A 922,746-nucleotide genomic window follows, 5' to 3' on the forward strand; every position below is an offset into this window, starting at 1 on the left:
TCGGAGAAGTAAACCAGGCCCTGGCGGGGGCTCTCTGTGGCTTCGCCGGTGAGGTACGGCAGGAGGTCGTAGCCATCAATGTGCACCTTGTAGGTGCGGCCGCCGATTTCCTTACCCCGCTTGAGGTCTTCGACCGTGGTCGTGTCGCCGGCGGCCGCAAGAAACGTCGGGAGCCAATCATGGTGCTGGATGATCTCATTCGACACCACGCCCGCCGGGATGTGCTCTGGCCAGCGGATCAGCTCAGGAACCCGGAAGGCGCCCTCCCAGTTTGTGTTCTTCTCGCTTCGGAACGAAGTCATAGCGCCGTCGGGCCAGCTGTTCATGTGCGGCCCGTTATCAGTCGAGTAAATTACGATCGTGTCGTCGGCTATGTCCAGTTCGTCCAGGTGATCGAGGGGCACTGAATTCATCGTCGACGGTTTCCATGCGCTTCTTGGTCAGTGGGCCGGTGTCCTCAATGCGCTGACGGCCCCGCCGTCCGAACCTCCCGTCCACGGTGTCGTCGTCGTTCTCCGTTGCCCAGGAACGGACTACACCGCGGGGACGGGCCCGCTCATTAAACCCGGGGAAGTCCTCGACGCTGGGCCAATTTGGCGATTCCGGTTCCTCCTCGGCGTTGAGATGGTAGAGATTGCCGTAGAACTCGTCGAAGCCGTGCACGGTGGGCAGGAATTCGTTCATGTCACCCAGGTGGTTCTTGCCAAACTGCCCGGTCACGTAGCCGTGGGGCTTAAGCAACTCCGCGATGGTCGGGTCCTCGGCGCGCAACCCAATGTCAGCCCCTGGCATGCCAACCTTGCTCAGCCCGGTGCGGAACACACTCTGCCCGGTGATAAAGGACGCCCGCCCCGCGGTGCAACTTTGCTGGCCATAGGAGTCAGTGAACCGCATCCCTTCCTCGGCGAGGCGGTCGATATTCGGCGTCCGGTATGGGGCTTGAGGACCAATGCTCGGGAAAGTCACGCTAAGCCGGTGGGGCCAAGTGTTAGAGGGTCTGCTCGGCACCGCTGTTACGCCGGGTCACGGCGCTGGGGTGGGTCGCCGCCGGATGCATGTTTCGTTGAGGTGGCCGTAGATCGTGGAGTGCGGGACCTGAAGCGGATCGGCGATGCGCTGAACGGTGTGGGCGCCGGCGTCGTAGAGCTGTTGGGCTTGGTGGGCCTGGTCCGCCTGCCGTTGGCTGTGGGTCGCTTCTTAGGACGAATGCGCTCCGGGATGAATCCGGCCAAGAGGAGGGGGTGCGCTTTGTCGCACCTTGGTATGTTCAGAGCGGGGTCTTGGGTTGAGGACTCCGTGTGACAGGACAGCTGACTTTTTGTCATGAAAATGACAAGCCTGCTTCTCTGGTCAACTTGTGAGACTCAAACGTAAAGTGAGCGGCATCACTCACTTCCAGGTCTGGGGCTAGGATGTTTATTGGGGGAAAGCGGCGTACGCCGCCATGTTCGAATCGATCTGCCGGTGGCCATAGGCCGCCGGCTTTGTTGTTCCGCGGCGCCATCGCCTCGTGCTCGGGCATCGGGCTGCTGGCCGGGACGGCAGGGCCCGGCTTGGCCATCGTGCCGGTACCCATGGTCATACCGGGGGCCTCCTCCGGAGCGCAGACCACCATCGGCGAACTCGGCGCCCGGCCGGCTGCCACGCGGCTGCCGTTACAGATCTCGGACCAGGTCTCCGGTTCGGTCGACGTCGGCACCGGCAACCTGATGCTCTCTGTTTCCGGGCTAACCCTGCCGGGGGTCAACGCTGACGTTCCGCTGGGCGCCGTGTTCAATTCCCAGTCCACCGACACAACGCAAGGGGATGCCGCAGCCCGCTGGATCCTGAACTTCGGCGGCGCCGGCTCACTTTCCTTGACCCCGTCCGGTGTCCTCCACACCGGCGGGGACGGGTACTCGTCCTTGTTCACGCCGGTGTCCGGATCCACGTCTGCGTTCACGGCGCCGGCAGGCACGAAAGCTGATCTGGTGAAGAACGCCGACGGCACCTACACACTGACCTCCCGGACCAGCGCCTCGGTGGTGATTTTCAACTCCGATGGCCGGGTGAAGTCCCTCGCTGACCGCAACGGCAACACGACGGCGTTCACCCCGGCCGCGGGAAAGATCACCGGAATCACGGCCACCAGGGGTGTGGCAGGTGCCCACACTGCCCTTCTCTCCTACGACTCGTACACGGGCACCCTCGCGTCCATCTCACAGACCAGCGGTACCGCAACCCGGTCGGCGTCCTTCTTCAATGACGGCTACGGGGCATGGAGCAGGGTCACGGATCCGGCCGGGAAGGTCACGACCTTCGGCTACAGCGGCGGGCGGATCTCGGCCATCACCCCACCCACCGGAGGCAAAACGAACCTAAGCTACGACGCCACGGGCCGGGTCACGCAGATCGAACGCGTCAACACCTCGGCCGGCTCCCCGGGGAACTCGATCACCCGGATCACCTACCCGTCATCCGCCCAGACCCTGGTCGCGGGCCCGAACACCGACCCGGCCGTTGCGGTCGCGTCCGGACCCCGCACCACCTACACGCTAAACACCGGCGGACGCGTCACCGCGGCGACGGACCCGATGGGACGGGCCCAGGCGGCAACCTACACCGGGGACTTCGACACCCTCACCGCCACCCAGGGCACCGGAACGACATCCGGGACCACGACGAACACCTACGGGGCCAACACCGGGCAGTCCATCACCGCATCCACCTCCCAGGGCGGCGCATCCGGGCAAGCCGCTTACGCCAACACCGCGGCGAACACGAAGTACCTGGCCTCCTCGAGCACGGACGACGCCGGGAACCAGTCCCTCTATACCTACAACGGGGCCGGGAATGCGCTGACCGCCTCGGACGCCCTGGCCGCGAAGGCTGCCCTGGAAGTAAACCCCGACGGCACGGTCAAGACCGCCCTCGCGCCCGGAAACGGTACGAACAAGACCCAATACGGCTACGACACCGACCACCAACTCACGGCACTGACCCCGGTCGCCGGCTCCTCCCTCGGGGCCAGAGCGTTCACCTACGACGCCTGGGCCCGGCCGGCGACCGCCACGGACGGGCGCGGCAACACCGTCACCTACTCTTACGACGCCGTTGGACGGCTCGCCGGAACCAGCTTCTCTGACGGCACTCCGGCGGTGGCCTACACCTACAACGCCATCGGCCAGGTCCTTACCCGGGTCGACGGCTCCGGAACCACGACCTACGGCTACGACCAGATGGGACGCCTCACCTCCCGGGTCAATACCGCCGGCGGCGGGACCATCGCCTACGCCTATGACAAGGCCTCCAACCTGGTCTCCACCACGGACAGCCGCGGCACCACCTCCTACGCCTTCGATGCCTCCGGTGTCATGACCACGATGACGTACCTCCACAACGGCGCACCCCAGACCCTGGCCGTCGCGACCGATGACCGGGGACGACGGACCGACACCTGGCTGCAGGCCAACGATGACCGCACGACCTGGGCCGCGCACACCCACACCGACTACGACCGCACCGGCCGGATTACCCGCGTCCTCGCCGAACAGGGGTCAGGAACCGCCAGCAACTCCAACGTCGTGGACCTGACCTACTGCTACTCCGCCGGCTCCACCGCACCGACCTGCCCGAGCAGCACGACAACGGACCGGTCCAAGATCCAGTGGGTCAAGAACAACCTCACCGGCGCCGTCACCGCTTACACCTACGACAAGGCCGGACGCCTCACCAAAGCAGCGATCACCGGCGGCCCGTCGCCGGCGACCTACCTCTACACCTACGACGCCCGCGGCAACCGGCTCACCGCCAGCGGCGGCACCATGCCCAGCCAGAACCTCACCGTGAACGCCGCCAACCAGATCACCAGCCCCAACTACAACTACGACGGGACCGGGAACCTCACTGCCGACCCGAACGGCAGCTACGGCTACAACGCGGCCCAGCAGATGACCTCGGTCACCAAGGCCGGCACCACCTACAACTACACCTACGCTGGAACTTCACAGAACGAAGTGCTGTCCCAGACCACCCCGAACGGGACCTACCGGATCACGTACGGGCGCACCGACGCCCAGGGCCAACCCGTCATCGAGCAATACAAGAAGGACAACGCCACGGCCTACGTCGAACACGACCCCGCCACCGGAGAGGCCCTGATGCTGCGCACCAGCTCCGGGATGCAATCCCTCTACGTTTACGACGGCACCGGCAACCCCGCGGCACTCATCACCAGCGGAGCCTACCGGGCATTCGCCTACGACTACGACCCCTACGGCGTCCCGGCCATCACCGCGGACTCAGGCGGCCTCGGCACCACCCAAAACCCCTACATGTTCAAAGCCGGAATCCAGGACCGCGTCACCGGCTGGGTCAAATACGGCCAACGCTGGTACAACCCCACCCTCGGCCGCTGGACCCAACAAGACACCCTCGACGCGCCCCTCAACCCGGCCAACGCCAACCGCTACGCCTTCGCAGCCAACGACCCCATCAATAATGGAGATCCATTAGGACTACTGACGTTGGGTTCGGCGGTAGGGTTCGGCATAGGGCTAGCGTTCTCCGCAGCCGTAACTGGGGTCTTCTGTGCAGCTACATTGGGCGGATGTGGGTTCGTTGCAGTTGCGGTGGTCGGAGCTGCCAGCGGTGGTGTCGGCGGCCTGACAGGTGGCGCAGTTGGTGCTGCCATTGATGGACAAGACGTAAATACCGGTGCTTTGGCCGGAGGAGCACTAGGGACATTCACGGGGGGCCTCGGTTCGCCCGGCATATTCCTGGACGCGATTCACGCTGCCTTCAGCTTTTAGCCAAGAAAAAGTCATGACGAGAACGAGGGCAACATGAGCGGCAAGAATGCAATTACGGGAAAGACGATCCTCGTCTTCATTGCCATCGGGATAGGAGTCGGCATCCTTGTCGGTGCCCTCTTCGGATGGCAATACTCGATTCTTGGTCTGGGAGCTGCGTTAGGACCATGGGTCGGAGCGTATTTCGGCAACAAAAAGGCCCATGAAGTTGATAATTACCGAGATGAACTCATCAGAGGCCGAAAGCGCCTCCCGAAGGCAGATGACCCTTCCGGCTAGGCCTCTTATTGCATGCCATTCTAGGTGAAGGCTCGGACTGGCCACCGCTGTCGCACCTCGGGCACCAGGAGATCAATGTGCTTATGGGACCATCACCTACGGCTACGACCAGATGGGACGGCTGACGGCCCGGGTCAACACCGCCGGGGGCGGGACCAGGGGCTTGAGGACCAATGCTCGGGAATGTCACGCTAAGCCGGTGGGGCCAGGTCGCTGTTGGTGACCGGCCATCGCCATCGCCTCCAACGAATCCTTCTCCGGATGGACCAAAACCTTCACCGACCCACGCTTGTGCGCCGCGATCGTTGACCGTCTGACCTTCAATGGCACGATCATCGAAACCGGCACCGATTCATACCGGCTCGCTGCCACACTGGCCCGACAGACAGTCCGATAGGAGGTTGCCTAGAAGCCCTGCAAGTCTCCGGATTCACACCCGGGCAGCCATGGGTTCAGGCGGAGCAGGTCAGATTCGTCCGTGGCCAAACGCATGCCTTTAACGGCAGACCGGGGGCCTGACAAATGTCAGGCCCCCGGTCTGATCTGACCGCTCACGATGGAGTTGGCTTGTGGGCCAACGTTGGATTAGCCCACGGCCAGGCTGCCGCTACGCGATTTGGACGATGTAAACGCTGACCAGAACCGAGAATCGGTAGCACGTAGTGAGCGGGTTAACTGGACCTCGCCATGGGCTCCAGTAGTAGGCATTGCTCACCGTGGCGTAGTAAATGCGGCCCATGTTGTTGCCGGGGCAAAGCTGCGACACTGCGTTGATGTAAGTGTTGGTGGACCCCGCATATGCGTAGCAGTACTGAGAGCCATCCGAACGGAGCACGCCGTAGAACTCTGTGCTGAGCGAGCAGTTGGCCTCAACAATCATGGGCTTTGGTGCAAGCTCGGCTTCGCGCTGGAGCTTCTTAATTTCCGCCGGATGATTATGGCAGTTTGAATGGAGACCACTTCTGCAGTTTGAATCGAGCCCACTTGGCGGCTCGCCGGTCGAGAAAACGCAGTTTGAACTGAGCCCACCCCACCGTTGATTTCATCAGGGTTGTTTTTCCAACGTTGGAAGGCAGTGATGGGGTTGAGGGTGGAGCTTTTTGCAAGGATCCGGCGGGACGCACGCGTCAAGGGATGGTCGATCCGCATGCTTGCCAGGGAGCATCATGTTTCCCGAAGGACTGTCCGGCAAGCCCTCGCAGCTGCTGAGCCGCCGACCCGCAGGATTCCCGCCCGCACGGCGCCGAAACTGGACAGGATCAGGGACGTGATCGATCAGATGCTTACGGCTGATCTTGATGCTCCGAGGAAGCAGCGCCATACCGCCCAAAGGATCTTTGACCGTCTGGTTGATGAGCATCAGGCGGTGATTTCGTATTCGACGGTGCGCCAGTATGTGAAGGCCCGCAGGGCCGAGATTGCCATCAAGGTCGGGCGGGCCCCGGTGGAAGTCTTCGTACCTCAGGAACATGCCCCGGGCGCGGAGGCCGAGGTCGATTTCGGTGATGTGTGGGTGGACGTGGCCGGCGTCCGCACCCGTTGTTACATGTTCGCTTACCGGCTCTCTCACTCGGGCAAGGCTGTACACCGCGTGTACCTTACATGCGCGCAGGAGGCATTCCTGGAAGGCCATATCGAAGCGTTCAATGCTTTGGGCGGGGTCCCAACGAAGCACATCCGGTACGACAACCTCACGTCCGCGGTCACGAAGGTCGTCTACGGTGCCGGCCGGCAGCGCGTGGAGAATGAACGGTGGGTGTTGTTCAAATCCCACTATGGGCTGGATGCCTTCTATTGCGAGCCAGGACTCAAAGGCGCCCACGAAAAGGGCGGGGTCGAAGGAGAAGTCGGACGGTTTCGCCGGAACTTCCTGACCCCCGTCCCGGCCGTGGATAGCTTAGTGGAGCTCAATGACCAGATCCGGGTCTGGGACGAGGCCGAGGACCGCCGCCGGATTTCCCAGCGGCTCCGCACGGTCGGGCAGGACTTCGCCGTTGAGCAGCCCTTGCTGGCACCGTTGCCGGTCGAGGACTTCGACCCGGGCCTGGTCCTGACACCAAGGGTGGATCGGTCATCCCTGGTGACGGTCCGCTCGGCGAAGTATTCCGTTCCGGTGCGGTTCATCAACCGTAAAGTCAGGGTGTCCCTGCGCGCTACCGAGGTGAGGATCTTCGATGGTAGAACCCGATCGCCAAACATCCCAGGACCGTGGCCCGCGGCGGGCAATGCGTGCAGCTGGATCACTATCTTGAAGTACTCAGGATAAAGCCAGGCGCCTTGCCCGGGTCCACAGCCCTGGCACAGGCCCGCGAATCAGGTGAGTTCACCCCCGCCCATGACGCTTTCTGGGCTGCGGCCAGGAGGACTGACGGTGATGCTGAGGCCACCCGTGAACTTATCGATGTTCTACTGCTCCACCGGAGCATGGACGCGCGTGACGTCATCGACGGGATCACCGCGGCGCTTCGTGTCGGTGCCGTGAGCGCAGACGTCGTCGCGGTGGAAGCCAGGCGTGTGGCATCCGAAAGCAACAAAGGGTGGGTCCGGCCCGATTGCCATCCCGGCGCAAAAGACGATGTTCTCGAGCACCGCATTGTCAGTCTCACCCAACGTCGCCTGGCGGACCCCGCGGCAGTGATCGCAGGTCTCCCTCCGGACAATCGCCCGCTTCCCTCGGTGGCCAGTTATGACGACTTACTCAAATTCCGTGCCCAACAATCATCCACCTCTCCGTCCAAGGAGCAGATTTCATGAGTCCCACCGCACCCGTTGTTGTTTCCCAGACCCTCCGGCGCCGTCGTGGTTTGACCGAGCAGGCCGCGGTCGCGGCCGTGGACCAGGCCTGCCGCCGGCTGCGCCTGCCCACCATCCGCGCAGTCCTGGATGAGGCCCTGGCAGTGGCAGGGAAGGAACAGCTCTCCTACCAGGGATTCCTGGCCGAGATCCTGCTGGCAGAGTGTGATGACCGGGACCGCCGCTCCTCCATCCGGAGGGTGAAATCAGCGAACTTCCCCCGGGATAAATGGCTTGGGGACTTCGACTACGACGCGAACCCGAACATCAACCAGGCAACGATCAATACCCTGGCCACCGGGGACTGGATCCGCAAAGGCCAGCCCCTGTGTCTGATCGGGGATTCCGGGACCGGGAAATCACATCTGCTCATCGGACTCGGCACGGCGGCCGCGGAGAATGGCTTCCGGGTCAGATACATCCTCGCCACCCGGCTCGTGAACGAACTCGTCGAAGCAGAAGACGAGAAGATGCTCGCCAAAACCATCGCCCGCTACGGGCGCGTGGATTTACTTTGCATCGACGAACTCGGCTACATGGAACTGGACAAACGCGGCGCCGAGCTCCTCTTTCAAGTCCTCACCGAAAGGGAAGAAAAAGCATCCGTGGCGATCGCAACCAACGAATCCTTCTCCGGGTGGACGAAGACCTTCACAGACCCACGCCTCTGCGCAGCCATCGTGGACCGGCTCACCTTCAAAGGCACCATCATCGAAACCGGCACGGACTCCTACCGCCTCGCCCACACAAGAAACCACCAATCCAGGTCTTGAGTAGGATCCGTCAGCCGATAACGCTAGCAAGATTTCCATTTCGGGGGTAGCAGTTACGTTCAGTGCAAATATCTGCAGATTTTCTGACTGACGCGCAGTCCGCCGGGTACGAGCGGTTCAGTGGTGTGAGATCAGGGAGGCCTACGGTTTCAGGGTTTTCGAGGACGCCTCTGCCACGGAGGACTTCCGCAGGTTCCAGGAGGGCCGGACCTGGACGCATGCGGAAGGGTCCCGGAGCCATGGTTGATCAGGTGGCGGGATGGTTGCGCCGCAACCGTGTGTTGTTACCGGGATCACCGTGCTCACACGCGTGATCGGCAGTATCCGCGACCGGCCGCTGACCGGACGCATGGGTTGCTCGCCGCAGCCGCTGAGGCGGTGGATCCGATGCTGCCCGCGCCATGGGTTGGAGCGCATACTACGTCAACAAATGGCCCCACGGCATCGATAAGTACCGGGATGAGCTCATCAGGGGCCGACAACTTCTCCGAAGTCAGATGAGCGATCCGGTGAGTCTCAACGGTGTTGGCTATTTGCATGACGTTACGAAAGGCTCAAAATTCAGTTGCACCAGGCTCTGCCCCCGATTGCGATGCACAATCGGGGGCAGGATGCGGCGGCTACTTCTTTGACGCTTTTCGTCGGAGCACGATGAACCAAATGACAGCACCGGCGAATACCAGAAAGCTCAAAGCCCATAGAGTTGCCTGTAGTGGCGGTGTGGCTTCGGTTAGATTACCGGCATCTATTTCGTAAGTCCGTATCGTCCAACTCACGGATACGACGACAAAAATCAGGAGACTAATTACTCCCAGAATAATAGGGGCGGCCTGTCTTTTCATTGAGCCCTGACTTTCAGTGAGCTACCAGTTGCACCGATAGGTGATGAAGTCTACCGGGTTGGATACGACTCTGCGCCATCCTTCCAGATCCCATGTGTTGTTGGGCGGCGGCTCGAAGAAGATCAGGAATTTTCCATACGAGTGGCAGACCCATTGCTGCCAGTGCGTCTGCTGGTTGACCCGGCCCCCGGTCTTGGTCTTAAGTTCATCCCAGCCTGGACCTGCCGCGATTGACTCATTCACAGCGCCCATCATCGGGGTGACATGAACCTTGATGTCGTTTCCGTACCAGTAGAACCTGTCGATCAGGTCGACTCCCAGCCATGGATCGGCAACAACGGGGTATGCATAGGGTTGGGACCGGTGGTCGACAACCTGCGTTAGAGAGAGGCCCTTGAGTTCGTAGTGGGTGGGCACGGCTTTCCCTGTGGCGTCCTTCGCCCAAGCGGGGGCAATTACCCCGGCGAAGGTTCCGCTGGCATCAAACATTTCGACAGCTCCCCGATCGTTCAGAGTGGCTGTTCCGCCTTTCGGCACTGAGAGATCGTAGTCGAAGCGGGAGGGTGAGGACGGGTCAGCAAGAACAGTCACGGCCGCTACGCTGTTGCCCTCCTCGGAATTTGTCAAGGTGAATGAGGCCAGTGGGAGTTAGGCTGCGGCTTTGGTGTCGGTTTTCTCGGCTGGTTTGTTGATCCAGGCGCTGTCGGGGATGGTGATGATCTTGGGGTCGTTGTTGGTGGTGAATCGTTCGGGTGTTTTTGCCCGTGCGGCGGCAAGGGTTCTGGCGCGTTCAAGGGCTTTGCCGGCGGCCAGTCCGTAGTGCACGTCTGCCGGTGTGTTGAGGCCGATTCCGGTGTGGCAATGGGTGTGGTTATACCCGTCGACGAAGGAGCCCATGAAGGCCCTCGCGTCAGGCAGGGACCCGAAGCGTTCGGGGAATATGGGGGCGAACTTCAGCGATTTGAACCAAGCCTCACTGTACGGATTATCATTGCTGACGCGCGGACGGGAATGGGACCGGGTGACCTCCAGGTCCGAGAGCAGCGCGGCGACTGTTTTGGACGTCATGGAGGTGCCACGGTCGGCGTGGACGATCTGCGGGATGCCGTGGATACCGAAGATCTCCTTCATCATTTCCACGGCCAGTTCCCCGGACTCGTGGGCATGGACGTAGGCGCCGACAATGTAGCGGGAATAGATGTCGATCATGACGTAGCAATCGTAGTATTTGCCCTTGATCGGGCCGGCGAGCTTGGTGATGTCCCATGAAAAAACTTGCCCAGGGCCGGTCGCGACCAGCTCCGGGACGGCCCGGGCCGGGTGGCGTGCCTGTCGGCGGCGTTCCTTGACCTGCCGGTTCTCCTCCAGGACGCGGTAGAACGTGGAGATTGAGCACAAATAGATGCCTTCATCCAGGAGCCGGGCATAAATCTGCACCGGCGGCAGATCGATGAAATCCTTCGAGTTCACGGTCGCCAGGATGTGAGCGCGCTCTGCCGCTGAGAGCTTATTTGCCGGTGCCGGGGCGGGCCGCGGGTCTTCCGCCGGGGTTCGGACTTTGCGGGTCGCTGTGGCCCTGGGGACCCCGGCAATCACGGCTGCTTCCCTGGTTGGGATGTCCGCGCCGGTGAGGGCGGTGTAGGCAGACATCAGGGTTTCTTGTACCAGGGCTGCTGCTCCGCGCTTTCGGAGATATCCTCCAAAAGCAGTCGTGCTTTTTCCATAATCGACAACGCAGCTTCAGTCCGTGCCAGCTTGCGTTCACTCACCTCCAGCTGCCGGCGTAGACGACCGATTTCTGCCTGTTCAGCAGTGGGCTTGCCTATCTTTTCCCCAGGCTTCTTGCCCTCCAGGATGCCGGCGTCGCGGAGCTTGCGCCACTCGGTGATTTGGGATGAATACAGGCCCTCGCGGCGCAGGTATGCCCCGCCTCCGGTGCCGTCGTCGCAGGCCCGTTGATACGCATCCAAGTGCGCCAATTTTTGTGCCGGAGTGAACGACCTTCGAGGGGACGGCCCACCGGCGCGGGGGCCAGAATTACTCATGGATCCATCTTCCCGCACCGGGGAAATCGTGGAGATAGACATTGGTGATGTTCCTGATTCTCGCCCTACAGATTAAGCGAAGTTGCTATGAGCCGCTGGCCTCATCCAACCCTGACGCGTAGGGCCTTGGGCACCAGGACCGAACTCGTGCCGTTCTGATTGTCGAAAACGACAGTTCCGTCGGATTGCTGCTCTCCGTCAACTGCCTTTTCGTTGAACGGGAGACCCAGCTTGATCATTACCCCGTTTGAACCCCTGACAGCGACTGGGTCCCCGGAATTCGTTGGCAGTTCTCTTGAAGCGGCAGTGGTTCTGGCCTGCAAAGCGCTGAGACCGGCGCCTGAACGCGCGCCCAGCGCCGGGATGAATCCCGGCGCTGCCCTTTCAATGGCTCGGACTGCAGGATTGCCGGAATACTCGTTTTCAGCGGCAACGCCCGGAGACATTGTTGATACTAAAAGTAATGCAATCAAAGAGACCGAAATTGTTATCGAAGTTGGCTTGGACTTCAAAGTTCCCCCTGGTTAGTGGTGCAGCAGGGGAATGTCGAGCCCCCACTTGACAAGCTGACTGTAGCTCGTCGAATAGGAATTGACTATGGACTTTACTAAATAATTCTTCGTGGGTTGGTCGTGACGGCAACGTCCGGCACGGCACCGGCACCGACACATTTTCGTACTTTTGTGTTTAGGCAGACCCACCGATCATCCACACGGACTACAGGTCCGCAGGAAATTGCTTCCGCCGTGCAGTCCCGGACCAACGGAATCGTGGACACCACCACCGCGCACGGCAAGCTCGCCTTTGGTATGTTCGCGCTGATGGCCGAATACGAAGCCGGGTTGATCCGTGAACGCACCCAGGCCGGACTGGCCGCCGCACGGTCCGGTGGCGGCAAGCGTGGACGCAAGCGGAAGATGACCCCAGAGCTCATCGGCAATGCCCATGTACGACGCGCAGCAATTCACCATGGCCGAGATCGCCGAGTCCTGCGGTGTCACCCCATGACCATCTACCGCAACATCCGGACCACCAAACCGACCCCGAACACCCTTAGCACTAACGGCAGCACGGATCATACTCAACCCCCAATCCACCAGCGCGACTGCCTGAGTGGACTCAAACCAGACTGCCATCGTCTCCGCAGCCTGGTTAGAGGTGGGTCCCGACCAAGCTGCGATTTCCCACGAAAGTGGGCTCAAGTCAGATTGACAAAATCAGTCGGAGTTTTTTCGGGAAAGTACTGCCGTATTTCCTATACGGTTTTGCCGGCAGCGATCATGCGGTCGATAGGCATGAGCTCACGGACTTCGGCATCAGTGAGCTTGATGCTGTTCGACGGGTCAATAATTTCTTCGGCAATGACCTGTGTGGTTTCGCTAACGACGCGTCCTGGACTTGCAACAGCCCCTGTGGACCCAGCCCCCAGAGCCAGAGCCAGCAAAGCGACAACGGTTCCGGTCCGCAATCCCCATTTTTTCATTTCTATTCCCCCAATATTTTTTTGATGTCAAAACTTTGCCGCATACGGCAGTCAGATTAATTACACAGAGCAAAGTATCAGCCCGCCGATGGGGCGAGCTGATGTCTAAAATGGATTCTTCTCTAGGAAGATGAAACGCTCTTCTACTTACCCTGGGGCGAGTACTCCGGATAGTAGCGTCGGATCTCCTCGACGGTCTTGCCAGCTTTGACCATTCGCTCTACCGGCATCAGTGCCCGCACTTCATCGTCGCTTGAGCGGACGCTGTTCCATGGGCCTATCGTCTTGAAGCAGAAGTCATTCGGATCGTTTAACTTGGCCGGGTCGTAGCATTCAGGGTGATCTGAGCCCACTTCGGACGTCACCGCCGGCGAATTATCCTTCGAAGGGTGCTCCGCGGAAGCGTAAGCCGCGGCTGCGCCGAGGCTCAGCGTCGCCGCGAGCCCAATACTCAGACCGACGAGCTTGGTGTTCTTAGTCATCATTCCCCCAATACATCGATAACCTACCTCGAAAAAGCGAACCTACCATCCCGGAGCAAGGGCGTCCATTGCCGTAATTCACTCGTGATGTTTCGCCGAGGTGAATGGCGCGTGCCTAATGCATCGATTCACCGGGCCGAGTAGGACGATCATGGCCACGACATATCACCCACAGTCGTACGTGACCTCGCGAACAACTCCACTCTTGACCCCATCCCGGCTCTCCTGCACTTGACCCCGACATTGATGGGATCAACGCTCACAGGTGGGTGCCATTCAAGCCGTCATTAGGTCCGGTACGTCGCTCAGGTGGGTACCGTTCGGGCCGTCCTAGTGGGCGCCGATCAAAGTTGACACATTCAACCGGTGCACAATCGGCAAGAGCAAGTAGTGCGGAAATCGAAGCGCCACACGGACCGGTTTCCGGTACGCTCGGCGGCACATGGCAGTGATGGAACCAATCCGGGGGAACGGACACTATCAGGTATGAGCACCGACGAAGAGCTGTGGCGAAGGGCAATTGAGGGGGATTCCCTGGCGTTCGGGGAGATCTTCGACCGGCACCACCTGCGCGTCCTCAGACACAGCTTCCGTGTCCTGGGCGTCAAGGAAGACGCTGAAGACGTCACCGCGATAGTTTTCCTGGAGGCATGGAGGCATGGAGGCGACGGCGTCACGTCCGTATCGTCAACGGCTCACTGATCGCCTGGCTACTCGTGGTCGCCCACAACACCATCAGCAATTCGATGCGCTCCCGGCGCCGCTACCAGCAGATGTTGGCGCGGCTGCCCGAGGGAACACATGAAACGGACCCGGCCGACGACATCACGGACGGGCTTGCGAGGGCCCAGTCGGCCGCCGCCGTACGTTCCGCCTTTCATGGTCTTCGACGTCAGGAACAGGAGATTCTGACCCTGTGCGTGCTCGAGGGGTTCTCAATGGCTGACGCCGGTCAAGCGCTGGACATCCCCGCCGGCACCGTGAAGTCCCGCCTCAGCCGGGCAAAAGCAAAGCTCGCGGAGAAGATGACCTCCCTCCCCCACAATGCAGACCTTGCAAGGAGCACACCATGAGCTCAGAAGTTCAGTTTGATGAAAAGCGCAGGCGCGTCGTCAGGGGCCTCCTGGTGGCAACCGTCAGGAAAGACACGGCCCAGCCAAGGAAGCGTCGCATGTTCGCGATCGGTCTGATCACAGCAGGGTCCTTGGCGTTGGGGACCGGAGCTTTCGCAACTGCCGGCCAACTCGGCTGGATTGCACTGCCGTGCACCAGCCAGGAAGCATGCTCACCCTCCTACGCGCCCGTCCCGTCATGGCCGGTCAATGACAGCGGGCAGACCTACGGCGTGCAGGGTGACAGCCCGGTGGCTCCGGTCCTCGTGCGCGTCATGGCGACGAACGGCAAGGAAGGCTATGCGTTCTCTATGGAGTTGCAGGGCCCCCAGCCAACCAGCCCGGAGGACGCAGCAAAGAATTTCTCCACCCCGAGACCAAACCGCCAGGTTCCGGTTTACCTCAGCGACGGGAGAACGCAAATCGGAGTTTTTCAAGCCGGATAAAATAAACTCGATGTAGGTATTGTCAGAACATCTCCTGTTTCGATACATTCTCCACACCACACTGGTGGTCATATCGAAACATGGGGGGAAATTGAAAATATCCATCAAATTCGTGCTGCCGCTTTTATCTGCATTCATTGTCGGATTCCTCGGCCTGCTCGGCGTCGGCGCCGCGCAGGCTACTACGGTCCCATCAGCGGCTACAGCTACAACAACTGGTCAGAGGTCTACGCCAGCAGCCGCACCTATGCGGTCGCAAGGGTCCGGACCACCGCTTCATCCGTTCCGGCGGGGTACATGTCGGCCAATGCGCGGCTGTTCCTCTCCAATGGGACTCTGTGCAGGGAAACAGGTCATGTCTACACAGGAGGAGCTGCTAAAGAGTTCTCCCTAGGTACGAACTATTCCGGTTGCGCTCTTCCCTCCGCCTATTACGGATGGTCCGTGACCGGTGCGTGGAATGGCGGCGGATATAACTACTACTACGCACCCCAGAGCCCCTGGGTAAACGGCGTTTAGGGGGAAATGTCATGATAAAGAATGTGAAGAATCTTTCACTTGGCGCCGCGCTCGTCGCCTCACTGGCATTGGGAGGCACCGCAGCTTTTGCAGCCCAAGACGCCCTTCTGGTTCAGGTTCCTGGCACCGGATCACCGGCCGCACCGGAGTTCGCCCGCAATGCAGCTGGCCTTACCTACGGGTCGGCAGCCAAGGCTGTTTCTCCAGAGACGGAACCTGACCTCATCCAGGCACAGGGAGAGGGCGGGGTTGAGGGCTACGTTTTCAAGCGTGACCTCGACTACCAGCCGACGTTCAAGAGCCCTGCAGAGGCAGCTGAGTGGCAGAACGCGAACGCCGGCAAGCATGTTGCCATCGGGCTCTACGATTCCTCGGGGACAAAGCGCGTGGGCACCTTTGTGATTACACCTCCCACACAGGAGGAGATCGACAAGGCCCGGCGCTAGCCGGTGCCGACGGCCGCCCGGACAAAGGAGCCGTCCCGACGGCATTGATTTATGGATCGAGATAGCGCCCACTGACGAGTGGGCGCTATCTTCCCGTCAGACGCCAAGGGGCGACGTGACCTGGGAATCGGCAGCGACAGCCTTCATCACGGCGCCGATGGCGCATGGAAGGGCATCCTTGGAACTGACACGGCTCACCGGCCGCCCACGCCGGTGCATATGCAGCCCAGCTGCCCATCCGCAATCGTGACCCCCGCAGATCTATCCAGGGAACCACACATGGACCAGAGGACCATTCGGGCATACTTGCGCCGAACGTACGACACCTCAATGCCTTCCGGGCTGGACGACAGCCAGTCCATCTCCTGGCCGCTGGTGCCTGTGAAGGCGGCTAAGCCGATCCCTAGTGGTAACGATGGTTGCCTCGGTTCGTTGAGCCTGTATGGCTAAACATAAATATTTGACTGCGGCCGAGGAGGCCTCGTACGGGAGATTCGAGGCGCAGGCCCCGGAACAGGCGGTGTTGGAGCGGTTTTTCTTCCTGGACGACGCCGATCTGGACCTCGTCGCGAAACGGCGCGGTGATCGCAACCGGCTCGGGTTCAGTCTCCAGCTGGTAACCGTCCGACACCTGGGCACGTTTCTGGAGGACCCCCTCGACGTACCGACCACCGTGGTGGATTATGTGGCCGGACAAGTCGGGGTGGCGGATCCGTCGTGCGTGAAGGGGTACTTGGAGCGGCGGCCGACGCGGTTTGAGCATCAGGCGGAGATCGCCGAGGTATACGGTTATGTCTCCTACGCCTCGGCGGAGGCGGAGTTTATCGGCTGGTTGGACGGACAGGCGTGGACGACCGGTGATCAGCCGAAGCCGCTGTTCTACGCGGCGGTGGGATGGTTACGGGCGCGGAGAGCGCTGCTGCCGGGGGTCACGACGTTACGGGACGAAGTGGCCAGCGTCCGTAAGAAGGCGGAGACCAGGCTATACGCCGCCCTGGCGCGGGCGGTGACCGGCGAACAGGCCCTTGAGCTGGAGAAACTGCTGCAGGTGCCCGAGCGTAGCCGTTGGTCGCAGTTGGAGATGTGGCGCAAGGCGGGAAAGAACACAACCGGGCGCGGCATGGTCATGGCGCTGAACCGGGTATCGGAGATCGCCGGGCTGCACCTGGGCGAGGTGGATGTGGCCGGGGTGCCCAAACGGCGGTTGATTGCCCTGGCGAAGGAGGGCAAAAACGAGACGGCGACCAAGCTTGACCGGTTGCCGTACGAGAAGAAGATCGCCACGCTGCTGGCCACGGTGCGGTGGCTGGAAGTTAGCGCCACCGACGACGCCCTGGAACTGTTCGACGTATTCATGTCCAACGAGCTGATCGGGCGAGCAAACAAGGCCGCGGAGAAGGCCACGCTAAAGCGGGCGCCGGTGGTCGCCCGGCACGCCCGGGTACTCAAGGCGGTGGTGGAACTTCTGCTCGAGGCCGAGGGGGCGAGTGAGGAGATTCCGTTGGGCCTGATGTGGGCGATGATCGAGCACCAGGTGGGCTCCCGGGCGCAGATCGCCGCGGCGGTGGAGGGAATCCAAGAGATCATCCCGCCGCCGCAGGCCGAACCGGAGGGGCAATGGCGGGAGGCGGTCGTGGAGCGGTACGCCACCGTACGCGGCTTCGCCAAGGTGCTATGCGAGGTAGTCGGGTTCGCGGCGACCGCCGACGCACACAAGATCCTTGCGGCGATGCAGGAGCTGGCGCATCTGCTGGACCTGCGGGAGACGGTGAAGGTGCCCAAAGGGTACCTCGATGCCCGCAAGGTCGACCTGTCGGTGGTGCCGAAGGGCTGGTGGCAGAAGCTGGTGTTCCCCGCCGGCAGACCCGAGGAAACGGTGGACCGCAACGCCTACGTGTTCTGCGTTCTGGAGCAGTTCCACACCGCGCTCAAGCACCGCGACATCTTCGCGGCCACCTCAGACCGCTGGTCAGATCCCCGGGCCCGGCTACTGTCGGGCCCGGCGTGGGAGAACGCGAAGGGCCCGGCGCTGGGCGCGTTGCTGCTGCCGGAGCAGCCCGACTCACTGCTCGCCGAGCATGCCGGGACCTTGGATGCAGCATGGCGAACGGTGTCCGGCGGGATGACCGCCGGCGGGGACATCACCGTGGACACCGACGGCCGGATGCACCTCGGCAAGGACGACGCCCTGGAGGAGCCGCCCAGCCTGAAAGACCTGCGTCCCCGTGTAGCGGGCATGATCCCGCGCGTGGATCTGTCCGAACTGGTGCTCGAGGTGATGGGCTGGCACCCGGACTTCACCGCCTCCTTCACCTCCGCAGCCGGCCGGTCCTCCCGGCTGACCGACCTGCACGTCTCGGTCGCCGCGCTGCTGACCGCGCACGCGCTCAACATCGGGTTCGGACCGGTGATCGCCGACGCTCCGGCGCTGACCCGGGACCGGCTCTCCCACGTCGACCAGCACTACCTCGGCTCGGACTCCTACGCCGCAGCCAACGCGGTGCTCATCGATGCCCAGGGCGCCAGCGACCTGGCGCAGGCGTGGGGCGGCGGGTTGGTCGCCGCCGTCGACGGGATGCGGTTCATCGTGCCGGTCCGCTCCGTCGACGCCCGCCCAAACCCGAAGTACTTCCACCGAAAGAAGGGTGTGACCTGGCTGAACATGATCTCCGATCAGTCCGTCGGGCTGGCGGCCAAGGTGGTGTCGGGCACGCCGAAGGACACCCTTCACTTCGTGGACCTGCTCTACAACCCAGACGGCAGCCAGCGGCCCGAGGTGCTGATCACCGACCAGGGTTCCTACTCCGACATCGTGTTCGGACTGGTCACCTTGCTGGGGTTCGACTACCGGCCGGTCCTCGCGGACCTGCCCGACGCCAAGCTGTGGCGGATCAACCGGTCAGCCGACTACGGCCGGCTCGACAGGACCGCCCGGGGAAAGATCGACCTTGAGAAGGTCCGCCGGCACTGGCCGGACATCTGCCGGATCGCCGCTTCGATCCACACCCGCGAGGTCTCCGCCCACGATGTGATCCGCATCCTCCAACGCGACGGACGTCCGACCGATCTGGGCGAGGCGGTGGCTAACTACGGCCGGATCTTCAAAACCCTGCACGTCCTCACCTTCGTCGATGACCCGGCCTACCGCCGGGAGATGAAAGCGATGCGCAACCTCCAGGAGGGCCGCCACGCCCTAGCCAGGCACATCTTCCACGGCCGCGAGGGCAAGCTCCACCAGGCGTACCGTGACGGGCAGGAAGACCAACTCGGCGCCCTGGGCCTTGTCATAAATTGTGTGACGTTGTGGAACACGGTCTACCTCGACCACGCCCTGACCGCGCTGCGGGAACAGGGCCACCCGGTGCTTGATGCCGATGTCGTCCGTCTGTCGGCGTACGTGCGCCGGCACATCAACGTCCACGGTCACTACTCCTTCCAACTTCCGGACCTCGCCGGCGGCCGGCGCACGCTGCGCGATCCAGACCACCGCGACAGCAACGAGGAGTAAGAAGAGCCTGAGAGGCAACGGAACACAACCGGCATTAAGGGGTGTCGAAAAACGACCATCTACCGACACCCCGACACTGCCGGCGACACGCCGCGAAATCCATGTCGAAAACCCGCGCCGGAAATCAACGTCGGAAACCCTGTTGTACAGGTATTCTCGACACATGTTGATCGGATATGCGCGCGTCTCCACCGCAGACCAAAACCCTGACCACCAAACGGACGCCCTCGCCCGCGCCGGCGTCGACCCGGCCAACATTTACCTCGACCACGCCAGCGGCGCCAAAGCCAGCAGGCCCGAGCTCGACAAAGCCCTCGCCTCGGCCAACCGGGCCGGCGACCAGCTCGTCATCACCCGCCTCGACAGACTCGGACGCTCAGTACTCCACCTCGTCACCCTCGGCGCAGCTCTCCGGGACCGTGGCGTGGGATTGCGTGTCCTCGAGCAAGGCATCGACACCACGACCGCGGAAGGGCGGGCGATGTTCGGGATGCTCTCGGTCCTCGCCGAACTCCAACGAGAACTCATCATCGCCAACACCCGCGACGGCCTCGCGGCCGCCCGCGCCCGCGGACGAACCGGAGGAAGACGCCCCAAACTCACCCCCGACCAGGCCCACCACGCCCAACAGCTCTACGACGCAGGGGACCACACCGTCCAGCGCATCGCCGACCTGCTTCAGGTCCCGCGCTCCACGATCTACGGCCACCTCAACAAAACAAGCATCGGGCGACGCCCCACCCCAACGCCGTGACCCGGCGTAACAGCGGTGCCGACCAGAACCTCTACTACCTGGCCCCACCGGCTTAGCGTGACTTTCCCGAGCATTGGTCCTCAAGCCCCGGTATCCCATTAATCCGTCGCTGTAGCAGCTTAGATTGGTGATACCAATGTCATCTCCCCAAATGACCAGAATGTTCGGCTTACCGTTTGGCATGACATTCTTTCCTGGGCCGGCTTCATTGCCCGGATGGCGCCATCTCAAGGCCACACCCCTTGTGCCCGTCATGCTGGCGGGGCCGCCGGCGGGTGGGAAGACCCCGAGTTAACTCCTCACAGGATCTCCCCGGGCCCCGGCGGGATGGCGTTCGGCGAAACGTTCGAGACAGGATTTGCAGGCCTACGGTTGCTAACCTTGGCGACTTCCTCGGGGATCGCGATACGAACGAGGACGAGACCAGCCGCGAAGAGGCCCGTGAAGAGGACGCCCGCGATGGCTGCCGATCGGGGGTGGTCAGGCGGCGGAACTGCGTCAGGGCCCGGGGTGGCCCGGCCACGCTTTGCCCACCCAGGGGTCATAGTCAGCAATGAGCTCATCCTGAGCCGGACGATCTTTTTCGGGAACATGCTGCAGGTTCACCCGCACCCGGTACCAGAGCGAACTCGATCCGCGCATTCCGTCAACGAGAATGTCTGCAGGGTGCAGGGCCGCGGTGACGTCCTTATGCCGGCTCTTCCATTCCTCGAGCGCCGCCAAGGCTTCGGGCTTGGTCTTCGTGCGTGCCAGCTCAATCAGGGGCATCACCGACTGCCGCCGGCCCGAGCCGTCCCCGCCGCGCGGCGGTTTCTCGGCGGGGCCCAACTCAGCGGCCAAGGTGAGGAGTCCTTCCAAGGAACCGACGGCGTCGTCGATCCCGGCGTGCGGGTCCCCGAGCGCGGCGAAGCGCTTGGGCACGGTGAGGACCGTGAACTCTTCCGGCCGGGCGGAGCGGACTTCGCCCCAGGTGAGCGGCGTCGAGACCCGGGCGTCGGGCAGGGGCCGAATGGAATACGCCGACGCCACGGTGCGGTCCTTGGCGTTTTGGTTGAAGTCGACAAACACACTCTCGCCGCGCTCTTCCTTCCACCACCGTGCGGTGGCGAGGCCCGGCGCGCGTTTTTCGACCTCGCGGGCGAGCGCCTCGGCGGCGAGCCGCACGTCGCGGTACGACCACCGGGGTGCGATGCGCACCAGGATTTGGAGTCCCCGCGAACCGCTCGTCTTCGGCCAGCCCACCAGCCCGGCGTCGTCGAGCACCTCCCTCACGACGTAGGCGACGTCAACGATCTGCGACCAGTCAACCCCCGGCATCGGATCGAGGTCCACCCGGAGTTCGTCGGGGTGCTCAAGGTCTCCGGCACGCACGGGGTGAGGGTTGAGGTCCAGGCACCCGAGATTCACCACCCAGGCCAGGCCTGCAGCATTCCGGATGACAGCCTCTTCGGCGGATGTCCCGGACGCGTAATGCAGCGTCGTAGTGTCGATGAAGTCGGGGTGGTTTTCCGGCACCCGCTTCTGAAAAAACGGCTCGGCGCCGATTCCTTTGGGGAAGCGCTTGAGCACCATGGGCCGTCCACCGGCGCCCCGCAGTGCACCATCAGCCACCGCGAGGTAGTAACGCACCACGTCGATCTTGGTCAGCCCCGGCCCGGGGAAAACCACCTTGTCCGGGCTCGAGATGCGAACCTCGGCGCCGTCGATGTCAAGGATCTCGGCGGGCGTCTTCGACGGATTCATGCCGATACGCTAGCAACGATTGGATGCTCCAGCTAGGGCTGTGCTGCTGATATGTTGGGCTGTTGCCCGGCGTGGCGGTGTGGGCGAGTCAGGAAATGCGCGTAGCTTAGCGTGCCAGGGGGGTAACGTGGAAAATTTTATGATTGCAGGCGGTAAGGGGAGGCTCCGCGTCGCCGGACCCGGGTTTTACCATGTGGTCTGGGCGCCCGGGTCGCACGTCGACGCCGATGACGCCGCCGAGTGCATCGAGTTATTGCATGACCTGAGCGATGGCCGGGCGCTGCCCCTGCTGGTGGAAATCTCTGACGTGACCATGAGCGCCGGCGCAAGAAACGCCCTCGAACGCGCCCGGGCCGTCTCCGCTGTCGCCTTGCTGGGATCGACGGTGGTCGACAACGTCGCCGGGGCCGCCCTGGCGCGCCACGACTTTTGCCCGCACGCCTACTTCACCTCGCGGGCAGAGGCGTTGGAGTGGTTGGGCGGTTTTGTCGGCGCGGGCGAACACCATGTGCGCGGAGGAACGGGGACCCACTCCGCCGCCCGTTCGGTTCAGTCCTAGGATCAGGCCACCTGCCAACCGACCGGCAGCGCCGTCAACCCGTAGACAATGGTGCTATCCATGCGTTCCAGATCTTCTCCCGGGGAGAGTGCCAGGCCGGGCAGCCGTTGTAGGGTTTCTTCCAGCGCGGTCCGCGCTTCCAGCCGTGCCAGCGGAGCGCCGAGGCAGAAGTGAATGCCGTGGCCGAACGCCAGATGCCGGTTCGGGTTCCGGCCGACGTCGAACGCGGCAGGTCTCGGAAATTGCCTCTCGTCGCGGTTCGCAGAGCCGATCCATGCCACGAGCGGGGCGCCGGCCGGTATCGGAACGTCACCCAGCACGGTGTCAGCGACGGCCACCCGGTACATGGATTGGACGGGGGACCGGAAGCGGAGCACTTCTTCGATGGCCTGGGGAAGAAGAGACGGCTCCTTCACTAACCGTTCGATGGTGCCGGGCACTTCCAAGAAGCAGAGAACGGCGTTGCCGATCAGATTGGTGGTTGTCTCGTTTCCCGCGACGAGCAGCAGGCTGCAGAATCCCAGCAGTTCTTCAACGCTGAGTTTTTGCCCGTCGATCTCGGCGGAAAGCAGGTTGCTGATCAAATCATTGCCCGGGCGGCGTCGACGCTGGGTGATCAGGTCCAGGAAGTACTCCGTCATCTCACGGTTAGTCGCCTGGTGGTCCTCGTCAACCGCGCCCGTCCGGGTTTGGCTGACAATTACGTCGGACCACAGCTTGAAGCGGTCGCGGTCCTCGGCAGGAACGCCCATCAGTTCAGAGATCACGATCACCGGCAACGGATATGCCAGTGCGTGGATCAGGTCGGCCGTTCCGAGTCCGGCGATGCCCGTCAGAAGCCCCTCCGTCAGGTGAGCAATGCGGGGCGCAAGCGCGTCCACGGCTTTGGGTGTGAATGCCTGCGTTACCAGGGAGCGCAGCTGCCGGTGGCGCGGCGGGTCGGTGGTGATGAGACTCGCTGAGAACAAGTGTCCCGACTCGGACGGATCGTCGCCGCCCATCCGCGAGGAAAACCGGGCGTGTTCGGACAAAACCCGCTGCACGTCGTCATATCCGAAGACATGCCACGTCCCGGACTGCTCGTCATAATATACGGGTGCGGACTCCCGCATTTTCTTGTAATAGGGAAACGGGTCCAGCGGGTTCTCGGTGGCAAAGTCCATGGCTGGCCTCTCTCTGCTCAGCCCGGCGATCTATCTGTCCTGGAGACCGTCGGGGCGTCGACTTCGTGGACCCGGAGGACCTTGATATTAGCGGACGCCGGCGCCGCAGGACAGTGGTTCACAGCGATCCGGCCCGTGACACGCCAACTCCTATCCGTCGTGATGCCGACGCACCATCTCGGTGATCCAGACGGGAGCGAACGGGGATGTGCAGCCCCGGGGAGTCGGGTAGTCCTTCAAAACACCCAGGCGCTCACCGATGTCCAGTGCCCGTGCGCGGTATTCTTCGTGCTCTACCCCAATCTGGGCCAGGCAGTGGTTCATTGCCCACGGCAGGGGATCCGGGGCGTTTTTCATGTCCGCTTCGACCGTATCGAGCAGACCTGCGAGATCAAGGCCCTTGGGGGTTCTCCGCCACGCGTTCGGTGGTCAGGGCCCAGCCGGCACTGCTCGTTAATCGCGCGTGCTTTCGGGTCCTCCAATGCGGCGAGCTCGGCTTGCGCCTGGGCAAGCGTCGTCGCGGCCCCTCTTGTTTCGGCCACCCCGGCCTCCTGTCCAACAGGCGTAAGTCACAGCCTAGTAGCCCGGGGACCCGGACGGTTCAGCCTGGTGATGAACAGCCGTGTCAGAATCAGGTATGTCCCACCGACTGATGCTGCTCGACACCGCGTCGCTGTACTTCCGTGCCTTCTACGGCGTTCCCGATACCATTCGCCGCGCCGACGGTACACCGGTGAACGCCGTCCGCGGTCTGCTCGACATGATTGCCCGCCTGACGACCGAGTACGACGCGACGCATCTGGTGGCGTGCTGGGATGATGACTGGCGTCCGCAGTGGCGGGTGGATCTCATTCCCGGCTACAAGGCGCACCGGGTAGCAGAGGCAGTTGCGGGAGCGCCCGACCTGGAGGTGGTACCGGACGCGCTCGAGGCGCAGCTTCCACTGATTCGCCGGGTGCTGGACCTGGCGGGCATCGCCGTCGTGGGGGCCACCGGGCACGAAGCGGATGACGTCATAGGCACCTACGCCAGCCACGCCGACCTACCCGTGGACGTCGTAACGGGGGACCGCGACCTCTTCCAAGTGGTCGACGACGCGCGCGAGGTGCGGGTCATCTACACGGCGCGCGGCATGAAGAACCTTCAGATCCTCACGGAGGTGACCGTCGTCGGCAAGTACAGCGTATTGCCGCAGCAATACGCCGACTATGCCACCCTCCGCGGTGACGCCTCCGATGGGCTGCCCGGGGTGGCCGGCATCGGTGAGAAAACCGCGGCGTACCTGCTCGGAGAGTTCGGCACGCTCGACGGACTGCTCGCAGCCGCGGCGGAGGCGGACAGCGGCGTATCCCGGTCGGTGCGGTCCAGACTGGCGGCGGCTACGGATTACCTCGCGGCCGCGCCCGCCGTCGTCAAAGTGGTGCGCGATCTCGAACTGCCGACACTCGAGGAGGCGGGCGCGCAGTTGCGCCCCGTCGCGGGTGACCCGCGGGCAGAACTCGAGCGTCTCGCCACCGACTGGAACCTGGGCGCCTCGGTTACGCGTCTTCTCGGAGCGCTCGACGGGCGGCGTTGAGGCGGGATCGATCGGACGGACGGCTCGTGTGCCGGTGTGGGCCAGGGCGCGATCGTGGCCCTTGTCGTCAATACACTGCTCAGCGCGGTCCCCAGGCAGTTGGCCGGCGGCGTCGGTGCCTGGCGTGGATTAGTGCACAACTTTTTTGGCGTCGGTGCCGCTGTGGCCAGCGCATTCGCCGTCGGCATGCTGATCGCCAGCAGCGCGGCCGCGCACCCGGAGTTTTCCGACCAGGTGCTTTCCCGAGTGAACATCAACGACGCCAACATCATGACCAGCGAACCGGACGACCCCGACGCTCTGGAACCGGAATGGTGGGCAAAAACATCATCTACGACTCCGGCGGCGTGAGCCTGAAGGCCCGGGACCCGATGCACCTGCTCCTGAACATGGATAGGGGCGGTGCAGCCTCCGTGCCGTCGGCCTTCACTGCACTGCCGGGCTGCACACCACCGCGAACGTTACGGGCTTCCTGATGTGCACGGACAACATGCCCTCAGGTTCCGCGAACATACTCGGGGACGTCCTCACGGCCCGCAATGGAAGCACCATCGAGATCAGAAATACCGACGCCGAGGGCAGGCTGCCCGTCCAGCCCAGCTGCGAACCCTCGGAAGCCGTGTCAAGACACTGGGCAGGTGGACCTCTCCGGGCCGCTGGCGCTCAACCGTCTCTGGCGCGCGCTGCCTGAGAAGACGAGAATGGGCTGGTGCGAGACCTTCGCCGGAACACCCCGACGGACCCCATGAACGCCGGCGCCCGGACCATTCAACGCATCTATCTCACGTTGACGCTGGGCAATACCCTTGCGGCGTCCTTCATTTGGGGGATCAACACCCTCTTTCTGCTCGACGCCGGTCTCAGCAACCTTGAGGCTTTTGCCGCGAACGCCTTTTTCACCGCCGGGATGGTGCTGTTTGAGGTCCCCACGGGAGTTGTCGCTGACAGTTGGGGGCGCCGCACATCGTTCCTGCTGGGCACCGCGACGCTCGCTCTCTCTACGTACCTTTACTACCTGCTCTGGCAGCTTTCGGCCGCGTTTTGGTGGTGGGCGCTCGTGTCGGTCCTGCTGGGTCTGGGCTTCACTTTCTTTTCCGGAGCTGTTGAGGCATGGCTCGTTGACGCGCTGCGTTTCTCGGGATACGAGGGCGACCTCGAAACCGTGCTCGGCCGCGGACTGATGGTGTCGGGCGTAGCCATGCTCACCGGCTCGGTGGCCGGAGGCGTCGTCGCGCAGGCCACCAACCTCGGCGTGCCGTTCCTCTTGCGTGTGGGGGTACTGGTGGTCATGTTCATCGTGGCGTTCAGGCTCATGCGTGACGTCGGTTTCACGCCGGAACGCTCGGCCCGTGCGCTGGAAGCGGTCCGCGCCGTGCTGTCGGCCTCCATCGAGAACGGCTTGAAAAATCCGCCGGTACGGTATGTGATGCTGGCCGCGCCGTTCACCGCCGGCGTCGGGATCTACGTATTTTACGCCCTCCAGCCCTACCTGCTGGAGCTCTTCGGTGATCCGCACGCCTACTCCGTTGCCGGGCTGACGGCAGCCATCGTGGCCGGCGCGCAGGTGCTGGGCGGATGGCTGGCGCCGCGTGTCCGGCGTCTGGTCCGCCGACGCACGACGGTGATGCTCATGAGCAGCGTTGCCGGTTCCCTGATTCTGGTGGCCCTGGGGTCGAGCCGCGTGTTCTGGGTGGCGCTGGTTCTGTTGACGGTCTGGGCGCTGGTCTCGTCGGCAGGCACTCCCGTGCGCCAGGCCTACTTGAATGACATGATTGCCTCCAAACAACGGGCAACAGTCCTCAGCTTCGACTCGCTCATGGGATCAAGCGGTGGAGTGGCCGTGCAACCGTTGCTCGGCCGGGCGGCAGACGTCTACGGCTACGCAGCCTCACTGGCGATTGGCGGCATCATTGAATTGATTGCGGTGCCTTTCCTGCTGGCCAGCCGCCGGCAGCGCAACCCCGCCGATCAGGCCACTGTCCCCGCCAGCAGAACGAATCCGGATACACAGCCGTCGTAGCCGGCTCCACACGCTGCGACGCCGACGGCCGGTTCATCGACGTATTGACTCTCCAGCCCCTGAGCCTACGATGGTGCGCATCAGCACCTGCGCCGGGTGGGCGCCGGACGGCCATATAGATGGCGGGTAGCGGCTGGGGTGGCTGCCGGAAACCCGATCAAGGCTGACCAAAAAGGGAGAAACCATCATGTTGAAGGATCTTGATGTCATAGCAGTCCTTCCTGCGAAGGACATCGTCCGGGCGAGTAACTTCTACCGCGACGTGCTCGGTTTGGAGCCGGCGGAGTCCATGGACGAGGAAAACCTGATATACCGCTGCGGCACAGGCACGGCGTTCCTTCTCTATCAAACGGGCAATGCCGGGAGTGCCAAGAACACCCAGATGGGGTGGGAAACAAACGACATCGAGGCCGAGGTCGAAGACCTGCGCGCCCGCGGTGTTGTCTTCGAGGAGTACGATTTTCCCGGTCTGAAAACAGAGAACGGCATAGCTTCGACGCCGGTTGGCAAGGCCGCGTGGTTCCTCGACAGTGAGGGCAACATTCTCAATCTGTCTCAGGGCCAATAGTTCCGGCCTCGGCGGTGAGCGCAGCGGGCGGGCGCTCCTGAGCGCTGACGGCCTCGCCAGGGAGCCGGCCGGTCATAAACAATCCCGCGATCGCCAGCAACGCGCTCAGGGCAAGAGCCGTCCGCAGGGCGTCCAGCCGGGAGACGGAGTTGACGGACATGACGGCATCAGCCGTCGTCTGGTCTACGCCGGCGCGATCAAGCGCGCCCCGCAGCTGGGTGTCGGACAGGAAGGGGACGCCGCTGGCCAACTGGACCTTAGCCTGGTCCTGCACCTGGCTGGGAACGGCGGGATTGTCCTGGATACCTGCCATCAGTGAGGTGCCGAGGGTGGCGATGAGCACCGACCCGATCAGCGCGGTGCCCAGGGAAGCCCCGAGGTTGGTGGCAGTGTTCTGCAACCCGCCGACCTCTGCCGATTGGGAGTCCGGTACGGCGGAGACCGTGACAGCACCCAATTGGGACGACAAAGCCCCCAGCCCGAAACCCATGAGCAGCATGGGCACGGCGACAATGCGGGCATCCGCGCCGGGGTCCATCCCGGCCACGAGGACCAGGATGCCGGCGATCATCAGGAAGAACCCCAGCCGCACCACGCGGCGGGGGCTGGCTTGCGGTCTGACCTTGGGGATGCCGACGGCGGCCAGTATCAGGGCAACTGACAGTGGAAAGATCCGAATTCCGGTCTCCAGCGCGCTCAGTTCCAACACGACGGACAAGAAGAGCGGGATGGTGAAAAACACCCCGGCCTGCACCAGGAACTGAGCGAAAAAGACGCTGAGGCCGCCGGTGAGACGCGCGTTTCGAAACAGCCCGGGGTCGATCAACGGGTCGCCACCTCCAGACGCCAGGTGCGTGGTCCGCCGCAGGAACAGATACAGGACGAGCATCCCGCCGATCAGCAGCCACACAACGGGGGAGAGGCCAAGCAGAGTCGGTGCTCCCGGCTTGGCCTGTACCCAGCCCCACTCGCCGGAGCGCAGCACGCCGTAAACGACCGTTCCGAGTCCGAGGATGGACAATCCGGAACCCGCCAGATCCAGCCGGACCTTGGCCGGAGCAATGTCCTCGACCCGGCGCAGGACCAGCAGGATCAGCAGGACCATGACGACTTCGCCGACGAAGACATACCGCCAGGAAGCAAAAGTCGTCACGGCGCCGCCGATCAGCGGGCCGGCGGCGACCGCCATGGCGCCTGCCGCAGCCACAAGTCCGTAGGCGGCGGCGCGGCGCTCCGGCGGAAAATTGGCCGCGACCAGCGAGACGATGGCGGGCATGATCAGGGCAGCGCCGATCCCCTCAAAGAGGGACCAACCGATGAGAAGAACGGCGAGGTTGGGGGCCAGCGCCGTGGTCGACGAGCCGACCGCGTAAATGACCAAACCCAGCGCGAACGCCCGGCGGCGCCCGAGGATGGTCCCCACCTTGCCGCCGGTGATCATCAGTGATGCCATGACCAGCGTGTAGAGGGTGATCGCCGTCTGGATGCCGGTGATCGTCGTTCCGAGGTCGGCGGCCACCGTGGCCATCGAAACGTTCATCACCGAACTGTCCAGCGTCATCAGGAACTGGCCGCTACCCAGCACCCCCAGCACTAGCCCGGAGCCTCTCCGGGCCGTGGTTGACACCCCGGAACTCACGGTTCCAGCCAGTCGCGTGTGCCCGACGTCCTCGCGCGCATGAACGCCATGCTCCGCGCACCCGGGCGCACTGTCAAGAACCCGCGGTGACTCACCTATAGTGCTCGCGAAACCGGGTGCATGCCTCCTTTGAGAAACGCTCGCTAAATCGCGGGCCGCTTCGGGCACGGCGGTGACGATGAGGGATGGACCTGTCGAATGGCAACGCGTAGGGAAATCACGCAGAAGGACGCCACAGATTATGCGAAGTCGTCGAAGACTGCGAAGAGGTTGATTCTGGACGAGCTGGTGGCTTTGACCGGCCGGCACACCCTTGATGTGACCCTTCTCGTTGGTACTGACATAAGGCAACAGGGAACCGCACCTTACTTCGGGTGGCCTTCGTGACCTAGAGTGGGGCCTCAAGAACCGTCGTCAGGAGTGGTCCATGATTACGCTGCAGATTGAACACCGGGTCCGGGACTTCGGCATGTGGAGGAGCGCATTCGACAGTGATCCGCTAAACCGTCAGGCCTCCGGGGTGCGGTCATACCGGATCTCCCGCCCGCTTGACCAGCAGGACTACGTGATGCTGGAGATGGACTTTGATACGCAGGAAGCCGCGGTGGACTTCCTGGGGCGGCTGCAGAACGACACGTGGAAGACCGGAGTGACGGCGCCGTCACTGGTGGGTGAGCCGTCCACCAGAATCGTAGAGACGGTGGCCATCGAGGAAGTGGTTGCCGGCGGTTCCCCGGGATAATCTTGGGGTATGACTGCCGCAGCCGAATCCACCATCAGTTTTGACGGCCTCTTTGCCACCGAGCTGGGAGAGATGTCCATCCCCTGGCAGGCGGAGGTGGCACCGGACCCGCGGCTTCTGGTTCTCAATGAGCCGTTGGCCAGGGAGCTCGGCTTCGACCCTTCGTATCTTACGGGGCCGGACGGGGTGCGGTTCCTGATCGGCAATTTGGTCCCCTCCGGCGCCACTCCGGTGGCACAGGCCTATGCTGGCCACCAGTTCGGTGGATTCGCCCCCCGGCTCGGCGACGGGCGTGCTCTCCTGCTGGGTGAAATCACGGACGCCGGCGGACGCCTCCGCGACATCCATCTCAAAGGCTCCGGACGCACCCCCTTCTCCCGCGGCGGAGACGGCCAGGCCGCTGTCGGTCCGATGCTTCGGGAATACATCATCAGTGAGTCCATGCACGCGCTGGGGATCCCCACTACGCGGTCGCTCGCTGTGGTGGCCACGGGACGCCCCGTTGCCCGCGAAACCATGCTGCCAGGAGCAGTGCTCACCCGGGTCGCCAGCAGCCACCTGCGCGTCGGCAGCTTCCAGTACGCCCGCGCCACGGGTGACCTACAGCTGTTGCGCCGCCTTGCGGACCACGCAATAATGCGCCATCACCCCGGCGCTGCCGGGGCCCGGAACCCCTACCTCGCCCTGTTCGAAGCGGTGATGGCCGCGCAGGCGTCCCTGGTGGCTCAGTGGATGCTGGTCGGGTTCGTTCACGGCGTCATGAACACTGACAACATGACGATCTCCGGTGAGACCATCGACTACGGTCCCTGCGCCTTCCTTGACGCCTTCGACCCCGCCGCGGTCTACAGCTCCATCGACGAGACCGGACGTTACGCCTACCGCAATCAGCCCGTTATCGCAGAATGGAATCTCACACGGCTTGCGGAGGCCCTTCTGCCCCTGCTGCACGACGATCAGGAGCAGGCGGTGGTCCTCGCGCAGGAGTCTCTTCCCAGGTTCCGCCAGCAGTACAGCGCCGCCTGGACGACGGGCATGAAGGCTAAAATCGGCCTTGCCGACGACCTGGACGACGACGTGGCAGCGTCAGTCATTGACGGGCTGCTTGGACTCCTCCAGGAGGGCCAGCCCGACCACACCTCCTTCTTCCGGAACCTCGGCGCAGCCGCGCGCGGCAACTCTGATCCCGCGCGGAACATGTTTTCGGATCCGGCGGCGTTCACCGCGTGGGCGGAGCAATGGGCCGCCGTGAGCCCCGATGCCGACGCAATGGACCGGGTCAACCCCGTCTACATCCCCCGGAACCACCTGGTCGAGGAGGCGCTTGATGCCGCTACGGAGGAAGACCTGGTTCCGTTCCAACGACTCCTTGATGCCGTGACCAGCCCCTATGCCGCGCGTCCGGGCCAGGAGAGGTACGCGGCAGCGGCACCTCCGGAATTCGGCGCGTACCGGACATTCTGCGGAACCTGAACCGGGCCTGCTCCTGCCCCTCGGCGGCCAGCTGCCGTCGGCCCCGGAGCGCGCAGCTTGGTTTGCCGGCGGAGACCGAGGTGGTCGCGGTCGGCTCGCACGACACAGCTACCTGCGCATCGTCGGCGAATTCTGGCTGCTTAGCAAATGCCAGCGGGCCTGGTCGGCCCAGGGCCGCACGGAGTGACTGGGTGCCCTTGCTGGACGGCGCAGCAGCGTTGCCGGCCGGCAGACCGCAGGTCAACGCCGACGACCCGGCATTCTCGGTCCCCGGCAACATGCCCGAGCGGATCCGCGCCGCAGCCCGCGAAACCGGTGCCGTCGTTCCGGACGAGCCCGAGGCGGTCGTTTGCTGCATCCTGGACAGCCTCGCGGCCGGTTATGCCAGGACCATCAGCGAGGCCGAACGGCTCACCGGCCGTCGCCGTCGTCGCCGGGCCGGTCGAAGCCACTGCCCTTGGGAACGTGCTGGTTCGGGCCCGTGCCGCTGGTGCTGTCCAGGGCGGACTGGCTGAGCTGAGGAAGCTGGTTGCCGGCGGCGCACTTCTGTGCTGCCGCCCGTCACGCCCGGTCCGGGGTAGGTGACCCCGGACCGGTACTCCGGGCATAGGTGCGGGACCGCTGGCTGGAAAGGGCGATGATCAGGAGGATGTCCAGGGAGAGTCCGACAAGGTTCGTCTCGAAGGTGACACGGGGGCCGCCGTTCAGCACGGCTGCGGCCTGTGCGGTAATAGCGACAACGCTCAGCAGCATGGCAGTGTCCCTGGCACGGTTTCCGCCCCTGAGGATGAACCATGCCAGCAGCATCTCACCGAAGCCAAAGACCGCGATGACGGTGGCGGTGACCGGCAGCGGCTCGTCGGCTGTCGTCGCCGTAGCGGCGGAGGCGTCGCCCAGCAGCATTGACGCGGCGAGGACGACGGCTGCGATGCCACGGAGGAAGACGAGGCAACCGCCGAAGAGCGTGGGAGCCGGGCGCGTGCTTCGACTGCCGGTCCGTGGGCGTTGGCCGTCCGCGCTGGCCCCTTTGACCCGCGTCAAGTCGACCACCGGCAGGTGCCCGTCCGTCGAGATGGTGTCACCACCACCGTTACGTGCGTGGTAGCCGGTGGAAAAATCGCGGAGCACCACGACGCCGGCTTCGGGGACAGCCCGCCGCAGGGAGGCCAGCACGTAATCTCTTTCGTCGTCGGTGTTCTCCTCGATTTTGTGGGTGATCTGGAGTGTGAACAAGGACAACCCCACCGCGCGGTCATACGTTCCGGCCGCCAGCCAATCAACCCGGACTCCGCCCGGGAGCACCCATCCTGGCGGGCAGCGCCAGAAGCGGATGTGGTGCCGTTTGCCGGGATTGCCGTCGACCTCCTGCTGGTAGGCGAAGTCCTGTTGCCGGCCGAAGAGGAAGAGCGGACTGACGGGTGCTTCGTCGTAGCTTCGGCGCGTGAGGGTTGCGGTGATGATCCGCCGGCTGCTGGCCAGGTCGACGTCGTCGGCGAGCGTCCAGCCTGATCGTCGCATGGCGGCATGGACGTGGTTGTCGGTCCCAAGCAGCGCAAGGTTGACCGGGTCCCCCAACAGTCCGTCGCTGGTCCGGGCCCGGCCAATGAAGTAGTCGGGGAGGTAGATGCGTGTCAGGATCCGGTGCAGCCGGGGCAGCACCAGATAGGCGAGGACGGCCCAGAAAACGATCGCGAACCACAACCTGCCCCGTTGCAGGCTCTCCTCAAGCAGGATGGTCGCCAGCCAGACGGCGGCCACGCCGCTGAAAACGAACAATCCGGTGTCCAGCACGGTGTCCGTGTCCGGGTTGGGGTGTTGGCCCCGCCCGGACGTGCGCTCCGCTGTGGTCACGGCGTCGGCCCCTCGCCGGGGCGCCTGGCTGCCCGCGGAGACACCGTGATGGAGGCCACGCGTTCCAGGTGCGGGTGCAGGTGGTCTCCGTCATGAACCACCCCCGTCTGCCACCACAGTTTCAGCCCCTCCGACGACACTTCCAGGTTGGCAAGGTTGTTATCGAACCAGGGGCCCTTGATCCCGGACCAACGAAATGGCGGGTCCGGGACTTTGGCGGAGCGCGCCACCAAGGCCCCCACCGGCGTTGCCAGGCCGTAGGACATGACGGCCGCGAAGGACCTCATCAGCCGGGGAAGCGGGTTGCGGATGGGGGAGCAGACGGCCTGCACAATCCGGCTGCCCGAGGAGCGCTCCACCTCGGATACATACGAGTAGTGCACGTCCCCGGAGAGGAAAGCGATGGTTTCCGGTGCAGGCCCGCGCTTGCCGTCCGCAACATCGGCCACCATGGCCGCGACCTCCCGGAAGCTGTTCTGGAAGGCGCCCCAGTGTTCCAGGTCCAGCGCCTGGCGCAGTTTCTCGCCCACCCGGGCTGCGCCTTTCCCCCAGGCGCCCTGGGATAACGATTCATTCCAGGATTCGACGTAGTGCAGACCCATCGGCAGCAGAAACGGCAGAGATGTTGCCACGAGTAGGTGGCGGAAACCACCCCGCAACCGGCCGTCGAGCCAGGCCATTTCGGCCTGATCGACAAGGGCGCGGCGGGTTGGCGCCAGGTCCCGGGCGGCGCGCGAGTCCACCACGATCAGCCGGGTGTCCCCGAAGTCCCGGCTGTAGCTCCATCGGTAGGACTGCGGGTCCTGGTCGGCCCGGTCCGCGAACCTGTCAAGTTCCGCGCTTATGTCAATCTCGTCGTCGCCAGTGTGCGCCTTGATCTGCTGCCAGACGGCATCCGACGCCCGTTCCTCCGGCGACAGGTTCCCCAGATGCTGGTAGACCCAGTACGAGGCAAGCCCCGCGACGATCCGCTCATGCCACCAGGACGTGGCCTCCATCTTCTTCTTCCAGCTGTGCGAGGTGTTCCAGTCATCGCGGATGTCGTGGTCGTCGAAGATCATGGCGCTGGGCAGGGTGGAGAGCAACCACCTGTTGGTCGGGTCTGACCACGCCAGATAGTAGAGGTGGGCATATTCGTCGTAGTCCTTCAGTTCCTCCCCGGGAGGTTCGGTGATATCGCGTCGGGTGCGGATGAACTCCTGCATCTGCCCGCTCGTCAGGTCCGCGTAGACCTGGTCCCCCAGGAAAGCGATCAGGTCCGGCCATGGCAAGTCACCGCCGGAGGCCATCCGCAGGGCGTACGCGCGCAACGAGTCCACACCGTGGGTGCGGTTACCGGCCGCATCATGCGGGACACTTGTCCGGCAGGAGCCGAAGGCCATCCGCAGCGGTTTGCCCGTCTGCAGCGTCGCAACGGCCGGCGGCGGGAAGTCCGACGCGGGATCGGGCCAAGACTCGGTTCCGTCGACCTCGACGACGTACGGCGTGACGGTCCCGGGCTCAAGTCCTTCCAGCTCCACTAACGCGTAGTGGTGTCCGTGGACCGAAAAAGTTGCGGCCTCCCAGGACGTGTCTCCGCCGCGTACAGAAACCCTGCCAGCGGCACGGGTCTCGACCCAGACGCTGGCCGAAGTCTCATCCACGTAGCGCATCATCGGGCCGAGCACCAAGGGTGAGGTCGTCATGTCTCATTTGTACCTGCTCGGCCCGGACGCTGCCATGGTCAGCCGGAAATGGTGCCCGGGCCCGCCGGCGCGGCGCCGGGGTGGGGGCCGGGTTAGCGGGGGTGTCAGCGCCGGGATGCCAGGGCGTAGGTTGCGGTGGCGTAGGCCAGGGCGGCGGCCATGTCCTTGAGCAGGACCGCGTCGATATTGCCGGTCGTGTCGCAGGCCTGGTGGTAGCAGGAATCCAGGACCTTGCCCGCAACCCCGCCAAAAGACTGCACCTGGGCGCGGGTCTTCTCCTCCACATCGCCGCTGAACAACCCGCCGGCGGGAATACCGGCCTGCAGGAACGGATCGTAATCGGACCCGCCATCAAAGACCGTGCTCTCCGCCGGCAGCGAATTCGCCTGGAAGAACCCGAGGAACACCTCCTCGATCTGCTTCGACCCGGCCGGGCCCGCGTCGCCAAACTCCGACCCGTCACCATCATGCACCGACCGCACCCCGTTCGGGGACGCCATCATGTCCACGTTCAGGTTCGCCATGGTCTGGCCCTTTTCCGCTGTACTCAACTCATCAACGTAGTGCTCGGACCCGTACAGGCCATCCTCCTCACCGCCCCAGAACGCGAACCGGATCCGGTTCGCCGGGGTAAACCCGGTCTCCTTCATCCACCGGGCAATCTCCAGGATCGCCGCGACCCCGGAGCCGTTATCGTTAATGCCCGGCCCCTCCCGCACCGAATCCAGGTGACCGCCCACCACCACCGTGTGCTCCGCGCTCCCGCCGGTATCGGCAATAATGTTGAAACTCTCCACCTGCTTCCGGTTCCTCCCCTCACCCCGGAACGAGAACGTCTGCCGAACCGGGGTGAACCCGGCAGCACGCAACTGCTCCTCCACATACCGGCCCGACGCCTCATACCCCGACGTCCCCGACGCCCGGTTCCCGCCATTATCATCGGCAATGCGCTGCAACGCCTCCAGATGCACCCCCATATCCCGGCCCCGAAACGCCGCCAACACCGCCCCCGCATCCACCCCACCCGCAGGCTCCAACCGCGAAGCCGTCTCTTTGGACGCTTCGGCTTTACTGGTCGGCCCGCTGGATCGTTTGCTGGTCTCACGATCTGACGGGGAACTTGGCGGTGCACCCGCCGCGGATTCGGAGGTACAGGCGGTCGCTGACAACAGCAGGACGGCCAGGACCGACGGAAGTAGGTGCTTGCGCAGAGTCAACATGCTGGGAAACCCGTCATTAGTCCGTTTTAAATCGAAGAGTTGGACGCTACCCACTGAGCCCCGGTCCGCCGCGGTCATTGTTGGATCCGTGGGAGACCCTCTCAGCTGCCATCATTCTTGTTGGTATGGCTGTATGTTCAATATTCCTTCGCTGTGAAACTGCTGTGCGAGTTGGCTTCCGCATGAACTCCTGCGGCGGATCCTCCTCCCGCGTTGACGCGGACAATTCCGATGGCGGCCTGCAGTCGGCAGAGTACCTCGGCGGGCGTGCCGGTCGCCGGAACGCTGATGATGCGGGCGAACTCGGGAAGTGATTGATACGCGCGGTGCAGGGACTCGAGGTCTTCCAGGCGTTCGGTGTCCGTGCCCCGCGCGATGACCCGGCCATGTGCCTCGCGGGGGTCAATCTCCAGATAAATCACCACGTCTGGCGGTGGGAGGGCTTTGATAAGAAACGGCAGGAAACGCCCGCGGGGAAGCCCGTGCATGCTGCGCAGCGCGAGCTGGCAATGAAAGTGCCGGTCCATGACCACCAAGCCCCGGAACTTCCTGGCGCGGCAGTGCGACAAAAGGACATTGCAGGTACGGACCACGGTTTCGACGAAATCTGCCAGCCGGAGCGGAAGCCGGACCCCCAGTGAGGCGCTGACCAGCGCCATCGTACGGCGGCCTGCATAATTTCCCAGAAAAAGGGCGCCCTCCCCGGTCTGACGCGAAGCGAGGACCAAGTCCCGGGCGGCCGTCGTCTTTCCCGAGCCGTCAATGCCGGTGAGCACGATCAGCAAGAAGCCTCCTTCGTCAGGACCGGATGTCAGTGCACTACCTGTCCCAACGATTGAGGGTGCTGCTTGATCCCCTGCTGGCCACGACCGCCTCAAGTGGATTCGCATTGAAGGCCTCCGTGCGGCCGTGCTCAGAGGTTGTGGGCCAGCAACTCGAGCCCGATGACCAGCAAGCTCAACAGCACTTCAGCAAACACAATGACGGCCTTGTGGTGGGCCGGCAGCTTGAGTCTGCGGATGGCCAGGTAGCCGATAACGAACAGCGTGATAACGAGGATGGCCACGGACCATTGAAGAGCCACAAGTGTCGACCAGAGCCCAAGGCCGGCCGCGGCAAGGAGCAGGAGCGGAGTCACCAGGACGCTGAGGGCTTCGGTGCTGACGGCGATCATATGATGCAGTTCGGGACCGCTGGGAAGCTTCGCGTGAACCGTGAGGTGGCTCAACAGGTCGGCGACGAAGATCCCCAACAAGGAACCGACGACCACGATGCTGAGGGTGGCCGCCGCGGCGCCGGGCGTCGTCTCGTCCGCGTGGCTGCGAAGAGCCAACACCACGGCCAGGCTGGTGAAGCTGATATAGACGCGCTCTTTAAGGCTCTCCGCGCGTTGGCGGGCCGAGGGTTCGCGCTGGCCGGACAGTTCAGTGGCGTTCATCGAAGCCCTCTCTCTGGTTGGTAGTGCCGCCGACTGGCGCCTGGCCGGCACTGGCCTGCGACAGCGAAGGAGGCGCCCGGGGCCAGCCGTCAGGTGGAAAGGCTTTCCAGGTGCCGGACAAGCGCGTCGAGGATCGGCAACTGCCCGCGGACCAGCTTGATTCGGGCCTCGGTCTCCGGCATCCAATCGGCGGCGTCGATTTCCGGGTAGTCCCGTACTGTGCCGGATCCCTTTGGCCATTCGAGCGGAAACGTATTGCTCACGATACTCGCGGGTGCGACGTCTGATTCGGCCGCGAAGACCGTGATCACCTTGCCTGAAGGCTGCCGGAAAGCCCCCAGCGAGAAGTATGCGGCGGAGGGTGCAGGGTGACCCGTTTCCTCGGCGAACTCGCGCCGGGCGGCGGCCAGGGGGTCCTCCTCAGGGAGGTATTCGCCCTTCGGAATCGACCAGCCACGGGCATCCTTGCGCGCCCAGAACGGTCCTCCCATATGGGCTATCCACACGTCCAGCTCCACGCCGGTTCCGCGGCGGTACAGCAGAATGCCTGCGCTCTTGACGGTCATGGGCGTTGGCTTGGACCGGAAGAGCCGGATCCGGGGTTGAGTTCCGGAGCGTACACCCGCTTGAAGACCCGGTTCAGGTGGAGCCGGAGAGACTGCGCCACGGACTCGCGCCGGCACGGCCCGTTCCAGATGATGAAGTTGGCGAACCGGTGTGCTCCGGGGTGGCCGGCAACCCGGGCAGCAGCGTCCCGTATTGCCTGCAGATCCCCGGCAGTCATGGGAAGAGGCGACTCGTCAGGGTGAAAGGTTGAGCCGAGCGGGAAGTCCCGGAATGGCCGGGACGGCATTTCGATGTGGGCGCCGAGAACAGCCGTGACCGGACGGGCTGCAGCAAAGTCGCTGAGAACCCGCAGCGACCGTTCGAACACCGGAAAGTCCTGCACATACAGCCGGCCGGGATAGACAGTGTCCCCGGTCAGCAGGATGCCGGTGTCCCGGTCGTAGAAGGCGACGGCGGAAGGATGGTGGCCCGGCGTCGGAATCACTTCCAGCACCCGTCCGCCCAGGTCAAAGCTGGCTGTGCCCTGCGGCCAGTCGAGACGGAAGAACGCGGCGACCTCTTCCGTTGAGTGTCCGACGACCAAGGTGTTGGGGCGGTCGCTGAATTGTCCGTCGGCAGCGACATGGTCCCCGTGGGCGTGCGAGTGGGCTACGACGAGCCCGTACCCCTCCCGTGGATGCCCGCGCAGCCACCCCGCCATGAGCATGTCGACGGTTTCCCGCAGGGGGAATCTGGTGGGATCCCCAGTAGCGCCCGTATCGAGGAGCAGTGCGCGTTCATCACCGAAGAGCAGGTAAAGAAAGGGCGCCTCGAAGTTGTCGGTAATGTTCTGCCGGAGCAAGACGGTGTTCGTCGCGGCGTGGTGGACTTGGATGGGCGGCGCTTCATTGCGCCGGCCGGGCCGTACCCCCGCGTACCAGCGGACGTTCAGGTCCAGAGCCGTCACCGCGCAGGCCATCGACCGTGGACAGTAAAGAAATCATGGCCGGGTGCCGGGTCCGGGACAACGGTATATACCTTCATACAAGTACCCTACTTTGGGCTCAGGCCCGAAGGGCCGACGGCGGCTGGGGGAGAGAACCCCGGTCTCAGAGGGCTCTCAAGCACCGCCGACCCCGTCCCGCGCCGGAAACGCCCAGTTCCGGCAACCTTGGTGAGGCTGACCCTCGCCATACGCGTACGCGGACTCACTACTATTCAACACCCTGCGGGCCAAATCGGGGAGGGTGAATCTGATGTCCATGGCACCGGGCGGATCACACAGTGGGACCGGCGGGAGCATGCGGGCCACCCGGCCGGCAATTCACTCCGCGCGGATGAGGAACCACCTATGGCTCAGCGCCGAGACTGGTTGTACCGGCGAGTGGTCAGGCTGACCGTGATGACCCGGCCGTTCCTTGGTTCCCTCGCGCGGGTTGCGCGCAGGTTCACGAGCCGCATCACTGGGAGGTAGGGAAGCCACATGAGTTACTGGGCGAACTTCTGGGACATCTTCTGGTGGTTCCTTAGCGTCTACGCCTTCCTCGCCTTCCTTTATGCGCTGTTCGCCGTCGTAGGCGACATTTTCCGCGACCAGCGGTTGAGCGGCTGGGTGAAAGCCGTGTGGATCGTATTGCTGGCCGTCTTTCCTTTCGTGAGCGTGCTGGTGTACCTGATTGCGCGCGGGAGGGGCATGACCATGAGGTCCCTGACGAGGGCACGGCAGGAGCCGGAGGCTGCCGATAACCACATTCGGAAACTGGCCTCGGCGAGCCCCAGCGAGGAGATCTCCAAAGCCAAGGCGCTGCTGGACGCGGGAACCATCACTCCGGCCGAGTTCGACAAGATTAAGAGCAGCGTGCTCGCCTGAGCGTGCTCCCGTGCTCCCGTGCTCCCGTGCTCCCGTGCTCCCGTGCTCCCGTGGTCCAGCCGGATGCCGCGGCAGGCGTTGGCTCAGAGACCGGCGATCGTGGAACCAAGGATGAAGAGCCCGATTATCAGTGTCGCGGCAGCCGTAATCGTCCGACCGTGGCGCTCGAGCAACGTGTAGATGGCGGTCAACGGCGCCTCAGCCCGGCCCGGCGAGTGCAACCATACGGCGATTGGCACGACGACGGCGGACTGGGTGACGGCTGCGAAGGCCAATACAAACAGGGTTCCCTCGAGTAACGGCAGGTCCCTGACACTGATCAGGGCCCCGGCCGTCACTGCCAGCACGATTGCCTTAGGTCGCAGGTTGAGCCCCACGCCCAGGACGACGAATTCCCACGGACGGGCGGTCCTGAACTTGGACTTCATTTTGCCCAGCAAGGCGTTGTCGGTCTGGCTTCGGTGCCAAAAGAGGAACCCGGCATAGCCGACCAGGAAAGCGCCGACTATCAACCCCAGCCACGTCAGGAACGCATCCTGATCCAGTTCCGGCCGGCCCGGCAGATAGTGCATGCCGACGGCGGAAAGGCCGACAATCACAATGGAACCGGCCATGCTGCCCGTCAGGAAGGGCACTGCTCCGCGCCGCGGATCGGGCGAGAGCAGGATCATCATGGTGATGCTCACCGGGACAGTGCTGATCGCCCCGGCGATGGAGAACAACACCAGATTAACGATGAGGCTCAGCATGTCCCGGTGACCTGCCCTGGGCGGAACCCCGGCAGCATCTCACGCCTTCGGGGTGCTGCCGGGATCCGGCAGTCCCGGTCCCCGCCGGGCTCGGCGGGCGCGGATCGCGTCATCTTCGTGCTTAAGGATTGCTTCCAAGTCCTTTTTGTCTCCGGTCATAGGCCGCCACCAGGAGACGGATGGGTCTGAGTCGAGGAGGATCGTCCGGACAAGGAGAGTCAGCGGCACGGCGAGGATGGCGCCGGCAGGGCCCAGGATCACGGCCCAGAACAACACGGAAAGGAAGGTTATCGTCTCGCTGAGCGCTACGGCATTGCCCACGTATTTGGGCTGGATGATGGACTGAATGATGGTGTTGATCCCGCCGTAGATGACGATGATGGCAAGGACTGTCGGCCATCCGCCGGTGAGGAAACCGAAAAACAGCGGAGGAACGATCGCGATGAAGTAGCCGATGTTGGGGATGAAGCTGCAGATAAAGGACAGTAGTCCCCACAGCAAGGCGCCTGGAACCTGCAAGGCAACCAGGACTAGCCAGTTGAAGAGGCCCTGGGCCACGCCGAGAACGGTCGTGGCGATCATGTACCGGCGGACGCCCCCGGCGAAATCGTTAAATGCGGCCACCAGGACGGGCCGGTGGAACTGCAGGTGGGTCAGGAGGGCAGGGATGCGGGACCCGTCCACGGCCATGAGGATGAGCATTGTCAGGATGATGACGAGGCTCCCCACCAGGCTGACGACGTTCCCCAGGAGGCCTCCGAGGAACCCGACAATGCGGACCGGCGTCAGCCCGTCCACGACCGCTTGCGTCTGATCGCGGCCGAAGCCCGCGGTCTCCAGCAGCCCGGAGATGGAGGCGCCCAGCTGCGCCATCTGAGGGGCGAACTGCGGCAACAGCGCGGAGAACTGCGCGAGCGAGGCGACCAGGATTGCGGCGAATCCCGTGAGCAACGCGAAGACCGCCGCGACGGTGGTTCCGGTGGCGATTCCCCGGGGCACGCCGCGGCCCTGCATCCACCGTCGCAGCGGATGAACGCAGAGCGTGAGCACAAAGGCGAAGAACACGGGAGTGAAAATTCCGCGCATCGCCGCGATGCCAAAGGCCACAATGCTCGCGCCGGCCAGGGCAACGAGGATGATGGCGGAGCGGGGAAAGACAGGCTCCGGACCAGGTCCCGCTGGTTCCTGCCCCATTGAGCCCTCCTTCATTGACCGTGGGAATAGCCTGGAGCCCTGAAAACCAGATTAATAGCGCCGGATCGCCGGGAAGGCTTGGGGAAGGCGACCCCTCCGGACAAGTTCGGATCTAACACTTAATCTCCGTAGCGAGATCGCTCAGGGCGCCCTGAACGATCGCGGTTTCGTCCCGCAGAGAGTCGATCGCTTCGGTGAGGGTGGCGTCGCTCGGTACGTCGTTGACTGCGGTGGCAAACGCGTCTTCGGCCGCAGTGACGGCGGCCACTCGCTCTTTTGCCAGGCTCCCGACCTCCTTGATCAGCGCGTCATAGGACGTGGCGACCTGATCACGTGCGGCACGGACCTGATCCAGGGTGGGGCCGGCCCTCAGGGTGTCCTTGAACCCCGTCAGGGCGGCGGCAAAAGCATCGGCTGCGGGGCAGACCGGTGACCCGGTAGGCTGCGGACTGGCGGTACCGGCAGATGAGCTGGACATGCCCGATGGGGCGCTGGAACTTGCGGTGCCCGCCGGGGGACTGGCGGTGCTGCAGCCGGTGAGCAACGCGACGGCGACACAAAGCGTGAGCCATGGGACGGCTACTGGTTGCTTTCTTGACACGGAGGCCTCTTTCGGACGTGCATTCGCCTGGTGGGCCAATCATTGGCAGGTAGACCCATCGTTAGCCTCCGCCGGGGGCGATGTATCACCCGCGGGGGGTGATATCAGGCACCCCCCGCTACGTCGGGGCCCGGGAAACGCCCCTCGCTTCCGCGATGTTCCCGATAAGAGGTGTGCGCACGATTCGGGGCGGAAGCCTGTTCCGGAGCGGAACGGATTATGGGACGATGCGGGCATGCGGGCCGAAATGCTGTCGAAATCGCGAACATTCTGTCAACCCCGGGCGAGTTCTCCGCCGCCCTTCCACGATGGCGGCCGGCCGTGAAAACCCTGCCGGGCGCGGCCCACAAGGACTCGATCGCCCGGGCTCAAGCCGCTGGGCGTGCGGCCCGCGATTCGCTGCCTCGCCGCAGGTCCGCAGCCTTGAATTTACCGGAGCGGGACCCCGTCGGAATCCTCGAAGGACAGCACGCCGACCGCGTCCCGGATCTCATCCCTGTGCGCGTGGGGCGGATGCTGGAATCCCCGTTTTCCTTCTACCGCGGAGCCGCAGCTGTCATGGCGCACGACCTGGCTGATGCCGCGGTCAGCGGCCATATGCTGATCGCGAGCGGGGACGCGCACCTCGCAAATTTCGGACTTTTCGCCAGCCCCGAGCGGCGACTGATCTTCGACCTGAATGACTTTGATGAGGCCTACCCGGCGCCCTGGGAGTGGGACGTCAAGCGTCTCGCGGCGAGCATTTGGCTGAACGGGCGCAACGGTTCCCATACGGAGGAGCAATGCCGGACGGCCGTAAAGTCCTGCGTCCGCAGCTATCGCCAAGCGCTCAAGACCCTGTACAGCCAAACCGCAACTGAACGTTACTACTTCCAAGTGGATGCGGAATATTTGGCGGCGCGACGGACAGGGGCACGCAAACGAATCCGGACCGAGGAGAAAAAGGCCCGCCAGCGAACATCCGAACAGGTTCTCGCCAAACTGACGTCGAGCACGGAGTCGGGTGAGCCGCGGATTGTGGACCAGCCCCCGTTAGTCCGTCATCCTCAGGTCGTAAACTTTGCGGCTATGCAGAACCTCGTGGAGCTGTACCGGAACACGCTCCGGCCGGATACGTCCTTGTTGCTCAGTCAATACCGCCTGGTGGACTTCGCGCGGCGGATCGTGGGGGTTGGCAGCGTGGGGACCCGGAGCTGGGTGCTCCTATTCGAAGGTCCCGCAGGAGAGCCTTTGTTTCTGCAGGCCAAGGAAGCCGGGAAGTCCGTTTTGGAGACCCACGGCCGCGCACCCCAACCACCGGAGCTGATAGCGCAGAACTTGATCACTCGCGGGCAAGGATTCCGCGTGGTGGGGGCGCAGCGGATCCTGCAAGCGCAGTCCGACCCGTTTTTAGGCTGGATCAAGGACGTGAGGGGGGAGGACGGCCTGCAGCGCGACTTTTACATTCGACAGTTCCGGGATATGAAGGGGTCTTTTGCGCTGGCGGAAATGAATGTCCAGGAGACCGCGGACTACGGAGTGTTGTGTGGCTTCATGCTGGCACGGGCCCATTCCCAAAGCGCTAACAGCGCCTTCATTTCGGGGTACTTGGGCGGCAGCGAGGTCTTTGATGAAGCGCTGGCGGAATGGGCCAGGGGCTACGCGGACCAAACAGAAGCTGATCACGCGTCCTTGGCTCAAGCGGTCAAATTAGGGCGCCTGCCCGCGGAGCGGGGCGTGTGACTCCGGTTCATGCCACCACTCCGGCACCGTGGTTGAAAGGAAATTACGTGAATTTCTGGGACTTCTTTTGGCTGATGATTTCGTTTGTTCTTTATGTTTCGTATCTGGTGGTACTTTTTCTGATCGTGAAAGACATCTTTGCTGATTCGACCAGACCAGGCTGGAGCAAGGCTGTCTGGGTGGTTGCTCTGCTCTTTCTTCCCGTTATCGGCGGTCTGGCGTATCTGATTGCCCACGGACAGTCCATGGCCCTGCGGCAGGAAGCCCGGGGCGATGTGGCCCGGGAGGATTTCGAAGACTACGTCCGCCGTGCGGCCGGAACAAACCAAGCTGAACAGATCGCCCAAGCCAAGACATTGATGGATGACGGGGCATTGTCGGCCGAAGAATTCGCCGCACTGAAAAAGCGCGTGCTTAGCCAGTAATTCGCGTCCTTCACCAAAGGACGGTGACCCCGGCCCAACCGGGCGCACAGGCAACTGCGAGCGCCGTGGTTGATCGCCGCGGCCTTCTTGCCCGGGGTTCCTATGGGAGCGTCTGCGGTGGGGCCGGACCGTCCGCACCGTCACCGGTCCGAGAGTCCTTGGCCCGCTCAACGACGGCCGGCCTGCACAGAAGTTCGATGAGCAGAGTCCCGAGCCCGGCAAGGACCGCCGTCCAAATCGCAACGGCCGCCGTCGGGAAAGGCCAGAGAACAAGTACCAAGACAGCAGCGCCGATGACGCCGCCCTCAAGGATCCGCCGGACGCGGGCCAGCGCGTGTTGCCAGGGTTTGGCTTTGGTTGTTCCGGTCTTTCCGGACAGGTAGTCTCCGGTTCGCGCGACCCCCAGCCTGACCACCTGGGCGGCGCGGGAGTGGCCGCTCAGCAGCGCAGCCGCCGCAATCAGCACCGCCACCACAAAAACAAACCGCACGCCGGTCCGGAGTGGCGCTACGAGGGCCTCCACGAGTGTTCCGGCCGCCGCGGAGGAGACTGCCGTTGCCGGAATCGTGCCGAGGAAATAATTGGCCCCAACCGCAATCCCCAGGGCAAGCGCAGCCATGGCCGCGGCGATGCCTAACCCGACGTCGGAAGTAGCGCGCCGTTTGCGACCTCGTGGCGCCACTGCAATGGCGCCCAGGCCGCTGAACACCGTCAACCAGGCCAGTACCGGTGCCGTCCGGTCCAGCGTTCTGATGGCCCCGGCCGCCTGACCCAGTTCGGGGGACTGCAGGAGAATGATCTGCGCCTCGACTTCAGGGATCCTGGCAGCGATCTCCACTCCTTGTTCAACGAGGAGAGCTTTGACGCCGGCAATGATTTCTTGAGTGGAGACTGTTACGGTGCCGCTCTGGTCAATGCTGACGGTGCCCTCCGAGCCGCCCGATACGAGGTTGACTAGCCCCTGGTGCCCCACCCGGTTGACCTGGATCCAGAGATTCTCAAACCCTGGGCCAGCAACGAACTTGGAGACGGCGGAATGGATGAGGGCTTTAGTCTGCGACGCAATAGCCGGCGCCAGTCCGGTGAGTGCGGCGGCGGCACGGGGAACGGCAGTGCCCAGCTCCGCCACTGCATCCCGGGTGATGCCGTCGATGTCTGCTGCGTCGGCGATCTGGGTGGTGACTCTGTTGGCAATCTCTGCTTGGATCGCTGGATCCGAAGCCAACGGTGCGATAGTGGCGACGTAGCGGTCAGTATCAAGCACCTGGCTGCGGAGGTATAGGGCCGGCACCGCGGCAAAAACCAGGATGGCGGTCAGCCCCACGAGGAAAAGAGCGATAACCCGGCCAACGACGCCCGGCCCCTTTTTCTCTTCCGCGCCGGTGGGATAGCGGCCGGTCCTTGCGGCAGCATCCCGTTCGAGCTGCAGGCGGGCAACTTCGGCGCGGAGCCGAAGTACTTCCTCGTTCTCGGCCCTGCCCGGGCTCCCGGCGTCATCGGTGAGCGACATCTGAGCCCTCCGCACGCGCGGCGCACGAATCCGGCCGCGCGGCGCACGAAGCAGCCGCCGATTGATTGGCCGGTTCATGCAGCCCGGTCCGGCCACCTCTGGTACATGGCATCGGAGGATCCCCTGTCTGAGTGTTCAGAGCGTTTCGTGGCGACGCCGACTACTGGGACAGCGAGGGCGGCGGTGTTGTGTTATTGTCCCGACGGAGCATCATCCCCGCCCCATCCGTCCGAGGTGATCTGCGGTTGCGGCACCGGATGTTCGGAGAAGCGACAGTCATTTGCGCAAACTCCGCCGCGCTGTGAAGAAGGCGGCCTTCGCAACCAGGACCAGGGCGCCCAGCCCGGCGATCATCTGGATCGTAACGACTGCCCGCGCGAGCTGGCTGACGGGAGTGATGTCCCCGTACCCTACGGTGGCGAACGTGACAGTCGTGAAATACAGTGCGTCCAACCGGTTCAGAGGCTCGGTGAACGCGGATGGGTCTGTTGCGGACATCGACGTGTAGAGCAAAGCGAAGAGACAAAGAAACATCAGGATGGTCTCCACGACGGCTTCGGCCGCGCGGACCTGGGGTACTTCTGCGCTGCTGATCATGCGCAGTTGAAGAGCCAAGGCGCTGAGAAACACGAGCAGGACACCCATCAGGCGGATCCATGCCGCAGCGGGGTTGTCGTCGTTGAAACCGTTCACCGGCAGGGTGCTGTAAAACCAAAGGATCAATGCCAGAAAGGCGACGAGCCGCAGGATTGTAACTATGACGACGTGGCGCCGGGTGGTCCTATCGAGCTGACGGACAAACACCGGACCTTTCCGGCTCTCCTGCATAGCGGCCATGCCTGATGTTACCGCCGTTCCCAGGCTCCGCGCCCTTCACGGCGGCGGTAGCCGAAAGCGTTTTCCCGCCGTCATGTGACGCTGCCACAAGGACCAAATGGCACTGTCCGGCCGACGTGCACATCCCTACGATGAATGCCGTGGTACAGCCGAAGATCTCCGCAGGGGTCCATGGTCCGCGGTCTAGAATCCGGCCGCCCCTGCGCGCCCAGGGGGCCTTGGAACGTCCGCGCCTCGAAGATGCTGTGACCGCTGCCACGGATTCCCACAGGGTCACCGTCGTTGCGGCGCCAGCCGGCTACGGCAAGTCCACGCTCCTGGGTGATTGGGTGCGCAATAGCGATCTGCCGTGCGGGTGGTTGGCGCTGGACCGGTTCGACACCCAACCAGCCCGGCTCTTTCATGGAGTTGTTGGGGCGATCCAGGCCGCAGCAAGCCCGCAGCCGTTGCCGGGCAACGATGCCCTGCTGGCGCTGAGCCAAAATCTCGCCCTCGACCGGGCGGCGTCCTATGACCTCTTGCTCGGCGCACTTGAGCAACTCACCGAGCCGGTGGTGCTGGTCATCGATGATGTCCACCTTGCCGGCCCCGGACTTTCCAGCGGAATCGTCGGCGTGCTCGCAGCCTCCGCGCCGCCGGCGTTGCGTCTGGTTCTCTCCGGGCGCGGCCACCCCGCTATCCAGTTGGAGAAGCTCCGGTATGGGGAAGGCCTCGGCGAGGTGGGCGGCGCCGAGCTCGCATTCACACGCGCGGAGGTCGCCATGTTGGCTCACGCCCTGGGACACGATGACAACGTCGAGGCCGGATCCCTCTGGGGGATGACTGCCGGTTGGCCGGTCGCGGTCCACGCAGGTCTGAGCTCCTTATCGCCGGTAAGCAACCTGCCCGGTCGGATCCCCGGCTTCACGACAGACCACCTGCGTCTTGCCGATTACATCGCTGAGGAGGTCCTTGACCAATTGGACCCGTCCCTGGCGGACTTCATCCTTCGAGCCACCACGTGCAATCGGCTGGGCCGGGGGCTCGCCGTCGAACTGCAGGACGGGCCCGACGGAGGCAGGCGGCTGGAAGCTTGCCTTCGCGACGGTCTGTTCATCGAGGAGCACGAGCGCCAGGACGGTGAATCCCTCTACCGCTGGCACGGCCTATTTGCGGCGCAGTGCAGGCGGATACTGGAGCGGAGGGACCCGGTTCTCGCCGAAACCCTGCACAGTGTGGCCGCACGCCACTTCGAGGACGCCGACGTGACGGAATGCCTGATGCAGGCGCGGCAGGGGCATGCTCCGGCGGTAGCTGTCGAGTCGCTGGGACGGCACTGGCTTGCATTTTTGCTGCAGAATGGCGCGGAGGCCCTCGAGAAAACGTGCCGGGACCTGCCAGCCCCGTGGTGCGAAGACCCTGAAGTGTTGATGATCAGGTCGGTCTGCCGCACCCTGGACGGCGACCAGCCTGCCGCCTCGGAACTCACCCGCTTTGCCCTGACACGCACCTCCACGCTGGATTCGGTTCGCCGCCGGATATTTGATCAGTGCCGGGCGCTTTTTGAGCCCGTCACAGCGGATGGAAATAGCCATCTGCGCGTCCCGGCTGCCGACGTCGGTTCATATGCCGAGGTCACATCGGATGGCCGTACCACCGGTTCCACCGGACTATTCCTCGCAGCCCAGGCCGAATTCCGGTTGCACCGGGTGGCGGACCAGGCCACCGTCCTGTTGCAGTCCGGTGCGGAGGCAGGCGCCGAAAGACGCCTGGAGGCTCTGGAAGCCGGCTCCAAGGGAGAACTTGCCCTGGCTTGGGTGGCGGCCGGTGATGTGACCGTCGCCGACGACGAAGCGACGCAGGCGCTCGAGATCGCGGACGGGCTGGGCTCACAGGAGCACATGGCGGCGGCCTGGCTGGCCCGCGGAATCGTGTTTTATTGGCGGGACGAGTTAAAGGGCGCGCGGGCTCACCTTGCCAAGGCCCGGCGGCTGGGAGGCGCAGACTTCCCGATAGCGCCGTTGGGCGTCGTCTACAGGGTCCTGGTTGACTGCGCCCTTGGGGACCGAACCCATCTTGCGGAGTCAACCGCGGCGTTGGAAGCCCACCACGATCGGGGGCTCTTCGGTGGGTCCTGGCACGCCTTCCACACCGTCGCGAAGGCGAAGATCGCCGAAGCCGGGGGTGACCTGGCGGGCGCTTTGGTGATTATCCAGCCTCTGGGCGCCGGCGGACATGCGCCTCTGGTGGACGCACTTCTGGCTGAACTCCTGCGTCGAGCAGGCGACGCAGAGGCCGCCCAACGCTGCACCCAAGCTGTGACAGACCGGTCTCGCAATCGGTATATCGATGCGAGCTTGAGCTTGACGGAGGCGCTCCTTGCCCACGGGAACGGGGACCAGGCGCTGGTTCACGAGCGGATTGAACATGCCGCCCATCGGGCCGAACCCCAGGCAATCCTCCTGCCATTCGCCGAGCGGAGCGACGAGCTGGCGGAGCTGCTGATCCGGCACGCTGTTTGGGGCACCGCCCACGAAGCGTTCATTGCAGCGCGGGTGGCACGCCACGCACAAGCCCACCAACACCTCCGGAACCGTTCCTATTGGACGCTCACGGACCGTGAACGGGAAGTGCTGGCATACATGCGGTCTGTCATGACGGCGGCCGAAATTGCCGAAGCGCTGTACATTTCCGTGAACACGGTCAAAACGCATGAGCGGTCTATTTACCGCAAACTCGGCGCAGCGGGGCGTCGCGATGCCCTGAAAACGGCGGCGGAGCGGGGGATCGTCTAAAGCCGGTTGGGGCAGTTGTCCTTGCTGTACCGGTGTCATCGAATTCATCCGCTGGGGGTGAGGTGGACGGCGGACGTTGGCCGAACACTGAATACGCCACACCATTGGAAGGCGGGACAACCACATGAGCTACTGGGCGAATGGGTGGGATATCTTCTGGTGGTTCCTGACGGCGTCTATCCTCTTTGTTTTCCTTTTCGGCCTGTTTGCCGTTGCCGGCGACCTCATCCGGGACCAGGGTATGAACGGGTGGTGGAAGGCGGTGTGGATCTTTTTCCTGGCATTCCTGCCCCTTCTCACCCTGCTGGTCTACGTGATTACGCGCGGTGACGGCATGGCGGAGCGCTCCATGGAACGGGCCCGGCGGGACCAGGAGGCCGCCACTGCGGATATCCGCAGGGCCACGGCACCGAGCCCAACCGAGGAGATCTCCAAGGCGAAGGCACTTCTGGACGCGGGAACCATTAGCACGGAAGAATTCGGAAAAATCAAGAGCCGGGTGCTCGTCTGAACGCGCCGGCGGTCCAGCCAAGCCAGAGCGCCTGCGTCGTTCCCGGCGGAGAGGGCCGGGCGTAGCGGTGGGAGAGTTTCTTCGGCACCCGGAAACGATCGCTGCCCTGCTGCTGGCGGCCCATGTCTTCCTCGTGGCGGCGGCAGCCGTCCTCGTCTCGGTAAACCGCCGTCCTGCTTCCGCCATCGCTTGGATTCTCGCCATTATTTTCATCCCGCTACTCGGCGCCATCACATTCTTTTTCGTCGGGTACGCCAAACTGCCCAAGAGCCGCCGGGACAAACAACGCGAGGTCAATGCTCTGGTCCTTTCCCGGACGGCGGGAAGCCCGGTAGTCAGCAGCGGCCACGACTGGCCGGAGTGGCTGCATTCGGCGGTCGCGTTGAACAACAACCTGGGGGCGCTGCCCATGGTCCGGGGCAACAGCGCTGAACTGTTACCTGACTACAACGGGGCCTTCGACGCCATGATCGCGGACATCGATATGGCCAGGGAGTACGTGCACGTGGAGTTCTACATTCTGGTGCTTGATCCAACCACGCTCCCGTTTTTCCAAGCTCTGGCGCGCGCCGCCGCACGCGGCGTGGCCGTTCGGGTGCTGTCCGATGATCTCGCCGGGCTAATGTTTCCGGGCCGGAAGGAAACCGTAAACTATCTCCAGGAGATCGGAGCCGAATACCACCCGATGCTGCCCCTGCGGCCGTTCCGGGGGCAGTGGCAGCGGCCGGACCTGCGCAATCACCGGAAAATTGTGGTGATCGACGGCCGCGTCGGGTTCACCGGGTCCCAGAACCTCATCGACGCCAGCTACAACAAGAAAAGCAACCTAAAGCGCGGCCTCCAGTGGCACGAGCTGATGATGCGCGCCGAGGGCCCCATGGTCCGCGAGCTCGACGCGGTGTTCGCAACGGACTGGTACAGCGAGACGGACGTACTGCTGTCGCTGGATTCAAGCTCCGCAGCCGCCGGCCAGGGTCCGGCGGTCATTGATGCCCAGGTGCTCCCCAGCGGTCCCAGCTTCGATAATGACAATAATCTCAAGCTGTACGCCACCCTCATCCACAAGGCTGAACGACGGATTAGTATCACCAGTCCCTACTTCGTTCCGGAGGAATCCATCCTGATGGCCATTGTCACAGCCGCCGCGCGGGGGCTGAGCGTAGAGCTCTTCGTCTCCGAAGTGGGGGACCAGAGCATGGTCTACCACGCGCAGCGTTCCTACTACGAGGCGCTGCTCCGGGCCGGCGTCAGGATCTACCTCTACCGTGCCCCGAAGGTGCTGCATTCCAAGCACTTCACTATCGATGAGGAGGTAGCCGTCATTGGGTCCAGCAACATGGACATCCGCTCCTTCACCCTGAACATGGAGGTATCGGTACTCGTCCACGGCAGGACGTTCGTGGACGCCGTCCGCGAAATAGAAGACGGCTACCGGGCCAACAGCCGTGAACTGGAACTCACAGACTGGACCCGGAGGCCCGTCTCGCAAAAGGCGTTCGATAACTTGGCGCGCCTCACGGCGTCCCTCCAGTGACGTCCTGCCGGCGGACGACCACTTCGCACCCCTTTTCTGCGCTGCCCGCCGGGCCGGCCGCAGCATCGGCTGCGAGGAGTACAATCAATTCTGCAATTGCTCCGACATACCAAGGCCGGGCGGTTTGACGACCAAGGATTATTCCGGCTTGTACCAGTTCCGGGAGTCGCTGAGGCCGCAGGCCTGACGGCTGCATTGCCGGGCGCTTACCCTCCAGTCCGGTTGGCTGGAGGTTGCTGCGCGTACGTCTTTCCAGATCGGAATCACCCTCGAGCCGCATTCACCGCAAAGCGGCTCCACGTGAGCGCGTCTCTGCGCTTTGTTCATCATGTCCCCCCAAAGAAACTCCCAGAAATATAGCCCTAATCCAACGACTGTACAAATTGAATCCGGCTAAGGCTGCCCGTTTTACGGCCAGTCGGGATCCTCCCCCGGGGTGCGGCCCCCATGGGTCCCGCGGCGCAGGGAATACCGGAGCAGTCCCGTCTGTTGATGTCTATCCCAGTAGCAAATCGAAGAAGAGAGATACACCCCAGTGGCAACCGATTACGATGAAGTACGCTCCGACGTCAAGGAATCGCAGGACAGGTCCTTGGAGGCGCTGCAATCCGAGAACGCACCAGACGCCCGCAGTGTTGTGCGTGACCTGGACGAGGCCGATTCGCTGGACGGTTCTATCGCCCCGGGCGGAGAATTCGTTGCCGAGGAACTGATCGTTCAGGTCATCCCGCAGGCAGAGGACGAGTTCACCTGCTACTCCTGTTTCCTGGTCCGGCACCGCTCACAGATCGCGCGCGAAAAAGACGGCCACGCTTATTGCATCGATTGTGAAGGCTGACCGGAGGCAACCGTCGGGGACGGCGTCTGAGGCCCCTGAAGCCCTGTGACGAAATCGCCCCGGATTCTACAATCGGTGCATGACCGTTGTGGACTGGCTGCTCGATTCTGATCCCGCGCTTCGCTGGCAGGTGCTACGTGACCTGGCCGGCGCATCAGGCGACGTGGTCGCGGCGGAGCGCGCACGCGTGGTCACAGCGGGCTGGGGGGCCCGGATGCTGGCGTTGCGCGGGGACGATGGCCAGTGGGCCGGGGGTGCCTACTTTCCTTCGCTCCGGGAAGGCCCCGACGTCGGAACCCCCAACGACGGCAGCCAGCCCTGGACAGCCACCACCTATTGCCTCCTGCAGTTGCGCGACTTCGGGGCCGACCCCGGGAGTCCGCAGCTGCGCAACACCGCTGCGCTCGTGCGGGACAACTGCCGTTGGGAGGAAGGCGGACAACCTTATTTCAGCGGCGAGGTTGAGCCCTGCATCAACGGCATGGTGGTGGCGCTCGGCGCCTACTTCGGTCAGGACGTGGAGGGCGTGGTCGCGCGGCTGCTCGGAGACCAGCTTGACGACGGCGGGTGGAACTGCTGGGCGGAGTACGGCGCGGTGGTCTCTTCGGTAGCGACCACGCTGAACGTGCTTGAGGGGTTGCTTGCGCAGGAACAGGCAACAGGCGGTTCCGCCGAATCCGCGGCGGCCCGCCGGCGCGCTGAGGAGTATCTGCTCGAACGGCGGCTCTTTCGGCGCCAGAGCACGGCGGAGATTATTGACCCCCGCTGGCTGGAGTTCAGCTACCCGAACCGATGGCACTACGACGTCCTGCGGGCCCTCGATTACTTCCGGTCCGCGGGGGACCCGCCCGATCCGCGGCTGGCCGAGGCAATCGGGCTGCTTCGCTCCAAACGGCGGCCGGACGGCACCTGGCTGTTGGAGAATACCCATCCAGGGCAGATCCATTTCGAGCTGGAGGATGGCGACGGCCACCCCAGCCGGTGGAACACCTTCCGGGCGCTTCGGGTCCTCAAGTGGTCCGAGAACGGCGCGGTCCCGTAGACCTGCCGGCGCGCCGGCAGGTCCTAGGCGGCCCCGGACCACCTCGCTGCTGATGCCGCCCGCCGGATTGTCGCGGCGCGGGTGTGAAAAGTATCCGCCCGCCGGTGCCAGGTCTGACGGACCGGCAGGGGACCGGCGGAGCGGGCCGATTCAGAAGGCCCGCTTTGCGCACGTCCTTCCCCGCAAAGATCGGTGATAAGCCCCATGCCGGCGCACTCGCGCACGGCGGCGATGCCCGTGACAGCGGCGGCCTTGTCGCTGAACGCCGCCGACACGGCCAGCACCATCCCGTCCGGCGCCCTGAGCCGGAACCGAAAATGGGACTTCTCATCGAGAAACACTTCAAACATGCCTGCCATGACAACCCTTTCGGTTTCCGGGTCCGACCCGGCATCGAGCCGCGGACCAGACAGGAACGCATCGCTGCGCCCCATCGCACTTCCTCGTCCAAACCCCCGCCGCAATCGGTTCGCTATATAACGAGTCTGGTGAAGCGGCCGTGCCGCAGCAAGGTGCGGGACGTAAACGTTGGGTAAAACCTGTGCAACACCGCCACCGGGTGAACACCGCCACTGGGTGGACCCGCACCCCGGGCGGAGCCGCCGGTGCCTTTACCGGATGACATATTTCGACATGGAAATGCCGCCGGGTGATGACCGGTCCGTAACATTGGAGAATATTCGGTCCAAAGCTTGCCAGGTTAATTGAAAAGGACTATGAAGTGCCACTCGAATCATTGCCCGTACTGGACTTCTCCCGTTTGACCGCAGGCCCGGAGGAGGCCTCCCAGTTCCGGGACGAACTCCGCAACGCCATGCACGAGGTTGGGTTCCTGTACCTGTCCGGTCACGGTATTCCCCAGGAGCTGACGGATGCCATGCTCGACGTGTCGCGGCGTTTCTTCGAACTTCCCGACGAGCAGAAGCTCGCTGTCGAAAACGTTCACAGTCCGCAATTCCGCGGCTACACCAGGGTGGGCGGCGAGCTGACCGACGGCGCTGTTGACTGGCGCGAACAGATCGATATCGGGGTCGAGCGTGCGGCACTCAAGCCGGGACCCGGCGTCGCCGACTACTGGCGACTCGAGGGGCCCAACCTCTGGCCGGACGCGCTCCCCGAAATGCGCGACATCGTCTCGGAATGGACCGAGAGGCTCAGCGCCATCTCGCTGGCCCTCCTGCGTGCCCTGGCAGTTTCCCTGGGTGCCCCCGAAGATACCTTCGACGCCGCTTTTGCCGCCCGGGCCTTCCCCCTGCTCAAGATCGTGCGGTATCCGGGGGAGTCCGATCCGGAACCCAAGCAGGGGGTGGGCGCCCACCGCGACGGCGGAGTCCTGACGCTGCTGCTCGTGGAGCCCGGCAAGGGAGGACTGCAGGTGGAATACCGGGGGCAATGGATCGACGCCCCGCAGGTCCCGGGGACATTCGTCGTAAATATTGGCGAGATGCTCGAACTGGCAACCAACGGATACCTTAAAGCGACGCTGCACCGCGTGATCTCACCCCTGCGCGGCACCGACCGCGTGTCCCTGCCTTTCTTTTTCAATCCGGCGTTGGACGCCACAATGCCTCAGCTCGCGGTGAATCCTGACTTCCAGGCCAGAGCCCGCGGCCTCTCGGTTGATCCTACGAACAGCCCTATCCTGGAAACGTACGGAGATAACGCCTTGCGCTACCGGTTGCGCGCCCACCCCAACGTCGCTGCAGTACACCACGCCGACCTCATGCAGGGCTGACCAGTGCGGGTTGCACTCAGCGTCGGGTGCCCGGGTGTCATTTCCAGCGAAGGGGCCGGGGTGCCGAGGTACGCCAGGTCCGGAAGAACCGTTCGCGAGATTCATCGCCGGTCCGTTGTTCCAGGGCGTGCAGCCGCCCGTAGGTGAAGGCGCTGGCGCCAGGGTTGTCGGTGGCCAGCCGGCGCAGAAGGTCCCGGGTGACGACGCTGTCATGGTGCTCACCCAAAATCTCTTGAATCTCCTCAGCGGCCCGGGCCTGGGCTGTTGCCCGCTTGCCGAATACAGGTGCCGACGCTTCCGCGGCGTAGCGCAGGCGCTTGGCCCGCTTACGGACTTCGTGCAGTTCGAGATCCAGGGCCGGATCCACGGTATCGAGGTCGAGGGCAGCCACCTGCTTCTTGAGCCTTTTACGTTCCTTCGAGAGCAGAGGGCCTACCGTCGGCAGGGCGTCCCCGCCGGCGGTCTCCGTCAGTGGCGGGTTGGCAAGGAAGTCATCCAGCGCATCGAGCAAGCGGAAGTAGCGTGCACTGTTCAACGCTGTGCTGCCCTTGGCCCGCGCACTCTTCGCCACCACCCTGAGGTGATCTTCGATCTGCTGCATCACCTGCCCCGTCACCAGCTCCGCCGGTTCGGCGCCGACCAGTTCCCTTAGCCGCGAGGAGATCACCTCATTGTCCCGGGCCTCACCCACGGTGCTGGCGAGCCACTGGAGATCCGAACGCAGTGAACGGGCAGCGGATCCGTCGGCAAGCTTCTGGAAAGTAGCCAGTGCGGACCGGATCCGCCGTGCTGCCACCCGCAGCTGATGAACGGCGTCCACCGCGCCCGTCCGGACTCCCGGGTCATGTTTCTTCAGTGCTTCGACCTGCTGATTCAGGTAGGACAAGAGGACTGCCGAGGCGGGCCCCCGGGGATCCGGATCAGGGGCCGCCGTCCGGTCGGGGGGATACATCCCGCCCAGGCTACGGGCGAGTTTTGACGGAAAGGCGGAGGGTTCGTGCCGGCCCGTTGCGACCACCAGCGCGTCGGCGGACTTGAGCAGCCCCTTGGGACCGTCATTAAGTTCTAGTTCCCATTCCCGCCACGTGGCGCGGGCCGGGGGCTCCAGCAGGTTCAGGGAGTCCACGCGATCATCGCTGAATTCGGCCAATGTTGTGCCATCGGCCGCAAAGAGGCGCTGGACAGTTCGCCGGGTTTTTAGCCGGGCCACGGGAATCAGGTCCTGGTCCCTCGTGTGGACCCGCACAAGCTGCCGTAGACGCCGGGGCACTGACTCCGGCTTCTTGCCGAGGGGCGCCGAGATCTCCCGCCGCTCACCTGCCGCCACAGGGAGCTTTAAGTGCCATCCGGCATCGTGGCCCCCGGTCCGCCGGCGCAGGGTGATCCGGCGGGAAGCAAGCGCCAGCCCTGCGGTATCAAAGTAGACGGCCTCAAGGGACTCCTCCTCCGGCGGACCAACGCGGTCCACTCCCGCCAGCGAGTCCAGGGCCGGCAGTTCGTCGCCTTCTGCAGCCTCGTATTTTCGTTCCACCTCGAGTGTCTCGGAGCTTGCCATGTCTTAGCATAGGCCCGTCAGATACGGTTTGGCGGGAGTCGAAGGACCCGCGCGCGCATCCCGACGGACGGGACGCGCGCGGTTTTTTGTAGGCACAATGGAGGCGTGACTTCTCCGGCCGTGCCACCGACCTCTACTTTCGTGCCCTTCGACCTCTCGGTCATTGGGTCCGGCCTCGTATTCGCGCAGTCGCTCGGCGAGCTGGCTGACGTGCTGCGTGCCGGAGGTTCCGGTGCCACCGCCGTGGTGCAAGCGCCCCCGGGTACGGGTAAGACAACGCTTGTCCCGCCGTTGCTTGCCAACCTCCGGCTAGCCGGGGAGCGGCAGGACGGACCCGGCACCGTGTCGCGCATCATTGTCACCCAGCCCCGCCGGGTGGCCGCACGTTCGGCTGCGCGGCGCCTTGCCACGCTTGACCGTTCCCGGGTGGGGGACCGGGTGGGGTATACGGTCCGCGGCGAACGGCAGACCAGTCCGGGCACCCTGATCGAATTTGTCACCCCCGGCGTCCTGCTCAACCGCTTGCTCGCGGACCCGGGACTGGAAAACGCCAGCGCCGTCGTCCTGGACGAGGTGCACGAACGCGGTCTCGAAACCGATCTGCTCCTCGGCATGCTCACCGAGGTGCGTCAGCTTCGCGGTGACCTTGTCCTAGTCGCGATGTCGGCCACCCTGGACGCGCCACGCTTCGCTGCCCTCATCGGAACAAGTGACAGCACCGGAGACGAGGGCGGCTCGGCGCCCGTCGTCGATTGCCCGTCCGCGCTCTATCCGCTGGAGGTGGACTGGGTGCCCGCCGCTGTGCCCCGGCTGGATGAACGGGGGGTAACGCGCGCCTTCCTGGACCACGTGGCGGACACCGCGGTGGCGTGGCATGCCCAGGCACTCGCGGCAAGCCGCGATATTGATGCCCTGGTTTTCGTCCCGGGGGCACGGGAAGTGTCCTATGTGGCCGGCCGGCTCCGCGTCCGGACCCGCGCGGACGTCCTGGAGCTGCACGGGCAGGTCGGCCCTGCCGAGCAGGACCGCGCAGTCTCCGGTCGGAAATCCGGCGGCGGCCCGCGGATCATCGTATCGACGTCGCTCGCCGAATCCTCCCTGACCGTACCGGGGGTCCGGCTGGTCATCGACTCCGGGCTTTCCCGGGAGCCCCGGCGGGACGCGGGCCGGGGAATGACAGGACTGGTCAACGTCTCCTGCTCCCGGGCATCCGCCGACCAACGTGCCGGACGCGCGGCCCGGCAGGGACCCGGGCGGGTGGTGCGCTGCTACGACCAGAAGACCTTCGGCGCGGCCCCGGCCCATCAGACACCGGAGATCGCCGTCGCCGATCTCACCGGGGCGGCCCTGGTTCTCGCCTGCTGGGGATCGCCCGCCGGGCGGGGCCTGGCGCTGCCCGACGCGCCGCCACAGGCCGCCCTGGACGACGCTGTTGAAGTGCTGCGCGACCTCGGCGCGGTGGACCGGGACGGTCACGCGACCGATCTTGGCAAGGCGCTGGCGAGGGTTCCGGCCGATCCACGGCTGGCCAGGGCCCTTTTGGACGGGGCTGCCGCCGTTGGCCACCGGACTGCTGCGGAAGCTGTGGCCGTGGTCGCCGGGGACCAGCGGGCTCCCGGCGCGGACCTCCCGCGTCTTCTTGCCACGCTCCGTTCGGGAGTCGATCCAGCATCCCGGCGCTGGGCGGAGGACGTCCGGCGGATGGAGGCGATCGCCCGCAGGGAGGGGACCGGGGTGACCTCACCGTCCATGCCGCGGGTGGACAACGCGGCGGAGTCCGTCGGCGTCGTCGTGGCCCTCGCCTTCCCCGACCGCGTCTCGCGCCGGGTTGCCGGCGAAGGCCCGGAGCGGTACCTGCTCTCCTCCGGAACGCGCGCCGGCCTGCCGGCGGGAAGCTCGCTGTCCGGCCACGAATGGCTCGCTGTGGCCGAGGTCTCCCGGGCACAGGGGCGCGACGCGGCCGGCACGGGCGCCGTCATCCGGTCCGCAGCACCGCTGAGTGCAGACACCGCGGAAGCTGCCGCCCGGCACCTGCTCACCGACACCGTGGCGGCGCGGTTCAGCCAGGGCCGGGTCACCGCCCGGAAGGAACGCAGACTGGGTGCGATCGTCTTATCTTCAACTCCGGTGCGTCCCTCGGCCGCGGAGGGGCGCAGGGCGGTGGCCCAGGCGCTGGAAACGGACGGGCTGGGAACCCTCGCATGGTCCACGGCGGCGGATGCGTTGCGCCGGCGTCTTGCCCTCCTGTACCGGGAGCTCGGGGACCCCTGGCCCGACGTGTCCGAGCCGGCGTTGCTGGCCCGGCTTGACGAGTGGCTGACGCCGGAGCTTGAGGCGCTCGCCGGGGGCGCTGCCGTGAGCGGGATCGACCTGGCAGATCCGCTCCGTCGTCTGCTGCCCTGGCCCGACGCCGCCCGGCTGGCGGAGCTGGTTCCGGAACGGCTGGAGGTGCCGAGCGGTTCCCGGGTCAGAATTGACTACCCCGGGGTGGGCGACGACGGTGGCCGCCCGGTGGTGGCAGTGAAACTGCAGGAGTGTTTCGGCTGGGACCGGACTCCGCGTGTTGTGGCGGGCAGGGTTCCTGTGCTCTTTCACTTGCTCTCACCCGCCCGACGGCCTTTGGCCGTGACAGATGACCTCGCCTCGTTCTGGTCCGGCCCCTACGCGCAGGTCCGTGCCGAGATGCGGGGGCGGTATCCGCGGCACCCCTGGCCGGAGGATCCCTGGACTGCGCCGGCGACCGCGCGTACCAAGAAAAGGAGCTGACGCGGGCCTGCTGTTACGTGATTGTGACGCCGTTCACGTCGGTTCGTTATTCTGGAAGCGGTCAAGCAAGCGGCCAAACATGCTTCAAAGGGATTTTTTCACTATGACCAGCAAGCTCGGCATTACCGTCGCGTTAGATCTCAGTTCGGAAACTGCACGCATAGCACCGGAGGGCCGGCTCACTGTCGGCAACGCCCCAAGCCTCATCGCCGTTGGCCGCCGGGCCAGCTCATTCGGGCACGGACTTGAAACGATCATGGACCTGCGGAAGCTGTCCGCCGCCGACCCGGAAGCAGTGGCCATGATCCGCGACTCTGGATGGCAGGGAAGCCACCTTCTGTGCGGCCGCACCGGCGGCTGGGACCGCGCAGCATGAGGCCCGAACCGGCCGCCGGCTGCGGTTCGCACACCCGGACAGCAGGCGCAGAGGCGATGTTCGATTCCTTCCGGCGCTGGCCCCTGGTTCCCTCCGCGCAATTGGTGCGGCTCCGCTTGGCACTGCTGCAGTGCGTCGAGTTGGCCTCCCCGGACAACGGCAGGGACCTCTCGGAGTCAGCCGGAAAGCTGCTGCAGCTCATCAGCGACGAGCTGGACCGGCGGTCCGGCCCGTCCTTCCCGCCGGCAGCGGCGCCGCTGGGATCCCGGCACGCAGGGCGGCCGGTCGGGCGGGCAGCCGTCGGGCGCGCCCACGCAGGTGGAATGCCCGCCGTTTCGCCATCATCTGCCCGGTAACGGTCCCGGGCCGCCTCCGCCGCCGGCACGGTCCGGCGTCAATGGCGGCGGATGCGCCCACGCTCTTCAGTTCCGCGCCGGTTGGGGGGTAGGTTGTCACCATGCCCAAGGAAGTAGCCTCCATCACTGTCAACAGCGCCGGCGGCGACCGTGAACTGCGGATCTCGAGTCCCGGCAGGGTTCTGTGGCCAAAGCTCGGTCTCACCAAGCTGGACCTCGCCCGGTACATCGTCGACGTCGGGGACGCCTTCCTGGCAGCGAACGGCGGCCGTCCCGTGACGCTTCAGCGGTTCGGGGACACCGTGGACGGCGATCAGTTCTTCTCCAAGAACCCGCCACGGGGTGCGCCGGACTTTGTGCGCTCGGTGATCGTGGTCTACCCCAGCGCGCGCTCGCACCCCCAGCTGGTGATTGATGAGGTGGCCGCCGCCGTGTGGGCCGTGCAGATGAACACGGTGGTCTTCCATCCCTGGGCGTCCAGGGCCGGCAACCCGGACAACCCTGACCAGCTCCGGATCGACCTTGATCCGCAGCCGGGCACCGGGTTCGAGGACGCAATTCCGGCTGCGCAGGAACTGCGTTCCGTGCTGTCCGAGGCCGGATTGGACTCATTCATTAAGACTTCCGGCAACCGGGGACTCCACGTGTTCGCACCCGTCGAGCCCAGCCATGAGTTTCTCGATGTGCGGCACGCCGTGATCGCCGCCGCCCGCGAACTGGAACGGCGGATGCCCGAAAAAGTCACCACTGCGTGGTGGAAAGAGGAGCGCGGCACCCGTATTTTCGTCGACTTCAATCAGGCGAACCGTGACCGCACCATGGCTGGGGCGTACAGCCCGCGCGCCCTGCCCGGGGCCACCGTGTCCTGTCCTATCGGCTGGGACGAACTGGAGCACATCAGCGCCCAGGATTTCACTATCACCACGGTGCCGGAGCGGCTCAAGAAGACCGGAGACCCCTGGGCGGACATGCACGCGACGCCGGGCACCATCGATGGTCTCCTGAAGTGGTGGGAGCGTGACCTCGCCGCCGGGCTGGGGGAACTGCCCTTCCCGCCGGACTTTCCGAAGATGCCGGGCGAACCGATGCGGGTGCAGCCCAGCAGGGCCAAGAGCAAGGATTAGCCGGGCCCGGGGCCCGGCCGCATCCGGTACCGCCGCACTCCCCGACAGGTGCCGCAGCGTGCGGAGCATCCCACCCAAGCACCTGGCCCGCCGAACCATCAGGGCCATCCGACACCTGTCCACCCGCGGAGTGCCGAAATAGATTGGAATTTCGGAGGAAGCGCATGACGCCGCAGCAGAGAAGAGGCCAGAATCATGACGAAACGGACCGGGGTGGCGCCGCGGCTTGCTGAGGTACTGGCTGTTGTCCTGGGCACGGAAGACATCCCGCTGCGGCTGAGGGCCTGGGACGGCTCGGAAGCGGGTCCGGCCGGCGCGCCGGTCATCGAGTTCCGGTCCCGGCGGGCGCTGCGCCGGATGCTGTTCTCGCCCGGGCAGCTTGGCCTCAGCCGCGCCTACGTCGCCGGGGACGTCGATGCGCCCGGCGACATCTTCGCCAGTTTCTCTGCCCTGAGCGCCACCGGAAAATTCGCCGAACCGGGACCATTCCGCCGCCCCACGGTGCGCGACATCGGGATAATACTCAAGAACGCCGCCCTGACCGGCGCCCTGGGCCCGAACCCTGCTCCGCCGCCGGAGGAAGCCCGGACTGTCCGAGCTGGCCGGCGGCACACCCGCACGCGCGATGCTGCCGCCATCTCCCATCACTACGACGTCGGCAATGACTTTTATGCACTGGTCCTTGGTCCGTCCCTGGTCTACTCCTGCGCAGTGTGGGAGGCGGAAGGCACCGGATTGGAGGTGGCCCAGGACGCCAAGCTCAGCCTGGTCTGCCGCAAACTGGGACTACAGCCTGGCATGCGGGTACTGGACGTCGGCTGCGGCTGGGGGAGTCTGGCGCTGCACGCGGCCCAAAACTACGGAGCCGACGTCGTGGGGGTGACCCTTTCGGCCGAACAGGCCGCCATGGCGGGAAAACGGGTTGCGGAGGCCGGCTTGACCGACCGGGTAACCATCCGGGTCCAGGACTACCGCGACATCGAGGACGGGCCCTTTGACGCAATCAGCTCGATCGGCATGTCGGAGCATGTGGGCAAGGAGCAAACGCCCGCCTACGTCGCCAAGCTGCACGGCCTGCTCCGGCCGGGCGGCCGGCTGCTGAACCACGCCATCTCCTGGAACGCGGGACCCACTGCCCCTGATCCGGACTCATTCATCCCGCGTTACGTCTTTCCCGACGGTGAGATGCTCCCCCTGGCGGACATGATAGATGCCCTCGAATCCGGCGGGCTGGAGGTCCTCGACGTTGAAGCCCTGCGGCGGCACTACGCATTGACCCTCCGGGCCTGGGTGCACAACCTCGAGGACCACTGGAGTGACGCAGTGCTGCTGGCAGGTGAAGGCCGTGCCCGGGTGTGGCGGCTGTACATGGCCGCCAGTGCTCTGGGTTTCGAAGCCGGCATCACCGGCGTCAACCAGATTCTGGTGCAGCGCCCCGGTGGCGCGGAGCCACCCCTGCGTCGGACAGCCTGGCTCTGAAATCCGGGCGGCGGCCCGGTGACGCCTCAACGGGGACCGCGGGCTGAGATGAAGGCTGCCGCGGCCCCAGCCAACGACGCGCCGACGTCGTCCGCGTTGCGCTTGGCCCCCGCGACATCGAAAGTGTGGTTGCCGCCCGCGAGCCACTCCAGCGTCGCTGTCGGACCGATCCGGGCCACCACGGCCTCCAGCAGTTCGGGTGTGGCAAACGGATCGCGGGTGCCCTGCAGGAAGATCATCGGCAGGGTCAGACCGTACAGGTGTTCGTCCCGCAGCTTCTCCGGCCTGCCCGGAGGGTGGAGTGGGTAACCAAGGTAGATGAGTCCGGCCGCAGGCATCCCTTCAGCAACCGCCATAGAGGCCATCCGGCCGCCGAAGGATTTCCCGGCCGCCCAGAGCGGCTCGCCCCCGGACCGGGCCGCAGCCTCGGCCATGGCCGCGCGCCAGGCAGCGATGGCTGCGGGAGGCCGGTCCGGAAACTTCCGGCCCGCCTCCCGGTAGGGGAAGTTAAAGCGCAGCGTGGCGATGGCCAGGCGGTTCATGGCGCGCGTGAATCCGGCGAGGAACAGGTGCTCCATGCCTGCCCCGGCGCCGTGGGCGACCACCACGGTGGCAGAGGGCTGGGCAGGGCGGGCGTAGATGCCCGAAACGCAGGTGTCTCCCACAGCGAAAGTGACCGGCAACTCGTTGAGTGTCATACCTCCATCATGAGGCGCGCTGGCACGCTGGTGCGGCGAGCGTGCGTTGATCGCTAGGCTGTCCTCATGAGTAATACCGAGGTGGCTCCGCAGGAGATACTTTGCGCATCTCACGGCAGCCGTGCCGGGGTCGAAGTCCTGGTTCCCCGCCAGGTTCCGCTCGGCGGCCCGCGTGCCATGGACGTCCGGCGAACGTTGCCCCAGCGCCAACGCAGCCTCATCGGGGCCTGGTGCTTCCTGGACCACTACGGCCCGGACCGGGTCGGCGAGTCGGGGGGCATGCGCGTTCCGCGCCACCCACACACGGGGCTGCAAACGGTGAGCTGGCTGTTTACCGGCGGGATCGAGCACCGGGACTCGGCCGGTTTCCACGCTGAGGTGCGGCCCGGCGAGGTCAACCTGATGACGGCCGGCCGCGGAATCAGTCACTCGGAGTTTTCCACGCCCGCCACCGATGTCCTGCATGGTGCGCAATTGTGGGTGGCGCTGCCGGACGGGGCACGCCGGATGGCACCAACGTTTGAGCATTACCAGCCCGAGCCGCTGGCGGGACCCGGTTGGAGCATGCGGGTCTTTCTGGGGTCCCTCGCCGGTGCCGTGTCTCCCGTCACGACCCACACGCCTCTGCTTGGCGCGGAAATCATCGTGACAGCAGGGTCCTCGCTGAGCGTGGACACGGACCCGTCCTTTGAGCATGGTGTACTTGTGGACACCGGGACCCTCACCGTGGAGGGCCACCCGGTCGCCCGGGACCACCTTGCCTACCTGCCCGTCGGGCGCACCACCTTGACCCTGGCGGCCGGTGACGAAGCCCTGCGCGTGTTGCTGATCGGCGGCGCACCTTTGGGCGAACCGATCGTAATGTGGTGGAACTTCGTAGGGCGCAGCCACGAAGAAATCGTGGAGTTCCGGTCCATATGGCAGGCGGAAATTGGCGCTGAGGTAGCGCCCGCCGGCGCCGGAACGGAAACCACGTCCCGGTTCGGCCCGTTTCCCGCAGGAGAACCCGCACCGCTTCCTGCCCCGGCGCTCCCCAACGCCAGGCTCCGGCCCCGGGCCTGACCCCTTTCGCCGATCCGGTCGCTGCCGCCCCTGAGGAGACGAACAGATGCCCAGCTCACCTACGATCCGCCACAACCCCGCCCGGCTGCGATATGAGCTGCTGGACGGAGAAACGGTTACCGGCCAGGCGGCCTATATCGACGACGGCGGCGGGCACCGGATTTTTTACCACACAGTCGTTGACGAGGAATTCGGGGGCCGGGGGCTCGCCGGCCGGCTCGCTGAACGGGCGCTTCAGGACACCGTCGCCGCCGGCTTAAAGGTCGTCCCGGTTTGTCCGTACATCAAAAAGTATCTCCAAAGCCACCCCCAGTACGCGGCGAGCGTTCAGGTCCCCACCCCGGCACTGCTCCGAGTTCTCGACGGCGCGTTGCCGCAGCGCGGCCGGCGCTGAAGCAGGGCACGGGTTCCTATCCCGGGACTGGCCGAAGGGCGACTCTTAGCTCATGCAGTCAGCGCAATACGAGTGGCCGGCCTTCTCGCGGGCGAGCTGCGAGCGGTGTCGGACGAGAAAACATGAGTAGCACATAAACTCGTCGTCCTTCTGCGGGATGACGGTTACCGTTAATTCCTCGCCGGAGAGGTCGGCTCCGGGCAGTTCCACACCCTCGGAAGTGTCGGCTTCGTCGAGCTCACGGGTGACGCTGCGGGCGTCCGGCGCGTTCGCGGACCGCAGGGCTTCCAGTGAGGCGTTGCGTGATTCCGCAACGTCGGATCGGACTTCGTCATAATCGGTTGCCACCTGGTTGATTCTCGATTCCGTTTGTTATGGGTTTACCGGACTTGAACCGTACAGTACGTACCCGTTAATTCGCTGGGTGTAGGGGGACTGCGGACAGTGACTCTGCTAACACCGTCAGACGGTGGCAGCCGGGCGGGATCTGTTGGCTGATTGTCGCGCCGAATTCATGTGCCGTTCACAGCCCGGTCCTAGGCTGGTGCTTCACAGACCATCCGCCAGAAGGGATCCGTGATGGCAGATATAGCAGCAGTGCTCGGAAGGCTCACGCCGGAGGAAGTTGACCACATCCGTTCTCTCGGGCCCGCGGGGCACCTGCCGCGGCAGCTCACGGATGCCTTTGACCGCGCAGCTGGCGGTCCGGGCGCGGGTCGCGGATACTACGTGGCCAGCGGCAGCGTCAGCGCCACGGGTGGGCCCCATTTTGTGTTGCGCAGCGACGTCTCTGGCTGGTTTTTTGGGCCCGCAGCCCATGGGTCACCGCCCCTCCGGGACGGTGAGGCAAGCCCGCGGTCACCGCGCCGTTCCCTGCCGGGTTCTTAGCCCGGGACCCGGATAGAGAGCGGGTCCATCGGCTGCCCGGCAGCATATTGGCCGTCGAAAAGCTCGGATCCTTCCGGGGAGACGACGACGTCGACGTTTTTCCACACCAAGGACCCGGCGTCGACTCGCGGAACGGACGGGGCGAGAAACCCCACGGTAGCCCGGTCGTGGCGGCCGCCGCCGGTGCTGATCGAGAGCACTCCGTTGCCGCCGGTGAAGGTGATCCAGGGGTCCAGGAGACGCACCAGCAACATGCCGTGGTGGCCGGCGAGCCGAACGTCGCCACGGAAGCGGAGTACGCCGGCGCCCCGAGCAACATCGTAGTCTGAAGCTCCGTGACTGAAGGAGAACAAGGAACAGTCCGAGACGGTGGCCCCGTCGGTCGCGGAAACTGCACCGTCCGGCAAGCTGGTGATGTAGTCGATGAAGCTGCGCTTGATGCCCCAGCTCAGGCCCATCGCGGGCTGCGGATCGGGTGAGGCGGACGCTGGGTTCACGTAGGTTCTCCTGAGGGTGAAAAGTTGGTCTCCTCCGAGCCTAGCGGCGCATGTCTTCCAGGATGAACTGCAGTCTGGCCGCCGTGACATCCGGCGTAGTCCGCCGGGGCGGCAGGGGCGCCCGGCCCTGGCGGGCGATGCCTGGCCGCTGGCGGTGAAGAGACCGCCAGCCGCGCCGGGCCGCGACAGAGGCAAAGTGTCGAAGCAAGGGGAATGGATACTTGCCCCGCTGTCCGGCTACGCAGAATGGTGCCCTCAGATACTTGGCGCCATGACGAGGTGTACCTGAGTTTCGGTACGGCAAAGGATCGGGTAGTTACATTCCTTGTTGTGCATTGTCCTGCATGCAACCGTTTGTCTAAAGGGCGGATGGAAATGCGTCGGGATATATCCCGCAATTCTTTTTCGGCTCATCGACAATCGATTATGAGGTACCGGAAGGAGGTAAAGGTGAAGACTCCGGGCATTTCCAAACCGGCAATCTCCGTTCAACTTTTTGGAACATTCGAAATCCGGCGCGATGGCGCGGTGCTCCGGGCCGCCGACCTCGGTGGCTGCAAGCCCCGGCACATTCTGGAAATCCTGCTCCTGAACCTCGGTACGCCTGTTTCCAAGACGCGCCTGGTGGAGATCCTGTGGGGGTCCCGGGCCAGTGCGGGGGCGGTGGCCACTCTTGAGAGCTACGTCAGCGGCCTGCGCCGCGTGATCCAGCCCGGCAACACGAAGTGCGGCCCCCTCCGCACCGCCAACGCCGGCTACGTCCTCGATCCCCAGTTGGTGGAGCTGGACCTGTCTGAGTTCCAGGACCTGGTCCTCGTGGCCCGGCGCTCCCCGCCGGCTGAGGCCCACGGACTCTCGATGCGGGCGCTGGAACTGGCGGCAGAGCCGTTGCTGGGCTTTGAACTCGTGGCTGACTGGGCGGAGGAAGCCCGGACCCGGCACGCTGCAGAGAAGGTCGCCACACAAATTCTGGCCGCTGAGACGGCGGCGTTCCTGGACAAATCCGAGCTCGCCATTTCGTTGGCTCAATCGGCGGTCCGGTCCGAGCCACTCAACGAACGGGCGTGGACGGTTCTCGTTGCGGGTTACGAGCAGGCGGGGCTGCCGGTCGAGGGACTGTCCGCATATGAACGCTGCCGCCGGTTGTTTGACCGGGACATGGGGTGCGCTCCGGGGCCCGCGCTGCAGGCGGCGTACTTGCGGCTTTTGCGGCAGCGCGCCGAGGGAAACACGGATCTCTCGGAAGCCCTGGCAGCTCTGCTATATCTCGCCGAGCGGCGGCACGGACCCAAGCGTGGCCCGCTCGCCGCGGAGGAGTCCCGGCGCAGGCAGGAGAACGCCGGCCGGGTTCTGGACTCGTTCCTGCGCCAGGCGCTGTCCGTTGCCATCTGAAGTCCGGCGGTGCCACCCCGGCCCGCGTCCTGGATCATCCAGCGGCCGGAGGCGAATGCGGTGCCGGTTGTGCCTGCGCCCCCGTGGTGCACCACGGCAGCCATACGCGGGAACAACCGCAGGTAGTCCACATCCTCCGCAGCAAGAACGTCATCACCTTGTACGCGGTTGTCCAGGCCTCCCCATCCCGCGCCGATCACCAAGCGTTTCCCTGCGCGGCGTGCGGCTTCCAGGACCAGAGCGGTGCTGCGCGCGAGGTCTCTGCCGGACATTGAGCCGAATCCGACAAACACCGGCGGGTCGCCGGCTCGAAGGAAGTCCTCGACCTGGGGTGGCAGCGCCTCGTCCGAGGGCGGGAGGAACCAGTAGCCGGTGGTGTGCACCGAGTCCGGCCAGTCGCGCGGCGGCGACAACACCGAGGGACTGAAAGCGTGCAGCACCGTAGCCTGCCCGTTGTCCGGTCGGCGCAACGGGTCGTGCCGTCCGCGGCGGCGAGGGAGACCGAGGGTGTCCTCGCGCCACCGGTCGACGACCCGGCCGAATATCGCCGCCGGCGCCTTCATGCCCAGGAACGTGGCCCGATTAGCCAGAGCAGGCAGCCTGGCCGGCATGCCCACGCCCGGCCAGGGAAACTCCCTGGCCGGCATGTACATCGGTATCGGCAAAGCCAGCACCGCCGGGATACCCAGCTTCTCGGCCACGTGCTGCCCGGCGATGATCTGGCCGTTGTGAACCACGACATCAGCGCCGGCGCCCGCGCCGTGTGAAGCGACGGCCCAGCAGTCCACCAGCGTTTGGGTGAACACCGCCGGCATGGTCCGTGCCTGCCTCAGCCGGGCGCGCAGTCCGCCCTCGAGCACCGCGTCCGCAGCCGCCGGGTCGTCCATCAACCGCATCGGGCCGTCGTCCACGCCCGCGAACGGCACCCCATGACCGGCGGCGAACCCGGCGAACCGCTGCGGCGCGGCGAGCACCACCTCGTGCCCTCCAGCGAGCAATCCGCGTGCCAGCGCCACGAACGGCTGGACATCACCGCGCGTCCCCAGCGTCATGATCAATACCTTCAACGGTGACTCTCCTCTCAGATGAGGCCGCGTGGCCTGGTGGCGTTGCTGAGGTTGTCGCACCAACATACGATCTCGAACACGCATGGGATTACGGGGATGGGCACCGCTGGAAACCTGCAGCCGTAGGCGGTGGCCGCGGCGGAAGCGTTGTGCTGCCGGCCAGAGCTGGATGTGGACGATTCGGACTCCGGCAGGGCCCGGTCGTGCGTTGGCGGGTTGCAAGCGGATGATCCCGTCGCAGCCGTTGAGTGACCGGCCGTGGGGCCGCACGTCGCAAAGTGTGGCATGGAAGTCTGTGTTTTCGAGGCTGGAGCGTATGTAAAGCGTCGCTCTCGCGGGTCCGATGGTCTCGAGATCGGTTTCCAGCCGGTCGTTGGTGAAGGTCAACACGTCCGGACGGGCTTCGAGTTTCCTGTTGTCTTTGATGCCGGCTCCAAAACCGACGATCGCGCCGCCAACCGCGGGGGTGGGGTTGGCCGGGTCGTAAACGTTACGGGAGGGCGGCCGCCGGGGGCCAGCCGGGCAGGTCGGTCCAGATGCGGGTCCCGGTGACCCTGACCGGCAGGTCAGTTCCGGGCAGGTTCCGGTTCATCAGGGCGTGGTCCGGGGTGGCGAACGCATCGCGCTGGTAGGCCCGGAGTGCCATGTTCCGGCCGTGTGCAGCCGAGCTGATGAACAGGCGCACGCATCGGCCTGTATCTCTCAGCGCCACGTAGTCGGAAAGGACGTTGGACAGGAAGAAGTCCCACCACCCTCGGGCCAGATGCACCACAGGAGGCAAGTTCGATGCGTTGGCGCGGTAGTCCATTGCTGCCCAGTACCCGTCATAGCGCTTATGCCGGATCCATTCCTGGAAGTAGCCGATCTTCTGACCGGTGGCGATCCTGTCCGCTTCGTTGACCGGCAACTGGTTCACGGCGCGCGCGAGACGGGCCTTGGCGGTGAGGGCGGAAATGGCTTGGGTCCTCAGGGACTGGTCCGGGTCAAGCATGCTGTTGGCCAGTCCTGGCCCCGCATCCAGTCGATAGCCGCCGGCCCGTCATCGCGGGTGATCGTGAATCCGTTGCAGGTCCCGCCGGAGCCGTCGGTGCCGCGCAGACTCTGGATAAGGACTTGGTAGCCGCGCTCTGCGGTCCGCCGCGACGGGATGACGTTGGCTAAGCCCCTCCCGTAGGGTGTGCGGATCAACACCACCGGCGCCCGTACGTCCCTCGCCGGAAAATATCGGTCCGCCAACAGCACCACCCCGTCCCGGGCGGGATCGCCAGATCACGCTGAACCTGCACTGACGGCGACCGCACCGGCGGAAGACCAAGCAGCCAACCCAGAAGCCGGCCTGACGCGCTCATCGCCTCACCACACACACGGTTCCACGAAAGGACCTCCTTAGTCTTCGCCAGGGTTTTGGTCGAACACGGACGGTCAGAGCCTCTACGGCTGGAACCTGTACCCGATGCCCGTTTCGGTCATAAAGTGGCGGGGGTTACCGGGTTCTTGTTCGAGCTTGCGGCGGAGCTGAGCCATGTAGACGCGCAGGTAGTTGGATTCCTTGATGTAGGCGGCCCCCCAGATCTCGGTGAGGAGCTGCTGCTGGGTGATGAGTTTTTCGGGGTTCCGGACCAGTATTTCCAGGATGCCCCATTCCGTGGGGGTCAGGCGTACGTCCTGTCCGTCGCGGGTTACGCGTCTCATGGCCAGATCGACGGTAAAGGAGGCTGTGGTGATCACGGGCGTTTCGTCGGTTTGGATGGTCCGGCGTTGGACGGCCCGCAGTCTGGCTAGAAGCTCGTCCAGTTCGAAGGGTTTGGTGACGTAGTCGTCGGCTCCGGCGTCCAGTGCCCTGACCTTGTCGTCGGAGCCGTGCCGGGCGGAGAGGACCAGAATAGGGACGTGGCTCCATTGCCGGAGCCGGGTGATGACCGTGGTGCCGTCAAGGTCGGGCAGGCCAAGGTCCAGGACTATAACGCCGAAGGGGTGCTCGGCTGCTGACCGGAGGGGGGATTCGCCGTCGGGGGCTGTCGCGACGATGTATCCGTGGGCTTTCAGGGTGATTTTGAGGGCTCTGAGGATATGGGGGTCATCGTCGACCACAAGGATGTCGTTCATGGCGTGCCCTCCGTGGTGGACGCGGGCTGGGTGTGGTGTCGCCGCAGGAGGGCTGACTGCGGCTGAAGCGGGGCCTGGGCGGCATCTTGGTCGAAGGCGGCGCCAGCGGAGAGTGGCAATCGGACCACCATGGTTAGTCCGCCCGCTGGTGTCTCTTCCGCGGTGAGGGATCCTCCCATCGCCTCGGTGAATCCTTTTGCCACGGCCAGGCCGAGTCCGACGCCGGTGGCCTGAGGGACGTCATCGAGGCGCTGGAATGGTTGGAACATGCGCACGACGCTTTCAGCCGGGACGCCCTGGCCGTGGTCGATGACGCGTAGTTCTCCCGCGGGACGGCCGCCCAGGGTAGCGTGGCTGAGCCCGCCTGCTGATCCGACGAGAACGACCTCGGAGTCCGGGGCGTACTTGACGGCGTTCTCCACGATGTTCGCGATGACTCGTTCAAGCATTCCGGCGTCGGCATCGATTTCGGGCATATTTCCGGGCAGCTCGACCCGTACCCTGCCGGGGGGAATTCCGTGCAGGGCGGCCGGGATGACTTCGTACCAGCGAACGGGTCCGATGAGCGGGTTGACGGAATCGGAGGTGATCCGGGACATGTCCAGAAGGTTGCCGACCAGAGCGTCCAGCCGGTCGGAGCATTCGTCGATCGTGGCGAGCAATTCTTGGTCCTCCTCGGCGGTGTAATGGATGCCGGGCTGTCTGAGGGCTCCGACGGCGAGTTTGATGCCGGCCAGCGGCGTGCGCAGGTCGTGGGAGACCGCGCGCAGGATGGAGGTGCGCATGGTGTTGCTTTCGGCCAGCCGCAGGACTTCGCGGCGGCTGGCTGCCAGTTGCTGGCGTTCCAGCTGGGCGGCCAGGTGCACGCCGAACGCTCCGAGCAGCCGTCGGTCGCTGGCCGGAAGGGTCCGGCCAGTGAGGATGAGCCAGGTGGTGGGGGTGACCTGTTCGATGTTTTCTGCAGCCTCCGGTGCGGCGGGAGGGGCTATGCCGACATTTGCGACGAGTTGCCAGCCGCGACCCCCTGCTGTTCCTGTTCCGGTGTCCCCGGCGGACGTGTAGAGGGCAGCACCGCTGATTTGGAACACGTCCAGGGATTGTTCCAGGAGTCCTTTTAGGGTGTCCTCGGCACGGGCTGCGCCGCGGGTGAGGTCCCCCAGCGTGGCGGCTTCGGATCGGGCGCGGGCGGCTTCTTTTGACCGTCGTGCGGAGAGGTCAACGACGACGGCGACGGCGGAGGAGACGCCGACGAAGACTAGCAGGGCGAGCAGGTTCTGGGGGTCGCTGATGGTCAGGGTACCGACCGGAGGGGTGGAGAAGTAGTTGACCAGCAGACTGCTCCAAAGGGCGGCAAGGAGGGCTGGCCAGAGTCCGCCGACGAGGGCGACGGCGACGGATCCGGCCAGCTGGACCAGTGCTGCGGTGGCGACGTTCCGGTCCGGGTTCAGGGAGAGCAGCATCTGCAGCAGCACCGGGAGTGCGACGGCCAGGACGAAACCGGCGGCGACCCGGATGCGGCCCAGGTCCCTTTGCCGGCGCGGGCCGGGACCTCGGCCGCCGAGCGGGTGGGAGACCATGTGGACGTCGATGTCGCCGGAATCGCGGACCACCCTGGTGCCGACGCCTCCGCCAAGCAGGTCGTTCAGTAGGCCGTGCAGTTTCGTCCGGCGCGAAATGCCGACGACGATCTGGGTGGCGTTGACGCTTCGGGCGAAGTCCAGCAGCGCTGCGGCCGGGTCCTCGCCGGTGACGATGTGGTAGCTGCCGCCAAGGTCCAGGATCAGGCGGCGCTGCGCTTCCAGCGCCTGTGGTGACTCCTCCGCGATGCCGTCCGCGGCGCGGACGTGCACCGCCAGGAGGTCTCCGCCGTTGACGCGGTTGAGGATCCTGGCGCCGCGGCGGATGAGCACCTCCCCTTCCGGACCGCCGGTCAGCCCCACCACGATCCGCTCGCGGGCGGGCCAGCTGGTTTCGATGCCCTGCTCGGCCCGGTATCTGGCCAGGCCTTCATCCACACGATCGGCCAGCCACAGCAGCGCCAGCTCCCGCAGGGCGGCGAGATTCCCGAGGCGGAAGTAGTTCGCGAGGGCGGCGTCGATTTTCTCCGCGGCGTAGATCTTTCCGTCGCCCAGACGTTGGCGGAGCAGTTCGGGGGAAATGTCGACCAGATCGATCTGGTCGGCGCGGCGGACGACCTCATCCGGGACCGTCTCTGCCTGGCGGACGTCGGTGATGGCGCTGACGACGTCCCCGAGGGACGCCAAGTGCTGGATGTTGACGGTCGAGAGGACGTTGATGCCGGCATTGAGCAATTCGTCCACGTCTTCCCAGCGTTTGGCGTGGCGGCTGCCGGGGATGTTGGAGTGGGCGTATTCGTCCACGACTGCCGTACCGGGTGCACGGGCGAGGACGGCGTCGAGGTCCAATTCCTCGAACTCAGTGCCACGGTAGGGGAGGCGTCGGGGCGGGATGACTTCGAGACCTTCAAGCACCGCCCGCGTTTCGCTGCGCCCGTGGTCCAGGGCGAACGCAACGACTACGTCCTCGCCGCGCTTGCCCAGCCGGTGCGCCTCTTCGAGCATCTCGTAGGTCTTGCCGACCCCGGGGGCGGCCCCCAGGAAAATACGCAGCGTTCCATGTGCCATGCCGTCAGTCTCTCACTTGGATTGTGCCTGCGGCGTCGCTGGTGAGTCGGTGGCTAAAGCCAGGTTCAGGGCTGTCACGTTGACGGACGGCCGGCCCAGAAACGCCGGCAATCCGGTGCTGGTGTGCCGTTCCACGAGCGATGACACCGCTTCGGCGCCCAGGCCATGCGCTGCTGCCACCCTGTCTACCTGCAGTTTGGCGTACTCCGGCGAGATGTGCGGGTCCAGCCCGGAGCCGCTGGCCGTGACGGCGTCGGCCGGGACCTCGGACTCGCTGACGCCTTCCGCGGCAGCGATGGCGGCCCGGTAGGCCTCAACTGCCGCCAGGAGCTTGGGATCATTGGGTCCGAGGTTGCTAGGCCCTGACGCCGCCGTGTCCCAGCGCACTGCCGACGGCCGGGCATGGAACCAGCGCGGATCCTGGGCGCCGCCGTCATCGGCGCTGGCCTGGGCGATCAAGGCGGACGCCGCCGGGGCGCCGGTGGAGTCCTTGATGATCGAGCCGTTGGCCTGGTAGGGGGCGATGAGCTGCCCGACGCCGAAGACGGCCAGGGGGTAGGCCACGCCCAGGACGAGGGTGGCAAGGACGAGGAAGCGCAGGGCGGTGCCTGCCTGCCGGAGATAGCCGGTAACTGTGTTCATGGGGGCGTGCTCCTAGCCGATTCCGGGAATGAGGGAGATGATCAGGTCGATGATCTTGATGCCGATGAAGGGCGCGATCAGCCCGCCGAGCCCAAAGATCAGGAGGTTCCGGCTCAGGGCCTGGTTGGCGGACACAGCACGGTACTTCACTCCGCGCAGGGCCAGCGGGACCAAGGCGATGATGATCAGGGCGTTGAAGATCACCGCGGACAGGATGGCCGAGGACGGGGTGGCGAGTCCCATGATGTTCAGCAGCCCGAGCCCCGGGAAGGCGGCGGTGAACAGGGCCGGGACGATCGCGAAGTACTTGGCGACGTCGTTGGCGACGGAGAAGGTGGTGAGGGCCCCCCGGGTGATCAGCAGCTGCTTGCCGATACCCACGATGTTGATGAGCTTCGTCGGGTCCGAGTCGAGGTCCACCATGTTGGCGGCGTCCTTCGCGGCCGGGGTGCCGGAGTTCATCGCCACCCCGACGTCCGCCGCTGCCAGGGCGGGGGCGTCGTTGGTACCGTCGCCGGTCATGGCCACGAGCCGGCCGGCGGCCTGCTCCTTCTTGATGACCGCGAGTTTGTCCTCCGGGGTCGCTTCGGCCAGGAAATCATCGACGCCTGCCTCGGCGGCGATCGCCTTGGCGGTGATGGGGTTGTCGCCGGTAATCATCACGGTCCGGATGCCCATCTTCCGCAGTTCGGCGAAGCGGGCGTGCATGCCGGGTTTGACGACGTCGGCCAGATGGATGGTCCCCATGACGTCGGCCTTGCCGTTCCTGTCAATCTGCGCCACGAGCAGGGGTGTGCCGCCCTGGGCCGAGATTTCCTTGACCCGGTGGTCGACCTCCGCCGGGGTGTGGCCGCCGAATTCGGCGACAAAGGCCGCCACGGTGGAGGCGGCGCCTTTACGGATCTGCAGCCCGTCAAGGTCCAGGCCGCTCATGCGGGTGCTGGCGCTGAAGGGGACCACGGCAAAGTCACCGGAGCTGCGTTCGAGCGTGGCCAGATCAGCCCCGGTCACGCCTTTCTCCGCGGCGAGGTCCACGATGGAGCGCCCCTCGGGGGTTTCGTCGGCGAGGCTGCAGATCCTGGCGGCCTCGATCAGGTCGGTGCGCTCCACGTGGTTTGCGGGGTAGAAGTTGACGGCGCGGCGGTTTCCATAGGTGATGGTTCCGGTCTTGTCCAGCAGGAGGGTGGTGATGTCCCCGGCGGTTTCCACTGCGCGGCCGGAGGTGGCCAGCACGTTGTGTTGGACCAGGCGGTCCATGCCGGCGATGCCGATGGCAGGGACCAGGGCACCGATGGTGGTGGGGATCAGACAGACCAGCAGGGCCACCAGCACGATCGGTGACGGTGTGGCCCCTGCGAGGGATGCGAACGGGGCCAGGGACATGGTCACGGCGAGGAACACGATGGTCAGGGACACCAGCAGCACGTGCAGGGCGATCTCGTTGGGGGTCTTCTGCCGCACGGCGCCCTCGACGAGCTTGATCATCCTGTCGATGAACGTCTGCCCCGGCTCGGCGGTGATGCGGACCACGATCCGGTCCGAAAGGACCTTCGTTCCGCCGGTGACGGAGGAACGGTCACCGCCGGATTCGCGGATGACAGGGGCCGATTCGCCGGTAATCGTCGATTCGTCGACACTGGCCAGTCCTTCGATGATTTCGCCGTCGGAGGGGATCACGTCCCCGGCTTCGCAGATGACGACGTCGTTGAGCCGCAGCTCGGTTCCGGGGACGTCCTTGGTGGTGCCGTCGGGCTGGCGGAGCCGGGCCTGGACGCCTTGGCGGCTGGCGCGGAGGCTGTCGGCCTGGGCTTTGCCGCGGCCTTCGGCGATGGATTCGGACAGGGTCCCGAAGAGGACGGTGAGCCAGAGCCAGGCCGTGACCGCGATGCCGAACACCGAGGGCCGGTACAGGGAGATGGCCGTACACAGGGCGGCCCCCACCAGCACGGTGAACATGACCGGGGAATGGATCATCTGCCGCGGGGAGAGTTTCCGGACGGCGAGTGGCAATGCGGCGGCGACGGACGTGAGCGTCAGTTTGGCCGGTGCCTTGGTGTGGTGCTTGTGCTCGCCGGGGGTACCGAGGGGGTTGCCGTCGGCGTAAGTTTGGGCGGCGGTATCCGATGCTGATGCCGCGCTGGACCGGGTCATGTGAGGAGTCCTTCTGCGAGGGGGCCCAGGGCAAGGGCCGGAAAGTAGCTCAGTGCGGTCAGGACCACCGTCACGCCGAGGAGCAGGCCGCCGAAGAGGGGGCCGTGGGTGGGGACGGTGCCGGCGGAGGCGGGAATCTTGCCCTGCCGGGCGAGGGAGCCGGCGAGGGCGAGGACCAGGGCAATCGGGAGGAAGCGGCCCAGCAGCATCGCCAGGCCCATCATGACCGAGAGGTAGGGGCCCGAGGTGGTGATGCCGCCGAACGCGGAGCCGTTGTTGTTGGCCCCGGAGGTGAAGGCATAGAGCACTTCGCTGAACTGGTGGGGGCCGGTTGCCGGGGCGTTGGTCATGATGTCCGGCAGCAGGACGGTGATCCCGGACAGGGCCAGCACCAGGACTGGGGTGACGAGGATGTACAGGGCGGCCAGTTTCATTTCCGTGGGACCGATTTTCTTGCCCAGATACTCCGGTGTCCGGCCGACCATGAGCCCGGCGATGAAGACGGAGATGATGGACAGGATCAGCATGCCGTAGAGCCCGGAGCCGGTTCCGCCGGGGGCGACTTCGCCGAGCATCATGTTCACCATGGCCACCCCGCCGGCGAGTGGTGGGAGGGAATCGTGGGCGACGTTGACGGCGCCGGTTGAGGTCAGCGTGGTGGACGCGGCGAAGATCGCGCTGGGCACTGGGCCGAAGCGCTGTTCGAAGCCTTCGCCAAGTCCGCCGGCCGCCGCCGTCGCGGTTCCCTGGCCGGAAGCCACGGCCCAGCCCATCAGCGAAACCGATGCCAGCCACAGGGTGCCCATCACCGCGGCCACTGTGTAGCCCTGCTTCTGGTCGCCGACCATCCTGCCGAAGACGTAGGGCAGTGCCGAGGGAATGAGCAGGAGCAGGAACACCTCAAAGAGGCTGATGAAAACATTCGGGTTCTCGAACGGGTGGGCCGAGTTTGCATTGAAGTAACCGCCGCCATTGGTTCCGAGCTCCTTAATGGCCTCCTGGGACGCGACCGGCCCGCCGGGAATGGTCTGGCTGATCCCGGCCGCCTGGTTGGTGACGTCGGTGGGCCAGAAGTTCTGCACCACCCCGCCGAGGACCATCACCACTGCTGCGACAAACGCGATCGGAAGCAGGATCCGGAACGACGTCCGGGCCAGGTCCACCCAGAAGTTGCCCAGCCGCTGCGTCTTGGTCCGGGCGATGCCGCGGATGAGGGCGACGACGACAACGATCCCGACGGCGGCGGAGAGGAAGTTCTGCACCGCCAGCAGGGTCATCTGCGCGAAAATGCCGATCGTTGTCTCCGGTGCGTAGGTCTGCCAGTTCGTGTTGGTCACAAAGGAAATCGCGGTGTTCATCGCAATCCACGGATCCACCGCCGGCAGGGAACCGCTACCCGGCAGGATGCCCTGCAGCCGCTGGAGGCCGAACACGGCCAGGATGGAGACGGCCGAGAACGCCAGAACGCTGCGCAGGTACACCGACCAGGTCTGCTCGGTGCGGGCGTCGATCCCGGCGAGCCGGTAGAACAGCCGCTCGGGCCGGCTGGGCGTGGTTCCCTCGAAAACCAGGGCGAGGTAGATGCCCAGGGGTCTGTGCAGGGCGGCCAGAACCACCACCAGCGCAGCGACCTGGACAACAAAGGATGCAGTATTAAAGGTCACGTCCTGCTCACCACTTTTCCGGGCGGATCAGGACGGCCAGCAGGTAGCCGAAGAGGGACAGCCCGGCAATCAGCAGGACGAGCCACATGATCGCGTCGGCGTTCATTGTCCGGCCTCTGTCCGGTCACCGGCAGAGCCGACCATTCCGGCCAGGACGTGGCCGATCCACATGACGAACCCCATGGACACCATGAAGATTCCGATAACAGCCAGGTCGGCCATTGCAGGTTCCTTTCATCCGCGCCCCGTTTGCGGGGCTACTGACAGTCAACTCCTCCCAGCGGGCATTGACCCGGTTCCTGATGGTTTCTTAACGCCCGGAGGGCGGATCCTGACGCCGTCTTAACGTGCGAGGCAGTTCCCGCACCGACCCCGCATTCATGCTCCGTGTATTCGGCAGCGGCCGACACGGGCCTGCCGAAAGTTCGCAGTCCAACACTCGGTCGCCGGCCCGGCTGCCCTCACCGGTTCAGCCCACGGGTCCAGGCCGAAAACCCGGGCGGTGCTCGAAGTGGAGCGGATGAGTCCGAGCCGTATCCCGACGTCGTTGACCTGCCGGCGTCGTCAAGTCCCCGGAAGCCGTGTACCTCGCCCCGGGCAACGGTCCGACCAAATGTCGTCGTCCTCCGGGTGGTATCGACAGCCGGAGATTCCGCGGGCCCGGCCGGTAGGTTCCTCGGTCGCAGTGCCCGGAGCGGTCGCCAGAGCATTCTTCCGGACGTTCTCCGCGTGCGGCCGGCGAGACTTCCCGGAGCTCCAACGGAGGGCATATACAAGCAGCGCTCAGGCGGGGAGGATCGCCAAACGGTGGGCTCGGATCCGGACGCTAAGAACCCGTTAAGACCGCCGGAATTCGTATTCTCCGGTGTTAGCGTCGTGTTCATGGAGCCGGTTCAGCAACCGGCCGGAACATTGGTGACTGCCAGGAGAGGGACCAAATGATGCCCGCGATCGGCAGCGTCGCCCCGTGTATGGCCCTCACCGACGCGTAGTCCTCCCCTCAAGCCATGCCGCCTCGATGTCGGCAGACACGGTCCGGGCCGATCGTCAGGCCAGGGTCATGTCTCCCGGCGGGTCGTCCGAGGGAACGGGTCGTCACCGCGGCATCGCTTCCTCGTAAGGCTGTGGCCAGGGCTGAGGCGAGACCCTCTTGAATACCGGATCCGGCAATAGGAGGCTGACCGGGGCAGTCCCCTTCGCACTGGGCACTTCCGGACAGCCGCAGCAGTGATCCTGAACAATCCCGTCAGGGATGCCCGGCTGCACCCGGTCCGCTCGGTGCCGCTGGCATTCCTGGCCGTGATCCTTTTGGGTGCAGGGCTGCTGGTCCTTCCCCTGTCGCGGACCGCGCCGGAACAGGAAGCGTTACTGCCCGCCCTGTTCACATCCGTCTCGGCTGTCTGCGTTACCGGACTCATCACCGTCGACACGGCAACGTACTGGACGCCCTTCGGTCAGGGTGTGATCCTCGGACTCATCCAGGTCGGAGGATTCGGGATCATGACCCTGGCCACGCTGCTGGCGTTGATGGTCCGAAAGACCATCGGGCTCCGCGGCCAATTGGTGGCGCAGTCGGAAACCAGCACCTTGAATTTCGGTGACGTCCGCGTTGTCGTGTTCCGGGTGGCCCGGATCATGGTCGTGTTCGAAGCCGTCACCGCCGCGATCCTCACGGCCCACTTCTGGTTGGCCTACGACGACAACCCTGCGACAGCCTTGTGGCACGGGATCTTCCACGCGATCTCCGCGTTCAACAACGCCGGGTTTGCGCTCTACAGCGATAGCCTGATCAGTTACGCCGGGGACCCCTGGATCATCATCCCGCTCTGCGCGGCAGTCGTCGCCGGAGGTCTCGGCTTTCCCGTGCTTATCGCCCTCCTCAAGGGTGGAGTGCGACTCAAGGACTGGGCAGTGCACCTGCGCCTGACCGTCTACGGCACCGTGCTGCTCCTGGTTGCCGGCTTCGCGCTGTTTGCAGCCTTTGAAGGGAACAGGGAGCAGACTCTGGGCCCCATGCCTGTAGGCGGGAAGCTCCTGGCGACACTGGCCGGGGCGGTGTTCCCTCGCACGGCAGGATTCAACAGCATCGATTACGCCGCCGCGTCGCCCGAGACCCTCATGACCACCGACATACTCATGTTCATCGGCGGCGGTAGCGCCGGAACGGCCGGCGGCATCAAAATCACGACCTTCCTTGTTTTGGGCTTCGCGATCTGGAACGAAATTCGGGGCCGGGATCAGGTCACGATCGCCCACCGGTCGATTAGTTCCTCAGTGCAGCGCCAGGCCCTTTCTGTCGCGCTGCTGGGCGTGGCCTCGGTGATCATCGGCACCCTGTTGCTCCTGATGTTCACAGACCACAGCCTCGACAAAGTCCTCTTCGAATTAATCTCCGCGTTCGCGACCGTGGGAGTTAGTACAGGAATCACCTACGATCTGGCGCCGAACGCCCAATGGGTGCTCATGGTCCTCATGTTCACCGGACGCCTCGGAACTATCACCGTAGCCTCCGCGCTCGCGCTGTCCACCCGCCCTCGCCTCTACCGGCTGCCGGAAGAACGACCCATCATCGGTTAGCGATCGGGCGAAGGCACCTTCCGCCGCATTGGGGGAGCATAAGCCGTCGACCGACTTGGAGGAGCCGTTCAACCCGGGCGGCGGCGCAATTTGCGTTCGGGACGCCAGTCAAAGACACCTGTCCGCACGGCAAATGCCCAGGTCAAACCCCTAAAGCTGCCCAAGTACTAATGGGAATATATGTTCGATGCCTCCACTGTAGCGTCCCGCTCATCGGAAGGGGGCCTGCCAACGTTCTTTACCGGCCCTGGGGCTCCTGCCAGGGATCCCGAACCGGGCGGCGTCGACTGGCCGCCTTAGACGGGCAGGCTGACGAAATATTCCTGTTGGACGGGCCGGCGGCCCAGCTTCTGCGCCGTGCGCAGCGACGGCAGGTTTCCGGCATGGATGTGGCCCCAGACGGTGTCCGCCCCCGAGCGCTGGCCGGCCAGGAACCAAGAGTGCATAACCGGTGCCAGGCCGGTGCCGCGCAGCCGGTCCGCCAGGAATACATCCAGCATGCAGACCGCGCGCCGGCCAAACAGCGGGGCGATCGTGGCGGCCGCCAATCCGGCAAAGCCGTGACGGTCCCGCAGCGTCATCAGCAGGCCGAGGTCCGCCGCGGCCTGGAGCGCCTCCTGGCTGGATTCGGAGACGAACGGGGCGAGCCCGGGGGCATCGGCCCGCCAGGCCCGCTGTTCACGGTGGTAGCCGGGGATCAAGTCTGTCGCGTCGTCCGGCCAGAAAGCGGTCAGCGGATGTCCCGGATCCTGCTCGGCGCCGGCGCGTGTTGCCGTCTTCACGGATCCGGCCATGACTGTCGCCCAGTTTTCCGTGCCGGCGAAATCCAGGCCTGGTTGCTCCCAGAACGTGAAGCCCCGCACTCCGGCGCCGCGGTAGGACTGGGAAACCCGGGCGGCCAGGACATCCACAGCTTCAGCGTTGTTCACTCTGGCCGTCGTCTTCACCGCCACGAACGGAAAAGCAGGATCGAGGTTGCGGTGCCTCAGCCCGGCGATGACATCCGGGGCGCCGGTGTTTTCCAGAAGTCGCTCGGTCAGGTCCCGCCTGCTGACGTCGGCTCCCAGCCGATCGATCCTGGCAGCCACGACGTCCGGTGACGCCAGTTCGGCGAGGGAGCCGACGTCGTCGATCTCGGCTCGCATGGCTGCCTCCACGTCGTAACCGGCGGGAAGGTATCCAAGCACCGGGCGGCCGAAAGCGGTGACCTGTTGCTCTGATAATTCGAAGGGGTTCATTAGGCCTTAGGCTACCCGCCAGCGCCGCCACATCCGGGCAGGGTTTCGGTGAAAGCGGCCTTGCCGGTTTAAGGTGGTGACGCAGCGGCAAAGTTAGCTTCATCACGTACCGGGCCGTCGACGAAATTCCGGGCGCGGCGGGCCCCATACTTGGATTGACCCCGGCGGCCAACTTCCCTCCGCCAGGCATGAGGAGGGTCCGTGAAAACTCTAAGTATTGTCAAAAGCGCCGTCAGCAACGAGTACTTCCCCGCGGGTGCGGTCCTGGCCGGAGTAACCCTGTTTTGGGTCCTCGGGCTCTTCGGAGGGCTGTCCCTGCTGAGCGACCACCAGACGCTGCTGACCACTCTGGCGTGGCTGCTGTTCGTCTACGTGGCGGCGGTGCTGACGCCGCTCGCCGGACTGATCGCGGCGATGGACCTCTCCCGGCGCTGGCTGCGGAACCGGGCGTCAACCGCCGCTGGTGCGCCCGATACCGCGTCCAAGTAACGGCGCGGGCCCGCTATTCGAAGCGGGACGGGTCGCCCATGCCGCGCCGGACGATTTCAGCTGTGCCGCTGGAGTAATCGATCACCGTCGTCGGCTCGGCACCGCAGTCTCCGGAGTCAATGACGGCGTCCACCACGTGCTCGAGCCGTTCCTTGATTTCCCATCCCTGCGTCAGGGGCTCGTCCTCGTCCGGCAGCAGGAGTGTGCTCGAAAGCAGCGGCTCGCCTAATTCTGCCAGCAGTGCCTGGACCACCCGGTTGTCCGGGATACGTACGCCGACGGTCTTCTTCTTCGGGTGCAGGAGACGCCGGGGGACTTCCTTGGTGGCAGGCAGGATGAACGTGTAGCTGCCGGGAGTGACAGCCTTGAGGGTGCGGAACACGTCGTTGTCGATTTGCACGAACTGTCCCAGCTGGGCGAAGTCCTTGCACACCAGCGTGAAGTGGTGTTTATCGTTGAGATGGCGGATGGTTCGGATGCGGTCCAAGGCCTCCCGGTTGCCGATTTGGGCGCCGAGTGCATAGCAGGAGTCGGTGGGATAGGCGATTAGACCTCCGGACCGGACAATCTCCACGGCCTGGCTGATGGAACGCGCCTGCGGGTTTTCGGGGTGGACATCGAAGTATCTCGCCATGGGACGAGCTTACGCGCCCGACGCCGGCCCGGGCACGCCGGCGTGCGGACCCGCCATGAGCGTCACTGTTGCGGCCGTGGTCAGGGAAGTTCCGGCAGCCCCAGTCCTGCCAAGCCTCGCGGGTCGCGTTGCGTTACGCCGGTGTCGGTGCTAACCCTTGTGGGGGAAGACGATCAACGCACGCACCGCCATCAAGAGGAGTACCACATGACTTTGCCCCGGGACGAAGACAGCACACTGCGACACTGGAGTACCCGTCTCATCCAGGCGCTGCAGATTCTTGATCTGGAAATGGACCACGAGAAAATCGTCCAGGTCGCGGACGAGTCGCTCAAGGCCGTCGGGCCCCACGCGGATGCCATCAGCGCGTTCATCGTTGGCTTCGCTGCGGGAACAGCCTCGACCAACGGCAGGAAGAGCGTTGACGAGGCAGTCCACGCAGCATCAAACAAGGTCCTGGAGCTGTGTGAGAACGGCGAGGCTGGCGGCCCGGACGAAGAGGGCTGGAGCAAGCGCGCCCAGTAAACCGGCGTAGAAAAAAGGGCATGTCCCGCGGGTGGTGAACCCCCCGCGGGACATGCCCATTCGTTGTCCCCGGGGGGACGTCCCGGGGTTGGAGCCACCGGCTGTTGCCGGTACAGGGCAAGTCCTGCTGGGGGGAAACCCCGCAGGACCCGCCCTGCGCCGGCGGGACTGCTACTGCGTCTGGGCCGCAACAGAGACCGCGGCAACCGTGCCGGCCGGCGCCTGGTCCTCGCTGGGCTCAAGCCGCACGATGACGGCCTTGGAAACCGGAGTGTTGCTGCCGTCGGCCGTGTGGTTCAGAGGCACCAGCACGTTTGCTTCCGGGTAGTAGGCGGCCGCACAGCCACGGGAGGTCGGGTAGGAGACCACCCGGAAATTGCGAAGCACGCGCTCCGCGCCGTCCTGGTACTCGCCCCGGATATCGACGAACATTCCGTCGGCCAGGGCCAGCTCCGTAATATCCTCCGGATTCACAAAGACCACATGCCGGCCCTTCTTAATGCCCCGGTAGCGGTCGTTGTGCCCGTAGATGGTGGTGTTGAACTGGTCGTGGGAGCGCATGGTCTGCAGAATCAGCGTGCCTGCGGGCCTCTCCACGTGTTCCAACTCGTTGACGGTCAGCACGGCCTTGCCGGTCGGGGTGGGGAAGGTGCGCGAATCCCGCGGCCCGTTCTCCAGGACGAAGCCGCCTTCATGCCGGATCCGTTCGTTGTAGTCCTCGCAACCACCGACGACCCGCGAAATGTGGTCCCGGATGGCGTCGTAGTTCTTCTCGAAGCCGTCCCAGTCCGCGTTGATCTTGTTCCCCACCAGCGCCTTGCCGAGCCTGCTGACAATCACCGGCTCGGACAGCAGGTTGTGCGAAACCGGTTCCACACGGCCCCATGAGGGGTGCACGGCGCACACGGTGTCCTCCACCGAAACGAACTGCGGTCCTGATTCCTGGATGTCGATTTCCGTGCGGCCCATGGTGGGCAAAATCAGCGCTTCGGCGCCCGTGACCGTGTGGGAGCGGTTGAGTTTCGTGGAAATCTGCACCGAGAGTTCCGTGCTCTCCATGGCGGCCTCGGTGGCATTGGTGTCCGACATGGCGCCCACGAAGTTGCCGCCGAGCGCGACGAAAGCCTTGATCCCGCCGTCGCGCATCCGGTTGATCGTTTCGACGGCGTCTACGCCGTGTTCGCGGGGCGGCTCAAAGCCGAACTCCTCCCCAAGGGCCTCCATGAAGGACTGCGGCATCTGCTCCCAGATGCCCATGGTGCGGTCACCTTGGACGTTGCTGTGGCCGCGGATGGGGGAGGCGCCGGCTCCGGGCTTGCCGATGTTGCCGCGCAACAGGAGCAGGTTAATGATCTCCTTGATGGTCGCCACGCCCTTTTTCTGCTGCGTGATGCCCATGGCCCAGGTAATGATGACCTTTTCGGCCTTCAGGTAGCGCGCGGCAAGTTCATCGATGTCCTCGGTGCGCAGCCCCGTGGCCGTCAGGACCTCGGCGTCGTCTACGCGGCTGAGGTGCTCCCGGAGTTCCTCCAGCCCCTCACAGTGCTCGTCAAGGAACGCCTGGTCCAGGACCGTGCCCGGGTTGCGCGCCTCGGCCTCAAGCACCCGCTTCGAGACTGCCTGCAGCAGCGCCATGTCCCCGCCAATGCGGATGTGCAGGAACTGGTCTGCAATCTCCGTGCCGCGGCCCACAATACCCTTGACCTTTTGCGGGTTTTTGTACCGGCGCAGTCCGGCCTCCGGCAACGGATTGACGGCCACGATTTCGCCGCCGTTCTCCTTGCACGCCTCCAGTTCGGTCAGCATGCGCGGGTGGTTCGTGCCCGGGTTTTGCCCCATGATGATGATCAGGTCCGCGTTGGCGTAGTCGTCGAAACTGACGGTGGCCTTGCCGATGCCAATGGTCTGGCCCATTCCCCAGCCGGAGGATTCGTGGCACATGTTGGAACAGTCGGGCAGGTTGTTGGTGCCATAGCCGCGCACCATGAGCTGGTAAAGGAAAGCTGCCTCGTTGGAGGTGCGCCCACTCGTGTAAAAGGCGGCCTCGTCCGGCGAGTCCAGGCTGTTGAGCTTGTCCGCGATGATCCTGATCGCCTCCGCCCAGGACACCGGCTTGTAGTGGTCCTCGCCGGCCGGCTTGTACACCGGCTCAGTGAGCCGGCCTTGCATTCCCAGCCAGTATTCACTTTTGGTCCGCAGTTCGCTGACCGAATGCTCGGCCCAGAACCCGGTGCCGATCACCACCGGGGTGGCCTCCCAGGTGACGGCCTTGGCGCCGTTCTCACAGAACTCGAACGCCTTGCGATGATGCGGGTCCGGCCACGCGCAGCTGGGGCAGTCGAAGCCGTCCTTCTGGTTCATCGCCAGCACGGTCTTGCGCGTTCGATTCACGCCCATGTGCTCGATGGCGGGCTTCATGGAGTGCAACACTCCGGGAATGCCAGCTGCCCAGTTCTTGGGACCATCTCCGACAACGATGTCCTTTTCGTCGTTTTCCTCGACGTGGGGATTCTTGCGGGTCATGTGAACTTCCCTTCTACAACCGCCGCCTGCTCAGGCCGGCGCTTCTCTTCTACTAAGCACACTACCTTTCGGCCAGCGCCACGCCTATCAGTGGGGCCGGAGCGCCGCGAGGGATCCGGCGTCGACGGCGGCGCCGCAGTTCCGTAGCATGTGCGGTACCGGGACGGCTGCAGTGTAGGGACGGTGACCGCCCGGAACCGAGAGGGCCCTGCATGGCGAAGCAACAGGAATCATTGGCCGGTTTCACCGAGTCGACCTTCCGTCACGGGAACATCCGCCACCAGGTCTTCCGGGCAGGTGCGGGCCCGGCGGTGATCCTGATCCACGAGGTCCCGGGTATCCACCCGGGGGTGCTGGACCTCGCCCGCAGGCTGATCGGCCGGGGCTACACCGTGTACCTCCCCTCCATGTTCGGACGTCCCGGCGGACCAGCCGGGAAGGGCATCGTTCAGTCCATTGCGAAGGTCTGCATTTCGCGGGAATTCGCGGTCCTGGCGAACCGGAGCAGCCCCGCGGCGGGCTGGCTGCGGGCCCTCGCCGGCCGGGCCCACCAGGAGTGCGGCGGCCCAGGCGTCGGAGCGATCGGAATGTGCATGACGGGCAGTTTCGCCCTCGCCATGGCGCTGGAGCCGGCCGTGCTCGCGCCGGTCATGAGCCAGCCCGTGCTGCCGGCGGGCTTGACCGCCCGGAGACGGGCCGCCGTCGGCCTGGACGAGACCGAACTGGCGCGCGTCAAGGACCGGACCGCCCAGGGGCTGCGGCTCCTCGGCTTGCGCTTCAGCAATGACCGGGCGTGCCCGGCGGAGCGTTTCGCCACGATGCGGCGCGAATTCGGTGCGGGTTTTGAAGGCATCGACATCGATTCCTCACCCGGGAACCCGTTCGGGATCCCGCAGTCCGCGCACTGCGTTCTGACAGTTGACCTCGTGGATACACCGGGCCACCCGACGCAGGCTGCCCTTGATCGGACCATCGAATTCATCGGCGAGCGCCTGCGCCCCAAGGCGCCAACCCCGGAAACAGAGGAGAAGTAGAAGTCATGAAATTGAAGACACTGGTGTGGACTTCCGCCGCGACTGCGGCGACGGCCGCGGCCGGCGGAGTGGCGACGGACCCGGAAAGCAGCTGGTACCGGGCGCTGCGTAAACCGGACTGGCAGCCGCCCGCCATCGCGTTTCCGGTGGTCTGGACGGCGCTCTACGCGGATCTCGCCGTGAGTTCCGCCGTCGCGCTGGACAGCGACGAGGGCTCCGACACCCCCGGACACACAACGGCGGCGCAGGAACTGCGCGCCTACCGGGGCGCGTTGGCCGTGAACTTCGCCCTCAATGCCGCGTGGAGCTGGCTCTTCTGGCGCTCCCGCCGGCCGTGGCTGGCTGCGGCTGAGTGCGCTGTTTTGACGGCAAGCAGCGCAGACCTGGTCCGCCGAACCTACCGGCTCAGCCCGGGAGCCGGCGTATCCCTGGCTCCCTACGCGCTGTGGTGCGGCTTCGCGACGGCTCTGTCCACGGCGATCGCGCGGCTGAATCCGCAGGCCGCTGACCGGCGGTAACCCGGATCAGCGCCCGGCCACGAGGGTGTCCCGGATCTCGCGGCGAAGGACCTTGCCGATCAAGGAACGCGGAAGCGAATCGAGCACCACCACTTTGCGCGGCACCTTGTAGGCGGTCAGGTGTTTGCGGGCGAAGGCCAAGAGCGCGTCGGGCTCGATGGCGGCGCCCGGGACAGGAACGACGGCGGCGACGACGTCCTCGCCGCCCCCGGGCCGGGGGAGACCTACGACCGAGACTTCCGAAACGGCCGGATACGTGGCGAGCACATCCTCCACCTCACTGGGTGAGACATTGAAGCCTCCGGTGATGATCAGTTCCTTGATCCGGTCGCGGATTGTCACGAAGTACTCGTCGTCCACCGAGACGATGTCGCCCGTGCGGAACCAGCCGCCGTCGAGCAGGGCTTCCTCGGTCTCCTCCGGACGGTTCCAGTATCCAGTGAACACCTGCGGCCCGCGGATGAGGAGCTCGCCCTCCTCGCCCGGGGCGCGATCCACGGCGGCGTTCCGGGGATCGACGACCCGGATGTCGGTCAGCGGGAAGGGCACGCCCACGGTCCCGGGTTTGCGGCTGGGACCGAAAGGGTTGCCGATTGCGATCGGCGAGGTTTCAGTCAGTCCGTAGCCCTCGATCAGATAGCCGCCGGTCGCTTTCTCCCAGGTCTCCACCGTTGCCGTCGGCAAATTCATGGCGCCCGAGATCGAGAAGCGGATGCTGTCCAGCCCGATGCCGCGTTCAGCGGCGGCGGCGGCGATCCGGTCATAGATCGGCGGCACGGCCGGCAGGAACGTCGCCGGGGACTTCTTGAGCGCCTTCAACACGAGGTCGACGTCGAACTTCGGAAAGAGGACCAGCTTCGCACCGATACTCAGGGCGAACGTCATGCAGAGGGTCAGGCCGTACGCGTGGAACATCGGCAGTACGGCGTATACGGTTTCCCGGCCGTTCTTGAGCCCCGGCACCCAGGCCCGGCCCTGCGCGGCGTTGGCCTGCAGATTGGCGTGGCTGAGCATGGCTCCTTTGGGGAGCCCGGTGGTGCCGGAGGTGTATTGGAGGACGGCGAGGTCCTGGGCCGCGGGGCGCGGGTGCTTCTTCCTTAGCTCGCCGGCGTCGAGGAGACCCGGCCAGGGCAGCACGGGCCGCACAGCCGGGGTGGGCCGGCCCTTCGGCTCGTGCCGGCCCACCGTCAGGGCGGCGCGGGCTTTGCGGGCCGCGCCCACCGGAAGCCGGAGTGCCAGCCGCTGCAGCAGGGGCATGGCCGGAATGAGTTCCACGGAGACGATGCTCCGGAGCCCGACGTCGGCCGGCAGTTGGCGGACCTTTTCCACAGCCTTGTCCCAGACGATCGCGACGACGGCGCCGTGGTCCTCGAACTGGTGGCGCAGTTCCCGGTCCGTGTACAGCGGGTTGTGTTCGACCACCACGGCGCCGAGGCGCAGGACGGCATGGAAAGCAACGATGTGCTGCGGACAGTTCGGCAGCACCAGTGCGACCCTGTCACCGGCCTTGACACCCAATTTCTCCAGTCCCGCAGCCGCGCGGCTGATCAGCGCGCCCAACTCGCGGTAGCTCGTGCGGGCGCCGAAGAACTCCAGCGCCGTCTTGGACCCGTACCGCCGCACCGAGTCGTCCACGAGGTCCACGAGCGTCCCCGTTGGAAGCGCCAGGTCAGCCGGCACCCCCGGACTGTAGGAACCAGTCCACGGACGGTCGCCGGTGGACTGACCGGCCCGCTGCGCCGGTCTGCTGCGCGCCGCACGTGAGGGTTTGTGCTTCATGATCCATCCTTGCCACTGGTATCCGCCGGGTGCGCCCGGGAGGGTGTCGCCGGGCCAAGGAGCCCGCCGGGAAAAGCCTACCGGTGCCCGGGCCAGCCGGCGTGCGGACAGGCACCCGCCAGCCCGCGGGACCCGGCTGGACCGGCTGGACAATTGCGGCGGGCAACGATTTGACTTTTATGAGAGTTTGACAGCCCGGGGAAGACGTTCTCTGATAGCGTGCCCGATATCTCGGCAGGCTCATCCGGACAAATACTCTCTCCGGCCCGCAGCCTGCCATCACTATGGAGGAAAAATGCACAAATGGACACCGCTCTTTGGGGGGTGCGCGGTGGGCATCATAGCCTTGGCCGCTTGTAGTCCGCCGGCGCCCAGTCTGCCGACTTCGTCGGGATCCTCGCAGTCGCCGCAGCCGTCGGCCTCGACGGCAGCCTCGAGTGCAGCGGCTGTTTCCAGTACAGCACCGCAACCGACGACCCCTGCGCCGGCAACCGGGGTGCCTGCGCCTTCGGCGCTCGCCTCCGACGCTCTCAGCGACGTCACATGCAGTCCGGACGCTGCAGGCTCGTGGTCCTTCTCGGGCACGCTGAGCAATCAGGGTTCCACCGACGTCACCTACACGGTGGCGGTGGCCGTGGGCGCGACCAGCAGCCCTGCCGGCCACGCGTTGATAGAACAACGAGTAACGGCCGGCGCGTCGGTGACGGTCCGGGCCGATAACTTCGCGTCCGGCGCACCGGCCGGAGCTGCCTGCGAGGCGGTGGTCTCCAAATGAAGCCGCTGTTCAAAACCTCCCGGAAATCCGCGGCCGCTGGCGTCACCCTGTCGGCGCTGCTGATGGCCGGCCTGGCGGTTCCCGCCCAAGCGACGACAGCCACGCCGACGCCCGTCCCGTCCGCACCGCCAAGCCGGATGGTCGCGCCATCACCCTCGGCCACGCCCTCGGCCAGCGCGAATCCCACCGCTCCGGTGCCGGCTGCCCCGGCCACGGCAACCCCGGCTGATTCCGCACCGACGACGCCGGACGCTACCCCGGCGCCAACGCAAAGCGGGACCGCGCCCGCGCCGGTGAGCTCCGCGCCCGCCGCCAGAGGCAGCAGCGAAGATGCTGCCCCTGTTCCTTTCGGTGCCATCGGCGCTAAATGGCGGGAACTCGGCGGCGCCGCAGGTCCGCTGGGCGAACCCACCGCCAACGAAAAGTGCGACCCCGCCGGACTCTGCGTCGAGCCTTTCACCTCGGGCGAGATTTACTACACCCTGGCAACGGGCGCCAAAGCCGTCCTGTTTGCCGCCGGAAAGACCGGACCCCAATGGAAGTCCCAGGGCGGGATTGCCGCTTTCGGGTATCCCATCGCCGACGAGAAATGCGTCGCGGACGGCTGCGTTCAACGGTTTTCCCGGGGTACTGACCTCACCTGGTCAGCAGCCGGCGGCCACCATCAGGTGTGGACCCGGGGTGCCATTGGCGCCGCGGTCTACAAGGTGTACGGCGGATACGCGGGCACGGGGTATCCCACCTCGGCGGAAACTTGCACGCTCAAGGACCAAGGCTGCGCCCAGGATTTTGGGCAGTTCAAGATCATGTGGTCGGCGAAAACCGGTGCGTTCGGGGTCTGGGCCCCCGGAGCGGTCGGCGGGCTGTACAAAGACGCAGATGCCGAGCGTGGAAAGCTGGGTTTCCCCACGTCCAAGGAAACCTGCGGCCTCAAAGCCAAGGGCTGCTACCAGAATTACCAGGGCGGTGCGATCGTATGGTCGCCCGCAAGCGGAGCCCACATCAGCCAGGGCGCCATGCGCCGTGACTGGGCAAGCCGCGGCTACGAGAACGGCGGCCTTGGCTATCCCACAACCGAGGAAGTCTGCGGCCTTCCCGGGTCCGGTTGCCGCCAGGAGTATCAGGGCGGAACCATCTTCTGGTCCCAGGCCACCGGGGCCCGGTCGGTCAACGGTGCCATCAAGGGACGCTACCAGGATCAAGGTGGCGTCACCGGCTATCTCGGGTACCCGATCGAAAACGAGATTTGCAACCAACCCAGGGGCGGCTGCTACCAGTGGTTCCAGGGCGGAGTGATCTTCTGGTCCCCGGCGACAGGCGCCCAGCCTGTCCGTGGCGGAATGAAGACCAAGTACGAGTCCATGGGCTGGCACCTGAGCTATCTCGGCTATCCGGCAGCACCCGAAGTGTGCACCGGCGGCGAGTGCGCGCAGGCGTTCCAGGGCGGTTACATCACCTGGACGCCGACGACGTCCAGGGACTACGGCCGTTCGGAGTGCTCGAACCTCAACGAGGGGGGCGTCAAATACACTGCCGGCGGCGCCAAGCATGTGCTGCTGACCTACGCCGCGGACTACGGGCAGTCGTATGCCGCCGTCGTTTACTGCAAGCGGGTTGCCGGAACCTACGTGATCGACTGGAGGACCGACGGACGGGTTGGCGCCAGTGGCTTTAAGCCGCCGGGAGTACCTTCCGGACCGACACGCTACAACTTCTCGCCCACTGGCTCCTACTCGGTGACTGAAGCGTTCGGACTCGGCAATCCCGGGACGGCACTTCCCTACAAGCTGCTGAATCCCAACTCGCGCTGGGGCGGCAACCCGTGGACGGCCACCTACAACAAGTACCATGAATCCACGTCCTGGGTGGGTTGGGATGAGAACATGTGGTACTTCGCCACAGGCCGGTCCCACGACTACCGCCAAGGGGCTGTGCTCAACTACAACCGGCCGCCGGATTCGGAAATTGTGCAGGACGCCGGTTTCGCCATCTTCCTTCACGAGCACAAAGTTCCCACCGCCGGCTGCATTGCGCTGGATGACTGGGCGGTAGAGGATTACCTCCGGAAATCTGTTCCGGGAGACAGGATCATCATGGGGGTGGCCCGGGATATCTTCCGGTAACCAGCACCTGGCGGCCCTGCCTGCCAAGCAACGAACCGCCGGTGGTTTCGGAGTCCTTCCGAAGCCGCCGGCGGTTCTGCGTGGGCGGACCGGTCAGGACCTCGGCCCTTTCCGGCGACGGCCGGTGGTGACCTTTGGCCCTAGGTCCCGCGGTGGTACGGATGGAAGCTGGGTGCATCGCCAGTACCGGCCAACGGCGCCGTTTCGCCTCGCTGCATGCCATTTCAAGTGCGTCATGCGGGATCGGAAGCACCATGACAGACCATCAGCCCACCCTCCGTTTCCTCGGCGCTACGGATACCGTCACCGGCTCGAGGTATCTGATCGAGGCGGGCGGCAAACGCATACTCGTGGACTGCGGGTTGTTCCAGGGCTACAAACGCAGCCGGGAACGCAACCGGCTGCCCTTCCCGGTCCGGCCGGCCTCCATTGACGCCGTGGTCCTGACCCACGCGCACCTGGACCACACCGGCTACATCCCGGCCCTCGTGCGGGACGGATTTACGGGGCCGGTGATTGCCACTGACGGCACCACGGACCTCTGCAAGCTGCTCCTGCCCGATAGCGGCTACCTGCAGGAGGAGGAGGCCCGCTACGCCACCCACACGGGGTCAAGCAGCCATCACCCGGCGCTTCCGCTGTACACGGCTGCCGACGCCGTGACCTCGCTCAACAGCTTTCAGGCGCTCGGCTTCGACGTTCCCCGCGACCTGGGCGGAGGAATGGAATTGACGTTTGTTCCCGCCGGCCACATCCTGGGCGCTGCCCAGGTCCACGTCCGGATCGGGGCGCTCGCGGTGCACTTCACTGGCGACCTGGGCCGGGTGGATGACCCGCTGATGAACCCGCCCCGGCCCCTGGGCGGCACCGATGTCCTGGTGACGGAGTCGACGTACGGGAACCGGAAACACTCCGCGGCGGATCCTGAAGGGCAACTGCGGGACATTATCAACCGGGTCGCGAAGCGCAACGGTGTGGTCTTGTTCGCGGCGTTCGCCGTCGGCCGCGCCGAGACCTTGATGCTGCACCTTTCCCGTCTCCGCAGCAAGAACCTGATTCCCGATATCCCGGTCTACCTCAACAGCCCGATGGCCATCGACGCCTCCGGAATGTACCAACGGCACCCCGAGGAGCACCGCCTCAACGCGCAGGAATACCTGAACATGTACAAGGTGGCGAAGCTGACCCGTTCCGTCGACGAATCCAAACTGCTGAACCTCCGCGGGGGGCCGATGATCATCATCTCAGCCAGTGGCATGCTGACCGGAGGAAGGATCCTCCACCACCTCGCCGCCTATGGCCCCGATCCGAAAAACGCCGTGATCCTCAGCGGTTACCAGGCCGGCGGCACCCGCGGTGCGATGCTGGCGGCCGGCGAACGCGCACTGCGTATCTACGGCGAGGACATCAAGATCCGGGCCGAGGTGGTCCAGATGGAAAACTTGTCGGCGCACGCAGACGGCGACGGGCTGATGGCGTGGATGAAAGCCGCGGAGAGAGCACCCAGGATGACGTACATCACCCACGGCGAACCGGACGCCTCGGACGCCCTCCGTCTGCGGATCAAGCGCGAGCTGGGCTGGCGCACCCGCGTCCCCGAACACCTCGAAACGGTCTCCATCGCGGAGCCCCGGTGACCTCCGGCGTCGGGAAAGCCCCGGTACTGGCGGAAATCCACTCGCTGGCACGTCCGCTGAAGACCGACCGGGACCTTGACGGGCTGGTCCGGCGCGCCCGGGACTGCCGGTTTGTTGCCGTCGGTGAGGCGTCCCACGGCACCCACGAGTTCTACACGTGGCGGGACACCGTCAGCAAGCGCCTCATCGAAGAGGACGGGTACAACTGGATCGGTGTCGAGGGGGACTGGCCCGACTGCTGGCGGATCAACCGCTGGGTGCGGGGCGAGACCGGGCAGGACCAGGGTGTCCACGCCCTGCTCGCCGGCTTTGAACGCTGGCCTACCTGGATGTGGGCAAATGAGGAAGTGGCGGCGTTCCTGGACTGGCTCCGCACGTGGAACCTCCGCCGTCCAGCCAGCAGACGGGTCGGTTTTTACGGCCTCGACGTGTACTCGCTGTGGGATTCGCTGCGCGCGATCATCGGCTGGCTCCAAGAGAATGCTCCCGACGCCGTTGCCGATGCCATGCGTGCCTGGCAGTGCTTCCTGCCCCACCAGGAGGACCCGCACAAGTACGCCTGGAACACCCGGCTGGTCCCAGCGTCCTGCGAAGCCGATGTGATCGCGCTCCTCACCGAGATCCGCCGCCGCGCGTCCAGTCCGGACCGTCAGGACGAGGCAGCGTTCGACGCCGTGCAGAACGCCGAGGTGGCAGCCAACGCCGAACACTATTACCGGATCATGGTCCGCGGAGACCGCCAGTCCTGGAACGTCCGCGACCACCACATGGCCGACACCATCGACCGGCTCAGCCGGCACCTGGGTCCCGGTTCAAAGGGCATCGTCTGGGAGCACAACACCCATGTGGGCGATGCCCGCGGCACGGACATGGCCCAGGACGGACTCATCAACGTGGGGCAGCTGCTGCGCGAACGGCACGCCGCGGAAGGCGTGATGTTGGTGGGCCTGGCCGGCCACCGGGGCCACGTCATGGCGGCGGATGCCTGGGGCAGCGCGGAGCGGATCATGCCGGTTCCGCCGGCGCGGCCGGGCAGCCACGAGGATCTTCTGCACCAGGCGCTGGGGGTGCCGTCAGTACTGGAATTCGGGGAGGACAGATCGGGCCCGTGGCTTTCCAGCTGGTTTGGCCACCGTGCGATCGGCGTTGTCTACCATCCGGAGCGGGAGTCCGGGAACTACGTTCCAACCCGGATCGGCGAGCGCTACGACGCGCTGATCTGGCTGGAGAGCACCCATGCCCTGCGGCCGGTGCACCATGAAGGACCTCCGCGGGACCCGGAATTCGAGACGGAACCGACCGGCTACTGAGCCGCCGGCATAGTCCGGCCGGCCGGTGGCATCTTGATCCGCAGTAGGTCCGACGGAGTCCAGGGCCCGGGGATTTTCGGACAGTTTCCACCTCCGGGAAAATGAGAGCAGGGCCGGGTACGGGTGGACCCCGAAACCGCCGTCGGGTTGCCGGCCGGACAGCGGCGAGGAAACGCTCCTGCCGCTGTTCACAGGGCCACCCGGCCACCCGGCCACGGGGCGGCAGGGAATTCCAGATGCGCCGCCCGGCGGACGGCCCGTTCCCCGGAGGCCGCCTACCACGCGCTGGCGGCCGGCAAAGCACCCGCTGCATGGGTTGACGCTGCGCAGGGGACCCCTGGGGAGTGGAGGGCTTAAGCCCCTAACCGGTGGGGCTGGGCCCGGTGCACACTGAAGTGCCGGCGGATGCCTGGGCTGCCCCCGGAGAGTGCCGGGCACAACAGACCGCGCCATGGAAAGAGCAGGGTTCAGAATGAGTAAACCAATCGTCGTCGGTATCAACGAGTCCCCCGGAAGTGAGGCCGCACTCGCGTGGGCCCTGGAGCGGGCGGCCCGGCAGAAGCTCCCGGTCACGGTCATTCACGCCGTGGATGACCGCTGGATGTCCCCGGACTTTCAATACCACGAACTCATCAGGCAATCCGGCATGGAGCTTCTCCAAAAGGCGCAAGCCAGTGCCAGCGAGCAGACGCCCGGCGTGAAGGTGGACATTCAACTCCGTCACGGCAGCGGCGGCTCGGTCCTTCGGGAAGTCTCCAAGGAGGCTTCCATGGTGGTTGTGGGTGAGCACGACAAGCACTGGATGGACGGCGGGCCCATGACCGACCGTGCGCTGCAGATCGTATCGGCTTCGGAAATCCCTGCAGCGGTGATCCCGCTGAACCGCGGCGCCGGCGGCCACGGCGTCGTGGTGGGTGTGGACGGTTCCGAAGAGTCCCTGCAGGCTGTGGAGCTCGCCGCGGCCGAAGCGGACCGGGGAGGGGATGAGTTGACGGTCATCCTTGCGTTCCGCAGGCCGGCCCGTTGGCTCGAAAACCAGCTGCCCGACAGCAGCCTCGCCGGGACCATCCTCGAAGAAGACCGGGTGGTCCTCGCCGAATCCGTTGCCGGGCTGGGCGATAAGTACCCGGACCTGGTGGTCCACCAGCGCCTGGAGTCCGACGCCGACCCCGCCAAGGCACTGGTCGAGGCTGCCCGGACTGCCCGGCTCCTGGTGATCGGCAGCCGCGGGCGCGGTGGCTTCTCCAGGATGCTGCTGGGCTCCACAGCCCACGCCGTCCTGCTCAGCTTGCCATGCCCCACCATCGTCACCCGGGTGCACAAGGTCAAGCACGGGGACTGACCGGAGCAGTAACACTCCCCGCTGACGGGCCCCTCCAGGGAGGGGCTTTTCAGCGGGTAACCCTTGAGCCCGCCCGGGCCGGATGGGAGGATGATCCAGTGGAGCACCTCTTCGAATTTGCCGGCCACTTCTGGTGGCTCATCTTTCCGCTGAGCGGTCTGTTCGGCGGCTGGGCGCGCTCCTGGTCCAAAGCCAGCGAACGCCGGCACCGGCGAAAAGTGGAGCTTTACACCCTCCGAAACCAGGCAGCGGCAGTGGATCGGGTGACCCGGTCCGAGGTCGTGCAGCTCATGGCGGCCCACGACGACGTGAACCGGCGGTGGCTCGACTACGAACTGGACGCGGGAAAGCTCATCGACTTTCCGGTTATGACCGACGTCCGAGAACCTTTGACCGTGGCCTTCCTGCGGTCAAAGCGCACCGCTGACGCGATGCGGCCCGGTGCCCCGGAGGACATCACAACGACGGCTCGGCTGTCGGAATACCGCGGGGCCGTGAACGCTTTCGAACTCGCCTTTGACGTTGCTGAGCGGGAAGCCAGACGAATCAAGGACGGAAATTTCAGCGCCCCGGAGCGGGTGCGCCTGGCGACCGCCAGGAAGCTGCTGAGGATAGCCGCCGATGCCGCCGCCACACCGGCGGAGCGGCAAACCGCCTATAAACGGGCGCGCCGCGAACTGGACGGGCTGATCGTGCTGCCCGACGCCACCCTCGCCGCCTTGGAGGGAAAAATCGCCGGAATGATCGACGCCGGACGGGCACCGGAGCTCCATCAGGGCTGACGGGAGCCGGCGCCCGGCCCCGCGGCACGGCGGGTTGACCGGTCGTTTTGCCCTGCCCCCTTTCCACCGTACGATTTAAGCCGTCAAGCTACTTTGCTGAACGCTGCGCGTCCTCCCGGTAACTCTGGATGAATATTGCGGCAACGGGGAATGAAACTGCTGACCGTCGACTCTGCAGATTGGGCAACAGGTGGAAATCACCATCATGGTGGCGCTGGTAATTGTGCTGGCGCTTTTTTTTGACTTCACCAACGGATTTCATGACACGGCCAATGCGATGGCCACGCCCATCGCCACCGGCGCCATCAAACCCAAAACGGCAGTAGCCCTCGCGGCGGTGCTGAATCTGGTGGGGGCCTTCCTGTCCACGGAAGTGGCGAGGACCGTATCCGGTGGAATCATCAAGGAAGGCTCCGACGGGATCCAGATCACTCCGGACATCATCTTCGCCGGGCTGATGGGCGCCATCCTGTGGAACATGATCACATGGCTGAAGGGCCTCCCGTCGAGTTCCTCGCATGCGCTCTTCGGCGGCCTGATTGGTGCGGCCATCGCCGGCATCGGGATCCATTCGATCAACTTTGAAAGCCTGATGCAGAAGGTGATCCTCCCTGCCGTCTTCGCGCCCATCATCGCAGGCGGAGTCGCGTACCTGTGCACCAAACTCGCTTACGGGCTCACGGCCCGGCACGATCCGGAGACCGGCAGCAAGCTCACGCAAAAGCGCGGCGGCTTCCGGAATGGCCAGATTTTTACCTCCAGCCTCGTTGCCCTGGCGCACGGCACCAACGACGCCCAGAAGACCATGGGCATCATCACCCTGGTACTGATCGCCGCCGGTACCCAACAGCCTGGTTCCGGTCCGCAGCTTTGGGTTATCGCCTCCTGCGCCCTCGCCATTGCGATCGGCACGTATTCCGGCGGCTGGCGGATCATCCGCACCATGGGATCCGGGCTCACCGACGTCAAGCCTGCCCAGGGCTTTGCCGCTGAAAGCAGCACGGCGTCCGCCATTCTGGCGTCTTCGCACTTAGGTTTTGCGCTGTCCACCACCCAGGTGGCCTCCGGGTCCGTCATCGGTTCGGGGCTGGGCCGCCGCGGTACCACCGTCCGCTGGGGCACAGCCGGAAAGATTGCCCTGGGCTGGCTGTTCACCCTGCCCGCTGCCGGAATGGTGGGCGCCCTGACCGCCATCCTGGTGAAGACCGGCGTCGTGGGCATTGTGATTGCCGCCGTGGCGGGCACCGGTGCGGTGCTGTACATGTTCCTGCACTCGAAGAAGTCGCATATCGGCCACCACAACGCTGTTGAGGTCGAGGAAGCCGGCGCGGCCGTGAGGTTCCGCAAAAAGAAGGCGCTGGCCGTCAGCCGCGCCAACAACAAGCCGGAGGGCGAACTGTAATGAAGTGGCTGGAACTGGTCCAAGTGGCAGGCGCCACCCTCATCTCGGCGGTGACCGTGGTGGTGCTGTACTCCCTCGGGGTGCGCCTCACCGCCATCGCCGGTGACGTTAGTGAGAGGAAGCCGGCCTGGGTCCGGCCGCTCGCCGTCGTGTGTTTCGGCTTGTGCGGGCTGGCCGTGCTGTTCGGGCTCTACTTGATCATTCCCTACTTCAGCAAGTAGTGCGGGGGATGGGAACCCAGGCCGGAATTAGCTAGGCTGTGCCCATGGCCGGCTTCCAGTATTTCGTCGCGTCCTCGCTGGACGGGTTTCTCGCCACCGCCGATGACGGACTTGAGTGGCTGCTGCAGTTCGACGGGTTTGCCGGCGGCAAGGAAAGCTATGACGCTTTTCTGGCAGATGTCGGATGCATCGTGATGGGCGGCGACACGTACGCCTGGCTCCAGAAGCATGAACCGGACTCCTGGCCGTATCCCGCGACGCCCTGCTGGGTGTTCACCCACCACGAACTCTCGGCCCCCCGGGGCGCCAACGTGACCTTCGTCCGCGGTCCTGTCGCCGAATTCGTCGAGGACCTTCGAACCGACGCGCGGGGCCGGAACGTATGGATCGTCGGCGGCGGAATCCTGGCGGCCCAGTTCGCCGATGCCGGTGCGCTCGACGAGATCATCATCTCAATCATTCCCGTGGTTCTCGGCCACGGCAAAGCGGTGCTGCCCCTGTCGAGCCCCACGCCGCCCTTGGAACTGTTGTCCTCGCACACGATGGGGCGGGGCATCGTTGAGCTGCGCTACCGGTTGGTCAGGGGCCCGGCGTAGGCCCGCCCTCGGCGGCTACTGTCCCGTGTCCCGGATCAGGTTGGTGATGCGCGCCGTGGACAGCCGCCGCCCTTGCTCGTCCGTCATAACGATCTCGTGCGTGGTGAGGGTGCGGCCAAGGTGGATGGCGGTGCATGTACCGGTCACGGTGCCCGAGGTGACGGCCCGGTGATGGGTCGCACTGACGTCGATACCCAGCGCCTGGCGCGTGGGACCGGCGTGCATGCCGGCGGCAAACGACCCGAGCGTCTCGGCGAGCACTACGTGGGCTCCGCCGTGGAGGATTCCCGCCACCTGCGTGTTGCCTTCCACGGGCATGGTCGCCACGGTGCGCTGGGGGCTCATCTCCAGGAAATGGATTCCCATCTTCACCACCAGCGCTCCCACACCGAACTGGCCAAGCCAGTCGTGCATGTCCTCGGGAATCCCGGCAGCTGCGAGTTCGGCCGCGTAAGGGCCCGGCGTGAAATTGTCCGTCATGGGAACTAGGCTGGCACCTGTGAGCGAAACTACCAAACCGGCCCCTTCCCTTCTTTCAACGGACACCGCGGACGGCTTTCTTCCGGTTCCCGGGACCGGGGCAGCGGGTTCCTCTGCTCCCGCCCGGACATCCCGTACGGCGCCAGCGCCGGTTTCCGCCACCGAAGCACCGGTTGTTCCGCTGACTGACCAGCCCCGCCTGCTGGTCCTGGACGGTCACTCGATGGCGTTCCGGGCGTTCTTCGCCCTCCCTGCGGACAAGTTCTCCACCGCCTCAGGACAACACACCAACGCGATCCACGGGTTTACCTCCATGCTCATCAATCTGATCAAGGAGCAGAAACCCACCCACGTCGCCGTCGCTTTTGACGTCTCCGACGACACTACGCACCGCAAGGCCGAATACAGCGAGTACAAGGGCGGACGCAACGAGACTCCCCGGGAAATGAGCGGCCAGATAGACCTGATCGACAAGGTCATGGGCGCGTGGGGCATCAAAACCATCAAAATGCCCGGCTACGAAGCTGATGACATCCTCGCGACCCTCGCCGCCATGGGCGAAAAGGCCGGCTTCGAGGTGCTCCTGGTCTCAGGCGACCGGGACGCTTTCCAGCTAATTACAGACAACGTTTTTGTGCTGTATCCCCGTAAGGGGGTCAGTGACATTCCCAGGATGGACGCTACGGCCATCCAGGATAAGTACTTTGTCAGCCCCGCCCAGTACTCGGATCTCGCAGCCTTGGTCGGAGAGACCGCGGACAATCTTCCCGGCGTTCCCGGTGTCGGACCCAAGACGGCGGCCAAATGGATCAACCTTTATGGCGGTCTGGAGGGGGTCCTGGAGAACCTCGACGCCATCGGAGGCAAGGTGGGGGACTCGCTGCGGGACAACGTGGACGAGGTCAAGCGCAACCGCCGCCTCAACCGGCTGCACACCGACCTCAACCTTCCGGTGACCCTGGCCGAACTCGCGGAACCGCGGCCGGACCAGGCCGCGCTCGAGGAACTGTTCGACGAGCTCGAGTTCAAGACCATCCGCACCCGGCTGTTTGCCCTCTACGGCAGTGAGGTGGCCGAAGCGGAGCGGGAAAGCCTTGAGACCCCTAATTTCGTGACCCCCCGGGACGCTGCCGAACTGACCGCGTTCCTTGCATCCGGAACGGGCCAGCGCGCAGCCCTCGCCGTTGACCTGGTCCCTGGCCGGATCGTTGAGGACGCCGCCGCCATCGCCATCGTTCACGACCACGGGGCGGCATACATCGACCTCGCGAGCCAGGACGCCGCCGCCGAAAACGTTTTGGCCGGCTGGCTCCGGGATGCCGGTGCGGCCAAGGTGCTGCACGGTTACAAGGCGGCCCTTAAAGCCCTATCCAGCCGCGGCCTGGGCCTGCAAGGCGTGGTGGACGACACCTCGATCTCCGGTTACCTCATCCAGCCCGACCGCCGCAGCTATGAACTCGCCGAACTGGCCCAGCACCACCTCAACATCAGCATTTCAACCGACGTCGCCAAGGCCGGACAGCTGGAGCTAACGTTCGACGGCGATGATGCCGCCGCGGCCGGCGAACTGGTCCAGGTGGCTGCCGTCGTCCAGGCGCTGAGCCGGTTCTTCGAGACAGAACTGGCCGAACGCAAGGCCCAGGAGCTGTTGACCACCCTTGAGTTGCCCGTCAGCCGCGTTCTTGCTGACATGGAACTCACGGGCATCGCCATCGACATGCCGCGGATGGACGAACAACTGGCGGATCTCGCCAAGGTGATCGACAACGCCCAGGAGCTTGCCTTCGCCGCGATCGGCCATGAGGTCAATCTTGGCTCACCCAAGCAGCTGCAGACGGTGCTCTTCGAAGAGTTGGGGCTGCCGAAGACCAAGAAAATCAAGTCCGGCTACACCACCGACGCGGCGTCCCTCAAGAATCTGCTGGAAAAAACCGGGCATGAATTCCTGGTGCAGCTGATGGCGCACCGTGAATCCGCGAAATTGCGGCAGATGCTGGAGTCGCTGAAGAAGTCCGTGACGGACGACGGCCGGATCCACACCACGTACGCACAAAACGTGGCAGCCACCGGCCGGATCTCCTCGAATAACCCCAATCTCCAGAACATTCCCATCCGCAGCGAGGAAGGCCGGCGCGTCCGGGGCATCTTTGTGGTCAGCGACGGTTATGAGTGCCTGCTGTCCGCAGACTACTCGCAGATCGAGATGCGCATCATGGCCCACCTCTCCGGAGACGCAGGCCTGATCCAGGCCTACCAGGACGGTGAGGACCTGCACCGCTTTGTGGGCTCGAACATCTTCCACGTCCCCACGGACCAGGTGACCAGTGCGATGCGCTCGAAGGTCAAGGCCATGTCCTACGGCCTTGCCTACGGCTTGACGTCGTTCGGGCTGTCCAAGCAGCTGGAGATCTCCGTCGATGAGGCGCGGACGCTGATGAAGGACTACTTCGACCGGTTCGGTGCTGTGCGCGACTACCTCCGCGGCGTTGTGGACCAGGCCAGGATCGACGGCTATACCGCCACCATCGAAGGCCGCCGCCGCTACCTCCCGGACCTCACCAGCACTGACCGCCAGCTGCGCGAGAATGCGGAACGCATTGCCCTGAACTCGCCCATCCAGGGCTCGGCCGCTGACATCATTAAGCGGGCCATGCTTGGTGTCTCCGGGGCCTTGGCTGACCAGGGCCTGAAATCCCGGATGCTGCTGCAGGTCCATGACGAACTCGTCCTCGAGGTGGCGCAGGGCGAGCGCGAGGCAGTTGAGAAGCTGGTGACCGAGCAGATGGGCTCGGCCGCCAGCCTGACCGTTCCGCTGGACGTGCAGATCGGCATCGGCACCAGCTGGTACGAGGCGGGGCACTAACGCCCGAGGGCCGGCACGGCAAGGCCTTTTCAGTTCTTTCAAAGTCGCAGGAATTTTCAGGGGGAAGCACGTGGCAGAGCAGTACGAGATCAGGCGGTTCAAACCTGCGGCCAAGGACGACCCGGCGTACCCGGACTGCGTCGCCTGGATGCGCGCCGTGGCCTTCGGCTTCCATGACGCCCGCCGCAGCGACGAGCGGGTGGACAAGGGCATCGAGATGCAGCGCACGGACGGGCGGGTGATGACCGGCGCCTACCAGGCCGGGCCCGTCGCCGGCCATTCCCTCGACGCCGATGTTCCCGTGGCGACCTTCGGCACGCTGGACAAGACGCTGAACATCGGCTTCGGGCGGCTCCTCGACACCCGGCTCGTGACGGCCGTGACCGTGCGGACCTCGCACCGCCGCCGCGGGCTGCTCCGCCGCATGATGGCCGAGGAACTGGGGCTGGCACGGGGGGAAGGTCTGGCGATGGCGGCCCTGACCGCCTCGGAAGCGTCCATTTACGGCCGCTTCGGGTTCGGCGTCGCGACCCGGGAGCAGTCGATCAAGGTCGACACCAGCGCCCGCTTCGTCGTAAACCACACCCCGGTCGGCAGTGTCGAGGTGGCCGATCCCAAAGTCCTCCTCGAACTGGCTTCGGCGGTCTTCGACCGCCTGCACCGCCTCACGCCGGGCTCCATCGGCCGGCACGAGTACTACCGTCAGTTCGCGTCCGGTGCTGTGAGCCGCGAAGACGGGGAGGACGCAAAAGTCAAGGTCGCGCTGCACTACGGCCCCGACGGCGGCGTGGACGGCTACGTGTCCTATAAGTTCGGCGGCTGGTCCAGCACCCCTTACACGATGGAGGTCCTCGACCTGGTGGCGGCCACCCGGGCCGGCTACCTTGAACTCTGGCAATACCTCGGCGCCATCGACCTCGTCGAACGCGTCACCTGGGACGAGGCGCCGGTGGACGATCCGCTGCCCTGGGCCCTCGAGGACCCGCGCTGCGTTGACGCCTCAGGGGCCCGGGACATGCTCTGGCTGCGGATCCTGGACGTGCAGAAGGCCCTGGCCGCCCGCCATTACCCGGCCGACGGCCGGCTAGTGCTCAAAGTGGCGGATCCGCTCGGTTTGACCGGCGGCACGTTCGCCCTGGACGTGAACGGGGGTGCCGCCGTCGTCACGGAAGCGGGCGACGCGGTCGTCGACCTTGAACTGGACGTAGCGGCGCTGTCCTCGGTCTACCTCGGCGGTGTGCACCCGGTCACGCTGGCCGCGTCCGGGCGGATGCAGGAGAAGACAACCGGCGCGGCGTTCCGCGCAGCCGGGATGTTCGCGGTTGAACGCCCGGCGCACTGCCTCACGCACTTCTAGCAGCCGCGGCGGAAGCGTCCGGCGCGGCCGCGGCGCGCTTTGACCGGCGTTCGCGTGTACGACTAGACTGAGCGGGCGTGTACTACGTGCGCGCATCTTCAATCCACAAATCAGGATGACCCGGCACTACGCCGTGTTCTGTGCCCGTGTCGCCGACGCGGGCGCAGCGGTTTGCCTGACCGACTCACTATCCACAACGGAGCCCCTACTACATGACCATCACCTCCACCGAGAAGCCCGGTACACCCGTAGTCGCCATTAACGACATCGGTACCGCTGAGGACTTCCTCGCAGCAGTCGACGCCACCATCAAGTACTTCAACGACGGAGACCTCGTCGAAGGTACCGTCGTCAAGGTCGACCGCGACGAAGTTCTGCTCGACATCGGTTACAAGACCGAAGGTGTCATTCCCTCCCGCGAGCTGTCCATCAAGCACGATGTTGATCCCGGAGACGTCGTCTCCGTTGGCGATCTCGTCGAAGCCCTGGTGCTCACCAAGGAAGACAAAGAAGGCCGCCTGATCCTCTCCAAGAAGCGCGCTCAGTACGAGCGTGCCTGGGGCGACATCGAGAAGGTCAAGGAAGAAGACGGTGTTGTCACCGGTACCGTCATCGAGGTTGTCAAGGGTGGTCTTATCCTCGACATCGGCCTGCGCGGCTTCCTGCCCGCATCCCTCGTCGAGATGCGCCGTGTGCGCGACCTTGCTCCGTACATCGGTCAGAAGATCGAAGCCAAAATCATCGAACTGGACAAGAACCGCAACAACGTTGTGCTGTCCCGCCGTGCATGGCTCGAGCAGACCCAGTCCGAGGTCCGCTCCACGTTCCTCAACAAGCTGGAAAAGGGCCAGGTCCGTCCCGGCGTCGTGTCCTCCATCGTCAACTTCGGTGCCTTCGTGGACCTGGGCGGCGTAGACGGCCTCGTCCACGTTTCCGAGCTGTCCTGGAAGCACATCGACCACCCGTCCGAGGTTGTCGAAGTTGGCCAGGAAGTCACTGTCGAGGTCCTCGAGGTCGATCTGGACCGCGAGCGCGTGTCCCTGTCGCTCAAGGCCACGCAGGAAGATCCGTGGCAGACCTTCGCCCGCACCCACGCCCTCGGGCAGGTTGTGCCGGGTAAGGTCACCAAGCTCGTTCCGTTCGGCGCGTTCGTTCGCGTTGAAGACGGCATCGAAGGCCTGGTCCACATCTCCGAACTCGCCGTGCGCCACGTTGAACTGGCAGAGCAGGTTGTCTCGGTAGGAGACGAGCTGTTCGTCAAGGTCATCGACATCGACCTCGAACGCCGCCGCATCTCGCTGTCCCTCAAGCAGGCCAACGAGGGCGTCGACGCCGAGTCCACCGAATTCGATCCGGCTCTCTACGGCATGGCCGCAGAGTACGACGAAGAGGGCAACTACAAGTACCCGGAGGGCTTCGACCCGGAGTCCAACGAGTGGCTCGAAGGCTACGAGACGCAGCGCGCCGCCTGGGAGCAGCAGTATGCTGACGCCCAGACCCGCTGGGAAGCCCACAAGAAGCAGGTTGCTCAGCACGCTGCCGATGACGCTGCAGCTGCAACGTCCGGTGAGAGCGATTCCGGCACCACCAGCTACTCCTCCGAGCCGGCTGTGGCCGAGTCCAACACCGGTGGCGGCACGCTCGCTTCCGACGAGGCTCTTGCTGCTCTGCGCGAGAAGCTGACCGGCAACTAATTGCCCTCCGGTCCGGCGGAGTCCGCTCCCCGGGCCAGGCAGTTCGTAGCTTGATCCAGCACCACGAAGGTGGCCGTCCCCAGGGGCGGCCACCTTTTCGTTGTGGGACCGTTCCTGCCCCAACGTCCAGCGCGGGGCCCGCGCTCCTGCGCCTGCTTCCGTACCCGGGGAATCCTTGACGGCAAGGCATCGTCCGCCCAGACTGGGCAGACTGAGTACACGGCACGGTGGGGAGAAGTCATGGCGGGGAATTCGAACGGTCCGGAGACGGCCGGGGCAGTGTTTGCCAGACCCTGGCCGGGCGGCATCGGTGCCATCACATTGTTCGTGGAGGACCTGCCAGGGACCAAACGCTTTTACGGTGAGGTCTTCGGGCTGCCCGTGGCGTTCGAGGATGAGGCGTCCGTGGTCTTCAGATTCGGGAACACCCTGGTTAACCTGTTGGCATCGGCGGAGGCCCCCGAACTCATCGGACCGGCCCTGGTGGCATCCCCGGAGTCAGGTGCCCGCACGCAGTTCACCCTGGAAGTGGACGACGTCGACGCGACGTGCGCCGCCTTGGCCGGCCGCGGCGTCGGGCTCCTCAACGGCCCAATGGACCGCCCCTGGGGCATCCGGACGGCCACCTTCCGTGATCCGGGCGGCCACATTTGGGAAATTGCGGCTCCAACTACCTAACCGCCGGTGGGCATGTCCCGTGGCGGGAGGCGGGAATGGGCATGACAGGATTATGTCCAGCGGCCCAGGTCAGGGGAGGGCATGTCCCGTGGCGCAGGTCAGGGGAGGGCATGTCCCCTGTGCAGCGCAATCCGGGCCCTGACGGGGACGGCGGCGGCTTCGGAAGCATCGCCCTCCTCCAGCTCCGCCCCGGCTGAGCGCAGCAGGACCAGGGCTGCAGCATTCCCGGCGGTGGTGTAGGCCTCCAGCACGGCAGCTCCGGACGCCGTGGCCCGGCCGATCACGAGGCGAAGCGCTTCGCGTGCCACTCCCTGGCCCCGAAAGCCGCGGCCCAGCCAAATTCCGGTCTCCAGCGAGTCCGCTCCGGTCCGCTTGAGCCGGATCGAGCCCGCCAGTTCCCCGCCGGCGTTGATGGCCCATGTTTTCTCCTGGGCGGGCCCGTCCAGCGCTGCCGCCGCGAGGTGGTATTCCCGGAACCAGCTGATCCGTTCTGAATTCCAGCCCGTGGCGCTGCCCGGGGGAGGCGTCACCTCGTCCGCGTCGGCATCCTGGATCGCCACTGTCAGGAGTTGCTCCAGAACCCGGCCGGAGACGTCAATCAGCAGGACAGCGGGAGGATAATGCTCAGCTGTGGGGGACATCGATCCACTCCGTTCCGCCAGGCACCAACGTGGCAGTTCCGGCAGAGAGGGCAGCGAGCCGTTCGCCGGCCCGGGCCAAAACCACCGGGTCATCCGAAAGGGACAGCCGCAGGACTGTCGTGGCCGCCGAGTATCCGGTCGCGGCCATCACGTATCCGGCGGCACGCAAATCGTTCTCCAGCCGCCCGGCGGCCGTGTGGGCAACGGGTACCGTGCAGATCCGCAGCCGGCGGCGCTGCACCAGGGGCGCCTGCGCCAACGCGGCGGCCACGGACTCCGAATAGGCCCGGACAAGCCCGCCCGCGCCCAGCAGTATCCCGCCGAAGTAACGGACCACCACCGCGGTGATATCGCTAAGGTCGGTGATGCCGGGCCCGGTTTCGCGTTTCAGCAGCGCATCAAGCATCGGGGCGCCGGCCGTGCCGGAGGGCTCACCGTCGTCATGGGACCGCTGCACATCGCGGTCCGGGCCGAGCACGAAGGCGGAGCAGTGATGCCGTGCGTCATGGAATTCCCGGCGCAGCCCGGCGAGGAACGTACGGGCGCTCTCCTCATCCGGGGTGCGGTACAGCACGGTGATGAAGCGGGAGCGCTTCACCTCAAGTTCCCGCCGGAACGCCGGCCCGGCTGCCAGGGTGGTGTACACGGCGGCCCTGCTCTCCGGGAAAACCGCATCTTCAGCCACCGGATCAGTTTAGTCTGGTGGAGTGCTGAAAATAGGGTTGACGGGCGGCATCGCCGCAGGCAAGTCAGTGGCCGCCTCGCGCCTGCGCGAACTCGGGGCGGTGGTGATCGACGCCGACGCCCTGGCCCGCGAAGTCGTCCACCCCGGAACGCCGGGACTCGAGCAGGTCGTGGCGGCCTTCAGCAAGGCCGTCCTGGCGCCCGACGGCGGCTTGGACCGCCCGAAGCTCGGCGCCCTGGTCTTCGGCGACCCGGAACGCCTGGCCGTGCTGAACGGCATCATTCATCCCCTGGTCCGGGAACGGGCCGCCGCGCTGGCCGACGCCGCACCGAAAGGCGGCATCGTGGTCCAGGATATTCCGCTCCTGGTGGAGACCGGCCAGGGACCCAACTTCCACCTGGTGGTGGTGGTGGACGCCCCGGATGAACTCCGGGTCCAACGAATGATGCAGCACCGGCACATGTCCGCCGCGGACGCCCGGGCCCGGATGGCCGCGCAGGCCAGCCGGGAGGGCCGGCTCGCCGCGGCCGACGTCGTTCTCGAGAACTCCGGCTTCAAGGAAGAACTCCGGGACGCCGTGGACCGGCTTTGGAAGTTTCGGCTGGCGCCGTTCGCGGACAACCTGGCCAGGCACCGCATGGCACCCCGGACCGACGGGCCGGTGCTGGTGCCGTCCAACCCGGACTGGCCCCGGCAGGCACACCGGCTCATGGCGCGCCTCCAGGCGGCCGCCGGGAAGGAAGTCCTCGCACTCGATCACGTCGGTTCCACTGCCGTTCCCGGACTCGCCGCCCCAGACGCCCTGGACCTCCAACTCGGCGTCGCGGACATGGCCGCTGCGGACCGGATTGCCCCGCTGCTGGCCGACGCCGGGTTCCCCGCGCGGCCCGGCGTCGTTGCTGACACGTCCAGTCCGACGGACCCCGACCCTGCGGGCTGGCAGCAGCGGCTGCACGCCAACGCGGACCCCGGCCGCACCGTTAACCTCCACGTCCTGGCCGTGGGATCTCCGGGCTGGGGGTCCGCGCTCTGCTTCCGGGACTGGCTGCGGAATGACGCGGCCGCCCGGGCGGACTACCTCACCGAGCAGCGCCGGCTTGCGAGGATACACGCCGCGGGAAAGTCCACGGCAGGGACCGCCGCGGACAAGGACGCCTGGTCCACCGGGCAGGCAGCGGAACGGATGGCGGCGTGGGCGCAGCGCACCAGCTGGCAGCCACCGCCGTCCACGGGCACAGGACCTGAGCCTGCCCCGGACGGAACGGCCCCAGGTACCGCCCAAAGCTGAATCACAGTGAACCGTCGGACCCCGGCGGTAGATTAGAACCATGAGTCTTGCCCAGCAAATCAACCGTGTCGTGGCACCCTTTGAGGTCATCAGCGAATTCCAGCCGGCAGGCGACCAGCCGGCCGCCATCGGGGAACTGACCGAGCGCATCAAGAACGGCGAGAAGGATGTCGTGCTGCTCGGCGCCACGGGCACGGGCAAGAGCGCCACGACGGCGTGGCTGATCGAACAGGTGCAGCGGCCCACCCTGGTGATGGTGCAAAACAAGACCCTCGCCGCGCAGCTCGTCAACGAATTCCGCGAACTGCTGCCGAACAACGCCGTCGAGTATTTCGTCTCCTACTACGACTACTACCAGCCGGAAGCTTACGTCGCGCAGACGGACACCTTCATTGAAAAGGACTCCTCCGTCAATGAGGAAGTCGAACGGCTCCGGCACTCCGCCACCAACGCGCTCCTGACCCGCAGGGACGTGATCGTCGTGGCCACCGTGTCCTGCATTTATGGCCTCGGCACGCCGGAAGAGTACATCGCCGGGATGGTGACGCTGCGCAAGGGCGCCCAGATGAACCGCGATGACCTGCTCCGGAAGTTCGTTTCCATGCAGTACGCCCGCAACGACATGGACTTCCACCGCGGTACGTTCCGGGTCCGCGGCGACACCGTGGAAATTATTCCGATGTACGAGGAACTCGCGATCCGGATCGAGTTCTTCGGCGACGAAATCGAGAACATCTACACCCTGCACCCGCTTACCGGGGAAATCATCCGGGACGAGACCGAGATGTACGTCTTCCCGGCGTCCCACTACGTGGCTGGTCCCGAACGTATGGGCCGGGCGATCAAGCGGATCGAAGACGAGCTTGCCGAGCGGCTCCAGGTCCTGGAAAGCCAGAACAAGCTGGTGGAGGCGCAGCGCCTCAGGATGCGCACCACCTACGACCTGGAAATGATGCAGCAGATGGGCTTCTGCAACGGCATCGAGAACTACTCCAGCCACATCGACGGCCGGGCCCGGGGCACCGCGCCGCACTGCCTCATCGACTATTTCCCGGACGACTTCCTCCTGGTGATTGACGAATCGCACGTCACGGTTCCGCAGATCGGCGCGATGTACGAAGGGGACATGTCCCGGAAACGGAACCTCGTGGACCACGGCTTCCGCCTGCCCTCCGCGATGGACAACCGCCCGTTGAAATGGGACGAATTCCAGGACCGCGTAGGCCAAACGGTCTACCTCTCCGCGACGCCGGGCAAGTACGAGCTCGGCAAGGCCGACGGCTTCGTCCAGCAGATCATCCGGCCCACGGGCCTGATCGACCCCGAAGTGATCGTTAAACCCACCAAGGGCCAGATTGATGACCTCCTCGGTGAAATCAAAACCCGCACCGCGAAGGATGAGCGCATCCTGGTCACCACGCTGACCAAGCGGATGGCGGAGGACCTCACCGACTATCTGCTGGGGCACGGCGTCAAGGTCGAATACCTGCACTCGGACGTGGACACCCTGCGCCGTGTGGAGCTGCTCCGGGAGCTCCGGATGGGCGTCTTCGACGTCCTGGTCGGCATCAACCTGCTCCGGGAAGGCCTGGACCTGCCCGAGGTCTCCCTGGTGAGCATTCTGGATGCTGACAAGGAAGGCTTCCTGCGCTCGGCGACGTCGCTGATTCAGACCATCGGCCGTGCCGCCCGCAACGTCTCCGGCGAGGTCCACATGTACGCGGACCGGATCACCGACTCCATGGCGAAGGCCATTGACGAGACCAACCGCCGTCGTGAGATCCAGGTGGCGTACAACACCGCAAACGGAGTCGATCCGCAGCCGCTGCGCAAGAAGATCGCCGACATCACGGACCAAATCGCCAAGGAAGACGCCGATACCCGTGAGCTCCTCGCCGCAGCCGGCAAGGCACGCGGCAAGGGGAAGGGCTCGGCGAAGGTCCGGGCGGACGGCCTGGCTGCGGCGCCGGCCGAGGACCTGGTGGGCCTGATCGAACAGCTCACCGAGCAGATGCACGCCGCCGCCGGTGAACTGCAGTTCGAGCTCGCCGCCCGGCTCCGGGACGAGGTGGGCGAACTCAAGAAGGAGCTCCGCCAGATGCAGTCCGCCGGGCACGCCTAGGCCAAGGTGGGGCGGACGTAGGGGAGTATCCCAAGCGCTACGATCCGCACCAGGCACGGCATCCATGCCCTGCCGGGCGCAGCGGGCGCAGCGGGCAGCCACGCTGTACCTGGCAGGCACTACCGGACATGCGGCCAGTCGGAGAGACTTATATCGCACCGTCTCATCCTGCGAGAGGTATTTCCGTGCCCGAACTTCCCATCTGGTTTGAGATCGGCTCCTTTGCCGTCCTCGGCATCATTCTGGCCATTGACCTGCTTTTGGTCCTCAAACGTCCACACGAGCCTGCCATGAGGGAAGCCGGTCTGTGGGTGTCGTTTTACATCGGGCTTGCGCTGGTTTTTGCCGGCGCCATGTTCGTCTTCACGGGCCCCGAGTACGGCGGCCAGTTCATCGCGGGCTGGGTGACGGAATACAGCCTCAGCATGGACAACCTGTTCGTCTTCATTATCATCATGGCCCGCTTCTCTGTACCCCGGAAGTACCAGCAGGAAGTGCTCATGGTGGGTATCATCATCGCCCTGGTCCTGCGCGGGATCTTCATCCTGCTGGGCGCAATTGTGATCGAACAGTTCAGCTGGGTGTTCTACATCTTCGGCGCCTTCCTGCTGTGGACCGCCTGGAAGCAGGTCCGGGACGACGGTGAGGACGAGGAGGACAAGGAAAATCCGTTCATCGCCCGGGTCCGCACGGTCCTGCCAATCTCGGCGAAGTTCGACGGCGGCAAGCTCCGCACCGTGCTGGACGGCAAGAAGGTCTTCACCCCGATGCTGATCGTGTTCGTCACCATCGGCCTCACGGACCTGCTCTTCGCGATGGACTCCCTTCCGGCCATCTTCGGCCTGACCCAGAGCGCGTTCATCGTGTTCACCGCCAACATCTTCGCCCTGATGGGCCTGCGCCAGCTGTACTTCCTGCTCGGCGGCCTGATGACCCGACTGATCTACCTCAAGCATGCACTCTCCGTGATCCTCGCCTTCATCGGCGTGAAACTGGTCCTGCACGCCATGCACGTCAACGAACTGCCCTTCATCAACGGCGGCCGGCCCATCGAATGGGCACCCGAGATCCCGACGTATGTCTCGCTCGGAGTGATCGTCGGCACGATTATCATTGCCGTCATCGCCAGCCTGGTCAGGTCCGGTTCGTCGAAATCCAAGCTCGATGCCCGGCTGGAGGAGGACTCCCGCAAGAGCCTCAGCGACGCAGAATAGCCTTATCGGTTCGGCTAAGCTCGGACCGTGAAAGTCTTTGACGCCAGACCACCGACCGGTACGGCGCTGGACCCGCAAGGGGTCCAGCGCCGTACCGTTCGGATCTTAAGCGCAGCCCAGCTCCTCAGCGGGGTGGGCAACGGTGCCAGCCTCTCCGTTGGGTCGCTTCTGGCCGTGCAGCTGTCCGGCTCGAATGCGTGGGCCGGTGCTGTCACCACCACCATGACACTCGGGGCTGCTGCAGCCGCCCTGCCCCTGGCCGGCCTGGCTGGGCGGCGGGGCAGGCGGGCTTCCCTCGTCACCGGCCTGCTCGCGGCCATGGCCGGAGCGCTGTTGGTGATCGTGTCCACAGCGACGGGCAGCTTCCCGGTGCTGCTGCTCGCTGCCGCGTTGCTGGGGCTCGGCACAGCCGCCAACCTGCAGGCCCGGTTCGCCGCGGTCGACCTCGCCGAGCCCGAACGGCGGGGCCGGTCCCTGGCGATCGTGGTGTGGTCCGTGACCATCGGCGCCGTCGCCGGTCCCAATTTGATCCGCCCGGGGGCGCTGGTGGGGGAGGCCCTGGGCCTGCCGGCGCTGGCCGGACCCTTCGTGTTCTCGACGGCGGGGCTGGCGGCGGCCGCCCTGCTCCTCCTCCTTGGCCTGCGGCCGGACCCGCTGCTGCTCGCCGCCCGGCTCCGGTCCGGCGGGGACCCGCCAGCGGCCGGCGCCGCGGCCGTCCGGCGGCCGGGCGGCCTGCGCCACGGTCTGGCCGCTGTCCGGGCCTCGCCCCGGGCCCGGCTGGCCCTTCTCGCCGTCATCACCGCGCACGGCTGCATGGCCGCCGTCATGTCGATGACGCCCCTGCACCTGCAGTTGCTGACCGAGGGGCCCCTCGCGGACATGCCAGCCAGCCACACCCACGCCGCCAGTACTGATGTCCTGGTCCTGATCGGCTTCACCATTTCGCTGCATATCGCCGGGATGTACGCGCTCTCACCGGTCATGGGCTGGCTAACGGACAAGGCGGGCCGGCTGCCCGTCATACTGCTTGGCCACGGCCTGATCCTGCTCTCGGCCCTCGTTGCCGGGTTCGGCCAGGCCCAACCCGTCCTCGTGACCGTGGGCCTGGTGCTGCTCGGGCTGGGCTGGTCCGCAGCGACAATCGCCGGGTCCACGATGCTGGCCGAAAGCGTCCGCGCGGACGACCGCGTCCTCGTCCAGGGCGTCTCGGACACTCTGATGGGCGTCGCCGGCGCGGTCGGCGCAGGATTCTCCGGACTGGTGATGAGCGGCGTCGGCTATCAGGGCCTGAACCTGGCCGCGGCCGTCATCGCGGTGTCCGTTCTCGCTGTCGTCGTCTCCGCCGCGGCCCGCGGCCGCGCCCAGCCCGCACCCGCCTGAGCGGGGCGGCGCGCCGGGTCACCGCAGCCGCACAGTTCCCCGGGCGCCCGATCTCCGCAGCTGCCCAGTGCCGCAGCCGTCCAGTGCCGCAGCCGTCCAGTCCTGCAGTCCCTTGCCCGCCTATGTCCGCGCGGAGCGGGTCATGCCCAGGAGCCGGGCGAAGATGCCCTCGCCGTCGTCAGCGATGCCGTCATGGTGGAAGTCCGCGGACTCCCACACCTGCAGGCCGCGGACAGCCGAGGCCGTCTCCAGCGAGAACGCGCGCTCAACGTAAATATCCGCGGAGTACACGGCGGCGGCTACCGGCACGGTATTAAGGGCCAGACGTTCGGCATCGTAGAGCGGCGGCCAGTCATCCTTTTCGGCGAGGAGCTGGGCAACGTTCCGCAACGGCCTGAGGGCGGGATCCTGGTCGAAGTACCACGGGTAGACCATCTCGCCCGTGAGCAGGGGCTCAGGAGCGTCGGGGGAGAACTCCGGAAAGTCCTGCAGCACCCGCCACGCGGCCCAATCCGTGGACTCGCCCTGGCCATAAATGGATTCGTGCATGAGGGCGTACAACGGGTTGGTGGACCGTGAGGCGAGGGCGCGGACCTGCTCCAGGAAGGTGTCGGAGAGCCGGTCCCCGGCGGCGGTGCCTGCGAAGGCGTCCTCCAGCAGGTGGTGCAGCGAGTCCATCCGGGTGTTTCCGCCGAGGAAGGACCCCGCCATCTGGAAGCGTTCCACGGTGAGCCGTTCGCCGTCGGGCAGGAATTCTTCGGTGTCGCGCAGGTGCCGGGCGATCCGGGTAACCGCCGCGCGATCCTCGGGGTACCGGCCAAAATACTCGGCGTTGCGGGCCTCGACCCGCAAGAAGGTGGCCTGATAGACCCGGTCCGCGGGTCCCATCAGCGGTGCCAGCCCGCCCGTCACCAGGGCTTCCCGGAGACCGTCCGGGGCGAAGGAAAGGTAACTGAGTGCACAGAAGCCGCCATAGCTCTGGCCGTAGATCGTCCACGGACCGGAGCCGAGCGCCCGCCGGATGGCCTCCGCGTCCGCGACGATGGAGTCGGCCCGGAAGTGCGCGAGGTAGGCGGCCTGGTCGGCGTCGTTCCCGCGCAACGGCAGGGTGTTGCGGTCGACGGCGGATGACAGGCCGGTGCCGCGCTGATCCAGCATGAGGATGCGGAAGTCCTTGGCGGCGGCTTTGCTCCAGCCGCCGAGAGCGGGAAAGCGGTTGCCGCGCCCGCCGGGGCCGCCCTGCAGGTAGAGCAGCCACGGGAGCTGGGCGGATTCCTCCCCGGTGTAGTCAGCGGAGACGTATTCGCGGGCAAAGACGGTGATGGTCTCGGCCGGGGGGCCGGCGCTGAAATGATCCAGCGGAACTTCGAAGTAATGCTCAACGGTGCGCATTCCGCGGTAGGCGTGCCGGGCCTTGACCGTGTGGGGGACAGGGGGCAGGTCAGCCACGGGCCGGCACCCCGCGGGTGCCGAAGGCTTCCAGCGCCTCGCCGGTGAGCCGGAACGTGGACCATTCCTGCATCGGCTGGGCATCGAGATTCTTGTAAAAGTTGATGGCAGGCTCGTTCCAGTCCAGGACGCTCCATTCCACGCGCGCGTACCCGCGGTCCACGGCGGTTTGCGCCAGATGCTGCAGCAGCGCCTTGCCGTGCCCTTCACCGCGGGCCTCGGGGCGCACGTAAAGGTCCTCGAGGTAAATGCCGTGGACACCTTCCCAGGTGGAGTAGTTCAGGAACCAGAGCGCGAATCCTCGGACCTCGCCGGCCTCGTTCTCAGCCATGGCGGCAAACACCCGCGGGTTCCCGCCGAAGAGAGCCTCGCCCAGCATCTCCGGGGTGTTCCGGACGGCGTCGGGTTCCTTCTCGTAGAGGGCCAAGTCATGGATCATTTGCAGGATTGCGGGGACATCGTTCGCCGTAGCGGGCCGGATTACACTCATTGTTCGAGTTTACTGGTGCCGGGCCTAGAGTCGGTTGACGTCCGTGACACGGACGACGGCGGTGCCGGATTCATCCGATGCCGCGAGGTCCACCTCTGCGGAGATGCCCCAGTCGTGGTTGCCTGCCGGGTCCTCGAAGATCTGCCGGACCTTCCATGTGCCGGTCTCCTCCGTGATGATCAGCAGACCCGGTCCGCGGGCGTCCGGGCCGGTGCCGATGTCGTCGTGTTCGTCGAAGTAGTCATCGAGGGTGTCCTCCCAGCGTTCGGCATCCCAGCCGGAGCCGGCGTCGAGCTCGCCCAGGGCGGTGGCGTTCTCGTCCGCGAACAGTTCCACCCGGCGGAACAACTCGTTGCGGACCATCACGCGGAAGGCGCGGACGTTGGAGGTGAGCGACGGCGGCGGGGGCGGCGGGGCGTCGTGCGGGGTCGGGACCTTGCCGGAGGTAAGTTCCTCCCACTCGTCCAAGAGGCTGGAGTCAACCTGCCGGACCAGCTCACCGAGCCAGGCGATGAGGTCTTCGAGGTCCTCGCGGAGGGCGTCCTGGGGGACGGTCTGCCGCAGGGCCTTGAAACCATCGGCAAGGTATCGCAGCACGATCCCCTCGGAACGGGCCAAACCGTAGAACTGGACGAACTCGCCGAAGTTCATGGCCCGCTCGTACATGTCCCGAACAATGGATTTCGGTGCGAGTTCGAAGTCGCCGATCCACGGCGCGGCCCTGCGGTAGACGTCGAAGGCCTCGCCGAGAAGTTCCGCCAGCGGCTGCGGGTAAGTGACGTCGTCGAGCATGGCCATGCGCTGGTCATAGTCGATCCCGTCGGCCTTCATCGCGGCGACTGCCTCACCGCGTGCCTTCTTCAGCTGGGCGGACAGTATCTGCCGTGGTTTCTCCAGCGTCGACTCAATGACGGAGACGACGTCGAGGGCGTAGGACGGCGAATCCGGATCCAGCAACTCCAGGGCCGCGAGTGCGAACGGTGACAGCGGCTGGTTCAACGCGAAGTTGGCCTGCAGGTGCACGGTCAACCGGACGGTGCGCCCGTCGGTACCCTGTTCCGCCGCCGGAATCCGTTCGACGACGCCGGCCGCCAGGAGCTCACGATAGATACCGAGGGCCTTTTTCATCAGCTGCAGCTGGGAGGACCGGGTCTCGTGGTTCTCGGTGAGCAGCCGGCGGGCCGCCTGGAACGGATCCCCCGGGCGTTCCATCAGGTTCATCAACATCGCATGGGTCACGGTGAAACTGGACGTCAGTGGATCGGGCACCGAGTCGACCAGACGCTTGTAGGTCGGTTCCCCCCAGGACACGAAGCCCTCCGGCGGCTTCTTCTTCACCACCTGGCGCAGCTTCTTCTGATCATCACCGAATTTGGCCGTGGCCTTGGCCATCGCCTTGACGTTCTCGGTGACGTGCTCCGGGGCCTGCACTACGACGGTGCCGGCGGTGTCGTAGCCGGCACGCCCGGCGCGGCCGGCGATCTGGTGGAACTCACGCGAATTCAGCACCCGGGTGCGGACGCCGTCGTACTTGCTCAAGGCGGTGAGCAGCACGGTGCGGATAGGCACGTTGATGCCCACGCCAAGGGTGTCCGTACCGCAGATGACTTTGAGCAGCCCGGCCTGGGCAAGCTGTTCCACCAGCCTCCGGTATTTCGGCAGCATGCCCGCGTGGTGGACCCCGATGCCGTGCCGGACCAGCCGGTTGAGGGTCTTGCCGAACCCTGCGGCGAAGCGGAAACCGGCGATGAGCTCCGCGATTTTGTCTTTCTCCTCGCGGGTGCAGACGTTGACGCTCATGAGGTTCTGGGCCCGGTCGATCGCCTCGACCTGGCTGAAGTGCACCACGTACACCGGCACCTGCTTCGTGGCGAGAAGCTCCTCGAGCGTCTCGTGCACGGGGGTCTGCTCGTAGTAGTAGTGCAGGGGAATGGGGCGTTCCACCGAACTCACCGTCGTGGTTGGGCGGCCCGTCAACTCGGTCATACCGGCTTCGAAGCGGCTGACGTCGCCCAGCGTGGCGGACATCAGCAGGTACTGCGCCTGGGGGAGTTCCAGCAACGGAACCTGCCAGGCCCAGCCGCGCTGCGGGTCGGAGTAGAAATGGAATTCGTCCATGATGACGGCGCCGAGCTCGGCGGCAGCACCTTCGCGGAGGGCGATGTTGGCCAGGATTTCGGCTGTGCAGCAGATGATCGGGGCGTCCTGGTTGACGCCGGAGTCTCCGGTGATCATGCCGACGTTTTCGGCGCCGAAGATCTCACAGAGAGCAAAGAACTTCTCCGAGACGAGGGCCTTGATCGGTGCCGTGTAGTAGCTGCGCTGGCCGCGGGCCAGAGCCTGGAAATGAACGGCGATCGCGACGAGGGATTTTCCCGACCCGGTGGGGGTGGCCAGGATGACGTTCGCACCGGAGGCAAGCTCCATGATGGCTTCGTCCTGGGCGGTGTAGAGGGCCAGCCCGCGGGTCTCCGTCCACTCGACAAAGCGGGTGTAGAGCTCGTCCGGGTCAAGACCGGTCCGGCCTGGGACCCGGGCGGACGGGGCGGGGAGCTGATCAACTAGTTTCATTGCCCACCAGCTTAGTAGCCGGATCCGCCGCGGCCCGCCGAAGGCCGCCGCCTGCCGCGCGCCTCCCCGGCTGCTGCACCCGGCCGGGGTTAGGCTTCCGACGGCGTACAGTCGCCGGCGACTGGAGGACAACAATGATGTGGGACCCCGGCAAGTACATGCAGTTCGGGGATTACCGTGACAGGCCCTACTTCGACCTGACCGCCCGCATCCGCGCCGGCACTCCGCGGCACGTCGTGGACCTCGGCTGCGGTCCGGGGAACCTGACGGCCACCCTCGCCGCACGCTGGCCCGCAGCACAGGTCGTGGGCCTTGACTCTTCCGGTCAAATGCTGGCCCGTGCCGCCCGCTATGCGGACCGCCTGCCCAATCTCTCTTTCAGCCAGGCAGACATCGCCGGGTGGATGCCCACCGCGGAGACCGACGTGGTGGTGACCAATGCCGCACTGCAGTGGGTCCCCGGGCACCGGGACATGCTGCGGCGTTGGCTCGCCGCGCTCAGGCCCGGGGCGTGGTTCGCGCTGCAGGTGCCCGGGAACTTCGACGCGCCCTCGCACGCGCTGATGCGCGGGCTGGCCGAGTCAACGGCGTGGGCGGGCCGGCTGTCCGGTGTCCTGAGGCACGCAGACGCAGTGGGCCGGCCGGAGGAGTACCTGGAGATCATGCTCGACGCCGGGTGTGAGGCGGACGCCTGGGAGAGCACCTGCCTCCAGGTCCTGCCGGGTCCGGACCCCGTGCTGGAGTGGGTCAGGGGCACCGGTCTCCGGCCCGTGCTCGCCGACCTGTCCGCCCGTGACGCGGCGGAGTTCGAAGCCGACTACGCTGCCCTGCTGGCGGACGCGTACCCGGCTGGCCCCCACGGCACGGTGTTCCCGTTCCGCCGGGTCTTCGCCGTTGCCCGCAAGCTCGAACATGGGGGGACGGGTGTCAACGCCGGGGAACCGGCGGGGAACGAGGGCCGCGGAGAGGGCCGCAGGAAAAGGAACGCCACATGAGAACCCGGCACGGTGTGAGCGTGCTTACAATGTCGAGGCGGCGCGGGGGGCGGCCGCCTCGATCTCCTGCGATCCATGCCCCTCACCTAGCGATGGAGGTTCGGTGCTCATTGGCCTGACGGGCCGGCTTCTGGCCGCCCACAAAGGTGCCGTGCTGGCTATCGTGGCGCTCCAGCTCATCCAGACGATGGCCACCCTCCTCCTTCCCACGCTGAACGCGGCCATCATCGACAACGGAATCGTCGGCAGGGATGTATCGCAGATCGTGGACCTGGGCTCCTGGATGGCGGTGACCGCCGGCGTGCAGGTGGTGGCGGCCGTTGCGGCCGGCTATCTCGGCGCCGTCGTGGCGATGGAGCTTGGCCGGACGCTGCGCGAGGAATTGTTCGCGAAAGTCCAGTCGATGTCCTCCCAGGAGGTCACTGCGTTCGGTGCCGCCAGTCTGGTGACCAGGACCACCAACGACGTCACGCAGGTGCAGAACCTGGTGGTCCTCGTCTTCACGATGCTGATCGCAGCGCCCGCCATTTTCGTTGGCGGGATCGCGCTCGCCGTGCACCAGGACGTCGTCTTGTCCGGCATCGTCATCGCGGTGGTTCCGGTGCTCGCCGTGATCATGGTGCTGATTGTCCGCCGTCTCATCCCGCTGTACCGGCAGGGCCAGGAGCTGATCGACGGGATCAGCCGGGTGCTGCGGGAGCAAATTATCGGAGCCTCCGTCATCCGCGGCTTCGGGCGGCAGGGGCACGAGGAACGGCGCTTCGACGGGGCCAACAAGGAGTTGACCCACAACAACCTGCGCTCGGCACTGCTGGTCGCCTCAATGATGCCCATGATCATGCTGGTGGTGAATCTCTCCTCCGTCGGCGTCGTCTGGTTCGGCGGTCACCGGATCCAGTCCGGCGACATGCGGCTGGGCGCCTTGACGGCGTTCATCGCGTACATTTTGCAGATTCTGATCGCGATCATGATGGCCATGTACGTCTTCATGACGGCTCCCCGCGCTGCCGCGTGCGCTGAACGCATCCAGGCGGTCCTCGACACAACACCGGCGGTCACCGACGGCCCGGGTGTCGGTGACCCTGGCGGAAATGCTGTGGAATACCGGAACGTCTCCTTTGCGTACCCCGGCGCTGAGCAACCCGTCCTCGACGGCGTCACGTTCACGGCCGCGCCCGGAACCGTGACAGCCATCATCGGTGCCACAGGCACCGGCAAAAGCACTCTGCTGAATCTTCTGCCCAGGTTCCTGGATGCCAGTGGCGGCGCCATCAGCATCGGCGGAAGCGATGTGCGCAGCCTTAGCCTTCGGACGTTGCGGAGCCTGGTCGCCGTCGTTCCCCAGCACTCCTACCTGTTCTCCGGAACCATCGCCGGAAATCTGCGGATGGCTGCTCCTGCGGCGACGGACGCAGACCTGTGGCGGGTGCTGGGAAGCGCGCAGGCCGAGGAGTTTGTGCGGAAATCCCCGCAGGGTCTGCACTCGCCGGTGAGCCAGGGCGGCACGAACTTCTCCGGAGGCCAGCGCCAGCGGTTGTGCATCGCCCGGGCCCTGCTCCGGGAGGCGGCCGTGTACCTGTTCGACGACAGCTTTTCGGCGCTGGACTATGGCACCGACGATCGTCTCCGTGGAGCGCTGCGGCCGCTGCTGCGCGCAGCCACCGTGCTGGTCGTCGCGGAGCGGGTCGCGCCGATTATGGACGCGGACCTGATCCTGGTCCTCGAAGACGGCCGGGTCGTAGCGCAGGGCACACACCGGCACCTGATGGCGTCCTCGCCGAGCTACCAGGAGATCGCCGCCTCCCAGCTCGTGCCCGAGGAGACCCCGTGACGCCGCAACCGGACCCCGGCGCCGGAACCGGCACGCCCACCGGCGTCCGGGACCAGGCACCGGAGGACCGGCCGTCGGCAGGCCGCATCAAAACCCTGCCGGCCGCAGCCGTCACGGACCGCAAGGCGCCCGGCCGGTTCCGCTGGCGCACGGCCGGGCGGCTGCTCGGTCTGCTCCGCCCTTCCAGGTGGCTGATGGCCGGTGCGGTCGCCGCAACGTGCGCCTTTGTGGCCCTGAACGTCGCGGCACCGAAACTCCTGGGGGACGCCACCGACGTCATCGTCCGGGGGGTGGCCGGCGGAACTTTCGACCAGGGAAAGCTGGCCGTCCTGTTGGCGGTTGTGTCTGTTTTGTATCTGGGGGCCTCTGTCTTCAGCTGGGTACAGGGCAGCCTGACCGCCGTGGCGGTGCAGCGCCTGGGCTACGGGCTGCGCACCTCGGTGGAAGTCAAACTCCAGGTCCTGCCGTCCAGTCACTTTGATGAGCAGCACCGCGGCGACGTGTTGAGCCGCGCCACCAACGACGTCGACAACATCGTCCAGGCCCTGAACCAGTTGCTGAACCAGCTGATCCTCTCGCTGCTGATGCTCTCCGGAGCCCTGGCCATGATGCTGTGGCTCTCCCCGGTCCTGGCCGGAATCGCCCTGGTGTCCGTTCCGTTGTCCGCCCTCATCACCATCGTGGTGGCCCGGAAGTCCCAGGCCCATTTCGCGGAGCAGTGGGACAGCACGGGCGGCCTTAACGCGCAGCTGGAGGAGTTCTTCACCGGCCACGAGGTGGTCAAGGCCTTCGGCTGGCAGGACGCGGCCGCGGCCAGCTTCAGGGAAGGCAACGACAAATTATGCCGCGCCAGCACCTCCGCCCAGTACATATCCGGGATCGTCCAGCCCCTGATGGTGTTCGTCGCCAACCTCAACTACATTGCCGTTGCCGTTGTCGGGGCCTTACAGGTCCTGTCCGGCGCCGTGACCCTCGGCGGGCTGCAGGCCTTCATCCAGTTCAGCAGGCTCTTCAGCCAGCCGATGGGGCAGATCGGCGGCATGTTGACCCTCATGCAGTCCTGCCTGGTCTCGGCAGGGCGGGTCTTCGACCTCCTGGACGCGCCGGAGATCCCGCCGGAAACCCGGTCGCGTGGTGCCCGCGGCTCTGAGCCGGCAGCGGCCACGGCGGCGGACCGGGCCTGCGGTCCTGGGACCGGTGCCGCCGGCCCTGTGGTGTTCGAGCGTGTCACCTTCGGCTACGCCGCCGGATCACCGGTTATCCAAAACCTGAGTTTCGCGGTCGAACCCGGGCAGACCGTGGCGATTGTGGGACAGACCGGCGCCGGCAAGACCACCGTGGTGAACCTGCTGCTGCGCTTTTACGAACCTGATACCGGGCGGATCACCATCGGCGGCAGGGACATCGCGGAGTTGACCCGGGACGAAGTACGGGCCAACTTCGGCACGGTGCTGCAGGAAGCCTGGCTGTTCACCGGCAGCATTCGCGACAACATTGAATACGGCCGCCCCGGAGCCACCGACGCCGAGATTGTCGCCGCCGCAAAGGCCAGCCATGTGGACCAGTTTGTCCGCGCCCTGCCGGGCGGCTACGCCACCATCCTCGCCAACGACGGCGGTTCGCTCAGCCGCGGACAGCGCCAGCTCATTTCGATCGCCAGGGCCCACCTGGCCGGACGGGACATCCTGATCCTGGACGAGGCCACGAGCTCGGTGGACAGCCGCACCGAGGTGCAAATCCGGCAGGCCCTGGAGCGGTTGCGGCAGGGACGCACCAGCTTCATCATTGCCCACCGCTTGTCCACCGTCCGGGACGCTGATCTAATTCTGGTCATGGATCAAGGACGGATCGTTGAACAGGGAACCCACGAACGACTCATGGCTGGAGGCGGCCGGTACCTGGAACTTTACGAAGCACAGTTCGCCCGCCGCGAACACAGCAAGCCCGCCCGGGAGCCCGGACTGTGACCCCTCCGGCAGCATCAACCGCAGTGTTCCCCGGTGTCTGGCGGCCCAACCCGGGGAGCTCCGTCGCCTTGTTTGACCAGCTCCGGCTCAGCATCATCGAACGCGCCGACGACGGCACCCTGGCGCCCGGGACCAAGCTCCCCGCCGTCCGTACCCTCGCCGGCGAGCTGGGCGTCGCGCCCCACACCGTGGCCCGCGCCTACAAGGAATTGGAGGCAGCCGGCGTCGTGGTGACCCGGGGCCGGAACGGGACGGTGGTCTGTGCCCGCGACGAGGCCTGGAGCTCGCTGTCCGCTGCCGCCGCCGACTTCGCGGAAGCCGCCAAAGCGCAGGGTGCCAGCTTCGCGGAGGCGGTGCAATTGTTCGCCGCCGCCTACGACCGTCACTGACTCCCCGATAGCACAGAGTCGGGGATTTCGGGGCCCGGGACACTGCCCGGAATGGATATTCGAAGAAGTTTTCGATTAGCATTGGAAGCGTGCCTAAAGCCGTAGCTGAAGATCCAGCAGTTGATTCCCCGTCCGCCGTCGTTCCGCTGAGCTCCGCCAGGCCGGGCCGTGCAGACGACGCCCGCCCCGCTGTCACACGACCGGACATGTCCCGGCTGGTGGTCAAGGGCGCGCGCGAGCACAACCTGCGCAACGTCGACCTGGACCTGCCCCGGGACTCCATGATTGTCTTCACCGGACTCTCCGGTTCCGGCAAATCCTCCCTTGCGTTCGACACCATCTTCGCCGAGGGCCAGCGGCGCTACGTTGAGTCGCTCTCCGCCTACGCCCGGCAGTTTCTGGGCCAGGTGGACAAGCCCGACGTCGACTTCATCGAGGGGCTGTCTCCCGCGGTGTCCATCGACCAGAAGTCCACCAGCAAGAACCCCCGCTCCACGGTCGGCACCATCACCGAAATCTATGACTACATGCGGCTCCTGTGGGCCCGGGTGGGCCGTCCGCACTGCCCCATTTGCGGGGAGCCGGTCGCGAAGCAGACCCCGCAGCAGATTGTCGACCAGCTGCTGGAACTGCCGGAGGGTACCCGTTTCCAGGTCCTGGCCCCCGTGGTCCGTGGCCGCAAGGGCGAGTTTGTCGAACTGTTCAAGGAACTCACAGCCAAGGGCTACTCGAGGGCCCGGGTGGATGACAAACTGATCCAGCTCAGCGATCCGCCCAAGCTGGGCAAGCAGTTCAAACACACCATTGAGGTGGTGGTGGACCGCCTGGTGGTCAAAGACGGCATCAGCCAGCGCCTCACCGACTCCGTTGAGACTGCCCTCGGCCTGGCCGAGGGCCGGATCCTCGCCGAGTTCGTCGACCTCGACGCCGACGATCCGGAACGGATCAGGGCCTTCTCGGAGCACCTCGCCTGCCCCAACGAGCATCCGCTCGCCATCGATGAGATCGAACCCCGCTCCTTTTCCTTCAACAATCCCTTCGGTGCCTGCGCCGCCTGCAGCGGTATCGGCACCAAACTGGAAGTTGATGAGGAACTCATCATTCCCAACGGTGAACTCTCCCTCGCTGAGGGCGCCATCGCCCCGTGGTCCCTGGGTACAGCCACCACCGAGTACTGGAACCGTCTGCTCGGGGGACTCGCGAAGGAACTCGGTTTCTCGATGAAGACCCCGTGGGACGAGCTCTCCCGGGACGTACGCCAGACCGTCCTGCACGGCAAGGACCACAAGGTGGTGGTCCAGTACCGCAACCGGTTCGGCCGGGAACGCAAGTACAGCACCGGCTTTGAGGGCGTGATTCAATACGTTCACCGCAAGCACGTCGAGACGGACTCGGACAAGGCCCGGGACCGCTACGAGGAATATATGCGGCAGATCCCGTGCCCTGCCTGCAACGGCGCCCGCCTGAACCCGGCGTCGCTGTCCGTGCTGATCAACGGCAAGTCCATCGCCGAGGTCGCGGCGCTGCCGATGCGCGAATGCGCCCACTTCCTGGACAACCTGGTGCTCACCGGCAGGGAAGCCCAGATCGCCAACCAGGTCCTGAAGGAGATCCAGGCCCGGCTGACCTTCCTGCTGGACGTCGGCCTGGAGTACCTGAACCTGGAACGGCCCTCCGGAACGCTCTCCGGCGGCGAAGCCCAGCGCATCCGGCTGGCCACGCAGATCGGATCCGGACTCGTGGGGGTGCTCTACGTCCTGGACGAGCCCTCGATTGGCCTGCACCAGCGGGACAACCGGCGCCTGATCGAAACCCTCACCCGGCTGCGCGACCTCGGCAATACCCTGATCGTCGTCGAGCACGACGAAGACACCATCCAGGAAGCCGACTGGGTCGTGGACATCGGACCGGGCGCCGGCGAACACGGCGGCATGGTGGTGCACTCCGGTTCCTACAAAGACCTGCTGGAAAACACGGAATCGCTCACCGGTGACTACCTGTCCGGCCGGAAGCGGATCGAAGTACCGAAGAAGCGGCGGAAGTACGACAAGAAGCGTGAAATCAAGGTGGTCGGCGCGAAGGAACACAACCTCCTGAATGTGGATGCCGCTTTCCCGCTCGGCCTGTTCACCGCGGTCACGGGCGTCTCCGGCTCCGGTAAGTCCACGCTGGTCAACGAAATCCTCTACAAGGTGCTGGCCAACAAGCTCAACGGCGCCAAGCAGGTGGCAGGCCGGCACAAGTCCATTCAGGGTTTGGAACACCTCGACAAGGTGGTCCACGTCGACCAGAGCCCCATCGGCCGGACCCCGCGGTCCAACCCGGCCACGTACACGGGTGTATTCGACAACATCCGCAAGCTCTTCGCCGACACCACCGAAGCCAAGGTCCGTGGTTACCTGCCGGGCCGATTCTCTTTCAACGTCAAGGGCGGCCGCTGCGAGGCCTGCTCGGGCGACGGCACGCTGAAGATCGAAATGAACTTCCTTCCGGATGTCTATGTGCCCTGCGAGGTGTGCCACGGCGCCCGGTACAACCGCGAAACCCTGGAAGTGCATTACAAGGGCAAGACGATCGCCGACGTGCTGAACATGCCCATCGAGGAAGGTGCCGAATTCTTCGCGGCGTTCTCGCCCATTGCCCGGCACTTGCGCACCCTCGTCGACGTCGGACTCGGCTATGTACGCCTGGGCCAGCCGGCGACGACGCTCTCCGGCGGCGAGGCCCAGCGCGTCAAGCTCGCGGCCGAACTCCAGAAGCGCTCCAACGGCCGCAGTATTTACGTGCTGGACGAACCCACCACCGGACTCCACTTCGAAGACATCCGGAAACTGCTCCTGGTCCTTCAAGGCCTTGTGGACAAGGGCAACACCGTCATCACGATCGAGCACAACCTGGACGTCATCAAAAGTGCCGACTGGATTGTGGATCTCGGCCCGGACGGCGGATCGGGTGGCGGTCGCATCATCGCCTCGGGAACGCCGGAGCAGGTGGCTAAGTCCACCGAAAGCTACACGGCAGCGTTCCTGGCGGACATCCTCGCCTGAAACCGGACCGGACCGCGGCTGCCGCCCACGCGGCGGCCGCGGTGCCGCCGCCGATACATTCCTCTCCGGGCATGGGAGTTTCTGGCATCCGGAGACTCATGAGAAACTAAGCCGGTGACGCAAATAACAGTGCCCGTGCCCGCCGACCAAACCCTGAACGAGGTGCGCAGCGATGGCAATGTTTGATGCGATCCGCTGGACCACCCGGGGCCTGGTCAGCTCAACCTGCCGGCCGACGGTCATCGGACTGGACAACGTGCCCAAAGAAGGTCCGTTTATTGTGGCCCCCAACCACCTGTCCTTCCTGGACAGCGTGATCGTCCAGGCGCTGATGCCCCGGCCCGTGGCGTTCTTCGCGAAAGCGGAGTACTTCACCACGGGCGGGGTCAAAGGGAAGGTGATGAAATCCTTTTTCGAAGCCGTGGGATCCATTCCGGTGGAACGCGGTGAGCAGGCCGCCAGCGTGCAGGCGCTTAAGACGCTCTTGGACATTCTGAACTCCGGCAAGGGCGTCGGCATCTATCCGGAGGGCACCCGGTCCCGCGACGGCATCCTCTACCGCGGCCGGACCGGAGTGGGCTGGCTTGCTCTGACCACCGGCGCCCCCGTGATCCCGGTCGGGTTGATCGGCACCGAGCACCTGCAACCTGCGGACAGCAAATCCGTCAAGCCCCAGCACTTCACCATGAAGGTCGGGGAACCCTTGTACTTCGACAAAACGGGGCCGGACCACTCCCTGCCCGCGCGCCGTCAGGCGACCGACCGGATCATGGACGCGATCGCCGAACTCAGCGGCCAGGAACGCTCCACCAGCTACAACCAGAGCAAATCCGTCGACTAGTGCAACCCCTGCCCGCGGCGGAACCGTCAAGGGCACGGGCGCAGGCTCAGTAGACTTGAACCGTGGCAGATCCAGCAAGTTACCGACCCCAGACGGGTGAAATACCAACCAATCCGGGTGTCTATCGCTTCCGCGACCCGCACGGCAGGGTCATCTACGTCGGCAAAGCCAAAAACCTCAGGTCCCGGCTGAACTCCTACTTCGCGAATCCAGCCGGGCTGCTCGCCAAAACCTACGCCATGGTCCACACCGCCAGCAGCGTCGAGTGGACCGTCGTCGGCAGCGAACTGGAATCGCTGCAACTGGAATACACGTGGATCAAGGAATTCAAACCCCGGTTCAACGTGATGTTCCGGGACGACAAGAGTTACCCCTACCTCGCCGTCACGATGGGGGAAAAGTACCCCCGCGTCCAGGTCCTCCGCGGTGACCGGCGCAAAGGCACCCGCTACTTCGGCCCCTACACCGCCGGGGCTATCCGGGACACCATGGACACCCTCCTGCGCGTTTTCCCGGTCCGCAGCTGCAGCGCCGGGGTCCTGAAACGCGCTGAGGCCAGCGGCCGTCCCTGCCTGCTTGGCTACATCGACAAGTGCGCCGCGCCGTGCGTCGGCCGTATTTCCGCTGCGGACCACCGCGCCCTCGCCGAGGACTTCTGCACCTTCATGGGCGGCGAAGCAAAGCCCTTCGTCACCCGGCTGGAGAAAGACATGGCCGCCGCCGTCGCCGAATTGGACTACGAGCGGGCGGCACGCATCCGCGATGACATCGTGGCGCTTAAAAAGGTGTTCGAACGCAACGCCGTCGTCCTGGCGGAGGGCACCGACGCCGACGTCTTCGCCTTGCACGAGGATGAACTCGAAGCCGCCGTGCAGGTCTTCCACGTCCGCGGCGGCCGCATCCGCGGGCAGCGCGGCTGGGTGGTCGAAAAAGTGGAGGACTCCACCACGCCCGAGCTCGTGGAACACCTGCTGCAGCAGGTCTACGGCGAAGAAGCCGGCCTACAGGGCAGGCTGCCCCGCGAAGTCCTCGTCCCGGAGGAGCCCAGCAACGCCGGCGAACTCGCGCAATGGCTCAGCGGCCTGCGCGGGGCCAGGGTGGAGGTCCGTGTACCCCAGCGCGGCGACAAGGCCGCGTTGCTGTCCACCGTCCGGGACAACGCCGAGCACGCCCTGCGGCTCCACAAGTCCCGGCGGGCAGGGGACCTGACCATGCGGTCCCAGGCCTTGCAGGAACTGCAGGAAGCCCTCGAGATTCCGGTCGCGCTGATGCGGATCGAATGCTTCGACATCTCCCACGTCCAGGGCACCAACGTGGTCGGTTCCATGGTGGTCGTTGAGGACGGGCTGCCACGGAAGTCCGACTACCGGAAGTTCTCCGTCACCGGCGCCGCCGCAACGGACGACACCGCAGCCATGCACGACGTGCTGACCCGGCGTTTCCGGAACTACCTTCAGGAGAAGGAGGTCCAGGCCGACGCCGCCGGGCAGCCGGGCCATCGGGCCATGCTCAACGCCGTGGCCGACGCTGCCGTCGCCGGACCGTCCGCCACGGTGGCGGACACCACCACCCCGGCGCCGCGGACCAAGTTCGCCTACCCGCCCAACCTCGTCGTGGTCGATGGCGGCAAGCCGCAGGTCAACGCGGCAGCGCGGGCCCTGGCGGAACTGGGCATCGCCGACGTCTACGTCGTCGGCCTCGCCAAACGGCTCGAGGAGGTCTGGCTGCCGGACAGTGACTTCCCGGTGATCCTGCCCCGGGCCTCCGCCGGGCTGTACCTGCTGCAGCGTATCCGCGACGAGGCCCACCGCTTCGCCATCTCCTTCCACCGGCAAAAGCGCGGCAAGGCGATGACAGTCTCCGCGCTCGACGGCGTGCCCGGCCTCGGCGATTCCAAGCGCCAGGCGCTGCTCGCCCAGTTCGGTTCGGTCAAAAGCATTAAGGCGGCCACGGCCGAGGAACTGACCGGTGCCAAGGGGATTGGCCCGTCCCTGGCCGACGCCATCGTCCGGCACTTCGCCGACGGCGGCGACGCTTCCACGGTGCCTGCCATCAACATGACCACCGGCGAAATCCTGGAGACTTAGCTAGCACCAGCAAACTTAGCTAGGGTTAGGACTTGGGAAATGGCCCGCGCAACACTTCGGTGCGGCCCCTCCCTGTCCGCGATAGAGCACAACAGCACAGCAGAACGGGGCTTCACTGATGGCAGAGTCGACGGCAGGATCCGGTACGGAGTCGGACGGCATGACGCCGGTCAAACCCGTTGAGGCCGAACTGCTCGTAGTGACGGGCATGTCGGGAGCCGGCCGGAGCACAGCTGCGGACGCCCTCGAGGACCACGGCTGGTACGTCGTGGAGAACCTTCCCCCGCAGATGCTCGGCACGCTGGCGGAAATCGTGTCCCACGCACCGGGGTCCATCTCGAAGCTCGCCGTCGTGATGGATGTCCGCAGCAAGGAACTGTTCGTGGACATCCGCACCGCGCTGCGCAACCTGGAAGCCAGCGGCGTCGCATTCCGGGTGCTGTTCCTGGATGCCAACGACGACGTCCTGGTGCGCCGCTTCGAACAGGGCAGGCGCCCCCACCCCCTGCAGGGCGGCGGCAGGATCCTGGACGGCATCGCCGCCGAACGCGAGCTGCTCCACGAACTGCGCACCTCCGCCGACATCGTTCTGGATACCTCCACACTGAACGTCCACGGCCTCGCCACGGCGATTACCGAACTTTTCAGCGAAACGGGTCCCGTGGCCCTCCGCCTGAACGTCATGAGTTTCGGCTTCAAGTACGGGCTGCCGGTGGACGCCAACTTCGTTGCCGACGCCCGCTTCATCCCCAACCCGCACTGGGTGCCGGCGCTCCGCCCGCACACCGGGCTCGACGACGACGTCAGTAGCTACGTGCTCCAGGCGCAGGGCGTCAGTGACTTCGTGGAACGCTACGTGCTGGCACTCGAGCCCGTCCTGGACGGCTACCGGCGGGAGAATAAGCACTACGCGACCATCGCCGTCGGGTGCACCGGCGGCAAGCACCGCTCCGTGGCTGTTGCGGTGGAACTCTCGCGGCGGCTCGCGCAGTACCCGCGTGTCACGGTGACCACCACCCACCGGGATCTGGGCCGCGAATAATGGCGCTCCTCACCGGTCCGCTTCCTCTCGTCCCACCCGCCAGTGCTGCCTTGTCCAGCCAGCAGGACAAGGGACCCTCCGTCGTCGCGCTCGGCGGCGGCCACGGCCTTTCGGCCTCCCTGTCAGCGCTGCGCCTGCTCACATCGGAGCTGACTGCCGTCGTCACGGTCGCGGACGACGGCGGCTCCTCGGGACGGCTGCGCGAAGAGTACGGGGTGCTGCCCCCCGGTGACCTTCGGATGGCTCTTTCCGCGCTCTGCGACGACACCGACTGGGGCCGCACCTGGCGGGACGTGATGCAGCACCGGTTCGCGCCCGGCAAAGGCCGCGGCGGTTCCCTCGACGAGCACGCCATGGGCAACCTGCTGATCGTGACACTCTGGGAGCTTCTGGGCGACACCGTGGCGGGCCTCAAATGGGCCGGTGCGCTGCTCGGTGCCCGCGGCGACGTCCTGCCGATGTCCAGCATCCCGCTGACCATCGAAGGCCAGGTCCGGGTCCCCGCTCCGGACGGCACCGCGGTGCTGCAGACCCTGACCGGCCAGGCAAAGTGCGCCGTCGCCGGAACCCTCGAACGCGTCCGGCTGCTGCCGGAGAACGCTCCGGCCTGCATTGAGGCGCTCACCGCCATCGAGCTCGCGGACTGGGTGATCCTCGGCCCGGGCTCCTTGTACACCTCCGTCCTGCCGCACCTGCTGCTCCCGGAAATGCGTGAGGCGCTCTGCAGCACGGCCGCCCGCCGGTGCCTCACGATGAACCTGGCCATGGACACGAAGGAGACATCCGGCATGTCCGCGGGGGACCATTTGCGGGTCCTCCGGGAGTACGCGCCGGACTTTACGGTCGACGTTGTGCTGGCCGACCCGGCGTCCGTCGCCGACGTCGCAGACTTCGAACAGGCGGCCGGGATGCTCGGCGCCGAGGTGGTGTTGGGTAAAGTGGGGGCGTCGAGCCGCCGGCCGGTCCACGACCCACTGCGTCTGGCAACGGCGTACCACGACATTTTCGGGAACAGGTAGGAAGGTGCCATGGCACTGACAGCATCAGTCAAGGAAGAACTTTCCCGGCTGGATATTAAGAAATCTTCGGTCCGCAAGGCTGAAGTGTCCGCCATGCTCCGTTTCGCCGGTGGCCTGCACATCATTTCGGGCCGGATCGTGATCGAGGCCGAAGTTGACCTCGCCTCCACCGCGCGGCGGCTGCGCGCCGCCATCGCAGAGGTCTACGGGCACCAGAGCGAAATTATCGTTGTATCCGGCGGCGGACTGCGCCGCGGCAGCCGCTACGTGGTCCGGGTGGTGCGCGACGGCGAAGCCCTCGCCCGCCAGACCGGCCTGCTGGACGCCCGGGGCCGCCCGGTGCGCGGGCTGCCCTCCGTAGTGGTGAACGGTTCCGCCGCCGACGCCGAGGCCGTCTGGCGCGGCGCCTTCCTGGCTCACGGATCCCTCACGGAACCCGGCCGGTCCTCGGCCATGGAGGTCACCTGCCCGGGCCCGGAGTCCGCCCTGGCGCTTGTCGGCGCGGCCCGCCGGCTCGGCATCCAGGCCAAGGCCCGCGAGGTCAGGGGAGTGGACCGTGTGGTCATCCGCGACGGCGACACGATCGCGGCGCTCCTGACCCGGATGGGCGCCCATGACGCGCTCATGGTCTGGGAGGAACGGCGGATGCGCAAAGAGGTCCGTGCCACCGCCAACCGGCTGGCCAACTTCGACGACGCCAACCTCCGCCGATCGGCGCAGGCAGCGGTAGCCGCCGGCGCCCGGGTGGACCGCGCCCTGGAAATTCTCGGTGATGACGTGCCGGACCATCTGAAGTACGCCGGCGAATTGCGGGTGGCCCACAAGCAGGCCAGCCTGGACGAGCTCGGCCGCCTTGCGGACCCGGTCATGACCAAGGACGCCATTGCGGGCCGGATCCGCCGGTTGCTGGCCATGGCGGACAAACGCGCCCAGGACCTCGGCATTCCCGGCACGGAAGCCAACGTGACGCCGGAAATGTTGGACGAGTAGACCCGCCGGCTCAGCCCCTGCAGAATCGGATCGGGCCGGTGGGAATACCTCGGGGGGACCGGAGGCTATGCCCAGTGGATGCCAATCCAGGAATTTCCGGGTGCCAAACCATCCGGATGCACAATCCGAGAGTTACCAAACGGACAACCAGTCCACGACATTGGAGGATTTTGTGACCGAGTACGTACTGCCCGAACTGGACTACGACTACGCCGCGCTGGAGCCCCACATCTCCGCGAGAATCATGGAACTGCACCACAGCAAGCACCATGCCGCTTACGTGGCCGGGGCCAACAACGCTCTCAGCCAGCTGGCCGAGGCCCGCGACAAGGGTGACTTCGCCAACATTAACCGCCTTTCCAAGGACCTCGCGTTCCACACCGGCGGCCACGTGAACCACTACGTGTTCTGGAAGAACCTTTCCCCGGACGGCGGCGACAAGCCTGAGGGTGAGCTTGCGGCTGCGATCGACGACGCGTTTGGTTCCTTCGATGCTTTCCGGGCCCAGTTCACGGCCGCGGCCATGGGCCTGCAGGGCTCCGGCTGGGGCTTCCTCGCCTACGAGCCGATCGGCGGCAACCTGGTGATCGAGCAGCTGTATGACCAGCAGGGCAACGTCGCACTGGGCACCACCCCGCTGCTGATGCTGGACATGTGGGAGCACGCTTTCTACCTGGATTACGTGAACGTCAAGGCGGATTACGTGAAAGCGTTCTGGAACATCGTGAACTGGGCCGACGTCGCCAAGCGCTTCAACGCCGCGCGCACCAGCGCCACAGGGCTGATCACCCTCTAGCAGAGCCGGGGCACTTCTGCGTGGCGAAGTCCACGCACCCGTAGCAAAGTTCACCGTACGGGCCGTTCAGCCCGAATCGTGGACGGTCCGCCCCCGCACTTGCGGGGGCGGACCAAGTTAAACGTAAGATGGATCACGGAAGGCGGCTAGCCTTCAGCAATGTGGCTGGTCGCCCTCCGATCTGTAATCATCTCTGCCCAATGGCGTGCGGGATCTGTTAGTTGGCTTGAGCGCCTTCTCAACTAGTCGTGCTTGCAAGAGCACCAAGGAGACTGAAAACGTGACCACCCGTATTGGTATTAACGGCTTCGGCCGTATTGGCCGCAACTACTTCCGCGCCGCACTCGCCCAGGGGGCGGATCTCGAGATCGTTGCAGTCAACGATCTCACCAGCCCGGAAGCACTCGCCCACCTCTTCAAGTACGACTCCGTCGGCGGGCGCCTGGCCGAATCCATCGAGGTCAAGGACGGCAACATCGTCGTCGACGGCAAGACCGTAAAGGTCCTGGCCGAACGGGACCCCGCCAACCTTCCCTGGGGTGAGCTCGGCGTCGACGTCGTAATCGAATCCACCGGCTTCTTCACCAAGGCCGCCGATGCGCAGAAGCACATCGACGCCGGTGCCAAGAAGGTCCTGATCTCCGCCCCCGCGTCGGACGAGGACATCACCATCGTGATGGGCGTCAACGAGGGTCTCTACGATCCGGCGGCGCACCACATCATCTCCAACGCCTCATGCACCACCAACTGCCTCGGCCCGCTGGCCAAGGTCATCAACGACTCCTTCGGCATCGAGCGCGGCCTGATGACGACGATCCACGCCTACACCGCGGACCAGAACCTGCAGGACGGTCCGCACAAGGACCTCCGGCGCGCCCGGGCCGCTGCCATCAACATGGTCCCCACCTCCACGGGTGCAGCCAAGGCGATTGGCCTGGTCCTGCCGGCGCTCAAGGGCAAGCTCGATGGCTACGCCATCCGCGTACCCGTGCCCACCGGCTCCGCCACGGACCTGACGGTCGTCGTCTCCCGCGAAACCACCGTCGAGGAAGTCAACGCCGCCCTCAAGGCCGCGTCCGAAACCCCTGAACTCAAGGGCCTGCTGACCTACACGGACGAGCCGATTGTCTCCTCGGACATCGTCGGGGACCCGGCATCCTCCATCTTCGACTCCGGCCTGACCAAGGTGATCGGCAACCAGGTCAAGGTCGTTTCCTGGTACGACAACGAGTGGGGCTACTCCAACCGCCTGGTGGATCTCACGGAGCTCGTCGCAGCCAAGCTGGGCTAGGGTAAGACTCATGACATTCCACACCCTCGACGAATTAATCGCTGATGGTGTCCGCGGGCGGTACGTTCTGGTGCGAAGTGACCTGAACGTGCCGCTCGACGGCTCTACAGTGACTGATGACGGCCGGATCAAGGCCTCCCTCCCAGTGCTGGCGAAGCTCACGGACGCCGGCGCCCGCGTGCTGGTCACAGCCCACCTCGGCCGCCCCAAGGGTGCGCCCGAGGACAAATACTCGCTCAAGCCCGCCGTCGCCCGGCTGGCCGGGCTGGCCCCGTTCAAGGTGTCCCTTGCGGGGGACACCGTCGGAGACGCCGCGAAGGCTGCAGCTGAGGCGTTGCAGGACGGCGAGGCCCTTGTCCTGGAGAACGTGCGCTTCGACGCGCGGGAAACGTCCAAAGACGACGCCGAACGGGGTGCCTTCGCGGACGAGCTCGTGGCCCTCACCGGTTCCGGCGGAGCTTTCGTGGACGACGCCTTCGGCGCGGTGCACCGCAAGCATGCGTCCGTCTACGACGTCGCGACCCGGCTGCCGTCCTACCAGGGCGATCTGGTCCGCACCGAAGTTGAGGTGCTGCGCAAGCTCACCACCGACACCCAGCGGCCCTACGTCGTTGTGCTGGGCGGTTCCAAGGTCTCGGACAAGCTCGCTGTGATCAGCAACCTCATCGGCAAGGCAGACACCATCCTGGTCGGCGGCGGCATGCTGTTCACCTTCCTTGCCGCTGCAGGCCACAAAGTCGGTGGAAGCCTGCTCGAAGAGGACCAGGTCCCGGTGGTCCAGGACTACCTCAAACGCGCGGCGGACGCCGGCACCGAATTCGTGGTTCCCACCGACGTCGTGGTCGCCGGCAAGTTCGCTGCCGACGCCGACCACGAAACGGTGCGCGCCGACGCGATTGAAGAGTCCGGCTTCGGTGCCTCCGGTATCGGTCTGGACATCGGACCGGAATCGGCGGCCGCGTTTGCGGAGCGGATCAAGGACGCGAAGACGGTGTTCTGGAACGGTCCCATGGGCGTGTTTGAGTTCCCGGCGTTCGCTGCCGGCACCCGCGCCGTCGCTGAGGCCTTGACCGGAACGGACGCCTTCACCGTCGTCGGCGGCGGCGACTCCGCCGCTGCGGTCCGGACCCTCGGCTTCGCCGATGACCAGTTCGGGCACATTTCCACCGGCGGCGGCGCCAGCCTGGAGTACCTCGAAGGCAAGGAACTCCCGGGCCTCAGCGTCCTGGACCGCTAACCCGTCCAGCCGGCAGGGCACCCTGTCCCCGGACGGGGCGCCCTGCCGGCTTTTTTCACTGCTACCAACTTTTTGGAGACCACGTGACTACGTCAACCAACGGCACCTTCGACCGCAGGCCCTTCATTGCCGGCAACTGGAAGATGAACATGGACCATGTCCAGGGCATCACTCTCCTGCAGAAACTGGCCTGGACTCTGTCCGATGCCAAGCACGATTACACCCGGGTGGAGGTGGCCGTTTTCCCGCCGTTCACCGATCTCCGCGGCGTCCAGACCCTGGTTCAGGGCGATGAGCTCAACGTTGTCTACGGCGGACAGGATCTCTCCCCGGCGGACTCCGGCGCTTACACCGGTGACATCTCCGGCCAGTTCCTCGCCAAGCTGGGCTGCAGCTACGTCCTGGTCGGCCACAGCGAACGCCGCACCATCCACCACGAGGCGGATGACGTCCTCAACGCCAAAACCAAGGCGGCGTTCAAGCACGGCGTCACCCCGGTACTGTGCGTCGGCGAGGGCCTGGAAATCCGGCAGGCCGGAACCCATGTTGATCACACGCTGGCGCAGCTCCGCGCCGGCGTCGAAGGCCTCACCGCGGAGCAGGCAGCGGAGCTCGTCGTCGCCTACGAGCCGGTCTGGGCGATCGGAACGGGTGAAGTCGCCGGTCCCGGGGACGCTCAGGAAATGTGCGCTGCCATCCGTGCCGAGCTCGCCACGCTGTTCGGAGGGGACGTCGCCAACAAGACCCGGCTCCTCTATGGCGGTTCTGTGAAGGCGAACAACGCCGCGTCGATTCTCAAGGAACGCGACGTGGACGGATTGCTCGTGGGTGGCGCCAGCCTTGATGCCGCCGAGTTTGCTAACATTGTCAGGTTCGAGAGTCACCTGTTGACCGATTAGTTCGGACACCGTCGTGGCCCCCGCAATTTACCTCTTCTGAAAGGCCGTCGTGGACGTTCTTCATGTCATCCTGCAGGTCCTCCTGGGCATCACCAGTCTTTTGCTGACCCTGCTCATCCTGCTCCACAAAGGCCGCGGCGGAGGCCTCTCGGATATGTTCGGTGGCGGTATGACATCGGGCCTCAGCTCCTCCGGCGTGGCCGAAAGGAACCTGAACCGCTTCACGGTTATCCTCGGCGTCACCTGGGGTGTCGTGATTATCGGGCTGGGCCTGCTCATGCGATTCACCGGAGGCGGCGACTCCTAGCACCGGGACTGTAGACCCTGGAAGACTGCCTGCGAAGGCACAGGGTTAAAAACTTCATCTAGGGTCCTGTGGCCCTCCCCGCATCGGGAACTCCAGATTTACACTGTGGCATTGCCCGCGTGGCTGATTGCACGCGTAACATGTCCGCCGAGTAGCCAGGAGTTCCCGATGCTGCATTCTGCCCCCGGTTTTCGGGGTATCCGTGTAGGAGCCACCGAGGGGGCTTCCCCGCGGCACGAGCCGCCCGACGGCATCCGCACCCCCCGCATCCAGGTGATCTACCGCTGCGCCAAAAGCCACGAGACTCCGCTGATCTTCGCTCAATTGCCGGACGAACTGATCCCCGGGGTCTGGGACTGCCGCCGTTGCGGTGGAACGGCCACCCGCGACGAAGCCCAGTTCGCGTTAGAGGACTTTCCGGCAGACGGCTTCAAGAGCCACCTGGAATACGTTAAAGAGCGGCGCTCCAGCCAGGACGCCGACGACGTCCTGGCCGGAGCGCTTGAGCGACTTCGCGCCCGCCGCGGCCTCCCGGGGGGATAGCAGCGCGGACCACCCGGCAGGCGCTAGCTCTTCCGGACCAGCTGGGCCGGAACCCGTGCGGCCGCGTTCTCGTCGATCAGCCACAGCGTTTCGTTGCGGCCGCGCGGGCCCGCAGCCGGGACCTGCACCGGGTTGGCGCCGGCCAGGGCCAGGCCGACGGCCCCGGCCTTGTCCTCGCCCGCCACCACCATCCAGACTTCGGACGCGGTGTTGATCGCAGGCAGGGTCAGGGACACCCGCAGCGGCGGCGGCTTGGGGGAGTTGCGGACCCCGACCACGGTGAGTTCCTTCTCCCGGATGCCGGCCTGTTCCGGAAACAGCGACGCGATGTGCGCATCCGGCCCCACGCCGAGGAGGACGATGTCGAAGCGGGGGAGTGCAGCCGGCTGTTCCGGCCGGTCATCGGACATGTCCGCAGCGTGTTCGGCGGCTGCGGCCCCGGCCAGCCGCCGGGCGTAGTCCGCGGCAGCCTGCTCCGCAGAGTCGAAGTCCGCAGTGGATCCGGGCACGTGGATCCGGGCAGGGTCCGCGTTGATGTGCGCCAGGAGTGCCTCGTGGGCCTGGCCTGCGTTGCGTTCGCCGTCATCAGGCGCGACGAAGCGTTCGTCACCCCACCAGAAGTTGACCTTGGACCAGTCGACGGCGGGGGCCGCCGGGGATTCGGCCACGGCCTTCAACGAACCGATGCCCATCGACCCGCCGGTAAGAACCACAGTCGCCTCGCCGTGTTTGTCCTGGATGTCCACCAGCTTGGTGATCAGGCGGGCTGCGATGGCGGCCATAAGGACTGTCGAGTCGGGATGGATGCTTACTCTGGGCTCAGCGCTCACTGGGACGGACACTCCTTAGATTGGTACGTGGCAGTCCAATAGTAATCACTTCACCGAACACTTCGTCCGGGTCCAGGCGCCGCAACTCCTCCGCGAGGCAGTCCTTGAGGCTGCGGCGCGGCAGCGAGATGCGCTGCACCGGCTGGCCCGGCTGGCTCAGCTCTGCCACCGTCAGGCCCGGCCGGAACAGCTGCACGTCGCCGCCGGTCCGGGTGAGCCGCACCCGGCGAATGCCGGTGCCGGCCGGATCCGCGACGATTGTCACCGGCGCGTCCAGCGCCAGCGTAAGCCACGCCGCGAGCAGGATGGTGCTCGGCGAATCGGAGGCACCCTCGACGGCGACGGCCGTCACCGGGGAGCTGTCCACCTGGTCCAGGACCGCGGCCAGCTGGATCCGCCAGTTGGTCAAGCGGGTCCAGGCAAGGTCTGTGTCGCCGGCCTTGTAGGTGCGGCGGATGTTCTCCAGCGCGCGCTGCGGATCCGCCTCGTTGCCCGAGTCCGTGATCCGGCGGTGCGCGATCCCGCCGATGGAGGTCTGGCAGGCGTTCCTCGGAGCCCCGTGCGGCCACCAGGCCACGATCGGCGCATCAGGCAGCAGCAGGGCGGCGACCAGTGATTCGCTTTCCTCTGCGAGTTCCCCGTAACCGCGCAGCACGATGACCTCGGAGGCACCGGCGTCGCCACCCACCCGGATCTGTGCGTCGAGGCGGGTCGGCGCCTCGGCTCCGGCGTCGGCGAGGACGATAATCCGGCAGGGATGCTCCCGGCTGGCCTCGTTGGCGGCTTCGATGGCTTCCTCTTCCAACCCGGACTTGGTCACGACCACGAGGGTGAGCACCCTGCCGAGCGCGATCACACCGCCCTGCTCGCGCAGGGCCATGATCTTCTTGGAGACCTTGGAGGTGGTGGTGTCGGGAAGATCTACAATCATGGCCTTCTCCAGGTTCGTCCGTCGCGGGCAAGAAGTTCGTGGGCGGAGGCAGGTCCCCAGCTGCCGGGTGCATAGGGTTCGGGCTGTTGCGCCAGGGACGCCCAGTATTCCTCGAAAGGATCCAGAATCTTCCAGGACAGCTCAACTTCAGCGTGTCGGGGGAAGAGCGGGGGCTCGCCAAGAAGCACGTCGAGAATGAGCCGTTCGTACGCCTCCGGGCTGGACTCCGTGAACGAGTGGCCGTACCCGAAGTCCATGGTGACGTCGCGGACTTCCATCTGCGTGCCCGGAACCTTGGATCCGAAGCGGATGGTAGCACCTTCGTCCGGCTGGACCCGGATGACGACGGCGTTCTGGCCGAAATCGTCCTCGCCGTGGTCGGTGAAGAGCAGGTTCGGCGCGCGCTTGAGCACGACGGCGATCTCGGTCACCCGGCGGCCCAGGCGCTTGCCGGCGCGCAGGTAGAACGGCACGCCGGCCCAGCGCCGGGTGTTGATGTCGACCCGGATGGCGGCAAACGTTTCCGTTTTGGAGTCGGCTGGAATGCCGTCCTCCTCCAGGTACCCTGCCACCTGCTCGCCACCCTGCCAGCCGCCGGTGAACTGCCCGCGGGCCGAATGCGTGGAGAGGTCCTCGGGGAGCCGGACGGCCGCGAGGACCTTTTCCTTCTCGGCGCGGAGGTCGTCGGCGTTGAAAGAAATCGGCTCTTCCATGGCGGTCAGTGCCAGAAGCTGCAGCAGGTGGTTCTGGATGACGTCGCGGGCTGCACCCACGCCGTCGTAGTAACCTGCCCGGCCGCCGGTTCCGATGTCCTCGGCCATGGTGATCTGGACGTGGTCCACGTAGTTGGCGTTCCAGAGCGGCTCGAAGAGCTGGTTCGCGAAGCGCAGCGCCAGAATGTTCTGCACTGTCTCTTTCCCCAGGTAGTGGTCGATCCGGAAGACCGCGTCCGGTGGAAAGACCGACTCCACGATGTCGTTGAGCTGGCGTGCCGATTCAAGGTTGTGGCCAAAAGGCTTCTCGATGACCACGCGCCGCCACTTGTTACCCTCGGCCTGGGCCAGTCCGTGCTTGGACAGCTGCCGGCAGACGATTTCGAAAGCGTTCGGAGGGATGGACAGGTAAAACGCGTGGTTGCCGCGAGTGCCGCGCTGTTCGTCCAGTTCGTCGATGGTTTCGCTCAACCGCTTGAAGGCGTCGTCGTCGTCAAACTCGCCCTGCACGAACCGGATGCCTTTGGAGAGCTGCGTCCAGACCGTCTCGTCGAACGGGGTGCGGGCGTAGGCTTTGACCGCCGCCTTCACCTCCGCGGCGAAGTCCTCGTTTTCCCAGTTCCGCCTGGCGAAGCCAACGAGGGCGAAGCTCGGTGGAAGCAGCCCCCGGTTGGCGAGGTCGTACACGGCCGGCATGAGTTTCTTCCGGGCCAGGTCCCCTGTGACCCCAAACAGGACCAGCGACGACGGTCCTGCAATACGGTTCAGGCGCCTGTCGCGCGGATCGCGGAGCGGATTGCGCCCCGGCCCCGAGGAAGGACGGCTGCCGTTGTATTTTTCTGGCATGGTGACGTGGGTGCCTTAGCTTTCGGTGGAAGGTGCGGCGTGGCCGGCCAGCGTGGAGACGAGTTCCTGGAACTGGCGGACACCAGCCCCGCGGTCCGTGAGGTGCAGCCGGAGAACCGGCCGGCCGTGGTCGGAAAGCACCTGGGCGTCTCCGGCGGCCTGGGCTGAGATCAGCTCCCCGAAGGTGAAGGGGCGGTCAGGGATCGCCAGGTCGGTGGCGGCAGCGGCAGTGACCTGCAGAAAAACGCCAATCGCCGGGCCGCCTTTATGGAACTGGCCGGTGGAGTGCAGGAACCGCGGGCCCCAGCCGAACGTCACCGGACGGCCGCTGAGGGCTGCCAGTTCGTCACGGACGCCCTCCAGCGGCGCGTAGGCCAGACGGTCGAAGTAGGCCTGCACGCTGAGGTAGTCTTCCGGGCCCAGCTCGCCGAGGAGCGCGCTGACGGCATCAGCCGCGGTGCTTGCTCCGCCGAGCCAGTCTCCACCGCGGACTTCGATGGCACCGTCGGTGAAGGCCGCCGGCGTCGGTTCGGGCTGCGCATCCAGCAGACCGCGCGCCGCCACCTTGGCGGCCTCGACATCCGGCTGGTCATAGGGATTGATCCCGAGGAGGCGCCCGGCCACCGCCGTGGCGAACTCCCACGTCATCATCTGGGTGGGCAGGCCCCCGGCGATGGCGACCTCATTCTCACCGAGTTCGACGTCGGCGTCCGCCGCGACGAGACGGACCACAAGGACGTCCGGTGCGCCGAGGGTGGCTTCGGGGGAGCGCGGGCCGGCGACCACCGGCAGCACCCCGGTGCCGAGCTTGCCGGTGGATTCGGCGATGAGCTGTTCGGCCCAGTCCGCAAAGCCTTTGATACCGGAGCCGTCCTCGGCGATGACCACCTTGTTGCGCAGCGGGCTGGTGCCGCCCAGCGCGGCGCCGAGGGCGAGGCCGATGTTTTCCGCGCCGTCCTCGTTGAGAACCTCGGCGGCCTCCTCCGCTTCGTCAAGAAACGCCTGGATGTCCACACCGGCGAGGCCGCAGGGAACCATTCCGAACGCGGTGAGCGCCGAGTACCGGCCGCCGACGTTGGGGTCCGCGTTGAAAACAGCCCGGTAACCCGCCTCACGGGAGGCTTTGTCCAAGGGCGAACCCGGATCGGTGACGATCACGATGCGGCTCTTCGCGTCCAGTCCCGCCTCGGTAAACGCGTGCTCAAAGATGCGGCGCTGGGAATCCGTTTCCAGCGTGGAACCGGACTTGGAGGACACGACGATCGCGGTTTCGGCCAACCGGTCTGCGAGGGCAGCGGCAACCTGTTCCGGGTCGGTGCTGTCCAGCACTGCCAGCTCGACGCCCGCGGTTCCGGCGATGACTTCGGGGGCCAGCGAGGAACCGCCCATGCCGCACAGCACGATCCGGCTGACGCCCTCGGCGCGCAAGGCGTCCCGCAGGGCCAGGATGTCCGCGACCAGCGCCTGGGAGACGGTGGCTGCCTCAACCCAGCCGAGCCGGACGGACGCCTCGGCCTCGGCGTCGGGGCCCCACAGGGTGGCGTCCTTCGCGAAGATCCGCGTGGCGACCTTTTCTTCGAGCAGGGCGGGCAAGTGCTGGTCGTGGGCCAGGCGGGCGGCGCCCGTGGCGTCGTAGCTGAGAGTGGTCATGGGACTATGCGTCCTTCCGTGCAGCGGCGAGGGCAATCTCGACGTCGGCGAGCAGTTCCTTCCAGCTTGCCACGAACTTGTCGAGTCCTTCGGTCTCAAGCAACGCGACAACTTCGTTGTAGGAGATTCCGAGGCCGTCCAGCGCGTTCAGCGTGGCGTTGGCGTCGTTGTAGCCGCGGCTGATCGTGTTGCCCGTAACGGTACCGTGGTCGAAGGTCGCGTCGAGTGTCTTTTCCGGCATGGTGTTCACGACGCCGGGGGCGACGAGTTCCGTGACGTACAGGGTGTCCGGGTAGGCCGGATCCTTGACGCCGGTGGAGGCCCACAGTGGACGCTGCGGGAGGGCTCCCGCGTCCGCCAGGAGGGCCCAGCGTTCGGTGGCGAACAGCTCTTCGTAGACCTGGTAGGCCAGCCGGGCATTTGCCAGGCCCGCTTTGCCCTTGAGGGCGCGGGCTTCGTCGGTGCCGATTGCGTCGAGCCGCTTATCCACTTCGGAGTCAACGCGGGAGACGAAGAACGACGCCACCGAGTGGATCGTAGCGAGGTCGTGGCCGTTGTCCTTGGCCTGCTCCAGACCGGACTGGAAGGCGTTGACGACGGCCCGGTAGCGCTCCAGCGAGAAGATCAGGGTGACGTTGACGCTGATGCCGGCGGCCAGGGTGGCCGTGATCGCCTCCAGGCCCTCCAGGGTGGCCGGGATTTTGATCAGGACGTTGTCCTTATTCACGCGTTCGTAGAGTGCCTTGGCCTCGGCAATGGTGCCGGCCGCGTCCCAGGCCAGGCGGGGGTCCACCTCGATCGACACCCGGCCGTCCACGCCCTTGGTCGCGGCGGCCACCGGGGCGAAGAGGTCGCAGGCGTCGGCGACGTCGGTGGTGGTGATGGAGAAGACAGTCTCTTCGACGCTGTTGCCGGCGGCCGCCTGCGCGGCGATCACGGTGTCGTAGTCGTGGGCGACCGCGAGGGCTGACTGGAAGATGCTCGGGTTGGTGGTGACCCCGACGACGTTCTTCTCTTCGATCAGTTTGCGCAGGGTGCCGGTATCCAGGCGTCCGCGGGAGAGGTCATCGAGCCAGATGGAGACGCCGGCATCGGAGAGCTGCTGCGTGGGGGTAGAGCTGGGGGTGGTGGTCATAGGTCACTCCTGGAGTCTGGGGCCGCCGCCACGGAATGGGACGGCGGCCCAAAGAACGAAAAAGGTGCTGGTTAGGCCTTAAGGCCGGCGAGGGAGTCCCTGGCGGCGGCCGCTACGGCCTCCGCGGTGATGCCGAACTCCTGGAAGAGGCGCTTGTAGTCCGCCGAGGCGCCGAAGTGCTCGAGGGAGATGGATCGGCCGGCGTCGCCGACAAATTCCTTCCAGCCCAGGGCAAGTCCGGCCTCCACGGATACCCGGGCCTTGACGGCGGCAGGGAGCACCGCTTCGCGGTAGGCGGCGTCCTGGGCGTTGAACCACTCCACGCACGGCATGGAAACGACGCGGGTGGGAATGCCCTGGGCCTGCAGGGCTTCACGGGCCTCCACCGCGAGCTGGACCTCCGATCCGGTGCCGATCAGGATGACCTGCGCCTTGGCGGTGCGGCCGTCGGCTGAGGCCTCGGCCAGGACGTAGCCGCCGCGTGCCACGCCGGCGGCAGAACCGAAGGTGTCACCCTCGGCCTCTGACGTTCCGCGGGCGTAGGTGGGGATGTTCTGGCGGGTCAGCACGATCCCGGCAGGGTTTGCGTGGTTCTCGAGCATGACCTTCCAGGCTGCCGCGACCTCATTGGCGTCGCCGGGCCGGACAACATCCAGCCCCGGGATGGCGCGGAGAGCGGCCAGCTGCTCCACCGGCTGGTGCGTTGGTCCGTCTTCGCCGAGCCCGATTGAGTCGTGGGTCCAGACGTAGAGGGACGGGGCACCCATGAGGGCGCCGAGCCGGATGGCCGGGCGCTGGTAGTCGCTGAAAATCAGGAAAGTGCCGGAGAACGCGCGGGTGCGCCCGTGCAGGCTGATGCCGTTGACGATCGAGGCAGCGGCGTGTTCGCGGATGCCGAAGTGCAGCACGCGGCCGTAGGGGTTTCCCTTCCACGCCGCCGTGGACCGGGAGACCGGAATGAAGGAGGGCGAACCCTCGATCGTGGTGTTGTTGGACTCGGCGAGGTCGGCCGAACCGCCCCACAACTCCGGCATGACCGGGGCGATTGCGTTCAAGACCTTGCCGGACGCTGCGCGGGTCGAGACGTCCTTGCCGGCTTCGAACACCGGCAGTGCGGAATCGAGTCCGGCCGGGAGCTTGCGCGCTTCAACGCGCTCAAGCAGCGCGGCGGCCTCGGGGTTCCCGGACTGCCACGCCTCAAAGGCCTGCTGCCATTCGCTGCGCGCAGCCGCGCCGCGGTCCGCAGCTTCGCGGGCGTGGGCCAGAACCTCGTCGTCGACCTGGAAGGTGCGCTCCGGGTCGAAACCGAGGATGTTCTTCAGTGCGGCGACTTCCTCGGCGCCGAGGGCGGAGCCGTGGATCTTGCCGGTGTTCTGCTTCTTCGGGGCCGGGTAGCCGATGATGGTGCGCAGCGAAATGATGGACGGCTTGCCCGTCTCAGCCTTGGCCGCGACAAGTGCGGCGTGGAGCTCCTGCACGTCTTCCTTGTATTCACCGGTGCGGGTCCAGTCCACACGCTGGGTGTGCCAGCCGTAGGCCTCGTAGCGCTTCAGGACATCCTCGGTGAAAGCGATGTCGGTGTCGTCCTCAATGGAGATGTGGTTCTCGTCGTAGATAACCACGAGGTTGCCGAGCTCCTGGTGCCCGGCGAGAGAGGAAGCCTCAGCCGTGACGCCTTCCTGCAGGTCGCCGTCGGAGGCGATAACCCAGACGGTGTGGTCGAACGGGCTGGTGCCGGGGGCGGCATCAGCGTCGAACAGGCCGCGTTGGCGGCGCTGGGAAAATGCGAAGCCAACGGCCATGGCCAGGCCCTGGCCGAGCGGGCCCGTGGTCACTTCCACGCCCGCGGTGTGCTTGTACTCCGGGTGCCCCGGAGTCAATGAACCCCACGTGCGCAGCGCCTCAAGGTCGGACAGTTCCAGACCGTAGCCGGAGAGGAAAAGCTGGATGTAGAGCGTAAGGGAGGTGTGGCCGGGGGAGAGGACAAACCGGTCGCGTCCCAGCCAGTCAGGGTTCTTCGGGTCGTGCCGCATCAGCTTGTGGAAGAGAAGGTACGCGGCCGGAGCCAGGCTCATGGCGGTCCCGGGGTGCCCGTTGCCGACCTTCTCCACGGCGTCCGCGGCGAGGACGCGGATGGTGTCCACGGCGCGGTCGTCCAAGCTGGTCCATGACAGTTCTTGCTCTTCCAAATGTGGCACGAAAACCGGGCCCCTCTCTGTGCTGACGGCGGGCGGTAAGGGCAGTCCCGTCCGGGGCACAGTGTGGTGCCCGCTGCGGTACGTCCCAGCCGTTCACCATCGAAACGTTGATCTATCCTTCAGCCGCGAATGGGCATCTGCGGTAATAGCGGATGGACACCTCAGACAGTGGGACCGCCGCTGTGGCCGTCCCGTGCGCGCTGATCTGCAGACAGCTTAGCCCCATTCGCCCGGGCAGGCGCGGTATATCTCACCAAATGGACCGGATTTCGCCCTCGAGTGAACCGCCGGCCGCCGGGTCGGCTGTGAGCACTCGTTAATCTGAGTGACCTCCGGGAGCGGTATGATGGGTCGTGGCTACCAACGGGGGCGGGAACACGGCTGTGCGCTGCTCGTGGACCTTTGCGAAAAGCAACCCGTGTTGCGAAAACAAGCCGGACTGAACAGCCAGACAGAACAGAGTGACTGCCACCGTGAGCACAACACATACGCCGCTGACCGCTTCTCTTCCGCGCGGACGGGCCGGCTTCGCCCGCAAAGCCAAGGCCTACCTGGCGCTCACTAAACCCCGCGTCATCGAGCTGCTGCTCGTCAGCACCCTGCCTACCATGATCTACGCCGAGCGTGGCTTCCCATCCATCGGCCTGATCCTGGCGACCCTCGTCGGCGGCGCCTTCGCCGCCGGCAGCGCAGGAGCGTTCAACTGTTACATCGACCGGGACATCGATAAACTCATGCACCGCACCGAGAACCGGCCGCTGGTCACCGGTGAGGTCACGCCCCGGGAAGCGCTGGTGTTTTCCTGGCTGCTGGGCGCGGCGGCAATTGCCATTCTCTGGTTCGGGGCCAACCCGCTCGCAGCGTGGCTGGGGCTCGGGGCGATCGTCTTCTACGTGGTCATCTACACCATGATCCTCAAACGACGCACCGCACAGAACATCGTCTGGGGCGGCGCCGCCGGGTGCTTCCCCGTGCTGATCGCATGGGCCGCGGTGACCAACACCGTCGAGTGGCCCGCCGTCGTGCTTTTCATGGTCATTTTCCTCTGGACACCGCCGCACTACTGGCCGTTGTCCATGCGCTACGGCGAGGATTACCGCAACGCCAAGGTCCCGATGCTCGGTGCGATCGCCGGCGCCAAAGTCGTATCCGTTCAGGTGGTCCTGTACGCATGGGCCATGGTGGTGTGCTCGCTGCTGCTGATTCCGGCGGGCGGCGCCGGGTGGGTCTACACCGCCACCGCCGTACTCGCCGGAGCCTGGTTCCTCTACGAATCGCACGCCCTCTACAACCGGGCGCAGGCCGGGGACGTGTCCAATAAGGGAGCCATGAAAGTCTTCCATGGCTCGATCAGCTACCTGACCCTGCTCTTCCTCGCCCTCGCGGTTGATCCGTTCGTCGGTTCCGCCATCATGGGAAGCTGACCGGCTTCCAGCAAACAACAACGCTTTGTGTGATCCCTACTTCACCGGGCTGCTGCGGGCGAGGTCGGCTGCGTTGACAGCCGCGCTCATGAGAAGTGCCGAGCCGAGCATGTGGGCGGCGACCAGAAGCGCCGGGATGCCGTTGTAGTACTGCGTGAAACCGATGACGGCCTGCAGCACAGTGACGCCCAGCAGCAGAGCGACGGCGGTGCGGAACGCACCCGAAATCCTGCCCCGCACTACGAGGAACACCGCGAACAGCGCCCCGGCTGTCACCAGGTAAGCCGGAACCGCGTGGATGTGCGAGAACAGGTCCCAGTCCAGGTCGTTGCGGGGGGCGTCGGCGTCGCCAGCGTGCGGACCTGCGCCGGTGACCACCACACCCAGGCAGACCGCCACGGCGGAGAACAAGGCAACGGCAGTCGTCAGCGGACGCGCCACACCCGGCAGGGCCGCGAGTTCGGCGGTGCGGAACTTCCCGGTCCGGCCGAATGCGCGGTTGACCAGCAGCGTGGCCACCACCACGAGGGCCATGGAGACCAGGAAATGCAGGCCCACCACCCACGGGTTGAGCTGGGTCAGCACGGTGATGCCGCCGATCACGGCCTGCGCCGGGATGCTGGCGAGCAGGGCCAGGGCCAGCAGGAAAAGGTCGCGGCGTTCCCGGCGCAGATTCCACAAGTACACCAGCATGGCAACGGCGACGGCGGCCAGCGCGAACGTCAGCAGCCGGTTGCCGAATTCGATGATCCCGTGGATCCCCATTTCCGGGGTATTCACCAGCGAGGAGTCCGTGCACCGCGGCCACGTGGGGCAGCCCAGGCCCGAGGCGGTGAGACGGACGGCGCCGCCGGTGACGATCAGGAGGGTCTGGCCGATCAGGGACAGCACCGCCAGCCGCTTGACCGCCGTATTAACGGTGTCAGGCAGCCACGGGATGGTGCGGGAAGTGGTCCGGGGTGTGCGGGAGGCCGTACTCACAGTTTTCTCAATTCCATTTGAACCAGCGGGTTGCTGCGGTGCCGGCGACTGCCGTCCAGAGCAGCAGGACAAGGACCGGGGCGGGGTGGACGCTGCCGGAAAGAAACGCGTCCCGCAGGGCCTGCCCCAGGGCCCCGGACGGGAGGAAGTGCACGACGTCCTGCAGGAGGGCAGGGAGCCGCTCGGCCGGAATCACGATGCCGCCGAGGGCGCCGAGCAGGATCCAGAGCAGGTTGGTGATGGCAAGGGTGGCCTCCGGGCGGACGGTTCCGGCGACGAGCAGGCCCAGCGCGGTGAACGCCGCGGCGCCCAGCACCAGCACGGCTAGCCCGGGAACCCAGCCCGCCGGCTCGGGCTGCCAGCCCAGCAGGAGGGCTGCCGCCGTGACGACCAGTACCTGCAGTGCCAGGACGGCGAGGACCGCGAGAATCTTCCCCGCCATCAGGCCCGTCCGGCCCAGCGGGGTCGTCGACAGGAAGCGCAGGACCCCGTACCGGCGGTCAAACCCGGTGGAGATGCCTTGGCCGGTGAAGGCGGTGGACATGGCACACAGCGCGAGGATGCCCGGCACCGCAACGTTGATCCGGCTCGACCCGAAACTGTCCAGCAGGGGGGTCACGGTCAGGCCCACCATGGCCAGGAGCGGCAGGACGATCGCCAGGATCAACTGCTCGCCGTTCCGGAGCATGGTGGCCGTCTCGTATTTGCCCTGCTGGAGGATGCGGCGCAGCAACGGCGCGGGGGCGCTGCCAAGGGGGCGGACCGGCGGCGCGCTGCCGGCCGGTACGTTCCCTACTGCGGCACTGTCGCGGGTCATCGAATTTCCCTTCCGGAGATGTCGAGGAACACGTCTTCCAGGCTGCGGGCCTCCAGGCTCAGTGAGCGCGGCATGATGCCCCGGGATGCCCACTCCGCAGTGATCGCGGCAAGGTCTGCCGCGGTCATGGCGCCGGTGGCGGCGTAGCTGCCCGCCCGCGCCTCGGTGACGGTGACGCCGTCGGCCAGCACCCCGGTGAAATCGAGGCCGGGCTCGGTCTCGAACAGCAGCGTGCGGACGTGCTGCTCGCCGGCGCCGGGCGGCAGGGGGTGCTGCAGGAGCTGGGCCACCGTTCCTTCGGCAACGTTGCGGCCGGCGTCGATGATGTAGACGTAGTCCGCCAGCCGCTGGGCGTCGTCCATGAGGTGGGTGGTCAGGATGATCCCCATCCCGCGGTTCCGGAGCTCGGAGATGAGCTCAAACACCAGTTGGCGTGACTGCGGATCCAAGCCGGCGCTGGGCTCATCCAGGAACAGCACTTCGGGATTGCCCACCAGGGCGGCGGCAAGGGCAAGCCGCTGTTTTTGGCCGCCCGAGAGCCGCCGCACCGAGGTCCGGCTGAAAGCGTCGATGCCGAGCCGTTCGATCAGTTCCTCGACCGGCCACGGGTCCTGGTACATGCCGGCCACATGCCTGAGCAGGGGGACGGGACGCGCCGACGGCGGGAGCCCGCCGTCCTGGAGCATCACCCCGACGCGGGCCCGCAGCCCCGCCCCGGCCGTGTCCGGGTCCTCACCCAGAAGGCTGATGCTGCCGGAAGTGCGCTTCTGCAGCCCCTGGGCGCATTCGATGGTGGTGGTTTTGCCTGCGCCGTTGGCCCCCAGCAGGGCCGTGACCTGTCCGCGTTCGGCTACGAGGGAAAGCCCGCTGACCACCCGCAGCATTTTGCCGTCGAGAGTGGGCAGTGGACCAACATCCTTGACTAGCCCGCTGATGGTCAGGACGGGGGATTCGGGGGATCGCACCACAGCATTCTACGTGATGTAGTACGTCCTGTTCGGGCCGGAGGATAGTCATGCCTTACTGGATGCGGGGACTAAATTAGGACATGATTGTGTTGTGTATTCCATGAGCTCTCCTTCTGTTGCCCTCGCCGGGCCCGGCCGTCCGCGCAACGCGCCGGCCGCCCCGGCCGTGGCGGCCGCGTTCCCGGCGGGCGACGCCGAGGAACGGACCCGGGACCGCGTGCTGAATGCGGTGCTCGAACACGGGCCCATCAGTGCCGCCGAACTCGGTGAGCTGCTGGGTTTCACGCCGGCCGCGGTCCGCCGGCACCTGGACCACCTTTCCCGCGACGGGGTGATCGAGGTCAAACGCGCAGCCCGGGCAGGCGCAGGTGCCGGGCGTCCGGCCCGGCGTTACGTCCTCAGTTCCCAGGGCCAATCCACGCTCGGGAACGATTACCTGGACATTGCAACGCTGGCGCTGCAGCGCCTCAGTGAAATGGCCGGTCCCGAGGCGGTCCGCCAGTTCGCCGTCGAACGCTTCGGTGACATGGAACGCCGTTACGCGCCGGAAATCGACGCCGCCGGTCCGGACATCACTGCCCGGGCGCAGGCGCTTTCCGAGGCGTTGAGCCGCGACGGGTTTGTGGCGTCCACCACGTCCATCGAGGCCAGGGCGCCGTTACCGGCGGCACTCTCGAGTGTGCAGCTCTGCCAAGGGCATTGCCCCATCCAGCAGCTCGCCGCGCACTTTCCGGTGTTTTGCGACGTCGAGACGGATGTCTTTTCCCGGCTGGTGGGCGTCGACGTCCGCCGGCTGTCCACGCTGGCCCGGGGCGGCCACGTCTGCACCACCCACATCCCTACAGGCCGTCCGGCGGCCGCGGTGCCAACCGGTCCCGCCCTTCCGGGCAGCCTGGACGAAATATCCAACCATCTGCAAGAAAGGCCGTGATGACGGACCAACTATCAGAGAAGAAGGTTGCTGAATCCACTGTGATTTCGGAGATTCTGGAAAAGAATCCCGAGCTCCACGGAATCGGAACCTATGAGTACGGCTGGTCCGACAAGAACGACGTCGGCGCCAACGCCCGCCGCGGCATCAACGAGGACGTCGTCCGCGACATTTCGGCGAAGAAGAACGAGCCGGAGTGGATGCTGGACCTGCGCCTGAAGGGTCTGAAGTACTTCGACCGCAAGCCGATGCCGACCTGGGGTGCTGATCTTTCCGGCATCGACTTCGACAACATCAAGTACTTCGTCCGGTCCACGGAAAAGCAGGCCAACACCTGGGAGGACCTGCCCGAGGACATCCGGAACACGTACGAGAAGCTGGGCATCCCGGAAGCCGAGCGCAGCCGCCTCGTCTCCGGTGTGGCCGCACAGTACGAGTCCGAGGTGGTCTACCACCAGATCCGCGAGGACCTGGAACAGCAGGGCGTCATCTTCCTGGACACGGACACCGCGCTGCGCGAGCACCCGGAGATCTTCCAGGAGTACTTCGGCACCATTATTCCGGTGGGTGATAACAAGTTCGCGTCCCTGAATACGTCCGTCTGGTCCGGCGGTTCGTTCGTGTACGTGCCCAAGGGCGTCCACGTGGACATTCCGCTGCAGGCCTACTTCCGCATCAACACGGAAAACATGGGCCAGTTCGAGCGCACCCTGATCATCGCCGACGAGGATTCCTACGTCCACTACATCGAAGGCTGCACGGCGCCGATCTACACCTCGGACTCGCTGCACTCCGCCGTCGTGGAAATCGTCGTGAAGAAGGGCGCCCGGGTCCGCTACACGACCATCCAGAACTGGTCCACCAACGTGTACAACCTGGTCACCAAGCGCGCCATCTGCGAAGAGGGCGCCACGATGGAGTGGATTGATGGCAACATCGGCTCCAAGGTCACCATGAAGTACCCGGCCGTCTACCTTGTGGGCGAGGGCGCCAAGGGCGAGACCTTGTCCATTGCGTTCGCCGGCGAGGGCCAGCACCAGGACACGGGCTCCAAAATGGTCCACATCGCACCGAACACCAAGAGCTCGATTGTGTCCAAGTCGGTGGCCCGCGGCGGCGGCCGCGCCGCATACCGCGGCCTGGTCCAGGTCCGTGAAGGCGCCAAGCACTCGGCCAACACTGTCCGGTGCGACGCGCTGCTGGTGGACACCATCAGCCGGTCGGACACCTACCCGTACATCGACATCCGCGAGGACGATGTGACCATGGGGCACGAAGCCACGGTCTCGCGGGTCAGCGAAGAGCAGCTGTTTTACCTGATGTCCCGCGGCATGCGCGAAGACGAGGCCATGGCGATGATCGTCCGCGGCTTCATCGAGCCGATCGCCCGTGAGCTGCCGATGGAATACGCCCTTGAGCTGAACCGCCTGATTGAACTGCAGATGGAAGGATCGGTCGGTTAATGACTGACATCACTACTGAAAAGGCCCGCATCGGCGCGCCTTCAGCCCAACCGTTCATCAACGGTTTCACCGAAGAGGGCGAAAGCCTGTCGCCGTTGAACACCGCGGAGTCCAAGTCACCGCTCGCCGGGGAAGCCGTCAAGGCCCACTCGCATGGCGGCGGCGTCGGCGTGCCCGACAGCTCCCGCGCCGGGCGCCTGGCGTCCTACCAGCTGGCGGACTTCAAACCGCTGACCGGTATGGAGGAAGACTGGCGGTTCACTCCGCTTAAGCGTCTCCGCGGCCTGCATACCGCAGTCCTCAATGGACCCGCGCCGGCCGTGGCCGTCACCGCCCCGGACAATGTCACCGTTGAGACGGTTGGCCGGGACGACCGTCGGATTGGTTCCGCTGCGATTCCGGAAGACCGCGTCTCTGCGAACGGCTGGGAAAACTTCACCGAAGCCACCGTCATCACTGTTCCGGCAGAGGTCCAGGCCGACGGCGAGATCAGCGTCGTGCTCACCGGTCAGGGTACGGAGGCGTCCGCGCAGCACGTGGTGATTGTCGCCGAAAAGTTCTCCAAGTCAGTCGTCGTCCTGGACCACCAGGGCACCGCCGTCGTCTCGGAAAACATCGAAATGCTGGTAGAGGACGGCGCGCAGCTCACCGTCATCTCGCTTCAGGAATGGAACGACGACGCCGTTCACGCGTCCTCCCAGCAGGCGAAGCTGGGCCGCGACGCCAAGTTCAAGCACATCGTCGTCAGCCTCGGCGGGGACTTGGTGCGGGTCACGCCGTCGGCACGCTTTACGGCCCCCGGCGCTGAAGTGGAACTCTTCGGCCTGTACTTCGCCGACGCCGGCCAGCACCTGGAGCAGCGGCTCTTCGTGGACCATGCCGTCCCCAACTGCAAGTCCAACGTCCTGTACAAGGGCGCCCTGCAGGGCCGCAATGCGCACACCGTCTGGGTGGGAGACGTCCTGATCCGTAAGGAAGCAGAAGGCACCGACACCTACGAGGCGAACCGCAACCTGGTCCTCACCGACGGTGCCCGCGCCGACTCTGTGCCGAACCTGGAAATCGAGACCGGCCTGATCGCCGGCGCCGGCCACGCCAGCGCCACCGGACGGTTCGATGACCAGCACCTGTTCTACCTGATGGCCCGCGGCATTCCTGAAGAGGTGGCCCGCCGGCTCGTGGTCCGCGGATTCCTGAACGAGATCATCCAGCAGATCCGGGTGCCCGCGATCGAGGAGCGCCTCACGGCCGCCGTCGAACGCGAACTCGCGGCCACGGACAACTAGTGCGCAGCACCGGAAAACACAGCACCAGAGAACACGGAAACCTTCCATGACTGAACAGCCAAAGGGCGAACTGGTCTGCAACGCCAGCGAGATCCAAGTTAAGCAGGCGCTCCGGATCCTGATCGACGACTATCCGGTCGCGATCGTGAAGGACTCGATGGGCGAGATCCACGCCATCGGTGACACCTGCTCGCATGCGGACATCTCCCTCTCCGAAGGCGAGGTGGAAGGCTGCAAGATCGAGTGCTGGGGCCACGGCTCCCAGTTCGACCTGCGCAGCGGCGAGCCGCTCCAGCTGCCGGCCTACGATCCGGTCCCTGTCTTTGCCGTCACCGTCCTGGATGACGAGGTCTATGTGGACTTCACCAACGTCCTGAACGGCGCCGAGGCTCCGACCTTCAGCTAGCTGCCCGCAGCCGGCACCCGCACAACTGAACTTATCGACAAGAAACCGCACAGTGCCGGAAGGCACCGTGCAGAGGAGAACAAGGCACATGTCTACTCTTGAGATCAAGGACCTGCACGTCAGCATTGACACCGAGCAGGGCACGAAGGAAATCCTGAAGGGCGTCAGCCTGACAATCCGCACCGGCGAGACCCACGCGATCATGGGCCCCAACGGTTCCGGCAAGTCCACCCTGGCGTCCACCATCGCCGGGCACCCCCGCTACAACGTCACCTCAGGCACCATCACGCTGGACGGCGAAGATGTCCTCGCCATGAGCGTCGACGAACGGGCCCGCGCGGGCCTGTTCCTGGCCATGCAGTACCCGGTGGAGGTCCCCGGCGTCAGCATGACGAACTTCCTGCGGACCGCCAAGACCGCCATCGACGGCGAGGCTCCCAAACTGCGCACCTGGACCAAGGACGTCAAGGCCGCCATGGCCCAGCTGCGCATCGACGCTGACTTCACCCAGCGCAACGTCAACGAGGGCTTCTCCGGCGGCGAAAAGAAGCGCGTGGAGATCCTCCAACTCGAACTCTTCAAGCCGAAGTTCGCCATCCTCGACGAGACCGACTCAGGACTCGACGTCGACGCGCTGAAGGTCGTCTCCGAGGGCGTCAACCGCGCGCACGCGGAAGGCAACATGGGCACCCTGCTCATCACGCACTACACCCGGATCCTGCGATACATCAAGCCGGAATTCGTGCACGTGTTCGTTGACGGACAGGTTGTTGAAGAAGGCGGCCCGGAGCTCGCCGACCGCCTGGAGGAAGAAGGCTACGACCGCTACGCCACCGGCGCAGGGGCAGCCACCATCGCTGCTGCTTCCGCTGCAGCACAGGCCTAGATAGGACAACGCCATGACCGAACTCAATGTGGCCCGCACGGGCCTCGAGGACGTCGAAGAGGCCCTCAAGGATGTCATCGACCCGGAACTGGGCGTAAACATCGTTGACCTGGGTCTGCTCTACGGCCTGAAGTACTCGGACGACGACGGCGCGTTGCTGATCGACATGACGCTTACCACCGCTGCCTGCCCGCTCACCGATGTGATCGAGGAGCAGGTTGGCCAGGCCCTGGAAAGCGTCGTCGACGAATGGCGCCTCAACTGGGTGTGGATGCCGCCGTGGGGTCCGGAACGGATCACCGAGGACGGCCGCGACCAGATGCGTGCCCTCGGCTTCAACATCTGAGCCGCACCGCACCCGGCGCATTCCACAGGGTGCACCGTAGACGGCGCACTTACGACGGCGGCCGGTCTCCTTCCACTGAGAAGGGGACCGGCCGCCGTCGTACCCTCACCGGGTTCTTGGGGTCAGGGGGTGGCAGCGCCGAACGTGTCGCACTGGTTGATATCGCCGCTCTTGTAGCCCTGGTAGAACCATTTCTGGCGCTGCGCGCTGGAGCCGTGGGTCCAGGCCTCCGGGGACACCCGGCCGGTGGCGGCCTTCTGGATCCGGTCGTCGCCGACGGCCGAGGCTGCGGAGAGGGCGTCCTGCAGGTCCTGCTCCTTCAAAGGCTCCAGGTACGGGACCCCGGTGTTGGGATCCTGCTGGGTCGTGGCGTACCGGACCCACAGGCCCGCGTAGCAGTCGGCCTGCAGCTCCACCCGGACGCCCCCGGATTCCGGACCCTGGGGATCCTGCTGGGCGCGGTCCAGGTTCCCCAGGACGTTCTGGATGTGGTGGCCGAACTCGTGGGCCACCACGTACTCCTGCGCCAGCGGACCGCCCGAGGAACCGAACCGGTCCACGAGCTCCTGGAAGAAGCCTGGGTCAAAGTACGCGGTCGTGTCTGCGGGGCAGTAGAACGGACCCACGTCCGACGTCGCCGCGCCGCAACCGGTGTTGGTTGCCGCATCGAAGATCACGGTTTTGGGCTGCGGATACTTGGTGTCGTACTGGGCCAGGTACGCCGGCCAGAACGCGTTCAGGCTGTTGACGGTGCCGGTGATGCGGCAGTCGAGCCTGGCGTCTGCGTCGGCTCCGGTCTTGCAGGCCGGCGCCGTGCTCTGGCTTTGCGAACCGGATTCCTGCGTACTGGACCCCAGACCCTCCAGGAGGGCGGGGTTAATGCCGAGGAGGGCGGCGATCAGCAGGACAATCCCGCCGCCGATCCCGCCGCCCACTTTGACGCCGCGGCCCATGCCGCGGCGGTCCTGGACCTGGGACGGATCCAGCTGGACGTTGTCGTTAAAACTCATGGAGTCACAATATCGCGGACCGGCCGCGGGAGCGGTTCCGCCCGGTAAAGTTGGGCTGATGCCTTTCCTGAACAGAGTCCAGCGCTGGGCCCGCGACCGCCCCGACGGGACCGCCGTCGTGGTGGCCGGGCAACGCCTGAGCTGGGAAGCGCTGCGCGATGCTGCCGCCGGGCTGGTGCCCGGCTCACCCGCCGTGACCGTGCTGTCCGAGGGAAACTCCCCGCACTTTGCCGCCGCGTTCGCCGCGGCCGTCGCGGGGGAGCGGCAGTGCGCCGTTTTGGACCCGACGTGGCCGCAGGGTCTGCAGGACGGGATCAGGGCGCGGATCCGGGACACCGTCCGGGCCGCGGTTTCCACCGCTGCCTCCCCGGACCTGGCGGACGGGCCGCCGGACACGCCCTTTCTGATCGGACTGACCTCCGGCACCACGTCCGTGCCCAAGGCCTTCAGCCGCTCGCGCCGGTCCTGGCAGCAATCCTTCGAGGCCTCGGTCGCCTTCTTTGGCCTGACCGCGGAGGACAGGACGCTGGCACCGGGCCCGCTTGCGGCCAGCCTGAACCTCTATGCCTTGGCCGAATGCCTGTACGCCGGGTCCGAGTTCCACACCCTGGCCCGGTTCGACGTCGGCGACGCCCACACCGCCGTCGGCCACGACGGCATCACCCGGCTGGTCCTTGTCCCCACGATGCTGCGGATCCTCAGCGAACGCGGGTTAAGCGGCGGTGTCGACGCCTCCGGGATCCGGAGCATCATCTGCGCCGGCTCAAAGCTGGACGCGCGGACGTTGGAGGCGGCCCGCCGCTGGGCGCCCAACGCAACCATCTTCGAGTACTACGGCGCTTCGGAGCTCAGCTTTGTCGCCGGCGCGGGGGTGCTCCCCGGGCAGCAGCCGGATGCTCGCGGAACCAGGATCGGCAAACCGTTTCCCGGCGTTGAGATCCGCATCGTCGACGCGGACGCCGGCGGGGTTCCGCTGCCCGACGGCAGCGACGGGACCATCTGCATCCGCAGCGTGATGGTCAGCGACGGGTACCTCTGGGGCGACGACGGCCGGGCCCTGCAGAGCTTCAACGGCTGGCACACCGTGGGGGACCAGGGCTACCTCGACGGCGGGGCGCTGCACCTGCTGGGACGCCGCTCGGACCTGATTATCACCGCCGGCACCAACGTCTACCCGCATGAGGTGGAGCTGGCCCTGGCTTCCGTCCCCGGTGTCGCCGCTGCCGTGGCCGCCGGTACCGCCGACGAGCTCCGCGGCCAGCGGGTGGTGGCCGGGGTTGTGCCGTCCCATGGCGGGCTGAGCTCCACCCAGCTGAAGGCGGGCATCGAAGACGTGCTGCCCCGCAACAAGCGCCCGCTGGAGTACTTCGTGCTGGCCGAACTTCCCCTGACCGACCGCGGCAAGCTCAGCCGGGAGCTCATGCTGAACTGGATCGACCGCGGCGATCCCCGGATCCGACGCCTTGCCTGAACGTTCCCTCCCGGTGCTTCCCGACGACCGGCAGCCCGTCATCATCGCAGCGCTGCGCACCCCGATCCGCCGGGCCAACGGGGCCCTGAGAACCGTCCGGGCCCACGACCTGCTGGCTCCCCTGCTCGGCCGCCTGCTCCGTGACACCGGCGTGGAGCCCGGCCGGGTGGCGGATGTGGTGATCGGCAACGCCGTGGGCGGCGGAGGGAATGTAGCCAGGCTGGCGGCGCTCGAGGCCGGGTTGCCGGTCGGCGTTCCCGGCCTCACGGTGGACCGGCAGTGCGGGTCCGGGCTCGACGCGATCGCCCTCGCGTCCCGGTTCGTGGCCGCCGGTGGTGGTGGTCTGTACTTGGCCGGTGGAACGGAAAGTATCAGTACCGCACCGCTGCGCGGCCACCTGAACAGCGCCGGCTCTCCGGAGTTCTTTGCCCGGGCTCAGTTCGCACCCGCCGGCTACGGCGACCCGGACATGGGTGTGGCGGCGGAAAACGTCGCCGCCGAGTTCCGGATCAGCCGGGAACGGCAGGACGCCACGGCGCTGCGCAGCCACCAGCGTGCGCTGGCTGCGGCCGCAGCCGGCTTCTTCGACGCCGAGATTGTGCCCCTCGCCGCGGAGTCCGGTCCGGACGGGGCGGGCGTGGTGCGTTCCGACGACGGACCGCGCCGGGGGCTGACCCCGGCCGTGCTGGCCCGCTTCCCGCCGGCCTTTGCTGCCGAAGGCACCGTCACCGCAGGAAATTCCTGTTTCGACGCGGACGGGGCGGCCGCCGTCGTGGTCACCTCCCTGGCGCACGCCCGCGAGCTTCGCGCGCATGACGGATTGCTCGTGCTGGGCACCGATACGGCCGGCGTGCACCCGCAGCTGCTGGGTCTCGGGGCGGCGGCCGCTGCCCGGCGGCTGCTCGAACGCAGTGGTGTTTCTGCCGCGGAGCTGGGTCTGGTCGAGTTCAACGAGGCCTTTGCGTCCCAGACGCTTGCCTGCCTGGACCAGCTCGGCATCAGCCCGGAGCGGGCAAACCTCGACGGCGGTGCCCTTGCCCTGGGTCATGCCTATGGCGCGTCCGGTGCCGTTTTGGTGACGCGGCTGCTGGCCCAGGCGCGGCGCACCCCGGTTGAGGGCCAACTGGCACTGGCGCTGATCAGCATCGCCGGCGGCATGGGTACGGCAGCGCTGCTGGAGTACCGGAACTTGTCCTAGCGGCCTCCGGGGCACCCTGCCCAGTGGACATGTCCATCCCTGGGCCCGGCCAATGGACATGTCCGGTCCCAGGATCAGCCAATGGGCATGTCCGGATCTGGCGGGGACATGCCCAATTTAGGATCCAGCCAATGGACATAGTGGGTTTATGTCCATTGGCCCGGGCGAAGGGTGGGCATGTCCGGTCTTAGGATCCAGCCAATGGGCATGTCCGGTCCTGGCGGGGGCATGCCCAGTTTAGGATCCAGCCAATGGGCATGTCCGGTCCTGGCGGGGGCATGCCCAATTTAGGATCCAGCCAATGGGCATGTCCGGTCCTGGCGGGGGCATGCCCAATTTAGGATCCAGCCAATGGACATAGTGGGTTTATGTCCCCTGTCCCGGGCGAGGAAAGAACATGTCCGGTCTTAGGATCCAGCCAATGGGCATGTCCGGTCCTGGCGGGGACATGCCCAATTTAGGATCCAGCCAACGGACATAGTGGGTTTATGTCCCCTGGCCCGGGCGAGGAAAGAACATGTCCGGTCCCAGGATCAGCCAATGGGCATGTCCGGATCTGGCGGGGACATGCCCAATTTAGGATCCAGCCAACGGACATAGTGGGTTTATGTCCACTGGCCCGGGCGAAGGGTGGGCATGTCCGCTGGCGGACGGGCCGCCGGACAGGGATCTAGTCGTCAGGGTCAGCCTCGCCCAGGCCGCGTGCCGCGAGGGCGTCTCCGGTCTGCCGGGCGAAGGCGACTGTGGTGATGAAGACCGGGAGGATGAGGGCCCGGGGGTTGCGCTCAAGCCCGCGCGCCCTTGCGGCGTCGCGGACATCGCTGTAGGCGCCGGCGATGAACGGGAGGCTGCGCAGCATGATGGCGATGGTCAGCGCGAAGCGTTCGGGATCCGCGCCGAAGCGCTCGAAGGGCCGGGCCAGGGATGCCACCCCGTCCAGTAACCGTTGCACCGGCGTAGTGGCGGTGAGGATGGACGCCGCCACGATGCAAACCAGCACGTTGAGCACAATCCGGGCCGCGGTGGGTCCGCCGAGCTGCCACCACTGGAACACGCCGATCGCCGCCAGAACCGGAAGCACCGGCCGGACCGCCCGCCACAACCGAACCGGACCCGCCCCGCTGAGCAGGAAAACCCCGCACAACGAGGCCAAAGCGGCGGCTGCGGCGGCCCAGTCCACCACCAGGAACGACGCCATGCCGCAACCGACCACCAGGAGGAACTTCAGCCACAGCGGCGCCCGGTGCACCACGGAACCCCCGGGCGCATAGTTGGCGAGCAGGAAGCCGTGGCCGCTCACCGCCGCCCCAAACGCGAATCCGTGGACGCGGGGTCCGCGGGATAAGAATCCTTGGCAACGGGACCTGTCGAACCGGAATCTGTCGGACCGGAATCTGTCGCACCGGGATCCGTGAGTCTCGGATTGTCCGGCTTCGTCCCGTCCCGGGGCGGCCGGCCCGAACCCGGGTTGGAGCCCGGGCCCAAGCCCGGGCCCGAATCCGGGCGAGGATCGGAACCCGGCAGTCCGGCCGCGCACAGCTCCCGGTAATAATGGACGGCGGCGGCCGGCAACCCATCGAACACCACCGCGCCCGCGTCAACCACGAGGACCCGGTCCAGGTCCAGAACGAGTTCAAGATCATGGGTGGACAGGATGACTTGCTGGCTGAGTCCGGCCAGGGTCCGCCGCAGCAGCTCACGGTTGCGCAGGTCAAGCAGGGTGGACGGTTCGTCCAGCACCAGCACGGCCGGGTCCACAGCGAGGACCGCCGTGAGGGCAAGGAGCTGGCGTTCCCCGCCGGACAGTTCATAAATACTCTGGTCAGCCAGCGCCAGCAGTCCGAAACGGGCCAGCGCCCTTTCCGCCGTCGCCCGGCGTTCCCGGGCGTTCCGAACAGAGCGCCGGAGGGACAGTTCCACGTCCTCGCGGCCGGTCGGCATCACGAGCTGGGACAGCGGGTCCGTGAAGACGAAGCCCACGCGCCGGCGGACATCACGCACGGACCGTACGGTGTCCCAGCCATCCACCGTGACGGTGCCACTGCTCGGCGCCACCAGGCCATTCAGCAGCCGGAGCAAAGTGGATTTGCCGGAGCCATTGGCACCTATCACGCCGATTCGCGGTTCGGTCAGCTCCAGGGACAGCTCCTCGAGGAGGGTTTTCGGGCCGGCGCGGCCGTCGACCGCCACCCGCACCGCAGCCCGGTCCAGCACGATACTGCTCACGGCCGGTGATTTGGCGTGGCGTTGGGGCGCCCGACGGGTGCCGCAGTGCCGACCGCTCCGAAGGTTCGGACCCGGCGGACCAGCAGATCCGGAAACGCCTTGTGCAGGGCCAGGGCAATCATTACTGCCAGTATGTTTTTGATCACGTCACCGGGATAGAACACAAGGTCCGCCAGGAACGCCTGCGAGAAGGCCAGCTTGGCGTTGACCATCATGCCGAGGATGCCGAGACCGTGGACAAAGATGACACTGCTCACCATCGCGGCCGCGAAGAGAAGCACCGCACGGAGCTTGCCCGGTCGGCCCGCCGTCCGGCGCAGCACCACGGTGGCCAGCCAGCCCGCCGTCGTGGCCGCCAGCACGAATCCAACGATGTAACCCGCAGAAGGGCCCGCCAGGACCGCCAGCCCGCTGCGCCCGCCGCTGAAGATGGGCAGTCCGGCCAGTCCAAGGAGAACGTACAGCCCGACGGCGGCAAACGCCCTGCCGGGGCCCAGCGCAAGGCCGGCGAGCATGACGGCGAGGGTCTGCACCGTAATGGGGACACCCAATCCCGCCACCGGAATGGCCGCGACCAGCGCGGAGGCACCTACCAGGGCGGCAAAGACGGCAATCAGTCCCAGGTCGGTGGCGTTCCAGCGGTGCCGCTGCCGGGCGGCGGTGGCGGCAGTGCCGCCGTCAGTCTTCGTCATGGGAGTTCCTGTCACGGGTAAAGGGCTGGCATCTGATTCCGACTCTACGAGCATGCCGGGATCGGATTTTTGTAGGAGCCCTACCAACCCGCCGCGCCGGAACTGGAGGGCAGGCCCAACGGCCACCGGCGATAACGGCTATGCCGGGCGCCACCGCCGCCGGCCGTTCACCGCGGGCGCCTGCCGGCCGTTCACCGCGGGCGCCTGCCGGCCCTTGTCAGCAAGGCGAGGCTGGGCCGGTAGACTGGGGAAGGCCGAACTCTCGGCCGTACTGCCCCGGCACCCCCCAAGCTTCCATCCGTTGTGCCGCGGCGTTCCCCGTTGTGAAAGGCCTTAGCTGCATTGATTACCGTCCAGGATCTCGAACTGCGCGCCGGCGCCCGCCTCCTTATGGACCAGGTGAGCTTCCGGATCGACAAGGGAGACAAGATCGGCCTGGTAGGCCGTAACGGTGCAGGCAAGACCACGCTCACCCGGGTGCTCGCCGGCGAGGGCCTGCCCGCCGGAGGGAAAGTCACCCGCAGCGGTGAGATCGGCTACCTTCCCCAGGACCCCCGGACCCCCGACATGGAGCAGCTGGCCCGCGACCGGATCCTGGCCGCCCGCGGCCTGGACATCGCCGTCAACAAGCTCAAGCAGACCCACGAGGACATGGCCAGCGACGACGCCGAGGTCCAGCGCAAGGCCATGAACCGGTACGACCGGCTCGAGTCCGAGTTTCTGGCTGCCGGCGGCTACTCCGCGGAAGCCGAAGCCGCCGCGATTTGCTCCAACCTGGCCCTCCCGGACCGGCTGCTGAACCAGCCGCTCAAAACGCTCTCCGGCGGCCAGCGCCGCCGCGTCGAACTCGCCCGCATCCTGTACTCGGACGCCGAGACGATGCTCCTCGATGAGCCCACCAACCACCTCGATGCGGACTCCATCGCCTGGCTCCGCGAGTTCCTGAAGAACCACCAGGGCGGCTTGATTGTGATCAGCCACGACACCGAGCTGCTGGAGGCCACGGTCAACAAGGTCTTCCTGCTGGACCCCAACCGCGCCCAGATCGACTTCTACAACATGGACTGGAAGCGTTACCTCCAGCAGCGTGAAACGGACGAGCGCGCCCGCAAGCGGGAGCGCGCCAACGCGGAAAAGAAGGCCCAGGTCCTCTTCGACCAGGCCAACAAGATGCGCGCCAAGGCCACCAAGGCCGTCGCCGCGCAGAACATGGCCAAGCGTGCCGAGCGTCTGCTCGGTGGCCTCGAGGCCGTTCGTGCCACCGACCGTGTAGCAGCGCTGCGTTTCCCGGATCCGTCGCCCTGCGGCAAGACCCCGCTCACCGCCGACGGGCTCAGCAAATCCTTCGGATCGCTGGAAATTTTCACCGACGTGGACCTTGCCATCGACCGCGGCTCCAAGGTGGTCATCCTGGGCCTGAACGGCGCCGGCAAGACCACCCTCCTGCGCATGCTGGCCGGCGTCGACAAGCCGGACACCGGCGAGGTGGTGGCCGGCCACGGCCTGAAGGTGGGCTACTACGCCCAGGAACACGAGACGCTCGACGTCGACCGCACTGTTCTGCAGAACATGCGCTCCTCCGCTCCGGACATGAACGACGCGGAGGTCCGCAACATCCTGGGTTCGTTCCTGTTCTCCGGTGACGACGTCGATAAGCCCGCCGGGGTCTTGTCCGGCGGCGAGAAGACCAGGCTGGCCCTGGCCACCATTGTGGCTTCCAGCGCTAACGTGCTGCTCCTCGATGAGCCCACGAACAACCTGGACCCGGCCAGCCGCGCGGAAATTCTAGGCGCGCTGAGCAACTACACGGGCGCCGTGGTGTTGGTCAGCCACGACGAAGGCGCCGTTGCGGCCCTGAATCCCGAGCGCGTCGTGCTGCTGCCCGACGGCATTGAGGACCACTGGAACGAAGACTACCTTGACCTGATTACGCTGGCGTAGGCGTCGTCGCGCCTCGGCGCATGCGGGCAGATTACCGGTATCAGCGCACCGGCATGACCTCGGCCCCGGTGATCCTGCGCAACTCCCCGTAGCTGATCGAGAACATCGAGTGGTTCTCTCCCGCGCCTGCCCAGAGGACGGGGTGGGCCGCGAGGGACTCGTCCAGCAGGGTTCTGATCTTTGCCGGATGCCCGACCGGGGCCACGCCGCCTACCTCCTGGCCGGTGTGTTCCAGCACGAACGCATGGGCGGCCCGGCGGATCGTGCCAGTACCCAGTTGGCCGGCGACCTTGCCGACATCCACCCTGGCTGAGCCGCTGGCCAGGATCAGCAGCGGAACGCCGTCATGGTTGAACACGAGACTGTTGGTGATGGCTGCGACATCGCAGCCCAGCGCGGCGGCCGCCGCTGCCGCCGTCGGGACCGCCGACGCGAAGCTCATGACGGTGTCCTGAGCACCGAGGGCGCCCAAGGCACGCTTCACCCGGGCCACTGGCTCTGGAACGATGCCGGCCACCTCAGAACCCCTGGGCATCGAGGATGGCATCTTCTTCTTCCTCCGCGGTCGCGTTCCTCCGTCTCCGCGGCGCAGGACGGCGGCGCGCGGCCGGGCCGCTGGAGTGCATGAAGGCGCCATCCCCATCAACGGCCTGGGTTTCGGCGTCCTCGGCGTCAATGGCCGCGTTGCGCGCCTGCTGCCGGGCCGCGTATCCGAAACCGATGAACATCAGCACGCCGAACGCGAACCACTGCAGCGAGTACGACAGGTGGGTGCCCTCGTCAGTCGACGGCTTCGGAAACGGAAACGGCATGTCCGCGGCTGCCGGATTTTCTGACGCCAACTGGCCGTACGCACCCGTGAGCAGAGGATATCCAAGCTGGGCGGAGTATGTTTTGAGGTCGATCGAGGCCAGCTGGCCGTCGGGGGCACCCCGCTGGAGCTCCGGCTCAGCCGGCTTCAAGCGTGCGACGACGGTCACGGGGCCTTGCGGGGGCGCCGGGACCGAGTCGGGGCGGCCCGGGTTGTTGTTGCCGATCGGGAGCCAGCCGCGGTCGATCACGACGGTTTCCCCGGTGTTGACCTTGAAGGGCACTACGACTTCGTACCCGGGCTGGCCGTTGAGGGGACGATTGCGGACGATCCTCTGCCCGGCGACGTCATAACTTCCCTTCAGCTCCACCTGGGTCCATTCGCGTTCGGCCGCGAGGGTGGTGAACTGGTCTTTCACCTGGGCGAACGGGACCGGGGTGGCGGAGTAGTTGGACACGACGCGGTTGATGCCGGCGAGGGTCTCAGCGCGGCGGTCCATCTGCCAGCGGCCCAGGCCAACGCAAGCCGCAGCAAAAATCGCAGCCAGCAACAAATACCCCAGCCACTTACTGGAGAACAGAAAACGGTACATTCAGCGTGCCTTGCCTGCCGGGTCCAATGCCACAGTGTCCTTCCAGAGTCCACGGGTCTGCAGATAGTCCTCGAGCCAGGCCCGATGCTCTCCGCAGGCCAGCCAGATCTTGCGCCGGTCCGGGGTATGGATCTTGGGGTTGTTCCAGAGCAGCTGCCAGTCGGCGCCGTTCCGGCATGCCTTGCGGGAACAGCGGGCGTCGGCCGGTCCGGCTGCGCTCCCATTCCCGGTGAGGTCAAAAAGGTTCATGACGCAGCCCGCCCCGAATCGTCGCCGCGGCGCCCGGGGACGTCCTGCGGGGACTCCTCATCCTCAACGACTTCGCCCTGGAGCAGCGTCACGGACGGATCCTCCGGCGCCGGTACACCAGTTTCGGGGGGAACGACGGGTGCGGCCGGTGCATCGAGCTGAGCCAGCGGAGCGTAGTCCAACAGCGAATCGGAGTGAACCTCCGCGGCGTCGCCGCCGTTGGCGATGATCACCGCAAACCAGGGCAGGAACACGGCCCCGATGACCGGGAGGATCTTCAGCCAGCCATCCACCACAAAAATTAGAACAAGGCACACCATGCGGATGCCCATCGCAATGGCGTACTTGATCATCCGCTGGCGCATCTCTTCCGAGTGCGCTGTGGCGGCGTCCGTAATGCTGTGAACCTCAATGTCACCGGAGGGAAGCTCCGGATTCCCGGGCACAGGTACACCGGGTCGGTTTTTGAGTGTCAAGGCTGTTCGATCACGCTCCCAAGGCTTAGAACAATTCTCTCACCAACGGCAGGGCCACCCAAACGCGGACCAACCGGGCGCTAAGATCGGAGGCAGCAAAAATTCCGCCCCCAGCGCGGCGCCGTCCCGCCGCAGAATTCCGGAGCCCCACCATGCCTGAAGCAGCAACCACCGGCCGCAGCGTCCTGATCACCGGCGGCAACCGCGGAATCGGCCTTGCCATCGCCGAGGCCTTCCTCGCCAACGGCGACAAGGTGGCCGTGACCTACCGCAGCGAATCGGCCCTCCCCGCCGGCATTCTCGGCGTAAAGGCCGACGTCACCGATGAGGGGTCTGTGGACGCCGCGTTCGCCGACGTCGAAGCGGCGCATGGTCCCGTGGAGGTGCTGGTGGCGAATGCCGGCATCACCAAGGACACGCTCCTGATGCGGATGAGCGAGGATGATTTCACCTCGGTCATCGACACCAACCTCACCGGCGCCTTCCGGGTGATCAAGCGCGCCTCCAAGGGAATGATCCGGGCACGCAAAGGCCGGGTGGTCCTGATCTCGTCCGTATCGGGCCTTTACGGCGCGCCCGGCCAGATCAATTACTCGGCCTCGAAAGCGGGCCTGGTGGGCATCGCCCGCTCGCTGACCCGCGAATTGGGTGCCCGCGGGATCACCGCCAATGTGGTGGCGCCGGGGTTCATCAACACCGACATGACGGCGGAACTGCCGGAGGCCACGCAGAAAGACTATTTGTCCAAGGTGCCGGCCGCGCGCTTCGCCGAGGCCTCCGAGGTCGCCAATGTGGTCCGCTGGATCGCCAGTGACGAGGCCGCGTACATTTCCGGGGCCGTGATCCCGGTGGACGGCGGCCTCGGCATGGGCCACTAGCCGGCCACCACGGGACCTTATGCCCTAAGCGCCGATCCAAGCCGGGTGTGTACTGGGGCTAGAGTCCCTGACCACACCATGGCAGGGGCATGGCATCAGGAGGACTATCGTGGCAGAGCTAAACAAGTGGGTGCCGTCGGACGTGCTGGAACCCTTCAAGCGTTTCATGGACGGCGACCTTACGATGACCCCATCCATCAAGGTCGAGCAGTTCGTGGACGGCAGCACCCTGGTGGTGCGTGCCGAGGTGCCGGGGATAGACCCGGACAAGGACGTGGACGTCTCCGTCAGTGACGGCAGGCTGCACATCAAAGCCGAACGCGAGGAAAAGTCCGAGCAGAAAAGCAAGGACGGTTACCACTCCGAGTTCCGCTACGGCTCGTTCACACGCAGTGTCGCTCTGCCGCCGGGAGCCAGGGAAGAGGACATCACCGCCACCTACAAAGACGGCGTGCTGGAGGTACGCGCCCCCGCCGCCCCCGCCGCCCCGCCGGAGGCAACCAGCCGGAAAATCCGGATCGACCACGCGTAGCCTGCGCCGGGGCACTAACCGGCCGCGGCGAGCGCTTCGCGGCGCCGGCGTCGAATCCTCCGTCACGCCCCGCGGCGTCGGGCCCTGACGCCGCTCGACTGCCCTTGCCGTCCTCGGGTCGCATGCTCCAAAACGCTGCTCCGGGGCACGGGGCCGGCACTAGTCTCGTGCGGCTTCTTTGTGGAACCCGGACAACCGAAAAGACCCGTGGCGCTGGCATGATGGACAGCAGACCCACCGTTTTTTGGACGTTTGGAACAAAGGAGCTCATATGGGACTGCTGGATAACAAGACCGCAATCGTGACCGGTTCGTCACGGGGCATCGGCGCGGAGGTGGCCAAGTTCCTCGCCGCCGAGGGCGCCGCCGTCGTAGTGAACTACCGTCAGAAGGCGCCCCGCGCCAACAAAGTGGTCGCGGAAATCGAAGCCGGCGGCGGACGTGCCGTGGCCGTCGGAGCCGACCTCACCACCCAGGAAGGTGTCCAGGCCCTTGCCAGCGCCGCGATGGAGAACTTCGGCTCGCTCGACCTCCTGGTGCTTAACGCCTCCGGCGGGATGGAATCCGGTGTCGAACCGGACTACGCCCTCAAGCTCAACCGCGACGCCCAGGTGAACATGCTCAACGCAGCCGTACCGCTGATGCCGGAGGGTTCCCGGGTGGTGTTCGTGACCAGCCACCAGGCCCACTTCATCAACACCGTCCCCACCATGGAGAACTACGAGCCGGTGGCACGCAGCAAGCGCGCCGGGGAGGACGCCCTCCGCGAACTCATTCCGAACCTTGCCGAAAAGAGCATCTCCCTCGTCGTCGTCTCCGGGGACATGATTGAGGGCACCGTCACCGCCACCCTGCTGGACCGCTCCAACCCGGGCGCCATCGAGGCCCGGCGGGCAGAGGCGGGAAGGCTGTATTCCGTCAAGGAGTTCGGGGCAGAGGTCGCTAAAATGGTGGCCGCCGACGTCGAAAGCGGCCACACCGAGTACGTCGGCGGAGCCGATTACTTCGACAAGAGCAGCAGCTAAACAACAGCCGCTTCGAGCGGACCAGGGAGATGGCCGGGGCAGGTGCCCCGGCCATTTCTGCTGGGCCAGTCTGATCCTCCGCCTACGGTGAGCTTCAGACGCCGGCGATGTACCGCACGGCGTCGAGATAGGGCATGTTCACCGCAGCGTCCGCCGCGGCCCGGACAGCCGGTTTGGCGTTGAACGCCACGCCCATCCCGGCAGCTGAGAGCATGTCGAGGTCGTTCGCGCCGTCGCCGACTGCAATCGTGTGCTCCAGCGGGATGCCTTCCTCGGCAGCCCATTCGCGCAGGTACCTCTCCTTGGCCGCCCGGTCAATCACCTCACCGACCACCTTGCCGGTCAGCGCGCCGTCGACGATCTCCAGCTCATTGGCAATCCAGTGGTCCAGCCCCAGCCCGGCCGCAATTGGCCCCAGGATCTGGTTGAAACCGCCCGAGACCACGGCCACCACATGTCCGGCGGCCCGGAAAGCGGCCACGAGCTCCGCCGCACCCAGGCTGAGTGTCACTTCGGCCCGGACGGAATCCACGACGTCGGCCGGCAGTCCGGCGAGCACCGCCACCCGGGCGTGCAGACTTTGGGCAAAGTCCAGTTCGCCGCGCATGGCGGCCTCGGTCACGGCTGTGACCTCGGCGCGTTTGCCGGCGTAGGCCGCCAGGAGTTCGATCACTTCCTGCTGGATCAGGGTGGAATCCACATCCATCAGGAGCATCTTCCGGGCCGCACCGCGAAGGGCCGCGGGGACGATGGCCGTGTCGACGCCGTCGGAGCCGATCCCGGCCACCGCCCGGCGGAGGTCCGCCAGCGTTCCGTCTGCGACCGGGGTGCCCGCCGCGCCGAAACCAACGTCCGCCGTGTAGACCTCGAAGCGGGAGTCCCCGGTCCGGGTTTCGGCGCCCAGCGCCAGTCCTGCCCCAGCGAGCAGCGAACGGAGCCGCTGCACCTGGGGATCGGTCAGTTTCGGGGCATAGCTCACGGCGGTTCCGAACAGGTTCATGGCTGCAATCCTAACGAGGATGCGGATAGCCGCCGGAATTCGTTGCGCTCCAGTGACCGCGCGGAACCCCGGCGGTGCACGCGCGGTGCTCCCCGCCGGTTATCAGTCGTCCGCTTTTTTGTCCTAGTGTCTACTCCTATGAGTGATGTTCTTGAAATGGCCGCCGTCAGCGTTGTACGCGGGGCAAAAACCCTCCTGGACAAGGTTGACTGGCAGGTCAAGGAAGGCGAGCGTTGGGTGATTCTGGGCCCCAACGGCGCCGGTAAGACCACTCTGCTCCAGCTTGCTGCGGCGCGGATCCATCCCACGAGTGGCATGGCCGGCATCCTGGAGGAAGTCCTCGGCGCCGTCGACGTCTTTGAACTACGGCCCCGGATCGGCCTGTCCTCGGCCGCGCTGGCCAACCAGATCCCGGAGCACGAGAAAGTCCTGAACGTTGTGGTGACGGCCGCTTACGGCGTGACCGGACGGTGGCGGGAGGGATACGAGAAAGACGACGAACGCCGCGCCTTCGCGCTGCTGAACGAGTGGGGCATGGGACCGCTGCTCAACAGGCCCTTCGCCTCGCTGTCCGAGGGGGAGCGCAAGCGCGTTCAGATCGCCCGCGCCCTGATGACGGACCCGGAATTGCTCCTGCTTGATGAACCGGCCGCCGGACTTGACCTCGCCGGCCGCGAGGATTTGGTGTACCGGCTCAGTGAACTCGCCCGCGACGAGGCAGCCCCGGCCATTGTTCTGGTCACGCACCACCTTGAAGAAGTCCCGCCCGGCTTCACCCACGCCCTGCTCCTGCGCGATGGCGCCGTGGTGGCCCAGGGTCCGATCGGCAGCGTCCTCACGGCCGCACACCTGAGTGAGACGTTCGGGCTGCCGCTGGATATCAGCGTCAACGCCGGCCGGTACGCCGCCACCGCACGGCGCTGATTGGGTCGTTGACCGAGCGTGGAATTCTTCAATAGCGTCCTCATTTTCTTCGCAGGCCTGTGGGCCGGCACCATCAACAGTGTTGTCGGTTCCGGTACCCTGGTGACGTTCCCTGTCCTGATTGCCCTGGGCTATGCGCCCGTCACCGCCTCCATCAGCAACGCGATGGGTCTGGTGGCCGGGAACGCAGCCGGAGCATGGGGCTACCGCAAGGAACTGACGGGCCGCGGCAGGCAGCTCCTCAAACTCCTGCCGGCTTCGCTGCTGGGCGGCATTACCGGGGCCTATCTGCTGCTGCACCTGCCCGAGAAGGTCTTCCACTACGCCGCGCCCGCCCTGATTGTGCTGGCACTGCTGATGGTGCTGTTCCAGCCCAAGCTGCAGCAGTGGGTCCGGAACCGGGAACAAAACCCCGAACACGCCATCCGGGACCGACGCCACGGCGTCGTTCTCGTGGTCCTCGTCTACCTGGCCGGCGTCTACGGCGGATACTTCGTGGCCGCCCAGGGCATCCTGCTGGTCGGCATCCTGGGAATCTTTATGACCGGGACCATCCAGAACGCCAACGCCATGAAGAACATCCTGGTCCTGGGCGTGAACGTTGTGGCGGCAGCCTCGTACCTGCTGTTCGCCTTCGGCCGGATCGACTGGCCGGTCGTGGGGCTGATCGCTGTCAGCTCACTGATCGGCGGAGTGGTCGGCTCCAAAGTAGGCCGCCGGCTGTCCCCGGTGGTCCTGCGCGGGGTGATTTTTGTCCTGGGCCTCGTCGCCCTGGGTTTCATGATCGCCAACCTCTTCAAATAATCCGCTCCGTCGCCATCGAAATGACACACCCGTGACCTTCCACCGCCTCAACGCCGCCGATGACCCCAGGGTTTCGGACTACACCCAGCTGACGGACGTGCACTTGCGCAAGCTCCGGGAACCGGCCGAGGGCATGTACATCGCCGAGTCCTCCCGGGTGCTCCGCCGGGCATTGGCGGCGGGACACCGACCGCGGTCGTTCTTCCTCGCCGAGAAATGGCTCGAGGACCTCGCCGATGTCTTTGCGCAGTATCCGGACGTTCCGGCGTACATCGGCACCGCCGGACTCCTGGAGGACATCACCGGCTTTCATCTGCACCGGGGTGCGATGGCTGCCATGCAACGGCCGGCCCCCGTGCCGCTCGCCGAACTCCTCGCCGGCGCCCGGAGGGTGGCTGTGCTCGAGGACATCGTGGACCACACCAACGTCGGGGCGATCTTCCGCTCCGCCGCGGCGCTGGGCGTCGATGCCGTCCTCGTCTCACCGCGCTGCGGGGATCCGCTGTACCGGCGCAGCGTCCGGGTCAGCATGGGAACGGTGTTCCAGGTGCCCTGGGCCCGGCTGGAGGACTGGCCCGGGGACCTGGAAGTGCTGCGCAGGCACGGGTTCACTGTTGCCGCCATGGAACTTACCGACGACGCCGTGAACCTCGATGAGCTGGCCGCACGCCGGCTGGATAAGCTCGCGCTCGTACTGGGCACCGAAGGCGCGGGCCTGGGCGCCGGTACCCTCGCCGCCGTCGACCTCGCGGTGAAGATTCCCATGCGGGCCGGCGTGGACTCGCTCAACGTGGCGGCGGCCTCCGCCGTCGGCTTTTGGGAATTGCGCCCGCCAGCCTCCAGCGCCGGCCCGCATCCCTGACCCGCATCCCCGGCCGCGCCGTCGGCCCACAACGCCGGCCCACTGGACCCGGCAGTCCGCAACGGCCCGGAGTTTCGGCTATGATAGGTAGTTGGCCGTCCGGTGCATTCCGCCGGCCATCCCATTCATACCTGGCAGCTGGCAAAATCCAGCTGTGCGAACAAAGGCCCAATTATGAAGTCTGATACTCACCCGAAGTACGAAGCTGTTGTTTTCAACGACCTGGCTTCCGGCGTCAAATTCCTGACCAAGTCCACCGTGTCTTCCAAGAAGACCATCGAGTGGGAAGACGGAAACACCTACCCGGTTATCGACGTCGAAATCTCCTCCGAGTCCCACCCGTTCTACACGGGCAAACAGCGCATCATGGACTCCGCAGGCCGCGTCGAGCGCTTCAATGCTCGCTTCAAGGGCTTCGGCGGCAAGAAGTAACCTCTTCTCCCCAAGGTCTGTCGAAAAAACCCGCACCGTTACCGGTGCGGGTTTTTTCGTCCTGCGCGGAACCGCACCGGTATCCGCAGCCGGGGCCCTCACTGCGTGGCAGGATTAATGCCATGACAACCCCCACCCCGGCCACTGACCCCCGCAGCTCTGACGCCGGCGGCACCCGCCACCACGGGGAGTACAAGGTTCCCGGCGGTAAGCTCGTCGTCGCCGATTTCTTCGTCGCCGACGGTGTACTCGCTCAGGTCTCCCTCAGCGGTGACTTCTTTCTGGAGCCGGACGAGGCGCTGTCCGGGATCAATGCGGCGCTTACCGGCCAGCCCGCGAATGCCAGCGCGGCGGAGATCTCCGCCGCGGTGTCCGCGGCCCTCCCTGCGGACGCTGTCCTGTTCGGGTTTTCGGCCGACGCCGTGGCCGTCACCATCAGGCGCGCCCTGGCGAAGGCCACCGGCTGGGCGGACCACGAGTGGGACATCATCGCTCCGACCGTGCTGCCCACCCACGTCAACGTGGCGCTCGATGAGGTCCTGGCCGAAGAGGTCGGGGCGGGGCGCCGCAATCCCACCTTGCGTTTTTGGGACTGGAAGGAGCCGTCTGTGGTGATCGGCAGTTTCCAGTCCGTGCGCAACGAGCTGCACCCGGACGGCGTGGAACGGCACGGAATCAGCGTGGTCCGCCGGGTCAGCGGCGGGGGAGCGATGTTCATGGAGGCCGGTAACTGCATCACTTACTCGCTGTACCTGCCCCAGAGCCTGGTGGACGGCATCAGCTTCGCGGATTCTTACGGCTTCCTGGATTCCTGGGTGATGGCAGCCCTGGCGAAGATGGGGATCAGCGCGTTCTACGTGCCGCTCAATGACATCGCCACCGACCAGGGCAAGATTGGCGGCGCCGCGCAGAAACGGCTTGCCAACGGCGGGATGCTGCACCACGTGACCATGAGCTACGACATCGACGCGGACAAGATGGTCGAGGTCTTGCGGATCGGCAAGGAGAAGCTTTCGGACAAGGGAACCCGGAGCGCCAAGAAGCGCGTAGATCCGCTCCGCCGGCAAACGGGCCTGTCCCGCGCCGACATCGTTGCCACGATGATGGAGGTCTTCACCGAACGGTATTCCGCAACCCTCTCGGAACTTACCGCGGCGGAGCTCGCCGCCGCGCGCCACCGGGTCGATGCCAAGTTCGGCACCCCGGAATGGCTGCACCGGGTGCCCTAGCGGCCAGGGCCGCTGCGGAGCAGTCGACGGCGGTTCGTGCGGGTTATGCCGGGGAGGCGGTCCGGGCCTGCGCCGTGAGGGCCCGGTGCAGATGGCTGCGCTGTTCGATGATGATGCGGCGCAGCGCCCGCGGGGCCGCCGGATGCCCGGCCAGCCAGCGGTCTGTCCGGACGATGACTGGGTGCGTATCTGCAGTGCCGTCGGCCAGGTCCTGGCCCGACGGGTAGAGACCGCGGACTATCCGGCTGGCGATTTCGATGCTGCGCCCCGCCCAGACCTCTTCGAGGCAGTCGAAATAACGGTCGATGAAGCCGCGCAGCAGCGCTGCCGGGGCCGTGGTGAAACCGGCGATGGTGGCGCTCAGCAGCTGGTTGGACAGCGCGGTGCCGTGCACCGCGTCCTGCCAGGCTGCCTCCTTGACGGCCTCGTCGGGGCGGGCCGCGAGAGCGGTGGCATGACCGGACTTGCCGGCTGCCGTGTTGTCCAGGGCGAGCTCCGCGTCGAGCTGGGCCGCGGTGGCTTGCCCGTTCGCGGCCAGGGCATGCCACAGAGTCCAGCGGAGCTCAGCATCAACGGACAGGCCGGCAATGACCGTGCTGCCGTCCAGGATGCCGCGGAGCAGGTCAAGGCGGCTGTGGTCGTAGCGGCTGGTCGCGGCGACCGTGCGGGCCCACGCCAGCTGCTGGTCCGAGCCGGGTGCGGCGCTCTGCAGCTGATCCGCCGCGAGGTTAAGGAAGCCGGAGCGCAGCCCGGCCCGGGCGGCGGCGGGAACGTAGCGTTCAATCGCGGTGGAGGCGTTGCCCAGGACGTTCAACAGCACGCCAATGCCGGACTCGGAGGGTCCGAACCGCGTGACGGCGTCGACGTAGAGCGACGCCGGGGTGACGGCGTCGCGGGCCGAGTTCCAGAGCGCGGTCCAGCACAGGGCGCGGGCCATCGGGTCGCTGAGCGCGCTGAGGGAACTGCGGACAGCAGCTTCAGAGCGCGGGTCCAACCGGACCTTGGCGTAGCTAAGGTCCTCGTCATTGACCAGCAGCAGCGCGGGACGGGCCTTGCCCGACAGCGCGGCCACCGCTGTCCAAGTGCCGTCGAGGTCCGTCTCAACGCTGTCCGTGCGGACCAGGGCACCGGCGTCGTCGAAGTTGTACAGTCCAATCCGGAGCCGGTGCGGCCGGGGTTCCTGCCGGCCCGTCGTCGGGTCCTCGGCGTCCTGGCGGACCCGGACGGTGCCCAGGACGCCGTCGTGCTCCTCGATTTCGGTGGTGAGGGTGGAAATGCCGGACGTCTGCAGCCATTGCCGGGCCCAGTCCGTGAGGTTCCGTCCGGAGGCGGTGCTGAGGGCGGCCAGCAGCTCGGCCAGGGTGGTGTTGCTGTAGGCGTGGTCCTTAAAGTACTGGCGGGAGCCGGCCACGAAGGCCTCGAATCCAACGTAGGCGACGAGCTGTTTGAGCACCGAGGCACCCTTGGCGTAGGTGATGCCGTCAAAGTTCTGCTTGGCGGCCTCAAGGTCGGGGATATCCGCGACGATCGGGTGCGTGGTGGGCAGCTGGTCCTGCGTATAGGCCCAGGCCTTGCGGTTGTTGGCGAAGTTCACCCACGCGGTGGCCCAGTTCGTGGTGCGGTCCACACCCAGGGTCCCCATGTAGTCGGCAAAGGACTCCTTGAGCCACAGATCATCCCACCACTGCATCGTGACGAGGTCCCCGAACCACATGTGGGCCATCTCGTGCAGCAGGGTGTTCGCCCGGCCCTGGTACTGGGAGTCAGCGGCGCGGGAGGTAAAGACGTAGCTTTCGGTGAAAGTCACGAGCCCGGGGTTCTCCATGGCGCCGAGGTTGTACTCGGGCACAAACGCCTGGTCGTACTTTCCCCACGGGTACGGGAAATCGAAGAGCTCATTGAAGAAGTCCAGGCCGTTTTTGGTCAGCGTGAACAGGGCCTCCGGGTCGAAGGAGGGCGCCAGTGAGCTGCGGCAGTAAAGGGCGAGCGGGACGTCCAGGGTGGTTCCGTCCTGGAGCGTCCGGCTCCAGGAGTCCTCGGCTTTGAAGTAAGGGCCGGCCAGGACCGTCGTGATGTAGGTGGACATCGCCTTGGTGGGAGCGAAATCCCAGCGGCTGGTGTCCGGGTCGCTCGTCAGGAGCGTGCGCTGGGTTTCGATCCCGTTGGAGGACACCTGCCAGGCCGACGGTGCCAGCACGTGGAAGGTAAATTCCGCCTTCAGGTCGGGCTGTTCAAAGTTGGCGAACACCCGGCGGGCGTCAGCGGGCTCGTACTGGGTATAGAGGTAGCACTGGCCGTCGGCCGGGTCGACGAAGCGGTGCATGCCTTCCCCGGACGTGCTGTAAAGCGCGGTGCCCGTGACGGTGACCTGGTTCTCCGCCTGGAGGTTGTCGAGCCGGATCCGGGAACCGTCCACGACGTCGGCAACGGGGAGCCCTTTGCCGTTGAGGAAGACGCTGTGGACATCGCTGCTGATGAAATCCAGGAACGTCGAGCCGCCGGGCTCACTGGCCGAGAAGGTGATGACGCTGCGGCTCGGGTAGCCCGGAATGTTTGGATCCTCAGCCCGCCGGACGTCCAGGGAGACGTCGTAGCTGTGCGTGGTGATCAGGGTGGAGCGGGTGGCGGCCTCATCGCGGCGCAGGTTCTGGTTCGACACTCCGCTATCTAATCATGAGGAACGCGGCGCCCAGGCCCAGCGCCGCAATCAGCACCCAGGATGCCAGCGCCGCCAGCAAAGCCCGCAGCCCGGTGTGCAGCAGGTGGCGCACCCGCACAGCCGAGCCAAGGCCAAACAGCGCCATGCCCAGGACCAGGTCCTGTAGCACCGCGGCGGCGTCGAGGATGTCGGGGGAGAGCCAGCCCGTGGTGCGCAGGGCTGCCAGGGCGATGAATCCCAGCACAAACAGGGGAACGATGGGCGGCCGCTTCAGCCCGTCGCCGGCCCCGGCACGGCGGCGGTGATGCAGCCCTGCGGCGGCGACCATGGGCGCCAGCAGGATTACGCGGGTGAGTTTGACGACGACGGCGACGGCGAGCGCCGAGGCCCCCGCTGTCTGCGCCGTGGCGACCACCTGCCCCACATCATGGACCGATGCCCCGGTCCAGGCACCGAAAACTTCCGGGCTGAGTGCCAGCGGCTGGATGAGCAGCGGCAGCACTCCGATGGCGAGGGTGCCGCAGAGTGTTACGAGGGCCACCGGAAGGACTGTGTCGTGCTGACGGATCCGGCGCACGGCGGCCATCGCCCCGATGGCCGAGGCCCCGCAGATCGCAAACCCGGTGGCAATCAGCAGCGATACCTGCGGCGGCAGCCGGAAAAGCCGGCTGATGCCATACGTTCCGGCGAAAGCGGCGAGGACGACGCCCGTGATCAGCAGCAGCGCGCCCCAACCGAGGCCCAGCACGTCCACCAGGCTGATCTTCAGCCCCAGGACGACAATCCCGGCACGCATCAGGCGCTTACCGGCAAAATCGAGCCCCGGGCGGCCTGGCCCCGCGGCCCAGCCGGCCGGGCCGGGGACGTTCGCGGCGAGGAGTCCGAAGGCCACGGCCAGCGTCATGGCCGGCAGCGCCGGCACCAGGGCGTGGCCGGCGAGGGCCAGAACAACCGCGGCCGCGGCGGCCAGCAGCCCCGGCAAGAGGCCGGACTGCCCGCCCGGGGGCAGGCCCGGGGCGGGGGTCGGCACTGGCGGCGGTGGGGGAGTGGACGGTGGCACGTCTCCACCTTGCCGCAACCATCCGCGAAAGCCGTCACCGCCACGGTGGCCTCCGCGCGGGCGGCCGCCGCTGCCGGGCCGCTGGACTGTCCGTTTCCGTCCGGCGCGCCTGCGGGGCTGGAAATGATTTCGCAACAAAAAAGTGGTTGTCTTGGAACCATGTCAGACCTATTCCAGGATTACTCCGTAGCCGCCGAACGCTCCGGCGCCTACGACGAGATGTTCACCCCCGGGCAGCTGGTCCGGGAGTCCTACGGGCAGATTGCCGGGGCCCTGCGTGAACTGTCGCTTGCTGATGTCACCGCCCGCGCCGATTCCATGGCCCGGACATTCCTGGACCGCGGCGTGACCTTCGACTTCGCGGGGGAGGAGCGGCCCTTTCCGCTTGACATCGTGCCCCGGGTCATTCCCGCCGATGAATGGTCCGTCCTGGAGAAGGGCGTGGCGCAACGGGTCCGGGCACTGGAGGCCTTCCTCAATGACGTCTACGACAAGATGACGGTGGTGGCCGACGGCGTCATTCCGCGCCAGCTCGTCACCACCAGCGCCCACTTCCACCGGCAGGTGCACGGCTTTGAACCGGCCGGCGGTGTGCGCGTCCATATCTCCGGCATCGATGTGGTCCGTGACGCCGCCGGAACCTTCCGGGTCCTTGAAGACAACGTCCGCGTCCCTTCCGGCGTCAGCTACGTCCTGGAGAACCGCCGTGCCATGGCCAAAGGGCTGCCGGAGGCCTTTGGCCAGCAGCTGATCCGGCCGGTCGAGGAGTATCCGCGCCGGTTGCTGTCGGCGCTGCGCAAGACAGCACCGACCGGCGTCGACGACCCCACCGTGGTGGTCCTCACTCCGGGTGTTTTCAACAGCGCCTACTTCGAGCACACCCTGCTCGCCGGCCTCATGGGGGTGGAGCTCGTTGAAGGCCGCGACCTGATCTGCCGCGGCAACCGCGTTTACATGCGTACCACCGCAGGAGAACAGCGCGTCGACGTCATCTACAAGCGGATCGACGACGAGTTCCTCGATCCGCTGCAGTTCCGGGCCGACTCCATGCTGGGCTGCCCGGGACTGGTCAACGCGGCCCGCGCCGGCGGCGTCACGATCGCGAATGCCGTGGGCAACGGCGTCGCCGATGACAAGCTGGTCTACAGCTACGTTCCGGACCTGATCCGCTATTACCTCAATGAAGAACCCGTGATCGCCAACGTGGACACCTTCCGGCTGGAGGAAAAAGAGTCCCGGGAGGAGGTCCTGGACCGCCTGGCCGAACTCGTCGTCAAGCCGGTGGACGGTTCCGGCGGCAAGGGCCTGGTGATCGGACCGGATGCTTCCAAGGACGAACTTGAGGCTTTGCGGAAGCGTGTCGTCGCGGACCCGCGCGGGTGGATCGCGCAGCCGGTTCTGCAGCTGTCCACCGTTCCCACGCTCAGCGGCGACAGGTTCGGTCCCCGGCACGTGGATCTGCGGCCTTTCGCTGTCAATGACGGCGACGACGTCTGGGTGCTGCCGGGTGGCCTGACCCGCGTGGCGTTGAAGGAGGGCTCACTGATCGTGAACTCCAGCCAGGGCGGCGGGTCCAAAGACACCTGGGTTCTGGCGGATTCCCCCGAAGTGCCGGTGGAGACCCTGCCGCGCCCGGCCATCACGGTCCGGGACCGCGTCTCCGTCTGGCCCGTGGAGAGCAACTGGCGAGACAGCCAGAAGGAGCAGCAGCAATGACCCCGGCCACGGTGCCACCGGATTTTCCGCCGGTCTGCTCTTTTTCGAATTTCGATGCGCTGGAGGTAACTGCGAATGCTTAGCCGAATCGCCGAGTCATTGTTCTGGATCGGCCGTTACGTGGAACGGGCTGACGGTACCGCCCGGATCCTTGACGTCCACCTGGAACGGCTGAACCACCTGCCCATGGAAGAACAGCGCAGCGTAGCGCAGGAACTTCTGGCCGTCATGGGAGCCCGGGCGCAAAGCGAGGACTTCGGCCTGCCCGAACTGCTCAACGCCCTGGCGTACGACAAGCAAAGTGCCACCTCCATTGCCGGTTCCCTCGGTGCTGCCCGGGAAAACGCCCGCAGGGCCCGCGAAACCGTGTCCTCCGGCCTGTGGGAGAGCCTCAACACCACGTACTACGGCCTCAACCAGCACCGCAAGGACGTGGTCGGCACGTACCGGTTCTGCAACTGGGTACTGGAACGCACCGCCATGGTCAGCGGCCTGGCCGACACTACGGTAAGCCACGACGAAAGCTGGCAGTTCCTGGTCCTGGGACGCTCGCTGGAACGCGCGGACATGACTGCGCGGATGCTCTCGACCCGGGACGTTCTTTCCGCCGGCATGTCCTGGGTGAACATGCTCCGGTGCGCCGGGGCGTACGAATCGTTTCTGCGGACCCGCCGGGCGGCCTTCGGCGACCAGCACGCCGCGGAGTTCCTGCTCCTGGACCGGCTGTTCCCGCGGTCCATCGTGTATGCGCTGCGGGACGCCGACGAGTGCCTTGCCAAGCTGGACCCGTCGGCCCAGCGCGTCGGTTTCATCAACGACGCCCGCCGGATCGTGGGCCAGGCCCGCACCTTCCTGGAGTTTCACCGCACCGAGGACCTCATGTCTGAACTTCCGGAGCACATGGAGCGCGTGCAGAAGGCTGTCTCACAGGCGTCGGATGCCATTTCCCGTAAGTACTTCAATCAGGCAGACGAACTGGCCTGGGTGGGAGAAGTTTCATGACCCGGCTCAGCATCATCCACAAGACCGCGTACAAGTACAACAAACGCGTCACGCTGTCCTACAACGAGGCCCGCATGACCCCCCTGACCGATCCCCAGCAGGTGGTCCTGGAGTCCTCGCTGAAGGTCTCCCCGTCCCAGGCTGCCCTCAGCAGCTACCGGGACTATTGGGGAACCCGGGTCACGGCGTTCGACATGCAGATGCCGCACGAGCACCTGGAGGTCCTCTCCACCACCACCGTTGAGGTGCACCGGGTGGAGCGCATCCCGGCGGAGCCGAACATCGTCACCTGGGACGCTCTGGGGGCCGCGGAGACCGTCAACACGTTCAGCGACTGGATTCCGCAGTCGCAACTCACCGGGCCCGGCACCGAGGTGCTCGACATCATCCCCGGCGTCGTCAACGGCCGCAATCCGCATGAGGCGGCGCTGGCGGTCTTTGACTGGATGCGCGGTGAAATGTCCTACATGTCGGGCTCCACCGGAGTCACCACCAACGCAGAGGAAGCGTGGAACCAGCGTCAGGGTGTCTGCCAGGACTTGGCACACCTCGCCATCGGTGCGCTGCGCAGCCGCGGCATCCCCGCACGGTACGTCTCCGGATACCTGCACCCCCGGTCTTCTGCGGAACTCGGCGAGACAGTCGCAGGGCAGTCCCACGCCTGGCTGGAGTGGTGGGACGGCGAATGGCGCAGCTGGGACCCTACCAACCACAAACCGGCCGGTGACTTCCACGTGACCGTGGCGAGGGGCCGCGACTACCGTGACGTACCGCCGCTGAAGGGGATCCTGTCCGGCGGCGGCGGCTCAGCGCTCAGCGTGACCGTGGAGATCACCCGCCTCGCCTGACCCTGATGTGCAGGCACCGGCACTGGCAGGCGTTATTCGAACCCGGAACGGGTAGCGTCATCCAGGGGTGTCCACCAGGTCAGGGGCGGCACCACCTTGAAGCGGCGGCCGGTCACGGTGTCCGGCGTGATCCGGACAAAGTGCTCTTTCTTGCCGGCCTGCCACGGGAACAACAACAGGCCTACTGTATCCAGGATTTCCTGCTGGTTCTGCACCGGCGCTGCCTGCCCTTTGATCACCACACTCCACGCAATGCCGGTGTCGGCGTCCACGCCGTCGGCCTCCACCGCCACAGGGGTGTCACTGGTGGCCGCCTGCAGTTTGGTGCCTTCCGCCGTGCGGAACACCAGGGTGCCATGGTCCACCTTGTAATTGATCGGAAAAATGTCGGGGTGGTCATCCACCCACACGGCCAGTCTGCCGACGGTGACGCCGCGTAACAACCGCCAGCATTCGTGGTGGTCCAGGTTCTCAACTTCATGTGCCGGCTGGTGCTTCCCCGGAGTCGAATCAGTGCTCATGTTCGGGAGCCTACGCCGTCCCGGCGGCCGCAAGTAGGGCAAAAGGTCACAATCAGGCGCAATATCATCGGGCCCACCGGGTCTTTGTCCCCACATCGGGGGTAGTCTGGCATCAATCGTCAGCGCGGATGATCGCTGTCTTCGATGGATCGAATTGGGGCCATGAGCATGCATTCAATGGGGGAACGCCCGGACTACACCGCCATTGAGCAACAGCCAATGATCGACGGTGTGATCAAGGGATTCGTTTCCCGGGCCGAGGAACTGCTCCAGTCGCAGGAACGCATGGCCGGGCTGCTGGAGGCCGTGGTCGCCGTCGCCGAGGACCTCAGCCTGGACGCCGTGCTGGAACGCGTAGTGCAGTCCGGCTGCCGTCTGCTGCGGGCCCGGTACGGCGCTTTGGGCGTCATCGGCGATGACAAGGCACTCAGCCACTTCATCAGCGTCGGCATCGACGAACAACTGGCGCACCGGATCGGGCCGCTGCCCACCGGCCACGGCGTCCTGGGACTGCTGATTTCCGATCCCCGCCCCCTCCGCCTCCACGACCTGCGCAACCATCCCGAAGCCTACGGCTTCCCCGGGAAGCACCCGCCCATGAAGTCCTTCCTCGGCGTCCCCGTGCGCGTCCGGGATGTGGTCTTCGGCAACCTTTACCTGACGGAGAAAGAAGACGGCAGCGACTTCACTGACGAAGACGAAGGGCTGGCCGTGGCGCTGGCTGCCGCCGCGGGGGTGGCCATTGAGAACGCGCGGCTCTACGACGACGCCCGCCGCCGGGCCCGATGGCTGGAAGCGTGCATGGACGTCTCCGGGCTGATGCTCGGCACCGACCGGGACTACACCGCCGGCGGGCTGGATCCCATCGCGAACCGGGCACTTCAGGAGTCGGGCTCCCAGCTCGCACTGATTGTGGCGCCCGGCACCGATGGCCACGGCCACGTGGTTGCCGGAGCGGCCGGTCAGAACGGCTCGCTGTTTTCCGGCCGTCCGCTGGCGCTGGCTTCGCCGCTGCTGGAAAGTGTCCTCGACGGCGGTGAGCCCGTCGTGCTCGATGACGCCTCCGAACTGTTTGGGACGATCGACGGCGCGATCACCGGACCGCTGCTGGCGGTGGCGCTCAGCACCCAGGGAGCACACCACGGTCTCCTGCTGCTGGCCCGGGATGCAGACGCGCTCCACTACTCACGGACGGACATTGAAATGGGGGCTGTTTTTGGTTCCCATGTGGCCCTGGCCCTTGAGCTTGCCCGCGTCCACCGCCTCCGCGAGGAACTGCTGGTGTTCACCGACCGGGACCGGATTGCCCGTGACCTGCACGACCTCGTCATCCAGCGGTTGTTCGCGGCCGGGCTGAGTGTCCAAAGCCTCACCCGCTTCACGAAGGACGAGCTCGCCACCGAACGGATCCGCAACATCACCGGGGAGCTGGACGAAGCAATTCGCAGCCTGCGGGACACCATCTACTCGCTCAAGACGGGCAGCGGCGACACGGAACTGCTCAGCGGACGGATCCGGCGGGTGACCCGCAGCTCGGCGAAATCCATGCCGTTCACGCCCCGCCTCACCCTCTCCGGACCCGTGGACGCCGTCAATCCGAACAAAGCCGACAACGTGGTGGCGGTGGTTTCCGAGGGTCTGAGCAACGCCATCAGGCATTCGGGGGCGGACAGCATCTCCGTCTCCGTCGGCGTGGTCAAAGGCCGGGTAACGGTGGTGATCACGGACAACGGAGCCGGCTTCGCGGACCCCGGAACTCGCCGGGGCCTGGCCAACCTGGAAGACCGGGCGCGCATGTTGGATGGGGATTGCCTTGTCACCAGCGCTCCGGACGCCGGCACCAGCCTGGAATGGTCGGTGCCGCTTTAGCGGACAGTGCGGGGGTGGAGGGCGTCGGAGTGGCTGCCATGCGGCGCCTGCGTGGCGGGTCCGGCGATGAAGACGGCAGCCTGGGTCCGCCGTTCAAAGCCCAGCTTGGCCAGCAGGGAGGAGACGTAGTTCTTGACAGTCTTTTCCGCGAGGAACATCTCTGCGGCAATCTGGCGGTTGGTGAGCCCCACGCCCACCAACTCCAGCACCCGGCGCTCCTGGGGTGTGAGGGAGGACGTCCGTGGGTCGACGTCGTCGGCCTGGACCAAACTGTCGACAATGCCGGCGGCGACGCCCTCTGCGAAGAGTGACTCGCCGGTGGCGGCCCGGCGCAGGGCTCCGATGAGGTCGGTCCCACCAATCTCCTTGAGGACGTAGCCGCTCGCGCCAGCCAGCACAGCTCCCCGCAGGGCCTGTTCGTCGTCGAAACTTGTCAGGATGATGCAATTCAAGGAAGGGTCCACCGAGCGGACATCGCGGCAGACTTCAATTCCCGTTCCGTCCGGGAGGCGGGCATCGAGAACGCAGACATCCGGATGCAGCGCGGGAATCCGACGAGTGGCCTCAACAGCGGAACCCGAACTTCCCACCACCAGGAACCCCTCACCCTCGAGGAGTTCCTGCAACCCGCGCCGGACGAGTTCGTGGTCGTCCAGGATGAAGACCCGGATAACCGCTGGTGTCTTGTCGGCTGCAGTGAGACCTGCGTCTGCCCAGGCAATCATGATTCTCCAGTCCGGCGGCCTGCGCTGCCCTATGCGGTGCGGTGCCCCCCACCGGGCTCCGCAGTGTCCTTGGTTGGCTCCCTGACGAAAGCTGTCCCCACAGTCTGCGCCAGACACCGGTTCTTTCCCAACCAGGACCATTCTTCTCCTCATCCGGGAGCCCGGCTAGGGACCTAGGTCCTGACAGGACCGGCGGAGTGCGGCCCCGTGACTTTTGGCCCTTGCCGATTTCCCCGCGGGTGCGGCATTCTGGGCCGGACACACGAGCCGTGCGCCGACACGTAGCGAGAGACGCACTCTACGAGACGCGCTGAATGAGACGCGCTGTATGAAGGGACCTGTTATGACCGAAGCCAAAGACATCCGGAAGATTGTGGTGGGGGTGGACGGCTCCGACGCCTCCGTGGAGGCCTTGCGGCAGGCCCAGCATCTCGCGGTACAGCTGTCCGCGAAACTCGTGGCCCTGGCCAGCTGGGATGTCCCTCCGGTCTATGACGGCTACGTCGCAATGGGCATTGACGATTTCGACGTCCGCGCCGGCGAGATCCTGCAGGAAACCGTCCAGAAGGCGCTGGGGGAGCCGACCCCGGGGAACGTCGAAACCCGCCTCGTCCAGGGGCACCCGAGGCACACCCTGATGGAGGCCAGCCGGGACGCCGACATGGTGGTGGTGGGACGCCGCGGCCACGGCGGCTTCGGCGGAATGCTGATCGGTTCCGTCAGCTCAGCTCTGGTGGCCCATGCCCATTGCCCTGTGCTGGTGGTTCATTCGCCGGAAACCAAGGCGGGCAGGTAGCTTCGCCAATATCGCACGGGATCCCGGGCCGCGGGTATTCCCCGTACAGGCGAGCCCCTATTCGAATGACTTCCGGCGGGGATCGGAGAGCCGGGTGTTCCAGAGGTCGGGGTTATTGACTTTGAACCGGCGTCCGGTCAGGGCGAGGGGGGACAGCCGCACGTAGTAGTCCTTGTTTCCGGGCTGCCAGGGTTCAAGAAGGCGTGCGTCGACGGCGTCCTTCTGCTCCTTGTCCTCGATCAGCTGGGCCTCACCGCGGGCCACGACGCTCCAGGCCTGCTGTTCATGGGAGTCGTAGCCGTCAATCTCAAAGGCAACGGGTTTCGCCGTCATGGCGGCCCACAGTTTGGTACCTCCGGCGGTACGGAAAACGATCGAGCGGCGTTCCAGGGCAAAGTTCACCGGAAAGATCTCCGGGTGCCCGTCCACTATCAGGGCGATCCGGCCAACAACCTCCGTGTCCAGGAGCACCCAGCACTGGTCAAGGGATATTCCGAAGTCGGGGCCAGGCGTCGTCTCAGTATTCATGTGGACCCACGTTACGCCCTGCGCCGGCCATCCATTAGGGCCATAGGGCCCCAGGCCGCTGCCGGCAGTGTTGTGGCGACGCGCCCAAGGGTCGGGGTACCCGCCCTACCAGGGGCTCGGCTTGTAATCCTTCAGGAAAACGCCAAACTGGTCCTCACCGGCTTCGCCGAGCACGATCGGATCGTAGACCCGTGCGGCGCCGTCGACCAGGTCCAGGGGGGCGTGGAAGCCCTCCTCCATTAACCGGACCTTGGTGTAGTGCGGGCGCTCATCCGTGATCCAGCCGGTGTCGACGGCCGTCATCAGGATGCCGTCCGCGTCGAGCATCTCCTGGGCGCTGGTGCGGGTCATCATGTTCAGCGCTGCCTTGGCCATGTTGGTGTGCGGGTGGCCGGGGCCCTTGTAGGCGCGGGAGAACTGGCCCTCCATGGCGCTGACATTCACGATGTATTTCCGCCGCGCACTGGAACGCTTCATCGCCCCGCGCAGCCTGCTGACCAGCAGGAAGGGCGCGGTAACGTTGCACAGCTGGACCTCGAGCATTTCCAGGGGATCCACCTCATCCACCACCTGCGTCCAACTGTTGATGCTGGCCAGGTCCGGGACCAGGCCGCCGGCGTCGATGGCGGTGCCTGCCGCGATGCGCTCCAGTGACGCGGAGCCTGTGGACAACGCCAACGAGGTGACCGCGTCACCGGCCAGCACGGGGTGTTCCAGGACGGTGCTTGCCAGGGCCAGCGGGTGTTTGTCGTGGGCGTGGCCGAACGTGACCAGTTCCGGACCGCCGTTGGCCGGCTCCAGCGCAGCGGGGAGAGGCTCGTCTTCGGCGTCGACCAGTGGCTTGTACGCGTTCCCCGAGCGGCGCACCGTTTGCGCGGCATTGTTGATGATGATGTCCAGCGGCCCCGCTGCGTCCAGGGAGTCCGTCAGTGCCATGACCTGCGACGGGTCCCGCAGGTCAATCCCGACGATGCGCAGCCGGTGCAACCACTCGCCGCTGTCTTCCATGGCGGCGAACCGGCGGGCGGCATCCCTGGGGAACCGCGTGGTGATGGTGGTGTGGGCTCCGTCGCGGAGCAGCCGCAACGCAATGTACATACCGATCTTCGCCCTGCCACCGGTCAGGAGGGCACGGCGGCCGGTCAGGTCTGTCCGGGCGTCGCGCTTGGTGTGGCTGAAGGCGGCGCACTCCGGGCATAGCTGGTGATAAAACGCATCGACCTGGGTGTAATGCTGCTTGCAGACGTAGCAGGGCCTGGACTTGATCAAGTGCCCGGCGATCTCGCCGGTGGCGGACGGCGCCAGTTTGTTGCCCCGGGTCTCGTCGTCGATCCGGTCCGGGGCCGCCGTCGCCGTCTGGGCGATCACGGCGCGGTCGGCGTCGGCGATCAAATCCCGCTTGCTGACCCTGCGGTGGCGTTTCACGGCCTTGAACATCTTCCCGGTGGCGCGGCGCACCGACACGTAGTCCGGGTGCTCCTCGTCATAGACGTGGATGCTGTTCAGGACCTTCAGGCAGGACCGGATTTCTTCGGGGGTCAGATCAAACGGCACATCGGAGGAGCTCATTGCCCCAATTTTACAGCCTGCGGGGAGCCCGGCCCGACGCCGGCACCGGACTCCCCGCCGCGGCTCCCGCTTAGTGGGCGCCGGCTGTCCTCGGGGCAGGAGCGCCGACGGCGGCGGCCTGCACTTCCGCGGCCCGGTCCACGGATTCCCGCAGGGCCGGCCAGTTCTCCGTGGCTGCCCTGACCGCGTGGGGGACCAGAATCAGGTTGGCGGCGGACAAGGCACGCTCCGCGTCCCCGGGTTCGGGGACGTGCTGGCCCTTGGACAGAACGGTGATGCCGGATTCGGTGACCTTGAATCCGCGGGCCCGGTCCAGCTCGTGATCGAGCCCGATCGCCGCTCCCGCCGGGACCTGGACGTTCTTGTCGATGATGGCTCGTTTGACGACGGCGCCCGCACCGATGTTGACCTTGTCCATCAACACGGAGTCGAGCACCCTGCTGGACGTTCCGACATAGACGTCATTGGAGAGCACGGAACCTTCCACGATGCCGCCGGAGATCACGGTTCCACTGGAAACAATGGAATCCAGCGCCGTGCCGACGGTGTTCTTCTCGCCCCGGACGAACTTGGCCGGCGGCGAAACGGTCTGGCGCGTGTAGATCGGCCATTCCGAGTTGTAGAGGTTGAATACCGGCACGGGTGAGATGAGGTCCATGTGGGCGTCATAAAAGGAGTCAATCGTGCCGACGTCGCGCCAGTAGGTGCGGTCCCGTTCCGTGGAGCCGGGGATCTCGTTCAAGGTGAAGTCGTAGACACCGGCCTCACCCTGGTCGACGAAGTAGGGAATGATGTCCCCGCCCATGTCGTGCTTGGTGTCGAGTCGTTCGGCATCGACGTGCAGGGCCTCGACCAGCGCGTCCGCGTTGAAGACGTAGTTGCCCATGGACGCGAGGAATTGGGTGGGATCGGCGGCCAGTCCTGGCGTGGAGGATGGCTTCTCGACGAAGGCGGCGATCTTTTCGGGGTTGTCCGGGTCCACTTCGATCACGCCGAACTGATCGGCCATGTGCAGCGGCTGGCGGACGGCGGCCACGGTTGCCTTGGCACCGCTGGCGACATGCTGGTCCACCATCTGGCCAAAGTCCATCCGGTAGACGTGGTCCGCACCGACAACAACGACGATGTCCGGGTTCGCGTCGTGGATCAGGTTCAGGGACTGGTAGATGGCGTTGGCGCTGCCGAGGAACCAGCTCTTGCCCACGCGCTGCTGCGCGGGGACGGAGGCGATGTAGTTGCCCAACTGGGTGGACATCCGCCAGGTCTCGGAAATATGGCGGTCCAGGCTGTGGGACTTGTATTGCGTCAGAACAACGATCTGCAGGTAGCGGGAATTGACCAGGTTCGATAACGCGAAGTCAATCAACCGGTAATTGCCTGCGAAGGGCACGCCGGGTTTAGCCCGGTCCGCCGTCAGCGGCATGAGCCGGTTTCCCTCGCCACCGGCAAGGACTATGGCCAGAACTTTCTTATTCGGCATGGTGATCGCTCCTGAACGCCTTTGTACTACCCCAAACAGTCCGGCACGCCCGAACGTCTTCACACTAGATCAGTTCCACCGTAACGACTACCTTGGGGTTTGTGCGTATAGACATTGTGACTAAAGAATTCCCGCCCGAGATTTATGGCGGCGCCGGGGTCCACGTGGCCGAACTCAGCCGGGTGCTCGCCCAGCACGTGGATTTGCAGGTCCGCGCTTTCGGCGCGCCCCGCGAGCCCGGGTACCACGGTGCGACGGTGACGTCCTATGCCGTACCGGAGGACCTCGGCGGGGCGAACGCCGCGCTGCAGACCCTGGGGGTGGACCTGCGGATCGTTCCGGACATCGCCGGCGCGGACGTGGTCCATTCACACACCTGGTACGCCAATATGGCCGGCCACATCGCCTCCCTGCTCCACGGGATTCCGCATGTGCTCAGCGCCCACAGCCTGGAACCGTTGCGCCCGTGGAAGGCCGAGCAGCTCGGCGGCGGCTACGCCTTGTCGTCCTGGGTGGAGAAAACCGCCTACGAGGCGGCTGCGGCCATCATCGCCGTGTCCGAGGGCATGCGCCAGGACATCCTGCGCAGCTACCCCGACGTGGACCCCGCCAAGGTCAAGGTGGTGCACAACGGCATTGACGTGAGCCTGTGGAACCGCGATGAGAACGACGACGTGGTCCGTGCGCTGGGCATCGACCCGGAACGGCCCAGCGTGGTGTTCGTGGGCCGCAACACGCGGCAGAAGGGCGTGCCTTACCTGCTGCGCGCAGCAGCTAAGTTGCCGGCGGACGTTCAGCTGGTCCTGTGCCTCGGGGCCGCCGACACCCCGGAGCTCGCGGCCGAAACGGCGCGCCTCATCGGGGAATTGCAGACCCAGCGCAGCGGTGTGATTGTGGTGGAACGGATGCTGCCGCGCCATGAGCTCATCCAGGTCCTCAGCCACGCCACTGCCTTCGCCTGCCCGTCCATCTACGAACCCCTCGGCATCGTCAATCTTGAGGCGATGGCGTGCGGTGCGGCCGTCGTGGCCAGTGCCACCGGCGGCATCCCCGAGGTGGTCCAGCACGGTGCGACCGGATTGCTCGTTGATATTGAGCAGGTCACGGACGGCACCGGCACCCCGCTGGACCCGGAGAAGTTCGTCACGGAATTCGCCGCCGCACTGACCGAGGTGGTGTCCGATCCCGCCCGGGCCCGTGCCATGGGCCAGGCCGGCCGCCGCCGTGCTGAGGAACACTTCTCCTGGGAATCCATCACCGAAACCACTCTTGAGGTCTACCGCTCGGTGCTTCCGGCGGGCTCCTGATCCCGGTTTGTAGCCCGGTACCCCGGAACTGACGACGACGGCGCCGCCCCGTAAAGGGGCGGCGCCGTCGTCGTTTCTGCTTATCCGGGGTCAGGCCCTGGCCGTCTTCGTTCCGTGGCCCTTGCGGGCCAGCAGGGTTTTTTCGTCCACCGGGGCATCACCGCTGGCGCGCTGGCTGCGGAAGTAATCCCGCGCCTCGTCCTGGCGTCCCCTCTCAGCGCCTGAGGCGATTTCGGCACGGAGGTGCTCGGGGCCGAACCCGAAGGCGCCCACCAGGTCCAGGGCGTGCGGGCGGATCTTGGTGAGCAGACGGTTGATGTAGCCGCCCACGGTCCGGGCACGCTGCATGGAGATCCTGCCGTTCATCAGGTACCAGGAGAGGTTCTCCTCGATCAGGGAAAGGCCGAAGAGGTCGCGCAGCCAGGTGAGCACTTTCCTGGTGCCCGGGTCCGTGACCTTGCCCAACGCCTCGGTGAAGGCTTCCCACTGCAGCAGCTCGGCGTGGGCCTGGGCGGCCTCGATAAGTTCGTTCTGGTGGGTGTTGAACAGGGCCGCGCCCTGCTGCTGCGGCAGCTTACTGGCGCCCTTGAGTGCCGAGCCGACGTCGGCGACCATGGTCTGCACCCGGTCGGTCAACAGCGCGCGCTGGCTTGCTTCGTCCTTAATGGCGATGGCTGCCTTCTGCACCGAACCGGTGTCCGCCATGAACTGGGCGACGCCGCGCAATCCGGTCCGGTGGATCGCGGCACCGGTCGCCTGTCCCACGACGTAGCGCGCCAGCACGCCGAAGTTCACGGTCCGGAATTCCTTGGCGTAATCGGCCAGCAGCCGCTTGGCGACCAGCTGCAGCAATACGGTGTTGTCGCCTTCGAAGGTGGCGTAGACGTCGAGGTCGGCGCGCAGCGACGCAAAGCGGTTTTCGATCAGGAATCCGGCGCCGCCACACGCCTCACGGCACTCCTGCAAGGTGTCGAGTGCGTGCCACGTACTGAGTGGCTTGAGGGCGGCGGCAAGGGTTTCCAGGTCCTGCCGGTCCTCGTCCGTGTCGGCCCGGCCGGAGAAGACGTCGTCGAACTTCTGCAGCAGCTGCTCACTGGCAAAACCCGCGGCGTAGGTGGTGGCGAGCCTGGTCAGCAGCCGGCGTTGGTGGCGCTGGTAGTCCATCAGCACTTCCTCCTCAGTGGGCGAGGAGGCATTGAACTGCCGGCGTTCCGTGGCGTACTGGATCGCCGTCTTCAGTGCCAGTTTCGAGGCGGTGACGGCTGCGCCGTCAAGCGAAACGCGGCCCTGGACGAGGGTGCCGAGCATGGTGAAGAACCGCCGGCCAGGGCTGGCGATGGGGGAACTGTAGCTGCCGTCGGCGTTGACGTTGCCGTAGCGGTTCAGCAGGTGGGTGCGGGGGATCCGGACCTGGGTGAAGTGCAGCCGGCCGTTGTCGATGCCGTTCAGTCCGCCCTTGACTCCGTCGTCCTCGCCTCCGATGCCGGGCAGGAATTCCTTGGTGTCCGGGTCGCGGAGGTCCATGTAGAAGGCATGAACGCCGTGGTTCACGCCTTGCGTCACCAGCTGGGCGAACACGACGGCGGCGAGGCCGTCCACGGCGGCGTTCCCGATGTAGTCCTTCCACGCCGCGCGGAAGGGAGTGTGCACCACGAATTCCTCGGTGGCGGGGTCGTACGTGGCGGTGGTGGCGATGCTGGCGACGTCGGAGCCGTGTCCCGTCTCCGTCATGGCGAAGCAGCCCGGTATGTCCAGGTTCATGATGCCCGGCAGCCACTTCCGGTGGTGTTCGGCGGTACCCAGGTGGTTCACGGCGGAGCCAAACAGGCCCCACTGCACACCGGCCTTGATCTGCAGCGAGGGGTCGGCGATGACGAGTTCCTGGAACCCTGCCACGTTGCCGCCGTGCTCGTCGGCGCCGCCGACCTCCGCCGGGAAGGCGCGGTGCACGGCGCCGTTTTCGACGAGGATTTTCAGCTGGCCGAAGACGCGCCGGCGGTGCTCCGTGTGGGTCAGGCCCTCCGTCTTATGCAGTTCCGGACGGCCCGCGAGTTTGCGTGCTTCACGGCGGGTGTCGGCCCACTTGCCCAGGAGCAGCTCGCCCAGCGCGGCCACGTCGACGGCGGGAGCCGTTGCGCCGGTTGGGGCCCCCGGGCGGAGAGCGGCCGGGGCGGGGGTGGTCCGCGCGGAGCCTGCGGTGCGGTGGGCTAGTTCGGTCATGTCGATTCCTTCGTTGGTTCTGACAAGGTCGGGGCTGTGGGGATCGTTCCAGCGGGGTCCGTTCCAGCGGGGTCCGGGGCTGCCGGGTCCGGGGTTGCCGCGCGGAGTTCGGGGGCGATGCCCACGCAGAGCCAGTCGGTGATCTGGCGTGCCATGGCCTCCTGGTCGGGCTTGGCAGGCGAGGCAGGACTGGCGAGCCATTGCTCGCCGGCGTTCCTGACCAGGCCGATGGCCGCGTTGGGCCAGTATCCGATCACCGACTCCCGCCCGGCGGAATCACCAAGATGGCTGCGCATGGGCCGGGCGATCATGTCGCTGATCGCGGCAAAAAAATGGCCCAGAGCGCCGGCCGTGGCGATGCTGCCGCCGGCGGCAGCTGCCTCGCCGGGGGTGTAACGCGTGACGAAGGTGTAAACGCTGGGGCTGGTTTCGGCCATCTGCAGGTAGGCCGAAACCATGGCGAACAGTCCCTCGCGGGGTGTCTGCGCGCTTTGGGCGGCTTCCAGGATGCGGCGCTGCATTTGGCTCAGCACAACTTCGCCAACAGCCTGCTGCAGCCCGGCCTTGTCCCCAAAGTAACGGTAGAACACAGACTTGGAAGTGCCTGCCGCGGCGGCAATCTCCTCCATGGACGCATCACTGCCCAGCCTGTGCACGGCTTTCCGGGCTGATTTGATCAGCTCCCTGCGCCGCTCTTCGCGGTGCGACTGCCAGCGCGAGTCGCGGCCGTCAACACCGCTGCCGCTGGCCGCGTCGGAGCTGGCCGCGTCGGAGCCGGCCGCGCCGCCGGGAAGGCTTGTCTGGAGGAGGTTCACGATACCCAGCGTATCAGGTACGCTGGGTATCGGTAACCGCTTTGATCAAAGGAGACAGCCCATGTCCGTCAACGGACAGTCCGCACCCGGACCCAAGGAATCGACCCCCGTGGCCAAGGTCCCTGCAGGAGACACGGCAGGGGCCTCCTTCGGGAACGCACCGGAAACCGCTGCAGGAATCCGCCCGGCCGGATCAGCAGGACCGCGGCTGCGCAAAGCTGTCATCGTCGGCGGCAACCGTATTCCGTTTGCCCGGTCCGGCGGTGCCTACACGAAGTCCTCCAACCAGGACATGCTGACCGCAGCCCTCGATGGTCTCATCGCCCGGTTCGGTTTGCAGGACGAGCGCATCGGCGAAGTAGCCGCCGGTGCCGTGCTCAAGCACTCCCGTGACTTCAACCTGACGCGCGAGGCCGTGCTCGGCTCCGCGCTGTCCGCCGAAACCCCGGCTTATGACCTGCAACAGGCGTGCGCGACCGGGTTGGAAACGGTCCTTGGCCTGGCCAACAAGATCAAGCTCGGCCAGATCGACTCCGCCATCGCCGGCGGCGTCGACTCCGCCTCTGATGCCCCCATCGCCGTCAGTGAGGGCCTGCGCGAAGTTCTCCTGGACCTTAACCGGGCCAAAACGTTGCCGCAGCGGCTCCAGGTTCTGGCCCGCCTCCGGCCCAAAGACCTCACCCCCGACGCTCCCGGCACGGGAGAGCCGCGCACCGGACTGTCCATGGGGGAGCACCAGGCCCTGACCACCGCGCAGTGGAAGATCACCCGTGAGGCGCAGGACGAACTCGCCTTCGGCAGCCACCGCAACCTCGCGGCAGCATACGATGCCGGCTTCTTCGATGACCTGCTGACCCCGTACCGCGGACTCACCCGTGACTCCAACCTACGCGCTGACACGAGCCTGGAAAAGCTGGCCACGCTCAAGCCGGTGTTCGGCAAGAACCTGGGTTCCGAGGCGACCATGACGGCTGGAAACTCCACTCCGCTCACGGACGGCGCGTCCACCGTCCTGCTCGCCTCGGAGGAGTGGGCCGACGCCCATGACCTGCCCAAGCTGGCCACCGTGGTCGACGGTGAGGCGGCGGCGGTCGATTTCGTGCACGGCAAGGACGGGCTGCTGATGGCGCCGGCGTTCGCTGTGCCGCGCCTGCTGGCCCGCAATGGTCTCAGCCTTGAGGACATTGACTTCTTCGAAATCCACGAGGCCTTTGCCGGGACCGTACTCAGCACCCTCGCCGCCTGGGAGGACGAGGAATTCGGCCGCACCCGGCTGGGCCTCGATGGAGCCTTCGGCAGCATCGACCGCACCAAGCTCAACGTCAACGGGTCCTCCCTTGCCGCCGGCCACCCTTTCGCGGCGACCGGCGGACGCATCACCGCCTCGCTCGCGAAGATGCTGCACGCCAAAGGCAGCATCAACGGCCGTCCGGCCCGCGGGCTCATTTCCATCTGCGCCGCCGGCGGCCAGGGCGTCGTCGCCATTCTCGAAGCCAGCTAGGAGCGTTCCATGACTGACAAATACACCGCACTGGTGAGCCGGGGACTCGGCCGCGATCTCGCCAGGAAGCTCGGGCTGCCCCAGCCGGTGGTGCTGCGCCGCCACCACCTGGGCCAGCCGCTGATCAGTGGACCCGTCCTGGTTCAGGGAGCCGGCAGCGGCGCCGATCAGCTCGCCGCGACCCTGCTGTCCTGGAACCTCGATGTGCGCCGCCACGCCGTGCCTAAGGAGAAGCTCGGCGCCATCATTCTTGTGCTGGACGAGCTGACCCGGCCCGAAGACCTGGAGAAGCCCGTCCTCACCGCCGCCACATCGCTGCGGGACCTCGCTCCGAACTCCCGGGTGATAACGGTCTCGCGCAGCGCTGCGGACACCGCGGACCCCGCTGCCGCGGCAGCCCGACAGGGCGTGGACGGGCTCCTGCGCTCACTCGCGAAAGAGCTCCGTGCCGGTGCCACCGCCAACGGCATCCTGCTCGCCGACTGCGCCACCGCCACGAGCCCCAGCACTCTTGGCGCGCTCCGGTTCTTCCTCTCCGGCCGGTCCGCGTATATCGACGGGCAGTTCCTGACGGTGTCCTCGGACGCCGGGCAGCTGCCGGCCGATGCCGATCAGCCCCTGGCTGGAAAGGTTGCCGTGGTCACCGGAGCCGCCCGCGGAATCGGTGCTGCCATCGCCCGCGCGCTCCGCCGCGACGGAGCGAGGGTCGTCGTGGTCGATATCCCGGCCGCCGGAGACCACCTCGCAGCGGTGGCCAACGAGGTGCACGGCACCGCCCTGCAACTGGACATCAGCCGGGACGACGCCGGGCAACGGATCATCGATCACGCCGTGGAACGCCACGGCCGGCTGGACATCGTCATTCACAATGCCGGCATTACCCGGGACAAGCTGCTCGCCAACATGGACCAGGGCCGCTGGAACTCCGTCATCGCCGTCAACATTGCCGCCCAGCTGCGGATTAACGCGGCCCTGCTGGCCTCGGAGCATTTCCGGAGTTCACCGCGGATCGTCTCAGTCGCTTCCACCAGCGGGATCGCCGGGAACCGGGGCCAAACCAACTATGCCGCTTCCAAGGGCGGTGTCATGGGCATGGTCCGGGCCACAGCACCACTGCTCGGCGAGCACGGCGGCTCCATCAACGCGGTGGCTCCGGGCTTTATCGAAACGGAGATGACCGCGAAGATTCCTTTCGCTACCCGTGAGGTGGCCCGCCGGCTGAACTCGCTCCAGCAGGGTGGCCGGCCAGACGACGTCGCCGAGGCCATCGCATTCCTGGCCAGCGACGCGGCCGGGGGCATATCCGGCGAGGTGCTGCGGGTGTGCGGGCAGAACCTGGTGGGAGCATGACGCCCTCGCCCGCGGTCATCCTCGGCGAGATGCCGTCCTTGTCGAAACTGTATGTCAACGCGGCGGCCACCGCTGCCCGCCGGAGGGTACTGGGCGCGCACGCAGCCGCCGGGCTCCCGGAGACGCCGCACGAGGTACGCGGCGTCCTGGCATCGGTGGAAAACCTCACGGCGTTCCAGCACCTGATCGGCGACACCGCAAGCGATGTCCTGCCGGCGGGGTTCGTCCATGCATTGGCCTTTCCGCTGGCCATGAGCGTGATGAACCGGGATGACTTTCCGCTGCCGCTGCTGGGGATGATCCACCTGGACAACCACGTGGTGCAGTCTGCGCCGCTGTATTTCACGGACCCGCTGGACATCCGGGCCTGGGCGGAGAATCTGCGGGGCCACCGCTCCGGCACCCGGCTGGATCTCGTCACCGAGGTCCGACGTTCGGGGGAGGACGCTGTCAGCTGGCGCGGCGTTTCCAGCTATCTTGCCAAGGGCGTGTTCCTGCCCGGAACCGACAAACCCTCGGGCGTGCCGGCTCCGGCGGGTTTTACGCCGCCCAATCCGACGGCGGTCTGGCAGCTTGGCGTGGACACCGGGCGGGCTTATGCGTCTGTGTCCGGTGACTTCAACCCGATCCACCTCAGCGTCCTCAGTGCCAAAGCCCTCGGCCTGCGGCGTTCCATCGCCCATGGCATGTATCTGGCCTCCCGCGCCCTGGCCGACGTCGGCGCCGCGAAGGGCGACGCGTTCAGCTGGGATGTGGCCTTCGAGGCCCCGGTCTTCCTTCCGGCCCGGGTAGCGCTGGATATCAGCACGGTCCAGGGCGAAGACGGTGCCTGGAGCCGTTCAGAGTTCGTGGCCTGGAGTCCGCATTCGGGCCGCAGACATTTCAGCGGATCGGTGTCCTCGCTGGCGTAGAGCCACCACCACCTGCCGCGGCGGCCGTCCCCGCGTTTTCCGGGGGCGGCCGCTGCTGTGCCAGGCGGGCTGCCGCGGCGCCGGCCCCGCGCGGTCCTGAGCCTAGGTGGTGCCGGCGGACGAGGCGTCCGGTGGGTGGCCTGCCGACTTCGCGGCGCGCAGCATCCGGTGCAGCGTCAGCAAAACCGATTCGACGGCGCTCGGGGCACCCTCGGACAGGTCCTCGGCCGCGACCCGGGCGATGAAATCCTTCACCGCGGCGTCGGCAACTTCGACAAGTTCGGCCTGCCGTTGCGGTTCTTCCTCCTCGGCGGCACGCAGCACGTCACCCACCATCGTCATGGCGTTCGCGAGCGGCTCCGCATAGTCCTCCGGGATCACAAACGGCGTGTCTTTGGCCCAAATGACGTCAGAGAGCACCTGGGTCACATCCTGAACGTGAAAGGTGATCTGCTCCAGATCCCGCAGGTTGCGGTAGTCCTGCTCAATGTCGCGCGGATGGAGCCGGCGGCGCGGATTGGCCCGCCGGCTGGCGTCGGCCTTTTCCACCGCCAGGCGCACAGTGCGGGCGGACGCCGCGAGCCCGTCAGACCGGCTGGACCAGTTCTCGTGTTCCGGCGGCCAGGATTCCTTGAGCGCCTTGGCCATGTCCCGGAGCTGCTGGGCGAGCGCCAGTCGCAACTCAGCGATGCTCAGCTCGGCGGCGCGGAAGTGCAGCGGCGGGAACACCACAAGGTTCACCGCAATACCCACCGTGACGCCGGCGCCCATTTGAAGGAGATAGCCGAAGGAGAACTGGTCCGGGTTGTGGCCGCCCACCAGCAGAACCAGGAGCGCCGCCGTCGGAATCCAGTCCCGGCCTGCGCCAATTTTTGGGAGGCCGGCAAGGACAACGCCGAAGGCCATGACGATCCCGACGGTCAGTGGTGAGGGACTGCCCAGGACGAACAGGACGAAGGCCAGCCCGATCCCGATTGCCAGCCCGCCGAGGGCCTGCACGCCCTGGCGCATGGAACCGGCGACGTTCTCGTACATGGCCACCAGTGCGCCCAGCGGTGCGTAGTAGGGGTAGGCAGCCGCGGAGCCCGGCATCAACGGTGCAATCGCGAACGCAATGCCCGCGGCCAAGCCCGCCTTGATGGCCAGCTGCAGCCGGGGCCAGAGCAGCACTGCGGAGACGTTGCCCGCCACGATCCGCCAGAGCCGCCGAAGCAGTGCGGGGCGGGTCGTCTGCGGTGCCTCGTCTGTAGTAGCCATTCGGTTCACCCTAGGGCCGCGGTGTTGCTGCTACAAGTGGACGAATCGCCGGGGACGGCAGAGGTGCACTCAGCCGGAGGCTGCGCAGGCCTTACGTACCGCCGCGGATAGCCGTTGGGCTCTCCCCTCGGTGCGTCCTTCCTCGCTTCGCCGGGGCACGTAGCCGAAGCCGATCCCATAGCCGGGGTCGGCGTAGCCCAGGGCAGCGTTGGCGCCTTCATGGCCGAACGCAAGGTAGCTGCCGAAGTCCCGGCCCGGCTGCGGCTTCATGAAGACCACGGCGAAAGCGTCGTCCTTTCCGGAGCAGCGGTCCAGGCCCCACACCTGCTCCTCCGCCATCATTGCGATGGTGGCGGGAACCCGAACAGCCGGCAGACCGTCGACCCCGGTAGTGGCGGCGGCGTAGGCCCGTGCAAGTCCGTCCGCGGAGCCGATCCCGCCGGCGCTGGGCCGGCGGAGTCGCGCGTCGTAGAGTTCCTGCAGGCTGCGCCCGGCGACCCGGCGGCAGAGCTCCTCCATCAGGATTCCCATCGTCAACGCATGGTAGCCGAAGGCGCTTCCCGGCCGCCACAGCGGGGCGGCGGCGGCCAGGCGGCGGGCTGCTTCCGGCGTCGGGAACTCCTCCAGCGCAAGCCCGCCTGCGAGGCCGGGCACCCCGGCCTGGTGGGAGAGGGCTTGCCGGACGGTGAGCCGTTCCTTGCCGTGAACCCCGAACTCGGGCCAATACGATGCCACGGTGGCGTCCAGGTCCGGCAAACTCCGGGGCGGCCGTTCCGACGGACAGCCCCGGGGCCGCCGCCGCGGCGTGTGGCGCGGGAGGAAGCTCCATTGCCCCACCCTGGCGCCAGCTTTCCTCGGGCCGGGCAGACCGGCCTGCGCATCCTGACCTCAGCTGGCGCCGTGTCCGGCGGCGATTTCCTCCCCGGGCCGCACGGGCCCGGGGGCTGTGCCGTTACCGAAGGGCCGCCCGCCGAGCGCTTCGCGACCGTGGGCTGAGAGCCAGCCGCCCAGCTCCGGCCCCTTCGGCACGATGCCGGTGGGGTTGATGTCCTCGTGGACGATGTAATAGTGCTGCTTGATCTGCACGAAATCCGTCGTATCCCCGAACCCGGGGGTTTGAAACAGGTCCCGGGCGTATGCCCACAGCGCGGGCATCTCGCTAAGTTTTTGCCGGTTGCACTTGAAATGGCCGTGATAGACGGCGTCGAACCGGGCAAGCGTGGTGAACAGCCGCACGTCTGCCTCGGTGATGGTCTCGCCCACCAGATAGCGCTGCCCGGTGAGCAGCTCCTCAAGCCAGTCCAGGGCGGTCCAGAGCCGGTCATAGGCGGCGTCGTAGGCTTTTTGCGAGCCGGCGAAGCCGCAGCGGTAGACACCGTTGTTGACCTCGGTGAACACGCGCTTGTTGACGGCGTCGATTTCCTCGCGCAGGGCTGCCGGGTACAGGTCCGGGGCGCCGCTCCGGTGGAACTCCGTCCACTCGGTGGAGAAGTCCAGCGTAATTTGGGGGAAGTCGTTGGTCACCACCTTGCCGGTGGAGACCTCCACCATGGCTGGGACCGTGATACCGCGGGGGTAGTCCGGAAAGCGGCGGAAGTACGCTTCCTGGATCCGTTCCATGCCCAGCACCGGGTCCTTGCCCCCCGGGTCCAGGTCAAACGTCCAGGAGCGGGCATCGTGGGTGGGGCCGGGCTGGCCGAGGGAAATGGCATCCTCCAGTCCCAGGAGCCGCCGCACGATGACGGTCCGGTTGGCCCACGGGCAGGCGCGTGCGGCAATCAGCCGATAACGGCCCGGTTCCACCGGCCAGCCCGGCTCGCCATTGGCTCCGGCTGCGCCGTCGCGGGTGATCCGGTCTTCGATGTAGTTGGTGTCGCGGCTGAACTCCTCGCCGCCGGTGACATAGGCACCCTTTGTGCTGAATCCCGGGTTCCGGGTCTGTTCTGCGCTCATGAGCCCACCCTATGCCGGGGAGCCGCCGGCTCCGCGCAACGATGCCCCCGGCAGGGACGCGAACGCCTGCCCCATCGGCTGCCAGGCAAACCAGCAGGCAGCGCCGACGACGGCGGCGAACAGCATGATCCACACCATAGCGGGGATGCCGCTGGCCCGGGAAAGCAGGTGCGCATCCGAGGTGGCCAGCCGGTCCCGGTGCCGCAGGTGCACCTTGATCAGCTTGCCGAGGTCGCGGACAGCGGCGACCAGCAGCGCCAGGCCAAGCACGATCGTGACGTGGCCGTTGAACTCCGGCGGGACGAAGAGCACGAGCATCGCGGCGGCCAGTACCGCGGCGGCGGTAATGAGCAAACCCACGGCGTTACGGATGAACAGCAACGAGGCCAGCAGGATGAGTGTTCCCAGGGACATCGCCGCCGGACCCCAGCCGTTGAAGCCGCTCCACACCATGGCCGCGCCCACGACGGCCGGCACCGGGTAGCCCCAGAACGTGGACCAGATGGCTGCGAGGGGGCGCCGGCTGTACGTGGTGGTGGTGCCGGAATGATCCAGGCTCAACCGGATGCCGCCGAGGCGCTGTCCTGTCATCAGGGCCGCGAAGGCGTGGCCGAGTTCATGGGTCACGGTTGCCAGGAGCCCGAAGTACCGCCAGGTGGCGCGCGGCAGCGAGAGGACGACGGCGAGCAGGACCACCAGCGCAAGTTCGGTGCCGGTGACGTGCGGGACGGGGGAGTGGGTGAACCCGGCGACAATGCGGCTCCACCAGGTTCCGACGGCGTCGGTCATGAGGTGGTCCCCGGTTTCGTTCCGCTGGGGCCGGCAGGACCGGAACTGTGCCGGATGCAGAAGGGCGTCCACGGCCTGGCTTCAAGCCGGCCGTGTGCAATCTGCTCACCGCACACGGCACAGATGCCATACGTGCCGGCGTCGATCCGTTCCAAAGCTGCCTCGATCTGGATGAGGCCCTGCCGGCTTTGCTCCAGCAGGGCCGAGGCCTGGGACAACTCAAACGCGATGGTCGTGCCCTCGGGATCGTGTTCGTCATCGACGTTAGAGTCCTGCCGGGCGGCATTCACCGCGGTGATGTCCCGGCTGAGGGCGGGCAGGAGGGTCAGTTTCCGGCGGCGCTCCTCCTGGAGGAGAACCCGGAACCGTTCGACGTCGATCATAGGCTGCAAGGCTAGCGTGGACGGGGGAGCCGCTCCTAAAACTGCCGGGAGCCGGCAGCAGCGTCTAGAGTGGCCCCATGGTTGAGGGTATGCACGACAGCAATGGTCCTGATGCAACGGCACTGCTGAGGAAACTCGCGCAGGCCCACGGGGTGGGAATTTCCTATTGGGGCTGGGACGGCGTCGAACGTTCAGTCGCAGATCATACGCTCCGCAGCGTTCTCGCCGCGCTGGGCATCCCCGCGGGTGACGCGGATGAGATGGAGCGCTCGCTGGCTGAGGCCAGGCTGGCGCCGTGGCGGCGGCTGCTGCCGCCGGTCGCTGTCGCCCGCGAAGGGCAGGAGCTGTTAGTCAACGTCCATGTACCGCACGGCAGCGCCGTGCGGGTCTGGATCACTGCAGAGGACGGCGGCAGCTACGAACTCAGCCAGCGGGAGAATTGGGAGGCTCCGGTGGACCTGGACGGCGTCCTCACCGGCCGGGCCACCTTCGCGGTCCCTGACGTGGTTCCGCTCGGCTGGCACACGCTGCTGGCGGATAACGAGGGAACGGTGGCGCAGTGCCCGCTCATTGTCACCCCGCAAAGCCTCGGTACCACCCGGGCGCTCGCCGGCCGGCGGAACTGGGGGCTGACCGCGCAGCTTTATTCCGTGCGGTCCTCCCGTTCGTGGGGCATTGGCGACTTCACGGATCTTGCGGACCTCGCCGCCTTGACGGGGCAGGAGGGCGCAGGGTTCCTGCTGGTCAACCCCCTGCACGCCGCCGAACCCCGGCCACCGGTCGAGGATTCGCCGTACCTGCCGACCACCCGGCGGTTCGTTAACCCCCTCTACCTCCGGGTCGAGGAAATCCCTGAGTACGGTTATCTCGACTCGAGGGGCCGGGCTGAGGTGGCACGGCTGGCCCACGTCCAGCACGCAGCGAACCACAGCACCGGCCTGTTGGACCGGAACGGAAGTTTCGGCGCGAAACTGGCAGCGCTCGAGCTGGTGTTCGCTGTGCCGCGGGGCCCGGCCCGTGACCTCCAGTTTGCGGACTTCTGCACCGGCCAGGGCCAGGGACTCGACGACTACGCGCTCTGGTGCGCACTCGCCGAGAAGCTGCCCCCGGGCGCCCGGCAATGGGCTGCGGAAGCCTCCGGCCCCGACACCCCCTACTGCAAGGAGCAACGGACGCTGCTGGCCGGCCGGATTGAGTTCCACCGCTGGCTGCAGTGGCTCTGCGACGCCCAGCTGGAGGACGCCCAGCGTACGGCCCGCCAGGCGGGCATGGAGATCGGCGTCATCCACGATCTGGCGGTGGGGGTAAAGCGGGGCGGCTCGGACGACTGGTCGCTGGCAGGAGTGCTCGCCAGGGACGTCACCGTCGGGGCGCCGCCGGACATGTTCAACCAGCAGGGACAGGACTGGACCCAGCCGCCCTGGCATCCGGGGCGGCTCGCGGAATCGGGGTACGCCGCCTACCGGGACATGCTCAGGACCGTACTGCGCCACGCGGGCGGCATCCGGGTGGACCACATCCTGGGGTTGTTCCGGCTGTGGTGGATTCCGGCCGGCGCCGGGCCGCAGCACGGCACGTACGTCTATTACGACCACGAGGCACTGATCGGCATCCTGGCTCTGGAAGCACAGCGGGCCGGCGCGATCGTCATTGGCGAGGACCTGGGCGTATTCGAGCCGTGGGTCAGGGACTACCTGGCCGAACGCGGGATTTTCGGCACCTCGATCCTGTGGTTCGAGCACGACGCCGACGGCCCGATTCCGCCGGAACAGTACCGGCAGCAGTGCCTGACGAGCGTCAATACCCATGACCTGCCCCCGACTGCCGGGTACCTGGCCGGCGAGCACGTCACCCTCCGCGAATCGTTGGGCCTGCTGCAGCGGCCCGTGGCGGAAGAACGGGCCGAAGCCGCCGCCGAGCAGGAGGCAGTGCTGCGCCTGGTGCGCGACCGTGGGCTGCTGCCTGAGCCGGGCCACGTGGATGTGCAGGGCACGGTCGAGGCCTTGTATGCATTCACTGCGCTGGCGCCCTCGTCCCTGCTCGGCGTCGCCCTCGTCGACGCGGTGGGCGAAACCCGCACGCAGAACCAGCCCGGAACCAGCACACAATATCCCAACTGGCGGGTACCGCTGGCCGGACCCCGGGGGCCGGTCCTGTTGGACGCCCTGCCGACCGATAGCAGTTTCCGTTCCCTGGTGGGCACCATCCGGTCCGCGCTGCGTCCGGGCAGCGAGGGCAGCGGTGCCGGCCGGCCCTAACCGGCACCCCCGCACGCAGCTGACCTTGCAGGCCCGACCTTGCTGACCTGACTTTGCTGACCTGACTTAGCTGACCTGACTTGGGTTGGCTGGGCGCACTGGCGCCCACCTGACGGGAAGAGTGTTGGGAATCCCCTCGATGAACTGAACCGGCACCCCGCCGCGGAACTCTGGCCGGAGCCGGGCACGGGCGGCGGCTGACCTGCAGCCCGCCGGCCGGACCCGGGTTTCCGGCGGGCGTTCCGGCTGAGAGTACGAATTGTGGTGAAGGACAGCCTGAGCCTGCCGACGAAGATCATCGGCAGGCTCAGCCTGTTGGGCGGTTCTGATGAAAACTACGGCTCCAGCACGCTCTTGGGCAGGTGGTGGACCGTGACTGCCCCGATGGGTGTGAACGGATGGAGCGGGTCCGGGACCGCCGAGCCGGTGGGACCGCCGAGCCGTGAGTGCCCGACTGCACTGAGCACGGCGTACGCGTCGCCGCGTTGCCAGCCGTGGTCCGTGACGAGGAAATCAAACATGTCCTCGTAACCGCGGGTGATGCTTTCCTGGACGGGGTCGCCCAGGCCGACGAATATCCATTCCTCTTCAGTCTCGATTCGCGGGGCGCGCAGAGTCATCGCTTTTGCCAGTTCGACGCTGATGATGGCGGTTCCCTCGGCTTCGATGGCCACAAAAGAAGACTCCCCTTCCGCCATCAGGGCGTGGATGTCGCCGATGGAGAGATAGGCGCCGTTCACCATGACGGGAAGGTAAACCTTTGAGCCCGGCCGGCACCCGGTGAGGTCCATGTTGCCGCCGCCGGCGAAACTTGGCATGACCGTGGAGTTTCCGCCCCCGGCCGGGGCCGTGCCAATGCAGCCGATCATGGGCTTGGCGTCGAAGGTGTGCCTGTCGGTGACGTGCACGCCGGCTGCGTCGATGGGGATCCGACGGGTGAACATCTCCGTGCCCATCACATGGCTCAGGGCTCCGGTCCCCGGCAGGCTGACCGACCAGCCAACATCTTTCAGGAGGATCTCGTGAATGGTGACGATCAAAGCGTCGCCTGGCTCCGCTCCTTCCACGAAGACCGGCCCGGTAACCGGGTTGATACCAACGCTGAGCTGGTCAAGGTCGTGGTGTTCGTGGAGTTCCGAGTAAACAGCGTCGCTTGTTTCGAAGGCGATTCGCTCCCCGGTTCCGGGAGTGATTTTCAGCGCAGGTTCCTCGCCCGAGGAGAAGGAGAATTTCCCGTGCGATTTGTTGAGGAAGTAGTCGGCGGTAGTCACAGCTGGGACTCCGTTCCGCTGAGTGCCGGCTCCGGGTTGCTGCTGCCGTCATCCGTCAGGTTCGTCGTCCGGCCGGTGAACTTGTAGTAGGCGAAGACCGCGGCGCCGACGACAAGCCAGATTGCGCCTCCGATTTTCGCCTCCGGCGCTGCATTGAGCAGGACATAGCCAATGATCAGGAAGCCGAGGATGGGCACCACAAGATGCAACAGGTAGTTTGTCGATTTTTTCCGCACCACATAGTGAACGATTACCGAGAGGTGCAGGAGCATGAACCCGAAGAGTGCCCCGAAGTTCACGAGAGCGGAAATGACGTCGATTTGTCCCACAAAGAACAGGACGAGCACCGCGGAAACGGCCGAGACCAGGATGATGGCATTCCGGGGCACCTGGCGGGTGTCGATCCGGGACAGGAACTTCGGCAACTGGCGGTCCCGGCTCATTGAGTACAGGAGCCGGGAGGTGGCGGCCTGCGCGGCCATGGCGTTTGCAACACCGATCGCAAGCACATTCACGACGAAAAAGGCTGTCATCCAGCCCGTGCTTGAGGCGGCCTCAACGATGGTGAAGAACGCATTGCCTACCTCATCGTCATTGAACGAGGCCCGTCCTGCTGCCAGTGCACTCGCGAGCCAGGTCTGCACGATGAACAGGAAAGCAACGAGGAAGAGGGCCAGGATCATGGCCCGGCCAGCGGCATTACGGCCGCCGGTCGCTTCCTCTGACATGGTGGAAATGCCGTCAAATCCGAGGAAGCTCAACACTGCGATCGAGAGCGCCGAGGCGATCAGGGGTCCTGTTACTTTGCTTGCGTCCCAGATCGGGTTCATCGTCAGTTCAGCGCCCGGCACGGTGTGCGTTGTCAGGGCGTTGATGGCGATGATGACGAAGATCACCACAAAGATCAGTTCAATCGCGAGGAAGATCCGGTTCATTCGCTTGATCGAGCTGATTCCGAGCAGATTGATGGCGGTGTTGACCGCCACGAAAATCAGCGCCCACAACCAGCGCGGCGACTCGGGGAAGATCCCCACCATCGATTCAGCCGCGAACACATACAGCAAAGTCGGGACGAGGAGGTAGTCCAGCAGGATTGCCCAGCCGGCGAAGAACCCGGCCGTGGGATGGATCCCCCGGCCTACGTAGGAGAACACCGAGCCTGCGAGCGGAATGGACCTTGCCATCTGCTGGTATGCCAAGGCAGTGAAGATCATGGCCACAAGGCCGATGAGGTAAACGAGCGGGACCATGCCTCCCGCCGCGTTGTACACGACGCCGAAGATCGCCCAGGGCGCGATAGGCACCATGAAAACGAGCCCGTAGACGAGCAGATCCGTGGTGGAAACAGAACGTTTCAGCTCCTGTTTGTAGCCGAAGGCCTCGAGTTGCTGTTGGGGGCTGAGCTCGGGGGAGCTGGTGGAATTTGCCATCGGGATCTTTCTGCGAGGGGTTGGTTGTTGTGGTGCTAGGGGTGGTCGTGGCGGGCCAGATGGTTGGCGATGACGGCCCGGAACGCCTCGGGCTGTTCCAGGTGTGAGCAGTGGCTGGCCCCGGGAAAGACATGACTGGCGGCACCGGGAATATTGGCGGCGAAGGGTGCCCAGGTCGCGGGGGTCGCCTCGTCGTATTCGCCGGCGACTACCAGGGTCGGGGCCGTGACCCGGTGCAGTTGGTCGATGATGGTCCAGTTGCGCAGCGTCCCGATTACATGGAACTCGTTAGGGCCGTTCATCGTGTGGTACACCGTGGGTTCGGCCTCCATCTGGGCTTCGCTCTCATCCAGGTCACGGGGAAAAGGCGTGAGACGGCAGACGTGGCGCTCGTAGAAGGCCAGGGTCGCGGCAACATACTCCGGGTCCGTTACCGTGCCGGCGTGCTCATGGCGCACCAGCGCATCCTGGGTCTCCCGGGGCAATTGGCCCCGGAGTTCAGTTGCGGCCTCTGCCCACAGCTCCATTGAGGCAGGTGAGTTGCAGATGGAAAGACTCGCCAGCCCGGGTGGCCGGCGCACCGCAATTTCCGCGCCCAGCATCCCGCCCCAGGACTGTCCCAGGATGTGGAAGTCACCGATCCGGAAGTGGGCGAGAAGATTATGGAACTCTTCAACAAACAACCGGGGAACCCAAAAGTCGGCGGGAGCCTCCGGCAGATGTGTACTGTTTCCGCAACCCAGCTGGTCATAGAGGATGACCGTGCGGCCGGTATCCGTCAGCTCCGCCAGGTTCTTCAAATAGTTGTGGGCCATGCCCGGGCCCCCGTGAAGCACGATGAGGGGGAGCGCGCCGGGCACGGGGACGTCCGGGTCAAACAGCGCGGCCCACGTCTCCCAATCGCGGAATGGAATTCTGTGGGTAGTGAGTGTGGTCACACGGGATCCTTCAGTCGGCGGTGAGGATCATCTTCGCCCATAAATGGTCTGATTCCAAGACCTTTAATAAATTTCGATAGGTTGGTTCCATGGGCAAGAGCAAAGACGACGGTCCGGAAGGGGCGCTGGGCGTGCCGTTGGCCGCCATGTCCCGGGCGGATGAAATCACCGACCGGCTAATCACGGCAATCGCCGTGGGGGAGTATCTGCCGGGTGCGCGCCTGCCCTCGGAACGGGACCTGGCGAAGTCCCTGCAGGTGGGCCGGATGACGGTGCGGGCGGCCCTCGGCCGGCTGGTTGACCAGGGCCTGCTTTCCACCCAGCGCGGCCGCGCGGGCGGCTCGTTCGTCCGGGAACAGTGGACGACGGCGTCCAGCGCATCGGTGCACAGGACGCTTTCGACGCGCTGGGAATCCTTGCGCGACACCTGTGAGGCCATGGTCCATTTACACGGGACGATCGCCCGGGCAGCGGCAGAGAACCGGACGGATGCTGATGCTGCTGTCCTCCGGGAGCGGCTGGAAGCCTACCGGGCGGCAGACTCGGGCAGCGCCTCGCAGAAGGCCGATGAGCGGCTGCATATGGCGATTGCCGAAGCGGCCCACAATGTGACCTTGCCACGGATCCTTCTGGAGCTCGAGGCCCAGATCGGGCTTGCCGCCCCCGCCCATCTCTGGGGCTTTCCCGAGGGGATGCGCGAGATGGAGCTGCGCGCCCTGGCTGATCATGAACGGCTCGTCGACGCCATCTGCCTGCAGCGCGCGGCCGAAGCCGGATCGATCGGCCTGACGCATGCACGGATCGATATCGAGCTCCTGGAGGCGGCGCTGAACAGAGCCCGCGCAGGCGGAGTCTCCTGATTCAGGCGGACAGGCCACGGACTGAATTTGACGCGTTCGAAGGCGTCCAGGACAAGATGGTCGAAAGAACAAGACCAGGCAGTTGCTATTGCCTCACGGCCACCCATCGGCCGGCATGCAGGCCGGGTTCGATCGCCCGTTGTTATCAAAATGAGAATAACCCTGCTACCTTGTTATTATCAGATTGATAATAATGAAGGGAAGATCATGAATGCCCTGTTGAACTGGATGAACTCCGCAGCGATTCCCAACCTCCTCGGCAACCCCGTGAGCTGGATCGAACTCATCGGCTTTCTCACCGGCGCCGCATGCGTCTTCGGGGTGGCACGGCAGAAAGTGTGGAACTGGCCCGTCGGTATTCTGAACAACCTGGCATTCCTCATCCTGTTCCTGGGCGCCGGTCTGTACGGTGACACGGCGCTGCAGGTGGTTTTCGGCGTCGTCGGCGCGTATGGCTGGTTCAACTGGGCCCGCGGCAACAAGGACACTGCGGGCAGAGACGACCTGCGGATCCGGGGCGCCAGCCGCGCGGAAGCCAGCTGGGGGGTCATAGCCGCCCTGGCCGCCACCGGCGTCGTAGGCGCCGTCCTGGCCGCTGAAACCAACTCCACCGTCCCCTGGCCAGACGCCTTTGTCCTGGCCGCATCCCTTGTCGCCACTTACGGGCAGGCCAAGAAGATCCTCCAGCACTGGTACGTCTGGATCGTCGTCGACCTCGTCTCCATTCCGCTGTACCTCACCAAGGACCTGACGTTGACCGCAATCCTGTACGCCGGCTTTCTTGCTCTTTGCGTCTACGGGCTCTTCGACTGGAAGCGCACCCGCCGGACGGTAGCGACGGCAAGCGTCACGCCCGGGAACTCCTCCAACGCAGCCGTTACGGCAGGTGCCTGAGATGTTCAAGAACGCCATGGTCATCGGAAAGTTTTACCCGCCCCACGCCGGTCATACCCATTTGATCCGAACCGCAGCCGGACAGTCCGAACACCTCTCCGTCCTGGTCCTGGGTAACCGCTTTGAATCCGTCACGGTCGCTGACCGCACCATGTGGCTCCAGGAGGAGTTCGCCGGCGCCAAGGGGGTGCAGATCGTGGGAATGCGCAACGACTGCCCGGAGGACTACTCCTCTGCCGAGATCTGGAAGGCCCAGACCGAAGTGATGCGTCTGGCCCTCAAGAGCCGCGGGGTCACCGGTATCGATGCTGTCTTCACCTCCGAGGACTATGGTGGCCAGCTGGCCAAGGCCTTCGACGCCGAGCACGTCCTGGTTGACCTGTCCCGGGCCACGTACCCGATCAGCGGAACCTTGTGCCGCGAAGACCCCGGATCCGCGTGGCCCTGCATCATCGCCCCCGCCCGCCAGAAACTGGCGACCCGCATCATCGTCGTCGGCGCGGAATCAACCGGCACCACCACCCTCACCGGCCAGCTCATGGAGCACTACCGGCAACAATTCCCGCGGCTTGCCGGCGTCCCTGAATACGGCCGGCAGTACACTTACGACAAATTTAAGGCCCTCCGCGAAGGGAAGCCCGGGGCCGTGCTGGCTGACATGGTCTGGACGTCCGAGGACTTCGCCCGCATCGGAGCCCGGCAAAACGAACTTGAGAACAACGCCGCGGACGCCAGCCCCCTGGTCATCGCCGATACCGATGCCCTGGCCACCACGCTGTGGGAGCGGTATTACCTCGGGGAAGGCAGCTTTGGCTCCTACAACGCTGCAGACCACCTCCCTCCCCGGGATCTCTACCTGATCACCGACCACGTCGGGGTGCCCTTCGAAGACGACGGCTGGAGGGAAGGCGAGCACCGTCGTGCCGACATGACAGAGTGGTTCAAAGAGACGCTCACCGAAGAAGGCCATTCCTGGATCCTGCTGACCGGAGACAAAAGCACCCGCGCCAGGACGGCCATCCAGATAACTGACCTTGTGCTGGCCCAGCGCAGCAGCTTCACCTCCCCGCCCTGGTCCCGCCGTACCCTCGTTGAAGGAGCAAGCGCATGAGCCGCGATGCGAGCAGCGAGAAGCAATTCCTCAGCACCTACCAGCCCGGCGACTACCCCGCGATCGCCCTGACAGCGGACCTGGTGGTGCTAGCCGTCGCTGGCGGGAAACTGCACACGGCGCTGGTACACCGCGGAGGGCACCCGTTCAAGGGCACCCTGGCGCTGCCCGGAGGGTTCGTCGGTCCGCACGAATCCGCGGAACAGGCGGCCCACCGGGAGCTGGCCGAAGAAACGGGTCTCGAACTCCGGCGACTGCCGGTGCACCTGGAGCAGCTGGCCACCTACAGCGCCCCGGACCGGGATCCGCGCATGCGGGTCGTTTCCGTCGCACACTTGGCCCTGCTGGCAACCGACGGCCAACAATTGCCGGCGATGATGGCCGGTACCGATGCCGTGGCCGCCGAATGGCACCCCGTGCATGAAGTCCTCAAGCAACCGCTGGCGTTCGATCACGCGATCATCCTCCGCGACGGGCTGGACCGACTGGCGGGAAAAATGGAATACACCACCATCGCTGCCCGGCTGGTGCCGCAGGAGTTCACCATGACCGCACTGCGCGCCGTCTACGACGCGGTCTGGAACACCACCATGTCCGCCGGCAATTTCACCCGCAAGATGCTCCCTCAACTCGAAGACTCCGGCCGGAAGTCCAGATCCGCTCCAGGGGCGCCGGCTGCCTTGTTCACCGCCAGTGCCAGGCACATCCATCCTCCGCTGACCAGGCCGAGGCAGGGCTAACCCGGACGCAGGGCGCCTGCATCTTCCTGTTTCCCGGACGGCGCCGGCTCCCGTGCATCCCGGCATCGTGCCGGGCCCGCCCGGCCCTACCGGGACGGTGAGTGATGGCCCTATCGTGGTCCTGACACAGGCCGAAGGAGAGGGGCGACGATGTTCACCCTGCAGATCAGCTATCCGGTCCGGGACTACGAGAAGTTTAGGAAAGTATTCGACGTTGATCCCGCTGGCCGTGCCGCCTCCGGGGCCCGGTCTGTCCGCCTGCTCCGGGATGTAGACGATCACAACAGTGTGGTCGTGCACCTTGACTATGATTCCAAAGACGCTGCGAGCGCCTTCCTGGCACGCCTCCGCAGTCAGGTGTGGGAAAAGCCCGAGGTAATGGGGGATCTGATGACAGCGTCGCCAACAGCGATAATTTTTGAGGGGATGGCCCGCGAGGGTCAGGGTTCGCTGAGCGGCTAAGTCCATTAAGTGCGGAGGACGGGCCGGGGTCTTCCAAGGGCGGTGAACACGCTGCCCGCGCCGCCGGCTGCTGTCTCCGGGCGGGCGCGAGTCTGGGGCCGCAGGCCACCCCTTAACCCTCAACCGGGACCTGGCCGCAGGCCCGGGAATCAGAAGGAAGAAGCACTCATCGGCGTATAAAGCGGTGCCGGCCGGACCGTGCAGTTCGGGTCAGGTGACTCTGACGGGGAGGAGGTCGTAGGTGTTGTCGCAGCCATCGCGCGGCGGCGTGCGTCCGATCGCATACAGCCGGTCGCTGATGGACTGGTCCGGTTTGGCGGCGACGACGCGGATCCGGGGGAGTGGGGTTGGTGCGTTGTCGGGTTGGGCGTACGGCCGGGCTTGCGGAACAAACCACCGGCCGGAACCGTCGTGGGTCACCGGTACCGGGTCACAGCGGTCGTTGACGCCGAAGCAGGCGGAGACGGACGTGCCGGCGGGCAGGGCTGAGAGGTCGAGCTCGACCGGGCCAAGGTTGACGAAGCCCACGGCGGGGCAGACGATTGGGTCCGGAGTGCAACCGGACGCAGTGAGCACCAACGTCGGGAGCACCAACAGCAATGCCGAAGACTTGGCCTTCATGGCATCAGCGTAACGCCGCCCTGCACGAATGACGAAGGCTTCCGGCAGCCGGTCAGCCGTCCCATGTCATGCGTGCGGACCCGGGACCGGCCCCTCAGCGCGCCGCGAGAGCCCGGAATTCCTCGACGAGCTCCGGGTCCCGCACAAACGGGTGAACGCCTCGATGCGCATCTCGATCTCCTTGCCCAACAGCCAAGCGCCGACCGGCTCTGCGATAGGCCGCAACCAGGCCGGGCGGCGAGTGCATGTATATTTCCGGAGAGCGCCGTCGAGCCAGCCCTGCGCACCGTCCGGGCCGACCAGCTGGCCATCAATAGAGTCCTGGAAGCCGTCGACGTCCGCTGGTGGTCCCACAGCCCGGTCCGCGCGGTCTTCGTCGTCACCGAGATCAGCCCGCCGGGAACGGCATGCTGGCCGTGACGTTCTCCACTAAATTCGGCATGGAGCGCACCCGTCTGGTCCGCCCGGACCGCCGCTTCCCGGTGGCCCAGCAGTAACGCCCGCAGCACCGGAGCCGGCCGATGCTGCCTTCGACACCGACTGCCGCAATTGCCTTCAATCCCACAAAAATGACTGACTGGATGGTGGGCCAGATGAGCGCGCAGGTGTCGTGGACCCCGGACAAGGACATGACGCGGTTTACCACGTGCGGACGTCATCGAGGCGAAAGGGTCGGAGCGTCACTCCGAGCACACCAGATGTCCACACCACTTCAGCCGGGCAGCCTGCGCCGTCGGGCGGTTCAGCACCTGTAATCTGACACCGAAACCACTACCTATGGGGGACCATTGACCGAGAACATTCCGCCGATCCCGTCTGCGCCGCAACCCGAGGGCTACGCGTCGCCTGCACCCTTCGGCCCCACCGCCGGCAATGCGCCTCCCTACGGGCCGCCTCAGCCTGGCGTCCAGGCGCCGCCGGCACCCTACGGCCAACAGCAGTACGCGCAGCCCCAGTACGTGCCGTACCCGCCGCAGCAGTACGCGCCCCCGGCGCCGTGGAAGATGGGTCCACCGAAGCCCAAGTCCTCCGGCCACCGGGTAGCTTCCGGCATCGTCGGGATCGTGCTCGGTGTCTGGCTGTTGATGCCGTCCATCGCAGGATTCAGCAACGGCAGCAGCACGGCGTTCATGGCGTTCCTCGTCCTGGTCGCAGCTCTGGGCAACCTCACGGCCGGCATCATCCTGCTGGCCAACCAGAGAGGCCGAGGCCCGGGCGCGCCGATAACTTCCCTGAGCTTCGCAGGGTTCGCCCTCCTGCTGGGCCTCATCGGACTCGCCGTGTCCTATTTTGGTGCCGCCCTGTTCCTGTCCTCACTGATCCTGGCCGCCCCGGTTCTCATCGTCATGGGTATCGGTCTTTCACGGGAGAAGCGCAGCGCCTGAGCCTGCAGCCGGCACCTGGCACCGGTCGACGACGAGGGCTGCTTAACTTCCCACCATGGACCCATGTGCTGACACAACATCAATCCACGAATTGATGAAGGACGAGACCCGGCGCGGGACGTTATCGTTTATCCACGGTGAAGGCTCGCTGCCGTATTACGAGGCACTCCGCAAAGAGGGGCCCATGAAAGAAGCTGACACGGCGGCCTATGCCTCGCTGACAGCAAACCGTATGCCGGACGCTGTCCCCGTTCTCTCATCAGGCGTTCAACCTAACGGGCAGGGGGCCCGTGGCGTCCGTCTCCTTGGACAGCCGGGCCGACAAGGAGCAGATGATCAACGAGGCCATCGTACGGACGCTGAAGGGCAACGGGCTGGTCGCGTGACCATTGCGTCAGCAATGGGGCAGCCCGGCATCCCTCGGTAGCGTCGGATCGTATATCCTCCGACCGTAAGCAGCGAGATGTGGTTCTTGATCATGCGGGACACTGTGTAGACGCCCCGGTAGTGAGCCTTGACGCTCTCCAGTGCTGAGTCGATGTCGTTGCCGTGCGCCTTGAGGACAGTGCGAAGCAACGTGGCGCTCTCTTCGGAGTCCAGCGTCCGCGTGGGTGATACGGGAGCTCGCGTGGGCGGGGACAGGAAAAAACCCCCGGAATCCTTGGATTCCAGGGGTTTTTTCTTTGTGCGCGGAGGGGGACTTGAACCCCCACCCCCTTTCGAGGACTAGCACCTCAAGCTAGCGCGTCTGCCATTCCGCCACCCGCGCAGGTGGTATTCGGTGAACCTTTTCGCCTTTCAGCGTTTCGGTTTTCTCCGAAGCAGCGAGAAAGACTCTAGCATGAAGTTTCCGGAAACAAATAATCGGGGCCCGGCGGGACATGTGGGTAGGCTGAAGCGAGCAACCGACCCGATGCCACGAGGAGCGAGACATGACTGAAATCAGGCCCGAGGACGAGGTCGTCAGGATCTGCCAGGAACTCATCCGGATCGACACCTCCAACTATGGGGACGGCTCCGGCCCGGGGGAGCGGGCAGCCGCCGAGTACACCGCGGGACTGATGACGGAAGTCGGACTGGACGCAGAAATCTTCGAGTCCGCCCCGGGCCGCGCCAGTGTGGTGACCAGGCTTGCCGGCGAGGACCCATCCGCCAGCGCCCTGGTGGTCCACGGGCATCTGGATGTGGTTCCGGCGCTGCGCGATCAGTGGTCGGTGGATCCCTTCGGCGCGGAACTCAAGGACGGCATGATCTGGGGCCGCGGCGCCGTGGACATGAAGGACATGGACGCCATGATCCTCGCCGTTCTGCGGAACTTCGCCCGCACCGGGCGCAAGCCCAAGCGGGACCTGATTTTCGCCTTCTTCGCCGACGAGGAAGCCGGCGGCACCTACGGGGCCCGGTATGCCATCGAAAAGCGGCCCGAACTGTTCGACGGTGCCACCGAGGCTATCTCCGAAGTGGGCGGCTTCTCCGCCACCATCGGCGGCCAGCGCACCTATCTGCTCCAGACCGCCGAGAAAGGCCTCTCCTGGCTCCGGCTCGTCGCCCACGGCCGGGCAGGGCACGGCTCACAGATCAACACAGACAATGCCGTCACCAGGCTCGCCAGTGCCGTCTCACGGATCGGCGAATACCGCTGGCCGGTGGAGTTGACGCCCACCACCCGGCAGTTCCTTGACGGCGTGACGGAACTCACCGGCGTGGAATTTGATCCCGATGATCCGGACAAGATCCTGAAAGAGCTGGGGACCGTGGCTCGCTTCGTCGGGGCTACGCTGCAGAACACCACCAATCCCACCCTGCTCAAGGGCGGCTACAAGCACAACGTCATCCCCGAATCGGCCGAGGCCCTGATCGACTGCCGCACCCTTCCCGGCCAGGAACAGCAGGTCCTGGAAACCGTCCGCGAACTCGCCGGCAAGGGCGTGGATGTGAGCTACGTTCACAACGACGTGTCCTTGGAGGTTCCCTTCGCCGGCAACCTCGTGGACTCCATGATCGACGCGCTGCATTCCCAGGACCCGGGCGCCAAGGTACTGCCCTACACCCTCTCCGGCGGCACGGACAACAAGTCCTTGAGCCGGCTCGGCATCACCGGTTACGGCTTCGCGCCGCTGCAATTGCCCGATGAACTGGACTTCACCGGGATGTTCCACGGTGTGGACGAGCGGGTTCCCACCGAGTCGCTGAAATTCGGCGCACGGGTGCTCGATACCCTGCTCACCAACTACTGAGTCCGGAGACACGGCATCCATGCGCCCTGAGGACATCCTGCCCGACGCCCTGCTGGAACGGATCCGCGGCCGCGCGGCCGGCTACGACCGGGACAACACCTTCTTCCATGAGGATCTGGCGGAGCTGTCCGCAGCCGGCTACCTGAAGATCTTCGTTCCGGAGTCCGACGGCGGCCTGGGGCTCGGGCTCGCGGCCGCGGCGCAGCTTCAGCGCCGCCTCGCGACGGCCGCTCCCGCGACCGCCCTGGCCATCAACATGCATCTGGTCTGGACCGGCGTCGCCCATGTCCTGGCGGCACGGGGCGACGCGTCGCTCGGCTTTGTCCTCCGCGAGGCTGGGCAGGGGGAAATTTTCGCGTTCGGGAACTCTGAGGCGGGGAACGACTCCGTCTTGTTCGATTCCCGCACAGCGGCCGTACCGCAGCCTGACGGCGGCTACGCCTTCTCCGGCCGCAAAATCTTCACCAGCCTCTCGCCGGCCTGGACCCGGCTGGGGATCTTCGGCAAGGACACCTCAGCCGGAAACGGGGGCGGGCAACTGGTCCATGGTTTTATCACCAGAGACACCCCCGGCTACGAAATCCTCGCCGACTGGGACACCCTCGGCATGCGGGCAAGCCAGTCCCACACCACCGTCCTGAACGGTGCCGTGGTGCCGGCCGCGCGCATCTTCCGGAAACTGCCTGTGGGCCCGAACGCGGATCCACTGATTTTCGCCATCTTCGCGTGCTTCGAGACACTTCTTGCGGCTGTCTACACCGGCATCGGAGAACGGGCCCTCACCCTGGGGGTGGAGGCGGTCAAGCGGCGGACCTCTTTCAAGAACGGCGGGAAGAGCTACGCCCAGGACCCGGACACCCGGTGGAAGGTCGCCGATGCGGCCATGGCAATGGACGCGCTGTACCCGCACCTTTCCAGTGTGGCTGCGGACGTCGATGCTCTGGCCACCCATGGCGGACAGTGGTTCCCGAAGCTGGTGGGACTCAAGGTCAGTGCGACTGAGACGGCGCGCACGGTGGTGGACCTTGCTATCCGGGTGTCCGGGGGATCGAGCTACTTCCGCGGTTCAGAACTTGAACGGCTGTACCGCGATGTGCTGGCAGGGATGTTCCATCCCTCGGACGACGAATCGGCGCACAACACCGTGGCGAACGCGTGGCTGGGGTCGCTGGAAACGTCCTAAACAGTCCGCTGGACCTGTGTCACCCGGCGGCGGAGCCAGAAGCGGCGGCCGCCGCCCAGGTACAGCACACTGCGCTGCAGTTCCCACTTGCCATACTCGGAGTGTTCAACCAGACGGCGGCGCGCTTCAGGGAGGGAGTCGTCAGGGCTTACGGTCAGTACGAGGTACTCGTACTGCTGCGCGTAGTCCCGCTCCCGACGGACTGAACTGCTGGGAAAATGTTCTTTCATTGCTCTCCATTTTCTCCTTTTTGCGGCTAACGTGAAGTCATGAGCATCGATCCGCGTGTCGCGCTTGAAACGCTGACGGCGGCCCTGGAAGAACACCTGGCGGCTGTGTCGTCCCGCCGGGGAGAAGAAGACCCGGCAGTCGAGGCCGCGTTTTTCACGGTGGCTGAGGCCTTCGAAGTTTATGAGGACGCACTCTATGAGGCGTACGGCGAGGTGACCGGGCTGGGGATCATCGAAGACGAGGACGACGACGAGGACGTCGACGACGAGGAAGACCTCGAAATCCTCCGGGACTAGTCCCAGCAGGCATGCCGGGCCGGAGCGCCGCTAGTCGGGGTCGGAAACATCCTCAAGGGCTTGGGCAATTTGCGCCGGAAGCGGCGCCAGGGTGGCAGCCAGAATTTCCTTGAGTTGCACGGGCGTGCGGGGGCCAACCACCGCAGTCGCCACCCCCGGCTGGGCCAGCAGCCAACTCAGGGCAACGTCCACCGGGGTTCGGCCCAGTCCCTTCGCGGCCATCGCAACGGCCTCCACGACGCTGGACGCGGAACCAGACAAGTACCGCTCCACGTACCCGGCCAACCCTGCCTGGGCTGCGCGGGAATCCGCGGGGATGTGCCCGCGGTACTTACCGCTTAACACCCCGCGCCCCAGCGGGCCCCACGCCATCAGGCCCAGTCCGGCGTCCTCGATGGCGGGAACGAGTTCGATCTCGGGGAAACGGCGCAGCAGGGAATATTCCGACTGGTTGGCGACCAGCGGAAAACCAGCCAACGCGGCGGCCTTAGCCGTCTGCCAGCCGTTGAAATTGGAGACACCCGCGTAACGTGCGCGACCCGTGCGGACGGCGAATTCCAGCGCGGACAGAGTCTCCTCCAGCGGCACGTTGGGGTCCCAGGCCTGGGCGAACCACACATCGACATAGTCGGTGCCCAGCCGGGCAAGGCTCGCGTCCAAACCGGAGAGCATCCCGTTGCGGGAGGTATCGACGTTGCGCCGGCCATCCGAGGCCGTCAGCCCGGCCTTCGTGGAGATGACCACTTCCGAGCGGGCCACCACGTCACCGAGCATTCCGCCCAGCATCGCCTCGGCCTGGCCATCCGCGTAGGACGCTGCTGTGTCGACGAGGCTCCCGCCGCCGTCAAGGAAGGTGCGGAGCAGTGTGGAGGCGTCCTGCTCGTCTGTTTCCCGCGCCCAGGACATGGTGCCGAGAGACAAAGAGGACACGCGCAAACCGCTGTTGCCGACATATCGCTGCTGCATGTCAGTTAGCTTACGGGGATTGCAGAAACCTTCATGACGTAGGGTCTATAACCGTGAACTGGTTTGAAGCGGCCTTTCTGGGCCTTGTGCAGGGACTGACAGAATTCCTCCCCATCTCCTCGAGCGCCCATCTGCGGATCGTCGGCTCGTTCCTGCCCACCGCAGCGGACCCCGGCGCCGCGTTCACGGCCATCACCCAACTCGGTACCGAGACCGCCGTCATCGTGTACTTCTGGCGTGACATCGTGCGGATTGTCAGGGCATGGGCCCGCTCCCTGGCCGGAAAAGTCCCCCGGAACGACCCGGACGCCCGCATGGGCTGGCTGGTCATCCTGGGCAGCCTGCCCATCATCGTGCTGGGTCTGCTGTTCCAGGACCAGATCGAGTCCGTCCTCCGCAGCCTCTGGATCGTCGCCACCATGCTGATTGTCTTTGGCATGATCCTCGCCGTCGCCGACGCCGTGGGACGCCAGGAACGCGACCTGACGCAGCTGACCTACAAGCACGGCATCCTGTACGGCCTGGCCCAGGCCATGTCCCTGATCCCTGGCGTCTCCCGGTCCGGCGGCACCATCACCGCAGGACTGCTGATGGGCTACACCCGCGAAGCCGCGGCCCGGTACTCCTTCCTGCTGGCCATCCCCGCGGTCTTCGGCAGCGGTCTTTACCAGCTCTATAAGGTGGTCTCCAAGGACGGCATCACCGGTCCTTACAGCCTCCCGGAGACGGCCCTCGCCACCGCCATCGCCTTTGTGGTGGGGTACATCATCATCGGCTGGTTCCTGAAGTATGTCTCCACCCACAGCTACCGGCTGTTCGTCTGGTACCGGATTCTCTTGGGGATGGCCCTGTACCTGCTGCTCGGTTTCAACGTCATCAGCGCCTAGCACTAGGCTTGGGCTGTGAAGTCTTGGATCTCCCGCCCCGTACCCCAGCTCCCGGGCAGCATGGCTGCCCTCCGCCTCTTCGACACCGCCGCCGGCAGCGTCGTCACCCTCGGGGCAGCGGGCGAACAATCAATGTACGTCTGCGGCATCACCCCGTACGACGCCACCCACATGGGCCACGCGGCCAGTTACGTCGCGTTTGACCTGCTCAACCGTGCCTGGCGGGACGGCCGCCAGCAGGTGTCCTACGTCCAGAACGTCACCGACGTCGACGACCCCCTGCTGGAGCGGGCCACGGCCACCGGCGTGGACTGGCGCGACCTCGCCGCCGGCCAGATCGAACTCTTCCACACCGACATGGAAGCGCTCAACGTGCTGGCCCCGGACCACTATGTGGGCGCCGTCGAAGCAATCCCGCTGATCGTCCCCGCCATTGAATCGCTCGTCCGCCGCGGCCTGGCGTACCGCGTCGCCGGAACCACCGCGGGCGAACCCGACGGGGACGTCTACTACGACGTCGAGGCCGCCGGCAAGCACACCACCGAAGCCGCGGACGCCTGGAGTCTGGGGTCCATCTCCGGGCTTTCCCATGCCGAAATGCTGGAACTGTTCGCGGAACGTGGCGGCGACCCCGGCCGGTCCGGCAAACGGCAGGCCCTGGACCCGCTGCTCTGGCGGGTCGCCCGGGAGGGCGAACCGAGCTGGCCCGGCGGCGAACTGGGCGAGGGACGGCCCGGCTGGCACATCGAATGCACGGTCATCGCCCAGAAGTATCTCCCGGCCCCGTTCACCGTCCAGGGCGGCGGCTCGGACCTGATTTTCCCGCACCACGAGATGGGCGCCGGGCACGCCTACTCCCTGACCGGGGTACCGCTGGCCCAGCACTACGCACACGCCGGAATGGTAGGCCTCGACGGCGAGAAGATGAGCAAGTCCAAGGGAAACCTGGTCCTGGTCTCAAAGCTCCGCGCAGCCGGCGAGGAGCCGGCCGCGATCCGGCTCGCCATCCTCGCCCACCACTACCGCAGCGACTGGTCCTGGACGGGCGCCGGATTCGCCGAAGCCAAGGAACGGCTCCGTACCTGGCGGGCCGCCGTCGCGGTGGCACCGGAAGGGTCAGCCGCAGGACTGATCCCGCGCCTGCGGGCCGAATTGTCGAATGACCTTAACGCGCCCGGCGCTGTCGCCGCCATGGACGGCTGGGCCAGGTCGGCGCTCGACGCCGGACACGCCCCGTCTGCGGCGGACGCCGCCCTGGCCGGGGATGCAGTCAACGCCCTCCTCGGCGTCGAGCTCTAGCGCAGGAGGGCAGCTGCCCTGGGCGCTGCCGACTAGGGTTTGTCTTTCCCGCGGCGCTTGAGATAACGCTCAAACTCCCGGGCGATGGACTCGCCGCTGGCCTCCGGGAGGTCGGCAGTATCCTTCGCCTCCTCGAGCTGGCGCACATACGCCGCGATCTCGGGGTCCTCGGTGGCAAGTTCGTCAACTCCGCGTTCCCAGGCGTCCGACTCCTCCACGAGGTCCTGGGTGTCGAAGGGAACCTGCAGCAGTTCCTCGATCCGGTGCAGCAGCGCCAGCTGCGCCTTGGGAGAGGGCGCCTGCGCCACATAGTGCGGCACGGCAGCCCAGAGGGAGACCGTCGGCAGCCCGGCAAGCAGCGCCACCTCGGCAAGGACCCCGACGATCCCGACGGGACCCTCGTACTGTGAGGCCTCCAGGTCCATCCGCTCCCGCAGGGCAGCATCGTCCGTGGACGTACTCACCGGAATAGGCCGGCTGTGCGGCACGTCGGCCAGGAGCGCCCCCACCAGGATCACGTAGTCAACGTTGAGCGCCTCGGCATGAACCAGCAGCTCCGCGGTGTAGGCCCGCCACTTATAGGACGGCTCCGTGCCTTGGACAAAGATGACATCGACATTGGAGCCAGGAGCACTGGCCTGGTAGATGCGGGTTGACGGCCACTTGATTTTCCGTTCTCCGGAGGCGGTGCGGCGGATCGTGGGCCGGGTGAACTGGAAGTCATAGTACTCATCGGCGTCAACCGAACCGACCTTTTTGCCGCCCCAAAGCTTGTTCAGGTAGCGCAGGGCATCGCTCGCAGCCTCGCCGGCGTCATTCCAGCCCTCGAAGGCCGCGAGCATCACCGTGATGCGCCGGCCCTCGGGTACGGGCTGCAGCAGCCGTTCCGGCTCGGGCACGTCGCCCGTTTCCACGGGGTCTCCCTCGAAGCTATTCATCTCCTCACCCTACGTCCAAGCACCCGGCCCCCGCAGGCAATGAAGCGCCGGGAATCGCCGGTCCGGCGGCCATATTCGCCCAAGGCGTACTCCCCGGGGACGTACAGGACCGCACCGTAGACTGGCAAGCATGCGATCCTCAGTTCCCCAGCCCCTTCTCAAAGCCGCGCTCTGGGACATGGACGGCACCATTGTTGACACCGAGCCGTACTGGATCGAGGCCGAACATGCCCTGGTTGCCGCACACGGCGGGCAATGGTCCCACGAAAAGGCCATGCAGCTGGTGGGCCAGTCCCTGGTGTTCTCCGCGGGCATCCTTCAGGACGCCGGCGTGACATTGGAACGCCGGGAAATCATCGACATCCTCACAGCCCATGTCATCAGCCAGGTCCGCACCGCCGTGCCTTGGCGCCCGGGGGCGCGCGAACTGCTGGAGGAACTCCACACCGCGGGCATCCGTTGTGCCCTCGTGACCATGTCCGAGGCTCCGCTGGCCCGCGAAATCGTGGCAAGCCTGCCCAGGCCCTACTTCGAATTCCTGATCACGGGCGACACCGTCGCGCAGGGCAAACCGCATCCCGAGGCCTACCTCAAGGCGGTTGAACTTCTCCAGGAGCAGGACCCCGGACTGGGCCTTCAGCACTGCATCGCCTTGGAGGATTCCGGGCCCGGAGTGGCCGCCGCCGTCGCCTCCGGCGTCCTGACCGTCGCCATTCCGCACATCATGGCTTTACCGCATAATCCCCGCCACGCCGTGTGGGAGACCTTGGCCGGGCGGACCGTGTCCGACCTCGAAGAACTCGTCGCCTTGCGCCACGAATTCCCGGACGCCACCTTCGGGACGGACCGCAGCGCGGCGTTGGAACCGGCCCATGACTGACACCGACACCCGCGGCCGCCGGGATCCGCAGAAACAGGGCCGCAAGGAGGGAATCGCGCTGGGACGCATCGGCGGTGTCCCGGTGATCCTCGCCTACTCCTGGTTCATCATTGCCGCGTTCACGGTGATCGTCTACGGCCCGGTATTGCAGGGGGACTACCCCCGGCTCGGCGCCGCCGCGTACCTGGTGGCGTTTGCGTACGCGGTTTTACTGTTGATTTCGGTCCTGGTTCATGAGCTCGCCCATGCGCTGACCGCCAAAATGTTCGGCTGGCCCAGCGAGAAGATTGTCCTGAACCTGTGGGGCGGCCACACCCAGTTCGAAAGTTTCACCGCCTCTCCCGGCCGGTCCGTCCTCGTCGCAATGGCGGGGCCGGCCGCCAACTTCGTCCTCGCCGCCGCCGGCTGGCTTCTGCTGACCGGAGCCGACCTGACCGGGGTGGCGGGCATCCTGGCCAACATCTTCGTCTGGGCCAATCTCCTGATCGGCGTCTTCAACGTTTTGCCCGGACTGCCGCTGGACGGTGGCCGGCTGGTCGAATCGGCCGTCTGGAAGTTGACCGGCAGCCAGGAAAAGGGCACTGTGGCGGCCGGCTGGGGCGGCCGGATCATTGTGATCGCCCTAGTGGCCTGGTTTGTGGCGCTGCCATTGCTCAGGGGCACCCGGCCCGACATTTCGCTGATGCTTATCACGGCACTTGTTGGCAGCTTCCTCTGGATGGGCGCCTCCGCGTCCATCCAGCAGGCGCGGCTCCGGGGACGTCTTCCGCTCGTGGAAGCCGGGGCACTCGCCGAACCGGCCGTGGGCCTCCCGGAGTGGGGCACCGTCGCCGACCTGCTGGCGCTGGCCCCGGACCCCGGCACGGGGGCTCCTCCCGCCGTCGTGCTCTACCGTCCGGACGGGCACCCGGTTGCCGTGGTCGACGGCGGTGCGGTCGCCACGGTGCCCGCGGACGCCGCCGCTTCCACGCCTCTCACGGCCGTGTCCTACGCGCTGGGCGCGGGGGCCTATGTTCCCTCGTGGTCCAAGGGGGAGGAACTCATCCAGTACCTGGCCAAGCTCGAAGGCGCCGAATACGCCGTTGTGGACCGGGCCGGAACCATTACCGGGCTGCTCCGGCAATCCGCTGTCCTGGGTGCTCTCACCGGCAAGGTTCCGGGGACCGGCAAGCGGATGTTGGGCCAAAGCCGGTAGAGTTACCTGCCGGTCGTGTATTGCCCGCCAGCACTTCCAGCACGGGGTTCACCGCCCGTGGCACCAGCAGCCGGAGCGCCGGCGACATCCGCGGCCACACAGCTTTCCACGAGCGAGGACTATTTCATGAGCAGCGACACCGCCGCGAGCACCAGCCCGGACGACGCCGTAACAACCGACGCCGCAGCCACCCCAGCCGTCGGCACCACGCCCGTCGACACCACAGCCGGCACCACTCCGGCTCCCGCTGCGGGCGTGGCCCGTACCGCCGCCCCCGTCGGGGCAGCCCGCCGCCGCGGACCTTTCCGGGAAGGCGAACGCGTGCAGCTCACCGACGAACGCGGCCGGATGAACACCATCAGCCTGGAAGTGGGAGGCGCGTTCCACACCCACCGCGGCTTCCTGAACCACGACGAGATCATCGGCAGGCCGGACGGCTCCGTGGTGGTCAACAACGTCGGACAGCAGTACCAGACCCTGCGGCCCCTGCTGTCGGACTTCGTTCTCTCCATGCCCCGCGGCGCGGCGGTGGTCTACCCCAAGGACGCGGGCCAGATCGTCACCATGGCTGACATCTTCCCGGGCGCCCGCGTCGTCGAGGCCGGAGTCGGCTCCGGCGCCCTCTCCATCTCGCTGCTCCGCGCGGTGGGTGACAACGGCTACCTGCACTCCTTCGAGCGCCGGGAAGAATTCGCCGACATCGCCCGCGGCAACGTCGAAACGATCTTTGGCGGTCCGCACCCGGCCTGGCAGATCACCCTTGGCGATTTCCAGGAGCAGGTGCTCCGCACCGAAGAGCCCGGCTCCGTGGACCGCGTGGTCCTGGACATGCTCGCCCCGTGGGAGTGCCTGGACGCCGTGGCCACCGTCCTGGCGCCAGGCGGGGTGTGGATCAACTACGTCGCCACGGTGACGCAGCTGTCCCGGACCGCGGAGGCCATCCGCGCCGACGGCCGCTTCACCGAGCCCGACGCCTGGGAGTCCATGGTCCGTGGCTGGCACCTTGAGGGCCTGGCAGTGCGCCCGGACCACAGGATGGTCGCGCACACCGGCTTCCTGCTGGTCACCCGGCGGCTGGCCGACGGTGTCACGGGCATCTCCGTGAAGCGCCGCCCGTCCAAGACCGACTTCAACGAAGAGGACGTCAACGCCTGGACACCCGGGGCTGTGGGGGAGCGGGCCGTCTCGGACAAGAAGCTTCGCCGGGCAGCCCGGGACGCCATCGCGGGGACCCACGTCAAGGACGATCCGGACATTACGAAGTAGTCCGTATTTCGGAAGTCTTCCCCGTCACCTTGCTTCGTGGGGCTAATGTCTTAATAGACGCGTAGGAAGGGGCTGATGCACGATGGAGACTCCGAACACTGATCCGGGCCTGACTCCGGCAGAGGATGCAGGGCAGGGGCACGCTACCGGCGGGGACCCCTATCCGGCCACCGAACTGTCCGTGGCCGAGCGGCAGGTCAATATCCTCCGGGACAAGCTCCGGCATATTGACCGTCAGCTCGCCGCCGCCACGCAGAACAACTCCAAACTGGTGTCGATGCTGGAGACCGCTAAAGCGGAAATCCTGCGGCTCAAGAGCGCACTCGACCAGGAGGGCCAGCCGCCGTACAGCTTCGGAACGGTGCTGCAGCTGAACCCGAAACGCCATTCCTCCGCCGGCAACGGCGGGCAGGCCGCCACCGAGGAATCGGTGGACATCTTCAACGCCGGCCGGAAAATGCGCGTAGGGATCAGCCCGCTGGTGAACATGAGCCAGCTGGCCGCCGGCCAGGAAGTTCTCCTCAACGAGGCACTCATGGTGGTCGCCGGGCTGGGATACGAACGGGCCGGGGACCTCGTCACGCTGAAGGAATTGCTGGGCGCGGACCGCGCTCTGGTGGTGGGGCGGGCGGACGAGGAGCGCGTCATCCGGCTCTCCGGGGCTCTGCTCGCACAAAAACTCCGGGTGGGCGATGCCCTCTCCATCGATTCACGCACGGGGTACGCGCTTGAGAAGATCCCGCGCTCGGAGGTGGAAAACCTTGTCCTCGAGGAAGTTCCAGACATCACCTACCAGGACATCGGCGGCCTGGGCCCGCAGATCGAACAGATCCGCGACGCCGTGGAACTGCCCTTCCTGCACCCGGACCTGTACCGCGAACACGGCCTCAAGGCACCCAAAGGCATCCTGCTCTACGGGCCGCCCGGCTGCGGCAAAACGCTCATCGCCAAGGCAGTGGCGAATTCCCTCGCAGCCCGCGCCGCCGAGCGCACCGGCAAAACGGACATGAAGAGCTACTTCCTGAACATCAAAGGACCGGAACTGCTGGACAAGTACGTCGGTGAGACGGAACGCCACATCCGGTTGATTTTCGCCCGTGCCCGCGAAAAGGCCTCCGAGGGCAGCCCGGTGGTGGTCTTCTTTGACGAAATGGATTCCCTGTTCCGCACCCGGGGCACCGGCATTTCCTCCGACGTCGAAACGACCATTGTGCCGCAGCTGCTCAGCGAGATCGACGGCGTCGAGCGGCTCGACAACGTGATCGTGATCGGCGCCTCCAACCGTGAGGACATGATCGACCCGGCAATCCTGCGGCCGGGCCGCCTGGACGTGAAGGTCAAGATCCACCGCCCCGATGCCGAAGCCGCGGCGGACATCTTCAACAAGTACATCACCGCCGACCTTCCCTTCCACGAAACGGATCTCGCCGAGCACCAGGGCGACGTCCAGGCCACTGTGGATGCGATGGTCCAGCGCACGGTCGAGGCCATGTACTCCACCGACAAGTCCAACGAATACCTCGAGGTCACCTACGCCAACGGCGACACCGAAATGCTCTACTTCAAGGACTTCAATTCCGGCGCCGTGGTGCAGAACGTGGTGGACCGGGCTAAGAAGTACGCCATCAAGGACCTGCTCACCGTGGGCCAGCGGGGCATCCGGATCGACCACCTGCTCCGCGCCGTCGTCGACGAGTTCCGCGAACACGAGGACATGCCCAACACCACCAACCCGGACGACTGGGCACGGATCTCCGGCAAGAAGGGCGAGCGCATCACGTACATCCGCACCATCGTCCAGGGCAAGGCGGGGCAGGAGCCCGGCAAATCCATCGAGACGATGCCGAGCACGGGCCAGTACCTGTGACGCCGGCTGTACCCGGGAAGCCCGCCGGCGTTTCCGGCGGGCTTCCCGTCGGCGGAGCCATGCGGGTGATGGGCTCCGAGACCGAGTACGGCATCCACGCGCCCTCCGCCCCTGGGGCGAACGCCACCATGATGTCCGCCCGGGTGATTCAGGCCTACGCCCAGGTGACGCGCCAGCGCGCCGCCGGCGGAGCCGAAACCCGCTGGGATTACACCGATGAGGAACCGCTGCATGACGCGCGTGGCTGGACCCTGGAGCGCAGCCACGCGGACCCGGACCAACTGACGGACCAGCCGCCCGTCCTCGATGCCGAAGCCATTGCTCTGGCTTACGGGCGGCAGGAACTTGAGGCCGACGGCGAGGACGAATCCGGCAGTCTGCTGATGAACATGGTGCTTGGCAACGGAGCCCGTCTCTACGTGGACCACGCCCACCCCGAGTACTCCAGCCCGGAAGTGACCAACCCGCGCGACGCCGTCGCCTGGGACGCCGCCGGAGACCTCGTGGCCCTGGCCGCGGTGCGACGGCTGGCCGCCGACCCGGACCTGCCCCCGATCAACCTGTACAAGAACAACACCGACAACAAGTCCGTCTCCTACGGGTCGCACGAGAACTACCTGATGCCCCGCACCGTCCCGTTCGGCGAGATCGTCCGGGGTCTGACCCCGTTCTTCATCACCCGGCAAATTATCTGCGGTGCCGGGCGGGTCGGCATGAAGCAGGACGGTTCCCGCCCCGGCTACCAGATCAGCCAGCGGGCGGACTTCTTCGAAACCGAGGTGGGCCTGGAAACCACGATCCGGCGGCCCATCATCAACACCCGCGATGAACCCCATGCGACTGCGGACAAGTACCGCCGGCTGCACGTCATCATCGGCGACGCCAACCTTAGCCAGGCCTCAAACTACCTCAAGTTCGGTGCCACCGCGCTGGTGCTGAGCCTGATTGAGGCCGGCCTGGCCCCCAGACTCGAAGTCCATGAGCCGGTCGCGGCGCTGCAGGCCGTCAGCCACGACACCGACCTCGCAGCCACCCTGCGGCTGCACGACGGACGGCGGATCACCGCCCTTGACCTGCAGTGGATCTACTTCGAAGCGGCCGCGAAGCACGCCCAGGACACCGGCGTCGCCGACGCCGTGGACGGTGACGGCCACACCCACGATGTGCTCGAACGCTGGTCCTCGACGCTGACGTCCCTGGGCAGCGACCGGGCAGCCGCCGCGTCCTCGGTGGAGTGGCTGGCCAAACTCGCGCTGCTGGAAGGTTACCGGGACCGCGACGGGCTGGACTGGGACCACGCGCGGCTGGGCCTCGTGGACCTGCAGTGGGCGGACATCCGGCCTGAAAAAGGGCTCTACCACCGCCTGCTGGCCCGGGACCGGATGCAGCGGATCGTCGACGACGGCGCTGTCCAGCGCGCGGTGACGGAACCGCCGTCGGACACACGGGCCTATTTCCGGGGCCGCTGCGTCAGCCGCTTCGGAGCGGACGTGGTGGGAGCCAGCTGGGACTCCGTGATCTTCGATGTGCCCGGCCGCGGCAGGTTGCAGCGGGTCCCCACCCGCGAACCCCTGCGCGGAACAGAGGCCCTCACCGGCGCACTTTTCGCCCGGCACCGCGACGCCGGGGGGTTCCTTTCGGAACTGCTCGGACTCCCACCCGGGTCCTAGGACCAAAGAGCCCCCGCAGGGGCTCCGGGCGTGGCAATATGGCTTACAGGAAGTCCCTCGCGAAGGAGGGGCGGACAGAAGGAGAAAGCAATGGCAGGCCAGGAGCAGCAGCAGCCGCAGTCGCGCGACACCGAAGTTGACGAGGACGTTCCCGCCGCGCCGCCGGCACCCGCGGAGGCACAGGCGTCGGCCGCCACCCAGGGCGTCGATGACCTGCTGGATGAAATCGACGGCGTTCTGGAGTCCAACGCCGAAGAGTTTGTCCGTGCCTTCGTCCAAAAGGGCGGCCAGTAGCGGGCCGGACACCACCGCCCAGGGTTGCGCCGGGACGGGGCTGAGGGCCGGAAGTCGTTGATTCACTACGTTGAGGGAGTGCACCAGTGCAGGAAACCACCGCCAACCAGGTAGCAGCCAACGCCACGTCCTCCTTCACTGAACATCTTCAGCGCCAGCGCCCCGATTTATTGCCGTTCGGACAACATGCGGCCGGCCAGCACGTCCAGACGGGCGGTCCCGGGGTGCCTCTGCAGGCGCCCCACGGAACCACCATCGTCGCCCTGACCTACGCGGGCGGGGTGCTGATGGCCGGGGACCGGCGCGCCACCATGGGCAACGTCATCGCCAGCCGGCACATCGAGAAAGTCTTCCCCGCGGACCAATACTCCGTGCTTGGCATCGCCGGGACCGCCGGAATCGCCCTGGACATCACCAGGCTCTTCCAGGTCGAACTGGAACACTACGAGAAAATCGAAGGCACCCTGCTCAGCCTCGACGGCAAAGCCAACCGGCTCGGCGCCATGATCCGCAGCAATCTTCCGATGGCCATGCAGGGCCTCGCCGTCGTGCCGCTCTTCGCGGGCTTCGACCGTCCGGCGGGAAAGGGCCGGCTCTTTTCCTACGACGTCACGGGCGGACGGTATGAGGAACAGGAGCACCACACCGTGGGGTCCGGCTCGATGTTCGCGCGCGGCGCGCTGAAGAAGCTGTGGCGGCCGAACCTGCCGGAATCCGACGCCGTCGCCGTCGCCGTCGAGGCGCTCTACGACGCCGCCGACGACGACTCCGCGACCGGCGGCCCCGACCCCGTGCGGCAGCTCTGGCCGGTGGTCTACATCGTTAACAGGACGGGTGCTTACCGCGTCCCGGAGCGTGAGCTTGCGGCAGTCGCCGGCACCATCATTGAATCCAGGGCCGTGGCCCAGCGGGAGGCCTGAGATGACCCAGCAGTTTTACGTGTCGCCGGAACAACTCATGAAGGACCGCGCGGATTTCGCGCGGAAAGGCATCGCGCGCGGCCGGTCCGTGGTGGTCATCAGCTGCCGTGAAGGGATTGCCCTCGTGGCCGAAAACCCGTCGCCCTCGCTGCATAAGATCGGTGAGATCTACGACAAGATCGCGTTTGCCGCCGTGGGCAAGTACAACGAATTTGAAAGCCTCCGCCAGGCCGGGGTGCGCTACGCGGACGTTCGCGGCTACTCCTACGACCGGGAGGACGTCACCGCCCGGGGCCTCGCGAGCGTCTACGCCCAAAGCCTCGGGGCGGTGTTCACGGCGGAGCAGAAGCCCTTCGAAGTCGAACTCGCCGTGGCCGAAGTCGGTATCTCCCCGGACGAGGACCACCTCTACCGCCTGACCTTCGACGGGTCGATCGCGGATGAGAAAGGCTTCATTGTGATGGGAGGCCAGGCGGACAAGGTGTCCGAGGCTGTGGCCGCGGGCTGGCAGGGCGAACTCGACTTCGCCGGCGCCATCAGGCTGGCCCTGGCCGGGCTCGTCGCGGACAAGGAAGCCGACACCCTGCCGGCGTCTGCGGTGGAAGTGGCGGTGCTGGACCGCGGCTCCGAAAGCAACAGAGGTACGCGCCGCGCTTTCCGCCGGCTCGACGACGCCGACATCACCGCTTCGCTGGGAAGGGAGAACTGAAATGGACAAGCGCATTTTCGGCATCGAAACGGAGTTCGGAATTTCCTATTCGAGCCCTGAGTCCCGCCCGCTCGCCCCGGAGGAGGTAGCCCGCTACCTGTTCCGTAAAGTGGTCAGCTGGGGGAGGTCCTCCAACGTTTTCCTGACCAACGGCTCCAGACTGTACCTCGACGTCGGATCCCACCCGGAGTACGCCACCGCGGAATGCGACGACCTCGCCCAGTTGATCGCGCACGACCGGGCCGGGGAACTCATCCTGGACGACCTCGTCGACGAGGCCCAGGAACGGCTCGCGGCCGAGGGCTTCAACGGCACCGTCTACCTGTTCAAGAACAACACCGACTCCGCCGGGAACTCCTACGGCAGCCATGAAAACTACCTGATCCCCCGGCGCGGCGAGTTCTCCCGGCTTGCTGAGATTCTCATACCGTTCCTCGTGACCCGGCAGCTGATCGCCGGAGCCGGCAAAATCCTCAAGACCCCGCACGGGGCCACGTTTGCGTTTTCCCAGCGCGCCGACCACATCTGGGAGGGCGTCTCCTCCGCCACCACCCGGTCCCGTCCCATCATCAACACCCGCGACGAGCCGCACGCGGACGCAGAGTTCTACCGCCGGCTCCACGTGATCGTTGGCGACTCCAACATGTCCGAGACGACGGCCCTGCTCAAGGTCGGAACCGTGGATCTGATCCTGCGGATGATCGAGGCGGGGGTGATCATGCGCGACATGCGGATGGAGAACCCGATCCGCAGCATCCGCGAAATCTCCCATGACCTCAGCGGCCGGGCACTGGTCCGTCTTGCCAACGGCCGGCAGCTCACCGCCCTGGAAATCCAACGCGAATACCTGGCCAAAGTCACAGCGTTCGTCGCGGAGCAGGGGGCCCATAACGCCCATGTCCTCTTGATCCTGGACCTTTGGGAGCGCACCCTTGACGCGATCGAGAGCGGGGACACCAGCAGGATCGACACGGAAGTGGACTGGGCGATCAAGAAGAAACTCATGGACAACTACCGCGAGCGGCACAACCTGGGGCTGGACGCGCCGCGGATCGCCCAGCTTGACCTGACCTACCATGATATTTCCCGGACCCGCGGGCTGTACTACCTGTTGCAGTCCCGCGGGGCGGTCCGCCGGGTGGTCGATGACACCGCCGTCAAGGACGCGGTGGATGCGCCGCCGCAGACCACCCGCGCCAAACTCCGCGGCGACTTCGTCCGGCGCGCGCAGGAACTGGGCCGGGACTACACCGTGGACTGGGTGCATTTGAAGCTCAACGACCGCGCCCACCAGACCCTGTTGTGCAAGGACCCGTTCCGCAGCGTGGACGAGCGGGTGGACGCCTTGCTGAACTCTATGGGCTGACACCCAGCTTTCCGCGTTATTCTGGAGGGGTGCCGTTCTGCGGCCAACGCTTGCTTTGCTGCTGGCCTGTGCCCGGCAAAGCGTCCACCCTGCCCCGACGAAAGTTTCTACGTGCGCCGACTATTAGCAATTCTTCTTCCCGGGCTGCTGCTCCTGACCGCCTGCGGCGGCGGGGAGCCAGCGGCTCCAGAGCCCACCAGCCAGTCCGCCGGCGATACCGCCAAGCTGGACTCCCTCAAGCTGACGGAGAACGGCGACAAGAAGGCGCCGGGTGTTGATTTCACCAAGCCGCTCGAGGTTACTGAACCTACTGTCAAGGTGGTTACGGAGGGCGACGGCGACCGGGTCAAGGCAAACCAGGTCGCCTCGATCTCCATCATTGCCCTCAGCGGCAAGGACGGTTCCACCCTGGAAGACACGTTCCCGAAGGATCCCGAAGAGCTCGAACTGAACGACGAGCTCAAGACCAGCAGCGGCGTCATTTACAACGCCTTCGTCGGCGCGAAGACCGGCTCGGTCCTGGCCCTTGCCGTTCCCGGCAAAGCGGCCGCGGAAGGCGCAGAGGCACAGCCGACCCAGCTGCTCGTCGTCAAAGTGGTCTCAGCCAAGGATGCGGCCCCGGTCCTGGACAAGCCCGAAGGTGAGTCCGTCACCCCGCCGGCGGGCCTGCCCACCGTCAAGGACAATGACAAGGGCGTTCCGGAAATCTCCGTCGACGGCGTCGCCGCCCCGACCGCCCTCGTCTCCCAGGACCTCATCAAGGGCAACGGCCAGGTGGTCAAGGAATCCGATACCATCACCGTCAACTACGTAGGCGTCGCCCTCGCCGGCGGCAAGGTCTTCGATTCCAGCTTCGACAGCGGCAAGAAGGCCACCTTCCCGCTCAGCGGCGTCATCAAGGGCTGGACCCAGGGCCTGGCCGGCAAAACGGTCGGCTCCCGCGTCCTCCTGGTGGTCCCGAAGGACCTCGCCTACGGCGAAGAAGGCAAGGGCGACGCGAAGGGCGACCTCGTCTTCGTCGTCGACATCCTCGGCGTCAAGTAACCTCCGCTAAAAAAACCACAGCCACGCAAGAAGGAGCAACCATGTCATTTGGACAGCGAAACATTGACCGCCAGAAGCCGGAAATTGATTTCCCCGACGGCGCCGTGCCCACCGGGCTGGTCATCACCGACCTGATTGAGGGCGACGGCGCTGAAGCCAAGGCCGGCGACACCGTCTCCACCCACTACGTTGGCGTGGCCTGGTCCACCGGCGAAGAGTTCGACGCCTCCTGGGGCCGCGGCGCACCGCTCGACTTCCGCGTCGGCGTCGGCCAGGTCATCCAGGGCTGGGACCAGGGCCTGCTGGGCATGAAGGTAGGCGGCCGCCGCCGCCTGGAAATCCCCTCCGAGCTGGCCTACGGCCCGCGCGGCGCCGGCGGGGCGATCGGCCCGAACGAGGCCCTCATCTTCGTCGTCGACCTCGTCGCTGTCCGCTAAGGCGGACAGCGAACCCGGCGGGCGCGGGCCCACCACCAGTGCGTCCCCCGACACTGAGCGCGGTAACAATCGGACAAGTTCTTCCGGCTGTTACCGCGCTTTTGTCCGTTTCAGGCAGGGACTTTAGTACCCTTGCGGGGTGTCAGCCTCACGTACCGAACGCCTCCTGAACCTGCTCATTGCCCTGCTCAACACCACCTACGGCCTGCGCCGCGGCGAGCTGCGCGAGAAGGTCTACCACGACACCACCAGCACGGACACCGCCTTCGGCCGGATGTTCGAACGTGACAAATCCGAGCTGCGGCGGTTCGGATTCGAGGTGGAGACCGTGACGGACACCGGCTGGGGATCGGATGACCCGGCCACCACCCGCTACCGGATCGGCAAGGACTCCAACCGCCTTCCCGACGTCAGCCTCAGCCCGGCAGAGTGCACAGTGCTCATGCTCGCCGCCCAACTCTGGGAACATGCTGCCCTGGGCTCCGCAGCCCAGAACGCGGTGCGCAAGCTCCAGGCGTCCGGTGGACTGGCTGACACTGAACTCCCGGGCGGCCTCCAGCCGCGGATCCGGCCCGCGGGCCAGGCCTTCGAGGACCTTGTTGCCGCCATGCACGCCCAGCACCCCGTCAGCTTCCGCTACCTCGCCGGCAGCACGGGCAAGGAGGAGACCCGGCACGTGGAGCCCTGGGGGCTGGGGAGCCGCTTTGGCCAGTGGTACCTCGTCGCCCACGACAGGGACCGCGGCCACAAGCGGTTCTTCCGGCTCTCCCGCCTCACTTCCGCCGTGACCGTCCTGGCGAAGGAGAGCTTCGTCCCTCCCGCCGACTTCAACGTACGGGCGGAACTTGCCGGTCTCGCCGAACTGCCGGTCCTGGCCGCCGTCGTTGACGTACAGGCCGGCAGCCTGCGCGGGCTCCGAAAACGTGCTCTCCCGGACCCGGTCCCCGGCCCTGGCGCCGGACAGCCCGCACCGGGCCGGGACCGGCTGAGCGTGCCGTACCGGGACGCCGAGACTCTCGCGGAGGAATTCGCCTCCTACGGGCCCCGGATCCGGGTGGTGTCCCCGCCCGAACTCGTCACCTCAGTGCGCCGGCGGCTGTCCGCTGCCGCTGACTTCGCCGCCGCGCCCGTCCCGCCGATTAGCTTCCCGGCGGTCTCCTCCCCGGCAGCCGCTGTCCCTCCGGGGACCCCGCCCCACGGCCGCAAGCGGACGTCCGAGGACCAGCTGAGCCGCATGCTGCAGCTGGTACCGTTCCTGGTGCACAACCAGGGCCTGCACATCAGCGAAGTTGCGGCTAAGTTCGGCATTACCCGCAGTGAGCTCGAAGCGGACCTGCGGATCCTGATCTGCTCAGGCCTGCCGGAAGGGTACCCGGATGACCTGCTGGACATCCAGTGGGACGACGACCACGTCACCATCAGCCAGGACCTCGACCTGACCCGTCCCGTGCGTTTCACCGTCGAGGAGGCTTGCGCCCTCCTGACCGGGCTGGAAACGCTCAATGGACTCCCCGAACTGGCCGAGGGCAGCGCGCTGGACTCCGTCACCCTCAAGCTCATGGCGGCGGCGGGGGAGGAGGGCCTTAAAGCTGCCGCCCTGTCCGGGCCCGAAGTGGGACCCAGCAATTCCGCGGTGCTGGCAACGGCCCGCGAAGCCATCGGGACCGGGGTGCAGTTGCGGTTGCGTTACTTCTCGCCGCTCCGGGACACGGTCTCGGACCGTGACATTGATCCGCAGCGGCTCTACTCCCTGGACAACACCTGGTACCTCGAGGCTTACTGCCATTCCGCCCGGGCCCTGCGGAACTTCCGGCTGGACCGGATCGAAACCCTGGAACCCAACGGCCTGCCCGTCTCGGCGCCGGCGGCGGCGGACGGCAGCGTCCCGGTCAAGCTGTTCACCCCCAACGACGACGACACCGTCGTGATAGTGGAACTCACGCGCCGGGGCGCCGGCCTGGCCGATGAATACTATGCGGAGCGGACGGCCACCTTGCCCGGGGGCGGGCTGCTGGCAGAGATCCGCTTCGGCAGCACCGGCTGGCTGCCGATGTTCGTGGCCCAGCACGGCGGGACGGCACGCATCCTGGCGCCGGATGCGCCCGCTGCCGCTTCCCGCGACTGGCTCGCCGCTGCGCTGGCCCAATACGATGCGTAGCCGGTGCGGCGGATAGACTACTCAGCATGCCTTGGTGGTCCTGGATCGTAATCTGGATAGCGCTCGTTGCGCTGTCCCTGCTGTTCTTCCTCGTGCTCGGGGTCCGGTTGTTCCGGAACTTCATGGGTACGGTCAAAGAACTCGGCGCGGCGGAGGAGCGGTTCTCCACCCTGCCGTCGCCCGGCGCGGAGCTGGCGAGCCACGCCGGCCGGGTCACAGAGCAGGAACCCGGATCCGCGGTTTTCGCCTCACCCGTGCGGATGGGGCATGATTACCGCGCAGGCAAATCCGCCCGCCAGGAGAACCGCCGTCAGCGCCGCGTCCAGCGCAAAATGGGCCGCGGCCAGCCCCAGCGGCTGAACGACATTGAAATCAGTTAGACGTAGGATTGAACTCAAACGAAAGGACCTCCTGTCATGAGGCTTGAAGGCTGGCATCTCATCATCATCATCGTTCTGGCATTGGTGCTTTTCGCTGCACCGAAGCTGCCCGGCATGGCCCGCAGCCTGGGCCAGTCCATGCGAATCTTTAAGTCCGAAGTCAGGGAAATGAAAAAGGACGGCGCCACGGACACCGCCGACGGCGCCGAGCCCGTCGTGGGCCGGGTTGTGAACCACCCGAAGTCCGCCGGGGCGGAAACCCGCACCGCTGACGGAACCGACGTTCCGCCGCCGAACCGCGCCTAACACCGCATGGCAGTAAACATGGGCCGCCGGTCGAACCCCGAGGGGAGGATGGCGCTCCTCGATCACCTCAAGGAATTGCGGAACCGCCTCTTCAAGTCCGCGATAGCCGTCGTGCTGGGAACCGTCGTCGGGTTCCTCGTCTACCAGCCGATGCTCGCTGCGCTGATCAAACCGATCACGGACCTTAATGCCCACGAAGGCCGTCAGGCAACACTCAACTTCGACGGCGTCGCGAGTTCGTTTGATTTGATGATCCAGGTGTCGGTGTTCCTGGGCCTGATCCTTGCCAGCCCGGTGTGGCTGTACCAGCTGTGGGCGTTCATCGTGCCCGGCCTGCACAAAAAGGAACGCCGGATCGCCCTGTCGTTCGTGGCTGCCGCCGTCCCGCTCTTTGTGGGCGGTGTCCTGCTGGCCTGGCTGGTGCTTCCCAACGCCGTGCGGGTGCTCACTGATTTCACTCCCTCCGGCGGCTCCAACTTCATCAGCGCCCAGGTGTACCTGTCCTTCGTACTGCGGCTCCTGCTGGCCTTCGGCATCGCTTTTCTGCTGCCCGTGGTCCTCGTCGGGCTGAACCTGGTGGGAATCGTCAAGGGCAAGCAGCTCGTCAAAAGCTGGCGCATCACCGTCTTCCTGGTCTGCCTGTTCGCCGCCATGGCCGCGCCCGGAGCCGACGCCATGAGCATGTTCTACCTTGCCGGGCCCATGCTCCTGCTCTTCTTCGCCGCCATCGGCCTCTGCCTGCTTAACGACCGCCGGCGGGACCGCCGCGCCATCAAACGCGCTGCCGAGACGGAGGCCACCGCGGACCAGGCGACTCCCGGCGCAGAGCTGGAGAATCTCTAGCTCCCGGCGCATTAGGCTGGAAGCATGTCCTCACTACCCGGGCCGGAATCTCCGTCTGAACGCTACCGAGCCAGCGCCGAACGGGCCGCAGAAGCCAAAACGCACCTAGGCGGTTTCATCCGTACCCTGGCGTTCGAACTCGATGACTTCCAGCGCGAGGCCTGTCTGTCCCTGCAGGCCGGGCGCGGTGTCCTGGTGGCTGCCCCCACAGGCGCCGGCAAGACCATCGTGGGGGAATTCGCCGTCTACCTGGCGCTGCAGCGCGGACTCAAGGCCTTCTACACCACCCCGATCAAGGCACTGTCCAACCAGAAGTATTCGGAGCTGGCTGATAAGTACGGTGCCGACCGGGTGGGGCTGCTGACCGGCGACACCAGCATCAACGGCGATGCTCCGGTGGTGGTGATGACCACCGAGGTGCTCCGGAACATGCTCTACGCCGACTCCAGCACCCTGGGCGATCTCGGCTACGTCGTCATGGATGAAGTCCACTACCTGGCCGACCGCTTCCGCGGCGCCGTCTGGGAGGAAGTCATCATCCATTTACCCACCGAGGTCCAGGTCGCCTCGCTGAGCGCCACCGTTTCCAACGCCGAGGAATTCGGCGCCTGGCTGGACACCGTCCGTGGCCAGACCGACGTCATCGTCTCCGAGCACCGCCCCGTGCCGCTGTGGCAGCACGTCATGGTGGGCCGGAAGATCGTGGATCTCTTCGCCGGCGACACCAGCTTCGATGAGATCGCCCCGGCAGGTGAGGCAGCGGCGGCAGCCGCCAGCACAGCATCCGCTGCCGTGGATACCCGGCCGGACTTCGAGGTGAACCCCGAGCTGCTCTCGATGGCCCGCGCCGAAAGCCAAATGAACTTCCGGGGCCGGTTCGGGCACGGTGGCCGGAACCAGCGGCGCCACAGCGGCCGGCGCGACGAGGTCCCCCAAGGCGGCCCGCGCAGCCCCGTCCGGAAGGCCAGCCGTCCCCAGGTCATCGCCAGCCTGGACCGGCAGGACTTCCTGCCGGCCATCACCTTCATCTTTTCCCGCGCCGGCTGTGACGCCGCCGTCGCCCAGTGCGTTGCTGCGGGTCTGTGGCTGACCACCGAGCAGGAACAGCTCATCATCGCCCGTCGGGTTGATGAGGCGGCCCAGGACATCCCCCCTGACGACCTGGACGTCCTGGGCTTCTGGAGCTGGCGCGACGGGCTGCTCCGCGGGCTCGCAGCACACCATGCCGGGATGCTGCCCACCTTCAAGGAAGTGGTGGAGAAGCTCTTCGTTGACGGGCTCGTCAAGGCCGTTTTTGCGACGGAAACCCTGGCGCTCGGCGTGAATATGCCGGCACGGTCCGTCGTGCTGGAAAAACTGGACAAGTTCAACGGTGAAGCGCATGTGAACATCACTGCGGGGGAGTACACGCAGCTGACCGGACGAGCGGGCAGGCGCGGGATCGACGTCGAGGGCCACGCCGTGGTCCTGTGGCAGCCCGGCACCGACCCCGCGGCCGTGGCCGGCCTCGCTTCGCGGCGGACGTATCCGCTGAATTCCAGCTTCAGGCCCACCTACAACATGTCCATCAACCTGCTGGCGCAGTTCGGCCGGCCCAGGGCCCGGGAGATCCTCGAATCCTCCTTCGCCCAGTTCCAGGCGGACCGCTCAGTGGTGGGGCTGGCAAAGCAGGTGCGCGGCCGCGAGGAGTCCCTGGCCGGCTTCAGCAAGGCGATGCACTGCCACCTCGGCGATTTCACCGACTATTCCCGGATCCGGCGGGCACTGTCCGACGCCGAGAAGAACGCCTCCCAAACCAGTTCCCGGGCCAGGAAATCGGTCACCGAGGATTCCCTGAGCCGTTTGCTGCCCGGCGATGTGGTGGATGTTCCCACCGGCCGGGCGCCCGGACTCGCCGTCGTCCTGAGCTCCGACCACCACTCCCGCGAGCCCCGGCCCGCGGTCATGACGCTGGACAATCAGCTGCGGCGGATCGGAACCCAGGACGTGGAGGGGCCGCTGAGCCCCATCACTCGGGTCAGGATCCCCAAATCCTTTAACGCCAAGGTGCCCAAGTCGCGACGTGACCTGGCGTCATCGGTCCGAAACGCACTCCGGGAGAACCGGCCCCCCGCCCCGCCGAGCCGGAACGACGACTTCGGCCGCGCCGCTGCCCAACCTGATCAGGAAAAACGGATCGCCGAGCTGCGCCGCCAACTCCGCGCCCACCCGTGCCACGGCTGCAGCGAACGGGAGGACCACGCGCGCTGGTCCGAACGCTACTGGAAACTCCGCCAGGAAACCGACGGTCTGGTGCGCAACATCCAGGGACGCACCAACACCATCGCCAAGACCTTCGACCGGGTGTGCGGTGTGCTCTCCAGCTACGGCTACCTGGAAACGTCCGACACCGGAGCGCTCACCATCAGCCCCGACGGTCAACGGCTGCGCCGGATCTACGGCGAAAAGGACCTGCTGATCTCGCAGTCCCTGCGGCTGGGCGCGTTCAACGACCTCGACGCCGCCGAGGTCGCTGCCCTCGCCAGTGTCCTGGTTTACCAGGCCAAACGCGAGGAACGCGGACTCCGGCCCAAGATGCCAAGCGTCTCGCTGGAATCGGCTGTCGACATCGTGGTCTCTGAGTGGTCCGCGCTGGAAGATGTTGAGGAAGCCAACAAGCTGCCGCTGACCGGAGAACCCGAGCTCGGCCTGGTCTGGCCGATCTTCAAGTGGGCCAGGGGCCGGCACCTGCAGGACGTCCTCAGCGGCACAGACCTGGCGGCCGGCGATTTCGTCCGGTGGGTGAAGCAGGTCATTGACCTGCTGGACCAGCTCGCGAAAATCCCGACGCTGGACCCGCGGGTCTCGCGGCTCTGCGGGGAGGCGATCAAACTGATTAAGCGCGGCGTCGTCGCCTACTCCTCCGTGGCGTGACCGCCCCGGCCACCCGGCCCGTCCCCACCGTCGTCTCATCCGTCCGGCCTGTGCCGGGCACCAGTTGCAAGGAGTCCCAGAGTCATGACCGATTTCCCGGCCACCCCCGCGCCGCACAAGGTAACGCTGTACCGGAACGGTTCGGTCTACACCGCCGCGGACCCCTTCGCCACGGCCATGCTGGTCGACGGCGACACCGTTGCCTGGGTTGGTTCCGAGCAGGCTGCCACCTCGATCGCCGACGCCTCCATGGACGTCATTGACCTTCACGGTGCGCTGCTCGCCCCCGGCTTCGTGGATTCCCATATCCACCTCACCGAGACGGGCATTGCGCTGGACTCGCTGCAGCTCGCCGGTGTGCGTTCTGCCGGGGAACTGCTCGACGCCGTCGCCAGCGCCGCCGGCTCCAGCGCAGGCGGCACCGTCCTGGGCCACGGCTGGGACGAGACCCGGTGGCCGGACCCGGCGCTGCCCTCCCGCGGGGAACTCGAACGCGCGGCCGGCGGACGGAACGTCTACCTCTCCCGGGTTGACGTGCACTCGGCCCTGGTGTCCTCCTCACTGGCGGCGGCAGCAGACCTGGACGGCGCCGACGGCTCCGGTGCCGGCAGCCAGGTCAAACGTGCCGCGCACACCGCTGCCCGGCTCGCGGCCCGCCGGCTGCCCGCCGCGGCGTTGCGCGGATACCAGCAGCGGGCCCTCGCCGAAGCGGCAGCCAACGGCTATGTGGCCCTTGCCGAAATGGCGGCACCGCATATCGGCAGCGTCCAGGACCTTCAGCTGGCCTCCGCCTGGAACACGGGACCGGACGCGGTCCCGGAGATTTTGCCGTACTGGGGCGAGCTGGCCACGTCGGCAGATCATGCCCGGTCCATTCTCGACGGCCTGGGTGTTCCAGTGCTCGGCCTTGCCGGTGACCTCAACATGGACGGCTCGATCGGTTCGCGGACCGCGGCGCTGCGCGCCGACTACACCGACGCCCCAGGGGAGCGCGGCAGCCTGTACCTGTCCGTGGCGGAGGCCGCGGCCCACCTGGCCGCGTGCTCGCTGCTGGGCGTCCAGGCCGGATTCCATGTGATTGGCGACGCCGGACTGGATGCCGCGCTCGACGCCCTCGACCTGGCAGCGGCAGAAGTCGGAGAACAGAAAGTCAGATCCGCCGGCCACCGCCTCGAACACGTTGAACTCGCCGACGCCGAATCCATCCGCAGGCTCGCCAGCTACTCCGTGACGGTCAGCGCCCAGCCCGGCTTTGATGCGGCCTGGGGGAGGGCAGACGGTCTCTACGCCCGGCGCCTTGGGTCCCGGCGCGGTGGCATGAACCCCTTCGCCTCCATTTACGCCGCCGGAGTCCCGATCTGCTTTGGCAGCGACAGCCCGGTCACGCCCTTGCGGCCCTGGGACAGCGTCCGGGCCTGCCTGCAGCACAACAACCCCGCGGAACAGATCTCGGCCCGTGCGGCCTTCCTCGGCCACACCCGGGCCGGCTGGCGGGCTGCCCGGTACCGGAACCCGATGGCCGGCCAGCTGGTGCCCGGCGCTCCCGCAAGTTTCGCCGTATGGGAAGTGGAGGAGCTCATGGTCCAGGTAGCCGACGGCCGGGTCCAGTCCTGGAGCACCGATCCCCGCGCCCGCACGCCGCTGCTGCCTGCCCTGGATACCGGCACCGAGCCGGCCTGCCTGCAGACCGTCCGGGACGGCCGGGAACTGTTCGCCAGCGGCTCGCTCCGGGCCTGACCAAGGTCCGGGCCGGCGAGGTCCGCCCCGAAACTTCAACCGCGCGGATGCCGCCCTGACCTGCGGCAATAGAAGAATCGGCAGGTCACGGAGCGGTTGACAGATCACGGCCTCCCCGTAGCATTGAGGGTCAACGGAGGGTTTGCGGACGACGCATCCTCCGGACGTCCCCCGGTCATTTGGATTTGCCACCATCGCGGTAACTCGTCTTGGTCGTGGGTACCCCCAGGGGGCGGGTCCACTTCGCAGCAGAAAACGGTTCCGGCGGCGCCTTCGGCTGGCTGCCGGAACTGGCCCGAAGCGGGTGGACCTGCCCGGAAACCATGTGGGCTCAACAGGTCCGGCGATTGCCTATAATGGAGAGTTGCGCCCGGCGTCGGTTCACTGACGCCCGGCGTTCGACCGCTCCCTTCAAGGAAAGGCCCCGCTGTGCGTGTCCTCACGATTATCCCGACCTACAACGAGCTGGAATCGTTGCCCAAGACCCTCGGGCGCCTGCGCACTGCCGTGCCGCACTCCGACGTTCTGGTGGTAGATGACAACAGCCCCGACGGCACCGGGCAGCTGGCGGACCGCTTCGCCGCTGAGGACAGCCAGGTCCACGTCCTGCACCGCGCAGGCAAGGCCGGGCTCGGCGCCGCCTACATCGCCGGATTCAGGTGGGGCCTCGACGCCGGTTACGACGTCCTTGTCGAGATGGACGCCGACGGTTCGCACCAGCCGGAACAGCTTCCCCAGTTGCTGGAGGCTGTCGAGCAGGGCGCCGACCTTGCCATGGGCTCCCGCTGGGTGCCCGGCGGCAGCGTCGTGAACTGGCCGCTGTACCGGCAGGCCATCTCCCGGGTCGGCAGCACCTACGCCCGGCTTCTTCTGGGCCTGCAGATCAAGGACGTCACCGGGGGCTTCCGGGCGTTCCGCCGGAGCACTCTGGAGAAACTGAACCTCGACGCCGTCGACTCGGTCGGCTACGGTTTCCAGGTGGATCTGGCGTGGCGTGTAGCGAAGCTGGGGCTGACAATCGTCGAACGCCCCATTACCTTCGTTGAGCGCGAGCTCGGCGCTTCAAAGATGAGCGGCAACATCGTGGTCGAGGCCATGGTCAACGTGACGAAGTGGGGACTGGCTGCCCGCTGGAACACCCTCGCCGGGAAACTCAGCCGCAGCAAATCCTGAACCGGACGGCGCACGCAAAGGGCCGGATCCGTATCCCGACGCGGGAATGCGGATCCGGCCCTTTTGTGCTGTGACGGCGGCTGTGGCCCTAGGCCGAACGGCGTTCGCCGCGGCGTTCACGCAGGATGGTCAGGCGGTCCTCGAGAATCTGCTCCAGCTCGGGCAGCGAACGACGCTCAAGAAGCATGTCCCAATGGGTGCGGACTGCCTTTTCATTGAGGTTCACCGGGCGTTCGCCGTCGACGAGCAAGGCTTCCTTGCCGGTTTTGGATACCCATACCGGAGGGATTTCGGCTTCCGAAGAGAAGGTCACGAACACCTGCTCGCCGTCCGCGCAACGGTACTCGACGCGCTGGCGCGGGGCCGGCTCAACGCCGGATTCGGTTTCCATGCTCTGTGCGCCCAAGCGCATACCCCGCAGGCTGCGATCGCTCATCTTTTCTCCCTCTATTCGGTTCGCAGGGTCACGCCCTGCGTTCGCCGGGGGCCGTAAGGCCGCGCCGGACAACTGTCTGCATCGCGCCGTCTCACGGAACCCACACCGGATGTATCGTTACTGGATAAAACGCTTTGCGAAGCTTAAATGTTCCGCCGGACTGAACCAGCCGGACAAATACTCAACTATACGGGAACGAACCTCCGCGGGTAAAGCCCGCCCGGCCGCGGACAGCGCAAAGGGAGGCGTCCGCCGGGCGTACGCCTCCCTCAGAAGGCCCAGCGGCTAGGCCTGCGGCTGAACGCCGATGCCCGCCACGGGGTTGGTGCTGACCGGCTTGGTGCTGACCGGGGTGGCGGCAGGAGCCGCCGAATGGGTGGCCGCGGGGTCCGCCGCTGCGTCGGAGCCGGGCCCAAAGAGCCCGTCGTTGAGCTGGCCGTCCTTGCTGCCGCCCAGTGCATTGCCGATTCCTTTGAGCGCCTCGCCGACTTCACTCGGGATGATCCACAACTTGTTCGCGGAGCCTTCCGCGATCTTGGGGAGGGTCTGCAGGTACTGGTAGGCGAGGAGTTTCTGGTCGGGGTTGCCCTTGTGGATCGCGTCGAAGACCTTCTGGATGGCCTGGGCCTCGCCGTCGGCCCGCAGAATCGCGGCTTTGGCGTCACCTTCCGCCTTGAGGATCGAGGACTGCCGCTGGCCTTCGGCGGTGAGGATGGCGGACTGCTTGGTGCCTTCCGCGGTCAGGATGGCGGCGCGGCGGTCACGCTCAGCGCGCATCTGCTTTTCCATCGAGTCCTGAATGGAGTGGGGCGGATCAATGGCTTTGAGCTCCACCCGGGAAACGCGGATGCCCCAGCGGCCGGTCGCCTCATCCAGCACGCCGCGGAGCTGGCCATTGATCTGGTCGCGTGAGGTCAGAGCCTCTTCGAGGTTCAGGCCACCGACGACGTTTCGGAGCGTCGTCGTGGTGAGCTGCTCGACCGCCTGGATGTAGTTGGCGATCTCGTACGTGGCCGCACGCGCGTCCGTTACCTGGAAGTACACCACCGTGTCGATCGAGACCACGAGGTTGTCCTCCGTGATGACCGGCTGAGGCGGAAAGGACACCACCTGTTCGCGGAGGTCCAGCAGCGGCAGCAGCCGGTCCACGAACGGAATCAGAATCGTCAGGCCGGGGTTCAGCGTCCGCTGGTACTTGCCGAGCCGTTCGACGACGCCGGCGCGGGCCTGCGGGACAATCCGCACGGACCGGACCAACACGATTATTACGAACGCAACGAGCACCAGCAGCACGATGGCGACTGCGATATCCATACATCACCTATTCCCCAGATTGGTCTTGCTATGGTGTGCGGCGGTGTCCCGCCGCGTCCCCGGCGCCGGTACCGGCGGCCGGAATTCCTGTGCGGGCTACTGGATGGCGGTTTCCGGCTGCTGGGCAACGACGGCGGTGGCGCCGTCGATGGCACTGACGATCGCATGCTGGCCAGGTGCCAGGACGCCGTTCTCTGACCGTGCGCTCCAGACGTCCCCGCCGATCTTGACGAGGCCGCCGTTGGCGCTGACCGATTCCATGACGAGGGCGGATTCACCGATCAGCCGCTCGATGTTGCTGCGGCTGTCGGCGGGGCCCTTGTGGAGGTGCTTGAGGGCCACGGGCCGGATGAAACCGATCATCAGCAAGGACACGACGCAGAAAGCTACGATTTGCAGGCCGAGGTCGGCGCCGGCGAAGGACGCCACCAGCCCGGCGAGGGCTCCGCCGCCAAGCATGATGAAGAACAGGTCGAGGGTGAGCATTTCCACCACGGCGAACACCAGGAACGCCGTGAGCCACAACGCCCACCAGTTTTCAGGCAGCCATTCCAACATCTTTTCCCCTTCGCCCCCGGGGCCTGCGTGCGCAGGCCCTCAGTAACTGTGCTTCCATCCTAAACCGAACGGCACCCGGCGCCGAGGGAAGCGGACAGCCGTTGTTGAATGTACCCAAGTCGTTACCACCGGAACAGCCGGCGGTCAGCCCAACGGCCGGAAAACGCCGATCCGGAACCGGGCCGTCACGGCTGTCAGCGGGCGAAATCCGGCGGCGAGCGTCGCCAGCGCGGTCCGGTCCAGATGGTGACCGGCCGGGCCCATAAGAGCCAGCCGGGTGACATCCTCCGGGGCGAGCCGGAGCGGGACATCAAGGTCCTCGGTGGAAACCGGAGAAAAAGAACCGCCCAGCGACGCCGCGAGCCGTTCCTCCTTGGCCGGATCGATCCCCAGCATGCCGGCCCGGCCAGCAACCTCCTGAAGGTGGCCCGGTCGCGGTGTGACGACTATCAACCGGCCGCCGGGTCGCAGCACCCTGGCAAACTCACCGGCGTTGCGCGGGGCAAAGACGACGGTGACGACGTCGACGGCGCTGTCGGCCAACGGCAGCGGCTGCCAGACGTCACTGACGAGGTTCACGGCTTCGGGGTTCAGTTTCGCGGCCCGGCGAAGAGCGAATTTCGAGATATCCAGGCCGACCGCCTGTACGGGGGCCGCCTCCCGCGCCGCCTGGTCCAGGACCGCGCGGAGGTAGTGTCCCGTCCCGGTGCCCGCGTCCAGCACTGTCTGCGGCGTGTCCGGAGTGCCACCGCCGAGGGCCCGGACTGCGCAGTCCGCCACCGCGTCCGCGAGCGGGCGGTAATGGCCGGCGGAGAGGAAGTCGAAGCGTGCCGCGACCATGTCGGCCGTGTCCGCTTCAAAGACAGTGCCTTTTCCCACCAGCAAGTTGTAATACCCCTGCTTGGCGGCATCAAAACTGTGACCGGCAGGGCACCCCAGCGTCCGAGTCCCGCCCGGGGTGAGCCGGTCCCGGCAGACCGGGCACAGCAGCGAAGAAGCGCGGGCGGGTGGCATAGTGTCCATCCTAGGCTCGGCGTGATGTCTGCGGCCCGGTCGGCGCCGCAAACCCGCCGACGTGAGCTATTTCACTGCCGCAGGAACTGGGGTTAGGCTCGCACACGTGAAATCCGATCATTTGCCCCTGCTGAATTCCGTGTCCACCCCTGCCGTGCATCCGGACGGCCGGCGCGCCGTGGTCTCCGTGACCAGGCCTGACTTCGACGCGGATGCGTACGTAGGCCAGTTATGGACCGTGCCGTTGGACCCGGGGCGTGCGCCACGCCGGCTGACCCGCGGTTTCCGCGACACGGCCCCCTACTTCTCGCCGGACGGGCTCGTGCTCGCATTCCTGCGTGCCGCCGCCGGCGGCCAGCCGCAGCTGCACATTGTGGAGTCCGGCGGCGGGGAGCCGCAGCCGGTCACCGACGCGCCGCTGGGCGTGCTCGAGTTTGCGTGGTCCCCCGACTCCCGGCGCATCGTTTATGCCGCCCGGATCCCGGCGGCCGGCCGCTACGGCAGCATCGACGGGGTCGGCGCCGGCAGCGAGGACGCCCGGCTGATCACCGACTACAAGTACCGGATGAACGGTGTCGGGTACACAGCCGACAAACCGGCCCAGCTCTTCGTCGTCGACGTACCGGAACTCGGCGCCGAACCCGGGGTCGTCCCGCGGGGACGCGCTGCGAAGAACGGCCCCGCCGCAGCTGCCTCCGACGGGCGCACCGACGGGGCAGCCGCGTCCCTCCTGCCGGCCGCAGAGCAGCTGACCACCGCAGGCACCGACCATACCGGCGCAAGCTTCGGGACCGACGGGCGGTCCGTCTACTTCACCGCCGCCCTGCACGAGGGCAGCGACGCCGATCTGGCAAGCGGCATCTACCGTCTTCCGGTCGGCGGAGCGGCGGGGGACAGCACCGGGGGCGGGGATCCGGTGCTTCTCGCGCCGGCGAACACCGGCAGGCAGACAGTCCACGCTGCGCGCCAGTCACACGACGGGAAGTGGCTGTTCTTCCTCGCCCAGGACCTCGGACACTCGGGGCAGGACTTCGTGGCACGCAACACCGCCCTGTACAAGATGCCTGCCGGCGGTGGCGACGCTACGCTGCTCAGTGACGTTCAGACCATGGACCTGAGCTGCGACGGCAGGCTTGAACTGGCGGGCCCGGACTCGGCCCTGCTGCTGAACAACGCCCGGGGAACGGTCGAGCTGATCGAGTTCAGCGCCCTGGGGGACCACCGGGTACTGGTCCATGGCAGCCGCGTAGTCACCGGCGCCGCCGCGCACGGGGATTCGCTGGCGGTCAGTTTCGCAGACGCGTCCACAGCCGGCGATGTGGCAATGCTGGAGAACGGGCAGCTCCGGCTCCTGACGGACTTCTCGGCACCGCTGCGGTCCGGCGCCGGCATCCTGGAACCGCTTGAGCTCACCATCCCGTCCACCGACGGCTATATTGTCCACGGCTGGCTGGTGAAGCCACCGGGCGAGGGCCCGCACCCGGTCCTGCTGAACATCCACGGCGGTCCGTTCGCCCAGTTCACCGGGGCCCTTTTCGATGAAGCCCAGGTCTATGCCGACGCCGGCTATGCGGTCCTGATGTGCAACCCCCGTGGTTCTGCAGGTTACGGACAGGACCACGGACGGGCCATCAAGGAGAAGATGGGAACCCTGGACATGCAGGACGTCCTGGCGTTCCTCGACGGCGCGCTGACCTCCGACGAGGGGCTCGACGCCGGCGCGCTCGGCATCATGGGGGGCTCCTACGGCGGCTACCTCACCGCCTGGACCATCAGCCACGACCACCGCTTTCGGGCCGCAATCGTGGAACGCGGTTTTCTCGATCCCGTGAGCTTTACCGGGTCCTCAGACATCGGCTGGTTCTTCGGCGGGGAATATACCGGCGGGACGGCCGAACTCATGGCAGCCCAAAGCCCGATGGCCTGCGTGGACCGGGTGCGCACCCCCTCCCTCATCATTCACAGCGAGGAGGATCTCCGGTGCCCGGTGGAGCAGGGCCAGCGCTATTTCACTGCGCTCAAACAGCGGGGGGTGGAGGCTGCATTCCTGGTCTTTCCGGGGGAGAACCATGAACTCTCGCGCAGCGGGACACCGCACCACCGCAAGCAGCGCTTCGACCGGATCCTGCAGTGGTGGGCCCGGTACCTTCCGACGGCCGCCAACCCGGCACCCGCGGCCCGGGGCTAAGGGCCGCCGCTGACACCGCCGGTCCGGCGTGATCAGCGGCCCTACCCGCCCGGCAGGAACCCGAGTTCCTGCCGGGCGAGGCTGATGTCGGGGTGCGCCCAGCGGGCCGAATACTCTGCATTGGTGGTGAGGGAGCGCAGTTCGGAGCGGTCCAGGTAAAGAATGCCGTGCAGGTGGTCGGTTTCGTGCTGGACGATCCGCGCTTGCCAGCCGAGGAATTCCCGCTGCTGCGGGCTCCCGTCGGGAGCGGTGAAATCCAGCAGCACCCGGGCGGGCCGGGCGACGGCGGCCTGGAGCCCGGCCAGGGACAGGCACCCTTCGTAGAACGCCGCAGTGGAATCGCCCTGGGGCTGGTAGCCCGGGTTGAGCATGGCGAAGAATGGCAGCGGATCCCGCCCGCGCACCGACGCGACGGCAGCATCGACGTCGTACTGGTCTTCCAGCACTGCCAGCTGCAGCGGTACGCCCAGCTGGGGCGCCGCCAGGCCCACGCCGGGCGCTTTGTGCATCACCCGGCGCAACAGGTCAATGAACTGGGAGAGTTCGGCGTCGCTGAGTTGCCCGTCGTAGGGAGCGGCGATCTGCCGGAGCACGGGATGCCCCGCCTGGACAATGGCGGGGAGTTCCCCGCCCGCCAGGAGCTGCTGAACGGCTTCCTGGATGCGGGCGGCACTGAAGTCCGTCGGCTTGGCGTGGGAGGGCGTGGCAATCGAAGGCATGGAAACAGACTACTGGCGTCCGCAGGCCGTTGTGAGGAAATCGTAAAGGCGACCGCGCAGGAGTGCGCCGGCGTCGATTTTCAGGATCCCGTCCCGGCCGCCCGCGGAGACCCTGAGGGGCAACAACGTGCCCACTTTGTCGTCCGCTATGGCGTGGGGATCGCAGCGTGCGGGCCTGATCCCCAGACGGACCCGCAGGGCGGAATCCCCGGCACGGACCGAAACGGACCGCGGCCAGGGCACCTCCGGGTCCTCGTCGAGGAGGGTGGTCCCGTCGATCCGGGCAAGTGTCAGGCTTTGCGTTGCCGCGGGGGAACCGGCGCCGGGCCGCGGCGTGATGGACAGTGTGAGGACGGCGCTGTGTGCACCGGCAGCAGCCTCCAGCTCGGGCAACAGCCGGATGTCCGCGACCTCGGCCACCGCCTGTGCGAGGCACATTTCCGTGTTGTTCCGGCTCATCACGCCATAAGGATCGGTGGCCCGCACCGTCCCCCCGGGTCCGGCACCGCTGCCGTCGGCCAGGCGGAATGCCACCGTTGCCCCCGGGTCCGTCGGTGTTGCCCGCGGGCTGCACACGGGTGTCCGCAGCTGGGCCGGCAGAATCTTGGTCTGGCCCGGCGGAAGCTCAGTCCCGCCCGGTGCCGCCTGCCATTCGATGGTCCCGGCGAAGAGCGGGCTGGCCACGGCTGCGCTGAGGACCGTCACCGGGCCGGCGGTGTTGTTCGTCAGCTGGACGGCAATGATTTGGCGGCTGTAGTTGTCGCGGAGCTGATTGATCCCGGCGGTGACCGGGGCCACCGGCGCCGCTGCTGCCGGCGGCGGCCCCGCTGCTGGAGCGGGCGGGGCGACGGCACCGGAGGGGCCGGCGCCGCAGGAGACGGTCAGGGCCAGGGCTGCCGCGGCCGCGGCAAGTCTGCCCGGCCGGACGGATCGGGGTCCGCCGGCCAGGGGGCGCAGCGGGGCGGAACGGTAGCCCATGAGCCCAGTGTATTCCCGGCCGGAATCGCCTCGGCCGGCCGCGTCAGTGCATGGTGAACCGGCGGGCCACGAAGCCGTTGACAGCGGGGACCGAAGCGGCCGCAGCGAGCGCACGGTTGCGCAGCGACCAGGGTGCTGCCGGCAGCGGCCGCCCCAGCGCCATGTTGATTTCGGCCTGGCGGGCTGCCCGGTCCGCCGCTCGCGTGCGGGCCAACTCGAACGCCCGCAGATCCGCCGCCACGTTTGCTCCACCGAGCGCCGAGAGAACCAGCGGCGCCAGGGCAACGGCGTCGAGCCAACCCAGGTTCATGCCCTGGCCACCGATCGGGCTGATTTCGTGGGCCGCATCGCCGATCAGCACGATCCGGCCGGCCACCATCCTGTCAACCAACCGGGAGCGCGCGCCGAAACGGCTCAGCATGGTGTTCCCCGAGGCATCAACGTCGATTCCTGTCCGTCGCCGAATCAGGTCTGCCAGCCCGATGGCGTCATCCGTCGCTTCGGTGTCCGCCACGTTTCCGGCGTCCAGCGGGTTCCCGGCGTCTGCAAGGCGTACCACCCAGCGCCGGCGCGCCCCCGGCAGCGGGAAGGACTCCACGATGCCCCCGCTTTCCAGGAACAGCGCCGCGTCCGGACCAAATCCGGTGGTGTCGGCAAAATCGCCCATCAGGTAGGTTTCCGGATAATCCTTCGCCCGTACTGCTGGTCCAAGCTGGCCGCGGACGGTGGACCTGACACCGTCGGCGGCGATGACGATGGACGCCGTATACCGGACTGTCTCTGCGGCTTTCGTCGCTTCCGCGGTGACCTCGCCGGCACCGGCGTGCAGGCCGGTGACCTGGACACCGCGGTGAAGGGCCTCAGGGTCCAGCCGGCGGACGCGGTCTTCGAGGTGGGCTGCGGTCCTGGACTGCGGCAGGGCGAGGACGAACGGGTAGCTGTCCGAAACGCCGGCGAAGGACATGCGTGCCAGGGTCCTGCCGCCGGCGACGGCGACGCCACACCGGATGGGTACTCCTTCATCCACCAGGGCCTGCGCCACGCCGGTTCCCTCAAGCGCTTCAAGCGCCGGGGGGTGAATGCCGATGGCCCGGGAATGCAGTTCGGGTGCAGTCCGTCGTTCCAGGATGCGGACGCTGGCACCCCCCTGGAGCAGCAAGGCCGCCATGAACAGTCCTACCGGGCCGCCGCCGATCACCAGGACGTCAACCACCTTGGGCTGCCTGGGCCCCGGTGCCGTTGGTGAACACCAGCAGGTTGCGGAAGGGAGCCCGGGGTTCGACCCGCCAGCCAGGCGGAGCAACGGTCCGGAGTTCCGCGGCGGTGTAGCTGCGGCGGATGGAGGTCAGCCCGTCCTGCCTGATGTAGGAGCCGGTGAAGGGCCAGGAGCCGGCGAAGAACAGGGCGTACGCGGCCGGGCTGCGGCGCAGGTCGCTGTGAATGACTGTCCCGCGGCACAGCGCCGCGGACTCGGACAGGAACCCGGGAAGCTCAGCCTGGCCCAGATGGTGCAGCACATGGTTGGACACCACCAGGTCGAAGCTGAGGCCCTCGCCGGCCAGCTCAGCCGCCGTGGACCGGCGGAACGTTACGCCGGTTCCGGCATGCCGCTCCGCAGCGAAGCGGCTGGCCCGGGGATCAGGATCAATGGCTGTGATGTACAGGCGGAGCCCGTCCGTGGCCGCCCAGCGGGAGAGCATGACCGGCACGTCGCCGCCGCCGCAGCCGATGTCCAGCAGGGTAGCGGGGCCCCGGCGCAGGCGTGGCCGGATTTGGCGGCGGTAGATGCCGCGCCAACCCGAGACTGCGCGGTTAACCAGGGCAAACTGGGCGTAGGTGCGGTCCAGCCGGTCCGGGTCGCAGCCGGGCAGGTCCATTTCCTCGACGGCGTGCGCCGCACGTTTGCGCAGTAGGAGCACCGGGGCTCACGCCAGCGCTGACGCAGGCTGCGCGGACGAGAAGTCAGCGGCCGCGTTCCCGGCCAACACCGGCCGCCCCTCGCCGAGCGGGCTGCCGAGCTTGGTGAACAACGCGGATTCCACCGTCAGCCCCGGCCCGAACGCCATCGAACAGATCCGTTCGCCGCCGTCGCTGTCCGCTGCCGGCGGCAGATCCAGGATGTGCTTGAGTACGAACAGCACGGTGGCGCTGCTCATATTGCCGAAGTTCCGCAGGGTCTCCCGGGCGGGGATCAGCTGCTCATCGCTCAACTCGAGCCGGGACTGGACCTTGTCCAGGATGCTCCGGCCACCCGGGTGGATGGCCCAGTGCCGGATGTCGCTGTACGGCAGTCCCCGGAGAGCATCGTCGCGGGAGAGCAGCGGTTCCAGGGCGCCGATGATGTGGTCATCGATGATGTGCGGGACGTAGTTGCCGAGGACCATTTCAAAACCCTCGTCACCGATATTCCAGGCCATGGATTCCTCGCCGACCGGAGTCAACACGGTCTCGAAGTGGTCCAGCTGCAACAGCGCCGGTTCTCCGGCGTCCTCGCGGGCAGTGATGACGGCGGCAGCGGCGCCGTCGGCAAACAACGCGGATCCCATGATCGTGTCGGGGTCGTTGGAGGTCCGCACGTGCAGTGAGCAAAGCTCGGCGCTGACCACCAGGACCACCGCGTCCGGGTCGGCTTCGCAGAAGGATTTGGCTGCCCGCAGTGCCGGGAACGCGGCGTAGCAGCCCATGAATCCCAGGTGGTACCGCTGCACGGACGGATTCAGGCCAAGTGCACGGACGATCTTGTAATCCGGACCGGGGTTGAAAAACCCGGTGCAGGAGACTGTGATGAGGTGCGTGATGCTGGTTGGAGGGAGCCCCGGGCAGGCCTCAAGGGCCTTCCGGGCCGCTTCGACGAAGAGTTTCGTGGCCTCCACCGCGAAGATTTCGTTGCGGACCTTGGTACTCGGGCTGAGCAGGAGCCCCGTTCCGGCGTCGAAGAATTTCGGATTGTCCGTGGTTTGATCCTTGGTCAGTTCCTCCACGGCGGTGTGGCGGGTGTCGATTGCGGCGGAATCGAAACATGTGCTGATCAGCCGGGTTCCGAGCCTGGTGAGCCCCGGCTGGGCCGCGAACACATCCCGGGCCTCCGATTGAATCAGCACCGTAGCGGGGACAGCAGTTTCCAGGGACCTCACGTAGACCGTCATGGTTCATTCTTATTGAGGCCGGCACAGAAGACAAATGTTTGCGGCCGCAAATCCGGGTCCTAAGCTGGTTGAATTTAGGCACCACGAGCCGCCGGTGCAGATGGAGAGACGATGAGTATGGCCACGACGCCGCAGACGCAGTCACCTTCGCGGCATGTTGCCGACACCCACGATTTCCTTCGGGTGGTCGGTGCGCGGGAGAACAATCTCAAAGATGTCACTGTGGACATCCCGAAGCGCCGGCTGACGGTGTTCACCGGCGTTTCCGGCTCAGGCAAGAGCTCGCTGGTGTTCGCGACGATCGCCGCGGAGTCGCAGCGGATGATCAACGAAACCTACAGCGCGTTTGTGCAGGGCTTCATGCCCAACCTGGCACGGCCCGACGTCGACTTCCTGGAGGGGCTGACGACCGCGATCATCGTTGACCAGGAGCGGATGGGCGCGAATCCCCGCTCGACGGTTGGCACGGCCACGGACGCCAACGCGATGCTCCGGATCCTCTTCAGCCGGCTGGGTTCGCCGCGGGTGGGTCCGCCCACGGCGTTCTCCTTTAACGTGCCCACCCGGAAGGCGAGCGGGGTCATGAGCACGGAAAAGAGCGGCCGGGTGGAGAAAAGCGTCGTGCAGAACGCCGTCTACCTGGGCGGCATGTGTCCACGGTGCGAGGGCATGGGCGCGGTCTCCGACTTCGACCTCACGGCGCTCTACGATGCCACCAAGTCGCTCGCCGGGGGTGCCCTGACGGTTCCCGGCTACAGCATGGACGGGTGGTACGGCCGGATCTTCAGCGGTGCGGGATTCGACATGGACAAGCCGATTGCCAAGTACAGCAAAAAGGAATTGGATGACCTGCTCTACAAGGAGCCGACCAAGATCAAGGTCGAGGGCATCAACCTGACGTATGAGGGCGTGATTCCGAAGATCCAGAAATCGATGCTGTCCAAGGATGTCGACGCGATGCAGCCGCATATCCGCGCGTTCGTCGACCGCGCCATCACGTTCCAGGCCTGCCCCGAATGCAACGGGACGCGGCTCAGCCCGGAAGCCAGGTCCTCGAAAATCCAGGGCAGGAATATTGCTGAACTGTGCGAGATGCAGATCAGCGATCTGGCCCTCTGGGTCCGTGCACTCAACGAGCCGTCAGTCGCCCCGCTGCTCAAGGGCCTGCGGCACCTGCTCGAGTCGTTCACCGAAATCGGGCTGGGCTACCTTTCGCTGGACCGGCCGGCGGGCACGCTGTCCGGGGGAGAGGCCCAGCGGACCAAAATGATCCGGCATCTGGGTTCGTCCCTCACCGACATTACTTACGTCTTCGACGAACCAACGATCGGCCTGCACCCGCACGACATCGAGCGGATGAACCAGCTGCTGCTGCAATTGCGGGACAAGGGAAACACCGTGCTCGTCGTCGAGCACAAACCGGAGACCATCGCCATCGCTGACCACGTCGTTGACCTTGGCCCCGGCGCCGGCACCGAAGGCGGCCGCGTCTGTTTCGAAGGAAGCGTGGTGGGTCTGCGGGGCAGTGACACCATTACCGGCCGCCACCTCGATGACCGGGCCGCGGTCAAGGACGCCGTGCGCACGCCCACCGGGATGCTTCAGGTGCGCGGCGCCTCAGCGCACAACCTGAAGGACGTCGACGTCGACATCCCCCTCGGCGTGCTGTGCGTGGTCACCGGTGTCGCCGGCTCGGGCAAGAGCTCACTGATCCACGGTTCCGTTGCGGGCCGGAACGGCGTAGTGGTGATCGACCAGGGCGCCATCAAGGGGTCCCGGCGCAGCAATCCGGCGACCTACACGGGCCTTCTGGAGCCGATCCGCAAGGCGTTCGGCAAGGCCAACGGCGTGAAGCCGGCGCTGTTCAGCTCAAATTCCGAAGGCGCCTGTCCCACCTGCAACGGCGCGGGTGTCATCTTCACCGAGCTGGGCGTTATGGCCACCGTGGAGTCCACCTGCGAGGACTGCGAGGGCCGGAGGTTTATGGCGTCGGTCCTGGAGTACAAGCTGGCCGGCCGCGACATCGCCGACGTGCTGGCCATGTCGATGACCGGGGCCGAGGCGTTTTTTGGCACCGGCGAGGCGAAGACGCCGGCGGCGCACAAGATCCTCGGCCGGCTTGTGGACGTGGGGCTGGGCTACCTCACGCTCGGTCAGCCGCTCACCACCCTTTCCGGCGGCGAGCGGCAGCGCGTGAAGCTCGCCACCCAGATGGCGGAGAAGGGTGAGGTGTATGTCCTCGACGAGCCCACCACCGGCCTGCACCTGGCGGATGTCCGGAATCTGCTGGGCCTTCTCGACCGTCTGGTGGAGTCGGGCAAGTCGGTCATCGTCATCGAACACCACCAGGCCGTCATGGCGCACGCGGACTGGATCATCGACCTCGGCCCGGGCGCCGGGCACGACGGCGGCCGGATCGTTTACGAGGGTACCCCGGCCAGCCTCGTCGCCGCGCAATCAACGCTCACCGGCCAGCACCTCGCGGCGTATGTCCACCGGTGACCGGCCACCGGTGACCGGCCACCGGTGACCGGCCAGCGGTGCACTGGAGGGCCCGCGGGAGTTAGGCCTCCGCCCCCGCGGGTGCGGCGGCCAGGTTCCGTTTGAGGATTTTTCCGCTGGGCCCGAGGGGGAGCTCGGTGAGCAGCCGGATGATCCGCGGGTACTTGTAGGCCGCCAGTTGCGCGCTGGCGAAGGCGATCAGCTCGGCATCGGTGGCGGTGGCTCCCGCGTCCAGCACGATCGCTGCGGCGACTTCCTGGCCATGGACCTCGTGCGGAACCCCGTAGACGGCGGCGCTGACCACCTGCGGGTGGGTCAGGAGGATTTCCTCCACTTCCCGGGGGTAAACGTTGTAACCGTTGCGGATGATCATGTCCTTCTTGCGGTCCACGATCCGCAGGTAGCCGTCCCCGTCCTTGGTGCCAAGGTCTCCGGTGCGGAACCAGCCGTCGACGATCGCCTCGGCGGTGGCCTCCGGCCGGTTGAGGTAGCCCTTCATGAGCAGGTGTCCGCGGATGACCAGCTCGCCGAGTTCGCCGCGGGGCAGCAGGTCGATGCTTTCCACGGTTTCGGCCCGGGCGATTTCAATGTCGACACCCCAGATGGCGGTTCCTATCGTTCCGGGGCGCGGCGGTGTGCCCACGTGGTTGAACGCGGCGACGGGGGACGTTTCGGTCAGGCCGTATCCTTCGTGGATATCGATGCCGAAGACGTCGAGGAATTTTTCCATGACGGCCAGGGGGAGTGACGCTCCGCCGGAGATGCCGTAGCGCAGGGCGGACGGACGGACCTGCGACGTCTTGGCTGCTTCCAGAAGCGCCACGTACATGGTCGGCACCCCCAGGAAGATGTTCACGTTGTGCCGATCCATCAGCTCCAGGGCGCCCTCACCGCTGAAGCGGGGCATCAGGACGACGGTGGCACCTGCCCGCAGTCCCGTGTTGAGGACCACTGTCTGGCCGAAGGTGTGGAAGAGCGGCAGACCGCCGAAGAGCACGTCGCCGGGTTTGAAATCCATGACGCTCGTCAGCAGGACGGACGTCTGTTCCACCAGGGCGAAGTGCGTGCCGAGGGCGCCCTTGGGTTTGCCGGTGGTGCCGGAGGTGTACAGGATGGTGGCCGTGTCGGAGGGACGGCAGGGAATGTAGGTGTCGATGGGTGCGGACGCGGCGGCTTCGGCTTCGAGCCGCCGCAGGCCGCCGTCGTCGGGCGCCATCACGGTCAGGACGTCGATCCCCGTCCCGTGGGCACCTGCTGCGCCCTCTGTCAACAGGGGGGCGGCGCAGATCAGCAGCCGCGCGCCGCTGTCCTGGAGCACGTAGTCGATCTCGCGGGCCTTCAGCAGGGCGTGGACCGGAACCACGACGGCGCCCAGCGCCAGGATGGCGTAGTACACCCGGGCGAAGTCCGGAACGTTGGGGATCAGGACGGCGACGGCGTCGCCGGGGCCGATGCCACGCGCCCGCAAAGCCCCGGCGTAGGCGCGGGTTTCATCCCAGAGGCTCGCATAGGTGATCTCATCGCCGCCGACGATCAGTGCCGTGCTGTCCGGCGTCCGTCGAGCGGATTCGGCCAGGATGGCTGCTACGGAGATGGTTCCGAAGTCTGTGGTGCTGGTGGTGGTCATGTCCTGCTTCTTCGTTGGGAGGGTCATGCTTTGAGGATCAGGGCGTCGCCCTGGCCGCCTCCGCCGCAGAGAGCGACGACGCCGGTGCCGCCGCCGCGGCGTTTGAGCGCCAGCGCCTGGTGCAGGACGAGTCGGGCGCCCGAGGCTCCGACCGGGTGTCCGAGGGCGATGGCGCCGCCTTCGGCGTTGACGTCGTCGACGGCGATTCCGAGGTCGTTGGCGGACTGGATGAGGACCGACGCGAAGGCTTCGTTGATCTCGATGAGATCGAGTTCCTGGGCGGTGAGTCCTTCCAGTTTCAGGGCGCGTTCGATCGCGCGGGCGGGCTGGGAATGCAGGGAACCATCGGGCCCCGCTGTCTGGCCGTGCGCGCCGATTTCGGCGATCCACTCGAGCCCTGCCGCCTCGGCCGCCGCTTTGCTGGCGATCACCAGCGCTGCGGCGCCGTCGGAGAGCGGGGAGGATGAGCCGGCGGTAATGGTTGCCGTCTCCTCTTTCGAGAACGCCGGGCGGAGTTGCGCCAGGGACTCTTCAGTGGTGTCGGGGCGGATACCCTCATCGTGTTCGAGGGTTACGGCCGGACCCTTGCGCTGGGGCACCTGGATTGGCGCGATCTCTTCTGCGAGCACCCCGGCTGCGCGGGCCGCTGCGGAGCGCTGGTGGGAGCGGGCGGCGACCGCGTCCTGTTCGGCGCGGGCAATGCCGCGCTCGGCGTTGCCGGCGTCGGTGGCCGCGCCCATGAGCGCACCGCTCACCGGATCCTGCAAGCCGTCGTGGTTCAAGGAGTCCAGCATCGGAGCGTCGCCGATGACGACGCCGGCGCGGAGCCCGGGGACGAGGTGGGGAGCGTTGGTCATCGATTCCTGGCCGGCCGCGACGATGAAGTCCGCTTCCCCGGCCCGGATCATCCGGGCGGCGTCGATGACGGCCGTGAGGCCGGACAGGCAGAGCTTGTTGATGGTCACGGTCGGCACATCCCAGCCGATGCCCGCGGCCAGACTGGCCTGGCGGGCGGGCCCTTGGCCGGCGCCGGCCTGGATGACCTGGCCCACGATGACGGCGCCGATTTGTTCCGGGGCCACTCCGGTCCGTTCCAGCGCGGCCCGGATGGCGTGGGCACCCAGTTCGCTGGAGGAGAGGGGCGTGAGGCCGCCGCGGAAGCGTCCGAACGGCGTGCGGGCGCCGCCAAGGATGACGGGGATGTTGGCGTCTTGGTTCACAATAAGTCCTGTCTGGTTGTGGCGCACGGCGGAACTCACGCGAACGCGGAGATTCCGGTGATGCCGCGGCCGATGATGAGGGCCTGCATCGTTTCGGTGCCTTCGTAGGTGTGGATCGCCTCGATATCGGCGAGGTGCCGGGCGACGCGGTTCGCCAGCAGGATGCCGTTGCCGCCGAGCAGGTCCCGGGCGTTGGAGGCGATGGTCCGGGCGATGCGGGTGCAGGTGTACTTGGCCAGCGAGGCTTGTTCGGGTGTGAGGTTGCCTCCTTCGTCAAGGCGGGTCATCTGGACCACCATCAGCTGCATGGTTCCCAGTTCGCTGAGCATCCGGGCAAGCCGTTCCTGGACGATCTGGGAGGCGGCCAGCGGCCGGCCGAACTGCTGACGCTGCAGGGCGTATTGCACCGCTGTTTCGTAGCATGCGGTGGCGTGTCCGACGGCGGACCAGGCCACCCCCAGCCGGGTGGCCAGCAGAACGCGCGCGGTGTCCTTGAACGACTGCGCCCCGGGAAGGACGTTCTCTTCCGGAACAAAGACGTTCTCCAGCCGGATGTGCGCCTGCCAGATGGCGCGCAGGGCCAGCTTGCCCTCGATTTTGGTGGCGGTGTAGCCGGGGGAGTCCTGCGGGACCAGGTATCCGTGGACCTGACCGTCCGCGCCGCGGGCCCACACCACGCTGACGCCGCCTACGGAGCCGTTGCCGATCCATTTCTTCTCGCCGTTGAGCAGGAAGCCGCCGGCCGTGCCGGTGGCCGTGGACTCCAGGGCCACGGCGTCCGAACCATGGGTGGGCTCGGTCAAGGCAAACGCAGCGAACTCCCGGCCCGCAGCGATGGCCGGGAGCCAGCGGTCCTTCTGCGCGGCGGACCCGCACTCCGCGATGGACCGCAAGGCCAAGCCGCCCTGAACAGCGATCATGGTCGCAACCGAGCCGTCACCGCGGCTGATTTCCATGGTCACCAGCCCGGCGGCCATCCTGCTCATCCCGGCGCACCCGTCCACGGGGACACCGTCCCGCAGCAGATCCAGCTCGCCCAGGCGCCGGAGCAGGTGCACCGGATACTCCGCGCGTTCCCAGTAGCCGTCGATCACGGGGAGAACCTCGTCCTGGACGAAGTTCCGGGCCCGGTTCCAGTACTGCCGGTCCTCCTCGCCGATGGCGGCAAAAACGGCGGCAGGATCGGTGCCCAGGGCCTCGGTGAGGATGTACCCGGGCTCCACCGTCCCGGCGGGGAACGGGGCCGGTGTCTCGGCGGTGAACCCGGTATCGGGCGACGTCGTCGTCATGTCAGTGTCCTTGATCTCGGGGGCGGGCGGCGCACCACGCGTGGCGTGGCTCACAGCACACCCCCTAAGAATGCACTGAAACGCAGTTCCACGTCAAGAAACTAAGTGTCAGCAGTTGTGCGGGAGATCAGGGGAGTGCGTCACGGACCGCCTGGACGATCGCTTCCCGGTCGGCGCCGGCTGCCAGTACTGTCACGACGACGGACGGCGCAGCCCGGGCGGGGGGTGCGGTGCCGAGCAGTGCGGGCCGGAACAGATCGGAGATGGCGCGTAGTTCGACCGCCAGGGCCGCGGATCTGGTCCGGTCTGCGGTGGCATCTTCTGTGCTGTCCGGCGGTGTGCGGAGCCACTGGCGGAGGAAGGCGTTGTGGACGGCAACCGTAGCTGCCGCGAACGCCACCGCCGTATGTTCACGGTGCGCGCCGTCGGGCAGCCTGTCCATTAAATGGAGCAGGAAGGCGCGCTCATAGCGGTGCGAGGTGACCAACTCACGGTCCCGGAGCGCCGGAACGGACAGCATGAGTCCATGCCGGGCGCGGGAGGTTTCGCGGTTCCGCAGGTGGTGGTTGAAGACCAGCAGGGCCGCGCCCTCGATGGCCGCGAGCGGTTCCTGCGTCGACTCCGCAAGGCGCTCGGTGACCAGTCCGAGAATGCGCTCGTGGTCGGCAAAGACGACATCTTCCTTCGAACCGAATTTTCTGAAGAAGGTACTGCGGCTCATGCCGGCCGCGTCCGCGAGTTCCTCCACGGATGTGCCGTCATAGCCCCGTTCGGCCAGCAACCCGATGGCCGCGGCAGTCGGCCTGTCGGCGTCGTGGTTAGCGGGGCGCGGGATCATGGGCCGAAATCTAACACAACCGACGGTGCGGGACCGTAATTGCGGTGCGCACGCCAGCCCCGACCAGCCCCGCTGTAAAACGCCGATAATCAACATTATGTTAAGTAAAGGTTATTTGGGCGCACGATTGACGGTCAGGATCCGCTGACACGTACTCCGCATCCTCTTCGACGGAGTGGGCAACGCTGTACCCAAAAGCCGGAGGGGCTGCAGTCTTCGCTGAGCGGGCGTTCAAACCTCCGGTTTCTTTCCTCGTCGGTTCTGCATGCCCGCCGCCGGCGCAACGAGCGCCGCAGGGTTGAGTCTGGCATTTGCCGGGGATTGTCTGCAGCCTTTCCCGGATGTTTCCGCGACGCCGGCAGCAGCGGCATTTTCTGTTGCTGATGGCCGCACTCAACCCGCGGGGTGAAGGAATCCGTCCGGACCAATGGCGTCATGACGGTCATCGAGGTATCTGACCTGGTACTGGTCGTCGTTCCCGTCGGCCTGATGTTCGGCCGCGGTGACGGGGATGCTTCCCGCGTCCTGGATTTTAATCCCGGGGTCTCCCCCGGCGCAGGCAATCTGGCCGCTTCCCCGCAGGGGTATTGCTGACAGCCCGCGGCATCTACATCCTGATTGGTCCGGCATCCTTGGCAGCCCGCCTCCGGACGAGATCAATAGTTCCTCCGGACCTTTGCTGCAGGTGACGGGTTTCGGAGTGCCTGACTGGCTCTTTGGACCTGTCGCATTGATGGCTGCAACCAACGGTGGGCTGTTGACGATGATCATGGCGAGTCGATTGGCCTATGGAATGGCTGAACAATCGCTGCTGCCGCCCGTGCTGGGCGGTCTGCTCCCCCAAGGTGTACGCCTTGGTCGCGATTCCCGCCACCACACTGGCTGCTGTACCGCGCACGGCGACCGGAGACCTTGGCTCACCCGCTGAAAAGGTGGTGCTCTTTCTGCTCTTCGTCTTCATCAGCACAAACACGGCCGTTGTGGTGCTGCGCAGGGACAAAGTTGAGCACCAGCACTTCCCTGTGCCGATCATCGTCCCAATTCTTCGCCAGAAAAGGCTGGTCCTCACTGCGTCCGCTCCCCCGGGCGCAGCTGCATGAACCGGAGGCAGCAACGGGCGGTTATTTCGGGACAGCTGTGGGCGCATTGGCCGCCCAGGAGGCCGGCAATGTGAGCCGCTCGGCAGACCGGGACCCGGGTTCGGCCGTGTAAATCATCAGGACCATGCCGGGATCTGCGGTCAGGAGAAGTTCTTCGGAGGCGTGAACCAGTTCTCCTGCAATGGGGTGGCGGAAGCGTTCAATGCCCGTGCCGTGGATCCTGACATCATGCCCGCCCCAAAGTCTCCGGAACGTCTCACTGCGGGTGGAGGGTTCCCCTACGAGATCCTGCATAACCTGCTCGTGCGGATTTCTGCCGGCCTCGGCCCGCATGTTGGCCACGCACACTCCAGCGAACATCTCCCAGTCAGCGTAGAACTCCTTGGAAGCCGGGAAGTCCTTACCCAGTGAATACGTGAATTGCCCGGGTTAAGAGGCTTTGTCGAGGGGTGTACCGGCAGCGGACCCCAACGCCGGCTGCTTCGAACCAGCCGGTGCGAGCGGAATTCCGGTAAGCCACCTGTGGGCGCCGCCCGCAAAAAACTTAGGAACTCCATGGCCGATGCCCTCGAAGCAGATCCCCGCCGAACCCACACTCTTTGCAGCGCTCCCGCTGCCCGGGGCCGCAGCAAGTGCCGCCCCGCAGAAGCCCGCCGCCTCTTTGCTTTCCACTGGGGCCACCGCCGCCTCCGCCGCCCCCACAGGTTCAGCATCGACGCCCGGTCCCGTGGATCCGGGGACCGGTGGAACGCCGGCCGCACAGGAGACCCGCGTGGACTGCGCGCCGTATGTGATCATCGCGGCGGTCATCCTGGCAGCGGCCGCCGCTGCGGCTGCGGCCATCCCCTGGCGGCGCAGCCAGGCGTCCACAGCAAAGCCCGCGGCCGGGTCCGACCTGTCCAGGTGACGGCGGGACCGGCGGGCTGGTCCTCACATCCGGGACGTGGGGGTAGTTAACCCGATCCGGCGGGCTGTCTCCGCCGGGCGCTCTCCGATGCTTGACAGAGGCGTACCACGGCCCGCATACTCCCAGGACGCCAGCCTCAGGCAGGTACCGTCCCGAACTTAGCCGGAGCGAGCCATGAACCACCATCGCCGACCCGCAGCCGCCCTGCTTGCCCTTGCCGCTTTGACCGGGCCGGCCCTGCTCGGGTGCGGGCCAGGTCCGGCCCCCTCCCGGTCGGAGCCTCCAGTCCCGGGAATGGACTCCTCGCTCTCCCGGCCGGATCTGCCACCCGGCGCCGCTCCCGCCGGTCCCATTGCAGCGGCGGTCCGTGAAACCGATGACTTTGCGGGATCCGGCGACATCGCCGACGACTCCGCTGTCTGGGTCGATCCAGCGGCGCCGGCGAACAGTGTGGTCATTGCCGATAACAAAGCAAAGTCGGGCGGCGGCATCGCTGTCTTCGATATGGGCGGAAAGCTCCTCCAGTTCAGGCCGGACGGCATGATCGGCAACGTGGACCTGCGAGGCGGGTTCCCGTCGTCGGGGTCCACGATTGTTCTGGTCGGCGGGAACAACCGCTCCGACAACACGGTGGCGCTCTGGTCCCTGGACACCGCAACGAGGACCCTGTCGCCGGTCGCTGCCCGCAGCATCGGGACCGTGGCGCCCAACTATGGGTTCTGCATGTACCACAGCAAGGCCAGCGGCAAGTTCTTCGCTTTCGTGACGCCCAATGGTCCAGGCTCGATCCAGCAATTTGAGTTGGCGGACGACGGCGCCGGCAAGGTTGATGCCACCCTCGTTCGGACACTGCCGATCAGCAGCATCACCGAAAGCTGCGTCGCCGACGATGACCTTGGGTACCTCTACGTCGGCCAGGAGGACGTCGGGATCTGGAAGTACGGAGCGGAACCGGACGCGGGGGCGGCCCGTACGTCGGTCGACACTGTGGGGGCAGGCAGGTTGGAAGCGGACATTGAGGGCATGGGTCTTACTTACGGTCCGGACGGAGCCGGTTACCTCTTCGTGTCCAGCCAGGCAAACTCCACCATCGCCATCTATAACCGCTCCGGAAACAACGCGTTCCTCAAGACCTTCGAGGTGTCCGGTACCGGATCAGTCGACGCCGTGACTGGAACGGACGGGTTGGACGTCACCGCCCAGAACGCCGGACCGCAGTTCGAGCAGGGTCTGCTGGTAGTGCATGACGAATCGAACTCCGGCGGCGCGACGTCCAATCTCAAGTACGTTCCCCTCAGCGCGGTTCTCCGCTGAGCCGGCCCCGCCGAACCGGCGCGTCCGACAGCCCGATCCGTTTCGACCGGCAGCCCGGCTAGGCTTGAGATATGCATCCCGCCACTCCCCCGCACCCACCCGCCACCGGCAATGGATCAGGAGCCTCGGCCCGCCGGTCCGCGGTGCTGGCTGCGTGTGCCGACGCCGCGCTGATCGTCCTGTTCGCGGCGATCGGCCGGGACGCCCATCAGCGCGGAGAGATCATCACCGGTGTGCTGTCCACGGCCTGGCCGTTCCTGGCAGGAGCGGCGCTGTCCTGGCTGACATTGCGGCTATGGCGGTCGCCGCTGGCGCTCTGGCCGGCCGGTGTCGCCGTCTGGCTGGGCACGGTAACTCTCGGGATGCTCCTGCGGGCCCTTACCGGGCAGACGGTAGTGCTGCCGTTCGTCATTGTGGCGCTCCTCAGCCTCGGACTCCTGCTGCTCGGATATCGCCTTGTAGCCGCAGGGGTACGGCGGGTGCAGGCACGCCGCAGCAGGGCGTGATGGACTAGGCTTACTGGGACAAGGCCAGGGGTCCGGACAAGCCCATCCGGGCCGCCACCTGGCCGGCAACGGCGCAACAGATCCGGAAAGGCTCACACGTGGTCACCGCTTTCGTCCTGATTAAGACAGACGCTTCCCGCATACCGGAGACGGCAGAAGAAATCTCCGCTCTTACGGGCATCAGCGAGGTGTACTCCGTGACCGGCGAATGGGATCTGATTGCGATTGCCCGTGTTCCACAACACGAAGACCTTGCAGAGACCATCGCCGACAAGCTCTCCAAGGTGCCCGGCGTCATGCACACCACCACCCAGATAGCCTTCCGCGCCTATTCCCAGCACGACCTGGACGCTGCCTTCGCTTTAGGCTTCGAAGAGTAGGGTCCGCCGCCCGCGTCCACCACCGGAGCATGGACGGATTGCCTGCTGACCTCCAGCGCCTCAGCTGCGGGAGAGCGCGACCCAGCGGTCCAGGACGGCCGAGGCGGCGCCCGACTCGATGGAGTGTTCCGCGCGCTTGAATGCCGCTGCCATCCGCCCGCTGAACGGGCCGACGGCGTCAAGATCGAAAGCCACGAGCCCTGCTGCGGCATTGAGCAGCGCCGCATCGCGCGCGGGGCCGTGGGCACCGGAGAGCACCGATCGCACGACGGCTGCATTGGCTGCGGCGTCCCCGCCGCGCAACTCCGCCAGGGTTGCCTGGCGGATGCCGAGTTCGCGCGGGTTGAACATCTGCTCCGTGACCGAGCCCTGCCTGATCTCCCACACCCGGGACGGGCCGGTGGTGGTGAGCTCGTCCAGTCCGTCGTTCCCGCGGAAGACGAGCCCCCTGCTGCCGCGCTTGGCCAGCACACCGGCCACGAGCGGAGCCATCCGCTCATTGGCCACGCCCACCGCTGAGGCCTGCACATGGGCCGGGTTGATCATTGGTCCCAGAAAGTTAAAGGCCGTGGGCACGCCGAGTTCACGGCGCGCGACGGCGGCATGCCGCATTGAGGGGTGGAAGACCTGGGCGAAGCAGAAAGTAATGCCCGCTTCTTCGGCATTAAGGGCCACCCGTGGGATGGGCAGGTCAAGCCGGACTCCGAGGGCCTCCAGCACGTCCGCGGAACCTGAGGTCGAGGACGCCGCACGGTTCCCGTGCTTGACCACCTTGGCCCCGGCGCCGGCTGCTATCAGCGCGGCCATGGTGGAAATGTTCACAGTGTTCTGCTGGTCTCCGCCGGTTCCGACGATGTCCAGCTTCTCCCCGACAATGTCAATGCGGCTCGCGTGCGCGATCATCGCTTCGACCAGTCCGACAAGTTCATCGACGGTCTCACCCTTGGACCGCAGGGCGACCAGGAAGCCGGCGACCTGCACGGGGGTAGCATCCCCGCTCATGATCGAGTTCATCGCCCACTCCGTGTTTCCGGCCGTGAGGTTGGTCCCGTCCATGAGTGCCTTGATGAGCCGCGGCCATGTATTGCCTGCCGCCTGTACAGATGCCTGAGAAGTCACGTCCTGATGCTATCGAGGTGCGCACCGCAAAGACCAATGTGAACCGGCCAGGGAACTTTTCCGCGCGAATTCGCGTCTTTGTAGAAAAAGTCCTGCCAAAACGCGGTTTGCGTTGGGCAGCAGGGAGTTTTATAGACATAATGTCTATGTGACATCTGCGACCCAAGCCCCCAGTACCCCGGCGCACCCGACGCTGAATCGCCCGAACATGGTTTCTGTTGGAACCGTGGTCTGGCTCTCCAGTGAGTTGATGTTCTTCGCCGGTCTCTTCGCCATGTACTTCACACTCCGTTCGACTTCCGGACAGATGTGGGCCGAAGAGACAGCCAAGCTCAACTTCCCCTTTGCGCTCGTCAACACGATCGTCCTCGTGGCCAGTTCCTTTACGTGCCAGATGGGCGTTTTCGCCGCTGAGCGGCTTCAGCCGCGTCGAAGCGGCGGCCTCCTCAGCTTCACCCGCTGGGGAATGAACGAGTGGTTCACCCTCACGTTCATCATGGGCTCGTTCTTCGTTGCCGGCCAGGCAACTGAATACGCCATGCTGGTCTCCGAGCACGTTTCACTCTCCTCCAACGCCTATGGTTCGGCGTTTTACATGACCACGGGCTTCCACGGCCTGCACGTCATCGGCGGTCTGATTGCCTTCCTTCTGATCATGGGCCGCTCCTTCGCAGCGAAGAAGTTCGGCCACTTCGAAGCAACCTCAGCGATCGTCACCTCGTACTACTGGCACTTCGTCGACGTCGTCTGGATTGGCCTCTTCCTGGTCATCTACGTCCTCAAGTAGCTACACTTGCCTCATTTTCTACAAGAGGTAGAATCTCAAGAAGTGGCTCCCGGAGCCAACGCAGGATCGAATAAAGGAACCACCACGTGAAGGCACTCTCGCAGAAGCGACGTCACCCACTGGCAGCGATTGCACTGCTGCTGATGGGACTCTTGGTCACTGGTGGGCTTTACGCCGTTGCCACCACAGTCAACCAGGCCAAAGCCACCACCAGCTTCAGCGCCAATGACGCAGAGGAAGGCGGAAAGCTTTTCGCCGCCAACTGCGCCACGTGCCACGGCATGGGTGCCAGCGGGTCCCAGGCAGGGCCGTCCCTGGTAGGCGTCGGCGCTGCCGCCGTCGACTTCCAGGTCGGTACGGGCCGCATGCCCATGCAGATGAACGGTCCGCAGGCTTATAAGAAGCCGGCCCAGTTCAACGAAGAGCAGACCCGCCAGCTCGCCGCTTACGTGGCTTCGCTCGGCGCAGGCCCCTCCATTCCCGAGGCCGGCGTGCTCGACGGACAGGGCGACGCCGCCAAGGGCGGTGAGCTGTTCCGTACCAACTGCGCCATGTGCCACAACGCCGCAGCAGCCGGCGGCGCGCTGACCCGCGGCAAATTCGCCCCGGCTCTCGCCGATGTCTCCAGCAAGCACATCTACGAAGCCATGGTCACCGGTCCGCAGAACATGCCCGTTTTCAGTGACGCCAACATCGGTCCCGACGGCAAGCGCGACATCATCACCTTCCTGAAGCAGATCGAATCCAACGGCTCTCCCGGCGGCGCTGACCTTGGCGCCCTGGGTCCCGTATCGGAAGGCCTCTTCGTCTGGATCGCCGGTTTGGGTGTCATCATCGCGTTCACCATCTGGCTTACGTCCCGGACGTCCTAGCCCACCATTTTCACCTGTAAAGAATTTTCTGCTGACGCGTCAGCAGTTTGAATTGAAAGCTAACCCGGCATTAGCCGGGACGAGAGAGGGATGAGGCGAATTATGGGCAACCATAGTGACGGCAGTCCGGACCACTCGGGCACCGTAGCTACGGCTGGTCAGAATGAGGTGGAGAAGTTCCAGGATCCTGGAATTCCCCCGCACCGTTTGCGCCTGGCCGACACGGACCCGAAGGCAGCAAAACGAGCAGAACGGCAGGTAGCCCTTCTCTTCGGAATTTCAGTCGTCGGCACCCTGATTTTTCTGGTTGCCTACTTTGCGATCGACCTGGGCGGCGACACTGCAATCGCAACCGTCCGCCTGCAGAACGCACTGCTCGGCATCGGTACCGCTTTTGCGATGCTCGGCATCGGCACTGGCATTGTGCACTGGGCCAAGGCGCTCATGCCGGACCACGAAGTCTCGGAAGAGCGCCATGCGATCCGCACCGAAGAAGACCGGTTGGCTGCCGTACGTATCGTCGACGACATCGTCGAGGAAACTGGCATCAAGCGCAGGCCGCTGATCCGCAACACCCTTCTGGGCGCCGTGGCACTCGCACCCCTGCCGGCCCTCGCCGTCTTCGGTGACCTGGGACCGCGTCCTGACAACGCTCTGGCCCACACCATGTGGGCACCCCAGGAAGGCAAGCTCAAGCGCCTCACCCGCGACCCCGATGGAACCCCCATCAAGGCCTCGGACGTCACTATCGGCTCGGCTTTCCACGTCATCCCGGAAGGGCTGAACGAACTCACCGAAGGCAAGCTCAATGAGAAGGCCAAGGCCGTCGTCTTGCTCATGCGGCTGAACCCGGAGTCCCTCAATCCCTCCGCAGGCCGTGAGGACTGGGGCTATAACGGAATCGTTGCGTACTCAAAGATCTGCACCCACGTCGGTTGCCCTGTTGCCCTGTACGAGCAGCAGACCCACCACCTGCTGTGCCCGTGCCACCAGTCGACCTTCGATCTGACCCAGGAATGCAAGGTCATCTTCGGCCCCGCCAGCCGTCCTCTCCCGCAGCTGCCAATCGCAGTAGATGCCGAGGGCTACCTCGTCGCCACCAGCGACTTCCATGAACCTGTTGGACCTAGCTATTGGGAGCGTGATGAGCATGAGCGCAACAACAACGCCTGATGCCCCCGTCTTCGTCGCTAAAACTAAAGGCGGCCGCATCACCGACTTCGTCGACCAGCGCGTCGGCGGCTCCGGGATCCTCCGGGAATTTGGCCGCAAGGTCTTTCCGGACCACTGGTCCTTCATGTTCGGCGAAGTGGCGCTCTACTCGTTCGTCATCCTCCTCCTCTCGGGTACGTTCCTGACCTTCTTCTTCGATCCGTCCATGGCGGAGACGCACTATGCGGGTTCCTACACACCGCTGAAAAACGTCGAAATGTCGGTAGCCTACAGCTCCTCGCTCAACATTTCGTTCGATGTCCGTGGCGGCCTGTTCATGCGCCAGGTCCATCACTGGTCCGCTCTGTTGTTCGTAGCCTCGGTCTCAGTGCACATGCTCCGCGTGTTCTTCACCGGCGCTTTCCGCAAGCCCCGTGAAATGAACTGGGTGGTGGGCGGCGTGCTGCTCATCCTCTCGATGGCTGCCGGCTTCACCGGCTACTCGCTCCCCGATGACCTGCTCTCCGGCAACGGCCTGCGCATCATCGACGGCGTCATCAAGTCCATCCCGGTCATCGGCACCTACATCTCCTTCTTCCTCTTCGGCGGAGAGTTCCCCGGAACGGCCATCATCGGTCGTCTGTACATGCTCCACATCCTGCTGGTGCCGGCCCTCATTCTCCTGATGATCGTGATGCACCTGTTCATGGTGGTCGTTCACAAGCACACCCAGTACCCGGGTCCGGGACGCAACGACGGCAACGTCGTCGGCTACCCCCTCGGCCCCGTCTACGCGGCTAAGGCTGGCGGGTTCTTCTTCATCGTGTTCGGTGTTGTTGCCCTCATGGCCGGCTTCTTCACCATCAACCCGATCTGGAACTACGGGCCGTACGACCCCTCCCCCGTTTCGGCTGGCACCCAGCCTGACTGGTACATCGGATTCGTCGATGGAGCCCTGCGCTTGATGCCGGGCACCATCGGTAACTGGTCGGTCGAGCAGGTGTGGTTTGGCCACGTCTTCACGTTCAACGTTCTGCTCCCGGCCCTGGTACCTGCCGGCATCCTCTTCACGGTGCTGTTCACCTACCCGTGGATTGAACGTTGGATCACCAAGGACAACCGCGAGCACCACGTCCTGGACCGTCCGCGGAACGCTCCCACGCGGACCGCAATCGGCATGGCCGGTTTCGTCTGGTACAGCGTCATGTGGGCTGCTGCCGGCTCGGACCTCATCGCCACGCACTTCCATGTGTCCCTGAACGACGTGACTTACTGGTTGCGTGCGCTGTTCTTCGTTGGCCCGGTCATAGCTTTCATCGTCACCAAACGGGTGGCCCTGGCGCTGCAGCGCAAAGACCGCGAGATCGCCTTGCACGGACGTGAAACCGGCCGCATCGTGCGCCTGCCGCACGGTGAGTTCATCGAGGTCCACGCCCCGTTGGATGAGTACAAGCGCTACAAGCTCGTCGGCTTCGAGTCGCCGTCGCCGCTTCCCGCGGTGCCGAACGCCAACGGCGTGGTCGACAAGACTGAAAAGCGACGTGCGAAGCTGTCCCAGTGGTTCTTCGAGGACCGGGTTGCCCCGGCAACGCCGGCGGAGCTTGCGGCGGCCCATGGCCACCACGGCGCCCATGAGGTTGTCGAAGCTGGAGAATCCCAGAAGACACTCAGCCGCTAACTTGCTGCGATGAACACCAGAAAGGCCCGGTCCCCCAGGACCGGGCCTTTCTGCATGTACCGTCAAGATCCACCGTGGACGCGCTGGCGTCCCCGCCGTCATCACACCACAGAATGCTGCGGTGTCATCAGGGTCTGTAGCCCGAAGAATAGTTTCGGGTCGGACGGACCCCGGGGCGCTGCAGCGGGACCCAGAGTTTATAGCGGTCGGCTCGATAGTAGGAAACCGAGTAGTCAACCATGGCCCGAGCCACGAAGGCGTGGCGCTGGATCTTCAACAGCGGCGAGCCCACTTCGACGTTGAGTAGACGGGCTGTCGACGGCGACGCAGCGGTCGCCTCGATCATGTCCTCGCCCCATTCCATCACCAGGCCGAAGCGTTCGCTGAGGACGTTGTACAGCGACGTGGGCGGTTCGCCGTCGAGCAGGCCGGGAACGCGGTGGGCGGGAATGAAGTTCTCGTCCACGCTCATGGGTTCGTTGTCCGCCAGCAGCAGCCGCCGGAAGCGCACCAACGCAGTCCCCTCCTCCAACTGCAATTCCCGGGCCAGGAACGCGCTGGCCGCGATCTGTTCAAAACTCAACACCCGCGCTGCAGGGACCATGCCGCGGCGCTGCATTTCCTCACTGTACGAGGTCAGCTTCACCTGCAGGTCCAGTTTAGGTTTCCGGACGAAGGTGCCCAGACCCACGACGCGCTCGATGACTTCCTCCCCCACCAGGGCGTCGATCGCCTGCCGGACGGTCATGCGGGCCAGGCCGAACCGTTCGGCGAGGTCCCGCTCCGAGGGCAGCGCCGAACCAGGCGGGCAGGCAGTTCCAATATGGGCGCGAAGGATTTCCCGTAGTTGGACATAGATGGGCGTGCCGCTGCGCCGGTCAATCTCGCCGGCCATCCGCGCCGCGTCAGAGGGCGCCACTGTACTGCCGTCCGGGAAGATTCATATCTTCAGGTTAATCCATGAGGAACCCTGGTCTAGACCACGGCGCATTGCTTGTTCGCCCGGGACGCCGGCCGCGGTTAGGCTTAAATCACCGGTCCTCGCCGGTGGATACGCCCCTGAGAGATAAAGGAACAACAGTTGCGAGTTCGGACCGCGATCGTCCAAGCCCCGGTGGGGCTGCACGCCAGGCCGGCGGCCCTCTTTGTCCGCGCCGTCCAGGCAACAGGGCTCCCCGTCATCATCAGCAAGGCGGGCCGGCCGGGAGTTGATGCCCGGTCACTGCTGGAAGTCATGACGGAAGACTTCTCCTGCGGCTGCGAAGTCGAACTCGCTGTCCCCCCGGGGGCCGAATCGGACCGTGTCGGCCCTGCCGGCGTCGACGACGCCCTGGAGACCCTCATAACGCTCCTGGAGTCCTCCGGGTCAGCTGGGACGCTCAGAGGCCCGCGCAGGTAGCTGTACCGGTCCGAACGGGAACCACCGGAACGGGGTCGGTGACAGCACGGGCCGGTCCGGAATCATCTGCGGCGACGGCTCTACGGCCCATTCAACGGTGGACGCGGCACAAACCATACCGGTGCCGTCCCGGCGGGCGTTGGGCTTCGCGGCGAGAGCGTGCATCCGATGCGTCGTGAAACCGGTGCGCAGGCCGGCCTGCGGGGAATCACCTCGGCAGTGGGTGTGCACGCACTCACAAGCCTGCCTAGCACCGCCGCGACGTCCGGCCGCACCGGTAGTGCGCTCAGCCGGTCCGACGCTCATATGCCCAACCGCCCTGCACCCGTCCTCCCGGTTCCTGCCGGCGGATCTCCGCCGCTGAAACCGTGCCCCTGCTCTACCAACGACGGCGGGCCCCACCGAAGGTGGGGCCCGCCGTCGTTATGGACTGTTTCGTCCGGTGGGACGTTAGTGCGCGTGGTCTCCGCGGCTGTATTCGTAAACCCAGCCAACCAAGGCGACGACCGCGAGCCCGCCGGCGATGAACACAATCCAGAAACCCACAGCCAGGCCGAGGAAGCCGCCTGCGCAGGCCAGGCCAAGAACCAGCGGCCACCAGCTCCAGGGGCTGAAGTGGCCCTGTTCGCCGGCGCCTTCGTGGATCTCAGCGTCGCTGCGGTCCTCCGGGCGCATCCCGACGCGCTTGCCGGTGAAACCGAGGTAGGCACCGATCATGCCCGCGAGGCCGGCTACCAGCAGGAGGGCCAGGTAGCCCACCGGCTCAGTCCAACCGGTCACAAAACCGTAGACGATGGCGACCGGTACGAAGAAGAAGACTCCAAATCCAAAAATCCGTGATTCGATTTTCACTGGGCTTGATCCTTCTGGTCGGCGTTACCGAGGGTTGCTGCTGCCGGGCCGGGGGACTCGGCGGTGTAGGTCTGGGCGAGCTCCGGGTGGTGCAGGTCCAGCGCCGGACGCTCTGACCGGATCCGCGGCAGCGACGTGAAGTTGTGGCGCGGCGGCGGGCACGAGGTCGCCCACTCGAGGGAAGCACCGAAGCCCCACGGGTCATCGACTTCGACCCGGTCGTTGCTGCGCCAGGTGATGTAGACGTTCCAGAAGAACGGGATCAGCGAGGCGCCCAGCAGGAACGAGGCGTAGGTGGAGAACTGGTTCATCCACGTGAAGTTGTCCTGCGGCATGTAATCCGCGTAGCGGCGGGGCATGCCCTCAACGCCGAGCCAGTGCTGGATGAGGAAGGTGCCGTGGAAGCCCAGGAACAGCATCCAGAAGTGGATCTTGCCCAGGCGTTCGTTCAGCATCTTGCCGGTGAATTTTGGCCACCAGAAGTAGAAACCGGCGAACATTGCGAACACCACGGTGCCAAAGACCACGTAGTGGAAGTGCGCGACCACAAAGTAGGAGTCGGACACGTGGAAGTCCAGGGGCGGTGAGGCCAGGATGATGCCGGTCAAGCCGCCGAAGAGGAACGTTGCCAGGAAGCCGATGCTCCAGAGCATGGGGGTTTCAAAGGTAATGGAACCCCGCCACATGGTGCCGATCCAGTTGAAGAACTTCACACCCGTGGGGACGGCGATCAGCATCGTCATGAAGGAGAAGAACGGCAGCAGAACTGAACCGGTGACGTACATGTGGTGGGCCCACACGGTCACGGACAGCGCGGCGATGGAAATCGTCGCGTAGACCAGGCCCTTGTAACCAAAGATTGGCTTGCGGCTGAAGACCGGGAAGATTTCGGAGACAATGCCGAAGAACGGCAAGGCGATGATGTAGACCTCCGGGTGCCCGAAGAACCAGAACAGGTGCTGCCAGAGGACGGCGCCGCCGTTTTCGGGATCGAAGATGTGGGCACCGAAGCGGCGGTCCGCGCCGAGGGCGAACAGTGCGGCGGCCAGGGGCGGGAACGCCATCAGCACCAGGATGGCCGTGACCAGGATGTTCCAGGTGAAAATCGGCATGCGCCACATGGTCATGCCCGGGGCGCGCATGCAGATGACCGTGGTGATGAAGTTGACAGCACCGAGGATGGTACCGAAGCCGGAGAGCGCCAGGCCGAAGACCCAGAGGTCACCGCCCACGCCCGGGCTGAAGGTCGTGTTGGACAGCGGCGCGTACGCGAACCAGCCAAACGATGCTGCACCTTGCGGGGTGATGAAACCGGACACGGCGATCGTGGAGCCGAAAAGGAAGAACCAGAAAGCCAGTGCATTCAGTCGCGGGAAGGCGACGTCGGGGGCACCGATCTGCAGCGGCATGATGACGTTGGCGAACCCGGCAAACAGCGGGGTGGCGAACATCAGCAGCATGACGGTGCCGTGCATGGTGAAGAGCTGGTTGTACTGCTCTTTAGTCTGCAGGATCTGCATGCCCGGTTCGAAGAGCTCGGCGCGGATCAGCAGCGCCATAACGCCGCCGAAGCAGAAGAACACGAACGACGAGATCAGGTACATGTACCCGATGGTCTTGTGGTCAGTGGACGTGATCCAGTTGACGACAATGCGTCCCTTGGATTTCGGTACTACGGGAGCCTCTAGGATCCCGGTGGGCTGGGAATAGGTCGTTGCCACTTCGCGCTCCCCTTACTTGGTTTCTGCCGGGGCCGGGTTGCGGTCGTACTCTTCGCCGAGGAGCCCGGTGTTGCCGTCCTGGCGGAGTTGGTCCAGGTGGGTCTGGAACTCGGCGTCGGAAACGACTTTCACGCGGAACAGCATTTCGGAGTGGTACTCGCCGCAGAGTTCGGCACATTTGCCGTCGTAGGTGCCCTCTTTGGTGGGGGTGAACCTGATGTAGTTGGTCTTGCCGGGGATCATGTCGCGCTTCTGCAGGAAGGCGGGAACCCAAAAGGAGTGGATGACGTCGCGGGCGTTCAGTTCCAGGTCAACGGACTTGTTCACCGGCAGGTAGAGCGTGGGCAGCTTTTCCTTGTCCACGTCATTGCCGGTGAGGTGGGCCTGGACGCCGGCTTCGTGGACATCCTCGCGGATGACGTCGCCCTTTTTGTAGTTGAAGTCCCAGGCCCACTGCTTGCCGCGGACATCGACGACGACGTCGGCGGGCTGGGCCCGGTTGTCGATCGCCTGCTGGTCGCGGTCGGTGAAGTAGAAAAACACCAGAACCATGAACAGCGGGATCGTCAGGTAGAAAACCTCAAGCGGAAGGTTGAAGCTGTTCTGCCGCGGGAACCCGACGGTGCCTTTGCGGCGCCGGTAGGCGACTATGCACCAGATCATCAGGCCCCAGGTAATGACGCCCACAACCAGGGCGGCAATCCATGAGTTGACCCAGAGGTCCATGATGCGGTCAGTGTGGTTGGTGGTGCCACGCTCGGTGGGCAGCCACCCTTTCTGTACCTCTGGTGAACATCCAGTCAAAGCCAACGCGCCGGCGAGTGCCAAGCCAGTGATCGTAGTGATCTGTTTGCGTCGGCTGCCGGTTCGGTTCTGCGAACTCACAGACGGCCCTTCCTACTTGTTGCTGTTGCCCGGGCCGCCAAATGAGGGCCTGGGCACACGAAAAGTTTTACTACTTGATGTAGAGCTTACCGCTCCCCGCGAGGTTTCGCCCACATGTCCGCGCCGTGCGTCGGGACCTATTTACCGGCCCCGGTCGTTGTGGATTTTCCGGCACTAAGGCCGGGCAAACAGCCCGGCCTTAGTGGAAGGAATCACCGCAGGCGCAGGAGCCGCCGGCGTTGGGGTTATCGATGGTGAAGCCCTGCTTCGAGATGGTGTCTTCGAAGTCAATGCTGGCGCCGCTGAGATAGGGAACGCTCATCTTGTCCACCACAACTTCGACGCCGTCGTAGTCGCGCACGGCGTCGCCGTCGAGGAGCCGCTCATCGAAGTAGAGCTGGTAGATGAGGCCAGAGCAACCGCCGGGCTGTACCGCCACCCGGAGGCGCAGATCGGTGCGGCCTTCCTGCTCCAGCAGGCTGCGGACCTTGCCGGCGGCGACGTCGGTCAGCTTGACCTCGTGCGCTGCCGGATCCCCGCTCGCAGCGGCGGTGGTGTCGATGCTGTTTTCATTGGTTGTAGTGCTCATGGCCTACCTTCTAACGACGGTGGTGGCGGTGCCGCTTGCACGGCACCCGCCCCTACTTTGACGGTACGGGCTATAGCTACATGCTACGTCGATCAGCCGTGTAGCTCTAACTCCTGGCGTAACCGTCCCACCAGGCTGGATGTTCCCCCGGGACTTCCGCAGGCCGAGAGGATCAGGCCAGTCCTTCCTCGTTCAGCCGGGCCAGCATCAGGGCCTCGGCCACGATCGCATTTCGGAAGTCCGCCAGGTGCAGGGATTCGTTTGCGCTGTGGGCACGGGAGTCGGGATCCTCGACGCCGGTGACCAGGATCTGCACATCCGGGTACAACTCGGTCAGATCGGCGATGAAAGGGATCGAGCCGCCGATGCCGGTCTCGACGGCCGGGACGCCCCAGGCCTCGCCGAGGGCCCACATGGCGACGCTGGCCGCCTTGGAAGAGGTGTCCGTGCGGAAAGCGTTGCCGCTCTCCCCCGGCGTGAAAACCACGTGGGCGCCAAAGGGCGCGTTGGCTTCCACATGCCGGCGCACGGCATCCATCGCCTCGGCCGGTTCCTGCCCGGGCGCGAGCCGCAGGCTGAACTTTGCCCGCGCGCGGGGCAGCAGGGTGTTGGAGGCGACGTCCACTGCGGGGGCATCGATGCCGATGATGGAGAGCGCCGGTTTGGTCCACATCCGCGATGCGATCGATCCGGTGCCGGCGAGCCGGACGCCGTCGAGCACAGACGCGTCAGCGCGGTATTCCGCTTCGGAGAGATCCACCGAGACGTCGTCGCTGCTGGCGAGGCCGGCGATGGCAACGCTGCCGTCGTCCTCGTGCAGGGTGGCGATGAGCCGGGACAGCAGAGTCGGCGCATCCAGGACCGGGCCGCCGAACATGCCGGAGTGGACAGCGTGGTCCAGGACCCGGACTTCGATGGTGCCATCCACGAGGCCGCGGAGGCTGGTGGTGAGCGCAGGAACGCCGACCTTCCAGTTACTGGAGTCCGCCACGACAATCACGTCAGCGCGCAGCAGCTCCTGGTGCGTTTCCAGGAAGGTCCGGAACGTCGGGGACCCGGCTTCCTCTTCCCCTTCGAAGAAAAACGTCACGCCGAGGCCGAGATCGTCGCCCAAAACGCGGGTGACGGCCGAGTAGGCGGCGATGTGCGCCAGGATGCCGGCTTTGTCATCGGCCGCGCCGCGTCCGTAGAGCCGGCCGTCCCGTTCGATGGCGGTAAAGGGGTCTGTCTCCCAGAGCGCCAGGTCTCCGGTGGGCTGCACGTCATGGTGGGCGTACAGCAAGATCGTCGGCTTGCCCGCGGCGGCCGCCCGGCGGGCGACGACGGCGGGGCCGCCCGGCGTCCCGTCCGCCTTGTCGCAGCGCAGGACCTGGACCTCGTCAAAGCCGCTGGCGCGCACCAGTTCAGCCACGGCGTCGGCGCTGGCGTTCAGCGGGGCGGGGTCGAAGCTGGGCCAGGCGATCCCCGGGATGGCGACGAGTTCGGTCAGCTGGGCGACGGTGGAGTCGAAAGAGTCAGCGACGGCCTGGCGGAGCGCCTCGGTGTCGACGTTTCCGGCATGGCGGTAGGCGGTGTGCGGGTTTCCCGCGGGTGATGAAGTCATGGCCAGAACACTACCCGTGCCGCGAATCACAGCAAACAGGGCGGCGGCCGGTCACGCCCCCGGGTCCACGGGCCGGGCTCCAGTTGCCCCGGGGTATTCTGTAGGGGTGTTTGGACGTAAAAAAGAAGCGCCAGCGGCGCAGGACATAGTTGACCAGCAGGCGGCCGGGGCAGCCGCCCGGGGTACCGCCCTCGGCAAGGGCGCGCCCACGCCCAAGCGCAGCGCGCAGGTGGCGGCCCGTAAGCGGCCGCTGGTGCCGGAGGACCGCAAGGCCTCCAAGGCCGCCGAGCGGGCTGCGGTCCAGGAGCAGCGACTGAAGATGCGCGAGGCCATGCAAACCGGCGATGAGAGGTTCCTGCCGGTCCGGGACCGGGGCCCGCAGAAGCGGTTCGCCCGGGATTATGTCGACGCCCGTTTCAGCCTCGGGGAGTACCTGATGTTCGGCGCACTCATCTTCGTGGTGGTCTCCCTGCTGATCCCGGCCTCCAGCTCACAGATGATTTACGTCCTGGGCGCGTTCTGGGTCATGTTCCTGGCGGTCTTCGTGGACGTCTTCATTCTGTCCCGGAAACTCAAGAAACGACTGACGGACAAGTTCGGCGATCCGGAGCGCGGCACCGTCTGGTACGGCTCGATGCGCTCGCTGCAGTTCCGCCGGCTGCGCCTTCCCAAACCCCTTGTCAAGCGGGGCGAATACCCCGCCTGATGCCCAGGCCAAGGAGCCCCCGGCAGCGGACAGACCAGTCCAGTGCCGGGGGCCTCGTTGTCCCCCGGCGGACGCCGCTCAGCGTCGGGACGGGTGCCTGGCGAGCTGGCGGTTAATGCGCGCCGCCCAGAACGGACCCTCGTAGAGGAACGCCGTGTAGCCCTGCACAAGGGTGGCGCCGGCCTCGAGCCGCTGCTGCACATCCTGTGCGGTTTCCACGCCGCCCACCGAGATGAGAGTCAACGTGTCGCCGGTTGCGGCCTTCAACCGGGCCAGCACCTCCAACGACCGCTGCTTTAACGGCGCCCCGGACAGCCCGCCCGCCCCGCAGGTCGCCACCTTGTCGGGGCCCGCGGTAAGCCCGGTTCGGGCGATGGTGGTATTGGTGGCAATAATCCCGTCCAGGTTCAAGTCCAGGGCCAGCCGGGCGACGTCGTCGATGTCATCATCGCTCAGGTCCGGTGCGATCTTGACCAGCAACGGCACGTGGCGTCCGGCGGCCTGGTCCGCGGCCTCCCCCACTGCCGCCAGGAGCGGTCGAAGCGCCTGCACATCCTGCAGGAGCCGCAGGCCCGGTGTGTTCGGCGAACTGACATTTACCACAAGATAGTCCGCGGCCGGGGCCAGGCTGCGGGCGCTGATCAGGTAATCGGCCACGGCGTCCTGAAGTTCCACCACCTTGGATTTGCCGATATTGACCCCGATCACCGGCCGGGATTCCCGATGGCGGCGCTGCAGGGCTGCCCGGGCGGATTTCAGGCGGGGTGCCACGGCAGCGGCCCCGTCATTGTTAAAGCCCATCCTGTTGATCACGGCACCGTCCTCGACCAAGCGAAACAGCCTCGGGGCGGGGTTGCCGGGCTGGGATTGCCCGGTGATGGTCCCAACCTCAATGTGGCCAAAACCAAGCTCGGTGAGGGCCTGGATGCCGTGGCCCTCTTTGTCGAAGCCGGCCGCCAGGCCGAACGGCGAGGGGAACGTCAGGCCCAGCGCCTGCGTCCGGAGCGATGCCGCGGGAGCGGTAAACCGCTGCAGCACCCGCCCGGCACCGCAGGAGTGGACGAGCCGGATGGCCCGGAAACCGATCTTGTGGGCGCGTTCGGCGTCCATCCATGAAAAGGCCAGCCGGAAGAAGGTCGGATATACGCGCATGGCTCTAGTTTTCCGGTTCCGGCGGTCCAGACCAAACCCGCGCACTCCCCGGCGCTAGCATGAAGCCATGAGCAGCGACTATGAAGCCCCGCGTACCGCGCCTGCCCCGGCGGCCGGATCCCGAATCGAGGCTGACGTGCTCGTTGTTGGGGCTGGCCTGGCCGGCTTGGTCGCCGCGGCACAGGCTTACGCGGCAGGGCGCCGGGTTGCTGTGCTGGACCAGGAGCCCGAGGCGTCCGCCGGCGGGCAGGCGCATTGGTCTTTCGGCGGGCTGTTCCTCGTCAACTCCCCCGAGCAACGCCGGCTGGGTGTCAAAGACAGTGCGGAGCTTGCCCTCGCCGACTGGATGTCCTCCGCCGCGTTCGACCGCCCCGAGGACGCGCTTGCCCGGGACTGGGCGGCCGCCTACGTGGACTTCGCAGCGGGGGAAAACCGCGCCTGGCTGGCCGCCCTGGGCGTAGGGTTCTTTCCTCTGGTGCAGTGGGCCGAACGCGGCGGCTGCGCCCCTGACGGCCACGGCAACACGGTGCCGCGGTTCCACGTGGCGTGGGGCACCGGCCCTGCGCTGGTGGCGCCTTTCCTGGCAAAGCTGCGTGCAGGTGAGGCCACGGGCAGGGTCACGTTCCACTTCCGCCACCGGGCGGCCGGCCTTGTGACCACGGCGGGACGCATCACAGGGGTGCAGGGGGAAATCCTGAAGCCCAGCGGCGCCCTCCGTGGCGAAGCCTCCCCGCGTACCGCCGTCGGCCGCTTTGAAGCCTCAGCCGCGGCCGTTGTGGTGACCACCGGCGGGATCGGCGGCAACCATGACGCCGTCCGGCGGCAGTGGCCCGGCGGCCCGGCGCCCCGGACAATGCTCACCGGAGTGCCGGCATCGGTCGACGGCGAATTCCTCGCCGCCGCAGCCCGCTCCGGCGGGAACCTCATCAATGGGGACCGGATGTGGCATTACCCGGAAGGCATCCACAACCATTCCCCCGTGTGGCCAAGGCACGGCATCAGGATCCTGCCCGGCCCCTCCGCCCTGTGGCTGGACGCCACCGGAACCCCGCTTCCCGCTCCCCTGTTCCCGGGCTTCGACTCGCTGGGGTCGCTGCGCCACATCCTCGGCACCGGGCACGACCACTCCTGGTTCGTGCTGAACAGGACCATCGCCTTAAAGGAGTTTGCCCTGTCCGGCTCGGAACAGAATCCCGATCTCACCGGCAAGGACCTCCGCCTCCTGGCATCGCGGCTGAAACCGGGCAACGACAGTCCCCTGCAGCGCTTCCTTGATCGCGGAATCGATTTCCTGCAGGCCGGCACGCCCGCAGGGCTCGCGGCCGCCATGAACTCCCTCACCGGCCGGCCGCTCATCGACGCCGCCGCGTTGGACCGGCTGATGCGGTCCCGGGACCGGCAGGTGGACAGCGGCCTGGGCAAGGACCCGCAACTCGCCGCCATCCGCGCGGCCCGCCGCTTCACCACCGATAAGATCATGCGCGTGGCCCGGCCGCACCGGATGCTGGACCCCCGGCACGGACCGCTCCTGGCCGTGCGCCTCTCGGTGCTCACCCGCAAAAGCCTGGGCGGACTCCAGACCGACCTCCAGTCCCGGGTCCTGGACGGTTCAGGGCAGCCAGTGCCCGGCCTTTTCGCCGCCGGCGAAGCTGCCGGTTTCGGCGGCGGCGGCATCCACGGATACCGTGCCCTCGAAGGAACCTTCCTCGGCGGCTGCCTGTTCTCGGGCCGTTCAGCCGGCCGCGCAGCGGCGTCGGCAATCTAGGTGCCTGCCATGGAATGGCTGCCCGATATCCTCGGCGACAACTTCGAAGCCTGCGCCTTCCCGGCGGCCGGTCCGGACGGCGTCGAGCGCACCGCAACGCTGGTGCGGCATGTTCCCGGCGCCGGGACGGACGCCGGCGCACCGGGCAGAACCGGTGGGAACCCGCCCCGGGCGGTGCTTTTCCTGCACGGTTGGAGTGATTACTTCTTCAACGAGGAACTTGCCACGTTCTGGGCCGGCCAGGGTTTCGCGTTCTTTGCCTTGGACATGCACAACCACGGCCGGAGCCTGCAGGCCGGAAAGTACGGCGGCTACGTCGCAGACCTGGACGACTACGACGCCGAGATCACTGCGGCGATTGGCATCATCAAGTCCCTGCAGCCGGAAGGACAACCCGCGCCGTCGGTGGCGCTAATGGGGCATTCCACCGGCGGACTAATTGCGGCGCTGTGGGCGAGCCGGCACCCGGGGGTGGTTGCGCAGCTAATCCTGGACAGCCCCTGGCTGGAGATGCATGGCAGCCCCGCCCTCCGCCGGGCCGCCCGCACCATGGTGGAGCCGCTCGCGCGGTTCCGGCCCGAAGCCGTCATCCGCCTTCCGGAGCGCTCCTTCTACTGGCGCAGCGTCAGCAGCGCGGCCGAAGGGGAATGGACGCTGGATGAGAACTACCGTCCACCCCGGGCGTTTCCGGTCCGCGCCGGCTGGCTGAGCGCCGTCCTGGCCGGACAGTCGCGGGTGGCCCGGGGGCTGCACATCGATGTCCCCATCCTCGTGCTGATCTCCGGGGCCAGTGCCAACGGAATGTTCTGGAAGGAATCCATGCGGCGCACCGATGCTGTCCTTGACGTCAATACCATAGCCCTGCGGGCCCTCAGCCTGGGCCGTACCGTGACGCTGGAACGGATCGACGGCGCCCTGCACGATGTCTTCCTCTCCGCCCCGCGCGTCCGCGCGGACGCATACAACCGGCTGGCCCGCTGGCTTCGCGCCTACGTACTGGCCGACGGAAACTCCGCGTGATGGTGCCCGCAGTGCTGCCCCGGTGGCGGGAGGACGTGCTGGGAGGCGGCTTCGAGGCCCTGGAGCTGCCTCTGGTTCGGGACGATGAGGGCCCGGTCGTCGCCACCCTGGTCCGACACCGCGCCCCGGCCGGCAGCGCAACCCAAGCACCGGCGAAGGTGGTCCTCTACCTGCACGGCTGGGCGGACTACTTCCTGCAGGCCGAACTCGCTGATCACCTGGTTGCCAGCGGATTCCACTTCTACGCTTTGGACCTGCGGAAGTTCGGCCGCAGCCTGCGGGACTGGCAGACCCCCGGGTACGCCACCGACCTGGCCGTCTATGACGAGGACATCGCGGCGGCGCTGGCAGCGATCGGCTCCGACGTCGCCCGCCGCACCGGCCACTGTGTGGCACCGACGGTGCACATGCTCGCGCATTCCCTCGGCGGCCTTGTCGCAGCACTGTGGGCGGACCGGAACCCGGGGAAGCTGGGCACGCTGGTCCTCAACGCGCCCTGGCTGGAACTGCAGGGCAGCAGCCTCATCCGTACCATCGCCGTGCACTTGGTGGAGCCTTTGGCGCGGGCAGACCCGCGCCGGGCGCTCCTGCTGCCCAGCATGGCCGGCTACTGGGACAGCGTGAGCAGTACCGCCCACGGTGAATGGTGCCTGGATCCCGCGTGGCGTCCGAAGGAATCGTTTCCCGTCCGCCCCGGGTGGATGAAGGCAGTCCTGGCCGGCCACGCGGCGGTGGCGCAGCGGCTGGGCATCAGCTCGCCGGTGCTGGTGATGCTGTCCGGTGGCACCCGGATCCAGGCGGAGTGGTCAGCGGAGCTTATGGACCTCGACGCCGTGATCGATGTCGAGGAAACGGCGCGCAGTGCGCTCAAGCTGGGCCGCCGGGCGGCGGTCTTCCGGTACCCGGGGGCAATGCACGACCTCTTCCTGTCCCGCCGCACGGTGCGGCAGGAAGCCTACGACGACCTCGTCCTCTGGCTCAGCCTGTACCCCGGCTGAACCGCCGGGGTCAGGCCGGGGCGGCGGGCGCAGCGTCGACGGCGCCGCCATAGCGGCGGTCCCGCTCGGCATAAATCCCGACGGCGTCCCACAGCGTCCGCCGGTCCACGTCGGGCCACAGCGTGTCCATGAAGACAAACTCCGCATACGCCGACTGCCAAAGCATGAAGTTGGAGAGCCGCTGCTCGCCGGAGCTGCGCAGGAACAGGTCAACGTCCGGCAGGTCCGGCTCGTCGAGGTACTTCTGAATCGTCTTCTCGGTGATGGCGCCCGGCCTTAGCCGTCCGGCCGCCACCTCCTCCGCTATGGCAGACACCGCATCGGCGATCTCTGCCCGCCCCCCGTAATTAACACACATGTTCAAAGTGCAGGTGCTGTTGCCGCGGGTGAAGTCCTCGGCCTCCTCCAGCTCGCGGATCACCGACCCCCAGAGCCGGGGGCGCCGCCCCGACCAGCGGATCCGGACACCCCACTCATCGAGCTGGTTGCGCTGGCGACGTAGCACGTCCTTGTTAAAACCCATCAGGAAGCGCACTTCCTCGGGCGAGCGGCGCCAGTTCTCGGTGGAGAAGGCGTAGACGCTCACGTACTCGATGCCGAGCTCGATCGCTCCGGCCACCACGTCCAGCAGGGCCGGCTCCCCCGCCTTGTGGCCCTCGATCCGGGGCAGGCCGCGCTGGTTCGCCCACCGGCCGTTGCCGTCCATCACAATGGCGACGTGCCGTGGAATGAACTCCGCAGGGATGGCCGGGGCCATGGCACCGGACGGGTGCGGGTACGGACTCACCACGGGGGCGCTGCGCTGCCGGACCGGATTGTTCTTTTTACCCAACGCCACAGTTATGTTCGCTCCACATGCTTGAGGGATTTCAGGACCCGTTCCAGATGCCACTGCAGGTAGCTGGCCACCAGGCCGGCAGCTTCGCGGCGGTGCACGGGGACGGACGCGTCCGCGGTGACCCAGTCCCCGGTCAGCAACGCGCCGAGCAGCAGGACCGTCTCGGCAGCGGGTGCCGGCGATCCCGGCGGGCGGCAGTCGGCACAGACCATGCCGCCGAGCGGGGCGGAGAACGCATTGTGCGGCCCGCGGGCACCGCAGCGGGCACAGTCGGTAAAACTCGGCGCCCAGCCGCCGGTCGAAAGGGCGCGCAGCAGGTAGGAATCGAGGATCAGTTCGGGAGTGTGGTCGCCGCGGCTTAGCGACGCCAGGGCACCGACGAGGAGGGTGTACTGGGCGGTGCCCGATTCGCCGTCGACGTCGGTGAGCTTCTCCGCCGTCTCGGTCATCGCGGCAGCGACGGTGTAGCGGCCGTAGTCGGCGGCAATGTTGCCGCCATAGGCGCCTTTGGCAACCGCCTGGGTGACGATGTCCAGGGACCGGCCGGAGATGAGCTGCAGGTCCGCGACCATAAAGGGCTCCAGCCGCGCGCCGAAGCGGCTGCTCGTTCGGCGGACACCCTTGGCCACCGCGCGGACCTGGCCATGATGCTTGGTCAGGATGGTGATGATGCGGTCCGCCTCGCCCAGCTTGTGGGTACGCAACACGACGCCGTCATCACGGTAGGCGCGGGAGGCAAAAGAGGAAGGTTGGGCCACGGTTAATCTTCGCATTATCTGGGCGGGAAACACTGCCATTGGGGTGAAAGCCAGCACGGCGCCGCCGGAGAACCCGGCGGCGCCGTGCCGGTTTACCGGCTAGGCGCGGGCGTCCCTGATGGCCCGGTTCACGGCCGAGATGACAGCCTTGAGCGAGGACGTGGACGTGTTGGCGTCGATCCCGACGCCCCACAGGACACGCTCTCCGACGGCGCATTCGACGTAGGCCGCGGCGAGGGCGCTGCCGCCTTCGGACAGGGCATGTTCGCTGTAATCCAGGACCCGGACGTCCACTCCATCCTCACGCAGGATGCTCAGCAGGGCAGCGATCGGACCGTTGCCGGTGCCGGTCCGCTGGACCTGGACGCCGTCGACCTTGACCGACGCGTGCAGGGTCATAAAACCGTCTTCGTCCGTCTCGGTGCTGAACGAGCCGAGGGCGTAGCGCCCCCACTGCGCGTCGGCAGCGCCGGAAGGCAGGTATTCGTCCTGGAAGACCTGCCAGAGCCGGGCGCCGCTGACTTCGCCGCCCATGGTGTCCGTCTGCTTCTGGATGACACCGGAGAACTCGATCTGGGCGCGCCGGGGCAGGTCCAGGTTGTGCTCGTTCTTGAGCAGGTAGGCGACGCCGCCCTTGCCCGACTGGGAGTTGACCCGGATGACGGCCTCGTAGCTGCGGCCCAGGTCCTTCGGGTCGACCGGCAGGTACGGGACCTGCCAGGGGTAGTCGGCGACGTCTTGGCCGGCGGCGGCGGCGTCCTTCTCCAGCGCCTCCAGGCCCTTTTTGATCGCGTCCTGGTGCGAACCGGAGAATGCGGTGAAGACGAGGTCCCCGCCGTAGGGTGCGCGCTCGGCCACGGGCAGCTGGTTGCAGTACTCCACGGTGCGCCGGACCTCGTCGATGTCGGAGAAATCGATCATCGGGTCGACGCCCTGGACGAACATGTTCAGGCCCAGTGTCACCAGGTCCACGTTCCCGGTCCGCTCACCGTTGCCAAACAGGCAGCCTTCGATCCGGTCGGCACCGGCCAGGTAGCCCAGTTCCGCGGCCGCGACGCCCGTTCCGCGGTCATTGTGCGGGTGCAGCGAAAGAATGATGCCCTCGCGCGGGTGCAGGTTCCGGCTCATCCACTCGATGGAGTCGGCGTAGACATTCGGAGTAGCCATCTCCACGGTGGCGGGCAAGTTGATAATGACCTTGCTGTCGGCCGAGGCCTCGAAGACGTCCGCGATCGCGTTGCAGACCCGGACGGCATACTCCAGTTCCGTTCCGGTAAAGGATTCCGGCGAGTACTCGTACGTGATGTGGGTGTCCTGCAGCGTTTCCTCGTACTTCTTGCACAGCCGCGCGCCCTGCAGAGCGATGTCCAGAATGCCGTCTTCGTCCTGGTTGAAGACCACACGGCGCTGCAGAACCGACGTCGAGTTGTACAGGTGCACGATCGCTTGCTTGGCGCCAACGAGGGACTCATACGTCCGCTCAATCAGGTGCTCGCGGGCCTGGGTCAGGACCTGGATGGTGACATCGTCCGGAATGTGGCTGCCCTCGATGAGCTGCCGGACGAAGTCGAAGTCCGTCTGTGAGGCGGACGGAAAACCAACTTCGATCTCCTTGTAGCCCATCCGTACCAGCAGCTGGAACATCTTCAGCTTGCGGGCGGGACTCATCGGGTCGATCAGCGCCTGGTTGCCGTCACGCAGGTCCACCGCGCACCAGCGCGGGGCCTTGGTGATGACCTTGTCCGGCCAGGTGCGGTCCGGCAATTCAACCGTGATGATGTCCTGAAAAGGGACGTAGCGGTGGATGGGCATTCCGGAGGGCTTTTGTGCGTTTCGCATTACAATCGGGGCCTTTTCTGTGATTCCTGGTGAAAGGGTGGCCGGGCAACACAAACTCCGCAGCGAGGGTGGGCCTTGCGCTAGATCGCGTCTGAGGCCTCGCCGCGGCAGCTAAGAAGAAGCAGTTCTGCGCGCACCTTTTCACAGTAACACGGGTGCGTAAGATGAAGGGGCGTTACCTCTGCAACGTCCACCATGCAGACTCGGAACCCCCACAGGGCGGTGCCGGACTGCCTCTCAAAGGAGCATTCGTGCCGCTTTCGGGGATTGACCTGTCCAACATCGACGCCGGCGTCCGGCCGCAGGATGACCTGTACCAGCACGTGAACGGCACCTGGCTCAAGAGCACCGAGATTCCGGATGATCGGGCCCTGGAGGGAACGTTCACCGCGCTGCGTGACGGCTCGGAGCTCGCGGTCAAGGAAATCATCACAGACGCGGCCGCCCGCGGGGCGGAGTCCACCGGAATCGAGCAGAAGATCGGCGAGCTTTACAACAGCTTCATGGACGAGGCTGCGGCGGAGGCGAAAGGCCTGGACCCGATCCGGCAACGGCTCGCCGAGGTCTCCGCCACGACGTCGGTCGCGGAACTCGTGGCGCTGGCCGGCCGCCTGTTCCGCGCCGATGTGGGCGGGCTTTTTTACATCTACCCGGCACCCGACGCCGGAAACCCGGACCGGATCCTGCTCTACACCGGCCAGGGCGGGCTGGGACTGCCCGATGAGTCGTACTACCGCGAGGAGAAATTCGCGCCGGTGGTGCAGGCCTACACGGACCATGTGTCGACCGTTTTCACCCTGGCCGGCGTTGCTGACGCGCACGGCGCGGCGCACCGGGTGGTGGAGCTTGAGAAGGCTCTGGCCTCGCACCACTGGGACAAGGTCACCCTGCGGAATCCGCAGAAGACCTATAACCTCCGGTCAGCCGACGAGGCCGCTGCGCTCTTCCCGCTTCTTCCGGCCTGGTTCGACGCCGCCGCCATCGCACCGGAAAAGCGCGCTGAACTCGTGGTGAGCACCCCCGACTTTTTTGCCGGGGCAGCGTCGCTGCTGGACTCGGAGCCGCTCCCGGTCTGGCAGGAGTGGCTGGCGTTGCGGGTCATCAGCGCGGCAGCCCCCTACCTTTCCCCCGCGCTGGTGGAGGCGGACTTTGCCTTCTACGGCACCACGCTCAGCGGAACGCCGCGCAACAAGGACCGGTGGAAGCGCGGCGTCGCCGTCGTCGAGGCCGCCCTCGGTGAGGCGGTAGGCGAGATCTACGTCAGCCGGCACTTCCCCGAGTCGCACAAGGCCCGGATGGAGTTACTCGTGGCGAACCTGATCGAGGCATACCGCGAATCCATCACCGGACTCGCGTGGATGGGAGAGGAAACCAAACGTGAGGCGTTGAAAAAGCTCGACTCCTTCCGCGCCAAGATCGGCTACCCCGACACGTGGATCGACTACTCCGCGGTCGACATCGACCCGGCGGACCTGCTGGGCAATGTGGAGCGCGCGCACAGCGCCGACGTCGACCGGCATCTTGATGAGGTGGGCAAGCCCGTGGACCGGCAGAAGTGGCTCATGACGCCGCAGACGGTCAACGCGTATTACCACCCGCTGCTCAACGAGATTGTTTTTCCGGCTGCCATCCTGCAGCCGCCCTTCTTCACCGCCGACGCCGACGACGCCGTCAACTACGGGGGCATCGGCGCTGTTATCGGCCACGAGATAGGCCATGGCTTCGACGACCAGGGCTCGCAGTATGACGGCAGCGGGCTGCTGCGGAACTGGTGGTCCCACCAGGACCGGACCGCCTTCGAGGCGATGACCTCCAAGCTGGTGGCCCAGTTCAATGCCCTCTCCCCGTCGGCGGCGCCCGGGCATACCGTCAACGGCAACCTGACCCTGGGCGAGAACATCGGCGACCTCGGCGGGCTGACGATCGCGTACAAGGCTTATCTGATCAGCCTGGACGGCCAGGAACCTCCGGTGCTGGATGGCCTGACCGGCGTGCAGCGCTTCTTTGCCTCATGGGCGGCCGGCTGGCGGCAGGTCATGCGGAACGAGGAAGCCATCCGCAGGCTCGCCACCGATCCGCACTCGCCGAACGAGTTCCGCACCAACCAGATCGCCAAGAATCTCGATGCCTTCCACGAGGCGTTCGATACCTCGGAGCAGGATGGCATGTGGATGCCCATGGCGGGGCGCGTCAGCATCTGGTAGGTGACGGTCCCGGCAGTGCCCGTTCACAGTCCAGGGCCGGCCGCAGGATGATTCCGGCAGCCGGCCCCGGCCGTATGTCCCGGGCGGGCCCTGCTAGCGGGTAATCAGGGCGGGGTTGGCTTGCTGGCAGACGACGTCGCCGGCGGTCTGGTTGACGATGTCAGAGGGCAGGTCCACCGCCGCGTCTTTACTTGCCGTGCCGCCCACTGGGTCGCTGCCGAGGTAGACCTGGACGCCGTTGACCCCGGCGGCAGGCAGCACCCGGGCCGCCGGTATCCCCAGCAGGGCGGCCACATCCGTTGCCACGGCGTCGTAGCCCGCGCCGAAATACACGGCCGTGGCCGCCACGGGCGGGGCGGCGAGCTGGGCAAGCTTGGTGAAGCCGCCGGCTGTCAAGGTCTGGATAATTTCCTGGGGGCGCGCCGGAACTCCTGAACCATTGGCCACTGTGACGGGTTGTACTGCTTTGTCATAAGTGGTCGCCACTTCGCTGGGTGTCGGCTCAGCGCCGGGTGTCGGCTCCGCGCTGGGGGCGGCACTCCCGTCCGGGCTGACGGACGGGCTCGGGGTCGCCGTCGGGTCCGTCAAGTCAATGTCCTTGCGCATCGCGGCGAACAGCTGCGAGGCAGCGGGTTCGGCGAGCTCCAGGCGGTTGACGTCGCTGACCGCCGGCACGGTAGGCACGGCAACAAAAGCCACCTTGCTGACGTCGATGTTCTTTAACCGGTTCGCGACCGTCAGCAGTGTCGGCACCGAGGCAAGGCCCTCATCGATGGTGAGGTTGCGGGTCACGACATCCGCGATCTGCAGCGTCTTGGCGGGGTTGCCGAGGGTTCCGTCGTCCCTGATCTTACGGACCAGGGACGACAGGAACGCCTGCTGCCCCCTGATCCGGCCGAGGTCGCCGCCGTCGGCGAAGGCATGGCGGGCACGCAGGAACGCGAGGGCCTGCTCCCCCTGAACTTTGGAGGTACCCTTCGGGAGCCGCAGTCCGGAGTCGGGGTCGTAGACGGCGTCGCTGATGCAGACATCCACCCCGCCGACAGTGTTGGAGAGTTCCTTGACCGAATTGAAGTCCGCCATCATGAAATGGTCGATTTCCAGGCCCGTGAGCTTGTTCACGGTGTCCACAGCACAGCCGATGCCGGCCTCTGACATGGCCGCGTTGATCATGACGTCTTTCTGGGCCGGATATCCCTGTTTGGTTTTCTGATCGATGCACTTGGGAATATCGACGAGCAGGTCCCGGGGAAAGCTGACGACGTTGACGCGCTTGTTGTCCGCCGAGATGTCCATCAGCATCATGACATCGGAATGCCCGTAGCCGGTGGAGTCATCGGCCCCGCCGTATTGGGAATTCTTGCCATCACGGGTGTCCGAGCCAAGGATGAGGATCTGCATCCGGTCCCGTGAGTTGTCCAGTGCGGACTCGGTTTTACCGCTTCCGGCCCCCAAGGATGCCTTGGTGATGTTGCTTTGCAGGCGAATGGCCCAGTACGCGCCGAAGGCGATGACGCCGATGAGGAGGATGGAGACGACGGCGGTGCCGATCTTCAGCCATCGCGGCATCCGCCCGATGGGCCCCAGGTGCCGGGCCGGTCCGACGGCGGAATCGTCCGTGTGCCGGGCAGCGGGGCCGGACCCTGCCGGGGAACCGGCTCCGCCTGCGCGGTCTTCACGGGGTCGGGACACGGTTCAGCCTTCTTTCACGGACAGGGTCTGACCATTTTAGGGTCCGAATCTGGGAATTCCCCGGTGGCGGGTTTGATGGGTGCGGCGCGGGCCCGGGCCGGAGTGGGACCCGCGGGCTAAAAACCGAGCTTTACGAGCTGTTTCGGGTCACGCTGCCAGTCCTTGGCGACTTTCACGTGCAGGTCCAAGTAGATGCGGGCACCCAGCAGCGCTTCGATTGCTTTCCGGGCGTTGGTGCCGACTTCGCGCAATCGTGCCCCGCCCTTGCCGATGATGATGGCCTTCTGCGAGGGCCGCTCCACGTAAAGATTGACCCGCACATCCAGAAATGGCTTGTCCTCGGGCCGGCCTTCGCGCGGAACAATCTCATCGACCACGACAGCGAGGGAGTGCGGAAGCTCATCACGGACACCTTCGAGGGCTGCCTCACGGATGAGCTCGGCAATCATCACCGCTTCCGGTTCGTCCGTGAGATGTCCGTCCGGATACAGCGGCGGGGACGCCGGCATCTGGCCGATCAGGACGTCGGCCAGGGTCTCGACCTGGAAGCCGTCGGTGGCGGACACGGGCACGATATCCTTCCAGCTCTCCTCACCGAGGACGTCGCGGCCCAAGGCGGCGACGGCCAGCAGCTGTTCAGTGAGCGCCTGGCGGTCCACCGTGTCGGCTTTGGTGACGATAGCGATCACCGGTTTGTTTCCAATGGCGGCAAGCTGGGCGGCGATGAACTTGTCACCCGGACCGATCTTTTCGTTGGCGGGCAGGCAGAACCCGATTGCGTCAACCTCGGCGAGGGTGTCGGCGACGAGTTCGTTGAGCCGTTTTCCCAGCAGGGTCCGCGGGCGGTGCAGGCCCGGGGTATCCACCAGAATCAACTGGGCGTCCTCCCGGTGCACGATGCCGCGGATGGTGTGGCGCGTCGTCTGCGGCTTGGCCGAGGTGATCGCGACTTTCTGGCCGACCAGGGCATTCGTGAGGGTCGACTTGCCCGCATTGGGCCGGCCGACCAGCACCGCAAAGCCGGCGCGGTAGCCACCGTGGGCTGCGCCGCCGTCGTCGGACTTATTCTGCTTGCTCACGTGAGACTCCCTGTTGGATTGGTGCGGCCTCGTCGAGAAGGTCTTCAAGGTCAGTTTCTTCTTTCGGCACTGCCGACGCAATGATGTGGCTGACGCGGTTGCGCCGGCCTTCGAGCCGGTCGGCGCGGAGGGACAACCCGTGGACCTCTACGGTGCTGCCGACGATCGGGACCCGCCCAAGGGCCTTGGCGAGCAGGCCGCCCACAGTGTCCACTTCGTCGTCGTCAAGTTCAAGGTCGAACAGTTCGCCGAGATCCTCAACGCTCATCCGGGCACTGACCCGGTAACTGCCGTCGCCGAGTTCCACCGCCTCCGCGCTCTCGGTGTCGTATTCATCTACGATCTCACCCACGATTTCTTCGATGAGGTCCTCCAGTGTGACGAGGCCGGCGGTGCCGCCGTACTCGTCGATCACGATTGCCACGTGCGTCGATTCCTTCTGCAGTTCGCGCAACAGCTCACTGACGGCCTTGGAGTCGGGCACGTAGCGCACCTCGCGGGCGAGCTCGTCAACGACCGGGGGCGCCTGCCCGGGACGGAGGTTGTGGAGGACCGCGGCGACGTCCTTGAGGTATACGATGCCCAGCACCTGGTCGGTGTTCTCGCCGATCACGGGGACCCTCGAATACCCCGAGCGCAGGAACAGCGACATGGCCCGGTGCAGGCTTGAACCGGAGTCGATGCTGAGGATGTCGGTGCGCGGCACCATGACGGAGCGGACCAGCGTATCGCCAAAATCAAACACCGACTGGATAAGCTCTGCCTCGTTGTCCTCGATCACGTCGGACTCCGTGGCACGGTCCACCAGTTCACGGAATTCCTCTTCGCTGAAGAACGCCTCATTGTCTGCCGGGGCGCCGGGGGCCACGGCACTGCCAACGGTGACGAGCCAGCCGGGAATCGGGCCCAGCACCCAGCACAGCCAGCGGATCAGCGGGGCGCTGAACCGGACCAGGCCGGCCGAATGCACCCGGCCCAGCTGCCGCGGGGACACGCCCACAATGACGAATCCCAGCAGTGCCATGACGCCGGTGGCAATCAGCCCGGAAAGCCAGACATTATCGAGCAGGCTGTTCAAGAGCACGGTGACGGCAACCGCGGAGGCCATGTCGAACCAGATGCGCCAGAAGCGCAGGGCGCGCATGTGCGCCACGGGCTGGGCCATAATCCGTTTAAGGGCGTTGCCGCGGCTGTGCAGAATCGCCGCCTCGGCGTCGTGCCGGGAAAGGTAATTGAAGGCGGATTCGGCTGCGGTCAGGAACGCCGCAAAACTCAGGAACACCAGCGCCATGCCGGCGACGATCAGTGGCGTCACTGAATCGTCTCTGACGGGGCGTCTTTGCCGGTGAAGGCGGAGAGAAGTTCGCGCTGCAGCCCGAACATCTCTTCCTTCTCCTCCAGCTCTGCGTGGTCGAAACCGAGCAGGTGCAGGATGCCGTGCGTGGTGAGCAGCAGCATTTCATCCTGGGTCGAGTGGCCGGCGTTCATCGCCTGGACCTGCGCAACCTGGGGGCAGATGGCGATGTCGCCGAGCATGCCCTGCGGGGTCGGCTTGCCGGGGGTGCCGGGCGTCAGCTCGTCCATGGGCACCGAGAGCACGTCCGTGGAACCTGGCTCGTCCATCAGTTCGATGTGCAGCTTCTCCATGGCCGGCTCATCCACGAGCAGGATCGACAGCTCCGCCTGCGGGTGGATGAAGAGCCGTTCGAAAATGAACCGGGACAGCTGCACCAACTCCGCCTCGTCGAGGGCAATGCCTGATTCGTTGTTGACCTCAATGCTCACGGGCGCTCACCCCGCTTGTCGCGGGCCACGGAATGCTTGACCCGGTTCCGCTGGATCTCATCCCACACGCTGTATGCGTTGACGATGTCTCCCACCAGTCGGTGCCGGACGACGTCGGAGGCGTCCAGCACGGTGAAGTTGACGTCGTCGATGCCTGTCAGGATGTCCTCCACGATCCGAAGACCGGAGCGTGTCCCGAAGGGCAGGTCCACCTGCGTGACGTCACCGGTGACCACCATCTTGGAGCCGAAGCCGAGCCGGGTGAGGAACATCTTCATCTGCTCCGGCGTGGTGTTTTGCGCCTCATCCAGGATGATGAAGGCGTCGTTGAGCGTGCGGCCGCGCATGTAGGCCAGCGGGGCGACTTCAATGGTGCCGGCAGCGATGAGCCGCGGGATGGATTCTGGGTCCATCATTTCGTGCAGGGCGTCATAGAGCGGGCGCAGGTAGGGGTCGATCTTGTCGCTGAGCGTGCCGGGCAGGAATCCCAGCCGCTCCCCCGCTTCGACGGCGGGACGGGTCAGGATGATCCGGGAGACTTCCTTTTGCTGCAGCGCCTGGACCGCCTTGGCCATCGCCAGGTAGGTCTTGCCGGTGCCGGCCGGGCCGATGCCGAAGATTACGGTGTTGTCATCGATCGCGTCCACGTAGTTCTTCTGGTTCAGCGTCTTGGGCCGGATGGTTTTGCCGCGGCTGGAAAGAATGTTGTGGGTCAGGACCTCGACCGGGTTCTGCAGTGATTGGCTGCGCAGCATCGACACGAGCTGCTGCAAAACCGCCGGGGTGATGACGGTCCCCCGGGCAACGAGGCCGCGGACTTCGTTGAGCAGGCGCATGATGCGCGGCACGTCCGCCGCGGGCCCGCTGATGGCAAGTTCGTTGCCGCGGACATGGAAGTCCACAGCCGGGTACTGGGTTTCGATGAAGCGAAGGGCCTCGTCATGGCTGCCGAGCGACTGGACCATCTGATCGGAACTGTCGAACAGGACTACCTCCGTACGCAGCCCTGGAAGGGTGTGGGGAAATTCACCTGCGGTGCGCGCTCCCGCGCTGATCCGGGCCTTGCCGTTCGCTGCTTCAGTCATGGTGTTGGCCCGCGGGCCTCCGGTCCCCTCCAGTTCGGAAATGGTGTGTTCCGTCATCCGGTCCGACGGCGGGACTCGCCGTCCGCGGCCGGGGCAACGGGTACTCCCATCTTACGCCAGCGGGCCGGACCCGGCGCCCGCCAGGGTACGGCCCGGTGCACGCCTTCACAGCGGTACCGCAACATCCGCCCCGCCTTCATGCGTGAGACGGGAGCCCACGAGCACCACTGAGGGCGTGGCGATGAAGCCGCCGGCAACCAGGGCCTGACCTTTCCTGAAATGGAGGGCCTGGTCCAGTAACCCGGGCGGGACGAAACCGAAGACAGAGGCCAGTTCGCTGAGATCGCGGGGCGACGCCATTTTCAGGAGAACCAGGTTGTCGCACTGGCTCAGGACGTTCACGGGCAGTTTGGACGGCCGCTGCGTCGAGATAAGAAGCCACAGTCCGAATTTGCGTCCCTCCGCCGCGATTTGGGTGACCCGTTCGGTGAGCGCCCGTTGAACCGGTGTGACAGGGGCCGAGGCGCAGACGTTGTGGGCTTCGTTGATCACCACAAGAAGCGGGCGGCGCTCCTCGCGCTTTTCCCACAGGTGATCGAGCACGCTGAGGGCCGCAACCTGCGGTTCCGCCGGAAAGCGGAACCCGCCGAGGTCAAGGACGGTAGCCCGTGGCCGTTCATCAATCACATCCTCGGCAGAACGGCCGCCCCAGGCCCAGAGGTCCCACTCCAGCACGCCGAGATTCTCGATCCGCGTGGCCAGATCCCTGCTGGCTGTGGAGTCCTTCGCCCGCAGCGCGCCGACAAGGTCGCTTCGGGCCGTCACGCTCAGTTCGTTCTCGAGATGGACAAGGACGTTGTACTCATCCCGGTCCAAGACCGGGTCGAGACCGAGGACAGCAGCCCGCGACGCCAGCGTCTGGTCCAGGAACCGGACGCGGACGTGATCCGCTCCGGTGGCGGTGGCGCGCAGTACGCGCACGTCACCAAATGCGCCCGGACCCTCGGGCAGTGGCTCTTTGAGTTCTCCCAACCGGACGAAATCCGCGTTCGGGTCCAGGATGAGGAGCGGCAAACGGGTCTGGAGGAGCAACTGTTCGAGGAGGACCCCCAGCGCATAGGTCTTGCCCGAACCGCTTTGCCCGCACCAGAACGTGTGGCGGTTAAACCGCCGGGCATCGAGCTCCGCGGGCGTGCGGGTGCCCCCGATCGTGCCGATTCTCAACTGATGGGACATGACTTCTCCATCGTTCGTTTGTCTGGGACCGCTATCTCCTATCCAACGCGGCGGCCAGTCTGCTGTCCCCCCTCGAAGAGGGTGATTCCGGGTGCTCGGTTCTGACGCCACCGCCCGGCCCTCTCCCGCCGTTCAGGGCCGGCCGGGCGCCTTAGGTATCAACTCTGCATCGGGCGCATATCGTTCCCGTTGCAGTTCGGGGCCGCCGGCCGAATCCACGGTTTACGCCCAGAGCCGTGTGACATGCTGGAAATCGACCTCAGCCGCGGCAGGATCAGCCGGGCGGGGACGCAGAGAACGAGCGCAACTGACGGCAACAAAAAAGACAACCGAGCAGCAAAAGGCGGCGGCCATCAGGCAACGCAGGATGACTCAGGCAGCAGCAGGCAGGCGGACACGCCGGGCCGTGCTGGTGCTCGTGCTGCCTGCGGCGCTTGCCCTCTCCGGCTGCGTGGCCTCATCCCAGCCCGGCATCACCGATTCAGACTCGCCGTCGCAGGCCCTCTCGGCCCTGCCGTCCGCACCCACCACGAGCGCGCCGCTGGAAACGTCCCAGGCGTCCAACAAGGCCCCGGTGTACTGGATCGGCCGCAGCAACGACAGCACATTCCTCTACCGGGAGTTCCGTGATGTCCCTGAAGAGGACAACCCGGTGACCCGGGCGCTGCGGGTCATGATGTCCCAGAAACCGCTGGATCCGGACTTCTTTACGCCGTGGCAGAACCCGAAGAAGCTGGCAAGCTCGATTTCCGGCAAGAACGTGATCACCGTGGATCTATCAGCGGATGCGTTTAACAGCAACGTTGATCCGGCCATGGCCGAGCGTGCGGTCCAGCAACTTGTCTACACCGCATCGGCGGCTGCCGCCAGCGCCGGGCTCATCGATGCCGGCCAGCTGGTCCAGGTGGTGGTGCTCGTCGACGGGCATACCGACTATGTCGCGTTCAACCACGTCCGGCTCGGCTCCCCCACCTCACGCAGCGCCGGGATGGTGGCACCGGTGTGGATCATTGATCCCCAGGAAGGGACCACCCTGGCCGATGGTGCCATCAAGATCTCCGGCCGCAGCACCGCTGCGGGAGGCAAGCTCCGGTGGGACATTCTGCGCATCGATGGCAGCGTCGAAACCCAATACTTGAATGGGACGGCCACGGCTTCGGCCGAGGCGGGACAGGCGGGAACCTTTAGCATCTCCGCAAACCTGGGACCGGGCAGCTACGAAGTCCGGGTCTCCCAGGTCGGGGAAGGCAACCCGGACCAGCACCTGTTCGTGGATACCCGCGGGTTCACGGTGGATTAGCCGGCAGCGGAGCGGGCGCGCCGGCGGTCCCCTACCAGCGGCCCAGGATGTCGCTGGCGAGGACGGTGGCGGCCGGCCCGGCCGTGGATGAGCGCAGCACGTGGTGCCCGAGCAGGGCTGTCACGGCGCCGGCGTCGCAGAGCCTGGTCACTTCCCGCGGGCTGATACCACCCTCAGGTCCGACGATCAGCAGGACCTCGCACCCGGCGTCCGGCCCTCCGGCCCCGGACCCGGCGCCCCGCCAACCCTCCAGGACCTGGCGCAGCGGGCGCACTGCGTCCTCGTGCAGGATGATGGCGAGGTCCGCGGCGGCCACTGCGGCCTGGAGGCCGGCGCCGTCGACGGCGGCGCGGACCTCCGGGATCCAGGCCCGGCGTGCCTGCTTGGCCGCCGCCGTGACCACCGACTGCCATTTGGCGTGCGCTTTGGCCGCACGGTCGGCTTTCCAGCGGACGATGGACCGTTCCGCCTGCCACGGCACGACGGCGTCAATCCCCAGTTCCGTGGCGGTCTCGGCGGCGAGCTCGTCCCGGTCACCTTTCGCGAGGGCCTGAACCAGGACCAGGCGGATTCCGGGGCGGGGCTCCTCCGAAAGCTCTGAGCATTCCACCGTCAGCTCGCCTGGCTCGGCGGCGGAGACGGCACCGGTCAGCCGTTTGCCGGCGCCGTCGGCAATATCGACCATCTCCCCCACGGCGAGGCGCTTCACCGTGACAGCGTGGCGGGCCTCCGGTCCGTGCAGGACAAAGACGGACCCCGGGGCCAGCCCGTCGAGGGTGCCAGGGGAGGTGAAGAAGACCGGGTTGCTCACCGCTACAGGTTACCGAGCCGGTCCCGAAGCTTCGAGAAGACCCCGCCGCTCGCGGCAAGTTTTCCTTCGGTGAACTGTTCGCCGCGCAGTTTCGCAAGCTGGCGCAGCAGGTCCTCCTGGGCGGCGTCGAGCTTGGCCGGGGTGTCCACCTGCAGGTGGACCTTGAGGTCGCCGCGGCCGTAGCCACGCAAGTGCGTGACGCCGAGCCCGCGGAGGGTGATGATCTCCCCGGACTGGGTGCCGGCCTTGACATCGATCTCCTGCTGGCCGTCGAACGTGTCGAGGTTGAGTTCGGTGCCGAGCGCGGCTGCCGTCATGGGGATGTTCAGGCTTGCATGCAGGTCGTCGCCGTCGCGAACGTACGTGGCGTCGTTGTTGACCCGGATCTCCACGTAGAGGTCCCCTGCGGGGCCGCCGGCAGGGCCGGCCTCACCCTGACCGGAAAGCTGGATGCGGGTGCCGGTAGCGACGCCGGCGGGAACCTTGACCGTCAGGGTGCGCCGGCTGCGGATCCGGCCCTGCCCGGCGCATTCGTTGCAGGGATCTTTGATGACGGTGCCGAAGCCCTCGCAGGACCCGCAGGGAGCCGTGGTCATGACCTGTCCCAGGATGGACCGCACTGCGCGCTGGACCTGGCCGCTGCCGCCGCAAATGTCGCAGCGTTCCGGGTGGCTGCCTTTTTGGCAGCAGGACCCCTCGCAGGTGGGGCAGGTCACGGCGGTGTCCACTTCGAGTTTCTTGTTGACACCGAACACGGCGTCGCGGAGCTCGATCCGGACGCTGATCAGCGCGTCCTGGCCGCGGCGGACCCTGGACGCGGGCCCGCCCTGGCCGCCGGCGCCGAAGAAGGTCTCGAAGATATCCTGGAACGCGAATCCCTGGCCGGCGTAGTTGCCGCCGCCGAAGCCGTTGTCGTTGCCGTTCTCGTTACCGGTGGTGTCGTAGATCCGGCGCTTTTGCGGGTCGGACAGCACCTCGTAGGCGTGCGTGACGGCCTTGAACCGGTCGGAGGCGTCGTCCCCGGGGTTTACGTCGGGATGGAGTGTCCGGGCCAGTTTTCGGTAGGCCTTCTTGATCTCTTCGCCCGTGGCTTCGCGGGAAACTCCAAGGACGTCGTAGTGGCTGCTCAAAGTGTGTTTCTCTTCCTGGTAGTACTGCCTGTTGGGGGCAAGAAGTCTGGTGCCCGGCTGGTGCGCCGCGCGGTGGAGGGTGGACCCGGCCCGTCAGGGGCCAAGGATCCTGGAAAGGTAGCGTGCGACCGCCCGGACGGCGGCCATGGTGGTGGGATAGTCCATCCGCGTGGGGCCCAGCACGCCTACTTTCGCAGTCGCGTCCGGTCCGTAGCCGGTGGCCACCACCGATGCTTCTGCGAGGCCGTCGTACGGGTTCTCCCGGCCAATGCTGACCGTAACGCCCCTCGGGTCCGCCGCCATGTCGCTGAGCAGGCGGAGCATGACCACCTGTTCCTCGAGGGCTTCCAGGACCGGGCCGATGGTCAACGGGAAGTCGACGTTGGACCGGGCCAGGTTGGCCGTTCCGGCCATCACCATGCGTTCCTCGCGGCTGCTGGTGGCCAGTGCCTCAAGGCCACGGGCCAGGGCCTGGGCGGCGCTGCGCCGCGCGGGCGGGCAGCTGGCGGCCACGGACTGCAAGGAGTGCGGCAGCAGGTTCAGCGGGGTCCCGGTGAGACTGCCAAGGAACCGCGTGCGCAGTTCCGACAACGCCTCATCCGAAAGGTCCTGTGCCACGTCGATGACGCGTTGTTCCACCTTGCCGGTGTCCGCGATCAGCACCGCCAGCACCTTGCGGGGCGCCAGCAGGACAAATTCAATGTGCCGTACCTTGGCCCGGCTGAGGTGCGGGTACTGCACGACGGCGACCTGGTTGGTCAGCTGCGAGAGCAGCCGGACTGTCCGGTCCAGGACATCATCGAGGTCCTCGGAGCCTTCCAGCAAGGCCTGGATGGCGCGCCGCTCCGCGGGCGAGAGTGGCTTGACCGCCGAGATCTGGTCCACGAAGAGCCGGTAGCCCTTGTCGGTGGGGATTCGCCCGGCACTGGTGTGCGGAGCTGTGATCAGGCCCTCGTCTTCCAAAGCAGCCATGTCGTTACGGATGGTGGCGCTGGACACGCCGAGGTGGTGCCGCTCCACAAGGGCCTTGGACCCGACGGGTTCCCGCGAATGGACATAGTCCTCCACGATGGCCCGCAGTACTTCAAGTTTGCGTGGTTCGCTCACACTCCACCTCCTCTCGACTGTCCTGCATCCGGTGCCGCTTCCCGCCGGCCGCGGCGGATGCAGGGTGGCCGGATGAGCAGTGGTTAGCACTCGACATGCCTAAGTGCTAACCAGTCTAATATGAGTCACCCCGTTGTTAGCATTGAATGCGCTCCCGGCATTCCTCCCGGGGTGCGTGTTTTGGGGCACAGCCCGCCCGCAGCAAACCGAACGCAAAGCAGTGTGTATCCGATGTCGTACCAGAACTGGGGTCCGCAGGACCTCTCTGCCCCCGCCAAAGCCCAGCTCCCGGAAGTGCCCGTGGAGCGCGGAATGGTGCTCGAGGACGTGCAATCCGGCTGGGTGGGTGCCGTGACGCGGGTGGAGAAGTCCGGGGGGATGCATGTGGTTGCCCTCGAAGACCGCCGCGGCAAATCCCGGTCATTCCGCCTCGGATTCGGTTTCCTCCTGGCGGGCCAGCCGATCCGCCTGATACCCCCGGCGCCCCGCCCGGCGCCAACGGGCGCGGCCGCCGCAGGCGCCAGAACCGCGTCCGGTTCGGTCCGGGTGGAGGGCCAGCGCGCCCAGGTCGCCAAAGCGAGCCGGATTTGGGTGGAGGGCAAGCACGACGCCGAGCTCGTCGAGAAGGTCTGGGGTGACGATCTCCGGGTGGAGGGCATCGTCGTCGAACCCTTGCATGGCATTGACGACCTCGCCGGTGCGGTGGCAGCCTTCCGCCCCGGGCCCGGGCGCCGCCTGGGCGTCCTGGTGGATCACCTGGTGCCCGATTCCAAGGAATCCCGGATTGCCGCCGCCGTGATGGCGTCCCCCGGGGCGGCCGGCAATGTCCTGATCGTCGGCCACCCCTACGTGGATGTCTGGCAGGCGATTCGGCCTGCCGTCCTGGGGATCGAGGCGTGGCCGGTGATCCCCCGCGGCGTAGATTGGAAGACCGGGATCCTGACAGCCTTCGGCTGGCCGCACAGCACCAAGGAGGACATCGGCCTGGGCTGGCAGAAACTCCTCGGCGCGGTCCGCAACTACGCCGATCTGGAGCCATCCCTGCTGGGCCGGGTGGAAGAGGTTATTGACTTCCTCACAGTTCCCTGAGCGGGGCTGCCGAAAAGCTACGGTTCAGAAGCATCTGCCAGCGGGCCGATCCGTGATTCCGCGCCCGAGCACGTATTCTTGGTACGGCGGCTGCGCTCCCTGCGCAGCCTTGGCACCTCCCGGCACCAACGCACCACCGCACTCTTAAAGGACGACACACCGTGGCAGATGACGCACGCGAACACATCGGCAACCAGGCCGGCCATGGCCAGCCCCCGTACCATGGCGTTCCGGCAAATGCACTGCCGCTTACTGCGAGTGAGGACCGGCAGTGGGCCACGCTGGCCCACTTCGGCGGCATTCTGGGCTGCGTGCCCGCGCTGGTGATCTACCTGATTTTCAAGGACCGCGGCCCGTTCACGGCGCAGGAGTCCAAGGAAGCTCTGAACTTTACGCTGCCGCCCACGATTGCCGCCGTAGTGTGCAACCTGCTGGTGTTCGTTCCGGTGGTGGGCAATATTTTCGCGGTCCTGGCCACCGTCATCTGGATCGCCGTGACGTGCTTCTCTGTGGCCGCCGGCATCCGCGTCAACCGCGGCCAGCCGCACCGCTACGGCTTCAATCTCCGCTGGGTCCAGTAGGGCTGCAACTCCCGTCCTGCCGGGTCCAGCCCTGGCGGATCAGTCCGGCAGGATCCTGCGGACCACCGCGTCCGCGAGCAGCCGGCCTTTCAGTGTCAGGATCAGGCTGCCGTGGAAAGCCGCGGCCGGGTCAATGAGCCCGTCGGCGATGAGGCCTGCGACGGCGTGCCGCCCGGTGTCCCCCAGCCCGCCCAGGCTGGCGATCTCCAACCCTGAATTCAAGCGCGCTTCCAGCATGACGCGTTCGACGTTGCGGGTCTGCGCATCGAGGGTTTCCCGGCCCGCGGCAGGTGAGAGCCCGGCGTCCAGCCGGCTGGCATAGGCGACGGGGTGTTTGACGTTCCACCAGCGCACGCCGCCCACATGGGAGTGCGCTCCGGGGCCGATTCCCCACCAGTCATCGCCCCGCCAGTAGGCAAGGTTGTGGCGGCAAGCCTGCTCCGGGGTCCGGGACCAGTTGCTTACCTCGTACCAGGAAAGCCCGGCGGCGGAGATGAGCTGGTCGGCGAGTTCGTATTTGGCCGCGTGGTCGTCGTCGTCGATTCCCGGGACCTCGCCGCGGCGGATCTGCGCGGCCAGCTTGGTGCCTTCCTCGACAATCAGCGCGTAGGCGCTGATGTGGTCCGGCTGATAGGACAGCGCGGTCTCCAGTGAGTAACGCCAGTCAGCCAGCGACTCCCCCGGTGTTCCATAGATCAGGTCGAGGCTGACGGCGAGTCCGGCCTCCCGGGCCCACTGGACGGCCTGGGGTACACGGCTGGGCGTGTGGGTGCGGTCCAGTACCTTGAGCACGTGCGGTACCGCCGACTGCATGCCGAAAGAGACGCGGGTGAACCCGGCGTCGGCGAGCAACTGCAGGGATTCCGGCGTCACGGAGTCGGGGTTCGCCTCGGTGGTGACCTCGGCGCCGGGTTCGAGGCCCCAGGCTGCGACGGCGGCGGTGAGGATGCGGGCCAGGTCCTCCGCCGGGAGCAGGGTGGGTGTGCCGCCGCCGAAGAAGACGGTGCTGAGCGGGCGTTTCGGTAGGCCGCTGGTTAACAGCACGTCCGCCGCGAAGCCGACTTCGGCGACGGCGGTACCCGCGTAGGCGTCCTGGGAGGCGCCGCCGCCGAGCTCGGTGGCGGTGTAGGTGTTGAAGTCGCAGTAGCCGCAGCGCACGGCGCAGAACGGGATATGCACGTAGAGCCCGAACGCCCGGCCGGCGGCGCTCTCCAGCGCCTGGCCGGGCAGCAGCCCGTCCGGTGGTGCTGGATCGCCCAGCGGCAGGGCGCTAGGCACCGGCCGGACCGGGCTGCGCGGGGACGGTCGTTGAAGGCACGGCTACTTCTTGGCCTTGTCCTTGGACTCGTCCGTGGTGAGGGCGGCAACGAAGGCTTCCTGCGGGACCTCGACGCGGCCCACCATCTTCATGCGCTTCTTGCCTTCCTTTTGCTTCTCCAGCAGTTTGCGCTTCCGGGTGATGTCACCGCCGTAGCATTTGGCGAGCACATCCTTGCGGATGGCGCGGATGCTCTCCCGGGCAATGATGCGGGATCCGATGGCAGCCTGGATGGGCACTTCGAACTGCTGGCGTGGAATGAGTTCGCGCAGCTTGCCGGTCATCATCACGCCGTACGCGTAGGCCTTCTCCCGGTGGGTGATGGCACTGAAAGCGTCCACCTGTTCACCCTGAAGCATAATGTCCACCTTGACCAGATCGGCGACCTGATCGCCGTCGGCCTTCCAGTCCAGCGAACCGTAGCCGCGGGTCCGTGACTTGAGGATGTCGAAGAAGTCGAAGACGATTTCGGCCAGCGGGAGCCGGTACCGGATCTCCACCCGGTCCTCGGAAAGGTAGTCCATGCCGCCCATGACGCCGCGGCGGCTCTGGCACAGTTCCATGATGGCGCCGACGAATTCGTTGGGCGCCAGGATGGTGGCGGACACCATCGGTTCGCGCACCTCGGCGACCTTGCCGGTCGGGTATTCGCTGGGGTTGGTGACGTGGACGACCTTCTTGTCCTCGAGGGTCACCTCGTATTCCACGTTGGGGGCGGTGGAGATCAGGTCCAGGTTGTATTCGCGTTCCAGCCGCTCGCGGGTGATTTCCAGGTGCAGGAGGCCCAGGAAGCCCACCCTGAAACCGAAGCCCAGCGCTGCGGACGTCTCTGGCTCGTAGACCAGCGCGGCGTCGTTGAGCATCAGCTTCTCGAGCGCATCGCGGAGCACCGGGTAGTCGGTGCCGTCCAGCGGGTACAGCCCGGAAAAGACCATCGGCTTGGCGTCCGCGTAGCCCGGGAGGGAGTCGGTGGCCGGCTTCGCAAGGTTGGTGACGGTGTCGCCCACCTTGGACAGGCGCACGTCCTTCACCCCGGTGATGAGGTAGCCCACTTCCCCGACGCCCAGGCCCTTGGAGGGGGTGGGTTCCGGGGAGCTGACGCCGATCTCCAGGAGTTCATGGGTGGCGCGGGTGGACATCATCTGGATGCGTTCGCGGGGATGCAGCATCCCGTCAACCACGCGGACGTACGTGACGACGCCGCGGTAGGTGTCATAGACGGAGTCGAAAATCATGGCGCGGGCCGGCGCGTCCGGGTTGCCCACGGGGGCCGGCAGGTCGCGGACGATCTTGTCCAGCAGCACCTCGACGCCCATGCCGGTCTTGCCGGAAACGCGGAGCACGTCGTCCGGGTCGCCGCCGATCAGGTTGGCGAGTTCCGCCGCGTACTTCTCAGGCTGTGCCGCGGGGAGGTCGATCTTGTTCAGGACCGGAATGATGGTGAGGTTGTTTTCCATCGCCAGGTAGAGGTTGGCGAGGGTCTGGGCCTCGATGCCCTGGGCCGCGTCCACCAGAAGGATGGCGCCTTCGCAGGCGGCCAGGGAGCGGGAGACCTCATAGGTGAAGTCAACGTGTCCGGGGGTGTCGATCATGTTCAGCGCGTAGCTGGTTCCGTCGAGCTCCCAGGGCATGCGGACTGCCTGGGACTTGATGGTGATGCCGCGTTCGCGCTCAATGTCCATGCGGTCCAGGTACTGGGCCTTCATGTCACGGGACTGGACGACGCCGGTGTACTGGAGCATCCGGTCGGCCAGCGTGGACTTGCCGTGGTCAATGTGCGCAATGATGCAGAAGTTCCGGATGATGGCCGGATCTGTTGCGGCAGGCACCGGGGCGGTGCGGGCCATGGGAGACACGCAGGGTCCTTACTGTTGGCAATACTGACTGACGGCAATACTGGTGGTTTTTGTGCGGAACGGCGCTGCGGACGGGTGTCCGTCCTGCGGCGTGCCGCGTTTATCGTTCCTATAGTCTCCCACGTCCGGGCCCGCCGGAGTGCATCCTCCTGCCCGGCCGGGCGGCCGGTATGGTATCCCCATGGCTTGGAACTTACGCTCAATTGGCAACGCAGTCCGCGGCGCTCTGCGCCTGCTCGAAGGACGCCCCGGCTCGATGCCCGGCAGCTCCGGCAAAGCCCGGCCGTCCACACCGAAGCCCGCCCGGGGCCGTCCGGGCGGGAAACTGCCTGGCACTAAACCGGGCGGACGCCCCAGTGCGGGGCATGCCGCCGCCGGCCTGACCGGCACGTATCCCGGCGACTTCCGTGGAACGGCGACGATTACCTACGCCCCCTCCCCCAACGGCCTGCCCGAGCCAGGTGAGGTCGTTTGGACCTGGGTACCGTACGAAGAGGACTATTCCCAGGGCAAGGACCGCCCGGTACTGCTGGTGGGCACCAGCGGCCGGTATCTGCTGGCCCTCATGCTGACCAGCAAGGACCACGACGGCGATCCGCGCCGGACCGGCGACTATGTCGACATTGGCACCGGCCGCTGGGACTCGCAGGGGCGCCCCAGCGAAGCGAAACTGGACCGGATCCTGCAGATCAATCCGCGTGATGTCCGGCGTGAAGGGGCCATCCTCGATGCCAAGAGCTTCAGTGTTGTGGCCGCGGCCCTGCAGGCCCGCCACGGGTGGCGCTAACCGCCCGTGCAATCACCACCCTGCCTGCCTTTCTGCTACTATTGACAGCTGTGTGTCCGTGCAGGTCGACGGCCACAGATGGTTGGTCGCCATAGGTATCCCCACGCCGCTCAGTCAATGGCCAATCTGAAAGCCCTCTAGACCATTTTCCGCATTGAAAAAGAGAGTTCACACGTGGCTAATATTAAGTCCCAGAAGAAGCGCATCCTCACCAACGAGAAGGCCCGCCTGCGTAACAACGCAGTCAAGTCCGAGCTGAAGACGGCCATCCGCGCCGTCAACACCGCCGTTGAGTCCACCGACAAGGATGCTGCGGCTACCGCACTGCTTTCCGCCAGCCGCAAGCTGGACAAGGCTGTCAGCAAGGGTGTTCTGCACAAGAACAACGCTGCCAACCGCAAGTCGGCCATCTCCAAGAAGGTCAACGCGCTCTAAGGCTTCCAGTTCACTCGAACTGACGATCGTGGCCGGCACCCTCGGGTGCCGGCCACTTCCAGTTAAGCCACCGTATACGCCTCCGGTCGAGTGCAGGCCGCGCCCGCCAGGATCGGCCCCGGCCGGGGGCAGGCCCTCCTCAGCGGCGCACCGACGTCGCAATCACCGTGACGGCATGTTCGACGGCGTAAACCGGGTCCCGGGAGAGGCCCTTGACCTGGGCGTCCGCCTCGGCGGTCACCTGAATGGACCGGACCAGGCCCTCGGGAGTCCAGCGCCGCACCTCCCGCTGCGCCTGTTCCACCAGCCAGGGCTGCATGCCGAGTTGCTTGGCAATCTGGGACGAGGAGCCCTGGGCGCCGGCGACCTTGGCGAGGGTGCGGAGCTTCGCGGCCAGCGCCGCGACGAGAGGAACCGGGTCCGCGCCCGTATCGAGGGCGTGGCGCAGGGTGGACAGTGCCAGCGGGGCGTTCCCGGCCATCGCGGCATCGGCTACCTTGAAAGCCGAGGCTTCGACCCTGCCCCCGTAATACCGGTCCACCATGGCGGCGTCCACGCCGGTGGCGGCATCGGCGATGAGTTGGCTGCAGGCGGCGGCAAGTTCAGCCAGGCTTGCGCCGACGGCGTTGACGAGGGCGTGCACGGCATCCGGCTCGATGCGCCGCGATGCGGCCCTGAACTCGGTCGTCACGAACGCTATCTTGTCGGCATCCTTCTTCAGCGGCTGGCAGTCCACCACCGGCCAGCCGCCGGCTTTGATGGCGTCCAGCAGCTTCTTACCGCGCACGCCCCCGCTGTGGCGGAAGACCAGCACAGCGTCCGGCTCGGGACCGGTGAGATACTTCAGCCCGTCGGCCAGGAACGCATCGTTCATACCCTCGAGGCCTTCCACTTCGATGAGCTTTTGCTCGCCGAACAGGGACGGGCTGACATTCATGGCGAGGGAACCCGGCTCGTAGCTGCCGGCGTTGAGCCGTGTTACTTCGACGTCCGGGGCTGCGGCACGGACCTGTGCCCTGATGCGATCCATGGCGCGGGATCCCAAATAGTCTTCCGGCCCGCCGACCAGCACGACGGCGGCCGGGGTCACATCCCGCCAGGTGGCGGTATTCGCCGCCGCGGGCCGGGCGCGTGGGGTCTGGGCAGCAGCCACTGAGGTTTCCTCCCGGAAGGTTGTTTGCAGGTTCTAAGCCTGCCACGGCCTGGACGGTGCACCAAGCCGGAGCGGTGCCCACACAGGGTTGTTCCGCCAGGGTGGGGAGGCAGCATCCGGTCGAGCAGCGCCACAGCCCGTTCATGGGCGGCACGGGCCAGCCCCACCGTCCGGGCAGGGTGGCAGCCCAGCCAGCAGGCGCCGAGGGCGGCAGCGGAGAAGAGCGTCATCGTGGCCACGCCGACGGCGCCTGCCGGCCAGGGCAGGACAGCGCCGGGCAGGCCGGCGAAGAAGCGTGCGATTCCGCCCACCCCGTTGGCGAAGGCGGCCGCGACGGCCAGCGGCACTGCAGCGAGGGCAGGGGCCAGAGCGGCCAGCGGCACAGCCGCCGTTCCCAGCAACGTCACAGGGGCGACAAGGACAGCAGCAGCAATGTTGGCGGGCAGGGCATAGGCCGAAAATTGCGGCTGCAGCAAGACGATCACGGGGCCGCAGAAAGTCTGTGCAGAGAGCGGAACCGCTACTCCGGCCGCCGCCCACCGCGGCACCCGCTCCGGAAACCAGCCCAGAATTGCCCTGCCTGTTATCACGATGCCGAGCGTTGCAAGGACAGAGAGCAGGAACCCGAAGCTGATGGCCAACGCCGGTTGCGCCAGCACAAGTCCTGCCACTGCGAGGCACAAGAGGCTCAGCCCCCGTCCAGGCCGGCCTCCGGCCAGGGCCACGAGGCCAATAGCGCCCATCAGCGCGGCGCGCAGCACGCTGGCGTCCGGGCCAACCATCAGGACGAACAGGCCCAGCCCGCCCAGGCACAGGACCGCGGTCACTGCACGATTGAACCGCAGGCTGCGCGCGCCCAGCAGAAAGGCACCCAGAATGATGCTGCAGTTTGCGCCGCTGACTGCCGTCAGGTGGGTCATTCCGACCGTCTTCATGGCAGTGTCAAGGTCCGGATCTACGGAGCTGGTGTCACCGGTGACCATGCCCGGAAGGAGCCCGCGGGCATCTCCCGCGTACTGCCCGGCGGCAGCGGAGAACCGTCTCCGGAGCTCCAGTGGGCCGTGCTGCCAGGGCCCGGGCTGACCGATCGCGAGCGGCACGGAACTTGCCGAGAGGACCGCCGCTTCAGCCTGGCCGGGTCCGGGGGGTTTGAGCTTGCCGGTGGTCCGGATCCGGACACCGGGGTTGACATGCTCCCAGTCGGCGCCTCCCAGCACCAGCAACCGGGCAGGCGCGCGTACCCGGTGGGCGTCGAAGGTCATTTCGATCATGGTGGCAGGCACGGCCCAGCGGTCCGATAGCCCGGAACGTCCGGGAGCCGTGAGCCGCCGCGGCGCCCCCGAGACCTCCACCTCCACTGCCACGGTGTGGCCTCCGGCGGCGGCAGCGGACACGGCCTCCTCGTTCCCCGCGGCGGATTCGGCGGCGGCATGCCCGGCCGTCGCCGCGGCGAGAAGCAACGCCACCGCCAGCGTTGCGAGGAAACTCCGCCGGGCCGGACCACCGGTTTTCCGTCTCCTCCAAGCGGACCCTGCCCGGAGCAGGAGGACTCCCGCCCCTGCCAGGAAGCTCAGGCCGAGCACCGCCAGCTGCGCCGGATTTAAGTGGGGCGCAGCCGCGGCCGTGGCCCAGACCAGCACCGCCGGAGGAACCAGGCGGACGTCCGTCCTGCGCAGCAGGTGCTCCCGGCTCCCGTGGGACCGGGTCGGGCCCGGAAGAGACTCGATGAGGTCCCTGAGCCGCCCACGGCGTGGGCGCTGCCCAAGAGGCCCCAGCGGTCCAAGCGACCCCAGCGGCCCGGGGGGCCCGGGTTGTGGCAGCGCGTTCTCTGCCCCCGGGTCGTTGCCGGGACTGCGGCCAAGGGCTGCGTCAATGTACTGCTGCCAGCGGCTGGCCTGTTCCATGCCGGGGCTCCCTCAGACCCGGACCAGCGGCAACAGGGCTGCGAGCATCTTCTCGCCGACACCGTCCACGGCGTCCAGTTCTTCCACCCGCTGGAAACGACCGTGCTGGCCGCGCCAGTCCACAATCCGCTGGGCCAGCACCGGCCCGACGCGCGGCAGGGTGGCCAGTTCCTCCACGCTGGCGGTGTTCAGGTTAATCTTCCCGGCAGCGGTCGGGCGGGCACCGGACGCCGGTCCGCCTCCAGCGGCCGCATCACCGGCCGGAGCGGTTCCGTTCGGAACAGTTTCGCCCTGCCGCGGCACCAGGATTTTCTGTCCGTCCTCGAGGACGGCCGCGAGATTGAGCTGGCCCGGATCGGCATCCGGGGAACCACCTCCCGCCGCAGCGATGGCCTCGTGCAGCCGGCTCCCCGGCGGTAATTCCACGACGCCGGCCCGGACCACGGCACCGGCCACGTGCACGATGATCCTTCCCGTGGCGGGCGGCGATGACATGACGGGATCGGGTACGGGATGGGAATCCGGAACGGGCCCATCGCCGTCCGCTGCGATGCCGGTAGAACTTAGCGGGCCGATATCCGTGGGGGCGTGCGCCGCCTGCCACCAGAACCAGCCGAGCAACACTGCGCCAATCAGGCACAGCACTGCGGCGGGGCGGGCCCCGGTGCGCCACCTAAGGCGGGGACCGCGGTGGACTGGCGGGTCGCCGGGTTCCGGCCCGGGCGGAGGTGCAGAACCGGAGCCCAGCGGCGGTATGGAGAGCAGGCCGGGATCTGTTCCGGGGCCGGCTACGGCAGCGGACAGCCTGCGCGCGGCATGGCCACCTCCGCTGCTGGCTGGGTATCCCGGATCGTGGCGCGGCATGCGCCCATCCTACGAAGCGCCGGCAGCGCCCCTCGGGGTCGAGGTGTCCTATGTGGATACCGCGGGATACGGCGGCAGCAGGCCACCGGCCGGTGGGGCCAGGACGCCGGCCGGGAGGCCGGGCTATATCCCGGCGGATGGCTCCGGATCCGCGGTAGGCGTGGTCTCCCCGACAACCACAGCAAGGACACCGAGTCCGGCGTGGGCAGCCAGCACGGCGGGCAGCGCGCTGATTTGAACGGGCGGACTTCCGGGAACCGCAGCGGCCAGCTCCAGAGCCAGCTGGTCGGCCTCGGCGGGGTTGCCGAAATGGTGGACCGCAAGCCTGGCCAGCCCCGCCGGGCGGCTGGCGGCGTCGGACACGGCGATCTCCTGGAGCCGTGCGATGGCTTTCGCCGCGGATCGAATTTTCTCCAGCGGCACCACCTTGCCGTCCTCGACCGCGAGGAGGGGCTTGATGGCGAACATGGTGCCCCACATGGACGCCCCCGCTCCGATCCGTCCGCCGCGGCGCAGCTGTTCGAGGCTCGGCACGTAAAAGTAGACCCTGGTTCGGGCCAGCTCCTGCTCGGCGGCCGTCCTAACCTCTGCCGCCGCTCCGCCGCCCGTGGCTGCGCGGACGGCGCTTTGGACGCCCATGCCCAGTGCCATGCCGACGGTCCGCGAGTCAATGACTTCCACGGGGATGCTCACCCGGGCAGCGGCCAGCCGGGCTGAGTCGACAGTTCCGGACAGTTCCCCGGAGATGTGGACCGAGACGACAGCATCAAAGCCCAGCCGTTCGGCAGCCAGGTAGGCCTGCTCGAACTGGCCGGGGGAAGGCCGCGAGGTCTTGACCGGCTTACCGCTCGCCAGAGCCAGCGCGATGGTGTCGGTGATGTCGTCCTCACCCTCGCCGTAGATCTCCGCTCCCACCATCACCGGCATCGGGACGACGGCAAGGCGCCCACCGCCGGAGACGGCGCGGACCCAGTCGGCCGGCAGTGCCGCAGCGGAGTCCGTGACCACGGCCGTGCGGACCACGGCGGGGCTGCTGCCGGGGGCAGCGGACCGGGGCTGGCGTAAGCCGCCGAGGCGCCCCTTGAGCCACGGCCACCCTGCGGCCTCGCGATCGGGCATGCGGAACCTCTTGCTCTCTGCTGTAGCTCTCGAACACGCGGTACGGTCCGGCCGCCGGGAGACCCCGGCGGCCGGACCAACGGGCGGTCTGCCCCGCTAAGCCGGGACGATGTTGACCAGTTTAGGCGCCCGCACAATGACGGTGCGGATGCCCCGGCCATCGAGGGCACGCTGGACATTCTCCGAGCCCAGCGCCAATTCCCGCAGCTCGTCCTCGCCGATCTCCGGGGAGACGTCGAGCCGGTCACGGACCTTGCCCTGCACCTGGACGACGGCGGTGACGGTGTCCTGCACCAACAGGGCGGGGTCGTGGGCGGGCCAACCGGCATTGGCCACCGAGGCGGGGTGCCCCAGCACGTTCCAGAGATCCTCTGCCGTGTAGGGCGCGAAGAGGCTCAGGATGACCGCGACAGCCTCGACGGCTTCGCGGACCGCCGGATCGGCCCCGCCCGCTCCGGTGCCTGCATCAATACTCTTGCGGGTCGCGTTGACGAGCTCCATCAACTTGGCCACGACCACATTGAACTTGTTGTGCTCCAGCAACGCTTCGGCGTCGGCGATCGTGCGGTGCGTGACCGTACGCAAGGCACGGTCGCCCGTCGCGAAGTCGACGCCCGGAGCGCTGGCAATGTCCTGGCCCAACCGCCAGGCGCGGGCCAGGAACTTTGCAGCACCCGACGGCGAGACGTCCGCCCAGTCGACGTCGTCCTCCGGCGGGGAGGCGAAGATCATGGTGAGCCGGACGGCGTCGACGCCGTACTTGTCCAACTGCTCGCCGAGGTCCACGCCGTTGCCCAGGGACTTGCTCATGGCTTTGCCGCCGTTGAGCACCTGGCCCTGGTTCAGGAGTGCACTGAAGGGCTCGTCGGCGTCGATCATGCCGAGGTCGTGGATGACTTTGGTGAAGAACCGCGCATAAAGCAAATGCAGGATGGCGTGCTCCACGCCGCCCACGTACTGCCCCACCGGCATCCAGTCATTGATCTTTTCCGGATCGAACGGGCCATCCGTGTACTGGGGCGAGACGAAACGCAGGAAGTACCAGGAGGAATCCACGAACGTGTCCATGGTGTCCGTGTCCCGCCTGGCCGGGCCGTGGCAACTGGGGCACTGAACGTTGACCCAGCTTTCGACGGCGGCCAACGGCGACGTGCCCTTGGGGGACAGGTCCTCGCCGCGCAGGTCCGCCGGCAGGGTGACAGGCAGCTGATCGTCCGGCACCGGGACTTCCCCGCAGGCAGGGCAGTGGATGATCGGAATCGGGGTGCCCCAGAAGCGCTGCCGGCTGAGCAGCCAGTCGCGCAGCCGGAAGTTCACGAATTTCTCGCCGGTGCCCTGCTGCCGCAGTATTTCGATGGCGGCCGGAATGGCTTCTGCCTTGGGCAGGCCGTCCAGGGCGCCGGAGTTGATCAGGGTGCCCTCGCCCGTCGTCGCCGTCCCGCTGACGGCGGGATCCTCCTCGCCGGTGTCCAGCACTGCCCGTACGGGCAGGTCGAAGGTGCGCGCGAAGTCGAGGTCGCGCTGGTCGTGGGCGGGGACGGCCATGATGGCACCGGTGCCGTAGTCCGCCAGCACGTAGTCGGCTGCCCAGACGGGCAGCTTCTCGCCGTTGAGCGGGTTGATGGCGTACCGGCCGGTGAAGACACCGGTCTTTTCCCGCTCGGTGGACTGCCGTTCGATTTCGGAGAGCGCCTTGACCTGTTCGCGGTAGGCGTCCAGGGCCCCGGCATGTTCCGCGGTGACCAGTTCGACGGCGATCGGCGCGTCGGCCGCGACGACAAAGAACGTCGCACCGTACAGGGTGTCGGGTCGGGTGGTAAACACCTGAACGTCCTTGGCAGGCTTGTCGGCGTCGGCGTCGGCCTCGATGACGAAGGTGACGTGCGCGCCCTCGGACCGTCCGATCCAGTTCTTCTGCATGGCCAGGACGCGTTCGGGCCAGTGCCCGCGCAGTTCGTCCATGTCCTCGAGCAGCCGGTCGGCGTAGTCGGTAATCTTGAAGTACCACTGGTTCAGGGACTTCTTGGTGACCTGTGTGCCACAACGCTCACAGGCGCCGTTGACTACCTGTTCGTTGGCCAGCACCGTCTGGTCCTTGGGGCACCAGTTGACGGGCGAATTTTTGCGGTAGGCCAGGCCGCGCTCGTGGAAGCGTTTGAACAGCCACTGGGTCCACCGGTAGTACTCCGGGTCGGACGTGTGGATCCGTCGGGACCAGTCGGCCGAGATGGCGTAGCGCTTGAACGACGCCGCCTGGGTGTCAATGTTGGCGTAGGTCCACTCGCTGGGGTGGGCGTTGCGCTTGATGGCCGCGTTCTCGGCGGGCAGGCCAAAGGAGTCCCAGCCGATCGGGTGCAGTACATCGTAGCCCTGCTGGCGGAGGTACCGGGCGACGACGTCTCCCATGGCAAACGCTTCGGCGTGACCCATGTGAAGATCGCCGGAGGGGTACGGAAACATGTCCAGAACGTACCGCCGCTCCTTGGAGCCGTCGTCGACGGGCGTGAAGACTTTGAGGTCTTCCCAGACCTGCGGCCATTTGGCTTCCATGGTCGCGAAGCTGTAGGCACCCTCTTCGGGGGCCCCGGCTGCCACTGCTGGTGTTCCGGTGTCTGTCTCCGGCTGAACGCTCACTGCTGGCCTCTTCTGTTCTGTCATGCAACTCGTTGGGGGAAACTTCACGGTCAAGCTTCATTTTCCGGCAAGGCTTCCTGGTCCGCCCTGGCACCCCGTGCCGTGCAGCCGGCCGGGAAGGGCCCAGACACACAAAAGCCCCTCGACACGGAGGGGCAGCCGCTCGGCAATCCGAGTACCTGTCGGGATGCCGGGCGGCTAGCTAAGCAGAAGGATTGCACGCATAGTGTCCACTTTAGCGCCTTCCGCCGGATCCGGGCGAAACGGGAGCAGAGTCCCAGGACGGCGCTCCGGCGAGGGGAAGGCCCGCGGGGAATTCCAGCGGCGGCCAGGACTTCAAATCGTTACAAATTAATCACTTGGAACCACAGCGTACTGACAGCTTCTTCTGATAGTAGAAATTGCGCACGGCGAAATGATAAGAGCGTAGTCATGCCCCTAGCCAAGTAGTTCGCTAAAGGACCTCAAGTAACCTTTCGCCTTTATGCAAGTACCTTTTCGGCTCCTGCCCTATTTACGTACAAGGTGCGGCACGACTGTGCTCAAGTGGGCCCTCGGCCTCAATTTTCGGCGTCTTGCCACGAGGGGTGAAGAGGAACACTATTCTCTCAAGATCTCGTGGGGGGATCCTGTGGGGGGATTCGCTAGGTCTCGGGTTGAGGAGCCTGATATGTATCTATTGCGTATTTTATCTCTGCATCAACTGATTCTTCTGCCTATGTGCCGCTCCGTGGCGCGCAGGCGCCAGGAATTGGGTTAGCCATGTTTGGCTGGATAACCCGATTCAGTTTGCAGTTCCGCATCCTGGTTCTTGCCCTCGCTGCCGGGCTAATGACCTTTGGCGTCATTAACGTCCCGCACATCAGCGTGGACACGATGCCCGAGTTCGCGCCGGCGCACGTCGAGATCCAGACCGAGGCCTTGGGCCTCTCTGCTGTTGAGGTTGAACAGCTCATTACTTCCCCAATGGAAGCGGACCTCCTCAATGGGGTCGCCTGGCTGGATGAGATCCGGTCTAAATCAGTTCCCGGGCTGTCCTCCATCGAACTCGTCTTCGAACCGGGCACGGATCTCTTGCGCGCCCGCCAGCTCGTGGCAGAACGTATGACCCAGGCCGTTGCCCTGCCTAACGTTTCGGCGCCGCCGCTGATCATGCAGCCGTTGTCGTCCACCAGCCGCGTGCTGATGGTCAGGATGAATTCGAAGCAGTTGTCCGGGATCGACATGTCGGTCCTCGCGCGGTGGAAAATCAAGCCGCGGCTGATCGGCATTCCGGGTGTTGCCAACGTGGCGATCTGGGGTCAGCGCGAGCAGCAGCTCCAGGTCGAAGTCACCCCGACCCAGCTTCGCGACAAGGGCGTCACCCTGGAGCAGGTCGTCAAATCCACTGGCAATGCCGTATGGGTCTCTCCGCTGAGCTTCCTTGAGGCGTCCACACCGGGCACCGGCGGTTTTGTGGAATCCCCCAGCCAGCGGTTGGGCATCCAGCATGTGCTTCCGATCCGCACCCCGGCCGATCTGGCCAAGGTCAGTGTGGAAGACACCAATCCTGCAATGCTTCTGGGCGATATCGCCCAGGTCAAGGAAGACCATCAGCCCCTGATTGGCGACGCCGTCGTCGGCCAGGATGCAGGCCTTCTGCTGGTCATCGAGAAGTTCCCCGGCACCAGCGCAGTCCAGGTCACCGAGGATGTTGAGGCCGCCCTCAAGGACATGGCACCCGGTCTGTCCGGTATTCAGATGGATACCACCGTGTTCCGTCCCGCGACCTCTGTTCAGGACTCGCTCAATAGCCTTGGCCTGGCGCTTTTGATCAGCCTGCTGATTGCCGTGGCGCTGTTCTGGCTGCTGTTCCGCTCCTGGCGGGTAGCGGTGATCGCCCTCGTCGCCATCACGACCACCGTCACGGTGGCGGGCGTGGTGCTCTACGCCCAAAACGCCACGCTCAACATTGCGGTCCTGACCGGTCTCATGCTCGGTATGGCCGTGATAGTGGGTGACGTCGTGGAGGACATTCAGGCACAGCGACGCCGGCCCCTGGTCACAGAGGCCACGGAAACAGTCGCCACGCTGAGGTCGGACATCACCTACGTCGTCCGTGGTGTCCGCACCCCCCTGTTCCACGCTGCGCTCATCATGGTCATCGTCCTTGTCCCGACCCTGTTCGTGAGCGGGATCGGCGGCTCCTTCCTCCAGCCGCTGTTCTGGTCAATGGTGCTGGCCCTAGCGGCCGGCCTGATCGTCGGGCTCTCGGTCACTCCGGTGATGGCACAGATCCTGTTGCCCAAGGAGACGGTGCCGCGGAAGGAATCTGCTGCCGCGGATCGTGCCCGGCCCTACTACGACCGGGCACTGAGCGCAGCTCGTTCCCGCCGGCTGATCAGCCTGGTCGCTGTCGGTGTCATCGGGGTGCTTGGCCTTGCCGCCGGGGCCCAACTCGCCGCCAAACGGCCTGTCGTTCCGACGCTGCCGGACCGGAGCCTCCTGGTTCAGTGGGACTCCATGGCAGGGACGTCCAATGACGAGGTCCGCAGGGTGGCGTCCAGGGCCTCCGATGAGCTTCGCGCCCTTCCGGGCGTGTCCGGAGTCGGCGGCCACATCGGGCGCGCCATCACCTCGGACCAGATCGTAGGCAACAGTTCCGCCGAGCTGTGGGTCTCCATCGCCCGGAACGCCGATTTCAGCGAGACGGAGCGCGCCGTCCGGGACGTAGTCCAGGGCTATCCCGGCATCGCCCACAACGTCCTGAACTACTCGCAGCAGTCGATCGGCGATATGCGCAGCACCCTGGAGCCCGGCTTCGCGGTGCGGGTATACGGTACCGAGCTTCCTGTCCTGCGCGAGAAGGCCGAAGAGGTGCGGAAGGCGCTGGAGAATATCAACGGGGTCCAGAACCCGAAGATCAACGCCACCACCAAGACGCCGATCGTGGAGGTCGAAGTCAACCTCGAGGCCGCGCAGAAGTTCGGTATCAAGCCCGGTGACGCGCGGCGCGCCGCCGCGACACTGATGCAAGGGATCGTCGTCGGCAACCTCTTCGAACAGCAAAAAGTATTCGAGGTGGTCGTGCGCGGTGCCGTCGGCGTCAGGGATGATCTGACCAGTATCCGCGAACTGCTCCTGGACACCCCGAACGGTGGCCACGTGCAACTGGGCGACGTGGCGGAGGTCCGGATGGTCGCCAGCGAAGTCGTCATCATGCACGATGACACCTCACGGCGGATCGACATCGTAGCCGACGTCAGCGGGCGGCCGCTGGCCGACATCCAGCGCGACATCCAGGCGGCCATCAAACAAATCCAGTTCCCGCTTGAATACCACGCCGAGATCCCGGCCAAGTACAGCGAACTCCAGGCTGCCGACACGCTCGTGCTCTGGCTCGGGGCAGCCGCGCTGGTCGGCGTGTTCCTCCTGCTCCAGACAGCAGTGCGGAGCTGGAAGCTGGCAGCCGCCGTCTTCCTGGCACTGCCCGCGGCCCTCGCCGGAGCGGCGCTGGCAGCCTGGATCGGTGCAGCCTCTCTGTCCTGGATCACCATGACGGCATTCGCCGCAGTCCTCGCCATCGCCGCCCGCAACGCGGCCGTCTTGTCGGCCAGGGTGGACGAGCTCTGGCGGTCCGCGCCGCAGGCCTCCCACGCCACGATCGTTCTGCTGGCGGCCCGCGAGCGGGTATCACCGGTCCTCAAGACGGCCCTGATCACCTCGGTGGTCCTGATACCGCCCGCAGTATGGGGCGGCACCGTCGGGCAGGCAGTCATTGCCCCCATGCTGCTGATCATCGTCGGCGGCATCGTGACCACCACTCTCGTGGCACTCTTCGTGCTCCCCCTCCTGACTCTCTGGTTCGGTCCCCAGACCGCCCCGGAAGAGTGGTCGGAAGTTTACGAATCGGAAGTACCCGTTCAGCCCGCTACGCAGGAAAAGGTGGAACTATCATGACCAGCCAAAAGCCCCAACGGCGTCTGCCCCTGGCGGCCGCTGTCTGTGCCGCCCTTCTCTTCACCCTCCCCGGCTGCGCCCAGACCGCAGCGGTGACCGCGCCCGTGAACGTCAACGACCCCGCCAAGGTCGAGAAGAACGCAACGACGGGAATCGCGAAGCTCACCCTGACCGAGCGTGGGCTCGAGCGCCTGGAATTGAAAACCGACACGGTCAAGGCCGGGACGGGAACCGACGTCCTCCTGCCCTATGCGTCCTTGTTGTATGACGCCAACGGCAAGACCTGGGTCTACACCAACCCGGCCCCCCGGGTATACCAGCGCCAGTCCGTCACCGTTTCGAAGGTGGAAGCCGGGCTCGTCACGGCCACTGCCGGTCCCCCGGCCGGAAGCACTGTTGTCACCGTAGGCGCGGCAGAATTGTTCGGCGCCGAGTTCGATACGGCGCACTGACATGCGCCGGCTAATCGCAGCCAGTCTAAGGTTCAGATCGATCATCATCGCGATGGCTGCAGCGCTGATGATCGTGGGCGGTGCCCAGCTCAGCAGCGCCTCGGTGGACGTGTTCCCCGAGTTCGCCCCGCCAAAAGTCGAGGTCCAGACAGCCTGCCTGGGACTCACCGCCTCTGAGGTCGAAGAGCTCGTGTCAGTACCCCTGGAAGAGGCGTTCAACGGCATCGACGGGCTGGACCACATGCGGTCCAAATCGGTTTCCCAGCTCTCGTCGATTGTGCTGGAATTCAAGAACGGCACGGATTTGCTGAACGCCAGGCAGCTGGTGTCCGAACGCATGGCAACGGTGATCCCGACGCTGCCCACCTGGGCAGCTCCGCCGCTGATGCTGCAGCCGCTGTCCTCGACCAGCCGCGTTATGAAGATCGGGCTGTCCTCGGACACCCGCTCCCTCATTGAGATGTCCATGATTTCCTACTGGAATATCAGGGCCCATCTGCTGCGCGTGCCGGGGGTTGCCAACGTTGCCATCTGGGGCGAACGGCTCCAGATGCTTCAGGTGCAGGTGGACCCAGCCAAGCTGGCAGCCAACAATGTGACCCTCGAAGCCGTGATGAACTCCACGTCAGACGCTCTGGACTCGGGCTTGCTGAAGTACTCGCCCGGTTCCCTGATCGGTACCGGCGGCGCCCTCGAAACGCCTAGCCAGACCATGAGCATCCGGCACGTACAACCCATCACCTCGCCCGAAGAGCTCGCAAAGGTGGCGCTGGAGGAACGCGAAGGCCAGCCACCCCTGCGCCTCTCCGACGTCGCCACCGTCGTGGAGGACCACCAGCAACTCATTGGCGACGCCGTCATCAATGGCGGCCCGGGACTCATGCTGATCGTGGAGAAGCTGCCCTGGGGCAACACCCTCGAAGTCACCCGTGGCGTTGAAGAAGCCCTGAAGCAGCTTGAACCCGGACTGACCGGGATCGCCGTGGACACGACCTTGTTCCGGCCGGCGACCTTCATCGAGGAATCCCTCGGAAACCTCAGCCTGGCCCTGCTCCTGGGATGCCTGCTCGTCATCCTCGTGCTGAGCGTGTTCCTCTTCCAGTGGCGGACGGCGCTGGTCAGCGTCATGGCGATTCCGTTGTCGCTGACGGCGGCCGCCCTCGTACTGTATTGGACCGGCGGCACGGTTAACACGATGGTGCTGGCGGGGTTGGTGATTGCTGTCGGGGTGGTGGTGGACGATGCCATTATCGACGTGGAAAACATCGTCCGAAGACTGCGCCAGCACCGGGCCGGCGGCGGAACCGGAAGCACTGCCAGGGTTGTGGTTAATGCCTCGCTGGAGGTCCGCGGACCGATCATCTATGCCACACTGATCATCGTCGCTGCCACGGTGCCGATCTTCTTCCTGGACGGGCTGACCGGAGCGTTCTTCCGGCCGCTGGCCACTTCCTACACCCTTGCGGTGATGGCGTCTATGCTCGTGGCCCTCACGGTCACCCCGGCCATGGCCTACATCTTCCTCCGGAACGCCAAGCTGGAGGACCGTGACCCTCCAGTGGTCCGGGTCCTCAAACGCTGGTACGACGCAGCGCTGCGCCCGATCGTCCGCCGCCCGCTCCCCGGCTACGCCGCCTTGGCAGCCCTCGGCCTCGTCGGCGTCGTTGCAGCCCCCCTGCTCGGCCAGTCGTTGTTGCCCTCGTTCAAGGAGCGGGACTTCCTCATGCACTGGGTCACGCAGCCGGGCACAGCCAATTCCGAGGAGGTCCGGGTCAGCCAGCTGGCCTGCAAGGAACTCATGACGATCCCCGGCGTGAACAACTGCGGCTCGCATATTGGCCAGGCCTTCGCAGCCGATGAAGTGGTGGGCGTGAACTTCGGTGAGAACTGGATCAGCGTTGACCCCGGCGTCGACTACGACGAGACTCTGGCAGCCATTCAGGGCGTGGTGGACGGCTATCCCGGAATCCACCGGGACGTCCAAACGTACCTGAAGGAACGTGTGCGCGAAGTCCTGACGGGCACGGGCTACGCCGTAGTCGTCCGCGTGTACGGCGATGACCTTCCCACCCTGCGCAAGCAGGCGGACAAGGTCAAGACCGTCCTTGGCGGGATCGAAGGCGCAGTCGGGGCAAAACTCGCCCTCCAGGTGGACGTCCCGCAAGTCAATGTGGAAGTCGACCTGGAGGCCGCCAACCGTTACGGGCTGAAGCCAGGCGATGTTCGCCGTGCCGCGGCCACGATGGTTGCCGGTGAAGAAGTCGGGGACATCTTCCGGGCCGGCAAGGCCTACGACGTCCAGGTGTGGAGTCCCCCGGAGCTCCGCAGTTCCGTCACAAGCATAGAGAACCTTGTGATCGACACCCCGAGCGGACAGCGCATCCGACTGGCGGACGTCGCCGCGATCTCGGTGAAGCCGACGGCGAACGTGATTGAACGCTCCGAGGGATCCAGGCGGCTGGACGTCAGTGCCAACGTGAAGGAAGGCGATCTGGCCAAGGTAGTGGAGAAGCTCCAGGCCGATCTCCAGTCGGTCGACGTTCCGGTCGGCTACAGCTACTCCATCCTGGGCGAATACGCGGAACGGCAAGCCGCATCCCAGCGGTTGCTGCTGTTCTCGTTTGGCGCCCTGATCGTGGTCTACCTTCTGCTCCAGGCCGCCTTCCGGAGCTGGCGGCTGGCCACCCTCGCCATACTGACGCTTCCGGTAGCCCTGGTGGGCGGTGTGATCGCCGCCCATCTGAGCGGCGGGATCCTGTCCTTGGGGTCCTTGGTCGGCTTCCTGACGTTGATGGGGATCGCAGCACGCAACGGCATCCTCCTGATCAACCACTGCCAGCACCTTGAACAGTTCGAAGGTGTGCCCTTCGGCCCCGGGCTGGTGCTGCGCGGTGCTGCCGAGCGGCTGTCACCGATCCTGATGACCACCCTCGCAACTGCCCTGGCCCTGGTACCCCTGGTGGTCATGGGCAACATCCCCGGTCATGAGATCGAACACCCCATGGCGGTGGTGATCCTGGGCGGCCTTGTCACGTCGACACTGGTCAACCTGTTCATCGTCCCGTCGCTGTATCTGCGGTTCGCCAAACACCGCACGGCACGCAGGCGCGGGCACCGCGCGAACCGGCCGGCCACCGCCGGCTAGCCGCGGTAAGTATCCCCAAGGAAAGGTGCGTCTCATGTTTCAACGACAAAGGCGGTTCGCTGCCTACGGTTCGGCGGCCCTGCTGGTGCTGGCGATGTTCACTGCGACGTCGGAGACGTCAGCGACGGCCGCCACCGCCGCGCGGCGGAGCCAGCAGCTCTGCGGTCCCGGATCCGCGATCAGGTTCGACCGGGACAGCTATCCGTCGTCACCGCGCATTGACAACAAGTGGTTCCCGCTGACCCCCGGCATGCAGTACACGACGACGGGCACGGTGACGGACGCCGACGGCACGGTAGCCCACAAGGTGGTTCACACTGTCACCGGCCTGACCAAGGTGATCGACGGCGTCAAGACCCTGGTGATGTGGGACCGTGACTACTCCGGCGGCGTGCTCGCGGAGTCCGAACTGGCCTTCTTCGCCCAGTCGGACAAGGGCGATGTCTGGCTGTTCGGCGAATACCCGGAGGAGTACGAGAACGGGAAACTCGTCGGTGCGCCGAGTACGTTTATCAGCGGCATCGACAGGGCGCGGGCAGGAACCGCCATGCAGGCCCGACCGCATCGGAACACCCCCGCCTACGTGCAGGCCTACGCACCGAAGGTGGACTTCCTGGACTGCGGGGACGTGCTGCACGACAATCTGCGGGTCTGCGTCCCGACGGGCTACTACACCGATGTGCTGGTGATCGACGAGTTCAACCCGCTGGATCCGCCCAGTGCGGGCCACCAGCGGAAGTACTACTCGGCCGGCACCGGGCTCGTGAAGGTCACAGCCTCCGGCGGCGACAGCCGGGAGTCCATGGACCTGGTCAAAATCAAGAAGCTGAGCCGCCTGAAACTGGCGCATGTGAACGCCCAGGCGCTCGCGCTGGATAACAGGGGCTACACCGTGAGCAAGGACGTCTATGCCAAGACACCGCGCGCCGTGGTGGACTTCCCACATACCGGCTCCTGACGGGTACGGGACACGCCCGACGCCGGCCCGCGGCTCCCGCCCACCCGCAGAAAAGCTCCGGTCAACCAGGCTGACCGGAGCTTTTCTGTGGTGCGGCGGTTCGGACCGGGTGAAGGTTACTTCACGTCCTCGTCGACCCAGTCCATGGACTTGGTGACGGCCTTCTTCCAGAGACGCATCTGGCGTTCGCGCTCGGACTGTTCCATCTGCGGTTCCCACCGCTTGTCCTCGGACCAGTTGGCGGAACATTCGCCGAGGTCCTTCCAGAAGCCGACGGCGAGCCCGGCGGCGTAGGCGGCACCCAGGGAGGTGGTTTCCACGACCTTGGGCCGGATGACCGGGACACCCAGGATGTCTGCCTGGAACTGCATGAGTGCGTCGTTGGCGACCATGCCGCCGTCGACCTTCAGTTCCGTCAGCGGCACGCCGGAGTCCGCGTTGACGGCGTCGAGCACTTCGCGGGTCTGGAAGGCGGTAGCTTCCAGCGCCGCGCGGGCGATGTGGTTCTTGTTCACGAAGCGGGTCAGGCCGACAATCGCACCGCGGGCATCCGAACGCCAGTAGGGAGCGAAGAGTCCGGAGAACGCCGGAACGATGTACACGCCGCCGTTGTCCTTGACGGAGGCCGCCAGCGTCTCCACTTCCGGGGCGCTGCTGATCATGCCAAGGTTGTCCCGCAGCCACTGCACCAGCGAACCGGTGACGGCGATGGAGCCTTCCAGGGCGTAGTGCGGCTTGGCGTCGCCGAGCTTGTAGCCCACCGTGGTCAGCAGTCCGTTCTTGGAGTGGACAATTTCCTCACCGGTGTTGAAGATGAGGAAGCAGCCGGTGCCGTAGGTGTTCTTGGCCTCGCCGGCGCCGAACGCGGCCTGACCGAACGTGGCGGCCTGCTGGTCACCGAGGATGCCGGCGACCGGAACCTCGCGCAGCAGCTGGGACGTGTGGACCGTGCCATAGACCTCGGAAGAGGACTTGATGGCCGGCATCATCGACGCCGGGACACCGAAAGCGTCCAGGATCTCCTGGTCCCAGGAAAGGGTCTCGAGATCCATGAACAGGGTCCGTGAGGCGTTGGTGACGTCCGTGACGTGGACGCCACCGTCGGTCCCGCCGGTAAGGTTCCAGAGCACCCACGCGTCGGTGTTGCCGAAGACGAGGTCGCCGGCTTCGGCTTTCGCCCGCGCACCCTCGACGTTGTCCAGGATCCACTTGATCTTGGTGCCGGAGAAGTAGGTGGCCAGCGGCAGGCCCACCTTCTGCTTGAACCGGTCCGGTCCCCCGTCCCTGGCCAGTTCATCCACGATCGACTGGGTACGGGTGTCCTGCCAGACGATCGCGTTGTACACGGCTTTGCCGGTGGTCTTGTCCCAGACGACGGCGGTTTCGCGCTGGTTGGTGATACCGACGGCGGCAATGTCGTGGCGGGTCAGGTTCGCCTTGGAGAGGGCGGAGGCGATGACCTCACGGGTGTTGTTCCAGATCTCGGCGGGATCGTGCTCCACCCAGCCTGCCTGCGGGAAAATCTGCTCGTGTTCCATTTGTCCGGAGGAGACAATATTGCCGCTGTGGTCGAACACAATGGCGCGGGTGCTGGTGGTGCCCTGGTCAATGGCGATTACGTACTGGTTCATGTTGACGTCCTTGTCTTGGGATTGGCAGGTAAATGAGTCAGCAGGGAGGGCTTAGGCTGCCGCAGTGGCGATGATGGGCACGATGGCTGCGACGATGCCGGCGAGGCCGCCACCGACGAGCGGCCCAACGACGGGAATCCAGGAGTAGCTCCAGTCGGAGGCTCCCTTGCCCTTCATGGGCAGCAGGGCGTGGGCGATGCGCGGGCCAAGGTCACGGGCCGGGTTGATGGCGTAGCCCGTAGGGCCACCGAGGGACACACCGATGCCGACGACCAGAAGTGCCACCGCCAGCGGTCCGAGGCCCGAAGGTGTCCCGCCCAGGGTCAGGATGACGAAGACGAGGACGAAGGTGCCGACGATCTCCGTGATCAGGTTCCACGGGGTGGAACGGATGGCCGGGCCGGTCGAGAACACGCCCAGCTGGTTGGCGGACTCCGGCTCAGCATCGAAGTGCTGCTTGTAGGCCAGCCACATCACGACAGCGCCGAGGAAGGCGCCGAGCAGTTCACCGCCGAAGTAGGTGAAGGTGGAGGCGAAGTCAACCGGAACGCCGGGGGCGTACTCCTTCTTGCCATTGAGCAGCAGGCCGAACGTGACGGCCGGGTTCAGGTGCGCCCCGGACTTGGCGGCAACAAAGACACCGGCGAAGACGGCGATGCCCCATCCCCAGGTCACCATCAGGAACCCGCCGTTGTTGCCCTTGGTGCCTTTGAGTGCCACGTTCGCCACGACGCCGCAACCCAGCAGGGTCAGCATCGCGGTACCGAATACTTCGGACAGGAAAACTATTCCAAGAGACATCTTTGACTCCTCTATTTTCTGTTGTCAGCCTCTCGCGAGTTTGAGAGGCTGTTGGGCCGGCAACGCGTTAGCGCTGCCGGCCGGCCACTGCGCCGGTCCCCAATGAACCGCGCAGTCCTTGCGCCCGGAGGTCCCCCGTCCGGGCGCCGAGGTCTATCAGGAGACCAGGCTGTGGACCTGGACACCGTGGAACCGTTTGAGCACCTCCTGGGCGTGGGTGATCTCGGAAGCCCGGGCTGCCGCGTCCCAGCCCAGCGGCCCGGCGAGGGTGTCGGCAACTTCGTTCAGAAGTTCGCCGGTGACCAACCCGCGGAAGGCCAGGGAAGTACGGCGGATCAGGACGTCAACCAGGTGCCCCACCTGCTCGTTGCGGGCCATGAACTCCAGTTCGCGGACGCTGAGTTCGCGGGTTGAGTGCAGGAGCCGGTCCGGTGCGGAGCCAGCGGCGCCGTCGAGGAAGCGGATGACTTCCTCAGCCCGGGTGCCGTAGCGGGTCAGCAGCACGGCGGTCCGGTCCGCGTCCCGGCCCTCCGCCATGTGTGTCTTGATCCAGCGCTGGACGCCGTCCTCGCTGTCCGGGAAGCCGTCGCCGCCGCCGATGGCGAGTTTCGCCGTCGAGACTTTCCGTTCCATTCCCAGCTCGGCGAGGACGTCGTTGCTCAGGTGCTCGGCCAGGGCGCGGAAGGTGGTCCATTTTCCGCCGACAAGGCTGAGTACGGCGGCGCCGGACTTGCCCTCCCCGGCAGCGCGGTGTTCGATGCGGTAGTCACGGCTGACGAAGCCCGGCTGCGTGGCGTCGTGCTTGGGCAGCGGACGGACTCCCGAGAAGGTATAGACGATCTGGTCCCGGTCCACAGCGATGTCCGGGAAGACGTGGCCGATCAGGTCGAAGAAGTAGTCGATTTCCTCCTCGGTGCAGACGGCATCGGCTGCCATGTCGGCGTCGATGTCCGTGGTGCCGACGAGGACCCGGTCCCCCATCGGGTAGATCAGCACGATCCGGCCGTCGGTGTGTTCGAAGAAGATTTCGCGGCCGTTGCAGGCAGCCAGCAGTTCGGGGTGGTCCAGCACGATGTGCGAGCCCTTGGTGCCGCCCATGAAGGCCGACGCCGCACCCATCGCCTGGTTGGTCTGGTCAACCCAGGCTCCGGTGGTGTTGACAATGACGTCGGCGGAAAACTCGAACAGCTCGCCGGTGAGTTCGTCGCGGAGTTCCACGGTGCTGCCCGTGCGCCCCGCTCCGGCCGCGTCCTTCACGGACACGAGGGAGAGGTAGTTGCTGGCGCGGGCGTCACTGGCTCCGGCGGTTCCGGCCTTTTCGCCGTCCTGGAGGACGTCCAGCGTGAGGCGCTCCGGGTTGTGGACGGAAGCGTCGAAGTACGTCGCCGCGTACTTGATGCCCGGGTGCAGCCGCGGCAGCTCAGCCAGTGCACGCTTGCGGCCTCGGAACTGGTGGCGCGGCACGGTTCCGCCGTCACGGGAGAAGGAGTCGTACATGCTCAGGCCGAGCTTGATCAAGAAGGCGCCGCGTTCTTTCGGCGCACCCTGCTGCTTGTGGGTCAGGAACCGCAGCGGCGCGGACAGAATGCCGGAGAACGTGCTGAAGATAGGGATGGTGGTCTGCAGCGGCTTCACGTAGTGCGGCGCGATGCGCAGCAGCCGGTTGCGTTCCACGACCGATTCCTGAACGAGGCGGAACTCGCCGTTCTCGAGGTAACGGATGCCGCCGTGGATCATGTGCGAGGAGGCGCCGCTGGCTCCCTGGCAGTAGTCACCGCGCTCCACGAGGGCGACGTCCACACCCTGCAGGGCGAGGTCCCGGAACGTGCCCACGCCGTTGATGCCACCACCGATAATGAGCACCTGTGCGTGGGGCCGCGTCCGCAGCTTGCGCACCGATGTCCGCTCGCCGGTCGATGCCTGGTTGCGGGCTGAATCCTTCTGTCCCAAGAACTGCTCCTTTGGGTCTGGTTCTGTGCGGCGCGCCCTACGGCGCGGCGCCGTTCATCACTATTCTTTGGAGTATTGGAAAATGGAGTCAAGCACTATGCACAAACGTGCAGAACGGAAATGGGATGACACCCTCACGCAGCTCCGACGCCCTCCGCGCCGCCCAGTTGTATTACCTGCAGGACTTGACCATGGACGCGATTGCGCGGGAGCTGCGCACGTCGCGGTCCACCGTGTCGCGCCTGCTGTCTTCGGCCCGGGAATCCGGCCTGGTGCAGATCCAAATCCGCAGCCCGCTGGATACCGGCCCGGAGCTGGAGAGCATGATCCGTGCCGAATACAAGGTGGACGTACACGTGGTTCCGGTAGTGGACACCCTCAATGAGGCGGAAACACTGGACCGCGTGGCGATGCAGGCCGCCCGTACCATTGGGCCGCTGGTGGACTCAAACGCCATCATCGGCGTCGCCTGGGGGTCGACCTTGAGCGCAGTCAGCCGGCACCTGACCCGCAAAATCACGCACGACTGCGTGATCGTCCAGCTCAACGGGGCTGGAAACATGGAAACCACCGGCATCACCTACGCCGCCGACATCATGCGCCGCTTCGGCAGCGCCTACGGTGCGCGGGTGGAGCAGTTTCCGGTCCCCGCGTTCTTCGATCACGCCGCGACGAAAGATGCCATGTGGAATGAGCGCAGTGTGCAACGCATCCTGGAGCTGCAGGCACGCATGAGCATTGCGATTTTCGGCGTCGGATCGGTGGACGCCGACTATCCCAGCCACGTCTACGCAGGCGGTTACCTGGACGAAAACGACCTCGACGTCCTGGCCACCTCGGACGTCGTCGGCGACGTCGCCACGGTGTTTTTCCGTGCCGATGGCTCTTCGGACGGCATCACCTTGAACGAGCGCTCCACCGGCCCGGACCTTGCCCAGCTGCGCCAGATCCGCCGAAGGATCTGTGTGGTTTCGGGAGCGTCCAAGATCAACGGACTGCGCGGTGCTCTTGCTGCAGGCCTGGCGACCGATTTGATCCTCGATGAGGCCAGCGCACGGCGCCTGGTCAGCTTCGACGGCTTGTCCTGAGCCGTGGGGAGGACGGGCGGCGGAGTCGGTAAAGTCGGGGTTATGAAACCCGCTCCCCGGCTCAGCCTCAACAACGGTGTACTGATTGATCAGTTGGGGTTTGGACTGTACAAGGTGCCACCTGCCGACGCTCCGGACCTGGTGACCATGGCGCTGGAGTCCGGCTACCGGCATTTCGACACCGCCGCCATGTACGGCAACGAGGCAGGCGTTGGCCGGGGCATCGGGGCTTTAGCCGGATTCGACGGGCGCAACGCCCGCGGCGGCTCCGGCGAGGCCTCCCCTTCGCTCTCCCGCGAGGACCTGTTCGTGACGACCAAGCTCTGGAACGACGACCAGGGCTACGATGCCACGCTGCGCGCCTTTGACACGTCCATGGCCAACCTCGGACTGGAGTACGTCGATCTGTACCTGATCCACTGGCCGTGCCCGCAACGGGGGCTTTACTCCCAAAGCTACAAAGCCTTGGAGACGATGTACCGGGAGGGCAGGGTCCGGGCCATCGGAGTCTCGAACTTCGAGCCGGAGCATCTGGACCGCCTGCTGCAGACGGCCGAGGTCACCCCGGCCGTGAACCAGATTGAGCTTCACCCCTGGCTCCAGCAGGAGGAGCTGCGCGCCTTGCACAGCGGGCTCGGCATCACCACCGAGGCATGGAGCCCGCTGGGCCGCGGCCAGGTCCTGCAGGACGAGGTGGTTGTGGACCTGGCGGCCGTGCACGGCAAGACCCCTGCGCAGATCATCCTTCGCTGGCATATGCAGCTCGGCATCGTCGCCATCCCCAAGGCAAGCTCCTCCGCCCGGATTCGGGAAAACCTGAACGTCTTCGGCTTCAGCCTGGACGACTCCGCCATGGACGCCCTGGCCGGACTGGACCGCGGCGTCCGCACCGGCTCCAACCCGAACACCGTCAATTAGGACTTATCGAATGGATCATGTGGACACCCAGCCCTCCCCCGGCACTCCCCTGTTCAGCGCCGGCCTCGACGCCCGCACCCATGCCGCGGAAGTGGACCTGGCCGGCACGCGGGCTGCGTACTGGATTTACGAGCCCGTCCGCGTGACCCCGGAGACGCAGACCATTCTGGTGGTGCACGGCTTCCGCGGCGACCACCATGGCCTGCTCCGGGTGGCCGACCAGCTCGCCGAGATGCGTCTCATCATGCCGGATCTGCCCGGGTTCGGCAGCTCCGCCGCTTTTCCCGATTCCGGACACAGCGTTGAGCGGTACGTCCAGTTCCTGGCCGAGTTCATGGCGGCGCTGCACCTGGGCCCCGACACGGTCCTGCTGGGACATTCCTTCGGCTCCATCGTGGCGAGCCATTTCGTGGCAGCCCACCCTGGAACGGTCAGTGAACTGATCCTGATCAACCCGATCGCTGCCCCTGCCCTGGAGGGGTCCAAGGGGCTGATGACCAAACTCGCCGTCCTCTACTACGAAGCCGCGGCCCGGCTGCCCCGCCGCCTGGGCCAGGGCCTGCTGCGCAGCCAGTTGATCGTCCGGATCATGAGCGAGGCGATGGCGAAGACCAAGGACAAGAACCTCCGCCGATTTGTGCACGCCCAGCACAGCGCCTATTTCTCCGCGTTCGCGGACCGGAAGAGCCTGCTGGAGGCGTTCAAGGCCTCGGTGGGCAGCAACGTGGCCGAGGTGGCCTCCGGTCTTACGCTTCCGGTGCTGCTGATCGCCGGTGAAAAGGACGAGATCGCCGCGCTGCCGGACCAGCACATCCTGCTGGGCCTCCTGCCGGATGCGGCCCTCACTGTGATCCCCGACGTCGGGCACCTGATCCACTACGAAACCCCGGAGCCCGCCGCGGCGGCCATCCGACGCTTCCTGAAGGACCATTCCTCGTGAAAATTATTGTCGATGCCCGTTTCACCCGTCTGGACCACCACGACGGAATCAGCCGCTATGGTGCAAGCCTGATCGCGGCCACTGCCAAGGTCGCCGATGTCTCCATGCTGATCAGCGATGTCCGACAACTGGCCCTGCTGCCGGACGTGCCCTACACCTTGATCAACAGCCCGCTGTCCCCCGCCGAGGTGTTCGTCGCGTCCAAGGTGAACAAACTGGGCGCCGATGTTGTGGTTTGCCCCATGCAGACCATGGGCAGCTGGGGACGGACGTACCCGCTGGTGCTGACTCTGCACGATTTGATCTACTACGAACACCCGGCGCCTCCGGGCTTCCTGCCCGCTCCGGTCCGGGTCCTCTGGCGGCTCTACCACAAGGCTTTCTGGCCCCAGCGCCTGCTCCTGAACCGGGCCGACGTCGTGGCAACCATCAGCTCCACTACCGCGGCTTTGATCGCGAAGTACCGGTTGACCAGCAGGCCCGTCCGAATCGTCGGCAACGCCCCGCAGCACGGACATACGCCCCGGGATGTTGGCGCAGGGGCGGACAAGACGCTGCTGTACATGGGGTCCTTCATGCCGTACAAGAACGTCGAAACCATGGTCAAGGGAATGGCGGAGCTGCCGGACATGACTCTGCACCTGCTCAGCCGGATCACCACCGAACGCCGGGCGGAACTCCAGGCCCTGGCGCCCGCCGGCGCGCACATCGTGTTCCATAACGGCGTCACGGACGCCGAGTATGAGGCTTTGCTGGGGCGAACTACGGCCCTGATCAGCCTTTCCAAAGCCGAGGGTTACGGACTGCCCCTCGTTGAAGCGATGTCCCATGGCACCCCCGTGATCGCCAGTGACATCGCAATTTTCCGTGAGGTGGGCGGGGACGCCGTCAGTTACGTCCATCCGGACTCCCCGGAGGAGTTCGCGGCCGCGGTGCGGAAGCTGGAGGAGCCGGACGTGTGGACAGCACGGTCCCGCCGTGCAGTGGAGCGCGCAGCGGATTTCAGCTGGGACGAGTCCGCCCGCAGGCTGCTAGACGCTGCGGAAGAAGCCCTGGCGCTCCACGCACGCCGCTAGGTTGCAGCCTTGCCCTCAGGCCGCGGGGTGGTACCTTGCGGGTAGAGGGTCGACGGGCAGTTCCGGGTCCGGGCCGGGGTCTGGCGGCAGTCCCGAGTCCAGCTCCGCGTCCAGGTCCCAGCCCGAGTCCAGCTCCGCGTCCAGGTCCCAGCCCGAGTCCAGCTCCGCGTCCAGGTCCCAGCCCGGGTCCGCGCCTGGTGGCGGGTTCCAGCCCAAGTCTGCGTCGTGGTCCTCGTCCGCGAGCAGCCCCAGGTCTGGCTGTGGCCCCGGGTCCGCCTCTGCGGGTTGGGTCAGTGCTGCGAGGATGGCTGGCCAGGGTGGTGGTTCCCAGTCCTGGGATTCGCTGGGGTACCGCCGTCCCATTGGTGAGGTCCATCCGGGTGGGTGGTTTTTGCTGGCCCCGGTGGGTGTCCAGGCTGAGGTGTGTTTGAGGCGGTGGTGTTTGCGGCAGGGCTGGCCGAGGTTCGTGATCCCGGTGGTGCCGCCGTCGGCCCAGGCCAGCAGGTGGTCTGCTTCGTTATCCAGGGAAGCATTGTTACACCCTGGAAAGGGGCACTTGCCGTCCCGGAGCCGAAGCCAGCGCCGCTGGGCTCCGGTGAGCCGGTAACTGCTCCGGCCGATCTCCAACGGTGCACCGTCGCGGGGATCGATCAGGACCCGGTGGAAGGACCCGGCTCCTTCTGCGATCAGGCGGCGGGCCATGGAGGGCGGGATGGGACCGTAGCCGTCCAAGGTGGCGGGCTCTTCGGCGGCGCCCAGCAGGGACAGGACGGGGACGGTGATCAGAACCTGCGCCCGGGGCGACGGAACATCCCCGGCACCCGTCCCACCCGTCCCACCCGTTCCACCCGTTCCACCTGTGGCCTCCATTCGATTTGTCCCGCTGGTCAGCAGCCACGCCGCGGCGACGTCGGCGCGGAGCTGGGTCAGGGTGCGGGCCTCGGAGGGTCCTTGAAGGGCCCGGGCGGCGGTGGTGGTCCGGTCCCAGATCCCCGCGGCCGTTGCTGCCGGCAGGTAGGTGGAGAGCCAGGCCATGCCGTCCCGGTCCGGGACGAACTCGACCCGCCGGTCTTCTGCGCTTTTGGCGTGGCGTTTTTCGATGCTGACCGGGTGGTGGCGTTCCCGCCAGGCGCGCACTTTCGCCCGGAACCGTCCCGGGACAAGCTCCCCGGCCGGGCAGCCGCGGGCCGGTTTCGCGGCCTCGGGGTCCAGGAAATGCTCCTCCAGCCCGGCGGCACCGGCCGCGTCCAAGTGCGCGGTTTCGTCCACAACGACCCGGGCGTGCTGCCAGGAGATCGTGCCGGCCTGCAGCGCGGCCAGGGTCCGCGGCAGCGCCGTCGTTAACGCGCGGGATTCGGAGACCAGGGCTGCGGCGGTCCCTTCACTGACCGTCAGGGCGCACGCGACCTCGGCAATAACGGCCATCGCCTGCGCGCTGCCCTCCTGAGCGGACCGCGCCGGGAGTACCAAGGCCCCGGCCGCCTGCACGAACTCAGCGGTCAGCAGGACCTTCAACGCCGCGAACCGGGCCTCCAACCGGGCCACCTCGGCGAACCCGTCCAAACACACATCGGCAGCATCCCGCAACGCATCCCCGCCATCAACCAACGGAGCCCCACCGCCGGCATTCAGCACCGCGGCACCTGACGGTTCCCCGCCGACGAGGACCGCCAGCGCAGCAACGGAGCGGGAAACGGCATCCACCGCGTCCACGCACTCCCTGCCCAAAACCGGCCCGTTCTTCACCCTCACATCACACCACGAGGCACCGACAAAACTTGGTCCAACCGCAACGGCACGGGCAGGACGTTGCCGCAGCCGTCCGCACCGGTCCGTACTGTGCCGGAACCGTTTTTAGAGTACGTCCACTCCGTCGAGCCGAAGCTGTACCGGATCGTCGGTGCGTTTGGCCGCGGCGGCGACCTTGACGGCCCGCAGCACACTGGTGATTTGTGCGGCCTGTCCGTAGGGCAGGAACATCAGTGTCCGGACGTCCTCTCCCGCAGCCCCTGGAGTTCCGCCGTGGCCGCCGGGTCCGGTGATGACCAGCGGCGCCGGTCCGGCCGTCCGCAATACGATTCCCTGGGCGGCAAGGTTTTGAGTTACGGCCTCGCTGAAGTGCCCGACGGTGGCCCGCCCGCCGGTCAGTGACGCGACCCGGACGGCCGGCGGAAGGTGGAGTTCCCGGCGCAGCGAGAGTTCCCGCTGCGCATAGCCCGCCGGATCCCAGCGCAGCAGGGCACCGACGCCGGCGGCGTCGTCCGCGGTGATCACCACGAGGCCGCCGTCGCCCGCGGGTCGGACCAGGGCCGCGGCATTGAACCAGCGCCGGACGGCGTCCTCCCCCGCCCGCAGGTTTTCGCGGCGCAGCAGGGAGTCGCCGTCCAGCAGCAGTGCCGCCGCATAGCCGCCGGCGGCGACGGGCTCCGCACCGACCGTGGCGACGACAAGGGCCTTCGAGTCCGGAACCGTGGCCAGTACCCGGTCCCCTGACGAGGTGACAACCGGCTTGCCGGGAAAGGCACGGCCCAGTTCCTCCGCCGTGCGCAAGGCACCAGTGGCCCCGCGCCGGAGCCGGGCGCCGTTGCAGGTGCTGCACCGCCAGTCCGGCGCCGGCGTCGAACACCAGCGGCATTGCGGCACGGCAGAGCTCCCGCTGGCCCCGGCGATGGCCAGCGGACCGGCGCAGGACGCACAGCGCGCCGGGTCACGGCAGTTTTCGCAGGCAAGCGAGGGCGCATAGCCGGCCCGTGCCACCTGGACCAGGACCGGCCCGCGTTCCAGCCCTTCCTTGGCAGCGCGCCAGGCGGCGCCCGGGAGCCGCGCGATCCTGGCCAGCGGATCATGCTCGAGTTCGTAGCTGTCCGCCGTGTTCAGCACCCGCGGAACCCTCCGGCGCACCACGGCGCGGTCGGCTTCGACCGGCCACGCCCAGCCAGCTTCGACGAGGCGTTGCGCCTCGGTACTGCGGGTGTGTGCAGCCAACAGGCACGCGGCTCCCTCCTGCTCGGCGCGCAACAGCAGAACTTCGCGGGAGTGGGCGTAGGGTGAGCGCTGCTCGATGTGGAGGTCGTCGCCGTCGTCCCAGCAGACCACCAGCCCCAGGTTGTGGACGGGAGCGTAGGCAGCGGACCGGGTCCCGACGGCAACCCCCGCAGCACCGCTGAGGATCCGCAGGAAGCTGCGGTACCGCGGCGTCTGGCCATCGTCTGCGGTGAGCCGGGCAACGTCTCCGGCAGGAAGCAGTTGCAGGAGGGCGGACTCCACCCGGTCCAGGTCGCGGTAATCGGGCACGACGACGACGGCGCCGCGGCCGGACAGGCGCACGGCCGCCACGGCTTCGGCGATGAGGCGGGGCCAGCCTCCCGGTCCCCAGCCCTGCAGCGCACTGAGTACCGCCCGTGGGGACTCGCCTGCGTTGAGGTGCTGCACGAACGCGGGGCCGTTTCGGTAGGACCCCCAGCTGGATGCTTCCAGCCCGGCCGGAATCGCCGGGCCCGCCCCGGCACCGGAGCCTTCGTCGGCGAAGACGGCAGGATCCAGGATGCCGTCGGGGGCGAGGTCCTTTTCAAGCCTCGCCATCCGTGGCGGCACAGCGACGCGCAGCACGTCGCTGACGTTGCCTGCATAGCGTGCCGCGACGCGGCCGGCGAGAGCTGCGACCGGCGCCGTCAGTACCGGAAGCGGTGAAACCACTTTGTGCAGTGGCACGAGGGGGTGGCCGGCGTCGGACGCAGCGGCCCGTTCCATCAGGTATCCCGGAAGTTCCTGGCCGTTGAACTTCACCTTCACCCTGACCCCGGGCTGTGCGGCGGCATCGAGTCCGGCGGGCACGCTGTAGTCGAAGGGCCGGTCAAGGTGCGGCAAGGAGGACTCCAGCCGCACGCGTGCCACGGGGAGCCGTTCGGCCAGAACTGGACCGGAGGCAGCGGCTGCGGATTTTGGAAAGCCCTGCAGCAGCGAGAGCTGGAAGGGTTCAGCCGAAGCTGGCGCGCCTTGAGCCGGGCTCATCTCTCGTGTCCTCCTTTCGCCTGCAGTTCAGCTCAGCGATTCTTCAGCGAATGTCCGGCACTAAAGAATAGCCAGGCCGCCGGTATTGGCGGCCTGGCTACAGCACATCACGAGGCAGTGACACTTACTGCAAAAACCCGGAGGTGCCCAAGCAAAAGCGTCCGGATGTCTCAGGCGTTGAAGAAGGCCTTCAGCGCGTCAACCCGGTCCAGCCGCTCCCAGGTGAAGTCGGGATCCTCCCGGCCGAAATGGCCATGGGCTGCGGTCTTGGCGTAGATGGGGCGCTTCAGGTCCAGGGCGTCGATGATGGCGCGGGGGCGCAGGTCGAAGATTTCGGCGATCGCCGCACTGATCCGTGCCGGGTCCACGGTCTCGGTGCCGAAGGTCTCCACGTAGGTGCCCACCGGACGGGCCTGGCCAATCGCATAGGCAATCTGGATTTCCGCGCGCTTCGCGAGACCGGCCGCCACCACGTTTTTGGCGACCCAGCGCATGGCGTAGGCTGCCGAGCGGTCGACCTTTGACGGGTCCTTGCCGGAGAAGGCACCGCCGCCGTGGCGGGCCATGCCGCCGTAGGTGTCAACGATGATCTTGCGGCCGGTCAGGCCGGCGTCGCCTACCGGGCCGCCGATGACGAAGGCACCGGCCGGGTTCAGGATGTTCTTGGAGCGGGAGTAATCCAGGTTGGACAAGGCCATCACCGGGGCCACCACGCGCGTCGCGAGATCGGAGCGGAGTTGGTCAAGGCTCGCGCCGTCGGCGTGCTGGCTGGAGATGACGACAGTCTCGACGGAAACGGGCCGGTCGCCGTCGTAGCCGACAGTGACCTGGGTCTTGCCGTCGGGGCGCAGGTAATCCAGTTCCCCGCTCTTGCGGACCTCGGTGAGCCGCTCCGAGAGCCGGTGCGCGAGCCAGATCGGAACCGGCATGTAGGACGGGGTCTCATCGCTGGCGTAGCCGAACATCAGGCCCTGGTCGCCGGCACCCTGGAGGTCGTAGTCGTCCTCCTGGCGTCCCTCGCGGGCTTCGAGTGAGTTAAAGACGCCCCCGGCGATGTCGTTGGACTGCTGGCCGATCGACACAGACACTCCGCAGCGGGCGCCGTCGAAGCCGTTGGCCGAGGAGTCGTAGCCGATGCCGAGGATGGTTTCCCGGACGATCTGCGGTATTTCAACGTAAGCATCCGTGGTGACCTCGCCGGCGACGTGGACCAGCCCGGTGGTGGCCAGCGTCTCCACGGCCACCCGGGACTCGGGGTCCTTGGCCAGCAGGGCGTCGAGGATCGCGTCGCTGATCTGGTCGCAGATCTTGTCGGGGTGGCCTTCGGTCACCGACTCGGACGTGAAGAGCCGGAGCGAGGCGGGCGTGGACCCGTGGAAGTCAGGGATGTGCAGCGGTAAAGTCACTCAACTACCTTACTGGTTGGAAAACGGACGTCCGGCAGCGTGTGTCCCTGGATTAAAGAGACGCCGCTCACTCCGGGCTCAGGCAGGCGGGACTACCTGGCTGAGTTCGGCGCTGATGCGGTCGATCACGGCAGCCGCGACGTCGGACTTTGAACCCGACGCCTCTTGGGCTTCGGAGCCGGAACGCGAAAGGATGACTACGGAGTTGGTGTCTTCGCCGAACACCTTGTCCTGGCCCACATGATTGACCACCAGCAGGTCGCACGCCTTGCGGCGCAGCTTGGCAGCAGCATACTCCAACACGTCGCCGTCGGCGTCACCGGTCTCCGCCGCGAAACCGACAATCAGCTGGCGGCGGGAAGCCGCGTCCCGGACCTCGACAAGCTCACGCAGGATGTCCGGGTTCCGGACCAGTGAGATGACGGGATCGGCGACGTCGTCGCGCTTCTTGATCTTGGTGCCGGAGACATCCGCCGGGCGGAAGTCCGCGACGGCGGCCGCCATGATGATGACGTCGGAGTCGACAGAGGCGTGCAGCGCCGCTTTGCGCAACTCCAGCGCGGTCCCCACCTTCACGACGTCGACGCCGGCCGGAGCGGGAACGTCCATGTGGGCGGCCAGCAGACGGACCCTGGCACCGGCGTCGCGGGCGGCGGCGGCAAGTGCCACGCCCTGCTTGCCGGAGGACCTGTTACCGAGGAACCGGACCGGATCCAGCGGCTCGCGGGTGCCGCCGGCACTGACCGTGACGGTGAGCCCGGCCAGCGGCCGCAAGGGCCCGGACAACGGGTCGTCCGACGGCGGCACGGTCACGGGCACGGCGGAGGCACCGGCGAGGGCCAGTGCGGCGTCGAAGATGGCCTGGGGTTCGGGCAGCCGGCCAGGACCGGAGTCGGCGCCGGTCAACCGTCCGGACGAGGGTTCGAGCACGGTGATACCCCGGCTGCGGAGCGTCTCGACGTTGGCCTGGGTGGCCGGGTGCTGCCACATTTCGGTGTGCATGGCGGGGGCCATCAGGACCGGGCAGCTTCCGGCCATCAGGAGGGTGTTGCTGAGGAGGTCGCTGGCCTGCCCGGTGGCGGCGCGTGCCAGCAGGTCGGCGGTCGCTGGAGCCACCACGATCAGCTCGGCCTCGTGTCCCAGTCGGACGTGGTTTACGGCATGCACGTCGTCGAAAACGCTGTTGCTGACCGGATGCCCGGACAACGCCTCCCAGGTGGCGACGCCAACGAAACGGGTCGCAGCTTCCGTGGGGATGACGGTGACGTCATGGCCGGCTTCAGTAAAAAGCCGGAGGAGCGACGCCACCTTGTAGGCAGCTATCCCTCCCCCGACTCCGAGGACTATGCGCACGTGAGCTCCGCCTGCGTAATTACTCTGCAGGTTCGATCGGTGTGGAGACGAGCTTGCCTTCGTTGATTTCGCGCAGGGCGATGGAGAGGGACTTCTCGTTCAGTTTGGTGTCGACCAGCGGGCCGACGTACTCAAAGAGGCCCTCGTGCAGCTGGGCGTAGTATGCGTTGATCTGGCGGGCACGCTTGGCACCGAAAATCACCAGTCCGTACTTCGAGTCGGCGGCCTTCAGCAGCTCGTCGATCGGCGGGTTGATGATGCCTTCAAGGTTCGTGGACACGAATTCTCCAAATTCTAAACGGGCCGATACGTCCCGGCGCCTAGCTACGGGTTCGGGGTCAGCCCCATGAGTGAAACAAGCTCGTCCGCTGCCCGTCGAACGTCATCATTGATGACGGTGTGGTCAAACTCCGGTTCAGCGGCAAGTTCTAGTTTAGCGGTTTCCAGCCGCTGCTGCTGTTCTTCCGCTGTTTCCGTGCCGCGGCCCACCAGTCGGCGGACCATTTCGTCCCAGCTCGGCGGTGCGAGGAAGACGAACTGGGCGTCCGGGACGGCGTCCTTGACCTGCCGCGCACCCTGCAGGTCGATTTCCAGAAGCACGGAGCGGCCATCGGCAATCGCAGCGTCCACCGTGCTGCGCAGTGTTCCGTAGCGGTTGCGTCCGTGGACAACTGCCCACTCCAGGAGCTCTCCGGCTTCCACCAACGCGTCAAACTCTTCGGCCGACTTGAAAAAATAGTGGACGCCGTCAACTTCGCCGGGACGCGCCGGGCGGGTGGTGGCCGAGACGGACAGCCAGACGCCGGGATAATTGTCCCGGATGTAGGTGGACACGGTGCCTTTGCCAACAGCCGTCGGGCCGGCGAGGACTGTCAGTCCCGGTTTCTTGCTCACATATTCCTTTGGGCGGGTTCGAAGTCAGCGCGGCGGACCGGGCTGTTTGTCTTCTATAAAATCTACCAGCGCCCGGCGCTGGTGAATTCCCAACCCGCGGACCCGGCGCGATGCGGCGATGCCCAATTGCTCCATGATCGCCGCCGCGCGCACCCTGCCAATGCCGGGCAGCGCCTCCAGCAGTTCCACGATCCGCATCCGGGCTATCGCGTCGTCGGTCTCGCCGGCACTGAGCAGCTCCGAGATGGTCAGCGCCCCTGACTTCAGCCGGTCTTTGGCATCGGCCCGGGTGGTCCTGGCCGCGGCCGCCTTCCCCAGGGCGTCGGCCCGCTCCTGCGGAGTGAGGGGTCGCAAACTCATTGCATGCCTCCCTGCGTTGTCGGACGGACCGCACCCACGGTCCGTCCGGAGTGGCCAAGCAGCACCCCGGCGGTACCACGGACCTGTCCTGAACCTACCGTCTGGGCCCGGCAGAAATCAATGGGAAAGTTCAGCCGTGACCACGAACCACCCGGAACACCCCTCAGGCCCCGCGCAGCCCGTCAAGGGTGCGGCCGGCGGCGTCCCGCAGGTCCTGGACCCGGGGACCGGCGTTGAGGATGTCGCGGCTGGACGTGCCGAGCAGCTGGCCGTAGGCGCCACCGAAGGTATGCCGGAGGTCCGCCGGGGTGGCGCCCTGCGCGCCAAGGCCCGGGGCAAGGATGGGGCCCCGCACGGCGGCGAGGTCCAGGTCCAGGTCCGCCAGCGCGGAACCGACGGTCGCGCCGACGACGAGGCCCGTCGACCCCAGGTCACCGCCGTCTTGATCAACGAAGTACCGGCGGTTCTCCACTGCAGCCGCCTGCACAATCCGTCGGGCGACGGAGTCCGCTCCCCCGACGTGCTGGACCGAAGCGCCTTCCGGATTGGACGTCAGGGCCAGGACAAAAACACCGCGCCCGGTCTGCGCGGCGAGGTCCAGCGCCGGACGCAGCGATTCGAAGCCCAGGTACGGGCTGAGCGTGACTGAATCCGCGGCCAGGGGGGACCCGTCCCGCAGCCAGGCATCGGCGTAGGCGGCCATGGTGGAGCCGATGTCACCGCGTTTGGCGTCGGCAATCGTCAGGACGGAGGCGTCCGCCGCCGCGGCGAGGGTGCGCTCCAGCACGGCGATGCCCGCGGAACCGTGACGTTCGTAGAGCGCCACCTGGGGCTTTACCGCGGCAGCGAGCGAACCCACGGCCTCCAGGACGGTCAGCGAGAAACGCTCCAGCCCTGCGGCGTCGTCGCCCAATCCCCAGCGCTGCAGCAGCGCCGGATGTGGATCTATGCCCACGCACAACGGGCCGCGGTCCGCCATGGCCCGGCCCAGCCGGGAGCCGAAGGACTCCCGGCTGGGTGCAGCAGCGACTGCCTCAGGCATGCGAGGCGGCTTCCCGGGCTACCCGCTCCTGCGAGGCCGCCAGGGCCGCGGCGTGTTCCTGCAGGCTCGTGACCGACCATTCGTACGTGCGCAGCGCCTCGATGGCCTGGACGGCGGCGTTGAATTCGGCCACGGTGGTGATGCACGGAATCCCGATCGACGTCGCGGCGGCGCGCAGTTCGTAGCCGTCGCTGCGGGCTTCGCCGCCCGAGGGGGTGTTGAACACCATGTCGATCTCACCGGCGATGACGAGGTCGGCGATGGTGCCTTCGCCTTCGGCGCTAAAGCCCTCCGCGACCTTTCGGACCGGGGTGGCCTGGATGCCGTTGCGGCGCAGTACATCGGCGGTGCCGCCGGTGGAAACGATCTCGAAGCCGAGGTCCGAGAGGCGCTTGACGCCCATGATGACCGAGCGTTTGTCCCGGTTGGCCACAGAGACGAAGATCTTGCCCTCTGTGGGCAGCGCGTTGTTCGCGGCTGCCTGGCTCTTGGCGAAGGCGGTATCAAAGTGCTTGTCGATGCCCATGACCTCGCCGGTGGAGCGCATCTCGGGCCCGAGGAGCGAGTCCACCACTTTGCCCTCGGGGGTGCGGAAGCGGCTGAACGGAAGCACGGCCTCCTTGACTGAGACCGGCGCGTCCAGCGGCAGCGTGGAGCCGTCGCCGGTTTCCGGCAGCAACTTATGCGTGGTGCGAAGTTCGTTGATGCTCACGCCGGTGCCGATCAGGGCCGCCGCCTTGGCCATCTGCACACCGGTTGCCTTGGACACAAAGGGCACGGTGCGGGACGCCCGCGGGTTGGCTTCCAGAACATAGAGCACGTCGGAGGCGAGGGCGAACTGGATGTTGATCAGTCCGCGGACGCCCACGCCCTCGGCGATGGCCAGTGTGGCGGTGCGGACCCGTTCCAGGACGTTGTTGCCGAGCGTAATCGGCGGCAGCACGCAGGCCGAGTCGCCGGAGTGGATGCCGGCTTCCTCGATGTGTTCCATGATCCCGCCCAGGTACATTTCGGTGCCGTCGTAGAGAGCGTCGACGTCAATTTCGACGGCGTCCTCCAGGAAACGGTCGATCAGCACCGGGTGCTCGGCGGTGATCTCGGTGGCGTTGGCGATGTAGCGGGAAAGGTTGGGCTCGTCGTAGACGATCTCCATGCCGCGCCCGCCCAGGACGTAGGACGGGCGGACCAGCACCGGGTAGCCGATCTCATCGGCGATCTTCTTAGCGTCCTCGAAGGACACGGCGGTGCCGTTCTTCGGCGACACGAGCCCGGCCCTGTCCAGGACCTGCGAGAAAGCACCGCGGTGCTCGGCGAGGTCGATCGCTTCCGGGGAGGTGCCCAGGATCGGGACACCGGCGTCGGCGAGCTGCTGGGCGAGCTTGAGCGGGGTCTGGCCGCCGAGCTGGACGAAGACGCCCATCACGCCGCCGGTGCGTTCCTCGGCTGCGATGACTTCGAGTACGTCTTCCAGGGTCAGCGGTTCGAAGTACAGCCGGGTGGAGACGTCATAGTCGGTGGAGACGGTCTCGGGGTTGCAGTTGACCATCACGGTCTCGTAGCCGGCCTTGCGCAGCGCCATGGAGGCGTGGACGCAGGAGTAGTCGAATTCGATGCCCTGGCCGATCCGGTTGGGCCCCGAGCCCAGGATGATGATGGACGGCTTGGCGTGCAGCGCCACCTCGTCCTCCTCGTCGTAGGAGGAGTAGTGGTACGGGGTGTATGCGGCGAATTCGGCGGCGCAGGTGTCCACTGTTTTGTACACCGGCCGGATGCCGAGGGCCTGCCGGACGCCGCGGACGACGTCCTCGGAGTTGTGCGTCAGGGAGCCGATCTGCTCGTCGGAGAAGCCGTGGCGTTTAGCGCGCTTGAGCATTTCCGGGGTCAGGGCCGCGGCGGCCCGGATCTCCACCGAGATCTCGTTCAGCAGCTGGAGCTGGTCCAGGTACCAAGGGTCGATCTTGGTGGCTTCGAAGAGCTGTTCAACAGTGGCGCCGCCGAGCATCGCGCGCTGGACCTGGTGCAAACGCTCTGTGGTGGGCCGCTTGGACTTTTCGATCAGCTCTGCCACGTCACCTGCCGGGACGGGGCTGAAGTCAAGCTGCGAACCCTTCTGCTCCAGGGACCGCAGCGCCTTCTGCAGGGCTTCGGTGAAGTTCCGGCCCATGGCCATGGCCTCACCCACCGACTTCATGGTGGTGGTCAGGGTGGGGTCTGCCGCCGGGAACTTCTCGAACGCGAACCGGGGAACCTTCACCACGACATAGTCCAGGGTCGGTTCGAAGGACGCGGGCGTCTTCTGCGTGATGTCGTTCGGGATCTCATCCAGGGTGTACCCGAGGGAGAGCTTGGTGGCGATCTTGGCGATCGCGAAGCCGGTGGCCTTGGAGGCCAGGGCGGAGGAACGGGAGACGCGCGGGTTCATCTCGATCACGACGACGCGTCCCGTGTCCGGCTCGACGGCGAACTGGATGTTGCAGCCGCCGGTGTCGACGCCGACTTCACGGATCACGGCGATGGAGATGTCGCGCAGGCGCTGGTATTCACGGTCCGTCAGAGTCAGGGCGGGCGCGACGGTGATCGAGTCACCGGTGTGCACGCCGACCGGATCAAAGTTCTCGATGGAGCAGACCACCACGACGTTGTCGTTCTTGTCGCGCATCATCTCGAGCTCGTATTCTTTCCAGCCCAGGATGCTCTCTTCGAGCAGAACCTCGGACGTCGGGCTGTACTGCAGGCCCTGGCCCACGATCCGCCGGAGGTCATTCTCGTCGTAGGCGAGGCCGGAGCCGAGGCCGCCCATGGTGAAGGAGGGCCGGACCACCATCGGGTAGCCCAGGTCCTCGGCCGCAACCAGGGCCTCGTCGATGGTGTGGATGATGTGGCTGCGCGCAGATTCAGCGCCGCAGCGTGCCACGACTCCCTTGAACTTTTCCCGGTCCTCACCGAGTTCGATCGCCGCGATGTTGGCGCCGATCAGTTCGACGTTGTATTTTTCGAGCACGCCGTTCTTGTCCAGCGCAATCGCGGTGTTCAGCGCGGTCTGGCCGCCCAGGGTGGGCAGGATCGCATCAGGGCGTTCCTTGGCGATGATCTTTTCGACCACCTCGGGGGTGATCGGCTCGATGTAGGTGGCATCGGCGAACTCGGGGTCGGTCATGATGGTGGCCGGGTTGGAGTTGACGAGGATGACGCGGAGGCCTTCCTCCTTCAGGACGCGCAGTGCCTGGGTGCCGGAGTAGTCGAATTCGGCGGCCTGGCCAATCACGATCGGGCCGGAACCGATGACCAGAACGCTCTTAAGATCAGTTCTCTTGGGCATTACTTGGTGTCCTCAGTCTTGGATTCGGTGGCAGTCTTGGCGCCGGTTTCGGGCTTGGAAGACGTGTCAGCCATCAGCTGGATGAAGCGGTCAAAAAGGTAGGCGGCGTCATGCGGGCCGGAGGCCGCTTCGGGGTGGTATTGCACCGAGAAGGCGGGGATATCCAGGCACGACAGGCCCTCGACGACGTCGTCGTTGAGGCTCACGTGGCTGACCTCGACACGGCCGAAGCGTTCCTCCGGGGCCTGGGTGGCGCCGTCCAGCGGGGCGTCGACGGCGAAGCCGTGGTTCTGGGAGGTGATTTCGACCTTGCCGGTGCGGCGGTCCATCACGGGCTGGTTGATGCCGCGGTGGCCGTAGCGCAGCTTGTAGGTGCCAAAACCGAGGGCCCGGCCCAGGATCTGGTTGCCGAAGCAGATGCCGAAGTACGGAATTTTTTCGTCCAGCACTGACCGGAGCAAGTTGACCTGGTTGTCCGCGGTGGCGGGGTCGCCGGGGCCGTTGGACATGAAGAAGCCGTCGGGGTGGACCGCCTGGACGTCGGCCAGCGTGGCGGTGGCCGGCAGCACGTGCACCCGGACGCCGCGTTCGGCGAAGCGGATCGGCGTCATGCGCTTGATCCCAAGATCAATCGCGGCGATGGTGAAGCGCGGTTCGCCGTCCCAGCCCCAGTCCTTGGGCTCCACGGTGTACGCCGCATCGACGCTGACTTCCTCAGCCAGGCGCGCGCCTTCCATCGGGGCACTCGCCAGGACAGCGTCCACGAGTTCCTTGTCGGTGGCGCGGACGGCGTCGCCGGAAAAGATCCCGGCGCGCATGGTCTTGTGCTCGCGCAGGTGCCGGGTGATGGCGCGGGTGTCCACCCCCTGGATCCCGACAACCCCCTGCCCGGCCAGTTCGTCGTCGAGGCTGCCTTCGGAGCGCCAGTTGGACGGGCGCCGGGCTGCTTCGCGGACGATGTACCCGGCCACCCAGATGCGGCGGGACTCGGCGTCGTCGTCATTGACACCGGTGTTGCCGATGTGCGGGGCAGTCTGGACCACCAGCTGGCGGGCGTAGGAGGGGTCCGTAATGGTTTCCTGGTAACCGGTCATGCCGGTCGCGAAAACCGCCTCGCCAAGGGCGGTTCCGGTGGCGCCGTAGCTGCTGCCCCGGAAGATCCGGCCGTCCTCGAGCACAAGGGCCGCCGGGGTGGAGGCTGCTGCCTCTGATGTCATTGCGTTGGAGTCCGTCACGTAAGTTACTTTCCACTTTCGGCATTGGCCTGGGGGGCCGCGGGGATCAAATTTTGCAGGGTGGTGAGGAGGGGGGTGTTATCGCTGGCGTGGCGGGTGCGGAAGCCGGAATCGAATTCGCGGGTGCCCAGCACCCAGCTGATCACCAGCAGCCCGTCCTTCTCGACGAATTTGCCGGCCATGCCGCTTTCCCGCCGCACCCCCGTGAGGCGGGCGGCCGGAATGAAAACCGGTCCGGCGCCGGAACGGTCGAACAGCACGCCCTGGGGATAGATGCTGAGTTCGGCGTTGGTGCGCAACCCCAGGTTGTGGACCGCGATGCGGTCCAGCCAGTCACCGGCGGTGGTGGTGGCGACGTACTGGCCGTCGGCGACTGCCAGCGCCGCGCCCAGTTCCGCCGGAACCTCCGGGAGCGGGTCGACGTCGGCCTGCCGGCGCAAGCGGTTCCGCCAGCCGAACCAGATCAGCAACAACGCGGCGCCGACAAGGACCAGGACCAGGAGCAGGGAGAGTTCCTTGACCATCAGTGGGACCCCGCCGTTGCGGCGCCGGGCAGGTCTGTGGCCTCCGGGAGCCACCGGTAGGGGGTGTTAAGTGCACCGTTGAGAACGGTCGGGTGGCCCCTGAAGAACGTCGCCACCACCTTGCCGGGAAGTTCCCGGCCGGCAAACGGTGAGTTACGGCCCATGGTTGCCATCTTAGAAGGGTCCACGGTCCAGCGCGCAGCCGGGTCCACGAGTATGACGTTGGCGGGTTCGCCGGGAGTCAGCGGGCGGCCTTGGTCGGTGAGCCTGCCAATCGCGGCCGGCGCGGCGGAGGTTACCCGGGCGAAGTCGGCCCAGCCCATCAGACCGGTTTCAATCATGGTGTGCTGCACCACGGACAGCGCGGTTTCGAGTCCGGTCATGCCCATCGCGGCCTGCGCCCATTCGCATTCCTTGTGCTCGCTGGGGTGCGGGGCGTGGTCGGTGCCGACGACGTCGATGGTGCCGTCCGCCAGCGCTGCCCGCAGGGCCTGGACATCGGCCTCGGTGCGCAGCGGCGGGTTGACCTTGTAGACCGGGTCGTAGCTGCGGGCGAGCTCGTCCGTGAGCCAGAGGTGGTGCGGCGTGACCTCGGCGGTGACGTTGACACCCCGGGATTTCGCCCAGCGGATGATCTCCACGGACCCGGCGGTGGAGACGTGGCAGACGTGGAGGCGGGAGTCGACGTGCTGGGCGAGCAGCACGTCCCGGGCAATGATGCTTTCCTCGGCGACGGCGGGCCAGCCGGTGAGGCCGAGGACGGCGGAGACCACGCCTTCGTTCATCTGCGCGCCGGCGGTCAGCCGCGGTTCCTGCGCGTGCTGGGCAACGACGCCGTCGAACGCCTTGACGTATTCGAGGGCGCGGCGCATCAGGACGGGGTCGCTGACGCAGACGCCGTCGTCGGAGAAGACCCGGACCCGGGCGCGGGAGTCCGCCATCGCGCCGAGTTCGGCGAGCTGCTCCCCCGCGAGGCCCACAGTGACGGCACCCACCGGGCGGACGTCCACCCAGCCGGCGGCGCGGCCCAGCGTGAGGACCTGCTCGACGACGCCGGCGGTGTCCGCGACCGGGGTGCTGTTGGCCATCGCGTGCACTGCTGTGTAGCCGCCCAGGGCCGCGGCACGGGTGCCGGTCTCCACCGTTTCGGCGTCCTCGCGGCCGGGTTCGCGCAGGTGGGTGTGGATGTCCACCATGCCGGGCAGGGCCACCAGTCCGGCCGCCTCAAGGACTGTGGCATTGCCGGCGTCGAGGTTCCGGCCCCGTTCGGTGATGATCCCGTCGCGGATCAGGAGATCTTCGGGGGCTCCGCCGAGGATGGCGGCGCCGCGGATCAGATAGGCGCCGGCGGTTGCGTCCTGGTGCTGTGGTGCCATTAGTGGCTCTCCTTGGTGGCGTGGGCGGAGGTGTGCTCTGCGGAGGGGGCATGGGAGGTCGAAGCCGCTTCGCGGGTGTCGCCGGAGAGCAGCAGGTACAGGGCCGCCATCCGGATGGACACACCGTTGCGGACCTGCGCGAGGACCGTGGAGCGGGGCGAGTCGGCCGCGTTGGAGGAAATTTCCAGGCCGCGGTTCATCGGCCCGGGGTGCAGGATAATGGTGTCCTTCAGGCCCAGGCTGTCCAGCGCGCGGAGCCGGTTGTCATCGAAGCCCCAGCGGCGGGAGTACTCGCGGGTGGTGGGGAAGTACGAGGCGTTCATCCGTTCGCCCTGGACGCGGAGCATCATCATCGCATCGACGCCGCGGGCGAGGGTCAGGTCGAGGTCGTAGCTGACGGTGCACGGCCACTGTTCAACGCCGATCGGCAGCAGCGTCGGCGGGGCGACCAGGGTGACCTCGGCGCCGAGGGTGCGCAGCAGCCACACGTTGGAGCGCGCCACCCGGGAGTGCAGCACATCACCGGCGATCGCGACCCGCATGCCTGTAAGGTCTGCCCCGGCCGAGGGGATGCCTGACAGCCTGGACCAGTGCCGGCGCATGGTGAAGGCGTCCAGCAGTGCCTGGGTGGGGTGTTCGTGGGTGCCGTCGCCGGCGTTGATGACGGCGGCGTCGATCCAGTCCGTCGCCGCGAGCCGGTGCGGGGCGCCGGAGGCCCAGTGCCGGATGACGACGGCGTCCGCCCCCATCGCGGACAGCGTCTGGGCGGTGTCCTTGAGGGACTCGCCCTTGGAGACGGAGGATCCCTTCGCAGCGAAGTTGATGACGTCGGCGGACAGCCGCTTCGCGGCGGCTTCAAAGGAAATGCGGGTGCGCGTGGAGTCCTCGAAAAAGAGGTTGACGACGGTCCGGCCGCGCAGGGTGGGAAGTTTCTTAACCTCACGCTCGCCCACGGCCGCCATTTCCTCGGCGGTGTCGAGGATGCGGATGGCGTTGGACCGGCTCAGGTCTTCGGTGGAGAGCAGGTGCCTCACGCGGTGGCCTCGATGACCACTTCGTTGACGGGGGCGCCGTCGATCACGTCGGTCTCGGCCAGCCGGACCCGGACTTTCTCGGCGGAGGAGGTGGGGAGGTTCTTTCCGACGTGGTCGGCGCGGATAGGCAGTTCGCGGTGGCCGCGGTCGATCAGCACTGCCAGCCGGACGATCCGCGGACGGCCGAGGTCGATGATGGCATCGAGGGCGGCCCGGATGGTGCGGCCGGAATACAGGACGTCGTCGATCAGCACCACCACCTTGTTATCGATGCCCGTGCGGGGCAGAAGGGTGGGGTACGGCGGCCGCGTCGCCTGGTGGGAAAGGTCGTCGCGGAACATGGTCACATCCAGCTGACCGACGATCGCGGCGGGATCCACGGCGGGGTCGGCGGCGGCAATCTTGGCTGCGAGCCGGACGGCGAGGGGGTACCCGCGCCGCGGAATACCCAGCAGGACCAGGTCCCGGGAGCCCTTGTTGGACTCGAGAATTTCATGGGCGATACGAGTGAGTGCACGGTCGATGTCCGCCTGGTTCAGTACTACACGGGTGAGTACAACCTTGGCCGGAACCGGTGCTTCTGGAGCAGAAGTCAACGCTCGTCTCCCCTTTCCCCGCCTCACGGGACGGAATTAAAAAAGGATTGTTTGCGGTCCCAAAATACCACAGCGACACCTGCGGCCCTGCCCGCCGGCATGCGTTTAGCCTCACGGGGACATAGGCTCAAACCCATGACCACGAATGAGCCGCGGCCCGGGCAGAACCACCCCGGATACTCCCCCGGCGGCCGGCGGCCGCTGCCCCAGCAGGCGAACCCGACGTGGCTGGGTCACGTCCAGCCGGAGGACTACCGGCAGGCTCCGGCCCCCGACGGTGGTCCGTTCCAACCGATGCGCCCCTCCGCCGTGACGCCGGCCCTTCCGCCGGTCCAGCGCCGGGGCGGGTCCGCCGGCGTCGTGGGGCTTGTGGTGGGCGGCGGCTTCCTCGCGTTTATTAGCCTGTTCCTGGTGCTGCCCTTCCTGCTGGGCAGCACCGGCGGGTCCGGCTTTGTTATCGGCTTTGTCGCTTCGCTGGTTCCGCTGGCCACCGTGCTGCTGACAGTGCGCTTCATTGACCGGTGGGAGCCTGAGCCCAAGCCCCTGCTGCTGTTCGCCTTTGTCTGGGGAGCGGTGGTGTCCATCGCCGTGACGATCCTGCTTCAACCCTACTTCTCGCTGATCGCCGGTCCCGCGTCGGGGCTGGACTCCACGACGTTTGCCGTGACAGTCCAGGCGCCGGTGGTGGAGGAGTTCGCCAAGTCACTGGGCCTGCTGCTGCTCTTGCTCTTCGCCCGGAAACACTTCGACGGGCCGGTGGACGGGGTGGTGTTTGCCTTCACGATCGCGGCCGGTTTTGCGTTCACCGAGAACATCCTCTACTTTGGCCGGGCGATCGCTGTGTCCAGCGACCCCGGGGCGGACCTCGCGGTGGTGTTCTTCCTGCGCGGGGTCATGTCCCCCTTCGCGCACGCTCTTTTCACGGGTACCACCGGACTCATCCTGGGCTTCGCCGCGCGCCGCGGGAGCACCGGCCTGATGCTTCTCGCGTTCGTCGTCGGCCTCGTTCCCGCGATGTTGCTGCACAGCGGCTGGAACAGCATGGGCCGGAACTTCCTGGCACAGTACTTGTTGGTCCAGGTCCCCATCTTCCTGCTGGCGGTGGTGCTTATTGTGCTGCTGCGGGTGGCGGAGCAGCGGCTGACCCGCCAGCGGCTTAAGGAGTACGCGGCGGCGGGCTGGTTCACCGCCGCGGAGGTGGACATGCTGGCCACCGCCGGCGGCCGGCGGGCGGGCCTGCGCTGGGCCAGGTCCATCGGCCGCGGCCCACAGATGAAAGCCCTGCTCCGCGCCGCCACCGACCTCGCCTTCACGCGTCAGCGGATCCTCAGCGGCCGCGACGTCCCGGCGCATCAGCTCGACGAGCAGCACCAGCTCGCCGGGATCAGCGGACTCCGGGCCGCCGTCCTCGGCTGATCCCGGCGGATGGAGCCTGCAACACAGGTTCCCTGCGAACGCAAGAACCCCGCCCAGGGCACCTGGGCGGGGTTCTTGTGGAGCGTGCCGGGTCAGGCGAGCAGCGAGGGTTTCAGCTGCTGGAGCCGGCCCAACAGTCCGTTGATGAACTGCGGGGACTCGTCTGTGGAGAGGGTCTTGGCCAGCGCCACGGCCTCGCTGACAGCAACGCCGTCGGGGACGTCGTCGTTGTAGAGCAACTCCCAGGTGCCGATGCGCAGGATGATGCGGTCCACCGACGGCATCCGCTCCAGTGTCCAGCCCTGCGAGTAGGTTTCGAGGAATTCATCGATGGCCACCTGGTGGGAGAGAACTCCTTCGACGATGTCGAGGGTGTAGGGATTAATGATTTGGTCGGTCACCTCCCGGCGGGACTTCAGTACATCGAACGCCGACACTGAGCGCTGCTCCGCTTCGAAGAGAACATCCAGGGCCCGGTTGCGGGCTTTACCGCGTGCACTCACTAGTCGTTGACCCTGCCAAGGTAGCTGCCGTCACGGGTATCCACCTTGACCTTGGTGTTGTTCTCGACGAACAGCGGCACCTGGATTTCGTAACCGGTTTCGAGCGTGGCGGGCTTGGTGCCGGCGGAGGAGCGGTCACCCTGCAGACCCGGCTCGGTGTAGGTGATTTCGAGGACGACGCTCGGGGGCAGTTCGATGTAGAGCGGGTTGCCCTCGTGGATGGCGATGTTGACCATCTGGTTTTCGAGCATGAAGTTGGTAGCGTCACCGACGGTGGCACCGGACACGGTGAGCTGGTCGAAGTCGGACGTGTCCATGAAGACGAAGTCGGCGCCGTCCTGGTACAGGTACTGGTAGTCACGGCGGTCCACCGTGGCGGTCTCGATCTTAAGTCCGGCGTTGAAGGTCTTGTCGACGACCTTGCCGGACATCACGTTGCGCATCTTGGTGCGCACGAACGCTCCACCCTTGCCGGGCTTGACGTGCTGGAACTCAATGATGTTCCAAAGCTGGCCTTCCAGCTTCAGGACGGTTCCGTTCTTGATGTCGTTAGTGGTTGCCACAATTCCCTCTTAATTTCTAGGTTGACTGGTTCTAGCCACCAGCCGCTTATGCCAGGCAGGCATGCCGTCGGGCCCGCCAGCGCGTGTTTATCAAAAATCCAAGAACCATTCTACCGGTTTTGGCGTTCCGCTGCCGGACGGGCCCCAACGCACCGGGCCGGGGCCCGGCCGGATCGTTTCAGGCGTCGCGCTCCAGGACGTCGCGCGCCCGCTGCAGCGCCACCGTGGCGGCGTAAATCAGAGCCGCGTCGGCTGAACCGGCCACGCGGAGGTCCAGGGCTTTTGTGAAATTTTCGACGGCGGCGCCCGGGTTGCCGCTGGCGAAATAGGACTGGCCGAGGTGCAGGCGGATGACGGCCTCGTCCGGTGTCCCGCGTGTTTCTGCCAGCAGTTGGCGGAACAGCTCAACGGCCCGGTCGAGCCGGTGGGAGACCCGCAGGACGTCGGCTTCGAAGATGCGCAGGCGCAGGGAAGAGGGATCGCTGTAGCGGGCTTCGGCGAGCAGCTCGGCGGCTTCAGCGGGATGGCCTTCGACGAGGCGGACAAGGATCAGGTCACCGGGGTCGGTCGAGGCTGCCAGCGCGGTGGCGACAGCGTCCGCGTTGACGATCTGCGGCACGAGGCTCTCCGGATTGATCTTGATGCCGGGATATCCGGCGTCCGGCCAATCATTGGTGCCGCCTGGGACCGGGGCCATCAGGAGGCGATCTCCTGGTAGGCGGCGAACAGCAGCGAGGTGTCCGGAACGTCGAGGATGCCGGGGCGGGCGACGCCGTCGAGCACCACGAAACGCAACAGGTCGCCGCGGGACTTCTTGTCCCGGCGCATGCCGTCAAGCAGCGCCTGCCACCGGTCGCGCCGGTAGGTGATGGGCAACCCGAGGCTTTCCAGGATGCTGCGGTGCCGGTCGGCGTCGGCGTCGGTGAGCCGGCCGACACTGCGCGCCAGTTCCGCGGCGAACATCATGCCGACGGAGACGGCGGCGCCGTGGCGCCACGAGTACCGCTCGGCAAGTTCGATTGCGTGGCCGAGGGTGTGGCCGTAGTTGAGGATTTCGCGCTGGCCGGTTTCCTTCAAGTCCTCGGAGACCACCCGCGCCTTGACGGTGATGGCCCGTTCGATGAGCTCCCGCACAGCGTCCGAGCGGGGATCCGTGACGGCGGCCGGGTCTTTTTCGAGCAGGTCGAGGATGGCCGGGTCGGCGATGAAGCCGCACTTGATGACCTCGGCCATGCCGGAGATCATCTCGTTCCTGGGCAGGGTCTCGAGGGTGTCGAGGTCCGCGAGGACACCGGCGGGCGGGTGGAAGGCGCCCACGAGGTTCTTGCCTTCGGCGGTGTTGATGCCGGTCTTGCCGCCGACGGCCGCGTCCACCATCCCCAGCAGGGAGGTGGGCATGTGGATGACTTTGACCCCGCGCAGCCATGTCGCAGCCACGAAGCCGGCCAGGTCCGTGACTGCCCCGCCGCCGACTGCGACGACGGCGTCGGAGCGGGTGAAGTCGTTCTGGCCCAGCACCTGCCAGCAGAAGGACGCCACCTCAATGTGCTTGCCTTCTTCCGCGTCCGGGATCTCCGCTGTGAGGGCCGTGAATCCGGCCGAGGCGAGCTCCTCCCGGACCGTGTCGCCGGTGAGGCGCAGCGCCCGCGGGTGAATGACGAGGACGCGTTTGACCCGCTCCCCCAGCAGTCCCGGGAGGCGCGCCAGCAGGCCGCGGCCCACCACGACGTCGTAATTCTCGGCAACACTCTGCCCGGTGACGCTGATAACGGTTGATTCGGTGATCACTTTTCAACTTCCTTTGTCGCCGCCGCAGCGGGTCCGGCTGCGGTTTCCGCAGCGGCGTACCCGCGCAGCGCATCTTCCAGCCGGTGCGCGATGTCCGGAACGGACCCGCTCCGCACGTCCAGCACCACGTCGGCGAGCCGCTCATAGACCGGCCGCCGGGTGGCGAGCAACGTCTTCCAACGCTCCATGGCGTCCCCTGCCAGCAAGGGGCGGCTGGCGTTCCTGGCAATGCGCTCCGCCACGGTGTCCGCATCGCATTCAAGGTAGACCACGGTACAGTGCTCCAGCAATTGCTGTGTGCCGGAGTCCAGCACGGCGCCCCCGCCAAGGGAGATCACCGTGGTGGAGCCGAGTGCGTCTTCGACGGCCCGGGCGACGGCCCTGGCCTCAAGTTCACGGAACGTGCACTCACCACGGCTGGCAAAAATGTCGGCGATGGAGCCGTGGGCGGCGACCACCACGACGTCGGTGTCCACGAACGAGGCTCCCAGTTGCTGCGCAAGCTGGCGTCCGATGGCGGACTTCCCGACGGCCATGGGTCCGATCAGTGCGATGGGCCGGGCACCCGTCCTGTCCGGCGGGGCCGGCATGTCGGCTGGCACTACTGCCCGATCGAGTCCAGGGACGCCGGAATGTTGTCCAGGTAACCCTTGATGTTGCGGGCGGTTTCCTGCACGGAATCGCCGCCGAACTTTTCGGTGACCGCCTCGGCCAGGACCAGGGCCACCATGGCCTCGGCCACGACGCCGGCTGCGGGCACCGCACAGACGTCCGAGCGCTGGTGGTGGGCTTTGGCGGCCTCGCCGGTGCTGACATCGATGGTGCGCAGGGCCCGGGGCACCGTGGCGATCGGCTTCATGGCGGCGCGGACGCGCAGGACATCACCGATGCTCATGCCGCCTTCGATGCCGCCGGCGCGGTTGGACGTGCGGATAATTCTGCCGTCGGCGTCCTTGACGATTTCGTCATGGGCGGCCGACCCGCGGCGCGACGCAGTGAGGAACCCATCGCCCACCTCGACTCCCTTGATGGCCTGGATGCCCATCAGGGCGGCCGCCAGCCGTGAGTCGAGGCGGCGGTCCCAGTGGACGTAGCTGCCCAGCCCCGGTGGAAGTCCGTAGGCGAGGACCTCGACGACTCCGCCGAGGGTTTCGCCTTCTTTGTGCGCGGCATCGACCTCGGCAACCATGGCGTCGGAGGTTTCCCGGTCAAAGCAGCGCAGCGGGTCCGAGTCGAGGGCCAGGACGTCGCCGGGAACCGGCAGCGGCCGGCCTTCGGGCACCGAGGTGCTGGCAATCGACACGGTGTGGGAGACGAGCTCGATGCCGAGCTGTCCAAGGAAGGCGGAGGCAACGGTGCCAAGGGCCACCCTGGTCGCCGTCTCCCGGGCGCTGGCGCGCTCCAGCACGGGCCGGGCTTCGTCAAAGCCGTATTTCTGCATGCCGGTGAAGTCAGCGTGGCCGGGCCGGGGCCGGGTCAGCGGCGCATTGCGGGCCTGGTCGGCGAGAATGTCCGGGTCCACCGGGTCAGCAGACATGATCTGCTCCCACTTGGGCCATTCGGTGTTGCCCACCTGGATGGCGACCGGGCCGCCCTGGGTGGTTCCGTGGCGGACACCGCCGAGGATCGTGACGGCATCCTGTTCGAATTTCATCCTCGCTCCGCGGCCGTAGCCGAGCCGCCGGCGGGCCAGCGAATCGGCGATTTGCGCGCTGGTGAGCTCAACACCGGCGGGCACGCCTTCAATAATTCCGACCAGGGCCGGCCCATGGGATTCTCCGGCAGTCAACCAACGCAGCATAAAATCCATCCTGCCATGTAAGACGGTTAGAACACCCGTCGGGGCGCACCGACTGCGTCACACATCACATCTATGACCTCCGGGGGCATGGTGTCCCCGAGGCCGGTGAAGTGCCGGACTTGTTCCACGGCCTGGTAAATGAGCATCTCGAGCCCGGGCACGACGGCGCCGCCGGCCTCCTGCCAGGCGGACGCGATCCGGCTGGGCCACGGGTCGTAGGCGACGTCCAGCAGAACCCCGGGCCGGGCCTGTGCGGTTTCCGCGGCGGTGTCGCCCGCGCGGTTCGCGAACGCCTGCGCCAGGTCTGCGGCCAGCGGGTCCGCTGCCCGCGGCGGAAGGGTGGATATTACGACGTCGGCCCCGGCTGCTGCCACTGCGACGCCCGCCATTGGAAGAACCCGGACCGGGAGGCCGACGGCGGCGGCAGCCGCCCGGGCCTCCGCCGCACGGCTGACATCGCGGACGAAAACGTCAACTGCCGGCGCACCCAGGATCTTCAGCGCGGCGATGGCGGCGGCGGACGTACCGCCGCCGCCCAGGACGACGGCAGTGGGCGCGGAAGCGGCGCCGGCGTGGCGGAGGGCGTTGACGATTCCGGCGACGTCGGTGTTGTAGCCGACCAGGCGGACGGGGCCGGTTTCCGCGCCGGTGGCTTCGAACGCCACAGTGTTCACGACGCCGAGGTCGCGGGCCACCCCGCGCACCTCATCGAGTTCCCGGACCACCGCGGACTTCAGCGGCATGGTCACCGACAGGCCGCGCCAAGTATTCCCTTGCCGGAGGTCGTTCCGGACCCGGGCCAGGAAGGCCGGCAGGGCGTCCTCGGTCACGTCGACCGCCGCGTAATCCAGCGCCACGCCGAGAAAATCGTAGGCTGCACGGTGCAGGGCCGGGGACTTGGAGTGGCTGATCGGGTGCCCGAGCACGGCTGCCCGGGGCATCATACGCAGCGGCCGGCGTTCGCCTCACACCACGCGTTGTACTTGGCCACATTCGTGTTGTGCTCCGCGAGGGTCTTGGAGAACAGGGTCTCCTTGGTGTCCAGGTTGATGGTCACCCAGTACAGGTAATCGTTCACCTTGGGGTTGGCGGCCGCGTCGATCGCAGTCTTGCCCGGCGAACCGATGGGTCCTACCGGCAGACCGGGGTTTGCGTAGGTGTTATACGGGTTGGACTTGTCAGCTTTCTGCGCTTCGTCGATATGGAAGCTCTTAATGCCAAGCCCGTAGGTTACCGTCGCGTCAGACTGGATCAGGCCGATCGTCTCGGTGTTGTCCGGCTTGAGGCGGTTGTAAATGGCGCCGGCCACATCGCCGTATTCCGCCTGGCCGCCCTCGGCCTGGACAATGCTGGCAACGGTGACGGCGTCGTATTGTTTTGCCGGATCGGTGACGCCCTGGGACTTCAGCTCGTCCAGCGTGGTGGCGACGAGCTTTTGCAGGACGTCCTTGGCGGGTGTGCCCAGCGGGAACCGGTACTCGCCCGGGGCCAGGAAGCCCTCGAGGTTCTTGGCCTTGGCGGGGACGCCGAATTGCGCGGGCGATTCGTTGAGTGCCTTCAGATCGGACGCCGGCACGCCGGTGCCCTCGGAGATGGCCTGCAGCGATTCCCCGATGCGCAGGCCGGCGCTGAGGGCAACGTACATGACCTTTTCCTGGTCCTTGTTCAGCAGCACCGCGACGGCGTCGGAATTCTTCATTTCGTTGCGCATGGTGAAGTCCCCGGGGGCCAGCGCCCCGCCGGAGGCCAGGAACTCTTTGAGGAAGGAGTCGGCGTTGGCTACAACCTTCTTCGCCTGCAGCTCCGTGGCCACGGACTTCGGCCCGGAGCCCGGCGGAACGGTGATGAGCACTTCACCGGTTCCGGGGCCGGGATAATCAGCTACGGTGTCCCCGCCCAGTAAGGGCTTGAGGAACTGCGCACCGACAGCGACTGCCACCACAAAAACGATCAGGGTCAGCAACAAGGCCAAGACACGGCGCCTGCGGCGGACCTTGCTGGACGGGCTCTTGGACGTTCGGATAGCGGCACCTTCGGCCAGTACAACGCGGCCGTCTTCCTCTGGGTGTTCATCATGCGGGAGTTCATCAAGCGGGTGGCCGTCCGCGGGGTGTTCATCAAGGGGGTACCCGGCGTCGTACCCGGCGTGGATGGCCTGGTCATCATGCGCGTAGGAGTCGTCCGGGTGCCCGGCGTGGCTTTCTGCGGGCACTTCGTGCACCGTGGGGTCCGCCGGGGGCAGATCCGGCGCACCGGCAGCAGGGGCATCCGCCCCGGTCCCGGGCTGCGCCGGCTGGAGAGAGTCATTGCTCTCAGCGTCGGAACCTTCAGCGGCGTGGCCGTCAGCGCCGCGGCGCGTTTCCTGGGCCCCGGGCTCCTTGCGCGTCAGCGCCCGTCCGGCGTCGTCGAATGCATCGCCGGAGGAGTCGTCACTGTTGACCGGGCTCACGTTAGCCTTCCATTTTGGGCACAATGCGTGACGCAGAATGCTCGTTTAGTACCGGGACGGCCTGTGCGCCATTCCCGGTTGACCCCGGCGTGGCATCCGCGTAGACGCGGATTCCAATCTCCGTCCCCCTGGCCTTTTGCATATCGATCGCGTGTTGCAGGATACCTGCGGCGGCAACCTGATCAACCACTTTACGGTGGTTCCGGCTGCTCATGCCAGCCTCGTGCAGGTGCCGGTGGGCGGAAACCGTACTGAGCCGCTCGTCCACCAGCCGCACCGGAACCTCGGCGCCGATCTCCCGTAATCTCCTTGCCAGTAATTGCGCATAATCCGTGGCCATCCGCGCCGAGGCGTGCTCCTCCCCCTTCAGCGTCCGGGGCAACCCTACAATGATCTCCACGGCGCCAATTTCCTCGGCCAGGGCCGCGAGGATCCGCACGTCCGAGTTCTTCTTCGCATTCCGATCCAGGGTGCGCAAGGGCGTGGCGAGAATGCCGTCACGGTCGCACACTGCCACGCCCACCCGGACGGTGCCGACGTCGACGCCGAGTTTAACGCCGTGGGGGTACCCGCCGGGTACGGCCGTGTCGTTCACGCCTCGTCCGCTATCGCCGGGTGATGGCGTCCACGACGGCGGCGAGGGCCTCGCCGACCTTGGTGGCATCGGTGCCGCCGCCCTGGGCGACGTCGTCCTTGCCGCCGCCACCGCCGCCGAGGATGCCCGCGGCCAGACGCACCAGGGCACCAGCCTTGACGCCGGCCGACCGGGCGGCGTCGTTCGTGGCGATCAGGATGACCGGGCGGTCGTTGCTGACACCGGCGACGGCGACGGCGGCCGGCTCGGAGCCGAGGCGGGTCCGCAGGTCGAGGGCCAGGCCGCGGAGGTCGTCCGCGCCGCTGACCTGGCCGGCGTCGTGGGCGATGACCTTGATGCCGGCCGCGTCCTTGGCCGTGCCCACGAGCTGCCCGGCCGCTGCCGTGAGCTGTTCCTTGCGCAGGCGCTCAAGTTCCTTCTCGGCAGTCTTGAGCTTGGTCAAGGTGGCGGCGACCCGGTCCGCGAGCAGACCGGAGGGAACCTTGAGCATGTCAGTGAGTTCGGTGACAAGGGCGCGTTCCGCGGCAAGGTGGCGGAAGGCATCCATGCCGACAAAAGCCTCGACGCGGCGGTTTCCTGACCCGACGGATTGCTCCCCGAGCAGCGAGAGGCTGCCAATCAGGGAGGTGTTCCCGACGTGCGTGCCGCCGCAGAGTTCACGGGACCAGGCGCCGTCGATCTCCACGACCCGGACTTCGTTGCCGTAGTTTTCACCGAACAGGGCCATGGCCCCGAGAGCCTTGGCCTCGGCGAGGCCCATGACTTTAGTCTCCACCCGGTAATTGTTGCGGATGGCGATATTGGAGACTTCCTCGATCTCGGAGCGGGTGGCCGGGCTCAGGCCCTCGCCCCACGCGAAGTCGAAGCGCAGGTAGCCGGCCTTGTTGAAGGAGCCGCGCTGCAGCGCTTCGGGGCCGAGGATCTGGTGCAGGGCCGCGTGCACGATGTGCGTGCCGGTGTGGGCCTGCTCCGCGGCGTGGCGGCGTTCGCGGTCCACAGCTGCCAGGACCTGCGAGTCGGCGCCGATTTCACCCTCACGGACGATTGCCTTGTGCACGCTCAGGCCCTTGATGGGGCGCTGGACGTCGAGGACTTCGACAACGAAGCCGTCGCCGGTGATCAGGCCGGTGTCGGCAGCCTGGCCGCCGGCCTCGGCGTAAAACGGGGTCTCGGCGAGGATCAGCTCGATTTCCTCACCGGTGGACGCCTGCGAGACCTTGCGGCCGCCGGCGAGGATGCCGCGGACCTTGGACTCGCCCGCGAGTTCGGTGTAGCCGGTGAAGACGGTCTCACCGGCGGAGAGCAGATCCTGGAACGCGCTGAGGTCCGCGTGGGATCCCTTCTTGCCCTTGGCGTCGGCCTGGGCGCGCTGGCGCTGTTCGAGCATGAGCTTGCGGAATTCGGGCTCGTCGACCTTGAGCCCGGCTTCCTCGGCCATTTCCAGGGTGAGGTCGATCGGGAACCCGTAGGTGTCATGCAAGGCGAAGGCGTCGGCGCCGGAGAGCGGCCGGTGGGCGGCCTGGGATTCCTTGACAGCGTCCTCGAGCCGGGCGGTGCCGGAGGCTATGGTGCGCAGGAACGCCTTCTCCTCGGCGTAGGCGATGCGGCTGATCCGGTCGAAGTCCGTCTCCACGATCGGGTAGACGCCCTTCATGGCGTCGCGTGAGGCGGGCAGCAGCTCCGGGAGGCAGGCCTTTTCGACGCCGAGCAGGCGCATGGAGCGCACGGCGCGGCGGATCAGGCGGCGCAGCACGTAGCCGCGGCCCTCGTTGGAGGGGGTGACGCCGTCGGCGATCAACATGAGGGAGGAACGGATGTGGTCCGCGACGACGCGCATCCGGACGTCATCAGTGTGGTGGGGGTCCTCCGGGGTCTCGGCCGAGGTGTAGGGCCGGCCGGAGAGCGCCGCGGCCCTGTCAATGACCGGGCGGACCTGGTCCGTCTCGTACATGTTCTCGACGTCCTGCAGGATCATCGCGAGGCGTTCCATGCCGAGGCCGGTGTCAATGTTCTTCTTGGGCAGTTCGCCGGTGATGTCGAAGTCCACCTTGGAGCGCACATTGTCGATCTGGTACTGCATGAACACGAGGTTCCAGATTTCCACGTAGCGGTTTTCGTCGGCGATCGGGCCGCCCTCGACGCCGTAGGACGGGCCGCGGTCGTAGTAGATCTCGGAGCAGGGGCCGGCCGGGCCGGGCTGGCCGGTGGACCAGTAGTTGTCCGCCTTGCCCATCCGCTGGATCCGCGCCGCGGGCATGCCGGTGTTCGTGAGCCAGAGCTGCTCCGCTTCGTCGTCCTCTTCGTAGACGGTGACCCAGAGCCGCTCGGGCGGCAGTCCGTAGCCGCCGTCGTCGACGCCGGTGGTCAGCAGCTCCCAGGCGAACTTGATGGCGTCTTCCTTGAAGTAATCGCCGAAGGAGAAGTTGCCGCACATCTGGAAGAACGTGCCGTGGCGGGCGGTCTTGCCCACTTCCTCAATATCGCCGGTCCGGATGCACTTCTGGACGCTGGTGGCGCGATTGTACGGGGATTCCTCCCGGGCGGTCAGGTAGGGAATGAACGGAACCATGCCGGCCACGGTGAACAGCAGGGAGGGGTCGCTGGAGACCAGGGACGCCGACGGGACCGGTGTGTGGCCCTTGCTGACGAAAAAGTCGATCCAGCGCTTGGTGATCTCCTGCGACTTCATGAGCTGATTACGTACCCTTCAATATTCACGGTGGTTGTGCTTCATTCACGGTGGTTGTGCTTCGCGGTGGTTATGTTTCGCGGTGGTCGTGGTTCGCGCGTGGTCTTCGCGGAACGGTGGTCCGGCGTCGGTCCGCTCCGGCGGGCCCGTGGCGGGCGCCGCCGTCGTTCAATTCTCTCCCGGCTAGCGCCGGACTGCAGCCTTGCCGGCGGAGCCGAGGGCGATTGCTTTCTCCAGGCCGGCGTCAAGGCCGAGGGCGGCGCGGAGCTCGGTCTCCCGTTCGGTCATGCCTTCCCGGAGCGCGTCGGCGAAGTCGTACAGGCCGTCGGTGAGCCGGCCCGCCGCCCGGTTGAGGCCTTCCGGGCCGAGGGTGGACTGCACTTCGGTGATCTTGCGGAACGCGATGACGCCGATGGCGACGCCGATGCCCATCCAGATGATTCGCTTCATGTCAGGTCTCCAGCGTCGGTTCAGCGGCTGCGGCGGCCGGTAGCGGGTTTTTTGCGGGCGGCGAACGCCGTGCGCACGCCGTAGCTGAAGGAGGCAACCTTGATCAGCGGCGACCCCACAGTGGCGGCCACCAGCGAGGACAACGCCGAGATATTGGCGGACGCGTCGGAGACGTTGTTCGCGATCCCGTCGACTTTCTTCAGCTGCTCATTGGTGGTGGACACGGTGGCCGTGACCTCGTCCATGAGTGGAGTGGCGCCGTCGCTGATGGAGCGGATGGAGGTCCGCACTTCATCGAACACTCCCCCGAGCTTCAGAATCGGCACGGCGAGCAGCAGGACCAGCAGTGCAAACACTCCGGCCGCGATCAGGCCGGCAATATCGCCACCAGTCATAGTCGTTCATCTCCTTATTGCGTCGTGTCCCTGCGGGCGCCGCCGGCTGATACAGCCGGCGGCCGCAGAACTCCCCCAAGTACCTTACATACAAAGAAGCCCGCGGCGCTTGCCACGGGCTTCTTTGTAAGGTGTCGCGTTGAATCTAGCGTGCGTAGAATTCCACGACGAGCTGCTCTTCGCAGGTCACGGGGACCTCGGAGCGCTTGGGGCGACGGACCAGGCGTGCCTGCAGGGCGTCAAGCTTGACGTCCAGGTAGGCCGGAACCATGGGCAGGACGTCGCGGTGGGCGCCGGCTGCTGCAACCTGGAACGGGGCCATGGTCTCGCTGCGGCTGTGGACGTGGACCAGCTGGCCCTCGGAGACGCGGAACGACGGGCGGTCCACGCGGATGCCGTCAACCATGATGTGGCGGTGCACAACCAGCTGGCGTGCAGAAGCGATGGTGCGGGCGAAGCCTGCGCGCAGCACGAGGGCGTCGAGACGCATTTCGAGAAGTTCGATCAGGTTTTCACCGGTCAGGCCCTTGGTGCGGCGGGCTTCTTCGAAGGCGCGGGTCATCTGGGCTTCGCGGATGCCGTACTGGGCGCGCAGGCGCTGCTTTTCGCGCAGACGTACGGCGTAGTCGGAGTCCTGCTTCTTGCGGGCACGGCCATGCTCACCGGGGCCGTACGGACGGCGCTCCATGTACTTGGCGGCCTTGGGGGTCAGAGCAATGCCGAGTGCACGCGAGAGGCGTGCTGTACGGCGAGCACGAGTGTTGTTAGCCACTTGTGTCCTTCCAATATCTGCGGTGTGTCAGTGTTACTGGCCTCCATCATGGAGAGCATCGGCCAACCGCTGCCTTTTGCTACTGGGCACAGGGCAAACCCATCTCAACGGCGGAAAGCCGAAATGTGGTGGATTGTGCGTCCGTGCCTTGCCAGACAACGAATAACTCTACCATGGCCGGAAACGGCGCTCACTTGCCCCGGATGATCCTGCGCAGCCGCTCGAGCCGGGTGGAGATGTCCCGTTCGGCGCCGTTGGCGGTCGGTTCGTAGTAGTTCCGGCCCACCAGGTCATCCGGCGGGTACTGCTGGGCGGCCACCGAGTGCGGCGCGTCATGGGCGTATTTGTAGCCCTGCCCGTGGCCGAGTTGTTTGGAACCCGGGTAGTGGGCGTCGCGCAGGTGGGCGGGGATGCCGTTGCCCAGGCCGGCCCGGACATCGGCGATCGCCTGGTTGATCCCCAGGTAGGCGGCATTGGATTTAGGTGCGGTCGCGAGATGGACCACCGCCTCGGCCAGGATGATGCGGCCCTCCGGCATGCCGATCAGCTGCACGGCCTGGGCGGCGGCGACGGCGGTCTGCAGCGCCGTCGGATCTGCCATGCCGACGTCCTCAGCGGCGGAGATGACGATGCGCCGGGCCACGAACCGCGGGTCCTCCCCCGCCTCGAGCATCCGGGCGAGGTAGTGCAGGGCGGCGTCAACGTCCGAACCCCGGATGGACTTGATGAACGCGCTGGCAACATCGTAGTGCTGGTCGCCGGCACGGTCGTAGCGAACCGAGGCGACGTCAAGGGCTCGTTCCGTGTGCTTGAGTTCGATCTTCACTGGAGCATCCGCGGCCCCAGTTCCGTCGACGCCGCCGGCGTCGTCCGCGTCGCCGAACGCGACACCGGCTGCCGCCTCGAGCGCGGTCAGCGCGCGGCGGGCGTCCCCGCCGGAGAGCCGGACCAGGTGGCCCAGCGCTTCGCCGCTGAGTTCGACTTTGCCGCCGAGGCCGCGGTGGTCGGTCGCAGCGCGCAACAGCAGGGCCTCGACGTCGGCATCGGTGAGGGGTTTAAGCGTCAGCAGCAGGGACCGCGAGAGCAGCGGCGAGACCACCGAGAAGGACGGGTTCTCGGTGGTCGCGGCGACCAGGACCACCCAGCGGTTTTCGACCCCGGGCAGCAACGCATCCTGCTGGGCCTTGTTGAACCTGTGGATCTCATCCAGGAACAACACCGTGGTGGTCTTGAACAGGTCACGGGCGGTGAGGGCTTCATCCATGACACGCCGGACGTCCTTGACGCCCGCGGTGATGGCGGAAAGCTCCACGAATTTACGGCCGGGGCCCTTGGCGATGACGTGGGCGAGGGTGGTCTTGCCCGTGCCGGGCGGCCCCCAGAGGATCAGCGAGCTGGGTCCCGCAGGGCCGGTGGCGTCGGTGCCTGCGGCCAACTGGCGCAGCGGCGACCCCTGCCCCAGCAGGTGCTGCTGGCCCACCACGTCGTCGAGGGTCCGCGGCCGCATCCTGACGGCCAAGGGGCTGCGCGGGGACGCCCCGCGGCGGGCAGAGCCTGCATCGGGCGTGTCCTCGGCGTCGCCGTCGTCCCCGGGAGCGGTGCCGCTGTCCCGTCCTGCGCCAAAGAGATCATCCACATAGATAGGCTACTTCTAGTTCCCACCCGCCCCGACACCCTTCCAACGGAGACCCCGCCATGGCAAGCCCCGAAACCCGTGTGGCATTCGTCTCCGGCGCCCGGCTGCCGGGCTGGGCGGAGCGTTTCGCGGCGAGCCACGGGTGCCTGACCGGGGAGGAGCTCGACGGCGGGCTGCAGCTGCGGGCGGCGGACGGCGCGGTGGCCCTGCTGCAGCCGCCCTGGCCGGCGGACGGGCGGCCCGGACGCGGCAGTGACGCCGTCGGCCGGCTCGCTTCCCTGGCGTCCCAGCCCCGGTGCATCGGGGCGGTGCTGGTCCGACGCGGCGGCTACTCCGTGGCGGTGGTGTCCGGGGGGCGGGTCCTCGCCAGCAAAACCGGCACCCGCCATGTGCAGTCCCGGACCGCTGCCGGAGGCTGGTCCCAGCAACGGTTTGCCCGGCGCCGGGCCAACCAGGCCGATGCCCTGGTGGAGGCTGTCGCGGCGCACGCCGCCCGGATCTTCGCGGAGCACCGGATCGAATACCTGGCGCCCGGCGGCGACCGGACCCTGGCTGAGCAGGTCCTCGCCGAACCGGTGCTGAAGCAATATGCCGCGCAACCGAGGCTGCAGTTCCTGGACGTTCCGGATCCGCGCGCAGTCGTCCTTAAAAAGGCGGCGGCGGACCTGTGTGCGGTGCGGATCCTGGTAACGGACCCACCGTCGTAAGTTCCCCGCCGCCATTTCGACGGCTGCGTGCCCGGCTCGACGTGCGTTTACATCGAATGCGCCGCTGCCCGTCGAAACGGGGCAGGACCGCCTCACGGCCGGCGTTCGTCCAGATCGTTCGGGAGGACGACGTCCGTCGGGCTAGCGCTTGAGCCACGCACGACGACGCGTGGCGAGCCGATGAAGGGGCCCTGGAGCCACATGGGCACCCGCGCGATCCAGCCGACGATCCAGAAGGCAATGACCGAAAGGGCCATCAGTGCGACACCGCACCAAAACGCCCAGGGTGTCCAGGCCGACCCAAGCAAGTCCAGGCCCAGCTCTGTGCTTCCGGCCACCGCGGCGAACAAGCCGGCTATGAGGAAGAAGCCGATGATGCCGGCACCGGCCCGGATTGCTTCGCCGCCGAGGACTGCCGCGAGAAGAAGAGGCACCACAAGTCCGCCGATGACCAGCACGGCAGCAGTAATACCGAGCGCGTCTCCTGCTTCGCCGTCCACAGTGTCGCTGAGTGGCCCGATGATGAACCCGGCGATGACCGAGACCAGCATGAGAGCTATCAGGACGGTGGTCGCCGTCTTAATAAAGCGGTCGCTGAACCTGTACGTTCCGGCCGGGCGCCGAACCGGCGCGGGTGCCGCCTGCCGCGTCGGCGCCCACGACATCCGCCGCCCGGATGAGTCCTTCTTCATCATCATGTCTCCCCCATGCAATCAGTCGATATTCCGGCGCAATCGGTCGATATTCCGGCCCGGCGTCCGCGACGCCGGATTCCGGCTCGGGAGAACACCTGGGTGTTACTCCGGCCCCATGTGTCCACTAGTATTTCGATCGACTGGATATATCGAGTGTACGGCGGCACCGGTAATCGACCGCAGAAACCGCGGCCGCTCCGGGAAGAAATTCTCCGAACTCCGCCTGGCGGCAGGGACCTGACGGGTTCTAACGGTCCAGCTGTCCCCGCGATGCGGACGTGCCGGCACCATCGTGTGTCTGGACATGCCCTCCCCGGCCGCCGTGGAATCGCTGGAGGACGCCTGTCAGCAGCCGGTATGGTGCCGCTTCGGGCGTTCCTGCCGGTACAAGTAGCGGCCCGCCACGTGGAAGCCGCTGCGGGCGTAAAGCTCCCGGGCGCCTGCATTGGCGGCCGTGACCTGCAACCAATAGCCGGCGAGACCCCGCGCATCCCCTTCGCGGAGCAAGCCTTGCAGGATCCGGGCCGCATAGCCCCGGCGCCGGGCGTCCGGACGCGTTGCCATGCAGTACAGTCCGCCACGGCCCCCGCCCGGCGGTATCGCCAGACGTCCGACGGCGGCGGGCACGCCGGCACCGTCCCGCACGAGGGCGTACAGCGAGGGGCAGCCTTCGAGGATCCCCCGCGCGACGGTGAGGGCATTCTCATCGCCGCGGCCGTCCACACTCCACCACAGCCGCAGCCATTCCAGGGTCGGCGCAGTGGACATGTCGACGCCGTCCCCGAACCCCGGTGACAACCCGCCCCCGTCCCGGACCAGCGCCAGGGTTTCGGATTGCCGGGTGAACCCTTCCGCGTCCAGCAGAGCATGGAGAGGCGCGGAGCCGGGGTCCTCGAATAGCTGGAAGATCACCGGCAACCGGCGTTTGCGGTACCAAAGGCGTGCTCGCCGGAGCCCGTCGAGCTGCGCGCGGGGGTCGGCGCCGGGGTCCCGCGGCCAGATCGAGTTGGCGCGCTGCGTCACGCCGAAGGCGGCGCGGAGCACCCAGCCGCCGGATTCCTCCCGCTCAGCGGCAGGCCAGGCAGCATCCATCAACTCCTCAAGCCCGGTCATCGGTTCCGGTGCCATGAGGGCCTTTCCGTCCGGCGCATCGTCCAGCCTTCCCGCGGGATTCTCAGAACAGCAGATTCGACAGCAAAGGCTCCCCGGTTGCCCGGGGAGCCTTCACCGCTGATCACCAGAGCTTACTTGGTGCCGTCCGCCTTCTTGGCCTCGGGCTTGAAGTCCACACCGGCTTCCTTGCGCTGCTGCGCCGTGATCGGGGCAGGAGCCTGCGTCAGCGGATCGTAGCCGCCGCCGGACTTCGGGAAGGCAATGACGTCGCGGATGGACTCGACCCCGGCCAGCAGCGCCACCACCCGGTCCCAGCCGAACGCGATGCCGCCGTGGGGTGGCGCGCCGAACTTGAAGCCCTCGAGCAGGAAGCCGAACTTGGTCTCGGCATCCGCCTTGTCCAGGCCCATGAGCTCAAAGACCCGTTCCTGGACGTCGCCCTGGTGGATACGGATGGAGCCGCCGCCGATTTCGTTGCCGTTGCAGACGATGTCGTACGCGTAGGACAGCGCGGCTTCGGGATCCTTATCGAAGCTGTCCATGAACTCGGGCTTGGGCGAGGTGAACGCGTGGTGCACCGCGGTCCACTTCCCGGCGCCCACAGCCACGTCGCCGGACGCGACGGCAGCCGCGGCGGGTTCGAACATCGGCGCGTCCACCACCCAGCAGAACGCCCAGTCGCTCGGGTTGATCAGGCCGGTGCGGTGGCCGATTTCCACCCGGGCAGCTCCCAGCAGGGCGCGCGACGGCGTCTTCTCCCCGGCGGCGAAGAAGATGCAGTCACCCGGCTTCGCGCCGACAGCCGCGGCCAGGCCGGCCCGCTCGGTGTCGGTCAGGTTCTTGGCAACGGGACCGGCGAGTTCGCCGTCTTCCTTGAACAGGACGTACGCCAGGCCCTTGGCGCCGCGCTGCTTGGCCCATTCCTGCCAGGCGTCGAGCGCACGGCGGGCCTGGGAGGCGCCGCCCGGCATCACGACGGCGCCAACGTAGGGTGCCTTGAAGACGCCGAAGTTGGTGTCCCTGAAGAACTCGGTGAGCTCGGTGAGCTCCAGTCCGAAGCGCAGGTCGGGCTTGTCCGAGCCGTAGCGGGCCATCGCGTCGTGGTAGGTGATGCGCTGGATCGGCGTCGGGATCTCGACGTCGATCAGCTTCCACAGTGCCTGGACGATGCTTTCGCCGAGCTTGATGATGTCATCCTGCTCCACGAAGCTGGCTTCGATGTCGAGCTGGGTGAACTCCGGCTGGCGGTCCGCGCGGAAATCCTCGTCGCGGTAGCAGCGCGCAATCTGGTAGTACTTCTCGAAACCGCCCACCTGCAGGAGCTGCTTGAACAGCTGGGGTGACTGCGGCAGTGCATACCAGGAGCCCGGCGCCAGGCGTGCGGGGACCACAAAGTCGCGGGCGCCTTCCGGCGTCGAACGCGTCAGCGTGGGCGTTTCGATCTCGACATAGCCGTCCTGGTGCAGCAGTTCACGGGCGACCCGGTTGGCCTCGGAGCGCAGCCGCATGTTGCGGGCGGGACCGGGGCGGCGCAAGTCCAGGTAGCGGTGCTTGAGGCGGGCTTCCTCGCCGACTTCCACGTGCTCGTCGATCTGGAACGGCAGCGGCTCGGAGGTGTTCAGGATTGTGACCTTCTCGGCCATGACCTCAATTTCGCCAGTAGCCAGCGCGGGATTCTCGTTGCCCTCGGGGCGGCGGGAGACTGTGCCGGTCACCTGCAGCACGAACTCGTTGCGCAGCCCGTGGAACACTTCCTCTTCACGGACCACCACCTGGGCCACGCCGGAGGCGTCGCGCAGGTCGACGAAAGCGACACCACCGTGGTCACGACGCCGGCCGACCCAGCCGGCGAGGGAAACGGTTTGTCCAATGTGCTCGGAGCGAAGGGATCCGAGGTCATGTGTGCGCAGCACAGCACGCCTTTCTGAAGAAGACAGAGGGAAATCAAAACTCATGTTCAATAGGATCGCTACTGGAACGATCCCGTTCGAGTTTACCCGCTGGAAAGGCCCCTCCCGCCATGGCAAGCCGCCCCCAGAGCACGCCGTCCCCTGACCAGCCCGCACGGCCGCAGCTGCAGCGCCGCCTGGGCGTCCTTGACGCTACCGCGATCGGGCTCGGTTCCATGCTGGGCGCCGGGGTCTTTGTGGTCTTCGCGCCGGCTGCCGCCCTGGCCGGTCCACTGCTGGCCGTCGCGGTGGCCGTGGCCGGTGTGATTGCGTACTGCAATGCGGTGGCGTCGGCCCAGCTGGCCGCGATATACCCAACGAGCGGCGGAACGTACGTCTACGGCCGGAAGCGGCTCGGTGAGTGGCCGGGCTTCATCGCGGGCTGGGGTTTCGTGACCGGCAAGACCGCGTCGTGCGCGGCGATGGCGTTGACGTTCGGCCACTATGTGGCGCCGGAGTTCGCGACGCCGCTGGCCGTCGCCGCCGTCGTGGTCCTGACCGGCGTGAACCTGCTCGGCATCACCCGCACCGCGCTGTTGACGCGGGTCCTGCTGGGGGTGGTGCTGGCAACCCTGGCGTTCGTGGCAGCTGCGGCCATTCTTGGCCCGCATGCTTCTTCCGGCGTTGCCGCCGGTGCGGGCGGCGCTGCCGCGGCGGGCGGCTGGGGTGTACTCCCCGCCGCCGGGCTGATGTTTTTTGCCTTCGCCGGCTACGCCCGGATCGCGACCTTGGGCGAAGAGGTCAAGGACCCCACCCGCACCATCCCGCGGGCCATTTTCGCCGCACTGGGCGCGGCCTTCGTCATCTATCTCGGACTGGCGCTGCTGCTGCAGTGGCACCTGCCCGCGGAGCAGCTGGCCGGGTCGACGGCGCCGTTGCTCGATGCTGTCACCGCCTCACGGCTCAGCGCCGGCGCCCCGTTCGTTCAGGCGGGCGCGGCCGCCGGGTGCCTCGGTGCCCTGCTGGCCCTGATCACCGGTGTGGGCCGGACCGCCCTGGCGATGGCGCGGGAACGCGACCTGCCGGACCCGCTCGCCCGGGTGGGCGGCATGCACCCGGTTCCGTACCTGGCCGAGCTGGCCGTCGCGGCCGCGGTGATGGTGCTGTTGCTGACCACCAACGTGCTGACCGTGGTGGGTTTCTCCAGCTTCGGCGTGCTGGTCTACTACTCGGTGACGAACGCTGCCGCCTTCACCCTATCCGAGCGTCCCCGGCACGCGCCACGCTGGCTGAATGTCCTGGGCTTCGTCGGTTGCCTGCTCCTGGCCGCCACCCTGCCGCCGGCCTCCGCACTGGGTATGGCAGCGGTGCTGGGCACGGGCGTGGCGGGGCGCTTCCTGGTGTTGAGGCGCCGGCTCCGGCGAACCGCCTAGGCCTGCAGGACCCGGACGTGCAGGTCCTCAGCGGCCGGCGCCCAGGTGGCCGGATCGGCGTCGACCTGTTCCCCGGAGCGGATGTCCTTGACCTGGTGCTTGCCCTCGTCGTCCGTGAACCAGACGAAGGGGATACCGCGGCGGTCAGCGAACTTGATCTGCTTGCCGAACTTCTCCGCCTTGGCCGCCACCTCGGTGGCGATGCCCCGGCTGCGCAGCTCCGCGGCGACGTCCTGCGCCGCACCCCAGCTGTCATCGCTGCTGAGCGCCACCAGCACGGCGGTCGGCACGGACCGGGTTGCCGTGGCGAGCTCCTGGCTGAGGATCCTGGACACCAGCCGGGTGACGCCGATGGAGAGCCCGACGCCGGGGAACTTACGGTTTCCCTTGCTGGCGAGGGCGTCGTAACGTCCGCCGGAGCAGATCGAACCGAGCTGTTCATGGCCCACCAGGACGGTTTCCACGACGGTGCCGGTGTAGTAGTCCAGTCCGCGGGCAATGCTGAGGTCAGCGACCACCTTGCCCGGCGCCCGCTGGACGGCGGCCGCGATAACCTGCTCCAGTTCGGTCAGGCCCTCCTCCAGCAGGTCGTTGCTGACCCCGAGGGCGCGGACCTGCGCCACGAAGGAGGTGTCCCCGGTGCGGATCGAGGCCAGCTTGAGGGCGGACCTGGCCTGCTCGTCGGTGGCGCCAAGCTCGGACTTGAGCAGCTCCGCCACCTTGGCGGCACCGATTTTTTCCAGCTTGTCGATGCTGCGCAGCACGCCGGCGGTGTCGGTGAGGCCGATGCCGTTGTAGAAGCCCTCGGCCAGTTTGCGGTTGTTGATCCGAAGCAGGAAGTCCGGGATCGGCAGGGCGCTGAGGGCCTCGGCAATGACCAGCGCGATCTCGACGTCATAACGGAACGGCAGATCTCCGTCGCCCACGATGTCGATATCCGCCTGGGTGAACTCGCGGGCGCGGCCTTCCTGCGGACGCTCACCGCGCCAGACCTTCTGGATCTGGTACCGGCGGAACGGGAAGGCGAGGTAGCCGGCGTTTTCGACGACGTACCGGGCAAAGGGCACAGTGAGGTCGAAGTGCAGGGCCAGGGCGTGCGGATCACCCTTCTGGGACGCAGGCTCTGCGCCGTCGTCCTCCTGCAGCCGGCTCAGGCCGTACACCTCTTTGTCGATCTCGCCTTTGCGCAGCAGCTGCCCCACCGTTTCCACGGCGCGGGTTTCGATGGAGGAGAATCCATGCAGTTCGAAAACCCGGCGCAGCGTGTCCAGCACGTGCAGCTCCACCAGCCGCTCCTCGGGAAGCCACTCGGGGAATCCGGACAGGGAGGCGGTGCGTGCCATGGTGGGTTTTCTCCTCAGGTAAAACCGGCCCGAGTTCCCTTCGCGGCCGTGGAGTTGAACGGAGCGTCCGAAACGGGGAACAGACGTGCGGCAGAAAGGCCGGTCGTGCATAAACTGTGTGCGGCAGTCAGTTTATGCTTTCCGCGCCCGCAACTTCCAATGCGGCCGGGCAAGGCCGGCTCGCCGGCAGCTTTTCCGCTGAACCTGCGACGGCGCCCCGCGCCGCCCGGGTTCGGCCCTACCCCAGGAGGACTTTTGGCGGCCAGTTCACGGAGCGCCCGCGAAGCCAAGCGGCGCGTCCAGCAAATGGAGGCAAAGCGCGAGCTGCGCAAGGAGCAGGACACGCGCCGAAAGCGCGACACCACCCTTGCCGTCGGCGCAGGAGCGGCAGCGTTGGTTCTCGCCCTGGTGCTGCAGCTGACCGTCTTCTCCGCCAATCCCACCGAGGAAGAATACGCCGCCGCCCAAGCCGGGCTGAACCCGCCCTCCGCCACGCCGTCGGCTTCCCCCGGCAACGCGGAAACTATCCCGAAACCGGAGACTGCGGCGGGCCGGACCTTCACCGGTGAACTTCAGCTCAACACGGGCACCCTCGGTGTCGAACTGGACGGCACCACGGCGCCCCAGGCCGCCGCCGTCTTCAAATCCCTCGCGGACCAGAACTTTTATGCGGGGTTGACGTGCCACCGGCTCACCACTGCCGAGACGTTCGGGGTGTTGCAATGCGGTTCCAAGGCCGGTGACGGGAGTACCGATCCGAGCTACACCTGGGGTCCGCTGGAGAACACCCCCGCGGACAACACCTACCCGGCCGGAACCATCGCAATCGCCAGAAGCGGCGGAAATGCCTACGGCAACGGAACCCAGTTCTTCATCGTCTACAAGGACACCGTTATTCCGGCCGACGCCGCGGGCGGGTACACCGTGGTAGGCAAGGTGACCTCGGGGCTGGATGTCGTGACCACCATCGCGGCAGGCGGACTCAAACCGGGCGATAACGCCACAGACGGCGCCCCCGCCGAACCAGTCACGATAGACTCGTTCTCTCTGAAGTAACCAGCCGTCGCCCTTGCGGCAGCGGCCCCGGTATTTCCCTCCAAGCGAAAGACTTCTAGCGGTGACAGACAGTCAGAAATCCGACGAAACAGTGTCAGCAGCAGCTGCCCACGAGACCGAAGCCGAGGCTCCGGTAACAACCGAGGCAACCGACACACCCACAGCCACAGCACCGGAGACGGAGCCGGAAACAGCAACCGGGCCCGTGCCGGACGCGCCGGAGGCGAAGCCTTCGACCGAGGCCGTCACAGCCGACGCCGCCGATCCCGAGCCCACCGGCGCACCGGCGGATCCGGCTGAGGCGCCGGCCGCGGCTCCGGCCGCTCCTGAGGCTGAGGCCCCGGCCGCTGCTCCTGCGCCCGCCGCTGCCCGTCCCGCGCCCTCACCGGCTGCATTTGCCGCCCGGCCGAAGGCCAAGCTCTCACCGGCGGCTCCGGCCGCCGCGCCGGCGGCGGTGTCTTCGGCCGCGTCGCTGGCCGAGGCTGCACGCTGGGGCCGCGTTGAAGGCGATGGCCAGGTGTTCCTGACCGTCGGCGGCGAAGAGCACCCCGTGGGCCAATACCCGGGGGTCAGCAATGACGAAGCCTTGGGCTACTTCGCCCGGAAGTATGAGGACGTCGTGGCGCAGATCGTCCTGCTGGAACAGCGTGTGGGTTCCAAAGCGCCCGCCACAGACATGAAGAAGACGGTGACCCACCTGCGCGAACAGCTCGCGGGCCACACCATGGTGGGCGATCTCCGCGCCGCCGAGGCCCGCCTGGACACGCTGGACGCGCAGATCACCGACCTTGAAAAGGCGGAGCGGGCTGAACACGACGCCGTCCGCGCCGCCGAACTGGCCGCCCGCGAAGCGATCGTCGCCGAAGCTGAAGAGATCGCGGGCCACGACCCGGCCCAGATCCAGTGGAAGACCTCCAGCGCCCGGATGAACGAATTGTTCGAGAGCTGGAAGACCGCCCAAAAGAGCGGCGTCCGGCTCGGCCGCAGCAATGAGGACTCCCTGTGGAAGCGGTTCCGCGCCGCCCGTACGGTCTTCGACCGGCACCGCCGCGCATACTTCTCCCAGCTGGACAGCACCAACTCGGCAGCCAAGGCTGCCAAGGAAAAGCTGATCACCGACGCGGAGGCTCTCTCGGCCTCCACTGACTGGGGTTTCGCCGCCGGTGAGTACCGCCGGCTGATGGATGACTGGAAGGCCTCACCGCGCGCCAGCCGCAAGGACGACGACGCCCTCTGGGCCCGGTTCCGCGCCGCGCAGGACGTCTTCTTTACGAACCGGCAGGCCGCCAATGAGGAAATCGACCAGGAGTACGGGGCGAACCTCACCGTGAAGGAGGCCCTGCTGGTGGAAGCCAACGAACTGCTTCCCATCAAGGACCTCAGCGCCGCCAAGAAGGCGCTCCAGTCCATCCGTGACCGGTGGGAAGAAGCCGGCAAGGTTCCGCGTGCCGACATGGGTCGGGTCGAGGCCGGGCTGCGGAAGGTCGAAGACGCTGTTCGCCACGCAGAGGATGAGAACTGGAAGCGGTCCAATCCGGAAACGAAGGCACGCACCAACAGCGCACTGTCGCAGCTGGAATCTGCCATTGCCGGACTCCGGGATGACCTGGCCAAGGCAGAGAAAGCCGGCGACGAGCGCAAGATCAAGGCCGCCAAGGAAGCCCTCGAGGCCCGCGAGGCGTGGCTGGAGCAGCTCGAAAAGTCAGCCAGTGAGCTCTCCTAGCCGCGGGTCGTCCACGTAACACGATATTGGCTGCAGGCCCCGTCCCGGTTATCCACATGACCGGGACGGGGCCTGTCCGCTTTTTCGGGGACCGGACAGGATGGCTGAATGGTCATTGTTTCCGGCCCGCAGGTACTTCCCCCGCCGGCGTTCCCGCAGGGTCCGCCAGAGCTGTATTCCCCCGGGGCGCTCTTCTCCTGGCCCGAACTCCAGGCGTTGGCGCTCGACGGCGTCCTGGTTCAGCTCTACCAGCGCGGCTACCTGCCGCCGGGCACCAGCCCCACTCCGCGGCTCCGGGCCCGCGCGGCCGCCATCCTCGTCAGTCCGGCCATCCGCCAGCGGGTGGTCGCGGGCAGGATGACTGCGGCGTGGATTTACGGCTGCGCCGCCGAACCGGACCGGCTCGCCCTCCTCATAGACGCCAACCGGCGGATCTCCAGCTTGCGCTCCACCCGCGGCTGCACCTTCCACGAGGTGCGCCTGGGACCGTTCGACGTCGTCAGTCTGGGCGGGCTGCTGGTCACCAGCCCACTGCGGACCTGCGTGGACCTAGCGCTGCACGTGGACTCTGCCCGCGCTGTGCCGGCCCTGCGGGCGCTGTTGGACACACCCGAACTGGGGCTGCGTCTGCGGCTGCTCATCCGCGCCGTTGAAGCGACGCCCAGGGTGCCGCACAAGACGCTCGCCCTGGCGAAACTAGAATCGTTGCAGGCCGGCCCGGCGCCCCCAGGCTAGTTGCGTCTCCGGTTGCCGGTGGTCCGGTACACGTCGAAGACTCCGTCGATGCGGCGGACGGCGCTCAACACGTGGCTCAGGTATTTGGGGTCGCCCATCTCGAAAGCAAACTTGGAGATGGCCACCCGGTCCGTGGACGTGTGCACGCTGGCGGCCAGGATGTTGACGTGGTTCTCCGACAGGATCCGGGTCACGTCCGAGAGCAGCGACTTGCGGTCGAGTGCTTCGACCTGGATTTCGACCAGGAAGACGCTCGACTGGGTTGGAGCCCACTCCACCTCCACGATCCGGTCCGGTTGTTCCAAAAGGCCACTGACGTTGGTGCAGTCCGTGCGGTGCACAGAGACGCCGGAGCCGCGGGTCACGAAACCCAGGATCGGGTCGGGTGGAACCGGAGTGCAGCAGCGGGCGAGCTTGACCCACACATCGTCCACTCCGCGGACCACGACGCCCGAATCGGAGTACCGGGCCTTGGAGACCTGGGTGGGAATCGACACCTCAGTGAGGTCGTCTTCGGGAGTGTCGTTGCCGCCCAGGCTTTCGACGAGGCGTTCCATGACGGACTGGGCGGACGTATGGCCGTCACCCACGCCGGCGTAGAGACCTGAAATGTCGACGTACTTGAAGTCTTCGGCGATCGCGGCGAGGGCATCGTGGGTCATCAGGCGCTGCAACGGCAGGTTCTGTTTCCGCATCGCCTTTGTCAGCAGTTCCTTGCCGCGATCAATTGACTCTTCGCGGCGTTCCTTGCTGAACCACTGGCGGATCTTGTTGCGCGCCCGCGCGCTCTTGACGAAATGCTGCCAATCCTGGCTGGGGCCCGCCCCTTCGGCTTTGGAAGTGAAGATCTCCACCCAGTCGCCATGGTTCAATTCGCTGTTGAGCGGGACCAGTTTGCCGTTGACCCGGGCGCCAATGGTCCGGTGGCCCACCTCGGTATGGACGGCGTAGGCGAAGTCCACAGGCGTGGAACCGGCCGGCAAAGCCATGACCTCACCCTTCGGGGTGAATACGAAGACTTCCCGGGCATTGATTTCAAAGCGCAGGGAATCAAGGAACTCACCGGGGTCGGAGGTTTCCTGCTGCCAGTCCACCAGCGACCGCAGCCAGCCCATGTCGCCGTCGCGGGGGCTTCCCGGCCCGGCCGCCGCACGGTTCGGCTGGTCCTTGTACTTCCAGTGCGCGGCAACGCCATATTCGGCGCGGCGGTGCATTTCGTGGGTGCGGATCTGGATTTCCACCGGCTTGCCGCCCGGGCCGATCACCGTGGTGTGCAGCGACTGGTACATGTTGAACTTGGGCATCGCGATGTAATCCTTGAACCTCCCGGGAAGGGGGTTCCAGCGGGAGTGCATGGCGCCCAGTGCTGCGTAGCAATCCCGGACGGAGTCCACCAGGACGCGGACGCCCATGAGGTCGTTGATGTCGTCGAAGTCCTTATCCCGGACGATCATCTTCTGGTAGATCGAGTAGTAGTGCTTCGGCCGGCCCGTGATGGTGGCCTTGATCTTGGCCGCGCGCAGGTCCTCGGTGATCTGGTTCCGAATCACGGAGAGGTTCTTCTCGCGCTCGGGGGTCCGGTCCCCCACCATGCGCACGATTTCCTCGTAAACCTTCGGGTACAGGGCCGCGAACGAGAGATCTTCCAGTTCCCACTTGATGGTGTTCATACCGAGCCGGTGCGCCAGCGGGGCAAAGATTTCCAAGGTTTCCCGGGCCTTGCGCGCCGAGGATTCAGCCGAGACGAAGCGCCAGGTCCTGGCGTTGTGCAGCCGGTCGGCCAGCTTGATCATCAGGACCCGGATGTCCTTGGCCATGGCCACGACCATTTTGCGCACTGTCTCTGACTGGGCGGCCTCGCCGAAGCTGACCTTGTCAAGCTTGGTAACACCGTCCACCAGCATGGCCACCTCAGGCCCGAACTCGCCCTTGAGATCCTCCAGGGTGTAGGACGTGTCCTCGACGGTGTCGTGCAGGAGCGCCGCCGCCAGGGTGGTTCCGCTGAGTCCCAGCTCGGCAAGGATGGTGGCCACCGCGACGGGGTGGGTGATGTACGGGTCGCCACTTTTGCGTTTCTGCCCGCGGTGGCAGCTCTCCGCCACGACGAAGGCGCGTTGGATGAGGTCGAAATCCTCTTTGGGATTGTTGGCCCGCACGGTGCGCAGCAGCGGCTCAAGGATGGGCGAGTACGCGGGCGCACCGCGGCCGGTCAGGCGCGCAAGGCGGGATCGGGTCCGTTCGCGGCGGCCGGGGAAGGTGGGGCGGGCGCCGGAGCTGTCGACCGGGACGGGCGGATCCGCGCGTCCGGGAGCCTCCACACCAGTCTGCGAGCCCTGGCCGGGAGCCAAATCCGCGGGAGCTGACGGCACCGGCGTCGAACGTTCTTCCAATGGAACACCTCTCCAAACCCGTTAATTCTTCCAGTCTATTCCGCGGCAGGATACATCGATAACCGGCGCCGATACGGCGACGGGCCGGAGAGCGTCACGAAGGACGATCTCCGGCCCGTCGCCGAACCCGGGTGAACCGGTCCGGCGGCCGACCCCGCAGGGGGCCGCAGCGGCTAGGCCGTGGCGGGCGATGCTGCGGAGTCGGATTTCGCAGCAGCATGGGCGCGGCGCTGGTGCACGCGCGCGGCCTGCTTGACCAGCTCCGGTTCGCCCTGGCGCAGCCAGGCGTAAAGCGGCGCCGCGATGAAAATCGTCGCGGCCGTGCCGATCAAGATGCCCACAAACAAGGCCAACGACAGGTCCCGGAGGGTGCCGGCACCCAGCAGGCCCGCGCCGATGAAGAGGATGGCCCCGACCGGAAGAATCGCAACCATCATGGTGTTGATGGAGCGGACCAGAGTCTGGTTGACGGCCAGGTTGACCTCCTCGCCGAAGGTCCGGCGGGTCGATGCCTGCAGATCCGCGGTGTTCTCCCGGATCTTGTCGAAGACCACCACGGTGTCATACAGGGAGTAGCTCAAGACGGTGAGGAAGCCGATGATGGCCGAAGGCGTGACCTCGAAATCACTGAGGGCGTAGACGCCGGCTGTGATGAACATTGTCACAAGCATGCCCACCAGGGCGGAGAGTGACATCTTCCAGGTCCGGAAGTAGAGCGCCATGAGCACCGCGGCGAGGGCAACGAAGATCGCCAGGCCGAGCAGCGCCTGCTTGGTGACGTCAGCACCCCAGGTAGGGCCGACGAAGTTGGACGTTACCTCGTTGTCGGTCACGCCGTACGCCTGGGTCAGGCCCGCTTTGATCTGGAGTGTCTCATCTTCGGTCAGCTTGTCCGTCTGGATGCGCATGGTGCTGCCGGCGACGTTCGCCACCCGCGGGATGCTGCCGGGAACGACGTCCGTGACCGCTTTCTCACCGACGGTCGCGTCGGTGGTTTTGACGTTGGAAACGGTGAATTCCGAACCGCCCCGGAACTCGATGCCGAGGTTGAAGCCGCCCTTGACCACCGGAAGCAGGATCGAGAGCGCCACCAGGACGCCTGCGATCAGGAACCATATCTTCTTGGAGTCGACGAAGTCGTAGGAGCGCTTGCCTGTGTAGAGCTCATTGCCGAAATTGGCGAAACTGACGGCCATTTAGTTGCCCTCCTTGGATGTGCTCTTGGAGGAGCCGGCAAGTTGTCCTTGTTGATCCTGGCCCTGGCGTTCCGCGAGGCGTCGTTCTGCAATGGTCATCCGGCGTTGGGCCTCGGCCGTGGCGCCGGTGTTCTTGCCCCGGGGGGCCGTGGCCGGTTTGTCCTCCGGCGTGCGGATCCGTCCGGCGCCCCGGTAGAGGGGCACCGCACCCAGGCGCTTGGGGTCCAGGCCCGAGAATTTGTGGCCTTCACCGAAGAACTTGGTGCGGGCCAGCAGCTGCAGGGTGGGGTGGGTGAACATGAAGACGACGATGAGGTCGGCGATTGCGGTCAGGCCGAGGGTGAACGCGAAACCGCGGACGTTGCCCACGGCCACGAAGTACAGCACCAGGGCGGCCAGCAGGTTGACGGCCTTGGAGGCCAGGACGGTACGCTTGGCGCGCTTCCAGCCGTTCTCGACGGCCGACACCAGGCCGCGGCCCTCACGGAGTTCGTCACGGATACGTTCGAAGTAGACGATGAAGGAGTCCGCCGTCTGGCCGATGGCCACGATGATGCCCGCGACGCCGGCGAGGGACAGCCGGTAATTCTCGGTCCAGCCGAGGATGGCAATAGCAAGGTAGGTCAGGGCCCCGGCGACGACGAGCGAAGCGACAGTGACGAAGCCCAGGGCGCGGTACTGGAACAGGGAATACACGACCACCAGCAACAGACCGATCAGACCCGCCAGCATGCCCATCCGGAGTTGTTCCCCGCCGAGGGTTGCCGAGATCTGCTGTTCGCTCTGGATTTCGAAGCTGATAGGCAGGGCGCCGAAGCGGAGCTGGTCCGAAAGGGCCTTGGCGCTCTGCTCCGTGAATCCGCCGGTGATCTGCGGGCGGCCGTCGGTGATGACAGCCTGGGACCGCGGGGCCGAAATGACCTGGTCGTCCAGGACAATGGCGAACTGCGATTTGGGATCAGAGCCGCTGGCGCCGCCGGCGGCGACATAGAACTCGTTCAGCCGTTCGGTGACCGTCTTGAACTTGGCCGTGCCCTCTTCGTTGAACTGGATGTTCACAGCCCACTCGTTGGTCACGGCACCCTGGGCGCCGCGCTGGAGCTGGAAGGACGAACCCGCGATGTCTGATCCCTTGACCTCGACCGGGCCGAGGATGTACTTCACCGCGGGCCTGCCGTCGGCTGCAGGTTCGCAGGTGACCAGCGGCTTGGCCGGGTCGGAGCGTTCCTGCTTGTCCTGCGAAGGGTTGTCGCAGTCGAGCGTCTCGAACTTCTTGTAAATCTCGGGGGTAACCCAGTTGACGTCGCTGCCGTTGGTGGGTTCCGCCGTGGGCTTGGGCAGCTGGTCCTCCGGAGTCAGCGACTCGGTGGGGACAACTGCGCCCGGGCCGGCCTGGAGGACGGGCCGGAAGTTCATGTCGGCGGACGCCTGGATCAGCGCACGGGTCTCCTTGGAGGGTGTTCCCGGCAGGCTGACGACGACGTTGCGTCCGGACTGGGTGCTGATTTCCGCTTCCGCGACACCTGATCCGTCCACGCGCTGACGGATAATCGCCACGGCCTGGTTGAGCTGTTCTTCGTTGATGTCCGAACCGCCTTCAACCTTGGGCGCCAGGATCATCTGGGTGCCGCCTTCAAGGTCCAGGGCGAGCTTGGGAGCCCAGCTCGCCTGGCCGGCCATCGTGCCGCCGGCCAGGACCGCGGTCAGGACGGCGAGGATAACGCCGAGCCAGACCAGCACCCTGAGGGCTGAGTTTTTGGGGCCAGTTCGTGCCATTGTCGATCTTTCTATTGTTTACGGGAAAACCGCCGTGCGGCCCTGAGAGGCCGCACCGGCGGTGGCCCCGCAGCCGTTACTTCGCGGGACAGCTCAAACAGGCAGACTAGCTGTCTTTCTTGCCTTCGTCGTTGAGGCGGCGCAGGGTTTCTTCCGATGTCTCCACCCGCGGGGCATCATTGACGGGCGCGGTGCTCTGCGCTTTGTCGATGGTCAGCGAGGACGCGTCGTCCGGAACGACAGTGGGCTCCTCGGCGGCGGCAACCGGCTCAACGATCTTCGTGACGGCCTGGCGGTGCACAGTGGCGGTGTTGCCCGGGGAGAGTTCGAGCAGGACCTTGTTCTCGTCCTCGTCAATCTCAACGATCCGACCGTACAGGCCGAAGCTGGTCATGACCTCGACGCCGGGGGCAAACGTCGACTGCAGCTTGGCCTGCTGCTGCTGGGTCTTCTTGTTGCGGCGGAACATCATGAAGACGAAGACGCCGAGCATGGCGAACAACAGAATAGTCATGATGTCGATGCCGCCGCCGGCCTGCGGCTGGGTCTGGGCAGAGATAAGTCCGAACACAGGAATAGTTCCGTTCTGTACTTGCGTAGCTGGTTTTACAGCAACGTCCGCTTCGCTCCGGGATGGCTGGCGGGCAATCGTGCCGAGCCGACGGCGGCCGGGTACCGGCCGCGCTTAGAACAAAGACCCGAACGTGCCGAGCGTCATACCAGTCTAAAGGGAAAAGGGTACGGCGCGGTCTATTGACTGTTACGGATCCATTCCGGATCAGCGTCGCCGCCGGCCACGGCCGCCGGCTCCGTGTCGTCGCCGGCGGTGAACAGTTCCAACGGGTCCTGCGCGAAGATGCCTGGCGGCACGGCGAACCCGAGGTGTGTCCAGGCCGGGGCGAGGGCGATCCGCCCCCGCGGGGTGCGTCCCAGCAGGCCCTCGCGGACGAGGTACGGCTCGGCGACGGTTTCCACCGTCTCTGTTTCCTCGCCGACGGCGATGGCCAGCGTGGACAGGCCCACGGGTCCGCCGCCGAATTTAGTGATGAGGGCTTCGAGGACGGCGCGGTCCAGCCGGTCCAGGCCACGTTTGTCCACTTCGTACATGTCCAGCGCCGCGGACGCGGCCCGGGCATCGATTTGCTCAATCCCGTGCACCAGGGCCCAGTCGCGGACCCGGCGCAGGAGGCGGTTGGCGATACGGGGCGTCCCGCGGGACCGTCCCGCAATTTCACTGAACCCGGCGGAATTGACCTTCAGGTCCAGGAGGCCCGCGGAGCGCCGGAGCACGAGTTCGAGCTCGGCCACTGAGTAGAACTCGAGGTGCCCGGTGAAGCCGAAGCGGTCCCGGAGCGGACCGGGAAGCAGGCCGGCGCGGGTGGTGGCGCCCACCAAAGTAAACGGCGGAAGTTCCAAGGGAATGGCGGTGGCCCCGGCGCCCTTGCCGACCACGATGTCGACCCGGAAGTCCTCCATCGCCATGTAGAGCATTTCCTCGGCCGGCCGGGACATCCGGTGGATCTCGTCAAGGAAAAGGACTTCCCCTTCGGACAACGAGGACAAAATGGCGGCAAGGTCGCCGGCGTGCTGGATGGCGGGGCCGCTGCTGATCCGCAGCGGGGCGTTCATTTCAGCAGCAATGATCATCGACAGCGTGGTCTTGCCCAGTCCCGGCGGGCCGGAGAGCAGGACGTGGTCGGCGCTGCGGCCCCGCATGCGGGAGGCCTCCAAAACCAGCGAGAGCTGTTTACGGACCCGGTGCTGGCCCACGAAGTCGTGCAGGTTCTTGGGCCGAAGGGCGGCTTCGATGACGCGCTCCTCCGGTTCCTCTCCCCCGGCGACGACCGACGGCTCAGCCACGGGCGCCGGCCCTGTTCCCGGCGCGGGCGCCGTCCTGGCCCAGCCAGCGCAAGGTGGCGCGCAGGATCTCGGCAACATTGCCCTTCTCGGCCAGCTCCGGGTAATCGGCGAGGGACTTCTCGATGCTGGACGTCGCGTCCTTCTCGGACCAGCCCAGGCTCGTCATGGCCGCGACGACCTGCGGCTTCCAGACCGACTCGGACGACGCCGGCGGCGCTGTGGAACTGGCGGCCGTGCCGTGCGGCACCAGCTTTCCCGCCAGTTCAAGGACGATCCGCCCGGCCACCTTGGGCCCGATGCCGGGCACCTTGGTGAAGGCTTTGCCGTCCCCGGAGTGCGCGGCGACGCGGATTGCTTCGGGCTCGTGCACGGCCAGGACGGCGAGGGCCAGCCGGGGTCCGACGCCGCTGACGCTGAGAAGGATGTCAAAGACCTCGCGTTCGTCGTCGGAGCCGAATCCGAACAAGGTGAGGGAGTCCTCGCGCACGATCAGGGAGGTGAAGAGCTTTCCCTCCTCACCGGCGCGCAGCCTGCTGAGGGTCTGCGGGGTGGCGTTCACGCTCATACCGGCGCCGTTGAGGTCGATCACGGCGGAAGCCAGGCCGACGTGCGCTACGGTTCCGCGGAGAAAACTGATCAAAGCCGGGCTCCTGAAAATTCAGCTGAAAAGGGAAACCGGGAACACCCGGCTATCCGAACATATCTACGAATAGCCTAGCAAGTTCCGCGGCGGCACGGCCGGACATTCAGCGCGCGCGGCGCGCCTTCGCCTCAGCGTCCGCCCAGGCCCGCTGGGCCGGGGTGAGCGACAGACTGCCCGGCCCGGTGGTAGCCACCGACGCGCCGCTCCCGGCCCGCCACGCATGGGTAATCGCCAGCGCCAGGGCGTCGGCGGCGTCGGCGGGGCGGGGCGGGGCATCGAGGCGAAGAATCTTGGTAACCAGCTTGGTGACTGCGTCCTTGTTCGAGGTTCCGCTGCCGGTCACGGCCGCTTTGACCTCGGACGGGGTGTGCAGCGCTACCGGGATGCCGCGCCGCGCGGCGGCGGCGATCACGACGCCGGATGCCTGCGCCACGCCCATGACGGTGCTGACATTGAGTTGGGAGAACACCCGCTCGACGGCGAGGACGTGCGGTTCGTATTGGTCCAGCCACTCGTCAATGGAGGTGGCGATCACGAGCAGGCGCTGGTCCAGGCTCTCCTGCGGAGAGGTTCCGACGACGCCGAACGCCACCATGGTGGCGCGGCGGTTCTTCTCGACGTCCACGACGCCGATCCCGCAGCGGGTGAGGCCCGGGTCGACGCCGAGGACGCGAAGGGTCACTCGGCTTCCAGTGCGGCCTGCACTTCGTCGCTGAGATCGGCGTTGCTGTACACGTTCTGGACGTCATCGAGCTCTTCAAGGGCATCGACGAGCTTCAGGAATTTCTTGGCCGCCTCGAGGTCCAGCGGCACCTGCATGGAGGGCACGAATTCGGCCTCGTCGGTGTCGTACTCAATTCCGGCTTCCTTGAGCGCATCCCGGATGGCCTGCAGGTCCGTCGGTTCGGAGTGGATCTCAAAGGTCTCGCCGTTGTCCTTGACTTCCTCGGCCCCGGCATCGAGGACGGCCATGAGGATGTCGTCCTCGCCCAGGCCGTTTTTCTGCAGCGAGACAACGCCCTTGCGGGAGAAGAGGTAGCTGACCGACCCGGGGTCGGCGATGGTCCCGCCGTTGCGGGAGATGGCGAGCCGGACCTCGGAGGCGGCACGGTTCTTATTGTCCGTAAGGCACTCGATCAGCAGCGCGGAGCCCTGCGGGCCGCGGCTTTCGTACATGATCTCGGTGTAGTCCACCACTTCGCCGGTGAGGCCGGCACCGCGCTTAATGGCACGGTCGATGTTGTCCGCGGGGACGGAGGTCTTCTTGGCTTTGGTGACGGCGAGTTCCAGGCCGGGGTTGCCGGCGAGGTCCGGCCCGCCCATGCGTGCAGCGACTTCGATGTTCTTGATCAGCTTGGCGAACGACTTGGCCCTGCGGCTGTCGAGGATGGCCTTCTTATGCTTGGTCGTCGCCCATTTGGAGTGGCCTGACATGCTTTACGCTTCTCCTCTGATCATTCGAATAAACAATTCGTGCACGCGCTTCTCCCCTGTCACTTCCGGGTGGAAGGAGGTGGCCAGCAGCTTGCCGGAACGCACTGCAACAATTCTAGCCGTCCCCGCCAGCGCCTCGGGGTGGGAGGCCTTGGCGGGCTCCACTTTGGCGAGCACCTCCACCCCGGTGCCGACGCGTTCCACCCAGGGTCCGCGGATGAAGACGGCGTGCACCGGGGCCACCCCGTTCGCGGTGGCGCTGAAGTCGAGGCCGCGGAAGTCGAGGTCGGTTTCGAAGGACTCGCGCTGCCGGCCGAAGGCGTTCCGGCGCACGGTGATGTCCAGACCGCCAAACGTTTGTTGCGGGTTGCCGGCGAGGTCTCTCGCGGGGTCGGCGATTTCCTCGGCAAGGAGAATCATCCCGGCGCAGGAGCCGTAGACCGGCAGCCCGTCCTGGATACGCTTGCGCAGCGGTTCGCGGAGCCCGAAGGCCCGGGACAGTTTGTCGATGGTGGTGGATTCGCCGCCGGGGATCACAAGGCCGTCGAGGCCCTCGAGCTCGGCGGGCCGGCGGACACCAATGCCCGTGGCGCCGGCGTCTTCCACCGCGTGCAGGTGTTCGCGGAAATCGCCCTGAAGTGCCAGAACGCCAATCCGCAGGCCTGTTCCCGCGCGGGAAGGGGGCACAGAAGTGGGGTTGGTCATCCGAACAGCATAGTGGCCGGAAAGCCCCCCGCGCCGCGGCCCTGCGCCGCTTCCATGCCGTCGCTGGGATATATTACAAAGCATGTTTTACTTCAGCGTTCCGCTCGGCAAGCTCGTCCGCCGGGTCTCCCGGCTCAGGGGCGGAGGCTCAGCCCTCCCCGGGCTCGTCGTCGAAAAGATCGATCCCGGGTTCATGCGCAGGACGCTTTCCACCTTGCCGCACGGTGTGGCCGTCGTGAGCGGCACGAACGGCAAGACGACCACCACCAAGATGGTGGTGGAACTGCTGGAGAGCCAGGGCCTGAAGGTCTTCACCAACCGCACCGGCAGCAATTTCACCCGCGGTGTGGCCGCTGCGCTGATCGGCGAGGTGGACTGGCGGGGCAGGCTCGACGCCGACGTCGCGGTCCTGGAACTGGACGAGGCCCACGCGGTGCACTTCGTCAACCAGGTGCCGCCACGCTACAGCCTGCTGCTCAATGTCCTGCGCGACCAGCTGGACCGCTTTGGCGAGATTGACAAGACCGCGCAACTGCTCCAGCACATCGCCGCCAAAACCACCGGCACTGTGGTGTTGAACCGGGAGGACCCGCGCGTCGCCCGAATCGCGGAATCGCTCAAGACAAACACCCTCACCGGTCCCGGCGTCCTCTACTTCGGTCTGGACGATTCGCTGCTGAGCACGTTCCCGAACGACGACGAGATGCGGGCGGCTCCCGGCAGCCCGGTGCCGCCGGCTCCCGCCAAGCCGCACGCCGACGTCGTGCTCCGCCGGGTGGGTGTGGCGGATGCGGACTTCGAGTACGACGGCGTCACTGCTACCACGGCGATGAAGCTCCGCGGCGTCTACAACATCTTCAATGCGGCGGCAGCGCTCACGTTGGCGCGGGCCATTGCAGTGAAGGACACGGTCCAGGGGACGACGGCTGCCGCGGACAATGCGGGGCTGCTGAAGGCACTGTCCCAGGTGGCGCCGGCCTTCGGCCGCGGCGAAAGCCTGGTGGTCGGCGGCTTGCCCCTGGATCTGGTGCTGGTTAAGAACCCCAGCGGCTTCCGCCTCGGGCTGAAGTCCTTTCCGGCCGAGGGCTACGCCACCATGATCGCCATTAATGACAACTACGCCGACGGCCGGGACATGTCCTGGCTCTGGGACGTGGAGTTCGACACCCTCCGCGCAGGCGGCGTGGAGCAGCTGAGCGGCTCCCGCGCCTACGACATGGCCCTCCGTCTGCAGTACGACGACGTCCCGATCCGCGCCGTGAACACCGAGATCGCACCGGCGCTGGCCGCCTTCATCAGCGGCGCCAACGACAAGCCCAAGCGGGTTTTCTGCACCTACACAGCGATGCTGGCAATCCGCCGTGAGCTGTCCAAAATCACCACAGTGGAGGTGGTCTCTTGACCCCCCAGTCCCCCGCCGGCGAACCGCATTTGTCCTTCGGTCACGAGCTCCCGCCCGGGGAAGCCCCGGGAGCCGGCAAGGGCGCGATCCGGGTCCTGCAGCTGTACCCGCGCGACATGAACATCTACGGCGACTGGGGCAACGCCCTGGTGCTGGCACAGCGGCTGCGCTGGCACGGCTACACCCCGGAACTGCTCGAATACAACGTAGGCGATGAGTTTCCGGCGGACATCGACCTGATCGTTGGCGGCGGCGGACAGGACAGCGGCCAACTCGTCATCCAGGATGACCTGTTCTCGCGTGGGCCCGTGCTCAAGGAACTGGCCGAGGACGGCACCCCGATGCTGGTGATCTGCGGCCTTTACCAGCTGTTCGGAAAGTTCTTTAAAACCCGGACGGGCTCCGTCATTCCCGGGATCGGTATCCTGGACGTGGAAACCCACGGCACTGACGAACGGCTCATTGGCAACGTCGCGGTGTCCTCCCCCGAGTTCGGCACCGTCCTGGGGTACGAGAACCACAGCGGGCAGACCACCCTCGGGGCGGGCCTCGCACCCCTGGGGTCCAGCGCCAAGGGCACCGGCAACAACAGCAGTGACGGCCAGGAGGGTGCCCGCTACCGGAACATTGTGGCGAGCTACCTGCACGGTTCCCTTCTTCCGAAAAACCCTGCCCTGGCGGACTTCCTCATCCGGACTGCCGTCGAACGCAAGTACGGCAGCTTTTCCCCGGGTGCCCCGGATGACTCTTACGCGGCCCTCGCCCGGGAACACGCCGCCCGCCGCCCGCGCTGACGGCCACGGCGCGGTGCGAGGTATCCGGGTAGCATGGGTCACGCGCGCCGCGCCCCGCGGTCTGTCCCATAACCGTCGCTCGAAATTGGAGTCCGCCATGGTTGCCGATCCAGATCCCGAACTGGTTTTCGCCATCCCGGGCGAGATCTCAGCGCCCACCGGCGGCTACGCCTACGATCGCAGCCTCCTGGCGCACCTGCCTGGCGCCGGCATCCGGGTGCAGCACCTTCAGCTCCCGGGCTCGTGGCCGACTCCCACGGCAGCTGACGTTGAACACACCAGGGGCCTCCTCGGGTCGCTCCACCACCGGGCCACCGTCCTGGTGGACGGTCTGGCGTTCGGCGCGTTCCCGGATTCGCTGCTGGAGACGTTGGGACAGGGGACCGGCCAGCGGATCGTGGCCCTGGTCCACCACCCGCTGGCACTGGAATCCGGGCTCCAGGAAGACGAGCGCCGGTTGCTTGAGACAACCGAGCGCCACGCCCTGGCATGCGCAGCGCACGTGATTGCCACCAGCGCGGTGACAGCCCGGACACTGACCCGCGACTACGGCGTCCCGGCCGGAAAGATCACGGTCGCCTGTCCCGGGACACTGCCGGCGCGCCGCGCTGAAGGTTCCGGCCGCACGCGCGGGGCGGAACTGCTCTGCGTCGGATCAGTCTCTCCGCGCAAGGCCTATGGCGTCCTTGCCGTGGCACTTTCCCAGCTGACGGAGCTGGACTGGCACCTCACCATCGCCGGTGAGACGCACCGGGACCCGGTCGAGCACACCCGCGTGGCTGCCCTCCTCGAGGCCCACGGCCTTGCCGGGCGGGTCACTTTTGCCGGCGTCCTGACGGCAGCTGAGCTCGACGCCGCCTACCAGTCCAGCGACCTCTTCCTCATGCCCTCCCTCTATGAGGGCTACGGCATGGCATTGGCCGAGGCCATGTCCCACGGCCTGCCGATCATCTGCACCACCGGCGGGGCCGCTGCCGAGACGGTGCCGGACGAAGCGGCCGTCAAGGTCCCGCCCGGTGACCCGCTAGCCCTCGGCACCGCCGTCCGTCAGCTTTTGACCCGTCCGCAGCACCTCGCCAGCCTTGGGGAGCGCTCCTGGGCGGCAGGGCAGACCCTTCCGCCCTGGTCTGACACTGCCGGCCGCGTCGCTGACGTCGTGCGGGCTGTGGCCCGGTCGCTCCCGGAGCGCGCGGCATGAGCGGCTTCAGCCCGGAGTGGCTGGACCTGCGCGAACCGGCCGACCACCGGGCCCGGGATGCGTCTTTGGCACAGCAGATGGCTGCCCACTTCGCGGCACACGCGCATGTCAGCGTGGTGGATCTGGGCTGCGGTTCCGGGTCCAACCTGCGGGGCACCGCGCAGTACCTGCCGGACCGCCAGTCCTGGCGGCTGGTGGACTACGACGCACAGCTGTTGACCTGGGCCCGGGAACGCCTGGTCGAGTGGGCTGATGAGAGCCGGACCGAGGGCGCCCTCCTCCGGCTGCGCAAGGAGAACAAGCGCATCGACGTCAGCTTCGCCGAGGCTGACCTCACGCGCGAGCTGGCGCAAGTGTTGATCCCGGCGCCTGATCTGGTCACGGCCGCCGCACTGTTCGACCTGGTTTCGGAACCGTGGCTGGAGCTGTTCACGGCCGCCCTCGGCGCGGCCGGGCTGCCGCTCTACACCGTCCTGAGCTACGACGGCCGGCAGGAATGGCAGCCACCCCACCAGCAGGACGGGCGTGTGCTGCGCGCGTTCAACGGCCACCAGCAGTGGGACAAAGGATTCGGTTCTGCTACCGGCCCGCGGGCCGCGGCTGTGCTGTCCGGGCTGCTCGAGGCGCGCGGCTACGCCGTGCACACCGCCGGCTCGCCCTGGCTGCTCGGACCGGATGATCCGGATCTCCGGCACGAACTCGCCACCGGCATCGCCGCAGCCGCTGTGGAGACACAGGAGCTGACACCGGAGGAAGCCGCCGACTGGCTGGCCGTCCGCCGGGAGCCGGGCCACGCCACGATCGGCCACACCGACATTTTCGCCACGCCCTGGCTGTCCCCGGCCACGGCGCCGTTCAGCCAGGACCGATGAACGCGAGGATGTCCCGGGTGATGCGGCTGCTTGAGGCTGCCCGGATGTGGCCCTTGCCCTCGTACCAGATGAGGGTGCAGTCCGGAATGAGCCCGGCTGTTTCCCGGGCAATTTCGCGGGGAAAGAACTGGTCCGACCCGCCGCAGATCAGCAGCACTGGCCGCCGGATCAACGGCAGGACCTCCCGGGAATCGAAGGACACTTCGCCCTGGACCTCGGTGAGGACGTCCTGGGAGGGATAGTCCCGTCCGCTGAGGAGCCGGCGGCTGATGACCGGTCCCATCAGGCGCCGGAGCCACAGCATGCCCCGGCCCGGCAGCAGGTATTCGGCGAGGACAATTCCCGCACGGCCCGTTTCTCCCGTGGCCAGGGCCTGCGCCATCCGCGAATCCACGTCCTTGCCCCAGTCGCTCAACTCCGCAGCGGCCACCACCATGGCCAGGTGGCCGAACGAGTCGGGGTGCCGCGCCGCCAGGTACTGGGCGATCATTCCGCCGAATGATTCCGCCACGACAATGTCCACGCGCCCGCCGAACTCCCGGGCGATAAGCCCTGCGTAATCGTCCGCCATGTCCGCGACAGTGTGCTCCGGTGGCATGCCCCGGCGCCGGGTGACAATCCAGACCGTGTATCCGGCCGAACAAAGAGGCTCAAACTGCCGGCGGATGGCCCGGCGCAGGATCCCCTGCGGCACGGTGCTGCCCGGCCCGCCCTGGATGAAGAGGAGGGTCTTCATCCCGCTGCCCAGGCTCAGATAGTCCATCCCGTTGGAGAAGGTTCCGTTCCGGGTTCCCTTGCCCGCCTCCGCTGTTCTGCCCACGAAAGCCTCCTGTTCCGTTCCGCCGGGTCCTAGGGTTCCTTGCTGATGAGCAGTTCGTGGGCACCGGCAGCCGCTGCACCCATCGATTCGACGACGGTCTGGGTCCGCCGGTGGGTGGCCGCGTCCGCCGCAGCACCATTGCAGGCTCCTTGCGGGGCGTCGGAGGCGGCAGAGCACCAGCGGTAAGGTCCACGGACCATCACCGACGGCGCCCACGCCAGATCGGAGGCGGCCCAGGTGCCGGCGGCGTCCTGGCTGAACTGGACCCGGACCAGCAGCCCTTCGTTGTTCACCACGTAGTTCGGTGACAGTTCGGTGATGGCGTTGCCCAGGCCATACGCAATCCACGTTCCCTTGTACTGCTCGATGGGGAGAACTGAGTGGGTGTGGTGGCCATAGATCAAGGTAAACTCGCCGCTGTCCGCCAGGGCATGGGCGACAGTACGCTGTTCGGCGTTGGGCACACTTGAATACTCCTCACCGGCGTGCAGGGCGCCCAGCACAATGTCGGCGCCCAGGTCGCGGGCTTTCTTCGCTTTGGCGATCATCACCTCGGGGTCGAGCATGTCCACCTGCCAGGCGGCCTCGGGGACTTGACCATTCAGGCCGTACGTCGCATCGATCACGGCGATCGTGGCTGCTGCGGTCCGCAGGATCAGGATGCCCTGCGAGTCGGCCTCGCTCCGGTAGGAGCCGGTGTGCTGCAGCCCGGCCGCGTCGAGGGCATCCAGCGTGCGGACCAGACCGGCGGTGCCACGGTCCACGGTGTGATTGCTCGCGGTGGTGCAGGCCTGGTACCCCACCTGCTGGGCCGCCGGAATGATCTGCGGCGGAACGCTGAACGAGGGATACGCAGAGAAGGGTCCGGTGGGGCCTGCCACGGGTGTTTCCAGGTGGCAGAGGGCGAGGTCGGCCTTGTCGATGTACGGGCGCTGGCCCTCAAGGATCGGCCCGAAATCCAGGCCCTTGGCGCCGTTCGCCAGGGCGTCGGCGCGGGCCTGTTCCCAGAGTTGGGCGTTGACCAGCATGTCGCCGGTGACCAGCACCGAGGTGCAACGGACGGCCGTGCAGGCTGGCCCCTTACCCGGGGTCGGCGTACCCGCCGACGGCGTACCCGGGGACGGCGTGCCCGACGGGGACGCAGCCGGATCGCTTCCCGGCGCGCTTTCCGGTGGCGGGTCCGCGGTCGCCGCCGCTGTTGAACCGGGGCTGCTTCCACCGGCTGCCGGGGAGCTTGCCGCGCTGCCGTCCGACTGGACACCGATGCCGCAGGAGGCCACAAAAGCCATGAGGGACAGGGCTGCGGCTGCGGTGAGCAGCCGGCCGCGTCGCCGGGGTGTGATGGTCCGCATGGCGCCCATCCTACGGGGGCAACGGCTCGAACACGCCTGGTAAACCGTTGAGACTCCTCCCATTACATGAAAGAGTTATTTCATGACCAATCCCCTGATGAGTCCCAGTCCCCTGCCGTTCGGCCTGCCGCCGTTCGCGGACATCACCGACGATCACTATGCCGAAGCCGTGGAAGCGGGCCTCGCGGGTCAGCTCGCGGAAATCCAAGCCATCGTGGACACCGCTGAACCTGCGACGTTTGAGAACACGGCCTTGGCCATGGAGCGGTCCGGGCAGCTTCTGCAACGCGCCGCGGCGTCGTTCTTCACTCTCGTGTCAGCCGATGCCACCGACGCGATCCGCGACCTCGAGACCACGCTGTCGCCGCGCTTCTCGGCCCACCAGGACGCCGTGTACCTCAACCGGGGTCTGTTCGAGCGGTTCTCAGCCATCAACGTGGACCAGCTCGATGCCGAATCGGCGCGCCTCGTCAACGAGTACCTCAAGGAGTTCCGCCAATCCGGCATACAGCTCGACGCCGCAGGCCAGGACCGGCTGAGGGCCGTCAACGCCGAGCTGTCCCGCCTCGGTACGGACTTCGGCCAGCGGGTGAAGGAAGCCATGAAGTCCGCCGCGCTGCTCCTGGACGACGCAGCCGAGCTGGCGGGACTCCCTGCCGACGACGTCGCCAGCGCCGCGGAAGCGGCCCGCGTCGCCGGGCACGAGGGCAAGTATCTGCTGACCCTGATCCAGCCCAGCAACCAGCCCGCCCTTGCCGCCCTGGACAACCGGGAGGTCCGCCGACGGCTTTACGAGGCCTCCATCGGCCGCGGCAGCGGTGGCGGCGCCCTCGATGTCCGGGACCTGGTCCTGGAGACGGTGCGGCTCCGCGCCGAGAAGGCCTCCCTGCTGGGCTTCACCAACTACGCCGAACTCGTGGTGGACCAGCAGACCGCCCCGGACTTCGCGGCCGTGCAGACCATGATGAACCGGCTCGCTCCGGCTGCGGTCCGCAACGCCGATGCCGAGGCGGAGGCCCTGGCCGGGATCGCCGGGCATCCGCTCGAAGCCTGGGACTGGGCTTACTACTCCGCGAAGGTCAAGTGCGAACGCTACGCCGTGGACGAGCAGGCACTGCGCCCGTACTTTGAGCTGGACCGGGTTCTCAAGGACGGCGTGTTTTTCGCCGCCAACGCGCTGTACGGCGTCACCTTTTCCGAACGCAGCGACCTCGCCGGCTACCACCCCGATGTCCGCGTCTGGGAGGTCCGCAATGCGGACGGCACCGAACTCGGGCTGTTCCTGGGCGATTACTACACCCGCGAGTCCAAGCGCGGCGGGGCCTGGATGAACTCCCTTGTGGAACAGTCCGGCCTGCTTAATACCCGTCCGGTGGTGATCAACAACCTGAACATCTCCAAACCGCCCGCCGGCGACCCCACGTTGTTGACCCTCGATGAGCTCCGCACCACCTTCCACGAGTTTGGCCACGCCCTCCACGGGTTGTTCTCCTCCGTCACGTACCCGCGGTTCGCCGGAACGTCAGTGCCGCGGGACTTCGTGGAATACCCCTCGCAGGTCAACGAAATGTGGATCATGTGGCCGGAAGTCCTGGCCAACTACGCCCGGCACCACGCCACCGGCGAGGCATTGCCGCAGGCGGTGGTGGACAAACTTGACGCCGCGCAGCTGTGGGGCGAAGGGTTCGGGACCACCGAGTACCTGGGCGCGGCCCTGCTGGACCTTGCCTGGCACGTGCTGGACGGCTCCGGGGTCCCCGGGGATGTCCTTGAATTCGAGGCGAAGGCGCTGGCCGCCGCCGGGGTGGCCCACCACCTCATCCCGCCGCGCTACCGCACCGGTTACTTCCAGCACATCTTTGCCGGTTCCGGTTACGCCGCGGGCTACTACTCCTACATCTGGAGCGAAGTACTCGACGCCGAGACGGTGGAGTGGTTCAAGGAGAACGGCGGACTCACCCGGGCCAACGGCGAGTTCTTCCGCGCCGAACTGCTCTCCCGGGGCAACAGCCGCGACCCCCTGGATTCCTTCCGCGCGTTCCGCGGCCGCAACGCCGAGCTGGAACCGCTCCTCAAACGCCGCGGCCTTAACTGACTAAAAAGCGAACGACGACGGCGGGTCACCTCAGAAAGGTAACCCGCCGTCGTCGGGATTAATACTCAGGCGACAATCACGCCCGACTCTCTCGGCTTAATAAGAGAGACTGCAGAGGCTCCATGGACGAGGCGCCTTGGCGCCGAATCTGTGGAGAAGCAGTCGAACGTTACCAGCCGCGCTCGGCGAGGCGGTGCGGCTGCGGGATTTCGTCCACGTTGATGCCGACCATGGCCTCCCCCAGGCCGCGGGAGGCCTTGGCGATCTCTTCCGGATCATCGAAGAAGGTGGTGGCCTTCACGACGGCGGCCGCCCGCTGGGCCGGGTTACCGGACTTGAAGATACCGGAGCCGACGAAGACGCCGTCGGCGCCGAGCTGCATCATCATCGCGGCGTCGGCCGGGGTGGCGATGCCGCCGGCGGTGAACAGCACCACCGGGAGCTTGCCGGTGGCGGCAACTTCCTTGACCAGTTCGTACGGGGCCTGCAGTTCCTTGGCGGCGACGTAGAGTTCGTCCTCTGCCATTCCCGCCAGCCTTTTGATCTCGGAGCGGATCTGGCGCATGTGGGTGGTGGCGTTGGAGACATCGCCCGTGCCGGCCTCACCCTTGGAGCGGATCATTGCCGCGCCCTCGTTGATGCGGCGCAGGGCCTCACCGAGGTTGGTGGCCCCGCAGACGAAGGGAATCGTGAAGTTCCACTTGTCGATGTGGTTGGCGTAGTCGGCCGGGGTCAGGACCTCGGACTCGTCAATGTAGTCCACCCCGAGGGTCTGGATGACCTGCGCTTCGACAAAGTGCCCGATCCGGACCTTGGCCATGACCGGGATGGACACGGCGGCGATGATCGCCTCGATCATGTCCGGATCGGACATGCGGGACACGCCGCCCTGGGCGCGGATGTCGGCGGGGACGCGTTCGAGCGCCATGACTGCCACGGCACCGGCGTCCTCGGCGATGAGGGCCTGCTCGACGTTGACGACGTCCATGATGACGCCGCCCTTGAGCATCTCCGCCATGCCGCGTTTGACGCGGTTGCTGCCCGTAACGCTCTTCGCGGACGCGCCGGCTTCGCTGCTTACCTCAGGTGTAGACACAAAAACCCCTATGGGTAGATAGATGACCTCGCCGGGGCGCGGACGGCACACACAGGCCGCTTCGCACGCACCGGATTACCGGATCCATTGGCCGGTAGTGCTAATACTAGTCCCCCGATGTGCCCGGCAGAATTCCGGTTACACCCGTGCGGCCTGCCGCAAACTGCGCGTTCAGGCGGCCTGTTCCGTGGCGGAGCCTTCGGGCTCCTCGAGGGACTGGCGGTGCACCGCGATGATCCGCTGGATGACCGTCACGAGGCTCGCGGCGGCCAGGAGGCACAGCGTCACCAGCAGCACCACGGAGGGCAGGCCCAGACCGGTGAAGCCGGTGACCACCAGGACCGATACCAGCCGTTCGGCGCGCTCGGCGATGCCCACATTGGCGGAGAATCCCAGGGCCTCGGCTTTGGCGCGGGCGTAGGAGACCACCATGCCCAGCACCAGGCAGACGATGGCGGCGATCGCGATGGGAGTATTCGCTCCCCCGGTGAAGAACCAGACAGCGACGCCGGCGAACAGCGCGCCGTCGGCGACCCGGTCCAGGGTGGAGTCCAGGAAGTTTCCCCAGCGCCCGCCGGTCTTCTGCATCCGCGCCATGATGCCGTCGAGGACGTCGGAGAAGATGAACGCGGTGATGAAGAGGGTGCCCCACCACAACTGGCCCAGAGGGTAGAACACCAGGGCGCCGACCACGACGCCGAGCGTTCCGACGATGGTTACGGCGTCCGGGGAGACCCCGATCCGAAGCAGCCACCGCGCCAGCGGCGAGAACAGCGCGGTGAAGAATCCACGTGCGTGCCTATTCAGCATCCGTCTCCCCGGCGGTCGCCTGCCCCGCGTCGTTGGCCTGCCCCGCGTCGTTGGCCTGCGGCCAGGCTTCCGCCACCTGCTGACGTACCTCGCCCAGCGTCTGGGTGATTGCCTTGGTCTGGGCGATGATCGGGAAGAAGTTCCCGTCGCCACCCCAGCGGGGCACCACGTGCTGGTGCAGGTGCCCCGCAATCCCGGCGCCGCCGGTCACCCCCTGGTTCATGCCAAGGTTGAAACCGGTGGGGTTGGCGACCTTGCGCAGCACGCGCATGGCTGTCTGGGTGAGCTCGGCGAACTCCGCTGTCTCGTCCACTGTCAGGTCGGTGTAGTCAGGAATGTGCCGGTAGGGGCAGACCAGCAGGTGTCCCGGGTTGTACGGAAAGAGATTGAGCACCACGTAGCTGGTCCGCCCGCGGTAGACGATCAACGAATCGTCATCCCCGCGGTCCGGTGCCACGCAGAACGGGCAGTCCCCGGCGTCGAACTGGTTTTGCCCGCCCTTGATGTACGCCATGCGGTGCGGAGTCCACAGCCGCTGAAAGGCGTCCGGCACCCCGGCCAGGCCAAAGTCGTCTCTCACGCCGTCGTCCCCCGGATACTCCGGAGCGGCTCCTGGGTTTTCTTGCATGCCCGGTACTGTCCTGTCCGCTAGCTGGTCCGGTTGCGGACGGCGTCGACGATCCTCTGGACAGCCTCGGCCACCGGCACGCCGTTGTCCTGGCTGCCGTCACGAAAGCGGAACGACACGGCGCCGGCTTCTGCGTCGTCGCCGCCGGCGATCAGCACGAACGGGATCTTGTCCTTACTGGCCGTGCGGATCTTCTTCGGGAATCGGTCCGAGGACATGTCCACCTCGGCCCGGATACCCGCGGCCTTGAGCTGGTCGACGACGTCGAACATGTACTCGTTGAACGCCTCGGCCACCGGGATGCCGACCACCTGCACGGGGGCCAGCCAGGCCGGGAAAGCCCCGGCGTAGTGCTCGGTCAAGACGCCCATGAACCGTTCGATGGAGCCAAACAGGGCACGGTGGATCATGACCGGGCGCTGGCGGGTCCCGTCGGCGGCCTGGAATTCGAGTTCAAAGCGTTCGGGCAGGTTGAAGTCCAGCTGAATGGTGGACATCTGCCAGGTCCGGCCGATCGCGTCACGGGCCTGCACCGAGATTTTCGGGCCGTAGAAGGCGGCTCCGCCCGGATCGGGAACCAGGTCCAGGCCGGATTCCGCGGCGACCTCGGCGAGGGTCTGGGTGGCTTCCGCCCAGATCTCGTCCGAGCCCACGGACTTTTCCGGGTCCTTGGTGGAGAGTTCGAGGTAGAAGTCGTTCAGGCCGTAGTCCTTGAGCAGCGCGAGGACGAAGGTGAGCGTCTTGGTGAGCTCGTCTTTCATCTGTTCGCGGGTGCAGTAGATGTGGGCGTCGTCCTGGGTCATGCCGCGCACCCGGGTGAGGCCGTGTACGACGCCGGACTTTTCGTACCGGTAGACCGAGCCGAACTCAAAGAGTCGCAGCGGCAGTTCGCGGTAGGACCGTCCGCGGGAGCGGAAGATCAGGTTGTGCATGGGGCAGTTCATCGGCTTCAGGTAGTAGTCCTGGCCGGGCTTGCGGATGGTGCCATCCTCGTTGAGTTCCGCGTCAATATGCATCGGGGGGAACATGCCGTCCCGGTACCAGTCCAGGTGGCCGGAGACCTCGTAGAGGTGGCCCTTGGTGATGTGCGGGGTGTAGACGAACTCGTAGCCGGCGTCGACGTGGCGCTGGCGGGAGTAGTCCTCCATTGCCTTGCGGATGATGCCGCCCTTGGGGTGGAACACCGGCAGGCCGGAACCCAGCTCGTCCGGGAAGGAGAAGAGGTCCAGCTCGGCGCCGAGTTTGCGGTGGTCGCGGCGTTCGGCCTCGGCGATGCGCTCCTGGTAGGCCTTGAGCGCATCCTTCGTGGGCCAGGCGGTGCCGTAGATGCGCTGCAGCTGCTTGTTCTTTTCGCTGCCGCGCCAGTAAGCGGCGGAGGAACGGGTGAGCGCGAAGGCGTTGGAGATCAGCTTGGTGTTGGGCAGGTGCGGACCCCGGCACAAATCGCACCACACAACGGTGCCCTCCTTGCGCTCCACGTTGTCGTAGATGCTCAGCTCGCCGGCGCCCACTTCAACGGATGAGCCGTCGGCGTCGGAACCGGCGCCTTTGAGTCCGATCAATTCCAGCTTGTAGGGCTCATCCTTCATCGCCTCGCGGGCCTCGTCCTCGGAGACGACCCGGCGGACGAACTTCTGGTTCTGGTTGATGATCTTCTGCATCATCTTTTCGAGCGCCTTCAAGTCTTCCGGCGTGAACGGCTCCTCGACATCGAAGTCGAAGTAGAAACCGTCGGTGATGTACGGGCCGATGCCGAGCTTGGCGTCGGGACGCAGTTGCTGCACGGCCTGGGCCATGACGTGCGCGGTGGAGTGGCGCAAAACGTTCAGCCCGTCCGGGGAGTCGATGGTCACGCCCTCGACGGTGGCGTCCTCGGGAAGCAGTTGGTCCAGGTCCTTGAGCTCTCCGTTGACGCGGGCCACGACGACGTCCCGGCGCTCAAAAAAGAGCTCCGCGCCGGTGGTCCCGGTAGCCACCTTGGTCTCTTCGCCATCGACGAGAAGGGTGATCTGCTGGGCATCTGACACGGGTGTCTCCTATTCAACGTTTTAGGCTTCGTAGCTTGTGGCGTACGGGGACCACAGCCAGCCTCGTCCATGCTATCGGTTTCTGAAGTGGCCAACCAACGCGCCGCTCAGCCACCAAATCCGGTAATGGCGAGGTTTCGCCTGATCCCGTCCAACGCTCCGGGCGGCTGGGGTTCCAGGTGCGCCGGAGTTCCGGAGGACGGGACCGGGAACGGCAGGGTTTCGGTGCGGCTCAGATCCCAGGCCATGGTGGCGCTGATGCTGATCCCCCGCGGGCCGGTCCGCCGGGTGGTGCCCCGGATCAGCAGCAACCGGGTGCTGAAGAGCAACGGACCGGCCTGTTCCTGGGCCTCATGGAAGAAGACCGAGTCAACACAGCCCGTGCCGTCGTCGATGCTGATGAACACCACACGGCGGCCTCCGCGCATAGGCGGCGTCTGGGTGGCCACCCTGACGCCTGCGACCAGCACTTCGGTGCCGTTGCGCAATTTCAACAACTTGTCCGCGGTGGTGACGCCGAGCCGGTCCAGCAAAGGCTTGTGACTGGCCATGAGGTGGTCGCTGACATCCACGGCCATCAAGTCCAGCTCTGCGCGGACAGTATCGACCAGCGTGGGTGCAGGCAGCCCGCCCTTGAGATTCTTGAGCTCCACGTCCCCCAGCGGCAGCGACAACTGCCCCTCGATCACCTCGATGCCCTTGCGCTGCGGGCGGCTCTGCAGGTGTTGGAGGTGATGGACCAGGTCGGCACGGTTGGCGGTTCCACCGGAGGCCCGGTGCAGGGAATCGAAGGCACCGAGCTGCGCCAGCCGCTGGATACTGGGTTTGCTCAGCCGGGACCTGGCCCGCAGGTCTGCGAGCGAGTCAAAGGGCTGTCCCGCCACAATCCGTGTCAGCTCCGCAGCGGAGAGCCCGTAGATGCCGTTCAGGCTTAACCGGATCCCCAGTTTTCCGCGGTCCGGGCCGGTGTCCACCCGTTCCACCCGGTATTCGCCATGGCTGCGGTTGATGTCCAGGGGCAGGATGGGGATGCCGAGCCGCCGGGCCTCAGCCACCAGGAGCCGTTTGGGATACATCCCGGGGTCGTGTTCCCACAGGCCGGCGAGGAAAGCCTCCGGATGGTGGGTCTTGAGCCACGCCGACTGGTAAGTGGGCACGGCAAAGGCGGCGCCGTGGGCTTTGCAGAATCCGAAGCTGCCGAAGGCCTTCAGCGTTCCCCAGACTTTATCCACCACTGCCGGGCTGTATCCCCGGGACCTGGCTTCCTTCCGGAAAAACTCCTCCACCTGGCCTTCGAGCTTGTCGTTGCCGAGGGCCCGGCGGAATTCATCGGCCCGCGCCAGCCCGCAATGGGTCATCACGTGGAAGGTCTTGAGGATCTGCTCATGGAAGACCGTGACACCGTGCGTCTCCTCCAGCACGGGTTTGAGGTCCGGGTGCGGGTAGACCTCGGGGGCAAAGCCGTGCCGGTGTTCCAGGAAGGGCCGGACCATGTCTGACTTCATCGGGCCGGGCCGGAACAGCGAGATATCGATGATGAGGTCGTTGAATTCCCGGGGCGCCAGTTTGCCAATCAGCTCCCGCTGCCCGGGGGATTCGATCTGGAAGCAGCCCAGGGTGTGGGTGCTCCGGATCAGCTCATATGTGGGTTCGTCGTCGAGGGGCACGGCGTTGAGGTCGATCTGCCCGTCCTCGCCGATGTAGTCAGGTCCCGTGCCGTCCGGTCCTGCCGGGTGGGCTCCGGCAGCCACCACCCGGGCTTTGGAGGGATGCAGGCGGATCACCTCACGGACCGCGAAGGCCATGGCGCTTTGCATCCGGACACCCAGGACATCGAGTTTGAGCATGCCCATCGGGTCCATGTCGTGTTTGTCGAACTGGCTCATCGGCAGGCCCACGCCGCTGGGTTGGACGGGCGTGCGGTCCAGCAAGGTGGCATCCCCCAGGATCACTCCGCAGGGGTGCATCGAGATATGGCGCGGCAGCCGGTCCAGGCGTTCGGTGAGGTCCACCAGCAGATCCAGCTGCTGGTTTTCGGCGAAGTCCCGCTGCTCCACCCGGCCGGCGAATTCCTTCAGTTCGGGCTTCTCCTCGAGTGCTTCACGGAAGTTCCGGGCCGAGAAACGCCACAGCTGTTTGGCGATATCCCCGATCTCGCCTTCCTCCATGCCCAGGGCCAGGCCGGCGTCGCGCACGGCACCGCGAGCGCGGTAGCCGTTCTGCATGCTCATGAGCGAGACGCGCTCGGAGCCGAAGCGCTCAAAGATCTTCCGGTACACGTTGTGCCGTTCGGCGCTTTCGACGTCGATGTCGATGTCCGGCAGCGTGGCACGGTCACGGGAGAGGAACCGTTCAAAAATGAGGTCGTGCTGCAGCGGGTTCACCTGGCTGACGTCGATCAGGTAATTGACCAGGCTCGAGGCCCCCGACCCCCGGGCCGCGGCGCGGACCCCCATGTCCTGGATCATCCGGGAGACTTCGGCCACGGTCAGGAAGTAGGCAGCGAAGCCCAGGCTGTCGATGATCCGCAGTTCGTGGTCCAGCCGCCCGCGCAGTTCCTCGGCAGGTTTGCCGGTGATCCCCGGGAACCGCCTGCTGATGCCGGCGTCGCAGCGCTGGGTGAGTTCGGCGAGGGGATCCCCGGTGATGCCGATGACGGAGGCTTCCGGGACCACCGGCTGTTTCCATCCCATGTCCGCTGCCGGGTCCATTCGGCAGCGGTCCGCGAGCGCCGCGGTTTGCGCCATGAGGTGTTTGAGATCCGCGGCGCCGTAACCGGCGGCGTGCATGACCTCCTTGCCCAGCTGGAGCATTAGCGCCGAGGATTTAAGCCAGCCCTGCCCGTTCGGCTGGAGCAGCGGGGCGGCGTTAAGTTCGGGGAGCGATTTCAGGGTGCGGGCGGAGTCCAGGACGTCAGCGGTTGCTGCCCCGTCCTCGGCGACATACCGCACGGCGTTGCTCAGAACAGCGGGAACATTGTGTTCGGCGGCGAGTTTAAGCATCCGTACCGCATGGGCGGTGCTGAGCGGCTCCCCCGGCGGGCTGAGCTGGCTGACCACCTCCGCGGAAATCGTTCCCGGCGGCATGGCATCGAGCCAGCGTTTGAAAAGGGTGCGGGGGCGCAGGTAGCGCCTGCCGCCCATGGAGCGTCCGACGTCGGAGTCGGGGCCGATCAGCACCGTCAGCACCGGCTGCAGGGTTTCCGGGTGCAGGGTGCGGGAAGCCAGTTCGGCGCGTGTCACGGCCACGGGCACGGCTCCCCCGGCTTTACCCGTGGTGCGGGCATGGGCGTCGGAAATCAGCCGGCACAGTGCCCGGTAGCCGGCGCCGTTGTTGTGCCCATGGGCCAGCACCACGACGCGGCCGCCCACCTGGGTGCGGTGGTCGCCGTCGTCGTCAAAGACTGCCAGGTCCACCCCGACAATCGGGGCCAGTCCCGCTGCCATGCAGGCCTTCAGGTGCTTGATGGTTCCGTAGAGACCGTCCCGGTCCGTGCAGGCGAGCGCTGTCGCCCCGTCCGCCGCGGCGGCGGCTGCCAGCTCCTCGGGCCACGACACTCCGTAGTGGGCGCTGAAGGCGGTGGAAACATGAAGATGGGTGAAGCTCACGCCGATTCGGGCTTCCGGAAGGAAAGCAGGGCATCATGGATCCGCACCAGGCGCCAGCGTCCGCTGCCCACATGCCGGGACAGGTCAAGGGTGAGGCTTTCCGTGTCCGTTGCAGCGGCAGGGCGTACCTGCACCCGCCAGATCTCATGGTCAACCAGTCCCGGCCCGCTCCCCAGCGGTGCGCGCTGTTCTTCCGCCCACCATTGGCGGCGCTCGTACCAGCGGACCGGTTCGGCGCAGACGGTGTAGTCCCTGCCGTTCCAGGCGAGCCGCAGGGGCTGGCCTGCGGGGGTGCAGGCAACGTCCACCGGCTCACTGAACATGCCCATCGCGCCTCCCGGACCACACCCTTGAAAAGCCGGCTGCATCTAAGTAAGCGGCAATATTCGAATATATATTCGAACAATGTCAGTCTACGACGGTGCCGCCGCAAAACCTAGATCAGGGGTGGACGGACGCAAGGCCAGGTAGCAGGATTGAGCCATGAGCTCCCACAACGCACTCTTGAAGCACGTAAGCATCGCCGCCGAGGACTCGTCCCTGGTGGCGACGTTCGATATCGAGGGGAACATCCCGGGCCAGGGCGCCTACGTGGTGGGGCTGGTGGCAGCAACCCCTGACCATTCCCACCAGCGACGCATGGGAATCGAGTTCATGAACGGGGAGGCGGTGTCCTTCTACTGCTTCAGCCACGACGGGACGGAGGAGAACTTTGACCTCACAGGCGTGGAGCACTCCGGAAACACCATTACCGGGCATTTTCCGCTCAGCACTGTCATGGGCCTGGCCAAGGGCCACCTCATGACCGCATTCAGCGACTGTGACGGCCGCGATTTCCAGGCAAACGTCCCGGTGAAGGAAGCTCTCTAGGAACTTGCTTTGTACACTTCCAATTCAAGGGTGATGAAGGCATCGATCATGGCCCGGTAGGTCTTCTCCACGAGGTCGACGTCGATGTCCTTCGTCTCCGCGGTGGAGCGGACATGCTCGATAACCCGCTCCACCCGGCCGGGGGCCCGAACCTCAGCACTGTCGGACTTGAGCGTTCCGGCGATCCTGATCAAGCGCTCGCGGCGGCCAATCAGGGACACAATCTGCTCGTCCACCTCGTCAACCGCCACACGCACGGCGGCGAGCTGCTCCCGGTCGGCCTTGGCAGCTTTATCGTCCTGGTCATTTGTGGGCATGTCCACGACAGTATCCAAAGACAGAGCTGCGAGTCGACTTATTTTCTTTGGATGTCTGCTGCAGCGTCGGGGCTTCTGCGGCGCGGTGCTTCGCAGGGACGAACGCAGTGCTCCGCTAGAAGAGGCTCCCTACCGGCCGGATCAGTTCCAGGGAATCATTTTTCACATTCCCGACGGCGGTGCCCACGGCGTCGATTCGCCAGCCCTCCGCGACGTCGTGGGCGCCGGCGCGGACCAGATCGACCAGACCGGCCGCGTCCTCGGCCTGGGGGTCCAGCCACGCCTGCAGGGTTTCCCGGTCCATCGGCAGCGGTACGCGGTCGTGCAGGGCGGTAAGCTCAGCCAGCATTCCGCCGGCGTAGCCCGCCGGCGGGGAGTCGGTGGTGATGATCGAGGTCGAGAGCAGCCAGCGCTCCGGGTCATCCCCGGTCCTGGAGGGGTCCTTCCACCATTCATAGAGCCCGGCGAAGGCAATCGGATGGCCGTCCTTCGGGTGCACATAGTAGGGCTGTTTGCCGCGGCCCTCGCCCTTCCATTCGTAGTACCCGTCAGCCGGAACGGCGCAGCGCCGGGCGCGGGTGGCTTTCCGGAACGCCGGCTTCTCCAGCAGGCTCTCGCTGCGCGCGTTGATCATTTTCGACCCGATCCTGGGGTCCTTGGCCCAGGAGGGCACGAGCCCCCAGCGCGCAACGTGCAGCTGCCGGACCGGTTCGCCGTCCACTAGGCGTTCGAGCAGAATCGGAACGTCCGCCGTCGGGGCTACGTTCCACGACGGCGGAAGGGCCACCTCGTCCGCAACTCCGGCGTCGAACTCGGCCAGCAGGTCTCCGACGGCCCGGGCCATCACGTAGCGTCCACACATGGGACCAGCATGCCACCGTGCGACGCCGCCCGGGAATAGTGGACTGAGGGTTAAGGTTACTGAGAGTGGCGCCCGACTTACGTCGGCTACGGGCGCTGCCACCCAGCGCCGTCAACCAGCTTTGAGGAGAACTTCGTGGACTTCACCCCCGAATCCGGCACCATCACCATGTTTTCGACCACGTGGTGCGGTTACTGCAACCGCCTGAAGAAGCAATTGGACGCCCAGGGCATCGGCTACACCGAGATCAACATCGAAGAAGTCGAAGGCACCGCGGACCTCGTGGAAAAGCTCAACGGAGGCAACCGCACCGTCCCCACCGTGCTGTTCCCGGACGGCACCGCCGCCACGAACCCCTCTGTGGCCGACGTCAAGAGCCGCCTGGCGGCCTAAAGGCCGTCCCTTCCACCCAGATAAACCGGTAACAACGACGGCGCGGCCTCCGAGGCCGCGCCGTCTGCCGTTGCGCCACACTCGTTGCGCGGCCAAAGCCTTGCGACAATGAGCTTGCGACTACACCCGCAGCACAAGCAGAGGAGCTATTCCATGGTCCATAAAGTCAAAGGCGTCATCGCCCGCTCCAAGGGCGCCCCCGTCACTCTGGAGACCATCCTGGTCCCGGATCCCGGACCGGGCGAGGCCCTCGTCGACATCCTGACCTGCGGCGTTTGCCACACTGACCTGCATTACAAGCAGGGCGCCATCAACGACGACTTCCCGTTCCTGCTCGGCCACGAGGCCACCGGCGTCGTGGCCGCCGTGGGTCCCGACGTCACTGAGGTTGCCCCCGGCGACCGGGTGGTGCTCAACTGGCGCGCCGTCTGCGGCGAATGCCGGGCCTGCCGCCGCGGCGAGCCGCAGTATTGCTTCAACACCCACAACGCCACCCAGAAGATGACCCTGGAAGACGGCACTGAGCTCACCGCTGCGCTGGGTATCGGCGCGTTCGCCGAAAAGACCCTCGTCGCCGCCGGGCAGTGCACCAAGGTTGACCCCGAAGCCGACCCGGCCGCCATCGGGCTGCTCGGCTGCGGCGTCATGGCAGGAATCGGCGCGGCAATCAACACCGGAAACGTCCAGCGCGGGGATACCGTTGCCGTCATCGGCTGCGGTGGTGTCGGCGTGGCCGCCGTTGCCGGTGCCGCGCTCGCCGGGGCCACCACCGTGATCGCCGTCGACATCGACCCCAAGAAGCTCGACCGTGCCAAAGAACTCGGCGCCACCCACACCGTGGATTCCTCCGGCATCGACCCCATCGAGGCGATCCGCGACCTGACCGGCGGTTTCGGCGCCGATGTGGTCATTGACGCCGTCGGACGTCCGGAGACCTACAAGCAGGCGTTCTACGCCCGCGACCTCGCCGGCACCGTGGTCCTCGTGGGCGTTCCCAGCCCCGAGATGACCCTGGAACTGCCGCTGCTGGACATCTTTGGCCGCGGCGGTTCGCTGAAGTCCTCCTGGTACGGCGACTGCCTGCCCTCACGCGACTTCCCCATGCTGATCGACCTGTACCAGCAGGGCAAGCTGAACCTGGATGCGTTCGTGACGGAACGGATCACCATCGACCAGATCGAGGAAGCGTTCGAGAAGATGCACTCCGGTTCGGTACTCCGCTCCGTGGTGGAACTGTGAGCGCCGGCCCTGCCGGCGGGCTCCGGATCGACCGACTGGTCACCTCGGGCACCTTCTCGCTCGACGGCGGCACGTGGGACGTCGAGAACAACGTCTGGATCGTCGGCGACGATGCGGAGTGCATCGTGATCGACCCGGCGCACGACGCCGCCGCCGTCGAGACCGCCGTCTCGGGCCGAAAGGTCACCGCGATCCTGCTGACCCACGGCCACGATGACCACATTGCCGCCGTCGGCGGGTTCCGCGGCCGCGTCAACGCCCCGGTGTACCTCAACCGGGCGGACTGGATGCTGTGGGAGGCCGTGTTCCCCGGAACCGAACCGGACCATGCAATCGGGGACGGAGACAGCTTCGACGTGGCCGGCGTGCGGCTCGTGGCTCTGCACACACCCGGCCATTCCCCCGGCTCCATGTGCTTCCTGCTGGAGAGCGAGGGCACCGTCTTTAGCGGCGACACCCTCTTCCAGGGCGGGCCGGGGGCCACCGGCAGGTCCTACAGCGACTTCCCCACCATCATCGGGTCCATCAAGGGCCGGCTGCTGACTCTGCCGGCGGACACCGTGGTGCGGACCGGGCACGGGGATCCGACGACGGTAGGCGCCGAGGCGCCGCACCTCGAGGAATGGATCACCCGGGGCCACTAGGCCTCTGGACGCAGCAGGGGCCGTGTTGAGCGACGACAACGGCCCCTGCTGCCAGGCCCGTTGCGTGCCGCGGTGAAGCGCGGGACGGGATCAGCGCAGCAGTGCGCTGAACTCTCCCTCGTCCAGGGCCGCGTAACGGGCGTACGAATCGACCACGGCGGCCTCGATGGCGTCGACATCCAGATGCGGAACGAGGTCATTGACGGCGCCCGCTGTGGCCGGATCCCAGTCCAGTCCGAGGGCTGAGTAACTGGCCTCCAGCACCGCACGGATCGGGGCGGAGTTCTCCACCACGATGACTGAGCTGAACAGCCAGCCGCCGGCCACCACCCGCTGGGCAGTGCCGATGAGTTTGAGCTGGTGCTGCGGGAACTGCGGATCCTGTCCGTGGACGCTGAATTCGCCCGGGCAGTACTCGCCGGGGATCTCCCCCACCGCGGCGTCGACGCCGGCGCTCCGCAGCGCGGAGGCCAGCAGTTCCCCGAAGAACGAAAAGCGCCCCTTGGCCCCGGCGATCGCATCTGCCGCCGGCTCCAAATGATCAATCACCAGCGTCCCCTGATGGTAGGCAGCGGCGCGTCCCCCGGCTTTCCGGATCAGCGGCTCGAAGCCCAGCTCACGGCAGGCCTGCGCCGCGGCGTCGAAGCCGGGCAGGTGCGTATCCCGCTGCCCGAACGCCACGGTGGGCGCCGGCCGGTACAGGCGGAGCATGGGGCCCGCCGCGCCGGTCTTGACCCGGCCCAGCAGCTCCAGGGCGAGGTCCAGGTCGGCGGCTGCGCCAAGGGAGTGTTCCTGCCGGAAAATCGTCAGCGCCCGCGCTGCACCTGAGGCCTCCGGCATCTTGTTATGCTCCCTTATGCTCATTTTGCAGTTCCTCGTCGTAGCCGCCGCGTTCGCCCTCATCGATTCCGTCTGGCTCAAGTCGATGAGCAAGTTCTACCGGGGCCATCTGGGGCACCTCATGGCGGACAAACCCCATCTAGGGTACGCCGTTGTCTTCTACGTCCTGTACATCGCAGGGATCGTTTTCTTCGCACTTCAGCCCGCGCTCGACGGCGGCAGTTGGCTCTCGGCGCTGGGTTACGGTGCCGCACTGGGAACCTTCGCCTACGCCACCTATGACCTCACCAACGCCGCGACCCTGAAGAACTGGCCGCTCGTCATCGTGGTGGCTGACATTGCCTGGGGCGCCGTCCTGACCGGTCTGGCGACGGTGGTTGGCTGGCTGTTCTTCCACTGAGGCTGTTCCTTGCCCAGGCAGCAGGCCCCGCCCCTCGCGTCTGCCGGACCGGCCGGCCTGCGGAAGTCCTAGGACTTCCGCAGGGTCAGGATCTGCTCGGCGCGGCCAAAGGGACCCTGAAGGTCATGGAGCACCGTGGAGGTCAGGCCGATGCCGTCCGTGCCGAACGTGACCTCGTTGTCCAGTCCCAGCCACTCACCTTCAGGCCGCCGGTACATATGGATCTGCAGGTCCAGGTTGGGGAAGGCGTAGCTGCCCTTGCCCGGGGGAACGCGGGCAGCAATCCCGTTGGCAGTATCCACCAGGCCGATCAGCCGGGCGAGGTCGCTGCTGTCCTTTTTGTCGGTGAGCGGGTGTTGGGTGCGGAGCCAGACGGTACCTGATCCGGCCCGGTGCCCGTCGGCAATCCGCATCTGCAGCGATGCGATGTAGCCGCCCGGCCAGACGGTGGCGGCATCGTACGGTGCGCAGTCCTCCGGCGCGGGGATCCTGGCATCTTCGAAGGCCGCGATCGCCGAGGTGTCGGACGTGATCATCCGCCAGGCAGTGGCGCGGATCGCGGTACGGCCGCCGGCGGTCAGCTCGGCCTGCAGCAGTTCAATGGTCCGGCCTGGCCGAAGCGTGGTGGTCACCACCTCGAACTCACCGCCGGGAATCAGGCCAAGGATTTCATAGCTCAGCCGGGCCATCCGCATGTCCTCGCGCGGCTCGTGCCGGTCCAGGCAATCGGCCATGATGCCGGAGGCGGGAGCCATGTGCTGTTCGTGCACATTCCAGGCCCCCTGGGCGTGGATGGTGGAGCGGTACCGCCCGCCACCCAGGGCCTCGTAGTAGAAATCGCCCTCGGCAAGCACCGGTAGTTCAACAGACAAGGTGGAACCTTTCGTGTGGCTGGTAATCCCAGAACACACTATCGCCTGTCTGCCGGTGCCGTGGCGCGCGCAGAGCGCCGGGCGCTGGAGGTCTCAATGTACCAGCGCGCGTGTCACTAACCTCCCGGTCAGGACATCTAGGCTTCTACGCGCACACCCCGCCAGAAGGCCACATGGTCTTTGACCTGCCGGGCGCCGGGCTTCGGGTCCCCGTAGTACCACGCGGCATCCTGGTTCTTCTGGCCGTCGACCACCAGGCTGTAATAGCTGGCCGTGCCTTTCCAGGGGCAAACGGTGCTGTAGTTGCTGTCTTCCAGGTATTCGGACTTCACGGCGGTCAGCGGGAAGTAGTGGTTTCCCTCCACCATGACCGTGTTGTCACTCTCTGCGATGACCGCGTCGTTCCAGATCGCCTTTGCCATGATGGGGTCTCCTGCTCGTAGCCGTGAACTGCTCTGACCGGGACGTTCCACTGTCCGCCCGACACTCGCTCAACGACCGGCGCTACGGATTGATTCCGTCCGCACGCAGGATCGTTCCACCGAAAATCTGCCCCGGTCCGCTGGACTGGGTAGACTCGAAAGGAGATTTCCGGAACTATCCACCGAAGAGGTGCTCCCCTGATTCGAGTCATCAGCTACAACCTGCGTAAGCACCATGCGATCGGTGAGCTGGTTGATCTGGCCCGCACTTTTGAGATCGATGCCCTGTGCCTCCAGGAATGCGATACCAACGACCTCCCGGACACCATCGGTGACCTGCACTTGGCGGACTCCACCAAGGGCAACCGGCTGGGCCTGGCAATTTATTACCGCAGGGACCGGTTCAAGGCCTACGAAACCAAAGCTTTTGCCCTCAAGAAGTCGCTGCATGACCGCGTCCTGTCGCCCGCCCACGAACGGCTCATCGGCACCCGGATGGTCGACAACGAAACGGACCACGACCTCGTCCTCGCCTCTTTCCACGCGGCTCCCCTCACGGCGTCGAACTCGCTGCGCCGGAACCAGATCCACGCGGCGCACGCGGAATTGCTCAGCATGGGCGGCGGCCTCATGTCGCTGATGGTGGGGGACTTTAATTACCCGTTCTTCACGAAGTACCTCACAGAGGAAATGAAGGGCGCCGGCTACGACCTGACCCTCAGCGACCGCCGCACTTATACGCGCTACAAGGTCTTTAAGGGCCACTTTGATTTCGCCACTTCACAGGGCCTTAACATCGAAAGCGTGGAAACACTCCCCCACGGGGCCTCCGACCATCTCCCCATCCTCATCTCGGCGGAGTACGGCCAGGACGCCCCCGACAGTGCCGCGTCACCAGCGGCATAGTCCGGGATTACCGACCCGGACCGACGCAGCGCGGGCTGTCCTCGCGCCGGGGCATCCGCCCGGGAAAGCCACGGCATGAACCTCTGGGTCCGACGCCTGACCGGTCCGGCCACCCCATGAACATCGCAAAGTCGGTATTGCTTTTTCTCCTGGCCGCCGCGGCCGAAATCGGCGGTGCCTGGCTGGTGTGGCAGGCGATCCGCGAGGGCCGCGAGTGGTGGTGGGCCGGTCTGGGCGTCGTCGCGCTGGGGATCTACGGGTTCATTGCAACCCTGCAGCCCGACGCCAACTTCGGGCGGATTCTCGCAGCCTACGGCGGAGTCTTCGTTGCGGGGTCCCTGGCCTGGGGCATGGTCTTTGACGGATTCCGCCCGGACCGCTGGGACGTGGTTGGCTCCATCATTTGCCTTGTTGGCGTTTCCATCATCATGTTCGCCCCCCGCACTGCCGGCTAAAGCGCACTGCCGGCTAAAGCGCACTGCCGGCTAAAGGGGGGACGGGCCGGGGTGCAGCCGATCTCCGGCATCGGCGGGGTCGCCTGACGTCAGGAAGGCGCCCCCGCCGAACGTTTGACGGCACCCTTCCGGTCCAGGATGAGTGCGCCGGCGATGCCCAGCATCCAGACATCCTTGGCCAGGACCGTGCCTTGCTGGCTGGGCCGGATTCCGTCCGCCAAGGTCATTCCCGGTGTCTTCAAATATATGGTGAACAGCGACCCCGAGAAGACCGCGAGCCCTGCCCCGGCGAGGCGGCTGGGGACGAACGGCGCAAGAAGAGCGGCCCCCAGGGACAGTTCGGCATAGCTGAGCATCTTTCCAAACAGCTCCGGTTTCATGCGGCTGGCTGATGGATAAACCCTTGCCGCCATGGCTTGCAAACCGGCAGCACCCTCTGCGTCCAGGCGGCGCTTGTTCAGACCTGAATTCACAATGAACGCCCCGGTGGTCAAGCGCAGGGGGAGGTGACTGAGTCTCATGGGGAACCCTTTCAAGTGTTGGTTCTTCGATACAAAAAGCCTAAGTTCACCGGAGGGCCGCCGCCAGAGCGCCGGGCACCCGTTTAGTTCAGACGGCCGGGCCGCCGCTAAGATCGACGCCGCCGCTGGCAGGCACTACGCTCGGCAAATGGGAATCGTGCGGAAAATCATGGGCGTCCTCGCTCTCGTTCTGATCGGGCTGACAAGTGCGGGCCCGGCTGCGTTGGCCGTCACACCGGTCGACGTCGTCGTGGCGGACCAGGCGGGGGTGCTGGACCAGAACACCCTGCTGCCGGCGGTGCGGGCGATTGATTTCTACCAGCCCACCAAGGTGGCCATCTATACCTACAACGGATCCTCGTCGGAGAACTTGAACGAGGAAGTCCTGCGGTTCGCCCGGGCCGAGCACCCGGAGTGGATCAGCGACGACGGGCAGAAGTGGGCGAACGGGCTATTCATCTTCGCCCTGGACCCGGTGGGCCGGCATGTTGGGACGTACATGGGCGAGGACCGCAAAGTCTCGCTGGACCAGCGGGACGACATTCAGAACGCCTCCAAGGACCTCTTTCGCGATGCCCAGTGGACAGACGGCACCATCGCCGGGATCACCCGCGGCGCGGAACTGATTAACCAGCCGTGGTACCGCTCCACTGCCTTCCTCGTCACCGCCTGGACCACCGTGGCGGCCGCCGTCGCCGGCGCGGGGACGTGGCTGATTGTGCGGTGGCGGACCAGGGTCGGCAGCCGGAAGGAACTGGCCCGCGGCGACGCCAGCTATGCCAACGTCAGCATGGACCTGCAGGTCACCGAACTTAACGCTGAAACCATTCCGGAAGCGTCCCGCTACGGGAGCACCGTTCTGGAAAAGCACAGGACCTTCCTCGCAAAGTACAACTCGGCCACCGGCCTCTCGAACCAGGTCCACGCCATGTCGTCCCGGGACCTGGGCAAACGCCCCAACTTGAAGCTGATCCGCAGCTATGCCGATGCCGCCGCTGAACTGGATGCCCTCGACGACGTCATTGCGGACACCAACGCCCTGCTCAACCGCGGGTCCGCATGGGCGCCGGCCTGGGACCGGCAACTGGCCCCTTTCCGCGCGGATCTGGCGGCGATCGAACAGATGCTCAGTAAGCGCCACGCCCAATCCGACTCTGCAACCGCGGCAGCACTGCGTTCCTTCCGGGATGAAAGCCACCGCGAGCTCGAACGGTGGACCTCGGAACTCGCGGCGGGCATCATCACTCCGGAGACAGCCCTCGACCGGCTGCGCGATGCCCGCACCCACCTGTCCGAGCTGCTCAAAAACCACGCCGACACCGTCATTGCAGCTTTTGCCAAGAACGAGAAGGAGGCCAGCCTCATGCGCAACGACATGGAGAGCGCACAGGCCGGCAGCAAGGCCAAATACGGGCGCACCTACGAGCCCAGCATTCTGGGCACCGTATACCCCGCCTACTACTTCTTCTCGGTGCCCACTTTCAACTCCGGTTTCACCACCGGTGTGAGCAGTGTCGGCAGTGCCCGCGGCGGCGGCGGCAGCACCACCGGCTACGGGGGAAGCGGCGGCAGCTTCTCCGGTTCGGGAAGTTCGTCGAGCTTCTAGCACGCCTCCCCAGCGGTCGACGGCGGACCCGCCGCCAGGGAGCCACGGCGGGTCCTGCAGGAGGATGGTCCGTCAGAAGAGGCCGGCGGTGACCGTGGTGGTGAGCTGGTGGATAACCCGCGTCCGGGCCGCCATGTCTGATAAGTCCCTGCCCTGGGTGTACACCACGAAGACGTAGGCCTTGTCCCCCTTCACGAGAATGCCCGCGTCGTGCAGGTATCCGTTCAGCAGCCCGTATTTGTGAAAGACGGTGACCCCGGGGGGCACGGCGGCCGGAATCAGGGTTTCGACGTTGGTTTTCTGCATGTAGGACAGCAGCTGCCGGGTGTTCTCTGCGTTGAGCAGCCTGCCGCTGTAGAGCTCCGTCAGAGTTTTCGCCATCTCCGCGGGCGTGAGGCTGTTGACCGACCGGTCGTAGGGGATGTCCAGGCCGGCGGCATAGTTCGTCAGGGCGCGGGCACCAATCGCGGCCATGATCAAGGCCCACGAATCATTGTTGCTTTGCTGGACCATTTGCCGGATCTGCTGTCCGGAGGTGGAAGCCCCCATCCGCGCCCCCAGAGAGGCTTTGCCGGTTTCCACCAGGTGGTAATACGACGCCGCGGCCAGGATTTTAGCGGTGCTGGCAGCAACGAACTTGTTCTTCGCCCCATACTCGTGGACCGCTCCGTCCGCCACATCCACGAGGGCCACGCCCACCCGATAGGCCCTGTTGGATTGGATGACGTCGTTGATCTCCTCATCCAGCGCCGGACCAATCGCGGGCGGGGGAGGAACGACGGCGGCGGCGGACGGCGCCGGGGCCGGGGCCGGGGGCGGGGGCGATGGCACGGTCGGGGCGCCGGCGGCAGTCGCTGACGTTGCGGCGGGAGCCGGCGGTTCGGCGAAGACGGGCTCCCGGGCCTGGATGGTGGCGTAGATGGTGGCGGCCGAGATCAAGGCGAGGACGGCCACCAGCACCACCAGGAGGTGCGGGCGGAACCGGTCAGGAGCTCCGGGCAGGCGCCGGCCGGCCCGTCGGGCTGACGTGGACGTGTGCCGGCCACTGCTGAAGTGCCGGCCGGGACCCCATGACTGCATAGGTACTCATCCCCGGAACAGGGTCGGGTGTGAGCCGGTGACTCCTGCCACGGGCGGGCTCGCAGGCATGCTCTACCTCCGAAAACGTGGGTCCGTGGATGGGTTTAAACTTCCCCACATCTTTCTCCCAACCGTGCCTCAATGCAAGCCCGGACCTTGTAGAAACCTTGGACCCGTCCATCAGTGCTGAAAGCCGCACCATGCTTTCCCTGCCCCGGCAGGGGTTCCCGGAGTACGCTGAAACTCCCCGTCCGCCGAGAGTCCGCAGCGCCGCAAAGGAGAACGCAATGCGCAAGGTGGTATTTATGATGCAGGTATCCCTCGATGGCTTCATCGAGGGTCCGGAGCGGGACCTGGGCTGGCATCGGGTGGATGATGAGCTGCACCGGCACTTCAACAGCGAGCTCCGGACCATGGGCGCTTTCCTGGACGGGCGTGTCATGTATCAGCTGATGGCCGATTTCTGGCCGACGGCGGACCAGGACCCGCTGAGCACTCCCCCGGTGGTCGAGTTCGCACAGATCTGGCGGGACATGCCCAAGATCGTCTACTCCAGGACCCTGGACAAAGCCGACTGGAACGCCCGGGTGGTGCGCGACGTCGTCGTGGATGAGGTGATGGAGCTCAAGGAGCAACCCGGCGGTGACCTCGCGTTAAGCGGTTCGGACCTCGCGGCGACTTTCCGTCACTTGGGCCTGATTGATGAGTACCGGGTCTACGTACATCCGGTTCTCGTGGGACGGGGCAAGCCGCTGTTCCAGGCCGCCGATGACACTACCTCGCTGCAGCTGCTGGACACCCGCGCCTTCGGCAACGGCGTGGTGCTGCTGCGCTACGGCGTCAACCCCGGCGCCGGGGACGCAGAAGGCCGGTGATCAGCTGCCCCCAAGGCAACCGATCAACCGGCCCGCTGTACGCAGAGCTACAAGGTGGTGCTAGCCGGCGCGGACGAACGTTACGGGGCCGGTTGCGGTCAGCCAGGACAGCGGGTGGGCCATGGTGGCGTTGACGCCGTTCATGCCGCCGCTGATGGCCTGGCCGTTGCCGGCGTAGATGGCAACGTGGCCGGACTGGACAATGATGTCGCCGGGCTGAGGGGCGCCGACGACCGTGCCGTAGTTCAGGAAAGCCCGCGGTCCGATGTCACCGACCGGGATGCCGGCAGCGTTCAGGGCCTTCTCCACCATGGCGGTGCAGTCCTGGGTGATGCCGATCTGGCCGTAGGCGACGGCCAGCAGCGTGGCGTTGACGCCGCCTGCTGCCGCGGCCGGAGCCGGAGCCGCGGCCGGGGCCGGGGCGGGGGCAGCCTGAACCTTGACGGTGGCCTTGGCTGCGGCGGGTGCCGCGGCCGGGGCCACTGCCGCGGCACGGATCGGCGCCGCTGCTGCGACAGCGGCCTTCGGAGCGGCCACCGGCTGGGGCGCCTCGACGGGCTTGGGTGCCTCAACGACCGGAGCCGGGGTGGTCACTACGGCCGGACGCTCGAAGGTGATCTGTACGGCGGAGTCGGCCATAACCGGCGCGGACACGGCGCCCTGAACGTCGACGGACGACGCCGGTGCGGAGTCGCGCTGGGCGGGAGCCTCGGCTGCATTTGCGGCCAGGGCACCGCTGAGCACCATTCCTGATGTGGCGACGAGAACTGCGGCCTGGCGGCCGATGGTGCCGGCGGAAACGCGTTTGGGCGCACGGGTATTGCTAAAAGTCATTGAAGGAGCCTCTCCCAATGCCTGCGAGGTGAGCTGTCGGATTCGGATGGGAGTCACCCGGCCGCACGCGGGCCCGATCGTTACGGGCTGTGCGGCTTCACCCCAAGACCCCTGAAAAACAGCGGGTCAAAATGTGGTTTCCCCGTCTCTGCCGGACGTTGCTGCGAGTTGTCCCCGGGCCGCGGCAGAGTTAGGCAATCGGCTGGGGAGAGCCCGTCTCGGAAACAACAGGCACCCATCAACGGTAACGGAACGATCACAGCCTGTCACATCGAGGTGACGGCGGGGACGGTGCGTCCGGCAGCGTGGCTCCCGTTTCAGCCCGGGGCGTAAGGTGATGCCATCACCGTATCCTCGACGCGGGAGGCCCACTATGAACACCATCAACGTCCCACGGCACCGTGTGGCGATTTGCCAGCTCAGCACGCAGCCAGCTGAGGATTTCAACGTCAACACCGAGCTGCTGGTCCTGGATGACGGGGAGGTCCACGTCTCCACCTGGGACGCGGAACCACGCGATGGGGGCTTCGACGTCCACGTGCTGAATGACCGCGTGGACGCCCTCGGATTCATGGTGGTCACCGATTGGGAGTTCCTGGACGAAAAGGCCTACGCGGTGGTGGAGCGCCGCCCGGCAGGCTAAAAAACCCCGGGGCGGAGTTGACGCCTAGAAATTCAGCTCCGGCCGGTGCTTGGCCATCTCTGCGAGCACCAGGGTGACCGCCCCCGCGGCATCCGCATCCCCGTCCCGTCGTTCCGGTGGCTCCATCAGCACCGAGCGGGCGTGTCGGACGAACCGGGACCAGTCTCCCGCACCGGCGCGCAACCCAGGCAACGGAGACAGCACGGCCGCGCGGCGAAGCCAGGCATCGGGGTCCCGCACCCAGCGGTCCAGGACGCTGTCGGCACGGACCCTCCCCGGGACGTCGAGTCCGCCGACCAGCGGCCCGACGACGTCGAGCGCCAGCGGATCCACCAGCGCGCCCAGCCGGGCGGTGCGCACGAAGCCCTCGATCCGGGTCAGGTCAGTATTGGTCAGCATGCGGACCTTTGACTGCAGGAGCACGACGGCGGCGAGGCGGCGTTCGAAGACGGGCACCTCCCACAACTCAGAGCTCAACGCGGTGATTTCATCGTGCGTCAGGTCCTGATGCCGGCGCAGGGTGTCGCGGACCGTCCCACGCACAGCTCCGACGGACGAGCCGTAGTATCGGTGACCGCTGCCGAACCGTCCTTCCGCTTCCTCAGCACGGCTCCACGATGACTCGCGTTGAAGCGCTATGTCAATGAAATCGCCGGCTTCGCTCATGCGGCCATTCTTCCGCACCCCGGATCCGGTTCCGGTGCACCGGCGGCCGCCCTCAGGAAGTCCTGGGCCGGACCACCAGGACAGGGCACGGTGCATGATTGATGATTTGCGTTGCCACCGACCCCACATGCAGGCCGGAAAAGCCGCCGTGCCCCCGGGAGCCAACCACCACCAGATCAGCATCCTGGGCGGCTTCCAGGAGGGCAGAGGCCGCCGAATCATTCTGGACGACCAGGCCGGTGGCGGACACCCCCGCCTTCTCAACGAATGTCAGGGCAGCAGCCTGCATGGTCTCCGCTGCTCGTTGGGGGGAATCTTGCGTTACGACCTCGCCCGCGGCCGTTTCCAGCAGCGCCGGGTACCAGGAGAGCGGGGACTTCGCCCAGGCTGTGAGAAGACGGATTTCGCCGTTCCGCTGTGTGGCTTCGTCAACGGCCCACCTGAGGGCGTTGTGGGAATTCTCGGAACCGTCAAACCCGACAACAATCACGAACGAACCTGTACTGGTCATGTCTCTTCCGTTCCCTTGCCTCTCGTGAGCAGCGTGGACTCTTCAGTGTCTGCGGGCGCGAAAGTCAGTGTCAAGGTGCGCACGACCCGATTTTCACCGCTCCCACCGGGCGGCGCAGCCGACGCCTTCTAGAGGGTGCGGGCCGGATCCAAGCCCTTCGCGTACGCTGCCTGCCCCGCGTGCTGGAGGCAGTCGGCGATTGTGCTGACCAGCCGCACTGCGAGGGTGACGGGCGGGTTCCAGCGCGTATCGATGACACGATCCATGTCCTCGTCGCCAAGGGATTGAAGGAACGCCACGCTCTGGCGGTGCACGGCGTCGTAGTATTCCAGCAGGAGCTCCGCCGGGACCTTGACGGCGTCCACCTTCTCGGACGAATGGCCGTAGCCGGTGTCGCCCTCGGGCAGGGGCAGATCGAACCGGCCGACGAACCCCTGCGCGGTCCACACCTGTTCAAGGCCGGAGGCGCCGGCGAGCTGTGCGTCCTCGACCCGGCTGAGATGCCAGACCAGCCACGCCACGGAGTTGCCGTTGCCGGCGGGCCGGCGGAGCAGGGCGTCCCCGTCCACCCCGTCGAGGGTGGCGGCCACTGCTTCGCGGATCCGGCCGAAGGCGTCCAACAGCAGTTCCTTGGATTTCATCGTGTCCCCTCATCGTGCGTCGTCGCTGAATCCTCATGCTTGCACGGAGAGCGCACCGCCGGATAGGGCACTTCCCGACGACGGGCAGAGGACCATCGCGGATCCGCCCCCGCGCCGCACAGGCCCGGCGGCCGCCACCATGGCGCCCTCGGGCCTGAACTCGGTGGCCGTCGCGGCGCCGCGATGGCCCCAGAGACGGTCATGCCGAGGTCCACGCGGTTCAGGATCGTTTGCAGGACGGTGGTGATGATCGTCGAACCGCCGGGGAAACCGGGCGCGAGGAACGGCGTGCCTTCCTCGAGGATGATGGTCGGCGCCATGGACGAGCGCGGGCGCTTGCCCGGTTCGATCCGGTTCGGGTCTGCCTCCTCGTACACGGCGGAGAAATCTGTGAGCTCGTTGTAGAGCAGGAAACCGCAGCCGGGGACCACTATGCCGGATCCGCCGGTCTGTTCGATCGTCAGCGTGTACTCGACAACGTTTCCCCACTTATCCGCGACGGTCAGGTTGGTCGTCGAAATGTTCTCGGTATCCAGCTCACTGGCGGCCACGGCCACGGCGCGGCCGCCGGGCACACGCCGTCGTACGCTGACAGCTCCCCCGGGGCGACGGGCTCCACGGCGGCCTGCCGCGGATCGATCCGGCAGGCGCGCTCCTTGCCGAACAGCGGATCGGTGAACGCGGCGGTGGGGACGTCGCCGAACGCCGGATCGCCCACGTACTTACCGCGGTCCGCGAAGGCGAGCGCGCTCGCCTCAAGGTATTGGTGCAAGGCACCGGCCGCTGCCTGCTCCGCGGGGTTGGCCTGGGACGCCGCAGGTGACCAGCGCGTGAAGCGGTACGGCTGGCCCGTGGCGGAATCAACGAACGCATCGCGCGGCATGCCCGGCGGTGACTCGTACAAACCTCCGTGTGGCTGGCGGGCCGATTCAGCCGGGCCGATTCACTTGGGTAGTGCGCGGGCCGTGCCCCCGCTACAGTCAGCACATGGCACGGACTGGCTCCCAGTTTGCCGCTGGCCTCTGGCGGATCTTCGGATACTTCGTCGTGAGCGCGATGTGCGGTGTGCTTGCCGCCAGCCTGCTGGTGCCCGCCGTCGCGAGTGTCGGTATCGCTGCGAGGCAATCGATCATCTTTTTCAACAATTTGCCGTCGGAATTGACGGTGGATACGCCATCGCAGTCCACCAAAGTCCTCACCGCGGACGGAAAGACGATCGCCACCTTCTATGCGGAGAACCGGGTACGCGTCGGTTTAGACCAAATATCGCCGTTCATGAAGGACGCTATTGTCGCCATCGAGGACCGGCGCTTCTATGAGCACGGCGGTGTTGACGGACAAGGCATTTTGCGGGCGTTGGCCTCCAACCTGACCATGGGCGGCCGGCAAGGCGCCTCCACCCTCACCCAGCAGTACGTTACCAACGTCCTCAACGAGTCTTTAATATCGGCGGACAAGGGAGATCGGATTGTCCTGAACGGGCAAAAGTCCATCGGCGACAAAGTTCGTGAAATGCGGCTCGCGATTGAATTGGAGAAGAAATACACCAAGGACCAGATCCTGGCGGGTTACCTGAACATTGTGTTCTTCAGCCGGGATGCCTACGGCATCGAAGCGGCATCGCGCCATTTCTTCAGCACCGGCGCCAAAGATCTGACCCTGCCGCAGGCCGCCCTCCTCGCCGGCCTGGTGAAGAGCCCCAGCTTCTACAATCCCGAGGTTTACCCCGACAACGCCATGCAGCGGCGCAACCAGGTCCTCGACGCCATGCTCACCCTCGGCAGGATTTCCCAGGCCGACTACGACGCCGCCGTCGCCACCGGGGTGGAACTGCACATCACTGAGGGGAAGCAGGGCTGCGCAGGCGCGGAGATGGCGCCGTACTTCTGTGACTACGTCTCGCACCTCATCCTCAACAACCCTGCCTATGGCGTCGACCTCCCCGCTCGCGTGAAGAAGCTGTACCGCGGCGGGCTGACCATCACCACCACGCTGGACAGCCGGCTGCAGGCGGCGGCCCAGCAACAGGTCGATGCCACGGCCGGGGCAAACCCGGATAAGTGGGGCGCTTCGCTGGTCTCAATCGGACCAGGAACGGGGAAGATCCTGGCCATGGCCCAGAACACCGTGTTCCTGCCCGAGCCGGGCAAGTTCGATACCCAGCTGAACTTCAACGTCGATTCCAGGGACACCGAGGGCAACGACCTCAATGGCGCCGGCGGGTTCCAGCCCGGGTCCACGATGAAGCCTTTTACCTTCGCGGAATGGCTCAAGGAGGGTAAGTCGATGGCGGCGGAGGTGGATGCCTCCCGGCGGACATATCCGCTCGACTTCAAGTGGAAATCCAGCTGCGGGAAGGTTCTCGGCGCCTACAACACGAAGGAGCGGAACCGCGGCGCGGCGGATGACCTGCAGAACAACGACGCCGGGTATTACCGTTCCATGCGCGTCGACTACGGACTGTACAACTCGATCAACACGGCCACGTTCGCGGAGGCCGTCCAGCTGGACTTCTGCGGGATCCAGAAGACAGTGGACGCGGTGGGGATCCACAGCGGCCTGGATAACGCGCAAGTGAATATGCATCAGCTGGGGAACCTGCTCGGGGCGATTGGCGTTGCGCCTCTGGTGCTGGCCAACGCCTTTGCAACGTTCGCCAATGACGGTAGGTATTGCGCGCCGGTGGCCATTACGGAGGTGAGCGATGCGGCAGGAAAGAAATTCCCGGCCGAGACGGTGTCCTGCCACGACGCCATCAAGCCCACCGTTGCCCGCGGGGTGAACTCCGTCCTGCAGGACGTTCTCAAGAAGGGCTCCGGCGTTTATATCAAGCCCAAAGTTCAGGGCAATTTCCCTGTCGCAGCCAAGACCGGAACGTCGAACACCAATGGCGCCACCTGGGTGGTGGGGTACACCTCCGGGGTCTCCACGGCCTCGTTCTTTGGGGACGCTTTGGAGGGTCAAAAGCGTCCCGGCCAGAACGTCACCGTCAACGGCAAGTTTTACAAAGCCATCGACGGTTACATGCTCGCCGGGCCTCAATGGGCAAACTACATGCTCGAGGTTGCCGGGCTTTATCCCACCAATGAATTTCCGCCGCCGCCCGAGTCCATGACCAAGAAGCCGGATCGCGGTGATTGACGGCCCGGCTTCTCGGGAGAGAGGAACTACGGATATATTCCGTCCGGTTAGGCGGCTGTTCTGCCCGAGTCCGGGAGGTTCCCAATCAGGGTGATGATCAAGGCCACATAAATGATGGCGAACACCACCCACAGGATGAACAAACCGATCCCCACCCAGCCGAGCACTTTCCCCTCCTGTGCGGGCACCCCGAAAGTCTCGGCCTTCTTGGCCTGGGCGATGGCCAGCGGCCCAAAGAGGATGCCCAGGCTAAAGATCGACAGCAGGCCGAACACTGTGGCCAGCCGTGCGTGCCGCATGCCCTCCATGAACCAGCCGAGCTGCCCCCTCGTGACTGGCTGCAGATCCTGATCTTGGAAGGCGTCCGGCTCGTACGGGCTGCTCGACATGGGTCCCCCTGTTTTAGGTGATGTTTGTGGTGGTTGCCGTCACAGCCTACGGCGGCCAAGGCACCGAACCGCGCTTTTCGAGCGTGTGTGCCTGCGGGCTAGGATGAAGCCAGCTTCGAGGCGGGGGTAGGGAATGCTTATGGCACACGAACCGCTGCTGTCCGCAGCACCCGGGTGGCGTCGTTGGGGTCGGGCTTATTACGCCTTACAGGCCGTCGGGGGATTTTTATGGTGGGTGGCGGTTTTCGTATCGCCGGAGACGCGCGCAGCGACCCTCGGCACTCTCGACCCGGCCACGGTGGCCGTCTTTGACATTCCCCTGTTCGTCCTGGCATCAGCCGCGGCAGCCTCTGGCGTCAGGGCGGCCGCGGTAGCGACCACCGGATGGACCGGCGGGGTCGCCGTCGCGCTCGCCGTCTACGCCACCTTCACTGCCGAGGCGGGCTGGGGTGTCCTGAGTATGGCCGCGGCCACGGCAGGATCGCTGATCGCGCTGTGCCTGGTCCTGCTGGGGCGGGTGCCGACCGGGTGGCTCATTCGCGGTCCGTTCGCCTTCCGCCCCGCCGGCAACCGCCGGACTGCCGCGACCAACGTGGCTTCGACCTTGGGGCAGATTGTCCTGTTCTGGGGGTTCTTCCTGGTGGTCCTGCCCGCCGTCATAGCGGTCCTGGAACAGCGCTGGGCGGTGGAGCTTCCCTTTCCATCATGGGCGGGCCCCACCGGGGGCGCGGTTCTGGTACTCGCCAGCGCTCTCGGCATCTGGTCGGCAGTTGTGATGTCAACGCTGGGAGCTGGCACTCCCCTGCCGTCGGCAATGCCCAACCACCTGGTCATCGCAGGTCCGTATCACTGGATCCGCAATCCGATGGCGGTCGCAGGCATCGCCCAGGGCGCCGCCGTTGGCCTTATCCTGCAGTCGTGGCTGGTCGTTGCCTATGCGGTGGCAGGTTCGCTGGTGTGGAACTACGCCGTCAGGCCGCTGGAGGAAACCGACCTTGAGCATCGGTTCGGCGCGGAATTCGAGCACTACCGCGGCACGGTGCGCTGCTGGCTGCCGGGGCTGCCGGCGTCCCGGCGGACCACCCGGACAATGTCCGGCAACTGTGCGGTGGCAGGCGAACGCGTTGAGCCGTAGAACCTCGTTGCTGATCACGGCCGCACTTGTCGCGTTGCTGCTCGCCGGCGCCCTCACGCAGGTGTGGGTTCTTCCCGCCGCGGTTGAGCGCGTGGTTGCCGTCTTTCCGGAAGTCAAACCGCTGGCGCTGCCCGCAATCGTCTGGGGAATCCTGGCGATCGCGTGCTGGCAGGCACCCGCCGGCATCGGCGTGTGGCTTGTCCTCCGTGCCCGCCACCACGGATTCGATACGTTGTCCTACGACTGGCTCCGGGTGGCCCTTGGTTGCCTGCTCGCTTTTATTGCATTGGTCGTGTCCGCAGTTGCTGCGTTGAGTGGCTTGGGGTACGCGACCCCGGGTGTGATGTTTGGCCTCATCGCTGGAGGGCTTGTGGCGCTGATCGCGGCCGGCGGCCTTGTTCTCGTCCTTGGGGACCGGCCCGCAGTCCTGCGGAGGCCGCACCACGAACCGGGAGCCCGGCGCCTATGCAGCCGCACTGCGTCGGCGTACCGTAAATGAACGTGAGCAACATGCCTCTTCCGCAGCGATGTGCGCAGATCGTAGCCGGGAGTTCCTTCGCGGACCGGGTGGCCGCCGCCCAGGAACTTGTGTATGGGCCGATCCTCGGCTGGGCCGGGCGCAGCCCGTTCCACACCGCTGTCCTTGGCCACTCCGTGCATCCGGTCCTCACCGACCTAACGCTCGGATGCTGGATCAGCGCGACCATCCTGGATGTGGCGGGAGGATCCCAGGCGCGCCGCAGTGCCGCACTCCTGGTCGGAGCCGGGCTGGCGGCGGCCGGGCCAACGGCGCTCGCAGGCGCCAGTGACTGGGCCGGAATGACGGGCGCCGAGCGCCGGATCGGCGCCGTTCACGCGCTGGGAACCGATGCCGCCGTGTTTCTTTTCCTCGGCTCCCTGATTGCACGCCGACGGGGCAGACATTCCCTGGGCACGGGGCTGGGCCTCGCTGGAAACGCCGTCGCGGCAGGGGCGGGCTTCCTGGGCGGGCATTTGGCACTTAACCGCGGAACCGCCAGGAGAGCCGTTTCTCCTGGTTAGCTCCCCGGCTTAGCTCCCCGGCGATCATGGTGCCATGCCCAGCAATCTGGCCACGCTTAGTCTCGATTCTGTCCAGCCACAGGTGCTGGCTGACTTCTGGTGCGCCGTCCTCGGTTAGCGTGGTGTCGAAGCTCTCCCGTTCCGTCCAGGATGTGGAAGGGCACGAGAACGCCGGCGCTCAACGGAGGCCGCCGTCACGGTCACCTACTCACCTACTCACCTGCTCCCCTGCTCCCCGGCTCACCGCCTTCCCCTCCGGCTCTTGCTCAATGTGGCTGCGGCGCGTATGAGAGAAGGATGACTGCGCACGATGGCGTCCTCCGCGGGCGTGTGGCTGTGGTGACCGGCTCCAGCCGGGGCCTGGGGTTCGCCATGGCCCGGCTGCTGGGGCACGCGGGAGCGACGGTGGTGGTGGCGTCCAGGTCCGACGACGACGTCGCGGCCGCCGTCGAACGGCTGCGCGCGGACGGGATCACGGCGTCCGGACGGCGGTGTGACACCGGTGAGCTGGCCGACGTCGAAGTTCTGCGCGACGAGGCCCTGCGCCTTGGGACGCTCGACATCTGGGTCAACAACGCCGGAACCTCCGGTGTTTTCGGGCCTACGGCGTCAACACCGGTGGACGACTTCACCCGGGTGGTCCGCACGAACATTCTCGGCACGTTCCATGGGTCCAGGGTTGCGCTGCCGGTGTTCCTCGATCAAGGCCATGGCGATCTCGTCAACGTTTACGGCCAGGGCGATCAGGGTCCGGTCGCGTTGCAAAATGCGTATGCGTCGAGCAAGCGGTGGGTCCGCCAGTTCACGGAGACGCTGCGGCTGGAAACCCGGAGCACCGGTGTCCGGGTGCATGGCATGAACCCGGGCCTGGTGACGACCGACATGCTGGGGCACATCACGTCCCAGCCCGGATACGAGCACGGACTGGGCGCACTGCAGGTTGTCGTTGGACTGTGGGGGCAGGGCCCTGATGCTGCCGCGCGCCCCTTGCTGGACCTCGTCACTTCCGACACCGCTGCATTCCGGTACCTGACCAAGAGGACCATGGTGACGCGGGGGGTCCGCAACGTGCTGGCCGGACGCCTCCGCCGCGCCAACCGCATGCCTCTGGACGTCACGGTCCTGGCAGATCACAGCCCGGAAGATCACAGCATAAAAGATCACGGCCCGGGAGATCGCGGCATAAAAGATCACCACGTGGAGTGACTGCGCTTCCCCTTCGTTACCCCGCAGTGCAGCCCAGGCGGCAGCAGGCTGTTCGTCTTATTGTCGGTGCCTGCCCCTAGTCTTTTGGTATGACAAGCAGAGCAGCTTTGAGTGCGGAGAGCAGGGAGTCTTTGGCAGCGCTGGCCGAGGCCGCGGCTGCGTTTGCTGTCTCCATGGCCGCCGCACCGGAGCAGGGCAATCCGCTTGGTCCCGATCCTTCGGGTAGCACCGATCCGTTGTTTGATGTGGCCGATGCGTGCCTGGACGCCCTGACGGACGTGGCCCGGTTTGAGGCCCGGGCCGCGGCGTTGAAGGTCCTGCTGACCGCTGAGTTCGTGCAGGCGGCCGGGGCCTTGGTACTCCCGGCGCGGTCCGCTCAGGAGGGCAGCGCGCAGGCGATGGCCGTTATTGCCGAGGTCGCGTGCGCCCTGACGGTCAGTGAAGGGACCGCCGCAGCCCTGGTCTCCGAATCCCGCGCGTTAACGACGGCGCTGCCGCGGACCCTGGCCGCGCTGCAGGCCGGCACGATCTCCTGGCAGCACGCCCGGATCGTTGTGGACGAAACCGCGCACTTGGACGCGGCCGGTGCCGCCGGGCTGGAGGAGCATTTCCTGGACCCCGAGGCCGCGAAACCGGCCCGCGGCTGCCCGGCCGGGGAGCTTGTCCCGGGACGGTTCCGGGCGAAAGTGCGCGCCTGGCGGGAACGCCACCACCCGGTCAGCATCGAAAAACGCCACGCCAAAAGCGCAGAAGACCGGCGGGTCGAGTTCGTCCCGGACCGGGACGGCATGGCCTGGCTCTCCACCTACCTGCCGGCAGCAACGGCCGCGGGGATCTGGGACCGGACCACCACCGCCGCCCGGGCCCTTCAAGGACCCTCCGAGGCCCGCACCCTGACCCAGCTCCGCGCCGACGTCGCCGCGGCGTGGCTGCTGACCAGCGGGACAAATCGAACGGATGCCACAGGTGGAACGGGTGGAACGGGTGGGACGGGTGGGACGGGTGCCGGGGATGTTCCGTCGCCCCGGGCGCAGGTTCTGATCACCGTCCCCGTCCTGTCCCTGCTGGGCGCCGCCGAAGAGCCCGCCACCTTGGACGGCTACGGTCCCATCCCGCCCTCCATGGCCCGCCGCCTGATCGCAGAAGGAGCCGGGTCCTTCCACCGGGTCCTGATCGATCCCCGCGACGGTGCACCGTTGGAGATCGGCCGGAGCAGTTACCGGCTCACCGGAGCCCAGCGGCGCTGGCTTCGGCTCCGGGACGGCAAGTGCCCCTTTCCAGGGTGTAACAATGCTTCCCTGGATAACGAAGCAGACCACCTGCTGGCCTGGGCCGACGGCGGCACCACCGGGATCACGAACCTGGGCCAGCCCTGCCGCAAACACCACCGCCTCAAACACACCTCAGCCTGGACACCCACCGGGGCCAGCAAAAACCACCCGCCAGGATGGACCTCACCAATGGGACGGCGGTACCCCAGCGAATCCCAGGACTGGGAACCACCACCCTGGCCCGGGCCCGTCCTGACCCAGGACCTGATATTCGACGTCGAACCTCCCCCGGACCAAGAACCTGAGTTCGATCCGGATCTACCTCCTGACGACGCCACCGGCCAAGATTTCGATCTTGACCTGCCCGAAGACCCTTTCCCGGACTTGTTTTCGGCTGCGTAGACGCGCCGCTCAGTTCCCGGCCCCTCCCGCCCGTTGGCGGGGACTGAGCGGGCGGGCTCAGTATTTGTAAAAGCCCTCGCCCGTGGTGACGCCAAGCTTGCCCTGGTCGATGTAGTTGTCCTTCAGGTACGCGGCGAACGCTTGGGACCCGGCGTCCCGGGAGGATGCGGCGATGTTGTAGGCGGTACCGAGCCCTACGACGTCGTAAATCTGGAACGGTCCGCTCGGCGCCCCCGTGGCGATGCGCCACGTCTTGTCGATCGTCTCCGGGCTGGCAATGCCCTGCAGCAGCAGGCCGGCGGCCGCGTTCAGGAGCGGGACCAGGAGTGAGTTCAGCACGTAGCCGGCTTTCTCCTTTTTGATCTCGATGGGCTCCAGTCCGCTGTTCCGGGCGAACTCGACGACGGCGTCGAACACCGCCGGATCGGTGTCGGCGGTGCCCATAACTTCGGCAATGTTCTGCGCCCAGATGTTGTTGGCGTAGTGGATGGCGAGGAAGCGATCGGGCCGGCCGGTGGAGTCCTTCAGGTCGCTGGGCAGCAGGGTTGAGGAGTTCGTGGCGAAGATGGTCTTGGCGGGGGCCAGGTCCGCGAGCTTGCGGTACGTGTCCTGCTTGAGCGCCAGCAGTTCGGGCACGGCTTCGATCACGAGGTCGGCGTCGGCGACGGCGGCGCCCAGGTCCGCGGTGAGGTGCAGGTTGGCAAGGGCTGCTTCCGTCGTGCCTTCGTCGGCGCCGGCAACTTGAGTCCGGTAGATACCGGCAAGCTGGGCAAAACGGGCCCTGGCCTTGTCCAGGGCTGCGTCGTCAATGTCATAGGCGGTGACGGCAAAACCGTGGAACGCTGCCTGGTAGGCGATTTGGGATCCAAGCACTCCGGTTCCGAGCACAGTCAGCGTTTTGATGTCGGTCATCTGCGTATTTCCTTTCGACGCGGGCGCTAGGGGCGGCCGGGGTTGACGGACCCGTAAATACTTCGGATCCAAATGGTTGATAACACGTCCAATGCGCGGGATTCCGCGATGGCGGGACTTTCCTGGTTCAGGACCGCGGTGATCACCCGCTCATTCATCAGGTTCAGGCTCACTGCGAGGTCGTGCGGGTCGATGCCGGCGGGGGCGGCACCCCGGGCCTGTTCGGCCCGGATGACGTCGGTGGAGAAGTCGGCCCAGGATTGCATGGATTTGGACCAAAGCGCCCGCACCTCATCGTTGCGGGCGCGTGCTGCGATAGCCGCGGTGGCGACGCCGCGGTGGGCCACGAACACGTCGACGAACATGCCGATGGACCGTGTCCAGGCGCCGGCAGGGTCACTGCCGAAGTCGCGCGGCAGATCACCCACCCCGTGTTCCACCTCGGTGATCACCCGGTCCAGAAGCGCCAGCAGCACCTCGTCCTTGGAGGCGAAATAGAAGTAGAAGGTGGGGCGGGAGATGCCGGCGCCCCGGGCCAGGTCCTCGATGGATATGTCGTCAAAGCCACGCTCGCCTAGCAGCGCCTCGGCCGTGACAAGGATGGCGTCCTGGCGCTCGTCCCCTGAGACCCGTGCTGTGCGTCTACCTCGTTGAGCCATGCGCCCATCCTAGCGCGCACTTTCAACGCGGTGTTGACTCCGTCAACTCCATGTCGATAACTTGGCTACATGAGCGAACACGTAGATGTGTTAATTGTCGGCGCAGGGCTGAGCGGGATTGGTTTCGCCAGCCGGCTTAAACGCGACCTGCCCGAAAAGAGCTTCGCGATTCTTGAATCCCGCGGCGCGGTGGGAGGCACCTGGGATCTGTTCCGGTACCCGGGCATCCGCTCGGATAGCGACATGTACACCCTCGGCTACTCGTTCCGGCCCTGGGCCGGCGCCAAGGCCATCGCCGACGGCGACTCAATCCGCGATTACATCGAGGCAACGGTTGCGGACGAAGGCCTGGAAGCCCGAATCCGGCTCAATCACCGGGTGATATCAGCCGAATGGTCCAGCGGCACCGCCCTGTGGACGGTCACGGCCCTCCGCACGTCCGGCGGCGAATACCGGCAGGACGATCCGGCGTCGACCGCCGAGACGGTCACCTTCACCTGCTCCTTCCTGTCCGTCTGCTCCGGTTATTACCGCTACGACGAAGGCTTCACCCCGGTCATCGAAGGTGCTGACAGCTTCGCGGGAACCATCGTGCACCCGCAGCACTGGCCCGCCGATCTGGACTACGAGGGCAAGCAGGTGGTGATCATCGGCAGCGGAGCCACTGCAGTGACGCTGGTGCCGTCAATGGCGAAGACCGCTGCCAAGGTCACCATGCTGCAGCGCTCCCCCACCTACATCGCGCCCGTGCCGTCCCGGGACCACCTCGCCGACCGGCTCCGCGGCAAACTGCCCGCGCAACTGGCGTACGACGTCGTACGGGCCAAGAACATCCTCTTCTCCATGTTCACGTACCAGCTCAGCCGACGCCGGCCCGAGACGATGAAGGCAATCCTCCGTAAATCGGCCATCGCCAAGCTTCCGGCGGGCTTTGCGGTCGATACACACCTGACGCCCTCGTACGAGCCGTGGGACCAGCGGCTGTGCGCGATCCCCAACGGGGACCTTTACCGCGCCATCAGTGCGGGCACCGCCGACATCGTGACCGACGGCATCTCGCGGATCACCCCGGGTGGGATTGACCTTCTCTCGGGCGAATCCATTCCGGCCGACGTGATCGTCACGGCGACAGGGCTGAATCTGCTGGTGATTGGCGGAATGACGCTGACAGTCGACGGCGAACCCGTGGACGTAGGCAAGACCCTGACCTACAAGGGCATGATGTTGGAGGGCGTTCCCAATTTTGCGCTCACCATCGGCTACACCAACGCGTCCTGGACCCTGAAGGCGGATCTGGTGGCGGGATACATCTGCCGGGTGCTGAAGTACCTGGACCGCAGGAACCTGCAATGGCTGGCACCCAAGGCACCCGCCGGTGTCGAGGACGCCGGGCTGACGTCGCTGATCGATCTAAAAGCCGGCTACATCCTGCGCGACGCCGACCGCCTGCCCCGGCAGGGCGCAGGCTCGCCGTGGCGGCTGCACCAGAACTATGTGCGTGACTTCGCCCTGCTCAGGGCCGGCAGGCTGACCGACCACGTCCGGTTCGGACGGCGGGGCCAGCGCGTGCAGGCATCCGGGCAACGTGCGACGGCGGCCTTGGATCCACTCGATCTCCCCGGCACCGGATTCATCAACGCCGCGGGCACTCGCCTGCGCTACCGGAAGACCGGCTCAGGGGACCCTGTGCTGCTTCTGCACGGCATCGGACAGAGCCTTGAGGACTGGAACGAACAGCACGACCGGCTCTCAGCACAGCACACGGTCTACAGCGTGGACCTTCCCGGGTTTGCGTACTCCGGCCGGGTCCCCGGGCCGGCCACATTGACGAAACTCGCGGACGCCCTGCCTGCGTTCCTCGACGCGGTGGGAGTGCAGGGGCCGCTCCCGGTGATGGGCAACTCGCTGGGCGGCGCGGTGGCCATGAAGCTCGCGGCCCGCCATCCCGGCCGCGTGTCCGCCCTGGTGCTGGCGAACAGCGCCGGCTTCGGCAAGGAGGTGGCCCTGGTGCTGCGCCTGATCGCGGTCCGGCCGCTAGCGGCAGTGCTGATGCGCCCCGGGGCGTCAGCTTCGCGCCGCACCGTCCAGTCGATCTTCTACACCAAGGAGCTGGTGACCGAAGCCCGGGTGGACCAGGCACTCGCGCTCTCGCTTCGGGCTGCGCACCGTCAGACGGTCGTCGACATCGCCCACGATCTGGGCACCATCTCCGGCATCAGGGCGGAATGGCGGACGGAACTCATGGAGGCCCTCGCGGCGCTGGACGTTCCAACCCTCGTGGTGTGGGGCGACCACGACCACGTCCTCCCGTTCGGCCACCTGGCGGCGGCGACCGCGGCGCTGCCGGGCGCCGAGTCGCATGTTTTCCCGAGAACGGGACACATGCCGCAGATCGAACGGCCCGACGATTTCGCCGACGTCGTGGAGGACTTCCTCTCGCGCCGCGTCGCGGGCCGCGAGGCGGCCCGAGTCTGAGGCGGGCCGCGTCTGAGGCGGGCCGTCGAGAGGATCAAAAACGCCTTCAAGAGGTATTGCGCCGGCGCAGACGAGGGCGCATCTCTGCTGGAGAAGTGCGCCCCCGCCCGGAGGGTCAAGGCGTCGGACTGCCGGCGTCAGAGGTAGGTGCTCTTTGCCGAATCAGGCGGGCGAGACCGCTGTCACCTTCGAACGGATGAACTCGTGGTCATCCTGGGACAGAACCGTCTCGCCGTGCTGCCCGCTGCCAAAATCCTCACCGGCCGACTTTGAGATAACTGCGGTGATGGTTCTCGGGAGGATCTGGCAGCCGGGGTTCTCCATCAACCACTTCCGCGTCACCGGGTCCAGGCTGTCCCAATAGTCTCTAATATGCATCTGGCGATGCCGCCTTCCTAATTGATCTGCGGTTCCGGGTGGAACATCGGCTTGCAGAGAAAGGACGTAGTGCTCGCCCCAGCTCACAGGCTAAGGCCTGCCCGTGCGGAACATTAGGGTCAAAATCCCCTAAGCTCGCCGGTGCCCGGCAGGTCGTGGATACCGGCAAGCTGGATGAATCCAAGAACCTGGCTGTGGCGGCCGCCGTCGGGTGCGCTGACCAGGCCTCCAAAATAACGTCGGTGCCTCCGGATAGGTTCAGGAAAACTGGACGCCCGGAAAGGAACGCATTTACATGTCATCACCTGCGTCATTTGAATCAACGCCGGCGAAGTCGAGCATGCCGGAATGGTATCCGGAGCTGCTGGCGTCTGTCGCCCACCAGATCGGCGGCGGCCGGTTCCGTGCGGTCGCAGCGGCCAATCAGGAACTCGTCCGGGCGTACTGGTCCATTGGGCAGGAACTTTTGGCGCGCGAGTCCCGGGAGGGCTGGGGATCAAAGGTTGTCACGCGGCTGTCCGCTGATCTCCGCGACCAGTTTCCGGAGTCACGGGGTTTCTCGCCCAGAAACTTGCGCTACATGAAGTCCTTTGCTGCCGCATGGCCTGACAGGGCAATGTTGCAGACGGCGTCTGCAACATTGCCCTGGAGCCACCACGTGTTGCTGCTGGAGAAGCTCGCAACCACGGACGAACGTCTCTGGTACATGGCTGCGGCTGTTGAGGAGGGGTGGTCCCGCAACGTCCTCTCCCACCAGATCGAAACACGGCTGCACGAACGCTCCGGCTACGCCATCAACAACTTCAAGGCGACCCTCCCGCCGTCGGCCTCGGAACTGGCCCGGCAGTCTTTCAAAGACCCGTACGTCTTCGACTTTGTGGCTATGACAGGAAAACGGAGTGAGCGCGAACTCGAGGGACAACTCGTGGATCACGTCGAGAAGTTCCTCCTGGAACTGGGGCAGGGTTTCGCCTTCGTAGGGCGGCAGTTTCGGTTGACGATCCGTGGGGACGAATTCTTCGCGGACCTGCTGTTCTTCAACTTCAGGCTGCGTTGCTTCGTGGTGGTGGAACTCAAGGCCACCGCCTTCAAGCCCGAGTATCTGGGCCAGATCAACATGTACATGTCAGCCGTCGACGATCTGCTGGCCCATCCGGACGACCATCCGACCATCGGACTGCTGCTGTGCAAGACTAAGAACAACGTGGTGGCTGAATACTCCCTGCGGGGGTTTTCGAAACCGATTGGGATTGCCGAATGGGAATCCGAAATCGTGGCCTCGCTCCCCAAGGAATTTGCCGCCACGTTACCCAGCATCAGCGAACTCGAAGCGGAACTTTCGCAGGGCACGTAACGGAATCGAAGCCACCCGCTTCATGGGCCGCCAGCCCACCATGCCCGTCTTTTGTTGAGCAGTCCAGTGCCGATGCTTGCCGGGGACGTTTAGGGCAGACTGGTGGCGTGAGCGCAATCCCATGGGTGTTGCATGTCGATCTGGACCAGTTCATCGCGGCTGTCGAAGTGCTGCGGCAGCCGGAGCTTGCGGGCAGGCCGATCATTGTCGGCGGCCGGGGCGACCCCACGGAACGGGCTGTGGTGTCCACCGCATCCTACGAAGCCAGGGCGTTTGGCGTCGGGTCCGGAATGCCCCTGCGCATCGCGGCCCGGAAAGTGCCCGACGCGGTAATCCTGCCCGTCGATCAGGAAGCGTACCTCGCGGCGTCTGAAACGGTGATGGCCACCCTGCGCGCGCAGCCCGGCGCCACGGTGCAGGTACTCGGCTGGGATGAAGCCTTTATCGGCATTGAGACAGAGGATCCGGAAGCCTACGCCCGGCAGGTGCAGGCCGCCGTCCTGGCGCAAACGCAGCTGCATTGCAGCGTGGGCATCGGCGATACCTTGGTCCGGGCCAAGGTCGCCACGGGTTTCGGCAAGCCGGCTGGCGTGTTCCGACTCACTGCCGGGAACTGGCTCGACGTCATGGGCAGCCGGCCCACGAAGGAGCTGTGGGGCGTCGGCACCAAAGTGTCCGGCCGGCTCGCCAAACTCGGCATCGACACCGTCGCCGAGCTCGCAGGCTCCGACCCCCACGACCTCATCCCGGAGTTCGGCCCCAAAATGGGTCCCTGGTACGCGGAGCTGGGACGCGGGGACGGCGCCAGCGCCGTGGACGACACGCCATGGGTTGCCCGCGGACACAGCCGGGAAACCACCTTCCAGCGGGACCTGACGGAGCCCGCCCAAGTGGACGACGCCCTGAGGGAACTAACAGCGCATGTCCTTGCGGATGTCATGGCGGAGGGACGGCCCGTCGTCGGGCTAACCCTCAAGGTTCGGTACGCGCCGTTCGTCACCAAGACCCACGCGCGGAAGATTCCCGAGACATTCGACCGGGACGAAATACTGGACCGGGCCCTGGATCTCGCAGCCGGACTGGAAGCGGGCCGTCCCATCCGGCTCCTTGGCCTGCGGGCCGAAATGGCCATGCCCGAGGACGCCCGACAAGGACACACGCCGACGCGCGGCGGTTGGTGACGGCGTTGCCCGTCAACGGCATGTCCCCCAGTGCGGCGGACTCCGGCCTCACGTTGCTAATCAGCCCGGACGAAGCCTGTTAACCAGGACATCGCGGCCGTCCTGGACGTAAAAAACTCGTGCGGATAACGCGTGTGCCGGCTCGTGGCGGCAGCAATGACCCGATCGACAGCACTGGATCCGAGCACTGCGATGGCCGGCACAGCTGTGCTTTTTGCGAACTCAAACCTGGCTGCGGCGCTGAACTCGACGTCGGTCATTTCAGAAAGCATCGGCATTGGGCGCCCGCCGGTGATGCGGTCCACAGCACGCATGGCGTCCTTGGCGTCGTCTACATCCACAAAGGAACCGGGACGCCAGAAGCTTTCGAGTATCCCTCCCCGGACAGTCAGGGAGTTCTTCCCATCAGCAGCGTCAATCCGTTCCGGCATCATTTGCCTGATCCTAGGCCGGAAGAGCGACGCTGCTGGACATCAATCCCGGCGTGGCCGTCACAGAATCGTTGAGTCCACGCTCCGGTGGCTTCGTCCCCGGTTTGCGAGCCGCTCTCAACGGTGGTTATGGACCTCACTGAGGCAAAGACTCATCGGAGACATCGCCGGGCAGCTCGGGCGACCAGCCGGCGTTGTAATCCGGGTGGTCCCGGTGGGAGCCGGCAAGAATGGTCAACATGGCCCGGCGGGCGACGGCAACCGTCCCCTCCGCCTCGCCGGGATCACTGATTCCTTCGGCGTCGGCCGCTTCCTTCCAGCTGTCGATGATGGCCCGTTTACGGGCGCACTCCTCGAGCATGAGCGCACGGAGGGAGGATTGGTCCATGTTTTCGTTTTCAGGGCCAACGGATCCTCCGGGTCTGAAGGACCCTTCCTGAAGGGCTGATTCCTGCTCGGCGATGCGCGCTTCGAGAAACTCAACAATGTCCATGGCCACCATCATGACATCTGCCGTTCTGTTCACCCGGGAGGCGTCCGTGCCCGGTCAGGATCGTTGCCGGTCGCACCGACGGCATCCAGGAAATGCTGTCCAACCTGCGTTGGCCCCGGGTATCGGCCTTCGATGCGCGGGTGACAGGCCAGGAATCCATCTGGAGTCCTCAGACGGGTCGGGATCCTGAACAGCAGAAGGGCGGCCGGACGAATCCGGCCGCCCTTCTGGATGGTGGGTGCTACTTGGTGTTCACCACATGCCAAAGAATGAGATCGTGCGCGTGGTCGGGGATGCAGTTTGGCGGGGATTAGTCGCGCAACGGAATACCGTGTGCGTCGGCGCGGAAGTAGGCTGAGCCGGCAATGATCATGATGCCTTCGACAACGCCCCACAGCCCGACAAGGCCGAAGGTGAAGACACCCAGAACGATCGTCAGGACGAGCTGAATAACCGCGATCTTGGTGAAGCCCAGATAGAAGCGGTGAATTCCGAGCCCGCCAAGAAAGATGCCCAGGAGCCCCGCGGCGATCTTCGATTTCGGCTGTGGATACCCGTAGGCCGGGTTTGGCATCGGCTGCCCCGGCTGATACTGCTGGGGCGACGGCGGATACCCCTGATACGGCTGCTGCCCACCGTACGGGTAGCCCGGCTGCTGCCCACCGTAGGGCTGCTGCGGGCCGGCCGGGTAGCCCGGCTGCTGCCCACCGTACGGCTGCTGCGGGCCAGCCGGTTGGCTGTACTGCTGACCTTGCTTCGGCGGTTCCGCGGGTGAATAGTAGCCTTCCGGAGGAAGGGCGTTGGGGTCGTGGGCGGGCTGGGTCATGATGGGGCCTTTCGATGGAGTGATGATGCAGCCCACGGCGTCCGGGCGGCAACACCATCAACGACGGCTTCCCCCAAGAATCCACGTGCCGCCATCATTCTGGCGGAAAAGGAACTGTTTAGTACGCAGAAACGCGACGCGGGTCCAAGTCGACGTGCGGCGCTTGTCGAGGTCATCGTCGCAGGCGGCTATTCCCGGGCGTCATCTGGCAATGGAATGGTTCGGGCCCTACAAGTAAAGTCACGACGGCCGTCTTGAACACTGTCGCCCCAGGTATCCGCAGTACGCGGATCGACCAGCAGACCGGACTGTTAACACGGACCGGGGATCCGCCGGTATCGGGCGTTTGTGACCCGGCAGACGCCATAAGCCAGCACGGTCGTAGGCTACTTTGGAGACCGGACACTAACGGCCTGTCCTCGGGCCCCGAAAGTAGGATTCAGTGGACACTGGCGCTGGTACGTGGTTTCTAAGTCGCACTGAGCGGGGAAATCCGGCCACGAACGTGCAACCCGGCGGCGCCGGGGCCCCGCCGTGGTCGGAGGGCAACCTTGTGCGGCCCCTGATTCACGGCGCTGCGTATTTCGCCCGGCTGCATGAGGAGCTGACGGCTCTGAAGGCCGGCGACCGTGTGTGGTTTACCGACTGGCGCGGAGATGCCGACGAGCTGCTGCGGCCGAATGGCCCGTCGATCGGCGACTTGCTCGCGGGAGTGGCCCGTGCGGGAGTGGAAGTGCGGGGCCTGGTCTGGCGATCCCATGGAGAACGCGTATCCGCCCCGATCAGCGGCCGATCCAACGAGCTCCTCAGCCGGCAGATCAACGACGCCGGCGGAGAGGTGCTGCTGGATCAGCGTGTACGCCTGTTCGGTTCCCACCACCAGAAACTCTTTGTCATCCGCCGTCGTGACGACCCCGCGCGGGACGTCGCTTTCGTTGGCGGGCTCGATCTGAGCCACAGCCGTCGGGACGACGCCGGGCACGCGGGAGACCCGCAAGCGGTGACGATGGATCCCCGGTACGGAAAACGTCCCCCGTGGCACGATGCCGCCCTCGAACTCCGCGGACCCGTGGTGGCGGATGTGCTGGCGGTGTTCGCCGAGCGGTGGAACGACCCCCATCCCCTGGACCGACGTACTCCGTACCGGATGCTGCTGCAACGTCTCGCCCGAATGCCCCGGCACCCCGAACCGCTCCCGGCCACCGCGCCCCCACCACCACCGGCCGGCCCTCATGCCGTGCAGCTGCTGCGCACCTACGGGGTAAAACATCCCCCGTTCCCGTTCGCGCCCCAGGGCGAGCGCAGCGTCGCCCGCGGATACGCCAAAGCCTTCGCCCGCGCCCGTTCGCTGATCTACATCGAAGACCAGTACCTGTGGTCAACCGAGGTTGCGGCCGGCATCGCTGAAGCCCTTGAGCGGAATCCCACACTGAAGGTTATCGCCGTTGTCCCCCGCTATCCCGACTCTGATGGGCCTCTCGCCGGGCCGCCCAGCCGCATCGGGCAACTGCGTGCCATCAGCATGCTGCAGCGGGCCGCACCCGGCAGGGTCGGCGTCTTCGATCTGGAGAACCGCTCCGGAACTCCGATCTACGTCCACGCCAAGGTCTGCATCATCGACGACAGGTGGTTTACCTGCGGCTCAGACAATTTCAACCGCCGGTCCTGGACCACCGACAGCGAGCTCACCTGCGCTGTCTTCGACACCGCTGCCGGCAGCCAGGAACCACCCGGCCCGGCGGACACCGGCCCCGGCGCCTCCCAGCCGTTGGCCCACGGGCTCCGGCTCCAGCTATGGGCAGAACACCTGGGTCTGGACGAGGACGATCCGCGGCTCCAGGACCCGGCGGAGGGGCTTGGACTCTGGAACGCCACCGCCGACGCTCTCGACCGATGGCATGCCACCGGCCGCAGCTCGCCCCGCCCCGCTGGACACGCCCGGCACCACATCCCGGAGCCGGTGTCAGCCCGCCAACGCCTGTGGGCGGTTCCCATCAGCCGCTTCATTGTTGACCCGGACGGACGGCCCCGCCGGCTGCGTGGCACTACTGAGTTTTAGGCAGGGAGTCCCTCTGCAATCAGAGTTGCTCGTTCTTTGCGGTGCAGCACGGAGGCCAGCAGGAGCGATTGCCGCTCTGATCCGGCGGCCAAGACGAAGGGCCCGGCAGTTCAGTTGCCGGGCCCTTCTTGGTAGCTGATAGCCGCGCCGGACCGCCCCCAATGGCTGTCCGGAGAACGGCGTCAGCTGGCTAGACCCACCCACGCTGTGAGGCGGTTTCCGCAGAGCTCCCGTGGTTCCTCAGTGCAAGCACCGGCGGCTGGTGTGACGTCGTCGGCGCAGTGTGACCCGGCCCAACCGGGAGAATTTTTGGACATGTCCAAGTTCTGTCATTCGAACAGTAGGCAAGAAAGTTAGACATGTCCAATCAAGTGATAGAGTCAGCTTCCATCCGCAGCCCAGCAAGCCTGAAAGGGGCCGACGTGAGCACCACACCGTCGAATGACTCCCCTCCCGGCGCTGACCTCGCTCGTAAACTGAACCTCCTGCTCGACTCGGCCGAGGCCGAAGGCCACAGGATCGCCTTCAATGACGTGCGCGATGCGATGGCCGACGCCGGCACTCCCATTTCGCGGGCGCGTTGGCATTACATGCGCGCCGGGACGGGCCCCGCAGTCAAGAAGGCGGATCTCCTGCGGAACCTCGCCGCCTTCTTCGGCGTCAACAGTGATTACCTGCTCACCGATCAGGAAGAACTCCCCGAACGGGTCGAAGCTCAGCTCGAGCTCCTGGCCAGCATGAAAGCGGCCAAAGTCCGCAACTACGCGGCACGTCAGCTCGACGGACTTTCCCCGGAAACCCTGCTTCAGATCAGGGACCTCATCGACGAACATCTAGCGAATCCCCCCTCAACGGACGCTTGACAGCACGTTCAGCCGCCGGGCTGATACGATCCAGCTCTGAAGGCCGGGGGACCTTCAAAGACCACCCAACCACCCAAGGATTTCTCGCATGGATTACAGTGCCGCGCGCGCCCGCGCCCGGGCCGCGGAGGAGCTTCTCGCTCTCCAGGAGCCGGTCTCGGTGGGCTCGATCAAGGCGCACCTCGAGGATTCCCGCGGCCGCCGGATCCTGATCGAACCGATCAAGAACACGCCGACGGATAAAGTGTGCGGGCTGTGGTTTGGCCTGGACGACGTCGACCTCATCCTCCACGCACAGGGGGCCTCGGAAATCCACCGCCAACAGATCATCCTGCACGAATTCGCCCACATGATCCTCCGTCACCACCAGGAGGAAGTTCCCCACGACAACGCCCGAATTTTCTTTCCCGACCTCGATCCGGAACGCGTCGTGACGGCCCTAAAACGGACGGACTTCTTCGACGAGTTTGAAGTCACCGCCGAAATCCTCGCCGACCGGCTGGCTGCCAGGATCCGGAGCTCCCGGATAGGGCTCAGCGTCCAGCCGGGCAACTTCGGTGCGGTCTTCGGATGATTCAGCTGCTCATGGCTGCAGCGCTGTTCATCCTTGCAGCTGCCCGCATCCCGGCACTCCGCCGCAATGGTCACGACACTGTCTTCCTGGCCGCCGTTTTTGCCGGGGTCTCCTCCGTGTTGATCCATCCGGCCGTCTACCTTGTCGTGGACTTCGCGGTCGGCGGCATCAATCTGACCAAGCTGGCGCTGAACTCGTTCATGATCGTCGGCCTCTGGTATCTGCGCACCGCCGTCCTGAACGCTGTTAGCCCGGCCTCCGGCTCCCGCTCCCCCTGGCTGACCCGGATGCCGCTCATCGCCGCGCTGGTCCTCCAGGCCATCTTCTTCGTCCTCACCGGACCGACGACGTCGACCACCGAGTGGGGCTACCAATACCACGACCGCTTTGCCGGGGCGCTGTTCTCCATGACGATGATCGTCTTCATCGCGTGGTCCTGCGCCGAGATCGCCGGGACGTGCTTCCGATACATTCCGAGGATGCGCCGATCCTTTAAGATCGGCTTCATCATGGTCGGCGTGGGCAGCCTCATCAGTACCCTCGTCATGCTGAAGATGACCCAGGAAGTGCTCGCGCTCTTCGTCACCCCGCTGGCCATCTTTGGGACCCAGAACTTCCCGTTCGCCCCGGCAGAGATGCTCGCCATCGTTCTCGTTGGGCTTGGTCTCACGATCCCCGCCCTGGCAGGACGCACGGAACGCGCACAGCGCGCCCTGCGTCTCCAGGAAACCGTCGCCAGGGTCTCTGCCATCCGGGAACGGTCCCTGCAGAGTGCCGACATGGACCGCATCCTCAAAATCCCGGCACTCGCTACCCCGCAGGAGCGGCTGCACCGCATGATCGTGGAAATATGGGATGCAGAACTCGCGGCCGGGTCAGGCAAAACCATGCTGACTCCCGAAGACCGGGAGTACGTGCTGCTGGTCGAATCCGACTTTGCGCTTGAAGGAACCCCGTGAACACTGCGCTGCATCCCACCCGGCTGGCCCGACCGTCCGGGGATGACCTGTACGGCATTTACCGCACCATGGTCCTGTACGACTTCCAGAAAGAAATCCACGCAGGTTTCTTTGTCTCGTATTACCGCAACTTCGCGATCCCTTCCATCGCACGGACCCTGGCATCCCGCGGTGAGCTGAAGGCCCGGCCGCTGAAGCGCTCCTACGACACAGGCATCGTCATCCACGAGATCATCACCAACGGTTTCGACAGCGAACGCGGCCAGGCCATGACGGAGCTGCTGCGCCGGGTCCACGCCGGCGTTCCGGGCTCCGGAGAGGACTTCCTCTACGTCCTCATGACGCTCCTGGTTCTGCCGTTACGCTGGGTGGACCAGCATGGATGGCGCAAGCTCACCCCTCTGGAGGAAGAAGCCGCGGTCGCGTTCTACGCCGAACTCGGCCGGCGCATGGGCCTGGACCCCGCACCGGCCTCCCTCGCCGCAGCCGGTGCTTTCCTGGACAACTACGAGGAGCGCCATCTGGGGCCAAGTCCGGAAGGAACCGAGCTGCTCGGCGCCACCGTTGCTGCGCTCGAGAACCGCATCGCCAAACCCCTCCAGCGGCTGACCCCGGTCATTCTGGCCCTGATGATGGATAAGCCCAGGGTGGCGGTGGCGCTGGGCCTTAAACCCTCGCCGGCGTGGTTGAAGGCCACCTTCAATGCTGTCCTGCGGATCAAGGCGCTTCGGGCACGGCGCGCGCCGTTGCCCACCGAACCATCCTTCACCCCCGGCGGCCGGATGTCTGCCTACCCCAATGGCTACACCCTGGATCAGATCGGGCCGGCGGCAAAGTAGCGTCCGCAGTGACGTCGGGATCGGCCGGAACCCCGTGTGTGCGCTCACCGGTGGCCAATCCTCACATAACGTGGGGTGAGGGCCGCAGCCGGGTCCGGGACCGTAACTTCTGACGGAGGACGAACGTGGATTACATCAAACTCGGAAATACCGGCATGGACATCTCGCCGCTGGCCCTGGGGTGCATGACGTACGGGGACCCGGACCGGGGCCCGCATCCCTGGACGCTGCCGGAGGACCAGAGCCGGCCGCTGATCCGCCAGGCCGTGGAGGCGGGCATCAATTTCTTTGACACCGCCAACGTGTACTCCAACGGCTCGAGCGAGGAAATCATGGGCCGGGCCCTGGCCGATTTCACCCGCCGGGACGAAACCGTCATCGCCACGAAGGTGCACGGCGCCATGCGGCCGGGCCCCAACGGGCGGGGCCTCTCACGCAAGGCCATCTTCGCCGAACTTGATGCCAGCCTCACCCGGCTGGCCACGGACTACGTGGATCTGTACCAGATTCACCGCTGGGACCCCGCGACGCCGATCGAGGAGACTCTGGAAGCCCTTCACGACGTCGTTAAGGCCGGCAAGGTCCGCTACATCGGCGCATCCTCGATGGCCGCCTGGCAGTTCAGCAAAGCGCTGTACCTGCAGCAATTAAACGGCTGGACCCGTTTCGTCACCATGCAGGACCACTACAACCTGGTCTACCGGGAGGAGGAACGCGAAATGTTCCCTCTCTGCGCGGACCAGAAAATCGGGGTGCTGCCTTGGAGTCCGCTGGCCCGCGGGAAGCTCACCCGGGACTGGGACGAGAAAACCAACCGCTCGGAGAAGGATGAGTTCGGTAAGACGCTCTACACCACTGAGGAAAGCGACAGGGCGGTCGCCGAAGCCGTGCGCGTCATCGCCGGGCGCCGCAGAGTGTCCCGCGCCCAGGTCGCCCTGGCCTGGGTCCGCTCCAACAGCGTGGTCAGCGCGCCGATTGTCGGTGCGAGCAAGCCGGGGCATCTCCAGGACGCCGTCGCCTCGCTGGACCTGACGCTCACCCCTGAGGAGAAGACTGAGTTGGAAAGTCCCTACGTCCCGCACGCGGTCGCCGGATACTGAGGCGGTTGACGAGGGTGACCACCCCCGCCAGGTCAGCATCGAGCAGGCGCTGATCAAGGAGGAGAAGGGCCACCTTTGGCGTCCCCGGATGCAAGACTATGGGGACACGACACCCATGACCCAGGAGTGAACATGGCCAGGAAATCCGCGAGCCGGGGCCACGCCCCGGACATGGACCGGCACAACGTAGACCTTAGCGAAGCCAGCGTCGCCGCAGGCGGATCGCCCCGGCTCCGCGGGTATTTGGCGGAGCCGGAAGGGGAGGGACCATTCCCGGCGCTGCTGATGGTCCATGAGGTCTTCGGCCTCGACGACATAACAGTCCGTCACGCCGGGCGGATGGCAGCTGCGGGGTATCTGACTTTGGCCGTGGATCTGTTCAGCGACGGAGGGGCGCGCCGCTGCCTCGTGTCGACCATGCGGTCCCTGTCGGCCGGAGAGGGGCGCGCCTTCACCGACCTGGCGACGGCCCGGCAGTGGCTGTTGGATTCGGGCCGCAGCACGGGAAAAGTCGGCGTCATCGGCTTTTGCATGGGCGGCGGGTTTGCCCTGCTGCTGGCCAATGACGGCTTCGACGCCGCAGCTGTGAACTACGGCCGTCTGCCCAAGGACCCTGAATCCGCTTTGGCCGGCGCCTGCCCGATTGTTGCCAACTACGGTGCCAAGGACCGCGGCCTTCGCGGTGCAGCGGCACAGCTTTCTTCGGTACTCGAAGAACTGGGTATTGAGCACGACGTCCGGGAATTCGAGACCGCAGGGCACGCTTTCCTGAACGACGAGGAAGCCGGGCCCAGGCCGCTGCGCCCGTTGCTTCGCGTCCTCGGCGTCGGGCCGGATCCGCAGTCCTCCCCTGAGGCCTGGCGCCGTATCGAGGACCATTTTGACCGGCATCTGAAGGAATAGTTTTATCGAGCTCCGGTGTGACGCCGCTTTGGCGGGGGCCCGTCAACGCGGCGTCACCCGGGCACGGGGCCGGCTGCCTTTTCGTCAGACGGCAGTGTAGCCCCCGTCGATCAGGTAGTAACTTCCGGTGACGAATGACGCCTCTTCGGAGAGCAGGAAACAGACGACGTGGGACACCTCCTCGGACGTCCCGAGCCGTCCGAGGGCGTGCTTGTCTGCGAGGGCATCCATCACCTCCGGGGTCAGGTTGTTCTCCAGAAGCGGTGTCCTGATGTACCCGGGGCCCACGGAGTTAATCCGCAGGCCCTGGAGGCCGTATTCAGCAGCGGCGTTCTTTGTGATGCCGACGACACCGTGTTTGGCGGCGGTGTACGCTCCGTTGCCCGGGGCAGCTACAGTGCCGTGGATCGAGGCCATGTTCACAATGGCGCAGTTCCGGGCGCCGGCCTTGAGCATCTGCGGGATTTGGTAGCGCATTCCGTAGAGTACGCCGTTGAGGTTTATGCCGATGACCTTGTCCCACTCGTCCAAGTCTGTTTCGCCGGCCGGGGCGGGCTTGCCCCCGATTCCGGCATTGTTGACCGCGAGGTGCAAGCCACCGTAGGTATCGACGGCGTAACGTACCACCATCTCGGAATCCTCTTTCTTAGCGGTGTCCTGCTGAACCGCTGAAGCAATCCCGCCTGCGTCGGTGATTTCTTTGACGACGCGCTGCGCGGCATCGAGATTGATGTCTGTGACGACCACGCTCGCGCCTTTGCCAGCGAGCTCCTTACTGATCGCTTCGCCGAGGCCTGAGCCTCCCCCGGTAATGAGCGCCACTTTGTCCGTGAACTGAGCCATCTTGTTCCCCTCGGGTCCACACCGTAGAGAGTCTGCGGTGACCACGGTTCACGCTACCGTTCCGCCCTTGCCCGGGGAAGCCCGGGCGCGGCAAAGCCAACCGGCAGCCAAGCGATTCAGGACGGCGTCACCGGCTCTCGCTCGCCCGCTGGACTGGGCACTTCCCTTGAAACCTTCACCACCAACACCCCCGGACGCGCTAACTTTTCGGTTAGGCCGACGTTTGAGCCGGCGTCTAGGCCGTAAGACCACGTCGCGCTGAGGTGCCCCCGGGATTCGCGCGGGGTGCCCGCCCAAAGGAGGGATGCAGGACGATTCGCCGAGTTCAGTCCTGGATCTGCGGTAGGCCGGTGTACCGCGCCGACAGCAAAGAGGCCCCGCACCCCGAATGGTGCAAGGTCATTGCGGAGCTGGTGGAGCTCGCGCGGGAGATTGCTTTGGACGGCAACTGCGGCGCGGGCTTCACTCCGCCGCTGCACGCCGACGAACTGGCCTTCGACGACGCTGTGGCTTCGAATGCATCAGCCGTGGAGGTCCCTGGCAAAGGCGTACTGCCTGACATTGCCCGCGAGTCGGTGTCGGTGATGCGCCGCAGCGTCCGGACTGACTGGACTGTCCGCGATGACGTCCGCGCCAGGCTCCGGACCTCGATCGAGCAGCTCCTCGTGCGCTTCGGGCCAGGTCCCCTCTCCCCACGGATAGGCAAGATGGTCCTATTCTGATTTCCGAAGGGCAAGCACCGCGCCCATCGGTAAAACTGGGTTGGGCAGAAGGGGGCTGTTTCCACGGTCGAAATATTCCCAGTGCCTGTGCCATCAAAAAGCCCTGCACCCCCAGGGGTGCAGGGCCGTTACTGACTAAGCGAAGACGGTCTTTTCGACCTTCCACTGCATCAGTCGCGGGTAGACCCAGAAGGTGTAGATGCCCAGCGTGATGATGCTCAGGAGCGCCCATTTGATCCACAGTCCGAAGATGCCCCACCCGGTGCCGACGAAGAGGAGCTGCCGGCCGTGAAGATAGGTGTTCTTGGCCCGCCATCGCTCCACGAGGACAAGGGCGAACGGGTAGCAGATTCCAATGGTGCAGATCGTAATCAGCACGCCGAGAATCTGGGTGCCGAACCAGGATGCGGCCCCGCCACGGAACTGATAGATCTGGGCCACAGGGACGGCCCCGGCGCCGCTGGCCACTATGGTTCCGGCGTCTGCGGCGGGCATCTGCCCAGATGGCGACACGTGCTCTTTGTTGATGCTCAAGGAATCCCCCAATTGATAACGCGAAAGTGAACAGTTGAACAGTAAGGGTCGAGAGGGAGCCGGGCGCCCCCCGGACACGGCTCCTCAGTCGCACTACCCCGGGATCTGGATCCGTGCGGCTTCCTGCATCAGCGGGGTGGAGATCATCACGGTCGAAGCACCGGCCGCGGTGTCGAAGGCAATGAACCCCCGGGTCTTGTCACCCGGCAGAACGTCGCCGGAGCCAAGCTGGTTGTCCGCAAAGAGGTTCAGATCGGCTTTTCGCCCGTTGGAGTCCTTGGCCGAGAAGTAGAACGGGTTGGAGCTGGTTTTGCCCGTCTCCGTTTCCCACAGGACGTCCAGGAGCAGGTAGCTTCCACTCTTGGGTGCCGCCGCGAAGGCAGTAGTCGTCACAGCGTCCGTGCGGACGGCAGAGACAATCGTGATCTTCGCGACGTTGCCGTTGCCCATCTTGACGCTGAACGGAGCGCCGACGGCGGGTCCGGCAGGCGCCGCCGGTGGAGCAACCGGGGCAGCCGGCGTTGCGGCCGGCGCAGCAGCTGCCGAAGAAGCAGGTGCCTCTGCCGCAGGAGCTGAGGTCGCGGCCGCCGGCGAGGCATCGCTGGCCTGCTTGGAGCCCCCGGAACACGAGCCCAGGGCCATGCCCAGCACCAGGACTCCGGCCGGGATAAGGAAACGCTTCTTTTTGAAGAACGGCCGCGGCTGAGGCGCTGCAAGCGCAGTGGTCAAGGGCTGTTCCGAAAGTTCGTGGGACATGTGGTGCCTTTCCAAGGTGAATGAATGATGCGAGGCGTGGAACTGTTACTGCTTTTCCCACTTGCCGCAGCGGCTGGACTTGAAGTCCTGCCCGCCGGAGAGCGCCACTGAGGGCCGGCCGCCGCCGGGGAGATCGTTGTCAATAATGGTGCTGCCGTTGCTTCCGGTCGCGTAGATGCCCCAGTAGCAGGAGGATTCGACGTCGGCAGTGGCCCGGTAGGTGCCGGCCTCAAGGTCCTTGCCGACCGTCCAGGTGCCGTCGGCGATGGTGTTGGCCGCCTTGGTCTTCTCGGCGCCGGTCACCGCCTCTTCGCGTTTTTTGACGGCCGCATCGGCGGTCTTGACGGCCGCATCTACCTTGCCAACCTCAGATTCCCTGGCCGTGAGCTTCGCTTCGCGGGCAGCATTGCCGTTCTGAAGGGTGTCGTACTTCGACTTCACCGACTGGTAGTTGGACTGAGCCGAGTCGCGCTCAGACTTCGCAGCGGCTTCCTCCCCCGCCAGCGCCACGTAGGCGTCGCTGGACCTCGGGTCAGGCAGCGTCGTGCCGAGCACCGTTCCACCGGCCAGGAGCGCGATGGCGGCGACAGCCAGCAGGGCCCGCTTCTTGCGCGCCGGCTCTAACTTCTCCAGCAACGGCGTCTCGTCCGTTCCGTGGCCCGTGACGGAGTTCAACATGATCTCGTCCTCTCTTTGCTGTAGCTACTGAGCGGCGGCGGGATACCGGTCCCCCAATGCGTGGTTCCCCGCCGCCGTCGCAGCATCGGAGGATTCCCTCGGCGCTGCAGAACCGAAGCTACGGGGGCCCTGCACCAGCACGACAAATAGACACTGATAACCCCCCTTATCAGTGCTTCAGCAGGAATGTCACCACATCCCGTTAGGCTTGGGGCGACGTCGTAAGGAGACGCACATGACCAAAGCAGAAGCCCTGCGTATGACCCTTTCCGACGTCGCCGCACTGGCGCAGGTCCAGCGGCCCGTCGTCTCCATGTGGCGCAAACGCAGTGCCGGGTCAGCTCACCCGTTTCCCGAGCCCGGCGCGCTGGATAGCGGCCGTGAACTGTTCGACGCCGATCAGGTCGCCGGCTGGCTGGATGCAACCGGACGCGGCAACAACCCTGATGCCGTGAACGACGCCGCCGCTTTCGCCCGCATACCCGTAACGGCGGCCGGCGGCGTCGAAGGGAACACCCTGGCTGCCCTCACCGCCCTCCTGACTCTCAAGGCCATGACAGGAGCCGGGATTGGAACCCTGACCACAGCTGAGCTGCTGGACGCCGCGGACGAGTGCGACCCCGATGATGTGTTTCTTTACTCGGAACTGGAGGCCCAGGGCGCGTCGCTCGCTGCTACGGCAGCGTTCGCGGACCGGCTGGTGGACAGCGCCTACAACGCACCTGCCGCCTTTGAACAGCTTTTGGCCGCCCGGTTCCGGGCGGGGCTGCGGGAGCACGCGGATACGGCCCTTACGGAATCTGCCGTGGAGCTTATCGCCGCCGCGGCGGTCGAACTCTCCGCGGTGCTGGGCGGGAGTCCCGTCTTTGCCGACTCCACCCGCGGCGGCAGCGACCTCCTGATGGGCGTCGTGCACGCTTCCGGCGAGGGTGCCCCCGTCACCTTTCTGACAGCGGACGACGACGGCGGCGCCGGCCGGCTAGTGCGTCGCCGCCTGCGCGTCCATGGTGTGGACTCCGGACAGATCCTTGTCGAGACCAGCGGCGAATTCGCCATGCATGGAGCCGTGGTCCATGTGGCGCAGTACCCATCCCCCGGCCAACCAGGCATGGACGCCACCCAGATTCTTTCCGCGGTGGAACACCTTGTCCTCCAGATGGACGACCAGCAGCGGGCGGTCATCATTGCCCCGGCACGTGTTCTCTGCGATATTCCGCTGGCCGCCGGGGCCGCGGGCTTGCGTTCGGGGCTGCTGCGCACCGGCCGGGTACGTGCCATTGTCCGGCTGCCCCAGGGCCTACTGCGGTCCAAGCCCCGCGAAGCGCAGGCGCTGTGGGTGCTGGGACCGTCGTTCGCAAAAGTACCGATTGCGGAACGCTGGACCATGGCGGCGGACCTCAGCGCCTGTGCCCTCACCGACGACGTGAGGCAGGACCTGGTGAGCGACATGGTCGCCTCTATGGGTAACCGCGCCACCGTGCGCGCCCACTCCTTCAGGTTTGCCCGACTGGTCCAGACCCGTCTGCTGCTGGCCGCCCGGACATCCCTCGTGGCAGCTCATCACCCCGGGCCGGCTCCGAGTTCCGGCGGCGCGGAGGCTGTCCTTCGCGTCGAGGAACTGGTGCGTCTGGTCGGAGCCGGAGGACCGAAGCCATCAGCTGACATGGCCGTTCTCCCGGGAGGTCCAGCCACGAAGGCCCAGCCCGCTGCAGTCCAGGGACTTCTGGCCGCCGGCACCCTGAAATACATCAAGGGGAACCGGATTGTCGATGCGGACCTGGCGCCGGGCGGCACCACACGGGTCCTGGGGCCGGCCGAGCTGCTCCACCCGCACACCGCACCTACCCGGTACATCAGTTTGCTGAAGTTCGCCGCCAGCAACCCCGGGGGCAGGCTCACCGAGCCCGGCGACGTCGTGTTCTGCACCAGCCCGCGGCCGGCGGCCACGGTCGACGCTGACGGCGGCTCCGCCGTCGTGTTCCCCGCGAGGGTGCTGCGGATCGACGCAGGGGACCCCGGCGGGCTGCTGCCCGACGTCGTCGCCGCGGACATCAACGCACTGTCCGGCAGGGACAAGGTCTGGCGGCACTGGCAGCTGCGCCGCGTGCCGGACGCCCAGCGGAAGAAGCTTGCCGAAACGCTCGCCCGGCTGCAACACGGGCAGCATCTGGCCCGCGAACGCCTCAAACGGCTGGAGGAACTCGCTACCCTGATTACGGACGGCGTAGCGGGCGGAAGCCTCACCATGACAGACCCCAGCACTAAGCTCGCCGAACCACAGACCGAAGGAACCCAGTAATGCCCCCGAAATTAAAGGTGGACCTCGCCCCGTCCACCATGAAGGAACTCAAGGACACCCTCTGGAAGGCCGCGGACAAGCTGCGCGGCTCCATGGACGCCTCCCAGTACAAGGACGTCATCCTTGGCCTGGTGTTCCTGAAGTACGTCTCGGATGCCTTCGAGGAGCGGCGCACCCAGATCGTCACGGAGCTGGAAGCCGACGGCCTCAACGAGGACCAGATCGCCCAGCTGATCGACGACGTCGACGAATACACCGGCCGCGGCGTCTTCTGGGTCCCGGCCCGGGCCCGCTGGGACTACCTCGCGGAGAACGGCAAGGGCCTCGCCGCCGCCATGGGCGAAGCGCCGAAGAGCATCGGCCAGCTGATCGACGAGGCCATGGACCTCATCATGGGCGCCAACCCCACGCTGGCCGCCACGCTCCCCCGCATCTTCAACCGCGACAACGTGGACCAGCGCCGCCTCGGCGAGCTCCTGGACCTGCTGAACTCGGCCCGGTTCACCGGCCAGGGCGTCAGCAAGGCCCGCGACCTGCTCGGCGAGGTCTACGAGTACTTCCTGGAAAAGTTCGCCCGGGCCGAGGGCAAGCGCGGCGGCGAGTTCTACACCCCCGCAGGCGTGGTCCGGGTCCTCGTGGAGGTACTGGAACCCAACCGTGGGAGGGTTTACGATCCCTGCTGCGGCTCGGGTGGCATGTTTGTCCAGACCGAGAAGTTCCTGGAGCACCACCAGAAGGAAGGCTCGGACATCTCGGTCTATGGCCAGGAGCTCAACGAGCGCACCTGGCGGATGGCCAAAATGAACCTCGCCATCCACGGCCTCAACGCCAACCTCGCCTCCCGCTGGGGCGATACCTTTGCCCGGGATCAGCACCCCGAGCTGACCGGCACCAACGGCGCGGACTTCATCATGGCCAACCCGCCCTTCAACATCAAGGACTGGGCCCGCTCCGAATCCGATCCTCGTTGGAAGTACGGTGTCCCCCCGGCCGGCAACGCCAACTACGCCTGGATCCAGCACATCATCTCCAAGCTCGCTCCCGGCGGCAGCGCCGGCGTGGTCATGGCCAACGGCTCCATGTCCTCCAACTCCGGCGGCGAGGGTGAGATCCGCGCCCAGCTCGTCGAAGCAGACCTCGTCTCCTGCATGGTGGCGCTGCCCACCCAGCTCTTCCGTTCCACCGGAATTCCGGTGTGCACCTGGTTCTTCGCCAAGGACAAATCGGCAGGTTCGAAGGGCTCCGCCGACCGCACCGGCCAGGTACTGTTCATCGACGCCCGCAACTTGGGCTACATGGTGGACCGCGCCGAGCGCGCCCTGTCGGACGAGGACATCGCCAAGATCGCCGGCACCTACCACGCCTGGCGCGGCACGTCCTCCGCCGTTGAAGAAGATCTGACGTACGACGACGAGCCCGGCTTCTGCTATTCGGCCACGCTTGCGGAGATCAAGGCCGCCGACTACGCACTGACGCCCGGACGGTACGTCGGGGCGGCGGACGTCGAGGACGACGGCGAGCCCATTGAGGAGAAGATCGCCCGGTTGTCGAAAGAGCTGTTCGAGCAGTTCGACGAGTCCGAGCGGCTGGCGGCTGTTGTGCGCGAGCAGTTGGGGAGGGTTTCGTGAGCGAGCGGCGTGTCACGACGCTTGGCGCCCTCTGCTCAGAAGGCGGCGGAGGGATACAGACTGGACCTTTTGGGAGCCAGCTTCACGCATCCGACTATGTACTTTCGGGTGTACCGAGTGTGATGCCGCAAAATATTGGTGACAACGTCATCAGCCAGAGCGGCATCGCCCGAATCCAAGAGTCTGATGCTCTCCGACTGGCTAAATACCGTTTGAGAGACGGCGATATCGTCTACTCGCGTCGTGGTGACGTTGAGAAGCGCGCACTGGTTCGACGGGAGAATGACGGTTGGCTGTGCGGTACCGGTTGTCTTCGAGTGAGGCTCGGGGACCAATCCCCCCACGATCCTGCTTTTCTTTCGTATCTCCTCGGAACGGAGGACTCTCGGGAATGGATAGTGCGCCACGCAGTCGGTGCCACCATGCCCAATCTCAATACGTCGATTCTCTCGGCTGTCCCCCTCACGGTGCCCGAACCTCGTGTGCAGCGGGCGATTGCGGAGGTGCTGGGCGCCCTCGACGATAAGATCGCCGCCAACACCAAGCTCGTTCAGACCTCCGCAGCCCTGACTCAAGCGATGTTCTCCTCGGCTGTCGCCACATCCTCAGAGGAATCCGTTCTCTCGGAAATCACCGAACTTCTCAGCCGCGGCATTACGCCCAAGTATTCTGACGACAACGACGCAACCGTCATCCTGAACCAGAAGTGCGTCCGCGGGCAGCGTGTAGATCTGGACCCGGCTCGGCGGACACTTTCCGTCAAAGTCCGTGAAGACAAACTCCTGAAATTGGATGACGTCCTTGTGAACTCGACGGGACAAGGAACGCTCGGCCGGGTTGCACGATGGACTCACCATGAGAATGTCACGGTCGATTCGCACATCACCATCGTCAGGTTCGACCGAAACAAAGTTGATCCTGTATGTGCGGGAGTGGGTCTCCTCGGCTTGCAGCAGACCATCATCGAAATGGGTGAAGGCAGCACTGGACAAACAGAACTGTCGCGAGTCGAACTCGGAAAACTTCGTATAAGGCTTCCGGATTTCGAAACTCAACGGGCCCTCGGCCGTCGGTTCGCTTCGATGGCGAATATGGAGCGAATAAACCTTGAGGAGAACCGTCGCCTGGCAGCCACCCGTGATGCCCTTCTCCCCCAACTCATGTCCGGCAAGCTCCGGGTCCGGGAAGGAGAAACGCTGGTGGCAGCGGCGGTCTGAGGGTCCGCTCACCGTCGGTGCCCGCCGATACATTCGTAGTGAAATGACCGCTCAGAGGAGATGGCCCGGTCAAATCGCTGCCCGAAGAATTCGCTTCAACGCTGCCCCAGTATCACCGACCTCGAAGCCGAGCTTTCAGACGATGCCTCGAAGTGATCCCTCGCGGAATTACTTAGCGTGGCTAATGGCAGGGATCAACCGGCCGGTTGGATAGGCTGATCAATAAATCGACTTTGGGGGAACAACCGTGAGCACCGCACCCGTCAAGATACCGGCCATCGGCTTTTCCGAGGCTGACTGGGAAGGCGTCGCACTGGACCGGCTGGCCGAGCCGCTCGGCTGGCAGCCCAAAGCCGGCCAGGACATCGCGCCCGGCACGGACCAGCGCCATTCCTGGGACGAGCTGCTCATCCGGCCGCGCCTGCTCGCTGCCCTGCAGCGGTTCAACCCGGCAGTCCCGGTGCAGTACCTCCAGCAGGCACTCGCGGAGATCGCCTCACCTAAATCCAACGACGCCCTCGCCGAAAGCCACCGCATCCACGGCTACCTGGTGGACGGCTTCCGGCTCAGCTATATCGACTCCGACGGCACTGAGGCCAACCCCACCATCCGGCTGCTCAGCACCGACCCGGACGAGAACGACTGGCTCGCCGTCAACCAGGTCACCCTTCTCCAGGGCGACTACAAACGCCGCTTCGACCTCGTGCTCTACTGCAACGGAATGCCCGTCAGCATCATCGAGCTGAAAAAAGCCGGCAGCGCCTCCGCCGACGTCGCCTCCGCGCACGCCCAGCTGCAGACCTACCTCCGCGAATTCCCCATGGCGTTCCGCTTCTGTGTCTTCACCCTCGCCTCCGACGGCATCGAGGCCAAGTACGGGACGCCGTTCACGCCCCTGAACCATTTCTCCCCCTGGAACGTGGACGACGACGGCGTGCCCGTGGCGCCCGGTTACATGGAAGACGGCGAGGCCGTCACCGCCCTGGAAACCGCCCTGCACGGGCTGTACAACCAGACCCGCTTCCTGCAGGTGCTGCAGAGTTTCACGGCGTTTGACGGCGGCCCGGAGGGACTGACCAAGCGGATCGCCAAGCCGCACCAGTACTTCGCCGTGACCAAGGCCGTGGGCAGCACCGTCCAGGCCGTGGAGAGCAACGGCAAGGCCGGCGTCGTCTGGCACACTCAGGGCTCGGGCAAGTCGATGGAGATGGAGCTCTACACCAACTTGGTGGCCCGGCACCCCCGGCTGAAGAACCCCACCGTCGTCGTCATCACGGACCGCAACGAACTCGACGGGCAGCTGTTCGAGGGTTTCGCCCGCAGCCTGCTGCTGGCCGAATCCCCCAAGCAGATCAAGAAGCGCTCCGAGCTGCGCGAGGAACTCTCCAACCGCACCACCGGTGGGATCTACTTCACCACACTGCAGAAGTTCGGCCGCAGCAAGGCCGAGAAGGACGCCGGCACCGACCACCCGCTGCTGTCCGACCGGCGGAACATCATCGTGGTGGTGGACGAGGCGCACCGTTCCCATTACGACGACCTCGACGGCTACGCCCGGCACCTGCGCGATGCCCTCCCGCACGCCACGCTGATCGCCTTCACCGGCACCCCGATCTCGTTCGACGACCGCAACACCCAGGACGTCTTCGGCGACTACATCGACGTCTACGACCTCTCCCGCGCCGTGGAGGACGGCGCCACCGTGCCGGTCTACTTCGAGCCGCGGCTGATCAAGGTGGGCTTGGCCTCCGAGGTCACCGAGGAAATCCTGGACCGGGCCGCCGATGAGGCGACCTTGGGCCTGGACGACACCGAGCGGGCGCGGATCGAGGCGAGCGTCGCCGTCGTGAACGCCGTCTATGGTGCGCCGCAGCGGATCGCGGCGCTGGCCGCAGATCTGGTGGCGCACTGGGAGAACCGCAGCGCCCGGATGCACAAGTTCATCGAGGCGCCGGGCAAGGCCATGATCGTCGGCGGCACGCGGGAAATCTGCGCGAAGCTGTACACGGCGATCGTGGAACTGCGGCCGGACTGGCACTCCGACGACCTGGGCAAGGGCAGGATCAAGGTGGTCTACTCGGGGAACGCAACCGATGTTCCCCCGGTCTCCGACCATGTGCGCCGCGATTCCGCGAATGCGCTGATCAAGGAACGCCTCAAGGACGTGGACGACGAGCTGGAGCTGGTGATCGTCAAGGACATGATGCTCACCGGCTACGACTCCCCGCCCCTGCACACCCTGTACCTGGACCGGCCGCTGAAGGGCGCGCTGCTCATGCAGACCCTGGCCCGGGTGAACCGCACCTTCCGCGGCAAGGAGGACGGGCTGCTGGTGGCGTACGCCCCACTGGCGGAGAACTTGGCGAAGGCGCTGAGCGAGTACACGAAGGACGACCGGGCGAACAAGCCGGTGGGGAAGAACATTGATGAGGCGGTCGCACTGGTCCGTGACCGAGTGCAGGCTTGCCGTGTCTTGCTGGCTGGCTACGACTGGAAGGCCGTCTGGCACAAGGGCGGACCGAGGGCCTTCCTCAATGCGACTTGGGGCTCGGTGAACTACCTTCGAGATGTTCACACTCCCGGAAATTCACCCGCAGACGGCGAAGAAACGCTGTCTGCACGCTATCGCAGCACTTCCGGTCAGCTTGCACGGGCATGGGCGCTTTGTTCGGGCAAGGCCGATCTCGAACCACTCCGTCCGGAAATTGCCGTCTATGAAGAGATTCGCGTGTGGATGGCCAAGATGGATGCGCAGGAGCGGCAGGCAAACGGCCAGCCGGTCCCCGCACAAATTCAGCGGCTTCTTGGAGAGTTGATCGCTGGCGCGACCGCTTCGGGCGAGGTGCTGGACATCTATGAGGCCGCCGGCATGCCAAAGCCCTCTCTGGATGATCTGACGCCGGAGTTCATTGCCAAGACCCAGCAGGCGCGGAACCCGCAGCTGGCCATCGAGGCACTGCGGAAGCTCATCGCTGACGAGACCGTTACGGCCACACGGAACAACGTGATCCGGCAGCGGGCATTCTCCGAACGCATTACCGAGCTGATGAAGAAGTACACCAACCAGCAGCTGACCTCGGCCGAGGTCATCGCCGAGCTGGTGGAGCTGGCGCGGGAGGTGGCGTTGGAGAGTAACCGGGGTTCCCGTTTTACTCCCCCGCTGAACTCCGACGAGCTCGCCTTCTACGACGCTGTGGCTTCAAATGAATCGGCCGTGGAGGTCCAGGGAGAAGGCATCCTGGCGGACATCGCCCGGGAGCTGGTGGCCGTGATGCGCCGCGATGTCCGTACCGACTGGACGGTCCGCGACGACGTTCGGGCCAAGCTCCGCTCCTCGATCAAACGGCTCCTGGTCCGCTTCGGATACCCGCCGGACAATCAGCCCCAAGCCATCAAGCTGGTCATGGAGCAGATGGAGTCCATGGCGCCAAGGTTTGCTGAGGCACGGGGCTAAATTGCCAACCCTCCAGAATTTGTCCTACTCAATAGGAGATTAATTTGCAATTGTCACATGTCAAAATATCAAGATACCGAAGCATCTCTCGTGATGCTGCATTTAAAATCGAAAACATGACTGTTTTAGTCGGCCCCAACAATCAGGGAAAGTCGAATCTCCTGCATGGCATCAGCCTGGGCATGAAAGTCATCGATCAACTCGCCAATGGTGTGAATCCACCCAAGACGAGCCCTCGTCGCAGTCCGGTACCATTCTTCTATCCGCGGAGAGCGGAGCTTGTAAATGACTTCGATTGGGAACGCGATTATCCTCTCAACCTCACAACGCGAAGCTACACATCCATTCGCTTCGAATTTAGGCTTGACGCAAAGGAGGTAACTGATTTCCAGCGCATCATCGGTTCACGCGTTAACGGGACACTTCCGATCGAGATAAAGTTTTACCCCAATAAACCTCCATCTTTATCCATACCTAAGCCCGGCAAGGGAAGCAAGAGTTATGCAGCGAAGTCGCCCGAAATAGCCGACTTTATAAAAAAGCGCATAAAGTTCATTTTCGTTCCTGCAGTTCGCACTGTCGATCAAGCTATGCAAGTGATCAACCAACTAGCGTCGGAACGCATGAGCTCCCTTGAGGCGGATCTTGAATATCAGAGTTTACTGCGAAAAATTGAAGATAAGCGGAGTGACCATTTTCGAGCAATTGAATCTAGTGTCTCTACCCGACTTGGCAGTTACCTGCCGGGATTCGACGCGATAGAAATCGTAGGCGAACCGGTTAGTGATTTTGCCGCCGTACGCGACATCCTCATCGATGATGGAGCACGAACATCCCTTCTGCAGAAGGGTGACGGTGTGAAGAGCATAGTTTCGCTGGCGCTTATGCACGACGTCGCAGAACACGCCAACAAGGATCGGCAGGTGATTCTGGCTGTCGAGGAGCCTGAGGCGCACCTGCATTCCGATGCAATTCACGAGATCCGAAAGGTGCTAGCTCAAGTAGCGTCAAAGCAGCAAGTGATTCTCACCACTCACAGCCCACTGCTCCTTAATCGCTCTCATGTAGCAAGCAACATCCTTGTCCAAGGGAATCGTGCGCGCCCCACAAAGAGGCTGGAGGAGTTGCGCGACTGCCTCGGAGTTCGGCCTGGGGATAATCTGTCGTCTGCGACTGTAAGCATCTTGGTCGAGGGGCAAACCGATGAGCGGTTTCTCCGGAAGATCCTCTCGGAAAAGTCATCTCGCATTGAGGGAGCCTTAGTTGACGGCTCCATCAAGATCCGGCCTTCGGGTGGTGGCAGTGGATTAACGGCTGCCGCAAAACATTTGCTCATAGAGCCCACGACAATGTTTGCGTTGATCGACAATGACAACGACGGTAAAAACACCCTCAAGAAGTTGGGTGACGACACGTTGGTGCCCGTGGAGAACGTCTTCCTGGTTTCGCCGGGCGGACTCTTCAATAAAGAGCTTGAAGATTTTTATTCCGAGGAACTTCATCGCAAAGTTCTAAACCAAATGTTTGCCGCGGACGTCTCATCGTTTGAACCGTGGGACGATGAAAAGAAATGGAGTAATCAGGTCAAACCGTTTCTAAGGACGATCGGAAAGCCTGACGATACGTACACGGTCGATACTGTCAAGATTCGTCTTGTGGAAGAAATAGAACGAGTCGGGACCCAGGGACTGAATCCGAAGGCTGATCCAATTCTCGATAGCTTAGTGGCCCGGCTCGAAAAAGTCGTGATTTAGGCGCCCACAGATAGTCAGAGATGCGAGGTCATTTTGGTTTTAAGTCTTCGCTACAACACTGCGCGGGCGCATCCAGCAAGCTCGCTCGCTAAGTAGCGAACGAAGAACAGAACGGCCCCGCACATAATTGCTGTACGGGGCCGCTCCGGACCTTTCGATTCACAAGAATAACTAGAAGTCCCAGTCGTCATCCTCAGTATTAACAGCCTTGCCGATCACATAGCTCGAGCCCGACCCGGAGAAGAAGTCGTGGTTCTCGTCCGCGTTCGGCGACAGGGCCGACAGGATGGCCGGGTTCACGTCGGTGACGGAGGCCGGGAACATGGCCTCGTAGCCCAGGTTCATCAGCGCCTTGTTGGCGTTGTAGTGCAGGAACTTTTTGACGTCCTCGGCCAGGCCCACGGAGTCGTAGAGGTCGTGCGTGTACTGGACTTCGTTCTCGTACAGCTCGAAGAGCAGTTCGAAGGTGTAGTCCTTGATTTCCTGCTTGCGCTCCTCGGACAGGCCCTCCAGGCCCTTCTGGAACTTGTAGCCGATGTAATAGCCGTGCACGGCCTCATCGCGGATGATCAGGCGGATCAGGTCGGCCGTGTTTGTCAGCTTGGCCCGCGAGGACCAGTACATCGGCAGGTAGAAGCCCGAGTAGAACAGGAAGCTCTCCAGCAGCGTGGAGGCCACCTTGCGCTTCAGCGGATCGTCGCCCTGGTAGTAGTCCATGACGATCTGCGCCTTCTTCTGCAGGTTCGCATTCTCGGTGGACCAGCGGAACGCCTCGTCGATCTCCTTGGTGGAGGCCAGCGTGGAAAAGATGGAGGAGTAGCTCTTGGCGTGCACGGACTCCATGAAGGCGATGTTCGTGTAGACGGCCTCCTCATGCGGGGTGATCGCATCAGGAATGAGCGAGACGGCGCCGACGGTGCCCTGGATGGTGTCCAGCAGGGTCAGTCCGGTGAACACGCGCATGGTGAGCTGCTGCTCGTCCGGGGTCAGCGTCGCCCACGACTGCACGTCGTTGGACAGCGGGATCTTCTCCGGCAGCCAGAAGTTGTTGACCAGGCGGTTCCAGACATCCACGTCCTTGTCGTCCTGGATGCGGTTCCAGTTGATGGCCTCAACGTGGCTAAGCAGCTTGACCTTCTCGGTCATGTCATCCCCTAAAAGTTGGGTTGTTCTGTGAAGTTAAGCGTACGAAGGCGGGCGGGCACCCGCCGTCGTACTGTCAAGATTTAGTTGAAGATTAAAGCATGCAGCTGACGCAGCCGTCCACCTCAGTCCCTTCCAGCGCGAGCTGGCGGAGACGGATGTAGTAGATGGTCTTGATGCCCTTCTTCCAGGCATAAATCTGGGCCCGGTTGATGTCGCGCGTGGTGGCTGTGTCCTTGAAGAACAGCGTCAGGGACAGGCCCTGGTCCACGTGCTGCGTGGCAGCGGCGTAGGTGTCGATGACCTTCTCGTAGCCGATCTCGTACGCGTCCTGGTAGTACTCCAGGTTGTCGTTCGTCAGGTACGGCGCCGGGTAGTACACGCGGCCCAGCTTGCCTTCCTTGCGGATCTCGATCTTGGACGCCACCGGGTGGATCGAGGAGGTGGAGTTGTTGATGTAGCTGATCGAGCCGGTGGGCGGAACGGCCTGCAGGTTCTGGTTGTAGATGCCGTGCTCCATGACGGAAGCCTTCAGTTCGCGCCAGTCATCCTGGGTGGGGATGTGGATGTTCTGGAACAGCTCAGCCACCTTGGCGGTCTGCGGGACCCATTCCTGGTTGGTGTACTTGTCGAAGAACTCACCTGTTGCGTACTTTGACTTCTCGAAGCCGCCGAACGTCTGGCCGGTCTGGATGGCCAGCAGGTTGGAGGCGCGGACCGCGTGGAACACCACCGAGTAGAAGTAGATGTTGGTGAAGTCGATGCCCTCTTCGGACCCGTAGTGGACCCGCTCGCGGGCCAGGTAGCCGTGCAGGTTCATCTGGCCCAGGCCAATTGCGTGGGACTGGTCGTTGCCGCGGGCGATCGAGGGCACCGAGGTGATGTTGGACATGTCCGAGACGGCCGAGAGGGACCGGATGGCCGTCTCGATGGTCAGGCCGAAGTCCGGGGAGTCCATGGCCTTCGCGATGTTCAGCGAACCCAGGTTGCAGGAAATGTCCTTGCCGGTGGTCTCGTAGGACAGGTCATCGTTGTACGTGGTGGGCTGGGAGACCTGGAGGATCTCGGAGCACAGGTTGGACATGATGATCTTGCCGTCGATCGGGTTTTCCCGGTTCACGGTGTCCTCGAACATGATGTACGGGTAACCGGATTCGAACTGGATCTCCGCGAGGGTCTGGAAGAACTCACGCGCCTTGATCTTGGTCTTCTTGATCCGGGAATCGTCCACCATCTCGTAGTACTTCTCGGTGACCGAGACGTCGGAGAACGGCATGCCGTAGACCTTCTCGACGTCGTACGGCGAGAACAGGTACATGTCCTCGTCCTTCTTGGCCAGCTCGAAGGTGATGTCCGGGATCACGACGCCGAGGGAGAGGGTCTTGATCCGGATCTTCTCGTCCGCGTTCTCGCGCTTGGTGTCCAGGAAGCGGTAGATGTCCGGGTGGTGCGCGTGCAGGTACACAGCACCCGCACCCTGGCGGGCACCGAGCTGGTTGGCGTAGGAGAAGCTGTCCTCGAGGAGCTTCATCACGGGGATGACGCCGGAGGACTGGTTCTCGATCTGCTTGATCGGCGCGCCGACCTCGCGGATGTTGGTCAGCGCGAACGCCACGCCGCCGCCGCGCTTGGACAGCTGCAGCGCGGAGTTGATGGACCGGCCGATCGACTCCATGTTGTCTTCGATGCGGAGCAGGAAGCAGGAGACCAGCTCGCCGCGCTGGCGCTTGCCGGCGTTCAGGAACGTGGGGGTGGCCGGCTGGAAGCGGCCCTCGATGATCTCGTCGACCATCTGCAGGGCCAGCTGCTCATCGCCGCGGGCCAGGTGCAGGGCCACCATGCAGACGCGGTCCTCGTAGCGCTCCAGGAAGCGCTTTCCGTCGAACGTCTTGAGCGTGTAGGAGGTGTAGAACTTGAACGCGCCGAGGAAGGTCTCGAAGCGGAACTTCTTCTTGTAGGCGCGGTTGTAGAGCTCCCGGATGAAGTTCATCGTGTACTGGTCGAGGGTTTCGCGCTCGTAGTACTCGTTCTTGACGAGGTAGTCGAGTTTTTCCTCGAGGTCGTGGAAGAACACGGTGTTGTTGTTCACGTGCTGCAGGAAGTACTGGTGCGCGGCCTCGCGGTCGGCCTCGAACTGGATCTCCCCGTTCGGGCCGTACAGGTTCAGCATGGCGTTGAGCTCGTGGTAGCCCAGGCCCTGGAAGGCGGCCGGCATGACCGGCTTCTCCCCCGGGACGGTGTGCTTCTCGACGGCGGTGTTGCCGGCCTTCCCGGCGGCGGCGTGTGCGGCCGATCCGGTTACTTCTGTGTCTGCGACAGTCGTGTCCAAAATTCTTCCAATCCTTGTTGTACCCGGCGGACGTCTTCCGGCGTCCCCATGAGTTCAAATCGATAGAGGTGCGGGACCTGGCATTTCGCGGCGATGATGTCGCCGGCCATGCAGTAGTTGTCCCCAAAGTTCGTGTTGCCCGCCCCGATTACCCCACGGAGCTGCCGGCGGTTGCGCGGATCGTTCAGGAAGCGGATGACCTGCTTCGGAACGGACCCGTCTCCCCCGGTGCCGCCATAGGTGGGAAGCACCAGCACGTAAGGTTCGGTGGCCACGAGCCCCGGCTCCCTCGCATGGAGGGGAATCCTGGCGGCGTCGATGCCCAGCTTCCGGACGAAGCGTGCGGTGTTTTCGGAGGTGGAGGAGAAATAAACGAGGCGGCTGGCGGTGACGTGGCCTGTCGCTGTGTCCCGGCTGGCCGGCTCCGGGGCGCCTGGGTCCCGGGAGCCGGCCGCCAGCGGCACATCGGCGGTTGCCAAGGCCATGGGAGTCACCTCATCTGACGTGTTGTCCTGCGAAGCGGTTCAGGCGACGGCGGCTGAGTACGCCTGCGCCAGTTCCGCGATCTTGTCGGGGCGGAATCCGGACCAGTGGTCCTGGTCCGTGACGACAACCGGAGCCTGCATGTAGCCGAGGGCCTTCAGGCGCTCGAGGGCATCCGCATCCTGCGAGATGTCGACGCTCTGGTAGGTGATGCCCTTCTTGTCCAGCGCGCGGTATGTTGCGTTGCACTGAACACAGGCCGGCTTCGTGTAAACCGTAACGGTCATGGTCCCTGTCCCCTTTGTTGAAGTCTTTGGTACTGCGTGTTGTCCGCTGCGGGCTGTCTGTTGCGTCCGCGCTGGGTCTGGTGTGTGTCTCTGGTGCCAGCAGTCCGGGCGGGCCGGTCCGGACCGGAAAACTGGTCCGTTACTGGCCGTGCCGGGAGCCTTGCTGCTCCACTGAAACTGTATCTCGATACTACATGTTGTGCAGGACCCCGATGTGGACCCCTAGATGATGTATTACAAGTATGTCATTTAATGCACCGGCAGTCCACAGGCGGGGTGCCGCAAAAAGTCCGTATTTCCGCCCTTTTGCAGGACGAAATCCACAGGCTGTGGGGAACCTTTGCACAATTAACTCCCCTGCGTGTCGGGCCGAAGACGGCGTGTCGGCCCGCCACGGGATCGTGGTCCGGCGTGCCGTTAAGCACTGGGTGGGGTGTCCGGAAACACGCCGGAGGCGGGCACCCGCCGGGTGCCCGCCTCCGTGGACAAAAGTCCGCTTCGTGAACGGAAGTGACCTGACGCCAGGTCTAGTAACCCGTCTCCGGCCGGCTGCAAAGGATCTGCTCCACGCCCATCCGGCGTTCGGCGAAGCTGCGCAGTGCCCCCACCAGGTAGAGCCGCCACACACGGGCGATCTCCTCGCCCATCATGGCGACGGCGGCGTCGTGGTTCTCCTCGAACGTCGCGTACCAGGCTTCCAGGGTCCGCACGTAGTCCCGGCGCATGCCCTGCACGCCCTCGATCTCCAGGCCCGCGTCCTCCAGGAAACCCAGGGTCTCCCCGACCGGGCGCATATGCATGTCCGGGGCGATGAAGGACTCGATGAAAGGTCCGCCACCGGGGTGCTTGCCGTGCCGGGACATCTGCTGGACCAGGACCTTGCCGCCGGGGGTGACGTTGTTGAACAGTGCGGCGGCGTACACGGGGTAGTTCCGCTGGCCCACGTGTTCGCCCATCTCCAGGGACGCGACGGCGTCGAACGGGCCGTCCGGGATCTCCCGGTAGTCCTGGATGCGGATGTCCACCCGGCCTTCCAGGCCGCGTTCGCGGATGCGGGCGTCGATAAACGCCTTCTGCTCGATGGACAGCGTGACGCCGACGACGTCGACGCCGTAATGCTCGGCGGCGTGCAGGCTCAGCGATCCCCAGCCGCAGCCGATGTCCAGCAGCCGCATGCCGGGCTTGAGCCCGATTTTGCGGCAGACCAGGTCGAGTTTGTCCCGCTGCGCGTCCTCCAGGCCGTACCCCGGGGCGGAGCTGCCGTTCTCGATCCGGTCCGTCCAGTACCCGCTGGAGTAGGCCATCTGCGGGTCCAGGATCAGCGCGTAGAAATCGTTGCTGAGATCGTAGTGGTGGCTGATGGCGGCGCGGTCGCGCAGGAGGCTGTGCAGCCGTCCCTTGACCCGGGCCTGGCTGGCGGGCGGCGCGGGCGGCGCGCCGAGAGCCCCGGCGGCCCGGGCAATCTTAGCGACGCCGGCCAGCACCGCCGGGGTGGGCCGGATTCCGGTGAGGCCGCGGTCCCGCACCACTTTCCAGAGGTGTTCCAGCGCGGAATTGAGGTCACCGTCGACATCGAGCTCTCCCGTGACGTAGGCCTGGGCGGCGCCCAGTTCCCCCGGCGCCCAGAGCAGCCGCCGGATGGCGTCCGGTGAGTTCAGCCGGACCACGGGGGCGCCGGCCGGGCCGGCTTCGCTGCCATCCCAGGCGATGATCCGGACGGGGAGGTCCCCGCCGGCCAGCGGCCGCAGGACCCCTTCGATGAGTTCCGCGATCGGGGCCGTCATTGGGCGGATCCGTTGCGGGTTTCGCCGGCGGTCCGGCGGTCCAGCACGATCTGCTGCACGTCCAGGTAGCCGGTCTCGAAGCCTGCCCGGGAGTAGCAGAGGTAGAAGAGCCACATCCGCTGGAAGATCTCATCGAAGCCCAAGGCGCGGACGTCGGCGGTGCGGGCCATGAAGCGTTCCTCCCAGAGCCGCAAGGACTGGGCGTAGTGCTCCCCCATGGCGAGGCGTTCGCGCACCCGCAGCCCGGTCTGCTTTTCGGTGATGTCCTCGATGGCGCGGACCGAGGGGATAACGCCGCCCGGGAAAATGTATTTGTGCACCCAGGTGTAGCTGGTGCGGGTGGCCATGAGCCGGTCGTGGGCGATGGTGATGGCCTGGATGGCGACCTTTCCGCCGGGCGCGAGGACGCGCTCGATGGTCTGGAAGTACGTGGCCCAGTACTCGAAGCCGACGGCTTCGATCATCTCAACGGACACGACGGCGTCGTACTCACCTTCGACCGCGCGGTAGTCCTGGAGCTCGATGGTGACGGCGTCGGTGTACCCGGCGTCGGCGACGCGTTTGCGGGCCAGTTCCTGCTGTTCGCTGGAGAGCGTGACGGAGTAGACGGTAGCGCCGCGCTGGGCGGCCCGGAGGGCGAGTTCACCCCAGCCTGTGCCGATTTCCAGCACCCGGGTGCCTTGCCCGACGCCGGCTTTGTCCAGCAACCGGTCGATCTTGGCCTGCTGCGCGGCGGCGAACCCGTCCCAGGCGACGGTCTTCAGCGCGTCGCCGGATTCCGGGAAGAGCGCGCTGGAGTAGGTCATGGTGGCGTCAAGGAAGGTGCCGAAGAGCTCGTTGGAGAGGTCGTAGTGCCGTGAGATGTTGGAGCGGGTGTTCTGCTCGGTGTTGCGTTCCTTCCGCGGCTGGCGCGGCAGGTAGAAGGCACGCAGTTTCTGCAGCGGCTCCGGCACGAGGGTTCCGACGCGGGCGGCGAAGACCTCCATGACGGCGGTGAGGTTGTCAGCGTCCCAGTCGCCGGCCATGAAGGATTCGCCCAGGCCGATCAGGCCGCCGTCGCCGAGCCGGGCGGCAAAGTCCGCGGGACGGTTCATGGTCATGACGGGATAGGTGCGCCCCGGTGTGGCGGCCTGGCCCAGGACGGTACCGTCCGGGTAGCGGACTTCCAATGGAAGCCGGCGGACGGCAGCCTTGAAGATGGCCTCCGCGGCCCGTCCGGCCACCCGGGCCTTGAGGCTGGCGGGAACGGCGGCGATGCTGGGCCAAATGGCGGCATCTACCACCGCGGGCGGCTGCGGGACCGTGTAGGGGGCAGCTGCCTCGTTGGCCCGGCGCGCCGCGCCTGATCCGGTCGCTTCGGTCATTGTCACTGAACTGCCTCCTGTGAGGGGTGGTGTGGTCGTTTGATGATGGGCAGCCGGCGCGCCCACAGCTTGATGCCCTGCCAGCGGATCTGCGCCGCGGCCCGCAGGGGTGCCACCGGAACCGCGAGCGCCGCAGCGAGAATGTTCGGCACCGTGGCCTCGCGGCGTTTCCCGTCCATGCTCGCGAGGAAGGGCTGTTGCCCGTCGCGCTCGAGGACGATCGAGACGGCAAGCCGTTCGCCGGGTTCCGGGAGTTTCATCCGGTACTGGCCATCGACGTCGTTGAAGGGCGAGACGTAGAAGGCCTTGGGGACGCTGGCGCGGCCGGCGCCGTCCGTTTCGAGGAGGTAGCGGTGCCGTTCGCCGTAGGTGTTGTGCACCTCGGCGACCACGCAGCGCAGCTCCCCGGCGGCGTCGTGGCACCAGAACAGGCTGAGCGGATTGAAGACGTGCCCGAACACCCGGGCGCTGGCCAGCATGGTGATCCGGCCGCCGTCGGGCTCGATCCCCCGGCTGGCGAGGAACGCCTCCACGTTGCCGCGCAGGGTGCCGTCCGGATCGCCCAGGTGGTCCGCCACCCGGAATCCGGCGAGGGGACGGAGCAGGCGGGGCAGGGCAGGGAGCCGGTCGACGTCGACATACCAGCTGTAGCTGCGGTACGTGAACGCGTTCTTCAGCGGGCTGCGGCGCACATGGGCGATCGAGGTGCGGTAGATGGCGGCGGCGCTCATGCGCCCTCCGCGGCGGCGCTCTGCAGGTCAGGGTCGACGGCGACGGCCCGGTACTCCTCGTTCAGGGCGACGGCGGGGTCATTCCAGCCGCGTCCCAGCCGTTCAGCTGCCCGGACACCGGAGAGGGCGCCGTCCTCGTGGAAACCCCAGCCGTGGTAGGCACCGGCGAAGGCCAGCCGGTCATCGCCCAGGGCCAGGATCTTTTCCTGCGCGCGGAGCGAGTCCGGCGTGTACTGCGGGTGTTCGTAGACCATCCGGTCCAATACGGCGGTGTCCGCGATGAGCTCGGATTCGCCCAGGCTGACGATGTAGCGTCCGCCGTCCGCGGGGTCCAGCCGCTGCAGCCGGGTCATGTCGTAACTGACCAGGACCTTGTCGGGGCGGGCGTCGCAGGAGGGCAACCGGTAATTCCAGGAGGCCTTGGCGTTGTCGCTGGCGGGCAGCACGGCGGCGTCGCGGTGGAACACGGTGTGGTTGACCGAGTAGGGCATGCCGGCCAGGGCGGCCTGCTCCGCGTCCGAGGCTTCGGTGAGCATGGCCAGCGCCTGGGCCGGGTGGGTGGCGATCACGACGGCGTCGAACGCCTCGGTGCGGAAACCGCCGTCGGCGCTCCCATACGTCAGTTCCACGCCGTCCGCGTGGCGTCGCACTCCGGTGACCGGGCTGGCGAGGCGGATGTCCGGCAGCGTGGCGGCGAGCTTGTCCACGTAGCTGCGTGAGCCGCCGGTGACGGTGCGCCACTGCGGGGAACCGGAGACTCCGAGCAGCCCGTGATGGCCCAGGAAGGTGAAGAGGTACCGGGCCGGGTAGGCGAGCGCCGTGGTCGGGTCGCAGGACCAGACGGCGCTCACGATCGGGGTCATGAAGTGCGAGATGAAGTAGGTGCTGAACTTCTCCCGGGTGAGGAACTGGCCCAGGGTCAGCTCCGCCTCCCCTGTGCTTTCCCCGGCGGGGGGACCCCCGGCCAGCAAGGCGCGGGCCTTGCGGTAGAAGCGCATCACTTCCAGCAGCATCAGCAGGTAGCGTCCGCGCAGCAGGGTGGCCGGGCCGGGAAGGATGCCCCGGCCCTTGGCCCGGGCGCCGGCGTATTCCAGCCCGCAGCCGTCGCAGCGGACGGACATGGACATCTCTGAGTCCTGGGTTTCGATGCCCAGCTCGGCGAAGAGCCGCAGCAGCGTGGGGTAGGTCCGTTCGTTGTGGACGATGAAGCCGGTGTCGATCCGGAGATCCGGGCCGCCGGCCTGCGGGACATCGTGGGTGTGGGCATGGCCGCCCAGCCGGGAATCCGCTTCGAAGAGGGTAACGGTGTCCTGCCGGTTCAGCACGTACGCGGCGGTGAGTCCTGCCACCCCGCTGCCGATCACGGCTACTCGCCGGCCCTGCGGAATCCCTGCTGCGTCTGACACTGATCTGCTCCTGTTGACTGGTCCATCGATTGCCCCGGTGGTGACGGCGGAATCATCTTATGGACAATTCGTCGCCGGGCACCCAACGGATGTGTGCGACTTTCCAGCGTTCCGTACGAGTCCAATGTGCCAGAATGAAGCGGGATTGCGGTCCCGCCTCACCGGAACCTGCGAAGGGCAGCCCCTTGATCAACCCCGTTCACCTGCGGACCCTTGTCGAAGTGACCCGGCTGGGCTCCTTCGCAGCGGCCGCCGCCCGGCTCGGGTATACGGCGTCGGCGGTGTCCCAGCAGATGTCCGCCCTGGAACGGGACACCGGCGTCGAACTGTTCCTGCGCTCGGCCCGCAGCATCCAGCCCACCGAGGCCGCCCAGGTCATGACCCGGCATGCGGCGAAGGTCCTCACCGACATCGAGGCGCTGATGGCGGCGGCGTCCCGCACCGCAGACACCACCCGGCAGGAACTCAGGCTGGGGATCTTCCCCAGCCTGGCCACGTACGTCTTGCCGCGGATCCTGGCGAACCCGGCCTGGAAGAAACTCGGCATCGATCTGCGGGTCTCGGTCGCGGAGCCGGCCCAGACCATTGCGGGCCTGCGCACGGGCGGCGAACTCGACGTCGCGCTGGTCTACCAGGTGGGGCAGTCCGGCCTCGCCTGGCCGCACACCGTGAACAGGCAGTGGATCGGCGACGACGACTTCCGGGTGGTGCTGCCGGCCGCCTGGGGCATCGGCACCGATTCCAAGGTCGCTGCGGACCACCTCTCGGACATGCCGTGGATTGTGCACCATCCCGGCACATCCGATGCCACGGTGATCGAGCGGCTCTTTGCCAGCTGCAACCTCCATCCCCGGGTGGTGGCGTACAGCGATGACTTCCACGCGAGCCTGGAGATGGCGGCGGCCGGGCTGGGCGCGGCACTGGTTCCGGAGCTGGCCCTGCACCACCGCCCCGCCGGGGTGGTGGTGCTGGACGTTCCCGAGATCCGGCTGGCCCGCAACGTCTTTGCCCTGCTGATCAACGAAAAGCAGACCGCCCAGGTTCAGCTCTTCCTGGACTTGCTCGCGGATACGTTCAGTTCCCGCGGGGCCGTTTAAAGAGTCCGTGGAGAAGTCCGGTCCCCATCCCGGTGAGCGCGTTAATGAGCCGGTGCTTGGTCCGGGTGTAAGGCGGGTAGATCAGTGCCAGCGTGTCCGGCCGCTGGGGTTTGGCCAGGGTGGAGCGTTCATGGGAGAAGGTCCGCACGGAGTGTTCCCCGTGGTAGGCGCCCATGCCGCTGCCGCCGACCCCGCCGAAGGGCAGCCCGGGAACCATGAGGTGCGCCGCGGGGACGTCGAAGCACAGGGCCCCCGAGGACGTCCTCTCGGCGAACGCCCGGCGGGTAGCGGCGTCGCTGCTGAACACGTAGAGCGCCAGGGGCTTGGCGCCGTCGTTGATCCTCCGGATGGCTTCCTCGCGCCCCGCGACAGGAACCAGCGGGAGCAGCGGACCGAAGATCTCCTCCCCCATCACCGTGTCCCCGGGGGCGGGACGGAGCAGGGTCGGCGCGAAGTGGCGGGTGGCGGCGTCCCGTTCCCCGCCGTGGACGACGGTGCTGCCGTCAGCGAGGCCCGCGAGCCGGGCGAAGTGCTGGTCGTTGATGATCCTGCCGTAGGACTCACTGCGGGCCGAGTCCGGGCCGAAGAGCGCCGCGATGGCCGTGACCAGCTCGCGCTGCAGCGGAACCAGCACGTCCTCGGTGGCGAGGATGTAGTCCGGCGCCACGCACGTCTGCCCGGCGTTCAGGAACCGGCCCCACGCGATCCGTTTGGCCGCGTTGGCCAGGTCCGTGGAGGAGTCGACATAGGCCGGGGACTTGCCGCCCAGTTCCAGGGTTACCGGCGTCAGGTGCTCCGCCGCCGCGCGCAGCACCACCTTGGCGGCGGCTTCCCCGCCGGTGAAGAAGATGTGGTCGAAGGGCATCGCCAGCAGTGCTGTGGTCTCCGGGATGCCGCCCTCGACGACCTCTGCCGCGCCGGGCAGGTACTCCGGAATCCAGCGTGCCAGGGCGGCCGAGGTGGCCGGGGCGTGTTCGCTGGGCTTGAGCACCACGGTGTTGCCGGCGGCGAGGGCGCCGGCAAGGGGAGCGAGCAGCAATTGCAACGGGTAGTTCCAGGGACCGATCACCAGCACCACCCCCAGCGGGGTCAGCTCGGTCCAGGCTTTGGCGGGCCGGACGGCGAGCGGCACGGGGACGGGACGGGGACGCAGCCAGCCTTCAAGGTGCTTTTGCAGGTGAGCGGTCTCGGCGTCAACGAATCCGATCTCCGTCAGGAGCGCCTCGGTGGGGTGTTTGCCGAGATCGCTTGCCAGCGCCTCGGTGAATTCGGTGCGCCGCTCCGCCAGCATGCGGCGCAGGCTGGCGAGCTGCTCGAGCCGCCAGGCCAGCGGCCGGGTGGCTCCGCTGTTGTAAAGTTCACGGGCGCGGACGACGGCGGGGGCAACAGTTTGCATCCGCTTAATCTACCCCTGCACTACTGCGCCCGGGCCGCGTAGCCTTGATGAATGGCTGAACAAACGAAACCCCGCATCGTTGAACCCTGGGTCTTCTGGCCTGCCGCCGGGGCGGTGACGCTGTTCGCGGCGTTCGCGCTGCTGGCCCCCGCAGCCGCCGAAGCGATGTTTGGTGCCATTCAGGCCACCATCGTGAATTCTTTTAACTGGTACTACGTCCTGATTACGAGCTTCTTCGTGGCGTTCAGCCTCTTTCTCGGGTTCAGCCGTTTCGGTGACATCAAACTGGGCCATGACGACGACGAACCCGAGTTCTCGCTGATGGCCTGGTTCGCCCTGCTTTTTGCCGCCGGGATGGGGATTGGGCTGGTGTTTTACGGTGTCGGGGAGCCGCTCAGCCACTTCGCCAATCCGCGTCCGGGTGTCTCGGGAACTCCCGCGCAGCTCGCGCAGCAGGCGCTCAGCCAGACGTATCTGCACTGGGGTGTGCACGCTTGGTCCATTTACGTGGTGATCGGACTCTCGCTTGCCTACGCCATCCACCGGCGTAAACGGCCCGTATCCATCCGCTGGGCCCTTGAACCGCTTCTGGGCAAACGCGTACGGGGCAGTTGGGGCAACGTGATCGACGTCGTCGCCCTTGTCGGCACGCTCTTTGGCGTGGCCACGTCGCTGGGCCTGGGCGTCCTGCAAATCAGCGCCGGCCTGGAGAGCATCAACCTGCTGCAGCCCAGCCAGGGATCAGAGATCATCATCATCCTCGTGATTTCCTTTTTTGTGCTGCTGTCCGTCCTCTCCGGAGTCACGAAGGGCATGAAATGGCTTTCCAGCATCAACCTGGTGCTCGCCGGGATGCTGGTGCTGTACCTGCTGGTCTTCGGACCGTCCACCTTCCTGCTCCGCGAATTCGTGCAGTCCCTGGGTGCTTACATCCAAAACTTTGTGTCGCTCTCGTTCAACGTCAACGCCTTCAGCGGAGATGCCGGCGAAGCCTGGCAAGCCTCCTGGACTTCGTTCTACTGGGGCTGGTGGATCTCCTGGGCCCCGTTTGTGGGCATCTTCATCGCACGGATCTCCCGCGGCCGGACGGTGCGCCAGTTCGTGGCAGGCGTCATCCTGGTGCCCACCCTGATAGGCGTCCTGTGGTTCAGCGTCCTCGGCGGTACAGCCCTGGCCGTGCAACTCAGCGGGAGCGGCAACCTCCTGGAGCCCGACGGCAGCGTCAACGTTTCCAGTGCGTTGTTCAGCATGCTCTCCTACGTGCCGGGCACCCCGGTGCTGACCGTCGGCGTGATCCTGCTGATCTCCATTTTCTTCATCACCTCCTCGGATTCCGGCGCCCTCGTGATGGGCATGATCGCCACCGGCGGCCAGGTCAACCCGAAGAAGCGGGTGCGGACCTTCTTTGTCTTCATCACCGCCGTACTGGCCATTGCGCTGCTGCTCTCCGGCGGCCTGGTGGCGCTTCAGACGGCTGCGATTATTATCGCCCTGCCGTTCAGCGTTGTGATGCTGTTGATCTGCTGGGCCACGATCATCGCGTTCAACAGGGAGCGCCGCGCTTACGAGCGCGCCCGGCGCGCCCAGTTGGTCGATCACATCGGCGATTTCTACGGCTTGGAGGTCGAGGAACTCGCCGACCGCGGCATCCTTCTCGGCAGTCCACGCTGGATGCAGATGCTCCGCCGCCGGGGCACGCAGGCCGGAGCCGGGGTGCCGGAGGAGATCATGCCGAGCCCCGAGCCCTCCACCGCAGCGGTGGATACCCTCATGGCTGTCGGGCAAAGGCCCCGGCACGTATCCGAGCGTGCGCTGGAAGCCGAGAACACCGGGGCGGACGGAGTGCTGCTCGCCGACGTCGACGGCCTCGTCGAGCATGATCCCCGGGCCTCCCTGGATGTCCAGGACGTCCCGGATCGCGGCGACGCAACGCCGAGCCGCTGGTGAGCTGGCCCGACAAAGGACGCCAGAATGCTGGAACGGGCCGGATTTCAGGACTATGTTGAAGGTATGAACAAGGTAGCGAGCAAGCACTTTGGAGAGGTTGAGCTCAACCACGGACGGGACCACAACTTCACCGCCCAGCATGAACTGGCCGGTGAACTGGTGGAGCTTGACCTTAACGTCAACGCCCATGACCACTTCGACGAAGCGGCCATGCACAAGGTGGACTACCGGCTGCGTTTCCTTCCCGAACTGGTGGATCAGGTCCGCGAAATGATCGCCGAGGAACTCGAACAGGACGGCACCAGCCCGCAGGAGTACCGGCACTTCCATTGCAACGCCATCAAGGACGTGCACTTGAAGAAGGTCTTCGGCGTCGAGGACAAGAACCAGCTCACCGACGCCGTGTTCCTCAAGGCCCTCAAGCTGGGGCACGTGGGCATCTTTCCCGGCCAGCCGGAACGCTACTTCGTCCTGGACTTCACGCTCGGCAAACACTTCACGGACGAGATCCTGGTGGCCTCCGCGGACGAGGACGGCGTCGTGGACGACGAAATTCTCTGGGAGTCCTGACTCGACTGCACCATAACGGCCCCTTTTGAGCGGTGAAAACGTACGACGCCGGCCGGTCACCCGTGAGGGGTGGCCGGCCGGCGTCCTTGGTTCAGTCGGAAATCAGTCCAGCGGGGGGCTACTTGGCCGCTTCGAGCAGTCCGGCGCGGACTGTCCGGGTGGCCGCGACCAGGTTGCGCAGCGACTCCTCGGTTTCGGCGTAGCCGCGGGTTTTCAGGCCGCAGTCCGGGTTGACCCAGAGCTGGCGGGCCGGAACGTGCCTGACGGCGGTACCCAGCAGGTCGGTGACTTCCTGCTCCCCCGGCACCCGCGGCGAGTGGATGTCGTACACGCCCGGACCCACGCCGCGGCCGAAGCCGTGGGATTCGAGGTCGTGGACCACTTCCATGCGGGAGCGGGCCGCCTCGATCGAGGTGACGTCGGCGTCGAGGCCGTCGATGGCGTCGATGATGGCGCCAAACTCGGAGTAGCACAGGTGCGTGTGGACCTGCGTGGCGTCCCCGGCGCCGGCGGTGGCGAGGCGGAAGGCCTTTACCGACCAGTCCAGGTACGCGGCCTGGCCGGCCGTGCGCAGCGGCAGGAGCTCGCGCAGCGCGGGCTCGTCCACCTGGATGATTTTGATGCCGGCCGCTTCGAGGTCTGCGATTTCGTCGCGGAGGGCCAGGGCCACCTGGTTGGCGGTCTCGCCGAGCGGCTGGTCGTCGCGGACAAAGGACCAGGCGAGGATGGTGACCGGGCCGGTGAGCATGCCCTTCATCGGCTTGTTCGTCAGGGACTGCGCGTACCGGGCCCATTCCACCGTGATGGGAGCGCGGCGGGTGACGTCGCCCCACAGGATCGAGGGGCGGGTGCACCGGGAGCCATAAGACTGGACCCAGCCGTGCACGGTCACATCGAAGCCTTCAAGGTTCTCCGCGAAGTACTGGACCATGTCGTTGCGCTCGGGCTCGCCGTGGACCAGGACGTCGAAGCCGAGCTCTTCCTGCAGCTGCACCACGCGCTGGATCTCCTCCTTCATGAGCTGTTCGTACTGCCCGGCGCTGAGCTCGCCCTTGTGGGCGCGGGCCCGGGCAGAGCGGATCTCAGCGGTCTGCGGGAACGAGCCGATGGTGGTGGTCGGCAGCGGCGGCAGGTGCAGGGCCGCGGCCTGTGCGGCTGCACGGACGCCATAAGCGGAGCGGGTGAAGTCGGCACCGGTCAGGGCGTTGATCCGGGTGCGGACCTCGGTCCGGCGGACACCGTCGGCCGCGGCGCGGCCGGCGATGATGCGGGTGGCCTCGTCGATGGCCGGCTGGACATCCCGTGGTGGGAGACCGGTGGCCGGGTCGGCCAGCAGGCCGGCAAGGGTGACCACCTCACGGACTTTCTGGTCGGCGAAGGCGAGCCAGCTGCGCAGCTGCGCGGGCAACTGGACTTCCTCATCGACGTCGTGCGGGACGTGCGCGGTGGTGGTGGAGGTGCTGACGGCCAGCCTGGCAACGGAGGCCGTCAGTTCCGCGATCTTTGCCGCGGAGGCGGCGAGATCGTTGCGCCAGATGTTGTGGCCGTCCACGACGCCGGCGACGAGGGTCTTGTTGCCCAGGGCGGCGAGGGCCGCCGCGGAGGGGACGGCGCCTTTGAAGACGTCCACGTGCAGGGCGTCGATGCCGGTGGCGGCGAGGGTGCCGAGCTGGCCGTCGAGCGCACCGTACGGGGTGGAGACGAACAGCTGCGGGCGGTGCGTGGCGGCGGCAAGCACCTCGTAGGAGCGGGCGACGGCGGCCTGGACCGCGTCAGGCGCGGCGTCCTGGTCCACCACGAGGGCGGGCTCGTCGAGCTGGACCCAGCTCGCGCCGGCGGCGGCAAGCCTTCCCAGCAGGGCCGTGTAGACCGGCAGGACGTCCTCGAGCCGGGACAGCGGGCTGAAGCCGTCCGGGGCGTCGTCGGAGGCCTTGCTCAGCAACAGGAAAGTGACCGGGCCGACGATGTACGGGCGGGTGTGGACGCCGTTGGCGAGGGCGTAGGCAAACTCTTCGACGATCCGGGTGCAGGTCAGGGAGAAGTTCGTTTCCGGGCCAATTTCGGGGACGAGGTAGTGGTAGTTGGTGTCAAACCACTTGGTCATTTCCAGCGGCTGCTGGTCGGTGGTGCCGCGGGCGAGCGTGAAGTAGCCGTCGAGGTCCAGCTGGCCGTGGGCGTTGAGGAGGTTGCCGAACCGGGCGGGAACGGCGCCGAGGTGGGCGGCGGCGTCGAGCACCTGGTCGTAATACGAGAACGTGCCGGGGATGGCGGCTGGCTCCGTGAGGCCCAGGTTCGTCAGGCGCCGGGCGGTACCGAGCTGAATGTCCTTGGCGGCGGCGTCGAGGGCCGCGGCATCGATGGTGCCGGTCCAGTAGGCTTCGACGGCCTTCTTCAGTTCCCGGCGCCGGCCGATGCGCGGGTAGCCCAGGATCGAGGCAGCCGGGAACGGAATGGGGGTAAGGGTGTTCGTGATGGTCATAAGAAGTCCTAAAAAATTGGTGGTGTGGTGCGGAGGAGGAGTGCTGGTCAGCCGGCGAGCCGGCGGTTGCCGGCCGTGCGCTGGAGGTTCCGCTGGTGGGTGCGCCGGGGGCGCGGCAGGGCGAGTTTGTCCAGCACGTCGAGGGCGGCGGTATGTTCGTTGAAGGTATAGAGATGCAGCCCGGGGGCGCCGGCGGCCAGGGCCGCGTTGGCCAGATCCACGGTGGCGCTGACCCCGATCCGGGTGCGGTCGGCGTCGGTATCGGCCGCGGCCAGCCGTTCAATCAGTTCCTGGTCCGGTGCGACGCCGGCCAGCTCGCCGAGCCGGTTGAGCCGGCGGATGCTGGTGAGCGGCATAACGCCGGGAATGATCGGAATGGTGACGCCGGCCCGGCGGGCACGGGTCAGCAGGTCTGCGTAGTGTTCGGTGCGAAAGAAGACCTGGGTGATGGCGAAGTCGGCGCCGGAGCGCTGCTTGGCCAGGAGCACCTCGACGTCGTGGGCCTCACTCGGTGATTCCGGATGCCGGGTGGGGTACGCGGCCACGCCGACCGCCACCTTGCCGGCGCAGAGCAGCGCGGAGCGGCGCTGTTCCACCCGGCGGATGAGCTCGATCAGGTCCTGGGCGTACCGCAGTGACCGCCCGGGCGGGAGAACGTCGCCCGTGGGCTGGTCGTCCCTGGGCTGGTCGCCGCGCAGGGCCAGGATGCCACGGACGCCGACGTCGAGCAGCTCACCGATGATCTCGGCGAGCTCCTGCGGAGAGTTTCCCACGCACGTCAGGTGCGCCAGCGGCCGCAGGGTGGTCTCCTGGACGAGGCGGGTGACAAGTTCGACGGCGGTGGTCCGGTTGGAGCCGTTGGCGCCGTATGTCACGGAGACGTAATCCGGGTCGGTGCTTTCCAGTTCGCCGATGGTGGTCCAGAGGGATTCGGTGGCCGCTGCTGTGCGCGGCGGAAACAGTTCATAGGACAGCGCTACGGGGGCCGTCCCGGTGAGATGTGGATGGGTGTCAATAAGGCTTGGTGGAGACATTTGCGTCCTCGGCTGGAAGCACCGGCAGGACCGCCGTCGAAAACGGGGGCCGCCGGTGGGTTGAGTTGGGGAACACGGAGGGAACCCGGCAGGACGCAGCCGCGACTGGTACGCCTGATACGAGGTTGTCCGTGAGCAAATGTCAGGCCCACATGGGGGCACCCACACCCTCCTGGGCCGCCGTGGGGGCTGGCTTTCAGCGGAGGATCGCTGACACGTTACTGAGGTAACTGGTTGGAACTCTACGTGCCGGGCGGAGGCGGTTCAAGGGGGCTGCCGAATTAAGACGCAGCTTTACGGAAAATTCAGGGTGCAGGCAGAATTTTCTTCGCTGCGACCCCGCTCCGGCGTGCCGGGGGGCTGCCGCAGGCTGCCCGGCACAGCGGGGGCACTGGGTGGCGCTGGGTGGCGCGCAGCAGCCCGCAACGGGATGACCGGTACCGGGGGGCTCTCCCCATCGCGGGGGCGCGGGGCTATTCTTTTGCCATGATCCAGCTAGCAGCCAGTTACCAGGAGTATCTCGCCGGCAAGAGCGAGAGTTTCATCAACGCGGTCCGGCCCATCCTGATGCAGTCCTCCGCGGACAAGGCATGCGGAGTGCGGGTGGTGGTCCTGCCTCACGCCCACCAGGCGCACCTGGATGAGTCGATTCCCTTCGGCATGGTCGTGGAGGACATCGACTGATGCCGGGCTGTCAGCTCCCCGGCCGGAGCAGTTCCGGGGTCCTGACGGTTCGGCCCGGCGTCGCCCTGACCGGGACTTCCCGGGACTAGCCGTCGAGCAGGAGCCGCTGCGAGCGGGGCGCCAGGGCGCGTTCGAGGACGAGGCAGGCAGCGCCGATCGCGCCGACATCTTCGCCCACGCCGGTGCCCACGACGTCGATTTCGTGGATTTTCCGGGTGTCGCTGAGCTCCCGGACCAGTTCGGGGATCCGGGCAAGGTAGCGCCGGGAAAGGCAGGTCCAGAACGGTCCGCCGAACACCACCCGGTCCACGTCCAAGGCGTTGGTGATGGTCGAAACGGCCCGGGCCACCAGCACAGCCGACCGGTCGATGATGGCTTCAGCCTTCGGGTCGCCGGCATCGGCCGCAGCGCACAGTGCGGTGATGCTCTCCTGGATGGCGGGGCCGGTCACTGCCTCGAGAGGACCGGTGAGCACCCCGGCGGCGACGGCCTGGGCCACCAGCACCTGGGGTATGCACGAGGCTTTGATACACCCGCGCGTTCCGCAGTCGCAGAGCGGCCCGTCGGCGTCCACGATGATGTGTCCAATCTCACCGGCGTTACCGGAGGTCCCACGCACCACTTCATCGTTGAGCACAATGCCGCAGCCGATGCCGGTGCCCATATACATAAACACGAAACTGCCGGAGCCGCTCGGCCCACCGGCCCACGTCTCGGCCACAGCGGCGCTGGTCACGTCCTTGTCCACGATGGTGGTCAGGCCCGTGGCTGCGGCCAGGGCGTCCCGGAGCGGCACGTGGTCCCAGCCCGGCAGGAGCGGAGGGTCCACCACCGTGCCCTCCTCCAGGTCGATCGGGCCGGGCGCTGCAACGCCAAGGCCGGCGATCCGGGCCGGGTCGACGCCGGACGCCGCAATGATCTGCTTGATTTCGGCGGCGATGGTGTCGATCACGGACCCTGGATCGGTGCCGGCCGGGGTCTTGATCCGGGAATGCTTGACCACCGCGCCCACCAGGTCCAGCACCACGCACGTTGTCACGGCCGGATCCAGGTGGACGCCGACCGCGTACATGCCGGAGGACTTCAGCTTGAGCATGGTCCGCGGTTTGCCCGGTCCCGTGCCTTCCTTGCCTGCCTCGTAAATCAGGTCCTGGTCCAGCAGCCGGCGGGAGATATTGGAGATGGTTTGCGGGGACAACCCGACGATATGGGCCAGCTCCACCCGGCTGAGGCCCACCGGCGACCGCCGGATGGCATCCAGGATCACCGTGAGGTTGAAGTCCCCCATGCGGGGCAAATTGGTTCCGCGCCTCGGCGAGGGCTGGCGGATCTCAGACACTGATACCCCTAAACGTCTTTGGCTGCGCACTGCTCATCTCAGCATCGTACGTTACGCCCCTGGGGCGGTACCTGCCCACCCGGGCAGCGTCACACTTCAGCAGGTCTCCGTACGCTGGCCGTCACCGTGAACTTGGGGTTCCTGCCGACCTCACGGGTGGGGCCGACCAGCCGGTCCAGGGCGGGCCGGTAATGGAGGTGGCTGTTGAACACTGTCCATAGTTCGCCACCCGGCGCGAGCACCCGTCCGGCGGCTTCCATCAGTTTAAGGCCGGCGCCGGCATGCACGGCCGCGCCGACATGGAAGGGCGGGTTCAGCAGGATCAAATCGGCGCTGCCCGGCGGAAGTGAGTCCATGGCGTCGTCCTGAAGGGCCGTGATTTGCCCTGCGAGTGAGTTCGCCTGCGCTGTTGCCCGCGCGGAGTCGACGGCGGCTGCGGACTGGTCTGTGGCCGTCACCCGGGAGCCCGGATTGCTGCGGGCGTACATGGCGGCGAGGATTCCGGTACCGCACCCGAGATCGATCGCATGCCGCGCCGCCGGCATCTGCGGCAGAAACTCCAGGAGGAACCGGGTGCCGATGTCCAGCCCGGTGCCGGCGAAGACGGCCCCACGCGCGCACACGGTCAGGCCCAGCTCGGCATTGACGCCGCTGACCGGAAACTGCGGGGCGCCGCTGGCAGGCTTGGGACCCCTGGCCAGCAGGACCCGGGACTTCTGCCGGGCACGCTGGGGCTGGACCTCGCCGAAGTGGCGCTCCAGCACGGTGTTCATGCCCAGGCTCATGTGCTTGACCCGGCCGCCGGCCAAAAGTACGACGCCGGGCGCCGCGTGGCGGACGACGGCGTCGGCGATCTCCTCGAGCTCCGCGAGGGACTTGGGCAGCTGGAGCAGCACCACGGTGGCCCCGGACAGGAGCCCGGCACCAAACGGTAACTGCTCGAAGCCGGCGTCGATCCCAAGTTTTGCGGCATTATGGCGAAGGGCGCGTGCACCGGTCACGAGGTCCTGGTGCACCCTGACCGGGCCAACCCCGCTGAGCCCCTCAGACGTCAGGGTGCCGAGGGTCAGCGCGCCGTAGCGGTCCCCTACGATGGCCAAGCCGCCGGCCGCGTTGATGAGTCCGGCGTCCAGAAGGTCGCGGACGGTGTCCAGGAGGAGCGTGTCCGTGGCGTCCCAGGCCTGCAGGTTGACAGCCTCCACATCGGGAAACCTGCTCAAGCCGGAGAACAGAGATTCACGCTGGGTGTCCGCCACGGGTGGGCTGCCGCCTTCGGTTGGGTCCGGTTGAAAGGAAGGGTGGCGGGCCTGCGGGTACGGCGGCAGGCTCTGATCCACGCCCCAAGTTTAGTCGAGCACGCAGGCCGGGGCGCGCGGGGGCATTGCTAAGCTGAGTCCCACCCTGATTTCCCCCACCCGCGAAGGCGGCACATCATGGCCGATAGTCCCATTCAGCCCCGCGGTCCGGTCCGGACCACCGCCCCGCACTCCTCCCCCACCGCGGATTCCCCGCTGCGGTCCGGCGGGCGGACTGCCGGCCGGCTGCTGCTGGGAATGTTCCTGGTGGTCGCCGGAGTCAGCCACCTGACCTTGGCCCGTGAGGCGTTCCGCGCCCAGGTGCCGCCCTGGCTGCCCCTGGACGTGGACTTTGTGGTGGTGGCCTCCGGGCTGGCGGAGATCGGTCTGGGCTTGGCCCTGCTGGTGCTGCGGAAGCGGCGGGTTGCCCTTGGCTGGATTGTCGCGGCCTTCTTCGTGGCCGTGTTTCCCGGAAACATCTCCCAGTTCGCCACGGGCACCGATTCCTTCGGCCTCAACTCGGACCTTAGCCGCGGGATCCGCCTGGCATTCCAACCGCTGCTGGTGTTCTGGGCGCTGTGGTCCACCGGCGCGTGGCGGGCCTGGCGGGAAACCCGGCGTTCTGCAGGGTGACCCTTTTTTCGTAGAACATTTCGCGTTAAATAACGCGAGGTCCTGCTCTGTGAGCAGGACCTCTTCGGTGGAGCTGAGGGGACTCGAACCCCTGACCCCCTGCATGCCATGCAGGTGCGCTACCAGCTGCGCCACAGCCCCGAAGATGCCGGGAAAACCCTCCGGTGATGGAACGTTTTCCTTGAAGCAACCTGATTATCTTAAACCACAAAGCCGGTTCGCGCGAATCGGCGCACGGAGACGGCCCGCACAAAGAAAAAAATCCGCCGGAACCTTTCGATTCCGGCGGATTATTCGGTGGAGCTGAGGGGACTCGAACCCCTGACCCCCTGCATGCCATGCAGGTGCGCTACCAGCTGCGCCACAGCCCCGAATTTTCGTTGCTGCGGAGCCGTGAACTTACATTCGCGGTCCCGGTTTCCAGTCCGGATTTCTCCGAAGCAACTCAAATATCTTAGAACAGCCTTTCAGTGAATTCCAAATCGGGCATATTCCGCTGGTCCTGGTGCCTACTCGGCCTCGGTGGCCGCAGTGGCCTTCGCCGAAGCGTCATCGCCAAGCTGCAGGTCCACGACGGGGCAGTCCTTCCACAGTCGCTCCAGGGCGTAAAACACACGGTCTTCCTCGTGCTGGACGTGAATGACGATGTCGCCATAGTCCAGCAGGACCCAGCGGCCGCCGGAACGCCCCTCGCGGCGGATTGGCTTGAGCTCGAATTTGGAGAGTTCGTCCTCGATGCCGTCGACGATGGCATTGACCTGCCGCTCGGACGGCGCCGACGCAATCAGGAAAATATCGGCCAGGGCCAGCCGTTCGCTGACGTCCATGGCGACAACGTCTTCAGCGAGCTTTTCGGCAGCGGCTCGTGCGGCGTGGCGGGCTGTGGTGATGGATGAATCTGTTGCAGTCACGGGACTCCTTGTTGGGATAAAGAAAAATTGGATCAAAGCAGGTGAGGCAAAAGCTGGCGTTGGGCAAGCGCTGGATGGCCGGCCTGTCGGGCCGGAGCCGCTGACGGTGTTCTAGCCGGAAAACCCTGTCATGACGATGATGAGGCCGATAATCAGGGCGATCATGCCGAGGCCCAGGACCACGAACTGTGCGATGCGCAGCCTGCGGGCCCTGCCAAGGCCGGCGGTGACCGCGTCGAGGGGATCAAGTCCCTGGGCGGCGTTGGCGGCGACCGGTGCCCTGGCGCTGTCGTCTGTCCCGGACAGGTCAGCAGGCCCCGCGCTGGTGGCGGGAGCCGCACCTGCCTGGCTGGGTTCAGCCTCGTGGGAGGAACTCGTCCGCAGAGAGTCGGACGTACGCGACGGCTCAGCCCGGGACTCCGGAACTGTGGTGGCCGGAATGGATATGACCGGGATGTGTGACGTCGCGGGGCGCTTCATGACCGGACGCTCGATCCCGGGGACCCGGACAAATTCCAGGGGTGTCACCATGGCCAGGTTGAAGGCCGCGGCGGGGTCATTGCGCTCAGGCTCGAGCCTGCTGCCCGGTCCGGACTTTCCGGTCGGTTCCGCCTGCGGACCGGCGGGGTCGGCGTCGGAGTCGGCAGGCTCGGCGGGGTCGGGGTCGGCGTTGGTGGCGGTGATGTGCTTCATCTTGGCCAGCTGGTTCCGGGCCTGCCGGGCCAGGAGTTCGCGTGCTGCGAGGGCTTGCTCCACAGTCATGCCTGCGGCACCCGCTGCGCCGGGTGTTGCCGGGTCAGCTTCGGCCGCCAGATGCAGCAACCGCATCTGGCGGCGGGTGAGCGTCGCCCCGGCGAGACTGCCCTCGTTCCCGGCCAGTTCCTGGATGGTACGCAACGTATCGCGGTCCCGGGCGCGGACCTGCGCGGCCCGCTCGGAAGGTGTGATGCTGCGGACTGCGTCCACGGGCCCCGGAATCCTGCGGCGGCCGGTGATTTCTGCCTCCGTGGGCTCGCCCGGAACCGCAAGGTCCGTTGCCCGCGCCGGGTCAGGACTGCTGCCGTAAGGTGCATCGGAGGCAGGGGTATTGGAGGCAGGGGAAACCGCTGCCGTGCCGGGTGTACCGGGCTTCCGGTTCACTTTCGGGCGTCCAGCTCCGGCCTGTCGCAGTTCGCGACGGCTGAGGATGGGTGGCTGGTCCTGGCTCATTGACGACTCATTCGGTGCTGGCGGGTTGGGCTAACTCGGTGCTGCGGTCGTAGCGCACGGCGTGGCCGCTGGAGGTGTGTCCGGTGTCCGGATCGTCACCGTACAGCCCGTATTTGGCGATGTACTGCACCACACCGTCCGGGACGAGGTACCAAACCGGGTTGCCTTCCGCCACCCTGCTGCGGCAGTCCGTCGAGGAGATCGCCATCGCGGGAACTTCGAGCAGGCTGACGTCCTTGCGGCCCATGCCGTCCAGGACGTGGCCGGGGCGGGTGACACCAACGAAATGCGCGAGCGACCACAGTTCGTCGATGTCCTTCCACGACAGGATTTGCGCCAAGGCGTCCGCGCCGGTGATGAAGAACAGGTCCGCGTCGGGGCGCAGCGTATGCAGGTCCCGGAGTGTGTCGATCGTGTACGTGGGCCCGGGCCTGTCCACGTCGACCCGGCTCACGGTGAAGCGCGGGTTCGAGGCGGTGGCGATGACGGTCATGAGGTACCGGTGCTCGGCCACGCTGACCTTTTTACTCATTTTCTGCCAGGGCTGGCCCGTCGGCACAAAGACCACTTCGTCCAGATCAAACTTGGCTGCGACTTCGCTCGCCGCGACAAGGTGGCCGTGATGAATGGGATCGAACGTGCCGCCCATGACACCCAGCCGCAGACGGCGCTCGGCGCCGGCCTGCTTCACGATGGCGGGAATATTAGTGGCCTTGGCTTTGATCGTGCTTGTTCGGGTGCTGGCGGTGCGGGTCTGCATGCTCCTCGACCGCTGTATGGCGCCGGCCCAGGTTGCCGTAGGACAACGTGACGAACAGCAGGACCATGAGGATCACGAACATCACCGCGCCCACGACGAGCGGCGGCGCGATCAGCGGCGCAAGTTCCTCGTGGCCTGATTCGCCCGCGGCGGCGATGATTGTGGCGATCTGCTGCGACAGCATGTTCTCCCCTAGTGAGCTTAAGAATTGACGACGGCGGATGTCCCCGCCATGCTGGACTTCGCTTCCATGTTACAGCGTTGTCAGGCCCTGATCTGGCCTTCGCCCTGGACGATCCACTTGGTGGTGGTCAACTCCGTCAGGCCCATGGGGCCGCGGGCGTGCAGCTTTTGGGTGGAAATGCCGACCTCGGCGCCCAGACCCAGCTCGCCGCCGTCCGTGAAACGAGTGGACGCGTTGACAATCACGGCCGCGGAATCGACCTCGGCGATAAACCGTTCAGCGTTGCCGAGGTCATTGGTCAGGATAGCTTCCGTATGGCCGGTGGACCAGGTGCGGATGTGCTGGACGGCGTCGTCAAGGCTGTCCACCATGGCCACGGCGAGATCCAAATCCATGTACTCAGTGGCCCAGTCCTCGTCCGTGGCGGGGACGGACTCGATGGAGGCCGGCAGGGCCGCGCGGATCCGTTCGTCGGCATGCAGCGTGACGCCGGCAGCACGCAGGGCGGCGGCGACGGCGGGCAGGACAGTCGAGGCGGAGTGGACCAGCAGGGTCTCTACGGTGTTGCAGACGCTGGGCCGCTGGGTCTTGGCGTTGAGCAGGATGTCCACCGCCATGTCCTCGTTCGCGGAGGCGTCCAGGAAGATGTGCACGTTGCCCTCACCGGTCTCGATGACGGGCACCTTGGCGTTGGCCACGACGGACTGGATGAGGTCACGGCCGCCGCGGGGAATCAGCACATCGACCCGTCCGCGGGCACGCATCAGGGCATTCGCGCCTTCCCGGCCGAACTGGTCGACGCTTTGCACGGCGTCGGCGGGCAGCCCCACCGACTCCAGCGCGTCGCGGAGCACCGTGATGAGGGCCTCGTTGGTGGCGGCTGCCGCGGTGCCGCCGCGGAGGATGACCGCGTTGCCACTCTTCAGGCCCAGCCCGGCGATGTCCACGGTGACGTTGGGACGGGCCTCATAGATGGCAGCGACAACCCCCATGGGCACGTTAACCTGGCGAAGCCGCAAACCGTTGGGCAGGGTCTGGCCCCGCACCACGTTGCCGACCGGATCGGGCAGGTTGGCGAGGTTCTCCAGAGCGACGGCGAGAGCCTTAATCCGGCTGTCGGTCAGGGTGAGCCGGTCCAGCATGGCCGCAGAAGTACCGTTTGCTTTTCCGGCCGCGACGTCCCTGGCGTTGGCGGCGAGGATGTGGGCCGCACGCTCCAGCAGCGCGGCGGCGATGGCCCGAAGACCGCGGTCTTTCCAGGCCCGGTTGGCGCGGGCCATCCGGCGTGCGGCGTGCCGGGAGCGGTCGGCGATGGCGTGGACGGCCGCCTCGACGCCGCCGGCCCCGCTGTCTTCCGGCAGCGTGTCCGGGGTGGTTCCGCCGCTGCTTTCCGCCGGCCCGTCCGCGGGGAGCACGCCGTCGGCAAACAATTTTTCGGCGAGCAGGGCAGAGCGGGGGGTCAGGGCCTCAGTCATGCTTCCAGTTTAGGCGGGCGGCAGGCTTAGACCAGCACCAGATCGTCAACATGAACCACAACCCGGTCATATCCGCGGCCGAGCTCTTTGCCGAGCTCCTGCGTGGAGCGCCCGAGCATCTGCGGCAGCTCTTCGGCCGCGTAGTTGACCAGGCCCCGGGCAATGACGGTGCCGTCGGGCGAGACCATTTCCACGGCGTCGCCGGCCTCAAAGTGGCCGCGGACGGCGGAGATACCGGCGGGCAGAAGTGAGGTGTGCCGGTCGCGGACGGCCTTGACCGCGCCGTCGTCGAGGACCAACGTCCCCTCCACGGAGGCAAGGTGCGCCAGCCACAGCAGCCGCACGGGCTTGCGGGAACCGTTAACGGAGAACCAGGTCCCCACATCCTGGCCCGCCAGCGCTGCGGCGGCGTTACCGGTGGAGGTGACCAGGGCGGGAATGCCCGAGTCCGCAGCAATGGTGGCGGCTTCGACCTTCGTGACCATTCCCCCGGTGCCGGTGCCTGCCTTGCCGGTGCGTCCGATAGTTACGCCTTCGAGGTCCTGCGGGCCGGCGATGTGGGCGATCCGCTTGGCGCCGTGTGCCGGCGGGCCATCGTAGAGCGAGTCGACGTCGGAGAGCAGGACGAGCGCGTCGGCGCGGACCAGGTGGGCTACGAGGGCCGCGAGCCGGTCATTGTCGCCGAAGCGGATTTCGTGGGTGGCGACCGTGTCATTTTCGTTGACCACAGGCACGACGCCGAGGTTCAACAGCCGGTCCAGGGCGCGCAAAGCGTTCGTGTGCTGCCGGCGGCGCATGAAGTCATCGGCGGTGAGGAGCACCTGGCTGACGGTGACGCCGTGGGCGCCGAAGGCGTGCGTATAGCGCGCCATCAGCAGGCCCTGGCCCACGCTTGCCGCGGCCTGCTGGGTGGCGAGGTCGCGCGGCCGCTTGGCCAGCCCGAGGGGGGCGAGCCCGGCGGCGATCGCTCCGGAGGACACCAGAATAATCTCGGTGCCGGCGTTGCGCTTCCGGGCAAGGGCGTCCGCCAGGTCGGTCAGCGCCTCCTCAGAAATGCCGCCCTTGATGGATGTCAGGGACGAGGACCCCACCTTGACCACAATCCGCCGGGCGCCGGACAGCACGGACCTGTCGGCCCCCGGCGCCGCGGCAGGACGTGCAGTGACGGCTTTACTCGTCATCTGCTTCGCCCAGTCCACTCTCCTTGAGCGGCTTGGCGACCCTGCGGCTGCTGACGGATTCAGTCCAGATGCCGGCTTTACGTTCGGCTTCGAGCTCGGCGCGGGCCGCTGCCTTGGCTTCGCGGCGTTCAACCTGCTCATCACGCTTTTGTCCACGGGTGGGCCGGTCGCCGATGTCGGCGAAGCGCACGTCGGTGCCGCGGGGTGCAGCCAGCAGCTCGGCGCCAGCCATCATGGTCGGCTCCCAGTCGAAGACGACGCCGTCGTCCTCGCCGATGACGACCATGTCGCCGGGCACGGCGCCCTGCTTGAACAGTTCATTTTCGACGCCGAGCTTTGCCAGGCGGTCGGCGAGGTAGCCGATGGCTTCCTCATTGGTGAAGTCGGTCTGCTTGACCCAGCGCACGGGCTTGTCGCCGAGGACGCGGAACAGCGGCTCCAGGTTCTTCTCCTCGCGGCGGATCTTGAAGCCGGACTCGTTCACTGCACGCGGCTTGAGTACCGGGGCGTGCACCTTCGGCGGTGCGGCGGCGAGGGCGTCGCGGGCGGCCTGCACGATTTCGCCCATCGCAAAGCCGAGCTGGCGGAGTCCTTCGTGGCTGGTGGCCGAGATCTCGAAGACCTTGTAGCCGCGGGACTCCAGCTCCGGCCGGACAAATTCCGCCATGTCTTTTCCGTCGGGCAGGTCCACCTTGTTCAGCGCGATCAGGCGGGGGCGGTGGTTGAGCGGAACGACTTCGCCGTCAACTCCGCTGTAGCTCATGTCGACGGCATATTTCTCCAGCTCGGCCTCGATGACAGCGAGGTCCGACAGCGGATCGCGGTCGGATTCGAGCGTGCCGCAGTCAAGGACGTGCACCAGGGCGGCGCAACGCTCAACGTGGCGCAGGAAGTGGTGGCCGAGGCCTTTGCCTTCGCTAGCGCCCTCGATCAGGCCCGGGACGTCGGCGATGGTGAACCGGACGTCGCCGGCCTGGACCACGCCGAGGTTGGGAATCAGGGTAGTGAAGGGGTAGTCGGCGATCTTGGGCCTGGCGGCCGACATGGCGGCGATCAGGCTGGATTTGCCGGCGGAGGGGAAGCCGACCAGGGCGATGTCGGCGATGGACTTCAGTTCCAGGACAACGTCGCTGGACTCACCTTCGATGCCGAGCAGCGCGAACCCGGGGGCGCGGCGCTTCTGTGAGGAGAGCGAGGCGTTGCCAAGGCCGCCGATGCCGCCGGCGGCCGCAATGTATTCGGCCCCCTCGCTCACGAGGTCTGCGAGGACTTCGCCGGACTTGGACTTCACCACGGTGCCAACGGGCACCGGGAGGATCAGGGTTTCGCCGTGTTTGCCGGCGCGCCAGTCGCCCATTCCGGGCCCGCCGTTGGTGGCGTGGCGGTGGGGTGCGTGGTGGTAGTCCAGCAGGGTGGTGGTCTGGGGGTCGACGCGGAGGATGACGTCACCGCCGTTGCCGCCGTTGCCGCCGTCGGGACCGCCGAGGGGCTTGAACTTCTCACGGTGAACGGAGACACAGCCGTGGCCGCCGGTACCGCCGGATACGTGCAGTACTACCCGGTCTACAAAGCTCGCCACGTGGATCTCCTCAGTGCTGTTCCCGAGGGCGTCCAGAGACACCCAGGATGATGATAGTGCGGTTAAAACACCGGTGGAGCGGACCTAATGGCCCGCCCCACCGATTTAAGACTGGTTGTTACTCTGCAGCTGCAGCAGCCACAATGTTCACAACGCGGCGACCACGGCGGGTGCCGAATTCGACAGCGCCGGGGGTCAGTGCGAACAGGGTGTCGTCGCCGCCACGGCCAACGCCGGCGCCCGGGTGGAAGTGGGTGCCACGCTGGCGGACGATGATCTCGCCTGCGGAAACTACCTGGCCGCCGAAGCGCTTGACGCCGAGGTACTGGGCGTTTGAGTCACGACCGTTGCGAGTGGAACTCGCGCCTTTTTTATGTGCCATTTGGAAATGCCTGCCTTAAAATTCTGGGGAATCTGCTGAAAACCTGAACAGTAACGGTACGTTACTTGATACCGGTGATCTTGACCTTGGTCAATTCCTGACGGTGACCCTGGCGCTTCTTGTAGCCGGTCTTGTTCTTGAACTTCTGGATGACGATCTTGGGACCGCGAAGGTCCTCAAGGATCTCAGCCGTAACCGTTACCTTGGCCAGGTCCGAAGCTGCAGACGTGACCTTGTCACCGTCCACCAGGAGCAGTGCGGGCAACTCAAAGGTGCTGCCGGCTCCACCGGGGACGCGGTTCAGGGTAACGAAGTCTCCAACGGAAACCTTCTCTTGGCGGCCGCCTGCGCGGACAATCGCGTACACCACTGGGGAACTCACTTCTCTCGACGTTTATTACTAGATTTGCGTGCGGAACCTGGGTCCAAAGGTGATGGTCCGGCTCACGCTGTGCCTCTACGCCGGTGGGTTCCCCGGGGGAACCCATGAGCTATCCCGTGGACATTCGCACTCGAAATCAAGTGGAGCGTCCTCAAGGTCATAACCCAAGTGTTGGCGTAAGCACCGAAGATCTAGACTACGCTAATTTCGCCTTCGGCCGCAAATGAGGCTGGTTCCGAAGTGGGGTACGTGATAAGCGGCACCCTGTATGGACGGGGCGATGCTGCAACGACTTCCGGAACCGTGCCTAACCATCGTACAGGCTCCCCGTCACGCAGCAGCTCAGGCGCGCAGCCGCGGCGCGTCGGGAACCTCAGGGAGAGCTCCCGGGCCCTCCGCCCCCGGACTGATAGCTGCTTAACGAGGCCGCGGGCGCGGTCCGGAGTTCGGGACAACTGCTCCCGGTCCGGACCGCACCCGCGGCCGTGCTGGCGTGCTGCCGGGTCAGAGCTCGGACGCCGGAACACCGACGCCGAGAATGATCGGTTCGCTCGAGGCACGTTTGGCTACCGGCGCGGCCGGGGCTTTGGCCTCGTGCACCGCAACGGCTGCCGCCTGCGGAGTCTCCCGGCGTTGTTCCACCGACGTCTCATTGGCGGCACCCTGGGCGCGGCTGGCACTGCGGTTGCGGCGGCCGCGGCGCGGCCGGGACGTTCCGGCGTCAGCCCCGGTCCGGGCTGCGGCTGCCGGAGCCGTAGTTGCCCGCTCCTGCACGGCGGGCTCCTGGCCGGACGGCAACTGGCCTGCCTGCTCCTGGTCTGCCGGCTTCTGGTCTGCCGGCTTCTGAGCCGGCGAGGCCGCGTCGGCCGCGCCGAGGTGGGCGAAGGCCTCGGTCAGCAGGTCCAGGGTCAGTGCCGGCGATGCGGCCTGGTCGGCGTGCTCCACGAACGGCAGGGCGACCTGGTCGCCGCCGAAGGTCAGCACGGCACCGGGACGACCGGCCGCTTCCTCGGCTGCCGCTAGCTCCACGGCGGCGTCGACGGCGGCCTGGCGGGCTCCGGCCTCTGCAGCGGCGGCTGACTCCCCGTCATGCAGGTGGGCGGCGTGGGCAGCGGCTGCGATGTTTGCCAGCGCGGCGCGGGTTGCCTCGGCCTTGGCGTGGCGCTCGGCGTCGGTCGGTTCGGTGTGCACCGCTGCCGGGGCGGTCTGCTCGTCTGAGCCCTGGCCGCCCCGGCCGCGGCGGCGGCTCTTACGTTCGGTGCGGGCGGCCGGCTGCTGCTCAGTGCGGGGCACGTGGTGCTCGGCGGCCACCACGTTGGCGCGGCGGTGTTCCACAGGCTCGTCGTGGGTGACGATGCCGCGGCCGGCGCACGCTTCGCACTCCTCGCCGAAGACTTCCAGCAGTCCGGTGCCCATCCGTTTGCGGGTCATCTGCACGAGGCCCAGCGACGTTACTTCCGCCACCTGGTGCTTGGTCCGGTCCCGGCCCAGGCACTCCACCATGCGGCGCAGCACGAGGTCGCGGTTGGATTCGAGCACCATGTCGATGAAGTCGATCACGATGATGCCACCGATATCGCGCAGCCGGAGCTGGCGGATGACTTCTTCGGCCGCTTCGAGGTTGTTCTTGGTGACGGTTTCCTCCAGGTTGCCGCCGCTGCCGGTGAACTTGCCGGTGTTGACGTCCACCACGGTCATGGCTTCCGTACGGTCGATGACCAGGGAGCCGCCGGAGGGCAGGAAGACCTTGCGGTCCAGGGCCTTGTGGATCTGCTCGTCGATGCGCCAGGCGGCGAAGATGTCCGTGTCCTTGGTCCACTTCTCCAGCCGGCCCACCAGGTCCGGGGCCACGTAGGTGACGTAGGCCTCGATGGTGTCCCACGCTTCCTCGCCGGAGACGATCAGCTTGGAGAAGTCCTCGTTGAAGACGTCACGGACAACCTTGATGGTCAGATCCGGTTCGCCGTAGAGCAGCTCGGGTGCCAAAAGCTTGGTCGACGTCGACTGGCTCTCGATGCCCTCCCACTGGGCCCGGAGGCGGTTGATGTCGTGGGTGAGCTCTTCCTCGGACGCGCCCTCCGCAGCGGTGCGGACAATGACGCCCGCATCCTCGGGCAGGCGGTCTTTGAGGATCCGCTTGAGGCGGTTGCGTTCGACGTCGGGCAGCTTACGGGAGATGCCGGTCATGGAACCGCCGGGGACGTACACGAGGTAGCGTCCGGGCAGTGAAATCTGGCTCGTGAGGCGGGCGCCCTTGTGGCCGACCGGGTCCTTGGTGACCTGGACCAGGACGGGGTCGCCGGACTTCAGCGCGTTCTCAATCCTGCGCTGCTTGCCTTCAAGGTTAACGGACTCCCAGTTGACTTCGCCGGCGTAGAGGACGGCGTTGCGTCCGCGTCCGATGTCAACGAAAGCGGCTTCCATGGACGGCAGCACGTTCTGGACTTTGCCCAGGTAGACGTTGCCGATCAGGGAGTCCTGCTGGGTCTTCGAGACGAAGTGTTCGGCCAGCACACCGTCTTCGAGGACGCCGATCTGGATTCTGTCGTCGCGCTGGCGGACGATCATCTGGCGGTCCACGGATTCCCGGCGGGCCAGGAACTCGGCCTCGGTGATGACGGTACGGCGGCGGCCGGTGTCGCGGGATTCGCGGCGGCGCTGCTTCTTTGCTTCGAGCCGGGTGGATCCCTTCAGGGACGTGACGCGGTTGTTGACGGGAGCCTCGGTGGCAGCGCGGGGTGCGCGGACCCGGGTCACTGTGTTGGGCGGATCGTCGTCTTCCCCGCCCGTCAGCTCCAGGTCCTGCTCACCACGGCGGCGGCGCCGGCGGCGGCGGGACGTGACGCCGTCCTCAAGCTGCTCGCCGGTGTTTTCGTCCGCTTCGTCGTCCGCGTCCTCGGACTCGTTGTCGGCGTCCGGCTCGCTGGTGTCAGATCCGCGGCTGCTGCGTCCACGGCGTCCCCGGCTGCGGCGCCGGCGGCGGCTTCCGGCGTCGTCGCCTTCACCCTCCTCCTCAGTTTCTTCTTCGTCAGCTTCTGCCGTGGCGGCAACCGGGGCAGGGCGGACGGCAGCGGTCAGGTCCGGCGCCTGGAAGATCATGGACGAGAGCATGCCTGGCTCCAGGAAGAGTGAGGCGGCGGAGGGCACGTCGGCGGCACCTGCCGCGACGCTCTCTGCAGGCGCTGCGGGGGCCGCTGGAATTGTCTCCGCGGCTGGGCTTTCCGCGGCGGGCGTTTCGGCGGCGTGGTTCCCGGCAGCCGGAGTCTGGGCAGCAGGCGTTGCCGCGGCAGGGGCGGCCGACTTGGCGCGGCTGGCCCTGCGCCGGACCGGCTTCTCCACCGGCGCGTCTGCCGTTTCGGCGACGGTCGTTTCCACGTCGGCGGCTGCGGGCCCTGCGGATGCCTCGTCAACGAAAACCGGCAGGGTTTCGGCCGGTTCGGTGACCTTGCGGGTGCGTGAACGCCGGGCGGGAGCTTTCGCTTTGGCTTCGGGGGCGGGAGCCTCCGCGGCGGGAGCGTCGGCAGCGGCGGCCGGGACTGCTGTGTCCGCCGCGTCGGTTGCCGTTTCTGCTGTGGGTCCGCTCTTGGGAAGGGCCTTGCGGCGGGTCCGGAGGGGCCGCTTCGGCGGCGTGACCGCGGCCGGCGCCTCTCCTGCTTCTGCGGCGTTCCCGGCGACGCGCGGTTCTTCATTGCCTGTTACAACCTGGTCATGATCCATATGTGGCGACACTCCTGCCCCTGACGTGCCGCCACATCCGGCACCCGTGAGGGCAATTATTTGTCAACACCCGCGGGCATTGACAGAAGTCAATTGGATACCCTCAGGTTCGCACCGGCAGTGGGGTGCGGCAGCCCTGGAGAGCCGGCGGAAATGTTCGAAAACCCGTTGATCTACTCATCACAACCAGGTGCCGTCCAATGGAATTGCGGGACAGCCTGGACCAGAGGATCCGACGCGTCCTGCTCATCATTGGCGGTCTTGGAAACAAAATCGCCGGACCGGGACCCGGATGTGGATCGGGTTCCAGCCACGATCATTGTCTCACAAGAGCCGTCAAAGCAGGCGTAAGCCAGGCATCCGGACGTGGGTCTGGACCGAATGCCTTAGGAGAGCTCCACGGCGCCCGGGGTCCACCCAGCCGCCGGCGATACAATCAAAACCAGTTGTACCCGACCGAAGGACAGTCAATCCATGCCCAGCATCTCCAGTGCCACCGGCGAGGCAGCCGCGCGGCAGCACGGTCCCAGCACCTCCGTTGCCGACCGGCCGCTGCCCCCGATGACCCGGGTCCGGCCGTTCGCGTGGCTTCTGCTGATCACCGGCGTCGTCGGCTGGCTTGCCTCCGGGGCCCTGGTGCTGGAGAAGCTCGCGGTGCTTAAGGACCCCAGCCACGTAACGGTCTGCGATGTGAACCCGTGGATCTCCTGCGGGCAGGTCATGCAGACCTGGCAAGGTTCGGTGTTCGGCTTCCCCAACATGTTCATGGGCATCGTGGCGTTCGCGGTCGTCATCACCACAGCGATGGGCATGCTCGCCGGGGCAACGTTTGCGCGCTGGTACTGGCTGGGCCTGCAGGCCGGAGTAACCCTCGGGTTCGCATTCGTGGTCTGGCTCTGGTCGCAGGCGCTGTACTCCATCCACATCCTCTGCCCGTTCTGCATGGTTGTCTGGGCTGCGATGATTCCGATCTTTGTCTGGGTTACCGTCCGCAACGTGTCCCACGGCGTCCTGCCATTGCCGGCCGGTCCTGCCCGGATCGTGGGCGACTCCGGGTGGATCGCCGTCGCGCTGCTTTACGTCGCTGTGGTGGCGTCCATTTTCTTCGCCTTCATCCAGGTCTTTATCGGAACCTCAGGATATTAAGGCAACAACAGCCGGTTGATCCGCCTCCGGCGGTCCGGCCGGATCACCGCGCTGAGATGACAGCTAAGGCCAATGTTCGCGATGAACATTGGCCTTAGCTGTCACCTCGACGGGTGCGGGGGTTCGAAAGACTCCTAGAACCAGATCTTGATCTCGCGCTCGGCGGATTCCTCCGAGTCCGAGCCGTGGACCAGGTTCTGCTGCACCTTCAGGCCCCAGTCGCGGCCGAAGTCGCCGCGGATGGTGCCGGGGGCCGCCGTCGTGGGGTCGGTGGTGCCGGCGAGCGAGCGGAAGCCCTCGATGACGCGGTGGCCCTCGAAGATCGCGGCGACGACGGCGCCGCTGAGCATGAATTCGACGAGCGGCTCGTAAAACGGCTTGCCCACGTGCTCTTCGTAGTGCTGTTCGAGGAGTTCACGGCTCGCGTGTACCTTCTTGAGTTCGGCCAGGGTGTAGCCCTTGGCCTCGATGCGGGCGATGATGCTGCCCGTGAGGTTCCGGCTGACGCCGTCGGGCTTGATCAGGACGAGGGTGCGCTCAATGCTCACAGTTGCTCCAATGTGTTGGGGTGGGGTCCGGGCTTAGTTTAGTTGGTCGCAGCGTTTAGTTCGTCGGCTCGTTGGGGTGGGATTCGTCCCAGGCTGCCTGGTCGCGTTCGCGCTGGGCGGCTTCGCGGTCTATCCGGATACCGGTGCGGATCCCGTACCACCAGGCCACCGCGAAGAGCGCCCCCACCAGGAACATCGCCGGTTCCAGGATGCCGGTCAGGATCAGCACAACTTGCAGGACCCAGCCCAGGCCCACGCCCCACGGTTTGGCGAGGACCGCGCAGGTGAAGACGAAGACCAGCGCCAGCACGATCCCGACGGAGAAAATAAGGACCGGCGCGAACTCGTCGCGCCGGAGCCCGAACACCGTGAGGGTGCCGAAGAGCACCACGAAGGCCTCCAGCAGCAGCACCGTCGAGGCGAACATGGCTTTGGTGGAACGGCGTTTCTTGGGCATCCCGGGACGCCAATCGCGCTGGGCCTTGGTGAGTTTCGCCATGGTCTAGGCGTCCGCCTTTCCGAGCAGGATCCGGGCTTCCGCGACGAGCGTGATGGAACCGGTGACGAGGACGCCGCCGGAAAGGTCATCATTGGCTTCGGCGCGTTCCACGGCCCATTCGAGGGCGTCGTCGAGTTTCTCGGCCACGTGGATGTTGTCCTCGCCGAACCCGAGGTCGAGGGCGAGTTCCGCAAGGTCCTCGGCGGGCACCGCGCGGGGCGAGTTGGACTGCGTGAAGCAGTACTCGGCGGCCAGGTCGCCGAGGGATTCCTTGAGCTGGCGGAGGATTTCCTCGGCGTCCTTTTCCCGCAGGACGCCGACCACCACCACCAGTTTCGTGAAGCTGAACGCTTCGTGGATGGCCTCGGCGGAGACGCGGATGCCCTCGGGGTTGTGCGCGGCATCCACAATGATGGTCGGCGCGGTGCGCACCACCTCGAGCCGGCCGGGCGAGGTCACGGAGGCGAACGCCTCCTGCACGAGCCCGGCGTCGAGCGGCTTTTCCGCGCCGAAGAAGGCCTCCAGCGCGGCGATGGCGACGGCGGCGTTCTCGGCCTGGTGTGCGCCGTGCAGCGGCACCAGGAGATCCTCATAGCGTCCCGCGATGCCCTGGATGGTGACCATCTGGCCGCCGACGGCGACGGTGCGGGCCTCGACGCCGAATTCGACGCCTTCGAAGCGGAACGGAACGTTCGTTTCCTTGGCCTTCTCTAACAGCACCTGCGCGGCGTCCCGGGGCTGCGCGGCGCTGACCAGGAAGCCGCCGGGTTTGATGATGCCGGCCTTTTCGTACGCGATGTCCTCCGTGGTGTCGCCCAGCAGCTCCGTGTGGTCCAGCGAGATGGGAGTAACCACGAAGACCTGGCCGTCGCCGACGTTGGTCGCGTCGGTGATGCCGCCCAGGCCCACCTCGATGACGGCGACGTTGACGGGCTGGTCGGCGAAGACCGCGAAGCCCAGGATGGTGAGGCACTCGAAGTACGTCAGCCTCGGCTGGCCCTCGGCTTCGAGTTCGCCGTCCACGATGGCCAGGTACGGGCGGATCTCGTCCCAGATCCGGACGAAAGTCTCATCCGGCACCGGGGCTCCGTCGATGCTGATCCGCTCGGTGACCCTGGACAGGTGCGGGCTGGTGTAGCGCCCGGTGCTCAGCCCGTGCGCGCGCAGCCCGGCCTCGATCATGCGGGCGGTCGAGGTCTTACCGTTCGTGCCGGTGATATGGATGATCGGGAACGCCTTGTTCGGCTCGCCCAGAATGTCCATGGCCCGGTGCAGCGGGGCCAGCCGTGGCTCCATCTTGTTTTCCGGCGCCCGCCCCAGCAGTTCGGCGTAGACGCTTTCAACGGAAAATTCATCGGTCATGGATTATGCCCCTGCTTCAACGGTTACTTTTGCGACGACTACCTGTGGTTCGTTGACCTCACCGGGAACGGTGTCCAGCTCCACGGTCAGGGTTTCGGTCTTGACCAGGTCTGCGTGGGCCAGGAGCGCCCGGACGGTGCCCGGCGCCGCGGTGACGGTGGTGCGGATCCGGTCGCTGACGTTCAGCCCGGCGTCCTTGCGGGCCTGCTGGATGGCGCGGACCAGGTCGCGGGCCGTTCCTTCCGCTTCCAGTTCGGGGGTGACTTCGGTGTTGAGCACCACGAAGCCGCCGCCGGGCAGGACTGCGGCTGCCCGGGAGCCTTCCCCCTCGGCCGCCGCGGCCACCACGGTTTCCAGGGAATATTCCTGCGGTTCGAGTTCCAGGCCGCCGGAAACAACAACCCCGTCGACGCCGTCGATTGTTTGCACAGACCAGTTCCCGGATTTGGCGCCCTTGATGGCCTGCTGGACGTTTTTGCCCAGCCGCGGCCCGGCGGCCCGGGCGTTGACCACGAGCTTCTGCTCAATGCCGAACTCCTCCGGGGAGGCGCTCTCGGCGTCGAGCAGGCGGACCGAGCGCAGGTTCAGTTCGTCGGCGACGACGGCGGCGAAGCCTTCCAGCGCGTCCGCGCCGGGTGCCACCACCGTCAGTTCCTGCAGCGGCAGCCGGACCCGGAGGTTGGCGGCCTTGCGCAGCGAGGAGCCGGTGGAGCAGATCTGCTGGACCCGGTCCATGGCCTCGACGAGCCCGGCGTCGGCCGGGAACAGGTCGGCGTCCGGCCAGTCGGCCAGGTGCACGGAGCGCCCGCCGGTGAGGCCGCGCCAGATCTCCTCGGAGACCAGCGGCAGCAGCGACGCCGAGACCCGGCACACTGTCTCCAGGGCGGTATAGAGCGCGTCGAAGGCGTCGATGTTCTCATCGAAGAAGCGCTGGCGGCTGCGGCGCACGTACCAGTTGGTGAGCATGTCCAGGTAGCCGCGCAGCGCGTCGCAGGCACCGGAGATGTCGTAGCCGTCCAGCCGCTCAGTCATGGCCCGGACCAGGTCCCCGGTGTTGGCCATCAGGTACTTATCCAGGGTGTCGGCGTAGCCGTCGTAGCGAAGCTTCGCGTCGTAGCCCGACGCTTTTCCATCCACAGCGTTCGAGGCGTTTGTGTACAGCGTGAAGAAGCTGTACACGTTCCACAGCGGCAGGATGACCTGGCGGACGCCGTCGCGGATGCCCTGTTCGGTGACCACAAGGTTGCCGCCGCGCAGGATGGGGCTGGACATCAGGAACCAGCGCATGGCGTCGGATCCGTCCCGGTCCAGGACCTCGGAAACGTCCGGGTAGTTCTGGAGGCTCTTGGACATTTTCTGCCCGTCCGAGCCCAGCACGATGCCGTGGCTGATGACGTTGCGGAAGGCAGGCCGGTCGAACAGGGCGGTGGAGAGGATGTGCAGCATATAGAACCAGCCGCGGGTCTGGCCGATGTATTCGACGATGAAGTCCGCCGGATTGTGGGTGTCGAACCATTCCTCGTTCTGGAACGGGTAGTGGACCTGGCCGTACGGCATGGAGCCGGAGTCGAACCAGACATCCAGGACGTCTTCGACCCGGCGCATGACGGACTGCCCCTCCTCCGGGGTACGCGGGTCGTCCGGGTTGGGGCGGGTGAGCTCGTCGATGAACGGCCGGTGCAGGTCCACCTGGCCGTCGTTGTTCAGCGGCAACCGGCCGAAGTCGGCCTCGATCTCGGCGAGCGAGCCGTAGACATCCGTGCGCGGGTAGTCCGGGTCATTGGACTGCCAGACCGGGATGGGGCTGCCCCAGTAGCGGTTCCGGCTGATGGACCAGTCGCGGGCGTTGGCGAGCCACTTGCCGAACTGGCCGTCCTTGACGTTGCCGGGGATCCAGTTGATTTCCTGGTTCAGCTCGGACATGCGGTCCTTGAACTTGGTGACTTCCACGTACCAGGAGGACACTGCCCGGTAGATCAGCGGATTCCGGCAGCGCCAGCAGTGCGGGTAGCTGTGCTCGTAGCTCGCCTGGCGGACCAGCCGTCCCTGGGCGCGGAGCACCTGGGTGATGGGCTTGTTGGCTTCGAAGACCTGGAGCCCGGCGATCCCGGCAAGGTCGCCGTGGCCGAAGAGCGGCAGGAACTTCGCACCCTCGTCCACTGAGAGGACGACCGGGATCCCGGCTTCTTCACAAACCTTCTGGTCATCCTCACCGTAAGCGGGCGCCTGGTGGACGATCCCGGTGCCGTCCGTGGTGGTGACGTAGTCAGCCACCAGGAAACGCCAGCCGTTCTCGGTGCCGTACTTCTCGGTGTCGGAGAAGTAATCCCAGAGCGGCTCGTAGGTCAGCCCTTCGAGCTCGACGCCGGTGTGCCGGGAGGTGACAGCTGCCTCCGCAGCCGCAACGCCCTCGGCGCCGTCACCGTAGCCGAGGTCCTTGGCGTAGGCGCCCAGGAGGTCCGCGGCGAGCAGGAACCGGCCGGTGACGGGCGCTTCAGCCGCCGCGGCCTTGACCCCATGCGGGCCGGCGGGCAGCACCGCGTAGGTGATGGCGGGCCCGACGGCGAGCGCCAGGTTGGTGGGCAGGGTCCAGGGCGTGGTGGTCCAGGCCAGGGCCTGGACGCCGGCGAGCTGTTGGGAGAGTGCGGACTCCCCCGCCGTGATGGGGAAGGTGACCGTGACGGTCTGGTCCTGCCGGTTCTTGTAGACGTCATCATCCATGCGCAGTTCATGGTTGGACAGCGGCGTCTCGTCCTTCCAGCAGTACGGCAGCACCCGGTAGCCGTTGTAGGTCAGGCCCTTCTCGTGCAACTGCTTGAAGGCCCAGAGCACGGACTCCATGTACTCGACGTTGAGCGTCTTGTAATCGTTCTCGAAGTCCACCCAGCGCGCCTGGCGGGTGACGTAGCTCTGCCACTCGTCGGCGTACTTCATCACCGAGGCACGGCAGGCGTCGTTGAACTTGTCGATGCCCATGGCTTCGATCTGGGTCTTGTCCGTCATGCCCAGCTGCTTCATGGCTTCGAGTTCGGCGGGCAGCCCGTGGGTGTCCCAGCCGAAGCGGCGCTCGACGCGGCGGCCGCGCTGGGTCTGGTAGCGGCCCACCAAGTCCTTGGCGTAGCCGGTCAGCAGGTGGCCGTAATGCGGCAGCCCGTTGGCAAATGGCGGGCCGTCATAGAACACGAACTCGTTGCTGCCGTCTTCACCAGCATCGCGCTGGTCGATGCTGGCCTGGAACGTACCGTCCTCATCCCAGTACTTGAGGATGCGCTCTTCGATCTCCGGGAACTTCACGGAGGCGGATACGCCTGCGGCGGTGGAAGCAGAGCTGGTGGCGCCTGCGCCGGACGGAGCGGCGGAGGCCTTCGGGTAATAAGTCATCTCGACATCCTGGGTTGAGCTGGTGAACAAATGGATTCATTCAGGATGCGAGGACGGCCCCTGCGTTCTCTTTAGGAGAACACCTGCACCGCGGTACCACCTCACTTACCGCCACCGGACCCCCGCGCAAGGAGGGAGCACCGGCGTCGGCCGCTCATTACTGCTGTGACGGGCTTACCCGTCCGGTTCTACCGGCCCTGGCGCGCTGTTTCGCATAACGGCTGCGGCGCCGGGGCGTTCTTCCGGAAGCTCACCGGTGATGGCCGGGTCAAAGCTGTTAGAAGAAGTCTAACAAGTGTCACGGGCACGCAATGCCTACACTGGGTCCCATGATGTTCCGGACCCGGGGCCACGGCGCCTCCCCCCGACGGCCTGCCGGCCGCGCACATGCCGGCTGGCGGTGGATGGCGGGGCTGGCGGCAGCGCCGGTGGTGGTGGTTTCCGTCTTCCGCGCAGTACCGCGGGAATGGCCCACCACGGCAGTGCAGTTGGTGTCCTTCACCCCGTGGCTGGTGGTGCCTGCCGGCGCCTCGCTGGTGTTTGCGGTGCTGGGCCGGCGGCGGTGGATGGCCGGTGCCGCGGCAGGACTTGTGGCCGTGCAGATTTTTTGGCTGGTTCCGCTGGACTTTGCGCGGGCCTCGCCCGGCCCGGAGGCCGCGGCGCACACCGGCGGCGGCGTGGTGGACATCCGGGTGATGAGTCTGAACGCCAAGCTCGGCACAGCGGATGCTGCGGAGATTGTCCGGCTGGTCCGTGAGAACGGCATCACGGCGCTGATGCTCCAGGAATATACCCAGGCCCTGGAGGACCGGCTGGCGGTTGCCGGCCTGTCAAACGCCCTCCCAAACAGGATCAGTGCCCCCGCGGGCGGCGCCGCCGGAAACGCGGTCTACTCCGTCCATGACCTGACGGCTGAGGGGACGGTCCCGGACTCGCATTTTCCGATGCCCATGATCCGGGTCACCGCCGGGTCCGCGGAACAGCGGGCGGTCGTCGAACTGACGAACGTCCACACCCGCGCGCCCGTGGGCGTGGGTCTGCCGAAGTGGCGCAGTGACCTGGCAGCCCTCGGGAAGCTGACATCCCGGCCGGGGAACGTGGTGCTGGCCGGGGACTTCAACGCCAGTTACGACCACGCCGAGTTCCGCCGGCTGCTGGCGGGCCGGGGCGGGGCGGGCGTGGACGTGGGGACAGCCCAGGGTGCCCGGCTGGTCCCCACCTGGCCGATGGATGAGGTGCTGCTTCCCGGCATTACCATCGACCATCTGGTCACCAGCACGTCCGTGCGCGGCTCGGCGTACACCGTGCACCGGGTGTCCGGAACGGACCACGCCGCCATCATCGCGACGCTCTCCGTCCCGGCCACCGGGTGAGAGCTGAGCGCCCTGAGCCCTAGTTCTTGCGGATCACCTTGAAGTTGGAGGCCTGCGCCACCGGGCGGATGACGATCTGGTCCAGGTTGACGTGGTGCGGCGCCGTGACGGCGTACCGGACGACGTCGGCGACGTCCGCCGCGGTGAGGGGCTTCGCGACCCCCTGGTAAACCTTGGCGGCGGCACCCTGGTCGCCGAGCCTGTTCAAGGAGAACTCCTCCGTCTGCACCATGCCCGGCGCCACCTCGATCACGCGGAGGTTGTGCTCGGCCTCTTCCAGGCGCAGGGCGCCGGTCAGGGCGTGCTGGGCAAACTTCGCCGCGTTGTAGCCGGCGCCGCCCTCATAGGCGGACAGTCCCGCCGTCGAGGTCAGGTTCAGGACGGTGCCTTCCCCATCGGCGCGCAGCATCGGCAGGAAGGCCCGGATGAGTTTCATGGTGCCCAGGACGTTGACCTCGAACATCCATTCCCAGTCCGCGGTCCGCGTTTGGGCTACCTTATCCGCGCCGCGGGCGCCGCCGGCGATGTTGATCAGCGTGTCGATCCCCCCGGCGCGGGTGACCTCGTCCACCAGCCGGTCGACGGCCGCGTCGTCGGTCACGTCTGCCGGAAGCGCGACGGCGCCGGTTTCGGCGGCGAGCGCCGCCAGCCGGTCCGCGCGGCGGGCGACGGCAAAGACCGTCCAGCCCTCCGCCCGGAGGGCGCGCACGGTAGCCTCGCCGATTCCGGTGCTGGCGCCGGTGACAACTGCTGCTTTGGCTCGGGGTGATGTGTGCTGGATTCCCTCAGTCATGGCACCACCCTAGTAGACCGAACCCTCCCGCCGATCCACCGGAACCAGAAGAGACCCTCCCGCAGATCCGGTCTCCTGTGCGGCTGGCTTCGCCCGGCGTGAAAGAATTGCCGCATGGCTGAAGACACGCAGGGTACAGACACGCCCACCACCGCCCCCATCAATGTTCCGGACAAGCCCGCCCTGGAGGGACTGGAAGGCGCCCTCACCCGGCGCTGGCTTGAGGAAGGGACCTACAAGTTCAACCCGGACACCACCCGGGAGCAGGTCTACTCGATCGACACTCCCCCACCCACGGCGTCCGGTTCGCTGCACGTCGGGCACATGTTCTCCTACACCCAGACCGACGTCCTGGCGCGCTACCAGCGCATGACCGGCAAAAACGTCTTCTACCCGATGGGCTGGGATGACAACGGCCTGCCCACCGAGCGCCGCGTGCAGAACTACTTCGGTGTGCGCTGCGATCCCACCACCGCCTACGACGCGGACTACCGGCCCCCGGCGGAGCCGGCCAAGAACCAGCGCGACTTCGACGTCGTCTCGCGCCGGAACTTCATCGAACTTTGCGAAGAACTCGCCGTCGAGGACGAGTTGGTCTTCGAACACCTGTTCCAGACACTCGGCTTGTCCGTGGACTGGGACCTCACCTACCGGACCATCGATGAGAAGTCCCGCGCCATCTCCCAGCGCGCCTTCCTGGCAAACCTCGCCGCGGGCGACGCCTACATGGCCGAGGCGCCCACCCTGTGGGACGTCACCTTCCGCACCGCCGTGGCCCAGGCCGAGCTCGAGGACCGCGAAGTTGCCGGCGCCTACTACCGCTACCCCTTCTTCACCGAAGACGGTGACAAGATCTACATCGAGACCACCCGCCCCGAACTGCTGGCCGCCTGCGCCGCGCTCGTGGCGAACCCTGACGACGAGCGGTACCAGCCGCTGTTCGGGAAGACAGTCACCTCCCCGGTGTTCGGCGTCGAGGTGGAGGTCAAGGCCCACCCGCTCGCCAAGGCGGACAAGGGCTCCGGCATCGCCATGGTGTGCACCTTCGGCGACCTCACCGACGTCACCTGGTGGCGGGAACTCCAGCTGCCCACCCGCGCCATCGTGGGCCGCGACGGGCGCATCATCGGCGAGACCCCGGAGTGGATCGCCACCGACCAGGGCCGCGCCGCTTTCGAAGCCATCGCCGGCAAAACCGTCTTCAGCGCCAAGGAGGCCGTGGTGGAGCTTCTGGCAGCGGCGGACCTCCTCGACGGTGAGCCGAAGAAGATTCTGCACCCGGTGAACTTCTTCGAGAAGGGCGACAAGCCCCTGGAAGTAGTGACCTCCCGCCAGTGGTACATCCGCAACGGCGGCCGCGACGCGGAACGGCGCGAGCGGCTCATTGCCCGCGGCCATGAGATCGATTTCCACCCGGCGTTCATGCGTTCCCGCTACGAGAACTGGATCTCCGGGCTGAACGGGGACTGGCTGGTCTCCCGCCAGCGCTTCTTCGGCGTTCCCGTGCCGGTCTGGTATCCGCTGGACGCCGACGGCAACCCGGACTTCGCGGCACCCATCGTTCCATCGGACGCCCACCTGCCGGTGGACCCGGCCGCGGACGCGGCCCCGGGCTACGAGGAGTCCCGGCGCGACGTGCCGGGTGGCTTCACCGGTGACGCCGATGTGCTCGACACCTGGGCGACCTCGTCCTTGACCCCGCAGATTGTGGGCGGCTGGAGCACCGACGAGGCGCTCTTCGCCAAGGTGTTCCCCTTCGACGTGCGGCCGCAGGGCCATGACATCATCCGTACCTGGCTGTTCTCCTCCGCGGTCCGCGCCGATGCGCTGCAGGATCTCGCGCCGTGGAAGCATGCAGCCATCTCCGGCTGGATCCTGGACCCGGACCGCAAGAAGATGTCCAAGTCCAAGGGCAATGTGATCGTCCCGACCGACGTGCTCGAAGAGTACGGCTCGGACGCCGTGCGGTACTGGGCGGCCTCGGCGAAGCTCGGCGCGGACACGGCGTATGAGATCGCACAGATGAAGATCGGCCGCCGGCTGGCGATCAAACTGCTCAACGCCTCCAAGTTCGTGCTGAACCTGGGCGCCACGGAGAACTCCGTGGTGTCCGGTGACCTTTCGGTGCTGAGCAATCCCCTGGACCGTGCCGTGCTTGCCCAGCTCTCCGACGTGGTCTTCCAGGCCACCAAGGCGTTCGAGAGCTATGACTACGCCCGTGCGCTGCAGCTCACGGAAAGCTTCTTCTGGCACTTCACCGATGACTACGTGGAACTGATCAAGGACCGCGCCTACGGTGCTGCCGGGGATGCCCAGCAGGCCTCCGTGCTGGCCGCATTGGCGACGAGCCTGGACACCCTCCTGCGGCTCTTTGCACCGTTCCTGCCGTTCGCGACGGAAGAAGTCTGGAGCTGGTGGCGCACCGGCTCGGTGCACCGCGCCCCGTGGCCGTCCGCCGTCGAGATCGACGGCGACACCACGTTGCTGGCCACCGTCGGGGCCGCGCTCAGCGGCATCCGCAAGGCCAAGTCCGAAGCCAAGGTCAAGCAGCGCACCGCAGTGCTCTCCGCGACGGTCACTGCATCGGAGTCCCTCACGACGCAGCTCAAGGCCGGCCTGGGCGATCTCAAGGCCGCCGCGAACGCCCGTGAACTGGCTGTGGTTGCTGGCGAGGGTGAACTGACCGTGAGCGATGTGGTGTTGGCTCCGGCCGAGGAACCCGGCCAGGCGTAGACCCGGTCGTCCGCAACGACATGAGGGCCCTCCCGGCCCGGCTTCTGCCGGGCGGAGAGGGCCCTCATTTTATGAGCTGGGTCTCGGTGTCCGAGGCTTAGATCCCGGCCGAGGCCTCGAAGTGTGTCAGCACCGGCGGGGCGGCCAGCAGGTCTCCGAGCGCGCTCGCACCCTCGGCCGCCCGCCAGGCGCGGTAGGCGGAGTCGTGCTCCATGGACGCCCACTGTTCCACCACGAGGATGTGGGCCGGGTTGGTGCTGTCGACCAGCACCTCGACACCGCGGCAGCCTTCAAACGCGCGCGTGTCGGCGAGGATCTCCCGGAGCACGGCAGGCGCCGTGGGCAGGGCGTCCGCGGTGAGGATCAGGTCCAGGTGGGCTGTGACGGGCATGGTGCTCCAATGCTGGGGGTGGAAGAGGACACAAGCAGAACGTGGTCCTGGGCCGGAACATTCCGGGACCTGACCGCTGCCCTGCTATTGGAGCCAACCGCGGCGCCCGCGTGCTTGTTCCTTCCATTGAACCCCATTTGCTCGACGGCGCATTGGCAAGCTTCCAAGCTTTTCCGTCGCTCTCGCTTGCGTTCGCAGTCAGCCTCCGACGGCACCCCCTCCCGGAACAGCCTGAGGGCAAAGGGGAAGCCCCATCAGCGTTTTGCCGTTGGTGGGGCTTCGACTCTTCGATTGCCACGTGACGTCTGAGGCGATCTGGCGGGATCCTCGGATTTTCAGGTCTTCCTACCTCGTCACTGGTAGCCATCATCTGACTTTGCCGGTGGCTGCGTCGGATGAGTGTCACTGAATCTTTGGTTCCTGCGTCCCGCTTCTTTCGAAGTGGGTACTTTCAATTGTGATCCTGCCCTGCCGGCTGCACAAGAGCCCCGGCAGAACTACATGTGTGTAGTTTCGCCGGGGCCCGTGGGCCGTCGTCTGCAGCGGATCGTGGTCCGCCGGGGCCTAGTCGAACGTGGGGCTCTCGGTCCTGCTGCGCTTGATTTCGAAGAAGTACGGGAACGATGCCAGGGATACCGAGGCGTCCCACAACCGTCCTGCGTCTTCGCCCCGGGGGATGCGGGTGAGCACGGGGCCGAAGAACGCCGTGCCGTTGAAGGCAACGACGGGTGTGCCCACGTCCTGGCCCACCAGAGAAATCCCGGCCTCGTGGGTGGTGCGGAGGGCAGCGTCGAATTCGTCGCTTTGGCCCGCCGCCGCGAGGTCCGCGGGAAGGCCAACTTCGGCGAGGGACTTGGCGATGACGGCGTCGATGTCCGTGTTGCCCTCATTGTGGATCTTGGTGCCCATGGCGTCGTAGAGCGCCTTGATGTACGAGGTGCCATGCTGGCCGGCAGCGGCCGTGATGACACGCACCGGCGCCCAGGCCTTCGTGAGGAAGGCCTTGTACTCCGCCGGGAGTTCCTCACGGCCCTCGTTCAGCATGGCCAGGCTCATGACGTGCCACTCGGTGCTGATGTCACGAACGTTTTCAACCTCGCCGATCCAGCGGGAGGTAACCCACGCGAATGGGCACATCGGGTCGAACCAGAAGTCGGCCTTGTTGGTGGTGGAGTCTTGGGTCAGGGATTCAGTCACAGGTGTTCTCCTTCAGGGAAGTCTGCCGGCAAGGGCGTGCTGCCATAGCTCGAAACCGTGGCTGCAGCACGCAGGCACGTCACAGGTAACAGCAGGCGGCGCGGGCAGTTTATTCCGCTTGAGCAGCTGGGATCAGGCCGACTTACGGCGTTTGACGTCATGCGCGATCAGCGTCGGCGCCGCCTTGCTGGAGACGACGTCCTCGGTGATAACCACCGTGGCGATATCGTCCCGGCTGGGCAGGTCGAACATGACCGGGAGCAGCACTTCCTCCATGATGGCGCGCAGGCCCCGGGCCCCCGTACCGCGTTCCAGCGCCTGGTCGGCAATCGTGTTGAGTGCCTCCTCGTCGAAGACCAGCTCGACGCCGTCCAGCTGGAACATCTTCTGGTATTGCTTCACCAGGGCATTCTTCGGCGTGGACAGAATTTGGATGAGTGCTGTCCGATCCAGATTGGAGACAGTGGTGATGACCGGGAGGCGGCCAATAAACTCCGGAATCAGCCCGAACTTCAGGAGGTCCTCGGGCATGACCTCGCCGTAAGAGTCGGTGTTGTTTTTGACCTCATTGAGCGGGGCGCCGAACCCAATGCCCTTGCGCCCGGACCGCGAACCGATGATCTCCTCGAGACCAGCGAAGGCGCCGGCGACGATGAACAGCACGTTGGTGGTGTCGATCTGGATAAATTCCTGATGCGGGTGCTTGCGGCCGCCCTGCGGCGGAACCGACGCGACCGTCCCCTCAAGGATCTTGAGCAAGGCCTGCTGCACGCCCTCACCGGAGACGTCCCGGGTAATGGAGGGGTTCTCGCTTTTGCGCGAGATCTTGTCAATCTCATCGATGTAGATGATGCCTTGTTCGGCTTTTTTGACGTCGTAGTCGGCGGCCTGGATGAGCTTAAGCAGGATGTTTTCGACGTCCTCGCCGACGTAGCCGGCCTCTGTCAGCGCGGTGGCATCAGCCACGGCGAACGGGACGTTGAGGCGCCGGGCAAGGGTCTGGGCGAGGTAGGTCTTGCCGCAGCCGGTGGGACCGATGAGGAGGATGTTGGACTTGGCGATCTCGACGTCGTCGTGGTGCACGCCCTCGGCGAGGCTGCCGCTCTTGGGGGCGTGGCCGGCCTGGATGCGTTTGTAGTGGTTGTAAACGGCGACGGCGAGGGACCGCTTGGCGGGTTCCTGGCCGATCACATATTCCTGCAGGAAATCAAAAATTTCGCGGGGCTTGGGCAGCTCAAAACTGCCCAGATCAGCTACTTCGGCGAGTTCCTCTTCAATGATCTCGTTGCAGAGTTCAATGCATTCGTCGCAAATGTAGACGCCGGGCCCGGCAATGAGCTTCCGGACCTGCTTCTGGCTCTTTCCGCAGAAAGAACACTTCAGCAGATCCGTGCTCTCGCCAATCCGAGCCATATGTGAACCCCTTTAGTATCTTGCTGCCGGCTGTCCTACTCCTGCGCAGCGCTGCACCCATTTAGTGAAAATCACGGGCCGGCCTGTCGGAGACCAGCCGTGACATGTTCCACTCTAGGTCACTTTAGGGCCGTTGGGTGGAAAGCCAGCACCGGTGCGGCCACTTGAAATGGGCCACACCGGTGCCGGGAACTGCATGTTGCGTACTTGTTGCGCTACTTGGTGATCGCCTGGGGCTTCATCTTGCGCGAATCCAGCACCTGGTCGATGAGGCCGTACTGCATGGCCTCTGCCGCGGTGAGGATCTTGTCGCGCTCGATGTCGTTGTTGACCTGCTCGGGTGTCCGGCCGGAGTGCTTGGCCAGCGTGTTTTCAAGCCATTCCCGCATGCGCATGACCTCGGCCGCCTGGATTTCAAGGTCGGAGGCCTGCCCGCCCTGGCCGCCGGAGAGGGAGGGCTGGTGGATCAGGACGCGGGCGTTCGGCAGGGCGAGCCGCTTGCCCGGCGTGCCGGCTGCCAAAAGCACAGCGGCTGCGCTGGCAGCCTGGCCAAGGCACACGGTCTGAATCTCGGGGCGGATGTACGTCATGGTGTCGTAGATCGCGGTCATGGCGGTGAAGGAGCCGCCCGGGGAGTTGATGTACAGCGTAATGTCGCGGTCCGGGTCGGTGGACTCCAGAACCAGCAGCTGCGCCATCACGTCATCGGCCGAGGCGTCGTCCACCTGGACACCGAGGAAGATGATGCGGTCCTCGAACAGCTTGGTGTACGGGTCCTGGCGCTTGAAGCCGTACGGGGTGCGCTCCTCGAACTGCGGCAGCACGTAGCGGCTGCTCGGCAGGTTACCGGCCGTCGAACCGAAGTTGTAGTTCATGTTCATTGCTCCTGAATTCATTGCTGTCTGCGTGCCGGTCAGTTCTCGGTGGCTGCGTCTGTGGCTTCGGCGGCTGCGTCGGTGATGTCGGCGTTCGTTCCGCCGCCACCGGCCACGGATCCCGCGTGCGCGGCGATCTTGTCGAAGAAGCCGTATTCGAGGGCTTCCTTGGCCGTGAACCATTTGTCGCGGTCGTTGTCCTTGAGGATCGTCTCGACCGTCTGGCCGGTCTGATCGGCCGTCAGCTCAGCCATGACCTTCTTCATGTGCAGGATGAGCTCAGCCTGGATTTTGATGTCCGACGCCGTGCCGCCGATGCCACCGGAGGGCTGGTGCATCAGGATCCGGGCGTTGGGGGTGGCGTAGCGCTTGCCCTTGGTGCCGGAGGAGAGCAGGAACTGGCCCATTGAGGCGGCCAGACCGGTGGCGACGGTGACGACGTCGTTCGGGATGAACTGCATGGTGTCGTAGATGGCCATGCCGGCGGTGACGGAGCCGCCCGGGGAGTTGATGTAAAGGTAGATATCTTTCTCGGGGTTTTCGGCCGAGAGCAGCAGCAGCTGCGAGCAGATCGCGTTGGCGTTTTCGTCCCGAACCTCAGAACCAAGCCAGATGATGCGCTCTTTCAGCAGGCGGTTGTAAATGTAGTTATCCTGGGCTGCCGGATCGACAGTAGCCATCCGGGGGGCCCCTGCGTGCTGTGACATGTGTACTTACCTCTCGCTGGCGACGGTGACGCCACTGGACGACATCACTGAACTTTCCTACATGGACACTAACGGTTTTCGTGGCGGCTTTGTGCTCAGGCGCGGGGCTGTTCGCTGACGGCGCACGATTGCCCCGGACCGTTCATTGCAGGCTTAAAACGCCGCACCCCCGGATCGTGGATCCGGGGGTGCGGGCAGGAACTGCGGAATCAGAAAGTGCTAGAACTTCGCTGCTGCCGGGTCGTCGTTTCGGACCGTCTCGGTGGCTGCTTCGTCGGACGCGGACTCCTCAGCCTCGACCTCGTCAGCTGCCTCAACGCCTGCCTCTTCGTCGCCGGGGCGGACGAAGTCGCTGAGGTCAACGGCGTTGCCCTCAGAGTCGGTGACCTCGGCCTGGCCGAGGACGACGGCGAGTGCCTTGCGGCGGCGGACCTCGGAGACCATCATGGGGACCTGGCCGCTCTGATCGATGATCTGGGCGAACTGGTTCGGGTCCATGCCGTACTGGCCGGCGGTGGTGACGATGTAGTCGATCAGCTCGTTCTGGCTGACGTTGACTTCTTCCTTCTCGGCGATGGCGTCAAGGATGATCTCATTCTGGAACGCACGCTCGGTGTTGGCCTTGACCTCGGCGCGGTGCTCCTCGGTGTCGTGGTCACCTTCGCCGTGGGCGTTCTCAGCGTTGAAGTGCTGCTCGATCTGCTCTTCAACGACAGACGCCGGAACGGGAACCGCGACGAGCTCAACGAGCTTGTCGAGGACCTTGTCGCGGGCTTCAACGCCCTGCTCAACAACCTTGGACTCTGCGGCCTGCTTCGCGAGGTCCTCGCGAAGTTCGGCCAGCGTGTCGAATTCGGAGGCCAGCTGGGCGAAATCGTCATCAGCCTCGGGCAGCTCGCGCTCCTTGACGGACTTGACGACGACCTTGACCTGGGCGGACTCGCCGGCGTGCTCGCCACCCACGAGGGTGGTGGCGAAGATGGCATCCTCATCGGCGCTGAGGCCGGTGACGGCTTCGTCGAGGCCTTCGAGCATGGTGCCGGCGCCCACCTGGTAGGACAGACCGGCGGCGGAGTCAACCTCGGCGCCGTCGATCGTGGCAGTGATGTCAATCGACAGGAAATCCTTGTCGGCGGCCGGGCGGTCCACGGACTTCAGCGTGCCGAAGCGGCCGCGCAGTTCGTCCAGGGCCGTGTCGACATCCGCGTCGGTGGACTCGGCGGCAGCAACTTCAACCTTGATACCGGCGTAGTCGGGCAGCTCGATCTCGGGACGGACGTCAACTTCGGCGTGGAACTTGAGTTCCCCGTCAGTGGCGGACGGATCCGGGACCTCGGTGATCTCAACCTCGGGACGGCTCAGCGGACGGATACCGGTTTCCTGAACGGCCGCCTGGTACCAGCCGTTGAGGCCTTCGTTGATGGCGGTCTCCAGCACGTAGCCGCGGCCCACGCGCTGGTCGATGAGCTTGGATGGGACCTTGCCCTTGCGGAAACCCGGGACCTGGATCTGCGAAGCAACAGTCTTGTATGCCTCTGCGATGCTGGGCTTCAATTCCTCAAAAGGGACCTCAACATTGAGCTTGACCCGCGTGGGGGTGAGGTTCTCGACAGCGCTCTTCACAGTCTAAGTACTCCTGGCGTTAGGGGGTTGGGTTCTGCACTGCCGTGGTGTGGCAGTACCTGCAGAGTCGGGGTGACAGGATTTGAACCTGCGACTTCCTGCTCCCAAAGCAGGCGCTCTAGCCAAGCTGAGCTACACCCCGTAAGTGCACAGAACAGTCTACGGTCAAATGGTGCCGGTTTGCACATTTGACACCGGGGTCCTGAATTAGGTTTAGTTGTATCCGGCTTCAACAGCCGCCCGGAAGTTCTGCTGGAGGAGTCCTGCAACGTCCCGGGGACGTAGCTTAGTGGTAAAGCCTCAGTCTTCCAAACTGATGATGCGGGTTCGATTCCCGTCGTCCCCTCCCAGTAATGACAAAAAGCCCCTCTTCGGAGGGGCTTTTTTGTGCCGGAAACCTACGCCGACTGGCAGGACGGGCACCAGTAGAGCTTGCGGGCACCGAGCTCGGCCAGAGCCACCGGCGTTCCGCAGTTCCGGCAGTCCAGGCCCTGCCTGCGGTAGACGAAATGGGCATCCTCGGGGGCGGGCAACCCCTCACATGCGGTCCAGTAACGCGGCGGGGTGGTGACGATCCGTCCGTCGCGGACGCCGTCGGACATCACCGCCACGGTGTCATCCCAGAGCCGGCGCGCCGCCTCCGCCGGCAGCGCAGTTCCCGGCAGCCAGGGGTCCAGGCCCTGCCGGAACAGCACTTCGGCACGGTAGACGTTGCCGACTCCGGCAATGACCTTTTGGTCCATCAGCAAGGCCGCGATCGGCGTGCGTTTGGCCAGGACTGCCTCGGCAAAGGACTCCCGGTTCCCGGGCAGATTCTGCAGCGGATCGGGACCGAGCCGGGCCAGCACGGAAGCGGCCTCAGCGTCGGTGATTGTCTCGCAGGTGGTGGCCCCGCGCAGATCGGCCCAGCCGTGGGCGCTGATGAGCCGCACCCGGACGGCGCCAACCGGATCGGGCGGGCCGGCGTAGGCGGGATCGTCCGCTCCGGCGTCGTCGCGGACCTCCCGCTCCCCCACCCGTCGGGGCGCACCGATGCTGGACGCGCCCCGGAAGCTTGCGTCGCCGCCGAAGTTCCACGCACCATAGAGGCCCAGATGGACGTGCAGGATCAGGCTGTTCTCAAATTCCAGGAACAGGTGCTTCCCGTGCGCGGTGGAGCCAATGAGGGTGTGGCCATCCAGCAGTGCCGCGCCCTGGACGAAGCGCCCCTGCGGGCTGGTCACCGCAACCCGCTCCCCCGCGAAGACGTCCCCGAACTGGCGTGCCAGCCGGTGGACGGAATGGCCCTCCGGCACTAGTTCACAATCTCCCCGGTGCGCTCGTACGCGGCAATCTTGCCGATCCGGCGGACGTGGCGTTCGTCGTTGCTGAAAGGTTCGGCCAGGAACGCCTCGATGATTTCCGTGGCCTCCGCCACGCTGTGCTGCCGGCCGCCGACGGCGACAACGTTGGCGTCATTGTGATCACGGGCAAGCTTCGCGGTGGACAGGTTCCAGGCCAGTGCGGCACGGACGCCCTTAACCTTGTTCGCGGCGATTTGTTCGCCGTTGCCCGAGCCGCCCAGCACGATTCCGAGGGCGCTGGTGCCGGCTTCCTGATCTGCCACCACAGCGAGGGCTGCGTTGATGCAGAAGGACGGGTAGTCATCGAGGGCGTCATAGGCCTGGGGCCCGTGATCGACGACGTCGTAGCCTCCGGCGCTGAGGTGGCGGACGAGGTGGGCGCTGAGTTCCATGCCGGCATGGTCGGTGGCGATGTGCACGCGCGGGAGGTCAGAGGGGGTCACGGCGGATCCGTTCAGTTGGGCAGACCGGCAGGTTCCAGCGGCTGCGGGGAGGACGAAGGGCTGTTCCCAGCCTACTAGGGCGCGGGGCGCGGACCACGGGCTGGCTGGCCGGCGGCTGCTACCCCAGGACCGACTGCCCGCCGGCCGGTCATCACGGGTGGGCGGTGCCGCCGGTCCGCCGTGCGCGTGCTGCCACCCGCGAGATCACCTGGGCCATGTTGTCCGCTGTCGCGGCGCTCCCGCCGCTGACGGCCAGGGTCCGCCCGTCGGAGCGGTCAACGACGACGGCTGCTCCGCTGCTGACCAGCAGGGCAGTCGTGGTGCCGTGGTTGCGGTATCCCCATCCGCCGAAGTCGGCGGCCCTGATGTTTTTCGCCGTCGCCGACTCAATGGCGGCGGCCGGTACATCCATCACGCGCACGAAGCCGGCGGCGAAGACCCGCAGACCGCTGCGGTCCACCCGGATGCGGGCAAACAGGCAGGCGGCGCCGGCAAGGGCGAGCGCTGCGAGGAGTGCGGCCAGCCAGGGGACTGCGATCGTCAGCAGCGCGGCGGGAAACAGGGTGCCGATTCCCAGCATCACGAAGACCGAACTGCGGGCGTGAACCCACACGCTCACGGAATCCCGGGCCAGGTCGGGGTCCACCTCCCGGGCCAAGGCTTCCGCCATGGCCCGGTCGTCATCCGTGGACCAGCGTTCATCAGCTTTGAAGACGAAGCCCATCACAATGCCCAGGCCCAGGGACGCTCCGCTGCCCAGGGCGAGCACGGCCACGTCCACCTGCGCCTGCCTCGCGTTCCCTAGGCCCACCTGCCCCACTAAAACGGCAGCCAGGACGGTGGTGACGAAGAGGCTGAGGGACAACCCGGCGCCCATCATGATCCGGCGCATGAGGGCCGGACGGGACAGCGGGACCGCCTGTATCAGCGCCGCCCCGCCGAGCAGCACGATCAGCGCCGCCCCCACCCCGGCCACCATTCCAAACGGCGCGAAGTCCGCGGCGGCGCCTTCCGCCCAGCGGACGGCCAGCGGTTCAGGCAGGTCGGAGCGGAGCAGGAAGGCGCACACCAGGAACGCCGCCGCCAGCATCAGTGGAAATCCCACGGCGAAGCGCAGCGCCCTGGCGTCGACGGAATTGCGAAACTTTCCCATGCCCTCAACGCTACCCCCGAGGATTCCGCCTTCCGTATCTTGGTGGAACGCGGACGATCCGCCCGGGTTGTTTGCCAAGCGCCACAGAAGTGAAAGAATAACTTCACAGTATCGAGCAGTTCCATCCCACCGCAGCACTGGAGGCCCCACTTTGCCCGGAATGAACCTGACGCGCGCCGAAGCACGCGAACGCGCCGAATTGATCGCCGTCGACTCCTACGAGGTCGAGCTGGACCTCACCCGCGGAGAGAGAGTCTTCGGAACCACCACCGCCGTGAAATTCACGGCGGTGCCGGGTTCCTCGACGTTCATCGACGCCGTCACCGACGCCGTGCAGAGTGTGACCCTGAACGGGCGCGAGCTCGACCCGGCGGAGGTCTCCGACGGCATCCGGATCCAGCTGCCGGAGCTGGAAGCCGAGAACGAACTGTTGATCGTTGCCGAGGCACCGTTCATGAACACCGGCGAAGGACTGCACCGCTTCGTGGACCCCGTGGACCAGGAGGTGTACCTCTACACCCAGTTCGAGGTTCCGGATTCCCGGCGGATGTTCGCGGTTTTTGAACAGCCCGACCTCAAGGCCAGTTTCACGTTCACGGTGACCGCCCCCTCGCATTGGGATCTCATCTCCAACTCCCCCACCCCGGCGCCCGTTGAGACCATTCCCGGTACCGACGGCGGCGCCCGCTCCGTGTGGGAGTTCGCCCCCACGCCGCGGCTCTCCTCCTACGTCACGGCCCTGATCGCCGGGCCGTACCAGTCGGTGCGCAGCGAAGTGGTTGCCGCCAACGGCAAGGTCACCCCGCTGGGCGTCTTCGCCCGCAAGTCCCTGATGCAGTACCTTGACGCGGAGAACATCTTTGAACTCACCCGCCAGGGTTTTGAGTTCTTCGAGGCGCAGTTCGGCTGCCCGTACCCGTTCGAGAAGTACGATCAGCTCTTCGTGCCGGAGTTCAACGCCGGGGCCATGGAAAACGCCGGCGCCGTGACCATCCTGGAAGGCTACGTCTTCCGCAGCAAGGTCACCGACGCCCAGGTGGAGCGCCGGGCCATCACCGTGCTCCACGAACTGGCCCACATGTGGTTCGGGGACCTCGTGACCATGCGCTGGTGGAACGACCTCTGGCTCAACGAGTCCTTCGCCGAGTACATGTCCCACCTTGCCGCCGTCGAAAACACGAAATTCGATTCCGCCTGGACCACTTTCGCCTCGGTGGAGAAGTCCTGGGCCTACCGCCAGGACCAGCTCCCCACGACCCACCCGATCTTCGCCGAGATCAACAACCTGGAGGACGTCGAGGTGAACTTCGACGGCATCACCTACGCGAAGGGCGCCTCGGTGCTCCGCCAGCTGGTGGCCTGGGTGGGCCCGGACGAATTCATGGCCGGCGTCCGCGAGTACTTCCGCAAGCATGCATGGCAGAACACCGAGCTCAGCGACCTGATGGCCGAGCTGGAAAAGGCCAGCGGCCGCGACCTGGACCAGTGGGGACAGCTGTGGCTGGAGACCGCCGGCGTCAACACGCTCAAGCCCGAGCTGTCCGTCGACGCGGACGGAACGATCTCCGCCTTCGCGATCCTGCAGTCAGCGACCGAGGGCCAGCCGACCCTCCGCCCGCACCGGCTCGCCGTCGGCTTCTATAATGTCGACGATGCCGGGAAGCTGGAACGCGTCCACCGCGCGGAGCTCGACGTCGACGGCGCCCGCACCGAGGTGCCGGCGCTGGCCGGGCTCGCCCGGCCGGACCTGATCCTGCTCAACGACGACGACCTCGCCTACGCCAAGGTCCGCCTCGACCCGGCGTCCCTCGCCACCGCCACGGCGCACCTCAAGGACTTCAGCCAGAGCCTCCCGCGCACCCTCGTGTGGGGCTCGGCATGGGACGCGGCGCGCGACGGCGAGACCCCTGCCCGCGGTTATGTGGACCTGATCCTGGCGAACATCGCCGAGGAATCCGATTCCTCCGTGATCCTGGTCCAACTGCGCCAACTGGCGACCACCTTGAACTTCTACGTGGCCGCCGAGTACAAGGACTCCGCCATCACCGCCGCCGCCGACCGGCTGTGGGAGCTCGCTTCGGGAGTCCCGGCCGGCTCCGACGCGCAGCTGCAGTTCGTGAAGTCGTACGCCTCATTGGCACGCAGCGCCGGGCAGCTGGACACCGTCGCCGGTCTGCTCGGGGGCAGCCTGGGCCTGGACGGCCTCACCGTTGACCAGGATCTGCGCTGGGAACTGATCACGTCCCTGGTGGTCGGCGGCCGCGCCGGGAAGGAGATGATCGAGACCGAGGTGGCGCAGGACAACACCTCCACCGGCCAAAACGCGGCGGCCCTGGCCACGGCGGCCATCCCGACCGCCGAGGCCAAGGCCGCGGCCTGGGACTCGATCGTTCTCAAGGGTGAGCTGTCCAACGCGCTGCAGGGTTCGGCCGTGACCGGCTTCACCCGGGTGCTGGACACCTCCTTGCTCGAGCCCTACGCCGAAAAGTACTTCGAGGCTGTGCCGGGCGTCGTCAAGGACCGCACACACGCTCTGGCGCAGCAGATCGTCGTCGGGCTCTACCCGGCGCAGCTGACCACGCAGGCGACGGTGGACCGGACCGATGAGTTCCTCGCGTCGTTGCCGGCGGACAGCAATGCACTGCGGCGGATGATGCTGGAGAACCGCGACGGCGTGGCGCGGGCGTTGCGCGCGCGCCGGGCCGACGTCGGCGCATGAGCCTCGACGAGCACCGCTACACGCTGACGGTCCGCTGGACCGGGAACCTGGGCGAGGGAACGGCGTCGTACCGCGGCTATTCCCGCGACCATGACGTCGAGGTTCCGGGGCTGCCTGTCCTGCGGGGCTCCGCGGACCCGACGTTCCACGGCGACCGGAACCGCTTCAACCCGGAGCAACTGCTGGTGGCTGCACTTTCGCAGTGCCACATGCTGTCCTTCCTGCATGTGGCGGTCAAGCATGGGGTGCTGGTCACGGCCTACGAGGACCGGGCCGAAGGGCTGATGCGGACGAACCGGGACGGCAGCGGGCAGTTTGAATCGGTCACCCTCAGGCCGCGGGTGACCCTGGCGAAGCCCGTGGCGGCGGACGTTCTGGATGACCTGCACCGCCAGGCCAACGCGGTGTGCTTCATCGCCAGGAGCGTCAACTTCCCGGTGCTGCACGAGGGCAGCGTTCAGTAGGGCGGCGTTCAGGAGGGCAGCAGCTCCGCCTGAAACTCGCGCAGCAGCCGGCGCTCGGTGTCCGGGCTCAGGCCGGCCCGGCGGTCGCGGCCCAGTCCGCGGCGGCGTTCATCTGCCAGCGTGTCCCGCAGGGTGGCCGGCCAGGGCCGGGTGAGCAGCCCGGCCGCCCGGGCCGCGGCGCTGCTGCGGGTCGCGAAACCGTCGTGGCCGGGCGGCAGCCACAACGGCAGCGACTCCGGACCGGCCCAGTGGCTCACGCCGCGGGCTACGAGCCAGTCTGCCGGGGCGGCCACCGCCTCGGCGGTGCCGGCGGCGAGCCCGCGCGCTTCCTGGAGGTAGGCCGCGAACGGGACCGGCTCACCAGCGGCATTCAGTGCGCCCATGACACCGGATTCCGCTGCGACGAGCACCCACGCTGCAAGGTCGCGGACGTCGATGACCTGCGTGGCGTCTGCGGGAATGTCCGGGACCAGCACCGGATCCCCGTCGCGAGCGAAGCGGGCCGGCCAGTAGCCGTAACGGTCCGACCCGTCGCCCGGGCCGCCGATGAGGCCGGCCCGGCAAATGTGCGCTTTCTCCCCCGCGAGTTCCGCCGTCCAATGCTCAATGGCCGCTTTGGCTTCGCCGTAGGTTTCGGGGCTCGGTTCCGTGTCTGGAGCGAGCGGCGCCAGCAGGGCGGCGTCCTCGGCGGCCCCGGCCCGGGAGTGGTCGGCATAGACGGACAGGCTGGACATGAAGGTCCAGTGGCGGGCCGATCCTGCCAGCGCCTCCAGCGCCTCCCGAGCCTGGCCAGGGTGGCGGGACACCTCAACGACGGCATCCCACCCGCCGGCGGGGGCGGCCGTGCGGGCGGGTGCATAGGCGCCGGCGCCGTCCGACCGGTCCGCACGCAGCCAGGTGGCGCCGTCGGGCGGCGGAGCAACGGTGCCGCGCGCCAGCGCGGTCACGTGGTGGCCGGCAGCCAGGGCCGTGCGGACTATTTCTGCGGACAGGAACGCTGTGCCGCCAAGAACCAGGATGCGCATGGCCCCACGCTACGGCGCTAATGTTGAAGGAGACCAGAGCGTTCTGCGCCCGGCGAACGCCGGCCGCGCGCACCCGCTCGCAGCAACCCTGATGCAGCAACCCTGATGTAGCAACAAGGAGCACTCCCGCGCCCATGATCAGCCTGACCGCTATCGAGCCCATTATCCCTCCGGACATTTCGGCCATCAACGTCCCCGGTGTCCTCATCAGTCTGGGGGTCGGCGTCGCCATCTGGCTGGTGGCGTCGTTCATCATCGCAGGCATCACCAAGCGCGTCGCCGCCGGCAGCACGTTCTTCAAGAAACCGCACTTCCGTTGGGTGGCTCCCGCCTTCCGCGCCCTCGACCATGAACGCCGGGTGCAGCGGGCCAACACCATCGGTGCTCTGCTCAACAGCGTGGTGGGCGTCCTGGTGGCCGTCCTCACCAGCGTCTATGTGCTCAAAAACCTCAACGTGGACGTGGCGCCGATCCTGACCAGCGTCGGTATCCTCGGTATCGCCATCGGCTTCGGCGCACAGCAGCTGATCCGGGATTTCCTGGCCGGAATCTTCATCACCATCGAGGACCAGTACGGCATCGGGGACATCATTGAGACCTCCGAGGTGGTGGGCACGGTGGAGCAAATGAACCTGCGGATCACCCGGGTCCGGGCCGAAGACGGCACCATCTGGTACCTGCGGAACGGCGAGATCCTGCGCGTGGGCAACCGCTCCCAGGGAACCTACCTGCCGCCCGAAACACCGGCTGCCGACGACGCCGCGCCGCAGCAGAAGGCCGGAGAATAGAACCATGACCATCCCCAGCGCCGCCGAACCCCGTCAACCCAAGCAGCTGTTGCAGAACGATCCGTTCGCCCGCCCCGATTACACGGATAGCTTCTACGACGCCGTGGGCGGCCACGAGACGTTCGTGAAGCTCATCGATGTGTTTTACGACGGCGTGGCCACTGATCCACTGCTGCGGCCCATGTATCCGGAAGCGGACCTTGGCCCGGCTAAACGTCGCTTCCTGATGTTCCTCGAACAATACTGGGGCGGCCCGACGACGTACGGCGAAGAGCGCGGGCACCCCCGGCTGCGGATGCGGCACCAGCCCTTCCGCGTCACTCCGGAGGCGAAGGAGCGCTGGCTGCACCACATGCGCACCGCAGTGGATTCCCTGGAGCTCCCTCCCCTGCACGAGGGAACGCTCTGGGACTACATGGAGCGGGCGGCACTCTCAATGGTGAACAGCCCCTCCGGAGCCTAGGGCCGGCATGGAAAGACCCCGGAGGCACTTGGGGGGGATCCCTCCGGGGTCTTTCTGCATCCAGAATACCGGACCGGGTTTTTGAGTGGCAAGTGTTTTGTGCGCCTCAGGAACCTAATCAACGCCGCTTGTGCCCCACGGCCAGCGCGGCGCGCCCGTTGCCGGCGGCGTGCACGAGGAGCGCAACGACGAGGAACGCGGCAAGCACCTGGGCCGTCGTCGTCAGCGCGGCCGGCCACCCGCCGTCGAGCGTTGGATCGAGGAAGTCGTAGACGTACCAGCCATCGACAGCGCCGCGCAGCCAGGAGAAGATCAGGAAGGCGACGGGGTAGCCGAGCCACACGACCGGCCGCCACCACTTGCCGTGCACCGTCCGCGTGACGAGGAGCCAGTCGAGCACGACGAACAGCGGAGCCAGCCGGTGGTGTGCGAGCTGGGGCCAGTACATGTCCCAGCTCCACCAGGGCTCGTCCGGCGGGGCCACCAGCACGGCGTAGATGATGCCGGTCATGACCAGATAAAAAACGAGCGCGCCGGACAGGTGGTCCCAGCACTCCGGCAGCCGGGCCCGCCGCCGGGCGGCCGACGCGATGAGCACGAGCCCGAGGACGAGGTTGGACTGGACCGTGAATTCCGAGTACAGCTGGAAGACGTCCACATCGCTGCCGGGGAGCGTCGCGTCGTAGGTCTTTTGGGCGAGGGCGCAGAGTACGAGGATGCCCACCCCGAAGCGGAGCATCCGGATCCAGCTGCGGTCAGGATGCAGCGAATCGTTGAAGCCAAGGTGGCGCTCGACGGGCGGATCCAGAACAGAGATGCCGTTCATGGGCCCAGTATGCCAGTCCCGTCAAGACAGGCTAAGACTTCAGTCCCGCGATGCCGCTGCCCCTGACGTCCGGTGCGCCTGACGAGGGTCTTAGAGTCCTGAACCGGTGCGGGCCAGGACATGGCCCCGGGCTCCGCTGAGCCGGAACCAGCGTCCGGACCGGTAGAGCTGTTGGTCACCGTCAGCCAGGAAGCCCAGAGTCAAGGCCGCGAAAGCAGCCCCCAGCGGGAGCCCGCCGCTGCCCGGCAGCTCCCTGCCCCAGACCGTGGCGCGGGCGTTGTTGACGATCAAGGCGCCGGGTTTATCCGGAATAATGCCGGCGATCTCGGTGATGCCGGCCTCCGCGGACCGTCGCAGGGCAGAATCCGGCAGCGTGGCCACGGCTTCCCACCCCGAACGGGGCGCCCCAACGCCGGACCACGATTCCGTGAGCGTCACCGGCGGCAGCGGCAGCTCGACGTCGTTCTCCCCTGCGCGCGCCAGCCGGTCCAGCACCGCCGAAATCGGCACCGTGACGTCCGTGTCGGCTGGCTGCGCCAGGGCCATGGTCCGCAGCCCGAGGATCGTCGGTGTGGACTCCCCCAACAGCCGCGGCCGGAGCACGCACACGTACGCCGCGAGCACCTGCCCTGACGCCTGAAGCCGGATGGCGCCGTCGTCGATCGACTTGGCGCGGGTGGCGAAGGTGCGCAGATCTGTGAGGTCGCGGGGATCGGTGAACTGCAGGGACTGCGTTAGGAGGTCGGACACAATATTGACTCTACCGGCTGTGCCTCCTTGGGACCGTGCCGGGGTAACGCCTAGAGTCGATCCATGACTGAAGCCGAAGCCGGATTGCAGGGCCCGCCCACCCAGGACCCCACCTCCTCGCTCCTCCAACTGCTCAACCTCGGCGAGCTTGAGGGTGCCCGGACGGATGAGGACATCTTTATGGGGCCCTCGCAGCAGCAGCCCCGGCACCGCGTGTTCGGCGGGCAGGTGCTCGCCCAGTCCCTGATTGCCGGGAGCCGCACCGTTCCCGAGGGCCGCGGCGTGCACTCCATGCACGGGTACTTCCTGCGCCCGGGGGATGCCAACAAGCCGATCACCTTCGGCGTCCAGCGGCTCAGGGACGGCCGCTCGTTCTCCGCCCGCCGGGTACACGCGTATCAGGAGGGCATGCCCATCCTGTCCATGATCGCCTCGTTCCAGGACGAGGACGAGGGAATCGAGCACCAGTCCCAGATGCCCTCCGGGATTCCGGACCCCGAGTCGCTGCCCAGCACGGCCGATCTGCTGGGCAAGTTCGATCATCCGGTGGCGCGGCACTGGGCCTATGAGCGGCCCTTCGACATCCGGCACGTCGACCCGGCGTTGTACGTCTCGGCCAAGGGCGAAAAGGAACCACGCAACGCCGTGTGGATGAAGACGTTCGGACCGATGCCCAGCGATCCGGAACTGCACCGCGCCGCCTTGGCGTACGCGAGCGACTACACCCTGCTGGAATCCATCCTGCGCAAGCACGGGATGAGCTGGATTACCCCGGGCATGTCCGTGGCCAGCTTGGATCACGCCATGTGGTGGCACCGTCCCGTCCGCGTGGATGAGTGGCTGCTTTACGTTCAGGAGTCCCCCAGCGCCCAGAGCGCCAGGGGCCTGGCCACCGGAAAGATCTTCAGCCGCGACGGACGGCATGTGGCCACGGTGGCGCAGGAGGGCATGATCCGGGTCCCCTCAGACCTCAAGAGCAAGGTCAAAGGCGCGGTCCAGACCAAGGTCCTGGAGCACCAGATGCGCAAGGCCGACCGCGGCTGACCCGTGGCATGGAAGAGGCCGGCGCCCTTTTTGCGGGTGCCGGCCTCTTCTGTCCCGCTGCCTTTGGCATGGCGCTGATCCGCGCCGCGGGCTGCGGGATTAGTCGCGGGTGAGGCGGCGGTGGGTCACCCGGTGCGGTTTGGCTGCATCCGGGCCGAGGCGCTCCATCTTGTTCTCCTCGTAGGATTCGAAGTTGCCCTCGAACCAGTACCACTTGGAGGGGTTCTCCTCATCACCTTCGTAAGCGAGGATGTGAGTGGCCACCCGGTCCAGGAACCACCGGTCGTGCGAGACCACGACAGCACAGCCCGGGAATTCGAGCAGGGCATTTTCGAGGCTGCTGAGCGTCTCGACGTCGAGGTCGTTGGTGGGCTCGTCGAGGAGCAGCAGGTTGCCGCCCTGTTTGAGGGTCAGCGCCAGGTTCAGGCGGTTGCGCTCACCACCGGAGAGCACTCCGGCCTTCTTCTGCTGGTCCGGGCCCTTAAACCCGAAGGCGGCCACGTAGGCGCGGGACGGCATCTCGACCTGGCCGACCTGGATGTAGTCGAGACCGTCGGAGACAACTTCCCACAGGGTCTTGTTCGGGTCGATGCCGCCGCGGCTCTGGTCCGCATAGGAAATCTTCACGGAGTCACCGATTTTCAGTTCGCCGCCGTCGAGGGGTTCAAGCCCCACGATGGTCTTGAACAGGGTGGTCTTGCCAACACCGTTGGGGCCGATGACACCGACGATGCCGTTGCGCGGGAGGGTGAAGGAAAGCCCGTCGATCAGGGTGCGGTCCTCGAAGCCCTTTTGCAGGTTTTTGGCTTCCAGGACCAACCCGCCCAGGCGCGGCCCCGGCGGAATCTGGATCTCTTCGAAGTCCAGCTTGCGGGTGCGGTCCGCCTCAGCGGCCATTTCCTCGTACCGCGCGAGGCGGGCCTTGGACTTGGTCTGGCGGCCCTTGGCGTTGGAGCGGACCCATTCGAGCTCCTCGGTGAGGCGCTTGGCCTGCTTCGCGTCCTTCTTGCCTTGGACTTCGAGGCGGGCGCGCTTCTTTTCGAGGTACGTGGAGTAGTTACCCTCGTACGGGTAGAGGTGGCCGCGGTCCACTTCGGCGATCCACTCGGCCACGTGGTCTAGGAAGTACCGGTCGTGGGTGACGGCGAGGACGGCGCCGGGGTAGCTGGAAAGGTGCTGTTCGAGCCAGAGCACGCTCTCGGCGTCGAGGTGGTTGGTGGGCTCATCGAGGAGCAGCAGGTCCGGCTTCTGAAGCAAAAGCTTGCAGAGAGCAACACGGCGGCGCTCACCACCGGAGAGCAGGGTGACGTCGGCTTCCGGCGGCGGGCAGCGGAGCGCGTCCATGGCCTGCTCCAGCTGGGAATCGAGGTCCCAGGCATCGGCGGCGTCGATCGCTTCCTGCAGTTGGCCCATTTCCTCGAGGAGGACATCGTAGTCAGCGTCAGGGCTCGCCATCTCTTCGGAGATGTCGTTGAAGCGCTGAATCTTGCCGATGATCTCTCCGACGCCTTCCTGGACATTGCCCAGGACGGTTTTGTCCTCGTTCAGCGGCGGCTCCTGCAACAGGATGCCCACCGTGTACCCCGGGCTCAGCCGGGCCTCACCGTTGGAGGGGGTGTCCAGCCCGGCCATGATCTTGAGAATGGTGGACTTACCGGCACCATTCGGACCGACAACGCCAATCTTGGCCCCCGGGAAGAAGGACATGCTCACATCGTCGAGGATAAGTTTTTCGCCAACGGCCTTGCGGGCCTTGGTCATTGTGTAGATAAATTCCGCCATACCTACAAATCTAGTGGTTCCGCCGGGATAACTCACATTCCGGCCGCCCTGAAAGTACCGGCGGCCGGCAAGGCCCCCTCGTCCGCTCCACGTCGACGCCGCAGGGTGGTTGACCGCAACCCATCCCTCCTGCGGCTGCCGGGGACCCTCAGGCGGCAGCTCCTTTCAGCTCGCCGGTTTGCTCATCCAGCTCCGCTTCCTCCCCCGTGACGTCGTCGACGAAGACGGACGGGGCAGCGGGGCCGTCTTCTTGATTGCCTTCGTGATGCTGGTCGTACGCAGCACCGTGGTTGTCCTGGTCATGCTCTGTCCGCTCCTGGTCGGCGCCCTCAGTAACGAAAGGCGACGGTCCTGCAGCTGATTGCGGACCGTGGGTGGCGGTCCGGATGTAGTTTGCCGACCCGAACATGAGGTCGTGGCCGACGGCCTCAGCGTCGATCTCTGCCCGGTGATAGATCCGCCCGGCATTCTCCCAGCTCCGCATTTTCAGCTTTCCCACGACGATGACCCGCTGCCCCTTCCTGATGCTGCAGCCCAGGTTTCCTGCCAGCTGCCGGTAGCCCTGAACAGTGAACCAGTTGGTGTTCACATCCACCCAGGCGTTCGCAGCTCGGTCGTAACGGCGGGTGGTCGAGCCGATACGGAATGACGCGGTCGCCACTCCACCCGGCGTCGTCGAACTCGTGATCTCCGTGACGACGAAGCCACGGACAGTGATGTTGTCGCTCATTCTCATGTCCTGTCTCGAATTGTGTGCCTAGCAGGCTCCTTCAGCTTCGCGCGGGCCCGCGCCCGGCGCGAGGGCCCGGGTAGGCCATGTGGAAAACTCGGCGGCCTGGTCCACAAAGCAGACATGTAGTGGCAGCAGGAATGCGACGCCAACGCCGCGCGCGGATCCACCGGACCACTATCCAGGGGCCCGTAGGAGCCACATGCGGCGAATCGGCGTGGACCCGTCCGGGAGGCAAATGCCCGCACCCGCGGGTGTTCCTGACACCCGGGCCGCGCCCGGCACGGTAAACTCTTGGAGGCGTCCTCCGGCAACGGCCGGGCAGGACCGCCAACGTGCCCCAGTAGCTCAGGGGATAGAGCAGCGGCCTTCTAATCCGCCGGTCGGGGGTTCGATTCCCTCCTGGGGCACCAAGATGCGGCTCTGGCGTGTCGGAATTTCCGCAGGCCAGAGCCGCTGTCCTTGGCCGGGGTGCAAGTGTGTACGCACCGGTCAATGGAGCAGTTTCTTAGGAACAAACGCCGTTCCCTCAGGCCCTCGACGATATTTTGCGTCGCAGCCCCCGGCGGGCCATCAGCACCCTTAGTATTGATTCACAGGCAGCACGCCAGGGAACGCCTGTGCGCCCTGCCCGCAACCGAAAGGTATGGCCGCCATGACCCAAACACCCCGCGGATTCGATCCCCAGGATCCCAACGACGCCTCCAGCGCCCAGTACCCGGACCAGGCCGCCGCCCCTTCCGTGTACACCGAGCCGGGCTACCCGACCGGGACCGGAGTCCCTGCTGGCGGGACCGATCTTGCGACCGGCGCCCCCGACACCGCAACGCAGGCGCCTCCCGTGGAGACTCCGCCGGCAGGACAGTCCACATCGCCAGCCCAGGAATCGCGCCAGGTTACCCGCGCTGGCATGGTCTGGGCCGCGGTCGCCTGCGCACTGGTGGTCCTGATCCTGCTCATTGCGTTCATTCTGCAGAACCAGGAATACGTGCAAGTGAAGTTCTTTGGCCTCGAGGGCTCCGTGCCGCTCGGTATCGCACTGTTCATCGCGGCGGTAGGCGGCGGCGTGCTCGTTGCCATCGCAGGAGCTGCCCGCATTATTCAGTTGCGGGTCACCGCACACCGCCTGCGCTCCGCCCGGTAGGCAGGCACCGGAGCGTTGCCCGCCGCCGGGCAGGTCCTCATGGCAGCGTCAGGATCAGCGGGCCGTCCTTCGTGATGGCCACGGTGTGTTCGCTGTGGGCGGCGCGGCGGCCGTTAGATGAGCGGAGCGTCCATTCATCGTCGTCGTGGATGTACTCGTCCGTGCCGCCCAGGATGAGCATCGGCTCGATCGCGATGAGCAGGCCCTCCGTCAGCTTGATGCCGCGGCCGGGCCTGCCGTCATTGGGAACATGCGGTTCGGCGTGCATCGTCTTGCCGATGCCATGACCCCCATGGTCGGCCAGCAGTCCGTAACCGGCGCGGCGTGCTGCCCCGCCGATGGCGTAACCCAGGTCCCCCATCTTGTTGCCGGTCCGGGCCGCCTCGATGCCGCGGGCCAAGGCGGCGTCGGTCGCGTCGATCAGGGCCTGGTCCTCCGGGTCGGCCGTGCCGACAATAAAGCTGACGGCTGCGTCGCCGCACCAGCCGTCAAGGAACGCGCCACAGTCCACGCTCAGCAGGTCACCGTCCCGGAGCTGGTAATCATTGGGGATTCCATGCACCACGGCGTCGTTCACCGACGTGCAGATAACCCCGGGAAACGGCACCGACGCCCACCTCGGCCGGTAGTTCAGGAAAGCCGGCGTCGCTCCGGCACCGGCAATCGTCGCCGCGGCCAGCTCGTCAAGTTCTTTGAGGGAGACCCCGACGGCGGCAGCCTCCTTGACGCGTTCAAGGGTATTGGCCACCACCCGGCCTGCCTCGCGCATCAGGACAATTTCGGCTTGGCTCTTAATCATCGACATGCTTTCAACTCTAAGGGCCCGCCGGAGCATGGCTAGAGTGGCCTCATGTCCCCCCCTGGAACTCGTCGGCGCCATACGATCCCTGCTGCAGGCCGCCGCGGACCCCGCCCGGGCGGCAGGAGCACAGGCTTATCTGAAGTCCGCAATGCCGTGCCTGGGGGTGCAGGTTCCGGAGGTCCGGCGAATGGTCAAGACCGCCATCAAAGAACGGCCGCCGGGATCTCTGGAGGACTTGCAGTCCGCCGTGTTGGAGTTGTGGCGGGACGCCCGCTGGCGGGAAGAACGCTACGCCGCCATCGACTTGACCGGGCTGAAGCTCGCCGCGGGTGAGATGGGCATGCTCCCGCTCTATGAAGAAATCATTCGCAGCGGCGCCTGGTGGGATCTCGTGGACGGGGTCTCGCACCGGCTGTGCAACTTGCTGCAAGCCCACCGGGAGGACATGTCCGCCGTACTGCTCCGATGGAGCACGGACCGCGACTTGTGGATCCGGCGGGCCGCCATCACGGCCCAGCTGGGAGCCAAAACCGCGACCGATCCGGCGTTGCTCGCGGCCGTTATCGAACCCAACCTCGCAGACCGCGAGTTCTTTATCCGGAAGGCGATCGGCTGGGCGCTGCGTGAGTACGCCGCCACCAATCCTGCCTGGGTCAAGGATTTCGCGGCACGGCACGCAGACAGGCTGAGCCCGCTTTCACGCCGGGAGGCCTTGCGGAAGCTCAAATGACCGGGCGGGTGGTGATCGGCTCCTCGGACTTGCTGAAGAGCATCTTGGTTTTGGGATCGAGGAAGATCAGGTAGAGGGCGAAGAGCAAGGCAATAATCGCTGCGGCGTTGCGGGCCAGGGCAAGTGCCAGGCCGAGATCCGCGGTCTGCAGGTAGGGGAAGACTTCCAGCTGGTCGGAGATCGCGTAGACCATGAAGAACGACACGATGAAGTAGAGAGCCTTGACCTGCCAGTCGTCCCGGATGCCGGTGACGGCGAAGAGCGGAATGAGCCAGACGACGTACCAGGACTGGATCATGGGGGCGAGCACCACAACGGCGGCGAACGCCAGCGTGAGCCGGCGTATTAGCCGGTCGTAGTCGCCGCGGAAGATCTGCCAGCCGATGATGCCCAGCGCCAGCAGCTTGCCGGCGTCGTACACCCACTTGGCCAGACCCCACCCGTCCAGCCCGAAAGCGTTGAAGATCGAGGCGACAACCAGGCCCAGCAGCCCGACGGGCGCGTACCAGATCCAGATGCTTCCCGGCGCGGAGAGCCCGTTGATCCAGCCGAAGCCGAAGCCGTTGACCAAGCTCATGGCGTACAACATCGCCAGGCTGAAGCCGGCGGTCAGCCCCCAGAAGACGAACTTCCGCGGCCAGCTGGCTCCCTTTCCGGCCCACAACAGGCCGATGAAGGGCAGAAAGACGATGGTGATGGGTTTCACGGAGATCGACAGGGTTACCAGGACCAGGCCACGAATGACGCGCCGGGTGGCGCAGTAGTACAACCCTGCCAGTGCCAGGCCAATCATGAGGGCGTCGTTATGGACACTCGCGATGAAGTTGGTGAGGAAGAGCGGGTTCGCGGCCGTCAGCCACAAGGCGCGGTGCGGGTTGACGCCGTGGAGCTCCGCGAGCTTGGGCACGTAGATGATGCACAACACGATCCCCACCAGCGCGGCCAGCCGGAAGAGCATAATGCTCGCTTCGGGTTGCACGTTGGTGGACCAGACGACGAACTGCTCAATCCAGAGGAAGAGCTGGCCGTACGGAACCGGCGCCTCGGTCCACATCTTGTCGGCACCGAGCTGGAAATAGTTCGAGAGCGCGGAAATCCCGTTCTCGTACGGATTGAATCCTTCCACCATCAGCCGGCCTTGCCCGATGTAGGCGTAGACATCACGGCTGAACAGCGGAACGGAGAACATCAGGGGCAGCCCCCACAGAACCACAGCCTGCAGTGTTGCCTTGCGGGCCTCAGCACCCCAGACCCGCACGCGCTGGCCCAGCCTGAGCCAGGCACGGACGAGGAGCATCCCGCCCACGGCAAGCAACACAATGCACAACCCGACGCCGACGGCTTCCGTTCGCATCCAGATGAACAGCGGAACGCGGCGGAGCTCGGAAGCAGGCGCAAGCCAGCCGACCCCCAGCGAACCGATCGCCATGAAGAGGGAACCAGCGAATCCTGCCAGCAGGGGCGAACGGGCGTTATCCACCTCGGCAACGGCAGCCGACGGGAGCGTGCCGGCAGCCGCCTTCCCCGCTGCGGGCACAGGCGCCGTCATCTCAGGATCGTCCAATCTGTTGTGGGGCATTTTCCACCCTCTGCCGGCCGTGCGAACCGGCCCGGGGCATGCCGCGACGGCGAAAAATGTTGTCCGCCCGCGTACCCGAAATCCTAGCACCGGACCGCGCGGCGACGTCGGAACGGTAGGCTGGGCGCGTGCCTATATCTAATGAACGCATCGTCTGGATCGACTGTGAAATGACCGGCTTGGACACCACGCACGACGCCCTCATTGAGGTGGCCGCGCTGGTGACGGACTCGGAGCTTAATATCCTCGGTGACGGCGTCGACGTCGTCATCAAGCCCGACGACGCAGCCCTGGCGCAGATGAACGACTTTGTCCGCGACATGCACACCCGCTCCGGGCTGCTGGCCGAGCTTCCCGGTGGCAAGACCATGGCCGAGGCCCAGGCCATCGTCCTGGACTACATCAAGAAGTGGGTACCGGACCCCAAGAAGGCCCCGCTGGGCGGCAACTCGGTGGGAACGGACCGGGTGTTCCTGGACCGGGACATGCCCGAACTGGTGGAGCACCTGCACTACCGGGTCATTGACGTCAGCACCATCAAGGAGCTCTCCCGCCGCTGGTACGCCCGCGCCTACTTCCAGTCCCCCGCCAAGCTGGGCGGCCACCGGGCCCTCGGCGATATCCAGGATTCCATCGACGAGCTGCGCTACTACCGCGAAGCCGTTTTTGTTCCTGCACCGGGCCCGGACAGCGCCACGGCGCAGCGGATTGCCAAAAATGTCATGGGAACCGGCGGGGACACCGCCGCGGAGTCCGTCGATGCCCCCGCCGGAACACCGGCAACCTAGGCCTGCGGACGTAATCTGCGCCACCTTTTCGAGGAAATTTTGCTAAAACTCCGGAAAGTGGCAAAAGCAGCCCCGATCAGCAGGTAAGCTATTTGTCGTTGCCTTTTCAGCCAGCCGGTTCGCCGGAAGGCTTGGCGGGGCACATGGTGGGCGTAGCTCAGTTGGCAGAGCGCCTGGTTGTGGTCCAGGAGGTCGCGGGTTCAACCCCCGTCGCTCACCCTCATGAAGGACGGCAGTAATTGTCCGACCTTAGACGAAGGCCGTACCGGATATCCGGTGCGGCCTTTGTTGTCTGTCCATGGAACCGTGACCGGAAGGAACCGCAATGAAGCGCACGCTCTTTGAAGAAGACCACGAGATGTTCCGTGAGATGGCCGCAGAATTCAACACCCGCGCCGTGGCACCGCATTACGCCCAGTGGGACAAGGACCACATGATGTCCCGCGGCCTGTGGACGGCAGCCGGTGAGCAGGGCCTGCTGGGCCTGGCCGTGCCGGAGGAATTCGGCGGCATGGGCATGGACGACTACCGCTTCCGCGCCGTTCTGGACGAGGAGTTCGCACGCAGCAACCACCTCGCCGTCGGGCTGGCGTTCCACCTCCACGACGACATGGTCCTCCCCCACCTGCTGGCCTACGGCTCCGATGACCTCAAGAGCCGCTGGCTTCCCGGCATGGTGTCCGGCGAGACCGTCACATCGGTGGCGTGGACCGAGCCCGGCGCCGGGTCGGACCTGCGCGGCGTCCGCACCAAAGCCGTGCGCGACGGCGACGAGTGGCTGGTCAGCGGGCAAAAGACGTTCATCGGCAACGGCATCTCCGGCGACGCGTCCCTGGTTCTTGCCCGCACCGACGGCGGCACCGGCCGCGGCAACGCCAACTCGTTCTCCTTGTTCATGGTCCGCAAGGGCGAGGGCTACTCCACGGGCAAGCAGCTGGACAAGATGGGTTTGAAGGCCTCGGACACCGCGGAGCTGTTCTTCGACAATGTCCGGGTCCCGCATGCCGACCTCGTCGGTGAGGAGGGCAAGGCTCTGCAGTACTGCGCTGAACAACTCCCGCAGGGCCGGCTCGGGATCGCGGTGGCGAGTTCCGCCGTCGTCCGCGCCATCTACGAGGCCACCGTCCGTTACACGAAAGACCGGAACGCCTTCGGCGAACGGATCATCGATTTCCAGAACAGCCGCTTCGAACTGGCCAACATCCTCACCGAGGTGGAAGTCACCGAAACGTACGTGGACCGGGCAATCCAGGCGTTTAACGCCGGAGAGCTCGACGCCGCCTCCGCCGCCCGCGCGAAATTGTGGGCCTCCGAGAGGGCAAAATCGGTCAGCGACCGGTGTCTGCAGCTGCACGGCGGCTACGGCTACATCCTGGAGTATCCGGTGGCGCAGGCGTTCCTGGCGGCCAGACTGCTGACTATTTTCGGCGGCACCAACGAAATCATGCGCGACGTCGTCGGCCGCACGATCGCCGGCTGACTGTTCGTCCACCAGCACCCACAGCACCCACAGCACCCACAGCACAGGAGGAATTTTCCTGACATGACCGTTCTGCCCATCACGATCTGGGGCGAGCCCGTTCTTCACCGCCGGGCCGCTGAGGTTGAAGTCTTCGACGACGAACTCCGGACGCTTATCGCCGACATGTTCGAGACCAACGATGCCGCCAACGGCGTCGGCCTCGCCGCCCCCCAGGTCGGGGTCGGCAAGCGGCTCTTCGTCTACAAATATGACAACGACGACGGCGCGCCGCCGTCCGGCGTCGTCGTCAACCCGGTGCTGACCCTCGCTAAAATTTCCGGCGCGCTACCGGATCCGGACGAGGACGAGGAAGGCTGCCTGTCCTTCCCCGGCGGGCAATACCCGCTCAAGCGCGCGGACTGGGCGCGGGTGCAGGGGTTCGACGGCGACGGAAATCCCGTGGATTTCGAGGCGACCGAGTGGTTCGCCCGCGTGATCCAGCACGAATACGACCACCTCAACGGCAAGCTCTACGTCAACCGGCTGATCGACCGCTACGCCCGCAGGGCCATGAAGCAGGCCAAGAAGAGCGGGTGGGGCGTCCCCGGGCTGACTTGGATGCCGGGCGTGGACCCGGACCCCTTCGGGCACTAGCGCCTGGCCCACAGCTTCCAGGGCCGGCGGCTCACCGAATCCGGTCGACGGCCGCCAGGATGGCCTGCCCCAGTTCCGCCGGCTTGGTGAACTGCGGCCAGTGGCCGGTAGGAAGATCCACAAACTCCACGTCGCGGATCCTGCCGAGTTCGGCAACGTACGGATGGCCCGCGGCGATCATCTCGATCAACATCGACGAGGGGAACTCGCAGGCGATGACAGTGGCAGGGACCTCAAAGCGGCGATCGTTGGAGAGCCGCTGCTGGTCCTGGGCCACGCCTTTGGGCTGCGGGACGGCCCGGGCCCGGAACGTGGCCCGCAGCCCGTCGTCGAGGTCGGTGAGGTCTGCATCCTCGAACAGTTCCCACGGCGGAAGCGGCACGTCGTCGCCGTCGTCCGGCAGCTCATCGTTGATGACCCCGCCTTCGCCGAGCGGTCCGCTGTCAACGTAGATAGCTCTGGCCACCCGGTCGGGCCGGGCGTCCACGGCGCCGTGGATGATGGCGCCGCCGCCCGAGTGGCCCACCAGGACCACCGGGTCAGAGAAGGTGTCGATGGTCGCGACGAGGGCGTCGATGTGGGTCCGCAGTCCGATGCCGGCCCGTGACGCGCTGACCGATTCCAGCCCGGGCATCGTGAGGGGGTGCACCGCATGTCCGGCCGCAATCAGCACCGGGGTCACCTCCTCCCACGACGAGGCGTCCAACCAGAATCCGGGTACCAGGATGATGTCCATGCCGGTACCCTACCTGCCAGGAACGGCCGGCGGCACCGGGCCGGCGAATGTCCGCCGTGCGGGCTACGCTTTGCCGGACTTTTTCACCAGGGCAGCGTGGTCCGGAACGTAGCGGAAGAGGTCGCGGGGCGGGCGGGTGTAGTTGATTGCCTTGGGACGTTCCGGCAGGGTCACCGGCTCTCTCCGGACTTCGGTGTAGTCGATGCTGGAGAGCAGATGGGCGATCATGTTGATCCGGGCCCGGCGTTTGTCCTCGGCCTCCACCACATACCAGGGCGATTCTGCAGTGTCGGTCTGCATGAACATGTCGTCTTTGGCCCGGGAGAAGTCTTCCCACCGGAGGATCGCTTCACGGTCCATCGGCGAGAGCTTCCATTGCCGCATCGGATCATCGAGCCGGGACTTGAACCGCCGTTCCTGTTCCGCGTGGCTGATGGAGAACCAGTATTTGAACATCAGGATGCCGTCCTGCACCAGCAGGCGTTCAAACACCGGGCACTGGGCCATGAAGCGCTTGTGTTCTGCGGGTGTGCAAAACCCCATGACGTGTTCGACGCCGGCGCGGTTGTACCAGGAGCGGTCCATGAGCACGATTTCTCCCGCGGCCGGAAGTTGTTCCACGTACCGCTGGAAATACCACTCGCCGCGCTGCCGGTCGGTCGGGGCCGGCAATGCAACAATCCGGGCGGCGCGGGGGTTCAGGTATTCGGTGACGCGTTTGATGGCGCTCCCTTTGCCGGCAGCGTCCCTGCCCTCAAAAATCACCAGGACGCGGGCCCCTGTGCTGCGGACCCATTCCTGCAGCGCCACGAGCTCGGCCTGGAGCCGGAACAGTTCGGCCTCGTAGAGGCCAAGGTTCATCCGCTTCGGCCGTTTTTGGCCGCCCTTTCCGGCGCTCTTTTTTCCGGAGCCGCCTCTGCCTGCGCTGCCTTTGCCTTTGCTGCTTCTGCTGGCGCCATCCTTGCCCGCGCTGCCCTTGCCCTCTGCCATGGTGCCCGTTCCACTCGTTGCGGCGGACTGTCCTGCCGCCTCCGCTGCCGCTTATGCTGCCGCGCCCATTCTCGCGGAGCGGATGATTGCCCACAAGAGGGCGTCACACGGGAACCCGGCAGCGCCGTGCTCCTATGCTTGGGCCATGGAAGCTCCCAGACCGACGGCAATGCAGCCCATCCTCACGCTCACCGTGAATCCCGCACTGGACATCAGCACGGCCACGGAACAGGTCACCAGCGGTCATAAGCTGCGCTGCGGCGCCAGCCGCCTCGACCCGGGTGGCGGCGGCGTGAACGTGTCCCGGGTGGTGCAGCGCCTCGGCGGCCGGACTCTGGCCATCTACACCGCCGGCGGGCCCACCGGGGAGGCGTACCGCCGGCTGATTGAAGCCGAACGCGTGCCCACCCTCGCTGTACCGATCCAAGGAAGCACCCGCCAGGACTTCACCGTCGATGAGACGGCCACCGGCAAGCAGTTCCGCTTTGTGCTCCAGGGCCCGGAACTGAGCGAGCCCGAGTGGCGTTTGTGCCTGGCCCTCGTGGCGGACTCCATTCCGGAGGGCGGGTACGTTGTAGCCAGCGGAAGTCTCCCACCGGGCGTCCCGGACGATTTTTACGCCCAGGTGGCGCGGTTGGCTCGGCTGTCCGGTGCACGCTGCATCGTGGACGCCTCCGGCCCCGCGCTGGCTGAGGCCCTCGCCGAGGGGGTGTTCCTGGTGAAGCCGAGCCGCCGGGAGCTGGGCCTGCACTTTGGCACCACCTTGGCGAGCGATGAAAGCCAGGTGGAGGCGGCCGCAGCGTTGGTTGCTGACGGTTCTGCGGAACACGTCGCCCTGACCCTGGGTGGCGAGGGCGCCGTCCTCGCCTCCTCTTCCGGGATCCTGAGGCTTGCCGTGCCGCAGGTGAAGGTCACCAGCACTGTCGGGGCCGGCGACAGTTTCCTGGCGGCGTTTGTTCTTAGACTGGCCCAGGGCCGGAGCCTGGCGGAGGCGCTCCGGGCGGCCGTCGCCGCGGGAAGCGCCACGGTGACGACATCAGCCACCGAACTCTGCCACCGAGCGGACGTCGAACGGCTGGAGGCGGAGCTGAACGCCCGGGCTTAGCCAGGCACCGCAACCACCGTTTGCTGTCCGGGGCAGGAGTCCAGGATCCGCTTCATGGCATCCTTTTCCGCCGGCGTGACCCACAACAAGTAGGCGGCCTTCACCGAGATCTGCCGGGCGACGTAGTGGCAGCGGAAGGCCTTGTTCGGCGGCAGCCAGGTGGCGGCGTCGGACGCGCTTTTATCCTGGTTGGCCGGACCGTCGACGGCGAGAAGGTTCAGCGGATCGTTGGCCAGATGCTCGCGTTGTTCAGCGGTTAACCGCTGGGCACCTTTCTGCCAGGCGTCCCCCAGCGCCACCACATGATCGATTTGGACGTCTTTGCTGCTGGCGGCTCCCCTGCGGAAGATGGTGTCGCGTCCCGTGTACGGTTCCCGGAAGGCGCCGGAGGCCACCTGGCAGCGGGAATCCTTGGTGAATTGGGCGCCCGTAAGGTCGCGGCGGAGGATGTCGTTGCGGGTGTCGCAGCCGTTCCGGTCGGCGTCCAGCCAGGCCTGGCCGAAGGCGCTGCGGTCGTAATCGTCCAGGGCCGCCCGGCCCTTCACCGCGAGCGTGTCCAGCACCGCCTCGGCGGGCCCCACCGGAACGAACCGCACGGGGACGACGGCGTGCATCCAGCCGACGGCCAGCACGGGCGCCTCGCGGGGGCCGTCCGAGGGCTCGACAGCGGCGAACTGGCCCACCATGAAGAACCAGGCGAGCGCTCCAACAAGGGTGAGGGCCGCAGTGGCAAGGACTGCCCACGCCTGGCGGGACCGCCGTCGAGCCCGGCGGAACTCAGTCCAGGTGATTGTCACTGAAATCCCCGGTCATCCGGGCGGCGTCCGGATGGGCACCGGCCGGGCAGAATTCGTTCCACCTACCGAAGCCTAGGCCTGGCTTCCGGGGTTGCCGTTGTTCTCCACAGTGTGGAGGACAGGTGGCGGGTCAGTTCTCTTTCGTCACGCGCACGAGATCTTCGTTGGCGAGGGCCAAAAGGGATTCGAGTTGCCGCACGCGCGCCTCCTCGACCTCACCCGCGGTGTGCTTGGCGCGGGCGTCATCGAGGAGCCGCTTGGCTTCCTTGGCGTTGCGCCGTGCGATGTCCAGGGCGTGTTCCAGAGTGGTTTCGTGCTCTACTGACGAGTTCTGTTCCATTGCACCATTGTGGTGCCCTTTCCCGGCCGATTCCAGAGGACTGGCCGGGAAAGGGGCATCGGGTTCAGGCGCGTGCGCTCAGGCCGAGACCTCGACAGGCAGGCCGGCGGCCTCCAGAGTTGCGGCGGCGTCCTTGGCGGGGAAGGACGGCGGGTTCACGCCGGCCATTTCCTCCATGACGCGGACCACCTGGCAGCTGTAGCCGAACTCGTTGTCGTACCAGACGTAAAGGACGAGGTTTTTCTCATTGGAGATGGTCGCAAGGCCATCAACGATGCCGGCGCGGCGGGAGCCGACGAAGTCGGTGGAGACCACCTCGGGTGAATCGATGTAGTCCACCTGCTTCCGCAGCGAGGAGTGCAGCGACATCTCGCGCAGGTACTCGTTGACTTCATCCTTGGTGGTGCCGTTTTCCAGGCTCAGGTTCAGAATGGCCAGGGACACGTCCGGAGTGGGAACACGGATGGAGCTTCCGGTCAGTTTGCCGAGCAGCTCCGGCAGGGCCTTGGCGACTGCCTGGGCTGCCCCGGTTTCGGTGATGACCATGTTCAGCGCGGCTGACCGTCCGCGGCGGTCACCCTTGTGGAAGTTGTCGATCAGGTTCTGGTCGTTGGTGAACGAGTGGACCGTCTCGACGTGGCCGTGAATGACGCCGTAGCGGTCGTTGATGGCCTTCAGCACGGGCGTGATGGCGTTGGTGGTGCAGGACGCCGCGGAGACGATTTTGTCCGAGTCAGTGATCGCGGCGTGGTTGATGCCGTGCACGATGTTCTTCAGTTCGCCCTTGCCCGGAGCCGTGAGCAGCACACGGGACGCGCCCTTGCTCTGCAGGTGCTGGGAGAGCCCGTCAGCGTCGCGCCAGCGTCCCGTGTTGTCCACGATGAGGGCGTCGTGGATACCGTAGGCGGTGTAGTCAACGGTTGCGGGGTTGTCCGAGTAGATGACCTGGATCTGGACGCCGTTGGCGGTGATGGTGTCGTTTTCGAGATCCACCTTGATGGTGCCTTCGAAGGAGCCGTGCACCGAGTCGCGGCGCAGCAGGCTGGCACGCTTGGCGAGGTCGTTGTCCGAGCCGCGGCGCACCACAATGGCGCGCAGCCGCAGGCCGTGCCCGCCGCCGGCCTTTTCGATCAGGAGGCGGGCCAGTAGCCGGCCGATGCGGCCGAACCCGTAGAGGACGACGTCGGTGCTGGTGCGGTCGTCGCCGCCGCGCTTGCCAACAACCTCGGCAAGCTCTTCGCGCAGGAACGCGTCGAGAGTGGCTCCGTTGCCTTCGGCGCGGTACTTCTCCGTCAGGCGGGCGATATCGATGGCCGCGGCGCCAAGATCGAGCTGGGTGAGGGCGTCCAGCAGCGGGGCGGTCTCTTCGAGACGCAGTTCTTCCTTGCTCATCCGGCGGGCGAAGCGGTGCGCCTTGAGGATGTTCATGGTGGACTTGTTGATGAGGCTGCGGCCGTGGATGGAAGTGACCACGTTGTTCTCGCGGTACAGCCGGCCGATCACCGGGATCATGGCCTCGGCGAGCGCCTCCCGGCCCATCCACGTATCAAGACAAGAATCTGACGTCTGGCTCACAGAAATACCTTCCTAGAATCCACCCCATACGGCGTCGTATGCGGAAGTCGGCTGCCGGAGGGTGTCCGGAACCTCGGCTCCGGGGATTCGGTCCACCCCGTGCGCCTGTGTCGAGCAAAGAAAAGCCGCCGGCTGCGAACGCAGACCCGGCGGGAGAACGTCTACGTTCACGGATCATTCTACCGGCGGCCACGCTCGCACCGGCGACCGGTGATGCGTGAAGTCACTCACACGGCGCCGCGGGCAGCTACGCTGGGGCGATGTTCAGACTTGCGGCTCTCCTGATAGGCGTACTGCTGTGTTCCGGCTGTGCTGCTACACCGCAGAAGGCACCGGCGTCAGCGCCGACGTCGGCTGCCACCACGACGGCGGCAGCGCCGTTCACCCTGGTGGCGCACCGAGGCGGAGCGCTGGTGTACCCGGAATCCTCCGCGGAGGCCTTCGAGGCAGTGAGCAAGACGGCGTTTCCGATGGAAACGGATTTGCGCCAGCTCCAGGACGGGACGCTGGTTCCGCTGCACGATGAAACGGCGGACAGGACCATGTCGGGTCTGGCGGGCGCGCCGGCCGGCATCACCCTGGACCGCTGGAAAGCGGCCGGCATCCGTCATCCTCTGGGCGGTGCGGAGGGCACTCCCACGACATGGGAGGCGATGCTGGATTTGTACGGCGGAAAGAACGTCCTGGTTCCCGAGCTCAAGGACCCGGCCATCGACGTGGCTGCCTTCGCGGCGTCCATCCTGAAGCGCGGCGTTCAGGAGAAGGTCATTGTGCAGACGTTCAGCTTTTCCACGGCCCAGGCGTTGGCCCGCGCCGGGCTGCACGTGCTGTATCTCCTGCCCGCCGGCGACGAACCTGTCCCGGCGTCGATCACAGCCAGCGGAATCGGCTTCGTCGGCCCGCAGAAGGACATCAGTGACGGCTACCTTCGCAAGCTCAAGGACTCAGGCCTGACCGTGTGGCCCTACACCGTCAACGATCCGGCCACTGCGGTGCGGCTCCGGGCCGCGGGAGCGGACGGTGTCTTCACCGACGCCCCATGGGAGCTGGCGCAGCAGTTGGCCGGCTAGCCACCCCTAGCGGGCATCCTGAAGAATCATGTCCACGGCCTTTTCCGCGATCATGATGGTCGGCGCCTGGGTATTGGCACTGATCAGGCGCGGCATGATCGAGGAGTCAACCACGCGTAATCCCTCCAGTCCGTAAACTTTCAGCCGCGGTGAAACCACAGAAGCATCGGTGGTTCCCATGGAGCAGGTGCCCACGGGGTGGTAGGAGGTGCGCCCGTAGGACCGGACAAACTTCACGTATTCGTCACGGGTTTCCACCCGGGCACCGTCACCGATGTGTTCGGCTTTGGTCAGGTCGGTCATCGACGACTGCCCCATGATCTCCCGGCTCTGTTTAACGCCGGCGATCGCCATCTCGAGGTCGTAGTCGTCGGCCAGGTAGTTCGGGTCGATCAGTGGCGCCCTACCCGGATCGGACGACGCTGGACGGACGGTCCCCCGGCTCCGGGGCCGCAGGAAGTACGAGTTCAGCGTCGCCCCGAACCCGGGCTTCAGCACCGCCCCCCCGGTCCCCACCCGAGCGGCCGGAAGGAAATGGAATTGGAGGTCGGGGGTCTTCTCGTCCTTGTTGGCGTAACTGAACCCGCCGGCTTCCACGAGGGTCGATGCGAACGGTCCCGACCGGAATGCCAGGTACTCGACGCCGGCAAAGACGGTCGCCGGGCGCACCTGGTTGAGCCGGTCCATGCTGTGGTAATCCTTGAGCTCGTAGACGATGTCGATGTCGCAGTGGTCCTGCAAATTCTTGCCGACGCCGGGCAGAGCATGGACCGTCTCAATGCCCGCCGCGGCGAGATCCGCGGGGTCGCCGATGCCGGAGAGCTGGAGCAGTTTGGGCGAGCCGAAAGCGCCCGCGGCAACAATGACCTCGCGTTTGGCCGTGTAGGTGCGTGCACTGCCACCCTCGATGGCCTGGACCCCGACGGCCCGGCCATCCTTAATGATCACTCGGGAGACGGTCACGTTGGCACGGACAGTGAGGTTGCTCCGCTTGCGGGCCGGTTTCAGGTAGGCCACGGCCGCGCTGCACCGGCGGCCGTTCTTCGTGGTGGTCTGGTAAAAACCGACGCCGTACTGCTCGGCGCCGTTGAAGTCGCTGTTGTAAGGCAAACCGAACTCCTGGCCCGCCTTCACGAAGGCCGCCGAGAGTTTGTGCGGGCGAAGGAGGTCCGAAACCCCCAGCGGGCCGTTGGTGCCGTGGTGCGGGGCAGAGAGCCGGCTGTTGGACTCCGAGCGAACGAAATACTTGCTCACCTCGTCAGCGGACCAGCCTTCGCAGCCATAGTCGGTGACCCAGCTGTCGTAGTCCTCGGCCACGCCGCGGGTGAAGACCTGCGAATTGATGGAGCCGCCGCCGCCCAGCACGCGGCCCTGGGCGAGCGGAATACGACGGCCGTTGCTGTGCTTCTGCGGAACGCTGGCATAGTCCCACTGATATGGGCCGCCCTTGAGCTTGGGGAAACCGGCGGGGACGTGGATAAACGGGTGGCGGTCCGATCTGCCGGCCTCAAGCAAAAGAACGCTCACCGAGGGATCCGCACTCAGCCGGCCCGCCAGGACGCTGCCACCACTGCCGCCACCGGCAATTACGTAGTCGAATGTTCCGTCGTCCGGCACCATTGATCCCCAACTCTTCGCTGACTGCAGATTGTCGCTTGAACGTTCCCTGCAGTCTCTGGTCAAGCCGCGATGATGTCAAGCATTCGCTTCACCCTTAGGATGGTCCAATGGGACTCATAATCGCACTTCTTGTCATCTGGCTTGTTCTTTCTATCCTTGGCTTTGCCATCAAGGGCCTGCTGTGGCTGGCCATCATCGGATTGGTCCTGTTTGTGGCCACCGGTGTCTGGGGCTGGCTGAAGCGGAAGACTAACGCCTGATTCACCGCTCTGAGCGGCGGCTGGTACCACTCGGTGCCGGCCGCCGTTTTTTCTTGCCGCGCGGCTGGTGCTTTCCGGGCTACAGCTCCGGGTTACCGCCGGTCCGTTCCAACTCATCCGTGCAGTCCTCGCAGAAGAGTCTTTCAGTGACCACCCCGCACCACTGACATCGGTGTTCCATCGACCGGGGCTCCACAACGTAAATGTTCATTCTGAAATTGTGCGGCGCGGAGCTGAGAGAACCGTGGGCGCTGACTGGCAGAACTCGGCGCCGGGGGCCAATTGCCGGCTCCGGAGGAGTCGGCCGGCTAAGTTCGTCCTGAGATCGGGCGCAGCTGGTCGCGGGCGGCCAAGCCGGTGGGCGGGCCGCCCCGGAATACCGCGGACTCCGTGCGATGTGGGTGGATGGGTTGACCGATATGCCGGGTTCTGACTAATTCCCTGCTACTGCTGGGGTTGCGGGCCGGTCACGGGCAAATCGTGGGCAACCAAGCTGATCAGGCCATCCGTCAGGGCCGCCGCCCGCGTGTCATCCGAGGGCCACAAATGCGCGTAAGTCTTCAGCGTTTCCGTTGCATCCTTGTGCCCCAACCGAGATCCAGCGCGGCGGCGGCGCGGTCGGCGGCGTAACGAGCCTCCGAGGCGTCATCGCCTACTCTGATCAGGCCCCCGCTCGTCCAAGACGCGCTGAATGCGCTGAATAAGCGGAGACTTTTCATAGTGCTCAACGAGGCGGTCGTGCTCGGTCAATGCTGGCTTAGAGGATACAGAATTCCCCCAACGAGGCAGGCCGCGCCCGGTGCGCAACTACGAAACTACGCTAGCAATTCCATCCGCCGGCGGCGCATCCGGGGCCGCCGGGGAACCAGGGGCAGGCGGCACGGCATCTTGAACAGGTTCAGCGGTCAACGTCGCAACACCGTCCACGTCAAGGATATATTTCACGATTCTCGCTGGCACGCCGGCCACCACGACGTTGGAGGGCACATCCTTGTTGACCACGGACCCTGCCGCGACGATAGCCATCTCACCGACAGTCACGCCCCCGAGGATCGTCACGCCGGCGCCAATCCACGATCCGCGCCCGATGACGATGGGTTCATGGCTCGGTTTACCCGTCCGGCGTGAACCACCAGAGATCTCGTGTGTGTCAGAAATGAGTCGTACATGCTGGCCGAGGGAAACGTCGTCGCCGATGGTCACGTTGGGGCGGATGAAACTGTGGGCATTGATGAAGACACGGTCCCCAACCTTGATCGTCCCCAGCCACTCCGCGCCACGAAGAACCTTGGACTGCTTCCCGATGAAGATTCGGTTAGTGCTCGTCCCCGTGTGCAAGGCGCAGGAAGGATCAACGGTCGCCGTCTCATCAATGAAGAGCAGCGGACCCCGGGCAGGCCGTAATCCTTCTACGATCTCCCACAACTCTGCGACCTGTTGCTGCAATGCTTGGATTTGCTCCTCGACGTTCATAAAGGGCAATCTTACGGGAGCGTTAGAACGAACTGTGCACCGAGACAGCTTCGCCGCCTCTCATAAAAAGGATGAATCAATGAAGTTTTCCGACCTGGTCAGGCGGCGCCGCGACGGCGGTGAAAAGAACGTCCCGTGGTACCTACACGACAAGCTCAGGGCAAACGAGTTCTTCAAATACGCGGGCCTTCCTACTGCCGAGATCTACCGGAACTTCGACTCAGCAGACGACATCAACCTTGATGGGCTGCCGGACGAGTTTGTACTCAAGCCGACGTTCTTGTTCTCGGCCATCGGCGTGATGCTGCTCAAGAAGACCGAGAACGGATTCTTCGACAGCATGTCCGACAAGGAACTCACGGTCGATCAGATCCGCATGTTCCAGCAGCAGATGTCCTTGAAGTCCAAGAACGCCAAGAAGCCGTTCATCGTTGAGGAGCGCATCCGCGAACCTGACGGCCGAGCTGTCCCCCGGGACATCAAGTTCTTCGGTTTCCAGGGAGAAATCGTCTTCATTGAGCAGGTCGGAAACTCCAGCGGCAAGCCGACTCACGCTTGGTTCGACGGCGACTTCAACCCGCTCACCCCGGACGATGTGTACTCCGACCCGAAGTACTTCGAGATCGTGGAGCCGGAGCGTCCGGAGAACTGGGAGCAGCAGCTCAACATGGCACGCCGTGCGTCCGTCGCCGTCCCCGCACCGTTTGCGCGTATTGACACTTACTCGTCGGTCCGCGGTCCCCTCCTCGGAGAAGTCACGCTCGTGCCTGGCGTCATCGCCCTGGAAGGCTATGTCACCCCATCCGAGCGCATTGAGTGGCTGGCTGGGCATGCATGGGAGAAAGCCGCCAAACGCCTGCAGTAGGCGCCCACCAGCACGACGAGAAGATAGGCCCCCACCCCGCCCGATTCGGCGCCGGGTGGGGGCTTTTTTGTATCCGGATACGATTGCCGCATGACTGCATTTAGCCTCGACGGGACCACCTATGAGTATCTGCGCGGGGATTCTGCTCATTCGCCCGAGACTACGCATTCGTGGGAGTACGGCCACTACCCGAAGGTCATAGCCGCCCTGCCGCTCGTGACCGGGACTGCCGATGTCTACGCCGAGGAGCAGCGCTGGAACTCCACCCAGATCATCGTGGGGTGGGACGATGACGACCTACGCCCGCACCGGGCCTGGATCCCATCCGCGAATGTCCGCCCCGTCATAGACTCCGAGTGGGACATCGAACAGTACCGGCGCTGCCCCGAGAAGTTCCGTGCCATGCAGTGGGGTTTGCGGCTGCCCGGGTTTCTGCTGGTGGCATGACGGGGCGCTCGTGATACCAGTGGGGCTCGTGTGGTTATACTCATGCTTGGGGGCGCCGTAGACGGTGTATGTCGGAAGCGTTCAGCAGCCTAAATTTATCTGCCAACCACCGACAGGAGGTGCGGGGAACCGTGCCAGCATTGAAACGATCGATCTTCCGTAAAGCAGCGGCCGCTGCCGCCTTATCCGTTGCCCTGGGAGCCGGAGCGCTCACCGCGGCGGTCCCGGCCAGCGCCGCGACCTGTGAACCGGTATTCAATTGGTGCCCCTCGTCATGTGCAGAAACTACCGCGAGTTGCACCGCCGGTAAGTCCACCACGTACGTCAACGCAGGAACCGTCCTGCGGGCGAACAAGTACGGCTGGCCCAAGGGCACCAAGCTGGAATACCGCTGGTTCAGGAACGGCGAGATCTTCGCGGGCGGCTACCACGACACCCACAAGGCCTGGGAAGGCAAAGGCGATAAGTACGTCGTCCGCGTCAAGGGCACTTATGAGGGCAAGATTAGCTATCGGTTCGGCCGGACTTACATCGTCCGGTAACCACGGCGCCCACCCCCGCCTCATGTCTAGACAAGGTGCGGAAAGGGAATCGTTGAAAACCTCGTTGGCAGGGCTGCCTGGCGGGGTTTTTCGTTGGTCCGATTGCCTCTGCGCGAGCGCGTCATCCGCGCCGCCCAGGGCACGGAGCAGCCCTCGCCCGGCACCGGGCGGGGGCTGCTTTTGGGTTACGGCCTTGCATCCCAATTCGAGCGGTTACTCCGTAGCAGGAATTGCATCTTTGCCAGGCATCCTCCCGAGGGTTGGACTAAAGCCTAGCGAGCTCGTTGGGCGGGCCTATCGTGTCCAGCCTGTCCGGGAATTCCGCTAGGGAGTCTTCGGCTTAGGCGCAAAGTTAATCCGGCCATCCGTCCCCGGGGAGTTGGTCGGGAACTGGTTGAACCGGGTGCCTTGAACTTCGCGCCACCCGTTTGGTGAAAGTTCCTTGGACACTTGCCAAAGGTCGGTGTTCAGTTTCTGCATGACAAGGAGCACGCCTGAGTCCGCCGCAACATGGTAGGCGAAGCGCTGGTCCTCTTTGTCCCTGAGCTGAACATTTTTACCCTGCGCATCCACATATGCAACCGACATGAATCTCCCTTGAACGTTCCGGGTCGGCTATTTTGCGCCCCAGATACATCAGTGAGTTTATGTAACTAAGGCATCAAACACACATTCGCGGAGAACCGATGAGCGTGACCTGAGCATTTGTGCGATATGCTCTCGCCGCGCCTTGGACTACTGCCCATCCGGTGGGCCCAGAGACTTCCCGGTTTTCTGCAGGCATAGGCCCGTCCTCATGGGCAGTTCATGGGCAAAAGAGTGCGGCACAAGCCGATTGAGCACTATCGAATAGGCCCATACGGGGTGCTGCATAACCCCGGAAATCAGCCATTCAGCCCCGTAATACCGCGGATTCCGTGCGCTGTGAGTGGATGGGTTGACCGATACGCCGGGTTCTGTGTTTCCGCGCCGTTACCAGCGCGCAAGTAGCGGCCATCCATCTACGAACGCCGTTGCCGACGCCCTCCAGCAGCCTACCCGGACACTCGGGCGGGCAGCCCTCGAACGTGCCCTGTCTGGCCTTGCTCCGGGTGGGGTTTACCTAGCCTTCCCGGTCACCCGGGAAGCTGGTGGTCTCTTACACCACCGTTTCACCCTTACCTGCCCTGCGGCCCGCGCAAGCACGCGCCGCCTACAGGCGGTCTGTTCTCTGTGGCACTGGCCTGCGGGTTACCCCGAGTGGGCGTTACCCACCACCCTGCCCTGCGGAGCCCGGACGTTCCTCGAGCCACTTGCGTGACGCGCGGCCGCCTGGTCAACCCATCCGGTGTCCATTCTACGGTCAGCCCCGGCCCCTCCGGCGACGCGGCTCGCTGCCGGGCCTATGATCGTGGCATGGACGAGACCGCCCTAAGCCGGCGCCGGCTGCTGGAGCTGGCAGGAATCGGACTCACCGCGTCCGCGCTGGCCGCCTGCGCACCCGACGCTGCGCCTGCCAGCCGGTCCCCTGCGACGCCACAGTTCGCAACAGCCGGCCCGACGCCGTCCCCCGCCCTCCCGCTGTCGGTCCGGACGAGTTCGGGGTCATTTAAGTCCGCCTTCCGTCCCGGGGTCCTGACCGCTTGGTCCCTGGCCGCCCCCGAAATGCCTGCCGGCGCAGCAGCAGCGGAGCTTCCGCTGGCCCTGTTCCTGCACGGATTGGGCGGCAGCCATGCCGTCCTGTTCGACGACCTGGCCGCCCACGACGCCCTTCAGCGGCACCTCGACACCGGCGGTGCGCCCCTCGCGATCGCCGCCGTTGATGGCGGAAACACGTGGTGGCATCCCCGTGCCGACGGCAGCGACACCCAGTCGATGCTGGTGAAGGAATTTGTCCCGTTCCTCGGCGGCCAGGGCTGCGATCTTGGCCGGATCGGGCTCTTCGGCCTCTCGATGGGCGGTTTCGGTTCCCTGTTGCTCGCCTCGCAGGGGCGTCTGCCCGGAGTCCGCGCCGTCGCGGCGATGAGCCCGGCGGTCTGGAACGATTACGACTCACGCATGGAGTCCGCCTTCGACAGCCCGGCAGATTTCGCAGCCCACGACGTCTTCGCCCTCCGGCCACGACTTGCCGCACTGCCCAAACGGGTCGATTGCGGCACCTCGGACAGCCTCGCCGCCACGGTGCGCGCATACAGATCAGACCTTCCGGGCGTCGTCGAGGGTGGTTTACAGCCCGGCGGCCACGACTACAGCTATTGGCGCTCCATCCTGCCCGACGTCTTGTCCTTCCTCGGCCGCACCGTTGCCTAAGCCCGCTGCCGGCGCGGCCCGGCGGCGGCCCGGCGGCGGCTCTGCGGCGGCTCTGCGGCGGCTCTGCGGCGGCTCCTGAAGCGGCTGCATCGCGGCCGGGACGGCGGCCGTCGCCGCTAAGATTGAACGGTGCTGATTCTGCTGCCGCCCTCAGAAGGCAAGACCCCTGCCACCGCCGGCGACGCCGTGGACTGGGCCACGCTGAGCTTCCCGGATTTGAATGCCTACCGGGCCAAGGTTCTGGAGGGGCTGGGAACGGTCAGCGCCCATGAGGACGCCCTGGCGCTCCTGGGCGTCGGCGCGTCGCTGCGGGCCGACGTCGAACGCAACACAAGACTCGCCGCCGAACCGGCGGCCCCCGCCCACCAGGTCTACTCAGGCGTGCTGTTTGATGCCCTGGACTACAACTCCCTCACTCCGGCCCAGCGGAAAAAGGCGGACAGCAGTGTGCTGGTGATCTCGGCGCTTTGGGGGGCCATCCGGTTCGGCGACCGGGTGCCCGCCTACCGCCTGTCGATGGGAACCGCACTGCCCGATGTCGGACGGCTGGCGTCCTTCTGGAAACCGCAGCTGAGTGCGGCCCTGGCAGCCGCCACGGCCGGAGAGTTGCTGGTGGATTGCCGTTCCAGCACATACATCGCCGCCTGGGCTCCGCCGCCGGCGCAGACAGTCGCCGTCAATGTCTTCACCGAGGTCAACGGAGTGCGGAAAGTGGTGAGCCACTTCGCCAAACACACCCGGGGCGAACTCGCCCGGCACCTGCTGACCCGCCGGGGCAAGGCGCCGCAGACCCCTGCCCAGCTCCACAAGGCGGCGGCCGAAAAGTGGCCTGCCGAACTGGTTGCGGGCACGGCCCGGAAGCCGCACACCCTCAACCTGATCCTGCCCAACTAACTAGCGGGTGCCGCCGTCATGGGCACCCACAATGGCCGTAGCTGCCAGTCAGGTTGGGCGGGCGGGGGTGGCTTAGGCCCACTCGGAGGAACGGACCAGAATGCAGCCGGAATCCGGGCAGAAGACAACGTCATCCTCAGCCGCGGCCTTGATTTCGGCGAGGTCACCGGGGCTGAGCTGCATGCCGGAGCCCTCGGAGGTTCCGTAGAAAAGGCGCGCCGCGCCGACGCCGCGCCGGGCCAGGGTTTTCTCGTAGACCGCCAGCAGTCCGGGATCCACCCCGCCGGCGAATTCCGCACGCTTGCCGCGGACCACGGTGGCCTCGGCAGCGATTTCCGCGAGCTTCTCGTCGAGTTCAGCACGGATCGAGCCGAAGGAGCCCTGGATGTCGTCCACGATCTGCTGCTGGCTGGCCTGGCGCAGGCGGAGTGAGTCCAGCCGTTCCAGGACTTCAAGCTCAATGTCCTCCAGGTCGGAGCGGCGCTTGTTCAAGGACACCAGGTCCCGCTGCAGAGCCATCAGGTCCTTGGAAAGACCCGTGCCGCTGTTGAGCTTCGCCTCGTCGCGCCCGATCCGGGAAGCGACCTGCTCCACGTCCGCTTCGGCCCGCTTCAACTCCAGTTCGGCGTCGTGGACTGCCACCTTCGCGGCGCCCAGTTCACCGTTGGCCACGCTGAGGGCTGCTTCAAGATCGGTGATCCGGGAGTCGCTTTCAAGGCTTCGGCGGCGGTTGGACAGGGATTTGAGCTTGGCATCCAGCCCCTGCAATTCGAGCAACTTCATCTGTTCCGCCGGTGCTGCCTTGGCCACTATTTACCTCCGCTAAATCCCTGCCGGCCGCAGCCGGGCACCGTGTCGGCGCTCCCTAGACTCTAGCGCCTAGCGTGCTCCCCGGCCTCGCTACGCTCACCCGGGGCCCCCGCATGCAAGGCTTAGCCCGGAGTCAGAATGAAGTCCCACGGGTCGCTGTTGGTGGTGCTGACCCGGATCTGGACACTGTGGCCGTGGTCGCCCAGCACGTTGGCCAGTGCCGTGGCGGCGGCGGGCAGCCACAGCCACTCGCTGGCGAAGTGCGAGACGTCAATCAGGTAGGGCCGGTCGTTGACGGCCGCCTCACGGGCTTCCGAGGCCGGATGGTGCCGCAGATCGGCTGTTAGGTAGACGTCGGCGTGGCTGGACCGTACCTCGCCGAACAGGGAGTCGCCCGCCCCGCCGCAGACCGCCACACGGCGGACCAGCCCGTTCCGGTCGCCGGACACCCGCACTCCCCCGGCCACCGCCGGCAGGATACCGAACACGCGGGCGGCGAAGTCACCCAATGTCACCGCTTCCCCGAGGTCCCCAACGCGCCCGATTCCTTCTTCCGGCAGACCGTTCGCGGCCGGGGAAAGCGGGGCCACGTTCTGCAGGCCCAACGCATCGGCCAGGACATCCGAGACGCCGCCGACGGCGGAATCACCATTTGTGTGAACTGTTAACAGGGCGGTCCCTGACTCGATAAGGCGGTGCACCGCCCGGCCCTTGGCGCTGGTCGCCGCGACAGAGGTGACACCTTTGAGCAGCAACGGATGGTGGGTGATGAGCAGCCCCGCGCCGAACTCGATCGCCTCCTCGATCACCTCCAGCGTGGGATCGACCGCAAGGAGGATCTTGTCCACCGCGGCGCCGGGGTGCCCCGCGACGAGGCCCACCTCGTCCCAGTCTTCGGCCAGTGATTCCGGCCACAGCTCCCCGACGGCCAGCAGGACCATGGCCAGTGTGGGCACACCGGCAACAGCCCCGGATCCGTGGCCGGCAGCGGTGCTTCCGTCGAAGGGACCGGCTGCAATGTCGGTGTCTACAGGTTCCATACCCCCAGTTTTACCCTATCGACGGGCCCGGTTTGCCGACGCCGGGAATCATCGGGGCCCTTCGACCATTGAAGAGAACATGAGAACTTTTGTCCTCGGCGGAGGCTGCTTCTGGTGCCTCGACGCCGTCTACCAGAAAACCAAGGGCGTCAGCGCCGTCGTTTCGGGTTATACCGGCGGCCATGACCGCGACCCCGACTACTACGCCGTCTGCTCCGGAACCACCGGCCATGCTGAGGTGGTGGCGGTGACGTTCGACGAGGAGACCGTTCCGGCCGAGGTCATCCTGGACATGTTCTTCGCCCTCCACGACCCCACCACGCTGAACCGCCAGGGATACGACGTCGGAACCCAGTACCGCTCCTCGATGTTCTACGAAACCACCGAGGAGAAGATCCTCTTCGAAGAGGCCATCGAGCGGAACCAGGATCTGTGGGCGCACCCGATCGTCACGGAGGTCAGCAGGCTGCCGGTGTTCCACCGGGCGGAGGAAATCCACCAGGATTATTACGGCAAGTTCCCCGAGCAGGGCTACTGCCAGGTGATCATCAACCCGAAGCTGGCAAAGGCCAGGAAATATTACTCTGCGTGGCTTAATGCTTAGTTAGGCCCGAAGGGCCCTCGTTAAGCTGACCTTAGAATTCCCTCTTCACAGACAGGCACACATACCCATGGCACGGATCTATGACGATGTTACCCAGCTGGTCGGCGGCACTCCGCTGGTCCGGCTCAACCGGCTGACCGAAGGCCTGGACGCCACAGTGGCGGTCAAGCTGGAGTTCTACAACCCGGCCAACAGCGTCAAGGACCGCATCGGTGTTGCGATTGTCGACGCCGCGGAAAAGTCCGGGGCGCTGAAGCCCGGCGGCACCATCGTGGAAGGCACGTCCGGGAACACCGGCATTGCGCTGGCCATGGTCGGGGCCGCCCGCGGCTATAAGGTCATCCTGACCATGCCGGAAACCATGTCCACCGAACGCCGCGTCATGCTTCGCGCGTACGGCGCGGAGATTGTGCTCACCCCGGGTTCTGAAGGCATGCGCGGCGCCGTGGAGAAGGCACAAGAGATTGTCGCCACCACGGACAACTCCATCTGGGCGCAGCAGTTCGCCAACGAGGCAAACCCGGAAATCCACCGCCAGACCACCGCTGAGGAAGTCTGGTCCGACACCGACGGCAAGGTTGACATTTTCGTTGCCGGCGTCGGCACCGGCGGAACCGTCACCGGCGTCGGACAGGTCCTCAAGGAACGCAAGCCCGACGTTCAGATCATCGCCGTCGAGCCCAAGGATTCGGCCATCCTGAACGGCGGCGCCCCGGGCCCGCACAAAATCCAGGGCCTCGGCGCCAACTTCGTGCCGGAAATCCTGGACACCAACGTCTACGACGAGGTCATCGACGCCACACTGGAGGACTCGGTCCGCGTGGCCCGCGAACTCGGCGCGAAGGAAGGCATCCTTGGCGGGATTTCTTCCGGGGCGATCGTCTGGGCCGCCCTCGAGCTCGCCAAGCGCCCGGAGAACGCCGGTAAGCTGATTGTCGCTATCGTCTGCGACTTCGGTGAGCGGTACATTTCCACCGTGCTGTACGACGACATTCGCGGCTGAGTCCGGCCAAATATCCACAAACCTGCAGAAAGGTCTTTGTGAGCTTTTTCGCAAGACTGAAGGAAGACCTCGACGCCGCCCGGTCCCACGACCCGGCGGCCCGGGGTTCTTTTGAGAACTTCTTTGCCTACTCCGGCCTGCACGCGATCTGGGCGCACCGCCTGACGCACCGGTTGTGGCAAAACCCGACGCTGCGTTTCCCGGCACGGTTGATATCACAGCTGGCCAGGTTCGGCACCGGGATCGAGATTCACCCCGGCGCCACGATCGGACGGCGCTTCTTCATTGACCACGGCATGGGTGTGGTCATCGGCGAAACCGCCGAGATCGGTGAGGACGTCATGATTTATCACGGCGTAACTCTTGGCGGCCGTTCCCTCGCTAAAATCAAGCGCCACCCCACGCTCGAAGACCGGGTGGTGATCGGCGCCGGAGCCAAGATCCTGGGCCCCATCACCATCGGGCGGGACAGTGCCGTGGGCGCCAACGCCGTGGTGGTTAAGGACGCCCCGCCGGAATCCATTCTCACGGGAGTTCCGGCCACGTGGCGGCACCGGGACGCGCAGCGGGAGACCAAGCCCGCCGTCGATCCCGCCGAGTACGAGATCGAATACCGGATCTGACCCCGCATAGTCCCGCCGGTAATCCGGCGGGACTATGCGGGGAAACGCTTGTAAATGTTCCAGATCACGACGTCGAATGCCCGGTCCGGCAGGAGGCGGCGCAGCAGCAGGATGGCCCGCGCGCCCTTGCCGACCGGATAGCGGGTTTTCGGCTTCGGCGACGTCGCAGCGTGGACGATCGCATCGGCGATCACCGCCGGCGGTGTGGACATGCTGGACCCGACCGTGGAAGCCAGCGCCGCCGCCACCACTTTGGCCTGGTCCATATAGGGGCCCCGGCCGGAGGTAGCCAGGAGGCTGTCCCCGGAGATGGTTCCCCACTCCGATTCGGTTCCCGAGGGCTCGATGATGGACACGCCAATGCCGTGCGGCTTCAGCTCAATCCGCAACGAATCACTCAGCCCCTCAACGGCGAACTTGGTGGCGTGGTACCAGCCTCCCAGCGGCTCATACATCTTTCCGCCGATCGAGGACACATTGATGATCCTTCCCCGCCCGGCGGCGCGCATCCCCGGGAGCACCAGCTGGGTCATCCGCGCCAGCCCGAACACGTTGACGTCGAACTGCCGCCGCCCCTCGGCGAGCTCCACCTCCTCAAGCGAGCCGTAGGAGCCGTAACCGGCATTGTTCACCAGGACATCAACCCGCCCGTGGGCGGCAATCACCTGCCCGACGGCGGCACTCATCGAATCCTCGTCGGTCACGTCGAGCGCCACAATGTTCACGCCGTGGGCCTTGAGCGGTTCCATCTTCTCCACCCGGCGCGCCCCGGCATAGACGATAAACCCGCGGGCCGCCAGCTTCCAGGCGGCTTCATATCCGATTCCGGTGGAGGCACCGGTAACTAGGGCTACGGGCTGGGTCATCTGCTGCACTCCTGGGACGCTGGCGGGATGTCGACGGTGACGGACATTGCGTGCCTGCCGGAGGGGCCTCCGGGAAACACGAACGGCCGGTGCTCCCAGCGTAATGGGAGCACCGGCCGCAGGCGGCAGACGGGAAGCTAGTGGGTGTCTACTGCTTCGATTTCAGTCTTGTCCTCGCCCCAAAGGGTGTGGAAGGTGCCCTCGGCATCGACGCGGCCGTAGGTGTGCGCGCCAAAGAGGTCACGCTGGCCCTGGATCACCGCGGCCGGGAGGCGCTTGCGGCGCAGGCCGTCGTAGTAAGCCAGCGAGGACGAGAACACCGGCACCGGGATACCGAGCTGCACGGCGGTGGAGACCACCCTGCGCCAAGCCGGAAGGACCTCAGCAATCGCCTGGGTGAACGCCGGTGCGAACAGCAGGTTGGCCGGTTTTTCCTCGGCTGCGTAGGCCTTGGTGATTTCCTTGAGCAGTTCGGCACGGATGATGCAGCCCCCGCGCCACAGGGAAGCAATCTCGTCCAGCTTCAAGTCCCAGCCGTATTCCTTGGCCGCGGAGGTGAGCATGTCCAGTCCCTGGGCGTAGGAAACCAGCTTGGACGCGTAGAGCGCCTGCCGGACGTCCTCGACGAAACTGTCCGGGACCTCGACGTCGGCCTCGCCGCCGGCGAGCAGCTCCTGGGCCAGCTTGCGCTGTTCTGTCTGGGAGGACAGCGCCCGGGCGAAGACCGATTCGGCGATCCCCGACGTCGGGGACCCCAGTTCAAGCGCGGAGATGACCGTCCAGCGGCCGGTGCCCTTCTGGCCGGCCGCGTCCACGACGACATCGACGAACGGCTTGCCGGTCTTGGCGTCCACGTGGCCCAGGACCTCGGCGGAGATTTCGATCAGGAAGGAGGCGAGCTCGCCCTTGTTCCATTCGGCGAAGATCTTGGACTGCTCGGCGGGTTCGAGGCCAGCGCCGGAGCGCAGCAGGTCGAACGCCTCACCGATGACCTGCATGTCGGCGTATTCGATGCCGTTGTGGACCATTTTGACGAAGTGGCCTGCGCCGTCGGTGCCGATCCAGGCGCAGCACGGTTTGCCGTCGACGTGGGCGGAGATCTTTTCCAGCAGCGGGCCAAGGGCCGTGTAGGACTCCTTCGAGCCACCAGGCATGATCGAGGGGCCGTTGAGGGCACCCTCCTCGCCGCCGGAGACGCCGATCCCGACGAAGTGCAGGTCCTTCTGGGCAAGGGCTGCCTCGCGGCGGCGGGTGTCCTCATAGTGGGAGTTGCCGGCGTCAATGATGATGTCGCCCGGCTCAAGGAGCGGCTCGAGCTGTTCGATCACGGAGTCCACCGGTTTCCCGGCCTTGACCATGATGAGGACGCGGCGGGGCTTCTCCAGCGAGTCGACGAGCTCCTGCAGGGTCTCGGTACGGATGAAGTCGCCGTCCTGGCCGTGCTTGGCCAGCAGTGCGTCGGTCTTCTCGACGGACCGGTTGTGGAGGGCAACGGTGAACCCGTTCCGGGCCAGGTTGCGGGCGAGGTTGGCCCCCATCACCGCAAGGCCGGTGACACCGATGTGTGCTGACATTAAAACTCCAATTCATTTCTGTGCAACAAGTGCAGGCTGTCCCGCACGCGGGCGGAACCTTCGTGGAAAGATCAGTGGCCGTCCATAAACCATATGTATTTCCGGCGGCTGCGGGAAAGCGCCGCCCACGTGGCGGAATAATGGCACGTCACACACAGTCTATGATTTCCCGCGCCTTCTCCGCCGGTCCAGCAGGAACTCCGGCTGCAATAGCCTCCGTGACACTATGCTTACGACTATGTCAACCAGCCTCCACCACCGCGCGATTGAGCACCTCGGCACCCGGATTGTCGGGGGTGAGCTTCCGGCCGGCCACATCATGCTGGCCGAGCACCTCGAGGGTGAACTCAAGGTGTCCCGGTCGGTGGTCCGAGAGGCGGTCCGCGTCCTTCAGTCGCTGGGCCTTGTCGAAACCACCAAACGCGTGGGGATCCGGGTGCTGCCGGCCAACCGCTGGAACCCCTTCGACCCGCAAGTTATTCGGTGGCGCCTCGCCGGCGAGGGCCGCGGAGCGCAGCTGCGCTCCCTCGCAGAGCTGCGCACCGCCGTCGAACCCGTGGCCGCCGAGCTTGCCGCTGCCAACGCCCCGGCGGAGCTCCGCCGGGAACTCGTGGAAGTTTCGCACGCCATGCGCGACGCCGGCCGCGCGGGGGACGTGCCCCGGTTCCTGGAGCTCGATATTCACTTCCATTCCCTGCTGTTGACGGGCTCCGGAAACGAGATGTTTGCGAACATGGTGGGCCAGGTGGCGGAGACCTTGACCGGACGCACGGTGCACGGCTTGATGCCGGACCACCCCCGCGACACGGCGCTGCAGTGGCATGTGGACGTTGCCGAAGCCATTGCCGCCGGGAACCCGGCGGCAGCCCGTGAGGCTTCTGACCGGATCATGCGCGAGACCATTTCGGAGATGGAACCCGGGTGGAAGAACCAGCCCCGGATGTTCGTACCCCTGAAGCGGCCGTAGCCACAAAGTGCAGGACGTGGGGTTCCACGCCGGCGGGGACGCCACATTGGCCGGGGTTCTAAGTCAATAGGATGGTCCCATGACCGAAGTTGAGACCGTCGTTGCCATCGCCGTTCCCCTGGAAGCAGAACATGTGGAACGGATCCGTGCCGTCGACGCGTCCGTGACCGTGCTGTATGAGCCCGAACTGCTCCCGCCCGAGCGATACCCGGCCGACCATCTTGGGGATCCTGCCTTCCGGCGCACCCCGGAGCAGGAGGAACGGTACTGGCAGCTGTTGAACCGGGCGCAGGTGCTGTATGGCTTCCCCAACGACAGCCCGGAGGGCCTGGCCCGGATTGCTGCCAGCAACCCTCATCTGCAATGGATCCAGGCCATGGCGGCCGGTGCCGGCGGCGCGGTCAAGGCTTCGGGGCTGGACAAGGAGTCCCTCAGGAAACTGAGAATCACCACCTCGGCGGGCGTGCACGCGCTGCCCTTGGCGGAATTCTCCGCGCTGGGTATCCTCAACGGCTTCAAACGCACCGCGGACCTCGCCCGGGACCAGGCTGATAAATTCTGGCCGGAGGTGCGCACCCCCACCCGGCTGGTCAGTGGCTCACATCTTGTCATCACCGGCCTCGGTGAGATCGGGCTGGAGACGGCCCGGATCGCGCGTGCTCTGGGCATGAGCGTGAGCGGCACCAAACGCACCGTGGAGGCGCTCGACGGAATCGCGGAGGTAACTGACAACGAGGGCCTTGCCGGGCTGCTGCCGGCCGCCGACGCCGTCGTCAACACGCTGCCGGGTACTGCCAGCACCGGGAGGCTGTTCGACCGGAAGATTTTCAGTGCCATGAAGCCGGGCACCGTGTTCATCAACGTGGGCCGCGGCAGCGTGGTGGATGAAGACGCCCTGCTGGAAGCACTCGACTCCGGCCAGGTCTCGTACGCGTGCCTGGACGTGTTCGCGGTGGAACCGCTTCCGGCGGACAGCCCGCTGTGGAGCCACCCCAACGTGCTGGTCTCCCCACACAGCTCTGCTCTCAGCGCTGCAGAAAACGGGCTCATTACGGACCGCTTCTGCACCAATCTGCGGATCTTCCTCGACGGCGGCGACCTCCCCCACCTGGTGGATCCCGTCCACTTTTACTAGGCGCTGCGGGTATTAAGCGGGCCGACGCCGGGAGGGCCCGTCCCAGCGGCCCGCTCGGCTGCGTCTCGTCCCACATGCTGTCATCATTTAGGCCATCGAATGGGCATTTTCACCGGGCGACCTGGGCACCCAGGTGTTTTTTATTTTCTACTGTTCACGGTATATTCATTACAAGCCTTCCACCGCGGCATCCCCCAATAGTCGCGGTGGAAGGCTTTTCCATTGCCCGGCGCCTATGCCCGCCTTTACAGGATTGGCCCGCTGCAGCGCAGTCAGCCAGCGGCCCCGACCCCGCGTCTATGCCACGTCCGCAATGGCCTCCCGGAGCCGCCAGCCGCCGCCCAGGCCATCCCGGATTATTTCCATGGTGGTAAGCGCGGAGCCTGCGTTCCGGCCAAGGCGCACCTGGACCTGCCACACCTCGACATCGACCCGGCTCAGTCCTTTGGGCATCCGCCGCTCCGCCTCCCACCAACTCACCCGCTCGAACCAGCGGACCGGCTCAGCGCCAACAATCCATTCGCGGCCGCCTCGCAGCACTGCCTTGGGCCGGCCGTCCGGGCCCGATTTCACCATCACGTGTTCCATGCATGTCACGATAGGGCGGGGCTGCGACAATTATCCGTGCGCATCTCCTGGCCGGGATACAAGCAGTCTGACGGGCCGGGATCAGCCGACCACCGAGTAAGCGGAATGCCGGAAATAGTGGTTACGCCGTGGTTCACGGCGGGGATCCACGTGGGGCGGCGGAATGAACCATGGGATGCCGGCGCTGACCTGGATGGTCCATTTTTCCTTGTGCACCAGGTGGTGGTGATGTGAACAGAGAAGGGTGCCATTTTCTGTGCCTGATGTCCCGCCCCGCGACCAATAGGTAATGTGGTGGGCTTCGCACCATGACGCCGGAATGGTGCAACCCGGAAAGGCGCAGCCCAGGTCCCGTGCGGTGATGGCTTTGCGAACGTGGGGCGGAAAGACCCTCGAGGCCCTGCCGACGTCCAATATCCTGCTTTTTCCCCCCAGCACCACCGGGATGATGTCGGCGTCGCAGGCGATCTTCCGAACGGTCGATGCGGTGACCGGCCCGGTGAACAGGAAGCTTCCCCCGGTACTGGCAGTGCGGCCTTCCAGTTCGTCGAGCAGGTCCCGGTAGGCGATGGTGACCATCACCTGCGGCCGGAGCCCACCTGCGGAAGGCAGAGTTCCGGACGCCAGGGCCACTGAACAGGCGCCCACGAGGCCGTCGAGATGCTTTTGCGGCCGGGATCGGCGGTCCAGGCCGTACTCTGCCGCTTCCTGGCCGGTTCCGCCGAGCGGGCCGGACTGGGTGCGCGGATTCGTGGCGGTGTTCATGACCGTCAGCAACTGCTCGAACTGCTCTGCGGTGGCGAAGATTTCGACATGCTGCAGCCCAAAACGCGGCCGGCGCACGAAGGCTCCCTGAACCTGCCGCAACACTTCCTCGGCAGGCTCCGCGCCGTCCTGATCCAGGGCGTCAGCCCACCGACGGGCTACCCGAATGAGAAAGTCGGAGTCATGCTCGATCGCCGTCCGGGTCAGGGCGTGTTCCATGCGCTGGACGGCTTCAGCGGTGCACCGGTGCCTGACCCGATCCAATGCGCTGGTGACGAGACTTGCCGAATGCGAGGCGATGGAGCCGGCCGCCACTGCCGCGCCCAGTTCCCCATGACGGGGCGGCACCGGCTGCCCGGTGATGCCGGCCTGCGGCAGGATGCTCGCGCCCAGGCACAATCGGCGTCGGACTTCCGCGGCGCTGACTCTCAAGCTGGCCCGCAGGAACTCGGTGGAATTGCGGTAGCCATCGTCCGCCGGTTGCGCCGCCGGGCCGCGGGCGGCTTCTTCTGCAGACCAGCCAGTGGCCCACGAGGTCACCGCCGAACCCCCCGCAGCTGTTTCCTTTCGGGCGCGGTCCACAGCGCCTGCCGCGATGACCTGAAAGTATTCCACCACCCGGGAGATGTCCTCAACGAGGCGTGCCAAGTCGGCAGCCCCGGCGAACCCCAGCAACGCGGCGTCTCCCGCCGCCGTCGAACTCATCGACTGAAGGAGCGTCAGAACATGGTCCAGGTCCAGCCCGGTCTGCTGGCCGGCGGTCTCGACAGTTTCCCGGAAGGGAAGGAAATCCTCGGTGGTCTCCATAAACTCAATGCTGCCACCGGGGTGTGACATAAAAGGCCGGCACCGAACGCCGATCACTCAGTCCAGATGGCTGACCCCTGTGTTGGAACGGTCGTGGGCCAAGGGATGGTTGCAATCTCCCACGGGTGGTGGCAGCGCCCACAGTCGGTGAGGGCTCTACATCCCTGTGCGCCGCGATACCTCGTCTGCGACGGTCAGGAGGGCCGCTTCGAACGCTGCCAGTTCCTTCTTGGAGAGGCCCGTGGTGGATAAAGCGATCATGGTATTGAACTGGGTGTGAATGTCCGCCACCACCGAGTGTCCGCTATCGGTCAGCTCCAGGCACAAGCTCCGGCGGTCGTTGGGATGAGCAAGCCGTTCAAGCCACCCCAGATTTACCAGCCGGGTTGAGATCGCCGTAATGGCGCCGGTCGTCAGTTCCATGTGTTCCGCAAGTTGCTTCGGTGTCACGCTGGCCTGCTCGGCAATCCAGAACAGAGCCCGCAGTTCACTGGGCGACAGGCCGTAGTCGGTGGCGATTTTCTCGCGGTTGCGTTCCAGTGCTCGGACGAATCTGACGGCTGCATAGGGAAAGCCCGCGAGGGCGTGCGTCGTGCGCGGTGTTTCCCGTCCCATCACCCCTCCTGATCGAGGCCTCTATGCCTCGGTTGTTCTGCCTGGTTTCTTGGTGGACAAAGTTACATAAGTGACCTAGTAACTTACTGACTAAGACAACTATAATTCATAGTACGGCCGGGTTTTCGAAAACCGCGCTCGGACACCACACAACGATGGAGGATCCGTGATTACTGACTCTCTAACCAAGGGCCAATACGATACCGTCTACAACTTCCTGTCTCTGGTCATCGCGTCGCAGTTGTTCACGGCACTATTTCTGCTGATCGCGTTGCCGCGGATCCTGCCGCGTTACCGGCAAGCGATAACGGTGGCCATCATCGTCTGCGGCATCGCTGCCTACCACTACTTTAGGATCTTTGACTCCTTCCGGGCGTCGTTCGCGACTGAGGCAGTGGGCGGCGAGGGAGACTATACACAGGCCGTTGGCCAGTCGTTCAACGAGGGATATCGTTACGTCGACTGGCTGCTGACGGTGCCGCTGCTGCTGTTTGAACTCATTGCCGTGCTCGCGCTCGCGCGATCAGCTCAAAAACGACTCATCCGGCAACTCATCCCGGCTGCCGCGCTCATGATCATTCTCGGCTACCCGGGGGAAATCAGCGGCGACAACGGCATTCGCGGACTCTTCGGCCTGCTCTCGACCATCCCGTTCGTCTACATCCTGTACGTCCTGTTCGTGCAACTCACCAAGTCCCTGGGCAATCAGCCCGCAGCGGTGCGGGGCACCCTCAGCCGGCTGCGCTTCCTCCTCCTTGCGAGCTGGCTTGTCTACCCGATCGCGTATCTGCTCCCATTGCTGAACATTGCGGGCTCGGATGCATGGGTGTTCAAACAGGTTGGCTACTCGGTCGCTGACATTGCGGCGAAGGCAGTCTATGGGCTCATTATCTTCCATGTTGCCCGGGTGAAGTCCTACGAAGACGACCCGGAGTTTGCGAGGATCGAAATGTCGAAGGAAGATGACGTGGCAATCCACAGGTAGCCTTCTACGGTCGCTTCGGCCAGCCGCTCCCGAGAACGCCGCGGCCAACCCGGAGGAACACGGCAAAAAACCCCGCCAGGCGGCCGGATGGCTCGCTACTGACGGGGTTTTGCTGGGTGGGTCCTACCGGGATCGAACCGATGACATCCACGGTGTAAACGTGGCGCTCTACCAGCTGAGCTAAAGACCCAAACCGTTGATTCCGCGTTTGCACGCTTCAACCAACGAACAGTTACATTACCGGATGAACCCTGCCCGGCGCCAATCGGAACAGCGCCCGCCGATCAGCTTTCCCTGCGGGGCACCGGCGGGTTGGAGCCGGTTCAGAGTGGTGGGAGTTCGGCAGCCAGCCAGGTGAGCGCCGCACTGACGCCGGCGTCGAGTTTGATGGTGGCGAGATCATCCCCGCGGGTCTGTCCCCGGTTGATGATGACAACCGGCTTTCCGTGCTTGGCCGCGTGCCGGGCAAAGCGCAGTCCGCTCATGACCGTGAGCGAGGAACCGGCGACCACGAGGGCGGCCGCCTCATCCACCATGGCGTAGGAGCGTTCGACGCGGTCCTTGGGGACGTTTTCGCCAAAGTAGACGAAGTCCGGCTTGAGCGTGCCGCCGCAGGCAGGGCAGCGCGCCACCACGAAACTTTCGATCAGGGCAGCATCCTCCACCGTGGCGTCGGCATCGGGCGCCATTTCGACCGAACCGGCGGCCAGTGCCCGGTCCAGAAAGTCAGGGTTGAGCTCCGTCAGGACTCCCGCCAGCAGCGCACGACTGTATCTGCGGTGGCAGGAGAGGCAGACAACCTGGTCAAAGCGGCCGTGCAGGTCCACCACATTGACACTTCCGGCATCCTCGTGGAGCCGGTCGACGTTCTGGGTGATGAGCCCGGTGATAAGCCCGCGCTGTTCGAGGCGGGCGACGGCGGCGTGGCCGTCGTTGGGGTCGGCCCGGCGCAGATGGGACCAGCCGATGTGGTTGCGGGCCCAGTACCGGCGCCGGTTGTCCGCCTCAGCGATGAATTCCTGATACGTCATGGGTGCCCGGGGAGCGGCGCCCGGCCCGCGGTAGTCCGGAATACCGGAGTCCGTGCTGAGCCCGGCCCCGGTCAAGAGGGCGAAACGCTCCCCCGCAAGGATGCCGTGGATGTCCTGCAAGACCTCGAGTTCGTCGACGGCCGGTTCGCTCACAGGCACCGGAGGCAGGCTGGCAAATCCAGTCATGCCAATCCCGGGCCGCCGCGTTCGCACTGGGTCAGCTCCCGACAAGTCCCGACAGGGCGGCGCGGTAAGCCCCGAAGTCCCGGGCCTGGCCGCGGGGATTCACCACCACGTAGCGCACAATGCCGCTCGAGTCGATGATGAAGGTTCCACGCTTTGCCATGCCGCTTCCGGCTTCGAACACGCCGTATTTTTGGGCGACGGCACCGTGCGGCCAGAAATCCGCGAGCAAATCGAAGGAGAAGCCTTCCTGCCCGGCGTACGCCCGTTGGGCGAACTTGCTGTCCACCGACACGCCCAGCACGGCGGCGTCGGCGTCCGCGAAGAGCGCCAGGTTGTCCCGGAGTTCGCAGAGTTCACCCGTGCAGATGCCGGAGAAGGCGAAGGGAAAGAACACGACGACGACGTTGCGGCCCCGGAGCTCCGATAACCGTACCGGCTCGCCGAATTGATTCAGCAGTTCAAAGTCCGGAGCTGCCTCGCCGACAGCGGGCACGCCGGAGGCCGCAGCTGATGCGTCCCCCAGGGTGCCAACCCCTCCGGGTTGGGTCACTTGTTTTTCCGCGTGACCAAACGGGTGGCGCTCCAGTCCTTGGAGACGCCGGCGGAAGTGGTGTAGTGCAGACCGGCAGTAGGCGCAGCATCCTGGATGTCAGCAGGTGAGACGTATCCCACCCGGCCTGACTTCGGCGTCAGAACCCACACAACGCCGCCCTCGGTGAGGGTGGTCCGCGAACCTACCAGGGTGTCCACGAGATCACCATCGTCGGAGCGCCACCAAAGAATCACGGCGTCAACCACTTCGTGGTCGTCCTCGTCGAAGAGTTCGGAGCCGGTGAGATCTTCGATGTCGTCGCGCAAATCAAAGTCGACGTCATCGTCATAACCGAATTCCTGAATCAGGTCCCCGGTTTTGAAACCCAGTTTTTCCGCCACATTTACCGAAGTGGCGGCGTCGGCCTCGCTCACGTGTTGCTCCTATGCTTGGTGTCTTCAACAGCTCTAGTGATTTCCATTACTCCAAGCCAACACCCTTTGCGCTTGCGCTTCAAGCTGTTGGCACCGCGATCCGCCATATTCTGCGTCACACACGGCCGTCAGGGCGCCGCCGTGCGGCGCATCCTCACACCACCAGTATGCCGGTCATTTATCACCGCGTCCCCATGGGACAGCTACGCATCCCCGAGCGGTCGGAGCTAGAGTGGCTGATGACGACTACGCCCGAGAGGGCGGACGACCCGCTGACGAAGGCGGGCATAGTTGTGATTGGACCTTGCCCGGCGCACATGACCGGGCGGATGTAACCGATACGTCGCACACGTCGCGTTCACGCCGGGCAGTTACCCTGCCGCAGCTGAGGGCGCCGGGGGATGCGCTCAAAGAGAGGTTGGACGTGGCTGCAGGAGAAGAGACCTCCCATATCCTCAGCGGGTTGACAAACCAGCTGCCTGATCGTGATCCGGAAGAGACCGCCGAATGGCTGGAGTCCCTGGATACGTTGATTCAGGAACAGGGCACCGAGCGTGCCCAGTACATAATGCGCAGCCTGCTTCAGCGGGCCGGCGCGCAAAGCGTGGGTGTTCCGATGGTCACCACCACCGACTACGTCAACACCATCCCGGTGGACCAGGAAGCAGAGTTCCCCGGCGACGAGGAAATCGAACGTAAGTACCGTGCGTGGCTGCGCTGGAACGCCGCGGTCATGGTGCACCGTGCGCAGCGGGCCGATATCGGCGTCGGCGGACACATCTCCACCTACGCCGGAGCCGCGACCCTCTATGAGGTCGGGTTCAACCACTTCTTCCGCGGCAAGGACCACCCCGGCGGCGGGGACCAGGTGTTCTTCCAGGGCCACGCCTCCCCCGGCATGTACGCCCGCGCCTTCATGGAAGGCCGCCTCTCCGAAGAGGACATGGACGGGTTCCGGCAGGAGAAGTCCAAGGAAGGCCACGCGCTGTCCTCGTACCCGCACCCTCGGCTGATGCCGGAGTTCTGGGAATTCCCCACAGTCTCCATGGGCATCGGCCCGATGAACGCCATTTACCAGGCGCAGTCCAACCGGTACCTGCACAACCGCGGCATCAAGGACACCTCCGACCAGCAGGTCTGGGCGTTCCTGGGCGACGGCGAAATGGACGAACCCGAGTCCCGCGGCCTGCTCCAGCTCGCCGCGAACGACAAGCTCGACAACCTGAACTTCGTGATCAACTGCAACCTCCAGCGCCTCGACGGACCCGTCCGCGGCAACGGCAAGATCATGCAGGAACTGGAGGCGTTCTTCCGCGGCGCGGGCTGGAACGTCATCAAGGTCGTCTGGGGCCGGGAGTGGGATGACCTCCTGTCCAAGGACGAGGACGGCTCGCTCGTGAAGATCATGAACGAAACCGTTGACGGCGATTACCAGACCTACAAGGCCGAGTCCGGCGCGTTCGTCCGCGAGCACTTCTTCGGCCAGACCCCGCAGACCAAGGAAATGGTCCAGGATCTCACCGACGACCAGATCTGGAACCTCAAGCGCGGCGGCCACGACTACAACAAGGTCTACGCCGCGTACAAGGCCGCGACCGAATTCAAGGGCAAGCCCACCGTCATCCTGGCCCACACGGTCAAGGGCTACGGCCTGGGCACCCACTTCGAGGGCCGCAACGCCACGCACCAGATGAAGAAGCTCACCCTCGCGGACCTGAAGGCCTTCCGCGACCACCTGCGCATCCCCATCACCGACGACCAGCTTGAAGCTGACCTCTACCGGCCCCCGTATTACCACCCCGGCATGGATTCCCCCGAGATCCAGTACCTCATGGAACGCCGCCGCGCCCTGGGCGGATTCGTCCCCGAACGGCGCTCCAAGCACAGCGAGGTCACCCTCCCGGAGGACAAGGTCTACGAGGTCGCCAACCGCGGCTCCGGCAAGCAGCTGGCGGCCACCACCATGGCCTTCGTCCGCCTGCTCAAGGACCTCATGCGGGACAAGGAGTTCGGCAAGCGGATCGTTCCGATCATCCCGGACGAGGCCCGCACCTTCGGCATGGACGCGTTCTTCCCGACCGCCAAGATCTACAACCCGAACGGCCAGAACTATCTGTCCGTGGACCGTGAGCTGGTCCTGGCGTACAAGGAGTCCATCTCCGGGCAGATCGTGCACGCCGGCATCAACGAGGCCGGTTCGGTCGCCGCGTTCACCGCTGCGGGCACGTCCTACGCCACCCACGGCGAGCCGCTGATCCCGATCTACGTCTTCTACTCGATGTTCGGTTTCCAGCGGACAGGGGATTCCTTCTGGGCAGCCGCGGACCAGATGACCCGCGGGTTCATCATCGGCGCCACGGCCGGCCGCACCACCCTCACCGGTGAAGGCCTGCAGCACGCCGACGGCCACTCCCCGCTTCTCGCCTCAACCAACCCGGCCGTTGTCACCTATGATCCGGCCTATGGGTATGAGATCGGCGTGATCATGCGCGACGGCCTCAACCGCATGTACGGTCCGGGTCTGGCCGATAACGACCCGTCACGGAACGTGATGTACTACATCACCGTTTACAACGAGCCGATCTCCCAGCCGCCAGCGCCGGCAGAACTCGACGTCGAAGGCATCGTTAAGGGCATCTACCTGCTGGCGCCGGCCAAGATCGACGGCCCGCGCACGCAGATCCTTGCCTCCGGCGTGTCCGTCCCGTGGGCCCTCGAAGCCCAGAAGGTCCTCGCCGCGGACTGGGGCGTCTCCGCCGACGTCTGGTCCGTGACGTCCTGGTCCGAACTGCGCCGCGACGCCATGGCCGCCGAGGAAGACGCTTTCCTCAACCCCGGCAAACCGGCACGCGTTCCGTTCGTCACCGAACAGCTTGCCGGCGCCACCGGCCCGATCGTGGCCGTCACCGATTACATGAAGGCCGTGCCGGACCAGATCCGGCAGTTCATCCCGAACGAGTTCGCGTCCCTCGGAGCCGACGGTTTCGGCTTCTCCGACACCCGCGCAGCAGCCCGCCGCTTCTTCAAGAACGACATCCACTCCGTGGTTGTCCGTTCCCTGCAGATGCTGGCCCGCCGCGGCGAGGTCGATGCCCAGGCTCCCGCCCAGGCGATCGAGAAGTACCGCCTGCACAACGTCAACGCAGGCACCACCGGCAACGCGGGTGGCGACTCCTAACGGACGCCCGCTAAGCCAGTCCAGAGTACGACGGCGGTCCCCACCGGAAGGCGGGGGCCGCCGTCGTCGTTTCCTTCCTCATCCCGCCGGCCGGCAGGACTCCCGCCGGCGGTCCGGCACTGTGATCCAGCACAAAGCCGGTTGTAGCCTTTACACAAATGGAGCTTGCGCGGCAGCCACCGTATGCTCGATGCATGTCCGAGCCGATCGCCACTGCCCCAAAACGCAAGCCCGCCTCCAGGGCGATGTCTCCGGAGAAGGTCGAAACGCTCAAGAAACTCCGGGCGAGCGTTGGCCAGCTCTCCACCACCACGCTGCGCCAGCTCGAGAAATCCCTGCCGTGGTACAGCCGGCTGAACTCCGACGAGCGCTCTGCTCTGGGCATGGTGGCCCAGAACGGCATCGCCGCGTTTGTCACCTGGTTTGAGCGGCCCAGCTCGCCGTCGTGGATCCTTTCGGACGTCTTCGGCACCGCTCCCACTGAACTCACGCGTTCAATCAGCCTGCAAAAGGCCCTTCAGTTGATCCGGATCGTGGTGGAAGTGGTTGAGGACCAGGTCCCTGTGATCGCACCCGAAGCGGACCAGGGCGCGCTGCGGGAAGCGGTCCTGAGGTACTCCCGGGAGGTGGCGTTTGCCGCCGCGGACGTCTACGCCCGCGCCGCCGAGACCCGCGGTTCGTGGGACACCCGGCTGGAAGCGCTCATTGTGGACGCTATCCTTCGTGGCGAAAATACCGATGCCCTCCGCTCCCGGATCGCCGCCCTGGGCTGGAAAGCACAGGAGCGCTTCACCGTCATGGTGGGCAATACCCCGTCCGAACCCAACGCCAGCTACGTCAGCGAATTGCGCCGCACTGCCGGGCGCTTCGCCGAGGACGCCCTCGTAGGCATCCAGGGTGACCGGCTCATCCTCATCCTCGGCGGGGTGCACGACCGGGAGACCGCGTTCCTGAAGCTCGCCGAACTCTTCGCCCCCGGTCCGGTGGTTTACGGCGCTGAGGCCAGCTCGCTGCTGGAGGCCAGCGGTTCGGCCCAGTCCGCGTTTGCGGGCCTGACCGCTGCCCGCGCCTGGCCCTCCGCGCCCCGCCCGGTTGCCGCCGATGATCTCCTGCCGGAGCGGGTGATCTCCGGTGACGACGCCGCCCGCCGCTCCCTCGTTAAAAACATCTACCGCCCCCTCCTCGCAGCGTCCAACGGCCTGGTGGAAACCCTCGGGACCTACCTCGAACTGGGCCACTCGTTGGAAGCTACTGCCCGCGAACTCTTCGTCCACGCCAACACTGTGCGCTACCGGCTCAAGCGGGTCTGCGACGTCACGGGCTGGGATCCGCTGCTGCCCCGGGAGGCCTTTGTGCTGCAGACAGCCCTTGTTGTCGGCCGCCTCGCAGCCCAGCCCAGGCCGGCCACGGAGCGCCAGCCGACCCGCCACAACCCCTGAGCAGTTGTAGACTTCCTACAAAGTGACCCGATGAGCTTGGTGCATGAATACACCAAGAAACACCCCGTAGTTTGGAAAGCTGGTTACGTGCTTGCAATCGTTTGCCCTGGACAGGGCTCCCAGACCCCCGGTTTCCTGGCCCCTTGGCTGGAACTGCCGCCCGTTGCAGGCCACCTGGCGGCCCTAAGCGACATCGCAGGGATCGATCTTGCGGCCCACGGCACCACCTCGGATGAAGAAACCATCAAGGACACGGCCGTCGCGCAGCCCCTGATCGTCGCCGCCGGACTGGTGGCCGCACAGTCGCTGTTCGACGTCGAATTGGGCACCCTGCCGGTCATCCTCGCCGGTCACTCCGTCGGTGAGATCACGGCCTCCGCGCTGGCCGGCGTGCTCACCGAGTCCGAAGCCATGACCTTCGTCCGGGAACGGGCGAACGGCATGGCCGCTGCCGCCGCAGCGACGCCGACCGGCATGAGCGCCGTCGTTGGCGGGAACCCGGAGGAGGTCCTGGCCGCCATCGAGGGCTTCGGCCTGACACCGGCCAACGTTAACGGAGCGGGCCAGACGGTCGCCGCAGGGACCCTGGAGCAGCTCAAGGCCCTCGCGGAGAACCCGCCGGCCAAGGCCCGGGTTATCCCTTTGAAGGTTGCCGGCGCCTTCCATACCTCGCACATGTCCCCCGCGGTCGCGGCGCTGCAGGCCCTCCGGCCCAGGCTTCACCCGCGCGACCCGCAGGTACCCCTCCTGTCCAACTTCGACGGCGCGGAAGTCACCGATGGTGGTGCCGCCGTCGACAGCCTGATTGCCCAGGTGTCCCGCCCGGTCCGCTGGGACCGCTGCATGGAAACGCTCGTGCAGCGCGGCGTGACCGGCGTGATTGAACTCGCACCGGCCGGCACTCTCGCCGGGCTCGCCAAGCGCGGTATGCCGGGCGTGAAGACCGTGACTGTCAAGACCCCGGACGACCTCCCCGCCGCCCTGGCCCTATTCGCAGAACTGGAAGGACAGGCATGAGCGTGCCCACGTTGAAGCAGGCCCCCCTGCACGAGAACTCCCGCGTCATGGGAGTCGGCGCCTACCGGCCCGACGTCATCGTCACCAACGATGACGTCTGCCAGTGGATCGATTCCTCCGACGAGTGGATCCGCCAGCGCACCGGCATCATCACCCGGCACCGCGCCTCCGCTGACGTCAGCGTGATCGACATGGCGGAAGGCGCCGCCCGCGAAGCCCTGGAGAAGGCCGGCATCGAGGCGTCCCAGCTCGGCGCCGTCATCGTCTCCACGGTGACGCATCCCTACGCGACGCCGTCGGCCGCAGCCAGCCTCGCAGACCGCCTGGGCGCGACGCCCGCACCGGCCTTTGACATCTCCGCCGCATGCGCCGGGTACTGCTACGGCATCGCCCAGGCCGATTCCCTGGTCCGCTCCGGGGCGGCGGACTACGTCCTCGTGGTCGGCGCGGAGAAGCTTTCGGACGTCATCGACAACACCGAGCGCACCATCTCCTTCCTCCTCGGTGACGGCGCAGGCGCCGTGGTGATCGGCCCTTCCGACACCCCGGGCATCGGCCCCTCGGTGTGGGGCTCGGACGGCAGCAAATGGAACGCGATCGGAATGACCAATTCCATGCTGGACCTGCGCCAACAGGCCTTGGCAGGCACGCCGGGCGGTTCGCTCAGTGCCGAGGAGGCGGCCGTCACCGACGCGGCCGTGTGGCCGACGCTGCGCCAGGACGGCCAGACGGTCTTCCGCTGGGCAGTCTGGGAGATGGCCAAAGTGGCCCAGCAGGCCCTGGACGCCGCCGGCATCACCGCCGACGACCTCGCGGCGTTCATTCCGCACCAGGCCAACATGCGGATCATCGATGAGATGGCTAAAAAGCTGAAGCTGCCGGAGAACGTCCTGATCGCACGGGATATCGCCGACGCCGGCAACACCTCCGCCGCCTCCATTCCCCTGGCCACCCACCGCCTGCTGAAAGAGAACCCCCAGCTCAGCGGCGGCCTGGCACTGCAAATCGGCTTTGGCGCCGGACTCGTCTTTGGCGCCCAAGTGATCGTGCTTCCGTAAGTCTTTCCTCAGCTTCATATCCCAGAGCAGACCGAATCCTCGGTTTGAGTCATTTCCGCCCAGGCTGCCGGTACGCCGTCCGTCCGGGCAATAACAAGAAAAGGAGCCAACATGGCTAGCAACGAAGAGATCTTGGTCGGCTTGGCTGAAATCGTCAACGAAGAGACCGGCCTGGCCCCCGAGGCCGTCGAGCTGGACAAGTCCTTCACCGAGGACCTGGACATCGATTCCATCTCGATGATGACGATTGTGGTCAACGCTGAAGAGAAGTTCGGTGTGCGCATCCCGGACGAAGAGGTCAAGAACCTCAAGACCGTCGGCGACGCCGTCAGCTTCATCGCGAACGCACAGGCCTAAGTAGGGCCCGGCCGGTCCGGGGGAGCAACCGCACCCCCGGACCGCGCCAGCACCCTCCCCTTGCAGCACCCCAGATTTTTTCAAACGCCGGCCCCGGCACGCTTTCCGCAAGCACCGGAAACGGCAGGCGCACCGACAGAGAGTGATCCCATGGCACGCAAAGTAGTCATTACCGGTCTGGGTGCCACCACGCCCATTGGCGGCGATGTCCCCACGATGTGGAAGAACGCGCTGAAGGGCGTCTCCGGCGCGCACACGCTCGAAGATGACTGGGTGGCCAAATACGAGTTGCCCGTCCACTTTGCCGCCCGCGCGTCCACTCCCGCCACGGACGTCCTGGCCCGGGTTGAAGCCAAGCGCATGGACCCGTCCACGCAGTTCGCGGTCGTGGCCTCCCGCGAGGCCTGGGCCGACTCGGGCATTACCGAAATCGACCACGACCGCCTCGCGGTGGCTTTTGCCACCGGCATCGGCGGCGTCTGGACCCTCCTGGACGCGTGGGACACCCTGCGCGAAAAGGGCCCCCGCAGGGTCCTTCCCATGACCGTGCCCATGCTGATGCCCAACGGCCCGGCCGCGGCGGTCAGCCTTGATCTGGGCGCCCGGGCCGGCGCCCACACACCCGTCTCCGCCTGTGCGTCCGGCACTGAAGCCGTCCACATGGGCTTGGACCTGATCCGTTCCGGCAAGGCCGACGTCGTTGTCTGCGGCGGTGCAGAGGCCGCGATCCACCCGATGCCGATTGCCGCGTTCGCGTCCATGCAGGCGCTGTCCCGCCGCAACGACGATCCCGAACACGCCTCGCGCCCGTACGACCGCGACCGTGACGGCTTCGTGATGGGCGAGGGCGCCGGCGCCCTGGTTCTGGAAGCCGAGGAGCACGCACTGGCCCGCGGCGCCCGGATTTACGCCGAGCTCGCCGGAACCTCCGTCACTGCCGATGCCTATCACATCACCGCCCCGGACCCCCAGGGCCTGGGGGCCACCCGCGCGCTCAAAGCCGCCATGTTCGACGGCCGCATCCAGCCCGAGGACGTGGTGCACGTCAACGCGCATGCCACGTCCACGCCGGTCGGCGATAAGCCCGAGTACGCGGCGCTTAAGGCCGCCCTCGGCAAGCATGTGGACGACGTCGCGGTCTCGGCCACAAAGTCCCAGATGGGCCACCTGCTCGGCGCCTCCGGTGCGGTGGAAGCTGTGCTGACCGTGATGGCCGTCTACGACCGCAAGGCGCCCGTCACGATCAACCTGGAGAACCAGGATCCGGAGATTCCGCTTGACGTTGTCACCTCCGCCCGCGAGCTGCCCTCCGGGAGCATTGCCGCGCTGAGTAACTCCTTCGGCTTCGGCGGCCACAACGCCGTGATCGCCGTGCGCAGCATCTAACTCCCGCTGCTGCGGCCTCCGGCAACGACTGATGGCGGCAATGTTCTTCGTGAACATTGCCGCCATCGGTCATTTTTTTGCAGAGCTATGGTGAATGTGTGGTGCTCCTGCGGAAGAGGCTCAGCCCACTTGATGGAGCCAGCGCACTGGAGCGCCGTCGGCAGCGTGCCGGAAGGGCTCCAGTTCCTCGTCCCAGGCTTCGCCGAGGGCCAGTGACAGTTCGTGGTAGACCGCGGAGGGATCCCCGGCGCCGGACTCGTAGGCGTACCGGATGCGGTCCTCGGAGACCATGATGTTGCCGTGTACGTCCGTGACGGCGTGGAAAATGCCGAGCTCCGGCGTGTGCGACCAGCGTCCGCCATCGACGCCTTGGCTGGGCTCTTCCGTGACCTCGTAGCGCAGATGGGCCCAGCCCCGGAGGGCGGACGCCAATTGAGCCCCCGTGCCCGGATTCCCGGTCCACGACAGCTCGGCCCGGAACATTCCGGGCGCTGCTGGCTGAGCAGTCCACTCAAGGTCGGTCCGCTTGTCCACAACAGATCCTATGGCCCACTCAACGTGGGGGCACAGGGCAGTTGGGGCCGAGTGAACGAACAACACACCGCGGGTCAGTGCAACAGACATTCCATCCTCCATAGCTGTAGGTACGTCTTCCCCAACGACCTCTGCCTGGATGTTTGTCTATTGCGCGGGTTCCCGTCATGCTCTGGGTGGTCCTTGCCAGACTATTAAGTTGCCGCCGGTTCCTGATGGTCAAGCGCTGATGGTCAAGTGCATCACGTGGCGCTTGAGAGTTGCCGGGCGTGAGTCCAATTGTGCCGTACCCCACCTCATTACGCCAGCGACCTTCGGCGCGTCCTCCCGGGCATGCCACGCGGCGTGTCGTATGAAGACACAGTGCGCGTCGGCCCTTCCGCCGTCGCCCGTCTCAGGCCCGCGGGTGGGCCTGCTGGTAGCTCTGCCGGAGCCTCTCAACGGAGACGTGCGTGTAGATCTGGGTCGTGGCCAGGCTGCTGTGACCCAAAATTTCCTGTACGGCGCGGAGGTCGGCTCCGCCGTCGAGCAGATGCGTGGCGGCGGAGTGCCGAAGGGCGTGCGGACCGGTGGCGGCCGTGTCCCCCAGTGCCTCCAGCAGATCGTGGACCACACTGCGGACCTGCCGCTGGTCCGCTCGTCTGCCGCGGGCCCCCAGGAAGAGCGCCGCGCCCGAGGTGGCCGTGGCAAGGGCCGGCCGGCCACGGCGGAGCCAGTCGTCGACGGCGAGCGCCGCCGGCAGGCCGTACGGCACCGTGCGTTCCTTGTTTCCCTTGCCGAGCACCCGGAGTGTTCTCCTGTCGGGATCGAGGTCGTCCACGTCGAGTCCGGCCAACTCGCCGACCCGGATCCCGGTGGCGTAGAGGAGTTCCACCATGGCCCGGTTCCGCAACGGCAGGGGCCGGCCCCCGGCCGCGGCGGTTTCTGCGCCTTCGACCAGCCGAAGCACCTGCTGCTGATGCAGCACGCCCGGCAGCGATTTCTCCCGTTTCGGGGCTTTAAGGCGCAAGGCGGGGTCCGCGGCGAGCAGTTCCTCACGCACGGCCCAGGCGGTAAACGCCCGGGCGGTGGCGGACCGGCGTGCCAGCGTGGCGCGGGACTTGCCTGCCTCGCTCTGCACGCCGAGCCAGCGCCGTAGAGTGCCGAGTTCCAGCCCAGCGAGATCCTCGACTCCCTCGGAGGCCGCATGCCCGAGGAGGCTGCCGACATCGGAGAGGTAGGCACGCACCGTGTGGGCGGAACGCCCCCGTTCGGCTTCCAGGTACCGGCCGAAGGCCTGGGCGGCTGCGGCCAGTGCGGCCGGGATCTGCTGTGTGGGCACTCCCCTACTCTTGCAGGAAACACCCGGCGATCAAGGAGCCGCACGGCGAGCCGCCATCAGCCCGCAGCGGCGGAGCGCTTCCAGCCGCCGCGGTACGTCTCAGCCAGGCCCAGCAGCCCCAGCCGGCCCAGCCCGGCACGGACGGAATCGGCGCTGAGGCCAGCGACGACAGTGAGTTTTTCGATGGAACTCGTGGTCCGCAAGGGCAGGGCGTCCAGCAGGATGAGGTCTTCCAGCGTCAGCCCGTCCTGCACGGCTGCCGGGCCGTTCCTGAGCTCGGGCAACGATTCGCCACTGGGGCCGGAGAGCTCCGCAATCTCCCCCGCGTCGGTGACGCAGACAGCGCCGCCTTCCCGGAGCAACCGATGACAGCCCGCAGAATTTGCGCTGTGCACTGACCCCGGCACGGCACCGACAGCCCTGCCCAGGGTTTCTGCATGGTGTGCCGTGTTCAACGCGCCCGATCTCCACCGGGCCTCCACCACGACGGTGACGGAAGCCAGCGCGGCGATCAACCTGTTGCGCTGCAGGAATCTGTAGCGCGTGGGCGCGGAGCCCGGCGGGACCTCGGCCACCACCGCGCCCTGGTTCGCAACGGCACGCAGGAGGTCCTCGTTGCCGGCCGGGTAGAAGCGGTCCACTCCCCCGGCCATGACAGCAATGGTGGGCATGCCGGCGCCAGCGCCCGATCCACCGGCGAGGGCTGCGCGGTGGGCGTGGGCGTCAATACCGTAGGCGCCGCCGGAGATGATTGTGAACTCCCGTTGGACCAGTGCATAGGCAAGATCGCCCGTGACCGCGGCGCCATAGGCGGTGCTGTCCCGGGAACCCACCAACGCAATGGACCGGGCGGCCCGGGGAAACTCCTGCTCGCTGCCTCGCCACCAGAGGCACAGCGGTTCCTGTAATCCCAGGTCGGCCAGTTGGCTGGGCCACAGCCCGTCGGAGGGAATGATCAAGCGTCCCCCGAGCCGCTGCATGGTTGCGAGGTCCCGGGCCGGAGCCAGGTCCGGTACTCTCGGCGCCCAGCGCTTCCGGGCCGTTCCCAAACCTGTCCAGCCGCTGCCCGAACCGTTCTCGTCCAGCAGCTGGAACATCTCGCGCTCCACCTCGGGCCCGGCCGTCAGCTGGCCGGTGGCGATCCTGAGCGCATCCTCCGCCCCGGCAACCCGCACGAGCGCGAGTCCGGCGGCGTCCTGCGGTTCGAACAGCCGGGATAGCGCAGCCCGGGCGGTACGTTCTGTCTCAGCCATGGTTTGTCCTTTCACGAGCTGGCGTGGGGTTCTGCTGCCGCACTCTGCGGCGGCGGGAGGCAAAATGAGGGCTAAGCGGCGGCATCGGCCTGCCGGAGGCTGAGGGCCAGTCCGATGTCGTCCGCTGCCGGAGCGTCACGCTGTCCCAAGTCCGCGAGGGTCCAGGCGAGACGCAGCACCCGGTCATAGCCGCGGGCCGTCAGAGACCCGCGCTCCATGGCACGGTCAAGAATCCGGGTTGTCCGGGCAGGGAGCCGCAAGACACCCCGCAGGACGCGGCCTGGCACCTGGGCGTTGGTCTCCATGCCGTAGGGCAGCAGCCGTCCGCCTTGGCGCTCCCGTGCGGCGCGCACCCGGGCCGCGATGGAGGCGGTGTCCTCCTCGGCCTCTGGCTTGCCGAAGTCAGCCAGTGATACCCGCTCAACCTGCAGCTGGATGTCCACCCTGTCCAGCAGCGGGCCGGACAGGCGGGCCAGGTACCGCCGCCGCATCGTGGGAGTGCATATGCAGTCGACACCCTTGCCTGTGGCTTTGCCGCAGGGGCAGGGATTTGCAGCGAGCACCAGCTGAAAGCGGGCCGGGTACGCTGCCGTTCCAGCGGACCGGTGCAGCACCAGCTCGCCGCTCTCCAGCGGCTGCCGGAGCGCGTCCAGGACCCTGCGCTCATACTCCGGTGCCTCATCAAGGAACAGCACCCCGCGGTGGGCACGGGATGCCGCACCGGGCCGCGGCAGCCCGGAGCCACCGCCGATGATGGACGCTGATGTGGCCGTGTGATGCGGGTTCTCGTATGGGGGCCTGCGCACGAGTTGGAGGGAAGCTGAGGTCAGCGAGCAGAGCGAATGGATAGCGGTGACCTCCATGGCCTCCGCGTCGCCGAGGTCCGGGAGGAGTCCGGGAAGCCGTTCAGCCAGCATCGTTTTTCCCGCGCCGGGAGGGCCGGTCAACAGCAGATGGTGTGCGCCGGCGGCGGCGACCTCCAGCGCCCGTCTTGCCTCCCCCTGCCCGGAGACGTCGCGCATATCCAGTGCTGGGGAGGGCGTCGGTCCTGGTTGAGCTCCGGCGCCGTCATGTTCGGGTTCGGGCTCGAAATCAAGAGCCAGATCCTGCGGATCGGCGCCGAAGTCGAAGGCCAGGCGGGCCAGCGTGGCATAACCCTGCACGCGGGCGCCGGGAACGAGGGCTGCCTCGGCGGCATTCGCTTGCGCTACGACGACGTCGGTGTAACCGGCCCGGACCGCCGCCATGACGGCCGGAAGAACACCCCGGACGGGCCGCAGCCTGCCGTCAAGTCCCAGTTCGGCGATGAACACCGTCCGTCCGGTGGAACGGACATCGTTGGAAGCCAGGAGAGCGGCCATGGCGATGGCCAGGTCGAAGCCGGAACCACGTTTGGGCAGCGACGCGGGGATGAGGTTCGCCGTGATCTTGCGGCGGCTCAAAGGGATCCCGGAATTCTGCGCAGCCGACCGGATCCGCTCCTTGGCCTCGTTGAGCGAAGCGTCCGGCAGGCCCAGGATGATGAACGCCGGGAGGGTCTGGCCGATGTCGGCCTCCACCTCGACGATGTAGCCGTTCAGCCCCACGAGCGCCACCGAGTAGGTCCGGCCGAGCGCCACCTATGCCACCCCTTTGAGGTGTTCAACGGCAGGTTCGCCGCTGCCGTCGTCGAGCACCGCCACGACGTCCACCCGGCGCGGCGGCTGCAACAGTCCATGGTGGCGGCACCAGGCCGCGGCCAGGCGGTGCAGCCGCGCCAGTTTGTCCGCGCCCACGGCCTCAAACGGGTGGCCATACGCGAGGGACGTGCGTGTCTTCACTTCGGCGAAGACCAGAGTGCCGCCGTCGACGGCGACAATGTCGATCTCGCCCTCGGGACACCGCCAGTTGCGGTCCAGGATCCGCATCCCCTGAGCCTGGAGGTAGCCGGAGGCGAGTTCCTCGCCGCGACGGCCCAGCACGTCCTTTGCTCTCATGACTCCAGCGTGCGGGCAGCACGGCGGGCAACCCAGAGCGTCAGGGCCCTATGTGGATAGCCGGAGCTTATTCCGTGGTGGGGAGGAGAAGTGGGCGCGCGTCCACGGCCCGGGCCCGGCTACAGCCGGGCCACCGATGAACGGACGGGTCAGTTGCCCAGGTCGCCGACCTTGGGCAGGGCCAGTTCCTCGTTGCGCGGAAGTTCCTCGACGTTGACGTCTTTGAACGTGATCACGCGGACGCTTTTGACGAAGCGGGCGGAGCGGTAAACGTCCCAGACCCAGGCGTCCTGCAGAGTCAGATCGAAGTAGACCTCGCCGTCGGCGCTCCGGGCCTGCAGGTCAACGTGGTTGGCCAGATAGAAACGCCGTTCGGTCTCGACCACGTAGGTGAACAGTCCGACAACGTCGCGGTACTCGCGGTAGAGCTGCAGCTCCATGTCGGTCTCATAGTTTTCAAGGTCCTCGGCACTCATGGTTCCATCTTGCACCATCCTGCGCGGGCTGCGCGCCACGGTCCCGGCGCGCTGGACCCCGGCGCCGGAAATCTGGGCGCGGCCGCCAGGGAGGGAGCGTCAGTCGCTGAGCAGCTGCCAGCTCACGCGGTGGTAGGGCGTGGGACCGGCGGCGCGGAGTGCGTCCTTGTGGATCGCGGTGCCATAGCCTTTGTTCACGTCCCAGCCGAAGGCGGGGTGCTCGGTGTGCAGGCCGCGCATGATTCCGTCGCGTTCCACCTTCGCCAGGATGGAGGCGGCGGCAACGCTCAGGCACTGCATGTCCGCCTTGACCAGGGTGTGCACGGGCGCGTCGCAGCCCGGCTCAGAGGGGCCGTCGTCGAACAGGGACGGCTGGGACTGCGGCGACAACCAGTTGTGGCTGCCGTCCAGCAGCACAACGTCGGGGGTCACGCCGGCGGCGAGGATGGCAAGCCAGGCCCGCGTGCCGGCGAGCCGGAGTGCGGCGACGATGCCGACGTCGTCAATCTCCTTGGCCGTTGCGTGCCCGACGGCGGATGCCACGCTCCAGCTCCGCACCACCGGAACCAGGCGTTCGCGGTCCGCAACCTTGAGCAGCTTGCTGTCCCGGACGTCGGCGAGCAGTGTCTGCTGCTGAAGATCCACTACCGCGATGCCCACGCTGACGGGTCCGGCGAGGGCGCCGCGGCCTACCTCGTCGACGCCGGCCACCAGGCGGGCGCCGGAGGTTCGGAAGCGGCGCTCGTAGTCGAGGGTGGGGGCTTCGGACATGGGTTCAGCCGCTACTTTCCGGCCGGTGCGGGCACCCCGCGGAAGACATCGGGATAGTTGTCCAAGGCGCCGAGGCGGTTGAAGGGCCAGGCGATGACGGCGGCCCGGCCTTCGATGTCGGCGGTGTCGACGAAGCCGCCGTTGGTGTCCTCGTGGGCACGCGAGTCGGCGGAGTGGTTCCGGTTATCGCCCATCACCCAGACCTTGCCGTCGGGGACGACGACGTCGAAGTCGCGGATCTGGGGCACCTCGGCGGGATTGATGTACGTCTCCTCCAACGGCGCGCCGTTGACCATGATCCGGCCGCCGGCGTCACAGCAGACCACGTGGTCGCCCGGCAGCCCGATCACGCGCTTCACGAGATGCTGCTCGGAGTTGTCCGGCAGCAGACCAATGAACGTCAGGCCATCCTGCACCCAGGTAAAGGGACCGGCCGGCTTCGACACCGCGGGAGCCAACCAGCCCTGGGTGTCCCGGAAGACAACGACGTCGCCGCGCTCCAGGGCAAACGGTTCGGGGACCAGGAGGTTCACAAAAATGCGGTCATTCACGTCCAGCGTGCTGACCATGGATTCGGAGGGGATGTAGAAGGCCCGGAAGAGGAAGGTCTTGATGAGGAAGGACAGCACGATGGCGACGAGCACCACGGTTGCCACCTCCTTCACCCAGAGGAACAGCGGGCTGTGGCGCTCCTGGGCTTCCGCCCGGCGTGCGTTCTTCGACGAGTTCCCTGCGTGGGCCGGTCCGCCCGCGCCGGGACTGTCGGACGCCGGGCTGTCGGGCGCGGGGCTGTCGGGCGCCGGGCTGCCGGACACGGACTCGGGCGGGGACGCCGGGGCCGTCGGAGACGCGAGAGACGCCGGGGCCGTCGGAGACGCCGCTTCCGCAGAGTGCGGCAGCTGGGACGTCTGGGTGGCGCGGGCATCCGGAGCACCGGCACCGGGGGTCGAGCCGGGATCCGTACGGACACCGGTCTCCGAGGAGCGCTCCGCGCCGGGGATTGCTGCGGAGGTCACCCGGGGCTGGTCCTGCCCCCTCGGATCGGGATTCCGGGGTCCGGTCTCGGGCATCTACTGTCCGTTCTTCTCTGTTGTTGGAGTGGCCACTGTTGGAGCGGCCTCGGCGGGCCGTGCTACTGCTGCAAATCTATCAAGCGGCCAGATGATCTGGACGGGTCTGCCGACCACCCGTTCCTGCGGCACCATGCCTCCGCCGGGGGCCCCCAGCAGACTTCGGGAATCGGCGGAGAGAGAGCGGTGGTCCCCCATCAGCCACAGACGGTCAGGGGGAACGCTGACGCTGAATTTCAGTTCGCTGGGGGCGTCGCCTGCATAAAGATAGGGTTCCGCAACTTGCTGACCGTTTACTGTGAGGTGGCCGCCGGTGTCACAGCAGACCACCTGGTCACCGGGGAGCCCGATGACGCGTTTGATGTACGTGCTGTCGGCGCCGGAGAGACCCACCCAGTGTCCGACGCCGGCCAGAAAGTCCAGCAAGGGGCCGTTGCCGCTGTTCAGCGGTGCGAAAGAGCCACGGCCGTCGAAGACGACGATGTCGCCGCGCCCGAGCGGGTCGGCGCGGAAATCCGTGCGGGACACGAGGATTCTGTCCCCCTCGCGGAAGAGCGGCTCCATCGAGGCGGACGGGATGTAGTACACATCGATCCACAGGGACCGGACCAACCCGCTGATGACCACGGCAAGGACCAAGGCAAGCAAAACAAAACGCCAGCCGAGTTTCCTGGGCTGGCGTTTTGTTTGTTCCATGATCCGTATCCTCTAACGCTTTTCGAACGTGAACAGCGCTGTTGCGGATGTTCCGGCGCTGGCCGGATACGGTCCGTGGACCCGCAGGGAAGTCCGAAGGACTTATTTGCCGGTCAGGAAGTCGCGCTTTTCCTTGATCTTTGCGGCCTTGCCGCGCAGGTTGCGCATGTAGTACAGCTTGGCGCGGCGCACGTCACCCTTGGAGACGAGCTCGATCTTGTCGATGATCGGGGAGTGCACCGGGAAGGTACGCTCCACGCCGACGCCGAAAGAGACCTTGCGGATGGTGAAGGTTTCGCGCAGGCCATCGCCGTGGCGGCCCAGGACGAAGCCCTGGAAGACCTGGACGCGGGAGTTCTTGCCTTCGATGATGTTCACGTGAACCTTGAGGGTGTCACCGGCGCGGAACGTCGGAACATCGGTGCGCAGCGAGGCTGCATCTACGGAATCGAGAATATGCATTGATTCACTCCTGGCAAACGCCACAGGTCATTTACGTGGGGTCACGGCGGCCAAGCCCGGGCTAAGGTGCGGCCCGGGAATTCCCGCCGAAAAATTGTTGATCCGGCACCGTCAGGAATTGACGGGGGCCGGGGTGCCGCGCTGTTGGTAACGCTCCCCCTGTGGCAGGTTCGCTACCCAGCAGGCACAAGGACTAATTTTGCCATACCCGGGCCCATCCAGCCAATCCGGTCAGGCGGGGTTACCGCCGGCGTCGGGACGCAGCGCAAGGCGGCCGTCGACGACGGCGTACCCCAGGTCAGCGAACGCGGTCCGGTCCGCGCGGGGCAACTTGCCGGCGTCGAACCCGGCGAGCAGGTCCGGGCGGCGTTCGGCGGTGCGCCGGTATTGCTCGTGCCGGCGCCACTGCGCGATCTTGCCGTGGTTGCCGCTGAGCAGTACTGCCGGGACGTCGCGGTCCCGCCAACTCGACGGCTTGGTGTAGACGGGGTACTCCAGCAGCCCGTCTGAGTGTGATTCCTCCACAAGGGATTCGGGGTTGCCGACGACGCCCGGCAGCAACCGTCCGATGGCCTCAACCATCGCCAGCACGGCCACTTCGCCACCGTTAAGGACGTAGTCACCGAGGCTCATGGGCCGCACCGTAAAGTGCTCAGAAGCCCATTCCATGACGCGCTCATCGATGCCCTCGTAGCGTCCGCAAGCGAACACCAGGGCCTTTTCCCCCGCGAGTTCCTGCGCCGTGGCCTGGCTGAACCGTTCGCCTGCTGGCGAGGGCACGATCAGCACCGGTTTGGCTGCCTGCTCCTGGCCGGACGGGTCCGCAGCGGGAGTGTCCGAGTTCGAAACCTCGGAGCTGGGAGCCTCGGTGCTGGAAACCTCGGAGCTGGGAGTGTCCGATCGTCCGGCGGCGACGGATGTCAGGGCCTGCGCCCACGGCTCCGCTTTCATCACCATGCCGGCGCCGCCGCCGTACGGGGTGTCATCCACGGTCCGGTGGCGGTCGGTGGTGAAGTTCCGGAGGTCGTGGACGTTGAGTTCCAGCAGCCCGTCCTGGCGCGCCTTGCCTATCAATGACAGTTCCAGCGGGGCCAGGTACTCAGGGAAGATGGTGACGACGTCGATCCGCATTTAGGCGTTGTCTCCGGTGTTGTCTCCGGTGTTGTCGCTGGCGTCGGCGCTGACGCTGGCGTCGGCCGGACCGGCGGACGCGGGCTTGGCTTTGGTCTCAGCTTTGGCCTCGTCCTCGGCGTTAACTTCGAAGAGTCCCGGCGGCGGGGTGACGAGGACGTAGCCTTCGCCGACGTTGACTTCCGGGACGATCTGCTCCACGAACGGGATCAAAACTTCTTTGCCGTCGTTGGCGGTGACTACCAGCAGGTCCTGGACCGGGAGGGTATGGAGGCCCGAAACCTTGCCCACCACCTGGTCGCCGACGCGGACCTCCAGGCCTTCAAGCTCGTGCTCGTACCAGCCCTCGTCGTCGTCATCGTCGTCGAGCTCTTCGGTTTCCACGAAGAGCTTGGCGCCGCGGAGGGTCTCCGCCTCGTTGCGGGTCTCAATTTCCTCAAATGCGAGCAGCAGGATGTCCTTGTTCCACCGGGCGCTGAGAATCGTCAGCGGCCCGGCCGTGGCGGGCTCCACCACGAACTGGGTTCCCGCAGTGAAGCGGTCACCGGGTGCGTCCGTGAGTACCTGGACGGTCACTTCGCCGCGGATGCCGTGGGGCTTGCCGATTCGTGCCACCTGGAGCTGCATCTGATCCTCTGTTCGGGGTTGGTGATGGTGGGTGCTGGGGAAAACAGTCCGGCCCCTCCACCATTATCTGGTGAAGGGGCCGGACTCAAGGCAAGTGTTGCTGAAAGCGTTACCGGCGGCGGTCGGTGTCGACGACGTCGACCCTGACCGGCTCGCCATCCGCCAAGGCTGCCACCACAGTGCGCAATGCGCGTGCGGTGCGGCCCTGGCGGCCGATCACCCGTCCAAGGTCGTCCTCATGAACGCGCACTTCGAGGGTGTCCCCGCGGCGATTGTTCTTGGCACTGACCTTGACATCGTCGGGACTGTCAACGATCCCACGGACGAGGTGTTCGAGCGCTTCGGCCAGCAAGTTACTCAGCCTCGGTGGTCTCTGCTGCGGCGTCGGCGGGAGCCTCGGCTGCATCGTCCTTCTTGGCCTTCTTGGTGATGGCTTCCGGGATAATCACGGAACCCTTTTCCGGCGTCACGAAGGCAGCCTTGGGAGCCTTGGTCTTCAAGGTGCCCTCCTGGCCCGGGAGACCCTTGAACTTCTGCCAGTCACCGGTGATCTTGAGGATCGCGGCGACCTGCTCGGACGGCTGTGCGCCGACGCCGAGCCAGTACTGGGCACGGTCCGTGTCGACCTCGATGTACGAGGGCTCTTCGGTCGGGTGGTACTTGCCGATCTCTTCGATGGCACGGCCGTCACGCTTGGAGCGTGCGTCCATGACGACGATGCGGTAGTACGGTGCGCGCATCTTGCCAAAGCGCTTAAGGCGAATCTTTACGGCCACTTTTGTGGTCACTCCTGTTTCTGAAACGGGGTCGAGCCCGGCGTTCTGCACCCGTGGGGCGGGCCGTACTAGGGGGTTCTAAAAGGACAGGATCCGGACGCGGAGAGAGGGGCCACGCAGATCGAGTACCTGTCTATTGTGCCAGATCAGCGGCGGGATTTCGACTTGACACCCGCAACCGGTCCAGCAAGGTCCTGATCGGCGCTAGGAAGTCCAGACATACAAGCCGGACTTGCTGGCCGGATCGATGGCACCGGCGAGCTCGGCGAGCTGCTTCACGTAACGGACGGACTGCTCGGTACCGAAGGGCATGTCCTCCTCGGCGGCCCAGCTTTCGGCGACCTCCTCGAGGACGTCGCCCTCGCCTTCGGTTTCGTAGCTGAGCAGTTCGGCGAGCGCGCGGACCATCGCCGGCGGCACGCCGAGCAAAGAATCACTGGCAACGTCCACCATGGCCAGTTCGTAGTCGGCGCCGGCGGCGTGAACCGCGGTGCCGGCGAGATCCCCGAGGCGCTCGATCTCGAAGTCGGTGATGTCCGCGATCCGGACGGCTGCGGGCGCCGCGGGAGCACCGCCGTCGAGGGCGGCAGCTCGCTTGAGGGCTTCATCGTGGGTGGAGACAAAGACTTCGGTGATTCCCATGAAACTCGTCCTTAGAATCTGGCGGCGCAAGGCCACGGTTTTCGGCGTCGCTTCAGCCTAGCCGTTTCAGCCCCACCCCCGCCCGAGCCTCGCCCCACCCCTACCGGACATGCCCTTCCCCGGCCGCGACGGATGGACATAGTGCCGCTATGGCCATTCCTGGACGCGGCCACTGGACATGTCCGGCGCTCAGGCAAGCAGCAGAAGCGTATGTTCCGCCGCGCGGGCGGGAGATGGACATGCCCGCCCGCGCGGGCGGGAGATGGACATGTCCGGCGTCCGAGCCGGCGGCAGATGCACATGTTCCGCCCGCGCGGACGACAGACGGAAATGTCCGGGCGGCATCAGAAAGAGCGGACATGTCCAGCGGTCGTGCGCTTAAAGAATGGACATGCCCTCCCTTGCCCGCGACGGATGGACATATTGCCACTATGCCCGTCCCCCGCCGCGTCCAATGGACATGTCCCCAAGACTAGAGGCCGGCGGTTGGGCAAGCCCATTGATCGGCGTGAACGCCGGACATGCTCTGAGGACTGTCTGAACGTTGGGCATGTCCGTCGGTTTGAATGCCTACTTTCTAGCTCACCCGGGCCACGAAATGCCGCTGCGGACATTGGCGGCGACACGACGGCCTACGCTCAGCCGGACATGCCCTCCCCCGGCCGCGCCGGATGGACATGATGCGGCTATGTCCATCCCCCGCCGCTACCGATGGGCATGTCCCGATGGACGGGTTAGCGGACGGTGACGCGGATCCGGTTGCGCCACGGATCCTCGAAGCGCAGTTCGGCGCCGGTCTGGTGGGACTGGACGGCGGCGGTCTTGAGCCGGTCTGCGAGGGCTCCGACGTCGTCGCCGGAGGGTACTTCGATCAGCACTTCGCCCAGGCCCAGGGTGTCGCGGCGGGGTCCGGCTCCGCGGCTGTTCCACACGTTCATGGCCATGTGGTGGTGGTAGCCGCCCGCGGAGACGAAGAGGGCCTGCCCGTGCCAGCCGGCGGTCTTCTCGAAGCCCAGGGTTCCCACATAAAAGCTTTGCGCGGACTGCACATCGCCCACCTGGAGATGGACATGCCCGACGCCGGCGGCCGCCTCGCGCTGGCCGGCCAGCGACGCTTCGGTGAGGTGCTGCTCCAGGTACCGCTGCGGCGGCAGGGCGAGGCTGTCCATCACCACGGTCTTGCCGTCCCAGGACCAGGCATCGCGGGGCCGGTCCCAGTACAGCTCGATGCCGTTGCCCTCCGGGTCGTTGAAGTAGAAGGCCTCGCTGACGAGGTGGTCTGCACTGCCGGTGAAGGACTGAGGCTCAAACTGGGCAGCGGAGGCGACGGTCGCGGCCAGTGCGGACTGGTCCTCGAACAGCAGGGCGGTGTGGAAGAGGCCGGCCTCGCCGCGGGCAGGAACGTTGAGTCCGGGTGCCGGGGCGAGGTGTACCAGCGGCTTCTGCTGGCGTCCGAGGTAGAGGCCGCCGTCCTGCTCGGCCACAATCTCCAGGCCCAGGGCACGCTGGTAGTAGTCGGTCATGACCTTCATGTCGCCAACTTTGAGCATCACGGTGCCCATGGTGAGTTCGGCGGGAAGGAGATCCTGGATGCTGGTTTCTGCGCTCATATGCTCACTCCGGTGCTTGAACGGCCACCGACCTTCGATGACCTTACCTAGAGCTAAATTACTTGAAGCTTCAATTTATTCCTCATGGTCAGGCGCTGTGGCTAAAACACCGGCTCTCCGCGCAGCACGATGTGCTTCAGGGCCTGCAGGGTGGCCAGGTTTCTGCGCGGGTCCTCGGCGCAGACCAGGACGTCTGCGCCGGCGCCTTCGGCGATCGCCTGGGCCCCCAGCCACTCCCGGGCAGCCCAGGCGCCGGCGTTGAGGGCAGCTGCGGCGGGGAGCCCGGCCGCGTGCAGCGCCTGCAGCTCATCGACGATGCGGCCATGCCGGATGACACTGCCGGCGTCGGTTCCGGCATAGATCGTCACGCCGGCGTCGAACGCTTCCAGGACCCGTTCCGCCCGGCGCTCCCAGAGTGACAGCATGTGCGCGGCGTACCGGGGGAACTTTGCTCCTGCCTGGGCAGCAATGTCAGGGAAAGTGGCGATGTTGATCAGCGTGGGAACAATCGGCACGCCTTGATCGACGAAACGCGGCATATGCCGCGGGAGAAGTCCGGTCGCGTGCTCGATGCAGTCGATGCCGGCGTCGAGCATGTCATCGAGCGTGTCTTCGGCGAAGCAGTGTGCCGTAACCCGAGCGCCCTCGTCGTGGGCGGCGCTGATGGCGTCCCGCAGCACTGCGGCCGGGAAAGAGGCGGCGAGGTCACCGGCGTCACGGTCGATCCAGTCCCCCACGAGCTTGACCCAGCCGTCGCCGTCGCGCGCCTGCTTGCGCACCGCTTCAACCAGGTCCGCCGGTTCGACCTCGACGGCGAAACCGCGCAGGTACCGCCGCGTCCGGGCAATGTGCCGGCCGGAGCGGATGAGGCGCGGCAGGTCCTTCCGCTGCTGGACCCAGCGGGTGTCGTGGACAGCACCGGCGTCGCGGACCAGCAGCGTGCCGGCGTTCCGGTCAGTCTCGGCCTGCTGCTCTGCGACCTCTCCGGGAACATCCCCCTCGGGACCGAGGCCGATGTGGCAGTGCGCATCGACCAGCCCCGGGATGACCCACCCGTCGAAGACGTGGTCCGGCGCCTGGTGGGGGCGCTGGAACGTCAAAGCACCGTCCACGGCCCACAGGCCGCGGCGCTCCTGGTCCGGGCCGATGAGAACGGGGCCGCTGAATTCGATGATGCTGCTCATGCCCTACAGCCTAGGGCGCGGGCCGCACGGGCGCAGTTTTGCGCGGGCCTGACGGGCTTTAGGAGGCCTGGGCGTGCTGGTGCCGGCCGACGTCGGCAATGAACTCCCGGATGAGCCGGTCCCCTTCGGCGGAATCCTGGGGCCGGTGCCCGCCCGGTGCTGTGCGGTGCACGGCGCCGGTCTCGCGCAGGTACTCCGCGATTTCCTCGTAGAGCGGTTCCCAGCCGCCGGTCAGGACCAGTGTGGGGACGCCCGGGACAATTTGCAGCGGAGCCTCCCAGGCCGGAGCCTGTAGCCGCAGGCGGCGTGCCTCGCGCTGGTCCTCTGGACTGGGAGCGCCCATCGTTGCCTGGGCGGGGGTCTGGGCCGCGGAGATCCGGCGGACGAATTCGCGGTGAAAGTCTTCATCGCTGAGGTGGCGGCGGACGTCGAAGAGTGGCTGCATCAGGGCCCGGTGGGCCGCCGTCGCGGGCAGTTCGGCGGTAAGCGAGAGGCAGGCCGGTTCCACGAGCGTCAGCGAGTGCACCAAATCAGGACGTTCGACGGCGGCCATCATCGCCGCGATGGCCCCGTGGGAGTGAGCCACCACGTGGCCCCCGGCCACCCCGCGGGCCTCGCCGGCCAGGGCGCTGAGCACGACGCCGGCGTCGACGGTGAAGTTCGTTTCCAGCGGCTCGGCAACGGGGTCGTACCCGTGGCGGCGGAGGAACAAGGCGTCATAGCGCAGCGCCAGGCCGTGTTGTTTCGGCCACGCGGCAGCACCGAAACTGCCGGCCCCGTGGACGAAAACTACGCGCTGCTTGAACATGATCCAACCCTATGGCACCGGACCCACAATGGGCCCGCGACATATCGGCCGCGAGGGCCTATTTGCCGCCGCCGAGGAACTTGTCAAAGCCCTTGGGCAGATTCAGCTGGGAGGGATCGAAGTCGGCGCCCTGCTGGCCGAAGGCGGCGCCGGTCGGAAGAGCCTTGGCGCCCTCGGCCCGGCGGGCCTGGGCGTCCTTGAGTTCCTGGGCAGCCTTGGCGGGGTTGCCGGAGCGGGCCTTCTTCTTGGGCGCGCTCTTGGCGTTCTTGCGGGAGCCGCCGCCCATCCCCGGCATCCCCGGCATGCCGGGCATGCCGCCGCCGGCGGCCATCTTCTTCATCATCTTCTGGGCCTGGGCAAACCGCTCCAGCAGGCCGTTGACCTCGGAGACGTGCACACCGGAACCGCGGGCGATCCGGGCCCGGCGGGAGCCGTTGATGATCTTGGGGGCGACGCGTTCGTGCGGGGTCATGGAACGCACGATCGCCTCGACGCGGTCAATCTCGCGCTCGTCGAACTGCTCGAGCTGCTGCCGGATGTTCTGCGCTCCGGGCATCATCATGAGCATTTTCTTCATGGAGCCCATGTTGCGGATCTGCTGCATCTGGGCGAGGAAGTCGTCCAGGGTGAAATCTTCCTGGTCGGCGAACTTCTGCGCCATCCGGGCGGCTTCGTCCTTGTCCCAGGACTTCTCCGCCTGTTCGATCAGGGTGAGCACGTCACCGAGATCGAGGATGCGCGAGGCCATGCGGTCCGGGTGGAAGAGCTCGAAATCGTCCAGGCCTTCGCCGGTGGACGCGAACATCACGGGCTTGCCGGTGATGGAGGAGACCGAAAGTGCGGCACCGCCGCGGGCGTCGCCGTCGAGCTTGGAGAGCACGATGCCGGTGAAGTTGACGCCTTCATCGAAGGCCATGGCCGTGTTCACGGCGTCCTGGCCGATCATGGCGTCCACCACGAAGAGCACCTCGTTCGGGACGATGGCGCGGCGGATCTGGCGCGCCTGCTCCATCATCTCGGCGTCAACGCCGGTGCGGCCGGCGGTGTCCACGATCACGACGTCGTGCAGGGTGCGCTTGGCTTCCTCGACGCCGGCGCGGGCGACGGCGACCGGGTCACCGGCGGGGTGGTCCAGTTCGGTGGAGGTGGCGCCCGGGTGCGGGGCGTAGACGGGCACCCCGGCGCGCTTGCCCACCACCTGAAGCTGGGTGACGGCGTTGGGGCGCTGCAGGTCGCAGGCCACCAGCATGGGGCTGTGGCCCTGGGCCTTAAGGTACTTGGAAAGCTTGCCGGCCAGCGTGGTCTTACCGGCACCCTGGAGGCCGGCGAGCATGATGATGGTGGGGCCGGTCTTCGCGAGCCGGATCCGGCGGGTTTCACCGCCGAGGATCTCCACGAGTTCCTCGTTGACGATTTTCACGATCTGCTGGCCCGGGTTCAGCGCGGCCGAGACCTCGGCGCCGAGGGCACGCTCGCGCACCCGCGCGGTGAATTCGCGGACAACGGGGACGGCGACGTCGGCGTCCAGAAGGGCCCGCCGGATTTCGCGGACCGTGGCGTCAACGTCCGCCTCGGTCAGGCGGCCCTTGCCACGGAGATTCTTGAAGGTTGCTGTCAACCGGTCAGAGAGTGAATTGAACACGCGCCGTGCACTTCTTTCAGTGGATCTACAGATGGCGGCCGGTCCGGCACGCCAGTGTCGCGACTGATGTTCGCCTGAACGAACCGCCTCGACAACGGGACTCGACTATCTAGGGTACCAAGACCGGCCCATCAGATGGCATGCTGGCTTAGATGACCAGCCAAACGAGTGTAAAAACTTTGCTCATCCTCGGCGCCTCGGGGGACCTCACCGGCAGGCTGCTGCTGCCCGGGCTCGCCCGGCTGGTGTCCCGGGGCCGCGCCGACGGCCTGACCCTGGTGGGCGCCGGTTCGGATGACTGGACCGCGGACCGGTGGCTCCAGCGCCTTGAGGAATCCTTTGCCGACGCCAACTCCCAGGCCGACTCGGCCGGGAAGCAGGAGCTGAAGCGGATCCGCCAATCCACCAGTTACCACCAGCTCGATGTCACCGCCGACGGGCAGCTGGCCGGGCTGCTGGCCACCCTGGACGGACCGGTGGCGGTCTACTTCGCGCTGCCGCCGCGGATCAGCCAGCTCGCCTGCGAGGCGCTGAAGCCGGACCAGGTGCCCGCCGGAACCCGCCTGGTCATGGAGAAACCGTTCGGTTCCAGCGAGGACTCGGCCCGGCACCTCAACCAGACCCTGGCCGCCCTGGTCCCGGAGGACCACATCCACCGGGTGGACCACTTCCTGGGCAAAGCGACAGTCCTGAACATTCTGGGGCTGCGCTTCGCCAACACCTTCCTGGAGCCGGTCTGGAACCGCCGGTACGTGGAAAAGGTGGAGATTGTCTTTGACGAGGACCTGGCGCTGGAGGGGCGGGCCCGGTATTACGACGGCGCCGGCGCCCTCCGCGACATGATCCAAAGCCACCTGCTGCAGATCATGGCCCTGATGGCGATCGAGCCTCCGGCCTCGGTGGATGAGCGGGACCTCCGCGACGCCGTAGCCACGGTGCTGCGGGCCAGCAGCATCAAGGCGCCCTTTGCCAAGAGCACCCGCCGGGCCCGGTACACCGCCGGAACGGCGGACGGCAGGGAGGTTCCGGACTATGCCAGGGAGGACGGCGTCGACGCGTCCCGGGGAACCGAGACCCTGGCCGAGGTTGAAGTGGAGATCGACAACTGGCGGTGGCAGGGGGTGCCGTTCATCCTTCGGTCCGGCAAGGCCCTGGCCAACACCCGCAAGGAAGCGGTGGTGACCTTCCGGCCGGTGCCGCACCTGCCGAAGGGTTTCACCGGGGTGGACGCCCCCAACCAGTTGCGGATCGGCTTCGGCCCGGACACGCTGCAGTTCGACGTCGATGTCAACGGACCCGGCGACGTCCTCAGCCTGGACCGCGCCACGCTGGGGGCGGAACTCAGCGCCTCGGCGCTGCTGCCGTACGGGGAAGTCCTGGAAGGCGTCCTGGCCGGCGATCCCCTGCTCTCGGTCCGCGCCGATACCGCCGAGGACTGCTGGCGGATCCTGGAACCGGTCCTCAAGGCCTGGGGTCGGGGCAGCGCACCGTTGGAGGAATACGCGGCCGGAAGCGACGGTCCGGAGGGCTGGCCGGCCTGAGCAAAACGTAGGGCGGGCCGGGAACCTTTCCAGGTTCCCGGCCCGCCCTCTTTGTGCGACTGCTTTGTGGGACTGCCCGCTAAATGGCGGCTGAGCCGCGTTCCCCGGTGCGGACCCGCACCGCTTCGAACACGTCCATCGTCCAGACCTTGCCGTCACCGGCGCGGCCGGTGTTCGAGCTGGCGATGATGACATCGAGGATGTCGTCTGCCTGTTCGTCGGTGGCCAGGACCTCAACCCGGATCTTTGGCAGCAGGTCCACGTTGTACTCGGCGCCGCGGTACACCTCGGTGTAGCCGCGCTGCCGGCCGTAACCGCTGGCCGCGCTGACGGTCAGGCCCTGTACGCCGTAGGCTTCAAGTCCTTCGCGGATGGTGTCGAGCTTTTCAGGCCGGACGATTGCTGTGATGAGTTTCATGCTTCGACACTTTCCTTACCTGCTGCTGCGGACTTCTTGCCGTTGGACGCCGGGTCCACCGCTCCGGCCGGGGCCGCTGCGGCCTGGGCCTTGCCGGTGATGAGCTCGTGCAGCGGGGTGAAGCTTCCACCGTGGCCGCCGACGCCGAACTCGTAGGCGGTCTCGGCGTGCAGGCTCAGGTCCACGCCCACCACTTCCTGCTCCGGGGAAACCCGGAACCCCATGGTCTTGTGGATGGCCAGGGCGATGATCGAGGTCAGCACCGCTGAGTAGGCGATGGCGATGCCGGCCACTGCGAGCTGGGCCCACAGCTGGGTGAAGCCGCCGCCGTAGAAGAGGCCGCCGCCCACGCCTTCGACCGGGAGGGCGATGAAGCCCAGGGCCACGGTGCCGATGATGCCCGAGACGAGGTGGACACCCACGACGTCGAGTGAGTCGTCAAAGCCCCAGCGGAACTTCAGGCCGACGGCGAGGGATGAGGCCACACCGGCCACGACGCCGAGGCACAGGGCGCCGATCGGGCTGACGTTGGCGCAGGCCGGGGTGATGGCGACGAGGCCGGCGACCACACCGGAGGCGGCACCGAGCGAGGTCGGGTGGCCGTCACGGATGCGTTCGGTCACAAGCCAGCCGAGCATGGCCGCGGCCGGGGCGGCCAGGGTGTTGACCCAGATCAGGCCGCCCTGTTCTGCGGTGGTTGCTGCGCCGCCGTTGAAGCCGAACCAGCCGAACCAGAGGATGGCGGCACCGAGCATCACGAACGGGATGTTGTGCGGGCGGTGGTTGGGATCCTTGCCGAAGCCCTTGCGGTTGCCGATGATCAACACGAGCATCAGCGCGGCTACACCGGCGTTGATGTGGACCACCGTGCCGCCGGCGAAGTCAATCGCCGGGCCCAGGGCCTTGCCGATTGCGCCCTCCGGGCCGAACAGCCCGCCACCCCAGACCATGTAGGCCAACGGGCAGTACACCAGGGTGACCCAGACCGGAACGAACACGGACCAGGCGCCGAACTTGGCCCGGTCGGCGATGGCGCCGCTGATCAGGGCGACGGTGATGATGGCGAAGGTGGCCGCGTACCCAACCTTGATCAGTCCGTCAGGAGTGTCGATGCCCTCCAGCCCGAAGGTGGCGAACGGGTTGCCCACTATCTGCAGGAAGCCCTCACCGGAGCTCATCGAAGCACCCCACAGCACCCAGACCACACCGACCATGCCGATGGAGATGAAGCTCATCATCATCATGTTCAGTGCGGCTTTGGCGCGCGTCATGCCGCCGTAGAAAAATGCGAGTCCTGGTGTCATGAACAGCACAAGTGCTGCTGCCACCATCAGCCATACGTGACCTGCGGTAAGTTCCATGGTGCACGTCCTCCTTGCTTGGATGCGATCGGAAAGTTGTTGTTGCGGAGTCTTCTGCGTGCCTCAACGCGGTTTGCGTTCTAAGAAGATTTTGTCGGTGGCGTGTTTCGCCGGCGGAGGATTTAGATTGCCGGGGTGTTACAAGAACCTCCCGGAAGTAAATGGTGCAATTCCTTCTTGTTACGGTTATGTTTCACGCGATCCAACACCGTGCCCTCCCCCACGCCACACCGCCAGGAAGCCACCACCATGAGTAAGTCCCGCCGCCCCGAGGGTTCCCCGCCCCGAGCCGTTCCACGGACCGGTGGAAAGGCTGTGCTGCCCCGGGACATCAAGGTGATGCTGGTGGCCGCCTTCCTCATCGCCCTCGGCTTCGGCCTCGTGGCCCCCGTCCTCCCCCAGTTCGCCACCACCTTCGACGTCGGTGCGACGGCGGCCGCCGTGATCGTGAGCATCTTTGCGTTCATGCGGCTCGTCTTCGCTCCCGCCGGCGGCGCGCTGATTGTCCGGCTCGGGGAACGCCCGGTCTACGTGGCCGGCCTGCTGATTGTGGCGGCGTCGACGGCGGCGTGCGCCTTCGCGCAGGACTACTGGCAGCTGCTGATCTTCCGGGGACTCGGCGGCGCCGGCTCGGTGATGTTCACGGTGGCGTCGATGGCCCTGGTGGTCCGGCTGGCGCCGCCGGAAAGCCGCGGCCGGGTCTCCGGGGCCTACGCCTCGGCGTTTCTGATCGGCAACGTCTGCGGGCCGGTGGTGGGCGGCCTCCTGGCCGGTTTTGGCCTGCGGGTGCCGTTCCTGGTCTACGCGGGGGCCCTGATCCTGGCAGCCCTCGTGGTGCAGACCCAGCTGAGCCACGTACCGGCCGGCTCCCGCCCGGACGGGGGCACAGCTCCGGCCATGGAGCTGCGCACCGCCCTGCAGGACAGCGCCTACCGGGCGGGGCTGTTCTCCAGCTTCGCGAACGGGTGGGCCACCTTCGGGGTGCGCATGGCCACGGTGCCGCTGTTCGCCGTCGCCGCTCTGAACGCTGGCCCGGAATCGGCGGGCTGGGCGCTGGCGATGTTCGCCGCGGCGAACGCGGTGGCCCTGACCTTCTCCGGCAAACTCGCCGACAGCCTGGGCCGGAAGCCGATGATGATCTCCGGGCTGCTGGTCACCGGCACAGCGACGGCGTTGATCGGCTTCACCCACGAGCTGCCCTGGTTCCTCGCCGCCACCGCCGCCGCCGGCATCGGGTCGGGCCTGCTGGGCCCGGCGCAGCAGGCGGCCATGGCCGACGTGATCGGCAACGAACGCTCCGGCGGGCGGGTACTCGCGATCTTCCAGATGTCCTCCGACAGCGGCGCGATCGTCGGCCCCGTCCTGGCCGGGCTCCTGGCAGACCGGCTGGGGTACGGCTGGGCCTTCGGCGTCACCGGCGGCATCCTGATTGCCGCCGCCGCGGGCTGGCTGCTGGCCCGGGAAACATTCCAGCGCCCGGCGGCGCGCGCCGCCTGAGAGCATCCAGCAGACGGACTTCGTTAGGCTGTGGGGAGTCCCCACGCAGAAGCCGGAGAATTTTTACATGCCATCCCACGAAGGTCCGCCCGAGCCCACCCCGGGGCCCACCCCCGATGACAGTTCCCCCGACGGACACCCCGACGGAACGGCAACGCGACAGAAAAGGCTCCGTCCCGCCGTCGTGATCTCAGTGCTCGCCGTCCTTGCCGTGCTCGCGTCCCTGGTGCTGTTCCTGCGGCCCACGACGTCCGGCGACGCTGCAGCGTCCCCCGCCCCGAGCACCAGCGCCAGCGCCACCCCGGCCCCCGCCTCGGCGAAGGCTGCGCCGTCGCCGACCAAGGATCCGTTCTACAAACAGCTCGGCCCGCCCGCCGGCTCGCCGCTGGAACCGGTGGCAGCACAGCAAGTCACCGTTTCAGCGGACCCGGTGGGTACAACTCTGAACAAAAGCACCGCCGGACTGTCGCTGGAGGCCACGGACCTCGGCGATCCGGCCCTCACCGCGGACAACGCCTCCATGGTGGCGCTCCTGAAGCAGATGGACCAGCCGTTCCTGCGGTTCGGCGGGCGGGCCGTCGACCGTCGCTTTTTCTGGACCTCCTCCGGGGAACCCCTGCCCGAGAACTACCGAGGGGATAAGGCGCACGTGCCCCGGGCGGTCGGCCCGGCAGACCTGGCCCGGGTGGCTTCGCTGCTGAAGGCGACCGACGCCAAGGTCACCATCACCGTTGACCTCGGACACTATGACCCGGCCCGGGCCGCGGACCTGGTCAAACACGCCACGGAAATTTTCGGTGACCGTCTTCTCAGCGTCACCGTCGGCAACGAACCGAACGGGTACGCCGCCGACGGGGTCCGTCCGGCGAGCTACATCGTGGCGGACTACCTCAAAGAACTGCAGGCCTATGCCGCTGCGATTTACGCGGTGGCACCCAACCTGCCGATCTCAGGGCCCGGAACCTACGACGAAACCTGGTGGCAGCCCTTCATCGACGTCAAACTGCCGCAGCGCAAGATCCTGACCTTTCATTACTACGCCCTGTTCAGCTGCGATGGCAGCACCCCCACCAGCTCCCCGGTGATGGGCAACCTCATGAACGCCAACATGCACCAGCGCAACATCGAATACCTCAATGAGGCGCTCAGGGCCGGAAACGCGGCGGGAATCGAAACCTGGCTGCCCGAGACCGGCGCCTCAACGTGCCCGGGGTCGAACGAGATCACCAAAACACATGCTTCGGCGTTGTGGGCGGCCGACTACAGCCTGAACGCCGCGCAGCTCGGCATAGCCAAACTTGCCTTCCACAGCTCCCTGCTGACGTGCGCCGGCGGACCGCCCATGTCAGCCATCTGCAACGGCGGCCCGTACCTCAAACCGGACGGCGAGCTCTCCGCACGGGCCAATTTCTTCGGCATTGCCATGGTCAGCCAGCTTGAGGGCGGAAAGTTCCTGAAAAATATCAGCACCGGCGGCGGTCTTGCCACGTCCTACGCCCTGCAGAACGCGGACGGCAGCACCACCGTGGTCCTGGTCAACGAAAACGAGCCGGAGAAGGCTGCCCAAACGGCCGTCACCCTCGACCTGCCGGGCAAGGCCCGGACGGGCACCATGAGCCAGCTCACCGGGCCCAGTTACGCCTCGCAGGATGGCACGGCCATTGACGGAGACAAATCCGGACCGGTTCCACTCGCCGACCGGGCCACGGTGGAGGGCTTCAAGCCCGGTTCCGCGACGCAGACGTTCAAGCTGACGGCCGGCACCGTGACTGTCCTGAACTACACGTACTAGACGAACGTCCCGTCCTAAGACCCCTTAAAGGCAACTGGCTCCCGGGTGGTGCCGTTCAGTTCAGCGAACGGCACTACCCGGGAGCCAGCCGGGTTTAAGCGGTGCGGCGGCGGGGCCTAATTCAGGATGGCATCGACGAAGTTCTCGGCGTCGAACGGGGCGAGATCGTCCGCGCCTTCGCCGAGGCCGATGAGCTTGACCGGGACGCCGAGCGACTTCTGAATGGCCACCACAATGCCGCCCTTGGCGGTTCCGTCCAGCTTGGTCAGGACGATGCCGGTGATGTTGACTACCTCGGCGAACACCCTGGCCTGGTTCAGGCCGTTCTGGCCGGTGGTGGCGTCCAGGACCAGAAGCACCTCGTCCACCTCGGCCAGCTTCTCGATGACGCGTTTGACCTTACCGAGCTCGTCCATCAGGCCGGTTTTGTTCTGCAGACGCCCGGCGGTGTCAATCATGACGACGTCGACTTCCTGGTCGATGCCTGCCTTGACCGCCTCGTAGGCGACGGACGCCGGGTCAGCGCCGTCGACGTCGGACTTCACCGTGGGAACACCGACGCGGCTGCCCCAGGTGGCGAGCTGCTCGGCGGCGGCGGCTCGGAACGTATCTGCAGCCCCGAGCAAAACGTCCTTGTCCTCGGCGACGAGCACCCGGGCGAGCTTGCCCACCGTGGTGGTCTTGCCGACGCCGTTGACGCCCACCACCAGCACGACGGCGGGCTTGTCGGCGTGGCGCTGGACCCGCAGCGTGCGGTCCATCGTGGGGTCCACCAGCTTGATCAGTTCCTCGCGGAGCAGGGCTTTGACCTGCTCCGGGGAGCGGGTGCCAAGCACCTTGACGCGTTCCCGCAGTGCGTCCACGAGCTGCAGGGTGGGCTCGGTGCCGAGGTCGGCGAGCAGGAGGGTTTCCTCCACCTCATCCCAGACGTCCTCATCGATCTTGTCGGCGGAGAGCAGGGCCAGCAAGCCCTTGCCGAAGATGTTGTTGGACCGGACGAGCCGTTCGCGCAGGCGGATCAGGCGCCCTGCCACCGGCAGCGGCGTCTCCACGGGGACGGTTTCCAGTCCGGCGACGTTGTCCGGCACGTCAACCGTTTCCAGGCCCTCCAGGTCGACGCCGTCAGGTGCGTTCCGGTCCCGGGTGGGAGCAGGACGGTCTTCCAGGAGGGTTCCGCCGGCACCCGGCTGCACAGGATCGTTCTCGTCCCGGGTTCCGGGGTAGTTGGTGATGTTCTTCCGGGTCTTCATTAGAACCGGAAGGAGCGCACCGAGGACCACCAGGGCGGCAAGAATGGGCAGGAGAATGGGGAGGATGTCGTTCACTCCCCTAGCTTCTCACAAACCGGAAAGCGGCCGCGGAGCCGGAAAACCGGAGCGGACGGGCCCCGGCCCCCGGGCCGGCCGGGGCCGACGGGCCGCTGTTTAGGTCTGGACGCCGAGGCGCTGGCTGATGACGGTGGAGACGCCGTCGCCGCGCATGGTCACGCCGTAGAGAGCGTCGGCAACTTCCATGGTGCGTTTCTGGTGCGTGATGATGATCAGCTGGCTGGACTCGCGCAGTTCCTCGAAAATGGTGATGAGCCGGCTTAGGTTGGTGTCATCCAGGGCCGCTTCCACCTCATCCATGACGTAAAAGGGTGAAGGCCGGGCCTTGAAGATTGCGACGAGCAGGGCCACCGCGGTCAGCGACCGTTCGCCGCCGGAGAGCAGCGAGAGCCGCTTGATCCGCTTGCCCGCCGGCCGCGCCTCGACCTCGATGCCGGTGGTGAGCATGTCGGTGGGGTCGGTGAGGACCAGCCTGCCCTCACCGCCGGGGAAGAGCCGGGCGAAGATTCGGACGAACTGCTCCGAGGTGTCCTCGAAAGCCTCGGTGAAGACCTTCTGGACGCGCTCGTCCACTTCCTTGATGATGTCCAGCAGGTCCTTCCGGCTCGCTTTGAGGTCCTCGAGCTGGGCGCTGAGGAACTGGTGGCGTTCCTCGAGGGCGGCGAATTCCTCCAGCGCCAGCGGGTTGACCCGGCCCAGCGCGGACAGGTCTTTTTCGGCACGCTTCAGCCGTTTCTCCTGCTCCTCGCGGACGAAGGGTTTGCCGGCCACGATCTCGCGGCCGTCTTCATCGACCGGCGCACGCAGGGCAGCCCATTTGTCGCCCGATGCCGTAGCGGCGACGGGGACGGGCTGGTCGGGGCCGAAACCGGCCACCAACTGCTCGGCGGTCAACCCCAGTTCCTCGATGCTGCGAAGTTCCAGGGCTTCGATTCGGAGGCGCTGCTGGGTGCGGGCCAGTTCGTCGCGGTGCACGGAGTCGGTCAGCTCGGCCAGTTCGCGGGCCAGCGCGTCGTTGCTGCCGCGCACAGCGGCGAGCTCGGCGTCCATCTGTTCCTTGCGTTCCTCGGCGCTGTCCCGTTCCTGCCGGGCGAGTTCCACGGAGACGTCCAGGAAACCGATGACTTCGGCGACGGCGGCGGTGACGGCCGCGGCGCGGTGCGCCTGGAGCCGGCGGCGGCGGGCCCGTTCGGCGGCTTCCTCGCGGGCGCGGCGTTCGGTGGCGGCGGCGCGCTCGAGCGACGAGGCCCGGTTGCGGGTAGCGGTGAGCTGCTCTTCGGCGCTGCGCAGGGCGAGCCGGGCGTCCATTTCGGCGCTGCGGGCCAGTGACGCGGCGAGAGCCAGCGCGTCCCGGTGTTCCGGGGACGGTTCTTCCTCGGCCGGAGCTTCCTGGGCGGCGGCGAGCCGTGCCGCCACCGCGGTCAGCGTCTGCTGTTCGGTCACGATGTTGGCTTCGGCTTTTGCGAGGGAGGCGGCGAGCCGTTCGCTCTCGCCGACGGCGCTGCGCAGCACGGAGTTCAGGTGCCCCAGACGTTCGGCGACAGCCGCCAGCCGGGCATCGGAATCATGGAGTTTCTCGAGGGCCGCGTCGGCGCGGCCCTGCGCCGCGGCCCGCCGGTCCCGAGCGGCGGCGAGGGCGAAGCGGTGGCGCTCCAGCTCGGCGGTCACCGCGGCAAGCCGGGCGGACGCGTCGTCCACCGCTGCCTGCACCTCCAGCAGCGACGGTGCCGTCGCGGAGCCGCCACTCACGCTCAGCGCCGTGAGCACATCCCCGGCCAGGGTCACGGCGGTCAGGCCCGGACGGGCGGCCACCAGGGCCGCTGCGGCGTCCAGGTCATCGACGACGGCGATGCCCGCCAGCAGCGCGGTCAGCGGCAGAGGCGGGGCGGCAGCGTCGGTGCCGGATGCTGTGATGAGCTCGGAGGCCCACCGGGCGCCGACGGGCAGGTCGGCGCTGGGAGTCCCGGCTTCGGGCTGCGGCGCCCCGCCGGAGGGGAGATCCGGACCGGCGGCGGAAGGGACCTCGGACAGCAGCAGGGCGGCCCGGCCGGCGTCGTCGTCCTTCAGGTTCCGGACGGCGGCGGCCGCAGCCGCGCTGTCCCGGACCACGACGGCGTCGGAGGAGGCGCCGAGGGCCGCGGCAACGGCGGCCTCGAAGCCGGGCTCAACGGTGACCATGGACGCCAAAGAGCCGAGGACCCCGGGGAGGCCCGAGCCGAGGACGTGCCCGGAGCCGTCCTTGCGGTTCAGTCCCAGTTGCAGGGCGTCGCGGCGGGCCATCAGGGCCCCGCGCTCGCGCTCAGCGTCGCGTTCGGCTGCTGTGAGCGCATCGATGTCGGCCGCGACGGCGTCCAGGGCCGCGCTGGCGTCCTCATAGTCGGCGTCGAGGGTTTCCTCGCCGTCCTCCACGCCGGCAACCTGGGATTCGAGGGCGGTGAATTCGCTGTGCGCCTGCCGGCGGCGTTCCTCGCCCGCCTTCAGGGATTCACGGAGCCGGCCGAGTTCGGCCTGCGCGGCTTCGACCCGGGAGCGTGCGGCACCCACCTGTCCGGCCAGTTTGGCCAGGCCCTCGCGGCGGTCCGCGGCGGCGCGGAGCAAGGAGGCGAGCCGCTTGTCCTCGGCCGCTGCGGCGTTTTCGGCGTCCTGTTTGGCCGCCGTAGTGCCGTCCAGGGTGCCACGGCGGTCCACGATCTGGCGTTCCAGCCCGGCCTGTTCCTCGCGGACGCGTGCGGCCTGGCGGTCCAGCTGGTCGGGGTCGCGGCCGGAATCCGGCACGGCGTCGGCGGTGCCCAGCAACCGGCGCCGTTCCTCGGCGAGCGAGCCCAGCGAGCGCAGCCGTTCCCGGCCGGTGGAGAGCTGGTACCAGGTGTCGCGGGCTGCGTTGAGCTTGGGCGTAGCCTCGGCCGCGAGGTGTTCCAGGCTGGCTTGCCGCTGCCTGCCGGTCTCAAGTTCCTGCCCGACGACGCCGCGCCGGGCTTTGAGCGCGCTCTCGTCCGCGACGTCCTGGGCCAGGGCGGACTGCTGCTGGACGAGGTCGTCCGCGAGGAGGCGGGAGCGTGCATCCCGGACTTCGAACTGCACACTCTGGGCCCGCCGGGCTACCTCGGCTTGTTTGCCCAGCGGCGTGAGCTGGCGCCGGATTTCGCCGGTGAGGTCGCTGAGGCGGGCGAGGTTGGCCTGCATCGCTTCGAGTTTGCGGACCGTTTTTTCCTTGCGGCGGCGGTGTTTGAGGATGCCGGCGGCTTCTTCAATGAAGCCGCGCCGGTCCTCAGGGGTGGCATGGAGCACCTTGTCCAGTTGGCCCTGCCCCACGATGACGTGCATTTCCCGGCCCAGGCCGGAGTCGGAGAGGAGTTCCTGGATGTCCAGGAGCCGGCAGCCGGCGCCATTGATGGCGTATTCCGAGCCGCCGGTGCGGAACAGCGTGCGGGAAATCGTGACTTCGCTGTATTCGATGGGCAGGGCGCCGTCGCTGTTGTCGATGGTGAGGGAAACATGCGCGCGGCCCAGCGGCGGGCGTCCGGACGTGCCGGCGAAAATCACGTCCTCCATTTTGCCGCCGCGGAGGGTCTTGGCGCCTTGTTCGCCCATCACCCAGGCCAGGGCGTCCACCACATTGGACTTGCCGGAGCCGTTGGGTCCCACGACGGCGGTGACGCCTGGCTCGAATTCGAAGGTCGTCGCCGAGGCGAAGGACTTGAATCCCCGGACGGTCAGGCTTTTCAGATGCAAGGTGTTTCTGGTCTCCTGCTCGGCGGACGCGGGTGGTGGGGACAGCCGCGGATACCTACAATCTACTGCGGGGCAGGGACATTTCCGTGCAGAACCTGAGGCAACCACGGGGCAGTTGCCTCAATTTGCAGATGCAGGAATGGATTGGCACCGGGCATAGTTAAGCTCTTGGGCTTGTGCTCAAAGGCGGGGTTAGCCGCCGGAGCGCAGGACAGACACGAACAGAGGCTTGATTTTGATAGGGAATGCAACATTCCGGCACCGCAACACCGCCCTGCTTGCGGTGAGCAGCGTCGAGGCTCCGAGGATCATCAGTTCCAAGGATTTTGACCACAAGCTGGCTTCGACTTTGCACCGGTTGAAGTTTCCCCCGCGGCTGCTCGAACGGGTGGCCGGCGTCACCCACCGGCGATGGTGGGCTCCCGGGACCTCGTTCGACGACGCCGCCATTGAAGCGGGCGCGAAGGCCCTGGCCGAGTCCGGCATCGAGGCGTCCGAGGTGGGTTTGCTGATCAACACCTCCGTGACGCGGCGGAACCTGGAACCGTCGGTCGCGGTGAAGATCCACCATGGACTGAGCCTCCCGTCGTCGGCGATGAACTTCGACCTCGCCAACGCCTGCCTCGGATTCGTCAACGGCATGACCCTGGCGGCTAACATGATCGACTCCGGCCAGATCAAATACGCGGTGATCGTCAACGGCGAGGACGCCCAGGCGACGCAGGAGGCCACCCTGGCCCGGCTGCAGCGGCCGGAGACCACCCGCGAAGACTTCAACCGCGAGTTCGCCACCTTGACGCTGGGCTCGGGGGCGGCTGCTGCGGTCCTGGGCCCGGCCGACGACCATCCCGGCGGCCACCGGATCCTCGGCGGTGTGATGCGCGCCGGCACCGAGCACCATGAGCTGTGTGTGGGCGGCATCGACGGCATGGCCACGGACACCAAGGGCCTGCTCGACGGCGGCCTGCAGCTGGTGGTGGATGCCTGGCACGAGGCGCAGCCGGAGTGGGACTGGGCTTCGATGGACCGTTACGTCACGCACCAGGTGAGCACCGCCTACACCCAGGCGATCATCGACGCCATTGACTTGGACCCGGACAAGGTGCCCATCACATTCCCGCACTGGGGCAATGTGGGACCGGCTTCCCTGCCCATGACCTTGGCCGCCGAGGCGCAGAACCTCGGCGCCGGGGACCGTGTGCTGTGCATGGGCGTCGGTTCCGGCCTCAACACCGCCATGGTGGAAATCGTTTGGTAACCGCCGACTGGCCCGGCGTCGACCCCGAGTGGTCGCGCGACATCGAGGTGGCCTCCAGTTCCGCCGGGGACGCGCCGGGAACCGTGCGCCGCTGGCACCTGCTTGACAACGGCGCCCAGCTCAGCCGCCGCGGCCTGGCTCCGGCCGGCACCCTGCTGTGCGTCCACGGCAACCCCACTTGGTCCTACCTCTGGCGGACCCTGCTGGCCGCCGGATCCGACCCCGCGCAGCCCTGGCGCGTGGTGGCCGTGGACCAGCTGGACATGGGCTACTCCGAGCGCACCGGCACGTTCCGGCGCCTGACGGACCGGATCACAGACCTTGGCGACCTCACGGACGCACTGGAGCTGGACGGCCCGGTGGTCACGGTCGGCCACGACTGGGGCGGCGTGATCAGCCTTGGCTGGGCCCTGGACCACCCGGAGCAGCTCGCCGGCGTGGTTCTGACCAACACTGCCGTCCACCAGCCGGCCGGCTCCCCCATCCCGCCGGCGCTGCGGCTGGCCCTGCACCCGGCTGTGCACCGCTGGGGAACCACGACGTCGGATGCCTTTCTGCGGGTGACGCACTCCCTGGCCCACCCGCCGTTGACCCCTGAGGTCCGCAGCGCATTCATGGCCCCCTACCGGGGCGCCGCCCGCCGCGCCGGCGTGGGGAATTTTGTCGCGGACATCCCTGCCGACGCGTCCCATCCCAGCTTCCCCGCGCTCACCCGCGTCGCTGACGGCCTGCACGGACTCAAGGTTCCGGCGCTGATGCTCTGGGGACCGCGGGATCCGATCTTCTCCGACCGGTACCTCAAGGACCTCATTACCCGGCTGCCCGAAGCGAAAGTACACCGCTTCGAAGGAGCCGGGCACCTGGTCGCCGAGGACAGGGACATCGCCACCCCCATTTTCGAGTGGCTCGCCGGGCAGGCCCCGGACAGCCGTCCGGTGGGCGCCGACAGCCGTCCGGTGGACGCCGACACCTGCCCGGTGGATGCCCCCACCCCTTCCGCACCGCCGCTGTGGGCGCCGCTCACGGAGCTCGCCGCCGGACCGGCCGGCACGGACACCGCCGTCGCGGAAATGGCAGCGGACGGCACGGTCGCCCGCTCGCTCAGCTGGCTGGACCTGGAACGAAACGTCGCCGCCGCCGCGGCGGGACTGCAGGAGACCGGCGTCGGGCCCGGCAGCCGCGTGAGCCTGATGGTGCCGCCGGGCGTGGACCTGACAGTGGTCCTCTACGCCTGCCTGCGGCTGGGCGCCGTGGTGGTGGTGGCCGACGCCGGCCTCGGCACCCGCGGCCTGAGCCGTGCCGTCAAGGGCGCCACTCCGGATTTCCTGATCGGCATCGACAAGGCTCTCGCCGCCGCAGCAGTGCTCGGCTGGCCGGGGCGCCGCATCAGCGTGCGGGAGCTCCCGGCAGCCCAACGCCGGCTCCTCGGCGTCGAGACCTCCCTGGCCGCCCTCGCCCGCCGCGGCAAGCTCGGGACCGGGACCACGCCGTCCATGCAGGTCCCGGATCCGGACGCGCCCGCTGCGGTGCTTTTCACCTCCGGATCCACCGGCCCCGCCAAGGGCGTGCTGTATACCCACCGGCGGCTGGCGGCGATGCGGGACACCGTGGCCGCGACGCTGGGCATTCAACCCGGTGCGCGTCTGGTGGCGGGTTTCGCGCCGTTCGCCCTGCTGGGACCGGCCCTGGGTGCCGTCTCCGTGACGCCCGCCATGGATGTGACGGCACCCCGGACCTTGACGGCCCAGGCACTGGCGGACGCCGCAGCGGCCATCGGCGCCACCGTGGTCTTCGCCTCCCCCGCGGCGCTGCGCAACGTCCTCGCCACCCGGGACAGCCTGAACCGGGCGGGGCACCAGGCCCTGGAGCGTGTGGAGCTGCTGCTCTCCGCCGGCGCGCCCGTGGCCGAACCCCTCCTCGCCGCCGTGCAGGAGCTCCTGCCCTCCGCCTCCCTGCACACCCCATACGGGATGACCGAGGCCCTGCCCGTGACGGACATCAGCCTCGAACAGATCCGCGCCGCGGAAGCGGACGCGGCCGCCGGAACGATGGCCGGCGCCGGGAACGGCGTCTGCGTGGGCCTGCCGGTGCACGGCGCCCGCGTGGCCCTCATCCCGCTCGCGGCCGACGGCACGGCCCCGGGCGACAATCCCGTGACCGTGCCGGCGGTGACCGGTGAGATCCTGGCGTGCGCTCCGCACGTGAAGGAAACCTACGACAGGCTCTGGCTGACCCAGCGCGACAGCGCCCACACGGCAGGCTGGCACCGGACCGGCGACGTCGGGCACCTCGATGCCGCTGGCCGGCTTTGGGTGGAAGGACGACTCGCGCACGTCGTGACGGCACCGGATGCCTTCATCACGCCGGTGGGCGCCGAACAGGCCATCGAACGCCTGCACGGCGTCGGGCTGGCCGCTGTTGTCGGCGTGGGCCCGGCCGGGACGCAGGCCGTCGCCGCCGTCGTGGAGACCATTCCCGCCGCCCGCCGGGCCGGTCCTGCCGCGCCCCAGCTTGCGGGCCGCGTCCGGGCGGCGGCCCGCAAGGCCGGCGTCAGCGTCTCCGCCGTCCTGGTTGTCTCGTCCCAGCCCACCGACATCCGCCACAACGCCAAGATTGACCGGACCCGCCTGTCGCGGTGGGCATCGGCAGTACTGGCCGGCGGCCGCGCAGGCACCCCATGAAGGTCCTTGTCACCGGCGCGAGCGGCCTGCTCGGCGGGGAAGTCGCCCGGCAACTCGTGCGCCAGGGCCATGACGTCACCACGTTCCAGCGCCGGCCCGCGGGCGTCGACGGCGCCGCGGACCTGACGGGGTCCATCACCGATGTACACGCCGTCCGGCGCGCACTCGCCGGCGCCGAGGGCGTCATCCACCTGGCCGCGAAGGTGTCCTTCACCGGCCGGGCCGCGGACTTCGACGCCGTGAACGTGGAGGGCACCCGCAGTCTGCTCCGCGCCGCCGGCGACGCCGGCGTGCGGGATCTGGTGTTCGTCTCATCCCCGTCGGTGGCCAACTCCGGGGCTGCGATTGCCGGACTGGGTGCCGAGCCGGCGGACCCTGCCTGTGCGCACGGCGAGTATTCCCGGACAAAGGCCGAGGCCGAACTGCTGGCGCTGGCCGCTAACTCGCCGGAGCTCCGGGTCGCGGCGGTGCGCCCGCACATCGTATGGGGCCCGGGTGACACGCAGCTGGTGGAACGGGTGCTGGACCGTGCCGGCCGCCGTCGGCTGCCGCTGCTCGACGCGGGAGCGGCTCTGATCGACACCACCTACGTGGACAATGCCGCCGCAGCCATCGTCGCCGCGCTGCATCGGATGGACCACGTCTCCGGCCGGGCGCTGGTGGTCAGCAACGGCGAACCCCGGCCGGTGGGCGAACTGCTGGCGGGGATCTGCGCCGCCGGCGGCGTCCCGGCGCCGTCGTGGTCGGTGCCGGGCGGGCTGGCCCGGGCGGCAGGATCGCTGGTGGAAAAGGTGTGGCTCCGGTCCGGGCGGGCGGAGGAACCGCCCATGACCAGATTCCTGGCCGAACAGCTTTCCACCGCGCACTGGTTTGACCAGCGGGAAACCCGCGAACTCCTCGACTGGGTTCCGGCCGTGTCGCTGGACGAGGGCCTGGCGAGGCTGGCCGGGCACTACGGCTCCCGCTAGAAAGGCCTCACCGCCGCGTTTGAAGGGCCCTGGTGTAGAGCGCGGGGTCGTTCCTGGTCTCAGCTGAGACCACGAGATGGCTGCTGTTCAGGCGCTGCACGAAGTAGCCCCGGTAGGGCAGCACGAGGACGGTCGTCAGCCCGTCCTGCCATGCATCAATCAGTGCCGGCAGGCTGTCCCGTTCGGAGCGGGAGGGAAACGCCGGGATCGTCTGCATGTCCCACGCAGTGAAGGCCGCCAGATCGAATCCGTCTTCGCCGTACTCGATGGGCCAGAACGGTGGCACGATCGGGTGGAGATCCTGTCCGGGGCGGGAAATGTCCCGCATCTCGTCCTGCGACATTGGGCCGTCCTGGACTCTGCTGACGTCAAACCAGGCCCAGCTGCGGGCCCATTGCTGCCTCCATCGTTTCTCCCACACCTCGCGGCTGGCTGACACCGGGATCCTCGACGTCCCGGTCGCAGGCACGGGGCTGAGCTCCGGAATGTCAACGTCCTGGGCGACTGACCATGCCTGTCGGATGAACAGCAGCATTTTCAGGTGCTGCGCATGGTCCTCAATCGTGATGGTCATGCCCTTCGGCCAGGCGGTTCGCTGTTTTGACTCTATTCCCCACATCGTGGCTCCTCCTTGCTCCCGCCGGATAGAGAACCGCGGGACCGGGCAACCCAAGCATCAGAGGTGAACCGCCGGTAGGTCAAGCAGGCGGGCTCCGTTTTCCCACAGCACGGCCCGCAACCATTCCTCGCCCAGGCCCAGCCGGGACAACGCCCCCAGCTCAGGTATCTCGTGGTCATCGCGGGGACTTGTGATGGCCATGCTTTTTTCCACGCTGCGGGCTGGCCTACCAGCGGCCGTTACGTGGCCGGGGCTGGCAGATCGGGCAGGAATAGGACGAGCGGTTCATGAACTGTTCCCGCTTCATGATGCTGACGATTCCGGCCGCGGCGCAGCGCTTGCACTCCAGGCCTTCGCGGCCGTAGGCGTTGAGCGAGCGGTCGAAGTAGCCGGAGGCGCCGTTGACGTTGACGTAGAGCGAGTCGAAGCTGGTTCCGCCGGCGGCGAGGGCGTCGGTCATGACCTCACGGGCGGCGTCAAGGACCCGCAGCGCGTCGGCGCGGCGCAGGGTGTCGGTGGGTCGGGCATAGTGCAGCCTGGCTTTCCACAGGGCCTCGTCCGCGTAGATGTTGCCGATTCCGGAGACGAGGCCCTGGTCCAGCAGGGCGCGTTTGAGACCGGTTTTGCGGGCCCGGAGCCGGCGGTAGAACTCGTCGAAGGAGAAATAGGGGTCCAGCGGGTCCCGGGCGATGTGTGCGGCTTCCCCGGCGATCAGCGGCAGGGGCGTTTCGGCGAGGCCGCCGGGACCGCCGTCGGCCGTGGGGACCAGCGAGGTGAGGAAGAGCCCGCCGAAGATCCGCTGGTCCACGAACCGGAGCTGTCCGGGCATGCCCTCTGCCGGGCTGAGGCTCAGCCGCACTTTGAGGTGTTTTTCGTCGGCCGCCGAGGAGTCCTGCATGAGCAGTTGCCCGGACATGCCCAGATGCGCCATCAGGGCGACGCCGGGGCGTCCCGCGTCCCCTTGGCCGCTGTCGGGGGAATCGAGGGGCGTGTCCGCCAGCGGCAGCCAGAGGAACTTGCCGCGCCGGACCACGTCAAGGACGCGGGCGCCTTCCAGGTTCCCGGCGAAGTCCTCCGGGCCGAGCAGGTGCCGGCGGACGGAGCGTGGGTCCACCACCTGGACAGCGGTGATGGTGCGGCCGCGAACCCAGCTCACCAGGCCGCGGCGCACCACTTCAACCTCGGGCAGTTCCGGCATGGTGCGCGGCTAGGCGCCGGTCGTGGACGGCGCGTCCTGCGCGCCGGGGTCCATGGGTTCGCCGGCGGCGGCGGGTGCGGCAGACGTGGCCGCGGGTGCTGAGAGCCTTCGCCAGGCGTCCGCGGCGGCTTCCTGCTCGGCTTCCTTCTTGGAGTTGCCGGAGCCGGAGCCGTAATCGTTTCCGCCGATCCGCAGAATGGCTTCGAACGTCCGGGCGTGGTCCGGGCCGGAGCCCTCTACTGCGTAGTTGATCGTGCCCAGCTGGCGGCTCGCGGCGAGTTCCTGGATGCTGGTCTTCCAGTCCGTGCCGGCACCGAGCGCGGCAGCGTCGGCCAGGAGCGGCCCGATCAGGCGCATGACCAGCTGGCGGGCTGTCTCGATGTCGTTGGAAATGTAGGTGGCGCCGATCAGCGCTTCCATGGTGTCCGCGAGGATGGAGGCCTTGTTTTTGCCCTCGGTGAGCTTCTCGCCCTGGCCGAGGTAGATGTACTCGCCCAGGCCGATGCTGCGGCCGATGCCTGCGAGGGCCCGGGTGCTGACGACGGCGGAGCGGCGCTTGGCCAAGTCCCCTTCCGGCAGCGTGGGGTTGTCGCGGTACAACGCGTCGGTGACGGAGAACCCCAGGATGGAATCGCCCAGGAACTCGAGGCGTTCGTTGGTGGGGATGCCGCCGTTTTCGTAGGCGTAGGAACGGTGTGTGAGCGCAAGACGAAGCGTCCCGGCGTCAATAGTGACACCGAGACGCTTCAGAAGCTCTTCAGTTGAAGACATCTTAGTCAGCCTGTTGGCGGATTAGACGTCTGCGACCTTGCGGCCCTTGTATTCAAGGAACAGCGCAGTGCCAGCCGAGTCGGTAACGACCTTTGCCTGGTGCGGCAGGCTGTAGGTAACCTGGCCGTTCTCGACAGTCTTCACCAGGTGGGGGGCGGTTGCCTTCCACTGGGAGCGGCGGGCGCGGGTATTCGAGCGAGACATTTTCCGCTTCGGGACAGCCACGGCTAACTCATTTCTCTCTAGTCCAACACTTACAAATCAGTTTTGCCGGTCAGGCTTAGCCAGGTCGGCTAGGGCAGCCCAGCGAGGATCTACCACCTCGTGGTGATGCCCCGGCTCGTCTTCCAGGCGAACTCCGCATTCTGAGCAGAGGCCCTGGCAGTCTTCCCGGCACACCGGCTGGAACGGCAGCATGGTTACAACTGCGTCCCGCAACACCGGCTCAAGATCGATCAGATCGTGCTCGACTCGACGTTGCTCTTCTTCGTCTTCCCCGTCCGAGAACACAGCGTCCTCGTAGAAGAAAAGTTCTTGCACATCAACCTCTTGGTCATACGCAAGGGGATCCAGGCATCGGCCGCATTCGCCAGTAACTTCAACGTGCGCGGTTCCTGATACCAGAATTCCTTCGTGTACGGCCTCAAGCCGCAGGTCCAGCTCGACATCCGAGCCTTCCTGCACGCCGATGAGCGCCACACCAAGGTCACCTGGTGCGGGTACATGTTCTGTCAGCGTCCGCATGCTTCCCGGACTGCGTCCGAGGTCCTTGACGTCTAACACCAAGGGCGAACTAGCATCTCGTTTAATGAGAACTCCTGTTGAACATATGACCGACGTACTATCTTAGCCTGATCTGCCAGGCGGACTCAAACCGGGGCATCGCCGCGGTTTCCACCGCCCGCCGCTCCGGATTCGGGCCGCGCAACCGGCAGCAGGCCGCCGAGTACCGATCAAGCCTACCCTCTGCGCGGCTGATCCCGGACAGGCTCGCCCGCGTTCAGCCGTTTCAGCACCGAGCGGGGCACGAACTCCGAAACGTTGCCGCCCAGGCTAAAGACTTCCTTGATCAGCGTCGAGGACAAGTGCAGGTAGTGGCTCTCCGCCGGGAGGAAAACCGTCTCGACGCCGGTGAGCTGGCGGTTCATGGTGGCCATCGGCAGTTCGTAGTCGAAGTCGGAGGAGGACCGCAGGCCCTTAACAATGGCGGACACGCCGCGCCGCCGGCAGTACTCGGCGAGGAGTCCCTCCCCCACCGGCTCCACCACGATTCCGCGCAGGGAGGCCAGGGTTTCCTTTGCCATATCGAGGCGTTCCTCGAGGGTAAACCGGTATTTCTTGGCGTAATTGGTGGAGACGCCCACAATGACCTCGTCGAAGAGGCCGGCGGCTCTGGCGATGACTTCCAGGTGTCCGTTGTGGATGGGGTCGAAGGAGCCAGGGCATACGGCGCGTCTCATGTTCCGAACCTACCGTATGGCTGCCGCCGCCCGGGATAGCATGACTGCATGTCAGCATCGAGCAATCCTTTCACCGTGTCCGGGGGCGTGGTTCTCGTGACGGGAGCCGCCATGGGAATGGGCCGCCTGTACGCCCTGCGCGCGGCCCGCGAAGGCGCCAGCACAGTGATCCTGTGGGACGTCGACGCCGACGGCCTCGCCACCACCGCCGGCGAGGTGACCGCCCTGGGCGCGCGCGCCGTCGTCCGCCAGGTGGACCTGGCCAGCCGTACGGCCATCTCCGACGCCGCTGAGGCGTGCCGGGGCGAAGGGCCGCTGACGCTCCTGGTTAACAACGCAGGAATCGTCCGCGGCGCGCTGTTCTGGGATCACGATCCGGAACGGGACATCGCCCTGACCATGGACATCAACGCCCTGGCCCCCATGTACGTCACCCACGCGTTCCTGCCGGCCATGATGAACGACGCCGGGCGGCCGCGGCGGATCCTGAACATCGCCTCCGCCGCCGGTACGGTTTCCAACCCCCGGATGAGCGTGTACGCGGCGTCCAAGTGGGCGGTGATCGGCTGGAGCGATTCGCTCCGGCTCGAACTCGAACAGCAGGGCCATGACCATCTGAAGGTGACCACGTTCTGCCCCAGCTACATTTCCACCGGCATGTTCGACGGCGCCCGCGGCCCGCTCTTCACCCCGCTGATGACCCCGGACGACGCCGTCAACCGGGCCTGGCAGGCCACCGTGGCCGGCCAGCCGCAGCTGATCGCCCCCGCCACCGCGCAGCTGGGCAAGGTGCTGCGCGGGATCCTGCCGGTGCGGGCGTGGGACTTCGTGGGCGGAAAGGTCTTCGGGATCTACTCCACCATGGACAAGTTCACCGGCCGCGGCGGAAAGGCCGGCTCCCAGTGAGCACCCCTTTACCGTTCCCCTGGCAGCGGACCGCGGCCGGCGCCAACCTGCTCTCCGCCGACGGCACGCTCGGCGTGACAATCTTTGAGGAGATGACCACCCTGGCGCTGCAGACCGGCGCCATCAACCTCGGCCAGGGATTCCCGGACGAGGACGGCCCGGTGGAAATCAAGGCCGCCGCGCAGGCCGCCATCGCCGCCGGCGCCAACCAGTACGCCCCCGGCAAGGGCATCCTGGAGTTGCGGGAGGCGATCTCGCTGCACCAGGAGCGCTTCTACGGCCTGACCCCGGACCCGCAGACCGAAATCATCGTCACCACCGGCGCCACCGAGGCGATCGCCGCGGCGCTGCTGGCGCTGGTGGGACCCGGGGATGAGGTCCTCACCTTCGAGCCGTTCTACGACTCCTACGGCGCGATCATCGGCCTCTCCGGTGCCCAACACGTCACCGCCCCGCTGCTGGCCCCCGATTTCCTGCCGGACCTGGACGCCCTCGAAGCCGCGTTCAGCAGCCGCACCAGGGTGGTGCTGGTCAACAACCCGCACAACCCCACCGGGGCGGTGTTCCCCCGCGAGGTGCTCGAACGCGTCGTGGAGCTCGCCACCTTGTACGACGCCGTCATTCTCACCGATGAGGTGTACGAGCACCTCACCTTCGGGCCGCAGCACATTCCGGTGGCCACCCTGCCCGGCGCCGCGGAACGCACCCTGACCATTTCCTCCGCCGGGAAGACCTTCTCTTTCACCGGCTGGAAGATCGGCTGGCTCAGCGGCCCCGAGCACCTGGTCTCCGCGGCCCGCACCGTGAAACAGTTCCTGAGCTACAGCTCCGGCACGCCGTTCCAGAGCGCCATCGCCGCCGGGCTGGGCCTGCCGGACGAGTTTTACACCGGCATCGCCGATACCCTCCAACTCAAACGCGACATCCTCAGCGAGGGCCTGCGGGCGGCCGGGCTGGATGTCTTCACACCGCAGGGAACGTACTTCGTGAACGTGGACACTGCGCCGCTGGGCATCACCGACGCCGTGGACCTGGCCCGCCGGCTGCCTGCCCTGGTGGGCGTCGCGGCCATTCCGGTGCCGGTCTTCTGCCACCCGGAGGGCGCCGAACGGACCCGGAGCCTGCTGCGCTTCGCGTTCTGCAAGCGCATCGATGTGCTGCAGGAAGCCGCGGAACGGCTCGCGACCCTCCGCGACCGGCTCTGATGGCGGACAATACCGAGGCCTCCCGCTTCCTGCGCACCACCGGCCAGCACGCCACGATCGAGCCCGATCCCTTCACTGAGGGCGGCTTCGTGCTCAGCATCGGCGGGGCGGAACAGTCGCACGTCAACCTCGCGGACCCTGCGGACATCTTCTACGAGTACCTGCGCCGGATCGGCCATGTGGTGGATCTCGCGGCGCCCTGGGGTGAACCGATCACGGCCCTGCATCTGGGTGCCGGGGCGTTGACGCTGGCCCGCTACATCCAGGCCACCCGGCCGGGGTCCGTGCAGCACGCCGTGGAACTGGAACGCGAACTGTTGGACTTCATGCTGCAACAGCTGCCCCTCCCGGAAGGCACCGGACTGCACACGCTCGTTGGCGACGCCCGGGAGGCCCTGGTCCGGCTCCCCCCGGAGCTGCGCTTCGACGTGGTGATCCTGGACATCTTTTCCGGGCCGGAGGCACCGGAACACCTCGCGTGCACCGAATTCTATGTGGAGGCGGCCGCGAGGCTCAGCGCCCGCGGGGTGCTGGTGGTCAATGTGGGCGATGAGCCCGGGCTGACGCTGGTCCGCAGCCAGGTGGCCGCGCTGCGCCGGGCCATGACCGACGTCTCCGCCTTCGCCGAGGCGGGGATGTTCAGCGGCCGCTATCCCGGCAACATCATCCTGACCGGCACGCAGGGTCCGTGGCCCGAGGTGTGGACCGCGGCATTGACCGCCCGCGGGCCGCATCCTGCGAAGGTGCTCTCCGGCGTCGAACTGGACGCCCACTCGGACTAGCTGTCGCGCCCGGTTTCCGGCTCCGGGTCTGACGCGGGAGAGTCCTCCGCTTCTTCTTCCACGCCGGGTTCGGCGAACCAGAGCCTGGTTTCCCCGTATTTCCGTTCGGCGAAGCGTTCCATCCCGGCGGGCCAGGACGGTTCGGGGGTTCGGGAGGAACGCTCCACCACCACCACGGCGCCCTCGGCCAGGTGCGGCAACAGCTTCGCGAGCACTGCCGCCAGCGCCGGCTCATCCAGGGGGTAGGGCGGATCGAGGAACACGAGGTCCCAGCGGGCATCCTCGCGGGTCCGTTCAAGAAAGGACTCAACCTTGGACCGGTGCACGGTGACCACTTTGCGCCCCGCTACGGTATTGACGAGGTCCGCGTTGCGCTGGCAGACCTCGCTGGCCTTGCCATCGAATTCCACCAGGTCCACGGCCTGCGCCCCGCGGCTGGCGCTCTCCACGCCGAGGGAGCCGGTGCCTGCGTAGAGATCCAGCACCCGGGCGTCCGCAATCACCTCGAAGGCATCCAGCCGGGAAAACAGGGCTTCTTTGACCCGGTCCGTGGTGGGACGGGTCAACGACCCGGGGACGCTGACCAAGGCGGTTCCGCCGGCGGCGCCGGCGATGATGCGGCTCATGGCCGTGCCATCGGGGATGGTTGGAAGTTCTTAACCGCGTTCAAGGAACGCCTCCTTTTCCGGGTTGAGGTATTCATCGATCGCTGCGGCGAGGGCGGGGTGGGCGCCCAGGGTGGGGTCGCCGCCGACGATCGCCTGCGCGTCTTGCCGGGCGCGGGCGATCAGGTCTCCGTGCTCCAGGACCCGGAGCAGTTTCAGTGTGGAGCGGCCGCCGGACTGGGAGGCGCCCAGGATGTCGCCTTCGCGGCGCAGCTTGAGGTCTTCCTGGGACAGTTCGAAGCCGTCGGTGGTGGCGGCGACGGCGTCAAGCCGCCGCCGGCTCGGGTGGCCGGGTTCCAGCGTGGTCACGAGCAGGCAGGTGCCCGGCAGCCCGCCGCGGCCCACCCGGCCGCGGAGCTGGTGGAGCTGGGAGATCCCGAAGCGGTCCGCGTCCAGGATCACCATGAGCGTGGCGTTGTGGACGTCCACCCCCACCTCGATCACCGTGGTGGAGACCAGGAGCTTGGTCTGGTTGGCGGTGAAGGAGGCCATGGTTTCGGTCTTCAGCGCGGGATCCTGGCGTCCGTGCAGCGGCGCCAAGGGAACCCCCGCCAGGGCCGGTTCGTCGCGGAGCTGTTCCACGACGCCGGTCACGGACGCGAGTTCCCTGGTTCCGGTCTCCGCGAGGTCGGCGTCGGTGGGTTCGGCTTCGCCGGGACTGAAGTCACCGTCGTCGTCCGAGCCGATTTTGGGGCAGACGATGTAGACCTGGTGGCCGGCGTCGATTTCTTCCCGGGAACGGGTCCAGATGCGCGGGGCCCACGCCGGATGCTCGGCGAGTCCCACCACGTGGGTGGTGATCGGGGCCCGGCCGGCCGGCAGTTCATCGAGGACCGAGGTTTCGAGGTCGCCGAATACGGTCATCGCCACGGTCCGCGGGATGGGGGTGGCGGTCATGACCAGCAGGTGCGGTGGTTTGTTGGCCTTGGACCGCAGGACATCGCGCTGTTCCACGCCGAAGCGGTGCTGCTCATCGACCACGATCAGGCCCAGGTCATAGAAGGACACATTGTCGCTGAGCAGGGCGTGGGTGCCGATGATAATCCCGGCGGTTCCGGAAGCGGCGTCGAGCATGGCTTGCTTGCGGGCGGCAGTGGGCATGGAACCGGTCAGCAGCGTCACCTGGACGGCCTCGGAGCCGAAGCCGCCCAGGAGGCCGTCGCGGGAGAGCGGGCCGAGGGTGCGGCGGATCGAGTCGAAGTGCTGCGCGGCGAGGACCTCGGTGGGGGCCAGCAGGGCGGCTTGTCCCCCGGCGTCCACCACCTGCAGCATGGCGCGCAGGGCCACGATGGTCTTGCCGGAGCCGACCTCGCCCTGCAGCAGCCGGTTCATGGGCGAGTCCTGGGCGAGTTCGGTGGCCAGGGTCTTGCCGACGGCGGCCTGGCCGGCGGTGAGCGTGAACGGAAGCTGCGCGTCGAAGGCCGTCAGCAGGCCCGCGGCGACGGACCGGCGGGCGGTGGCCTCCTCCGCCGCGAGCTGGGCCCGCCGCCGGGCCAGGGCGGACTGGAGCACCAGGGCTTCCTGGTAGCGGAACCGGTCGCGGGCGTGCTGCCAGTCGCCCGTGACTTCCGGGGCATGAATGAGGCGGTAGGCCTCGGCGACCGGCAGGAACTTCTCCCGGGCGGCGATGTCCGCCGGCAGCGGGTCGGGCAAAATGGCCAGGTGCGCGGTTTCCAGCAGGGTGGAGACGACTTTCTGGATGGACCAGCTGCTCAGCTTGGCGGTGGCCGGATAGACCGGGATGGGCATGGCGGCGAGCTGTTCCGGATCCTTGCCGGGGACGTCCGGGTCCTCGTCCAAAAGCTGGAAGTCGGGGTTGGTCAGCCCCAGGACCCCGGCGTAGCGGGTGACCTTGCCGGTGAACATGGCGCGCCGGCCCGGCTGCAGTTCGGCCTTGGCCCGGAACCCGTTGAAGAAACTCACCTTCAGCGTGCCCGGCAGGCCGGTTCCGGTGTCGGCGTCGTCGGTGATGACGACGTCGGTCAGCGAGCCGCGGCGGGCGCGCATGGGCCGGGTACTGCTGGAGAGCACCCGGGCGATGAGGGTGACGTCCTCATCCAGCGGCACTTCGCTGATGGGGGTGAGCTCACCGCGGTCCAGGTAGCGCCGCGGAAAGTGGTTCAGGAGCCCGCCCACCGTTGTGATGCCGAGGTGTTTTTCGATGACCGTCGCGGATCGTTTGCCGATCCGCCGCTCCAGGGGCAGTGCCAGTTCGGCGCTGCCGAGGTCTACAAGTTCAGCGGTCATGTCCGTCGAAGACCTGTCCTGCGGGTTCACGGTCCCCGACGCTTCGGGGTTCGGCGCTGTTCAGTTCGGCGCTGGAGGGTTCGGCGTCCGGCACGGCGAGTTCGGTGACGCTGATGTCTGTGGGTTCGCCGAGGGAGCGGATCAAGGCCACGGCCGGCTTGGCGTCCGGCACATGGACGTGGACCCGCCACCGGTAGGCCCCGGCGGCGTCGGCGGCGCCGCCCACCTGGCTCATGATGACGGACTCGCCCATCTCATCGAGCCGCTGGCGCATCATGGCGGCGTCGAGCGGTGACAGCGAAATGGTGCACATGACTTCCACGCCTTCATCCCGCGGCATGCCCGCGTGGATGTGCGGGTCCTGGACGTCGTAGCCGTGCAGTCCGTCCAGCAGCTGGTCCTGGAGTTCCTCGCCGAGGACGGCGGAGCGGAGGCAGTCAAGGATCAGCAGCATCCCGACGCCGCCGGCGTCCACCACGTGGGCGGCGTGCAGGGCTTCCAGCTGGTCTTCGGTGCGCACCACGGCCGCGAGGGCCGCTTCCACGGCGGCGTCGAGGGCCAGGCCCAGGGTGTGGTTGCTGTCGTCGCCGTCGTGCGCGGAGTCCACGGCCGCCGCCGCGCGGGCTGCGGCTTCCATCACCGAAAGCATGGTGCCGGGCACCGGGTCGCTCAGCGCGGACCAGGCGCGGAGCTGGGCCCGGTTCAGGGCGGCGGCCAGCAGCGGCGCGCTCAGCCGGGAGTGGCCGGCGAGGGGCTCGGCGGCGGCGCACAGGAACACGGCAAACAAGGTGCCGGAGTTGCCGCGGGCCTGCTCCATGGCGGCCAGGCCGGCGCGGGCCAGGGTGGCGCCGACGTCGTGCTGGGCCGGATTGGGCGGACCAAAAGCATGAACCGTGGGATCCGTGCCGACCTGCGGCAGCGCTGCAGTGTTGAGCCCGTGGAGTGCCTGGGCAGCGGCGCGGACAGTGAGGTAGAGGTTGGTGCCGGTGTCGCCGTCGGCCACCGGGAAGATGTTGATGGCGTTCAGGCGGTCGCTGTGGTTTCCAAGCGTTGTTTCTGCCTTGCCCAACCACCGCTTCATCGCTTGCGCGTTGGCGGCAATTTTAGTCTGCAAAGTGATCCCATCCCACAGTGTCAGCGGGCCTGCCCGCTATGGTGACGCCCGCGCCGTCCGTTGAGGCGGGGGCCTTCACCGAGCCTATCGCAGTGAAACCTGAAGGCAGCTGAACACCCGGCGGGAATGTGGCCAGCAGTCCGTGGTCCTCCCCGCCGCCCAGCACCCAGGCCAGCGGGTCTGCGCCCAAGAGAGCAGCGGCGGAGCGGAGCGGACCGGCGAGCTCCTGCAGCGGCGCCGGGTCCAGGTCCAGGACGGCGTGGCTGGCGGCCGCCATCCGGGTGGCGTCGCGGACCAGCCCATCGGAAATGTCCATCAGCGCGGTGGCGCCGGCGTCCCGGGCCGACGGCCCTGCCGCGAGCGGGGGCTGTGGCCGGCACTGCGTGTCCAGGAGGGCGCGTTGCCCGGCGCTCAGCTCCGCCACCGGGGCTGGCGATTCCAGTAGCGCCAGGCCTGCCGCGGCGCGTCCCACCGTGCCGGCGAGCGCCAGGGTGTCCCCCGGCCGGGCACCGGAGCGCAGCACCGCCGCCGCACCGTCGAGGGTTCCGACAATCGCGACGCTGACCGCGAGCTCGCGGCCCCGGCCCAGGTCGCCGCCGGCCACGGCGCAGTCAGGGGCGCCGAGTTCCCGGATGCCGGCGCTGAGTCCGTCGGCGAAGTCCTCCACCCAGGCCACCCGGGTGTCCCCGGGCATCGTCAGGCTGACCACCAGCGAGGTGGCGCGGGCTCCCATGGCGTTGATGTCGCTGAGGTTCTGCGCGGCGGCTTTCCAGCCGACGTCGTACCCTGTGGTCCGGTAGCCGTTGCTCCACTCCAGGCGGAAGTCCTGGTCCACCACCTGGGTGTCGATGCTGAGCACCACCCGGCCGTCCGGCGCGGCCACGATGGCGGCGTCGTCCCCCGGACCCAGCAGCAGGGAGGGGTTGTGCTCCTGGCCGTAGTGAAGGCGCGGAAAGATCCGCTCCAGGAGCTGGGATTCGGAGAGCTCCTCGACGGTCAGGGGCGCTGTGGACCGGATGACGGCGGGTGGCGGGGCGTCAGGCGGGGCGTCAGGCTGCGGGCGGGGCTCGGATTCAGGCACAGCCCTACGCTACCGCCAGGGGGTGACAGCGGCGGCCACGGGCGGGAAGGACGGCCGGGGGCATGCCCGCCCGAGCGGTTTTCCTGTGGCACCGGCCGCATGAAAGACTCGTAGGCATGCCCCTGCCGCTGCCCGCCCTGACCGCCCGGGGCAAGCGGCTCATGGCCTGGATATCCGGGGCCGTGCTCCTCTGGCTGGTCCTGGCGTTCCAGCTTTTCGTCAACGTGGACCCGCTGAGCGTGCACCGGACCGACGTCGTCATCATGCTCGGCGGCGCGGCAGATGAGCGGCTGCCGGTGGCGGAGGAAATGCAGCGCGACTACGGTGTTCCCGTCCTGGTCCTGTCCCACACGGACACTCCCGGCAACGCCGCGGCCGACGCCGCCTGCAACTCCTCCGCGTCCCCCAGTGTCCGGCTCCTGTGTTTTCGTCCGGGTGAGTACGACACCCGGGGCGAGGCGCGCGCCATCGGCAGAATCGCCAAGGCCAACGGCTGGAAATCCATCACCGTGGTGACCTCCAGCTATCACGTGGCCCGGGCGCAGCGGCTGATGCAGCAATGCACGACCGCGGAGGTCCAGATGGTGAACTCCCACCCCGAGCTGAGCCTGGGACAGTGGCTGCGGCGGTTCGTGATCGAAACCGGAGGCCTGATGGACGTGTCGCTGCGGCCCGAATGCGCGAGTATGCATTCGGGAATGTAAGAATTAGAGGCAATATGGTTGAGTTCTTCAGCCGACCAACCTTAACGCTGGGCGAGGAGGACGACAGCCCTACCCGTGATCCGTTCCCGCTGATTGCTGCCCCACGTCACCTGCGCCGGCGCACCCGCAAAGCCGAGGTTCCGGACGCACTGCTTGTTCCAGACGTGGAGCCCGTCCGTTCGTCTGACTGCAGTGCCGTCTTGGACAAGCACGTAACCGGGCAGGCCCCACCGACAAGGAAATCACGTATGAGCGCAAACGTTTGATAGACCGATCATGGGTAATCACCGTTGTCGTCAGCGTGCCGCCACTTGTCCTAGTCCTTTTGCTCCTTGATTAACCAGTCCAGGAGGCTGTCAAAACCATCGCTCGAGTTGTTGGGGGAAGTTACTTGCATAGCATCATGCCAATCTTTGGTACCAGACCGGAGGCCGTCAAGATGGCTCCGATCATCAGCGAACTCCAAAAGTCCCCGCTGTTCCGCTGCGTTGTTACCGTCACTGGACAGCATCGGACGATGCTGGACCAGGTCAATGAACTCTTCGGTATTGTTCCGGACCATGATCTGAACATCCTTCAACCAGGCCAGTCGCTTTCGGCCATCATGACCAGGACCATCGACGGGCTGGAGAAGCTGTTCGTTGAGGACACACCGGATGCCATTCTTGTTCAAGGGGATACGACGACGTCTACTGCGGCCGCAATCGCGGCTTTTTACCATGGGATTCCGGTGATTCACGTGGAAGCAGGACTTCGCAGCGGCGATCTCTTTTCTCCATTTCCGGAGGAAGCTAACCGCAAGATCACAAGCCAGATTGCGAGCCTCCACCTCGCGCCCACCTGTGTCAGCAGGGCTAATCTCCTCGCCGAGGGGATCCCGCCTGAGAACATCGTAGTGACCGGAAATACCGTCATCGATGCGTTGCTGACCACAGTCGGCAAAAAGGTTCCTTTCGCTAACCTGCAGCTGGAGGAACTCGCCGCCAGCGGCCGCAAAATTCTGCTGGTGACGACCCACCGCCGCGAAAACCAGGGAGCCGCCATGCGCGGCGTGGGACGGGCCCTGGCTCGGATCGCAGACGCCGAACCTGACCTGGTGACGATCTTGCCGGTGCACAGGAATCCTGTGGTACGCGAAGCCTTGCTGCCTGCCCTCGAAGGCCGGCCGAATATCATCGTCGTCGAGCCGCTGGCCTACGGCGAGTTCACTCGGCTGCTCTCGCTGGCCCACGTCGTCTTGACCGATTCGGGCGGAGTTCAGGAAGAAGCTCCCAGTCTCGGTAAACCGGTTCTGGTGATGCGGGACAACACCGAACGACCTGAGGCGGTCGATGCCGGAACAGTGACGCTGATCGGCACGGACGAAGAGAGAATCTTCAAGGAAGTTGAACGCCTGCTGCACGACCAGGATCACTATGAGTCCATGGCGAATGCGGTGAATCCTTATGGTGACGGCCTCGCCGCAGCGCGGACCGTGGCCGCCGTCGGAGCACTTCTCGGCGTTGGTCGCCGGATAGCAGACTTCAGCGGGTCGTAGGACGGGTTTTGCTGCCAGACGCGCACAGGGCTCCCCCACTGGGAGGTGGACGCCATATGCGATCTGGGCCAGGGGTCAGTCTATGCCGTGCAGGGCTACCACTCGAGGCTGACGCAAGCGGATATAAACGTTGGACGGCTGGCGGTTCTTGCCCCTCAAGGTGATGCTGGAGATGACCGCTCCCGGTGGCAGAAGGAAGCTGTGCCGCACGACACCCGAAGCATTCTTTGACCATGCCTGCTTGCTCCAGCCAAATGTCGAACTCTTGTTTAGGCCCAGCACTTCGAGCTTCATGTCTTCAGGGCCGTGAATCTCGTAGGAAACGACGGCGAATCCTCCCTGAAGCTTCAGGGCAGACTCGAACTCGAACTCAAACTCAACGAGCCCAGCCTCAATCGTCGCATCCAACGGAAAGTTCATCAGCGTTTCCTCAGTGAGACGGAGTGGTTTTGCGCCCGGCAACGACGAATTATGCGGCAGGGGTTCGCCTTCGACGATTTGTTCAATGAGGCTGGGCCACTTCTCCGCAGAGATGTCAGCCGCCCGCAGGGCCGGAAGCTTTTCTAACCGCGCCAGGGACGCGTTGGCGCGCTCGTATGGGGTCTCATTCAACGTAGAGTCTTGGTCGCTGTGGCGGACTTGAAAGAACATGTGTTCGCGTGAGTCCACGATAGTCGGCATCACGCGGTCTACACCGTGATGCGGTCCAGGCGTGAGGATTGACATATTCCGCTGCTGTGGGTCGTAGCCTGAAATAAAGGCCATACCCTGAGCGGACTTCGGATGATAGAACTCCCGAAGGCTAACCACCTGACCTTCGCCCTTGTACGCCGTCAGGCCCAGACCAAAGGAGACGGCCATCCCCACGTGGTCCAATGTCCGATACTTCTCAAGGTGAGTGAGATAGTCGGCAGCGAGAACGTCATCGTCGTCCAACCGGAACCATGCCACCGGCTGCATTCCACCGTCGGGGGCACACTTGCCGGCCAGGTCTTGCTCGATCCGCGGCAGCACTTCCTCGATACCAGTGCCACGGACAACGTCATTCCATTCCACCGGCACCAAAAACGGGTAGTCGGCTGCGGCGTCCAACAGCACCGCTTGGTGACGCCGGGGTAGGTGCTCGGAGTACATAACGAAGTGCTTATAGTCATGCTTTTCAGCCATCGCGGCAAGGGCGGGGACTGCCTTGGTAAAGAAAAGTTCTTCCCGCAGTTGAAGACGCTTCTCCGAAAAGAGGTACCGCATATAGTCATCCGGGGTTTTAAAAACGCCGCTGCGCGACGTCTTCCAAGAGTGAGACCCTGGTGAAAAGAGGCTGTAACGCGTGACGCCGTAGAACAAGATGATCCCCAATATGTTCGATGCTTAACAAATCACCAACTATACACCGTGTTGGTTTCAAGATAGGTTTCGCCGAGCAGCGGCACCGGTTGCAATTGTGATGGGACTTTGCAAAATGCGTTGCGAGGGCGCTTCGGTGTAGCAGTAATGGCACTCTCGGAAGGTTATTTCTTTCATCAAAATTCAACGCCAGGAATGGCTCGGATATTACCATCGTTCAAGGCAAATACTGCCGCTCCAAACAATTTTGGGGGAATAATCTAATAGCAGAATCATTCGCATCAGTGCCGCCGGGGCTTTAACGGCTTTATCAATGGGAAGTTTCGCTCTTCCGGCTCACAGGGCTTCCCTGATCACTGCGGACCGGTCGCTGACTCTGTCAAGATGTGCGCGGCGCCGGACGGGAACCCCTATCCGTTGCTCGTGGAACGGTCGGTCAGCGGACCGCGCCCCGGCATCGGTGGGACCCTGCTGACCGGGAACACTCTACCGTCTTCGATGGTTCGTGGGATCCAATGGACGCGCAACTCACGCATCAATGGCTGCGCGACAACGTGCCTGTCCTTGAAGCAACGGGCACCACAGCACAGGTATCGGCTGCTGCAATTGGAGGGGGGCAGCATCCTACCCTGACAGTGGAAGCATGATGTTCTTCCGCGGTAGCTTTGGCAGCCGCGGAAGAACCGACGATGTCAGCGGGCGGTGTACGCTCCGCTGGTCTTGGAGACGGTGGCGTAGCCAAGCCGGGAGCCCGTGACGCGGACGGTGAGCTTGGTGCCCTTGTCGGCGGTCCGGACCTTGTAGGTCGAGGCCGTAGCTCCGGAGATCGGGACGCCGTCGCGCAGCCACCGGTACGTAAAGGCAGTGCCCCAGGTCCAGGTGCCTCGCTTCAGGGTCAGGACGTTCCCTGCCTTGACGGTGCCCGCAATCGTCGGCGTGGCCGAAGTCAGGGGCAGACCCACCACCCTCGCCGATGCGTTTATTGTCTGGTACAGGCCGCCCGGTGAAGTCGGAAACACACTGGCCGAGAGCTTCGTGCCGGCGTCAGCCTTGGCCAGGACGTAGCTCCAGCCGTAACCCCCGTCGATCGGGACACCGTCACGCAGCCAATATACGTCCGATTCGACCCGGTCATACCAGGGGTCGGGAGTCAAAGTCACCTTCGACCCGACGGTCAGGGTCCCGCTAATGGCCCGCGTCGACTCACGCGCGGTCACCGGCTTGGGTGCGGTGACTTTTACGCGGGCAGTGATGTAGCCGGGGGCAGACGCAGTCACAAGGACGGAGAGGGTCCTGCCAACTTGGGGCGTGCCCGGGGTGAAAGTCGGGCCGCTGGCCGGTTCCGATCCGTCTGAGGAGAGCCAGTTGTAGGTGACCTTCAGCTTGTCGGCCGGTGCGGACCAGGTCCCGGAGGACACCTTCATCACAGAGCCGGTCACGGCGTCCCCGGTCACGACCGGCTTGGTGACGCTCGTCAGGTGCTTCAGCTGCACCCCCGCGGCCGCCGGGACGGCGACGGCGTTGGAGTAAATGTGGGTGTCGTACCAAGTGCCGGAGTCAAGGACCAGGGTGTGGCCTTGGTCCTTGGCCGTGATTGCGTAGGTCAGCGCCGTGGCGCCGGAAATCGCGACGCCGTCACGCAGCCATTTATAGGTGAGCCCGCCCCGCCAGGTAGACCAGGGAACATCGTCAGCTGCGGTGAGGACGTTCCCCAGGCCCGTGCCGCCGGTGACGACGGCGCCGGGGGCCTGGTCGAAGTCAGAAACCTTTCGCTGGTCGGAGGTCGCGGTGACCGCTTTGAACCCGGCAGCGTGGCCGGTGATCCTGACGCTGAGCAGCCCCGTCGAGCCCCAGCCCTTCGGGTCGAACATTTTCGCGGTGGCACCCGGGATGGGCTTGCCGTCGCGAAGCCACTGGTACTGGCGGTAGATGGTCGGAGAGCCCTTGAAAGACCCGTCAGCGAACACGAGGCGACTAGGCCTGTCCGGGTTGGTGTCCAGTGAATAAAGAGAAGCGTACTCCGCAACGAGAGAGGGGACGGCGCCGCCGGCGTTCGTGACGGGGGCGGATTTGTTGGACTGCCCTGTCGTCGTCGCATAGCCCGGAGCTGCCGCCGTGGTCTTGACCCGAATGCCCTTGCCGAGATCCGCCGTGGTGAGCAGGTAGGTCGGGCCAGTGGCGCCCGGGATGGGCACATCATTGCGCAGCCACTGGTGCGTGAGCGTGGCGTCCGCGGGATTCCAGGCACCGTCAACAACGGTCAGGGTACTGCCGACCTGGAGGGCGCCGCCGACGCCGGGCTGCGTGCCGGCGACGGCGCTGACCAGCATCGGGTACTGATGCCCGTCCGGCGCCGTGCAGAACCTGACTGAGTCGACGACCGGGCCGCAAGAATCGATGTTTGGCGGGGTGGCCCACTGACCGGGATCGGCGTGCGCCGGAACGGCGAGGCCCGCAAGCGAGAACGCGGCGAGAGCCCCGGCGATGGCGAGGCGGATAGTCTTCTTCTTCAATTTTCCCCCGAGTCTTTGAGCCGGCTCCCGGCTCCCCCGTCGCGAGCATAGTGCCCACACACCGCTCTAGGCAATGTTTGCGCAGGCCAGGGCACAGGGACGACGTGGCCGCTCATCGCGGCCATGCGTCGGTGGCCGGTAGTAATTTCGGACACACGGAACACGGAGCCATTCGCGCCGAGGATCACGCGACGCCAGGACATCACACATTCCAACCCGCCCGAAATGCCCGCATCCTGACGAACAAATCCAAGACCAATAGAAATGTCAGCCTAGGTGTAGGTCCCATTGCTCGAAGTGATGTCCACGGCATGCGGCAGCATGGACGGAACGGTGTACCTTGCGCTGGCGTATGCCAGGCGCGGGCCAACCAGAGTCGAACGCACCGACTAATGAGGAAAAGTGACGCTCGGGTCTGCCTGACGGAACGGCGCCGCTGGCGATGAATGCCCACGTGACGGCCCGGGGATGCTGTCCTGAATTATGACCGCCTACGTTTCTGGGGCCGGCAGTAACTCCGAGGCATGGTGCCCGGGGCCAGCCGCGCCGAAGTTTCCGCACTGGTAAGTCGTTGGAGAAGCCAGCGAACCTACGGATTTCAGTTCAATAGCGTAGCGAAGATTCCGGCCACGGTGTGGTTGACGGGCGGTCACATCCAGGGTCACTTCGAACGGGAACCGGTCCCGCCTTACACTCGAGGCTATAGCGACACGTAAACCTGCCGGATTCGTTCGGAACTCGGCTAGACCAACGAGGATAGGCCGGGCATCCCACCGGATTTGTTCTCCAGAGGTGTTTTGACCAGCGGCCAAAACGACGCGAAGGGAGCAAATGGACCGTCGGACGTTTCTCGCGGCTGCCGTGACCGCTACTGCGGCGGCTCTCGGCGCCTGCACAGCCGAAACGCGTCTAAGCCCACGTCCCTCGCCGTCGCCGTCGCCGTCGCCGGCGTCGGCGTCGACGACGGCTCGCAAGGGCGTGGGTTTGTCCCGTCTCAAGGAATTTGGCATAGACCAGCTGAATTCCCTTGACCTCAGCTGGTTTTACACCTGGGGCGCCAACTACCCTTCAACAGCGTACGCTTTGAGGCCCGACGCTGAGTTCGTCCCGATGATCTGGGGACGAAGGTCCCTAGAACGAAGAGCTATTGATCAGGTGAGATCAGAATTGCCGAGGACAAAAGCCGAAGATCTTCTGGGCTTCAACGAACCCGATCATGCGGGCCAAGCAGAGTTGTCCGTGGGCGCCGCCGTTGAGCTCTGGCCCCAACTCGAACACGCTGGCCTGAGGTTGGGTTCCCCGGCCCCGGTGCAGCCGCTCGGCGACTGGCTTCAAAGGTTCATGGACCAGGCAGCTGCGAAGGACTTGCGGGTGGACTTCGTCGCAATGCATTCCTACGCGCCTCCCCACGCCGACTCGTTCCTCAGGACGGTGCAGAAACTGCACGAGCGTTACGGAATGCCAGTCTGGGTAACTGAGTACGCAGTCGCCGATTGGAAAGCCACGGCGAAGTCTCCCAGCAGGTTCAGTGAAAAGGAAGTCCTGGCCTTCATGGGGGAAACCATTGCCGGGCTCCGGGAAATGCCGTTCGTGGAGCGTTTCGCCTGGAAAACCCGCGCCGAGGGCGACCCCATTATGGGCGCCTCAGCCCTGTTCAGGAGCAACGGATCACTCACCCCCACCGGCGAGTTGTATCGGTCACTCTGAATGCCACACTCGACCGGTTCTTGAGCCCCTGAGGGCAGGTGGAAAACTGCGTGTTTCCTGTGCAAAACACAGAGTTTCCTGGGTGTTTCCGGTGCTACGTTGACTTCAGTCCTATCTGATCAATGTCCCAGCGGTCCAGAACAGGCGCAGCCAGAATGCCCGTGACCGCATGCAGGTCCGCTTGATGCGACAGCCGCTGGCCATATTTGTCTTCGAGCTTTTTCAACCAGCGACCCTCCACGAAAGGAACTCATGGAACGCCGTAAGTTTCTGACCATGCCCCTAGCTGCAATGGCTGCTCCGGGCGCACTCCTTGCCGCAAATGCCGCCACTGCGACCGCAGCTCCAGCTCCCACGGCCATCCCAACCGTCCCGGCGATCACGCTACCCGCCGACACACTCAAGGGATTTGGATGGGGTGGGAAAGACGCACTCGCACTCCAGCAGATCAGAAGCCTAAAGTTGGACTGGCACTACACATGGGGGTCGCATTACAACGTGACGACTACGCCGTCGTTTGTACCAATGGTCAAAAGCGCCCGAACTCTTCTGGAGCAGGACGCGATTGGCTGGGTCACCCGCCAGCTGGCCGAAACCAAGACAAAGCACCTCTTAGGCTTCAACGAACCCGACGTCGCCGCCCAGGCCAACATGTCCGTAGATCAAGCAATCAGTCTTTGGCCGAAATTGCAGGCTACCGGACTGCGCCTCGGCTCGCCCGCCACAGCCGGGCCGGCAAGCCCCTGGCTCCTGGATTTTATGGCTAAAGCTAAGAACAAGGGTCTGCGGGTGGACTTCATGACCATGCACCGGTACGCGTGGCCGAAGGCGGACCAATTCCTCCAAATAGTGACGGAAATGCACGAACGCTTCGGAAAACCTATTTGGGTCACCGAGTACGCGGTGGCCGACTGGGACGCCACGACTTCACGCCCGTGTGTTTACTCCCGCTCCCAGACCGAGGACTTCATGCGGGCCACGGTGGCCGGACTGCGAGCCATGCCGTTCGTTGAGCGATTCGCGTGGAAAACCCGCCCGGCGAAAGATATCAAAATGGGTTGTTCAGCTCTCTTCCATACAAACGGCTCCCTCACGACCACAGGTAAGCTGTACGCAGCCCTGTGAGGTGGTAGCGGTACATGGCTGTGGCAGGCCGCCTGGGTGTCCCGCCACAGCTTATTTATTTAAAGTTGGACCCCGCCCGGGCACTCGCCCCGGCGGGGTCCTAACATCCGGAACCGGCACTTTCGGCCGGCCAGCAGATTAGATCCTAGACGACTGTCGCGAGTTCCAGCAGTTCACTTTTGTGCCCGACGGACACTATGTCCCAGCCAGCGGCATCCCACTTCTCATGATCCAGCACGTTGCGCCCGTCAAAAATGCGCTTACGCGCGACCTCCGATCCCAATTCTTCGGGGTCGATAATGACAAACTCAGACCATTCTGTCAGGAGCATGACCAGGTCAGCGTCCGCTACCGCTTCGGCCTGAGAATCCACGTAATTCAGTCGTGGGTAGCGCTTCGCGGCGTTGGCGTTGGCGGCGGGGTCGTAGACGCTAACGTCCGCTCCGCTGTTGAATAACCTCGCTGCCACATCCAGCGCAGGGGAATCACGAACGTCATCGCTGTTGGGCTTGAACGCGACTCCCAGCACGGCGATGCGCTTACCCTCAACGGCGCCCAACAGAGTTTCCGCCACGTACACCGCGCGGTCACGGCGCCGGAGATTTACTTCATCGACTTCGTTGAGAAAGCGCATAGTGCTGTCTAAGCCAAGTTCGGAAACCCGAGCCTGGAGGGCCCGGATGTCTTTCGGGAGGCAGCCGCCGCCAAAGCCGATGCCGGCGTTGAGGAATCGGCGGCCGATCCGCGCGTCGAGCCCGATCGCGTCAGCCAGTGTCCGAATGTTGCCGCCGACAGTCTCGGTGACCTCGGAGAAGGCATTGATAAAGGAAATCTTTGTCGCAAGGAAAGCGTTGGCTGCCACCTTGACGAGCTCGGCGGTTTCGAAGTCCGTTGTGATGAATGGGGTATCGCGACTGATGGCATCGGCATAGACCTCACGGAGTGTCGCCTCAGCGGACATCGAGTCGACACCGATGACCAACCGGTCCGGACGCAGCGTGTCTTCGACGGCGAAGCCCTCGCGAAGAAACTCCGGGTTCCAAGCAAAGTTGACTATTACATCGTCGCGCGATTCTTCGGCGACGAGGCCCTTGAGCCTTCGGGCGGAGCCCACCGGCACGGTCGATTTTCCGACAATAAGGGAGTTTTTGGTGGCGGCCCGGGCGATTGCTGCGACCGAGGCGTCCACGTATGTCATGTCGGCTGCGTGCTCACCTGCGCGCTGCGGGGTGCCGACGGCGATGAAGTGGACGTCACCGAACGCGCCTGCTTCTTCGAACGAGGTGGTGAAACGGAGACGGCCAGATTCGGTGTGCTTGCGCAGGAGTTCGGGTAGACCCGGCTCGTGAATGGGAAGTTCGCCCCGGCTGAGGCTGTCGATCTTTTCTTTGTCGACGTCGACGCCGAGGACCTCAAATCCAAGTTCTGCCATGCACGCCGCGTGGGTCGCTCCAAGGTATCCGGTACCGATCACGGTCAGACGAAGTGTCACTAGTCCCCCAGTAGCTGAAGTAAGAATAATTGCCGATTAATGGCACGCTTGGCGCGACCAAACGGGTCCACTATATCTCGTTTGGTCGATGGAGTCCGCCTCCATCCGGCGGAGGTCGACGTGGCGCCGCGCTGAGGCGCTCTCGGGCCTCCACCTGGCGCATGTGCCCAAACCAGGGAACCCAGTGTTGCCGATCGGTGGGCTCCAACACTTCGAAGGTGATTACCATGTATCCATGTTGTATACGATTCCAGTAGTAGCCAACGACAAGGTCGAGGCTGGCGGGACTAACGCACCCGCCACAGACGTCCCTGCCGACCTACCGTTTCTGCCCAGCTCAAACCTGGGAGTGAGCAGGTACTCTGCCGTGTTGTCAGACGGCCTGCCAGTGGAGGCACTGCTGGTTAACCCAGAATTCCGATATTCTGATCGTGAGCCTCCACGGCGCCACCAATCGCAGCCAATACGAACTCCCCAGATTCGAGTGGCCTCGGAGTCTGCTTTTCACTGAATTCAGCAGCTTATATTTCTCGGATCCCACACTTCATCTTCAGGATGACTTGGAGTTGGCGTGGTACACCGGAAGTGGGCCCGCTCTGCAGCAGATGCAGTAGGCGCCAAGGGCATCCTGTTCCTGGGGTCGTCGGGTGGTGGATTAGCGGCACTGCTGATGGCAACCTACGTTCCCGGCAGCATGGCGTTGCCTTTCAGTTGTCAAACGATCATCGCAAATTACCTAGTGAGCGGGACACTGATGGGAGCGCAGCGCAAGTACGTTGAAGTTGTAATGCCAGAACTGGCTCCCAATGGACCGTGGTCGCTCGCCCCCGGCGATGACTGGTCCATCCCCGTAGTCGCTCGATCATCAGCTCTAGTGCGGTACAGAGAGCATCAACCAAAGCTTGTACATTACGTTCAGAATACTAACGACTTCCCCCACGTCGAACAGCATTACCGGCCATTCCGAGAGGTTATAGCGTCCAGTCCAAATAAGGACAGCGTTCGGTTTTTCAATTACAAGAGCCCCGCTTCCCACAACCCACCTGCGCCCGCCGTTCTTCACGAGCAGCTGAACAGTGCTGCGCAATGGCTTCGGACTACGCCCTGATGGGCTTGGGGAGTATGCTGTTACGCTGATTTACCCTTACCGAAGGAGAAAGCCAAATGTCCGAAGATAGACACTTAGTCATTGCTAATGCCTACCCTAACGATGCGAATCTATACAACTATGGCTTTCTGCATCGAAGGGTAAAAAAGTACCTTGATGCTGGCTTGGCAATTGATATTTTTCGAATCGACACCAACGAGCCAGTACTTAGACAGTACGTCTTCGATGGCGTCACAGTAACTACGGGCAATAAAACGCTTTATGCAGAATTTGTTTCAACTTCGAGCCACGCCACATTTCTGGTCCATTTTCCTCTAGACTATATCATTGCTCCTATAGCCGCCCACAGACCGACCACACCAGTAATTGCATGGCTTCACGGATATGAGACGCTGAGTTGGCACCGACGCTGGTATGACACAGTTGAAGATGCACAATTTATCAACCGGGTAAAGAGCCTTCGCATGCATGTCGAAAAGAATAAGGTTCCATTTCTGGCAAACCTTTTTCAAGCTGAAGACCTTGACATACGGTTTGTCGCGGTCTCGAATTGGTTCTTGAAGCACAGTGTTGAGCCGGATGCGGGTGTTCGCGTTACGAACATAAGCATAATCCCGAACGTCATCGATACGAAGATCTTCCCCTTCGTCCGCAAAAATCCTGAATTGCGTTATAAAGTGCTTGTTATCAAGCCTTTCACCAGCTACAAATATGCCAATGACTTGGTCGTGAAAACAATCCTGTCACTTCGCGAGTTGCCGTACTTTGATAAACTGCACTTCAGCATCATCGGCGATGGGCCTATCTTTGATAAGACATTAGAGCCCCTTCGTAGTCTAGCGAACGTCCACATCACAAAGGCATTCTTACGGCAGGAAGAAATTGCTGCCCTCCACGCCGACCATGGGATCTTTCTCAGCCCTACCCGCTGGGACTCTCAAGGTGTATCTATCGGAGAAGCGATGAGTTCGGGCCTCGTCCCAGTGTCCACAGCGATTTCTGCCATTCCCGAATTCGTGACCGACGGCCGCAGCGGTCTTCTAGCCAACACCGAAGACCCTGATGAATTGGCCTCCTATCTGAAAGTACTTTTCGAATCGCCTGAGACCTTTACGCTAATGTCGGAACAGGCATCAATCCAGATTCAGACATCTTGCGGGCCGCAAGCGACCACTGATCGAGAAATCGAACTTATAAAGAACCGGTCATTGGGCAGGAATAGGGATATCCACGATGTTGATTGGAAGGTCGCATATTCTGACCTTGAGGAAGAGGTGTTCTCTGTACTGCGCTATTTCTCAGAAAGGCATGATGCACTATCTCAGACAATTAGGCAAATTTAGTGGACTGACGACTTTGAGGTTGAGATAGGCTTCAGAGTTGTGAACTTAGTTTCAGTCGGTAGGTGCTGATTTTGAGTGAACCAACTGATGTGTTGCGAATTTTCGAACACTGCTTCAAAACAAACTAGCGGTTAAGGATATGAGGCTCTTCAGAATTGAGAGTGTAGTTTCGGTCTGAATCCGCCGGTTTCCAGGAGCGATCTGGCGATGTAGTTGGTGAGGTTGCGGAAGCCGAGGGCGGAGCCTCGGAGGTGTTCGAGTCTTCCATTGATCGCTTATGCCGAGGTCTGGGTTATGCCGACTATGCGGATGCCGGCCTTGCCTCGTGCCGGTTGCTGCGGGGCGTTGTCGGCATAGTGGCAGTGTGAGAGTCTGCCTTCTCCTAATGGGAGAAGGAGATGGGTCATGAATGATCCGAATCATGTTGAGTGTGCGGTCGTTGTCGGTGTCGAGGACGAGCTAGCGGATATTGGGGCTTCTGTGGTTGCCGGAAGCGCAGCCCCTTCCGCGGGCAGTTGGCACCAGAGGATCTGGCCTCGTCGTCAGGCCGGTCCTCTTGCCGCGGTGATGATGGAGCTGATCGAGTGGCTGGTCGCGCAGGGTTACGCTCCGACCACCCAACGCAACCATGTCCGTGCAGCAGTGCGCCTTGGCTCATGGATGGTCGCTGAGGATCTCAAGCTCGGTGATCTGGACGCGGAGCGTGTAATTCGCATGGTCCGGGAGGACAACGAACGCTTCCCGAAGCACTCTTCGGTCAATGAGAACGTCTCTGCGGTCCTTCGGTTCCTGCGCGAAACGGGCTCTTGGTGGTTGGTGGGGAATTGAGTTCGTGTCGTTAAAGGGCCCTTCGCAGATGAGCATGGTTAGCGTCGGCTGAGACCACCGCCGCGTAGCGTAGTCAGCTGAGCTGCGGCGTGGTGCAGGGGGAAAGAGGTCAGGGCCTCTTTGAATTGGTAGCGACCAAGCAACCAATACCCAAAAGAGACCCTGACATGAATAACTCTATGTCTTGTTCCGGTGGCCGCTGGTGCACACGCGCCGATACTCTGCTCGGTGTCGAGGGCATCCACATCAGCTCCGTCACGGCAACCGAGAACGGCCTGTTTCTACGCGTCGAAACCGGCGAAACCCTCAGCGGCTGCCCGGAGTGCGGCGTCATCGCGATCGGCCACGGCCGCCGCCAAGTCTGGCTCCATGACACTCCCTGTTTCGGCAGGCCGGTGCGGCTGCTGTGGGCCAAACGCGTCTGGCGATGCCCGGACCCGGACTGCCCGAGAACGACATTCACCGAAGACCACCCGCTGGCAGGGCCACGGGCGAAACTCACCTCCCGGGCAGTGGCCTGGGCGACCGACGCGCTGCAGCGATTCGACACTTCCGTCTCGGCCCTGGCCCACCAGCTCGGCGTCTCCTGGCACACCGTCTGGGATGCGGTGCGGGTGGAAGCATCCAGACGGATCGCGGCGACAGACCGGCTGACGGGGGTGGATGCCCTCGGCGTCGACGAGCATGTCTGGTCACACACTGGCCCGCCGGGTTCCGGCATGGTTACAGGGATCGTGGACCACACCCGGGACTCCCACGGGATGGTGCATGCCCGGTTGCTGGACCTGGTCCCTGGGCGGTCAGGGAAGGCCTACGCCGACTGGCTCAAAGACCGCGGCGACGGGTTCACCGCCGGGATCAAGACAGCGGCTCTGGATCCGTTTCGTGGCTACGCGAACGCTATCCGCGACGAACTTCCCGAGGCCATCACCGTCCTGGACGCGTTCCACGTCGTGAAGCTTGGATCGGCCATGGTCGATGAAGTCCGTCGAAGGGTCCAGCAAAACACCTTGGGGCACCGCGGCCGCAAGGGCGATCCGCTCTACGGGATCCGCAGGACCCTGCAGATCGGCGCCGAACACCTCAGCGACAAACAAGGCGCCCGGCTCGATGCCAAACTCACCGCCGGGGACCCCGATCACGAAGTCACTCTGGCCTGGCAGTGCTACCAGAAGCTCCGCAACATCTACCACGCCAGACCGGAACGAGGCAGGGAACTCGTCAACGAAGTGATCTCCTCATTCCCGACGTGCCCGATCCCGGAAGTGGCCCGCCTTGGCCGCACACTCAAACAATGGAAGACCGCGATCCTCGCCTACTTCGACACCAACGGCGCCTCCAACGGCCCCACGGAAGCAATCAACGGTGTCATCGAAACCACCCGCAGAATCGCCCGCGGCTTCCGCAACTTCACCAACTACAGAATCAGATGCCTACTCGCAGCCGGCGGACACCGCCCCTACCGGACCAAATCGACCAACCATGCCTAAATGCGAAGGGCCCGTTAAAGACAAAGGGGCCCGTGGCCCTGTTGGGATGAGTGTGTCTAAGCATTCGACCTGGAACAGGACCACGAGCCCTTGAATGAGCCTACCGGGGTCGCAGCCGACGCTGCCACCATCCTCTTCAACCTGCCCGACTACCGCGTCATCTCCACGACCCTGTCCGCTGGCCGGCGGCAAGTCATTGTCGAAACGGACCAGCCGCCGGGGTGCCCGAGCTGTGGGGTCGTTGCGTCCCGGCGGAAGGAACGCCGCTACCAGCGGCTCCGCGACATCCCGGTTGCCGGACCGTTGGACGTGCTCTGGTCCAAGTACCGCTGGTACTGCGAAGAGCCGGCGTGCGAGAGTGTTAACGCCAACCGAAAATAGGGCCAGAACCGCCAACTGAAAATAGGGCCACCGACCATCATGGAAGGTGATCAATTTGGATGATTGGGCTGAGATACGCCACCTGTTTTCGACGGGCAAGCACTCGAAGCGTGAGATCGGCAGGATCGTGGGGGTTTCCCGCGGAACGGTTGACCGGGCGCTGGAGTCGGACCGGGCTCCGAAGTACCAGCGGGCGGCGGGAGTATCGAGTTTTGATGCGTTTGCTCCCAGGGTGCGGGAGCTGTTGGTGAAGACGCCGACGATGCCGGCCGCAACGCTCGCGGAGCGGGTGGGCTGGTCCGGTTCCGCGTCGCTGTTCCGGGCGAAGGTCGCCGCGATCCGGCCTGAATATGCGCCGCCGGACCCGGCTGACCGTCTGGTCCACGAGCCGGGGTTCCAGGTCCAGTGCGATCTCTGGTTCCCGCACGAGCCGCTGCCCGTCGGTGCAGGCCAGAACGACACGCCACCGGTGCTGGTGATGACTTCGGCGTTCTCGGGATTCATCCAGGCACGGATGCTGCCCTCACGGACGACGCCGGCCCTTTTGGGCGGAATGTGGACTCTTCTCCAGGACGCGCAGGCTGTTCCGTCCCGGCTGCTGTGGGACAACGAGTCCGGCATCGGCCGGCGCCGGCCCACCCAGCCGGTGGCCGCGTTCGCCGGGTCCCTCGGGCTGGAGATCAAGCTGCTGCCGCCTAGGGATCCGGAGTCCAAGGGCATGGTCGAGCGGATGAACAGGTTCTTCCGGCAACGCTTCATGCCGGGCCGGGACTTCCGCTCACCAGCGGATTTCAACGGCCAGCTGGAGGACTGGCTGCCCAAGGCCAACCACCGGTACTCGCGGTCCCGCCACGGCCGCCCTGACGAGCTGATCGTCCTGGACCGGGAAAGGATGCGGGAACTGCCGCCGGTAAGCCCGGAAACGGCGTTCCGCAACGCGGTGCGGCTGCCACGGGATTACTACGTGCGGGTGTTCTCCAACGACTATTCCGTGGACCCGTCGTTCATTGGGCGGATCGTTGATGTCATCGCTGATCTGGACACTGTCTGGGTCACCCATGACGGCGTCATCATCGCCACGCACGTCCGGGCCTGGGCCCGGCATCTGGTGGTGACCGATCCGGCCCACGTGGCCCGCGCGGCGGTGATGCGCCGGGACTTCCGGACCCAGCGGGTGCGCCGTCCCGAACCGCCAGAATCTGTGGAGGTGCGGGATCTGGCCGCCTATGACGAGATCTTCGGCATCGACCTCGGCCAGCAGCGGAACCTGGTCATGGAGGTGGTCTCATGACCGGGACACCGTCACAGATCGAGTACTACGCCCGGGCTCTGCGCGCCACGGATCAGCGATGGGTTCCGCCGTCTCGGGGACCAGGCCCGGGACGCCGGCTGGTCGCACGAGGAGTACCTGGCCGCCGTGCTCTCCCGTGAAGTCTCCGAACGCGAAGCCTCCGGAGCGGCGACCCGGATCAAAGCCGCGAGGTTCCCGGCACACAAGGACCTCGAGGAGTTCAACTTCGACCACCAGCCCTCCGCGGACCGGAACCTTATCGCGCATCTGGGCACCGGCGTCTTCCTTGCCGAGGCCAAAAACGTGGTCCTCCTCGGGCCGCCAGGCACCGGCAAAACCCATCTCGCGGTCGGAATCGGCATCAAGGCAGCCAAGGCCGGGCACAGGGTCCTCTTCGACTCCGCGACCGGCTGGGTCGCCCGGCTGCAGGAGGCTCATTCCCGCGGGAAACTAGCCCAGGAACTGGTGAAACTACGCCGCTACGGGCTCCTCATAATTGACGAAGTAGGCTATATCACGTTTGACCAGGACGCCGCGAACCTGTTCTTCCAGCTGGTCTCCAGCCGCTACGAACACGCCTCGATGATCCTAACGTCCAACCTACCCTTCGCCCGGTGGGGCGACGTCTTCGGGGACCTGACCATCGCCTCGGCCATGATCGACCGGATCGTCCACCACGCCGACGTCATCAGCCTCAAAGGCAACAGCTACCGACTCAAAAAACACCAACCCACCGCCGGTACGGCACAATAGAACGAACAACAAGTGGCCCTGTTTTCAAATGGCACTAATGGCCCTGTTTTGGGTTGGCGTTAACACTCGGACACGAAACTCACACAGACACTGGACTTCTATCTGGGGACCCAACCACGTGCGCTACTTCCAGGACCAGTCAACGAAGGCGTGGACGCGGTTCGAGCCGTGGATGACGACCATCGTGGATCTGGACACCGGCCAGGTCTTGGGCGTGGTGGACGGCCGTGACCACAAGGGCGTCGGCGACTGGCTCTTCGCCCGGCCGCTCGACTGGCGCCTCGGCGTGCAGGTCGTGGCAATTGATCCGTCCGCGGCGTTCCGTAAAGCATTGCGGATGTGGCTTCCCCGCACCGCTGTCGCGGTAGATCACTTCCACCTGATCTCGCACGCCAACCAGGCCATGACCGAAACCCGGCAGAACCTCTCACAGCAGGTCAAGGGCCGGCGCGGCCGAGCCGTCGACAAGGCCTGGGCCCACCGCATGCTGCTGCTGCGCGCCGGCGACCAGCTCAGCCCAAGGGCCGCCCTCCGGCTGGAGGAAGTCTTCGCTGTCGATAATCCGACGGGCGCGCTCCAGGCGGTCTGGAAAGTCAAGGAACAGCTCCGGGCCCTGCTCCGCACCGGCTCACTGGAGGACGCCGAGGCGGCCAAGAACGAACTCGAGGCACTCGTCAAGGCAGCCGGCCGGCCCGAAACCAACCGGCTCTACCGCACCGTCTGCAGGTGGTGGAAAGAGATCGAGGTACTGATCATCACCGGCGCCACAACAGGCAAAGTCGAAGCCAACAACACGTCGATCAAAAACATCAAACGCACCGCCCGCGGGTACCGCAACCCCGCCAACTACAAATCCGTTATCCTCTTGAGAAGTGCCGTCCGGACGGCGGCATGATGCTCATCTCAGGGATCCACTTCCCCACGAACCGTGAAGAGCCCAGTAACCTCCATCTGAACAAGACCGCAAGAGCTTCAACACAAACCCCGAAGAACTTAGACCTCGATAACAGAGACGTGTCCAGACCGCCCCAAGTGCTCGGTCGCTGAACTACCTGGACGCAAACGTGGTGAGTGCTTCGACCATTCTAACCGCCGTATTTTGCTGACTCCGGTCGGCAAGAATCCTGGCACGACCCTCAATTTGAGCTTCCGCGTACGAATTAGGTATCAACATCTGTTGAAGATTATCTTCCAGTTTGACTATGTCTTTACCCACTATTGGATAATCCGCAAAGTTGGACCAGACACCGATTTCCAGGTTTGACCCAATTTGAAGTCCTGCGATTCCCCTGGCTCCGGCAGCCAAGCATGGAGTACCAACAGCCAAGCTCTGCATTGCCCCTCGCCCAGCCGACACGCTGAAGACAGCCCTATTCATTAGCCGTGGAACAGTATCAGCTGGCACCCATCCTCGCATTTCAACTGAAATATTTGGATAGTCCTCGATAAACTTTTCCAGCTCAAGTTCGACTCTGCCTCGCTCGGGACCATCCCCCAAGACTACGACATCCCAGTGGATATGATCAGCATGACGAGAAAGCTGCTCGATCAGGAGTTTGAGGGCCGTCACTTGGCTACGCTTATCTTTGTCTATCCTGGAGGCCATGACGACTAAACCGCGCCCATCCGCCGTCTTTTCATCCAGCGCCAAAAGAGGATATGCAAATCTATCCATGTCTACGCCATTCGGAGCTACTCGTACTCGCTCCGGGTCAATTCGGCAAAGGTCAACGAGCAAATCACCGATTTGTTCAGTTGTCACCAAGAACCCGTCAACTAAATGCTGCCAGGTGTAGACAAAGTCATGGTGAAACCCATGAAACATGGCAACGAGTCTGGTCTCCATGATCTCGTTGACGAATAGGGCAAACTTCCTCGAATGGAATGGCTGCGCAAATATAAGGTCGTAGCGGGGGCCTCTGCGGATTTCTTCCGCAACGGGGCCCCAATCGGACCAGTCGACACGGATGACATCAGCGCCGGATTCTTCCCCTTTCTCCGCCACTAAGCCGTCCTGCAGAACAAGCGTGACTTCGTGTCCGCATTTAACAAGCGTCGTTGCGGCACTAATGACGTATTCGTGTAGCCCGCCCCATTCAGCAACTGTGTAGGCCGGTATCAAAATCTTCATGGCATCTACCCCCGGGGTGAAATCGCAGATGAATCGCTGGATCGGTCAATCTCCAAGCCCAAGCCGACGGAGCCGAGAAGATTACCGAGGGCTGCAAGCTGGCGGTCGGGTACCTCGTCGTCCGCCCGACAAATGATGGTGGAAATCTGCAGATCGGCCGCAAAGAGAACCGCGACGGCCATGAACGGGTACATGCGCTCTCCGACAGAACGCTGTTGTGCGTGCAGCCAGGCATTGCTGGATAGGGTCAATTGATCAAAAGAGAATAACCTGCCGGTGACCAGATCGGAACGGACCACATTCAGGCCGATTCTCCGAGTTCCATCGAGTTTGTTAATCCGATCTAGTCCGAGAGGTGCATCCTGTTCGAGTGCAAGCTCGAGTCCACCCGGCCACGTGAGCGTCCCAGCTCCCGATGTGACGTTTGTTGGAACAATCGGCCCGTTACTGGAGAAAAGGCTGATGGCCGCAGCAACCTTCGAGGACATTGCAAACGGAGCGTTGAATCTTCCCCCCATATGCGAGCCGAAAACCAAAATAGCAGCGACGGCCGCGCGGTCGGCCCAGTTTTTCGCCGGAGAGGCGTCCATCCAAAATTCCGAAACTACCGGATGAGTGTCCAAATATTCGAGATCGTGCGCCTTCAGCCCCGCACGACCCGATTTGTCGTTATTCCAGGAAACTTTCATAATCCGTTCACCAATTCTTGAATGCGTAGCTCGGTAACTTCCGTATCCAGCCCGTCGCCGGAACGCCGATAAATTGCCAGGTCGGCATCTTCCCTGTCGTCCACCGCGCGTACATAAGCCCGTAGCGCCTTCGGTTCATCTTCAAAAAGGTAGACGGTAAATGCGAAGCGGTAGTCTTGTCTGATAGCCAGACTGATCTGTCTTGTTCGATCGGCCGCTTCTGCGACACCAACCGGCGGTCGAGCACCATCTGAGTTGGTCCAAATGATAGCCGCAGGTGTCCGACCCGGCTTCGCCAAGGTACCCGTCAGTCCCTGAAGCCGACCGCGAATGGCCCGGTCAAGGACTTCCGCAGGATCCTGAATAGGCACCTCCGCTGATGGGGCCAGCTTGCCCTCCAGCCGGCCGTGAACGCGCAAATTCCGCATCAGTGCCAGGTCTCCAAGGGTGACATTCAGGAATTCGGCGTACTCCCCGACAATCTGTCCAGTTTCATCCTCCTCGCAGAGGATATAACTGGTGCTCTTGAGCTTTTGCAGGCGACTGGCCTTGTTGGCCACATTGCCTTGAACGTGGAGTGTGCGTAAGGCGAGGTGATCAGGTAAGTACGTGCCAAAGCTTTCTTCGAGATTGCCCTTCTCGGGAATCTTGGGCCATAGGATTGCCTTGCTGTCTTCTCTGAGGGTAGCCAAGTCGTCATCGGAGCCTGCGAACTGAAGCATGAACCGAGATAATTCAGCAGCGTACTTCTGCCGTTTGCCGTCAGAATTACTGACCTGCGTGGGGTGCATGCGGCGCAGGAAGAGCACTTTTCCCGTGTGTACCCAGGAGACGCCGGCCCGCATCATGCGCAGGGCCAGATTGTGGTCGACCGCGCTGGAGAGAGACTCATTATACCTAAACTGCCTGACGAGGCGTGTTTCCACCAGCCATGTCGCATGGCCCGGTGTCTGGCCCGTCACGAGTGAAACGGGCATACAAAATTGCTCCCTGATGACATGGAGCACCATCTCGCCGGTAACATTGTCGAAGTTGACCCAGGAGCCGTAGCTCGCCTGGACACCTGCTCTTATCCCAGAAAGGCTGACTTCGAGTCGCCAAGGGAGCATGATGTCGTCGTCATCGTGGACTGCCGTAAAAGTTCCGCGAGAGGTATCTGCGATCATGTTCCGCGCTGCCGCAATGCCCTGATTTTCTTGGTACAGATACCTGATTCGTTCGTCGTCGAATGACCTCACAACATTCTGGGTGTCATCAGTCGACCCATCGTCCACAATGATTAGTTCGAAATCGTCAACCGTCTGCATGAGGACAGAGTTGATGCTATCTCGCAGATAGTCAGCCCGATTGTAAGTCGCGATTGCCACAGTGACTAGAGGTGGCGCATCATCCGGCCTGTAACTCCAGCTCGTAACATTACGAATGTAGGACTCGTCGAGCTCGAGACGGTTGATCATTTCTGCGATCTCTGCAGCAGAATTCGCAGCTACCACGACGTCAGCTTCAGCGACAGCTGGAGCTACGAAACAACGGATTGCCTCCGAAGACCTTTGGCTTAACTCCACACCCATGCGCTTGAGTCGCAACTTTAGATCACAAAATGCGTGAGAACTCGACGCCATTTTCTCGTCGAAGCCGCGTAGCTGCAACAGCGATTTCCTATCGACCATAATAGGACTTCCTGGAGCCAGCACCGAACGACTCGGAGGGACTCGGCTCACGTCGGCCCAAGAAACCTTATCTTCTAGAACTTTTAAAGCTAAGTCTTCCGGCAGATCGCGGGCGGGGATCAATACCAAACGCCCGGAACCACTCTGGAAGGATCCTATGGCCTCCTCAAGGCCGAAAGGTGCAAAGACCATGCAGTCATCTAAGGCGAGGATGACGTCACCTGTTGCGTGGCAGAAGCCTGCGTTCATTCTGACCCCGGCACTGTCCTCGGGTTCGGTGGCGACCACATGAAGTCTGGACGCAGTACGCCCACGCAGCTCCGCTTCGACTGCTGCAGCAGATTCGGTGTCAATAAGCACAACAAATTCGCCAGGGACAGCGCCCAAAGCAGCCTCAATCGAACGGATGGACAGTCCTATCCGGGCTGCACTCGAACCGATGGCACTGATAATGACTGAGGCGGTAGCACGGGCGGTCAAATGGAACTCCTTAAAGGCACTGTGCGGACAATACTATGAACCGGGCCGGAGGCAGCAGTCACGCTGGGCAACTCCAACTGGGAATACCAGAGCCTGCCAAATACGGTTGAAATTTCATCCGCAGCCAATTTGGTATGCCAAGCACGTACACCAATAGTCACAGAATCGAAAGAGAGCTCACTGGAAAGCACGCCAGGAATTCTTACAATCGCCCCGATTCGCATGGCGGGAACATAAGCAAAAGATCGCTGCAAAGATTTGGAAAAACCCCACCCTAGGTCGCGGGGATCTAGCATTTTCTCGCCTCGAGACACACCCTCAAGCGTTAAAATAAAATGCTTGTCCGCTGGCACATTGGCCAAGGCTTGAACGCCTACGGAAATAGAATTCCGCGGAACTAGAAGCTTAATCTCATAATCATGAAGTAAATCGTTATTGACAATCAATCTCTGTCCTAATATTAGTCGGTTTGATTCTATTCCGCACGGCTCTAACTTTCGGATACCGCTAACACGATAAACACCTCATCCGACCAGGGTGATCCTACAAGCCCTTCAATGGGGGTCGGGCCTCAAGATTCGACTTTCTTAGAATCGGACAGCGTGTAGATCCGTCACCCATTCGCCTCCCCGCCGAGTTTCACCCCGAAAAACTCTTGGTGTGCCTCTTGGATGTGCCGCAGGAATCGACCCCGGGAAGGCGGTTCGTGCCCATTCGACATTGGTTCCAGGACGAGACGAAGACGTCCAGTCGGATCCATCCCTCCCGTGGCGGGATCAATCGAGCGCACTTCAGCGAACGGCGTGTAGTGCTTGTCGACATGATCCCCATCATTTGAATTCTGAACGTAGCGCACGTAGTTCGGAATGTCAGGATCCGCGTATAGCCTGCGAAGGTTCACTCGCTCTGGAAAGTCTTTTTCAACACTGTCGATGGTGGGATGATCAGGGAAAGCCGCATTCACTAGGACCTTGGCAACCCACGGAATGTAATCGCCCACGCGAGTCTGCGGCGAAAAACTAACGGCCACTGACCCAGGTAAGCGATGGGAAATTGCCATAGCTGCAAATCCTCCTCCACTGGACCCAACGAGAATGATGTGCTCGTAGCCGCCGTCAGCAGCGACTTGCTTTACAACGGCGGCAATGTCCGCGGCGATGTTCTGCTCCTTAGTGCCGATGTACCAACCAAGGGGAATGTTATCTCCCAAGGCAAGTGTAGTGTCGGCAAAAAGAAGAGCTGCTGCATTCAAATGGCCAAGAGTCCTGCGCCACTCAAAGCGAGGGAGCTGATACTTGGACCGCTGCAGTGAGCCATGAAATGTCACTATCAACGTTTTAGATACTTTGGGTGCATATAGTCCCACTACGTCCAGCGGACCCTCTGAGGAGGTGGCCAGTACGAACTCATACGGCTCTGCTGCGAGATGGTCGATCTCGGCGGCCGAGCCCAAACGGCGGATTTCGACGTCATTCCGATCGTCCCAAGCCGTCTCCTGGGTTGATTTTTGTAGGTTCACGGATTCGCTCCTGCTTCAGTCGCGCCCACAATGGAGCCTGTCAGTGCCTGCGGAGAGTTCTCCGCAGGCATCATGGGAAAGGTCTGCGGGGCCGCCCGAACCACGTGGTCAGCGATGGACTTTCGCCCGTGCCCCGACTCAGTGATTATCCGCAAGGACCGCTCATTTAGCGGAACCCATCGGATGGAAGCACCAAATATCGTCAGCAGGTTTCGTTCCACCGTCCCGACCTCGTATTTGTGTTCGTCCGTCTCCCAGTTGTAGGGCGGCTCGTCCGTCCACACGGATACGTGCTCCGCCACATGGCCGCTGCGTAGTTCGCGGCTGTACTGGAACGCAGTGGGATCGTAAACGTTGACCTCGACGGATCGGACGCGGTCTGTGACCTCTACCCGGGCAAGGCGCCCGTCGTGGAAAGCGTCCTTGAGCTCGTTCGAGAACGACTTGTCGATGGCAACCGTGTGGAGAATGCTCGGAAAGTGCATAAGCCCAATTCGTTGTTCGTCCAATTCCGCAGCCGCCAGATGTTCCATCATGAGCATGCTCACGAGGGAATCCGATCCAAAGTCACCGACGAGCAGGATATCAAGTTCGATCTCGGGCTGGGCAGCACCTGCCGGGAGAAATCGCGGCGGTGCCGGAAACGAGCGCTTCGCCAGCGGAAACTCTAGGTAGCCGGTGTGCTGCCCGGTCCGGATCATCTTGTGCCAGTGCTCGTAAGAGTCACGGTAGGACACTCGGTCCGGCGATCTGTAGCCGAGACGAAAATCGTCCATAGAAAGGTTCGATTCCCCCACGAGAGACAGTGTTAGAGGAGCCTCAGACACTTCTAGAGGCGCTTGGCTATTGACGAGGGCGTGGTACCGCAGGATGAACTCAGTATCAGCGGCCTTCCTTACAGAATCCCAGTGGCCGAGGCGCTCCCGGATGGTGGAAGTGTGGAACATCGCGGAAACGTGGGCCGGCGTGATGTAGGCTCCCCGCCACCCGCGATAGTGGAAGAAGAGGTCCTGGTCCGCCCGAGTCCAAGGCGCGGAAACGAGTCTGCCGTCGGTCTGCTGCAGGGCACCCCGGACAAGAAGATCGATTTTTTGTGGGTGTTGCCAATCATCGCCGTCGAAAATCGTTATGAATTCGCCTTTAGCCATCGAGTAGCCGATGTTGCGAGACGTATAGGCACCTGCGTTGGGTTTGTTCAACACCACCCTGATACGGCCGTCAACGGCCAGCCACCTATTGAGCCGTCTGCCCGCTTCCCCCCCTGAGCCGTCGTCGACAATAATGACTTCAATGTTTCGATAACTTTGGTTCAGAGCCGACTGGATCGCGAGATCGGTGTACTCGTCCGGCCTATATACGGGCATGACTATGCTGACCAGCGGTCCGACCGTTACAGCCTCCGGTACTTCTGCGCTCAAGCGAAGAAAGGCCGGTGCCGTACCCTCGGTCAGAACAATCCGAGCCAGTCCCGCCCCCTCGTAGATTTCGTTGATTTCGTTGAGCCACAGTTCGGAGTCTGCTACATCGTCCTTGAACGGATTGGCTGCGTTGGCACGGTAAAGATGGAGGTCATTGGCGTTCAACTCGTCAGCCTTGTAAAGATGCTGAAGCCTGATCACCTCATCACCTTGCCCCGTTCGAGCTAGGGCGTCGAGAAAGAATTCCCCGCGACGCTTCTCCCGGAATGGCTTTGCACCGAGTCGTTGGTAAACATATTTGTACAAGGTGGCAGCGTTGAGAATATCGTCCTGAAGAATGCTTTGGCGGAAGCACAGGTCGCCCAGATGCAGTAGTACCGAGCGGGGTATCTTCTCGATGACAGGCTCCACACTCCGCCGGGTCTTCCCGCCGATCCGATACATCTCCAGCGCTATGGCCAGATCTCGCCAGCCCCACTGGCCGGCGGTAGCCGAACTGACGAGGACATCGCGGCCGTCAACGGACCGCAGCTTGGTCAGACGCTGGGCGAGCCGCGCCTTAGGGATTCGGGATCGTGCACCCCACTCAGAAAGGGCCCCGGGCCGCGGGTGAGCCGGCTTTGCGGGAAGATTTCGGGGCGCAGCGGCGGCGCGCTGGGCTGCACGCCGGGACGACTTTAGCAGCTTATCGACGTGGAACGCCCCCCCTGCCAAAGCGGCAGCAAGCACCGTCACTGCCAGACCCAGAAGCAACGGGTTGCGCGCGTAGGCAGCAATGACAACCAGGGCTAATAGGACAACGAAGGAAGCAGCGGCCGCTTTCTTCTTCGGGGACAGGTGTGCAAATCTACGTAAAGCTTGTTGAAAGTTCATTCCCTGAGCATCCTAAGCGAACGGTTTGGTGGTGTTAAAAACTGAGAGGGGATCGACGTCGAGGCGAAATGACTGCGCATTGCATTGATCCGTTTTCCTGAGGGGCTGTCCGGAACCGCGCCGATTTGCGGCGGGGGTCGGAATCCGTCCCACTGCTCAGCGACACTTTGCAGAAAAATGCTGTCGTCCGGATTCCACGTGTGGCCGCCGTGCGAGTTTCCACCGGAATGGCGGTGCATCATATAGTTCTGGCCGTGTGAACGGTACACGAGGCCGCCAGCGGCTTGGACAGCCTGCAAAAGGCACCGATCGACGGCGCGATGAACGGGTCGCCATCCCCCCACTTGGCGAAGGTCATCCCGACCCAGCATAATCGTACCGCCAGCCACGTGGTCCGAATACTGCTCCCCGAGCGGAGGCCTGCGGGTGGTGATGTCCAAGCTTTCCAGGTACACGAATTCAACCTGGGAGCCCACCACGGTGGCACCACTGTAATCCTTGGCGTGGACGAGGTCCCGGAGGTGGTGCGAGCCGTACCAGTCGTCGTCGTCCATTTTGCAGACAAGGTCACCGCTGGCTGCCGCGACGCCGACGTTCAGCACCTCGCCAAAAACCATGTCGGCTGGAACTGAGCGCAGCTGCAGCTCGCCGGGATAAGCCTCGACGGCGGGGCGGACCTCCGGCAGGTCCGCGGCGAAGCCGTGCAGCACCACGACCACTTCCACAGAGCTCCAGCTTTGGCGTGCCAGCTGCTCCAAGGCGGATGCCAGCTTTTCAGGCCTGCGGGTGGCCAGCACCACGCTCACGGAGGGCAGTGGAAGCAGCGGTTTGCCCAGCCCGCCAAGCACTCCGTTCCAAACGGCCTTCGGGCTGAAGAGGTCCAAGGCCGTCCGCCGCAACCCGATCGACTTCGATTCCCGCAGCACCGGCGGGTCGGAGGCGTCGAACGTCTCGATGTGCTCCAGAAGCTCATCCCCCAACAGGGAACGCACCGGCGCGGACAACCCGCGGGCCAGTAGCGGTACGCCTGCGACGGCCAGCTGGCTCAGGCGACGCGCCAGCTGCCAGTCCTGGCCGTCGAATCGGGCGCCGTCCACTCCAAGATAGCCGTGCGGCCGCAAAGCGGCGAGATCTGCTTCGCACAGGACGCCGTCAGCGCCGATTTCGGACGGCTCGAGGACCCGCACCGGCTTGTCCGGGTACGGCAGGAAGCCCGTGGGTGAGATGACTGCGGTATCGACGGGAGGCAGGACCGTCCCTGTCGGAGTCCAGACCGGCGGGGTTATCCGCCCGGGGTGGACCGGGGTATCCTCGCTGAGCTGCTGCGAGAGATGGCTGCGCCCGATCAGCACGTCGACGGGATAGATGTCATCCGGCTCGGGCCGCAGGAGGTGTTTTGTCATGAAGCTGCCAAGCGCGTCCCCGGTCAGCCAGACGCTGTCAGCTGGGTCGGTGAACCCCACCCGCAGTCCCCCCAGCACAGGCGGGCGGGTCACAGGCGAACAGCAAGTCAGTGCCGCGATGGCGGCTGTATGGACATTCACCCATATCCCCCCTGTCACCACCACAGCGAGGCCGAGCCCGGGCACAGTCAGTGCGGAGGTGCCGACCTTGTTCTGGAGGCTGCGCGGAGTCCAGACCTGCATGTCCTCTGGCGGGAACAGTCCCCGCACGACCAGAACGAAGCGATGCGCCCGTCCCTCGCTGCGGAACAACGGGAGCAACGTCCGGGCCTCGGCCAGGGAATCCGCTTGCACAACGTAGCTGTCCCACCACAACTGGTCCGCCAATACGCCGTGCTCCCAATCGGATGCTTCGCGCGGAGCGCGGTGCTCCCAGTCCGTGCCGGCGTAGTCCAGCCCGAGGTCCAGGGCCAGCTGGGCCAGGGAATGATTTGCGCAGCCCACCGCCACGCTCTTGATCTGCATGCGGCTAACTCCCGGCCCGGCCGGCGCGTGCCTTGAGCCGGACCAGGATGTAGGCGGGACCCTTGCGGGCGATCGCCCGGGCACGTGAAATGCCGCGGTTCGGGGCAAGCCCCTGCTCCAGGCGGCGGCGCTCAACCTCGGACTTCTTCAAACGCGCCTCCAGGTCCCGGATCCGCTGCTCGTAGTCCATGCGGGTAGCGCTATCCGCCAAATCCCGGACCACAATGTTCAGGTCGAGGGTTGCCGCCGCGCCCCTGCGCAAGTAGAGCTTGGGCTTGGGCCGCCGGAAGTCGTGCAAGCCCAGGGCGCTGCCGGAAACCCACCGTTCGCCCCCGGCGCGGCGCGCGGACTTCTCCGGGTCCCCGGCCGCGGACAGCTCCCTCAGGGTGTTCGTTTGCCATAGCTCAACAGCACCAGGCTGCCCGTCCACCAGCGCCCTAAGGACCAGTGCACGCGTCTGCTGCAGGCTCTCAATCATCGCCTCCAGCGAGTGCGGGCCCACAGCAGTCCCGGCGGTGAGCACTAAAGTGAAGCCGGCCTCGGAAAGGTGCTGTTCCTCGATACCGATAAACGAGAAACGACGGTCGGTGGCGAGCCATTCCTGCAGCCTGGGCCGGCTGCCTGCAGGCGCCAGAATGTCAACGGCGAAGTCCTGGCAAGCGGAGCCGAAAAGTGAAGCGACGGTCGCTGCAACTTCCAGGTCTGTGGCCTTCGCGGCCCGGATCAGAATCTTGGCCAGTGGCGTCTGGCGCCATGGCGTGTGCAGGTCCTTGAGAGCGAAGCCGGCGTTGCGCAGCTCCTCCTCCACGGATTCTGAAACGGTGTGGCTTTCCCTATCCACCGACGCCGGCCCCCACCGGCGTGTGCTGGAGGCTTGCTTCCGCAAGGTCGGGCTGGTTCCAGATGCCCTTAGTGTCAATGATCTGCTTGCCTTCGAGAGACAGCGGGTCAACGGCCAGGAAGTCATCGTGGTCCACCAGGAGCATGACAAGATCTGCTGCGGCTACTGCTTCGTCCATGCTGTGGAGACGGGTTAGTCCTGACGCAGCCAGGGCCGCGGGGAGTTCCTCAACGTTCGGGTCAACAACCAGGATGGTGCTCTCCGGTAACTTCTTCACTAGTTCCTGCACGATGGTCACCGACGGCGACTCGCGGACGTCATCAATATTGGCTTTGAAGGCCAGGCCTAAGACCGCCACGGTGGCCCCCGGCCGGTCTGCCAGTGCCCTCACGGCTTGCCGGACCACATGGTGCGGTTTGGCATCGTTGACCTCGCGGGCGGTACGGATCAGCCCGGCGTGCTCAGGTGCGGCGTCGACGATGAACCACGGATCTACGGCGATGCAGTGCCCGCCCACACCGGGACCCGGGCGGAGCACGTTGACACGGGGGTGGTGGTTTGCCATTTCAATCAATTTCCAGACATCGATGCCCAGGTTGTCGCAGATCAGCGAGAGCTCGTTGGCGAAGGCGATGTTGACGTCGCGGAAGGTATTCTCCACGAGCTTGGTCATCTCAGCGGTGGTGGCATCCGTCAAAAGGATCTGACCCTGGCAAATGACCTCGTAGAGGCGCTTGGCTAGCTGTGCACCTTCCTCCGTGAGGCCGCCGATGACGCGGTCATTAGTCACGATTTCGATCATGATCCGGCCCGGCAGGACGCGCTCCGGAGAATGCACAACGTGGATCTGGTTCCGGCCGGGAGCGGCATCCAGAGAGAGGTCCGGTCGCAGTTCCGTGAGGTAGGCCCCCAGTCGTTTGGTGGTGCCCGGAGGGGACGTCGATTCCAGAACCACTAGTTCGCCTCCCCGAAGCTGTGGAGCCAGGGCTTCGACTGCGCTGCGGAGGTAGGAGAGATCGGCGCCCTTGCCCTCGGCCAGTGGGGTGGGCACCGCGATGATGTACGCGTCGGCCGCGGGAACCGTGGACATGGCCACTAGATTGCCCAGGCTGACGGCGCCTGAAACCACCACGCCCATGTCAGGCTCCACGAAGGGAACCTCACCGCGGTTGACGGCGTCCACGGTCGACTGCTTCACATCGACGCCGGCCACTCGCTTGCCTTTGGCGGCGAAGCTGGCCGCAGTGGGCAGGCCGATGTAGCCGAGCCCGATGACGGCAACATCAAAAATCGTCTCGTCCATGTCTTTCCCTAAACTAAAATGTGGTCTTCAGGCGAACCGAAGAACTGAATCATTGAAGAAGCCAGAAGCTCTTCATTGGTGATGGGCCAGGTATGCGACGACACGTCGGCGCCGCGCATCTGGCAATAATTGAACCGGTCCGCCGAGTAGATCCGCGCGCCCGCCTCGATGACGTCGCGCAGGAAGCGCGAATCCTCCCCGCGTTGCAGCGGCTCGAAGGGGAATTGCCGGAAGGTTTCGGTAGCGGCGAAAATCGTGGGTCCAGAGACTGCTTCGACGTAGCGGTGTTCCAGCTGCGGGTTCCGCAGGATGGTGGCCCCGGCACCGGCAAGGTGCATGTAGTGCGCCCGCTTGCCCACCACCGCCGCTTCGGAGTACATCATGGCGTGGACCTGGTCGCCCAGGTAGAGCGGGCTGTAAACGTCATCATCGTCCCATTTAGTGGCGAAGCGGCCGTCGGCGCGGACCACGAGCCTGTTGAGGCATTCACCGAGCAGTGTCTGCTGCGGTTCCTGGAGGACGACGGCGTCGGCAATCCCGGTTTCAAGACACTGTCGCCGGAACGCGGCGTCGTCGATCTCAAAACCATGGGCAAGGTAGACCAGCTGGACATCCACGCCCTGCTGCGCGGCCACTCCGGCCAGGACATGGGCCAGTTGCTGCGGGCGGAAACTTGATACGAGGACAGATACTTGGGCCCTGCCTGCCGCCGGGGCCGGGGCAGGCAGGGCCGCCGTCGCAATGGACTGCGCCCGGTGGGTGTAAGTGTGCTCCGACCAGATCCTGCGCTGGGCCTTATGCACCAGGCGCTCTGCATAGTCCGGGTTGGCGGTCAGTGCCTTCAGCAGGTGCGTGGCACCCTCGCGCGTGTCCGCCGTGGGAATCTCCCCCTCCGGGAAGAACTCCGTGATGGCCACGCTGGGGGTCGACACGACGCAGGTGCCAGCCGCAGTGATCTCAAAAATCCGCCGGGCACACATGGACGGCGAGTCCGTGACGGAGTTGACGTTCAGGAAGACTTTGTAGGCCTTGTAGGCGGTCAGCATCTGCTGGTAGGACAGTGACCCCACCACGTGCTTCTTCAGGACTCCCGGGAACTGGTACTGCGTTTGCTTGCCCAGCTGCCGCGAGAAGATCTCGAACCCCGGGCGTTTGCCCGCCGTCGCGTCCACGGCGGCCCCGAGCAGGTACTCCATCTGCCGCCGGCGGTCCGCATACTTGTGTGCGAAATACATCCCAGCAAAGGCTATCTCGCGGGCGTGCCAGCCGTGCCGGGGGCGGGCCGGGTTGTGGATGCGGGGCTGCGCAGCGAAGGGCAGCACGGAAATCCTGCTGTGGCCCAGGTCTGCCCGGTAGCGCGGAAGCATATTCGCGTCAGTGGTGAAGACGTGGTCGAACAAGGTCGCGGCGGGGAGGAAGTCCTCGTAGTGCGGCGGGTCTTCCTTGTTCCAGAAGACCGCCGGAACTCCGGCGGCCCGGCATCCTGAGAGCAGTTCCCGGAACACGGCCGAAGGGCCGGCAGGGCCGGTGATTTTGCCCCGCCACAGTCCGGCGTTTCCGGCCCAGGCGGACTCAACGACGACGAAGTCCAGCGCCCCGTCGCGCAACTGCTCTTCCCAGCTGTCCGGCCTGAGCACCACGACGGTCCACTCGGCAGCGAATGCCGCCGAGGAAAAGTCATCCATGATGATACCAGCGCGCAGCTCCGGATTCCGCGGTGGGGCGGCGCCGACAGCCGTTTCCCGGAAGACCAGGTGCCGGCCGCGTCCCAGGCCGCGCCAAACTCCTTCAGCACCGCGGACGCCCGCCAGACTGGCCTCGTCGCGTTCCGTTGCGCTGCGGTGGAGGTAACTTCGTACCTGGGTCATGCCGCCCTGGCGGGCGTGCCACACGGCACGGCGCCAGTAGGCCGTCTTGTCTCGAAAACCCATGGCCTACCGGGACCGCTTCCAACCGTCAGCGAGCAGCGTGGTCCGCATTTCGGGCAGGCTCGCCATCAACTCGGCGCGGATCTTTCGCCCGTAGTCCGCATTGCCCTCATTCATGCGCCAAATAAAGTTTCTATATTCTTTTGCCACGTCCGCTGGGCTGCCGTCCATGATGAAGTCGCCTTTGTCGATCCAAAAGGCGCGATTGCACGTGTCCGTTATTGTTCCCAGACTATGACTGACCACGAACACAGTCCCAGCTTGGTTGGTCACTTGCTCCATCCGCTTCTTGGAGCGGTCCTTGAACTGCGCATCGCCCGTGTTGAGAGCTTCGTCGACCAGCAAAATCTCAGGGTCCACCGCGGCGGCAATGGCAAAGCGGAGGCGTGCACCCATGCCGGAGGAGTATGACTTCATTGGATGATAGATCTCGTGCTCCAGCCCGGACATCTCTACGATGTCATCGAACTTGGCGTCCACCTCAGCGTGGCTCATTCCCATCGCCAGGCAGCCGAGGCGAATATTTTGCGCGCCGGAGATCGACGAGATCAGGGCCGCGTTCACGCCCAGGAGGATGGGGTTGCTTGCGGCGTATACAGTGCCCTCGTCAGGAATGATGAGACCGGCCAATACTTTCATTAGGGTGCTCTTGCCCGAGCCGTTTCTGCCGATGACGCCGATCGAGTCACCTTGGTTGGCAACGAATGACACCTTGTTCAAGGCCGTGGTCTGCACTTGACCGGCTCCCCGCCGTCGCCCGCGCCATGCCTCGACGGCCGAAGTCCGGGAATTCGTTCTGCCGCCGGACTCGTTTTTTGTCCGGTAGACAACCGAAATGTCGTCTGCCACGACAGTCGGTTCAGGTAACGCGGGCGCTGTCAGGTCACTCATCCCAGACTCGGCCATAACGCTCCTCTCCTCGCCAGAAAACAACCAGGCCTGCTGCGACGGAGGCCAGCGCCCAGAGCGACAGCACGGCCCAGCTCCGCCAGGACGGGGTGGTGTCGTAAAGAACCGAGTCCCGCATGATCTTGATAACTAAGAACACCGGATTGAAGTCCATGATCGTGCGGAGCACGGGGTAGTTATCGAAGCGCTGCTCCGAAAAGAACACTGCGGAGGCGTACATCCAGAGACGCATGACAAAGGAGAGCAACATCCCCAGATCCGGGAATTTCAAAATGAGTGGAGCGAGCAGCATACCGATGCCCATATTGAACAAGAACTGCAAAAAGATCGCTGGAATTATCAAGAACCAGCGCCAGGAGATCACCTCAGCAGGTGGCGTAAAAATGATAAAAAGCAGCATCACAATGGTCACGGGCACGTTGGACAGCAACTCGCGCACGTTAAGGGCAATGGGCAGTGCTGCACGAGGAAATCGAAACGCCCGGATCATGGATGAATTGCTAGTGAGTGATTTCGCCCCGCCGAGGACTGATCGTGTGGTCATCTGGAACGTGAATACACCAATGATCAGGTATCCGATAAAGTTTTCAATACCTTTGCTCGTATTCAAGAGCAGCCCAAATATCAGGTAAAAACTCAAGCCGCTCAGCGCCGGGGTCAGGACCAGCCACGCGATACCGAGGTTCGTCTTGTCGTGGCCGCTTTGTACCCGTGCCCGAGCATCGAAGAAAATGAAACTGCGACGGTCCCAGAGCTGTACAAGATAGTCAAGCAGGCCCGGACGCTGACCGACCTTGGTGAGCTTGGCGAGGTTGACGGGCACAGAGACAACAGAAGCCTCGGGCTGTTCCTTGATGCTCATCAGATAAATACTCCCAGCTTTTCCAGCTCTGCTGCCAGCGCAACCACGTTGGCGGCCCATGTTCTTTCCCGTAACACTCGAGTCCTGCCTGCCGCCCCCATTTCCTGTGCCAGCGGTGGATTCGACAACAACTCCTCGATTGCTTCCGCCAACGCTCCCGGATCACCGGCCTTAGCCAGGCACCCAGTTACGCCGTCTTCTACAATCTCCGCCAGAGCGGGCAGCCTGCTTGCCACCACCGGGCGGGCACATGCCATTGCCTCCACCGGTTTGAGGGGCGTCACAGACCTCGTCACTTCGAGATCCTGACGAGGCACTACAAAAACATCCAGAGCCTGGTGGTAGCGCACTGCCTGCTCTCGGTCCACCCTCCCCGAGAAGATGATCCGTTCACCGAAGCCCGACTCGAGGGCTAGCCCCTCCAGCGCCGACCTGGATAGCCCATCTCCCACTATGAGTAATTTGAGATCCGGAAAACGGGGGGCCAACAGTATGAAGGCCTCTATGAGATACTCGAGGCCTTCATAGGCTACCAAACTACTAACCGTGCCGATGTATTGTCCGCTTTCGTTGAGCCCAAGCTCACGCCGCGCGCTGACCGTATCCAGCGGCTCTCCGAGGTAGCCGCCGCCCACGGCATTGGGGGCTATCAGTACCTTTGCCGCCGGGATGCCAGCCGCAACGATGTTGGCCTTCATCGCCGTTCCCAACGTCACCACCAGGTCCGCGTCCTGCATTACCTCGGCCTCGCGTTCCTGGAAAAGCCGGTACCGTTCGCTCTCCCTTGCCGCCTTTCCCCGTGTTGATGCCCAGGTGTCAGCTAGTTGCCCGCGCACCTCGTACACCCAGGGGATGCCGACAGCCTGAGCCACGGCGCGGACCGTTACGGCGTTCACGTAGTGCGTGGTGGTATGCAGGACGCTGGGCTTGAACTCCAGGACCAAGTCCAACAATTGCTCGGCTTGCTGCTGCAGCCGCGCGTCGAGGGTTGCGGCCAGTCGGTGCGGTAGAAGCCGCCGATAGCGGATCCCGTCCACCACGTCGATGGACCTGGCGAGGATTTTACCCACCTGGACCGGATAGCCAAGTCTGGTCACGGCGAGGACCTCCCAGCCGGCAGCTTGTTGCGCCATGAGGATGGAATGGGACCGCTGAGCATAGCCGCTTGAGGTGTGCGGCAAAGAATTGGTCAACAGGTGCAGGACGCGGCCGGGTACGGCATTGTAGCTTCTGGGCTCGAGCATGGGTGTTGCACCAGACAAGACGGTAAGTTCAGCCGCCAGCCTGGCACGTTGCCCGCGGCCGGCAGGAGCGTTATCTGGCAGGACCGCGACGGCGTCGCTCACGGCGCCGTCGTACCAGAATCGCCGCGCGCGGACCCGGGCAAGGCCAGGTGTCCCTTCCACACGGGCCAGGAAGTTGTCAGCCTCGGCGGGCAGGTGGGCGGCGAGGGCCACGTCGGCGAGCCGCAAGGCTCGCTCGCCCACGACGTTTGCGTCGGCTGCCAGTTGGAGTCGTCGCTGCAGTTCAGCGTGGTCCCCTGTTACCAGGCACGCAATGAGGCTCGGGAGGGCCGCGGAGCGCCGGGGCGTGAGACGTAGAACTGCCACGGAGAGCTGGCGTACCAGCCGCGTCGGAAATCTGCGGCTGAACTGCAGGAGCAGCAACAAAGGGTCGTCAGTCAGGTGGCTGCTTGCCACGCCTGAAGCCAAGCTGATGTTCCGAAAAAACTGAATCATCGGGGAGAGACCGGCTTCCGGCTGAGCAGCTCCTCGATTTGCCCCATGTAGCGTTCCGCAAGCAGCGAGTAATCGGCGTGCTCCTTGACCCACTGCCGGCTGGTTCCGTCACGGACCAGCCGCGAACGGTCTGCGGCCAATTCGCGCCAGAGCTGGGCGACTGCCTCTGGACTGCTGGGCACGATGTCCCCGGCCTCGGCGTCTTCAACAATGCGTGCGGCCTCACCCTTGACGACGGCAGTTATGTGACGGCCGATGGCCAGGACTTCGTACGTTTTGGACGGAATGGTGGTCTCAAACGACTTCCAGTCATCGCGCAGCGAAACAATGCAGGTGTCCGCGGAGGCATAGCGGTCCATTACGTCCTGGCCATGCATGGACGGATGGAACGTCACGGGCGCTTTCAGTTCAGCAGCGAGTTTCTTGAGAGCAGGGCTCTGGGTGCCATGGCCCACGAGATGCAGGTGCATGGCATCTCCTACCAAGGCGCTGGCCCGAATCACCACGTCCAGCCGTTGGCTTTCGCCGTGGTTCCCGAGATAGAGCGCTTCGAATACATCCCGTTCCGGCTCCGGGGAAACCAGGAAGGGGATGGTGTCAACGTGAAGGCCGTTGCTCACAGTGGATACATTCTTCAGTCCCCGCGTCCGCAGGGTGTCGGCAAAGCCCTCCGTCACGGTCACCACGAGATCCGCGCGTTTCTGGACGAACTCCACGGCCCGTTCCACGATGCTCTTTACCCGGCCGCGCACCATGCGGGAGTCTCGGGCAAGGTCCGGCCAGGCGTCGCGCATTTCCACGATCAGGGGAACGCGCCGCAACCGGGCGAGAAGATACCCGGCGGCAAGGATCGGGAGGCTGGGTGCCGTCGCGATCACCACGTCCGGCCGGCGCGTCAGGAGACCGAGCGGAACCGACATAGCCGCGGAGAAGCACTGGTCCAGCAATCTGGCGAGGTGCGAGTTCCCGTGGGGCAAGTACGGGACCCGTCGGATCAGCTCGGTGAATTGCCCTTCCTGCCTTCGAAAGGCATGTCCGGCCTGGTCGCGAGGAAGCTCCCGCCGGCCTACGGGAAAGTGCGCCACGGGCGTGACCACATCGAACTCCCAGCCCGAGGCGCAGAACTCGCGAAGCAACGCGGTCCAGCGGCGCTGGGGAGGGCTGTTCTCCGGCCAGTAAGAGTGGGCAAGCAGGGTCACCCGGACAGGTCGAAGCTGGGCTTCCCCGCCTGCCTCTGTAGTGCTGGCAGTCTGAAGACGCGGCATGCCGGCCTATTTCCCGGACCTGGAAGCAGGGCGGGTCCCCTTGGAGCCAAGGGCTCGGAAGTACGCAAAGCCCGCGCCAAGCAGCGCAAGCACTGTAAGCAACTGGACAATGAAGGGGCTGCCCGTCGCGGCCACTGCCTCGGTCGGAATTCCATTGCCCGCCTTGGGGGCTGCCGTGGACGCCGTCGGGCGCGTTGCGGACGGCTTGGTGGGTGTGGCGGTCGGCGACGGGGTTGACGTTGGTTCCGTCGTCGGCTCTGGGGAAGGCTCTGGTGCTTCCTGCGTCGGCTCCGGAAGTGCAGGGACGACCGGTGCTGCCGTGGTGGGTACTGGCACCACCGGCACGGGAACGGGGTCCACCACAACGGGTGGGACTACGACTATTGCAGGAGGAACTTCGGGGGCTGGCGGGGGTACAGGAATGCTGGGGACAGACGGCTCCGGCGCGGGAGGCTGAGCTGGCGTCGTATCCGTCGGTATCGGTGCGGGATCTGACGGAACAGGAGTAGCAGTCGGCGATTCGGTGGCGGTCGGTGCAACGACCACCGGACCCGCGTCAGGAGAGGTGTTGTCCTCAGCGTAGGCCGCCGGCGCTCCCAGAGTGAGGGCGAGAACGAAGGCGGCCGCCACTGCGGACGTAGGTACGAAGCCAGTCGCCGACAAGCGACGGGGAAATTCCCTTTGCGATGTATCCAAGTGCTCCCCCAGGCCGTTCCAGTTCGTTACGTTGCGGTGTTCGTCGTCGAACCTTGATGAGGCGCCGCTAGGAGATAGTAACGCCAACGTGTAATCATACCTGTTCCGCCGGGCGCGACGCTCGGAACCACCGATACTGAGGGAAATCCTTGCCCGCTCCGCCACCCGGGCCCTACTTTGCTAGTCCGGCGTCCTGCACATAGGAACCCAATGAATTCTCGGTCAGGGCCTTCCCGATATTCTTGATTGCCGCGTCGTCACGGAGGACAATCGACTGGCCGTCATTGGAGGTACCAACACCCAGGGTGGGCAAAGTAAAGCTGACGACGTCGGAGCCGCGGACATCCCGAAGCCCGATGGCCAGGGAACCGGCAGCAGCGGCGTCAAGGGACTTATCGGCACTGATGTACGGCGAGACCGTATCCACCAGGCTGCTGATTCTACCGGGGTTGGTCAGCGTCTCAGCGGTGAGGAATTTGGTCATGAGGGCTTTTAGGAAGAGCTGCTGATTCTTGACGCGCTGGTAGTCGCCGTCGCTGAATGCTTTGCGTTCCCGCACGAACGCGAGTGCCTGTTCTCCGCTCAGCTGCTGCTTACCCTCGGCGAAAGAGAACTGTTTGGTATTGAAGGCCACGGGCACGTTCACGTTGACCCCGCCCAGGGCATCCGTCATGGCCTTGAAGCCTTCGAAGTCGATGACCGCCACGTGGTCGAGCCTGGTGCCGAACATTCCTTCCAGCGTCTGAACCACCAGAGGAATGCCGCCCAACGCCATGGCAGCATTCATCTTTGCCTCGCCACGTCCGGGGATCTGCACCCACGTATCGCGCATGATGGACATCATGTAAATGTTCTTGTGGTCCTTGGGGATGTGAACCCACATCATGGTGTCTGAACGCTGGTCCGACGAGTCGCCGGCCTCGGCTGACCCCAGCGCTGCGGCGCGGCTGTCGCTCCCCAGGAGCAGAAAGTTGGTGGCACCGGCCTCCACTTTTGCGGGCCGTGCAGTCTCGGCTGGGAACGCCTGTTCAATCTTCTGCGACTTGGAGTTGAAACTGTTGGCCAGGTTGACGGCGTAGACGCCGGCGCCTAGTGCCACCACGAGAAAAACAGCTACGAAACCCAGGAGCACGTTGCGGGCAGTTTTCTTCTTCTTTGTCCCGGTTCCCAGTGGCTCCTCGGGAGGAGTCCGATTTTCGACGACAGAGACCATGTGTTGCTTCCCAACTCTAACCACGGTGGACATAAACGGCTCGGCCAAGTATGCCACGGACGCCTCTTCGGCTTGTGAATGGCGGCCGCACACCGGGATAGGGTTGAAGGATGCAGCGCTCCCGTTTCCCGGCACCCGCCCGTTCGTTCCGCATTCTGGCCACGGCGGCGGCTACCGGAATCCTGCTGAGCGCCTGCGCTCCCGTGGTCGACGTCGCCCCGGCCAAGGACGCCGCGAATGCCGCGTGCGCGCCCATGATGGTGGCGCTGCCGGATGCGATTGGCGAGTCGAAGCTGCGCAAAACGAACAGCCAGGCGACGGCGGCCTGGGGCGATCCGTCGCTGGTTATCCTGCGCTGCGGGGTCAACGTTCCCGGGCCCACGACGGACCGCTGCGTCAGCGTCAACGGCGTCGACTGGGTCATCAAGGAAGGCGACCCGGTGTGGACGCTGACCACGTTCGGCCGCGAACCTGCCACCGAAATTCTCATGGACCCGGACAAGATCAGTTCGGCCACCGTCCTCGCCGACCTAGCGGCGGCTGCCGCCAAGGTGCCGGCCGCGCGGAACTGCGTGGGCCAGGCTGACCTGCAGAGCGTCCCGCCGGGCCAGTAGCGGTTAGCGCAGGCCGGTCCTGCGGTGCAGCGCCAGGTGGATGAGCTCGTCGATCAGCTCGGCGTAGCCCACACCGGATGCCTGCCACATCTGCGGGTACATGCTTTTGGGCGTGAACCCGGGCATGGTGTTAATCTCGTTAATGATCAGCGCACCCTCGGGTGTGTAGAAGAAGTCCACCCTGCTCAGGCCTTCGGCGCCGACGGCGTCGAACGCGACCGCTGCCAGCTCGCGGACCCTCGCGATGGCCTCGTCCGGAAGGTCCGCCGGGCAGCTGAGGGCCGCGGCGTCGTCGACGTACTTGGCGTTGAAGTCGTAAAAGTCGTGGCCGCCGCCGGCCACAGAAATTTCACCGGGCATGGACGTGCGGGGAGCATCGGTCCCCCGGCCCTCCAGCACAGCGCACTCAATCTCGCGGCCCACGATGCCGGCCTCGATCACCAGCTTCGGGTCGTGTTCGCGGGCGGCCTCTATCGCTGCGTCCAGCCCCTCGAGCGTGTCCACCTTGGAGATGCCCATGGAGGACCCTGCCCGGGCGGGCTTGACGAAGACCGGGAAACCGAGCTGGTCCACGCGCTTGCGTACGGTCTCCGGGTCATTGCGCCACTGCCGGTCGGTGACGGCAATATACGGCCCCACCTGCAGGCCGGCGGACTCGAAGACCACCTTCATGAAGTGCTTGTCCATACCGACAGCGGACGCCAACACCCCGGCGCCTACGTACCGGGTGTCGGAAAGTTCCAGGAAGCCCTGGATGGTGCCGTCCTCGCCGAACGGGCCGTGCAGCAGCGGGAACACCACATCAACCGTGCCCAGCTCCTGCGGAACGGTATTGGGCGACGCGACGATCAGCTGGTGTTCACCGCCGATCTCGGTCAGCGCCACGGTCTGCGTCGAGGACGCGACCTCGGGCAACGACGTCGCCGACAGTGACCATTCCTGGGTGTCTCCGGAGGCCAGGACCCATTGGCCGGTTTTGGCAATCCCGATCGGAATTACCTCGTACTTCGTCTGGTCGATGGCGCCCAATACCCCGGCCGCCGTTACGCAGCTGACAGCGTGTTCGCTGGAACGGCCGCCAAACAGCACTGCCACACGCGGCCGGCGTCGGCGGCTCGGGCCCGCTGTGCTCACGATTTCTTCAGACACTCAGTGATCGCCTTCCGGTTTCAGGTCACGGGACAGCAGCAGCGGCCCCAGTTCATCAACGGACAGTTTTCCGGCCAACACGGCCACCACCGCAGCGGTGATGGGCATCTCGACGCCCAGCTTACCGGCCAGCTCATTGACGGCCTGGGCGGACTTGATGCCCTCGGCCGTCTGGGTCATTTCGGCCGTGACCTCCTCGAGGGTCAGGCCCTTGCCGAGCAGCCGTCCGGCGGTGTGGTTCCGGGACAGCGGCGAGGAGCAGGTGGCCACGAGGTCGCCCAGGCCTGCCAGCCCCGCCATGGTCCGGGCGTCGCCGCCGAGGGCCAGTGACAGCCGTGAGGTCTCGGCAAGTCCGCGGGTGATGACCGAGGCCTTGGTGTTGTCGCCCATTTGCTTGCCTTCGCAGATGCCTACGGCCAGGGCGATGATGTTCTTGACGATCCCGCCGATTTCGACGCCGACGACGTCGGAGGTCGTGTAGGGGCGAAAGTACGGCGCGGTGCAACTCCGTGCTACCCAGCCCGCCGCCCCGGAGTCGGCGCAGGCCACCACGGAGGCGGTGGGCTCTTCCCGCGCGATTTCCATGGCGAGGTTGGGACCGGAGACGACGGCCACCTGCTCGGCCGGGATCCCCAGCTCTTCGCAGATTGCTTCGCTCATCCGGGCGTCGGAGTGCAGTTCAAGCCCCTTCATCAAAGAGACCACCAGCGCCCCAGGCTCCACGAAGCCTTTCCACTCGCGCAATTGCGGGCGCAGCGTTTGAGCGGGTACGGCCAGCACCACAAGATCCGCACCGGCGAGGACCTCCGCGACGTTGGTGGACGCGCTGATGGTGGGCGGAAGGGCAATGTCTTTGAGGTACTGCTCGTTCCGGTGTTTCACGTTGATCTGCTCGACAACTTCGGCGCGCCGGCCCCAGAGCCGGATGTCACGTTCGACGCCGGAGGCTGTGGCCGCGTCGGCGAGGATCTTTGCGAACGTGGTTCCCCAGGAGCCGGCTCCGAGCACGGCTACCCGGGTGGCCGATCCCGTCACCCGGATGTCCGCCGTCACTCGGTGCCGTCCGCGCCCGCGGCCGCCCCGGCGTCGGAACCGCCGGCTGCGGAACCGCCGTTCTTCGCACCCGTAGTGCCGCCCTGATCGATGATGCGGCCATGCGTGGATTGGTTGTGGGCCGACGGGTCCCAGCGGACCAGTGGAGGCTGCCCGCCGCGAAGGGTGGCCAGGAGTTCGGTGATGGCGTCCATGATCACGTGGGTTGCTTCGCTGAGGGTGGCTTTATCCAACGGCCGTCCGGCGAAGGCGCTGAGGTCGACGGGGTCGCCGACCACCAAACGTGAGGTTTTCCGTGGGAAGACGTGGAAGCGCTTGGCGTAGCGGGGCAAGACCTCGTGGGCTCCCCAGTGGGCCATCGGGACCACGGGGATTCCGCTTTCCAGCGCCATGCGCGCGGCCCCGGTGTGGCCTTTCATGGGCCACAGCTCAGGGTCCCGGGTGAGGGTGCCCTCGGGATAGATGATGATGGCGCCGCCCCCATTCACTACCACTTTGGCAATCTGAAGCGAGCGGTTTGCGCCCGCTGACGAGCGTTCCACCGGGATCTGTTTGGTGGCGCGGAGCACGAATCCCAAGACGGGGACTTTGAACAGCCCTGCCTTGGCAAGGAAGTGTGGCATCCGTTGCTGGTTGTACAGCATGTGGCCCACCACCAGGGGATCTATCTCGGTGCAGTGGTTGGGCGCCGCGATGAACCCGCCGTCGGGCAGTTTCTCAAGTCCGATCCACTGCTTGCGCATGAGGAGGTTCATCGCGGGCCGGACGATTCCGGCCACCACCACAAAGGTGATGTGGCTTTTGGCCGTTTCTTTCACGTGCTCCCCGCTACTTTTCCGTGGTGATGTCGAAATCGGCGCCAAGGCCGGCGAGCTTTTCCGTGAAGCGCTCGTAGCCGCGGTTAATGATGTCGATTCCGGTAACGCGCGAGGTGCCGTTGGCGGCGAGGGCAGCGATCAAGTGGCTGAACCCGCCGCGGAGGTCCGGCACGTCGATGTCGGTGCCGGTCAGTTGGGTGGGACCGGAAATCACGGCTGAATGCAGAAAGTTGCGCTGCCCGAAACGGCAGGGGACACTGCCGAGGCATTCGCGGTGGACCTGGATGTTGGCGCCCATCCGGATCAGCGCCTCCGTGAAGCCGAAGCGGTTCTCATACACGGTTTCGTGCACGATCGACACGCCGTCGGCCTGGGTCAGGGCCACAATGAGCGGCTGCTGCCAGTCGGTCATGAAACCGGGGTGCACGTCCGTCTCCAAGACCAGCGGGTTGAGCTTGCCGCCCTTGTGATAGAAACGGATGCCATCGTCGCCGATGTCCATCCCGCCGCCCACCTTGCGGTAGGTGTTCAGGAAAGTCATCATGTCGCGCTGGGTGGCGCCCTCAACGAAGATGTCGCCGCGGGTGACGAGGGCGGCGGATGCCCAGGACGCTGATTCGTTGCGGTCCGACAGCGCACGGTGGTTGTAGCCGCCGAGATCCGGGACGCCCTCGATCCGGATGGTGCGGTCAGTCTGGACGCTGATGATGGCGCCCATTTTCTGCAACACCGCAATGAGGTCAACGATCTCCGGCTCGGTGGCCGCACCGGAGAGCTCGGTGATGCCCTCGGCCCGCGTGGCGCTCAGCAGGACCTGTTCGGTGGCTCCGACAGAGGGGTAGGGCAGGGAGATTTTGGCACCCTTGAGCCCGTCGGGTGCGGAGATGTGGATGCCGCCGGGACGCTTTTCGACAACGGCACCGAACTGCCGCAGCACGTTCAGGTGGTAGTCGATGGGCCGGTCGCCGATCTTGCAGCCGCCCAAGTCCGGGATAAACGCCTCGCCGATCGCATGGATCAAGGGACCGCACAGCAGGATCGGGATGCGGGAATCACCGGCGTGTGCGTCGATCGCCGTGTGGGAGGCGGTCTTGGCGTTGGTGGGATCGAGGGTCAGATCCCCGGTGACGGGGTCCTTCTCAACCGTCACGCCGTGGAGTTGAAGCAGGCTGGTGACAACCTCGACGTCCTTGATTTCGGGAACGTTGCGCAACACGGACGGCTCATTACCCAGCAGGGCAGCCACCATAGCTTTAGGGACAAGATTCTTGGCCCCACGCACGGTGACGCGGCCAGTTAGCGGGACGCCTCCGCGGATTGTCAGAACACTACTCATATACCGGTTTCCTCACGATCACTTGCCCCCAAATCCTTACCAAGGCACCTGCTAAGCATAGGAGCTTGCGTTACCGATCTGAAATACGGCACGGCTGTGCGCCTCGGTTGACGGCGCGTGTGCAGCCGGAGACGTTAGAGCTCGACCGTCCGCTACGATCACGAAGTCCGCTCTTGCGGATGCACACTTGGCGGTGGTCTCAAGCCGCACTACACCCGGGGGTCTTTAATTTCGTGAACGCTAGATCTAAACTATTCCGCACAGCAATGGCAACTTCTCTCGCCATCGCTGCTGTCCTCTCGTTAGCAACGGCGCCAACGGCCTCGGCCGCTTCAGATGTGTCGGGGCCAGTTCTCTTCAGCCCCAAAGTGACGCCAACAACTCTCAACATCGCAACCGGACCGGCCAACATCAAGGTATCCCTCCGACTCACGGACCAGACCGGAACCAGCGCCCCCGTCGTAACCCTCGGCCACGACCTCACCGGACAAAGCTACGGCTTTGGCCGCATGAGCCTCATCGCCGGCACCCCCAAAGACGGCATCTGGGAACGGACCATGACCATCCCCCAAGGCGCTGCCACCGGCACCTGGAACGTCACCCTCTACCCACTCAGCGACACACTCGGAAACTCATCCACCAACTTCCAGGACCTCGCCACCATCAACGTCACCGGACCAGCTTCGGATGTGTCGGGGCCAGTTCTCTTCAGCCCCAAAGTGACGCCAACAACTCTCAACATCGCAACCGGACCGGCCAACATCAAGGTATCCCTCCGACTCACGGACCAGACCGGAACCAGCGCCCCCGTCGTAACCCTCGGCCACGACCTCACCGGACAAAGCTACGGCTTTGGCCGCATGAGCCTCGTCGCCGGCACCCCCAAAGACGGCATCTGGGAACGGACCATGACCATCCCCCAAGGCGCTGCCACCGGCACCTGGAACGTCACCCTCTACCCACTCAGCGACACACTCGGAAACTCATCCACCAACTTCCAGGACCTCGCCACCATCAACGTCACCGCGGTTCCGGATAAGTCGACATTGACAGCGGCCCCAGCACCCAAAATCACGGGTATCACCAAGGTCGGTTCCACACTCACCGTGGCCCCTGGGACCTGGTCACCGGTGCCCGTCGGTCTCTCCTACCAGTGGTACCGCTCTGGCACTGCCATTACCGGTGCCACCTCGGTCACTTACAAACCCACAGCGACCGACACAGGCACGACTTTGACAGTGCGGGTCACCGGCCGGAAATCCGGCTACACCACCACAACACGGACCTCACCAGCAACCGCGCCCATCGCCGCCGGAACACTGTCGGCCCCAGCACCCAAAATCACGGGTATCGCCAAGGTCGGTTCCACACTCACCGTGACCTCGGGCACCTGGTCACCGGCGCCCGTCGGTCTCTCCTACCAGTGGTACCGCTCCGGCACTGCCATTACCGGTGCCACCGCGGTCACCTACAAGCCCACAGCAACCGACGCAGGCAAGACCTTGACAGCGCGCGTCACCGGCCGGAAATCCGGCTATACAACCGCATCACGGACCTCACCAGCAACCCTAAGCGTCAGCCGGTGACTCTGGGATAGCGGCTTGCACGAAGCTTCAGGCACAGGTGCCGCCGTCGAACCTTCTCGACGGCGGCACCTTGTCTCGGCGACCAGTTCAGATCAGCTACCCTCAGGACAGCCTGGCGGGCAGTGTTTTGGGCATGAACGCGGGCCGGGTGGCCTCGAAAGCGGTGATGTCTTCCTCGTGTTTGAGGGTCAGGCCGATGTCGTCCAGGCCCTCGAGGAGCCGCCAGCGGGTGTAGTCGTCAATCTCGAACGGGGCCACGATGGTGCCGCACTGGACGGTCTTGGACACGAGGTCCACGGTGACGGCGGTGCCGGGGGCGTTTTCGAGTTCCTTCCAGATGAGCTCGATGTCGTCCTGGGCCAGTTCCGCGGCGAGGAGACCCTGCTTGCCGGAGTTGCCGCGAAAGATGTCCGCGAAACGGGAGGACAGCACGGTCTTGAAGCCGTAGTCCTTCAGTGCCCAGACGGCGTGCTCCCGCGAGGAGCCGGTGCCAAAGTCCGGACCGGCCACCAGCACGGAGCCGGCGTTGAAGGGTTCCTGGTTCAGGATGAACGCCGGATCCTTCCGCCAGCCCGCGAAGAGGGCGTCCTCGAAGCCGGTGCGGGTGATGCGCTTGAGGTAGACGGCCGGGATGATCTGGTCCGTGTCGACGTTGCTTTGGCGCAGCGGGACGCCGACGCCGGTGTGGGTGGTGAACTTTTCCATGGCGGATCCTTCGGTGCTGTGGGGATCGGAGACGATCGGAGGCTAGGCTGCGTCGGCCCGGACCGCGGCGGACGCCGGGGCGGGGTCCAGGTCCGAGGGTGAGCTCAGGGTGCCGCGCACCGCCGTGGCGGCGGCCACCACCGGGGAGACCAGGTGGGTGCGCCCGCCCTTGCCCTGGCGGCCCTCGAAGTTGCGGTTCGAGGTGGAGGCGCAGCGCTCCCCCGGTTCCAGCTGGTCCGGGTTCATGCCCAGGCACATTGAGCAGCCGGCGAAGCGCCATTCGGCGCCGAAGTCCTTAAAGACCTTGTCCAGGCCTTCGGCTTCGGCCTCGAGCCGGACGCGGGCGGAGCCGGGCACCACGAGCATCCGGACGTTGGGGTCCTTGGCCCGGCCGCGGATGATGTCCGCTGCCGCGCGGAGGTCCTCCATCCGGGAGTTGGTGCAGGAGCCCAGGAAGACGGTGTCCACCCGGATTTCCTTCATGGGGGTGCCGGCTTCCAGGCCCATGTACTGCAGTGCCCGTTCCGCGGCGGCCTTGGCGTTCTCGTCGCCGAAGTCCTCAGGTGAGGGCACCTTGGCGGAAAGGGACACGCCCTGGCCGGGGTTGGTCCCCCAGGTCACGAACGGTTCCAGCGTGTCGGCGTCGAGGTCCACCTCGACGTCGAACGTTGCGTCGTCCTCGGTGCGCAGGGTGTTCCAGTACTCGACGGCGGCATCCCACTCGGTGCCCTGCGGTGCGTGCGGGCGGCCGGACATGTAGTCGTACGTGGTCTGGTCCGGGGCAACGAGTCCGGCGCGGGCGCCGGCTTCGATGGACATGTTGCAGATGGTCATCCGGGCTTCCATGGACAGCGCCCGGATCGCGGAGCCGCGGTATTCCAGCACGTAGCCCTGCCCGCCGCCGGTGCCGATCTTGGCGATGACCGCCAGGATGATGTCCTTCGCTGATACGCCGGGGCGCAGGGTGCCCTCAACGTTGATGGCCATGGTCTTGAACGGCTTCAGGGACAGCGTCTGGGTGGCCATGACGTGCTCCACCTCGGAGGTGCCGATGCCCATCGCCAAAGCACCGAAGGCCCCGTGGGTGGAGGTGTGGGAGTCGCCGCAGACCACGGTCATGCCTGGCTGGGTGAGGCCAAGCTGCGGCCCGACCACGTGGACGATTCCCTGCTCGGCGTCCCCGAGCGAGTGCAGCCGGACGCCGAATTCCTGGCAGTTGTTGCGCAGGGTCTGGATCTGCGTGCGGCTGGTGAGATCGGCGATTGGCTTGTCGATGTCCAGCGTGGGAGTGTTGTGGTCCTCGGTGGCGATGGTGAGGTCCGGCCGGCGCAGTGGGCGCCCGGCGAGCCGGAGGCCCTCGAAGGCCTGTGGCGAGGTCACCTCGTGCACCAGGTGGAGGTCGATGAAGAGAAGGTCGGGCTGGGCGTTGGCTCCTTCGCCATCGCCTTTGCGCACCACGTGCGCGTCCCAGACTTTCTCGGCCAGTGTCTTTGCCACGGCCATCTCCCTTCACTGCGGTGTTCCGTACTTGCGGGCTTGTTCTCTCCACTGAATCAGCACGCCCGCGTCATGCGCCAGCGCGTTGACTTGCATCTCAGATAATGAGACGGCAATATCATTACATGGACAATTCTAGTGGCGTCGGTGTCATCGATAAAGCGGCCCATGTGCTTGATGCACTCGAGGCCGGGCCCACCACCTTGGCGCAGCTGGTGGCAGCCACGGGTCTGGCGAGGCCCACCGTGCACCGGCTGGCCCTGGCACTGGTCCACCATCGCCTGGTCAGCCGCGACATCCAAGGCAGATTCGTGCTCGGCAGCCGCCTCGTGGAGCTCGCCTCCGCCGCGGGCGAGGACCGCCTGATCGCCTCCGCCGGGCCGGTTCTGATGCAGTTGCGCGACGCCACCGGGGAAAGCGCCCAGATTTTCCGGCGGCAGGGTGAATGGCGCGTCTGCGTCGCCTCCGCCGAGCGGCCCATCGGCCTGCGCGACACCATTCCCGTCGGCACGCAGTTGTCCATGAAGGCCGGCTCCGCTGCCCAGGTGCTGCTGGCGTGGGAGGACCACGACCGGCTTCTGGAGGGCCTGCAGTCCGCCCGTTTCACCCCCACCGTGCTGGCCGGTGTCCGACGCCGGGGCTGGGGCCAGAGCCTCGGCGAACGCGAGCCGGGGGTCGCCTCCGTTTCGGCCCCGGTGCGCGGTCCGTCCGGCCGGGTGATCGCGGCAGTGTCCATCTCCGGCCCGATCGAACGCCTCACCCGCCAGCCCGGCAGGCTCCACGCCGAAGTGGTCTGCAACGCGGCCCGGGTGCTGACCGAGGCGCTGCGCAAGACCAACGACTAGCCCTATGCTGTCCGCATGAGCAGTTACGCAGTGTTCCTCCGCGGCGTCAACGTGGGCGGCATCACCATCAAAATGGCCGACCTGAAGCAAGCTCTGGCATCCCGTCCATTCTCGAAAGTAAGGACGCTCCTGGCGAGCGGCAACGTGGTACTCGCCAGCGGGCTGCCGTCCGCCGGGGTGAAGAAGGAATTCGAGGCGTGCCTGCGGGAGGTTTTCGGGTACGACGCGTGGGTGGTGGTGCTGCCGGCGGACCGGGTGGGTGACCTGGTGGCGGCGTGCCCCTACCCTGCCGACGACGCGTCCACCCATACCTATCTCACCCTCGGCTCGGACAGTGGCGTTCTGGCCGAACTCCTGGAGGCCGGCCGTGCCCTCGACGGCGCGCAGGTCACTGCGCTGGGACCTGAGGCGCTGGCTTGGCTGGCGCCGGCAGGCGGCACCCTGGACAGTCCGTTCAGCAAGCTCTCGTCAAAGCCGAAGTACAAGGCCTCCACCACCACCCGCAACCTGCGCACCATGATCAAGGTCCGCGACGCAGCCGCTGCCCTATAGAAGCGAGCTGTGGGCGGCCCGGTCAGAGGGGCCGCACGCTCACCGGCAGCTGCGAACGCCGTACAGGCTTAGCGCGCCGCGGCCTGTATTGCCTTATTGAACGAGGCCAGCCGGGAAACCTCCAGCGCCACGGGCTCCACCACCCGATCATCCGCCACCGCAGCGACGGCAGCCTTCAGCCGTCTCCGGGCGGTCGCGCCGCGACCCCGTGCTGCGAGGCCGGCGATGAACTTCGCCAGGAGGGCAAGGGCAATTCCGAGCAGCGCCCCACCGGCGATCATGATGGTAGGCAGCGGCCAGCCCTGCTCGCGCGGAACCTCGGGCACAGGAAGTTGAAAGTAGCCCAGCCCCGCGAGCACGCCCAGCCAGGCGAAGCCGCCAAACGCTGTCAGCAGCGCCAGCCATTGCACGATATTGAACGGCGTCCACCACCATGCCTTGCTCCCGGCCTTCAGCTCAGTGGACGCGACGGCCTGATCCAGCGCATCCGGCAGCTGTTCCCGGCCCTCGCGGGCGGCGCCCCGGATGACAGAGCGCCAAGGGCCAGGAGCGCCGTCAGAGGCGGCGTCGGCGAAGGCCCGCACTGCAGCGTCTGTGCGGGCACGCTCGGGGGCGCCTGCCGGCGGCAACGACGTGCGGTTCACCGCCGGGCTGGCGCCCCCGCGGCGGAGGTTCAACCGGCGGAGCGGATCGGGGCGGAAGCGGACCAGCCAGCGCGTGACGGGCCAGCCCGTGCGGCGGGTGGACTCCAGCTGGTAGGACCGGACGACGGCGTCCACCACCACGGGGACGTTCGCCGCGACAGCGAGTTCCTCCGCCAGCCGGGACCTCGTGGCCGCCGTGGCCCCGGCCGCCTCCCCCGTTCCCGAGGCTTGGGCGAGCAGTGCAGCGGCGCGGCTGACGTCTGCGCCGAGGCGTTGTGACTGGGCCTGACGCTGCGTGGCCACCTGCCGGATGGCGGCCCGCACGTTGCCAACGCCGGTTCCTACGACGGCGGAGGCGCCGAGGACCTGGACCTTGCCCAACCCGTCCCGGGCCAGGATGCCTTTCAGGGATTCCAGCACGGCCGGGACGTCCCGGTCCGGCAGGCGGTCGATCTGGTTCAGCACCACCAGCGTGACCGCGCCATGCGAGGCCAGCGGGGTGAGGAAGTCGTTGTGGACTGCGGCGTCGGCGTACTTCTGTGGATCGAGGACCCAGATCAGGACATCCACGAGCCCCACCATCCGTTCCACAATCTCCCGGTTGGCGGCGCGGGTGGAGTCAAAGTCGGGCAGGTCCAGGAGGATCAGGCCCGTGTCCTCAGCGGCGAGCCCCGGTACGGGACTCGCGTGATGCCGGTTCCGGACCTCCAGCCAGTCCAGGAGTTCGTCGCTGCCCTCGGCTCCCCAGATGCCGGCCAGCGGCTCGGAGGTGGTGGGCCGGCGGGCGGCCGCCGTGGCGATTTCCGCTCCGCTGACAGCGTTGAAGAGGGAGGATTTTCCGCTGCCTGTCGCTCCGAAGAAGCCCACGACGGTGTGGTCCGCTGAGAGGGAACGCCGGGAGCCCGCCCGGTCCAGGACCTGGAGCACGGCGTCCAGGTCCTCGTCGGGGAGAGCCCCGGCGGCCAGTTCCCGTGCCTGGTTCAGCGCGTCGAGCCTGCGGTCCAGCCGGGTAGCTTCGACGGCGGCGGCGTGGCGGCTCATGCGGAGGCCGCCAGCCGGCGAAGGGCCGCGGCGTGGCCGGCGAGCACTGCCGGTTCCAGCCCGATGGAAGGTGCGAGCCGGTCCAGAAAGCGCTGCTGTTCTTGCTGAAGCAGGTTCTGGCAGCGGAAGTGGAGGTCCTCGCGTGCCGTCTTGGCGAGACGGCGGACCGCGTCCTCACCGAACACCGCTTCGAGCAGCCGCTGGCCGGCAATGGCCGTACCTCCGGCAACGCCGACTTCCAGCCCGGTCAACCCGGCGGTCATGGAGAACACCACGATCATGAGGGCGGCGCCGAGGCCGTTAATGCCGAAGGACAGCCAGCGCGCCTGCGTGCGTTTGCCCTGCCCCTCGGTCCGGATCAGTTCCATCAGGCTCCCCTGCCAGGCTCTGATCTCGGCGGCGGCTTTCTCGGCGAACCCGTCGGAAGTCCCGGAGAGTTCGTCGTTGCCCAGCAGTTGGCGGCCGGCCGGATCGGAGCGCCAGCGTCCGTCCGCATCGTCGCCCGCGTTGGCGGCCTCATCGATGATGACGGCCTGCAGGCCGGTCTCGATCGCCGTCTCGACCCGTACGGCCGGTGCCGGTTCGCCGCGGAAGAACGCGCCCATCCGGTCACGGAACCGGCCGATGTTTTGTTCCATGGCCCGGAAGAACTCGCCCGTGCCCACAAAATCCTGCCACCGGGCCAGGACCTCACCCCGCAGCAGTGCACCATCACGGGTGGCCTCGAGAATTCTGATGACGGCGTCCTCGTAGGCGCCTCGGGCATCGCCGGCGAGGACGTCAGCGGCATGCTCCTGGGCCCCGGCGGCGTTCGCCGCCGCCTCCACCCGCTCCCCCAGCGCCTTGACCGTTCCGTTGAGGGTCCTCCTGGCGATGTCGGCGCGCCCTGCGGCGTCCGCGGCAAGTTCCTGCAGCCAGAGCCGCAACGGTTCCACGGCCGGGGCCGGCAGCATCCCCATGCTGTCCAGGGCGGCTTCGGGGACAACGAAGAAGCGCGCCGCGCCAAGGCCTTGCCTGCTGAGCATGGACTGCAGGTCGGCACTGACCTCGGATTCGGCGGCCGCCGGGACCCGGTCCAGGACCACCGCCACCGTGATGTCCCGGGAGGCCGCGTCGAGCAGCAGCCGCCAGGGGACGGCGTCGGCATAGCGGTTGGCGGTGGTGACGAAGATCCAGAGGTCAGCCGCCGCCAGCAGTTGCCCCGCGAGCTTGCGGTTATCGGCGGAGATCGAGTCGACGTCGGGCGCGTCCAGCAGCGCTATTCCTTCCGGCACCGCGGCGTCGGCAACAAGCACCAGCGAGGTGATCGCCGCCGCGTCCGGAGTGGGGCCGGCCTGGCTGGCGGGCAGCGGCTCCCGGTTCACCGTGCCGCGGATCCGGCTCAGGCCCGGGAGCACCCGCTGGCCTTCGAACCAGCGCCCGTCAGCCGGGTGGTGGAGCAGGATGGGCTGGCGGGTAGTGGGCCGGATGGCACCGGCCCGGGTGACCGCATGTCCCACGAGGCCGTTCACCAGGGTCGATTTCCCGGCCCCGGTGGAGCCCCCCACCTCAGCAAGCAGCGGAGCGTCCAGGCTGCGGTATCGGGGCAGGATGTAGTCCTCAAGCTGGGCGAGGGCGTTGCGGATGTCGCGCCGGGCCTCATCGGCGCCGGGCAGTGCCAGGGGCAGTTCGTTTGACGCCAGATCACGGTAGACGGCGTCCAGCAGTTCGACTGCCTGGCTGGTGGTTTCGTCGGAGCTCACTGGACAATCATGCCAGTGTTGGGCTCACCAGATCCGTCCACCGGTGCCCGTGGCAACGAAAAACGGCCCCGGGCTGATGCCCGGGACCGTTTCATCTGTGACCCCAGCGGGATTCGAACCCGCGTTACCGCCGTGAGAGGGCAGCGTACTAGGCCGCTATACGATGGGGCCGCGTACTCTCCAGAACAGCATTTCTGCCATTCGCGCTCAGTGATTATTTCATCCACTCAGCAAGTGGTTCAAACCGGCGAACCGGCCTAAACCCCTGATTAGCCGCGGTGTACCGCGGATTTTTCAGAGCTGGGATACCAGGACTCGAACCTAGAATGACGGTACCAGAAACCGTAGTGTTGCCAATTACACCATATCCCAATGATACTTTCGGGCTGGATTCGAGGGTCTAAACCCGCGCTCCCGGCGCCTCAGCACGAGTAATTACTTTACCCGAGAGTTTCCGTCTGTACAAATCGAGCCCTCAAGCGTCGACCGTGGCCGGGGCGCCGATCCCAGGGCGGCGGGGAACCTGCAATTTCGGCGCGCCGCTTAGTACCCCGCTCCGGCGCTCGCGAGCGTTCCGGACAAACTGATCTTCAGGCCGGCGGAGGTCCTGGTGACGGTGGAGTAACCCGCCTTGGCGCCTGTAACTTTCGCGGTGATCGTCCTGCCCGAGTCACTGCCACTAGGAGTGTAGGTGACACCGGTTGCCCCGCTGATTTTCACTTGTGAGCGGTACCACTGATAGGACAGGCTGACCGGCGCCGGACCCCAAGAGCCGGCCGCTACGGTCAGCTTCGCCCCGACTCTCGCGGCACCGCTAATCACGGGAATCGCAGGTGTCAGCGTCCCAGGCGTAATTATCTTCACGCCGGAGGAAGTTCTGGAGATCGTGGAGTAGCCGGATTTGGTTCCGCTGACCTTTACGGTGATGGTCCGACCCAGCTCGGCCCCACCCGGGGTGTAGGTGGGGCCGGTGGCACCGCTGACCTCTATGTGCGAGCGATACCACTGGTAGGACAGGGTGACCAGCCCCGGACCCCACGAACCAGGCACCGCAGTAAGCGGGGCCCCCACTTTGGCGGCACCAAATATTGCGGGCGTGGCCGACGTAAGGGTGCCGGGCGTGCTGATCTTCACGCCCGGGGAAATTCTGGAAACTGCGGCATAACCGGCTTTGATGCCGGTAACCTTCACCGTGATGGTCCGATCCAACTCCGTGCTCCCGGGTGTGTAAGTAGCACCGGTGGCACCGCTGACGGCCACATTCGAGCGGAACCACTGATACGTCAGGGAGACCGGCGCCGGGCCCCAGATTCCAGGAAAGGCTGTGAGTCTGACGCCCACCTTTGACCCGTCGATTATGGTCGGAGCCGACCCCGAGAGCGAAGTGGGCGGAGGGCTGGTGGCCTGCTTGAATGCGTCGAGATAGGTCCTTCCAAGGTATTCCACGCCCTTCCGGGAGAGATGGGTCGTATCGCCTACGTTGATGCCGCCCGTCGTGGACGGGGCAAAGCCGGTTCCGGCCACCCGGGACGGCGTTTCGAAGTGTGCCCTGTCCACGTTCATGCGGCCGGGAGTTGCCGCGATTCCCTCCGGCGCCATGCGCCCAACGACGAAGGGCAGGCTGGGTGCCGCCAACCCGGTTCTCAGCGTAGAGATGAGCTTATCCAGCATGACGCTGTATGCCGCCGTCGAAGTCGACGAGTTGTTTTCTCCTTGATGCCAAAGCACACCCTGGAGCACGACGACGTAACCGGCTGCTCGCGCTGCCGCCATGCCCGCGACCGCCTGAGACACGGCTTTCGCGGGCAGGTCATACTCTGGCGACGAGGCCGCACCCACAGACCACGTGGGAGTGTTTGGCGTACTCGTGAACCCAGTTCCGCCGTAGGCTGCCGGGATAAGGAGCACACCCACGTTAGAGGGCTGCGCCGCCAAGTATTCACGGGCGAATGTTGTTGCCGGGGAGATGCCGGTGGCGGTGTCGAACATATCCAGGGGAACCGTCGCTAGACGCAGCGTCCGGACCTTGGCGCCGAACTGGAATATCCGCGTGTCCGCCAGGTCCTCGGTGGAAAAACCCGGAAGGCCGCGTCCGGACATATTTGACTGCCCTGCGGCCAAGAAAACGTGCAGGACAGTAACCTGCGATTGGGCGTGCCCTGGCGTCACGCCGGCCATCATGAGGGCACACACCGCGAGACCCAGCACCAGCCGTCGCAGCCGCCCGCCTGTAGACGCCTTCACGAACACCACCCCCGTAGTCGACCGGGTGGCGCCTCAATGGGACTTCATCGCGGAAGCCGAAACATCCCCCCAGAACCAGCTGTGGTGGTAATCGTTGCGGCAGGACCTTGAGTTTTCCTTGCGCGGGCGCTGCCGGAGGGGCTGGTGCCAGGGTCGTGGCGGCTAGGCCAGCAGCTCCATTAGGGATGCGATCTCGCGGCCCTCGAAGCCCGGCGCCGGTACCCCGCCGCGGTTCAGCCAGACGCCCAGCAGGCCGGCCGCCGTCGAGCCGTCCGCGTCGAGTAGGCGGTTGTCCCCCACGTAAAGCGTCTCGCCGGCTCCGGTCCCCAGCCGGCGGACGCCTTCGAGGTAGATGGCCGGGTCCGGTTTCGCCGCGCCCACGGTGTCGGTCCCCACGAGCACGCTGATACGTTCCAGGCCGGCGGCGTTCAGTTTGACGCGCTGGTAGTCGTGGACGTTGTTGCTCACCGCACCGTAGGGGATGCCGGCGGCATCGAGCGCATCAAGGATCGGGGTGACGTCATCAAACGCGCGGATGTAGCCGTGCTGCCGGCTGGCGTAGGAGCTGACCCAGTGGTGGGCCTGATCCCCTTCGTCCAGCTGCACGCCGAAGTGGCCCAGCGCCGCCCGGCCGCGGAGCAGCCGCTGTTCATCGAAACTCAGCTCACCGGCGAGATAACGGTCGTAGAAGTGGGTGGTCTCGCGGGTGAAGATCCGGCCAAACTTCTCCCACCCGGCCTGGTCAAGGCCGGGCAGGAGATGTTCGCTGACGTCGCGGAGGGCTGCGGTCATGGCGAACTCCAAGTCCACCAGGGTGTCGTCAATGTCGAACAGGACGCCGCGGACGCCGCCCAGGCCAGCAGCCAGGGCACTGGTCCGGGTGTGGGCCTGGGGTGAGCTCATCATCAGCCGCGGAACGCGCGCAGCCGTGCCAGGGATGAGTCCTTGCCCAGGATCACCATGGATTCGAAGAGCGGCGGTGAGATCCGGCGCCCGGAAATGGCAGTGCGGACCGGGCCGAACGCCAGCCGCGGCTTGACGCCGAGGCCTTCCACGAGGGCTTCCCTCAGGGCAGCCTGAATGGTGTCCGCGGTCCATTCGGCCAGCGGCTCGAGGGCGGCCAGGGCGGCGTCGAGCACCTCGGTGAGGTTCTCCGGAAGGCCCTTGCGGGCGTCATCCGCGACGTCGATCGCGGTGTCGTTCTTGAACAGGAACGCGAGCATCTCGGGGGCTTCGCCCAGCAGCGAGATCCGTTCCTGGATCAGCGGGGCCGCCTCGGCGAGGATCTCCTCCTGGCGCACCGTGAGGGTGTCGCCGACCAGCCCGGCGGCGCGCAGGTACGGCACGAGCCGGCCGCGGAAGTCCTCGGCACCGAGCATCCGGATATGCGTGCCGTTGATGGCCTCGGCCTTCTTGATGTCGAAGCGGGCCGGATTGGCCAGGACGTCGTTGACGTCAAAGTGCTCGATTAGCTGCTCCACGGTGAAGATATCCTCGTCGGCCGAGAGGCTCCAGCCGAGCAGGGACAGGTAGTTGAGCAGGCCCTCGGGGATGAAGCCGCGGTCCCGGAGCAGGAACAGGTTGGACTGCGGGTCGCGCTTGGAGAGCTTCTTGTTGCCCTCGCCCATGACGTACGGCAGGTGGCCGAAGACCGGCAGGTAGCTGGCGACGCCGATGTCCATCAGCGCGCGGATCAGGACCACCTGGCGGGGCGTGGAGGAGAGCAGGTCCTCGCCGCGGAGCACGTGGGTGATGCCCATGAGCGCGTCGTCGACGGGGTTGACCAGGGTGTAGAGCGGGGAGCCGTCGGCGCGGACAATCACGTAGTCCGGGATGCTGCCGGCCTTGAAGGTGATGTCCCCGCGGACCATGTCGGTGAAGGTGACGTCCGTATCCGGCATCCGGACCCGGAGCACCGGCTGGCGGCCTTCGGCCTGGAACGCGGCGAGCTGTTCGGCGCTGAGGTCGCGGTCGAAGTTGTCATAGCCCAGCTTGGGGTCCCGGCCGGCAGCGCGGTGGCGGGCCTCGACCTCGTCCGGGGAGGAGTAGCACTCGTAGGCGTAGCCGGCCTCGACCAGCTTGGCGACTACGTCCTTGTACAGGTCCAGCCGCTGGGACTGGCGGTACGGCTCATGCGGTCCGCCGACCTCCACGCCCTCTTCCCAGGAGATGCCGAGCCACTTGAGCGCCTCCAGCAGCTGCAGGTAGCTCTCCTCCGAGTCGCGCGCCGCGTCCGTGTCCTCGATGCGGAACACGAAGGTGCCCTTGGTGTGCCGGGCGTGGGCCCAGTTGAAGAGGGCGGTGCGGATCAGGCCGACGTGCGGGGTGCCGGTGGGCGACGGGCAGAACCGGACCCGCACGGGGGTGTCGGCGGTGACTTCGCGAATCACACGGGGGGCGGAGCTGGAGACGGCGTCGGGCGCAGTAGGAGTAGTCATAGTGACTCCAACTTTACCGCTTGCGGCCGGGCGCTTTACCGCTTGCGGGCGCGCGCCGGCTGCGGACGGGACAGCAACTTCAGGAGGTAGTACCCTGCCAGCGCCAGGCCCACCCCGAGGAAGGCCAGCGCCAGCCAGGGCGGCCCGTCCAACCAGTGGACGGCGCGGGCGGCCATGGCGAAGGTGCCGATGGAACCCAGGGCGAAGAGCAGGAACGACCGGCTGCGCCGGGACCCCGGCCGGGGTCCGCGCCACCAGCCGTTGCTCATGATCGGTCCCGGCGTTGCATTTAGCGGCGGACCACCGGGTTGGAGAGGCGGCCGATGCCCTCGATTTCAACCTCGAAACGGTCACCGGCTTCCACGAGTCCGACGCCGGCGGGGGTGCCGGTCATGATGACGTCGCCGGGCAGCAGGGTGAAGGCCTGCGACACGATGGAGACGAGTTCGCGGACGCCGCGGATCATCTGGCTGGTGCTGCCGTCCTGGCGCAGCTCGCCGTTGAGGCGGCCCTGGATCTGCAGGTCTTCGGTGTTCAGTTCGGTCTCGATCCACGGTCCCAGCGGGGCGGAGGTATCAAAACCCTTGGCCCGGGCCCACTGCAGGTCCGTCTTCTGGACGTCGCGGGCGGTGAGGTCGTTGCCGCACGTGTAACCGAAGATGACGTCGTCGACGCGCTCCTCGGGGACGTCCTTGCAGATCCGGCCGATCACGACGCAGAGCTCGGCTTCGAAGGACACTTCCTCGGAAAACTCCGGCAGGACGATTGGATCGTTGGGCCCGATCACGGAGGTGTTGGGCTTGAGGAAGAGCAGCGGCTGCGCCGGGACTTCGTTGCCGAGTTCGCGGGCGTGTTCGACGAAGTTGCGGCCCACGCCGATGACCTTGCTGCGCGGAATGATCGGGGCGAGCAACCGGACGTCCTCCAGCTTGTGCCGGACGGTGGTTCGCTCCACCCCGTGGAAGAAGGGGTCGCCGTGGATGACAGTGACTTCCTCACTGCCGGACTCACCTTCAACAATGCCGTAGAGGGGATCAGAATCGACTACAAACCGGGCGATACGCATGGCTCCTAGCGTACCGTCTCCGGCGCGCCCGGCCGGACCTAGCCGGCGCCGCCGCCTGAGCGCAGGTAGTGCAGCTGCGCGGCCACGGACAGTTCAGCCGCAGGCCGCACGGCGGGATCGACGGCGGCGTACACGGCGTCGGCTACCGCAGCCACCCCGGCGTCGGGGCCCAGGTGGTCGAGGGCGGACCGGATTTGGGCGAGGCGGTCCTGCCGGTGGTCCTGGTAGGACCGGACGATCGTGTCCAGCGCCGGCAGCAGGGGGCCGTGGGCGGGCAGGACGGTGGCGGGGCCCAGACGTTTTAACTTCTCCAGCGAGGCCAGGTAGTCCCCCAGCGTGCCGTCGGGGAAATCCAGGACCGTGGTGCCGAGGCCCAGGATCGTGTCGCCGGTGAGGACCGAGCCGCGGGCGCCGTCGTGCGGCAGGTGGAAGCAGACCGAGTCCGAGGTGTGCCCCGGCGTCGCCACCACACGGATGTCAGTGCCGGCGGCCTGGATGACTTCCCCGTCCACCAGGGGGCTGCCGCCGACACAGTGGGCGGGATCCATGGCGCGCACGGGCGCCCCGGTCAGTTCGGCGAACCGGGCCGCTGCCGCGGTGTGGTCCGCGTGCCGGTGGGTGATCAGAATGAGTTCGACGGCGCCGGCGCCGGCCAGGTCCTGCAGGTGCGGTTCATCCAGCGGGCCGGGATCCACCACGACCGTGCCCGCCGCTCCGGGCGCGGAAATCACGTACGAGTTGGTCCCGTTCAGGCTCATCGGTCCCGGGTTGGGGGCGAGCCGGAAGCGGGTCAGCTCGGTGCTGCGCAGCACGGCGCGGGAGTCATCGGGGATCACCTGACCATCCTGCCACCGACGTGGACGGGAAACGATCGCCCGCTCCGCCGCCCACGGCCGTGGCGCGGCATCGCCCGAGAATGCACGACGGCGGCCCCGCACCGGAAGGTGGGGGCCGCCGTCGAACGCTGCGTGCTGCCGGGAACTGCTTAGGCGAGGCGGGTCAGCCAGCCGTGGGTGTCCTCGATGGCGCCGGTCTGGATGCCCAGGAGCTGCTCGCGGATAGCCATGGTGGTCTCCCCCGCTGTGGCGTCCTCGGAGCCGATGAACTCGGTGTCGTCCTTGAGCACGCCGATGGGGGTGATGACGGCGGCGGTGCCGCAGGCGAAAACTTCGGCGATCTCGCCGGACGCCACGCCGTCGCGCCATTCATCCAGCGTGATCTTGCGCTCGGAGACCTCGCGGCCCATGTCCCGGGCCACCTGGATGACCGACATGCGGGTGATGCCCTCCAGGATGGTGCCGCTCAGCGCGGGGGTGACCAGTGAGCCGTCCTTCATCACGAAGAACACGTTCATGCCGCCGAGTTCTTCCACGGCGTTGTCGTTGAACTGGTCCAGGAACAGCACCTGCTTGCAGCCGTGGGATTCAGCTTCCTGCTGGGCGATCAGCGACGCCGCGTAGTTGCCGCCGCACTTGGCGGCGCCGGTGCCGCCGCGGCCGGCGCGGGCGTATTCGCGGGAAATCCAGATGGAGACGGGCTTGAGTTCGCCGCCGAAGTAGTTCCCGGCCGGGGAGGCGATGACGCGGAAGGAGACTTCGCGGGCGGCGCGGACGCCGAGGAAGGCCTCGGTGGCGATCATAAACGGGCGCAGGTACAGGGCTTCACCGTCGCCGGCGGGAACCCATTCCTTGTCCGCGGTGACAAGCTCGCGGATGGCGCCGAGGAAGTACTCCTCGGGGAGCTCCGGAAGCGCCAGACGGCGGGCGGACTTGTTCAGGCGCGCGGCGTTGGCTTCCGGGCGGAACGTCCAGATGGAACCGTCGGAGTGGCGGTAGGCCTTGAGGCCCTCGAAGATTTCCTGGCCGTAGTGGAGCACCGCGGCGGAGGGGTCCAACGAGATGGGACCGTACGCCTCAACCCGGGCATCGTGCCAGCCGCCCGTGCCCTCGGCGTCGGCGCTGTAGTCGACGATGGCGGTGTGGTCGGTGAAATAGTTGCCGAAACCCGGGTTCGCCAGGATGGCAGCACGTTCGTCAGCGGACTTCGGGGTTGCCGAGAGCTGCTGGGTGAATTCGACGCCATGGGCAGTCTGAGTCATGGTTCCTCCACGGTCGGCTGCCGGGCGTGGGACGTGGTTCATCCCCGGACCACGGCAGCATTTTGGTGATTCGGATCAAGTTTACGCCCGATGACGGCCCGCCCGGCCCGTGCCCGGAGGGCCCTACAGGGCGGCGGCGATGGCGTCACCGATGGCGCTGGTGCTCCGGGCCGTGGCGCCGCGGCCGGCAACGTCGGCAACAACGGCGGCTTCGATGTTGCGGGCGGCGGTGCCGTACCCAAGGTGGTCCAGCAGGAGGGCGGCGGAGAGGATGGCCGCCGTCGGGTCCGCCTTCTGCTGGCCGGCGATGTCCGGCGCCGAGCCGTGGACAGGTTCGAACATGGACGGGGCGGTGCGTTCCATGTTGATGTTGCCGGACGCGGCGAGGCCGATGCCCCCGGTGATGGCCGCGGCGAGGTCGGTGATGATGTCGCCGAAGAGGTTGTCCGTGACGATCACATCGAACCGGGCGGGATCGGTGACCATGAAGATGGTGGCGGCGTCAATGTGCAGGTAGTCGTGCGTGACCTCGGGGAACTCCTGGGCCACGGCTTCCACGGTGCGTTTCCACAAATGTCCAGCGAAGACCAGGACGTTGTGCTTGTGCACCAGGGTGAGCTTTTTGCGCGGGCGTCTGCTGGCCCGGCGGAAGGCGTCCCGGACCACGCGCTCCACGCCGTAGGCGGTGTTCAGCGAAACCTCGGTGGCCACTTCCTGCGGGGTGCCGGCGCGCAGGGCCCCGCCGTTGCCCACGTACGGGCCCTCGGTGCCCTCACGGACCACGATGAAGTCGACGTCGCCGGGGTCGGCGAGCGGGCTGGCGACGCCGGGGTAGATCCGGGAGGGCCGCAGGTTGACGAAGTGGTCCAGGCTGAAGCGCAGCTTGAGCAGCAGTTCGCGCTCGATGATGCCGGAGGGGATCCGGGTGTCACCCGGAGCCGCCCCGACGGCACCAAAGAGGATCGCGTCGCGGGTGCGGAGATCGGCGAGGATCTCCGCCGGCAGGGTCTCCCCCGTCTCGAGCCAGTGCTGCGCCCCCAGGGTGTAATGGGTCTGCTGCAACACGATGCCCTCCGCGGCTGCGGCCTTCTCGAGAACCTTCACGGCCTCGGCGGTGACCTCGGGGCCAATGCCGTCGCCGGGGATAACGGCCAGATCAATCGTGGATGCACTCATGATGTCAGCGTAGCCAAGGCATCCACATACTGGTCAAGTTGTCTCACTATCCGAACTCCCGGCGCAACGGTTACGCCTCGGCGGGCTCCTCGTACTTCGGAAACACCGGAGCCGGGGCCGGCAGCGCCGTTCCGGCGTCGAGCGGTGTGCCCAGGGCGGCGAACTCCCGCGCGTCACCCTCCGGCTGGCCCAGGGTGCGCAGGATGGCCGCCGCGGCAGCCGGCATGACCGGCTGGGCGAGGATGGCAACGATCCGCAGCACCTCAAGGGTGACGTACAGGACGGTGTTCATGCGCTCGACGTCGGTCTTGCGCAGCACCCAGGGTGCCTGCTCGGCGAAGTACGCGTTGGTGTCACCCAGGACGGTCCAGATGGCCTCCAGCGCGCGGCTGAACTCCTGCTTCTCGAACGCGGCGCGGGCGATGTCCAGCAGCCCGTTCGCCTGGCCCAGGAGCGCGGCGTCCTCGGCGGTGAAGCCTCCGGGGACGGGGACGGCGCCGTCGCAGTTCTTGGCCACCATGGACAGGGACCGCTGGGCCAGGTTGCCGAAGTTGTTGGCGAGGTCCGAGTTCATCCGGCCCACGATCGCGTCATGGCTGTAGGAGCCGTCGGCGCCGAACGGCACTTCACGCAGCAGGAAGAAGCGCACCTGGTCCAGCCCGTACTGCGCCACCCAGTCCGCGGGAGCCACCACGTTGCCCAGCGACTTGGACATCTTCACGCCGTTGTTGTGCAGGAAGCCGTGGATCATCACGCGCTTGGGCAGTTCCAGCCCGGCGGACATCAGGAAGGCCGGCCAGTAGACGGCGTGGAAGCGGGAGATGTCCTTGCCGATCACATGCACGTCCGCCGGCCAGTATTTCCGGAACGACTCCGATTCGGTGTCCGGGAAGCCGACGCCGGTCAGGTAGTTGGTCAGGGCGTCCACCCAGACGTACATCACGTGGTCCGGGTTGCCCGGGACGGGGACGCCCCAGTCGAAGGAGGTACGGCTGATGGAGAGGTCTTCCAGGCCGCCCTTGACGAAGCTGACCACCTCGTTGAAACGGTTGTGCGGGGCGCCGAACGACGGGTGGTCCGCGTAGAGCGCCAGCAGCCGGTCCTGGTACGCGGAGAGCTTGAAGAAGTAGCTCTCTTCCTCGGTCCAGGTCACCTCGGTGCCGGTTTCGGTGGCGTAGCGGAGGCCGTCGGCGTGCACCTCGGTCTCGTCCTCCACGAAATAGCGCTCGTCGCGGACGGAGTACCAGCCGGCGTACTTGGAGAGGTAGATGTCGCCGTTGGCTTCCATCCGCTGCCAGAGGGCCTTGGCGGCCTCGTAGTGGTCCTCGTCCGTGGTGCGGATGAAACGGCTCAGGGAGATGCCGAGGTCGTCGCTCATTTGGCGGAAGGCACCGGAGTTGCGGTCGGCCAGTTCCTTGACCGGGATGCCCTCCTTTTCGGCCGTCTGCTGCATCTTCAATCCGTGCTCGTCCGTGCCGGTCATGAAGAAGACGTCGTAGCCGTCCAGGCGCTTGAAGCGGGCCATCGCATCGGTGGCGATGACCTCGTAGGCGTGGCCGATGTGCGGCACGCCGTTGGGGTAGCTGATGGCGGTGGTGATGTAGAACGGGGTCTTTTCGGAAGTTGTCACAGTTTTCAGCCTAAATCAGTTCGGTGAGGGTATCGCTCTGGCGGACGAGTTCGTGGTCATGTGAAGCGACCAGGACGGCGATGCCGTCCGAGGTCGTGTCCTTGAGGATGCTGATGATGCGGTTGGCCGAGGACCGGTCCAGGCTCGCGGTGGGCTCGTCGACCACCAGCACGCGGGTGCCCAGGATCAGGGCCCGGGCGATCGCCACGCGCTGGCGTTCGCCGCCGGAGAGCTGGGCCGGGCGGTGGCGCATGCGCCGGCCGAGGCCCACGAGGTCCAGGAGGTCTTTGGCCATGTCGCGCCGCTCCGCCACCTGGCCGTCGGGCACGGCGGGCAGCAGCACGTTCTCGAGGGCGCTCATGCCGTCGATCAGGGCACCGCCCTGGTCGACGTAGCCGATGAGGGCACGGCGGCGGTCGGCGATTTCATCCTCGCCCATAGTCTCGAGCGCGTCGCCCTCCCAGAAGACCCGGCCCGACGTCGGCAGGGTCAGGCCCGCGCCGACCGTCAGGATGCTGGTCTTGCCGGAGCCGGAGCGGCCGGCCACGCAGTGCATCTCGCCGGCGTGCAGGGTCAAGTTGAAGTCATCCACCACGTTGACAGGTTCGGCGCCGCCCTGGCCGCCGCCGCCGTAGTGGATGGTGATGTTGCTGAGCTCCAGCGGTGTGGCGTGGTCCGCGGCCTTCACGATCGTGTTGGCACGGGTCTGGTGGACACCGCGGCGGGTGCTCGCCGCCATCCGCTCGTGCGCCTCACGGTCAAGGTTCGGGTCGTTGTTCATCGGACCACTTTCGTTGCAATCGGAATCCAGCAAAGTACGGCCACGAGCCCGGCGACAGCGGCCCAGAGCGCGGCATAGGGGGCCAGGATCAGGCCCACGCCCAGGGCGCCCAGGACACCCACCGGCAGCGCCACAGCGCCCACCACGGCGTTTTCAAAGAACCGGACCTGGCCCAGCATGTCCGGGTTCCAGCCCATGGCCTTCAGCGTGCCGAGATACTGGCGTTTGGCCTGCAGCTCGAAGCGGCCGGTGACCATGGTCAGCAGCAGGCCCACGGCCACGCCGGCGAGTCCGAGGATGATGCTCGGCACGGCGATGGACGCGGCAGCCACGCCGCCGAGGGCACTCGCTCCGGCCGTGCGGGGAATGTCGATCAGCAGCGCCACCATCGCGCCCACGGCGGCTCCGAAGACGGCGACGGCGACGGCCAGGGAGATGGTGTTGAACTTGTTGGTGCTCAGCTGCCGGGTGGCGAAGGTCAGCGGGGAGTCCACGGAACGGAGCCGCTCATCGTGCTGCGGTTCCTGGTCCACCACGTCGCGGTGGCGCAGCTCCCGGGCCGCGAAGAGGGCCGCGGCGACGTACAACGCCAGCACCAAGGCCGAGACGATGGCCGTGGCAAGGCTCCAGCTGAGCAGGCTGAGGATGATGCCTGCGGCGGCGATCACGCCGGCACCCACGCCGAACTCGGCCAGCACCCAGGAGCGGATCCGTCGCTGGGTCCAGCCCATGGCACGCAGGGTGCCGGCCTCGGTGCGGCGTTTCCGGACGTAGCTGACAGTGGAGGCGCCGGTCAGCAGGGCCGCGCCGCACAGGGTCAGGAACAGCAGGGCCAGGTTGGTGCCGGCGAGGGAGCCGGAGACGGCGTCTGCGGCGTTCTGGCGGACCCAGGACTGCTGCACGGTGCCGAGCGGGAACTCCTTGCCGGCGTCGTCCTTGGAGTAGCCGGGGACGAAGATGCTGGTGTCCTCGCGTGCCGAGCCGGCCACGACGGTGGCCTGCAGGCCCAGGTCCCGGATCTCGTTGGCGAGCTTCTCCACCTCGGGCTGCGCGTCCTTCCAGCTGCCGGGGACGTTGGCGCGGACACGCACGGCGTCGATCACGGCGCCGTTCTCCGCGTAGCCGCGGGCAGCGGCCAGGCCGGAGTAGTCAGTGATGGCACCGGCGGACTGGCTTACCAGGCCCGTGGCGCTGAGCGAGGGCTTGAGTTCGGTGTTTCCGGCGTCCTTGCCGGAGCCGTCCTTGATGAGCGTGAACGGTGTGGGGTCATAACCCCCCAGCGGCAGGCGGTTGACGTCTCCGGCTGCGTCCTGGACGGCGGCGGCGTCGAACGTGCCGTACACCATGGCCAACGGAGTGGCAGGTTTCTTACCGGTTTCCAGGGACTCGCGGTACGCGCGCTCGTCGACGGGCGTGCGCTGGGTCTGGTCCACGGCGGCGCCGTTGGCTGCTTTCTCGGGCAACCGGTTCACGGTGATCCAGTCACCGGGGGTGGCGGTCTTGGCGACGGCGCCGTTGCCAGCGGTTTTCCCGTCCCGGTATTGCGGGGCGGCCGCGAAGTCGGTGCTCCAGGTGGCGGGGTTGTAGAGGCCCTGGCTGAAGCTTCCGGCGTCCCCGAGGAGCTGCGAGAGGTCCGTGGATCCGGGCCAGTCGAGGGCGAACGGGGACTTGGAGACGAACGGGAGGTAGTCCTTGTCCAGCGAGCGGGCGGCGGTGCCCACCTCCCTGGTGACGTTCCCGGCGGCGTCGATTTCCTCAATCTTGACGGAGTACGTGAGGTCAACGGCGGTGCCGGAGCGGACGATCAGCGGGATGGCCTGCGAGTCCTCGGTCAGCGCGCCGTTGCGCTTGGCCTGCTGGTACTGGCTCATCAGCGGGGCCCAGTATTTGAGCTTGACGCCGAGGAAGTCCGGGCCCTCCTTGAGTTCGTCCATGCCGATGCCGGTGGTGAAGAGCTCTTCCAGCTGCTGGCCGATGGCGCCGGCGTTGCGGGCGTCCGCGGCGGGCGCCTTCTCCAGGGGGGCGAGGAAGTCACCGGCGGGTCCGAGCAGGGCTCGTTCGGACGCGGGGTCGACGGCGACGACGGCTTCTGTCACCTGGGGCGCGGAGGGCAGCGCGACGGAGAGGTTGAAAAGGTTGTGCTCGGAGCCGCCGGCCGGGGCCGGGAACTTGATGCCGGTCTCCCCCGCGGGGCCGGCGATGCGGACGTTCTTACCCCCTGCGACCTCTTCCTCGATGAGTTTGGCCTTGCCGAGGGAACCTTCGGCGGTGGTGTTGAAGAGGGTCTGGTCGGAGTGGCCGTCGGAGCTGACGGCGCTGGCGGTGAGCCGGTATTTCTTGGGCGTCTCGGACAGGACCGATTCGGCGGCCGGCCATTTGCCCGGGTCCGTGGTGCTGGGGTCCCCGGCGGTGCCGGCCAGCGCGGCGTTGTAGCCCAGATAGTCGGTGGCTTCCAGCCGCGGGGACTCGAGGTTCTGGGTGACGCGGGAGACGAGGCTGATCGGGGCCGCCACGGACGTGCCGGAGAGCTCGCGGAGGGAACCCAGCTGCTCGAAGCTGATGCCGCCCTGGCCGGTGGCGATGTCCGGCTGCACGAGCCCGCCGTTCCCGCCTGCCCTGGCCTGGACGAGGATGTCGTAGAGGCCCCGGGAGTTCTGGTCGACGGTCCGGTTCAGCGCGGCCTGCGACTGGCTTTGCACGAGAACCGAGAGGCACATGGAAGCGATCAAAATGGACGCGGTCAGCAAAAGCACTCGGCTTCTGATGAACCTCTGGACGGCGTTCATTTGGCTCCTGAAAGCTCGGTTGCGTGCGCACACCGAAGTTCATTTCCTGCGGAAGTGAAGGCGTCCCCTGCCGGGTGTGCAAAAGTAAAGGCCGGGCTGCGGGCCGGGATCCGATAATCGGACGTTGCCATTGTACGCAGACCGGCCATGTGATTGCGGCCACCCGCGGCGGTCGAAACCGCCGCGGGTGGCTGCCGCCGAAACCTCAGTCCTCGAGGTCCACTTCACGGACCATGTCGGCGCCGATTCCGGCCTTGATGGCGTCCAGGACCTGCTGCGGAACCGAACTGTCGATGGTCAGCAGGGCCAGGACCTGGCCGCCTTCGTCCTGGCGTGCCACCTGCATGCCGGCGATGTTGATGTTGTTCATGCCTAGGATGTGTCCGATGGTGCCGATCACGCCGGGGCGGTCCGCGTAGGCGACCACCACAAGGTGTTCGCTGATGGGAATTTCCACCTCGAAGCCGTTGATGCCGACGAGCTTCTGGATCTGCTTGGGCCCGGTCAGGGTTCCGGCCACGGAGATCTGCGTGCCGTCACTCAGTGCCCCGCGCAGGGTCAGGACGTTGCGGTAGGACTCCGTGTCCGGCGTCGTGATCAGCCGGACGTTGATGCCGCGCTGCTCGGCGATCACGGGGGCGTTGACGTAGGAGACCTGCTCGGTGACGATGTCGGCGAAGATGCCCTTAAGCGCGGCGAGTTCGAGGACCTTGACGTCGAGGGAGGAGATTTCGCCGGCCACTTCGACGTCGAACTGGGTCAGCGAGGCGTGCGTCATGGCGGTGAAGATCCGGCCCAGCTTTTCCATCAGCGGGATGCCGGGGCGGACGTCCGGGGCGATCACGCCGCCGGCGACGTTGACGGCGTCGGGCACCAGTTCCCCGGCCAGGGCAAGGCGGACGGATTTGGCGACCGAAACGCCGGCTTTTTCCTGCGCTTCGTCCGTGGACGCGCCCAGGTGCGGGGTGACCACCACGTTGTCGAGGCCGAAGAACGGCAGGTCGGTGCTGGGTTCCTGGACGAAGACGTCGACGCCGGCGCCGGCGATGTCGCCTGCCTCCAGCGCAGTGTAGAGGGCTTCCTCGTCGACGAGGCCGCCGCGGGCGACGTTGACGACGTACGCGGTGCTCTTCATCTTCTTGAACGCCTCGGCGCCGAGCATGCCCACCGTTTCCGGCGTCTTGGGCATGTGGATGGTGATGAAGTCCGATTGTGCGAGCAGCTCATCCAGGGTCACCAGCTGCACGCCGAGCTGGGCGGCGCGGGCGGAAGTGATGTAGGGGTCGTAGGCGAGGATCTTCGTATCAAAGCCCTTGAGGCGGGCCGCGACGAGGGCGCCGATCCGGCCCAGTCCGATGATACCGATCTTCTTTTCGAAGAGCTCGATACCGGTGTACTTGGAGCGCTTCCACTCGCCGTCCTTGAGGGCCGCGGACGCCTGCGGGATGTGGCGGGCGAGGCTGAGGATGTGGCCCACCGTGAGTTCCGCGGCGGAGACGATGTTGGAGGTGGGGGCGTTGACCACCATGACGCCGGCCTGCGTGGCGGCCTTGATGTCGACGTTGTCGAGGCCGACGCCGGCGCGGGCGATGACCTTGAGGTTCTTGGCGGCCGCAATGGCCTCGGCGTCCACTTTGGTTGCGGAGCGGACCAGGATCGCGTCGACATCGGCGATCGCAGAGAGCAGCTGGGAACGGTCGGCACCGTCGGTGTGGCGGATTTCGAAGTCCGGGCCGAGGGCCTCGATCGTGGCGGGCGAAAGTTCCTCAGCGAGGAGTACTACAGGTTTGGTGCTTGTCACCGGTGACCTCTTTAGCTCTCTTGTATAACAGGCGGGGATTTTGGTGAATCGGGTGGGTGCGGACCTCACGCAACAGCAGGGAAGCCGGACCCCAGAAATGGTGTCCGGCCTCCCTGCCGGTCAGTGCCTAGCGGGCCACTGAACCTTCGGTGTAGTCGTCTTCGTTCTTGATCCAGGAGAACAGCTTGCGCAGTTCGCGGCCGGTGGCCTCGATCGGGTGGTCCTCACCCTTCTTGCGCAACGCCTTGAACTCGGGGGCTCCGGCGTCCTGGTCGTCGATGAAGCGCTTGGCGAAGGTGCCGTCCTGGATGTCCTTCAGGACAGCCTTCATGTTTTCCTTCACCTCGGGGGTGATCACCCGCGGGCCGGAGACGTAATCGCCGTACTCGGCGGTGTCGGAGACGCTCCAGCGCTGCTTGGCGATGCCGCCTTCCACCATGAGGTCCACGATCAGTTTGAGCTCGTGGAGGACCTCGAAGTAGGCCACCTCGGGCTTGTAGCCGGCCTCGGTGAGCGTCTCGAAGCCGTACTGGATCAGCTGGGAGGCGCCGCCGCAGAGGACAGCCTGCTCGCCGAAGAGATCGGTTTCGGTCTCTTCGGTGAAGGTGGTCTCGATGACGCCGGCGCGGGTGCCGCCGATCGCCTTGGCGTAGGACAGGGCCAGTTCCTTGGCCTTGCCGGACGGGTTCTGCTCGACGGCGATCAGGTCCGGCACGCCGCGGCCGGCCTCGAATTCGCGGCGGACGATGTGGCCCGGGCCCTTGGGGGCAACGAGGGCGACGTCGACGTCGGCCGGGGGCTTGATGTAGCCGTAGCGGATGTTGAAGCCGTGGCCGAAGAACAGGGCGTCGCCGGCCTGCAGGTTAGGGGCGATGTCCTCGGCGTAGACGTGGCGCTGGACCTGGTCCGGGGTGAGGACCATGATGAGGTCGGCCTCGGCGACGGCGTCGGCGACGTTCAGGACGCGCAGGCCCTCGGCCTCGGCCTTGGCGCGGGACGTGGAGCCTTCCTTGAGGCCGACGCGGACGTCAACACCGGAGTCGCGCAGGCTGAGGGCGTGGGCGTGGCCCTGGGAGCCGTAACCGATCACGGCGACGGTGCGGCCCTGGATGATCGACAGGTCGGCGTCGTCGTCGTAGAACATTTCAGTCACTGGGGTGTCTCCTTATTGATGGATTCGTAGATGGTGCTTGGTCAGGAAAAAACTTGGGGGTGCGGCCGTGGCATCTTTGGTGTTCGGGTGCCCTGGGTCCTGCTCCGCTGCCTTAGGCGCTGCGCAGGGCCCGGTCACTCATGGAGCGGGATCCCCGTCCCACGGCCAGGGTGCCGGACTGGACGATTTCGCGGATGCCGAATGGCTCGAGCACTGAGAGCAGCGCCGTGAGTTTCTCGGGGTGGCCTGTCGCTTCAATGACCACCGACTCTATGGAGACGTCGACCACGGCGGCGCGGAACAGGTCTGCAGCCTGGGTGACCTGCAGCCGGGTTGCGGCATCCGCCCGTACCTTGACCAGGATGTGGTCACGCTGCACGGACAATTCGGAGGTGAGCTCCACGATTTTGATCACGTTGACCAGCTTGTTCAGCTGTTTGGTGATTTGTTCGATGAGCTCCTCATCGGCGTCGACGACGACGGTCATCCGGGACATGCCCGGAACTTCCGTCGGTCCGACGGCCAGGGAGTTGATGTTGAAGGCCCGGCGGGCGAAGAGGCTGGAGACGCGGGTCAGCACGCCGGGTTTGTCTTCGACCAGAACGGACAGTGTATGGCGGGTCATGTTCAGTCCTCCTCTTCCCATTCCGGGGTCATGTTGCGGGCCACCTGGATTTGATCGTTGCTGACTCCGGAGGGGACCATCGGCCACACCATGGAGTTGGGGCTGACCACGAAGTCGATGACCACGGGGCGGTCGTTGATCTCCAGGGCCTTCTGGATGGTGGCGTCGATGTCCTCGTCGCGTTCACAGCGGAACGAGGCGCAGCCGTAGGCGTCCGCGAGCTTGACGAAGTCCGGGATCCGGACGGTGTCATGGCCGGTGTTCAGATCGGTGTTGGAGTAGCGGCCCTCGTAGAAGAGGGTCTGCCACTGCCGCACCATGCCCAGTGAGGAGTTGTTGATGATGGCGACCTTGATCGGGATCTTGTTGATCGCGCAGGTGGCCAGTTCCTGGTTGGTCATCTGGAAGCAGCCGTCGCCGTCGATGGCCCAGACCACGCGGTCCGGGTTGCCCACCTTGGCGCCCATGGCGGCCGGCACGGCGTAGCCCATGGTGCCGGCTCCGCCGGAGTTCAGCCAAGCGTGCGGGCGTTCGTACTTGATGAACTGCGAGGCCCACATCTGGTGCTGCCCGACGCCGGCGACGAAGACGCCCTCGGGGCCGGTGAGCGCGCCGATGCGTTCGATCACCCGCTGCGGTGCGCTGAGGCCGTCGTCGGGTTCGGTCCAGCCCAGCGGGTAGGTCTCCTTGAGGTTGTTCAGGAAGGTCCACCAGTTGGTGATGTCCGGGGTTCCGGAGGCGGCGAACAGGGTCCGCAGAGCCTCGCTCAGTTCCGGGATGATCTCCTTGACCGAGCCGACGATCGGCACATCGGCGGTGCGGTTCTTGGAGATCTCCGCCGGGTCGATGTCCGCGTGGATGACCTTGGCGTTCGGGGCGAAGGACTTCAGGATGCCGGTGACCCGGTCATCGAAGCGCGCACCGAGCGTGATCAGCAGGTCCGACTGCTGCAGGGCCGTCACGGCGGAGACCGTGCCGTGCATGCCCGGCATGCCGACGTGCTGCGGGTGGGAGTCCGGGAAGACGCCGCGGGCCATCAGGGTGGTGACCACGGGGGCCCCGCAGAGTTCCGCGAGCTCCAGCAGTTCCGCCGAGGCGTGCGCCTTGACGACGCCGCCGCCCACGTAGAGCACGGGCTTGTTGGCCGCGGCAATGAGCCGCGCGGCTTCGCGGACCTGCTTGTTGTGGCCGCGCAGCACCGGGTGGTAGCCGGGCAGGTCGATCTTGGGCGGCCAGGAGAAGGTCATCTGGCCCTGCTGGGCGTCCTTGGCGACGTCCACCAGCACCGGGCCGGGACGCCCGGTCGAGGCCAGGTGGAAGGCCTCGGCCATGACGTGCGGGATGTCGTTGGGGTCGGTCACCAGGAAGGAGTGCTTGGTGATCGGCATGGTGATGCCCACGATGTCCGCTTCCTGGAAGGCATCGGTGCCGATCACCCCGCTGGAGACCTGGCCGGTGATGGCCACGATCGGCACGGAGTCCATGTGGGCATCCATGATGGCGGTGACGAGGTTGGTGGCACCGGGGCCGGAGGTGGCGATGCAGACGCCCACCCGTCCGGTGACCATGGCGTAGCCTTGCGCGGCGTGGCCGGCTCCCTGTTCGTGACGGACCAGAACGTGGTTCATTCTCGAAGCCATCAAGGGGTCGTAGGTGGGCAGGATCGCGCCACCGGGCAAACCAAAAATATCGTCCACGCCGAGTTCTTCGAGCGAGCGGACAATAGCTTGTGAACCGGTCATCACCGTCGGGGGTACGACGTTGTTCGGTCCAAGGACAGGAGAGACAGCAGCAATGTCGACGCCGGCGTCAGCCGCGCGTTCGACGCGGTCCGAAGCCTTGGGGGCTCCAGCGGACTTAGTGGCCATCAGCGAGGGGCTGATCGGCGATCCTTTGCTCATCGGACTCTTCCTTAGTGGATCTTCGGTGGATCATCAGTGATCTTGCGGTGCGGAAATAAAAGAACCCCTCAGCCGGAGGCTCTTCGAGGGGTTCGCGCGTGACGGTTCGTTACCGGTGCAGGCTATGGAGCCACGCGCTTGGTAAGGACGACGGAGACACCTGCAGCGGCGCCGACGGTAACGGATGCGATCATGCAATCAGTTTTCCCTCTGAGTGAGACACGTGTCAACGAGCCCACGCACTGTCTCACCATATGGACTTCACTGTCCACCTGTTGAACTTCACATTTCCCTGTGACCTGACAGCCTCCGGCGGCAGGCGGGAGGCTCCTTCCCCAAACGGACGGCGCGGACGCCGTCCGCTTGGGGCCCCTCGGAGTCTCCCTTATTAAGCCTGGTTACCCCTGCTTAGAGAGAATCACCCGCAGTAGGCGCCGGTGGAGGCGCTGTGGACGAGCTTGGCGTACTTGGCGAGCACACCCTTGGTGAACTTGGCCGGGAGCGGTTCCCAGCCCACCTTGCGGGCGTCAAGCTCGGCCTCGTCCACGAGGAGGTCGAAGCTGCGCGCGGCGATGTCCACGCGGATCCGGTCGCCGTCCCTGACGAAGGCGATGGGGCCGCCGTCGGCCGCTTCCGGGGCGACGTGGCCGATGCACAGTCCTGTGGTGCCGCCGGAGAAGCGCCCATCGGTGAGCAGCAGGACGTCCTTGCCGAGGCCGGCGCCTTTGATGGCGCCGGTGATGGCGAGCATTTCGCGCATGCCCGGTCCGCCCTTGGGGCCTTCGTAGCGGATGACGACGACGTCGCCGGCCTTGATCTGGCCGTGGTCGAGTGCGTCCAGGGCACCCTGCTCGCGCTCGAACACGCGGGCCGTGCCTTCGAAGACGTCGGCGTCGAAGCCGGCGCTCTTCACGACGGCGCCTTCCGGGGCCATGGTGCCGTGCAGGATGGTGATGCCGCCGGTCTTGTGGATGGGGTTGTCCATGGCCCGCAGGATCTTGCCGTCCAGGTCCGGCGGGTTGATCGCCGCGAGGTTCTCCGCGACGGTCTTGCCCGTGACGGTGAGGCAGTCGCCGTGGAGGAGGCCGGCGTCGAGCAGGGCGCGCATGATGACCGGCACGCCGCCGATCCTGTCGACGTCGGTCATGACATAGCGGCCGAAGGGCTTGAGGTCTCCGAGGTGCGGGATCTTGTCGCCGATGCGGTTGAAGTCCTCGAGGTTCAGCTCGACCTCGGCTTCGCGGGCGATCGCGAGGAGGTGCAGGACGGCATTGGTGGAGCCGCCGAAGGCCATGGTCACGGCGATGGCGTTTTCGAAGGCTTTCTTGGTCATGATGTCGCGGGCGGTGATGCCCAGACGGAGGAGGTTCACCACCGCTTCGCCGGACTTGCGGGCAAATTCGTCGCGACGGCGGTCTGCCGAGGGCGGTGCGGCCGAGCCGGGAAGGGACATGCCCAGCGCCTCGCCGATGCAGGCCATGGTGTTGGCGGTGTACATGCCGCCGCAGGCGCCCTCGCCCGGGCAGATGGCCTTTTCGATCCGGGTGAGGTCTTCCATGCTCATCTTGCCGGCCGCGCAGGCGCCGACGGCTTCGAAGGCGTCAATCAAGGTGACTTCCTTCTCCGAGCCGTCCTCCAGCTTGACCCAGCCCGGCATGATGGAGCCGGCGTAGAGGAAGACGCTGGCAAGATCCAGGCGGGCCGCTGCCATCAGCATGCCCGGCAGGGACTTGTCGCAGCCGGCCAGCAGGACCGAGCCATCGATCCGCTCAGCCTGCATGACGGTTTCCACGGAGTCGGCAATGACTTCCCGGGAGACCAGGGAGAAGTGCATGCCCTCATGCCCCATGGAGATGCCGTCCGAGACGGAGATGGTGCCGAACTGCATCGGGAAGCCGCCGCCGGCGTGCACGCCTTCCTTGGCGCCCTGGGCCAGCCGGTTCAGGGAAAGGTTGCAGGGAGTGATTTCATTCCAGGAGCTCGCGACGCCGATCTGCGGTTTGGCGAAGTCGTCGTCGCCCATGCCCACCGCACGGAACATGCCGCGCGCGGGGGCCGCATGGATGCCGTCGGTGACCACCCGGCTGCGGGGCTTGATGTCCGGTTTGGTCGCTGTCGCTGTCTGGATGTCCTCACTCATGGGTCAAAGTCTAGGGCTCCGCGATGAGGCGCAACGACCCGAAATGGCGCATTAAGCGTAAAACCGGGAATGTTTCGGTCAAATAGTGGACAGCTATCTCATTAGATGGACAGTCCGGTCCGGGTCATCGCTCCGGGCGGGCGGCGATCCGCAGCTCCGGTGCCGCCGCGACGGACTGCGCCTCAGCCTTGAGAAGCGTCAGGACCTGCTCGATGGTGGTGCGGGCAGCGACGTCCGGGCGGGCCAGAGCGACGATGCTGCGGCGGGCTTGGACCCCGGCGAGCGGTCGCAGCACAAAGCCCCTCCCCTGGTTCTTCAAGGCCGTGTAGCGCGGCAGCAGGCTCAGTCCGTGCCCCGCGCTGACCAGGGCCTCGAGCACCCTCAGATCGGGGAACATCTGGGCGCGGTCCGCCGGGGAGTCCGCCTGGACCTCGATCTGGCGGAGGACGGTGTCGAACGGAAATCCTTCGGGCACACCCATCCACGGGAAGCCGATGACGTCTTCGGCGCGGAGCTCCGCCTTCCCGGCGAGCGCGTGACCGGCGGGGAGGGCCACATCCAGGGGTTCCTCCAGGAGCGGCACAACCGTCAATCCCAGCCGGGCAAAGACGTCAGGCCCGTCAACACTGTGCGCCAGCACGATGTCGTAGTCGGCGGTCAGCCCGGCGAACCCGGCGACGTTGGGATCCTCAAAGTGGGCCTGGAAACGGAGCCCGTCAATGGCTTTGACCCGGTGCAGGAGGCCGGGGAGGAACATTTCGGCGGCGCTGGGAAAGAATGCCGCCTTCACATGTGTCTGCCAGCCCTGCCGATAGGTGTCGATCGTGGCCTCCGCGCGGGCCATGGCGGTGGAGACCTCGGCGGCTGCCCCCGCCATGGCCAGACCGGCCTCCGTGAGACGCACCCCTCTGCCGGACTTCTCCACCAGGACGACCCCCAGCTCCTCCTGGAGGGTTTTGAGCTGCTGCGACACGGCGGAAGGGGTGACCTTCATGGCCTCCGCCGTGGCTCCCACCGTCCCCCGGTCGGCGAGCTCGCGGAGGATGCGCAGTCTCTTAAAATCCATGATGCGAGGCTACAGGCCGGATTCCGGCCGGCTGGACAGTCCCCTCACGGCAGACGTACCGTCGAGCAACGGCAACCTTGCCCTCTGGACCGAAAGGCTCTGCTATGGATTGGATCATCTGGCTTGTCGTCATCGTGGCGATTGTCGCCATCGTCTGGTGGCTGCTCAACCGCAACAGTTCCCGGCGCAATTCCGGGTCCACGCGCGTCGGGACAGCTGCCACCGGTACGGCTTCCACCTCCCCCACGGAGCACGACGCCGGCCACGCCGCGTCCCACGCGGAACCGGAATCCCCCGCGGAGCCGGAGCGTGAACCGGAGCGGATTTCCGAGCCCCGACGTCCCGCGGCAGCTGAGCCCGCGCCCACGGCGGCCGCCACCGAGGAGCCTATTGCGTCCGGGACGCCTTCCGCCGCACCGCAGGCCGCTTCGAACGTCCCCGTGCACCACCGTGAATACACGCAACCCCAGGCGCCCACCCTGCCGGGCGCAGAGTCCGCTGCGGCAGAAGCCGGCCCCGACGTGTCGGCCACGGATGGCCGGGTGACGCCCTCAACCGCGGCGCCGGCGCTGACCGAAGCTGACAGCCGGCACTCGGCCATGTTCCTCGATACGCCACAGACCGCGGCACGCCCGGAAGCCGAACCCGCCGGACATCTCGCCGCCGCCCAGCCCTATGGCGAGGGGTCGGCAGCACCCGCCGCTGATGGCAGCGGACCCGACGGTTTCACGGTCAAGGGCGACGCGGCCTCCATGGTCTACCACGACGAGACCAGTTCCGCGTTCGAGGACACCCGGGCCGAAGTCTGGTTCCTGTCCACAGCCCATGCCGAAGCCGCAGGATTCCGGCCGCCGCGGCGGACCCGGCAATAGGGCCAGCTGTGCGGGCCACCCGAGGACGCGGCACGTTCCGGGCCGGTGCGGGGGCGGCCGCCGTCGCGATCCTGCTGTCCGGTTGCACTGCCGGCGCGGGCGGCGCCCCGCCCCCTGCAGGCAGCGCCCCGCCGCCGTCAAGCCAGGCAGCGTCAAGCCCGGCACCGGCCAGCCCGGCAGCCCCCAGCTCCGCCGCCACCACCCAGGCGGCCGCCACCGGAGCGGGGGTGGACCAGCCAACCGTCACCGGCCAGATCAACGCCGAGCTGCAGGTGCCCTGGTCCACGGTCTTCCTGCCCGACGGCACCGCCATCATTTCCGAACGCGAGACCGCCCGGCTGCGCATCATTCCGCCGGGCCCAGTGACCGGAAAAGCCGGCTCGCTGGGCAAGGTGCCCGGCGTCGTTCCCGGCGGTGAAGGCGGCCTGATGGGCCTGGCCCTGTCGCCGGACTTCGCGAGGGACCGGTTCCTGTACGCCTATCTGACCGCCGCCAGCGACAACCGCATCGTCCGGCTGCGCCTCGAGGACGACGCCGGAACGCTGCGGCTGGGGACACCGGAGGTCATCTTTACCGGAATCCCCAAGGCAGCCACGCACAACGGCGGCCGGATCCGGTTCGGGCCGGACGGCCATCTCTACGTCGGCACCGGAGATTCCCAGCGCCGCGGGCAGCCGCAGGACCCGAACGCCCTGGGCGGCAAAATCCTGCGCATCACCGCCGAGGGCCAACCCGCGCCTGGCAATCCCATCGACGGCAACCCGATGTACAGCCTGGGCCACCGCAACGTGCAGGGACTTGCCTGGGACAGTGCCGGCCGGCTGTGGGCGAGCGAATTCGGACCCGACGTGGACGACGAACTCAACCTGATAGTTCCCGGCGGCAACTACGGTTGGCCGGCCGTCACCGGCGCGCCGCACCGCACCGGATTCCTGGACGCGAAAGTGGTGTGGCCCTCAACTGCCGATTCTTCGCCCAGCGGGCTGGAAATTGTCGGCGACCGGGCGTACCTGGGCGCGCTGCGCGGGCAGCGGGTGTGGCAGGTTCCCCTCAACGGCGAATTCGCCGGCGATCCTGTGGGCTATTTCACACGGATGTACGGCAGAATTCGGAACGTCACGCTGGCCCCGGACGGACGCCTGTGGGTGCTCACCAACAATAAAAACCCCGACTTTGTGCTGGTTTTGGAGTTGCCGGGATAGGTGCGCCCCGGCCCACCGCCGCCGATTTCGCACTCCGCAGAATCTCGTGTAGAGTTTCATGTCGTTGCGGAGAACAACGCGGGAACAAGAAGACCGCGATGAACCAAACAACAGCTGCACCTCTAGCTCAACTGGCAGAGCAATTGACTCTTAATCAATGGGTTCCGGGTTCGAGTCCCGGGGGGTGCACCACTCAGAGGAAAACCCCGTCTTCACTGGCTTATCGCCAGGAAGGCGGGGTTTTTTGCGTGAGGAAAGCAGCGATGCGCCGGCGGACGGCACACCCGCCCCGGTGGACGGTAACGCCCAGGCGATTGCGGGGCACAGTTACTTCCAAAGCGGATAGCCGCCCATCGTCCGGCGCCCAGCAACCAGACGGGTCTTCCCGCACGGTAACTTCAGTGGAACGATGCCAGTATGAGCGAGAAGAACGACGGGCCGGTGCGGGACCGGCGACAACATCTTCATTCCCATACGGCATCAACGACACAACAACTCCGGACCATCGGACAGCGGCGGCGGGAAGCGGAAGAAAAGCTGGAGCATCACCTGGACGCGGCACGCCACAGAAACGAACACCATCATGACGGTTGGAAGGCAGAGCCGGAGCCGGCCGCCGTGGCGGCTCCTCCGCGTGGAGCGGGCCCGGAAGGTCCTGGCGGGGTTACGGGCCGTCCGCGGCAAGGGTCCTGACCCATTCCGGGGTTTGCTTGTTGAGGCGGCGGTCGGTGACCAGGCGCAGCTGCGCCGCGGCAATCCACACCGCTCGCAGGTCACCGTCTGATGCCCCGGGGGCGAGAACGTTGGGCAGGGCGCGGGCTTGCGCCCCGTGACCCTCCCACGCTGCCTCGAGGACGGCGAGTTCACCGGCGCCGGCCAACTCACTTTCGCCCAGGACCCGCAGGACTTTCAGCCCCACGGTGGCCTGCTTCTTGTTGCCCGAGTGGACAGCGTCCAGCGCCCATTGGGCCCGCTTCCACCACTCGGCCCGGTTATCGGCGACGGACTTCTGCTTCAGGGTATTGATGCCGATGACCGCGGCGATGGCGGCGCTGACCAGGACGGCCAGGGGTCCCAGTGCGGCGAGGACCTGCCACCACTCGGCCGGGCCGGAGTGAACCAGGACCTCGACGGGCACGGGCGCCGGTGACGGTGTGGTGGTCATGCCTCAAGGGTAATCCTGCCCCGTGACTCGGGGCATAAGGAAGGCCCCGTCGGACGACGGGGCCTTCCTTATGGTGCGCTTAGTGTCCCGGGTACGCAGGCACGCCTTCCGGGCGGTCGAACCGCTGGCCCTCCGGCTTGGAACCCATCGCGGTGAGGACGATCAGGATGATGCCGCCGGCGAACGGCACGAGCACGAGCAGGTACATCCAGCCGCTGAAGTTGGCATCATGCAGGCGCCGGACGGTCACTGCCAGGGACGGGACGATAACTGCCAGGAACCAGATGCCGGCCAGGATCAGACCAACGGTGAAACCCGGGCCCGGGACGGTGGAGCCGTCTGCGGCGCGCGTGGCACCGGCGGAGCCAGCCACCAGCATGATGAAGTTCAGGACCATGGAGACGATGAAGGCCACGAGGGTCCACCACCAGTACTCGCTGCGGCTGGCCCGGCCGGAGAACGTCGCGTACTTCTTAAAGAACCGTGAGACGGCGACCGGCAAGGACGCGCCGTACAGAGGCGCCCAAAGGGGAACCGGTCCGGTGGATTGCTGTTGTTGCTGCGGTGCGTATGTCATGTGAGTCTCCTCGAAGGTTGCGTGTTGTAAACCCTGGTGCCGGGATCGGCAACGGGTTGTGGTTGATGTGTGAGCCCTGGCGGGGAAGTCCCCGTCCGCAGGCGCAGTACCGGCGCCACACCAAAGTGAGGCCTCAGGCGTGCTTGAGAGGGAGCCGGGGAAGCGTGGGACGGGCGGCCGCAATCGGGACCGCCGGCCCGGTGCTGTGAACAGGCAGCCGAGGTGCGGTAACAGACGGCCGGACCGCCGCTACGAGCAACGCTCGGGCCGCAACCGCGCCGGAAGTCTTGCCTGTGAAAGGGCGTGCGTACGCCATATGTCCCCCAATACCGGGCACCCCCCAATGGGCCCCGGTGACACTGTACTTGCGTTTTACTGGCAGCAGCACTGTGCGGCGACGGGCGGCGTGTCTGGTGGGCCCGCGCGCCCAGGGCGAGAAGTCGTTGGAGGACGAAAGTCTAGAGCCCGCTCCGGACCGCGGCGGCTAGCTGAAAGTGAATGGGCAACAACAGTTGAACCGGTGAGGCGCCCACGGGCTCGTCAAGCAGCTCATTGATCGAGGTCTGCCCTTCCAGCTCCTCTGTGGGGTGCGCATCCATCCCTTGAGCCTAGATGCAGCCGGCACTCCGTCCGCTGAGGGACACGGAATAGCCGGCCCCTAAGGATGCAGGAGCCGTGCGCTAACCGCTGTGCCGGGTTTACTCAGTGCGCGGGGTGCGGCAGGATTCCCGTTCCGGAATCTGCCGGGCATTGATCGTGAGGATCGCAGGCTTCACAGAAGACGGCTGCTGCAAACTCACCACAGCACTGACAATGGTGCTCCAAGGACCGGGCTTCCAGGATGTAGCTTGTCATGAGGATATGCTCCCCCACCGCCGCCCGCGGGAACCCAGTAGTTTGTACTCGTTTTTGGAGCGGGACAGCCCTTAGGGACCAAATTATTGCGCACCGGCGCGGCATGGCGGGGAAAAGCTCCGCGCGGTGAAGGGTGAGCTGCTTAGTTGGCGTCCACGGGCAGCACGGGCGCCGGGGCGGTGACGATTGCCTTGGCGTCGGTGGAGGAGATCCGCGTGGCGAGTTCGGTGACAACCGCCTGGAGTTCCTGGCGCAGGACGTCAGGGTCGATGGAAGCGGCGGCGAGAACTGAACGCTCCATATCTGCCGCTTCAACAACAGCTTCGCGGCCCCGGTCCGTTAAAGACACAACGTGGCTGCGCCGGTCCGAGGGGCTGCGTTCCCGGGAGATATGGCCGTGCGCCTCCAGCCGGCTGAGCGTCTTGCCCATGGTCTGCGCTTGGACTCGCACCAATTGGGCGAGCTGGGCCTGGGTCATCGGTCCGTTGACGGCGAGCACTTCCATGGCGATGACTCCGGCATGGGTCAGGCCAATGGCCCCCAGCTTCTCGTTCCAGGAGTGTTCAACAAGGCGCGCTGCCGTGGACAGTAGGCGGCCCGTGGGCCAGCGATCCATATCAGGCATACCACCGAGTATAGCGAGCCTAGGATTCTGCGCTGCCACCACCGCTCATTAGGCTGGGATGGAGCAACCCTGCGTCCACCCTAAGAAGGAGCACCCCTGTGCCTGAACGACTCATCTCCGGCGATCCAGCGCCCGCGTTCACCCTGAAGAATTCCGATGGGAAGGATATGTCACTCGAGGACTTCCGAGGCAACAGCACAGTGGTCTATTTCTACCCCGCGGCCTCCACCCCCGGCTGCACCAAGCAGGCCTGCGATTTCCGGGATTCCCTGCCCGCACTGCAGCAGGCGGGCTACGCGGTGGTCGGCATTTCCCCCGATCCGGCGGAAAAGCTCGCCAAGTTCGCCGCTGCTGAAGGGCTGACGTTCCCCCTGCTCTCGGACCCGGACCACGCCGTCGCTGAGGCCTACGGCGCCTGGGGAGAGAAGAAGAACTATGGCAAAACGTACGACGGACTCATCCGGTCAACGGTGGTGGTGGACCCCGACGGGGTGGTTACGGTCGCACAATATAACGTTCGGGCCACCGGGCATGTCGCGAAGCTCCGCCGGGACCTCAAGGTGGACAGCTAGCCGCACGCCGGCCACGGACGGGGGTCGCCCCAGGGCGGGCGGTGAAATGTACAATGGAGCCTGGCATGCGCCGCTGACTGTCCCAGGACGGGCCGGGCGACGCGGCCGAGCGCGAGTGGTGAAATTGGCAGACACGCAGGATTTAGGTTCCTGTGCCTTCGGGCGTGGGGGTTCAAATCCCCCCTTGCGCACAATTCGATATACACAGTGGAAGAGCCCCGGTCGTTGGACCGGGGCTCTTTTTTGTTATCGGCTTTGTTATTCCCGCGAGCTGTGTGCCCCGCCGTATCGAGACAAAACCGCAGAAAACCGGGCCGTCGGGGGGCCCGGAAAGTTTTTTCCATCCTCCACCCATCCGTCTCCACGCAGCCCCCGAATACACATTGAGACACCAACCAAGGGTCGGTGCCCAACCAGTCGTAAAAGGGCCAGAGCGGAATAGTTCGCCGCTGGCAACAATCGGCACAACAAAGGAGAAACCGAAATGCAGAACATCAAGCGCACGACACTTTCCGTTGCTGGTATCGCTGCTGCAGCCATGATCAGCCTCACTGCCTGCGGCGGATCCACCACAACCGCCGCCCCCAGCTCCTCCGCTCCGGCGTCCGCGCCGATGGAATCCAGCATGGCACCGTCGCCGTCCACCAGCACCTCGGCAGCAGCGATGGACCCGGCCGCCAACCTCGTCGGCAGCGGTTGCGCCGCTTACGCCGAGCAGGTGCCCAGCGGCGCCGGCTCCGTCTCCGGAATGGCCCTTGACCCGGTAGCGGTTGCAGCGTCCAACAACCCGATCCTCACCACCTTGACGGCCGCTGTGTCCGGCAAGCTCAACCCGAAGGTTGACCTGGTGGACACCCTGAACGGCAGCGAGTTCACGGTCTTCGCACCGACGGACGACGCCTTCAAGAAGCTCGACCCCGCCACGATCGAAACGCTGAAGACGGATGATGCCCTGCTCAGCAAGATCCTGACCTACCACGTGGTCCCGGGCAAGATCAGCCCGGACGAGATCGTCGGCACGCACAAGACCGTCCAGGGCGGTTCCGTCACCGTGACCGGTTCCAAGGACGCGCTGAAGGTTGACGAGGCCAACGTCGTCTGTGGCGGCGTCATGACCGCCAACGCCACCGTGTACATGGTCGACTCGGTACTGATGCCCAAGTAGGCAGCACAAAACGCTCCCGCACCGGCTCCAGCCTGACTCACTGGACCACCTGGGAGAAAACAAGGCCCGCACCTTCGGTGCGGGCCTTGTTTGTGTGGCGGCCCTCTGGCACTGCACCCGTCTGCGGGGTCCGGAGGCGGAGACCAGCCGACAGCGCCCGGTCACAGCTTTCGTCCGGACTGGTCATCTAGAATGGGCCTGTTCCGCAGCCGGCGGTCCACCAGTCCCCCGAGGTGATGCCCGAAGTGCCCAGACGAACACTGCCCAGCCGTACCGCGCGCCCCAGCACTGCCAGCGGCATGCAGGCCCGCGGGCCGCGGTCCAGTGCGGTGCGCCGCGTTGCAGCCGGTCTCGGCGCTATGCTCCTGATGCTGCCTCTGGCCGCCTGCACCGGAAGCCCCGGCCCGGGGCCGGGCTCCGCCACGGCGTCGGGCAGCCCCACGGCGGCCGCCCCCAGCGCCGTCTTCACGTTCGGCACCGCCTCCCGGCCGCTGGGGCTTGACCCCGCCGTCGTCTCGGACACCGAGTCCTACCGGATCACGCGCCAGGTCCTGGAAGGGCTCGTCGGCGTTGACCAGACCACCGGGCAGCCCACGCCGCTGCTGGCCACGGAGTGGAGCTCCAGCGAGGACGGCCGCGCCTACACATTCAAGCTCCGCGACAGCGTCCTCTTCCAGGACGGGACAACCCTCGACGCCGCTGCGGTCTGCAGCAACTTCAACCGCTGGTTCAACTTCCCCGAATCCCTGCGCCAGCAGGCTCCGGGAACCACCTTCAAGGGCGTTTTCAAAGCCCACGCCGACCAGGCCTCCCTCTCCATCTTCAAGGGCTGCACCGCGTTGGCCCCGGACAACGTGCGGATCGACCTGACCCAGCCCTTCACCGGGTTCCTGCAGGCCCTCACGCTGCCCGCCTTCGCCATCTCTTCGCCCCAGGCCCTCACGTCCCAGACAGCGGACCAGCTCAACCAGAGCCGCGACGGCCAGCCGATCTCCGCCTACGGCCTCCACCCCGTGGGAACCGGTCCGTACGTCCTGAGCTCCTGGGATCCGGAAAGCATCACGCTGTCCAGCAACAAGGACTACTGGGGGGACAAGGGCCAGATCGGCACCATCAAGTTCGTCACCTACGACCACACCCAGACCCGGATGCAGGCCCTGCTCGACGGCAAGATTGACGCCTATGACGCCGTGACCGTCGACAACTTCGACCAACTCGTCAAGCGTGGGCAGCAAATCATCCAGCGCGATCCTTTCTCCGTGATGTATCTGGGCATGAACCAGGAAGTGCCCATCCTGCAGAACCTTAAGGTCCGCCAGGCGATCGAAATGGCACTGGACAAAGACACCGTGATCCGCCGGTTCTTCATCGACAACACCGCGCAGGCGACGCAGTTCGTTCCGCCCAAGCTCAGCGGCTTCAACAACAACGCCCCGGCCCTGGGCCACAACCCGGACAAAGCCAAGGAGCTGCTGGCCGAAGCCGGTTACAAGGGGGAGGAACTGAAGTTCTACTATCCCCTGAACGCCACCCGGCCCTATCTGCCGACGCCGGAAAAGGTGTACGCGGAAATCAGCAAACAACTGACCGCCATCGGCCTCAACATCAAGCCGGTACCGGTCGAGTGGTCGGACGGCTACCTGCAAAAAGTCACCTCCCCCGGCGACCACGCCCTTCACCTGCTGGGCTGGAACGGTTCCTACTCCGATCCGGACAACTTCGTGGGCCCGCTCTTCGGCGAAAAAACGGGCGAATTCGGGTACCAGGACCCGCAGGTCTTCTCCAAGATCGCCCGGGCCCGGGGCCTGCCCGAGGGCAAGGAACGGACGGAGCAGTACCAGACCATCAATGCGCAGATCGCTGCCACGGTACCGGCTGTGCCGATCGCGTTCCCGATCTCAGCCCTGGCGCTCTCGGACCGGGTGCTGAAGTATCCGGCGTCGCCGGTCCTGAATGAAGTTTTTACGAAGGTCGAGCTGAAGCCTTGACGGGTGGAGCCAATTTCAGTTAGAGGGCTGTGCGGGGATATTCTGTGACAGCCAGACCCGCTGCTATCGGAGACTGATTGTGACTTTCATTTCCAAGACCCAACATGCCGACGTCGTCCTGATTGGCGGCGGCATCATGAGCGCCACGCTCGGTGCCTTCCTCAAGCAGCTCGAGCCGAACTGGACCATATCCCTGTTCGAGAAGCTGGACGAGCCGGGTCTGGAAAGCTCCGACCCGTGGAACAACGCCGGTACCGGACACGCCGCGCTGTGTGAGCTTAATTACTCCCCCGCAGCCAAAGACGGCTCGGTGAACCCCGCCAAGGCACTCCTGATCAACGAGCAGTTCCAGCTCTCGCGCCAGTTCTGGTCCCACCTCGTCACGAACGGCATGATCGGCTCCCCCAAGGGCTTCATCAACACCGTTCCGCACATGAGCTTCGTCATCGGCGACGAAAACGCCAAATTCCTGCGCACCCGCTACGAGGCCCTCAAGCCGAACCCGCTGTTCCGCTCGATGGAATACTCCGAGGACCACGCACAAATCGCCAAATGGGCCCCGCTGATCGTTAAAGGCCGGGACCCGAAGCAACGGATCGCCGCCACCCGCGCCGCGGAAGGCACCGACGTCGACTTCGGCGCCCTCACCCGCGAGTTGACCACCTACCTCGGGAACAACGGCGTAGAGGTCAACTACGGCCACACCGTGGCCGACATCAAGCGCGCGTCCGACGGCGGCTGGGACCTCGCGCTCAAGCACCCCCAGTCCGGAGAGCGCGGCTCCATCCACGCCAAGTTCGTCTTCGTGGGTGCCGGCGGTGGCGCCCTGCACCTCCTTCAGGCTTCGGGCATTCCCGAGAGCAAGGGGTACGGCGGATTCCCGGTTTCCGGGCAGTTCTTCCGCTGCACCGACGAGTCGCTCGCGGCCCAGCACGGCGCCAAGGTCTATGGCCAGGCGTCCGTGGGCGCCCCGCCCATGTCCGTCCCGCACCTGGACACCCGTTACGTCAACGGCAAACGTTCCCTGCTGTTCGGCCCGTACGCCGGCTTCTCCACGAACTTCCTGAAGCAGGGCTCGTATTTGGATTTGCCGCTGTCCATCCGCCCGTCCAACATCATCCCGATGCTGGCCGTGGCCAAGGACAACATGGACCTCACCGCCTACCTGGTCAAGGAAGTCGCCAAGCGGCACGGCGCCAAGGTCGAAGCCTTGCGCGAATATTACCCGGCCGCGCAGGACGGCGACTGGGAACTCATTACCGCCGGCCAGCGTGTACAGATCATCAAGAAGGACCCGAAGAAGGGCGGGGTGCTGCAGTTCGGCACGGAGGTCATCGCCGGCCGCGACGGCTCCATCGGCGCCCTGCTCGGCGCGTCCCCCGGGGCGTCCACGGCGGTGCCGATCATGATCGAACTGCTGCAGAGGTCCTTCCCGAGGCAGTTCAAGGGCTGGCAGCCCAGGTTCAAGGAGATGATGCCCGGTTATGGCGTCAAGCTCAACGAGAACCCGGACCTCGCTGCCCAGCTCGAAGCCGCCACGGCCAAGACGCTGCAGCTGGAAACGGTTTCCACGCGCAACTGATGCCCGCTCCGGGTTGCGGCAGGTTTGATCGCTTAGAAGAACGTCCGTCGACCCACCAGGAGAGCATCAGATGTTTCGGCTTGCAAAGTTGTCGCTGGCCAACCGGGCCCTGATCGCGCTGATCACCGTCTTTGCGTCGGTCTTCGGAGTGATCACCATGTCCTCGCTGAAGCAGGAACTCATTCCGTCCATTGAGTTCCCGCAGATCACGGTGATCACGTCCATGCCAGGGGCCTCCCCCGAAGTGGTGGACAAGCAGGTCAGCGGCCCGCTGGAAACGGCGCTCAACGGCGTCGAGGGCCTGGAGTCGACGTCGTCGACCTCCCGCAACGGCGTATCCCAGATCAGCATGGCCTTCACCTACGGATCGAACCTGGACCGCGCCCGGAACCAGATCGACCGGGCCATCTCCAATGCCAAGCGGACGCTGCCCGACGACGTCCAGCCGCAGGCAATCGCAGGCAGCATCAGCGATTTCCCGATCGTTTTCCTCGCGGTTTCCTCGGACAAGCCCCTCAGCGAGCTCAACGCCGACCTGGCCCGGCTCACCGTTCCGCGGCTGCAAAAGCTCGACGGCGTCCGCGGTGCCGAGGTGACCGGCGGCGCCACCCAGCACATCAGCATCCTGCCCCGCCCCGACGCCATGACCGCCTCCGGTGCCAGCATCCAGTCCATCAGCGACGCGCTGAAAAACAACGGCGCCCTGGTTCCGGCCGGCACCATCGAGGAGCAGGGCAAGACGCTTTCGCTGCAAATCGGCAGCCCCGTGGACTCACTTGACGCCATCAAGGCTCTGCCGCTGGGCGGCGCCAAGAACGCCGCCACCATTGGCAGCGTCGCGGACGTCAGCATCGCCGAGGACGCCCGCACCTCGATCACCCGGACCAACGGCAAGGAAACCCTGGCCCTGTCCGTCACCAAGAAGCCCGAGGGCGACACGGTCGGGATTTCGCATGCGGTGAAAGACTCCATCCCCCAACTGGAAGCCGAGCTCGGCTCCAACGCCCGGTTCACACCGATTTTCGACCAGGCCCCGTTCATCGAGAAATCCATCAAGGACCTGACCACCGAGGGCCTGCTCGGACTGGGCTTCGCCGTCGCCGTGATCCTGCTGTTCCTGATGTCCGTCCGCGCCACCCTCGTCACCGCCATCTCCATCCCGCTGTCCCTGCTGATCACCTTCATCGGCCTCTCGGCCACGGGGTACTCGCTGAATATCCTGACGCTGGGCGCGCTCACCATCGCGATTGGCCGGGTGGTGGATGACTCGATCGTGGTGATCGAAAACATCAAGCGCCACCTAAGCTACGGCGAAGCTAAGATCACCGCGATCCAGACCTCCATCCGCGAAGTTGCCGGGGCCATCACCGCATCGACGCTCACCACGGTGGCGGTCTTCCTGCCGATCGCGTTTGTGGCCGGGCTCGCCGGTGAGCTGTTCCGGCCGTTCGCGCTGACCGTCACCATCGCCCTGCTGTCCTCGCTCCTGGTGTCCCTGACCATTGTCCCGGTGCTGGCCTATTGGTTCCTGCGGAACCCCGCCGACAAGGCGGGCATAGCCGGGGTAGCGGTTTCGCAGGGATCCGCGGTGCAGGGGAGGTCAGCCCGGGAGGTTGCCGAGGCTGCCGAGGAAGCGGAGCAGCGCACGGTCCTGCAGCGCGGCTACCTGCCCGTCCTGACCAAAACCCAGAAGCACCCGGTGGTGACCCTGATCGCGGCCCTTCTGGTCCTCGGCGGCACTGCGGCCATGACGCCGCTGCTGGCCACCGACCTGCTGGGCAACTCCGGCGAAAACAGTATGACCGTGCGGCAGGCACTCCCGGCCGGCACCAGCCTGGCCGAGGCCGGCGCCTCAGCCATCAAGGTCGAGGAAGTGCTGCGCGGGATCGACGGCGTCAAGGACGTCCAGGTCACCACCGGCAACGCCCAGTCCGGCTTCTCCGCGCTGCTCTCCGCCGGAGCCTCAAGCTCCAGCTTCACCGTGGTCACCGAGTCAAAAGCCAATCAGGGCAAACTCAAGGAAGCCGTCCGCAGCGAACTCGCCGCGATTCCGGATTCCGGCAAAATCACCGTGGGTTCGCAGCAGGGCGGTTTTGGTACGTCCTCCACGGTCGACATCACACTCAAGGCGGCCACCACGGCGGACCTCCGCACCGCCAGCGACGCCATGGTTAAGGCCATGGACGGCGTCCCCGGCTCTTCTGAAGTGGCGACCAACCTCGCCGCCAGCCAGCCGGTGGTGCAGGTCAAAGTGGACCGCGCCAAGACCGTTGCTGCCGGGCTGTCCGAGCAGCAGGTGGCCGGCGTACTCGCCTCCACCATCAGTCCCGTCCCCGCCGGAACGGTCCGCATCGATACCAACGACTTCCCGGTCCGTATCGGCGAGGGTACCCGCTTCGCCAGCATCGATGCCGTCCGGCAGACCCCGCTGCCGACGGCGGCCGGTCCCGTGCCGTTGTCCAGCATCGCGACCGTGGAGCAGGTGGACGTCCCCGTCTCGATCACCGCCAGCAACGGACAGCGGACCGCCCGGGTGTCCATCACGCCGTCGGGCGCCAATCTCGGCGCGGTCAGCACCGAGGTCCAGGCCCGGCTCAAGACCGTCCAGCTGCCCCCGGGCGTCACCGCAGAGATTGGCGGTGCCACCACGCAGCAGGCCGAATCCTTCAGCCAGCTGGGCCTGGCCTTGCTCGCTGCCATCGCAATCGTCTACGTGATCATGGTGGCGGCGTTCAAATCGCTCATCCAGCCGCTGATCCTGCTGGTCTCTGTCCCCTTCGCGGCCACCGGCGCCATCGGGCTGCTGCTGATCACGAAGGTGCCGCTGGGCCTGCCCTCCCTGATCGGCATGCTGATGCTGGTGGGCATTGTGGTGACGAACGCGATTGTGCTGATTGACCTCATCAACCAGTACCGCCAGCCGCGGAACGGCTCCCCGGGAATGTCGGTGGCGGACGCGATCACCCACGGCGCCCGCCAGCGCCTCCGGCCGATTTTGATGACGGCCCTGGCCACCGTGTTCGCCTTGACGCCGATGGCACTGGGGCTCACCGGCGGCGGCGGCTTCATCTCCCAGCCGCTCGCCATTGTGGTGATCGGCGGCCTGATTTCCTCCACGGCCCTCACACTGGTGCTGGTGCCGGTGCTCTACCGCCTCGTGGAGGGGCGGCGGGAACGCAAGACGCTGGCCAGGGCGGCAGCGGGGGCCGGATCGGATGCGCAGGACGGTGCACGGACAGGTTCCGCCCCGTCCCGCGGCCGCCGGGCCGCGCCGGGTGCCGTCCCGGACGACTTCCCGGATGACGTCCCCGACGGCGCCCGGGTCCCCACCGGCTCGCACTGAGCCTGCGGGGACCGGCGCAGGCCGCCGGTCAGCTCCGGAGTGTCAGACCCGGATTTCAGACCCTGACCGTGCTGTGGCGCCGTTGCTGCTGTGGCGCCGTTGCGTATGGGCGCCGTGGCGGGGCCTCGAGGACTTCAGGGGCCGGCCCGAGGCATCGGTCAAGGCCCGGTGCTTGGGCCCCCGGTTGGCCCGCGTGGGACGCTTGCCGCCCGGGGACAGGACCTCGCGGGCCGGGTTGCCGACGTAGGAGGTGCCTTCCGGAACGTCCTCGCCCTTCATCAGGAGAGCGTCGGCCCGCAGTGTGGATCCGTCGTGCATGGTCGCCCCGTAGTTGATCCAGACATCCACCCCCAGGCTGCAGCGGTCGCCGATCATCACATAGTCGGACTTGAACGTGCCGTCTTCCATGGAATGGCCCTGGATCGTTGCTCCTTCGTTGAACGTACAGTCATCGCCGATCGTCACGAGGGTTTTTTCCGGGATGGTCGCCCCGGCGTCGTACAGCCGCTTACCGACCTTGACGCCCAGGAGTCTCCACATCAGGGGTTTGAACGGTGTCCCGTTGAACCGGGGCACGACGAGCAGTTTCCAGAGCCGTTCGTGCCGCCAGAAGTAACCGTCGTAGATGGAGCAGAATTGGGGCCTGAGTCCGCGGAAGCCCATCACTGACCGCTCCACCAGGGCGGTGACCAGGATCCGGAACACCAGCAGCGCCAGCATGGCCAGGGCAACCGCCAGGACGCCAAGGAAGCTGTAGGCCGTCACCGCGACGGCGGAGGCTATCGTGGCCGTAAACAGCAGGACCCAGCGAACGGCCAGGAAATACACCATGCTCATAATGTTGTGCCGGTTCTTGGCCGGAAGCTCCCGGTTTTTTGCCTCCTCCATGGCCTTGTCATCGAATTGGGCGTCCCGCTGCACGGACCGGGGAATTTCAAACGGGGGCGAACCGAGCAGACCCACGTCCCGCCGCGATGGTCCGTCGATCGGCACCATGACTTTCGTCGCGAGCAGGACGTTCTGCCCCACATGCGCACCGATGGGAAAGGTGATGTGGTTTCCGAGGAAGTTCCGGCCGGCGATGTGGACCGTGGACAGGCGGAACGATGAGCTCGTGTAATCGGCGTTCATCATATTGAGCCCGTCCGCGACCATGGTTCCCGTTCCGACGTCGCACAGGAACGGTGACTCGTGCCCCAGGGTGGGTCCGAAGTTTGATCCGGTCTGTTCCACCTTGTTCAGGTTCCAGCCGAGGGCCAACAGGTAAGGCACGATGTAGGAGCTGTCGCCGAAGAGATCCTTGTAGAACCGGACGTTGGAAAGCCGGGCAATGAGCCGATGGACCGAAAAGTGCCAGCCGTAGAGCGGATACACGACATCCGGCGTGAGGAAGCGGCGCAGGATCCGCGGAATGCAGACCACGGCCACCAGGCCAGTGAACAGCCCGACGATGAACAGCACCAGCGACACGGCCAGCGCATCGGCGAAGAACGACATCGCACCCAGCTGCAGGTGCCCGGTGGCCAGGTATGGCTGCAGCAGTACTGCCAGCCCCAGCACGGCGGCCGGTACCACCAGCACCAGGCGGTTTGTCAGTTGCAGCAGGCTGTAGATCACCCGCCTGCGGGTGCTGCAGTCCGCTGCGGGAACGCGCCGGTAATTGGTGCTGGTGCGCACAGCCGGCGAGCCGTGCCAGACCTGGCCGGCTGGGACCGCCTGCGCGGCCTGCAGTGAGGAGGCATGCCCGAGCTGGCTGTCGTCGCCCATGGTCGTACCGATGTCCAGCGTGGTCCGCTCCGACACGTAGACGTTGCTTCCCAGCGTCACGGTGCCCTTCTCAATCATTCCCGAACGCGCCCGGTAGCACAGGAACGAGGCGTTCTTATTGATGACGGTGTTATCGCCAATGGTGAGCAGGTCAGGGCACGCCGGGACCATCCGGGAAAGGATCACCACGCCTTTGCCGATCTTGGCCCCCATGAGCCGCAGGTACAGGACATACAACGGCGAGCCGGCAAACAGGACGAGCGGATTGGCCCGGGTGAGGGTCTTGACCGCCCAGAACCGCAGGTAATCCGGACTCCAGATCCGGATGGTGCCCGGCTTCCACCGGCCAACGAGCAGCCATTTGGCGATGATCGGGGTCACGGACAGCACCACGAACATGGCTACACCGAACCCGATGGATCGCAGCCACATCTCCAGGAGTCCGTTGCCTCCCGAAGTCCACTCGTATCCGATAATCAGGATCCAGGCGGCGTACATCATGAAGCCCAGAAAGCACAGGAACTGGACAGCCCCGCAGAAGGCGTACTGGAACGAACTGACCGGCGGCGGCGGTACCGGCAGCACCACGTCTGCCTCGGGCCCGGTGGTGCCCAGGGCGGCTTCGAGGTGCCGGGCTTCCAGGCACGCCGCAAGTTGCCGCACGGTGGGGCACTCGTAGATGTCCTGCATGGCTGCCGGCGGCAGGGCGGTCTCTTTCCGGATGCGGGCGCAATAGTGCGCCATCAGCAGGGAATCGGCACCGAGGTCGTTGAAGAAATGGGCATCGGTGGACACCTTCTCCAGCCCCAGCACGGCCTGAAGCTGCTCGGCCAGGGCTTCTTCAGCCGCGGTCACCGGTGCGGTGAACGCTCCGGAAACCGTTCGGCTGATCCGGTTTTCCGGACGTGGCAGGCTCTTCCGGTCCACCTTGTCGCTGGCCATCATGGGAATGGTCCGGAGTTCCTCAAAGTAGGCGGGGACCATGTACCCGGGGAGCCTGGTGCGCAGCATCCGGTGGAGCTCATGGACATCGACGTCCATGACGTCCGGGCGGAGGGTGAAATAGGCGGCGAGTTCTACGGATCCTTGCTCGGGTTCAAACGTTTGGACCACGGCCTGTGCGATGCCCGGCAGCTGCACGAGAACGGACTCTATTTCGCTCAGCTCGATGCGGTAGCCCCGGATTTTGACCTGCGTGTCGATCCGGCCAAAGTACTCAAGTTCACCGGCGTCGTTGATCCTGCCGAGGTCCCCGGTCCGGTAGATCCGGCCGGAGGGGTTGTTCTCGATGCCCAGGAAATCCGGGATGAACGCCCGTTCGGTGAGGTCGGGCCGGTTCACATACCCCCGCGCCAGCCCCACCCCGGCAAGACCGATTTCGCCCATTTCACCGGGCGGCAATGCCCGGAGCCCGTCGGCGTCGACGATGATGGCGGTGTAGGTGGGCAGTGGCACGCCCAGGGACACGGGCGTGTCCGGATCGAGGAGCGACCAGGTGGCCGTCACGGTCGCCTCGGTCGGGCCGTAGACGTTCAGGAAGCGAAGGCCCGGCCGGTGCCAGCGCAGAACGAGGTCCCGGGGGCATGCCTCGCCCGACACCAGCAGGAACCTCAACCCGGGCAGGTCGTCGTCGAGGGTGGCCAGCAGCGTGGGAACGCAGCACAGCGCCGTGATCCGTTTCTCCACCAGGTACTCCGCGAGCTCGGCACCCAGCAGGCTGGAGCGGCCCGGTTTGGGCACCAGCGTGGCTCCGACCATCCAGGCCACCCAGATCTCCTCCACTGAGAAGTCGAAGGCGATGGTCATGCCCTGGTACACACGGTCCGTCGACTCAATGCCGTAGATGGCGGATGCCACCCGGACAAAGTTGCAGATGCTGGCCTGGTCCACGGCGACGCCCTTCGGACGGCCGGTGGACCCCGAAGTGTAGATAATGTAGGCCAGCTCGTCGTCTGGCTCACCCAGGTCCGCGTCCTGAAGGCGGGACGGATCCGCTGCGTCCACGTGCCCCTGGACGTGGTCCAGGCACACGGTCTGTGCGGCCACTTCCGGGAGCAGATCCTTCAGGTGGGTCAGGGACAGAACCATCACGACATCGGCGTCCTCGACGATGAACTTAAGCCGGTCCGGCGGGAATCCCGGGTCCAGGGGCACATAGGCTGCGTGGATCTTGAGCACCGCAAGCATTGCCACGTACGCGCGCCACGGCTGGTCAAAGAGCAAGGCAATACGGTCTCCGGGCCGCGCACCGCATTCCAGAAGGTGGCGGGCCAACTGATTGGCCCGGGCGTCCAGTTCCTGATAGCTCAGGACGACGTCGCCGGCGTCCACCGCGATTTGTGTCCCTCTCCCCTGTTCCTGCAACCGGTCGCAACTGTCTTCAAACAGCTGGTCCAACCGCTCGCCCTGGCGCCAGCGGGCCGAGTGGTCCGCGGCGGCGGAGGTCAGGACGGCCCCCTCCCCCGGACCGGCGTCGGGCATCATTTTGCCGCGCAACTCAGCGGGGGCGGTGGCATGTGACCGGGACCTGACCTTCTTGCTCATACTCTGTCTCCTCGCAAAACCTTGGTGCGTGCCGGGCGGATCGCGGCTTCCTTAACCGCCGTCCGGCCCGTGGCACTCTCCCGGCGGCATCCCATGCCTGTTACCGGCCCCGGGATGCAGGGCTGGCCGCCATCCCCCGAAGGACGTGGCCCCAGCGGAAATCGCTGTCCGCCTCCTCAGCGTGGGAGGTGGGCCTACGAGACGGGTTCGCATCGCCGGGGGCAAGGGCCACGCCAAAGGCGGACCGGACGGCGCGTTCGGCCTCCTCGAGCCGCTCCGCCCGGGTGATGGCAGCGACGTAGGTCTCCGATATTTCGACGAGGTCGAGATCGATGCCCGCTTCAGACAGCGTCCACAGAAATGTGCAGAAAACCTCGGGCGAGGACCGCATTCCGACGCCCGTGATCGACACCCTGCCGACCTCGCCGTCGTGCAGCAGGCCCTGGAACCCGATGCTCCGTTGGGCGGCACCCAGGACAGCGAGGGCGGGGGCCGCTTGCGTCGCGGGAACAATAAGGGCGACGTCGGACCGCCGTGCGCCGGCAGCGTTCTGGACAATGGTCTGCACGTTCACGCCCGACTGGGCCAACACCTGGAACAGACGGGCCATGCTGCCTTGCCCGTCGGGTACTCCGATAACAACGACTTTTGCGGCGGAGTTCACCCCGGTCACGCCGGTGACCACGGCCTGCTCCCGAACAGGCTTCTGGAAGGGGTGGCGGTCAGGTTCGGGCAGGATCAACGTTCCAAGGTCCGGCACGAACGAGGACCGGACGTGGATGGGAATCCCGAACCGTCGGGCGTATTCGACGCATCTCAGGTGCAATACCTTGCAACCGGAGGCCGCGAACTCAAGCATCATCTGGCTTGAAAGTACGCCGATTTTGCGGGCCTTCGGAACGACTCGCGGGTCCGCGGTGTAAACACCGTCCACATCGGTGTAGATCTCGCAGATACCGGCGCCCAACGCCGCGGCGAGGGCGACGGCCGTGAGGTCGGAACCGCCGCGGCCGAGGGTGGTCACCTTCTTGCCCTTCTTTGTCCTGCCCTGGAATCCCGCGACAATCGGGATTTCGCCACGGGCCAGGCAGGTGCGGATGCGGTCAGGCCGCACGTCGGTGATCTGCGCTTTCCCGTGCACGTCATCGGTGATCAGCCCGGCCATGCTGCCCGTAAATGTCACGGGGGCCTGACCGAGATCTGCCAGTGCGATTGCCAGCAGCGCGGACGATATGAGTTCCCCGGTGCTCAGGAGGGCATCGAGGTCGCTGGGCCGCGGCCGGGACGAAACACCGGCGGCGAGATCGCACAGTTCATCGGTGGTATCGCCCATGGCTGATACCACCGCCACTACCTGGTATCCGTTTTCCCGCGTTTTCGCGATTCGCTGGGCGGCGCGGAGGATGCCTCCCGGGTCCGCCAGGGATGAGCCGCCAAACTTCTGCACGATCACGCTTCCCCGCGGGATCGACTGGTCTGTCTCGTCTAGCATGCGCCGGACCCTGTCAGTCCGGCCGGCCGCTGCTTCGCGGCGCGGGCTCCGCGGAAACCATCCTGCTCAGCAGTTGTTGCCTGTTGGGTGCTCATTGCCGTCCCTAAAATCTGATCGGTCTGCTGTAAAGGTCAATTCCTTCTGCACCAATTCCTAGGCAATGGACTTCACCGCGACCTTTCCGCCGGTCACAAACTCGGCGGCGTCGGCAAGAATGTCGAGTCCTCTCATGAGCTCGTCAGCACCAATGGTCAGGGCAGGCATGGTCTTGATGACTTCGCTCTCCGGACCGGACGTTTCCACCAGCAGGCCGCGGGCAAAGGACGCGGCAGCGATCTTTCCCGCCACCTCATGGTCGGGGTAGTAGATGCCGGCCAGCAGCCCCCGTCCCCGAACCCGTGCACCTTCCGTGCCAGCTGCAATCTGGCTGAGCCCTTCGTGCAGCTGCGAGGTGAGCCCGGCAATCTTGGACTCGAAGCTCCTTCCGGCCCAGTAACGCTCGAGGGCGGCAGTCCCCGTGACGAAGGCCGGGTTATGCCCGCGGAAGGTTCCGTTGTGCTCGCCAGGCTTCCAGATGTCGTGTTCGGGTTTGAACAACGTGAGGGACAGGGGCAGCCCGAACCCGGAAATCGACTTGGACAGGCAGACGATGTCAGGGGTGATGCCGGAGTCTTCAAAGCTGAAGAAGGTGCCGGTGCGTCCGCATCCGGCCTGGACGTCGTCAACAATGAGCAGCATGCCGTGCTGCCTGCACAGTTCGGCCAACTCGCGGAGCCAGGACGCGCGTGCGGCACGGAGTCCGCCCTCGCCCTGGACGGTTTCCACGATGACCGCGGCGGGTTTATCGACGCCGGAGCCGCTATCCTCAAGCGCCTGGCGAAGCCACGAGGACTCCGCCGTCTGGTCGGCAAGGAATCCGTCGTAAGGCATGCTCGTGGTGTTCAGCAGTGGAACGCCGGCCCCCTGCCGTTTCATCGAATTGCCCGTGACGGCAAGGGAACCCAGAGTCATCCCGTGAAAGGCATTGGTGAAACTGAGAATTTGGGTCCGGCCGGTGACTTTGCGGGCCAGCTTCAAAGCCGCCTCCACCGCGTTGGTACCGGTGGGGCCGGGAAACATGACCTTGTAGTCGTATTTCCTGGGCTTCAGGATGAGCTCGTGGAAGGTCTCCAGAAAACGCCGCTTAGCAACGGTTTTCATGTCAAGGGAATGCACAATCGCTCCGGAGAGCAGGTACTCCACCAGGGGGCGCAGCAGTTCAGGGTTGTTGTGCCCGTAATTCAGGGCTCCGGCGCCAGCGAAAAAATCGAGATAGTCCCGGCCATCCTCACTGTAAAGCGTGCTGCCGGACGCACGGTCGAAGACCGTATCCCAGCTGCGGCAGTACGTGCGGACTTCTGACTCAAGGACGTCGAATATATCCATCAGTAGCTTTCCTTCGTTCAATCCCCGGCCCACATACGGCTAAGACGTCCGGAAAAACGGCCACGGAACAAAGCCTGGCGGCAGAAAGGAGACGTCAGGAAGTGTGACCGGTGATGCTTCCAAGCTATGGAACGCAGGGGGCTGAGGGACCCGTAACCCGTACTCGAATACTTTGGGGATATCCGGCGCGCATCTACTTAGCAGTACTCAGGTGGCCGGACGCCGGAATCAAGTAGTCCGAAAGCCTCTATTCAAGTGTCCAGCGCCGCATCACGCGTAGCTGGCCCGTCCTCCTACTCACGGATTCGACCGGCGTCCACCCTTCGCGTCCGGCGTGCCGGGGACGCGCACTCTTGCACGTAGGCTGACCGGCATGCACACGTCCCGTCACGCGAACTGCGCCGACCAGCCTCAGAATGTCCGGACCCAGAGCAACTGGGTGGGCGCGCCCACGCCGTATGCGCGCAGCTTTGCGCATTTGTGCGCCGGCGCCATCACACCGTTGCTGGCTGCGGTCGAGGACATCGTGGGCGCGCTCGCTGGCAAACAGCTGGCTGACGTGGGCTGCGGCACCGGGACCCTCGCCGCCCAAGCCACCGGTCGTGGTGCCAGGGTCACCGCCGTAGACCCGGACGCTGCAATGATTTCCCTGGCCCGTGGGGTGGCACCGGAGGCAGCGCTGCGGGTGGGCGCCGCGCCCGGCCTTCCGTTCGAGCCCGGGACGTTCGACGCCGTCGTCGCCAATTTCGTCATCAACCATGTGGCCGATCCCCGCGCGGCAGTGGCTGATCTCAGGCGCGTTTGTGCGCCCGGCGGTGGCGTTGGCGTTGGGGTGACGGTCTGGCCGACGGTTCCGTCGGCCATAAACGCCCTGTGGGCAGAGGTCGTCAAGGCAAGCCGCGCCGCAGCCCAACCCCCTGCCCGTCTGGCGGTGGATAAAGACTTCAGCCGCACTCAGCTCGGGCTTGCGGAATTGCTGCTGGAGGCGGGCTTGACCGGTGTTGAATCGTCGACGATCTCGTGGAACTTCCGCATCGACGCCGCTGACCTGTGGTCCGGTCCGGCAGGCGGGGTAGCCGGAATCGGCAGGATCGTAACCAGCCAAACGCCCGAGACCCAGGCCCGCATGCGCCGGGAGTACGAACGGCTCGTAGCCCCAATGATCCGCGGCGGGAAGGTCGTCCTGCCCGCCGTCGCGCTCCTGGCGACCGGGCGGGCGCCCGCGGCACGCCGCTTCCCCCGCTAGGAACCCGGGGCCGGGGTGGGGGGTCGTATTAGGCGGGGGTGTCAGCGCCGGGATGCCAGGGCGTAGGTTGCGGTGGCGTAGGCCAGGGCGGCGGCCATGTCCTTGAGCAGGTCCGCGTCGATATTGCCGGTCGTGTCGCAGGCCTCGTGGTAGCAGGAATCCAGGACCTTGCCCGCAACCCCGCCAAAGGACTGCACCTGGGCGCGGGTCTTCTCCTCCACATCGCCGCTGAACAACCCGCCGGCGGGAATACCGGCCTGCAGGAACGGATCGTAATCGGACCCGCCATCAAAGACCGTGCTCTCCGCCGGCAGCGAATTCGCCTGGAAGAACCCGAGGAACACCTCCTCGATCTGCTTCGACCCGGCCGGGCCCGCGTCACCAAACTCCGACCCGTCACCATCATGCACCGACCGCACCCCGTTCGGGGACGCCATCATGTCCACGTTCAGGTTCGCCATGGTCTGGCCCTTTTCCGCTGAACTCAACTCATCAACGTAGTGCTCGGACCCGTACAGGCCATCCTCCTCACCGCCCCAGAACGCGAACCGGATCCGGTTCGCCGGGGTAAACCCGGTCTCCTTCATCCACCGGGCAATCTCCAGGATCGCCGCGACCCCGGAGCCGTTATCGTTAATGCCCGGCCCCTCCCGCACCGAATCCAGGTGACCGCCCACCACCACCGTGTGCTCCGCGCTCCCACCGGTATCGGCAATAATGTTGAAACTCTCCACCTGCTTCCGGTTCCTCCCCTCACCCCGGAACGAGAACGTCTGCCGCACCGGGGTGAACCCGGCAGCACGCAACTGCTCCTCCACATACCGGCCCGACGCCTCATACCCCGACGTCCCCGACGCCCGGTTCCCGCCATTATCATCGGCAATGCGCTGCAACGCCTCCAGATGCACCCCCATATCCCGGCCCCGAAACGCCGCCAACACCGCCCCCGCATCCACCCCACCCGCAGGCTCCAACCGCGAACCCGAAGCCGTGCACCCGGACAGAAACAGACTGATGGCAACCAGGATTGCGGCGGCAGTACGTCCGGGCCTTCTGATCATGTGGGCATCCTCCAGGCTACGAAGATAACGTTCCTGGCGTGCCAGCGAAAGACCCTGTCGCGGATGCGGACACCGTCCCGCCGTATTGACTGGATTCAGGTCCCGGCGGGTGGCCCCCCTAGTGGGGCGCGGCGGGCACGGGAACGGCGACGGGAGCCGGGTCCGAGAAGGCCAACTTCGGCACGAGGACCAGGGCAACGGCTGCCGCCAGGCCCGTCACGCCGCAAATTGCCCACACCGTGAGGTACCCGGCCAGGGGCGCCGCGGTTGCGCTGCTCTCTGCCGCAACCGCGCCCGCCTCACCCAGGACGTGGCTCAGCAGGGCGATGCCAAACACTGCCGAGGCAAAAGCACCGCCGATGGTCTTGGTGGTGTTGGTCAGGCCAGTGGCCATAGCCGTCCGGTTTAGCGGAGCAGCGGCCGCGGCCGCCGAAGGCAGCGCGGCCACGAGAGCTCCGGAGCCGATGCCGGCTACCGCCATATTGACCAGGGTCTGGGCGAGGCTGGCGTGGAAGGGCAGGAACAGCAGGTATCCCGTGCCAACCAGGGCGGCCGCGCAGACGAGCGTCCAGCGCGGGGTCAGGCTGCGGGTCACCAGCGGGTAGAGCAGGGCCCCTACCAGCAGTGCCAGCACGTAGACCCCGATGATGATGGAAACCTGGCCTGCGCGCAATCCCAGCCCGTAGCCGTGGAGGGCAGGGTCAGTGCGGGCGAAGGTGGACAGCGGCGCCTGCGCGCCCAGCACCGAGACGCCGAACAGGGCTGCAGTCAGCTGGATGGGCCACATGGCCTTCGCGCGCAGCATCCGGATGTCCACCAGCGGGTCCTCCCGGCCCAGCTGGTAGCGCGTAAATGGAACGAAAACCAGGATCCCGGCGGTGACGAGCGCCCAGGGCCACCACGCGGCCGGCCCGCTGAGCCGCATGAACGTCAGCCCCGAGGTGATCAGCAGGAGCCCGACCGCGAGGAAGGTGAAGCCCCGCGTATCCACCCGGCCGCCGCTGCGCGCGGTGGACTCCGGCACGCCCAGGCGGATGGCGAACCAGCAGGCGGAGACTGCCACTGCCGGAATCATCAGCACCAGCTGCAGCTGGCCGGCGAACGCCTCGACGAGGGACCCGGCGGCAAGCGCACCGGCAATGACTCCAAATTCGAGGGCCCCGACCAAGAGCCCGGCTGCGCGCCTGGTGCGGGCAGCGCCGTCCGGCAACTGGTGGACCCGGCTGAAGATCAGCGCGATTTCCAGCGGCAGCCAGACCACGTAAAAGCCCTGCAGAGACCAGACCGCGAGGAAGGTCCAGAAGTCCGGGGCGAACGCCACAGCCCAGGACGCCGCCGCGGTGAGCGCGGTGGACACCAGCAGAATTTTCCGGTGGCCGTACATGTCGCCGAGCTTGGCGAGCACCGGCACAGCCAGGGCGCTGACCATCAGCTGCGCGGCCTCGAACCAGTTGACGTCGCCGTCGCGGATGTTCAGGTGCCGGGCGATGTCGGTGAGGATGGGCGTGTAGTAGCCCTGCAGGATGCCGCTGGTGATCTCCACCAGACAGAGAAAAGCGACGACGCGGCGCATGGCAACCTTCCGGGCGGGCTGAGCACCGGATGGCCAGCCGATTGCTTGCATCCTAGGGCAGCGTCCGCGCCACGGGCGGCAACCCGACGGGCGCCGGGGGAATATTCGGACGGGGCGGCGGTTATACCGGTCGATAGATGCAAATGCATCTATCTCGGCTATACTGGAAGCAGCTCCCGGAAGACTCCGGCCACGGAAAGGCACATTATGCAGATCGGCGTATTCAGCGTCAGCGATATCACTCCCGACCCCACCACAGGCCGCACCCCTTCGGAGCACGAGCGCATCAAGGCGTCGGTGGCGATTGCCAAAAAGGTCGAAGAAATCGGCATGGATGTCTACGCTCTCGGCGAGCACCACAACCGGCCCTTCTTCTCTTCTTCCCCCACCACCACCCTGGCCTACATTGCTGCCCAGACGGAGCGCATCATCCTCTCGACGGCCACCACACTGATCACCACCAACGACCCGGTGAAGATCGCCGAGGACTTCGCCATGCTGCAGCATCTGGCCGACGGCCGGGTGGACCTGGTCCTGGGCCGGGGCAATACTGCTCCCGTCTACCCCTGGTTTGGCAAGAACATCCAGGACGGCATCGAGCTCGCGGTCGAGAACTACAGCCTGTTGCGCCGGCTCTGGGAAGAGGACACCGTGAACTGGTCCGGCAAGCACCGCACGCCGCTGCAGAACTTCACGTCCACGCCGCGCCCGCTCGACGGCGTCGCCCCCTTCGTGTGGCACGGCTCCATCCGCACACCGCAGATTGCCGAGGTAGCGGCCTACTACGGCGACGGCTTCTTCGCGAACAACATCTTCTGGCCCAAGGAGCACTACCAGCAGCTGATCGGCCTCTACCGTGAACGCTACGAGCACTACGGCCACGGCACGGCAGACCAGGCGATCGTGGGCCTCGGCGGTCAGTTCTTTATGCGGAAGAATTCGCAGGACGCCGTCAAGGAGTTCCGCCCCTACTTCGACAACGCCCCGGTCTACGGCCACGGCCCGTCCCTGGAGGACTTCACGTCCCAGACGCCGCTGACGGTCGGCAGCCCGCAGGAAGTCATCGAAAAGACGCTCTCCTTCCGTGAATACTTCGGTGATTACCAGCGCCAGCTGTTCCTGATCGACCACGCGGGGCTGCCACTGAAGACCGTGCTGGAGCAGCTGGACCTCTTCGGCGAAGAAGTCCTGCCGGTCCTGCGCAAGGAATACGCCGAGAAGACCCCTGCGCACGTCCCCGAACCGCCCACCCACGCCGGACGCGTGGCCGCATCCCTGGCCGCGGCCCGGGAGCCGTCCGCCGCGACTGCCGGCGTTCAGGGGGTGTGATGCCCGCCAGGACGAGCACGTCGCCGGTGCGCCTGGCCGCGGAAACCTGGGAGTCGCTGTTCCGCGCCCAGGTGGCGGTGATGCGCCGGCTCCAGGCCGGCCCCGCCTTCAAGGCCATGGCCGTCAACGAGTACGACGTGTTGTTCACGCTGTCCCGCTGCCCATCCGGGTGGCTCCGGCAAAATGAGCTCAACGACCACGTGCTGTTGAGCCAATCCAGCCTGAGCCGGCTTGTGGAACGCCTGGAAAAGCGCGGCCTGGTGGAGCGCATGCCGGCACCGGACGACGGCCGCGGAGTTCTGGTCAAGCTCACCGACGCCGGCTGGGAGCTGCAAAAACAGATCGGCCGGGAGCACGTCCGTGACATCGCCGCCCTGGTGGTCCCGGCCCTGACGGCGGCCGAACAGCAGGAGCTGCTGCGGTTGACCGAGAAGCTGCGGGCCTCGGTCACCGCCCGCTGAGCGCCCGGCGGCGGGTTGGGGCTGGCGCCCCCCTCAGCTACCGGATGGTGGCGGGTTTGGCCGGGTCCTCGTCCGGCAGGGCGCCGTCGACGACGGCGGTGACGGTCAGGTGCGTCAGCGACAAGCTGCCGGCCACTGTCGAGAGGAATGCGGTATCGGAGGAATCCCGGCCGGTGGTGATCCGAAGAAGACTGTCCCGCGGGGCCAGGCCGGTGGGATCGATGACCTGCCAGGTGCCGTTGATGTGTGCCTCGGCCACCGCATGGAAGTCCATCGGGCTCAGGCCGGGGGCGTAGACGGCGGCGAGCCGGGCCGGGATGTTCCTGGCGCGCAGCAGCGCGATCGCCAGGTGGGCGTAGTCCCGGCAGACACCGCGGCGGTGCAGGAGCGTTTCGACGGCGCCGTCTGTCCCGCGGGAGGATCCGCTGATGTAGCGCAGCTCGTTGAAAACCCAATGGCGCACTGCGAGCACCAGCTCCGCGCCCTGCAGGGCGCCGAATTCAGCGTAGGCGGTGGGCAGGAGCCGGTCGGACTCGGCGTAGCGGCTCGGCCGCACGTAGCGGATAAGTTCCATCAGCCCGGGCTCCTCCGGCACTGCGGCACCTGCCACCGTGGCCGTGTACTCCACGAGAACATCGGCGGGATCCGCGAACTGCATGTAGTGGAAGCGCCCGCCGTGGTGGTCCGACAACTCCGTCACCGGAACGTCGTCGCCGCCGGAAGTAACAGACAGCGTCTCAACAAAGCTGCTGTAGCCGGAATTGCGGGCCACGGACACCGCCAGGGCAACCTTGGTGCCGGCCACGGTCTTGAAACCCATGCGGGCAGCGACAGAGCGTTCCATGTTTCTCCGGGGGTGTGAGGTGAGGGCAGGGACGTCCCCGGTCCCGGCCCTGCGGGTGCGGGCAGAGCAGGACTAGGTGTTGATCTTCAGAGACAGTAGCATCCGCTGGACGTTGGCGAATTCCGAGCCCTCGTTGACGTATGCGGCGGCCTGGTCGAGGGTGTCGAAAGCCTTGGCCGGGGCCACCTTCTGGTCCGGGGCGACCGCCAGCAGGTCCGTCAGGTCACCAAAGGAGTAGTCGCCCTTGCCGTCGGGGCCGCGGACCAGGTTCTGCAGCACGCAGGCTTTTCCCCCGGTGCCTCCGACCACGTTGGTGATGCCGTACGAGCCGAAATACTTGTAGCCCTGGATTACCCGAAACACCACGCGCGGGTCGATGGTGCCCTCTCCGCCACGGTGCGGCAGGTCCACGGGAACGCTGCTGACCACGACGTACGGCTTTGCGGCATCAGCCTGGCAGGCCGCCGCGGGCGGGGGCTGAAGCCCGGTCTGCAGGGTGGCGAGGTAGCCGCCGTCGGCGTCCTTGACCTCGATCTTCAGCGCTCCGGGCAGGGTTCCCGGCCCGGGGGTTGCCGATTGGACGATCCATTCCTGTGGCAGATCGAAGCTGATGGTCTTCCCCGGATCGGTGAAGACCTTCCAGCCCGCCGCCGTCGAACCCGGCGATGCGGAGAGGGAGGGTGCGGCGCCCGGCGTCGTGCTGCCCGCGGACGGTCCCGTCGGGGAGGCAGCCGGGCCCGAACCGGTCGCCCCGCCCGCTGTCCATGCGGGGACTTCCGGTCCCGCAGCGCTGCAGCCGGACAAGGCGGCCGCGGCGAGCACCAGGGCCGCGGCGATGCGAGCGCCCTGTGCCCCCCGGCGGGTTTCCATCCCAGTCATGGTGCCAGCGTAACGGGACACCGGGCTGCTCAGAGTTCCCGGATCAGTGTTTCGTAGAAGCGGACGCCGCGCTCCAGCGTCTCCAGGAGGATCTTCTCGTCAGCGGCGTGGATGCTGCCCCTGGCCGCGGCGTCCATGAAGAACGGGGCGAAACGGTACACGGCGCCGCAGATTCCGGTGAAGCGGCGGGAATCCGTGCCGCCCGTCATGATGTAGGGCGTCACGAGCGCCTCCGGAAAGACCCGGGCGATGCAACCCTCCAGCAGATCCCACTGCGCCCCGGAATACGGTGAGACCGGCGAGGGGTCATTGCCCTCCACGACGCGCAGTTCCACTTTCGGGTCCCGGATGATCCGCCGCAGCCGCGCCACGGTCCCCTCGACGGTGTCCCCCACAGCCACCCGGATGTTGGCGTTGGCCCGGGCCGTCGCGGCCAGGACGTTGGCGGCGGTGCTGCCCTCCAGGGTGGTGATGGCGACCGTGGTCCGGGTCATCGCGTTGGTCTCGTTGCCCAGCCGGCCAAAGACCAGCGTCACGGGGGTCCGGAACAAGGACAGCCGGCCGAAGACGGCCCGCAGGGGCGCCGGAGCATGCGGTCCAAAGCGCCGAAGCATCTCCACGGTCACGTCCGGCAGCGACGGTGGGAAGGGGCTGCGCTCAATCCGGGTGATGGCGCGGGCCAGCCGCGCTGTTGCGCCCATCCGGGGAGGAGTGGAGGCGTGGCCGCCGGGGTCCCTGGTCAGCAGTTCCACGTCCAGGATCCCCTTTTCCGCGACGCCGACGACGGCGGCCGGGCAGGTCACACCGGGGAACGCCCCGCCCGCGACTGCGCCTCCCTCGTCCAGCACCAGCCAGGGCTTCACACCGCGGCGTGCCAGCAGTCCGGCCGCCGCCGCGGCGCTGTCGCCGGCCGTCTCCTCGTTGTCGCCGAACGAGAAGTAGAGGTCGTGGGCAGGGGCGAATCCTGCCCCGACCAGGGTTTCGGCGGCCTCCAGGATGGCGGCCAGCTGGCCCTTGTCATCGAGGGTTCCCCGGCCCCACAGGTACGTGCCGTCGTTGTGACCGGAAAAGGGCGGGCGGGTCCAGGCATCGGGATCGCCCGCCGGAACAACGTCGTAGTGGGCCATCAGGACAGCCGGACGGGCCGCCGGGTCGGCGCCGGTGCCCGGCCAGCGGAACAGCAGCGCGTGGCCGTTGACGCGTTCGAGCTCCAGTGTGGCGTGGACGCCCGGATACAGCCGGGCGAGAGCCGCGATAAAGCCCTCGAACTCGGCGGGATCCGCCCCGCGCTCCAGCCGGGACGAGACCGTGCGGAACTGCACGAGTTCGGCCAGGGCAGCGGCAGCGCGGGTAACGGGCGGTGCGGGAGTGCTTGGCATGCGCGAAAGTCTACGGTCCTGCCGGTACTGGAACCGGGCCACCGGACGCGCGATTCGCTGCTGTTAAAGCGGGATACGCTGGAGATATGGTTGATCAGGATTTTGGCAACGGGGATATCAGAACCCAGGACAACGTGGCGGACATCTCCGCCGTCGACATCGCGGACTGGCGCATCCGGACCTTCGCGCTCTACGCCCATGTGCGCACGATCGCGGCGGAAGATCCGGCCGAGGCGCATTCATACTGGCGCCAGGAGCGGGACCGGATGTTCGGGACGCACCCCGCCTCACCGCTGACAGCGGCTGCGAAGTCCAGCTTTGGCGGGCTCAAGACGGCGGACTACGATCCCATCTACCGTTTCCACATCCCGCTGACGGGCGAGGGCGCGGGGCGGGAAATGAACGTTGAGACGGGCACCGACGGCGTGGTCCGGTTCGTCCGGCTGGGCACCTTCGATTTGCCGGAGCTGGGCCAGCTCGCCGTGTGGAAGCTCCACGGCTACGGCGGCGGCATCTTCGTGCCGTTCCGCGACGCCACGGCCGGTCAGCCCGGCGGCAGTTACGGGGCGGGCCGCTACTTGCTGGACACCATTAAGGGCGCCTTCCATGGCGGGCACGGAACAGGGCCTGCCACTGAGTTTGTGGTTGATTTCAACTTCGCCTACAACCCTTCCTGCGCCTACAACGAGGCCTGGGCCTGCCCCCTCGCCGGCCCGTCCAACCGTCTGGCTGTGGAAATCCCTGTCGGCGAGCTGTACTGAGCGGATGGATGCCCAGCTCGAACAGCACGCCCCTGCCCCGGACACGTCACCCGGCACCGCCCCTGCCCCCGGCCGGCCGCCTGCCGCGCCGGCGGCCCGGCCCGCTGACCGGCGGCGGCGCGGCCTGCTCCGGTACCCGCTGGTCCGGCAGCTGCTGCGGTTCACCGCCGTCGGCGTTCTCTGCACAGTGACGTCATTGGCCCTTTATGCCTTCCTCCGCCCGTATCTGGGTCCGCAGCCGGCCAACGCGGTGGCGCTGGTGCTCACTTCCCTGATGAACACGGCACTAAACCGCAGGCTCACCTTCAAGATCACCGAGCGCCACCGGATGAAGCGCGACCACCTCAACGGATTAATCGTGATCCTCGTGGCTTTGCTGATCACCGGCGGCAGCCTCGCCGTCCTGCACTGGATCAACCCGGACGCCACGGTCGCCGCCGAGCTGTGGACCACCACCATCTCCGGCTTCGCGGCCACGGCCGTGCGGTTCACCATGCTGCGGCACTGGATTTTCCGCCGGGCACGGCACCGCTAGCTCCCCGGCACCACCAGGTCCCGACCCCCGTTGCGCTATCAGATACCGTCCCTCTGGAGGCCCGGGAGCAGCATCAAGTGACAGGGCAACCGGGTCAGGCGCCGGGGCGGAGGGACTGCACCCTGCCGACGGCGGTGCGGACCGCGGCCGCCGCTGCTTGCAGGTCCGCCGCCGTGACGGCGGCGTCGAAGCTGAAGCGGACCGCGGTCTGGGCGGTTGCGGCGTCGAAACCCATGGCCAGCAGCACCGCGGAGGGCTCGTCCGAACCCGCGGCGCAGGCGGACCCGGAGGAGCACATGATGCCCTGGCGTTCGAGCTCCAGCAGCACGGATTCGCCGCTGGTCCCCGGAAAACAGAAGGACGCCACGGAGGGCAGCCGTTCGTCCGGATGGCCGGTCAGGACCGCGCCCGGCACTCCGGCCTGCACGGCGCGGATAAAATCCTCGCGCAGAGCCGCGACGCGGGCCGCCCGGTCACCCTGTGACGCCTGCGCAAGCGCCAGCGCCGTTGCTAAAGCCACGGCCCCGGCCACGTTTTCGGTGCCGGACCGGCGCCCGCGTTCCTGTCCGCCGCCGTGGATGACCGGTTCCAGCCGGATCCGGCCCCGTACAAACAACACCCCGTTGCCTTTGGGCGCCCCGATTTTGTGCCCGGAGATGCTCAGGGCGTCGACGCCGAGCGCGGCAGTATCGAGCGGGAGCCAGCCGGCGGCCTGCACGGCATCGGTGTGGAATGGAATTCCGTGTGCACGGGCGAGCGCGGCCAGCGCCGCCACCGGCTGCACCGTGCCCACCTCGTTGTTGGCGTACATAATGCTGACCAGGGCTGTCTCGGGCCGGAGCGCGGCTGCCAGGGCCGCTTCGGTGATGCGGCCGTAGGAATCCACCGGCACCACGTCCACGCTGAAGCCGTGCATGCGTTCCAGGTAGCGGGCGGATTCCACCACAGCAGGATGTTCGACGGCGCTGATCACCACCCGGTCCAGCCCGGGGTCGGCTGCGTGGCGGGCGAGTGCGATGCCCTTGACCGCCAGGTTGTCCGCCTCCGTGCCGCCGGAAGTGAACACCACTTCGCCGGGCCGGCAGCCCAGGGCCCGGGCCGTCGCCGCCCGCGCCCCGGCGAGCGCCGTGGCGGCGGAGTCCCCGAGTGAGTGGTGGCTGGAGGGGTTGCCGAACTCCCCCGTGAGGAACGGCCACATGGCCTCGATGACCTCGCGGCGGACCGGTGTGGTGGCCGCAGCGTCGAGGAAGATCACGGCGCGCCGGGACCGAGGTCGATGTCGAGGCCCAGGTCCAGGGCGGTGACGCTGTGGGTGAGGGCGCCGATGGAGATGAGATCCACCCCGGTGCCGGCGATACCCGCCACAGTGGCCAGGTTGACGTTGCCGCTGGCCTCAACCCGGGCCCGGCCGGCGACCAGGGCCACCCCGGCGGCGAGATCCGCCAGGGGGAAGTTGTCCAGCATGATGGTGTCCACTCCGGCGGCCAGCACGGGCCCGATCTGGACCATGCTGTCCACCTCCACTTCGAAGTGCGTGGTGTGGCCGAGGCGCGCTTTGGCTTCCCGCAGGACGGCGGTCAGTTTCGCGGGGTCTCCGCCGGTCAGGACGGCCAGGTGGTTGTCCTTGGCCAGCACGGCGTCCGAAAGGCCAAAGCGGTGGTTCGCACCGCCGCCGCACCGGACGGCGTACCGTTCCAGCACCCGCAGGCCCGGCGTCGTCTTCCGGGTATCGGTGATCCGGGCCCCCGTGCCGTCGACCAGGGCGACGAACTCGGCGGTCCGGGTGGCGATGGCGCTCATCCGCTGGATCAGGTTCAGTGCCACGCGTTCGGCGAGCAGCACGGCGCGGGCGTTGCCGCTGACCCGGGCGAGGACCGCCCCGGCGGCGAAGGCGGAACCGTCCGGGACGAGAAGTTCGACGTCTGCGCCGGGGTCCGTGAGCTTCATCGCGGCCGCAAACACCTCCCCGCCGCTGAGCACGCCGGGGACGCGTGCGGCCAGGACCGCCGTCGCGCGGGCCTCCGCAGGGATGAGCGTCTGCGAGGTGATGTCTCCGTAGGGTGCGTCCTCCAGCAGGGCCGCCCGCAGGACGGCGTCCACGGCGGCGGCCGGCAGCGTTCCTGCGAGCGCCGTCACCGGGAGGGCGGGGCGGGCTGCGGCGGGTGCGGTCATGAGGAAATCCTTTGTTTCGTTCGGATGGCGGCGTGCGGGTGGGCGTGCGGCGCGGCGGGCGGAAAAGCACGGGCGGGCGCGGCCAGAACGGCGGGTGGAAGGGCGGGGACTTCCGGGTGGGCGGCGTCCGCCCGGTAGTGGGCGCCCACCGAGAAGGCCCGGTTCCGGGCGGCTGCGACGAGCAGCCGGGCGGCCAACAGCAGGTTCCGGTCCTCGTGCTCCGTCGGGTCTGCTGCGTCCGTCACTTCTTCGGGGCGGACGACGGCGGCCCACGAGGCAAGCACGGACTCCGCCTCCCGCAGTTGCCCGCCGCTGCGCAATATTCCGGCGTGCGCGGTCATCAGCCGCCCCAGTGCATCCCGGGAGAACGGCCCGGGACCGGGCCCGGTCGTCTCGACACCCTCGGGCGGACCAGCCTGGTAATTCTTCCGGCCGGCACCCATGGCTGCCTGCCCGCTGCCCTTGTCGTCAGTGAAGAACGACTCCACCGCGCGGCGGCCGAAAACCAGCCCTTCGAGGAGCGAATTGCTGGCCAGGCGGTTGGCTCCCTGCGCGCCGGTGCAGGCGACCTCACCGGCGGCGTAGAGTCCCGGCACGGAGGTGCGCCCGCAGAGATCGGTGGCCACCCCGCCCATCCAGTAATGGGCCGCCGGTGACACCGGAAGCACCTCCGTGGCCCAGTCGTAGCCGGCGGCGCGGGTGGCGGCGGTGATGGTGGGAAACCGCCGGGCCAGGAATCCGGGGCCGCGGGCGGCTTCTATTCCCCGGGCGTCCAGGTATACCGGGCTGTCTGCGGGCGCGCCGGTGGCGGCGAGGTGCAGGGCGATGCTGCGGGAGACGACGTCGCGCGGGGCCAGCTCGGCGTCCGGATGGTAGTCCGGCAGAAAGCGGTGACCGGCGCCATCAAGCAGGACGGCACCTTCCCCGCGGACAGCTTCGGAGATGAGCAGCGCGGGCGGACCGCCGGGGGTCTCGTCGGCCGCAAGGGTGGTGGGGTGGAACTGGAAGAATTCGAGGTCCCGGACCGTTGCGCCCGCCCGCCACGCGAGGGCCAGGCCGTCCGCCGTCGCGACGGCGGGGTTGCTGGTCCGGGCGAAGAGCCGGCCGGCGCCGCCGGTGGCAAGCAGCACCGCATCGGCGTTCAGGTGCTTCAGCTGACCGTCGGAGAGGTAGCTGACGCCGGTGACCCGGGCGGGCTCACCCCGGGCGGGCTCACCCCGGGCGGGCTCACCCTGTGGGGGGACGCCGGGGTGGCCCGTCAGCAGGTCGGTCACGAAGGCGTCCGTCTCGACCCGCAGCCGGCCCTGCGCTGCGCGCTCCCGGACCGCGGCGGCCAGGGCACGTGCGAGGCATGCCCCGGTCGCGTCGCCGCCGGCGTGCAGGATGCGGGCGGCGGAGTGGGCTGCCTCGAGGCCCAGCGCCGGTCCCCCGCCGGGTCCGGCGTCGAACTCCACACCGAACCGCTGCAGGCCCGCAATGTCCCGGACGGCCTCGGTGCACAGCACCCGGACGGCCCCGGGGTCGTTAAACCCGGCGCCGGCGGCGAGGGTGTCGGCGATGTGGGCGGCCACGGAATCACCGGGGGCGGCTTCCTCCGGCAGAAGCACGGCCGAGATCCCGCCCTGGGCGTAAAAAGTGTTGCTCTGCTCGAGCGTGCCTTTGGTCAGAAGGACCACCTCGGTGGCCGGACCGCCGCCGCCCACCACATCGGCCGCGGGATCGGCCCGCTCGGTGGCGACCAGGGCGGCGTACAGTCCCGCGATGCCGCTGCCCACGACCACAAGCCGCCTGGTCACGGCCGCGCCGCCAGCATCCGCTCGAGGGCCACCCGCGCCGGGGCGGCGACAGTGTCCGCCACGGTGATGCGGTTGACCACCTCGCCGCGCACCAGGGCCTCCAGCACCCAGGCCAGGTAGCCGGGGTGGATCCGGTACATCGTGGAGCAGGGGCAGATCACCGGGTCCAGGCAGAAGATGGTGTGCTGCGGATACTCCGCTGCCAGCCGGTTGACCAGGTTGATCTCGGTACCGACGGCGAACGTGGCCGGTTCGGTGGCGGCGGCGATCGCTTTGCGGATGAAGTCCGTGGAGCCGGCGGAGTCCGCGGCGTCCACCACCTCCATGGGGCACTCCGGGTGCACGATGACCTGGACGCCCGGGAACTCGGCGCGGGCCTTCTGGATCTGGGCCACGTTGAAGCGTTTGTGGACGGAACAGAAGCCGTGCCACAGGATCACGCGGGAGTCCTGCAGGGTCCGGGCGTCGCTGCCGCCGAGGTCCTTGCGCGGGTTCCACAGGGGCATCCGGTCCAGCGGTACACCCATAGCCTTGGCGGTGTTGCGGCCCAGGTGCTGGTCCGGGAAGAACAGCACCCGCTGCCCGCGGGCGAACGCCCATTCCAGCACGGCGGCGGCGTTCGACGAGGTGCAGACGATGCCCCCATGCTCGCCGCAGAAGCCTTTGAGGGCGGCGGAGGAGTTCATGTAGGTGACGGGGATGACCGGAACCCGGCCGTCGGCGTCGGGCTCGGAGCCGAAGAGTTCCTCCAATTGTTCCCAGCACTCGGTCACGGAGTCGATGTCCGCCATGTCCGCCATGGAGCAGCCTGCAGCCAGGTTGGGCAGGATGACCGCCTGGTCCGGGCGGGACAGGATGTCGGCCGTTTCGGCCATGAAGTGCACGCCGCAGAAGATGATGGCCTCGGCGTCCGGGCGGGTCAGCGCCGCGTTGGCCAGCTGGAACGAATCGCCGACGAAGTCCGCGTATTCCACGACTTCGTCGCGCTGATAGAAGTGGCCCAGTACCACGGCGCGGTCCCCGAGTGTTGCCTTGGCTGCGCGGATGCGTGCGCCGAGTTCGGCGTCGCTGGCCCTCTTGTACTCCTCCGGGAGCTGGCCCTGCCTAGGGGTCGATGCGGGGGCGACGTCCGCGATGGAGGCCCCGGGGCCGTAGGCGGGCACGCCGGCGAGCGCTTCGGCGAGGTCGTAGTCCCAGGGCCCGCGGGCGAGCCCCGGGCTGCAGGTGGCGGCCGCTGCAGTGCCCTTGGCGTTGCGGGCGGCCTGCTCGCGCGAGATCAGCTGGATGGCTGTGTTGACGCTGCTCATGGTGTGCTCCTGTTGTCCGGGTCAAGGCCTGGGCGGCCGGTAAAGCGGTAAAGGCGGGGCGGGCGGTGTTTGCCGCCCTGCAGGTACTGGTCGGTTTCTTCGATTTCGGGTGTGGCTTTGACCTGGCGGCGGAAGTTGGCCGGGTCAAGTTCCCGGTCCAGGACGGCCTCATAGACCTCCCGGACCTGGGCGAGGGTGAAGTACTCGCCGAGCAGGTGGTACGCGATGGAGCCGTAAGCCATCTTGTTGCGCAGCCGCCAGAGCGCGTAGTCGATGATGGCGTGGTGGTCGAAGGCGAGGTCACCGAGCCGGTCGGCACGGAACCAGCGGACGTTTTCGGATTCGTCCGCCAGTGCGGCCTCGGTGGGCTGGACCAGAGCCCAGTAGACGATCGAGACCACGCGCTGGGTGGGTGAGCGGTGCAGGCCGCCGAAGGCGTACAGCTGCTCAAGGTAGCTGGGAGCCAGGCCGGTGGTCTCCTGCAGGTTCCGCGAGGCCGCGTCCTGCAGGGACTCGGCATGGGTCAGCGGCCCGCCGGGCAGGGCCCACATTCCCTTGAACGGTTCGCGGATCCGTCGAACCAGCGGGATCCACAAGGTGGGGCGTCCGGAGCGTGCGCTGGGGCGCAGCGCAAAGATCACCGTGGAGATGGCCAGCGACGGCGGCGCGACCTGCCGCTCCGCGACGTTGGCGGCGGTAGTGTACATGGCGGGTCACCCCGGCTTCCCGAGTTGCGGTCCGGCCGTCGGGCAAGGTGCGCGGCCGGTTCCGGCAGGACCGCCGGACTAGTTATAGTCAGATTGACTAGAACTAAGTTTACGACGATCCGGGCCGGGCGCAAAATGGTTCCGGTTCCGCCCGGGACCGGAGTCAGCGCTACCCAATAAAGCTCATCATGCTTACGATTGAGGCTCCGGGTGCTGGGAACCCAGCACTGCCGGATCCCCCGACCCAAGGAGCACCGATGTTGTTGACCAAGGGAACAGCCGTGGAATGGAACACCCCCCAGGGCCCTACCCGCGGCGAGGTCGTGGAGAAGAAGGTCAGTGATTTCGAGCTGGCTGGCCATACCCACCGGGCCAGCGAAGACGAGCCGCAGTACGTGGTGGAATCCGCCAAGTCCGGCGCCCGCGCGGCGCACAAGGCCTCTGCCCTGACCGTTAAGAACTAACGCCGTGGCCGGCCAGCACCACGAAGTACTCATCATCGGCGGCGGCAATGCCGGCGTCTCCCTTGCGGCGCGCCTTCACCGTTACGGGGTGAAGGATGTGGCTGTGGTGGAGCCCGCGGACCAGCACTACTACCAGCCGCTGTTTTCCCACATCGCCGGCGGACGGGCGCAAGCCTCCGAAGCCGTCCGGCCCGAGGGCGCCGTCCTGCCCCGGAGCGTGAAATGGATCCGGGACGGCGCGGTGGACATCGACCCGCACGGCAGAACCGTGTCGTTGGCTTCCGGCGGCCGGCTGGGGTTTGACCACGTGGTGGTGTGCCCCGGCCTGCAGCTGGATTGGGACGAAATTCCGGGTCTGGGCGAGGCCGTTCATTCCCCGTCGGGCGCATCCCACTACGAGTTCGGCCTGGCGGCCAAGGCCTGGACCCTGCTCAGCGCCCTCACGGCGGGAACCGCGGTTTTCACCATGCCCGCCGGGCCGATCAAGTGCGGCGGCGCCGCGCAGAAACCGATGTACCTGGCCTGCGATTACTGGCGGGAGCAGGGAGTGCTGCAGGACATCCGGGTCATCATGGTGCAGCCCTACCCCACGGTCTTCGGCGTGGCCGGAGTTGACGAGGAGCTTAACCGCAAGGTTGCCGAGTATGGCATCGAACTGCGGTTGAACAGCGAACTGGTCGCAGTGGACCCGAAGGCCCAGACGGCGCTGATCCGCAACCACACCGCCGGATCCACCGAGGAACTGCCTTACGACGTGCTCAATGCCGTCCCGCCGCAGTCGGCCCCGGACTGGCTCAAGGCCACGGAGCTGCCCGCCCGGGGCGACGCCGGCGGCTTTGTGGACGTGGATCCGCAGACCCTTCGGCACGTCCGGTTCCCGGCAGTCTGGTCCTTGGGGGATGCCGCGGGGACCCGCAATTCCAAGTCCGGCGGCGCGCTGCGGAAGCAGACAAAAGTCCTGGCGAAAAACCTGGTCGCGGCCCGGCAGGGAAAACCCCTGACCGACAAGTACGACGGATATTCGGTGTGCCCCTTCACGGTGTCCCGCTCCACGGTGGTCTTCGCCGAGTTCGATGACCAGTACCGGCCCATGCCCACCGTCCCAAAGGTGCCGACGTGGACAGAGAGCCGCGCATCGTGGGTGGTGGACCGCGACATCTTCCCGCAGGTCTACTGGAACCTGATTCTCAAGGGCCGCGCCTAGGTCTGGAAAATCCGCCCCGGTGTTACTGCCCGGCGGCGGCCTCCAGCAGCGGCAGCGTGCGGCCCTGAAAGTGGGTGTTGAGCACAATCACCGAGGACGAGCGAAGAACTGTCCGGGTGGCAATCATGGCATCCAGCACCCGTTGCAGGTCCGGGTTCGAACGCGCGGCGATCCTGGCCATCAAGTCCGAGCTTCCGGACACCGTGTGGATTTCGATCAGCTCCGGAATCTCCGCGAGGGCAGCGACCACCGCATCGTGGCCCAGGTCCTGGTTGATGGTGAGCGAACAAAACGCCACCACGGGAAACCCGAAGCGGGCCGGGTCCGGGTGCGGCACCCAGGAGCCGATGACGCCGCGCTCCTGCATCCGGTCCAACCGCGACTGGACGGTGGCGCGGGCGACCGTCAGCACCCGGGAGGCCTCCAGCACCGAGGCGCGGGGCGAGTCGGTGAAGAATCGGACAATCTTTGCATCCAGGGGATCCACATCCATCGAAAATCCCTTCTCCCGGCGGACGGGCAGTACAAGGCGCTAGGGATGGCGCGGTGTTGGCTAACAATCTGTTCCCATGATCTCACGGCCGGTGTGCGGGGCGCCCGCCAGGTGGCGGTAAATTCAATAGGTCCCAGAAGGACGTACAGATCCACACCACGCAAAGGTTCGCCAGCATGACAATGAAGTCCACCGCGGAGCGCCCCGGCCTGAAACTCGGCCGCAGCATGAAGCCGCGCCAGCTCACCATGATGGGACTCGGCAGCGCCATCGGCGCCGGCCTGTTCCTCGGTTCCGGCGCCGGAGTCCAAGCCGCCGGGCCGGCCGTTTTGATCTCTTACCTGGTCGCGGGCACCCTGATCATCCTCGTGATGTGGGCCCTCGGCGAAATGGCTGCGGCCAACCCCAACAGCGGCGCCTTTTCCGTCTACGCCGCCAAGGCGATGGGCAGGACCGCGGGAGCCACCGTAGGCTGGCTCTGGTGGCTCCAGCTGGTGGTTGTCATCGCCGCCGAAGCCCTCGGCGCCGCCGCGCTGCTGGTCACGGTGTGGCCCGTGCTCCCGGTGTGGGCCCTGTCCCTGATCTTTATGGTGCTCTTCACAGCCATCAACCTCGCCGGCGTCAAGAACTTTGGTGAGTTCGAGTTCTGGTTCGCCATCCTCAAAGTGGCTGCCATCCTGTTGTTCCTCGGCATCAGCGCCGCCCTGCTGCTGGGCTGGCTGCCCAATGTCCCCTCCCCCGGGCTCGGCAACTTCACCACAAACTTCGCGCCCGCGGGCCTTGGCGGCATTGCCACCGCCCTCTTCGTGGTGATCTTTGCGTTCGGCGGCACCGAAATTGTCAGCGTGGCCGCCGCCGAAACCGAGAACCCCCAGCACAGCGTGGCCCAGGCGATCCGCACGGTCGTGTGGCGCATTCTTGTCTTCTACATCGGCTCGGTGTTCGTCATCGCCGCGGCCCTGCCGTACACCTCGGACGCCTTGGCCTCGCCGTTTGCCGGCGTTCTGGACCTGGCCCGCATCCCCGGCGCCGGTGCCGCGATCACCCTGGTGGCCGTCGTCGCACTTCTCTCGGCCCTGAACGCGAATCTCTACGGAGCGTCCAGGATGGTCTTCTCACTGTCCGAGCGCGGTGAGGCACCCCGGTTCCTCTCCACGGTGAACAAGGCACGCGTGCCGGTGGTTGCGGTCGGCGTCTCCGTCGCGTTCGGTTTCCTGGCCACCGTGCTGGAGCTGCTCTTTCCGGAACGGATCCTGCCCGCATTGTTCCAACTGGTCGGCTCGACCTGCCTGATGGTCTGGGGCTCCGCGCTGGTGTCCCAGTTGATCCTCCGCCGCCGCGCCGACCGCGAGGGCACCGACCTGCCGTTGCGCATGCGGGGATTTCCGGGGCTGACCATCTTCGGCCTGGTGCTCCTGGCCCTGATCTTCGCCGTCGGCTTTAGCAGCCCGGAGAGCAGCAAGCAGCTAGTCAGCACCCTGGTACTTGTCGCCGGTATCGCCGCGGCCTGTTGGATCGGCGCCCGGATCTCCCGCAGCCGGGCGGGCAAGCCGCAGTAATCCGGAGCCGGCGGGGACGGCGCGGGGCTGGACAAACTGCCACTCCCCTTGGCGCTCTGACCGAGACTCCTGTGCAGGCTGACCAGTGTTTTCCAAACTGATTGCCCACCATGCGCCCGGTGACTAGGGTCACAACCATGGACACACTTCCGCTGGCTTCCGGCGACGCCGCCAAGCCACTGACCCCGGCTGAGCTCCGCGAGCTCTATTCGCTGATGGTGGCCGTCCGGCACCTCGATGCCTCGGCCATCGCCTGGCAGCGCCAGGGCATCATCCCCGGCTACGCCCCCGAGCTGGGCCAGGAGGCGGCCCAGGTGGGCAGCGGCTACGCCGTTGACACCACCCGGGACTTCGTCTTCCCCACCTACCGTGAGATGGGCGTGGCCCGCACCATGGGCGTGGACATGGTCGCTTACATGTCCACCCACAAGGCAACCTGGCACGGCGGCCTTTATGACCCGCAGCAGACCCGGCTCGCTCCGATCCAGGCCGTGGTGGCCGGGTCGGTGCTCCACGCTGTGGGCTGGGCCCACGGCCAGACCCTGGCCGGCACCGCCGACGGCAGCCTCGGCGTCGCCATGACCTACTTCGGCGACGGCGCCTCCTCCCAGGGCGACGTCCACGAGGCCCTGAACTTCGCCGCCGTGATGAAAGCCCCGGTGGTGTTCTTCGTGCAGAACAACGGCTGGGCCATCTCAGTGCCGACCGAACGCCAGGTGGCCGGCGGCTCCGTTGCCGCCCGCGCCGCCGGTTACGGCATGCCTGCGCTGCAGATCGACGGTGACGACGTCGTCGCCGTCGTTGAAGCCACCCGGCGCGCCTTCGCACACGCCCGGTCCGGCCAGGGCCCTGTGCTCATCGAGGCCATGACCTACCGCCGGGGGCCGCATTCGACCTCCGATGATCCGGGACGTTACCGCTCGCTCGATGAAGAGCGCGACGGCGCAGGCCTGGATCCGCTGGAGCGCTTCCGGCAGCGCCTTCTTGCCGAGGGCATCGCCGACGGTGTGTTCTTCGCCGAAGCCCTCGCAGCGGCCAAGGCCGAGGAGGAACACCTCCGCATCGGCATCCAGGCGCTCGGGTCCCGCCCCGGCACCGAGATGTTCGACCTGGTCTTCCAGGAAACCACCCCTGCCCTGCAGGCCCAGGCCGCCAACTGGCGCGAGGAGTCCGAACATGTCTAACTCGATACTCGAAGGCGGCACCGCGGCACCGGTCACGGCGCCCTCCACCATGATGTCCATGCAGCAGGCGTTGAACCGCGCCCTGGACGAGGTCCTCGCGGAAAACCCCAAGGCCGTCATTTTCGGCGAGGATTGCGGCCGGCTCGGCGGCGTTTTCCGCATCACCGACGGGCTGCAGGCCAAACACGGTGAACAGCGCGTCTTTGACACCCCGCTCGCCGAGTCCGGCATCCTGGGGATGTCCGTCGGCCTGGCGATGGCCGGCTTCCACCCCATCCCCGAGGTCCAGTTCGACGGTTTCGCTTACCCGGCCATCAACCAGATCGTCTGCCAGGTCGCCCGGATGAACTACCGCAGCCGCGGCACCCTGCCGATGCCCATCACCTTGCGCGTGCCCAGCTTCGGCGGCATCCGCGCCCCCGAACACCACGGCGAAAGCCTTGAGGCACTCTTCGCCCACGTGCCGGGGCTTAAAGTTGTCTCGCCGTCGAACCCGCATGAGGCCTACCACCTGCTCAAGTACGCCGCCACGCGGCCGGACCCGGTCATCTTCATGGAACCGAAGTCCCGTTATTGGCAGAAGGGTGAGGTGGACCTCACCAGGCACGACGCCGCCGACGGCGGTGGTTCGCCCACCGGCGCGAAGGTGATGCGGGCGGGCCGGCATCTGACGCTCGTGGCGTGGGGCGCCATGGTGGCCCGCTGCCTGCAGGTGGCCGAGCTCGCCGCCGAGGACGGCATTGACATCGAGGTCTTGGACCTGCGCTGGCTCAAACCCGTCGACGCCGAGGCGCTGGGCGCCTCCGTGCGCAAGACGCGGCGCGCCGTCGTCGTCCACGAAGCGCCGCTGACCTCCGGGCTTGGGGCCGAAGTGGCGCAGCTGATCACGCAGAGCTGCTTCGACACGCTCAAGGCCCCCGTGGAGCGGGTCACGGGCTTCGACGTCCCGTACCCTTCGGGAGACCTGGAAGACGAATACATCCCGAACATTGACAGGATCCTCTTCGGGATCCAGCGAGTATTGGAGTACAAACGTGGCTGAAATTTCCTTCCCCCTCCCCGACCTCGGCGAGGGCCTGATCGAGGCGACGGTGCTGGAATGGCTCGTGGCGGCAGGTGACCAGGTGGAGCGGAACCAGCCCCTGGTGGAGGTCGAGACCACCAAATCGGCCGTCGAATTGCCCAGCCCGCAGGCAGGTAAAGTGGTGCGTATCCACGGCGGGCCCGGCGACAAAATCAATGTCGGCGAGCCGTTGATTGTGTTTGAGGTGCCGGACAACACCGCCGGCATCGTGGGCACAGTCCCGAAGGAAGAGGCACCGAAGCGCCGGGTCCGCCTGAGCGCCGTACTTGATGAGGATTGACACCATGAGCGGCAGACACAGCGGCCAGCAGCACTCCCACACCGTCGAAGGGACCGACCCGCAGCTGGATGTCGGGGTGCATGAGCCGGCGGCCGACGCCGGGCTGCGGCCGGTGCTGCTGCTGCACGGCTTCTCTTCCTCCACCAAGCTCAACTGGGAGGACACCGGCTGGCTGACTGCCCTGCTGGAAGCCGGCCGCCGTGTCATCACGGTGGACCTGCCCGGCCACGGCCTCAGCGGATCCCCCGAGGACCAGGATTCCTACGCCCCCAGCCGGATCCGCGCGGATCTGCTGCAAATCGCGTTCGACGCCGGCGTGCGCCCCCTGCGCGACGGGGACCCGGCCAGCGGGCTGGACCTGATTGGTTACTCGCTCGGTTCCCGGCTCGCCTGGGAATTCGGCGCCACCCAGCATGAGCTGGTACACCGGATGGTCCTGGGCGGTCCGAACGTTTCCGATCCGCTGGCCGACTTCGATCTGGTGGCTGCGCAGCGCTACCTTGCCGACGGCACGCCGATCGGCGATGCGTCAACCGCCGGGCTGCTGAGGATGGCCCAGATGCTGCCGAGCAACAACATCTTCTCGCTGCTGTCCCTCGTGGAGGCCATCAAGAGTGAGCCGTTCGATCCCGCCGAGGCCGTGCCGCGCATGCCCATGCTGCTGGTGGCTGGGGAAAAGGATGAGCGCGCGGCCTCGCTGCCGGAGCTCGCAGCGCTGGGCGCGAAGGCCGGCGCCCTCGTGGAGCAGCTGGTCCTGCCGGGCCGCAACCACACCAATGCGATCACCAGCCGCGCCTTCAAACAAGGTGCCGTCAGCTTCCTCGGCGTCCGGCCTCCCGCCGGCTCAGACCAACGCGGGTCCGGAGTCTAGTAGTCGACACCAGGTTTGGGCTTTCCCTCCATCTGGAAGCACGCCGAGGAGGACAGGACGTTGAGCGCGTTCCGCTCCGGGTTGAACTCGATCGCGTGCCTGTAGCCTTCCTCACTTACGATCACCAGTTCCGGGTCACCGTTGACGCTCGTCTTGTCCCTGACGGTCCAGCCGCTCCTTGCGGACCAGTCAGCTTTGATCTGCTCCAGCAACGCCGCGCCGTCGGCGCCTTCGCTGAGGACAACATCCAGGGTGCCCGGCCAGTAATAGCCGCCGGCCTCACATTCGAAGAGGGCGCGGGAGGTCGCGGTTTGCTTCGTCCTCGATACGGCTGCCGGCGGGACCACCAACAGCAGTTCGTCCTGCTGGCTGCGGGTGGACTGTTTCGCGGTGTCAAGATCCATGCCGGGGTTCCGCGGTGCGGCGGCGGGTGGAGCACAGGCCGCCAGCGCGCCCGCCAGGCAGGAGACGGCGATGGCTGCAGGCAGGCGGGTGAGCAGCGTGGTGACGGTCAATGTCGGCTCCCAAAGATCGTGCGCGGTGTCCGCGCGGGCCTCCCGGTTCGGGGCAGGCGCGTTGGCTTAAAGGCAAGAGGGACGCGGACCTTTCGGCCCGCGCCCCTCCAACGTCTCAGTTGCTTTTTAGTGCCTTGCGGCTTCCGCCGGCGCGTGGTGAACGACGCCGAGCGGGCGGCCCTTGGTTTCCCCGGCCAGGAGAACGCCGACCGCGGAGATGACGCAGAGGATCATGATGTAAATGCCGATCGATCCGGTCCAGCCGGTGCCCTGCAGCAGGAGCTCCGCGATGGTTGCCGCGAACGCACCGCCCAGAATGGCGCCGAAGGCGTAGCCGATCGAGATCCCCGAGTAGCGCACGTTCGCCGGGAACATCTCGGCGTACATCGCGGACATCGGGCCGTAGGACAGGCCCAGGCCAATGGTCAGGACGAAGAGCGCGACGCCGTAGAGGACGATGTTCTTGGTGTCGATCAGCGCGAACATCGGAATCATCCAGACGAAGACGATGCCGTAGCCGATCAGGAACGTCTTGACCCGGCCGATCTTGTCAGAGAGCCAGCCGCCGACGAGGGTGAAGATCAACCAGCCGAAGGATGCCAGCGTGGTGGCGAGCAGGATCTGCGGGGTGGGCATCTTCAGGGTCTTGGTGGCGTAGGAGATGAAGAACGCGATCAGCAAGTAGCCGGCGGCATTGTTGCCAATGAAGATCATCGTCGAGTAGAGGACGGCCTTCTTGTGCTTGCGGATGAGCTCGCCCAGCGGCGCCCTGCTCTCTTCCTTGCGTTCCTGCATTTCCTTGAAGACGGGACTCTCGGCAACGGCCCGTCGGATCAGGTAGCCGACCACGATCAGGACGATGGACAGCAGGAACGGCACCCGCCAGCCCCAGGAAGCGAAGTCCTCCTTGGACATTCCGGTATTGAGGAAGTACAGCAGGCCGGTGGCGAGGATCATGCCCACCGGCACACCGATCTGCGGATACGCGCCGAACAGGCCGCGCCTGCTCATGGGCGCGTGCTCGACGGCCATGAGTGCGGCACCGCCCCACTCACCGCCGGCCGAGAAGCCCTGGATCACACGGAGCAGGATCAGCAGCACGGGAGCCCAGACGCCGATTTGGGCGTAGGTGGGCAGCATGCCGATCAGCGCCGTGGCGGCACCCATCATCACGAGGGTGAAGACGAGCATGGCCTTGCGGCCGAGACGGTCGCCCAGGTGGCCGGCCACGATGGCACCGAGCGGGCGGAACAGGAAGCTGATGCCGATGAGGGCAAAGGACAGGACCTGCGCCAGGCCCGGATTGGAGGCGTTCAGCGGTGCCAGGAACAGCGGCGAGAGCAACGTTGCCGTGAGCTGGGCGAAAATGAAGAAGTCGTACCACTCGATGGTGGTTCCCACCAGGGTGCCCGCGAGGACTTTGCGTTCCTCATGCTTACTGCTGGGGCCCGCCTCTGTATCGACACGTGAAGTTGCGGTCATTGGAACTCCGTTGCTGGGGGCAGAGGTGCTGCCCGGGGTGGGTGCGAGAGAATAACTGATTGCCTCTGGAATTACTGATCGAACGGTCAGTTAGTATTCAGAATACTACTATGAAATATGCGCCAGGTCACACCTTTTAGAAAAAAGGCATCCCGCCTTGACTGCAGAGTGCCTGCTTTGACAGCGGCGGGAGCCATAAAGTTCTATAATTGAACACAATGTTCACATATGGAACGCTAGCGTAGTGTGAGGCAGAGCACAAGGAAAGCCGGCACTTTCCCGCTGTTCCGCCGCCCGCACCCGGGGCGCAGCACACTTAGGATGGACCAATGACTCCGACCGCCGGCAGCGCCCAGGCTTCCCCGTCCCAGACGTTGTCGCGCGGGATCCGCGCCCTGGAGATTCTGGCCGACGCCCCGAACCCGCTGACCATCGCCGAGCTTGCCGACGCGATGGGGGTGCACCGCTCGGTGGCGTACCGCATTCTGCGCACCCTGGAAGACCACTCCCTGCTGGTGCGCGACGACGGCGGCCGGGTCCAGCCCGGCCCGGGCCTTGCCGTCCTGGCCCGGGGAGTATCGCGGAACCTGCAGACGGCAGCGCTGCCGGAACTCACCCTGCTCGCGAATTCGTTGGCGATGAGCGCCTTCGTGGCCGTCTGGGACCATGAGGAGTGCGTCACCCTGGTGACCGTGGACCCGCGGCACACCGGGGCCGCCGTCGTCCAGCATCCCGGGTCCCGGCACCCCATCAGCGCCGGCGCGCCCGGCATTGCGATCCAGTCTGCACTGACCGAGGAGGAATGGTCCGTGGCCGCACCCGGCATTCCGTACCGCGCCGAAGCAGCCGAGGCGCGCCGCCGGGGCTACGCTGCCAGCCACGACGAGGTCCTCGCCAACGTTTCCTCGCTCGCCGTTCCCATCCGGGTTCCCGGCGGGCGGCCGGCGGCCCTCGCCGTCGTTTATCTGCGTGCCGCCCAGGATCCCGGCGAAGTCGCAGCAGCCCTTGCCGCCAGTGCCGGGCGGATCGAGAGCCAGCTGGGCTAACCGGCGCCCGCGGCCCCGTTGCGCCGCCGGATCACGACGGCGGCTGCCGCGCCCAGTAGGAACAGCGCCGCTGCGGCGCACACGGGCACCACGAAGGCGGCAGAATATCCATGGTTCTGGGCCAGTTGCCCCGCGATCGAGGAGCCGACAGCTGTACCTGCCACGATGCCGCTGGCCAGAGCTGTCATGACAGTGCCGAGCTTCCCGGCCGGGGCGACGAGCCCGCCAATCGCGAACACCGTCACCATCAGCGGCCCGACCGGCAGACCAAGGACCAGCAGCACAACGATCATGGGAAGGGCCGACGAGGGCAGCAACAGCAGCAACGCCAGTCCTGTCATCAGCGCGGCGCAGGCGAGCCAGCGGACGTTCGCCGTGAACCGGGCCGGCCAGTACGCCACCGACAGGGCCGCAGCCGCGGAGCTCAGGCCCATCACCGCGTAGAGGAGTCCGGCCAGCTCGGAGGTGGCAAAACTGGCGGAGAAGGAACTCAGCGCGGTCTGCGTGGCGCCGAAAAACGTTCCCATGCAGACCATGGCCAGCACCGGAAGTGCCACGGCGGCAACGGCACCGATCCGCTGCCCGGCCGGCTGCGAAGCCCGGAGCAGCTTCGCTTGGGCGGCGCTTGCCGGAGTCCGCGCCGGCGTCCGCTCCACGGCGGAATGCGTGGGATGCACGGCGAAGGCCGGAACGAGGGTGAGGGTCAGCGCCGCCGCGAGGGCGAGCGGCAGCCAGGGCGCGATCAGGCTGGCGAGGATGCCCACCAGCGCCGGGCCCAGGACGAACGTCAGCTCATCGGCAGTGCTTTCGTAGGACAACGCCGTGTCCAGGTCTGCGGAATTGGCATCGCGTCCGCCCCGGGATGTCAGGGCCATCCAGCGGACCCGGGCGAGCGGCCCCACCTGAGGGCAGCTTGCGCCGGCGACGAAGGCGGCCGCGAGGACGGGAAGAGCAGCGCTGAGGTCCTGCCCGCCGGGAATCAGGTAGACGCTGAGGATCAGGGCGACCACCGCGACAGCGTTGAACACGGCGGCGAACACCAGGACCGGACGCTGGCCGCGGCGGTCCGCGAGCGCACCCAAAACGGGCGCACCGAGTGCCGATCCGATGCCCACCGCGCCGGCGGAGACGCCGCCGACGGCGTAGGAGCCGGTGACGGCCGTAACCAGGGTGAGGGCGCCGACGGTCAGCATGGCCAGCGGGAGGCGGGCGAAGAGTCCGAGCGGGATGAAGCCTCTCCCGGCGAGGAGCGGCAAGCGGGCGTAGCGGCCGCGGGCAGGAGTTTGAACAAGGTGGGGCGCCGCGGAGGTGGGCGCCTGGGAAGGAGTGGGAAGAGTCATGATTCCGGGTTCGTTCAAGGGTGCGCATCGTCCCTCCTCCCGATGCGCGCGACCCGGTAACAGCTCAAGTGTATCTGCCTCCGGGTCCTCCTTCGCGGCCCGGCTGCGCTGCGGCACCCGGGTTCGCGGAGGCGTCTCAGGCCCGGGCGTCGTCCGAGATGTGCAGGGTGGAACCGTTGCGTCCCTTGACCACCTGGAGCTGGGTGCTGATGCGCTGTTTCATCTCTCCCACGTGGCTCACCAGCCCAACCACGCGTCCGCCGTCCCGCAGGCCCTCGAGGGCATCCATGACCTGTTCGAGCGCCTGTTCATCGAGGCTGCCAAATCCCTCGTCGACGAACAGCGTTTCGATGTCCACGCCGCCTGATTCCTGCTGCACGACGTCGGCGAGGCCAAGGGCCAGCGCCAGCGACGCCATGAACGACTCGCCTCCGGAGAGGGTCGCGGTGTCACGACGCTGCCCGGTCCACTGGTCCACGACCTCCAGCCCCAGCCCAGACTTCTGACCGCGGGCTGCCTTGGCATCGGTGTGCTGCAACGTATAACGTCCGTCGCTCATGCCGATAAGGCGCTCCGAAGCTGCCACCGCCACCTGTTCGAGCCGGGCGGCGAGAACGTAACTGTTCAGGCTCATGCGGTAGGTGTTCTCGCCCGCACCACGGGCGGCGTCGGCGACGGCGGCCAGCAGTGCCGCCCGTTCCCGCGGTTCCCGTCCTGCCGCCGCCAGCTGCGCGTAGTTGGCGGTAATGGAGCCGAGGGTCCGAACTGTTTTTTCCGCGAGGCCGGCCGCGAGTTCTGCGTCCCGCGCCGAGCGTTCCGCAGCCACGGCGTCCGCGCGGAGCTGGTCCACGAGGTCTGCCACGAAGGGCCCGGCGGTGTCCCGTTCCTTTGCCGCCAGGACCAGGTCCTCGCTGGCGAACAGTTCTTCGATCCGGGCGGCCTCGTCCTGCGCTGAGCGGATGGCAGCTTCGAGAGCCGCCGCTTCGGGGGACGGAAGCAGGACGGCCCGGGCAGCGTCCGCGGACTCGAAGCCGGCGCCGGGAAGCGCCAGCTCCAGGTGTTGCCGGGCTTCGAAGGAGCGGGCGGTGGCCTGCTCCAGCCGGGTCCGGGCCTCGTCCGCGTGTTCCAGCACGGCAGTGGTCGCCTCCAAGGCCATGATGCGGGCTGCCAGGACCGGATGGCCGGCCCGGAGCTTATCGAGGGCCAGTTCCAGGGACTCGGCCTGTTCCCGGACTTCCGCGAGGGTCGATCCGGTCTGGGCGATACCGGAAGCCGCAGCCACCAGGCCCTGCTCCGCGCCCTTGATCTCTTCCTCCAGCTGGGCATGCCGTGCACGGTTGCCGACGAGGTCGGTCGCCGCGCGGCGCGCTTCCGCGGCACGTTCCTTGGCCAGAGCCGCCTCGTGCGCAGCGTCCTCGGACGCGGTGTCGCCACCCTGGGCCGCCAGCACGGCGATGCGCTGCTGGGCCTCGGACAGTTCGCGTTCCAGCGCGGCCAGGGCCGTTTCCGCCAGCTCGCAGGCGTGCTGCGCGGTTGCTTCGGCTTCTGCCACGGTCAGGGCAGAAGCCGCGGCCGGGGCGGGCGCCGGATGGTCGGGGCTGCCGCACACCGAACACGGGATGCCGGGCAGCAATTGCGATGCCAGCTCCGCGGCTGCGTTGGCCAGCCGTTCCTCGCGCAGGTCCAGCCAGCGCTGGCGAAGGTTTTGGTAATTCGTCCGGGCGGCACCATGGCGTTCCGCGACGGCCGACCAGGCCGTCAAGGCGTCAGCGTGTCGCCGGACCAGGACAAGCAGCTCCTCGGCGTCGGCAGCTTCCTTGGTCCGCATCTGCTCCTCGCTGGCCAGTTCTTCGAGCGGGCGAAGTCCTGCGAGCAGGCTTTCCGATTCGTGGCGCAGCACGGCCAGGGCGGCAGTTCCGGACGCGTGCTGGTCCTCCAGATGGGCCAGGTCGAGACGAAGCTGCGTGCTGCGGCCACGGAACCCGGCAAGCCTGGCCTCGTCCGGGAGTCGCTCCTCCAGCACCGCCCGTAGGGAGCGCAGTCCCCGCAACGCAGCGCCCAGGGCGCCGGAGTCCACACCGGTGCCGTCTCCGGGGACCAGACTGCCTGGGCTGCCGCCGGCCGCGGCTCCCGGCCCGGCGTCCCCCGTTCCGCCTTGCAGTACCGCGAGTTCAGGGTCTGTGTGCGCCGCGGTCTGTACTTCCTCCGCGGCAGCAGCCATGGCGGTGGCTGCTGCCTCCTCGGCTGCTCCGGCACTGTCCACGGCCTGCAGTTGGCCGCCAAGAACTTCGGCCTGGCGGTGCAGGCCCAGCTGCCGGATCCGGGTGGCCGTGGCGGGGGCCGCAGCCTCCGCCGTGGAGCGCCGGATTTCGGCCGCGGCAAGCCTGCCCACCCGTGCGGCGCGGGCCGTCGCGGCCTCACTGGCGGACAGGCGGTCGGCGCGCACCCCGTCCGCTTCGGCCGCCGCAGCCCGCAACTGCTCAGCGGCGCCAGCTGCTTGCGCTTGCAGCCGGGTCAAAAACAGGTCCGGATCCGCCTTGTCCGGAGCGCCCTCCGTGGCCAACTCCAGCGGGGCAGTTTCGGCCTCCGCCTGGGCGAGGAGGAGTTCCAGCTGCGCATTAATGGTGGCGACCTCGGCCCGGGCTGCCTGCGCTTTCCGGACCAGCTCCTGTTCCACGGCTTCGAAACGCTGGGTACCAAACAGGCTCTGGAGCAATTCGAGGCGGTCGGTGGCTTTGGAGCGCAGGAAGGCGGCGAAGTCGCCCTGCGGCAGCATCACCACCCGGGTGAACTGTTCCCGGTTCATGCCCAGGACGTCGGCGATCTCAGCGCCGGCCTCGTCGTTGCGTCCGGACTTCTCAATCCATTGCCCGTCCACACGTTCCCGGAGCAGCGTATTGGCCTGCTGGACGGTGAAGCCGTTCTTGCCCCGGGCACTGGGCTTGTCCCACGCCGGCGAGCGGGAGACCTCGAAGTGCCGCCCCCGGGCGGAGAATTCACACGTGACCCGGGGTTCCGCAGCGGCCTCGGCGTGGTCGCTGCGCAGCCGTTTGCCATCCTGCCGCGCGCCGGGCACCGAACCGTAGAGTGCAAAGCAGATGGCATCCAGGACGCTGGTTTTACCGGCTCCCGTCGGACCGTTCAACAGGAACAGGCCGTGGGCGCTGAGCCGGTCAAAATCGATGTGCTCGGTGGCGGCGAACGGACCAAACGCGGAAATCCCGAGACGGTGGATTCTCACAGGGACATTCCTTCCAGGCGCACGGAGTCCAGGGCTTCGGCGAGGACTGCGGCCTCATCAGCGCCGGCTGCACGGCCACGGACGTGTTCCAGGAAGCCGCAGCACACGGAGAGGTCGTCCTGGGCTGCGGCGAGCCTGCTGCTGTAGCTCATTTTCGCGGCGGCCCCGGCGCCTTCGGGATCGAAGCCCAGCACCAGGGTGTCAGGGAACCGCGAGCGCAGCCTTTCCATGGCCTGCGCCGGGCGCTGGGCGTCGGTCAGGGTGATCTGGCAGTACGCGGTTTCGGCCCAGGCGTGGTCCTCGTCCGTGAGCAGTTGCTCCAGCTTGCCGCGCAACACGGCCAGCGTCCGGGGGGCCTTCCAAAGGACCTCGCGGATCCCGCCGACGCCGTCCGCATCGACGTCCAGGAGCCAGCTGCCCTTGCGGTGCTGCGCTTCGGAGAAAGAGTATGCGAGCGGCGATCCGGAGTACCGGACAGTGGGTGAGAGTAGCTGCCGGCCGTGCAGGTGGCCCAGTGCCGTGTAACTGAAGCCGTCAAACAAATCCAGCGGCACGGCGCCGACACCGCCGATGCTGAGGTCCCGTTCGCTGTCGGAGCTGATCCCGCCGCTGGCGAAGGTGTGGGCAAGCACCACGGAATGGACCGTACGGTTTGCGGCCCGGGCGGTAAGGTCGGCGCGGACGCGGGCGGTGGCGGCCCGCGTCACCTCAAAGTGGCTGGCGGTGTCGACCCCAAGCTGTTCGGCCACAAGCCGGGGTTCCAGCCAGGGAACGCCGTAGATGGCGAGCACAGGCCCGGTGTCGGCGTCGGCGTCCGTCCCGGCGTCGAGCGGCAGCAGCACGGGCTGGTCGAGGTCGGTGAGCCGGGTGCGCAGGTGCACTCCCCCGCGTTCGAGCAGCCGGGAGGCAAACCCCAACCGGATGGCGGAGTCATGGTTGCCGCTGGTCAGGACCACCCGGGCGCCGGCGCCGGTCAGACCGACCAGGGCGTCGTCGAGCAACCGGATGACGTCGACCCCGGGCAGCGCGCGGTCGTAGACGTCGCCAGCGATGAGGACGACGTCCACGGCCTCCTCACGGACGTAGGTAACGAGCTGGTCGATGAAGGAGCGCTGGGCATCAAGCATGCCGACGCCGTGGAAGGACCGGCCCAAGTGCCAGTCCGAGGTGTGCAATAACCGCATGCTTCTACGGTATCGGCTGCCACCGACAGGATTGCGGCACCGCTCCGGCGCACGGCTACTTGCCGCGATCTCCGCGCTCTCCATCGAAGAACGCCCGGGCCTCATCGCTGCCGGCCGCAGGCGCCGAAGTCTTCTCGGGCCCAATCCGTTCCACCCCGTCAACGGTGGCGACAATGTCCACGGCGTCGTCGTCGTCCAGCTCAACCGCACCGTCCGCGGGGGCGGCCGTGCCGGCCGGTGTCATCAGTGCAACCCCGCGGAACACGAGTCCGGCGAGTGCAGCGCCCACCAGCGGAGCGACCCAGAAGAGCCAGAGCTGGCCGAGCACGTCAGGGTTGCTGAAGATCGCCGACGCGGTGGCCCGCGCCGGATTGAAAGGAGCATTTCCGGGCGCCTGGCCGAGCTGCAGGAGCACCGCCGTGGCCAGGCCGACGGCGAACGGCGCCGCCAGCCGCGAAGGGTTCCGCTCCGAGGTAGTGCCCAGGTAGACGGCCACGAGGAGGCCTGCGCCGAGCACCTCGATGAGCAGCACCCCGGCCAGGGGGACCTGGATGACGGAGTTCTCACCGAAGCCGGCGGCGACTGTGTCAAAGGCGGTCCTGGAGTCGGCGATGCTGGGAATGGTGCGCACGATGCCGAAGAGGGTGACCGCGCCGAGCAGCGCACCGGCCACCTGGGCACTCACGTACGCCGCTGCGGCTACCGGGCGGATACGGCCTGCAACAGCGTTTCCCGCGGTCACCGCGGGATTGAAGTGGCCGCCAGACAGATATCCGAACGCCAACATCGCGGTGGTGACCGCGAGCCCTGCCGCGAGCGACGCCGACAAGGGATTCGACTGCGGAAGGGTGAAGAGCGGAACGCCCAGGCCCGCGACCACCACAAAGAACGTCCCGAGGGCTTCGGCGGACACCCTCCGCAGCAGCCCGGGCGCCGGTTCCAACGAAACGGCCGGCCGGTGGGACGGCTCAAGGACTGACGCGGGCGTTTGCATGGTCGGGAATTCCTTTGTTTGGGTCGGTTCGTTTGGGTCGGCTGGTTGGGGTCGGCTGCTGGGGATCAGCGAGCAGTCTGTCAGCGGAATCTGGACGTTCGCTGGACTTGCGCCATGCTGGGGCCGGAAACGGGGCGGGGTAAAATTCTCTGTCATGAGCACTGAGCCCGCCCGCCCCGCCGCCTCGGCGCCCGGCCCGTCGCACGCCTCCCGGATCCATGGCTGCCTGCTGGGCGGCGCCCTCGGCGATTCGCTGGGCTACGCCGTCGAATCCGAGGACATTGCCACCATCCGTGGCGCGTTCGGTAAGGACGGGCTTCGGGATTTCGCCGCGCTCGACGGCGGCAGTTCGATTTCCGACGGCACGCAACTCACGCTGTATACCGTGGACGGGCTGCTGGAGGCGCTGGAATGGGCCAACTCGGGGGTAGCCGCGGACACGAACGCGTGCTTGTGGCTGGCGTACCTGCGCTGGTTCGCCACCCAGGGTACGCCGGTTCCGGAGGCGGCACCGTTCCAGCCGCCGCGCTGGATCGACTCCCACGGCGTCCTGAAACACCGCCGCGCGCCCGAGCAGGCCTGCCTGAGCGGTCTGGCGACCGGGGCGATGGGCACCTACTTCCGGCCGGTCAACCCCGAATCGAACGGCCCCGGAACGGTGATGCGGTCCGCGCCCTTCGGCCTGATCCCCTACATCGCCGCCGCCGAGGTCTACAAGCTCAGCGCCGACGCGGCCTCGTTAACCCACGGGCACCCCGCAGCGCGGCAGGGCGCCGGCGTCTTCAGCCTCGTCATCCACGCCCTGGTGGCCGGCCAAGGGCTGCGCCCGGCGGCGGAATACGCACTCGGGCAGCTAAACGCCGGCATGCTGCGCAAAGACGAAACAGTTGCCCCGGTCCTCGTCGCACGGCTGGACACCGCCCTCCGGCTCAGCGCCGAGGGCACGCTGCTGGAACCCGAGGACCTGGTCCGGGAACTCGGTGAGGGCCAAAGCGCGGAGGAGGCCCTCGCCGTCGCCCTCTACGCAGTGCTCGCCACCGAGCCGGACCGTGCGGCGCACCCGGGCCCGGAACAGCACTTCCGGGCGGCGATCGCCGTCGCGGTCAATCACAGCGGGAACAGCGGCTCCACCGCGTCGATGGCAGGAAACATCCTGGGAACGTTCTACGGCGAGGACTGCCTGCCGGCGGGGTGGCTGGAGCAGCTTGAAGCACCGGAGGTCATCCGTGGCATGGCCTCCCGCCTGGCGGCCGTCACGGGCGCCTGACCCGGGACCGGCGGGCACCTGCGGTGCCTACGCGCGGCGGACTGAAATGTTGTTGCAGGCCTCGCACACGTCCTCGGGGATCAGGCCGCGGCGCTGCAGGAACCCAAAGACGGCGCAGCCCAGGCAAAATCCTGCGAACGCTTCCAGGGAGGCCGCCACGATCAGGACCGTCAGCAAAATCCAGGCTGCGGGTCCCAGCCCGGCGGCCAGCAGGACGGCGGCGGCGGTGGACAGCGCAGCCCCGATGCCCTGGGCGAAGCGTTTCGGCGGACCCGGAACCAGCCGGGTCTTGCCCAGCCGCGGCGTGAGGACTTTGACGGACAGCTGGGCGAGGGGCGAGATCCGCGGGCCGAACAGCACGCGCAGCCAGAACCCGGCGGCAATGCCGGCCAGGCCCCAGCCGAAGCCGGTGAGCAGGGTCAGCACCGACACCAGCACCACCAGCGCCGCCGTGACCCGGGCCGCATATTCATTGACCGGGTTGGGAAACGCGAAGACCGTCCGCCAGGTGGGTGCGCCGCGCGCGGTGGTTCCGGGTGCCGGCGGCGCGGCGGTCGGCGCAGTCAAATTCCTCATTGTTCAAGGCTAGGAGCGGCGCTGCCGCCCGCGAAAATCTTGTTGCGCAGTATGACCGGCAGCAGGGTCAGGAAATCGCGGCGGAGGCCACGTGGCCGCCGACCATCTGCAGGAACTCGCCCTCGGAGAGGACCTCGATCCGCTGGCCGCGCTCGTGCAGTTCCAGCACCCGGCGCGCTTTGCCGGTGAGCCTGCCGGAGCGCAGGTCGGCGGCGTCGAACCCGTCTCCCACCACCAGGACGGTGGTGCGGGCGGTGACGCGGCTCTCGGGCCGTGCCCCGTGCTCGGCGGAACGGACCTTGGCCTCGGGACGGGGTATGGCGAGTTCTCCGGTGAACACCACGGTCTGGCCGAACAGGGGGTGGCCGGCCTCGGCGAGAAGGTTCGGCGGCGGGTTGGCGCCCTCTTCCGGCCAGCCGGGCAGGTAGGCCCGCACGGCGGCCGCCGCGGAGGGACCTGCCGCCAAGGCGTCGAGGGCTGACTGGCTGGCTTTGGAAAGGGGATCTCGCAGCGGGTGAAAGGCCTCCTGCCGGGACACCGCCAGACCCAGGGAAAGGTACAGCTCGGCGATGCTGGCGGCGCCGTTGCGGGCGGCGATATCGATCAGGATGCCGGCGCAGGCGCGGGCATCCTCGGCGGCGTCGTGGTGGTTGACCAGCGGCACGCCGGCCTCCTGGGCCGCGTACGGCAGGGAATTGGACACCAGCGAATAGCAGCGGCGGGACAGCATCACCGTGCAGACATAGTCATACGCCGGGCCGGGCAGGCCGGATACTTCCAGGCCGGAACGGATCACCCCGAGGTCGAAGGCGGCGTTGTGGGCGGCCAGCACGTCTCCGCCGATGAACGCCCCGATCTCCGGGAAGAGCTCCCCGAAGCGCGGCAGCCCGGCCACTTGCTCGGGCCGGATGCCGTGGATCCGTACGTTGTGGTGGTCAAAGCGGTCATGGTTTTGCGGCGGCCGCATCAGCCACGACGCTTCCTCAACCACGACACCGCCACGCACCTTGCTGAGCCCAACCGCACACGGTGAACCACGGAAGCCATTCGCGGTCTCAAAGTCGATCGCTGTAAAGTCCAAACCCACGCTCCAACATTACCGCCGGCTCAGGGCCTTACCGGTACCGGACGCGGCCGTGGCTGAGGCGGCCGTGTGACTTTTGCCAGGACTGTCTTGCAGCAGGCCTTGCCGCCCGCCCGCGCCCGACGTCGGGGGTCAAGTACCCTTGTCTGGTGAACCTTTTAGCTTTGAATGACCTCGCCGTGTCCACGCTCGGCGGTGCAGGCCCGGTGCAGCCGCAGCTTGCCTCGTTCCTGCCCGACTGGCTGAACCCCCAGGTCTTCCTGGCCGATCCGGCCCTGGCGCCGTGGGTGGTACTGCTGGTCTGCGGCATCATCTTCGCCGAAACGGGCCTGCTGATCGGCTTCTTCCTGCCGGGCGACTCCATGTTGTTCACGGCCGGTCTCCTGGTGGCCACGGGAACCATCAAGGTCAATCTCTGGGCCTTCGTGGTGATGATCATCATTTCGGCAATCGTTGGTAACCAGGTCGGATACCTGATTGGTTCCAAAGCGGGCCCGGCGATCTTCAACAAGCCCAATTCCAAGCTCTTCAAGCGCGAGAACGTCGAGAGCGCCCATGCGTTCTTCGAAAAGCACGGCGGCAAGGCCTTGATCCTGGCCCGCTTCGTGCCGATCATCCGGACGTTCGTCCCGGTGATCGTGGGCGTCGCCCAGATGAGCAAGCGCAAGTTCTTCGTGTTCAATGTGATCGGCGCCGTGCTGTGGGGTGGCGGCGTGACCCTGCTGGGCTTCCTGCTGGGCGACACCTTTCCCTGGGTCCGCGAGAACCTCGACATCATCTTCATCGCCATCGTCCTGGTGTCGGTGGTTCCGATCGCCATCGAGGTGGTCCGCGGCTTTGTGGCCAAGCGCCAGTCCGAGAAGTACGGCACCGACATCGTCGAGGAATTCATCGAGGAGCACGAACCCGAAGAAGACCGCAAGACGCCGTAAGCCCTGTTCCGGCCCGGCAGCACGGACCGGCGGCACGGATCAAGAGCGCAAGCAGAAGGCGCCCCACACTGTGGGGCGCCTTCTGCCGTATCAGCGTGCCCTCAGAACCCCGAGGGCCAGGCTACTTCCCGGCGAGCGCCGCGACGACGGCGGGGAGCAGCGCCCGGAACGCGTGTCCGCGGTGGCTGATCGCGTTCTTCTCCGCCGGGCTCAGCTCGGCGCAGCTGCGGTCCAGCCCGGTGGGCTGCAGCACGGGGTCGTAGCCGAAGCCGCCGGCCCCGCGCGGTTCGCGCAGCAGTGTTCCCTCCAGCTGCCCGTATTCCACCACTTCCCGGCCTTCCCCCGCCGCGTTTGCCGGCACGGCCAGTGCCGCGGCGCAGACGAAGGCGGCACCGCGGTGCTCATCGGGGACGTCGGCAAGCTGGTCGAGCAGCAGCTGCAGATTGGCGGCGTCGTCCCCGTGGCGGCCGGCCCATCGGGCCGAGAAGATTCCCGGAGCGCCGCCGAGGACGTCGACGGCGAGCCCGGAGTCGTCGGCAATGGCCACCAGCCCGGTGGCTTCCGCCACTGCCCGCGCTTTCAGCAGCGAGTTCTCGGCGAAGGTCACCCCGGTCTCGGCGACGTCGGGGGCGCCGACGGAGCCCGCGTCCACCACCTGGGTGTCGACGTCGAGGCCGGGCACCTGCCCGCGCAGGAGTTCCCGGAGTTCCCGGACCTTGCCCTGGTTGTGGGTGGCGAGCACCAGCACCGGCGCCGGGCTGTGCGGCGCTGCAGCTTGCGGGGCGGCGTCTGCGGTCACGGAGCTTCGGCCAGGGTGTCGCGCTGGATGGCGGCGAGCTGCTCGGTCCCCAGCAGGGCCAGGTCCAGCAGTTTGTTGAGCTCAGCACGGTCAAAGGGGGCGCCTTCGGCGGTGCCCTGGACTTCAACGAACTTTCCGGAGCCCGTAACCACCACGTTCATATCGGTTTCCGCGCGGACGTCCTCGACGTACGGCAGGTCCAGCATCGGAATGCCGTCGATGATGCCGACCGAGACAGCGGCGATCGTGTCCGTGAGCGGCTGGGCGTTGCGGGCGATCATCTTGTTCTCGCGGGCGAAGCGGATGGCCTCGGCCAGCGCCACATAGGCGCCCGTGATCGCTGCGGTACGGGTGCCGCCGTCGGCCTGCAGGACATCGCAGTCCAGCACGATGGTGATTTCGCCGAGGGCCTTGGTGTCGATGATGGAGCGCAGGGACCGGCCGATCAGGCGGGAGATCTCGTGGGTGCGGCCACCCACCTTGCCCTTGACGGACTCACGGTCGGAGCGGGTGTTGGTGGCGCGCGGGAGCATGGCGTACTCGGCCGTGACCCAGCCGCGGCCTTCGCCCTTGAGCCAGCGCGGGACGCCCTCCGTGAGCGAGGCCGTGCACAGCACCCGGGTGTTGCCGAACTCGATCAGGGCCGATCCCTCGGCCTGCTTGGACCAGCCGCGGGTGATGCTGATCGGACGGAGCTGATCGGGGGTGCGGCCATCGGCGCGGATAACGGGGGCAGTAAGGGCTTCGGAAGTCATGCCCCTAGCTTATCGACCCTGGCCGGGCCGGCCGGGCACACCGTGCGGGCCGGGTCGGCTCAGATGGTGTAGTGCACTCCCGCTACGGCCACGGCCACGTGCTGTCCGAAGACTCCCCTGGCTTCGGCCATGACGGTGGTCGGGGACGTCCAGACCGGGATGTGCGTGAGCAGCAGCCGGCGGGCACCCGCGGCCACGGCGGCTTCCCCTGCACGCTTGCCGGTCAGGTGCACGTCCTTGATGCCGTCGTCGCGTCCTTCCTCGAAGGCCGCCTCGCACAGGAACAGGTCCGCGTCCCGGGCCGCGTCCTCCAGCCCGCCGCAGGAATCGGTGTCCCCCGAGTAACTCAACACCCGGGTGACGGGGTTGCCGTCCTTGTCCGGTTCGGTGACCTCGACGCGGAGCGCGTAGGCCTCCTCCACCGGATGGTTGACCGCATACGGCGTGACCGTGAACGGTCCCATGGTCACCGGTTTGCGCTCGGACCAGTTGCTAAAGTCGAATTCCTCATGCATGCCCGGCTCCAGCGCCAGGCCGTAGGCCGTAGCCATCCGGTCAGCGGTGGCGGCGGGCCCGCAGACCGGGATCCTGCCGCGACCCCAGCCGCCGGGTTTCCACCGCACTGCGACGTGGAGCCCGCACAGGTCCATGCAGTGGTCCGGATGCAGGTGGGTAAGGAAAATCCCGTCGATGTCCTCCAGGTCCGTGTAGCGCTGGATGGCGCCGAGCGCACCACTCCCGAGGTCCAGGACGATCTTCCAGTTCCGTTCGCCGTCGTAAGCGGTCAGCAGGTAGCACGACGCCGGCGAGCCGGGACCCGGAAAGGATCCGGTGCAGCCCACGATGGTCAGCTTCACAGCAGTGTTCCCCCGCCCGCGGATCCGCCCACGAAGTTGGAGATCCGCGGGCGGTGGGTGCCGGCCTGCGCGGCGGCCAGCATCTCCGGCGTGATCCTGGCCAGGCTCCCCGTGGGGTACTGCGCCGCGACGTGGTCCACGTGGCGGACGCTGAGCACTTCGGGGCCCAGGAAGCGGCGGGCCAGGTGCTCGAACTGTGCGGCGTCACCTGTGGCGATGAAGTTGTGGGAGGGAGCGGACGTGTCGGTCCGTTCCAGTCCCCGGGAGGCCAGAGCACGGTACACGTCTTTGGCCGTTTCCTCGGCGCTGGAGACCAGCGTGACGTCCTCCCCCAACACGAAGGAGATGACGCCGGTCAGCAGCGGATAGTGGGTGCAGCCCAGCACCACGGTGTCCACGCCGGCCGCCGTAAGCGGCGCGAGGTAGTCCCTGGCGACGGCGAGCAATTCGGGACCGGTGGTGATGCCGGCCTCCACGTAGGAGACGAAGGCGGGGCAGGCCACCGAAGTGATGTGCAGGTCCGGGGCGGCGGCGAAAGTGTCCTCGTACGCGCGGGAACCGATGGTGGCCGAGGTGCCGAGAACACCGACCCGGCCGGTGCGGGTCGAGGCGACGGCACGGCGGACAGCCGGCTGGATCACTTCGATGACGGGGATGCCATAACGGGCGGTGTAGCGCTCGCGGGCGTCCCGGAGCACAGCCGCGGATGCGGAATTGCATGCAATGGTCAGCAGCTTCACGCCGGAGTCCACCAGTTCATCCATCACGCCCAGGGCATTGGCCCGGACCTCGGCGATGGGAAGCGGACCGTAAGGGCCATGGGCGGTGTCGCCGACGTAGAGGATGGATTCGTTGGGCAGCTGGTCGATGATGGCCCGGGCCACGGTGAGTCCGCCGACGCCGGAATCGAAGACACCGATGGGCCGCGATCCCATCAGGCTGCTGGCGGTATTGCTCGCTGGGGAGTCCGCAACAGCACGCGCTGCCGGATCAATGCTCGATGCTGAAGTCATGATTATTCGAGGATAGGGCTAAGCAAAGGGCGCAGCCATCACATTGTGTCAAGCAACTCGTGTCTGATGGGTCACACCCGGGGGGCCCGCCCCGGGTACCAGGCGCCGGCGGCAGGCCGGGGCCGGCCGTTAACGATGCGCCGGCGTCATGTCGGTCCGGTGCGCGAAAAATTCAAAGCAATCTCCATGCTGTTGATAATGGACTCCTGCGACCGATACTCTTGACGCACATACCCCCCTGGGGTATCTTTGAGGTGTTGTCAGTGAACCGGCATGTCCCGGCCGTTGCGTCCTTCGGCCCTACAGCTGTTCAACCACATCACCTATCGCCTCCCCTGATAAGAAGAATGGAAGATGAGATGTGCGGAGCTGAATCACGTGACCAACGGGGTGACCGCAGCGTCGGTTGATCTCGTGCCGGGCGGCCGGTCCCGCCTGGTTGTCCACGGTACAGCTTCGGCCTCGGCAGTCCACGACGCCGTCGCCTCTGCGGGATACACCCTGGCCGGCGGCTGATCCGGCGCCGCCGCATACGGGCTTTCGGCCCATGGCCGGTGACGGTGCTAGCGGCTCCTCCGCCCTGCCCCGCGGGGCCACACAGGCCGCCAGCGGGTAGCCTTGAAAGCCAGACCGTTAGAAGCAGACCGTGTGGAAAGGAGGAAATGGGATGACCGCAACAAGCCAACGCCGCGTCGCGGCGTTCCTCCACCACGCGGGGCTCCTTGCCGCAGTCCTGGCCGTCATCGGCGGAATTCTCGGCATGCATGTCATGACCGGTAACCACTCCGTGCACGCACCGGCCGCCACGGCGGGCCCGGCAACAGAAACAGCCCAGCCGGGTCACTTCAACTCTGTCAGCGGCCATTCAGGGCACTCTACCCCGGACGGGCTCTCGATGGCCCCCGAAGCCGGCGTCCACGCTCCTTCCCTCGCGGCGGCGCAGTGCCCGGATCCAGCGGGCTGCCCGGAGATGCAGGCCATGGCCCCGGGGTGCATCCCGGCGGCGAATACCGCATCCCTGGCTGCCCCGCTGCCAGGGACCGCGGTCCTCACGGTCGACACTAAGACGGGCCCGTTCCTGGCACGTGCCGCCGGGTGGTCCTATCTTCCCGGGAGCCCTTCGCCCGGTCAGCTCTGCATCAGCAGGACGTAAGAAATGGCCGCCGGATTCATGCCCGGCCGCTTCACGCCTTTCCCCTGAGCGGCCCATCCTCCGCCGTACCGGGACCCCAACCTCTTCGCCGGCGCCCCTGCGCCCACTGATACCTTGAAGGACCTGATTTTCCATGAAGAATACCTTTCTTACCGTTTCCGCCACCGCCCTCGCTTCCGTGCTCGCCCTCACCGGCTGCGCCTCCGGAACCGGCACCTCCGGCAGCACCACCCCGGCCACCAGCTCCGCCAGCAGCATGCCCGGCATGAACCAGGGCCCGGGAATGATGTCCAGCGGTGCCCCGACCGCCTCAGCTGAACACAATGCCGCCGACACCATGTTCGTCCAGGGCATGATCCCGCACCACACCCAGGCCGTGGAAATGAGCGACATGATGCTCGCCAAGAAAGACATTCCGGCCCCCATCACGGCCCTCGCGACAAAAATCAAGGCCGCCCAGGGACCGGAGATCACCACCATGACCGGCTGGCTCAAGGACTGGAACGAAGCGCCCACGATGTCCCCCGGCCATGGCATGGGCGAAGGGATGATGGACGATGATGACCTGAAGAAGCTTGAAACCGCCCAAGGCACCGAAGCCTCCAAACTCTTCCTGACCCAGATGATCGCCCACCACCAGGGCGCGATCATGATGGCCCAAACCGAAACCACGCAAGGCAAAAACCCCGACGCGCTCCGGCTCAGCAAAGACATCGCGACCTCCCAGGAAGCGGAAATCCAGGAAATGCAGCAACTGCTGGACACCCTCTAACCAGCCCCGCCTGCAGGCGCCGGCCCCCTCAAGGGGCCGGCGCCACCGTCCTGCCCCCTCCCCACTTTGGAGTCACCCTGGCCTTCTCCTTCATCCTCCGCCGCCCCGCCGCGACCATAACGGGTGCCGCTGCTGCCCTCGTTCTGGCCCTCTCGGCCTGTAGCCCCGTACCCACCGCACCTCCACCAACCGGCAACGACCTGCCCGACGCCCACATTCACGGGTTGAGCGTCAATGGCGAAACCGGCCAGGTGCTTCTGGCCACGCACAAGGGTCTCTACGACATGTCCGCCAACCCGGCCGTCCGAATCGGTCCCGAGAACGACCTCATGGGATTCGCGTCCGCCAAAGACCCCGGCGTGTTCTTCGCCTCCGGCCACCCGGGCCCCGGATCATCCCTCCCGAACCCGGTCGGTTTGATCAAAAGCAGCGACGGCGGCCGGACCTGGGAACAACTTTCCCGGCAGCACGAATCGGACTTCCACGCCCTCACCACCACCAAATCCGGGATCGTCGCCTTTGACGGAGTGCTGCAGACCAGCCCGGACGGAAAAATCTGGCAGACCGCTACGGCCGGGTTCCAGCCCGCCGCCCTCGCCGGGAACCCCTACACCGACACTGTCCTGGCCACCACGGCCGACGGCGTGCAACGCTCGACCGACGCCGGCCGCACCTGGGTACTGGCCACATCCTCTCCCATAATCCAATTCGCTGCTTTCGCCGACGCACAAGAGGCTTTCGGGGTCGAACCCGGCGGCGCCGTCCACTACTCCCCCGACGGCGGCGCCACCTGGACCCGCCGGGGCCAGGTCAGCGCGGACGTACAGGCAATCGCAGCAACGAAAGGCCCCGACGGCAAAACGGCCCTCTGGGCCGCGAGTTCCACTGCGCTTTGGGTCTCCATTGACGGCGGCGCCACCTTCCATCCAGCCAATGCCTCCTGAGCGGGCCACCACCGCCACCCCTGCCACCTGACCCGCCCGTCGCCGACTAGGAAGCCCGCCGGGCCCTTCCGTGCGACAGTGGCCGGCGGTCCGCGGACTTCATTGCGCCTTCCACCGCCAACGGATGCGCTATGGCGTGCGCGTACTGCTACGTGCCCCCACCAAGTACGTGAACCGGGCGATGCTCGGCTGGGACCATGGCGGGCGGACCAGGATCCGCTTTTCCCTCATGCCTGCGGATTTGGCGAAGTCCATTGACGTCCGGACCTCGCCCGTCGCTGAACGCATGGCTGCCATTACCGACTTCGTCGACGCCGGGTACGAGGTGCATGTGACCCAAGGCGTGCAGCGGAACCACTACAGGCGTCGGCTTGGCCAGCTTGTTGGCACGCAGTAGCGTTCTTCGGGTGAATGAGGAAGCTGAAGAACTTGCCGGCGGAAACGCCTCAGGGACTGTCCTTCGTGTGGGCGGCACGGTCCGCAAACCGTGGCTGGAAAACTCTGCCTCTGTCCAGGAGTACCTGCGAGTCCTCCAAGTAGCTGGGCTCGACGTTCCCAAACCCCTGGGCAAAGATCACGCTGGGCGACATGTCACCGAGTACGTCGAGGGTGTCTCCGCGCTTGACCAGCTGCCCCTGGGACAGCATGACCTCCTCCGGGTCGGCCGCCTGATTCGTCAGATTCACGATGCCAGCGAAGGATTTGAACTCCCGGATACGACCGGATGGAACGTTTTGCTTCCTGCCGAGAATCCGAACCTGATGTGCCACAACGACCTCGCTCCGTGGAACTTCATTATGGGAGAACGGTGGGTGTTTATCGATTGGGACGCTGCGGGCCCGAGTACGCGCCTCTGGGATCTCGCATATGCAGCGCAGTCCTTTGGAATGCTCTTTGAAGGCCAACCGGTTCCAGAGGCAGCTGCCCGGCTCCGCGCTGTTGTCGACGGTTATGGTCCTGACGGGATCCTACGGGACGCCTTGCCCGAGGCCCTGGGAAAGAGGACGGCGGCCATGCACGGGCTGCTGAAGTCCGCGCATGAAACCGGAGTCCAGCCTTGGGCCGACATGTACGTCAACGGACACGGCGCGCACTGGCACAGTGCGGCTGACTATGTCGTACGCAATCAGGACGCCTGGAAACAGGCCCTGACCTAGATTGCGGCTGGCCTGCAGGGACCCGATACACGATCCCTCCACGGGACGCGCCGCAGCCGCTGTCCAGGTTTTCTTCCCCACGTCCACCGCAGTGGCCTCTAGCGGGGTGTAACGGACCCGTCCCGGGCGTGGTGTTCCCGGACGCGAGGCGGCCATCACCTGCTGCGGTTGCCCGCACCGGGACTCCGCCACCCGCGCAGGCGCCTGCACGTAGCCAGAACCCAGCCCGGCCTAGGGAGGCGGACTCGACCCGTGGGCGGATAGATATGCCTACTCGGCAGATTGGAAGCTCAGCCCCTACGCCTCCAGGGACTGCAGCATTGCCTGGACCAGGGATTCCTGCAGCCAGGTGGTGAAGTTATAGACCAGGGCCAGGTAACTGTCGACATCCTCGGCCTGGGACCAGTCCTGCATGAGGTGCACGTGCCCGGCGTCCTCGTCGTCCCGGATGTCGAGGCGTTCGGCCAGCACCAGCCGGACATCGTTAAGCGCCATCGACCAGTGCCGCGCATCGGCGGCGGTCAGGACAAGCTCGTCCTTGTCCAGCCCCAGGGAAGCGGCTTTCAGCGCGCCGATCTTGCTCTCGCGCAGGGACCGCTCGGTGTAGCGGCGGAACTCCAGCGACGCGGCGTCGTCGGTCTTCGAAACGTTCGGCAGCAGCCGCCGCAGGGCCCGGTCCGACGGTTCACGGGCCTCCGCATCGAGTCCCACGAGTGCAGCCAAAGGGTCCTGATTGGCGCGTTCCTCCGGTTCCAGCATGGACACGACGTCGTCGAAGAGACTGCGCAACAGTTCCCGCTCGGGCGGCTCCAGATAACCGGTGATGCCTTTGATGCCGAATTTAAATGCCTTAGCCACGTTTTCCTTTACCCTTGCCTGATCCTCCACCTGATCCGGCGCCGCCGGGGCCGCCGGTGGCTTTTTCCACGGTGGCCCAGAGACCATACCCGTGCATGGCGACCGCGTGCTGCTCCACCTGTTCCTTGCTGCCGTGGGCCACAATGGAGCGGCCCTTCTTATGGACTTCGAGCATGAGCTTGTTGGCCTTCGCCTCGGAATAGCCGAAGTAGCTGCGGAACACGTAGCTCACATAGCTCATCAGGTTCACCGGATCGTTCCAGATCACGAGGTTCCAAGGAATGTCCGGGGCGGTCAGGGCATCGGTCGATGTCACTGTTCCGGTCTGGGTGCTCTCCTGGGTGTCAGGGCCGAGCGCAACGCTGAGGGTCATCTGTCCATTCTATGGGGATGATGGGCCCACGCCGGCGGGGGCCCCGCAGCGAAGCGAAGCGAGACGCGGGAGCCGGTGGGGACTAGAGTGAATTTGTGAGTTCATCAGCTGGGCGGGACCGTCCCCGCACGTCCCTGTACACCGACCATTACGAGCTGACCATGCTGCAGGCCGCGTTGCATTCCGGCGCCGCCCACCGCAAGTCAGTGTTTGAGGCCTTTGCCCGGCGCCTGCCGGACGGGCGCCGCTACGGCATTGTGGGAGGCACAGGCCGGCTGCTGGAAGGCATCGCGGACTTCCGCTTCGGCGACGAGGACATCGATTTCCTTCGCCGCACCAACGTGGTCAATGAGGAGACGCTGCAGTACCTGGCCGGTTTCTCCTTCTCCGGCGACATCTGGGGCTACGCGGAGGGCGAGGCGTACTTCCCCAACTCCCCCATCCTGATCGTCGAATCCACGTTCGCCGAGGCCTGCATCCTGGAGACGTACATTCTCTCGATCCTTAACCATGACAGCGCCATCGCCTCGGCCGCATCACGCATGATCACCGCGGCCGGCAGCCGCCCCTGCGTGGAGATGGGCTCGCGCCGCACACAGGAGGAATCCGCGGTCTCGGCCGCCCGGGCAGCCATCATCGCCGGATTCGACAGCACCTCCAACCTGCAGGCAGGCCTGCGCTACGGGCTCAAAACCGTCGGCACAGCCGCGCATTCCTTCACCCTGTTGCACGACACCGAGCGCGAGGCTTTCCAGGCCCAGATCGCCTCAATGGGTGCCGGCACGGCACTGCTGGTGGACACGTACGACGTCGAGTCGGCGGTGCGCACCGCCGTCGACCTGGCCGGCGACAAGCTCGGCGCCGTGCGCCTGGACTCCGGCGATCTCGTGGCGCAGGCGCAATGGGTCCGCCAGCTCCTGGACGACCTCGGCAACGAACGGACCCGCATCATCGTCACCTCGGACCTGGACGAATTCGCCATCGCCGCCCTGCAGTCCGCTCCCGTGGATTCCTACGGCGTCGGCACCTCGCTGGTGACCGGCTCCGGCGCTCCGACGGCCAGCATGGTCTACAAGCTGGTCAGCCGCACCGACGACGCCGGCGACTTCGTTCCGGTGGCCAAGGCCGCCAAGAACAAAACCAGCAAGGGAGGGCGCAAGTACGCCCTGCGCAAGCTCAACGAGCGCGGCACCGCCACTCAGGAGATCGTCGGCATCGGGCACCGCCCGGACGACGACGGCAACGACCGGCCCCTCCTGCAACAGTTCATCAAGAACGGCGAACTGCTTCCCGGCTGGACCGGACCCGAAGGCGTGGTCCGTGCACGGCAGCGCCACGCCGAATCCATGAGGGAACTCCCCTCCGTCGTCAACCGGCTGCAGCGCGGCGAAGCGGCCATCCCCACCATTTACGAGGAGAACTGATGTCCCGCGCCTTGATCATCGTTGACGTCCAGAACGACTTCTGCGAAGGAGGCACCCTGGCCGTCACCGGCGGGGCGGAGCTGGCCGGCGCCATCAGCGAGTACGTCGACGCCCACCATGGAGAGTTTGACCATGTGGTGGCCACCCAGGACTGGCATATTGATCCGGGCGCGCATTTCTCGGACGACCCCGACTACGTCGACAGCTGGCCGAAGCACTGCGTCGCCGGAACACGCGGGGCCGAGCTTCACCCGGACCTCGACACGGAATACATTCAGGCCTACTTCCGCAAAGGCCAGTTCACCGCCGCCTACTCCGGTTTTGAGGGGCTGCTGGCACCGGACGACGCCGTCCCCACCGGGGAACGGAAGCCCGGAGCCATGCCGGCATCCCCGGGTTCTTCCGATTCCACCGGCGGCATGGGCGGCGGCCTCGCGGCCGGCGACTTTGCCGGGGGCGAGGACGCGATCGGACTTGACGACTGGCTCCAGAGCCACGACGTCGAGGACGTCGTGGTGGTCGGGATCGCCACCGACCACTGCGTGAAGGCAACAGCGCTGGACGGGGTCCAGGCGGGGTACTCCGTCACCGTGGTGCGGGACCTCACCGTGGGTATTGCCGACGATCTTGACGATGCTGTTGCTGAGATGGAACTCGGCGGGGTCGATGTCATTTGAGCCGGAAAACGCCGCCCGCGAAGTAGACTCGAAATCCTTGCCAATCGCCTGACCCGCAAAACCCCGGAGTACATCATGAAGAAGACCCTTACTGTCCTGATCGCTGCCGGAGCTCTGCTCGGCGCCGCCGGCTGCTCTGCCCCGCTGGACACCACCCAGGAATCCTGCGCGCGGGTCCAGACGGTCGGCGCGGGGCCGACGTCGAACTCCGACAAGGCGGGCATGATCCGCCTCGCCAACCGCATCCGGCCGATTGAGGCCTCAGCGTCCGAGGAGATGAGAGCTCCGCTGCAGTCGATCCTCGAGTACCTGGACGAAGCCGCGAAGGAAAACCCGGACTCCGCGAAGCTTGAGCAGCTGCAGGGTTCCTACACCGCTGCCGGGCAGACCCTCAGCGGGCTCTGCAGCACCGGACAGTAACTTCCCGGCACCGCGAGCAGTCAAAGGAGAGGACCGGGAATTCCCGGTCCTCTTCTTTTTGCCTACCGTTCACGCCGGAGACTGTTACTTCCGTCCGATGAACCAGTCCTGGAGCTTCCGCAACCTGGTCTGCAGCTGCTCCTCGTTGGCCTGCGCCACGGCAGGGCCGCCGCAGACCGTCCTGAGCTTGGTATGGATGACGCCGTGCGGGGTGCCGGTGCGGGCGGACCATGCTGCGACGTTCTTGGCCAGTTCGGTGCGCAGGTCCATCAGCATGCGGTGGTCCGGCACGGCCGGGACCGCGTCGGCGGCACGCAAGGCATCAGCCTGCGGGCCACGCGAGTTCTTGCGGTTGAGCTGCTCGTGCTGGCGTTGGCGCAGCAGTGTGCCCACCTGTTCGGCGTCGAGCAGGCCGGGAATTCCAAGGAAGTCCAGCTCATCCTCCGAGCCCACCTCGCCGCCGGTACCGAACTCGCCGCCGTCGAACAGCACGCGGTCGAAGGAGGCCTGCGAGTCCAGGGCCTCGAATTTGCCCTTGGTTAGGGAATCGGAGGCCTTCTCCTCGCGGTTCGCCTCGTCCATCAGCGAGTCTTCCGGGTTGAAGAGGCCGTCACCGTCTTCTTTCTCCGGGCGGTCCAGTGCGTGGTCACGCTCGGCTTCCATGGAGTTCGCGAGCGCCATGAGCTGCGGCACGGACGGCAGGAACACCGACGCCGTTTCGCCGCGTTTCCGGGCGCGGACGAAACGCCCGACAGCCTGTGCGAAGAACAGCGGTGTGGCCGTCGAGGTCGCGTACACGCCGACAGAGAGCCGAGGAACGTCGACACCTTCGGAGACCATCCGCACGGCCACCATCCAGCGCTTCTCGCTCGCGGTGAACTCCTCAATCTTGCTGGAGGCCTTGGCGTCGTCCGAGAGAATGACCGTGGGCGATTCGCCGGTGATCCGCTTCAGCTGCCCGGCGTAGGCGCGGGCGTCCTCGTGGTCGGTGGCGATGACCAGGCCGCCGGCGTCGGGAACGGTCCGGCGCACCTCGCTGAGGCGCTTGTCCGCCCCGGCGAGCACCGCAGGGATCCATTCCCCGGCGGGGTTCAAGGCGGTCCGCCAGGCCTGGGAAGTGATGTCCTTGGTGACGGCTGATTCCCCGAGGGAGGCCGCCATCTCTTCGCCGCCGCTGGTGCGCCAGCGCATTTGCCCGGAGTAGGCCATGAACATGACAGGCCGGACCACATGGTCCCGGAGCGCCTTGCCGTAACCGTACGTGTAGTCCGCCTTGGACCGCCGGATACCGTCGCGGTCTTCTGCGTACTCAACAAATGGAATCGGCGAGGTGTCGGAACGGAACGGCGTACCTGTCAGGGAGAGGCGGCGGGCGGCGGGCTCGAAAGCTTCACGGAGGCCGTCGCCCCAGGACAACGCCTCGCCGCCGTGGTGGATTTCGTCCAGGATCACCAGCGTGCGTGCCGCCTCGGTTTTGGCCCGGTGCAGCATGGGCTTGCTGGCCACCTGCGCGTACGTGACCGCGACGCCGATGAACCCGCGGCCATGCTGGCCGTCGGCGTTCTTGAAGTTCGGGTCAATGGCGATGCCCACCCTGGCTGCGGCGTCGGCCCACTGCCGCTTCAGGTGGTCCGTGGGTGCCACGATGGTGACCCGGTTGACGATGTTGGCCTCGATCAGCATGGACGCGACCCGCAGCGCGAAGGTGGTCTTGCCGGCTCCGGGGGTGGCGACGGCAAGGAAATCCTTGGGGTGGGAGCTGAAGTAGCTGTCGAGGGCCTCCTGCTGCCAGGCCCGAAGCTTCTGTGCGGTGCCCCAGGCTGCCCGTTCGGGATACGCGGGGGGCAGTACAGGACCGCCAAAGAGCGTCTCGGTCATTTGGGGCCCCCCAGTGTGCGCACTGCAGCCGCTGCCGGAGAAACCCAATTAAACACAAAAACACCAATCTTCGTCGGATGAACCGTCAGCCATCACCGGCGCCATCGTGGGCCGGGCATCGTGCGCCTGAACGGCAGGACTGCCTGCCGGCGGCGCGCTTGGGGAGCGGCGCGCCGCTGGCGCCGTGTCCCAGGAATGGACTACTTGTCCCCGGACCCTTTGCCGTCGCTGCCGTCCGGGCGGAGGCCGTCATAGACCTCTTTACATTCCGGGCAGACGGGAAATTTCTTCGGGTCGCGGCCCGGTGTCCAGACCTTGCCGCACAGGGCGATGACCGGTTCGCCGGACAGGGCGGATTCCATGATCTTTTCCTTGCGCACATAGTGCGAGAAGCGTTCCCGGTCGCCGGGCTCAACTTCCTGGCGCAGTTCCTCGCGCTCGATCGTGGCCGTCGACGTCCCGGCTCCGGAGAGCTCGCGCATCGGGTCGTTTTCGAGGGGTTCGGTCATGGCGTTCATGAGTTCCATCTTAGCCGCTGGCGGGAGCGGTATGGCGACGGCGTGGCGCCCGGACGGCGGCTGCAGCCTGCCTTACCGGCCGGAACGGACGTTACAGGTCCTGCCATGGCGGCTTGTTCTCATAGCTGTGGCGGTAGTAGTCGGCGAGCCGCAGGGACGACGCCGCCGCCTCGTCCGCCAGGATCGTGGCATGCGGATGCAGTTGCAGCACAGACGCGGGGCAGATCGCGGCAACGGGTCCCTCCACCAGGTCGCGGACCGCTTGGGCCTTCTGCGCTCCGGTGGCGAGAAGGATCACATGCCGGGCTTCGAGGATGGTTCCGAGGCCCTGGGTGAGAACATGGTGGGGAACGTTGGAAAGGCTGCCGAAGAACCGCGCATTGTCCCGGCGCGTCTGCTCCAGCAGGGTCTTGATCCGGGTCCGCGAGGCCAGGGAAGAACCGGGCTCGTTGAACGCGATGTGCCCGTCAGTGCCAACGCCCAGCAATTGCAGGTCGACTCCCCCGGCCCTGTGCAGGGTTTCCTCGTAGTCCCGGCAGGCGGCAGGGATGTCTGCTGCCGAGCCGTCGGGGCCGGTAACGTTCGACGGGTCGATGTTTACCCGCTCGGTGAATTCCCGCTTGATGACCTCCCGGCAGGACTCGGGATGGCCCGGCGGCAGACCCACGTACTCATCCAGGGCGAAGGCACGCACCCCGCTGAAGTCCAGCTTGTCCCGTTCATACCGCAGCGCCAGTTCGTCGTACACCGGCAGCGGCGAGGAACCGGTGGCCAGACCCAGGACGGCGCCGGGTTTGCGTATCACCAGGGCCTGCACCGCATCCGCCGCGAGGGCGGCAATTGGCCTGCTGCCGGAGAGAATGACGACTTCCATGGCGTGCCCTTACGGTTATTTTGCGGTGCCTGCGGCTGCCCTTGCGGGTCCCGGCAGTGGGGCTAACGGTTGTTGCCTCCGACGTGCCCTTGGCGGGGGCTTAGTGGCAGGGTATCGCAGTCCCGGCTGCGGCGCGCCGTCAACGGTTGACGGCCAGCTGGGCCAGCAGCTCCGGCCCCCGCGCGTCGAGCCATTTGCCACCCAGCCGGATCCCGACGACGAACAACGCCAGCCCCAGGGCCGGGCCCAGGACCAGGTTGATCCAGCCGTAGGTTGCACTGCCGGTGACGGCTTGTGCCACCAACAGCGCCGATTCGGGGAGCGTGAGCAGCAGGAGCACTCCCATGCCGCCAAACTGCACCGCCATGGTCTGCGCGACGTTGCCGGGCGGCTTCTTGAAGGGGCTGTCCCCGGGAAGCGGCACCGCCACGGTGTAACGCGCCGAGACCACGGAGGACAGTCCAATACCGCTGAACAGGACCCCGAGGGAGAGTCCGAGCACTCCGGGCAGGAGCGCCCAGTCCGCGCCGACGAGGTAGGGCAGGACGTTGAGCGCCAGCACCACCGGCAGGGCGATGAGCAGGCATGCCACGGCACGGCCGAGCCGGTCGTAAACCCCCCTCACTCCCGTCGAAAGGTGCAGTGCGAAGGCCGTGCTGTCGTAGGAGACGTCGGCTGAGATCGACCAGGCAAGCAGGAACGCGGTCAGCGGGCCGACGAGAAGGAGCATGCCGTAGGACCCGGTCTGGCTGGCCTGGAACAGCATCAGCACCGGCAGCAGCGGCACGATCACCAGGGAGCCCGCGTACCGGGGGTCCCGAAGCCAGTAGCTCAGGGACCGGGCCGCGACCGCGCCCGTCGGCGTCGCCGGGAACAACCCGAAAAAGCCCAGTCCGCCGGCCCGTTTCCTGGCCGTTCCGGCGTACGGCGGCGTGACCAGGGCCCGTTGGAGCAATAGCTTCCAGCTCAGCACCAGCCCGGCGAGAGTTGCGGCGGCGATCAGGAACTTCACCGCGGCGGCGCCGTAACTTCCCGTGGCGAGGTCACCGCCGAGCGCCCAGGCGGCCCCGGCCGGTGTCCAGGACAACGTCCTGGCAAGTCCGGGAAGGAAGTCCCCCGAGTTCGCGATGCCCTCGGAGATGCCTGCCAGGATGGGGCCCAGCAAAACCAGCGGAATCAGGAAGACAATTGCGCTGGCATCTTTGAACCGGCGGGAACCCGCCAGCCCGGCGGTGGCAGTGGTGGCCACCTTGGACAACACGATGCAGGACAGCACCCCAAGGACCGCTCCAAGAAGTGCACCTGCCGCGCCGGGAAAGTTCCGGGACCAGGTCCCCACAGTGCCCAACGCGACCAGCAGGGTGGCTGTGCCTGGAATTCCGATGAGCCCGCCAAGCGCCAGCCCGGTGAGCAGCGCCGGCATGGGTATGGCGAAGGTGGTGAACCGCGCAGGGTCCAGGGTTGCATCAGCGGCGGAAGCCGCGATCGGGACGACGGCCCACCCCAGCAGTGCCGCAGCTCCGCCGAGGACCACCACGGTCTGCGCCAGACCGGCGTCCGCCCCGCGGAGGACCAGCAGTCCCCAGATCCCGAGGGCTACCAGGCCCAGCGCATAGAGTGCACCGATGACAAGGCCGAACAGTTGCCAGGGGCTGCGCCGGACGCCATTGCGCAGCAGTGTCAGCTTGAGCTTCAGAAGGTGCGCAACCATTCCAGCCCCCCTGAATGGTTGCGCCCGCCCACCAGCTGGACGAAGCGGTCCTCGAGGGATTCGCCCGCGCGGACAGCGTCCACAGTCCCGGCCGCAAGGACGCGCCCGGCGGCCACGACGGCGACGTGGTCGCACATCCGCTGGACCAGGTCCATGACGTGGCTGGAGACGATGACGGTGCCCCCGGACGCCACGTACCGGTCCAGAATGTCGCGGATGTTGGCAGCGGAGACCGGATCCACCGACTCGAACGGCTCGTCGAGGACCAGCAGCCGGGGCGCGTGGATCAGCGCGGAGGCGAGGGCTATCTTCTTGGTCATGCCGGCGGAGTAGTCCACCACAAGAGTTCCGGCGTCAGGGCTGAGGTCCAGGGCGGCCAGCAGCTCCTTGACCCGCTCGGCAACAACGTCCCGGGCCATTCCGCGCAACAGCCCGGCGTAGCTCACCAATTGCTCGCCGGTCAGCCGGTCAAAGAGCCGGACACCGTCGGGCAGGATGCCCATCAGCTTCTTCGCCTCCAGCGGGTGCTGCCAGACGTCAACTCCGTGCACCAGCGCCGTGCCGAAATCGGGCCGCAGCAGTCCGGTGGCCATCGACAGGGTGGTGGTCTTGCCGGCCCCGTTCGGCCCGACGATCCCGTAGAAGGAACCGGCGGGCACGTCCAGGTTGATGCCGTCAACGGCGATCTTGGTGCCGAAGCGCTTGGCCAGCCCGCGAAGTGACAGTGCCGGCACCAGCGGACCCGGCTGATGGCCAGGGGTGTGCGGATGCGGTTGCTGAAAAGTCATGTCGATAGACTAACCGCCCGAGCCCCCTCAGCGGATCGTCCGGAAGGCGTATCCTCGTCCGCACCGGCAGATGCTCGGGACCGTCAAAATGAGTGCCGGGGAACTGCCCGTTCGTACTGCGGGGGCCAGGGAAGCTCGTGGCCGAGTTCGAACGCGGCCCGCAGCCACCAATGCGGATCGCGCAGGGCAGCCCGGGCGATGAAGACGCCGTCGGCCTGGCCGGTCGCGACGGCGTGCTCGGCCTGGCCGGCGGAGGTCAGAAGCCCCACGGTCCCGGTCCGGACCCCTGTTTCCCGCCGGATCCGGGCCGCGAAGCCGGTCTGGTAGCCGGGTCCTACCGGAATCTGCTGGTACTCCACGGCGCCGCCGCTGGAGACGTCCACAAGGTCGACGCCGTGTTCAGCGGCCGTCCTGGCCAGCCGAACCGACGCTTCGACGTCGATGCCGCCCTCGGCCCAATCGGACGCGGAGATCCGCAACAGCAAGGGCATGGAGTCGGGAATAACGTTGCGCACGGCATCAATCACGGCGAGGGTGAGCCGGTTCCGGCCGGCCTCGTCACCGCCCCACCGGTCCGTGCGGTCGTTGACGAGCGGGCTTTGGAACTGGTGCAGGAGGTAGCCGTGGGCGCCATGGAGTTCGATCGTGTCGAAACCGGCCGAAACGGCCCGGACGGCCGCCGCGGCGAAGTCGGCAATCACTCCGTCGATCTCCTGTTCGGTCATTGCCGAGGGGGCCTCGTAGCCGTCAAAGGCTCCGGTTCCGGGTCCGACGGTGGGCCAGCCGCCGTCGTCGGCCGGGACGGTGCCCTTCTGTCCGGAGAACGGCCAATAGGAGGATGCTTTCCGGCCGGCGTGCGCCAGCTGGGTGCCGATTTTCGCGTCCGCGGCTCCATGCCGGTGCACGAACGCGGTGATCCGTTCCCACGCTTCCGCCTGACTGTCGTTGTACAGCCCGGCGTCCCGGGGGCTGATCCGCCCGGCGGCGTTCACCGCTGCAGCTTCGGTGAGGATCAGGGCTGCTCCGCCGGTCGCGAAGGAGCCCAGGTGCATCAGATGCCAGTCGGTGGGAACGCCTTCGCCGGTGCCCGGATCGCAGCTGTACTGGCACATGGGAGACACCCAGCCGCGGTGCTGCAGGTGCAGGGAACGCAGTTCCAGCGGCGTGAAAAGGGCCGAGCCCACTAGAACAGCACCCGTGCGAGGTTCTGCCGTGCTTTTGCGACGCGGTCATCGCCGGTGCCGACGACGTCGAACAGTTCCAGCAGCCGTACCCGTGCCGTTTCCCGTTCCGGACCGAAATTCCTGCCGATGAACGCGACGATCCGCCCCAGGCCGTCCTCGACGTGGCCGCCGGCGACGTCGACGTCGGCCACGGCGAGCTGGGCTTCCAGGTTGTCCGGCTCGGTGGCGGCCTTCTGGCGCAGAGCCTCGGTGTCCGTTGCCGAGAGCGGCTGGAGCCGGCCCATCAGCTCCACCTGGGCAAGGCCGGCCTTGGCGTCGGCGTCGGCCGGCATCTCCAGGAGGGCCTGGCGGTAGGCGTCCGCGGCTGCGGCGTAGTCACCCTCCTCTATCGCATCGAACGCTTTCTGGTGCAGGGGCGGGAGCGGCGGAACCTCAGGCTCGGTGTCGCCTGGTCCGCCCGCACCGATCCGTCCGGTGACGCCGTTGGCGGAGGCAACCTTGAGCAGTTCATCGAGCAGAGTGCGGACCTGCGGCTCCTCGGCACCGCCTTGGAAGAGCGGAACCGGCTGGCCCTTGACGAGGGCAACGGCGGTGGGCACGGCCTGGACCTGGAACGCCTGGGCGAGTTGGGGGAACGCCTCGACGTCCGCGGCACCGAGAACCAGTTGCCCCGAGTAGCTGTCCACAATCCGTTCGAGGACGTCCACCAGGTCCGCGGATCCCGGGGAATAGGCGGCCCACAGGGCCACAACCACCGGCACCTGGGCCGACAGCTCCACGAGTTCCTGGAAGTTTGCCTCGGTGATGTCCACCCGGAGCGGCCGGCCGGATCGCTCCGTTCCGCCGTCTCCACCGGCCGGCGCGCCCGGCACCTCGGGCGCACCCGTTCCGGACGGCGGTGCAGGGCGCTGTTTCAGTGAGGAGAGGTCGACGGCGCCCCGCAGGTTCAGCGGGTTGGCAGCAGCTGGCGGGACGGGACGGGAAGCTGGCGAAGTCATGGTTCCACTCTAGCCACAACGCCCCGGGCTAATGCCACTCGACCCGGGGCCATTTGATCCGGCCCCGGGCCAGGGGGTCCACAACGGAAGGACCCGGCCTGGGCGGCCGGGTCCTTTCGGGTCGTGCAGTTTAGGTTCGTGCAATTGAGGTTCGTGCAGTCGCCGTTACTTGAAGTTGGCTCCCACGAGCCCCCGGGTGGCGGCCACCAGTTTCATCGGGTCCTGGGACCCGGCCGGAGGGATGTAGACGGCTACGGACTCGGCAAAGTTCAGGACCATGCCGGTACTGGTCTCCTTGCCGCCGGCGAGGGCCGCGGCGTCGTCACCGATCGTCAGCTTGTCACCGGCGGCCTTGGGGGTGCCGTCGAACCCGAAGTCGAGGCGGCCCAGGGCCAAGGCCCCGCCGTCGGCGGTCTTGAACACCACGAGGCTGTCCGGCCCGATCGTGTGGGAGAAGGAGAACGTGCCGTTGACCCCTGAGTTCACCACGTCCGTCTGGTAGGCCAGAGTGTCCGCAATGTACGGGGAGGATGCACCCTCGGCGAGCTTGTCCTTGAACGCGGAATCGGCTGATTTCAGCCGGTCGCCCAGCCCTGCGAGCGCTTCCTCGCCGCTGTACAACAGGCCGGTTTTATCCGAGGGTGCCAGCGTCCCGGTGCCGCCGCGGGTGATCTCCGGGAAGGTGGTGCCCGGCTGCAGCGGCGTGGCCAGGACCAGATTGTAGTTCTCCCGCGGGGCGGTCTGGGTCAGGGTAAGCAGCTGGGGAACGACGTTGCCCTCGCCCTGCGTGACCGCCAAAACCGTGCGCGGCCAGGAGCGGTTGTCGGGGATAACGGTGGTGAGAAGCTTGGTGGCGCGGACCGGCATCCGGGCCTCGTAAGAGCCCACCTGGGAGCGGATCCTATAGTTTTGCGTGCGGACATTGATCTCGGTCCCCGCCACGCGGGACGCCAGCTTGCCGGCGTCCTTGGCGGCGTCGCCGGCATCCACGGCACTCGCGACTTGTTCGAGGATGCGGCGGACCTGCGCATCGATCAGGACCGGGGAAGCGGGGGCCTGCCCGGCGGCTGCGGAAGAAGCGCTCGGCGACGGCGTCGGCGTTTGGCTGGCCTGCGCGGCAACACCGCTGCCGGCGAGCGCGGTGGCCGTCAGTACCGCGGCAACCGCCCCGGTGCGACGGCGGCGCTTGGCTGCGGGGACCGGAGCAGCAGCGAGCTGCTCGGTGGTGTTTTTCGGCTCATCCCCTGCGGTGCCGGCCGCAGGAGCCGTTCCCGGGGCCGCGGCGGCTTTCCCGCCCGTCCCGGTGCGTTTGCCGGACTTGGGCTTGAGCGCAAGGAGCACCGCACCGGCCAGGATCAGCAGGCCGCCAAGAACCATCAACGGAATGGCCCACGGAGTGGACGTGTCGTTCGGGAAGGTCATGCTGATGGAACTGGGGGCGGGCTTGGTCCCGTCTGCTGCCAGCAGCAAGGACCAGTCACCGTCCGCCGGCGGGGTCCAGTTGTACTTCAGCTCGCCACTGGCGTCTTCCGTACTCACCCACAGATCCGAGCCGGCCGGCGAGGGCGCCGTGGCGTCGCCGTCGGTATGCGTCAACTGCAGCGCCTTGCTGTCCTCGGAGACACCCGAGACAGTGTTGTGCGCAGTGTTCCCCACCCACGCTTGAACATCGTCCGGCCGTCCGGCCGCGAGCATAAAGCTGCCCTCACCCTTGACGTTGATGGTCACCGTGCCGTCGTGGAGCGTGCGGAGTTTCCCGTCAAACACGGTCAGCGGCGCATCGGTACCGGCGGGTGCACTGGCGGTGACGGTCTCCGGCGGAGCCCAAAAGGTCTTCTGGCCAATGCCGGCCAGCAGTGTCAGGAGGCCCAGCAGCAGTACTGCAACTGCAGTCTTGAAACGCAAAATATTACCTATCATCAGCGGACACTTAGCTTCAATAGTAACCAGTTTGTTACCACAGAGTCAGATCGGTCCGGTTGTCAATTCCTTCGGCGGCACCTTTCCCGGTTGTCCGGGCGCGCAGCAACAAGCCTGCTGATAGTGTTTGCGAAGATCATCACACGGGGGCCGCTACCGCGTCCCCCGCCGGTTTTAACAGCAAAAAGGGCATTTAGCGCAGTGACTGGACACACGGATTCGTCCCCCTCAGGACCGGAAGAAGCACCGCAATCCGGCAGCACGGTGGGAAGTCCGGACGAGCAGGTCTCGCCGCGGCGGGCCGCCCTGGCCGGGATGCTGAACACCATGGCCCAGCGGTTGCGCCAGCCCCTTCCGGGCGCCCAGCCCCGGCTTCGCTTCGAATTCCCGCCGGAGCATGAGGAGGACGAGACGGCACCGGAGACCAACGCGGACACCCGCTTCGGCCGCCCCGGCCCGCGGATGTCCTCCCAGCACCCCTTCTACGTCGGGTTCATGGGCACCGTGGGTGTGGGCGTCGCGCTGCTTGTTTACTGGATCGGTTCCAACACCACGCAGTTGCTGCTCTGGATCGTCGCTGCGCTTTTCATCGCCCTGGGCCTGGATCCCGTGGTGCGCTGGCTTGAAGGGAAAAGGGTGCCGAGGGCCGCCGGCATCGTGCTCGCCGTCGCCACGCTGGGCCTGGCCATCGCCGGTTTCTTTGCCACCCTGATCCCCACGATCGTTCAGCAGGTGACCCAGATCGTCCAGGAAGCGCCTCATTGGATCACGGACTTCGTCAACTCAAACTTCTTCCGCAGCATCGACAACCAGTACGGGGTGCGCGAGCGCGTGACCCAGGAACTGACAAAGTTCGTCAATAACCCGGAGACCATGGGCGGAATCTTCGGCGGAGTGGTGGGCTTCGGGTCCACAGTGGCGAACGGCCTGTTCGGCGCACTCATTGTGCTGGTGCTGAGCCTGTACTTCCTCGCCGCGCTGCCGGCCATGAAGAAGTGGGGCTACCGCCTCGCACCGCGGTCCCGCCGGGGCAGGGTCGAGGCCTTGTCGGAGGAAATCACCGGGTCGGTGGGCAACTACGTGATCGGCCAGGCTGTCGTGGCCCTGGTCAACGCCATCTTCGCGTTCATCGTGATGTCGATCGTCGGCGTCCCGTTCGCCGTGCTGCTCGCCTTCGTCGTGGCCCTGCTGGCCTTCATTCCGCTGGTCGGCGGCATGATTGCCGGGGTCATCGTGACGCTGATCGCCCTCACAGCAGGATGGCAGACCGCCGCGGTGTACGCCATTTGCTACTTCGCCTACCTGCAGTTCGAGGCCTACTTCATCTCTCCGCGCATCATGCAGAAGGCCGTCGCCGTGCCCGGCGCCGTTGCCGTCATCTCGGTGATTGCCGGCGGCAGCCTGCTCGGTGTGCTGGGCGCACTGATCGCCATCCCCACCGCCGCAGCAATCATGCTCCTGATCAAGGAGATCTTCATCGTCCGCCAGGACCGGCACTAGGAATCCGACAGGTTCTCCACGACGTCTCCGCGACGAAAAGGGCCGGCCCGCCGCGTGGATCCACGCAGCGGGCCGGCCATTTTTCTTTGCTCTCTCCGGGCGTGCCGGCTTAGCCTCGATCCACGGATGATGGTCGGGGCACCGACAGACCGTCTCGGCGAAACCAGGTTCACCGCGTTCAGCTCCCGCAAAAAAAGGGTGAGCAGATCACCGGCGGGCTGGTTGTGCGCCGCATCCCGGAACTGAACCCGAAGACCGCCGGCGGGCAGGAAACCCTCTTCCAGACGCACCGGCACCACGCGTTCTTCACCACAGTGGACGCCAAACTCCTGAACACCGTCGCGGCGGACAAGACCCACCGCAAACACGCACAGATCGAGCAGGTGAATGCCGATCTGAAGGACAGCGCGCAGGCGCACCTGCCCTCGGGTGTTTTCGCAGCGAACCCGGCCTGGCTGGCCACCGCGGTCATGGCCCTGGCAAACTCCCAGGCAGGCCTTGTTCGACTACCTCTGCCCGCCGCAGCAACCCGCCTGAACCCGGTCAACCCAGCCGCACAGCACAACCAGAACCACCCGTGGAACACACAAAGCCAGCGGGGCCCCGCACCCCGGCATGCCCTCTGCCCGCACAACAGCCCGACACCGGATTCAGCCCATCAGCCCAGCCGGACCGGTGAATCACGCCTAGTCGCAGCCGCCTCCGCCGTCGCCTCCACCGCCGTCGCATCCGCTGTCCCCGCATCCGCTGTCCCCGCCCGAGCTGGATCCGCCGTCGCCGTGGTATCCGCCGGGCCCGGTGTTCGCGGTGCGGGGGGCCAGTACGCCGAACAGCAACACACTCGTGGCATTCGGGTCTCCTCCCGATGCCGCGAACGCTGACCGACGGCTGCGGCCCAGGAGCCAGATGATTCCGAGGAATAGGGCAAAGGACAGCCCCATACCACCGCCCATTGCGGCCATGGTCCCCGAACCTGATTCATCGGTGTTGAAGGCATTAATCAACTTCCCGCCGAAAAAGAAGCCGACGGGGACGGCAAAGATCAGCCTGCGCATCAGCGCCCACCGGAGGCTCGAGACGGGAACTGGAAGTTTTTTGAACCGGCGGTTGCGCGTGCCCTTGCCACTGCGCACCGCAATCTTTGGCTTTGTCATGACCCCCACCTTACGGCCGGCGGTCCGGGACGCGGCCGCGGCATTCGGCATCAGTGGTTTTCCAAGAACGCCGGCCGGGTGGCCGGCAGCGGCATGGGGATTCTGGAAACAGCCAGTAAACTCGCACGAACCGGCTTGTTTCCCTAGTGGAAATTCTTGTTTTTCCACAACGGAAAGTTGTGGTTGCGGGCATGGCAAGCGAAGGCGGCACGCGCCCATCGGCAGCAGAAGCCCAGGAAGCACTGCGGCCGGTGTCAGAGTCCCAGCAGAACCATAGGCCGTTTTATTGGATCCCCCCGTTGGCTCTATCCGGCGCGGGGCTTGGGAATCGGTCCCTTCACTATCGGGGTGGCCCTGTCAAAACCGCATGGCTGGGCAACTGCCGTCCTGGCGGCATCCATCATCATCTTTTGCGTCCTCCCGCTCCTCGTATCACGTGGGTCAAGGGTGACTATCGACGTATACACCCGCTGTGGAAGTCGGGGCCTTTGTGAACTGCTTGCGGCCCGGCGCGGTCTGGTAGTGCTGCCCGTTGTGCTCGAGGAGGCGCTGGTCTTCCATTCTCTTCCGGAGCGGGTACAGCGGTCCGCCTTTGATACGGGTGACGCCGTGCTGACTGATACGACCGCCCCGGCCCGGGTGCCTCGACGCTTCAGTACGGGGGCCTGATAGCGGCTACAGGTTCTGCAGCAACGGACTGCCTGGATTGAACTGTTCGACCCGCACAGAGCCCCCTCAGCGAGCCCGTTGACCACCGATGATTGAGCCTCAGAGTCTGCGGGCTGCGTGGACATTCCTTATACCTGCGATGATCAACACGGCCGGTACGATCAGGATCCCGCCTGTGAAGGCGAGGATGAGGAAGGCAGTGCGTGGGGTGGATCCGGCATCCTCCTCCCTGTATTCGTGGAAGAGGATGAACTGCTCGGGGTTGCAGGCGTCCGTGTACAACGACACAACCTCGCCCCGGCGCCAAGCCGCCGCGGGGTATTTATTCATCTCATGCCTGCGGTTATTGATCTGAGCCTGGATTGTCCGGCCCTTAACCGTGTATTCGATAGCTGCGGTGGTCTCAGTGATGTAGTCCCAACCCGAGCTATTTCCGGGAGCGCTGCCCGAGAGCTCTTTTGAACGCTCCACGGTCACGGTCCTGACCGTCGCAGGCACGGGAATGCCCTCGGTTTTCATTTGGGTGTAATTGCGTTGTTCCGAAAATTCCTGGGAGACATGGAACGCGCCCACGCCGAGGACAATGACGGCCAACGCCGCACCGATCCAGCCGATGATTCCCGCCCGGCGGGCGATACGTTCACCGTCCCAGCCGGGCGCAAAGTAACCGGCGCCCTTCCCATCAGGCGTTCGTTCCCATTCACGTCCTCCTCGGCGCCCGTCCATCCGGCCTCCCTGCAGTCGGGCTGGGGCCCCACAGTCCCAGTGGGTCCGGCTTCGAAACGTCTGCAGTGCCGCCGGTCCCCGTCTTACTCAAGATTCCTAGCCAAAGATCACTTCTTCAGGCAGCTTGTGAGGCACGGAGGAATTGTGCAGAGCTGGTGTTTTGTGGCCACGTCACGGCCCGGATCGCCACCAGCGCCCGGCGCATCCGTCGTCAGCTGCCCGGTTCCTGGCCCTGGCAAAATCCCAGGCAGGCCTTGTTCGACTACCTCTACCCGCCTGAACCCGGTCAGCCCAGCCGGATCGGGGAATCAAGCCTTAGGCGTGCGCTGTGGCGACCGGTCCGTCCCATTGCAGGGGCAGCCCGGACGGTGCTCCGCCGGGGAGCGCCGGCAGAACCTCATCGACGATCTCATTAAGGACGCGGCCGGCGTACTTCTCCCCCACCCACAGGTGTTTGGCACCGTCCACGCCCACCACCCGGGCCTGCTGCACCACGTCGAAGCGCTGCGCGGCCTCGGCCGGCTGGAGGTAATCGTCGAACTCAGGAACCAGAACCTTGAGCGGTTTGCCGGACGCCGCCCACTCCAACAGGTGCACGTCGGCGGCCCGGTGCAGCGGCGGTGACAGCAGGATGGCGCCCTGCACCTCCGAGGCCACCGGCTCGGACGCCCCATACATGAGGGCCAGCTCGGTGCCAAAGGACCAGCCTACGAGCCAGCGGTTCGGCAGCCCGCGGTCCACGGCGAACTGCACGGCCGCCTCGACGTCGAGGCGTTCCCCGATCCCCTCCTCGAATGCTCCCTCGGACGTTCCCCGTGGCGAGCCGGTGCCGCGGGTGTTGAACCGGAGCACGGCGATTCCGGCCAGGGCGGGCAGCCGGTAGGAGGCCTTCCGGTAGATGTGGGAGTCCATGAACCCCCCGTGGGTCGGCAACGGGTGGAGGGTGATCAGGGTTGCCTTGATGTCACCGGATTCCGGGAGGGCCAGCTCGCCGACGAGCCGGTGCCCGTCGCCCGTGCGGAGCTCCACGTTCTCGCGGCGGGCCGGCAGCACCGTGGAGGCCCGGATCGCGGTGGGGGCGGCTGGCTGGCTGAAGACGTACGACGCCGGATCAAAACTCATGCAACCAGCTTAGCGACAGCGGCCACCCACTTCTCAGCGGTAGCGGTAGCTGCGCGACGCCCAGCAGTTGGTGTGCCAGTGCCGGCGCTCAGCAAGCCCGGCTGCCGCCCCAAACAAGTGGTCTTCCGACCAGACCACAAGGTGCGCTACTCCGGGCAGCACCGCCGTCGAGCAGCCGGGACAGATGTACGTCTTCTCCGCGCGCCCGGCGGTGATGGGCCGGACCGCCCACTCCCCGTCCGGCGCACTCTCCCTGCGCGCGAACCCGGTGCGCGCGCGCTCCAGGTCAAGCTCAGGCACCGGGCCGCCTTTGGCTCCGGGTCTGGCTGCATTACCGGACCCGGCCCGGCCCGGGGCAGCGCGGCGGGGTCGGTTGGAACGGGGCATGGTTCCATTCTGCCCCAGTCCGGGTGTCCCCTGCCCCGGTAGACGGTAGTGTTGTGCGGGTGCGTTTAGTCATAGCCCGTTGCTCCGTTGATTATGTCGGCCGGCTCAAAGCCCATCTTCCACTGGCCACCCGGCTCCTGCTGGTCAAGGCCGACGGCTCCGTGCTGGTCCACTCCGACGGCGGATCCTATAAGCCGCTGAACTGGATGAGCCCTCCGGCGTCCCTGCGGGTTTCCACTCCGGACGAGGTGGAGGTGGAAATCGGCGTGATCGAGCAGTGGACCGTTCAGTCCGCTAAAACCGATGACCGGCTGATCATTAATATTCATGAGCAGCTTCACGACACCTCCCATGAGCTCGGCCAGGACCCCGGACTGATCAAGGACGGTGTGGAAGCTGACCTGCAGCGCCTGCTGGCGGACCAGATAGAGCTCCTGGGCGCCGGTTTCTCCCTGATCCGCCGCGAGTACTTCACAGCGATCGGTCCGGTGGATATCCTCGCGCGGGATTCCACTGGCGGCACGGTGGCCATCGAGCTCAAACGCCGCGGCGACATTGACGGCGTCGAGCAGCTCACGCGCTACCTTGAACTGCTCAACCGCGATCCGCTTCTCGCACCGGTCCGCGGCATTTTCGCCGCCCAGCAGATCAAACCCCAGGCGAAGGTCCTCGCGAACGATCGCGGGATCGACTGCGTCACCCTCGATTATGATGCCATGCGCGGTGTCGACGACGTCGAATCCCGGCTCTTTTAACCCGCCGACACCATTCGTCGATTCTTTGTACAAAATTTGGAGAATTGTGCTCCCTGCCCGTTGACCTGGCGCAACGGGCATGAAATTCTTATACGAGTCTTTGTGTAGGTGTTTTTCATGCTCGCAAGACGTGTTGCGAGCGGAAAGCGCCTGCCGCCTAAAGTCCGGCTTCCCCGGTCCTAGAGCCACGGTTCTTCTCGCGGAGTGACCAAGCCCGGCACGCAGCGTGCCGTACTTAATCAATTTCCACAATCAGGAGAAATACATGGCACAGGGAACCGTCAAGTGGTTTAACGCTGAAAAGGGCTTCGGCTTCATCACCCCGGATGACTCCGACGGCGATGTCTTCGTTCACTACTCCGAGATCCAGACCGGTGGCTTCAAGACCCTCGACGAGAACGCTCGCGTTCAGTTCGAAATCGGCCAGGGCGCCAAGGGTCCGCAGGCCACCGGCGTAACGCTGGTCTAATACCCCGCAGCAGAACTGCCAGCGGCAGTTCCGCGCAGAAATGGTCCCCGGCTCGTACGAGCCGGGGACCATTTCTTTAGCGCACGAGGCTTCTCAACAGGCGCGCGCTTTGCCGCACCGAGAGGCCCGGCAGGTACGCCCGGCTCAGTGCCCGTCCCATGGCGGGCAGCTGCAAGGGATCCTGGTAATAAAGGTAGAGCGTCCGGTATTCCGGCTGGAAACGGGATTTGAAGGACGCCAGTGAACGGAACCCGTACACCGGCTCCAGCGCCTTTCCGACCACGTCGAGGATCCTGGCGAGCGACTCGGAACCGGAGTCCTCGCCGGCCACGTCCGCCGCATCCTTCGCCAGCGGCGATCCGGACAAGGAAATGACCTCCACCGAGCTGCGCAGCTCCAGCACCGCCGAAGCGATCAGAAACTCCATCACGCCGGAAAATGCCCCTCCGCGCCTGCGCATGAAGTCCAGCGTCCAGCTCACCAGCCGGCCGTCCGCGTGGACCGGCAGCCAGCTGGTCACCCCCTGGACCTGTCCCTCGGCGTCCACGGCGAGGCAGCACAGCACCTCTTCGTCCTCCAGCTCGTCGATGCCACCAAGCGTGAAACCCATCTCCGGGACGGACTTTTGCGCGGCCCAATCCTCCGAGACTTCACTCAGCTGGGCCCGCACGGCCGGCGCGAAGTCAGCGTAGCGGCCCCACACCGCGTGCACTCCGGTCTTCGCGGCCCGGTTCAGGGCGGTCCGGACGTTCTGCCAGTCCTTGCCTTTGAATTCAAGGGAGCGCACGGCCAGCCTGGTCTCCTGAGCCACCGCGACCCGACGGAAGCCCCGGCCCTTCAACAACGGCCACAGTGCATCCGTGCAGGAATAGAAACACGGGATGAGGGCATGATCGGTGCAATACCTGATAAAACCACTGGCGGCCTCCCCATGGCAGGCGGCCGGGCCGAAGGGACCCGCCAGAGTCAACGCGACGTTGCCGTGCTGCTGATAAGCCACTCCCCCGCGGCCCTCCGGGGCGAACCAGTATTTGTTCGGCTCCCACAGCGCCATCCAGGACAGCGAGTCGCCGCCCTGGCGGATCAGGCTGCGGGCAATATCGCGATCCCCCGCACCGGCGTCGGTGCGGTGCAGCCGGTGCTGCAGGACGATCCACACAGCAATCAGGGCCACCGCCCAGAAGATGATGCCGGAGGTGGCGAACAGGAACGCCTCGGCCGGATGCCGGCCCTCAAAGATGCGGCTGTAGGTTCCCGGGATGGGAAGCGGCAGGTACTGGCGGGAAAGTTCGGCGGCCAGGCCCAGCAGGCCGCCGTCGCGGTCCATGCCTCCGGCGGCCAGCCAGACGCCGGTGTAGGCGCTGGCCAGCACCAACCAGGTGCCGCCGACCACCACGGCGAGGGCCCGGCGGGCGCGGGGACCCGTTTCCACGCGGAACTGCCGCCGGTTGGCTGCCAGGAGAACAACGAGCACCAGCGGAACAATGACCAGCGGGAGCACGTGAACAAAACTTGAGCCCATGACACCGGTGCGGGGCCGGCCGGAGTCCTGCGGAATCCGCGCGAAGAGGGACAGATACACGGCGGCCAGTGCCGTGACGGCGAGCTGGACGGTGATCGCGATCCGCAGGGCCAGTCGCCGGCCATGGCGCATGCCGTCCGCACAAATGAGCAGCAGCACCACCGGAACGACGGCCAGCGCCAGGCCCAGCGGCCCCGCGAAACCGGCCCGCCCTGCTTCCAGGCAGGTGACGTCGATGGCACCGCCGCAGTACTGTTCGAGTTGGTTGAGCGTGGGCAAGGGATTCAGGACGACGTCGCGCAGCAATGCCAGCGGCCCGGTGGGGCTCCGGACGGTGGCAGTGACGATGGGACCGCTGGCGAAAATCGCCACCGTGAGCGCGAGCAGGTTCCTCGTTTCGCGTCCCGTGGAGCGGTGGCGGTGCAGGGTGCCCTTGTCGCCCTGGATCCACCAGCCGGCGGCCAGTCCTGCCAGTGCCCCGGTGAAGCCCACAACGGTCTCGGCATGCCCGACGTACAGCACCAGCATGAGCGAAATCGACACCACCGTGGTGCGCAGCCGCCGCTGCCACAACGTGGGCAGCAGGCCGCTGGAGGCCAGCGAAACCGCCAGCACCGCGGCGTACGGACCCATGAGCCGGGCATTGACCATGCGGCCGAGCCAGCCGTCGTCAGCGTAATGGGCAAGTTGTGTCACCAGCAGGAAGAGGGTCACGGCCGCGAACTGCGCAGCGAAATAGAAAACAGCTGTCCGCAGGCTGCCCAGCTGCCGCTCAGCGAGGCCCAGAAGAAGCAGAATCATCAGCGCCGCCGCAGCATACGCGGGCGGGTTGGTGGCAAAGAACAGGGAGGTGAACAGGGACCACCAGTGCCCGGCTTTGAGTCCCTGGGCGCTAACGGAGGCGACGCCAAGCAGCGATTCCGGCGGCCCGTTGAGGAAACTGCCGGTGACCGCCCCGGTCAGCAAAAAACCAGCCAGGACCGCCAGGGTGAACGGTATGGCCCGCAGCTTGCCCAGGGACCGTCGCAGAGTCTCCCCCGCAAGTTCCAGCAGGGAGCCGACACCGGAGATCTGCCGGTGGCCCGTTCCGGTCCGGCTCACGGGGTGATCCCCCACCGGGACGCGAGGAACTCAAGCCCTGACGGCAGCCCTTTGGAGCCGGTCTCCCAGGAATGCCCGGCGCCGGCAATCCTGCGGGTAGCCACGGTGAAACCGGCATCGCGGGCGGCCGCGGACAGGAGATCCATGTAGCCGACAAACTCGGAGTCCCGCTCGCCGGCGCCAAAGTAGATGGCGTGCCCATCAAAGCGGCGGTCCATCATGAGACGCAGCGGCGTCTGGCGGTCGAAGGCTTCAGCATCGCCACCGAAAGCCACAGCGATGGTCTTGTCCCGCTCCTTGGCGAGGGCGGGTTCGCGTTCACTGGAGAAAGCCAGGGCGGAGCCGTAGACGTCCGGGTGCCGGGTCACCATTTGCAGGGCGCAGGTAGCTCCGAAGGAGAATCCCCCGGCCGCCCACAGCCTGGGATCGGGATCAACCTCCAGGGTCCGGTTAATCCAGGCCGGCACGTCCACGGCGAGGAACGTGTCGGCCTGCGCGATTCTGCTGTCCATGCAGAGGGTGTTGCCTGCGGACGAACCGTTGGGGTCCACCACCACCACCACCGGAGCCACGCCGTGGTGTTCTGCCGCGAACCGGTCCAGGCGGCTGCGAAGCGCCCCCCCGGTAAGCCAGTCCGCCGGCGCCCCGGGCTGCCCGGCGAAGAGAACCAGCACGGGCAACGCCGGCCGGGCATCGGTGCGGTACGCCGGCGGCAGGTAAATGTACGCCTCCCGGCTCTGGAAGCCGGAACTGGTGCCCGGAATGGCGGCACGGCGCAGCACGCCGCCGTCGGGCAGGTCAGCGGGCGGGACCCACTGGGACAGACTGCTGCCCGGCGCGCCTCCCGGGGCACGGCGCAGCGAATCCTCCAGCGGGGGGATCCGCGCCACGGCTGTGCCTGTCAGGTCACTCACCGTGTGGTTGAGGCCAAAGTAGGCGTTGATCTGGACGGCGGAAAGCAGCACAACGCCGAACAGGGCGGCCGTCGACACCGCCGTCGTGCCGACCGAGCGCCGCAACCCGGACCGGCCGTCCGTGCGCCCGGCGCCCCGCCAGGTCCGCCACAGGTGCAGGATCCACAGCAGCAACGCCGTGACCCCGGGCAGGGACCAGGCGAGGACCTCGGGCGGAAGCTCGCCGGGGAAAACCGAGAAGAGGTAGATCAGCGTCCAATGCGCACCGGCCAGCAGGGCAGCGGCACACAGGAGGCAGCCCGCGACAGGCAGCACGAAGGCCAGCCAGCGGGGGACGGCGGGACGGCGGGTGCGGAACAGTCCGCCCTGCCGGAGGAAGTAGAAAAGGCCGGCGGCACCGGCAACCCAGGCGACCAGCAGCACCGGTCCGTCGACAATCCGGAGGTCCTCAAGAAAGTCCACCGGGCTAGCGCCAGGTGCCGACGCCGATGACCGGGCCGGCTTCAAGCCAGGAGGACAATCCCGTGTAGGCATCGAATCGCATGGCGAGCCGGATGTCACCGCCCTCGTATCGGAGCTCCACGATCACGGCGTCCGGCTGGACCTGAACGAGCTCGGACTCAGTGGGTTTACGTCGGGCGATCAGCTCCAGCGAACTGCGGCGGAAGGTGTGCTTGGGCCGCGTGCTCAGCGAGGCGAGACGGTACCACTCGAGGTCGTTGTCCTGATAACGACAAACCCCCATCTGCCAGTTGTTTCCAACCGTGCAAATGGAGGCGTCCACCGTGCCCAGGGCACGCCGCAACGTGAAGCGGCGCACCCCGGAGAGGCACAGTGCTAAGACCAGCAACGCAAAGATCGTCGCCAGAATGATGAACGGCCAACCCATATCGTTCATCAAGGTCGTGCTAGCGGATCCCCGCAGTAGCCGCGTCGCCCATTTGGGCGTTGTCAGCAACAATGACGACCCGATTGTTGTCGACGGAGAAGAACCCGCCGTCCACAACTACAGCAATACGGTCACCGGAGACCGGCTGGATGGCCAGTTCACCTTCGGCCAGAATCGCCAGCAGGGGCGAGTGGCCGGGCAGGATTCCGATTTCACCATCGCTGGTGCGGGCCTTGACCATGGTGGCTGCCCCGGACCACACGAAGTGGTCCGCTGCGACAATTTCAACCTCAAGCTCAGCCATATTACTTGGTCTGTTCCTGGATCTTGGCCCACTGGCGCTCAACGTCATCGAGGCCGCCGACGTTGAAGAACGCCTGCTCCGCGATGTGGTCCAGCTCGCCGTCGCAGATCGCGGTGAAGCCTTCAACGGTGTCCTTGATGGTCACGGTGGAGCCCTCGACGCCGGTGAACTGCTTGGCGGTGTAGGTGTTCTGCGAGAGGAACTGCTGGATGCGGCGTGCGCGCGAGACGACGATCTTGTCTTCTTCAGAGAGCTCGTCAACGCCGAGGATGGCGATGATGTCCTGAAGCTCCTTGTTCTTCTGCAGGATCTGCTTGACGCGGACGGCCGTGTTGTAGTGGTCGTTACCGATGTACTGCGGATCCAGGATGCGGGACGTCGACGTCAGCGGGTCAACGGCCGGGTACAGACCACGGGAAGCGATTTCACGGGAAAGTTCCGTGGTCGCGTCGAGGTGTGCGAAAGTCGTGGCCGGCGCCGGGTCGGTGTAGTCATCTGCGGGAACGTAGATGGCCTGCATCGAGGTGATCGAGTGGCCCTTGGTGGATGTGATGCGCTCCTGGAGGAGGCCCATCTCATCTGCCAGGTTGGGCTGGTAGCCCACGGCCGAGGGCATCCGGCCGAGGAGGGTGGAAACCTCGGAACCTGCCTGGGTGAAGCGGAAGATGTTGTCGATGAAGAGCAGCACGTCCTGGTTCTGCACATCGCGGAAGTACTCCGCCATGGTCAGTGCGGACAGAGCAACGCGAAGACGCGTTCCCGGCGGCTCATCCATCTGGCCGAAGACAAGGGCAGTGTCCTTGAGGACGCCGGCTTCTTCCATTTCAACCCAGAGGTCGTTGCCTTCGCGGGTACGCTCGCCCACGCCGGCGAACACCGAGGTGCCGCCGAAGTTACGGGCCACACGGGTGATCATTTCCTGGATCAGCACGGTCTTGCCGACACCGGCACCGCCGAAGAGACCGATCTTGCCACCCTTGATGTACGGGGTGAGAAGGTCGATGACCTTGATGCCGGTTTCCATCATCTCGGTGGAACCCTCAAGCGTCGCAAAGGCAGGAGCCTTGCGGTGGATGGGCCAGCGCTCGGTAATTTCGAGCTCCGACTCAGTCACGTCAAGCGGCTGTCCGAGGACGTTGAAGATGTGTCCCTTCACGACGTCGCCGACAGGCACGGAGATCGGGGCGCCGGAGTCCACCACAGCGGTGCCGCGGACAAGTCCGTCGGTCGCCTGCAGGGAGATGGCGCGAATAACGTTGTCGCCGAGGTGCAGAGCAACCTCGAACGTGATCGTCTTGGTCTCACCGTTGAGGGTTACCTCGGTGGTGAGTGCGTTGTAAATCGAGGGGATTGCGTCAGCCGGGAATTCGACGTCGACAACCGGGCCAATAACACGTGCAATACGGCCGGTAGCACCGGTCGTCGCGGCTACGTGTTCGGTAGCTGTGGCAGTCATCTCTCTCACTTCACTCAGTAGATGGCGTTGGGGTTAAGTTTACTTTGGTGCAGGTCCAGCTGGATCCGGGCTCGTGGGGCTAGGACGCGTTCAACGCGTCGGCACCGGCCACGATCTCGGAAAGCTCCTGCGTAATTTCAGCCTGGCGGGCAGTGTTGCGCAGACGCGTGAACTTCTTGATGAGCTCCGTGGCATTGTCACCGGCGGACTTCATTGCCCGCTGGCGGGCAGCGAGCTCCGAAGCTGCTGCCTGCAGCATCGCGGCGAAGATACGTGATTCGATGTAGCGCGGCAGTAGAGCGTCAAGGACCCGCTCCGTTTCCGGCTCGAACTCATAGAGCGGCAGGAGGTCCGACTCGGACGCCGCCGTCTCTTCGACAACCTCAAGCGGGAGAAGACGGACAACCGTCGGCTCCTGCGTGACCATGGACTTGAAGCGGGTGTAGACGACGTGGATTTCGTCGACGCCTCCCTCTGCGTAGTCGGTCGCAAAGTCAGCCAGCAATGCCTCGCCGATTTCCTGGGCCGTGGCAAATTCCGGCGCATCAGTGCCGCCGGTCCAGACACGCCCGTACGGACGGTTCCGGAAGTCGAAGTACGCCTGCGCCTTGCGGCCGACCAGGTACATCTTGACTTCTTTGCCCTCCTCGACGAGCAGCTCGTTAAGGCCTTCCGCCTGCTTGAGCACGCTGGCCGAGTACGACCCTGCAAGGCCACGGTCCGAGGTGATTACCAGGACGGCGGCCCGGCGGATCTGCTCCGGCTCGGTGGTCAGCGGGTGGTCGATTTCGCTCTGGCTTGCGACAGCAGAAACGGCACGCGTGATGGCGTTTGCGTAAGGCAGTGAAGCTGCTACGCGTGCTCGGGCCTTGCCGATGCGCGAGGTAGCGATCAGTTCCATCGCCTTGAAGATCTTGCGCATCGACGTCGTCGAGCTGATCTTCTGGCGGTAGACCCGGATCTGGGCTCCCATACTTATCCTTTCCTAAGATCCCGGTGGCCGGGACTGCCGGAACCCGGTGGGGTTCCGGCAGTCCCTGCCAGCGGAACTAGCGCTTCTGCTTGACGATTTTTTCCTGGTCGACCTGTGCCTCGTTGATGGCGGCATGTTCTTCGTGCCCCGCACCTACCAGGTGGTTGTCTCCCTCGCCGAAGAAGCCTTTTTTGAAGTCCACGATCGCGGTCTTCAGTGCTTCTGCAGTGTCATCGCTCATGACGTTGGTCTGGGCCAGCGTCGTCAGGATGGAGGACTTGTGCTTGAGGTGGTCCAGGAACTCGGTTTCGAACCGGTTGATGTCCTCAACCGGCACATCGTCGAGGTGACCGTTGGTGCCGGCCCAGATGGAAACGACCTGATTTTCAACCGGGAACGGCGAGTACTGGCCCTGCTTGAGCAGTTCCATCAGGCGCGCACCACGGGTCAGCTGCTGGCGCGATGCGGCGTCGAGGTCCGACGCGAACATTGCGAAAGCCTGCATGTCCCGGTACTGGGCCAGTTCCAGCTTCAAAGTACCGGAGACCTTCTTCATGGATTTGACCTGGGCGGCGCCACCGACGCGGGAAACAGACACACCCACGTCGACAGCCGGACGCTGGTTGGCGTTGAAGAGGTCCGACTGCAGGAAGATCTGGCCATCAGTAATGGAGATCACGTTGGTCGGGATGTAGGCCGAGACATCGTTTGCCTTGGTCTCGATGAGCGGCAGGCCGGTCATCGATCCGGCACCGAGCTCGTCGGAGAGCTTGGCACAACGCTCCAGCAGGCGGGAGTGCAGGTAGAAGACGTCGCCGGGGTAGGCTTCGCGTCCCGGCGGGCGGCGGAGCAGCAGTGATACTGCACGGTAGGCCTCGGCCTGCTTGGAGAGGTCATCAAACACGATGAGGACGTGCTTGCCGCCGTACATCCAGTGCTGGCCGATCGCCGAACCGGCGTACGGTGCCAGGTACTTGAAGCCGGCGGGGTCGGACGCGGGGGAAGCCACGATCGTCGTGTATTCCAGGGCGCCGTTGTCCTCGAGGGTCTGACGGACAGCCGCGATTGTTGATGCCTTCTGGCCGATGGCTACATAGATGCAGCGCACCTGCTTGTTGACATCCCCGGAAGCCCAGTTGGCCTTCTGGTTGATGATCGTATCGATGGCAATTGCCGACTTGCCGGTCTGGCGGTCACCGATGATCAGCTGGCGCTGGCCGCGGCCGATCGGGATCATGGCGTCAATCGCCTTGAGGCCCGTCTGCATCGGTTCGTGGACCGACTTGCGCTGGGTCACGCCGGGCGCCTGGAGTTCCAGCGCACGGGTGGTTTCTGCCTTGATCTCGCCAAGGTCATCGATGGGCTCGCCCAGCGGGTCAACCACGCGGCCGAGGAAGGCGTCGCCTACCGGTACGGACAGAACCTGTCCGGTGCGGTGGACTTCCTGGCCTTCTTCGATTCCCGTGAAGTCACCGAGGACGATGACGCCGATTTCGCGGACGTCGAGGTTCTGGGCCAGGCCCAGAGTGCCGTCTTCGAAGCGAAGCAGCTCGTTCGCCATGACCGAGGGAAGGCCCTCAACACGGGCGATGCCGTCACCTGCGGTTGTTACACGGCCGACCTCTACGCGCTCGGCGTTTCCGGGTTCGTAGGACGCCGCGAACTCGTTCAACGCATTACGGACGTCGTCGGCGTTGATGGTCAATTCGGCCATCTGCAGTCCCTGCTCTCCTGTTTTCGTGATCATCGTTGCTCACGATGACCGGGGTTTCGTTTAGTTGTGCTGGCCGGCTGGTTAAGCAAGCTGGCGGTGAAGCTGGCCCAGGCGGGCGAGGACCGAAGCGTCTACCACTTCGTCGCCAACCTGGATCCGGATGCCACCGATTAGTGCCGGGTCAACGTTCATGTTGATCTTGAGCTCACGTCCGTAGAGGGCATTAAGCCCCGTCTGCAGACGGCTGGTCTGGGTCTCCGTCAACGGACGGGTGACATGGACCGTTGCAATCCAGCGCTGCTGGCGCTTGGCTGCAAGCTCCGCGAAACGACGAACCAGCTTGGTGACCTTCAGGCCGCGGGGCTGCGAAACTGCTTGTCCCATCAGGACCTTCGCTTCCTCACTTGCACCGGGTACCAGCTTTTCGGCGAGGGCTACTTTCGCAGCCGGGCTTGCCTGCGGTTCGGCCACGGCACGCTGAACCTCGTGGTTGGCATCGACGGTCTGGTTGAAGGAGAACAGATCGTTCTCCAGCGTTTCCAGCCCGGTGATGCCTGAGGCAGAGACGGCAGACTTGTTCTCAGCAACGGCAATTACCACCGAAGCGGCAAGAGTCTCGAGTGCATCGCCGATATCCCGGGCGGAGGCCCAGCGCGAGCCGGCCAATCCGCTCGCGATTTCCACAGCGTCCGCGGAGACTTTCCCGCCGAAGAGCTGCTTGATAAGCGCCGACTTTTCGTCACCGCTGCGGGACGGGTCAGTCAGCGCCCGGCGCAAACCGGCCGAACTGTCCACCGTGCCCAGGATTCCGAAGAGTTCCTTAGCCAACGGCAGCGAGGCGGAAGGAAGCTTGGCTTCCAGTGCCACCAACGCCGCAGTGAGCGATTCGCTCGATACACCTGCCATTACTTCGCTGCACCTGCGTTCTGGTTCTCCAGATCTGCCAGGAAGCGGTCAACCACACGGGCCGAGCGCGCATCGTCCTCGAGGGACTCGCCTACGATGCGGCCTGCCAGGGTGGTGGCAAGCGTGCCGACTTCCGAGCGGAGCGACACAACGGCCGCCTGACGCTCGGACTGGATGGCTGCGTGGGCCTGTGCCGTGATGCGGGCAGACTCTGCAGCTGCCTTCTCCTTCAGATCCGCAAGGATCTGAGCGCCTTCGGCACGTGCTTCCTCGCGGATGCGGTTGGCCTCGGCACGGGCATCAGTGAGTTGCTGCTTGTACTCTTCGAGTGCAGCGGAAGCCTCTGCCTGGGCCTTTTCAGCCTTGGCGATGCCGCCTTCGATGGCCTCGGCACGCTCTGCGAAGGTCTTCTCGAACATCGGGACAACGTACTTGACCACGATGAACATGAGGACAGCAAAGCCTACGAGGACGACAAACATTTCCCAGATGTTGGGAACGAGGGGGTTGGTCTCACCCTCGGTGGCGGCTGAGATGATCAGCTGCTTCATATTTCACCCGTCCTTTTCTACTCGGTTCTGGATGTTCGCTCGGGTTCTGAAGGTTTACTTGAGAACGAACGCGAAGACCAGGCCGAGGATGGCGAGGGCTTCAGTCAGTGCAAGGCCAAGGAATGCGATCGGCTGGAGAACGCGCTGGGCTTCCGGCTGACGTGCGACGCCGTTGATGTAAGCAGCGAACACGAGACCCACACCGATACCACCGCCGATGGCCGAGAGGCCGTATCCGATGAGGTTGAGGGAGCCGTTGATGGAGCCTTCCATTTTTCTTCCTTTCAAGATGCCACCCGTGTGGCAGGTTGTTTGGGTTGCTTCATCCCCCGGAGGGGAAGTTTGTGGGTGCCTTAGTGGCTGTCGGCGTGCAGTGCGCCTTCGATGTAAATCGCGGTCAGCAACGTGAACACGTACGCCTGCAGTGCCATGATCAGCGCCTCCAGCATGTACATCGCGATCGAGCCGGCCAGGACCAGCACCGAGGCGCCCTTGAGCAGGACGTTCTCCTGCATGATCAGGAACTCGATGCCGGAACCGGCAATCATCACGATCAGGTGTCCGGCCAGCATGGTGGCGAACAGTCGGAGGCTGTGTGTGACGGGCCGGACCAGGAAGTTGGAGATGATCTCGATCGGAATGACGATCGGAAGGATGTAGATCGGAACGCCGCTGGGCACGGTGGCCAGCTTGAAGTACTTCAGGCCGTTCTTCTTGACACCGATCGCGATCCACGTGATGTAGACGATCGCTGCAAGCACGTAAGCGCCGCCGACGTGCGAGAAGCTCGGGAGCTGGATCACCGGGATCGCGCCGTAGATGTTGTTCACCAGGATGAAGAAGAAAAGGCTGAACAGCAGCGGGACGTACTTCATGAAGTCTTTGCCGCCGATAATGTCCTTGGCGATGCCGTTGCGGACGAAGCCGTAGGCGGCCTCGCCGGCGAACTGCAGCTTGCCGGGGACGAGCTGGCCCTTACGGGCAGCTAGCAGAAAGAATGTGGCGATAATGACGACCGAAAAGATTACCAGCAGCATCTGCTTGGAGAATCCATCGGCCGCACCCCAGGGCAGAATAGCCGGCAGGTGCAGTTGTTCAATTCCTGGAGGAGTAAACTCCCCTGAATCTTGGGCCGGGAGCGCAAGCGCGATCAACGCGTTTCCTCTCTGCAGTGTCCATCATTGGGCGTTGGGCGGGGAGCGCCATCATTGCTGACAGCTTTTCCCCCTGTGAAGTTATTTGGCATTACTGTTCCGCGTCCTTGGACGGGCCACCTGCAGCGCCGTCTTCACCAGCTTGGTTTCGAAGGCTGGTGAGGCCGTGCATATGAGAAAGATAGAACCCTCCCGCAGCTCCAAGCAGAGCGCCGGCGAGCACAATCCAGCGGGTTCCCCACAGATTATCCAGACCCCAGCCTATCAAACTCCAGACAAGGATTCCGCCAACGATGTAGCTGAAGACGGCAATTCCGGCGTTGTATCCGCCGTCGCGTCCATTGTCCGAAACGCCGGGTGCTCCGGCAGATTTGATCGGGGCGTCGCGCTTGTTCATGTGTCGGTCTTTGCGGCTAATCATGGGTGCCGCCTTCCGGGGTCTCGGGGTCGTTGTAGATCTGCAGCCGGGCGGTGCTGAAACCGTAGATTTCGGCAGTTTGCCAGAGGATCACGGTTACGACGGCGCCGGCCAGGAACCAGCTCCGGTCCAGCCAGTCGGGGGTCCCGATGGCGAACAGGACCACGGCGAATCCGACCACTTTGATGAAGTAGGTGGCGACGAACAGACCGACGGCACCGGAGGGGTTGTTACGTCCCGCGTAGTGGCCGATCGCAAGACTGATCGCGAAGAATGCGACCACCAGTCCCCCGCCGAAAATCCAGGAAAGTGCAGCAGCGGAACCAGTCAGGAAGGTGGCTGTGATTGCCCCCAGCAGCAAGGCGCCGCCGCTGACGGCCGAACAGATCCCCAGCAATCGCAGCCACAGGGACCGGGTGGGACCGGAGACACCGACGGGCCCGTTACCGGAAAGGGGTCCGGGATCGGCGTTGGAGGTCATGGGATCCCAATCGTCGCGGGGGGCGGGGGCTGGTCAGAAGTCGCGGCGTCAACCCGCCCCTAAATTCTACACGAGATAGAACACGCCGGGGCCCTGTCGGGGCGGTCGTCGGCGCCGCGGCTCTTAGGATACGGGCACCCTGGTGACCTTCCGCCGGCGCCGGAAACGTCCGATCAGGTCCGGAGAGGCGAGATAGAGTGCCAGCACGGCGAGGCTCCCGGCGACACACAGCACCACCTCGGGCAGAGAGGCTGTCGCGGCGATGAAGCCGAGGACGATCACTGCTGCGGTGCACCCTGCCACGGTGCCGGCGGACTGAAGGTGCGAGAAGCCGACGTCGGTCAGCCGCTGGTAGACATGCTCACGGTGGGATGCGTACCACCGTTCGCCCGCGTTGATCCGGCGGAGAAGGGTGTAGCCGGTGTCGGCCACGTAGACCAGGATGGGCGAGAGCACGTATTCCACGTAGACGCCGCTCAGGAATCCTGCCACGGCGAGGGCAGCGACCGAGGCGCCCAGCAGGTAGCTGCCCACATCGCCCAGGAAAACGGAGCCCCGGGACAGATTCCACGGCAGGAAACCCAGGAAGGCCGCGGCCAGTATGGCGCCGCCCGCGGTGAGCCACGGCTGGTCAGCCAGGGCTCCGGCGACAGCGTAGGCGGAGCCGGCGAGGATGCCATGAAGACTGGAAATGCCGTTGATGCCGTCCATGAAGTTGGCAATGTTGATGTATGCCGCAACGGCCAGCGCGGCCAGCGGCAGCCACCAGAACGACTGCCCGGTGAGGGCCACGAGGGCGGCGGAGCCGGCGGCGCCGATCCCCAGCTGCGCGGCGGCGCGCCCGCGGATGGAGAGGCCCCGCAGGTCTTCAATCCATCCGACGGCCGCGCTGGCCGCGATGATTGCCAGGACCACGCCGAAAACGGACCGGTCCACTGACACCGCTCCGAAAAGGACCGCAGCACCGTATCCGATCGCGGTGGCGACGGCCACGGCCACGCCCATGCCCCGGATGGTGGTCCGGGCGTGGGAGGATCTGGCCGACGGAACGTCGACGACGCCCATCCTGACCAGCCATGGCTTGACGGCGAACGGAAGCAGGACGCTCGCGAGCAGGGTCACGCCGGCCGTGACGATGAGTGGGGTCATGACGCGGCCCGAATGCTCTCGCCCGGTTCATCCGCTTCGTCATCGGGGATGGAGGCGATGTCGATGCCCTGTTCCGCCTCGCAGCGGGCCAGCCAGACGTCCAGGTCAAGCCCGGCGGGATCCTGTTCGTGCGCCCGCGTGTGGGAAATCTTCGGGTGCAGGGGCCGTTCGTCGAGCTCGCCGATCCCCACCAGCTCCTCATGGAGCTTCTCGCCGGGGCGTAACCCGGTGTACACGATGTCGACTTTCTTTCCGGACATCGCGATCATGCGCTGCGCGACGTCCAGAATTTTCACGGGCTCCCCCATATCCAGGATCATTACCTCGCCGCCGCGTCCGATCGCACCGGCCTGGATGACCAGCTGGCAGGCCTCCGGAATGGTCATGAAGAACCGGGTTACCTCCGGGTCCGTGACTGTCACGGGTCCGCCCACCCGGATCTGCTCGGTGAAGAGCGGCAGCATGGACCCCCGGCTGCCCATCACGTTGCCGAACCGGACGGAGACGAACCTGTGGCCGGTGTGGCCCGCCATCCAGGCGGCGAGCTTTTCAGCGACGCGTTTGGAGTGGCCGAGCGCCGTCGTCGGATTGGCTGCCTTGTCCGTGGAGATGTTCACGAAGTGTGACACGCCCGTGCGTTCTGCGGCACGCAGGACGTTCAAGGTGCCCAGGACGTTCGTCTTCCACGCTTCGAGCGGATACTGCTGCAGCAGCGGTGCGTGTTTGAGGGCTGCGGCGTGGAACACCACCTCGGGGCGGCGGTCCTCGAAAATCTCCTGGAGGGCGGCCGCGTCGCGGATGCTGGCCAGGACCGTGTCGCGGCCGGCAAGCAGTCCGCGTCCGGTGATGGAAATCTGGGTGTGTTGCAGGCCGGTTTCGTCGTGGTCGAGCATGATCAGTTCCGCCGGGGAGAACTGGACAATCTGGCGGCACAGCTCGGAACCGATGGAACCGCCGGCCCCCGTCACCAGGACGCGCTTGCCCTTAATGTAGCCCGCAATTTCATCAACTTTGATATCGACCGGGCGGCGCCCGATCAGGTCTTCGACCGCCACGTCGCGGAAATCGGAGAATCCCTGGGGCGCGCCGCCGCCGAGCATGTCCCGCAACGGGGGAAGGACCAGCACCCGGACGTTGAGCCCGGCGACCGCGTCGGAAATCCGCCGGACCACCGAGGCCTCCACATTGGCGAACGCCAGTACCAGCACGGTGGTGCGGGTGCGCCGGATGATGGCCGGAAGGTCATCACTCCGGCCCAGGACCTGGACCCCGGAGAGCCGCAGGTGCTTCTTTGCGGGGTCGTCATCGATCAGCCCGACCGGGAAATACGGCGAATCGGTGTCCTGCAGCATCCGGGTCAGCAGGGAGTTGCCGAGGAAGCCTGCACCATAGATCAGGGTGTTTTGGGCACTGTCGCCGGGACGGTTTTTGCCCTCGACGTAGAGCCGCTTGGCGTAGCGGGCCGCGCCCATGAAGAGACAGGCAAACGGGAAGGCGATGAGCCCGACGCTGCGGCCGATGCCGATGGCCTCATAGAGCACCAGGAGGCTCAGAGTGATGGAGGCGGCCACAATTACGGTGACGATGACGAGGGCCTTGGCTTCCTGGAAGCTGCCAAAGGGATACCTGCCCCGGTAGAGAGCCAGGCCGTAACCGGCCACAGCCTGCACCACGATGGCGACGGCCATGATAATGATGGCGCTGACGAGCTGCTCTTCCCGGATGCCCATTTCGTAGCGCAGCAGCAGGGCCAGGACGATCGCCACCACCCACGACATCGAGTCGAGGAAAAGCTGGATCCAAATCCAGAGCGGAGGCTTGTTCTCATCCGGTGCCGCGGCTGGTTCGCGCGCTTCAAATTTCGTAGTCAACAGAGATTGCAACCGACTTCCACTACCACGGCGGCCATGCGCCTGTTTCAAAAAATTCCCGGCGTACACTGCCGGACAGTACCCGGGTCTTCCTCGATACTAATCGCTATCGGGCTCCGACTCCGGCACCTTCGGCATGGGTTGCCAGCCGCGGTCGGCGAGGATTTCGCGCGATTCCCGCCATCCTTGCCATAGCGCGCCGGTGCCCTTGATGCTGTGTTCAACCAGTACCAGCCGCGCGATTTCCTTGAGGTAGGTCAGGGCGGTGCCGGCTCCGAAGCCGACCCGGTTGAACTTGCCGTAGAGGCGGAGGTACTGCGCCACGTGGCCCCGGTTCCGCATCACGTAGCGGCGGCTCAGGTCGGAAGAATCGTTGAGGTGGCGCACACCGAGGTCCACCTGGCGCTGGGCCCGGACCTTTTTAATGACGAAGGCATCCACATAGACCACCGGAGTTTGCTGTGCAGCCAGCCAGCCGTAAACGAGGTCGTCCCAGGTGATGAAAAACCGGGGGTCCGGCAGTCCGATGTCGCGGGCCAGGGAGGCCTTGATCAACATGCCTTCGAAATTGCCCACGTTGGTGGGGAAGACCGCAGACTTGCGGAAGACGTCCCCCGCTATGGGCAGGAAGACACCGAGCGCCTCAACAAAGTGGTGCTGCCAGAAGAACGGTTTGCCGGCGGCGTCGTAGCGGCGGCCGATGATGCAGGAGTAACTGTGGGTGAATTTCTCCAGCGCGTCGAGCGCTCCCGGGAGCACCTCAACGTCGTCGTCCATGAGCCACAACCACTCGGCGCCGGCCTCGAGGGCCAGCTCAACCCCGCGGCAGAAGCCGCCGGAGCCGCCCACATTCGTGGGGAGCCGTTCGTACTGGATCGGCAGTTCCCCGGCCTCCAGTGCCCGGGAAACAACTTGCGCGGTGTGGTCGCTGCTGGCGTTGTCCACCACCACGATCCGCTGCGGCGGTGTGGCCAACCGGCCAAAGGATTCAAGCAGGTTCTGCAGGAAATCAGCACGGTTGTAGGTGACCACGACGGCGTAAAGGTTATTCACGCCGGCCTAGCTCCTGGCTGACATAAGCTGGCCGGGCGAGCCGAAACCCTTGCCGCGGAACCCGGTGGAGTACGCCTTGAACCAGTGCGCGAGGCCCTTGAGGTCGCCGGTTTTCAGGAAGTAGTACGGGAAGCCGATAACGTCCGCACCGAACCAGCGCACGTTCCGGTACTTCCGGGTCAGGTAGCCGCGGTTGCGGAAGTAGCAATACCGTTTGAACTCGCCCTCCGGAATGACCGGAGTGATGAAGCCGCCAAAAACCGGTTTCATCTCGGTCCATGTGGCCGGATGCCGGACCGCAACGGTGGCCAGGGTGCCGTATTTGAGTCCGGCCTTCTTGACCCGCGACAGGAAGTCCACTTCGTCACCGCGGATGAAGAACTTCACGTCGGGGATGCCGATCTTGTAGAACACCTCCGTGCGGATCAGGGCGCCGTTGAAGAAGTGCACCATGTCCGGCAGGTAGCCCATCGGGGCAAGCCGTGAGCGGTCGTTGGTCAACAGCCCGTTGATGCGGAAATTGAAAGAGAGCCGGCTGGGGTCCGCCGTGGCGGCGACGAGCGGGCTCACGATATCGAGCTGGTGCTCCGCGGCGGTCTTCAGCAGCTCCGCGAGGCAGTTGGCGTCCTCGGGGTGGCCGTCATCGTCCATCATCCAGATCCACTCCGCGCCGCTGGCCATGGCGGCGAGGATCGCGTATGCGAATCCCCCGGCGCCGCCGAGGTTCGCCTCGGAGCGCAGGTAGTTGATGTTGTCCCCGGCGGCGTCGACGACCGCGGTCGCAGGGACAGTGCCGGAGTCCACCAACGCGACCGAGTGGATAGGAGCGGTCTGCTCGGCCAGTCCCTTCAGGAGCAGGGCGAGTTCCTCGGGGCGGTCGAAGGTGACTGCGGCGACGGCGACTTTGGGATGCATGTCAGTTCTCCGGGGTGTCGTCGCCGGCGGTGCGTACCGGAACCTCGACGGCGGCGGGTTCCTCGTCCACGCCGGCGGTGCTTTCCTGGGCTTCGACGGCGGCGGGTTCCTCGTCCACGCCGAGCACGTCCGGCACCACCTCACGGAGCCGGTCCAGGCTGATGGCCCCCTGGCGGACCACCCGCAGGGGCATGGCAGTAGCATCGACGATGGTGGAGGGCAGCGCGTCGGCGCCCTCCACCGGACGGAGCCCGCCCTCGAGGTAGACCTCCACGGATTCGGCGAGCTGGGCTTCGGCCTCGGCAGCTGTTTGGGCAGCCGCCTGGCCGGTGCGGTTCGCCGAGGAGACGGCGAGCGGGCCAGTCAGTGTCAGCAGGTCCTGGGCGACGTCGTCGGCCGGGAGCCGCAGGGCCACGGTGCCCTTGGTTTCGCCGAGGTCCCAGTCCAGGGACGGCTGGGCGTGCAGAATCAGCGTGAGGCCGCCGGGCCAGAAGGCCTCGGCGAGGCGACGGGCTTCGGCTGGGACATCCGTGGCGAGTCCGTCGAGGGCATTGAGCCTGGGGATGAGCACTGGCGGCGGCATCTTGCGGCTCCGGCCCTTCGACGCCAGTAGCAAGGTCACCGCGAGGGGTGAGAACGCGTCAGCGGCGATCCCGTACACGGTGTCGGTCGGCAGGACCACACATTTGTGCTCCCGGATGGCCCGCTGGGCATGTTCGAGTCCTGCAGCGCGTTGCTCAGCTGCCGTGCAATCGTAGCTAGTCGTCACTGGCCTATTCTTTCATTCCGGGGTGCGTTGGCCGGTGACCGTGAGGCAGCCGGTCGGCGAGGACGGCGCTGGTGGCCCGATCCCTGCCGTTGAGGTCGCGGTGGGTGCTAACACCGGTCCACAGACCGGTGCTCTCGAGCATGGTGGCGATCCAGCCCGACTGGACTTCGGCATGCTCCATCACGAAGTAGCCGCCGGGAACCAGCAGCCGCGCCGCGGACGCCGCCGCCGCCGTCGGAAGCTCCATCCCGTCCGCTCCCCCGCCGTACAGCGCCACGGGAGGATCATGCAGCGCCACTTCGGGTTCGTTGGGGACCGCTGCGGCGGGGATGTAGGGCGGGTTGGAAACGACCACGTCAAACGTTCCGTCGTGCTCCGGCAGGGCATCGCGCAGATCACCGAGGATGAGGTGCACGCCAAGAGGCAGCAGGTTCTTTGCCGCCCAGGCATGCGCGAACTCACTGTATTCGACGGCGTGGACCTCCGCGCCGGGAATCTCATGGGCGATGGAACCGGCAATGGCCCCGGACCCGGTGCCGAGATCCACCACCTTCGGATGCGCGCGGCCCTGCAGTTTGTCAATCACCAGCTGCACCACGGATTCCGTTTCGGGGCGGGGAATGAATACTCCCGGTCCGACCGCCAGTTCCAAATAACGGAAATAGGCGACGCCGGTGATGTGCTGCAGCGGGATGCGCCTGGCCCGCTCGGCAATGAGTTCCCGGTAGCCCCCGGGCGCAGGCGTGTCCCCCAGCATCAGGGCGCGCAGCCGGCCCAGCCCGACACCGAGCAGGTGCTCGGCCAGGAGTTCGGCGTCCGCCCGCGGGCTGGGAACACCCGCTTCGGCCAGGACCACCGTGGCCTCGCGGACGGCGTCGGCAAGGCTGGTCCCGGTTCCTTCAGTCATCACGGCGCGGGCCCGGGCTAGTCGCCGATGGCGTCGAGGCGGGCCTGTTCGTCCATCTCGATGGCCGATTGGATGACCGGCTCCAGGTCGCCGTTCATGACCTGGTCAAGGTTGTAGGCCTTGTAGCCGGTGCGGTGGTCGGCGATCCGGTTTTCCGGGTAGTTGTATGTGCGGATGCGCTCGGAGCGGTCCATGGTGCGGATCTGCGACTTGCGCTGGGCAGAGTTTTCGGCGTCGATCTGTTCCTGCTGGTGTGCCAGAATCCGGGCCCGGAGGACGCGCATGCCGGCTTCCCGGTTCTGCAGCTGGGACTTTTCGTTCTGCATGGCCACCACGATCCCGGTGGGAAGGTGGGTGATCCGAACAGCGGAGTCGGTGGTGTTCACGGACTGGCCGCCGGGGCCGGAGGAACGGTAGACGTCGATCTTGAGATCGTTCTGGTTGATCTCAAGCTCTTCGGGCTCGTCCACTTCCGGCAGCACCAGCACACCGGCGGCGGAGGTGTGGATGCGGCCCTGGGATTCCGTCACGGGCACCCGCTGCACGCGGTGCACGCCGCCTTCGAACTTGAGCCGGGCGTAGACGCCCTCGGCCGGATCGTTTGAGTTGCCCTTGATGGCCACCTGGACGTCCTTGTAGCCGCCGAGGTCCGATTCGTTGGCAGAAATCATCTCAGTCTTCCAGCCGCGGGATTCCGCATACCGGGTGTACATCCGCAGCAGGTCAGCCGCGAACAAGGCAGCCTCGTCGCCGCCTTCGCCGCCCTTGACCTCGAGGATCACGTTGCGGGCGTCGTCCGGGTCGCGCGGAATCAGCAGCCGGCGGAGCCGGGCCGCGGCCTTCTCCAGGGCAGCCTCCAGCACGGGAACCTCAGCAGCAAACTCGGGGTCCTCATCCGCCATTTCCTTCGCTGCCGCCAGGTCGTCCTCAATGCCGTGCCAGGCGTGGTACGCCTCGACAATGCCGTTCAACTGCGCAGAACGCCGGCCCAGCTTCCGGGCAATCTTCTGGTCAGCATAAACAGCCGGATCCCCAAGCTGCGCCTGGATGGCATCATGCTCATCCAACAGGCCCTGTACGGACTCAAACATTTTCAAAACCTCTTTCGACTTTTCTCAAGTCTAATGACGCACGAAAGGGCGGGGCCGGCAAAATATGCGACGGCCCCGCCCCTAACTCAGCTATTTGTCGTTATCGGACTTCGCGCCAAGCGTCGTCTTCTGCACCTGCATGAGGAACTCGACGTTGCTCTGGGTCTCCCGGATCTTGTTGGTCAGCAGCTCAAGGCTCTGCTGCGTTTCGAGTCCGGAAAGGACGCGGCGCAGCTTCCACATGATCTTGACTTCCTCGGGCGAGAGCAGGTTCTCCTCCCGGCGCGTTCCGGACGCGTTGACGTCCACGGCCGGGAAGATCCGCTTGTCCGCGAGCTGGCGGGACAGGCGCAGTTCCATGTTGCCGGTGCCCTTGAACTCTTCGAAGATGACCTCGTCCATCTTCGACCCGGTCTCCACGAGGGCGGTCGCCAGGATGGTGAGCGAGCCGCCGTTTTCGATGTTGCGGGCTGCACCGAAGAAGCGCTTCGGCGGGTAGAGCGCCGCGGAGTCGACGCCACCGGACAGGATACGGCCGGAGGCCGGTGCTGCCAGGTTGTAGGCACGGCCCAGACGGGTCATCGAGTCCAGCAGGACCACAACGTCCATGCCCATTTCCACGAGGCGCTTGGCGCGTTCGATGGAGAGTTCAGCCACGGTGGTGTGGTCATCGGCGGGCCGGTCGAAGGTGGAGGCAATGACCTCGCCCTTGACGGTGCGCTGCATGTCCGTGACTTCTTCGGGGCGTTCGTCAACAAGCACCATCATGAGGTGTACCTCAGGATTGTTGGTGGTGATGGCGTTGGCGATGGACTGCAGAATGAGCGTCTTGCCGGCCTTGGGCGGGGACACGATCAGGCCGCGCTGGCCCTTGCCGATCGGGGCGACCAGGTCGATGACGCGGGGGCCGATCTTCTTGGGATCGGTCTCGAGGCGCAGGCGCTCGGAGGGGTACAGCGGGACGAGCTTTGCGAATTCAACGCGGTCCTTGAGTTCCTCGGGGGTCTTGCCGTTGACCGAGGTGACACGGACCAGGGCGTTGAACTTCTGCCGCGCGGTCTGCTGCTGCTGGTTGGCCTGCTGGGACTCACCTTCCCGGGGGGCGCGGATGGCGCCGACGACGGCGTCGCCCTTGCGCAGGTTGTACTTCTTGACCTGGGCGAGGGACACGTACACGTCATTCGGACCCGGCAGGTAGCCGGAGGTGCGGATAAACGCATAGTTTTCCAGCACGTCAAGGATGCCCGCGACGGGCAGCAGGACGTCGTCCTCGGTGACCTCGACGTCGTCGACGTCCGGTCCCTGGACCCGTCCGCGACGGCGGTCGTTGCGGTCGCGGAAGCGGTCGTTGCGCGGGTTGTTGTCGCGGCTGTCCTGGCCGCCGGAGCGGTCCGGACGGTCATTGCGGTCGTTGCGGTCGCGCCGGTTCCGTCGGTTCCGGCGGCTCCCGCCGTCGTTGTCATCGTTGTCGCGGCTGTTGTCGCGGGCGCCGGCGTTGTTCTCGCGGGCGCCGGCGTTCTCGTCGCGGCCGGCCCGGGTGCGGGTGTTCTCGCGGCGCTGGCCGTCGTCGCTGCCCTGTTCAGGCTGGCGCTGTTCAGGCTGGCGCTGTTCAGGCTGGCGCTGTTCTGGCTGGCGTTGTTCAGTGCGCTGGTCGGACTGGCGCTGTTCGGCCGGGGCCTCGACAGCCGGTGCGGCCTGGCCTGCGGACTGCGCCGTGCCCTGGCCTGCGGACTGCTCTGCGGCTTCGCTGCGGCGGCGGTTGCGGGTGCGGGGCTGGCGGGTGCGTTCGCCGTTCTCCGCCGGGGCGGCGGAACCTGCTTCGGCAGTGCCGGAGTGGGACGTCCCGGACTCGGCGGGAGCCGCCGGAGCCTCGGCTGCTGCCGGGGACTCGGAAGCGGGGGGCGTGATGACGCCGTCGCTGCCGGCACGGCGGCTGCGGCCGCGTCCACGGGCACGCGGGTTTTCCTGGGCCGGGGCTTCGGAGTCAGTGGCAGCAGGTGCAGCGGCCGGGGCCGCGGACTGGGAGACTGTGCCGTTGTCGGTAGCCTTCTCAGCGCCGCGGGCCGGAGCCTTGCTCACGGGAGTACCGGCACGGTGGGCGGAGATGGCAGAGACAAGATCGCCCTTCCGCATCCGGGAACCGCCGGAGATCCCCAGCTGGCTGGCAAGAGCCTGGAGCTGGGCGAGCTTGAGGCCAGCGAGGCCGCTGCTCTTGGCGGGTGCTGCCGTAGACGATCCGGCAGCAGAAGATGATGTTTCCACAGCTGAAGACAGCTCAGTGGTTTCGGTCACGAAGGATCCTTCCCCCTCGACGGCGCCCAGGCTAGGAGCTGGACGCGATGATTTGATCTGGGTTGCAGTTCAGATTTGCAACCGGGATTTCGGCCTTGCCGGATGGATATTGGCCAGCACGGCCGGATGTAAATTCACCTGGCGCGCTCCAAAAAAGAGATTAAGGAACGGCGGGCTGACGTTTCAGGGGAGCAGACATTGTTGCTGCGGAATCCTGCGTCAGACCGAAAGCAGGTGGCACCGAAAAATATTGCGCAGAGAAAGATGAGAGCGGCAACTAGGCCAACATCGCGGTCTTTTGGAACAGCAACTACTTTATTGCCTGCGTGATTACTGCCTGCGTGATTACCGCCGGTGCACTTCCACTTTAGCACCTTCAATGTCTACGGCCAGCTTCATCACACGCCAGCGCACGTCGGGCGTGTTGCCCGCTGTGAAGGCCCGGATGAACTCGGCGGCCGCGTCCGCCCGGGCTTCTCCGTTGGCCAGGACCAGCACGGTGGGGCCGGCACCGGAGACAACGGCGGCGAAGCCGGCCCCCCGCAGGGCCGCGATGAGGTCAGCGCTCGGACGCATGGCTGCCGCCCGGTAGCTTTGGTGCAGGTAATCCTCGGTGCCGGCCTGGAGGAGTTCCGGCTTCTGCGTCAGCGCGTGGATCAGCAGGGCCGCCCGCCCGGAGTTCATGGCCGCCGCATGATGGCCCACCGAGGCGGGCAGCAGGGCCCGGGCGGCTTCCGTGGACAGTTCGAAATCCGGCACGGCAACAACGGGAATCACCGTGGCAGCGACAGTTGCGCACGTGCTCCTGTACTGGTCACTGTCCTGCCATGACAGCGCCAGCCCACCGAAAATCGCGGGTGCGACGTTGTCCGGATGCCCTTCCATTTCGCTCGTGAGCTGCAGGATCCAGTCCTTGCCCCGGCGCGAGCCGTCAGGGACCAGTGCGTTGGCAGCGGTCACTGCGGCCACGACGGCGCTGGCCGAGGAGCCCAGTCCACGGCCGTGGGGGTTGACGTTTTCTGCCGTGATTTTCAGGCCGCCGTGCCGAAAGCCCAAGCGGTGGAGCGCCTTGGTGATGGCCTTGACCACAAGGTGGCTGGCGTCGCGGGGCAGGGAATCCGCGCCTTCCCCGCTGAGCTCGAATTCCAGCTCGCCGCTGTCCAGGGTTTCCACAGTCAGGGTGTCGAACAGGGTGAGCGCCAGGCCGAGGCTGTCGTAGCCGGGGCCAAGGTTCGCGCTGGTGGCCGGCACACGGACGGTTACGCGTTGCCCGGACAGAACCGCCGGCGCGTCGGCGGCGGACTCGGCCGGGACGGTGAGGGTGGTTTCCACGGCTACTTCTCTTCCAGTCCTAAGGCCGTGGCCACTGTGACCACGTCGTTCGAGACCTTGACGGGCTGCACTTCGCTGCCGTCCTCGGTACGGAGCGCCCACTGCGGGTCCTTGAGGCCGTGCCCGGTGACCGTGATGACGATTGTTTTGCCGGCCGGAACCTCGCCGGCCGCGTGCTTCTTGATCAGACCGGCAACCCCGGCGGCCGAGCCGGGCTCAACAAAGACCCCTTCGCGGGCGGACAGCCAGCGGTGGGCGGACAGTATTTCCTCATCGGTGACCGCTTCGATCACGCCGCCGGACTCGTCGCGCGCTGCGATCGCGGTGTCCCAGGACGCGGGATTCCCGATCCGAATGGCCGTCGCGATCGTGTCGGGCTCTGTGATGGGGTGGCCGGCGACGAACGGTGCGGCGCCGGCGGCCTGGAAGCCCCACATCACCGGAGTCTTCGTGGCGACCGCGGGCAGGGTGCCGGCCGTTGCAGACTCAAAGGGTGCACTGTATTCCTTGTAGCCCTTCCAGTACGCGGTGATGTTGCCGGCGTTGCCAACCGGCAGCACATGGAAGTCCGGAGCGTCGCCGAGCGCATCGACCACTTCGAAGGCGCCGGTCTTTTGGCCCTCAATCCGCGCCGGGTTGACCGAGTTCACCAGGAACACCGGGTAGGACTCGCCCAGTTTCCGGGCGATGTCCAGGCAGTTGTCGAAGTTGCCGTCCACCTGCAAAAGCGTCGCACCGTGCGCGATCGCCTGGCTGAGCTTGCCCATCGAGATTTTGCCTTCAGGCACCAGCACAACGCATTTCAGCCCGGCGGCGGTGGCGTACGCGGCGGCGGAAGCGGAGGTGTTGCCCGTGGAGGCGCACACCACGGCCTCGGCGCCGGCCGCAACGGCGGCCGTCATGGCCATGGTCATACCGCGGTCCTTGAAGGAGCCTGTCGGGTTCATGCCTTCGACTTTGAGGTACACCGTGCTGCCGGTCAGCGCGGAGAGCTGCTGCGCGTGGACCAGCGGCGTGCCGCCCTCGCCCAGGGTGATGATTTTCGTTGCCTCGGTGACGGGCAGACGGTCGGCGTATTCGCGGATAACGCCGCGCCATTGGTGAGCCACTTAGACTCCTTCTACCCGGAGTACGGATGTGACGGAATTGATAACGTCCAGGCCCTTGACGGCCTCGACGGTCGCTGCCAGTGCAGCCTCGCTAGCGCGGTGCGTGACGATCCGCAGCTCCGCCGATTCGACAGTGGAACCAGCATCGCGGTGGATCGTTTGCCGCATGATTTCGATGGAGACGCCGTGCTCGGCGAAGAGCCGGGCGATCGTGGCGAGGACCCCGGGCTGGTCAGCGACGTCCAGGCCGATGTAGTAGCTGGTGACCGCGGCGGTGATGGGCAGGGCTGGGACCTGGCCCGTGGTGGTCTCGGCGCGGCCGGGCCCACCCAGGACAATGCTGCGGGCGGCGGAGACGAGGTCGCCCATCACGGCGGATGCGGTCGGTTTGCCGCCCGCACCCTGGCCATAGAACATCAGTTCCCCCGCGTTTTCCGCTTCAATGAAGACGGCGTTGAAGGCGCCGCGCACCGCTGCCAACGGGTGCTCGCGCGGCAGCAGCGTCGGGTGCACCCGGACGGACACACCGGTGCCGGCGTCTGTTTCCGTGCCTGTTTCCGTGCCTGTTTTGGTGCCTGTTTTTGTGCCTGTGGCGGTGAGCTTCTCTGCGATCGCCAAGAGCTTGATGACGAAGCCTGCGTCCTTTGCCGCGGCGATATCGGCGGCGGTGACGGCACTGATGCCCTCGCAGTACACATCGTCCAGCGAGAAACGGGTGTGGAAGGACAGCGATGCGAGAATCGCGGCTTTTGAGGCGGCGTCGTAGCCCTCGACGTCGGCGGTGGGGTCAGCTTCGGCGTACCCCAGGCGCTGGGCCTCGGCCAGGGCGTCGGCGAACTGCGCCCCGGTAGAGTCCATCTGGTCCAGGATGAAGTTGGTGGTGCCGTTGACGATGCCGAGCACGCGGGTGATCCGGTCGCCGGAGAGGCTGTCCCGGATGGGCCGCAGGATGGGAATCGCCCCGGCGACGGCAGCCTCGTAGGACAACTGCACTCCGGCGCGGTCAGCTTCCTCGTGCAGAATGGGGCCGTCCTTGGCTACGAGTGCCTTATTGCCGGTCACGACGCAGGCGCCATTGCGCATGGCCGTCAGGATCAGCGTCCGGGCCGGTTCAATACCGCCCATCAGCTCGATCACCAGGTCGGCGTCCTTGAGAAGGGTCTCGGCGTCGGTGGTGAAGAGCGCGCGCGGCAGATCCACCTCGCGGGGGGCCTCAAGGTTGCGCACGGCGATACCGGCCAGCTCCAGGCGGGCTCCGGCACGGGACGCCAGCATGTCGGCGTCATCAAGGAGAATCCGCGCAACCTGGGCCCCGACGTTGCCACAGCCCAGCAGGGCCACCTTCAGGGTTCGCAATTCGGTCATTCAGACTCCCATGTCGCGGTTGAGCAGATCTTCTTCGGTTTCCCCGCGGACAATCAGCCGGGCAGATCCGTCACGCACAGCAACAACGCCCGGCCGGGCGAGATAGTTGTAGTTGCTGGACAAGGCCCAGCAGTAGGCGCCGGTCCCCGGTACAGCGAGCAGATCACCGGCTGCCACGTCCTCGGGCAGATATACATCTCTAACAACTATGTCGCCGCTCTCGCAATGTTTGCCCACCACGCGGGACAGCTGCGGTGCCGCGTCGGAGATCCGTGAAGCCAGGATCGCCGAGTAATCCGCGTCGTACAGCACCGGACGCGGGTTATCGCTCATTCCGCCGTCCACCGACACATACCGCCGCGGGTACGTAACGTTTTCGCCGGGTTCGCCGGAGGATCCGTCCGCGGCGGCGGGGGCATCGACCCGGACCGTCTTCAGGGTCCCCACCTCGTAAAGCGTGAAGGTGGTACTGCCGACAATCGCTCGGCCCGGTTCGATCGAAATCCGTGGGGCCGAAATGCCCAGTTCGGCGCATTTGGAGCGCACGACGGCGGCCATCGCCTGCGCGATTTCGGCGGCCGGGCGAGGGGTGTCCACGGGGGTGTAGGCAATGCCGTAGCCGCCGCCGAGGTCCAGCTCGGGAAGCACGATGGAGTACTTGGTCTGCATTGCGGCGAGGAAGTCCAGCAGCTTTTCCGCGGCGAGGGCGAAGCCGTCGGGTTCGAAAATCTGGGAGCCAATGTGGCAGTGCAAACCCAGCAGGTCGATGCCGGGGTAGCCGGAGGCCGCGGCCACGGCTTCCTCGGCCGCAGAGAGCCCCGCCTGCTCGGTGGAGTCCGCTGCCATGGACAGGCCGAACTTCTGGTCCTCGTGGGCGGTGGCAATGAACTCGTGCGTGTGGGCGTGCACGCCGGGGGTCAGCCGCAGCATGACCTTGGCGGTTTCGCCGCGCGCGCCGGCGATCCTGGCGACGCGTTCGAGTTCGGCGAGGCTGTCCACCACGATCCGGCCCAGTTTCAGGTCCAGGGCCCGGTGGATCTCGCCGTCGGATTTGTTGTTGCCGTGCAGAGCCACGTCGGCGCCGGGGATGCCGGCGCGGGACGCGACCGCGAGTTCACCTCCGGAGGCTGTGTCCAGGCGCAGCCCTTCTTCCTCGACCCAGCGCACCACGGCGGTGCAGAGGAAGGACTTGCCGGCGTAGTACACGTCCACTCCCCCGCAGATGTCGGCGAAGGCGTCATTGAAAGCGTCCGAAAAGGCGCGGGCGCGGGCGCGGAAGTCGTTCTCGCTCAGCACAAACAGCGGCGTGCCGAACTGGCGCTGCAGTTCGCTGACAGCCAGCCCGTCGATGGTGAGTTCGCCGGCGTCGTTCCGGGACACGCCACCGGCCCACATCGGCTGGTGCAGGGCGTTGAGGTCGGCGGGGACGGCCAGCCAGTCCGGAGCCAGCGGGGACGCTGCGCCGGAGCGTGGGGACGGGTTCGTGGTCATGGCGGTTACATCCGTTCCGGCGCCGAGACGCCCAGCAGTTCCAGGCCGTTGCCCAGCACCTGGCTGGTGGCGTCGTTGAGCCACAGCCGGGTGCGGTTGAGGTCGGTGATCGGTTCGTCGCCCAGCGGCGCGACACGGCAGGCGTCGTACCAGCGGTGGTAGGCCCCGGCGATGACCTCCAGGTGGCGGGCCACGCGGTGCGGCTCCCGCAGTTCCGCGGCGCGGGCCACAATTGACGGGTAGCTGCCGAGGTAGGAGAGCAGTTCATTCTCGGTGGGGTGTTCCAGCAACGAGGCCTCGAAGCTGTCTTTGCCGTGCACCCGGCGCTCCACTCCTGCGGCCATCGCGTTGCGGGCCGTGCCGCGGGAGCGGGCGTGGGCGTACTGGACATAAAACACCGGGTTCTCGTTGCTGTGCTTCTTCAGCAGTTCCGGGTCCAGGGTCAACGGCGAATCGGCCGGGAACCGTGCCAGCGAGTAGCGGACCGCGTCTTTGCCCAGCCAGGAGATGAGGTCCTTGAGTTCGATGATGTTGCCGGCACGCTTGGAGAGCTTGGCGCCGTTGACGGAGACCAACTGGCCGATCAGGACCTCGATGTTGACCTCGGGGTCGTCGCCGGCGGCGGCCGCAATGGCCTTGAGCCGGTTGATGTAGCCATGATGGTCGGCGCCGAGCAGGTAGATTTTTTCGGTGAAACCCCGGTCCTTCTTGGACAGGTAGTAGGCGGCGTCGGCGGCGAAGTAGGTGGGTTCGCCGTTTGCGCGGATCAGCACGCGGTCCTTGTCGTCACCGAAGTCGGTGGTGCGCAACCAGACCGCACCGCCGTCGTCGTAGACGTGGCCCTGCTCCCGGAGCCGGGCCACGGCGTCCTCGATCGCGCCGGCGTCGTGGAGTTCCTGCTCGGAGAAGTAGACATCAAACGCGACGCCGAACTCGGCCAGGGTCCGCTTGATGTCGTGCAGCTGGGCTTTGTAGGCAGCACCGCGGATCACCGGCAGCGCTGCGACGTCGGTCAGTTCGCGGATATCAGGGTGCTGGGTGAGCACCTCGTGGCCCAAATCCGCAATGTACTCCCCGGGGTATCCGCCCTCGGGTACACCGCGGCCGTGCAGCCGGGAGAGCACGGAGTTGGCAAAGACGTTCATCTGCGACCCGGCGTCATTGACGTAGTACTCGGCCGTCACGTCCGCGCCGGAGGCCCGGAGTACCCGGGCGATAGCATCGCCGAGGGCAGCCCAGCGGGTGTGGCCAATGTGCAGCGGGCCGGTGGGGTTGGCGGAGACGAATTCCATGTTGACCGTATGGCCCGCGAGCGCGGTGTTGGTGCCGTAGGCAGCACCTGCTTCGACGATGGCCTTGGCCAGGGCGCCGGCGGCTGCGGCGTCCACGGTGATGTTCAGGAACCCTGGTCCGGCAATGTCGACGGCGGACACCCCGTCGATGGACGTCAGGCGGGCACTGAGGACGGAGGCGAACTCCCGGGGGTTGGTGCCTGCGGTCTTGGCCAACTGCAGCGCGATGTTGGTGGCCCAGTCGCCGTGGTCCCGGTTTTTCGGACGCTCCACCCGCACATCATCGGGGACGTCGGCGGCGGAAAGCCCGATCTCACCGGCGGCGACGGCATCTTTCAGGCAGGCTGATATGGCGAGGGAGAGTTCTTCAGGGGTCACTTCTCCAGCCTACCGGTGGCCCGCAGTGTGGCGGAATTTGGCGGTTAAGCTGACAGCCGGGTCACAGGGTGAACCACTACGCTGATGTGGACGTTGTGATAGGAGAACCGGTGCGGCCCCACGCCTGCGGGTTCAGTTACCAGCCACTTCCCCCGATTCCCGCTAGAGAAATTGAGCCCCCGCATGAACACCTCCCTCCGTAAAAGCCTCGTGGTCGGCGTCGCCGGACTGTCCTTGGCCGGTTCCGCCGCGGGCTGCGCGCCCGGGCAGGCTGCCGAGTCCCCGGCGACGGGCGCCGCACCGTCTGCCGCTGCGGGTTCTGCCGCCTACAAGGACGGAACCTACAGCGCGGACGGCAACTACGTCTCCCCAAACGGCCAGGAGACTGTGGGCGTGACCATGACGCTCGCCGGCGGGGCGGTGTCCGACGTCCAGATCACCCCGCACCCGTCCAATCCCAACACCAAGAAATTCCAGGGCGAATTCGCGGGCGGCATCAAATCCCAGATCGCCGGCAAGAAGCTCGACGAGATCAAGGTCTCCAAAGTGGCTGGCTCCTCCTTGACCAGCGGCGGCTTTAACCAGGCTGTCGAGAGGATCAAGTCCGATGCCCGGTCATGACCGCACCGGCACGAACGCCCGGCCGTGACCAGCCGGTCAGACACGCCACATCGTGACCGACCAGTAGCGGCAGGAGGAACCGTGGCGCATCCGGGTTGGACGGACTTCAGTTTCGAGGGGATCGGCACCCGGTGGGTGGTCTCAACGCCGTCTCCGCTCTCCGGCGCGCTCCGCCGACGGTTGCTCGCCATCGTGGCCGGGTACGACACCGCCTGGTCCCGGTTCCGGCCGGACTCCCTGATCGCCGGCGCCGCACGGAAGCCGGGCCGGTACGTCCTGCCGGCCGGTGCCGCCGAGCTGGGCGTGCTCTACACCACTTTGTACCGGATCACCGGCGGGGCCATGACCCCGCTGATTGGCGGCAGCCTGGAACAGCTCGGCTACGACGCAAACTATTCACTCCGCGCTGGCGGGCCCGCGCTGCCTGCCCCGGCCTGGCCCGAGGTGCTCGACTGGCAGGGGACGGTACTGACCACCTGCGCCCCGGTGGTGATCGACGTCGGGGCGGCGGGCAAAGGGCAGCTCGCGGACCTGCTCTCCGCCGAACTGCGCGCGGCGGGGGTACCGGAGCAGTTCATCGACGCGGGCGGGGACTTGCTCAACGCTGGATCCGCGCCGGTCGACGTCGGACTGGAACACCCCTACGATCCGTCCCGGGCGATCGGCATCGTCAGCCTCGGGACCGGCGCCCTGTGCGCGTCCGCTGCCAACCGCCGCGCCTGGGGGGACGGGCTGCACCACGTGCTGGACGGCACCACCGGGGCGCCGGTGCGCACGGTCGTTGCCAGCTGGGCGATGGCGCCCAGCGCCATGGTGGCCGATGCCCTGGCGACTGCCCTGTTTTTCGTCGAGGGATCCCGTTTGCAGGAGGACTTCGACGTCTCCTGGCTGACGGTGTACTCGGACGGCCACGCCGAGTACTCGGCCGATTTTGAAGGGGTATTGTTTCCATGACCGCAACCGTCTCCACTCCCATCAGCTCGCGGCTGGACACGGCGCTGGGCCGGCTGACGATGTACCGGCTGGTCCTCTGGGTCCTCGCGGTACTGGCCGGCTACAGCCTGTTGCTGGAGGTTCTCGGCTGGCTGACATTCGGGCTTCCGGAGATGATCGCCCATCTGGCGCTCTGCCTTGGCCTGACGTACGCCTCCAACCGGGTGCTCGCCGCGATGTTCTCTGTGGCCCCGCACTCGGAGTCCGCACTGATCACCGGTCTGCTGCTGTTTTTCCTGTTCTGGCCGACGCAGTTCTCAGCGGGACTGCAGTACCTGGACCTGGCCGGCGTCGCCCTCGCCTGCGTGCTCGCGTCGGCGACCAAATACGCCCTGGCCTGGCGGGGCCGGCACATCTTCAATCCGGCGGCGGCCGGGGCGTTCATCACCGGGCTGACGGGCCTCAACATCGCCACGTGGTGGGCGGCCACCCCCGCCATGCTCTGGCTGGTACTGCCGGGGGTCCTGCTGGTCCTCTACCGCGTCCGTAAGCTGCTGATGGCGTCCGTGTTCATGCTCGTGGCGGTCTCGATCATCGCCGCGGAACTGCTGCGCACCGGCATGGGGCCGGGTGAGGCACTGTGGCAGACCCTGGCCCAGCGCCCGGTACTCTTTTTCGTCGGTTTCATGCTCACCGAGCCGCTCACGCTGCCGCCGCGCCGGTGGCAGCAGCTGGCACTGGCTGCCGTCGTGGGGGTGCTGTTCGCCATACCGTACAACCTGGGCGTCGTCGCGAACTCCCCCGAACTCGCGCTGCTCGTGGGAAACGCGCTCGCTTTCGCAGCCGGTCAGCGTGGCCGCGTCCTGCTGCGCTTCCGGGGAACCCGTCCGTTGACGCCGACGACGACGGAGTTCGCCTTCGAACCGGTCCGACCGCTGCGTTTCGCGCCGGGACAGTACATTGAGCTGAACCTGCCGCACACGAAGGCCGACCGCAAGGGCCGCCGCCGGGTGTTCAGCCTTGCCAGCCCACCAGGTTCGGCCGAGGTCAGGATCGGCGTGGGTACGGCTGCGCCGCTGTCCACGGCGAAGCAATCGCTCCTCGCCCTGGCGCCCGGGGACGAGCTGACGGCCACAGCGGTGGGCGGCGACTTCATCCTGCCGCGGACACCGGGCGCCCGGGTCCTCCTCATCGCGGCCGGCATCGGTATCACCCCGTATCTGGCCCAGCTGTCGGGCGGTCCCGCCGAAGACCGGGACGTGGTCCTGCTGTACCTGGCCCGGAGTTCCGCCGAACTCGCGTACGCTCCGGAAATCGAACGCACCGGCGTCCGCGTCCTGGCCCGGCTCGCCGACGGCTCAGCTCCGCCGGCGTTTATGGAGGATGCAGGCGCTGCCCGGATCGACGGCGCGTCTCTGAAGGCTCTCGTGCCCGACATCGCGGACCGGGAGGTCTACGTGTCGGGGTCCCCGGCGAGCGTGCGATCCCTCCGTTCCGCCGCCCGCGGCGCCGGGGCACGTCGGATCCATGTGGATTCCTTCGCCGGGTACTAAGTGTTCCCCAGCTACCGGACGCCCTGCGTTTTCCGCCTGCTTCACGCCCCGATTTTTCCTTCCAGCCCACCTTCCTGCTAAGCTCTAGGACGTCCCGCCGGTAACGGCAGGAACCCTGAAGGCCCTCGTAGCTCAGGGGATAGAGCGTCTGCCTCCGGAGCAGAAGGTCGTTGGTTCGATTCCAATCGAGGGCACAGAGAAAAACCCCGCCATTTCAAGGAAGTGGCGGGGTTTCTTGCTTCCTAGTCGCCGGCGCGGGGTTCCGTGGAACCAAAGCCCAGCGCGGCCTCGTCCGGCGTTGCCAGTGTTAAGACGGCTTCTTCGACTGTTTCACGGTCTTCCAGCTCGCGCTCTATCCGTCGCAGGGTCACAGCCACTTCGTGCTCCGGGTGGTCCCCCTGCAGGTCCACCGCCGCGACGAGGTACAACCTGCGGGGGCCGACAAACTCCAGATGCATGTAGGTGAGCCGGGCGATGTCCGGGTGCTCCAATATCCGAAGAGCCATGGAGCGTTCGATGTCCGGAGTCACGCCCTGGCCCACCAGGAACCGCCGGTTGCGGTCGATCAGTACGACGGCGACGACCGCCAGCAGTACGCCGACGACGATCGACCCCAGGGCATCCGGCAGCGGCGAACCCGTGACCTGGTGCAGGAACACCCCGGCAAAGGCCACAACCAGGCCGACCAGTGCCGCGGCGTCCTCCGCGAAGACGGCGCGCAGTGTGGGATCGGAGCTGATCAGGACCTGTTCCAGGGTGTGGCGTTCGAGCTCGTGCGCGGCCTTCCTGGTCTGGCGGAAGGCCTGGATGAAGGAGATCCCCTCCAAGACGAAGGCCACGGCCAGGACGACGTAAGCGACTTCAAAGTCGGCCGCCGGCTCTGGCGAAATGATCTGCTGGATGCCGTGCATGATGGAGACCACGGCGCCGGCGGTGAAGAGTCCGAATGCCGCAAACATCGACCAGACGTATGCTTCCCGGCCGTAGCCCATGGGATGGCTCTCGTCCCGCGGCTTGACCGACCGCCGTTCCGCGAAGAACAAGAACACCTGATTTCCGGTGTCCGCCCAGGAATGGGCTGCCTCCGCCGTCATCGAGGCTGATCCGGTGAGGACTGCGGCCACGGACTTCGCGGCAGCGACGAGAATATTCGCCACAAAGGCGATGATGACCGTCAGAAGGGTCGAGTTGGATTCTTTTCGCTTCTTGGGGTGTGCCATTGGCCTACCGTATCCAATGGGCAGCATCACCCGTGCTCCCGGGGTTCCGCCCCTGCCAATTGTCGGCGCTCCCTCGTAGGCTGTCCACACAATGGCAGAAGATAAGGGGTCTCACATGTACTGCTCCATCATTCCTCCATACTTGCTCCGCCGCCTGGCAGCGCACCACGAACCGGAGTTCTCCGACATCTCCCGTGCAGCGAAAAACGCACTGCTGCACGTCCCGGACTTCCAGGCCTCCCGGGCTGCCCCGGGTCCCGGCAGCCATCCGGGAATGCGGGAACTCCAGCCGTCCCCGCCCGAACGCACCATCTTTGATGCGAAGTCCACCGAGAAACTGCCCGGCAGCGTGGTCCGCAAAGAGGGGGATGCGGCCACCGGGGATGCTGCCGCGGATGAAGCCTATGACGGGCTGGGAGACACCCACCGGCTCTACGCCGAGGCCTTCGGCCGGAACTCCATCGATGGCAACGGCCTCCACCTCAATGCCACGGTGCATTACGGCAGCCTCTACGACAACGCTTTCTGGGACGGCCAGCAAATGGTCTTCGGAGACGGCGACGGCCGAGTCTTCGAGCGGTTCACCAAGTCGTTGAGCGTCATTGGCCACGAGTTGGCACACGGCGTCACCCAGTACTCGGCCGGGCTGGCCTACCGCAACCAGGCCGGGGCGCTCAACGAATCGATGTCCGACGTCTTCGGCGCCCTCGTGGAGCAGTTCGTCAGGAAACAACCGGCGTCGGAAGCCAGTTGGCTGATCGGCGAAGGCCTTTTCACCGACCAGGTTCAAGGCGCGGCCCTGCGGTCCATGAAGGCCCCGGGCTCGGCGTACGACGACGACGTGCTCGGCAAGGATCCACAGCCGGACTCCATGGACGGCTACGTGCATACGAGCGCCGACAACGGTGGTGTGCACCTTAACTCCGGCATCCCCAACCGGGCTTTCTATCTGGTTTCTTCAGCCGTCGGAGGCAACGCCTGGGAGGCGCCGGGCCGGATCTGGTATGAGACGCTGACGGGCGGTACCCTGGCCCCGAACGCCACCTTTGGCGCGTTCGCCAAGGCCACCGCCGCTTCTGCCGGGGAGCTCTTCGGGGCGGAGTCCAAAGAGCATGACGCCGTGCTGTCGGCGTGGGAAACTGTGAAGGTAAAGTTCCCCGGAGCGAGGCGATAGGCCGAGCCCACAACGATCCGAGTCCCGTGAAGATTACCGTCCAGCGCAGCGGCGGAATTGCCGGCCTGAAGCGGACGTGGACCGTCCGGCCCACGCCGCCGGAGGATACCGACCAATGGCAACCGCTCATTGAAGCGTGCCCGTGGGACGACGTCGGCGGGACCGGGGGAGCCTCCGGCCAGCCGGACCGGTTCATGTACAGCATCCGGGCCGATCAACGCCGGGCGGTCCTGCCGGAGCGAGAGGTCACCGGCCCCTGGCGGGACCTGGTCGAGTGCGCCCGCGCTGCCGCCGAGGCAGCGGCCGTCCCGGATCCGGACTAGCTGCCTGATCCGGAGCCGCTCCCCCTATGCCGTCACCAGGTGTCCGCGGAAGGTGCGGCGGTAGGACTGCGGGCTGGTGTCCAGCACCTTGCCGAAATGGTGCCGCAACAGCACCGGATGGCCAAAACCGGATTCGCGGGCGATTTCGTCGATGGTATGGTCTGTGGTCTCCAGCAGTTCCTGAGCGCGCAGCACCCGCTGGGAGTTGAGCCAGGCGGCCGGCGTGGCCCCCGTCTCGGAACGGAAGCGCCTGGCGAACGTCCGCGGCGTCATATGCACGCGTGCCGCGAGGTCGTTGACCGGGTGTTCCTCCCCCAGGTGCCGCACCATCCACTGCAGCAGTTCCTCCATCGGCTCGGAACCGCACGCCGGGACGGGCCGGTCAATGTACTGGGCCTGGCCGCCGTCGCGGTGCGGTGGAACCACCATGTCCCGGGCGATCGCGGCTGCCACCGCGGCGCCAAACTCCTCCCGGACCAGGTGCAGGCAGGCGTCGATGCCGGCGGCTGTGCCGGCGCTGGTGATGATCCGGCCATCCTCGACGTAGAGGACGTTTTCATCCACCACAGCAGCGGGGTACCGGCTGGCGAGCTCCTGGGAATGATGCCAGTGCGTGGTGCAGCGGCGTCCGTCCAGCAGCCCGGCCCGGGCCAGGGCGAAGGCTCCGGAGCAGATGGACATCACCCAGGCTCCGCGCGCGTGGGCGGCGCGCAGAGTTTCCAGGACGGAGTCCGGTACATCCTCCTCCCGGCCGCAGGGGGTCATGATGACCAGGTCCGCGTCCGCCGCCGCGTCGAGCCCCAGAGCCACCCGCAGGGAGAGTCCGGACTCCAGCGGGACGTCCCCCGGCGACGGCGTGCAGACCCGGAAGTCAAAGGCCGGCACACCATTCCCCCGGCCTGACCGGTCCACCCCGAAGACTTCAAAAACGGTCCCGAATTCGAAGATCGAGAAGTTCGACACCACGATGAGTGCCACTGATTTGATCATGCCTCCAGTGTGGCAGAAATTATTGCATATTGGTCGTTTCTGCCACTTTTTCCTGTTGCCCTCCGGGAGAACCATGGAGGTATGGAACTCATCGGAATCGCCCTCGTTCTGCTAGTGATCATCGCCTCCGCCGCCACGGTCGCCGCTCTCCGCAAGGACGGCCTTGGCCACACTCCGCCCGTCCGCTCGGAAGAGTACTGGATGGCGAAGGACCTCCCCAGCACCAGTTACACCTTCCGGATTTTCTAGCCGGGGTCACGGACGTCCCTGGCCGCCGGTCAGCCCAGCGGCGGCCGGGGCCGGGGCCGGGCGCTGTTAGTCGGCGCTGATCTGAAGGCGGAACCGGTCCCGGCGGGTGTGCAGGTCCCACAGGTGGCCGGCCAGGACAGCGGGATCCTTCTCGGGATCCCCTTCAATGATGCGGCCGCCGATAATGAGCTGGGATACCTGGATGCCCTCCTCGCCGAGGGCCTCATGGAGAAGCTGCGCGTACGCCGCCTGCCCGGCGAAGGCCACCGAGGTGCCCGTGACGTTGCGTCCGGGCTTCACCGCGGAGCCGCCATTGACAAAGAGGATCGTTCCCCTGTTCCCGCCGAGGAACCGCATGCCGGGAAGGACCTGATGCACCGCCGCGACCGGACCGTAGATGGAGAATTCCACCGGTCCGATCAGGTCGGCGGGCGTGGTCTCGAGAACCGGCCGCATAAAATCCTTTTGCGGCAGGGGGCTGTACTGCAGGACCTCAATCGGTCCGAGGGTCTCCGTGGCGCGCTCCAGTGCCCGGGTGATCGATGCCTGGTCCCGCACGTCGGCGGCGAAGCCCCTGGCTTCGATGCCTTCGCCCGCCAGCCCTTCGGCCAACGCGTCAACGCGTCCCTGGTTGCGGGATATGAGCGCGACGGCGAAGCCTTCCGCGCCAAAGCGCCTCGCGACGGCGGTTCCAAGCCCGGATCCTGCGCCAATAATTGCGATAGTAGTCATGCCTACTCCAAGGCCCACCTGCTGCCAGCTATTCCTCAGCACCCTTAGTTTCTCGATGGGACAAACCGTCCGGCAGCCTCCTCCGGCCCTTTATAGACCGGGCCGCAGGGGGCAACCTGATGTCCGGCCGCCGGGACAGTAGACTGTTTGAAGCCATGACATTGCATATTTCCTACCCCGCCGAGCTGCCGGTTTCCGAGCGCCGCGAGGACATCATGGCCGCCATCGCGGCCAACCAAGTGACCATCATCGCCGGCGAAACCGGTTCGGGGAAGACCACCCAGATACCGAAGATGTGCCTGGAGCTGGGGCTCGGCGAGAATGGACTCATCGGCCACACCCAGCCGCGCCGCCTCGCCGCCCGCACGGTGGCCGAGCGCATCGCGGAGGAACTCGGCGTCGAAATCGGCCAGGAAGTCGGCTTCCAGGTCCGCTTCACCGGCGAGGTGGGCCGCACCACCAAGATCAAGCTGATGACCGACGGCATCCTGCTGGCCGAGATCCGTCGCGACAAGCTGCTGCGCAGGTACAACGCCATCATCATTGACGAGGCACACGAACGCAGCCTCAACATCGACTTTATCCTCGGCTACCTCAAACGGATCCTGCCCCAGCGGCCGGACCTCAAGATCATCATTACCTCGGCCACCATCGATCCCCAGCGTTTCGCGAAGCACTTCGGCAGCGACGATGAGCCGTCGCCGATCATCGAGGTTTCCGGCCGCACCTATCCGGTCGAAATCCGTTACCGGCCGTTGTCCCAGCCGGCCGGCGGTCCCGGCGACGCCGGTGCAGACGACGCCGGCTCCGATGATGAGCTGGAAGAGGACCGCGACCCGCTGGACGCCGTCTGCGACGCCGTCGACGAACTTGCCCAGGAGGCGCCCGGCGACATCCTGGTTTTCTTCTCGGGCGAGCGCGAGATCCGGGATGCGGCCGAGGCCCTCAACGCCCGGATCCAGTCCAACCGTAAGCTGGCCGGCACCGAGGTTCTCCCCCTCTTCGCCCGGCTCAGCCTGCAGGAGCAGCACAAGGTCTTCCACCCCGGCAGCAAACGCAGGATTGTCCTTGCCACCAACGTCGCAGAGACCTCCCTGACGGTGCCCGGCATCAAATACGTCATCGACACCGGCACCGCCCGCATCTCCCGCTACTCGCACCGGACCAAGGTTCAGCGGCTGCCGATCGAGCGGGTGTCCCAGGCTTCCGCCAACCAGCGCTCCGGCCGCTGCGGCCGTGTCTCTGACGGCATCGCCATCCGGCTGTACTCGGAGGAGGACTTCGAGACCCGGCCGCCGTTCACCGATCCGGAAATCCTGCGCACCAACCTTGCCGCGGTCATTCTGCAGATGACAGCGATGGGCGTAGCCCGCGGGCCGAAGGATGTGGAGAACTTCCCCTTCGTGGAGCCGCCGGACTCCCGTGCCATCAACGACGGCGTCTCCCTCCTCCGCGAGCTCGGTGCCCTGAGCGCCGCCCGTCCGCAGGAACAGCCTGACGGTGCCGATGCCCGCCACGGCCGCCAGCCGTCTGCCGGCAGGAACGGCGGCGGCCTGACCGCCGTCGGGCAGCAGCTCGCCCAATTGCCCGTGGACCCGCGGCTTGGCCGAATGATCGTCGAGTCGGGCAAACGCGGCTGCGTCCGGGAAGTCATGATCCTGGCCGCGGCGCTGACCATCCAGGACCCGCGCGAGCGCCCCCAGGGGGACGGCTCAGGCAAACAGCAGCTCGCCGCGGAGAAACACGCCCGTTTCCGGGACGAGAACTCTGACTTCACCGGTTTCCTGAACCTTTGGAACTACGTGCAGGAGAAGCAACAGGAGCTCTCCTCCACGGCCTTCCGCCGGCTCTGCCGTGCCGAGTTCATCAACTACCTGCGTGTCCGCGAGTGGCAGGATCTGTTCGCCCAGCTTCGCCAGCTGGCGCGGCCACTGGGCATCAGCCTGGACAACAACCGCCTGGCCGATCCGGTGGGCCACCACGAGGGTATTCACATCAGCTTGCTGTCCGGTCTGCTCAGCCACGTGGGCATCCTTGACGACCGCAAGCGCGAGTACGCCGGAGCCCGCGGCAGCCGCTTCGCGATCTTCCCGGGCTCGGCCCTGTTCAAGAAGTCCCCGACCTTTGTCATGGCCGCCGAGCTGGTGGAGACGGGCCGGCTGTGGGCGCGGGTGGCCGCGAAGTTCGATCCCCTCTGGGTGGAGCAGGTGGCGCCGGACCTGATCAAGCGCAGCTACAGCGAACCGCACTGGTCAAAGAAGATGGGCTCGGTGATGGCCCACGAGAAGGTCACGCTGTACGGCGTGCCCATTATCCCGAGCCGCCGGATCAACTACGGCAAGGTGGATCCGGAGCTTTGCCGGGAGCTGTTCATCCGCCATGCCCTGGTGGAGGGCGACTGGCAGACCCATCACAAGTTCTTCCACCGCAACCGGGCCCTGCTGCACGAGGTCGAGGAGCTGGAGGCACGGATGCGACGCCGGGACATCCTGGTGGACGATGAGACGCTTTTCGAGTTCTATGATGCCCGGATCGGCAAGGACGTCGTGTCCGAGCGCCACTTCGACAAATGGTGGAAGGATGCGCGGCAGCAGGATCCCGCGTTGCTCGACTTCGACCAGGCGCTTCTGATCAGCGAGGACGCCGACGCCTTGGACGACTCGGCGTACCCGAAGACCCTGCTGCACAAGGGCTTTGAGCTGCCGTTGAGCTACGAGTTCCATCCCGTCGCTCCCGGTTCCCCACCCAACCCGTCCGACGGCGTCACTGCCGAAGTGCCCGTACTGTTCCTGAACCAGCTCGACGACGCGGCGTTCCGCTGGCTGATTCCGGGCCAACGCGTGGAGCTGGTCACCGCCCTGATCAAGTCCCTGCCCAAGCACGTGCGCAAGAACTTTGTGCCGGCTCCTGATGTTGGCCGGCAGGCTGTGGCCGCGCTGGAGGCTGACTTCGATCCGGCCACCGATGAGCTGGAGGCATCCCTGGAACTGGTGCTGCGCCGCATCCGCGGCCAGGTCATCCCGCCGAACTCCTGGAATTGGGACGCCGTTCCGGCCCACCTTCGGGTGAGCTTCCGCGTGGTGGATTCCCTGGGGAAGGTGCTGGACGAGGGCAAGGACCTCGGCGTGCTGCAGGAACGCCTGGCGCCGGCTACCCGCCGGGCGATCGCCGAGTCGCTGGGGGCCACGCCAGCGACCACGGCACCGTCGGCCAGCGGCCGGACAGCCGGAACGGCGAACGGCAAGACGACCGGCGGGACCGCCCAGGCGGCCCACCCGGCAGCAGCCGCGGCGTCCGGCCTGTCCGCTACCTCGACCGGCTTCGCCGAGAAATCGGGCCTGACGGCCTGGTCCTTTGGAACAGTGCAGCGCCAGGTCCAAGGTACGGTGAAGGGGCACACCGTCACCGGCTACCCCGCCTTGGTGGACGAAGGTACGTCCGTGGCGCTGCGGCTCTTCCAGACCTCCTCCGAACAGGAACAGGCCATGCGCGGCGGCGTTATCCGCCTGCTCGCGCTGAGGGTGCCGCCGCCGGACCGCTACGTGCTCGAACACCTGAACAACTCCGAAAAGCTGACATTCAGCCAAAACCCGCACGGCTCCGTCTCGGCGCTGATCGCCGACTGTGCCCTCGCGGCCATCGACAAGCTCACCCCGGCGGAACTGCCGTGGGACGAGGCGTCCTTCAACGCCCTCTATGAGAAGGTCCGCGCGGACTTGATCGACACCGTGTTCACGGTCACCGCCGTCGTGGAGCGCATCCTGGCCAGCACCCGACGGATCGAGAAAGCCCTCAAGGGCACCACCAGTCTGGCGCTCATCAGCGCACTCAACGATATCAAGAGCCAGCTGGAACAGCTGGTGTTCCCCGGTTTTGTGGCACGCACAGGCTACAGTCAACTCAGCCAGCTGCCACGCTACCTCGCGGCGATTGAGAAGCGTCTGGAGAAACTTCCCACGATCGTCCAGCGGGATGCCCAGCACATGGCTGCGGTCCAGGCCCTGGAGGACGACTACGACGACGCCGTGTCCGCCCTGCTCCCGGGCCGACAGGCAGGATCCGAGTTAACCCAGGTGCGCTGGATGATCGAGGAGCTCCGGGTGAGCCTTTTCGCCGTCGAGCTGGGGACCGCTTACTCAGTGTCCGAGAAACGCATCCGCGCTGTGCTTAACAAGGCGCTGGCGCCGGCCTGACGCCCGGTTTGGGGCAAGGCAGAACCGCGCCAGCGGCGGGTTAAACGGACGCTGCCTCAGCCGGCCGGAACGTGAGCTACGTGTCCGGCTTTGCGGAGCCCTTCGCGCAGTTTCTCTGCATTTGCGTCAAGCCGCGCGGGGTCGGGGTTTTGATCCACCGAAGCAAAGTTGAAGTCGGCCATGGTGTTCGAGGGCCAGACATGGACGTGCAGGTGGTTGATCTCGTATCCGGCCACAATGAGTCCGGCGCGCGCCGAGTCGAACACCTCGACCTGGACAGCGCCGATCTTTTGGGCCACCTGCATCACACGGCCCAGCACCTCAGGGGACGCGTCCGTCCAGCGGTCCACTTCCGCGGTCGGCACCACCAGGGTGTGGCCGTCAGCGAGCGGGCCCACCGTCAGGAACGCGACGACGTCCTCCTCGCGCCACACGAAGCGGCCGGGAATCTCGCCGTTGATGATCTTGGTGAAGAGAGTGCTCATGCGTCTGCCCTTTCTGAAGGCGAACCGAGGGTGCTGGTGTCCAGAACAAAGCGGTACTTCACGTCCCCCGCGACCATGCGGTCGTAGGCCTCATTGAGCTGAGCTGCACCCACCACCTCAACATCCGAGGTGACCCCGTGCCCGGCGCAGAAGTCCAGCATCTCCTGGGTCTCGGCAATGCCGCCGATCAACGAACCCGCATACGCAACCCGGCGCCGGATCAAAGCGCCCGGGTTTACCGGGGGCATGTCCTCTGACGGCAGTCCGAGTTGGAACAAGGCCCCGTTAACCCGCAGGGTACGGAAGTAGGGGTTGAGGTCGTGCGGCGCGGCGACGGTGTCGATAATGAGGTCGATGCTGCGATTGGCAGCCTCCATCGCGGGCTCGTCGCGGGAAAGTACCACCTGGTCCGCGCCGAGTTCGCGGGCCGCGGCAACCTTGGCCGCCGACGTCGTAAAGACCGTCACGTTCGCGCCCATGGCCTTGGCCAGTTTCACTGCCATGTGCCCCAGTCCCCCCAGGCCGACGACGCCGACGGCGTCGCCTTCCTCGACGTCGAAGTGGCGCAGCGGCGAGTAGGTGGTGATGCCGGCGCACAGCAGCGGGGCGGCCGCGGCGGGGTCGAGGCTCTCCGGGACGTGCAGCACATAGCGGCGGTCCACAACGATCGATGTGGCGTAGCCGCCCTGGGTGAGGGCGTCGCCGTTGCGGCTGTCCTTGGCGCCGTAGGTGCCGGTCATGCCATTTTCACAGTACTGTTCGAGGCTTTCGAGGCAGCTGTCACATTCGCGGCAGGAATCCACCATGCAGCCCACACCGACCAGTTCGCCCGGGGTGAAATCATCGACGGCGGAACCGACGCGGCTGACGCGGCCCACGATCTCATGGCCGGGGGCGAGCGGGTAGTTCTGTGTCCCCCATTCACCCCGGGTGGCGTGCACGTCCGAATGGCAGAGCCCGCAGAATTCGATGGCGATCTCGACGTCGTCTTCTTTCGGCGCGCGACGGGCAAGTGTCAGGGGAACCAGGCCGCTGTCGGCCGCTGTCGCGCCGTATGCGGCAACGAGGCGGGGGCCCGGGGCGGGGGTCTCCGGGGGGGCCACGGTCACATCGGGAAGCGGTTTGGCAAGGGGCGGCGGTACGGGGCGTCCAGGTGTCATGGTTCGACGCTACCCTCGGGACCGGCCGCCATGCCACCTGGGCGGGACGGAGGGCCGTTCCGGCTGGGACGTGCACTGTCCCTGGTTGGCCGAATCAGATCGCCCGGTCGGGAACGAACCCGCGAACCTCCCGCGGGCGGCGACGGCGGGGCGGCCCTGATTGGCCGCTGCGGGAGTTGGCGGATCTGAAGTCCGCCGCCGCGGCGCAGCACGGACCACGGTCGCGTTTGACCTGATCCAACGCCGCGAACAGCAGAAGCCCGGGGACCCCCGGACCCGGAGTCGACTCATGGCCGACCGCACCCTCTTCCAGGCCGGAACCGGACCCGCCCGGCTTCCCGGCTACGGCATCGTCCCGGCCGGCTGGACCTCACGCCCCCGAGCAGGCCAGACTCGGGAAGAGTGCCTCCAGCGGCGGACAGGAAAGTCCGCCGCTGCTACAACGTGGAGCCGCCGTCGGCGTCGGGCGCCGACCCGGTCACCACCGGGTTGGAAGCGGTATGGGACCACTCGGAAAACGAACCAGGGTAAAGCGCCGCAGAAAAACCGGCGATTTCGAGGGCCGCTATTTGGTGCGCGGCAGTGACTCCGGAACCGCAGTAAACGGCGGTGGCGACGTCGGGGCGCACTCCGAGACTGGAAAACCGTTCCCGCAGCGCGGCCGGGGACAGGAACCTGCCATCCGCGCCAAGGTTGGCGGTCGTCGGGGCGCTCACGGCTCCGGGGATGTGGCCGGCCCGCGGATCAACCGGTTCGATTTCGCCGCGGTACCGCTCCCCCGCCCTGGCATCGAGCAGCAATCCCTGCCCGCCCCACGAGGCCGCCTGGCCGGTATCAATCGCGGGCATCCCGCCTTCAGCCAGCGTCACGTTCCCGGGTTCGGCGCGCCACTCACCGCTTTGAACCTCGTAGCCCGCGGCGCGCCAGGCGGACAGGCCGCCGTCGAGCAGGCATACATCGGAAAAACCGGCGTTCCGGAGCATCCACCAAAGCCGGGCGGCGGCCAGATTGCCGCTGTCGTCATAGGCCACCACAACGTCACCGTTGCAGATCCCCCAGGACCGCACCGACTCCTGGAACTGCTCCAGGGCGGGAAGCGGGTGCCGGCCGCGGCTGGGATCGGCCGGTCCGGCCAGGTCACGGACAAGGTCCACAAAGACCGCGCCGGGGAGGTGCCCGGCAAGATAGTGCTCCCGGCCGTGCGGATCACCGAGCGCCCAGCGGACATCCAACAACACAGGCCTGCGGCCGGCGCGCTCTGCGCTGACCAGGTCCTGCAACGCGGCCACATTCATCAAGGTCTGCATCCCCCAACTTTAGCCATGGCCATCCGCCGCCGCCGGTAGGCTGGTGCGGTGAGCACAGCGCGAGAGCACCACAGGGCCTGGGCCGACGAGGCCATCCGCAGAATCAACGCAGAGAACAACCGGTCCGCCGACACCCACCTGTATTCCGTCCCGCTTCCGGAGCATTGGGGCGTCCGGCTGTACCTCAAGGACGAGTCGACGCACCGGACGGGAAGCCTCAAGCACCGGCTGGCCCGCTCCCTCTTCCTCTTCGGCCTGGTCAATGGCTGGATCTCCGAAGGCACCACTATTGTGGAGGCCTCCAGCGGCAGCACCGCCGTGTCGGAAGCCTATTTCGCCCAGCTGCTGGGCCTGCCGTTCATTGCGGTCATGGCCCGGACCACCAGTCCGGAGAAGATCGCGCTCATTGAACAGTTCGGCGGCTCCTGCCTGCTCGTGGACCACGCATCGGAGGTCTACGACGCCGCCGCGGACCTCGCCGAACGCACTCACGGCCACTACATGGACCAGTTCACGTACGCCGAACGGGCCACAGACTGGCGGGGCAACAACAACATTGCGGAGTCAATCTTCGACCAGCTTGCGCTGGAGGAGCACCCGGTTCCCGACTGGATCGTGGTGGGGGCCGGCACCGGCGGCACCAGTGCCACCATCGGCCGGTACCTGCGGTACCACCAGCACACGACGCAGCTTGCCGTCGTCGATCCGGAAAACTCCGCCTTTTACCCCGGCTGGCTGCAAACCCGCGGAACTCCCCGCGGCACGGCCGCCGCCTGCACAGGGCAGCCATCACGGATCGAGGGCATCGGCCGGGCGCGGCTGGAACCCAGCTTTGTCCCGGCCGTCATCGACCACATGATCCAGGTCCCGGACGCGGCCTCGGTGGCCGCCATGCGGCACCTGAACCGCCACGCAGGCCTGCTTGCCGGCCCCTCCACCGGCACGAATCTCTGGGGCGTCTGGCAGCTCATTGCACAAATGCTTGCCCGGGGCCAGCGCGGGAGCGTCGTGTCGCTGATGTGCGACGGCGGGGACCGTTACGCCGGCAACTATTACAGCCCGGGCTGGTTGCAGTCACAAGGCCTGGAACCGGAACCGTACGAGGAGACCATCCGGGAATTCTTCACCAACGGATCCTGGCCGCAATAGTTGCAGTCGGCGCTTGCTGCCTAAACTTCCACCGTGTCTCCGGTCGACAGGTGACGGTATTCCGTGCCGTACTTGGCACCGAAACGGGTTACGTGCCCCTCCACCAGGCCGCGGCCGGCGTCATTGAGCAGAGCGTCGTGGATCGGAAAGGCTTTCGCGGCGCGGACGCCGATCACGAAGTCGACCACCTCCCCCACCTTGTTCCAGGGCGCGTGGATGGGCACCAGCAGCGTCCGGACGTCCACGCCGTCGGGGACTATGAAGGAATCCCCGGGGTGGTAGACGTTGGCATCAACGAGGTATCCGATATTGGCGACCACCGGAATTTGCGGATGGATCAGTGCGTGCTGGCCGCCAAAGCAGCGGATGGCGAACCCGGCCGTCTCGAAGTCCTCGCCCGGAACCACCGCGTGGATCCTCGGCCCGGCGTCCGGGGCCTTTTCCCGCAGGTGCGCCGCGACGCCCGCCGGTGCGAAAAGCTGCAGTGCCGGGCTGGCCAGCAGGGCGGAAGCGACGGGGTCGACGTCAATGTGGTCGGCATGTTCGTGGGTCACCAGCACAGCATCGGCGCCGGCCAGAGCGCGGTCCGTCTCCGAGAAGGTTCCCGGATCAAAAACGAGCACTTTGCCGTCCTTCTCGAGCCGGACACAGGCGTGGGTGAATTTAGTCAGCAGCATCCGGCCAGCCTAGGGTCCTTTAGCAGCGGTGTCCACGTGCCCAACTGGTAATCTGGGACCTTGCCACCACCCCGTATTGAGACCACCAGCGAAGCGAGTTCCACGATGTCCCACGGCGCCACAGCCGACGGCGGCCGGGCCGCCGCGACGGCCCCTGCCGCGGCCAAGGAACAACGGGTCACCAAGCAGCGGCTGGCGGTCAGCGCGGTCCTCGACGAACTGACAGACTTCGTCAGCACGCAGGAGCTGCACCGCATCCTGCAGGACCGCGGCACAGCGGTGTCCCTCGCCACCTCATACCGGATCCTCCAGTCCCTCGCGGACGAGGGCCTGGCGGACGTCCTCCGAAACGCCGACGGCGAGGCCGTGTACAGGCGGTGCGCCGTGACCGGGCACCACCACCATCTGCTGTGCCGCAGCTGCGGGAAGGCCGTTGAAGTTGAGGCACCCGCGGTTGAAGCGTGGGCGGCCAGGACGGCAGCCGAGCACGGCTTTACCGCCGTGGAACACACCGTCGAAATCTTCGGCTTGTGCCCGGACTGCACCGCCAGGGCCACCCCCTAGCGCTCGCCCCGCAGGCCGGGTCGAACGCCACGCTGGGGCCGGGGCGGGAAGCCGCTTAGCCCGCAGGAACCGCCGCGCCGCGCAGCACCCGCCCGTTGAGGCCGCGTCTGGCCCGTACGCCACCGACGATCCGGCAGAGAACATAGATCAGAAACGACAAGGTGGTCACGTAAGGACTGATGGGGATCCGGCCGCCGAGGGCCAGCAAAATGCCCCCGACGGTAGCCGTAACGGCGAACACCACGCTGAGGATCACCACCAGCCGGGGTGATGATGTGACCCGCATCGCGGCGGCCGCAGGAGTGATCAGCAAGGCCAACACCAGCAGGGCGCCCACAATTTGGATGGACAGCGCCACGCTGACGCCAAGCAACAACATAAATCCGATGGCGAGAGCCCGGACGGGAACGCCGCGGGCCGCAGCGACGTCGGGGTCCACGCTGGCGAACGTCAGCGGCCGCCAGATGGCTGCCAAGGCCAGCATCACCAGGATGGCCGCCACCGCCAGCACCTGGAGCTGAACGGTTCCAACCGAAACAATCTGTCCGGTGAGCAGGCCGAATTTGTTGGCGGCACGCCCCTCGTACAGGGACAAAAACAGGATGCCCAGGCCCAGGCCGAACGGCATAATGACGCCGATAATCGAATTCTTGTCCCGGGCGCGGACGCCCAGCAGACCCAGCAGCAACGCCGCCACGACGGATCCCGCCAACGAGCCCAGGACTATGTCCGCACCGATCAGGAGGGCAAAGGCCGCGCCGGCGAAGGAGAGCTCGGAGATTCCGTGGACGGCAAACGCCAGGTCACGCTTCATGACAAAGGTCCCCATCAGGCCGCCCAGCAGGCCCAGGACGGCGCCGGCCCAGAGTGAGTTCTGGACAAGAACCAGCAGCTCGCCATAGTTCTCAAAGTTGAAAATTGAATGGAGCAGGCTGTCCAGGTCCATCTAGCCCACCTCCCCCGCCACGGCGTGGGCGTCCTCATGGTGGTGTGTCGTGGCGTCGGGCAGTCCGACCACCACCAACCGGCCGTTGGCCCGGATTACTTCGACGTGGCTGTTGTAAAGATCAGACAGAACTTCGGTGGTCATGACTTCCTCCGGCGGGCCCACCCGGAACCGCCCGCCCGCCAAGTACAGCACGCGGTCCACATAGTCCATGATCGGGTTGATTTCGTGTGTCACGAATACCACGGCGCTGCCCTGGTCATGGCACTGCTGGTTGATGAGCGCGCTCACCGCTTGCTGGTGCTGGAGGTCCAGGGACAGCAAGGGCTCGTCGCAAAGCAAGACTTTGGGGTCTGTGGCGAGGGCCTGCGCCACGCGCAGCCGCTGCTGCTCCCCACCGGACAGCTGACCGACGGGGACCTTCGCGTAATCGGCGGCACCCACCAGCTCCAGCAGTTCATCGATTCTGCGGTTCACCTTTGCTGTTCCGAGGCGGAGACCCCAGCGGTGGCCGTCGACGCCGAGCCCCACAAGGTCGCGGGCACGCAGGGGCGTGTCAGGGTCAAAAGACTTCTGCTGGGGGACATAGCCGATCCCCCGGCTTCCCCGCTCCACCGACCGGCCCGCGAGCGTCGCCGAACCCGAACTCAGCTCCTGCAATCCGAGCAGAACTTTAAGGAACGTCGTCTTGCCGCTGCCGTTGGGTCCGAGGACGGCGAAGAATTCGCCCGGGTTGATGTCCAGATCCAGACCCTCCCACAGGGTCCGCTTGCCGAACGAGAGGGAGGCACCACGAAGGCTCACTACGGGCGTCAACTTGAGTTCCTCGGATTCCTCGCAGGCCCTGGGCTTGCGCATACGCACTGGGCCATCCGGCCGGGCGGGTGGGTGGTGTCTGCTAATCCTAGGCCAGGGCCTTGGCGATGTTGTTGACGTTGTCCGTCATCCACTGCTGGTAGGACTTGCCCTCCGGCAGGGTCTCACTGAAATTTACGACCGGAACTCCGGCTGCGGCCGCCGCGTCCTTCACTGCAAGCGTCTGCGGGCCCTCGGTCTGCTCATTGTAGGCCAGGAGTTTGATGCCGCCGGAGCGCATAAGGTCGGTGGTGGCCTTGAGCGCGGCGGGCGGCACATCTGCGTCTTCTTCGATGGCGGCGGTGTACTCTCCCGGCGTCTCGTTCTTCAGGCCGGCGGCCTCGAGCAGGTAGAGCGGCACGGGTTCCGTCACAGCCACGGGTGCCTCCCCGCCGGATGCCTTCATGCCGGAAAGCTTCGACTCAAGGCCGAGCAGGGAATCCTTGAATGCGGCAGCGTTACTGCGGAAAGTCCCGGCGGAGGCCGGTTCCAGATCGCCGAGTTTGGCTGCCACAGCATCAGCAATTCTGGCCATGGCGGGCAGGCTGTACCAGACGTGCTCGTTGAAACCTGTATGGGTGTGTCCGTGTGCGTCGGCCTCGCCCGACGCACCCGCGGACTCCTCCTGAGCCAATCCGGAGAGTTCGACGGCATTCAGGACGTTCGCGTGGTCAATCCCGGTGTCGTCTGCGAGCTTATGGAGAAAGTCGTCATAGCCGCCGCCGTTTTCCACCACAAGCCCGGCCTTGGAGACCGCGAGTTTGTCCTGGGTGGTGGCCTCGTAGCTGTGCGGGTCCTGGCTGGTGCGCGTGATCATCGAAGTGACCCGCACCTTGTCCCCACCGACCGTGGCGACAATGTCGCCGTAGACGCTGGTGGAGGCAACGACGTCGACGATTCCGTCGCCCGCGCCCCGCGGGGAGTTCCCCGGCCCCGGGGCGCAGGACGTCAGCAGCAGGGTGGCGCCGGCGAGGGCAGCAACGACGGCTCGGGGGGCAGGACGACGCACGGTGAGGACCTCGGATCTGTTATTGAGAATCAGGAGCAATAGCGCTAGTTCGAGTGTAGCCCTAAATAGGAATGATTCCTATTTAGGGCTACCCTGTGGCTGTTCCTGGTGCTCTTCGCGCGGATCCGCTTAACAGCAGAACCTGGTTCCGCCGGTCATGGCATCTGCTGATCCTGTTACTGCTGATCCTGGCCCAGCCTCCGGTAGCCAGTCGCCTGGGTGGCGTCGCGGATCTCTCCGACAAGTTGTTCAATGACATCCTCGAGGAACAAAACGCCCTGGGTGAGGCCGTCCGGGCCGATCACGCGGGCCAGGTGTGAGCCGGTCCGCTGCATAACGGACATGGCCTTCTCAATTTCATCATCCATCGCCAGGTTCGCCAGGGAGCGGATGTGGCTCTCGGCGACCGGCTGGTGGTACGCGGCGTCCGGAATGGAGAGCACGTCCTTGATGTGCAGGTAACCGGAGAGCATGCCGTCGTCGTCAAGCATCGGAAAGCGGGAAAATCCGGTGCGGCTCACAGCCTTTTCGAATTCCACTGGTGAGGTGTTGGCTTTCAGCATGACGAGTTTGTCGAGCGGGACCATGACCTCGGAGGCGGTGTGTTCGGAGAACTCCAGGGCTCCGGTGATCAGTCCGGCGTCGTCGTCCACCAGCCCGTGGCGGGTGGACTCCTGCACGATCGACTGCACTTCCTCCAGGGTGAAGGACGACGTGACTTCATCCTTCGGCTCGATCCGCATCAGTTTCAGGATGTGGTTCGCTGCCCAGTTGAGGGCCACGATGACCGGCTTCACCAGGCGGGCAATGAACATCAGCGGCGGCGCCAGCAACAGGGCTGCCTTGTCCGCAACCGATACCGAAATGTTCTTGGGGACCATTTCACCGATGGTGACGTGCAGGAACGTGACCACCAGTAGGGCGACGGCGAACGCGGCGATGTCCGCGATCTCCACCGGAATGCCTACAGCCCCGAGCGGAACAGCCAGCAGGTGGTGGATGGCCGGCTCGGCCACCTGCAGGATCAGCAGGGAGCAAACGGTGATGCCGAGCTGCGCGCAGGCCAGCATCAGTGAAACGTTTTCCATGGCCCGCAAGGTGGTTTGCGCGCGTTTGGATCCCGCCTCGGCGAGCGGCTCGATCTGGCTGCGCCGGGCGGACATGACCGCGAACTCCGCCCCGACGAAGAAGGCGTTGCCGAGCAGCAGCACCACTAGCCAGAGAATTCCTGCCCAGTCGCTCATGCTGCACCGACCCTGCCGTTGGCGTGCTCGTCGGAATGCATGACGACGGGCTTGAAGCAGATCCTGTCGATTCGCCGGCCATCCATGCGGGTCACGGCCAGGGTGCCGCCGACGACGTCGACGGTGTCCCCCACCGTGGCGATCCGGCCCAATTTGCTCATGACGTAGCCTCCCACCGTTTCATAGGCAGACTCATCGGGCACGGTCAGGCCCGGGATCTGTTCAGAGAGTTCGTCGGGGCGCAAAAGCCCCGGGAAGTACCAGTCACCCGAGGCGCTCTGCAGCAACCCGGGCCGGACCTTGTCGTGTTCATCGGCCACTTCCCCGACGATTTCCTCAACGAGATCCTCAAGGGTGGCAATGCCGGCGGTTCCGCCGTACTCGTCCAGGACGACGGCAAGCTGAAGGTTGCCTTCGCGCAGTTCCGCCAGCAGGGCGTCAAGGTGGATGGTTTCCGGCACGCGGAGCACATCGGTCATGATGGCGCCGGCCTCGAGCTTGGCGCGCCGGTCCGAGGGAACCGCAATTGCCTTCTTGATGTGCACCACGCCACGGATGTCGTCCGAGGATTCTCCAATGACGGGGAAGCGCGAATATCCGGTGCGCCGGGCTGCCTCGACAATGTCAGACACCGGCTGGTCGCCGTCGATGGTCTCGACCCGGATGCGGGGCGTCATGACATCCGCCGCTGTCCGTCCTGAAAACTTGAGCGTCCGGGCGATGAAGTTGGCGGTGCCGACGTCAAGGGTTCCCATCGCGGCGGAACGACGCACCAGGGAGGCAAGTTCGGCCGGAGTCCGCGCCCCGGAAATCTCCTCTTTGGCTTCCAGGCCGAAGATGTTGAGCACCTTGTTGGAGAAGCCGTTGAGGACCACGATGGCGGGCCGGAAGATCGCTGTGAACATCAGTTGCGGGCGGGCCAGTGCCTTGCCCACCTCGAAGGACAGCGCGATGGCCATGTTTTTCGGGACCAGTTCGCCGATCAGCATGGACAGGAGCGTCGCGAGGGCCATCGCGAGGACCAGGGAGATCGAGGAGATCGCGGCGGCCGGCACGCCGATGATGGCCAGGGGGCCTTCGAGCAGCTTGCCGACCGAGGGCTCCATGACGTAGCCCGTGAGGAGGGTGGTGATAGTGATGCCCAGCTGGCAACTGGAGAGTTGCGTGGACAGGGACTTGAGGCATTTCAGGAGGGGCGCGGCAGCGGTATCGCCATCGTCCACCGCCCGTTGGACGGAGGCCTGGTCAAGGGCTACGAGGGAGAATTCGACGGCTACGAAAAAGCCCGTTCCGAGAATGAGCAGCAGGCCCGCCAGGAGAAGTAACCACTCCATTTAGCAGCCTGCTTCCGGGGCGGCGCGGCGGCGGCCCGGCGGAGGATGGTCGGCAGCAGCCGAGCCCGGTTCCTGGAAGGCTCCGGATCCCGCAGGGGCAGTCTGCTGGCGGGTTACCGGAGAATGATGGGCGCGTGAACGGGGTTTGCCGGCTCTTCGGGTGGACTGCGCGGGAAGTGTTTCCATTCCCCGCTGACAGCCCCCAGGCCGGCACCTAGAATTACTGTCCATAAGAAATTCAGTCTACAGGAGCACCGGCTACCAGCTCTGCGGGACAGGACGGCCCTCCTCGTAACCGGCTGCGGACTGGATACCCGCCACGGCGCGCTCCCGGAACGAAGCGAGATCCGCCGCTCCTGCGTAGCTCATGGAACTGCGCAGGCCCGCGGTGATCATGTCCAACAGATCCTCGACGCCGGGGCGGACCGGATCGATGAACATCCGGGAGGTGGAAATGCCTTCCTCGAACAGCGCCTTGCGGTCTTTTTCGAAGGCTCCCTCACGCTGGTTGCGGTTTTGTACGGCCCGGGCGGACGCCATGCCGAAGCTTTCCTTGTAATACCGGCCGCCGGCGTCCTGTTGCAGGTCCCCCGGGCTCTCATGCGTCCCGGCAAACCAGGACCCGATCATCACCTGGCTGGCCCCGGCAGCCAGGGCCAGCGCGACATCGCGCGGATAACGGACGCCGCCGTCGGCCCAGACCCGCCCGCCGGCCGACCTGGCCGCCGCCGAGCATTCCAGCACGGCGGAGAACTGCGGACGCCCCACGGCAGTCATCATGCGCGTGGTGCACATGGCACCGGGTCCCACGCCTACCTTGACGATGTCCGCGCCGGCCTGGATGAGTTCGCGGGTGGCATCTGCAGTCACCACGTTCCCTGCCACCACCGGCACGCCGGGGTTGAGGCCCTTCACGGCGGCCAGCGCATCGAACATCTTTTGCTGGTGGCCGTGCGCGGTGTCGAGGACCAGCACGTCCACCCCGGCGGCCAGGAGTTCCGCGGCACGTCCTGCAACGTCGCCATTGATCCCGACAGCGGCGGCAACCTTGAGCCGGCCGGCAGGATCCAGCGACGGCCGGTAAAGAGTGGAGCGCAGGGCTCCCTTCCTGGTCAGGACTCCAGCCAGCGCCCCGTCCCGCTGCACCGGCACAAAGTCGGTCCCGGCAGCGTCCATCGCCTCAAAGGCACGGCGCAGGCCGGTGCCGGAACCGCCGTCGTTGGCAGCCTCGAGCAATTCGGCATCCAGTACCAGCGGCTGGACGCGCATCACGGCGGCCAGGGACGCGAACCGGTCCTGGCCTTCGCAGTCCGCAGCGCGCACGATGCCGGCTACAGCTCCCGTGTCATCCACAACCATGACCGCCCCGTGCGGACGCTTGCCCATCAGGTGCAGGGCATCGATGACCGTACTGGCCGGCGAGAGGGTGACCGGTGTTTCCACCACGGGGTGCCGGGTCTTGATCCACGCCGTCACGTCGCGGATCACATTCAGCGGCACGTCCTGCGGCAGGACCGCCAGGCCCCCGCGGCGTGCCATCGTCTCCGCCATGCGTTTGCCGGTCACCGCCGTCATGTTGGCCGCAACCAAGGGAATCGCCGAGCCTGTTCCGTCATCTGCCGACAGATCCACATCCAGCCGGGAGGTGACGTCGGAACGGGACGGTACAAGGAAGAGGTCCGAGTAGGTCAGGTCGGTGGTGGGCTCGGTCAGGAAACGCACGGCTGCTCCTTTAGGTTGGCACTGGGAAACGGGCACTGCGGTGCCCCACGGGTTCTCAGTGCGAGTCTAGCCACGCTTCCGCCCGCCGCCGGACAGGCCCGGCCGCGTAACCGGCGGCGGTTCCGAACGCCGCCCGGCGCGCCCCCGGCAGCCTTCCGGCGGTACGCGGTGGTCACTCCGGCGGCACCCGATCCGGCGCTGCCGGGGCGTGTGGAGGCGACTCGATGATTTGAGTCACCCTTATTGGCGGTTTGGCAAGGATCGTCACTAGACTGGCAGAGGTCTGGGTTCACTGGACGCGGAGACTGGTCAGATCGTTGTGCTGAGGCACCGGAACACCAGTGGGAATCAAACTCATGGAAGAGGCGTAATTCAAGTGCCAGAGCAGCCTAGCCACCGTCTACCCGAGGAATTTGGCGGAAACGAGTGGCTCGTGGACGAACTGTACGAGCGGTACCAGCAGGACAAGAACACGGTGGACGCCAAGTGGTGGCCGCTGTTCGAATCCTTCGGCGCCGACGACAATTCCTCGTCCAACGGAGCCTCAGGCGCAGCGACAGTTGCGCAGCCCTCCACCCGTGAACTCCCTGTTATCCCTCCGGCGGCAGCGCAGCCGCCGGCGCCGGCACCAACCCCTGCTGCGGCTCCTGCTCCCGCCGCACCCCCTGCTCCTGCTGCCAAGAAGGCCCCGGCCACTGTTGCCCGCGACGGCTCCAAGACGTCCGAAGCCGGACCGGGCGCAGCGCCGATTCCAGCCCAGCTGCCCAAGAACATCAAGGCCCCCACCGCCCCCGAAGAAGACGTCGTGTCCGTCCTCCGCGGCCCGGCCAAGGCAATCGCCACCAACATGATCACCAGCCTGGAGGTGCCCACCGCCACCAGCGTGCGGGCCATTCCCGCCAAGCTCCTGATCGATAACCGGGTGGTCATCAACTCCAACCTGGCCCGCGCCCGCGGCGGCAAGGTTTCCTTTACGCACCTGATCGGCTACGCCGTCATCCGTGCCCTGGCCCAGTTCCCTTCGATGAACGTCTACTACGACGAGGTCGATGGCAAGCCGGTCGCTGTCCAGCCGGCGCACGTGAACTTCGGCATCGCCATTGACATGCCCAAGCCCGACGGCAGCCGCCTGCTCATGGTGCCGAACATCAAGAAGGCGGAGACGCTGAACTTCTCCGAGTTCTGGCACACCTACGAGGACCTGATCAAGCGTGCCCGTGCCGGCAAGCTGACCGCTGATGACCACTCCGGCACCACGGTGTCGTTGACCAACCCCGGCGGCATCGGAACCGTGCACTCGGTGCCCCGCCTGTCCAAGGGCCAGGCCGCCATCATCGGCGTCGGCGCACTGGACTACCCGGCGGAATTCCAGGGTGCCAGCGCAAAGATCATCGCCCAGAACGCCATCAGCAAAGTGCTCACGCTGACCTCCACCTATGACCACCGGGTCATCCAGGGCGCCGGCAGCGGTGAGTTCCTCAAGCTGGTCCACCAGCTGCTGCTGGGCGCGCAGAACTTCTACGATGAAATCTTTGAGTCCCTGCGCATCCCGTACGAGCCCGTGCGCTGGAGTCCGGACCTGCAGGTGGATCCGGCCGACGAAATCAACAAGGTCGCCCGGATCCAGCAGCTGATCCACGCCTACCGCGTCCGCGGCCACCTCATGGCGGACACCGATCCGCTGGAGTACGTCCAACGCAAGCACCCGGACCTCGACGTCCTGACCTACGGCCTGACACTGTGGGACCTGGACCGCGAATGGCCCACCGGCGGTTTTGGCGGCAAGCCCATGCTGGCCTTCCGCGACATCCTCGGTGTTCTCCGCGACGCCTACTGCCGCACCACCGGCATCGAGTACATGCACATCCAGGACCCCGAAGAGCGCAAATGGTTCCAGGACCAGCTGGAGCACCCGTACTCCAAGCCGAGCCGCGACGAGCAGCTCCGCATTGTCTCCAAGCTCAACGCCGCCGAAGCCTTCGAGACCTTCCTGCAGACGAAGTTCGTCGGCCAGAAGCGCTTCTCGCTGGAGGGCGGCGAGTCCCTGATTCCGCTGCTGGACGCCATCATCTCCGACGCGGCCGACGACGAACTCGACGAAGTGGCGATTGGCATGGCCCACCGCGGCCGGCTGAACGTGCTCACCAACATCGCCGGCAAGACCTACGCCCAGGTCTTCCGCGAATTTGAGGGCACCCAGGATCCGCGCTCCGTCCAGGGCTCCGGTGACGTGAAGTACCACCTCGGCACCGAGGGTACGTTTACCTCGGACAACGGCAAGCAGACCAAGGTCTACCTCGCCGCCAACCCGTCCCACCTCGAGGCCGTGGACTCCGTGCTTGAAGGCATCGTCCGCGCCAAGCAGGACCTCCTGAACCAGGGCGAAGCGTTCCCCGTACTTCCGATCATGGTCCACGGCGACGCCGCCTTCGCCGGACAAGGCGTAGTAGCCGAAACGCTTAACCTCTCCCAGCTGCGTGGCTACCGGACCGGCGGCACCATCCACGTCGTCGTCAACAACCAGGTCGGTTTCACCACCGCCCCGTCATCGTCGCGTTCCTCCACCTACTCCACGGACGTCGCGAAGATGATCCAGGCACCGGTGTTCCACGTCAACGGCGATGACCCCGAGGCCGTGGTCCGCATTGGGCAACTTGCCTACGAATTCCGCCAGCGGTTCCATAAGGACGTCGTCATCGACATGGTCTGCTACCGCCGCCGCGGCCACAACGAGGGTGATGACCCCTCGATGACCCAGCCGCTGATGTACAACCTGATTGAAGCCAAGCGATCAGTCCGCAAGCTGTACACCGAATCGTTGATCGGCCGCGGCGACATCACCGAAGAGGAAGCCGAACAGCTGCTGCGCGACTACCAGGAACGGCTGGAACGGGTCTTTGCGGAAACCCATGCCGCGCAGACCTCCCCGATCCCGGTCATCACGGCCGATTCTGCGGCCGTCTCCGATCTTGAGCGCCCCAAGTCCCAGCAGACCGATTCGATGATCGGCGCTGCGGTGTCCACTGCGATTTCGGCCGAGACGCTCGCCCGCATCGGCAAGGCCCACACCGACATTCCGGATGGTTTCACGGTCCACGCCAAGCTCAAGCAGCTGCTGGAAAAGCGCGACGTCATGTCCCGTGAAGGCGGCATTGACTGGGGCTTCGGTGAGCTCGCGGCCTTCGGTTCGCTCGTCATGGAAGGCGTCCCTGTCCGGCTCGCCGGCCAGGACTCGCGCCGCGGCACCTTCGTGCAGCGCCACGCCGTCTTCCACGACCGCGCCAACGGCGACGAGTGGCTGCCGTTGGAACACCTCTCCGACGACCAGGCAAAGCTGTCGATCTACGATTCCCTGCTCTCCGAATACGCGGCCATGGGCTTTGAATACGGCTACTCGGTGGAGCGCCCGGATGCCCTGGTGCTGTGGGAAGCGCAATTTGGTGACTTCGTCAACGGCGCGCAGACCATTATCGATGAGTTCATCTCCTCCGCCGAGCAGAAGTGGGGCCAGCGTTCCTCGCTGGTACTCATGCTTCCGCACGGCTACGAAGGCCAGGGCCCGGACCACTCCTCCGCCCGGATCGAACGCTTCCTGCAGATGTGCGCGGAAGAAAACATGATCGTGGCCAACCCCACCACCTCGGCGTCACACTTCCACTTGCTGCGCCGCCAGGCGTACAACCGGCCGCGGAAGCCGCTCATCGTGTTCACGCCCAAGCAGCTGCTCCGGTTGAAGGCCGCCGCGTCGTCCGTCGAGGACTTCACCACCGGCACCTTCCTGCCCGTCATCCCGGAGCACGAGCAGCTGCAGTCTGAAACGGTGGAACGTGTCCTGCTGGTTTCGGGCCGCCTGTACTACGACCTGCTGTCCACCCGGCAGAAGACCGGGGACAAGACGACGGCTATCGTCAGGGTCGAGCAGCTGTACCCGCTGCCGGCTGCCGAGATCGCCGCAGAGCTGGCCAAGTACCCGAATGCGGACGTTGTCTGGGCGCAGGACGAGCCCGCGAACCAGGGCCCGTGGCCGTTTATCGGCCTCACCCTTCCGGACGCCCTGGACCGCCGTGTCCGCCTCGTTTCCCGTTCCGCCTCGGCGTCCACCGCGGCGGGATCGATGAAACGCCACGCAGCGGAGCAGGACACGCTGCTCAAGCAGGCGTTCGCACGGAAGTAGGGCCTACGGTGCCCGGCCGGAGATGGAAACATGCGACTCCGGCCGGGCACCGTTGTTTAACCGGCAGAGTTCCCCCATTGTTGATCGTTGCGGGAACGGTTTATTGAAACGCTTAGAAGTGAAGAGGTAGTTGTGGAAGATCGGAAGCTGCGGATCGTAGCCGTAGGCGATGAGGTACTGGCCGGGCTGGGGGACCCCCGTGCGCTGGGCTGGCTGGGCCGCGTCCTGGCCCGCACCCCGCAGGACGCCCTGTCCCTGGAGTGCTACCCCCTGCCCTGCCCGCAGGAAGGCACCGAGGGCCTGGCCGCCCGCTGGTTCGAGGAAGCCGGACGGCGCTTCAGCGATCACAGCGAGAACCGCCTGGTGGTCGGCCTCTCCGGCCGCGATGTCGAGTTTGGCCTTTCCACGGCCCGCAGCCGCCTCAACCTCGCCAACATCCTGGATTCCGCGTCGCAAAACAGGATTGAAGTGTTCGTCGTGGGCCCGCCCCCGACGCTTGACCCTGCCCACAACCGCCGGCTCGGAGAGCTCAACACCGCTTTCGCGGACGTCACCACCCGGCGCAAGCACCTCTACGTCGATACCTTCTCACCGCTGCTGAACCACGAGCAGTGGCGCCAGGACCTCGCTGCCAACGGCGGCACCCCCGGCCAGGCCGGCTACGGTTTGATGGCCTGGCTTGTGCTGCACCGCGGCTGGTTCCAATGGCTGAAGGTCGACGCTCCGGAGTAAGCCGGTCCGCGGCACCGGAGGGTCCGGCGAATACGCGATATATCTTGACCGTGCGGGTTGGACGATATAGCGTGACAGTATAGTCACGCTATATCGCAAAGGTGACCAGAGCGCACCGCCTCCTGGAGGAACCATGGAAGAGAACACCTGGACCGTCACCGGCCCGCAGACCATCGACGTCGACGGCGTCAGCGCGCTGAAGCTTGGCATCGTCAGGGGCCGCTTCGACATCGTCAGCCACGATGACGCCGTCGCCCGGATCGAGGTGTCCGAGGTCCACGGCGATCCGCTGGCGATCAGCCTGGTCAACGGACGCCTTGAGGTGCGGCACCAGCTGCACGGGCCGCAAGGCTGGTTCAAGAATCTCATGGGTACCGTCAACAACAGCAGCAGCAACTCGGTGATCATCAGCATCGCCCTGCCGGCCGGCGTCGAAGTCGAGGCGGGCACGGTCAGCGGCGACGGCATGGTATCCGGGTTGGGCGGTTACATCCGCCTCAACACAGTCTCCGGTTCCGTCCTGGCCGACGGCACCTCCGGCAACCTGTCCGTCAACACCGTCAGCGGCGAAGTGATCGCCCGCAACCACCACGGTGTCCTGACAGCCAAAAGCGTCTCGGGCGAGGTCACGGCCTCCGGGGATTTCAGCAATATCCGCGCCAACACCGTCAGTGGCGACCTCAGCTTCGACCTGCACGGCTTCACCCAGGACTTCGGCGCCAACTCAGTATCAGGGGATGTCACCATCCGCCTGCCGCACGACGTCGGCGTGGACATCATCGCCAAGTCTGCCAGCGGCGCCGTCGTCCTGGACAACCAGAGCTACAAACAGACCGGCGGCACCGTCCAAACCATTACGGGCCCGGACGCCCAGCTCATGCTGGTCCGGACAAATACCGTGTCAGGGAAGACGTCGATCTTCCACGGTCCGCCTGACACGAATACCACCGAAGGACTCTGATGCCTCCGGTCTTCGCCCACGGGGCGCTGCGGCTCTATCTGCTTGCCCTGCTGGAGCCGGGTCCCAAGCACGGCTACGAACTTATCAAAGCACTCAGCGAACGCTTCGGTGGCACCTACTCCCCCAGCGCAGGCACCATCTACCCGCGGCTGGCCAAGCTTGAGGAGGAAGGTCTCGTCGCCACCCACTCCGAGGGGCGCCGGACCTACTACAGCATTACAGCGCGCGGGCTGGTGGAGCTCGAGCGCAGGCGCGATGACCTGGCCGGTGTGGAAAATGACATCTCCGCATCGGTCCGCCGCCTCGCTGACAACCTGCGGCAGGACATCAAGGTCAATATGCGCGGCCTGCGCGCTGATCTGGCCGCGACAGCCGAGGCGGCGCGGTCCTCGGCCCGGGCGGCCGGATCGACTGTCGCCGCCCTCGCCGGCCAACGGTATTCGCAGGAGGGCGATAACCGGCTGCGGGAGGCGGAGATGCTGGTGCAGGCTTTCCGCGACGACGTCCGGGTGGAGCTGCGGCGCCATGGCGGCCAGCGCCCGATCACGGCCGTGACCCTGGAGACCGTCAAGACGGTGTTGGACCAGGCCAGGATCTCCATCCGGAATTCCCTGGACTAGGCCTGCGCTTGATGTACCCGTTCGGACCCCTGCCGCCCCGCCAGTTCGCAGCAGGTGTTCCGATGTGGGAGACTTGAGGGCAGCTCTTTTGAGTACCAGAAATTAAGGAGGCCAGCTATGAGCAAGCGTGCACGTAAACGTCGTGACCGTAAGCGTGGCGGCGCGAACCACGGCAAGCGCCCCAACGCCTAAGCAAAGCTTGGAATGACAGCTTAAGACAAATGACCCCGGAACCTCACGGTTCCGGGGTCATTTGTTGTTGGGGGCCCTGCCCGGCGGTTCCGCGGCGTCAGGCCTCAACCGGATTGCTGGCGTGGATGCGGTCCAGGATTGAGTTCTTCAGGTTTTCCGGGGCGGCCTCGGTACATGAACGCTTCACCATGACCCGGATGACGCATTCGAGGTCGTACTGCTCGAAGCACTCGGGACAGCCGTCCAGGTGGTCCTTGATCTCGGCAATGTCCTCACGGGTGAGGGCACCGTCGAGGTACTCGTAGATACGTTGCATCCGGGTGTCGTCGCAGTCGCCCAGTCCCTGGCAGTCGCTCATTTCCTGTTCTCCTGTTTGTTGCTTCCGGCCGCGGTGGTATCTGCGGCCTTGAATCCGCGCTCGGCGGCGTAGTCGGCGAGCATGTCCCGCAGCATTTTCCGGCCCCGGTGGAGCCGGGACATGACGGTCCCGATCGGGGTGTTCATAATCTCTGAGATTTCTTTGTACGCGAAGCCCTCAACGTCGGCAAAGTAGACCGCCAGCCGGAATTCCTCAGGAATGGACTGCAGGGCCCGCTTCACGTCCGAGTCCGGCAGATGGTCCAGCGCCTCGGCCTCCGCCGAGCGCAGCCCGGCGGAGGTATGCGATTCGGCCCGGGCCAATTGCCAGTCCTCGATGGTGTCCGAGTTCGACTGCAGCGGCTCGCGCTGACGCTTGCGGTAGAGGTTGATGTACGTGTTCGTCAGGATGCGGTACAGCCAGGCCTTTAAGTTGGTGCCGGGCTTGTACTGGTGGAATGCGGAGAACGCCTTGGTATACGCCTCCTGGACCAGGTCCTCGGCATCAGCGGGGTTCCGGGCCATTCTCATGGCCGCGGAGTACAGCTGGTCCACATACTGCATGGCGTCGCGTTCGAACCGAACCCGCCGCTCCTCGGTGGTTTCGGTCGTGACGTCCAGTGCTTGCCCGTCCACGATTGTCTCGCGGGCGGCAGCATCCTGCTTCGCGCTGGTCTCTTCGACGGCCTCGTGCGTGGCCGCAACGGCCGGATCCATGGTGCTCATTGCCTTCAAGTCTACTGTCACCCTCCGGCGGTCACCTGAAGGCGCGGGGGTGGCCCCGCCGCGCAGTGCTCCAGCCCATGGTCCAGCCGGCTCCGTTGGCCGCAAATCGTCCTTCACCAGAAGCAAATTTTCCCCTCCCTGCACCACGACGGACCGCTCAGGCCGGGCCGCGGTGTTCCGGCCCGTTGCCCGGGCCCATCGCACGTCTCACGCTCGCTATCCAGACAGCTTTCAGCAGCTGGTTCCTGCCTTTTCCAACCCCGCCCGGCGGGCAAATATTCCACAAAGATGCAAGACTAGAACCGACTCTCCCGCATCAAACCCGCGGTTCGTTTCTCCAGGAGGAAATTCATGACCTTTGTCCGCATTCTCGCCCGGCCCATGCTCGCCTCCAGCTTTGTCCTCGCCGGCATGGACAAGCTGAAGAACGCGGACGACACTGCGGCACAGCTCTCCCCCCTTCTGCGCCGCGCGGCCGAATCCCTCCCGTTCCAGACCAACGAGAAGGTGCTCGCGCGGGTTATTGGCGGTACCCAGGTAGGAGCCGGCGTCCTGTTCGCCCTGGGTAAGTCGGCACGGCTTGCCGCCACTGTCCTGGCGGTCATCTCCGCCCTCAACAGCTACGTTGAATGGCGCAGCGCGGACATCACGTCCAAGGAGGGCCGCGATGCGCGCCGGAAGCAGTTGCTCAAGAACGTCTCACTGACCGGCGGCGTGCTGCTGGCCGCCGTCGACACCAACGGCCGCCCCAGCCTGGCCTGGCGCGCCGAGCACCTCGCCGCTGATGCCAAGAAGAGCGCCGGCCACCTCGCCGCTGACGTCAGGAAAACCACCGGCAAGCGGCTGAAGAAGGCCGACAAGGCAGTTCGCAAAGCCGTAGACCACACCGTCGGAGCCTAAAGCGGCAATGGCAGGCACCACCCCCCACGCTGCCGCCGTCCCTGTTCACCCGGACGACGCCGCCCTCTGGCAGGCTCCCCTGGCCGGCCGCCCGGTGGACGCCACGCTCACCCTTCCCGGGTCAAAGTCGCTGACCAACCGGTACCTCGTGCTGGCGGCCCTCGCCGACGGCCCGTCACGGCTGCGGGCGCCCCTGCACTCCCGGGACTCCGCCCTCATGATCGAGGCACTGCGGCGGCTCGGGGCCACCATCACGGAGGTGCCAGGCGACGGCGGCTTCGGTCCGGATCTCACCATCAAGCCCATCAGCCAGGACGCGTCCGCGGATCCGGCCGAGGTTGACTGCGGGCTTGCCGGGACCGTCATGCGGTTCGTCCCGCCCGTCGCGGCCCTGCGCCGCGGTGTGACCGTATTCGACGGCGATCCGCACGCGCGCAATCGACCCATGGGCCCGATTATCGAGGCCCTCACCGGCCTGGGCGTGCACGTCGGCGCGCCAGCCGGCGGCCGGGCCTCCTCGCTGCCGTTTGCCGTCGCCGGCACCGGCGACGTGCGCGGCGGACACCTTGTCATCGATGCCACCGCATCCTCGCAGTTTGTCTCGGCCCTGCTTCTCGCCGGCGCACGCTTTGCTGACGGACTGCACCTTGAGCACCGCAGCACGCAAACGCCCGGCGAACCCGTCCCCAGCCTGGACCATATCAACATGACCGTCGCTGTGCTGCGCGGAGCCGGCGTGGCTGTTGATGATTCCCGCCCAAACCACTGGGTTGTCTCACCGGGGCCGATCCGCGCCTTCGACGTCCGGATCGAACAGGATCTTTCCAATGCCGGCCCCTTCCTGGCAGCAGCTCTCGCTACCCGCGGCACCGTCCGCATCCCCAACTGGCCGCTGGAGACCACCCAGGTCGGCGATCAGTGGCGCAGCATCCTCACGAGGATGGGTGCCACGGTGACGCTCTCCGGCGGCACCCTGGCCGTCACCGGCGGACCGGAGATCAAGGGCGCGGACTTCGACGGGACCAGCGAACTCGCCCCGACGGTCGCCGCCCTCTGCGCCCTCGCCAGCGGACCTTCGCAGCTGACCGGCATTGCCCACCTCCGCGGGCACGAGACAGACCGGCTGGCCGCGCTTGTCGCAGAGATCAACCGCCTGGGCGGGGACGCCGAGGAGACGGCCGACGGCCTGCTCATCCGGCCCGCGCCGCTGCATGGCGGCGTGGTCCACAGCTACGCCGACCACCGCATGGCCACCGCCGGCGCCATCCTGGGCCTGGCCGTACCGGGCGTCCAGGTCGAGGACATCGGCACGACGGCCAAGACCATGCCGGACTTCCCGGCACTGTGGGCCGCCATGCTCGTCCAGGTCTCCTCCGCTGAATCCAGCCGCACAGACAGGGACGCCCACGGTGGCACGCAGCACTGATTCGTGGGACGAATCCGATGTCCGGATCCGTCCCAATAAAAAAGGCACCCGGCCCCGCACCAAGGACCGACCCAGCTACGAGGAAGCCGTCACGGGCCGCATCATCACCGTTGACCGCGGCCGGTACACCGCCGTCGTCGCCGAAGGAACCCCCGAGGAACGCAAGATCATTGCCGCCCGGGCCCGGGAACTGCGCCGCAACCCCGTCGTGGCAGGCGACTTCGTCTCCCTCGTCGGGGATGTCAGCGGGGAAGCCGACACCCTGGCCCGGCTGGTGCGGATCCAGGACCGCAGGACACTGCTGCGGCGCAGTGCAGACGACACGGATCCGATCGAGCGCGCCGTCGTCGCCAACGCCGACCAGCTGGTGGTGGTGGTGGCAGCTGCCAATCCCGAGCCGAGGACGGGGTTTATCGACCGCGCCCTCGTGGCCGCGTACGACGCCGGCATCGAACCGCTGCTGCTGGTCACCAAGGCCGACGTCAAAGACCCTGCCGAGCTCCTTTCCAACTACCAGCACCTTGCCTTCCCGGTGATCATTTCCAAGACGGCGGACTCCGCGGCATCCGGTATCGACGCCCGCTCCGACGACGGACTGTCCGCGCGCCTCGACAAGGACGCCGTCTCCCAGTTGCGTGCCTACCTCGACGGGAAAGTCACCGTCATGCTGGGCCATTCCGGCGTCGGCAAGTCCACCATGGTCAACGCTTTGACCGGCGCCGAGCGCGCCACCGGCGGGGTAAACGCCGTGACCGGGCGCGGCCGCCACACCTCATCCTCCGCGCTGGCCCTCAAAGTCAACGCGGCGCCTGCGGGCAGTTGGATCATCGACACCCCCGGTATCCGTTCCTTCGGTCTGGCCCACGTCGACCCGGACCGGATTTTGCGGTCCTTCCCGGACCTTGAGCCCGGCACGGACGACTGCGAGCGGGGCTGCAAACATGACTCCAACGCCGTCAACTGCGGCGTGGACGCCTGGGTGGCCGCCGGCCATGCGGGCGACTCCGGACCGGCCCGGCTCGCCTCACTCCGCCGCCTGCTTGGGACAGATCCCCGGATGGAAGCCCAGGACGTCAAGGAACTCGGCACCGTCACCTAGCAGCATGCGGCGCAGCCTACCGCTCCCCCGCCCGGTTTGCCGGTAGTTTGGATCCATGAGCCAACCCGCTTCGAGTTACAACGATGACCTCCGCCTCGCCCATGTACTGGCAGATTCCGTGGATTCCCAGACCATGAGCCGCTTCAAGGCGCTGGATCTTCGGATCGAGACGAAGCCGGACCTGACGCCGGTGACCGACGCTGACAAGTCCGCCGAGGAAGCCATCCGCGGCCAGCTGTCCCGCTCCCGGCCGCGCGACGCCGTCCTCGGGGAGGAATTCGGCAGCTCCGGCCACGGCTCGCGCCGCTGGATCATCGACCCGATCGACGGGACGAAGAACTTCGTCCGCGGCGTCCCCGTCTGGGCCACCCTGATCGCCCTCGTTGACGAGGGCGAGCCGGTCGTTGGCGTCGTAAGCGCCCCGGCGCTGGGCAAACGCTGGTGGGCCGCCAAGGACGGTGGAGCGTACATGGGACGGTCGCTGGCGGCGGCCACCCGGCTGAAGGTCTCCAATGTCTCCAAGCTCACGGACGCCTCGCTCTCCTACTCGTCCCTGGGCGGCTGGAAGCAACGCGGCAACTTCGATGAATTCCTCGGCCTCACCGAAGAGGTCTGGCGCACCCGCGCGTACGGTGACTTCTGGTCCTATTGCATGGTGGCCGAAGGCGCCGTCGACATCGCCTGCGAGCCGGAACTGAACCTCTACGACATGGCCGCACTGGTCCCGATTGTCACGGAAGCCGGCGGCCGCTTCACGTCCCTCGAGGGCGAGGACGGTCCCTTCGGCGGCAACGCCCTTGCGACCAACTCCATCCTGCACTCCGAGGTCCTCAAGCGCCTCAACCCGGGGCTCGACGACCTGCTGTAGGATCCGGCGGCCTACCATCACGGCCGCTCCGTAACAAAGCACTTCACAATCCTGCCCTGCCTTTTCTGCGGCAGCAGGCATGGCCTACGCTCGAAAAAGGTCACGAGTGCCAGCGCGAAACCCCGGTTTGCTGGCCGGCAACCCTCCATTCGCGGCGGGGTGCCCCGGGTGACGACCTGGCCGGTCCTGAATGGACCCGGCAAGCGCGGATTCCCGGCACGGGGGTCCATTTTCGAGCGAGGTCCCATGCCAACTGCCACCATTCCCGTACCCCGTCCCGCGGCTCCTGGACGTCCGGCCAGGACCGGACCGGCCCTTACCCGGGCGCGACTTGAGGTCGCCCGCCGGCCGCTGGCCGCGGTGACCGGCGCGGAGATCCAGGCGCCGCTGATCCAGGGGGGGCATGTGCGTTACGCCAACCTGGATTACGGCGCTTCGGCTCCGGCCCTCTCCGTGGTCTCGGCCTACCTCAACGAGATCCTGCCGTTCTACGCCAGCGTTCACCGCGGTGCCGGCTACGCCTCCCAGATCAGCACCTCCGTCTACGAAAACGCCCGCACCATCGTCCGGGATTTCGTCGGCGGCCGGCCGGATGATGCGGTGATTTTTACCCGCAACACCACCGATTCCCTGAACCTGCTGGCGGGGTGCCTGCCCGTCGTCGACGGCGTGTCCTCCGGTGAGGTGCTCTACCTCGACATCGAGCACCATGCCAACCTCCTGCCGTGGCAGCGTGTGCCACACCGCAGCGTCATCGCTGCACCGACTCTCGCCGGCACCCTGGAACTGCTCCGCGGGGAACTCGCCTACGGCGGAGTGAATCTGCTCGCCGTCACTGGCGCCTCCAACGTCACCGGTGAGATCCTGCCGGTCCGGGCCCTCGCCGCTTTGGCGCACGAGTATGGCGCCCGGATCGTCGTCGATGCTGCGCAGCTGGCCCCGCACCGGCGGATCGAGATGGCCGCTGACGGCATCGACTACCTTGCTTTTTCCGGCCATAAGCTTTACGCCCCCTTCGGAGCAGGTGTGCTGATCGGCCGCACCGACTGGCTCGATGCCGGAACGCCCCATCTGGCCGGCGGCGGAGCCGTGCAGGATGCCCGGGTCGATTCGGTCAGCTGGACCACCGGCCCCGCACGCCATGAAGGCGGCTCCCCCAACGTCCTCGGTGCTGCCGCCCTGGCCCGGGCCACCCAGGTCATCGCCGGCCTGGACGCGGCGCAGTGGCGGGGCCACGAAGACGCCATCCGCGCGTTCCTCGTCGAAGGCCTGGCCGGAATCGATGGAGTCACGGTCCACCAGATCTTCTCGGACAGTGCTTCATTCGACGCTGCCGCCGGCTCCGGGTCCGGCACGGGCACGATCGGCGTCGTCAACTTCTCATTGGAAGGCTACGACGCGGGGCTGGTGGCGGCGTACCTGTCGGCCGAACACGGCATCGGACTGCGCGACGGTCGGTTCTGCGCGCATCCGCTGCTCCGCCGGCTTGGTCTGCCCTCGGGCTCGCTGCGGGCAAGTTTCGGCCTGGGCTCCCGGCTGGAGGACGCCCAGCGGCTGATTTCCGCCATAGAGGAACTCCGCCGGAACGGCCTGGGGTGGGACTATGTCGTGGACACGGGACGCTGGGTGCCGTCCAATGACACCCGCAGTTACCCGCACTGGGCCCCCAACACCCCCGGCACCGCCGGCGCGGCCCCTTGCACGCTGGACTGACAGAGCGGACGGAGCAGGAGGCGCGGGCGCTGCCACGTGCGGTAAATTCGACAGGTACCCATCCGGATCTGCCGAAGGAGATCGCACGTGGCAAGCGGCGGACCCAAAGCCCACGGCGGCCCCCAGCTCGATCAGGAACGGCGCCGGGAGCTGGGGCAAAGCTTCCAGGACGGCGGGGAACACTATGACCGCGTCCGTCCCGGGTACCCGGCCGAGTCGGCCGGCTGGCTGATCCCCGCCGGCGCCGTCGACGCCGCGGACCTCGGCGCCGGGACCGGGAAGTTCACGGCGCTGCTCGCCGGGCGCGGCCTGCACACCGTGGCCGTCGACCCCTCCACCGACATGCTTGAACAACTCCGACAGGCACTGCCCGGCGTGTCCGCCGTCGAGGGTACCGCTGAGCACACGGGCCTGGCCGGCGGCGCGTTCGACGTCGTGACCGTCGCCCAGGCCTGGCACTGGTGCGACCCGCTGCGGGCCAGCACGGAAATCGCCCGGATTCTCCGTCCGCATGGCACTCTGGGGCTGATATGGAACCAGCTGGACACGTCTGTTCCCTGGGTGCACCGGCTCTCGCGCATCATGCACGCGGGAGATGTTCACAAACCGCACTTCATCCCGCCGCTGGGCCCGGAATTCACGGGGCTGGAAAGCCACCTCACCTGTTGGGACGATCCGCTGCGGACGGCGGACATCCTGGAACTGACCAAATCCCGCAGCTACTACCTGGCCGCCGGCGCGACTGCCCGCGCCAGGGTACTGGACAACCTTGACTGGTATCTGCATGAACATCTGGGGCATGGCCCCGGGGACGTCATCGCACTGCCGTACCTGACGCAGAGCTGGCGGGCCATCCGGGCCTGAGGCCGGTGCGGTCGGACCTTCCCGGCGGCGGTGAGGACCCTCACGTTGCCCTGACCCGCCGCACTGGCTTATGGTTTCGGTACGCCTAAAACTTCTTTGTAGGCAATGTGAACTCCGGTGCCGGTACCTATCCCCGCCACCGGCCGCGTCACTGCCGACGCACCTACCCAGGGAGCCTTGCCGTGCTGGATGTAACAGGACACGAATTCGCGGCTTCGGACACACCGCCGCGGCGGCCACCGGGCGGCCGCCGGGCCATGATCGGCCTGCTGGGCCCGGCGTTCGTTGCCGCGATAGCCTACGTGGATCCCGGCAACGTCGCCGCCAATTTGACGGCCGGCGCACAGTACGGCTACCTCCTGGTCTGGGTACTGGTGGCCGCTAACATCATGGCCGTGCTGGTGCAGTACCAGTCCGCCAAGCTCGGCATCGTTACCGGAAAGAGCCTTCCCGAGATCCTCGGTGAGCGGCTCAAGCCGTGGTGGCGCCGGGCGTTCTGGGTGCAGGCCGAAATCGTCGCCGCTGCCACGGACCTGGCCGAAGTGGTGGGCGGAGCGATCGCGCTCTATCTGCTGTTCGGGTTGCCGTTGCCCCTGGGCGCCGTCATTGTCGGCGGCGTCTCCATGGCCCTGCTCGCCGTGCAGGCCCGGAACAGGCAACGGCCCTTCGAGTTCGTCATTATGTTCCTGCTGGGCATCATCACCATAGGATTCCTTACCGGCCTCTTCATCAGCCCCCCCGATCCCGCAGGAGTCGCGGCCGGCCTGATACCAGGCTTTCAAGGACCGGACACCGTGCTGCTGGCGGCCAGCATGCTGGGCGCCACGGTGATGCCCCACGCAATTTACGTTCACTCAGCCCTGTCCAGGGACCGGCACCGTCCCAACCCCCATCTCCATGTGCCGCCGACGGCACTGGCCCGCCTGGTCCGGGCCACCCGCTGGGACGTGGTGGCAGCCCTCGCAGTCGCCGGCATCGTCAACGTCGGGATGCTGCTGCTGGCCGCCTCGACGCTGGGCGGCGAAGAGGGCACGGACACTATCGAGGGAGCCCACGCAGCCATCACCGCCAGCCTGGGACCGGTCGTCGGCGTCGTCTTCGCCGTTGGCCTGCTCGCCTCCGGCCTGGCCTCCACGTCCGTGGGCTGCTACGCGGGCGGATCCATCATGCAGGGGCTGCTCAAGATCCGGATCCCGCTGATGGCCCGCCGGGTGGTCACCCTCATCCCGGCCGTGGTGCTCTTGAGCGTCGGCTTCGATCCCACCTGGGGCCTGGTCCTCAGTCAGGTCGTCCTCAGTTTTGGCATTCCCTTCGTGCTCGTTCCCCTGGTCGTGCTGACCAGTAACAAGGCGCTCATGGGCCGCTTCGCGGATGGGATGCCACTGCGCATTGCCGCCATCATCAGCGTGGTGCTGGTGGTGGCGCTCAATCTGGTCCTGCTGTGGCTCACGTTCTCCGGCGCCGCCTGACGGTAGGCTGGTGGCTGTGAAAACCAGCCTGCCCTCCTCCTCGATCGAGGACTACGTCAAGGTCATCTACTCCTTCACGGAGTGGCAGGACAAGCCCATCACCTCCACCCAGCTGGCCCAACGCCTCGGCGTCGCCAATTCCTCGGTCTCGGAGATGGTCCGCAAACTCAAAGACCAGGGACTGGTGGACCATCAGCCCTACAGTGCCGTAACACTCACGGCCGGGGGTATCCGGCTGGCGCTGTCCATGGTCCGGCGGCACCGGCTCATTGAGACGTTCCTGGTGCAGGAGCTCGGCTACCGCTGGGACGAAGTCCACGACGAGGCCGAACTCCTGGAACATGCGGTTTCGGAAACCTTCATCGAGCGGATGGCCGCCAAGCTCGGCAACCCTGTCCGGGATCCGCACGGCGACCCGATCCCGGCGGCAGACGGTACTGTGCTGATGCCGGCCGCCCACCGGATGAGCGAGCTCGACGACGGGCACACCGGCCGGATCACCAGAATCAGTGACGAAAACCCCGAGCTCCTGCGCTACCTTTCCGCCGAACACATCGATCTGGACGCCGACGTCGAGGTGGTGGGCCGCAAACCTTTCGGTGGCGCGCTCGTGGTGCGCATCGGATCCGGTGCGGCCCGGCAGGACGTCGACCTCGCCGAGGAAGTCGCATCCGCCCTCTGGGTCTTCAGCGATACTGCCCACCCCGGCTGCAGCCTCGGGCGGCTCTGAGTGCGGGCCGTGTGGACCGGAGCGCTGGTGTGAAACGCATGGCGAAGCCACCTTCTCCGACGGCCCCCTCCACGCGTCCTGCCCTCCCGGGCTGGAGCGCGTGGGCAGCGGTCGCCGTCGGCGGGCTGATCGGCACGGAATTGCGGTATGGAGCGGGACTGCTGTTTCCTGAGGCCGCGGGGACAATTCCCTGGACCACGCTGGTGATAAATGTCGTCGGAAGCTTTGTCCTCGCCACCCTCACCACAGTCTGGATTGCACGTCCTAAAACCGCATTCTGGCTGCGGGCGGGGCTTGGCCCCGGGCTGCTGGGGTCCTTCACCACCTTTTCGGCGGTGGTCTTCGTCATCGACCAGCAGTTTCGGGGCGGCTTCCATGCCGGCTGGCTGGCCTACCTCGGGCTCTCACTTGTCCTGGGGCTCGCCGCTGCCGCCGCCGGATGGAAGACCGGAAAAGCCGTGGCCGACCTGACCGGCGGAGCGTCATGATCACCGCCATCGTCATCGGGGCTTTCGGGATCGCGGGCGCCTTGCTGCGGTTCGCCGTCGACTCCTGGTTTGCCCACCTCGTGGGACCCCGTCCCCACTGGCCCTGGGCGACACTGGCGGTGAACGTGACCGGATCCTTCATCATTGGCGCTTCCCTCGGGGTCACCGGGCAGCTGGGGCTGGGGCCCGAATGGCAGGCCGGTCTCTCCACCGGGCTGGCCGGCGGGCTTACCACCTTCAGCTCCTGGACCACCGCGACGGTGCGCCTGGTCAGTGAGACGCGGTACCGCGCCGCCGCACTCAACGTCGGCGTCAATCTGATCGCTGGCTTGGCCGCAGCCGGACTTGGCCTGGCCGTCAGCGCCCTGTGACAAGCCTTACCCCGGCCCGGGGGAGGCGGTCCGGGGGCTCCGCCATCGCGTATCGTTGAAGAATGGTTACCCGTCGTGTTGCAGCCCAGATCCTCGACATTCCGCTGGAGATGGCGCACCGTCACGGTATTCCGTCCAGGCTGAGCGACGACGAGCTCAGTGAACTCCGCGACAATCCCCCGCAGTGGCTGATCCAGTCCAAAGAAAACCGGACGGGCAAACGCCCGGTGTGGGTCCAGCTCACCTGTGCCGTGTGCGGCTTCTCCGAGGCGGCCCGCCCCAAGAAGTGGTGGCCGGACTTTACCTACGTGTGCTGCGCGCACCATTCGTCGGTCGAGATCCCCGGCACCGGCGCCGGCCTGGTCCGCAGCGAGTACGAAGGTGTGGGCAGCCGCTTCGTTGGCATCGTGGACGTTGCGGTGCCCGAGGCGTAACTTAGTAGCACGGGGCCAAATCGGCCCCCTGCTGTTAGGGAGAGCCTGAATGCCTGACAAATCACCGCACCGGCACCTGACCAAGAAGCCGGTGAAAACCATCAAGGAAAAGCGCGCCGAGAAGAAGTCCAAGAACGTCGCGGAGACCCACGCCGACCCGGTTGCCCACATCAAGAAGCGCTGAGCGGGTTCCTGGCCGGGGCACCGCTCCTGAGAACATTCCGGCACAGCAAAAGGCCGGAAGCTGAGGCTTCCGGCCTTTTGTCTGGAACCATACGGGGTGGAACGCCGTTCCCGGCGCACCTATGGTGGAGATGGGGGGAATTGAACCCCCGTCCGATGTCGTGTTGTCAGGGCTTCTCCGGGCGCAGTTTGCGGTGGATTTTCTCGGCCCCAGCCATGCTACAAACAGCTGGCTGATCCGGGCCCAGTCATCTAAGAGTCCCGTTCACCCCGATGACGGGGGTAAACAGCAGTGGCTATCTAAATGACGCCAGGATCCGGGGCAATAGCAACCTCGGGCTGACGGACTGTCTTACTGCTTAGGCAGCGAGAGCGAAGTCAGTGCGTTTTGATTCGGCACTTATTGGTTTGCAGACAGCGTTTACGAGATAATTCTGCATCCTCGGCCCGCTTCACCTGTCGCGACTAACATCGTCGAAACCGATCATCCCCGTATTTTTTTATCAAACCCGTTCAGGATCTTGCGGATCCCGCCCGGACTACCAAGCATAACGCACATGTCCGCCGTTTCATGCCCGCGGCATGCGCAGCGGGGACTGCTAGCGCCGGTTCCGCTCGCGCATGACGCGCAGGGCCTCGCGTTTGTCCTGCTGCTCCCGCAGGGTCTGGCGTTTGTCGTACTCTTTCTTGCCGCGGGCGACGCCGATCTCCACTTTCGCCCGGCCGTCCACGAAGTACAACTGGAGCGGGACGATCGTGAAACCTGATTCGCGGATCTTGTGCGAGATTTTGGTCAGCTCGTCGCGGTGCAGCAGCAGCTTCCGACGGCGGCGGGCGGCGTGGTTGGTCCAGCTCCCCTGGTGGTACTCGGGGATGTGGATACCTTCCATCCACAGCTCATCGTTGTAGAAGGTGCAGAAACCGTCGACCATGGAGGCATGGCCTTCACGGAGGGACTTTACTTCGGTTCCCATCAGCGCAATCCCGGCCTCGTAGGTATCGAGGACGTGGTAGTCGTGCCGGGCCTTGCGGTTGGTGGCCACTACCTTACGGCCACTTTCTTTCGGCACGGTGGAACTCCTTGAATCGATGGGGAAGCCGTACGCCGGAACGGCGCGGGCTTCTTCCAGTTTACGGCAGGCCCGCGGCCCGGCCGCCGGCCTTCCGCTGCAGGCGGATCAGAGCAGGTTCATCGGGTCAACGGCGCGGCCGTTGAGCCAGGTTTCAAAGTGCGAATGGCAGCCAGTGGAGTTGCCGGTGGTGCCGGAATAAGCGATCAGCTGGCCCCGGCTGACCTGCTGGCCGGGCGAGACCACGACGGAGGTGTTGTGGTAGTAAATCGTCGTCAATGAGTTGCCCTGGACCACACCGTGGGAAATCTTCACGTTGTTGCCACCGCCGTCGTTGGCCCAGCCGGCTGAGAACACGGTTCCGGCCGCGGCGGCGAACACCGGGGTGCCACAGGCCGCGCCGAAGTCAATACCGGTGTGCATGTAGCCACCCTGGCCATAGAAGTCGATGGTGCCTGGCGGTGTTGCCCGCCAGCCAAAGCCTGAGGTGATCGGAACACCATTGAGGGGATGCTGCAGGCCGAAAGCCGATGGTGATCCTGGCGCGGCGGGCACGTACGGCGCCGGCTGGGCCTGGGCCTGGCCCTGGGCGCGAGCGGCTGCGGCAGCCGCAGCAGCGGCGGCCTCGGCGATGCGGCGCTGTTCGGCTTCATAGGCCTCACGCAGCTTGCGGTCACGCTCGACGATGTCCGCCGCCACAGCGTCCTGCTGGGTCTTGACCTGGGCCAGCTGGGTCTGGATCGCCGGCTTGGCGGCCTGCAGCTCGGCATCGAGCCGGGTGGTGTCGGCGATGAGCTTGTCCACCTGGGACTTCTTGGCTTCGGCCTCGTCGCGGGCGGCCTGTTCGCGGGCCAGTGCGGCATCGGCTTTGGACTTGAGGTCTTTGATTTCGGTTTCCACCGCTTCGAGCCGGGCCTGGGAGTTAACGTTGGTGGCGTTCTGCTGGGTCAGCTTGTCCATCGCGGAGTTCTGGCTTCGCATCGCCTGGTCGGCCAGGTCGATCGTCTCCGTGAGGCTGCCGCTGTTGTTGGAGCCGAAGAAAAGTGAAAGGTTGGAGGGAACCCCGCCGGACTTGTAAGCCTGGGTGGCGATCTGCCCGATCAGCTTCTTCGTGTCGGCGATTTTCTGCTTGTCCGTCTCGAGCTGCTGGGTGAGTTTGGCTTTGTTCTGCTGAGCCAGATCCACCCGGGCGGCGAGGGCTTCGGCTTCCTTGACGGCGCCGGCAACGCGTCCCTGGGCTTCGAGCAAGGCCTGCTGTGCACCGGGGAGCTGGCCCTGGTACAGGACGAGGTCCGAGGCTGCCTGGGCGATCCGGGAGTCCACAAACTCGAGGGAATGCTGAACGCGGGCTGCTTCTTCCCGCAGAGCTGCCTGCTGGTCCTCCAGGGTGTCGGCGAAGGCCACCGGCGTCGAGGCCCCCATGCTCGCCGCCAGGACGAGCGCCAGCACCGCGCCTACAAGGCGGCTGCGCCGACCCGCCTGGCAAGGGCGGATCGGAACCGACCGCGGGGCGGTCCGGTGTATCGCTGTCATGGGGTGTCCTTTTTCGTTTTGCACGCTAGACCCTCAAGTATCGACGAAGGGTCAGGAGAGATGATACGCCTGCCAGCAGTACACCAAGGCCGATCAGTGCCGGCGCCAGGACAAGGGTCTGACCTGCGGAGATAAAAGGGGTATCCGGATATTGCTGGGACAGGTAGCCGCCCAGGAAAAAGTGCGCCACCGCCCACAGCGTCCCCGAGGCAAGGGCCGCTCCGATCACGGCGGCGATCACGCCTTCGAGGATGAACGGGAGCTGGATCACCATCTTTGAGGCCCCGACCAGACGCATGATGCCTGTTTCCCGCCGCCGGCTGAACGCTGACAACCGGATGGTGGTGGCAATGAGCAAAAGGGCGCAGATGATCATCACGCCAGCCACGCTGACGGCCACGAGGGACGCGGCGTTCATGACGGAGAACAGCCGCTCCAGGAGCTGGCGCTGGTCAATCACCGTTTCGACGCCGGTCTGGGAGGAGAAGGTCTCGCTGATGATCTGGTATTTCTCCGGATCCTTCATGTTGATCCGGAAGGATGCCGGGAGCTGGTCGGGCGTTACCGAGTCGACGATCGGCGAGTTGGAGAACTGTTCCTTGAAGTGCTTGTAGGCATCGTCCTTGGACTCGAACTGGAAGTCGTTGACGTACTGGGCCACCGCCGGCGATTGGAGGAGCTTGGCCACGTTGTCCTGCTGTTCAGGGGTGGCGGGGCCGCTGGCACAGCTGGCCGCAGCCGAGCCGTCACTGCAGAGGAAGATGGCGACCTGGACCTTGTCGTACCAGTAGCCCTTCATCTGGTTGATTTGCAACTGCAGCATGCCGGCGGCGCCGACGAACGTCAGCGACACGAAGGTCACCAGGATGACCGAAACCACCATGGAAAGGTTGCGGCGCAGGCCGCTGCCGATTTCGGCGAGAACGAATTGGAGCCTCACAGCCGGCCCTCCCCTGCGGCCGGCGCTGCGGCGGCGGCTTCGGGGTCCCGCCCACTGGCATCCCGCAGGCGGCGGGATTGTCCTACCACCGGAATCATGGCCGTATAGAGCGCCTTGGCCTCGTCCCGGATGATGACACCGTGGTGGAGTTCGACGACGCGTTTGCGCATCTCGTTGACGATGTCGTCGTCGTGGGTGGCCATGACCACGGTGGTGCCGTTCTGGTTGATCTTGTCCAGTACCCCCATGATGCCCATGGACGTGGTGGGGTCCAGGTTGCCGGTGGGCTCATCGGCCAGCAGGATGCCCGGCCGGTTGACGACGGCGCGGGCGATCGCCACACGCTGCTGCTCGCCACCGGAGAGTTCGTGCGGAAGCCGGTTTTCCTTGCCTTCCAGTCCGACAGTCTTTAGGACCTCGGGGACGGTGTCACGGATGACGCTGCGGCTCTTGCCGATTACCTGCATGGCGAACGCGACGTTGGCGAAGACAGTTTTCTGGGGCAGCAGGCGGAAGTCCTGGAACACCACGCCAATGCCGCGCCGGAGCCTGGGCACCCGCCAGCTGGAGATGTTCGCGACGTTTTGGCCGGCCACATACACGGCGCCGGAGGAGGCGCGGTCCTCTTTGAGGACCAGTCGCAGGAACGTCGATTTACCGGAACCCGAGGCGCCGACGAGGAAAGCGAATTCACCACGGTCGATCTCAAGGTTGATCGAGTCCAGCGCTGGTCGCGCCGTCTGGTCGTAGACCTTGGTGACATTTTCGAAACGGATCATGGCCCTAAGTACCCTGCAGGACATGGACGGATACGGTCCAGTACTGCTGCCGGTGCGCGGGCTTTCTAGTGGGGGAAGTAGAGCTCCGGCTTCTCGACTATACGCACGGGCTTCGGAGGATGCGCCCGGGCACGGGGCGTGTCGCAGGATTAGACCCGAGCGACGCATGTGACGCAAGAGGCAACTGGTACGTACTTTAGCTCTCTGCGTTGCGGTTGTCGGTGCGCCAACGGATGCCGGCGTCGATGAAGTCATCGATCTCACCGTCAAACACGGCCGAGGTATTGCCGACCTCGTACTCCGTGCGGAGGTCTTTGACCATTTGATACGGGTTCAGGACGTAGGAGCGCATCTGGTCACCCCAGGAGGCCTTGACGTCGCCGGCAAATGCTTTCTTCTCCGCGTTCTCTTGCTCCTTCTTCAGCAGCAGGAGCCTGGACTGCAGCACCCGAAGGGCGGCTGCCCGGTTCTGCAGCTGTGACTTCTCGTTCTGCATCGAGACCACGGTGCCGGTGGGGATGTGGGTCAGGCGGACGGCGGAGTCGGTGGTGTTGACCGACTGTCCGCCGGGGCCGGAGGAGCGGAAGACGTCGACACGGATCTCGTTGTCCGGGATGTCGATGGAGTCGGTCTGCTCGATCAGTGGAATGACTTCAACGGCAGCGAACGAGGTCTGACGGCGGCCCTGGTTGTCGAAGGGGCTGATCCGGACCAGGCGGTGCGTTCCGGCTTCGACGCTGAGCGTTCCGTAGGCATAGGGTGCCTTGACCTCGAATGTGGCGGACTTGAGACCGGCTTCTTCGGCATAAGAGGTGTCCATGATGGTGGTCGGGTAACCGTGGCGTTCGGCCCAGCGCAAATACATCCGCAGCAGCATCTCGGCGAAGTCCGCCGCGTCCACTCCTCCGGCACCGGCGCGGATGGTCACGACGGCTTCGCGCTCGTCGAATTCCCCGGACAGGAGGGTCACAACTTCAAGGTCCTTAAGTGCTTTGCGGATCGAGTCCAGTTCCGTGGCGGCTTCGCCCATGGAAGCGGCGTCGTCCTCGTCCTGACCCAGCTCCACGAGGACCTCAAGATCGTCGATCCGGGACACCAGGGAGTCCAGGCGCGCCAGTTCTGACTGGCGGTGCGAGAGTCGCGAGGTGATCACCTGGGCGGCCGCGGGATCGTCCCACAGGTTGGGTTCGCCGGCCCGTTCGCTGAGTTCGGCGATGTCCTCCTTCAGCGCGTCCACATTCGAAACGTTTTCGATCGAGACGTAGGTGGCGCGGAGGGCTCGGATTTCTGCGGGAAAATCAATGTTTGCCATGGTTTTTTAAGCCTACGCTATCCGTGCGGGCGGCCCGCACGGGGCCGCCCGCCCACTCGGGTGTTGCCGGTCGGGCACCGCCCCGCAGGACCCTCCCCGCAAGACCCGCCGGGCGACCGGCGCGGGACAACCGGCCCCGGGCCTACCGTGTGAGCCGGGAACGAGCCGTCGAGCTGGCTTCGATCCGGATGCCGTCCGGGACAAGAAAGTTCACTACCGGCGGATGCACCGCGGCGCTCAGGACCACGACGGCGGTGGAACCATCCGGGCTTCCCGTCCCCGATCCGACGGCGAGCCCGCTGAACCGGGAGAAGGCACCGCTCCGGTCCAGGAACTCGGCGGCGGCCCCGCGCACCCGGGCGCCGGTCAGGATGGCGGTGGGGCTGGCCCCTCCGGATTCGAGCTGTCCCAGGGTGAAGCTGTCTGCGGCCGCCACCGAAGCACCGTCGGCCATCGAAAGGAGCTTCTTGTGCTCGAGATAGACGCTGGACGCGGCGGCCACCACAGTGGTGAGCAGCAGCGCCAGAAGCACGTAGCCGATAATCAGCACCATCATTTGCCCGCCGTCGCGCTGCTGGCCGCCGGGTGCCGGCCGGAGCGGCCGCAGGGGTCCGGCCCGTTTGCCGCCCCCGGTCATCGGAACCGGCCCACCAGCTGCGTCGCGGAGGCGCTGAGCCGCCCGGCGTTCAGGTCCAGCACGCCGCTGAACGGAAGGAACGGCAGCGGCACCGTCAAATGGACGGTGACCGTCACGGCGGAGCCTGCCGTGCAGTCTGCCGGTGCACAGCTGGTCTCGACTTCGGCGTCCGTTGCTGTGTGCCCATGGTCCGCGAGCGCCAGCAGCACAGCTTGCTCGGCGGCGGCCTGGCCGGCTGCGGCGTCGGGCTGGGCGACGAAGACCTTGGCGGCCTGGTCCGCCGCGCCCACCACGGCAAAAGAGCCGCCCTGGAGCTGGGCCATCGTGATGATGAAATAAACCAGCGGCACCATCAGCAGCAGGGACAGGAACGTGAATTCAACGACGGCGCTTCCCCGTTCGGCAACGTCCTCAACGGTGCAGCCCTGAGCTTCAGCGGTGCAGACGTCAGCGCCGGCGCGTGGGACCTCCTTCCGGGAGCAGGCCTCCGGTGCCTGCCGCCTGCCGGTCCTATTAAGGCTGGATAGCGGCATGCCCCTTCACCTCCAGTACGGCCCGGGGCCCAATGAGTCCGATGATGGGCAGGGGTGCCCGGACGGTAACTTCAAGCGTCCGGATGCCCTGGTAGGTGACCTCACTCGTGGCCACGTCGGTAGCGAAGTCCTGGTTCAAGGCCACGCCGATCAGCTGGGCGGTCCTGTCCCGTGCGTCCGCGGAACCGCGGTCCGCGAGCGTGCCATACCTGGCACCCGACGCTGCGGCGTCGATCAGTGTGTTCCGGACGTGGAGAACAAGGGTGAGCTGGACAATGGCGAGAAAGAACAGCGTCAGCAGGCCACCCACGAGGACGAAATCCACCACGGCCGAACCTCGTTCGTCGGTTCCGCCGTGGCCGCCGCCTGCCGGACGCACGTGCTACTGCCCCACTTTGTCCATGGCCTGGTTGAACAGTCCTTCGAGCGCCGGTCCCGCGAGGGCGAGGAGGGCAGCCACCAAAACTGCCGACATGAGGGTGATCATGACCCACCCCGGCACGTCACCCCGCTCGCGGTGGTCGCCGGAAAGTTCCGGATGCTTTCCCCTTCCCTTCTCAGCCCTGCGGGATTGGACCAGTCCGGGCATCAGGCTGGTGGTGTAGAGCAAGAGCGCCATGCGGTACAGGATCTGCTTCATTGGTTCTCCTTGGATTGGCGGTTCGGTGGTCTTTCTTCCTGGTGTGTTCGACTTCAGTTCTGCCGGGTTCCTGTCAGTTTTGCTGGAGGGTTGATGCTGCTGTTTTCTCCCTTGGTGCCGTCACAGTCCGAGGCTGATGGCAGCCAGGCCGGGAAAGACGGCGAACACGACGGTAAGCGGGAGTACGCCGAAGACGACGGGAACCATAGCCGTGCAAAGTAGGGGTTACTTCCGCAGATGGAAAACCCCGGCACTGCTGCAAACAGTCCGGGGCGTGGCAACCGCTTAAAAGGAGCGACTACATGCACCACTTTACAGATTCCCCCGCCGTGAGTTCCACCGGCAAACAGTCTCCGCTGCGCCGCCATGCTGAGAATACAGCCGCCGGCCTGATTTGGGCAGTGATGGGCGCCGCATCACTGACTTACCCCGCCGCCGTCATCTACTGGGCAGGACAGGGCGCGTAATGCACAGCTACTACGATGCAACGCTGTCCCTGATTCGGGAACGCATGGGGAACGTCTCGCCGGCCGCTATTGCCGCCGGTCTGCGGATCACTGAAACAGAGCTCACGGCCAAACTCTCCGGCGACGTCGTGCTCACCGCCGCTGAAATGGCTACCCTGGCCCGGCTCTTCGGATGCCCCATGTCTGAAATCGTGGCTTAGCCTGCCGAGCCGCTGAGTCTGTGGCAGGCGCCCAAAGTGCCTGCCACTTGCTGAACGTCTCGTTCACGTGTTCCAGCCCTTCGACGTACTCAATAGGGCGCGGTACTACCCCTCTTCAAGCCATGAACCGCCGTGGCTGCCGTTCACTCGGGCCCTGTGAACGGTTGCGCTACAGCCTGCCCCGGAAACCGTGGCGGGCTACGGGCGTGGAATGCAGCAGACAAGGGGCGGGGGCGGCGGGAGTTCGACGGGACGAGGGACTATGACAAGCCAGTTCTTTAGATCCGATTCATCCTTAGAACCTGCCCTGCCTGTCATAGTCACCGGATACAGTCACCGCGTCCGCTGGGGACGCACACAACTACAGAAACAGGTCTCACCATGAACACCACCACGATGCCCAACGCTGCGCCCGTTCCTGCCGGCTTCACTCCCCTGGACGCTGAATGTGACATCTACCTTGGCAAGAGCATGACCGGCGCCCGGTGGCGGATCTGCTCGGAATGGGTCCGCCATACCAACACCTTCACCATGACTCCATGGACAACCGATGACGACCCCATGACGCCGGCGGAAGTCCGGGAGTACTCTGCCGCCCTGCTGGAAATGGCGTCCTACATCAGCACCGTTGAAACCACCGTCGAGGTGGCCGCCCTGGCCTGAATCTGTTTCAGCCCGCAGGAACTGCCCCGGCTCCGGTAATCGGTCCGGGGCTTTTCTGCGTCGTCGTGAGGGTGTGCGGATGCCGCATACCCTATGGGGGTCGGTAGTGCCGAGGTCTTAGCAGGCCTCGCTTAGCGCCAAGGGTGTACATACTGTGGACACCCTTGGCCGCCAGCCGTGGCAGGCTGCGGATAGAGTCCGTACCCCAGTATGACCTCAGTTCAAAAGAGAGCACCTTGCGGGATCGCGCAAAGTCCGGGGTACGCACTGAGCGAGTACCCCCAAAGGCATCTGTGGAATATGGCATCTGCGGATTTAGCCGTGTATGGATAGCTATGGCTAGAGGTGCTAGGGCCTGAAAACGGGCCGAACCTGCCTTCCCCACCCTGTTGTGTGCCGCTGGAGGGCTCCTGACGGGTCCATGATGCGGGGGTGGGGCGGTTGGGTTCCTTGGTGTCTGCTAGCCCCCCTCTAGCCATAGGGCTTATCCCCCTCTGAGCTTCGAGAGATACGCGGCGGGTATCTGTGAGGTTCGCGGATAGCGGGCCTGGCGGTTTCTCCACGCCGACGGGGGGATATTTTCTCGCTATGGCAGAGGTGCGAACGCGGCAGGGGTTGAACCTCATAGCCCCAGTACCCATACAGCCGGCGGGTTGGTCAGCCGGTGAAGCTGGGAGTTGCTGGCTCGGTGTCTTGGCTGCGCGTGCTGGGTGTGGTCCTGGTGCTGGTGCGTGGTTCTGCGCAGCGTGAGCAGGTGACTGTATCCGTGGAGGTGTCGTAGGTCGAGCTGTTGGGCAGGCCGCCGCGGTTGTAGTTCAGTGGTATGCCGCATCTGGGGCAGTAGGTCTGGCCTGCCTGCGCTGCTGTGGTGATGGCGCGGATCTGTTCTCTGCGGGTCAGGTGGGTCATCGTGCTAAGTCCTTCTATCGTCCACATGCTGGAAGGGTCGCATTTGAAATGCGGGCTGGGTATGGGTGAGGCCCTGCACTCGTGGTGAATGCAGGGCCTCGGGTCACTGCCTGTCTAGCTGAGGGTGATGCGGGTGATGCTGGCCTCGTCGGGGAATCCGAAGCCAACGCGGAGGGTGGCGCGGATGGCTACCCGGTCGGATGTGAAGTGGCTGTCCGCTGAGACGGCAATCTCTACGTCTTCCCGGAGCACGGTGATGATGCGCGGGGCTGCTACTCCGTAGACGGTGCCGGGGATGGCCTTGGGGCTGACGATAAGCGGCCGTCCGAGGATGGTGCGGGCATCCTCCATGAGGGTCTTGTTTGACCCTGTGGCTTCTTTGAGCTTGGCAAGCAGGAGTGCGTCTGAGGGGTGGGCGATGAATCCGCTGATCTGTGCGTCTTCGTCTTCCGCCGCGGCAATCGACTCTGCGAACACGTCGAGGTTGGCAAGGCTTCCGGTGAGCTCGGTGACGTTCTGCAGGGATTCGAGGCCCTTGGGCGCCGGGGCTGCGAGGTCACCGAGGAACGCGGCGTTGATCTGGTTGATGATGGAGCGGGCGAGGCCCTGGCCTACGAGCTCCTGCGCTGCGGGGCTGGAGTCCTTCGCCAGTTCGCTGGAGATGATCGTGAGGCCGGCGACTTTGCGGGGCGTGATGGTCAGTTCACCGATGGACGGATCGTCCGGGGTGATTTCGGCGCCTTCGGCTACCCATGCGGCGCCGGCGTCGGAGTTGAGGATAGGAACCTGGAGTTCCTTGGACCCGGTGTTGACGACGGTGGCGAGTGCCGGGTTGAAAGCGAGGGCCTGCGCGGTGACGGGCTTGGTGATGAGTTCTGCGTATTCGGTGGGCAGGATGCCGCCGGCGGCTGATTCAAGAAAAGTCATTTGTCCTCCAAGGACGGGAATTAGCGGGAGTGTGCTATTCCGGGAGGATCAATCCTCTACCGGTGCCCGTCCTGGGGCTTCGTAACGTAGCGGCGGCGCCTGGCCGATGAACTACATTGCTGCAATTCTATCAGTCAGGCGCCGCGATGGCCTAGGGCCTACTTCCCTGCGTTGAGCGCTTCTCCCCACGATGGCCCGCTGGGGCTGCTAAGGTCCTCTGAGCGGTCCCCGGAGCGCCGCACGACGGACTTAGCCCCGTAGCTGAGCCCGAAGAGTTCATGGGTGGCCTTCGCCGCCTCTGTGAGCTTTTCCGTGTTGATACTGCCATCCTCTGCAAACATCTCGGCCGGGGTGAAGCCGGCCTTCCACAGCGCGTCGGAGTTGACGCTGCTCGAGCGGGGCATGTTCTGGTTGATGAGCTGCTTGCGGAGTGAATCGACGGTCCCGGTGAGGGTGTCCCGCTCGGCCTCGGTGTCGCGGAGCTGCCGCCGGTACTTGGCTGCTTCGCGGCCTGCCTTGTTGCCGCCTTCGCCTTCGCCGTCGTCGGTGGGCTCCGTAGTACTGAGGTCACCCGTGGCCTCGGTCTGGGGCTCTGTCGCGGCCGCGGTGGGCTCGGTCGTCTCTGGGGCTTCGGGGGTGGCCGCGGGGCCCGGCTTGGGGGCGCCTTCCGTTGCGGTGGTGTCGTCGGTGTTGGTGTTGTTGCCCTGCTTGGTCATGATGGGATCCTGTCTTTAGTCTGCGTAGATGTTGTTGTTGATCCGGGCCTCTTGGTAGAGGTCCCGGTATTTCTCGTACTCGGCCCTGAAGTGCTTCACTGTGCGGCCGGAGTCTTTGCATCTGAGTTCCCAGAGCTCGGCCCGGTCTTCCGCTGCCTTTACTCGGTCCCAAAGCTTCTGGGCGTCCGTGACGGTGGCGAGCTGGTCCCGGAGCTTGGCGACTTCACGTTCAGCGGCTTTGCGGGCGGCGCGTTCTGTCTGCAGTGCTTTGATGCCGGATGCTTCCAGCGGCGTGGCGCTCATGCTTGGCCCGCCTTGGCGAGTTCGTCCGGGTCCACTCCGGCAATGATGCGGCAATGCACTCCGGGGGCGAGCCGGGAGACTTTCGTCATTACCGGCTTGCTCTCGGGTGCCGGCTGCCCCGGCGCGACGTACTGGGCTGCCCTGAGCAGTGCGAATCCGCGCACAACGTCCGCGAGTTGAATCTCCGTGGGCGTCGCGGGGCGTTCCAGGGGCAGGGAAGTCCCGTCGAGCCGTTCGTGATCGGCGCACTGCGTGGCGTCCTCACGGTCACGCAGCTGGCACGTCTCGGGGTTGTGGTCGAACACAAAGTTCCTGATCCACGCGCCGCCGCAGTCGGGGCAAGTCCAAGGTGCTGTAGGTGTCATGATTCTTCTCTTTCCTGTCGGGCTTCGATGATGTCGATGATGTCATTTGCGAGTTGCACGGCCTGATCTTCCGGCATGACGATCCATGCGTTTGTGCTGACCTGGCGGACATGGATTCCTTGGTGGGTTCCACCGTCCGGGCTGTGGAGTATCGCGGCCCGGGCTTTCATGGGGCCTTGGTTCATTGCCCATTTATCGGCGGCGGCACGGAACATTGGTGTTCTCCTTGGCTGGTCGAAAAGTGTCTAGATTCCGGGGTTCCTGGTCGGCGTGTGACGCTTGTGACGGATGTTCGCAAACTTTTCTATGTTTCTTCTCGTGAGGGAGTTTGTAAGTAAGCGTCACAAGCGTCACCAACCTCCGTTTTCGGTGTCTTCGGACCGCAGCGCAACGCCGGCGCGCGATGCCCCGATGCGCGTCTTCCGGGCTTCAAATCCGAGCCGGTCAAGCTCCTTGGCGAATGCCCGTTCGGTCATTGCGTCGGCGCCGTCTGCGGCGGCCCAACTGGTCCATGCCCCGTAGAGTTCGCGGGTGGTCACGTGGACGTGAGGTCCGGTGACGCATTCGGAGTGAATGAACCGCTTGAGTGCGTCGGATTCGGTTTGGTAGTTGTCCGTGGCCTGGCGCACGCTCTCGGGCTCATTCATGCCGCCCTGGTCTTCATAGTCGAACCAGCCTTCAACTGCCCATGTGAGAATGGCGTCGGCGGACAGCTCCAGACGTTCGGGCAGTTCCTGGTCACGCTGGGCTTCGGACACCACCACGTCGAACGGAATAACCCGGATGCGGCGCCACACGGCGGGATCGTTGCCCTTGACCTTGGGCAGATGATTCGTCACGTAGACAAGCTGATGGGTAGGCATCCACTTCACGGGCTCTTGGTAGAGCCGCCGGGCGGTGAGTTCGTCGCCGCCGGTCAACCGCTTCATGGTGGCGGCGTCGAGCTGCCGGCCCTCTTCCGTTTCTGAGCCGATGACAAGCCGGGCCCCAAGCAGGGTCATCATTTCCGGTCCCCCGCCGCCGCGCTCGGATGCCATGAGCAGATCCGGGTTGATGATCGTCGCGTAGTCCCCCAGCGCGTTGGTAATGGCGCCGTAGGCGGTGCCCTTGCCGTTGGAGCCGCTGCCGGTCAGGACCGGGAAGAGGTGTTCCCGTACGCGGCCGTAAGCGCACTGGCCGATGACCCGTTGCAGGTAGGCCCGCTCTTCGTCGTCCGGCAGGACCCCGGACAAGAAACCGTCCCATGTGCCCCGGTCGGCGGTGGGATCGTATGCGCCGCGGGCAACTCGGGTGATGCGATCCGCGGGGCTGTGCGGCCGTAGCTGGCGGGTCCGCAGATCGAGCGTGCCGTTAGCACAGTTCAGCAGGTAGGGGTCCGCGTCAAGGTCAGCGATAGAGGCCCGCAGCGTCGGCAGAGCTGAGGCAAGATCCAGGACCCCGGCGACGCCGGCCGATGATTCACACTTGCGAACATCTGTCCGCAGTTCCTTGTCACCGAGCGATTCGGCCAGTGCCCGACGCAGCACGTCGAGCACGGCTGTTTTTGCGGTGTCCTTTTCGTCCTCGGCCCACCGCTGGCCGTCCCAGACATGCCAACCGATGCCCCGGACAAACATGAGGCCGGAACCGTAAGCGGCCGCGAGGCGGTAAGCCATGCGGGCCTGGCCGCGGTGCTGCTCCCCCTCGGCGTTCAGAGCGACAATGTTCGGGGCGTCGAAAGCTTCGGCGCGGAAGTAATCGGGAATGGTCATTCGGCCGCCTCCAGCTCCAGCAGGTATGCCGGATCGTGCAGGGCGAGGAATCGGCGGAACTCCCAAGAGATCCACTCTGCAGCGGTAATCACGAGGCACCGCCTGAGACGGGCGTGAGCTGGCAGAGAATGACGTGGGCAGAGTGCCCGGCCATGATGGCCCGGTCAGCGGCCCGCTGGGCACTATCCAAAGCGAGGTAGACGCGGCGGCGGTGATGCCCGGCGGCGGTCTCCACCACCACGACATGCACACCGGTTACCAGCGATTCAGCCGCTGTGTAGCTGCCGGCCGCTGTTATGCTGGGCTTATCTCCGCTAGAGATTTCAGCCGTCCGGGTTCCCCTGCCTGGGCGGCTTTCTCGTGCCGGGGTCACGCAGCACCACCACGCAAGAGAACCGAAACACGGTCGATCTGCTCTGGTGTAAGTGCTGGAGCTTTCGCTACTACGCGGGCTACGTATTCTTCGAGCTTTGCCGCCTTGAGATTGCGGCGGGCGGTTACTAGCTCGGGGTCATCTGACGGTCGCACACGTGATAGTGATGCAACTTTGGCGCGGTCTTTCGTCCAGGTAGACAAAAAAAATCCCTCCGGGTATGACAAACAATCTGTCATCCGGGGGGAAGTTGGCTTTCTATAGCCTTGGCACCTCATGTGCCCATTCGTTGCCGCCGTTATCTTTCGAACCTCTGGCCAGCGAGGGGGGTTCTATTCACCCGGTCAGCCGCCGAAGCGACCTACGACTAACTTACGTTACCTTTTCCTTTTAGGTCAAGGCGACACACTCAATCGCGCCGCAACGTCTCGGAGCGTCGCCAAAGACACCCGGTCAATTCCCAGCTCCCGCAGTTTCGAAAACGCGGAGTACATCTTTTCGTGTCGAATGTCTGCGCCCTCACCACACTTGAGGCATTCGAACGAATAGGACTCCCGGCGCTCTCGTCCCTGGTGCTTTTCCCGGCTGTAGCGCTCATTGCCAACAAGGGCACGCGCAACGTCTACGTGTGCGCGCTCTTCGATCAGACGCTTTCGACGGTGGTTATTGTCAGTCCACCCCATACCCAAATCGTCCCTACGGTGCTCCGCGTAGACGAATTCTTGAACTGCCGGGGTTGGGTGCTTTTTCCCATGCTTACTGGACAGACTGTCGCAAAACACCGTCATGTAGTCACTCAAAGTTAGGCCTTCTTCCATTCGATTTTGACGTGCTCCGGGTTGAATCTGACACCCTTACCGGCGGGCAGCAGTGTTACTTCCACCAGGGAGCGGATTACCTGCTTCTTGCTGGTCAGGGGCAGGGCTTCCCACGAGTTAGAAACGTCTTCTGCACCTATCACGCCTGCCAGCGGATTTACGCCCTCAGCGGCGCTCATGGCTGTTTCCGCTTCCAATAGTGCGCGGCTAATCTTGGCGGACTGTTCCCTAACGGCGGTCGGAGATAAAAGCCCGTCAGCGAGCAACGCAGCGAGAGCATCACGGCGGCCCCGCAAATCGGTTGCAAGGGCCCGCAACTCGGCCACCTTGTCAGAGTCCACAAAAAGCTTTGATGCGTCTGCACGGGCGAGCCTGGCAACGATGACGGCGGTTACCAATTCGTCTACGGGCTCCATCTGCCTCTGTAGGCAGTAACCGCCCAAGCACCGGTAGACCATGACTGACCGGCCCTTAGCCTTGTGCGGTGCGGCATAGAGCGGATTTCCGCATTTGTGGCATTTGACGATACCTGACAGCAGATATTTTGAGTTGAGATCATCCGGGGCCGTGCGGCGTCGGGGGTCCATTAGAAGAACTTCCAGACGCTTGTGAGTTTCCACGTCGAGAATGGGCTCCCACTCTCCCGCGCCCATGTCTTCTCCGTTGTAGATCTGCTGCCCTGCGTACCGCGGATTCAACATAAGGCGGCGCACCTGGGTTACTCCCCACTTTCCGCCCGCGGTCGTCGTCTCCCCAGCGGCGTCCCATTCCCGCATAACGCTTGAAAGTGTCACGCCGGCTAATATCTGGTCAGCGCCGGAACGGATCAGCTCGGCCTCATCATCCACGACGAAAACCACGCCCTCCGGCGTTCGGTCGTACCCGAATGGGCGGCGACTCCAGAACGCCTTGCCGGCTTCGGCTCGCTGCCTATTGGCCGCCTTCTGACGGTTCCCCTTGTGCTTGACCTCCATAGAGGCGATAGCGGTTAGGATCTGCGCTACTGCAACGCCTGTAGGGTCTCCTAGGTCCAGCGAAACCCCATGAACGCATGCGATGTTCACGCGGTGAGCCTGTCCAGCTTCGATGACGCGCGTTAGGTCCCGCATGTTTCGGGTGAGCCTATCCAGGTGCCAGACAACCAGACGCGTAACGGTCCCCTGCTCCATATCCTTCACCAGTTTTTCAAACGCGGGGCGATTCTTCCCGCTGCTGGCGCTAATGGAGTTGTCAGCGTAGACCTCCGGGGAATCCCAGCCCTTGGCATCGGCGTATTTCCGGCAGGATGACTCCTGGCGCTGAACAGCGGCTTCGAGTCCGGTCTTGTCTTCGGACTGTCTTAGATAAATCGCGGTGCGCGGCATGGTAGCCAGTCTAGCAAAGAAACACTACAAGTTGACACCCGGCACCATCATTCCGATTTCTTTCTTTCCCGCCGATTCCATCAGTTCGCGCTTGGCCGTATCGCGGACGTCCTGGGCCTGCGCCCTCAGGACCTCGGCGAGCGGGGTGCCCCGTTCGATGGCTACAATCAGCCCGTCGACGAACCTCAGCAGGGGGCCGAGCTCGGTCCGGGAGGAAAATTCCTGGAGGGCTTCCGCCAGTGGCTTCCCTGCCCGGGTTTCCGCCAGGACGCGGCCGAATTCTTTGGACAATTCTCCCCGCGCACTCCGGCACACCCGGTCGAGCGCGCCCGCGGCACTCTCGCCTGCACTGACGGCGAGGGCCATGAGTTCGGCAATGCTGGGGAACTCCGCCATCATGCGCGCTTCGCGCTTCCTGATCCGGGCACCCAGAAAATAATCCCGAAACATAACGCCGGCGGCGGCGCTGCCAAGCACCAGCACCACGGCCAGGAGGGGGTTGACACGTCCGGCAGCGCCGAAGAGCACCCACGCTCCGGCCGCGGCGACAAAGCCGCCGGCACCCCAAAGGAGTTGTTCTGCCCGGAAGTCGGCCGGTGATTTGGCGCTCCCGGCCCGCGATAAGCGGCGGTTCAGCGCTGAGGACCCCGGGTTCAGCTTTACCAGCCAGGTGACGGCGTCGCCGATGACCGGACGCAGGATTCGTTCCAGTGGCCCAAACGGAGTGATGTTCCCCGGCACGGTTCGCAGGAGACGGGATTCCAGGTTGTGCGCCTTCAGCTGGGGACGGATGCGTTCAACGAACGTCGCTGGCCGCAGAAACGGCAGTCTGACAAGCACCAACCAGACTCCGCTGCCGAGAAGGACTCCCCAGACGAGGGCAGCCGCCAGCTGCCCGGTCATCGCAGGACCCGCTCATCTGCCGGGAGCGCACCGATGCGGAGCATGACCGCGTATGAGAGAAGGGACACCGCGAGGCCGCCCAGCAAAACCGCGGCCCCGAGGGGAGTGTTGTAGGCAGCGACCGCTTCCGGACGGCTTGCCAGCAGCACCAGGACCAGCCAGGGTGCCGCCACAGCCAGGCGGGCAGCGTTGATTGTCCAGGACTGCCGCGCCTCCAGCTCGCTCCGGGTGCGGGCGCTCTCGCGCAAGAATTCCGCGAGCGTGCCCAGCAGCCGCCCAAGGTCCGAACCGCCGACCTCCCTCGTCAGCCGAAGCGCTTCGATAATCCGATCAGCCACGGGATCAGCCAAGCGTTCCTTCAAGCGGGTCAGGGAGGGATCAAATTGCCCTCCCGAGCGGTAGTCGGACCCAAAGTCCCGGAACACCGGTCGAAGCTCGTCAGGTCCTTTGTCGCCCAACTGGATGAGGGCCTCCGGCAGCGAGAGGCCGGCACGGATCGCTGACCGAAGGTGGTCTACGACGTCAGGCCATAACTGGCGCAGGGCAGCGCTCCGCTTGCGCGCACGCCACTTGACGATGGCGACGGGCAGCCAACCGCCGAACAGTCCGAAACAGGCGGCGATCGGCGCCGACCTGGCCGCGGCGTAGAAGCCGAGCATCGTCACCGCTCCGACGCCGAGGCAAGTAGCCGCCAGGCCGGGGCCGCTGACCTTCTCAATTCCTGCCGAGCGCAACAGATCCTCCAGCCGGGTCCTTCGCGCCCCCGGCCTGGCCGCCTTGGGCTGTTCCCAGGCCGACCACCAGATGAGCAAGAGACCGGCGCCGGCGAGCATGCCGAGCAGTGCAGCCATCAGCCCGCCTCCAACAATGCGGCGACGTCGAAGCCCGCCCGGGCGAACTTCTCTGCTGCCGGCATCGAGTTGGCCCTGGGCAGCAATTGGCCATCTGCGACGGCGAAGACCATGGAGGACTCGATGATGCCGTTTTCCACCCGCCTGCCCAGCGACAGGATCTCCGTCACCTCTCTGCGTCCGCTGGCGTGCCGGGCACAGTGGACCACAAGGTCGATGCAGGAAGCTACTGTGGGCACCACGAAGGCGCTTGAGATGTTCTCGCCAGCCAGCAACGGCAGTGTGCAGATCTTGGTAACGGCGTCGTGGGCCGAGTTGGCGTGGACGGTGCACATGCCCGGCAAGCCCGAGTTCAGCGCGATGAGCATGTCCAAACTTTCCGCCTCCCGGACTTCGCCCACCACCAACCGGTCAGGACGCATGCGCAAAGCCTCTTTGACCAGCCTGCGCATGGGGATTTCGCCCTGGCCTTCAAGGTTCGGTTGCCTGCACTGCAGCCCCACGACGTCCCGCAGCGGAAACTGCAGCTCGAAGATCTCCTCGACCGTGATGACCCGCTCGCGGGTTCCGATGCTCGCGGCCAGACAGTTGAGCATGGTCGTCTTGCCGGCCTGGGTCGCTCCGGAAACCAGGATGTTCAACCCGCTGGCTACCGCCGCGCCCAGGAACCGCGCCGCCTGCGGGGTTAAGGTGCCGAGTTCCACCAGGTGCTCCAGCCTGCTGGCCTTCACAACGAATTTGCGGATGTTGATGGCCCAGTGCCGCCGTGTCACGTCCGGAATCACGACATGTAGCCGGGATCCGTCGGGGAGGGCGGCGTCCACAAAGGGCGAGGACATATCCAGCCGGCGGCCGGAGCTTTTCAGCATCCGTTCCACGAGGTCCCTGACCTGCTGGTCTGTGAGCGAGACCGAGGTCAGTTCGGATTCGCCGTTGCGTGCAACGTAGATCTCGCTCGGGGCATTGAGCCAGATTTCCTCGATGGCGGGATCATCGAGCAAGGGCTGCAGGGCGCCGAATCCGGCCACGGCGTCGAAGACAAACCGCCGGGCAGTCTCAAGCGGGCCGATGGGCGGGAGGGGAGCCAGCAGGGCACGCTCGTCGTAATCCAGAACCGCGGCCTCGACGAGGCGCCGGACTTCTCCGGTCTGCCTCAGGGGGTCGAGCCCGCGCCGGCGGATCAATTCACGGACTTCGTCCTCGACTATGCGTACAGCCTCCACAATGGCCCCCAATATGACTGCCGGCCCCTGTCCCCGGGCGCCGCAACTGGGTTAAAGCTAGGGGCGCCCGGTCCTGAGGACAAGGGTCCGGATGAGTGGATGTGGAAAACTTTCGGCATTTTTATAACAATTTTCACACAGGTAACACAGGAAACTCTGATCAACCAAATCCAGCGATGTTAGGGTGAGCGCGATAAGTCAGACAACATTCTCAGATCCGGGACAGCATCGCCTTGCGAGGTCCGGGCGCGAGACTACCTTGACGCGGCTACCACCGTGTCGATGTTCCGGAGCGGCACATGAAGCGGACCCTACTTCCTCCCCCCAGTCACCTCCGCAGCCGGGTGGGAGCCACACTCTTGGCCGCCTGCCTGCTGGCTGGTTCGGGGCTGGCTGCCCCGGCGGGTGCCGTCGAACCCACGCCGGGCGCCTCGGCGACACCTGCGCCCACCGTCCCGGCTCCGACGACGACGTCCCCGGGCCTGCCCGCTTCGGCCCCGGCGGCGCCCCGACCAGGCACTCCGACCGCTGCTAAGCAGGTCCCCACGCCGTCAGCCAGTCCCGCTGCATCAACCGATCGATCGTCGGCGGCATACCGCGCCGCGATGGCCGCAGCCACCGTGGCCGGCGGGGCGGAGATGGGGCAAGGGAGCAGCGCCGCCCGCACAGGTGCCAGTGCCACCCTGAGGACAACGACTGAAGCGTTGACGGCCGAAAGCACCTGGATGCCCCGCTTCGGTGTCCAGGGACTCGACGTGAGCTACTATCAGGCCGGCGTCAACTGGCAGCAGCAATGGACCATGGGTGCCCGTTTTGCGTACATCAAGGCAACCGAGGGGAACTATTACTCCAACGCCGTTTTCGGGGCCCAGTATCGGGGATCCCGCGACGTCGGCATGATCCGCGGGGCCTACCACTACGCCAATCCGGCTGCGTCCTCGGGGGCTGACCAAGCGAAGATCTTCGTCCAAGGTGGCGGGGGGTGGACGGCCGACGGCTATACGCTGCCTCCCGTGCTCGACTTTGAGGGAAATCCGTACGCCGGCCAGACCATCGGCGGCTACTACCAAGGCAACACCTGCTACGACATGTCCCCCGCCCAGCTGACGACGTGGGCCCGTGACTTCGGCAGGACCATGCAGGCGCTCACCGGCAGGCTTCCCATGCTGTACACCACCACGTCCTGGTGGAGCAACTGCGTGGGGGACCCTTCCGGTTTCGGCGACTGGCCGCTGTGGATCGCACGGTTCCCCGGGTCCCAGAGCGAAAGCCCGGGCGCCCTGCCCTCCAGCTGGGACACCTTCAGTGTCTGGCAATACAGCGAAAAGGGGCCTTTTGCCAACGGCGGGGACTCCAACGTCTGGAACGGAAACTACGCCGGACTGAGCGCCTTCGCGCGAAACAGCGTCTCGAGCGCCGCTTCCCTCGCGATTGCGGAGTTGGCGTCGGCGACGACGCAGTTGGGCGCCTCGACGTCGGGGGTGAGTTGCGGATTGCGTAACGGCGGCTGTTTCCAGCTGTTCGGCAACGGGGCCGTGATCTGGTCCGCCGGCACCGGCGCCCAGGCCAGCCTGTACGGACCTGTCCGGGACGCCTGGGCCCGCACGGGCTCTGAAAACGGGCCCCTGGGCTACCCCACCAGCGCACTGATCTGCGGGATCCGTGACAAGGGCTGCTTCCAGACCTACGAAAACGGTGAAATCCTCTACTCCGCCGCGTCCGGCGCGCAGCCCTCCACCGCCGGAGCGATCCGCACCGCCTACCGGAAAGCCGGCGCCGAAAACAGCGCCCTCGGCTACCCGACCAGCGGCGAGGTCTGCGGCCTCCGCAACTCCGGCTGCTACCAGAGCTACCAGCGCGGAGAAATCCTCTGGAGCCAGGCCACCGGCGCCCAGCTCTCCGAAGCAGGCCCCATCCGGACCGCCTACCGCAAAGCCGGCGCCGAAAACAGCGCCCTCGGATTCCCCACCAGCGGCAAAATCTGCGGACTTCCCCAAACAGGCTGCTACCAGGGCTTCCAAGCCGGCGCCATCATCCAAACCCCCGCCACCGGCGCCCAACTCAGCCCCAACGGACCCATCCGCACCGCCTGGGCGAACTCCGGCTTCGAAGGCGGCCCCCTGGGCTACCCCACCGGAGAAACCACCTGCGGCCTGGTCAACGGCGGCTGCTACCAGCCCTACCAAAAAGGTGCCATCCTCTGGTCCCCGGCCACCGGCGCCCAACTAAGCCTCAACGGACCCATCCGCACCGCCTGGGCCGGGACCCGCTACGAAACAGGGCCCCTGGGCTACCCCACCAGCGCCGTCATCTGCGGCCTGAGCAACGGCGGCTGCTACCAGGCCTACCAACACGGCGAAATCCTCTACTCCACCGCCTCCGGCGCCAAGCCCACCACCACCGGAGCCATCCGCACCCTCTACCGGAACAACGCCGCCGAAAACGGGCTCCTGGGCTACCCCACCAGCGCAGAGGTCTGCGGCCTGGTCAACAGCGGCTGCTACCAGAACTACCAAAAAGGCGCCATCATCTGGTCCCCCGCCACCGGAGCCCAACTCAGCCCCAACGGACCCATCCGCAACGCCTGGTCAGCCACCCGCTACGAAACCGGCCCCCTCGCCTACCCCACCACCGGAGTCGTCTGCGGCCTCGTCAAAAGCGGCTGCTACCAGAACTACCAAGGCGGCGCCATCATCTGGTCCCCCACCACCGGAGCCCGACTCAGCCCCAACGGACCCATCCGCACCCTCTGGCAACAAACCGGCTTCGAAACAGGACGCCTCGGCTACCCCACCGGAGCACAAACCTGCAACACCACCAAAACCACCTGCACCCAACCATTCACCGGCGGAAAAATCACCTGGACCACCACCCGCGGCGCCTACATCAACTAACCACCACCCTGGCCGCTCGCCGCCTCCGCCGTACTGCCCCCACGCCCAATCCGCTGGATCAGCGCAGGAATTGTCCACCGTTGGCGCAGGAATTTTTGACCCAGCAAAACTAATGGGCAGGTTCGGCATCGTTCCGCGGAATGGGCCCTAACCGCTCCCTAGACTGCCTACACTTCCCGGTCTCTCAACCGGGGCCTCTCCCTGTGGCTCCCGGCACCGCGTTCTTGAAGGAAACAATGAATCTCAAACGGATGATGGCAACGTATCTCGCTGCCGCGCTCATATCGGCTGCGTCCCTTACCGGACTTTCCGCGGCACCGGCCTCGGCGACGTCCCAGCCCCCGGCCAGCGGTCCGGCGACCGCGCCGGCCGCGTCCGTCGCGTCGACGACGCCCTCTCCCCTGCCAGCGCCGACAACCTCCGCTTCCGTTGCTCCAGCACCCGTGGTTTCAGCAAGGAAGCCGCAGGCGACCGTCCCGGCGCCGATGGTCGAAAAGGCCACGCAGGCGCCTCCTGCGGCTGAGCCCACCGGCGGTGCACCCACGTCCGTCCATACCTTTCAGACACCGCCCCTGCCTGGAATCAAGGGGGCGGCACCCCGTGCCTTGAACACGGAAGCGTACTCCCTGGCCCGAAGCGGTGATATCAAGGTACGTCTCGTTACCGTGCAGCTCGCCAATGTCAAGGCGAACATCTCCATGGACAGTGCCGTCGCGGCCGTCGACGGAACCAGCGCCTACTGGAAGCGCATGTCCAATAACAGGCTCTCGATGAGTGTGGCGAGCAAAGAAACCTTCACCAGCAAGGCGACGTCGTGGCAACGGTATCCCGACATGATGAACACCATTGCGAATGAACTCGGATGGGCCCCGAGCCCCTACACGGCGCTGGTGGTGTTTGTTTCCAGTCCCACTCTCTCTGACGGAGCCTACGGTGCGGGCTGGAGCTACAACGGAACCAGTGGCCGGGTCATCATGCCGCTCCCGGCGTCACTGACCAGAAGCGTACTGACCCACGAGTTTGGCCACGTCCTCGGGCTTATGCACGCCAACAGCCTTGAGTGCGGCAGCGGCGCACAGGACGTGTCCAGCAATGCGAACGGCTCCTTCGCGGACGCCACCTGCAGCATCCGCGAATACGGCGACAGCATGGATTTGATGGGCGTGTCCCAGACAACACAGCCGACCATCAGTTCCAGCCTCTGGGATTTCGGCGGCTTCGGTACCGGGCGCGAAATTCGGAACCTGGGCAAGGTCAGCAATGTCGGCAGCTATACGCTCACGGCCTGGGCAGGAACGGCGGACAACCGGGCCGTCAAGTTCACGGACCCGGTGAGCGGCGAAGTGTATTACCTGGAGCTGCGGCTTCCTGTGGGTTTCGATGCAGGTACGGCCGTTAACGGCAACCGCGGCGTAAAGATTGTCCAACAGTTCGGCTCCGGATCCTTGGTCCTGATGCCTGATTCGCACCGGTTCGCCGGCTACTACAGCGCCCGGCATGCCTGGCAGGCCGGGCAAACTTTTACCACCCATGCGGGAACGCGGGTCATCATCAACTGGATCTCCGACTCCGCTGCCGGCGTGACGATCGAACCCACAACAGGCGTGGGGGGTACGGCGATTGCGGAGTTGGCGTCGGCGACGACGCAGTTGGGCGCCTCGACGTCGGGGGTGAGTTGCGGATTGCGTAACGGCGGCTGTTTCCAGCTGTTCGGCAACGGGGCCGTGATCTGGTCCGCCGGCACCGGCGCCCAGGCCAGCCTGTACGGACCTGTCCGGGACGCCTGGGCCCGCACGGGCTCTGAAAACGGGCCCCTGGGCTACCCCACCAGCGCACTGATCTGCGGGATCCGTGACAAGGGCTGCTTCCAGACCTACGAAAACGGTGAAATCCTCTACTCCGCCGCGTCCGGCGCGCAGCCCTCCACCGCCGGAGCGATCCGCACCGCCTACCGGAAAGCCGGCGCCGAAAACAGCGCCCTCGGCTACCCGACCAGCGGCGAGGTCTGCGGCCTCCGCAACTCCGGCTGCTACCAGAGCTACCAGCGCGGAGAAATCCTCTGGAGCCAGGCCACCGGCGCCCAGCTCTCCGAAGCAGGCCCCATCCGGACCGCCTACCGCAAAGCCGGCGCCGAAAACAGCGCCCTCGGATTCCCCACCAGCGGCAAAATCTGCGGACTTCCCCAAACAGGCTGCTACCAGGGCTTCCAAGCCGGCGCCATCATCCAAACCCCCGCCACCGGCGCCCAACTCAGCCCCAACGGACCCATCCGCACCGCCTGGGCGAACTCCGGCTTCGAAGGCGGCCCCCTGGGCTACCCCACCGGAGAAACCACCTGCGGCCTGGTCAACGGCGGCTGCTACCAGCCCTACCAAAAAGGTGCCATCCTCTGGTCCCCGGCCACCGGCGCCCAACTAAGCCTCAACGGACCCATCCGCACCGCCTGGGCCGGGACCCGCTACGAAACAGGGCCCCTGGGCTACCCCACCAGCGCCGTCATCTGCGGCCTGAGCAACGGCGGCTGCTACCAGGCCTACCAACACGGCGAAATCCTCTACTCCACCGCCTCCGGCGCCAAGCCCACCACCACCGGAGCCATCCGCACCCTCTACCGGAACAACGCCGCCGAAAACGGGCTCCTGGGCTACCCCACCAGCGCAGAGGTCTGCGGCCTGGTCAACAGCGGCTGCTACCAGAACTACCAAAAAGGCGCCATCATCTGGTCCCCCGCCACCGGAGCCCAACTCAGCCCCAACGGACCCATCCGCAACGCCTGGTCAGCCACCCGCTACGAAACCGGCCCCCTCGCCTACCCCACCACCGGAGTCGTCTGCGGCCTCGTCAAAAGCGGCTGCTACCAGAACTACCAAGGCGGCGCCATCATCTGGTCCCCCACCACCGGAGCCCGACTCAGCCCCAACGGACCCATCCGCACCCTCTGGCAACAAACCGGCTTCGAAACAGGACGCCTCGGCTACCCCACCGGAGCACAAACCTGCAACACCACCAAAACCACCTGCACCCAACCATTCACCGGCGGAAAAATCACCTGGACCACCACCCGCGGCGCCTACATCAACTAACCACCACCCTGGCCGCTGCGTTCAGCAGATGCCCGCCAGACCATAGAGAAACCCCGTTGCAGCCCGCCCTTCCGGCGGAACTGCAGCGGGGTTTCATTTGTCAGAAGAACCTTCGCGTCCACGGCATTGTCCCGGGGTGCCGCCAGTGCGCGGCGCGGTGCAGCAGGATGCCCCTGCCGGTGCGGGGGTGGGGACGCCGGCCTAGGCTGGCTGGACCTTCCTGAACTTGATGTAGCCGGCAGCCAGGATCAGCAGTGCCACAACGGCGATCTCGATGGCTCCGCCCACGAGACTCGGGGCAAGGGTGCTCAAGACGGCCACCGCCCCGAGGTGGACGGCGAGGAGGATGATGAAAAGCCCCACCGGCCACGACGCCGGGGTCTTCTTTCTGACCACAAGCCAGTAGGCCACGCCGAGCAAGGTGAAACCGGCTGCCTGGATCGCCGCAACAACTTCCAAATCGCCGGACGCGGCGAAAGGCGCGGCGATTGCCGCCATCAGGAGGAGGACCAGCGGCGTCGTGTAGGCCATGGAACGGGTCTTCTCAAGAATATAGACAACGTTGGTCGCGATGAGGAAAAGCCCGTAGCCCACCGAAACCAGGGGAAGGATCCGGGCCACAGGGGCCAGCGCTTCCGGGGACGCTGTGAGCACAATGCTTCCCGCGGAGGCCGCGGCGGACGCGAGCAAGCCGATAGCCGCCGAGGCGAGGAGGGCTTCCGTGGCGACCTTGCGGAGCAGGGCGGGCAGTTCCCCCGCCGTGGCCTCCATCAGCCGCGTGGACCAGGCATTATTGAGCGCGTTGAGCATCGTCAAGGGACCGAGGGCGAAAATCAGCACAGCTCCGAACTGCCCTGCTGCCACCGCACCGGAGAGGAAGGCCAGCATCAGCACGGCGCCTTGGGTCAGCAGCATGAGCGCACCCGTGTGCGGCAGGAGCGGCAGGGCAATGCCGATCGATTCCTGCAGCACACCATCCACCCGCCAAGGCGCCTTGGGCTTGACCAGAATCAGGGCTAGGGCGGCGGCGCTTGCGACTGCTGCGGTGTATGCCACGAGGTAATTCGTGGCATTGGCAGCTGTCAGGAGGATGGCGGCGAGCCCTGCAAGGTTGGCCGCCACCGACGACACCAGGCTCAGAGCCACAAAAGCGAGAGGCCGGTTCTGGGCGCGCAGGACTGCCTGGGCGCCCAGAACGGTGCCAAGCAACCCTATGGCGAGCATCGACAAGATGGAGGGCCATGCCACCGAACCGTCCGGGCTGCGCGGGACCAAGACACCAACAAACGCCGCGGCCACGCCGAGCAGCAACGCCGTGAGTGCCAGGAAACCATACATGGCCCGCGACCGCGCCTGGCCGTTGGTGCGGTCAAACCACAGCCGGCTGATAGCCAGCGGGAGCCCCGCTGAGATCAGCACGACCACTACCTGGATGGTAACGACCGACGTCGACACCAGACCCCACTGTGCCGGGTCAAGCAACCGAATGGCGAACGGCTGAATCAGCAGGAGTCCCAGGCCTTGGACCAGGGAGCCGATCAAATAAAGTATCGCCGACCGGGGACTGGCGATCTTGCCCTTAGTCTCCGGGGTAGGTTCAGCGACCATGAAAGGTATTACGGCCGAACGACGTGCGCGGCGAGCTTCTTCAGGCCCGGCCACATCCGCTTCTGGACGACTTTGGGTGCCAGGGTGACGGCATGCAGGCGGGAGGAAAGGTGCAGCCGGGCGGCGTTGGCGGCGTCGTTCCAGCCAAGCTTGGCGAAGTCGCGCACGCATTCGTCAAAGAACGCGCGCTCTTCGGCGAAGCGGCGGCCATCGAGGGCCTGGACGGATGAATCGGACTCGCGGTGACGGCGGTACTGGAAGCAGATGGTGTCCGTAACCATCATCTTGCCGCCATCCATGATGATGTCCATCGCCAGTCCGAGGTCCTGGACTACGTTGTACTGTTCACGGAAGCTGTGCTTCTTGATCGCGTCAGAGCGCCAGGCGACAGAGGGGAAGTACAGCCAGTCGCCGGTGATGAGGCTCTTGGCCACCGGCTCTCCGGCGATGACGGCGTCGGTGCTTTTTCCGACGATACGGCGCCGCAGGAAGTCCTTGACCTTGTCGCCGAGAGGTGCGTAAACCACACCCTTTTCGTCAATGACATCAACGCCGGGCTGGACGATGTCGACGTCGGGGTTCTGGAAGCCCCTGCGGATGGTTTCGATGTAGTTCGGAAGCATGATGTCATCTGCCCCCATGATCACCGTGAACTCGTGTTCGATCAGTCCGAGGCATTTGCGGTAATTTCCATTGGCGCCCAGGTTGACCTCGTTCCGGAGGTACCGGACCCGGCTGTCCCCGGCTGTCAGCGCTGCGAAGTAGGCCGGGAGGTCCTCGTCAGGGTACCCGTCATCGACGATCGTCAGCCTGAAGTCGCGGTCGTTCTGGCCCAGAATGGAATCCACGGCCGCTTTCATCATGGCCACGTCGCCGTAGTAGGGCAGCATTACATCAATGGTCATTGGTTTCTTTCCGTATGGTTTGGCCGAGTGCGGCCGGATCGTCGAGGTGGTGTTTGCCGGACGAGGAGAGCGCAGCAGCGCGTTCCAGCGCCTCCACCGATCCACGGAGGATCGAGACTTCCTCTGCCAGGATCCGGGTCTCGTCTTCGAGGATGGTCAATTCACGCGAAACATGCAAACTGACGCCGACCAACAGCATAATTGCCAGGGCGAAGAGGAGGTTGGCCGGGACACGGATCCCCACCAGGGACGCAGCCCAGTCCAGCAGTTGGGGAAAGAGGCCCAGAACGATCGTCAGGCCGCCGACGATAAGCCACAGGACGGTGTACTTCTCGCGGAGCTTGCCCTGCCGCAGCAGTTGGAGCACGGCGAGGACCATCACAATGGCGATGACAAGTGCGGACGCGACGTTCATGATCAGATGCTGCTTTCGCCCGCTATTGAGCCCAGTTGTGGGGTGTGAATTGATTCCGGGGACGGTGTCTTGCGGCGGGCCAAAGCAAAGCACAAAACCAGTCCGGAGCGCGCCAGGTAGATCGCTGACTTCAACGGACCGGTACTCGGCGTTCCCGCCTGCCGCACCTTCATCTCCACCGGCACCTGGGTGACCCGGCAACCGGACTTGATGGCAACCACCAAAGAATCGATCGTATCACCGAGGTATTCAGCCGGAAAATGGTCAATGTACTGATGGAGGGCGCGTTCGTTGGCCGCGCGGAAGCCCGACGTGACGTCAGTGAGTTCCGTGTGCGCAACACCGGAGATCACCTTGGCGAGGACGGACATCGCCCACCGTCTGGGGCCCTTGACGTCATACGTACCGCGGCCGGCAAACCGTGCGCCGATCGAGATGTCCGCAACCTGCAGCCCGGCCAGCACCCGGTCGATATCGAGCGGATCGTGCTGTCCGTCAGAGTCGACCTGAATGGCGGCTTTGTAGCCATGGCGGATCGCATACTTAAAGCCGGTCCGCATGGCTCCCCCGACTCCCAGGTTGAACGGCAGCTTCAGAACGGTCGCCCCCGCTTCTTGGGCCACACGGACGGTGTCGTCCCGGGAGCCGTCATCAACGACCAGGACGTCGTGCGGTACAGTGCGTCGAACCTCACGGATGGTGTCCCCGATGGCTTCGGCCTCGTTCCAAGCTGGCATGATGATGAGGACGCCGGAAGTCGTTGAGTTGCCCATGATGTTCAACTATATCAACAGCACACTGGCCAGGAACTGCACGGCATGGCGGCCGCGAGCGAGGGTCCCGTCCTCTGAACAAGGCATACTTGAACCGTTCGATTGGCCTTATGAGGAGAACTGATACATGACCTGGTGGCAAACCGGCCCTACGCTCGCAGGAACTATCCTGATCTTTTTCGTTCCGGGCCTCGCCATCCTGGCCGCCGCCGGAGTGCGCCGGCTAAACCTTGTCTGCCTTGCAGCCCCCGTGTCATTCACCGTGGCGTCGGTGTTGGGTATTGTCCTGGGAATCGCCAAGCTCCCCTTCAACCCCGCCACGTACCTCTTAACAAGTGCCGCAGCGGCCGTTCTGGCCTTTGTCCTGCGCCGGACCCTGGTGCGCCGCTACACGCACGCGGGTGCAGTCGGCCGTGCCGGGGTCCTCGGCGCGAACGACGCCATTCCGCTCGCCTCCCCGCTCAGTAAGTGGTGGCCCCTGGTTCTGGGCGCCGCCGTGACAGTACCGGCCCTGATCGTCACGGCCCGCTACGTCCGGGGATTCGGACAACCAGAGAACCTGTCGCAGACTTTTGACAACGTCTACCATCTGAACGCGATCCGGCATATCGCCACCCTGCAAAACGGCTCCTCACTGACGCTGGGCAACCTGACGGAATCGTCGGCGGGCTTCTACCCGGCGGCGATGCACGACCTCATGGCCCTTGTCTTCATGTTCTGCGGCTCCTCCGTGATGGAAGTGGTCAACGTGGGCACCATCGTCCTGGGCGCCATAGTGTGGCCCTTGTCGTGCATCTTCCTGGTAACGCGGATCGTCGGCAACCAGGCGACTGCGGTGCTGTGGGCGGGTGTCCTGTCCGCCGGGTTCAGCGCGTTCCCTTACCTGATGGTCGCCTTCGGCGTGCTGTACCCCAACCACGCAGCGATTGCCATCCTCCCCGTGGCACTTGGTCTTGTCATCGAGGTGCTGGGTCTCGCCCGACGCAGACCGTCTTCATTCTGGCCACCGCTGCTGGCCCTGGCCCTCGTTGGGCCTGGCTTGGTGCTGGCCCATCCGAGCGCCTTTGTAGCACTCATCGCATTCAGCGCGCCTCCGGTGTTCGCCCGCCTGATCCTGGCGTGGAGGGGCTACCGCCGCGGCAAGGAGACGGGGCGGTCAATGGTGCTGTGGGCGCTGTTCACCGTTGCCTTCTCCGTTGGAGGTCTGATTGTCTGGATCTTCATCAGGCCAAGCCTGGCCTCCGCTCCCTGGACGCCATTCCAGTCAAATGCACGGGCACTCGGAGAGATCATTGCCAGCGCACCGATGGGAACCACTGCAGCCTGGGTCATGCTCGTCCTGACCATTATTGGCATCTATGTCATCGCCCGGCGCCCGGGCCAGTATTGGTGGGTTCTTGGAATGTTTGCTGTCGGCGGAGCCCTCTACCTGATCGTCTCCTCGTGGTCGTTGGGCGGCTTCCGCACATTCTGGACAGGCGTCTGGTACAACGACAGCTTCCGGCTCGCCGCACTGCTTCCGGTGGTCACCCTTCCTGTCGCAGTCTTAGGCGCACAGTGGCTGACCTGGCGCGTCCGGGCCCTGTGCGACTATCTGGTACTCAACGGCCGGTCCAACCCGGGCAGGCTTGCTCCGGTCGTGCGTCCCATCGCGGCCCGGCTGCCGGCGGTCACCGGCCTCGTCGCCTCGACCGGCCTGGTGCTCGCCCTCGGCGTCGCGGCCCAAGGCGGCACGCTGTCCAATGTCCAGCAGCGCCTCAACACCATCTTTGCGACTACGCCGAACTCCTACCTTTTGACTACCGACGAGACCGCGCTGCTTAACGCCGTGCCCGAGTTCGTGCCGGAATCGGACCTCGTTGTGGCCAACCCGCGGACTGGCGGATCCCTGGTCTACGCAATCTCCAACCGGCGGACACTTGCGCCGCACATCTTTGGAGACAGAACCCCTGATGAGCAGTATCTGCTCGACCACTGGGATGAGGCGGCGTTCAACGACAAAGTCTGCCCGATTGTCAGGGAGCTCAACGCATACTGGGCACTGGATTTCGGTGACTTTGAAGTGGTTCCGGGCGACGAGTCGTTTATCGGTCTCCGGGACTTGCCCAACGGCTCCGTCCCGGGCATGGAGCTCGTCAAAACCGTAGGCAAGACCCACCTATACCGAGTCACCGCCTGCGGTTAGCGCCGCGGGTGGCCTGCCTGCGGAACGGTAGAGTGCTGTTTCAAGGCAGATAAGTCCGGAGGTGGGCCCACGGGTGCGGACCCGCCGCGGCCCGGATCCGCGGGCGGGGAACTAGAAAAACAATGGGGTAGTTCAGTGCGCGGAAGAAACATTTCATTCGTTTTTCCGATCTTTAACGAGGCCGGGAATATTCCCCTGCTCTACGAACGTGTCTGTGATGCCGTCGCCGGAACGCCGTACGACGTCGAACTTCTGTTCATCAATGACGGGAGCACAGATTCGTCCCTGGCCCACCTCCTGGCGTTACGGGACCACGATGAGCGCGTTGTTGTGGTTGACCTCGCCCGGAATTACGGGCACCAGCTGGCGGTCACCGCAGGGCTGGACGAAGCGTCCGGTGACGCGGTCATCATCATGGACAGCGACCTTCAGGATCCACCTGCCGTTAGTCTGGAGCTGCTTGAGCAGTGGGAAGCGGGGTTCGACGTCGTCTATGCCCAGCGCCGCACCCGCCGGGACACCGCCTTCAAGAAGGCGACGGCGGCGGCGTTCTATAAAGTCCTGCAGAAGGTTTCGGAAATCGACATTCCCCCGAATACCGGGGACTTCAGGTTGCTTGACCGCCGGGTTGTGGAGGAGATCAAAAAGTTCCGCGAACACGACCGTTTCCTCCGCGGCATGGTCAGCTACGTGGGTTTCAGACAGGTCGCGGTGCAGTTTGACCGCGATGAGCGGTTCGCTGGAGTTTCGGGGTACCCGCTGGGCAAGATGATGAAATTGGCCGCTGACGGCATTTTAGGGTTCTCCACCTTTCCGCTGACGATCATTTCCCGCATCGGCTACGCCGCGGCCGGTCTGAGCGTTGTCGGTGTCCTGTACGCCCTGTTCATGAAGCTCTTTGTGCCCGACGCCGTCATTGAGGGGTGGACCTTTATCGTCATTTCCGTCCTCTTCATGGGCGGTCTCCAGCTCATCATGCTCGGCATCCTGGGCGGGTATGTCGGCCGCATTTACAAACAGGTGCAGAGCAGGCCTCTCTACGGGGTCAGGGATGTGTTTTCCAGCAAACGTGCCTCCCGCGGTGTCAGCAGTTGAAGCCGGATCTTGATGCTCCAGCACCGCCGCTGGTGCACCGGCTTCTGCGACATAGCATGGCCAAATTCGTCGTGGTCGGCGTCATCAACAACCTGACGGGCTACGGCATCTTCGTCCTGCTGTCCCTGCTGGGGTCGGCGGCGATCCCGGCGATGACCGTGTCTTACGGGATAGGGATGGTCATCAGCTTTATCGGCAATCGGAGCTGGACGTTCAGCCACCGGGCAAGCTTCGTCCCGGCAGTTTTTCGGTTTCTCACCGCCAACGCCGTGGGCTACGCGGTCAACCTGGCCATCCTGTGGATCTTCGTGACCCGGTTGGGCTTAGCCCAGATTCCGGTGCAGCTTTTTGCGACCGCGTGCGTTGCGGTCTGCACGTTCCTGGCGATGCGGTTGTGGGTTTTTCGTACCGGCCGGGGGGACGCCGGTGAGTAGGGCTGTTCCCGGCGGCTCGAGGCGTTCAAGGGCTGCCCGTTGGCTCCGTCCCGCCCTCGCCGCGGCCCTGGGTATTGCTGCATGGTTCATTGCCCCGTCGGTCGTGCCCAATGATGCCTTCCGGTTGCTCTGTGTTGCCGCCGTTGTGATCCTTGTCGGCGACAACCCATATCTTCGCGGCTTTTGGACCCGGGTCCTTGCGGGCCCGGCCCGACGGCGGCTGCCCCAGCCGTGGCTACTGCGGATAGCCCAGACTTTGTTCTGCGGCCTCGTCGCCTGGTTCGTCCTTGGGAGCATGATCAGTCCAGTCATCCTGCTTTGGGGCTTCCCGCTCGGGCCCGTCGTTCTGGCGACCGCTACCACCGTGGTAGTTTTGCCGACTTTGTTTAGGCTCTGCGCCGCTGCCGCGGCCTGGTTTGACCGTCGGACCGCGTGGCACCGGGGCCTTGTGGTGGTGGTGGCGCTGGGCTGCTTTTTCGCCGTTGAGCTTCTGATCGGGTATGCCGTCAGGGTTCTCCCCGACTGGGACGCCGGCACAATTTATAGCAATGCCGCAGGCCTTGCCACCGGATCGATGCGTACCATTGACGCTGACTACTACTCGATGTACCCGAACAACATCGTGCTCACCCTGTTGTTGGCCGGGTACTTGTCCGTCCTCCATCAGCTCGGCGCCACGGACCTCTACCTCGGCGGGATCGCGCTAAACGCACTGGCGATGACGACGGCGGTCTTCCTGACCCTTGTCGCGGCACGCAAAATGGCGGGGACCGCGTCGGCGGTCTTTGCGCTGCTCCCCTGTACCGCGTTCATCGCCCTCAGCCCATGGATCGCGGTGCCCTATTCGGACACGCTGGGCATGGTTTTCCCGGTTCTGTTGCTTCTTCTCTTCCTGCAGAGCCGGGAAGCGAAGAAGCCGGTCTATGTCTACGGGCTGTGGGTCGCGATGGGCCTCGTGTCCGCCGTCGGCTTCTCCATCAAACCGACCGTTGTTTTCGTGCTCATTGCCGCCGCCGCGGTGCTGGTCTTCACGAAGAAGAACGCATTGAGCAGGAGCCGGCACGCATCCGTGGTCATCGGTTGCCTGCTTCTGGCTTTCGGGGCGTTCGGCGTCGGAAGCGCCACCATCAAGGCGGCGGTCGCTGGAAGCGGAACCCTCAGTTTCAATGTGAACACCAATGATAAGGAATTTCCGGTAACCCACTTCCTGAAGATGGGTGCAGTGGGATTCGGCGGCTTCAACGGGCCGGACGTTGTCGAAACGAAGTCCATCAATTCCGTCGAGGGGCGCTTCCAGAACGGGTTGGACGTTTACCGGGAGCGTGTTTCCGCGATGGGCCCGTGGGGGTACCTGGCCTTCCTGGATATTAAGGGGAAGGCCATCCTGGGCGACGGAACGTTCTTTACGTGGGGTGAGGGTATGGCACGCCAGCCCGTGGAACTGGTGGCCCGGGATCCGGTCAGCAAAGCCGTTCAGGACTATTTCTACTACGACGGACCGCACTTCGCGTTCCTCAGGGCATTTTGGCAGTCTCTGTGGTTCGCGACACTGCTGCTGGTAGCTGCTCCGCTTCTCATCCGGGGCCGGTCCCTGGTCCAGCCGGCAGCAATTGTTATGCGCCTGGCTCTGTTTGCACTCTTGCTTTTCCTGCTTCTCTTTGAAGGCCGTTCACGTTACCTGTATATGTATGTGCCATTTTTCATACTTCTCGCGGCGCTGACGGCCGGGACAATGGCCCGGCGCTTCGCTGGCCGCCCCGCAGAGCCTGCGCATACCTCTGGTGAGGAGAACGCCGGGTCGGACCTGCGGGGCGGGGCGGGGACGTCCGCCGGGCGTGCTCCGGGCCCGCACGCGCGTCCGGATCAGGCTGCTTTTATTGCCGCGCCTCATTGAACCGCTGGGCCAGAACAGGAACGAGCGAATGCATGTAGCTCCGGGAGGCGTGGTCCGTGTCGTAGTAGACCTGAAGCCCGCCAATGACTGCCGGGCAGATCTCCTCGTTGCAGAACTGGTCGGCTAGATCCAGCACTTTGACCCTGGGGCTGCGCAGGCCGAGGGCGGCGTCCGCGACGGGGTCCGGCACCAGCGCCGCGGACCGGGGGTTGGCGCATGTCAGGGGACTTTGCTGGTTGAGTGCTATGCAGTCCGGGCTGCTGCGGCGCAGGGTCAGGGGTGTGTCGCGGAGCACGTAGATGCGCGCACCACTGCCGGTCCATTCCGCGAAGCGCTCGGTCACTCCGGCTTTGTACTGTTCCAGTTGAGACCGGCCTGTGCCGTCGTCGACCGATTCTCCGGCACCGAAGGTCGACGTGAAAATCATGTCTGGTTTGTCCCGGACCAGTCGCTCTGTCAGTTCCGCTCCCCATTCAAGGCACCGTTGCTGGATTTCCGGTTCGCTGCTCGGCGTACCCATAAATGCCACGCGCTTGGCGTCGATAATGGGACACCCTCCAAGCAGGGATTCCTTGACCTTCCATTTATGGAGTCGGGCGAGCTCATAGATGGCGGTCTTCCACTGTTCAGCGTGCGAATCTCCGACGAGCCAGACCGTGGCTGCGGGGCTGGCTCCCCCGGTGAAGTCGCACTCGGTAAGGACTTTGCGGCCCCGCACCTCAAAGGGGTCCCCGGGCGGCCCACATTCCGGCGCTTCAAACCAGGGCGCTTCGTTGGGACCTACATTGGCAACTTTCGGCGCCCCGAAGGGGTCCCCGCAGTTGTTACGCGGGTCGAGGCTGCGGGCACCGTAGCAGGGCTGGCCGGAAAGGCTCTGCAGCTTGGCGGCTTCGGCGTCCTGGGCCGCGCCGAGACTCAACAGCAGTCCCCCGCACAAACCGGCAATGACGGCCGCTGTTGCAGCCATGGCGAGGAAGACGCGGCGGGGCTTAGCCCCTTTCAAAAGTCTTGTGCGGCCCGGATCCTCGACGAACTTTTTGGACAGATAGGAGAGCCCAACGGCCAGGACCAAAATGACTATCCTGTCCGGGGTCCCCAAAGTCCGGCTCAGGGCTGCTGGTGCCAGAACGATGAGAGGCCAGTGCCAGAGGTACAGCGAATACGACACGTCACCCAGGAACTGCACGGGCCTGACGGCAAGCAGCTGATTAGGCGACCAGGAGGGTCCGCTGGGCCCTGACGCAATAACAAGGAGCGTTCCCACGACTGGCACCATGGCGGCAACGCCCGGGAAAAATGTCCGCTCATCGTAGGAGAGGGCGGAGTAGAGGACCATCCCGTAGCCGAGCCACTGCGCGATCCCTGACATCGTCAGCTGCCTGGCCGCCTCAGCCAGCCGCAGCGAACCAACGAGGTGCGGTCCGGCAATCGCCACCAGGGCGCCGGCACCAAATTCCCAGACCCGCGCCGGTGTGACGAAGTAGGCCTGGGTCTTGTTGGCGTAGGTGAACCAGATACAAAACGCCAGCGTCAAAATGCTGACAATCGCAACGCCTACCGCAAGAAACGCCCTCCGGGAGACGCGGAACTTGGCGGCACCCATGAAGAGAACGAGTAAAAGAAGGGGCCACGCCAAGTAGAACTGCTCTTCAACGGAAAGTGACCAGTAATGCTGCACTGTTGATGCGGCATCGTTGTGGGCCGAATAGTCGACCGATTTCACAGCCAGCACCCAGTTCTCCACGTACAGAACGGAGGCCATCGTCTCCTGGGCGATGGCGAGCCAGCGGGAAAACGGCAACACAGCCCACGCGGCGGCCAGCGAGACCGCAGCAACGAAGGTGGCGGCGGGCAGCAGCCGTTTGATCCGGCGTGAGTAGAACTGGCCGAGCTTGATCCGTCCAGTACGCTCCAGCTCTCCGAGTAAATGCTTGGAGATCAAATAGCCGGAGATCGCGAAGAAGACGTCTACGCCGACGTAGCCGCCGGGAAGCCATTCGGGCCACAAGTGGTTGAGAACGACGAGCCCCACGGCCAAGGCGCGCAGGGCTTGGATGTCCCTGCGCGTGGCGCTGGGGACGGTTTCGGGCCCTCGCCTCTCAGATCGTGGGGTCAGGACCTGCCCTGTCATGCCATCTCCGTGTCAGGACGTGTCAGCCGGCTGGTCTCATCCGCCACGCTTGGCCCCGTAGGCAGCCCGCGCGAGTTCTGGCACCATGGTGCGGGACAGCCACCTGACCGAAAGGCAGGACGCCGTGTCAAGGGCCAGGCCGTCACCGTTCGAGTCTGCCAGAATGAAGTTCCCGGTTTTGTGCGCGGGTACGGGATCCAGGAGGCCGCCGTTCTTGATCGCGGGCGCCTCGTCGTGGATAACAGAAAAAACGGCGATGTCACTGCCGAGCTCGGCCGCCCTCCCCGCCGGCCACGCGTAGGTCTCGGCCCCGTTGGCCGCAGGATTCACCGGCCGGCCTAATTCTTTGACCAGGCGGAGGGACGCGGAGGGATCCAACCCGAATTCCTGCAGGATCCGGACCGGATTGGAGTCCTCGCCGAACACCTCAAAATCTGCGCCGAGTGCCGACCTGACTCTGGTAACGAGGAAGCCCGTACCGGCGAGGTCGGGGTAATTGCCCAGTTCCGACCGTATGCTCGTCTCTGTTTCCGCCAGGACGGTGGCAGCCACGTCGGCTCGACCCAAGGCAGTCCCCACCAGGGCCAGCGAGGTGCGCCAGTCCGTGGCCATGGGTCCGTCCGGGTAGGCCACCACCGGAGCTATTTTAGAGAGCTCCTCGTACTCGCTGCGGGTCAGGCTGGAGTGGACGGCAAGGATCAAGTCCGGGCCCATGCCCGTGAGGTCGTCCACCGGGAGGCCCTTCTCCTCATCCAGCAGCAATGGTGACTCCAGCCCGAACGGACGGAAAGCTGAATCGAACCAGGGGGTGGAGCCGTTGGGCTGTGCTCTGGAGAGCGGCATGGCCAGAGGTACAACTCCAAGGGCCAGGCAGATGTCATTGCTGCCCAGCCCAAGCGTCGCGATCCGTTGCGGCTCGCTGTTGATGACCGTCGTCCCGAAGGCGTGTGTGACGCTCACCGGGAACGACTTCGCATCTGCCGCCGTCGTCGGGGATGCTGACTCCGAGTTAAGGAACGTGCACCCGGCCACACCGAAAGGAAGCACAGCCAGCCCAGCCAGAAACTGCCGCCTGCCGGCCAGCCGTTTGCCGCCGCCTTCGGTTTCAGTCATTTTTGCTATTTCCAATCTGATTGAGATCGCTTCGTGGAGCGAAAAAGACCGCCGCCGCAACCGGTTGAGACGCTGGTCAGATCCGGCTCTGCGGAGGGAGGGCCGATTCATACTTTACCTAGTTCAGCCGCGTCGCACCGACTCCAGCTGCACCGGGCGCCGGCTAATCGCACCCGTTGAACTTGAACAGCTTGGCATCCCCGTGCCGGGAAAGCAGCGTTGCCACTCCGCTCCCCTCAAGATTGTCCAGGCCCGGCGCCGGGTGGGAACCGCCGTTGATCTCCTGCCCACCGAAGTCCAGGACGTAGCTGACGTCCAGCGCTCGGACAGCCGGACAGACGGTCGGATTGGTCTTTGCTTCCCGGAGACTGTCGAGCACGATCTTGTCGTCGAGGGTGAAGCTGCTGCTGAGCACGTGAAGTTGAATCGTGCGCCGGTTGGACAGGGCGTAGGCAAGGGCGCTTCCGTTCCAGGCGTTGGCTGCCACCACGGCGTCGTCGGGGACCAGACTGACCATGTCCTGCAGCACCGACATTTCATCGCGGGTGATGAGCTGGGAGTCTGCGGTCAATTGATAGTTACTGTGTGCCTTGTCAGTGGCGTACTGAACGCCGCCGAATTGCGTGAGCACCACCAGGACCACGATCGCCATGGCCCCGAGCCGGGCCGCAGGGGCGGACGACGGCGGTGGCGTTCCTGCGTCGGCGGGTACGGCACCACCCCGCCCCTGCCGGGAGGCCCGGTCCTCGAGGCGGCGCCTGAGCAGGCCGACCAGCCAGGCTGCTCCGTACGCCGCCACCAGGACGGCAACGGCGGGCACCAGGGCCGCCAGGCGGTAGCTGTCGTTGTACCAGATTGCGGTCACAAAATCCCGCAGCCGTCCGGGGCTGAACGATGAGACGACGAGGAAGAGCGCGCAGGCCATCCCGAACATCCCCAGCGCCCACCAAAGGTTGCGTTGCCGCGCCATCGCAACAACACCCGCAGCCACCAGGATGGACACCACAATTGCCGGAGGGCGGTTCATCAGGGAATTGGTCGCCAGCTCCCAGAGGGAACCCAGCGGAGAGTGGATGGGAGGCCAGAAGGCTGCTTCCGCGATGGGGCGCACAGCCTGCCAGGTCAGCAGGACCGCCGCTGCACCCACGACCAAACCGCCCGACCATGCCAGCGCCCGGCTCCTCGACGCCGGCCAGTTCCTTCGCCATTTGCGCCAGGACTTTACGAAAACGAACACGACGGCAGGAGCCAGGAAAGCCAGGAAAGCCATCAGCGTGCTCGGGTGCGCCAGCGCCAGCCCCGGTAAGGCGACGATCACGGCGAGGTATCGCAGGACGGGCGGGATGTCCGGGACCGCGGACAAGTGCAGTACCTGGATGCCTACCGCGAGGACGGCCGGGAGCAGGGAGATGGACAGCAGATTCGGGTACAGAACCCCGAAGTCCACCATCATGAGGGGGAAGGCGCCGAACGCCGCGGACAAGGTGCCGGCCAGCAGGGCAGCCATCCTGGATTGACCAAGGACCTGCTGGCATAAGAAGATGCACGCCATTGGCCAGACGAGGGCTCCAATGACGAGGTTGGTGGCGTTCACGGCAACAGGGATGCCGGTGCCGGAAAGTTGAACAGTCAGCGACACCACAGCGTGCCAGCCGGCCGGGTAGAACGGGATCCCGGTCATGCCGCCGACTGTGAAAGACGACGCCTGCTGCGTATGAAGGATGTATTGGATGGCGTTGAGGTGGAAGATGTTGTCGTAGGTCTGGGAAATGTTGTCAGGCGCACCGAAGGCGTAGACCAGCCGGGCACCAATGATCACCGCGGCGAGGAGTGTTCCCAGGAGGGCAAAGACGAAGCGGTCGTCAAAAGCCCGCGGAGAACGCAGAGCCCCGCGCTTGTGGCGGGATAAAACGCCCGCGACGGCCGAGGCCGCCAGCGCCAGTACCAGAACCGGCAGCGCAGACCACGGGACGCCCACGATCGGGCAGACGATGGCTGCCACGGATATAAGTGATACCGAAAACACCGGCGCCAATGCCAGCAGGGCGAAACCCCGGAGGCGCAGGAACCATCCAAGAAGCAGGCCCGGCACGATCAGGACCCCGGTTGCCGCCAAAATCTCAGGCCCAGCACTCAGCCACTGCACTCGTCTTAACTCCCTAGTGTTTGCACAGCGGCTTGTCCGGCTGCACGTCCGCGCAAGGAAGCGGCACCGCTTGCGCCGCCGTTAGCTTAATTTCGCGGACCGTTCCCGCAGTTCCCCGACGACATCATGTACGTCGCCGTCCATGACGATCTCCCCGTGTTCCAACAGCACGCCGCGCTCACACACGGTAGCGACCAGATCAAGGTCGTGGCTGACCACAAAAAGTGTTTTGCCGTTTTCGGCCAATTCCTTGATCTTGGCGATGCACTTGCGCTGGAACGGTTCGTCGCCCACAGCAAGAATTTCGTCAATGAGGAAGACCTCAGGATCGGTGTGGACGGCGATGGAAAATGCCAACCGCAGGTACATTCCCGACGAGTAGAACTTCACTTCGGTGTCGATGAATTCGCCAATCTCGGAGAATTCGACGATGGAATCGAACATCGCATCGATCTGCTTTTCCGACATGCCGAGGATGGCGCCGTTGAGATAGACGTTGTCCCGTCCGCTGAGATCGTGGTGGAAGCCGGCGCCGACCTCGATGAGCCCTGCCACCCGCCCCCGCGTCCGCACCGTGCCGCCGTCGGGCTGCAAAACACCGGAGATCAGCTTCAACAGGGTGGACTTTCCGGACCCGTTGAGCCCCAGCAGGGCCACGGTTTCGCCTTGCTTGACCTCGAGCGACACGTGGTTCAGCGCCAGGAACTTCTTTGACAGGTCGCCTTTTCGACCCTTGACGAGCCAGACCAGAGCCTCCTTCAGGGAGCGGGTGTGCCGCAGCACAAACTGCTTGCGGACACCAACGCAGCTGATGGCAACGTGGCCTTGGTTCGTCATGTCAGAGCTCCTGTGCGAAGTGGACGGAAAGCCGGCGGAACATCAACTGACCGAGAAACAGGATGGCCACGGAGGTGAGCAGGGAAACGGGAAGCCAGAAGCTCAAAAGATCCGGGGGCATAGTGTCGCTGACCATTTGGTCCGCTTTCAGCGTGGGCTCCCAAAAGGTCCAGTGGAAGACTCCGACGGCGGTTGTCATAGGGTTCAGCATGTAGACCCAGAACCACGGCCCCATGACCTTCGCGACCATGGTCCACACGTAGAGAACCGGCGAAGCCCACGTCACCACCATGACGATCATGTCCACGATGTTCTCGGAGTCACGGAAGTACACGTTCACGGCCCCGAACATCAGGCCCAGGCCGGTTGCCAGCACCGCGACCATGATAAAGATCAGAACTGCGGCACCTATTTGCAGGAGAGACGGCGTCCACCCCACAACGAGGCAGGCGGCGACCAGTACCAGCAATTGCGGCAGGAAGTGGGCAGCCGAGACCCATACCGTAGCCACCGGGAACAGTTCCCGCGGTAAGTAGATTTTTCGGATCAGATCGCGGTTGTCCACGATTGAACGGGTTGCATTGGAGAGGGACTCCGTAAAGAAGTTGACCAAAACGATCCCGGAGAAGAGGTAGATCGCGTAGTTGGGCGTGCCGTGCTCAAGATTGAGGAAGATGCCCAGCGCGATGAAATAAATCAAAAACTGCATCAGCGGCTTCACGTAGGACCACATCAGTCCCAGCACTGACCCGCGGTAGCGGATCTTGATTTCCTTGCGCACCAGCAGTTTCAGCAGAAAACGGTCGCCGTACACGTCGAGCAGGCCGCGGCCGCTTCCGGGTTTGACGAGGGTGTCCTCCTGGCCGGCCATCAGCTGCCCTCCCGGGAGTCGGCGTCGAACGTCCTTTTCCAGGCGGCGATGGACGTGATCTCCGGGACGGCGGCACGGTACTGCTCGGCCAGCTTGTCCCACTCCCGGTAAAGCCGGAGGTGCAGTCGTGTTGCTTCTGCCAGCATCATTTTCAGCTTTCTGGGGTCGCGCCGGTACCAGGAGGCACCCGTGCCCTCAGCATTGGACACCACGACGCTGTCGTAGTGGGCCAGCCTGAACCAACGGTTGTCCCGGTGCGCCAAGAAGCCCTGCGGGCGTTCCGCGCTCTCCGGCGCAGGAGTCTTGACCAACTGCCGGGACACGGTCTTAATGCCCCACGGAACCAGGTCCTTCTTGCGCGGCATGCCTATCAGGGCACCGCCCATGGGGCCGCGGCCCAACTTGGGAGCCGGAAAATCGTCCACGTTCTCCTTGAGCTGGGCATCCGTGTACTCGGATTTCAGCGCATTGATTTCCGGAAGTTTCGTAGCAAGTACCCGGTGCAGTTCGGCGGGGCCCTTGAAGATGTCTTTCAACGCCTCAAGCCGTCCGTGTTCGGTGAAGTACTGCATGGACACCAGGTGCTTGACATCAGCCTGCACCGACTCGCGCAGCACCCGGCCGCCCTTGGGATAGGGGCTGTGGATCAGGGTGGTGACCAGCCGGTTTCGTTCGTGGAAATATGCTTGCCAGCCGACCATGTCGTCCTTGTCCATCCACGAGACGTGCCAGACGGCAGCCCCGGGGAGGGAGACGGTGGAGAATCCGGCTTCCCTGGCGCGGAGTCCGTACTCGGCGTCGTCCCATTTGATGAACAGCGGCAGTGACAGACCGATTTCCTTGATTACACGCGTCGGGATCAGGCACATCCACCACCCGTTGTAGTCGACGTCGACCCGGCGGTGCAGCCACGCTGTCTGCCGGAGGTTGGCGACGCTGAAATCGTGGCGCAGCTCCATGTCTGCGTGCGGCTGCGCCGGAACGATCCGGAACGGATCGACGACTTCGCCGAAGGTGTGCAGGACACTGCGGTTATAGAGGTCGAACATGTGCCCGCCAACGATGGTTGGTTTGCGGCACCGGTCAGCAAACGTGAGCAGCCTGGCGATGCTTTCAGGTTCGAGGACAATGTCGTCATCGAGCAGCAGGACGTAATCGCTGCCGTTCTCCACTGCCTCGTACATGCCGCGGGCAAAGCCGCCGGAACCGCCCAGGTTTGCCTGATTGATGACCCGCAGTTTGCCCCCGAGTGACGCTTCGACCTCAGCGAAACCCTGCTGGTCTTGCACTTTCTGCGTCCCCTGGTCCACGATCAGGATTTCCTTGACGTTGGTCAGGGCGTCCAGGTTGGCCGCGAGGATCCGGGCGTTGTTCAGACAAAAGTCTGGCTTGTTCATTGTCGTGATTTCCAGGGTGACCTGTCCGCTTTCGCGGGCGGCTTCGGCGGTTTCCCATTGGCCGGTCTGGAGCACCAGGTCCGTGGAGCTGGCTGCAAGATCGAACCAGTACCAGCCGCCGTCGCCAAACGGCATGAGGGACAGCTCGAAGACCGACGTGGTGTCACCATCCACGTGCTGCCCGTCAACCCGCTGGACGGAACCGCGGGCATTGGACTTGTACACGGTCACAGCTCCGGTACCGGTAGTCCGCACCACGAGCCGGATGTCGCGGACTGAGGTCCACCGCCGCCAGTAGCTTGCCGGGAACGCGTTGAAGTAGGTACCGAAAGAGAGCTGCTCACCGGACCGGACGCGCATGGACCGCCGCGAGAGCAAGTCCTCGAAGCGGGCCTGGCGGCTTCCCGAACTGAACATCTGCAGCTTGTCTTCGGGCAGCTTCGGGGTGCGCGCCAGTTCGTCGTTTTCCCGCAACCGGATGCCGCTGGCGGGTCCGGCGTCCACGTAGAGCGGGATGGTGTCCGTCTGGTCGGCCGACGGGAGGATCACCCTCTGAAGAGCGCTCCATGAGGATGACTCTTCAGTGGTCATCACGCGTCCACTCCTCCGCTTTCAATGGCGGCGCCGCCCTCGAAGTGCGGGCGGATCTTGTTATCGAACATGGTCAGCGCCGACCCGATGGCCATGTGCATGTCGAGGTACTTGTACGTGCCGAGGCGTCCGCCGAACAGAACGTCCTTCTCGGCCGCCGCGAGGTCACGGTACTTGACCAGGCGTTCGCGGTCGGCGGCGGTGTTGATCGGGTAGTAGGGCTCGTCGCCCTTCTCGGCCGCACGGGAAAACTCGCGCATGATGACGGTCTTCTCCGTCTGGTAGTCGCGCTCCGGGTGGAAGTGGCGCGGCTCAATGATGCGAGTGTAGGCGACATCCGCGTCGTTGTAGTTCACGACCGACGTTCCCTGGAAGTCGCCGACGTCGAGCACTTCCTCTTCGAAGTCGATGGTGCGCCAGGAGAGGTCGCCCTCAGCGAAATCAAAGTACCGGTCCACGGGTCCGGTATAGACGACCGGGATGTTGCCCACTACCTTGTTCTTGCTGAACTCCTGCGACTCGTCAAAGAAGTCGGTGTTGAGCCGGACTTCGATGTTCGGGTGCTCCGCCATTTTTTCCACCCACGCGGTGTAGCCATGGGTCGGCAGGCCTTCGTATTTGTCATTGAAGTAGCGGTTGTCGTAGTTGTACCGCACCGGGAGGCGGGAAATGATGCCTGCGGGCAGGTCCTTGGGATCGGTCTGCCACTGCTTGCCGGTGTAATGCTTTATGAAAGCCTCGTACAACGGACGGCCGATGAGCTGGATGCCCTTGTCATTAAGGTTCTGCGGATCCGTGCCGGCCAGTTCCCCGGCTTGTTCTTTGATCAGTTCCTGCGCCTCGCCCGGGGTGAAGTTGGCCCGGAAGAACTGGTTGATGGTGGCCAGGTTGATCGGCAGGGAGTAGACCTCACCCTTGTGAACGCCGTACACCTTGTGGACGTAGTTCGTGAACGTCGTGAAACGGTTGACGTACTCCCAGACGCGCTCGTTTGAGGTGTGGAAAAGGTGGGCGCCGTAACGGTGTACTTCGATGCCGGTAGTCTCTTCCTTTTCGCTGTAGGCATTGCCTCCGACATGGTGGCGGCGGTCGATGACGACGACCTTGAGGCCCAGCTCTGTGGCGGCCCGTTCTGCGATTGTCAGGCCAAAGAAGCCTGACCCTACGATGACGAGGTCAGCGGTCACAAAATCTCCTGGTTCGAATGTGGGCAGCGCAAGATTGTGCATTGTCTGCTGCTCCAGCCTACCCGAGACAACCTGTGAACCGGCGAATCGGAGCCCCTCCCGGCGCCCGCCGTGGCCCGCTCTCTACAGCGGCTACCGGGGCCGTACCCGCTATCCACATAGCGGTTTTCCACTTCGATGGGACGCTGCTCGCCCGCCTACCGTGGACCCTAATGATCGCCACCGGAAAGGCCCCTCCCCGATGATGCTGCACTGCACTCTCGTGCCGGCTCCCGGGTCAGCGCTTGCCTCCGGCCCGGTGGAGCTGAGCATCGACGTCGACAACGGGTGTGCAGGCGCAGAACTCGAGGCGGCACTCTCCCGTCGCTTCGGGACCGGACACCTGAGCGTGGACCGGATCGCGGTGGCCGGGTTGCGCGTCGGCGGGCACCCCCTGGTGGACGGTGCAGTTCTGGTGGACGGTGCAGTTCTGGTGGACGGTGCGGTGCCGGTGGACGGTGCGGTGCCGGTGGACGGGGCGGTGCCGGTGGACGGGGCCATAGTCGACGGCGGCGCAACAGCATCCTCTGTCCTCGCCGCGGCCCCTCTCGTCCTGGCCGTCCACAGCGGTCCCGGCGCCGGAATGATCTTCCCCTTACGGCGCGGCCGGTTCCGCATCGGACGCGCCGGCACGGAGATTTCCATCCCGGACGCGGAGTTGTCCCGCGAACATGCGCAGCTGGACGTGACGGAGTCCGCCGTCACCCTCAGCGATCTCGGGAGCGCCAACGGGGTCCGTGTGGACGGCAGGAAGGTGGGCACGGCGGCCGTTTCCACAGACTCGATGATCCGGTGCGGCAGCTCCTCGATGTCCCTGGTTTTCGGGGGTTCCCCGGACACCGACATCCCGGCCAGTGCCGGATCCGACGTCTCGGATCCTCTGCTGGTCAGCAATCCCGTTCTGCCCGTCAACCGGGCGGCCCTCCTGCTGGGTGCTGTTCTGCCCCTCGCCATCGGTGTGGGCATGGCGCTCCTGACGGGCATGTGGATCTTTCTGGCTTTCACCGCGGTGTCCGCAGCTTCGATTCTGGTGCCCGTTGTAGCGGGTCGAAGGCAGCGCCTCGATTTGCGGGCGGCCGTCGCCGCAGCTGCCGGGGAAGACGCAGAACGACGACGGCGGGCCGCGCCCTCCGCCGGCGAGCTGTCCCTGCATGGGTGGTCCGCGCAACCTGGCCCCCGTGCGGCTCCCGCCATCGACCCGGGCCCGGTCTGGCTGCGGCTCGGCCTCAAGCCGCAGGACGCCAACGTCAGGCTGGAACCTCCCGGTCCGGGGTTTCGGCCACCACCGCTCGGCTTGATGCCCGTGACGCTGGATCCTGCCACTCCGGTGACGACGCTCCGGGGCCCGGAAACAGCCGTCGCGGGACTGGTCAGGTCCTTCGTGTTGCAGCTTGCCAGCTACCCCGCTGCCGGGCGTACCCGGATCCTCATTCAGGGCCCAACCCCGCCGCTGCTTGCCGCCCGCTTCCTGCCGGGCGCGTTGCTGACTGCGGAGGCCGGCGCCACCTCGAGAATCTTGGCGGCCGGCCCGGGAGCCGGGTTTGAGCGAGGGGTGCTGATCATTGCCACAGGGGCGGGAGCCACCGGAATTTGTGCTGCAGCGGTCAGCCGCGGCTGGCAGGTGCTCTGTTGCACCTCCGATCCTGCAGCACCACCGGCCGCCGGCACGGCCCTGGTGCTCGGCGAGCGCACGGCGCGGTTGTCATCGGTCCGCTCCCCGACGCTGGAATTTATTCCCGATCTCGTTCCGTCCCGGGTCTTTGACCGCAGTTGCCGGCGACTGGCGACAGTAGCCCCTGCGTTGTCGCCCCCGGCCGGCCTTCCCGACGTTTGTTCCCTTAGCGGGCTGCTGCCCGTTTCAGCTGCGGACATCTCCGCCCGTTGGGAAGCGTCGGCCGCCGGGCCTGGGCTTCCCGTCGTGGTCGGGGTTGGACGATCCGGCCCCCTGCTGCTGGATCTCCAAGCGGACGGCCCCCACATCCTGGTGGCGGGCACCACCGGTTCCGGCAAGTCGGAACTGCTGCGGACACTGGCTGCCGGGCTCGCGGCTGCGCATCCACCGGACCGCGTCAACCTGCTGTTTGTTGATTTCAAAGGCGGCTCGGCACTTCAGCCGTTGGCCGGCCTGGTTCATTGTGTGGGACTGCTCACGGACCTCGCCCTTGAGGAAGTGGCGCGGGCCCTTGCCTCCTTGCGGGCCGAGGTACGCCGCCGGGAGGAACTCCTCGCCGCACACCAGGCCGCCGACCTCCCGTCCTACGAAGCCCTTAGCCCGGCCGGGCGGTCGCTGCCACATCTGGTCCTCATTATTGATGAGTTCAGAATCCTGCTCGACGAGGCGCCCCAAGCCCTGGCGGAGCTCATGCGGATCGCCGCCATCGGCCGCGCCCTGGGAGTACACCTCATCATGGCGACCCAGCGTCCCCAGGGCGCTGTCTCCGCGGACATCCGCGCGAACGTGACCAGCTGCATCGCCCTAAGGGTCCAATCCGAGCTGGAATCCCTCGACGTCATTAATTCCTCGCTGGCCGCAGCCATACCGGTCTCGACGCCGGGCCGCGCGTTTCTCGTCCGCGGAAACGGAGCTCCCGAGGAGTTCCAGACTGCCGCGGTAACGCCGACCGTGCTCGGCCCGGGGCACACAACCGCCGTACTGGAAGCGGCGGAATACCTGGCCAGCCCGCCGGCAGGCCGGTATGAGGGCACGGGAACGGGCATGGGGCCCGGCCGGCCGGGAGCCGTCGATGCGCCGCAGTCGCCGGGGCTCCGGCAACTCACGGACACCATAAGCGCCCTGTGGGAGGCTTCCGGCGGCGTGAGACCGCGGCGTCCCGTCGCTGGCCCACTCCCCGCGAAACTGCCCTTCCCGGCTGACGGCAGCCGCGGTTGCATCAGGCTGGGCCTGCTGGACCTGCCCGGGGAACAACGTGTCACCGAGTTCGGCTGGCACCCCGGCATGCAGGGACACCTGGCTCTGATTTCGGGTCTCACAGGAGGCGCCGATGCCGCCATGGACCTTATCGTGGAACAGCTCCTCACCTGTGATAGCGATTCGCATATATACCTCCTGGATGCCGGCGGGACGTTCAGTGCAGCTGCGACCGCCCCCCGGGTCGGGGCAGTTGTGGGGCTGTATGAACTCCGCCGGGCCGCACGGGTCCTGGAGCGCATTGCGGCCGAAATGACCCAGAGGCTGACCGGAGAACTCTCTGCCGGGCCGCCGGCCCTCCTCCTTGCGCTCAATGGATGGGGTTCCTGGGTTTCCGCGTTCAGGGCCGGCCCACTGGCGTGGGCCGAAGACTTACTCCAGGACATCGTCCGTGACGGCCGAAGGGCGGGAATCACCGTCCTGGTGGCCGGGGAACGCGAACTCGTGACCTCTCGGTTCTTCGCCGCCCTGCCCAACCGGATCTTCCTGCCGGCCGGATCCACGGAAGAGGCACGGCTCACTTGGCCACGTCTGCCGGCCACCGGAACTCATGCCGGCAGGGTTGTCGTTTTTGGGCCGATGTCCGTCACACCGTCAGCTTCCGGCAACGTCGGCCAGCTGTTCGGGCCCCTCCCCCCGGACGTCCGCCGCCCCCGAGCCACCGTCCGTGCCCGGCCCTTCCGTGTCGAGGCCCTGCCCGTTCAGGTGGCTGCAGCCGAGGTCCTCCTCCGGACCCGCCCGGGCGGAGCGGGACCCGGCGGGCCGGCAGTGCCCCGGCCCAGCACGTCGACGACGGAAACTCTGCCCCTGCCTCGCCGGTTGTTGCTGGGGGTCACCGGCGACGAACTCCTCCCGGCCGAAGTCCATGTGCCGAACGCCGGGGTGCTTGCCGTGTTTGGTGGCCCCACCTCGGGAAAGACGACGCTGCTCTCCGCACTGCCCGGCCTGAATCCACAGCAGGGTTTCATCCGGCCGCCGGCGGAGAACGATCCGGAGCGTTTCTGGGCCGGAATCCATGACGCTGCACGTGCCGGAGCACTGGATCCGGAAACGATTCTGCTGGCCGATGACCTCGATCTGCACTCACCCGAGACCAACAACCGGCTGCATCTGCTGCACAACCTCGGCTGGCGCGTGATCCTGACTGCCGGCTTCAACCCGGCCATTCGGCACCGCGTAGCACTGGCCCAGGAGGCGGTGGGCCAGGGGCGCGGCCTTCTTATTGCCCCCAGGACCCTGATGGACGGAGAGTTGTTTGGTGTTCGGTTCGAACTGGAGCAGAGTCCTCCTCCGGGACGGGCCGTTCTGATCTCAGAGGGGCGCGCCTGCGCCGTGCAGTTGGCATTCGATCCTTGGGCAGATGCCCCGAGCATTGGCTGAGGGCCGCCCGGTACTGGCCCGGCTACAGCGCGGGGGGCGATCCCCCGGCGCGCGAAGTGAACGAGATGACGCGCTTATCGAACAGCAAGACGATCGCCACGACCGCCGGAACTACCATGGCCAGACCTGCCAGAGGGTATCCGCCGGACATCGTGGGAAAACCGATGGTGAGGGTGAAGAGCTGCGCCACCAGCGCCCCCGCACGCGGCCACCGGTAGCCGCGGAACAGAAACGTTGCGACTGCATAGAGCCAGGCCGAAAACGCCAGAAGAAGTCCGAGGGTGAACACCGCGCCCCAGAACGACAGCACCGGGGCGCCGGTGAGAAGCTGACTCCCGTACCAGCCGGCTGCCGCCAGCAGGGCAGTCGCCTCCACTGCCACAATGACCGCGATGATGAGGATTCCCGGGGGACGCCCGTGCGTGCCTGTTCGGGCATCGCCGGGAGGAGGTCCGGAGCTATCGCCGTCGCGGCCGGGCTTGGAGGGGTTGTTGGCAGCTCTTGACACACTGGCACAGTACCGGACATGGTCGGCTAAGTGCACCGGCACCGCCAGCCAATGTGATGCATCGCTCACGGTCCCACCGCATTTTGCAGTGGGGAACCCCTTGTTTACGCAGCGTTAACATGACACGCTTAATCCAGATGACCAAGGGGGCCCACAGGGCCCCTTTTTTATGAAGCCTCTAGTGAATAATTTCACAAAGGCATTTCAACGAGTGCCCAAGAAATGGAGTGACTGATAAGCATGGATTGGCGTAACCGCGCAGCGTGCCTTGACAAGGACCCGGAGCTTTTCTTCCCCGTCGGAAATACCGGTCCTGCTCTCCTGCAGATCGAGGAAGCCAAAAGTGTTTGCCGTCGATGCCCCGTGGTCGACACGTGCCTGCAGTGGGCCCTCGAGTCCGGACAGGACGCCGGTGTATGGGGGGGCATGAGCGAGGACGAACGCCGCGCGCTCAAGCGCCGCGCTGCCCGGGCCCGCCGCGCCTCCTGACCCCGCGTTCCTGATTCACCGTCTGGAAAGGAATGGCCGCAGACCTAGGTCTGCGGCCATTCTTCGTTAAGCCCGCCAGCGGTACCCCGCCAACAGGGGCCGGCCAGCTACCGTTTGGCCAGGCTCAGGACAATCTGGACGGCCGTCCCGCCACCGTCCCTGGCTTTCCACTGAATGCTGCCACCGAGTTCGCTGGTCACCAGGGTGCGGACGATCTGCAGGCCGAGTCCCTCCACATAGGGTGTGGCGGGGATGCCAACGCCGTCGTCCGCCACGGTCACGGTCAGCAGTTCATCGCCGTCCTCGCTCTCTGACCGGGCCGCGGCCAGCCAGACGGTTCCGGTTCGCCCCTCCAAGCCATGTTCGACGGCGTTTGTCACCAGTTCGTTGATGACCAACGCCAGCGGAGTGGCGAAGTCACTTGGCAGATCGCCGAAGAGTCCGGACCGCTCAGTCCTGACCTGCTGCGACGGTGACGCAACCTCGGCGGAGAGGCGGAACTGGCGCCCGATAAGCTCGTCAAAGTCGACGCTCTGGGTCAGGCCCTGGGACAGCGTCTCATGCACGAGGGCGATCGTGGCCACACGCCGCATCGCCTGTTCAAGTCCCTGTTTGGCCTCGTCGCTGACCATGCGCCGGGACTGCATGCGCAACAGCGCGGCAACGGTTTGCAGATTGTTTTTCACCCGGTGATGAATTTCCCGGATGGTGGCGTCCTTGGTAACGAGTTCCATTTCCCGGCGCCGCAGCTCGCTGACATCCCGGCAAAGCACCAGCGCGCCGAACCGGTGCTGCTCATCGCGGAGCGGGATCGCCCGCAGCGACAGGCTGACCCCGCGGGACTCGATTTCGCTGCGCCACGGCATGCGTCCGGTGACCACCAGCGGCAGGGTCTCGTCCACCAGGCGGCGGTCCTTCAGCAGGCCGGCCGTGACCTCGGCCAGGCTTCGGCCCTCGAGGGACTCGCCGTCGCCGAGCCGCCGGAACGCGGAAACCCCGTTGGGGCTCGCGTACTGGACGATTCCCTCGGCATCGAGCCGGATCAAACCGTCACCGACGCGGGGGGCGCCGCGGCGCGAACCGGTAGGCGAGGCGAAGTCCGGCCACAGCCCCAACGTTCCCATCCGCAACAGGTCGTAGGCGCATTGCCGGTACGTCAGCTCCAGCCGGGACGGCATGCGGGAGCTTGAGAGATCCATGTGGGTGGTGACGATGGCGAGCGTCCGGCCATTGCGGACCATTGGCACGGCCTCGACCCGGAGGGCCATGTCGCTGCTCCAGTTGGTCTCGTTGGAGCGCTCAATCGTCCGGCTTTCCCACGCTTTGTCAACGAGCGGTTGCAGGTCCGACCGGATCCCCTCCCCCACGAAGTCGGCGTGGAACACCGTGTGCGAGGTGGAGGGACGGACGTGGGCAAGGGCTACGTAGCCGAACTCGGGGTGCGGAAACCACAGCGCCAGGTCCGCGAACGCCAGGTCGGCGACCATCTGCCAGTCGCCGACCAGGAGGTGCAGCCACTCGGCATCCCCCGGCCCAAAATCAGCATGCTCCCTGATAGGGTCCGTAAAGATTGCCACAGCACCTCCATTTGCAAACGCCGGCAGCAGCTGGCGCTGCCTAGCGTCGAACGATTGACCTCAAGAGCCTCAATGCTACCGACAGCGAGGCCATGTCATCGGCCTCGAGGGCATTGACCTCGTCGAACATGCTCCTGGCACGGTCCAACTGCTCAACATTCTGGCTTTCCCACGCCAGGAGGCGTTCCTCCGCCGGCATCTCCTGAGGTGACGACTCCAAAACCGCCTTCGTCATATCGGACACGGTGGAGTAGAGATCATCACGCAGGGCCGCCCTGGCCAGGGCCTGCCAGCGGTCCTCCCGAGGCAGTTTGGTGATGCGCTCCAGCAGGGAGTCGGCGTGGAAACGGTTGAATACCGCGTAGTAGACATGGGCGATGTTCTCGACCGGTTCCGGGCTCGCATGGACGATCTTGGCGACGTCGAGCAACACAAAGCTCTCGAACAGTTCAGCCCACCGGTGTGCCAGATCTTCGGGAACGTCCCAGCTACGCGCCTTTTCCAGCCATTCGGCCACGCGGTCACGGTCCTGGCCGCGCAGGTAATCCAGCAGGCGTGACCGCATGGGATCCATCAGGGGTTTGAACTCGGCCACGGTCTCGGCGATAGGCCGGGAGGCGTTGCTCTGGCTCAGGATCCACCGTACCGCCCGGTCCAGAAGCCGGCGGATATCCAGGTGAATGGTGCTCCAGTGCTCCGTCGGGAACGACGCGGGCAGCTCGTTCAGCTCCCCCACCATGATGTCCAGTTCGTAGACTTCACGAAGTGCCACGAAAGCCTTGGCGACTGCGGCCTCAGTGGCGGAGGTTTCCTCCATGGCGCGGAACGCGAAGGTGATGCCGCCCATGTTGATCATGTCGTTTGCCACGACGGTCGCGATGATTTCGCGGCGCAGCGGGTGGGTGTCCAGGTCTGCATCGAACCTGTCCCGCAGCTGCTGCGGGAAGTAGGCCCGCAGGGTCGCCCGGAACCAGGGGTCCTCGGCGAGGTCGCTGTCCCGAAGCGCCGAGGCGAGTTCGATCTTGGCGTAGGCCGCCAGCACGGACAGCTCAGGCGAGGTCAGGCCCTGCCCCTGCTCCAGCCGCTCGCGGAGCGTCTCTGTAGTGGGCAGCGCCTCCAGGTCCCGCTTGAGGTCCGCCGATTTCTCCAGCCAGTCCATGAGGCGCTCGTAGCTTGGGCTCCACTCGGAAACCCGCATCCGGTCATTGAGCAGCAGGATGTTCTGATCGATGTTGTCCTCGAGCACCAGCCGGCCGACCTCGTCGGTCATCGAAGCCAGGAACTCCGACCGCTCCGCAGGATCGAGTTTCCCCGCGGCGACCATCCGGTCAACGAAAATCTTGATATTGACCTCGTGGTCCGAGCAGTCCACACCAGCGGAGTTGTCGATCGCGTCGGTGTTCAAGATGACACCCTGCAGGGCCGCCTCGATCCGGCCACGCTGGGTCATGCCCAGGTTGCCACCCTCGCCAACCACCTTGACGCGCAGGTCGCAGCCGTCGACCCGGATGGAGTCGTTGGCCTTGTCGCCCACCTCGGAATGGGTTTCCGTGCCGGCCTTGACGTACGTGCCGATGCCGCCGTTGTAGAGCAGATCGGCCGGAGCGAGCAGGATGGCGCGCAACAGTTCGGGCGGGCTGAGCTTCGTGGTGCCTTCCGGCAATCCGAGCGCGTACCTGACCTGCTCCGAGACCGGAATCGATTTCGCCTGACGGGCGAAGACGCCGCCACCCTGGCTGATCAGGGACTTGTTGTAATCGTCCCAGGACGAACGGGGCAGCTCGAAGAGCCGCTGGCGTTCGTCGAAGGAAACAGCCTCGTCGGGGGTGGGATCCAGGAAGATGTGCCGGTGGTCAAAGGCCGCGAGCAGCCGGATGTGCTTGGAGAGCAGCATCCCGTTGCCGAAGACGTCGCCGGACATGTCACCGACGCCCACCACAGTGAAGGGCTCGGACTGGGTGTCCAGGTCAAGCTCGCTGAAGTGCCGTTTGACGGATTCCCAGGCCCCGCGGGCGGTGATGCCCATCGCTTTGTGGTCGTACCCGACCGACCCGCCTGAGGCGAAGGCGTCGCCGAGCCAGAACCCGTACTCCTTGGCCAGCCCGTTGGCGATGTCGGAGAAGGACGCGGTCCCCTTATCGGCCGCGACGACGAGGTAGGAATCATCGTCGTCATGCCGTACGACGTCGGCCGGTGGCACCAGCCGTTCGCCCTCCGGCATTGTCACGAGATTGTCGGTGACGTCCAGGAGCCCGCGGATGAACGTCTTGTAGCTTTCGATGCCCTCAGCCATCCATGCGGAACGGTCCGAGGCCGGGTCCGGGAGCTGCTTGGCGTAGAACCCGCCCTTGGCTCCGGTGGGCACAATCACGGCGTTCTTGACAGTTTGGGCTTTGACCAGGCCCAGGATTTCGGTGCGGAAGTCCTCACGCCGGTCCGACCAGCGCAGCCCGCCGCGTGCCACCTTGCCGAAACGCAGATGCACACCCTCGACCCGGGGCGAATAAACCCAGATTTCAAACATGGGAGTCGGGAACGGCAGTCCTTCAATGACTGACGGGTCCAGCTTAAGGCTCAGATGCGCCTTGTTCTGGTAATGGTTTGTCCGCAGTGTGGCCTGAATCAGGTTCTTGAAGGTCCGCAGCACCCTGTCGGCATCCAGCGTTGCGACCTGTTCGATCGCTGCGTCGAGGGCGGTGAGGACTTCCTCCTGCTTTGCCTGGCGGGCGTCGGAGCTCAGCGCGGGATCGAAGCGGACTTCAAAAAGGTCATTCAAGCCGCGGTTGACCGCAGGGTTGGCCAGCAAGGTGTCGGCGAGGAATCCGTAGGAGTTGGTGTTGCCCATTTGCCGCATGTATTTGGCGTAGGCCCGCAGCACCACCACCTGGCGCCAGTGCATTCCCTCCCGCAGGACCAGCCGGTCGAAGCTGTCCGACTCCACGGCTCCGGAGACCGCGGCGCTGAAGGAGTCGGCCAGAAGCTGACCGGTTTCGAGAGGGTCCACCCCTGCGGGGTACTTCAGGCCGAGGTCATATAGGAAAAAGTCGCGGTGGTCTGCGGTCTCGATCTCGAACGGACGTTCGTCCAGTACCTCGAGCCCCAGATTGTGAAAGTAGGGCAGGATCTGGCTGAGGCTTTTGGGCTCCAGCATGTAAAGCTTGACGCGGGCGTCCTCTTCGAGCGTCGCTCCGGCCCCTTCGGGGAGGTAGACGTGGACGCCAGGCTGTTCCTTGACGTCTTCCCCGGCGTGCTCCGGTGCAGCGCCGTACTTCTCGAAGCGTGCGATGTCGGTGAGGGCATCCTCCACTTCGTAGTCGACGCGGTAGCTTGCAGGGAAGGCTTCCGCCCACACGCCGGCGAGGCCTTTGGCGCCGTCGTCGGTGAGGCCCCCGGCCGCATCGGCCTGGGTGCGCAGGACCTCGGCGATGCCTTCGCTCCACGAGCGGGCAGCACGGACCAGCCGCTTTTCGAGGTCGTCGCTGCTGACGTTGCTGACATCGGCGTTCTTGGGAAGCCTGATCCGGAAGAAAAGACGCGCCAGCGCTGATTCCGTCATCCGCGCCTCGTAGTCGATGGACACGGCGTCGAAGGTTTGGCGCAGTTCCTGCTCGATGCGGAGGCGGACGTTCGTGGTGTAGCGGTCCCGCGGGAGATAGACGAGCGCGGACATAAAACGCCCGTAAATGTCCGGCCGAAGGAACAGCCTGGTCCGGCGCCGCTCCTGCAGACGCTGGATGCCCGTGGCAATGGCCGCCAGGTCGGGAACTTCAATTTGAAACAGCTCGTCGCGGGGGTAGGTCTCGAGGATGCCCAGGAGGTCTTTGCCGGAGTGCGAATCCGGCGGGAACCCGGCGTCGTTCAGTACCGCGGCGACCTTCTCACGCACTACCGGGATGTCGCGCACGGAGCCGGAGTAGGCCGTGGTGGCGAAGAGTCCGATGAAGCGGCGTTCGCCGTTGACGTTACCGGCCGCGTCGAAACTCTTTACCCCGATGTAATCCAGGTACGCGGAACGGTGCACGGTGGAGCGGGAGTTGGCCTTGGTGATGACCAGTGCACGCTTCTCCCGGGCTTTTTTACGGCCCGTCTCGGTGAGGTGCTGGATCTGGTGCGGTGTGTCGGCGCTGCCGCGCAGCAGCCCCAGGCCGCTGTCTTCGCGGGGTTCCAGCACGTCCTCGCCGGATTCGGTCTTGAGTTCGTATTCGCGGTAGCCGAGGAACGTGAAGTTTCCATCGTCCAGCCAGCGCAGCAGCTCCTGGGCCTGGCGGAGCTCGGCGATCTGTGCGGCATCGGCCACGTTGTCCAGGCCCTTGGCAATTTGAAGTGCCCGGTTGCGCATCTTCGGCCAGTCCTCGACGGCGGCCCGCACGTCAGCGAGCACACGGCCGATACCTTCGATCAGCGCCGCACGCTTCGCCTCGTCCACGAGATCAATTTCGACGGCAATCCAGGATTCCATATGCGAAGCGTTGTCACCCTGGGCGATCAGGTGCGAGAGGTTGGGCATCGCCGCGGTGTCACCGCTGGAGATCCCCAGGTGGGAGGGCACACGGGAAACCTTGACGAGCTCCCCGCTCTGGCGGTTGCGGGTCACGACGAACAGCGGGTGCATCACCAGATGGATGGGGGCATTCTGCCGGACCAGTTCCGCGTTGACAGAGTCGACGAGGAAGGGCATGTCATCGGTGACAATGTAGACGACACTGCGATCGGTTTCATCGGAGATCGTGATGCTGGCCCGTCCCGGGAACCGGTTCGCCGCAGCGTCCTTGTGCAGGGACGCCCGGGACGCCAGGAGCTCCTGTGGATACCCCCGGGCGTCTTCTCCGGCGAGGTGCTCGTAGTAGTCCCTCAGGTAGCCGGCTTCGGCACCGATCGAAAGGGTTTGATCCTCCACGCTGGACCCAGACGACATCGACAAACGCCTCCATAAAAAGTTCACGGCCGCTTCGTTGCGGCTCTTTTAGCGAGCCTAACGCTTTAGACGGCGTCTCGCTGTGGAAGAAAATACAGAGGAATGACTTTTTCCTTGGACGGGTGCACAAACCAAGGATGCGATGGCCCTCCGGAGCGGAGAGTCGGGGGCGGACTCAAGCAACAGCGACCCGGCGAGCAGCGCCGCATCACAGGCGGCGGGATCCGCGGGAAGGAATGCCGCCAGCGGCACCGTGGGCCCGTACCGCTCCCAGGCATCACGCAATTGCCGTTCCGGGAATCGTCCCACCGCGGACGGACGGACCTTGTTCAGCACCACGTGCGGGGATGCGTGCGGGACAGCGGCTTGAAGTTCCGCGAGGCCCCGAACGAGCCTCGGCACCCCGATGGAGTCAGCCAGCCCTACAGCAAACACCGTGTCCGCCACCTCGAGGCTCCGCAACGTCGCAGCATTTCGCCGCGGAGCCATGGTGTCGAAGCTCAGTTCTTCGTCGGACTCGAGGCAAAACCCGGTGTCGATGACGATGACCTCCACCACCTGCGTGGCCCTGGCCAGCACCAGGGAAAGGGCTGCGGCGCGGAGTTCGGTCCAGCGGTCGGCCCGGGTAATTCCGGTCAATACGCGGAAGGTGCCCGTCTTTGTCACCACCGGGGTCGCGATCCTGAGCAGCGCCTCAGGATCGAGCAGGCCCTGATCGGCAAGCCTGCAAGCCTGCGCGAGTCCTGCCGCTTCGTCCAAGAGCCCCAGCATGGCAGCGACGCTGGCGCCGTAGCTGTCTGCGTCGACCAACAGCACGGACTTGCCGTCCGCGGCGAGTTCGCCTGCCATGTTGGCGGCAAGCAGGGTCCGTCCCGGCGAGCCGGCGGGTCCCCACACGGCAATGATCTGCCCCGTGCCTGGGCTTTCAACACCCCCCGTGGCAGGGCTGCCCGCGCCGGCGGGGTCCCTGCCCGGTTCAGCAAGACCGGCATTGGCCGCCGGCCGCAGCCTTTGTTCGGTGCCAGCGAGTTGTGCGACGGACGCCATGATGCGTCCGGCGAGGGTAGGGGCATCGACGCTGGTGAGTTCGGCGGCGACGCCGATGCCCCGCAGCCGGGTTTTCTCCTCCGGACTGTCGGTCAGGGCAACGATGGCGACGCCAACGGCGGACAGCCGGTCCACCAGAGACGCCGTCAACTCCTCACTGCCTTCGGCCACGACCGCCGCACGGGCCATTCCTCCCTGGCAGGCCGCCAGCAGCTCCGCAAGTTCCTGGCACCGCCGGACCACTGAGACCGGCCCGTGGAGGCGCTCCAGCCCGCCCACCAGGTCCTCTCTCGAGCCGCCGACGGTGACTACCGGGATACTCATCGGGATGAACCGCCAGGATTCCAGACCACCGAGATCTTGGCCTTGTTGGCCTGGGCACCCAGCAGGTTCGGCATCTGCTCGTTGGTCACCAGCACCATCACGACAGTGGACCGCGCGGACCCCAAAGCGGTGCTGCCCGGCGTGATTTGGGCGATTTCGGCTCCCGGCAACAGCAGGGCCGGCTGATTGAATCCGTTGCGGGTATCCGGCAGCGCCACCCACACATCCACCCGCGAGCCGGCAACGGCCTGTGCTGGCAATGCCTCATCGACAGTCACGGCGACCGGTTTCCGGTCCAGGCCGTCCGGGTGACCGAAACTCGCACGCGGCGCCAGCTGGTCCTTGCCGATTCTCTGGACAGCAATAAGCCCGTCGGGAAGACCGGAGGCTGGGGTGAGATAGTGCTGCTCTACGTCACCAAGGCGGACCTTGACGCGGTTCAGCTTGTCCTCGGTCAGCTTCTCACCGACGGCAATCGCTTCCCGGGCGGTGTATGCCTCGACGGTTTGGTCGGCGGCCCCGACCAGAGAAACGACGCCCGCGACCGAGGCCAGGACGAGCAGGATGCCCACCAGGAGCCGGGGGTCTTTCCAGGATGGCCTCTTCAGCCGTGCTCCGGCAGCTACCGTGCCCACACTCATGCGCCCGCTCCCCCTGTAGTCGCCGCCCCGCAATGGCGTGGCCCCTACATTGTTACCTCTTCGTGCCCGGACGGGAAGATGCTGGAACGAAGTGGGCCGGACTGTGGATAAGAGCCTCAAATGGTGCCATTGATGGCAAAATGAACATATGCCACGATTCCTGACCCTCGCCGACGTCGCGGAGCAGCTCCAGATTAACGCTCCTGCTGCTTACGCACTTGTGCGCAGTGGTGAACTCAAGGCCATCCAGGTGGGCGGACGCGGCCAGTGGCGTGTTGAGGAAAAGATGCTCGAGCAGTACATCGAGGAGCGCTACGCCGAAGCCACCCGGATGATCCAGGAAGCCAAGGCCAAAGTCCGCTGAGCCGGACTCGCCGCGACACCGGGTCAGGACGGCCACGGCCGGCATCCTCGGTGTCTTGCGTCTCGCGTCTTGCGTCTTGCGCCGGAACCCGGACCTAGTACCGCCGGCCGTCGGACCCGGGCCTCCGGGCCGACCGGAGCCCGGCTAACGCGCCAAAGGGTATCGTCGCCATTTGCCGGACGTTGGCGCGCCGGCGGTCCTCGCCGCCGCCGGTGACCGCCAGGTCCAGATGGTCGCGTCCCACCCGGTCAATCACCCCATGGAGGGTTGTTTCTCCTGCCGGACCGCCTGCCAGCAGGACGGCCAGGGCAGCCCGGTCCCGCGCCAGCCCGCGCAGCGCACTGGCCAGGCCCAGCCTCTGGCGCACCTTGGACAATTCTGGTACGGCCAGCCTCGAAAGACCGAGGTATCGAACCACCGCGGCGTAGGGAACGAGCACCTGGTGCTGTGGTTCATCCAGCACGAGGGCTTGGCTTCCTGCGTGGCTTAGAGTCCCCTCGAGCGCCGATCCGGACGCCAACTGAACCACGATCAGCTGCCCCACCGAGCCCCGGAGCCGATCCGTGAGCTCCACCGCTGCCGCCTCGGTCCGTGTCCGCTCGGTGATTTCCGCGTCGAGATCAAGCCGCTCACTGGCGGCCAGTTGTGTCTCCAGATCGGCAAAAAGGGCATCCCAGCGCATGGCGTCAGCGTAGGCGTGCCGATACCGGGGGTCAACCGCACAACCCGAAAATCGACTCTGGACAAACGGGGCTCAAATGATTCAAACTAAGTCAAACAGTATCAAAGCGCATCAAATGCACGTACTCAATCGCTATCCAGGTAAAGGCGGAGTTCCATGCGGGCAGCAGCAAACAGTTCCCTCCCGGACCGGCGTCGCGGGCTTGGCGCTGATGCCGCTGCGGCCGCCGCCATTTTGCTGCTGGGACTTGTTCTTGCGGGAACAGGAGGCAGCATCCTTCTGCGCTGGCGGTCTTCCTCGTCTCGTCATCAATCGCTCGGATTCGAAGACCAGCTAGGGATCGCTGCAAACACGGCCGGCCTGATAGTCATCGTCTGGTGGGCCCTCTCCCTGTTCATCGCTGTCGTGGCCGCCTGCCTGGAACGCCGGGGGAACCTCCGCGCAGCATCTGCGACCGGAAGGTTCGCCCCGGCTTTCATGCGCAGGCTGGCCTTGGCCACTCTGGGACTGCACCTGCTCACCGCCCCGCTGGCCGTGGCTTCGACTGCAGCCCCGGTACCGGATGCCGCCGTCATCCCCAAAGCGTCTGTGGCGTGGACTCCGACGGCCCTCCCGGCTGGGACTGGCACTGCGGCGGACACGTCCGCACCGGTTCCCGGGCCCACGCCCCGCCCCGGACAACCGGCGGCCAACCCTGCCGTCGCCGGTCCGCAGTGGCAGCCGCTCAGTCCGGTTGTCGACCCCGGGCCGCTGGCCGCGCAGCCCCCGCGTCACCAACAGCCTTCCAGCCCGGCAAGCGAAGTGACGGTACGCCCCGGAGATTCACTCTGGAGCTTGTCGGCGGCCCGCCTCGGACCCTTCGCCTCGGACGTGGACATCGCCGTGGACTGGCCGCGGCTTTACCAAGCCAACAAGGACATCATCGGCGGGAACCCCAACCTCCTGAGGCCCGGCCAGGTATTGAGACTTCCGGCCAGCGAGTGATGACCGGATGAAGATACCAGCCGGGGCCCGGCAACCGCACGACTCCAAACTCCCCCAGTAAAGGAAGCATCATGACCGCCTTGACCAGACACCATGCCGCTGCGGAAGCCGCAACGTCGATAACTCCGCCACTGCGCCTGGTGCCCGGCGGCGGCGCGCCGGAGGCGCGTCCGTCCGGTCCCCGCGTTCCGGCAGTTCCGCAGTTGCGCCTGGCTGATGAGGAACAGGAGGTATGCGCAATCTCGCGCAGCACCGTCCAGGCTGCCATAGAAGTACTGGCCGGCACCCGGCCGGCGCAGCAGCTGGCCCGTCGGCTCGATGAACGCTGCCTCGCTGCCCTGCAACACCGGGCCGCTTTGACCCGGCGCGTGCCGTGCGGGGCGAGTCCGACTGCAGGCCGGCTGCACCGCAATCCTTCCGTTCGGTCGGTCCGGGCGTGCCGCATTTCCGCTGACATCTATGAAGCAAGCGCCGTCGTGGTCGAGGAACTGCGGGTACGGGCGGTCGCCCTTCGGCTGGAGCGGTGCCGGCTGACCTGGCGGATCACCGTTCTGGAGATTGGCTGAGGCCCGCCTGGCCCGGCCGCTGTAACGGTCTGGGGCTTGGCTGTTCGAAGCAACGGAAGGAGGAGCGCACAGCCAGAAAGAGGACCGGAACATGCTCCGGTCCTCTTTTCTGGCTGCTTTCCTACTGCACGCCCCGTCCGGGCCGCGGTGTACTGCCCGCGGCCGGTTAGCGTTTCTTCTTTTTCCCCGGCCGGCGCGGCGCGTCCTGTCCGGCCTTGGCGGGGTTGCCGGAGCGGCCCGGGACTTTGGCCTCCACCCGGGTTTGGGCCGTACCGTCTTCTCCGGGTGCGGTGTATTGCAGCTGGGCCGGCTTTTCGGGCGCCTCCAACCCCGCGGCATGGATCTGCGGTTCCTGGTGTTCGGTGTGCTGGCCCGCGGCGTCCGCAACGACGACGTCTGCGGCGGGCGTCACCTCGACCTCAAGGTTGAAGAGGAACCCGACGCTTTCCTCGCGGATGGCCTCCATCATTGCCTGGAACATGATGAAGCCCTCGCGCTGGTATTCCACCAGAGGGTCGCGCTGGGCCATGGCGCGCAGCCCGATGCCTTCCTTCAGGTAGTCCATCTCGTAGAGGTGTTCCTGCCATTTGCGGCCGATCACCGACAGAACGACGCGCCGCTCGAGTTCGCGCATGCTCTCGTGCCCGATGGTTTCTTCACGGGATTGGTAGACGAGGCGGGCATCGGAAAGGATCTCTTCCTTGAGGAATTCGACCGTGATTCGGGACTTTCCGCCGGCTTCGTCGATGACGTCGCGTGGCGTGACACTCAGAGGGTAGAGGGTCTTGAGGTTCGACCACAATAAGTTGAAGTCCCAGTCGTCACCATTGCCCTCAGCGGTGGCCTGCTCGATGAAGGCGGTGATGGTGTCCTCCAGGAAGAACTGGACCTTTTCGTGCAAGTCGTCGCCCTCAAGAATGCGGCGGCGGTCACCGTAGATGGCTTCGCGCTGGCGGTTCAGGACGTCGTCGTACTTCAGGACGTTCTTGCGCTGTTCGGCGTTGCGGCCCTCTACCTGGCCTTGCGCGGAGGCGATGGCACGGGAGACGAGCTTGGATTCGAGGGCGACGTCGTCCGGCACGGAACTGTTCATGAGCCGTTCCGCCGCCCCGGAGTTGAACAGGCGCATCAGGTCATCCGTCAGCGACAGGTAGAACCGGGACTCGCCGGGGTCGCCCTGACGGCCGGAGCGGCCGCGGAGCTGGTTGTCGATTCGCCGTGATTCGTGGCGCTCGGTGCCCAGCACGTACAGGCCGCCGTAGGTCAGGACTTCCTCGTGCTCGTCTTTGACGGACTGCTTGGCGGCCTCGAAGGCAGCCGGCCAGGCTGCCTCATATTCTTCGGAGTTCTCTTCCGGATCCAGTCCGCGCGAAGCCAACTCGGCGACGGCGGTGAACTCGGCGTTGCCGCCGAGCATGATGTCGGTACCGCGGCCGGCCATGTTGGTCGCCACGGTGACGGCACCCTTGCGCCCGGCCTGGGCCACAATCGCTGCCTCACGGGCGTGGTTTTTAGCGTTGAGGACCTCGTGCCGGATGCCCTCCTTGGCCAGCAGCCGGGAGAGATACTCGCTCTTCTCGACGCTCGTAGTGCCGACCAGGACCGGCTGGCCCTCTTCATGCCGCTCGGCGATGTCCTTGACGACGGCGTCGAATTTGACGGCCTCGTTCTTATAGACAAGGTCGGCCTGGTCAATTCTCGTCATGTCCCGGTTGGTCGGGATCGCGACGACACCCAGTTTGTAGGTGCTCATAAATTCTGCGGCTTCGGTTTCGGCAGTACCGGTCATGCCTGCGAGCTTGTCGTACATGCGGAAGTAGTTCTGCAAGGTGACCGTGGCGAGGGTCTGGTTTTCAGCCTTGATCTCGACGCCCTCTTTGGCTTCGATCGCCTGGTGCATGCCCTCGTTATAGCGCCGGCCGGCCAGGATACGGCCGGTGTGCTCGTCAACGATCAGGACTTCACCGTCGAGGATGACGTAATCCTTGTCCCGCTTGAACAGTTCCTTGGCCTTGATGGCGTTGTTCAGGAAACCGATCAGCGGGGTGTTGGCGGACTCGTACAGGTTGTGGATGCCGAGGTAATCCTCGACCTTCTCGATGCCGGCTTCAAGCACACCAACGGTGCGCTTCTTTTCGTCGACTTCGTAGTCCTCCTCGGACTTGAGCCGGGTGACCACCTTGGCGAACTCGCTGTACCAGCGGTTGGTGTCGCCCTGGGCTGGTCCGGAGATGATCAGAGGGGTCCGGGCTTCATCGATGAGAATGGAGTCCACTTCATCGACAATGGCGAAATGGTGGCCGCGCTGGACGAGCTCGGATCTGTCCCACGCCATGTTGTCGCGGAGGTAGTCGAAGCCGAATTCGTTGTTGGTGCCGTAGGTGATGTCCGCGGTGTACTGTTCGCGGCGCACGGAGGGGTCCTGGTTTGACAGGATGCAGCCGCTCGTCAGGCCCAGGAACCGGTACACCCGTCCCATGAGGTCCGACTGGTATTCAGCCAGGTAGTCGTTGACGGTGATAACGTGCACGCCGTTGCCGGTGAGGGCGTTCAGGTAGGCCGGAGCGGTGGCTACCAGGGTCTTGCCTTCACCGGTCTTCATCTCCGCAATATTGCCCAGGTGCAGGGCAGCGCCGCCCATCAACTGGACGTCGAAGTGGCGCATCCCCAGCGTGCGCGAGGAGGCCTCGCGGACTGCGGCGAACGCCTCGGGCAGGAGATCATCCAGTATTTCGCCGTCAGCGTGCCGGGCCCTGAGACGGTCTGTTTCTTCGCGCAACTCGGCGTCGCTGAAGGTCTGGAAGGAGCTTTCCAGGGCGTTAATGGAATCAGCATAGTTCCGCAGCTGCCTTAGGGTTTTTTTGTCACCCGTGCGGAGAAGTTTTTCGATAAGTGATGCCACGTGAAGTTGCTCCCAGTCTCAAGCTGCCGAATTCTGGCGTGTTTAGTCTACGGGAGAGACGCAGCGGCGGTTACGCCTGTTCCCTCTCAGCGGATCCACCGCGTCCCGCTCCGCACACGGCGTCGGCGAGCGCCGGCGCCAGGTCCCCTTTCGGGAACACAACAACCCGGTCCAGTGCAAGCCACTCTGCCATGAGCCTGAGTTCGGCGGCCAGTTCGACCGCGGTGTCGGCGGGAGCTCCCGGTTCCGCGTAGGCCGCCTTCGCCAGCAAAAGACCGTTGGCGCGGTCGGCTTTGAGGTCCACACGGGCCACCATTCCATCGCGGAGCAGGAACGGCAGCACGTAATATCCGTGCCGGCGTTTAGGCTCCGGGGTGTAGATCTCGATGCGGTAGTGGAAGTTGAACAGGTCTTCGAGGCGTCGCCGCTCAAAGACCAGCGAGTCGAAGGGACTCAGGAGCGCACGGCCGGTGGCGGTGCGGGGCAGCTTCGCCTCGATATGCCGGTAGACGGGCTTGTCCCAACCGCGCACCGTAACAGGCAGGAGCTTTCCGGCGTCCACCAGGTGCGCCACGGCCGCCGCAGACGGACGCATGGGCATCCGGAAGTAGTCCGCAAAGCACCGCAGCGTGCCGATCCCGTGGGCCTGGGCGGCGGCATCAATGAGGCGCACCAGCGCGTTCTCTGGATCCGGTCCTGCCTCCGGGGTGCCGGAGGTCCCGGCCGGGCGTTCGGTGAGCACCCTGGACGTGAGGGTGTAGCGCCGCTCGAAGGACTCTGTGCGGGATGCGGCCGAAATATGGCCTGCCTCGAACAGATGCTCCAGAACCCTTTTCACCGCGTTCCAATTCCAGCCCCAATTGTCCTGTTGCCGGTCCTCGATGTGACCCAGGCGGGCGGTGAGTTCGGCGGCGGTCAGCGGCGGTCCGTCGGCCAGCGCCTCAAGGACGCGGGACGCGACACTTTTCCGCAGGTCCGCGTCCATGTTGTGCGCCCCCACCCAGGAGCGGTTTTGCCACAGGGTCAGGTCCTGGAAATGCTCAGGGCGGATAAAACTGGCCTCGTGCGCCCAGTACTCCATCATGCGGCGCGGGTGGGTGCCGGCCATCCGGCGAAGGATGGCGCGGTCATAGTTGCCCAACCGGGAAAAGAACGGCAGATAGTGGCTCCGCGCCAGAACATTGACGGAATCGATCTGGACCAGCTGGAGCCGGGCAAAAGTACGGCCCACCGCCCGTACGCTGACGGGTCCGGCGGGCCGTACCTTATCCAATCCCTGGGCTGCCAGTGCGATCCGCCGTGCCTGCTTGAGGCTCAGCACTTCCTGCACGCCTGTCCCTTCATTGGATGGTCGGCACCAGCTTATGCGCTGGCGGGCTCATCCTCGGAGCGGTAAGCCAGGATCTTCTCTTCCAGCGGAGCCTGGCCCGGCTCACACGTCTGGTCCAGACTGATCACCCCGTAGGTCCATCCCTCGCGGCGGTACACGACGGACGGCGCCTTGGTCTCCTTGTCCACGAAAAGATAGAAATCATGGCCCACGAGCTCCATGTTGTCTACTGCATCATCAAGGGTGAGCGATGCTGCGGGAAAGACCTTCCGGCGGATGAGTACAGGCGAGTCTCCGGCGGGGATATCGTTCTCAACCTCATACGGCGACTTCTCCGCGGGAGCCGTTTTGGGCTCCTGCCAGTGATTGGCCTCGACGTAGATGGGCTCGCTGGTGCTGGCGGGCTCAAGGGTGGCCGTCGCCTCCGTGACGGACTTGGGGGTGTGCCGGCCATGGTGGACCTTTTTGCGGTCCTTTGCTCGGCGCAAGCGTTCGAGGAGCTTGTTGTAGGCGAGATCGAACGCGGCAAACTTGTCAGCGGCGCTGGCTTCGGCTCGAATGACGGGGCCCCGCCCCAGGACGGTGAGCTCAACCGTGAGCATCTCGTCGGTCTGCCGGGCCTTGGTCTCCTTGGAAACCTTCGCGTCCACTCTCTGGACTTTGTCCCCCAGCGACGCGATCTTCGAGATCTTCTCGTCGGCGTACTCGCGGAAACGGTCCGAGACCGTCAAATTACGTCCGCTGATCATGAACTCCATGGTGCCCTCCAAATGACTTCGGTGACACGACGGCGGTACTTCCGGGGGGCCGATCTGACTGACAGTCGAGCCCCTTTCCGAGCCGCTATCGACAGGTACATCTATTCTTGGTACCCATCTCCGACGTTAGTTCATAGCCCCCTCTAATTCATCCTTTTTCGGTTTATATTTTGCTTGAGGGGCTTTCTTCCGCCAGCTGGCGGCCTGCCTCGCCCAGATTGTGCGTCACCGGCGGGCGTGTCGCGGCGAGGACGACGGCGCCCCGCACCAGAGCGCCGGCCTCCCGCAAGGCCCGTGCAGCTTCGGCCAACGTGGCCCCGGTCGTGAGGACATCATCGACGATGATGCAGGGCTGTCCCGTCAGGTCGGGACAGAACGGACCACGGCGCACCCGCATGGATCCGCGCACCCGTTGCGCCCGGTTTTTGCGCCCCAAGCCCTTCTGCCCGCCGGGTCCTGCCCCGATCCCGGGGAGGCTGTAGCCGGCCCCGGCCACCCTGGCCCGCCCTCCGGTCTTCCGGAGGGCGGCGACGGTGCTCACCCGGCAGTACGGTTCCCCTTCGGTCCAGGTCCGGCCGATCCGGTCCAGCAATACGTGGACCGGGCTGAAGCCCCGCTTCCGGTAGGCCCGGCTGCTGGTCGGCACTGGCACCAGCAGCAGACCCGGGGTCTGCCCGGCAGCTGCCTTGATGGCTCGGGCCAGGCCGATGGACAACACCACGGCGAGCTGTCGCTGGCCGTGGCGTTTGAAGGACAGTACCGTCTGCGCCAGCTCCGCGCGGTAGGTTCCAGCAGCCACGACCGGAAGGAGCACGGACCCGTCGACGTCCATGAGGGCCGGGGCTTGTGCTTCTGCCCGGAACGGTTGGCGCATCAGCTGACGGACCTGCCGTTCGCAACCGCCGCAAAGCGTCAGATCTTCTGCTCCACAACATACGCAATCCACCGGCGTCGCGAGCGCAAGGACTTCGGCCGCGGCTGCCGCGGCCGACTCCGCGAGCCGTGCCAGCGGCCGGCGGTAACCGCCGCGGTGTCTTGCCGTGCCCGCGGCAACCGGGGCGAGGTCGGGGTCGGCCGGGCGCGTGCGCCGGCGGGGGCCTGTGCCGGCCCGGCTCCGGGGGCGGCTTTGGTCGCCGGCTTGACCGTCTTGCTCGCCGTCCCGGGCTGGCGGGGGTGTCTCCATCCGGCAAGTTTCCGCCTCTGCGGCGGACGCAAAGCGGCCCGTGGCAGCTTATGTGGACACGCGGCGCGGATCACCGCGGGCAGAAGGATGCCTGCGCGACCGCTGTCGACGACCGCTTCCGCAGGGAGCTGGCCGGAACCCTATCCCGGGTACGACGGATCGATGGGCCCCTTGAGCTGGGGGGACCAGCCGTTGCCGAGCCGCAGGAAGATGCCGTCGGCGGACTGGGCATAGATTTCTTCGCTGCCGTTGCCGGCGCTGAGCGCGGTGAGGCCCGGCCACGGGGCGAGCTGTTGCGGCTGGGATGACGTGAGGTACAGCAGTTCCGGGGTGACGGGCTCGGTCGAGGAGCCCTTCATGACGGCAACCGTCGAGTCATCGACCCACACGCCTTGATCCGGATTGCTGGTCGCCAACAGCGTCGTCGGCACAGTAAGTTCCTTGGGGGTGCCGTCGGCTGCCCGGACGATACCGGCGATCTGGACCCGGGTCTTGCCATTCTGCTCCGTCAGGACGAGGGCGCGGGTGCCTTCGCGGGAGATCCGAACCTCCTTGACGGAGCGCCCGGCAAGCCAGGCGGGCGACAGGGTGACGGCGGGGACGGCGGCGCCTTCGGTCACGCCGCCCGGCCGGTGGGCGATCAGTTCCGTGGCGCCGCTGGCCCCCGGGCCCGCCGTCCAGACCCAGTCGTACCGGTCGAAAGACGGCCGGGTCAAGGTAGCGCGGGTGGTCAGGGCGCGGGCGGGCTGGCCGGGCACGATGGAGTACAACGTCCCGCGGCCGGCGTTGAGGAAGGCGACGGCCTGCGAGACCGGGGACTCCGCCGGAACCCGGGGAGCCAGGGCCGACACCGCCTGCATGTCAGGAAGCGGCGAGATCCGGTTGTTCTCGTACCGGACCAGATCGTTGTTGCTCACGGCGATTTGGCGGGCTGGAACGTTCTTGTCCCGGATCGGCGGAAGCACCGAACCGTTGTCATCCACACGCACCAGATCCTGGTTGGCCCGGAGCTCCACATTGATGACGTCGGGCTGGCTGCGGAACGTGAGGGCGAGCTGGGTCTGCATCCGCAACCGGTCCTCATTGGACGCCTCAACGAGGTCCTTCGCTGTCAGGTCCACCTGCGCTGCGCCGGACACCACCGGGACCGATTCGCGGGCCAGCTTAATGCCCGAGGGGAAGGCGCTGACCACCGCACCCTTGAGATACGGTGCCGGGCCGCCGAGCAATGCGCTGGTCATGGCCTTGACGGTCTTCTTCTTGATGAACCACCGGACATCGGGCACGGCGTACGTATACGTCGGGTCATAGAAGTAGATCGGATAGGCGCCGTAGATGACTTTGAATGTTTCTTCCGGGATCGCCGTCCCGTCCGGGAGTTCCGCAATGCGCCACTGTCCGTCCACCTTGGTCAGGGTGGCGGGAATATTTTCCTTGGTCCCTTCGGGGAGCTGGGTGGCGACCCCGTCCACATCGACGGAATAGGACACGTCCAGTTCGTAATTGAAGACGTTTTCCACGCCAGTCGGCACAACACGGGCCGACCGGAAGACGAGCACCCGCTGGTCAGGCTTCCAGGTCACCGACGACGCCTGGGTCAGATATTGCCGCGCGACGGCGTAGTCGTCCTCGTAGCCGCTGCCAGCGAGATAGAAGTCCTCGATCACCGCTTCCGGCCCGGCCCCCTCACGGGGGGCGGACGGGAAGAACACGGGGGCGTTATTGGGGTTGCCGGCGCTCTCGTCGGTGCTTTTTCCGACCGGGCCCGACCGGGGGATCTGCGCACACGAGGTCAGCAGGAACACCAGCACCACCAGCAACGCCGCCGCGGCACGGCTGGCCTTCCGTGAGGTCTGGCTCATGACCGCTCCTTCGTTCCGGTTGCTGTGGGTCCGGTCGTATCAGTCCCGCTTCCCGCAGGCCCCGGGTCCGCGGCGGCTGCACCGGCGGTGCTGCCTGCAGCGCGGGCGCGGTCATCAGCGCGCGGCGCCGGGCTGGGATCGAGCACGAGCATGGTCCGCTCGCTGCGGTCGTCCTGCAGGCCGACGTCGACCGGCTCCAGCTGGAGGGGGGACTTAGTAATGATCTCGCCCCGGCGCAGCGCGAGGGTGAGTCGGAAGTTGGCCCCGCTGCCTTTGCGCCCCCAGGCCTGAAGCCAGCCGTCATGGAGTTTCGCGTCCTCGGCAGCAATGGACAACCCAAGGCCGCTGCCTCCCGTGGTGCGCGCCCGGGCCGGATCCGCCCGCCAGAACCGGTCGAACACGCGTGCCGCCTCTGCGGGGGCCAGACCGATGCCGTGGTCGCGGACCGCCACCGCCACCGCATGGTCGTTGGCGGCCACGGAGATGTTCACCGGACGGCCCTCGCCGTGCTCGAGCGCATTCAGGACCAGGTTGCGCAGGATCCGGTCGATCCGGCGGTCGTCCATATCAACGATGATGCTGCCCGCAGGCGCGTTGAGGGTGACGGCGGAGCCATACGCGGCGGCCACCGGAGCAACGCCTTCCATCACGTGCGAGACAAGCTGCACAATGTCGCCCGGTTCGGCGTCGAGGGTGGCCACGCCCGCATCGAAGCGGGAGATCTCCAACAGGTCTGCCAGCAACGACTGGAAACGCTCCACCTGGTTGTAGAGCAGCTCAGCGGAGCGTTTGTTGATGGGGTCGAAGTCGTCGCGGGCCTCGTAGAGCACTTCAGCGGCCATCCGCACCGTGGTCAGCGGGGTTCTGAGTTCGTGGGAGACGTCAGAAACGAACCGCTGCTGCATCTGTGACAAGGTGGCCAGCTGGGTGATCTGCTCCTGGAGGCTCGCCGCCATGTGGTTAAAGGAAGCCCCGAGCCGGGCGACCTCGTCCTCGCCTTTGACCACCATTCGTTCTTGCAGCTGTCCGGCAGCGAGCTTTTCGGAGACAAGGGCGGCGTGGCTGACGGGGCTGACCACGTTGCGGGTCACATACCAGGCCACGGCGCCGATCAGCAGCGCCAGCACGGCGCCGCCGGCCAGCAGGACGTTCTGGATCTCGTCGAGGGTTTTTTGGGCGGTGTTCAAGTCGTAGATCAGGTACAGCTCGTAGACCGTGCCGTTGAAGGTCACCTTATTGCCGACGGCGATGCCGGGCCGGTCTTCAGTACCCACCGGGAACTCCGTGGACGCCCAGAACTGTTCCTTGCCCGAATCCTGCACGGCGGCCCGCAGCTCGGTTGGGATGACGCTGATGGTGAGCTGGTCCGACGCCCGGGATTCGACCCAGCGGTTGCGGGGTTTGGTCTGTTCCGGCATGGCCTCGAAGACGTAGCGCCGCTGGATCACGGAGCCTCGGCCTTCGACGGCATTAAGGGTGTCATAAACGAGGGTGATCACGCTCGACTGGTCAGTAACCTGGGCACCGTCAAACGTGTCCTGGACCTCCTTGACGTTATAGCGCGTCTCCGACTCAGCCTGGACGAGCCGTTCCTGGAAGAGATTGGCGGCGATCTGATGGGACAAATACGCGCCGACGACGGCGAAGGAGAAGACGGCCAGCATCAGAGTGGTCAGCACGGTCCGGAACTGCAGGGACCGCCGCCACCGGCGGTGCACGGAGCGCAGCAGGTAACGGGTCCCTGGCACCAGGCGGGAGGCCCCGATGCCGACCAACCGCGCCACCCGGACGCCGACGATTCTGGCCCGCTTCACCCAAAGCCGGGTGCGGAAAGGCAACGACTGCCCGCCTGCGGCCGGGGTGCCTGCCGTCACGTGGTCGGCGCCGGCCGGGTCAACTGCCGTGGGATCGTTGACCGGGGCGGCCCCGTTCTGGCCGTCCGGTGGCTCAGGAGCCTGCTTTGTAGCCGACACCACGGACCGTCAATACAACTTCGGGGGCTTCCGGGTCACGTTCGATCTTTGACCTGAGCCGCTGGACGTGGACGTTGACCAGCCGGGTGTCTGCGGCATGCCGGTACCCCCAGACCTGCTCCAGGAGGAGTTCCCGGGTGAAAACCTGCCAGGGCTTGCGGGCCAGGGCAACGAGCAGGTCGAATTCCAGCGGCGTCAGCGAGATCCGTTCAGTTCCACGGCTGACGAGGTGGCCGGCCACATCGATCGTAACGTCGGCAATGCGCAGGGTTTCGGGCGCCTTCTGGTCACCGGGCCTTAGCCGGGCGCGGACACGGGCGACCAGTTCGGCCGGTTTGAAGGGCTTTGGCACGTAGTCGTCTGCTCCGGACTCGAGCCCGCGGACGACGTCGGAGGTGTCCGCCTTGGCTGTGAGCATCACGATCGGAACATCTGACTCGGCGCGGATCTGGCGGCAGACTTCGATGCCGTCGATGCCCGGAAGCATGAGGTCCAGCAGGACTAGGTCCGGTTTGGCGGAGCGGAATACCTCCAGCGCCTGCCCACCGTCAGCGCAAAAGACGGGCTCGAACCCGTCATTGCGCAGCACAATACCGATCATCTCGGCCAGCGCCTCGTCATCGTCCACTACCAGAATGCGTGCCTTCATATGTATATATTCCCTTATTGCAATGGCTTTGTCGTATTCAGCCCTGCCCGGGCATGGCGCCGCCGCCACCCGGGTGGCTCATTGATGCGACGGCGGTGCGCCCGCCGGCTGGAAGAAACCCCGTCCATCCCGCATGCTGTGGACAGCAACACTTTAACCGCGTGAAACCCCAGGAGGCTTCTTTGAGTAACCCGATCTACCACCGGGCCCTCGGCACTGACTTCGGCCGGCTGCAGCCGGAGCTGCAGGAGTACTTTTCCCTCACGCCCGGGTCCGGCCACTATGGCGTCGGGGAAGGCGTCTTCGAGGTGGTGGGCTGCCGGCAGAGCTGGCTTCGCCCCTTGCTGCGGCTTGCCGGCGGAGAGCAGGCGTTCTTCCCGGAGTACGGGGAAAACATTCGGTTTCGGATCGAGAACCACGCCCACCTGGACCCGTTCGGCCGCTCCAGCCTCACCGCACGCCGCGAAATCTTCTTTCCGGGCACCACCCGGCTGTTCCACGACACCACAAGCTGGGACGATGCCGGCGGCCAGCCCCGGCTGCTGGACTATGTCGGGCGGTACCGGCGGCTCGTCACGGACCTCAATCTTGGTGTCACCGCCGGAGGACGGCTGCGGGGAGTCTCGGAGGCCTCCCGGTTGCTCCTGGGCCCGCTGCGGATTCCGTTACCGGCCGCGCTCGATGCCAAAGCCTACGCCGAACAGTGGTGGGCGCCCGGGGAGGGCACGGCCGGGAAACACCGCATCCAGGTCAAGGTGATCCAGCCGCAGCTCGGGTTGGTCCTGGTCTACGCGGGATACTTCGACTACCGGCTGGAACCCTACCCCGGCCGGTTGACGTCATCGGGCTTCCTGCCGGATTACGCCAGGCCGGACCGCTGGGAAAGCCGCAGCTGACGGCGGCACAGGACGGCGCTAGCCGAGGGCGAGTTGGTTGAGGCCGTCGGCCACCTGCGTCAGCCGCGTCAAAGCTGCCGTGGCGGCCGACGGCGAAAGCCGGGCCAGCCCGTCCGAGGGGGTGACCCGGATCCCGCCCAGAGCCGCGGGGGCCAGGCCAAGCTGGCGCCACGGCCGCCAGATGGTGTCCACGACGTCGGCTACCCGGGGCATCGCCGCTGCGGGGGTGGAGACCTCGAGCGCTCCGGCCCACAGTCTCTTACCGCCCTCGATAGCGCCGGCGAGTTGTTCCCATTGGCGGGACGTCAGCGCGCGCAGGGGTACGGCGATCCCGTCAGCGCCGGCCGCTACTATCCGGTTGATGGGGGCCTCGACGTCCGGGACGCTGATCACCACCTCCGCGGCGCCGGCCGCCCGCAACGCGTCGATGACGATCGTCCAGGAGTCGGTGGCTTCCTGTCCTGAGACTGAACGCAGGGTCCGGTAGCCGCTCGAGGTGGGAATCGTACCGGCCAGCACGGACGCGATCTCGGGCTCGTCGATCTGCACCACGAGGCGGGTGCCGGGAGCTGCGGCCGCCACCCGGCTGAGGTAGCTGCCGGCTCCTGCGGCCAGGGAGGCCGCAAGGTCCCGCCGGGCGCCGTAGTCGATCAGCGCGCGCTCCCCGTTGTGCAGGTGCAGTCCGGCGGCGAGGCTGAGCGGCCCGCGGAGCTGGACCTTGAGGTCCGGAGCTGCGGTGTCTTCGGCGCCGATCACGTCGGCGAGGATGTTGATGTCGGTGGAGAGTGCCGAGCGCGCCCGTTTGAGGTCCTTGCCCGGCCGGTCCACAATGCGCCAGCCGTAGGGCTGGACGTCCACGGAAAGGTCCACCAGCAGGGCGGCCGTCCGGCCCAGAGCGTCGGATCCGACGCCCCGGTCCGGAAGCTCGGCCAGGAACGGCAAGTGCGGGCTGCCAAGTTCACCGCGGATGATGCGCGCGGCCTCCAACGGGTCCTCTCCGGGCCAGGTGCCCAGGGCGGTGGCAGTGACCTCGCCCGGCAGCGGACGTTCGGGGGCAGCCACGCTCATGCCCCGGCTGAGTCGGCGGGGCCCGCGGAGCCACGCGCGGGGGAACCGGCGGCGTGCGCAATGGCGGCCTGGGTGGCTGCCTCGTGGTCTTCGGCGATGGCCTCGTGGTGCCGGATGACCTCACCGATGATGAAGTTTAGGAACTTTTCTGCGAAGGCCGGGTCAAGGTGGGCTTCGGCGGCGAGCCGTCGCAGCCGGGCAATCTGTGCCGTCTCCCGGCCAGGGTCGCCGGCAGGAAGCTTGTGGGTGGCCTTGAGGACTCCGACTTTTTGGGTTGCCTTGAACCGCTCGGCAAGAAGGTAAACGAGGGTGGCATCGATGTTGTCGATGCTTGAGCGGATCGACAACAACTCTGCCATCACCGCGGGATCCACCTGACCGGCCAGTGAGCTGGCTCCGGGGTCATAGGATTCGGCGTCGGGAAGAGTTCGGGTCTGCTCGGTCATTGGTCCAGTCTAGAGGCACCGGCGCTCATCGCATCCGCTGCCAAGCTCCGGGCGCAGGTACGCCCGGCGGCCAGTTCGGCGCGTTTTCCGATGCCGGCCCGGGACCGGCCTACCCAAGGGACATACCCGCCGTTCAAGGGAAAGGACGGGCATGTCCCTCGGGCTGCAGCCGAGGGGCTTAGCTGTGCAGCACGGCGCGGAAGTCCTTCCGGCGCTTGGCCTGCTCGTCCGGGTCCGGCACGGGAAGGGAGGCAATCAGCTTCTTGGTGTAGGCGTGTTGCGGGTTGCCCATCACCTGGTTTCCGAGCCCTTGCTCCACCATCTGGCCCTTGTAGAGAACGCCAACCCAGTGCGAGAGAATGTCCACCACGGCGAGGTCATGGCTGATGAACAGGGCCGCAAAGCCAAATTCGGCCTGGATTTCCTTAAACAATTCCAGCACGACCGCCTGGACAGAGACATCCAGGGCCGAGGTCGGCTCGTCGGCGACGAGGAGCTTCGGGTTCAGGATGAGAGCGCGCGCGAGGGAGGCCCGCTGCCGTTGCCCGCCGGAGAGTTCATGCGGGAAACGGTCGGCGTAGGCCGCCGGCAGCTGCACGGCTTCGAGCAGTTCCCGGGTCCGCTGCCTGGCCTGGGCCGGGCTGGGATTGGTGTGGATGATCAACGGTTCGGCGATGCAGTCCCCGATCGTCAGCTGGGGGTTGAACGACGCGGCCGGGTCCTGGAACACAAACCCGATCTCCTTGCGCAGCGGCTTGAACGTGCGCTCTTTAAGGTTGAGCATCTCATAGCCCAGCACTTTCAAGCTGCCCCCGGTGGTCCGGTTCAGGCCCGCGATGGCCCGCCCGATGGTGGTCTTGCCGGAGCCGGACTCCCCCACCAGGCCGAAGACCTCGCCTTCGGACAGGGTGAAGTTGACCCCGTCCACCGCCTTGAAGGCGGGGCTTCCCAACCGGCCGGGGTATTCGATGGTCAGGTTGGTGGCCTCGACGAGCACTTTCCCGCCCTGGTGCGCCCGTTCGGTCATGCCCTCGGAAGCGGAGTTCCGGCCAAGGTGCGGAACGGCCGCCAGGAGCTTTTTGGTGTACTCCTGTTTCGGCTCAGCGAAGAGCACCCGTGAAGCTGCCTCTTCAACGACGTCCCCCTGGTACATCACCACGACGCGGTCGGCGAGGTCGGCCACGACACCCATGTTGTGGGTGATCAGCACGATCGAGGTGCCGTACTGGTCCCGGAGGTCCCGCAACAACTCAAGGATTTCTGCCTGCACCGTGACATCAAGCGCCGTTGTGGGCTCGTCCGCCACGATCAGTCCTGGGTTCAGCGCGAGTGCGGCAGCGATCACCACGCGCTGTTTCTGTCCGCCGGAAAACTGGTGGGGATAGTAGTTGACCCGGGTTTCCGGGTCCGGGATGCCGACCTTCCGGAGCGCTTCGATGGCGCGGGTCTTGGCTTCCTTGGCGCTGACCCGTGCTGACTTCCCGTGGCGGGCGTGCGAACGGATGCCCTCGGCGATCTGCCAGCCCACAGTAAAGACCGGGTTGAGGGCGGTGGAAGGCTCCTGGAAAACCATGGCAACGTCGCGGCCACGGATTTCCCGCAGTTTCGCCGGGCTGACGCTGATCACGTTGTTGCCGTTGATCAGCACCGCGCCGGAACTGATGGCGGTCTCCGGCAGAAGACCGAGGATGGTCTTGGCGGTGACGGTTTTGCCGGAGCCGGACTCGCCCACGATCGCCACGACTTCGCCCGGGTTGACCGTCAGGCTCACGTCTTTGACGGCGTATACATCCCCGGCGTCGGTGGCGAAGGTGACCTTGAGGTGGTCGATGTCGAGGACGGGGCCGGCTGCGGGGCCGGTTGTATCGATGTTGCTGGTCATGAACTTCTCACTTCTGCTTCGAGGGCAGCTTTGGCGGCGGTGGTGGAGTCCGGGCCGCCTTTGCCGGCGACGGCTTTCTTGCGGCCACGCAACCGGGGGTCGTTGAGGTCGTTGATGCTCTCCCCGACCAGTGTCAGGCCCAGGACGGTCAGGACGATCGCGAGGCCGGGGTATACACCTGTCCACCAGATCCCGGACGTGGTATCTGCCAGCGCTTTGTTGAGGTCGAAGCCCCATTCCGCGGCGGACGTCGGCTCAATGCCAAAGCCCAGGAAGCCCAGGCCGGCCAGGGTAAGGATGGCCTCGGAGGCGTTGAGGGTGAAGATCAGGGGAAGGGTGCGGGTGGCGTTCTTGAACACGTGCAGGCGCATGATGCGGATGTTGGAGGCGCCCACCACTTTGGCCGATTCCACGAAGGGTTCTGCTTTGAGCCGGATGGTCTCGGCCCGGATAACGCGGAAGTACTGCGGAATGAAGACGACGGTGATGGAGATCGCCGCCGCGAGGATGCCGCCCCAGAGGCTTGACCTTCCGCCGCTTATGGCAATCGCCATGACAATCGCCACCAGCAGCGGCGGGAAGGCGTAGATGGCATCGGCAATCACCACCAGCGTCCGGTCCAGCCAGCCGCCGATGTAGCCGCTGACCAGGCCCAGGATCACGCCGATGAAAATGGACATGATCACGGCCACAATGATGACCAGGACGGCGGTCTGCGCCCCCCAAACGACGCGCGAGAAGACGTCGTAGCCACCGACGGTGGTGCCCATGAGGTGCTTGCCGCCGGGGGCTTGCTGCGCCGGGAAGCCGCCGTCGGCGTCGGAAATCTGGGAGAAACCGAAGGGCGCGATCAGGGGGGCAAGCAACGCGGTGAGCAGGAACACGGCGGTAAGCACAAGCCCGGCGACGAGCATTCCGCGCTGCAGGCCGACGCTCTTATTGAAGTGCGAGATGACCGGCAGGCGCCGGAACCACGGCCCCCGGGGGTCCTTGATGGGTTCAGTAACGGCAGTGGTGCTCATATCAGTACCTCACGCGGGGGTCGATCAGCGCGGCGACTATGTCCACGAAGAAGTTGGTCACAGCCACAATGACGGCAAGAAGGACCACGATGCCCTGGACTGCCACGAAGTCGCGGGCCGTCAGGTAGGTAGCGAGCTGGAACCCCAGCCCTTTCCATTCGAACGTGGTCTCGGTCAGGACCGCGCCGCCAAGCAGCACGGCGATTTGCAGTCCCATCACGGTGATGATGGGGATCAGGGCAGGCTTGTAGGCGTGCTTGGTGACCAGCCGGTATTCGCTGACACCGCGGGAGCGGCCGGCCTCGACGTAGTCTTTGCCGAGCGTGCCAATCACGTTGGTCCTGACCAGGCGCAAAAAGATGCCTGCCGTCAGCAGCCCCAGAGCCAGGGCCGGCAGGACGGCGTGCGCCATGACGTCCGCCAGCGCGGCAGTATTGCCGCTGCGGATGGCGTCCAGCCAGTAGATGCCGGTCGGCGCCCCGAGCGAGGTCAGGGCGAGCTCCGAGGCCGGCGTCGCGCGGCCAGCGACAGGCAGCCAGCCCAGCCAGACCGAAAACGTCAGTTTGAAGAGAAGCCCGGAGAAGAACACCGGTGTCGCGTAGCAGAGAATCGCGAAGACGCGAAGCCCGGCGTCGGGTCCCTTGTCGCGCCGGTGCGCGGCGAGCAGTCCCAGGGGGATGCCCACGACCAGCGCCACGAGGAGGGCATTGATGGTCAGTTCCAGGGTTGCGGCGCCGTAAGTGGCCAGCATTTCCGAAACCGGCCGGTTGTCCGAGAGTGTGGTGCCAAAGTTGCCGGTGATGAGCTGGGCCAGGTACTCGAAGTACTGCACAAAGATGGGCCGGTCGTAGCCGGCGGCAGTGATGCGTTCCTGGAGCTGCTCCGGTGGAAGCCGGCCGCCCAGGGCGGCGGTGATGGGGTCGCCGGTGGTGCGCATCAGGAAGAACACCATGGTGACCAGGATGAGGATCGTCGGGAAGATCAGGAAGAACCTGATGAGGATGTAGCGGCCCAGTCCCCCACCGGACTTCTTCTTCTTTATCGGCAGAAGGCCTTCGCCGTCAGTCGGCGGCGCCTCGATAAGTGTTGTCATTGGTACCTAAATGTGTGTTCCTGGGCCCTTGCGGGCTTCGGAATCGGTTGTCCTGTCTCAGCACCAAGGCGGGACGCCGCAGGGGCGCCCCGCCTCGTTGGCTGGTCAGAACCGGATGGGGGTAAGACCTACTTGGAAATGACACCAAGGCGGGTCTTGAAGGACGCATCGAGGGTTTTTTCGACACCCTTGACG

General features: G+C 65.9%; 814 protein-coding genes, 13 tRNA genes, 2 other RNA genes, 10 pseudogenes and 2 riboswitches (2 of these 841 cut by a window edge). Of the genes and pseudogenes, 352 read left to right on the forward strand and 487 right to left on the reverse strand.

What is annotated here, in order from left to right; genetic code table 11:
• Both VUN84_08495 and VUN84_08500 read right to left on the reverse strand, forming a co-directional pair.
• On the reverse strand, positions 1-413 hold the 5' portion of the coding sequence (locus VUN84_08495; GenBank protein XAS65654.1) for a sulfatase-like hydrolase/transferase. 340 nt of this gene lie to the left of the window's left edge; 413 of the gene's 753 nt are visible here — the first part of the coding sequence; the start codon lies at positions 411-413; the stop codon falls past the left edge of the window.
• Positions 340-966, reverse strand: coding sequence for a sulfatase-like hydrolase/transferase (locus VUN84_08500; protein ID XAS65655.1), 627 nt, complete (start codon positions 964-966; stop codon positions 340-342). The genes VUN84_08495 and VUN84_08500 overlap by 74 nt, the downstream gene beginning before the upstream one ends.
• A gap of 518 nt (positions 967-1,484) precedes the next feature.
• Here VUN84_08500 and VUN84_08505 point away from each other — a divergent pair.
• From VUN84_08505 to istB (VUN84_08525), 5 genes and pseudogenes are all read left to right on the forward strand, one after another.
• A complete protein-coding gene (locus VUN84_08505) occupies positions 1,485-4,790 on the forward strand; it encodes an RHS repeat-associated core domain-containing protein (GenBank protein ID XAS65656.1) in 3,306 nt (1,101 codons plus the stop codon).
• 33 nt (positions 4,791-4,823) lie between these two features.
• Positions 4,824-5,069, forward strand: a complete 246-nt coding sequence (locus VUN84_08510) for a hypothetical protein (GenBank protein ID XAS65657.1) — start codon at positions 4,824-4,826, stop codon at positions 5,067-5,069.
• Between the two features lie 226 nt (positions 5,070-5,295).
• Positions 5,296-5,466: pseudogene (locus tag VUN84_08515) on the forward strand (ATP-binding protein).
• A 681-nt stretch (positions 5,467-6,147) separates the two neighbouring features.
• Positions 6,148-7,823 (forward strand): annotated as a pseudogene (istA, locus tag VUN84_08520) (IS21 family transposase).
• Positions 7,820-8,635 (forward strand): IS21-like element helper ATPase IstB, encoded by an 816-nt coding sequence (istB, locus tag VUN84_08525; GenBank protein ID XAS65658.1) that lies wholly within the window; start codon positions 7,820-7,822, stop codon positions 8,633-8,635. Before istA (VUN84_08520) ends, istB (VUN84_08525) begins: the two are co-directional and overlap by 4 nt.
• A gap of 863 nt (positions 8,636-9,498) precedes the next feature.
• Here the strand turns inward: istB (VUN84_08525) and VUN84_08530 are convergent.
• The gene (locus VUN84_08530) at positions 9,499-10,068 is read right to left on the reverse strand and encodes a DUF2599 domain-containing protein (protein ID XAS65659.1); all 570 of its coding nucleotides are present in this window, start codon (positions 10,066-10,068) and stop codon (positions 9,499-9,501) included.
• Positions 10,069-10,125: 57 nt separating this feature from the next.
• Positions 10,126-11,522 (reverse strand): annotated as a pseudogene (locus VUN84_08535) (IS3 family transposase).
• 770 nt (positions 11,523-12,292) lie between these two features.
• Between VUN84_08535 and VUN84_08540 the strand changes: the two are divergent.
• Positions 12,293-12,445: pseudogene (locus VUN84_08540) on the forward strand (recombinase family protein).
• 332 nt (positions 12,446-12,777) lie between these two features.
• Here the strand turns inward: VUN84_08540 and VUN84_08545 are convergent.
• Both VUN84_08545 and VUN84_08550 read right to left on the reverse strand, forming a co-directional pair.
• Positions 12,778-13,005: a hypothetical protein gene (locus VUN84_08545; GenBank protein XAS65919.1), complete on the reverse strand. Its 228-nt coding sequence runs from the start codon at positions 13,003-13,005 to the stop codon at positions 12,778-12,780.
• A 143-nt stretch (positions 13,006-13,148) separates the two neighbouring features.
• Positions 13,149-13,487: a hypothetical protein gene (locus VUN84_08550; protein ID XAS65660.1), complete on the reverse strand. Its 339-nt coding sequence runs from the start codon at positions 13,485-13,487 to the stop codon at positions 13,149-13,151.
• 486 nt (positions 13,488-13,973) lie between these two features.
• Here VUN84_08550 and VUN84_08555 point away from each other — a divergent pair, with 486 nt between their 5' ends.
• The 6 genes from VUN84_08555 (at position 13,974) to VUN84_08580 (ending at position 20,272) form a co-directional block, all read left to right on the forward strand.
• The gene (locus VUN84_08555; protein XAS65661.1) at positions 13,974-14,189 is read left to right on the forward strand and encodes a sigma factor; all 216 of its coding nucleotides are present in this window, start codon (positions 13,974-13,976) and stop codon (positions 14,187-14,189) included.
• On the forward strand, positions 14,138-14,560 hold the full coding sequence (locus VUN84_08560; protein XAS65662.1) for an RNA polymerase sigma factor: 423 nt from the start codon (positions 14,138-14,140) through the stop codon (positions 14,558-14,560). The genes VUN84_08555 and VUN84_08560 overlap by 52 nt, the downstream gene beginning before the upstream one ends.
• Positions 14,557-15,045 (forward strand): hypothetical protein, encoded by a 489-nt coding sequence (locus VUN84_08565; protein ID XAS65663.1) that lies wholly within the window; start codon positions 14,557-14,559, stop codon positions 15,043-15,045. Before VUN84_08560 ends, VUN84_08565 begins: the two co-directional genes overlap by 4 nt.
• A gap of 530 nt (positions 15,046-15,575) precedes the next feature.
• Positions 15,576-16,010 (forward strand): hypothetical protein, encoded by a 435-nt coding sequence (locus tag VUN84_08570; GenBank protein ID XAS65664.1) that lies wholly within the window; start codon positions 15,576-15,578, stop codon positions 16,008-16,010.
• 442 nt (positions 16,011-16,452) lie between these two features.
• Entirely contained in the window at positions 16,453-19,518 is a 3,066-nt protein-coding gene (locus tag VUN84_08575) for a Tn3 family transposase (protein ID XAS65665.1), read from the forward strand.
• Between the two features lie 163 nt (positions 19,519-19,681).
• Positions 19,682-20,272, forward strand: coding sequence for a recombinase family protein (locus tag VUN84_08580; protein XAS65666.1), 591 nt, complete (start codon positions 19,682-19,684; stop codon positions 20,270-20,272).
• A 498-nt stretch (positions 20,273-20,770) separates the two neighbouring features.
• Here VUN84_08580 and ligD (VUN84_08585) read toward each other — a convergent pair whose 3' ends face one another.
• Positions 20,771-22,015, reverse strand: coding sequence for a non-homologous end-joining DNA ligase (gene ligD / locus VUN84_08585; GenBank protein ID XAS65667.1), 1,245 nt, complete (start codon positions 22,013-22,015; stop codon positions 20,771-20,773).
• Positions 22,016-22,154: 139 nt separating this feature from the next.
• On the opposite strand from ligD (VUN84_08585), the gene VUN84_08590 reads away from it, so the two are divergent.
• Positions 22,155-22,574 (forward strand): STAS/SEC14 domain-containing protein, encoded by a 420-nt coding sequence (locus VUN84_08590; protein XAS65668.1) that lies wholly within the window; start codon positions 22,155-22,157, stop codon positions 22,572-22,574.
• A gap of 2 nt (positions 22,575-22,576) precedes the next feature.
• On the opposite strand, the gene VUN84_08595 is transcribed toward VUN84_08590, so the two are convergent.
• The gene (locus VUN84_08595; GenBank protein XAS65669.1) at positions 22,577-23,737 is read right to left on the reverse strand and encodes a cytochrome P450; all 1,161 of its coding nucleotides are present in this window, start codon (positions 23,735-23,737) and stop codon (positions 22,577-22,579) included.
• 150 nt (positions 23,738-23,887) lie between these two features.
• A pseudogene (locus VUN84_08600) lies at positions 23,888-24,194 on the reverse strand (DNA alkylation repair protein).
• Between the two features lie 180 nt (positions 24,195-24,374).
• Between VUN84_08600 and VUN84_08605 the strand changes: the two are divergent.
• From VUN84_08605 to VUN84_08625, 5 genes and pseudogenes are all read left to right on the forward strand, one after another.
• On the forward strand, positions 24,375-25,313 hold the full coding sequence (locus VUN84_08605; GenBank protein XAS65798.1) for a 5'-3' exonuclease: 939 nt from the start codon (positions 24,375-24,377) through the stop codon (positions 25,311-25,313).
• A gap of 54 nt (positions 25,314-25,367) precedes the next feature.
• A complete protein-coding gene (locus VUN84_08610) occupies positions 25,368-25,664 on the forward strand; it encodes a hypothetical protein (GenBank protein XAS65670.1) in 297 nt (98 codons plus the stop codon).
• A pseudogene (locus VUN84_08615) lies at positions 25,625-26,004 on the forward strand (hypothetical protein). The gene VUN84_08610 and the pseudogene VUN84_08615 overlap by 40 nt, the downstream one beginning before the upstream one ends.
• Before the next feature lie 54 nt (positions 26,005-26,058).
• Entirely contained in the window at positions 26,059-27,333 is a 1,275-nt protein-coding gene (locus VUN84_08620) for an MFS transporter (protein ID XAS65799.1), read from the forward strand.
• A gap of 187 nt (positions 27,334-27,520) precedes the next feature.
• The gene (locus VUN84_08625; GenBank protein ID XAS65671.1) at positions 27,521-27,901 is read left to right on the forward strand and encodes a VOC family protein; all 381 of its coding nucleotides are present in this window, start codon (positions 27,521-27,523) and stop codon (positions 27,899-27,901) included.
• Here the strand turns inward: VUN84_08625 and VUN84_08630 are convergent.
• Complete coding sequence (locus tag VUN84_08630) at positions 27,879-29,528, reverse strand: MFS transporter (protein XAS65672.1); 1,650 nt, start codon at positions 29,526-29,528, stop codon at positions 27,879-27,881. The genes VUN84_08625 and VUN84_08630 overlap by 23 nt on opposite strands.
• A 439-nt stretch (positions 29,529-29,967) precedes the next feature.
• Here VUN84_08630 and VUN84_08635 point away from each other — a divergent pair, with 439 nt between their 5' ends.
• The 3 genes from VUN84_08635 to VUN84_08645 all read left to right on the forward strand — a co-directional run bounded on the left by VUN84_08635 (position 29,968) and on the right by VUN84_08645 (position 32,270).
• Positions 29,968-30,282, forward strand: a complete 315-nt coding sequence (locus VUN84_08635) for a hypothetical protein (protein ID XAS65673.1) — start codon at positions 29,968-29,970, stop codon at positions 30,280-30,282.
• Positions 30,283-30,291: 9 nt separating this feature from the next.
• Complete coding sequence (locus VUN84_08640) at positions 30,292-31,755, forward strand: YdiU family protein (GenBank protein ID XAS65674.1); 1,464 nt, start codon at positions 30,292-30,294, stop codon at positions 31,753-31,755.
• A gap of 191 nt (positions 31,756-31,946) precedes the next feature.
• On the forward strand, positions 31,947-32,270 hold the full coding sequence (locus VUN84_08645) for an FGGY-family carbohydrate kinase (protein ID XAS65675.1): 324 nt from the start codon (positions 31,947-31,949) through the stop codon (positions 32,268-32,270).
• Between the two features lie 46 nt (positions 32,271-32,316).
• On the opposite strand, the gene VUN84_08650 is transcribed toward VUN84_08645, so the two are convergent.
• The 7 genes from VUN84_08650 to VUN84_08680 all read right to left on the reverse strand — a co-directional run bounded on the left by VUN84_08650 (position 32,317) and on the right by VUN84_08680 (position 39,462).
• On the reverse strand, positions 32,317-33,606 hold the full coding sequence (locus VUN84_08650) for an LssY C-terminal domain-containing protein (protein XAS65676.1): 1,290 nt from the start codon (positions 33,604-33,606) through the stop codon (positions 32,317-32,319).
• Positions 33,603-35,291 carry an alkaline phosphatase D family protein gene (locus VUN84_08655; protein XAS65677.1) on the reverse strand — a complete coding sequence of 563 codons (1,689 nt, stop codon included), beginning with the start codon at positions 35,289-35,291 and terminating at the stop codon, positions 33,603-33,605. The genes VUN84_08650 and VUN84_08655 overlap by 4 nt, the downstream gene beginning before the upstream one ends.
• A 104-nt stretch (positions 35,292-35,395) precedes the next feature.
• A complete protein-coding gene (locus VUN84_08660; GenBank protein ID XAS65678.1) occupies positions 35,396-36,268 on the reverse strand; it encodes a M20/M25/M40 family metallo-hydrolase in 873 nt (290 codons plus the stop codon).
• Positions 36,269-36,648: 380 nt separating this feature from the next.
• Positions 36,649-37,287, reverse strand: coding sequence for a thymidylate kinase (locus tag VUN84_08665; protein ID XAS65800.1), 639 nt, complete (start codon positions 37,285-37,287; stop codon positions 36,649-36,651).
• 137 nt (positions 37,288-37,424) lie between these two features.
• Complete coding sequence (locus tag VUN84_08670) at positions 37,425-37,949, reverse strand: hypothetical protein (GenBank protein XAS65679.1); 525 nt, start codon at positions 37,947-37,949, stop codon at positions 37,425-37,427.
• Between the two features lie 89 nt (positions 37,950-38,038).
• Positions 38,039-38,515, reverse strand: coding sequence for an NUDIX domain-containing protein (locus VUN84_08675; GenBank protein XAS65680.1), 477 nt, complete (start codon positions 38,513-38,515; stop codon positions 38,039-38,041).
• The gene (locus VUN84_08680) at positions 38,512-39,462 is read right to left on the reverse strand and encodes an MBL fold metallo-hydrolase (protein ID XAS65681.1); all 951 of its coding nucleotides are present in this window, start codon (positions 39,460-39,462) and stop codon (positions 38,512-38,514) included. Before VUN84_08680 ends, VUN84_08675 begins: the two co-directional genes overlap by 4 nt.
• Positions 39,463-39,978: 516 nt before the next feature.
• On the opposite strand from VUN84_08680, the gene VUN84_08685 reads away from it, so the two are divergent.
• Positions 39,979-40,365, forward strand: coding sequence for an SHOCT domain-containing protein (locus tag VUN84_08685; protein ID XAS65682.1), 387 nt, complete (start codon positions 39,979-39,981; stop codon positions 40,363-40,365).
• Positions 40,366-40,448: 83 nt separating this feature from the next.
• Here the strand turns inward: VUN84_08685 and VUN84_08690 are convergent, their stop codons facing one another.
• From VUN84_08690 to VUN84_08700, 3 genes are all read right to left on the reverse strand, one after another.
• On the reverse strand, positions 40,449-41,114 hold the full coding sequence (locus tag VUN84_08690; GenBank protein ID XAS65683.1) for a GAP family protein: 666 nt from the start codon (positions 41,112-41,114) through the stop codon (positions 40,449-40,451).
• Between the two features lie 39 nt (positions 41,115-41,153).
• Complete coding sequence (locus tag VUN84_08695; GenBank protein XAS65684.1) at positions 41,154-42,308, reverse strand: AI-2E family transporter; 1,155 nt, start codon at positions 42,306-42,308, stop codon at positions 41,154-41,156.
• A 112-nt stretch (positions 42,309-42,420) separates the two neighbouring features.
• The gene (locus VUN84_08700; protein XAS65685.1) at positions 42,421-42,909 is read right to left on the reverse strand and encodes a hypothetical protein; all 489 of its coding nucleotides are present in this window, start codon (positions 42,907-42,909) and stop codon (positions 42,421-42,423) included.
• Between the two features lie 219 nt (positions 42,910-43,128).
• Between VUN84_08700 and VUN84_08705 the strand changes: the two genes are divergently transcribed.
• Complete coding sequence (locus tag VUN84_08705) at positions 43,129-44,631, forward strand: DUF2252 domain-containing protein (GenBank protein XAS65686.1); 1,503 nt, start codon at positions 43,129-43,131, stop codon at positions 44,629-44,631.
• A gap of 47 nt (positions 44,632-44,678) precedes the next feature.
• Positions 44,679-45,056: a PLD nuclease N-terminal domain-containing protein gene (locus VUN84_08710; GenBank protein XAS65687.1), complete on the forward strand. Its 378-nt coding sequence runs from the start codon at positions 44,679-44,681 to the stop codon at positions 45,054-45,056.
• A gap of 100 nt (positions 45,057-45,156) precedes the next feature.
• Here VUN84_08710 and VUN84_08715 read toward each other — a convergent pair whose 3' ends face one another.
• Positions 45,157-46,566: a hypothetical protein gene (locus VUN84_08715; GenBank protein XAS65688.1), complete on the reverse strand. Its 1,410-nt coding sequence runs from the start codon at positions 46,564-46,566 to the stop codon at positions 45,157-45,159.
• 276 nt (positions 46,567-46,842) lie between these two features.
• A complete protein-coding gene (locus VUN84_08720; protein ID XAS65689.1) occupies positions 46,843-47,403 on the reverse strand; it encodes a potassium channel family protein in 561 nt (186 codons plus the stop codon).
• A gap of 245 nt (positions 47,404-47,648) precedes the next feature.
• Between VUN84_08720 and VUN84_08725 the strand changes: the two genes are divergently transcribed.
• The 5 genes from VUN84_08725 to VUN84_08745 all read left to right on the forward strand — a co-directional run bounded on the left by VUN84_08725 (position 47,649) and on the right by VUN84_08745 (position 54,102).
• A complete protein-coding gene (locus VUN84_08725; protein XAS65690.1) occupies positions 47,649-50,177 on the forward strand; it encodes a LuxR C-terminal-related transcriptional regulator in 2,529 nt (842 codons plus the stop codon).
• Positions 50,178-50,301: 124 nt separating this feature from the next.
• Positions 50,302-50,688, forward strand: a complete 387-nt coding sequence (locus VUN84_08730) for an SHOCT domain-containing protein (protein ID XAS65691.1) — start codon at positions 50,302-50,304, stop codon at positions 50,686-50,688.
• Between the two features lie 67 nt (positions 50,689-50,755).
• Positions 50,756-52,222 (forward strand): cardiolipin synthase, encoded by a 1,467-nt coding sequence (cls, locus tag VUN84_08735; protein XAS65692.1) that lies wholly within the window; start codon positions 50,756-50,758, stop codon positions 52,220-52,222.
• A 535-nt stretch (positions 52,223-52,757) separates the two neighbouring features.
• A complete protein-coding gene (locus VUN84_08740; protein XAS65693.1) occupies positions 52,758-53,060 on the forward strand; it encodes a DUF4193 domain-containing protein in 303 nt (100 codons plus the stop codon).
• A gap of 79 nt (positions 53,061-53,139) precedes the next feature.
• A complete protein-coding gene (locus tag VUN84_08745; GenBank protein ID XAS65694.1) occupies positions 53,140-54,102 on the forward strand; it encodes a hypothetical protein in 963 nt (320 codons plus the stop codon).
• A gap of 23 nt (positions 54,103-54,125) precedes the next feature.
• Here the strand turns inward: VUN84_08745 and VUN84_08750 are convergent, their stop codons facing one another.
• Positions 54,126-54,536 (reverse strand): DUF1508 domain-containing protein, encoded by a 411-nt coding sequence (locus tag VUN84_08750; protein XAS65695.1) that lies wholly within the window; start codon positions 54,534-54,536, stop codon positions 54,126-54,128.
• 287 nt (positions 54,537-54,823) lie between these two features.
• Between VUN84_08750 and VUN84_08755 the strand changes: the two genes are divergently transcribed.
• Complete coding sequence (locus tag VUN84_08755; GenBank protein ID XAS65696.1) at positions 54,824-55,837, forward strand: 2-oxoglutarate and iron-dependent oxygenase domain-containing protein; 1,014 nt, start codon at positions 54,824-54,826, stop codon at positions 55,835-55,837.
• A 37-nt stretch (positions 55,838-55,874) separates the two neighbouring features.
• Here VUN84_08755 and VUN84_08760 read toward each other — a convergent pair whose 3' ends face one another.
• Positions 55,875-57,392, reverse strand: coding sequence for a CYTH and CHAD domain-containing protein (locus VUN84_08760; protein ID XAS65697.1), 1,518 nt, complete (start codon positions 57,390-57,392; stop codon positions 55,875-55,877).
• A 105-nt stretch (positions 57,393-57,497) separates the two neighbouring features.
• Here VUN84_08760 and hrpB point away from each other — a divergent pair, with 105 nt between their 5' ends.
• From hrpB to VUN84_08785, 5 genes are all read left to right on the forward strand, one after another.
• Positions 57,498-60,158, forward strand: a complete 2,661-nt coding sequence (gene hrpB, locus VUN84_08765; GenBank protein ID XAS65698.1) for an ATP-dependent helicase HrpB — start codon at positions 57,498-57,500, stop codon at positions 60,156-60,158.
• Between the two features lie 103 nt (positions 60,159-60,261).
• Positions 60,262-60,534, forward strand: a complete 273-nt coding sequence (locus VUN84_08770; GenBank protein XAS65699.1) for a hypothetical protein — start codon at positions 60,262-60,264, stop codon at positions 60,532-60,534.
• The gene (locus tag VUN84_08775) at positions 60,531-60,890 is read left to right on the forward strand and encodes a hypothetical protein (protein XAS65700.1); all 360 of its coding nucleotides are present in this window, start codon (positions 60,531-60,533) and stop codon (positions 60,888-60,890) included. Before VUN84_08770 ends, VUN84_08775 begins: the two co-directional genes overlap by 4 nt.
• A gap of 101 nt (positions 60,891-60,991) precedes the next feature.
• On the forward strand, positions 60,992-62,014 hold the full coding sequence (gene ligD, locus VUN84_08780) for a non-homologous end-joining DNA ligase (protein XAS65701.1): 1,023 nt from the start codon (positions 60,992-60,994) through the stop codon (positions 62,012-62,014).
• Between the two features lie 195 nt (positions 62,015-62,209).
• The gene (locus tag VUN84_08785; protein XAS65702.1) at positions 62,210-63,493 is read left to right on the forward strand and encodes a class I SAM-dependent methyltransferase; all 1,284 of its coding nucleotides are present in this window, start codon (positions 62,210-62,212) and stop codon (positions 63,491-63,493) included.
• A 26-nt stretch (positions 63,494-63,519) separates the two neighbouring features.
• Here VUN84_08785 and VUN84_08790 read toward each other — a convergent pair whose 3' ends face one another.
• Positions 63,520-64,191, reverse strand: coding sequence for an alpha/beta family hydrolase (locus VUN84_08790; GenBank protein XAS65703.1), 672 nt, complete (start codon positions 64,189-64,191; stop codon positions 63,520-63,522).
• Positions 64,192-64,257: 66 nt separating this feature from the next.
• Between VUN84_08790 and VUN84_08795 the strand changes: the two genes are divergently transcribed.
• Together VUN84_08795 and VUN84_08800 are read left to right on the forward strand one after the other, a co-directional pair.
• Complete coding sequence (locus VUN84_08795) at positions 64,258-65,253, forward strand: pirin family protein (GenBank protein ID XAS65704.1); 996 nt, start codon at positions 64,258-64,260, stop codon at positions 65,251-65,253.
• Between the two features lie 46 nt (positions 65,254-65,299).
• Positions 65,300-65,647: a GNAT family N-acetyltransferase gene (locus tag VUN84_08800; protein XAS65705.1), complete on the forward strand. Its 348-nt coding sequence runs from the start codon at positions 65,300-65,302 to the stop codon at positions 65,645-65,647.
• Between the two features lie 45 nt (positions 65,648-65,692).
• Here the strand turns inward: VUN84_08800 and VUN84_08805 are convergent, their stop codons facing one another.
• Together VUN84_08805 and VUN84_08810 are read right to left on the reverse strand one after the other, a co-directional pair.
• Positions 65,693-65,995: a DUF4193 domain-containing protein gene (locus VUN84_08805; protein ID XAS65706.1), complete on the reverse strand. Its 303-nt coding sequence runs from the start codon at positions 65,993-65,995 to the stop codon at positions 65,693-65,695.
• Between the two features lie 536 nt (positions 65,996-66,531).
• Complete coding sequence (locus tag VUN84_08810; protein XAS65707.1) at positions 66,532-67,032, reverse strand: HtaA domain-containing protein; 501 nt, start codon at positions 67,030-67,032, stop codon at positions 66,532-66,534.
• Positions 67,033-67,482: 450 nt separating this feature from the next.
• Here VUN84_08810 and VUN84_08815 point away from each other — a divergent pair, with 450 nt between their 5' ends.
• The 3 genes from VUN84_08815 (at position 67,483) to VUN84_08825 (ending at position 69,497) form a co-directional block, all read left to right on the forward strand.
• Positions 67,483-68,424, forward strand: a complete 942-nt coding sequence (locus tag VUN84_08815) for a BTAD domain-containing putative transcriptional regulator (GenBank protein ID XAS65708.1) — start codon at positions 67,483-67,485, stop codon at positions 68,422-68,424.
• A 609-nt stretch (positions 68,425-69,033) separates the two neighbouring features.
• Complete coding sequence (locus VUN84_08820; GenBank protein ID XAS65709.1) at positions 69,034-69,156, forward strand: hypothetical protein; 123 nt, start codon at positions 69,034-69,036, stop codon at positions 69,154-69,156.
• 62 nt (positions 69,157-69,218) lie between these two features.
• A complete protein-coding gene (locus VUN84_08825; protein ID XAS65710.1) occupies positions 69,219-69,497 on the forward strand; it encodes a hypothetical protein in 279 nt (92 codons plus the stop codon).
• Positions 69,498-69,981: 484 nt separating this feature from the next.
• Here VUN84_08825 and VUN84_08830 read toward each other — a convergent pair whose 3' ends face one another.
• From VUN84_08830 to VUN84_08860, 7 genes are all read right to left on the reverse strand, one after another.
• On the reverse strand, positions 69,982-70,482 hold the full coding sequence (locus VUN84_08830; protein XAS65711.1) for a CocE/NonD family hydrolase: 501 nt from the start codon (positions 70,480-70,482) through the stop codon (positions 69,982-69,984).
• A gap of 440 nt (positions 70,483-70,922) precedes the next feature.
• Positions 70,923-71,597: a response regulator gene (locus tag VUN84_08835; protein ID XAS65712.1), complete on the reverse strand. Its 675-nt coding sequence runs from the start codon at positions 71,595-71,597 to the stop codon at positions 70,923-70,925.
• On the reverse strand, positions 71,594-74,242 hold the full coding sequence (locus VUN84_08840) for a DUF4118 domain-containing protein (GenBank protein ID XAS65713.1): 2,649 nt from the start codon (positions 74,240-74,242) through the stop codon (positions 71,594-71,596). Before VUN84_08840 ends, VUN84_08835 begins: the two co-directional genes overlap by 4 nt.
• Positions 74,243-74,254: 12 nt before the next feature.
• Complete coding sequence (gene kdpC / locus VUN84_08845) at positions 74,255-74,884, reverse strand: potassium-transporting ATPase subunit KdpC (GenBank protein XAS65714.1); 630 nt, start codon at positions 74,882-74,884, stop codon at positions 74,255-74,257.
• A gap of 12 nt (positions 74,885-74,896) precedes the next feature.
• Entirely contained in the window at positions 74,897-77,035 is a 2,139-nt protein-coding gene (gene kdpB, locus VUN84_08850) for a potassium-transporting ATPase subunit KdpB (GenBank protein XAS65715.1), read from the reverse strand.
• Positions 77,032-78,699: a potassium-transporting ATPase subunit KdpA gene (gene kdpA, locus VUN84_08855; GenBank protein ID XAS65716.1), complete on the reverse strand. Its 1,668-nt coding sequence runs from the start codon at positions 78,697-78,699 to the stop codon at positions 77,032-77,034. The genes kdpB and kdpA overlap by 4 nt, the downstream gene beginning before the upstream one ends.
• Positions 78,700-78,706: 7 nt before the next feature.
• Positions 78,707-78,805, reverse strand: coding sequence for a potassium-transporting ATPase subunit F (locus tag VUN84_08860; GenBank protein XAS65717.1), 99 nt, complete (start codon positions 78,803-78,805; stop codon positions 78,707-78,709).
• A gap of 1,121 nt (positions 78,806-79,926) precedes the next feature.
• Between VUN84_08860 and VUN84_08865 the strand changes: the two genes are divergently transcribed.
• Complete coding sequence (locus VUN84_08865; protein ID XAS65718.1) at positions 79,927-81,276, forward strand: potassium transporter TrkG; 1,350 nt, start codon at positions 79,927-79,929, stop codon at positions 81,274-81,276.
• A gap of 296 nt (positions 81,277-81,572) precedes the next feature.
• Here the strand turns inward: VUN84_08865 and VUN84_08870 are convergent, their stop codons facing one another.
• Positions 81,573-82,514 (reverse strand): hypothetical protein, encoded by a 942-nt coding sequence (locus VUN84_08870; protein XAS65719.1) that lies wholly within the window; start codon positions 82,512-82,514, stop codon positions 81,573-81,575.
• A gap of 201 nt (positions 82,515-82,715) precedes the next feature.
• Here VUN84_08870 and VUN84_08875 point away from each other — a divergent pair, with 201 nt between their 5' ends.
• Entirely contained in the window at positions 82,716-83,003 is a 288-nt protein-coding gene (locus tag VUN84_08875; GenBank protein XAS65720.1) for a hypothetical protein, read from the forward strand.
• Between the two features lie 13 nt (positions 83,004-83,016).
• Here VUN84_08875 and VUN84_08880 read toward each other — a convergent pair whose 3' ends face one another.
• Positions 83,017-83,637, reverse strand: a complete 621-nt coding sequence (locus VUN84_08880; GenBank protein ID XAS65721.1) for an L-threonylcarbamoyladenylate synthase — start codon at positions 83,635-83,637, stop codon at positions 83,017-83,019.
• Between the two features lie 207 nt (positions 83,638-83,844).
• Here VUN84_08880 and VUN84_08885 point away from each other — a divergent pair, with 207 nt between their 5' ends.
• A complete protein-coding gene (locus VUN84_08885; protein XAS65722.1) occupies positions 83,845-84,162 on the forward strand; it encodes a DUF6457 domain-containing protein in 318 nt (105 codons plus the stop codon).
• A gap of 171 nt (positions 84,163-84,333) precedes the next feature.
• Here VUN84_08885 and VUN84_08890 read toward each other — a convergent pair whose 3' ends face one another.
• Positions 84,334-86,685, reverse strand: coding sequence for an FdhF/YdeP family oxidoreductase (locus VUN84_08890; GenBank protein XAS65723.1), 2,352 nt, complete (start codon positions 86,683-86,685; stop codon positions 84,334-84,336).
• 212 nt (positions 86,686-86,897) lie between these two features.
• On the opposite strand from VUN84_08890, the gene VUN84_08895 reads away from it, so the two are divergent.
• Together VUN84_08895 and VUN84_08900 are read left to right on the forward strand one after the other, a co-directional pair.
• A complete protein-coding gene (locus tag VUN84_08895) occupies positions 86,898-87,719 on the forward strand; it encodes a dienelactone hydrolase family protein (GenBank protein XAS65724.1) in 822 nt (273 codons plus the stop codon).
• Between the two features lie 5 nt (positions 87,720-87,724).
• Positions 87,725-88,237 (forward strand): TspO/MBR family protein, encoded by a 513-nt coding sequence (locus VUN84_08900; protein ID XAS65725.1) that lies wholly within the window; start codon positions 87,725-87,727, stop codon positions 88,235-88,237.
• 6 nt (positions 88,238-88,243) lie between these two features.
• On the opposite strand, the gene VUN84_08905 is transcribed toward VUN84_08900, so the two are convergent.
• Positions 88,244-90,016, reverse strand: coding sequence for a long-chain-fatty-acid--CoA ligase (locus tag VUN84_08905; protein ID XAS65726.1), 1,773 nt, complete (start codon positions 90,014-90,016; stop codon positions 88,244-88,246).
• Positions 90,017-90,512: 496 nt separating this feature from the next.
• On the opposite strand from VUN84_08905, the gene VUN84_08910 reads away from it, so the two are divergent.
• The 9 genes from VUN84_08910 to VUN84_08950 all read left to right on the forward strand — a co-directional run bounded on the left by VUN84_08910 (position 90,513) and on the right by VUN84_08950 (position 100,204).
• Positions 90,513-90,791 (forward strand): hypothetical protein, encoded by a 279-nt coding sequence (locus VUN84_08910; protein ID XAS65727.1) that lies wholly within the window; start codon positions 90,513-90,515, stop codon positions 90,789-90,791.
• Entirely contained in the window at positions 90,788-92,914 is a 2,127-nt protein-coding gene (locus VUN84_08915) for a hypothetical protein (protein ID XAS65728.1), read from the forward strand. Before VUN84_08910 ends, VUN84_08915 begins: the two co-directional genes overlap by 4 nt.
• Before the next feature lie 254 nt (positions 92,915-93,168).
• Positions 93,169-94,551: an MBL fold metallo-hydrolase gene (locus VUN84_08920; GenBank protein ID XAS65729.1), complete on the forward strand. Its 1,383-nt coding sequence runs from the start codon at positions 93,169-93,171 to the stop codon at positions 94,549-94,551.
• On the forward strand, positions 94,548-95,861 hold the full coding sequence (locus VUN84_08925; protein XAS65730.1) for an erythromycin esterase family protein: 1,314 nt from the start codon (positions 94,548-94,550) through the stop codon (positions 95,859-95,861). The genes VUN84_08920 and VUN84_08925 overlap by 4 nt, the downstream gene beginning before the upstream one ends.
• 472 nt (positions 95,862-96,333) lie before the next feature.
• A complete protein-coding gene (locus VUN84_08930) occupies positions 96,334-97,203 on the forward strand; it encodes a universal stress protein (protein ID XAS62478.1) in 870 nt (289 codons plus the stop codon).
• A 98-nt stretch (positions 97,204-97,301) separates the two neighbouring features.
• The gene (locus VUN84_08935; protein XAS62479.1) at positions 97,302-97,985 is read left to right on the forward strand and encodes a hypothetical protein; all 684 of its coding nucleotides are present in this window, start codon (positions 97,302-97,304) and stop codon (positions 97,983-97,985) included.
• Positions 97,986-98,175: 190 nt separating this feature from the next.
• Positions 98,176-99,387 (forward strand): anion permease, encoded by a 1,212-nt coding sequence (locus VUN84_08940; protein ID XAS62480.1) that lies wholly within the window; start codon positions 98,176-98,178, stop codon positions 99,385-99,387.
• Positions 99,387-99,608, forward strand: a complete 222-nt coding sequence (locus tag VUN84_08945) for a hypothetical protein (GenBank protein ID XAS62481.1) — start codon at positions 99,387-99,389, stop codon at positions 99,606-99,608. Before VUN84_08940 ends, VUN84_08945 begins: the two co-directional genes overlap by 1 nt.
• Positions 99,609-99,652: 44 nt before the next feature.
• A complete protein-coding gene (locus tag VUN84_08950) occupies positions 99,653-100,204 on the forward strand; it encodes a dihydrofolate reductase family protein (GenBank protein ID XAS62482.1) in 552 nt (183 codons plus the stop codon).
• 15 nt (positions 100,205-100,219) lie between these two features.
• On the opposite strand, the gene VUN84_08955 is transcribed toward VUN84_08950, so the two are convergent.
• On the reverse strand, positions 100,220-100,684 hold the full coding sequence (locus tag VUN84_08955) for a hotdog fold thioesterase (GenBank protein ID XAS62483.1): 465 nt from the start codon (positions 100,682-100,684) through the stop codon (positions 100,220-100,222).
• On the opposite strand from VUN84_08955, the gene polA reads away from it, so the two are divergent.
• The 4 genes from polA (at position 100,683) to VUN84_08975 (ending at position 107,276) form a co-directional block, all read left to right on the forward strand.
• Positions 100,683-103,547 (forward strand): DNA polymerase I, encoded by a 2,865-nt coding sequence (polA, locus tag VUN84_08960; GenBank protein ID XAS62484.1) that lies wholly within the window; start codon positions 100,683-100,685, stop codon positions 103,545-103,547. The genes VUN84_08955 and polA overlap by 2 nt on opposite strands.
• Positions 103,548-103,617: 70 nt before the next feature.
• The gene (locus VUN84_08965) at positions 103,618-104,904 is read left to right on the forward strand and encodes a GNAT family N-acetyltransferase (GenBank protein XAS62485.1); all 1,287 of its coding nucleotides are present in this window, start codon (positions 103,618-103,620) and stop codon (positions 104,902-104,904) included.
• Between the two features lie 212 nt (positions 104,905-105,116).
• Positions 105,117-106,598, forward strand: a complete 1,482-nt coding sequence (gene rpsA, locus VUN84_08970) for a 30S ribosomal protein S1 (GenBank protein XAS62486.1) — start codon at positions 105,117-105,119, stop codon at positions 106,596-106,598.
• 240 nt (positions 106,599-106,838) lie between these two features.
• Entirely contained in the window at positions 106,839-107,276 is a 438-nt protein-coding gene (locus tag VUN84_08975; protein XAS62487.1) for a VOC family protein, read from the forward strand.
• Between the two features lie 98 nt (positions 107,277-107,374).
• Here VUN84_08975 and VUN84_08980 read toward each other — a convergent pair whose 3' ends face one another.
• Together VUN84_08980 and VUN84_08985 are read right to left on the reverse strand one after the other, a co-directional pair.
• Positions 107,375-107,917: a GNAT family protein gene (locus VUN84_08980; protein ID XAS62488.1), complete on the reverse strand. Its 543-nt coding sequence runs from the start codon at positions 107,915-107,917 to the stop codon at positions 107,375-107,377.
• Positions 107,901-108,602: a YigZ family protein gene (locus VUN84_08985; GenBank protein ID XAS62489.1), complete on the reverse strand. Its 702-nt coding sequence runs from the start codon at positions 108,600-108,602 to the stop codon at positions 107,901-107,903. Before VUN84_08985 ends, VUN84_08980 begins: the two co-directional genes overlap by 17 nt.
• 22 nt (positions 108,603-108,624) lie before the next feature.
• Between VUN84_08985 and coaE the strand changes: the two genes are divergently transcribed.
• The 4 genes from coaE (at position 108,625) to VUN84_09005 (ending at position 114,606) form a co-directional block, all read left to right on the forward strand.
• A complete protein-coding gene (gene coaE / locus VUN84_08990; GenBank protein XAS62490.1) occupies positions 108,625-109,890 on the forward strand; it encodes a dephospho-CoA kinase in 1,266 nt (421 codons plus the stop codon).
• 40 nt (positions 109,891-109,930) lie between these two features.
• The gene (gene uvrB / locus VUN84_08995) at positions 109,931-112,012 is read left to right on the forward strand and encodes an excinuclease ABC subunit UvrB (protein XAS62491.1); all 2,082 of its coding nucleotides are present in this window, start codon (positions 109,931-109,933) and stop codon (positions 112,010-112,012) included.
• A 185-nt stretch (positions 112,013-112,197) separates the two neighbouring features.
• Complete coding sequence (locus VUN84_09000) at positions 112,198-113,226, forward strand: TerC family protein (protein ID XAS62492.1); 1,029 nt, start codon at positions 112,198-112,200, stop codon at positions 113,224-113,226.
• A 27-nt stretch (positions 113,227-113,253) separates the two neighbouring features.
• Positions 113,254-114,606: an MFS transporter gene (locus VUN84_09005; protein ID XAS62493.1), complete on the forward strand. Its 1,353-nt coding sequence runs from the start codon at positions 113,254-113,256 to the stop codon at positions 114,604-114,606.
• Positions 114,607-114,726: 120 nt separating this feature from the next.
• Here the strand turns inward: VUN84_09005 and VUN84_09010 are convergent, their stop codons facing one another.
• From VUN84_09010 to VUN84_09020, 3 genes are read right to left on the reverse strand one after another with little or no spacing between them, the layout of a single operon-like run.
• A complete protein-coding gene (locus VUN84_09010) occupies positions 114,727-115,998 on the reverse strand; it encodes an alpha/beta fold hydrolase (GenBank protein XAS65801.1) in 1,272 nt (423 codons plus the stop codon).
• 49 nt (positions 115,999-116,047) lie between these two features.
• Positions 116,048-116,545 carry a GNAT family N-acetyltransferase gene (locus VUN84_09015; GenBank protein ID XAS62494.1) on the reverse strand — a complete coding sequence of 166 codons (498 nt, stop codon included), beginning with the start codon at positions 116,543-116,545 and terminating at the stop codon, positions 116,048-116,050.
• Positions 116,546-116,569: 24 nt separating this feature from the next.
• Positions 116,570-119,116 (reverse strand): DUF3516 domain-containing protein, encoded by a 2,547-nt coding sequence (locus VUN84_09020; GenBank protein ID XAS62495.1) that lies wholly within the window; start codon positions 119,114-119,116, stop codon positions 116,570-116,572.
• 134 nt (positions 119,117-119,250) lie between these two features.
• Here VUN84_09020 and VUN84_09025 point away from each other — a divergent pair, with 134 nt between their 5' ends.
• From VUN84_09025 to VUN84_09100, 16 genes are all read left to right on the forward strand, one after another.
• Positions 119,251-120,111 carry a trans-aconitate 2-methyltransferase gene (locus tag VUN84_09025; GenBank protein XAS62496.1) on the forward strand — a complete coding sequence of 287 codons (861 nt, stop codon included), beginning with the start codon at positions 119,251-119,253 and terminating at the stop codon, positions 120,109-120,111.
• 103 nt (positions 120,112-120,214) lie between these two features.
• The gene (locus tag VUN84_09030) at positions 120,215-121,942 is read left to right on the forward strand and encodes an ABC transporter ATP-binding protein (GenBank protein ID XAS62497.1); all 1,728 of its coding nucleotides are present in this window, start codon (positions 120,215-120,217) and stop codon (positions 121,940-121,942) included.
• Between the two features lie 194 nt (positions 121,943-122,136).
• Entirely contained in the window at positions 122,137-123,909 is a 1,773-nt protein-coding gene (locus tag VUN84_09035; GenBank protein ID XAS65802.1) for an ABC transporter ATP-binding protein, read from the forward strand.
• Complete coding sequence (locus VUN84_09040; protein ID XAS62498.1) at positions 123,906-124,298, forward strand: GntR family transcriptional regulator; 393 nt, start codon at positions 123,906-123,908, stop codon at positions 124,296-124,298. The genes VUN84_09035 and VUN84_09040 overlap by 4 nt, the downstream gene beginning before the upstream one ends.
• Before the next feature lie 206 nt (positions 124,299-124,504).
• Complete coding sequence (gene uvrA, locus VUN84_09045; protein ID XAS65803.1) at positions 124,505-127,345, forward strand: excinuclease ABC subunit UvrA; 2,841 nt, start codon at positions 124,505-124,507, stop codon at positions 127,343-127,345.
• A gap of 172 nt (positions 127,346-127,517) precedes the next feature.
• Positions 127,518-128,186 (forward strand): lysophospholipid acyltransferase family protein, encoded by a 669-nt coding sequence (locus VUN84_09050; protein XAS62499.1) that lies wholly within the window; start codon positions 127,518-127,520, stop codon positions 128,184-128,186.
• 62 nt (positions 128,187-128,248) lie between these two features.
• Positions 128,249-130,273 (forward strand): excinuclease ABC subunit UvrC, encoded by a 2,025-nt coding sequence (gene uvrC, locus VUN84_09055; protein ID XAS62500.1) that lies wholly within the window; start codon positions 128,249-128,251, stop codon positions 130,271-130,273.
• A 118-nt stretch (positions 130,274-130,391) separates the two neighbouring features.
• The gene (gene rapZ / locus VUN84_09060; GenBank protein XAS62501.1) at positions 130,392-131,315 is read left to right on the forward strand and encodes an RNase adapter RapZ; all 924 of its coding nucleotides are present in this window, start codon (positions 130,392-130,394) and stop codon (positions 131,313-131,315) included.
• Positions 131,315-132,334, forward strand: coding sequence for a uridine diphosphate-N-acetylglucosamine-binding protein YvcK (yvcK, locus tag VUN84_09065; protein ID XAS62502.1), 1,020 nt, complete (start codon positions 131,315-131,317; stop codon positions 132,332-132,334). The genes rapZ and yvcK overlap by 1 nt, the downstream gene beginning before the upstream one ends.
• 9 nt (positions 132,335-132,343) lie before the next feature.
• The gene (whiA, locus tag VUN84_09070; GenBank protein ID XAS62503.1) at positions 132,344-133,324 is read left to right on the forward strand and encodes a DNA-binding protein WhiA; all 981 of its coding nucleotides are present in this window, start codon (positions 132,344-132,346) and stop codon (positions 133,322-133,324) included.
• 172 nt (positions 133,325-133,496) lie between these two features.
• Positions 133,497-134,120, forward strand: a complete 624-nt coding sequence (locus VUN84_09075) for a superoxide dismutase (protein ID XAS62504.1) — start codon at positions 133,497-133,499, stop codon at positions 134,118-134,120.
• Between the two features lie 280 nt (positions 134,121-134,400).
• Positions 134,401-135,411: a type I glyceraldehyde-3-phosphate dehydrogenase gene (gap, locus tag VUN84_09080; GenBank protein XAS62505.1), complete on the forward strand. Its 1,011-nt coding sequence runs from the start codon at positions 134,401-134,403 to the stop codon at positions 135,409-135,411.
• Positions 135,412-135,421: 10 nt separating this feature from the next.
• Positions 135,422-136,648, forward strand: coding sequence for a phosphoglycerate kinase (locus VUN84_09085; GenBank protein ID XAS62506.1), 1,227 nt, complete (start codon positions 135,422-135,424; stop codon positions 136,646-136,648).
• An 83-nt stretch (positions 136,649-136,731) separates the two neighbouring features.
• Positions 136,732-137,547: a triose-phosphate isomerase gene (tpiA, locus tag VUN84_09090; protein XAS62507.1), complete on the forward strand. Its 816-nt coding sequence runs from the start codon at positions 136,732-136,734 to the stop codon at positions 137,545-137,547.
• A 49-nt stretch (positions 137,548-137,596) separates the two neighbouring features.
• Positions 137,597-137,854, forward strand: a complete 258-nt coding sequence (gene secG, locus VUN84_09095) for a preprotein translocase subunit SecG (protein ID XAS62508.1) — start codon at positions 137,597-137,599, stop codon at positions 137,852-137,854.
• Positions 137,855-138,022: 168 nt separating this feature from the next.
• A complete protein-coding gene (locus tag VUN84_09100; protein ID XAS62509.1) occupies positions 138,023-138,397 on the forward strand; it encodes an RNA polymerase-binding protein RbpA in 375 nt (124 codons plus the stop codon).
• Positions 138,398-138,420: 23 nt separating this feature from the next.
• On the opposite strand, the gene pgl is transcribed toward VUN84_09100, so the two are convergent.
• The 6 genes from pgl to tkt form a co-directional block, all read right to left on the reverse strand.
• A complete protein-coding gene (gene pgl, locus VUN84_09105; protein XAS62510.1) occupies positions 138,421-139,227 on the reverse strand; it encodes a 6-phosphogluconolactonase in 807 nt (268 codons plus the stop codon).
• A complete protein-coding gene (locus VUN84_09110; GenBank protein ID XAS62511.1) occupies positions 139,217-140,158 on the reverse strand; it encodes a glucose-6-phosphate dehydrogenase assembly protein OpcA in 942 nt (313 codons plus the stop codon). Before VUN84_09110 ends, pgl begins: the two co-directional genes overlap by 11 nt.
• The gene (gene zwf, locus VUN84_09115; GenBank protein ID XAS62512.1) at positions 140,155-141,717 is read right to left on the reverse strand and encodes a glucose-6-phosphate dehydrogenase; all 1,563 of its coding nucleotides are present in this window, start codon (positions 141,715-141,717) and stop codon (positions 140,155-140,157) included. Before zwf ends, VUN84_09110 begins: the two co-directional genes overlap by 4 nt.
• 15 nt (positions 141,718-141,732) lie before the next feature.
• Positions 141,733-143,367, reverse strand: coding sequence for a glucose-6-phosphate isomerase (locus VUN84_09120; GenBank protein XAS62513.1), 1,635 nt, complete (start codon positions 143,365-143,367; stop codon positions 141,733-141,735).
• Positions 143,368-143,371: 4 nt separating this feature from the next.
• Positions 143,372-144,502 (reverse strand): transaldolase, encoded by a 1,131-nt coding sequence (tal, locus tag VUN84_09125; protein XAS62514.1) that lies wholly within the window; start codon positions 144,500-144,502, stop codon positions 143,372-143,374.
• A 71-nt stretch (positions 144,503-144,573) separates the two neighbouring features.
• The gene (tkt, locus tag VUN84_09130; protein XAS65804.1) at positions 144,574-146,691 is read right to left on the reverse strand and encodes a transketolase; all 2,118 of its coding nucleotides are present in this window, start codon (positions 146,689-146,691) and stop codon (positions 144,574-144,576) included.
• Positions 146,692-147,161: 470 nt separating this feature from the next.
• Here tkt and VUN84_09135 point away from each other — a divergent pair, with 470 nt between their 5' ends.
• Positions 147,162-148,124, forward strand: a complete 963-nt coding sequence (locus VUN84_09135; protein ID XAS62515.1) for a heme o synthase — start codon at positions 147,162-147,164, stop codon at positions 148,122-148,124.
• A 36-nt stretch (positions 148,125-148,160) separates the two neighbouring features.
• Here the strand turns inward: VUN84_09135 and VUN84_09140 are convergent, their stop codons facing one another.
• From VUN84_09140 to VUN84_09150, 3 genes are read right to left on the reverse strand one after another with little or no spacing between them, the layout of a single operon-like run.
• Positions 148,161-149,105 (reverse strand): COX15/CtaA family protein, encoded by a 945-nt coding sequence (locus VUN84_09140; protein ID XAS62516.1) that lies wholly within the window; start codon positions 149,103-149,105, stop codon positions 148,161-148,163.
• A 7-nt stretch (positions 149,106-149,112) separates the two neighbouring features.
• A complete protein-coding gene (locus tag VUN84_09145; GenBank protein XAS62517.1) occupies positions 149,113-149,922 on the reverse strand; it encodes an ABC transporter permease in 810 nt (269 codons plus the stop codon).
• Entirely contained in the window at positions 149,919-150,887 is a 969-nt protein-coding gene (locus VUN84_09150) for an ABC transporter ATP-binding protein (GenBank protein ID XAS62518.1), read from the reverse strand. Before VUN84_09150 ends, VUN84_09145 begins: the two co-directional genes overlap by 4 nt.
• A 94-nt stretch (positions 150,888-150,981) precedes the next feature.
• Here VUN84_09150 and VUN84_09155 point away from each other — a divergent pair, with 94 nt between their 5' ends.
• The 6 genes from VUN84_09155 to VUN84_09180 all read left to right on the forward strand — a co-directional run bounded on the left by VUN84_09155 (position 150,982) and on the right by VUN84_09180 (position 156,208).
• Positions 150,982-151,821 (forward strand): winged helix-turn-helix transcriptional regulator, encoded by an 840-nt coding sequence (locus VUN84_09155; protein XAS62519.1) that lies wholly within the window; start codon positions 150,982-150,984, stop codon positions 151,819-151,821.
• A complete protein-coding gene (sufB, locus tag VUN84_09160; protein ID XAS62520.1) occupies positions 151,821-153,284 on the forward strand; it encodes a Fe-S cluster assembly protein SufB in 1,464 nt (487 codons plus the stop codon). Before VUN84_09155 ends, sufB begins: the two co-directional genes overlap by 1 nt.
• Positions 153,284-154,570, forward strand: coding sequence for a Fe-S cluster assembly protein SufD (gene sufD / locus VUN84_09165; GenBank protein XAS62521.1), 1,287 nt, complete (start codon positions 153,284-153,286; stop codon positions 154,568-154,570). The genes sufB and sufD overlap by 1 nt, the downstream gene beginning before the upstream one ends.
• 46 nt (positions 154,571-154,616) lie before the next feature.
• On the forward strand, positions 154,617-154,976 hold the full coding sequence (locus VUN84_09170; protein ID XAS62522.1) for a non-heme iron oxygenase ferredoxin subunit: 360 nt from the start codon (positions 154,617-154,619) through the stop codon (positions 154,974-154,976).
• Between the two features lie 88 nt (positions 154,977-155,064).
• Positions 155,065-155,862 (forward strand): Fe-S cluster assembly ATPase SufC, encoded by a 798-nt coding sequence (gene sufC, locus VUN84_09175; GenBank protein ID XAS62523.1) that lies wholly within the window; start codon positions 155,065-155,067, stop codon positions 155,860-155,862.
• Positions 155,863-155,875: 13 nt separating this feature from the next.
• Positions 155,876-156,208, forward strand: a complete 333-nt coding sequence (locus VUN84_09180; GenBank protein ID XAS62524.1) for a metal-sulfur cluster assembly factor — start codon at positions 155,876-155,878, stop codon at positions 156,206-156,208.
• A 122-nt stretch (positions 156,209-156,330) separates the two neighbouring features.
• Here the strand turns inward: VUN84_09180 and VUN84_09185 are convergent, their stop codons facing one another.
• Positions 156,331-157,218: a neutral zinc metallopeptidase gene (locus VUN84_09185; GenBank protein ID XAS62525.1), complete on the reverse strand. Its 888-nt coding sequence runs from the start codon at positions 157,216-157,218 to the stop codon at positions 156,331-156,333.
• Between the two features lie 58 nt (positions 157,219-157,276).
• On the opposite strand from VUN84_09185, the gene VUN84_09190 reads away from it, so the two are divergent.
• Together VUN84_09190 and VUN84_09195 are read left to right on the forward strand one after the other, a co-directional pair.
• Positions 157,277-158,689, forward strand: a complete 1,413-nt coding sequence (locus tag VUN84_09190; protein ID XAS62526.1) for an AMP-binding protein — start codon at positions 157,277-157,279, stop codon at positions 158,687-158,689.
• Positions 158,682-159,887 (forward strand): thiolase family protein, encoded by a 1,206-nt coding sequence (locus VUN84_09195; GenBank protein XAS62527.1) that lies wholly within the window; start codon positions 158,682-158,684, stop codon positions 159,885-159,887. The genes VUN84_09190 and VUN84_09195 overlap by 8 nt, the downstream gene beginning before the upstream one ends.
• A gap of 670 nt (positions 159,888-160,557) precedes the next feature.
• Here VUN84_09195 and VUN84_09200 read toward each other — a convergent pair.
• From VUN84_09200 to VUN84_09210, 3 genes and pseudogenes are all read right to left on the reverse strand, one after another.
• Positions 160,558-161,187 carry an energy-coupling factor transporter transmembrane protein EcfT gene (locus tag VUN84_09200; protein XAS62528.1) on the reverse strand — a complete coding sequence of 210 codons (630 nt, stop codon included), beginning with the start codon at positions 161,185-161,187 and terminating at the stop codon, positions 160,558-160,560.
• Positions 161,188-161,408: 221 nt separating this feature from the next.
• Positions 161,409-162,113, reverse strand: a pseudogene (locus VUN84_09205) (ABC transporter ATP-binding protein).
• The gene (locus tag VUN84_09210; GenBank protein XAS62529.1) at positions 162,110-162,805 is read right to left on the reverse strand and encodes a biotin transporter BioY; all 696 of its coding nucleotides are present in this window, start codon (positions 162,803-162,805) and stop codon (positions 162,110-162,112) included. The pseudogene VUN84_09205 and the gene VUN84_09210 overlap by 4 nt, the downstream one beginning before the upstream one ends.
• A 342-nt stretch (positions 162,806-163,147) precedes the next feature.
• On the opposite strand from VUN84_09210, the gene VUN84_09215 reads away from it, so the two are divergent.
• Positions 163,148-164,746 carry an ABC-F family ATP-binding cassette domain-containing protein gene (locus VUN84_09215; protein ID XAS62530.1) on the forward strand — a complete coding sequence of 533 codons (1,599 nt, stop codon included), beginning with the start codon at positions 163,148-163,150 and terminating at the stop codon, positions 164,744-164,746.
• Positions 164,747-164,786: 40 nt separating this feature from the next.
• On the opposite strand, the gene VUN84_09220 is transcribed toward VUN84_09215, so the two are convergent.
• Genes VUN84_09220 through VUN84_09235 form a run of 4 tightly spaced genes read right to left on the reverse strand, consistent with a single transcriptional unit; the run spans position 164,787 to position 166,844 of the window.
• Positions 164,787-165,281: a YbaK/EbsC family protein gene (locus tag VUN84_09220; protein XAS65805.1), complete on the reverse strand. Its 495-nt coding sequence runs from the start codon at positions 165,279-165,281 to the stop codon at positions 164,787-164,789.
• Positions 165,265-166,149, reverse strand: a complete 885-nt coding sequence (locus tag VUN84_09225) for an SURF1 family protein (GenBank protein ID XAS62531.1) — start codon at positions 166,147-166,149, stop codon at positions 165,265-165,267. The genes VUN84_09220 and VUN84_09225 overlap by 17 nt, the downstream gene beginning before the upstream one ends.
• A complete protein-coding gene (locus VUN84_09230) occupies positions 166,150-166,398 on the reverse strand; it encodes a hypothetical protein (protein ID XAS62532.1) in 249 nt (82 codons plus the stop codon).
• Positions 166,395-166,844 (reverse strand): DUF3099 domain-containing protein, encoded by a 450-nt coding sequence (locus tag VUN84_09235; protein ID XAS62533.1) that lies wholly within the window; start codon positions 166,842-166,844, stop codon positions 166,395-166,397. Before VUN84_09235 ends, VUN84_09230 begins: the two co-directional genes overlap by 4 nt.
• Positions 166,845-167,026: 182 nt before the next feature.
• Here VUN84_09235 and fabG point away from each other — a divergent pair, with 182 nt between their 5' ends.
• The 3 genes from fabG (at position 167,027) to VUN84_09250 (ending at position 169,308) form a co-directional block, all read left to right on the forward strand.
• Complete coding sequence (gene fabG / locus VUN84_09240; GenBank protein XAS62534.1) at positions 167,027-167,752, forward strand: 3-oxoacyl-ACP reductase FabG; 726 nt, start codon at positions 167,027-167,029, stop codon at positions 167,750-167,752.
• 109 nt (positions 167,753-167,861) lie between these two features.
• Positions 167,862-168,284: an Hsp20/alpha crystallin family protein gene (locus VUN84_09245; protein ID XAS62535.1), complete on the forward strand. Its 423-nt coding sequence runs from the start codon at positions 167,862-167,864 to the stop codon at positions 168,282-168,284.
• A 271-nt stretch (positions 168,285-168,555) separates the two neighbouring features.
• Positions 168,556-169,308: an SDR family oxidoreductase gene (locus VUN84_09250; protein ID XAS62536.1), complete on the forward strand. Its 753-nt coding sequence runs from the start codon at positions 168,556-168,558 to the stop codon at positions 169,306-169,308.
• Between the two features lie 94 nt (positions 169,309-169,402).
• Here VUN84_09250 and serB read toward each other — a convergent pair whose 3' ends face one another.
• The gene (gene serB / locus VUN84_09255) at positions 169,403-170,308 is read right to left on the reverse strand and encodes a phosphoserine phosphatase SerB (protein XAS62537.1); all 906 of its coding nucleotides are present in this window, start codon (positions 170,306-170,308) and stop codon (positions 169,403-169,405) included.
• A gap of 138 nt (positions 170,309-170,446) precedes the next feature.
• On the opposite strand from serB, the gene VUN84_09260 reads away from it, so the two are divergent.
• From VUN84_09260 to VUN84_09280, 5 genes are all read left to right on the forward strand, one after another.
• A complete protein-coding gene (locus VUN84_09260; protein ID XAS62538.1) occupies positions 170,447-171,232 on the forward strand; it encodes an ABC transporter ATP-binding protein in 786 nt (261 codons plus the stop codon).
• An 18-nt stretch (positions 171,233-171,250) separates the two neighbouring features.
• Positions 171,251-172,036 carry a sulfite exporter TauE/SafE family protein gene (locus VUN84_09265; protein ID XAS62539.1) on the forward strand — a complete coding sequence of 262 codons (786 nt, stop codon included), beginning with the start codon at positions 171,251-171,253 and terminating at the stop codon, positions 172,034-172,036.
• Positions 172,037-172,067: 31 nt separating this feature from the next.
• Positions 172,068-172,898: an RNA methyltransferase gene (locus tag VUN84_09270; protein XAS62540.1), complete on the forward strand. Its 831-nt coding sequence runs from the start codon at positions 172,068-172,070 to the stop codon at positions 172,896-172,898.
• Positions 172,899-173,072: 174 nt separating this feature from the next.
• Positions 173,073-173,330 carry a type B 50S ribosomal protein L31 gene (locus tag VUN84_09275; GenBank protein XAS62541.1) on the forward strand — a complete coding sequence of 86 codons (258 nt, stop codon included), beginning with the start codon at positions 173,073-173,075 and terminating at the stop codon, positions 173,328-173,330.
• Between the two features lie 122 nt (positions 173,331-173,452).
• Positions 173,453-174,559 carry a biotin/lipoate A/B protein ligase family protein gene (locus tag VUN84_09280; GenBank protein ID XAS62542.1) on the forward strand — a complete coding sequence of 369 codons (1,107 nt, stop codon included), beginning with the start codon at positions 173,453-173,455 and terminating at the stop codon, positions 174,557-174,559.
• Between the two features lie 43 nt (positions 174,560-174,602).
• Here the strand turns inward: VUN84_09280 and pepN (VUN84_09285) are convergent, their stop codons facing one another.
• Positions 174,603-177,218, reverse strand: a complete 2,616-nt coding sequence (gene pepN, locus VUN84_09285) for an aminopeptidase N (protein ID XAS62543.1) — start codon at positions 177,216-177,218, stop codon at positions 174,603-174,605.
• A 4-nt stretch (positions 177,219-177,222) separates the two neighbouring features.
• Positions 177,223-178,200 (reverse strand): putative sulfate exporter family transporter, encoded by a 978-nt coding sequence (locus VUN84_09290; protein ID XAS65806.1) that lies wholly within the window; start codon positions 178,198-178,200, stop codon positions 177,223-177,225.
• Between the two features lie 237 nt (positions 178,201-178,437).
• Between VUN84_09290 and VUN84_09295 the strand changes: the two genes are divergently transcribed.
• From VUN84_09295 to VUN84_09305, 3 genes are all read left to right on the forward strand, one after another.
• Positions 178,438-179,994: a circularly permuted type 2 ATP-grasp protein gene (locus VUN84_09295; protein ID XAS62544.1), complete on the forward strand. Its 1,557-nt coding sequence runs from the start codon at positions 178,438-178,440 to the stop codon at positions 179,992-179,994.
• A 75-nt stretch (positions 179,995-180,069) separates the two neighbouring features.
• Positions 180,070-180,996: an alpha-E domain-containing protein gene (locus VUN84_09300; protein XAS62545.1), complete on the forward strand. Its 927-nt coding sequence runs from the start codon at positions 180,070-180,072 to the stop codon at positions 180,994-180,996.
• On the forward strand, positions 180,993-181,844 hold the full coding sequence (locus tag VUN84_09305) for a transglutaminase family protein (GenBank protein XAS62546.1): 852 nt from the start codon (positions 180,993-180,995) through the stop codon (positions 181,842-181,844). Before VUN84_09300 ends, VUN84_09305 begins: the two co-directional genes overlap by 4 nt.
• A 32-nt stretch (positions 181,845-181,876) precedes the next feature.
• Here VUN84_09305 and VUN84_09310 read toward each other — a convergent pair whose 3' ends face one another.
• The gene (locus VUN84_09310; GenBank protein XAS62547.1) at positions 181,877-182,365 is read right to left on the reverse strand and encodes a pyridoxamine 5'-phosphate oxidase family protein; all 489 of its coding nucleotides are present in this window, start codon (positions 182,363-182,365) and stop codon (positions 181,877-181,879) included.
• Between the two features lie 162 nt (positions 182,366-182,527).
• Here VUN84_09310 and VUN84_09315 point away from each other — a divergent pair, with 162 nt between their 5' ends.
• Positions 182,528-184,234: a GAF domain-containing protein gene (locus VUN84_09315; GenBank protein XAS62548.1), complete on the forward strand. Its 1,707-nt coding sequence runs from the start codon at positions 182,528-182,530 to the stop codon at positions 184,232-184,234.
• Here VUN84_09315 and VUN84_09320 read toward each other — a convergent pair.
• Positions 184,231-184,959 carry a response regulator transcription factor gene (locus VUN84_09320; protein ID XAS62549.1) on the reverse strand — a complete coding sequence of 243 codons (729 nt, stop codon included), beginning with the start codon at positions 184,957-184,959 and terminating at the stop codon, positions 184,231-184,233. The two genes, VUN84_09315 and VUN84_09320, sit on opposite strands and share 4 nt — an antisense overlap.
• A 343-nt stretch (positions 184,960-185,302) precedes the next feature.
• On the opposite strand from VUN84_09320, the gene VUN84_09325 reads away from it, so the two are divergent.
• A complete protein-coding gene (locus VUN84_09325; GenBank protein ID XAS62550.1) occupies positions 185,303-185,755 on the forward strand; it encodes a universal stress protein in 453 nt (150 codons plus the stop codon).
• 57 nt (positions 185,756-185,812) lie between these two features.
• Here the strand turns inward: VUN84_09325 and VUN84_09330 are convergent, their stop codons facing one another.
• The 3 genes from VUN84_09330 to glgC all read right to left on the reverse strand — a co-directional run bounded on the left by VUN84_09330 (position 185,813) and on the right by glgC (position 189,338).
• Entirely contained in the window at positions 185,813-186,283 is a 471-nt protein-coding gene (locus VUN84_09330) for a pyridoxamine 5'-phosphate oxidase family protein (GenBank protein ID XAS62551.1), read from the reverse strand.
• 105 nt (positions 186,284-186,388) lie between these two features.
• Entirely contained in the window at positions 186,389-187,852 is a 1,464-nt protein-coding gene (locus VUN84_09335; protein XAS62552.1) for an SDR family NAD(P)-dependent oxidoreductase, read from the reverse strand.
• A 70-nt stretch (positions 187,853-187,922) separates the two neighbouring features.
• The gene (gene glgC, locus VUN84_09340; protein XAS65807.1) at positions 187,923-189,338 is read right to left on the reverse strand and encodes a glucose-1-phosphate adenylyltransferase; all 1,416 of its coding nucleotides are present in this window, start codon (positions 189,336-189,338) and stop codon (positions 187,923-187,925) included.
• A 95-nt stretch (positions 189,339-189,433) separates the two neighbouring features.
• On the opposite strand from glgC, the gene glgA reads away from it, so the two are divergent.
• On the forward strand, positions 189,434-190,639 hold the full coding sequence (gene glgA / locus VUN84_09345; GenBank protein ID XAS62553.1) for a glycogen synthase: 1,206 nt from the start codon (positions 189,434-189,436) through the stop codon (positions 190,637-190,639).
• 90 nt (positions 190,640-190,729) lie between these two features.
• Here the strand turns inward: glgA and VUN84_09350 are convergent, their stop codons facing one another.
• Both VUN84_09350 and VUN84_09355 read right to left on the reverse strand, forming a co-directional pair.
• On the reverse strand, positions 190,730-192,859 hold the full coding sequence (locus VUN84_09350; protein XAS62554.1) for an acyl-CoA dehydrogenase: 2,130 nt from the start codon (positions 192,857-192,859) through the stop codon (positions 190,730-190,732).
• Positions 192,856-193,539 carry a TetR/AcrR family transcriptional regulator gene (locus tag VUN84_09355; GenBank protein ID XAS65808.1) on the reverse strand — a complete coding sequence of 228 codons (684 nt, stop codon included), beginning with the start codon at positions 193,537-193,539 and terminating at the stop codon, positions 192,856-192,858. The genes VUN84_09350 and VUN84_09355 overlap by 4 nt, the downstream gene beginning before the upstream one ends.
• Before the next feature lie 196 nt (positions 193,540-193,735).
• On the opposite strand from VUN84_09355, the gene VUN84_09360 reads away from it, so the two are divergent.
• Genes VUN84_09360 through VUN84_09370 form a run of 3 tightly spaced genes read left to right on the forward strand, consistent with a single transcriptional unit; the run spans position 193,736 to position 197,436 of the window.
• The gene (locus VUN84_09360) at positions 193,736-195,175 is read left to right on the forward strand and encodes an acetyl-CoA C-acetyltransferase (GenBank protein XAS62555.1); all 1,440 of its coding nucleotides are present in this window, start codon (positions 193,736-193,738) and stop codon (positions 195,173-195,175) included.
• A gap of 9 nt (positions 195,176-195,184) precedes the next feature.
• Positions 195,185-196,525 carry a 3-oxoacyl-ACP reductase gene (locus tag VUN84_09365; GenBank protein ID XAS62556.1) on the forward strand — a complete coding sequence of 447 codons (1,341 nt, stop codon included), beginning with the start codon at positions 195,185-195,187 and terminating at the stop codon, positions 196,523-196,525.
• On the forward strand, positions 196,522-197,436 hold the full coding sequence (locus VUN84_09370; protein XAS62557.1) for a MaoC/PaaZ C-terminal domain-containing protein: 915 nt from the start codon (positions 196,522-196,524) through the stop codon (positions 197,434-197,436). Before VUN84_09365 ends, VUN84_09370 begins: the two co-directional genes overlap by 4 nt.
• Positions 197,437-197,538: 102 nt before the next feature.
• Here VUN84_09370 and VUN84_09375 read toward each other — a convergent pair whose 3' ends face one another.
• From VUN84_09375 to VUN84_09395, 5 genes are all read right to left on the reverse strand, one after another.
• The gene (locus tag VUN84_09375; GenBank protein XAS62558.1) at positions 197,539-198,693 is read right to left on the reverse strand and encodes an aromatic acid exporter family protein; all 1,155 of its coding nucleotides are present in this window, start codon (positions 198,691-198,693) and stop codon (positions 197,539-197,541) included.
• A 69-nt stretch (positions 198,694-198,762) separates the two neighbouring features.
• Complete coding sequence (locus VUN84_09380; GenBank protein ID XAS62559.1) at positions 198,763-199,428, reverse strand: serine hydrolase domain-containing protein; 666 nt, start codon at positions 199,426-199,428, stop codon at positions 198,763-198,765.
• A gap of 153 nt (positions 199,429-199,581) precedes the next feature.
• Positions 199,582-200,646: a glutathione S-transferase family protein gene (locus tag VUN84_09385; protein XAS62560.1), complete on the reverse strand. Its 1,065-nt coding sequence runs from the start codon at positions 200,644-200,646 to the stop codon at positions 199,582-199,584.
• Between the two features lie 9 nt (positions 200,647-200,655).
• Positions 200,656-201,435, reverse strand: a complete 780-nt coding sequence (locus VUN84_09390; protein ID XAS62561.1) for a M50 family metallopeptidase — start codon at positions 201,433-201,435, stop codon at positions 200,656-200,658.
• Positions 201,432-201,818 carry a TraR/DksA C4-type zinc finger protein gene (locus tag VUN84_09395; protein ID XAS62562.1) on the reverse strand — a complete coding sequence of 129 codons (387 nt, stop codon included), beginning with the start codon at positions 201,816-201,818 and terminating at the stop codon, positions 201,432-201,434. The genes VUN84_09390 and VUN84_09395 overlap by 4 nt, the downstream gene beginning before the upstream one ends.
• Positions 201,819-201,895: 77 nt before the next feature.
• Between VUN84_09395 and malQ the strand changes: the two genes are divergently transcribed.
• Positions 201,896-204,076, forward strand: a complete 2,181-nt coding sequence (gene malQ, locus VUN84_09400) for a 4-alpha-glucanotransferase (GenBank protein XAS62563.1) — start codon at positions 201,896-201,898, stop codon at positions 204,074-204,076.
• Positions 204,077-204,411: 335 nt separating this feature from the next.
• Here malQ and VUN84_09405 read toward each other — a convergent pair whose 3' ends face one another.
• From VUN84_09405 to VUN84_09415, 3 genes are read right to left on the reverse strand one after another with little or no spacing between them, the layout of a single operon-like run.
• On the reverse strand, positions 204,412-205,347 hold the full coding sequence (locus VUN84_09405) for an acetamidase/formamidase family protein (GenBank protein XAS62564.1): 936 nt from the start codon (positions 205,345-205,347) through the stop codon (positions 204,412-204,414).
• The gene (locus VUN84_09410; protein ID XAS62565.1) at positions 205,344-206,777 is read right to left on the reverse strand and encodes an APC family permease; all 1,434 of its coding nucleotides are present in this window, start codon (positions 206,775-206,777) and stop codon (positions 205,344-205,346) included. The genes VUN84_09405 and VUN84_09410 overlap by 4 nt, the downstream gene beginning before the upstream one ends.
• 35 nt (positions 206,778-206,812) lie before the next feature.
• The gene (locus VUN84_09415; GenBank protein XAS62566.1) at positions 206,813-207,715 is read right to left on the reverse strand and encodes a proline iminopeptidase-family hydrolase; all 903 of its coding nucleotides are present in this window, start codon (positions 207,713-207,715) and stop codon (positions 206,813-206,815) included.
• Between the two features lie 89 nt (positions 207,716-207,804).
• Here VUN84_09415 and VUN84_09420 point away from each other — a divergent pair, with 89 nt between their 5' ends.
• From VUN84_09420 to VUN84_09440, 5 genes are all read left to right on the forward strand, one after another.
• Positions 207,805-208,575 (forward strand): GntR family transcriptional regulator, encoded by a 771-nt coding sequence (locus VUN84_09420; GenBank protein ID XAS62567.1) that lies wholly within the window; start codon positions 207,805-207,807, stop codon positions 208,573-208,575.
• Positions 208,576-208,782: 207 nt separating this feature from the next.
• Entirely contained in the window at positions 208,783-209,469 is a 687-nt protein-coding gene (pnuC, locus tag VUN84_09425) for a nicotinamide riboside transporter PnuC (GenBank protein XAS62568.1), read from the forward strand.
• A gap of 1 nt (position 209,470) precedes the next feature.
• Complete coding sequence (locus VUN84_09430) at positions 209,471-210,580, forward strand: AAA family ATPase (protein ID XAS62569.1); 1,110 nt, start codon at positions 209,471-209,473, stop codon at positions 210,578-210,580.
• The gene (locus tag VUN84_09435; protein ID XAS62570.1) at positions 210,577-211,320 is read left to right on the forward strand and encodes an NUDIX domain-containing protein; all 744 of its coding nucleotides are present in this window, start codon (positions 210,577-210,579) and stop codon (positions 211,318-211,320) included. The genes VUN84_09430 and VUN84_09435 overlap by 4 nt, the downstream gene beginning before the upstream one ends.
• Positions 211,321-211,470: 150 nt before the next feature.
• The gene (locus VUN84_09440) at positions 211,471-211,782 is read left to right on the forward strand and encodes a hypothetical protein (protein XAS62571.1); all 312 of its coding nucleotides are present in this window, start codon (positions 211,471-211,473) and stop codon (positions 211,780-211,782) included.
• A 210-nt stretch (positions 211,783-211,992) separates the two neighbouring features.
• On the opposite strand, the gene VUN84_09445 is transcribed toward VUN84_09440, so the two are convergent.
• Entirely contained in the window at positions 211,993-212,403 is a 411-nt protein-coding gene (locus VUN84_09445) for a hypothetical protein (protein ID XAS62572.1), read from the reverse strand.
• A 788-nt stretch (positions 212,404-213,191) separates the two neighbouring features.
• Here VUN84_09445 and VUN84_09450 point away from each other — a divergent pair.
• On the forward strand, positions 213,192-213,788 hold the full coding sequence (locus tag VUN84_09450; GenBank protein XAS62573.1) for a hypothetical protein: 597 nt from the start codon (positions 213,192-213,194) through the stop codon (positions 213,786-213,788).
• Positions 213,789-214,474: 686 nt separating this feature from the next.
• On the opposite strand, the gene VUN84_09455 is transcribed toward VUN84_09450, so the two are convergent.
• Positions 214,475-214,557, reverse strand: a tRNA-Leu gene (locus VUN84_09455).
• Between the two features lie 163 nt (positions 214,558-214,720).
• Between VUN84_09455 and VUN84_09460 the strand changes: the two genes are divergently transcribed.
• Positions 214,721-216,025 carry a M20/M25/M40 family metallo-hydrolase gene (locus VUN84_09460; protein XAS62574.1) on the forward strand — a complete coding sequence of 435 codons (1,305 nt, stop codon included), beginning with the start codon at positions 214,721-214,723 and terminating at the stop codon, positions 216,023-216,025.
• A gap of 19 nt (positions 216,026-216,044) precedes the next feature.
• Entirely contained in the window at positions 216,045-217,208 is a 1,164-nt protein-coding gene (locus VUN84_09465; protein XAS62575.1) for an acyl-CoA dehydrogenase family protein, read from the forward strand.
• Here the strand turns inward: VUN84_09465 and VUN84_09470 are convergent.
• The gene (locus VUN84_09470; protein XAS62576.1) at positions 217,205-217,438 is read right to left on the reverse strand and encodes a DUF5703 family protein; all 234 of its coding nucleotides are present in this window, start codon (positions 217,436-217,438) and stop codon (positions 217,205-217,207) included. The two genes, VUN84_09465 and VUN84_09470, sit on opposite strands and share 4 nt — an antisense overlap.
• A gap of 39 nt (positions 217,439-217,477) precedes the next feature.
• On the opposite strand from VUN84_09470, the gene VUN84_09475 reads away from it, so the two are divergent.
• Complete coding sequence (locus VUN84_09475) at positions 217,478-217,735, forward strand: hypothetical protein (protein ID XAS62577.1); 258 nt, start codon at positions 217,478-217,480, stop codon at positions 217,733-217,735.
• Between the two features lie 30 nt (positions 217,736-217,765).
• Here the strand turns inward: VUN84_09475 and VUN84_09480 are convergent, their stop codons facing one another.
• Positions 217,766-218,701 (reverse strand): aldo/keto reductase, encoded by a 936-nt coding sequence (locus VUN84_09480; GenBank protein XAS62578.1) that lies wholly within the window; start codon positions 218,699-218,701, stop codon positions 217,766-217,768.
• A 53-nt stretch (positions 218,702-218,754) separates the two neighbouring features.
• Between VUN84_09480 and VUN84_09485 the strand changes: the two genes are divergently transcribed.
• Together VUN84_09485 and mshC are read left to right on the forward strand one after the other, a co-directional pair.
• Positions 218,755-219,588 (forward strand): undecaprenyl-diphosphate phosphatase, encoded by an 834-nt coding sequence (locus tag VUN84_09485; GenBank protein ID XAS62579.1) that lies wholly within the window; start codon positions 218,755-218,757, stop codon positions 219,586-219,588.
• A gap of 15 nt (positions 219,589-219,603) precedes the next feature.
• Entirely contained in the window at positions 219,604-220,887 is a 1,284-nt protein-coding gene (gene mshC, locus VUN84_09490) for a cysteine--1-D-myo-inosityl 2-amino-2-deoxy-alpha-D-glucopyranoside ligase (protein ID XAS62580.1), read from the forward strand.
• A gap of 32 nt (positions 220,888-220,919) precedes the next feature.
• Here the strand turns inward: mshC and VUN84_09495 are convergent, their stop codons facing one another.
• Positions 220,920-221,825, reverse strand: coding sequence for a PAC2 family protein (locus VUN84_09495; protein XAS62581.1), 906 nt, complete (start codon positions 221,823-221,825; stop codon positions 220,920-220,922).
• Between the two features lie 130 nt (positions 221,826-221,955).
• On the opposite strand from VUN84_09495, the gene VUN84_09500 reads away from it, so the two are divergent.
• The 18 genes from VUN84_09500 to VUN84_09585 all read left to right on the forward strand — a co-directional run bounded on the left by VUN84_09500 (position 221,956) and on the right by VUN84_09585 (position 242,983).
• On the forward strand, positions 221,956-222,705 hold the full coding sequence (locus tag VUN84_09500) for an HAD family hydrolase (protein XAS62582.1): 750 nt from the start codon (positions 221,956-221,958) through the stop codon (positions 222,703-222,705).
• The gene (locus VUN84_09505) at positions 222,698-223,900 is read left to right on the forward strand and encodes a site-2 protease family protein (GenBank protein ID XAS62583.1); all 1,203 of its coding nucleotides are present in this window, start codon (positions 222,698-222,700) and stop codon (positions 223,898-223,900) included. Before VUN84_09500 ends, VUN84_09505 begins: the two co-directional genes overlap by 8 nt.
• Before the next feature lie 126 nt (positions 223,901-224,026).
• Positions 224,027-225,166, forward strand: coding sequence for a class I SAM-dependent methyltransferase (locus tag VUN84_09510; GenBank protein ID XAS62584.1), 1,140 nt, complete (start codon positions 224,027-224,029; stop codon positions 225,164-225,166).
• 82 nt (positions 225,167-225,248) lie between these two features.
• The gene (arc, locus tag VUN84_09515; protein ID XAS62585.1) at positions 225,249-227,033 is read left to right on the forward strand and encodes a proteasome ATPase; all 1,785 of its coding nucleotides are present in this window, start codon (positions 225,249-225,251) and stop codon (positions 227,031-227,033) included.
• Between the two features lie 59 nt (positions 227,034-227,092).
• Positions 227,093-228,703: a depupylase/deamidase Dop gene (gene dop / locus VUN84_09520; protein ID XAS65809.1), complete on the forward strand. Its 1,611-nt coding sequence runs from the start codon at positions 227,093-227,095 to the stop codon at positions 228,701-228,703.
• 90 nt (positions 228,704-228,793) lie between these two features.
• On the forward strand, positions 228,794-228,997 hold the full coding sequence (locus VUN84_09525; protein ID XAS62586.1) for a ubiquitin-like protein Pup: 204 nt from the start codon (positions 228,794-228,796) through the stop codon (positions 228,995-228,997).
• 86 nt (positions 228,998-229,083) lie between these two features.
• A complete protein-coding gene (gene prcB, locus VUN84_09530) occupies positions 229,084-229,917 on the forward strand; it encodes a proteasome subunit beta (GenBank protein XAS62587.1) in 834 nt (277 codons plus the stop codon).
• A 1-nt stretch (position 229,918) separates the two neighbouring features.
• A complete protein-coding gene (gene prcA / locus VUN84_09535; GenBank protein XAS62588.1) occupies positions 229,919-230,626 on the forward strand; it encodes a proteasome subunit alpha in 708 nt (235 codons plus the stop codon).
• A 1-nt stretch (position 230,627) separates the two neighbouring features.
• Positions 230,628-231,992 (forward strand): Pup--protein ligase, encoded by a 1,365-nt coding sequence (pafA, locus tag VUN84_09540; protein XAS62589.1) that lies wholly within the window; start codon positions 230,628-230,630, stop codon positions 231,990-231,992.
• Positions 231,993-232,103: 111 nt separating this feature from the next.
• On the forward strand, positions 232,104-233,036 hold the full coding sequence (locus VUN84_09545; GenBank protein ID XAS62590.1) for an FKBP-type peptidyl-prolyl cis-trans isomerase: 933 nt from the start codon (positions 232,104-232,106) through the stop codon (positions 233,034-233,036).
• A gap of 41 nt (positions 233,037-233,077) precedes the next feature.
• The gene (locus tag VUN84_09550) at positions 233,078-233,473 is read left to right on the forward strand and encodes an FKBP-type peptidyl-prolyl cis-trans isomerase (protein XAS62591.1); all 396 of its coding nucleotides are present in this window, start codon (positions 233,078-233,080) and stop codon (positions 233,471-233,473) included.
• Between the two features lie 139 nt (positions 233,474-233,612).
• Complete coding sequence (locus tag VUN84_09555) at positions 233,613-235,631, forward strand: WYL domain-containing protein (GenBank protein XAS62592.1); 2,019 nt, start codon at positions 233,613-233,615, stop codon at positions 235,629-235,631.
• 26 nt (positions 235,632-235,657) lie between these two features.
• Positions 235,658-236,011, forward strand: a complete 354-nt coding sequence (locus tag VUN84_09560; GenBank protein ID XAS62593.1) for a hypothetical protein — start codon at positions 235,658-235,660, stop codon at positions 236,009-236,011.
• Positions 236,012-236,047: 36 nt separating this feature from the next.
• The gene (gene tatA / locus VUN84_09565) at positions 236,048-236,317 is read left to right on the forward strand and encodes a Sec-independent protein translocase subunit TatA (GenBank protein ID XAS62594.1); all 270 of its coding nucleotides are present in this window, start codon (positions 236,048-236,050) and stop codon (positions 236,315-236,317) included.
• 48 nt (positions 236,318-236,365) lie between these two features.
• A complete protein-coding gene (tatC, locus tag VUN84_09570; GenBank protein ID XAS62595.1) occupies positions 236,366-237,160 on the forward strand; it encodes a twin-arginine translocase subunit TatC in 795 nt (264 codons plus the stop codon).
• A 24-nt stretch (positions 237,161-237,184) separates the two neighbouring features.
• Positions 237,185-240,073: a DEAD/DEAH box helicase gene (locus VUN84_09575; GenBank protein ID XAS62596.1), complete on the forward strand. Its 2,889-nt coding sequence runs from the start codon at positions 237,185-237,187 to the stop codon at positions 240,071-240,073.
• Positions 240,074-240,157: 84 nt separating this feature from the next.
• A complete protein-coding gene (locus tag VUN84_09580) occupies positions 240,158-241,810 on the forward strand; it encodes an amidohydrolase family protein (protein XAS62597.1) in 1,653 nt (550 codons plus the stop codon).
• A gap of 429 nt (positions 241,811-242,239) precedes the next feature.
• Positions 242,240-242,983 (forward strand): polyprenol monophosphomannose synthase, encoded by a 744-nt coding sequence (locus VUN84_09585; protein ID XAS62598.1) that lies wholly within the window; start codon positions 242,240-242,242, stop codon positions 242,981-242,983.
• An 88-nt stretch (positions 242,984-243,071) separates the two neighbouring features.
• Here the strand turns inward: VUN84_09585 and VUN84_09590 are convergent, their stop codons facing one another.
• From VUN84_09590 to VUN84_09605, 4 genes are all read right to left on the reverse strand, one after another.
• Complete coding sequence (locus VUN84_09590; GenBank protein XAS62599.1) at positions 243,072-243,419, reverse strand: RNA polymerase-binding protein RbpA; 348 nt, start codon at positions 243,417-243,419, stop codon at positions 243,072-243,074.
• Between the two features lie 285 nt (positions 243,420-243,704).
• On the reverse strand, positions 243,705-244,733 hold the full coding sequence (locus tag VUN84_09595) for an SPFH domain-containing protein (GenBank protein XAS62600.1): 1,029 nt from the start codon (positions 244,731-244,733) through the stop codon (positions 243,705-243,707).
• A gap of 96 nt (positions 244,734-244,829) precedes the next feature.
• The gene (locus VUN84_09600; GenBank protein ID XAS62601.1) at positions 244,830-245,291 is read right to left on the reverse strand and encodes an NfeD family protein; all 462 of its coding nucleotides are present in this window, start codon (positions 245,289-245,291) and stop codon (positions 244,830-244,832) included.
• Between the two features lie 144 nt (positions 245,292-245,435).
• Entirely contained in the window at positions 245,436-246,305 is an 870-nt protein-coding gene (locus VUN84_09605; GenBank protein XAS62602.1) for a methyltransferase domain-containing protein, read from the reverse strand.
• 106 nt (positions 246,306-246,411) lie between these two features.
• Between VUN84_09605 and VUN84_09610 the strand changes: the two genes are divergently transcribed.
• A complete protein-coding gene (locus VUN84_09610) occupies positions 246,412-248,493 on the forward strand; it encodes a S9 family peptidase (GenBank protein ID XAS62603.1) in 2,082 nt (693 codons plus the stop codon).
• Between the two features lie 41 nt (positions 248,494-248,534).
• On the opposite strand, the gene VUN84_09615 is transcribed toward VUN84_09610, so the two are convergent.
• The 5 genes from VUN84_09615 to VUN84_09635 are packed head-to-tail and all read right to left on the reverse strand — an operon-like array spanning position 248,535 to position 253,336.
• The gene (locus tag VUN84_09615) at positions 248,535-249,212 is read right to left on the reverse strand and encodes a peptide deformylase (protein XAS62604.1); all 678 of its coding nucleotides are present in this window, start codon (positions 249,210-249,212) and stop codon (positions 248,535-248,537) included.
• A gap of 9 nt (positions 249,213-249,221) precedes the next feature.
• Positions 249,222-250,190 (reverse strand): hypothetical protein, encoded by a 969-nt coding sequence (locus VUN84_09620; protein XAS62605.1) that lies wholly within the window; start codon positions 250,188-250,190, stop codon positions 249,222-249,224.
• Between the two features lie 43 nt (positions 250,191-250,233).
• On the reverse strand, positions 250,234-251,403 hold the full coding sequence (locus tag VUN84_09625) for an NAD(P)/FAD-dependent oxidoreductase (GenBank protein ID XAS62606.1): 1,170 nt from the start codon (positions 251,401-251,403) through the stop codon (positions 250,234-250,236).
• Positions 251,396-252,109, reverse strand: a complete 714-nt coding sequence (locus tag VUN84_09630) for a class I SAM-dependent methyltransferase (GenBank protein ID XAS62607.1) — start codon at positions 252,107-252,109, stop codon at positions 251,396-251,398. The genes VUN84_09625 and VUN84_09630 overlap by 8 nt, the downstream gene beginning before the upstream one ends.
• Positions 252,110-252,115: 6 nt before the next feature.
• Entirely contained in the window at positions 252,116-253,336 is a 1,221-nt protein-coding gene (locus VUN84_09635; protein ID XAS62608.1) for a type III polyketide synthase, read from the reverse strand.
• Positions 253,337-253,447: 111 nt separating this feature from the next.
• Here VUN84_09635 and VUN84_09640 point away from each other — a divergent pair, with 111 nt between their 5' ends.
• Positions 253,448-255,838, forward strand: a complete 2,391-nt coding sequence (locus VUN84_09640) for an excinuclease ABC subunit UvrA (protein XAS62609.1) — start codon at positions 253,448-253,450, stop codon at positions 255,836-255,838.
• 61 nt (positions 255,839-255,899) lie between these two features.
• Here the strand turns inward: VUN84_09640 and VUN84_09645 are convergent, their stop codons facing one another.
• From VUN84_09645 to VUN84_09660, 4 genes are all read right to left on the reverse strand, one after another.
• The gene (locus VUN84_09645) at positions 255,900-257,465 is read right to left on the reverse strand and encodes a long-chain fatty acid--CoA ligase (GenBank protein ID XAS65810.1); all 1,566 of its coding nucleotides are present in this window, start codon (positions 257,463-257,465) and stop codon (positions 255,900-255,902) included.
• Positions 257,466-257,488: 23 nt separating this feature from the next.
• On the reverse strand, positions 257,489-258,685 hold the full coding sequence (locus VUN84_09650; GenBank protein ID XAS62610.1) for an acetyl-CoA C-acyltransferase: 1,197 nt from the start codon (positions 258,683-258,685) through the stop codon (positions 257,489-257,491).
• A gap of 35 nt (positions 258,686-258,720) precedes the next feature.
• Positions 258,721-259,974, reverse strand: a complete 1,254-nt coding sequence (locus VUN84_09655) for an acyl-CoA dehydrogenase family protein (protein ID XAS65811.1) — start codon at positions 259,972-259,974, stop codon at positions 258,721-258,723.
• Positions 259,975-260,101: 127 nt separating this feature from the next.
• Positions 260,102-260,812: a helix-turn-helix domain-containing protein gene (locus VUN84_09660; protein XAS62611.1), complete on the reverse strand. Its 711-nt coding sequence runs from the start codon at positions 260,810-260,812 to the stop codon at positions 260,102-260,104.
• A 435-nt stretch (positions 260,813-261,247) separates the two neighbouring features.
• Between VUN84_09660 and VUN84_09665 the strand changes: the two genes are divergently transcribed.
• Together VUN84_09665 and VUN84_09670 are read left to right on the forward strand one after the other, a co-directional pair.
• Entirely contained in the window at positions 261,248-261,406 is a 159-nt protein-coding gene (locus tag VUN84_09665) for a hypothetical protein (protein XAS62612.1), read from the forward strand.
• Between the two features lie 260 nt (positions 261,407-261,666).
• Positions 261,667-261,912: a hypothetical protein gene (locus VUN84_09670; GenBank protein XAS62613.1), complete on the forward strand. Its 246-nt coding sequence runs from the start codon at positions 261,667-261,669 to the stop codon at positions 261,910-261,912.
• Positions 261,913-261,933: 21 nt separating this feature from the next.
• On the opposite strand, the gene VUN84_09675 is transcribed toward VUN84_09670, so the two are convergent.
• On the reverse strand, positions 261,934-262,320 hold the full coding sequence (locus VUN84_09675) for a hypothetical protein (protein XAS65812.1): 387 nt from the start codon (positions 262,318-262,320) through the stop codon (positions 261,934-261,936).
• A gap of 154 nt (positions 262,321-262,474) precedes the next feature.
• Between VUN84_09675 and VUN84_09680 the strand changes: the two genes are divergently transcribed.
• The 4 genes from VUN84_09680 (at position 262,475) to VUN84_09695 (ending at position 265,019) form a co-directional block, all read left to right on the forward strand.
• Positions 262,475-262,819 (forward strand): hypothetical protein, encoded by a 345-nt coding sequence (locus tag VUN84_09680; GenBank protein XAS62614.1) that lies wholly within the window; start codon positions 262,475-262,477, stop codon positions 262,817-262,819.
• A 294-nt stretch (positions 262,820-263,113) separates the two neighbouring features.
• A complete protein-coding gene (locus tag VUN84_09685; GenBank protein XAS62615.1) occupies positions 263,114-264,133 on the forward strand; it encodes a phytase in 1,020 nt (339 codons plus the stop codon).
• Between the two features lie 71 nt (positions 264,134-264,204).
• Positions 264,205-264,639, forward strand: coding sequence for a DUF3054 domain-containing protein (locus VUN84_09690; GenBank protein ID XAS62616.1), 435 nt, complete (start codon positions 264,205-264,207; stop codon positions 264,637-264,639).
• A gap of 98 nt (positions 264,640-264,737) precedes the next feature.
• Positions 264,738-265,019 carry an Lrp/AsnC ligand binding domain-containing protein gene (locus VUN84_09695; GenBank protein ID XAS62617.1) on the forward strand — a complete coding sequence of 94 codons (282 nt, stop codon included), beginning with the start codon at positions 264,738-264,740 and terminating at the stop codon, positions 265,017-265,019.
• 60 nt (positions 265,020-265,079) lie between these two features.
• Here VUN84_09695 and trpD read toward each other — a convergent pair whose 3' ends face one another.
• Positions 265,080-266,138, reverse strand: coding sequence for an anthranilate phosphoribosyltransferase (gene trpD / locus VUN84_09700; GenBank protein ID XAS62618.1), 1,059 nt, complete (start codon positions 266,136-266,138; stop codon positions 265,080-265,082).
• 208 nt (positions 266,139-266,346) lie between these two features.
• Here trpD and VUN84_09705 point away from each other — a divergent pair, with 208 nt between their 5' ends.
• The 4 genes from VUN84_09705 to VUN84_09720 all read left to right on the forward strand — a co-directional run bounded on the left by VUN84_09705 (position 266,347) and on the right by VUN84_09720 (position 270,627).
• Complete coding sequence (locus VUN84_09705) at positions 266,347-266,925, forward strand: heme-copper oxidase subunit III (GenBank protein XAS62619.1); 579 nt, start codon at positions 266,347-266,349, stop codon at positions 266,923-266,925.
• Positions 266,926-267,011: 86 nt separating this feature from the next.
• Positions 267,012-267,797: a c-type cytochrome gene (locus VUN84_09710; protein XAS62620.1), complete on the forward strand. Its 786-nt coding sequence runs from the start codon at positions 267,012-267,014 to the stop codon at positions 267,795-267,797.
• Between the two features lie 102 nt (positions 267,798-267,899).
• Entirely contained in the window at positions 267,900-268,970 is a 1,071-nt protein-coding gene (locus VUN84_09715) for a Rieske 2Fe-2S domain-containing protein (GenBank protein XAS62621.1), read from the forward strand.
• Positions 268,948-270,627, forward strand: coding sequence for a cytochrome bc complex cytochrome b subunit (locus VUN84_09720; GenBank protein ID XAS62622.1), 1,680 nt, complete (start codon positions 268,948-268,950; stop codon positions 270,625-270,627). Before VUN84_09715 ends, VUN84_09720 begins: the two co-directional genes overlap by 23 nt.
• Positions 270,628-270,754: 127 nt before the next feature.
• Here the strand turns inward: VUN84_09720 and VUN84_09725 are convergent, their stop codons facing one another.
• Positions 270,755-271,522 (reverse strand): GntR family transcriptional regulator, encoded by a 768-nt coding sequence (locus VUN84_09725; GenBank protein ID XAS65813.1) that lies wholly within the window; start codon positions 271,520-271,522, stop codon positions 270,755-270,757.
• A 186-nt stretch (positions 271,523-271,708) separates the two neighbouring features.
• Here VUN84_09725 and VUN84_09730 point away from each other — a divergent pair, with 186 nt between their 5' ends.
• The gene (locus VUN84_09730) at positions 271,709-272,026 is read left to right on the forward strand and encodes an HPr family phosphocarrier protein (GenBank protein XAS62623.1); all 318 of its coding nucleotides are present in this window, start codon (positions 271,709-271,711) and stop codon (positions 272,024-272,026) included.
• A gap of 450 nt (positions 272,027-272,476) precedes the next feature.
• Here VUN84_09730 and VUN84_09735 read toward each other — a convergent pair whose 3' ends face one another.
• From VUN84_09735 to VUN84_09755, 5 genes are all read right to left on the reverse strand, one after another.
• Entirely contained in the window at positions 272,477-272,878 is a 402-nt protein-coding gene (locus tag VUN84_09735) for a cytochrome c oxidase subunit 4 (GenBank protein ID XAS62624.1), read from the reverse strand.
• Entirely contained in the window at positions 272,875-274,599 is a 1,725-nt protein-coding gene (gene ctaD, locus VUN84_09740) for a cytochrome c oxidase subunit I (protein ID XAS62625.1), read from the reverse strand. Before ctaD ends, VUN84_09735 begins: the two co-directional genes overlap by 4 nt.
• A 12-nt stretch (positions 274,600-274,611) precedes the next feature.
• Complete coding sequence (gene coxB, locus VUN84_09745) at positions 274,612-275,484, reverse strand: cytochrome c oxidase subunit II (protein XAS62626.1); 873 nt, start codon at positions 275,482-275,484, stop codon at positions 274,612-274,614.
• Between the two features lie 199 nt (positions 275,485-275,683).
• Positions 275,684-276,073, reverse strand: coding sequence for an iron-sulfur cluster assembly accessory protein (locus tag VUN84_09750; protein ID XAS62627.1), 390 nt, complete (start codon positions 276,071-276,073; stop codon positions 275,684-275,686).
• Between the two features lie 172 nt (positions 276,074-276,245).
• Positions 276,246-277,676 (reverse strand): dipeptidase, encoded by a 1,431-nt coding sequence (locus VUN84_09755; protein XAS62628.1) that lies wholly within the window; start codon positions 277,674-277,676, stop codon positions 276,246-276,248.
• 106 nt (positions 277,677-277,782) lie between these two features.
• Between VUN84_09755 and VUN84_09760 the strand changes: the two genes are divergently transcribed.
• Positions 277,783-278,382 (forward strand): DUF3043 domain-containing protein, encoded by a 600-nt coding sequence (locus VUN84_09760; protein ID XAS62629.1) that lies wholly within the window; start codon positions 277,783-277,785, stop codon positions 278,380-278,382.
• Positions 278,383-278,460: 78 nt separating this feature from the next.
• Here the strand turns inward: VUN84_09760 and VUN84_09765 are convergent, their stop codons facing one another.
• Entirely contained in the window at positions 278,461-279,534 is a 1,074-nt protein-coding gene (locus VUN84_09765; GenBank protein XAS62630.1) for a quinone-dependent dihydroorotate dehydrogenase, read from the reverse strand.
• A 67-nt stretch (positions 279,535-279,601) separates the two neighbouring features.
• On the opposite strand from VUN84_09765, the gene VUN84_09770 reads away from it, so the two are divergent.
• From VUN84_09770 to VUN84_09780, 3 genes are read left to right on the forward strand one after another with little or no spacing between them, the layout of a single operon-like run.
• Positions 279,602-281,299 (forward strand): FAD-binding dehydrogenase, encoded by a 1,698-nt coding sequence (locus tag VUN84_09770; protein ID XAS62631.1) that lies wholly within the window; start codon positions 279,602-279,604, stop codon positions 281,297-281,299.
• Between the two features lie 9 nt (positions 281,300-281,308).
• Positions 281,309-282,319: an alpha/beta hydrolase gene (locus VUN84_09775; GenBank protein ID XAS62632.1), complete on the forward strand. Its 1,011-nt coding sequence runs from the start codon at positions 281,309-281,311 to the stop codon at positions 282,317-282,319.
• Complete coding sequence (locus VUN84_09780) at positions 282,319-283,317, forward strand: alpha/beta hydrolase (protein XAS62633.1); 999 nt, start codon at positions 282,319-282,321, stop codon at positions 283,315-283,317. Before VUN84_09775 ends, VUN84_09780 begins: the two co-directional genes overlap by 1 nt.
• A gap of 10 nt (positions 283,318-283,327) precedes the next feature.
• Here the strand turns inward: VUN84_09780 and VUN84_09785 are convergent, their stop codons facing one another.
• From VUN84_09785 to leuA, 3 genes are all read right to left on the reverse strand, one after another.
• Positions 283,328-284,155, reverse strand: a complete 828-nt coding sequence (locus VUN84_09785; GenBank protein XAS62634.1) for an isoprenyl transferase — start codon at positions 284,153-284,155, stop codon at positions 283,328-283,330.
• Positions 284,156-284,157: 2 nt separating this feature from the next.
• Positions 284,158-284,928, reverse strand: coding sequence for a DNA repair protein RecO (gene recO, locus VUN84_09790; protein XAS62635.1), 771 nt, complete (start codon positions 284,926-284,928; stop codon positions 284,158-284,160).
• An 84-nt stretch (positions 284,929-285,012) separates the two neighbouring features.
• A complete protein-coding gene (gene leuA / locus VUN84_09795; protein ID XAS62636.1) occupies positions 285,013-286,752 on the reverse strand; it encodes a 2-isopropylmalate synthase in 1,740 nt (579 codons plus the stop codon).
• A 251-nt stretch (positions 286,753-287,003) separates the two neighbouring features.
• Here leuA and VUN84_09800 point away from each other — a divergent pair, with 251 nt between their 5' ends.
• Complete coding sequence (locus VUN84_09800; protein ID XAS62637.1) at positions 287,004-288,956, forward strand: M13-type metalloendopeptidase; 1,953 nt, start codon at positions 287,004-287,006, stop codon at positions 288,954-288,956.
• A gap of 93 nt (positions 288,957-289,049) precedes the next feature.
• Here the strand turns inward: VUN84_09800 and VUN84_09805 are convergent, their stop codons facing one another.
• From VUN84_09805 to VUN84_09830, 6 genes are all read right to left on the reverse strand, one after another.
• Positions 289,050-290,525, reverse strand: coding sequence for an LCP family protein (locus VUN84_09805; GenBank protein XAS65814.1), 1,476 nt, complete (start codon positions 290,523-290,525; stop codon positions 289,050-289,052).
• 239 nt (positions 290,526-290,764) lie between these two features.
• Positions 290,765-291,727 (reverse strand): GTPase Era, encoded by a 963-nt coding sequence (gene era, locus VUN84_09810; GenBank protein ID XAS62638.1) that lies wholly within the window; start codon positions 291,725-291,727, stop codon positions 290,765-290,767.
• Positions 291,711-293,042: a hemolysin family protein gene (locus tag VUN84_09815; protein ID XAS62639.1), complete on the reverse strand. Its 1,332-nt coding sequence runs from the start codon at positions 293,040-293,042 to the stop codon at positions 291,711-291,713. Before VUN84_09815 ends, era begins: the two co-directional genes overlap by 17 nt.
• Positions 293,039-293,512, reverse strand: coding sequence for an rRNA maturation RNase YbeY (ybeY, locus tag VUN84_09820; GenBank protein ID XAS62640.1), 474 nt, complete (start codon positions 293,510-293,512; stop codon positions 293,039-293,041). The genes VUN84_09815 and ybeY overlap by 4 nt, the downstream gene beginning before the upstream one ends.
• Entirely contained in the window at positions 293,509-294,597 is a 1,089-nt protein-coding gene (locus tag VUN84_09825) for a PhoH family protein (GenBank protein ID XAS62641.1), read from the reverse strand. The genes ybeY and VUN84_09825 overlap by 4 nt, the downstream gene beginning before the upstream one ends.
• A 165-nt stretch (positions 294,598-294,762) precedes the next feature.
• Positions 294,763-295,833, reverse strand: coding sequence for an ATP-binding protein (locus VUN84_09830; GenBank protein XAS62642.1), 1,071 nt, complete (start codon positions 295,831-295,833; stop codon positions 294,763-294,765).
• Positions 295,834-296,200: 367 nt separating this feature from the next.
• Here VUN84_09830 and VUN84_09835 point away from each other — a divergent pair, with 367 nt between their 5' ends.
• Positions 296,201-297,133 carry a GerMN domain-containing protein gene (locus tag VUN84_09835; protein ID XAS62643.1) on the forward strand — a complete coding sequence of 311 codons (933 nt, stop codon included), beginning with the start codon at positions 296,201-296,203 and terminating at the stop codon, positions 297,131-297,133.
• A 31-nt stretch (positions 297,134-297,164) separates the two neighbouring features.
• On the opposite strand, the gene VUN84_09840 is transcribed toward VUN84_09835, so the two are convergent.
• The 3 genes from VUN84_09840 to hrcA all read right to left on the reverse strand — a co-directional run bounded on the left by VUN84_09840 (position 297,165) and on the right by hrcA (position 300,181).
• Entirely contained in the window at positions 297,165-297,944 is a 780-nt protein-coding gene (locus VUN84_09840; GenBank protein XAS62644.1) for a 16S rRNA (uracil(1498)-N(3))-methyltransferase, read from the reverse strand.
• A gap of 2 nt (positions 297,945-297,946) precedes the next feature.
• The gene (dnaJ, locus tag VUN84_09845; protein ID XAS62645.1) at positions 297,947-299,074 is read right to left on the reverse strand and encodes a molecular chaperone DnaJ; all 1,128 of its coding nucleotides are present in this window, start codon (positions 299,072-299,074) and stop codon (positions 297,947-297,949) included.
• Between the two features lie 93 nt (positions 299,075-299,167).
• Positions 299,168-300,181, reverse strand: coding sequence for a heat-inducible transcriptional repressor HrcA (gene hrcA, locus VUN84_09850; protein ID XAS62646.1), 1,014 nt, complete (start codon positions 300,179-300,181; stop codon positions 299,168-299,170).
• A 231-nt stretch (positions 300,182-300,412) separates the two neighbouring features.
• Here hrcA and VUN84_09855 point away from each other — a divergent pair, with 231 nt between their 5' ends.
• Positions 300,413-301,270 carry a DUF3097 domain-containing protein gene (locus VUN84_09855; GenBank protein ID XAS62647.1) on the forward strand — a complete coding sequence of 286 codons (858 nt, stop codon included), beginning with the start codon at positions 300,413-300,415 and terminating at the stop codon, positions 301,268-301,270.
• A gap of 161 nt (positions 301,271-301,431) precedes the next feature.
• The gene (locus tag VUN84_09860; GenBank protein XAS62648.1) at positions 301,432-301,851 is read left to right on the forward strand and encodes a DUF4870 domain-containing protein; all 420 of its coding nucleotides are present in this window, start codon (positions 301,432-301,434) and stop codon (positions 301,849-301,851) included.
• A gap of 39 nt (positions 301,852-301,890) precedes the next feature.
• Here VUN84_09860 and hemW read toward each other — a convergent pair whose 3' ends face one another.
• Positions 301,891-303,129 carry a radical SAM family heme chaperone HemW gene (gene hemW / locus VUN84_09865; GenBank protein ID XAS62649.1) on the reverse strand — a complete coding sequence of 413 codons (1,239 nt, stop codon included), beginning with the start codon at positions 303,127-303,129 and terminating at the stop codon, positions 301,891-301,893.
• Between the two features lie 42 nt (positions 303,130-303,171).
• Positions 303,172-305,025: a translation elongation factor 4 gene (gene lepA, locus VUN84_09870; protein ID XAS62650.1), complete on the reverse strand. Its 1,854-nt coding sequence runs from the start codon at positions 305,023-305,025 to the stop codon at positions 303,172-303,174.
• A gap of 181 nt (positions 305,026-305,206) precedes the next feature.
• Between lepA and VUN84_09875 the strand changes: the two genes are divergently transcribed.
• Together VUN84_09875 and rpsT are read left to right on the forward strand one after the other, a co-directional pair.
• Positions 305,207-305,812 (forward strand): type II toxin-antitoxin system PemK/MazF family toxin, encoded by a 606-nt coding sequence (locus VUN84_09875; protein ID XAS62651.1) that lies wholly within the window; start codon positions 305,207-305,209, stop codon positions 305,810-305,812.
• A 174-nt stretch (positions 305,813-305,986) separates the two neighbouring features.
• Entirely contained in the window at positions 305,987-306,247 is a 261-nt protein-coding gene (gene rpsT / locus VUN84_09880; protein XAS62652.1) for a 30S ribosomal protein S20, read from the forward strand.
• A gap of 139 nt (positions 306,248-306,386) precedes the next feature.
• Here the strand turns inward: rpsT and holA are convergent, their stop codons facing one another.
• The 5 genes from holA to leuS form a co-directional block, all read right to left on the reverse strand.
• Positions 306,387-307,400 (reverse strand): DNA polymerase III subunit delta, encoded by a 1,014-nt coding sequence (holA, locus tag VUN84_09885; protein ID XAS62653.1) that lies wholly within the window; start codon positions 307,398-307,400, stop codon positions 306,387-306,389.
• The gene (locus tag VUN84_09890; GenBank protein ID XAS62654.1) at positions 307,334-308,866 is read right to left on the reverse strand and encodes a ComEC/Rec2 family competence protein; all 1,533 of its coding nucleotides are present in this window, start codon (positions 308,864-308,866) and stop codon (positions 307,334-307,336) included. Before VUN84_09890 ends, holA begins: the two co-directional genes overlap by 67 nt.
• A gap of 450 nt (positions 308,867-309,316) precedes the next feature.
• Positions 309,317-309,799, reverse strand: a complete 483-nt coding sequence (locus tag VUN84_09895) for a helix-hairpin-helix domain-containing protein (GenBank protein XAS62655.1) — start codon at positions 309,797-309,799, stop codon at positions 309,317-309,319.
• A 492-nt stretch (positions 309,800-310,291) separates the two neighbouring features.
• Positions 310,292-311,287 carry a DegV family protein gene (locus VUN84_09900; GenBank protein ID XAS62656.1) on the reverse strand — a complete coding sequence of 332 codons (996 nt, stop codon included), beginning with the start codon at positions 311,285-311,287 and terminating at the stop codon, positions 310,292-310,294.
• Between the two features lie 96 nt (positions 311,288-311,383).
• Positions 311,384-313,921 (reverse strand): leucine--tRNA ligase, encoded by a 2,538-nt coding sequence (leuS, locus tag VUN84_09905; protein ID XAS62657.1) that lies wholly within the window; start codon positions 313,919-313,921, stop codon positions 311,384-311,386.
• A 762-nt stretch (positions 313,922-314,683) separates the two neighbouring features.
• Between leuS and VUN84_09910 the strand changes: the two genes are divergently transcribed.
• The 4 genes from VUN84_09910 to VUN84_09925 are packed head-to-tail and all read left to right on the forward strand — an operon-like array spanning position 314,684 to position 322,415.
• Positions 314,684-317,860, forward strand: a complete 3,177-nt coding sequence (locus VUN84_09910; GenBank protein XAS62658.1) for an efflux RND transporter permease subunit — start codon at positions 314,684-314,686, stop codon at positions 317,858-317,860.
• On the forward strand, positions 317,857-318,312 hold the full coding sequence (locus VUN84_09915; GenBank protein ID XAS62659.1) for a hypothetical protein: 456 nt from the start codon (positions 317,857-317,859) through the stop codon (positions 318,310-318,312). Before VUN84_09910 ends, VUN84_09915 begins: the two co-directional genes overlap by 4 nt.
• Before the next feature lies 1 nt (position 318,313).
• Positions 318,314-321,457, forward strand: coding sequence for an efflux RND transporter permease subunit (locus tag VUN84_09920; protein ID XAS62660.1), 3,144 nt, complete (start codon positions 318,314-318,316; stop codon positions 321,455-321,457).
• A 34-nt stretch (positions 321,458-321,491) separates the two neighbouring features.
• Positions 321,492-322,415, forward strand: coding sequence for a hypothetical protein (locus tag VUN84_09925; GenBank protein ID XAS62661.1), 924 nt, complete (start codon positions 321,492-321,494; stop codon positions 322,413-322,415).
• A 116-nt stretch (positions 322,416-322,531) separates the two neighbouring features.
• On the opposite strand, the gene glpK is transcribed toward VUN84_09925, so the two are convergent.
• The 3 genes from glpK to VUN84_09940 all read right to left on the reverse strand — a co-directional run bounded on the left by glpK (position 322,532) and on the right by VUN84_09940 (position 326,743).
• Positions 322,532-324,046: a glycerol kinase GlpK gene (gene glpK / locus VUN84_09930; GenBank protein XAS62662.1), complete on the reverse strand. Its 1,515-nt coding sequence runs from the start codon at positions 324,044-324,046 to the stop codon at positions 322,532-322,534.
• Between the two features lie 51 nt (positions 324,047-324,097).
• A complete protein-coding gene (locus VUN84_09935; protein ID XAS62663.1) occupies positions 324,098-324,847 on the reverse strand; it encodes an MIP/aquaporin family protein in 750 nt (249 codons plus the stop codon).
• A 156-nt stretch (positions 324,848-325,003) separates the two neighbouring features.
• Positions 325,004-326,743 carry a glycerol-3-phosphate dehydrogenase/oxidase gene (locus VUN84_09940; GenBank protein XAS65815.1) on the reverse strand — a complete coding sequence of 580 codons (1,740 nt, stop codon included), beginning with the start codon at positions 326,741-326,743 and terminating at the stop codon, positions 325,004-325,006.
• A 179-nt stretch (positions 326,744-326,922) separates the two neighbouring features.
• On the opposite strand from VUN84_09940, the gene VUN84_09945 reads away from it, so the two are divergent.
• The 4 genes from VUN84_09945 to VUN84_09960 are packed head-to-tail and all read left to right on the forward strand — an operon-like array spanning position 326,923 to position 330,819.
• On the forward strand, positions 326,923-327,885 hold the full coding sequence (locus tag VUN84_09945; GenBank protein ID XAS62664.1) for a sugar-binding domain-containing protein: 963 nt from the start codon (positions 326,923-326,925) through the stop codon (positions 327,883-327,885).
• 42 nt (positions 327,886-327,927) lie between these two features.
• Entirely contained in the window at positions 327,928-328,803 is an 876-nt protein-coding gene (locus VUN84_09950) for an aldo/keto reductase (GenBank protein XAS62665.1), read from the forward strand.
• A 10-nt stretch (positions 328,804-328,813) separates the two neighbouring features.
• Positions 328,814-329,743 (forward strand): alpha/beta hydrolase, encoded by a 930-nt coding sequence (locus tag VUN84_09955; protein ID XAS62666.1) that lies wholly within the window; start codon positions 328,814-328,816, stop codon positions 329,741-329,743.
• Entirely contained in the window at positions 329,740-330,819 is a 1,080-nt protein-coding gene (locus tag VUN84_09960; GenBank protein XAS62667.1) for a glycosyltransferase family 1 protein, read from the forward strand. Before VUN84_09955 ends, VUN84_09960 begins: the two co-directional genes overlap by 4 nt.
• A gap of 15 nt (positions 330,820-330,834) precedes the next feature.
• On the opposite strand, the gene VUN84_09965 is transcribed toward VUN84_09960, so the two are convergent.
• From VUN84_09965 to pyrR, 14 genes are all read right to left on the reverse strand, one after another.
• Positions 330,835-332,532, reverse strand: a complete 1,698-nt coding sequence (locus VUN84_09965; GenBank protein XAS62668.1) for a DUF222 domain-containing protein — start codon at positions 332,530-332,532, stop codon at positions 330,835-330,837.
• Positions 332,533-332,673: 141 nt separating this feature from the next.
• Positions 332,674-334,830: a primosomal protein N' gene (locus VUN84_09970; protein XAS62669.1), complete on the reverse strand. Its 2,157-nt coding sequence runs from the start codon at positions 334,828-334,830 to the stop codon at positions 332,674-332,676.
• A gap of 170 nt (positions 334,831-335,000) precedes the next feature.
• Entirely contained in the window at positions 335,001-336,236 is a 1,236-nt protein-coding gene (gene metK / locus VUN84_09975; protein ID XAS62670.1) for a methionine adenosyltransferase, read from the reverse strand.
• A gap of 78 nt (positions 336,237-336,314) precedes the next feature.
• Positions 336,315-337,589 carry a bifunctional phosphopantothenoylcysteine decarboxylase/phosphopantothenate--cysteine ligase CoaBC gene (coaBC, locus tag VUN84_09980; protein XAS62671.1) on the reverse strand — a complete coding sequence of 425 codons (1,275 nt, stop codon included), beginning with the start codon at positions 337,587-337,589 and terminating at the stop codon, positions 336,315-336,317.
• 19 nt (positions 337,590-337,608) lie between these two features.
• On the reverse strand, positions 337,609-337,869 hold the full coding sequence (gene rpoZ, locus VUN84_09985) for a DNA-directed RNA polymerase subunit omega (GenBank protein ID XAS62672.1): 261 nt from the start codon (positions 337,867-337,869) through the stop codon (positions 337,609-337,611).
• 44 nt (positions 337,870-337,913) lie between these two features.
• Positions 337,914-338,483, reverse strand: a complete 570-nt coding sequence (gene gmk, locus VUN84_09990) for a guanylate kinase (protein ID XAS62673.1) — start codon at positions 338,481-338,483, stop codon at positions 337,914-337,916.
• A gap of 24 nt (positions 338,484-338,507) precedes the next feature.
• The gene (gene mihF, locus VUN84_09995; GenBank protein ID XAS62674.1) at positions 338,508-338,843 is read right to left on the reverse strand and encodes an integration host factor, actinobacterial type; all 336 of its coding nucleotides are present in this window, start codon (positions 338,841-338,843) and stop codon (positions 338,508-338,510) included.
• A gap of 163 nt (positions 338,844-339,006) precedes the next feature.
• On the reverse strand, positions 339,007-339,885 hold the full coding sequence (gene pyrF, locus VUN84_10000; protein ID XAS62675.1) for an orotidine-5'-phosphate decarboxylase: 879 nt from the start codon (positions 339,883-339,885) through the stop codon (positions 339,007-339,009).
• Positions 339,878-343,204 (reverse strand): carbamoyl-phosphate synthase large subunit, encoded by a 3,327-nt coding sequence (gene carB, locus VUN84_10005; protein XAS62676.1) that lies wholly within the window; start codon positions 343,202-343,204, stop codon positions 339,878-339,880. The genes pyrF and carB overlap by 8 nt, the downstream gene beginning before the upstream one ends.
• On the reverse strand, positions 343,204-344,421 hold the full coding sequence (gene carA, locus VUN84_10010) for a glutamine-hydrolyzing carbamoyl-phosphate synthase small subunit (GenBank protein ID XAS62677.1): 1,218 nt from the start codon (positions 344,419-344,421) through the stop codon (positions 343,204-343,206). The genes carB and carA overlap by 1 nt, the downstream gene beginning before the upstream one ends.
• Positions 344,422-344,444: 23 nt before the next feature.
• Complete coding sequence (locus VUN84_10015) at positions 344,445-344,963, reverse strand: hypothetical protein (protein ID XAS62678.1); 519 nt, start codon at positions 344,961-344,963, stop codon at positions 344,445-344,447.
• A complete protein-coding gene (locus VUN84_10020; protein XAS62679.1) occupies positions 344,963-346,339 on the reverse strand; it encodes a dihydroorotase in 1,377 nt (458 codons plus the stop codon). Before VUN84_10020 ends, VUN84_10015 begins: the two co-directional genes overlap by 1 nt.
• Positions 346,339-347,373, reverse strand: a complete 1,035-nt coding sequence (locus tag VUN84_10025) for an aspartate carbamoyltransferase catalytic subunit (GenBank protein ID XAS62680.1) — start codon at positions 347,371-347,373, stop codon at positions 346,339-346,341. Before VUN84_10025 ends, VUN84_10020 begins: the two co-directional genes overlap by 1 nt.
• Entirely contained in the window at positions 347,370-347,969 is a 600-nt protein-coding gene (gene pyrR, locus VUN84_10030; GenBank protein XAS62681.1) for a bifunctional pyr operon transcriptional regulator/uracil phosphoribosyltransferase PyrR, read from the reverse strand. Before pyrR ends, VUN84_10025 begins: the two co-directional genes overlap by 4 nt.
• A 135-nt stretch (positions 347,970-348,104) precedes the next feature.
• Here pyrR and VUN84_10035 point away from each other — a divergent pair, with 135 nt between their 5' ends.
• Entirely contained in the window at positions 348,105-349,385 is a 1,281-nt protein-coding gene (locus VUN84_10035; protein ID XAS62682.1) for a PrsW family intramembrane metalloprotease, read from the forward strand.
• A 92-nt stretch (positions 349,386-349,477) separates the two neighbouring features.
• On the opposite strand, the gene nusB is transcribed toward VUN84_10035, so the two are convergent.
• From nusB to VUN84_10105, 14 genes are all read right to left on the reverse strand, one after another.
• On the reverse strand, positions 349,478-349,888 hold the full coding sequence (gene nusB / locus VUN84_10040) for a transcription antitermination factor NusB (GenBank protein XAS62683.1): 411 nt from the start codon (positions 349,886-349,888) through the stop codon (positions 349,478-349,480).
• Complete coding sequence (efp, locus tag VUN84_10045; protein ID XAS62684.1) at positions 349,888-350,451, reverse strand: elongation factor P; 564 nt, start codon at positions 350,449-350,451, stop codon at positions 349,888-349,890. The genes nusB and efp overlap by 1 nt, the downstream gene beginning before the upstream one ends.
• Positions 350,452-350,629: 178 nt before the next feature.
• Positions 350,630-351,148 (reverse strand): tetratricopeptide repeat protein, encoded by a 519-nt coding sequence (locus VUN84_10050; protein XAS62685.1) that lies wholly within the window; start codon positions 351,146-351,148, stop codon positions 350,630-350,632.
• Positions 351,148-352,239, reverse strand: a complete 1,092-nt coding sequence (aroB, locus tag VUN84_10055) for a 3-dehydroquinate synthase (GenBank protein ID XAS62686.1) — start codon at positions 352,237-352,239, stop codon at positions 351,148-351,150. The genes VUN84_10050 and aroB overlap by 1 nt, the downstream gene beginning before the upstream one ends.
• A complete protein-coding gene (locus tag VUN84_10060; GenBank protein XAS62687.1) occupies positions 352,236-352,829 on the reverse strand; it encodes a shikimate kinase in 594 nt (197 codons plus the stop codon). The genes aroB and VUN84_10060 overlap by 4 nt, the downstream gene beginning before the upstream one ends.
• An 11-nt stretch (positions 352,830-352,840) precedes the next feature.
• Positions 352,841-354,040, reverse strand: coding sequence for a chorismate synthase (gene aroC / locus VUN84_10065; GenBank protein XAS62688.1), 1,200 nt, complete (start codon positions 354,038-354,040; stop codon positions 352,841-352,843).
• Between the two features lie 26 nt (positions 354,041-354,066).
• Positions 354,067-354,984 carry a shikimate dehydrogenase gene (locus tag VUN84_10070; GenBank protein ID XAS62689.1) on the reverse strand — a complete coding sequence of 306 codons (918 nt, stop codon included), beginning with the start codon at positions 354,982-354,984 and terminating at the stop codon, positions 354,067-354,069.
• Positions 354,981-356,489, reverse strand: a complete 1,509-nt coding sequence (mltG, locus tag VUN84_10075) for an endolytic transglycosylase MltG (protein ID XAS62690.1) — start codon at positions 356,487-356,489, stop codon at positions 354,981-354,983. The genes VUN84_10070 and mltG overlap by 4 nt, the downstream gene beginning before the upstream one ends.
• 1 nt (position 356,490) lies before the next feature.
• Positions 356,491-357,084 carry a Holliday junction resolvase RuvX gene (ruvX, locus tag VUN84_10080; protein ID XAS62691.1) on the reverse strand — a complete coding sequence of 198 codons (594 nt, stop codon included), beginning with the start codon at positions 357,082-357,084 and terminating at the stop codon, positions 356,491-356,493.
• A gap of 10 nt (positions 357,085-357,094) precedes the next feature.
• Positions 357,095-359,773, reverse strand: coding sequence for an alanine--tRNA ligase (alaS, locus tag VUN84_10085; protein XAS62692.1), 2,679 nt, complete (start codon positions 359,771-359,773; stop codon positions 357,095-357,097).
• 183 nt (positions 359,774-359,956) lie between these two features.
• Positions 359,957-360,205 (reverse strand): hypothetical protein, encoded by a 249-nt coding sequence (locus VUN84_10090; GenBank protein ID XAS65816.1) that lies wholly within the window; start codon positions 360,203-360,205, stop codon positions 359,957-359,959.
• Positions 360,206-360,243: 38 nt separating this feature from the next.
• Positions 360,244-360,618 (reverse strand): DUF948 domain-containing protein, encoded by a 375-nt coding sequence (locus VUN84_10095; GenBank protein XAS62693.1) that lies wholly within the window; start codon positions 360,616-360,618, stop codon positions 360,244-360,246.
• 145 nt (positions 360,619-360,763) lie between these two features.
• The gene (gene rpsD / locus VUN84_10100) at positions 360,764-361,390 is read right to left on the reverse strand and encodes a 30S ribosomal protein S4 (protein ID XAS62694.1); all 627 of its coding nucleotides are present in this window, start codon (positions 361,388-361,390) and stop codon (positions 360,764-360,766) included.
• A gap of 190 nt (positions 361,391-361,580) precedes the next feature.
• Complete coding sequence (locus VUN84_10105) at positions 361,581-363,026, reverse strand: replication-associated recombination protein A (GenBank protein XAS62695.1); 1,446 nt, start codon at positions 363,024-363,026, stop codon at positions 361,581-361,583.
• A 59-nt stretch (positions 363,027-363,085) separates the two neighbouring features.
• Between VUN84_10105 and VUN84_10110 the strand changes: the two genes are divergently transcribed.
• A complete protein-coding gene (locus VUN84_10110) occupies positions 363,086-363,733 on the forward strand; it encodes an acVLRF1 family peptidyl-tRNA hydrolase (GenBank protein ID XAS62696.1) in 648 nt (215 codons plus the stop codon).
• A 92-nt stretch (positions 363,734-363,825) separates the two neighbouring features.
• Here the strand turns inward: VUN84_10110 and VUN84_10115 are convergent, their stop codons facing one another.
• The 3 genes from VUN84_10115 to aspS form a co-directional block, all read right to left on the reverse strand.
• Positions 363,826-364,431, reverse strand: a complete 606-nt coding sequence (locus VUN84_10115) for a hypothetical protein (protein ID XAS62697.1) — start codon at positions 364,429-364,431, stop codon at positions 363,826-363,828.
• Positions 364,432-364,773: 342 nt separating this feature from the next.
• Positions 364,774-365,556 (reverse strand): GNAT family N-acetyltransferase, encoded by a 783-nt coding sequence (locus tag VUN84_10120; protein XAS62698.1) that lies wholly within the window; start codon positions 365,554-365,556, stop codon positions 364,774-364,776.
• Between the two features lie 116 nt (positions 365,557-365,672).
• Positions 365,673-367,454, reverse strand: a complete 1,782-nt coding sequence (gene aspS, locus VUN84_10125) for an aspartate--tRNA ligase (GenBank protein XAS62699.1) — start codon at positions 367,452-367,454, stop codon at positions 365,673-365,675.
• A 107-nt stretch (positions 367,455-367,561) separates the two neighbouring features.
• On the opposite strand from aspS, the gene VUN84_10130 reads away from it, so the two are divergent.
• Positions 367,562-368,863: an APC family permease gene (locus VUN84_10130; protein ID XAS62700.1), complete on the forward strand. Its 1,302-nt coding sequence runs from the start codon at positions 367,562-367,564 to the stop codon at positions 368,861-368,863.
• Here VUN84_10130 and hisS read toward each other — a convergent pair.
• Positions 368,860-370,206 carry a histidine--tRNA ligase gene (gene hisS / locus VUN84_10135; GenBank protein XAS62701.1) on the reverse strand — a complete coding sequence of 449 codons (1,347 nt, stop codon included), beginning with the start codon at positions 370,204-370,206 and terminating at the stop codon, positions 368,860-368,862. The two genes, VUN84_10130 and hisS, sit on opposite strands and share 4 nt — an antisense overlap.
• 255 nt (positions 370,207-370,461) lie before the next feature.
• Between hisS and VUN84_10140 the strand changes: the two genes are divergently transcribed.
• From VUN84_10140 to VUN84_10150, 3 genes are all read left to right on the forward strand, one after another.
• Positions 370,462-371,262 carry a peptidylprolyl isomerase gene (locus VUN84_10140; protein ID XAS62702.1) on the forward strand — a complete coding sequence of 267 codons (801 nt, stop codon included), beginning with the start codon at positions 370,462-370,464 and terminating at the stop codon, positions 371,260-371,262.
• A 61-nt stretch (positions 371,263-371,323) separates the two neighbouring features.
• Positions 371,324-372,985 (forward strand): DUF349 domain-containing protein, encoded by a 1,662-nt coding sequence (locus VUN84_10145; GenBank protein XAS62703.1) that lies wholly within the window; start codon positions 371,324-371,326, stop codon positions 372,983-372,985.
• Between the two features lie 108 nt (positions 372,986-373,093).
• Positions 373,094-373,720 (forward strand): hypothetical protein, encoded by a 627-nt coding sequence (locus tag VUN84_10150; protein XAS62704.1) that lies wholly within the window; start codon positions 373,094-373,096, stop codon positions 373,718-373,720.
• On the opposite strand, the gene VUN84_10155 is transcribed toward VUN84_10150, so the two are convergent.
• From VUN84_10155 to pdxT, 9 genes are all read right to left on the reverse strand, one after another.
• On the reverse strand, positions 373,717-376,068 hold the full coding sequence (locus tag VUN84_10155) for a bifunctional (p)ppGpp synthetase/guanosine-3',5'-bis(diphosphate) 3'-pyrophosphohydrolase (protein ID XAS65817.1): 2,352 nt from the start codon (positions 376,066-376,068) through the stop codon (positions 373,717-373,719). The two genes, VUN84_10150 and VUN84_10155, sit on opposite strands and share 4 nt — an antisense overlap.
• A 215-nt stretch (positions 376,069-376,283) precedes the next feature.
• Positions 376,284-377,306, reverse strand: coding sequence for a protein translocase subunit SecF (gene secF, locus VUN84_10160; GenBank protein ID XAS62705.1), 1,023 nt, complete (start codon positions 377,304-377,306; stop codon positions 376,284-376,286).
• Positions 377,307-379,082 carry a protein translocase subunit SecD gene (gene secD / locus VUN84_10165; protein XAS62706.1) on the reverse strand — a complete coding sequence of 592 codons (1,776 nt, stop codon included), beginning with the start codon at positions 379,080-379,082 and terminating at the stop codon, positions 377,307-377,309.
• 106 nt (positions 379,083-379,188) lie between these two features.
• Positions 379,189-379,596: a preprotein translocase subunit YajC gene (yajC, locus tag VUN84_10170; GenBank protein XAS65818.1), complete on the reverse strand. Its 408-nt coding sequence runs from the start codon at positions 379,594-379,596 to the stop codon at positions 379,189-379,191.
• Between the two features lie 236 nt (positions 379,597-379,832).
• On the reverse strand, positions 379,833-380,942 hold the full coding sequence (ruvB, locus tag VUN84_10175; protein XAS62707.1) for a Holliday junction branch migration DNA helicase RuvB: 1,110 nt from the start codon (positions 380,940-380,942) through the stop codon (positions 379,833-379,835).
• A complete protein-coding gene (gene ruvA, locus VUN84_10180; protein ID XAS62708.1) occupies positions 380,935-381,582 on the reverse strand; it encodes a Holliday junction branch migration protein RuvA in 648 nt (215 codons plus the stop codon). Before ruvA ends, ruvB begins: the two co-directional genes overlap by 8 nt.
• A gap of 106 nt (positions 381,583-381,688) precedes the next feature.
• Positions 381,689-382,267 carry a crossover junction endodeoxyribonuclease RuvC gene (gene ruvC / locus VUN84_10185; protein XAS62709.1) on the reverse strand — a complete coding sequence of 193 codons (579 nt, stop codon included), beginning with the start codon at positions 382,265-382,267 and terminating at the stop codon, positions 381,689-381,691.
• A complete protein-coding gene (locus tag VUN84_10190) occupies positions 382,264-383,019 on the reverse strand; it encodes a YebC/PmpR family DNA-binding transcriptional regulator (protein ID XAS62710.1) in 756 nt (251 codons plus the stop codon). The genes ruvC and VUN84_10190 overlap by 4 nt, the downstream gene beginning before the upstream one ends.
• A gap of 3 nt (positions 383,020-383,022) precedes the next feature.
• Complete coding sequence (pdxT, locus tag VUN84_10195) at positions 383,023-383,724, reverse strand: pyridoxal 5'-phosphate synthase glutaminase subunit PdxT (GenBank protein XAS62711.1); 702 nt, start codon at positions 383,722-383,724, stop codon at positions 383,023-383,025.
• 82 nt (positions 383,725-383,806) lie between these two features.
• Here pdxT and VUN84_10200 point away from each other — a divergent pair, with 82 nt between their 5' ends.
• The 4 genes from VUN84_10200 (at position 383,807) to VUN84_10215 (ending at position 387,990) form a co-directional block, all read left to right on the forward strand.
• Entirely contained in the window at positions 383,807-385,126 is a 1,320-nt protein-coding gene (locus VUN84_10200) for a MurT ligase domain-containing protein (GenBank protein XAS62712.1), read from the forward strand.
• Positions 385,127-385,155: 29 nt separating this feature from the next.
• Positions 385,156-385,920: a glutamine amidotransferase gene (locus VUN84_10205; GenBank protein XAS65819.1), complete on the forward strand. Its 765-nt coding sequence runs from the start codon at positions 385,156-385,158 to the stop codon at positions 385,918-385,920.
• Positions 385,921-386,017: 97 nt separating this feature from the next.
• A complete protein-coding gene (locus VUN84_10210; protein ID XAS62713.1) occupies positions 386,018-387,118 on the forward strand; it encodes a glycosyltransferase family 4 protein in 1,101 nt (366 codons plus the stop codon).
• Entirely contained in the window at positions 387,115-387,990 is an 876-nt protein-coding gene (locus VUN84_10215) for a class I SAM-dependent methyltransferase (GenBank protein ID XAS62714.1), read from the forward strand. Before VUN84_10210 ends, VUN84_10215 begins: the two co-directional genes overlap by 4 nt.
• Here VUN84_10215 and VUN84_10220 read toward each other — a convergent pair.
• The gene (locus VUN84_10220) at positions 387,974-388,810 is read right to left on the reverse strand and encodes an alpha/beta hydrolase (protein XAS62715.1); all 837 of its coding nucleotides are present in this window, start codon (positions 388,808-388,810) and stop codon (positions 387,974-387,976) included. The genes VUN84_10215 and VUN84_10220 overlap by 17 nt on opposite strands.
• A 29-nt stretch (positions 388,811-388,839) precedes the next feature.
• Positions 388,840-390,162 carry a CapA family protein gene (locus VUN84_10225; protein XAS62716.1) on the reverse strand — a complete coding sequence of 441 codons (1,323 nt, stop codon included), beginning with the start codon at positions 390,160-390,162 and terminating at the stop codon, positions 388,840-388,842.
• 82 nt (positions 390,163-390,244) lie between these two features.
• Between VUN84_10225 and VUN84_10230 the strand changes: the two genes are divergently transcribed.
• Positions 390,245-392,257, forward strand: coding sequence for a M3 family metallopeptidase (locus tag VUN84_10230; protein XAS62717.1), 2,013 nt, complete (start codon positions 390,245-390,247; stop codon positions 392,255-392,257).
• 169 nt (positions 392,258-392,426) lie between these two features.
• On the opposite strand, the gene pdxS is transcribed toward VUN84_10230, so the two are convergent.
• The 6 genes from pdxS to VUN84_10260 all read right to left on the reverse strand — a co-directional run bounded on the left by pdxS (position 392,427) and on the right by VUN84_10260 (position 400,755).
• On the reverse strand, positions 392,427-393,353 hold the full coding sequence (gene pdxS, locus VUN84_10235; protein ID XAS62718.1) for a pyridoxal 5'-phosphate synthase lyase subunit PdxS: 927 nt from the start codon (positions 393,351-393,353) through the stop codon (positions 392,427-392,429).
• 171 nt (positions 393,354-393,524) lie between these two features.
• A complete protein-coding gene (locus VUN84_10240; protein ID XAS62719.1) occupies positions 393,525-394,163 on the reverse strand; it encodes a CDP-alcohol phosphatidyltransferase family protein in 639 nt (212 codons plus the stop codon).
• The gene (locus tag VUN84_10245) at positions 394,153-394,791 is read right to left on the reverse strand and encodes an HIT domain-containing protein (protein ID XAS62720.1); all 639 of its coding nucleotides are present in this window, start codon (positions 394,789-394,791) and stop codon (positions 394,153-394,155) included. The genes VUN84_10240 and VUN84_10245 overlap by 11 nt, the downstream gene beginning before the upstream one ends.
• A gap of 20 nt (positions 394,792-394,811) precedes the next feature.
• Entirely contained in the window at positions 394,812-396,818 is a 2,007-nt protein-coding gene (gene thrS, locus VUN84_10250; GenBank protein ID XAS62721.1) for a threonine--tRNA ligase, read from the reverse strand.
• A gap of 107 nt (positions 396,819-396,925) precedes the next feature.
• On the reverse strand, positions 396,926-400,426 hold the full coding sequence (gene dnaE, locus VUN84_10255; protein ID XAS62722.1) for a DNA polymerase III subunit alpha: 3,501 nt from the start codon (positions 400,424-400,426) through the stop codon (positions 396,926-396,928).
• Positions 400,423-400,755: a DUF6504 family protein gene (locus tag VUN84_10260; GenBank protein ID XAS62723.1), complete on the reverse strand. Its 333-nt coding sequence runs from the start codon at positions 400,753-400,755 to the stop codon at positions 400,423-400,425. Before VUN84_10260 ends, dnaE begins: the two co-directional genes overlap by 4 nt.
• Positions 400,756-400,909: 154 nt before the next feature.
• On the opposite strand from VUN84_10260, the gene VUN84_10265 reads away from it, so the two are divergent.
• Complete coding sequence (locus tag VUN84_10265) at positions 400,910-401,296, forward strand: hypothetical protein (protein ID XAS62724.1); 387 nt, start codon at positions 400,910-400,912, stop codon at positions 401,294-401,296.
• Here the strand turns inward: VUN84_10265 and VUN84_10270 are convergent.
• Both VUN84_10270 and VUN84_10275 read right to left on the reverse strand, forming a co-directional pair.
• Positions 401,293-401,613 (reverse strand): chorismate mutase, encoded by a 321-nt coding sequence (locus VUN84_10270; GenBank protein XAS62725.1) that lies wholly within the window; start codon positions 401,611-401,613, stop codon positions 401,293-401,295. The two genes, VUN84_10265 and VUN84_10270, sit on opposite strands and share 4 nt — an antisense overlap.
• Positions 401,614-401,728: 115 nt before the next feature.
• Complete coding sequence (locus VUN84_10275) at positions 401,729-402,475, reverse strand: SOS response-associated peptidase (protein ID XAS62726.1); 747 nt, start codon at positions 402,473-402,475, stop codon at positions 401,729-401,731.
• A 135-nt stretch (positions 402,476-402,610) separates the two neighbouring features.
• Here VUN84_10275 and VUN84_10280 point away from each other — a divergent pair, with 135 nt between their 5' ends.
• The 3 genes from VUN84_10280 (at position 402,611) to VUN84_10290 (ending at position 404,751) form a co-directional block, all read left to right on the forward strand.
• Positions 402,611-402,868, forward strand: coding sequence for a mycoredoxin (locus VUN84_10280; protein XAS62727.1), 258 nt, complete (start codon positions 402,611-402,613; stop codon positions 402,866-402,868).
• 153 nt (positions 402,869-403,021) lie between these two features.
• Positions 403,022-404,107: an S-(hydroxymethyl)mycothiol dehydrogenase gene (locus VUN84_10285; protein XAS62728.1), complete on the forward strand. Its 1,086-nt coding sequence runs from the start codon at positions 403,022-403,024 to the stop codon at positions 404,105-404,107.
• Entirely contained in the window at positions 404,104-404,751 is a 648-nt protein-coding gene (locus VUN84_10290) for an MBL fold metallo-hydrolase (GenBank protein ID XAS62729.1), read from the forward strand. Before VUN84_10285 ends, VUN84_10290 begins: the two co-directional genes overlap by 4 nt.
• 90 nt (positions 404,752-404,841) lie before the next feature.
• On the opposite strand, the gene VUN84_10295 is transcribed toward VUN84_10290, so the two are convergent.
• Complete coding sequence (locus VUN84_10295) at positions 404,842-405,591, reverse strand: lipoate--protein ligase family protein (GenBank protein ID XAS65820.1); 750 nt, start codon at positions 405,589-405,591, stop codon at positions 404,842-404,844.
• Positions 405,592-405,607: 16 nt separating this feature from the next.
• On the opposite strand from VUN84_10295, the gene VUN84_10300 reads away from it, so the two are divergent.
• Positions 405,608-405,991: a DUF2177 family protein gene (locus tag VUN84_10300; GenBank protein ID XAS62730.1), complete on the forward strand. Its 384-nt coding sequence runs from the start codon at positions 405,608-405,610 to the stop codon at positions 405,989-405,991.
• Between the two features lie 68 nt (positions 405,992-406,059).
• Here VUN84_10300 and VUN84_10305 read toward each other — a convergent pair whose 3' ends face one another.
• Both VUN84_10305 and VUN84_10310 read right to left on the reverse strand, forming a co-directional pair.
• Complete coding sequence (locus tag VUN84_10305; GenBank protein ID XAS62731.1) at positions 406,060-406,863, reverse strand: thioesterase family protein; 804 nt, start codon at positions 406,861-406,863, stop codon at positions 406,060-406,062.
• Positions 406,864-407,000: 137 nt separating this feature from the next.
• Positions 407,001-407,285, reverse strand: a complete 285-nt coding sequence (locus VUN84_10310) for a DUF427 domain-containing protein (GenBank protein XAS62732.1) — start codon at positions 407,283-407,285, stop codon at positions 407,001-407,003.
• Positions 407,286-407,486: 201 nt separating this feature from the next.
• Between VUN84_10310 and VUN84_10315 the strand changes: the two genes are divergently transcribed.
• Together VUN84_10315 and VUN84_10320 are read left to right on the forward strand one after the other, a co-directional pair.
• Positions 407,487-408,191 carry an endonuclease/exonuclease/phosphatase family protein gene (locus VUN84_10315; GenBank protein XAS65821.1) on the forward strand — a complete coding sequence of 235 codons (705 nt, stop codon included), beginning with the start codon at positions 407,487-407,489 and terminating at the stop codon, positions 408,189-408,191.
• A 116-nt stretch (positions 408,192-408,307) separates the two neighbouring features.
• Complete coding sequence (locus tag VUN84_10320; GenBank protein ID XAS62733.1) at positions 408,308-408,646, forward strand: YnfA family protein; 339 nt, start codon at positions 408,308-408,310, stop codon at positions 408,644-408,646.
• A gap of 89 nt (positions 408,647-408,735) precedes the next feature.
• Here VUN84_10320 and VUN84_10325 read toward each other — a convergent pair whose 3' ends face one another.
• Positions 408,736-409,167 carry a hypothetical protein gene (locus tag VUN84_10325; protein XAS62734.1) on the reverse strand — a complete coding sequence of 144 codons (432 nt, stop codon included), beginning with the start codon at positions 409,165-409,167 and terminating at the stop codon, positions 408,736-408,738.
• Positions 409,168-409,315: 148 nt separating this feature from the next.
• Between VUN84_10325 and VUN84_10330 the strand changes: the two genes are divergently transcribed.
• Positions 409,316-410,773, forward strand: coding sequence for a DUF5129 domain-containing protein (locus VUN84_10330; protein ID XAS62735.1), 1,458 nt, complete (start codon positions 409,316-409,318; stop codon positions 410,771-410,773).
• Between the two features lie 72 nt (positions 410,774-410,845).
• Here VUN84_10330 and VUN84_10335 read toward each other — a convergent pair whose 3' ends face one another.
• Entirely contained in the window at positions 410,846-411,853 is a 1,008-nt protein-coding gene (locus VUN84_10335; protein ID XAS62736.1) for a serine hydrolase, read from the reverse strand.
• 287 nt (positions 411,854-412,140) lie between these two features.
• Between VUN84_10335 and VUN84_10340 the strand changes: the two genes are divergently transcribed.
• A complete protein-coding gene (locus tag VUN84_10340) occupies positions 412,141-412,728 on the forward strand; it encodes a dihydrofolate reductase family protein (GenBank protein ID XAS62737.1) in 588 nt (195 codons plus the stop codon).
• 60 nt (positions 412,729-412,788) lie between these two features.
• Here VUN84_10340 and VUN84_10345 read toward each other — a convergent pair whose 3' ends face one another.
• On the reverse strand, positions 412,789-413,562 hold the full coding sequence (locus VUN84_10345; protein XAS62738.1) for a hypothetical protein: 774 nt from the start codon (positions 413,560-413,562) through the stop codon (positions 412,789-412,791).
• Between the two features lie 4 nt (positions 413,563-413,566).
• Positions 413,567-413,769, reverse strand: a riboswitch (cyclic di-AMP (ydaO/yuaA leader).
• A gap of 166 nt (positions 413,770-413,935) precedes the next feature.
• On the opposite strand from VUN84_10345, the gene VUN84_10350 reads away from it, so the two are divergent.
• The gene (locus tag VUN84_10350; protein XAS62739.1) at positions 413,936-414,205 is read left to right on the forward strand and encodes a hypothetical protein; all 270 of its coding nucleotides are present in this window, start codon (positions 413,936-413,938) and stop codon (positions 414,203-414,205) included.
• 24 nt (positions 414,206-414,229) lie between these two features.
• Here VUN84_10350 and VUN84_10355 read toward each other — a convergent pair whose 3' ends face one another.
• The 4 genes and pseudogenes from VUN84_10355 to VUN84_10370 form a co-directional block, all read right to left on the reverse strand.
• A complete protein-coding gene (locus VUN84_10355; protein ID XAS62740.1) occupies positions 414,230-414,871 on the reverse strand; it encodes a DNA alkylation repair protein in 642 nt (213 codons plus the stop codon).
• Between the two features lie 52 nt (positions 414,872-414,923).
• Positions 414,924-415,382 carry a universal stress protein gene (locus tag VUN84_10360; protein ID XAS62741.1) on the reverse strand — a complete coding sequence of 153 codons (459 nt, stop codon included), beginning with the start codon at positions 415,380-415,382 and terminating at the stop codon, positions 414,924-414,926.
• 128 nt (positions 415,383-415,510) lie between these two features.
• Positions 415,511-416,023 (reverse strand): DUF664 domain-containing protein, encoded by a 513-nt coding sequence (locus VUN84_10365; GenBank protein ID XAS62742.1) that lies wholly within the window; start codon positions 416,021-416,023, stop codon positions 415,511-415,513.
• Positions 416,024-416,056: 33 nt separating this feature from the next.
• Positions 416,057-416,798, reverse strand: a pseudogene (locus VUN84_10370) (gamma-glutamyltransferase).
• A gap of 212 nt (positions 416,799-417,010) precedes the next feature.
• Between VUN84_10370 and VUN84_10375 the strand changes: the two are divergent.
• Positions 417,011-419,164 (forward strand): transglycosylase domain-containing protein, encoded by a 2,154-nt coding sequence (locus VUN84_10375; GenBank protein XAS62743.1) that lies wholly within the window; start codon positions 417,011-417,013, stop codon positions 419,162-419,164.
• 47 nt (positions 419,165-419,211) lie between these two features.
• On the opposite strand, the gene VUN84_10380 is transcribed toward VUN84_10375, so the two are convergent.
• Positions 419,212-419,553: a hypothetical protein gene (locus VUN84_10380; protein ID XAS62744.1), complete on the reverse strand. Its 342-nt coding sequence runs from the start codon at positions 419,551-419,553 to the stop codon at positions 419,212-419,214.
• A 139-nt stretch (positions 419,554-419,692) separates the two neighbouring features.
• Between VUN84_10380 and VUN84_10385 the strand changes: the two genes are divergently transcribed.
• From VUN84_10385 to VUN84_10405, 5 genes are all read left to right on the forward strand, one after another.
• Positions 419,693-420,688, forward strand: coding sequence for an isoprenylcysteine carboxylmethyltransferase family protein (locus VUN84_10385; GenBank protein XAS62745.1), 996 nt, complete (start codon positions 419,693-419,695; stop codon positions 420,686-420,688).
• Entirely contained in the window at positions 420,678-421,187 is a 510-nt protein-coding gene (locus tag VUN84_10390) for a DUF2975 domain-containing protein (protein XAS62746.1), read from the forward strand. Before VUN84_10385 ends, VUN84_10390 begins: the two co-directional genes overlap by 11 nt.
• Positions 421,188-421,198: 11 nt before the next feature.
• Positions 421,199-421,729: a DUF2231 domain-containing protein gene (locus VUN84_10395; GenBank protein ID XAS62747.1), complete on the forward strand. Its 531-nt coding sequence runs from the start codon at positions 421,199-421,201 to the stop codon at positions 421,727-421,729.
• Between the two features lie 297 nt (positions 421,730-422,026).
• Positions 422,027-422,935, forward strand: a complete 909-nt coding sequence (locus tag VUN84_10400; GenBank protein XAS62748.1) for an SDR family oxidoreductase — start codon at positions 422,027-422,029, stop codon at positions 422,933-422,935.
• A gap of 173 nt (positions 422,936-423,108) precedes the next feature.
• Positions 423,109-424,608 carry a DUF222 domain-containing protein gene (locus tag VUN84_10405; GenBank protein XAS65822.1) on the forward strand — a complete coding sequence of 500 codons (1,500 nt, stop codon included), beginning with the start codon at positions 423,109-423,111 and terminating at the stop codon, positions 424,606-424,608.
• 57 nt (positions 424,609-424,665) lie between these two features.
• On the opposite strand, the gene VUN84_10410 is transcribed toward VUN84_10405, so the two are convergent.
• Together VUN84_10410 and VUN84_10415 are read right to left on the reverse strand one after the other, a co-directional pair.
• Positions 424,666-425,520, reverse strand: coding sequence for a 3-hydroxyacyl-CoA dehydrogenase (locus tag VUN84_10410; protein XAS62749.1), 855 nt, complete (start codon positions 425,518-425,520; stop codon positions 424,666-424,668).
• 26 nt (positions 425,521-425,546) lie between these two features.
• Positions 425,547-426,179, reverse strand: a complete 633-nt coding sequence (locus VUN84_10415; protein ID XAS62750.1) for a TetR/AcrR family transcriptional regulator — start codon at positions 426,177-426,179, stop codon at positions 425,547-425,549.
• A gap of 69 nt (positions 426,180-426,248) precedes the next feature.
• On the opposite strand from VUN84_10415, the gene VUN84_10420 reads away from it, so the two are divergent.
• Entirely contained in the window at positions 426,249-428,654 is a 2,406-nt protein-coding gene (locus tag VUN84_10420) for an alpha/beta fold hydrolase (protein XAS62751.1), read from the forward strand.
• A gap of 162 nt (positions 428,655-428,816) precedes the next feature.
• Here VUN84_10420 and VUN84_10425 read toward each other — a convergent pair whose 3' ends face one another.
• Positions 428,817-429,119, reverse strand: a complete 303-nt coding sequence (locus VUN84_10425; protein ID XAS62752.1) for a hypothetical protein — start codon at positions 429,117-429,119, stop codon at positions 428,817-428,819.
• 208 nt (positions 429,120-429,327) lie between these two features.
• Between VUN84_10425 and VUN84_10430 the strand changes: the two genes are divergently transcribed.
• On the forward strand, positions 429,328-430,386 hold the full coding sequence (locus tag VUN84_10430) for a PDDEXK nuclease domain-containing protein (protein ID XAS62753.1): 1,059 nt from the start codon (positions 429,328-429,330) through the stop codon (positions 430,384-430,386).
• 125 nt (positions 430,387-430,511) lie between these two features.
• Positions 430,512-431,567, forward strand: a complete 1,056-nt coding sequence (locus tag VUN84_10435; protein XAS65823.1) for a DNA polymerase IV — start codon at positions 430,512-430,514, stop codon at positions 431,565-431,567.
• A gap of 56 nt (positions 431,568-431,623) precedes the next feature.
• On the opposite strand, the gene VUN84_10440 is transcribed toward VUN84_10435, so the two are convergent.
• The 3 genes from VUN84_10440 to VUN84_10450 all read right to left on the reverse strand — a co-directional run bounded on the left by VUN84_10440 (position 431,624) and on the right by VUN84_10450 (position 433,317).
• Complete coding sequence (locus tag VUN84_10440; GenBank protein ID XAS62754.1) at positions 431,624-432,001, reverse strand: STAS/SEC14 domain-containing protein; 378 nt, start codon at positions 431,999-432,001, stop codon at positions 431,624-431,626.
• Between the two features lie 133 nt (positions 432,002-432,134).
• Positions 432,135-432,524 (reverse strand): DUF6221 family protein, encoded by a 390-nt coding sequence (locus VUN84_10445; protein ID XAS62755.1) that lies wholly within the window; start codon positions 432,522-432,524, stop codon positions 432,135-432,137.
• Between the two features lie 277 nt (positions 432,525-432,801).
• Positions 432,802-433,317, reverse strand: a complete 516-nt coding sequence (locus VUN84_10450; GenBank protein XAS62756.1) for an NINE protein — start codon at positions 433,315-433,317, stop codon at positions 432,802-432,804.
• Positions 433,318-433,870: 553 nt separating this feature from the next.
• Between VUN84_10450 and VUN84_10455 the strand changes: the two genes are divergently transcribed.
• From VUN84_10455 to VUN84_10485, 7 genes are all read left to right on the forward strand, one after another.
• The gene (locus VUN84_10455) at positions 433,871-435,376 is read left to right on the forward strand and encodes a phospholipase D-like domain-containing protein (GenBank protein ID XAS62757.1); all 1,506 of its coding nucleotides are present in this window, start codon (positions 433,871-433,873) and stop codon (positions 435,374-435,376) included.
• A gap of 422 nt (positions 435,377-435,798) precedes the next feature.
• A complete protein-coding gene (locus VUN84_10460; GenBank protein XAS62758.1) occupies positions 435,799-436,239 on the forward strand; it encodes a hypothetical protein in 441 nt (146 codons plus the stop codon).
• A gap of 88 nt (positions 436,240-436,327) precedes the next feature.
• Entirely contained in the window at positions 436,328-436,813 is a 486-nt protein-coding gene (locus tag VUN84_10465) for a hypothetical protein (protein ID XAS62759.1), read from the forward strand.
• Positions 436,814-436,824: 11 nt separating this feature from the next.
• Entirely contained in the window at positions 436,825-437,772 is a 948-nt protein-coding gene (locus tag VUN84_10470) for a hypothetical protein (protein XAS62760.1), read from the forward strand.
• Positions 437,769-438,611: an oxygenase MpaB family protein gene (locus VUN84_10475; GenBank protein ID XAS62761.1), complete on the forward strand. Its 843-nt coding sequence runs from the start codon at positions 437,769-437,771 to the stop codon at positions 438,609-438,611. Before VUN84_10470 ends, VUN84_10475 begins: the two co-directional genes overlap by 4 nt.
• A gap of 125 nt (positions 438,612-438,736) precedes the next feature.
• Positions 438,737-439,711 (forward strand): aldo/keto reductase, encoded by a 975-nt coding sequence (locus VUN84_10480; GenBank protein ID XAS62762.1) that lies wholly within the window; start codon positions 438,737-438,739, stop codon positions 439,709-439,711.
• A gap of 171 nt (positions 439,712-439,882) precedes the next feature.
• Positions 439,883-440,614, forward strand: a complete 732-nt coding sequence (locus tag VUN84_10485) for a dienelactone hydrolase family protein (GenBank protein XAS65824.1) — start codon at positions 439,883-439,885, stop codon at positions 440,612-440,614.
• A gap of 84 nt (positions 440,615-440,698) precedes the next feature.
• Here VUN84_10485 and VUN84_10490 read toward each other — a convergent pair whose 3' ends face one another.
• Positions 440,699-441,457, reverse strand: a complete 759-nt coding sequence (locus VUN84_10490) for a glucose 1-dehydrogenase (protein XAS62763.1) — start codon at positions 441,455-441,457, stop codon at positions 440,699-440,701.
• 350 nt (positions 441,458-441,807) lie between these two features.
• Here VUN84_10490 and VUN84_10495 point away from each other — a divergent pair, with 350 nt between their 5' ends.
• Positions 441,808-442,179 (forward strand): type I restriction enzyme endonuclease domain-containing protein, encoded by a 372-nt coding sequence (locus tag VUN84_10495; protein XAS62764.1) that lies wholly within the window; start codon positions 441,808-441,810, stop codon positions 442,177-442,179.
• Between the two features lie 135 nt (positions 442,180-442,314).
• On the opposite strand, the gene VUN84_10500 is transcribed toward VUN84_10495, so the two are convergent.
• From VUN84_10500 to VUN84_10510, 3 genes are all read right to left on the reverse strand, one after another.
• Complete coding sequence (locus tag VUN84_10500) at positions 442,315-442,713, reverse strand: DUF898 family protein (protein ID XAS62765.1); 399 nt, start codon at positions 442,711-442,713, stop codon at positions 442,315-442,317.
• Between the two features lie 93 nt (positions 442,714-442,806).
• Positions 442,807-443,469 carry a hypothetical protein gene (locus VUN84_10505; GenBank protein XAS62766.1) on the reverse strand — a complete coding sequence of 221 codons (663 nt, stop codon included), beginning with the start codon at positions 443,467-443,469 and terminating at the stop codon, positions 442,807-442,809.
• A 45-nt stretch (positions 443,470-443,514) separates the two neighbouring features.
• Complete coding sequence (locus VUN84_10510; protein XAS62767.1) at positions 443,515-444,147, reverse strand: hypothetical protein; 633 nt, start codon at positions 444,145-444,147, stop codon at positions 443,515-443,517.
• A gap of 235 nt (positions 444,148-444,382) precedes the next feature.
• On the opposite strand from VUN84_10510, the gene VUN84_10515 reads away from it, so the two are divergent.
• The 5 genes from VUN84_10515 (at position 444,383) to VUN84_10535 (ending at position 454,499) form a co-directional block, all read left to right on the forward strand.
• Positions 444,383-446,446, forward strand: coding sequence for a hypothetical protein (locus VUN84_10515; protein ID XAS62768.1), 2,064 nt, complete (start codon positions 444,383-444,385; stop codon positions 446,444-446,446).
• Complete coding sequence (locus VUN84_10520; protein ID XAS62769.1) at positions 446,446-448,074, forward strand: class I SAM-dependent DNA methyltransferase; 1,629 nt, start codon at positions 446,446-446,448, stop codon at positions 448,072-448,074. Before VUN84_10515 ends, VUN84_10520 begins: the two co-directional genes overlap by 1 nt.
• A complete protein-coding gene (locus tag VUN84_10525) occupies positions 448,071-449,291 on the forward strand; it encodes a restriction endonuclease subunit S (protein ID XAS62770.1) in 1,221 nt (406 codons plus the stop codon). Before VUN84_10520 ends, VUN84_10525 begins: the two co-directional genes overlap by 4 nt.
• Positions 449,292-449,568: 277 nt before the next feature.
• Complete coding sequence (locus VUN84_10530) at positions 449,569-452,745, forward strand: type I restriction endonuclease subunit R (GenBank protein ID XAS65825.1); 3,177 nt, start codon at positions 449,569-449,571, stop codon at positions 452,743-452,745.
• A gap of 116 nt (positions 452,746-452,861) precedes the next feature.
• Complete coding sequence (locus VUN84_10535; protein XAS62771.1) at positions 452,862-454,499, forward strand: ATP-binding protein; 1,638 nt, start codon at positions 452,862-452,864, stop codon at positions 454,497-454,499.
• Between the two features lie 171 nt (positions 454,500-454,670).
• Here VUN84_10535 and nrdF read toward each other — a convergent pair whose 3' ends face one another.
• From nrdF to VUN84_10575, 8 genes are all read right to left on the reverse strand, one after another.
• The gene (nrdF, locus tag VUN84_10540; GenBank protein ID XAS62772.1) at positions 454,671-455,645 is read right to left on the reverse strand and encodes a class 1b ribonucleoside-diphosphate reductase subunit beta; all 975 of its coding nucleotides are present in this window, start codon (positions 455,643-455,645) and stop codon (positions 454,671-454,673) included.
• A gap of 91 nt (positions 455,646-455,736) precedes the next feature.
• Positions 455,737-457,857 carry a class 1b ribonucleoside-diphosphate reductase subunit alpha gene (gene nrdE / locus VUN84_10545; GenBank protein XAS65826.1) on the reverse strand — a complete coding sequence of 707 codons (2,121 nt, stop codon included), beginning with the start codon at positions 457,855-457,857 and terminating at the stop codon, positions 455,737-455,739.
• Positions 457,858-457,940: 83 nt separating this feature from the next.
• Positions 457,941-458,465, reverse strand: a complete 525-nt coding sequence (nrdI, locus tag VUN84_10550; protein XAS62773.1) for a class Ib ribonucleoside-diphosphate reductase assembly flavoprotein NrdI — start codon at positions 458,463-458,465, stop codon at positions 457,941-457,943.
• A 30-nt stretch (positions 458,466-458,495) separates the two neighbouring features.
• A complete protein-coding gene (gene nrdH, locus VUN84_10555; GenBank protein ID XAS62774.1) occupies positions 458,496-458,741 on the reverse strand; it encodes a glutaredoxin-like protein NrdH in 246 nt (81 codons plus the stop codon).
• A gap of 527 nt (positions 458,742-459,268) precedes the next feature.
• The gene (locus tag VUN84_10560; protein ID XAS62775.1) at positions 459,269-460,525 is read right to left on the reverse strand and encodes a cyclopropane-fatty-acyl-phospholipid synthase family protein; all 1,257 of its coding nucleotides are present in this window, start codon (positions 460,523-460,525) and stop codon (positions 459,269-459,271) included.
• Positions 460,522-461,895, reverse strand: coding sequence for a cyclopropane-fatty-acyl-phospholipid synthase family protein (locus VUN84_10565; GenBank protein ID XAS62776.1), 1,374 nt, complete (start codon positions 461,893-461,895; stop codon positions 460,522-460,524). The genes VUN84_10560 and VUN84_10565 overlap by 4 nt, the downstream gene beginning before the upstream one ends.
• Positions 461,892-462,620 carry a DUF1365 domain-containing protein gene (locus VUN84_10570; GenBank protein ID XAS62777.1) on the reverse strand — a complete coding sequence of 243 codons (729 nt, stop codon included), beginning with the start codon at positions 462,618-462,620 and terminating at the stop codon, positions 461,892-461,894. Before VUN84_10570 ends, VUN84_10565 begins: the two co-directional genes overlap by 4 nt.
• Positions 462,617-464,026: an FAD-dependent oxidoreductase gene (locus VUN84_10575; protein ID XAS62778.1), complete on the reverse strand. Its 1,410-nt coding sequence runs from the start codon at positions 464,024-464,026 to the stop codon at positions 462,617-462,619. The genes VUN84_10570 and VUN84_10575 overlap by 4 nt, the downstream gene beginning before the upstream one ends.
• Before the next feature lie 185 nt (positions 464,027-464,211).
• Between VUN84_10575 and VUN84_10580 the strand changes: the two genes are divergently transcribed.
• Positions 464,212-465,123 (forward strand): LysR family transcriptional regulator, encoded by a 912-nt coding sequence (locus VUN84_10580; protein ID XAS62779.1) that lies wholly within the window; start codon positions 464,212-464,214, stop codon positions 465,121-465,123.
• Here the strand turns inward: VUN84_10580 and VUN84_10585 are convergent.
• A complete protein-coding gene (locus VUN84_10585; GenBank protein XAS62780.1) occupies positions 465,101-466,519 on the reverse strand; it encodes an aldehyde dehydrogenase family protein in 1,419 nt (472 codons plus the stop codon). The two genes, VUN84_10580 and VUN84_10585, sit on opposite strands and share 23 nt — an antisense overlap.
• 51 nt (positions 466,520-466,570) lie before the next feature.
• On the opposite strand from VUN84_10585, the gene VUN84_10590 reads away from it, so the two are divergent.
• Complete coding sequence (locus VUN84_10590; protein ID XAS62781.1) at positions 466,571-468,466, forward strand: BCCT family transporter; 1,896 nt, start codon at positions 466,571-466,573, stop codon at positions 468,464-468,466.
• Between the two features lie 63 nt (positions 468,467-468,529).
• Positions 468,530-469,036, forward strand: a complete 507-nt coding sequence (locus tag VUN84_10595; GenBank protein XAS62782.1) for a DUF2004 domain-containing protein — start codon at positions 468,530-468,532, stop codon at positions 469,034-469,036.
• A gap of 118 nt (positions 469,037-469,154) precedes the next feature.
• On the opposite strand, the gene metE is transcribed toward VUN84_10595, so the two are convergent.
• Together metE and VUN84_10605 are read right to left on the reverse strand one after the other, a co-directional pair.
• Positions 469,155-471,515, reverse strand: a complete 2,361-nt coding sequence (metE, locus tag VUN84_10600) for a 5-methyltetrahydropteroyltriglutamate--homocysteine S-methyltransferase (GenBank protein XAS62783.1) — start codon at positions 471,513-471,515, stop codon at positions 469,155-469,157.
• A 47-nt stretch (positions 471,516-471,562) separates the two neighbouring features.
• A complete protein-coding gene (locus VUN84_10605) occupies positions 471,563-472,549 on the reverse strand; it encodes a methylenetetrahydrofolate reductase (GenBank protein XAS62784.1) in 987 nt (328 codons plus the stop codon).
• A gap of 486 nt (positions 472,550-473,035) precedes the next feature.
• On the opposite strand from VUN84_10605, the gene VUN84_10610 reads away from it, so the two are divergent.
• The gene (locus VUN84_10610; protein ID XAS62785.1) at positions 473,036-473,233 is read left to right on the forward strand and encodes a hypothetical protein; all 198 of its coding nucleotides are present in this window, start codon (positions 473,036-473,038) and stop codon (positions 473,231-473,233) included.
• A gap of 85 nt (positions 473,234-473,318) precedes the next feature.
• Here VUN84_10610 and VUN84_10615 read toward each other — a convergent pair whose 3' ends face one another.
• Positions 473,319-474,572, reverse strand: a complete 1,254-nt coding sequence (locus tag VUN84_10615) for an ROK family transcriptional regulator (protein ID XAS62786.1) — start codon at positions 474,570-474,572, stop codon at positions 473,319-473,321.
• A gap of 89 nt (positions 474,573-474,661) precedes the next feature.
• Entirely contained in the window at positions 474,662-475,828 is a 1,167-nt protein-coding gene (locus VUN84_10620; protein ID XAS65827.1) for a methyltransferase, read from the reverse strand.
• Between the two features lie 297 nt (positions 475,829-476,125).
• On the opposite strand from VUN84_10620, the gene VUN84_10625 reads away from it, so the two are divergent.
• Positions 476,126-476,500 carry a hypothetical protein gene (locus VUN84_10625; GenBank protein XAS65828.1) on the forward strand — a complete coding sequence of 125 codons (375 nt, stop codon included), beginning with the start codon at positions 476,126-476,128 and terminating at the stop codon, positions 476,498-476,500.
• 68 nt (positions 476,501-476,568) lie between these two features.
• Here VUN84_10625 and VUN84_10630 read toward each other — a convergent pair.
• From VUN84_10630 to VUN84_10685, 12 genes are all read right to left on the reverse strand, one after another.
• Positions 476,569-476,641 (reverse strand) — tRNA-Ala (locus VUN84_10630).
• 157 nt (positions 476,642-476,798) lie between these two features.
• Positions 476,799-476,871, reverse strand: a tRNA-Ala gene (locus VUN84_10635).
• 138 nt (positions 476,872-477,009) lie between these two features.
• The gene (gene rsfS / locus VUN84_10640; protein ID XAS62787.1) at positions 477,010-477,411 is read right to left on the reverse strand and encodes a ribosome silencing factor; all 402 of its coding nucleotides are present in this window, start codon (positions 477,409-477,411) and stop codon (positions 477,010-477,012) included.
• Positions 477,412-477,522: 111 nt separating this feature from the next.
• A complete protein-coding gene (locus VUN84_10645; GenBank protein XAS62788.1) occupies positions 477,523-478,377 on the reverse strand; it encodes a hypothetical protein in 855 nt (284 codons plus the stop codon).
• A gap of 250 nt (positions 478,378-478,627) precedes the next feature.
• The gene (nadD, locus tag VUN84_10650; protein XAS62789.1) at positions 478,628-479,380 is read right to left on the reverse strand and encodes a nicotinate-nucleotide adenylyltransferase; all 753 of its coding nucleotides are present in this window, start codon (positions 479,378-479,380) and stop codon (positions 478,628-478,630) included.
• Positions 479,325-479,564, reverse strand: coding sequence for a hypothetical protein (locus tag VUN84_10655; GenBank protein XAS62790.1), 240 nt, complete (start codon positions 479,562-479,564; stop codon positions 479,325-479,327). The genes nadD and VUN84_10655 overlap by 56 nt, the downstream gene beginning before the upstream one ends.
• A gap of 80 nt (positions 479,565-479,644) precedes the next feature.
• Complete coding sequence (locus VUN84_10660; GenBank protein XAS62791.1) at positions 479,645-481,039, reverse strand: glutamate-5-semialdehyde dehydrogenase; 1,395 nt, start codon at positions 481,037-481,039, stop codon at positions 479,645-479,647.
• A gap of 26 nt (positions 481,040-481,065) precedes the next feature.
• A complete protein-coding gene (gene proB / locus VUN84_10665) occupies positions 481,066-482,220 on the reverse strand; it encodes a glutamate 5-kinase (protein ID XAS62792.1) in 1,155 nt (384 codons plus the stop codon).
• Positions 482,210-483,799, reverse strand: coding sequence for a GTPase ObgE (obgE, locus tag VUN84_10670; protein ID XAS62793.1), 1,590 nt, complete (start codon positions 483,797-483,799; stop codon positions 482,210-482,212). Before obgE ends, proB begins: the two co-directional genes overlap by 11 nt.
• 118 nt (positions 483,800-483,917) lie before the next feature.
• Positions 483,918-484,181, reverse strand: coding sequence for a 50S ribosomal protein L27 (rpmA, locus tag VUN84_10675; protein XAS62794.1), 264 nt, complete (start codon positions 484,179-484,181; stop codon positions 483,918-483,920).
• Positions 484,182-484,242: 61 nt separating this feature from the next.
• Positions 484,243-484,551 carry a 50S ribosomal protein L21 gene (rplU, locus tag VUN84_10680; GenBank protein XAS62795.1) on the reverse strand — a complete coding sequence of 103 codons (309 nt, stop codon included), beginning with the start codon at positions 484,549-484,551 and terminating at the stop codon, positions 484,243-484,245.
• A 516-nt stretch (positions 484,552-485,067) separates the two neighbouring features.
• Positions 485,068-488,280, reverse strand: coding sequence for an Rne/Rng family ribonuclease (locus VUN84_10685; protein ID XAS62796.1), 3,213 nt, complete (start codon positions 488,278-488,280; stop codon positions 485,068-485,070).
• Between the two features lie 474 nt (positions 488,281-488,754).
• Here VUN84_10685 and VUN84_10690 point away from each other — a divergent pair, with 474 nt between their 5' ends.
• Positions 488,755-489,426, forward strand: coding sequence for a vitamin K epoxide reductase family protein (locus VUN84_10690; GenBank protein XAS62797.1), 672 nt, complete (start codon positions 488,755-488,757; stop codon positions 489,424-489,426).
• 134 nt (positions 489,427-489,560) lie between these two features.
• Here the strand turns inward: VUN84_10690 and ndk are convergent, their stop codons facing one another.
• Genes ndk through ileS form a run of 4 tightly spaced genes read right to left on the reverse strand, consistent with a single transcriptional unit; the run spans position 489,561 to position 495,216 of the window.
• Positions 489,561-489,974 carry a nucleoside-diphosphate kinase gene (gene ndk / locus VUN84_10695; GenBank protein XAS62798.1) on the reverse strand — a complete coding sequence of 138 codons (414 nt, stop codon included), beginning with the start codon at positions 489,972-489,974 and terminating at the stop codon, positions 489,561-489,563.
• A 55-nt stretch (positions 489,975-490,029) separates the two neighbouring features.
• Positions 490,030-490,473 (reverse strand): DUF4233 domain-containing protein, encoded by a 444-nt coding sequence (locus VUN84_10700; protein ID XAS62799.1) that lies wholly within the window; start codon positions 490,471-490,473, stop codon positions 490,030-490,032.
• 3 nt (positions 490,474-490,476) lie between these two features.
• A complete protein-coding gene (locus VUN84_10705; GenBank protein ID XAS62800.1) occupies positions 490,477-491,835 on the reverse strand; it encodes a folylpolyglutamate synthase/dihydrofolate synthase family protein in 1,359 nt (452 codons plus the stop codon).
• Between the two features lie 3 nt (positions 491,836-491,838).
• Positions 491,839-495,216 (reverse strand): isoleucine--tRNA ligase, encoded by a 3,378-nt coding sequence (ileS, locus tag VUN84_10710; protein XAS62801.1) that lies wholly within the window; start codon positions 495,214-495,216, stop codon positions 491,839-491,841.
• Between the two features lie 329 nt (positions 495,217-495,545).
• Here ileS and VUN84_10715 point away from each other — a divergent pair, with 329 nt between their 5' ends.
• On the forward strand, positions 495,546-496,589 hold the full coding sequence (locus VUN84_10715) for an endonuclease/exonuclease/phosphatase family protein (GenBank protein XAS62802.1): 1,044 nt from the start codon (positions 495,546-495,548) through the stop codon (positions 496,587-496,589).
• A gap of 19 nt (positions 496,590-496,608) precedes the next feature.
• On the opposite strand, the gene VUN84_10720 is transcribed toward VUN84_10715, so the two are convergent.
• Positions 496,609-497,382 carry an SDR family oxidoreductase gene (locus tag VUN84_10720; protein XAS62803.1) on the reverse strand — a complete coding sequence of 258 codons (774 nt, stop codon included), beginning with the start codon at positions 497,380-497,382 and terminating at the stop codon, positions 496,609-496,611.
• 114 nt (positions 497,383-497,496) lie between these two features.
• On the opposite strand from VUN84_10720, the gene valS reads away from it, so the two are divergent.
• Positions 497,497-500,115, forward strand: coding sequence for a valine--tRNA ligase (gene valS / locus VUN84_10725; GenBank protein ID XAS62804.1), 2,619 nt, complete (start codon positions 497,497-497,499; stop codon positions 500,113-500,115).
• Positions 500,116-500,212: 97 nt separating this feature from the next.
• Here the strand turns inward: valS and VUN84_10730 are convergent, their stop codons facing one another.
• The 7 genes from VUN84_10730 to VUN84_10760 all read right to left on the reverse strand — a co-directional run bounded on the left by VUN84_10730 (position 500,213) and on the right by VUN84_10760 (position 506,463).
• The gene (locus tag VUN84_10730) at positions 500,213-500,506 is read right to left on the reverse strand and encodes an antibiotic biosynthesis monooxygenase (protein XAS62805.1); all 294 of its coding nucleotides are present in this window, start codon (positions 500,504-500,506) and stop codon (positions 500,213-500,215) included.
• A 564-nt stretch (positions 500,507-501,070) separates the two neighbouring features.
• Positions 501,071-501,703 (reverse strand): DsbA family protein, encoded by a 633-nt coding sequence (locus VUN84_10735; GenBank protein XAS62806.1) that lies wholly within the window; start codon positions 501,701-501,703, stop codon positions 501,071-501,073.
• A gap of 132 nt (positions 501,704-501,835) precedes the next feature.
• A complete protein-coding gene (gene clpX, locus VUN84_10740) occupies positions 501,836-503,116 on the reverse strand; it encodes an ATP-dependent Clp protease ATP-binding subunit ClpX (GenBank protein XAS62807.1) in 1,281 nt (426 codons plus the stop codon).
• A 215-nt stretch (positions 503,117-503,331) separates the two neighbouring features.
• The gene (locus tag VUN84_10745) at positions 503,332-503,991 is read right to left on the reverse strand and encodes an ATP-dependent Clp protease proteolytic subunit (GenBank protein ID XAS65829.1); all 660 of its coding nucleotides are present in this window, start codon (positions 503,989-503,991) and stop codon (positions 503,332-503,334) included.
• A gap of 38 nt (positions 503,992-504,029) precedes the next feature.
• On the reverse strand, positions 504,030-504,671 hold the full coding sequence (locus tag VUN84_10750; protein XAS62808.1) for an ATP-dependent Clp protease proteolytic subunit: 642 nt from the start codon (positions 504,669-504,671) through the stop codon (positions 504,030-504,032).
• A gap of 246 nt (positions 504,672-504,917) precedes the next feature.
• A complete protein-coding gene (tig, locus tag VUN84_10755; GenBank protein ID XAS62809.1) occupies positions 504,918-506,321 on the reverse strand; it encodes a trigger factor in 1,404 nt (467 codons plus the stop codon).
• 67 nt (positions 506,322-506,388) lie between these two features.
• Positions 506,389-506,463: transfer RNA gene (locus VUN84_10760), tRNA-Pro, on the reverse strand.
• Between the two features lie 133 nt (positions 506,464-506,596).
• Here VUN84_10760 and VUN84_10765 point away from each other — a divergent pair.
• A tRNA-Gly gene (locus VUN84_10765) sits at positions 506,597-506,667 on the forward strand.
• 52 nt (positions 506,668-506,719) lie between these two features.
• Here VUN84_10765 and VUN84_10770 read toward each other — a convergent pair.
• The 3 genes from VUN84_10770 to VUN84_10780 all read right to left on the reverse strand — a co-directional run bounded on the left by VUN84_10770 (position 506,720) and on the right by VUN84_10780 (position 509,260).
• On the reverse strand, positions 506,720-507,616 hold the full coding sequence (locus tag VUN84_10770) for a DNA-formamidopyrimidine glycosylase family protein (protein XAS62810.1): 897 nt from the start codon (positions 507,614-507,616) through the stop codon (positions 506,720-506,722).
• Positions 507,616-508,107, reverse strand: a complete 492-nt coding sequence (locus VUN84_10775; GenBank protein ID XAS62811.1) for a ribose-5-phosphate isomerase — start codon at positions 508,105-508,107, stop codon at positions 507,616-507,618. The genes VUN84_10770 and VUN84_10775 overlap by 1 nt, the downstream gene beginning before the upstream one ends.
• Before the next feature lie 151 nt (positions 508,108-508,258).
• Positions 508,259-509,260, reverse strand: a complete 1,002-nt coding sequence (locus VUN84_10780; GenBank protein XAS62812.1) for a hypothetical protein — start codon at positions 509,258-509,260, stop codon at positions 508,259-508,261.
• 160 nt (positions 509,261-509,420) lie between these two features.
• On the opposite strand from VUN84_10780, the gene pepN (VUN84_10785) reads away from it, so the two are divergent.
• The gene (pepN, locus tag VUN84_10785) at positions 509,421-511,979 is read left to right on the forward strand and encodes an aminopeptidase N (GenBank protein XAS62813.1); all 2,559 of its coding nucleotides are present in this window, start codon (positions 509,421-509,423) and stop codon (positions 511,977-511,979) included.
• Positions 511,976-512,443, forward strand: coding sequence for an OsmC family protein (locus VUN84_10790; protein ID XAS62814.1), 468 nt, complete (start codon positions 511,976-511,978; stop codon positions 512,441-512,443). Before pepN (VUN84_10785) ends, VUN84_10790 begins: the two co-directional genes overlap by 4 nt.
• An 8-nt stretch (positions 512,444-512,451) precedes the next feature.
• Here the strand turns inward: VUN84_10790 and VUN84_10795 are convergent, their stop codons facing one another.
• The gene (locus VUN84_10795; protein XAS62815.1) at positions 512,452-513,468 is read right to left on the reverse strand and encodes an NAD-dependent epimerase/dehydratase family protein; all 1,017 of its coding nucleotides are present in this window, start codon (positions 513,466-513,468) and stop codon (positions 512,452-512,454) included.
• Positions 513,469-513,602: 134 nt separating this feature from the next.
• Between VUN84_10795 and VUN84_10800 the strand changes: the two genes are divergently transcribed.
• Complete coding sequence (locus VUN84_10800; GenBank protein ID XAS62816.1) at positions 513,603-514,256, forward strand: mechanosensitive ion channel domain-containing protein; 654 nt, start codon at positions 513,603-513,605, stop codon at positions 514,254-514,256.
• Positions 514,257-514,260: 4 nt separating this feature from the next.
• Positions 514,261-514,719, forward strand: coding sequence for a globin (locus VUN84_10805; protein XAS62817.1), 459 nt, complete (start codon positions 514,261-514,263; stop codon positions 514,717-514,719).
• A 118-nt stretch (positions 514,720-514,837) separates the two neighbouring features.
• Here the strand turns inward: VUN84_10805 and VUN84_10810 are convergent, their stop codons facing one another.
• Positions 514,838-515,545, reverse strand: coding sequence for a Pr6Pr family membrane protein (locus VUN84_10810; protein XAS62818.1), 708 nt, complete (start codon positions 515,543-515,545; stop codon positions 514,838-514,840).
• A gap of 90 nt (positions 515,546-515,635) precedes the next feature.
• Positions 515,636-516,295, reverse strand: a complete 660-nt coding sequence (locus VUN84_10815) for a hypothetical protein (protein XAS62819.1) — start codon at positions 516,293-516,295, stop codon at positions 515,636-515,638.
• 63 nt (positions 516,296-516,358) lie between these two features.
• Between VUN84_10815 and VUN84_10820 the strand changes: the two genes are divergently transcribed.
• A complete protein-coding gene (locus VUN84_10820; GenBank protein XAS62820.1) occupies positions 516,359-517,339 on the forward strand; it encodes an acyl-CoA thioesterase II in 981 nt (326 codons plus the stop codon).
• A gap of 99 nt (positions 517,340-517,438) precedes the next feature.
• Here VUN84_10820 and ettA read toward each other — a convergent pair whose 3' ends face one another.
• Together ettA and VUN84_10830 are read right to left on the reverse strand one after the other, a co-directional pair.
• Positions 517,439-519,121, reverse strand: a complete 1,683-nt coding sequence (ettA, locus tag VUN84_10825; protein ID XAS62821.1) for an energy-dependent translational throttle protein EttA — start codon at positions 519,119-519,121, stop codon at positions 517,439-517,441.
• A 148-nt stretch (positions 519,122-519,269) separates the two neighbouring features.
• Complete coding sequence (locus tag VUN84_10830) at positions 519,270-519,851, reverse strand: single-stranded DNA-binding protein (protein XAS62822.1); 582 nt, start codon at positions 519,849-519,851, stop codon at positions 519,270-519,272.
• 337 nt (positions 519,852-520,188) lie between these two features.
• Here VUN84_10830 and VUN84_10835 point away from each other — a divergent pair.
• Together VUN84_10835 and VUN84_10840 are read left to right on the forward strand one after the other, a co-directional pair.
• A tRNA-Arg gene (locus VUN84_10835) sits at positions 520,189-520,264 on the forward strand.
• A 242-nt stretch (positions 520,265-520,506) separates the two neighbouring features.
• Positions 520,507-520,995: a lipopolysaccharide assembly protein LapA domain-containing protein gene (locus VUN84_10840; GenBank protein XAS62823.1), complete on the forward strand. Its 489-nt coding sequence runs from the start codon at positions 520,507-520,509 to the stop codon at positions 520,993-520,995.
• A 37-nt stretch (positions 520,996-521,032) separates the two neighbouring features.
• On the opposite strand, the gene map is transcribed toward VUN84_10840, so the two are convergent.
• Positions 521,033-521,800, reverse strand: coding sequence for a type I methionyl aminopeptidase (gene map / locus VUN84_10845; protein ID XAS62824.1), 768 nt, complete (start codon positions 521,798-521,800; stop codon positions 521,033-521,035).
• 28 nt (positions 521,801-521,828) lie between these two features.
• On the opposite strand from map, the gene VUN84_10850 reads away from it, so the two are divergent.
• Entirely contained in the window at positions 521,829-522,527 is a 699-nt protein-coding gene (locus VUN84_10850; GenBank protein ID XAS62825.1) for a DNA alkylation repair protein, read from the forward strand.
• On the opposite strand, the gene mptB is transcribed toward VUN84_10850, so the two are convergent.
• Positions 522,520-524,076, reverse strand: a complete 1,557-nt coding sequence (gene mptB / locus VUN84_10855) for a polyprenol phosphomannose-dependent alpha 1,6 mannosyltransferase MptB (GenBank protein ID XAS65830.1) — start codon at positions 524,074-524,076, stop codon at positions 522,520-522,522. The two genes, VUN84_10850 and mptB, sit on opposite strands and share 8 nt — an antisense overlap.
• 158 nt (positions 524,077-524,234) lie before the next feature.
• Between mptB and orn the strand changes: the two genes are divergently transcribed.
• The 4 genes from orn to def all read left to right on the forward strand — a co-directional run bounded on the left by orn (position 524,235) and on the right by def (position 527,010).
• Positions 524,235-524,894, forward strand: coding sequence for an oligoribonuclease (gene orn / locus VUN84_10860; protein ID XAS62826.1), 660 nt, complete (start codon positions 524,235-524,237; stop codon positions 524,892-524,894).
• A 146-nt stretch (positions 524,895-525,040) separates the two neighbouring features.
• A tRNA-His gene (locus VUN84_10865) sits at positions 525,041-525,113 on the forward strand.
• A gap of 106 nt (positions 525,114-525,219) precedes the next feature.
• Positions 525,220-526,374, forward strand: a complete 1,155-nt coding sequence (locus VUN84_10870; protein XAS62827.1) for an acyl-CoA dehydrogenase family protein — start codon at positions 525,220-525,222, stop codon at positions 526,372-526,374.
• 63 nt (positions 526,375-526,437) lie between these two features.
• The gene (def, locus tag VUN84_10875; protein ID XAS62828.1) at positions 526,438-527,010 is read left to right on the forward strand and encodes a peptide deformylase; all 573 of its coding nucleotides are present in this window, start codon (positions 526,438-526,440) and stop codon (positions 527,008-527,010) included.
• Positions 527,011-527,041: 31 nt separating this feature from the next.
• On the opposite strand, the gene VUN84_10880 is transcribed toward def, so the two are convergent.
• Both VUN84_10880 and ppk2 read right to left on the reverse strand, forming a co-directional pair.
• Positions 527,042-527,746 (reverse strand): alpha/beta hydrolase, encoded by a 705-nt coding sequence (locus VUN84_10880; GenBank protein ID XAS62829.1) that lies wholly within the window; start codon positions 527,744-527,746, stop codon positions 527,042-527,044.
• 63 nt (positions 527,747-527,809) lie between these two features.
• Positions 527,810-528,607: a polyphosphate kinase 2 gene (gene ppk2, locus VUN84_10885; protein ID XAS65831.1), complete on the reverse strand. Its 798-nt coding sequence runs from the start codon at positions 528,605-528,607 to the stop codon at positions 527,810-527,812.
• A 274-nt stretch (positions 528,608-528,881) separates the two neighbouring features.
• Here ppk2 and VUN84_10890 point away from each other — a divergent pair, with 274 nt between their 5' ends.
• The gene (locus VUN84_10890) at positions 528,882-529,841 is read left to right on the forward strand and encodes a 1-phosphofructokinase family hexose kinase (GenBank protein ID XAS62830.1); all 960 of its coding nucleotides are present in this window, start codon (positions 528,882-528,884) and stop codon (positions 529,839-529,841) included.
• Here VUN84_10890 and VUN84_10895 read toward each other — a convergent pair.
• The 3 genes from VUN84_10895 to VUN84_10905 all read right to left on the reverse strand — a co-directional run bounded on the left by VUN84_10895 (position 529,838) and on the right by VUN84_10905 (position 532,553).
• A complete protein-coding gene (locus VUN84_10895) occupies positions 529,838-530,638 on the reverse strand; it encodes an HNH endonuclease family protein (GenBank protein ID XAS62831.1) in 801 nt (266 codons plus the stop codon). The genes VUN84_10890 and VUN84_10895 overlap by 4 nt on opposite strands.
• 130 nt (positions 530,639-530,768) lie before the next feature.
• Positions 530,769-530,978, reverse strand: coding sequence for a hypothetical protein (locus VUN84_10900; protein ID XAS62832.1), 210 nt, complete (start codon positions 530,976-530,978; stop codon positions 530,769-530,771).
• A gap of 78 nt (positions 530,979-531,056) precedes the next feature.
• On the reverse strand, positions 531,057-532,553 hold the full coding sequence (locus VUN84_10905; protein XAS62833.1) for a glyceraldehyde-3-phosphate dehydrogenase: 1,497 nt from the start codon (positions 532,551-532,553) through the stop codon (positions 531,057-531,059).
• Between the two features lie 260 nt (positions 532,554-532,813).
• Here VUN84_10905 and VUN84_10910 point away from each other — a divergent pair, with 260 nt between their 5' ends.
• Positions 532,814-533,623, forward strand: a complete 810-nt coding sequence (locus VUN84_10910; GenBank protein ID XAS62834.1) for a glycerophosphodiester phosphodiesterase — start codon at positions 532,814-532,816, stop codon at positions 533,621-533,623.
• A gap of 6 nt (positions 533,624-533,629) precedes the next feature.
• On the opposite strand, the gene VUN84_10915 is transcribed toward VUN84_10910, so the two are convergent.
• Positions 533,630-535,243 carry a GMC family oxidoreductase N-terminal domain-containing protein gene (locus VUN84_10915; protein XAS62835.1) on the reverse strand — a complete coding sequence of 538 codons (1,614 nt, stop codon included), beginning with the start codon at positions 535,241-535,243 and terminating at the stop codon, positions 533,630-533,632.
• Positions 535,244-535,350: 107 nt separating this feature from the next.
• Between VUN84_10915 and VUN84_10920 the strand changes: the two genes are divergently transcribed.
• Positions 535,351-535,503: a hypothetical protein gene (locus VUN84_10920; protein XAS62836.1), complete on the forward strand. Its 153-nt coding sequence runs from the start codon at positions 535,351-535,353 to the stop codon at positions 535,501-535,503.
• 807 nt (positions 535,504-536,310) lie between these two features.
• Here VUN84_10920 and VUN84_10925 read toward each other — a convergent pair.
• Positions 536,311-536,976, reverse strand: a complete 666-nt coding sequence (locus VUN84_10925) for an acyltransferase (GenBank protein ID XAS62837.1) — start codon at positions 536,974-536,976, stop codon at positions 536,311-536,313.
• Positions 536,977-537,055: 79 nt separating this feature from the next.
• Here VUN84_10925 and VUN84_10930 point away from each other — a divergent pair, with 79 nt between their 5' ends.
• The 3 genes from VUN84_10930 (at position 537,056) to VUN84_10940 (ending at position 538,830) form a co-directional block, all read left to right on the forward strand.
• On the forward strand, positions 537,056-537,841 hold the full coding sequence (locus tag VUN84_10930; protein ID XAS62838.1) for an ATP-grasp fold amidoligase family protein: 786 nt from the start codon (positions 537,056-537,058) through the stop codon (positions 537,839-537,841).
• Positions 537,842-537,931: 90 nt separating this feature from the next.
• Positions 537,932-538,288, forward strand: coding sequence for a hypothetical protein (locus VUN84_10935; protein ID XAS62839.1), 357 nt, complete (start codon positions 537,932-537,934; stop codon positions 538,286-538,288).
• Between the two features lie 131 nt (positions 538,289-538,419).
• Positions 538,420-538,830 (forward strand): hypothetical protein, encoded by a 411-nt coding sequence (locus VUN84_10940; GenBank protein ID XAS62840.1) that lies wholly within the window; start codon positions 538,420-538,422, stop codon positions 538,828-538,830.
• A gap of 324 nt (positions 538,831-539,154) precedes the next feature.
• Here the strand turns inward: VUN84_10940 and VUN84_10945 are convergent, their stop codons facing one another.
• Entirely contained in the window at positions 539,155-539,418 is a 264-nt protein-coding gene (locus VUN84_10945; GenBank protein ID XAS62841.1) for a hypothetical protein, read from the reverse strand.
• A 341-nt stretch (positions 539,419-539,759) separates the two neighbouring features.
• Positions 539,760-540,153: RNase P RNA component class A (rnpB, locus tag VUN84_10950), an RNA gene on the reverse strand.
• 72 nt (positions 540,154-540,225) lie between these two features.
• Between rnpB and VUN84_10955 the strand changes: the two genes are divergently transcribed.
• Entirely contained in the window at positions 540,226-541,119 is an 894-nt protein-coding gene (locus VUN84_10955; protein XAS62842.1) for an alpha/beta hydrolase-fold protein, read from the forward strand.
• A 129-nt stretch (positions 541,120-541,248) separates the two neighbouring features.
• Positions 541,249-542,013 carry a peroxide stress protein YaaA gene (locus VUN84_10960; protein ID XAS62843.1) on the forward strand — a complete coding sequence of 255 codons (765 nt, stop codon included), beginning with the start codon at positions 541,249-541,251 and terminating at the stop codon, positions 542,011-542,013.
• 72 nt (positions 542,014-542,085) lie between these two features.
• Here the strand turns inward: VUN84_10960 and VUN84_10965 are convergent, their stop codons facing one another.
• Together VUN84_10965 and VUN84_10970 are read right to left on the reverse strand one after the other, a co-directional pair.
• Positions 542,086-542,823, reverse strand: coding sequence for a C4-type zinc ribbon domain-containing protein (locus tag VUN84_10965; protein XAS62844.1), 738 nt, complete (start codon positions 542,821-542,823; stop codon positions 542,086-542,088).
• Between the two features lie 122 nt (positions 542,824-542,945).
• The gene (locus VUN84_10970; GenBank protein XAS65832.1) at positions 542,946-543,764 is read right to left on the reverse strand and encodes a Nif3-like dinuclear metal center hexameric protein; all 819 of its coding nucleotides are present in this window, start codon (positions 543,762-543,764) and stop codon (positions 542,946-542,948) included.
• Between the two features lie 178 nt (positions 543,765-543,942).
• Here VUN84_10970 and msrA point away from each other — a divergent pair, with 178 nt between their 5' ends.
• The 3 genes from msrA (at position 543,943) to epsC (ending at position 546,093) form a co-directional block, all read left to right on the forward strand.
• Positions 543,943-544,467 carry a peptide-methionine (S)-S-oxide reductase MsrA gene (gene msrA, locus VUN84_10975; GenBank protein ID XAS62845.1) on the forward strand — a complete coding sequence of 175 codons (525 nt, stop codon included), beginning with the start codon at positions 543,943-543,945 and terminating at the stop codon, positions 544,465-544,467.
• A gap of 67 nt (positions 544,468-544,534) precedes the next feature.
• Positions 544,535-545,470 carry a cysteine synthase A gene (gene cysK / locus VUN84_10980; protein ID XAS62846.1) on the forward strand — a complete coding sequence of 312 codons (936 nt, stop codon included), beginning with the start codon at positions 544,535-544,537 and terminating at the stop codon, positions 545,468-545,470.
• A 38-nt stretch (positions 545,471-545,508) separates the two neighbouring features.
• A complete protein-coding gene (gene epsC, locus VUN84_10985) occupies positions 545,509-546,093 on the forward strand; it encodes a serine O-acetyltransferase EpsC (GenBank protein XAS62847.1) in 585 nt (194 codons plus the stop codon).
• A gap of 32 nt (positions 546,094-546,125) precedes the next feature.
• Here the strand turns inward: epsC and VUN84_10990 are convergent, their stop codons facing one another.
• Both VUN84_10990 and gndA read right to left on the reverse strand, forming a co-directional pair.
• Positions 546,126-546,959 carry an oxidoreductase gene (locus VUN84_10990; GenBank protein XAS62848.1) on the reverse strand — a complete coding sequence of 278 codons (834 nt, stop codon included), beginning with the start codon at positions 546,957-546,959 and terminating at the stop codon, positions 546,126-546,128.
• A 137-nt stretch (positions 546,960-547,096) separates the two neighbouring features.
• Complete coding sequence (gene gndA / locus VUN84_10995; GenBank protein XAS62849.1) at positions 547,097-548,533, reverse strand: NADP-dependent phosphogluconate dehydrogenase; 1,437 nt, start codon at positions 548,531-548,533, stop codon at positions 547,097-547,099.
• A 238-nt stretch (positions 548,534-548,771) separates the two neighbouring features.
• Here gndA and VUN84_11000 point away from each other — a divergent pair, with 238 nt between their 5' ends.
• Both VUN84_11000 and VUN84_11005 read left to right on the forward strand, forming a co-directional pair.
• The gene (locus VUN84_11000) at positions 548,772-549,500 is read left to right on the forward strand and encodes an FCD domain-containing protein (protein ID XAS62850.1); all 729 of its coding nucleotides are present in this window, start codon (positions 548,772-548,774) and stop codon (positions 549,498-549,500) included.
• Between the two features lie 79 nt (positions 549,501-549,579).
• Positions 549,580-550,635 carry a D-2-hydroxyacid dehydrogenase gene (locus tag VUN84_11005; GenBank protein XAS62851.1) on the forward strand — a complete coding sequence of 352 codons (1,056 nt, stop codon included), beginning with the start codon at positions 549,580-549,582 and terminating at the stop codon, positions 550,633-550,635.
• Between the two features lie 297 nt (positions 550,636-550,932).
• Here VUN84_11005 and VUN84_11010 read toward each other — a convergent pair whose 3' ends face one another.
• From VUN84_11010 to VUN84_11020, 3 genes are all read right to left on the reverse strand, one after another.
• Positions 550,933-551,223 carry a hypothetical protein gene (locus VUN84_11010; GenBank protein ID XAS62852.1) on the reverse strand — a complete coding sequence of 97 codons (291 nt, stop codon included), beginning with the start codon at positions 551,221-551,223 and terminating at the stop codon, positions 550,933-550,935.
• Positions 551,224-551,304: 81 nt separating this feature from the next.
• Positions 551,305-552,795 carry a DUF222 domain-containing protein gene (locus VUN84_11015; protein ID XAS62853.1) on the reverse strand — a complete coding sequence of 497 codons (1,491 nt, stop codon included), beginning with the start codon at positions 552,793-552,795 and terminating at the stop codon, positions 551,305-551,307.
• 156 nt (positions 552,796-552,951) lie between these two features.
• Positions 552,952-553,410, reverse strand: a complete 459-nt coding sequence (locus VUN84_11020) for a MarR family transcriptional regulator (GenBank protein ID XAS62854.1) — start codon at positions 553,408-553,410, stop codon at positions 552,952-552,954.
• Between the two features lie 166 nt (positions 553,411-553,576).
• Between VUN84_11020 and VUN84_11025 the strand changes: the two genes are divergently transcribed.
• Positions 553,577-554,395 (forward strand): bacteriorhodopsin-like, encoded by an 819-nt coding sequence (locus tag VUN84_11025; protein ID XAS62855.1) that lies wholly within the window; start codon positions 553,577-553,579, stop codon positions 554,393-554,395.
• 117 nt (positions 554,396-554,512) lie between these two features.
• Here the strand turns inward: VUN84_11025 and VUN84_11030 are convergent.
• The 4 genes from VUN84_11030 to VUN84_11045 all read right to left on the reverse strand — a co-directional run bounded on the left by VUN84_11030 (position 554,513) and on the right by VUN84_11045 (position 556,578).
• Positions 554,513-554,585, reverse strand: a tRNA-Val gene (locus VUN84_11030).
• Positions 554,586-554,718: 133 nt separating this feature from the next.
• The gene (locus VUN84_11035; protein XAS62856.1) at positions 554,719-555,639 is read right to left on the reverse strand and encodes an NAD-dependent protein deacetylase; all 921 of its coding nucleotides are present in this window, start codon (positions 555,637-555,639) and stop codon (positions 554,719-554,721) included.
• Positions 555,640-555,643: 4 nt separating this feature from the next.
• The gene (locus tag VUN84_11040) at positions 555,644-556,135 is read right to left on the reverse strand and encodes a peroxiredoxin (GenBank protein XAS65833.1); all 492 of its coding nucleotides are present in this window, start codon (positions 556,133-556,135) and stop codon (positions 555,644-555,646) included.
• Between the two features lie 23 nt (positions 556,136-556,158).
• Positions 556,159-556,578, reverse strand: coding sequence for a DUF3052 domain-containing protein (locus VUN84_11045; protein XAS62857.1), 420 nt, complete (start codon positions 556,576-556,578; stop codon positions 556,159-556,161).
• A gap of 424 nt (positions 556,579-557,002) precedes the next feature.
• Between VUN84_11045 and aceE the strand changes: the two genes are divergently transcribed.
• From aceE to fabF, 6 genes are all read left to right on the forward strand, one after another.
• Positions 557,003-559,756, forward strand: a complete 2,754-nt coding sequence (gene aceE / locus VUN84_11050; protein XAS62858.1) for a pyruvate dehydrogenase (acetyl-transferring), homodimeric type — start codon at positions 557,003-557,005, stop codon at positions 559,754-559,756.
• A 194-nt stretch (positions 559,757-559,950) separates the two neighbouring features.
• Entirely contained in the window at positions 559,951-561,195 is a 1,245-nt protein-coding gene (locus tag VUN84_11055) for a helix-turn-helix domain-containing protein (protein XAS62859.1), read from the forward strand.
• A gap of 87 nt (positions 561,196-561,282) precedes the next feature.
• Positions 561,283-562,212 (forward strand): ACP S-malonyltransferase, encoded by a 930-nt coding sequence (locus tag VUN84_11060; GenBank protein ID XAS62860.1) that lies wholly within the window; start codon positions 561,283-561,285, stop codon positions 562,210-562,212.
• A complete protein-coding gene (locus VUN84_11065; protein ID XAS62861.1) occupies positions 562,209-563,270 on the forward strand; it encodes a beta-ketoacyl-ACP synthase III in 1,062 nt (353 codons plus the stop codon). Before VUN84_11060 ends, VUN84_11065 begins: the two co-directional genes overlap by 4 nt.
• 111 nt (positions 563,271-563,381) lie before the next feature.
• Positions 563,382-563,627 (forward strand): acyl carrier protein, encoded by a 246-nt coding sequence (locus tag VUN84_11070; protein XAS62862.1) that lies wholly within the window; start codon positions 563,382-563,384, stop codon positions 563,625-563,627.
• Between the two features lie 150 nt (positions 563,628-563,777).
• Positions 563,778-565,013, forward strand: coding sequence for a beta-ketoacyl-ACP synthase II (gene fabF, locus VUN84_11075; protein XAS62863.1), 1,236 nt, complete (start codon positions 563,778-563,780; stop codon positions 565,011-565,013).
• Positions 565,014-565,133: 120 nt separating this feature from the next.
• On the opposite strand, the gene VUN84_11080 is transcribed toward fabF, so the two are convergent.
• From VUN84_11080 to ffh, 19 genes are all read right to left on the reverse strand, one after another.
• Entirely contained in the window at positions 565,134-565,637 is a 504-nt protein-coding gene (locus VUN84_11080) for a DUF3145 domain-containing protein (GenBank protein ID XAS62864.1), read from the reverse strand.
• Positions 565,638-565,941: 304 nt separating this feature from the next.
• A complete protein-coding gene (locus VUN84_11085) occupies positions 565,942-566,868 on the reverse strand; it encodes a tyrosine recombinase XerC (GenBank protein XAS62865.1) in 927 nt (308 codons plus the stop codon).
• A 56-nt stretch (positions 566,869-566,924) separates the two neighbouring features.
• Positions 566,925-568,121, reverse strand: a complete 1,197-nt coding sequence (dprA, locus tag VUN84_11090; GenBank protein ID XAS62866.1) for a DNA-processing protein DprA — start codon at positions 568,119-568,121, stop codon at positions 566,925-566,927.
• 71 nt (positions 568,122-568,192) lie between these two features.
• A complete protein-coding gene (locus tag VUN84_11095) occupies positions 568,193-569,740 on the reverse strand; it encodes a YifB family Mg chelatase-like AAA ATPase (protein ID XAS62867.1) in 1,548 nt (515 codons plus the stop codon).
• A complete protein-coding gene (locus tag VUN84_11100) occupies positions 569,741-570,097 on the reverse strand; it encodes a YraN family protein (GenBank protein ID XAS62868.1) in 357 nt (118 codons plus the stop codon). It abuts the gene before it with no gap.
• 149 nt (positions 570,098-570,246) lie between these two features.
• Positions 570,247-570,573, reverse strand: a complete 327-nt coding sequence (locus VUN84_11105) for a DUF2469 domain-containing protein (protein ID XAS62869.1) — start codon at positions 570,571-570,573, stop codon at positions 570,247-570,249.
• 99 nt (positions 570,574-570,672) lie between these two features.
• Positions 570,673-571,344, reverse strand: a complete 672-nt coding sequence (locus VUN84_11110) for a ribonuclease HII (GenBank protein ID XAS62870.1) — start codon at positions 571,342-571,344, stop codon at positions 570,673-570,675.
• Between the two features lie 11 nt (positions 571,345-571,355).
• Positions 571,356-572,360 (reverse strand): signal peptidase I, encoded by a 1,005-nt coding sequence (gene lepB, locus VUN84_11115; protein ID XAS62871.1) that lies wholly within the window; start codon positions 572,358-572,360, stop codon positions 571,356-571,358.
• A 54-nt stretch (positions 572,361-572,414) separates the two neighbouring features.
• Complete coding sequence (gene lepB, locus VUN84_11120) at positions 572,415-573,110, reverse strand: signal peptidase I (protein ID XAS62872.1); 696 nt, start codon at positions 573,108-573,110, stop codon at positions 572,415-572,417.
• A gap of 102 nt (positions 573,111-573,212) precedes the next feature.
• A complete protein-coding gene (rplS, locus tag VUN84_11125) occupies positions 573,213-573,572 on the reverse strand; it encodes a 50S ribosomal protein L19 (GenBank protein XAS62873.1) in 360 nt (119 codons plus the stop codon).
• 231 nt (positions 573,573-573,803) lie between these two features.
• Positions 573,804-574,703, reverse strand: coding sequence for a tRNA (guanosine(37)-N1)-methyltransferase TrmD (gene trmD, locus VUN84_11130; GenBank protein ID XAS62874.1), 900 nt, complete (start codon positions 574,701-574,703; stop codon positions 573,804-573,806).
• Positions 574,704-575,330 carry a ribosome maturation factor RimM gene (gene rimM, locus VUN84_11135; GenBank protein XAS62875.1) on the reverse strand — a complete coding sequence of 209 codons (627 nt, stop codon included), beginning with the start codon at positions 575,328-575,330 and terminating at the stop codon, positions 574,704-574,706.
• A gap of 109 nt (positions 575,331-575,439) precedes the next feature.
• Positions 575,440-575,682 (reverse strand): RNA-binding protein, encoded by a 243-nt coding sequence (locus VUN84_11140; protein ID XAS62876.1) that lies wholly within the window; start codon positions 575,680-575,682, stop codon positions 575,440-575,442.
• Between the two features lies 1 nt (position 575,683).
• The gene (rpsP, locus tag VUN84_11145) at positions 575,684-576,106 is read right to left on the reverse strand and encodes a 30S ribosomal protein S16 (GenBank protein ID XAS62877.1); all 423 of its coding nucleotides are present in this window, start codon (positions 576,104-576,106) and stop codon (positions 575,684-575,686) included.
• A 204-nt stretch (positions 576,107-576,310) separates the two neighbouring features.
• Entirely contained in the window at positions 576,311-576,748 is a 438-nt protein-coding gene (locus tag VUN84_11150) for a hypothetical protein (protein XAS62878.1), read from the reverse strand.
• A gap of 734 nt (positions 576,749-577,482) precedes the next feature.
• The gene (locus VUN84_11155; protein ID XAS62879.1) at positions 577,483-578,358 is read right to left on the reverse strand and encodes a VOC family protein; all 876 of its coding nucleotides are present in this window, start codon (positions 578,356-578,358) and stop codon (positions 577,483-577,485) included.
• A 101-nt stretch (positions 578,359-578,459) separates the two neighbouring features.
• Entirely contained in the window at positions 578,460-579,542 is a 1,083-nt protein-coding gene (locus VUN84_11160; GenBank protein XAS62880.1) for an amidohydrolase family protein, read from the reverse strand.
• A 58-nt stretch (positions 579,543-579,600) separates the two neighbouring features.
• A complete protein-coding gene (locus VUN84_11165) occupies positions 579,601-580,350 on the reverse strand; it encodes an alpha/beta hydrolase (protein ID XAS62881.1) in 750 nt (249 codons plus the stop codon).
• Positions 580,351-580,408: 58 nt separating this feature from the next.
• Complete coding sequence (ffh, locus tag VUN84_11170) at positions 580,409-581,992, reverse strand: signal recognition particle protein (protein XAS62882.1); 1,584 nt, start codon at positions 581,990-581,992, stop codon at positions 580,409-580,411.
• A gap of 152 nt (positions 581,993-582,144) precedes the next feature.
• On the opposite strand from ffh, the gene VUN84_11175 reads away from it, so the two are divergent.
• Positions 582,145-583,533 (forward strand): glucose-6-phosphate dehydrogenase, encoded by a 1,389-nt coding sequence (locus VUN84_11175; protein XAS62883.1) that lies wholly within the window; start codon positions 582,145-582,147, stop codon positions 583,531-583,533.
• A gap of 79 nt (positions 583,534-583,612) precedes the next feature.
• On the opposite strand, the gene VUN84_11180 is transcribed toward VUN84_11175, so the two are convergent.
• Complete coding sequence (locus VUN84_11180; protein ID XAS62884.1) at positions 583,613-583,951, reverse strand: P-II family nitrogen regulator; 339 nt, start codon at positions 583,949-583,951, stop codon at positions 583,613-583,615.
• A complete protein-coding gene (locus VUN84_11185; protein ID XAS62885.1) occupies positions 583,948-585,312 on the reverse strand; it encodes an ammonium transporter in 1,365 nt (454 codons plus the stop codon). Before VUN84_11185 ends, VUN84_11180 begins: the two co-directional genes overlap by 4 nt.
• Positions 585,313-585,561: 249 nt before the next feature.
• Here VUN84_11185 and VUN84_11190 point away from each other — a divergent pair, with 249 nt between their 5' ends.
• Both VUN84_11190 and VUN84_11195 read left to right on the forward strand, forming a co-directional pair.
• The gene (locus VUN84_11190) at positions 585,562-586,809 is read left to right on the forward strand and encodes an MFS transporter (protein XAS62886.1); all 1,248 of its coding nucleotides are present in this window, start codon (positions 585,562-585,564) and stop codon (positions 586,807-586,809) included.
• Positions 586,810-586,876: 67 nt separating this feature from the next.
• Positions 586,877-588,601, forward strand: a complete 1,725-nt coding sequence (locus VUN84_11195; protein XAS62887.1) for a hypothetical protein — start codon at positions 586,877-586,879, stop codon at positions 588,599-588,601.
• Positions 588,602-588,717: 116 nt separating this feature from the next.
• On the opposite strand, the gene ftsY is transcribed toward VUN84_11195, so the two are convergent.
• Together ftsY and smc are read right to left on the reverse strand one after the other, a co-directional pair.
• Positions 588,718-589,926 (reverse strand): signal recognition particle-docking protein FtsY, encoded by a 1,209-nt coding sequence (gene ftsY, locus VUN84_11200; GenBank protein XAS62888.1) that lies wholly within the window; start codon positions 589,924-589,926, stop codon positions 588,718-588,720.
• Positions 589,927-590,025: 99 nt separating this feature from the next.
• Complete coding sequence (gene smc / locus VUN84_11205; protein XAS62889.1) at positions 590,026-593,661, reverse strand: chromosome segregation protein SMC; 3,636 nt, start codon at positions 593,659-593,661, stop codon at positions 590,026-590,028.
• A 235-nt stretch (positions 593,662-593,896) separates the two neighbouring features.
• Between smc and VUN84_11210 the strand changes: the two genes are divergently transcribed.
• The 3 genes from VUN84_11210 to VUN84_11220 are packed head-to-tail and all read left to right on the forward strand — an operon-like array spanning position 593,897 to position 598,568.
• On the forward strand, positions 593,897-594,919 hold the full coding sequence (locus VUN84_11210) for a 3-oxoacyl-ACP synthase III (protein ID XAS62890.1): 1,023 nt from the start codon (positions 593,897-593,899) through the stop codon (positions 594,917-594,919).
• A complete protein-coding gene (locus tag VUN84_11215) occupies positions 594,913-597,600 on the forward strand; it encodes an alpha/beta fold hydrolase (GenBank protein XAS62891.1) in 2,688 nt (895 codons plus the stop codon). The genes VUN84_11210 and VUN84_11215 overlap by 7 nt, the downstream gene beginning before the upstream one ends.
• Positions 597,597-598,568: an NAD-dependent epimerase/dehydratase family protein gene (locus tag VUN84_11220; GenBank protein XAS62892.1), complete on the forward strand. Its 972-nt coding sequence runs from the start codon at positions 597,597-597,599 to the stop codon at positions 598,566-598,568. Before VUN84_11215 ends, VUN84_11220 begins: the two co-directional genes overlap by 4 nt.
• 7 nt (positions 598,569-598,575) lie before the next feature.
• Here VUN84_11220 and VUN84_11225 read toward each other — a convergent pair whose 3' ends face one another.
• From VUN84_11225 to coaD, 7 genes are all read right to left on the reverse strand, one after another.
• Positions 598,576-599,142 carry a hypothetical protein gene (locus VUN84_11225; protein ID XAS62893.1) on the reverse strand — a complete coding sequence of 189 codons (567 nt, stop codon included), beginning with the start codon at positions 599,140-599,142 and terminating at the stop codon, positions 598,576-598,578.
• 102 nt (positions 599,143-599,244) lie between these two features.
• Entirely contained in the window at positions 599,245-599,388 is a 144-nt protein-coding gene (locus VUN84_11230) for a hypothetical protein (GenBank protein ID XAS62894.1), read from the reverse strand.
• A gap of 25 nt (positions 599,389-599,413) precedes the next feature.
• Positions 599,414-600,385, reverse strand: coding sequence for a bifunctional DNA-formamidopyrimidine glycosylase/DNA-(apurinic or apyrimidinic site) lyase (gene mutM, locus VUN84_11235; GenBank protein ID XAS62895.1), 972 nt, complete (start codon positions 600,383-600,385; stop codon positions 599,414-599,416).
• Positions 600,386-600,394: 9 nt separating this feature from the next.
• Complete coding sequence (gene rnc / locus VUN84_11240) at positions 600,395-601,156, reverse strand: ribonuclease III (protein XAS62896.1); 762 nt, start codon at positions 601,154-601,156, stop codon at positions 600,395-600,397.
• Positions 601,157-601,177: 21 nt separating this feature from the next.
• Positions 601,178-601,381, reverse strand: coding sequence for a 50S ribosomal protein L32 (gene rpmF / locus VUN84_11245; GenBank protein ID XAS62897.1), 204 nt, complete (start codon positions 601,379-601,381; stop codon positions 601,178-601,180).
• Positions 601,382-601,417: 36 nt separating this feature from the next.
• Positions 601,418-601,942 carry a YceD family protein gene (locus tag VUN84_11250; protein XAS62898.1) on the reverse strand — a complete coding sequence of 175 codons (525 nt, stop codon included), beginning with the start codon at positions 601,940-601,942 and terminating at the stop codon, positions 601,418-601,420.
• Between the two features lie 173 nt (positions 601,943-602,115).
• Positions 602,116-602,616 (reverse strand): pantetheine-phosphate adenylyltransferase, encoded by a 501-nt coding sequence (coaD, locus tag VUN84_11255; GenBank protein XAS62899.1) that lies wholly within the window; start codon positions 602,614-602,616, stop codon positions 602,116-602,118.
• Between the two features lie 48 nt (positions 602,617-602,664).
• Here coaD and VUN84_11260 point away from each other — a divergent pair, with 48 nt between their 5' ends.
• The 3 genes from VUN84_11260 to VUN84_11270 are packed head-to-tail and all read left to right on the forward strand — an operon-like array spanning position 602,665 to position 605,509.
• The gene (locus VUN84_11260) at positions 602,665-603,522 is read left to right on the forward strand and encodes an SDR family NAD(P)-dependent oxidoreductase (GenBank protein ID XAS62900.1); all 858 of its coding nucleotides are present in this window, start codon (positions 602,665-602,667) and stop codon (positions 603,520-603,522) included.
• On the forward strand, positions 603,519-604,727 hold the full coding sequence (locus VUN84_11265) for an aminotransferase class I/II-fold pyridoxal phosphate-dependent enzyme (GenBank protein ID XAS62901.1): 1,209 nt from the start codon (positions 603,519-603,521) through the stop codon (positions 604,725-604,727). The genes VUN84_11260 and VUN84_11265 overlap by 4 nt, the downstream gene beginning before the upstream one ends.
• The gene (locus tag VUN84_11270) at positions 604,727-605,509 is read left to right on the forward strand and encodes a fused MFS/spermidine synthase (GenBank protein XAS62902.1); all 783 of its coding nucleotides are present in this window, start codon (positions 604,727-604,729) and stop codon (positions 605,507-605,509) included. Before VUN84_11265 ends, VUN84_11270 begins: the two co-directional genes overlap by 1 nt.
• Here VUN84_11270 and rsmD read toward each other — a convergent pair.
• From rsmD to VUN84_11290, 4 genes are read right to left on the reverse strand one after another with little or no spacing between them, the layout of a single operon-like run.
• The gene (gene rsmD, locus VUN84_11275; GenBank protein ID XAS62903.1) at positions 605,506-606,135 is read right to left on the reverse strand and encodes a 16S rRNA (guanine(966)-N(2))-methyltransferase RsmD; all 630 of its coding nucleotides are present in this window, start codon (positions 606,133-606,135) and stop codon (positions 605,506-605,508) included. The genes VUN84_11270 and rsmD overlap by 4 nt on opposite strands.
• 30 nt (positions 606,136-606,165) lie before the next feature.
• Positions 606,166-608,421, reverse strand: a complete 2,256-nt coding sequence (locus VUN84_11280) for an ATP-dependent DNA helicase RecG (protein XAS62904.1) — start codon at positions 608,419-608,421, stop codon at positions 606,166-606,168.
• Positions 608,411-609,502 (reverse strand): DAK2 domain-containing protein, encoded by a 1,092-nt coding sequence (locus VUN84_11285; GenBank protein XAS65834.1) that lies wholly within the window; start codon positions 609,500-609,502, stop codon positions 608,411-608,413. Before VUN84_11285 ends, VUN84_11280 begins: the two co-directional genes overlap by 11 nt.
• A gap of 22 nt (positions 609,503-609,524) precedes the next feature.
• Positions 609,525-610,535, reverse strand: coding sequence for a thiamine-phosphate kinase (locus tag VUN84_11290; protein ID XAS65835.1), 1,011 nt, complete (start codon positions 610,533-610,535; stop codon positions 609,525-609,527).
• A 197-nt stretch (positions 610,536-610,732) separates the two neighbouring features.
• On the opposite strand from VUN84_11290, the gene VUN84_11295 reads away from it, so the two are divergent.
• Together VUN84_11295 and wecB are read left to right on the forward strand one after the other, a co-directional pair.
• Positions 610,733-611,320: a YdcF family protein gene (locus VUN84_11295; protein ID XAS62905.1), complete on the forward strand. Its 588-nt coding sequence runs from the start codon at positions 610,733-610,735 to the stop codon at positions 611,318-611,320.
• A 391-nt stretch (positions 611,321-611,711) separates the two neighbouring features.
• Entirely contained in the window at positions 611,712-612,857 is a 1,146-nt protein-coding gene (gene wecB, locus VUN84_11300; protein XAS62906.1) for a UDP-N-acetylglucosamine 2-epimerase (non-hydrolyzing), read from the forward strand.
• Positions 612,858-612,932: 75 nt separating this feature from the next.
• Here the strand turns inward: wecB and VUN84_11305 are convergent, their stop codons facing one another.
• Together VUN84_11305 and VUN84_11310 are read right to left on the reverse strand one after the other, a co-directional pair.
• Entirely contained in the window at positions 612,933-614,213 is a 1,281-nt protein-coding gene (locus VUN84_11305) for a glycosyltransferase (protein XAS62907.1), read from the reverse strand.
• Positions 614,214-614,893: 680 nt separating this feature from the next.
• Positions 614,894-616,714, reverse strand: coding sequence for a hypothetical protein (locus VUN84_11310; protein ID XAS62908.1), 1,821 nt, complete (start codon positions 616,712-616,714; stop codon positions 614,894-614,896).
• An 831-nt stretch (positions 616,715-617,545) separates the two neighbouring features.
• On the opposite strand from VUN84_11310, the gene VUN84_11315 reads away from it, so the two are divergent.
• Positions 617,546-618,421, forward strand: a complete 876-nt coding sequence (locus tag VUN84_11315) for a glycosyl hydrolase (GenBank protein XAS62909.1) — start codon at positions 617,546-617,548, stop codon at positions 618,419-618,421.
• A gap of 94 nt (positions 618,422-618,515) precedes the next feature.
• Here VUN84_11315 and VUN84_11320 read toward each other — a convergent pair whose 3' ends face one another.
• Positions 618,516-618,647: a hypothetical protein gene (locus VUN84_11320; GenBank protein ID XAS62910.1), complete on the reverse strand. Its 132-nt coding sequence runs from the start codon at positions 618,645-618,647 to the stop codon at positions 618,516-618,518.
• A 26-nt stretch (positions 618,648-618,673) separates the two neighbouring features.
• Here VUN84_11320 and VUN84_11325 point away from each other — a divergent pair, with 26 nt between their 5' ends.
• Entirely contained in the window at positions 618,674-619,546 is an 873-nt protein-coding gene (locus tag VUN84_11325; GenBank protein XAS62911.1) for a glycosyl hydrolase, read from the forward strand.
• Positions 619,547-619,691: 145 nt separating this feature from the next.
• Here VUN84_11325 and VUN84_11330 read toward each other — a convergent pair whose 3' ends face one another.
• On the reverse strand, positions 619,692-621,038 hold the full coding sequence (locus VUN84_11330) for a UDP-glucose/GDP-mannose dehydrogenase family protein (GenBank protein XAS62912.1): 1,347 nt from the start codon (positions 621,036-621,038) through the stop codon (positions 619,692-619,694).
• Positions 621,039-622,202: 1,164 nt separating this feature from the next.
• Here VUN84_11330 and VUN84_11335 point away from each other — a divergent pair.
• The 7 genes from VUN84_11335 (at position 622,203) to VUN84_11365 (ending at position 629,127) form a co-directional block, all read left to right on the forward strand.
• Positions 622,203-623,489 (forward strand): glycosyltransferase family 4 protein, encoded by a 1,287-nt coding sequence (locus VUN84_11335; protein ID XAS62913.1) that lies wholly within the window; start codon positions 622,203-622,205, stop codon positions 623,487-623,489.
• A 405-nt stretch (positions 623,490-623,894) separates the two neighbouring features.
• Positions 623,895-624,317 (forward strand): hypothetical protein, encoded by a 423-nt coding sequence (locus VUN84_11340; protein ID XAS62914.1) that lies wholly within the window; start codon positions 623,895-623,897, stop codon positions 624,315-624,317.
• A gap of 167 nt (positions 624,318-624,484) precedes the next feature.
• Complete coding sequence (locus VUN84_11345) at positions 624,485-625,807, forward strand: ISL3 family transposase (protein XAS62915.1); 1,323 nt, start codon at positions 624,485-624,487, stop codon at positions 625,805-625,807.
• 90 nt (positions 625,808-625,897) lie between these two features.
• Entirely contained in the window at positions 625,898-626,188 is a 291-nt protein-coding gene (locus tag VUN84_11350) for a transposase family protein (GenBank protein XAS62916.1), read from the forward strand.
• Between the two features lie 46 nt (positions 626,189-626,234).
• Positions 626,235-627,479 carry an IS21 family transposase gene (gene istA / locus VUN84_11355; protein ID XAS62917.1) on the forward strand — a complete coding sequence of 415 codons (1,245 nt, stop codon included), beginning with the start codon at positions 626,235-626,237 and terminating at the stop codon, positions 627,477-627,479.
• Between the two features lie 51 nt (positions 627,480-627,530).
• Positions 627,531-628,232, forward strand: a complete 702-nt coding sequence (gene istB / locus VUN84_11360) for an IS21-like element helper ATPase IstB (GenBank protein ID XAS65836.1) — start codon at positions 627,531-627,533, stop codon at positions 628,230-628,232.
• 118 nt (positions 628,233-628,350) lie between these two features.
• On the forward strand, positions 628,351-629,127 hold the full coding sequence (locus VUN84_11365; GenBank protein XAS62918.1) for a transposase: 777 nt from the start codon (positions 628,351-628,353) through the stop codon (positions 629,125-629,127).
• 153 nt (positions 629,128-629,280) lie between these two features.
• Here VUN84_11365 and VUN84_11370 read toward each other — a convergent pair whose 3' ends face one another.
• The 15 genes from VUN84_11370 to VUN84_11440 all read right to left on the reverse strand — a co-directional run bounded on the left by VUN84_11370 (position 629,281) and on the right by VUN84_11440 (position 649,696).
• Positions 629,281-630,363: a glycosyltransferase family 4 protein gene (locus VUN84_11370; GenBank protein XAS62919.1), complete on the reverse strand. Its 1,083-nt coding sequence runs from the start codon at positions 630,361-630,363 to the stop codon at positions 629,281-629,283.
• A 5-nt stretch (positions 630,364-630,368) separates the two neighbouring features.
• Positions 630,369-631,052, reverse strand: a complete 684-nt coding sequence (locus VUN84_11375) for a hypothetical protein (GenBank protein XAS62920.1) — start codon at positions 631,050-631,052, stop codon at positions 630,369-630,371.
• Positions 631,049-633,202 (reverse strand): glycosyltransferase, encoded by a 2,154-nt coding sequence (locus VUN84_11380; GenBank protein XAS62921.1) that lies wholly within the window; start codon positions 633,200-633,202, stop codon positions 631,049-631,051. The genes VUN84_11375 and VUN84_11380 overlap by 4 nt, the downstream gene beginning before the upstream one ends.
• Complete coding sequence (locus VUN84_11385) at positions 633,199-633,648, reverse strand: hypothetical protein (protein XAS62922.1); 450 nt, start codon at positions 633,646-633,648, stop codon at positions 633,199-633,201. The genes VUN84_11380 and VUN84_11385 overlap by 4 nt, the downstream gene beginning before the upstream one ends.
• Positions 633,649-633,815: 167 nt before the next feature.
• Positions 633,816-634,721 carry a hypothetical protein gene (locus VUN84_11390; GenBank protein ID XAS62923.1) on the reverse strand — a complete coding sequence of 302 codons (906 nt, stop codon included), beginning with the start codon at positions 634,719-634,721 and terminating at the stop codon, positions 633,816-633,818.
• Positions 634,718-637,012 (reverse strand): glycosyltransferase family A protein, encoded by a 2,295-nt coding sequence (locus tag VUN84_11395; GenBank protein XAS62924.1) that lies wholly within the window; start codon positions 637,010-637,012, stop codon positions 634,718-634,720. The genes VUN84_11390 and VUN84_11395 overlap by 4 nt, the downstream gene beginning before the upstream one ends.
• Positions 637,009-638,940 (reverse strand): glycosyltransferase, encoded by a 1,932-nt coding sequence (locus VUN84_11400; protein ID XAS62925.1) that lies wholly within the window; start codon positions 638,938-638,940, stop codon positions 637,009-637,011. The genes VUN84_11395 and VUN84_11400 overlap by 4 nt, the downstream gene beginning before the upstream one ends.
• Positions 638,941-638,944: 4 nt before the next feature.
• Complete coding sequence (locus VUN84_11405) at positions 638,945-639,748, reverse strand: hypothetical protein (protein ID XAS62926.1); 804 nt, start codon at positions 639,746-639,748, stop codon at positions 638,945-638,947.
• A 25-nt stretch (positions 639,749-639,773) separates the two neighbouring features.
• Positions 639,774-641,084, reverse strand: a complete 1,311-nt coding sequence (gene wecC, locus VUN84_11410; protein XAS62927.1) for a UDP-N-acetyl-D-mannosamine dehydrogenase — start codon at positions 641,082-641,084, stop codon at positions 639,774-639,776.
• An 8-nt stretch (positions 641,085-641,092) separates the two neighbouring features.
• On the reverse strand, positions 641,093-643,015 hold the full coding sequence (locus VUN84_11415) for a glycosyltransferase (GenBank protein ID XAS62928.1): 1,923 nt from the start codon (positions 643,013-643,015) through the stop codon (positions 641,093-641,095).
• A 3-nt stretch (positions 643,016-643,018) separates the two neighbouring features.
• Positions 643,019-643,747, reverse strand: a complete 729-nt coding sequence (locus tag VUN84_11420; protein ID XAS62929.1) for an ATP-binding cassette domain-containing protein — start codon at positions 643,745-643,747, stop codon at positions 643,019-643,021.
• A 148-nt stretch (positions 643,748-643,895) separates the two neighbouring features.
• Positions 643,896-644,783 (reverse strand): ABC transporter permease, encoded by an 888-nt coding sequence (locus VUN84_11425; protein ID XAS62930.1) that lies wholly within the window; start codon positions 644,781-644,783, stop codon positions 643,896-643,898.
• On the reverse strand, positions 644,783-646,483 hold the full coding sequence (locus VUN84_11430) for a glycosyltransferase family 4 protein (protein XAS62931.1): 1,701 nt from the start codon (positions 646,481-646,483) through the stop codon (positions 644,783-644,785). The genes VUN84_11425 and VUN84_11430 overlap by 1 nt, the downstream gene beginning before the upstream one ends.
• Before the next feature lie 35 nt (positions 646,484-646,518).
• Positions 646,519-647,787 (reverse strand): glycosyltransferase family 4 protein, encoded by a 1,269-nt coding sequence (locus tag VUN84_11435; protein XAS62932.1) that lies wholly within the window; start codon positions 647,785-647,787, stop codon positions 646,519-646,521.
• Positions 647,788-648,655: 868 nt separating this feature from the next.
• On the reverse strand, positions 648,656-649,696 hold the full coding sequence (locus VUN84_11440) for an LCP family protein (protein XAS62933.1): 1,041 nt from the start codon (positions 649,694-649,696) through the stop codon (positions 648,656-648,658).
• A 110-nt stretch (positions 649,697-649,806) separates the two neighbouring features.
• Here VUN84_11440 and VUN84_11445 point away from each other — a divergent pair, with 110 nt between their 5' ends.
• Positions 649,807-650,310, forward strand: a complete 504-nt coding sequence (locus VUN84_11445) for a DUF3515 family protein (GenBank protein ID XAS62934.1) — start codon at positions 649,807-649,809, stop codon at positions 650,308-650,310.
• Positions 650,311-650,313: 3 nt separating this feature from the next.
• Here the strand turns inward: VUN84_11445 and VUN84_11450 are convergent, their stop codons facing one another.
• Genes VUN84_11450 through murA form a run of 4 tightly spaced genes read right to left on the reverse strand, consistent with a single transcriptional unit; the run spans position 650,314 to position 654,666 of the window.
• Positions 650,314-651,459: a D-alanine--D-alanine ligase family protein gene (locus tag VUN84_11450; protein XAS62935.1), complete on the reverse strand. Its 1,146-nt coding sequence runs from the start codon at positions 651,457-651,459 to the stop codon at positions 650,314-650,316.
• Positions 651,460-652,512, reverse strand: a complete 1,053-nt coding sequence (locus tag VUN84_11455; protein XAS62936.1) for an NAD(P)H-dependent glycerol-3-phosphate dehydrogenase — start codon at positions 652,510-652,512, stop codon at positions 651,460-651,462.
• Positions 652,509-653,330 carry a lysophospholipid acyltransferase family protein gene (locus VUN84_11460; GenBank protein XAS62937.1) on the reverse strand — a complete coding sequence of 274 codons (822 nt, stop codon included), beginning with the start codon at positions 653,328-653,330 and terminating at the stop codon, positions 652,509-652,511. Before VUN84_11460 ends, VUN84_11455 begins: the two co-directional genes overlap by 4 nt.
• Before the next feature lie 10 nt (positions 653,331-653,340).
• On the reverse strand, positions 653,341-654,666 hold the full coding sequence (gene murA / locus VUN84_11465) for a UDP-N-acetylglucosamine 1-carboxyvinyltransferase (GenBank protein XAS62938.1): 1,326 nt from the start codon (positions 654,664-654,666) through the stop codon (positions 653,341-653,343).
• A gap of 368 nt (positions 654,667-655,034) precedes the next feature.
• Between murA and VUN84_11470 the strand changes: the two genes are divergently transcribed.
• Positions 655,035-656,252, forward strand: coding sequence for a hypothetical protein (locus VUN84_11470; GenBank protein ID XAS62939.1), 1,218 nt, complete (start codon positions 655,035-655,037; stop codon positions 656,250-656,252).
• 102 nt (positions 656,253-656,354) lie between these two features.
• Here VUN84_11470 and leuD read toward each other — a convergent pair whose 3' ends face one another.
• Positions 656,355-656,957 (reverse strand): 3-isopropylmalate dehydratase small subunit, encoded by a 603-nt coding sequence (gene leuD / locus VUN84_11475; GenBank protein XAS62940.1) that lies wholly within the window; start codon positions 656,955-656,957, stop codon positions 656,355-656,357.
• A 42-nt stretch (positions 656,958-656,999) separates the two neighbouring features.
• Positions 657,000-658,454 (reverse strand): 3-isopropylmalate dehydratase large subunit, encoded by a 1,455-nt coding sequence (leuC, locus tag VUN84_11480; GenBank protein XAS62941.1) that lies wholly within the window; start codon positions 658,452-658,454, stop codon positions 657,000-657,002.
• A 125-nt stretch (positions 658,455-658,579) separates the two neighbouring features.
• Between leuC and VUN84_11485 the strand changes: the two genes are divergently transcribed.
• Positions 658,580-659,299: an IclR family transcriptional regulator gene (locus VUN84_11485; protein XAS62942.1), complete on the forward strand. Its 720-nt coding sequence runs from the start codon at positions 658,580-658,582 to the stop codon at positions 659,297-659,299.
• 15 nt (positions 659,300-659,314) lie between these two features.
• Positions 659,315-659,851 (forward strand): DUF1697 domain-containing protein, encoded by a 537-nt coding sequence (locus VUN84_11490; GenBank protein XAS62943.1) that lies wholly within the window; start codon positions 659,315-659,317, stop codon positions 659,849-659,851.
• 68 nt (positions 659,852-659,919) lie between these two features.
• Here the strand turns inward: VUN84_11490 and VUN84_11495 are convergent, their stop codons facing one another.
• The 21 genes from VUN84_11495 to VUN84_11595 form a co-directional block, all read right to left on the reverse strand.
• The gene (locus VUN84_11495) at positions 659,920-661,536 is read right to left on the reverse strand and encodes a GTPase (GenBank protein ID XAS62944.1); all 1,617 of its coding nucleotides are present in this window, start codon (positions 661,534-661,536) and stop codon (positions 659,920-659,922) included.
• Positions 661,533-663,278: a dynamin family protein gene (locus tag VUN84_11500; protein ID XAS62945.1), complete on the reverse strand. Its 1,746-nt coding sequence runs from the start codon at positions 663,276-663,278 to the stop codon at positions 661,533-661,535. The genes VUN84_11495 and VUN84_11500 overlap by 4 nt, the downstream gene beginning before the upstream one ends.
• Positions 663,279-663,376: 98 nt before the next feature.
• Positions 663,377-663,449, reverse strand: a tRNA-Glu gene (locus VUN84_11505).
• A 129-nt stretch (positions 663,450-663,578) separates the two neighbouring features.
• Positions 663,579-663,650 (reverse strand) — tRNA-Gln (locus tag VUN84_11510).
• A 171-nt stretch (positions 663,651-663,821) separates the two neighbouring features.
• The gene (locus VUN84_11515) at positions 663,822-665,522 is read right to left on the reverse strand and encodes a sialate O-acetylesterase (GenBank protein XAS62946.1); all 1,701 of its coding nucleotides are present in this window, start codon (positions 665,520-665,522) and stop codon (positions 663,822-663,824) included.
• Positions 665,523-665,684: 162 nt separating this feature from the next.
• On the reverse strand, positions 665,685-666,425 hold the full coding sequence (locus VUN84_11520; GenBank protein XAS65837.1) for an HAD family hydrolase: 741 nt from the start codon (positions 666,423-666,425) through the stop codon (positions 665,685-665,687).
• A 2-nt stretch (positions 666,426-666,427) separates the two neighbouring features.
• A complete protein-coding gene (gene gltX, locus VUN84_11525; GenBank protein XAS62947.1) occupies positions 666,428-667,960 on the reverse strand; it encodes a glutamate--tRNA ligase in 1,533 nt (510 codons plus the stop codon).
• A 35-nt stretch (positions 667,961-667,995) separates the two neighbouring features.
• On the reverse strand, positions 667,996-668,229 hold the full coding sequence (locus VUN84_11530; protein ID XAS62948.1) for a hypothetical protein: 234 nt from the start codon (positions 668,227-668,229) through the stop codon (positions 667,996-667,998).
• A gap of 20 nt (positions 668,230-668,249) precedes the next feature.
• Positions 668,250-669,026, reverse strand: a complete 777-nt coding sequence (locus VUN84_11535; GenBank protein XAS62949.1) for a fumarylacetoacetate hydrolase family protein — start codon at positions 669,024-669,026, stop codon at positions 668,250-668,252.
• Between the two features lie 38 nt (positions 669,027-669,064).
• A complete protein-coding gene (locus VUN84_11540; GenBank protein ID XAS62950.1) occupies positions 669,065-669,862 on the reverse strand; it encodes an MBL fold metallo-hydrolase in 798 nt (265 codons plus the stop codon).
• Between the two features lie 149 nt (positions 669,863-670,011).
• Positions 670,012-671,124 (reverse strand): branched-chain amino acid aminotransferase, encoded by a 1,113-nt coding sequence (locus VUN84_11545; GenBank protein XAS62951.1) that lies wholly within the window; start codon positions 671,122-671,124, stop codon positions 670,012-670,014.
• A 123-nt stretch (positions 671,125-671,247) separates the two neighbouring features.
• Positions 671,248-672,300 carry a 3-isopropylmalate dehydrogenase gene (locus VUN84_11550; GenBank protein XAS62952.1) on the reverse strand — a complete coding sequence of 351 codons (1,053 nt, stop codon included), beginning with the start codon at positions 672,298-672,300 and terminating at the stop codon, positions 671,248-671,250.
• A 70-nt stretch (positions 672,301-672,370) separates the two neighbouring features.
• Positions 672,371-673,930, reverse strand: coding sequence for a methionine--tRNA ligase (metG, locus tag VUN84_11555; protein XAS62953.1), 1,560 nt, complete (start codon positions 673,928-673,930; stop codon positions 672,371-672,373).
• Positions 673,931-673,940: 10 nt separating this feature from the next.
• The gene (locus tag VUN84_11560; protein XAS65838.1) at positions 673,941-674,669 is read right to left on the reverse strand and encodes an ATP-binding cassette domain-containing protein; all 729 of its coding nucleotides are present in this window, start codon (positions 674,667-674,669) and stop codon (positions 673,941-673,943) included.
• 38 nt (positions 674,670-674,707) lie between these two features.
• On the reverse strand, positions 674,708-677,497 hold the full coding sequence (locus VUN84_11565; protein ID XAS62954.1) for an FtsX-like permease family protein: 2,790 nt from the start codon (positions 677,495-677,497) through the stop codon (positions 674,708-674,710).
• Positions 677,498-677,702: 205 nt separating this feature from the next.
• Entirely contained in the window at positions 677,703-679,298 is a 1,596-nt protein-coding gene (gene serA / locus VUN84_11570) for a phosphoglycerate dehydrogenase (GenBank protein XAS62955.1), read from the reverse strand.
• 127 nt (positions 679,299-679,425) lie between these two features.
• Positions 679,426-680,451 carry a ketol-acid reductoisomerase gene (gene ilvC, locus VUN84_11575; GenBank protein ID XAS62956.1) on the reverse strand — a complete coding sequence of 342 codons (1,026 nt, stop codon included), beginning with the start codon at positions 680,449-680,451 and terminating at the stop codon, positions 679,426-679,428.
• 112 nt (positions 680,452-680,563) lie between these two features.
• The gene (gene ilvN, locus VUN84_11580) at positions 680,564-681,076 is read right to left on the reverse strand and encodes an acetolactate synthase small subunit (GenBank protein XAS62957.1); all 513 of its coding nucleotides are present in this window, start codon (positions 681,074-681,076) and stop codon (positions 680,564-680,566) included.
• A 2-nt stretch (positions 681,077-681,078) separates the two neighbouring features.
• Complete coding sequence (locus tag VUN84_11585) at positions 681,079-682,977, reverse strand: acetolactate synthase large subunit (protein ID XAS62958.1); 1,899 nt, start codon at positions 682,975-682,977, stop codon at positions 681,079-681,081.
• 418 nt (positions 682,978-683,395) lie between these two features.
• Positions 683,396-685,117: a dihydroxy-acid dehydratase gene (gene ilvD, locus VUN84_11590; protein XAS62959.1), complete on the reverse strand. Its 1,722-nt coding sequence runs from the start codon at positions 685,115-685,117 to the stop codon at positions 683,396-683,398.
• A 124-nt stretch (positions 685,118-685,241) separates the two neighbouring features.
• A complete protein-coding gene (locus VUN84_11595; GenBank protein ID XAS62960.1) occupies positions 685,242-686,183 on the reverse strand; it encodes a LysR family transcriptional regulator in 942 nt (313 codons plus the stop codon).
• A 104-nt stretch (positions 686,184-686,287) separates the two neighbouring features.
• On the opposite strand from VUN84_11595, the gene VUN84_11600 reads away from it, so the two are divergent.
• From VUN84_11600 to VUN84_11610, 3 genes are all read left to right on the forward strand, one after another.
• Complete coding sequence (locus VUN84_11600; GenBank protein XAS62961.1) at positions 686,288-687,055, forward strand: hypothetical protein; 768 nt, start codon at positions 686,288-686,290, stop codon at positions 687,053-687,055.
• 8 nt (positions 687,056-687,063) lie between these two features.
• On the forward strand, positions 687,064-688,257 hold the full coding sequence (locus VUN84_11605) for a PQQ-dependent sugar dehydrogenase (protein ID XAS62962.1): 1,194 nt from the start codon (positions 687,064-687,066) through the stop codon (positions 688,255-688,257).
• Between the two features lie 116 nt (positions 688,258-688,373).
• A tRNA-Lys gene (locus VUN84_11610) sits at positions 688,374-688,449 on the forward strand.
• Between the two features lie 472 nt (positions 688,450-688,921).
• Here the strand turns inward: VUN84_11610 and VUN84_11615 are convergent.
• The 4 genes from VUN84_11615 to VUN84_11630 all read right to left on the reverse strand — a co-directional run bounded on the left by VUN84_11615 (position 688,922) and on the right by VUN84_11630 (position 691,470).
• A complete protein-coding gene (locus tag VUN84_11615) occupies positions 688,922-689,422 on the reverse strand; it encodes a hypothetical protein (GenBank protein XAS62963.1) in 501 nt (166 codons plus the stop codon).
• Positions 689,423-689,501: 79 nt separating this feature from the next.
• A complete protein-coding gene (locus VUN84_11620; protein ID XAS62964.1) occupies positions 689,502-689,999 on the reverse strand; it encodes a DUF805 domain-containing protein in 498 nt (165 codons plus the stop codon).
• Positions 690,000-690,457: 458 nt separating this feature from the next.
• Positions 690,458-690,598, reverse strand: coding sequence for a hypothetical protein (locus tag VUN84_11625; protein XAS62965.1), 141 nt, complete (start codon positions 690,596-690,598; stop codon positions 690,458-690,460).
• Between the two features lie 398 nt (positions 690,599-690,996).
• Complete coding sequence (locus VUN84_11630; protein XAS65839.1) at positions 690,997-691,470, reverse strand: MarR family transcriptional regulator; 474 nt, start codon at positions 691,468-691,470, stop codon at positions 690,997-690,999.
• 107 nt (positions 691,471-691,577) lie between these two features.
• On the opposite strand from VUN84_11630, the gene bcp reads away from it, so the two are divergent.
• The 6 genes from bcp to VUN84_11660 all read left to right on the forward strand — a co-directional run bounded on the left by bcp (position 691,578) and on the right by VUN84_11660 (position 700,129).
• Positions 691,578-692,051, forward strand: a complete 474-nt coding sequence (gene bcp, locus VUN84_11635) for a thioredoxin-dependent thiol peroxidase (GenBank protein ID XAS62966.1) — start codon at positions 691,578-691,580, stop codon at positions 692,049-692,051.
• Between the two features lie 109 nt (positions 692,052-692,160).
• Positions 692,161-692,242: transfer RNA gene (locus VUN84_11640), tRNA-Leu, on the forward strand.
• Positions 692,243-692,535: 293 nt separating this feature from the next.
• Positions 692,536-693,216 carry a fasciclin domain-containing protein gene (locus VUN84_11645; protein XAS62967.1) on the forward strand — a complete coding sequence of 227 codons (681 nt, stop codon included), beginning with the start codon at positions 692,536-692,538 and terminating at the stop codon, positions 693,214-693,216.
• A gap of 368 nt (positions 693,217-693,584) precedes the next feature.
• The gene (locus VUN84_11650) at positions 693,585-695,204 is read left to right on the forward strand and encodes an ABC transporter substrate-binding protein (protein XAS65840.1); all 1,620 of its coding nucleotides are present in this window, start codon (positions 693,585-693,587) and stop codon (positions 695,202-695,204) included.
• Positions 695,205-695,283: 79 nt separating this feature from the next.
• Complete coding sequence (locus VUN84_11655; GenBank protein ID XAS62968.1) at positions 695,284-696,786, forward strand: malate:quinone oxidoreductase; 1,503 nt, start codon at positions 695,284-695,286, stop codon at positions 696,784-696,786.
• Positions 696,787-696,856: 70 nt separating this feature from the next.
• Entirely contained in the window at positions 696,857-700,129 is a 3,273-nt protein-coding gene (locus VUN84_11660; GenBank protein XAS62969.1) for an efflux RND transporter permease subunit, read from the forward strand.
• A gap of 42 nt (positions 700,130-700,171) precedes the next feature.
• Here VUN84_11660 and VUN84_11665 read toward each other — a convergent pair whose 3' ends face one another.
• From VUN84_11665 to ectB, 3 genes are all read right to left on the reverse strand, one after another.
• On the reverse strand, positions 700,172-704,440 hold the full coding sequence (locus VUN84_11665; protein ID XAS62970.1) for a Pls/PosA family non-ribosomal peptide synthetase: 4,269 nt from the start codon (positions 704,438-704,440) through the stop codon (positions 700,172-700,174).
• A 100-nt stretch (positions 704,441-704,540) separates the two neighbouring features.
• Positions 704,541-705,932 carry an aspartate kinase gene (locus VUN84_11670; GenBank protein ID XAS62971.1) on the reverse strand — a complete coding sequence of 464 codons (1,392 nt, stop codon included), beginning with the start codon at positions 705,930-705,932 and terminating at the stop codon, positions 704,541-704,543.
• 153 nt (positions 705,933-706,085) lie between these two features.
• Positions 706,086-707,357, reverse strand: a complete 1,272-nt coding sequence (ectB, locus tag VUN84_11675; GenBank protein ID XAS62972.1) for a diaminobutyrate--2-oxoglutarate transaminase — start codon at positions 707,355-707,357, stop codon at positions 706,086-706,088.
• A 373-nt stretch (positions 707,358-707,730) separates the two neighbouring features.
• On the opposite strand from ectB, the gene VUN84_11680 reads away from it, so the two are divergent.
• Positions 707,731-708,603 (forward strand): methyltransferase domain-containing protein, encoded by an 873-nt coding sequence (locus VUN84_11680; GenBank protein XAS62973.1) that lies wholly within the window; start codon positions 707,731-707,733, stop codon positions 708,601-708,603.
• A 41-nt stretch (positions 708,604-708,644) separates the two neighbouring features.
• Here VUN84_11680 and VUN84_11685 read toward each other — a convergent pair whose 3' ends face one another.
• Positions 708,645-709,664: a M20/M25/M40 family metallo-hydrolase gene (locus VUN84_11685; GenBank protein XAS62974.1), complete on the reverse strand. Its 1,020-nt coding sequence runs from the start codon at positions 709,662-709,664 to the stop codon at positions 708,645-708,647.
• A gap of 118 nt (positions 709,665-709,782) precedes the next feature.
• Positions 709,783-711,237 carry an MFS transporter gene (locus tag VUN84_11690; GenBank protein XAS62975.1) on the reverse strand — a complete coding sequence of 485 codons (1,455 nt, stop codon included), beginning with the start codon at positions 711,235-711,237 and terminating at the stop codon, positions 709,783-709,785.
• A gap of 207 nt (positions 711,238-711,444) precedes the next feature.
• Here VUN84_11690 and VUN84_11695 point away from each other — a divergent pair, with 207 nt between their 5' ends.
• Complete coding sequence (locus VUN84_11695) at positions 711,445-712,566, forward strand: LLM class flavin-dependent oxidoreductase (GenBank protein ID XAS62976.1); 1,122 nt, start codon at positions 711,445-711,447, stop codon at positions 712,564-712,566.
• Positions 712,566-713,027 (forward strand): MarR family winged helix-turn-helix transcriptional regulator, encoded by a 462-nt coding sequence (locus VUN84_11700; protein XAS62977.1) that lies wholly within the window; start codon positions 712,566-712,568, stop codon positions 713,025-713,027. Before VUN84_11695 ends, VUN84_11700 begins: the two co-directional genes overlap by 1 nt.
• Positions 713,028-713,064: 37 nt before the next feature.
• On the opposite strand, the gene VUN84_11705 is transcribed toward VUN84_11700, so the two are convergent.
• The 3 genes from VUN84_11705 to VUN84_11715 all read right to left on the reverse strand — a co-directional run bounded on the left by VUN84_11705 (position 713,065) and on the right by VUN84_11715 (position 716,129).
• Positions 713,065-713,871, reverse strand: coding sequence for a transglutaminase family protein (locus tag VUN84_11705; protein ID XAS62978.1), 807 nt, complete (start codon positions 713,869-713,871; stop codon positions 713,065-713,067).
• Positions 713,872-713,943: 72 nt separating this feature from the next.
• On the reverse strand, positions 713,944-714,750 hold the full coding sequence (locus VUN84_11710) for a hypothetical protein (GenBank protein XAS62979.1): 807 nt from the start codon (positions 714,748-714,750) through the stop codon (positions 713,944-713,946).
• Positions 714,751-714,779: 29 nt separating this feature from the next.
• The gene (locus VUN84_11715; GenBank protein XAS62980.1) at positions 714,780-716,129 is read right to left on the reverse strand and encodes a M20/M25/M40 family metallo-hydrolase; all 1,350 of its coding nucleotides are present in this window, start codon (positions 716,127-716,129) and stop codon (positions 714,780-714,782) included.
• Between the two features lie 86 nt (positions 716,130-716,215).
• Between VUN84_11715 and VUN84_11720 the strand changes: the two genes are divergently transcribed.
• A complete protein-coding gene (locus VUN84_11720) occupies positions 716,216-716,890 on the forward strand; it encodes a DUF1684 domain-containing protein (GenBank protein ID XAS62981.1) in 675 nt (224 codons plus the stop codon).
• A 4-nt stretch (positions 716,891-716,894) separates the two neighbouring features.
• Positions 716,895-717,425, forward strand: coding sequence for a GtrA family protein (locus VUN84_11725; protein ID XAS62982.1), 531 nt, complete (start codon positions 716,895-716,897; stop codon positions 717,423-717,425).
• Positions 717,426-717,519: 94 nt separating this feature from the next.
• Here the strand turns inward: VUN84_11725 and VUN84_11730 are convergent, their stop codons facing one another.
• Genes VUN84_11730 through VUN84_11750 form a run of 5 tightly spaced genes read right to left on the reverse strand, consistent with a single transcriptional unit; the run spans position 717,520 to position 723,407 of the window.
• Positions 717,520-718,680, reverse strand: a complete 1,161-nt coding sequence (locus tag VUN84_11730; GenBank protein XAS62983.1) for a cysteine desulfurase family protein — start codon at positions 718,678-718,680, stop codon at positions 717,520-717,522.
• On the reverse strand, positions 718,677-719,597 hold the full coding sequence (nadC, locus tag VUN84_11735; GenBank protein ID XAS62984.1) for a carboxylating nicotinate-nucleotide diphosphorylase: 921 nt from the start codon (positions 719,595-719,597) through the stop codon (positions 718,677-718,679). The genes VUN84_11730 and nadC overlap by 4 nt, the downstream gene beginning before the upstream one ends.
• Positions 719,594-721,393, reverse strand: a complete 1,800-nt coding sequence (locus tag VUN84_11740; protein ID XAS62985.1) for an FAD-binding protein — start codon at positions 721,391-721,393, stop codon at positions 719,594-719,596. The genes nadC and VUN84_11740 overlap by 4 nt, the downstream gene beginning before the upstream one ends.
• Entirely contained in the window at positions 721,390-722,700 is a 1,311-nt protein-coding gene (gene nadA, locus VUN84_11745) for a quinolinate synthase NadA (GenBank protein ID XAS62986.1), read from the reverse strand. Before nadA ends, VUN84_11740 begins: the two co-directional genes overlap by 4 nt.
• Positions 722,697-723,407: an NUDIX domain-containing protein gene (locus VUN84_11750; protein XAS62987.1), complete on the reverse strand. Its 711-nt coding sequence runs from the start codon at positions 723,405-723,407 to the stop codon at positions 722,697-722,699. The genes nadA and VUN84_11750 overlap by 4 nt, the downstream gene beginning before the upstream one ends.
• 257 nt (positions 723,408-723,664) lie before the next feature.
• On the opposite strand from VUN84_11750, the gene VUN84_11755 reads away from it, so the two are divergent.
• Together VUN84_11755 and VUN84_11760 are read left to right on the forward strand one after the other, a co-directional pair.
• Positions 723,665-723,871, forward strand: a complete 207-nt coding sequence (locus VUN84_11755; GenBank protein XAS62988.1) for a DUF2945 domain-containing protein — start codon at positions 723,665-723,667, stop codon at positions 723,869-723,871.
• A gap of 4 nt (positions 723,872-723,875) precedes the next feature.
• The gene (locus VUN84_11760; GenBank protein ID XAS62989.1) at positions 723,876-725,075 is read left to right on the forward strand and encodes an FAD/NAD(P)-binding oxidoreductase; all 1,200 of its coding nucleotides are present in this window, start codon (positions 723,876-723,878) and stop codon (positions 725,073-725,075) included.
• A gap of 22 nt (positions 725,076-725,097) precedes the next feature.
• Here VUN84_11760 and VUN84_11765 read toward each other — a convergent pair whose 3' ends face one another.
• Entirely contained in the window at positions 725,098-725,568 is a 471-nt protein-coding gene (locus VUN84_11765; GenBank protein ID XAS62990.1) for an Lrp/AsnC family transcriptional regulator, read from the reverse strand.
• A 176-nt stretch (positions 725,569-725,744) separates the two neighbouring features.
• Between VUN84_11765 and VUN84_11770 the strand changes: the two genes are divergently transcribed.
• The 5 genes from VUN84_11770 (at position 725,745) to VUN84_11790 (ending at position 730,546) form a co-directional block, all read left to right on the forward strand.
• Entirely contained in the window at positions 725,745-727,127 is a 1,383-nt protein-coding gene (locus VUN84_11770) for an amino acid permease (protein ID XAS62991.1), read from the forward strand.
• Between the two features lie 137 nt (positions 727,128-727,264).
• The gene (locus VUN84_11775) at positions 727,265-728,311 is read left to right on the forward strand and encodes a thiamine pyrophosphate-dependent enzyme (protein XAS62992.1); all 1,047 of its coding nucleotides are present in this window, start codon (positions 727,265-727,267) and stop codon (positions 728,309-728,311) included.
• A complete protein-coding gene (locus tag VUN84_11780; GenBank protein ID XAS62993.1) occupies positions 728,304-729,353 on the forward strand; it encodes an alpha-ketoacid dehydrogenase subunit beta in 1,050 nt (349 codons plus the stop codon). The genes VUN84_11775 and VUN84_11780 overlap by 8 nt, the downstream gene beginning before the upstream one ends.
• Positions 729,346-729,675, forward strand: a complete 330-nt coding sequence (locus VUN84_11785) for a biotin/lipoyl-containing protein (GenBank protein ID XAS62994.1) — start codon at positions 729,346-729,348, stop codon at positions 729,673-729,675. Before VUN84_11780 ends, VUN84_11785 begins: the two co-directional genes overlap by 8 nt.
• Before the next feature lie 4 nt (positions 729,676-729,679).
• Positions 729,680-730,546: an alpha/beta fold hydrolase gene (locus VUN84_11790; protein ID XAS62995.1), complete on the forward strand. Its 867-nt coding sequence runs from the start codon at positions 729,680-729,682 to the stop codon at positions 730,544-730,546.
• Here the strand turns inward: VUN84_11790 and VUN84_11795 are convergent.
• Complete coding sequence (locus tag VUN84_11795) at positions 730,543-731,061, reverse strand: hypothetical protein (protein ID XAS62996.1); 519 nt, start codon at positions 731,059-731,061, stop codon at positions 730,543-730,545. The genes VUN84_11790 and VUN84_11795 overlap by 4 nt on opposite strands.
• Positions 731,062-731,187: 126 nt before the next feature.
• Positions 731,188-732,543: an MFS transporter gene (locus tag VUN84_11800; protein XAS62997.1), complete on the reverse strand. Its 1,356-nt coding sequence runs from the start codon at positions 732,541-732,543 to the stop codon at positions 731,188-731,190.
• Between the two features lie 329 nt (positions 732,544-732,872).
• Between VUN84_11800 and VUN84_11805 the strand changes: the two genes are divergently transcribed.
• Positions 732,873-733,589, forward strand: coding sequence for a helix-turn-helix domain-containing protein (locus VUN84_11805; protein XAS62998.1), 717 nt, complete (start codon positions 732,873-732,875; stop codon positions 733,587-733,589).
• Here the strand turns inward: VUN84_11805 and VUN84_11810 are convergent.
• The 4 genes from VUN84_11810 to VUN84_11825 all read right to left on the reverse strand — a co-directional run bounded on the left by VUN84_11810 (position 733,586) and on the right by VUN84_11825 (position 740,348).
• Positions 733,586-734,929 (reverse strand): MFS transporter, encoded by a 1,344-nt coding sequence (locus VUN84_11810; GenBank protein ID XAS62999.1) that lies wholly within the window; start codon positions 734,927-734,929, stop codon positions 733,586-733,588. The genes VUN84_11805 and VUN84_11810 overlap by 4 nt on opposite strands.
• A 136-nt stretch (positions 734,930-735,065) precedes the next feature.
• A complete protein-coding gene (locus VUN84_11815) occupies positions 735,066-738,170 on the reverse strand; it encodes an SMC family ATPase (GenBank protein XAS63000.1) in 3,105 nt (1,034 codons plus the stop codon).
• Positions 738,167-739,354: an exonuclease SbcCD subunit D gene (locus tag VUN84_11820; protein ID XAS63001.1), complete on the reverse strand. Its 1,188-nt coding sequence runs from the start codon at positions 739,352-739,354 to the stop codon at positions 738,167-738,169. Before VUN84_11820 ends, VUN84_11815 begins: the two co-directional genes overlap by 4 nt.
• A gap of 55 nt (positions 739,355-739,409) precedes the next feature.
• Positions 739,410-740,348: an aquaporin gene (locus tag VUN84_11825; protein XAS63002.1), complete on the reverse strand. Its 939-nt coding sequence runs from the start codon at positions 740,346-740,348 to the stop codon at positions 739,410-739,412.
• 154 nt (positions 740,349-740,502) lie between these two features.
• On the opposite strand from VUN84_11825, the gene VUN84_11830 reads away from it, so the two are divergent.
• The gene (locus tag VUN84_11830) at positions 740,503-741,615 is read left to right on the forward strand and encodes an ADP-ribosylglycohydrolase family protein (protein ID XAS63003.1); all 1,113 of its coding nucleotides are present in this window, start codon (positions 740,503-740,505) and stop codon (positions 741,613-741,615) included.
• A gap of 27 nt (positions 741,616-741,642) precedes the next feature.
• On the opposite strand, the gene VUN84_11835 is transcribed toward VUN84_11830, so the two are convergent.
• Together VUN84_11835 and VUN84_11840 are read right to left on the reverse strand one after the other, a co-directional pair.
• The gene (locus tag VUN84_11835; protein ID XAS63004.1) at positions 741,643-742,191 is read right to left on the reverse strand and encodes a DUF4395 domain-containing protein; all 549 of its coding nucleotides are present in this window, start codon (positions 742,189-742,191) and stop codon (positions 741,643-741,645) included.
• Between the two features lie 67 nt (positions 742,192-742,258).
• Complete coding sequence (locus tag VUN84_11840; protein ID XAS63005.1) at positions 742,259-743,278, reverse strand: exonuclease domain-containing protein; 1,020 nt, start codon at positions 743,276-743,278, stop codon at positions 742,259-742,261.
• A gap of 161 nt (positions 743,279-743,439) precedes the next feature.
• Here VUN84_11840 and VUN84_11845 point away from each other — a divergent pair, with 161 nt between their 5' ends.
• Entirely contained in the window at positions 743,440-744,207 is a 768-nt protein-coding gene (locus VUN84_11845; GenBank protein XAS65841.1) for a VTT domain-containing protein, read from the forward strand.
• Between the two features lie 121 nt (positions 744,208-744,328).
• Here the strand turns inward: VUN84_11845 and rdgB are convergent, their stop codons facing one another.
• Genes rdgB through murI form a run of 4 tightly spaced genes read right to left on the reverse strand, consistent with a single transcriptional unit; the run spans position 744,329 to position 747,631 of the window.
• A complete protein-coding gene (gene rdgB / locus VUN84_11850) occupies positions 744,329-745,006 on the reverse strand; it encodes an RdgB/HAM1 family non-canonical purine NTP pyrophosphatase (GenBank protein ID XAS63006.1) in 678 nt (225 codons plus the stop codon).
• Complete coding sequence (rph, locus tag VUN84_11855; GenBank protein XAS63007.1) at positions 745,003-745,761, reverse strand: ribonuclease PH; 759 nt, start codon at positions 745,759-745,761, stop codon at positions 745,003-745,005. The genes rdgB and rph overlap by 4 nt, the downstream gene beginning before the upstream one ends.
• Positions 745,762-745,820: 59 nt before the next feature.
• Entirely contained in the window at positions 745,821-746,618 is a 798-nt protein-coding gene (locus VUN84_11860) for an MBL fold metallo-hydrolase (GenBank protein ID XAS63008.1), read from the reverse strand.
• Positions 746,615-747,631, reverse strand: coding sequence for a glutamate racemase (murI, locus tag VUN84_11865; protein XAS63009.1), 1,017 nt, complete (start codon positions 747,629-747,631; stop codon positions 746,615-746,617). Before murI ends, VUN84_11860 begins: the two co-directional genes overlap by 4 nt.
• Positions 747,632-748,021: 390 nt before the next feature.
• Here murI and VUN84_11870 point away from each other — a divergent pair, with 390 nt between their 5' ends.
• From VUN84_11870 to VUN84_11890, 5 genes and pseudogenes are all read left to right on the forward strand, one after another.
• Positions 748,022-748,147: a hypothetical protein gene (locus VUN84_11870; GenBank protein ID XAS63010.1), complete on the forward strand. Its 126-nt coding sequence runs from the start codon at positions 748,022-748,024 to the stop codon at positions 748,145-748,147.
• 151 nt (positions 748,148-748,298) lie between these two features.
• Complete coding sequence (locus VUN84_11875) at positions 748,299-748,784, forward strand: hypothetical protein (GenBank protein XAS63011.1); 486 nt, start codon at positions 748,299-748,301, stop codon at positions 748,782-748,784.
• A gap of 133 nt (positions 748,785-748,917) precedes the next feature.
• On the forward strand, positions 748,918-749,556 hold the full coding sequence (locus VUN84_11880; protein ID XAS63012.1) for a DUF305 domain-containing protein: 639 nt from the start codon (positions 748,918-748,920) through the stop codon (positions 749,554-749,556).
• Positions 749,557-749,780: 224 nt separating this feature from the next.
• Complete coding sequence (locus VUN84_11885) at positions 749,781-750,500, forward strand: sialidase family protein (protein ID XAS63013.1); 720 nt, start codon at positions 749,781-749,783, stop codon at positions 750,498-750,500.
• Positions 750,501-750,586: 86 nt separating this feature from the next.
• Positions 750,587-750,834: pseudogene (locus VUN84_11890) on the forward strand (spore photoproduct lyase family protein).
• A gap of 112 nt (positions 750,835-750,946) precedes the next feature.
• Here the strand turns inward: VUN84_11890 and VUN84_11895 are convergent.
• On the reverse strand, positions 750,947-751,186 hold the full coding sequence (locus tag VUN84_11895; GenBank protein ID XAS63014.1) for a hypothetical protein: 240 nt from the start codon (positions 751,184-751,186) through the stop codon (positions 750,947-750,949).
• 48 nt (positions 751,187-751,234) lie between these two features.
• Between VUN84_11895 and VUN84_11900 the strand changes: the two genes are divergently transcribed.
• Complete coding sequence (locus tag VUN84_11900) at positions 751,235-751,657, forward strand: phosphotransferase (protein XAS63015.1); 423 nt, start codon at positions 751,235-751,237, stop codon at positions 751,655-751,657.
• A gap of 297 nt (positions 751,658-751,954) precedes the next feature.
• Here VUN84_11900 and VUN84_11905 read toward each other — a convergent pair whose 3' ends face one another.
• Both VUN84_11905 and clpS read right to left on the reverse strand, forming a co-directional pair.
• Positions 751,955-752,515, reverse strand: coding sequence for a DUF2017 domain-containing protein (locus tag VUN84_11905; GenBank protein XAS63016.1), 561 nt, complete (start codon positions 752,513-752,515; stop codon positions 751,955-751,957).
• Complete coding sequence (clpS, locus tag VUN84_11910) at positions 752,508-752,888, reverse strand: ATP-dependent Clp protease adapter ClpS (protein ID XAS63017.1); 381 nt, start codon at positions 752,886-752,888, stop codon at positions 752,508-752,510. Before clpS ends, VUN84_11905 begins: the two co-directional genes overlap by 8 nt.
• 95 nt (positions 752,889-752,983) lie before the next feature.
• On the opposite strand from clpS, the gene VUN84_11915 reads away from it, so the two are divergent.
• The 3 genes from VUN84_11915 to VUN84_11925 all read left to right on the forward strand — a co-directional run bounded on the left by VUN84_11915 (position 752,984) and on the right by VUN84_11925 (position 755,409).
• Positions 752,984-754,312 carry a nicotinate phosphoribosyltransferase gene (locus VUN84_11915; GenBank protein XAS63018.1) on the forward strand — a complete coding sequence of 443 codons (1,329 nt, stop codon included), beginning with the start codon at positions 752,984-752,986 and terminating at the stop codon, positions 754,310-754,312.
• On the forward strand, positions 754,312-754,989 hold the full coding sequence (locus VUN84_11920) for an isochorismatase family protein (protein ID XAS63019.1): 678 nt from the start codon (positions 754,312-754,314) through the stop codon (positions 754,987-754,989). The genes VUN84_11915 and VUN84_11920 overlap by 1 nt, the downstream gene beginning before the upstream one ends.
• 75 nt (positions 754,990-755,064) lie before the next feature.
• Entirely contained in the window at positions 755,065-755,409 is a 345-nt protein-coding gene (locus VUN84_11925) for a hypothetical protein (GenBank protein ID XAS63020.1), read from the forward strand.
• An 84-nt stretch (positions 755,410-755,493) separates the two neighbouring features.
• Here the strand turns inward: VUN84_11925 and VUN84_11930 are convergent, their stop codons facing one another.
• The 8 genes from VUN84_11930 to VUN84_11965 form a co-directional block, all read right to left on the reverse strand.
• Positions 755,494-757,287 (reverse strand): DEAD/DEAH box helicase, encoded by a 1,794-nt coding sequence (locus VUN84_11930; GenBank protein XAS63021.1) that lies wholly within the window; start codon positions 757,285-757,287, stop codon positions 755,494-755,496.
• Positions 757,288-757,487: 200 nt separating this feature from the next.
• On the reverse strand, positions 757,488-757,814 hold the full coding sequence (locus VUN84_11935; protein ID XAS63022.1) for a DUF3039 domain-containing protein: 327 nt from the start codon (positions 757,812-757,814) through the stop codon (positions 757,488-757,490).
• Between the two features lie 82 nt (positions 757,815-757,896).
• Complete coding sequence (gene nagB / locus VUN84_11940) at positions 757,897-758,679, reverse strand: glucosamine-6-phosphate deaminase (protein XAS63023.1); 783 nt, start codon at positions 758,677-758,679, stop codon at positions 757,897-757,899.
• Between the two features lie 139 nt (positions 758,680-758,818).
• On the reverse strand, positions 758,819-760,390 hold the full coding sequence (locus VUN84_11945) for a transporter (protein ID XAS63024.1): 1,572 nt from the start codon (positions 760,388-760,390) through the stop codon (positions 758,819-758,821).
• Positions 760,372-761,178 (reverse strand): ABC transporter ATP-binding protein, encoded by an 807-nt coding sequence (locus tag VUN84_11950; protein XAS63025.1) that lies wholly within the window; start codon positions 761,176-761,178, stop codon positions 760,372-760,374. The genes VUN84_11945 and VUN84_11950 overlap by 19 nt, the downstream gene beginning before the upstream one ends.
• An 83-nt stretch (positions 761,179-761,261) precedes the next feature.
• Positions 761,262-762,362 (reverse strand): NADH:flavin oxidoreductase/NADH oxidase, encoded by a 1,101-nt coding sequence (locus tag VUN84_11955; GenBank protein XAS63026.1) that lies wholly within the window; start codon positions 762,360-762,362, stop codon positions 761,262-761,264.
• Positions 762,362-763,360, reverse strand: a complete 999-nt coding sequence (locus VUN84_11960) for a tetratricopeptide repeat protein (GenBank protein ID XAS63027.1) — start codon at positions 763,358-763,360, stop codon at positions 762,362-762,364. Before VUN84_11960 ends, VUN84_11955 begins: the two co-directional genes overlap by 1 nt.
• A 165-nt stretch (positions 763,361-763,525) precedes the next feature.
• Positions 763,526-765,280 carry a hypothetical protein gene (locus VUN84_11965; protein XAS63028.1) on the reverse strand — a complete coding sequence of 585 codons (1,755 nt, stop codon included), beginning with the start codon at positions 765,278-765,280 and terminating at the stop codon, positions 763,526-763,528.
• Between the two features lie 315 nt (positions 765,281-765,595).
• Between VUN84_11965 and VUN84_11970 the strand changes: the two genes are divergently transcribed.
• Positions 765,596-766,780: an AI-2E family transporter gene (locus tag VUN84_11970; protein XAS65842.1), complete on the forward strand. Its 1,185-nt coding sequence runs from the start codon at positions 765,596-765,598 to the stop codon at positions 766,778-766,780.
• A gap of 168 nt (positions 766,781-766,948) precedes the next feature.
• Positions 766,949-767,256 (forward strand): annotated as a pseudogene (locus VUN84_11975) (IS1380 family transposase).
• Positions 767,257-767,466: 210 nt separating this feature from the next.
• Here VUN84_11975 and VUN84_11980 read toward each other — a convergent pair.
• From VUN84_11980 to VUN84_11995, 4 genes are all read right to left on the reverse strand, one after another.
• Complete coding sequence (locus VUN84_11980) at positions 767,467-767,934, reverse strand: hypothetical protein (GenBank protein ID XAS65916.1); 468 nt, start codon at positions 767,932-767,934, stop codon at positions 767,467-767,469.
• Positions 767,935-768,702: 768 nt separating this feature from the next.
• Positions 768,703-769,329 (reverse strand): hypothetical protein, encoded by a 627-nt coding sequence (locus VUN84_11985; GenBank protein ID XAS63029.1) that lies wholly within the window; start codon positions 769,327-769,329, stop codon positions 768,703-768,705.
• Positions 769,330-769,644: 315 nt separating this feature from the next.
• Positions 769,645-770,451, reverse strand: a complete 807-nt coding sequence (locus tag VUN84_11990; protein ID XAS63030.1) for an alpha/beta fold hydrolase — start codon at positions 770,449-770,451, stop codon at positions 769,645-769,647.
• Positions 770,452-770,484: 33 nt separating this feature from the next.
• Positions 770,485-770,838 carry an ATP/GTP-binding protein gene (locus tag VUN84_11995; protein ID XAS63031.1) on the reverse strand — a complete coding sequence of 118 codons (354 nt, stop codon included), beginning with the start codon at positions 770,836-770,838 and terminating at the stop codon, positions 770,485-770,487.
• A 59-nt stretch (positions 770,839-770,897) separates the two neighbouring features.
• Between VUN84_11995 and nucS the strand changes: the two genes are divergently transcribed.
• Together nucS and VUN84_12005 are read left to right on the forward strand one after the other, a co-directional pair.
• Positions 770,898-771,593, forward strand: coding sequence for an endonuclease NucS (gene nucS / locus VUN84_12000; GenBank protein ID XAS63032.1), 696 nt, complete (start codon positions 770,898-770,900; stop codon positions 771,591-771,593).
• A gap of 265 nt (positions 771,594-771,858) precedes the next feature.
• A complete protein-coding gene (locus tag VUN84_12005; protein XAS63033.1) occupies positions 771,859-772,062 on the forward strand; it encodes a cold-shock protein in 204 nt (67 codons plus the stop codon).
• Between the two features lie 76 nt (positions 772,063-772,138).
• On the opposite strand, the gene VUN84_12010 is transcribed toward VUN84_12005, so the two are convergent.
• The 26 genes from VUN84_12010 to argS form a co-directional block, all read right to left on the reverse strand.
• On the reverse strand, positions 772,139-774,637 hold the full coding sequence (locus tag VUN84_12010; protein XAS65843.1) for a DUF2156 domain-containing protein: 2,499 nt from the start codon (positions 774,635-774,637) through the stop codon (positions 772,139-772,141).
• Positions 774,638-774,681: 44 nt separating this feature from the next.
• On the reverse strand, positions 774,682-776,061 hold the full coding sequence (locus VUN84_12015; protein ID XAS63034.1) for an alpha/beta hydrolase-fold protein: 1,380 nt from the start codon (positions 776,059-776,061) through the stop codon (positions 774,682-774,684).
• Between the two features lie 4 nt (positions 776,062-776,065).
• Positions 776,066-776,497, reverse strand: a complete 432-nt coding sequence (locus VUN84_12020) for a DUF2550 domain-containing protein (protein ID XAS63035.1) — start codon at positions 776,495-776,497, stop codon at positions 776,066-776,068.
• A 10-nt stretch (positions 776,498-776,507) separates the two neighbouring features.
• Positions 776,508-776,792 carry a F0F1 ATP synthase subunit epsilon gene (locus VUN84_12025; GenBank protein ID XAS63036.1) on the reverse strand — a complete coding sequence of 95 codons (285 nt, stop codon included), beginning with the start codon at positions 776,790-776,792 and terminating at the stop codon, positions 776,508-776,510.
• 1 nt (position 776,793) lies between these two features.
• Positions 776,794-778,248, reverse strand: coding sequence for a F0F1 ATP synthase subunit beta (atpD, locus tag VUN84_12030; GenBank protein XAS63037.1), 1,455 nt, complete (start codon positions 778,246-778,248; stop codon positions 776,794-776,796).
• 79 nt (positions 778,249-778,327) lie between these two features.
• Positions 778,328-779,221, reverse strand: a complete 894-nt coding sequence (locus VUN84_12035) for a F0F1 ATP synthase subunit gamma (GenBank protein ID XAS63038.1) — start codon at positions 779,219-779,221, stop codon at positions 778,328-778,330.
• A 76-nt stretch (positions 779,222-779,297) separates the two neighbouring features.
• Complete coding sequence (gene atpA / locus VUN84_12040) at positions 779,298-780,935, reverse strand: F0F1 ATP synthase subunit alpha (protein ID XAS65844.1); 1,638 nt, start codon at positions 780,933-780,935, stop codon at positions 779,298-779,300.
• An 81-nt stretch (positions 780,936-781,016) separates the two neighbouring features.
• Positions 781,017-781,841, reverse strand: coding sequence for a F0F1 ATP synthase subunit delta (locus tag VUN84_12045; protein XAS63039.1), 825 nt, complete (start codon positions 781,839-781,841; stop codon positions 781,017-781,019).
• Positions 781,841-782,392 (reverse strand): F0F1 ATP synthase subunit B, encoded by a 552-nt coding sequence (locus VUN84_12050; protein XAS63040.1) that lies wholly within the window; start codon positions 782,390-782,392, stop codon positions 781,841-781,843. The genes VUN84_12045 and VUN84_12050 overlap by 1 nt, the downstream gene beginning before the upstream one ends.
• 54 nt (positions 782,393-782,446) lie before the next feature.
• Positions 782,447-782,665, reverse strand: a complete 219-nt coding sequence (atpE, locus tag VUN84_12055; protein ID XAS63041.1) for an ATP synthase F0 subunit C — start codon at positions 782,663-782,665, stop codon at positions 782,447-782,449.
• Between the two features lie 80 nt (positions 782,666-782,745).
• Positions 782,746-783,546: a F0F1 ATP synthase subunit A gene (gene atpB / locus VUN84_12060; GenBank protein XAS63042.1), complete on the reverse strand. Its 801-nt coding sequence runs from the start codon at positions 783,544-783,546 to the stop codon at positions 782,746-782,748.
• Between the two features lie 91 nt (positions 783,547-783,637).
• Positions 783,638-783,943: a hypothetical protein gene (locus tag VUN84_12065; GenBank protein ID XAS63043.1), complete on the reverse strand. Its 306-nt coding sequence runs from the start codon at positions 783,941-783,943 to the stop codon at positions 783,638-783,640.
• A gap of 16 nt (positions 783,944-783,959) precedes the next feature.
• Positions 783,960-784,445: a hypothetical protein gene (locus VUN84_12070; protein ID XAS63044.1), complete on the reverse strand. Its 486-nt coding sequence runs from the start codon at positions 784,443-784,445 to the stop codon at positions 783,960-783,962.
• 123 nt (positions 784,446-784,568) lie between these two features.
• Positions 784,569-785,594 carry a glycosyltransferase family 4 protein gene (locus VUN84_12075; protein XAS63045.1) on the reverse strand — a complete coding sequence of 342 codons (1,026 nt, stop codon included), beginning with the start codon at positions 785,592-785,594 and terminating at the stop codon, positions 784,569-784,571.
• A complete protein-coding gene (locus VUN84_12080) occupies positions 785,591-787,465 on the reverse strand; it encodes a nucleoside-diphosphate sugar epimerase/dehydratase (GenBank protein XAS63046.1) in 1,875 nt (624 codons plus the stop codon). The genes VUN84_12075 and VUN84_12080 overlap by 4 nt, the downstream gene beginning before the upstream one ends.
• A 99-nt stretch (positions 787,466-787,564) precedes the next feature.
• Positions 787,565-788,518: a glycosyltransferase gene (locus tag VUN84_12085; GenBank protein XAS63047.1), complete on the reverse strand. Its 954-nt coding sequence runs from the start codon at positions 788,516-788,518 to the stop codon at positions 787,565-787,567.
• A 6-nt stretch (positions 788,519-788,524) separates the two neighbouring features.
• A complete protein-coding gene (locus VUN84_12090) occupies positions 788,525-789,433 on the reverse strand; it encodes a glycosyltransferase (protein ID XAS63048.1) in 909 nt (302 codons plus the stop codon).
• Position 789,434: 1 nt separating this feature from the next.
• Entirely contained in the window at positions 789,435-790,202 is a 768-nt protein-coding gene (locus VUN84_12095; GenBank protein XAS63049.1) for an L-threonylcarbamoyladenylate synthase, read from the reverse strand.
• Positions 790,203-790,206: 4 nt separating this feature from the next.
• The gene (gene prmC / locus VUN84_12100; protein ID XAS63050.1) at positions 790,207-791,109 is read right to left on the reverse strand and encodes a peptide chain release factor N(5)-glutamine methyltransferase; all 903 of its coding nucleotides are present in this window, start codon (positions 791,107-791,109) and stop codon (positions 790,207-790,209) included.
• A 17-nt stretch (positions 791,110-791,126) separates the two neighbouring features.
• Positions 791,127-792,200, reverse strand: a complete 1,074-nt coding sequence (gene prfA / locus VUN84_12105) for a peptide chain release factor 1 (protein ID XAS63051.1) — start codon at positions 792,198-792,200, stop codon at positions 791,127-791,129.
• 90 nt (positions 792,201-792,290) lie between these two features.
• A complete protein-coding gene (gene rho, locus VUN84_12110) occupies positions 792,291-794,492 on the reverse strand; it encodes a transcription termination factor Rho (GenBank protein ID XAS63052.1) in 2,202 nt (733 codons plus the stop codon).
• 345 nt (positions 794,493-794,837) lie between these two features.
• Positions 794,838-795,824, reverse strand: coding sequence for a homoserine kinase (gene thrB, locus VUN84_12115; GenBank protein XAS63053.1), 987 nt, complete (start codon positions 795,822-795,824; stop codon positions 794,838-794,840).
• Positions 795,825-795,826: 2 nt separating this feature from the next.
• Positions 795,827-796,933 (reverse strand): threonine synthase, encoded by a 1,107-nt coding sequence (gene thrC / locus VUN84_12120; GenBank protein XAS63054.1) that lies wholly within the window; start codon positions 796,931-796,933, stop codon positions 795,827-795,829.
• Positions 796,934-798,298 carry a homoserine dehydrogenase gene (locus tag VUN84_12125; GenBank protein XAS63055.1) on the reverse strand — a complete coding sequence of 455 codons (1,365 nt, stop codon included), beginning with the start codon at positions 798,296-798,298 and terminating at the stop codon, positions 796,934-796,936. It lies immediately after the preceding gene.
• Complete coding sequence (gene lysA, locus VUN84_12130; protein XAS63056.1) at positions 798,299-799,789, reverse strand: diaminopimelate decarboxylase; 1,491 nt, start codon at positions 799,787-799,789, stop codon at positions 798,299-798,301.
• A gap of 5 nt (positions 799,790-799,794) precedes the next feature.
• Entirely contained in the window at positions 799,795-801,459 is a 1,665-nt protein-coding gene (argS, locus tag VUN84_12135) for an arginine--tRNA ligase (GenBank protein XAS63057.1), read from the reverse strand.
• 183 nt (positions 801,460-801,642) lie between these two features.
• On the opposite strand from argS, the gene VUN84_12140 reads away from it, so the two are divergent.
• The 4 genes from VUN84_12140 to VUN84_12155 all read left to right on the forward strand — a co-directional run bounded on the left by VUN84_12140 (position 801,643) and on the right by VUN84_12155 (position 804,760).
• Entirely contained in the window at positions 801,643-802,080 is a 438-nt protein-coding gene (locus VUN84_12140) for a hypothetical protein (GenBank protein ID XAS63058.1), read from the forward strand.
• Between the two features lie 81 nt (positions 802,081-802,161).
• Entirely contained in the window at positions 802,162-803,034 is an 873-nt protein-coding gene (locus VUN84_12145) for an FAD:protein FMN transferase (GenBank protein XAS63059.1), read from the forward strand.
• Entirely contained in the window at positions 803,031-804,566 is a 1,536-nt protein-coding gene (locus VUN84_12150) for an oxidoreductase (protein ID XAS63060.1), read from the forward strand. The genes VUN84_12145 and VUN84_12150 overlap by 4 nt, the downstream gene beginning before the upstream one ends.
• A 121-nt stretch (positions 804,567-804,687) precedes the next feature.
• A tRNA-Arg gene (locus VUN84_12155) sits at positions 804,688-804,760 on the forward strand.
• A 48-nt stretch (positions 804,761-804,808) separates the two neighbouring features.
• Here VUN84_12155 and VUN84_12160 read toward each other — a convergent pair.
• Positions 804,809-805,786: a cation transporter gene (locus VUN84_12160; GenBank protein ID XAS63061.1), complete on the reverse strand. Its 978-nt coding sequence runs from the start codon at positions 805,784-805,786 to the stop codon at positions 804,809-804,811.
• 115 nt (positions 805,787-805,901) lie between these two features.
• Here VUN84_12160 and VUN84_12165 point away from each other — a divergent pair, with 115 nt between their 5' ends.
• Positions 805,902-806,960: a M4 family metallopeptidase gene (locus VUN84_12165; GenBank protein ID XAS63062.1), complete on the forward strand. Its 1,059-nt coding sequence runs from the start codon at positions 805,902-805,904 to the stop codon at positions 806,958-806,960.
• 26 nt (positions 806,961-806,986) lie between these two features.
• A complete protein-coding gene (locus VUN84_12170) occupies positions 806,987-807,283 on the forward strand; it encodes a protealysin inhibitor emfourin (GenBank protein XAS63063.1) in 297 nt (98 codons plus the stop codon).
• A 24-nt stretch (positions 807,284-807,307) separates the two neighbouring features.
• Here the strand turns inward: VUN84_12170 and VUN84_12175 are convergent, their stop codons facing one another.
• The gene (locus tag VUN84_12175) at positions 807,308-808,273 is read right to left on the reverse strand and encodes a helix-turn-helix domain-containing protein (GenBank protein XAS63064.1); all 966 of its coding nucleotides are present in this window, start codon (positions 808,271-808,273) and stop codon (positions 807,308-807,310) included.
• Positions 808,274-808,354: 81 nt separating this feature from the next.
• Between VUN84_12175 and VUN84_12180 the strand changes: the two genes are divergently transcribed.
• Complete coding sequence (locus VUN84_12180) at positions 808,355-808,522, forward strand: hypothetical protein (protein ID XAS63065.1); 168 nt, start codon at positions 808,355-808,357, stop codon at positions 808,520-808,522.
• 66 nt (positions 808,523-808,588) lie between these two features.
• On the opposite strand, the gene VUN84_12185 is transcribed toward VUN84_12180, so the two are convergent.
• Entirely contained in the window at positions 808,589-809,254 is a 666-nt protein-coding gene (locus VUN84_12185) for an SDR family NAD(P)-dependent oxidoreductase (protein XAS63066.1), read from the reverse strand.
• Positions 809,255-809,409: 155 nt separating this feature from the next.
• Between VUN84_12185 and hrpA the strand changes: the two genes are divergently transcribed.
• Positions 809,410-813,447 carry an ATP-dependent RNA helicase HrpA gene (hrpA, locus tag VUN84_12190; protein ID XAS63067.1) on the forward strand — a complete coding sequence of 1,346 codons (4,038 nt, stop codon included), beginning with the start codon at positions 809,410-809,412 and terminating at the stop codon, positions 813,445-813,447.
• Between the two features lie 56 nt (positions 813,448-813,503).
• On the opposite strand, the gene VUN84_12195 is transcribed toward hrpA, so the two are convergent.
• From VUN84_12195 to VUN84_12205, 3 genes are all read right to left on the reverse strand, one after another.
• Positions 813,504-813,932, reverse strand: a complete 429-nt coding sequence (locus VUN84_12195) for an HIT family protein (protein ID XAS63068.1) — start codon at positions 813,930-813,932, stop codon at positions 813,504-813,506.
• The gene (locus VUN84_12200) at positions 813,929-815,092 is read right to left on the reverse strand and encodes an NAD(P)-dependent alcohol dehydrogenase (protein ID XAS63069.1); all 1,164 of its coding nucleotides are present in this window, start codon (positions 815,090-815,092) and stop codon (positions 813,929-813,931) included. The genes VUN84_12195 and VUN84_12200 overlap by 4 nt, the downstream gene beginning before the upstream one ends.
• Positions 815,093-815,529: 437 nt before the next feature.
• On the reverse strand, positions 815,530-816,399 hold the full coding sequence (locus VUN84_12205) for a sulfurtransferase (GenBank protein ID XAS63070.1): 870 nt from the start codon (positions 816,397-816,399) through the stop codon (positions 815,530-815,532).
• A 48-nt stretch (positions 816,400-816,447) separates the two neighbouring features.
• Between VUN84_12205 and VUN84_12210 the strand changes: the two genes are divergently transcribed.
• Positions 816,448-817,548: a PLP-dependent cysteine synthase family protein gene (locus tag VUN84_12210; GenBank protein ID XAS63071.1), complete on the forward strand. Its 1,101-nt coding sequence runs from the start codon at positions 816,448-816,450 to the stop codon at positions 817,546-817,548.
• Between the two features lie 20 nt (positions 817,549-817,568).
• Here VUN84_12210 and VUN84_12215 read toward each other — a convergent pair whose 3' ends face one another.
• Entirely contained in the window at positions 817,569-818,225 is a 657-nt protein-coding gene (locus VUN84_12215; GenBank protein ID XAS63072.1) for an MBL fold metallo-hydrolase, read from the reverse strand.
• Between the two features lie 105 nt (positions 818,226-818,330).
• On the opposite strand from VUN84_12215, the gene VUN84_12220 reads away from it, so the two are divergent.
• Positions 818,331-818,789, forward strand: coding sequence for a Fur family transcriptional regulator (locus VUN84_12220; protein XAS65845.1), 459 nt, complete (start codon positions 818,331-818,333; stop codon positions 818,787-818,789).
• A 55-nt stretch (positions 818,790-818,844) separates the two neighbouring features.
• Here the strand turns inward: VUN84_12220 and VUN84_12225 are convergent, their stop codons facing one another.
• From VUN84_12225 to VUN84_12250, 6 genes are all read right to left on the reverse strand, one after another.
• Complete coding sequence (locus tag VUN84_12225) at positions 818,845-819,735, reverse strand: metal ABC transporter permease (GenBank protein ID XAS63073.1); 891 nt, start codon at positions 819,733-819,735, stop codon at positions 818,845-818,847.
• A complete protein-coding gene (locus tag VUN84_12230) occupies positions 819,736-820,593 on the reverse strand; it encodes a metal ABC transporter ATP-binding protein (GenBank protein XAS63074.1) in 858 nt (285 codons plus the stop codon). It abuts the gene before it with no gap.
• A gap of 46 nt (positions 820,594-820,639) precedes the next feature.
• A complete protein-coding gene (locus tag VUN84_12235) occupies positions 820,640-821,599 on the reverse strand; it encodes a zinc ABC transporter substrate-binding protein (protein ID XAS63075.1) in 960 nt (319 codons plus the stop codon).
• A 176-nt stretch (positions 821,600-821,775) separates the two neighbouring features.
• Complete coding sequence (locus VUN84_12240) at positions 821,776-822,843, reverse strand: hemolysin family protein (GenBank protein XAS63076.1); 1,068 nt, start codon at positions 822,841-822,843, stop codon at positions 821,776-821,778.
• A complete protein-coding gene (locus VUN84_12245; protein ID XAS63077.1) occupies positions 822,840-824,177 on the reverse strand; it encodes a hemolysin family protein in 1,338 nt (445 codons plus the stop codon). Before VUN84_12245 ends, VUN84_12240 begins: the two co-directional genes overlap by 4 nt.
• 258 nt (positions 824,178-824,435) lie before the next feature.
• Entirely contained in the window at positions 824,436-825,899 is a 1,464-nt protein-coding gene (locus tag VUN84_12250) for a GuaB1 family IMP dehydrogenase-related protein (GenBank protein ID XAS63078.1), read from the reverse strand.
• A gap of 376 nt (positions 825,900-826,275) precedes the next feature.
• Between VUN84_12250 and VUN84_12255 the strand changes: the two genes are divergently transcribed.
• From VUN84_12255 to VUN84_12270, 4 genes are all read left to right on the forward strand, one after another.
• Complete coding sequence (locus VUN84_12255; protein XAS63079.1) at positions 826,276-830,073, forward strand: multifunctional oxoglutarate decarboxylase/oxoglutarate dehydrogenase thiamine pyrophosphate-binding subunit/dihydrolipoyllysine-residue succinyltransferase subunit; 3,798 nt, start codon at positions 826,276-826,278, stop codon at positions 830,071-830,073.
• A 132-nt stretch (positions 830,074-830,205) separates the two neighbouring features.
• Positions 830,206-830,805 carry a GDSL-type esterase/lipase family protein gene (locus VUN84_12260; protein ID XAS63080.1) on the forward strand — a complete coding sequence of 200 codons (600 nt, stop codon included), beginning with the start codon at positions 830,206-830,208 and terminating at the stop codon, positions 830,803-830,805.
• 133 nt (positions 830,806-830,938) lie between these two features.
• A complete protein-coding gene (locus VUN84_12265) occupies positions 830,939-831,766 on the forward strand; it encodes a DUF4097 family beta strand repeat-containing protein (protein XAS63081.1) in 828 nt (275 codons plus the stop codon).
• Positions 831,766-832,386: a PadR family transcriptional regulator gene (locus VUN84_12270; GenBank protein ID XAS63082.1), complete on the forward strand. Its 621-nt coding sequence runs from the start codon at positions 831,766-831,768 to the stop codon at positions 832,384-832,386. The genes VUN84_12265 and VUN84_12270 overlap by 1 nt, the downstream gene beginning before the upstream one ends.
• Positions 832,387-832,675: 289 nt before the next feature.
• Here VUN84_12270 and rsrA read toward each other — a convergent pair whose 3' ends face one another.
• A complete protein-coding gene (gene rsrA / locus VUN84_12275; GenBank protein XAS63083.1) occupies positions 832,676-832,936 on the reverse strand; it encodes a mycothiol system anti-sigma-R factor in 261 nt (86 codons plus the stop codon).
• Positions 832,933-833,661, reverse strand: a complete 729-nt coding sequence (locus VUN84_12280) for a sigma-70 family RNA polymerase sigma factor (protein XAS63084.1) — start codon at positions 833,659-833,661, stop codon at positions 832,933-832,935. The genes rsrA and VUN84_12280 overlap by 4 nt, the downstream gene beginning before the upstream one ends.
• Positions 833,662-834,012: 351 nt before the next feature.
• On the opposite strand from VUN84_12280, the gene VUN84_12285 reads away from it, so the two are divergent.
• The 12 genes from VUN84_12285 to VUN84_12340 all read left to right on the forward strand — a co-directional run bounded on the left by VUN84_12285 (position 834,013) and on the right by VUN84_12340 (position 844,207).
• Positions 834,013-834,561: a DoxX family protein gene (locus VUN84_12285; GenBank protein ID XAS63085.1), complete on the forward strand. Its 549-nt coding sequence runs from the start codon at positions 834,013-834,015 to the stop codon at positions 834,559-834,561.
• A gap of 7 nt (positions 834,562-834,568) precedes the next feature.
• Positions 834,569-835,987: a 3-phosphoshikimate 1-carboxyvinyltransferase gene (gene aroA, locus VUN84_12290; GenBank protein ID XAS63086.1), complete on the forward strand. Its 1,419-nt coding sequence runs from the start codon at positions 834,569-834,571 to the stop codon at positions 835,985-835,987.
• Positions 835,971-837,086, forward strand: a complete 1,116-nt coding sequence (locus tag VUN84_12295; protein ID XAS63087.1) for a ribosome small subunit-dependent GTPase A — start codon at positions 835,971-835,973, stop codon at positions 837,084-837,086. The genes aroA and VUN84_12295 overlap by 17 nt, the downstream gene beginning before the upstream one ends.
• A 55-nt stretch (positions 837,087-837,141) precedes the next feature.
• Positions 837,142-837,954, forward strand: a complete 813-nt coding sequence (gene hisN / locus VUN84_12300; protein ID XAS63088.1) for a histidinol-phosphatase — start codon at positions 837,142-837,144, stop codon at positions 837,952-837,954.
• A 98-nt stretch (positions 837,955-838,052) separates the two neighbouring features.
• A riboswitch (SAM riboswitch) is annotated at positions 838,053-838,166 on the forward strand.
• Positions 838,167-838,200: 34 nt separating this feature from the next.
• Positions 838,201-839,667 carry an aminotransferase class V-fold PLP-dependent enzyme gene (locus tag VUN84_12305; GenBank protein ID XAS63089.1) on the forward strand — a complete coding sequence of 489 codons (1,467 nt, stop codon included), beginning with the start codon at positions 838,201-838,203 and terminating at the stop codon, positions 839,665-839,667.
• A gap of 87 nt (positions 839,668-839,754) precedes the next feature.
• Positions 839,755-840,531, forward strand: coding sequence for a methyltransferase domain-containing protein (locus VUN84_12310; GenBank protein ID XAS63090.1), 777 nt, complete (start codon positions 839,755-839,757; stop codon positions 840,529-840,531).
• 257 nt (positions 840,532-840,788) lie between these two features.
• Positions 840,789-842,000 (forward strand): Nramp family divalent metal transporter, encoded by a 1,212-nt coding sequence (locus tag VUN84_12315; GenBank protein XAS65846.1) that lies wholly within the window; start codon positions 840,789-840,791, stop codon positions 841,998-842,000.
• A gap of 16 nt (positions 842,001-842,016) precedes the next feature.
• Positions 842,017-842,730, forward strand: coding sequence for a metal-dependent transcriptional regulator (locus tag VUN84_12320; protein ID XAS63091.1), 714 nt, complete (start codon positions 842,017-842,019; stop codon positions 842,728-842,730).
• Positions 842,731-842,768: 38 nt separating this feature from the next.
• Positions 842,769-843,218: a CrcB family protein gene (locus VUN84_12325; protein XAS63092.1), complete on the forward strand. Its 450-nt coding sequence runs from the start codon at positions 842,769-842,771 to the stop codon at positions 843,216-843,218.
• A complete protein-coding gene (locus tag VUN84_12330; protein ID XAS63093.1) occupies positions 843,215-843,589 on the forward strand; it encodes a CrcB family protein in 375 nt (124 codons plus the stop codon). The genes VUN84_12325 and VUN84_12330 overlap by 4 nt, the downstream gene beginning before the upstream one ends.
• Positions 843,590-843,651: 62 nt before the next feature.
• The gene (locus VUN84_12335; protein XAS63094.1) at positions 843,652-844,023 is read left to right on the forward strand and encodes a hypothetical protein; all 372 of its coding nucleotides are present in this window, start codon (positions 843,652-843,654) and stop codon (positions 844,021-844,023) included.
• A 49-nt stretch (positions 844,024-844,072) separates the two neighbouring features.
• Positions 844,073-844,207, forward strand: coding sequence for a hypothetical protein (locus VUN84_12340; protein ID XAS63095.1), 135 nt, complete (start codon positions 844,073-844,075; stop codon positions 844,205-844,207).
• A gap of 122 nt (positions 844,208-844,329) precedes the next feature.
• Here the strand turns inward: VUN84_12340 and ssrA are convergent.
• The 10 genes from ssrA to VUN84_12390 all read right to left on the reverse strand — a co-directional run bounded on the left by ssrA (position 844,330) and on the right by VUN84_12390 (position 851,650).
• Positions 844,330-844,698: a transfer-messenger RNA gene (ssrA, locus tag VUN84_12345) on the reverse strand.
• Positions 844,699-844,805: 107 nt separating this feature from the next.
• Positions 844,806-845,276 (reverse strand): SsrA-binding protein SmpB, encoded by a 471-nt coding sequence (gene smpB / locus VUN84_12350; GenBank protein ID XAS63096.1) that lies wholly within the window; start codon positions 845,274-845,276, stop codon positions 844,806-844,808.
• 108 nt (positions 845,277-845,384) lie between these two features.
• A complete protein-coding gene (locus VUN84_12355) occupies positions 845,385-846,809 on the reverse strand; it encodes a peptidoglycan DD-metalloendopeptidase family protein (protein ID XAS63097.1) in 1,425 nt (474 codons plus the stop codon).
• 25 nt (positions 846,810-846,834) lie between these two features.
• Positions 846,835-847,749 carry a permease-like cell division protein FtsX gene (gene ftsX, locus VUN84_12360; GenBank protein ID XAS63098.1) on the reverse strand — a complete coding sequence of 305 codons (915 nt, stop codon included), beginning with the start codon at positions 847,747-847,749 and terminating at the stop codon, positions 846,835-846,837.
• Positions 847,746-848,528, reverse strand: a complete 783-nt coding sequence (gene ftsE, locus VUN84_12365; GenBank protein ID XAS63099.1) for a cell division ATP-binding protein FtsE — start codon at positions 848,526-848,528, stop codon at positions 847,746-847,748. Before ftsE ends, ftsX begins: the two co-directional genes overlap by 4 nt.
• A 196-nt stretch (positions 848,529-848,724) precedes the next feature.
• Positions 848,725-849,840 carry a peptide chain release factor 2 gene (prfB, locus tag VUN84_12370; GenBank protein ID XAS63100.1) on the reverse strand — a complete coding sequence of 372 codons (1,116 nt, stop codon included), beginning with the start codon at positions 849,838-849,840 and terminating at the stop codon, positions 848,725-848,727.
• Positions 849,841-849,982: 142 nt separating this feature from the next.
• Entirely contained in the window at positions 849,983-850,396 is a 414-nt protein-coding gene (locus VUN84_12375) for a hypothetical protein (GenBank protein XAS65847.1), read from the reverse strand.
• Between the two features lie 77 nt (positions 850,397-850,473).
• Positions 850,474-851,010 carry a hypothetical protein gene (locus tag VUN84_12380; GenBank protein XAS63101.1) on the reverse strand — a complete coding sequence of 179 codons (537 nt, stop codon included), beginning with the start codon at positions 851,008-851,010 and terminating at the stop codon, positions 850,474-850,476.
• Positions 850,991-851,335 (reverse strand): TadE family protein, encoded by a 345-nt coding sequence (locus tag VUN84_12385; protein XAS65848.1) that lies wholly within the window; start codon positions 851,333-851,335, stop codon positions 850,991-850,993. The genes VUN84_12380 and VUN84_12385 overlap by 20 nt, the downstream gene beginning before the upstream one ends.
• Before the next feature lie 57 nt (positions 851,336-851,392).
• The gene (locus VUN84_12390; protein ID XAS63102.1) at positions 851,393-851,650 is read right to left on the reverse strand and encodes a hypothetical protein; all 258 of its coding nucleotides are present in this window, start codon (positions 851,648-851,650) and stop codon (positions 851,393-851,395) included.
• Positions 851,651-851,952: 302 nt separating this feature from the next.
• Here VUN84_12390 and VUN84_12395 point away from each other — a divergent pair, with 302 nt between their 5' ends.
• The 3 genes from VUN84_12395 (at position 851,953) to VUN84_12405 (ending at position 852,980) form a co-directional block, all read left to right on the forward strand.
• Positions 851,953-852,117, forward strand: a complete 165-nt coding sequence (locus tag VUN84_12395; protein ID XAS63103.1) for a hypothetical protein — start codon at positions 851,953-851,955, stop codon at positions 852,115-852,117.
• On the forward strand, positions 852,117-852,317 hold the full coding sequence (locus VUN84_12400) for a hypothetical protein (GenBank protein ID XAS63104.1): 201 nt from the start codon (positions 852,117-852,119) through the stop codon (positions 852,315-852,317). Before VUN84_12395 ends, VUN84_12400 begins: the two co-directional genes overlap by 1 nt.
• 381 nt (positions 852,318-852,698) lie before the next feature.
• Entirely contained in the window at positions 852,699-852,980 is a 282-nt protein-coding gene (locus VUN84_12405) for a hypothetical protein (protein XAS63105.1), read from the forward strand.
• Between the two features lie 657 nt (positions 852,981-853,637).
• Here the strand turns inward: VUN84_12405 and VUN84_12410 are convergent.
• The 13 genes from VUN84_12410 to VUN84_12470 form a co-directional block, all read right to left on the reverse strand.
• On the reverse strand, positions 853,638-853,889 hold the full coding sequence (locus VUN84_12410; GenBank protein ID XAS63106.1) for a hypothetical protein: 252 nt from the start codon (positions 853,887-853,889) through the stop codon (positions 853,638-853,640).
• Between the two features lie 114 nt (positions 853,890-854,003).
• Positions 854,004-854,816, reverse strand: a complete 813-nt coding sequence (locus VUN84_12415) for a phage major capsid protein (GenBank protein ID XAS63107.1) — start codon at positions 854,814-854,816, stop codon at positions 854,004-854,006.
• A gap of 158 nt (positions 854,817-854,974) precedes the next feature.
• Positions 854,975-855,532, reverse strand: a complete 558-nt coding sequence (locus VUN84_12420; GenBank protein ID XAS63108.1) for a hypothetical protein — start codon at positions 855,530-855,532, stop codon at positions 854,975-854,977.
• A 15-nt stretch (positions 855,533-855,547) separates the two neighbouring features.
• Complete coding sequence (locus VUN84_12425; GenBank protein ID XAS63109.1) at positions 855,548-855,835, reverse strand: hypothetical protein; 288 nt, start codon at positions 855,833-855,835, stop codon at positions 855,548-855,550.
• Positions 855,832-856,200: a hypothetical protein gene (locus tag VUN84_12430; protein XAS63110.1), complete on the reverse strand. Its 369-nt coding sequence runs from the start codon at positions 856,198-856,200 to the stop codon at positions 855,832-855,834. Before VUN84_12430 ends, VUN84_12425 begins: the two co-directional genes overlap by 4 nt.
• Positions 856,197-856,415, reverse strand: a complete 219-nt coding sequence (locus VUN84_12435; protein XAS63111.1) for a hypothetical protein — start codon at positions 856,413-856,415, stop codon at positions 856,197-856,199. The genes VUN84_12430 and VUN84_12435 overlap by 4 nt, the downstream gene beginning before the upstream one ends.
• Before the next feature lie 135 nt (positions 856,416-856,550).
• Positions 856,551-857,951, reverse strand: a complete 1,401-nt coding sequence (locus VUN84_12440; GenBank protein XAS63112.1) for a phage/plasmid primase, P4 family — start codon at positions 857,949-857,951, stop codon at positions 856,551-856,553.
• Between the two features lie 88 nt (positions 857,952-858,039).
• On the reverse strand, positions 858,040-858,189 hold the full coding sequence (locus tag VUN84_12445) for a hypothetical protein (GenBank protein ID XAS63113.1): 150 nt from the start codon (positions 858,187-858,189) through the stop codon (positions 858,040-858,042).
• A 937-nt stretch (positions 858,190-859,126) separates the two neighbouring features.
• Positions 859,127-860,506, reverse strand: coding sequence for a recombinase family protein (locus VUN84_12450; GenBank protein ID XAS63114.1), 1,380 nt, complete (start codon positions 860,504-860,506; stop codon positions 859,127-859,129).
• Between the two features lie 24 nt (positions 860,507-860,530).
• Positions 860,531-861,409, reverse strand: a complete 879-nt coding sequence (locus tag VUN84_12455) for a type II secretion system F family protein (protein XAS63115.1) — start codon at positions 861,407-861,409, stop codon at positions 860,531-860,533.
• Positions 861,406-862,260 (reverse strand): type II secretion system F family protein, encoded by an 855-nt coding sequence (locus tag VUN84_12460; GenBank protein ID XAS63116.1) that lies wholly within the window; start codon positions 862,258-862,260, stop codon positions 861,406-861,408. The genes VUN84_12455 and VUN84_12460 overlap by 4 nt, the downstream gene beginning before the upstream one ends.
• Complete coding sequence (locus VUN84_12465) at positions 862,260-863,483, reverse strand: ATPase, T2SS/T4P/T4SS family (GenBank protein ID XAS63117.1); 1,224 nt, start codon at positions 863,481-863,483, stop codon at positions 862,260-862,262. Before VUN84_12465 ends, VUN84_12460 begins: the two co-directional genes overlap by 1 nt.
• A 328-nt stretch (positions 863,484-863,811) precedes the next feature.
• Positions 863,812-864,003, reverse strand: a complete 192-nt coding sequence (locus VUN84_12470) for a hypothetical protein (protein ID XAS63118.1) — start codon at positions 864,001-864,003, stop codon at positions 863,812-863,814.
• 85 nt (positions 864,004-864,088) lie between these two features.
• Here VUN84_12470 and VUN84_12475 point away from each other — a divergent pair, with 85 nt between their 5' ends.
• Positions 864,089-866,377 (forward strand): GH25 family lysozyme, encoded by a 2,289-nt coding sequence (locus VUN84_12475; protein XAS63119.1) that lies wholly within the window; start codon positions 864,089-864,091, stop codon positions 866,375-866,377.
• A 184-nt stretch (positions 866,378-866,561) separates the two neighbouring features.
• On the opposite strand, the gene VUN84_12480 is transcribed toward VUN84_12475, so the two are convergent.
• Positions 866,562-866,879: a hypothetical protein gene (locus VUN84_12480; protein ID XAS63120.1), complete on the reverse strand. Its 318-nt coding sequence runs from the start codon at positions 866,877-866,879 to the stop codon at positions 866,562-866,564.
• A 103-nt stretch (positions 866,880-866,982) separates the two neighbouring features.
• Here VUN84_12480 and VUN84_12485 point away from each other — a divergent pair, with 103 nt between their 5' ends.
• Positions 866,983-869,460: a M43 family zinc metalloprotease gene (locus VUN84_12485; GenBank protein ID XAS63121.1), complete on the forward strand. Its 2,478-nt coding sequence runs from the start codon at positions 866,983-866,985 to the stop codon at positions 869,458-869,460.
• A 201-nt stretch (positions 869,461-869,661) separates the two neighbouring features.
• Here VUN84_12485 and VUN84_12490 read toward each other — a convergent pair whose 3' ends face one another.
• From VUN84_12490 to VUN84_12505, 4 genes are read right to left on the reverse strand one after another with little or no spacing between them, the layout of a single operon-like run.
• Complete coding sequence (locus VUN84_12490) at positions 869,662-871,068, reverse strand: oligosaccharide flippase family protein (protein XAS63122.1); 1,407 nt, start codon at positions 871,066-871,068, stop codon at positions 869,662-869,664.
• Between the two features lie 8 nt (positions 871,069-871,076).
• Positions 871,077-871,973, reverse strand: coding sequence for a glycosyltransferase family 2 protein (locus VUN84_12495; protein XAS63123.1), 897 nt, complete (start codon positions 871,971-871,973; stop codon positions 871,077-871,079).
• A complete protein-coding gene (locus VUN84_12500; protein ID XAS63124.1) occupies positions 871,963-872,388 on the reverse strand; it encodes a DUF2304 domain-containing protein in 426 nt (141 codons plus the stop codon). Before VUN84_12500 ends, VUN84_12495 begins: the two co-directional genes overlap by 11 nt.
• Positions 872,389-872,390: 2 nt before the next feature.
• Positions 872,391-873,161 (reverse strand): glycosyltransferase family 2 protein, encoded by a 771-nt coding sequence (locus tag VUN84_12505; GenBank protein XAS63125.1) that lies wholly within the window; start codon positions 873,159-873,161, stop codon positions 872,391-872,393.
• 127 nt (positions 873,162-873,288) lie between these two features.
• On the opposite strand from VUN84_12505, the gene VUN84_12510 reads away from it, so the two are divergent.
• From VUN84_12510 to VUN84_12525, 4 genes are all read left to right on the forward strand, one after another.
• Entirely contained in the window at positions 873,289-875,346 is a 2,058-nt protein-coding gene (locus VUN84_12510; GenBank protein XAS63126.1) for a DUF6541 family protein, read from the forward strand.
• A gap of 135 nt (positions 875,347-875,481) precedes the next feature.
• A complete protein-coding gene (locus tag VUN84_12515) occupies positions 875,482-876,441 on the forward strand; it encodes a glycosyltransferase family 2 protein (protein XAS63127.1) in 960 nt (319 codons plus the stop codon).
• Complete coding sequence (locus VUN84_12520; protein ID XAS63128.1) at positions 876,438-876,875, forward strand: GtrA family protein; 438 nt, start codon at positions 876,438-876,440, stop codon at positions 876,873-876,875. Before VUN84_12515 ends, VUN84_12520 begins: the two co-directional genes overlap by 4 nt.
• A 295-nt stretch (positions 876,876-877,170) precedes the next feature.
• Positions 877,171-878,769 carry a hypothetical protein gene (locus VUN84_12525; protein ID XAS63129.1) on the forward strand — a complete coding sequence of 533 codons (1,599 nt, stop codon included), beginning with the start codon at positions 877,171-877,173 and terminating at the stop codon, positions 878,767-878,769.
• On the opposite strand, the gene VUN84_12530 is transcribed toward VUN84_12525, so the two are convergent.
• The 7 genes from VUN84_12530 to glf all read right to left on the reverse strand — a co-directional run bounded on the left by VUN84_12530 (position 878,750) and on the right by glf (position 889,042).
• Entirely contained in the window at positions 878,750-880,900 is a 2,151-nt protein-coding gene (locus VUN84_12530; protein XAS63130.1) for an acyltransferase family protein, read from the reverse strand. The genes VUN84_12525 and VUN84_12530 overlap by 20 nt on opposite strands.
• 36 nt (positions 880,901-880,936) lie before the next feature.
• Positions 880,937-882,013, reverse strand: a complete 1,077-nt coding sequence (locus tag VUN84_12535; protein XAS63131.1) for an ABC transporter substrate-binding protein — start codon at positions 882,011-882,013, stop codon at positions 880,937-880,939.
• A gap of 163 nt (positions 882,014-882,176) precedes the next feature.
• Positions 882,177-884,159, reverse strand: a complete 1,983-nt coding sequence (locus VUN84_12540) for a DUF6541 family protein (protein XAS63132.1) — start codon at positions 884,157-884,159, stop codon at positions 882,177-882,179.
• A gap of 81 nt (positions 884,160-884,240) precedes the next feature.
• On the reverse strand, positions 884,241-884,996 hold the full coding sequence (locus VUN84_12545) for an ABC transporter ATP-binding protein (protein ID XAS63133.1): 756 nt from the start codon (positions 884,994-884,996) through the stop codon (positions 884,241-884,243).
• A gap of 1 nt (position 884,997) precedes the next feature.
• Positions 884,998-885,867, reverse strand: a complete 870-nt coding sequence (locus VUN84_12550) for an ABC transporter permease (protein XAS63134.1) — start codon at positions 885,865-885,867, stop codon at positions 884,998-885,000.
• Positions 885,867-887,855, reverse strand: coding sequence for a glycosyltransferase (locus VUN84_12555; protein ID XAS65849.1), 1,989 nt, complete (start codon positions 887,853-887,855; stop codon positions 885,867-885,869). The genes VUN84_12550 and VUN84_12555 overlap by 1 nt, the downstream gene beginning before the upstream one ends.
• The gene (gene glf, locus VUN84_12560) at positions 887,855-889,042 is read right to left on the reverse strand and encodes a UDP-galactopyranose mutase (GenBank protein XAS63135.1); all 1,188 of its coding nucleotides are present in this window, start codon (positions 889,040-889,042) and stop codon (positions 887,855-887,857) included. The genes VUN84_12555 and glf overlap by 1 nt, the downstream gene beginning before the upstream one ends.
• A 202-nt stretch (positions 889,043-889,244) precedes the next feature.
• Here glf and VUN84_12565 point away from each other — a divergent pair, with 202 nt between their 5' ends.
• Entirely contained in the window at positions 889,245-893,390 is a 4,146-nt protein-coding gene (locus VUN84_12565) for an FtsK/SpoIIIE domain-containing protein (GenBank protein ID XAS63136.1), read from the forward strand.
• A 22-nt stretch (positions 893,391-893,412) separates the two neighbouring features.
• On the opposite strand, the gene VUN84_12570 is transcribed toward VUN84_12565, so the two are convergent.
• Positions 893,413-893,793, reverse strand: a complete 381-nt coding sequence (locus VUN84_12570) for a hypothetical protein (protein ID XAS65850.1) — start codon at positions 893,791-893,793, stop codon at positions 893,413-893,415.
• A 345-nt stretch (positions 893,794-894,138) separates the two neighbouring features.
• On the opposite strand from VUN84_12570, the gene VUN84_12575 reads away from it, so the two are divergent.
• Positions 894,139-894,387, forward strand: a complete 249-nt coding sequence (locus tag VUN84_12575; protein ID XAS63137.1) for a WhiB family transcriptional regulator — start codon at positions 894,139-894,141, stop codon at positions 894,385-894,387.
• 107 nt (positions 894,388-894,494) lie between these two features.
• Here the strand turns inward: VUN84_12575 and VUN84_12580 are convergent, their stop codons facing one another.
• Genes VUN84_12580 through VUN84_12595 form a run of 4 tightly spaced genes read right to left on the reverse strand, consistent with a single transcriptional unit; the run spans position 894,495 to position 902,891 of the window.
• On the reverse strand, positions 894,495-895,964 hold the full coding sequence (locus VUN84_12580; protein ID XAS63138.1) for a histidine kinase N-terminal domain-containing protein: 1,470 nt from the start codon (positions 895,962-895,964) through the stop codon (positions 894,495-894,497).
• Between the two features lie 40 nt (positions 895,965-896,004).
• Positions 896,005-900,879 carry an NAD-glutamate dehydrogenase gene (locus VUN84_12585; GenBank protein ID XAS63139.1) on the reverse strand — a complete coding sequence of 1,625 codons (4,875 nt, stop codon included), beginning with the start codon at positions 900,877-900,879 and terminating at the stop codon, positions 896,005-896,007.
• 57 nt (positions 900,880-900,936) lie between these two features.
• The gene (locus VUN84_12590; GenBank protein XAS63140.1) at positions 900,937-902,250 is read right to left on the reverse strand and encodes a P-loop NTPase; all 1,314 of its coding nucleotides are present in this window, start codon (positions 902,248-902,250) and stop codon (positions 900,937-900,939) included.
• Positions 902,247-902,891 (reverse strand): hypothetical protein, encoded by a 645-nt coding sequence (locus VUN84_12595; protein XAS63141.1) that lies wholly within the window; start codon positions 902,889-902,891, stop codon positions 902,247-902,249. Before VUN84_12595 ends, VUN84_12590 begins: the two co-directional genes overlap by 4 nt.
• A 148-nt stretch (positions 902,892-903,039) precedes the next feature.
• Here VUN84_12595 and VUN84_12600 point away from each other — a divergent pair, with 148 nt between their 5' ends.
• A complete protein-coding gene (locus VUN84_12600) occupies positions 903,040-903,255 on the forward strand; it encodes a helix-turn-helix domain-containing protein (GenBank protein ID XAS63142.1) in 216 nt (71 codons plus the stop codon).
• A 94-nt stretch (positions 903,256-903,349) separates the two neighbouring features.
• Here VUN84_12600 and VUN84_12605 read toward each other — a convergent pair whose 3' ends face one another.
• Entirely contained in the window at positions 903,350-903,937 is a 588-nt protein-coding gene (locus tag VUN84_12605) for a hypothetical protein (GenBank protein XAS63143.1), read from the reverse strand.
• 156 nt (positions 903,938-904,093) lie between these two features.
• Here VUN84_12605 and VUN84_12610 point away from each other — a divergent pair, with 156 nt between their 5' ends.
• Positions 904,094-904,921, forward strand: a complete 828-nt coding sequence (locus tag VUN84_12610; protein ID XAS63144.1) for a LysM peptidoglycan-binding domain-containing protein — start codon at positions 904,094-904,096, stop codon at positions 904,919-904,921.
• Positions 904,922-904,992: 71 nt separating this feature from the next.
• Positions 904,993-905,487, forward strand: coding sequence for an Rv3235 family protein (locus tag VUN84_12615; protein ID XAS63145.1), 495 nt, complete (start codon positions 904,993-904,995; stop codon positions 905,485-905,487).
• Between the two features lie 166 nt (positions 905,488-905,653).
• Here the strand turns inward: VUN84_12615 and secA are convergent, their stop codons facing one another.
• From secA to mtrA, 7 genes are all read right to left on the reverse strand, one after another.
• Positions 905,654-908,389: a preprotein translocase subunit SecA gene (gene secA / locus VUN84_12620; GenBank protein XAS63146.1), complete on the reverse strand. Its 2,736-nt coding sequence runs from the start codon at positions 908,387-908,389 to the stop codon at positions 905,654-905,656.
• Positions 908,390-908,459: 70 nt separating this feature from the next.
• On the reverse strand, positions 908,460-909,719 hold the full coding sequence (locus tag VUN84_12625; protein ID XAS63147.1) for a crosslink repair DNA glycosylase YcaQ family protein: 1,260 nt from the start codon (positions 909,717-909,719) through the stop codon (positions 908,460-908,462).
• 32 nt (positions 909,720-909,751) lie between these two features.
• Positions 909,752-910,477: a ribosome-associated translation inhibitor RaiA gene (gene raiA, locus VUN84_12630; GenBank protein XAS63148.1), complete on the reverse strand. Its 726-nt coding sequence runs from the start codon at positions 910,475-910,477 to the stop codon at positions 909,752-909,754.
• 163 nt (positions 910,478-910,640) lie between these two features.
• Complete coding sequence (locus VUN84_12635; protein XAS63149.1) at positions 910,641-911,660, reverse strand: phosphoribosyltransferase family protein; 1,020 nt, start codon at positions 911,658-911,660, stop codon at positions 910,641-910,643.
• Positions 911,661-911,800: 140 nt separating this feature from the next.
• A complete protein-coding gene (locus tag VUN84_12640; protein XAS63150.1) occupies positions 911,801-913,522 on the reverse strand; it encodes an LpqB family beta-propeller domain-containing protein in 1,722 nt (573 codons plus the stop codon).
• A complete protein-coding gene (gene mtrB, locus VUN84_12645) occupies positions 913,519-915,360 on the reverse strand; it encodes an MtrAB system histidine kinase MtrB (GenBank protein XAS65851.1) in 1,842 nt (613 codons plus the stop codon). Before mtrB ends, VUN84_12640 begins: the two co-directional genes overlap by 4 nt.
• A gap of 109 nt (positions 915,361-915,469) precedes the next feature.
• The gene (gene mtrA, locus VUN84_12650) at positions 915,470-916,144 is read right to left on the reverse strand and encodes an MtrAB system response regulator MtrA (protein ID XAS63151.1); all 675 of its coding nucleotides are present in this window, start codon (positions 916,142-916,144) and stop codon (positions 915,470-915,472) included.
• Between the two features lie 182 nt (positions 916,145-916,326).
• On the opposite strand from mtrA, the gene VUN84_12655 reads away from it, so the two are divergent.
• A complete protein-coding gene (locus VUN84_12655) occupies positions 916,327-917,040 on the forward strand; it encodes a DUF4166 domain-containing protein (GenBank protein XAS63152.1) in 714 nt (237 codons plus the stop codon).
• A gap of 18 nt (positions 917,041-917,058) precedes the next feature.
• Here VUN84_12655 and VUN84_12660 read toward each other — a convergent pair whose 3' ends face one another.
• The 6 genes from VUN84_12660 to VUN84_12685 form a co-directional block, all read right to left on the reverse strand.
• Positions 917,059-918,108 (reverse strand): hypothetical protein, encoded by a 1,050-nt coding sequence (locus VUN84_12660; GenBank protein XAS63153.1) that lies wholly within the window; start codon positions 918,106-918,108, stop codon positions 917,059-917,061.
• Positions 918,105-918,554 carry a chorismate mutase gene (locus tag VUN84_12665; GenBank protein XAS63154.1) on the reverse strand — a complete coding sequence of 150 codons (450 nt, stop codon included), beginning with the start codon at positions 918,552-918,554 and terminating at the stop codon, positions 918,105-918,107. Before VUN84_12665 ends, VUN84_12660 begins: the two co-directional genes overlap by 4 nt.
• Positions 918,555-918,732: 178 nt before the next feature.
• Positions 918,733-920,436 carry an ABC transporter ATP-binding protein gene (locus tag VUN84_12670; protein ID XAS63155.1) on the reverse strand — a complete coding sequence of 568 codons (1,704 nt, stop codon included), beginning with the start codon at positions 920,434-920,436 and terminating at the stop codon, positions 918,733-918,735.
• Positions 920,433-921,458, reverse strand: a complete 1,026-nt coding sequence (locus VUN84_12675) for an ABC transporter permease (protein XAS63156.1) — start codon at positions 921,456-921,458, stop codon at positions 920,433-920,435. Before VUN84_12675 ends, VUN84_12670 begins: the two co-directional genes overlap by 4 nt.
• Before the next feature lies 1 nt (position 921,459).
• Positions 921,460-922,551: an ABC transporter permease gene (locus tag VUN84_12680; protein ID XAS63157.1), complete on the reverse strand. Its 1,092-nt coding sequence runs from the start codon at positions 922,549-922,551 to the stop codon at positions 921,460-921,462.
• A 128-nt stretch (positions 922,552-922,679) separates the two neighbouring features.
• On the reverse strand, positions 922,680-922,746 hold the 3' end of the coding sequence (locus VUN84_12685) for an ABC transporter substrate-binding protein (protein XAS63158.1). It continues 1,568 nt past the right edge of the window; only the last 67 of its 1,635 coding nucleotides appear in the window; its start codon lies beyond the right edge, outside the window; the stop codon is at positions 922,680-922,682.

Source organism: Micrococcaceae bacterium Sec5.8, from assembly GCA_039636775.1.
In the GTDB taxonomy this organism is placed as follows: domain Bacteria; phylum Actinomycetota; class Actinomycetes; order Actinomycetales; family Micrococcaceae; genus Arthrobacter.

Coding starts and splice junctions, on each gene's coding strand:
- VUN84_08510 (XAS65657.1), top strand. CDS start 4,824: ATGAGCGGCAAGAATGCAATTACGGGAAAGACGATCCTCGTCTTCATT.
- istB (XAS65658.1), top strand. CDS start 7,820: ATGAGTCCCACCGCACCCGTTGTTGTTTCCCAGACCCTCCGGCGCCGT.
- VUN84_08545 (XAS65919.1), bottom strand. CDS start 13,005: ATGAAAAAATGGGGATTGCGGACCGGAACCGTTGTCGCTTTGCTGGCT.
- VUN84_08550 (XAS65660.1), bottom strand. CDS start 13,487: ATGACTAAGAACACCAAGCTCGTCGGTCTGAGTATTGGGCTCGCGGCG.
- VUN84_08555 (XAS65661.1), top strand. CDS start 13,974: ATGAGCACCGACGAAGAGCTGTGGCGAAGGGCAATTGAGGGGGATTCC.
- VUN84_08560 (XAS65662.1), top strand. CDS start 14,138: ATGGAGGCATGGAGGCGACGGCGTCACGTCCGTATCGTCAACGGCTCA.
- VUN84_08565 (XAS65663.1), top strand. CDS start 14,557: ATGAGCTCAGAAGTTCAGTTTGATGAAAAGCGCAGGCGCGTCGTCAGG.
- VUN84_08570 (XAS65664.1), top strand. CDS start 15,576: ATGATAAAGAATGTGAAGAATCTTTCACTTGGCGCCGCGCTCGTCGCC.
- VUN84_08575 (XAS65665.1), top strand. CDS start 16,453: ATGGCTAAACATAAATATTTGACTGCGGCCGAGGAGGCCTCGTACGGG.
- VUN84_08580 (XAS65666.1), top strand. CDS start 19,682: ATGTTGATCGGATATGCGCGCGTCTCCACCGCAGACCAAAACCCTGAC.
- ligD (XAS65667.1), bottom strand. CDS start 22,015: ATGAATCCGTCGAAGACGCCCGCCGAGATCCTTGACATCGACGGCGCC.
- VUN84_08590 (XAS65668.1), top strand. CDS start 22,155: ATGATTGCAGGCGGTAAGGGGAGGCTCCGCGTCGCCGGACCCGGGTTT.
- VUN84_08595 (XAS65669.1), bottom strand. CDS start 23,737: ATGGACTTTGCCACCGAGAACCCGCTGGACCCGTTTCCCTATTACAAG.
- VUN84_08605 (XAS65798.1), top strand. CDS start 24,375: ATGTCCCACCGACTGATGCTGCTCGACACCGCGTCGCTGTACTTCCGT.
- VUN84_08620 (XAS65799.1), top strand. CDS start 26,059: ATGAACGCCGGCGCCCGGACCATTCAACGCATCTATCTCACGTTGACG.
- VUN84_08625 (XAS65671.1), top strand. CDS start 27,521: ATGTTGAAGGATCTTGATGTCATAGCAGTCCTTCCTGCGAAGGACATC.
- VUN84_08635 (XAS65673.1), top strand. CDS start 29,968: ATGATTACGCTGCAGATTGAACACCGGGTCCGGGACTTCGGCATGTGG.
- VUN84_08640 (XAS65674.1), top strand. CDS start 30,292: ATGACTGCCGCAGCCGAATCCACCATCAGTTTTGACGGCCTCTTTGCC.
- VUN84_08655 (XAS65677.1), bottom strand. CDS start 35,291: ATGACGACCTCACCCTTGGTGCTCGGCCCGATGATGCGCTACGTGGAT.
- VUN84_08660 (XAS65678.1), bottom strand. CDS start 36,268: ATGGGGGTGCATCTGGAGGCGTTGCAGCGCATTGCCGATGATAATGGC.
- VUN84_08670 (XAS65679.1), bottom strand. CDS start 37,949: ATGAACGCCACTGAACTGTCCGGCCAGCGCGAACCCTCGGCCCGCCAA.
- VUN84_08675 (XAS65680.1), bottom strand. CDS start 38,515: ATGACCGTCAAGAGCGCAGGCATTCTGCTGTACCGCCGCGGAACCGGC.
- VUN84_08685 (XAS65682.1), top strand. CDS start 39,979: ATGAGTTACTGGGCGAACTTCTGGGACATCTTCTGGTGGTTCCTTAGC.
- VUN84_08690 (XAS65683.1), bottom strand. CDS start 41,114: ATGCTGAGCCTCATCGTTAATCTGGTGTTGTTCTCCATCGCCGGGGCG.
- VUN84_08695 (XAS65684.1), bottom strand. CDS start 42,308: ATGGGGCAGGAACCAGCGGGACCTGGTCCGGAGCCTGTCTTTCCCCGC.
- VUN84_08705 (XAS65686.1), top strand. CDS start 43,129: ATGGGACGATGCGGGCATGCGGGCCGAAATGCTGTCGAAATCGCGAAC.
- VUN84_08715 (XAS65688.1), bottom strand. CDS start 46,566: ATGTCGCTCACCGATGACGCCGGGAGCCCGGGCAGGGCCGAGAACGAG.
- VUN84_08720 (XAS65689.1), bottom strand. CDS start 47,403: ATGGCCGCTATGCAGGAGAGCCGGAAAGGTCCGGTGTTTGTCCGTCAG.
- VUN84_08730 (XAS65691.1), top strand. CDS start 50,302: ATGAGCTACTGGGCGAATGGGTGGGATATCTTCTGGTGGTTCCTGACG.
- VUN84_08745 (XAS65694.1), top strand. CDS start 53,140: ATGACCGTTGTGGACTGGCTGCTCGATTCTGATCCCGCGCTTCGCTGG.
- VUN84_08750 (XAS65695.1), bottom strand. CDS start 54,536: ATGGGGCGCAGCGATGCGTTCCTGTCTGGTCCGCGGCTCGATGCCGGG.
- VUN84_08760 (XAS65697.1), bottom strand. CDS start 57,392: ATGGCAAGCTCCGAGACACTCGAGGTGGAACGAAAATACGAGGCTGCA.
- VUN84_08770 (XAS65699.1), top strand. CDS start 60,262: ATGACCAGCAAGCTCGGCATTACCGTCGCGTTAGATCTCAGTTCGGAA.
- VUN84_08775 (XAS65700.1), top strand. CDS start 60,531: ATGAGGCCCGAACCGGCCGCCGGCTGCGGTTCGCACACCCGGACAGCA.
- ligD (XAS65701.1), top strand. CDS start 60,992: ATGCCCAAGGAAGTAGCCTCCATCACTGTCAACAGCGCCGGCGGCGAC.
- VUN84_08785 (XAS65702.1), top strand. CDS start 62,210: ATGACGAAACGGACCGGGGTGGCGCCGCGGCTTGCTGAGGTACTGGCT.
- VUN84_08790 (XAS65703.1), bottom strand. CDS start 64,191: ATGACACTCAACGAGTTGCCGGTCACTTTCGCTGTGGGAGACACCTGC.
- VUN84_08795 (XAS65704.1), top strand. CDS start 64,258: ATGAGTAATACCGAGGTGGCTCCGCAGGAGATACTTTGCGCATCTCAC.
- VUN84_08800 (XAS65705.1), top strand. CDS start 65,300: ATGCCCAGCTCACCTACGATCCGCCACAACCCCGCCCGGCTGCGATAT.
- VUN84_08820 (XAS65709.1), top strand. CDS start 69,034: ATGCCCACGCCCGGCCAGGGAAACTCCCTGGCCGGCATGTACATCGGT.
- VUN84_08830 (XAS65711.1), bottom strand. CDS start 70,482: ATGCTTGACCCGGACCAGTCCCTGAGGACCCAAGCCATTTCCGCCCTC.
- VUN84_08835 (XAS65712.1), bottom strand. CDS start 71,597: ATGAACGACATCCTTGTGGTCGACGATGACCCCCATATCCTCAGAGCC.
- VUN84_08840 (XAS65713.1), bottom strand. CDS start 74,242: ATGGCACATGGAACGCTGCGTATTTTCCTGGGGGCCGCCCCCGGGGTC.
- kdpC (XAS65714.1), bottom strand. CDS start 74,884: ATGAACACAGTTACCGGCTATCTCCGGCAGGCAGGCACCGCCCTGCGC.
- kdpB (XAS65715.1), bottom strand. CDS start 77,035: ATGACCCGGTCCAGCGCGGCATCAGCATCGGATACCGCCGCCCAAACT.
- VUN84_08860 (XAS65717.1), bottom strand. CDS start 78,805: ATGAACGCCGACGCGATCATGTGGCTCGTCCTGCTGATTGCCGGGCTG.
- VUN84_08870 (XAS65719.1), bottom strand. CDS start 82,514: ATGAACCCCTTCGAATTATCAGAGCAACAGGTCACCGCTTTCGGCCGC.
- VUN84_08880 (XAS65721.1), bottom strand. CDS start 83,637: ATGGCGAGATACTTCGATGTCCACCCCGAAAACCCGCAGGCGCGTTCC.
- VUN84_08885 (XAS65722.1), top strand. CDS start 83,845: ATGACTTTGCCCCGGGACGAAGACAGCACACTGCGACACTGGAGTACC.
- VUN84_08890 (XAS65723.1), bottom strand. CDS start 86,685: ATGACCCGCAAGAATCCCCACGTCGAGGAAAACGACGAAAAGGACATC.
- VUN84_08895 (XAS65724.1), top strand. CDS start 86,898: ATGGCGAAGCAACAGGAATCATTGGCCGGTTTCACCGAGTCGACCTTC.
- VUN84_08900 (XAS65725.1), top strand. CDS start 87,725: ATGAAATTGAAGACACTGGTGTGGACTTCCGCCGCGACTGCGGCGACG.
- VUN84_08905 (XAS65726.1), bottom strand. CDS start 90,016: ATGAAGCACAAACCCTCACGTGCGGCGCGCAGCAGACCGGCGCAGCGG.
- VUN84_08915 (XAS65728.1), top strand. CDS start 90,788: ATGAAGCCGCTGTTCAAAACCTCCCGGAAATCCGCGGCCGCTGGCGTC.
- VUN84_08920 (XAS65729.1), top strand. CDS start 93,169: ATGACAGACCATCAGCCCACCCTCCGTTTCCTCGGCGCTACGGATACC.
- VUN84_08930 (XAS62478.1), top strand. CDS start 96,334: ATGAGTAAACCAATCGTCGTCGGTATCAACGAGTCCCCCGGAAGTGAG.
- VUN84_08945 (XAS62481.1), top strand. CDS start 99,387: ATGAAGTGGCTGGAACTGGTCCAAGTGGCAGGCGCCACCCTCATCTCG.
- VUN84_08950 (XAS62482.1), top strand. CDS start 99,653: ATGGCCGGCTTCCAGTATTTCGTCGCGTCCTCGCTGGACGGGTTTCTC.
- polA (XAS62484.1), top strand. CDS start 100,683: ATGGGAACTAGGCTGGCACCTGTGAGCGAAACTACCAAACCGGCCCCT.
- VUN84_08955 (XAS62483.1), bottom strand. CDS start 100,684: ATGACGGACAATTTCACGCCGGGCCCTTACGCGGCCGAACTCGCAGCT.
- rpsA (XAS62486.1), top strand. CDS start 105,117: ATGACCATCACCTCCACCGAGAAGCCCGGTACACCCGTAGTCGCCATT.
- VUN84_08975 (XAS62487.1), top strand. CDS start 106,839: ATGGCGGGGAATTCGAACGGTCCGGAGACGGCCGGGGCAGTGTTTGCC.
- VUN84_08980 (XAS62488.1), bottom strand. CDS start 107,917: ATGTCCCCCACAGCTGAGCATTATCCTCCCGCTGTCCTGCTGATTGAC.
- uvrB (XAS62491.1), top strand. CDS start 109,931: ATGAGTCTTGCCCAGCAAATCAACCGTGTCGTGGCACCCTTTGAGGTC.
- VUN84_09010 (XAS65801.1), bottom strand. CDS start 115,998: ATGCGCACCGTTGAGCATTACTTCGAAGTTCCGCTGGATCATTTCAGC.
- VUN84_09015 (XAS62494.1), bottom strand. CDS start 116,545: ATGAGTGTAATCCGGCCCGCTACGGCGAACGATGTCCCCGCAATCCTG.
- VUN84_09020 (XAS62495.1), bottom strand. CDS start 119,116: ATGAAACTAGTTGATCAGCTCCCCGCCCCGTCCGCCCGGGTCCCAGGC.
- VUN84_09025 (XAS62496.1), top strand. CDS start 119,251: ATGATGTGGGACCCCGGCAAGTACATGCAGTTCGGGGATTACCGTGAC.
- VUN84_09035 (XAS65802.1), top strand. CDS start 122,137: ATGGCCGGTGCGGTCGCCGCAACGTGCGCCTTTGTGGCCCTGAACGTC.
- uvrA (XAS65803.1), top strand. CDS start 124,505: ATGTCCCGGCTGGTGGTCAAGGGCGCGCGCGAGCACAACCTGCGCAAC.
- VUN84_09050 (XAS62499.1), top strand. CDS start 127,518: ATGGCAATGTTTGATGCGATCCGCTGGACCACCCGGGGCCTGGTCAGC.
- rapZ (XAS62501.1), top strand. CDS start 130,392: ATGGCAGAGTCGACGGCAGGATCCGGTACGGAGTCGGACGGCATGACG.
- yvcK (XAS62502.1), top strand. CDS start 131,315: ATGGCGCTCCTCACCGGTCCGCTTCCTCTCGTCCCACCCGCCAGTGCT.
- whiA (XAS62503.1), top strand. CDS start 132,344: ATGGCACTGACAGCATCAGTCAAGGAAGAACTTTCCCGGCTGGATATT.
- VUN84_09085 (XAS62506.1), top strand. CDS start 135,422: ATGACATTCCACACCCTCGACGAATTAATCGCTGATGGTGTCCGCGGG.
- VUN84_09100 (XAS62509.1), top strand. CDS start 138,023: ATGCTGCATTCTGCCCCCGGTTTTCGGGGTATCCGTGTAGGAGCCACC.
- VUN84_09110 (XAS62511.1), bottom strand. CDS start 140,158: ATGATTGTAGATCTTCCCGACACCACCACCTCCAAGGTCTCCAAGAAG.
- zwf (XAS62512.1), bottom strand. CDS start 141,717: ATGCCAGAAAAATACAACGGCAGCCGTCCTTCCTCGGGGCCGGGGCGC.
- VUN84_09120 (XAS62513.1), bottom strand. CDS start 143,367: ATGACCACTCTCAGCTACGACGCCACGGGCGCCGCCCGCCTGGCCCAC.
- tal (XAS62514.1), bottom strand. CDS start 144,502: ATGACCACCACCCCCAGCTCTACCCCCACGCAGCAGCTCTCCGATGCC.
- VUN84_09145 (XAS62517.1), bottom strand. CDS start 149,922: ATGACCCGCGACAGTGCCGCAGTAGGGAACGTACCGGCCGGCAGCGCG.
- sufB (XAS62520.1), top strand. CDS start 151,821: ATGACGGACCAACTATCAGAGAAGAAGGTTGCTGAATCCACTGTGATT.
- sufD (XAS62521.1), top strand. CDS start 153,284: ATGACTGACATCACTACTGAAAAGGCCCGCATCGGCGCGCCTTCAGCC.
- VUN84_09170 (XAS62522.1), top strand. CDS start 154,617: ATGACTGAACAGCCAAAGGGCGAACTGGTCTGCAACGCCAGCGAGATC.
- sufC (XAS62523.1), top strand. CDS start 155,065: ATGTCTACTCTTGAGATCAAGGACCTGCACGTCAGCATTGACACCGAG.
- VUN84_09180 (XAS62524.1), top strand. CDS start 155,876: ATGACCGAACTCAATGTGGCCCGCACGGGCCTCGAGGACGTCGAAGAG.
- VUN84_09185 (XAS62525.1), bottom strand. CDS start 157,218: ATGAGTTTTAACGACAACGTCCAGCTGGATCCGTCCCAGGTCCAGGAC.
- VUN84_09190 (XAS62526.1), top strand. CDS start 157,277: ATGCCTTTCCTGAACAGAGTCCAGCGCTGGGCCCGCGACCGCCCCGAC.
- VUN84_09210 (XAS62529.1), bottom strand. CDS start 162,805: ATGACGAAGACTGACGGCGGCACTGCCGCCACCGCCGCCCGGCAGCGG.
- VUN84_09220 (XAS65805.1), bottom strand. CDS start 165,281: ATGCCCAGGGGTTCTGAGGTGGCCGGCATCGTTCCAGAGCCAGTGGCC.
- VUN84_09225 (XAS62531.1), bottom strand. CDS start 166,149: ATGTACCGTTTTCTGTTCTCCAGTAAGTGGCTGGGGTATTTGTTGCTG.
- VUN84_09230 (XAS62532.1), bottom strand. CDS start 166,398: ATGAACCTTTTTGACCTCACCGGGAATGGGAGCGCAGCCGGACCGGCC.
- fabG (XAS62534.1), top strand. CDS start 167,027: ATGCCTGAAGCAGCAACCACCGGCCGCAGCGTCCTGATCACCGGCGGC.
- VUN84_09250 (XAS62536.1), top strand. CDS start 168,556: ATGGGACTGCTGGATAACAAGACCGCAATCGTGACCGGTTCGTCACGG.
- serB (XAS62537.1), bottom strand. CDS start 170,308: ATGAACCTGTTCGGAACCGCCGTGAGCTATGCCCCGAAACTGACCGAT.
- VUN84_09260 (XAS62538.1), top strand. CDS start 170,447: ATGAGTGATGTTCTTGAAATGGCCGCCGTCAGCGTTGTACGCGGGGCA.
- VUN84_09275 (XAS62541.1), top strand. CDS start 173,073: ATGAAGTCTGATACTCACCCGAAGTACGAAGCTGTTGTTTTCAACGAC.
- VUN84_09280 (XAS62542.1), top strand. CDS start 173,453: ATGACAACCCCCACCCCGGCCACTGACCCCCGCAGCTCTGACGCCGGC.
- VUN84_09295 (XAS62544.1), top strand. CDS start 178,438: ATGTCAGACCTATTCCAGGATTACTCCGTAGCCGCCGAACGCTCCGGC.
- VUN84_09300 (XAS62545.1), top strand. CDS start 180,070: ATGCTTAGCCGAATCGCCGAGTCATTGTTCTGGATCGGCCGTTACGTG.
- VUN84_09305 (XAS62546.1), top strand. CDS start 180,993: ATGACCCGGCTCAGCATCATCCACAAGACCGCGTACAAGTACAACAAA.
- VUN84_09310 (XAS62547.1), bottom strand. CDS start 182,365: ATGAGCACTGATTCGACTCCGGGGAAGCACCAGCCGGCACATGAAGTT.
- VUN84_09315 (XAS62548.1), top strand. CDS start 182,528: ATGAGCATGCATTCAATGGGGGAACGCCCGGACTACACCGCCATTGAG.
- VUN84_09320 (XAS62549.1), bottom strand. CDS start 184,959: ATGATTGCCTGGGCAGACGCAGGTCTCACTGCAGCCGACAAGACACCA.
- VUN84_09325 (XAS62550.1), top strand. CDS start 185,303: ATGACCGAAGCCAAAGACATCCGGAAGATTGTGGTGGGGGTGGACGGC.
- VUN84_09330 (XAS62551.1), bottom strand. CDS start 186,283: ATGAATACTGAGACGACGCCTGGCCCCGACTTCGGAATATCCCTTGAC.
- VUN84_09335 (XAS62552.1), bottom strand. CDS start 187,852: ATGAGCTCCTCCGATGTGCCGTTTGATCTGACCCCCGAAGAAATCCGG.
- VUN84_09350 (XAS62554.1), bottom strand. CDS start 192,859: ATGACCGAACTAGCCCACCGCACCGCAGGCTCCGCGCGGACCACCCCC.
- VUN84_09360 (XAS62555.1), top strand. CDS start 193,736: ATGTCCGTCAACGGACAGTCCGCACCCGGACCCAAGGAATCGACCCCC.
- VUN84_09365 (XAS62556.1), top strand. CDS start 195,185: ATGACTGACAAATACACCGCACTGGTGAGCCGGGGACTCGGCCGCGAT.
- VUN84_09370 (XAS62557.1), top strand. CDS start 196,522: ATGACGCCCTCGCCCGCGGTCATCCTCGGCGAGATGCCGTCCTTGTCG.
- VUN84_09375 (XAS62558.1), bottom strand. CDS start 198,693: ATGGCTACTACAGACGAGGCACCGCAGACGACCCGCCCCGCACTGCTT.
- VUN84_09385 (XAS62560.1), bottom strand. CDS start 200,646: ATGAGCGCAGAACAGACCCGGAACCCGGGATTCAGCACAAAGGGTGCC.
- VUN84_09390 (XAS62561.1), bottom strand. CDS start 201,435: ATGACCGACGCCGTCGGAACCTGGTGGAGCCGCATTGTCGCCGGGTTC.
- VUN84_09395 (XAS62562.1), bottom strand. CDS start 201,818: ATGATCGACGTCGAACGGTTCCGGGTTCTCCTCCAGGAGGAGCGCCGC.
- malQ (XAS62563.1), top strand. CDS start 201,896: ATGGTTGAGGGTATGCACGACAGCAATGGTCCTGATGCAACGGCACTG.
- VUN84_09410 (XAS62565.1), bottom strand. CDS start 206,777: ATGGCAAATTCCACCAGCTCCCCCGAGCTCAGCCCCCAACAGCAACTC.
- VUN84_09420 (XAS62567.1), top strand. CDS start 207,805: ATGGGCAAGAGCAAAGACGACGGTCCGGAAGGGGCGCTGGGCGTGCCG.
- pnuC (XAS62568.1), top strand. CDS start 208,783: ATGAATGCCCTGTTGAACTGGATGAACTCCGCAGCGATTCCCAACCTC.
- VUN84_09430 (XAS62569.1), top strand. CDS start 209,471: ATGTTCAAGAACGCCATGGTCATCGGAAAGTTTTACCCGCCCCACGCC.
- VUN84_09435 (XAS62570.1), top strand. CDS start 210,577: ATGAGCCGCGATGCGAGCAGCGAGAAGCAATTCCTCAGCACCTACCAG.
- VUN84_09440 (XAS62571.1), top strand. CDS start 211,471: ATGTTCACCCTGCAGATCAGCTATCCGGTCCGGGACTACGAGAAGTTT.
- VUN84_09445 (XAS62572.1), bottom strand. CDS start 212,403: ATGAAGGCCAAGTCTTCGGCATTGCTGTTGGTGCTCCCGACGTTGGTG.
- VUN84_09460 (XAS62574.1), top strand. CDS start 214,721: ATGACTGAAATCAGGCCCGAGGACGAGGTCGTCAGGATCTGCCAGGAA.
- VUN84_09465 (XAS62575.1), top strand. CDS start 216,045: ATGCGCCCTGAGGACATCCTGCCCGACGCCCTGCTGGAACGGATCCGC.
- VUN84_09470 (XAS62576.1), bottom strand. CDS start 217,438: ATGAAAGAACATTTTCCCAGCAGTTCAGTCCGTCGGGAGCGGGACTAC.
- VUN84_09475 (XAS62577.1), top strand. CDS start 217,478: ATGAGCATCGATCCGCGTGTCGCGCTTGAAACGCTGACGGCGGCCCTG.
- VUN84_09480 (XAS62578.1), bottom strand. CDS start 218,701: ATGCAGCAGCGATATGTCGGCAACAGCGGTTTGCGCGTGTCCTCTTTG.
- VUN84_09495 (XAS62581.1), bottom strand. CDS start 221,825: ATGAATAGCTTCGAGGGAGACCCCGTGGAAACGGGCGACGTGCCCGAG.
- VUN84_09500 (XAS62582.1), top strand. CDS start 221,956: ATGCGATCCTCAGTTCCCCAGCCCCTTCTCAAAGCCGCGCTCTGGGAC.
- VUN84_09505 (XAS62583.1), top strand. CDS start 222,698: ATGACTGACACCGACACCCGCGGCCGCCGGGATCCGCAGAAACAGGGC.
- VUN84_09510 (XAS62584.1), top strand. CDS start 224,027: ATGAGCAGCGACACCGCCGCGAGCACCAGCCCGGACGACGCCGTAACA.
- arc (XAS62585.1), top strand. CDS start 225,249: ATGGAGACTCCGAACACTGATCCGGGCCTGACTCCGGCAGAGGATGCA.
- dop (XAS65809.1), top strand. CDS start 227,093: ATGCGGGTGATGGGCTCCGAGACCGAGTACGGCATCCACGCGCCCTCC.
- VUN84_09525 (XAS62586.1), top strand. CDS start 228,794: ATGGCAGGCCAGGAGCAGCAGCAGCCGCAGTCGCGCGACACCGAAGTT.
- prcA (XAS62588.1), top strand. CDS start 229,919: ATGACCCAGCAGTTTTACGTGTCGCCGGAACAACTCATGAAGGACCGC.
- pafA (XAS62589.1), top strand. CDS start 230,628: ATGGACAAGCGCATTTTCGGCATCGAAACGGAGTTCGGAATTTCCTAT.
- VUN84_09550 (XAS62591.1), top strand. CDS start 233,078: ATGTCATTTGGACAGCGAAACATTGACCGCCAGAAGCCGGAAATTGAT.
- VUN84_09560 (XAS62593.1), top strand. CDS start 235,658: ATGCCTTGGTGGTCCTGGATCGTAATCTGGATAGCGCTCGTTGCGCTG.
- tatA (XAS62594.1), top strand. CDS start 236,048: ATGAGGCTTGAAGGCTGGCATCTCATCATCATCATCGTTCTGGCATTG.
- tatC (XAS62595.1), top strand. CDS start 236,366: ATGGCGCTCCTCGATCACCTCAAGGAATTGCGGAACCGCCTCTTCAAG.
- VUN84_09575 (XAS62596.1), top strand. CDS start 237,185: ATGTCCTCACTACCCGGGCCGGAATCTCCGTCTGAACGCTACCGAGCC.
- VUN84_09580 (XAS62597.1), top strand. CDS start 240,158: ATGACCGATTTCCCGGCCACCCCCGCGCCGCACAAGGTAACGCTGTAC.
- VUN84_09590 (XAS62599.1), bottom strand. CDS start 243,419: ATGAGCGATCGCAGCCTGCGGGGTATGCGCTTGGGCGCACAGAGCATG.
- VUN84_09595 (XAS62600.1), bottom strand. CDS start 244,733: ATGGATATCGCAGTCGCCATCGTGCTGCTGGTGCTCGTTGCGTTCGTA.
- VUN84_09600 (XAS62601.1), bottom strand. CDS start 245,291: ATGTTGGAATGGCTGCCTGAAAACTGGTGGGCGTTGTGGCTCACGGCG.
- VUN84_09605 (XAS62602.1), bottom strand. CDS start 246,305: ATGCCACCCGCCCGCGCTTCTTCGCTGCTGTGCCCGGTCTGCCGGGAC.
- VUN84_09615 (XAS62604.1), bottom strand. CDS start 249,212: ATGCCTTCGATTGCCACGCCCTCCCACGCCAAGCCGACGGACTTCAGT.
- VUN84_09620 (XAS62605.1), bottom strand. CDS start 250,190: ATGGGCTACCGTTCCGCCCCGCTGCGCCCCCTGGCCGGCGGACCCCGA.
- VUN84_09635 (XAS62608.1), bottom strand. CDS start 253,336: ATGACGGTCTACGTGAGGTCCCTGGAAACTGCTGTCCCCGCTACGGTG.
- VUN84_09640 (XAS62609.1), top strand. CDS start 253,448: ATGAGTATGGCCACGACGCCGCAGACGCAGTCACCTTCGCGGCATGTT.
- VUN84_09645 (XAS65810.1), bottom strand. CDS start 257,465: ATGACCACCACCAGCACCACAGACTTCGGAACCATCTCCGTAGCAGCC.
- VUN84_09655 (XAS65811.1), bottom strand. CDS start 259,974: ATGACGACGACGTCGCCCGATACCGGGTTCACCGCCGAGACACCGGCC.
- VUN84_09660 (XAS62611.1), bottom strand. CDS start 260,812: ATGATCCCGCGCCCCGCTAACCACGACGCCGACAGGCCGACTGCCGCG.
- VUN84_09665 (XAS62612.1), top strand. CDS start 261,248: ATGACGGTCATCGAGGTATCTGACCTGGTACTGGTCGTCGTTCCCGTC.
- VUN84_09680 (XAS62614.1), top strand. CDS start 262,475: ATGCCCTCGAAGCAGATCCCCGCCGAACCCACACTCTTTGCAGCGCTC.
- VUN84_09685 (XAS62615.1), top strand. CDS start 263,114: ATGGACTCCTCGCTCTCCCGGCCGGATCTGCCACCCGGCGCCGCTCCC.
- VUN84_09690 (XAS62616.1), top strand. CDS start 264,205: ATGCATCCCGCCACTCCCCCGCACCCACCCGCCACCGGCAATGGATCA.
- VUN84_09705 (XAS62619.1), top strand. CDS start 266,347: ATGGTTTCTGTTGGAACCGTGGTCTGGCTCTCCAGTGAGTTGATGTTC.
- VUN84_09715 (XAS62621.1), top strand. CDS start 267,900: ATGGGCAACCATAGTGACGGCAGTCCGGACCACTCGGGCACCGTAGCT.
- VUN84_09720 (XAS62622.1), top strand. CDS start 268,948: ATGAGCGCAACAACAACGCCTGATGCCCCCGTCTTCGTCGCTAAAACT.
- VUN84_09725 (XAS65813.1), bottom strand. CDS start 271,522: ATGGCCGGCGAGATTGACCGGCGCAGCGGCACGCCCATCTATGTCCAA.
- VUN84_09750 (XAS62627.1), bottom strand. CDS start 276,073: ATGAGCACTACAACCAATGAAAACAGCATCGACACCACCGCCGCTGCG.
- VUN84_09755 (XAS62628.1), bottom strand. CDS start 277,676: ATGACTTCATCACCCGCGGGAAACCCGCACACCGCCTACCGCCATGCC.
- VUN84_09765 (XAS62630.1), bottom strand. CDS start 279,534: ATGCGCGTATATCCGACCTTCTTCCGGCTGGCCTTTTCATGGATGGAC.
- VUN84_09770 (XAS62631.1), top strand. CDS start 279,602: ATGAGCAGCGACTATGAAGCCCCGCGTACCGCGCCTGCCCCGGCGGCC.
- VUN84_09775 (XAS62632.1), top strand. CDS start 281,309: ATGGAATGGCTGCCCGATATCCTCGGCGACAACTTCGAAGCCTGCGCC.
- VUN84_09780 (XAS62633.1), top strand. CDS start 282,319: ATGGTGCCCGCAGTGCTGCCCCGGTGGCGGGAGGACGTGCTGGGAGGC.
- recO (XAS62635.1), bottom strand. CDS start 284,928: ATGCGAAGATTAACCGTGGCCCAACCTTCCTCTTTTGCCTCCCGCGCC.
- leuA (XAS62636.1), bottom strand. CDS start 286,752: ATGCGAAACGCACAAAAGCCCTCCGGAATGCCCATCCACCGCTACGTC.
- VUN84_09805 (XAS65814.1), bottom strand. CDS start 290,525: ATGCCGCGATGGCTGAAGATCGGCACCGCCGTCGTCTCCATCCTCCTC.
- VUN84_09825 (XAS62641.1), bottom strand. CDS start 294,597: ATGACTGAAGCAGCGAACGGCAAGGCCCGGATCAGCGCGGGAGCGCGC.
- VUN84_09830 (XAS62642.1), bottom strand. CDS start 295,833: ATGTCCCATCAGTTGAGAATCGGCACGATCGGGGGCACCCGCACGCCC.
- VUN84_09835 (XAS62643.1), top strand. CDS start 296,201: ATGACTCAGGCAGCAGCAGGCAGGCGGACACGCCGGGCCGTGCTGGTG.
- VUN84_09855 (XAS62647.1), top strand. CDS start 300,413: ATGTCGTACCAGAACTGGGGTCCGCAGGACCTCTCTGCCCCCGCCAAA.
- VUN84_09875 (XAS62651.1), top strand. CDS start 305,207: ATGGCTTGGAACTTACGCTCAATTGGCAACGCAGTCCGCGGCGCTCTG.
- VUN84_09895 (XAS62655.1), bottom strand. CDS start 309,799: ATGTCATCGCCGCCCGCCACGGGAAGGATCATCGTGCACGTGGCCGGT.
- VUN84_09900 (XAS62656.1), bottom strand. CDS start 311,287: ATGCCCGATCGCGAGGCCGCAGGGTGGCCGTGGCTCAAGGGGCGCCTC.
- VUN84_09910 (XAS62658.1), top strand. CDS start 314,684: ATGTTTGGCTGGATAACCCGATTCAGTTTGCAGTTCCGCATCCTGGTT.
- VUN84_09915 (XAS62659.1), top strand. CDS start 317,857: ATGACCAGCCAAAAGCCCCAACGGCGTCTGCCCCTGGCGGCCGCTGTC.
- VUN84_09920 (XAS62660.1), top strand. CDS start 318,314: ATGCGCCGGCTAATCGCAGCCAGTCTAAGGTTCAGATCGATCATCATC.
- VUN84_09925 (XAS62661.1), top strand. CDS start 321,492: ATGTTTCAACGACAAAGGCGGTTCGCTGCCTACGGTTCGGCGGCCCTG.
- glpK (XAS62662.1), bottom strand. CDS start 324,046: ATGAACCAGTACGTAATCGCCATTGACCAGGGCACCACCAGCACCCGC.
- VUN84_09935 (XAS62663.1), bottom strand. CDS start 324,847: ATGTCTCTTGGAATAGTTTTCCTGTCCGAAGTATTCGGTACCGCGATG.
- VUN84_09945 (XAS62664.1), top strand. CDS start 326,923: ATGACACCCTCACGCAGCTCCGACGCCCTCCGCGCCGCCCAGTTGTAT.
- VUN84_09950 (XAS62665.1), top strand. CDS start 327,928: ATGAAACCCGCTCCCCGGCTCAGCCTCAACAACGGTGTACTGATTGAT.
- VUN84_09955 (XAS62666.1), top strand. CDS start 328,814: ATGGATCATGTGGACACCCAGCCCTCCCCCGGCACTCCCCTGTTCAGC.
- VUN84_09970 (XAS62669.1), bottom strand. CDS start 334,830: ATGAGCCCGGCTCAAGGCGCGCCAGCTTCGGCTGAACCCTTCCAGCTC.
- mihF (XAS62674.1), bottom strand. CDS start 338,843: ATGAGTTTGCGACCCCTCACTCCGCAGGAGCGGGCCGACGCCCTGGGG.
- pyrF (XAS62675.1), bottom strand. CDS start 339,885: ATGCCTGAGGCAGTCGCTGCTGCACCCAGCCGGGAGTCCTTCGGCTCC.
- carB (XAS62676.1), bottom strand. CDS start 343,204: ATGCCCAAGAGAACTGATCTTAAGAGCGTTCTGGTCATCGGTTCCGGC.
- carA (XAS62677.1), bottom strand. CDS start 344,421: ATGACATCAGAGGCAGCAGCCTCCACCCCGGCGGCCCTTGTGCTCGAG.
- VUN84_10015 (XAS62678.1), bottom strand. CDS start 344,963: ATGGTCAAGGAACTCTCCCTGCTCCTGGTCCTGGTCCTTGTCGGCGCC.
- VUN84_10020 (XAS62679.1), bottom strand. CDS start 346,339: ATGGCACCACAGCACCAGGACGCAACCGCCGGCGCCTATCTGATCCGC.
- VUN84_10035 (XAS62682.1), top strand. CDS start 348,105: ATGACCACGAATGAGCCGCGGCCCGGGCAGAACCACCCCGGATACTCC.
- VUN84_10050 (XAS62685.1), bottom strand. CDS start 351,148: ATGGCCCCGGTCCCAGGCGGCACCAATGATTGGCCGGACGCCGGATAT.
- VUN84_10060 (XAS62687.1), bottom strand. CDS start 352,829: ATGCCGGCCCCGCCGGACAGGACGGGTGCCCGGCCCATCGCACTGATC.
- aroC (XAS62688.1), bottom strand. CDS start 354,040: ATGCTGCGTTGGTTGACTGCCGGAGAATCCCATGGGCCGGCCCTGGTC.
- VUN84_10070 (XAS62689.1), bottom strand. CDS start 354,984: ATGATGCCCCGGGCAGCCGTGCTCGGGCACCCGATCAGCCACTCCAAG.
- alaS (XAS62692.1), bottom strand. CDS start 359,773: ATGAAGTCGCAGGAGATCACCAAGCGCTGGATCGACTTTTTCGTCAGC.
- VUN84_10090 (XAS65816.1), bottom strand. CDS start 360,205: ATGGGCATCGGCGTCGCCATCGGCGTCATCGCGTTCCGCAAGATCACC.
- VUN84_10095 (XAS62693.1), bottom strand. CDS start 360,618: ATGACTGGTGGCGATATTGCCGGCCTGATCGCGGCCGGAGTGTTTGCA.
- VUN84_10110 (XAS62696.1), top strand. CDS start 363,086: ATGGCAAGCCCCGAAACCCGTGTGGCATTCGTCTCCGGCGCCCGGCTG.
- VUN84_10115 (XAS62697.1), bottom strand. CDS start 364,431: ATGATGATGAAGAAGGACTCATCCGGGCGGCGGATGTCGTGGGCGCCG.
- VUN84_10120 (XAS62698.1), bottom strand. CDS start 365,556: ATGGCACCGGAACCGATGACCGGGCTTGAGGAGTTGATGGATGCTGCC.
- VUN84_10130 (XAS62700.1), top strand. CDS start 367,562: ATGGCAAGCCGCCCCCAGAGCACGCCGTCCCCTGACCAGCCCGCACGG.
- hisS (XAS62701.1), bottom strand. CDS start 370,206: ATGGCACGCACCGCCTCCCTGTCCGGATTCCCCGAGTGGCTTCCCGAG.
- VUN84_10150 (XAS62704.1), top strand. CDS start 373,094: ATGGTCATTGTTTCCGGCCCGCAGGTACTTCCCCCGCCGGCGTTCCCG.
- secF (XAS62705.1), bottom strand. CDS start 377,306: ATGGCCGTCAGTTTCGCCAATTTCGGCAATGAGCTCTACACAGGCAAG.
- secD (XAS62706.1), bottom strand. CDS start 379,082: ATGGCACGAACTGGCCCCAAAAACTCAGCCCTCAGGGTGCTGGTCTGG.
- yajC (XAS65818.1), bottom strand. CDS start 379,596: ATGACTATTCTGTTGTTCGCCATGCTCGGCGTCTTCGTCTTCATGATG.
- VUN84_10190 (XAS62710.1), bottom strand. CDS start 383,019: ATGTCAGGCCACTCCAAATGGGCGACGACCAAGCATAAGAAGGCCATC.
- pdxT (XAS62711.1), bottom strand. CDS start 383,724: ATGACCAACCCCACTTCTGTGCCCCCTTCCCGCGCGGGAACAGGCCTG.
- VUN84_10200 (XAS62712.1), top strand. CDS start 383,807: ATGTTTTACTTCAGCGTTCCGCTCGGCAAGCTCGTCCGCCGGGTCTCC.
- VUN84_10210 (XAS62713.1), top strand. CDS start 386,018: ATGGTTGCCGATCCAGATCCCGAACTGGTTTTCGCCATCCCGGGCGAG.
- VUN84_10215 (XAS62714.1), top strand. CDS start 387,115: ATGAGCGGCTTCAGCCCGGAGTGGCTGGACCTGCGCGAACCGGCCGAC.
- VUN84_10225 (XAS62716.1), bottom strand. CDS start 390,162: ATGCGGACCATCACACCCCGGCGACGCGGCCGGCTGCTCACCGCAGCC.
- VUN84_10230 (XAS62717.1), top strand. CDS start 390,245: ATGACCAATCCCCTGATGAGTCCCAGTCCCCTGCCGTTCGGCCTGCCG.
- VUN84_10240 (XAS62719.1), bottom strand. CDS start 394,163: ATGCTGAATAGGCACGCACGTGGATTCTTCACCGCGCTGTTCTCGCCG.
- VUN84_10245 (XAS62720.1), bottom strand. CDS start 394,791: ATGCAAGAAAACCCAGGAGCCGCTCCGGAGTATCCGGGGGACGACGGC.
- VUN84_10260 (XAS62723.1), bottom strand. CDS start 400,755: ATGGGCATGTTCAGTGAGCCGGTGGACGTTGCCTGCACCCCCGCAGGC.
- VUN84_10265 (XAS62724.1), top strand. CDS start 400,910: ATGAGCTCCCACAACGCACTCTTGAAGCACGTAAGCATCGCCGCCGAG.
- VUN84_10270 (XAS62725.1), bottom strand. CDS start 401,613: ATGCCCACAAATGACCAGGACGATAAAGCTGCCAAGGCCGACCGGGAG.
- VUN84_10275 (XAS62726.1), bottom strand. CDS start 402,475: ATGTGTGGACGCTACGTGATGGCCCGGGCCGTCGGAGACCTGCTGGCC.
- VUN84_10285 (XAS62728.1), top strand. CDS start 403,022: ATGGTCCATAAAGTCAAAGGCGTCATCGCCCGCTCCAAGGGCGCCCCC.
- VUN84_10295 (XAS65820.1), bottom strand. CDS start 405,591: ATGCCGGAGGCCTCAGGTGCAGCGCGGGCGCTGACGATTTTCCGGCAG.
- VUN84_10300 (XAS62730.1), top strand. CDS start 405,608: ATGCTCATTTTGCAGTTCCTCGTCGTAGCCGCCGCGTTCGCCCTCATC.
- VUN84_10310 (XAS62732.1), bottom strand. CDS start 407,285: ATGGCAAAGGCGATCTGGAACGACGCGGTCATCGCAGAGAGTGACAAC.
- VUN84_10320 (XAS62733.1), top strand. CDS start 408,308: ATGAACATCGCAAAGTCGGTATTGCTTTTTCTCCTGGCCGCCGCGGCC.
- VUN84_10325 (XAS62734.1), bottom strand. CDS start 409,167: ATGAGACTCAGTCACCTCCCCCTGCGCTTGACCACCGGGGCGTTCATT.
- VUN84_10330 (XAS62735.1), top strand. CDS start 409,316: ATGGGAATCGTGCGGAAAATCATGGGCGTCCTCGCTCTCGTTCTGATC.
- VUN84_10335 (XAS62736.1), bottom strand. CDS start 411,853: ATGCAGTCATGGGGTCCCGGCCGGCACTTCAGCAGTGGCCGGCACACG.
- VUN84_10340 (XAS62737.1), top strand. CDS start 412,141: ATGCGCAAGGTGGTATTTATGATGCAGGTATCCCTCGATGGCTTCATC.
- VUN84_10345 (XAS62738.1), bottom strand. CDS start 413,562: ATGACTTTTAGCAATACCCGTGCGCCCAAACGCGTTTCCGCCGGCACC.
- VUN84_10350 (XAS62739.1), top strand. CDS start 413,936: ATGAACACCATCAACGTCCCACGGCACCGTGTGGCGATTTGCCAGCTC.
- VUN84_10355 (XAS62740.1), bottom strand. CDS start 414,871: ATGAGCGAAGCCGGCGATTTCATTGACATAGCGCTTCAACGCGAGTCA.
- VUN84_10360 (XAS62741.1), bottom strand. CDS start 415,382: ATGACCAGTACAGGTTCGTTCGTGATTGTTGTCGGGTTTGACGGTTCC.
- VUN84_10365 (XAS62742.1), bottom strand. CDS start 416,023: ATGAAATCCAAGGAACTGCTGTTGGACGCCTTCGGCCGGATCCGCGAA.
- VUN84_10375 (XAS62743.1), top strand. CDS start 417,011: ATGGCACGGACTGGCTCCCAGTTTGCCGCTGGCCTCTGGCGGATCTTC.
- VUN84_10380 (XAS62744.1), bottom strand. CDS start 419,553: ATGTCGAGCAGCCCGTACGAGCCGGACGCCTTCCAAGATCAGGATCTG.
- VUN84_10385 (XAS62745.1), top strand. CDS start 419,693: ATGGCACACGAACCGCTGCTGTCCGCAGCACCCGGGTGGCGTCGTTGG.
- VUN84_10395 (XAS62747.1), top strand. CDS start 421,199: ATGCCTCTTCCGCAGCGATGTGCGCAGATCGTAGCCGGGAGTTCCTTC.
- VUN84_10400 (XAS62748.1), top strand. CDS start 422,027: ATGACTGCGCACGATGGCGTCCTCCGCGGGCGTGTGGCTGTGGTGACC.
- VUN84_10405 (XAS65822.1), top strand. CDS start 423,109: ATGGCCGCCGCACCGGAGCAGGGCAATCCGCTTGGTCCCGATCCTTCG.
- VUN84_10410 (XAS62749.1), bottom strand. CDS start 425,520: ATGACCGACATCAAAACGCTGACTGTGCTCGGAACCGGAGTGCTTGGA.
- VUN84_10415 (XAS62750.1), bottom strand. CDS start 426,179: ATGGCTCAACGAGGTAGACGCACAGCACGGGTCTCAGGGGACGAGCGC.
- VUN84_10420 (XAS62751.1), top strand. CDS start 426,249: ATGAGCGAACACGTAGATGTGTTAATTGTCGGCGCAGGGCTGAGCGGG.
- VUN84_10430 (XAS62753.1), top strand. CDS start 429,328: ATGTCATCACCTGCGTCATTTGAATCAACGCCGGCGAAGTCGAGCATG.
- VUN84_10440 (XAS62754.1), bottom strand. CDS start 432,001: ATGATGCCGGAACGGATTGACGCTGCTGATGGGAAGAACTCCCTGACT.
- VUN84_10450 (XAS62756.1), bottom strand. CDS start 433,317: ATGACCCAGCCCGCCCACGACCCCAACGCCCTTCCTCCGGAAGGCTAC.
- VUN84_10465 (XAS62759.1), top strand. CDS start 436,328: ATGGATTACAGTGCCGCGCGCGCCCGCGCCCGGGCCGCGGAGGAGCTT.
- VUN84_10470 (XAS62760.1), top strand. CDS start 436,825: ATGGCTGCAGCGCTGTTCATCCTTGCAGCTGCCCGCATCCCGGCACTC.
- VUN84_10485 (XAS65824.1), top strand. CDS start 439,883: ATGGACCGGCACAACGTAGACCTTAGCGAAGCCAGCGTCGCCGCAGGC.
- VUN84_10490 (XAS62763.1), bottom strand. CDS start 441,457: ATGGCTCAGTTCACGGACAAAGTGGCGCTCATTACCGGGGGAGGCTCA.
- VUN84_10505 (XAS62766.1), bottom strand. CDS start 443,469: ATGTCCCACGAACTTTCGGAACAGCCCTTGACCACTGCGCTTGCAGCG.
- VUN84_10510 (XAS62767.1), bottom strand. CDS start 444,147: ATGTTGAACTCCGTCACGGGCCACGGAACGGACGAGACGCCGTTGCTG.
- VUN84_10515 (XAS62768.1), top strand. CDS start 444,383: ATGACCAAAGCAGAAGCCCTGCGTATGACCCTTTCCGACGTCGCCGCA.
- VUN84_10520 (XAS62769.1), top strand. CDS start 446,446: ATGCCCCCGAAATTAAAGGTGGACCTCGCCCCGTCCACCATGAAGGAA.
- VUN84_10535 (XAS62771.1), top strand. CDS start 452,862: ATGACTGTTTTAGTCGGCCCCAACAATCAGGGAAAGTCGAATCTCCTG.
- nrdF (XAS62772.1), bottom strand. CDS start 455,645: ATGACCGAGAAGGTCAAGCTGCTTAGCCACGTTGAGGCCATCAACTGG.
- nrdE (XAS65826.1), bottom strand. CDS start 457,857: ATGCCGGCCGCCTTCCAGGGCCTGGGCTACCACGAGCTCAACGCCATG.
- nrdH (XAS62774.1), bottom strand. CDS start 458,741: ATGACCGTTACGGTTTACACGAAGCCGGCCTGTGTTCAGTGCAACGCA.
- VUN84_10560 (XAS62775.1), bottom strand. CDS start 460,525: ATGACGGCCCCGATCGCGGAACTCATCGAAGGGGTCCTGCGGCCGCTG.
- VUN84_10570 (XAS62777.1), bottom strand. CDS start 462,620: ATGAGCGCCGCCGCCATCTACCGCACCTCGATCGCCCATGTGCGCCGC.
- VUN84_10585 (XAS62780.1), bottom strand. CDS start 466,519: ATGCAAACTGTTGCCCCCGCCGTCGTCCGCGCCCGTGAACTTTACAAC.
- VUN84_10590 (XAS62781.1), top strand. CDS start 466,571: ATGGCTGAACAAACGAAACCCCGCATCGTTGAACCCTGGGTCTTCTGG.
- VUN84_10595 (XAS62782.1), top strand. CDS start 468,530: ATGAACAAGGTAGCGAGCAAGCACTTTGGAGAGGTTGAGCTCAACCAC.
- metE (XAS62783.1), bottom strand. CDS start 471,515: ATGACCATCACGAACACCCTTACCCCCATTCCGTTCCCGGCTGCCTCG.
- VUN84_10605 (XAS62784.1), bottom strand. CDS start 472,549: ATGTCTCCACCAAGCCTTATTGACACCCATCCACATCTCACCGGGACG.
- VUN84_10610 (XAS62785.1), top strand. CDS start 473,036: ATGATCCAGCTAGCAGCCAGTTACCAGGAGTATCTCGCCGGCAAGAGC.
- VUN84_10625 (XAS65828.1), top strand. CDS start 476,126: ATGTTCCTGGTGGTCGCCGGAGTCAGCCACCTGACCTTGGCCCGTGAG.
- nadD (XAS62789.1), bottom strand. CDS start 479,380: ATGCAGACCCGCACCGCCAGCACCCGAACAAGCACGATCAAAGCCAAG.
- VUN84_10655 (XAS62790.1), bottom strand. CDS start 479,564: ATGCTGTCGCAGCAGATCGCCACAATCATCGCCGCCGCGGGCGAATCA.
- VUN84_10660 (XAS62791.1), bottom strand. CDS start 481,039: ATGACTGAGGCCCTGACCCCCCGCTCTGCCCTGCTCGCCGAAAAATTG.
- proB (XAS62792.1), bottom strand. CDS start 482,220: ATGACGAGTAAAGCCGTCACTGCACGTCCTGCCGCGGCGCCGGGGGCC.
- rpmA (XAS62794.1), bottom strand. CDS start 484,181: ATGGCACATAAAAAAGGCGCGAGTTCCACTCGCAACGGTCGTGACTCA.
- VUN84_10685 (XAS62796.1), bottom strand. CDS start 488,280: ATGGATCATGACCAGGTTGTAACAGGCAATGAAGAACCGCGCGTCGCC.
- VUN84_10690 (XAS62797.1), top strand. CDS start 488,755: ATGCCCAGCATCTCCAGTGCCACCGGCGAGGCAGCCGCGCGGCAGCAC.
- VUN84_10700 (XAS62799.1), bottom strand. CDS start 490,473: ATGGCGAAACTCACCAAGGCCCAGCGCGATTGGCGTCCCGGGATGCCC.
- VUN84_10705 (XAS62800.1), bottom strand. CDS start 491,835: ATGACCGATGAATTTTCCGTTGAAAGCGTCTACGCCGAACTGCTGGGG.
- ileS (XAS62801.1), bottom strand. CDS start 495,216: ATGACTTATTACCCGAAGGCCTCCGCCGCTCCGTCCGGCGCAGGCGCC.
- VUN84_10715 (XAS62802.1), top strand. CDS start 495,546: ATGATGTTCCGGACCCGGGGCCACGGCGCCTCCCCCCGACGGCCTGCC.
- VUN84_10720 (XAS62803.1), bottom strand. CDS start 497,382: ATGACTGAGGGAATCCAGCACACATCACCCCGAGCCAAAGCAGCAGTT.
- valS (XAS62804.1), top strand. CDS start 497,497: ATGGCTGAAGACACGCAGGGTACAGACACGCCCACCACCGCCCCCATC.
- VUN84_10730 (XAS62805.1), bottom strand. CDS start 500,506: ATGCCCGTCACAGCCCACCTGGACCTGATCCTCACCGCGGACGCCCTG.
- clpX (XAS62807.1), bottom strand. CDS start 503,116: ATGGCTCGGATTGGCGAGAGCACGGATCTGCTGAAGTGTTCTTTCTGC.
- VUN84_10745 (XAS65829.1), bottom strand. CDS start 503,991: ATGAACTACAACTTCGGTTCGACGGCCGGTAACCTGCCGAGCAGCCGC.
- VUN84_10750 (XAS62808.1), bottom strand. CDS start 504,671: ATGGCTACTGTCGATCCGGCAGCCCAGGATAACTACATTTACAACCGC.
- VUN84_10780 (XAS62812.1), bottom strand. CDS start 509,260: ATGGGAAAGTTTCGCAATTCCGTCGACGCCAGGGCGCTGCGCTTCGCC.
- pepN (XAS62813.1), top strand. CDS start 509,421: ATGAACCTGACGCGCGCCGAAGCACGCGAACGCGCCGAATTGATCGCC.
- VUN84_10790 (XAS62814.1), top strand. CDS start 511,976: ATGAGCCTCGACGAGCACCGCTACACGCTGACGGTCCGCTGGACCGGG.
- VUN84_10795 (XAS62815.1), bottom strand. CDS start 513,468: ATGCGCATCCTGGTTCTTGGCGGCACAGCGTTCCTGTCCGCAGAAATA.
- VUN84_10800 (XAS62816.1), top strand. CDS start 513,603: ATGATCAGCCTGACCGCTATCGAGCCCATTATCCCTCCGGACATTTCG.
- VUN84_10805 (XAS62817.1), top strand. CDS start 514,261: ATGACCATCCCCAGCGCCGCCGAACCCCGTCAACCCAAGCAGCTGTTG.
- VUN84_10810 (XAS62818.1), bottom strand. CDS start 515,545: ATGAACGGCATCTCTGTTCTGGATCCGCCCGTCGAGCGCCACCTTGGC.
- VUN84_10820 (XAS62820.1), top strand. CDS start 516,359: ATGACTGAAGCCGAAGCCGGATTGCAGGGCCCGCCCACCCAGGACCCC.
- ettA (XAS62821.1), bottom strand. CDS start 519,121: ATGGCGGAATTTATCTACACAATGACCAAGGCCCGCAAGGCCGTTGGC.
- VUN84_10830 (XAS62822.1), bottom strand. CDS start 519,851: ATGAGCGACAACATCACTGTCCGTGGCTTCGTCGTCACGGAGATCACG.
- VUN84_10840 (XAS62823.1), top strand. CDS start 520,507: ATGACCCAAACACCCCGCGGATTCGATCCCCAGGATCCCAACGACGCC.
- map (XAS62824.1), bottom strand. CDS start 521,800: ATGTCGATGATTAAGAGCCAAGCCGAAATTGTCCTGATGCGCGAGGCA.
- VUN84_10850 (XAS62825.1), top strand. CDS start 521,829: ATGGCTAGAGTGGCCTCATGTCCCCCCCTGGAACTCGTCGGCGCCATA.
- mptB (XAS65830.1), bottom strand. CDS start 524,076: ATGACGGCGCCTGTGCCCGCAGCGGGGAAGGCGGCTGCCGGCACGCTC.
- VUN84_10870 (XAS62827.1), top strand. CDS start 525,220: ATGAAGCGCACGCTCTTTGAAGAAGACCACGAGATGTTCCGTGAGATG.
- def (XAS62828.1), top strand. CDS start 526,438: ATGACCGTTCTGCCCATCACGATCTGGGGCGAGCCCGTTCTTCACCGC.
- VUN84_10880 (XAS62829.1), bottom strand. CDS start 527,746: ATGGACATCATCCTGGTACCCGGATTCTGGTTGGACGCCTCGTCGTGG.
- ppk2 (XAS65831.1), bottom strand. CDS start 528,607: ATGAACCTTGGCCTCTACGAGGCCGAACTGTTCCGGCTCCAGGCCGAG.
- VUN84_10890 (XAS62830.1), top strand. CDS start 528,882: ATGGAAGCTCCCAGACCGACGGCAATGCAGCCCATCCTCACGCTCACC.
- VUN84_10900 (XAS62832.1), bottom strand. CDS start 530,978: ATGGAACAGAACTCGTCAGTAGAGCACGAAACCACTCTGGAACACGCC.
- VUN84_10910 (XAS62834.1), top strand. CDS start 532,814: ATGTTCAGACTTGCGGCTCTCCTGATAGGCGTACTGCTGTGTTCCGGC.
- VUN84_10915 (XAS62835.1), bottom strand. CDS start 535,243: ATGGTGCCGGACGACGGAACATTCGACTACGTAATTGCCGGTGGCGGC.
- VUN84_10920 (XAS62836.1), top strand. CDS start 535,351: ATGGGACTCATAATCGCACTTCTTGTCATCTGGCTTGTTCTTTCTATC.
- VUN84_10925 (XAS62837.1), bottom strand. CDS start 536,976: ATGAACGTCGAGGAGCAAATCCAAGCATTGCAGCAACAGGTCGCAGAG.
- VUN84_10930 (XAS62838.1), top strand. CDS start 537,056: ATGAAGTTTTCCGACCTGGTCAGGCGGCGCCGCGACGGCGGTGAAAAG.
- VUN84_10935 (XAS62839.1), top strand. CDS start 537,932: ATGACTGCATTTAGCCTCGACGGGACCACCTATGAGTATCTGCGCGGG.
- VUN84_10945 (XAS62841.1), bottom strand. CDS start 539,418: ATGTCGGTTGCATATGTGGATGCGCAGGGTAAAAATGTTCAGCTCAGG.
- VUN84_10955 (XAS62842.1), top strand. CDS start 540,226: ATGGACGAGACCGCCCTAAGCCGGCGCCGGCTGCTGGAGCTGGCAGGA.
- VUN84_10970 (XAS65832.1), bottom strand. CDS start 543,764: ATGGTCCTGCTGGCCGTCGGGGAGCTGTGGCCGGAATCACTGGCCGAA.
- msrA (XAS62845.1), top strand. CDS start 543,943: ATGAGAACTTTTGTCCTCGGCGGAGGCTGCTTCTGGTGCCTCGACGCC.
- cysK (XAS62846.1), top strand. CDS start 544,535: ATGGCACGGATCTATGACGATGTTACCCAGCTGGTCGGCGGCACTCCG.
- VUN84_10990 (XAS62848.1), bottom strand. CDS start 546,959: ATGACCCAGCCCGTAGCCCTAGTTACCGGTGCCTCCACCGGAATCGGA.
- gndA (XAS62849.1), bottom strand. CDS start 548,533: ATGTCAGCACACATCGGTGTCACCGGCCTTGCGGTGATGGGGGCCAAC.
- VUN84_11000 (XAS62850.1), top strand. CDS start 548,772: ATGTCAACCAGCCTCCACCACCGCGCGATTGAGCACCTCGGCACCCGG.
- VUN84_11005 (XAS62851.1), top strand. CDS start 549,580: ATGACCGAAGTTGAGACCGTCGTTGCCATCGCCGTTCCCCTGGAAGCA.
- VUN84_11010 (XAS62852.1), bottom strand. CDS start 551,223: ATGGAACACGTGATGGTGAAATCGGGCCCGGACGGCCGGCCCAAGGCA.
- VUN84_11015 (XAS62853.1), bottom strand. CDS start 552,795: ATGGAGACCACCGAGGATTTCCTTCCCTTCCGGGAAACTGTCGAGACC.
- VUN84_11020 (XAS62854.1), bottom strand. CDS start 553,410: ATGGGACGGGAAACACCGCGCACGACGCACGCCCTCGCGGGCTTTCCC.
- VUN84_11055 (XAS62859.1), top strand. CDS start 559,951: ATGTCCGAGCCGATCGCCACTGCCCCAAAACGCAAGCCCGCCTCCAGG.
- VUN84_11065 (XAS62861.1), top strand. CDS start 562,209: ATGAGCGTGCCCACGTTGAAGCAGGCCCCCCTGCACGAGAACTCCCGC.
- VUN84_11070 (XAS62862.1), top strand. CDS start 563,382: ATGGCTAGCAACGAAGAGATCTTGGTCGGCTTGGCTGAAATCGTCAAC.
- fabF (XAS62863.1), top strand. CDS start 563,778: ATGGCACGCAAAGTAGTCATTACCGGTCTGGGTGCCACCACGCCCATT.
- VUN84_11080 (XAS62864.1), bottom strand. CDS start 565,637: ATGTCTGTTGCACTGACCCGCGGTGTGTTGTTCGTTCACTCGGCCCCA.
- dprA (XAS62866.1), bottom strand. CDS start 568,121: ATGGCTGAGACAGAACGTACCGCCCGGGCTGCGCTATCCCGGCTGTTC.
- VUN84_11100 (XAS62868.1), bottom strand. CDS start 570,097: ATGAGAGCAAAGGACGTGCTGGGCCGTCGCGGCGAGGAACTCGCCTCC.
- VUN84_11105 (XAS62869.1), bottom strand. CDS start 570,573: ATGAGTGCCGAGGACCTTGAAAACTATGAGACCGACATGGAGCTGCAG.
- VUN84_11110 (XAS62870.1), bottom strand. CDS start 571,344: ATGTCCGAAGCCCCCACCCTCGACTACGAGCGCCGCTTCCGAACCTCC.
- lepB (XAS62872.1), bottom strand. CDS start 573,110: ATGGAACAAACAAAACGCCAGCCCAGGAAACTCGGCTGGCGTTTTGTT.
- rplS (XAS62873.1), bottom strand. CDS start 573,572: ATGCATATTCTCGATTCCGTAGATGCAGCCTCGCTGCGCACCGATGTT.
- trmD (XAS62874.1), bottom strand. CDS start 574,703: ATGCGGATCGACGTCGTCACCATCTTCCCTGAGTACCTGGCCCCGCTG.
- rimM (XAS62875.1), bottom strand. CDS start 575,330: ATGCAGCTCCAGGTGGCACGAATCGGCAAGCCCCACGGCATCCGCGGC.
- VUN84_11150 (XAS62878.1), bottom strand. CDS start 576,748: ATGGGAATCACCGAAGTCTTTGTCTCCACCCACGATGAAGCCCTCAAG.
- VUN84_11155 (XAS62879.1), bottom strand. CDS start 578,358: ATGAGCGCAGAAACCAGCATCCAGGATCTCCTTCCCGCCGAACTCACC.
- VUN84_11160 (XAS62880.1), bottom strand. CDS start 579,542: ATGAGCAGCATCATCGAATTCAGCGGCCCCGTTCTCATCGGCCCGGAC.
- VUN84_11165 (XAS62881.1), bottom strand. CDS start 580,350: ATGTTCAAGCAGCGCGTAGTTTTCGTCCACGGGGCCGGCAGTTTCGGT.
- VUN84_11175 (XAS62883.1), top strand. CDS start 582,145: ATGACCAGCCAAACGAGTGTAAAAACTTTGCTCATCCTCGGCGCCTCG.
- VUN84_11180 (XAS62884.1), bottom strand. CDS start 583,951: ATGAAACTCATCACAGCAATCGTCCGGCCTGAAAAGCTCGACACCATC.
- VUN84_11185 (XAS62885.1), bottom strand. CDS start 585,312: ATGGAACTTACCGCAGGTCACGTATGGCTGATGGTGGCAGCAGCACTT.
- VUN84_11190 (XAS62886.1), top strand. CDS start 585,562: ATGAGTAAGTCCCGCCGCCCCGAGGGTTCCCCGCCCCGAGCCGTTCCA.
- VUN84_11195 (XAS62887.1), top strand. CDS start 586,877: ATGCCATCCCACGAAGGTCCGCCCGAGCCCACCCCGGGGCCCACCCCC.
- VUN84_11220 (XAS62892.1), top strand. CDS start 597,597: ATGAAGGTCCTTGTCACCGGCGCGAGCGGCCTGCTCGGCGGGGAAGTC.
- VUN84_11225 (XAS62893.1), bottom strand. CDS start 599,142: ATGACCATCACGATTGAGGACCATGCGCAGCACCTGAAAATGCTGCTG.
- VUN84_11230 (XAS62894.1), bottom strand. CDS start 599,388: ATGGCCATCACAAGTCCCCGCGATGACCACGAGATACCTGAGCTGGGG.
- mutM (XAS62895.1), bottom strand. CDS start 600,385: ATGCCGGAACTGCCCGAGGTTGAAGTGGTGCGCCGCGGCCTGGTGAGC.
- rnc (XAS62896.1), bottom strand. CDS start 601,156: ATGTCTTCAACTGAAGAGCTTCTGAAGCGTCTCGGTGTCACTATTGAC.
- coaD (XAS62899.1), bottom strand. CDS start 602,616: ATGAGACGCGCCGTATGCCCTGGCTCCTTCGACCCCATCCACAACGGA.
- VUN84_11260 (XAS62900.1), top strand. CDS start 602,665: ATGTCAGCATCGAGCAATCCTTTCACCGTGTCCGGGGGCGTGGTTCTC.
- VUN84_11270 (XAS62902.1), top strand. CDS start 604,727: ATGGCGGACAATACCGAGGCCTCCCGCTTCCTGCGCACCACCGGCCAG.
- rsmD (XAS62903.1), bottom strand. CDS start 606,135: ATGAGCCGCATCATCGCCGGCGCCGCCGGCGGAACCGCCTTGGTCAGC.
- VUN84_11280 (XAS62904.1), bottom strand. CDS start 608,421: ATGACCGCTGAACTTGTAGACCTCGGCAGCGCCGAACTGGCACTGCCC.
- VUN84_11285 (XAS65834.1), bottom strand. CDS start 609,502: ATGAAGCGGTGGTTGGGCAAGGCAGAAACAACGCTTGGAAACCACAGC.
- VUN84_11295 (XAS62905.1), top strand. CDS start 610,733: ATGCCCCTGCCGCTGCCCGCCCTGACCGCCCGGGGCAAGCGGCTCATG.
- VUN84_11315 (XAS62909.1), top strand. CDS start 617,546: ATGGACCGTCGGACGTTTCTCGCGGCTGCCGTGACCGCTACTGCGGCG.
- VUN84_11325 (XAS62911.1), top strand. CDS start 618,674: ATGGAACGCCGTAAGTTTCTGACCATGCCCCTAGCTGCAATGGCTGCT.
- VUN84_11335 (XAS62913.1), top strand. CDS start 622,203: ATGTCCGAAGATAGACACTTAGTCATTGCTAATGCCTACCCTAACGAT.
- VUN84_11340 (XAS62914.1), top strand. CDS start 623,895: ATGAATGATCCGAATCATGTTGAGTGTGCGGTCGTTGTCGGTGTCGAG.
- VUN84_11345 (XAS62915.1), top strand. CDS start 624,485: ATGAATAACTCTATGTCTTGTTCCGGTGGCCGCTGGTGCACACGCGCC.
- VUN84_11370 (XAS62919.1), bottom strand. CDS start 630,363: ATGAAGATTTTGATACCGGCCTACACAGTTGCTGAATGGGGCGGGCTA.
- VUN84_11375 (XAS62920.1), bottom strand. CDS start 631,052: ATGAAAGTTTCCTGGAATAACGACAAATCGGGTCGTGCGGGGCTGAAG.
- VUN84_11395 (XAS62924.1), bottom strand. CDS start 637,012: ATGAACTTTCAACAAGCTTTACGTAGATTTGCACACCTGTCCCCGAAG.
- VUN84_11400 (XAS62925.1), bottom strand. CDS start 638,940: ATGCAGATCAAGAGCGTGGCGGTGGGCTGCGCAAATCATTCCCTGGCC.
- wecC (XAS62927.1), bottom strand. CDS start 641,084: ATGGACGAGACGATTTTTGATGTTGCCGTCATCGGGCTCGGCTACATC.
- VUN84_11415 (XAS62928.1), bottom strand. CDS start 643,015: ATGGGTTTTCGAGACAAGACGGCCTACTGGCGCCGTGCCGTGTGGCAC.
- VUN84_11425 (XAS62930.1), bottom strand. CDS start 644,783: ATGAGCATCAAGGAACAGCCCGAGGCTTCTGTTGTCTCTGTGCCCGTC.
- VUN84_11435 (XAS62932.1), bottom strand. CDS start 647,787: ATGCCGCGTCTTCAGACTGCCAGCACTACAGAGGCAGGCGGGGAAGCC.
- VUN84_11440 (XAS62933.1), bottom strand. CDS start 649,696: ATGGTCTCTGTCGTCGAAAATCGGACTCCTCCCGAGGAGCCACTGGGA.
- VUN84_11445 (XAS62934.1), top strand. CDS start 649,807: ATGCAGCGCTCCCGTTTCCCGGCACCCGCCCGTTCGTTCCGCATTCTG.
- murA (XAS62938.1), bottom strand. CDS start 654,666: ATGAGTAGTGTTCTGACAATCCGCGGAGGCGTCCCGCTAACTGGCCGC.
- leuD (XAS62940.1), bottom strand. CDS start 656,957: ATGGAAAAGTTCACCACCCACACCGGCGTCGGCGTCCCGCTGCGCCAA.
- VUN84_11485 (XAS62942.1), top strand. CDS start 658,580: ATGGACAATTCTAGTGGCGTCGGTGTCATCGATAAAGCGGCCCATGTG.
- VUN84_11490 (XAS62943.1), top strand. CDS start 659,315: ATGAGCAGTTACGCAGTGTTCCTCCGCGGCGTCAACGTGGGCGGCATC.
- VUN84_11495 (XAS62944.1), bottom strand. CDS start 661,536: ATGAGCCGCCACGCCGCCGCCGTCGAAGCTACCCGGCTGGACCGCAGG.
- VUN84_11520 (XAS65837.1), bottom strand. CDS start 666,425: ATGAGCTCACCCCAGGCCCACACCCGGACCAGTGCCCTGGCTGCTGGC.
- gltX (XAS62947.1), bottom strand. CDS start 667,960: ATGACTACTCCTACTGCGCCCGACGCCGTCTCCAGCTCCGCCCCCCGT.
- VUN84_11530 (XAS62948.1), bottom strand. CDS start 668,229: ATGAGCAACGGCTGGTGGCGCGGACCCCGGCCGGGGTCCCGGCGCAGC.
- VUN84_11535 (XAS62949.1), bottom strand. CDS start 669,026: ATGCGTATCGCCCGGTTTGTAGTCGATTCTGATCCCCTCTACGGCATT.
- VUN84_11545 (XAS62951.1), bottom strand. CDS start 671,124: ATGACTCAGACTGCCCATGGCGTCGAATTCACCCAGCAGCTCTCGGCA.
- VUN84_11550 (XAS62952.1), bottom strand. CDS start 672,300: ATGAGTGCATCCACGATTGATCTGGCCGTTATCCCCGGCGACGGCATT.
- VUN84_11560 (XAS65838.1), bottom strand. CDS start 674,669: ATGGCGGCGAGCACCCGCCGCGGTGTCCACCAGACCCGTGCCAACACG.
- VUN84_11565 (XAS62954.1), bottom strand. CDS start 677,497: ATGAACGCCGTCCAGAGGTTCATCAGAAGCCGAGTGCTTTTGCTGACC.
- ilvN (XAS62957.1), bottom strand. CDS start 681,076: ATGACCCGCCATACACTGTCCGTTCTGGTCGAAGACAAACCCGGCGTG.
- VUN84_11585 (XAS62958.1), bottom strand. CDS start 682,977: ATGAGCAAAGGATCGCCGATCAGCCCCTCGCTGATGGCCACTAAGTCC.
- ilvD (XAS62959.1), bottom strand. CDS start 685,117: ATGAGTGAGGACATCCAGACAGCGACAGCGACCAAACCGGACATCAAG.
- VUN84_11595 (XAS62960.1), bottom strand. CDS start 686,183: ATGGATTTTAAGAGACTGCGCATCCTCCGCGAGCTCGCCGACCGGGGG.
- VUN84_11600 (XAS62961.1), top strand. CDS start 686,288: ATGGATTGGATCATCTGGCTTGTCGTCATCGTGGCGATTGTCGCCATC.
- VUN84_11615 (XAS62963.1), bottom strand. CDS start 689,422: ATGACCACCACACCGTCACCGGCGCCCGTGCCCGTCGAGGTCCTGGTT.
- VUN84_11620 (XAS62964.1), bottom strand. CDS start 689,999: ATGACATACGCACCGCAGCAACAACAGCAATCCACCGGACCGGTTCCC.
- VUN84_11625 (XAS62965.1), bottom strand. CDS start 690,598: ATGGATGCGCACCCCACAGAGGAGCTGGAAGGGCAGACCTCGATCAAT.
- VUN84_11630 (XAS65839.1), bottom strand. CDS start 691,470: ATGGATCGCTGGCCCACGGGCCGCCTACTGTCCACGGCAGCGCGCCTT.
- VUN84_11645 (XAS62967.1), top strand. CDS start 692,536: ATGCAGAACATCAAGCGCACGACACTTTCCGTTGCTGGTATCGCTGCT.
- VUN84_11650 (XAS65840.1), top strand. CDS start 693,585: ATGCTGCCTCTGGCCGCCTGCACCGGAAGCCCCGGCCCGGGGCCGGGC.
- VUN84_11660 (XAS62969.1), top strand. CDS start 696,857: ATGTTTCGGCTTGCAAAGTTGTCGCTGGCCAACCGGGCCCTGATCGCG.
- VUN84_11665 (XAS62970.1), bottom strand. CDS start 704,440: ATGAGCAAGAAGGTCAGGTCCCGGTCACATGCCACCGCCCCCGCTGAG.
- VUN84_11670 (XAS62971.1), bottom strand. CDS start 705,932: ATGCTAGACGAGACAGACCAGTCGATCCCGCGGGGAAGCGTGATCGTG.
- ectB (XAS62972.1), bottom strand. CDS start 707,357: ATGGATATATTCGACGTCCTTGAGTCAGAAGTCCGCACGTACTGCCGC.
- VUN84_11680 (XAS62973.1), top strand. CDS start 707,731: ATGCACACGTCCCGTCACGCGAACTGCGCCGACCAGCCTCAGAATGTC.
- VUN84_11685 (XAS62974.1), bottom strand. CDS start 709,664: ATGATCAGAAGGCCCGGACGTACTGCCGCCGCAATCCTGGTTGCCATC.
- VUN84_11690 (XAS62975.1), bottom strand. CDS start 711,237: ATGCGCCGCGTCGTCGCTTTTCTCTGTCTGGTGGAGATCACCAGCGGC.
- VUN84_11695 (XAS62976.1), top strand. CDS start 711,445: ATGCAGATCGGCGTATTCAGCGTCAGCGATATCACTCCCGACCCCACC.
- VUN84_11700 (XAS62977.1), top strand. CDS start 712,566: ATGCCCGCCAGGACGAGCACGTCGCCGGTGCGCCTGGCCGCGGAAACC.
- VUN84_11705 (XAS62978.1), bottom strand. CDS start 713,871: ATGGAACGCTCTGTCGCTGCCCGCATGGGTTTCAAGACCGTGGCCGGC.
- VUN84_11710 (XAS62979.1), bottom strand. CDS start 714,750: ATGACTGGGATGGAAACCCGCCGGGGGGCACAGGGCGCTCGCATCGCC.
- VUN84_11715 (XAS62980.1), bottom strand. CDS start 716,129: ATGCCAAGCACTCCCGCACCGCCCGTTACCCGCGCTGCCGCTGCCCTG.
- VUN84_11720 (XAS62981.1), top strand. CDS start 716,216: ATGGTTGATCAGGATTTTGGCAACGGGGATATCAGAACCCAGGACAAC.
- VUN84_11725 (XAS62982.1), top strand. CDS start 716,895: ATGGATGCCCAGCTCGAACAGCACGCCCCTGCCCCGGACACGTCACCC.
- nadC (XAS62984.1), bottom strand. CDS start 719,597: ATGACCGCACCCGCCGCAGCCCGCCCCGCCCTCCCGGTGACGGCGCTC.
- nadA (XAS62986.1), bottom strand. CDS start 722,700: ATGAGCAGCGTCAACACAGCCATCCAGCTGATCTCGCGCGAGCAGGCC.
- VUN84_11750 (XAS62987.1), bottom strand. CDS start 723,407: ATGTACACTACCGCCGCCAACGTCGCGGAGCGGCAGGTCGCGCCGCCG.
- VUN84_11755 (XAS62988.1), top strand. CDS start 723,665: ATGTTGTTGACCAAGGGAACAGCCGTGGAATGGAACACCCCCCAGGGC.
- VUN84_11765 (XAS62990.1), bottom strand. CDS start 725,568: ATGGATGTGGATCCCCTGGATGCAAAGATTGTCCGATTCTTCACCGAC.
- VUN84_11770 (XAS62991.1), top strand. CDS start 725,745: ATGACAATGAAGTCCACCGCGGAGCGCCCCGGCCTGAAACTCGGCCGC.
- VUN84_11775 (XAS62992.1), top strand. CDS start 727,265: ATGGACACACTTCCGCTGGCTTCCGGCGACGCCGCCAAGCCACTGACC.
- VUN84_11780 (XAS62993.1), top strand. CDS start 728,304: ATGTCTAACTCGATACTCGAAGGCGGCACCGCGGCACCGGTCACGGCG.
- VUN84_11790 (XAS62995.1), top strand. CDS start 729,680: ATGAGCGGCAGACACAGCGGCCAGCAGCACTCCCACACCGTCGAAGGG.
- VUN84_11800 (XAS62997.1), bottom strand. CDS start 732,543: ATGACCGCAACTTCACGTGTCGATACAGAGGCGGGCCCCAGCAGTAAG.
- VUN84_11805 (XAS62998.1), top strand. CDS start 732,873: ATGACTCCGACCGCCGGCAGCGCCCAGGCTTCCCCGTCCCAGACGTTG.
- VUN84_11810 (XAS62999.1), bottom strand. CDS start 734,929: ATGACTCTTCCCACTCCTTCCCAGGCGCCCACCTCCGCGGCGCCCCAC.
- VUN84_11820 (XAS63001.1), bottom strand. CDS start 739,354: ATGCGGTTATTGCACACCTCGGACTGGCACTTGGGCCGGTCCTTCCAC.
- VUN84_11825 (XAS63002.1), bottom strand. CDS start 740,348: ATGCAAACGCCCGCGTCAGTCCTTGAGCCGTCCCACCGGCCGGCCGTT.
- VUN84_11830 (XAS63003.1), top strand. CDS start 740,503: ATGAGCACTGAGCCCGCCCGCCCCGCCGCCTCGGCGCCCGGCCCGTCG.
- VUN84_11835 (XAS63004.1), bottom strand. CDS start 742,191: ATGAGGAATTTGACTGCGCCGACCGCCGCGCCGCCGGCACCCGGAACC.
- rph (XAS63007.1), bottom strand. CDS start 745,761: ATGACTTCCGAAGCCCTTACTGCCCCCGTTATCCGCGCCGATGGCCGC.
- murI (XAS63009.1), bottom strand. CDS start 747,631: ATGACTTCAGCATCGAGCATTGATCCGGCAGCGCGTGCTGTTGCGGAC.
- VUN84_11875 (XAS63011.1), top strand. CDS start 748,299: ATGACCGCAACAAGCCAACGCCGCGTCGCGGCGTTCCTCCACCACGCG.
- VUN84_11880 (XAS63012.1), top strand. CDS start 748,918: ATGAAGAATACCTTTCTTACCGTTTCCGCCACCGCCCTCGCTTCCGTG.
- clpS (XAS63017.1), bottom strand. CDS start 752,888: ATGACCCTCAGCGTTGCGCTCGGCCCTGACACCCAGGAGAGCACCCAG.
- VUN84_11920 (XAS63019.1), top strand. CDS start 754,312: ATGTCCCGCGCCTTGATCATCGTTGACGTCCAGAACGACTTCTGCGAA.
- VUN84_11925 (XAS63020.1), top strand. CDS start 755,065: ATGAAGAAGACCCTTACTGTCCTGATCGCTGCCGGAGCTCTGCTCGGC.
- VUN84_11930 (XAS63021.1), bottom strand. CDS start 757,287: ATGACCGAGACGCTCTTTGGCGGTCCTGTACTGCCCCCCGCGTATCCC.
- VUN84_11935 (XAS63022.1), bottom strand. CDS start 757,814: ATGGAACTCATGAACGCCATGACCGAACCCCTCGAAAACGACCCGATG.
- nagB (XAS63023.1), bottom strand. CDS start 758,679: ATGGAAGTCGTCATTCTCTCCGGCAGCAGGCCAATTGCCGCCCTCGCG.
- VUN84_11945 (XAS63024.1), bottom strand. CDS start 760,390: ATGGTTGCGCACCTTCTGAAGCTCAAGCTGACACTGCTGCGCAATGGC.
- VUN84_11950 (XAS63025.1), bottom strand. CDS start 761,178: ATGACTTTTCAGCAACCGCATCCGCACACCCCTGGCCATCAGCCGGGT.
- VUN84_11960 (XAS63027.1), bottom strand. CDS start 763,360: ATGACTTCGCCAGCTTCCCGTCCCGTCCCGCCAGCTGCTGCCAACCCG.
- VUN84_11965 (XAS63028.1), bottom strand. CDS start 765,280: ATGATAGGTAATATTTTGCGTTTCAAGACTGCAGTTGCAGTACTGCTG.
- VUN84_11970 (XAS65842.1), top strand. CDS start 765,596: ATGCTGAACACCATGGCCCAGCGGTTGCGCCAGCCCCTTCCGGGCGCC.
- VUN84_11980 (XAS65916.1), bottom strand. CDS start 767,934: ATGACAAAGCCAAAGATTGCGGTGCGCAGTGGCAAGGGCACGCGCAAC.
- VUN84_11985 (XAS63029.1), bottom strand. CDS start 769,329: ATGGACGGGCGCCGAGGAGGACGTGAATGGGAACGAACGCCTGATGGG.
- VUN84_11990 (XAS63030.1), bottom strand. CDS start 770,451: ATGAGTTTTGATCCGGCGTCGTACGTCTTCAGCCAGCCAGCCGCCCCC.
- VUN84_11995 (XAS63031.1), bottom strand. CDS start 770,838: ATGCCCCGTTCCAACCGACCCCGCCGCGCTGCCCCGGGCCGGGCCGGG.
- VUN84_12005 (XAS63033.1), top strand. CDS start 771,859: ATGGCACAGGGAACCGTCAAGTGGTTTAACGCTGAAAAGGGCTTCGGC.
- VUN84_12020 (XAS63035.1), bottom strand. CDS start 776,497: ATGAACGATATGGGTTGGCCGTTCATCATTCTGGCGACGATCTTTGCG.
- VUN84_12025 (XAS63036.1), bottom strand. CDS start 776,792: ATGGCTGAGCTTGAGGTTGAAATTGTCGCAGCGGACCACTTCGTGTGG.
- atpD (XAS63037.1), bottom strand. CDS start 778,248: ATGACTGCCACAGCTACCGAACACGTAGCCGCGACGACCGGTGCTACC.
- VUN84_12035 (XAS63038.1), bottom strand. CDS start 779,221: ATGGGAGCCCAGATCCGGGTCTACCGCCAGAAGATCAGCTCGACGACG.
- atpA (XAS65844.1), bottom strand. CDS start 780,935: ATGGCCGAATTGACCATCAACGCCGACGACGTCCGTAATGCGTTGAAC.
- VUN84_12045 (XAS63039.1), bottom strand. CDS start 781,841: ATGGCAGGTGTATCGAGCGAATCGCTCACTGCGGCGTTGGTGGCACTG.
- VUN84_12050 (XAS63040.1), bottom strand. CDS start 782,392: ATGAAGCAGCTGATCATCTCAGCCGCCACCGAGGGTGAGACCAACCCC.
- atpE (XAS63041.1), bottom strand. CDS start 782,665: ATGGAAGGCTCCATCAACGGCTCCCTCAACCTCATCGGATACGGCCTC.
- VUN84_12065 (XAS63043.1), bottom strand. CDS start 783,943: ATGAACAAGCGCGACGCCCCGATCAAATCTGCCGGAGCACCCGGCGTT.
- VUN84_12070 (XAS63044.1), bottom strand. CDS start 784,445: ATGACCTCCAACGCCGATCCCGGACCCCTTTCCGGTAACGGGCCCGTC.
- VUN84_12075 (XAS63045.1), bottom strand. CDS start 785,594: ATGACCCCACTCATCGTCACGGCCGGCGTGACCCTGCTCGCGAGCGTC.
- VUN84_12090 (XAS63048.1), bottom strand. CDS start 789,433: ATGCATCCCAAAGTCGCCGTCGCCGCAGTCACCTTCGACCGCCCCGAG.
- prmC (XAS63050.1), bottom strand. CDS start 791,109: ATGACTGAAGGAACCGGGACCAGCCTTGCCGACGCCGTCCGCGAGGCC.
- prfA (XAS63051.1), bottom strand. CDS start 792,200: ATGTTTGAGTCCGTACAGGGCCTGTTGGATGAGCATGATGCCATCCAG.
- VUN84_12125 (XAS63055.1), bottom strand. CDS start 798,298: ATGACCGAATTGCGAACCCTGAAGGTGGCCCTGCTGGGCTGTGGCAAC.
- lysA (XAS63056.1), bottom strand. CDS start 799,789: ATGACCACGAACCCGTCCCCACGCTCCGGCGCAGCGTCCCCGCTGGCT.
- VUN84_12140 (XAS63058.1), top strand. CDS start 801,643: ATGAACACCTCCCTCCGTAAAAGCCTCGTGGTCGGCGTCGCCGGACTG.
- VUN84_12150 (XAS63060.1), top strand. CDS start 803,031: ATGACCGCAACCGTCTCCACTCCCATCAGCTCGCGGCTGGACACGGCG.
- VUN84_12160 (XAS63061.1), bottom strand. CDS start 805,786: ATGGCACACCCCAAGAAGCGAAAAGAATCCAACTCGACCCTTCTGACG.
- VUN84_12165 (XAS63062.1), top strand. CDS start 805,902: ATGTACTGCTCCATCATTCCTCCATACTTGCTCCGCCGCCTGGCAGCG.
- VUN84_12175 (XAS63064.1), bottom strand. CDS start 808,273: ATGATCAAATCAGTGGCACTCATCGTGGTGTCGAACTTCTCGATCTTC.
- VUN84_12180 (XAS63065.1), top strand. CDS start 808,355: ATGGAACTCATCGGAATCGCCCTCGTTCTGCTAGTGATCATCGCCTCC.
- VUN84_12185 (XAS63066.1), bottom strand. CDS start 809,254: ATGACTACTATCGCAATTATTGGCGCAGGATCCGGGCTTGGAACCGCC.
- hrpA (XAS63067.1), top strand. CDS start 809,410: ATGACATTGCATATTTCCTACCCCGCCGAGCTGCCGGTTTCCGAGCGC.
- VUN84_12195 (XAS63068.1), bottom strand. CDS start 813,932: ATGAGCACTCTCTTCACCAAGATCATCAACGGCGAGATTCCCGGCCGC.
- VUN84_12200 (XAS63069.1), bottom strand. CDS start 815,092: ATGACACCTGGACGCCCCGTACCGCCGCCCCTTGCCAAACCGCTTCCC.
- VUN84_12205 (XAS63070.1), bottom strand. CDS start 816,399: ATGCAGACCTTGATGAATGTGGCCGCGTTGCAGGACCTGGTCAGCGCA.
- VUN84_12215 (XAS63072.1), bottom strand. CDS start 818,225: ATGCTGCTGACTAAATTCACCCACGCCTGTGTCCGGCTCGAGAAGGAC.
- VUN84_12220 (XAS65845.1), top strand. CDS start 818,331: ATGTCCCACGGCGCCACAGCCGACGGCGGCCGGGCCGCCGCGACGGCC.
- VUN84_12225 (XAS63073.1), bottom strand. CDS start 819,735: ATGGACCTGGACAGCCTGCTCCATTCAATTTTCAACTTTGAGAACTAT.
- VUN84_12230 (XAS63074.1), bottom strand. CDS start 820,593: ATGCGCAAGCCCAGGGCCTGCGAGGAATCCGAGGAACTCAAGTTGACG.
- VUN84_12240 (XAS63076.1), bottom strand. CDS start 822,843: ATGAGCGACTGGGCAGGAATTCTCTGGCTAGTGGTGCTGCTGCTCGGC.
- VUN84_12245 (XAS63077.1), bottom strand. CDS start 824,177: ATGGAGTGGTTACTTCTCCTGGCGGGCCTGCTGCTCATTCTCGGAACG.
- VUN84_12265 (XAS63081.1), top strand. CDS start 830,939: ATGGAAGAGAACACCTGGACCGTCACCGGCCCGCAGACCATCGACGTC.
- VUN84_12270 (XAS63082.1), top strand. CDS start 831,766: ATGCCTCCGGTCTTCGCCCACGGGGCGCTGCGGCTCTATCTGCTTGCC.
- rsrA (XAS63083.1), bottom strand. CDS start 832,936: ATGAGCGACTGCCAGGGACTGGGCGACTGCGACGACACCCGGATGCAA.
- VUN84_12280 (XAS63084.1), bottom strand. CDS start 833,661: ATGAGCACCATGGATCCGGCCGTTGCGGCCACGCACGAGGCCGTCGAA.
- VUN84_12285 (XAS63085.1), top strand. CDS start 834,013: ATGACCTTTGTCCGCATTCTCGCCCGGCCCATGCTCGCCTCCAGCTTT.
- aroA (XAS63086.1), top strand. CDS start 834,569: ATGGCAGGCACCACCCCCCACGCTGCCGCCGTCCCTGTTCACCCGGAC.
- hisN (XAS63088.1), top strand. CDS start 837,142: ATGAGCCAACCCGCTTCGAGTTACAACGATGACCTCCGCCTCGCCCAT.
- VUN84_12305 (XAS63089.1), top strand. CDS start 838,201: ATGCCAACTGCCACCATTCCCGTACCCCGTCCCGCGGCTCCTGGACGT.
- VUN84_12315 (XAS65846.1), top strand. CDS start 840,789: ATGATCGGCCTGCTGGGCCCGGCGTTCGTTGCCGCGATAGCCTACGTG.
- VUN84_12325 (XAS63092.1), top strand. CDS start 842,769: ATGGCGAAGCCACCTTCTCCGACGGCCCCCTCCACGCGTCCTGCCCTC.
- VUN84_12330 (XAS63093.1), top strand. CDS start 843,215: ATGATCACCGCCATCGTCATCGGGGCTTTCGGGATCGCGGGCGCCTTG.
- VUN84_12335 (XAS63094.1), top strand. CDS start 843,652: ATGGTTACCCGTCGTGTTGCAGCCCAGATCCTCGACATTCCGCTGGAG.
- VUN84_12340 (XAS63095.1), top strand. CDS start 844,073: ATGCCTGACAAATCACCGCACCGGCACCTGACCAAGAAGCCGGTGAAA.
- VUN84_12355 (XAS63097.1), bottom strand. CDS start 846,809: ATGACAGCGATACACCGGACCGCCCCGCGGTCGGTTCCGATCCGCCCT.
- ftsE (XAS63099.1), bottom strand. CDS start 848,528: ATGATCCGTTTCGAAAATGTCACCAAGGTCTACGACCAGACGGCGCGA.
- prfB (XAS63100.1), bottom strand. CDS start 849,840: ATGGCAAACATTGATTTTCCCGCAGAAATCCGAGCCCTCCGCGCCACC.
- VUN84_12375 (XAS65847.1), bottom strand. CDS start 850,396: ATGATGGTGCTGATTATCGGCTACGTGCTTCTGGCGCTGCTGCTCACC.
- VUN84_12380 (XAS63101.1), bottom strand. CDS start 851,010: ATGCCGCTATCCAGCCTTAATAGGACCGGCAGGCGGCAGGCACCGGAG.
- VUN84_12390 (XAS63102.1), bottom strand. CDS start 851,650: ATGAAGCAGATCCTGTACCGCATGGCGCTCTTGCTCTACACCACCAGC.
- VUN84_12395 (XAS63103.1), top strand. CDS start 851,953: ATGCACCACTTTACAGATTCCCCCGCCGTGAGTTCCACCGGCAAACAG.
- VUN84_12400 (XAS63104.1), top strand. CDS start 852,117: ATGCACAGCTACTACGATGCAACGCTGTCCCTGATTCGGGAACGCATG.
- VUN84_12405 (XAS63105.1), top strand. CDS start 852,699: ATGAACACCACCACGATGCCCAACGCTGCGCCCGTTCCTGCCGGCTTC.
- VUN84_12410 (XAS63106.1), bottom strand. CDS start 853,889: ATGACCCACCTGACCCGCAGAGAACAGATCCGCGCCATCACCACAGCA.
- VUN84_12415 (XAS63107.1), bottom strand. CDS start 854,816: ATGACTTTTCTTGAATCAGCCGCCGGCGGCATCCTGCCCACCGAATAC.
- VUN84_12420 (XAS63108.1), bottom strand. CDS start 855,532: ATGACCAAGCAGGGCAACAACACCAACACCGACGACACCACCGCAACG.
- VUN84_12425 (XAS63109.1), bottom strand. CDS start 855,835: ATGAGCGCCACGCCGCTGGAAGCATCCGGCATCAAAGCACTGCAGACA.
- VUN84_12430 (XAS63110.1), bottom strand. CDS start 856,200: ATGACACCTACAGCACCTTGGACTTGCCCCGACTGCGGCGGCGCGTGG.
- VUN84_12435 (XAS63111.1), bottom strand. CDS start 856,415: ATGTTCCGTGCCGCCGCCGATAAATGGGCAATGAACCAAGGCCCCATG.
- VUN84_12440 (XAS63112.1), bottom strand. CDS start 857,951: ATGACCATTCCCGATTACTTCCGCGCCGAAGCTTTCGACGCCCCGAAC.
- VUN84_12450 (XAS63114.1), bottom strand. CDS start 860,506: ATGCCGCGCACCGCGATTTATCTAAGACAGTCCGAAGACAAGACCGGA.
- VUN84_12455 (XAS63115.1), bottom strand. CDS start 861,409: ATGACCGGGCAGCTGGCGGCTGCCCTCGTCTGGGGAGTCCTTCTCGGC.
- VUN84_12460 (XAS63116.1), bottom strand. CDS start 862,260: ATGGCTGCACTGCTCGGCATGCTCGCCGGCGCCGGTCTCTTGCTCATC.
- VUN84_12475 (XAS63119.1), top strand. CDS start 864,089: ATGGCCGCAGCCACCGTGGCCGGCGGGGCGGAGATGGGGCAAGGGAGC.
- VUN84_12490 (XAS63122.1), bottom strand. CDS start 871,068: ATGGTCGCTGAACCTACCCCGGAGACTAAGGGCAAGATCGCCAGTCCC.
- VUN84_12495 (XAS63123.1), bottom strand. CDS start 871,973: ATGACCATTGATGTAATGCTGCCCTACTACGGCGACGTGGCCATGATG.
- VUN84_12500 (XAS63124.1), bottom strand. CDS start 872,388: ATGAACGTCGCGTCCGCACTTGTCATCGCCATTGTGATGGTCCTCGCC.
- VUN84_12505 (XAS63125.1), bottom strand. CDS start 873,161: ATGGGCAACTCAACGACTTCCGGCGTCCTCATCATCATGCCAGCTTGG.
- VUN84_12510 (XAS63126.1), top strand. CDS start 873,289: ATGACCTGGTGGCAAACCGGCCCTACGCTCGCAGGAACTATCCTGATC.
- VUN84_12525 (XAS63129.1), top strand. CDS start 877,171: ATGATCAGTCCAGTCATCCTGCTTTGGGGCTTCCCGCTCGGGCCCGTC.
- VUN84_12530 (XAS63130.1), bottom strand. CDS start 880,900: ATGACAGGGCAGGTCCTGACCCCACGATCTGAGAGGCGAGGGCCCGAA.
- VUN84_12535 (XAS63131.1), bottom strand. CDS start 882,013: ATGACTGAAACCGAAGGCGGCGGCAAACGGCTGGCCGGCAGGCGGCAG.
- VUN84_12545 (XAS63133.1), bottom strand. CDS start 884,996: ATGACGAACCAAGGCCACGTTGCCATCAGCTGCGTTGGTGTCCGCAAG.
- VUN84_12550 (XAS63134.1), bottom strand. CDS start 885,867: ATGGCCGGCCAGGAGGACACCCTCGTCAAACCCGGAAGCGGCCGCGGC.
- VUN84_12555 (XAS65849.1), bottom strand. CDS start 887,855: ATGACCACTGAAGAGTCATCCTCATGGAGCGCTCTTCAGAGGGTGATC.
- VUN84_12575 (XAS63137.1), top strand. CDS start 894,139: ATGGATTGGCGTAACCGCGCAGCGTGCCTTGACAAGGACCCGGAGCTT.
- VUN84_12585 (XAS63139.1), bottom strand. CDS start 900,879: ATGTCGTCTGGGTCCAGCGTGGAGGATCAAACCCTTTCGATCGGTGCC.
- VUN84_12590 (XAS63140.1), bottom strand. CDS start 902,250: ATGAGTATCCCGGTAGTCACCGTCGGCGGCTCGAGAGAGGACCTGGTG.
- VUN84_12595 (XAS63141.1), bottom strand. CDS start 902,891: ATGAGTGTGGGCACGGTAGCTGCCGGAGCACGGCTGAAGAGGCCATCC.
- VUN84_12600 (XAS63142.1), top strand. CDS start 903,040: ATGCCACGATTCCTGACCCTCGCCGACGTCGCGGAGCAGCTCCAGATT.
- VUN84_12605 (XAS63143.1), bottom strand. CDS start 903,937: ATGCGCTGGGATGCCCTTTTTGCCGATCTGGAGACACAACTGGCCGCC.
- VUN84_12610 (XAS63144.1), top strand. CDS start 904,094: ATGCGGGCAGCAGCAAACAGTTCCCTCCCGGACCGGCGTCGCGGGCTT.
- VUN84_12615 (XAS63145.1), top strand. CDS start 904,993: ATGACCGCCTTGACCAGACACCATGCCGCTGCGGAAGCCGCAACGTCG.
- raiA (XAS63148.1), bottom strand. CDS start 910,477: ATGGAGTTCATGATCAGCGGACGTAATTTGACGGTCTCGGACCGTTTC.
- VUN84_12635 (XAS63149.1), bottom strand. CDS start 911,660: ATGGAGACACCCCCGCCAGCCCGGGACGGCGAGCAAGACGGTCAAGCC.
- VUN84_12640 (XAS63150.1), bottom strand. CDS start 913,522: ATGAGCCAGACCTCACGGAAGGCCAGCCGTGCCGCGGCGGCGTTGCTG.
- mtrA (XAS63151.1), bottom strand. CDS start 916,144: ATGAAGGCACGCATTCTGGTAGTGGACGATGACGAGGCGCTGGCCGAG.
- VUN84_12660 (XAS63153.1), bottom strand. CDS start 918,108: ATGAGCGTGGCTGCCCCCGAACGTCCGCTGCCGGGCGAGGTCACTGCC.
- VUN84_12665 (XAS63154.1), bottom strand. CDS start 918,554: ATGACCGAGCAGACCCGAACTCTTCCCGACGCCGAATCCTATGACCCC.
- VUN84_12670 (XAS63155.1), bottom strand. CDS start 920,436: ATGACCAGCAACATCGATACAACCGGCCCCGCAGCCGGCCCCGTCCTC.
- VUN84_12675 (XAS63156.1), bottom strand. CDS start 921,458: ATGAGCACCACTGCCGTTACTGAACCCATCAAGGACCCCCGGGGGCCG.
- VUN84_12680 (XAS63157.1), bottom strand. CDS start 922,551: ATGACAACACTTATCGAGGCGCCGCCGACTGACGGCGAAGGCCTTCTG.